At 40.0% G+C, this 863,914-nt stretch carries 825 protein-coding genes, 23 tRNA genes, 1 rRNA gene, 2 other RNA genes, 6 pseudogenes, 8 riboswitches and 8 other annotated features (1 of these 873 running past the window's edge); of the genes and pseudogenes, 364 read left to right on the top strand and 493 right to left on the bottom strand.

Annotation, left to right across the window (positions count from 1 at the left end; translation table 11 throughout):
• Positions 1-9: 9 nt before the first annotated feature.
• The 23 genes from rrf (at position 10) to UR08_RS05660 (ending at position 3,313) form a co-directional block, all read left to right on the top strand.
• A 5S ribosomal RNA gene (rrf, locus tag UR08_RS05770) occupies positions 10-125 on the top strand.
• 11 nt (positions 126-136) lie between these two features.
• Positions 137-212, top strand: a tRNA-Val gene (locus UR08_RS05765).
• Between the two features lie 4 nt (positions 213-216).
• A tRNA-Thr gene (locus UR08_RS05760) sits at positions 217-292 on the top strand.
• A 41-nt stretch (positions 293-333) separates the two neighbouring features.
• Positions 334-406 (top strand) — tRNA-Lys (locus UR08_RS05755).
• A gap of 5 nt (positions 407-411) precedes the next feature.
• Positions 412-493: transfer RNA gene (locus tag UR08_RS05750), tRNA-Leu, on the top strand.
• A 10-nt stretch (positions 494-503) separates the two neighbouring features.
• Positions 504-575 (top strand) — tRNA-Gly (locus UR08_RS05745).
• Between the two features lie 16 nt (positions 576-591).
• Positions 592-680, top strand: a tRNA-Leu gene (locus UR08_RS05740).
• Between the two features lie 18 nt (positions 681-698).
• A tRNA-Arg gene (locus UR08_RS05735) sits at positions 699-772 on the top strand.
• A 9-nt stretch (positions 773-781) separates the two neighbouring features.
• Positions 782-858: transfer RNA gene (locus UR08_RS05730), tRNA-Pro, on the top strand.
• 26 nt (positions 859-884) lie between these two features.
• Positions 885-960: transfer RNA gene (locus UR08_RS05725), tRNA-Ala, on the top strand.
• A gap of 35 nt (positions 961-995) precedes the next feature.
• Positions 996-1,069: transfer RNA gene (locus UR08_RS05720), tRNA-Met, on the top strand.
• 10 nt (positions 1,070-1,079) lie between these two features.
• Positions 1,080-1,153, top strand: a tRNA-Ile gene (locus tag UR08_RS05715).
• A gap of 23 nt (positions 1,154-1,176) precedes the next feature.
• Positions 1,177-1,266: transfer RNA gene (locus tag UR08_RS05710), tRNA-Ser, on the top strand.
• A 48-nt stretch (positions 1,267-1,314) separates the two neighbouring features.
• A tRNA-Met gene (locus UR08_RS05705) sits at positions 1,315-1,388 on the top strand.
• Between the two features lie 4 nt (positions 1,389-1,392).
• Positions 1,393-1,468: transfer RNA gene (locus tag UR08_RS05700), tRNA-Asp, on the top strand.
• A 3-nt stretch (positions 1,469-1,471) separates the two neighbouring features.
• A tRNA-Phe gene (locus UR08_RS05695) sits at positions 1,472-1,544 on the top strand.
• Between the two features lie 21 nt (positions 1,545-1,565).
• Positions 1,566-1,638: transfer RNA gene (locus UR08_RS05690), tRNA-His, on the top strand.
• A gap of 21 nt (positions 1,639-1,659) precedes the next feature.
• Positions 1,660-1,730 (top strand) — tRNA-Gly (locus UR08_RS05685).
• 10 nt (positions 1,731-1,740) lie between these two features.
• Positions 1,741-1,814: transfer RNA gene (locus UR08_RS05680), tRNA-Ile, on the top strand.
• Positions 1,815-1,820: 6 nt separating this feature from the next.
• Positions 1,821-1,892 (top strand) — tRNA-Asn (locus UR08_RS05675).
• A gap of 28 nt (positions 1,893-1,920) precedes the next feature.
• A tRNA-Ser gene (locus UR08_RS05670) sits at positions 1,921-2,011 on the top strand.
• Positions 2,012-2,016: 5 nt separating this feature from the next.
• Positions 2,017-2,088, top strand: a tRNA-Glu gene (locus UR08_RS05665).
• 67 nt (positions 2,089-2,155) lie between these two features.
• A complete protein-coding gene (locus UR08_RS05660; RefSeq protein WP_115752662.1) occupies positions 2,156-3,313 on the top strand; it encodes an MFS transporter in 1,158 nt (385 codons plus the stop codon).
• A 50-nt stretch (positions 3,314-3,363) separates the two neighbouring features.
• Here UR08_RS05660 and UR08_RS05655 read toward each other — a convergent pair whose 3' ends face one another.
• A complete protein-coding gene (locus UR08_RS05655) occupies positions 3,364-4,302 on the bottom strand; it encodes a 1,4-dihydroxy-2-naphthoate polyprenyltransferase (protein WP_115752661.1) in 939 nt (312 codons plus the stop codon).
• A 145-nt stretch (positions 4,303-4,447) separates the two neighbouring features.
• Between UR08_RS05655 and UR08_RS05650 the strand changes: the two genes are divergently transcribed.
• From UR08_RS05650 to UR08_RS05625, 6 genes are read left to right on the top strand one after another with little or no spacing between them, the layout of a single operon-like run.
• The gene (locus UR08_RS05650; RefSeq protein ID WP_115752660.1) at positions 4,448-5,839 is read left to right on the top strand and encodes an isochorismate synthase; all 1,392 of its coding nucleotides are present in this window, start codon (positions 4,448-4,450) and stop codon (positions 5,837-5,839) included.
• Entirely contained in the window at positions 5,836-7,575 is a 1,740-nt protein-coding gene (gene menD / locus UR08_RS05645; protein WP_115752659.1) for a 2-succinyl-5-enolpyruvyl-6-hydroxy-3-cyclohexene-1-carboxylic-acid synthase, read from the top strand. The genes UR08_RS05650 and menD overlap by 4 nt, the downstream gene beginning before the upstream one ends.
• Positions 7,572-8,366, top strand: coding sequence for a 2-succinyl-6-hydroxy-2,4-cyclohexadiene-1-carboxylate synthase (gene menH, locus UR08_RS05640; protein WP_115752658.1), 795 nt, complete (start codon positions 7,572-7,574; stop codon positions 8,364-8,366). Before menD ends, menH begins: the two co-directional genes overlap by 4 nt.
• Positions 8,367-8,379: 13 nt before the next feature.
• Positions 8,380-9,195, top strand: coding sequence for a 1,4-dihydroxy-2-naphthoyl-CoA synthase (gene menB / locus UR08_RS05635; RefSeq protein ID WP_115752657.1), 816 nt, complete (start codon positions 8,380-8,382; stop codon positions 9,193-9,195).
• Positions 9,196-9,200: 5 nt separating this feature from the next.
• Complete coding sequence (locus tag UR08_RS05630; protein WP_115752734.1) at positions 9,201-10,628, top strand: o-succinylbenzoate--CoA ligase; 1,428 nt, start codon at positions 9,201-9,203, stop codon at positions 10,626-10,628.
• Between the two features lie 31 nt (positions 10,629-10,659).
• The gene (locus tag UR08_RS05625; protein WP_115752656.1) at positions 10,660-12,291 is read left to right on the top strand and encodes an NAD-dependent malic enzyme; all 1,632 of its coding nucleotides are present in this window, start codon (positions 10,660-10,662) and stop codon (positions 12,289-12,291) included.
• 29 nt (positions 12,292-12,320) lie between these two features.
• Here the strand turns inward: UR08_RS05625 and UR08_RS05620 are convergent, their stop codons facing one another.
• Positions 12,321-13,271: a metal ABC transporter solute-binding protein, Zn/Mn family gene (locus tag UR08_RS05620; protein WP_115752655.1), complete on the bottom strand. Its 951-nt coding sequence runs from the start codon at positions 13,269-13,271 to the stop codon at positions 12,321-12,323.
• A 174-nt stretch (positions 13,272-13,445) separates the two neighbouring features.
• Positions 13,446-13,697: a membrane protein insertion efficiency factor YidD gene (yidD, locus tag UR08_RS05615; protein WP_115752654.1), complete on the bottom strand. Its 252-nt coding sequence runs from the start codon at positions 13,695-13,697 to the stop codon at positions 13,446-13,448.
• A gap of 70 nt (positions 13,698-13,767) precedes the next feature.
• Here yidD and ytkD point away from each other — a divergent pair, with 70 nt between their 5' ends.
• The 3 genes from ytkD to UR08_RS05600 are packed head-to-tail and all read left to right on the top strand — an operon-like array spanning position 13,768 to position 15,453.
• Positions 13,768-14,253, top strand: coding sequence for an RNA deprotection pyrophosphohydrolase (gene ytkD, locus UR08_RS05610; protein ID WP_115752733.1), 486 nt, complete (start codon positions 13,768-13,770; stop codon positions 14,251-14,253).
• Between the two features lie 27 nt (positions 14,254-14,280).
• On the top strand, positions 14,281-14,523 hold the full coding sequence (locus UR08_RS05605) for a DUF2584 domain-containing protein (RefSeq protein WP_115752653.1): 243 nt from the start codon (positions 14,281-14,283) through the stop codon (positions 14,521-14,523).
• A 15-nt stretch (positions 14,524-14,538) separates the two neighbouring features.
• Entirely contained in the window at positions 14,539-15,453 is a 915-nt protein-coding gene (locus tag UR08_RS05600) for an L-lactate dehydrogenase (protein ID WP_115752652.1), read from the top strand.
• 41 nt (positions 15,454-15,494) lie between these two features.
• On the opposite strand, the gene UR08_RS05595 is transcribed toward UR08_RS05600, so the two are convergent.
• Positions 15,495-15,770 (bottom strand): hypothetical protein, encoded by a 276-nt coding sequence (locus UR08_RS05595; protein ID WP_115752651.1) that lies wholly within the window; start codon positions 15,768-15,770, stop codon positions 15,495-15,497.
• A 114-nt stretch (positions 15,771-15,884) separates the two neighbouring features.
• On the opposite strand from UR08_RS05595, the gene UR08_RS05590 reads away from it, so the two are divergent.
• The 5 genes from UR08_RS05590 to UR08_RS05570 all read left to right on the top strand — a co-directional run bounded on the left by UR08_RS05590 (position 15,885) and on the right by UR08_RS05570 (position 21,259).
• Positions 15,885-16,280 (top strand): thiol-disulfide oxidoreductase DCC family protein, encoded by a 396-nt coding sequence (locus UR08_RS05590; protein ID WP_115752650.1) that lies wholly within the window; start codon positions 15,885-15,887, stop codon positions 16,278-16,280.
• Between the two features lie 36 nt (positions 16,281-16,316).
• A complete protein-coding gene (locus tag UR08_RS05585; protein WP_115752649.1) occupies positions 16,317-16,595 on the top strand; it encodes a DUF3116 family protein in 279 nt (92 codons plus the stop codon).
• 85 nt (positions 16,596-16,680) lie between these two features.
• Positions 16,681-16,781, top strand: a riboswitch (SAM riboswitch).
• 106 nt (positions 16,782-16,887) lie between these two features.
• Positions 16,888-18,090: a methionine adenosyltransferase gene (gene metK / locus UR08_RS05580; protein WP_115752648.1), complete on the top strand. Its 1,203-nt coding sequence runs from the start codon at positions 16,888-16,890 to the stop codon at positions 18,088-18,090.
• 143 nt (positions 18,091-18,233) lie between these two features.
• Positions 18,234-20,099: an asparagine synthase (glutamine-hydrolyzing) gene (gene asnB / locus UR08_RS05575; protein ID WP_115752647.1), complete on the top strand. Its 1,866-nt coding sequence runs from the start codon at positions 18,234-18,236 to the stop codon at positions 20,097-20,099.
• Between the two features lie 164 nt (positions 20,100-20,263).
• Complete coding sequence (locus tag UR08_RS05570; protein ID WP_115752646.1) at positions 20,264-21,259, top strand: choloylglycine hydrolase family protein; 996 nt, start codon at positions 20,264-20,266, stop codon at positions 21,257-21,259.
• Positions 21,260-21,329: 70 nt separating this feature from the next.
• On the opposite strand, the gene mnmM is transcribed toward UR08_RS05570, so the two are convergent.
• Positions 21,330-21,890, bottom strand: coding sequence for a tRNA 5-(aminomethyl)-2-thiouridylate-methyltransferase MnmM (gene mnmM / locus UR08_RS05565; RefSeq protein WP_115752645.1), 561 nt, complete (start codon positions 21,888-21,890; stop codon positions 21,330-21,332).
• A complete protein-coding gene (gene mnmL / locus UR08_RS05560; protein ID WP_115752644.1) occupies positions 21,887-22,843 on the bottom strand; it encodes a tRNA modification radical SAM protein MnmL/YtqA in 957 nt (318 codons plus the stop codon). The genes mnmM and mnmL overlap by 4 nt, the downstream gene beginning before the upstream one ends.
• Positions 22,844-22,986: 143 nt before the next feature.
• Between mnmL and UR08_RS05555 the strand changes: the two genes are divergently transcribed.
• Positions 22,987-24,396, top strand: coding sequence for an amino acid permease (locus UR08_RS05555; protein WP_115752643.1), 1,410 nt, complete (start codon positions 22,987-22,989; stop codon positions 24,394-24,396).
• Positions 24,397-24,430: 34 nt separating this feature from the next.
• Positions 24,431-24,620, top strand: a binding site (T-box leader).
• 92 nt (positions 24,621-24,712) lie between these two features.
• Positions 24,713-27,124 carry a leucine--tRNA ligase gene (gene leuS / locus UR08_RS05550; protein ID WP_115752642.1) on the top strand — a complete coding sequence of 804 codons (2,412 nt, stop codon included), beginning with the start codon at positions 24,713-24,715 and terminating at the stop codon, positions 27,122-27,124.
• A gap of 56 nt (positions 27,125-27,180) precedes the next feature.
• Here the strand turns inward: leuS and UR08_RS05545 are convergent, their stop codons facing one another.
• From UR08_RS05545 to UR08_RS13090, 5 genes and pseudogenes are all read right to left on the bottom strand, one after another.
• Positions 27,181-27,951 (bottom strand): sugar phosphate isomerase/epimerase family protein, encoded by a 771-nt coding sequence (locus UR08_RS05545; protein WP_115752641.1) that lies wholly within the window; start codon positions 27,949-27,951, stop codon positions 27,181-27,183.
• A gap of 3 nt (positions 27,952-27,954) precedes the next feature.
• Complete coding sequence (locus UR08_RS05540) at positions 27,955-28,899, bottom strand: aldo/keto reductase (protein ID WP_115752640.1); 945 nt, start codon at positions 28,897-28,899, stop codon at positions 27,955-27,957.
• 17 nt (positions 28,900-28,916) lie between these two features.
• A complete protein-coding gene (locus UR08_RS05535) occupies positions 28,917-29,639 on the bottom strand; it encodes a glucosamine-6-phosphate deaminase (RefSeq protein ID WP_115752639.1) in 723 nt (240 codons plus the stop codon).
• 16 nt (positions 29,640-29,655) lie between these two features.
• A pseudogene (locus tag UR08_RS13095) lies at positions 29,656-30,453 on the bottom strand (PTS transporter subunit EIIC); the annotation flags it as partial.
• Between the two features lie 75 nt (positions 30,454-30,528).
• Positions 30,529-31,641 (bottom strand): annotated as a pseudogene (locus UR08_RS13090) (BglG family transcription antiterminator); the annotation flags it as partial.
• 435 nt (positions 31,642-32,076) lie between these two features.
• Here UR08_RS13090 and rpsB point away from each other — a divergent pair.
• The 28 genes from rpsB to pnp all read left to right on the top strand — a co-directional run bounded on the left by rpsB (position 32,077) and on the right by pnp (position 62,055).
• Entirely contained in the window at positions 32,077-32,835 is a 759-nt protein-coding gene (gene rpsB / locus UR08_RS05525; protein WP_115752637.1) for a 30S ribosomal protein S2, read from the top strand.
• An 82-nt stretch (positions 32,836-32,917) separates the two neighbouring features.
• Positions 32,918-33,808: a translation elongation factor Ts gene (gene tsf, locus UR08_RS05520; RefSeq protein WP_115752636.1), complete on the top strand. Its 891-nt coding sequence runs from the start codon at positions 32,918-32,920 to the stop codon at positions 33,806-33,808.
• A 1,390-nt stretch (positions 33,809-35,198) separates the two neighbouring features.
• A complete protein-coding gene (locus tag UR08_RS05515) occupies positions 35,199-35,492 on the top strand; it encodes a WXG100 family type VII secretion target (RefSeq protein WP_036071444.1) in 294 nt (97 codons plus the stop codon).
• 60 nt (positions 35,493-35,552) lie between these two features.
• Positions 35,553-35,822, top strand: coding sequence for a TIGR04197 family type VII secretion effector (locus UR08_RS05510; RefSeq protein WP_133296334.1), 270 nt, complete (start codon positions 35,553-35,555; stop codon positions 35,820-35,822).
• Positions 35,812-36,192, top strand: a complete 381-nt coding sequence (locus UR08_RS05505; protein ID WP_115752634.1) for a hypothetical protein — start codon at positions 35,812-35,814, stop codon at positions 36,190-36,192. The genes UR08_RS05510 and UR08_RS05505 overlap by 11 nt, the downstream gene beginning before the upstream one ends.
• Positions 36,179-37,642: a glycohydrolase toxin TNT-related protein gene (locus UR08_RS05500; RefSeq protein ID WP_165849948.1), complete on the top strand. Its 1,464-nt coding sequence runs from the start codon at positions 36,179-36,181 to the stop codon at positions 37,640-37,642. The genes UR08_RS05505 and UR08_RS05500 overlap by 14 nt, the downstream gene beginning before the upstream one ends.
• Positions 37,643-37,659: 17 nt before the next feature.
• A complete protein-coding gene (locus UR08_RS05495; RefSeq protein ID WP_115752632.1) occupies positions 37,660-38,256 on the top strand; it encodes a hypothetical protein in 597 nt (198 codons plus the stop codon).
• A gap of 662 nt (positions 38,257-38,918) precedes the next feature.
• Entirely contained in the window at positions 38,919-39,383 is a 465-nt protein-coding gene (locus tag UR08_RS05485) for a hypothetical protein (protein ID WP_115752631.1), read from the top strand.
• A 217-nt stretch (positions 39,384-39,600) separates the two neighbouring features.
• The gene (locus tag UR08_RS05480; RefSeq protein WP_115752630.1) at positions 39,601-40,035 is read left to right on the top strand and encodes a GNAT family N-acetyltransferase; all 435 of its coding nucleotides are present in this window, start codon (positions 39,601-39,603) and stop codon (positions 40,033-40,035) included.
• Between the two features lie 122 nt (positions 40,036-40,157).
• Positions 40,158-40,883 carry a UMP kinase gene (gene pyrH / locus UR08_RS05475; RefSeq protein WP_115752629.1) on the top strand — a complete coding sequence of 242 codons (726 nt, stop codon included), beginning with the start codon at positions 40,158-40,160 and terminating at the stop codon, positions 40,881-40,883.
• A gap of 4 nt (positions 40,884-40,887) precedes the next feature.
• Positions 40,888-41,445, top strand: coding sequence for a ribosome recycling factor (gene frr, locus UR08_RS05470; protein WP_115752628.1), 558 nt, complete (start codon positions 40,888-40,890; stop codon positions 41,443-41,445).
• 198 nt (positions 41,446-41,643) lie between these two features.
• A complete protein-coding gene (locus UR08_RS05465; protein ID WP_115752627.1) occupies positions 41,644-42,402 on the top strand; it encodes an isoprenyl transferase in 759 nt (252 codons plus the stop codon).
• Between the two features lie 12 nt (positions 42,403-42,414).
• Positions 42,415-43,203, top strand: coding sequence for a phosphatidate cytidylyltransferase (locus UR08_RS05460; RefSeq protein WP_115752626.1), 789 nt, complete (start codon positions 42,415-42,417; stop codon positions 43,201-43,203).
• 13 nt (positions 43,204-43,216) lie between these two features.
• Positions 43,217-44,365: a 1-deoxy-D-xylulose-5-phosphate reductoisomerase gene (gene dxr, locus UR08_RS05455; protein WP_115752625.1), complete on the top strand. Its 1,149-nt coding sequence runs from the start codon at positions 43,217-43,219 to the stop codon at positions 44,363-44,365.
• A gap of 13 nt (positions 44,366-44,378) precedes the next feature.
• On the top strand, positions 44,379-45,641 hold the full coding sequence (rseP, locus tag UR08_RS05450) for an RIP metalloprotease RseP (RefSeq protein WP_115752624.1): 1,263 nt from the start codon (positions 44,379-44,381) through the stop codon (positions 45,639-45,641).
• Positions 45,642-45,683: 42 nt separating this feature from the next.
• Positions 45,684-47,390, top strand: a complete 1,707-nt coding sequence (locus UR08_RS05445; RefSeq protein ID WP_115752623.1) for a proline--tRNA ligase — start codon at positions 45,684-45,686, stop codon at positions 47,388-47,390.
• 94 nt (positions 47,391-47,484) lie between these two features.
• Positions 47,485-51,822: a PolC-type DNA polymerase III gene (locus tag UR08_RS05440; RefSeq protein ID WP_115752622.1), complete on the top strand. Its 4,338-nt coding sequence runs from the start codon at positions 47,485-47,487 to the stop codon at positions 51,820-51,822.
• 173 nt (positions 51,823-51,995) lie between these two features.
• Positions 51,996-52,463 (top strand): ribosome maturation factor RimP, encoded by a 468-nt coding sequence (rimP, locus tag UR08_RS05435; protein WP_115752621.1) that lies wholly within the window; start codon positions 51,996-51,998, stop codon positions 52,461-52,463.
• 26 nt (positions 52,464-52,489) lie between these two features.
• Positions 52,490-53,614 carry a transcription termination factor NusA gene (gene nusA, locus UR08_RS05430; protein ID WP_115752620.1) on the top strand — a complete coding sequence of 375 codons (1,125 nt, stop codon included), beginning with the start codon at positions 52,490-52,492 and terminating at the stop codon, positions 53,612-53,614.
• Positions 53,615-53,629: 15 nt separating this feature from the next.
• Complete coding sequence (gene rnpM, locus UR08_RS05425; RefSeq protein ID WP_115752619.1) at positions 53,630-53,914, top strand: RNase P modulator RnpM; 285 nt, start codon at positions 53,630-53,632, stop codon at positions 53,912-53,914.
• Positions 53,907-54,206, top strand: coding sequence for a YlxQ family RNA-binding protein (locus UR08_RS05420; RefSeq protein ID WP_115752618.1), 300 nt, complete (start codon positions 53,907-53,909; stop codon positions 54,204-54,206). The genes rnpM and UR08_RS05420 overlap by 8 nt, the downstream gene beginning before the upstream one ends.
• Before the next feature lie 22 nt (positions 54,207-54,228).
• Complete coding sequence (gene infB, locus UR08_RS05415; RefSeq protein ID WP_115752617.1) at positions 54,229-56,589, top strand: translation initiation factor IF-2; 2,361 nt, start codon at positions 54,229-54,231, stop codon at positions 56,587-56,589.
• Complete coding sequence (locus tag UR08_RS05410) at positions 56,589-56,867, top strand: DUF503 domain-containing protein (RefSeq protein WP_240616045.1); 279 nt, start codon at positions 56,589-56,591, stop codon at positions 56,865-56,867. The genes infB and UR08_RS05410 overlap by 1 nt, the downstream gene beginning before the upstream one ends.
• An 11-nt stretch (positions 56,868-56,878) precedes the next feature.
• Entirely contained in the window at positions 56,879-57,223 is a 345-nt protein-coding gene (gene rbfA, locus UR08_RS05405) for a 30S ribosome-binding factor RbfA (protein WP_115752615.1), read from the top strand.
• A 78-nt stretch (positions 57,224-57,301) separates the two neighbouring features.
• Positions 57,302-58,216: a tRNA pseudouridine(55) synthase TruB gene (gene truB / locus UR08_RS05400; protein WP_115752614.1), complete on the top strand. Its 915-nt coding sequence runs from the start codon at positions 57,302-57,304 to the stop codon at positions 58,214-58,216.
• 51 nt (positions 58,217-58,267) lie between these two features.
• The gene (locus UR08_RS05395) at positions 58,268-59,206 is read left to right on the top strand and encodes a bifunctional riboflavin kinase/FAD synthetase (protein ID WP_115752613.1); all 939 of its coding nucleotides are present in this window, start codon (positions 58,268-58,270) and stop codon (positions 59,204-59,206) included.
• A gap of 157 nt (positions 59,207-59,363) precedes the next feature.
• Positions 59,364-59,633 (top strand): 30S ribosomal protein S15, encoded by a 270-nt coding sequence (rpsO, locus tag UR08_RS05390; protein WP_036072602.1) that lies wholly within the window; start codon positions 59,364-59,366, stop codon positions 59,631-59,633.
• 217 nt (positions 59,634-59,850) lie between these two features.
• A complete protein-coding gene (pnp, locus tag UR08_RS05385; protein WP_115752612.1) occupies positions 59,851-62,055 on the top strand; it encodes a polyribonucleotide nucleotidyltransferase in 2,205 nt (734 codons plus the stop codon).
• A 32-nt stretch (positions 62,056-62,087) separates the two neighbouring features.
• Here pnp and UR08_RS05380 read toward each other — a convergent pair whose 3' ends face one another.
• Together UR08_RS05380 and UR08_RS05375 are read right to left on the bottom strand one after the other, a co-directional pair.
• On the bottom strand, positions 62,088-62,570 hold the full coding sequence (locus UR08_RS05380; RefSeq protein ID WP_115752611.1) for an endolytic transglycosylase MltG: 483 nt from the start codon (positions 62,568-62,570) through the stop codon (positions 62,088-62,090).
• Between the two features lie 46 nt (positions 62,571-62,616).
• Positions 62,617-62,997 (bottom strand): hypothetical protein, encoded by a 381-nt coding sequence (locus UR08_RS05375; RefSeq protein ID WP_115752610.1) that lies wholly within the window; start codon positions 62,995-62,997, stop codon positions 62,617-62,619.
• Positions 62,998-63,191: 194 nt separating this feature from the next.
• Here UR08_RS05375 and rpmG point away from each other — a divergent pair, with 194 nt between their 5' ends.
• From rpmG to UR08_RS05345, 6 genes are all read left to right on the top strand, one after another.
• A complete protein-coding gene (gene rpmG, locus UR08_RS05370) occupies positions 63,192-63,341 on the top strand; it encodes a 50S ribosomal protein L33 (RefSeq protein WP_003719608.1) in 150 nt (49 codons plus the stop codon).
• 49 nt (positions 63,342-63,390) lie between these two features.
• Positions 63,391-63,930, top strand: a complete 540-nt coding sequence (locus UR08_RS05365; protein WP_115752609.1) for a 5-formyltetrahydrofolate cyclo-ligase — start codon at positions 63,391-63,393, stop codon at positions 63,928-63,930.
• A 114-nt stretch (positions 63,931-64,044) separates the two neighbouring features.
• Positions 64,045-65,601, top strand: coding sequence for a rhomboid family protein (locus UR08_RS05360; RefSeq protein WP_115752608.1), 1,557 nt, complete (start codon positions 64,045-64,047; stop codon positions 65,599-65,601).
• A complete protein-coding gene (locus tag UR08_RS05355) occupies positions 65,598-65,807 on the top strand; it encodes a YqgQ family protein (RefSeq protein WP_115752607.1) in 210 nt (69 codons plus the stop codon). The genes UR08_RS05360 and UR08_RS05355 overlap by 4 nt, the downstream gene beginning before the upstream one ends.
• Before the next feature lie 24 nt (positions 65,808-65,831).
• A complete protein-coding gene (locus UR08_RS05350; protein WP_115752606.1) occupies positions 65,832-66,812 on the top strand; it encodes an ROK family glucokinase in 981 nt (326 codons plus the stop codon).
• An 89-nt stretch (positions 66,813-66,901) separates the two neighbouring features.
• On the top strand, positions 66,902-68,014 hold the full coding sequence (locus UR08_RS05345) for a YqgU-like beta propeller domain-containing protein (protein ID WP_115752605.1): 1,113 nt from the start codon (positions 66,902-66,904) through the stop codon (positions 68,012-68,014).
• 35 nt (positions 68,015-68,049) lie between these two features.
• Here UR08_RS05345 and UR08_RS12990 read toward each other — a convergent pair whose 3' ends face one another.
• Genes UR08_RS12990 through comGA form a run of 7 tightly spaced genes read right to left on the bottom strand, consistent with a single transcriptional unit; the run spans position 68,050 to position 71,683 of the window.
• Positions 68,050-68,214: a hypothetical protein gene (locus UR08_RS12990; protein WP_165849947.1), complete on the bottom strand. Its 165-nt coding sequence runs from the start codon at positions 68,212-68,214 to the stop codon at positions 68,050-68,052.
• Positions 68,207-68,677, bottom strand: coding sequence for a competence type IV pilus minor pilin ComGF (gene comGF, locus UR08_RS05340; protein WP_115752604.1), 471 nt, complete (start codon positions 68,675-68,677; stop codon positions 68,207-68,209). The genes UR08_RS12990 and comGF overlap by 8 nt, the downstream gene beginning before the upstream one ends.
• A complete protein-coding gene (locus tag UR08_RS05335) occupies positions 68,640-68,924 on the bottom strand; it encodes a type II secretion system protein (RefSeq protein ID WP_115752603.1) in 285 nt (94 codons plus the stop codon). The genes comGF and UR08_RS05335 overlap by 38 nt, the downstream gene beginning before the upstream one ends.
• Positions 68,911-69,375: a competence type IV pilus minor pilin ComGD gene (comGD, locus tag UR08_RS05330; RefSeq protein ID WP_115752602.1), complete on the bottom strand. Its 465-nt coding sequence runs from the start codon at positions 69,373-69,375 to the stop codon at positions 68,911-68,913. The genes UR08_RS05335 and comGD overlap by 14 nt, the downstream gene beginning before the upstream one ends.
• A complete protein-coding gene (comGC, locus tag UR08_RS05325; RefSeq protein ID WP_115752601.1) occupies positions 69,326-69,637 on the bottom strand; it encodes a competence type IV pilus major pilin ComGC in 312 nt (103 codons plus the stop codon). Before comGC ends, comGD begins: the two co-directional genes overlap by 50 nt.
• Positions 69,638-69,654: 17 nt before the next feature.
• Positions 69,655-70,686 (bottom strand): competence type IV pilus assembly protein ComGB, encoded by a 1,032-nt coding sequence (gene comGB / locus UR08_RS05320; protein ID WP_115752600.1) that lies wholly within the window; start codon positions 70,684-70,686, stop codon positions 69,655-69,657.
• On the bottom strand, positions 70,673-71,683 hold the full coding sequence (gene comGA, locus UR08_RS05315; RefSeq protein ID WP_115752599.1) for a competence type IV pilus ATPase ComGA: 1,011 nt from the start codon (positions 71,681-71,683) through the stop codon (positions 70,673-70,675). The genes comGB and comGA overlap by 14 nt, the downstream gene beginning before the upstream one ends.
• 352 nt (positions 71,684-72,035) lie before the next feature.
• Positions 72,036-72,126: riboswitch (glycine riboswitch) on the top strand.
• An 82-nt stretch (positions 72,127-72,208) separates the two neighbouring features.
• On the opposite strand from comGA, the gene gcvT reads away from it, so the two are divergent.
• Genes gcvT through gcvPB form a run of 3 tightly spaced genes read left to right on the top strand, consistent with a single transcriptional unit; the run spans position 72,209 to position 76,146 of the window.
• Positions 72,209-73,297, top strand: a complete 1,089-nt coding sequence (gene gcvT / locus UR08_RS05310) for a glycine cleavage system aminomethyltransferase GcvT (protein ID WP_115752732.1) — start codon at positions 72,209-72,211, stop codon at positions 73,295-73,297.
• 33 nt (positions 73,298-73,330) lie between these two features.
• The gene (gcvPA, locus tag UR08_RS05305; protein ID WP_115752598.1) at positions 73,331-74,689 is read left to right on the top strand and encodes an aminomethyl-transferring glycine dehydrogenase subunit GcvPA; all 1,359 of its coding nucleotides are present in this window, start codon (positions 73,331-73,333) and stop codon (positions 74,687-74,689) included.
• The gene (gene gcvPB / locus UR08_RS05300; protein ID WP_115752597.1) at positions 74,686-76,146 is read left to right on the top strand and encodes an aminomethyl-transferring glycine dehydrogenase subunit GcvPB; all 1,461 of its coding nucleotides are present in this window, start codon (positions 74,686-74,688) and stop codon (positions 76,144-76,146) included. The genes gcvPA and gcvPB overlap by 4 nt, the downstream gene beginning before the upstream one ends.
• Positions 76,147-76,186: 40 nt before the next feature.
• Here the strand turns inward: gcvPB and UR08_RS05295 are convergent, their stop codons facing one another.
• The 4 genes from UR08_RS05295 to UR08_RS05280 form a co-directional block, all read right to left on the bottom strand.
• On the bottom strand, positions 76,187-76,810 hold the full coding sequence (locus tag UR08_RS05295) for a pentapeptide repeat-containing protein (RefSeq protein WP_115752596.1): 624 nt from the start codon (positions 76,808-76,810) through the stop codon (positions 76,187-76,189).
• Between the two features lie 64 nt (positions 76,811-76,874).
• On the bottom strand, positions 76,875-77,255 hold the full coding sequence (locus tag UR08_RS05290; protein WP_115752595.1) for a rhodanese-like domain-containing protein: 381 nt from the start codon (positions 77,253-77,255) through the stop codon (positions 76,875-76,877).
• 43 nt (positions 77,256-77,298) lie between these two features.
• On the bottom strand, positions 77,299-77,577 hold the full coding sequence (locus tag UR08_RS05285; RefSeq protein ID WP_115752594.1) for a hypothetical protein: 279 nt from the start codon (positions 77,575-77,577) through the stop codon (positions 77,299-77,301).
• Positions 77,578-77,584: 7 nt separating this feature from the next.
• Positions 77,585-78,547 (bottom strand): DUF1385 domain-containing protein, encoded by a 963-nt coding sequence (locus UR08_RS05280; RefSeq protein WP_115752593.1) that lies wholly within the window; start codon positions 78,545-78,547, stop codon positions 77,585-77,587.
• A 154-nt stretch (positions 78,548-78,701) separates the two neighbouring features.
• Here UR08_RS05280 and UR08_RS05275 point away from each other — a divergent pair, with 154 nt between their 5' ends.
• From UR08_RS05275 to UR08_RS05175, 21 genes are all read left to right on the top strand, one after another.
• Positions 78,702-79,763, top strand: coding sequence for a M24 family metallopeptidase (locus UR08_RS05275; RefSeq protein ID WP_115752592.1), 1,062 nt, complete (start codon positions 78,702-78,704; stop codon positions 79,761-79,763).
• A gap of 102 nt (positions 79,764-79,865) precedes the next feature.
• Positions 79,866-80,423, top strand: a complete 558-nt coding sequence (efp, locus tag UR08_RS05270) for an elongation factor P (protein WP_115752591.1) — start codon at positions 79,866-79,868, stop codon at positions 80,421-80,423.
• A gap of 137 nt (positions 80,424-80,560) precedes the next feature.
• A complete protein-coding gene (gene accB, locus UR08_RS05265) occupies positions 80,561-81,046 on the top strand; it encodes an acetyl-CoA carboxylase biotin carboxyl carrier protein (protein WP_115752590.1) in 486 nt (161 codons plus the stop codon).
• A gap of 13 nt (positions 81,047-81,059) precedes the next feature.
• On the top strand, positions 81,060-82,424 hold the full coding sequence (accC, locus tag UR08_RS05260) for an acetyl-CoA carboxylase biotin carboxylase subunit (RefSeq protein ID WP_115752589.1): 1,365 nt from the start codon (positions 81,060-81,062) through the stop codon (positions 82,422-82,424).
• A gap of 2 nt (positions 82,425-82,426) precedes the next feature.
• Positions 82,427-82,834: an Asp23/Gls24 family envelope stress response protein gene (locus tag UR08_RS05255; protein WP_115752588.1), complete on the top strand. Its 408-nt coding sequence runs from the start codon at positions 82,427-82,429 to the stop codon at positions 82,832-82,834.
• Between the two features lie 31 nt (positions 82,835-82,865).
• The gene (gene nusB, locus UR08_RS05250) at positions 82,866-83,249 is read left to right on the top strand and encodes a transcription antitermination factor NusB (protein ID WP_115752587.1); all 384 of its coding nucleotides are present in this window, start codon (positions 82,866-82,868) and stop codon (positions 83,247-83,249) included.
• A gap of 108 nt (positions 83,250-83,357) precedes the next feature.
• Entirely contained in the window at positions 83,358-84,215 is an 858-nt protein-coding gene (gene folD, locus UR08_RS05245; RefSeq protein ID WP_115752586.1) for a bifunctional methylenetetrahydrofolate dehydrogenase/methenyltetrahydrofolate cyclohydrolase FolD, read from the top strand.
• A 15-nt stretch (positions 84,216-84,230) separates the two neighbouring features.
• Positions 84,231-85,601 carry an exodeoxyribonuclease VII large subunit gene (gene xseA, locus UR08_RS05240; RefSeq protein ID WP_240616044.1) on the top strand — a complete coding sequence of 457 codons (1,371 nt, stop codon included), beginning with the start codon at positions 84,231-84,233 and terminating at the stop codon, positions 85,599-85,601.
• Positions 85,573-85,803, top strand: a complete 231-nt coding sequence (xseB, locus tag UR08_RS05235) for an exodeoxyribonuclease VII small subunit (protein ID WP_115752584.1) — start codon at positions 85,573-85,575, stop codon at positions 85,801-85,803. The genes xseA and xseB overlap by 29 nt, the downstream gene beginning before the upstream one ends.
• A 4-nt stretch (positions 85,804-85,807) precedes the next feature.
• Positions 85,808-86,683 (top strand): polyprenyl synthetase family protein, encoded by an 876-nt coding sequence (locus tag UR08_RS05230; protein ID WP_240616027.1) that lies wholly within the window; start codon positions 85,808-85,810, stop codon positions 86,681-86,683.
• A gap of 167 nt (positions 86,684-86,850) precedes the next feature.
• The gene (locus UR08_RS05225; protein ID WP_036073340.1) at positions 86,851-87,051 is read left to right on the top strand and encodes a cold-shock protein; all 201 of its coding nucleotides are present in this window, start codon (positions 86,851-86,853) and stop codon (positions 87,049-87,051) included.
• Positions 87,052-87,252: 201 nt separating this feature from the next.
• Positions 87,253-89,148, top strand: coding sequence for a 1-deoxy-D-xylulose-5-phosphate synthase (gene dxs, locus UR08_RS05220; RefSeq protein WP_115752582.1), 1,896 nt, complete (start codon positions 87,253-87,255; stop codon positions 89,146-89,148).
• A 4-nt stretch (positions 89,149-89,152) separates the two neighbouring features.
• A complete protein-coding gene (locus UR08_RS05215; RefSeq protein ID WP_115752581.1) occupies positions 89,153-89,989 on the top strand; it encodes a TlyA family RNA methyltransferase in 837 nt (278 codons plus the stop codon).
• Between the two features lie 217 nt (positions 89,990-90,206).
• On the top strand, positions 90,207-90,656 hold the full coding sequence (ahrC, locus tag UR08_RS05210; protein WP_115752580.1) for a transcriptional regulator AhrC/ArgR: 450 nt from the start codon (positions 90,207-90,209) through the stop codon (positions 90,654-90,656).
• A gap of 17 nt (positions 90,657-90,673) precedes the next feature.
• Entirely contained in the window at positions 90,674-92,365 is a 1,692-nt protein-coding gene (gene recN / locus UR08_RS05205) for a DNA repair protein RecN (protein ID WP_115752731.1), read from the top strand.
• Positions 92,366-92,492: 127 nt separating this feature from the next.
• A complete protein-coding gene (locus UR08_RS05200; RefSeq protein WP_240616026.1) occupies positions 92,493-93,353 on the top strand; it encodes a phosphate acyltransferase in 861 nt (286 codons plus the stop codon).
• A 168-nt stretch (positions 93,354-93,521) separates the two neighbouring features.
• Entirely contained in the window at positions 93,522-94,589 is a 1,068-nt protein-coding gene (gene buk / locus UR08_RS05195; protein WP_115752578.1) for a butyrate kinase, read from the top strand.
• Between the two features lie 14 nt (positions 94,590-94,603).
• Complete coding sequence (lpdA, locus tag UR08_RS05190) at positions 94,604-96,031, top strand: dihydrolipoyl dehydrogenase (RefSeq protein WP_115752577.1); 1,428 nt, start codon at positions 94,604-94,606, stop codon at positions 96,029-96,031.
• A gap of 33 nt (positions 96,032-96,064) precedes the next feature.
• Positions 96,065-97,063 (top strand): thiamine pyrophosphate-dependent dehydrogenase E1 component subunit alpha, encoded by a 999-nt coding sequence (locus UR08_RS05185; RefSeq protein WP_115752576.1) that lies wholly within the window; start codon positions 96,065-96,067, stop codon positions 97,061-97,063.
• A 3-nt stretch (positions 97,064-97,066) separates the two neighbouring features.
• Entirely contained in the window at positions 97,067-98,050 is a 984-nt protein-coding gene (locus UR08_RS05180; protein ID WP_115752575.1) for an alpha-ketoacid dehydrogenase subunit beta, read from the top strand.
• Positions 98,051-98,067: 17 nt separating this feature from the next.
• The gene (locus tag UR08_RS05175) at positions 98,068-99,363 is read left to right on the top strand and encodes a dihydrolipoamide acetyltransferase family protein (RefSeq protein ID WP_115752574.1); all 1,296 of its coding nucleotides are present in this window, start codon (positions 98,068-98,070) and stop codon (positions 99,361-99,363) included.
• 140 nt (positions 99,364-99,503) lie between these two features.
• Here the strand turns inward: UR08_RS05175 and prli42 are convergent, their stop codons facing one another.
• Positions 99,504-99,599, bottom strand: coding sequence for a stressosome-associated protein Prli42 (prli42, locus tag UR08_RS05170; protein ID WP_115752573.1), 96 nt, complete (start codon positions 99,597-99,599; stop codon positions 99,504-99,506).
• Between the two features lie 124 nt (positions 99,600-99,723).
• On the opposite strand from prli42, the gene UR08_RS05165 reads away from it, so the two are divergent.
• The 4 genes from UR08_RS05165 to UR08_RS05150 all read left to right on the top strand — a co-directional run bounded on the left by UR08_RS05165 (position 99,724) and on the right by UR08_RS05150 (position 104,735).
• The gene (locus tag UR08_RS05165) at positions 99,724-100,830 is read left to right on the top strand and encodes a M20/M25/M40 family metallo-hydrolase (RefSeq protein WP_115752572.1); all 1,107 of its coding nucleotides are present in this window, start codon (positions 99,724-99,726) and stop codon (positions 100,828-100,830) included.
• Positions 100,831-100,939: 109 nt separating this feature from the next.
• Positions 100,940-102,358: an NADP-dependent phosphogluconate dehydrogenase gene (gndA, locus tag UR08_RS05160; RefSeq protein WP_115752571.1), complete on the top strand. Its 1,419-nt coding sequence runs from the start codon at positions 100,940-100,942 to the stop codon at positions 102,356-102,358.
• Between the two features lie 209 nt (positions 102,359-102,567).
• Positions 102,568-103,248: a response regulator transcription factor gene (locus tag UR08_RS05155; protein ID WP_115752570.1), complete on the top strand. Its 681-nt coding sequence runs from the start codon at positions 102,568-102,570 to the stop codon at positions 103,246-103,248.
• Positions 103,245-104,735, top strand: coding sequence for a HAMP domain-containing sensor histidine kinase (locus UR08_RS05150; protein ID WP_115752569.1), 1,491 nt, complete (start codon positions 103,245-103,247; stop codon positions 104,733-104,735). Before UR08_RS05155 ends, UR08_RS05150 begins: the two co-directional genes overlap by 4 nt.
• A gap of 44 nt (positions 104,736-104,779) precedes the next feature.
• Here the strand turns inward: UR08_RS05150 and yidC are convergent, their stop codons facing one another.
• The 3 genes from yidC to UR08_RS05135 form a co-directional block, all read right to left on the bottom strand.
• Positions 104,780-105,601 carry a membrane protein insertase YidC gene (yidC, locus tag UR08_RS05145; RefSeq protein WP_115752568.1) on the bottom strand — a complete coding sequence of 274 codons (822 nt, stop codon included), beginning with the start codon at positions 105,599-105,601 and terminating at the stop codon, positions 104,780-104,782.
• 23 nt (positions 105,602-105,624) lie between these two features.
• Positions 105,625-105,906 carry a hypothetical protein gene (locus tag UR08_RS05140; protein WP_240616042.1) on the bottom strand — a complete coding sequence of 94 codons (282 nt, stop codon included), beginning with the start codon at positions 105,904-105,906 and terminating at the stop codon, positions 105,625-105,627.
• 86 nt (positions 105,907-105,992) lie between these two features.
• Positions 105,993-106,274, bottom strand: coding sequence for an acylphosphatase (locus UR08_RS05135; protein WP_115752730.1), 282 nt, complete (start codon positions 106,272-106,274; stop codon positions 105,993-105,995).
• 127 nt (positions 106,275-106,401) lie between these two features.
• Here UR08_RS05135 and UR08_RS05130 point away from each other — a divergent pair, with 127 nt between their 5' ends.
• Both UR08_RS05130 and fni read left to right on the top strand, forming a co-directional pair.
• Positions 106,402-106,764: a DUF1033 family protein gene (locus UR08_RS05130; RefSeq protein WP_115752566.1), complete on the top strand. Its 363-nt coding sequence runs from the start codon at positions 106,402-106,404 to the stop codon at positions 106,762-106,764.
• Positions 106,765-106,777: 13 nt separating this feature from the next.
• Positions 106,778-107,869 (top strand): type 2 isopentenyl-diphosphate Delta-isomerase, encoded by a 1,092-nt coding sequence (fni, locus tag UR08_RS05125; protein WP_115752565.1) that lies wholly within the window; start codon positions 106,778-106,780, stop codon positions 107,867-107,869.
• Positions 107,870-107,885: 16 nt separating this feature from the next.
• On the opposite strand, the gene trhO is transcribed toward fni, so the two are convergent.
• Complete coding sequence (gene trhO / locus UR08_RS05120) at positions 107,886-108,854, bottom strand: oxygen-dependent tRNA uridine(34) hydroxylase TrhO (RefSeq protein WP_115752564.1); 969 nt, start codon at positions 108,852-108,854, stop codon at positions 107,886-107,888.
• A gap of 254 nt (positions 108,855-109,108) precedes the next feature.
• On the opposite strand from trhO, the gene UR08_RS05115 reads away from it, so the two are divergent.
• The 29 genes and pseudogenes from UR08_RS05115 to dtd all read left to right on the top strand — a co-directional run bounded on the left by UR08_RS05115 (position 109,109) and on the right by dtd (position 143,887).
• Positions 109,109-110,026, top strand: coding sequence for a YitT family protein (locus UR08_RS05115; RefSeq protein WP_115752563.1), 918 nt, complete (start codon positions 109,109-109,111; stop codon positions 110,024-110,026).
• Between the two features lie 77 nt (positions 110,027-110,103).
• Positions 110,104-110,676 (top strand): ATP-dependent Clp protease proteolytic subunit, encoded by a 573-nt coding sequence (locus UR08_RS05110; RefSeq protein ID WP_115752562.1) that lies wholly within the window; start codon positions 110,104-110,106, stop codon positions 110,674-110,676.
• A 142-nt stretch (positions 110,677-110,818) separates the two neighbouring features.
• On the top strand, positions 110,819-113,125 hold the full coding sequence (locus tag UR08_RS05105; protein WP_115752561.1) for an FtsK/SpoIIIE family DNA translocase: 2,307 nt from the start codon (positions 110,819-110,821) through the stop codon (positions 113,123-113,125).
• A gap of 254 nt (positions 113,126-113,379) precedes the next feature.
• Positions 113,380-114,441 (top strand): BMP family lipoprotein, encoded by a 1,062-nt coding sequence (locus tag UR08_RS05100; protein ID WP_115752560.1) that lies wholly within the window; start codon positions 113,380-113,382, stop codon positions 114,439-114,441.
• A 358-nt stretch (positions 114,442-114,799) separates the two neighbouring features.
• The gene (locus tag UR08_RS05095; RefSeq protein WP_115752559.1) at positions 114,800-116,341 is read left to right on the top strand and encodes an ABC transporter ATP-binding protein; all 1,542 of its coding nucleotides are present in this window, start codon (positions 114,800-114,802) and stop codon (positions 116,339-116,341) included.
• Positions 116,334-117,395 (top strand): ABC transporter permease, encoded by a 1,062-nt coding sequence (locus UR08_RS05090; protein ID WP_115752558.1) that lies wholly within the window; start codon positions 116,334-116,336, stop codon positions 117,393-117,395. Before UR08_RS05095 ends, UR08_RS05090 begins: the two co-directional genes overlap by 8 nt.
• A 2-nt stretch (positions 117,396-117,397) precedes the next feature.
• Positions 117,398-118,348 (top strand): ABC transporter permease, encoded by a 951-nt coding sequence (locus UR08_RS05085; RefSeq protein WP_115752729.1) that lies wholly within the window; start codon positions 117,398-117,400, stop codon positions 118,346-118,348.
• A gap of 129 nt (positions 118,349-118,477) precedes the next feature.
• A complete protein-coding gene (gene yfmF / locus UR08_RS05080; RefSeq protein ID WP_115752557.1) occupies positions 118,478-119,749 on the top strand; it encodes an EF-P 5-aminopentanol modification-associated protein YfmF in 1,272 nt (423 codons plus the stop codon).
• Positions 119,742-121,025, top strand: a complete 1,284-nt coding sequence (yfmH, locus tag UR08_RS05075) for an EF-P 5-aminopentanol modification-associated protein YfmH (RefSeq protein WP_115752556.1) — start codon at positions 119,742-119,744, stop codon at positions 121,023-121,025. Before yfmF ends, yfmH begins: the two co-directional genes overlap by 8 nt.
• Before the next feature lie 113 nt (positions 121,026-121,138).
• Positions 121,139-121,870 carry an elongation factor P 5-aminopentanone reductase gene (ymfI, locus tag UR08_RS05070; protein ID WP_240616025.1) on the top strand — a complete coding sequence of 244 codons (732 nt, stop codon included), beginning with the start codon at positions 121,139-121,141 and terminating at the stop codon, positions 121,868-121,870.
• 41 nt (positions 121,871-121,911) lie between these two features.
• Positions 121,912-122,910 carry a helix-turn-helix domain-containing protein gene (locus UR08_RS05065; protein WP_115752555.1) on the top strand — a complete coding sequence of 333 codons (999 nt, stop codon included), beginning with the start codon at positions 121,912-121,914 and terminating at the stop codon, positions 122,908-122,910.
• Between the two features lie 95 nt (positions 122,911-123,005).
• Entirely contained in the window at positions 123,006-123,584 is a 579-nt protein-coding gene (gene pgsA, locus UR08_RS05060; RefSeq protein WP_115752554.1) for a CDP-diacylglycerol--glycerol-3-phosphate 3-phosphatidyltransferase, read from the top strand.
• Positions 123,585-123,691: 107 nt separating this feature from the next.
• Positions 123,692-124,951 carry a competence/damage-inducible protein A gene (locus UR08_RS05055; protein ID WP_115752727.1) on the top strand — a complete coding sequence of 420 codons (1,260 nt, stop codon included), beginning with the start codon at positions 123,692-123,694 and terminating at the stop codon, positions 124,949-124,951.
• Positions 124,952-125,196: 245 nt separating this feature from the next.
• On the top strand, positions 125,197-126,246 hold the full coding sequence (gene recA / locus UR08_RS05050) for a recombinase RecA (protein WP_115752553.1): 1,050 nt from the start codon (positions 125,197-125,199) through the stop codon (positions 126,244-126,246).
• A gap of 326 nt (positions 126,247-126,572) precedes the next feature.
• Positions 126,573-128,135, top strand: coding sequence for a ribonuclease Y (gene rny, locus UR08_RS05045; RefSeq protein ID WP_115752552.1), 1,563 nt, complete (start codon positions 126,573-126,575; stop codon positions 128,133-128,135).
• 115 nt (positions 128,136-128,250) lie between these two features.
• On the top strand, positions 128,251-128,979 hold the full coding sequence (locus tag UR08_RS05040) for a YebC/PmpR family DNA-binding transcriptional regulator (RefSeq protein ID WP_115752551.1): 729 nt from the start codon (positions 128,251-128,253) through the stop codon (positions 128,977-128,979).
• Positions 128,980-129,033: 54 nt separating this feature from the next.
• Positions 129,034-130,380, top strand: coding sequence for an aldehyde dehydrogenase family protein (locus UR08_RS05035; protein ID WP_115752550.1), 1,347 nt, complete (start codon positions 129,034-129,036; stop codon positions 130,378-130,380).
• Positions 130,381-130,551: 171 nt separating this feature from the next.
• Positions 130,552-131,154, top strand: coding sequence for a Holliday junction branch migration protein RuvA (gene ruvA, locus UR08_RS05030; RefSeq protein WP_115752549.1), 603 nt, complete (start codon positions 130,552-130,554; stop codon positions 131,152-131,154).
• Between the two features lie 11 nt (positions 131,155-131,165).
• Entirely contained in the window at positions 131,166-132,173 is a 1,008-nt protein-coding gene (gene ruvB, locus UR08_RS05025) for a Holliday junction branch migration DNA helicase RuvB (RefSeq protein WP_115752548.1), read from the top strand.
• Positions 132,174-133,202 carry a tRNA preQ1(34) S-adenosylmethionine ribosyltransferase-isomerase QueA gene (queA, locus tag UR08_RS05020; protein ID WP_115752547.1) on the top strand — a complete coding sequence of 343 codons (1,029 nt, stop codon included), beginning with the start codon at positions 132,174-132,176 and terminating at the stop codon, positions 133,200-133,202. It begins immediately after the preceding gene.
• A gap of 95 nt (positions 133,203-133,297) precedes the next feature.
• Complete coding sequence (gene tgt, locus UR08_RS05015) at positions 133,298-134,437, top strand: tRNA guanosine(34) transglycosylase Tgt (RefSeq protein WP_115752546.1); 1,140 nt, start codon at positions 133,298-133,300, stop codon at positions 134,435-134,437.
• A gap of 38 nt (positions 134,438-134,475) precedes the next feature.
• Positions 134,476-134,811: a preprotein translocase subunit YajC gene (yajC, locus tag UR08_RS05010; protein WP_115752545.1), complete on the top strand. Its 336-nt coding sequence runs from the start codon at positions 134,476-134,478 to the stop codon at positions 134,809-134,811.
• A gap of 145 nt (positions 134,812-134,956) precedes the next feature.
• Positions 134,957-135,205: pseudogene (locus tag UR08_RS13085) on the top strand (post-transcriptional regulator); the annotation flags it as partial.
• A gap of 218 nt (positions 135,206-135,423) precedes the next feature.
• On the top strand, positions 135,424-137,688 hold the full coding sequence (gene secDF, locus UR08_RS05000; RefSeq protein ID WP_115752543.1) for a protein translocase subunit SecDF: 2,265 nt from the start codon (positions 135,424-135,426) through the stop codon (positions 137,686-137,688).
• A gap of 82 nt (positions 137,689-137,770) precedes the next feature.
• Entirely contained in the window at positions 137,771-138,115 is a 345-nt protein-coding gene (locus tag UR08_RS04995; protein WP_115752542.1) for a LapA family protein, read from the top strand.
• 94 nt (positions 138,116-138,209) lie between these two features.
• Positions 138,210-140,519: a single-stranded-DNA-specific exonuclease RecJ gene (gene recJ, locus UR08_RS04990; protein ID WP_115752726.1), complete on the top strand. Its 2,310-nt coding sequence runs from the start codon at positions 138,210-138,212 to the stop codon at positions 140,517-140,519.
• Positions 140,520-140,547: 28 nt separating this feature from the next.
• On the top strand, positions 140,548-141,069 hold the full coding sequence (locus tag UR08_RS04985; protein ID WP_115752541.1) for an adenine phosphoribosyltransferase: 522 nt from the start codon (positions 140,548-140,550) through the stop codon (positions 141,067-141,069).
• A 132-nt stretch (positions 141,070-141,201) separates the two neighbouring features.
• Positions 141,202-143,418, top strand: a complete 2,217-nt coding sequence (locus UR08_RS04980; protein WP_115752540.1) for a RelA/SpoT family protein — start codon at positions 141,202-141,204, stop codon at positions 143,416-143,418.
• 13 nt (positions 143,419-143,431) lie between these two features.
• Positions 143,432-143,887, top strand: coding sequence for a D-aminoacyl-tRNA deacylase (dtd, locus tag UR08_RS04975; RefSeq protein ID WP_115752539.1), 456 nt, complete (start codon positions 143,432-143,434; stop codon positions 143,885-143,887).
• Positions 143,888-143,927: 40 nt separating this feature from the next.
• On the opposite strand, the gene UR08_RS04970 is transcribed toward dtd, so the two are convergent.
• Positions 143,928-145,211 carry an N-acetylmuramoyl-L-alanine amidase family protein gene (locus tag UR08_RS04970; RefSeq protein ID WP_115752538.1) on the bottom strand — a complete coding sequence of 428 codons (1,284 nt, stop codon included), beginning with the start codon at positions 145,209-145,211 and terminating at the stop codon, positions 143,928-143,930.
• A 147-nt stretch (positions 145,212-145,358) separates the two neighbouring features.
• Positions 145,359-145,582: a binding site (T-box leader), on the top strand.
• Between the two features lie 80 nt (positions 145,583-145,662).
• Here UR08_RS04970 and hisS point away from each other — a divergent pair.
• Positions 145,663-146,943, top strand: a complete 1,281-nt coding sequence (gene hisS, locus UR08_RS04965; protein WP_115752537.1) for a histidine--tRNA ligase — start codon at positions 145,663-145,665, stop codon at positions 146,941-146,943.
• Between the two features lie 4 nt (positions 146,944-146,947).
• Entirely contained in the window at positions 146,948-148,717 is a 1,770-nt protein-coding gene (gene aspS / locus UR08_RS04960) for an aspartate--tRNA ligase (RefSeq protein ID WP_115752536.1), read from the top strand.
• Positions 148,718-148,760: 43 nt separating this feature from the next.
• Here aspS and UR08_RS04955 read toward each other — a convergent pair whose 3' ends face one another.
• Together UR08_RS04955 and UR08_RS04950 are read right to left on the bottom strand one after the other, a co-directional pair.
• Positions 148,761-149,141: a hypothetical protein gene (locus UR08_RS04955; RefSeq protein ID WP_115752535.1), complete on the bottom strand. Its 381-nt coding sequence runs from the start codon at positions 149,139-149,141 to the stop codon at positions 148,761-148,763.
• 166 nt (positions 149,142-149,307) lie between these two features.
• Positions 149,308-150,516 carry an ammonium transporter gene (locus tag UR08_RS04950; protein WP_115752534.1) on the bottom strand — a complete coding sequence of 403 codons (1,209 nt, stop codon included), beginning with the start codon at positions 150,514-150,516 and terminating at the stop codon, positions 149,308-149,310.
• 227 nt (positions 150,517-150,743) lie between these two features.
• Here UR08_RS04950 and UR08_RS04945 point away from each other — a divergent pair, with 227 nt between their 5' ends.
• Both UR08_RS04945 and UR08_RS04940 read left to right on the top strand, forming a co-directional pair.
• A complete protein-coding gene (locus UR08_RS04945; protein WP_115752725.1) occupies positions 150,744-151,319 on the top strand; it encodes a TetR/AcrR family transcriptional regulator in 576 nt (191 codons plus the stop codon).
• A gap of 42 nt (positions 151,320-151,361) precedes the next feature.
• Complete coding sequence (locus tag UR08_RS04940) at positions 151,362-153,521, top strand: MMPL family transporter (protein ID WP_420812301.1); 2,160 nt, start codon at positions 151,362-151,364, stop codon at positions 153,519-153,521.
• Between the two features lie 69 nt (positions 153,522-153,590).
• On the opposite strand, the gene cymR is transcribed toward UR08_RS04940, so the two are convergent.
• Entirely contained in the window at positions 153,591-154,022 is a 432-nt protein-coding gene (cymR, locus tag UR08_RS04935; protein WP_115752533.1) for a cysteine metabolism transcriptional regulator CymR, read from the bottom strand.
• Between the two features lie 145 nt (positions 154,023-154,167).
• On the opposite strand from cymR, the gene UR08_RS04930 reads away from it, so the two are divergent.
• The 11 genes from UR08_RS04930 to UR08_RS04880 all read left to right on the top strand — a co-directional run bounded on the left by UR08_RS04930 (position 154,168) and on the right by UR08_RS04880 (position 166,212).
• Positions 154,168-155,442, top strand: coding sequence for a replication-associated recombination protein A (locus tag UR08_RS04930; RefSeq protein ID WP_115752532.1), 1,275 nt, complete (start codon positions 154,168-154,170; stop codon positions 155,440-155,442).
• Between the two features lie 71 nt (positions 155,443-155,513).
• Positions 155,514-155,703: non-coding RNA, 6S RNA (ssrS, locus tag UR08_RS04925), on the top strand.
• Positions 155,704-155,802: 99 nt separating this feature from the next.
• Complete coding sequence (locus UR08_RS04920) at positions 155,803-156,966, top strand: cysteine desulfurase family protein (protein WP_115752531.1); 1,164 nt, start codon at positions 155,803-155,805, stop codon at positions 156,964-156,966.
• Positions 156,963-158,078, top strand: coding sequence for a tRNA 2-thiouridine(34) synthase MnmA (gene mnmA, locus UR08_RS04915; RefSeq protein WP_115752530.1), 1,116 nt, complete (start codon positions 156,963-156,965; stop codon positions 158,076-158,078). The genes UR08_RS04920 and mnmA overlap by 4 nt, the downstream gene beginning before the upstream one ends.
• A gap of 111 nt (positions 158,079-158,189) precedes the next feature.
• A complete protein-coding gene (locus tag UR08_RS04910) occupies positions 158,190-158,915 on the top strand; it encodes an alpha/beta hydrolase (protein ID WP_115752529.1) in 726 nt (241 codons plus the stop codon).
• Positions 158,916-158,926: 11 nt separating this feature from the next.
• Positions 158,927-159,595 (top strand): tetratricopeptide repeat protein, encoded by a 669-nt coding sequence (locus UR08_RS04905; protein ID WP_240616024.1) that lies wholly within the window; start codon positions 158,927-158,929, stop codon positions 159,593-159,595.
• 21 nt (positions 159,596-159,616) lie between these two features.
• The gene (gene recD2 / locus UR08_RS04900) at positions 159,617-162,007 is read left to right on the top strand and encodes an SF1B family DNA helicase RecD2 (protein WP_115752527.1); all 2,391 of its coding nucleotides are present in this window, start codon (positions 159,617-159,619) and stop codon (positions 162,005-162,007) included.
• A gap of 403 nt (positions 162,008-162,410) precedes the next feature.
• Positions 162,411-165,047 (top strand): alanine--tRNA ligase, encoded by a 2,637-nt coding sequence (gene alaS, locus UR08_RS04895; RefSeq protein ID WP_115752723.1) that lies wholly within the window; start codon positions 162,411-162,413, stop codon positions 165,045-165,047.
• 141 nt (positions 165,048-165,188) lie between these two features.
• Positions 165,189-165,461 carry an IreB family regulatory phosphoprotein gene (locus tag UR08_RS04890; protein WP_115752526.1) on the top strand — a complete coding sequence of 91 codons (273 nt, stop codon included), beginning with the start codon at positions 165,189-165,191 and terminating at the stop codon, positions 165,459-165,461.
• Positions 165,458-165,877: a Holliday junction resolvase RuvX gene (gene ruvX, locus UR08_RS04885; protein WP_115752525.1), complete on the top strand. Its 420-nt coding sequence runs from the start codon at positions 165,458-165,460 to the stop codon at positions 165,875-165,877. The genes UR08_RS04890 and ruvX overlap by 4 nt, the downstream gene beginning before the upstream one ends.
• An 11-nt stretch (positions 165,878-165,888) precedes the next feature.
• A complete protein-coding gene (locus UR08_RS04880) occupies positions 165,889-166,212 on the top strand; it encodes a DUF1292 domain-containing protein (protein WP_115752524.1) in 324 nt (107 codons plus the stop codon).
• Positions 166,213-166,273: 61 nt separating this feature from the next.
• Here the strand turns inward: UR08_RS04880 and UR08_RS04875 are convergent, their stop codons facing one another.
• Complete coding sequence (locus tag UR08_RS04875; protein ID WP_115752523.1) at positions 166,274-166,912, bottom strand: DedA family protein; 639 nt, start codon at positions 166,910-166,912, stop codon at positions 166,274-166,276.
• Positions 166,913-167,057: 145 nt separating this feature from the next.
• Between UR08_RS04875 and UR08_RS04870 the strand changes: the two genes are divergently transcribed.
• The 7 genes from UR08_RS04870 to UR08_RS04840 all read left to right on the top strand — a co-directional run bounded on the left by UR08_RS04870 (position 167,058) and on the right by UR08_RS04840 (position 171,852).
• Positions 167,058-167,258 (top strand): hypothetical protein, encoded by a 201-nt coding sequence (locus UR08_RS04870; RefSeq protein ID WP_115752522.1) that lies wholly within the window; start codon positions 167,058-167,060, stop codon positions 167,256-167,258.
• 134 nt (positions 167,259-167,392) lie between these two features.
• Entirely contained in the window at positions 167,393-168,460 is a 1,068-nt protein-coding gene (gene mltG, locus UR08_RS04865) for an endolytic transglycosylase MltG (protein WP_115752521.1), read from the top strand.
• Between the two features lie 33 nt (positions 168,461-168,493).
• Positions 168,494-169,132: an O-methyltransferase gene (locus UR08_RS04860; protein ID WP_115752722.1), complete on the top strand. Its 639-nt coding sequence runs from the start codon at positions 168,494-168,496 to the stop codon at positions 169,130-169,132.
• The gene (gene udk / locus UR08_RS04855) at positions 169,132-169,767 is read left to right on the top strand and encodes a uridine kinase (RefSeq protein WP_115752520.1); all 636 of its coding nucleotides are present in this window, start codon (positions 169,132-169,134) and stop codon (positions 169,765-169,767) included. Before UR08_RS04860 ends, udk begins: the two co-directional genes overlap by 1 nt.
• A 175-nt stretch (positions 169,768-169,942) precedes the next feature.
• On the top strand, positions 169,943-170,422 hold the full coding sequence (gene greA, locus UR08_RS04850) for a transcription elongation factor GreA (RefSeq protein ID WP_115752519.1): 480 nt from the start codon (positions 169,943-169,945) through the stop codon (positions 170,420-170,422).
• A gap of 35 nt (positions 170,423-170,457) precedes the next feature.
• Positions 170,458-171,102: a YrrS family protein gene (locus tag UR08_RS04845; protein ID WP_115752518.1), complete on the top strand. Its 645-nt coding sequence runs from the start codon at positions 170,458-170,460 to the stop codon at positions 171,100-171,102.
• A gap of 45 nt (positions 171,103-171,147) precedes the next feature.
• Positions 171,148-171,852, top strand: a complete 705-nt coding sequence (locus UR08_RS04840; RefSeq protein WP_240616040.1) for a 5'-methylthioadenosine/adenosylhomocysteine nucleosidase — start codon at positions 171,148-171,150, stop codon at positions 171,850-171,852.
• Between the two features lie 51 nt (positions 171,853-171,903).
• Here the strand turns inward: UR08_RS04840 and UR08_RS04835 are convergent, their stop codons facing one another.
• Positions 171,904-173,706, bottom strand: a complete 1,803-nt coding sequence (locus UR08_RS04835; protein WP_115752516.1) for a M3 family oligoendopeptidase — start codon at positions 173,704-173,706, stop codon at positions 171,904-171,906.
• Positions 173,707-173,866: 160 nt separating this feature from the next.
• On the opposite strand from UR08_RS04835, the gene UR08_RS04830 reads away from it, so the two are divergent.
• From UR08_RS04830 to holA, 12 genes are all read left to right on the top strand, one after another.
• Positions 173,867-174,388, top strand: a complete 522-nt coding sequence (locus UR08_RS04830) for a YqeG family HAD IIIA-type phosphatase (protein WP_115752515.1) — start codon at positions 173,867-173,869, stop codon at positions 174,386-174,388.
• Positions 174,385-175,485 carry a ribosome biogenesis GTPase YqeH gene (yqeH, locus tag UR08_RS04825; RefSeq protein ID WP_115752514.1) on the top strand — a complete coding sequence of 367 codons (1,101 nt, stop codon included), beginning with the start codon at positions 174,385-174,387 and terminating at the stop codon, positions 175,483-175,485. The genes UR08_RS04830 and yqeH overlap by 4 nt, the downstream gene beginning before the upstream one ends.
• Before the next feature lie 10 nt (positions 175,486-175,495).
• Positions 175,496-176,317 carry a shikimate dehydrogenase gene (gene aroE / locus UR08_RS04820; protein WP_115752513.1) on the top strand — a complete coding sequence of 274 codons (822 nt, stop codon included), beginning with the start codon at positions 175,496-175,498 and terminating at the stop codon, positions 176,315-176,317.
• 2 nt (positions 176,318-176,319) lie between these two features.
• Positions 176,320-176,610 (top strand): ribosome assembly RNA-binding protein YhbY, encoded by a 291-nt coding sequence (gene yhbY / locus UR08_RS04815; protein WP_115752512.1) that lies wholly within the window; start codon positions 176,320-176,322, stop codon positions 176,608-176,610.
• An 18-nt stretch (positions 176,611-176,628) separates the two neighbouring features.
• Positions 176,629-177,201, top strand: a complete 573-nt coding sequence (locus UR08_RS04810; protein ID WP_115752511.1) for a nicotinate-nucleotide adenylyltransferase — start codon at positions 176,629-176,631, stop codon at positions 177,199-177,201.
• Positions 177,191-177,778 (top strand): bis(5'-nucleosyl)-tetraphosphatase (symmetrical) YqeK, encoded by a 588-nt coding sequence (gene yqeK, locus UR08_RS04805; RefSeq protein ID WP_115752510.1) that lies wholly within the window; start codon positions 177,191-177,193, stop codon positions 177,776-177,778. The genes UR08_RS04810 and yqeK overlap by 11 nt, the downstream gene beginning before the upstream one ends.
• A complete protein-coding gene (gene rsfS, locus UR08_RS04800) occupies positions 177,771-178,127 on the top strand; it encodes a ribosome silencing factor (protein ID WP_115752509.1) in 357 nt (118 codons plus the stop codon). The genes yqeK and rsfS overlap by 8 nt, the downstream gene beginning before the upstream one ends.
• A 60-nt stretch (positions 178,128-178,187) precedes the next feature.
• Complete coding sequence (locus UR08_RS04795) at positions 178,188-178,922, top strand: class I SAM-dependent DNA methyltransferase (protein ID WP_115752508.1); 735 nt, start codon at positions 178,188-178,190, stop codon at positions 178,920-178,922.
• 83 nt (positions 178,923-179,005) lie between these two features.
• A complete protein-coding gene (locus UR08_RS04790) occupies positions 179,006-179,656 on the top strand; it encodes a helix-hairpin-helix domain-containing protein (RefSeq protein ID WP_115752507.1) in 651 nt (216 codons plus the stop codon).
• 63 nt (positions 179,657-179,719) lie between these two features.
• Entirely contained in the window at positions 179,720-180,277 is a 558-nt protein-coding gene (locus UR08_RS04785) for a ComE operon protein 2 (protein WP_115752506.1), read from the top strand.
• Between the two features lie 84 nt (positions 180,278-180,361).
• The gene (locus UR08_RS04780) at positions 180,362-182,554 is read left to right on the top strand and encodes a DNA internalization-related competence protein ComEC/Rec2 (RefSeq protein ID WP_165849945.1); all 2,193 of its coding nucleotides are present in this window, start codon (positions 180,362-180,364) and stop codon (positions 182,552-182,554) included.
• Positions 182,555-182,608: 54 nt separating this feature from the next.
• Complete coding sequence (gene holA / locus UR08_RS04775; protein WP_115752504.1) at positions 182,609-183,643, top strand: DNA polymerase III subunit delta; 1,035 nt, start codon at positions 182,609-182,611, stop codon at positions 183,641-183,643.
• A 54-nt stretch (positions 183,644-183,697) separates the two neighbouring features.
• Here the strand turns inward: holA and rpsT are convergent, their stop codons facing one another.
• Complete coding sequence (gene rpsT, locus UR08_RS04770) at positions 183,698-183,949, bottom strand: 30S ribosomal protein S20 (protein WP_036073473.1); 252 nt, start codon at positions 183,947-183,949, stop codon at positions 183,698-183,700.
• Between the two features lie 240 nt (positions 183,950-184,189).
• On the opposite strand from rpsT, the gene lepA reads away from it, so the two are divergent.
• The 6 genes from lepA (at position 184,190) to UR08_RS04740 (ending at position 191,158) form a co-directional block, all read left to right on the top strand.
• Positions 184,190-186,025, top strand: coding sequence for a translation elongation factor 4 (gene lepA / locus UR08_RS04765; RefSeq protein WP_115752503.1), 1,836 nt, complete (start codon positions 184,190-184,192; stop codon positions 186,023-186,025).
• 61 nt (positions 186,026-186,086) lie between these two features.
• The gene (locus UR08_RS04760; RefSeq protein WP_115752502.1) at positions 186,087-186,266 is read left to right on the top strand and encodes a hypothetical protein; all 180 of its coding nucleotides are present in this window, start codon (positions 186,087-186,089) and stop codon (positions 186,264-186,266) included.
• A 181-nt stretch (positions 186,267-186,447) separates the two neighbouring features.
• Complete coding sequence (locus UR08_RS04755) at positions 186,448-188,199, top strand: ABC transporter ATP-binding protein (RefSeq protein ID WP_115752501.1); 1,752 nt, start codon at positions 186,448-186,450, stop codon at positions 188,197-188,199.
• Complete coding sequence (locus tag UR08_RS04750; RefSeq protein ID WP_115752500.1) at positions 188,189-189,997, top strand: ABC transporter ATP-binding protein; 1,809 nt, start codon at positions 188,189-188,191, stop codon at positions 189,995-189,997. Before UR08_RS04755 ends, UR08_RS04750 begins: the two co-directional genes overlap by 11 nt.
• A 71-nt stretch (positions 189,998-190,068) precedes the next feature.
• A complete protein-coding gene (locus UR08_RS04745; RefSeq protein ID WP_115752499.1) occupies positions 190,069-190,572 on the top strand; it encodes a CcdC family protein in 504 nt (167 codons plus the stop codon).
• A 70-nt stretch (positions 190,573-190,642) separates the two neighbouring features.
• Complete coding sequence (locus UR08_RS04740; protein ID WP_115752498.1) at positions 190,643-191,158, top strand: hypothetical protein; 516 nt, start codon at positions 190,643-190,645, stop codon at positions 191,156-191,158.
• A 41-nt stretch (positions 191,159-191,199) separates the two neighbouring features.
• Here UR08_RS04740 and UR08_RS04735 read toward each other — a convergent pair whose 3' ends face one another.
• Positions 191,200-191,808 carry a lysophospholipid acyltransferase family protein gene (locus UR08_RS04735; protein ID WP_115752497.1) on the bottom strand — a complete coding sequence of 203 codons (609 nt, stop codon included), beginning with the start codon at positions 191,806-191,808 and terminating at the stop codon, positions 191,200-191,202.
• Positions 191,809-191,907: 99 nt separating this feature from the next.
• Between UR08_RS04735 and UR08_RS04730 the strand changes: the two genes are divergently transcribed.
• The 7 genes from UR08_RS04730 to UR08_RS04700 all read left to right on the top strand — a co-directional run bounded on the left by UR08_RS04730 (position 191,908) and on the right by UR08_RS04700 (position 203,590).
• The gene (locus UR08_RS04730) at positions 191,908-193,032 is read left to right on the top strand and encodes an exonuclease SbcCD subunit D (protein ID WP_115752496.1); all 1,125 of its coding nucleotides are present in this window, start codon (positions 191,908-191,910) and stop codon (positions 193,030-193,032) included.
• The gene (locus UR08_RS04725) at positions 193,032-196,097 is read left to right on the top strand and encodes an SbcC/MukB-like Walker B domain-containing protein (protein ID WP_115752495.1); all 3,066 of its coding nucleotides are present in this window, start codon (positions 193,032-193,034) and stop codon (positions 196,095-196,097) included. The genes UR08_RS04730 and UR08_RS04725 overlap by 1 nt, the downstream gene beginning before the upstream one ends.
• 80 nt (positions 196,098-196,177) lie before the next feature.
• Complete coding sequence (locus UR08_RS04720) at positions 196,178-199,381, top strand: DEAD/DEAH box helicase (protein ID WP_420812300.1); 3,204 nt, start codon at positions 196,178-196,180, stop codon at positions 199,379-199,381.
• Positions 199,378-199,794, top strand: coding sequence for a general stress protein (locus UR08_RS04715; protein ID WP_115752494.1), 417 nt, complete (start codon positions 199,378-199,380; stop codon positions 199,792-199,794). Before UR08_RS04720 ends, UR08_RS04715 begins: the two co-directional genes overlap by 4 nt.
• A gap of 168 nt (positions 199,795-199,962) precedes the next feature.
• On the top strand, positions 199,963-202,662 hold the full coding sequence (acnA, locus tag UR08_RS04710; RefSeq protein ID WP_115752493.1) for an aconitate hydratase AcnA: 2,700 nt from the start codon (positions 199,963-199,965) through the stop codon (positions 202,660-202,662).
• A gap of 103 nt (positions 202,663-202,765) precedes the next feature.
• Positions 202,766-202,999 carry a hypothetical protein gene (locus UR08_RS04705; protein ID WP_115752492.1) on the top strand — a complete coding sequence of 78 codons (234 nt, stop codon included), beginning with the start codon at positions 202,766-202,768 and terminating at the stop codon, positions 202,997-202,999.
• Positions 203,000-203,017: 18 nt separating this feature from the next.
• Positions 203,018-203,590: a DNA-3-methyladenine glycosylase I gene (locus UR08_RS04700; RefSeq protein WP_115752491.1), complete on the top strand. Its 573-nt coding sequence runs from the start codon at positions 203,018-203,020 to the stop codon at positions 203,588-203,590.
• Positions 203,591-203,640: 50 nt separating this feature from the next.
• Here the strand turns inward: UR08_RS04700 and UR08_RS04695 are convergent, their stop codons facing one another.
• The 3 genes from UR08_RS04695 to adhE form a co-directional block, all read right to left on the bottom strand.
• Entirely contained in the window at positions 203,641-204,708 is a 1,068-nt protein-coding gene (locus UR08_RS04695) for an ABC transporter permease subunit (protein WP_115752490.1), read from the bottom strand.
• Positions 204,705-205,622, bottom strand: coding sequence for an ABC transporter ATP-binding protein (locus UR08_RS04690; RefSeq protein ID WP_115752489.1), 918 nt, complete (start codon positions 205,620-205,622; stop codon positions 204,705-204,707). The genes UR08_RS04695 and UR08_RS04690 overlap by 4 nt, the downstream gene beginning before the upstream one ends.
• 157 nt (positions 205,623-205,779) lie before the next feature.
• Complete coding sequence (adhE, locus tag UR08_RS04685) at positions 205,780-208,380, bottom strand: bifunctional acetaldehyde-CoA/alcohol dehydrogenase (protein WP_115752488.1); 2,601 nt, start codon at positions 208,378-208,380, stop codon at positions 205,780-205,782.
• Between the two features lie 328 nt (positions 208,381-208,708).
• On the opposite strand from adhE, the gene UR08_RS04680 reads away from it, so the two are divergent.
• Together UR08_RS04680 and UR08_RS04675 are read left to right on the top strand one after the other, a co-directional pair.
• A complete protein-coding gene (locus UR08_RS04680; RefSeq protein ID WP_420812314.1) occupies positions 208,709-209,107 on the top strand; it encodes a hypothetical protein in 399 nt (132 codons plus the stop codon).
• 108 nt (positions 209,108-209,215) lie between these two features.
• Positions 209,216-210,829, top strand: a complete 1,614-nt coding sequence (locus UR08_RS04675; RefSeq protein ID WP_115752486.1) for a putative polysaccharide biosynthesis protein — start codon at positions 209,216-209,218, stop codon at positions 210,827-210,829.
• Positions 210,830-210,875: 46 nt separating this feature from the next.
• Here UR08_RS04675 and UR08_RS04670 read toward each other — a convergent pair whose 3' ends face one another.
• The gene (locus UR08_RS04670) at positions 210,876-211,391 is read right to left on the bottom strand and encodes a P-loop NTPase family protein (RefSeq protein ID WP_115752485.1); all 516 of its coding nucleotides are present in this window, start codon (positions 211,389-211,391) and stop codon (positions 210,876-210,878) included.
• A 15-nt stretch (positions 211,392-211,406) separates the two neighbouring features.
• The gene (locus tag UR08_RS04665; protein WP_115752484.1) at positions 211,407-212,243 is read right to left on the bottom strand and encodes an NAD(P)H-hydrate dehydratase; all 837 of its coding nucleotides are present in this window, start codon (positions 212,241-212,243) and stop codon (positions 211,407-211,409) included.
• Between the two features lie 105 nt (positions 212,244-212,348).
• Between UR08_RS04665 and UR08_RS04660 the strand changes: the two genes are divergently transcribed.
• The 9 genes from UR08_RS04660 (at position 212,349) to UR08_RS04620 (ending at position 220,198) form a co-directional block, all read left to right on the top strand.
• The gene (locus tag UR08_RS04660) at positions 212,349-212,759 is read left to right on the top strand and encodes an NUDIX domain-containing protein (protein ID WP_115752483.1); all 411 of its coding nucleotides are present in this window, start codon (positions 212,349-212,351) and stop codon (positions 212,757-212,759) included.
• Positions 212,760-212,850: 91 nt separating this feature from the next.
• Complete coding sequence (pepV, locus tag UR08_RS04655) at positions 212,851-214,263, top strand: dipeptidase PepV (protein ID WP_115752720.1); 1,413 nt, start codon at positions 212,851-212,853, stop codon at positions 214,261-214,263.
• Positions 214,264-214,347: 84 nt separating this feature from the next.
• Complete coding sequence (dat, locus tag UR08_RS04650; protein ID WP_115752482.1) at positions 214,348-215,217, top strand: D-amino-acid transaminase; 870 nt, start codon at positions 214,348-214,350, stop codon at positions 215,215-215,217.
• A gap of 163 nt (positions 215,218-215,380) precedes the next feature.
• Positions 215,381-215,818, top strand: coding sequence for a MarR family winged helix-turn-helix transcriptional regulator (locus UR08_RS04645; protein WP_115752481.1), 438 nt, complete (start codon positions 215,381-215,383; stop codon positions 215,816-215,818).
• On the top strand, positions 215,815-217,281 hold the full coding sequence (gene mdrM / locus UR08_RS04640; protein ID WP_115752480.1) for a multidrug efflux MFS transporter MdrM: 1,467 nt from the start codon (positions 215,815-215,817) through the stop codon (positions 217,279-217,281). Before UR08_RS04645 ends, mdrM begins: the two co-directional genes overlap by 4 nt.
• A 213-nt stretch (positions 217,282-217,494) precedes the next feature.
• The gene (locus UR08_RS04635) at positions 217,495-218,271 is read left to right on the top strand and encodes a phosphotransferase family protein (RefSeq protein WP_115752479.1); all 777 of its coding nucleotides are present in this window, start codon (positions 217,495-217,497) and stop codon (positions 218,269-218,271) included.
• A gap of 8 nt (positions 218,272-218,279) precedes the next feature.
• On the top strand, positions 218,280-218,936 hold the full coding sequence (gene trmB, locus UR08_RS04630) for a tRNA (guanosine(46)-N7)-methyltransferase TrmB (protein ID WP_115752478.1): 657 nt from the start codon (positions 218,280-218,282) through the stop codon (positions 218,934-218,936).
• A gap of 52 nt (positions 218,937-218,988) precedes the next feature.
• Positions 218,989-219,819 carry a YtnP family quorum-quenching lactonase gene (locus UR08_RS04625; protein ID WP_115752477.1) on the top strand — a complete coding sequence of 277 codons (831 nt, stop codon included), beginning with the start codon at positions 218,989-218,991 and terminating at the stop codon, positions 219,817-219,819.
• Positions 219,820-219,955: 136 nt separating this feature from the next.
• Positions 219,956-220,198, top strand: coding sequence for a metal-sensitive transcriptional regulator (locus tag UR08_RS04620; RefSeq protein ID WP_115752476.1), 243 nt, complete (start codon positions 219,956-219,958; stop codon positions 220,196-220,198).
• Between the two features lie 87 nt (positions 220,199-220,285).
• Here UR08_RS04620 and UR08_RS04615 read toward each other — a convergent pair whose 3' ends face one another.
• Positions 220,286-220,597, bottom strand: a complete 312-nt coding sequence (locus UR08_RS04615; protein ID WP_115752475.1) for a PepSY domain-containing protein — start codon at positions 220,595-220,597, stop codon at positions 220,286-220,288.
• Between the two features lie 170 nt (positions 220,598-220,767).
• On the opposite strand from UR08_RS04615, the gene UR08_RS04610 reads away from it, so the two are divergent.
• Both UR08_RS04610 and UR08_RS04605 read left to right on the top strand, forming a co-directional pair.
• Positions 220,768-221,841, top strand: a complete 1,074-nt coding sequence (locus UR08_RS04610; protein ID WP_115752474.1) for a M42 family metallopeptidase — start codon at positions 220,768-220,770, stop codon at positions 221,839-221,841.
• The gene (locus UR08_RS04605) at positions 221,834-222,013 is read left to right on the top strand and encodes a hypothetical protein (protein WP_115752473.1); all 180 of its coding nucleotides are present in this window, start codon (positions 221,834-221,836) and stop codon (positions 222,011-222,013) included. Before UR08_RS04610 ends, UR08_RS04605 begins: the two co-directional genes overlap by 8 nt.
• Before the next feature lie 27 nt (positions 222,014-222,040).
• On the opposite strand, the gene UR08_RS04600 is transcribed toward UR08_RS04605, so the two are convergent.
• Positions 222,041-222,484 carry a YtoQ family protein gene (locus UR08_RS04600; RefSeq protein WP_115752472.1) on the bottom strand — a complete coding sequence of 148 codons (444 nt, stop codon included), beginning with the start codon at positions 222,482-222,484 and terminating at the stop codon, positions 222,041-222,043.
• Between the two features lie 137 nt (positions 222,485-222,621).
• On the opposite strand from UR08_RS04600, the gene UR08_RS04595 reads away from it, so the two are divergent.
• The 10 genes from UR08_RS04595 to tyrS all read left to right on the top strand — a co-directional run bounded on the left by UR08_RS04595 (position 222,622) and on the right by tyrS (position 234,050).
• Positions 222,622-222,933 carry a thioredoxin family protein gene (locus UR08_RS04595; RefSeq protein WP_115752471.1) on the top strand — a complete coding sequence of 104 codons (312 nt, stop codon included), beginning with the start codon at positions 222,622-222,624 and terminating at the stop codon, positions 222,931-222,933.
• Between the two features lie 19 nt (positions 222,934-222,952).
• Complete coding sequence (locus UR08_RS04590) at positions 222,953-223,744, top strand: DUF1444 domain-containing protein (protein ID WP_115752719.1); 792 nt, start codon at positions 222,953-222,955, stop codon at positions 223,742-223,744.
• Between the two features lie 6 nt (positions 223,745-223,750).
• Positions 223,751-224,371, top strand: coding sequence for a YtpR family tRNA-binding protein (gene ytpR / locus UR08_RS04585; RefSeq protein WP_115752470.1), 621 nt, complete (start codon positions 223,751-223,753; stop codon positions 224,369-224,371).
• 259 nt (positions 224,372-224,630) lie between these two features.
• A complete protein-coding gene (locus UR08_RS04580) occupies positions 224,631-227,048 on the top strand; it encodes a DNA translocase FtsK (RefSeq protein WP_115752469.1) in 2,418 nt (805 codons plus the stop codon).
• Positions 227,049-227,291: 243 nt separating this feature from the next.
• Entirely contained in the window at positions 227,292-228,638 is a 1,347-nt protein-coding gene (gene murC / locus UR08_RS04575) for a UDP-N-acetylmuramate--L-alanine ligase (RefSeq protein WP_115752468.1), read from the top strand.
• A 319-nt stretch (positions 228,639-228,957) separates the two neighbouring features.
• Positions 228,958-229,413, top strand: a complete 456-nt coding sequence (locus tag UR08_RS04570) for a DUF948 domain-containing protein (protein ID WP_115752467.1) — start codon at positions 228,958-228,960, stop codon at positions 229,411-229,413.
• Positions 229,414-229,440: 27 nt separating this feature from the next.
• The gene (locus UR08_RS04565) at positions 229,441-229,947 is read left to right on the top strand and encodes a YtxH domain-containing protein (protein ID WP_115752466.1); all 507 of its coding nucleotides are present in this window, start codon (positions 229,441-229,443) and stop codon (positions 229,945-229,947) included.
• Positions 229,948-230,149: 202 nt separating this feature from the next.
• Positions 230,150-231,235 carry a bifunctional 3-deoxy-7-phosphoheptulonate synthase/chorismate mutase gene (locus UR08_RS04560; protein ID WP_115752465.1) on the top strand — a complete coding sequence of 362 codons (1,086 nt, stop codon included), beginning with the start codon at positions 230,150-230,152 and terminating at the stop codon, positions 231,233-231,235.
• 246 nt (positions 231,236-231,481) lie between these two features.
• The gene (gene ccpA, locus UR08_RS04555; RefSeq protein ID WP_115752464.1) at positions 231,482-232,480 is read left to right on the top strand and encodes a catabolite control protein A; all 999 of its coding nucleotides are present in this window, start codon (positions 231,482-231,484) and stop codon (positions 232,478-232,480) included.
• Between the two features lie 58 nt (positions 232,481-232,538).
• Positions 232,539-232,733 (top strand) — a binding site (T-box leader).
• A 60-nt stretch (positions 232,734-232,793) separates the two neighbouring features.
• Entirely contained in the window at positions 232,794-234,050 is a 1,257-nt protein-coding gene (gene tyrS / locus UR08_RS04550) for a tyrosine--tRNA ligase (protein ID WP_115752463.1), read from the top strand.
• Between the two features lie 44 nt (positions 234,051-234,094).
• Here tyrS and UR08_RS04545 read toward each other — a convergent pair whose 3' ends face one another.
• The 3 genes from UR08_RS04545 to UR08_RS04535 form a co-directional block, all read right to left on the bottom strand.
• Entirely contained in the window at positions 234,095-234,463 is a 369-nt protein-coding gene (locus UR08_RS04545) for a YxeA family protein (protein WP_115752462.1), read from the bottom strand.
• A gap of 167 nt (positions 234,464-234,630) precedes the next feature.
• The gene (rpsD, locus tag UR08_RS04540) at positions 234,631-235,233 is read right to left on the bottom strand and encodes a 30S ribosomal protein S4 (protein ID WP_115752461.1); all 603 of its coding nucleotides are present in this window, start codon (positions 235,231-235,233) and stop codon (positions 234,631-234,633) included.
• Between the two features lie 214 nt (positions 235,234-235,447).
• Positions 235,448-235,936, bottom strand: a complete 489-nt coding sequence (locus tag UR08_RS04535) for a GAF domain-containing protein (protein WP_115752460.1) — start codon at positions 235,934-235,936, stop codon at positions 235,448-235,450.
• A gap of 245 nt (positions 235,937-236,181) precedes the next feature.
• On the opposite strand from UR08_RS04535, the gene UR08_RS04530 reads away from it, so the two are divergent.
• The 4 genes from UR08_RS04530 to UR08_RS04515 all read left to right on the top strand — a co-directional run bounded on the left by UR08_RS04530 (position 236,182) and on the right by UR08_RS04515 (position 240,800).
• Positions 236,182-237,891: a septation ring formation regulator EzrA gene (locus UR08_RS04530; protein WP_115752459.1), complete on the top strand. Its 1,710-nt coding sequence runs from the start codon at positions 236,182-236,184 to the stop codon at positions 237,889-237,891.
• A gap of 100 nt (positions 237,892-237,991) precedes the next feature.
• Positions 237,992-239,125 (top strand): cysteine desulfurase family protein, encoded by a 1,134-nt coding sequence (locus UR08_RS04525; protein WP_115752458.1) that lies wholly within the window; start codon positions 237,992-237,994, stop codon positions 239,123-239,125.
• Positions 239,126-240,337 carry a tRNA uracil 4-sulfurtransferase ThiI gene (gene thiI / locus UR08_RS04520; protein WP_115752457.1) on the top strand — a complete coding sequence of 404 codons (1,212 nt, stop codon included), beginning with the start codon at positions 239,126-239,128 and terminating at the stop codon, positions 240,335-240,337.
• Between the two features lie 19 nt (positions 240,338-240,356).
• Entirely contained in the window at positions 240,357-240,800 is a 444-nt protein-coding gene (locus UR08_RS04515; RefSeq protein WP_115752456.1) for a GtrA family protein, read from the top strand.
• A gap of 64 nt (positions 240,801-240,864) precedes the next feature.
• Here the strand turns inward: UR08_RS04515 and UR08_RS04510 are convergent, their stop codons facing one another.
• Positions 240,865-241,665 carry an NAD kinase gene (locus UR08_RS04510; protein WP_115752455.1) on the bottom strand — a complete coding sequence of 267 codons (801 nt, stop codon included), beginning with the start codon at positions 241,663-241,665 and terminating at the stop codon, positions 240,865-240,867.
• Positions 241,666-241,816: 151 nt separating this feature from the next.
• Between UR08_RS04510 and tpx the strand changes: the two genes are divergently transcribed.
• The 5 genes from tpx (at position 241,817) to UR08_RS04485 (ending at position 245,955) form a co-directional block, all read left to right on the top strand.
• A complete protein-coding gene (gene tpx, locus UR08_RS04505; RefSeq protein WP_115752454.1) occupies positions 241,817-242,314 on the top strand; it encodes a thiol peroxidase in 498 nt (165 codons plus the stop codon).
• 169 nt (positions 242,315-242,483) lie between these two features.
• Positions 242,484-243,494, top strand: a complete 1,011-nt coding sequence (locus UR08_RS04500) for a class I SAM-dependent methyltransferase (protein ID WP_115752453.1) — start codon at positions 242,484-242,486, stop codon at positions 243,492-243,494.
• A 10-nt stretch (positions 243,495-243,504) separates the two neighbouring features.
• On the top strand, positions 243,505-244,701 hold the full coding sequence (locus tag UR08_RS04495; protein ID WP_115752452.1) for an acetate kinase: 1,197 nt from the start codon (positions 243,505-243,507) through the stop codon (positions 244,699-244,701).
• A gap of 114 nt (positions 244,702-244,815) precedes the next feature.
• Positions 244,816-245,553: a DUF2087 domain-containing protein gene (locus UR08_RS04490; protein WP_165849944.1), complete on the top strand. Its 738-nt coding sequence runs from the start codon at positions 244,816-244,818 to the stop codon at positions 245,551-245,553.
• Between the two features lie 36 nt (positions 245,554-245,589).
• Positions 245,590-245,955, top strand: a complete 366-nt coding sequence (locus UR08_RS04485) for a GIY-YIG nuclease family protein (protein WP_115752450.1) — start codon at positions 245,590-245,592, stop codon at positions 245,953-245,955.
• Between the two features lie 53 nt (positions 245,956-246,008).
• Here UR08_RS04485 and UR08_RS04480 read toward each other — a convergent pair whose 3' ends face one another.
• Positions 246,009-246,464, bottom strand: coding sequence for a universal stress protein (locus UR08_RS04480; protein ID WP_115752449.1), 456 nt, complete (start codon positions 246,462-246,464; stop codon positions 246,009-246,011).
• Positions 246,465-246,712: 248 nt separating this feature from the next.
• Here UR08_RS04480 and ald point away from each other — a divergent pair, with 248 nt between their 5' ends.
• Entirely contained in the window at positions 246,713-247,840 is a 1,128-nt protein-coding gene (gene ald / locus UR08_RS04475; RefSeq protein WP_115752448.1) for an alanine dehydrogenase, read from the top strand.
• Positions 247,841-247,883: 43 nt separating this feature from the next.
• Here the strand turns inward: ald and UR08_RS04470 are convergent, their stop codons facing one another.
• Complete coding sequence (locus UR08_RS04470; RefSeq protein ID WP_115752447.1) at positions 247,884-248,978, bottom strand: M24 family metallopeptidase; 1,095 nt, start codon at positions 248,976-248,978, stop codon at positions 247,884-247,886.
• Positions 248,979-249,187: 209 nt separating this feature from the next.
• On the opposite strand from UR08_RS04470, the gene UR08_RS04465 reads away from it, so the two are divergent.
• The 49 genes from UR08_RS04465 (at position 249,188) to pflA (ending at position 305,738) form a co-directional block, all read left to right on the top strand.
• Positions 249,188-249,871: a metal-dependent hydrolase gene (locus tag UR08_RS04465; RefSeq protein WP_115752446.1), complete on the top strand. Its 684-nt coding sequence runs from the start codon at positions 249,188-249,190 to the stop codon at positions 249,869-249,871.
• A gap of 23 nt (positions 249,872-249,894) precedes the next feature.
• Positions 249,895-251,208, top strand: a complete 1,314-nt coding sequence (gene ytoI / locus UR08_RS04460; RefSeq protein ID WP_115752445.1) for a CBS-HotDog domain-containing transcription factor YtoI — start codon at positions 249,895-249,897, stop codon at positions 251,206-251,208.
• A 22-nt stretch (positions 251,209-251,230) separates the two neighbouring features.
• Positions 251,231-252,178, top strand: coding sequence for a DHH family phosphoesterase (locus tag UR08_RS04455; RefSeq protein WP_115752444.1), 948 nt, complete (start codon positions 251,231-251,233; stop codon positions 252,176-252,178).
• Between the two features lie 100 nt (positions 252,179-252,278).
• Positions 252,279-255,611, top strand: coding sequence for a DNA polymerase III subunit alpha (gene dnaE, locus UR08_RS04450; protein WP_115752443.1), 3,333 nt, complete (start codon positions 252,279-252,281; stop codon positions 255,609-255,611).
• Between the two features lie 210 nt (positions 255,612-255,821).
• On the top strand, positions 255,822-256,712 hold the full coding sequence (accD, locus tag UR08_RS04445; RefSeq protein ID WP_115752442.1) for an acetyl-CoA carboxylase, carboxyltransferase subunit beta: 891 nt from the start codon (positions 255,822-255,824) through the stop codon (positions 256,710-256,712).
• Complete coding sequence (locus tag UR08_RS04440) at positions 256,702-257,658, top strand: acetyl-CoA carboxylase carboxyltransferase subunit alpha (protein ID WP_115752441.1); 957 nt, start codon at positions 256,702-256,704, stop codon at positions 257,656-257,658. Before accD ends, UR08_RS04440 begins: the two co-directional genes overlap by 11 nt.
• Before the next feature lie 277 nt (positions 257,659-257,935).
• The gene (pfkA, locus tag UR08_RS04435; protein ID WP_115752440.1) at positions 257,936-258,895 is read left to right on the top strand and encodes a 6-phosphofructokinase; all 960 of its coding nucleotides are present in this window, start codon (positions 257,936-257,938) and stop codon (positions 258,893-258,895) included.
• A 223-nt stretch (positions 258,896-259,118) separates the two neighbouring features.
• Positions 259,119-260,876: a pyruvate kinase gene (gene pyk, locus UR08_RS04430; protein ID WP_115752439.1), complete on the top strand. Its 1,758-nt coding sequence runs from the start codon at positions 259,119-259,121 to the stop codon at positions 260,874-260,876.
• A gap of 132 nt (positions 260,877-261,008) precedes the next feature.
• The gene (locus UR08_RS04425) at positions 261,009-261,377 is read left to right on the top strand and encodes an FxsA family protein (RefSeq protein WP_115752718.1); all 369 of its coding nucleotides are present in this window, start codon (positions 261,009-261,011) and stop codon (positions 261,375-261,377) included.
• A gap of 161 nt (positions 261,378-261,538) precedes the next feature.
• On the top strand, positions 261,539-262,006 hold the full coding sequence (locus UR08_RS04420) for a DUF441 domain-containing protein (RefSeq protein ID WP_115752438.1): 468 nt from the start codon (positions 261,539-261,541) through the stop codon (positions 262,004-262,006).
• A 34-nt stretch (positions 262,007-262,040) separates the two neighbouring features.
• A complete protein-coding gene (gene citZ, locus UR08_RS04415; RefSeq protein WP_115752437.1) occupies positions 262,041-263,165 on the top strand; it encodes a citrate synthase in 1,125 nt (374 codons plus the stop codon).
• Positions 263,166-263,183: 18 nt separating this feature from the next.
• Positions 263,184-264,446, top strand: coding sequence for an NADP-dependent isocitrate dehydrogenase (gene icd / locus UR08_RS04410; protein ID WP_115752436.1), 1,263 nt, complete (start codon positions 263,184-263,186; stop codon positions 264,444-264,446).
• Between the two features lie 178 nt (positions 264,447-264,624).
• A complete protein-coding gene (gene polA, locus UR08_RS04405) occupies positions 264,625-267,258 on the top strand; it encodes a DNA polymerase I (RefSeq protein WP_115752435.1) in 2,634 nt (877 codons plus the stop codon).
• Positions 267,259-267,274: 16 nt separating this feature from the next.
• Complete coding sequence (mutM, locus tag UR08_RS04400) at positions 267,275-268,096, top strand: DNA-formamidopyrimidine glycosylase (RefSeq protein WP_115752434.1); 822 nt, start codon at positions 267,275-267,277, stop codon at positions 268,094-268,096.
• A gap of 11 nt (positions 268,097-268,107) precedes the next feature.
• Positions 268,108-268,734 carry a dephospho-CoA kinase gene (coaE, locus tag UR08_RS04395; RefSeq protein WP_115752433.1) on the top strand — a complete coding sequence of 209 codons (627 nt, stop codon included), beginning with the start codon at positions 268,108-268,110 and terminating at the stop codon, positions 268,732-268,734.
• A gap of 3 nt (positions 268,735-268,737) precedes the next feature.
• Complete coding sequence (nrdR, locus tag UR08_RS04390; RefSeq protein ID WP_115752432.1) at positions 268,738-269,202, top strand: transcriptional regulator NrdR; 465 nt, start codon at positions 268,738-268,740, stop codon at positions 269,200-269,202.
• A gap of 7 nt (positions 269,203-269,209) precedes the next feature.
• Positions 269,210-270,592, top strand: coding sequence for a replication initiation and membrane attachment family protein (locus UR08_RS04385; protein WP_115752431.1), 1,383 nt, complete (start codon positions 269,210-269,212; stop codon positions 270,590-270,592).
• A gap of 10 nt (positions 270,593-270,602) precedes the next feature.
• Entirely contained in the window at positions 270,603-271,526 is a 924-nt protein-coding gene (gene dnaI, locus UR08_RS04380; protein WP_115752430.1) for a primosomal protein DnaI, read from the top strand.
• A gap of 59 nt (positions 271,527-271,585) precedes the next feature.
• Positions 271,586-271,816, top strand: a binding site (T-box leader).
• Positions 271,817-271,899: 83 nt separating this feature from the next.
• Positions 271,900-273,822, top strand: coding sequence for a threonine--tRNA ligase (gene thrS, locus UR08_RS04375; RefSeq protein ID WP_115752429.1), 1,923 nt, complete (start codon positions 271,900-271,902; stop codon positions 273,820-273,822).
• A gap of 85 nt (positions 273,823-273,907) precedes the next feature.
• A complete protein-coding gene (gene yihA, locus UR08_RS04370) occupies positions 273,908-274,489 on the top strand; it encodes a ribosome biogenesis GTP-binding protein YihA/YsxC (protein ID WP_115752428.1) in 582 nt (193 codons plus the stop codon).
• A gap of 123 nt (positions 274,490-274,612) precedes the next feature.
• On the top strand, positions 274,613-275,926 hold the full coding sequence (hemA, locus tag UR08_RS04365; protein ID WP_115752427.1) for a glutamyl-tRNA reductase: 1,314 nt from the start codon (positions 274,613-274,615) through the stop codon (positions 275,924-275,926).
• Positions 275,923-276,855, top strand: coding sequence for a hydroxymethylbilane synthase (gene hemC, locus UR08_RS04360; protein ID WP_115752426.1), 933 nt, complete (start codon positions 275,923-275,925; stop codon positions 276,853-276,855). The genes hemA and hemC overlap by 4 nt, the downstream gene beginning before the upstream one ends.
• A complete protein-coding gene (locus tag UR08_RS04355; protein WP_115752425.1) occupies positions 276,848-277,588 on the top strand; it encodes a uroporphyrinogen-III synthase in 741 nt (246 codons plus the stop codon). Before hemC ends, UR08_RS04355 begins: the two co-directional genes overlap by 8 nt.
• On the top strand, positions 277,572-278,546 hold the full coding sequence (gene hemB, locus UR08_RS04350; RefSeq protein ID WP_115752424.1) for a porphobilinogen synthase: 975 nt from the start codon (positions 277,572-277,574) through the stop codon (positions 278,544-278,546). Before UR08_RS04355 ends, hemB begins: the two co-directional genes overlap by 17 nt.
• Positions 278,547-278,563: 17 nt before the next feature.
• On the top strand, positions 278,564-279,850 hold the full coding sequence (gene hemL, locus UR08_RS04345) for a glutamate-1-semialdehyde 2,1-aminomutase (protein ID WP_115752423.1): 1,287 nt from the start codon (positions 278,564-278,566) through the stop codon (positions 279,848-279,850).
• A 51-nt stretch (positions 279,851-279,901) separates the two neighbouring features.
• Positions 279,902-280,123 (top strand) — a binding site (T-box leader).
• Between the two features lie 57 nt (positions 280,124-280,180).
• Positions 280,181-282,832: a valine--tRNA ligase gene (locus UR08_RS04340; RefSeq protein WP_115752422.1), complete on the top strand. Its 2,652-nt coding sequence runs from the start codon at positions 280,181-280,183 to the stop codon at positions 282,830-282,832.
• 74 nt (positions 282,833-282,906) lie between these two features.
• Positions 282,907-284,208 carry a bifunctional folylpolyglutamate synthase/dihydrofolate synthase gene (locus UR08_RS04335; protein WP_115752421.1) on the top strand — a complete coding sequence of 434 codons (1,302 nt, stop codon included), beginning with the start codon at positions 282,907-282,909 and terminating at the stop codon, positions 284,206-284,208.
• Between the two features lie 183 nt (positions 284,209-284,391).
• Positions 284,392-285,096: a prepilin peptidase gene (locus UR08_RS04330; RefSeq protein ID WP_115752420.1), complete on the top strand. Its 705-nt coding sequence runs from the start codon at positions 284,392-284,394 to the stop codon at positions 285,094-285,096.
• Between the two features lie 17 nt (positions 285,097-285,113).
• Positions 285,114-285,785: a RadC family protein gene (gene radC, locus UR08_RS04325; protein WP_115752419.1), complete on the top strand. Its 672-nt coding sequence runs from the start codon at positions 285,114-285,116 to the stop codon at positions 285,783-285,785.
• Between the two features lie 194 nt (positions 285,786-285,979).
• Positions 285,980-286,993, top strand: a complete 1,014-nt coding sequence (locus UR08_RS04320; protein ID WP_115752418.1) for a rod shape-determining protein — start codon at positions 285,980-285,982, stop codon at positions 286,991-286,993.
• A gap of 82 nt (positions 286,994-287,075) precedes the next feature.
• On the top strand, positions 287,076-287,972 hold the full coding sequence (mreC, locus tag UR08_RS04315) for a rod shape-determining protein MreC (RefSeq protein WP_115752417.1): 897 nt from the start codon (positions 287,076-287,078) through the stop codon (positions 287,970-287,972).
• A gap of 2 nt (positions 287,973-287,974) precedes the next feature.
• Positions 287,975-288,502 carry a rod shape-determining protein MreD gene (mreD, locus tag UR08_RS04310; RefSeq protein WP_115752416.1) on the top strand — a complete coding sequence of 176 codons (528 nt, stop codon included), beginning with the start codon at positions 287,975-287,977 and terminating at the stop codon, positions 288,500-288,502.
• Between the two features lie 167 nt (positions 288,503-288,669).
• Entirely contained in the window at positions 288,670-289,347 is a 678-nt protein-coding gene (gene minC / locus UR08_RS04305; protein WP_115752415.1) for a septum site-determining protein MinC, read from the top strand.
• Between the two features lie 3 nt (positions 289,348-289,350).
• On the top strand, positions 289,351-290,151 hold the full coding sequence (gene minD, locus UR08_RS04300) for a septum site-determining protein MinD (RefSeq protein ID WP_115752414.1): 801 nt from the start codon (positions 289,351-289,353) through the stop codon (positions 290,149-290,151).
• A 54-nt stretch (positions 290,152-290,205) separates the two neighbouring features.
• Complete coding sequence (locus UR08_RS04295) at positions 290,206-291,534, top strand: ribonuclease E/G (protein ID WP_115752413.1); 1,329 nt, start codon at positions 290,206-290,208, stop codon at positions 291,532-291,534.
• A 70-nt stretch (positions 291,535-291,604) separates the two neighbouring features.
• Positions 291,605-291,680 (top strand) — a sequence feature (ribosomal protein L21 leader region).
• Positions 291,681-291,692: 12 nt separating this feature from the next.
• Complete coding sequence (rplU, locus tag UR08_RS04290; RefSeq protein ID WP_036073597.1) at positions 291,693-292,001, top strand: 50S ribosomal protein L21; 309 nt, start codon at positions 291,693-291,695, stop codon at positions 291,999-292,001.
• A 17-nt stretch (positions 292,002-292,018) separates the two neighbouring features.
• Positions 292,019-292,336 carry a ribosomal-processing cysteine protease Prp gene (locus UR08_RS04285; RefSeq protein ID WP_115752412.1) on the top strand — a complete coding sequence of 106 codons (318 nt, stop codon included), beginning with the start codon at positions 292,019-292,021 and terminating at the stop codon, positions 292,334-292,336.
• Between the two features lie 12 nt (positions 292,337-292,348).
• Entirely contained in the window at positions 292,349-292,639 is a 291-nt protein-coding gene (rpmA, locus tag UR08_RS04280; protein ID WP_115752411.1) for a 50S ribosomal protein L27, read from the top strand.
• Positions 292,640-292,967: 328 nt separating this feature from the next.
• Entirely contained in the window at positions 292,968-293,786 is an 819-nt protein-coding gene (locus tag UR08_RS04275; RefSeq protein WP_115752410.1) for an MIP/aquaporin family protein, read from the top strand.
• 45 nt (positions 293,787-293,831) lie between these two features.
• On the top strand, positions 293,832-295,325 hold the full coding sequence (gene glpK / locus UR08_RS04270; protein ID WP_115752409.1) for a glycerol kinase GlpK: 1,494 nt from the start codon (positions 293,832-293,834) through the stop codon (positions 295,323-295,325).
• 218 nt (positions 295,326-295,543) lie between these two features.
• Complete coding sequence (gene obgE, locus UR08_RS04265; protein ID WP_115752408.1) at positions 295,544-296,833, top strand: GTPase ObgE; 1,290 nt, start codon at positions 295,544-295,546, stop codon at positions 296,831-296,833.
• Between the two features lie 84 nt (positions 296,834-296,917).
• Positions 296,918-297,778, top strand: coding sequence for a prephenate dehydratase (pheA, locus tag UR08_RS04260; protein ID WP_115752717.1), 861 nt, complete (start codon positions 296,918-296,920; stop codon positions 297,776-297,778).
• 6 nt (positions 297,779-297,784) lie between these two features.
• On the top strand, positions 297,785-298,288 hold the full coding sequence (locus tag UR08_RS04255) for a GNAT family N-acetyltransferase (RefSeq protein WP_115752407.1): 504 nt from the start codon (positions 297,785-297,787) through the stop codon (positions 298,286-298,288).
• A 41-nt stretch (positions 298,289-298,329) separates the two neighbouring features.
• A complete protein-coding gene (locus UR08_RS04250; protein WP_115752406.1) occupies positions 298,330-299,130 on the top strand; it encodes a TIGR00282 family metallophosphoesterase in 801 nt (266 codons plus the stop codon).
• Between the two features lie 14 nt (positions 299,131-299,144).
• Positions 299,145-299,507, top strand: coding sequence for a YlbF/YmcA family competence regulator (locus UR08_RS04245; RefSeq protein WP_115752405.1), 363 nt, complete (start codon positions 299,145-299,147; stop codon positions 299,505-299,507).
• A 93-nt stretch (positions 299,508-299,600) separates the two neighbouring features.
• A complete protein-coding gene (gene mutS, locus UR08_RS04240; protein ID WP_115752404.1) occupies positions 299,601-302,231 on the top strand; it encodes a DNA mismatch repair protein MutS in 2,631 nt (876 codons plus the stop codon).
• Positions 302,232-302,246: 15 nt separating this feature from the next.
• The gene (gene mutL, locus UR08_RS04235) at positions 302,247-304,088 is read left to right on the top strand and encodes a DNA mismatch repair endonuclease MutL (RefSeq protein ID WP_115752403.1); all 1,842 of its coding nucleotides are present in this window, start codon (positions 302,247-302,249) and stop codon (positions 304,086-304,088) included.
• A gap of 23 nt (positions 304,089-304,111) precedes the next feature.
• Positions 304,112-304,672, top strand: coding sequence for a glycerol-3-phosphate responsive antiterminator (locus UR08_RS04230; protein ID WP_115752402.1), 561 nt, complete (start codon positions 304,112-304,114; stop codon positions 304,670-304,672).
• A 319-nt stretch (positions 304,673-304,991) separates the two neighbouring features.
• On the top strand, positions 304,992-305,738 hold the full coding sequence (gene pflA / locus UR08_RS04225; protein WP_115752401.1) for a pyruvate formate-lyase-activating protein: 747 nt from the start codon (positions 304,992-304,994) through the stop codon (positions 305,736-305,738).
• 41 nt (positions 305,739-305,779) lie between these two features.
• On the opposite strand, the gene UR08_RS04220 is transcribed toward pflA, so the two are convergent.
• Entirely contained in the window at positions 305,780-306,271 is a 492-nt protein-coding gene (locus UR08_RS04220; RefSeq protein WP_115752716.1) for a PadR family transcriptional regulator, read from the bottom strand.
• Between the two features lie 209 nt (positions 306,272-306,480).
• Here UR08_RS04220 and UR08_RS04215 point away from each other — a divergent pair, with 209 nt between their 5' ends.
• The 8 genes from UR08_RS04215 to UR08_RS04180 all read left to right on the top strand — a co-directional run bounded on the left by UR08_RS04215 (position 306,481) and on the right by UR08_RS04180 (position 316,176).
• Complete coding sequence (locus tag UR08_RS04215) at positions 306,481-307,659, top strand: MFS transporter (RefSeq protein WP_115752400.1); 1,179 nt, start codon at positions 306,481-306,483, stop codon at positions 307,657-307,659.
• 299 nt (positions 307,660-307,958) lie between these two features.
• A complete protein-coding gene (locus tag UR08_RS04210; protein WP_165849943.1) occupies positions 307,959-309,995 on the top strand; it encodes an immunoglobulin-like domain-containing protein in 2,037 nt (678 codons plus the stop codon).
• Between the two features lie 207 nt (positions 309,996-310,202).
• Positions 310,203-311,483: a helix-turn-helix domain-containing protein gene (locus tag UR08_RS04205; protein ID WP_115752398.1), complete on the top strand. Its 1,281-nt coding sequence runs from the start codon at positions 310,203-310,205 to the stop codon at positions 311,481-311,483.
• 12 nt (positions 311,484-311,495) lie between these two features.
• Positions 311,496-312,305, top strand: a complete 810-nt coding sequence (locus UR08_RS04200) for a hypothetical protein (RefSeq protein WP_115752397.1) — start codon at positions 311,496-311,498, stop codon at positions 312,303-312,305.
• Positions 312,306-312,502: 197 nt separating this feature from the next.
• Positions 312,503-313,438, top strand: coding sequence for an ABC transporter ATP-binding protein (locus UR08_RS04195; protein ID WP_115752396.1), 936 nt, complete (start codon positions 312,503-312,505; stop codon positions 313,436-313,438).
• A complete protein-coding gene (locus UR08_RS04190) occupies positions 313,431-314,201 on the top strand; it encodes an ABC transporter permease (protein WP_115752395.1) in 771 nt (256 codons plus the stop codon). The genes UR08_RS04195 and UR08_RS04190 overlap by 8 nt, the downstream gene beginning before the upstream one ends.
• A gap of 385 nt (positions 314,202-314,586) precedes the next feature.
• Positions 314,587-315,204: a Type 1 glutamine amidotransferase-like domain-containing protein gene (locus UR08_RS04185; protein ID WP_115752394.1), complete on the top strand. Its 618-nt coding sequence runs from the start codon at positions 314,587-314,589 to the stop codon at positions 315,202-315,204.
• Between the two features lie 306 nt (positions 315,205-315,510).
• On the top strand, positions 315,511-316,176 hold the full coding sequence (locus UR08_RS04180) for a GTP pyrophosphokinase (protein ID WP_205757222.1): 666 nt from the start codon (positions 315,511-315,513) through the stop codon (positions 316,174-316,176).
• Between the two features lie 36 nt (positions 316,177-316,212).
• Here UR08_RS04180 and UR08_RS04175 read toward each other — a convergent pair whose 3' ends face one another.
• The 4 genes from UR08_RS04175 to murB form a co-directional block, all read right to left on the bottom strand.
• Positions 316,213-316,812 (bottom strand): VanZ family protein, encoded by a 600-nt coding sequence (locus UR08_RS04175; protein ID WP_115752393.1) that lies wholly within the window; start codon positions 316,810-316,812, stop codon positions 316,213-316,215.
• Positions 316,813-316,963: 151 nt separating this feature from the next.
• Complete coding sequence (locus UR08_RS04170; RefSeq protein WP_420812299.1) at positions 316,964-318,022, bottom strand: AI-2E family transporter; 1,059 nt, start codon at positions 318,020-318,022, stop codon at positions 316,964-316,966.
• 116 nt (positions 318,023-318,138) lie between these two features.
• Complete coding sequence (locus tag UR08_RS04165) at positions 318,139-319,071, bottom strand: NADP-dependent oxidoreductase (protein WP_115752391.1); 933 nt, start codon at positions 319,069-319,071, stop codon at positions 318,139-318,141.
• An 89-nt stretch (positions 319,072-319,160) separates the two neighbouring features.
• Positions 319,161-320,057 (bottom strand): UDP-N-acetylmuramate dehydrogenase, encoded by an 897-nt coding sequence (murB, locus tag UR08_RS04160; protein WP_205757221.1) that lies wholly within the window; start codon positions 320,055-320,057, stop codon positions 319,161-319,163.
• Positions 320,058-320,257: 200 nt separating this feature from the next.
• On the opposite strand from murB, the gene UR08_RS04155 reads away from it, so the two are divergent.
• Both UR08_RS04155 and UR08_RS04150 read left to right on the top strand, forming a co-directional pair.
• Complete coding sequence (locus UR08_RS04155; RefSeq protein ID WP_115752389.1) at positions 320,258-321,247, top strand: ABC transporter ATP-binding protein; 990 nt, start codon at positions 320,258-320,260, stop codon at positions 321,245-321,247.
• Complete coding sequence (locus UR08_RS04150; protein WP_115752388.1) at positions 321,244-322,761, top strand: ABC transporter permease/substrate-binding protein; 1,518 nt, start codon at positions 321,244-321,246, stop codon at positions 322,759-322,761. Before UR08_RS04155 ends, UR08_RS04150 begins: the two co-directional genes overlap by 4 nt.
• Positions 322,762-322,801: 40 nt before the next feature.
• Here the strand turns inward: UR08_RS04150 and UR08_RS04145 are convergent, their stop codons facing one another.
• From UR08_RS04145 to UR08_RS04105, 9 genes are all read right to left on the bottom strand, one after another.
• Entirely contained in the window at positions 322,802-323,632 is an 831-nt protein-coding gene (locus tag UR08_RS04145) for a hypothetical protein (RefSeq protein WP_115752387.1), read from the bottom strand.
• A gap of 118 nt (positions 323,633-323,750) precedes the next feature.
• The gene (locus UR08_RS04140) at positions 323,751-325,079 is read right to left on the bottom strand and encodes an Nramp family divalent metal transporter (RefSeq protein WP_115752386.1); all 1,329 of its coding nucleotides are present in this window, start codon (positions 325,077-325,079) and stop codon (positions 323,751-323,753) included.
• A gap of 63 nt (positions 325,080-325,142) precedes the next feature.
• Positions 325,143-325,814 carry an ABC transporter permease gene (locus UR08_RS04135; RefSeq protein ID WP_115752385.1) on the bottom strand — a complete coding sequence of 224 codons (672 nt, stop codon included), beginning with the start codon at positions 325,812-325,814 and terminating at the stop codon, positions 325,143-325,145.
• A gap of 15 nt (positions 325,815-325,829) precedes the next feature.
• Positions 325,830-326,756, bottom strand: coding sequence for an osmoprotectant ABC transporter substrate-binding protein (locus tag UR08_RS04130; protein ID WP_115752384.1), 927 nt, complete (start codon positions 326,754-326,756; stop codon positions 325,830-325,832).
• A 12-nt stretch (positions 326,757-326,768) separates the two neighbouring features.
• Positions 326,769-327,422 carry an ABC transporter permease gene (locus tag UR08_RS04125; protein WP_115752383.1) on the bottom strand — a complete coding sequence of 218 codons (654 nt, stop codon included), beginning with the start codon at positions 327,420-327,422 and terminating at the stop codon, positions 326,769-326,771.
• A 3-nt stretch (positions 327,423-327,425) separates the two neighbouring features.
• The gene (locus UR08_RS04120) at positions 327,426-328,607 is read right to left on the bottom strand and encodes a betaine/proline/choline family ABC transporter ATP-binding protein (RefSeq protein ID WP_115752382.1); all 1,182 of its coding nucleotides are present in this window, start codon (positions 328,605-328,607) and stop codon (positions 327,426-327,428) included.
• Positions 328,608-328,789: 182 nt separating this feature from the next.
• Entirely contained in the window at positions 328,790-331,054 is a 2,265-nt protein-coding gene (locus UR08_RS04115) for an ATP-binding cassette domain-containing protein (RefSeq protein WP_115752381.1), read from the bottom strand.
• Positions 331,055-331,166: 112 nt separating this feature from the next.
• A complete protein-coding gene (thiT, locus tag UR08_RS04110) occupies positions 331,167-331,730 on the bottom strand; it encodes an energy-coupled thiamine transporter ThiT (protein ID WP_115752380.1) in 564 nt (187 codons plus the stop codon).
• A gap of 73 nt (positions 331,731-331,803) precedes the next feature.
• Positions 331,804-331,906, bottom strand: a riboswitch (TPP riboswitch).
• A 59-nt stretch (positions 331,907-331,965) separates the two neighbouring features.
• Positions 331,966-332,346: an MmcQ/YjbR family DNA-binding protein gene (locus UR08_RS04105; protein ID WP_240616022.1), complete on the bottom strand. Its 381-nt coding sequence runs from the start codon at positions 332,344-332,346 to the stop codon at positions 331,966-331,968.
• Positions 332,347-332,450: 104 nt separating this feature from the next.
• Here UR08_RS04105 and UR08_RS04100 point away from each other — a divergent pair, with 104 nt between their 5' ends.
• Positions 332,451-334,052: an ABC-F family ATP-binding cassette domain-containing protein gene (locus tag UR08_RS04100; RefSeq protein WP_115752379.1), complete on the top strand. Its 1,602-nt coding sequence runs from the start codon at positions 332,451-332,453 to the stop codon at positions 334,050-334,052.
• Between the two features lie 33 nt (positions 334,053-334,085).
• Here the strand turns inward: UR08_RS04100 and UR08_RS04095 are convergent, their stop codons facing one another.
• The 8 genes from UR08_RS04095 to UR08_RS04060 form a co-directional block, all read right to left on the bottom strand.
• Positions 334,086-334,745, bottom strand: a complete 660-nt coding sequence (locus tag UR08_RS04095) for a DUF4352 domain-containing protein (protein WP_115752378.1) — start codon at positions 334,743-334,745, stop codon at positions 334,086-334,088.
• 56 nt (positions 334,746-334,801) lie between these two features.
• On the bottom strand, positions 334,802-336,130 hold the full coding sequence (locus UR08_RS04090; protein WP_115752377.1) for a dihydrolipoyl dehydrogenase family protein: 1,329 nt from the start codon (positions 336,128-336,130) through the stop codon (positions 334,802-334,804).
• Positions 336,131-336,229: 99 nt separating this feature from the next.
• Positions 336,230-337,897 carry a ribonuclease J gene (locus UR08_RS04085; protein WP_115752376.1) on the bottom strand — a complete coding sequence of 556 codons (1,668 nt, stop codon included), beginning with the start codon at positions 337,895-337,897 and terminating at the stop codon, positions 336,230-336,232.
• Positions 337,898-337,911: 14 nt separating this feature from the next.
• Entirely contained in the window at positions 337,912-338,796 is an 885-nt protein-coding gene (gene dapA / locus UR08_RS04080) for a 4-hydroxy-tetrahydrodipicolinate synthase (RefSeq protein ID WP_115752375.1), read from the bottom strand.
• Between the two features lie 25 nt (positions 338,797-338,821).
• Positions 338,822-340,033, bottom strand: coding sequence for an aspartate kinase (gene dapG / locus UR08_RS04075; protein ID WP_115752374.1), 1,212 nt, complete (start codon positions 340,031-340,033; stop codon positions 338,822-338,824).
• Positions 340,034-340,047: 14 nt separating this feature from the next.
• Entirely contained in the window at positions 340,048-341,091 is a 1,044-nt protein-coding gene (locus tag UR08_RS04070) for an aspartate-semialdehyde dehydrogenase (protein ID WP_115752373.1), read from the bottom strand.
• Between the two features lie 141 nt (positions 341,092-341,232).
• On the bottom strand, positions 341,233-343,398 hold the full coding sequence (locus UR08_RS04065) for a peptidoglycan D,D-transpeptidase FtsI family protein (RefSeq protein ID WP_115752372.1): 2,166 nt from the start codon (positions 343,396-343,398) through the stop codon (positions 341,233-341,235).
• Between the two features lie 159 nt (positions 343,399-343,557).
• Positions 343,558-344,166: a superoxide dismutase gene (locus tag UR08_RS04060; RefSeq protein ID WP_036073760.1), complete on the bottom strand. Its 609-nt coding sequence runs from the start codon at positions 344,164-344,166 to the stop codon at positions 343,558-343,560.
• Positions 344,167-344,481: 315 nt separating this feature from the next.
• On the opposite strand from UR08_RS04060, the gene UR08_RS04055 reads away from it, so the two are divergent.
• From UR08_RS04055 to UR08_RS04040, 4 genes are all read left to right on the top strand, one after another.
• Entirely contained in the window at positions 344,482-345,270 is a 789-nt protein-coding gene (locus UR08_RS04055) for a DUF1189 domain-containing protein (RefSeq protein WP_115752371.1), read from the top strand.
• A gap of 149 nt (positions 345,271-345,419) precedes the next feature.
• Positions 345,420-346,529 carry a flavodoxin-dependent (E)-4-hydroxy-3-methylbut-2-enyl-diphosphate synthase gene (gene ispG / locus UR08_RS04050; protein WP_115752370.1) on the top strand — a complete coding sequence of 370 codons (1,110 nt, stop codon included), beginning with the start codon at positions 345,420-345,422 and terminating at the stop codon, positions 346,527-346,529.
• 78 nt (positions 346,530-346,607) lie between these two features.
• Positions 346,608-347,324: an AzlC family ABC transporter permease gene (locus tag UR08_RS04045; RefSeq protein WP_240616039.1), complete on the top strand. Its 717-nt coding sequence runs from the start codon at positions 346,608-346,610 to the stop codon at positions 347,322-347,324.
• Complete coding sequence (locus tag UR08_RS04040; RefSeq protein ID WP_115752368.1) at positions 347,321-347,647, top strand: AzlD domain-containing protein; 327 nt, start codon at positions 347,321-347,323, stop codon at positions 347,645-347,647. The genes UR08_RS04045 and UR08_RS04040 overlap by 4 nt, the downstream gene beginning before the upstream one ends.
• Before the next feature lie 23 nt (positions 347,648-347,670).
• On the opposite strand, the gene UR08_RS04035 is transcribed toward UR08_RS04040, so the two are convergent.
• Genes UR08_RS04035 through UR08_RS04025 form a run of 3 tightly spaced genes read right to left on the bottom strand, consistent with a single transcriptional unit; the run spans position 347,671 to position 349,718 of the window.
• Positions 347,671-348,105: a Fur family transcriptional regulator gene (locus UR08_RS04035; protein WP_115752367.1), complete on the bottom strand. Its 435-nt coding sequence runs from the start codon at positions 348,103-348,105 to the stop codon at positions 347,671-347,673.
• Positions 348,086-348,964, bottom strand: coding sequence for a metal ABC transporter permease (locus UR08_RS04030; protein WP_115752366.1), 879 nt, complete (start codon positions 348,962-348,964; stop codon positions 348,086-348,088). The genes UR08_RS04035 and UR08_RS04030 overlap by 20 nt, the downstream gene beginning before the upstream one ends.
• Positions 348,939-349,718 carry a metal ABC transporter ATP-binding protein gene (locus UR08_RS04025; protein ID WP_240616021.1) on the bottom strand — a complete coding sequence of 260 codons (780 nt, stop codon included), beginning with the start codon at positions 349,716-349,718 and terminating at the stop codon, positions 348,939-348,941. Before UR08_RS04025 ends, UR08_RS04030 begins: the two co-directional genes overlap by 26 nt.
• Before the next feature lie 153 nt (positions 349,719-349,871).
• On the opposite strand from UR08_RS04025, the gene UR08_RS04020 reads away from it, so the two are divergent.
• Entirely contained in the window at positions 349,872-350,564 is a 693-nt protein-coding gene (locus tag UR08_RS04020) for a hypothetical protein (RefSeq protein ID WP_115752365.1), read from the top strand.
• Between the two features lie 42 nt (positions 350,565-350,606).
• Here UR08_RS04020 and UR08_RS04015 read toward each other — a convergent pair whose 3' ends face one another.
• From UR08_RS04015 to UR08_RS04005, 3 genes are read right to left on the bottom strand one after another with little or no spacing between them, the layout of a single operon-like run.
• A complete protein-coding gene (locus UR08_RS04015) occupies positions 350,607-351,533 on the bottom strand; it encodes a manganese-dependent inorganic pyrophosphatase (protein ID WP_115752364.1) in 927 nt (308 codons plus the stop codon).
• 33 nt (positions 351,534-351,566) lie between these two features.
• On the bottom strand, positions 351,567-352,460 hold the full coding sequence (locus UR08_RS04010) for a deoxyribonuclease IV (RefSeq protein WP_115752363.1): 894 nt from the start codon (positions 352,458-352,460) through the stop codon (positions 351,567-351,569).
• 2 nt (positions 352,461-352,462) lie between these two features.
• The gene (locus UR08_RS04005; protein ID WP_115752362.1) at positions 352,463-353,779 is read right to left on the bottom strand and encodes a DEAD/DEAH box helicase; all 1,317 of its coding nucleotides are present in this window, start codon (positions 353,777-353,779) and stop codon (positions 352,463-352,465) included.
• Between the two features lie 149 nt (positions 353,780-353,928).
• Here UR08_RS04005 and UR08_RS04000 point away from each other — a divergent pair, with 149 nt between their 5' ends.
• The gene (locus tag UR08_RS04000; protein ID WP_115752361.1) at positions 353,929-354,927 is read left to right on the top strand and encodes a 4-hydroxy-3-methylbut-2-enyl diphosphate reductase; all 999 of its coding nucleotides are present in this window, start codon (positions 353,929-353,931) and stop codon (positions 354,925-354,927) included.
• Between the two features lie 49 nt (positions 354,928-354,976).
• Here the strand turns inward: UR08_RS04000 and UR08_RS03995 are convergent, their stop codons facing one another.
• The 9 genes from UR08_RS03995 to recO all read right to left on the bottom strand — a co-directional run bounded on the left by UR08_RS03995 (position 354,977) and on the right by recO (position 365,494).
• Positions 354,977-356,098 (bottom strand): Nif3-like dinuclear metal center hexameric protein, encoded by a 1,122-nt coding sequence (locus UR08_RS03995; RefSeq protein ID WP_115752360.1) that lies wholly within the window; start codon positions 356,096-356,098, stop codon positions 354,977-354,979.
• The gene (locus UR08_RS03990; protein WP_115752359.1) at positions 356,095-356,796 is read right to left on the bottom strand and encodes a tRNA (adenine(22)-N(1))-methyltransferase; all 702 of its coding nucleotides are present in this window, start codon (positions 356,794-356,796) and stop codon (positions 356,095-356,097) included. Before UR08_RS03990 ends, UR08_RS03995 begins: the two co-directional genes overlap by 4 nt.
• Positions 356,797-356,867: 71 nt before the next feature.
• Entirely contained in the window at positions 356,868-357,989 is a 1,122-nt protein-coding gene (gene rpoD, locus UR08_RS03985) for an RNA polymerase sigma factor RpoD (protein ID WP_115752358.1), read from the bottom strand.
• Between the two features lie 92 nt (positions 357,990-358,081).
• Entirely contained in the window at positions 358,082-359,962 is a 1,881-nt protein-coding gene (gene dnaG / locus UR08_RS03980) for a DNA primase (RefSeq protein WP_115752357.1), read from the bottom strand.
• Positions 359,959-360,420: a YaiI/YqxD family protein gene (locus UR08_RS03975; RefSeq protein WP_115752356.1), complete on the bottom strand. Its 462-nt coding sequence runs from the start codon at positions 360,418-360,420 to the stop codon at positions 359,959-359,961. Before UR08_RS03975 ends, dnaG begins: the two co-directional genes overlap by 4 nt.
• Before the next feature lie 184 nt (positions 360,421-360,604).
• The gene (locus UR08_RS03970) at positions 360,605-361,429 is read right to left on the bottom strand and encodes a pyruvate, water dikinase regulatory protein (protein ID WP_115752355.1); all 825 of its coding nucleotides are present in this window, start codon (positions 361,427-361,429) and stop codon (positions 360,605-360,607) included.
• Between the two features lie 69 nt (positions 361,430-361,498).
• Positions 361,499-363,565: a glycine--tRNA ligase subunit beta gene (glyS, locus tag UR08_RS03965; protein ID WP_115752354.1), complete on the bottom strand. Its 2,067-nt coding sequence runs from the start codon at positions 363,563-363,565 to the stop codon at positions 361,499-361,501.
• Positions 363,558-364,442: a glycine--tRNA ligase subunit alpha gene (gene glyQ, locus UR08_RS03960; protein ID WP_115752353.1), complete on the bottom strand. Its 885-nt coding sequence runs from the start codon at positions 364,440-364,442 to the stop codon at positions 363,558-363,560. Before glyQ ends, glyS begins: the two co-directional genes overlap by 8 nt.
• A gap of 284 nt (positions 364,443-364,726) precedes the next feature.
• Positions 364,727-365,494, bottom strand: coding sequence for a DNA repair protein RecO (gene recO / locus UR08_RS03955; RefSeq protein ID WP_115752352.1), 768 nt, complete (start codon positions 365,492-365,494; stop codon positions 364,727-364,729).
• A 118-nt stretch (positions 365,495-365,612) separates the two neighbouring features.
• Between recO and UR08_RS03950 the strand changes: the two genes are divergently transcribed.
• Complete coding sequence (locus UR08_RS03950; protein WP_115752351.1) at positions 365,613-366,218, top strand: hypothetical protein; 606 nt, start codon at positions 365,613-365,615, stop codon at positions 366,216-366,218.
• A gap of 33 nt (positions 366,219-366,251) precedes the next feature.
• Here the strand turns inward: UR08_RS03950 and era are convergent, their stop codons facing one another.
• The 26 genes from era to yneA all read right to left on the bottom strand — a co-directional run bounded on the left by era (position 366,252) and on the right by yneA (position 389,779).
• Positions 366,252-367,157 (bottom strand): GTPase Era, encoded by a 906-nt coding sequence (gene era / locus UR08_RS03945; protein WP_115752350.1) that lies wholly within the window; start codon positions 367,155-367,157, stop codon positions 366,252-366,254.
• Positions 367,141-367,551, bottom strand: coding sequence for a cytidine deaminase (locus tag UR08_RS03940; protein ID WP_115752349.1), 411 nt, complete (start codon positions 367,549-367,551; stop codon positions 367,141-367,143). Before UR08_RS03940 ends, era begins: the two co-directional genes overlap by 17 nt.
• 16 nt (positions 367,552-367,567) lie before the next feature.
• A complete protein-coding gene (locus tag UR08_RS03935) occupies positions 367,568-367,966 on the bottom strand; it encodes a diacylglycerol kinase family protein (protein ID WP_115752348.1) in 399 nt (132 codons plus the stop codon).
• The gene (gene ybeY / locus UR08_RS03930) at positions 367,944-368,423 is read right to left on the bottom strand and encodes an rRNA maturation RNase YbeY (RefSeq protein WP_115752347.1); all 480 of its coding nucleotides are present in this window, start codon (positions 368,421-368,423) and stop codon (positions 367,944-367,946) included. Before ybeY ends, UR08_RS03935 begins: the two co-directional genes overlap by 23 nt.
• Complete coding sequence (locus UR08_RS03925) at positions 368,423-370,558, bottom strand: HD family phosphohydrolase (RefSeq protein ID WP_276309258.1); 2,136 nt, start codon at positions 370,556-370,558, stop codon at positions 368,423-368,425. The genes ybeY and UR08_RS03925 overlap by 1 nt, the downstream gene beginning before the upstream one ends.
• Positions 370,559-370,573: 15 nt before the next feature.
• The gene (locus tag UR08_RS03920; protein ID WP_115752345.1) at positions 370,574-371,530 is read right to left on the bottom strand and encodes a PhoH family protein; all 957 of its coding nucleotides are present in this window, start codon (positions 371,528-371,530) and stop codon (positions 370,574-370,576) included.
• A gap of 145 nt (positions 371,531-371,675) precedes the next feature.
• Positions 371,676-372,119: a GatB/YqeY domain-containing protein gene (locus UR08_RS03915; RefSeq protein ID WP_115752344.1), complete on the bottom strand. Its 444-nt coding sequence runs from the start codon at positions 372,117-372,119 to the stop codon at positions 371,676-371,678.
• Between the two features lie 21 nt (positions 372,120-372,140).
• A complete protein-coding gene (rpsU, locus tag UR08_RS03910) occupies positions 372,141-372,314 on the bottom strand; it encodes a 30S ribosomal protein S21 (protein WP_036074031.1) in 174 nt (57 codons plus the stop codon).
• A 188-nt stretch (positions 372,315-372,502) separates the two neighbouring features.
• Positions 372,503-373,273 (bottom strand): 16S rRNA (uracil(1498)-N(3))-methyltransferase, encoded by a 771-nt coding sequence (locus UR08_RS03905; RefSeq protein ID WP_115752343.1) that lies wholly within the window; start codon positions 373,271-373,273, stop codon positions 372,503-372,505.
• Between the two features lie 3 nt (positions 373,274-373,276).
• Positions 373,277-374,218 (bottom strand): 50S ribosomal protein L11 methyltransferase, encoded by a 942-nt coding sequence (gene prmA / locus UR08_RS03900; RefSeq protein WP_115752342.1) that lies wholly within the window; start codon positions 374,216-374,218, stop codon positions 373,277-373,279.
• Positions 374,219-374,288: 70 nt separating this feature from the next.
• On the bottom strand, positions 374,289-375,434 hold the full coding sequence (dnaJ, locus tag UR08_RS03895) for a molecular chaperone DnaJ (RefSeq protein WP_115752341.1): 1,146 nt from the start codon (positions 375,432-375,434) through the stop codon (positions 374,289-374,291).
• A gap of 138 nt (positions 375,435-375,572) precedes the next feature.
• A complete protein-coding gene (gene dnaK, locus UR08_RS03890; protein WP_115752340.1) occupies positions 375,573-377,420 on the bottom strand; it encodes a molecular chaperone DnaK in 1,848 nt (615 codons plus the stop codon).
• A 34-nt stretch (positions 377,421-377,454) separates the two neighbouring features.
• On the bottom strand, positions 377,455-378,021 hold the full coding sequence (grpE, locus tag UR08_RS03885) for a nucleotide exchange factor GrpE (RefSeq protein ID WP_115752339.1): 567 nt from the start codon (positions 378,019-378,021) through the stop codon (positions 377,455-377,457).
• A 41-nt stretch (positions 378,022-378,062) separates the two neighbouring features.
• Positions 378,063-379,100: a heat-inducible transcriptional repressor HrcA gene (hrcA, locus tag UR08_RS03880; protein WP_115752338.1), complete on the bottom strand. Its 1,038-nt coding sequence runs from the start codon at positions 379,098-379,100 to the stop codon at positions 378,063-378,065.
• Between the two features lie 146 nt (positions 379,101-379,246).
• Complete coding sequence (gene hemW, locus UR08_RS03875) at positions 379,247-380,404, bottom strand: radical SAM family heme chaperone HemW (RefSeq protein ID WP_115752337.1); 1,158 nt, start codon at positions 380,402-380,404, stop codon at positions 379,247-379,249.
• Positions 380,405-380,595: 191 nt separating this feature from the next.
• Positions 380,596-381,006 (bottom strand): hypothetical protein, encoded by a 411-nt coding sequence (locus UR08_RS03870; protein ID WP_115752336.1) that lies wholly within the window; start codon positions 381,004-381,006, stop codon positions 380,596-380,598.
• 93 nt (positions 381,007-381,099) lie between these two features.
• Positions 381,100-382,083, bottom strand: a complete 984-nt coding sequence (gene cobA, locus UR08_RS03865) for a uroporphyrinogen-III C-methyltransferase (RefSeq protein ID WP_115752712.1) — start codon at positions 382,081-382,083, stop codon at positions 381,100-381,102.
• A gap of 5 nt (positions 382,084-382,088) precedes the next feature.
• Positions 382,089-382,400 (bottom strand): nitrite reductase small subunit NirD, encoded by a 312-nt coding sequence (gene nirD, locus UR08_RS03860; RefSeq protein ID WP_420812298.1) that lies wholly within the window; start codon positions 382,398-382,400, stop codon positions 382,089-382,091.
• Positions 382,397-384,811: a nitrite reductase large subunit NirB gene (nirB, locus tag UR08_RS03855; protein WP_115752334.1), complete on the bottom strand. Its 2,415-nt coding sequence runs from the start codon at positions 384,809-384,811 to the stop codon at positions 382,397-382,399. Before nirB ends, nirD begins: the two co-directional genes overlap by 4 nt.
• Before the next feature lie 97 nt (positions 384,812-384,908).
• Positions 384,909-385,352: a precorrin-2 dehydrogenase/sirohydrochlorin ferrochelatase family protein gene (locus UR08_RS03850; protein WP_165849942.1), complete on the bottom strand. Its 444-nt coding sequence runs from the start codon at positions 385,350-385,352 to the stop codon at positions 384,909-384,911.
• Positions 385,336-386,088, bottom strand: coding sequence for a sirohydrochlorin chelatase (locus UR08_RS03845; RefSeq protein WP_115752332.1), 753 nt, complete (start codon positions 386,086-386,088; stop codon positions 385,336-385,338). Before UR08_RS03845 ends, UR08_RS03850 begins: the two co-directional genes overlap by 17 nt.
• Positions 386,089-386,168: 80 nt before the next feature.
• Complete coding sequence (locus UR08_RS03840) at positions 386,169-386,369, bottom strand: hypothetical protein (protein WP_115752331.1); 201 nt, start codon at positions 386,367-386,369, stop codon at positions 386,169-386,171.
• Between the two features lie 245 nt (positions 386,370-386,614).
• Positions 386,615-386,857 (bottom strand): YneF family protein, encoded by a 243-nt coding sequence (locus UR08_RS03835; protein ID WP_115752330.1) that lies wholly within the window; start codon positions 386,855-386,857, stop codon positions 386,615-386,617.
• 129 nt (positions 386,858-386,986) lie between these two features.
• Entirely contained in the window at positions 386,987-388,984 is a 1,998-nt protein-coding gene (tkt, locus tag UR08_RS03830) for a transketolase (protein WP_115752329.1), read from the bottom strand.
• 131 nt (positions 388,985-389,115) lie between these two features.
• The gene (locus UR08_RS03825) at positions 389,116-389,343 is read right to left on the bottom strand and encodes a DUF896 domain-containing protein (RefSeq protein ID WP_115752328.1); all 228 of its coding nucleotides are present in this window, start codon (positions 389,341-389,343) and stop codon (positions 389,116-389,118) included.
• A gap of 106 nt (positions 389,344-389,449) precedes the next feature.
• Positions 389,450-389,779, bottom strand: a complete 330-nt coding sequence (gene yneA / locus UR08_RS03820; RefSeq protein WP_115752327.1) for a cell division suppressor protein YneA — start codon at positions 389,777-389,779, stop codon at positions 389,450-389,452.
• Positions 389,780-389,933: 154 nt separating this feature from the next.
• Between yneA and lexA the strand changes: the two genes are divergently transcribed.
• Entirely contained in the window at positions 389,934-390,548 is a 615-nt protein-coding gene (lexA, locus tag UR08_RS03815; protein ID WP_115752326.1) for a transcriptional repressor LexA, read from the top strand.
• Positions 390,549-390,633: 85 nt separating this feature from the next.
• Here the strand turns inward: lexA and glnA are convergent, their stop codons facing one another.
• The 6 genes from glnA to UR08_RS03785 form a co-directional block, all read right to left on the bottom strand.
• Complete coding sequence (glnA, locus tag UR08_RS03810; RefSeq protein WP_115752325.1) at positions 390,634-391,968, bottom strand: type I glutamate--ammonia ligase; 1,335 nt, start codon at positions 391,966-391,968, stop codon at positions 390,634-390,636.
• Between the two features lie 67 nt (positions 391,969-392,035).
• Positions 392,036-392,404 (bottom strand): MerR family transcriptional regulator, encoded by a 369-nt coding sequence (locus UR08_RS03805; protein ID WP_115752711.1) that lies wholly within the window; start codon positions 392,402-392,404, stop codon positions 392,036-392,038.
• Positions 392,405-392,536: 132 nt separating this feature from the next.
• Positions 392,537-393,781 carry a methionine gamma-lyase family protein gene (locus UR08_RS03800; RefSeq protein ID WP_115752324.1) on the bottom strand — a complete coding sequence of 415 codons (1,245 nt, stop codon included), beginning with the start codon at positions 393,779-393,781 and terminating at the stop codon, positions 392,537-392,539.
• A 76-nt stretch (positions 393,782-393,857) separates the two neighbouring features.
• Positions 393,858-394,088, bottom strand: a complete 231-nt coding sequence (gene hfq / locus UR08_RS03795; protein ID WP_115752323.1) for an RNA chaperone Hfq — start codon at positions 394,086-394,088, stop codon at positions 393,858-393,860.
• Positions 394,089-394,175: 87 nt separating this feature from the next.
• Positions 394,176-395,111 carry a tRNA (adenosine(37)-N6)-dimethylallyltransferase MiaA gene (gene miaA, locus UR08_RS03790; protein WP_115752322.1) on the bottom strand — a complete coding sequence of 312 codons (936 nt, stop codon included), beginning with the start codon at positions 395,109-395,111 and terminating at the stop codon, positions 394,176-394,178.
• A gap of 150 nt (positions 395,112-395,261) precedes the next feature.
• Complete coding sequence (locus UR08_RS03785) at positions 395,262-396,947, bottom strand: glycerol-3-phosphate dehydrogenase/oxidase (RefSeq protein WP_115752321.1); 1,686 nt, start codon at positions 396,945-396,947, stop codon at positions 395,262-395,264.
• Between the two features lie 481 nt (positions 396,948-397,428).
• Here UR08_RS03785 and UR08_RS03780 point away from each other — a divergent pair, with 481 nt between their 5' ends.
• A complete protein-coding gene (locus tag UR08_RS03780; protein WP_115752320.1) occupies positions 397,429-399,306 on the top strand; it encodes an acyltransferase family protein in 1,878 nt (625 codons plus the stop codon).
• A gap of 39 nt (positions 399,307-399,345) precedes the next feature.
• On the opposite strand, the gene UR08_RS03775 is transcribed toward UR08_RS03780, so the two are convergent.
• The 4 genes from UR08_RS03775 to UR08_RS03760 form a co-directional block, all read right to left on the bottom strand.
• Complete coding sequence (locus tag UR08_RS03775; protein ID WP_115752319.1) at positions 399,346-399,810, bottom strand: S-ribosylhomocysteine lyase; 465 nt, start codon at positions 399,808-399,810, stop codon at positions 399,346-399,348.
• Positions 399,811-399,884: 74 nt separating this feature from the next.
• Entirely contained in the window at positions 399,885-402,347 is a 2,463-nt protein-coding gene (gene parC / locus UR08_RS03770; protein ID WP_115752318.1) for a DNA topoisomerase IV subunit A, read from the bottom strand.
• Complete coding sequence (gene parE / locus UR08_RS03765; protein WP_115752317.1) at positions 402,344-404,308, bottom strand: DNA topoisomerase IV subunit B; 1,965 nt, start codon at positions 404,306-404,308, stop codon at positions 402,344-402,346. Before parE ends, parC begins: the two co-directional genes overlap by 4 nt.
• 97 nt (positions 404,309-404,405) lie before the next feature.
• Positions 404,406-404,813 (bottom strand): CoA-binding protein, encoded by a 408-nt coding sequence (locus UR08_RS03760; RefSeq protein ID WP_115752316.1) that lies wholly within the window; start codon positions 404,811-404,813, stop codon positions 404,406-404,408.
• Between the two features lie 209 nt (positions 404,814-405,022).
• Between UR08_RS03760 and plsY the strand changes: the two genes are divergently transcribed.
• The gene (plsY, locus tag UR08_RS03755; protein WP_115752315.1) at positions 405,023-405,619 is read left to right on the top strand and encodes a glycerol-3-phosphate 1-O-acyltransferase PlsY; all 597 of its coding nucleotides are present in this window, start codon (positions 405,023-405,025) and stop codon (positions 405,617-405,619) included.
• A 44-nt stretch (positions 405,620-405,663) separates the two neighbouring features.
• Here the strand turns inward: plsY and UR08_RS03750 are convergent, their stop codons facing one another.
• From UR08_RS03750 to UR08_RS03660, 19 genes are all read right to left on the bottom strand, one after another.
• On the bottom strand, positions 405,664-406,536 hold the full coding sequence (locus tag UR08_RS03750; protein ID WP_115752314.1) for an aldose 1-epimerase family protein: 873 nt from the start codon (positions 406,534-406,536) through the stop codon (positions 405,664-405,666).
• Positions 406,533-406,850 carry a hypothetical protein gene (locus UR08_RS03745; RefSeq protein WP_115752313.1) on the bottom strand — a complete coding sequence of 106 codons (318 nt, stop codon included), beginning with the start codon at positions 406,848-406,850 and terminating at the stop codon, positions 406,533-406,535. The genes UR08_RS03750 and UR08_RS03745 overlap by 4 nt, the downstream gene beginning before the upstream one ends.
• Positions 406,851-406,855: 5 nt before the next feature.
• Entirely contained in the window at positions 406,856-407,284 is a 429-nt protein-coding gene (locus UR08_RS03740; RefSeq protein WP_115752312.1) for an acyl-CoA thioesterase, read from the bottom strand.
• 141 nt (positions 407,285-407,425) lie between these two features.
• On the bottom strand, positions 407,426-408,205 hold the full coding sequence (codY, locus tag UR08_RS03735) for a GTP-sensing pleiotropic transcriptional regulator CodY (protein ID WP_115752311.1): 780 nt from the start codon (positions 408,203-408,205) through the stop codon (positions 407,426-407,428).
• Positions 408,206-408,225: 20 nt separating this feature from the next.
• Positions 408,226-409,632 (bottom strand): ATP-dependent protease ATPase subunit HslU, encoded by a 1,407-nt coding sequence (hslU, locus tag UR08_RS03730; RefSeq protein WP_115752310.1) that lies wholly within the window; start codon positions 409,630-409,632, stop codon positions 408,226-408,228.
• A 13-nt stretch (positions 409,633-409,645) separates the two neighbouring features.
• Positions 409,646-410,185: an ATP-dependent protease subunit HslV gene (gene hslV / locus UR08_RS03725; protein ID WP_115752309.1), complete on the bottom strand. Its 540-nt coding sequence runs from the start codon at positions 410,183-410,185 to the stop codon at positions 409,646-409,648.
• A gap of 21 nt (positions 410,186-410,206) precedes the next feature.
• A complete protein-coding gene (xerC, locus tag UR08_RS03720) occupies positions 410,207-411,109 on the bottom strand; it encodes a tyrosine recombinase XerC (protein WP_115752308.1) in 903 nt (300 codons plus the stop codon).
• Between the two features lie 231 nt (positions 411,110-411,340).
• Positions 411,341-412,645 (bottom strand): FADH(2)-oxidizing methylenetetrahydrofolate--tRNA-(uracil(54)-C(5))-methyltransferase TrmFO, encoded by a 1,305-nt coding sequence (gene trmFO / locus UR08_RS03715; RefSeq protein ID WP_115752307.1) that lies wholly within the window; start codon positions 412,643-412,645, stop codon positions 411,341-411,343.
• Positions 412,646-412,676: 31 nt separating this feature from the next.
• Positions 412,677-414,755 carry a type I DNA topoisomerase gene (topA, locus tag UR08_RS03710; protein ID WP_115752306.1) on the bottom strand — a complete coding sequence of 693 codons (2,079 nt, stop codon included), beginning with the start codon at positions 414,753-414,755 and terminating at the stop codon, positions 412,677-412,679.
• 285 nt (positions 414,756-415,040) lie between these two features.
• The gene (locus UR08_RS03705) at positions 415,041-415,871 is read right to left on the bottom strand and encodes a DNA-processing protein DprA (protein WP_115752305.1); all 831 of its coding nucleotides are present in this window, start codon (positions 415,869-415,871) and stop codon (positions 415,041-415,043) included.
• A 145-nt stretch (positions 415,872-416,016) separates the two neighbouring features.
• On the bottom strand, positions 416,017-416,781 hold the full coding sequence (locus tag UR08_RS03700) for a ribonuclease HII (protein ID WP_115752304.1): 765 nt from the start codon (positions 416,779-416,781) through the stop codon (positions 416,017-416,019).
• Positions 416,759-417,640, bottom strand: coding sequence for a ribosome biogenesis GTPase YlqF (ylqF, locus tag UR08_RS03695; protein ID WP_115752303.1), 882 nt, complete (start codon positions 417,638-417,640; stop codon positions 416,759-416,761). The genes UR08_RS03700 and ylqF overlap by 23 nt, the downstream gene beginning before the upstream one ends.
• A 12-nt stretch (positions 417,641-417,652) precedes the next feature.
• A complete protein-coding gene (gene sipZ / locus UR08_RS03690) occupies positions 417,653-418,192 on the bottom strand; it encodes a type I signal peptidase SipZ (RefSeq protein ID WP_133296333.1) in 540 nt (179 codons plus the stop codon).
• A 113-nt stretch (positions 418,193-418,305) separates the two neighbouring features.
• Positions 418,306-418,857: a type I signal peptidase SipY gene (gene sipY / locus UR08_RS03685; protein WP_115752302.1), complete on the bottom strand. Its 552-nt coding sequence runs from the start codon at positions 418,855-418,857 to the stop codon at positions 418,306-418,308.
• A gap of 105 nt (positions 418,858-418,962) precedes the next feature.
• A complete protein-coding gene (sipX, locus tag UR08_RS03680; RefSeq protein WP_115752301.1) occupies positions 418,963-419,520 on the bottom strand; it encodes a type I signal peptidase SipX in 558 nt (185 codons plus the stop codon).
• Between the two features lie 115 nt (positions 419,521-419,635).
• Entirely contained in the window at positions 419,636-420,895 is a 1,260-nt protein-coding gene (clpX, locus tag UR08_RS03675) for an ATP-dependent protease ATP-binding subunit ClpX (RefSeq protein ID WP_115752300.1), read from the bottom strand.
• Between the two features lie 162 nt (positions 420,896-421,057).
• Entirely contained in the window at positions 421,058-422,341 is a 1,284-nt protein-coding gene (gene tig, locus UR08_RS03670) for a trigger factor (protein WP_115752299.1), read from the bottom strand.
• A 114-nt stretch (positions 422,342-422,455) separates the two neighbouring features.
• Positions 422,456-423,394, bottom strand: a complete 939-nt coding sequence (locus UR08_RS03665; protein WP_115752298.1) for a hypothetical protein — start codon at positions 423,392-423,394, stop codon at positions 422,456-422,458.
• Between the two features lie 266 nt (positions 423,395-423,660).
• Positions 423,661-423,876: a helix-turn-helix domain-containing protein gene (locus tag UR08_RS03660; RefSeq protein ID WP_115752297.1), complete on the bottom strand. Its 216-nt coding sequence runs from the start codon at positions 423,874-423,876 to the stop codon at positions 423,661-423,663.
• 147 nt (positions 423,877-424,023) lie between these two features.
• Here UR08_RS03660 and UR08_RS03655 point away from each other — a divergent pair, with 147 nt between their 5' ends.
• The 4 genes from UR08_RS03655 to UR08_RS03640 all read left to right on the top strand — a co-directional run bounded on the left by UR08_RS03655 (position 424,024) and on the right by UR08_RS03640 (position 427,075).
• Positions 424,024-424,446: a helix-turn-helix domain-containing protein gene (locus tag UR08_RS03655; RefSeq protein ID WP_115752296.1), complete on the top strand. Its 423-nt coding sequence runs from the start codon at positions 424,024-424,026 to the stop codon at positions 424,444-424,446.
• A gap of 70 nt (positions 424,447-424,516) precedes the next feature.
• On the top strand, positions 424,517-424,933 hold the full coding sequence (locus UR08_RS03650; RefSeq protein WP_115752295.1) for a helix-turn-helix domain-containing protein: 417 nt from the start codon (positions 424,517-424,519) through the stop codon (positions 424,931-424,933).
• Between the two features lie 80 nt (positions 424,934-425,013).
• Entirely contained in the window at positions 425,014-425,847 is an 834-nt protein-coding gene (gene proB / locus UR08_RS03645) for a glutamate 5-kinase (protein ID WP_115752294.1), read from the top strand.
• Entirely contained in the window at positions 425,831-427,075 is a 1,245-nt protein-coding gene (locus tag UR08_RS03640) for a glutamate-5-semialdehyde dehydrogenase (RefSeq protein ID WP_115752293.1), read from the top strand. The genes proB and UR08_RS03640 overlap by 17 nt, the downstream gene beginning before the upstream one ends.
• Before the next feature lie 15 nt (positions 427,076-427,090).
• Here the strand turns inward: UR08_RS03640 and UR08_RS03635 are convergent, their stop codons facing one another.
• The gene (locus tag UR08_RS03635; RefSeq protein ID WP_115752292.1) at positions 427,091-428,011 is read right to left on the bottom strand and encodes an alpha/beta hydrolase; all 921 of its coding nucleotides are present in this window, start codon (positions 428,009-428,011) and stop codon (positions 427,091-427,093) included.
• Positions 428,012-428,202: 191 nt separating this feature from the next.
• On the opposite strand from UR08_RS03635, the gene UR08_RS03630 reads away from it, so the two are divergent.
• Entirely contained in the window at positions 428,203-428,667 is a 465-nt protein-coding gene (locus tag UR08_RS03630; RefSeq protein WP_115752291.1) for a hypothetical protein, read from the top strand.
• Between the two features lie 42 nt (positions 428,668-428,709).
• Here UR08_RS03630 and UR08_RS03625 read toward each other — a convergent pair whose 3' ends face one another.
• The 4 genes from UR08_RS03625 to UR08_RS03610 all read right to left on the bottom strand — a co-directional run bounded on the left by UR08_RS03625 (position 428,710) and on the right by UR08_RS03610 (position 433,761).
• Complete coding sequence (locus tag UR08_RS03625) at positions 428,710-430,155, bottom strand: glycoside hydrolase family 1 protein (RefSeq protein ID WP_115752290.1); 1,446 nt, start codon at positions 430,153-430,155, stop codon at positions 428,710-428,712.
• 2 nt (positions 430,156-430,157) lie between these two features.
• Entirely contained in the window at positions 430,158-430,871 is a 714-nt protein-coding gene (locus UR08_RS03620) for a glucosamine-6-phosphate deaminase (protein ID WP_115752289.1), read from the bottom strand.
• 21 nt (positions 430,872-430,892) lie between these two features.
• Complete coding sequence (locus UR08_RS03615; protein WP_115752288.1) at positions 430,893-432,803, bottom strand: beta-glucoside-specific PTS transporter subunit IIABC; 1,911 nt, start codon at positions 432,801-432,803, stop codon at positions 430,893-430,895.
• 115 nt (positions 432,804-432,918) lie between these two features.
• Entirely contained in the window at positions 432,919-433,761 is an 843-nt protein-coding gene (locus UR08_RS03610) for a PRD domain-containing protein (RefSeq protein ID WP_122865450.1), read from the bottom strand.
• 310 nt (positions 433,762-434,071) lie between these two features.
• Here UR08_RS03610 and treP point away from each other — a divergent pair, with 310 nt between their 5' ends.
• Both treP and treC read left to right on the top strand, forming a co-directional pair.
• Positions 434,072-435,562 (top strand): PTS system trehalose-specific EIIBC component, encoded by a 1,491-nt coding sequence (treP, locus tag UR08_RS03605; protein WP_115752286.1) that lies wholly within the window; start codon positions 434,072-434,074, stop codon positions 435,560-435,562.
• 16 nt (positions 435,563-435,578) lie between these two features.
• Positions 435,579-437,228, top strand: a complete 1,650-nt coding sequence (gene treC / locus UR08_RS03600) for an alpha,alpha-phosphotrehalase (protein ID WP_115752285.1) — start codon at positions 435,579-435,581, stop codon at positions 437,226-437,228.
• Between the two features lie 34 nt (positions 437,229-437,262).
• On the opposite strand, the gene treR is transcribed toward treC, so the two are convergent.
• On the bottom strand, positions 437,263-437,976 hold the full coding sequence (treR, locus tag UR08_RS03595; protein ID WP_115752284.1) for a trehalose operon repressor: 714 nt from the start codon (positions 437,974-437,976) through the stop codon (positions 437,263-437,265).
• A gap of 419 nt (positions 437,977-438,395) precedes the next feature.
• Here treR and UR08_RS03590 point away from each other — a divergent pair, with 419 nt between their 5' ends.
• Positions 438,396-439,241 (top strand): YitT family protein, encoded by an 846-nt coding sequence (locus UR08_RS03590; RefSeq protein ID WP_115752283.1) that lies wholly within the window; start codon positions 438,396-438,398, stop codon positions 439,239-439,241.
• Positions 439,242-439,283: 42 nt separating this feature from the next.
• Here UR08_RS03590 and UR08_RS03585 read toward each other — a convergent pair whose 3' ends face one another.
• The 15 genes from UR08_RS03585 to UR08_RS03515 all read right to left on the bottom strand — a co-directional run bounded on the left by UR08_RS03585 (position 439,284) and on the right by UR08_RS03515 (position 452,802).
• Positions 439,284-439,559: a DUF3116 family protein gene (locus UR08_RS03585; RefSeq protein WP_165849941.1), complete on the bottom strand. Its 276-nt coding sequence runs from the start codon at positions 439,557-439,559 to the stop codon at positions 439,284-439,286.
• Between the two features lie 138 nt (positions 439,560-439,697).
• Positions 439,698-440,084 (bottom strand): hypothetical protein, encoded by a 387-nt coding sequence (locus tag UR08_RS03580; RefSeq protein WP_165849940.1) that lies wholly within the window; start codon positions 440,082-440,084, stop codon positions 439,698-439,700.
• Complete coding sequence (locus UR08_RS03575; RefSeq protein ID WP_115752280.1) at positions 440,077-441,390, bottom strand: Y-family DNA polymerase; 1,314 nt, start codon at positions 441,388-441,390, stop codon at positions 440,077-440,079. Before UR08_RS03575 ends, UR08_RS03580 begins: the two co-directional genes overlap by 8 nt.
• Positions 441,391-441,570: 180 nt before the next feature.
• Positions 441,571-442,200: an aggregation-promoting factor gene (apf, locus tag UR08_RS03570; protein WP_115752279.1), complete on the bottom strand. Its 630-nt coding sequence runs from the start codon at positions 442,198-442,200 to the stop codon at positions 441,571-441,573.
• 425 nt (positions 442,201-442,625) lie between these two features.
• Positions 442,626-443,570 (bottom strand): metal ABC transporter substrate-binding protein, encoded by a 945-nt coding sequence (locus UR08_RS03565; RefSeq protein WP_115752278.1) that lies wholly within the window; start codon positions 443,568-443,570, stop codon positions 442,626-442,628.
• The gene (locus tag UR08_RS03560; RefSeq protein ID WP_115752277.1) at positions 443,560-444,408 is read right to left on the bottom strand and encodes a metal ABC transporter permease; all 849 of its coding nucleotides are present in this window, start codon (positions 444,406-444,408) and stop codon (positions 443,560-443,562) included. Before UR08_RS03560 ends, UR08_RS03565 begins: the two co-directional genes overlap by 11 nt.
• Positions 444,405-445,133: a metal ABC transporter ATP-binding protein gene (locus UR08_RS03555; RefSeq protein WP_115752276.1), complete on the bottom strand. Its 729-nt coding sequence runs from the start codon at positions 445,131-445,133 to the stop codon at positions 444,405-444,407. The genes UR08_RS03560 and UR08_RS03555 overlap by 4 nt, the downstream gene beginning before the upstream one ends.
• A 202-nt stretch (positions 445,134-445,335) precedes the next feature.
• Positions 445,336-446,085, bottom strand: a complete 750-nt coding sequence (locus UR08_RS03550) for an SIS domain-containing protein (RefSeq protein WP_115752275.1) — start codon at positions 446,083-446,085, stop codon at positions 445,336-445,338.
• Positions 446,082-446,801 (bottom strand): KDGP aldolase, encoded by a 720-nt coding sequence (locus tag UR08_RS03545; RefSeq protein ID WP_115752274.1) that lies wholly within the window; start codon positions 446,799-446,801, stop codon positions 446,082-446,084. The genes UR08_RS03550 and UR08_RS03545 overlap by 4 nt, the downstream gene beginning before the upstream one ends.
• Positions 446,761-447,510 carry a creatininase family protein gene (locus tag UR08_RS03540; protein WP_115752273.1) on the bottom strand — a complete coding sequence of 250 codons (750 nt, stop codon included), beginning with the start codon at positions 447,508-447,510 and terminating at the stop codon, positions 446,761-446,763. The genes UR08_RS03545 and UR08_RS03540 overlap by 41 nt, the downstream gene beginning before the upstream one ends.
• A 12-nt stretch (positions 447,511-447,522) precedes the next feature.
• Positions 447,523-448,515, bottom strand: a complete 993-nt coding sequence (locus UR08_RS03535; RefSeq protein ID WP_115752272.1) for a phosphotriesterase family protein — start codon at positions 448,513-448,515, stop codon at positions 447,523-447,525.
• Positions 448,516-448,574: 59 nt separating this feature from the next.
• Positions 448,575-449,873, bottom strand: coding sequence for a PTS ascorbate transporter subunit IIC (locus UR08_RS03530; RefSeq protein WP_115752271.1), 1,299 nt, complete (start codon positions 449,871-449,873; stop codon positions 448,575-448,577).
• Positions 449,874-449,899: 26 nt separating this feature from the next.
• Positions 449,900-450,163, bottom strand: coding sequence for a PTS sugar transporter subunit IIB (locus UR08_RS03525; protein WP_115752270.1), 264 nt, complete (start codon positions 450,161-450,163; stop codon positions 449,900-449,902).
• A complete protein-coding gene (locus UR08_RS03520) occupies positions 450,160-450,600 on the bottom strand; it encodes a PTS sugar transporter subunit IIA (RefSeq protein WP_115752269.1) in 441 nt (146 codons plus the stop codon). The genes UR08_RS03525 and UR08_RS03520 overlap by 4 nt, the downstream gene beginning before the upstream one ends.
• 144 nt (positions 450,601-450,744) lie before the next feature.
• On the bottom strand, positions 450,745-452,802 hold the full coding sequence (locus UR08_RS03515; protein WP_115752268.1) for a BglG family transcription antiterminator: 2,058 nt from the start codon (positions 452,800-452,802) through the stop codon (positions 450,745-450,747).
• A gap of 398 nt (positions 452,803-453,200) precedes the next feature.
• On the opposite strand from UR08_RS03515, the gene UR08_RS03510 reads away from it, so the two are divergent.
• The gene (locus UR08_RS03510) at positions 453,201-454,412 is read left to right on the top strand and encodes a multidrug effflux MFS transporter (RefSeq protein WP_115752267.1); all 1,212 of its coding nucleotides are present in this window, start codon (positions 453,201-453,203) and stop codon (positions 454,410-454,412) included.
• 798 nt (positions 454,413-455,210) lie between these two features.
• On the opposite strand, the gene UR08_RS03505 is transcribed toward UR08_RS03510, so the two are convergent.
• Entirely contained in the window at positions 455,211-455,729 is a 519-nt protein-coding gene (locus UR08_RS03505; RefSeq protein ID WP_115752266.1) for a hypothetical protein, read from the bottom strand.
• Between the two features lie 1,220 nt (positions 455,730-456,949).
• Here UR08_RS03505 and UR08_RS13080 point away from each other — a divergent pair.
• Together UR08_RS13080 and UR08_RS03495 are read left to right on the top strand one after the other, a co-directional pair.
• The gene (locus UR08_RS13080) at positions 456,950-458,017 is read left to right on the top strand and encodes an Ltp family lipoprotein (protein ID WP_240616020.1); all 1,068 of its coding nucleotides are present in this window, start codon (positions 456,950-456,952) and stop codon (positions 458,015-458,017) included.
• 55 nt (positions 458,018-458,072) lie between these two features.
• Positions 458,073-458,408 carry a DUF898 family protein gene (locus UR08_RS03495; RefSeq protein ID WP_115752265.1) on the top strand — a complete coding sequence of 112 codons (336 nt, stop codon included), beginning with the start codon at positions 458,073-458,075 and terminating at the stop codon, positions 458,406-458,408.
• Between the two features lie 207 nt (positions 458,409-458,615).
• On the opposite strand, the gene UR08_RS03490 is transcribed toward UR08_RS03495, so the two are convergent.
• The 5 genes from UR08_RS03490 to racE all read right to left on the bottom strand — a co-directional run bounded on the left by UR08_RS03490 (position 458,616) and on the right by racE (position 461,530).
• Positions 458,616-458,689: transfer RNA gene (locus UR08_RS03490), tRNA-Arg, on the bottom strand.
• 102 nt (positions 458,690-458,791) lie between these two features.
• Positions 458,792-459,313 carry a metallophosphoesterase gene (locus tag UR08_RS03485; RefSeq protein WP_115752264.1) on the bottom strand — a complete coding sequence of 174 codons (522 nt, stop codon included), beginning with the start codon at positions 459,311-459,313 and terminating at the stop codon, positions 458,792-458,794.
• A 41-nt stretch (positions 459,314-459,354) separates the two neighbouring features.
• Positions 459,355-459,960 (bottom strand): XTP/dITP diphosphatase, encoded by a 606-nt coding sequence (locus UR08_RS03480; protein WP_115752263.1) that lies wholly within the window; start codon positions 459,958-459,960, stop codon positions 459,355-459,357.
• 2 nt (positions 459,961-459,962) lie between these two features.
• Entirely contained in the window at positions 459,963-460,712 is a 750-nt protein-coding gene (rph, locus tag UR08_RS03475; protein ID WP_115752262.1) for a ribonuclease PH, read from the bottom strand.
• Positions 460,709-461,530, bottom strand: coding sequence for a glutamate racemase (racE, locus tag UR08_RS03470; RefSeq protein ID WP_115752261.1), 822 nt, complete (start codon positions 461,528-461,530; stop codon positions 460,709-460,711). The genes rph and racE overlap by 4 nt, the downstream gene beginning before the upstream one ends.
• Positions 461,531-461,683: 153 nt before the next feature.
• Here racE and UR08_RS03465 point away from each other — a divergent pair, with 153 nt between their 5' ends.
• Positions 461,684-462,148, top strand: a complete 465-nt coding sequence (locus tag UR08_RS03465; protein WP_115752260.1) for a YslB family protein — start codon at positions 461,684-461,686, stop codon at positions 462,146-462,148.
• A 34-nt stretch (positions 462,149-462,182) separates the two neighbouring features.
• Here the strand turns inward: UR08_RS03465 and UR08_RS03460 are convergent.
• The 7 genes and pseudogenes from UR08_RS03460 to zapA all read right to left on the bottom strand — a co-directional run.
• Positions 462,183-463,400: pseudogene (locus UR08_RS03460) on the bottom strand (aspartate kinase).
• Between the two features lie 17 nt (positions 463,401-463,417).
• On the bottom strand, positions 463,418-465,235 hold the full coding sequence (gene uvrC / locus UR08_RS03455) for an excinuclease ABC subunit UvrC (protein ID WP_115752259.1): 1,818 nt from the start codon (positions 465,233-465,235) through the stop codon (positions 463,418-463,420).
• A 112-nt stretch (positions 465,236-465,347) separates the two neighbouring features.
• Positions 465,348-465,665 carry a thioredoxin gene (trxA, locus tag UR08_RS03450; RefSeq protein WP_115752258.1) on the bottom strand — a complete coding sequence of 106 codons (318 nt, stop codon included), beginning with the start codon at positions 465,663-465,665 and terminating at the stop codon, positions 465,348-465,350.
• 89 nt (positions 465,666-465,754) lie between these two features.
• Complete coding sequence (locus tag UR08_RS03445; protein WP_115752257.1) at positions 465,755-468,109, bottom strand: endonuclease MutS2; 2,355 nt, start codon at positions 468,107-468,109, stop codon at positions 465,755-465,757.
• 11 nt (positions 468,110-468,120) lie between these two features.
• Positions 468,121-469,836: a DNA polymerase/3'-5' exonuclease PolX gene (gene polX, locus UR08_RS03440; protein WP_115752256.1), complete on the bottom strand. Its 1,716-nt coding sequence runs from the start codon at positions 469,834-469,836 to the stop codon at positions 468,121-468,123.
• A gap of 52 nt (positions 469,837-469,888) precedes the next feature.
• A complete protein-coding gene (locus tag UR08_RS03435; protein WP_115752255.1) occupies positions 469,889-470,434 on the bottom strand; it encodes a CvpA family protein in 546 nt (181 codons plus the stop codon).
• A 6-nt stretch (positions 470,435-470,440) separates the two neighbouring features.
• A pseudogene (gene zapA / locus UR08_RS03430) lies at positions 470,441-470,706 on the bottom strand (cell division protein ZapA); the annotation flags it as partial.
• A 175-nt stretch (positions 470,707-470,881) separates the two neighbouring features.
• On the opposite strand from zapA, the gene rnhC reads away from it, so the two are divergent.
• A complete protein-coding gene (gene rnhC / locus UR08_RS03425) occupies positions 470,882-471,805 on the top strand; it encodes a ribonuclease HIII (RefSeq protein WP_115752253.1) in 924 nt (307 codons plus the stop codon).
• Positions 471,806-471,895: 90 nt separating this feature from the next.
• Here rnhC and UR08_RS03420 read toward each other — a convergent pair whose 3' ends face one another.
• The 12 genes from UR08_RS03420 to UR08_RS03365 all read right to left on the bottom strand — a co-directional run bounded on the left by UR08_RS03420 (position 471,896) and on the right by UR08_RS03365 (position 486,568).
• Positions 471,896-472,222, bottom strand: coding sequence for an arsenic metallochaperone ArsD family protein (locus UR08_RS03420; protein WP_115752252.1), 327 nt, complete (start codon positions 472,220-472,222; stop codon positions 471,896-471,898).
• Between the two features lie 18 nt (positions 472,223-472,240).
• A complete protein-coding gene (locus UR08_RS03415; protein ID WP_115752251.1) occupies positions 472,241-472,915 on the bottom strand; it encodes a uracil-DNA glycosylase in 675 nt (224 codons plus the stop codon).
• 346 nt (positions 472,916-473,261) lie between these two features.
• Entirely contained in the window at positions 473,262-473,999 is a 738-nt protein-coding gene (locus UR08_RS03410) for an Abi family protein (RefSeq protein ID WP_115752250.1), read from the bottom strand.
• A 191-nt stretch (positions 474,000-474,190) separates the two neighbouring features.
• The gene (locus UR08_RS03405; RefSeq protein WP_115752249.1) at positions 474,191-477,397 is read right to left on the bottom strand and encodes an MMPL family transporter; all 3,207 of its coding nucleotides are present in this window, start codon (positions 477,395-477,397) and stop codon (positions 474,191-474,193) included.
• Entirely contained in the window at positions 477,397-477,855 is a 459-nt protein-coding gene (locus UR08_RS03400; protein ID WP_240616037.1) for a MarR family winged helix-turn-helix transcriptional regulator, read from the bottom strand. The genes UR08_RS03405 and UR08_RS03400 overlap by 1 nt, the downstream gene beginning before the upstream one ends.
• A 110-nt stretch (positions 477,856-477,965) precedes the next feature.
• Positions 477,966-480,611: an ABC transporter permease gene (locus tag UR08_RS03395; RefSeq protein ID WP_115752247.1), complete on the bottom strand. Its 2,646-nt coding sequence runs from the start codon at positions 480,609-480,611 to the stop codon at positions 477,966-477,968.
• 19 nt (positions 480,612-480,630) lie between these two features.
• On the bottom strand, positions 480,631-481,332 hold the full coding sequence (locus UR08_RS03390) for an ABC transporter ATP-binding protein (RefSeq protein WP_115752708.1): 702 nt from the start codon (positions 481,330-481,332) through the stop codon (positions 480,631-480,633).
• A gap of 136 nt (positions 481,333-481,468) precedes the next feature.
• The gene (pheT, locus tag UR08_RS03385; protein ID WP_115752246.1) at positions 481,469-483,877 is read right to left on the bottom strand and encodes a phenylalanine--tRNA ligase subunit beta; all 2,409 of its coding nucleotides are present in this window, start codon (positions 483,875-483,877) and stop codon (positions 481,469-481,471) included.
• Positions 483,878-484,930 (bottom strand): phenylalanine--tRNA ligase subunit alpha, encoded by a 1,053-nt coding sequence (gene pheS / locus UR08_RS03380; RefSeq protein WP_115752245.1) that lies wholly within the window; start codon positions 484,928-484,930, stop codon positions 483,878-483,880.
• A 45-nt stretch (positions 484,931-484,975) separates the two neighbouring features.
• Positions 484,976-485,203, bottom strand: a binding site (T-box leader).
• 40 nt (positions 485,204-485,243) lie between these two features.
• Positions 485,244-485,789, bottom strand: coding sequence for an ECF transporter S component (locus tag UR08_RS03375; protein ID WP_115752244.1), 546 nt, complete (start codon positions 485,787-485,789; stop codon positions 485,244-485,246).
• Positions 485,776-486,165, bottom strand: coding sequence for a DUF4430 domain-containing protein (locus tag UR08_RS03370; RefSeq protein ID WP_115752707.1), 390 nt, complete (start codon positions 486,163-486,165; stop codon positions 485,776-485,778). Before UR08_RS03370 ends, UR08_RS03375 begins: the two co-directional genes overlap by 14 nt.
• A gap of 70 nt (positions 486,166-486,235) precedes the next feature.
• Positions 486,236-486,568 carry a winged helix-turn-helix transcriptional regulator gene (locus tag UR08_RS03365; RefSeq protein WP_115752243.1) on the bottom strand — a complete coding sequence of 111 codons (333 nt, stop codon included), beginning with the start codon at positions 486,566-486,568 and terminating at the stop codon, positions 486,236-486,238.
• A 146-nt stretch (positions 486,569-486,714) separates the two neighbouring features.
• Here UR08_RS03365 and UR08_RS03360 point away from each other — a divergent pair, with 146 nt between their 5' ends.
• Positions 486,715-487,074 (top strand): DUF6054 family protein, encoded by a 360-nt coding sequence (locus tag UR08_RS03360; protein WP_115752242.1) that lies wholly within the window; start codon positions 486,715-486,717, stop codon positions 487,072-487,074.
• A 33-nt stretch (positions 487,075-487,107) separates the two neighbouring features.
• Here the strand turns inward: UR08_RS03360 and UR08_RS03355 are convergent, their stop codons facing one another.
• The 12 genes from UR08_RS03355 to UR08_RS03300 all read right to left on the bottom strand — a co-directional run bounded on the left by UR08_RS03355 (position 487,108) and on the right by UR08_RS03300 (position 497,365).
• On the bottom strand, positions 487,108-487,863 hold the full coding sequence (locus UR08_RS03355) for a TrmH family RNA methyltransferase (RefSeq protein WP_115752241.1): 756 nt from the start codon (positions 487,861-487,863) through the stop codon (positions 487,108-487,110).
• Positions 487,864-488,067: 204 nt separating this feature from the next.
• The gene (locus tag UR08_RS03350; protein ID WP_115752240.1) at positions 488,068-489,147 is read right to left on the bottom strand and encodes a M42 family metallopeptidase; all 1,080 of its coding nucleotides are present in this window, start codon (positions 489,145-489,147) and stop codon (positions 488,068-488,070) included.
• A gap of 129 nt (positions 489,148-489,276) precedes the next feature.
• Positions 489,277-490,323: a glucosaminidase domain-containing protein gene (locus UR08_RS03345; RefSeq protein ID WP_165849939.1), complete on the bottom strand. Its 1,047-nt coding sequence runs from the start codon at positions 490,321-490,323 to the stop codon at positions 489,277-489,279.
• A gap of 274 nt (positions 490,324-490,597) precedes the next feature.
• The gene (locus UR08_RS03340; RefSeq protein ID WP_461733973.1) at positions 490,598-491,452 is read right to left on the bottom strand and encodes a glucosaminidase domain-containing protein; all 855 of its coding nucleotides are present in this window, start codon (positions 491,450-491,452) and stop codon (positions 490,598-490,600) included.
• Positions 491,453-491,605: 153 nt separating this feature from the next.
• The gene (locus UR08_RS03335; protein ID WP_115752705.1) at positions 491,606-492,241 is read right to left on the bottom strand and encodes an NAD(P)-dependent oxidoreductase; all 636 of its coding nucleotides are present in this window, start codon (positions 492,239-492,241) and stop codon (positions 491,606-491,608) included.
• A 66-nt stretch (positions 492,242-492,307) separates the two neighbouring features.
• Positions 492,308-492,730, bottom strand: a complete 423-nt coding sequence (locus UR08_RS03330) for an Rrf2 family transcriptional regulator (protein WP_115752238.1) — start codon at positions 492,728-492,730, stop codon at positions 492,308-492,310.
• Between the two features lie 50 nt (positions 492,731-492,780).
• Complete coding sequence (locus UR08_RS03325) at positions 492,781-493,800, bottom strand: glycosyltransferase family 2 protein (RefSeq protein WP_115752237.1); 1,020 nt, start codon at positions 493,798-493,800, stop codon at positions 492,781-492,783.
• A gap of 11 nt (positions 493,801-493,811) precedes the next feature.
• Positions 493,812-494,798, bottom strand: coding sequence for a glycosyltransferase family 2 protein (locus tag UR08_RS03320; RefSeq protein WP_115752236.1), 987 nt, complete (start codon positions 494,796-494,798; stop codon positions 493,812-493,814).
• 119 nt (positions 494,799-494,917) lie between these two features.
• The gene (locus tag UR08_RS03315) at positions 494,918-495,331 is read right to left on the bottom strand and encodes an Hsp20/alpha crystallin family protein (RefSeq protein WP_115752235.1); all 414 of its coding nucleotides are present in this window, start codon (positions 495,329-495,331) and stop codon (positions 494,918-494,920) included.
• Between the two features lie 67 nt (positions 495,332-495,398).
• Positions 495,399-496,019, bottom strand: coding sequence for a GyrI-like domain-containing protein (locus UR08_RS03310; RefSeq protein WP_115752234.1), 621 nt, complete (start codon positions 496,017-496,019; stop codon positions 495,399-495,401).
• 106 nt (positions 496,020-496,125) lie between these two features.
• The gene (locus UR08_RS03305; protein WP_115752233.1) at positions 496,126-496,587 is read right to left on the bottom strand and encodes a threonine/serine exporter family protein; all 462 of its coding nucleotides are present in this window, start codon (positions 496,585-496,587) and stop codon (positions 496,126-496,128) included.
• Positions 496,588-496,603: 16 nt separating this feature from the next.
• Positions 496,604-497,365, bottom strand: a complete 762-nt coding sequence (locus tag UR08_RS03300) for a threonine/serine exporter family protein (RefSeq protein WP_115752232.1) — start codon at positions 497,363-497,365, stop codon at positions 496,604-496,606.
• Between the two features lie 159 nt (positions 497,366-497,524).
• Here UR08_RS03300 and UR08_RS03295 point away from each other — a divergent pair, with 159 nt between their 5' ends.
• Positions 497,525-498,127, top strand: a complete 603-nt coding sequence (locus tag UR08_RS03295; protein ID WP_115752231.1) for a YdeI/OmpD-associated family protein — start codon at positions 497,525-497,527, stop codon at positions 498,125-498,127.
• 42 nt (positions 498,128-498,169) lie between these two features.
• Here the strand turns inward: UR08_RS03295 and UR08_RS03290 are convergent, their stop codons facing one another.
• From UR08_RS03290 to UR08_RS03260, 7 genes are all read right to left on the bottom strand, one after another.
• Entirely contained in the window at positions 498,170-499,720 is a 1,551-nt protein-coding gene (locus UR08_RS03290) for a hydantoinase/oxoprolinase N-terminal domain-containing protein (RefSeq protein WP_115752230.1), read from the bottom strand.
• Positions 499,713-500,813: a DUF917 domain-containing protein gene (locus tag UR08_RS03285; protein WP_115752229.1), complete on the bottom strand. Its 1,101-nt coding sequence runs from the start codon at positions 500,811-500,813 to the stop codon at positions 499,713-499,715. The genes UR08_RS03290 and UR08_RS03285 overlap by 8 nt, the downstream gene beginning before the upstream one ends.
• A gap of 19 nt (positions 500,814-500,832) precedes the next feature.
• Complete coding sequence (locus UR08_RS03280; protein WP_115752228.1) at positions 500,833-502,116, bottom strand: cytosine permease; 1,284 nt, start codon at positions 502,114-502,116, stop codon at positions 500,833-500,835.
• Between the two features lie 126 nt (positions 502,117-502,242).
• Positions 502,243-503,826 (bottom strand): PucR family transcriptional regulator, encoded by a 1,584-nt coding sequence (locus UR08_RS03275; RefSeq protein ID WP_115752227.1) that lies wholly within the window; start codon positions 503,824-503,826, stop codon positions 502,243-502,245.
• A gap of 189 nt (positions 503,827-504,015) precedes the next feature.
• Positions 504,016-504,849, bottom strand: a complete 834-nt coding sequence (locus tag UR08_RS03270) for a phosphoenolpyruvate hydrolase family protein (RefSeq protein WP_115752226.1) — start codon at positions 504,847-504,849, stop codon at positions 504,016-504,018.
• Positions 504,842-506,071 (bottom strand): Tm-1-like ATP-binding domain-containing protein, encoded by a 1,230-nt coding sequence (locus UR08_RS03265; protein WP_115752225.1) that lies wholly within the window; start codon positions 506,069-506,071, stop codon positions 504,842-504,844. Before UR08_RS03265 ends, UR08_RS03270 begins: the two co-directional genes overlap by 8 nt.
• A gap of 121 nt (positions 506,072-506,192) precedes the next feature.
• The gene (locus UR08_RS03260) at positions 506,193-507,386 is read right to left on the bottom strand and encodes a phosphoenolpyruvate hydrolase family protein (protein ID WP_115752224.1); all 1,194 of its coding nucleotides are present in this window, start codon (positions 507,384-507,386) and stop codon (positions 506,193-506,195) included.
• Between the two features lie 207 nt (positions 507,387-507,593).
• Here UR08_RS03260 and UR08_RS03255 point away from each other — a divergent pair, with 207 nt between their 5' ends.
• A complete protein-coding gene (locus tag UR08_RS03255) occupies positions 507,594-508,163 on the top strand; it encodes a DUF5067 domain-containing protein (protein ID WP_165849938.1) in 570 nt (189 codons plus the stop codon).
• Between the two features lie 76 nt (positions 508,164-508,239).
• Here UR08_RS03255 and UR08_RS03250 read toward each other — a convergent pair whose 3' ends face one another.
• Positions 508,240-508,758, bottom strand: a complete 519-nt coding sequence (locus UR08_RS03250) for a GrpB family protein (protein WP_115752222.1) — start codon at positions 508,756-508,758, stop codon at positions 508,240-508,242.
• 489 nt (positions 508,759-509,247) lie between these two features.
• Complete coding sequence (locus UR08_RS03240; protein ID WP_115752220.1) at positions 509,248-509,976, bottom strand: restriction endonuclease; 729 nt, start codon at positions 509,974-509,976, stop codon at positions 509,248-509,250.
• Positions 509,977-510,104: 128 nt separating this feature from the next.
• Here UR08_RS03240 and UR08_RS03235 point away from each other — a divergent pair, with 128 nt between their 5' ends.
• Positions 510,105-513,314, top strand: coding sequence for a hypothetical protein (locus UR08_RS03235; RefSeq protein ID WP_115752219.1), 3,210 nt, complete (start codon positions 510,105-510,107; stop codon positions 513,312-513,314).
• A gap of 157 nt (positions 513,315-513,471) precedes the next feature.
• On the opposite strand, the gene guaA is transcribed toward UR08_RS03235, so the two are convergent.
• The 10 genes from guaA to UR08_RS03185 all read right to left on the bottom strand — a co-directional run bounded on the left by guaA (position 513,472) and on the right by UR08_RS03185 (position 524,696).
• Entirely contained in the window at positions 513,472-515,028 is a 1,557-nt protein-coding gene (gene guaA / locus UR08_RS03230) for a glutamine-hydrolyzing GMP synthase (RefSeq protein WP_115752218.1), read from the bottom strand.
• A gap of 145 nt (positions 515,029-515,173) precedes the next feature.
• A complete protein-coding gene (locus UR08_RS03225) occupies positions 515,174-515,482 on the bottom strand; it encodes a putative quinol monooxygenase (protein ID WP_115752217.1) in 309 nt (102 codons plus the stop codon).
• Positions 515,483-515,494: 12 nt separating this feature from the next.
• The gene (gene nadE, locus UR08_RS03220) at positions 515,495-516,316 is read right to left on the bottom strand and encodes an ammonia-dependent NAD(+) synthetase (RefSeq protein ID WP_115752216.1); all 822 of its coding nucleotides are present in this window, start codon (positions 516,314-516,316) and stop codon (positions 515,495-515,497) included.
• Positions 516,317-516,341: 25 nt separating this feature from the next.
• Entirely contained in the window at positions 516,342-517,832 is a 1,491-nt protein-coding gene (locus UR08_RS03215) for a nicotinate phosphoribosyltransferase (RefSeq protein WP_115752215.1), read from the bottom strand.
• A gap of 113 nt (positions 517,833-517,945) precedes the next feature.
• Positions 517,946-518,329, bottom strand: coding sequence for a glycerol-3-phosphate cytidylyltransferase (gene tagD, locus UR08_RS03210; RefSeq protein WP_115752214.1), 384 nt, complete (start codon positions 518,327-518,329; stop codon positions 517,946-517,948).
• Between the two features lie 14 nt (positions 518,330-518,343).
• On the bottom strand, positions 518,344-519,483 hold the full coding sequence (locus UR08_RS03205; RefSeq protein ID WP_115752213.1) for a CDP-glycerol glycerophosphotransferase family protein: 1,140 nt from the start codon (positions 519,481-519,483) through the stop codon (positions 518,344-518,346).
• A gap of 75 nt (positions 519,484-519,558) precedes the next feature.
• Positions 519,559-520,584 carry a ribitol-5-phosphate dehydrogenase gene (locus UR08_RS03200; protein WP_115752212.1) on the bottom strand — a complete coding sequence of 342 codons (1,026 nt, stop codon included), beginning with the start codon at positions 520,582-520,584 and terminating at the stop codon, positions 519,559-519,561.
• Entirely contained in the window at positions 520,577-521,290 is a 714-nt protein-coding gene (locus UR08_RS03195) for an IspD/TarI family cytidylyltransferase (protein ID WP_115752211.1), read from the bottom strand. The genes UR08_RS03200 and UR08_RS03195 overlap by 8 nt, the downstream gene beginning before the upstream one ends.
• 116 nt (positions 521,291-521,406) lie before the next feature.
• Positions 521,407-522,402, bottom strand: coding sequence for a hypothetical protein (locus UR08_RS03190; protein WP_115752210.1), 996 nt, complete (start codon positions 522,400-522,402; stop codon positions 521,407-521,409).
• Positions 522,399-524,696: a bifunctional glycosyltransferase/CDP-glycerol:glycerophosphate glycerophosphotransferase gene (locus UR08_RS03185; protein ID WP_115752704.1), complete on the bottom strand. Its 2,298-nt coding sequence runs from the start codon at positions 524,694-524,696 to the stop codon at positions 522,399-522,401. Before UR08_RS03185 ends, UR08_RS03190 begins: the two co-directional genes overlap by 4 nt.
• Before the next feature lie 205 nt (positions 524,697-524,901).
• Between UR08_RS03185 and galU the strand changes: the two genes are divergently transcribed.
• Positions 524,902-525,795 carry a UTP--glucose-1-phosphate uridylyltransferase GalU gene (gene galU, locus UR08_RS03180; RefSeq protein WP_115752209.1) on the top strand — a complete coding sequence of 298 codons (894 nt, stop codon included), beginning with the start codon at positions 524,902-524,904 and terminating at the stop codon, positions 525,793-525,795.
• Between the two features lie 66 nt (positions 525,796-525,861).
• On the opposite strand, the gene UR08_RS03175 is transcribed toward galU, so the two are convergent.
• Positions 525,862-526,827, bottom strand: a complete 966-nt coding sequence (locus tag UR08_RS03175; protein WP_115752208.1) for a glycosyltransferase family 2 protein — start codon at positions 526,825-526,827, stop codon at positions 525,862-525,864.
• Positions 526,828-527,095: 268 nt separating this feature from the next.
• Positions 527,096-529,150 (bottom strand): GW domain-containing glycosaminoglycan-binding protein, encoded by a 2,055-nt coding sequence (locus UR08_RS03170; protein WP_115752207.1) that lies wholly within the window; start codon positions 529,148-529,150, stop codon positions 527,096-527,098.
• 270 nt (positions 529,151-529,420) lie between these two features.
• On the opposite strand from UR08_RS03170, the gene UR08_RS03165 reads away from it, so the two are divergent.
• On the top strand, positions 529,421-531,454 hold the full coding sequence (locus UR08_RS03165; protein WP_115752206.1) for a DUF6270 domain-containing protein: 2,034 nt from the start codon (positions 529,421-529,423) through the stop codon (positions 531,452-531,454).
• 40 nt (positions 531,455-531,494) lie between these two features.
• Here the strand turns inward: UR08_RS03165 and UR08_RS03160 are convergent, their stop codons facing one another.
• The 5 genes from UR08_RS03160 to UR08_RS03140 all read right to left on the bottom strand — a co-directional run bounded on the left by UR08_RS03160 (position 531,495) and on the right by UR08_RS03140 (position 538,868).
• A complete protein-coding gene (locus UR08_RS03160) occupies positions 531,495-532,433 on the bottom strand; it encodes an ABC transporter ATP-binding protein (RefSeq protein WP_115752205.1) in 939 nt (312 codons plus the stop codon).
• Between the two features lie 15 nt (positions 532,434-532,448).
• Complete coding sequence (locus tag UR08_RS03155) at positions 532,449-533,258, bottom strand: ABC transporter permease (RefSeq protein ID WP_115752204.1); 810 nt, start codon at positions 533,256-533,258, stop codon at positions 532,449-532,451.
• A 284-nt stretch (positions 533,259-533,542) separates the two neighbouring features.
• A complete protein-coding gene (pyc, locus tag UR08_RS03150; protein WP_115752203.1) occupies positions 533,543-536,983 on the bottom strand; it encodes a pyruvate carboxylase in 3,441 nt (1,146 codons plus the stop codon).
• A gap of 299 nt (positions 536,984-537,282) precedes the next feature.
• Positions 537,283-538,449: an FtsW/RodA/SpoVE family cell cycle protein gene (locus UR08_RS03145; RefSeq protein WP_115752202.1), complete on the bottom strand. Its 1,167-nt coding sequence runs from the start codon at positions 538,447-538,449 to the stop codon at positions 537,283-537,285.
• A 143-nt stretch (positions 538,450-538,592) separates the two neighbouring features.
• A complete protein-coding gene (locus UR08_RS03140; RefSeq protein WP_115752201.1) occupies positions 538,593-538,868 on the bottom strand; it encodes an Fpa/YlaN family protein in 276 nt (91 codons plus the stop codon).
• 162 nt (positions 538,869-539,030) lie between these two features.
• Here UR08_RS03140 and UR08_RS03135 point away from each other — a divergent pair, with 162 nt between their 5' ends.
• A complete protein-coding gene (locus tag UR08_RS03135; protein WP_115752200.1) occupies positions 539,031-539,273 on the top strand; it encodes a YlaI family protein in 243 nt (80 codons plus the stop codon).
• Positions 539,274-539,348: 75 nt separating this feature from the next.
• Here the strand turns inward: UR08_RS03135 and UR08_RS03130 are convergent, their stop codons facing one another.
• The 3 genes from UR08_RS03130 to UR08_RS03120 form a co-directional block, all read right to left on the bottom strand.
• On the bottom strand, positions 539,349-540,218 hold the full coding sequence (locus UR08_RS03130; protein WP_115752199.1) for a DUF5068 domain-containing protein: 870 nt from the start codon (positions 540,216-540,218) through the stop codon (positions 539,349-539,351).
• A 217-nt stretch (positions 540,219-540,435) separates the two neighbouring features.
• On the bottom strand, positions 540,436-542,274 hold the full coding sequence (typA, locus tag UR08_RS03125) for a translational GTPase TypA (protein WP_115752198.1): 1,839 nt from the start codon (positions 542,272-542,274) through the stop codon (positions 540,436-540,438).
• 223 nt (positions 542,275-542,497) lie between these two features.
• Positions 542,498-543,250, bottom strand: a complete 753-nt coding sequence (locus tag UR08_RS03120; protein ID WP_115752703.1) for an inositol monophosphatase family protein — start codon at positions 543,248-543,250, stop codon at positions 542,498-542,500.
• 177 nt (positions 543,251-543,427) lie between these two features.
• Between UR08_RS03120 and UR08_RS03115 the strand changes: the two genes are divergently transcribed.
• On the top strand, positions 543,428-544,042 hold the full coding sequence (locus tag UR08_RS03115; RefSeq protein WP_115752197.1) for a YktB family protein: 615 nt from the start codon (positions 543,428-543,430) through the stop codon (positions 544,040-544,042).
• 200 nt (positions 544,043-544,242) lie between these two features.
• On the top strand, positions 544,243-545,187 hold the full coding sequence (locus UR08_RS03110; protein ID WP_115752196.1) for a magnesium transporter CorA family protein: 945 nt from the start codon (positions 544,243-544,245) through the stop codon (positions 545,185-545,187).
• A gap of 52 nt (positions 545,188-545,239) precedes the next feature.
• Here the strand turns inward: UR08_RS03110 and UR08_RS03105 are convergent, their stop codons facing one another.
• From UR08_RS03105 to pdhA, 7 genes are all read right to left on the bottom strand, one after another.
• Positions 545,240-545,773, bottom strand: coding sequence for a DsbA family protein (locus UR08_RS03105; protein ID WP_115752195.1), 534 nt, complete (start codon positions 545,771-545,773; stop codon positions 545,240-545,242).
• 21 nt (positions 545,774-545,794) lie between these two features.
• Entirely contained in the window at positions 545,795-546,067 is a 273-nt protein-coding gene (locus UR08_RS03100) for a UPF0223 family protein (RefSeq protein WP_115752194.1), read from the bottom strand.
• Between the two features lie 205 nt (positions 546,068-546,272).
• Positions 546,273-546,593, bottom strand: a complete 321-nt coding sequence (locus tag UR08_RS03095) for a hypothetical protein (protein ID WP_115752193.1) — start codon at positions 546,591-546,593, stop codon at positions 546,273-546,275.
• Between the two features lie 114 nt (positions 546,594-546,707).
• The gene (gene lpdA / locus UR08_RS03090) at positions 546,708-548,111 is read right to left on the bottom strand and encodes a dihydrolipoyl dehydrogenase (RefSeq protein ID WP_115752192.1); all 1,404 of its coding nucleotides are present in this window, start codon (positions 548,109-548,111) and stop codon (positions 546,708-546,710) included.
• Between the two features lie 4 nt (positions 548,112-548,115).
• Positions 548,116-549,735, bottom strand: coding sequence for a dihydrolipoyllysine-residue acetyltransferase (locus UR08_RS03085; protein ID WP_115752191.1), 1,620 nt, complete (start codon positions 549,733-549,735; stop codon positions 548,116-548,118).
• A gap of 77 nt (positions 549,736-549,812) precedes the next feature.
• Positions 549,813-550,790 carry an alpha-ketoacid dehydrogenase subunit beta gene (locus UR08_RS03080; RefSeq protein ID WP_115752190.1) on the bottom strand — a complete coding sequence of 326 codons (978 nt, stop codon included), beginning with the start codon at positions 550,788-550,790 and terminating at the stop codon, positions 549,813-549,815.
• Positions 550,791-550,792: 2 nt separating this feature from the next.
• Positions 550,793-551,908 carry a pyruvate dehydrogenase (acetyl-transferring) E1 component subunit alpha gene (gene pdhA / locus UR08_RS03075; protein ID WP_115752189.1) on the bottom strand — a complete coding sequence of 372 codons (1,116 nt, stop codon included), beginning with the start codon at positions 551,906-551,908 and terminating at the stop codon, positions 550,793-550,795.
• A 745-nt stretch (positions 551,909-552,653) separates the two neighbouring features.
• Between pdhA and def the strand changes: the two genes are divergently transcribed.
• The 3 genes from def (at position 552,654) to UR08_RS03060 (ending at position 554,778) form a co-directional block, all read left to right on the top strand.
• Positions 552,654-553,205, top strand: a complete 552-nt coding sequence (gene def / locus UR08_RS03070) for a peptide deformylase (RefSeq protein WP_115752188.1) — start codon at positions 552,654-552,656, stop codon at positions 553,203-553,205.
• Between the two features lie 63 nt (positions 553,206-553,268).
• Positions 553,269-554,270 carry a ThiF family adenylyltransferase gene (locus UR08_RS03065; RefSeq protein WP_115752187.1) on the top strand — a complete coding sequence of 334 codons (1,002 nt, stop codon included), beginning with the start codon at positions 553,269-553,271 and terminating at the stop codon, positions 554,268-554,270.
• A 13-nt stretch (positions 554,271-554,283) separates the two neighbouring features.
• Positions 554,284-554,778 (top strand): MogA/MoaB family molybdenum cofactor biosynthesis protein, encoded by a 495-nt coding sequence (locus UR08_RS03060; protein ID WP_115752186.1) that lies wholly within the window; start codon positions 554,284-554,286, stop codon positions 554,776-554,778.
• A 49-nt stretch (positions 554,779-554,827) separates the two neighbouring features.
• Here UR08_RS03060 and UR08_RS03055 read toward each other — a convergent pair whose 3' ends face one another.
• From UR08_RS03055 to UR08_RS03025, 7 genes are all read right to left on the bottom strand, one after another.
• Positions 554,828-555,583 (bottom strand): SDR family NAD(P)-dependent oxidoreductase, encoded by a 756-nt coding sequence (locus UR08_RS03055; protein WP_205757220.1) that lies wholly within the window; start codon positions 555,581-555,583, stop codon positions 554,828-554,830.
• 145 nt (positions 555,584-555,728) lie between these two features.
• Complete coding sequence (moaA, locus tag UR08_RS03050) at positions 555,729-556,733, bottom strand: GTP 3',8-cyclase MoaA (RefSeq protein ID WP_115752184.1); 1,005 nt, start codon at positions 556,731-556,733, stop codon at positions 555,729-555,731.
• Between the two features lie 14 nt (positions 556,734-556,747).
• Positions 556,748-557,221: a cyclic pyranopterin monophosphate synthase MoaC gene (moaC, locus tag UR08_RS03045; RefSeq protein ID WP_115752183.1), complete on the bottom strand. Its 474-nt coding sequence runs from the start codon at positions 557,219-557,221 to the stop codon at positions 556,748-556,750.
• 17 nt (positions 557,222-557,238) lie between these two features.
• Positions 557,239-557,478 (bottom strand): MoaD/ThiS family protein, encoded by a 240-nt coding sequence (locus tag UR08_RS03040; RefSeq protein ID WP_115752182.1) that lies wholly within the window; start codon positions 557,476-557,478, stop codon positions 557,239-557,241.
• Entirely contained in the window at positions 557,468-557,890 is a 423-nt protein-coding gene (locus tag UR08_RS03035) for a molybdenum cofactor biosynthesis protein MoaE (RefSeq protein ID WP_115752181.1), read from the bottom strand. Before UR08_RS03035 ends, UR08_RS03040 begins: the two co-directional genes overlap by 11 nt.
• A complete protein-coding gene (gene mobB / locus UR08_RS03030) occupies positions 557,887-558,375 on the bottom strand; it encodes a molybdopterin-guanine dinucleotide biosynthesis protein B (protein WP_115752180.1) in 489 nt (162 codons plus the stop codon). Before mobB ends, UR08_RS03035 begins: the two co-directional genes overlap by 4 nt.
• The gene (locus UR08_RS03025) at positions 558,351-559,571 is read right to left on the bottom strand and encodes a molybdopterin molybdotransferase MoeA (protein ID WP_115752179.1); all 1,221 of its coding nucleotides are present in this window, start codon (positions 559,569-559,571) and stop codon (positions 558,351-558,353) included. The genes mobB and UR08_RS03025 overlap by 25 nt, the downstream gene beginning before the upstream one ends.
• Before the next feature lie 172 nt (positions 559,572-559,743).
• Between UR08_RS03025 and UR08_RS03020 the strand changes: the two genes are divergently transcribed.
• Genes UR08_RS03020 through UR08_RS03010 form a run of 3 tightly spaced genes read left to right on the top strand, consistent with a single transcriptional unit; the run spans position 559,744 to position 561,638 of the window.
• Positions 559,744-560,415, top strand: coding sequence for a molybdate ABC transporter permease subunit (locus UR08_RS03020; protein ID WP_115752178.1), 672 nt, complete (start codon positions 559,744-559,746; stop codon positions 560,413-560,415).
• A gap of 1 nt (position 560,416) precedes the next feature.
• Positions 560,417-561,076, top strand: coding sequence for an ATP-binding cassette domain-containing protein (locus UR08_RS03015; protein WP_115752177.1), 660 nt, complete (start codon positions 560,417-560,419; stop codon positions 561,074-561,076).
• Positions 561,063-561,638 carry a molybdenum cofactor guanylyltransferase gene (locus UR08_RS03010; protein ID WP_115752176.1) on the top strand — a complete coding sequence of 192 codons (576 nt, stop codon included), beginning with the start codon at positions 561,063-561,065 and terminating at the stop codon, positions 561,636-561,638. Before UR08_RS03015 ends, UR08_RS03010 begins: the two co-directional genes overlap by 14 nt.
• A gap of 34 nt (positions 561,639-561,672) precedes the next feature.
• Here UR08_RS03010 and UR08_RS03005 read toward each other — a convergent pair whose 3' ends face one another.
• The 3 genes from UR08_RS03005 to UR08_RS02995 form a co-directional block, all read right to left on the bottom strand.
• The gene (locus UR08_RS03005) at positions 561,673-562,023 is read right to left on the bottom strand and encodes a hypothetical protein (protein ID WP_115752175.1); all 351 of its coding nucleotides are present in this window, start codon (positions 562,021-562,023) and stop codon (positions 561,673-561,675) included.
• A 12-nt stretch (positions 562,024-562,035) separates the two neighbouring features.
• Positions 562,036-563,934 carry an OPT family oligopeptide transporter gene (locus UR08_RS03000; RefSeq protein ID WP_115752174.1) on the bottom strand — a complete coding sequence of 633 codons (1,899 nt, stop codon included), beginning with the start codon at positions 563,932-563,934 and terminating at the stop codon, positions 562,036-562,038.
• A gap of 222 nt (positions 563,935-564,156) precedes the next feature.
• Positions 564,157-564,927 (bottom strand): Cof-type HAD-IIB family hydrolase, encoded by a 771-nt coding sequence (locus tag UR08_RS02995; RefSeq protein WP_115752173.1) that lies wholly within the window; start codon positions 564,925-564,927, stop codon positions 564,157-564,159.
• A 449-nt stretch (positions 564,928-565,376) separates the two neighbouring features.
• Between UR08_RS02995 and UR08_RS02990 the strand changes: the two genes are divergently transcribed.
• Positions 565,377-565,586 carry a DNA-dependent RNA polymerase subunit epsilon gene (locus UR08_RS02990; protein ID WP_115752172.1) on the top strand — a complete coding sequence of 70 codons (210 nt, stop codon included), beginning with the start codon at positions 565,377-565,379 and terminating at the stop codon, positions 565,584-565,586.
• A 5-nt stretch (positions 565,587-565,591) separates the two neighbouring features.
• On the top strand, positions 565,592-567,259 hold the full coding sequence (gene rnjA / locus UR08_RS02985) for a ribonuclease J1 (RefSeq protein WP_115752171.1): 1,668 nt from the start codon (positions 565,592-565,594) through the stop codon (positions 567,257-567,259).
• 206 nt (positions 567,260-567,465) lie between these two features.
• Here the strand turns inward: rnjA and UR08_RS02980 are convergent, their stop codons facing one another.
• From UR08_RS02980 to UR08_RS02935, 10 genes are all read right to left on the bottom strand, one after another.
• Positions 567,466-568,125, bottom strand: coding sequence for a potassium channel family protein (locus UR08_RS02980; protein ID WP_115752170.1), 660 nt, complete (start codon positions 568,123-568,125; stop codon positions 567,466-567,468).
• Between the two features lie 17 nt (positions 568,126-568,142).
• The gene (locus tag UR08_RS02975; RefSeq protein ID WP_115752169.1) at positions 568,143-568,787 is read right to left on the bottom strand and encodes a response regulator transcription factor; all 645 of its coding nucleotides are present in this window, start codon (positions 568,785-568,787) and stop codon (positions 568,143-568,145) included.
• Positions 568,784-569,836 carry a sensor histidine kinase gene (locus tag UR08_RS02970; RefSeq protein WP_115752168.1) on the bottom strand — a complete coding sequence of 351 codons (1,053 nt, stop codon included), beginning with the start codon at positions 569,834-569,836 and terminating at the stop codon, positions 568,784-568,786. The genes UR08_RS02975 and UR08_RS02970 overlap by 4 nt, the downstream gene beginning before the upstream one ends.
• A complete protein-coding gene (gene liaF, locus UR08_RS02965; protein ID WP_115752167.1) occupies positions 569,833-570,543 on the bottom strand; it encodes a cell wall-active antibiotics response protein LiaF in 711 nt (236 codons plus the stop codon). Before liaF ends, UR08_RS02970 begins: the two co-directional genes overlap by 4 nt.
• Before the next feature lie 95 nt (positions 570,544-570,638).
• The gene (locus tag UR08_RS02960) at positions 570,639-571,511 is read right to left on the bottom strand and encodes a CvfB family protein (protein ID WP_115752166.1); all 873 of its coding nucleotides are present in this window, start codon (positions 571,509-571,511) and stop codon (positions 570,639-570,641) included.
• Between the two features lie 72 nt (positions 571,512-571,583).
• Complete coding sequence (locus tag UR08_RS02955) at positions 571,584-572,276, bottom strand: copper homeostasis protein CutC (protein WP_115752165.1); 693 nt, start codon at positions 572,274-572,276, stop codon at positions 571,584-571,586.
• Between the two features lie 130 nt (positions 572,277-572,406).
• The gene (locus UR08_RS02950; RefSeq protein WP_115752164.1) at positions 572,407-573,855 is read right to left on the bottom strand and encodes a PTS transporter subunit EIIC; all 1,449 of its coding nucleotides are present in this window, start codon (positions 573,853-573,855) and stop codon (positions 572,407-572,409) included.
• A 30-nt stretch (positions 573,856-573,885) separates the two neighbouring features.
• Positions 573,886-574,362 carry a PTS transporter subunit EIIC gene (locus UR08_RS02945; protein WP_115752163.1) on the bottom strand — a complete coding sequence of 159 codons (477 nt, stop codon included), beginning with the start codon at positions 574,360-574,362 and terminating at the stop codon, positions 573,886-573,888.
• 24 nt (positions 574,363-574,386) lie between these two features.
• Positions 574,387-575,217 (bottom strand): PRD domain-containing protein, encoded by an 831-nt coding sequence (locus tag UR08_RS02940; protein ID WP_115752162.1) that lies wholly within the window; start codon positions 575,215-575,217, stop codon positions 574,387-574,389.
• 41 nt (positions 575,218-575,258) lie between these two features.
• The gene (locus UR08_RS02935; RefSeq protein WP_115752161.1) at positions 575,259-575,750 is read right to left on the bottom strand and encodes a PTS sugar transporter subunit IIA; all 492 of its coding nucleotides are present in this window, start codon (positions 575,748-575,750) and stop codon (positions 575,259-575,261) included.
• Between the two features lie 307 nt (positions 575,751-576,057).
• Between UR08_RS02935 and UR08_RS02930 the strand changes: the two genes are divergently transcribed.
• A complete protein-coding gene (locus UR08_RS02930; RefSeq protein WP_205757219.1) occupies positions 576,058-576,936 on the top strand; it encodes a mechanosensitive ion channel family protein in 879 nt (292 codons plus the stop codon).
• Between the two features lie 38 nt (positions 576,937-576,974).
• Here the strand turns inward: UR08_RS02930 and UR08_RS02925 are convergent, their stop codons facing one another.
• From UR08_RS02925 to UR08_RS02850, 15 genes are all read right to left on the bottom strand, one after another.
• Complete coding sequence (locus tag UR08_RS02925; RefSeq protein WP_115752701.1) at positions 576,975-578,504, bottom strand: polysaccharide pyruvyl transferase family protein; 1,530 nt, start codon at positions 578,502-578,504, stop codon at positions 576,975-576,977.
• A 111-nt stretch (positions 578,505-578,615) separates the two neighbouring features.
• Entirely contained in the window at positions 578,616-579,242 is a 627-nt protein-coding gene (pyrE, locus tag UR08_RS02920) for an orotate phosphoribosyltransferase (protein ID WP_115752160.1), read from the bottom strand.
• Complete coding sequence (gene pyrF / locus UR08_RS02915; protein WP_115752700.1) at positions 579,239-579,943, bottom strand: orotidine-5'-phosphate decarboxylase; 705 nt, start codon at positions 579,941-579,943, stop codon at positions 579,239-579,241. Before pyrF ends, pyrE begins: the two co-directional genes overlap by 4 nt.
• Positions 579,936-580,856 (bottom strand): dihydroorotate dehydrogenase, encoded by a 921-nt coding sequence (locus UR08_RS02910; protein ID WP_115752159.1) that lies wholly within the window; start codon positions 580,854-580,856, stop codon positions 579,936-579,938. Before UR08_RS02910 ends, pyrF begins: the two co-directional genes overlap by 8 nt.
• Positions 580,853-581,614: a dihydroorotate dehydrogenase electron transfer subunit gene (locus tag UR08_RS02905; RefSeq protein ID WP_115752158.1), complete on the bottom strand. Its 762-nt coding sequence runs from the start codon at positions 581,612-581,614 to the stop codon at positions 580,853-580,855. The genes UR08_RS02910 and UR08_RS02905 overlap by 4 nt, the downstream gene beginning before the upstream one ends.
• Positions 581,615-581,640: 26 nt before the next feature.
• Entirely contained in the window at positions 581,641-584,826 is a 3,186-nt protein-coding gene (gene carB / locus UR08_RS02900; protein WP_115752157.1) for a carbamoyl-phosphate synthase large subunit, read from the bottom strand.
• A complete protein-coding gene (locus UR08_RS02895) occupies positions 584,819-585,919 on the bottom strand; it encodes a carbamoyl phosphate synthase small subunit (protein WP_115752156.1) in 1,101 nt (366 codons plus the stop codon). Before UR08_RS02895 ends, carB begins: the two co-directional genes overlap by 8 nt.
• Positions 585,916-587,193 (bottom strand): dihydroorotase, encoded by a 1,278-nt coding sequence (locus tag UR08_RS02890; RefSeq protein ID WP_115752155.1) that lies wholly within the window; start codon positions 587,191-587,193, stop codon positions 585,916-585,918. The genes UR08_RS02895 and UR08_RS02890 overlap by 4 nt, the downstream gene beginning before the upstream one ends.
• Positions 587,180-588,097, bottom strand: a complete 918-nt coding sequence (locus tag UR08_RS02885) for an aspartate carbamoyltransferase catalytic subunit (RefSeq protein WP_115752154.1) — start codon at positions 588,095-588,097, stop codon at positions 587,180-587,182. The genes UR08_RS02890 and UR08_RS02885 overlap by 14 nt, the downstream gene beginning before the upstream one ends.
• Positions 588,098-588,178: 81 nt before the next feature.
• Positions 588,179-589,465, bottom strand: a complete 1,287-nt coding sequence (locus tag UR08_RS02880) for a solute carrier family 23 protein (protein ID WP_115752153.1) — start codon at positions 589,463-589,465, stop codon at positions 588,179-588,181.
• Positions 589,466-589,620: 155 nt separating this feature from the next.
• The gene (gene pyrR / locus UR08_RS02875) at positions 589,621-590,169 is read right to left on the bottom strand and encodes a bifunctional pyr operon transcriptional regulator/uracil phosphoribosyltransferase PyrR (protein WP_115752152.1); all 549 of its coding nucleotides are present in this window, start codon (positions 590,167-590,169) and stop codon (positions 589,621-589,623) included.
• Between the two features lie 179 nt (positions 590,170-590,348).
• Entirely contained in the window at positions 590,349-590,879 is a 531-nt protein-coding gene (locus tag UR08_RS02870; protein ID WP_115752151.1) for a P-loop NTPase family protein, read from the bottom strand.
• A 276-nt stretch (positions 590,880-591,155) separates the two neighbouring features.
• Positions 591,156-592,061, bottom strand: coding sequence for an RluA family pseudouridine synthase (locus UR08_RS02860; protein WP_115752149.1), 906 nt, complete (start codon positions 592,059-592,061; stop codon positions 591,156-591,158).
• A gap of 5 nt (positions 592,062-592,066) precedes the next feature.
• A complete protein-coding gene (gene lspA / locus UR08_RS02855) occupies positions 592,067-592,525 on the bottom strand; it encodes a signal peptidase II (protein ID WP_115752148.1) in 459 nt (152 codons plus the stop codon).
• A gap of 64 nt (positions 592,526-592,589) precedes the next feature.
• The gene (locus UR08_RS02850) at positions 592,590-593,882 is read right to left on the bottom strand and encodes an NCS2 family permease (RefSeq protein WP_115752147.1); all 1,293 of its coding nucleotides are present in this window, start codon (positions 593,880-593,882) and stop codon (positions 592,590-592,592) included.
• A gap of 147 nt (positions 593,883-594,029) precedes the next feature.
• On the opposite strand from UR08_RS02850, the gene UR08_RS02845 reads away from it, so the two are divergent.
• Positions 594,030-595,376 carry an MATE family efflux transporter gene (locus UR08_RS02845; RefSeq protein ID WP_115752146.1) on the top strand — a complete coding sequence of 449 codons (1,347 nt, stop codon included), beginning with the start codon at positions 594,030-594,032 and terminating at the stop codon, positions 595,374-595,376.
• A gap of 35 nt (positions 595,377-595,411) precedes the next feature.
• Here the strand turns inward: UR08_RS02845 and UR08_RS02840 are convergent, their stop codons facing one another.
• From UR08_RS02840 to UR08_RS02790, 11 genes are all read right to left on the bottom strand, one after another.
• Positions 595,412-596,908: a lmo1851 family serine protease gene (locus tag UR08_RS02840; protein ID WP_115752145.1), complete on the bottom strand. Its 1,497-nt coding sequence runs from the start codon at positions 596,906-596,908 to the stop codon at positions 595,412-595,414.
• A gap of 133 nt (positions 596,909-597,041) precedes the next feature.
• A complete protein-coding gene (locus UR08_RS02835) occupies positions 597,042-597,305 on the bottom strand; it encodes a metal-sensitive transcriptional regulator (RefSeq protein WP_115752144.1) in 264 nt (87 codons plus the stop codon).
• 73 nt (positions 597,306-597,378) lie between these two features.
• Positions 597,379-598,206, bottom strand: coding sequence for a M15 family metallopeptidase (locus UR08_RS02830; protein ID WP_115752143.1), 828 nt, complete (start codon positions 598,204-598,206; stop codon positions 597,379-597,381).
• Positions 598,207-598,238: 32 nt separating this feature from the next.
• Entirely contained in the window at positions 598,239-598,937 is a 699-nt protein-coding gene (gene deoD, locus UR08_RS02825; protein ID WP_115752142.1) for a purine-nucleoside phosphorylase, read from the bottom strand.
• 22 nt (positions 598,938-598,959) lie between these two features.
• On the bottom strand, positions 598,960-599,190 hold the full coding sequence (locus UR08_RS02820) for a YozE family protein (RefSeq protein WP_115752141.1): 231 nt from the start codon (positions 599,188-599,190) through the stop codon (positions 598,960-598,962).
• 68 nt (positions 599,191-599,258) lie between these two features.
• Entirely contained in the window at positions 599,259-600,155 is an 897-nt protein-coding gene (locus tag UR08_RS02815) for a Gfo/Idh/MocA family protein (protein ID WP_115752140.1), read from the bottom strand.
• A gap of 57 nt (positions 600,156-600,212) precedes the next feature.
• Positions 600,213-600,650 (bottom strand): peptide-methionine (R)-S-oxide reductase MsrB, encoded by a 438-nt coding sequence (gene msrB / locus UR08_RS02810; RefSeq protein WP_115752139.1) that lies wholly within the window; start codon positions 600,648-600,650, stop codon positions 600,213-600,215.
• A gap of 5 nt (positions 600,651-600,655) precedes the next feature.
• Positions 600,656-601,189: a peptide-methionine (S)-S-oxide reductase MsrA gene (gene msrA, locus UR08_RS02805; protein WP_115752138.1), complete on the bottom strand. Its 534-nt coding sequence runs from the start codon at positions 601,187-601,189 to the stop codon at positions 600,656-600,658.
• Positions 601,190-601,210: 21 nt separating this feature from the next.
• Positions 601,211-601,837: a YpmS family protein gene (locus tag UR08_RS02800; RefSeq protein ID WP_115752137.1), complete on the bottom strand. Its 627-nt coding sequence runs from the start codon at positions 601,835-601,837 to the stop codon at positions 601,211-601,213.
• An 11-nt stretch (positions 601,838-601,848) separates the two neighbouring features.
• Positions 601,849-602,655 carry an SGNH/GDSL hydrolase family protein gene (locus UR08_RS02795; RefSeq protein WP_115752136.1) on the bottom strand — a complete coding sequence of 269 codons (807 nt, stop codon included), beginning with the start codon at positions 602,653-602,655 and terminating at the stop codon, positions 601,849-601,851.
• A gap of 17 nt (positions 602,656-602,672) precedes the next feature.
• A complete protein-coding gene (locus UR08_RS02790) occupies positions 602,673-603,515 on the bottom strand; it encodes a DegV family protein (RefSeq protein WP_115752135.1) in 843 nt (280 codons plus the stop codon).
• Positions 603,516-603,643: 128 nt separating this feature from the next.
• Here UR08_RS02790 and trhA point away from each other — a divergent pair, with 128 nt between their 5' ends.
• From trhA to UR08_RS02760, 5 genes are all read left to right on the top strand, one after another.
• A complete protein-coding gene (gene trhA / locus UR08_RS02785) occupies positions 603,644-604,276 on the top strand; it encodes a PAQR family membrane homeostasis protein TrhA (RefSeq protein WP_115752134.1) in 633 nt (210 codons plus the stop codon).
• Between the two features lie 170 nt (positions 604,277-604,446).
• Positions 604,447-605,070, top strand: a complete 624-nt coding sequence (gene ccpN / locus UR08_RS02780) for a transcriptional regulator CcpN (protein WP_165849937.1) — start codon at positions 604,447-604,449, stop codon at positions 605,068-605,070.
• A gap of 13 nt (positions 605,071-605,083) precedes the next feature.
• Positions 605,084-605,893 (top strand): pyruvate, water dikinase regulatory protein, encoded by an 810-nt coding sequence (locus tag UR08_RS02775; protein WP_115752133.1) that lies wholly within the window; start codon positions 605,084-605,086, stop codon positions 605,891-605,893.
• Positions 605,894-605,918: 25 nt separating this feature from the next.
• Entirely contained in the window at positions 605,919-608,558 is a 2,640-nt protein-coding gene (ppdK, locus tag UR08_RS02770) for a pyruvate, phosphate dikinase (RefSeq protein WP_115752132.1), read from the top strand.
• A 181-nt stretch (positions 608,559-608,739) separates the two neighbouring features.
• A complete protein-coding gene (locus UR08_RS02760; RefSeq protein WP_115752130.1) occupies positions 608,740-610,113 on the top strand; it encodes an L-cystine transporter in 1,374 nt (457 codons plus the stop codon).
• Between the two features lie 15 nt (positions 610,114-610,128).
• On the opposite strand, the gene UR08_RS02755 is transcribed toward UR08_RS02760, so the two are convergent.
• The 10 genes from UR08_RS02755 to mntR all read right to left on the bottom strand — a co-directional run bounded on the left by UR08_RS02755 (position 610,129) and on the right by mntR (position 621,453).
• Positions 610,129-611,109: an aromatic acid exporter family protein gene (locus UR08_RS02755; protein WP_115752129.1), complete on the bottom strand. Its 981-nt coding sequence runs from the start codon at positions 611,107-611,109 to the stop codon at positions 610,129-610,131.
• A gap of 65 nt (positions 611,110-611,174) precedes the next feature.
• The gene (locus tag UR08_RS02750) at positions 611,175-611,798 is read right to left on the bottom strand and encodes a DedA family protein (RefSeq protein WP_115752128.1); all 624 of its coding nucleotides are present in this window, start codon (positions 611,796-611,798) and stop codon (positions 611,175-611,177) included.
• 129 nt (positions 611,799-611,927) lie between these two features.
• Entirely contained in the window at positions 611,928-613,421 is a 1,494-nt protein-coding gene (locus UR08_RS02745) for a phosphohexomutase domain-containing protein (protein ID WP_115752127.1), read from the bottom strand.
• Between the two features lie 22 nt (positions 613,422-613,443).
• Positions 613,444-614,316, bottom strand: a complete 873-nt coding sequence (locus UR08_RS02740; RefSeq protein ID WP_115752126.1) for a putative RNA methyltransferase — start codon at positions 614,314-614,316, stop codon at positions 613,444-613,446.
• A gap of 12 nt (positions 614,317-614,328) precedes the next feature.
• Entirely contained in the window at positions 614,329-614,814 is a 486-nt protein-coding gene (locus UR08_RS02735; RefSeq protein ID WP_115752125.1) for a dihydrofolate reductase, read from the bottom strand.
• A 13-nt stretch (positions 614,815-614,827) separates the two neighbouring features.
• Positions 614,828-615,772 carry a thymidylate synthase gene (locus UR08_RS02730; RefSeq protein WP_115752124.1) on the bottom strand — a complete coding sequence of 315 codons (945 nt, stop codon included), beginning with the start codon at positions 615,770-615,772 and terminating at the stop codon, positions 614,828-614,830.
• Positions 615,773-615,785: 13 nt separating this feature from the next.
• A complete protein-coding gene (locus tag UR08_RS02725) occupies positions 615,786-617,615 on the bottom strand; it encodes an ABC-F family ATP-binding cassette domain-containing protein (RefSeq protein WP_420812313.1) in 1,830 nt (609 codons plus the stop codon).
• Positions 617,616-617,804: 189 nt separating this feature from the next.
• Positions 617,805-618,998, bottom strand: a complete 1,194-nt coding sequence (locus tag UR08_RS02720; RefSeq protein WP_115752123.1) for an MFS transporter — start codon at positions 618,996-618,998, stop codon at positions 617,805-617,807.
• Positions 618,999-619,182: 184 nt separating this feature from the next.
• Positions 619,183-620,865, bottom strand: coding sequence for a formate--tetrahydrofolate ligase (locus tag UR08_RS02715; protein WP_115752122.1), 1,683 nt, complete (start codon positions 620,863-620,865; stop codon positions 619,183-619,185).
• Positions 620,866-621,024: 159 nt separating this feature from the next.
• Positions 621,025-621,453 (bottom strand): transcriptional regulator MntR, encoded by a 429-nt coding sequence (mntR, locus tag UR08_RS02710; RefSeq protein ID WP_115752121.1) that lies wholly within the window; start codon positions 621,451-621,453, stop codon positions 621,025-621,027.
• Positions 621,454-621,803: 350 nt separating this feature from the next.
• Between mntR and cspD (UR08_RS02705) the strand changes: the two genes are divergently transcribed.
• Together cspD (UR08_RS02705) and UR08_RS02700 are read left to right on the top strand one after the other, a co-directional pair.
• Complete coding sequence (gene cspD, locus UR08_RS02705) at positions 621,804-622,004, top strand: cold-shock protein CspD (RefSeq protein WP_036071751.1); 201 nt, start codon at positions 621,804-621,806, stop codon at positions 622,002-622,004.
• A gap of 85 nt (positions 622,005-622,089) precedes the next feature.
• Positions 622,090-622,494: a ribonuclease HI family protein gene (locus UR08_RS02700; RefSeq protein WP_115752120.1), complete on the top strand. Its 405-nt coding sequence runs from the start codon at positions 622,090-622,092 to the stop codon at positions 622,492-622,494.
• Between the two features lie 26 nt (positions 622,495-622,520).
• On the opposite strand, the gene UR08_RS02695 is transcribed toward UR08_RS02700, so the two are convergent.
• From UR08_RS02695 to UR08_RS02640, 12 genes are all read right to left on the bottom strand, one after another.
• Positions 622,521-623,393, bottom strand: coding sequence for a 5'-3' exonuclease (locus UR08_RS02695; RefSeq protein WP_115752119.1), 873 nt, complete (start codon positions 623,391-623,393; stop codon positions 622,521-622,523).
• A gap of 155 nt (positions 623,394-623,548) precedes the next feature.
• Positions 623,549-623,818 carry a 30S ribosomal protein S14 gene (rpsN, locus tag UR08_RS02690; protein WP_115752118.1) on the bottom strand — a complete coding sequence of 90 codons (270 nt, stop codon included), beginning with the start codon at positions 623,816-623,818 and terminating at the stop codon, positions 623,549-623,551.
• A gap of 874 nt (positions 623,819-624,692) precedes the next feature.
• Positions 624,693-626,168: an LPXTG cell wall anchor domain-containing protein gene (locus UR08_RS02685; protein ID WP_205757218.1), complete on the bottom strand. Its 1,476-nt coding sequence runs from the start codon at positions 626,166-626,168 to the stop codon at positions 624,693-624,695.
• Positions 626,169-626,407: 239 nt separating this feature from the next.
• Positions 626,408-627,097 carry a cyclic nucleotide-binding domain-containing protein gene (locus tag UR08_RS02680; protein ID WP_133296331.1) on the bottom strand — a complete coding sequence of 230 codons (690 nt, stop codon included), beginning with the start codon at positions 627,095-627,097 and terminating at the stop codon, positions 626,408-626,410.
• A gap of 411 nt (positions 627,098-627,508) precedes the next feature.
• Positions 627,509-628,819, bottom strand: coding sequence for a nucleobase:cation symporter-2 family protein (locus UR08_RS02675; protein WP_115752115.1), 1,311 nt, complete (start codon positions 628,817-628,819; stop codon positions 627,509-627,511).
• A gap of 2 nt (positions 628,820-628,821) precedes the next feature.
• Positions 628,822-629,400, bottom strand: coding sequence for a xanthine phosphoribosyltransferase (locus UR08_RS02670; protein ID WP_115752114.1), 579 nt, complete (start codon positions 629,398-629,400; stop codon positions 628,822-628,824).
• Positions 629,401-629,475: 75 nt separating this feature from the next.
• Positions 629,476-629,577, bottom strand: a riboswitch (purine riboswitch).
• A gap of 48 nt (positions 629,578-629,625) precedes the next feature.
• Complete coding sequence (locus tag UR08_RS02665; RefSeq protein WP_115752113.1) at positions 629,626-631,137, bottom strand: carboxypeptidase M32; 1,512 nt, start codon at positions 631,135-631,137, stop codon at positions 629,626-629,628.
• 5 nt (positions 631,138-631,142) lie between these two features.
• Positions 631,143-632,285 carry a THUMP domain-containing class I SAM-dependent RNA methyltransferase gene (locus UR08_RS02660; RefSeq protein WP_115752112.1) on the bottom strand — a complete coding sequence of 381 codons (1,143 nt, stop codon included), beginning with the start codon at positions 632,283-632,285 and terminating at the stop codon, positions 631,143-631,145.
• A 129-nt stretch (positions 632,286-632,414) separates the two neighbouring features.
• An RNA gene (rnpB, locus tag UR08_RS02655) (RNase P RNA component class B) lies at positions 632,415-632,789 on the bottom strand.
• 54 nt (positions 632,790-632,843) lie between these two features.
• Positions 632,844-633,194 (bottom strand): cell division regulator GpsB, encoded by a 351-nt coding sequence (gene gpsB, locus UR08_RS02650; RefSeq protein WP_115752111.1) that lies wholly within the window; start codon positions 633,192-633,194, stop codon positions 632,844-632,846.
• 107 nt (positions 633,195-633,301) lie between these two features.
• Positions 633,302-633,850: an SLOG family protein gene (locus UR08_RS02645; RefSeq protein WP_115752110.1), complete on the bottom strand. Its 549-nt coding sequence runs from the start codon at positions 633,848-633,850 to the stop codon at positions 633,302-633,304.
• Complete coding sequence (locus tag UR08_RS02640) at positions 633,847-634,206, bottom strand: YppE family protein (RefSeq protein ID WP_115752109.1); 360 nt, start codon at positions 634,204-634,206, stop codon at positions 633,847-633,849. The genes UR08_RS02645 and UR08_RS02640 overlap by 4 nt, the downstream gene beginning before the upstream one ends.
• Positions 634,207-634,640: 434 nt before the next feature.
• On the opposite strand from UR08_RS02640, the gene recU reads away from it, so the two are divergent.
• Together recU and UR08_RS02630 are read left to right on the top strand one after the other, a co-directional pair.
• Positions 634,641-635,240 carry a Holliday junction resolvase RecU gene (recU, locus tag UR08_RS02635; RefSeq protein WP_115752108.1) on the top strand — a complete coding sequence of 200 codons (600 nt, stop codon included), beginning with the start codon at positions 634,641-634,643 and terminating at the stop codon, positions 635,238-635,240.
• 27 nt (positions 635,241-635,267) lie between these two features.
• A complete protein-coding gene (locus tag UR08_RS02630; protein ID WP_115752107.1) occupies positions 635,268-637,835 on the top strand; it encodes a transglycosylase domain-containing protein in 2,568 nt (855 codons plus the stop codon).
• Positions 637,836-637,879: 44 nt separating this feature from the next.
• Here the strand turns inward: UR08_RS02630 and UR08_RS02625 are convergent, their stop codons facing one another.
• The 16 genes from UR08_RS02625 to UR08_RS02550 all read right to left on the bottom strand — a co-directional run bounded on the left by UR08_RS02625 (position 637,880) and on the right by UR08_RS02550 (position 652,376).
• Positions 637,880-638,371, bottom strand: coding sequence for a YpoC family protein (locus UR08_RS02625; protein ID WP_115752106.1), 492 nt, complete (start codon positions 638,369-638,371; stop codon positions 637,880-637,882).
• Positions 638,364-639,023 carry an endonuclease III gene (nth, locus tag UR08_RS02620; protein WP_115752105.1) on the bottom strand — a complete coding sequence of 220 codons (660 nt, stop codon included), beginning with the start codon at positions 639,021-639,023 and terminating at the stop codon, positions 638,364-638,366. Before nth ends, UR08_RS02625 begins: the two co-directional genes overlap by 8 nt.
• A 9-nt stretch (positions 639,024-639,032) precedes the next feature.
• On the bottom strand, positions 639,033-639,749 hold the full coding sequence (locus UR08_RS02615; RefSeq protein ID WP_115752104.1) for a DnaD domain-containing protein: 717 nt from the start codon (positions 639,747-639,749) through the stop codon (positions 639,033-639,035).
• Between the two features lie 132 nt (positions 639,750-639,881).
• Entirely contained in the window at positions 639,882-641,174 is a 1,293-nt protein-coding gene (gene asnS / locus UR08_RS02610; RefSeq protein ID WP_115752697.1) for an asparagine--tRNA ligase, read from the bottom strand.
• Positions 641,175-641,186: 12 nt separating this feature from the next.
• Positions 641,187-642,371 carry a pyridoxal phosphate-dependent aminotransferase gene (locus tag UR08_RS02605; protein WP_115752103.1) on the bottom strand — a complete coding sequence of 395 codons (1,185 nt, stop codon included), beginning with the start codon at positions 642,369-642,371 and terminating at the stop codon, positions 641,187-641,189.
• Positions 642,372-642,404: 33 nt separating this feature from the next.
• The gene (locus UR08_RS02600; RefSeq protein ID WP_420812312.1) at positions 642,405-642,968 is read right to left on the bottom strand and encodes a cell wall elongation regulator TseB-like domain-containing protein; all 564 of its coding nucleotides are present in this window, start codon (positions 642,966-642,968) and stop codon (positions 642,405-642,407) included.
• A gap of 38 nt (positions 642,969-643,006) precedes the next feature.
• A complete protein-coding gene (dinG, locus tag UR08_RS02595; protein WP_115752101.1) occupies positions 643,007-645,805 on the bottom strand; it encodes an ATP-dependent DNA helicase DinG in 2,799 nt (932 codons plus the stop codon).
• A 36-nt stretch (positions 645,806-645,841) separates the two neighbouring features.
• On the bottom strand, positions 645,842-646,228 hold the full coding sequence (gene panD / locus UR08_RS02590; RefSeq protein ID WP_115752100.1) for an aspartate 1-decarboxylase: 387 nt from the start codon (positions 646,226-646,228) through the stop codon (positions 645,842-645,844).
• The gene (panC, locus tag UR08_RS02585) at positions 646,203-647,078 is read right to left on the bottom strand and encodes a pantoate--beta-alanine ligase (RefSeq protein WP_115752099.1); all 876 of its coding nucleotides are present in this window, start codon (positions 647,076-647,078) and stop codon (positions 646,203-646,205) included. Before panC ends, panD begins: the two co-directional genes overlap by 26 nt.
• Complete coding sequence (gene panB / locus UR08_RS02580) at positions 647,078-647,917, bottom strand: 3-methyl-2-oxobutanoate hydroxymethyltransferase (protein ID WP_115752098.1); 840 nt, start codon at positions 647,915-647,917, stop codon at positions 647,078-647,080. The genes panC and panB overlap by 1 nt, the downstream gene beginning before the upstream one ends.
• Positions 647,918-648,102: 185 nt before the next feature.
• Positions 648,103-648,351 (bottom strand): hypothetical protein, encoded by a 249-nt coding sequence (locus tag UR08_RS02575; protein ID WP_115752097.1) that lies wholly within the window; start codon positions 648,349-648,351, stop codon positions 648,103-648,105.
• A 125-nt stretch (positions 648,352-648,476) separates the two neighbouring features.
• On the bottom strand, positions 648,477-648,947 hold the full coding sequence (locus tag UR08_RS02570; RefSeq protein WP_165849936.1) for a thioredoxin family protein: 471 nt from the start codon (positions 648,945-648,947) through the stop codon (positions 648,477-648,479).
• 136 nt (positions 648,948-649,083) lie between these two features.
• A complete protein-coding gene (locus UR08_RS02565) occupies positions 649,084-650,061 on the bottom strand; it encodes a biotin--[acetyl-CoA-carboxylase] ligase (protein ID WP_115752095.1) in 978 nt (325 codons plus the stop codon).
• Entirely contained in the window at positions 650,042-651,226 is a 1,185-nt protein-coding gene (locus UR08_RS02560) for a CCA tRNA nucleotidyltransferase (protein WP_115752094.1), read from the bottom strand. Before UR08_RS02560 ends, UR08_RS02565 begins: the two co-directional genes overlap by 20 nt.
• Positions 651,227-651,253: 27 nt before the next feature.
• A complete protein-coding gene (dapB, locus tag UR08_RS02555) occupies positions 651,254-652,042 on the bottom strand; it encodes a 4-hydroxy-tetrahydrodipicolinate reductase (protein ID WP_240616036.1) in 789 nt (262 codons plus the stop codon).
• Positions 652,038-652,376 (bottom strand): nucleotide pyrophosphohydrolase, encoded by a 339-nt coding sequence (locus tag UR08_RS02550; RefSeq protein WP_115752092.1) that lies wholly within the window; start codon positions 652,374-652,376, stop codon positions 652,038-652,040. Before UR08_RS02550 ends, dapB begins: the two co-directional genes overlap by 5 nt.
• Before the next feature lie 112 nt (positions 652,377-652,488).
• Between UR08_RS02550 and UR08_RS02545 the strand changes: the two genes are divergently transcribed.
• Entirely contained in the window at positions 652,489-653,355 is an 867-nt protein-coding gene (locus UR08_RS02545; protein WP_115752091.1) for a YitT family protein, read from the top strand.
• Here the strand turns inward: UR08_RS02545 and UR08_RS02540 are convergent.
• Positions 653,352-654,452 carry an NAD(P)/FAD-dependent oxidoreductase gene (locus UR08_RS02540; protein ID WP_115752090.1) on the bottom strand — a complete coding sequence of 367 codons (1,101 nt, stop codon included), beginning with the start codon at positions 654,450-654,452 and terminating at the stop codon, positions 653,352-653,354. The two genes, UR08_RS02545 and UR08_RS02540, sit on opposite strands and share 4 nt — an antisense overlap.
• Positions 654,449-655,123, bottom strand: a complete 675-nt coding sequence (locus UR08_RS02535) for a uracil-DNA glycosylase (RefSeq protein WP_420812295.1) — start codon at positions 655,121-655,123, stop codon at positions 654,449-654,451. The genes UR08_RS02540 and UR08_RS02535 overlap by 4 nt, the downstream gene beginning before the upstream one ends.
• Positions 655,124-655,356: 233 nt before the next feature.
• On the opposite strand from UR08_RS02535, the gene UR08_RS02530 reads away from it, so the two are divergent.
• The 4 genes from UR08_RS02530 (at position 655,357) to UR08_RS02515 (ending at position 658,983) form a co-directional block, all read left to right on the top strand.
• On the top strand, positions 655,357-656,370 hold the full coding sequence (locus UR08_RS02530) for a serine hydrolase domain-containing protein (RefSeq protein ID WP_115752088.1): 1,014 nt from the start codon (positions 655,357-655,359) through the stop codon (positions 656,368-656,370).
• Positions 656,371-656,743: 373 nt separating this feature from the next.
• Entirely contained in the window at positions 656,744-657,538 is a 795-nt protein-coding gene (locus UR08_RS02525; protein ID WP_115752087.1) for a helix-turn-helix domain-containing protein, read from the top strand.
• A 163-nt stretch (positions 657,539-657,701) separates the two neighbouring features.
• Positions 657,702-658,175 (top strand): hypothetical protein, encoded by a 474-nt coding sequence (locus UR08_RS02520; protein WP_133296330.1) that lies wholly within the window; start codon positions 657,702-657,704, stop codon positions 658,173-658,175.
• Between the two features lie 142 nt (positions 658,176-658,317).
• The gene (locus tag UR08_RS02515; RefSeq protein ID WP_165849951.1) at positions 658,318-658,983 is read left to right on the top strand and encodes an MIP family channel protein; all 666 of its coding nucleotides are present in this window, start codon (positions 658,318-658,320) and stop codon (positions 658,981-658,983) included.
• Positions 658,984-659,086: 103 nt separating this feature from the next.
• On the opposite strand, the gene UR08_RS02510 is transcribed toward UR08_RS02515, so the two are convergent.
• From UR08_RS02510 to UR08_RS02405, 22 genes are all read right to left on the bottom strand, one after another.
• On the bottom strand, positions 659,087-660,352 hold the full coding sequence (locus UR08_RS02510; RefSeq protein WP_115752084.1) for a BaiN/RdsA family NAD(P)/FAD-dependent oxidoreductase: 1,266 nt from the start codon (positions 660,350-660,352) through the stop codon (positions 659,087-659,089).
• Positions 660,353-660,409: 57 nt separating this feature from the next.
• Positions 660,410-661,093 carry a zinc metallopeptidase gene (locus tag UR08_RS02505; RefSeq protein ID WP_115752083.1) on the bottom strand — a complete coding sequence of 228 codons (684 nt, stop codon included), beginning with the start codon at positions 661,091-661,093 and terminating at the stop codon, positions 660,410-660,412.
• Between the two features lie 132 nt (positions 661,094-661,225).
• A complete protein-coding gene (gene lhaT / locus UR08_RS02500; protein WP_115752082.1) occupies positions 661,226-661,831 on the bottom strand; it encodes a lipoprotein heptaprenylglyceryl N-acetyltransferase LhaT in 606 nt (201 codons plus the stop codon).
• Between the two features lie 45 nt (positions 661,832-661,876).
• A complete protein-coding gene (locus UR08_RS02495; protein ID WP_115752081.1) occupies positions 661,877-662,413 on the bottom strand; it encodes a ReoY family proteolytic degradation factor in 537 nt (178 codons plus the stop codon).
• Between the two features lie 26 nt (positions 662,414-662,439).
• Complete coding sequence (locus UR08_RS02490; RefSeq protein ID WP_115752080.1) at positions 662,440-663,693, bottom strand: tetratricopeptide repeat protein; 1,254 nt, start codon at positions 663,691-663,693, stop codon at positions 662,440-662,442.
• 81 nt (positions 663,694-663,774) lie between these two features.
• Positions 663,775-665,049 (bottom strand): 3-phosphoshikimate 1-carboxyvinyltransferase, encoded by a 1,275-nt coding sequence (gene aroA / locus UR08_RS02485; RefSeq protein WP_115752079.1) that lies wholly within the window; start codon positions 665,047-665,049, stop codon positions 663,775-663,777.
• 12 nt (positions 665,050-665,061) lie between these two features.
• Positions 665,062-666,165, bottom strand: coding sequence for a prephenate dehydrogenase (locus tag UR08_RS02480; protein ID WP_115752078.1), 1,104 nt, complete (start codon positions 666,163-666,165; stop codon positions 665,062-665,064).
• A gap of 12 nt (positions 666,166-666,177) precedes the next feature.
• Positions 666,178-667,269, bottom strand: coding sequence for a histidinol-phosphate transaminase (gene hisC / locus UR08_RS02475; RefSeq protein ID WP_115752077.1), 1,092 nt, complete (start codon positions 667,267-667,269; stop codon positions 666,178-666,180).
• Positions 667,269-667,646 (bottom strand): chorismate mutase, encoded by a 378-nt coding sequence (aroH, locus tag UR08_RS02470; RefSeq protein WP_115752696.1) that lies wholly within the window; start codon positions 667,644-667,646, stop codon positions 667,269-667,271. The genes hisC and aroH overlap by 1 nt, the downstream gene beginning before the upstream one ends.
• Positions 667,646-668,737 carry a 3-dehydroquinate synthase gene (aroB, locus tag UR08_RS02465; protein ID WP_115752076.1) on the bottom strand — a complete coding sequence of 364 codons (1,092 nt, stop codon included), beginning with the start codon at positions 668,735-668,737 and terminating at the stop codon, positions 667,646-667,648. Before aroB ends, aroH begins: the two co-directional genes overlap by 1 nt.
• Before the next feature lie 2 nt (positions 668,738-668,739).
• Complete coding sequence (gene aroC / locus UR08_RS02460) at positions 668,740-669,906, bottom strand: chorismate synthase (protein ID WP_115752075.1); 1,167 nt, start codon at positions 669,904-669,906, stop codon at positions 668,740-668,742.
• A gap of 123 nt (positions 669,907-670,029) precedes the next feature.
• On the bottom strand, positions 670,030-670,473 hold the full coding sequence (gene ndk, locus UR08_RS02455; protein WP_115752074.1) for a nucleoside-diphosphate kinase: 444 nt from the start codon (positions 670,471-670,473) through the stop codon (positions 670,030-670,032).
• A gap of 12 nt (positions 670,474-670,485) precedes the next feature.
• Complete coding sequence (gene hepT / locus UR08_RS02450) at positions 670,486-671,454, bottom strand: heptaprenyl diphosphate synthase component II (RefSeq protein ID WP_115752073.1); 969 nt, start codon at positions 671,452-671,454, stop codon at positions 670,486-670,488.
• Positions 671,444-672,166 (bottom strand): demethylmenaquinone methyltransferase, encoded by a 723-nt coding sequence (locus UR08_RS02445; protein ID WP_115752072.1) that lies wholly within the window; start codon positions 672,164-672,166, stop codon positions 671,444-671,446. The genes hepT and UR08_RS02445 overlap by 11 nt, the downstream gene beginning before the upstream one ends.
• 23 nt (positions 672,167-672,189) lie before the next feature.
• On the bottom strand, positions 672,190-672,957 hold the full coding sequence (locus UR08_RS02440; protein WP_115752071.1) for a heptaprenyl diphosphate synthase component 1: 768 nt from the start codon (positions 672,955-672,957) through the stop codon (positions 672,190-672,192).
• 80 nt (positions 672,958-673,037) lie between these two features.
• Positions 673,038-673,607 carry a GTP cyclohydrolase I FolE gene (folE, locus tag UR08_RS02435; protein ID WP_115752070.1) on the bottom strand — a complete coding sequence of 190 codons (570 nt, stop codon included), beginning with the start codon at positions 673,605-673,607 and terminating at the stop codon, positions 673,038-673,040.
• Between the two features lie 297 nt (positions 673,608-673,904).
• Positions 673,905-675,053: a 30S ribosomal protein S1 gene (gene rpsA / locus UR08_RS02430; protein WP_115752069.1), complete on the bottom strand. Its 1,149-nt coding sequence runs from the start codon at positions 675,051-675,053 to the stop codon at positions 673,905-673,907.
• Between the two features lie 286 nt (positions 675,054-675,339).
• Positions 675,340-676,014 (bottom strand): (d)CMP kinase, encoded by a 675-nt coding sequence (cmk, locus tag UR08_RS02425; RefSeq protein ID WP_115752068.1) that lies wholly within the window; start codon positions 676,012-676,014, stop codon positions 675,340-675,342.
• Between the two features lie 22 nt (positions 676,015-676,036).
• Positions 676,037-676,999 carry an asparaginase gene (locus tag UR08_RS02420; RefSeq protein WP_115752067.1) on the bottom strand — a complete coding sequence of 321 codons (963 nt, stop codon included), beginning with the start codon at positions 676,997-676,999 and terminating at the stop codon, positions 676,037-676,039.
• Between the two features lie 77 nt (positions 677,000-677,076).
• Positions 677,077-677,844 (bottom strand): LysM peptidoglycan-binding domain-containing protein, encoded by a 768-nt coding sequence (locus tag UR08_RS02415; protein WP_115752066.1) that lies wholly within the window; start codon positions 677,842-677,844, stop codon positions 677,077-677,079.
• 134 nt (positions 677,845-677,978) lie between these two features.
• Positions 677,979-679,391, bottom strand: a complete 1,413-nt coding sequence (locus UR08_RS02410) for a RecQ family ATP-dependent DNA helicase (protein WP_115752065.1) — start codon at positions 679,389-679,391, stop codon at positions 677,979-677,981.
• Positions 679,388-680,386 (bottom strand): YpbB family protein, encoded by a 999-nt coding sequence (locus UR08_RS02405; protein WP_165849935.1) that lies wholly within the window; start codon positions 680,384-680,386, stop codon positions 679,388-679,390. Before UR08_RS02405 ends, UR08_RS02410 begins: the two co-directional genes overlap by 4 nt.
• A 131-nt stretch (positions 680,387-680,517) precedes the next feature.
• On the opposite strand from UR08_RS02405, the gene UR08_RS02400 reads away from it, so the two are divergent.
• Positions 680,518-680,760: a ferredoxin gene (locus UR08_RS02400; RefSeq protein ID WP_115752063.1), complete on the top strand. Its 243-nt coding sequence runs from the start codon at positions 680,518-680,520 to the stop codon at positions 680,758-680,760.
• Positions 680,761-680,762: 2 nt separating this feature from the next.
• On the opposite strand, the gene UR08_RS02395 is transcribed toward UR08_RS02400, so the two are convergent.
• The 12 genes from UR08_RS02395 to fur form a co-directional block, all read right to left on the bottom strand.
• A complete protein-coding gene (locus tag UR08_RS02395) occupies positions 680,763-681,380 on the bottom strand; it encodes an ECF transporter S component (RefSeq protein ID WP_115752062.1) in 618 nt (205 codons plus the stop codon).
• A 172-nt stretch (positions 681,381-681,552) separates the two neighbouring features.
• Positions 681,553-681,674, bottom strand: a riboswitch (FMN riboswitch).
• Between the two features lie 85 nt (positions 681,675-681,759).
• Positions 681,760-682,278 carry an acyl-CoA thioesterase gene (locus tag UR08_RS02390; RefSeq protein ID WP_115752061.1) on the bottom strand — a complete coding sequence of 173 codons (519 nt, stop codon included), beginning with the start codon at positions 682,276-682,278 and terminating at the stop codon, positions 681,760-681,762.
• 1 nt (position 682,279) lies between these two features.
• On the bottom strand, positions 682,280-684,079 hold the full coding sequence (locus tag UR08_RS02385; protein WP_115752060.1) for an ATP-binding protein: 1,800 nt from the start codon (positions 684,077-684,079) through the stop codon (positions 682,280-682,282).
• 97 nt (positions 684,080-684,176) lie between these two features.
• Complete coding sequence (locus UR08_RS02380) at positions 684,177-684,893, bottom strand: response regulator transcription factor (protein ID WP_115752059.1); 717 nt, start codon at positions 684,891-684,893, stop codon at positions 684,177-684,179.
• Between the two features lie 218 nt (positions 684,894-685,111).
• A complete protein-coding gene (locus UR08_RS02375) occupies positions 685,112-685,849 on the bottom strand; it encodes a pseudouridine synthase (protein WP_115752058.1) in 738 nt (245 codons plus the stop codon).
• Positions 685,849-686,436 (bottom strand): SMC-Scp complex subunit ScpB, encoded by a 588-nt coding sequence (gene scpB / locus UR08_RS02370; protein ID WP_115752057.1) that lies wholly within the window; start codon positions 686,434-686,436, stop codon positions 685,849-685,851. Before scpB ends, UR08_RS02375 begins: the two co-directional genes overlap by 1 nt.
• Complete coding sequence (locus UR08_RS02365; protein ID WP_115752056.1) at positions 686,429-687,172, bottom strand: segregation/condensation protein A; 744 nt, start codon at positions 687,170-687,172, stop codon at positions 686,429-686,431. Before UR08_RS02365 ends, scpB begins: the two co-directional genes overlap by 8 nt.
• Before the next feature lie 15 nt (positions 687,173-687,187).
• Positions 687,188-688,501, bottom strand: a complete 1,314-nt coding sequence (gene lysA / locus UR08_RS02360) for a diaminopimelate decarboxylase (RefSeq protein WP_115752055.1) — start codon at positions 688,499-688,501, stop codon at positions 687,188-687,190.
• Positions 688,502-688,738: 237 nt separating this feature from the next.
• On the bottom strand, positions 688,739-689,554 hold the full coding sequence (locus UR08_RS02355; protein ID WP_115752054.1) for a purine-nucleoside phosphorylase: 816 nt from the start codon (positions 689,552-689,554) through the stop codon (positions 688,739-688,741).
• Between the two features lie 24 nt (positions 689,555-689,578).
• Positions 689,579-690,760: a phosphopentomutase gene (gene deoB, locus UR08_RS02350; RefSeq protein ID WP_115752053.1), complete on the bottom strand. Its 1,182-nt coding sequence runs from the start codon at positions 690,758-690,760 to the stop codon at positions 689,579-689,581.
• Positions 690,761-690,808: 48 nt separating this feature from the next.
• Positions 690,809-691,702: a site-specific tyrosine recombinase XerD gene (xerD, locus tag UR08_RS02345; RefSeq protein WP_115752052.1), complete on the bottom strand. Its 894-nt coding sequence runs from the start codon at positions 691,700-691,702 to the stop codon at positions 690,809-690,811.
• A gap of 165 nt (positions 691,703-691,867) precedes the next feature.
• The gene (gene fur, locus UR08_RS02340; RefSeq protein ID WP_115752051.1) at positions 691,868-692,323 is read right to left on the bottom strand and encodes a ferric iron uptake transcriptional regulator; all 456 of its coding nucleotides are present in this window, start codon (positions 692,321-692,323) and stop codon (positions 691,868-691,870) included.
• Between the two features lie 317 nt (positions 692,324-692,640).
• On the opposite strand from fur, the gene UR08_RS02335 reads away from it, so the two are divergent.
• Both UR08_RS02335 and UR08_RS02330 read left to right on the top strand, forming a co-directional pair.
• Positions 692,641-693,480 carry an ABC transporter ATP-binding protein gene (locus UR08_RS02335; RefSeq protein WP_115752050.1) on the top strand — a complete coding sequence of 280 codons (840 nt, stop codon included), beginning with the start codon at positions 692,641-692,643 and terminating at the stop codon, positions 693,478-693,480.
• On the top strand, positions 693,464-694,456 hold the full coding sequence (locus UR08_RS02330) for an NAD(P)/FAD-dependent oxidoreductase (protein ID WP_115752049.1): 993 nt from the start codon (positions 693,464-693,466) through the stop codon (positions 694,454-694,456). The genes UR08_RS02335 and UR08_RS02330 overlap by 17 nt, the downstream gene beginning before the upstream one ends.
• Before the next feature lie 43 nt (positions 694,457-694,499).
• Here the strand turns inward: UR08_RS02330 and UR08_RS02325 are convergent, their stop codons facing one another.
• Positions 694,500-695,198: a potassium channel family protein gene (locus UR08_RS02325; protein WP_115752048.1), complete on the bottom strand. Its 699-nt coding sequence runs from the start codon at positions 695,196-695,198 to the stop codon at positions 694,500-694,502.
• Between the two features lie 44 nt (positions 695,199-695,242).
• The gene (locus UR08_RS02320) at positions 695,243-695,806 is read right to left on the bottom strand and encodes an NUDIX domain-containing protein (protein ID WP_115752047.1); all 564 of its coding nucleotides are present in this window, start codon (positions 695,804-695,806) and stop codon (positions 695,243-695,245) included.
• A 212-nt stretch (positions 695,807-696,018) separates the two neighbouring features.
• Between UR08_RS02320 and UR08_RS02315 the strand changes: the two genes are divergently transcribed.
• Both UR08_RS02315 and UR08_RS02310 read left to right on the top strand, forming a co-directional pair.
• The gene (locus tag UR08_RS02315) at positions 696,019-696,666 is read left to right on the top strand and encodes a 5-bromo-4-chloroindolyl phosphate hydrolysis family protein (RefSeq protein ID WP_115752046.1); all 648 of its coding nucleotides are present in this window, start codon (positions 696,019-696,021) and stop codon (positions 696,664-696,666) included.
• Positions 696,659-697,858, top strand: coding sequence for a toxic anion resistance protein (locus tag UR08_RS02310; protein ID WP_115752045.1), 1,200 nt, complete (start codon positions 696,659-696,661; stop codon positions 697,856-697,858). The genes UR08_RS02315 and UR08_RS02310 overlap by 8 nt, the downstream gene beginning before the upstream one ends.
• A 54-nt stretch (positions 697,859-697,912) precedes the next feature.
• On the opposite strand, the gene dinB is transcribed toward UR08_RS02310, so the two are convergent.
• The 3 genes from dinB to rnz all read right to left on the bottom strand — a co-directional run bounded on the left by dinB (position 697,913) and on the right by rnz (position 700,796).
• Entirely contained in the window at positions 697,913-698,983 is a 1,071-nt protein-coding gene (gene dinB, locus UR08_RS02305; protein ID WP_115752044.1) for a DNA polymerase IV, read from the bottom strand.
• A 90-nt stretch (positions 698,984-699,073) separates the two neighbouring features.
• Positions 699,074-699,865, bottom strand: a complete 792-nt coding sequence (locus UR08_RS02300) for an SDR family NAD(P)-dependent oxidoreductase (RefSeq protein WP_115752043.1) — start codon at positions 699,863-699,865, stop codon at positions 699,074-699,076.
• A 13-nt stretch (positions 699,866-699,878) separates the two neighbouring features.
• Positions 699,879-700,796 (bottom strand): ribonuclease Z, encoded by a 918-nt coding sequence (rnz, locus tag UR08_RS02295; protein WP_115752042.1) that lies wholly within the window; start codon positions 700,794-700,796, stop codon positions 699,879-699,881.
• Positions 700,797-701,043: 247 nt separating this feature from the next.
• Here rnz and zwf point away from each other — a divergent pair, with 247 nt between their 5' ends.
• Positions 701,044-702,525 carry a glucose-6-phosphate dehydrogenase gene (gene zwf, locus UR08_RS02290; RefSeq protein WP_115752041.1) on the top strand — a complete coding sequence of 494 codons (1,482 nt, stop codon included), beginning with the start codon at positions 701,044-701,046 and terminating at the stop codon, positions 702,523-702,525.
• A 49-nt stretch (positions 702,526-702,574) separates the two neighbouring features.
• Here the strand turns inward: zwf and UR08_RS02285 are convergent, their stop codons facing one another.
• Positions 702,575-703,081, bottom strand: a complete 507-nt coding sequence (locus UR08_RS02285; RefSeq protein WP_115752040.1) for a GNAT family N-acetyltransferase — start codon at positions 703,079-703,081, stop codon at positions 702,575-702,577.
• A gap of 167 nt (positions 703,082-703,248) precedes the next feature.
• Here UR08_RS02285 and UR08_RS02280 point away from each other — a divergent pair, with 167 nt between their 5' ends.
• Positions 703,249-703,692: a YueI family protein gene (locus UR08_RS02280; RefSeq protein WP_115752039.1), complete on the top strand. Its 444-nt coding sequence runs from the start codon at positions 703,249-703,251 to the stop codon at positions 703,690-703,692.
• A 46-nt stretch (positions 703,693-703,738) separates the two neighbouring features.
• Positions 703,739-703,879, top strand: coding sequence for a hypothetical protein (locus UR08_RS13070; RefSeq protein WP_240616017.1), 141 nt, complete (start codon positions 703,739-703,741; stop codon positions 703,877-703,879).
• Here the strand turns inward: UR08_RS13070 and UR08_RS02275 are convergent.
• Together UR08_RS02275 and UR08_RS02270 are read right to left on the bottom strand one after the other, a co-directional pair.
• On the bottom strand, positions 703,859-704,323 hold the full coding sequence (locus UR08_RS02275; protein ID WP_115752038.1) for a DUF6884 domain-containing protein: 465 nt from the start codon (positions 704,321-704,323) through the stop codon (positions 703,859-703,861). The two genes, UR08_RS13070 and UR08_RS02275, sit on opposite strands and share 21 nt — an antisense overlap.
• Positions 704,320-704,841: a GNAT family N-acetyltransferase gene (locus tag UR08_RS02270; protein ID WP_115752037.1), complete on the bottom strand. Its 522-nt coding sequence runs from the start codon at positions 704,839-704,841 to the stop codon at positions 704,320-704,322. The genes UR08_RS02275 and UR08_RS02270 overlap by 4 nt, the downstream gene beginning before the upstream one ends.
• A gap of 218 nt (positions 704,842-705,059) precedes the next feature.
• On the opposite strand from UR08_RS02270, the gene budA reads away from it, so the two are divergent.
• On the top strand, positions 705,060-705,773 hold the full coding sequence (gene budA / locus UR08_RS02265) for an acetolactate decarboxylase (RefSeq protein ID WP_115752036.1): 714 nt from the start codon (positions 705,060-705,062) through the stop codon (positions 705,771-705,773).
• A gap of 39 nt (positions 705,774-705,812) precedes the next feature.
• On the opposite strand, the gene UR08_RS02260 is transcribed toward budA, so the two are convergent.
• The 29 genes from UR08_RS02260 to UR08_RS02120 form a co-directional block, all read right to left on the bottom strand.
• Positions 705,813-707,114 (bottom strand): pyrimidine-nucleoside phosphorylase, encoded by a 1,302-nt coding sequence (locus tag UR08_RS02260; RefSeq protein ID WP_115752035.1) that lies wholly within the window; start codon positions 707,112-707,114, stop codon positions 705,813-705,815.
• 69 nt (positions 707,115-707,183) lie between these two features.
• Positions 707,184-708,215: a LacI family DNA-binding transcriptional regulator gene (locus UR08_RS02255; protein WP_115752034.1), complete on the bottom strand. Its 1,032-nt coding sequence runs from the start codon at positions 708,213-708,215 to the stop codon at positions 707,184-707,186.
• Between the two features lie 109 nt (positions 708,216-708,324).
• Complete coding sequence (gene deoC / locus UR08_RS02250; protein ID WP_115752033.1) at positions 708,325-708,987, bottom strand: deoxyribose-phosphate aldolase; 663 nt, start codon at positions 708,985-708,987, stop codon at positions 708,325-708,327.
• 141 nt (positions 708,988-709,128) lie between these two features.
• Positions 709,129-710,811 carry an acetolactate synthase AlsS gene (gene alsS / locus UR08_RS02245; protein WP_115752032.1) on the bottom strand — a complete coding sequence of 561 codons (1,683 nt, stop codon included), beginning with the start codon at positions 710,809-710,811 and terminating at the stop codon, positions 709,129-709,131.
• A gap of 236 nt (positions 710,812-711,047) precedes the next feature.
• Positions 711,048-711,245, bottom strand: a complete 198-nt coding sequence (gene cspD / locus UR08_RS02240) for a cold-shock protein CspD (protein ID WP_115752031.1) — start codon at positions 711,243-711,245, stop codon at positions 711,048-711,050.
• A 367-nt stretch (positions 711,246-711,612) separates the two neighbouring features.
• Positions 711,613-712,311, bottom strand: a complete 699-nt coding sequence (locus UR08_RS02235) for a phosphatase PAP2 family protein (protein WP_115752030.1) — start codon at positions 712,309-712,311, stop codon at positions 711,613-711,615.
• Positions 712,312-712,321: 10 nt separating this feature from the next.
• On the bottom strand, positions 712,322-713,308 hold the full coding sequence (gene dapF, locus UR08_RS02230) for a diaminopimelate epimerase (RefSeq protein WP_115752029.1): 987 nt from the start codon (positions 713,306-713,308) through the stop codon (positions 712,322-712,324).
• Positions 713,309-713,406: 98 nt separating this feature from the next.
• On the bottom strand, positions 713,407-716,169 hold the full coding sequence (gene ileS / locus UR08_RS02225) for an isoleucine--tRNA ligase (RefSeq protein ID WP_115752028.1): 2,763 nt from the start codon (positions 716,167-716,169) through the stop codon (positions 713,407-713,409).
• A 56-nt stretch (positions 716,170-716,225) separates the two neighbouring features.
• Positions 716,226-716,445: a binding site (T-box leader), on the bottom strand.
• The gene (locus UR08_RS02220) at positions 716,444-716,974 is read right to left on the bottom strand and encodes a DivIVA domain-containing protein (RefSeq protein ID WP_115752027.1); all 531 of its coding nucleotides are present in this window, start codon (positions 716,972-716,974) and stop codon (positions 716,444-716,446) included. Its footprint overlaps the feature before it by 2 nt.
• A gap of 146 nt (positions 716,975-717,120) precedes the next feature.
• Positions 717,121-717,639, bottom strand: a complete 519-nt coding sequence (locus UR08_RS02215) for a transcription repressor NadR (protein WP_115752026.1) — start codon at positions 717,637-717,639, stop codon at positions 717,121-717,123.
• Positions 717,640-717,792: 153 nt separating this feature from the next.
• The gene (locus UR08_RS02210; protein ID WP_115752025.1) at positions 717,793-718,569 is read right to left on the bottom strand and encodes a YlmH family RNA-binding protein; all 777 of its coding nucleotides are present in this window, start codon (positions 718,567-718,569) and stop codon (positions 717,793-717,795) included.
• A 120-nt stretch (positions 718,570-718,689) separates the two neighbouring features.
• Positions 718,690-718,986: a YggT family protein gene (locus UR08_RS02205; RefSeq protein ID WP_115752024.1), complete on the bottom strand. Its 297-nt coding sequence runs from the start codon at positions 718,984-718,986 to the stop codon at positions 718,690-718,692.
• Between the two features lie 23 nt (positions 718,987-719,009).
• On the bottom strand, positions 719,010-719,471 hold the full coding sequence (locus UR08_RS02200) for a cell division protein SepF (RefSeq protein ID WP_115752023.1): 462 nt from the start codon (positions 719,469-719,471) through the stop codon (positions 719,010-719,012).
• Between the two features lie 21 nt (positions 719,472-719,492).
• Positions 719,493-720,167: a YggS family pyridoxal phosphate-dependent enzyme gene (locus tag UR08_RS02195; RefSeq protein WP_115752022.1), complete on the bottom strand. Its 675-nt coding sequence runs from the start codon at positions 720,165-720,167 to the stop codon at positions 719,493-719,495.
• 52 nt (positions 720,168-720,219) lie between these two features.
• The gene (gene ftsZ / locus UR08_RS02190) at positions 720,220-721,389 is read right to left on the bottom strand and encodes a cell division protein FtsZ (RefSeq protein ID WP_115752021.1); all 1,170 of its coding nucleotides are present in this window, start codon (positions 721,387-721,389) and stop codon (positions 720,220-720,222) included.
• 44 nt (positions 721,390-721,433) lie between these two features.
• Positions 721,434-722,717: a cell division protein FtsA gene (gene ftsA, locus UR08_RS02185; protein ID WP_115752020.1), complete on the bottom strand. Its 1,284-nt coding sequence runs from the start codon at positions 722,715-722,717 to the stop codon at positions 721,434-721,436.
• Positions 722,718-722,953: 236 nt separating this feature from the next.
• A complete protein-coding gene (locus UR08_RS02180) occupies positions 722,954-723,739 on the bottom strand; it encodes a cell division protein FtsQ/DivIB (RefSeq protein WP_115752019.1) in 786 nt (261 codons plus the stop codon).
• 35 nt (positions 723,740-723,774) lie between these two features.
• Positions 723,775-724,869, bottom strand: coding sequence for an undecaprenyldiphospho-muramoylpentapeptide beta-N-acetylglucosaminyltransferase (gene murG, locus UR08_RS02175; protein WP_115752018.1), 1,095 nt, complete (start codon positions 724,867-724,869; stop codon positions 723,775-723,777).
• Entirely contained in the window at positions 724,866-726,233 is a 1,368-nt protein-coding gene (gene murD, locus UR08_RS02170) for a UDP-N-acetylmuramoyl-L-alanine--D-glutamate ligase (RefSeq protein ID WP_115752017.1), read from the bottom strand. Before murD ends, murG begins: the two co-directional genes overlap by 4 nt.
• A gap of 95 nt (positions 726,234-726,328) precedes the next feature.
• Positions 726,329-727,303, bottom strand: a complete 975-nt coding sequence (gene mraY, locus UR08_RS02165) for a phospho-N-acetylmuramoyl-pentapeptide-transferase (protein WP_115752016.1) — start codon at positions 727,301-727,303, stop codon at positions 726,329-726,331.
• 45 nt (positions 727,304-727,348) lie between these two features.
• Entirely contained in the window at positions 727,349-728,821 is a 1,473-nt protein-coding gene (locus UR08_RS02160; protein WP_240616016.1) for a UDP-N-acetylmuramoyl-L-alanyl-D-glutamate--2,6-diaminopimelate ligase, read from the bottom strand.
• 173 nt (positions 728,822-728,994) lie between these two features.
• A complete protein-coding gene (locus UR08_RS02155; RefSeq protein WP_115752015.1) occupies positions 728,995-731,259 on the bottom strand; it encodes a penicillin-binding protein in 2,265 nt (754 codons plus the stop codon).
• A complete protein-coding gene (gene ftsL / locus UR08_RS02150) occupies positions 731,256-731,621 on the bottom strand; it encodes a cell division protein FtsL (RefSeq protein ID WP_115752014.1) in 366 nt (121 codons plus the stop codon). The genes UR08_RS02155 and ftsL overlap by 4 nt, the downstream gene beginning before the upstream one ends.
• Positions 731,622-731,638: 17 nt before the next feature.
• Entirely contained in the window at positions 731,639-732,568 is a 930-nt protein-coding gene (rsmH, locus tag UR08_RS02145) for a 16S rRNA (cytosine(1402)-N(4))-methyltransferase RsmH (RefSeq protein ID WP_115752013.1), read from the bottom strand.
• An 11-nt stretch (positions 732,569-732,579) separates the two neighbouring features.
• A complete protein-coding gene (gene mraZ, locus UR08_RS02140) occupies positions 732,580-733,011 on the bottom strand; it encodes a division/cell wall cluster transcriptional repressor MraZ (protein ID WP_115752012.1) in 432 nt (143 codons plus the stop codon).
• Positions 733,012-733,231: 220 nt separating this feature from the next.
• Entirely contained in the window at positions 733,232-733,612 is a 381-nt protein-coding gene (locus tag UR08_RS02135) for a DUF3397 domain-containing protein (RefSeq protein WP_115752011.1), read from the bottom strand.
• Entirely contained in the window at positions 733,593-734,483 is an 891-nt protein-coding gene (locus UR08_RS02130; protein ID WP_115752010.1) for a 2-dehydropantoate 2-reductase, read from the bottom strand. The genes UR08_RS02135 and UR08_RS02130 overlap by 20 nt, the downstream gene beginning before the upstream one ends.
• A gap of 149 nt (positions 734,484-734,632) precedes the next feature.
• On the bottom strand, positions 734,633-734,806 hold the full coding sequence (gene rpmF, locus UR08_RS02125; protein WP_036071936.1) for a 50S ribosomal protein L32: 174 nt from the start codon (positions 734,804-734,806) through the stop codon (positions 734,633-734,635).
• Between the two features lie 69 nt (positions 734,807-734,875).
• Positions 734,876-735,412 carry a YceD family protein gene (locus UR08_RS02120; protein ID WP_115752009.1) on the bottom strand — a complete coding sequence of 179 codons (537 nt, stop codon included), beginning with the start codon at positions 735,410-735,412 and terminating at the stop codon, positions 734,876-734,878.
• A 137-nt stretch (positions 735,413-735,549) separates the two neighbouring features.
• On the opposite strand from UR08_RS02120, the gene UR08_RS02115 reads away from it, so the two are divergent.
• Positions 735,550-736,707, top strand: coding sequence for a nucleotidyltransferase (locus tag UR08_RS02115; protein WP_115752008.1), 1,158 nt, complete (start codon positions 735,550-735,552; stop codon positions 736,705-736,707).
• Here the strand turns inward: UR08_RS02115 and UR08_RS02110 are convergent.
• From UR08_RS02110 to cyoE, 9 genes are all read right to left on the bottom strand, one after another.
• Entirely contained in the window at positions 736,666-738,093 is a 1,428-nt protein-coding gene (locus tag UR08_RS02110) for a glycoside hydrolase family 55 protein (protein ID WP_115752694.1), read from the bottom strand. The two genes, UR08_RS02115 and UR08_RS02110, sit on opposite strands and share 42 nt — an antisense overlap.
• A 163-nt stretch (positions 738,094-738,256) precedes the next feature.
• Positions 738,257-739,300 carry a SepM family pheromone-processing serine protease gene (locus UR08_RS02105; RefSeq protein ID WP_115752007.1) on the bottom strand — a complete coding sequence of 348 codons (1,044 nt, stop codon included), beginning with the start codon at positions 739,298-739,300 and terminating at the stop codon, positions 738,257-738,259.
• Positions 739,301-739,332: 32 nt separating this feature from the next.
• Positions 739,333-739,812, bottom strand: a complete 480-nt coding sequence (coaD, locus tag UR08_RS02100) for a pantetheine-phosphate adenylyltransferase (RefSeq protein ID WP_115752006.1) — start codon at positions 739,810-739,812, stop codon at positions 739,333-739,335.
• Between the two features lie 4 nt (positions 739,813-739,816).
• Positions 739,817-740,371 carry a 16S rRNA (guanine(966)-N(2))-methyltransferase RsmD gene (gene rsmD, locus UR08_RS02095; RefSeq protein ID WP_115752005.1) on the bottom strand — a complete coding sequence of 185 codons (555 nt, stop codon included), beginning with the start codon at positions 740,369-740,371 and terminating at the stop codon, positions 739,817-739,819.
• Positions 740,372-740,436: 65 nt separating this feature from the next.
• On the bottom strand, positions 740,437-740,718 hold the full coding sequence (locus UR08_RS02090; RefSeq protein ID WP_115752004.1) for a YlbG family protein: 282 nt from the start codon (positions 740,716-740,718) through the stop codon (positions 740,437-740,439).
• Positions 740,719-740,765: 47 nt separating this feature from the next.
• On the bottom strand, positions 740,766-741,212 hold the full coding sequence (locus UR08_RS02085) for a YlbF/YmcA family competence regulator (protein WP_115752003.1): 447 nt from the start codon (positions 741,210-741,212) through the stop codon (positions 740,766-740,768).
• Positions 741,213-741,275: 63 nt separating this feature from the next.
• Positions 741,276-742,334 (bottom strand): CAP domain-containing protein, encoded by a 1,059-nt coding sequence (locus UR08_RS02080; protein WP_115752002.1) that lies wholly within the window; start codon positions 742,332-742,334, stop codon positions 741,276-741,278.
• A 153-nt stretch (positions 742,335-742,487) separates the two neighbouring features.
• Complete coding sequence (locus UR08_RS02075) at positions 742,488-743,564, bottom strand: tetratricopeptide repeat protein (protein ID WP_115752001.1); 1,077 nt, start codon at positions 743,562-743,564, stop codon at positions 742,488-742,490.
• Positions 743,565-743,684: 120 nt separating this feature from the next.
• Entirely contained in the window at positions 743,685-744,602 is a 918-nt protein-coding gene (cyoE, locus tag UR08_RS02070) for a heme o synthase (RefSeq protein WP_115752000.1), read from the bottom strand.
• Between the two features lie 290 nt (positions 744,603-744,892).
• Between cyoE and UR08_RS02065 the strand changes: the two genes are divergently transcribed.
• Positions 744,893-745,810 (top strand): COX15/CtaA family protein, encoded by a 918-nt coding sequence (locus tag UR08_RS02065; RefSeq protein ID WP_115751999.1) that lies wholly within the window; start codon positions 744,893-744,895, stop codon positions 745,808-745,810.
• 83 nt (positions 745,811-745,893) lie between these two features.
• Here the strand turns inward: UR08_RS02065 and UR08_RS02060 are convergent, their stop codons facing one another.
• The 6 genes from UR08_RS02060 to groES form a co-directional block, all read right to left on the bottom strand.
• Positions 745,894-746,538: an MOSC domain-containing protein gene (locus UR08_RS02060; RefSeq protein ID WP_420812294.1), complete on the bottom strand. Its 645-nt coding sequence runs from the start codon at positions 746,536-746,538 to the stop codon at positions 745,894-745,896.
• A 48-nt stretch (positions 746,539-746,586) separates the two neighbouring features.
• On the bottom strand, positions 746,587-747,423 hold the full coding sequence (locus UR08_RS02055) for a TPM domain-containing protein (RefSeq protein ID WP_240616014.1): 837 nt from the start codon (positions 747,421-747,423) through the stop codon (positions 746,587-746,589).
• 8 nt (positions 747,424-747,431) lie between these two features.
• Positions 747,432-747,998: a LemA family protein gene (locus tag UR08_RS02050; protein ID WP_115751998.1), complete on the bottom strand. Its 567-nt coding sequence runs from the start codon at positions 747,996-747,998 to the stop codon at positions 747,432-747,434.
• A gap of 349 nt (positions 747,999-748,347) precedes the next feature.
• Positions 748,348-748,701 (bottom strand): hypothetical protein, encoded by a 354-nt coding sequence (locus tag UR08_RS02045; protein WP_115751997.1) that lies wholly within the window; start codon positions 748,699-748,701, stop codon positions 748,348-748,350.
• Between the two features lie 608 nt (positions 748,702-749,309).
• Positions 749,310-750,938: a chaperonin GroEL gene (gene groL / locus UR08_RS02040; protein WP_115751996.1), complete on the bottom strand. Its 1,629-nt coding sequence runs from the start codon at positions 750,936-750,938 to the stop codon at positions 749,310-749,312.
• Between the two features lie 42 nt (positions 750,939-750,980).
• Entirely contained in the window at positions 750,981-751,265 is a 285-nt protein-coding gene (gene groES / locus UR08_RS02035) for a co-chaperone GroES (RefSeq protein ID WP_115751995.1), read from the bottom strand.
• Between the two features lie 220 nt (positions 751,266-751,485).
• Here groES and UR08_RS02030 point away from each other — a divergent pair, with 220 nt between their 5' ends.
• Positions 751,486-752,169, top strand: coding sequence for a CPBP family intramembrane glutamic endopeptidase (locus tag UR08_RS02030; RefSeq protein ID WP_115751994.1), 684 nt, complete (start codon positions 751,486-751,488; stop codon positions 752,167-752,169).
• Positions 752,170-752,172: 3 nt separating this feature from the next.
• Positions 752,173-752,376, top strand: coding sequence for a YdiK family protein (locus UR08_RS02025; protein WP_115751993.1), 204 nt, complete (start codon positions 752,173-752,175; stop codon positions 752,374-752,376).
• Between the two features lie 53 nt (positions 752,377-752,429).
• Here UR08_RS02025 and tsaD read toward each other — a convergent pair whose 3' ends face one another.
• From tsaD to crcB (UR08_RS01990), 7 genes are all read right to left on the bottom strand, one after another.
• Entirely contained in the window at positions 752,430-753,455 is a 1,026-nt protein-coding gene (gene tsaD / locus UR08_RS02020) for a tRNA (adenosine(37)-N6)-threonylcarbamoyltransferase complex transferase subunit TsaD (protein WP_115751992.1), read from the bottom strand.
• Entirely contained in the window at positions 753,452-753,898 is a 447-nt protein-coding gene (gene rimI, locus UR08_RS02015) for a ribosomal protein S18-alanine N-acetyltransferase (RefSeq protein WP_115751991.1), read from the bottom strand. The genes tsaD and rimI overlap by 4 nt, the downstream gene beginning before the upstream one ends.
• Positions 753,895-754,587: a tRNA (adenosine(37)-N6)-threonylcarbamoyltransferase complex dimerization subunit type 1 TsaB gene (tsaB, locus tag UR08_RS02010; protein WP_115751990.1), complete on the bottom strand. Its 693-nt coding sequence runs from the start codon at positions 754,585-754,587 to the stop codon at positions 753,895-753,897. Before tsaB ends, rimI begins: the two co-directional genes overlap by 4 nt.
• Positions 754,571-755,044 carry a tRNA (adenosine(37)-N6)-threonylcarbamoyltransferase complex ATPase subunit type 1 TsaE gene (gene tsaE / locus UR08_RS02005; protein WP_115752691.1) on the bottom strand — a complete coding sequence of 158 codons (474 nt, stop codon included), beginning with the start codon at positions 755,042-755,044 and terminating at the stop codon, positions 754,571-754,573. The genes tsaB and tsaE overlap by 17 nt, the downstream gene beginning before the upstream one ends.
• Before the next feature lie 115 nt (positions 755,045-755,159).
• Positions 755,160-756,293: an Lmo2079 family surface lipoprotein gene (locus UR08_RS02000; protein WP_115751989.1), complete on the bottom strand. Its 1,134-nt coding sequence runs from the start codon at positions 756,291-756,293 to the stop codon at positions 755,160-755,162.
• 168 nt (positions 756,294-756,461) lie between these two features.
• Positions 756,462-756,812 (bottom strand): fluoride efflux transporter CrcB, encoded by a 351-nt coding sequence (gene crcB / locus UR08_RS01995; RefSeq protein WP_115752690.1) that lies wholly within the window; start codon positions 756,810-756,812, stop codon positions 756,462-756,464.
• A gap of 1 nt (position 756,813) precedes the next feature.
• Complete coding sequence (gene crcB / locus UR08_RS01990) at positions 756,814-757,191, bottom strand: fluoride efflux transporter CrcB (protein WP_115751988.1); 378 nt, start codon at positions 757,189-757,191, stop codon at positions 756,814-756,816.
• A gap of 62 nt (positions 757,192-757,253) precedes the next feature.
• Positions 757,254-757,314, bottom strand: a riboswitch (Fluoride riboswitch).
• 109 nt (positions 757,315-757,423) lie between these two features.
• Between crcB (UR08_RS01990) and UR08_RS01985 the strand changes: the two genes are divergently transcribed.
• Positions 757,424-757,507: transfer RNA gene (locus UR08_RS01985), tRNA-Leu, on the top strand.
• Between the two features lie 174 nt (positions 757,508-757,681).
• Here UR08_RS01985 and UR08_RS01980 read toward each other — a convergent pair.
• A complete protein-coding gene (locus UR08_RS01980; RefSeq protein ID WP_240616013.1) occupies positions 757,682-758,071 on the bottom strand; it encodes a hypothetical protein in 390 nt (129 codons plus the stop codon).
• 12 nt (positions 758,072-758,083) lie between these two features.
• Positions 758,084-759,754, bottom strand: coding sequence for a hypothetical protein (locus UR08_RS12985; RefSeq protein ID WP_240616012.1), 1,671 nt, complete (start codon positions 759,752-759,754; stop codon positions 758,084-758,086).
• Positions 759,755-760,351: 597 nt separating this feature from the next.
• Between UR08_RS12985 and UR08_RS01965 the strand changes: the two genes are divergently transcribed.
• The 3 genes from UR08_RS01965 to UR08_RS01955 are packed head-to-tail and all read left to right on the top strand — an operon-like array spanning position 760,352 to position 762,967.
• Entirely contained in the window at positions 760,352-761,254 is a 903-nt protein-coding gene (locus tag UR08_RS01965; RefSeq protein WP_115751986.1) for an ABC transporter ATP-binding protein, read from the top strand.
• A complete protein-coding gene (locus UR08_RS01960; RefSeq protein WP_115751985.1) occupies positions 761,247-762,482 on the top strand; it encodes an ABC transporter permease in 1,236 nt (411 codons plus the stop codon). The genes UR08_RS01965 and UR08_RS01960 overlap by 8 nt, the downstream gene beginning before the upstream one ends.
• Positions 762,483-762,493: 11 nt before the next feature.
• Positions 762,494-762,967, top strand: a complete 474-nt coding sequence (locus tag UR08_RS01955) for a GNAT family N-acetyltransferase (RefSeq protein ID WP_240616033.1) — start codon at positions 762,494-762,496, stop codon at positions 762,965-762,967.
• Between the two features lie 35 nt (positions 762,968-763,002).
• On the opposite strand, the gene UR08_RS01950 is transcribed toward UR08_RS01955, so the two are convergent.
• The 4 genes from UR08_RS01950 to UR08_RS01935 form a co-directional block, all read right to left on the bottom strand.
• A complete protein-coding gene (locus UR08_RS01950; RefSeq protein WP_115751984.1) occupies positions 763,003-763,971 on the bottom strand; it encodes a FecCD family ABC transporter permease in 969 nt (322 codons plus the stop codon).
• Positions 763,968-764,948, bottom strand: coding sequence for a FecCD family ABC transporter permease (locus UR08_RS01945; protein WP_115751983.1), 981 nt, complete (start codon positions 764,946-764,948; stop codon positions 763,968-763,970). Before UR08_RS01945 ends, UR08_RS01950 begins: the two co-directional genes overlap by 4 nt.
• 15 nt (positions 764,949-764,963) lie before the next feature.
• Positions 764,964-765,872, bottom strand: a complete 909-nt coding sequence (locus UR08_RS01940) for an iron-hydroxamate ABC transporter substrate-binding protein (RefSeq protein ID WP_115751982.1) — start codon at positions 765,870-765,872, stop codon at positions 764,964-764,966.
• 767 nt (positions 765,873-766,639) lie between these two features.
• On the bottom strand, positions 766,640-767,653 hold the full coding sequence (locus tag UR08_RS01935) for a PTS sugar transporter subunit IIC (protein WP_115751981.1): 1,014 nt from the start codon (positions 767,651-767,653) through the stop codon (positions 766,640-766,642).
• Positions 767,654-767,849: 196 nt separating this feature from the next.
• On the opposite strand from UR08_RS01935, the gene UR08_RS01930 reads away from it, so the two are divergent.
• Positions 767,850-768,029: a hypothetical protein gene (locus UR08_RS01930; protein WP_115751980.1), complete on the top strand. Its 180-nt coding sequence runs from the start codon at positions 767,850-767,852 to the stop codon at positions 768,027-768,029.
• 54 nt (positions 768,030-768,083) lie between these two features.
• Here the strand turns inward: UR08_RS01930 and UR08_RS01925 are convergent, their stop codons facing one another.
• From UR08_RS01925 to UR08_RS01880, 9 genes are all read right to left on the bottom strand, one after another.
• Positions 768,084-769,184, bottom strand: coding sequence for an FtsW/RodA/SpoVE family cell cycle protein (locus UR08_RS01925; protein WP_115751979.1), 1,101 nt, complete (start codon positions 769,182-769,184; stop codon positions 768,084-768,086).
• Positions 769,174-770,325: an FtsW/RodA/SpoVE family cell cycle protein gene (locus UR08_RS01920; RefSeq protein WP_115751978.1), complete on the bottom strand. Its 1,152-nt coding sequence runs from the start codon at positions 770,323-770,325 to the stop codon at positions 769,174-769,176. Before UR08_RS01920 ends, UR08_RS01925 begins: the two co-directional genes overlap by 11 nt.
• A 14-nt stretch (positions 770,326-770,339) precedes the next feature.
• On the bottom strand, positions 770,340-772,913 hold the full coding sequence (gene mgtA, locus UR08_RS01915; protein WP_115751977.1) for a magnesium-translocating P-type ATPase: 2,574 nt from the start codon (positions 772,911-772,913) through the stop codon (positions 770,340-770,342).
• Between the two features lie 205 nt (positions 772,914-773,118).
• Positions 773,119-773,291, bottom strand: a riboswitch (M-box (ykoK) riboswitch).
• 207 nt (positions 773,292-773,498) lie between these two features.
• The gene (locus tag UR08_RS01905) at positions 773,499-773,789 is read right to left on the bottom strand and encodes a nucleotide pyrophosphohydrolase (RefSeq protein ID WP_115751975.1); all 291 of its coding nucleotides are present in this window, start codon (positions 773,787-773,789) and stop codon (positions 773,499-773,501) included.
• A 64-nt stretch (positions 773,790-773,853) separates the two neighbouring features.
• Complete coding sequence (locus UR08_RS01900) at positions 773,854-774,180, bottom strand: thioredoxin family protein (RefSeq protein WP_115751974.1); 327 nt, start codon at positions 774,178-774,180, stop codon at positions 773,854-773,856.
• On the bottom strand, positions 774,177-774,614 hold the full coding sequence (locus tag UR08_RS01895) for a flavodoxin (RefSeq protein WP_115751973.1): 438 nt from the start codon (positions 774,612-774,614) through the stop codon (positions 774,177-774,179). The genes UR08_RS01900 and UR08_RS01895 overlap by 4 nt, the downstream gene beginning before the upstream one ends.
• Entirely contained in the window at positions 774,611-775,660 is a 1,050-nt protein-coding gene (locus tag UR08_RS01890) for a ribonucleotide-diphosphate reductase subunit beta (RefSeq protein ID WP_115751972.1), read from the bottom strand. The genes UR08_RS01895 and UR08_RS01890 overlap by 4 nt, the downstream gene beginning before the upstream one ends.
• An 86-nt stretch (positions 775,661-775,746) precedes the next feature.
• The gene (locus tag UR08_RS01885) at positions 775,747-778,023 is read right to left on the bottom strand and encodes a ribonucleoside-diphosphate reductase subunit alpha (RefSeq protein ID WP_115751971.1); all 2,277 of its coding nucleotides are present in this window, start codon (positions 778,021-778,023) and stop codon (positions 775,747-775,749) included.
• A gap of 491 nt (positions 778,024-778,514) precedes the next feature.
• The gene (locus UR08_RS01880) at positions 778,515-779,855 is read right to left on the bottom strand and encodes an MATE family efflux transporter (RefSeq protein ID WP_115751970.1); all 1,341 of its coding nucleotides are present in this window, start codon (positions 779,853-779,855) and stop codon (positions 778,515-778,517) included.
• 198 nt (positions 779,856-780,053) lie between these two features.
• Here UR08_RS01880 and UR08_RS01875 point away from each other — a divergent pair, with 198 nt between their 5' ends.
• Positions 780,054-780,398, top strand: coding sequence for a YxeA family protein (locus tag UR08_RS01875; protein WP_115751969.1), 345 nt, complete (start codon positions 780,054-780,056; stop codon positions 780,396-780,398).
• Positions 780,399-780,455: 57 nt separating this feature from the next.
• Here the strand turns inward: UR08_RS01875 and UR08_RS01870 are convergent, their stop codons facing one another.
• Entirely contained in the window at positions 780,456-780,824 is a 369-nt protein-coding gene (locus UR08_RS01870) for a hypothetical protein (protein WP_115751968.1), read from the bottom strand.
• Positions 780,825-780,903: 79 nt separating this feature from the next.
• Positions 780,904-781,881: a phosphate acetyltransferase gene (gene pta, locus UR08_RS01865; protein ID WP_115751967.1), complete on the bottom strand. Its 978-nt coding sequence runs from the start codon at positions 781,879-781,881 to the stop codon at positions 780,904-780,906.
• A 275-nt stretch (positions 781,882-782,156) separates the two neighbouring features.
• Here pta and UR08_RS01860 point away from each other — a divergent pair, with 275 nt between their 5' ends.
• Complete coding sequence (locus UR08_RS01860; protein WP_115751966.1) at positions 782,157-783,308, top strand: aminotransferase class I/II-fold pyridoxal phosphate-dependent enzyme; 1,152 nt, start codon at positions 782,157-782,159, stop codon at positions 783,306-783,308.
• Between the two features lie 42 nt (positions 783,309-783,350).
• On the opposite strand, the gene UR08_RS01855 is transcribed toward UR08_RS01860, so the two are convergent.
• The 7 genes from UR08_RS01855 to UR08_RS01825 all read right to left on the bottom strand — a co-directional run bounded on the left by UR08_RS01855 (position 783,351) and on the right by UR08_RS01825 (position 790,736).
• The gene (locus UR08_RS01855; RefSeq protein ID WP_115751965.1) at positions 783,351-784,499 is read right to left on the bottom strand and encodes an ArgE/DapE family deacylase; all 1,149 of its coding nucleotides are present in this window, start codon (positions 784,497-784,499) and stop codon (positions 783,351-783,353) included.
• Between the two features lie 139 nt (positions 784,500-784,638).
• Entirely contained in the window at positions 784,639-785,499 is an 861-nt protein-coding gene (locus tag UR08_RS01850) for an NAD(P)-dependent oxidoreductase (RefSeq protein WP_115751964.1), read from the bottom strand.
• A 14-nt stretch (positions 785,500-785,513) separates the two neighbouring features.
• Positions 785,514-786,554, bottom strand: coding sequence for a YdcF family protein (locus UR08_RS01845; protein ID WP_115751963.1), 1,041 nt, complete (start codon positions 786,552-786,554; stop codon positions 785,514-785,516).
• Between the two features lie 111 nt (positions 786,555-786,665).
• Positions 786,666-787,502, bottom strand: a complete 837-nt coding sequence (locus UR08_RS01840) for a hypothetical protein (RefSeq protein ID WP_115751962.1) — start codon at positions 787,500-787,502, stop codon at positions 786,666-786,668.
• A gap of 190 nt (positions 787,503-787,692) precedes the next feature.
• Positions 787,693-788,595 (bottom strand): hypothetical protein, encoded by a 903-nt coding sequence (locus UR08_RS01835; RefSeq protein ID WP_115751961.1) that lies wholly within the window; start codon positions 788,593-788,595, stop codon positions 787,693-787,695.
• A gap of 156 nt (positions 788,596-788,751) precedes the next feature.
• Positions 788,752-790,470 (bottom strand): phosphoenolpyruvate--protein phosphotransferase, encoded by a 1,719-nt coding sequence (gene ptsP / locus UR08_RS01830; RefSeq protein WP_115751960.1) that lies wholly within the window; start codon positions 790,468-790,470, stop codon positions 788,752-788,754.
• On the bottom strand, positions 790,470-790,736 hold the full coding sequence (locus tag UR08_RS01825; protein WP_036072022.1) for a phosphocarrier protein HPr: 267 nt from the start codon (positions 790,734-790,736) through the stop codon (positions 790,470-790,472). The genes ptsP and UR08_RS01825 overlap by 1 nt, the downstream gene beginning before the upstream one ends.
• A 366-nt stretch (positions 790,737-791,102) precedes the next feature.
• On the opposite strand from UR08_RS01825, the gene UR08_RS01820 reads away from it, so the two are divergent.
• Entirely contained in the window at positions 791,103-791,312 is a 210-nt protein-coding gene (locus UR08_RS01820) for a YkvS family protein (RefSeq protein WP_205757216.1), read from the top strand.
• 78 nt (positions 791,313-791,390) lie between these two features.
• Positions 791,391-792,872, top strand: coding sequence for a phytoene desaturase family protein (locus UR08_RS01815; RefSeq protein WP_115751958.1), 1,482 nt, complete (start codon positions 791,391-791,393; stop codon positions 792,870-792,872).
• Between the two features lie 86 nt (positions 792,873-792,958).
• On the opposite strand, the gene UR08_RS01810 is transcribed toward UR08_RS01815, so the two are convergent.
• Positions 792,959-793,762: a DUF422 domain-containing protein gene (locus UR08_RS01810; protein WP_115751957.1), complete on the bottom strand. Its 804-nt coding sequence runs from the start codon at positions 793,760-793,762 to the stop codon at positions 792,959-792,961.
• Between the two features lie 150 nt (positions 793,763-793,912).
• Here UR08_RS01810 and UR08_RS01805 point away from each other — a divergent pair, with 150 nt between their 5' ends.
• Positions 793,913-794,524, top strand: a complete 612-nt coding sequence (locus UR08_RS01805) for a CPBP family intramembrane glutamic endopeptidase (protein WP_115752686.1) — start codon at positions 793,913-793,915, stop codon at positions 794,522-794,524.
• A 32-nt stretch (positions 794,525-794,556) separates the two neighbouring features.
• On the opposite strand, the gene UR08_RS01800 is transcribed toward UR08_RS01805, so the two are convergent.
• On the bottom strand, positions 794,557-795,228 hold the full coding sequence (locus UR08_RS01800) for an O-methyltransferase (protein WP_115751956.1): 672 nt from the start codon (positions 795,226-795,228) through the stop codon (positions 794,557-794,559).
• 229 nt (positions 795,229-795,457) lie between these two features.
• On the opposite strand from UR08_RS01800, the gene UR08_RS01795 reads away from it, so the two are divergent.
• From UR08_RS01795 to UR08_RS01785, 3 genes are all read left to right on the top strand, one after another.
• A complete protein-coding gene (locus UR08_RS01795) occupies positions 795,458-797,644 on the top strand; it encodes an ATP-dependent Clp protease ATP-binding subunit (protein WP_115751955.1) in 2,187 nt (728 codons plus the stop codon).
• A 162-nt stretch (positions 797,645-797,806) separates the two neighbouring features.
• Positions 797,807-798,850 (top strand): acyltransferase family protein, encoded by a 1,044-nt coding sequence (locus UR08_RS01790; RefSeq protein ID WP_115751954.1) that lies wholly within the window; start codon positions 797,807-797,809, stop codon positions 798,848-798,850.
• Positions 798,851-798,949: 99 nt separating this feature from the next.
• Complete coding sequence (locus UR08_RS01785) at positions 798,950-800,107, top strand: VanZ family protein (RefSeq protein ID WP_115751953.1); 1,158 nt, start codon at positions 798,950-798,952, stop codon at positions 800,105-800,107.
• Positions 800,108-800,150: 43 nt separating this feature from the next.
• Here the strand turns inward: UR08_RS01785 and UR08_RS01780 are convergent, their stop codons facing one another.
• From UR08_RS01780 to UR08_RS01750, 7 genes are all read right to left on the bottom strand, one after another.
• On the bottom strand, positions 800,151-801,476 hold the full coding sequence (locus UR08_RS01780) for a TrkH family potassium uptake protein (protein WP_115752685.1): 1,326 nt from the start codon (positions 801,474-801,476) through the stop codon (positions 800,151-800,153).
• A 37-nt stretch (positions 801,477-801,513) separates the two neighbouring features.
• On the bottom strand, positions 801,514-802,299 hold the full coding sequence (locus UR08_RS01775) for a TerC family protein (protein WP_115751952.1): 786 nt from the start codon (positions 802,297-802,299) through the stop codon (positions 801,514-801,516).
• A 100-nt stretch (positions 802,300-802,399) separates the two neighbouring features.
• The gene (locus tag UR08_RS01770) at positions 802,400-803,164 is read right to left on the bottom strand and encodes a TerC family protein (protein ID WP_115751951.1); all 765 of its coding nucleotides are present in this window, start codon (positions 803,162-803,164) and stop codon (positions 802,400-802,402) included.
• A 20-nt stretch (positions 803,165-803,184) separates the two neighbouring features.
• Positions 803,185-803,348, bottom strand: a riboswitch (yybP-ykoY riboswitch).
• 69 nt (positions 803,349-803,417) lie between these two features.
• On the bottom strand, positions 803,418-804,869 hold the full coding sequence (locus UR08_RS01765; RefSeq protein WP_115751950.1) for an amidase: 1,452 nt from the start codon (positions 804,867-804,869) through the stop codon (positions 803,418-803,420).
• A gap of 94 nt (positions 804,870-804,963) precedes the next feature.
• Entirely contained in the window at positions 804,964-806,532 is a 1,569-nt protein-coding gene (locus tag UR08_RS01760) for a peptide chain release factor 3 (protein ID WP_115751949.1), read from the bottom strand.
• 106 nt (positions 806,533-806,638) lie between these two features.
• Entirely contained in the window at positions 806,639-807,109 is a 471-nt protein-coding gene (locus UR08_RS01755) for a glutathione peroxidase (RefSeq protein WP_115751948.1), read from the bottom strand.
• Between the two features lie 22 nt (positions 807,110-807,131).
• The gene (locus UR08_RS01750) at positions 807,132-808,187 is read right to left on the bottom strand and encodes a M42 family metallopeptidase (RefSeq protein WP_115751947.1); all 1,056 of its coding nucleotides are present in this window, start codon (positions 808,185-808,187) and stop codon (positions 807,132-807,134) included.
• A gap of 135 nt (positions 808,188-808,322) precedes the next feature.
• Here UR08_RS01750 and UR08_RS01745 point away from each other — a divergent pair, with 135 nt between their 5' ends.
• Positions 808,323-809,795 carry an LM6179_1298 family efflux MFS transporter gene (locus UR08_RS01745; RefSeq protein ID WP_115751946.1) on the top strand — a complete coding sequence of 491 codons (1,473 nt, stop codon included), beginning with the start codon at positions 808,323-808,325 and terminating at the stop codon, positions 809,793-809,795.
• A 53-nt stretch (positions 809,796-809,848) separates the two neighbouring features.
• Here UR08_RS01745 and fabI read toward each other — a convergent pair whose 3' ends face one another.
• From fabI to yjbM, 4 genes are read right to left on the bottom strand one after another with little or no spacing between them, the layout of a single operon-like run.
• Complete coding sequence (fabI, locus tag UR08_RS01740) at positions 809,849-810,637, bottom strand: enoyl-ACP reductase FabI (RefSeq protein ID WP_115751945.1); 789 nt, start codon at positions 810,635-810,637, stop codon at positions 809,849-809,851.
• 60 nt (positions 810,638-810,697) lie between these two features.
• Positions 810,698-811,603: an RluA family pseudouridine synthase gene (locus UR08_RS01735; protein ID WP_115751944.1), complete on the bottom strand. Its 906-nt coding sequence runs from the start codon at positions 811,601-811,603 to the stop codon at positions 810,698-810,700.
• Positions 811,604-811,612: 9 nt separating this feature from the next.
• Complete coding sequence (locus UR08_RS01730) at positions 811,613-812,410, bottom strand: NAD kinase (RefSeq protein ID WP_115751943.1); 798 nt, start codon at positions 812,408-812,410, stop codon at positions 811,613-811,615.
• A gap of 25 nt (positions 812,411-812,435) precedes the next feature.
• Complete coding sequence (gene yjbM, locus UR08_RS01725) at positions 812,436-813,098, bottom strand: GTP diphosphokinase (RefSeq protein ID WP_115751942.1); 663 nt, start codon at positions 813,096-813,098, stop codon at positions 812,436-812,438.
• A gap of 151 nt (positions 813,099-813,249) precedes the next feature.
• Here yjbM and UR08_RS01720 point away from each other — a divergent pair, with 151 nt between their 5' ends.
• Together UR08_RS01720 and yjbH are read left to right on the top strand one after the other, a co-directional pair.
• A complete protein-coding gene (locus UR08_RS01720) occupies positions 813,250-813,834 on the top strand; it encodes a CYTH domain-containing protein (protein ID WP_276309256.1) in 585 nt (194 codons plus the stop codon).
• 207 nt (positions 813,835-814,041) lie between these two features.
• Positions 814,042-814,851 carry a protease adaptor protein YjbH gene (gene yjbH, locus UR08_RS01715; RefSeq protein WP_115751940.1) on the top strand — a complete coding sequence of 270 codons (810 nt, stop codon included), beginning with the start codon at positions 814,042-814,044 and terminating at the stop codon, positions 814,849-814,851.
• A gap of 77 nt (positions 814,852-814,928) precedes the next feature.
• Here yjbH and UR08_RS01710 read toward each other — a convergent pair whose 3' ends face one another.
• The 3 genes from UR08_RS01710 to UR08_RS01700 all read right to left on the bottom strand — a co-directional run bounded on the left by UR08_RS01710 (position 814,929) and on the right by UR08_RS01700 (position 818,261).
• Complete coding sequence (locus UR08_RS01710; protein WP_115751939.1) at positions 814,929-816,155, bottom strand: peptidase U32 family protein; 1,227 nt, start codon at positions 816,153-816,155, stop codon at positions 814,929-814,931.
• Positions 816,156-816,168: 13 nt separating this feature from the next.
• Positions 816,169-817,077: a peptidase U32 family protein gene (locus tag UR08_RS01705; RefSeq protein WP_115751938.1), complete on the bottom strand. Its 909-nt coding sequence runs from the start codon at positions 817,075-817,077 to the stop codon at positions 816,169-816,171.
• 116 nt (positions 817,078-817,193) lie between these two features.
• On the bottom strand, positions 817,194-818,261 hold the full coding sequence (locus UR08_RS01700; protein ID WP_338067032.1) for an MraY family glycosyltransferase: 1,068 nt from the start codon (positions 818,259-818,261) through the stop codon (positions 817,194-817,196).
• 221 nt (positions 818,262-818,482) lie between these two features.
• Here UR08_RS01700 and UR08_RS01695 point away from each other — a divergent pair, with 221 nt between their 5' ends.
• The gene (locus UR08_RS01695; protein ID WP_115751937.1) at positions 818,483-819,421 is read left to right on the top strand and encodes an LCP family glycopolymer transferase; all 939 of its coding nucleotides are present in this window, start codon (positions 818,483-818,485) and stop codon (positions 819,419-819,421) included.
• Positions 819,422-819,470: 49 nt separating this feature from the next.
• Here UR08_RS01695 and UR08_RS01690 read toward each other — a convergent pair whose 3' ends face one another.
• From UR08_RS01690 to UR08_RS01625, 14 genes are all read right to left on the bottom strand, one after another.
• On the bottom strand, positions 819,471-820,193 hold the full coding sequence (locus tag UR08_RS01690) for a GntR family transcriptional regulator (RefSeq protein ID WP_115751936.1): 723 nt from the start codon (positions 820,191-820,193) through the stop codon (positions 819,471-819,473).
• 16 nt (positions 820,194-820,209) lie between these two features.
• Complete coding sequence (locus tag UR08_RS01685; RefSeq protein WP_115751935.1) at positions 820,210-820,914, bottom strand: glucosamine-6-phosphate deaminase; 705 nt, start codon at positions 820,912-820,914, stop codon at positions 820,210-820,212.
• An 18-nt stretch (positions 820,915-820,932) separates the two neighbouring features.
• Entirely contained in the window at positions 820,933-822,066 is a 1,134-nt protein-coding gene (gene nagA / locus UR08_RS01680; RefSeq protein ID WP_115751934.1) for an N-acetylglucosamine-6-phosphate deacetylase, read from the bottom strand.
• A gap of 101 nt (positions 822,067-822,167) precedes the next feature.
• Positions 822,168-823,214 (bottom strand): glycosyltransferase family 4 protein, encoded by a 1,047-nt coding sequence (locus UR08_RS01675; protein ID WP_115751933.1) that lies wholly within the window; start codon positions 823,212-823,214, stop codon positions 822,168-822,170.
• Positions 823,211-824,620 (bottom strand): lipopolysaccharide biosynthesis protein, encoded by a 1,410-nt coding sequence (locus UR08_RS01670; protein ID WP_115751932.1) that lies wholly within the window; start codon positions 824,618-824,620, stop codon positions 823,211-823,213. Before UR08_RS01670 ends, UR08_RS01675 begins: the two co-directional genes overlap by 4 nt.
• Before the next feature lie 7 nt (positions 824,621-824,627).
• The gene (locus tag UR08_RS01665) at positions 824,628-825,884 is read right to left on the bottom strand and encodes an O-antigen ligase family protein (RefSeq protein ID WP_240616011.1); all 1,257 of its coding nucleotides are present in this window, start codon (positions 825,882-825,884) and stop codon (positions 824,628-824,630) included.
• Positions 825,881-826,633, bottom strand: coding sequence for a WecB/TagA/CpsF family glycosyltransferase (locus tag UR08_RS01660; RefSeq protein WP_115751931.1), 753 nt, complete (start codon positions 826,631-826,633; stop codon positions 825,881-825,883). The genes UR08_RS01665 and UR08_RS01660 overlap by 4 nt, the downstream gene beginning before the upstream one ends.
• Entirely contained in the window at positions 826,633-827,280 is a 648-nt protein-coding gene (locus UR08_RS01655) for a sugar transferase (RefSeq protein ID WP_115751930.1), read from the bottom strand. The genes UR08_RS01660 and UR08_RS01655 overlap by 1 nt, the downstream gene beginning before the upstream one ends.
• A gap of 54 nt (positions 827,281-827,334) precedes the next feature.
• Entirely contained in the window at positions 827,335-827,997 is a 663-nt protein-coding gene (locus UR08_RS01650) for a CpsD/CapB family tyrosine-protein kinase (protein WP_115751929.1), read from the bottom strand.
• Between the two features lie 9 nt (positions 827,998-828,006).
• On the bottom strand, positions 828,007-828,729 hold the full coding sequence (locus UR08_RS01645; protein ID WP_115751928.1) for a YveK family protein: 723 nt from the start codon (positions 828,727-828,729) through the stop codon (positions 828,007-828,009).
• Between the two features lie 13 nt (positions 828,730-828,742).
• Positions 828,743-830,029, bottom strand: a complete 1,287-nt coding sequence (locus tag UR08_RS01640; protein ID WP_115751927.1) for a nucleotide sugar dehydrogenase — start codon at positions 830,027-830,029, stop codon at positions 828,743-828,745.
• Entirely contained in the window at positions 830,026-830,487 is a 462-nt protein-coding gene (locus tag UR08_RS01635; protein WP_115751926.1) for a DUF4354 family protein, read from the bottom strand. Before UR08_RS01635 ends, UR08_RS01640 begins: the two co-directional genes overlap by 4 nt.
• A 79-nt stretch (positions 830,488-830,566) precedes the next feature.
• A complete protein-coding gene (locus UR08_RS01630; protein WP_115751925.1) occupies positions 830,567-834,661 on the bottom strand; it encodes an immunoglobulin-like domain-containing protein in 4,095 nt (1,364 codons plus the stop codon).
• Between the two features lie 99 nt (positions 834,662-834,760).
• Positions 834,761-835,483, bottom strand: coding sequence for a cyclic nucleotide-binding domain-containing protein (locus UR08_RS01625; protein ID WP_115751924.1), 723 nt, complete (start codon positions 835,481-835,483; stop codon positions 834,761-834,763).
• A 331-nt stretch (positions 835,484-835,814) separates the two neighbouring features.
• Here UR08_RS01625 and UR08_RS01620 point away from each other — a divergent pair, with 331 nt between their 5' ends.
• Positions 835,815-837,287: a helix-turn-helix domain-containing protein gene (locus tag UR08_RS01620; RefSeq protein WP_115751923.1), complete on the top strand. Its 1,473-nt coding sequence runs from the start codon at positions 835,815-835,817 to the stop codon at positions 837,285-837,287.
• 41 nt (positions 837,288-837,328) lie between these two features.
• Here UR08_RS01620 and UR08_RS01615 read toward each other — a convergent pair whose 3' ends face one another.
• The 8 genes from UR08_RS01615 to UR08_RS01580 form a co-directional block, all read right to left on the bottom strand.
• Positions 837,329-838,189 carry a PspA/IM30 family protein gene (locus UR08_RS01615; RefSeq protein WP_115751922.1) on the bottom strand — a complete coding sequence of 287 codons (861 nt, stop codon included), beginning with the start codon at positions 838,187-838,189 and terminating at the stop codon, positions 837,329-837,331.
• A gap of 18 nt (positions 838,190-838,207) precedes the next feature.
• Positions 838,208-838,525: a lmo0954 family membrane protein gene (locus UR08_RS01610; RefSeq protein ID WP_115751921.1), complete on the bottom strand. Its 318-nt coding sequence runs from the start codon at positions 838,523-838,525 to the stop codon at positions 838,208-838,210.
• Between the two features lie 132 nt (positions 838,526-838,657).
• Positions 838,658-838,903: a hypothetical protein gene (locus tag UR08_RS01605; RefSeq protein WP_115751920.1), complete on the bottom strand. Its 246-nt coding sequence runs from the start codon at positions 838,901-838,903 to the stop codon at positions 838,658-838,660.
• A 105-nt stretch (positions 838,904-839,008) separates the two neighbouring features.
• A complete protein-coding gene (locus UR08_RS01600) occupies positions 839,009-840,460 on the bottom strand; it encodes a catalase (RefSeq protein ID WP_240616010.1) in 1,452 nt (483 codons plus the stop codon).
• Positions 840,461-840,479: 19 nt separating this feature from the next.
• Positions 840,480-841,331: a GRP family sugar transporter gene (locus UR08_RS01595; protein ID WP_115751919.1), complete on the bottom strand. Its 852-nt coding sequence runs from the start codon at positions 841,329-841,331 to the stop codon at positions 840,480-840,482.
• A gap of 16 nt (positions 841,332-841,347) precedes the next feature.
• A complete protein-coding gene (locus tag UR08_RS01590; RefSeq protein WP_115751918.1) occupies positions 841,348-842,136 on the bottom strand; it encodes a glucose-1-dehydrogenase in 789 nt (262 codons plus the stop codon).
• A 105-nt stretch (positions 842,137-842,241) separates the two neighbouring features.
• Positions 842,242-843,186 (bottom strand): alpha/beta hydrolase, encoded by a 945-nt coding sequence (locus UR08_RS01585; protein ID WP_115751917.1) that lies wholly within the window; start codon positions 843,184-843,186, stop codon positions 842,242-842,244.
• Positions 843,187-843,486: 300 nt separating this feature from the next.
• A complete protein-coding gene (locus UR08_RS01580; protein ID WP_115751916.1) occupies positions 843,487-843,948 on the bottom strand; it encodes a DUF4064 domain-containing protein in 462 nt (153 codons plus the stop codon).
• Between the two features lie 140 nt (positions 843,949-844,088).
• On the opposite strand from UR08_RS01580, the gene UR08_RS01575 reads away from it, so the two are divergent.
• Together UR08_RS01575 and UR08_RS01570 are read left to right on the top strand one after the other, a co-directional pair.
• A complete protein-coding gene (locus UR08_RS01575; protein WP_115751915.1) occupies positions 844,089-844,913 on the top strand; it encodes an alpha/beta hydrolase in 825 nt (274 codons plus the stop codon).
• A 13-nt stretch (positions 844,914-844,926) separates the two neighbouring features.
• Positions 844,927-845,802, top strand: a complete 876-nt coding sequence (locus UR08_RS01570; protein WP_115751914.1) for an alpha/beta hydrolase — start codon at positions 844,927-844,929, stop codon at positions 845,800-845,802.
• Between the two features lie 61 nt (positions 845,803-845,863).
• Here the strand turns inward: UR08_RS01570 and UR08_RS01565 are convergent, their stop codons facing one another.
• On the bottom strand, positions 845,864-846,319 hold the full coding sequence (locus UR08_RS01565) for a GNAT family N-acetyltransferase (RefSeq protein ID WP_115751913.1): 456 nt from the start codon (positions 846,317-846,319) through the stop codon (positions 845,864-845,866).
• Entirely contained in the window at positions 846,306-847,364 is a 1,059-nt protein-coding gene (locus tag UR08_RS01560; protein WP_115751912.1) for an AI-2E family transporter, read from the bottom strand. Before UR08_RS01560 ends, UR08_RS01565 begins: the two co-directional genes overlap by 14 nt.
• Positions 847,365-847,508: 144 nt before the next feature.
• Between UR08_RS01560 and UR08_RS01555 the strand changes: the two genes are divergently transcribed.
• The gene (locus UR08_RS01555) at positions 847,509-848,183 is read left to right on the top strand and encodes a FadR/GntR family transcriptional regulator (protein ID WP_115751911.1); all 675 of its coding nucleotides are present in this window, start codon (positions 847,509-847,511) and stop codon (positions 848,181-848,183) included.
• Between the two features lie 6 nt (positions 848,184-848,189).
• Complete coding sequence (locus UR08_RS01550; protein ID WP_115751910.1) at positions 848,190-849,428, top strand: CynX/NimT family MFS transporter; 1,239 nt, start codon at positions 848,190-848,192, stop codon at positions 849,426-849,428.
• 90 nt (positions 849,429-849,518) lie between these two features.
• Here UR08_RS01550 and UR08_RS01545 read toward each other — a convergent pair whose 3' ends face one another.
• From UR08_RS01545 to UR08_RS01520, 7 genes and pseudogenes are all read right to left on the bottom strand, one after another.
• Entirely contained in the window at positions 849,519-850,544 is a 1,026-nt protein-coding gene (locus tag UR08_RS01545; RefSeq protein WP_115751909.1) for a WxLIP family cell surface protein, read from the bottom strand.
• 81 nt (positions 850,545-850,625) lie between these two features.
• Positions 850,626-851,360: a WxL domain-containing protein gene (locus UR08_RS01540; protein ID WP_115751908.1), complete on the bottom strand. Its 735-nt coding sequence runs from the start codon at positions 851,358-851,360 to the stop codon at positions 850,626-850,628.
• Positions 851,361-851,395: 35 nt separating this feature from the next.
• Positions 851,396-852,121: a WxL domain-containing protein gene (locus UR08_RS01535; protein ID WP_420812307.1), complete on the bottom strand. Its 726-nt coding sequence runs from the start codon at positions 852,119-852,121 to the stop codon at positions 851,396-851,398.
• Between the two features lie 33 nt (positions 852,122-852,154).
• Positions 852,155-852,838, bottom strand: coding sequence for a WxL domain-containing protein (locus UR08_RS13065; protein WP_240616009.1), 684 nt, complete (start codon positions 852,836-852,838; stop codon positions 852,155-852,157).
• Between the two features lie 51 nt (positions 852,839-852,889).
• Positions 852,890-852,985 (bottom strand): annotated as a pseudogene (locus UR08_RS13200) (LPXTG cell wall anchor domain-containing protein); the annotation flags it as partial.
• A gap of 274 nt (positions 852,986-853,259) precedes the next feature.
• Complete coding sequence (locus tag UR08_RS01525) at positions 853,260-855,629, bottom strand: Ig-like domain-containing protein (protein WP_115751906.1); 2,370 nt, start codon at positions 855,627-855,629, stop codon at positions 853,260-853,262.
• Between the two features lie 108 nt (positions 855,630-855,737).
• Positions 855,738-856,430: a cyclic nucleotide-binding domain-containing protein gene (locus tag UR08_RS01520; protein WP_115751905.1), complete on the bottom strand. Its 693-nt coding sequence runs from the start codon at positions 856,428-856,430 to the stop codon at positions 855,738-855,740.
• 369 nt (positions 856,431-856,799) lie between these two features.
• Here UR08_RS01520 and UR08_RS01515 point away from each other — a divergent pair, with 369 nt between their 5' ends.
• Positions 856,800-857,300, top strand: coding sequence for a hypothetical protein (locus UR08_RS01515; RefSeq protein ID WP_133296329.1), 501 nt, complete (start codon positions 856,800-856,802; stop codon positions 857,298-857,300).
• Between the two features lie 42 nt (positions 857,301-857,342).
• Here UR08_RS01515 and UR08_RS01510 read toward each other — a convergent pair whose 3' ends face one another.
• The 7 genes from UR08_RS01510 to UR08_RS01480 all read right to left on the bottom strand — a co-directional run.
• On the bottom strand, positions 857,343-857,582 hold the full coding sequence (locus tag UR08_RS01510) for a DUF3006 domain-containing protein (RefSeq protein WP_240616008.1): 240 nt from the start codon (positions 857,580-857,582) through the stop codon (positions 857,343-857,345).
• A gap of 13 nt (positions 857,583-857,595) precedes the next feature.
• Positions 857,596-858,741, bottom strand: a complete 1,146-nt coding sequence (locus UR08_RS01505; protein WP_420812310.1) for an MBL fold metallo-hydrolase — start codon at positions 858,739-858,741, stop codon at positions 857,596-857,598.
• Positions 858,742-858,855: 114 nt separating this feature from the next.
• Complete coding sequence (locus tag UR08_RS01500; RefSeq protein WP_115751902.1) at positions 858,856-859,887, bottom strand: glycosyltransferase family 4 protein; 1,032 nt, start codon at positions 859,885-859,887, stop codon at positions 858,856-858,858.
• Positions 859,884-861,299, bottom strand: a complete 1,416-nt coding sequence (locus tag UR08_RS01495) for a lipopolysaccharide biosynthesis protein (protein ID WP_115751901.1) — start codon at positions 861,297-861,299, stop codon at positions 859,884-859,886. The genes UR08_RS01500 and UR08_RS01495 overlap by 4 nt, the downstream gene beginning before the upstream one ends.
• Before the next feature lie 43 nt (positions 861,300-861,342).
• Positions 861,343-862,287 carry an acyltransferase family protein gene (locus UR08_RS01490; protein ID WP_165849932.1) on the bottom strand — a complete coding sequence of 315 codons (945 nt, stop codon included), beginning with the start codon at positions 862,285-862,287 and terminating at the stop codon, positions 861,343-861,345.
• A gap of 4 nt (positions 862,288-862,291) precedes the next feature.
• Complete coding sequence (locus UR08_RS01485; RefSeq protein ID WP_420812293.1) at positions 862,292-863,290, bottom strand: O-antigen ligase family protein; 999 nt, start codon at positions 863,288-863,290, stop codon at positions 862,292-862,294.
• A gap of 268 nt (positions 863,291-863,558) precedes the next feature.
• Positions 863,559-863,914, bottom strand: the final stretch of a protein-coding gene (locus UR08_RS01480) for a WecB/TagA/CpsF family glycosyltransferase (protein ID WP_205757215.1). The gene runs 421 nt beyond the window's last position; 356 of the gene's 777 nt are visible here — the last part of the coding sequence; its start codon lies beyond the right edge, outside the window — the gene reads right to left on this strand; the stop codon is at positions 863,559-863,561.

Genomic DNA, 863,914 nt, shown 5'->3' with positions numbered 1-863,914 from the left:
TATTCCTTGTCTGGTGGCTATGGCGAGAAGGTCACACCCGTTCCCATCCCGAACACGGTAGTTAAGCTTCTCCGCGCCGATGGTAGTTGGGGGCTTCCCCCTGTGAGAGTAGGTCGCCGCCGGGCAAGGTTCATTTGGAGGTTTAGCTCAGCTGGGAGAGCATCTGCCTTACAAGCAGAGGGTCAGCGGTTCGATCCCGTTAACCTCCACCATTTAGCCGGCTTAGCTCAGTTGGTAGAGCAACTGATTTGTAATCAGTAGGTCGCGAGTTCGACTCTTGCAGCCGGCACCACTTTTATTGGTTGAACTTACGTTGTAAGTTCGTTATAAAAAGAGCCGTTAGCTCAGTTGGTAGAGCATCTGACTTTTAATCAGAGGGTCGCAGGTTCGAGCCCTGCACGGCTCACTTTTGCGGGTGTGGCGGAATTGGCAGACGCACCAGATTTAGGATCTGGCGCCGCGAGGCGTGGGGGTTCAAGTCCCTTCACCCGCACTTTCATATTGCGGAAGTAGTTCAGTGGTAGAACATCACCTTGCCAAGGTGGGGGTCGCGGGTTCGAACCCCGTCTTCCGCTTTTAGCTAGTCCCGATGCCGGGGTGGCGGAACTGGCAGACGCACAGGACTTAAAATCCTGCGGGTAGTGATACCCGTACCGGTTCGATTCCGGTCCTCGGCACCATTTTTATTGTTTTATGTTGCGCCCATAGCTCAACTGGATAGAGTACCTGACTACGAATCAGGCGGTTGGAGGTTCGACTCCTTCTGGGCGCGCTCTTTATACGGGAAGTAGCTCAGCTTGGTAGAGCACTTGGTTTGGGACCAAGGGGTCGCAGGTTCGAATCCTGTCTTCCCGACCATTTCAAATGAATAACTTCTTATCTTTGGGGCCTTAGCTCAGCTGGGAGAGCGCCTGCTTTGCACGCAGGAGGTCAGCGGTTCGATCCCGCTAGGCTCCACCAATTTAAATTTGTAGTTCTATAAAAATTCTTTTTATGGCGGCGTAGCTCAGCTGGCTAGAGCGTTCGGTTCATACCCGAGAGGTCGTGGGTTCGATTCCCTCCGCCGCTACTTATTACTTGGACCTTTAGCTCAGTTGGTTAGAGCAGACGGCTCATAACCGTCCGGTCGCAGGTTCGAGTCCTGCAAGGTCCACTTGTCATCTCATTTTATATCGTGGAGGAATACCCAAGTCTGGCTGAAGGGATCGGTCTTGAAAACCGACAGGGGTGTAAAAGCTCGCGGGGGTTCGAATCCCTCTTCCTCCGTTTTTCTATTATTAATGTGACTGGTGGACAAAAATTTTATATTATCGTCGCGGGGTGGAGCAGTCTGGTAGCTCGTCGGGCTCATAACCCGAAGGTCGCAGGTTCAAATCCTGTCCCCGCAATCGTGGTTCCGTGGTGTAGGGGTTAACATGCCTGCCTGTCACGCAGGAGATCGCGGGTTCAAATCCCGTCGGAACCGCCATTTGGCTTGGTAGCTCAGTTGGTAGAGCACTTGATTGAAGCTCAAGGTGTCGGCAGTTCGATTCTGTCCCAAGCCACTTTTTAAACTTTTGCCCATGGCGGGTGTGGCGAAGTGGTTAACGCATCGGATTGTGGTTCCGACATTCGTGGGTTCGATTCCCATCATCCGCCCTTGTTATATTAATTTTATATGCGGGTGTAGTTTAGTGGTAAAACCACAGCCTTCCAAGCTGTTGTCGGGAGTTCGATTCTCCTCACCCGCTCTTTTACTAGGGGCCTATAGCTCAGCTGGTTAGAGCGCACGCCTGATAAGCGTGAGGTCGGTGGTTCGAGTCCACTTAGGCCCACTTGATTCCATAGTAGCTCAGTGGTAGAGCAATCGGCTGTTAACCGATCGGTCGTAGGTTCGAGTCCTACCTGTGGAGTTCCTTTTAAAAAAGGATTTATAATAATGGAGAAGTACTCAAGTGGCTGAAGAGGCGCCCCTGCTAAGGGTGTAGGTCGCTCGCGCGGCGCGAGGGTTCAAATCCCTCCTTCTCCGCCAGTTTAGGCCCGTTGGTCAAGCGGTTAAGACACCGCCCTTTCACGGCGGTAACACGGGTTCGAATCCCGTACGGGTCATTTTTTTAAGACAATGCTTAGGTTCCTAGGCATTGTCTTTCTTTTAGTTAAAAAGGAGGGGGTTTCTTTGCAAAATAAGAAAAAAGAGTTTTGGATTTTAACGGTTATTGTAGCTATTTCTGGTCTTTCACAAGGGCTTCTTTTGCCGCTAATTTCGATTATTTTTGAAGAGAAAGGGATTAGTTCTGGCATCAATGGCTTCCATGCTACGGGAATTTACATCGGCGTTCTTTTGATTTCACCGTTCATCGAGGCCCCACTACATAAATATGGATTTAAGCCAATTATTTTAATGGGCGGTTTTTTAGTTGCCATAGCATTATTGCTATTTCCTGTTTGGTTTAATTTATTTTTCTGGTTTTTCTTACGCTTAGTTATTGGTGTAGGGGACCATATGTTACATTTTTCTTCGCAAACTTGGATTGGTGCGATGACGGAACCGCAAAAGCGTGGAAGGAATATGGCAGTTTATGGGTTGTTTTTCTCGCTTGGATTTGCGATTGGCCCACAATTGGTTAATTTAACGCATATTAGCCCTAATTTTCCCTTTTATGCTTCAGGCATACTCGTGTTGATCGCTTGGTCGTTAATTTGGTTCATTCGGAATGAGTTTATTTCGGAAGGTGAGGAAATACGGAAGATTTCTTTTTTTGCAAGTATGAAACGTTTTTCTGCGGTACTCAAATTTGCATGGGTGGCCATGATTCCACCGTTTTTATATGGTGTCCTTGAAACCGGTTTAAATGCGACCTTTCCGATTGTCGGTTTGCGGGATAACATGGATACGTTTTTAATCACAACCATTATTTCCTCTTTTTCTGTCGGGACCATTTTGTTTCAAGTTCCAATTGGGATTTTTAGTGATAAAATGGGACGTGGCAAGGTACTGCCGATTTTTACATTTTTAGGAAGCCTAGTCTTTTTATCTCTTGCTTTTATCTCGACAAATTGGCTTTTCATTGCATTCTTTTTTATTCTTGGGATTCTTGTTGGGTCGCTTTATTCGCTCGGGCTTTCTTATATGACCGATTTGACACCTGTCGAACTTCTTCCTGCAGGAAACATATTAGTTGGGATGTGCTTCAGTATGGGGAGTATCCTCGGCCCAAGTATTACGGGGGCGCTTATTGGAATGCTTGGTTCGGTAAGCTTTTATTATGTGATTGCGATTTTGCTCGCACTTGGCTCATTTGGCTTGTTTACACAACGGAAAAATATGGCGTAAAAAAGCAGTGGGATTTGTTTTGTGAAACAAATCCCACTGCTTTTTTTGATTTACATAAATAGATTTTTTTGAAGTAAACTGAGTAAGTATGCAATGGCTAGCAATAAGCCAAAGAAAGTGATGGCCTTGGATGTTGCTTTCATGGCTGGCATCATCGAGAGCGGCTCGCTTTTGCCAATGTAGCCTCGAACGGCTCGGATGGCTTCTCTTGCACTAAGTAGGATGATTAAAGTCCAGTAAGGTGCGTCCATCCAAATGATAAGTGAAAGCTCGAAGACATAAGCGAATAAAAAGGCTGAGCCAAACAGCAAGGTTCCTGCCTTACGTCCTAAAAGAATGGCCAAGGTGAGGCGTCCGCTTTTTTTGTCGGGAACAAGGTCTCGTAAGCTATTAGCGAGAAGCAAGTTACCAACGAGGACCATCACCGGTATGGAAATATAAACGATTTCTTTTCCGATGAACTCAGCTTGAATATAGAAGGAAATAAAGGTAATGATTCCTCCCATGAAAAAGCCTGCCATGATTTCACCAAAGGGTGTATAGGCGATCGGGTAGGGGCCACCAGTATACAGGTAACCAACAAGCATGCAAATGGCGCCAAGTAAGCCGACATACCAGTTTAACTCGATGGATAAATATATCCCACCTAGTATGGAAAGGATATAAAGGAAAATCGCTAGGAATAAAATGAATCCTGGGCGCATGCCATTTCTGACGATAGCTCCTCCATTTCCAACTGAATGCTCGTCATCGTGTCCTTTTTTATAGTCATAGTATTCGTTAAATAAATTGGCGGAAGTTTGAATGAAAAAACAGGCAATCAGCATGACAATGAAACGTAAGAAATGAAAATTTGTATAGCTCATTGCAACGGATGTGCCTAGAAAGACGGGAACAAAAGAGGCAACTAAAGTATGTGGACGAAGTAGCCGCCACCATTTTTTGAATCCGGATTCCTTTTCAAGAACTTGTTTTTCATAAGTTGCCATTTTTTTCGCTCCTTTTTTAAACGGTCTTTCTTCATTTTAGGGAAATAATCGTGTTTCGTCAATCCTTAAGAAAGAAAGCGAAAATTAGGCAGGAAGGGCTCACTTTTGATATAATGGAGGAAGTGTAGTAAAGGAGAGATGAGAAATGGGAATCACATTACCTCTTGCTTTATTTGAACAAGCAAAACGTCATGCGACAAAGGATGAACCAGCACTTCTTAGTTATGTTCATGAATTTACGTCTGATGTTTCACCGCTTGTTTTATATCAGAAAGCAAAAGATGCTTTTTCTGGAGAACGATTTTTTTGGCAAAATCCTGAAAAAACTCTTACACTGGCAGGTTTTGGTGTAACTGAACAATTTTTAGCTCAAGATAAACAAAAAGATGCATATGTGGGTCTTGAAGATAGAATTCGTGCACTTAAAGTTAGAACGGTTACAAACGCGACGGAAAAGCAAACGGGTCCACTTTATTTCGGGGGCTTTGCTTTTGATCCTGAACGTGAAACTGGAAAAGAGTGGCAAGTTTTTAAAGATGCTTTATTTTATTTGCCGCTTTTCATGGTAACGAAAAAGAAAGAACGAGTTTTCTTGACGGTAAATGTTGTCATTTATCCGGATGATGAAACGAACAAGTTTGAAGCTGTTCAGGCGCAGTGGGAAAAAATTGCGAATGCAGCGGTTCCAAGTTTGGAAATTGATACGCTTGTTTCTGCTAAGGAACTGGATCCGGATGCCTTTTTAGAGAATGCAGCAGAGATTGTTAGTTTGTTACAAGGTTCCGAAGACTTACATAAAGTCGTTTTATCTCGACGGATGGGACTTCGCTTTGGCCATCAAGTTGATAGTGGGGCTGTTTTGGAGCAGATGATAAAAACGCAAAACAGTAGCTATTTCTTTGTTCTTGAAAAAGGATCGGCACTATTTTTTGGAGCTACACCAGAGCGGCTTGTTGAAGTCTCGGATGGTGAGGTTTATTCCGCTTGTGTGGCAGGATCTGCCCCTCGCGGTAAAACAGAAGCTGAGGATGAAAAACTTGGAAATGAGCTACTGACGGATGCGAAAAATTTACGTGAACATCGCTATGTAGTGGATATGATTGAAGATACACTCCGAGGATTTACAGAGGATTTATCGGTCTCAAGTGAGCCTGTGTTGCTTAAAAATCGAGATATTCAGCATCTTTATATGCATGTAAAAGCGAAGAAACGTGCAGATGTAACGATTACGGAGATTGCGCGAGCGCTTCATCCTACACCAGCGCTTGGCGGTTTGCCACAACAAATGGCCAAAGCGATTATTCGAATGAAAGAAACGGATGATCGTGGTTTATACGGCGCACCAGTAGGGTTTGTGAATATGGATTTCGAGGGCGAATTTGCTGTAGCGATTCGTTCTGGGCTTGTAGTGGACTCATTAGGTATTTTATTTGCGGGCTGCGGAATTGTTTCGGACTCTGTACCTGCGAAAGAGTTAGAAGAAACACGGATGAAATTTCAACCAATGCTTAGAGTATTAGGGGGAACGGAATTATGACAAATCATCAAGAAGCAATGACGGCTTATTTAAGTGCTTTTGTAGAAGAACTGGTTCAAGCAGGTGTAAAGGATGCAGTGGTTAGTCCGGGATCACGTTCTACACCACTTGCGCTTTTATTTGCAGAACATCCAACTCTTAAAATACATGTGGATGTGGATGAACGTTCGGCTGGTTTTTTTGCACTTGGAATGGCGAAAGCTTCTAAGCGTCCTGTTGTGCTTCTTGCAACAAGTGGAACGGCGGTTGCCAATTATTTTCCAGCGGTTGCGGAAGCAAATTTGTCGCAGATTCCACTTGTTGTTTTGACGTCGGACCGTCCGCATGAATTGCGAAATGTAGGGGCTCCACAAGCAATGGATCAAATTCATTTGTTTGGGACTCACGTAAAAAGTTTCACGGATATGGCGCTTCCAGAAGACTCAGAAGAGATGATTCGTTATGCGAAATGGCATGGCAGTCGTTCTGTCGATATCGCGCTCAAAACGCCACGTGGTCCGGTTCATGTGAACTTCCCGCTTCGTGAGCCATTAATTCCGATCTTAGATCCTTCTCCTTTTGCGGCAACGGATAAAAAGCGGCATCATGTGCACATTTATTATACGCATGAAGTGCTTGAAGAAGAAGCGCTTTCGAAGATGGTACAGGCTTGTAATGGGAAGAAAGGCTTGTTTATCGTTGGACCGCTCAATAAAAAAGAAATTGAAACTAAATTTATCGAAACAGCTCGAAATTTTGGTTGGCCCATTTTGGCGGACCCACTTTCAGGACTTCGTTCTTACGGGGAACTAGATGAGCTTGTTGTGGATAATTATGATGCTTTACTGAAAAATGATGTGTTTAAAAAGGAAATGGAACCAGAAATTGTTATTCGTTTCGGCGGGATGCCTGTTTCAAAACCGTTGAAAATTTGGTTGGAATCTCTTTCACACGTGCGCACATTCGTAGTTGATCCGGGGGCTGCTTGGCGGGATCCTGTAAAAGGTGTCACGGATATGATTCATTGTGATGAGCGTTTTTTACTAGAAGCATTGAAGGATGCGCAAGTTGAACAGCCCGAACACTGGTTGAACTGTTGGCAATCTCATAATCAAGCGGCTCGTCGCGTTTTAGAAGGACATATGACTTCGATTGACCGTTTAGAAGAAGGGCAAGTTGTGTATGAGCTTAGGAAGCAACTCCCGGAAGAAGCTGGTTTGTTTATTGGGAACAGTATGCCGATTCGTGATGTAGATACGTATTTTATGCAGACAGATAAGAAAATTAAGATGCTCGCTAATCGCGGGGCAAATGGTATTGATGGTGTGGTTTCAGCGGCACTTGGTGCGAGCACAGTACTGCAACCGATGTATCTTTTAATTGGTGATTTATCTTTCTATCATGATATGAATGGGCTTTTGATGGCCAAAAAATATAAGCTGAATTTAACGATTGTTGTGGTGAATAACAACGGTGGCGGGATTTTTTCATTCTTACCGCAAAGCAAGGAATCAAAGTATTTCGAGACGTTATTTGGCACGGCAACAGATTTAGATTTCCGCTACGCAGCAGCGCTTTATGATGCGAATTATGAAGAGGTATTTGCAGTAGAAGCGTTTCGTGATGCGCTAGATAAGGCGGCTTATCACAAAGGGCTTGATATTATTGAAGTGCATACGAATCGACATGAAAATAAGGCAGGGCATGACTTGTTATGGCAAAAGATAGCGGATCAGATTGAACGTGATTCAAAATGAATTTGTTCTATGAGGTGAAGCGTTTCGGGCCAGGGCCCATTTTTTTGATGCTTCATGGTTTTACAGGAACGCACGAAACGTTTCAAGAATTGCTTCAACACTTTTCTTATGGGACGGTGATTCTGCCTGATTTACCTGGGCACGGGAAGTCGCAAGCGGCTAGCGAGAAAGATTATTCGCTTCAAGAAACGGAAAGGGCTTTACTTGCGATTTTGGAATCGGAGTGTCCCAATGAAAAACCTGTTTTACTAGGATATTCGATGGGAGGAAGGCTCGCGCTTGCGCTTTCTGTAGATTATCCGGATGCTTTTTCGGGGCTTGTGCTTATGAGTAGCTCACCGGGATTGAAGACGGAAAGTGAGCGACACAAGCGTCGTAAGCAAGATGAGAAATGGGTGGATTTACTTCGCACAAGCGGGATTGACTTGTTTGTGCAAAAATGGGAGCGGCTCGCTCTTTTTGATTCTCAGCGCGAACTCCCTGTTTCTAGTCAAGAAAAGATCCAAACTGAACGGCTCGGGCAAAATCCAGAGGGACTTGCGAAAAGCCTGCTTGGGGTTGGAACGGGGGTGCTTCCTTCATACTGGGACAACTTGCAGGAACTCACACTCCCGGTTTTGCTTCTTGCGGGTGAGAAGGATTTGAAATTTACGAGGTTTGCAAATGAAATGCTTGAGAAACTGCCGAATCGGGTTTATCATGAAATAGCGGGTGTTGGTCATGCTTTACAGCTTGAGGCACCAGAAGAGACGGCACGGGTGATTCAGCGCTTTTGTAAGGATTATTTATAGGAGGGTTTAGTTTATGGTGAACTGGACAACGGAAAAGGAATACGAGGAAATCAAATATGAATCTTTTGAAGGAGTGGCTAAGGTAACGATCAATCGTCCACATGTACATAATGCGTTTACGCCAAATACGGTGATGGAAATGATGGATGCGTTTAGCATTGCTCGTGATGATGAAAAAATCGGCGTGATTATTTTAACGGGTGAAGGCGATAAAGCTTTTTGTTCGGGCGGCGATCAGAAGGTTCGTGGTCACGGGGGTTATGTTGGCGATGACCAAATTCCTCGGCTCAATGTTTTGGATTTGCAACGCTTGATTCGTGTGATTCCGAAACCTGTCATTGCGATGGTTGCTGGTTGGTCAATTGGCGGCGGTAATGTACTTCAACTGGTTTGTGATATTACGATTGCAGCGGATAATGCGAAGTTTGGTCAAACGGGACCAAATGTCGGAAGTTTTGATGCGGGATACGGATCGGGCTACTTGGCGCGTGTAATTGGGCACAAGAAAGCGAAAGAAGTTTGGTTTATGTGTCGCCAGTATACGGCAGAAGAAGCGCTTGATATGGGATGGATCAACACGGTTGTACCACTTGCGAAACTCGAAACAGAAACGCTTGCTTGGGCGAAGGAAATGCTTAAGAAGAGTCCAACGGCGCTTCGTTTTATCAAGGCTGCCTTTAATGCGGATACGGATGGTCTTGCGGGCATTCAACAACTTGCCGGGGATGCTACTTTACTTTACTATACAACGGATGAAGCGAAGGAAGGTCGCGATGCCTTTAAGGAAAAACGCGATCCTGACTTTGATCAATTTCCGAAGTTTCCGTGATCAAAATGGAACATTGGCTTAAAATGCGAGCGCAGCTTTCGGGTGAGAAAACTGCGCTTTATTTTGAAGGGAAGTCGTTTTCGTTCGCAGAGGTTTATGAGACGGCAAGGGCATTTGCGATGCGACTTTCGGCTCTCGGAATTAAAAAACGCGATTTTGTAGGTTTGCTTGGTCAAAATGACGCAGCGACCTATTTTTGGATTCATGCACTTGGATTGCTTGGCGCTGTTCCGGTTTTTTTGAATAACCGACTTTCAGCGAGTGAGATGAACTATCAACTTGCGGACAGCGGGGCGGAGTATTGCTTATTTCAAGATGATTTTTCGGAAAAAGCGGCGGATTTAAATGTGTCTGTACAATCTTTTTCAGCGCTTGAAGCTTTGTCTGGCGCAGCTTTCACCGAAATGGACTTAGACTTGGCGGATGTGGCTTCTTTGATGTACACTTCAGGTACGACGGGGAAACCGAAGGGAGTTTTGCAAACCTTTGGGAATCATTTCTTCAGTGCGACGGCGTCCATGCTCAATTTTGGTTTTCAAAAGGAACGTGATGCTTGGCTTTGTGTCGTGCCGATTTTTCATATTAGTGGGCTTTCGATTTTGATGCGCAGTTTGATTTATGGCATGCCGGTTTATTTGGAGCGGAAATTTGATGTCGAAAACGTGGCATCAAAACTTGAAAGCGGGGAAGTGACGCATGTTTCCGTAGTTCTGACAATGCTAAAACGTTTGCTTGACCGGGACCAAGAGGTTTTGGTTCATCCGAATTTGCGGGTGGTTTTGCTTGGCGGCAGTGCGGCACCGGCTTCGGTTGTTTCGGATAGTTTGGAGCGTGGGTTTCCACTTGTTCAATCGTTTGGGATGACGGAGACGGCTTCGCAAGTTGTTTCGCTTGCGCCAGAAGAGGCTCGCGCGAAAATTGGTTCATCGGGACGTATTCTTTTTCCTTCTGAATTAAAGATTGTGAAGCAAAACGAAACAGATCGTGACGGAGAAATTTGGATTAAAGGACCGACGGTTTTCGCGGGGTATTTACATAATGAAGAAGCAACGAAAGAGGCTTTTTCTGACGGTTATTTTAAAACTGGTGACATCGGTTATCTCGATCAAGATGGCTATTTATTTGTCTCTGAGCGGCGCAGTGACTTGATTATTTCCGGCGGCGAAAATGTGTATCCGACCGAAGTGGAACATGTATTTTTAAGTTTTCCAGAAATTTCGGAAGCGGCTGTTGTGGGTGAGCCTGATTCAGAGTGGGGAGAAATTCCCGTTGCGCACCTTGTCAAACGGTCCGAGATTTCGGAAGCGGAAATTTTTCAACGGCTGAAAAAGCAATTAGCAGCTTTCAAAATACCCAAGCGTTTGGTTTTCCATGAAACTCTTCCAAGAACGGCTTCAGGTAAAATTCAGCGTCACAAGTTAAAAACGAAGTAAGGACTAAGAAAGATGGGAAGGGGAAGAAAAAATGCCCGACTTGAAAGGAAAAATACGTTTAGAAGATCCCTTTTTAAATAAAGGACTTGCTTTTACTGAGCAAGAACGCGAGTCTTATGGATTGCACGGGTTACTGCCTGATAAAACTCGCACGCTACTTGAACAAGTGGAACTCGAATATCAAAAACTTGGTAAACTCACAGATCCCTATGCGAAAAATAAATATTTGATGACGCTTTATCATACGAATCGCGTTTTGTTTTACCGACTGATTAGCGAACATATCGAAGAATTGCTTCCTGTTATTTATACGCCAACCATTGCGGATAGTGTGATGCACTATTCGAAGGATTTCGCGGAAATGACAGAAGCGGTTTTCGTTGATAGTGAGCATCCAGAACGGATTCGGGATGCTCTTCTTGAAGCCAGTCGTTCGCTTGAACAGGTTGATTTACTCGTGATTACAGATGGAGAAGGCGTGCTTGGGATTGGCGATTGGGGGGTTGGCGGTGTAATGATTGCGGTTGGGAAGCTTGTCGTTTATACGGTTGCTTCTGGAATTGACCCGAAACGCGTTTTGCCTGTTGTGATTGATAACGGAACAAGCCGTTCGGAACTTTTAAATGATCCTCATTATGTAGGCAAGAAAAAACCGCGCTTGACGGGCGAAACCTATCTTCAGTTCGTTGACCGCCTAGTTACAGAAGCTGAAAAGGCGTTTCCAGGGGTTTTATTCCACTGGGAAGACTTCGGTCGTGAAAATGCGAGTGTTATTCTTGAACGATACCGAAATCGCCTAACAACGTTTAATGATGATATCCAAGGAACAGGAGTCATGATGGCTGCAGCGGCACATGCGGTGAGCAAAGTAACGCAAAAACCGCTTACGGAGCATCGCTTTTTGATTTTTGGGGCAGGAACCGCTGGTGTGGGCGTGGCGGAACAAATTAAGCTTGAACTAGTTCGTGCTGGCTTGAGCGAAGAAGCGGCACGAAATCAATTTTATTTGATTGACCGAAATGGTTTGATCACAGAGGATATGCTGGATTTAACGGATGGACAAAGTCGGCTAGCTCGAAAAGAAATGGAACTACGTGGTTTGACAGAGCTTCCGGAAATCATTCAACATGTTATGCCAACCGTTTTGATCGGCACGAGTGGGCAACCAGGTGCTTTTACACAAGAAGCGGTGACGGCGATGTGCGCGTATCAAGTACGACCTGCGATCATGCCTATCTCAAATCCGACTCATTTAGCTGAAGCGAAAGCTGAAGATTTGATTCGGTGGAGTGATGGAAAGGCACTGGTCGTAACGGGGAGTCCGTCAAAACCGGTTTCTTACCAAGGTGTTTCTTATGAGATCGGGCAAGCGAATAATGCTTTACTTTATCCAGGACTTGGACTGGGTATTGTGATTTCAAAAGCTAAACGAGTAACAGATGGCATGCTATCAAGTGCAGCGAATAGTTTAGGCGAATTGCAAGATTTAAAACGCCAAGGTGCCTCGTTACTTCCGCCTGTCAAAGAGGTTCGTAAAGTCTCGCGAGTGGTTACGGAAGCAGTTGTGCAAGCAGCGATTCATGATCAAGTGAATACAAAAGATATTCCAGATGTGAAGAAAGCTGTCGCAAAGGCCATTTGGCAAGCGGAATACGAAAATTAAAAAACTGGGGCATTTTTTGCCCCAGTTTTTTAATAGTTTAATGCTTCTTTTAATGCTTTCAAATTATCGTTCATAATAGAAATATAATCTCGATTTTGATGGATGTCTTTTTCAGTTAATGTTTCTAAATTGTGTAGTTTTAGTGTTTTTGTATACGTTTCGCTTTGAATGACATCGGCAATCTTGGAATTTGTATTTTGTTCCAGCATAATGTAGGGAATCTTATCTTTCTTGATCGTTTGAACAATGGTTTGTAGTTTCTTTTGCGACGGCTCATCACTCGTTGAAATCCCAGCAATCGGAATTTGGTGTAAGCCATAGGCCGTATCCCAATAGCTGTAAGCAGCATGCGCGGTTACAAAGTCTTTATGTTTGGCTGTTTTCGCCATTTCTGCATAAGCATTATCAAGCTTTTTAAGTTTTTCAATGGTTTTTTTGTAGTTGGCTTCAAAAGTGGCTTTTTGTTTCGGCATTTCTTGCGTTAAACGATCTTTGACGATTTTGGCCATTTCTTCCATATATTTTGGATAAAGCCAGACGTGTGGATTTATATCACCATGATCATGATCTTCATCTTCGTGATCGTGTTCTTCTTCAAACGCGGCGTCAGGATCTTTCGGGAGATCGAGTTTTTCAGCAAGTGGAATGAAGGACACGTTTTCATCTTTTAGTGTCGTTTTGGCTTTATCGACAAACCCTTCCATTCCAAGGCCAATGTAGAAGAAAAGGTTGCTATTTGCTAGCTTTAGCATGTCTTTTTGAGTAGGTTCGAAACTATGTGCATCCGCACCAGCAGGGTAAATGCTTTTCACATGCACATAAGCACCTCCAATTTGTTGTGTTAAGTAGGTCAGGGGATAAACGGTCGTATAGACTTGAATTTTCCCATCTTCTTTTTTCGTTTCGTCTGATCCGCCGCAGGCAGCAAGCAGTAAAACAAGAATAAGTAAAGGGGCTAGCAATTTTTGCCAGTTTTTCATCGGTAATACTCAACTCCTTAAATCAAAATCATTCCGTTTTAGGAATCAAAAAAATAAATCGTAATCACTCCGATTTATTATCCGTTATTGATCTTACAGGAAAAAAAGTGGAAAAGCAAGTGTTTTCTGTAGAAAAAGAAAAACTGCCTGCTGGAAGACAGTTTTTGTGCTATATTAATGATGGTGATGTTCAGAATGGGAACTGGATTTTTTTGGCGGTACAGGATCAAACCCACCTTTATGAAAGGGATGGCATTTTAAAATTCGCCGAATGGTTAGATAGCTTCCTTTGAGCGCTCCATGTGTTTGTATCGCTTCGATGCCGTATTCTGAACAAGTGGGCGAAAATCGACAAGAAGGTGGCGTAAGCTGTGAAATGAATTTTCGATATATGCCAATCAAGCCGACTAAAAATTTTTTAAACACGAAATTCACCTTCTAAAATTTACTAAATTAAGCTTATCATATTTTTGAAAAAAAGAAAGGAACGATGATTGTGTTTGTTTATCAAGATGCTTACGGGAATGATGTGAAAATTCATTTTGTGCAGTCAGAAGAGGAACAAAAAGATGTTCTTGTGATTCCACATTACAAAGGAAAGTGGCTTTTTACGGAACACAAAATTCGAGGACTTGAGTTTCCAGGCGGAAAAGGGGAAGCTCGTGAAGATAATTTTGCAACAGCAAAGCGGGAACTAATGGAAGAAACCGGTGCGATTCCAGGTGAATTTCTTTTTGTGGCTGATTATGAAGTGCTAGCGCCCGATCGTCCTTTTACGAAACGCGTTTTTTTCTGTGAAATTAAACAAATCGAGCTGAAAAATGACTATCTGGAAACAGCGGGACCTAGGCTTATCAAGGGACATTTGCGAGAAATCGTTCAAGAGGAAGGGTTTAGTTTTTTTATGCGCGATGCGGGGATGCAAGAAATTTTAAGAAGACTTGACGACTTGCTGGGCAAAAATGGCGATTTTCTGCTATGATAGAAAATAAGAATTGGAGGGATCCTGATGGGAATGCAGCTTGAAGTGAATACGATGGTCGTAACAAAAGGAAACGAAGAAAGAATCGGAGAAAACTTATTCAAACTCGAAAAAGCGGGCTACCGAATTTATCCACTGGATATTGAAATCGAGCTTCGCAAAACAAAAGAGGGTGAAACAAGCGGCATGGTAATCCCGCGTAAAGTTGTCTGGGAAAACGATGTAACGCTGCTTACATATGAACTTGTTTCGCTAAATTCAAGCAACTAAGAGGAGGCAATGAAAATGCAACAGAAAGTTGGAATTATTGGATGCGGTCATGTTGGCTCGGATGTCGCTTTTTCACTCGTCACACAAGGAATTTGTTCGGAACTTGTTTTAGTGGATCAGAATACGGAGAAGGCAAGCAGTGAAGCCATGGAGCTTCGAGATATGCTGTCTGCAACGCGCTCTTATACGAATGTTGTTTCGGGTGGCTATGAGTTGTTGCACGATGCAGCTGTTATCGTGATGGCGATTGGACCTACAACGTTACTAGAAAAAGATCGAATGGAAGAATTAAAAGAGACAAGCGAAGCTGTTCGTTCGATCATTCCCAAAGTCATGCAAACAGGTTTTAATGGGATTTTTATTAATATCACAAATCCATGTGACGTTATCACACAGATTATTGCAAAGGAAAGTGAACTTCCGAATAGACAGGTGTTTGGAACAGGAACCTCGCTTGATACGATGCGGATGCGAAGTGCACTTGGAGAGCATTTTCAGGTTTCGCCTAAAAGCATCTCGGGATACGTGCTCGGTGAACATGGGGAATCTCAGTTTATCGCTTGGTCGGGCGTTGAGGTTGGGACAAAGCGAGCCCTCGAGTTGCTTTCTGCAGAAGAACAAGTGGAATTTAAAGAAACGGTGCGAGCTCGCGGTTGGAATATTTTAATGGGAAAAGGCTGGACGAGTTTTGGTATCGCGACAGCTGCTGCCCGTCTTGTTGCGATTGTGCTTGATGATGCGCGTGAAGTATTGCCTGTTTCTGTTTATGATGAAAATGAAGAAGTGTACGCCGGACGACCAGCAGTTATTGGCCGAAACGGCGTTTGTCAGATTTTACCACTTGAACAGTTAACGATAGAAGAAGAAAAACGTTATCAAGAATCGTGTGCTGTTATTCGGCAAGCTTTTTCAAACGTTTATGCGAAGTAATGAAAAACCAGACAGAAATTTTTCTGTCTGGTTTTAAAATTTTAAGCTTGTTCTTTTTTACGCTGAATCAATCGAACGAGACTAATGACAAGTGAACAAATATATTCGCCGAAACTAGCGAAAAAGATTGCGATGGCAATTTCGGTTTGTTTCAGCCCACCGCCATAAAAACTGATAAAGAAAATAATGCCACTTGCAATTAATCCAACTGTGGCTAAAAAATATTTGAACCATTCTAGTTTGAAGACGAATTCAAAAAGTAGCATGGCTACAATAAATCCGGCTAAAAGAATTAGAGTAAGTATAAATAAACCCATAATTTAACTCCTTTATTGCTCGAGTGCGAACAAATTCTATTTTTAATATCCTTAATCATACCACAGGTTTAAAAATATGATAAGAGGAAAAATACGAAGGAGGAGGTTTTTATTGTGCGATATCGAGTTTTATATGATGGAAACTGTTCTTTTTGTAAATGGGTGAAAGGTTATGTGGAAAGGTTAGATAAACGACATTTGCTCAACTTTGAAAAGCTTCAAGAGGATAGCGGAATTTATTTTAATCAAACGGATTTACTAAGAGAGCTTCACGTTGTCTCTGAAAATGGTCGGATTTATCGAGGGTTCTCTGCGATTCGGCGTATTTTAAGGACGCTTCCTGCAATCAAGTGGGGAGCTGTCCTTCTTTACTTGCCACTTGTCCCGATTTTAGGAGAATGGATTTATCGTCTCGTTGCACGGAACCGCGGGAGAATTTGGCGCTTTATTCAAAAAACACGTAGAACTTTTCAAATTTTTTCAAGAAAAAACCGCGCGTTTCTTGTATAATAAAAAAGAATCTGGAAAATGAAAGTGTGTGAAAGAATGCGGTTACCTTTTGAAGTTGCTTTTCAAATCATTGAAAATGTTTATCGAGGTTCGTCCAATATGAATGAACTAATTAATGATCGTGCAAGAAACGGGGGAAGTGCCCTCGCTAATAAGACGGATTTTTTGCTGGCCGTTTATCAACTTGAAGAAGTCGGTTTGCTTTTTCGCTACCGTTCGAACGATGGCATTCGCTACATTCGAACGGAAGAAGGCGAGACGTTTTATGCACACTACCAAAAGGTGAATCAGGAAGACTGGCCAAAATTCTTATGATGGCGCGGAGGGATTTCCCCTTGATTTTCGTTTCGTAAACCAGTATACTAAAGGTCAGTTAGTTGAAAAACTACAATATGAATATCTCTTATCCAGAGCGGTAGAGGGACTGGCCCTTTGAAGCCCAGCAACCTACACTTGTTGTAAGGTGCTAACCTGAGCAGGAATTTTCCTGATCGATGAGAGTGAAGGTAATGAAATGATACGCCTTTTCTCTATGCGCAAAAACTTAGAGAGAAGGCTTTTTTCTTTGCTGCACGCGAATGGTAGAGAATAAAAGGAGGATACAAGAATGACTGCAAAGCGTCATTTGTTTACGTCAGAATCTGTTTCTGATGGGCATCCGGATAAAATTGCCGATCAAATTTCGGATGCAATTTTGGATGCGATTATCGCAAGAGATCCGGATGCGCGCGTGGCATGTGAAACCACGGTGACAACAGGACTTGTACTTGTGGCTGGTGAAATTACAACGTCGGTTTATGTGGATATTCCTAAAATTGTGCGGGAAACCATTAAAGAAATTGGCTATACTCGTGCGAAGTATGGCTTCGATGCAGAAACTTGTGCTGTATTGACGGCAATTGATGAGCAGTCCCCAGATATTGCACAAGGGGTAGATGAATCGCTTGAAGCAAGAAGTGGGGAAGAAGATGAAGATGCTCAAATTGAAGCGATCGGTGCTGGAGATCAAGGCTTAATGTTTGGCTTTGCGACGGATGAAACGGAAGAACTTATGCCGCTTCCGATTTCGCTTGCCCATAAATTAGCAAGAAAAATTGCGGAACTCCGTAAAGAGGGAACGCTGGATTATCTTCGTCCCGATGCGAAAACGCAAGTTACGGTGGAGTACGATGAAGAAAACAAGCCTGCAAGAATCGATACGGTGGTTATTTCAACACAACATCATCCGGATATTGCTCAAGAAACGATCGCAAAAGATATGCATGAACAAGTCATTCAAGCGGTCATTGATCCTGCTTTGCTTGATGAAAAAACCAAATATTTTATTAACCCAACTGGCCGATTTGTAATTGGTGGTCCACAAGGAGATGCAGGACTTACGGGTCGGAAAATTATCGTCGATACTTACGGCGGCTATGCTCGTCACGGAGGGGGCGCTTTTTCTGGAAAAGATCCAACAAAAGTGGACCGTTCTGGGGCTTACGCGGCTCGCTATGTGGCTAAAAATATTGTTGCTGCGGGACTGGCTAAAAAAGCGGAAGTACAGCTGGCTTATGCAATCGGAGTTGCTCATCCTGTCTCGATTTCAATCGAAACTTATGGAACGAGTGCTTACAGTGAAAAGGATCTTACAGAAGCAGTACGTGCAAATTTTGATTTGCGACCAGCGGGAATTATCAAAATGCTTGATTTACGACAACCAATTTATCGTAAAACAGCAGCATTTGGACACTTTGGACGACACGATCTCGACTTGCCTTGGGAACGAACTGATAAGGTCGATGATTTAAAACGCTTTTTAGAAAAATAAAGGAAAGGAGACGCCAGCGTTTGTTTGGCGTTTTCTTTTTTGAGCGTAGCAATTCACCGTGCAAAGCAGGCCGCTTTATGTTATGATAATCTTTGTGTAAAACTGTGAATTAATGAAAAATCAGATAGAGGAGAAATGTCTCAATGTGTGGATTTGTAGGATGCGTTCATGACCGCATTGCTGAAATTACAGGTGAAGAAAAACAAACGTTTAAAGAAATGAATGATATGATTACTCACCGTGGACCAGATGATGAAGGGTATTATACGGATGAGCATATTCAATTTGGTTTTAGAAGACTGAGTATTATTGATGTTGAAAATGGTCATCAACCGCTTACGTATGAAGATGAGCGCTACTGGATTATTTTCAATGGAGAAATTTATAACTATGTGGAATTACGCGAAAAGCTGAAAAATGAAGGTATGACTTTTGAAACGGAAAGTGATACGGAAGTTATTATTGCGACCTATGCGAAATATAAAGAACAAGCAGCTTCCTATTTGCGCGGAATGTTTGGATTTGTGATTTGGGATAAACAAGAAAATAGCGTTTACGGAGCACGTGATCCGTTTGGAATTAAGCCATTTTTCTATGCAGAAGAAGACGGTAATTTATATCTGGCTTCTGAAAAGAAATCTATTCTTCATGCGCTTAAGAACCAAAGTCTAGATGAAGTTTCACTACAAAACTACATGACTTATCAATTTGTTCCAGAACCTGACACACTAACAACAGAAGTGAAACGTTTGCTTCCAGGCCACTACTTCACAAAAAAAATTGGCGAAGAAATGGCATTTACGCAGTACTACAAACCTGAATTCGCGCCTGTTCAAAAATCTGAAGATGCGTTTATTAAACAAATTCGTGACGTTTTATACGATTCCGTTAAGGTGCATATGCGTTCGGACGTTCCTGTAGGTTCGTTCCTTTCTGGTGGTATTGATTCGTCAATCATTGCTGCAATTGCCAAGGAATATCATCCGGCGATTAAAACGTTTTCTGTTGGTTTTGAACGTGAGGGTTTCAGTGAAATTGATGTCGCGAAAGAAACCGCTGATAAGCTAGGGGTAGAAAACATCAGTTACGTGATTACACCAGAAGAATATATGAAGGAGCTTCCTAAAATTGTTTGGCATATGGATGATCCGCTTGCAGATCCTGCGGCGATCCCACTTTATTTCCTTGCACGTGAAGCAAGAAAACAAGTAACCGTTGCGCTTTCCGGGGAAGGAGCTGACGAATTTTTCGGTGGTTATAATATTTATAACGAACCGAATTCACTTTCGATGTTCAACAAAATGCCGGGTGTCTTTAAATCCATGCTAAGTGGCGTTGCTAAAGTGATGCCTGAAGGGATGCGTGGTAAGAGTTTCCTTGAACGCGGAACAACACCGATGGAAGAACGCTACATCGGAAATGCCAAAATGTTTACAGAAGCTGAAAAACGGATTTTACTTCCACGCTATGAAGAAGGTCATGATTATACGAATATCACGAAGCCGTTTTATGAGGAAACAAAAGGGTATAACCCAGTAGAACGGATGCAATACATTGATATTCACACGTGGTTGCGTGGTGATATTTTACTGAAAGCTGACCGGATGACGATGGCGCATTCACTTGAAGTTCGTGTGCCATTCCTTGATAAAGAAGTTTTTGAGGTAGCTAAAGAAATTCCAGCTTCACTGAAAACAACGAATGGGACGACCAAATACATTTTACGGAAAGCAGCTGAAACTTTTGTTCCAGAACACGTGCTTAATCGTCGTAAATTAGGTTTTCCTGTTCCAATCCGTCATTGGTTAAAAGCAGAAATGAACGAATGGGTTAAAAATATTATTCATGAATCGGCTACAGATCATTTGATTAACAAGCAATATGTACTTGGTTTGTTAGAAGATCACTGTGCTGGAAAACATGATTATAGCCGTAAAATTTGGACGGTTGTGATCTTCATGATTTGGTATTCTATTTATGTAGAAGAAAAATACGATTTTACTAAATAAACATAGCGTGTTTTAAATAAGTCGATAGCCTTTGTTGCTGTCGGCTTATTTTTTTTGTTTTAAGGGGATTAAAAAACCAATATTTTCGTTTTGAAACGCGCTTTTTTGACTCAGAAAGGCCAGAAAACGGGGTAAAGAATAAGCATAAAGGAGGAATTAAATTTATGTTAGGATGTAGCAGTTTTACATTTGGAACAGAAGACAATGCGCAATTTTTATCAAGAACAATGGATTTTTCGATGTACACTGACAGTGGGGTTGTCATTGTACCACGAAACTATGAAATGGAAGTTAGACAAAATGAACTTCGCAAAGGAAAGTATGCCTTTTTAGGAATGGCGGCATATAAATTACAATTTCCTATTTTTTATGATGGAATCAATGAGAAAGGCTTGGCAGGTGCAACACTTTATTATCCAGGTTTTGCGACTTATACCGAGAAAAAAGATGCAAGAGGTGGCGTAAATCCGCTTCGAGTAGTGAGCTATATCTTAGCAAATGCTGGCTCGTTAGATGAAGCGATTGCGCTTTTTGAAACGATTGAGATTATTAACGAAAGCAATTCCATTTTAGGGGTTGTTCCACCGCTCCATTATATCTTTTCAGATGGAACAGGACGCTCGATTATTGTTGAACCTGATGCAGATGGCATTAAGATCCATCAAGATACAGTCGGCGTGATGACCAATAGCCCCAATTACAAATGGCATGAAGCCAATTTACGCAACTATATTGGCGTGAATCCAAGATCCAAAGAACCGATCCAAACCACAACAAAAACGTTTTCACCATTCGGACAAGGAAGCGGTACTTTTGGTCTCCCTGGGGACTATACGCCACCGTCTCGTTTCTTACGGACCGCTTATATGAAATTTTATGCAAGCGAGCCTAAAAATGAAATTGATGGGGTTACGCAAATATTCCATATGTTAGCTCCGGTTGAAATTCCAAAAGGAGCCGTGATTCATCAAAATGGACACAATGATTATACTGTCTATATGACAGCGATGTGTACGACTTCTCTACGCTATTATTTCTGTGAATACGATAACCGCAGAATTAAATGTGTCAGCTTACATCAAGCTGATTTGAATAATGAGAAGTTAGAAATTTTCCCACTGACGATGAAACAAGAAATTGAGTTTTTAAACGCTGATTAGAAACTGCCTGAAATACCACTTATATGTAAAAAGGCCCGAAAAAAGGAGACTTTCCTTTTTTCGGGCCTTTTTAACGTTTTTCAATGGCCACAACAAATGGTGGTTGATTACGCTGATTGATAAAACCATATTGCAATACGCTAAATTTTTCTTGGGGGAGAAGGGAAACATAATTTAAGACCGCTTGCTTTTCAAGTTTTCCTGCGTCGTGGCCGTGATAGATCACCAAAACGACAAGGCCCCCCGGGACGAGTTTTTCAAGTGCGGCAGCTATGCTTTTAAGCGTCGATTCTTCAAGGGTTGTAATCGATTTATCGCCTCCCGGCAGGTAGCCGAGATTATAAATGACCGCTCGTACAGGTTCACTGACATCGGAAGCTATTTCTGTATGACTCTTTTTTAAGAGCACAACCTGATCTTTGCAAGAAGCTTCGCCAAGTCGCGCTTGCGTATTTTGAATGGCGGCTCGTTGGATGTCGTAAGCGTAAACCTTGCCATTTGGTCCAACGAGCTGCGCAAGGAAAAGAGTATCATGACCATTCCCACAAGTGGCATCAATGACAATATCCCCTGGAAAAACGATTTTCTTCAGGAGCTGATGGCTAAAGGAAAGAACGCCTTCTAAATTCATACGTTCACCTTGGCGAATTTTTTCCCTTGGTAACTATCTCGCCAAATTAGTTCTTGATCGATCGCATTTAACACTTCAAATTTATTTAAGCTCCACATCGGGCCAATTAAATCATCCACACCGCCGTCTCCTGTGATTCGGTGAATAACCATTTCAGGCGGCAAAATCTCAAGTTGATCACAAACGAGCTTCACGTAATCCTCTTGCGTTAAAAATGTTAAATCGCCGCGTTTATAATCTTCCACCATTGGCGTACCACGAAGCAAGTGGAGCAAATGAATTTTGATTCCTTCTACACCGCTTTCCGCCACTTTTTTAGCTGTTTCAAGCATCATTTCAGGCGTTTCTTTCGGAAGGCCATTAATAATATGGGTACAAACGCGAATGCCTCGCTCTTTCAGTTTACGCACGCCTTCAAGATAGCAATCATAATCATGGGCGCGATTGATTAACTTCCCTGTTTCATCGTGAGCCGATTGCAAGCCGAGCTCTACCCAAAGATAAGTTCGTTCATTTAATTCCGCAAGATAATCCACGATATCGTTCGGAAGGCAATCGGGACGTGTCGCAATGGAAAGCCCGACGACACCTTCTTCTTTTAAAACCACTTCATATTTTTCACGGAGCACTTCAACGGGAGCATGGGTATTCGTAAATGCTTGGAAAAAAGCGATATATTGGCCGTTTTTCCATTTATGGTGCATCCGGTCGCGAATTTCAGCAAATTGCGCGGATAAATCAAAATTCCGATCACCAGCAAAGTCGCCTGATCCAGCGGCACTACAAAATGTACAACCACCACGTGCAACAGTGCCATCTCGGTTCGGACAATCGAAGCCGCCATCAAGCGCGACTTTAAAAATCTTCATGCCAAATTCTTGTCTAAGCGTGTAATTCCAAGTGTGATAGCGTTTATTATCGAGACTATAAGGAAATGGATTTTCTTTCTTCAATTTTTTTCAGACTCCTTTAAATTCATTGCTTCTAGTTTACCATATATTTAAGTTGACGAATAAAAATAATTTTGATATTATAATTACACTTTCACTTGGTAAAGTGCTAATACACTAAAATATAAAAAGGAGTGCATACACAGATGACAAAGCAAAGAAAAATGGGCTTTTTCGTATTAACAGCTCTCGTGATCGGAAACATGGTGGGATCTGGGATTTTCATGCTTCCGAGACAAATGGCCGAAGTGGCAAGTCCGCTTGCGACATTACTAGCTTGGATTTTCACTGGTGCCGGTGTCCTCATGATCGCGCTTGTGTTCGGCAACTTAGCCGTCAAACGACCAGATTTAACAAGCGGTGCACAAAGTCATGCGTATGCCTTCTTTAATCGTCCAAAAGCTAAACAAATCGCAGGTTTTATTGCCGTATGGAGTTACTGGGTGGCCAATTGGGCTGGGAACGTCTCGCTCATTACCTCTTTCGCTGGCTATTTATCCGTTTTTTTCCCGATTTTAAATAGTCGCGATTCTTTTGTGAAAATCGGGGGATTTACGATTACAGAAGGTCAGGCGCTGACCTTCGCCGTATGTACCGTCTTACTTTGGGGCATTGCCTTTATCATTTCAAAAGGCGTAAGTGGAGCAGGGAAAATCAATTTATTGGCAACAATTGCGAAAGTAGGGGGCTTCTTCCTTTTCATCATTATTGCCGTTTTTTCTTTCCAATCTGCTAAAATGGGTGCTTTTTATCACCCGGTTTATAATAGTGCTGGTTTAAAAGAGGGTCTACTTTCACAAGTAAATAGTGCTGCGATTGTGACGCTTTGGGCGTTCATCGGAATCGAATCAGCTTTGATGTTTTCTGGTCGCGCAAAGTCTGGCAAAACCGTTCAAGCAGCCACCATTACAGGACTAGTTGTTGCAGTCATGCTATACAGCTTAATTTCCATCTTAGCGTTAGGACTTATTCCAAAAGAAAAACTGATTGGTAGTGCAAGTCCGCTCGCAGATGCATTAAATTCGGTGATCGGAAGCGGCGGTTCTGCAGTTATGGCGGTTCTTGCTTTAATTTGCTTATTTGGGTCTGCGATCGGTTGGGTGATGATGAGTGCAGAAGCTCCTTATCAAGCAGCGAAAAAAGGAATTTTCCTTCCGTTCCTAAACAAAGTGAATAAAAATGGCACCCCGATTCGTTCGCTCGTGCTTACTTGTCTTGCTTCGCAGTTCTTTATTTGTTCCACGCTTTCCGGTGATATTGCGGTAGCTTATGATTTCGTTGTTAAAGTTTCTACGCTTGCTTTTTTGATTCAATATTTTATTTCACCTATTTTCCAGCTGAAACTCGTGGTTACGGGAAGTACTTATGAAAGCTCGAAACCCATCAAGCGTGTGGTTGATGGAATTATTGCTATTCTAGCTTTAGGCTACAGCCTGTGGATCATGAAAAGCGGCACTGAAAATTTAACAATTTTCCTTCTAAGTGCAGGTCTCTTCCTTGTCGGTTTCTTGCTTTACCCGCTGATGAAAAAGCAACCGGTCTTGCCAAAAGAGTAGAAATCAGCTACAATAGTTCTTAACCAAATATGAAAACGACTAAAGGAGTAGTAATCCAAAACTTGGGAAATAATAGAGAGTCAGCGGCTGGTGGAAGCTGATCGATAAGTTGGATGAACTTGCCTTTTTATAAATCGTACGTTGTCCGCGTTAAGGATCAAGAAGTTGAGTGAAGTATTCACTAATTTGGGTGGTACCGCGGGAGAAAACCTCTCGTCCCATGGCTGTTCTAGCTATGGGACGAGAGGTTTTTTGCTTCTTGTTCAAACGATTCGTTTTAGTTTTATGAATGAAGAAGAAAAGGAGAGGACAGAAGATGACTTTTAACCACAAAGAAATTGAACCAAAATGGCAAAAAATTTGGGATGACAAAGCAACTTTTAAAACAACGGAGGATGCGTCAAAAGAAAACTTTTATGCTCTAGATATGTTTCCCTATCCTTCAGGTGCAGGACTTCACGTGGGGCATCCAGAAGGCTATACAGCGACGGACATCTTGTCACGCATGAAGCGAGCGCAAGGCTATAACGTCCTTCATCCAATGGGATGGGATGCGTTTGGTCTCCCTGCTGAACAATATGCGATTGATACGGGAAATGACCCAGCCGAATTTACGGAAGAAAACATTGCGAACTTTAAGCGACAAATTAAATCGCTTGGTTTTTCTTATGACTGGGATCGCGAACTGAATACAACAGATCCTGACTACTATAAATGGACACAATGGATTTTTGAAAAACTTTATGAAAAAGGGCTTGCTTATGAAGCAGAAGTGGCTGTTAACTGGTGCCCGGCGCTTGGAACGGTACTAGCCAATGAAGAAGTCATTGATGGGAAGAGTGAGCGCGGCGGTTTTCCTGTTTACCGTAAACCTATGCGGCAGTGGATGCTTAAAATCACGGCTTATGCTGATCGTTTGATTGACGATTTGGAGCTTGTAGACTGGCCAGAAAATATCAAAGACATGCAACGCAACTGGATTGGTCGCTCGGAAGGCGCAGAAGTTAGCTTCCAAGTGGATGGTCGCGGCGAACAAATTGACGTTTTTACAACTCGTCCAGATACGCTTTTTGGCGCAACATATGTGGTTTTAGCACCTGAGCATGAACTAGTCGAACAAATTACGACTGCAGATCAAAAAGAAGCTGTCGAAGCTTACAAGAAGCAAGTCGAACTAAAAAGTGAACTCGAACGAACGGATCTAGCGAAAGAAAAAACGGGAGTGGCGACAGGGGCATATGTGATCAATCCTGCGACAAACGAAAAAATCCCCGTTTGGATTGCTGATTATGTGCTGATTCAATATGGGACGGGTGCTGTTATGGCGGTGCCAGGGCACGACGAACGCGATCACGAATTCGCCAAACAGTTTAACTTGCCGATTCTTGAAGTAGTAAAAGGGGGCGACGTCGAAAAAGAAGCTTATTCCGGTGACGGAGTCCATGTAAATTCAGGTTTTCTTGATGGGTTAGACAAAGAGGAAGCAATTCGTGTCATCTCGGAATGGCTTGAAACGGAAGGAGCTGGGAAACGGAAAATCACGTACCGGTTGCGTGACTGGCTCTTTAGCAGACAGCGTTACTGGGGAGAACCGATTCCTGTTATTCACTGGGAAGATGGAGAAACAACGCTTGTCCCTGAAGAAGAGCTGCCACTCCTTCTTCCAAAAACAACGGAAATTAAGCCATCTGGCACAGGGGAATCACCGCTTGCAAACTTGGAAGATTGGGTGAGTGTGGAAGACGCTTCTGGCAGGAAAGGACGCCGTGAAACCAATACGATGCCACAATGGGCTGGGTCAAGTTGGTATTTCCTTCGCTACATCGATCCGCACAATAAAACTGAAATTGCGGATAAAGAAAAGCTTCGTGAATGGCTTCCGGTAGATGTCTATATTGGCGGGGCTGAACATGCAGTACTTCACTTGTTGTATGCGCGCTTCTGGCATAAATTCTTATATGATATTGGCGTGGTTCCAACAAAAGAGCCATTCCAAAAATTGTTTAACCAAGGTATGATTCTTGGGGAAAACAATGAAAAAATGTCGAAGTCGCGTGGAAATGTGGTGAATCCAGATGAAGTCGTAGAGAAATACGGAGCAGATACTTTGCGTCTCTATGAAATGTTTATGGGACCGCTTGATGCTTCAATTTCTTGGAGTGAAAACGGACTTGAAGGAGCACGTAAATTCTTAGACCGAGTTTGGCGTTTGTTTGTCAGTGAAACAGGCGAATTAGCACCAAAAGTCGTTTCTGAAAATGATGGCAAACTTGAAAAAGCTTATCATCAAATGGTGAAAACCGTGACGCAAGACTACGAGGGACTTCGATTCAACACAGGGATCTCTGCACTCATGATTTTCGTGAACGAAGCTTACAAAGCGGAAACTGTTCCGCGTGAATATGCAGAAGGCTTCATTCAGTTACTTGCTCCGATTGCGCCGCATGTTGGAGAAGAAATTTGGTCGATTCTTGGACATGAAGAATCAATTTCCTACGAAGCGTGGCCACAATTTGATGAAAGTAAACTTGTAGAAGATGAAGTAGAAATCGTCTTGCAGGTCAACGGAAAAGTGAAAGCGAAAGCGGTCGTTTCGAAATCAATGCCAAAGGATGAGCTTGAAAAATTTGCACAAGCAAACGAGCGAATCCAGGCTGAAATTGACGGAAAAACCATTCGCAAAGTCATTGCAGTTCCTGGAAAACTAGTCAACATTGTTGCTAACTAAAGAATAAAAAACAATCAAGCGCGTGCCCGCTAATGGACACGCGCTTGATTGTTTTTTTAAAAGTAGGCTTTTAAGGCAGTAAGACTTTGAGCTAGACTATCAAACATATCCAATTTACTTTGATCTTGCTCGATGCAATAATACTCCACGCCATGCTCGTTGCCCCACTCGATGATCGCTTTAAAATCGACCGTCCCTGATCCAATTTCAGTGAGGTTGTGAGCCATATCTGTGATTTCAAAACCTGGAAGAAAATCTTTCATATGAATAATGGGAGCTCGTCCAGAGTAACGCTTCACATATTCAACGGGATCCACATTAGATGCGCTAATCCAGTAAGTATCCGGTTCTGCATAGATGGAAATGCCACTAACTGGATCTGTGATATAATCCATCAGCATACGCCCTTCAACTAACGTTGTAAAATCGTATTCGGGATTATGGAGCCCAATTCGAAAACCAAGTGGAGCCAGTTTAAGCGCCGCGTCAATCAACGTTTGCTTCGTTTTCACGTAGCCAGCTGTATGTTGATCTTCTTCTTCAATATACTTGTCATAAATGGTTTTACAATCAAACAAGTAAGCTTCACGGATAATGCCATCGAGGTCATTTGAAAAGCGCTCATGCTTAATGTGCATCCCGATCACTTTCAAGTTATATTTTCGCAAAGCGGATGCCACACGTTCCGGATCATTTCCGCGCATTCCATCAAGCTGAACATAGCGAACGCCGAGCTCACTTATTTTTTTAAGCGTTCCCTCTAAATCCCGTTCCATTTCCTTACGAACCGAGTACAGTTGAATAGCGATTTTGTCTTGCCAAGCCATGATTTATTCCTCCCGTAGGTCAAGCCAGTTGACTTGAGCTTGTGTTAGTTTTAAGCGCGAAGCCTCATAAGATGATGCTAGTTCCTCCAGCGTTTCTGGCCCAATGACAGCAGCAGTTGGGAAACTTTGATGTAAAACGTAGGCGAGTGAGACTTGGATTGCGGATACACCGAGCTTAGCGCCGAGTTTTTTAGCACGTCTGTAGCGCTCCCAGTTCGCATCACTGTAATAAACTTCCACCATTTCCTCATCATCTCGGTTTTCAGGGCTAAAACGTCCAGAGAAAAAGCCACCAGCTTGGCTCGACCAAGAGAAGAGTGGGAGATTCGTTTTTTCATGCCAAAGAATCATTTCATCATTTGCCGAGACGCAATTTTCCCAGCGCGGACGATTTACTTTTGGCAAGCTTAAATTAGGACTATTAAAGCTAAGTGGCGTTAAGCCATTTGCTTGGGCATATTCATTTGCTTGGATAATCCGGTCGAGTTCCCAATTTGAAACGCCGATCGCAAAGGTGAGACCGCTTTCCACTTCTTTATGCAAAGCTTCCATGATCTCTGCAACGGGAACGGTTTCATCATCCCGATGTAGGGCAAAAAGCTCGACATGATCCGTTTTTAGCATTTCTAAACTTGTAGCTAAATCTTCGTGGATCGCTTCTGATGTTACACGCGGGACATCTAAGGCACCGCGGACGGGGTGAGCGCCTTTTGTTTGAATGATGACTTTGTCGCGATTTTTGCGGCTTTCCATCCACGCACCGATTGCTTTTTCACTATGACGGTAATGCCTTGCTGTATCGAAGGTATTTCCACCAAGTTCGAAATAACGATCGAGAATTGGAGCTGCGTAGTCCATATTGTCGATACGTAAGAAATCTCCTGCTCCCATCACTAAGTTGGCACATTCAATGGGTCCATGTTTTCCGTTTACTGTTATTTTTTTCATGTTTTTCTTCCTTTCTTTTATACAAGTGATCCGGCTGCTTCATCGACAAAGAACTGAGCATTCTTAGCTTTCTTCATGAAAGTAGCTGGAATTTGTGGGGTAGGTTCAGTTTCCACCGTCAATTGGATGATCTCTGCTTTCTTAGTCCCCGTTGCGAGCACGACGATTTCTTTGGAAGCTAAGATTTGTTTCATGCCAAGTGAGATTCCTTGTGTAAGCGGCAAGTCTTTTTCAAAATATTTACTCATGACTTGTTTAGTCACGCTATCAAGCTCCACAACGTGTGCATTTAAATCAATTTGAACGCCGGGTTCGTTAAAACCAAGATGACCGTTCATTCCAATGCCAAGTAAAATAAAATCAATTCCGCCTCGTTTATCTACAAATTGATCAATTCGGTCGCATTCCTCGGCTAAGTCTTCAGCTTTGCCGTCGAAGAAACAAATGTGTTCCTTCTTTAAACCTATAAGTTTATCAAATAGTTGTGAAAACAAAGTAGCTCGACAACTTCCGGGTGTTTCTAGGCCAAGCCCAACCCATTCATCTAGTCCAACGAAATAAGCTTCACGAAAATCAATTTGACCAGTCTTACTGCGGCGAACGAGTTCTTGCATCGTTTGAAGTGGGGTATCACCACCTGCGATACAAATCAGTGCATCTTTTTTAACGCTTAAAAGAGTTTCAACGCGATCACAGACGGCATTTGCTGCGGCTAAATCTGTTTTGAATTTTTTTAACATCAATCTATTCAACCTCCTAGAAATCAAGATCAAGCGCGTCATGGGCCGCTTGACGTTCAGATACTTCAGCTTCTTGTTTGACTAAGCTTCGTTCATACATTTTGAAGAATGGGTAATACATCAGTACAGCGGCTGCGAGTACAAAAACAACAAGAATGATCGCGCGCCAGTCCATCGTGGCTAAATATTGCGCCAGTGGAATCGGCGTTCCGCCGACGTTTGCAATTGGTGGACGTACCCAACCTAGATGAAAGACGAACCACTGTAAAACAGCGAGAATCGGTGTTCCAAAAACGAATGGAATGAACAGGTACGGGTTATAACAGATTGGAAGTCCAAACACGACGGGTTCAGAAATGGTGAAGACGGCAGGGACAACAGAAGCTTTCCCGACGGCTTTCAGTTCGCGTGATTTACTGAAAAGTGCAAGTAAGACAAGGGCACCTGTTAAACCGGAACCAGTGAATCCCATGAAATAGTCCCAGAAGTTTGGCGCGAAAACATGGGGGATTGGTTCACCTGCTGCATAAGCTGCGGCATTTGCTCCGAGATATTGCGTCATAAATGGCATGACAAAGCCAACTAAAATGGCATAACCGTTTAAACCAATAAACCAGAATAACATTTCAAAGAAACAAATTAAGAACACCGCATAAGGCGTATCAATACTATTAATGGCTGGCGCAAGCATGGTTGTAAAGGCTTCTGGAATAATTTGCCCTTTGGTTAAAGCTTGGACGCCAATGCTTAGTAGCACGGAACCAAACAAAATAACGACAAGTGGAATGATAGCTTCAAAGGTTTGGGCAATGCCTTCCGCGCAGACGATCAATAAGCTCGGACGCAAGTGTGTCTCTGTTTGCCGCCTTTTTAATTCAGAAGCGAAATAAATGGCCAAGAATGAAACTTCTTGTGCGCTTACGACGAAAGAAAACTGCTTTTCAAGCTGTTCGCAAGCTTTTTTGGTTGCGAGAAAGAGTTCTTTATTGTCCCGCATAAAATCACTGAAAATAGGATTATGTGTTGTGATCCCAGCTTTTATGCGATGGATCATTAAGCCGATATGCGAAGTGATTTGCGTGAAGAAGGGGGCTTCTTCAGAACAGAAATCAAGATGATAAATCGCTCCCATCGCTTTACAAAGCTCATAAGAAAATTGAATCGCTTCTTTTGAATTTCTCGCGCTTTCGGCATTCTCAACAACGCTTATCATGGAACTGAGGGCAGAATCGTATTCGCTACCTTGATTTTGCCAATTGGCATAGCTAAAGTTTGGCTGCTTGAGGTGGATTTTAAGAAGGACCGTTAAAATGGTTAAGTAGAGCTGATCGTCCACAGTGCGTTTCAATTCGGCAAGCAACATCTCCGTTTCTTGTGCGGCTTGTTGTAAAAAATCAAGTTCAAAGAGGTTGTAGAAAAACAGCTCTCCTTTTTTAGATAGGGTTTGCTCGGACTCTAAGAACTGGTAAAATTCTCGGATATTAATGGCTTTTAAGAATTTTCGAGCAAATAAGGTGCATTTTGTGAGCACGTCGCCGGAAATACTGTAACCAATACGCGGTTTATGGCTCAGGGTAAGATCGCTTAAAAAGATTTCACCTTCAATCGCACGCAGGTAGTTCAAAACAGATGAACGAGAGATAAAGAGGGTTTGTTCAAATTCATGGATAGCGATATCTTTTTCTGAGAGCAACAGTTTTAATAAAATGAACTGTTCGATTTCGTTTGCCGCATATTTGTATTTTTCGGGCGTGATTTGCCTCTTAAACTTGGCAAGAATTTCACCGATGGCACTCCGGTTTTCAATGATAATCCCTTTTTTGGAATGACGCGTGAGTTTTTGAATCTGATTTTCGTTTAAAAACGTATCAATCTTTTCTAGACTATAGCGAATTGTTCGCTCTGAAATGGTTAACGAATCGGCGATATCTTTTATTTTGATAAAATTATCTTGTGTTAATAGAAAATCTAGGATAAGGATACAGCGCTGATCAAGCTTCATCTTAGTCACCTACCAAACTTTAAAATTAGCTTACCTTTAAAATAAAACGCTTTCAATATTGTTTGTAACAAATTTTGTCGTGAACTTTTTCCAAAAATATTTATTAGAAAAAAGGAATTGAATGCAAAAAGAAAGCTCGGTCAAATGACCAAAGCTTTTTTGAAATGACGTTTATGTAAGGTATGTACTTATTTTCATTATAAGTGAACGCGAGTTTCTCGGCAATATCATCTGAGTTTTATGCAGAAGGAGAGGGTAGAAGTGTTCATGCAAACCATTTGACGAATTATGAGTGTTTGTGCTATAGTTAAGGGCAGTGTTAATACACACGTATGGTGACGAGTGAAAGGGTGCTTAACTTTTAAGTCTTTCATTTGAAGGACCCATGCGGAGGGCGGATTTGTCCGCAAAATAAAACCAATAGGAGGGAATAACATGCCTGTTATTTCAATGAAACAATTGTTAGAAGCTGGTGTACATTTTGGACACCAAACACGCCGTTGGAATCCTAAGATGAAGAAATACATCTTCACGGAACGTAACGGAATTTACATCATCGACCTACAAAAAACGGTTAAAAAAGTAGACGAAGCTTACAACTTCATGCGCGAAGTAGCTGCTGACGGAGGAACTATTCTTTTCGTTGGTACTAAAAAACAAGCGCAAGAATCTGTTAAAGAAGAAGCAGAACGTTCTGGCCAATACTTTGTAAACCACCGCTGGTTAGGTGGAACACTTACAAACTTTGAAACAATCCAAAAACGTATCAAACACCTTAAGAAAATCGAAAAAATGGAAGAAGACGGTACTTTCGAAGTTCTTCCTAAAAAAGAAGTTGTTCTTTTGAAGAAAGAACAAGAAAAACTTGAACGTTTCTTGGGCGGAATTAAAGATATGAAGGGTCTTCCAGATGCACTTTTCATCGTGGATCCTCGTAAAGAACGTATTGCGGTTGCAGAAGCTCGCAAATTAAATATTCCGATCATCGGTATTGTAGATACTAACTGTGATCCTGATGAAATCGATTATGTTATCCCTGCAAACGATGACGCAATTCGTGCCGTTAAATTGCTTACTGCAAAAATGGCTGATGCGATCATCGAAGTGAACCAAGGTGAAGAAAACGTAGAAGCACCTGTTGAACAAACTCAAGTTGAAGAAACAACTGAAACTGAAGGAACAACAGAAGCTTAATTTTGTTGAAATACACAAAAAGGTGATAAGAGGTTATGCTTATCACCTTTTTTAAAAGTACTTTATTGGAGGGAAATAAAAAATGGCAAATATCACAGCTCAAATGGTAAAAGAATTGCGTGAAAAAACAGGCGCTGGAATGATGGATTGTAAAAAAGCGTTAGTTGAAACTGACGGCGATATGGAAAAAGCAATCGATCTTTTACGTGAAAAAGGAATTGCAAAAGCTGCGAAGAAATCTGACCGAATTGCTTCTGAAGGAATGACACATGTAGTAAGTAACGACAAACATGCGATCGTTCTTGAAGTAAATGCTGAAACTGACTTTGTAGCGAAAAACGACAACTTCCAAGAACTTGTTGAAAAACTTGCAAACCACTTGTTAGCAGTTCGTCCAGCGAGTCTTGAAGATGCGCTTAAAACTGAAATTGAAGACGGTGTAACCGTTCAAGAATATATTACAGAAGCGATTACAAAAATTGGTGAAAACATTTCACTTCGTCGTTTCGACATCACTGAAAAAGGTGAAAACTGTGCGTTTGGCGAATATATCCATATGAACGGACGTATTGGTGTTGTTGTTCTTCTTAACGGCACAACAGATTCTGCTGTTGCGAAAGATATTGCAATGCATATTGCTGCAATTAATCCAAAATACATTTCTCGCGAAGATGTAGACGCAGAAGAACTTGCACATGAAAAAGAAGTATTAACACAACAAGCGCTAAACGAAGGAAAACCTGAAAACATCGTTGAAAAAATGGTAGAAGGCCGCTTGAAAAAATGGCTAAGTGAAATCTCCCTTCTTGACCAACCATTCGTTAAAGATCCAGATATGACTGTTGGTGAATACGCGAAGAAACACGGTGCAACTGTTGAATCGTTCGTACGTTTCGAAGTTGGCGAAGGAATCGAGAAAAAAGAAGATAACTTTGTTGAAGAAGTTATGAGTCAAGTTAAAAAAGATCAATAAGAAATTTTGATTTTTAATAATTTGTGAACCCCGCTATTCCAAACGAATAGCGGGGTTTGTTTTTCAGAAAATCACTAAAAAGGAATAAAAGTAAAATCATTCGGGGATTTTTATTTGTGACAGTACACGAGCAAAGGCAAGCTTTCTAGCATCTATGGGAATCTAGATTTAAGTATGTGTTCAACTGCTGCTTTGGATCGAGTGAAAAGCATTAATATTCATCAAGTACACCTAACCATCAAAGCCAACGGGGGACAAAAGCCAGATCGTCAGTACGCAGAAAAAGGTGTGTTCACTGCTAATACAAGAGTAGCTATCAAGTACTCACTGCTTGTTAAATCGAAATAAGTCGCTCGTTTAACACGTGGAGAATCTGTTCACTATAGCAAAGTCGCCTTCTCAAATGGATTTTTTTGGGTGCACAGTACCACCGTTTAAAAGGTCGGATTGCCAGGTAAAACTAGTACAGATAATACTATGAACACTGAAAAGTACGGAACATTTAAATAAATAGAATTGCCTTGCTCATAAGGGTGAGGCTTTTTTCTTTTGAAAAGTGATTAAATGAAAAATAGACTTGCTTTTCCCTTACTTAAGAATTATTATGGAATTTAGAAAAGAACCATCAGAATTGAAGTTCTGCTAGGAACAAGTACTGCGATTACGAAATGTCGGAAAAACTTCCGAGGTTTTAGAGGTATGTTATTCTGAATGGTTCCAAAACAGCTCCTTTTGCTCTAAGTCTAGAACGTTGAGTTTTAGAGGTATGTTATTCTGAATGGTTCCAAAACATATAATAAATCACGTTGCACAGCCCACAAGTTTTAGAGGTATGTTATTCTGAATGCTTCCAAAACACAAAATGAGCCGCTTAAGGGCATTAACTAGTTTTAGAGGTATGTTATTCTGAATGGTTCCAAAACGTCAATTGCGGAAGCAATGCAACTCATGCTGTTTTAGAGGTATGTTATTCTGAATGGTTCCAAAACTTTACACTCATTCAATTCCCTCACTTTCATGTTTTAGAGGTATGTTATTCTGAATGGTTCCAAAACTGTAGGTAACGGCATACGCTACAAGTTCGGGTTTTAGAGGTATGTTATTCTGAATGGTTCCAAAACTAACTCCTTTTGAAACCTGTGTGGGCGCATGTTTTAGAGGTATGTCATTCTGAATGGTTCCAAAACCGTTGATAGTAGCGGGGACACAGATTGCATGTTTTAGAGGTATGTTATTCTAACTAGCTTTAATTAAATATTTTGAGCTCTTTTCTTTTGAGAGAAGAGCTTTTTTATGTAAAAGTTCACAAAGCGTTCACAGACAGAGCTTTAAGGTTGTGCTATATTGAAAATTGAAAGAAAACAATACATAATATAGGAGATGAATCAACATGTCTGGACAAATCAGAATGACCCCAGCTGAGTTACGTGATCGCGCCAAGACTTATGGCACAAGTGCACGTGATATTGAGCAAATGTTACAACGCTTATCCCAATTACAGGAACAACTTCGGAGCGAATGGGAAGGACAAGCGTTTGCGCGTTTTGATGACCAATTCAACCAATTAAAACCAAAAGTAACAGAATTCGCAAATTTGATGGATCAAATCGAGCAACAACTTCAAAAAACAGCGACAGCGGTGGAAGAACAGGATCAACAACTTTCTCAAAACTTCGGGTTTTAAGAATGAAAAGGAAGGTGGTATGCTGCGGTGCATATCACCTTTTTAAAAGGAGTTGATAAGATGAAAGAGGAAATTTTAAATGATTCAAAGGTAGCCAAAGACTTTGCCGATCATTTTCAAAAGCAAGCGGATATGGAATTCAAACCAGTTGTTCAAATTGATTATTCAAGTAGTCCAGCTGTGAAAGATATCAAAAAAATTTTGAAGCATTCAGAAGCAATTGTGGAAAAATTTTCTACACAAGTTCAAAAAGATAGTCAAACTATCCAAAGCATCAGTGATGCACTCGAAAAGATAGATGCAAATGAGGCGAAAAAATATGGGGGATAACGAACAAACTGATCAAGTAATTCGTCTAAAGAAAGAATGGATCCAAAAAAATGAAGAATTGTCAGATATTGAAAGGGAAGCCCGTGAAGTCGATCAGCTCTCGGAAGAACTTGCGGATTGGACAAGGAAAGAACGGCAGCTAAGAGAAGAAGTTCTTTTCTTTAGTGAAGGAACTAGGGCGAGAAAGATTGAAGAGCAGCGAATGGATCAGTTATATCATGAAGAGTTAGGCCATCGTTATCTTTTTCTGGATATAAAAGAGAGTTACGTGGCATGTATTCAAAAATTAAAACAAGAAGTTTCCATGCTTGAAAAAGAGTATCAAATAGCTCAAAAGAATGAAATGAGTGATGATTATGCCAAGAATTAGTAAAAGTGAATTGTCATCTGCGAAAGAAATGACTCAAAAATCGAGATTAGAGATTCTAAACAAATTTGGAAAATTTGAAACGGAAGTAAAAGATTTTGAAGGAACTAACAAATTAAAAGGAAAGAGCTGGGATTCGGCCAAACAACATTTCGGTGAATATCTTCCGATTTCAGATGGTATTTTCAATGCACTAGCTGACTTCGGAGAACGTTTTGAGCAGTATCTCGCTTCTTTTGAGAGCGAAGTCGGGTCTCCTAAAAACAAATTAGATACAGCCGATTTAGAGGACTTAAATGATCGTTTAAAAACCGTTAAAGCTTCGAAGGCGCAAGTGCTTGAAATAATGAAAAGTAAAATTACGCAATCGTATGTGGCAGGGGGTTATTCTGGATCCGTTGGGCAGAGCTTTGACAATGCCATGGAAGATATTAATAAGGATATTCAAATTTTAGAAGATTATCGGCGTTTTGAATCAAGCCATGCTTCTGACTTCTCAACAGTCAGTGAAACATGGGACAATATTGATACCTATCTGGATCGTTTGAAAAAAGAGGGGGGATACGATGCTTCTTCTAATACGTATCCATCGGTTGACTTTAGTCAAGAAAAGTTTTATAAAGAATTAAGCAGTTATAATGCGAGTCAGAAGGATCATTATGAAGTGCAACGTATCGCCGTCAAAACGGATCATGGCTACACCTATGAGTATCGGATGTATAAAAATGGACTTTATGATCCTGAAGCTACGGATAAGTTTAATCAATTGCAGAAAAAAGCAGAGATGGGCCAAGCAGTAGATTTCTTTAAAGAGGTTGTAGGAATCAATGATTATATTCGAATGGTGGATGGCATAGATCCATTAACAGGTAAAAAGATCACGAATAATGAGCAAGCTATTTCGTCCTTGATGTTTCTTCTAACGGTCGTGACAGAAGCCACTGCTTTGAAAGTCTTGAAAAATTTTAAAAAAGGGAAAAACATATTAGACGACATAGATCTAAACAATGAACTGCCCAATCATATGAAAAAATGGGATTACCCGCCAAATAAAAATTTATACTCTAAATATGAGAAGGTATATAAAAACCCTAAATACTATGATCAAGAGACAGGAAAGTTAAACTGGCCTCCTAATAATGGCTTTGAGGGAACTCCATATGAGAGAATAACTCAGGTGGGAGAAATTTTTGATCGTTATGGTGAACCAAGTGGAGAATTTTTAGCAAAATATGGCACACCATTTGAGCAGCGTGCTTTAGCGCCTCATAGTGAAACAGCTAAATACTATCAATATAAAGTTGAAAAGATTTTTAAAATCGTTGAAGGAAAAGTTGCACCATATTTTGATCAGCCAGGAGGCGGTACTCAACTGTATGGAGTAACTCCAAAGGGAAAAATTTTGACAGTTGAAGAATTGCTTAGAAAAGGATATCTAGTACCCATTAATTAGATAGAGGAGTGATGAGGGTGTTTACAGTAGAAAACTTAAAAACTTTTTTGGGGGGAGAGAAATATTATATCCGAGAAAGTAGTGAAGGTATTGAAGTTAGAACTAAAGCGAAAGGGATTGTGGATCAGGAAAATGGATATTTCTTAAAAGAAGAAAAAAGTGTTTTTAATCTTTTTCGAATTTCAAGAGATAGTAGATATAAAATATTAATGTTGCAAAATATAGGACTAGCTATATTTTACTTAGGAGTTCGTGCAAAACTTAGCAATATAAATTATCCTCAGATTGGTGATATTCATAACATCCAAGAAGCTGAAGAAGTATTAAATTCTAATGGATTAGAAAGCTATTCGTTACTATCTCTTTCTCCAAGTTCTGTCTGTCTTTATCAAAAGGGATCTATGTTTATAGTTAGCTATGTGAATGAAAATAATAAGGAGTTTCTAATTAGTGATGATAATCCCACTTTTACATTAGGCGTTCGAGTATTAGCAAATTATACATTAATATATGATTCTTTTAAAAAGTATATAAAAATTTGTGACATAGATATAGATTATAATTCAAAGGATTATGATACAGTTATTAGAGATTTATTCGATATTGAAGAATGATCAATAACCTTAGCGACTCTCGTATTCCTATTGAAATTAGCTACTTTATACAATGAAAATTACAAAGTAGGATGATTATAAATAGTTTTATTTTAATATAGCAAGGAAGCGCAAAATGAAAATCACAGGTGGAAGTTCTTATATTAAATTTGATTTAGAAAATGGTTATACGTTAAAAGCTGAAGGAGAGATGCTAGTTGGTGGAAAATTTGTAGTATATAAAAGGATGCACTGAAAAAGTGGGAACCTCCACACGAAAGCTAAAAATTAACAGATGAAGAAAAAGAAGCAATTATCACTGAAGTATTAAATAATGTTTCTGAAAGCACTGTTCAGATAATGTTTGACTAACATTATGTGGAAAGGTACTAACTAGTAAGAGCAAACTTACTTAAAAAGGCACCTAGAAGAACGCCAATAAAGCTCTGAAGGATTTGTAAAACCGTTCGGGGATTTTAAAAAATATGATGCTATAAATCTTGATAATAAGTCATTTGTTTTGAAATGTTATGAGCCAAGTTAAAAAAGATCAATAAGAAATTTTGATTTTTAATAATTTGTGAGCCCCGCTATTCCAAATGAATAGCGGGGTTTGTTTTTTCGGGGTATTTCATGCTATATTAAGTCATTATACAAAGTATATTCTACAGGAGTTGGCTAACATGAAAAAAAGCAAAAGGATCTTTTTCATAGTTCTTACTTTGATTATCGTTGGAGTACTCGGATATACAGGATATATTTATTTTAAGACAAATCAGGCGAATCGCGAGATAGATCTAGCTATTCATAAAATGAAGATACCAGAAAGTGAAATTATTGTTATAGAAAAGCCAAAGTATAATGCGGAAGTGTTTGGAAAAGAATGGTTTACCAAGGTGATCACGACTAAAAAAGATTATCAAACATGGAAAAGTATCGTGAAAACAAACCATGAATTTTTGAATGGGGAAAAACTAACAAGCGAGAATATAAGTAAATTAAATTTTGCTAGCAATTGTGAATTAACATATTCCTTCACTTATGAATCGGTGAATAAATCAGTTGAGGCTGATCGTGCATATGGTGATAATTCTGCTACCAAGAAGCAAGAGGATGCTTATTTTGCTTATAAAGTTTCAAAGAGATAATTGCTTTCAAATCCGAATAAAAATAGTCTAAGCTAAACCCCTAACAAAAGTTGGGGTTTTTGTTCGGATATTGACTTGATGAAATATCATATGATCTGCTGTTTGTATTTTACTAATAAAGAAACGAATTATATACATAAAAATCGTCTCCATACTTGCGATTCCTGCTCAATCTGTTAAGCTGAATGAAGATTCAAGTATGTTTTGAGGTGATTAGGTGGACAAGGAACGGGCTAGCGCGGCGGATTATCCCAAATTGCTTTTTATCTGGGAGGAATCTGTAAAGGCGACACATGATTTTTTGAAAGCGGCTGACTTTGACGCACTGCGAAGGGAAATCCCCTCGTTTTTCCCAAGTGTAGAACTTTACTGCTGGAAAGTGGAGGGAGAGACGATTGGTTTTACGGGGCATGCGGCGGAGCATCTGGAAATGTTTTTTCTTTCTCCACGTTTTAGAGGGCGTGGATACGGCTCCGAAATTTTACAGCAATTAGTTAAGACAGAAGGAATTCGCTTTGTGGACGTGAATCAGCAAAATAAAGCAGCGTATCATTTTTATGAGAAAAATGGGTTTGAAGTCTATGGGAAAAGTGAAAAAGATGGGCAAGGAAGAGATTATCCAATCCTACATTTAAAATGGTCTAGTTTATAAATAGAACTTTTTTGGCTTTTTCATAGAAAATACTTTTGTAATTGCTGGTTTTTTAGTAAAATGGATACTGGTGGATAAAAAACTCTTTTATCATGAACTAGAATAAAGGTGTGGAGGTCATTATGGATACCCCAAAATATAAACGTGTCGTTTTAAAATTAAGTGGTGAAGCGCTCGCGGGTTCGGACGGCTTTGGAATTAGTCCGAATATCGTAAACGCCATTTCCAAACAAGTAAAAGAAGTAGTAGAACTAGGTGTAGAGGTAGCGGTTGTTGTCGGTGGCGGCAATATCTGGCGCGGGCGTCTTGGAAGCGAAATGGGGATGGACCGAGCAGCTGCCGATTATATGGGTATGCTTGCGACGGTGATGAACTCGCTTTCGCTTCAAGATTCATTAGAAAATATCGGTGTAGCAACGCGTGTGCAAACTTCAATCGATATGCGTCAAATCGCAGAGCCTTACATTAGACGGAAAGCTATACGTCATCTTGAAAAAGGGCGTGTAGTGATTTTTGCAGGGGGAACAGGAAACCCGTATTTCTCTACAGATACAACAGCAGCGCTTCGTGCGGCTGAAATTGAAGCTGATGTCATTTTAATGGCTAAAAACAACGTGGATGGTGTATACAGTGCTGACCCACGTGTTGATAATACAGCGAAAAAATATGATGAGCTTTCCTACTTGGATGTCATTAAAGAAGGCTTGCAAGTGATGGATTCTACGGCATCTTCACTAAGTATGGATAACGATATTCCGCTGATCGTATTTTCATTTGCGGAAACTGAAAACAACATTAAACGTGTCGTTCTTGGCGAAAAAATCGGAACAACCGTAAGGGGGAAATAAATCAATGAGTAAAGAAGTTTTGCAAAGTTCACAGGAAAAAATGGAAAAATCTGAGCAAGCATTATCCCGCGCGTTAGGACAAATTCGTGCTGGTCGTGCAAATGCTTCAATTTTAGATCGTGTTCAAGTAGAATATTACGGTGCGCCAACTCCGCTTAATCAAATTGCGGGGATCAGCATTCCAGAAGCTAGAATGCTTCTTATCACACCTTTTGATAAAAATGCGCTTGAAGATATTGAAAAAGCGATTTTGAAATCAGATCTTGGCTTAACGCCAAATAACGATGGTTCAGTGCTTCGTCTTACAATTCCGCAATTAACGGAAGAACGTCGTCGTGAGCTTGCGAAAGAAGTGAAAAAAGAAGCAGAAGAAGCAAAAGTTGCGGTGCGTAATGTGCGCCGCGATGCCAATGATGAACTTAAGAAGCTTGAAAAAGCTGGCGAAATCACAGAAGATGACTTGCGTACTTACGGAGAAGATGTTCAAAAACTAACGGATGCAAGCATTCAAAAAATTGATGAAATCGCTAAAGCTAAAGAAGCGGAAATCATGGAAGTTTAATTAATGATACGAAAAAGCATTCCTTTTCTTCTACTTTAGGAAGGGGAGGGATGCTTTTCTTTTGTATCCTAACCAAACCGATTTTCTCATGGAAATCTCATGAATCACATGCAAATTTTAGTACATTAATCGGGCATTTTTTGGTATTATAGGTATAGACATGCGCAGAACAGTGGCATTTCTATTGGAGGATTTAAAATGTTTAAAAAGCTCTTTCGACAAAATGAAAATTTTATAGATGGTGAATTATCGCCCGAACTGCCGCTTCCAAAACACGTTGCAATTATCATGGATGGCAACGGAAGATGGGCTAAAAAACGGTTTTTACCTCGCATTGCTGGTCATAAAGAAGGCATGAATGTCGTCAAAAAGATCACAAGTTATGCGAATGAAATGGGTATTGAGGTTTTGACGTTGTATGCTTTTTCAACGGAGAACTGGAAGCGCCCGACAGATGAAGTGGATTTTTTGATGAAATTGCCTGTTGAGTTTTTCGATACGTTTGTACCAGAACTCATTCAAGAAAACGTTAAAGTCAATGTCATGGGATACCGGGATAATTTGCCATTGCACACGCTTCGTGCTGTAGAGAAGGCGATTGAAGATACCAAACATTGCACGGGTCTTGTGCTTAATTTTGCTTTGAATTACGGGTCGCGAGCTGAGATTGTAACGGCAATGAAAGAAGCTATCCGCGAACTAGAAAAAAGCGGGAAGAAAGCAGACGAAATCACAGAAGCTGACATTGAAAAACATTTAATGACAAATGGGTTAGGAGATCCTGATTTATTGATTCGTACAAGTGGGGAGCTACGGCTTAGCAATTTTATGCTTTGGCAGTTGGCTTATAGTGAGTTTTACTTTACAGATGTTCACTGGCCTGACTTTACAGAAGAAGACTTTTTAGAGGCGATGATTGACTATCAAAATCGATCACGTAGATTCGGCGGGCTTTAGGGAGGAAAAAAGGTGAAGACAAGAATTATTACGGCCATTGTGGCTCTTATTATTTTTATCCCCTTCGTTGTTGTTGGTGGGTTACCATTTGAACTAATTAGCATTTTACTCGCATCGATTGCCGTGTATGAGATTCTCACGATGACAAAGCAATCACTATTTTCGGTGAACGGTATTGTCACCATGCTTTTAACTTGGCTCGTTGTTGTGCCGGAAAATTATTTAACTTGGCTAGACCATTTCGGATTATCGGTGATTGAGCTGATCTTTATCGGGATTGCAATTTTGCTTTCCTATACTGTTTTTTCAAAAAACAAATTTCACTTTGATCAAGCGGGGATTGCCGTTCTTTCTTCTTTTTATGTAGGAATCGGCTTTCATTATTTGGCACTCACGCGTGATGCGGGACTTTACTATGTTTTATTTGCGCTCCTCATCGTTTGGTCAACAGATACGGGTGCTTATTTTATCGGCCGTCAGTTTGGTAAGCACAAACTTGCGCCACATGTTAGCCCAAATAAGACAGTAGAAGGCTTCATCGGAGGTATTGTTTCGGCTCTTATCATTGCAGGCGGCTTTTTCTACTTTATGGATTTAAGCGGGAACATCGGTCTTGTCTTACTCGCTTTAATTGTACTTTCGATCTTCGGACAACTTGGCGATTTAGTTGAGTCTGCGCTAAAACGTTTTTATGATGTGAAAGATTCCGGAAAGATTTTACCGGGGCATGGTGGGATTTTAGACCGCTTTGATAGTTTACTGTTTGTCTTGCCGCTGTTACATATACTGCAAATCATTTAATGGAGATGAAGCCATGAAGAAAATTAATTTGTTAGGTGCAACGGGTTCGATTGGAACCCAAACTCTGGAAATTGTAAGAGAGCATCCAGAACTTTTTGAGATTACTGCGCTATCCTTTGGTCGGAATGTAGAGCTAGGACGTAAAATCATTCAAGAGTTCAAGCCAAAAGCTGTGTCCGTTCAAAACAATCGAGATGTGGAAAAGCTAAAACTTGAGTTTCCTGATATTCGTTTTTATTCGGGCATGGAAGGACTTCGTGCGATCGCTTCTTTTTCTGAAGGAGATGTTTTGCTGAGTGCTGTGATTGGGAGTGTGGGTCTTTTGCCAACGCTCGATGCGATTGAAGCCGGCAAGCAAATTGCGATCGCGAATAAGGAAACTCTTGTGACGGCTGGACACTTAGTTATGGAAGCTGCTCGAAAAAAAGGTGTGGACATTCTGCCGGTTGATAGTGAACATTCAGCTGTTTTTCAAGCATTAAATGGTGAAAAACGCGAAAATGTTTCAAAACTAATTATTACAGCTAGCGGCGGAAGTTTTCGTGATAAAACGCGCCAAGAGCTGAAACATGTGACGGTGAAAGAAGCGTTAAACCACCCGAACTGGAACATGGGGAATAAACTCACAATTGATTCGGCGACGATGTTCAACAAAGGTCTTGAAGTCATTGAAGCACACTGGCTTTACGATATGGATTATGACGATATTGATGTCGTTATTCATAGGGAAAGCATTGTCCATTCACTGGTTGAATACATTGATGGAAGCATGATTGCCCAGCTCGGGGCACCTGACATGCGCATCCCGATTCAATATGCACTTACTTTTCCAGATCGGTCAAGTATTCAATTTAGTGAACCTTTCAGTTTAGCTAAAATTGGAACTCTTCATTTTGAAGAAGTTGACTATGATCGATTTAGGGCATTGAAATTAGCGTACAACGCTGGTAAAATAGGTGGAACGATGCCGACCGTTTTAAATGCAGCGAATGAAATAGCGGTTGCTGGCTTTTTAAATGGGCAGGTTGATTTTAACAATATTGAGGCAGTGGTTGAAAATGCGATGAATCATCATATGCAAAATGTGATTCAAGCCCCATCGCTGGATACGATTTTGCAAGTCGATCAAGAAACAAGGGCATACGTAAAAACACTTTTATAGAGGTGAAATTAATTTGACAACGATTATTGCATTTATTTTCGTCTTTGGACTCATCGTTTTCTTTCACGAATTAGGACACTTTTTGCTTGCAAAACGTTCTGGTATTTTGGTACGTGATTTTTCGATCGGCTTTGGACCGAAAATTTTTGCTTACAAAAAGAAGGAAACACAATATACGATTCGTTTGCTACCGATCGGTGGTTACGTCCGGATGGCGGGCGAAGACGGTGAAGAATTAGACTTAAAGCCGGGTTACCGAGTAGGGCTCGAGTTATCAAAAGATGAAACTGTAACGAAAATCATCGTTAACGGAAAAGATCAATATGTGAACGCTCAACCCTTTGAAGTCTCAAAAGCAGATCTTGAAAAAGAACTGTTTATTGAAGGCTTTGAAGACTATGATGAATCAAAAAAAATTCGCTATCAAGTTGCGCGTGATGCTGTTGTTGTGGATGGGAAAATTGAAACACAAGTCGTTCCTTATGACCGGACTTTCGGTGCCAAGTCACTAGGGAAACGCGCAGCAACTATTTTTGCGGGACCGCTTTTTAATTTTATTTTAGCTATTTTGATTTTTACAGCACTCGCTTTTATTCAAGGTGGCGTTGCTTCAACAGAAAACACGCTTGGGAATGTTGTAAAAGATAGCCCCGCTGCTGAGGCTGGTCTTCATGAAGGCGACAAGGTTCTCTCAATTTCAGGAACAAAAACCAATTCTTGGGCTGAAATTGTTGGGAAAGTCTCAGAAAATCCAGATAAGAAGTTAATGTTCAAAATTGAACGAGATGGTAAGACGCAAGAGGTAAAAGTAACGCCTGAAAAACAAAAAGTTCAAGGCGAAGCCGTTGGGAAAATTGGAGTTGAAAATCCAATTAAGGATTCATTCGGAGCTAAGATCAGCTACGGTTTCACAAACACTTGGAACTGGATTCACCAAATCTTTGATGTGCTCGGGAAGATGATCACGGGCGGCTTCTCACTAGATATGCTGAATGGACCAGTTGGCATTTATACGAGTACGGAACAAGTTGTTAGTTACGGCTTCCTTACACTATTAAACTGGACGGCTGTTTTAAGCATCAATTTAGGAATTGTAAACTTATTACCACTTCCTGCGCTTGACGGGGGACGTTTATTGTTCTTCCTTTATGAGCTTATCCGCAGAAAACCAGTAGATCCAAAAAAAGAAGGAATCATTCATTTTGTTGGCTTTGCTTTATTAATGGTCTTAATGATCCTTGTAACCTGGAACGATATTCAACGGGCCTTTTTCTAGACGTAACCTGCTAGGAACAATTTAAAAAGGGGAGTGTGTTTTATGCGTCAAACAATGACTTTTATTCCAACATTAAAAGAAACGCCTGCTGATGCCGAGGTAAGAAGTCATCAATTGCTTCTTCGAGCAGGATTTATTCGGCAAACCGCGAGTGGGATTTATAGTTACTTACCACTTGCAAGCCTTACTTTACAAAAAATCGAGCAAATCATTCGTGAAGAATTTAACCGCGCGGGTGCTTCTGAACTTCTTCTTCCTGCTCTTCAACCTGCTGAGCTTTGGCAGGAGTCGGGCAGATGGAATGATTATGGACCTGAATTAATGCGTCTTAAAGATCGCAATAGTCGTGATTTTGTACTTGGGCCAACACATGAAGAAGTCATTACGGACCTAGTACGTGATGAACTCAAATCGTATAAGCGCCTTCCGATCACGCTTTATCAAATTCAAACTAAATTCCGTGATGAAAAACGTCCTCGCTTTGGACTACTTCGAGGTCGGGAATTTATCATGAGTGATGCTTATTCTTTCCATGCGAATGAAGAAAGCTTGGATGAAACTTATCAAAAAATGTATCAAGCGTATTGCAATATTTTCACTCGCTGTGGGTTGGATTTCCGCGCAGTGATTGCAGATTCGGGCGCCATTGGTGGGAATGAATCTCGCGAATTTATGGTGCTGTCTGAAATCGGGGAAGATACGATTGCTTATAGCGATTCGTCTGATTATGCCGCAAACACGGAAATGGCTCCAGTCCTTTATAATGGCAAGAAGTCGCTAGAACAAGAAGCAGAATTAGAAAAAATTGCGACACCTGAATTACGGACAATTGAGGATCTTGTTACCAATTTAGATATTCCAATTGAAAAAACAGTGAAATCGATGCTGTTTGACGTGGATGGCGATATTATCATGGTACTGGTTCGTGGCGATCATGAAGTTAATGACATTAAAATCAAAAATGCGTTGGAAGCAAAATCAGTTGAACTTGCTGATCCAGAAGTAGCTGTTAAACTTCTTGGCGCAAATTTTGGTTCGCTTGGACCAATTGAAGCGCCTGAAGATATTCGAATTTATGCAGATCACGCCGTACAAGATGTTGTGAATGCTGTAGTGGGCGCCAATGAAGATGGATATCACTTTATCAATGTCAATCCAGAACGTGACTTTACGGTGCAAAGTTATTTTGATTTGCGCATGATTCAAGAAGGGGACTTATCTCCTGACGGACAAGGCATCATTAAATTTGCAGAAGGTATTGAAGTGGGTCATATCTTTAAACTTGGAACCAAATACTCAGAAGCCATGAATGCGACTTTTCTTGATGAAAACGGGCGTGCGAATCCGCTTATTATGGGATGTTACGGAGTCGGGGTTTCTCGCCTCTTTACAGCTATTGCGGAACAGTGTAATGATGAAGCAGGGCTTGTGTTTGAAAAAGGAATTGCACCATTTGATATTCACTTGATTCCTGTAAATATGAAAGATGATGCACAGCGTGAGTTTGGAGATACACTTTATGAATCACTGCAAGCTGCAGGCTATAGCGTATTACTAGATGACCGCTCAGAACGAGCTGGGGTGAAATTTGCGGATGCTGATTTGATTGGGCTTCCAATTCGGATTACCGTTGGGAAAAAAGCGGCTGAAGGAATTGTCGAAGTGAAAATCCGCAAAACTGGCGAAATGATTGAAGTTCGCGAAGAGGAATTGTTAAATACATTGCCAATTCTTTTTGGCGAAAAATGATTTTTCATGTACAATAGAGATAGATTAAAAAGTACCTTTGCATTTTGTGGAAGGTACTTTTTACAGCTTTTTAGCTGAAAGGAGTGACACCCAATTGAGTGCTTCAGAAGAAGAAAAAAAGGAGCGATTTCAACTTCTTTTAGAACAAATCGGATTAAAGGAAGACAAAACATTTGAAGATTTCACGCGGGATACCAAAATTGAAAAGTTGATTGCGGATAAAAGAAATAAAACGTGGCAGTTTCATTTAGAGACGCCGCAAATTTTCCCTGCGGATTTTTATACATTACTGGATACGGGCATGAAACGTGCGTTTAATGAGATTGCGAATACGGAACTTGCTATTCACGTCAAAGATGCGCGGCTCGATGAAACGTTGATTCAAGATTATTGGAATATCCTTGTTTCGCCGATTTTAGCGACATCACCTTTGATTGGGCAAGTTTTAATGGAACAAAAGCCAAAGCTTAAGGAACCTCATTTTTTGGAATTAAATTTGCACAACGAAATGGAAAAGACCAAATTTGAGCAAAGCTTTGCTGCAGAAATTCTTGAAAACTATGCAAACTGCGGGTTCCCGCGTCTTGCTTTTCGAACTACTGTGCTTACGCAGGAAAATACGGAAGCCTACGAAGCCTTTAAGAAGGCGAAGGAAGAGGAAGATGCCGAGAAAGCTAAGGCTGCGGTTCAAGTCATGCAAAAGCGTCAGCAAGAAGCGGAAAGTGGGACTTCCCAAGCGCCAGCTGAACTTACGGGGCCGTTCCAACTGGGCTATAAAATTAAAGATGGTGACGAAGTGAAGCATCTCGGTGATATTTATGACGAGGAGCGCCGAATTACCGTTCAAGGCTATGTTTTTGCGACGGAAATTCGCGAACTGAGAAGCGGTCGGAGTTTACTTCAATTTAAAATCACCGACTATACGAGTTCGATGATCATCAAGATGTTTTCTCGTGATAAAGATGACGCAGCCATGTTCCAGAATTTGAAAAAGGGCATGTGGGTGAAAGTGCGTGGAAGTGTTCAAAATGACACTTTTGTGCGTGATTTAATCATGATGGCGCAAGATGTAAATGAAATTGCACCGAGAAAACGGCTCGACGGGGCAGAGGAAAAACGTGTGGAACTTCATCTGCATTCGAACATGAGCCAAATGGATGCTACGAATTCGATCACGGATCTTGCTAAGCAAGCTGCGGATTGGGGACATAAAGCGATTGCGTTAACGGATCACTCGGTTGTGCAGTCGTTTCCGGAAGCTTATGCGGCGGGACAAAAATTTGGCATCAAGATTCTTTACGGTGTAGAAGCAAACTTGATTGATGATGGGGTTCCGATTGCCTATAATGACAAACATATTGATTTAAAAGATGCGACTTATGTTGTTTTTGACGTGGAAACTACGGGACTTTCTGCTGTTTATGATACGATTATTGAACTTGCGGGAATTAAAATGCATGACGGCGAGATCATTGATAAATTTGAAGCTTTTATTGATCCGGGACACCCGCTTTCGGCTACAACGATCAACTTAACAGGAATCACAGATGACATGGTAAAAGGCTCTGATCCAATTGATGTTGTCTTGAATAATTTCCGTGAGTGGTGCGGAGATGCAATCCTTGTTGCCCACAATGCTTCTTTTGATATGGGCTTCATCAATACGGCTTACCGGAAGATTGGTATGCAAGATGCACCCAACGCGGTCATTGATACGCTCGAGCTAGCTCGCTTTCTTTATCCACATTTTAAGAATCATCGCTTGAATACACTGACGAAAAAGTTCAATATTATATTGGAACAGCATCACCGTGCGATTTTTGATGCGGAGGCCACTGCTTATTTGGCTTGGAAACTCATCAAAGATGCAAAAGAAATGCATGAGATCACGAATCATGATGAGTTCAATCAGTTCATGGGAGAAGGAGATGCATATAAACGCGCGCGTCCATTCCATGCAACGATTTATGCAAAAACGGCAGAAGGCTTGAAGAATTTATTTAAACTGATTTCCATGTCGAACATTGATTATTTCTATCGCGTACCGCGGATTCCGCGTTCGAAGCTTAAGAAACTGCGTGAAGGACTTATTATTGGAACGGCTTGTAGTCAGGGAGAACTTTTTGAAGCGATGATGCAAAAGGGAATGGCGGAAGCAGAAAAAGTAGCAGGGTTTTATGATTTTATCGAGATACAACCAAAACCTGTTTATGCGCCACTGATCGAACGTGAAATGATACGTGATGAAAAAGCTTTGGAAGAGATTTTGAAAAACATTGTGAAAGTGGGCGAAAAAACTGGCAAACCTGTTGTAGCAACGGGAAATGTCCATTATAAGGACCCGCAAGATAAAATCTACCGAAAAATCTTGATTCATTCGATGGGAGGCGCGAATCCACTGAATCGTCAAGAACTTCCAGATGTGCATTTCCGCTCAACAGAAGAGATGCTTAAGGAATTTAGTTTTCTTGGTGCGGAAAAAGCAGAGGAAGTTGTTGTGAAGAATTCGAACTTAGTTGCGGACTGGATGGATGAGTTAAAGCCGATTAAAGATGAGCTTTATACGCCAAAAATTGAAGGCGCCGAAGATGAAATTCGTAATATGAGTTATAAGATGGCACATGATTTATATGGCGAAACGCTTCCAGAAATCGTGGAAGCGCGGCTTGAAAAAGAACTTAAGAGTATTATCGGTCACGGATTTGCCGTTATCTATTTGATTTCACATAAATTGGTTAAAAAGTCACTGAATGATGGCTATTTAGTTGGTTCCCGGGGGTCCGTTGGTTCTTCATTTGTAGCGACGATGACAGAAATTACTGAGGTGAATCCACTTCCGCCACACTATCTTTGCCCAAATTGTAAGCATTCTGAGTTCTTTCATGATGGGTCGGTTGGTTCTGGCTTTGACCTTCCTGATAAAACCTGTCCGGAATGTGGAACGGCTTACCGGAAGGAAGGACAAGATATTCCATTTGAAACTTTCTTAGGATTTAAAGGGGATAAGGTTCCCGATATTGACCTTAACTTTTCTGGAGATTATCAACCTGTCGCCCATGCTTATACAAAAGAAATATTTGGGGAAGATCATGTTTATCGTGCAGGAACGATCGGTACGGTCGCTGAAAAAACAGCCTTTGGATTTGTGCGTGGTTATGAGCGAGATATGAACATGAATATTCGCGGTGCCGAGGTGGACCGACTTGTTGCTGGCTGTACGGGAGTAAAACGAACAACAGGGCAGCATCCGGGCGGAATCATCGTTATTCCAGATTATATGGATGTCTATGACTTTACGCCTGTGCAATATCCCGCGGATGCAACGGATTCGGAATGGAAAACGACTCATTTTGATTTCCACTCTATCCACGATAATGTGTTGAAACTCGATATTCTTGGGCACGATGATCCAACGGCTATCCGGATGCTTCAGGATTTAAGCGGAATCGATCCCAAAACCATTCCAACTGATGATCCAGAAGTGATGAAATTATTTGGTTCAACGGAATCGCTTGGCGTTACACCAGAGGACATTGATTCGAAGACGGGGACACTTGGGATTCCTGAGTTTGGGACACGTTTCGTTCGACAAATGCTTGAACAAACAAAGCCAACCACGTTTTCTGAACTTGTTCAGATCTCTGGACTTTCACACGGCACGGACGTTTGGCTCGGGAACGCGGAAGAATTGATTAAAAATAAAATTTGTGAGCTTCCTGATGTAATTGGTTGTCGGGATGACATCATGGTTTTCTTAATTTATCAAGGTCTTGAAAGTTCGCTTGCTTTCCGAATTATGGAATCCGTACGGAAAGGGAAAGGCTTAACAGACGAAATGGAAGAAGCCATGATCGCAAACAATGTGCCAAACTGGTATATTGATTCTTGTAAAAAAATCAAATATATGTTCCCGAAAGCCCATGCGGCTGCTTATGTGCTGATGGCGGTTCGGATCGCTTACTTTAAGGTGCATCATCCACTTTATTTCTATGCAACTTATTTCTCCGTTCGTGCAGATGATTTTGATTTAACATCAATGGTGAACGGACGTGAAGCGGTTAAAGCAGTCATGAAAGAAATTAATGATAAAGGGCTTGAGGCTTCGACGAAGGAAAAGAATTTGCTCACGGTGCTTGAGATCGCAAACGAAATGCTTGCAAGAGGATATAAATTCCAAAAAGTTGATTTATATAAATCGAAGGCAGATGAGTTTATCATTGAAGGTGATACGTTGATTCCGCCGTTTAATGCAATTCCAAGTCTTGGAACAAACGTGGCGAAACAAATTGTTACAGCTCGCGCAGACGGTGAATTCTTATCGAAAGAAGACTTGCAACAACGTGGGAAAGTTTCTAAAACTATCATTCAATATATGGATGAGCAAGGCTGCTTGGAAGGCCTTCCCGACCAAAATCAGTTGTCGCTGTTTTAAAAAAGACTCACAAGTTGCGGGCTTGTTTGCGAAATCACGCAAGCTATGGTATACTATATAATGAAATACAACGATAACTCAGCTAAGAGTGGGCATTTGCCCACTCTTTCGTTTTGTGATTGTTTGGAAGAACATTCGCACCGGTAGCAGAGCATATCTCTAAGGAGGCTGAAATGAGTAAGGTTTTGGACCAAGTAGAGGAGCTTGTCAAGCCGATTACTGATGAGTTAGGCTTTGAACTTGTCGATTTAGCGTTTGAAAAAGAAGGAAAAAATTGGTTTTTACGTATTTTTATTGATAAAGATGGTGGAATTGATATTGATGAATGCGCAATTGTCAGTGAAAAAGTAAGTGAAAAATTAGATGAGTCTGATCCAATCAGTCAAAACTATTTTCTAGAAGTTTCTTCTCCTGGCGCTGAACGTCCTCTAAAAAAAGAAGCAGATTTTGAAAACGCAGTGGGAAGCTATGTGCATATTACATCTTACGAGCCAATTGATGATCGTAAAATGTGGGAAGGCACGCTTATGTCTTATGATGGAAATGAATTAATCATCGAAATCAAAGATAAAACGCGAAAGATCACATGTGTAATCCCGAAAGACAAGGTTGCAAAAGCACGCCTTGCCATCGAATTTTAAAAAATTAAATAAGGAGTGAATGAGTAATGAGCACAGAATTACTAGATGCTCTTCATGTTTTAGAACATGATAAAGGAATTTCCCGAGATGTAATCGTTGAAGCGATTGAAGCAGCGCTTGTTTCTGCTTATAAACGGAATTTTAACCAAGCACAAAATGTACGCGTAGAATTGAATCTTGAAAATGGATCTATTCGCGTATTTGCGAGAAAAGATGTGGTGGATCAAGTATTCGATTCACGTCTTGAAATTTCGCTTGAAGAAGCGCATGAATTAAACCCCGTGTATAAAGTAGGGGATGTTGTGGAATTAGAAGTTACCCCGAAAGATTTTGGGCGTATTGCTGCACAAACTGCTAAACAGGTTGTCACACAACGAGTGCGTGAAGCAGAGCGGGGTATTATTTACGATGAGTTTATTGATCGCGAAGATGATATCATGACAGGGATCGTAGAGCGACAAGATTCCCGTTTTATCTATGTAAATCTCGGTAAAATTGAAGCGATTCTTTCGCAAAATGAACAAATGCCAAATGAAACTTATCGCCCGCATGACCGGATCAAAGTTTATTTGACTAAAGTAGAAAAAACAACAAAAGGTCCACAAATTTTTGTTTCAAGAACACACCCGGGATTATTAAAACGTCTATTTGAAATGGAAGTTCCTGAAATTTATGAAGGAATTGTGGAAATCAAATCGGTCGCTCGAGAAGCAGGGGATCGCTCTAAAATTTCGGTTTACACTGCAGACCCAGAAGTGGATGCTGTTGGGGCTTGTGTTGGGCCTAAAGGAGCTCGTGTACAAGCGATTGTAAACGAGTTGAAAGGGGAAAAAATTGATATTGTAGAATGGTCAGATGATCCGTTTACATTTGTTGCAAACGCACTTAGCCCTTCTAAAGTGCTCGATGTAATTGTGAATGAAGAAGAACAAGCAACAACGGTTGTTGTGCCAGATTATCAGCTTTCTCTTGCAATCGGGAAGCGTGGACAAAACGCTCGTCTTGCTGCAAAGTTAACTGGCTGGAAAATTGATATTAAAAGCGAGAGCGTTGCCCGTGAAATGGGTATTTATCCGCGCGAAGAAACACCTGTTCAAGAAGCAGAAGAAACGGTTGTAGAAGAAAATAGCGTTTCGGAAGATGAAGAATAAAGGAGAAAAGCGGACATGCGGAGCAAAAAAATCCCACTTAGAAAGTGTATTGTAACTGGTGAAAGACTCCCTAAACAAGAACTCTTGCGCATTGCGTATTCAAAAAATGGGGAGCTAACGATTGATCCAACCGGAAAAGCACCAGGACGTGGTTTTTATATTAAAAAGGATATAGATGTAGCAAAACGTACGAAAGAAAAAAATACGTTATTCCATCAATTAAAAATGAAAGAGCAAGAAGGATTTTACGATGAGTTAATTGCGTATGTAGAATCCCTCGAGGATAAGAATCATGGATGAAAAATTTCTCCAACTCCTCGGTCTTGCAAATCGTGCAAAGAAAATAACAACCGGAGAAGAGTTAGTTTTAAAAGCAGTTCGCAGCGGAAAGGCATCACTTGTTGTTTTAGCAGATGATGTTTCAAGCGGGACAGAAAAAAAAGTCCGAAATAAATGTGAATACTACGATGTCCCCTTGCAAAAAAAATTTACAAGAGAAGAACTAGGAGGGGCGATCGGCAAAGAAACGCGTGCAGTCATTGGTATTCTCGACAAAGGATTTGCCAAAAAACTAAATGAACTCCTCGGTTGATTACCTAGTGGAGGTGTACGGCATGAGTAAAATTCGTGTATATGAGTATGCAAAAAAACAACAAGTTTCGAGTAAAGAAGTTATTGAAAAGTTACACAGCTTAGGTGTAGAAGTTTCAAACCATATGTCGACGATTAATGATAATGCCTTAAGACAACTCGATCAAGCTTTTTCAAGCAAACAAGAGAAACCGGCTGTTCAAAAAAATGAAAAAGTCCAAAATAAACCGAATAGCAAGGAGTCTAATAAACTGAATTCAAATAATAACCAAAAACCAAAAGAAAATAAACCGCAGCGTCCAGCTGCACAAAATAACAATAAGCCACGTCAAAACGAACAAAAAACTAGTCAAGGAGAGCAAGCAAAACGTACGGATAAACCAGTAAATACGAACAAAAATAAACCACAGTCTAGTACAAACTCGGGCAACCGAAACACGAATGCTTCTCCTGGACGAAATCAAAATCAAGGAAACCGCTTTGGCGGAAATAATAACCAAAATCGTGGTGGTAAAGGCGGAACTCATGGTGGATTTAACCAAAACCGCGGTGGTAAAGGCAAGAAAAAAGGGAAACAAAATCATCAAGCACAACCGGCAACTCCGCCAAAACCAAAACCACTTCCAGAAAAAATCACGTTTACAGAGTCTTTGACAGTCGCAGAACTTGCGAAAAAATTGTATCGTGAACCTTCTGAAATTATCAAAAAGCTGTTCTTATTAGGCGTTGTTGCAACGATTAACCAAGAATTAGACAAAGATGCTATCGAACTAATTTGTGCAGAATATGGTGTGGAAGTAGAAGAAGAAATTAAAGTGGATGTGACGGATCTTGATGTTTACTTTGAAAACGCAGCTGAAGAAGATGCGGGGCATCTTGAAGAACGTCCGCCAGTTGTTACAATCATGGGGCACGTTGACCACGGGAAAACAACCCTTCTTGATTCACTAAGAAACACGAAAGTAACACTTGGTGAAGCAGGTGGGATTACTCAGCATATTGGTGCGTATCAATTAGATGTTCGTGGTAAGAAAATTACTTTCCTTGATACACCTGGACACGCAGCCTTTACGGCAATGCGTGCACGTGGTGCACAAATCACAGATATCACGATCCTTGTTGTGGCTGCTGATGATGGTGTGATGCCGCAAACGATCGAAGCAATTAACCACGCAAAAGCTGCTAAAATGCCAATTATTGTGGCAGTCAATAAAATTGATAAACCACAAGCTAACCCTGAACGTGTCATGCAAGAGTTGACTGAATATGAACTTATTCCAGAAGACTGGGGCGGAGACACGATCTTTGTACCCATTTCTGCTAAATTCGGCGAGGGATTAGACAATTTACTGGATATGATTCTTCTTGTGTCTGAAGTAGAAGAACTAAAAGCGAATCCTGAACGTCGCGCGCTTGGTACAGTCGTGGAAGCAGAACTCGATAAAGGCCGTGGCTCTGTTGCGACACTACTTGTTCAAGATGGAACGCTACACGTTGGAGATCCGATCGTTGTAGGGAATACCTTTGGTCGTGTTCGTGCGATGGTCAATGATCTGGGGCGCCGGGTGAAACAGGTTGGTCCAAGTACACCGGTTGAAATTACAGGGCTAAATGATGTACCACAAGCGGGTGATCGTTTTGTTGTCTTTGAAGATGAAAAAACAGCTCGTTCAGTTGGAGAATCACGTGCCACAAAAGCAGTGCAAGAACAACGTACAGCAACAAATCGCGTTAGCCTAGATAACTTGTTTGAACACATGAAAGCTGGCGAAATGAAGTCGGTTAATGTCATTATCAAAGCAGACGTTCAAGGCTCGGTTGAGGCACTTGCCGCTTCACTTCGTAAAATTGAAGTTGAAGGGGTCAATGTTAATATCATTCATACAGCAGTTGGTGCGATCAATGAATCAGATATTACGCTTGCCGCAGCATCAAATGCGATCATCATTGGCTTTAACGTGCGACCTACTACACAAGCTCGCGAAGCTGCTGAAAATGAAGGCGTTGATATTCGTTTACACCGCGTTATCTATAAAGCGATTGAAGAAATTGAAGCGGCAATGAAAGGTATGCTTGATCCGGAATATGAAGAAAAAATTATCGGACAAGCGCAAGTTCGTCAAACCTTTAATGTATCGAAAATCGGAACAATTGCCGGCTGTTATGTAACGGATGGAAAAATCACACGTGATAGCGGAGTGCGCTTGATTCGTGACGGCATTGTTGTGTTTGAAGGAAAACTTTCTTCACTTAAACGCTTCAAAGATGATGCTAAAGAAGTAGCGAAAGGTTATGAATGTGGGATCACAATTGAAAACTTTAATGACATTAAAGAAGATGATGTGATTGAAGCCTTCGTAATGGAAGAAATCGAGCGCGCATGATTATTCGAGCAGTCGCGGCTGAATGGATTATTCATGATGCGATGAATTTGAAAGAAAAACGGAGTGTGCTAAAACGTGTTTTAACACGTACACGCCAAAAATATAATGTTTCCATTGCGGAAACAGCTTTTAAAGAAAAGTGGCAGCGAACAGAAGTTAGTTTTGCTGTGGTTTCGGATACACGCGTCCAGTGTGAAAAAGAAACGGAACAAGTCCTTTCGTTTCTTGATTCTTTCCCGGAATGGGAGAGAATCAAGACGGAAGCAGACTGGGTATAGAGGTGAACAAAATGAGTGTAAGAGCAAATCGGGTTGCTGAGCAAATGAAAAAAGAACTAGGCGATATTTTAAACCGAAAAATTAAAGATCCTCGTCTAGGTTTTATTACCGTAACGGATGTTGATGTTACAGGAGATTTACAGCAAGCAACGGTTTTTATTTCGATTCTTGGAAATGAAAAAGAGCGTGAAGATTCTTTGCTTGCCTTAGAAAAGGCACATGGCTTTATTCGTTCTGAAATCGGGAACCGCATGAGTTTGCGCAAAGTTCCTGAGCTTTTGTTTGAAGTAGATAGCTCACTTGAGTACGGCAATAAAATTGATGAGTTACTTCGGGACTTAAATAAAGACAGTTAAAACTAAAAAGCCGAGACAAAACGATTCTTCCGTTTCCGTTTCGGCTTTTTTTGAGTGAAAAGGAGTGGAGCGAAAAACATGGACGGCATCATTGCACTATATAAAGAGCGCGGTTTAACGAGCCATGATTGTGTTTTTAAGCTTCGAAAGATTTTAAAAACCAAAAAAGTCGGACATACAGGAACACTTGATCCTGAAGTGGCTGGTGTTTTGCCGATTTGTGTGGGACGAGCAACGAAACTCGCGGAGTATTTAACAGATGAAGGCAAAGAATATCACGCGGAAATCACGCTTGGAAGAAGCACAACGACAGAAGATCAGACGGGGGACACAGTGGCAGAAAAAGAGATTTCTGAACCAATCTCTGTGCAAGAAATCGCGAAAGTCTTAGATGAATTGACAGGTGAAATCACTCAAATTCCTCCTATGTATTCAGCTGTTAAAGTGGCTGGGAAAAAGCTTTATGAGTATGCTCGCGCGGGAGAAAGTGTTGAGCGACCAAAGCGGCAAGTCCAGATTGATGAGCTAAAGCGCTTAGATAGCCATGAAATCACGCAAGCAAGCCCAAGTTTTGCATTAAGGATTCGCTGTGGGAAAGGGACGTATATTCGAACACTCGCTGTGATGATTGGTGAAAAATTAGGATATCCTGCTCATATGTCGGCTTTGCGGCGTTCTAAAAGTGGCTTTTTTGAGGAAGCTGATTGTCTTACTCTTGCAGAAATTGAAGAAAAGATGCAAGCGGACGATCTAAGCTTTTTGAAGCCACTGGAATTAGGTGTTCAAAGTTTTCCTCAAGTAATGCTTACAGAAGCTTTGCATAAACGTGTTTTAAACGGAGCTTTATTAACGGAGCAGGAGCTTTTTAAAGAGGAAATTGTGCCTTCTTCACCTGTTGCTCTACTATTTGATGGGAAATTAACAGCGCTTTATCAAAAGCATCCAAGTAGGTCAGGGGTTTGGAAGCCGGAAAAAGTGATCGAGCTTGCGTAACTCTCTTTTTGAAATCGAAAAATAGAAATTTAAAACAGAGGAGAAAATGTCATGGAAACTTGTTTTTTGCATCATCCAGATGTTACGGTAGAAAACCACGATCCCAAAACGATCGCTCTTGGATTCTTCGATGGGGTTCACAGAGGCCATCAAGCGGTCATCAAAAAAGCCAAGCAAATTGCAGATGAAAATGGGGAGAAAAGTGCTGTACTTACCTTTGATCCACATCCATCTGTTGTGCTCGGTCAAACAAGAAAAGCTGTCCATTATTTAACGCCACTTGATGAAAAGTTAGAAAAAATAGAACAGCTTGGGATTGATATCGTATATGTAGTTCGTTTCACGGCAGCATTTGCGGACTTGTCTCCTGAGCAATTTGTAGAAGACTATTTGGTCAAGTTAAATGCGCGTCATGTGGTGGCTGGCTTTGATTATTCTTATGGCAAAAAAGGGGCAGGTAAGATGGAAGAGATGGCTTCTTATGCGAAGGGCCGTTTTGATGTTACGATCGTGAATAAGCAGGAAGCCTTTGAAGAAAAAATCAGTTCGACGAAGATCCGTTCAGCGATTGAAAATGGTGATCTGGATACTGCTAATGATCTTTTGGGCTATCCGTATAAAGTGAAGGGAACGGTTATTCACGGAGATAAACGTGGCCGGACGCTTGGGTTCCCAACTGCGAACATGCAAATTGATGAAGATTATTTGATTCCCAAACTTGGAATTTATGCGGTTCGATTCATTATCGGTGGAAAAAGCTATGCAGGAATGGCAAGTATTGGTTATAATGTGACGTTTAAAACGGATCAGGAACGTTCGATTGAAGTGTTCATTTTAGACTTTGATCGTGAGATTTACGGGGAACAAGCTGAAATCGAATGGTTCCATTTCTTCCGGCCAGAAATGAAATTTAACGGCGTGGAAGGCCTTGTGGAACAACTCAAGCAAGATGAAGCGAATACGCGCGCTTATTTTTCCCAATCAATTTAGCCTGCAAAAACGGCTGTGAGAAGCAAATTTTTACTTGCTTTTCTTGCTAGAATAGTGTATCTTTAACTCTGTACGACAAGAACCTTTACTTGGCAGTGACGAGTCACCAACGTTTTGCTCAGTAATAGGGGATTTAGAAATGAAGGAGGTGGAGTTAATGGCATTAACTCAAGAAGCAAAAAACAAGATTATTGCTGAATATCGTGTCCATGACACAGATACAGGTTCTCCAGAGGTGCAAATTGCTGTACTAACTGCAGAAATCAATAATTTGAATGATCACGTTCGTGTACACAAGAAAGACCACCATTCTTATAGAGGTTTGATGAAAATGGTTGGTCATCGTCGTAACCTGCTTACTTATCTTCGTAAAAAAGATGTGCAACGTTACCGCGAACTTATCAAACGTTTAGGTTTACGTCGTTAAAAACGAGACCGAAAAAAGCGGGATTCTTCTGGGTTCCCGCTTTTTTTAAAGAGTAAAAAGGAGAGCGTTTGAAGCTTTATCGCATGAATCCAAAAACGTGGTAAAATGAGTCGTTTATCAGGTTTTTGGATTCATGCGTGCCTTTTAAACGAGGTGTGCATGAAAGAATTGATGCATGGTAAAGTTCTGCGCTCCGAAGAAAAGGAGAAATGAAGATATGTCTGAAAAACAAGTCTTTACGACTGAACTTGCCGGTAAGACACTTGCCGTAGAAGTGGGGCAACTTGCGAAACAAGCGAGTGGTGCTGCACTAGTTCGCTTTGGCGATACAGCTGTTTTAACGGCCACAGTAGGTTCTAAAAAACCAAGACCTGGTGATTTTTTTCCGTTAACTGTTAATTATGAAGAAAAAATGTATTCCGTTGGGAAAGTTCCAGGTGGATTTTTGAAGCGTGAAGGACGTCCGAGTGACCGCGCAACACTTACAGCTCGTTTGATTGACCGTCCAATTCGTCCGCTTTTTGCTGAAGGATTCCGGAATGAAGTGCAAATCACTTCTACTGTTTTTAGTGTTGAACAAGACTGCTCACCTGAAATGGCTGCAATGCTTGGTTCTTCAATTTCTCTTTGTATCTCGGACATCCCGTTTGACGGACCGATTGCAGGGGTTGAAGTAGGGCGCATAAATGGTGAATATATCATCAACCCGACGATTGAACAAGCGGAGCAAAGCGATATTTCTTTAACAGTTGCTGGAACATATGATGCGATCAATATGGTTGAAGCAGGAGCAAAAGAAGTTTCTGAAGAAGCGATGCTTGAAGCTATCATGTTTGGCCATGAAGAAATTAAACGTCTTTGCAAATTCCAAGAAGAAATTATTCAAGCAGTAGGCAAAGAAAAACGCGAAATCGAACTTTTTGTCACTGACCCTGAGCTTGAAAAAGAAGTAAAAGCTGTCAGCGAAGCGAAAATGAAACAAGCGATTCAAACAGAAGAGAAAAAAGCCCGTGAAGCGGCGATTGAAGCTGTCAAAGAAGAAATTCTTGAAAGCTACAAAGAAAAAGAACTCGAAGATGAAGAAGCGATTCTTGCCGAAGTGGCGCATATTCTTGAGATGATTGAAAAAGATGAAATGCGTCGTTTAATTTCGCAAGAAAAAATCCGCCCAGATGGACGTAAAGTAGACGAAATTCGCCCCTTGTCATCTGAAGTGGGCTTGTTACCTCGCGTTCACGGATCGGGTCTTTTCACTCGTGGACAAACACAAGCTCTAAGTATTTGTACGTTAGCACCGTTACGCGAACATCAAATTATTGATGGACTTGGCGCTGAGGAATATAAACGCTTCATGCATCACTACAATTTTCCGCAATTTAGTGTTGGAGAAACGGGACCACGTCGTGGCCCAGGACGTCGCGAAATTGGGCACGGAGCACTTGGCGAACGCGCTTTACAATACATTATTCCAAGTGAAGAAGAATTTCCATACACAATCCGTCTTGTTTCAGAAGTATTAGAATCGAATGGTTCTAGCTCGCAAGCAAGTATTTGTGGCTCAACGCTCGCACTAATGGATGCTGGTGTTCCAATTAAAGCTCCTGTAGCGGGTATCGCGATGGGACTTGTGAAATTGGGTGACGACTACACGATTTTATCGGATATCCAAGGAATGGAAGACCACTTTGGTGATATGGACTTTAAAGTAGCTGGAACAAGCGAAGGCATTACGGCGCTTCAAATGGATATCAAAATTGATGGTCTTAGCCGTCAAATTCTTGAAGAAGCCCTTACGCAAGCTAAAGCAGGTCGCCTACACATTTTGGATCATTTGCTATCCACAATCAGTGCACCACGCGATCATCTATCGAAATATGCGCCGAAGATCGTTTCAATGACGATTAAAGAAGATAAAATTAAAGATGTTATCGGACCTGGTGGGAAGCAAATTAATCAAATCATTGATGAAACTGGCGTTAAGATCGATATCGAACAAGATGGAACAGTTTACGTAGCTTCACAAGATGAAGAAATGAATAAAAAAGCAATGGCGATCATTGAAGATATCGTACGTGAAGCTAAAGTAGGGGAAATCTATACTGGTAAAGTTCGTCGAATTGAGAAATTCGGAGCTTTTGTTGAACTATTTAAAGGAACTGATGGTTTAGTTCATATTTCTGAACTAGCACATGAGCGCGTTGGAAAAGTGGAAGATATCCTTAAGCTTGGCGATGAAGTAACGGTTAAAGTTATTGAAATTGATAACCAAGGTCGAATTAACTTGTCCCGCAAAGCCTTGCTTGAAAAACCAGCTGGCTTAGATGAAAAGAAATCACAAGATAAAGAGCAAAAGAAACATTTTGGTAGTGGTGATCGTAACCGCAAACCAAGAACGCATCATAAAGAAGAGCATAAAAAATAAAAAAGATTGTCCCGAAACAGGGACAATCTTTTTTATTGGTGAGCTAACTTTTTAGCAATTTCTTCGTAACTCATCTTGCTGTTCAAGTCATAGGAGCCGTCACGAATATATTTTTCATAATCATTTTGTTTTAAGTATTTTTCAAAATCAGAAGCATTTTTAACAATCCCATTTTTTGCAAGATCTTCACTTGCTTTTGAAGAAGGATCACCTTTCGCAATTACAAGTTTGTAATTTTTAACTTCCTTTTTTTTCTTTTCTTCGTCTGCTTTTTTCTGAGCTTCAAGTCGTTTAGCCTCGTCTTGATTATTTTTTTCTAGCTCTTGCTTAGCAAGCAGTTTTTCATATTTCGCTTTCCAAGTTGCACTGTTTTCTTCGCTACTTTTATCTACTGTCGTTGTTTTTTTGCTTTCCTTTGCCGCATTGGAATCTACAGAAAAGAATTGGTTGAAAACGAAGAGAACTACTGCTGAAATGAGCAATCCAAGTGCAATCATACGCAGATTGTTTTTCAAAAGGGAGTACTCCTTTCTGTTTTAGTTTCTCTATTCAAAATGGATTTTAATGTTCCAAATATTCTTCAATAGTTTGTTCAATCTCTTCTTTCGGAAGAGTAACTTGTTCAACAATTTCATCCACAGAAATCCCACTTGTATAAAGAGTAATTACTTGTTTTTTTAGTAAAGATTTCATTTTTGGGCTTACACTTTCTGCCTCTGTTTCAGTTTCATCATCATCAGCTTGTTCGGCAGGCTCTTTTGTTATGTTCATGGCTTTTTCAAGCAATGAAACCCGCTTTTTGAGCTCATAATTTTCATGCATCAACTGTGAAGCAACTTCTTCTAATTCTGTTTCAATTTGTTTGCTTTCATCTTTTTGCATGAATGAAAGAACAAACAATGCGATGGCAGCAATCAGAAGGATTATGATTACGACTGTCATTATGGAGTAACACCTCTTTTCCCTGTTCCTATACATACATTTATACCATAAAAACTCTGCTCTTGGCTATGAATATTCCAATTTGTAAAGAAAATAAAAAGAAAGCAGCTTTCGAACCTTGCAGAAATAGAGGAAAGATGGTATCATTATACAGGTTATAAAATACTCTTTCGCAAAGATTTGGAGGGAAAACAATGCGCGTAAACATTACTTTAGAATGTACCGAATGTGGCGATCGCAACTACATTACAACTAAAAATAAACGTGAAAATCCTGAACGTATTGAACTAAAAAAATATTGTCCAAGATTGCGTCGTGTGACTTTGCACCGCGAAACGAAATAAGCAGCAGACTTTCCTGTTGCTTTTTCTTTTTAAGGAGGTTTCAGAAGAAATGGAAAAAAGCAAGCTTAGAACGGAAACATTAAAGTTACTTACATCACTTGAGAAAACAGAGCATGATGAGAAGTCCCTTAAGTTGGCTGAACTTCTTTTTGAAACTGAAGAATGGAAGCGCGCTCATTTTGTAGGTATTACATTGTCTCGTTATCCTGAAATTGAAACAGAAGCAATTATTCGTCAAGCATGGGAAAAGGGAAAAAAAGTAGCCATTCCTGAGACACTTTATCCAGGCCATAGAATGCAATTTCGAGAATATGAAGAGGGCGATCAGCTGATTAAAAAAAAGTTTGATTTGATGGAGCCGAGTGACAAAGCAAAACTAGTTCCAAAAAGTGAGTTGTCCTTACTCATTGTTCCGGGAGTTGTCTTTAATTCTGCAGGCTACAGAATAGGCTTTGGTGGAGGGTTTTATGACAGATATTTGATGAATTTTCCTGGTAATACAATTTCGTTAGCTTTTTCAGAACAAGTTAATGAAGAACTAGTCGTCGAGGATCACGATATCCCTGTTCAAAAAGTTTTAGTAATTTGATAAATAGAGATTGTGATAAATTTTCATAAAAACAGGCCCAGTTATTTACAACGCCTGTTTTTTTGCGTATAGTAGTAAGTATAATCGCAATTTAGATAGAAAGCAGGGAATTGTTTGAGTCTCCAAGAAAATTATGTTTTCTGGCGATTGACTAATTACTTTTTAGAGCAAGAAAACTATCGCTTGATTCATTTACATGAAGAAAAGCATGAATTGTGGTTAGAAAATCCCAGTCAAAAAAAACGCCCGGTAATACGCATTCAAATCCGCGAAATGGGATGGACGAGTGTTGTTGAGCGGGATATGAATCATACTTTTAATGTGACTGAAAATCTACGGAAGCAAATTGGTGCTCCGTTTCTTCAAGTTGCCAATATTTATATTACTCCGTTTGCTCCAGTTGGTGAGGAAACGTTGTTTAATGAACAAACCAAAAATCGAAACGGAAAAATTAGCATTCAAAACTTGCTTGTTTCATCTGAACGTCTTCAAGAAGACTTTCGTAGTCTTGAAGAAAAACTTTCACTTCCAGAAGGAACGTTTCAAGTTGAGTCTGATATTACAGAAGAGCAAGTGATGAATGAACGCCAAAATGTTATTACGTATATTACAAAAAAAGTTAATGATGAAGAACAGAAAGCCAGAAAATCGAAACCCTATGTCACTTATGGTTTTATTTTGCTACAAGCTTTGTACTTTATATGGGTGTTTTTAAAAGATAGTTCGTTGAATACTTATACGCTTGTAGAGTGGGGCGCGAAATTTAATCCACTCATTTATGAAGGTGAGTGGTGGCGTTTTGTTTCGCCGATTTTTCTTCATGCAGGTCTGATGCACATCGCGGCTAACTGCTTAATGATTTATATTGTTGGACCTTGGGCAGAGAGGCTTTACGGACGTACTCGTTATGCAATAATCCTTATTTTAGGCGGGATTGCGGGAAATATTGCCAGCTTTGCGCTAAATAGCAACGTTGCCGTTGGATCAAGTACAGCTGTTTTTGCACTGTTTGGTTGTCTACTTTATCTAGTCGTTTTAAAGCCACATTTATATGCAAAAACGATAGGCGTAAACATCGCTGTTCTTGTGGTTATTAATCTAGTGCTTGATTTATTCATGCCTAGTGTTGATTTGGCAGGACACGTAGGTGGACTTGTTGGTGGCTTTTTCTTAGCTGGTGCCCTTTCTGTCCCGCACCAATATTTTAATTTACGTCGTATGCTCTACGGTGCAACTATATTTCTTCTAGCTGGGTTATTCTTATATATGGGCTTTAACCGGGCAAGTGAGCCGGCTGATCCTGCTACAGCTAATGGAGTCGCACAATATTACTTGCGACAAAATAACCAGAAAGAAGTAGATAAGCTTTTCCGATATTTAGAAAAGAGTCGGAGTGCTGATGAGTATAGTTATACGCTGATGGCTGGACAAGCACTTACAGAGAAAAAATTTGACAAAGCCAGAGACAAGGCAAATGAAGCCGTTCGAATTAATAATCAATTACCTCAGCCGCATTACATCCTTGCGATTTGTTATTTACAAGATGGAAAGAATGAAGAAGCATTGAAGCATGCCGAAATGGCTAAAAACCTTTCACCTGATAAAGTTTATCGTGACTTATTTCTTCAACTTCAACAAAATAATCAAAAGAAACCAGAGGGATCGCTATGAATTCAGTGTACGATGTCCAACAGTTACTTAAAAAATATGGAATTTTTGTCTATTTAGGGAAGCGTGAATATGATATTGAAATGATGGAGCATGAACTGACAGGACTTTTTAAACATCAACTATTAGATAGAGAAATATATGCAAGAGCCAGGAGTATTTTAAAGCAAGAGTTGATCAAAGAACAAAAGAAAAACAGCTGCCTTTGAGCAGTAAAAAGGAGCAAGTCGCAAATGGAAAAGAAATTGATTGGCGTTGATCTTGGTGGAACAACAGCAAAAATTGCGGTTTTAACAAAAGATGGTGAAATTGAAGAGAAGTGGAGCATCCGTACAAACACAGAGGATAAGGGTTCTCATATTGTTCGTGAGATTGGTGATAGCGTCAATCAAAAATTGACGGAACTCCAAATGGACAACAGCGAATTCTATGGCATTGGTGTCGGAACTCCAGGAACAGTGAATTACGAAACTGGAACAGTAAAAGGAGCCTATAATTTAAATTGGGTGGAAGAGCAAAACGTTTCAGAGGAGTTAGAGCGACTCACAGGGCTATCGATTCAGCTGGATAATGATGCGAACGTTGCAGCACTAGGCGAACGCTGGAAAGGTGCTGGAGAAGGTGGAGCCAACGTTGTCTTTGTTACGCTTGGAACAGGAGTAGGCGGCGGAATTTTTGCAGAAGGAAAAATTCTTCATGGCGTGAGAGGGGCAGCTGGCGAAATTGGGCATGTGACGGTTGTTCCAGAAAATGGTTATCAGTGTACATGTGGAAAGACAGGCTGTTTAGAAACAGTTGCTTCTGCTACTGGAATTGTACGTGTAGCTAAAGATCTTGCCAAAGAATATAAAGGCGACTCAAAGCTTGTTAACTTGATTCAAAATGGCTCTAAAATTAGTTCAAAGTTGATTTTTGATTTTGAAAAAGATGGGGATCCGTTCGCCAAGGAAGTAGTGGATAGAATTTCATTTTATTTAGCTCTAGCGCTTAGCCATATTGGAAACATGTTAAATCCTGAAAAAATCATTATTGGTGGTGGGGTATCCGCTGCTGGAGATGCGTTACTACAACCTGTTAAAGCGTATTTTGAAACCATGGTATTTCCAACGGTTTTAGAATCCACAAAACTTTCCATTGCAACACGTGGAAATGACGCAGGTGTGATTGGTGCTGCATGGCTTGCGCTTCCAAAAGAAGAAGAAAACAATATTTAAACTTCAGCAAAGCCTTCATTCTATCAGGTTTGATTCACTTCAAAAAGGGTAATTGGTAGAAATGAATACATTCAGAATGGAGGAAAAAGATGAAAAAGAAATCATTTTGGCCATTGCTCGTTTTGCTAGTGAGTATTCTTTTCATCTTTTTTGGATGTAAGCAGGACGATAATCGTTCAGCCGAAGAGGGGAAAAATAGTAAAGCAGAAGCGAAGACGATAAAGCCGATTGACGCGGAAAAGAATGACTTCATTCGTGCCGTGGGTTGGCTTTCTAATGATACAGTTTTAATTCAAAAGCAAAGTGCTGAAAAGACACGTTTGATTAAATACCATCTTTTTTCTGGAAAAAGTGATGTGCTGCTCGAAACAACAGATATTATTTCAGAAATCAAAATTAGCCCAGATTATCAATACTTTTTCATTTATGGCGTTTCAAAAGAGAATAAGGTTGCATTAACTATATACGACAGTAGTTCTGGCGAAAAGATTGAGAGTCATGCGATGCAACCTCTGGCTGCCAATTTTTATTGGAATCCAGATTCTCCAGAGAAACTGATGGTTATTGTTTATGAACAGAACTTTTCCTACTCAGCTTATGTTTATGACTTTTCAAAAAATGATTATAAAGCTGTTTCACTTCCTTCTTCCCTAATTTCTTGGTATGGGGATAATTTATATTTAGCGAATCAAAAAAACAGTCAAAGCGAACTTGGGAATTTATATCTGCAGAATATTCATTCAGAGTCTGAGAAGGATTTAGTTGCAGCTAATATTTTTGAATTTGCGACTAATCGAAACTTGTTGCTAACCATTGAAGAAGCAAATTCCGAGGATAAAGTTAGTTATAATTTCCGCTCAAGTGGTTTCGAATCACTTTCGAAATACGATATGCCGCGTGAATATGACAAACTAGGTACCTTTATTCCTTATTTTGATTTGAATTTCTCTAGAAAGCAATTTACGAGTTTTGAGCCTTATGAAAGCCGTGAAATTGGTCCAGTGCAGGGTGAATATAAATTAGTTCAGATTGACCCAGAGACAGGAAAAAAGCAAACCATCTTAGAACTGGTAGACAATCAGCCGCTTCTTAGCTCGCCAAATGGAAACTATTTGTTATACGGCTATCAATATGAAAAAATGATTGATTTATCAAAGAAAGAAGTAGACGATTTTATAGAAAAAGAAGACGATACTTATTAAAAGATATCTTGTTTGGAGGAGTTTGTTATGAGACTCTATTCGAATGAGCTATCTTTTTTTATTTTGGCTTTGTAATAGTCTTGCCAACTTTTTTCAAACATGATTTGTCTTTCAAAAAGAAGAGTTACTGTTGTAACGGTCATTAAAGTTAAAGATAATAAAAATAAAGTAACTAGCAAAGTAAAACCATTTTTATTCATTTTTGACATCTCCATGAAGAGGGATTTTGGTCTGCAATAAGTGCTTTGCTTTGGACTCTACGATTATTTCTAATTCATTAGTAGAAGCTTTAGTTTGGAAAGACTGGATATTGGTTAAAATGGGTTCGTGTCCTCGTCCATCAACTTGTTTTCGGATTAGTGAGTGGTATTTGGAATAGCAAACTTTTTTTTCATCTTTAACAAAACAGAATCCATCTGGATGGATTGTTGAAATAGCGTGATCGCCTTTTTCTTCTTGTAATTGTTTTAAAAACAAGTGCCATTCAGCCGAAGTGGCTACTTCACTTGCTTGAATGATTTTATATTCTACTTGAAGGGCGAGAGGGAGAAGAGAGAAAATTGATGTGACAGCTAAAAGAGATAAAAGAGCTTCAATTAAAGTGAAACCATTTTTTCTGACTTGATTAAAAAGGGAGGCAGACTTGTTGCTTTCTTTTCCCACAAATAATCCAACCTCCTTTAGAAGCTTTTATTTCAATTTCTTCGTTTCTGGAATGGATTTTTATAGGGTGACCAGAAAAAAGTTTTACTTCATCATACATTTTTTGATAGAGCATCGTTTGTTCACGTTCGTTATCCAATCGATTAATCAAGTTCCATAAAAATGGAAAAAGAACAGTACAAATGATAAGCAGCGTGCTCAGGGAAAGAATACTTTCGATGAGTGAAAAGCCATTAATTTTCTTCAATATTAAATCGTCCTTTCCCAATTTGGAATTTAAGTTGGTAGTTTTGCGCCTCACCATGCCATTTCACGGTTTGAAATCGATTAATGTGCCCAGTTTTAGGAAGAAATTTAAAGTTTTTTTCTTTTTCAATATGCATGCTATTTGGGTATTTTTCGATTAAATCAGGTTTATCGCTCCTTTGGATAATGAGTTGATCTCGTTTAAATCGAAGTTCAACAGGCTCGTTTTGTTGAAGTAGTGCTTCGGACTGAGCAAGATAAATATCTGCCTTTAAAATTTGAAAGAACTGTTTTTCTTCTATTTTTCTAAGTGAGTGAAAAGCGGGAGGAACTGAACAATTGATCAGCAATAGAAAGATAGCAAGGACTAAAAGCATTTCTGCAAGGGTGAAGCCATTTGCACTATTTTTCATGAACATTTCCGCTGCCATCAATAGTAACAGAATTGCCATTCGGACATTTCTTTTGTTTATTCGATAGGAACCCTTTATCTAAAAGATCATTAAAAGAGGGGACGTTGTGATATTCAAGTTCGTAAGCTTGAACTTGAGTTTCTACCATCGAAACAAAAGCACTGCAGCCCTTATCATTGATAGACTTGCTTTGCTTTGTAAGGTTTGGGATGATAAGGAGAAGTAAAACACTCACGACAAGCAAAACCACAAGCATTTCGACCAAAGTAAAACCACGTTCATCACGCCAATTTATTTTCATTATCAATACACTCCTTATTAGATTTGATCGACCATACTAAACATGGGAAAAAGAATGGATAAGTAAATTGAAATAATCAAAATGCCAATAACTAGAAAAGCGAGTGGCTGAATATAGCCGAATAACTTTTCCGTCTTAGCCATTGATTTTTGATAACAAAGTTCATAATAAAACAGCATTTCATCAGCAATCGTAGCATTTTGCTCACCATGCTGGATTATCGAAACCAGTTCAGTTTCAAAGAGTTTTAACTGAGAAACGGAAGCTGCGAAAGGAAGTCTCTTTTCAATATTTTTAGCGAGTCGTTTTCCGATTTCTTGAAAAAAAGCTGGAGAACTAGGGCTCGAAAACAGAATCAGCATTTTTTGAACAGATAAGCCGCTTTTAAGTAAATAACCGCATTCTCTTGCGAATAGTTGTGAATAGTGGATTCGTATAAAACTTGAAAAAATGGGGATGCGAACGAAAGCTTTCGCACGGTCGAACGCATTTTGTCGCTTACTTTTTCTCATGATAAAAAGAATGAACAAGAAAATTGCAGCAACAAGGAAAAATAAAATGAGTGGAAGTTGCTTGAGCAAAAAGAATATAAAAGTAGTGGAAAGATTTTTATGATCGCTAATTTGGCTGAATAATAAATCAAATTTGGGTAATAAAAAAACTCGTAACAAGAAAAAAACCACAATGACCGTTGCAAAGAGAATTAAAGGGTATTGAAAAGTCTTTTTAAGCGTCTTTTCTTGTTCGGCTCTTTTTTTTAAGAGCTCTCCACATTCTGCAAGAGTTTTTGTGAAAAAGCCGTGTTCTGCCGCATAGTAAATAGGAGCGAATATAAATTCTGGAAATGTAGCTTGTTGTAGTGCTTCCTGAAATGAATAGCCTTCTTGTAAAAGGTTCAGCACCGTTAAATAACGCTTGGCATGTTTGGGGTTTGCGATAGCAAGGTATGAAATAGCTGTCTCAATTGAAAAACCCTGCTTAAGTAAAGTAGCAAGCCGTGTTAAAAAATCTCCGTCTTGCTCAAGTTGACGCTGATTAAAAAAAGCCATAACATTTTCCTTTCTGAATTTGTTTTTCGATACTTAATCCGTCTGTGCAATTTTCTCCCGAAAAAAGTGAAAGAAGTGTTTCGTGTTGAGTAGCGTGTTCATAAAGGACAGTTCGTTTTTCCGTGAGATGTGTGCAAAATAAAGAGCAATTTTCCCCGCAAAAAGGACAGTATAGCTGCTTAAGAACTTGATGGCTGATCCCAAGTAGAGCTTGAGTGAGGTGGTTTTTCGGTAAACCGAATTCGAGAAGCCGCGTTAACACACCAGATAAGCTATCTGCATGGACTGTACTCAAAACGAGATGCCCAGTTAAGGCAGCTCGGATGACAATTTCGGCCGTTTCTTGGTCGCGGATTTCACCTACGATGAGAATATCTGGATCATGGCGCAAAACAGCACGAATTAGTTTACTGTAAGTGAGGCCAGCTTTTTCATTTACAGCAATTTGCAGGAATGCTTCGTTCAAATGTTCAACGGGATCTTCGATTGTTACAATGCTTTGAAGTTTTTGAGATAGAAATAATTTGGCTAATCCGTACATGGATGAAGATTTTCCGCTTCCGGTGCTTCCAGAAAACAAAAAGAGTCCCGTATGATTGTGACAACATTTTAGAATGTTGCTTGATTCGCTCGGAAAAAGCGAGGATTTCAGAAAAGGAATAAATTGGTTAAAACGAAACAGGCGAAGGACCAAGCTTTCGCTTGAGCTGACATCTGGAAGAGTAGAGACACGCAGAGCGATTTTTTCATGATGGATTTGGTCTTCGAAGCTTCCAGACTGTGGTAAGCGTTTTTCACCAATATCGAGTCCTGATTGAAATTTTAAAAATAGGATCAATTTCTCGGCTTCTTCTTTGCTTAAAGTCTTAAAGGGATACAGTTTTCCGGCAATACGCATCCGAATAAGAGATCCACTTTTAAAGGGGTGGATATGGATATCACTGGTATTGTAGTGAAGGGCTTGCTTGAGCAGACTTGCTAAAAGTTGTTTGGGCAAAGTTAGAGGCACCTCCTTGTTTCTTTCTTCGCCAAACATCATGAAATTCCTTTTTCGATAGAATTAAGAAAAATCAGTTAAAAGGTCCTTTTTCTAGGGGAATTCAAAAATTTTCTCGTTTATTTGGCGAAATAAATCAAGAAAAACCAGCAAAAAAATTTTTTTGTTCGTAAAAAAGATTGTGAAAAAATAAACAATACGGACGTTTTGTAAAAAATAATAAAGTTAAGCCTTTTCATTACGAACATTAAGAGGTGTAAATCGTAATATATCCGTAAAAACTTATTATTTGCCGAACAATCTGTGTCATGGTAAGCTAGAGAAAAGGAAAGGGTACATAGAAAAAAAGCGGTTGAATGTAAACGGAGAGACTGTTTCGACAGCGCCGACGGGGAAAGCATAAACTATGTGAAACTCTCAGGCAAAAGGATGTTTACAGGACGCAACTCTGGAGTGGAATTTGCGACAGGGCTTATTGCTTATAAGCCTTTTTCCTATGCACAAATTCAAGAGGAGGTTTTCATGTTGACAGAGCTTTTAAAAACACCGCTTCATCCGCTCTACGCGAAATACGGAGCAAAAACAATTGATTTTGGGGGATGGGATTTGCCCGTTCAGTTTTCAGGAATTAAAGAGGAACATGAAACAGTTCGAACACATGCAGGCGTTTTTGATGTTTCACACATGGGCGAAATCTTAGTAGAGGGGAAAGAAAGCACTGAGTATCTTGATAAAGTCCTCTCAAACAATGTTTCCAAATTGAAAGTGGGACGTGCTCAGTATAATATTGTTTGCTATGAAACAGGCGGAGCAGTTGATGACTTAGTAGCTTATAAATTTTCGGATGAAAAGTATTTGCTCGTTGTCAATGCTGCAAACACTGAGAAAGATTTCAACTGGCTCAAAGAACATGTGACAGAAGATGTGAAAGTCTCGAATGTGTCTAGTGAATACGGACAGTTAGCGGTTCAAGGACCAGAAGCTGAAAAAATATTAGGTACGCTTACGGATACAGATTTGTTAGCTATTCCATTTTTCGGTTTTGAAGAAGATGTGAAAGTTGCTGGGAAAAAGGCACTCGTTTCACGCACGGGTTATACTGGGGAAGACGGGTTTGAAATTTATACGAAAGCAGAAGATACGGCTGAAGTATTTGAAGCGCTTCTTCAAGCAGGAGTAAAACCTATTGGACTTGGCGCGCGGGACACGCTTCGCTTTGAAGCAAACTTTGCGCTTTATGGTCAAGAGTTATCAAAAGATATCACACCGCTAGAAGCTGGACTTAATTTTGCAGTGAAGTTGAAGAAAGATGCTGACTTTATTGGGAAAGAAGCGTTAATTAAGCAAAAAGAAGCGGGGATTCCACGTAAAGTGGTTGGAATTGAAATGATCGATCGTGGCATTCCGCGCACTGGCTATAAAGTTTTTGTAGATGGAAATGAAATTGGGGAAGTAACATCGGGGACACAGTCACCTACTCTTGGTAAAAACCTGGGGCTTGCACTTGTGAAAACAGATTTTGCAAATGTTGGTCAAGTCGTTGAAGTCGAGGTTAGAAATAAAAAGCTTCAAGCAAAAGTTGTCGAAACACCATTTTACAAACGTGAAAATTAGGGAGCAGTTACACAATGAAGAGGAGGAAGAAAAATGGCGAAATTTCGTTATTTACCAATGACGGAGCAAGATGAAAAAGAAATGCTTCGGGCTATTGGTGCAGAGTCAATTGAAGATTTGTTTGCGGATATTCCGGAAAAAGTACGGTTTAAAAGAGAATATGATCTTAAGCCACCACTATCTGAACCCAATTTATTAAAGGAGTTAAGTCGGTTAGCTGCTAAAAATGTAAATACGCAAGATGCGGCTTCTTTCTTAGGGGCTGGCACATACTCGCACTATATTCCGACGATTGTGGATCATGTTATTTCTCGTTCAGAGTTTTATACAGCCTATACGCCGTATCAACCAGAAATTTCACAAGGGGAACTTCAAGCGATTTTTGAGTTTCAAACATTGATTGCTGAATTAACGGGTATGGATCTTGCCAACTCTTCGATGTATGATGGGGCGACATCGCTTGCAGAAGGGGCTATGCTTGCAGCTGGACATACAAGACGTAAGAAAATTTTAGTTTCTGAAGCGGTTCACCCAGAATCGATTAATGTACTAAAAACATATGCAAAAGGACATCATGTTGAAGTGGTGCTCATTCCGGAAAAAGATGGAGTGACGGATTTAGAAGTGCTTCAAACAGAAATGAATGATGAAGTAGCAGGCGTTGTCGTTCAGTATCCAAACTTTTTCGGTCAAGTAGAAGACCTTGGCGCAATCGAACCGATTGTTCATGAACATAAAGGTTTATTCATTGTTTCCAGTAATCCACTTGCGCTTGGAATTTTAACGCCACCGGGTGAATTTGGAGCAGATATCGTTGCTGGGGATACACAGGTTTTCGGGATTTCCGAATCGTTTGGGGGACCTCACTGTGGCTATTTCGCAGTAACTACGAAATTGATGCGTAAAGTTCCAGGACGTCTCGTTGGGGAAACCGTAGATGAAAATGGAAAACGTGGTTTCGTGCTAACTCTTCAAGCACGGGAGCAACATATTAGACGTGATAAAGCGACTTCAAATATCTGTTCGAACCAAGCGTTAAACGCGCTCGCTTCTTCTGTTGCGATGGTGGCACTTGGACAAGAAGGTTTACCAGAAATGGCGAAACAAAATGTCGACAAAGCACATTATGCAAGAAAACGATTTGCCGATGCAGGCTTTGACGTGAAGTTTAGCGAAGCGTTTTTTAACGAGTTTGTCGTAAAACTTGATAACCCGGTTTCAGAAGTGAACGAAGCGCTTTTGGAACATGGTATTATTGGTGGCTATGACCTGTCGAAATACTATCCACAGTATCAAAATCACATGCTAGTAGCCGTTACTGAAATGCGAAGCAAAGAAGAAATCGACCAATTTGTTGAAACATTGGTTAACAGTCTGGAGGGAGTCAAATGAGTGAAACAATGCCTTTAGTTTTTGAGCGCTCTATTCCTGGTAGAATTGGATTTAGCTTACCAGAACAAGATGTGCCAGAAACAGGTCTAAGCCAAATTTTCGATGCTAAAACGATTCGCTCGAAAAAAGCGGATTTACCGGAACTCAGTGAACTTGAAATTATGCGTCACTATACAGAGCTATCAAATCACAATTTTGGGGTAGACTCTGGCTTCTATCCGCTTGGTTCTTGTACGATGAAATATAATCCAAAAATAAATGAAAAAGTAGCTCGATTCCCAGGTTTCGCAAATATTCATCCTTATCAACCTGAAAGCTCCGTGCAAGGTGCGATGGAATTGATGTATGATTTGCAGGAGAGTTTAGTGGAAATCACTGGGATGGATGAAGTGACACTTCAACCTGCTGCAGGTGCACAAGGAGAGTGGACGGGCTTAATGTTGATCCGCGCATTCCACGAAGCAAATCAAGATACTAAACGGACTAAAGTGATTATCCCGGATTCTGCACACGGAACAAACCCGGCATCTGCGACAGTAGCGGGTTTTGAAGTTGTGACGGTAAAATCGAATGACAAGGGACTTGTTGATGTTGAAGATTTACGGAGCGTTGTCGGAGAAGACACGGCCGCTTTAATGCTTACGAATCCGAATACGCTTGGCTTATTCGAAAAAGATATTGTGGAAATTGCTGAAATCATCCATGAAGCTGGAGGCAAGCTTTACTATGATGGTGCCAATTTAAATGCAGTTATGTCGAAAGCACGCCCTGGAGATATGGGCTTTGATGTTGTGCATTTAAACTTGCACAAAACGTTTACGGGTCCGCATGGCGGCGGTGGCCCAGGTTCTGGACCAATTGGGATCAAAAAAGATCTGATTCCTTATTTGCCAACACCTGTTTTGACCAAACAAGATGATCGCTATGTTTTTGATTATAATTACCCTGAATCAATCGGACGAGTAAAACCATTTTATGGAAACTTTGGCATTAACGTCCGTGCATATACTTATATTCGGACGATGGGTGCAGAAGGTTTGAAAAAAGTAACCGAATATGCGGTACTGAACGCCAATTATATGATGCGTCGCTTGGAAAAAGCGTTTGATCTTCCTTATAGTCAAATCTGTAAGCATGAATTTGTTTTAAGCGGTAGTAGACAAAAGAAACTCGGTGTAAGAACAACGGATATCGCGAAACGCTTGCTCGATCATAATTTCCATCCACCAACGGTTTATTTCCCACTCATTGTGGATGAAGCGATGATGATTGAACCAACAGAAACGGAATCGAAAGAAACGCTAGATAGTTTCATCGATACGATGCTTGAAATTGCAAGAGAAGCGGAAGAAGATCCTGAAATCGTTCAAGAAGCTCCGCATAATACGTATGTGAAGCGACTGGATGAAACACAGGCTGCTCGGAAACCTGTCTTGCGTTATCAAAAAGAAAGTTAACAAAAAATCCCCGAAAGCAAAGTCTGCTTCCGGGGATTTTTTAGTCTTCTATGATAATTCCAAGAATGGTTGACAAGCTGAGCGCTTGCTCGCGATTTACTTTTAAACCCTTTAAAGCAGGGACGGTTGCTGTAAGTCTATGAAAAGTCGAATCGGTGAAATCGAGTCCGAGCAAGGAAGTATTGGCGAATAGGCACTCATCAAGATTGCATCGTGTGAACGTAAATTGCTTGAATTCCGTCCCGTCAAATTCGGCTCCACTTAAATCACAATCGATAAAAGTGGCTGATTTGAAGCGACTAAAATTAAAACCAGCCAAGTTTAAACGACAGTTTTGGAAGGTAACATTTTGGAACAGTGTTTCCGAAAAGTCAATTCCTGTTAGTTTACAGTCTGTAAACGTAACACGGTGAATGGAGCTAGCGTAAAGAGTGAGATTGGATAAATCACTTTTGTCGAAAGAAACATCACTCAGTTCAATTCGTGGATAAAAACGATTTTCAAAGTAACTATTTTGAAAGCGAGAATGATCGATCATGTAATGTTCTTCTTCCGCGAGAGGGAAGGCTCCGGAAAAAGCGATTTGACTGAAAAACGGATCGTCATATGTGAGATCAGACTGATCAGTTAATCCCTCTGGAATTTTTGGAGCTGTAATTTTCATGGTAGATTTCCTCCTAGAAATAAATAAGTCGTACCTTTTTTGAGGGGTACGACTTATTAAGAAATTATTTGGCTTTCGTTTTCCCAGTCCATTTGCTATAACCACGTTTCAACTGGTAAATATCTCTGTAGCCACGTTTATAGAGCATGATTGCTGCACGATTGCTACGCTGAGCAGATTGGCAGTATAAATAAATTGGTTGATCTTTGCGGATTTCTGACGTGCGTTGTTTAAGCTGCGTAACCGGAATGTTCCGCGCGCCTAAAATATGGCCGCCATCAAATTCATTTGGTTCACGAACGTCGATCAATTGCGCTTTGCGGTAACCATCTTTAAATTCTTCTTCTGTTAGTACAGTACGCGCTTTTTTGCGCATAACAAATTGATAAACTTCATAAATGAATAAAATCAGCAAAATCGCGATTGCTAAAATCCAACTACCCAAATTCTAAACTCCTTTCCTAAAAAAGCATTATAACTATTATACCTTATTTTTTCCCTCCATCAATGACTTTAAAGGAAGATTTTTTCTTTTTTTTAGCAGGCTTTGTTTTCGATTCTCGGAGTTCTTTCGATTGCTTTACGGCACGTTTGTAAGCGGAATCGGTTTCTTTTTGTTCTGCTACTCGGTTTATAAAGTAAAAGAGGGCGGTAAAAATACTCGCGGAAAGTACTAGCCAAAACAAAATCGTCCATTTTCCAGTAAAAAGACCAACCAAACACAAAAGTAAGATAACGGCAAGAATCAGAAGTGAACTTTTTTTCATCTTCATCTTACTCCGTTATTTCCAAGTCGGAAATGTCATTTTGAACCGGTACGCCTTCTTTTTCAACGCGAAGTAATTCGTTGAATGAAGCGATGGCCACTTCCACTTGATCATCTGTAGGTTCTTTTGTCGTGAGAAGTTGGAGCCAAAGCCCGGGATAGCCGAGAAAACGTAAAACGGGAATGTTACGGCATTTGTTAGTGAGTTGCAAAACTTCAAAAGATACGCCGAGAACAACTGGAATCAGTAAAATTCGGTCTAAAATCCGTAACCAGAGTGGGTCAGTTGGAACTAAGAAATAAATAAACATTCCAACGACGACGGTGAATAAAATAAAACTACTCCCGCAACGATAATGCAGACGTGACTCTTTTTGGACGTTTGCAACGGTTAATGGAAGTCCGTTTTCAAAGCAGTTGATGACTTTATGTTCAGAGCCGTGATACTGGAAAACTCGTTTGATAATAGGAGTTTGTGAGACGGCGAAGATATAACCCAGCAATAAAAGTAGTTTGAAAAAGCTTTCTAACAAGATTTGTCCAGTGTCGCTAGGGACGAGAAATCGGAAAAACTGGGCAAGAAACACAGGGATGAGCGTCATAACAAATTTAGCAAAAATAAAAGAAAGAACGCCGATAACGGCAACACCCAGCCACATAGCAAGTTTGGATTCTTTCTTTTCCACGTGCTGCTCTTCTACCGGATCATTTGGATCTTCTTCATACCGGTCGGTAGCAAACGTTAAATGTTTAGATCCGATTGCACTGGATTCGATCAAAGCAACAATGCCACGGAGAAAAGGAATTCGTTTTAGTTTTGCGACCCAAACGGGGCTATTTTTTTCAAGATAAAAATAATCAAATGTACCATCTATTCGTCTTATGGCAGTGACAGTTTGTTTTTTGCCGCCAAACATAACGCCTTCAACAACAGCTTGACCGCCATAAGTTGGTTTTGGACTTTGTTTCATATATTCACCAACCTTCTTGATTTCTAAAGTATCATTATAGCACTTTCTAATAGGACAAGCTAGAAACGGAGCGGGTTTGAGCGCGAAATCATATTACGAAGCGCGATTTTATGCTACAATAGCAGAAGAATGAAAAAGCTAGGGAGGAAAGAACATGAACAAATTATCGAAAATTCAAGATTCGTTGCAAAAGGCAAACTATCAAGCGGTTCTTGTAACGAGTGAATACAATCGTCGTTATGTTTCTGGTTTTACGGGAACAAGTGGAGTCGCGCTCCTTTTACCTGATAAGGCTTATTTTATAACAGATTTTAGATATACGGAACAAGCAGCGAAGCAAGCGATTGGGTATGAAATTGTGAAACATACTGGACCGATTTTTGAAACTGTAAATGAACTCCTCAAACAAAACGGAGTAGGAACACTTCACTTTGAAGAAAGTTATGTAACGGTTGCTGAATTTAAATTGATGCAACAAACTTTTGAAGCAGAGCTTGCGCCGATTCAAGGCTTTTTTGAAACGATGCGTGAAGTGAAAACGGAAGCTGAATTGAAGGAAATTCGTACGGCTTGCGAAATTGCGGATGCTGCTTTTAGTCATATTATTAAATTTATGAAAGTTGGCATGAAAGAAATTGAAGTTTCGAATGAATTAGAGTTTTTCATGAGACGAAACGGTGCGACGTCTTCTTCTTTTGATACGATCGTTGCAAGTGGACTTCGTTCGGCTCTCCCTCATGGTGTTGCCTCTCAAAAGGTCATTGAAGCAGGAGACTTTGTCACGATGGATTATGGCTGTTACTATAATGGATACTGCTCCGATATGACTCGTACGGTTGCAATGGGTGAACCGGATCCTAAGCTTAAAGAAATTTATCAAATTACACTGGATGCGCAATTAAAAGTGATTGAGGCTTTAAAACCTGGTATAACAGGAATTGAAGCAGATAAAATTGCGCGAGACCATATTGCTTCGTTTGGTTATGGGGAAGCATTTGGACACTCACTTGGTCACGGGATTGGCCTTGAAATTCATGAAGGACCTAATCTTTCAATGAAAAGTGAAAAGGCACTTGTTCCTGGAAATGTCGTAACGGATGAACCTGGTATTTACTTACCTGAAATTGGTGGAGTTCGAATTGAAGACGATCTTTTGATCACAGAAACAGGAAATGAAGTCTTGATTCATTCGCCAAAAGAACTGATAATCTTATAAAATTTTCTTTGTAAGTTTGGCGGTTTTATGGTTAAATAAAATAGGATATAGTTTACGAAACTTGGATTCCAAGATCTTGGCTTATTAACAGGAGGAAAAAAGATGATTTCAGTAAATGATTTTAAAACGGGGCTTACGATCGAAGTCGATGGCGGCATTTGGCGCGTTATGGATTTCCAACACGTAAAACCGGGTAAGGGCGCTGCGTTTGTTCGCTCGAAACTCCGCAATCTTCGTACTGGAGCAATTCAAGAAAAAACATTTCGTGGTGGCGAGAAAGTTGGAAAAGCTCAAATCGATAACCGCAAAATGCAATATCTATACGCAGATGGCGACAATCATGTTTTCATGGATAATGAAAATTATGAGCAAATTGAATTACCAAGTTCGCAAATTGAATATGAACTTAAATTTTTGAAAGAAAATATGGAAATCAACGTGATTATGTATCAAGGTGAAACGATCGGCGTAGATCTTCCAAATACGGTAGAGTTAAAAGTCGTTGAAACAGAACCTGGCATTAAGGGAGATACTTCTTCTGGTGGTTCGAAGCCTGCAACGCTTGAAACTGGTCTTGTTGTACAAGTGCCGTTTTTCGTGAATGAAGGCGATACGCTTGTGATCAACACAACAGAAGCTACTTACGTTTCTCGCGCTTAACATTTCCCTGAGCACTTGCTTTTTGCGAGTGCTTTTTTGATGAAATTTAGGCGGAGTAATACTTTTTCAACATGAAATATGATACAATGTTGGTGGTATATATAATCTATATAGAGGATTAAGGAGTGTAGAATGAAATGCTATCTTTTGATGAAATTAAACAGCTAATTCAGCTGATTGATGAATCCAATTTGGATGAACTTAAACTAGAAGTTGACGATACAAAAATTCATTTACAAAAAAATAGTGGGGCTGTCACAGTTATTCCGCAAAAACAAAGCCCGGTTGCGGTGCCAGCAGTAGAAGCAGCAAGTCAAGTAACGGAAACTGCTGCAGCTGCTCCTGTTCAAACAAGTGCAGCAGAAAGTACAAGTGAAGCTGATCTTGAAGTGATCACGTCTCCAATGGTTGGAACTTTTTATGCGGCTGGTAGCCCAGATGATGCTCCTTACGTACAAGTGGGTTCTAAAGTTTCAGCAAGCACAGTGGTCTGCGTTGTCGAAGCGATGAAGCTGTTCAATGACATTACAGCAGATGTAAACGGAGAAATTGCAGAAATTCTTGTTTCAAATGGGGAGCTAGTTGAATATGGCCAACCGCTCTTTAAAGTAAGAAAACAGTAAGGGGTTCTTCGATATGATTAAAAAAGTTTTAGTAGCAAATCGGGGTGAAATCGCTGTTCGGATTATTCGTGCGGCAAAAGAACTCGGAATCGAAACGGTAGCGATTTATTCAGAGCCGGATCGCGATGCTTTACATAGTCAGCTTGCGGATGAAGCTTACTGCGTTGGGCCTGCAGCGTCCAAAGATAGTTACTTAAATATGTCGAATATTATCAGTGTTGCTGTTTTGACAAACTGTGATGCGATTCATCCTGGCTATGGCTTCTTAGCTGAAAACGCGGATTTTGCTGATCTTTGCGCAGATTGTAATATTACTTTCATCGGTCCAAGTGCAGAAGCAATTTCTCAAATGGGGACAAAAGATGTGGCGCGTGAAACGATGCGTAAAGCTGGTGTTCCTGTTGTCCCAGGTTCCCACGGGATTGTTTCTGGTGCTGAAGAAGGAAAGAAAATTGCAGCCAAAATTGGTTACCCAGTTATTATTAAAGCAACAGCAGGCGGCGGCGGAAAAGGCATTCGGATTGCCGAAGATGAAGAGAAATTAATAAGCGGTATCCAAACAACGCAACAAGAAGCAGAAGCAGCGTTTGGAGATCCCGGCGTTTATATTGAAAAATACATTGAAGATTTTCGTCATGTTGAAATCCAAGTGATGGCTGACAATCATGGAAATGTTATCCATTTGGGCGAGCGAGACTGCACGATTCAGCGACGCTTGCAAAAATTAATTGAAGAAAGCCCATCTCCTGCTCTTGACGAGAAAATGCGTCAGAAAATGGGGAAAGCGGCAGTCAAAGCAGCGAAAGCGGTAAATTATTCTGGAGCTGGAACAATTGAGTTTATCTACGAACCAAAGCAAAAATCGTTTTACTTTATGGAAATGAACACGCGAATTCAAGTGGAACATCCGGTGACGGAACTTGTTACGGGTGTGGACCTTGTGAAAGAACAATTTCTTGTAGCTTCAGGAAAAGAGCTTTCCGTGAAGCAACAAGATATTAAAATGAACGGTTGGGCAATGGAGTGCCGGATCAATGCTGAAAATCCAGCGCGGAATTTTATGCCGGCACCGGGTGAAATTACTTTTTATTTACCACCAGGTGGGAATGGCGTTCGGATTGATTCAGCGGCTTATCCTAATTACAAAATCCCGCCTTTCTATGATTCCATGATTGCTAAACTGATCTGTCATGCGGATACACGAGAAGAAGTGATTGCTAAAATGGAACGTGCTTTAAGTGAATTCGCAATTGATGGTATTCCATCAACGATCCCGTTCCATTTGAATGTTTTAGAAACGGAAGCATTTCGTTCAGGAGATTTCAATACGAAGTTCCTTGAACAAAATGACGTTATGAATAAAAGCGAGGAGGACTAATCATGGCCTATACAAGAGATCTTAGAAAAGGGCAAGATGAACCCCTTGGTAAAATTGAAATTGCTCCTGAAGTGATCGGCGTGATTGCTGGACTTGCTGCTAGCGAAGTGGAACAAGTGGCTTCCATGCAGGGAGGATTTGCTACTGAAATGCGTGAGCGCTTTGGTGGTGCTGTGAATTACCGGAAGGGCGTAAAAATTGATCTAGTAGACGATGGTATTTTAGTTGATCTCTATTGTACGGTTTTGTTTGGTGCAAGTATTCCACTTGTGGCTGAAAATGTTCAAGATGCTGTTCGCAGCGCAATTTTTAATATGACTGGACTTCACGTTCTTGAAGTCAATGTTCATGTTGTAGGCGTTCAGTTTGAAAAGACGGAACCGTTTTCTCTCGATGATCTAACCTTCTAAGCAAGTTTTGAAAGAGAAAAGGAGTACGAAAATGAAAAGAAGAGAAGCACGCGAGCGCGCACTTCAAGCTTTGTTTCAGATGGAGCTAAATGAAATGACTGCTGAACAAGCCATTGAAAACATCATGGACGGGGAAAAAGAGGCTTATGTTGAGAAGTTAGTTTTTGGAGTGACCGAGCATAAACAAGAGCTCGATGAAAAAATTACGGCACATTTGGATAATTGGAAGTTAGATCGCTTGAACAAAGTCGATTTATCGATTTTGCGAGTGGGCACATTTGAAATGTTATTTTTAGATGATGTCCCTGATCGCGTGAGTTTAAATGAATCAATTGAAATTGCTAAGGTATATAGCGACGAAAAAGCTAGCAAGTTTATTAATGGTGTACTGGCAAATATTGCGAAAAACGATTAGTGGTTTGACTGTAAGCGAGAAACCGAAAGTATTTGAAGAAAATAATCTTTTTTTCTTTCGGGTTTCTTCGTCTTACTTCATCATAAGTTTTTAAGGGGGCAATTTGAAATGGCACAAGTAATTGACGGTAAAAAATTAGCAAAAGAGATTCAAGAAAGCGTAACGAAAGAAGTAAGCGAACTAGTGGCAAAAGGGAAGCAACCCGGTCTAGCGGTTGTGCTTGTCGGTGATAATCAAGCATCCCGTACATATGTTAGAAATAAGCAAAAGCGAACGGAAGAGGCGGGTATGAAGTCCGTTTTAATCGAATTACCAGAAGAAGTGAGTGAAGCTGAACTACTTCAAACGGTAGAAGATTTGAACAACGATCATTCCATTCATGGAATTCTCGTGCAACTACCACTTCCAAAACATATTTCAGAAGATAAAGTGATTGATGCAATTAGTCAAGAAAAAGATGTGGATGGTTTTCATCCTTTAAATGTTGGAAACTTATTTATCGGGAAAGAAACCCTTGTTCCTTGTACGCCAGCGGGTATCATTGAATTAATTAAATCAACTGGCGAAACGATTGAAGGGAAACGTGCGGTTGTGATTGGAAGAAGTAACATCGTTGGGAAACCAGTGGCTCAGTTATTGCTTCAAGAAAATGCAACCGTGACCATTGCACATAGTCGAACAAAAGATTTGCCAGCAGTTGCAAGCGAAGCGGATATTTTAGTCGTTGCAACTGGACGGGCGAAATTTGTTAAAAAGAACTTTGTAAAACCAGGAGCGATTGTCATTGATGTTGGTATGGATCGAGATGAAAATAACAAACTTTGCGGGGATGTTGATTACGAAGATGTTTTTGAACAAGCGGGATTTATCACACCGGTTCCTGGTGGCGTTGGTCCGATGACGATTACAATGCTTCTTAAAAATACATTAACCGCTGCAAAAAATTTATTTGCCAAACAAGGCTAAACGACGGAAGTGATGATTTTGCAAGAAAAGTACTTAACAGTTGAGGCGTTGACTAAATATATTGAGCGTAAGTTTGAAGCGGATCCTTATTTAAAGCAAGTTTTTGTGAAAGGTGAAATTTCAAATTTAAAAATGCCGGCAAGTGGTCATCTTTATTTCACGTTAAAAGATGAAGCGGCGATGATTCGTGTCGTAATGTTTGCAAAATCTGTCCAAAAATTAAATTTTAAGCCAGAAGATGGGATGAATATTCTTTTAACTGGGCGAATTTCTGTTTTTACAAAAGCTGGAAGATACCAGTTTTATGCTGAAGGCATGGAGCCAGATGGGATTGGTGCTCTTTATGTGCAGTTTGAACAGTTAAAAGCAAAATTGGAAAAGGAAGGACTTTTTGATGCGGCGCATAAAAAAGTGCTTCCTTCTTTCCCTTCTAAGATCGCTGTTGTCACGAGTCGAACAGGGGCGGCAGTTCGAGATATTCTAACCACTATCCACAGGCGAATGCCGAGCGTTGAGGTGCTTGTTTATCCAACACTTGTTCAAGGGGAGGGCTCTGCACGGAAAGTAGCAGAAAACATTGCGCGGATTAATCAACGAAATGATATTGATTTAATGATCATTGGTCGTGGAGGCGGTTCGCTTGAAGAGCTGTGGGCGTTCAATGAAGAAGTTGTGGTTCGTTCCGTTTATGATTCGGATGTTCCCGTTATTTCGGCTGTTGGACATGAAACCGATTTTTCTCTTTCTGATTTTGCAGCAGATGTGCGAGCAGCGACACCAACCGCAGCTGCGGAACTTGCTGTTCCACACGCAGCAGACTTATTTGAAAGACTTAGTGAGCGAAAATATCGGTTGACACATTCTTTAAATTTAGTGTTTGAGCGAAAGCAGGCTGATCTACTTGGAGCGAAAAATAAACTTCAATTTTATGGACCCAAACGTTTACTTGAAAAACAAATGGAACGCCTTGATTTCGATGCTTTAAAACTAGACCAAGCGATGAAACAACAGCTTGAACGAAAACAACTCCAGTTTGAGCGTCTAGCTGGGTGGTTGCAAAGTCATTCACCTGCTAACGAGTTGAGAAAAAGTGAACAAACACTAAAAGATCTCAAAAGGCGTTTGCAAAGGGCTGCTAGTGTAAAAGTCAAAGATGAACGTCATAACTTTGTGAGACAAGTAGAAGCCCTTGAATACTTAAATCCCTTGGCTTTGCTTAAGCGAGGCTTTGGATTAACTTATAAACAAGATGAGCTTGTGAAACACCTCGATCAAATTGAGCCAGGAGATGAAGTTTTGGTGCGCATGTATGGTGGAAAATTTCAAGCGAATGTAACAGCAAAGGAGGAAATGGAAATTGGCAACGAAAAAGGAGCAGACATTTGAAGAAGCATTAAAAGAATTAGAAGAAATTGTTGCAGCGCTCGAAAGCGGATCGGCGACACTCGAAGAGTCACTGAATATGTATCAGCGTGGTATTGAACTAGCAAAGCTTTGTGAAACAAAACTAAAAACGGCAGAAGATAAAATGGCCAAAGTGGTTGATGAAGAAGGAAATGAAGCTCCTTTAGATGTGGAAGGGGAATGATCACTTGGATTTTCAGGAATTTCAAAATCATTATAAGAAGCTGACTGAAAAACGCTTAGAACAAGCTGTGGACGAGCGAATTGAATCTCGTTTGAAAGAAGCGATGCTGTATTCATTAATGGCTGGGGGAAAGCGGGTTCGTCCACTTTTGACTTTTGCAACAGTAGAAGCGCTTGGGAAAGATGCCCACCTTGCGCTTCCTGCTGCTAGTGCACTAGAGATGGTGCATACCTATAGCTTGATTCATGACGATTTACCAGCGATGGATAATGATGATTTGCGGCGCGGGAAACCTACTAATCACAAGGTTTTTGGGGAAGCCACAGCTATTCTCGCAGGAGATGCTCTTTTGACGCTCGCTTTTTCGGAAGTCGCGGAGGCGCCTGAACTGGATGAAACGAAGCGTCTGAAACTTGTTCAGGATTTAGCTAAGCAAGCAGGCGCACTTGGCATGGTCGGAGGACAACAAGCAGACATTTTAGGCGAGAAACAAAAACTTTCCCTTGAAGAGTTAGAGTCGATTCACCGCCGGAAAACCGGTGCTCTTCTTTCCTCGGCAGTCTACGCAGGAAGTATCATCGGTGACGCTACAGAAAACGAACGCATCAAATTACAAGAGTTTGCTGAAAATATTGGGATTGCTTTCCAAATTTGTGATGACATATTAGATGTTACAGGTGATTCTGAGCTGCTCGGAAAAGAAGCGGGCGCAGATGTATTGTTAGAAAAAAGCACCTATCCCAGTTTACTTACGCTTGAAGGCGCAAAAGAAGCGCTAGAAGAACGGTATCTGGCAGCTGTTCAAGCTCTTTCGGGTTTTGATTCTCGGAAAACGAAGTTACTAGATATTGCAAATTGGATTGTAAAACGTGACTATTGACATTTAATTTGGTCAAGTCATTTGCTTTTCTGAATAAAGCATGTTATTCTTAAATGGCATTATTTTTGTGGGTAAAGATACGATAGTTGAAACAACTTTTCCGTCTCGTGCCTTAAGCAAGAATAGTACAAATAAAGTGTGCACTGAGCACGAGGAGGAAAATAAAGATGGAACAAGGTACAGTTAAATGGTTTAACGCAGAAAAAGGATTTGGATTTATCGAACGTGAAGGTGGAGACGATGTATTCGTACATTTCACTGCTATTCAAGGTGACGGATTCAAAACTCTTGAAGAAGGTCAAGCAGTGACTTTCGATATCGAAGAAGGTTCGCGTGGACCACAAGCAGCGAACGTTAACAAAGCGTAAGCTTAATCGTACAATTCGAAGGCAATCCTGTTTAAAACAGGGTTGTCTTTTTTGTTTGTAAAGAATTTTTGGATTTTCTTGGTGGAAAAGCTTTAGAAATGATATAATGATGGAAGTAAATAACGAAAGAGAAGAGAAAGCCCTATTTTGGGGCATTTTTTCTTACAATGATTAATTTGGAGCGAAAGTGAGTGGTTTGGATTGGATCTTTTAAAAATTAAGGATCCTGCCTTTTTGAAGAAGATGACGATTCCAGAAATGGAAGAACTTTCGGCAGAAATACGTAAATTTTTAATAGAATCAACTTCTGTTACGGGCGGCCATATTGGACCGAATCTTGGAGTCGTTGAATTAACAATTGCTTTGCATCATTCTTTTTCAAGTCCGCGTGATAAATTCATTTTTGACGTTGGACATCAGTCATATGTTCATAAAATACTGACAGGCAGGGCAGACCGTTTTGATACACTTCGCCAGCACGGCGGACTAGATGGGTTTCCGAAAAGAAAAGAATCCGAGCATGATGTCTTTGAAACGGGGCACAGTTCGACTTCGCTTTCAGCAGCGGCTGGGATGGCGATTGCACGTGATATTAAACATGAAGATTATCATGTGCTTCCAATTATCGGGGATGGTGCTTTAACAGGTGGAATGGCCCTTGAAGCGCTTAACCATATTGGAGACATGGGAAAAGAAGTCATTGTAATTTTAAATGATAATAATATGTCGATTGCACCGAATGTTGGGGCGATGCACAATATGCTTGGGAAATTGCGAACATCAGGCAAGTTTAAGCGCGCCAAGAAAGATGTAGAACGGGCAATGAAACGAATTCCGCAAGCTGGGGACCGGATCGCTAACGCGGCGGAGCGAATTAAAGACAGTATCAAGTATTTACTTGTTCAAGGCACTTTTTTTGAGGAAATGGGTTTTACCTATCTTGGCCCTGTGAATGGTCATGATTATCAAGATTTGATCACGAACTTTGAGTTTTCGAAGAAGGTAAAAGGACCAACGCTGATTCATGTTGTGACGAAAAAAGGGAAAGGTTATGCGCCTGCTGAGACGGATAAAAGCGGGGTTTGGCACGGGACAGGCCCATATAAAATTGAAACAGGTGATTTTATTAAACCTGTTCTTGCAGCTGCTCCTTGGAGCGAAGTGATCAGTGATACCATTTTAGAACTTGCGAAAGAAGACGAACGAATCGTTGCCATTACACCTGCGATGCCGGTTGGCTCTAAGCTTGAAAAATTTGCAAAGACATTTCCAGATCGCTTTTTTGATGTCGGAATCGCGGAACAACATGCTGTAACACTTGCTGCTGGAGTTGCTGCAGATGGGCTTAAACCATTTTTAGCAATTTATTCTACTTTCTTACAACGTGGCTACGATCAAGTCGTTCATGATGTCGCACGTCAAAATTTAAGTGTTTTGATTGGAATTGATCGAGCTGGACTTGTTGGCGGGGATGGGGAAACGCATCAAGGGGTTTTTGATATTGCTTTCTTACGCAGCATCCCTAATATGGTGATCGCGATGCCAAAAGATGAAAATGAAGCGTATCACTTGATTCAAACTGCACACGCTTTTTCAGGACCATTTGCTTTACGCTACCCGCGTGGTTCAGGATCTGGTGCTGTAATCGTGAAGGATAAAGCCAGCCTTCCAATTGGTAGTTGGGAAACACTAATTGAACCAGTGAACGCAGTTATTTTAACTTTTGGAACCACAATTGATATGGCACTTTTAGCGGCAGAAGCGTTAAATAAACGAGGTCTTGGCGTAGGGGTTGTGAACGCACGCTTTATAAAACCGCTGGACGAAAAGCTACTTCAAACTCTCTTAGAACGGAAGCTTGCCATTTTAACGGTTGAAGAGGCCGTTCTTGCAGGAGGTTTTGGTAGTAGTGTACTTGAGTTTGCGGAAGAACAAGGCGTTTTAGACGTGCTCATTCATCGGATCGGCTTGCCAGACGAATTTATCAGCCACGGCTCTGTTGACTTGCTATTAAAGGAAAACGGAATCTCGCAGGAAGCGATTGAACAGAAATTGGAAGAAATGCTTGGGTATTTCGGAAAGCTAGAGGCGAACTAAGAAAATGAATGTGAAAAAAGAACGTGCGGATGTGCTACTTGTTGAAGAAGGGCTATTTGAGACACGAGAAAAAGCAAAACGAGCGATCATGGCTGGCATTGTTTATCGTGCAAATACACGTGTTGATAAGCCAGGAGAGAAGATTCCTGTGGATAGCCAGCTACGGATTAAAGGCGAAACGCTTCCTTATGTGAGTCGTGGCGGGTTAAAACTTGAAAAAGCACTGAAGGTTTTTGATTTTAAAGTAAAAGATAAATTGATGCTTGATATTGGAGCGTCAACAGGTGGCTTTACGGATTGTGCGCTTCAAAATGGAGCTAAACATTCTTACGCGTTAGATGTTGGCTACAACCAGCTCGCGTGGAAACTTCGGAGTGATGACCGAGTAACCGTGATGGAGCGGACGAATTTCCGTCATGTTACACCAGCAGACTTTAATGAAGGGCTTGCAGAATTTGCAACGATTGATGTTTCTTTTATTTCCTTGAAATTGATTTTGCCGGTGCTTCGAACTGTTCTTGTGCCAAACGGAGACGTTATGACATTAATTAAACCGCAATTTGAAGCCGGAAAAGAACAGGTGGGTAAAAAAGGAATTATTCGTGATCCGAAAATTCACGCGGCAGTTGTGAATGAAATTTTGACGTTTGCTCAAGGTATTGGCTATACGATTCGCGGTTTGGATTATTCGCCAATTACGGGCGGCGAAGGAAATATTGAATTTATTGCTCATTTAACTTGGATGGGAAATGAAAATGAGTCAGGAGAGAACTTGCTTGTTTCGGATGCAGTTGAACAAGTTGTACAAACGGCTCACCTTGAGCTTGATAAGAAGAAGTAAAAAATGGAGACCATACTATGAGTGGGTCTCCATTTTTTAGTAGAATTTGGGAAAGTAAGTGGATTTCATAAATTTTAGCAGCTATTTTTGATTTTCATGTATCAACATGAATAAAATATCTTTGCATTTTAAAAAACCAATTAGCGTTAAATTCGTGACTTTATGCGTTTTTTTCGATAAGATGGAGGTAGAAAAAATTTCGTGAGGTGAAAAAATTATGAATAAAGGGCATCGTCATATTATTATTCGTGAACTCGTTACTTCGAATGAGATCGACACGCAAGAAGAACTCGTTGATTTACTTCAGGAACGTGGAGTTAAAGTTACGCAAGCTACGATTTCGCGTGATATTAAAGAACTTCATTTGGTTAAAGTTCCAACGCAAAATGGAACTTACAAATACAGTTTGCCTGCAGATAATAAATTCAATCCGCAGCAGAAATTAAAACGAGCTTTAGTAGATTGTTTTATTAGCGTAGATACTGTGCAGTTTATCTTGATCTTAAAAGTGATGCCAGGAAACGGAAATGCGATCGGTGCTCTGCTTGATAATTTGAACTGGCCAGAAAAGGCTGGTACGCTTTGCGGAGACGACACGTGTCTAATTATTTGCCGCTCAGATCTTGAAGCAAAGAGAGTGGCTGAACGATTAGTTGAAATGCTTTAATGGAAGGTGAGGATGGGATGTTACAAGAATTAACCATTCATAATTTTGCGATCATCGAGTCCCTCTCCCTTTCTTTTGAGGAAGGGATGACTGTATTAACTGGGGAAACAGGTGCAGGGAAGTCAATTATTATTGATGCGCTGGGTCTTTTAGTTGGCGGAAGAGGATCTAGTCAGTTTATTCGCCACGGTGAAGAAAAACTTTCGCTTGAGGGCTTATTCCAGCTTTCAAATGAAAACAAGGCGCTCGAATCGTTACTTTCTGAAAGTGGTATTGATTTTTCTGATGGTATGGTAGTGCTTGAACGAACGGTTTTTAAATCTGGTAAGAATGTCTGTCGCGTTAATGGAAAACTGGTTACAACAGGTTTATTACGTGATGTTGGTGCAAAATTATTAGATATTCATACGCAACATGAACATCAGGAACTCATGCAAGATGAGTTTCATTTGAGTTTACTTGATCGGTTTGCCGGTCAAACGCTAGCAAAGTCAGTTCAGGCGTATCAAACAACCTTTGCGAAATACAAACAAGCTGAAAAGGAATTCCACCATTTTACACAAAACGAACGTGAACTGGCACAACGCCTTGATATGTTGCGATTCCAAGAGCAAGAGATTGCCGCAGCCAATCTGGAAAGTGGTGAAGAGGAAAGACTATCTGAGCAAAAAAATCGGTTAGTCAACTTTGAAAAGCTTTCTGAAAGTTTGAGTGCTGCTTACAATGCTTTAACGGGAGAGCCGGGTGGTTTGACCTTTACAGGCGAAGCCATGCGTGAACTGGAATCGGCAAGCTCAGTTACAAACGATTATCGCGTGCTTAATGAAAACGTTGCTTCTAGCTATTATCAACTGGAAGATGCTGTCTCGGAAATTCGCCAAGCACTCGACCAGTTAGAATTTCAGCCAGATGAACTGAATGAAATTGAAAATCGATTGGCTGAATTAAGTCAGCTAAAACGAAAATACGGAAAGACCATAGACGATATCATTCAGTATTACGAAGAAATTACAGTGGAAATTGATCAACTTGAAAATAGCGAACAAAGCGTTGGAAAATTGGAAGAAAAAGTGGAACAATGGAAAGAGAAAGTCAAACAGCAGGCAGAAGCTTTGACAAAAATGCGCCAAAAGGCAGCTGAAAAATTAGAAAAACAAATTAAGCAAGAACTTAATCAGTTATACATGGAAAAGGCTGTGTTTGAAGTACATTTTGCAAAGTCTAGGGATTTTCAGGAAACAGGACAGGATGAAGTGGTGTTTTATATTTCAACGAATCCTGGTGAACCAGCAAAACCGCTGTCAAAAGTAGCATCAGGCGGTGAACTTTCCCGAATGATGTTGGCGCTTAAAACGATCTTTTCGAGGCATCAAGGAATCACATCAATCATTTTTGATGAAGTGGACACTGGCGTCAGTGGACGTGTAGCTCAAGCTATTGCAGAAAAAATCTATGCAGTTTCTGTTGGTTCGCAAGTTCTTTGTATTTCTCATTTGCCACAAGTAGCTGCGATGGCAGATCATCATTTCTATATTACGAAACAGGTTCAAAACAATCGAACTATCACGCACGTAGAAAGAATCACAGGTGAGGAAAAAGTGCTTGAAATTGGTCGAATGATCGCAGGAACAGAAATTACTAAACTTGCCAAACAACACGCGGAAGAAATGATTGAGCAAGCAAAGGCTATCAAGAAAAACAATGAATAAAACAAAACGGCTTGCATGTGGAAGAGTTTTTGTTTAAAATGGAAAGGTGGTTTTTAACACCTGGTCATAAAAACAGATGCTAATCCTAAACAAGCCTTTTTTGTGTAAACTTAAAGGGGGAAAGGTTTTGGAAAAAGAGTCAGTTTTAAAAACGAGTTTCGCCAAAAAAAGGATTTATGCAGTAGCAGGGGCAAGCGATCCAGTAATCAAGCAAACGGTTGACTTAGCTCTGCAAAATGATTTAGGAGAATTCCTTTTATTTGGACCTGGAGAGCTTCTTTATGATGAGCAAAAAGTAAAAGTTATTCCAGCTAGTTCAGATGAAGAAGCAGCTAAACTAGCTGTTCAAGCAGTTAGAGCTGGAGAAGCCGATGTGCTTGTAAAAGGCTTTGTGCCAACTGCAACCGTACTTCGTGCTGTTCTTCAAAAAGAAACGGGTTTACGAACAGATAAATTGTTATCTCAAATCGCCATGTTTGAACTGCCGAGTTATTCGAAACCACTTTTTATCACAGACTGTGCGATGAATATTGCCCCAACACTAGAAGAAAAGAAACAAATTACGCTAAATGCAATTGATGCGGTTCGTAAATTTGGCGTTTCTGCACCTAAAGTCGTTTTTTTAAGTGCGGTTGAACAAGTGACCGAAAAGATGCCTTCGACTGTTGATGCTGCGTCACTGGTTGACTTTGTAAACCAAACTTATCCAGAACTCGAAGTGGCAGGGCCGCTTGCATTTGATGCTGCGATTTCGAAGGAAGCCGCTTTACATAAAGGCATCGAAAATGCTGCAGCAGGAGATGCTGACTTAATCGTTGTGCCAAACATCGAAACCGGAAATGCTCTTTATAAGGCGCTTGTTTATTTTGGAAATGCCCATGTTGCAAGTTCCGTTATCGGTGCTAAAGCGCCAGTAGTGATTTCTTCACGAAGTGATTCCGCTGAAAACAAATTGCTTTCGTTTTTGTTAACTGGCAGAATGGTCTGAATATGATAAACAAATGTGAATAAAGCGTTTTCTTTGTTTTTGAAGCAAAGCCTTTTTTTCTTCTAAACCCCCATGTTACAATAGTGCTGAATAGACTGACAACATCAATCAAATTTCACAAATTCGATTGATTCTGAGGATTCACCTGAAAAACGAAGGGGGTATAACATGAGCCACACAGTTTTAGCGATCAATCCTGGTTCGACTTCGACCAAGGTTGCGGTTTATGATGGAGAAGAACTTCGCTTTGAGGAGGAAATGCGTCACTCATACGAAGAGCTGAAACAGTTTGAAAGCATCCTAAGTCAACTGGAGTTTCGTAAAAGTAAGATTCTTGACAGGCTAAATGCACGAGATTTTGATCTTAATGAGTTAGATGCTGTTGTCGGGCGAGGTGGTTTACTTAGACCTTTAAAGGGAGGTACTTATGAAGTAAGCGATCAAATGGTGAAAGATTTACAGATTGGTATTTCGGGTCAACATGCTAGTAATTTAGGTGGATTAATAGCGAAAGAACTAAGTGATCCACTTGGTAAAAAAGCTTATATTGTTGATCCTGTTGTCGTAGATGAATTGATTCCAGTATCCCGCATTTCTGGTCATAAAGACTATGAACGCATCAGCATTTTTCATGCGCTCAACCATAAAGCAACAGCTCGTAAAGTGGCACGCGAACTTTCGACGACTTATGAAGAGAGTCGTTTTGTCATCGCTCACTTGGGCGGAGGGATTTCTGTTGCAGCTCATATGAACGGGGAAGCGATTGATGTGAATAATGCCCTTGGCGGAGAAGGGCCTTTTAGCCCAGAACGCTCCGGCACACTTCCTTTATCCACTTTTCTTGAATCGTGCTTTCAAGAAGGGATGACGAAAGAAAAGTTAAAAAAACAATTGATTGGGGAAGGTGGCATGGTTTCTTATTTTGGAACCAATAACATGCTTGAGATTGAAAAGCGAATTGAAGCGCAAGATGAAGAAGCGGAACTTATTTTTAAAGCTATGGCCTATCAAGTTGCAAAAGAAATAGCAGCAGTCTCTGTTCATTTCAAAGGGGATCTGGATGCGATTATTTTGACAGGTGGGCTTGCGAAGAGCACGAGATTTACGCAGCAAGTCTCAGAACTCGTTTCTTGGATTAGTAAAGTGATTATCTCGCCGGGGGAAGATGAATTACTCGCATTAAATGAAGGCACTCAGCGGGTTCTTGCAAAAAAAGAAAAAGCGAAAGCCTATTAAAAGGAGGAACAAGAATGGCAAAAGAATATGATGTGGTCGTTTTAGGCGGCGGAACCGGAGGATATGTAGCAGCAATTGAAGCAGCTAAAAAAGGTCTTAGTGTAGCTGTTGTTGAAAAGGATCGTCTAGGAGGTACTTGTTTACACCGTGGTTGTATCCCAAGTAAAGCGTTACTTCGCTCTGCCGAGGTTTTTCAAACGGTAAAAAGAGCAGAAGAGTTTGGTGTCGCAGTCGAAGGAAATGCATCTGTTAATTTCCTCAAAGCGATTGAACGTAAAAACCAAATTGTCGATCAGTTAACGAATGGGATTCATCAGTTGTTTAAAAAAGGAAAAATTGATCTTTATGAAGGAACTGGAACTATTCTTGGCCCTTCCATTTTTTCGCCAACTGCGGGAACGATTTCGATTGAATTTAATGATGGCTCTGAAAACGAAATGATTATTCCTAAAAACTTGATTATTGCAACGGGTTCAAGACCGCGTTCTTTAAAAGGGCTGGAGCTAGACGAAAAAGATGTCTTTTCTTCTGATGGAGCCTTGCAAATGGAAGAATTGCCAAAGTCTATTTTGATTGTTGGCGGTGGCGTAATCGGTATGGAATGGGCATCAATGTTACATGACTTTGGCGTAGATGTAACGGTTCTTGAATATGCGGATCGAATTGTTCCAACTGAAGATCAAGAAATTTCAAAAGAGCTTACACGTCTCTTTAAGAAAAAGAAAATCAAGATGGTAACAAGTGCTGAGGTTCAACCGGATTCGCTTGTTAAACAAGATGGTTCCGTTACAATTGAAGCCATTGTGAAAGGTGAGACGCAAAGCTTTACGGCTGAAAAAATGCTTGTTTCAGTAGGTCGGGCTGCTAATGTAGAAAATATCGGATTAGAAAATACGGATGTCGTTGTTGAACGTGGCTTCATTCAAGTGAATGAACGATTCCAAACAAAAGAAAGTCATATTTTTGCAATTGGAGATTGCATTCCAACTATGCAACTAGCACATGTTGCGATGCATGAGGGCATTATTGCGGCAAGCTATATTGCCGGGGAAGCGGTTGAAGAACTTGATTATGACCTTGTACCGCGCTGTATTTATACTTCTCCTGAGATTGCTAGTGTTGGGATTAGTGAGGAAACGGCAAAAGAACGTGGCTATGAAGTGAAAAAAGGGAAATTCTTCTTCCGTGGAATCGGAAAGGCACTTGTATTTGGCGAATCCGACGGCTTTATTAAAGTGATTGCTGATAAAAAAACGGATGACTTACTCGGCGTTTCCATGATTGGCCCGCATGTAACAGACATGATTAGTGAAGCGGCACTTGCACAGGTGTTAAACGCTACTCCATGGGAAATCGGAGAAACAATTCACCCGCACCCAACGCTTTCGGAAGCATTTGGTGAAGCAGCACTTGCTGTTGATGGCAATCAAATTCATGGCTAAAAAATGAACTTGGAAAGTATAGGAGGAACGATAATGGCTTTAAAAGATACGGGTTTGTCAAAAGAAAAATTATATGAAATGTTTCGAACGACTTTACTCGCAAGAAGACTGGATGAACGAATTTGGCTTTTAAATCGTTCGGGGAAAATCCCGTTTACGATTTCTGGACAAGGACAAGAAATTGCGCAAATTGGTGCGGCTTATGCGTTTGATTTAGATAAGGATTATTGTCTACCTTATTATCGTGATTTAGCAGTTGTACTTGCTTTTGGAATGACGGCGCAAGATATCATGCTTTCCGCATTTGCGAAAGCTGAAGATCCAAACTCAGGTGGTAGACAAATGCCTTCGCACTTCGGACAAAAGAAAAATCGAATTGTGACACAAAGTTCACCGGTTACAACTCAGTTCCCGCATGCTGCTGGAATTGGACTAGCCGCTCAGATGGCAGGCGATGATATTGTAGCTTACACATCAACGGGGGAAGGTTCTTCTAACCAAGGAGATTTCCATGAAGGAATTAACTTTGCAAGTGTTCATAAATTGCCTGTTGTGTACGTGATCCACAATAACAAATATGCGATTAGTGTTCCTGCCGAAAAACAATACGCTGCAGAAAAATTGTCAGACAGGGCGCTAGGTTACGGAATCCCTGGCGTGCGCGTAGACGGGAACAACATGGCGGAAGTCTACCTTGCTTTTAAAGAAGCAGCGGATCGGGCAAGAAAAGGGGAAGGGCCAACGCTAATTGAGACGATTTCTTATCGGTTTACACCGCACTCCTCAGATGATGATGACCGCTCTTACCGAACTCGTGAAGAAGTGGAAAGTGCTAAAGCGAATGATCCGTTAATGATTTTCAAAAACGAACTGCTTGAAGAAGGATTTTTAACGGAAGCGGATGTGGAAACACTTGAAAAAGAAATCGCAAAAGAAGTGAATGAAGCGACTGAGTATGCGGAAAATGCGCCTTACTCGGAGCCGGAATCAGCACTTCGCTTTGTGTATGAAGAACGTACGGGGGAGGAATAAAGGATGCCAGTCATTTCATATATTGATGCCATTACGATGGCACTTCGTGAAGAAATGGAACGCGATGAAAAAGTGTTCATTTTAGGAGAAGACGTCGGGAAAAAAGGCGGCGTATTTAAAGCAACTGCTGGATTGTACGATCAGTTTGGTGAAAAGCGAGTGATTGATACACCACTTGCTGAATCAGCTATTGCAGGTGTTGGAATTGGAGCAGCCATGTATGGCTATCGTCCGGTTGCAGAAATGCAGTTTGCCGATTTCATCATGCCTGCTGTCAACCAAATCATTTCAGAAGCAGCTCGAATTCGTTATCGTTCGAATAATGATTGGAGTGTTCCGATGGTAATCCGTGCACCATTTGGCGGTGGTGTTCACGGCGCACTTTATCACTCACAGTCTGTTGAAAAAGTCTTTTTCGGACAACCTGGACTTAAAATCGTGATCCCATCGAACCCGTATGATGCGAAAGGCTTGTTAAAAGCAGCGATTCGCGATAACGATCCGGTTTTATTTTTTGAACATAAACGCGCTTACCGGTTGCTAAAAGGGGAAGTCCCGGAAACGGATTATACGGTACCAATCGGAAAGGCTAATGTGGTACGTGAAGGTAGCGATATCACGGTAATTACTTATGGTCTTGCGGTCGAGTTTGCTCAACAAGCGGCGGAACGACTTGCAAGCGATGGCTATGAAGCACACATCCTTGATTTGCGGACAATTTACCCACTCGATCAAGAAGCTATTATCGAAGCAGCTCAAAAAACTGGGAAAGTACTCCTTGTTACAGAAGATAACTTACAAGGAAGTATCATCGGAGAAGTTTCTGCGATTATTGCGGAAAACTGCTTGTTCGATCTTGATGCGCCTATTATGCGCTTAGCAGGTCCGGATTCTCCTGCGATGCCGTTTTCACCGACGATGGAGAAATTCTTTATGATCAATCCGGATAAAGTACTGGAAAAAATGCGTGAGCTAGCTGAATTCTAATGAAGGAGTGAACGAATGTGGCAATTAAGGAAATCACGATGCCAAAGCTCGGTGAGAGTGTAACGGAAGGAACGATTAGTTCTTGGTTAGTCGAACCGGGACAAAAAGTTGAAAAATATGATGCAATTGCAGAGGTTTTAACGGATAAGGTTACAGCGGAGGTTCCTTCTTCTTATGCGGGAACGATCAAAGAACTGATCGCAAAAGAAGATGAAACGCTTGAAGTTGGCGCTGTAATTTGTACGATTGAAACAGATGAAGCGCAAGATGTGGATGAAACTAGTGCAGAAGAAAAAGCGCCTGAAAAGGAAGCAGAACCTGAAGATGCTCGCCAAAGTGGTGGAGGAAATATTCAGCAAGCGAAAGCAAATGCGCCATCTGGTGCTCGCCTTTCTCCCGCAGTTTTACGCCTCTCAGCTGAACATGGCGTGGATTTAAATGAAATCGCAGGAAGCGGAAAAGGCGGTCGAATCACACGAAAAGATGTTTTACAGTTCGTTCAAAATGGTGGGGCAAGCTCGCAACAACAAGTAAGTCAACCCGCAGAACCAGTTGCAACAGAAGCTGCACCTAAGCAAGAAAAAGCCGCCAGTGAACTTCCAAAAGCAGCAAATGGCGACCGTGAAATTCCAGTTAGCGGGGTTCGTAAAGCGATCGCAAAACACATGGTGGAAAGTAAACACGAAATTCCACACGCTTGGATGATGACAGAAGTAGATGCAACAAACCTTGTGCGCTACAGAAACAGCTTAAAAGATAAATTTAAGCAAGAGGAAGGGTTCAGCTTAACGTATTTTGCTTTCTTTATCAAAGCAGTTGCGCAAACGCTGAAAGAATTCCCTACGTTAAACAGCACTTGGGCAGGCGATAAAATTATTGAGCATAAAGACGTGAATATCTCGATTGCCATTGCGGCCAATGATTTGCTTTATGTGCCGGTCATTAAAAATGCAGATGAAAAATCCATCAAAGGAATCGCGCGTGAAGTTAGCGAGCTTGCAGCGAAAGCAAGAAATAATAAATTAACGCAAGATGACATGTCAGGTGGAACTTTCACTGTGAATAGTACGGGCTCATTCGGCTCCGTTCAGTCCATGGGCATTATCAACCATCCACAAGCGGCAATCTTACAAGTTGAATCCATTGTCAAACGTCCAGTTGTGATTGACGAGATGATTGCGATTCGTGATATGGTTAACTTGTGCTTATCGATTGACCACCGGATTTTGGATGGCCTTATGGCTGGTCGTTTCTTACAAGCGATCAAGAAAAAAGTCGAAGAAATTTCGAAAGACAATACACCAATTTACTAACAATGTTTGAATTACTGAGTTTAGGGGTACTGAAATTTACATCTAGAATTTATACCCCTAAACTCCCTAGATGTTTTTGGGTAGTGCTCATTGGGTGCTGCTCTTTTTTTATAATAAAAAAAGCCGAATTTATTCGACTTTTAAAGAACCATAAGCACACCAGTTAAAACACTTGATAGCACGATCGCAATCAGCATCAAGATGACAACAAAGCGGACAACTTTTTTATTTGACATAGAACTTATAAGGCTCCTCTCTCTGGAAAACTTTTCTATTTAGTACGATTTTAACAATTTTTGTTTGGTTCTTCAAGGTGAAACTAACTTTTAGCGGAGACTGAACGAAGAAAGAAGGCTTACCATGGCAATTTCGGATGTGCATTCCTATTTTGAAACCATCACACGTATTTATTCTCCTTCTGGTGAAGAAGATGAACTGATTCGGTATCTTGAAGCAGAGTTTAACCGTCAAGAGGTTCCTGTGATCTATAGCGGCGCTGGCGGACTTATTGCGAGGATTCCCTCAACAAGTGAAGAGTATCCGGCGCTCTTTTTTGTTGCCCATCTAGATACGGCATCAAATGGAACAAAACCAGAAGTGATTCTTGAAGAGAAGACTTATAAAGCGTCGGCTGGGTTTCTTGGAGCGGATGACAAAGCGGGAGTCGCGGCACTTCTTGCAGTTATTTCTACTTTGAAGGAAACGAGGATGCCACACGGGACGATTGAGTTTATTTTTACAACGAAGGAAGAAAGTGGCCTGCAAGGTGTGAAAATGCTTGAATTAAGCTGCCTTTCCGCAAGATATGGCTTTTGTCTTGATGCACCGGGCGAAGTGGGATCATACCAGAGGATCTCTGATACCCAAGCAAAGATGGATTTTCGCGTATTGCAACGCTTTTCAACAAGTGATGTTTCGGGAATTAATGTGGCACGTGCCATTTTGCATCATATCAAACAGCTCAGACTTCCGCCTAAGTTTAATCTTGAAATGACTCGGTTTGAAGGAGAACGGAGCAAAGAGGGAGATGAGGCAGTACAAGTAGAACTGAACTTATCTGGCTATTTTTTATTAGAAGAACTGCTTCTTGAAGTAGAAAATGTGAAGCTTGCTTTCACGCAGGCAGAACAAAAATACGGCGTAAAAGTCGGCTCAGATGTGCATATCATTTATCCTGGCTTTGAAATAAAAGAAGCTCATCCCAGTGTAACACTCGCCAAAAGAGCGCTTAAGCAGCAAGCACTAGACAGCAAAGAAGTACGATTTATTGGAGGTTCGGATGCGAATATCTTAAATGACCGCGGATTTGAAACGCTACTCCTTTCTGCTGGTTATGAAAAGGCGCATTCAGAAAACGAACAAATTACCCAAGACTCGCTCCTCGTTTTAACCCAAGTTATTTTAGATATCTTAGCTCAAAGTCGGGGTATGGAAGTTGTGACTGCCTTTCCGAAAACGAGTGAGTGAAGAAGATTCATTTGCCCGTAACGTTCTATTTTGGTATAGTTAAAGGGTTGAAAGAAAGTAGGACAGGTTTTCTGTCTGGAATAAAAGCAGGAAGGGAAGAATATTTCAAATGGCAAAACAAGAAATTGGAGTAATCGGCATGGGTGTTATGGGACGTAACCTCGCTTTAAACATTGAAAGTCGTGGTCATACTGTTTCCATTTTTAACCGTTCGTCTGAAAAAACGAAAACGGTGATGGAAGAACATCCGGACAAGAAATTGGTTCCGACATATAGCTTAGAGGAGTTTGTCGAATCACTTGAAGTTCCACGCCGCATTCTCATCATGGTTAAAGCTGGTGAAGCAACTGATATGATGATCGAAGCTGTGAAACCTTTCCTTACAGAAGGCGATATTTTAATTGATGGCGGAAATGCCTTTTTCAAAGATACTATTCGTCGTAACAAAGAGCTGAGTGAAGAAGGCTTTAATTTCATTGGAACAGGTGTTTCTGGCGGAGAAGAAGGAGCGCTTAAAGGTCCTTCTATCATGCCTGGCGGTCAGCGTAAAGCTTATGATCTAGTGGCGCCGATCTTGCGTGAAATTGCTGCGGTGGCTGACGGGGAACCATGTGTAACATACATTGGTCCAGACGGGGCAGGGCATTATGTAAAAATGGTGCATAACGGAATCGAATATGGCGACATGCAACTAATTGCAGAAGCTTATACGATTTTAAAAGATATCGTTAGTTTAAGCCATGATGAACTTGCTGAAGTGTTCGCTGAATGGAATGAAGGCGAATTAGATAGCTACTTGATCGAAATTACTAAAAACATCTTGACGGTTCGCGATGATGTGACAGGGAAACCGATTGTCGATGTGATTTTGGATAAAGCAGGACAAAAAGGAACTGGGAAATGGACGAGCCAAAGTGCATTAGATCTTGGTGTGCCACTTTCTTTAATTACTGAATCTGTTTTTGCACGCTATATTTCAGCGTTAAAAGAAGAACGTGTTCATGCAAGTTCTGTCTTAACAGGACCTTCAAGTTATCAATTTAGTGGGGATAAAAAAGCGTTTATCGAATCAGTTCGTCGGGCGCTATATTTCAGTAAAATTGCTTCTTACGCACAAGGCTTTGCACAAATGAAAGCAGCAAGTGATGAGTATAATTGGGATTTACAATACGGAGAAATTGCTAAGATTTTCCGTGCGGGTTGTATCATCCGTGCTCGCTTCTTGCAAAAAATTACAGATGCGTATAATAAAGATAAGAACTTAGACAATTTGTTACTGGATCCTTATTTCAAAGACATCGCAGACAATTATCAAGGGGCGCTTCGTGAAGTAGTTGCAGAAGCTGTGAAAGCAGGAATTCCTGTTCCAACGTTCTCAGCAGCTATTAGCTACTATGATAGCTACCGTTCAAGTGTGCTTCCTGCAAACTTGATCCAAGCGCAACGGGATTACTTCGGTGCACACACATACGAACGTGTTGACAAACCTGGAACGTTCCATACGGAATGGCCAGAAGTAGATGAATAAGACTTTATAAAAAGTGACGCATTTTTTCTTCTTGAAAGAATGCGTCACTTTTTTGATTTGTTTTCTGAAAAATACATGAGAATATAACCGATTTAAATAATAATTTACTAAAAAATAGCTGGATCAAGCGGTTAAGAGTTGTTTTATCTTTAAAGTTCGTTACAATAGTAATAGATGTATAGTCATGACTCGAAAGAGAGGTTTTTTGGATGAGCAAAATCCTGATAGTTGAAGATGAAAAAAATTTAGCTCGCTTTATTGAACTTGAGCTTCAACATGAAAATTATGAAACGACAGTTGCAAATGATGGTCGCGCTGGACTAGAACTTGCACTTAATGAAGAATGGGATGCGATTTTGCTTGACTTGATGCTGCCGCACTTAAATGGAATGGAAGTTTGCCGCAGAATTCGTCAAGTGAAACAAACCCCGATTATTATGATTACAGCACGTGATTCTGTGATTGACCGCGTTTCGGGTCTTGATCATGGAGCTGATGATTATATCGTGAAACCTTTTGCGATTGAAGAGTTGCTCGCGCGACTTCGTTCGCTTTTGCGGCGCGTTGAAACAGCAGAACAGTCGGCGAAACAAACGACTCTTGAATACCGTGACTTGGTCGTGGAAAAAGAAAGTCGGATTGTGAGACGCGGGGAAGAAGTGATCGATTTAACGAAACGTGAATATGAGCTTCTTTTAACATTGATGGAAAATGTCAATATTGTGCTTACACGTGAAGTATTACTAAACAAAGTTTGGGGCTATGAAACAGAAGTCGAAACGAATGTCGTGGATGTTTATGTTCGATACTTGCGGAATAAAATTGATCATGATGATGAGGAAAGTTATATTCAAACCGTCCGTGGTACTGGATATGTGATGCGTACATGACAGGTATTAGCAATTTTTCACTAAAGAGTCGTTCTTTAAAATTTAAATGGACTTTTGGAGCGTCTGCTGCGATTTTTTTGACTTTCTTTTTATTTTCGTATGCGATTTATCAAGGGATTGGTCAAATGCTCTTAAATGAAGAAGAAGAGAAAGTAAATTCGCTTCTAGCGGAAACTACCTCTAATCAAGTCCTCAAATCGGGTAACTTGGACAATGCTGATTTGTTAAAAGAAGTCTTTGATAAAAGTCCAAGTATCAGTCGCAAAATTCAAGACCAAGTCATCGCTATTTATGATGACAAGGGAAATCAACTCGACAAGTATTTCCTTACCTCTAGCCAAAAAACTGCTAATAATGATTTTACAAAGTACTTTCACACGGATATTAGCGATAAGGTGACGAGTAAACCAACAATTAGTGGCGATAAAATGTTGATTTCACAAGGTCCGATTACGTCGGTGGAAGATAATTCGACGGTGATTGGGTACGTGCAAATTATCAATCCACTAACAAGCTATAACCGCATTATGGAGCGCCTTTTACTGACGATGTTTTTACTTGGTGCGGTAGCGCTTTTCATTAGCGGTATGCTTGGCTATTTGCTTGCACAAAACTTCTTGCGTCCGTTAACGAAACTTGCTAAAGGGATGAACGATGTCCGCAATAATGGTTTCCAAAAACGAATTGAAACGACTTCAAAATCACGGGATGAAATTACAGAGCTGACAGTGATTTTTAACGATATGATGACTCGAATTGAAAACAGTTTTGAGCAGCAAAAGCAATTTGTAGAAGACGCTTCTCATGAACTTCGCACACCTGTGCAAATTATGGAAGGGCATCTTAAGCTACTTGACCGTTGGGGGAAAAATGACCCTGAGGTGCTTGATGAATCACTTAAAGCTTCGCTTACAGAACTTGATCGGATGAAACGGCTCGTTCAAGAAATGTTAGATCTTTCAAGAGCTGAACAAGTTTCGCAGACGAAAGAACTCCAAATTACGAGCATCAATGATACGGTTGAGCAAGTGCGACGCAATTTTGAAATCATGTATGAAGATTTTCGTTTCACACTTGAAGAACCCGAAAAGAATTTATTCGCGCTCATCCAACACAATCACCTCGAGCAGTTGTTGATCATCGTGATGGATAACGCAGTTAAATATTCTGGGGACTCAAAAGAAGTCAATATGCAGTTGTTAAAAAATAAAGAGCAAGTACAAATTGTGATTCGTGACCACGGCGTTGGGATTTCAGAAGATGAAATTGAGAAAGTCTTCAATCGTTTTTACCGAGTAGATAAGGCAAGAAGCAGGGAGCGTGGCGGAAATGGCCTAGGACTTGCGATTGCGAAACAATTAGTTGAAGGCTATTTAGGGACGATTAACGCTGAGAGTGTCGAAGGAAGCGGAACAGCCATCACAATTACACTCCCGCTCATCGAAAAAGAGCCTACTAATAAAAAAACAGAAACGAAAAAAGACTAGCTAAAAAAGCACGAAGTGAGATCGCTCACTTCGTGCTTTTTAAATTATTTCTTTTGTTTTTCTACAGTTTCTTCAAATTCCTTTTCGCTTGCTTCCATTTGTTTGATCTCTGGATGTTTGTTCATATAAAGTTTTTTCGTAAGTAACGTTTGACCAGCTAGGAAGATCCCGCCGACAGCCCAGTAAAGTGCAAGAGCGGATGGAGCAGAGAAGGAAATGAATAGGATCATAGCGGGAGAAAGTAATCCCATGATCCGCATTTGTTTTTTCTGTTCCGGCGTGTAACCGATCATTGAAACGTAATATTGACCCAAGTATACGAGTCCAGCGATCACAGCAAGAATCGTATCTGGTGACCCGAGGTTAAACCATAAGAACGTATGCGAAGCAATCGCATCAGAACCACGAATAGCATAATAAAAGGCCATCAAAATAGGCATTTGAATGAGCAACGGTAAACAACCCATTTGCATCGGATTGATGTTGTATTTTTGGTAAACGACCATCATTTCTTGTTGAATCTTCGTTTGTTCTTCTTTCGTTGCGGCACGTTTCAACCGAGCTTGGATATCATCAATTTCAGGTTTTGCGACCGCCATCTTCGATTGCATCTCCATTTGCGCTTTTGCAGTCCGCAAGTTTAGAGGCATGATCGCAGCACGAATGATTAAAGTGGTAATAATGATTGCAATTCCATAATTGTTTCCGAAGAAGGATGCAACAAATTGGATAAACCAAGTAAGCGGCCAAATTAAATATTTATAGAAGAACCCATCTTGATTTTGTGATGGATCCATGCTGCATCCAGAAAGGACAACGAGCCCAATGAGAAGCAGACTAATTAAAAGTATATGTTTCTTTTTCAATGTTCTTATTTCCTCCTAAAATTTCAATTTGCATAGCTGGAAAGGGAAGAACAATGAGTTTCATCATCACTAGGCTGTGTTTTTTTAAGGGCAACAACGATCCAATTTACAACGAAACTAAGTGGCTGCAAAGCATTTATTTTCAATTTTCCAGTTGGAAGATGAAAAATTTGAATCGTTCGAACATGAGTCGTCATCGCAGGTTTTAAAAAGTGAAATGCAGGCCAAAATCGAAAGATGGCAAGCGTTAACAGGAAAGTGACGGAAATGGAAATGAATTCAGGTTCCGAAAACATTTGCGCCATTATCCCCACGGTACGATCAGCTCCTTTCCGTGGAACATGTCATTCCTTAACTATAAGCCAAATAAAGTGGGAATTCAAGGCTTATTTTAGTAGACAATATCAAAAGTTTTTCGTTCGGGGACCGGTGCGCCTTTGTAAATAAATACTTCATTTACGCGTGCGGCAGGAGAGGGCCCTTGTTTAATAGCATCAATAAATTTTTCTAAATTATCGCTATTTGCACGAGCGCCAATTTCAACCGAGCCATCATCTAAGTTTTTCACAGTGCCGCTTACATCAAACTTATAAGCTAAATGTTTAGTTGTATAGCGAAAACCGACACCTTGAACAAGGCCAGTCACACGAATGATTGCTGTTTCAGTAGCCATAACAAATCCCTTCTTTCTTCTATCATTTAACACTAGTGTAGCTTTTTTTAGTTTGAGTTTCAAAAATTTACATTCCTGTTTGAGCTTGCTATAATCGGGATAGTGAATAAACTAGGAGATGGTCGCTTTGACAGAGTGGACAATCATTAAAACGAAGGGTGAATATGAACCTTGGTGGTTTTTTGAAGACTGGGAAGAGACGATTCTTGATCGTTTCCGTTTTAATGAAAAGGAAGAAGCTTTTAAGAAATATAAAATAGTTGCGGAAGAAATGATTCAAAATTATCCGCACCATGCGTTAAAAAAACAAGTGCTATTCGCTGCTTGGAACGAAGAGGAAATCGAGTACTGTGAAGACTGCGAGGACGACATTCAAACTTTCCATGGACTAATTCTCATGGAAGACGGGAAAGTGTATACGCCGGAACCCGAAGAAGTCAATACGTGGTTTAGCGAAGTAGCAGCTTTTGAAACAAAGCCTATAGATTAAGGATGGGAAAACTTTGGAAAAAAAGGAAGATCTTTTGCGAGAGCGTAGAAAAGACGAGCACGTGACACTTGCATACAATAGCTACAAGAAACAAGGGACAAGCTTCAACGAATTAAAAATCTTAGGGACTTCGCTCCCTCAAATTGGCGTTAGCGAAGTAGATCTAACAACAAGCTTTGCAGGCCTTCATTTTAAGTGGCCGTTTTATATAAATGCCATGACAGGCGGAAGTGCTCACACAAAGAAAATCAATCAAGAGTTGGCGGAAATTGCTCGAGAAACGGAAATAGCAATGGCTGTTGGCTCGCAGTCCGCTGCTCTTAAAAATCAAGCGCTTGAATCAACTTTTCGCATTGCTCGGGAAGTCAATCCGTCAGGACAATTATTTGCCAATGTGAGCCCAGAAGTGCCCGTAGAACAAGCTAAAAGAGCAATTGAAATGCTTGAAGCAGACTTATTACAAATCCATATTAATCCGGCTCAAGAACTGGTGATGAAAGAAGGAGACCGTGAATTTGGTCACTGGATAGAAAGTTTGAAGCGCTACGTGGATGAAATTAAAATTCCGATTGTTGTGAAAGAAGTTGGATTTGGCATGCGGAAAGAAACCGTGGCAAGGCTTGGCGAGTTAGGAATTCGTACGGTAGATCTGGGGGGAAGAGGAGGTACCAATTTCGCTCAAATTGAAAATGATCGGCGGCGAGACCATGCTTTCGATTTCTTAACAGATTGGGGACTTACGACTGCTGAAAGTTTACTTGATTTGCAGAATGCAGAACCGATGAATATGGAATTTTTAGCTTCTGGTGGAATCAAATCAGCACTTGATATGGTAAAAGCTTATCGTTTAGGAGCGAGAAGCGCGGGAATGGCTGGCAAAATTTTGTACCGGCTGAAAAAAGATGGAAAGGAAGCGGCTATTTCGGAAGTAGAACAATTAAAGGAAAGCTTAGCGGCTTTATTTGTTCTATTAGATTCCAAAAATTTAAGCGAAATAAAGCAAGCTCCATTAATCGTTTCAGGCGAATTAAAAGATTTTTGTGAAGCACGTCAAATTGACTATCAAAGTCTGGCTAATCCTAAAAAAAGCGATCTCAACTTTTGAGATCGCTTTTCCCTTATTATTTTGCAGAAGATGTTTCTAAGTTTTCGCCAATTGCATTTAAGCGAGCTTCAAGTTGTTCCTTCGTCAAATTATGTTTTTTGACATAAAGGTTATCTGGATGCACACGGCATTCATGAGAACAGCTATGCAAGTATTTTTCATCGTTTTCTTCAGAGGCAAGAATTTGCTTATTACAGTGCGGGTTAGCACAATTAATGTAACGTTCGCAAGGTGTGCCATCGAAATGATCTTTCCCAACGATTGTGTGCTCTACACGGTTGATTGGAACGGAAATGCGTTCATCAAAAACATACATCATGCCATCCCAGAATTCACCTTTTGTTTTTTCATTTTTTCCATAAGTAGCAATGCCACCGTGAAGCTGAGCAACATCGTCAAAACCAGCTGTTTTGAGCCAGCCAGAGAATTTTTCACAACGAATGCCGCCGGTGCAGTAAGTAACCACTTTTTTGCCATCAAATTGATCACGATTTTCTTCGACCCAATTTGGTAGTTCACGGAAAGCTTTGATATCGGGACGAATAGCCCCACGAAAATGGCCAAGGTCATATTCATAATCGTTTCTTGCATCTAAAATGACTGTATCCGGGTCTTGCAAAGCTTCTCGAAATTCTTCGGGTTCAAGATATTTTCCGGTCACTTCAAGTGGGCTAAGGTCGTGTTCCAAATGAAGGGACACAATTTCCTTACGCGGACGAACAAACATCTTTTTGAAAGCATGTTTATCAGCTTCGTCAATTTTGAAGACCATATCCGAAAATCTTGGATCGGCGTGCATTGCGTTTTTATACTTTTCAGTTGCCTCGGTCGTTCCCGATACGGTTCCGTTGATTCCTTCTTCAGCAACAAGAATACGTCCTTTTAGCCCAATTTCTTTACAAAAAGCAAGATGCTCTTTCGCAAAGGTTTCTGGATCATCAATTGTCGTGTATTTGTAGTATAACAACACTTGATAGTCACTCATATTTTTTTACCACCTTTAGTTTTGTGTTTTTGCTTGTGAAAAGTGCAGCATGTGAATCATCTCCGCACATTGCGCAACTATAACTATACTATAGATAAGTAGTTGGCTGCAAGAAAAAATTCTTGTATATGGTAACGAGAAAAGACAAGCACAGACCGCTTATGCTATACTTAAAAAGAGTAAAAAATTTAATAAAACACAAAAATATTTTCTGATAAATGAGCAAATTGTAAAGTGACAGGAAGTGACGAACTATGAAGTCAGACAGCTTATTGCTAGAAGAAAAAGCGGCGCAGGAAGTCTTGCTTTATCGCCGTAGAAAATGGAAATGGTTTACATACCGCTTTTTGATGATTACGATCGGTGCCATCCTCATGGGAATCGGTCTTGAGCTTTTCCTCGTAAATAATCAGATTCTAGATGGTGGGATCGTCGGTATCTCGATTATTGTTTCTCAACTTACGCCGCTACCCCTTGGCGTACTTACCTTTGTTTTAAATATTCCTTTTTTTATTATTGGTTACCGAAAGATTGGCAAAGTCTTTGCTCTTTTCACATTATACGGGATTGCCGTCATGTCGACTGTGACGCTCCTTCTTCATTCCGCACATCCCGTTACAGATGATCTTTTGCTCGCTACGGTTTTTGGGGGAGTGACGCTCGGACTTGGTGTTGGTCTCGTGATTCGTAATGGTGGAGCACTTGATGGAACAGAGATTGTTTCGATCATTGTGAACGGGAAAACGCCTTTTTCAACAGGGCAAATCATCATGGTCATCAACATCTTAATTTTTTCAGTAGCGGGTTTTGCTTTTAACTGGGATCGTGCAATGTATTCGCTGATTACTTATTTCTTAGCATATAAAGTGATTGACATCGTCATTCAGGGAATGGATGAATCGAAAAGTGCGTTTATTATTAGCCGCTATCACGAAGAAATTGGTCTTGAAATCATGGAGCAACTTGGAAAAAGTGTCACCTATATTGAAGCGACAGGTGGTTATTCTGGTGAAATGAATAAAGTGATTTTCGTGATTATTTCACGATTCGAAGAAGTTAAATTGAAATCGATTTTGGATGAAATTGATCCGGATGCTTTCTTAGCCGTCGGTGGAAGCATGTCAGAAGTCAAAGGCGGAAAAATGATGACAAAGAAAACTCCTCACCTCTAAAGGGAGGAGTTTTCTTTTGACCTTTGTTGACCAAACAGTTAAAATAAGTACGTGAGCAAAAGAGAGGATGTGTCAAAATGGCAGAAGAAAACAAATCAAAAGATATGAGTCAGATTTTGACTGAAAAATTGATTGATACACGTACCATTTTTCTTTATGGAGAAATCAATCAAGATTTAGCGAAAGAAGTTTCAAAACAGCTTTTACTTTTAGCGGCTTTAGGGGACGAACCGATTACGATTTTTATCAATAGTCAAGGGGGTCACGTGGAAGCAGGCGATACTATTCATGACTTGATCCAGTATATTAAACCAGAAGTTCGAATTATTGGAACTGGTTGGGTGGCGAGTGCAGGAATTACCATCTATCTGGCTGCGAAAAAAGAAAACCGTTACAGTTTGCCAAATACTCGTTATATGATTCATCAACCACTCGGTGGCGTTCAAGGCCAAAGTAGTGAAATCGAAATTGAAGCTCGCGAAATTGTACGGATGCGTGAAAGAATTAACCGTTTAATTAGTGAAGCAACTGGGCAAGATTTTGAAAAAGTTGTCGAAGATACAGACCGCAATTTCTGGCTTTCAGCTAACGAAGCGATTGACTATGGAATCGTCAATCAAATTATTCAAAATCAAAGTGAAGTGAAATAATGCTAAACTGGACAACTCTCTTGATAGGGTGTCCAGTTTTTTACGTACATTTGTTTGCTAAATAGGTCTTTTGGTGGAGTTTGTCATTTATCTCATGTGCTATAATAAGACCAGTATGTTGACTAGATTGGGAGGAGATTTTTTGGCTGCACAAAAAAAAAAGACCAATGCGGCAGGAAAACGCAAGGGAACACGTTCAAAGAAAAAACAAAATCACTACGGAAAAGAGATTAGCGGATTCATTTTAATTGTTATTGGCTTACTCGGCTTATTCCAGCTTGGTTTTGTTGGAACTTTTTTCTATACAGTAGGTGAGTTTATAATTGGTTCGCTTAGTTTAGGTTTACTGCTGGGTATGATTATTTGCGGGGGCTATTTACTATTCAAAAGAACGATTCCTCACTTTTTTGCTAAGCGACTTGTAGGGATTTATTTAATTGCAATTGGTCTTGCTGTTTTACTACATATGAGCTTAATGTTAAAAGCTCTTCCTGCAGATCAAACGATTCTAGGGTTTTCCAGTCATCTAGCCTTTCAAAACATTCTTCATCCTGAACAAATTGCTTCTGTCGGTGGGGGGATGATTGGAGCTGTTATTACAGCGATCACTTATTTTCTTATTTCGGCAGTTGGCACAAATATTTTTGCGTTATTTTTAGTTGTGTTTGGTTTATCGCTTGCTTCCGGAGTTCCATTAAGTGTCGTTTGGGAGAAATTGCGTGTTGTTTACACAAATTGGAGAGAAAAGGCTCGGCTTGCAAAAGAAAAGGCTGAATTGCGTAAAGCAAAGCAAGAATTAAAGAAACAAGAAAAAGAACAAGTAAAAGTAGAACCAGATGATAAGGTCAAAGAGCCGGTGGAAAAGGTCGTAAAAGAAGAGAAAGAGAATAAACCACCAATCATCTCGAATTTTAATGCCGCAAAGAAAGAAGAAAATGCTGCAAAAGCTAATCACCAAACTGAAGAGGAAGAAGAAACCATTCAAGAAATGCGCTTTGAGCAGGAATCATTTGAAAATGAAATCTACCAACTTCCACCATTATCGCTTTTAAATGAAGCTAAATCAGTGGATCAGTCTAAAGAATATCAACAAATTGAAGCAAATGCGCGGAAACTGGAAGAAACCTTCGATAGTTTTGGTGTAAAGGCGAAAATAACTCAAGTACACTTAGGGCCTGCGGTTACGAAATATGAAGTGCAGCCGGCAGTGGGAGTAAAAGTGAGTCGGATTGTTTCTCTTAGCGATGATATTGCGCTTGCGCTCGCAGCAAAAGATATTCGGATTGAAGCGCCTATTCCTGGGAAATCGGCAATCGGAATTGAAGTTGCGAACCAACAAGTGGCGATGGTGACGCTTCGGGAAGTACTAGAAAACAATAGCCAAAATCATCCTGAAGACAAACTCCAAATTGCTCTTGGTCGCGATATTTCTGGAGATGCGGTTTTAGCTCATTTAAATAAAATGCCACATTTACTTGTTGCTGGGTCAACAGGAAGCGGAAAATCTGTTTGTATCAATGGTATTATTACAAGTATCTTACTTCGCGCTAAACCGCACGAAGTAAAAATGATGATGATTGATCCGAAAATGGTGGAACTTAACGTATATAATGGGATTCCTCATTTGCTTGCACCAGTTGTAACGAATCCTAAAAAAGCAGCGCAGGCCTTGCAAAAAATCGTGGCAGAGATGGAACGTCGCTATGATTTGTTTTCCCATACTGGAACACGAAATATGGAAGGCTATAATGAACAGGTGCGAAAACATAACGAAAAAAATGAAGAAAAACAAGCAGAACTTCCTTACATTGTTGTGATTGTCGATGAACTGGCTGACTTGATGATGGTTGCATCAAATGATGTAGAAGATGCGATTACAAGGCTTGCTCAAATGGCTCGGGCAGCGGGTATCCATTTGATTATCGCAACGCAAAGACCTTCTGTTGATGTTATCACTGGGGTGATTAAAGCAAATATCCCTTCAAGAATCGCTTTTGCAGTTTCAAGTGCAACCGATTCTCGGACGATTTTAGATATGGGGGGAGCAGAAAAGTTGTTAGGCCGAGGAGACATGCTATTCTTGCCAGTCGGATCAAGTAAACCAACTCGTGTGCAAGGTGCTTTTCTGTCTGATGAAGAAGTGGAAAATATCGTTGATTTTACAATTTCACAGCAAAAAGCGCAGTATGATGAAGAGATGATTCCTGATGATATTCCTGAACATACAGAGGAAGCAGAAGACGAGCTATATGACGAGGCAGTGGCTCTCGTGGTTGAAATGCAAACAGCTTCTGTTTCGATGTTGCAACGGAAATTTAGAATTGGATACAACCGAGCAGCGCGCTTGATTGATGAAATGGAGCAACGCGGGGTTGTTGGCCCACACGAAGGAAGCAAACCACGTCGTGTAAACATAGAATCACTCGGAGAACCTGACCGGGAAGATTAAAAAAGCACGCCTTTCTTAGAGAGGCGTGCTTTTTCAAAGTGAATAATTTTCTGAATTAACTTGCATTGAGAAAAGCAAAATTATGAATTTATTTCTAGGAGAGAACATGGTATATTAAAGAGAGTTGGAGAATACGGTTTCAAGGAAAGTTTTCTTCCAATATCAAACTGAATATACATATTGTCATTGGAGAAAATGTTCGTGGTAAACCGTTAAATCTAGCACACAATTTATCTCTTGGGAGGGGTTTACAAGTGAAAAAGCGTACATTTGCTTTGGCACTCACACTGATTCTTGCTTCTGCACTCGTTCTTGGCGCATGTGGTTCGAAGGGTTCTGGAAGTAAGGGTAGTGACAAGGACTTCACTGTAGCGATGGTTACTGATACTGGCGGAGTAGATGACCGCTCGTTTAACCAATCAGCTTGGGAAGGACTTAAAGAATTTGGTAAAGCGAACGACATGAAAAAAGGGCAAGATGGTTACAATTATTTGCAGTCAGCTTCTGAAGCAGACTACAAAACTAATTTGAACACTGCTGTTCGTTCAAACTATGACTTGATTTTTGGGATTGGCTATAAGTTAAAAGAAGCGCTAGAAACGGTTTCTAAGCAAAATCCAGATAATCACTTTGCTATTGTAGATGATGTGATTGACGATCGCAAAAACGTAGCAAGCATTGGCTTTAAAGACAATGATGGTTCATTCCTTGTTGGTGTTGTTGCTGGACTCACAACAAAGACGAATAAAGTTGGCTTTGTTGGTGGCGTAAAAGGCGCAGTTATTGACCGCTTTGAAGCTGGATTTGTTGAAGGTGTTAAAGCTGTAAATCCTGATGCGAAAATTGATGTTCAATATGCCAATGATTTTGCTAAGGCTGATAAAGGACAACAAATTGCGTCAACTATGTATTCAAGTGGTGTAGATGTGATCTTCCATGCTGCTGGTGGCACTGGAAATGGTGTATTCGCGGAAGCGAAAAACTTGAAGAAAAAAGATCCAAGCCGTGCAGTTTGGGTAATCGGTGTTGACCGCGATCAGTGGGATGAAGGAAAAGTAACAGCTAATGATGGCAAAGATTACAATGTTACGCTTACTTCTGAAATTAAACGCGTTGATATTGCGGTAAATGATCTTTCTAAACGTGCTAAAAAAGGCGACTTCCCTGGGGGAGAAAAAATCGAATATGGTCTTGATAAAGATGCTGTAGGGTTATCTTCACATCAAGATAATATTTCAAAAGATGTTCTTAAAAAAGTTGATGAGTATAAACAAAAAATTGTAGACGGAGACATTAAAGTTCAAGAAAAACCTTAATGATTCTGTTTTTTGAGCCGGCTTTTTGCCGGCTCTCTTTCAAAAAATATTGAAACCGCTTACTATAATTAGTAAACCCTTTTACTAGGAAGTTTTTTAGCTATTTTTTATTTTTTTCTAAATTAAGATTGCAATGAACGGCAAATAGAAATAAAATAAAGTGACATCTTTTTTAGCGATTTGGAAGCAGAAAATAAATTTCTAAAAAGCTTTAAAACTGTTGCTTACAAACTGACCCATTAAACAGATAAAAAACAGGTTTACCCACTTCGAGGAAAAATCTGGAGAGGCCACATTTTTCGTGAGAAATGATGTCGAGCCGTTTTTCTGTAATAAAAGCGACAAAGGGAGTGAGAATGTGGATTATGTTATTGAAATGTTAGGGATCAGGAAAGAATTTTCTGGTTTTGTAGCTAACGATAACATTACCTTACAGTTGAAGCAGGGAGAAATCCATGCTTTGCTAGGTGAAAACGGAGCTGGAAAGTCGACGCTGATGAATGTTCTTTTTGGTCTTTACGAGCCCGATGGTGGTGAAATCCGCGTTCGTGGTCAAAAAGAAGTGATCAACAACCCGAACAAAGCAAATGAACTTGGAATCGGCATGGTGCACCAACATTTTATGCTTGTAGACAAGTTTACGGTTGCGGAAAATATCATCTTAGGTAAAGAGCCTAATAAACTTGGAGTGATTGAAAAGAAAAAAGCGATCGAAGAAATTCAAGAGATTTCTGATCGTTATGGGCTTCGAGTTGATCCAAATGCAGTGATACGAGATATTTCAATTGGCATGCAACAGCGTGTCGAAATTCTGAAAACACTTTATCGCGGTGCGGATATCTTGATTTTTGATGAACCTACTGCGGTTTTGACGCCGCAAGAAATTAATGAATTAATTCAAATTATGCGGGCGCTTATTAAAGAAGGTAAATCCATCATTTTGATTACGCACAAATTAAAAGAAATTATGGATGTTTGTGACCGAGTAACGGTTATTCGTCGAGGTAAAGGGATGGGAACAGTCAATGTTTCTGAAACGAATCCACAAGAACTTGCAAATATGATGGTCGGTCGTGAAGTCGTTTTTACAACTGAAAAGAAGCCGGCTAATCCAGGGAAAAATGTACTTGAAATAAAAGACTTAATTGTGAAGGAAAGTCGCGGAGTAGAAAGTGTTCGCGGATTAAACTTAACGGTTCGTGCCGGAGAAATTGTCGGCATTGCTGGAGTTGATGGGAATGGACAAAGTGAATTGATTCAAGCGATCAGCGGACTGACAAAAGTCACAAATGGTACGATTCGTCTAAACGGGGAATCCATTGAAAATAAAAAGCCGCGTAAAATTACTGAAGCCGGTCTTGGACATATTCCTGAAGATCGTCATAAACACGGACTTGTGCTTGAAATGACAGTTGGCGAAAATATTGCCTTACAAACCTACTATAAGAAACCAATTTCGAGCAAAGGCTTTTTAAATCATAAGGCGATGTATGAATTTGCGAGGGAACTAATCGAGGAGTTCGACGTTCGAACAAGCAGCGAGTATGTTCCTGCAAAAGCACTTTCGGGTGGGAACCAACAAAAAGCTATTATTGCGCGAGAAGTTAGTCGCGATCCAGATTTCTTAATTGCTGCTCAACCTACTCGTGGCCTTGATGTTGGAGCAATTGAATTTATTCATAGACGTTTGATTGAACAACGTGATCGGGGAAAAGCGGTACTACTGATGTCGTTTGAACTTGATGAAATCATGAATGTAAGTGACCGAATCGCCGTAATTTATGAAGGTAAAATTGTCGCAATCGTGAAACCAGAAGAGACTACTGAGCAAGAGCTTGGGCTTTTGATGGCTGGATCGAGAAAAGAGCAGGCGGAAACGGAGGAAAAGGTGCATGAGTAAAGTAAAAAGTATCTTGAATGCGTTGGTTATTCCGGTTACGGCTGTACTTTTAGGGCTCATTTGTGGTGCTGTGATCATGCTGATTTTTGGTTATGATCCGATTGCTGGCTATTCAGCGCTTATCAATGGTGTGATTGGGCAGCCTTATTATATTGGGGAAACGATTCGCCAATCAACACCTTATATTCTAGTCGGACTTTCTGTTGCGGTTGCGTTTAAGGCAGGACTATTTAATATCGGAGCTGAAGGGCAGCTACTCATGGGGTGGCTTGGGTCTATTATTGTGGCGCTTCAATTTGACGGGCTTTCCAAGTGGATTCATTTGCCACTGGCTGTTCTTGTAGGAATGGCTTTTGGGGCATTCTGGGCATTCATCCCTGGTATTTTAAAAGCAACACTGCGTGTAAATGAAGTTATTGTCACAATTATGCTCAACTATACGGCGCTTTATATTTTTAACTACGTTGTACAAAATATGCTGACAGATGGCTTAGATAAAACGAAAACAATTTCCGAAAGTGCTTCACTTCAATCCGTCTTTTTACAAAATATGACACAATATTCAACCCTTCATTGGGGAATATTGATTGCACTTGGGTTTGCTATTATCATCTGGCTTGTACTCAATAAAACCACATTTGGCTATGAAATTGAAGCGGTTGGATTTAATGAAAATGCTTCAAAATATGCCGGAATGAGTGTTAAGAAAACAATTGTTCTTTCTATGGTTCTTGCCGGTGCATTATCTGGCCTTGGTGGGGTAATGGAAGGGCTAGGTACATATGGCAATGCTTACGTATTAAGTGCTTCACCTGGGATCGGTTTTGACGGGATTGCGGTTGCGCTTCTTGGAGGAAGCTCGCCAATTGGAATCATCTTCTCGGCACTTTTATTTGGTGCTTTGAAAATTGGCGCGCTCAATATGCCAGCAGTTGCTGGAGTGCCAAATGAACTTGTAAATGTGATTATCGCTTTGATTATTTTCTTCGTAGCTTCGAGCTATATTATTCGCTGGGCGATGTCGAAATTTAAGAAGGGAGCGAAGGCAGAATGACAGTGACAGCAATCATTGCGACACTTGTTTCTAGTACATTATTAATGGCCGGTCCGCTTATCTTTACTGCGCTCGGTGGTGTTTATTCCGAACGAGGTGGGATTGTTAACATTGGTCTCGAAGGTATGATGGTGATGGGGGCCTTTTCTGCGATCGTCTTCAACTTAACTTTCGATCATGTGTTTGGTGCTTTAACGCCATGGATTTCTTTAATTGCCGCGATGATCGTCGGCGGATTATTTTCGCTTGTACATGCCGTTGCAACTATCAATTTCCGGGCAGATCATGTTATTTCTGGGGTAGCAATTAACTTCCTCGCTACTGGACTGGCACTTTTCCTTGTCAAAGTTATTTATGATAAAGGACAAACCGATCAAATTTCTCATTACTTCGGTAAGCCAGATATTCCTGTTTTGAAAGATATCCCGGTGATTGGTGATATATTCTTCCGAAACATTCCAGTGATGAGCTACGTAGCCATTGCTTTTGCGATTCTTTCTTGGTTTATTATTTATAAAACACGCTTTGGATTACGTCTTCGTTCAGTGGGTGAGCATCCACTTGCGGCTGACACAATGGGGATCAAAGTGAAATTCATGCGTTATCAAGGCGTAATCATTTCAGGGATTCTTGGTGCGCTTGGTGGTGCTGTTTATGCACAATCCTTTACGCTAGATTTTGGTCATGCAACCATTTCTGGACAAGGTTATATGGCGCTTGCCGCGATGATCTTTGGGAAGTGGAATCCACTTGGTGCAATGGGAGCTGCGATTTTCTTCGGCTTTGCACAGTGTCTTGCTATTACAGGCGGTTCACTTCCGTTCTTTAAAGAAATTCCAGATATTTACTTGCAGATTGCTCCTTATGTGCTGACGATCTTAGCACTCGTTGGTTTCATCGGGAAATCTGAGGCGCCGAAAGCTGACGGTGTCAATTACATTAAAGGCAAATAAAATTTTGGTCTTCCGCTGAGAAAACTCGGTGGAAGGCTTTTTTATTGAGCAAGCTCATACGGCATTATGATTGTACTTGTAGCAGCATTAAGCTACAATAGAATGGAGAAAACGAGAGGAGCTTGATTGATGCAAACTTATGAAGAAAAAGTCGGAGCTGTTCGCTTGACGCTTCTTGAAACCAAGAAGTTTAAGTCGAGCAAAATTGTATTTAAATTTCGTGCGCCGCTTGAGCGGGAAACGATAACAAAACGCGCGCTTCTTTCGATGTTGTTTGAAACTAATAATGAAATGTATAAAACACAAACAGAATTTAGACGACGTCTTGCTTATTTATATGGCGCCAATTTTTATACAACGGTTGAGAAAAAGGGTAATGAGCACATTCTTACTGCAGTCTTTGACCTTGTAAATGGTAAACTTGTGAAGGACGGAGAAAAGCTTTTGAAGGAGGCTTTTCAATTTATACAACAAGTATTTTTCTTTCCTAACGCTGCAGATGCGTCGTTTCATGAAGCAACACTTGAACGTGAGAAAATCAATTTGAAAAGTCGCCTTGAATCAGTCTTTGATGATAAAATTCGTTACGCAAATAAACGCTTGATTGAAGAAATGTTTGCAGATGATGTTTTTAAATATCCTGCTTCTGGGGTGCTTGAAGACGTTGATGCGATCAGTGCGAGTGAACTCTATCACTACTATCAACGCTTTTTAAAAGAAGACCAAATCGATTTGCTCGTTTGTGGAGATATCACGCGTGATGAGCTTATCCCGCAAGTGGAAGCTCTGCCATTTTCGAAAAGAGAAGAAGCGGCAAGCAAGAACGAACGTGAGACTACTCAAACTGAAATGCATGAGGTTTTTGAAACTCAACCGATTAATCAAGGAAAATTGGCACTTGGCTACCATACGGGCGTTTATTTTGGGGATTCCAATTTTGTTCCTTTGCAATTAGCAAATGGGCTACTGGGAGGCTTTTCAAACTCTAAAATCTTTATAAATGTTCGTGAAAAAGCTAGCCTTGCCTATTATGCGTCTAGTCGAATTGATTCGTTTAAGGGTTTTATGTTGATTTCGGCTGGGATTGACGAAAAAAACTATAAACAAGCTCGTGCGATTATTGAAGAACAAGTGAAAGCAATGAAGCAAGGGGATTTTACTGAAGATGAACTTGAACAAACGAAAAAAATGTATATCAACCAACTTCTAGAAGCAAATGACAGCGCCCAAGGTCTTATCGAATTAACTTATAATAATTTGCTAAAAGAAGCTGATTTAAGTCTTGAAAACTGGATTCGAAAAATCAAGCAAGTAAGTAAAGATGAGGTTACAGAAGCTGCTCAATTTTTTGAAATGAACACGCTATATTTCTTGAGTAAGGAGGTAACAGGGGATGAATGAAACGCGCTTTGATAATGTAGAGGAAACGGTTTATAGTGAAACGCTTGAAAACGGCTTGCGTGTTTTCTTACTTCCTAAAAAGGACTATAACAAAACTTACGCGGTTTTCACGACCAATTATGGCTCGGTTGACAATGCTTTTGTGCCAATCGGTGAAGAACAATTAACGCATGTCCCAGACGGAATCGCGCATTTTTTGGAACATAAAATGTTTGAAAAAGAAGATGGCGATGTCTTTTTTAAATTTGGTGAGAAGGGTGCTTTTACAAATGCCTTTACATCATTTACAAGGACAGCCTATCTTTTTTCAAGTACTTCATATGTGACGGAGAATTTGAAAACGCTGCTTGATTTTGTTCAACAGCCATATTTTACGGAGGAAACTGTCGAGAAGGAAAAAGGAATTATTGGTCAAGAAATTCGGATGTATGACGATGATGCTGATTTCCGAGTTTATTTTGGTGCAATTGAAAATATGTATCAAAATCATCCGGTGAAAATTGATATTGCCGGAACCGTTGAATCCATTGCGGAAATTAATAAAGATCTACTTTATTTGTGTTACAACACGTTTTATCATCCAAGCAACATGGTGCTTTTTGTTGTAGGGCAACTGGAACCACGTGAAATGATGGAAGTGATTCGTGAAAATCAAGCGGCCAAGCATTTTGAAAAGGAAGCTGGAATTGAACGTGCTTTTCCTGATGAACCACGTGAAGTCGCTTATAAAGAAAAAAAATTAGCTTTTCCTGTTCAAATTGCTAAAAATTTAGTGGGGATGAAAGAAGACATTGGTTTGTTACGAGGCTTTGAAGCGGTAAAACACGAAATGGTGGCAGATTTAGCGCTTGAACTTTTGTTTGGAACCACTTCCGAAAACTATTTAAAGCTTTATAATGAAGGGGTTATTGATGACACATTTGGTTATGATTATACACTTTCGGATAGCTTTTCGTTCGTTTTGATCGGCGGGGATGCGACAAATCCTGATGAGCAGGCGGAGCGAATTCGTGAAGCTTGGTTTGAAGCTGCGGAAAAGGGGATTTCAGCAGAAAGTCTTGAACTAGTTAAACGGAAAAAAACTGGACAATTTTTGCGTGCGTTAAACTCACCTGAGTTTATCGCAAACCAGTTTAGTCAGTATATACTAGAAGAAGCTTCTTTATTCGATCTTCCAAAAGCGATTGAATCAATTACCGTTCAAGATATTGAAGCATTTATTCGTTCGCTTGCAAATGAAGAGCAAATCACAACTTTCCAGCTTATTCCTGAATAAAATTAAAGAAATCTTAAGTTTTGAAGTTATTTGAAGCTTTTTTGGTGAAAAAATGGTATTATTATTACAGTCATGCTATGATGAAAGAAATATTGTCTTGGGGAGTCTTTACCTTGAAAAATAGAAAACGTTCAGCCTTTGTGACAGGCGCAAGTGGAGCAATCGGAAAAGCGATTGCACAGCGATTAGCGGAAGATGGTTTTAATCTTTATTTACACTATCATTCGAACGAAAAAAGTATGCAGGCACTTGCTCTGGAATTGCAAAATTATGAAGTGGACGTGACAGTGCTCCAAGGAGATTTTTCTAGTCTTGCTGACTTAGAGACGATAACGGAAAATGTTTTTGAACTTGATGTTTTTATCCATGCAGCCGGAAACAGCGAGTATGGTCTGTTTACAGATCTGTCAGACAAAAAGCTGCAGTGTTTATACAATGTTCATGTCGGTGCGCCACTTCATTTGACTCGTGCTTTTTTACCTAAGTTAAGGCGTTCAAGCCATCCGAGAATTCTTTTCATTAGCTCGATCTGGGGAGAAGTTGGGGCTGCGATGGAAGTTGCTTATTCGACGATGAAGGGAGCACAAATTGCTTTTGTAAAAGCGCTCAGCAAGGAAGTAGCGGGAAACGGTATTACTGTAAATGCCCTAACGCCGGGTGCTGTTGACACAGCGATGCTTGCTCAGTTTTCTAAACAAGAAAAGCAGGAATTAATCGAGGAGATTCCTTTGTTACGACTCGGGGACCCTGTAGACGTTGCAAATGCAGCGGCTTTTCTCGTAAGAGATGAATCTGACTATATTACAGGGCAGGTTTTAGGTGTTAATGGCGGATGGCACATGTGAAAAAACAAGAATTGATTTAATTTAATGGTAGGTGTTTAATATTGACTGAATTAGGCGACAAACTAAAAGCTGCCCGCAGAGAAAAAGGTCTCAGTTTAGACGACCTGCAGCAAATTACAAAAATCCAAAAAAGATATCTCGTCGCGATTGAAGAAGGCAATTATTCGGTTATGCCGGGTAAGTTTTATACACGTGCTTTCATCAAACAATACGCAGAAGCGGTAGATGTTGATAGTACGCAACTTTTTGCTGACTTTGATTCTGAGGTTCCTGAATCCCAGCAAGAAGTAGTTGAACAAGAGCAGAGTCGTGCACGCAAAAAGGCAACTCCTCTTGCCACACATTCGGTCGGGGGGCAAAATTCATCAAGAAATCGCTTTTTTGATATCTTGCCTAAAATTCTTATTGCTTTATTTATTTTATTTATCTTATTTATTATTTGGTACTTCGTTTTTGCTCGTGATAATGACAAAAATGTTGCAACCCCTAATGATTCAGAGCAAACTGTAAAAGTAAATGATGAAACTGGGTCATCAACGAAGAAGTCTGATGACGCTAAGAAAAATGATGACTCTGCTGCGAAGAAAAAAGCAGCGGATGATAAAGCGGCTGAAAAGAAGAAAGCTGAAGATAAGAAAAAAGCAGATGAGAAAGATAAAAAAATGGCGATTGAAAAAGGTCAGACATCTGGGAATGCTACAAGTTATACAGTTTCAAATGCCGATAAGTTAAGCTTAGAAATTTCTGCTTCTGGTGGCGACACTTGGATTGGTGTTTCGACTGCAGCTGGTGCTAACATTTATAATGGCATCGTAAAAGACGGATCAAGTTCAGATGAGATTGATGCGAAAGATAACAAAACGGTTTCGATCGTTGTTGGGAATGCGCCTGTTACGACAGTGAAAGTTAATGGTGAAAAAATTGAACTAGCACCAACACTCGTTAAACAAGTTCTCACAATTAAACTAGATGATAGCGGCAGCGATTCATCAAGTGATTCAGCTAGCTCTTCGTCTAGCGATGGCGAAAATGCGCAATGAGGAATCAAGAAGTATAGGTGAGAGTTGTCTTGCCTATACTTTCTTTTCTTTTGATGTACATAATTTTTATTTGATTAGGGATTGGAGAGGGGAAAATGAATTTACCAAATAAATTAACGGTCGCTCGAATCATTTTAATTCCGATTTTCGTGATTCTTTGCGTCGTACCATTCCATTTTGGTGTGCTTTACTGGCTTGGTTCAGCGATTCCAGTAACAAATTTAATTGCAACGATTATCTTTATCATTGCTGCTTTGACTGACTGGTTTGATGGGCATTTAGCAAGAAAGTACAATTTAATTACAAATTTTGGCAAGTTTGCTGATCCGATGGCGGATAAATTGTTAGTAACTGCCGCATTTATCATTTTAGTTGAAATGAATGTGGCACCTGCATGGGTGATTATTTTGATTATTAGCCGGGAGTTAGCTGTCACTGGTTTGCGTTTATTGCTTGTAGAAGGTGGAGAGGTTCTTGCTGCTGGTCAACTGGGTAAAATTAAGACATTTACACAAATGATCGCGATTCCGCTGCTGCTCTTAAATAATTTCCCGTTTGCTTGGACGGGGATTCGAGTAGATTTGATATTCCTTTATGTCTGTGCCTTTTTTGCAGTTTGGTCGGGAATTGATTATTTCTACAAAAACAGAGGTGTTTTTAAAGGTTCAATGTAAGAGAAAATGAATGCTTCCTTTGAGGCGCTACAAGTCTGTGTGACGAGTAGTACCTTTAGAGGAGGCTTCTTTTATTGGATTTGCTATTTCAAAAAGGATGTGACAGGATGAAAAAAGCTGAAATTATTGCAGTAGGCACTGAAATTTTAATGGGGCAAATTACAAACTCGAATGCTACTTTTTTATCACGTGAGCTAGCTGAGCTTGGCATATATGTTTATTTCCATACAGTAGTTGGAGACAATCCAAAACGACTTGAAGAAGTAATTCGAATCGCAGAATCGCGGAGTGACCTTTTAATTTTCACGGGAGGACTTGGCCCGACAGACGATGATTTAACTAAGCAAATTCTTGCTCATTACTTAAAAAAAGAACTCGTAACGGATCAAGGGCATCTAGATAAAATTACGGACTATTTTGCTGTTAGTGGTCGAAAAATGACAGATAATAACAAATTACAAGCACTAGTTATCAAAGATTCAACCGTTTTAAAAAATGATTTTGGTTTTGCGGCAGGAATGATGTTTACGGAAAACGGAAAAAACTATATTCTTCTTCCCGGACCTCCGTCAGAAATGAAACCGATGTTTAAAACATACACGAAGCCTCTACTAGCTGCTTCAATGAATGGGGATTCTATTCACTTGGAATCTCGGATTTTGCATTTCTTTGGCATTGGAGAATCGAAGCTTGCTTATGATTTGAGCGATTTGATTGAAAAGCAGTCCAATCCGACGATTGCGACATATGCGTCAGACAATGAAGTTGAAATCCGCCTAACTGCAAGTGCCAAAACAAAATCTGAGGCAGAACGCTTACTTGATGAGGTTGAGAAAGAAATCAAACTGCGAGATGGTGAATTTATTTATGGCTACGGAGATGAATCGCTTGCGGATGTTGTAGTCAAGAAGCTACTTACGAACAAACTGACAATAGCGGCGGCAGAAAGTTTAACAGCTGGTGCCTTTCAAGCAGAATTAGGCGCGCATGCGGGGGTTTCCGAAGTTTTTAAAGGCGGAATGGTTACTTACCAGACATCAATCAAACAAGCGATTTTAGGTGTTTCTCGTGAAGTAATTGAACGTGACGGCGTAGTAAGTGCAGCCTGTGCAAAAGAAATGGCAGAAAAGATTCGCGAAAAATGTGAATCGCAAATTGGCATTAGTTTTACTGGAGTGGCGGGTCCTGATTCGCTAGAAGGGCACGCCGCGGGTACTGTATACATCGGATTAAGTGTGGAAGGATTTCCAACTGAAACTTATCTGTTCCGTTTCGGCAGAGATCGGAACCATAATCGGGCTCGTTCAGTAAAACAAGGGTTTCAACTTATAAATCAGTTTATTGACGAAAAATGGCAAAATACTTAAGCGAGAAACGGCAGGAAAGCCTTATAAATTCCCATTTCTTGCTTCAAAAAAAGGTTGGACGAATTCACTTCATCAGGCTATAATGAAAAAGAATTAAAGAGCATTCTTGAAAAAATACGAACATTTATTCGCTTTTTGCTTGATTATTTATTTCGAATAAGATATAGTATTTTTAGAGATGAAAAAAGAGAATTATCTGCTGTCTGCATAAAGTAAGTGAAGTAGGTAATGAAGGAGGAAATAACGTGAACGATCGTCAAGCGGCTTTAGATCAAGCTTTAAAATCGATTGAAAAACAATTTGGTAAAGGTTCCGTCATGAAATTAGGGGAACACAGCGATCAAAATATATCGACCGTATCAAGCGGCTCGTTAGCATTAGATATTGCCCTTGGCGTAGGGGGATATCCACGTGGTCGGATTATCGAAACTTACGGACCAGAAAGTTCTGGTAAAACAACTGTTGCGCTTCATGCCATTGCTGAAGTACAAAAACAAGGTGGAACAGCAGCCTTTATTGATGCTGAGCATGCACTTGATCCAACTTATGCGAAAAATTTAGGCGTTAATATTGATGAATTGCTACTTTCGCAACCAGATACTGGGGAGCAAGCTCTTGAAATTGCAGAGGCTCTTGTTCGAAGTGGCGCGATTGATATCCTAGTTATTGACTCGGTTGCAGCACTTGTGCCGCGTGCAGAAATTGAAGGCGAAATGGGGGACGCGCACGTTGGTTTGCAAGCTCGTTTAATGTCTCAAGCTTTGCGTAAATTGTCTGGGGTTATTAATAAATCGAAAACAATTGCGATTTTTATCAACCAAATTCGTGAAAAAGTCGGTGTCATGTTCGGAAATCCTGAAACAACGCCTGGTGGACGTGCACTTAAATTCTATTCAACAGTTCGTCTTGAAGTTCGTCGTGCTGAACAATTGAAACAAGGCACCGAAGTCATGGGGAATAAAACCAAAATTAAAGTAGTGAAAAATAAAGTGGCGCCACCGTTCCGTGTTGCGGAAGTCGATATCATGTACGGGGAAGGAATTTCCCGCGAAGGTGAGCTTGTTGATATGGCTGCGGAAGTCGATGTTATTAATAAAAGCGGTTCGTGGTATTCTTATAATGAAGAGCGCATTGGTCAAGGACGTGAAAATGCGAAACAATATTTGAAAGACCATCCAGAAATTCGAGAAGAAATTTCTAAACGAGTGCGTGAAGTTTATGAGATTGACACGAAACTTGAAGCTACTGAATCACCAGATGAAGCAGAAGAGTTCAATTTGCTTGAAGACGAATAAAAATAATCTGTTTTAAATCGAAAAATCGTTTGCTTGAAAGAGGGATAAAATCCAACTTTTAAGCAAACGATTTTTTTGGACTCTGAAACGTGATTTTCTATATAGAAAACACGAGCCTTTTCTTGACAATCACTTGGAACACCGATAGAATTAAATTGTATATTTTACATTGCTGAAAAACAAAAAAGATATTTTTAAAACGTTTTTTAGTAGTAGTCGGAGTAGAAACAGGACTTCGATTAATGATGGAAAATACACTTGTGCCATATCTATTTGGCTACCGACATAATAATGACAAAAAATTGAATAGCAAAGGAGGTGTAAGGATGGTTATCACAGTCGCTATCATCTCCGGCTTGCTTTTCTTTATCGTCGGTTTAGTTGTGGGCTCTTTGATTTATAAAGCTAGTTCTGAAAAGAAGTTAGTGGCTTCGCGTGGCACCGCTGAACTCATTGTTGAGGATGCAAAGAAAGAAGCAGAAACAATTAAAAAGGAAGCGATGTTCGAAGCAAAAGAAGAGAGTCATCGAGTGCGTACTGAAATCGAAAATGAACTTCGTGAGCGAAGAGGAGAGTTGCAAAAACAAGAAAATCGCTTATTACAAAGGGAGGAAAACCTCGACCGTAAAGATACTTCTTTAAGTAAAAGAGAAGCTACACTTGAGAAAAAAGAGGAGAATATCAGTAAACGACAACAACATATTGAAGAGAAGGAAAGCAAAATTGACGAGATGATTCAAAAAGGGCAAGATGAATTAGAACGCATTTCCGCTCTTTCGAAAGATGAGGCAAAACATATCATCCTTAACCAAGTTGAAGAGGAGCTTTCTCATGATACTGCAATCATGGTGAAAGAGTCAGAAAACAAGGCGAAAGAGGAAGCGGATAAAAAAGCAAAAAATATTCTATCACTTGCCATCCAACGTTGTGCAGCTGATCATGTTGCTGAAACGACCGTTTCGGTTGTCACTCTTCCAAATGATGAAATGAAAGGAAGAATTATCGGACGCGAAGGTCGTAACATTCGGACGCTTGAAACGCTTACGGGGATTGATTTAATCATTGACGATACACCTGAGGCTGTTATCCTTTCTGGATTCGATCCGATCCGCCGGGAAATCGCTCGAATTGCACTTGAAAAATTAGTGCAAGATGGACGAATTCACCCAGCGAGAATTGAGGAAATGGTTGATAAAGCTCGTAAAGAAGTTGATGAGCACATCCGTGAAGTTGGTGAGCAAGCAACGTTTGAAGTGGGCATCCACTCGCTACATCCTGATCTGATAAAAATTCTTGGCCGTTTGCGCTATCGTACAAGTTATGGACAAAACGTCTTGAACCACTCACTTGAAGTGGCAAAACTTGCAGGCATACTTGCAGGGGAACTTGGCGAAGATGTGACACTTGCAAAACGAGCAGGTCTCTTGCATGATATCGGTAAAGCAATTGACCATGAAATAGAAGGAAGTCACGTTGAAATTGGTGTGGAACTTGCTACGAAATACAAAGAAAATGAAGTAGTGATTAATAGTATTGCTTCCCACCATGGAGATACGGAACCAACTTCTGTTATCGCTGTTTTAGTTGCTGCTGCGGATGCACTTTCTGCGGCTCGACCTGGTGCACGTAGTGAAACGCTTGAAAATTATATCAGACGACTAGAAAAACTAGAAGAGATTTCAGAATCCTATGAAGGCGTTGAAAAATCTTATGCGATTCAAGCTGGTCGTGAAGTACGGATTATGGTAGAACCAGACGAAATTGATGATCTTGCTTCTTATCGTTTAGCCCGAGACATTCGGAAGCGAATTGAAGAAGAATTAGATTATCCTGGTCACATCAAAGTTACCGTTATTCGTGAAACAAGAGCTGTTGAGTACGCAAAATAAAGTTGTTACCCGCGAAATTTTTATTTCGCGGGTTTTTCTTGCTTAAAGGAGAGGAATCTTGCGAATTGCCTCGGTTTCAGTTACACTTTTATTAGAAAAGGAGTGGTGACAGGTTATGGCAGGACATTCAAAATGGAAAAATATTCAAGGTAGAAAAAATGCTCAAGATTCAAAACGAGCAAAAGTTTTTCAAAAGTTAGCAAAAGAAATTTACATGGCAGCAAAGAGTGGTCCAGACCCGAGCTTGAATCCGGCACTCCGACTTGTTGTGGATAAGGCGAAAGCAGCTAATATGCCAAATGACAATGTGAAACGTGCAATTCAAAAAGCTGCTGGAAATAATGATGCCGAGAACTATGATGAAGTTTCTTATGAAGGATACGGTCCGGGAGGAATTGCGGTTCTCGTGCATGCACTGACAGATAATAAAAATAGAACGGCAACTAATGTGCGTGTTGCTTTTAATAAAAATGGAGGCAGTCTCGGAGAAACAGGGAGTGTCGCCTACATGTTTGAACGAAAAGGCTATCTGGTTGTAGAACGCGAAGGCTTGGATGTAACAGAAGATGACTTTATGCTTGAAGCGATTGAAGCTGGGGCACAAGACGTGGAGAGCAGTGAAGAAGTTTTTGAAGTTTATACAGATCCGGCAGATTTTACAGCTGTTAAGGATGCGCTAAATGCGGATGGCTATTCGTTTGCAGCAGCTGAATTAAGCATGATTCCGTCTATGTATAATGAAGTTCCGGAAGAGAAGGAAGCTCAATTTGAAAAGATGATGGATGCACTTTTAGAAGATGACGATGTACAAGAAGTGTATACAAATGCAAAAGACGGGGAATAAGCATATGCGCCTTACTTGTATCAAGTAAGGCGTTTTTAGATGGGGGCTTAGAAGATGGAATATGCAGAAATTGTTCCAAGACAAAAAAGCTATTTTGCAGGGAACACGACGAAAACATTAGCGCATCGCTTGGAAACACTTCGGCTGCTTGAAGGTTTACTAAGGGAAAATGAAGGGTTGTTTTTGGATGCGCTAGAGGCGGATCTTGGTAAAAGTGCTGATGAGGCTTTTATGACAGAAATTGGGATTGTCTATGAAGAGATTCAGTTTATGAAGCGGCATTTGAAACAGTGGATGAAAGCAAAGAAAGTGAAGACAGCCATGACGCATCTTGGTTCGAAAGGCTGGACAATACTAGAGCCTTACGGAGCGGTGCTCGTGATTGCTCCTTGGAATTATCCATTTCAACTCGCGTTAACGCCATTAATTGGAGCCATTGCGAGTGGAAATACTGTTGTTTTAAAGCCTTCGGAACTCGCACCCAAAACAGCGGATGCGCTTTTTCAAGTGTTATCGCAATTTCGAGAAGAGATTATAGCGGTGGTGCTAGGAGATGCGTTTTTAACGACTCAATTAGTAAGGCAACCTTTTGATTATTGTTTTTTCACTGGATCAAGCCGTGTGGGGAAGCTTGTTATGCAGGAAGCTGCTAAACAGCTTATGCCAGTGACGCTTGAACTGGGCGGGAAGAGTCCATTAATCGTTACGAAAGATGCGGATTTAAAGCTAGCTGCTAAACGTGTAGCTTTCGGGAAATGGATAAATGCGGGTCAGACTTGTATTGCGCCTGATTACGCATTTGCTCAAGAAGATGTCTATCAGGAATTTAAAGATGAGTTAGCTCAAGCAATTCGGGAGCTTTATGGGGAAAAGCCGCTTGAAAACGAAAAGTACGGGCGTATTGTCAACCGGGCTCATTTTGACCGGCTTATAGGCTACGCAGCGGATGCTCAGAAAGATGAAGAAACGTTAAAAATAGCGCCGTTTCTTTTAGAAAAGCCCGATCTCGATAGTGCAGTGATGCAAGAAGAGATCTTTGGTCCGATTTTGCCGCTTTATCCGTATCGGAATTTGGAGGAGGTTCTTGATTTTATCAAGATGCGTCCAAAGCCGCTCGCTCTTTATTTATTTACGAAAAATCGGGATTTGGAAAGGAAAGTCTTGTTTGAAACGTCATCGGGCAGTGTTTGTATCAATGACACCTTGATGCAAATTTCAACGCCTTATTTGCCATTTGGTGGCGTCGGTGCTAGTGGCATGGGAAGCTATCACGGTTATCAAAGCTTTCGAACATTTTCCCATCAGAAAAGTGTTCTCAGACAGCCTAACTGGTTAGATTTCAGTTTCAGGTACCCCCAGTCAAAATGGAGAGGGAAAATTTTACGGCTGCTCTTCAAATAAAGGAAGGCAAGTCTTGCGTGCGGTCTTTGCTTTTTTGTACAATGAAGAAGTCGATCCGCGTAGCCAGTTTAAGTGATTGAGGGAGACTTGCATGGTTCTTGCGAAAGTAGCACGAATGTTCGACTTGTGCTATTATTGTTGTTAACGGTACTTTAGAAGGGACGAAAGATTGTGTACGATTATATTAAGGGAATCATTACGGCGGTTACGCCTGAGTATATTGTTGTGGAAGCGGGTCAGATCGGCTACAGCATCATAACGGGTAATCCGTTTTCTTTTTCAGCGCTTGAAGGAAAGGAAACGAAGGTTTATTTGTATCAAAATGTACGGGAAGATAGTCTGACGTTATTTGGTTTTAAAACGCTTGAAGAACGTTTTTTATTTAAGAAACTATTAAGCGTTTCTGGCATTGGTCCTAAAAGTGCGCTTGCGATTATTGCTTCGGGTGATGCGGCTAAGCTTATTTCTGCGATCGAAGCGGAAGATGATGTTTTCCTTACAAAATTTCCAAGTGTCGGTAAAAAAACGGCAAGACAAATTATTCTGGATTTAAAAGGAAAATTAGGGGATGTAGCGGTAAATGAAATTCAGGTTGAACCCGTGAAGCAAGAACTAACAGATGGACTCCCTCCAGCACTTGAGGAAGCTTTGCTTGCGCTTCAAGCACTTGGCTATAGCGACCGGGAACTGAAAAAAGTATTGCCGAAACTAAAAGAAGAAAAACTTTCAAGCGATGAAGCGATTAAGCTTGCGCTGCGCTTGATGACGAGTTAGGAGGTTAAAGCGTGGAAGATCGGATTGTTTCTTCAGAAAATGTGAATCAGGAAGAGATTTCGTTTGAAACGAGCCTCAGACCACAACTTCTTGCTGAATATATTGGTCAGGATAAAGTAAAACAAAACTTGGAGATTTTTATCGAAGCGGCAAGGCAGCGTGAAGAAGCTTTGGATCATGTGCTTCTTTATGGACCTCCTGGACTTGGAAAAACGACTCTTGCGATGGTGATTGCTAATGAACTTGGAACGAATATCAGAACGACTAGTGGTCCAGCGATTGAAAGACCAGGAGACCTCGCGACGATTTTAACGGCGCTTGAACCGGGAGATGTTTTGTTTATTGATGAAATCCACCGGCTCTCAAAGGCAGTGGAAGAGATTCTTTATCCGGCGATGGAAGATTATTGTTTGGATATTGTGATCGGGACGGGACCCACGGCGAAGTCTGTTCGGCTCGACTTGCCTCCCTTTACACTGATTGGTGCTACAACACGCGCTGGTCAGCTTTCTGCGCCTCTTCGTGATCGTTTCGGCGTAGTGGACCATCTGGAATTTTATACAGAAAATCAGCTAGAGGATATTGTCACGCGAACAGCCAAGATTTTATCGACCGAGATTAATCATGGCGGTGCGCTTGAAATTGCAAGGCGTTCACGTGGAACCCCGCGTATTGCTAACAGGCTGCTAAAGCGCGTCCGAGATTTTGCCCAAGTAAAAGGTAATGGATTGGTTGATTTTTCGATTGCGGAGGAAGCTTTAACGCTTCTTAGGGTGGATCCAAGAGGGCTTGATACGATTGATCAGAGGCTGCTTGAAACGATTATTCGTTCTTTTCGTGGGGGGCCTGTTGGGCTTGATACGATTTCTGCAAGTATTGGCGAAGAACGAGAAACGATTGAAGATATGCATGAACCTTACTTACTTCAAATCGGTTTTTTACAGCGTACGCCACGAGGAAGATTGGCAACATCGCTTGCTTATGAACATTTAGGAATTGAAGAAAAGGGTGCTGAATAAATGAGAGTTGAAGATTTCGATTTTGACTTACCTGAGGAATTGATTGCGCAAACGCCGCTTCTTGACCGGACGGCAAGTCGTTTGATGCTTGTTGATAAACAAACAGGCGAATTAAAAGATGATACGTTTAAATCCATTGTTTCTGAACTACACGCTGGTGACGCGCTGGTATTAAATGATACCAGAGTTTTACCGGCACGACTTCACGGGATAAAAGAAGAAACAGGCGCACATATTGAAGTGCTTCTTTTAAAACAACAAGAAGGAAATACTTGGGAAACGCTCGTAAAACCTGCTAAACGAATTCGAAAGGGTGCGAAAATTAAGTTTGGTGACGGCGAACTTGAAGCGGTTTGTCTGGAAGAACTGGAACACGGTGGACGCATTTTAGAGTTCCATTATCAAGGGATTTTTTATGAGATTTTAGAACAGCTTGGTGAAATGCCACTTCCCCCTTATATCAAGGAACAACTTGAAGATGGGGATCGCTATCAAACGGTTTACGCAAAGGAAAATGGCTCAGCAGCTGCGCCGACAGCAGGCCTTCATTTTACGGAAGAACTGCTAGATGAAATAAAAGCAAAAGGTGTGAAGGTCTGCTTTTTAACGCTGCACGTTGGACTCGGGACATTTCGTCCAGTGGATGTTGAAGATACGGAAAACCACAAGATGCACTCGGAATTCTACCGTTTGACAGAAGAAACGGCTGTCGTTTTAAATGACGTGAAACAAAACGGTGGAAAAATCGTTGCAGTGGGAACGACTTCGATTCGCACACTAGAAACGATTGCGACGAAATTTGATGGACGTATTCAAGCAGATGCGGGTTGGACGGATATTTTTATTTCGCCTGGTTATACTTTTAAAGCGGTGGATGCTTTGATCACGAACTTCCATTTGCCTAAATCTACTTTAATCATGCTTGTTTCTGCACTGGCATCGCGAGACATTATTTTACACGCTTATGCACATGCGGTACGTGAAGAATATCGCTTCTTTAGTTTTGGAGATGCGATGTTTATTCACTAATCGAGAGAAAAGAGGACTTTTTTTCTGAAAAGGCTTGAGTTCTCTCTTTTTTTTCGTTATGCTATTCAGTAGAGTAAAACAGAAAGAGGTTTGAAATGGCTGCAATTTCTTATGAACTAATAAAAACAGATAAGAAAACGGGTGCGCGTTTAGGAAAACTACACACGCCGCACGGCACGTTTGAAACGCCAATGTTTATGCCTGTTGGGACGCAAGCTACGGTCAAAACGATGTCACCAGAAGAGCTTAAACAAATGGGCGCAGGTGTGATTTTAAGCAATACCTATCACCTCTGGCTTCGCCCAGGTGAAAAGCTTGTTGAGGAAGCGGGCGGTTTGCACCGATTTATGAACTGGGATCAGCCGATTTTAACAGATTCTGGTGGTTTTCAAGTCTTTAGTTTAAGTGATATGCGCGATATTAAAGAAGAAGGCGTGCATTTCAGAAATCATCTTAACGGGGACAAGTTATTTTTATCTCCAGAAAAAGCGATTCAAATTCAGAATTCGCTCGGCGCGGACATTATGATGAGTTTTGATGAGTGTCCACCGTATCCAGCGACACATGAATACATGAAGCGTTCTGTTGAAAGAACATCAAGATGGGCTGAACGTGGTCTGAAGGCGCATATGAAACCGGATGTGCAAGGGCTTTTTGGAATTGTTCAAGGTGGGGCATATGAGGACTTGCGGACACAAAGTGCGAAAGATTTAGTATCGCTTGATTTTCCTGGATACTCAATTGGCGGACTGTCTGTTGGCGAACCAAAAGACGTGATGAACCAAGTTTTGGAATACACGACACCACTACTTCCAAGCGGGAAGCCTCGTTACTTGATGGGAGTGGGGTCTCCGGATTCGCTTATTGATGGTGTGATTCGTGGGATTGATATGTTTGATTGTGTTTTACCAACACGAATTGCTAGAAATGGAACTTGTATGACTTCAAATGGCCGGCTAGTAATCAAAAATGCCAAGTTTGCACATGATTTTGGTCCACTTGATGAAAATTGTGATTGCTACACGTGTCGTAATTATTCACGGGCTTACATTCGTCACTTGATTCGTTGTGATGAAACCTTTGGAATAAGGCTTACAACTTATCATAATCTTTATTTTCTGTTAAACTTGATGGAAAAGGTGCGAAATGCCATCCGTGAAGACGCATTACTTGAATTTCGTGAAGAATTTTTTGAGCAATACGGATTTAATGGTCCGAATGCGAAAAATTTTTAATAAATTTATTTGGATATCTTGAGAGGAGCTGAAAGTCTTTGAACGGTTTATTAACATTTCTTCCGATTATCTTGATGATTGTTTTGTTTTACTTCTTACTTATCAGACCGCAACAAAAGCGTCAAAAAGAAGTTACAAATATGCAAAACAGTCTTGCTAAGGGAGACAAAATTATTACAATTGGTGGTTTGCATGGGATTGTTGATGCAATTGAAGATAGTATCATCGTCTTAAAATGTGGAAATGCCAAGTTGACATTTGATCGCAATGCAATCCGTACAGTTCTTGAAAAAGGAAGTACAGTTTCTGCGGAACCTGCTGCAACAAAAGCTACAGAAGAAGATTCCGAAGATGCAAAAGAAGAAAATAAATAAAAAATCAACCGCTCCCAAGTCATTTGGAGCGGTTTTTTTGTATCTAAATGTGTCAATTTAGTGGTATTTTTGTATTTCCGCTTTTCATTTAGCCAAGTTTTAGATAGAATAAGGATAGTTGATTGTAAAGTGGGAGGGGAGTAAAATGAAATCACTTGAAGAATGGTATGAATTATTAACGCCAGCCATCTCCATTAGAGTTAAGGATTTTCATCTGCTTGGTTACCGAGAAATCAAGCCAGAGCATATTTGGAATTTCTTGACCGATGTGAAGTGGATCGAGAAGCCTTCTCCAAATTTGCATGAGCGTGTAAATGACATCATGCAAATGAACATTGGACAATTAATGGAATTTATATCAAAGGAATCAAAAAGACCAGAAGAAAATACGCACACACTTGATCAAGCACTTGTAGAGGAAGTTCTTCACAATACGAATGAAGCCGAAGCGCATGAAGAACGGGATTCCGTTCAAGATTCTTTTTCTGTTGAAGACGAATCTAAAGAACTGTCTCAAGAAGATGAAAACAAATTAGAGGATTCAACAAAAGAAAAGTAAGTATCGCCTGCGTGCAGTGTTAGTGGTTTTGATGAGGGAGGAAAAAAGCAAAGATGGTTAAAAAGAGCAAGTTGATTACCTTTTTCCTAATTGTCGCCATTATTTTCGGTGTCGTCATTGGAACAACGAAAATGGTGCTCGACAAAATTAATTTAGGACTAGATCTCCAGGGTGGATTTGAGGTTTTATATCAAGTTGAACCTGCGAGCGGAAAAGGTGAAATCACAAAAGACACACTTACAGATACTGTAAGTGCACTCGATCGCCGGATTAATAGCATTGGTGTTGCTGAACCGGTCATCACAATTGAAGGAAATAACCGCATTCGTGTTCAGCTTGCGGGGGTCACAGACCAAAACCAAGCAAGAAAAATGCTTTCGACAACAGCGGAACTATCGTTTAGAGATGCGAAAGACAAATTGATGCTTGATGGTTCTGATCTTGTTCCAGGTGGAGCAAAACAAGCCTTTACAGATACGAACCAACCGATTGTTACTTTAAAACTAAAAAGCGCGGATAAATTTGCGAAAGTAACAAAAGACATTTTAGGTGAAGCACCAAATAATCAACTCGTTATTTGGCTAGACTGGAAAAAAGGGCAAAAGTATGAAGAAGAAAAAACGAAAAAAGATCCTGCTTACTTGTCCGCACCAAATGTCAGCAAAGTGATTGATGATAATAATGTACAAATTGAAGGAAACTTTACAACAAAAGAAGCTAAAGATTTAGCGAACTTACTAAATTCAGGGGCACTACCCGTTAAAATGAAAGAAGTTTACTCGACTTCTGTCGGCGCTCAGTTTGGTCAAGATGCGCTTAACCAAACGATTCTTGCCGGAATCATTGGGGTTGCTGCGATCTTTATCTTTATGCTAATTGTTTACCGTATTCCTGGTATTATCGCTTGTATTACATTAACAGCTTATACGTATATCGTACTCTTAATTCTGGCGCTCTTAAATGCGACGCTCACGCTTCCGGGTATTGCCGGGCTGATTCTCGGGATAGGGATGGCGGTCGACGCGAACGTTATTACCTACGAGCGGATTAAGGAAGAGCTTAAAGTTGGGAGATCGACGAAAGCGGCTTTTGAAATTGGTGGAAAAGAAGCTTTCCGTGCGATATTTGACGGAAATATCTCGACACTACTCGTTGCAGTTGTCTTGTTCTACTTTGGAACAAGTTCGATCAAAGGATTTGCGACTGTACTGATTATCAGTATTCTTGTTAGCTTCTTGACTGCTGTTTGGGGTTCACGTGTCTTACTTGGACTGCTTGTGAAGAGCAACGTATTAAATAATAAACCACGTCTCTTTACGGTAAATCCAAAAAATATTCATAACTTACATGATGGCATTAGTACGTATGATTTGAAAACACACTTCGACCGTTTCGACTTTGTCAAGAATCACCGAGTATTCCTTGGTATTTTTGCAGCGATTACGATTGCGGGCATTATCATTTTAAGTGTATTCAAATTGAACCTTGGTATTGATTTTGCGAGTGGGACGCGTGCTGAAGTAACGTCTAACTCAAAACTAACGGAACAACAAATCAAGAAGGACTTAAATGAAATTAAGATGCCTTCGGATGATATTGTCTTCCAAGGTAAAAATTCTACAACGGCTGTGATTTCGTTTAAAGGTGCCTTAAGCCAATCTGAGATTGCTAAATTTAAGACGCATTTTGATGATAAATATAAACATGAGCCAAGCATCAGTACGGTAACGCCGACTGTTGGAAAAGAATTAGCGAAAAATGGCTTATACGCCCTTGCGATTGCTTCAATCTTGATTGTAATTTACATTGCGATTCGCTTTGAATTCTACATGGGGATTGCTGCGATTCTTTCCTTGCTATTTGATGCTTTCGTGATCTTTATTTTCTTCAGCATTTTCAGACTGGAGGTAGATTTAACCTTCATTGCTGCCGTACTTACGGTTATCGGGTATTCGATTAATGATACGATCGTAACCGCTGACCGGATTCGGGATATTGGTAAGAAAATGAAGCGCTACAAGACCAAAGAAGATGTCGCTTTTGCGGTGAATCACGGATTACGGCAAACCTTTACACGGTCAATCAATACGATCTTGACTGTTGTTTTCACTGTGCTTGCCTTAGTTCTATTCGGAAGCGAATCAATTTTAAACTTCTCAATCGCGCTTCTTGTTGGACTCGTATCAAGTGTGTTCTCATCTATTTTCATGGCGATGCAGTTATGGTATGTGTTTAAATCGCATCAAGTGAATAAAAAAGGTCCAATTCAAAACGTGAAGAAAAAGAAAAAGCGTAACCCAGGTCAACCTGTGGTATAGAATAAGTGTAAAGTAAAAAGCCGAAAAAATTTTTTCGGCTTTCGCTTTTCAAATTTATTGTTTAATTGGGGGATGGAGCTGTATGAAGAATCAATGGCAGGTCATTTTAGGAATTTTGTTGGTACTTTTTATCGCTATTTTTGCGGTGATCAATGTAGACTCGGTTGAGGTGAATTTTTTATTTGCAAAAGCTGAGTGGCCTCTTGTCTTAGTAATTTTAGGATCGGTTTTAATTGGTTGTTTGATTATTTTCTTCTTGAATATTGCTAAAGTGAGAAGTGGCAATAAACAAATCAAACAACTGAAAGAAGAAAAAACCGAGTTAACGCGTAAGCTTGCAGCTGCTGAAGCAATGCACGGTAAGAAGTCAACGATTGATGTTGGTGAGAAAGAAACAAAAGAAGCAAACGAAAAGCCAAACCTGTAATGGGTTTGGTTTTTTTGTTTGTCTTTAAAAGAAGTTCTACTGTAAAAATCCAGAAAAGTTCGGTATAATAGGAGGGTTGAAAGGTGGAACGATTGTGATTCATTCAAAATACATTTGGAAAACAGAAGAAATTGCGAAAGATAAAGCGGCCGCACTTGCAGAAGAGTTGGGTGTTTCACCTGTTCTTGCCGAAATGCTTTCAAAGCGAAAAGTAACCACAAAAGGACAATTAGATAAATTTTTTCATCCCGATAAGTTTTCTGCTTACGATCCATTTTTACTTCAAGAGATGGATAAAGCGGTTGAACGAATTCAAAAAGCGATTGCGCAAAATGAAAAAATAATGATTTACGGTGATTACGATGCAGATGGCGTGACAAGTATTGCTGTTTTATTTTCTTCACTTGAAAAACTCGGTGCTCAGGTAGACTTTTATATTCCGAATCGCTTTACGGAAGGATATGGACCGAATAAAGAAGCTTTTCAAATGATTAAAAACCAAGGCTATGATCTTTTAATCACTGTTGATAATGGAATTGCAGCGCTTGATGTGATGGAATTTGCGAAAGAAATCGATTTGGATGTTATTATAACGGATCACCACGAAAAACGAGACACACTTCCAGAAGCAATTGCTGTGATTCATCCACGTCATCCGCTTTCTGAATATCCTTTTCATGATCTTGCAGGGGTTGGCGTCAGCTACAAACTGTCACATGCACTGCTTGGCGAGGAACCCGAAGAATTGCTCGATCTTGTTGCTGTCGGGACAGTTGCGGATTTAGTTTCGCTCACAGATGAAAATCGGCTGCTCGTTCAAAAAGGACTTCAAGTTCTTCGAAATACACCAAATCTTGGCTTACAAGTGCTTGCTAAGAAAGCGGGTGCGAAGTTACATGAGGCGACGGAAGAAACGATTGGCTTTATGCTTGCGCCTCGTCTAAATGCAGTTGGACGACTTGGAGCCGCTGATCCTGCTTGTGAACTACTTCTTGCGCATATAGATGAAGAAGCGGAAGAGCTTGCTCAACTTATTGATGAGACGAATAAAGAACGCCGCACGCTTGTTGCTGACATTACGAAGCAGGCCTCTCAAATGGTGGAAGAGATGGAAAAAATGCCGAGCATGATTATTGTGGCAGCTTCTGACTGGAACGCAGGTGTTTTGGGCATTGTGGCTTCGCGTCTAGTTGAGAAATTTGGCCGGCCGACGATTTGCTTAGCAATTGATGAAGCGACAGGCCTTGCTAAGGGTTCAGGACGAAGTGTCCCTGCTTTTCATCTGTATCAAGAACTCGATCAAAATCGTGAGTTACTAGAAGCTTTCGGTGGCCATCCAATGGCTGCGGGGCTTACGATTCGCGTGGATGCGCTTCAGGCGTTTACGGAAAACATGGAAGGGCAAGCAGCAAAACTTTCTCAAGAAGACTTAAAGCCTGCACTCCAGATTGAAGATACGATTTCACTTGAAACCGCAAGTTTATCTTTCATTCAAATGGTGGAACAAATGGCACCATTTGGAACGGGGAATCCTAAACCGCTTTTCAAATTTGCTAGCGTTCATCTTGAGGGAACAAAACAAATCGGGGCGGATAAGACACATCTTAAAACTTTCTTGAAAAAAGATGAAGCTTTACTTGATGCGGTTGGCTTTAATATTGGTCACCTTGTGTCTGAGCTTTCTCCGGCAGCGGAAGTGGATGTTGTGGGCGAACTCTCGGTCAATGAATGGAACAATGTTCGAAAGCCACAGATGCGCCTCGTTGATCTTTCAGTTTCGCACTGGCAAGTGTTTGATGTTCGTAATCGGACGGAATGGAATCAACTGCTTCGTGAGAAAAAAAGTAAACGTGTTTTTATTTGTTTTGAAGAATCTAGTAAAGAAGCGCTAGACAATCTAGAAGAAACAGTCATTGCATTTAGTGATTCTCTTAGCGAGGCTTCACTTCCTAAATCTGAAGAGATTATTTTTGCAGACATCCCGCAAGAAGTCGAGCAGCTTGAGCGCGTGGTACAGGAAATTCAGCCGGAAAAAATTTATTTTCACTTTCATTCTGGAGAAAATAATGAGATGGACAGGTTACCGGATAGAAAAGCATTTGCCTCGCTTTATGGGTTAATTAAAAAATTTCAACCGTTTTCGCTCAGCAAATACGAAGAAGCATTGTCACGCAAATTTGGCTGGAGCAAACAACAAATTGAATTTATGTCGGGCGTGTTTTTTGAGCTAGATTTTGTTAAAATAGAAGGTGATGTGATTACGCTTCAAGAGACTGCAGGGAAAAGGAATTTAGAAGAAGCAAAATTATATCAACAAAAAGAACGTGAACTTGAAACGCGACAAAAACTGCTTTATGCGAGTTATTCGGATTTATTTAACTGGATGAAGCGGATCATGGAGTAATCGCTCTAAAACTTGGAGGAAACTAAACATGGACTTAAATGAACTGAAAAATTATGTGGCAATTGTTGAAGACTGGCCAAAAGAAGGCATCGTCTTTAAAGATATTACGCCGCTCATGAATGATGGGGAGGCTTATAAATTTGCAACCGATCAAATCGTCAACTATGCGGAAAAATTAGAAGTTGATTTGATCGTCGGACCAGAAGCGCGCGGTTTTATCATCGGTTGCCCAGTTGCTTATGCGCTTGGGATTGGTTTTGCCCCTGTTAGAAAACCAGGGAAATTACCTCGTGAAACGATCGAAATGGAATATGCACTTGAATACGGAACGAATACGCTTACGATGCATAAAGATGCGATCAAGCCAGGACAACGAGTTCTTATCACGGATGATTTACTTGCAACTGGGGGAACAATTGAAGCAACAATTAAACTGGTTGAAAAACTTGGCGGTGTAGTTGCTGGTTGTGCTTTCTTGATCGAATTAACGGAACTTCATGGACATGAAAAATTAAATGGTTATGACCGTTTAATTTTGATGGATTTTTAAAGAAAGAAAACCATTTTCGCTTAGAAAGTGGTTTTTTCTTTATCGGACTTTAAAACTACTTTCTAAAGAATATTTAGTCGTGTATAATGAAAGCAAGAATCTTTTCTGGCTGAACAAAAGGGGTGGATAAAAATGGCGAAAGATCAAAATTTAACGGCTGAACAAGTGATTGAAATGGCTTCTCACTATATGAATAAGGAACACCTTGCTATAGTTGAAAAAGCCTATAAATTTGCTCGTGATGCACATAGTGAACAATTTCGTAAATCGGGAGAGCCTTATATTATTCATCCGATACAAGTCGCTGGCATTTTAGTCGAACTTCACATGGATCCACAAACAGTTGCTTCAGGTTTTTTACATGATGTTGTGGAAGATACGGAAGTGACACTTGAAGACTTGCAGGAAGCTTTTGGTGAAGAAGTAGCGATGCTTGTTGACGGGGTCACTAAACTTGGGAAAATCAAATATAAATCGCATGAAGAGCAACAAGCAGAAAATCACAGAAAAATGTTTATTGCAATGGCACAGGATATTCGAGTCATTTTGATCAAACTTGCGGATCGATTGCATAACATGCGGACGCTCAAACATTTGCCGGTCGAAAAGCAGCGTCGAATTTCAACAGAAACACTTGAAATTTTTGCACCACTTGCTCACAGGCTAGGTATTAGTCGTGTAAAATGGGAACTAGAAGATACAGCGCTACGCTACTTAAATCCGCAACAGTACTACCGTATTGTTCACTTGATGAAGCAAAAGCGCGGTGAACGTGAGCAGTACTTGCAAGATGTTATTGATGGGGTGCAAGAAAATTTAAAAGAACTTCACATTGAAGCTGATATTTCAGGTCGTCCAAAGCATATCTATTCGATTTACCAGAAAATGTCAGAGCAACACAAGCAGTTTAATGAAATCTATGACTTATTAGCTGTTCGAATACTCGTAAGTAGCATCAAAGATTGCTATGCGGTGCTTGGTGTGATTCACACGAGATGGAAACCGATGCCGGGACGTTTCAAAGATTACATCGCAATGCCAAAATCGAACATGTATCAATCGCTTCATACGACAGTTATTGGTCCTCAAGGTGAACCGCTTGAAGTTCAAATTAGAACGCAGGAAATGCACCAAATTGCCGAATATGGGGTTGCAGCACACTGGGCTTATAAAGAAGGAAAAGTTGTCAATTCGAAGACTTCTTTCGATAATAAAATGACATGGTTCCGTGAAATTCTCGAATATCAAAATGAATCTGATAATGCAGAAGAGTTTATGGAGTCGCTCAAACTGGATTTGTTTTCCGATGTGGTTTATGTTTTCACACCAAAAGGGGATGTGTTTGAGCTTCCGAATGGCTCTGTGCCACTTGACTTTGCTTATCGCATTCATACAGAAATTGGGAATAAAACCATTGGTGCGAAAGTCAATGGAAAAATCGTGACGCTTGATTATAAATTAAAAACAGGCGATATTATTGATATTTTGACATCCAAACATTCATATGGACCAAGTCGGGACTGGTTGAAACTCGTCCAAACTTCGCAAGCACGAAACAAAATTCGTCAATTCTTTAAGCGACAAGATAAAGAAGAGAATATTGAAAAAGGCCGTGACATGGTTGAAAAGGAACTTCGGCAAATGGACTATGAACCGAAGAAAATCATGACGCAAGAAAACATGAAACGCGTTATCGACAAATTAAATTTTGCTCAAGAAGACGACTTATTTGCCGCAGTTGGCTATAATGGCATCACGGCTCTACAAGTGGCCAATCGACTGACTGAAAAAGAACGAAAAGAGCGTGAGCAAGAAGAACAAACCGAGAAACTATTAACGCAAGCGGAGCAGAAAAATAATTCAGCTGAACAAAACAACGAAAAACTCAAGATTAAACACAATGCTGGCGTGGTTGTTCAAGGAGTTGGGAATTTATTAATTCGGTTATCGCGTTGTTGTAATCCAGTGCCTGGTGACCAAATTGTTGGCTATATTACAAAAGGCCGCGGCATTTCGATTCACCGAAAAGATTGTCCTAACGTTCAGTTGACGGAAACAGATCGCTTGATTGATGTGGAATGGGAAGATGCTGATGAAAAATCGAAAACAGATTACAATGTGGACATCGAAGTATTCGGCTACAATCGCAATGGGCTATTAAATGATATTTTACAAGTTGTAAATAGCTTAACGTCGAATATTAATGGGGTTAACGCGAAAGTGGATCAAAACAAAATGGCAACACTAGTCTTGACTCTTCAAATCCATAACATCGCTCATTTGCAGCGTGTGGTGGATAAGATTAAGCAAATTCCAGATGTTTATACTGTTCGGAGATTGATGAATTAGAGGAGGAGATAAAATGCGCGTTTTACTTCAACGAACCAAATCTGCAAGTGTAACAATTGATGGCGAAATCACAGGGGAGATCCCATTCGGACTTTGTTTACTTGTTGGGTTCACACATACAGATACAGAAAAAGAGATTGATGTATTGGTGAAAAAAATTGCGGGATTGCGTATTTTCGAGGACGAAAATGAAAAAATGAACTTATCGCTCGCAGATGTTGGCGGTGGCATTTTAAGTGTTTCTCAGTTCACGCTTTATGCCGATGTAAGAAAAGGACGTCGGCCAAGTTTTACGGATTCGGCGCCTGGAAGTGAAGCAGAAGCACTTTATCAACTCTTCAATGAAAAACTTGAACAAGAACTTGGCTTAAACGTGGAAACGGGGGTTTTCGGTGCTTCTATGCAAGTAACGATTACAAATGATGGACCTGTTACGATCATGTTAGATTCAGATGATCTCGCTAAATGAAGTTAATAAAAAAGTAGCGCTCATTCGTGAGCGCTACTTTTTAGTTGGCAAAGTAATTTGCCAAGCCTTCTGTGACAGCATCTGCAATTTGGTTTCGGTAAGAGCTTGAATTGATACGATCTTCATCTTGACGTGAGCTGAGATAGCCTAATTCAAGTAGAAGAGCAGGTTGCTCGTTTTCACGTACTACGTAGTAATCGCCAACTCGTGCACCTCGATTAGAAATAGATAACGCATCACCCAAGCTATCGTTTATCGTATTCGCCAATTCCTTATCGCGTTTTTTGTAATAGTAAGTCGTTTGTCCGCTTACGCTTCCATCAGCACTATCTTCAACGCTATCAAAGTGGATGCTAATAAAGACATCAGCTTGATTTTTTGCAGCAGTTTTATTGCGGTCGCGAAGTGAAACGTATTCATCACTGTTTCGAGTCATAACAACTTTGGCCCCAGCGCTTTCAAGTTTGGAACGAATTGCTTTTGCTGTTTTTAAAGTTGCTTTTTTTTCTACAGTTCCTTTGTCACCTTTTGCACCAGGATCATTACCTCCGTGTCCTGGATCGAGGACAATGGTTGCTTCTGAAAGCTTAGTCGTTTTTGATTTCTGAGGCGTTTCTCCGCCAGAAGAAATATCAACAACCCAGTTTGCCACATAACCCGTATTTCCCTTTGAAGTTTTTACTTGATACCAATCGCCTTGAACGCCTTCAATTTCATAAGTTTCCCCAGAATCGGCTTTTTCAAGAACGCTACCACTTAGATCAGGTTTATTACGGATATTTGTCTCGTTTTCACGAATTGTAATACTTTGTAGGTCTTTTGAAGCGCTCTTTGTCGTAGAGTTTCGAATGGTTATGTAATCTGAACTTACCCAAGCGTTTCGACCTTGGTATTGAATTTGAGCCCAACCATCTTGTTCACTTACAACGTTAACTTGGTCATTTGTATTTAATACGCCAAGCACGGCGCTGTCGGTACTCGGTTTTTCCCTTACGTTTAATCCGCCATCTGAAGAAACAACGGCGATACTATTACTAGCTGCGCTGACCGATGTATTTTTGACAAGCCAGCTTGCAACCCAACCACTATTTCCGTCTTCAAGACGAACTTTATACCATTTATTTTCTTCTCCGATTACCTGAAGCACATCATTTTTCCGAACTTGACTCGTGACATCATAGGCAAGACCAGGACCACTCCGAACATTGACAACATCAGCTTCGACGCTGACCGAGTTGGCGTGGGCCATTGCAAAGGTCACTAAAATTCCAGCTGCAATGAGTGCTGTCGATAAAATCGAAATCAATATGAAATTCTTTCGCACGAAATCGAAACACCCCCAAAGTAAAAGTTAACTCATTCAAATGTTACCATAAAATGCGTTTGTGTGAAACCTTAAACTACTTTTTAGAAAAAACTTGGCAGATATTGACTTTCTCGCTATTTTCTAGTAATCTAAACATAATTCATATTATGACCGATGACGAAGAAAAGTACAAGCTTCCCTCCCAAAAAAGAGAGGATTTCATTTTGCTGAAAGAAATCTGTGGTGACAAGTTTTGGAAAGACACTTCTGAGGTTTCAGTCGAAGTAACTCAAAGTAGACTGAAACGCGAATCCAGCGTTATGGAAAAGTGGGAATTTAGTATTCCAATTAGGGTGGTACCACGGGTGAATTTATCTCTCGTCCCTTGTTAGTAAAGTGACAAGGGGCGGGAGTTTTTATATGTTTGAAATAAAAATTAGACTAAACTTAAACTAAGGAGGAAACAACCATGGAAATTCAATTACCTCGCGGTACAAGAGACATTTTACCAAATGAAATTGAGACTTGGCACTTTTTAGAAAATAAATTTCGATCGATTTGCGAAACTTATCGTTATAGTGAAATTCGAACTCCTATTTTTGAACATACTGAACTTTTTGAGCGTGGTGTGGGGGATTCGACAGATATCGTAACGAAAGAAATGTACACCTTCCAGGATAAAAAAGGCAGAAGCTTAACACTTCGCCCGGAAGGTACGGCACCTGTCGTTCGTTCTTTTGTGGAACACAAGATGTTTGGTGACGTGAAGCAACCTGTTAAACTTTACTATAATGGACCAATGTTTCGCTACGAACGCCCGCAAGGTGGGAGACAACGTCAATTTACACAAATGGGGATTGAAGCTATTGGAAGTGATGACCCCTCAATTGATGCAGAAGTGATTTCACTTGCGATGAATTTCTTCCGTTCAATTGGTCTAGAAAATATTTCTCTTATTATCAATAGTCTTGGCGATAAAGAAAGTCGCTTAAAACACAGAGAAGCTTTGATCGCGCATTTTGAACCGCAAATTGATGAGTTCTGTTCAGATTGCCAAGCGCGTCTTTATAAAAATCCGCTTCGGATCCTGGATTGCAAAACGGATCATGAGCATCCGCTTGTAAAAAGCGCACCGTCTATCTTAGACTTTTTAAATGAAGAGTCGAAGGAGTATTTTGCCAAGGTAAAAGGATTCTTAGATGTTATTGGGATTTCTTATACAGTGGATCCAACGCTTGTAAGAGGCCTTGATTATTATAATCATACAACATTTGAAATTATGAGTGATGAAGAAGGATTTGGTGCAAAAACCACACTTTGTGGAGGCGGTCGCTATCACGGTCTTGTACAGGAATTTGACGGACCAGATACACCGGGCATTGGTTTCGGGATGGGTGTTGAACGTGTTTTACTTGCACTTGAAAAAGCACAAGTAAAAATCCCGGCAGCAAAAGGACTAAGTTGCTACGTGATTTCTGCACAAGAAGAAGCGGATGAAAAAGTCGTACAACTTGTGAATATGCTTCGGGATCACGGAATTAGTGCAGAAAAAGACTATCAAAAGCGAAAACTTAAAGCGCAACTTAAAGATGCCGATCGAAAACAAGCAAAATATACCGTAATCATTGGTGAAGATGAAATTCGAACGGGTGAATATAGCTTGAAAAATATGGCTACGGGTGAACAGTTCCTCGTTACTGAAACTGAATTAATTACGACGCTTGAAGAGCAAGCCGAGGGGGACGAATAAAATAATGGAAAAAAGAACATCCTATTGTGGAGAATTGACGGAAAAAAATCAAGGTGAAATCGTTACGTTACATGGTTGGGTACAAAAACGGCGTGACCTAGGTGGCTTGATTTTTATTGATTTACGTGATCGCGAAGGTGTTGTTCAGGTGGTTTTTAATCCTGAACTTTCGAGTGAAGCCCTTTCGATTGCGGAAGGAATTCGCTCTGAATTTGTCATTTCTGTTAAAGGAGAAGTGACATTAAGACGTGAAGAAGCTGTAAATGACAAACTTAAAACCGGGAAAATTGAGGTTCTTGCAAGTGAAGTGACGATTTTAAATCGCTCGAAAACACCGCCTTTTTATATTGAAGACGGGATCAATGTTTCGGATGAGCTTCGCTTGAAATACCGCTATTTAGATCTTCGCCGTCCTGAAATGACTGCTGTCTTTAAAATGCGGCATCACGTCACTCGTGTTTTTCGTGAAAAATTAAATGAACTTGGTTTTTATGATATCGAAACACCTTACTTGACGAAAAGTACGCCAGAAGGTGCGCGTGACTATTTAGTACCTAGTCGCGTTTATCCAGGTAGTTTTTATGCACTGCCTCAATCTCCGCAAATTTTGAAACAATTGCTGATGACAGCGGGATTCGATAAATACTATCAAATTGTTCGCTGCTTCCGCGATGAGGATCTTAGAGGAGATCGCCAACCTGAATTTACGCAAGTCGACTTAGAAACGAGCTTCTTGAGTAAAGAAGAAATTCAAGAAATCACAGAAATCATGCTAACTGCGGTTGTAAAAGAAGTGAAGGGAATTGAAATTCCTCGACCTTTCGCGAGAATGACCTACGATGAAGCGATGCGTCGCTTTGGAAGTGATAAACCGGATGTTCGCTTTGGTTTAGAACTTACAGATGTTTCAGAGGTTGTTAAAGATGTTTCGTTTAAAGTTTTTACAGGTGCTCTTGAAGCAGGCGGAGAAGTGAAAGCCATTAATGCAAAACAAGCAGCTGAAAAGTATTCGCGCAAAGACATTGATGCGCTAGGCGAATTTGTAGCCACTTACGGGGCTAAAGGTCTTGCTTGGATGAAAGTCGAACAAGATGAATTAAAGGGGCCGATTGCCAAATTCTTTGATGCTAGTAAACAAAGTGAATTGCGACAAGTTCTTGAAGCTGAAGCTGGTGACTTATTACTATTTGCTGCAGATACAAAAGAAACTGTAGCTGCTTCACTTGGTGCCCTTCGGACGAAACTTGGAAAAGATTTAGCGCTTTATGATGAAAATGAACTTGCCTTTTTATGGGTAACAGACTGGCCGCTATTTGAATATGATGAAGAAGCTGGTCGCTTTGTGTCCGCTCACCATCCGTTTACTTTACCGCGTGAAGAAGACATTGAAAAGCTGGAGTCAAATCCTGAAGATGCGATGGCTGAAGCGTATGATATCGTTTTAAATGGCTATGAAATTGGCGGAGGCTCACTGCGGATTTACCAAAAAGATGTGCAACAAAAAATGCTTCGAGCGCTTGGGTTTAGCGATGAAGAAGCAGAGGCGCAATTTGGTTTTTTGATGAATGCACTTGAATACGGAACACCGCCACATGGTGGTATTGCGTTAGGACTTGATCGGATAGTTATGATTTTAGCTGGAAGCAGCAACTTACGTGATACGATTGCATTTCCAAAAACAGGGAGTGCGGTTGACTTGCTTACACAAGCGCCAAGTAGCGTAAGTGACGGACAACTAAAAGAATTAGGCTTAGAGATTGAAGAAGAATCTTGAGGACTATAAAAAAGGGAATCGGCGAGATGGCCGATTCCCTTTTTTATTGATTCGTAATTTTTTCTAAGTTATCAACTTTTACTTTGTTGACAAGTAAGCCTTTATTGTTTTCATTCGACCAAAATGGACCTTCCAGTTTTTGGCTTGTTTTTTTATCGACACGTTTTTTGTTGTAAAATGTCGCTTCTATGTTATAATGATTTCCTTTTTTAACGGAATTTAAAAGATCTTTTGAAACCGGCAGGGTAACAAGCGTGTTTCCTGCGCCGTCAATGGTGCCGCTGATTGTTTTTTTATCCGTATCTTTTTTGCTTACATTAAAACTAAAGGTTAAATTTACTTTTGAAGATACATGTTGATAGTAAAAATAACCGCCGCCAAGTAGCAAAATAGCAATCAGCGTAAATATAGGAATTTTACGCATATAACTTCTTTGCGCCTCCAATCTAATGACATCTCTATCCCATTATAACGCATAAATGGCTTCTGGAAAGAGAAACAAGTGATTTCTCATCGTTTTTTTAGAATTGAAGGGCATTTTTGAGGATTTACTCATGGAAATCTTCTTTTTGGGTATCTAATTTTAAAGTTTAACGGTCGTGATACGCTTTTTCACCGTGCAAAGTCCAATCAAGCCCGCTTGTCTCTTGTTCTTCGTTGACGCGGATTGGGAGGAACAAGCGGATGATCGCAACAATCACGATCGTAAGCATTGCAACAAATAAAACAGTTACGCTGATTGCGGCAATTTGTTTGGCTACTAGCGTATAGTTGCCGAAAAAAAGGCCATTTGCTCCATTTGGATTCACTTTGATGGAAGCAAATAAACCTGTTGCAATACCACCCCAAATACCTCCGATGCCATGCAAACCGAACGCATCAAGTGCATCATCATATTTTACTTTTCCTTTTAGCCACGAAACGCCCCAAAAGCAAAGCATGCCACCGATGAAACCAATTGGGATAGCGCTTGGGATGGTGACAAATCCAGCTGCTGGTGTGATGGATACAAGGCCTGCGATAGCCCCGGAAATTGTACCTAGCATGGTTGGGCGTTTGTGCATGAGCCATTCAACGGCTCCCCATCCGATGATTCCTGCAGCAGCTGCCGTGTTTGTGTTGACGAAAGCTGTCATGGCTACTTGGTCGATCGTAAGGGCGCTTCCAACGTTAAAACCGTACCAACCGAACCAAACGAGAATACCTCCGATCAAAGCAAGTGGTAAATTGTGCGGCGAGGCGGTATCGGCTTCTTTTCGGCGTCCGATCATGATGGCTAGCACGAGCCCTGTAACGCCAGAACTGATATGAACGACATTACCACCAGCAAAATCAAGGGCTCCTAGCTCGCGGAGAAAGCCACCTTCACCCCAAACCCAGTGTGCGACGGGGGCATAAACGAGTAAAGACCAAAGAAGAATAAATACGAGGTAAGCAGGAAAATTCATTCGCTCGGCGAAGGCGCCAGATATGATCGCAACCGTCAAAACGGCGAATGTCATTTGAAACATCATGAATAACAAGTGCGGAATTGAATCGCTATAAAGTGTTGAACTAGAAAACCCAACATTGTGGAGAAAACTCCATTCGAAGCCACCTATAAAAGCGTTATTCGGCGAGAACGCAAGCGAGTAACCGATTAAAATCCACAGAATGGAAACGATGGCCATGGAGCTAAAACTATACATCGCGGTACTTAGCACGTTTTTGCGCCGAACCATCCCTCCATAAAACAATGCAATTCCTGGTGTCATTAGCCAAACTAATAATGTGCAGAAAAACATAAAAACAGATTCCATAATCAGCTCTCCTCTATTTTATGTCATATTATATAACATAAATAATTTTATTTTATGGTATTATCATACAGTATAGAGATTTATTTGCAAGCGTAATCTGTTTTTTTGTTGTTTTTGTCAGTATATATAACATTTTGATGAGGTGATTTGAAAAAAAGTGTTATAAAAGGTAAGATGAAATAAAAAAGGAGAGGATTGAAGTGGCTAGAAGAAGTCGAGCAGAAGAAATGGCTCGGACCCGTTTAAAAATCTTAGATGCTGGTAGGACTCTTTTTATGAAAAAAGGATATCGAGCGGTAACTACTCGAGAAATAGCTTTGTCTGCTAAAATTACTCAGCCAGCATTGTATCATCATTTTCAAGATAAAGAAGTTCTTTATCTTGAGGTTGTGAAAAAATTAACTGCTGATATTCAATCTGACATGAAGAACATTTTAGATAAAAAGATAAATTGCGAAGCTAAACTTAATCTAGTTGTACTAAATTTAATTGAAAAACATCCAACTAACATTTTACTAATGGTCCATGATATTTTAAATGAGTTAAAAAAAGAAAACCAGAGAGTATTATATGATTTATGGTATAGAAGCTATTTTTTGCCTATAGAAGCTATTTTTTCAGACTTTGTTAAAAAGGGAGATACACAAAGTCAACTTACATCTAAAGAAGCGGCAGAATATTTTTTATCGGCAATTACTCCACTTTTTATGCCCACAAATCTGCTGTCGACTAAGGAACTTAGAGAAAAAGTATCGGAAAGAATCTATTTGATTTTGTTTGGGTTTATGAAAAAAGAGGTATAGTAAATTGCTTCTTTTTTTTACCATTCATTTATCAATTGATAAATGAATAGAATAGGGGGATTTATTTTGAAAATTAAAGATGGGATAGCAAAAATAATTAGTGGAAAAAAAGGGCGCTTTGTAATTATTGCTATTTGGATTGTTGTAGCTTTGGGATTGCAGTTTATTCTGCCAAATGCCTCAACGTATAAAGAAGATACAGCACGTGATTTATCGAAGTCGGAACCCTCAGTAATTGCAGAAAAAGTTGAAGATCGTTATTTTGAAAAGAATAATGGAATCCCTTTACTGATAACATGGTCGAGCAACCAAGGCCTTTCAACATCCGATTTGGAGAAAATTCAAGAACTGAACGCCTCTTTACAAAACGACCCAATTCCGAATCAAAATCAGTTGGTTCCACTTGAAAAGGTGCCGCCGCAAGTCCTTTTGGAGCAACGCTCTAAGGATAAAAAATCTTTTATCCAAACTGTGATTATGGATGAAGGAACTAGTTCAGAAAAAATAAAAATAGCTATTAGTGAATTGGAAAAAAGAACGAATGGTATATTTCGAAATAACCCTTTTGAGACAAATCTCGATAGTGAAAAGCAACTGATTGCACGTGCTACTGGACCAGCAGGAATTAGCGTTGACGCCTCAGAGCTTTTTAAGGATGCAGATGTTTCTTTATTAATTGCTACAGTGTGTATTGTATTGCTTATTTTACTATTAATTTATCGCTCTCCTATTTTAGCGTTAATTCCTTTAATTGCTGTTGGGATGGCTTATTTAATCGTAACACCTATTCTTGGCTTCCTCGGAAAAGAAGGAATTATAACTTATAGCTCTCAAGGACTTTCGATTATGACTGTGCTACTATTCGGAGCAGGAACAGATTATTGTTTATTTTTAATTTCAAGGTACCGGCATTTTCTGAAAATCGAACAGGATCGATTTAAGTCCTTACGTTTTGCTTTTAGAGGTGTATCAGGAGCTATACTTCTCAGTGGATTAACAGTGATGTGCGCTTTGCTATTGCTCCTTGCTACTAGATATGGTTCTTTCCATAATTTTGCAATTCCCTTTAGTTTAGCTATTTTAGTCATGCTACTTTCTTCTTTAACTTTAGTTCCAGCGCTTTTAGGAGTTTTTGGTCGCGTTTCTTTTTGGCCTTTCATCCCGCACCCATCAAGAGAAAATAAGAAGGAGAATAGACTGTGGGATGCAATCGGTAGAATAGCAATTAGGTATCCAATTATCATTATAATCTTCTCTGTTGTACTTCTTGGAATGGCTTCATTTCAAGTTACACAAATTAATTATAGTTATGATACACTTTCGAGTTTCCCAGATGATATGCCTTCTAAGGAAGGCTTTCGATTAATTGAAGACCATTTTGGTGCGGGTTATCTTGCACCTCTCACTGTTATAGTGAAAAATGGACAGAGCAAAGATCGCGAGGCACTTCAAGAAATCGAAGGTGTGAAATCAGTAAGCTCAGCTGAACCTAGCTCGAAAAATAAATCTTTTCTTAAGTATTCTGTCATTTTGAATGAAAATCCCTATAGTAAAGAAGCGATGAATAAAATTCCTAAATTAAAACAGGCAATAAAGGGCGTTGATAGTCAAGTTTATATAGCAGGGCAAACTGCTACTCAATTTGATGAACGTTCAGTTTCGAAAACTGATGAAAAAATAGTAATTCCACTTGTTATAGTACTTATTAGTGTTTTGTTGCTTTTTTATTTGAGGTCCATTGTCGCCATGATATATCTTGTTTTGACAGTGCTTTTTTCCTATACTGCTTCTCTTGGTATGGGATGGCTAATTTTGCATTATTTCTTTGAAGTTGACGCGATTTCAGGCTTGATTCCACTTTATGCATTTATCTTTATTGTAGCGCTTGGAGAGGATTACAATATATTTATGGTTTCGAGCATTTGGGAGAATGCACATAAAATGCCGATTAGCAAGGCTGTACGAGAAGGAGTACATGAAACAGGGGGAGTAATTACTTCAGCCGGAGTTATTTTAGCGGCTACATTCCTCGTCTTGACTACACTCCCGATTGAGCTTCTTGTGCAATTTGGTTTGATAACGGCGTTGGGTATTCTAGTTGATACTTTTCTTATTCGGCCTTTACTTGTGCCGGCACTTACCGTTCTACTTGGGAAATGGGCTTTCTGGCCAGGCATGAACAGACTTTTTAAATCAAGATAATGTTTTTTATGATAAAAGGCAAAAGACAAGAAGTCCCTTTTGGAACTTCTTGTCTTTTATTTAAATAGCTTAAATATAGAACATGTAACCTTCTTGTAGCATAGTTTCTTCTGATGTATTTTCGAGTGCAATCAAATCCTTAAGTGAAGTTTGATCTAGTACATTTTTTACAGCATCACGCATTCGTGTCCAAAGTTCGCGCTGAGCGGCTTCTTCGTTTTCAATGCTTTCGACAAGTACAATCGGTCCTTCAAGTGTCCGAATAACATCGCCAGCAGTGATTTGCTTTGGATCCCCATTTAAAATGTAACCGCCGTGAGCCCCGCGAATACTTTTGACTAGTCCGGCATTTCGAAGTGGTCCGATGAGTTGTTCTAAGTAATGTTCAGATAAATTCTTTTTCTTTGCAATGCTTCGGAGGGAGATAGGTCCATTTCCAACCTCGCGCGCAAGTTCAAGCGCAATGGTTAACCCGTAGCGACCTTTAGTAGTAATTTTCATTTTTGATAAACCTCCATAATTCGGATAAGTAAACTTTGGATTCTCTTTTAATTATAGCGAACTCAGAAGTTAGTTTCAATGAAAGAACTGCTTGTTTTCTTATGATATAATAGAAACAAGAGAAAAATTGGAGGAATTTTGTGTTATGGCAATGGAACCTTTAGCATACCGGATGCGCCCAAGAACGCTTGATGAAGTGATTGGGCAAGAACATCTAGTTGGAAAAGACAAAATTATTTATCGTATGGTTCAAGCGAAAAAGTTGTCGTCGATGATTTTATATGGTCCGCCAGGGATTGGAAAAACATCAATTGCGAGTGCGATTGCTGGTAGTACCGAATATGCTTTTCGTACGCTAAATGCGGTGACGAATAACAAAAAAGATATGGAAATTGTGGCAGCAGAAGCGAAAATGAGCGGGACCGTTATTTTGCTATTAGATGAAGTACATCGGCTTGATAAGGCTAAACAAGATTTCCTACTTCCTCATTTGGAGAGTGGTGCCATCATCTTGATTGGAGCTACAACAAGTAATCCTTATATCGCAATCAATCCAGCGATCCGCAGTCGAACGCAAATCTTTGAATTAAAGCCGCTGTCGATTGCAGAGATTGAACTGGCCATTGACAGGGCACTCTCGGACACAGAACGTGGTCTTGGGGAGTATGACGTCACGCTAGATGAGGAAGCGAGAACGCATTTTGCGACAGCGAGTAACGGAGATGTTCGAGGAGCGTTAAATGCGCTTGAACTAGCTGTTGTTTCATCACAACCTGATGAATCAGGTAGTATTCACATAACGATTGAAGTGGCGGAAGAATGTCTGCAGCGTAAAAGCCTCGCACATGATAAAGACGGAGACGCTCACTATGATGTTTTGAGTGCTTTTCAAAAGTCTGTACGTGGTAGTGATGTAAACGCAGCTCTTCATTACATGGGTAGGCTAATTGAAGCCGGAGATCTTGTCAGTATTACTCGTCGGCTGCTAGTGATGGCTTATGAAGATGTGGGACTTGCAAGTCCGCAAGCAGGAGCACGTACGCTTGCGGCGGTTCAAACGGCTGAAAAAGTTGGATTTCCTGAAGCGAGGATTCCGCTAGCAAATGCGGTTATTGAACTTTGCCTTTCACCGAAATCAAACTCGGCGATACTGGCTGTTGATGCGGCACTTAGTGACATTCGGGCAGGGAAAAGTGGGGAAGTTCCGGATCATTTGCGTGATGGTCACTATTCTGGGGCGAAAAAGCTAGGAAGAGCGATCGATTATAAATATCCACATAACTATGAAAATGCTTGGGTGGATCAACAGTATTTACCAGATTCGATCAAGCAGCAGCAATACTATGAGCCAAAAACAAATTCAAAATTTGAACAAGCGCTTGCGGAAGTCTATCAAAATATTAATCGAAATAAGAAGTAAAATAAATTACTTTTTACGGTTTTCCAAAATTGCTATTTTACCAAAATTGTGCTATTCTATCAGTATTAAAAGAAACCCTAATGTATTCGTATAGTGCCTACTATTTTTGAACCGAACAATCTTTATTACCTTGGGAACTCGGTGTTCGAACGCGGCGCACATGCCTTTTCACGAGGACTTGCAAAACGCTCGACAGAGTACCCACCTGCTTATACAGCGGGTTCAAAGGATGGGGCTCCAAACGGTACGATTGGGGTTTCTTTTTGTTTTACAACTAACATTTTGTAAGCGAATAAGATTGCTTTCGCGGTGATTTGTTGTTACAATAAAAAAACGATTAAAGAAAGGAAACGATGTGTTGTGAAAAAAACAATTTATCTTGATCATGCAGCGACAAGTCCCATTCATCCGGATGCGAGTCAAGTTATGCTTGATGTGATGACAAGCGAATACGGGAATCCATCAAGTATCCATGCAGCTGGAAGGTCGGCTCGAAAAAAACTAGATGAAGCGAGACAGTTTTTTGCCGAGGAGATCGGGGCGCAGGAACGAGAGATTGTCTTCACGAGCGGTGGAACGGAAAGCGATAATACAGCTGTCATTGGAGCTGCGCTTGCAAATGCCGCAAATGGACGCCACATCATTACAACGAGTATTGAACATCATGCGGTTTTGCATGCGATGGAATATTTGGAGAAAAAAGGGTTTCAAGTGACTTATTTGCCCGTGAATTCAGAGGGACAAATCGAGCTTCGTGACTTTGAAGAAGCTCTCACAGACGAAACGATTCTAGTTTCCGTCATGTATGGAAATAACGAAGTGGGCGCGCTCCAACCAATTGCTGAAATCGGACAGTTGCTTAAGTCTCATCAAGCACTTTTTCATACGGATGCAGTTCAGGCTTTTGGTCTGATACCTCTAGATGTAAGGGAACTGGGCGTCGATTTGCTGTCTGTATCGGCTCATAAAATAAATGGACCGCGAGGTGTAGGCTTTTTATACGTCAAAGAAGGCACGAAACTCGAATTTCCATTTCATGGCGGCGAGCAAGAACGAAAACGTCGGGCAGGAACGGAAAACCTAGCGGGAATTGCTGGATTTAAAGAAGCTTTAGCCATTATGCGGGCGGAACGAATTGATAAGGCGAAACTTTACCGCGACTTTAAAGAAACTATGGCGGCTATTTTTCAAAAAAATGGTTTGACTTTTGAAATAAATGGATCAGCAGATCAAACGTTGCCTCACGTGTTTAGTGTACGTTTTTTCGGCGTTCAAATTGAACAATTATTAATGAACTTGGATATGGAAGGCATTGCTGTTTCAAGTGGATCGGCTTGCACGGCGGGTTCAGTCGCTCCTTCCCATGTACTTGTTGCGATGTTCGGGGAAGACCATCCAGGGATTACCGAGACGTTACGAATTAGTTTTGGTCTTGGAAACAATCAAGCAGAGATTACGCAAGCTGCTGAAACGATCAGTCAAGTAGTGTTGCGTCTTGCGAAAAGAAAGGAAGAACGAGTGTGACAAAAGCAAATAGTCAAATTCGTGTTGTAGTGGGTATGTCTGGCGGAGTGGATTCTTCTGTTACGGCTTATCTTTTAAAGCAACAAGGATATGATGTAATTGGTATATTTATGAAAAACTGGGATGACACGGATGAATTTGGTGTTTGCACGGCGACAGAAGACTATGAAGATGTCATCCGCGTCGCAAATCAAATTGGGATTCCTTATTACTCTGTGAATTTCGAAAAAGAATATTGGGATAAAGTATTCCGTTACTTTTTAGAAGAATATGAACTGGGCCGCACGCCTAATCCCGATGTGATGTGCAACAAGGAAATTAAATTTAAAGCTTTCCTGAAACACGCAGAAAGTCTTGGCGCAGATTATGTGGCAACGGGCCACTATGCGCGTGTTGAAACGGTAAATGGTCAAGTGAAATTACTTCGTGGGGTGGACGAAAACAAAGACCAAACTTACTTTTTAAATCAGCTTTCTCAGGAACAACTTTCTCACGTCATGTTTCCGCTTGGTGGCATGGAAAAAAGTGAAGTAAGACGAATTGCTGAAGAAGCAGGACTTGCGACGGCGAAGAAAAAAGACAGCACGGGTATTTGTTTCATTGGAGAACGTAATTTTAAGGAATTTTTAAGTGAATATCTCCCTGCTAAACCGGGATCCATGCAAACTTTTGATGGAACAGAAATGGGAAAACATGATGGTTTAATGTATTATACGATTGGACAACGCCACGGGCTTGGTATCGGTGGAGACGGCGATCCGTGGTTTGTCGCTGGAAAAGATTTAAAACGCAATGTGCTTTATGTGGTACAAGGTTTTCATGATGACAGCTTATACTCGAGCTCACTAATCGCAACGGATGTTTCGTTTACATCGAATGACCCAAAACCAGCTATATTCCGTGCCACAGCAAAATTCCGTTACCGGCAAAAGGATACGGGCGTAACCGTTCATCTTTTGACTGATGGCAAAGCGGAAGTCGTGTTTGATGAACCTGTTAGAGCGATCACCCCCGGACAAGCAGTTGTTTTCTATGACGGTGAAGAATGTCTCGGTGGGGCAACGATTGACACGGTTTGGAAAGATGCGAAACAATTAGATTATGTTGGCTAAAAGGAAGGAAATCCATTTTTAGAAGTGGATTTCCTTTTTTGTGCTTAGAGCGCGGCTTTTTAAGAGGAAATATGGTAAAATGTTAAACGAACAGGTGAAAAGAGGTTGGATATGAAAAAATTAATCGGGTTCTCAAGCATTATTATTCTTGTCCTGCTCATTGCGTGGGGCTATTTTTATTTAAATACTTCACCGAGTCGTTTTGCAGAAGAGAAGGCGCAAGAAACAAAGCAAGTGGCTATTTTTGAGTCAAATAATACCTTAATTTTTGAACCAAAAACCCGCAGCGAGAAAACGAGTGTTATTTTATATCCAGGTGCTTTTGTGGAAGCGCTAAGTTACGCACCGCTTGCTCATGCGCTAGCGGATGCTGGCTATAAAACTTATATTCCTGAGATGCCGCTTGATTTAGCCATATTTGGAAAGAACAAAGCGGAAACGATTATCGATCAAAATAGTGATGAACGGTTTGTGATTGGCGGGCATTCGTTTGGGGGCGTGATTGCCTCTCGTTTTGCGAAAGAACATCTGGAAAAATTGCGTGGCGTTTTTTATCTCGCAAGTTATCCTGATAAGAAGGGAAGTCTTCGGGATACTAATCTCCAATCGCTGTCTATTACGGCAACTGATGACGGTGTATTAAACTTCGAAAAATATCGGGAAAATAAACGCTATTTACCGAGAGATACAATGTTCGTCAAAATAAAAGGTGGCAATCATGCACAATTTGGCGCTTATGGGAAACAAAACGGAGACAAAGAAGCGAAGATTTCTGTCGAAAAGCAAACAAAAGAAACGAGTGCTGCGATTGTTTCGTGGCTCAATACGATGAAATGAGGGATAAAGCGATGGATAAAAACCAAGAAGGAATTCAATATATGCAAGAAGGAAAACTGGAAGAAGCAGTCAAGATGTTTACGGAAGTGATCGAAGAAAACCCGAGCGATCCAGTGGGCTACATTAATTTTGGGAATGTTTTATTGTCGCTTGATGATTTTGACCGTGCAGAACAGTTTTACAAACGAGCGATCGAACTTGATGACCACGTTCCTGCAGCTTACTACAGTTTAGGAAATCTTTACTTTGAACTTGAGCGTTATGAAGATGCGGTTAATGCATTTAAAGAAGCGACTGCTGAAGGCATGGAAAACAGTGATGTCTTTTTTATGCTCGGACTTAGTTTTTCGAAAATGGATCAAAATGCACTAGCGCTTCCTTATTTTTTACGAAGCGTGGAACTGAACGAAGAAGATGCAGAAGCGGTGTTTCAATATGCCATTGCATTAGCTAAAGAAGGCGTTTACGAAGAAGCAGTGACCCAACTTGAACGGACGCTAACGCTTAAACCTGGTGATGCAGACGCGCTTTACAATTTAGGAGCAGTCTACTTAGCTTGGCAAGGCGATTTAAAACTTGCTGAAGAATATTTTGAACAAGCGCTTGAAAACGAGCCGGAACATTTACTTGCAAAGAACGCTTTAGATGCAATTCGAGAGCTACCGAACGACGCAGAATAATTTTTAAAAGGAGGCGGAAAAATGAACAATCAAGAAACACTTGCTCTATTTGGCGATGAAGCAGATGAAAAGTTCATGAAGGGCGAAGTTTTGCAGATGATTTTCCATAATCCTGATAATTTATTTTCAGTAGCGCGGATTGAAGTGAAGGAAACGAATACAGACTGGGATGAGCGCGATATCATTGTCACCGGGATTTTTCCGAAACTCGAGCCGCAAGAAGTTTATCTTTTTTACGGAAAAATGCAGGAACACGCAAAATTTGGCCAACAATTTAAAGCTGAACGGTTCCATAAAGAAATGCCGCAGACAAGAGAAGGTGTTGTGGCTTACCTGTCTGGGGAACTTTTTAAAGGCATTGGCAAGAAAACGGCGGAAAATATTGTAGCTGTTTTGGGTGAAGACGCGATCAGCATTATTCTAAATGATCCAGATCGTCTGAGCGAAGTGCCTAAACTACCGAAAAACACAGCCGACTCGTTGCTTGCTACACTTCGTGAAAATCAAGGGTTAGAACATGTCATGATCGGTTTGAATGATTACGGTTTTGGGCCGCAGCTTTCGATGAAAATCTTTCAAGCTTACAAACAAAATGCACTTGAAGTGCTTGAAAAGAATCCTTACAAGTTGATTGAAGATGTAAAAGGAATTGGCTTCCAGCGAGCTGACGAACTGGGCCGAAGACTAGGTCTAAACGGTAATCACCCAGACCGAATTCGAGCTGGGTTGCTGTTCACGCTTGATACCGATTCGATTCGTGATGGCAATGTGTACACAGAACGAGAGGAACTCATTGAAAAAACGCGTAGCTTACTGATGGAAAGTGCACCAGAACCCGTTTTGCAAGAAGAAATAGACCGGGAGTTAACGGCTTTAGGGGACCTTGATAAAGTCGTAGTTGAGAATACCCGAATTTATTTACCTTCACTTTACTTTGCCGAAAGTGGCTTTGCGCACCACATCAAGCGAATCATGAAACAAACGGAATATGAAGAACAATTTCCAGAATCCGAATTTTTACTTGCGCTTGGCGAACTTGAAGAGCGAATTGGCGTTTCCTACGGAGATTCACAAAAGGAGGCCTTACAAACCGCTTTAACTTCTCCAATGCTCGTTTTAACAGGCGGACCGGGAACCGGAAAAACGACAGTCATCAAAGGAATCGTGGAACTTTTTAGTGAGTTACACGGCGTAAGTCTCGATCCACATGCCTATAAAGACGGTGATGCCTTCCCAGTGCTTCTTGCTGCTCCAACTGGGCGTGCGGCTAAGCGAATGAGCGAATCCACAGGACTTCCTGCAATGACGATTCACCGTTTGCTTGGGATGAATGGTCAAGAAGATTTGAGTGATGATTCTGAGCGAGCTATTGAAGGGCGGCTTTTGATCGTCGACGAAATGTCAATGGTCGATATTTGGCTCGCCAATCAACTGTTTCGGGCGTTACCTAGCCACATCCAAGTGATTCTTGTAGGAGATGAAGATCAGTTGCCGTCCGTCGGTCCTGGTCAAGTGTTGCGTGACATTTTGCGTTCTGAAATCGCGCCCACTGTCGAATTAACAGACATTTATCGCCAAAAAGATGGTTCATCAATCATCCAAATGGCACATGATATTAAAGCTGGCTTTTTACCAGCCGATTTCACTAAAAATAGCAAAGATCGATCTTTCTTTCATTGTTCGGTCAATCAAATTGCAGAAGTTGTGGATCAAGTTGTACAAAATGCCAAAGAAAAGGGCTTTCGTGCTCGCGATATCCAAGTTTTAGCGCCGATTTACCGGGGTCCTGCAGGGATCAATGTTTTAAATCGGAATTTGCAAGAAATTTTCAATCCGAACGAATCTGGGAAACGCAAGGAAATCGCTTATGGAGATGTCAAGTACCGCGTGCATGATAAAGTGCTTCAACTCATCAATCAGCCTGAGAAAAACGTCTTTAATGGAGACATCGGGGAAATTGTTTCGATGCAATATGCAAAGGAAAATACTGAAAAGCAAGATATGATTACAGTGCAGTTTGACCAAACAGAGGTGAGTTATTACAAGCAGGAATTTAATCAACTTACCCATGCGTATTGCTGCTCGATTCACAAAGCACAAGGAAGTGAATTTCCGATTGTGATTATGCCTGTTGTAAGAAGCTATTACCGGATGCTTCGCCGTGATTTACTCTACACGGGGGTCACAAGAAGTCAGCAATTCTTGATTCTCTGCGGGGAAGAAGAAGCGTTCCGAATGGGAGTTGAACGCGTGAATGATACTTCTCGTAAAACAACCCTTGAAAGTAGGTTAGTGAGTGAAGAAGACCTTGCTAGACAGTCTAGCCTTAAAATTTTGACTGCTGAAAATTTGACTGAAATTGATCCGATGATTGGAATGGCAGATATTACGCCTTATGAATTTATGGCATAAAACTCAGAAATCTAAATGGTTTCTGGGGTTTTCACAATCTTCTAAATCAGAACAATTAACGGTAAGGTTGCAGATTTAGTACATCTCAGATGCCTGTAAATAACAGTTGACAACAAGCACAAGCTTCTCTATAATTTTAAATATAGAAAATATGGTTATTTTTGTAAGAACATGGTTTTAGTAATTGGACCTCTGAAGAGAACTTTTCCATGGCTGAAAGAAAAGTAGGAAAGAACTAAAATTGCTCTCTTACACGAAAAAAAACGTAAGCCTTGCGTTAAAGGCATGAAGAGGTAATGATACTACAAGTCTTGTATCGTTGCAAACAGGGTGGTACCGCGAAAAATTCGTCCCTGATGCAACGATTTGCAAGGCTTTTTTATTTGTTAAGGAGGAAAAAGAAATGAAAACATTATCAAGCAGTGAAGTTAGACAGATGTTTCTTGACTATTTTAAACAACACGGACATACCGTTGAACCAAGTGCATCGCTTGTTCCAGTGAACGATCCCACACTTTTATGGATCAATAGTGGGGTTGCAACGATGAAAAAATATTTTGACGGCTCTGTGATTCCTGACAATCCACGTCTTGTTAACGCTCAAAAATCCATTCGTACCAACGATATTGAAAATGTTGGGAAAACAGCCAGACACCATACTTTTTTTGAAATGTTGGGGAATTTTTCAATTGGGGATTATTTTAAGGAAGGCGCCATTACATTTGCTTGGGAATTTCTAACGAGCCCTGAGTGGATCGGCTTTGACCCTGATAAGTTGTATGTGACAGTTTATCCAAAAGATACGGAAGCGAAAAAGATTTGGAAAGAAAAAATTGGTTTGTCTGATGATCGAATCGTTGAAATTGAAGATAACTTTTGGGATATTGGTGGCGGTCCTTGTGGGCCAGATAGTGAAATTTTTTATGATCGCGGGGAAGCTTTTGGAAACGACCCGAATGACCCTGAACTTTACCCAGGCGGCGAAAACGAACGCTACCTAGAAATTTGGAATTTGGTTTTCTCACAATTTAATCATAATCCAGACGGCTCTTATACAGAACTGCCCAAGCAAAATATTGATACGGGGATGGGACTAGAGCGTATGGTCTCGATCATCCAAAATGCTCCGACAAATTTCGAAACAGATCTTTTCATGCCTATTATCCGGGAAGTCGAAACGATTTCTGGCGAGAAATACGGAGTCGTTCCAGAAAAAGATGTTGCATTTAAAGTAATTGCAGATCATATTCGAACAGTCGCTTTTGCAATTGGAGACGGTGCGCTCCCATCGAATGAAGGAAGAGGCTATGTACTTCGTCGTTTGCTTCGTAGAGCTGTTCGTTATGCAAAAGTTCTTGGAATCAATGAACCATTCATGTACAAACTCGTCCCCACGGTGGGAAGAATCATGAATTCCTTCTATAAAGAAGTGGAAAATCAACAAGACTTTATCGAAAAAGTGATTCGTACGGAAGAAGAACGCTTCCATGAGACGCTTAATGAAGGACTTGCGATTCTTGAAGAATTGATTGCAAAAGCAAAAGCAGGTAATCAAACGATTGAAGGAAAAGATATTTTCAAACTTTACGATACGTACGGGTTCCCTGTGGAACTGACAGAGGAATATGCGCTTGATCATTCGCTTCAAGTGGATCACGCAGGCTTTGAAAAGGAAATGGAAGCGCAGCGCGATCGTGCAAGAAAAGCACGTGCAGATGTTCAGTCTATGAAAGTCCAAGGAGAGCTTTTACAAAGTTTAACCGAAGAAAGTGTTTTTGTCGGGTATGAAACGACTGTCCATGCTTCTGAGATTCTTTATTTGATTCAAAATGATGAACTCATAGAGGAAGCAAAAGCTGGGGAAGAAGTAGAAGCGATTTTCAAAGAAACACCGTTTTATGCTGAAAGTGGTGGTCAAATAGCCGATCACGGAACTGTTCAAAGTGAAACAGGACTTGCCTTCGTTAAAGACGTTCAAAAGGCGCCTAACAAGCAAAATATTCACCGGATGATGGTTGAAGAAGGCGTTTTGAAAACTCACGACCATGTGAAACTAACTGTGAATGCAGAAGAACGCCGGAACACTGTTAAAAATCATACTGCTACACATTTACTTCATCGCGCATTAAAAGATGTGTTAGGCGAGCATGTGAATCAAGCAGGTTCACTTGTTGCACCGGATCGTCTGCGATTCGACTTTTCTCATTTTGGACAAATTACAGAAGAAGAACTGCAACAAATGGAAACGATTGTTAACGAAAAAATTTGGGAACAATTGAAGGTTTCAATTAATGAAATGCCAATTGATGAAGCAAAAGCGCTTGGTGCAATGGCACTCTTCGGTGAAAAATATGGAGATATCGTCCGCGTGGTTCAAATTGGAGACTACAGCATTGAGCTTTGTGGTGGCGTACATGTGAAAAACACAGCTGAAATTGGGCAGTTTAAAATTCTTTCAGAAACAGGAATTGGAGCTGGGACACGCCGTATTGAGGCGGTAACTGGTGAAGCGGCTTATCATTTTGTAACAGAGCAAGAACAGCAACTAAAAGATGCCGCTTCGAAACTGAAAACGAATCCGAAAGAAGTTTTAACGAAAATCGAACAGCTACAACTTGAACTCCGTGAGGCACGTCGTGAAAACGAATCCTTGCAATCGAAACTCGCAAATGCAGCAAGTGGAGCTATTTTTGAAAGCGGGGAAGATATTGGCGGTATCAATGTGATCGCTAAACAAGTAGCAGCTAAAGATATGGCAGCGCTACGCCAATTTGCGGATAACTGGAAAGAAAAAAATATCGGTGGAGTTCTTGTTTTAGGAGCCGTTTCTTTTGAAAAAGTGAATTTAATCGCAGCCGTTTCAAAAGAAGCGATGGAAAGCGGGCTTCATGCAGGAAACATTATCAAGCAAGTGGCACAGCTTTGCGGCGGAAATGGCGGAGGAAAGCCTGATCTCGCACAAGCTGGCGGGAAAAATCCGGCAGAGTTAGAAAAAGCGCTTGCAGCCGTCCCAACTATTATTCAAGAAATGCAAGGCTAAACTCGGAAAAAAGAGCGCGATATTGCGTTCTTTTTTCTTGAAATATTAAAATTAGGTTAAGTGTGGCGTATTCCTTTGTCAATGTCGTAAGATTAGTGTAAAATAGATGGGAAAGTGAAGGAATAGAGGTGTAGACACGTTATGGGTACAAAAGATCAAACCATGTTCTATAATTTTGGCGACGACTCCATTGAAGAAGATGTTCGGAAAATTATGAAGCAAGTTTATCTTGCATTACAGGAAAAAGGCTATAATCCAGTTAATCAAATTGTTGGGTATCTTCTTTCTGGCGACCCGGCTTATATCCCAAGGCATCAAGATGCGCGTAATTTGATTCGCAAGCTAGAACGTGACGAAATCATCGAAGAGCTTGTCCGCGCTTATCTAAAAAACAATGAAATTGGTGACAAATGAGGATTATGGGACTGGATGTGGGCTCGAAAACAGTCGGCGTTGCAATTAGTGATGCGTTCGGTTGGACGGCCCAAGGAATTGAAACCATTTCGATCGATGAAGCAGCTAAACAGTTTGGCTATAACCGAGTGAAAGAGCTTGCGAAAGAAAACGAAGTTGAGAAAATTGTCGTTGGACTTCCTAAAAACATGGATAATTCACTTGGGCATCGCGCTGAAAGCTCAAAAAAATATGCTGAAGTTCTTGAAGCAAGAACGGGGATTCCAGTAGTTTTGTGGGATGAACGACTTACAACACAAGCTGCTGAGCGGACTCTTCTTGAAGCAGATGTCAGTCGAAAAAAACGCAAGCTTGTGATCGATAAGCTTGCGGCAGTGATGATTTTACAATCCTTTTTGGATGCAAATAATAAATGAGGTGAAAAGTAATGGGAGAAAACCATAATCACGAGCACAATCATGAACATAATCATGGAGAAGAAGAAAACATCATTTGGATTACAAACGAAGAAGGCGTAGAAGAAAAATACGAAATTTTGTTTGACTTTGATTCAGATGATTTCGGAAAATCTTATGTGCTTTATTTCCCAGCAGGGGCTTCTGAGGATGAAGAAATCGAAATTTTGGCATCTTCCTACGAACAAAGTGAAAACGGAAAAGAAGGCAACTTAAAACCCGTTGAAACGGACGAAGAGTGGGATATGATCGAAGAGCTTCTAGCTACTTTTTTAGCGGACGAAGACGAAGAATAAATAAAAGAGACATGTAACTTCAAGAAAATGCGGCTTGATCTTTTCAAGCCGCGGCAGAAGTTTACATGTCTTTTTTTGTTTCCTTACGAGCTCGTTTGTTCCAAATCTTATAGGCGAGCCAAATAACGAAAACGACGCAAAGCACGAGAATTAGATAGCTAATAGGGCGTGTATACTTCTCAACAACAGACCAGTTGGATCCAAGAGTAAATCCAAGCCAAGTCAAGAAAATATTCCAAGGAATACAGCCTAGGATCGTGTAAATGGTAAATTTAGTGATATTCATTTTGGCAATCCCAGCGGGTAAAGAAATAAAAGTCCGGATAACTGGCAAGACGCGTCCGAAAAAGACTGCTGATGCACCATACCGATTAAACCAATGTTCAGCTTGATCGAGATGTTTTACATTCAAGAAAATATACTTTCCGAATCGAAGGACAAGGGCGCGACCCCCTTTTTTACCGATATAATAAGCAATCCAAGATCCGACTAGATTCCCTAAAATACCTGCAAAGACGACTAACCAAAAATTTAATTTTCCAGCTTCTGCCATAAAGCCACCAAAAAGCATGATTACTTCACTTGGAAGTGGAATGCAGACACTTTCGATTAGCATCGCAAGAAAAATGCCGAGATGACCAAGAGTATCAATCAAAAACATGACAAAATCTTGCAGGCTTTGGATTAACGTGTGTAACATGACAAGACTCCTTTAATACGTTCAGTTGTTAACTTTTTTATTATAGCACAAATGAATAAAAAACGATTAAATCTTTTTGAAGTGACGAATTTAAGAAACTTTGTTAGTATAAATATATTCGAAATTCGAAGAAAGAAGGCTAAAAATGGAAAAATTTGTTGTAACTGTACATATGGTAAGTGGACGTGCTTATGCTAAGACTGTTGAAAGTGATTCACAAAAACGAGCAATCACAGATGCACTCGTACCAACAGGAGAAGGTACTTTCTTGATTGATGACGATAAAGGGCGTTCTGTTCGCCTTTATAAACGAAACATTGAATCTGTCGAATCTATTGAAGCTTAATTCAATCATGTGATTAATTTCTGGAAGAGAGAAGCTCTTTCAGAAATTTTCGTGTCTCGTAAAAAAGAGATAGTCACACGGGGAAAAAATCGTTATAATAAATTGAACAAAGATTAAGAAATGAGGGATTACGTTTGGCAAGCTCAAAGGGCAAAAAAATTACGATCATTATCTCGCTCATCGTACTCATTCTTGTTATCATCACGATTGCAGGCTATTTTTATGTAAAAAAACAATTGGATGCCAAAGATTCGGATAGCAAAGAAAAAATAGTAGTAGAAATTCCTTCTGGTGCAAATGCTAAAAAAATTGGGAACATTTTAGAAGATGAAAAAGTCATTAATAGCGCCACTTTATTTTCTTATTATGTGAAATATACCAATGAAATGAATTTAAAAGCCGGTAGGTATGAACTTAGTCCTTCAATGGACACTGAAAAAATTGTAAAAGTTTTAAAATCTGGGAAAACAGCTGTGCCAGATCGCTTAATCATTCCAGAAGGATATTCGCTTGATCAAATTGCAGAGCGCATTGTTTTGTACGTGCCAACCATTAAGAAAAAAGATGTGCTTAAGAAAATGGACGATCAGGCTTTTGTCAAAAAAATGATTGAGAAGTATCCTGATACAGTAACAAAAGATGTATTAAACGCTTCAATCAAGCATCCGCTTGAAGGTTATCTTTACCCAGCAACTTATGAATTTAAAGAAGCAAAACCTCAAATTGAAGCTATTCTTGAAGAAATGGTGAAAGCAACACAATTAAATCTTGCACCTTACCGTGAAGAACTTAAAAAACAAAAGAAAAGTGTGCATGAACTATTAACAATGTCTTCTATTATTGAAAAAGAAGCTACAGAAAATGTCGACCGAAAAACGATTGCGAGTGTATTTTATAACCGACTTGATGAAAACATGCGTTTACAGACAGATCCAACCGTTCTCTATGCTCTTGGAAAACATAAATCGCGTACGCTGTATAAAGATTTGAAAGTAGAGTCTCCGTATAATACGTACTTAAACAACGGACTTCCACCTGGACCGATTTCAAATAGCGGAAAATCTTCTATTGAAGCCGCACTTTATCCTGCGAAAACCGACTATTTATATTTCCTTGCTAACACGAAAACAGGGAAAGTATATTTTTCCAAAACGCTGGAAGAACATAATAAATTAAAAGCCGAACACATTAATGGAAAATAATTTTTCAACAGAATGGAAGGGATTTTTAAACTGATGGATGCGTTCATTCATGATTATTTATTGGACCAAATTCCTGTAAGCACACCCTTTTTTCTTGAAATAGAGGCGTATGCAAAGCGAGAAGCGGTTCCGATTATGGAAAAAGATTCACTACACGCCATGCTGCAAATCATGGCGATCCAGCGTCCTAAACGAATTTTAGAGCTTGGGACAGCAATTGGTTATTCGGCGCTTAGAATGCAAGAAACTTTGCCAGAGTCTGAAATTATTACAATCGAACGTGATGAAGAACGTTTTTCGATCGCTCAAGAAAATGTGAGGAAGTTTGGGGTTAACCAAGTGGAACTTGTGCTTGGTGATGCACTTTTAGATTTTGAAAAGCTTGTGCACAAAGGGCCGTTTGATGCGATTTTTATTGACGCGGCCAAAGCTCAATATGAAAAGTTTTTTGATTTATACAGCCCGCATTTAACGGCTCGCGGTGTGATTTATAGCGACAACGTTCTCTTTAAAGGGCTTGCGCTAGATGAGCTCCCTGAGGTGCAAAAAAAGGCAAGAATCGCGAAGAAAATGCGTAAATTTAATGGTTTTTTGATGGATCAGCCCGAGTTTGTAACGAGCATTATCCCGCTTGGTGATGGACTCGCGGTCACAAGAAGGAGAGACGGATGATGAAAAGAAAACCAGTGGTCGTCGGAGTAACTGGCGGTTCTGGCTCGGGGAAAACGAGTGTCTGCAAAAAAATTTATGAGCATTTTGGAGAATGCTCGATCTTAATGCTAGAACAGGATTTTTACTATAAAGATCAGTCAGACTTATCTTTTGAGGAACGACTTGAAACAAACTACGATCATCCGCTAGCTTTTGATACTGATTTATTGATTGAACATGTGGAGCAGCTGTTGAACTACCAGGCTATTAGTAAACCTGTTTACGATTACACGGTTCATAATCGATCTAATGAAGTGATTCATCAAGAACCACGGGAAGTGATCATTTTAGAGGGAATTTTAATTTTAGAAGACCCAAGGTTGCGCGATTTGATGGATATTAAAGTCTATGTGGATACTGATGATGATATCCGCATCATTCGTCGCCTATTACGCGATATTAAGGACCGGGGGCGCTCGCTTGATTCTGTCATCGATCAATATTTAAATGTCGTGAAGCCGATGCATAATGAATTTATCGAGCCAACAAAAAAATATGCGGATATCATCATTCCAGAAGGTGGGCAAAATCATGTTGCAATTGACCTGATGACAACAAAAATTGCGGCAGTTTTGGAAGAAAATCTTCATGGTTAAAAGAATGCTTGCTTGAAAAAGCAGAGCGTTTGCGGTAAAATGCTGATAGTAAATAAGATAATCACTTGAAAAAGCTTGTACGCTTTTCTAGAACAACAGATTTTCAAAAAGTGCGGGGCGCTGATCTCCGTACTTTTCTATACTTATCGATACGATATTAAAGGAGAGAACAAATTTGGCAACTGAAAAAGTATATCCCATGACGCTTGAAGGGAAAGCAAAATTAGAACAAGAATTAAATGAACTAAAAACAGTAAAACGGAAAGAAGTTGTAGAACGAATTAAAATCGCACGTGATTTCGGGGATCTTTCTGAGAACTCTGAGTATGATTCTGCAAAAGATGAACAAGCTTTTGTGGAAGGACGAATCACGACGCTTGAAAATATGCTTCGTAATGCACACATTATTGATGGTTCGGAAGTTGATAATGACACGGTTACACTTGGAAAGAAAGTCACATTTACTGAGATTCCTGATGGCGATGAAGAATCTTATACCATTGTCGGAAGTGCGGAAGCGGATCCGTTTAATGGCCGAATTTCTAATGATTCCCCAATTGCTAAAGGCCTTTTAGGACATAATGTGGGTGAAGAAGTCGCTATTCAAACTCCCGGTGGTGAAATGACTGTTAAAATCGTTAAAATCGAAGCTTAATAACCGGGTATCTGTGAATAAGGTGGTGAAATCCTATGGTTGAAAGACAATCCAAAAACAAAAATCGCTGGGTCAAACAAAACAATGTGGAAGGCTCTCGTATGCAGACAAATACCAAGCGAAAGAAAACAAATTTGGTTTTAAATATTTTAATCATCATTGTTTCTTTACTTATTATTGGCTCTGTTTACTTTGTTATTTTTGCAACTGGAGACAAAAATGATGCACCAGCAACGAAAACGGCATCTTCCGTTCAGAAGAAGGAAGATGCCAATCTTTCAAACAAGGATAAAAAAGATCAAGCAAAAACTGAAAAAGACCAATCAGATGGTAAAGAAACAACTACGAAAAGCAATGATCCAAACGTCCAAGAAGTCATAAAGAAAAAATGGAAACCAGTTGGAACGAATCAATCAGGAGAACATGTTAATTCTTATGATGCAACAAGTATGGACTGGAAAGAAAAAATTAAAGCTTTCTCAGAAGCTACGGATATTGCAAGTGATAACATGACGCTTTGGTTTGTTGGACGAGGCAATGATCCAGCAACGGAATCAATTGGAACCATTTCAAGCAAAGATAAACCAGATGAGACTTACCGCGTTTATATCAAGTGGAAAGATGGCAAAGGCTGGGAACCAAAAAAGGTTGAAAAACTGAAAGAAAACGACAAGCGATAAACGTCTGGTTGCGACCTGGCGTTTTTGTTTGTATGAGGAGGATCAATAATGATTGGTATTATCGGTGCGATGCAGGAGGAAGTTCAAATTTTACGTGACGCGATGACAGAACGTAAAACTGTTGAAATTGCAGGAGCACAATTTTATGAAGGAAATCTGGAAGGGCAAAGGGTCGTTCTTGTTGAATCGGGGATTGGAAAAGTGAATGCGGCAGTCTCGACAGCGATTCTTTGTGACCGTTATGCACCTAAAGTAATCATTAATACTGGATCTGCCGGTGGAATCGGATCCGATTTAAAAGTAGGCGACGTGATTTTATCTGATCGACTGACTTATGGCGATGTGGATGCCACCGTTTTTGGCTATCGCTTTGGTCAAGTTCCACAAATGCCTGCTATTTACGAAGGCGATCGTGCTTTACTAAAAAAAGCGGAACAAATTTACGCGGAGCACTTTAAAGAAACGCCAAACAAAGCAGTTTACGGACTTGTAGTAACGAATGATTCTTTTATTTCGCAAGAAACGCAAAGAGAGGCTTTGTTTGCTTCATTTCCCGATATGTGTGCGGTTGAAATGGAAGCGGCAGCGATTGCACAAGTTGCTTATCGGTTCCAAGTACCATTTCTTGTGATTCGAGCTATTTCGGATGTTGCAGATCAAGAAGCGGCGATGTCATTTGATGAATTTTTAGAAATCGCTGCTAAGGCCTCTTCTGAGTCGATTTTGGCACTTTTACGCAAAGGAATCTAAAGGATAAAAAGAAACGCGACAATACGCATTGTCGCGTTTCTTTACACCTTTTTAAAGATCTTTCGTCAGTTCCAAGAATTCCTCTACGTCTTTGATGGTAATATCAACGGCTTCTCGCCAAAAATCTGGTTTAGTTAAATCAACGCCCAAATGTTTTTGCGCAAGTTCTTCGGTCGTCATCGCGCCGGTGTCTTTTAAAAGTGCAATGTAAGCATCTTCATAGCTTTCCCCGCTATTTATAGCGCGGCTATAGATGCCAAGTGAGAAGAGATAACCAAATGTATAAGGGAAATTATAGAAAGGCACATCTGCAATATAAAAGTGTAGCTTCGATGCCCAAAATTGTGGATGGTATTCATCAAGGGAATCCAAGTAAGCCTCACGTTGGGCTTCTTCCATCAGGCGATTCAAATCATCCACTGAGAGAATCCCTTTCTTGCGTTCTTCATAAAAACGAGTTTCAAAAAGGAAACGCGCATGAATGTTCATGAAAAAGGCAATACTTCGGCCAATTTTGTCTTCTAGAAGAGTGATTTTCTCTTCCTTTGAATTCGCTTCTTTTACGGAAGCATCAGCAATGATCATTTCTGCAAAAGTAGAGGCCGTTTCAGCCACATTCATCGCATAATCCGTATTTTCATAAGGCTCATCCCGGATCACGTACGAGTGAAAAGCATGTCCCAGTTCGTGAGCGAGAGTAGCAACTGTTGACGGCGCACCATCATAAGTCATGAAAATGCGGCTTTCCTTTTCAACTGGAAAATCTGTACAAAAGCCTCCGGGACGTTTATGATCTCGGTCTTCTGCTTCGATCCAGTGACTTGAAAAAGCATGTTTAGCAAATTCAGCCATTTTCGGACTAAATTTATTAAACTGCGTTAAAATAAAATCTGCGCCTTCTTGGTAAGTATATTTTTTAGGAGTTCCCGAAAACACAAGGGGAGCCTCGACATCAAAAAAGCTCAATTTGGAAATGCCTAGTAACTTTGCTTTTCGATTTAAAAAGTTTACGAAAGTAGCTTTATTATCCCGAATCACATTCCACATCGCATCAAGCGTTTCTTGCTGCATACGGTTGATTGCAAGTGGCTCGCTTAGAACGTTGTCCCAACCACGTGTCTTATATGTTTGCAAGCGGAATCCTGCTAAATGATTGAGCGTATCCGCAAATAGTCGGCTTTCTGCTTGGAAGCTTTCCGTATAAGCTTTAAAAACCGCTTCCCGGACTTCACGCTTCGGATGGTTTAGCATATTTAAAGCTTGACCAGCAGACAAGTCTTGCTCTTTACCGTCGATCGTTACTTTGACACGGACTGTGCCAATAATTGTGTCATAGTGATCTGACCAACCTTGATAGCCATCAACAGAAAGAGCATTAATGAGGGCTTCTTGCTGTTTACTTCCTTTTTTACGGCGATTTTCACGCGCTTCATTTAACACAAAAGCAATTTGACTGAAGCCGTTTTCCTGTAAAATTTCGTTCCAAACACGATCTTCGATTTGAATGAATTTATCATGCCAATCATCTTGTGCGGTTTGAAGTAAAGCAGCGTAACCATAAACGCGTGCTGCAAGGGTAGCCGCACGTTCATCACGAATATCAGCAGATTGCAAACATTCCAAGTAAGAACTTGCATTCATAAATCCTTTTGAGAGATCTGCATTTTGATTAATTAAGAGAAGAAACTCAGCAGCATCATTTTTGCTTTCTGGAACTGCCCATTCTCCTACATTTTTAATAAAAAGATCCAAGTCGTCTTTTAGCGCTTGCAAAGTTTCATGCAGTTCTTCTGATGCACTACCACCTTGATAGATTGAATCTAGATCCCAAACTTCTGAATAGGGTTTTGTCATCCATTTCTCCTCCTTGATATCCGTATTATTCCGTTTTTACTTCTTTATTATAGCAGTATCTCAGGTTTTTTTGTAAAATAAATCAAAACATGATAAAATTTGTAGGTTATCTCCTCTCCGTAATCAAAGAGGAGCAGAAAAAGAAAATGAGGTGCGAGGTTTGTTAAAGCAATTTTCACCAGATAAAATGCTCGATTCACCATTTGGAATTACAGCGGAACATTTGAAAAAAATGGGAAAAACAACGATCTTAACGGATCTTGATAATACGCTTCTTGCGTGGGACGAAATGGATGCAACGCACGAAATTATCAACTGGTTTTCGCTTCTTGAAGCTTCGGGAATTAAAGTGATGATTCTTTCGAATAATTCAGAAGAGCGTGTGGAACGTGTCGCTAAATCGACTCGGATTCCATTTCTTGCAAGAGCACGAAAACCTTTAGGTAAAAACTTTAAAAAAGCACTCAAAGAACTGGATTCGACGCCAGAAGAAACCATTATGATTGGTGACCAAATTATGACAGACATTTTTGGCGGGAACAGACAGAAACTCTTTACGGTTTTTGTACGGCCTGTAAAAGAAACAGATGGACTTGCTACGAAATTTAACCGCTTTATGGAGCGGATTATCTTAAAACGTCTTTCGAAAAAACAAAAATTAGAATGGGAGGATTCACTTTGACAGAAACGCTTAGATGTATTGGCTGTGGTGCGATTATTCAATCTGAAGATAAGTCAAAGCCAGGCTATGCACCGAAATCATCGCTTACAAAAGAAACGGTTATTTGCCAGCGTTGTTTTCGTTTGAAGCATTACAATGAAATTCAAGATGTACCTTTAACGGATGATGACTTTTTGAAGATTTTAAATGAATTAGGATCGAAAAAAGCATTGATCGTCTATGTCGTGGATATTTTTGATTTTGATGGTAGCTGGCTTCCCGGATTGCACCGCTTTGTTGGAAATAATCCGGTACTTCTTGTCGGCAATAAAGAAGATTTGTTGCCGAAATCTCTGAAGAGAGACAAATTGACACGCTGGATGAGACGACGGGCAAAGGATCTTGGCTTGCTTGCAGAAGACGTAACGCTCGTCAGTGCACAAAAGGGAAGCGGTTTTGAGACTTTGCTTGACCGAATTGAAGAGCTACGTAATGGACATGATGTCTATATTGTCGGCTGTACGAACGTTGGGAAATCCACGCTTATCAATCAAATCATCAAACGCGCTTCTGGAGAAAAAGATGTGGTTACAACATCTCAATTTCCTGGAACCACGCTTGATAAAATTGAAATTCCGCTTGCTGGCGGAAGCGTGCTAGTTGATACACCAGGAATTATTAATCATCATCAAATGGCTCACTTTATCGGTACAAAAACACTTAAAAAAATTACGCCTAAAAAAGAAATCAAGCCTCTTGCTTATCAGCTTAATGAAGCGCAAACTTTGTTTTTTGGCGCATTAGCACGCCTCGATTTCACATCTGGTCCGCGCAGCTCATTTATCGTCTACATGTCGAACGAATTAGAGCCGCACCGTACAAAACTTGCGAATGCCAATCATTTATATGAAACGCAGAAAGGGGAAGTTCTAGCCCCTCCGACAAAAGAAGAGCTAGCCGACCTTCCAGAACTTGTTCCACACCCGTTCACGATTCGTGAGAAGACCGATATCGTTTTTTCCGGGCTTGGCTGGGTAACCGTTCCAGAAGGCGGCGTAAAAGTGACTGCTTGGGTTCCAGAAGGCGTTTCCGTTTCCATTCGTGAGCCACTTATTTGAGGTGAATAAAATGAAACATTTTGCTGTTATTGGAAACCCGATCGCGCATTCACTTTCGCCGATTATGCACCAGGCAGCCATTCAAGACTTGCAGCTTGACGCTATTTATACACGAAAAAAATTAAGCAAAGAATCATTTGACCGAGAAATAAGGGATTTGCTTCTTTCCGATTTAGATGGTTTTAATGTCACCATTCCTTTTAAAGAGCGAATCCTTCCTTATTTGGATGAAGTGGATTCGTTTGCAAAGAAGTGTGGAGCGGTAAATACAGTCGTTCGGAGACAAAATAAGTGGATCGGTTATAATACAGACGGGCGAGGTTTTTTAGAAGGATTGACGGAAAAAAGACCACTAAAAGACTCAGATCATGTGTTAATTATCGGAGCCGGAGGAGCAAGTAAAGGCATCTATCTCGCGCTAAAAGAAGCGTATAACGGTGAAGTAACAGTCGCCAACCGAACGCTTTCAAAAGCAGAAGAGATGCTAGAACAACGAAGTAAGGATCGAGCGATTACGCTCACAGAAGCTGCGAATAAGCTTTCTCAGTTTACGATTATTATTCAAACAACAGCGGTTGGCTTAAACCCAGAAAATAGCGATTTGCCGCTTGCGCTCGACTTGCTTTCTCCGGGCACACTTGTTTCAGATATCATTTATAATCCATTTGAAACGCATTTTTTACAAGAAGCCAAAAAAAGAGGAGCGATTACGCAAAACGGCCTAGCGATGTTTGTGAATCAAGGCGCGCTTGCGTTTAAACTTTGGACAGGAGAAAATCCGAATCGGGCTGTCATGCGGCAAGCCGTACTCGATTCATTTGAGGAGGAATAGAAATGCTAACCGGGCCACAAAAACGCTTTTTACGCAAAGAAGCACACAACTTACAGCCGATTTTTCAAGTTGGAAAAGGCGGCGTAAATCCGAATATGGTAAGCCAAATTAGCGATGCACTTCTAGCACGTGAATTGTTAAAAGTATCCGTTTTACAAAACTGTGAAGTGCCAAAAGAAGAAGTAGCAGAAATGCTTAGTGAACGAACTGGAAGTGAACTAGTACAAGTAATTGGCAGAACGATTATTTTGTATAAAGAATCCAGTAAGAATAAACAAATCGAGCTGCCTTAACCAGCTGAGGTGATAAAATTGACGGAAAAAATTGGAATACTTGGGGGAACTTTTGATCCACCGCACATTATTCATTTGATCATAGCGAATGAAGTTTACGCGCAACTGGGCTTAAAAAAAGTTATCTTTTTACCGAATAAAGTTCCTCCCCACAAAAAAGAAAGTGGATTTGTAGAAGCGAAAGACCGGGTGCATATGCTTGAACTTGCAACGGCATCCAATCCGCATTTTGAAGTGGATGCACGTGAACTTTCCCGTGAAGGAAAAAGCTATACGTTCGATACCATGCTTGAAATGACAAAAGAAAAGCCTGATCAAAGCTTTTATTTCATCATTGGCGGCGATATGGTTGAATATCTCCCCAAGTGGTATAGAATTGAAGAGCTACTTCAACTAGTAACGTTTGTTGGTGTCAATCGACCGGCGTACTCCCTAAATTCCGAGTATCCAGTTCTAAATGTAACCGTTCCGGAAACGGATATCTCTTCGTCATTAATCCGAGAAAAATGTTGGAAGAAAAGCCCGATTGATTATTACGTTCCTGAAAAAGTAGCGGCCTATATAAAGGAGCATCATTTTTATGAACCGTGAAGAAATGTTAGAAAAAATTAAACAAGCCATGCCAGAAAAACGATTTCAACATACATTAGGGGTTGAAAAAACAGCGATTCTCTATGCGGAAATTTACGGAGAATCAACGGAAAAAGCGAGCGTAGCGGCATTACTGCATGACTACGCGAAGTATTATCCGGATGACCAAGCAGAAAAACTCATTCGATCCGAAAAAATGGATCCAAGGTTGTTAGAGTACAGCCATGCGCTTTGGCATGCACCAGTTGGAGCTTATCTTGCTAAGCACGAATTTGGCGTGACAGATGCTGAAATTTTAGAAGCGATCCGCGTCCATACAACTGGAAGCGCGAAGATGAACAAATTAGATAAAATTCTATTTTTGGCGGATTATACAGAACCTGGCCGTGATTTTCCAGGGGTAGAAGAAGCGAGAGTCTATTCGAAAACGTCACTTGACGCAGGAATGCTATTTGCACTTCGTCGTACAATCGCGTATATTTCGAGTAAGGAACAACCGATTTTTCCTGATACATTTGAAAGCTATAACGCATTCGCATTTTTAAAACAAGAAGGAGATGTTAAACGATTTGAATAGTCATGAAGTATTGATGCTTGTTGCACGCGCTGCAGATGACAAACGTGCAGAGGATATTCTCGCACTGAATATGCAGGGCCTTTCAAGCATCGCCGATTATTTTGTGATTTGTCACGGTAATTCGGATAAACAAGTGCAGGCAATTGCACGAGAAATTAAAGACAAGGCACAAGAAAATGAAATTGAAGTGAAACGCTTAGAAGGTTTTGACGCAGCGAAATGGGTATTGATTGATCTAGGAGACGTCATTATTCACGTCTTTCAACGCGATGAACGTTCTTATTATAATTTGGAAAAACTATGGGGAGACGCGCCGCTTGAAAATGTGTCGGAAGCTTTTTCCTATTAAGAAAGTGAAGAAGCAGCGAGGGTCCTCTTGCTGCTTTTTTGAATAGAGAGGAGAACTAAAATGAGTTACGAATTCTTCCCCGTTGTGTATGATGAACTGATGGACAGTGAACTCTATGACGCTTGGTCCGATTTTGCTTTGAGACATTTGCCAGAAGAAACCTATTCTTTACTAGATCTTGCTGCTGGAACCGGTGAGTTTTCCTTGCGCATGGCACTTGCGGGACTTCAAGTTTCCGCGTTAGATTTAGCACCTGAAATGGTTCGCGTGGCCAAAGAAAAATTTGCTCAAATCAATCTTGATATCCCTGTCATTCAAGCTGATATGACTCATTTCGACTTAAAAAAAGAATTCGATGCCATCACGTGCTTTTGTGATTCTTTAAACTACCTCGAGACAGAAGAAGCAGTTCGCGCTGCCTTCCAACATGTTTTCCGTCATTTAAAGCTAGATGGCACTTTTTTATTTGATGTCCATTCCGTATATAAAATGGATCGCATTTTTCAAGATTACAGTTACGGAGAGGGAGACCCCTATGTTGCGACCATTTGGAATTCCTTCCCGGGTGAGTATCCCCATTCCGTCGAACATGAGTTAAGTTTTTTTATCCGAGAAGAAGAGGGAGAGCGCTACATCCGAAAAGATGAATTGCATAAAGAACGAACTTTCCCGATTTCAATCTATAAAAAAATGTTATTAGAAACGAATTTTCGCGATGTTCAAGTTTTTGCAGATTTTAGTGATGAAAAACCGAATGAAAAAACAGAACGACTCTTTTTTAAAGCCAAAAAATAAATTTTTGGCTTTTTCTTTTTGGAGACTTGTAGGAGGAACGGGAAAGTTTTTGGCGAATAGAGAAGCAAGAGGAGGATCTTGCCATGCTAAAACTAAAAGAATTCTATCAAAAAAATCAAAAATGGTGTTTGATTGGAGCAGCTGGTTTGATTGCCGTGCTTGTGTTTGGTTTCTTTTTTGTTTTTCAATCAAGCCACGAGGGTCAAAATGAATGGACGAGCGCTTCTAAGCCAATTGCCACAAAAGAGGAAGCGAAAACGCAAGAGGCTGAAACGACCAAAAAAGAAGAAAAACAAGCGCTTGTGTTTGTGGATGTGAAAGGAGCAGTTCGAGACCCAGGTGTTTATCGAATTGAAAAAGATGGTCGCGTAAAAGATGCAATCAAACGAGCAGGCGGATTATCACCTGAAGCCGACCCAAATTCAGTCAATTTAGCTCAAAAGTTGAAAGATGAGATGGTTGTCGAGGTGGTTAAAAAAGGGGGCAAAAGTTCTTCAGTGGTCGCTACTTCCTCTGGGAGCGCATCGGGACAAGCCGAGGCAACCAAGGTGAACATTAATCAAGCAACCGCACAGGATCTAGAGCAAGTTCCTGGAATTGGTAAAGCAAAAGCCGCGGCCATTATTGAATACCGAGAAAAAGAAGGATTATTTACTAAAATAGAAGACTTAACACAAATTTCAGGAATTGGAGAAAAGACGCTTGAAAAATTGAAAGCTCATTTAGAAGTTTAGATTTGATTGACGACTGTTCACTGTCGAATTATACTATTATGAGAGACGAAAGGAGTCGAGAAGATGAAACGAATTGAATGGGATCAATTTTTCATGGCGCAAAGTCATTTAATTTCAACAAGAAGTACATGTACACGACTGATGGTTGGAGCAACAATTGTTCGAGATAAACGAATGATTGCAAGTGGCTATAATGGTTCCATTGCTGGTGGGGATCATTGTACAGAAAAAGGCTGTTTGATCGTTGAAGGCCACTGCATTCGAACCATCCATGCTGAGATGAACGCCCTTTTGCAATGTGCGAAATTTGGCGCTTCCACAGACCAAGCAGAACTTTATGTCACGCATTTTCCGTGTGTGGCTTGTTGTAAATCGATTATTCAAGCGGGCATTAAAGCCGTTTTTTATGCAAAAGACTATAAAAATAATCCTTATGCGATCGAGCTATTTGAACAAGCGGGCGTCGAAGTAAAGAAAGTTCCTTTTGATCATGAAATTTTAAACGATGGACCACTTTCAAAACAGCAACTGTTAGCGAATGTGACAGAGGCGATAAGCGAACAAGACTTGCCAGAAGATAAAGCGAAAAGTTTGCTTCAGGCGATCGAAACCAAATTGTAAAAACAATAGAGGAGGAAACAGATTATTGAACACTTGGCTATCTTCTGCGTTGTTGCAATCATCACTGGTGTTCTAGGGGTCTTCTTGACTCCTCTTTTTCTTTTAGCCGGTTTGCTATTTTGCGGCTACTTACTTTCGCGTAAACAAATCAAGAAAGCTCTTTTTTTCTTTAGTATCTTATTATTTGCAGCTTTCTATTATTTTTTAACCGACACATTGAACGTCTCTGGGCAAGAACAAACAGCCAAGTCCGCAACTGTCCGCATTATTCAGTCTTTACAAATAGATGGCGATCGTTTTTCAGCCGTAGTAAATTTAAATCATGAAAAAAGCGTTTTGCATTATCAAATAAAAAGTGAAAAGGAAAAAGAACAGTTAAAGAAAATTCGTTACGGCGCCATTTTTCAGGTTTCAGGTCAAATCGAAAAACCAAATGTGGCACGGAATTTTAATCAATTTGATTATGCAGATTACCTCAAACGGCAAAAAATCCACACTATCTTTCAAGCCGAAAAACTAATTCCTGTGGGAACGAAACAAACCTTTACATCAAGCATTCAAAATTTCCGTTTAAATCTACTAGAATACATTCATGAACACTTCAGCAAACGAACTGCGCCTTACGTTGCGGCACTAATTACTGGAGATAAATCAACTTTTGATCAAGATCTTTATGCGGAATACCAGAAACTAGGTGTGGTTCACCTTTTGGCGATTTCGGGTCTTCACGTTAACTTATTTGTTGGCCTATGTTATTTTTTGCTTCTTCGTTTTGGTTTTACCAAAGAGACAAGCCAAACGCTTCTATTTGTGATATTGCCTTTTTATGCACTGATCGCTGGATTTGGCGCACCAGTCATTCGGGCATGTGGAATGACGTTATTTATCTTAACAGGGGTAAAATTAAAACGCCTCATATCTCCTATTTGTGCAATTTCACTGGTCTTTTTACTTAGCTTTCTTGTAAATCCCTATGTGGTATTTAATGCAGGTTTTCAACTCTCGTATGCAGTTTCTTTTGCCATTTTGTTAGGAAGACAATTGATCGAAAGAGCTACTAGCAGTTTCGGGAAAGCTCTTACTATTTCAATCATCTCGACACTTGCCTCAGCGCTTATTTTATTATTCCACTTTTTCGAATTCTCTTTAATAGGTATTTTCCTCAATATCTTGTATGTTCCTTTCTTTTCAAGTTTCCTTGTTCCCTTTATTTTTATTTGCTTTTTATTTTCAAAGATTCCCATACTGTTAACACCGTTAAATGTTCTACTTGATTTTTTTGTTACTATCATGGAACACGTGACCGAGCTCTTTCAAATTTTTAATGGCACAATGTTTACGGCAGGGAAACCAACTGGTTTATTTACTTTGCTGCTTGTTTTCATCACGTTTCTTATTTTTCTATGCTGGGAAAAGCGCTATTTCAAAATTGTATTTTTCTTCACAATGTTATTTTTTCTAAGTGCTAAATTGAGTACCTTTCCATTTTCTGGTGAAGTGAGTATGATAGACATAGGGCAAGGCGACAGTATTTTGATCCAACTTCCTCGAAATAAAGGAAACTATCTAATTGATACAGGAGGTCAAATAGCTTTTCCAAAAGAAAATTGGCAAAAGCGCAAGCATTCTTTTTCGATTGGTCAAGATCTTTTAACTCCAGTTTTAAAATCGAAGGGAATTGCTAAGCTCGATAAGGTTTTTATTACACATGCCCATGCAGATCATATGGGTGCTTTAAAAGAGCTTGCTTCTGAAATTAAAATCAAAAGAATCTATTTTGCCAAAAATGCTGCCAAGAAGAAAATTTTACAAGAGGCGCTTCTCAAGCTTCAAGATATTCCAGTGACGGAGCTTGAAAAAGGAGATCGAATCGGCGACAAGGACTATCTTTTCCAAGTTTTGTCTCCTTATAGGGAAGTACCTAATACGAATAATAATTCACTTGTCCTGAAAGTGGAGCTAGGAGGACTTGTTTGGCTTTTCACGGGGGATGCTGAAAAAGAAATTGAACAGGAACTCTTGCAAACAGAAGATATACAAGCAGACATTCTTAAAGTAGGGCATCATGGAAGTAAAACTTCTTCCACACGAGCTTTTATTGAAAAAGTGAATCCAGATTTTGCGCTTATTTCTTGCGGTGTGAAAAATCAATTTGGACACCCTAATGCAGAAACCTTAGTGACGCTACAAAAAAAGAACGTTCAAATTTTTCGGACGGACCAAAATGGGATGATTGTCTACCGATTTTTAAAAGGGTTTAAAACAAAGCTGCAATAAATGCTTGAAAACAAAGATTAGTTCGATTACGATTAATGGAAGAGGTGAGGAAAATTGATTAAAGAATGGAAAGCCATAGAGCAAAAGAAATTAGCACAAGTCTATCTTATTATCGGAATTGAAGATTATGTAATCAATCAAACGAAAGAAAAGCTTTTAAATGCTGTTTTAGCAGAAGATGAACAAGAATTTAATTATGCGAACTTTGATTTAGAAGAAACCCCTATTGAAACGGTACTGGAAGAAGCAGAAACCCTTCCATTTTTTGGCGATAAGAGATTAGTTATCGCTAGTAATCCCACTTTCCTAACAAGCGAAAAAACCAAAAGTAAAATTGAACATCAAACCGCGCGACTTGAACAATATTTGGCGCAACCAGCCGATTACTCAATTCTTTGTTTTGTAGCTCGTGTTGAAAAACTGGATGAGCGAAAGAAACTAACGAAATTACTAAAAAAACAAGCAGTTGTGATTGAGGCTAAAAGACCAAGTGAATCTGAATTTTTAAAATGGATCGAAACAAAAGCACAAGAAAATGGTTTTACAATTGAACAAGCAGCCGATAAGCGCTTGATGGAACTAACAAGTGGGAACCTCACTACAGCGATGAATGAACTCGATAAATTAATGCTCTATCAATTTGAATCCAAAAAAATTGCACTGGATGATGTCGAGAAGCTAGTCGTTCGATCTCTTGAGCAAAATATCTTTTTACTTCTCGATAAGTTGATTGCTCGCGACACAGCAGGAGCACTTCGCATTTATTATGATTTATTGAAACAAAAAGAAGAGCCTATCAAAATTGTGGCGCTTGTTGCGAGTCAGTTTCGTCTAATGAACCAGCTAAAGTTGCTCGAGAAAAAAGGAGTTAGTGCACAACAAGCAGCTGGAATTTTAAAAGTACATCCATTTAGGGCAAAAATGGCAGCCAAACAAGCACGTGGTTTTGGAAAAGAAGAGCTTGATTTCGCACTTTTGAAATTAGCAGCAAGCGATTTTGAGTTAAAAACTGGATTTGGAGAAAAAACACAAAAACTAGAATGGTTTTTATTCGAATTAGAAGATTTTAGAAAAGCAAAAAGGGCCTAAAATTAGGCCCTTTTTAACAAACAAAAAACACCACAACCGTGATGTTTTCATTGCTTACTTGATTTTAGCTGCTAGGCGAGATTTGTCGCGAGCTGCTTTATTTTTATGAATCAAGCCTTTGGATACAGCAGTATCAATTTTTTTAGAAGCAGCTACGAATAATTCTTCTTTGTTGTCAGCATTGTTTGCTGCAGCTTCCTCTACTTTTTTGATAGCCGTACGCATCGCAGAACGTTGAGCAACGTTGCGGTTGTTGCGAGTTTCAATTGTTTTAACACGTTTGATAGCAGATTTAATATTTGGCATTCCATTCACCTCCGTCCAAACTAATCGAGGTAGTACTTATTTCAAACATACCCTTTAAAATACTTCAGAACAAATGCTATTATACCTAAATATGAATGAATTTGCAATAAGGCAAGCTAAATTTCTTAGAATTTCCGCCAGTTTTGTAAAAGAGTCATTGAATAATCGCTCATCTATTGATATAATCAATTTTAGCTTGCCATTCTGATTTGAATGAGCCGAGGAGCAGGAGCTGGGAAAATGGATAAAAATGAAATGCAAAAACGAACGAATAAAATTAGAAATTTTTCGATCATCGCCCATATTGACCACGGGAAATCAACCTTAGCGGATCGAATTTTGGAAGAGACACATGCATTAAGTCATCGTGAAATGAAAGCTCAATTGTTAGATTCAATGGATTTAGAACGTGAACGAGGCATTACGATTAAATTGAATGCTGTTCAACTTGCTTATACCGCTAAAGACGGTGAAACTTATATTTTTCACTTGATCGATACACCTGGGCACGTCGACTTTACGTATGAAGTGTCGCGAAGCCTAGCTGCTTGTGAAGGTGCGATTCTTGTTGTGGATGCTGCTCAAGGGATTGAAGCACAGACGCTTGCAAATGTTTATTTAGCACTTGATAATGATTTGGAAATTCTTCCGGTTATTAATAAAATTGACTTGCCAGCAGCTGATCCTGAGCGAGTTCGTGCTGAGATTGAAGATGTCATTGGACTAGATGCAAGCGATGCAGTACTCGCTTCCGCTAAAGCAGGGATTGGTATTGGCGAAATTCTTGAACAAATTGTTGAAAAGGTGCCAGCTCCACAGGGAGACTTAGATAAACCACTAAAAGCACTGATTTTTGACTCTGTTTATGATGCTTATAGAGGCGTAATTGCCAACATTAGAATTGTTGATGGTACTGTAAAAGCCGGAGACCGGATTCGCATGATGTCGAATGGCAAAGAATTTGAAGTAACAGAAGTAGGGGTCTTTAAACCGAAAGCTACGCCACAAGATACACTTATGGTAGGAGATGTGGGGTATTTAACGGCGTCGATTAAAAACGTTAGCGATACACGTGTTGGGGATACCATTACACTTGCCAATAATCCTGCTGAGGAAGCCCTACCAGGTTATCGGAAATTGAACCCTATGGTCTATTGTGGCCTTTATCCGATTGATTCTGCTAAATATAATGATTTACGTGACGCGCTTGAAAAGCTGGAGCTGAATGATTCTGCTTTGCAATTTGAAGCGGAAACTTCGCAAGCGCTTGGCTTTGGATTCCGTTGTGGTTTTCTTGGCCTCTTGCACATGGAAATTATTCAAGAGCGGATTGAACGCGAATTTAATATTGATTTGATTACGACAGCGCCAAGTGTTATTTATCATGTACAGCTAACGGATGGAAGTGAAATCGTTGTCGACAATCCATCTGAGATGCCTGAACCAGGTGTGATTGAATCGATTGAAGAGCCTTATGTCAAGGCTACAATCATGGTTCCGAATGATTATGTAGGGGCTGTTATGACGCTTGCGCAAAATAAACGTGGGAACTTTGTCACGATGGAATATCTGGATGACATTCGAGTAAGTGTTTTGTATGAAATTCCACTTTCAGAAATTGTGTATGACTTTTTTGATCAATTGAAATCGAGCACGAAAGGTTATGCATCATTTGATTATGAACTACTTGGATACAAACAATCGAAACTCGTGAAAATGGATATTCTACTGAACAGCGAGAAAGTCGATGCACTAAGCTTTATTGTTCACCGCGATTTTGCCTATGAACGCGGGAAAGCCATTGTTGAGAAACTGCGTGAGCTAATCCCAAGGCAACAATTTGAAGTGCCGATCCAAGCAGCTATTGGCACCAAAATCGTGGCTCGTTCAACGATCAAAGCGTTGCGGAAAAACGTTCTGGCCAAGTGTTACGGTGGGGACGTTTCACGGAAACGAAAACTGCTTGAAAAACAAAAAGAAGGTAAAAAACGAATGAAACAAATTGGTTCCGTTGAAGTTCCACAAGAAGCCTTTATGGCAATTTTGAAAATGGACGAAGACGAGCCTAAGAAATAATTTGAATAAAAAAGTGTCTCCACGAGGAGGCGCTTTTTTTTCTACGGGTAGAAGGATTTAAATGCTATTTTTAAAAGAGAGAAAAACACCAATTTTAAAAAAATTCAAGAAATCGTTTGCGTTTTCTGTGAAAGCCCTGTACAATGAAATCATTACATTAAACAAAGGAGGTATATGTTATGCGAAACAATCAACTACAACCAACCCAGCAACAACAATTTACAAAACCATTATTGCTTAAAAGTAAATTATTTGTTTTTCATTCCTATACTGTGCCTTTGGAAAAATTTAGGCAAAGTTAGCTCCTTTTTTATTGTTTTTTCACGTGAGAAAATGAAGACAAATATTCTTTTATGTGGTAATGGGCGAAATTTAATGTCCATTATTTTTTATTGTCTAAAATAGGGAGAGGAGCTGGCCATTTGAAAATTTTTAAACAGTTAGCCTGGTTTTTTAAAGAACAAAAGAAACAATATATTTTTGGGATTAGTATTTTATTTATCATTGCACTATTACAACTTGTGCCACCATATGTGATTGGAAAAGTAGTGGATGCAATAACCAATCATTCACTCACAAAGGTTAGTCTCACGCAGTGGATGATCCTTTTAGCCACTGTTGCCATTTTAACTTATTTAGGACGTTATGTTTGGCGACTGATGATTTTTGGATCAGACAATTTGCTTCAACGAACGCTGCGTTATCGCTTGTTCGAGCATCTGACAAAAATGTCGTCCTTTTTCTTTCAGCGATACCGAACAGGCGATTTGATGGCACGTGCAACGAATGATATCACAGCCGTTCAACAAGTCGCGGGTTCTGGCGTACTTACGCTAGCTGATTCACTATTGACTGGTGGGACCGTGATTTTGATGATGGCGATTAGCATCGACTGGAAATTAACGTTGATTGCTCTTTTGCCAATGCCACTTATGGCGCTCAGTACATCCATCCTCGGGAAAAAATTACATAGTCGTTTTCATGAAGCGCAAGCGGCTTTCTCGAGACTGAACGACAAAACGCAAGAAAGTATTTCGGGGATTAAAGTCACTAGAACTTTTGGGCAAGAAGCGGAAGATATCGCTGATTTTTCGAAACAAGCGAAAGACGTTGTTTCAAAAAATGTCTCAGTGGCCAAAGTGGATGCCATGTTTGACCCTGTCATTTCAATTATCGTCACACTTTCCTTCGTCCTTTCCATTGGTTTTGGTTCCAAGTTTGTATCGGATGGGACTTTGACCGTCGGCCAAGTGGTCGCGTTTGTAAACTATTTATTCTTACTAGTTTGGCCAATGCTCGCTTTCGGTTTCTTGTACAATATTATCCAGCGAGGAAGTGCCTCTTACGACCGCATCACGAGTTTATTTGACGAAAAAGCCGATATCGTTGACCTTCCAGGTGCATACACTGAGCCGCCACAGGGGGATATTGAAGCATCTATCAAAAGCTTTAGTTATCCAGAAGAAAAAGTGCCTGCTCTTTCAGATATCGCATTCACGCTGCGAAAAGGTGAGACACTTGGCATTGTAGGGCGAACAGGTGCTGGAAAAACGACTTTGCTAAAATTACTGCTTCGCGAATACGATCAGTATGAAGGGGAGATTACTTTTGGTGGACATCGACTCCAAGCGTATCAGCTAAAAGTGCTACATCAAGCGATTGGTTACGTTCCGCAAGATCAATTTTTATTCTCGACCTCTGTTTTGAACAATATTCGCTTTGGAAAGCCAGACGCATCGCGGGAAGAAGTTAAAGCGGTCGCGAAAACCGTAGCAGTTGCTGACGATATTGAAGGATTTAAAGCGGGCTATGACACGATTGTTGGAGAGCGGGGAGTTTCGCTTTCAGGCGGACAAAAACAGCGGCTAGCAATCGCTCGTGCTTTACTCATGAATCCTGAACTATTGATTTTAGATGATGCACTTTCGGCAGTAGATGCCAAAACAGAAGAAAGCATTCTTTCGAACTTAAAAGAAACGAGACGCAATAAAACCACTATCATCAGCGCCCATCGTTTGAGTTCAGTTGAGCACGCTAACTTAATTCTTGTGATTGATAATGGGAAAGTCACGTCTTTTGGGACACATGCAGAATTAATTGCAGCTGATGGTTGGTACGCGGCGATGTATCGTGAACAAAAACTTGAAGAGAGGAGTGAAGAGGATGTCGACTGATTATCAAAATGAAGAACTAGAAACTATGACTGGAAAAGAGCATCGAACGGTATTAAAACGCTTGATGAGCTATACGAAGTATCACATTCCGCTTCTCCTTTTGACAGGCTTTCTCGTCTTACTTGTAACAGCTGCTGAAGTCATTTCTCCGCTTCTTGTCCGGGCCTTTTTGGATCAACACTTGACACCGCTTAGCTTTGAGACGAAGGCAATCGTGATTCTTGCTTCTGCCTACATAGGGCTTGAAATTGGAAAATTTGTCGTTTGGTATTTCCAGCTTTTCTTTTTCCAAAAAATTGCCCTACAAATTGTTGAGCGAATACGAGTAGATATTTTTTCGAAATTGCATTCGCTCGGAATGCGCTACTTTGATCAAACACCTGCTGGAGGCATCGTTTCGCGAGTCACAAATGATACAGAAGCGATTAAAGACATGTTCATAAACGTTCTTTCAACCGCTATCCAGAGCTTGTTCATGTTAATTGGGATGTACGTAGCGATGTTTTCACTCAATGTGCAACTAGCGCTTTACAGCTTGATTTTATTTCCAGTTATTGCCGGGATTGTGGTCGTTTACAGGAAATATAGTTCGAAGTTTTACCGTGCTAAGCGTGAAAAGCTTAGTCAATTGAATGCCAACATTAGTGAATCTATTTCCGGGATGTCGATTGTTCAGGAATTCAATCAAGAAAAACGACTAACCGATGAATTTGAAGTCATCAACAAGGATTACTATGACGTCGGGATAAAAAACATTAAGTTTAACGCGCTTTTGCTTGGCCCAGCGATTGACTTTCTTTATGCGATTGCGGTTGTGATTATACTGAGCTACTTCGGCGCAGAAGCGTTAATTGGCCCTGTTGCGATCGGGACGATTTATGCCTTCATCAACTATTTTGACCGTTTTCTTGAGGCGATTTTTAACGTCATGGAGCGACTTGCTATGTATCAAGAAGCGATTACAGCAGCTTCTCGCGTATTTAAAATCATGGATGAAAAAGAAGAAGTACCTGCTCAGCATCTCGAAAAAGGAGCCCAAATTAAAGAAGCGCAAATTGAATTTAAAAACGTTTCCTTTGCTTATGACGGCGAAAATAACGTGCTTAAAAATATTTCTTTTACCGCACAAACAGGACAGACCGTTGCCTTAGTGGGACATACAGGAAGCGGAAAAAGCTCCATTATCAATTTAATGATGCGTTTTTATGAATTTGAACACGGCGATATCTTGATTGATGGTCGGTCGATTAAAAATTATCCGATCACAGAATTACGTAAGAAAACAGGGCTTGTACTACAAGATAGTTTCATGTTTTACGGAAATATTCGCGATAACATTCGTTTATATAATGAGAAGATTACAGATCAAGAAGTCGAGGAAGCAGCGAAGTTTGTTCAAGCAGACCGATTCATTCAGTCGCTGTCTAGCGGCTACGATCATAAAGTGATTGAACGCGGGGCTTCGTTTTCAAGCGGGCAAAGACAACTGATTTCGTTTGCACGAACCATTGTGACGGATCCGCAAATTTTAGTATTAGATGAGGCAACTGCAAATATTGATACAGAAACAGAAAGCATGATTCAAACGGGACTTAAACGAATGCGAGAAGGCCGAACAACAATCGCGATTGCGCATCGACTTTCGACGATTAAAGACGCGGATTTGATTCTCGTATTAAGAAAAGGCGAAATCGTGGAACGGGGTACGCATGCTGAACTCTTGAAAGAGCGAGGCATCTATCATTCCATGTATCTTTTGCAAAATAGTGGAATGGATTTAGACGAAGTAGGCAGTTAAATAAAATTTGGCTTTTTTCCGAAAGAAGCGCTATAATGGTGAACGAATGAGCGCTTAGGAGGAATTAGAGTATGTCACTTTTCATATCCATTTTAATCACACTTTTATTCGGCACAATGATTATTGTCATCCGAATGAAAGCATCAAAACGCCCGGCATCCATCAAGGGGATTATTTTGCCCCCCATCATGATGTCAACGGGCGCACTCATGTTCGTCGTCCCTTATTTTTGGGTAACGGGAGTAGATATTTTAGAAGCCATTGGGATGGGACTTTTGTTTTCCCTCATCTTAATTTGGACAACCCGATTTGAAGTACGAAATGAAGAAGTGTACATCAAACGGACCAAATCTTTCCCAATCTTGCTTATGGCACTGCTCTTGATTCGAATTATTTTGAAATACTGGATCAGTGGAAGTGTCGAAGTCGGCGAGCTAGCAGGTATGTTTTGGATTATGGCTTTTGCAATGATTGTTCCTTGGCGTGTTGCCATGTACTTTCAGTATAAGGCAGTTGCACGTGGTCTTGCAAAATCAGCTGAAATGTCTGAACGAAGACTTAAGGATAACTTGTAAAGCTAAAGCCAAATAATATAAAAATGTAGTGTTCTAGCTACATAAAAAAGATTTTAGAGGAGGAGAAGGTTTGAAAAAAATTGTTATTAGTTTGTTTATGGTTATTTTAGTACTTTCACTGGCTGCATGTTCATCAGGCGGTAAGGAAAGTAGCGACAAAAAAGAGGATAATAAAGCAACCTCGTCAAGCAAAGAGAAAGTTTTAGATTACTACATGGATCTTGTTTCGAAAATATCGGATAAAAACACGGATTTCAGTGCCTACACACAAGCACAAACGGCTGATCCTAAGCCAAGTGAAAAAGAACTTTCCGAACTTGCGAAAAAAGCATCTACTTCAGCTCAAGATGTGTCAAACATGTTAAAAGAGGAAAAAGTTCCGGATTTAGGTAAATCAACCAAGAAATTTGAAAAAGCTTTGAACGATTTAAGCGAGGCTTATGGAAAAGAAGCAGAGGCTTTAAAAGCCGATCAACCTGATACAAAAGAAGCAGATAAAGCACTTGAAAAAGCTTCGAAGGAAATCAAAACCATCTTAGAAGATAATAAACTAGCTGGTTCTGACATCTTAACAGACACAATGTAAGTCAAAAATAAAAGCATGTGGGCAATCCCGCCCGCATGCTTTTATTTTTTCTTGGTAGCTTCAATTTCAGCTTGCAAAGTTTCAAAAGTTTTCATAAGTTCCTCGGATTTTTGTTCCAAAACGAGTTTTTGTTCTTGCTCCGTATCATGAACTTGAATAGCGTCACCAAAACGGATAATGATTGGTTTTCGTTTCAGAATCTCTTTAAAGTTTTTCGGTCCATCATAAACTGCTGGAAGCATCGGGACATTTCCCTTATAAGCAATCGTAACGGCACCGCGTTTTAAATGAAGATTGGTTTGCTTACGAGTTCCACTTGGGAAAATCCCCACTACTTTACCTTGTCTAAGCAAGCGAATAGGGGCTTTGATGGCACTCGGTCCAGGATTACTACGGTTAACTGGAAAAGCATTTAAATGCGTCATTAGCCAGTTCAACATTTTCCCTTTAAAAAGTTCCTGTTTCGCCATATAATGAATGGGCGTCGGATAAAGTGCAAATCCAAGATAGATGATTTCAATCCAAGAAGTATGCGTTGAAACCACCACATAAGGACCTTCGATGATCTTTTCTTTATTTTGTACTTGAAATCGTCCACCAATGATGGCTAAAATGAAGTGAACGACTCCTTTTGCAAATCGGTAAAACAACAGCTTCAACTCCCTAAAAAACCTAGTTCATTACTAGTATACCAAAAAAGAAGGATTTTGCACCTCATAAAAAGAGAAAATCAAAGAAAAGAGGCTATTATGAAACTTTTACATACAGCAGATCTTCATTTAGGAAAAATTGTCTCAGGTGTATCTATGCTTGAAGATCAGCGTTATATTTTAAAGGAAATCACGAAAATCATTGAGCAAGAAAAAGTGGATGGAATTATTATCGCGGGAGATCTTTATGACCGTTCCATACCCCCAACAAGTGCCGTTAGCCTATTAAACGATACGCTCTATCACTGGAATGTGGAGCTTAAATTGCCTATTTATGCGATTAGTGGGAACCATGATAGCGCAGAACGACTGAATTTTGGCTCCGCTTGGTACAAGAATACAAAACTTTTCATGGCGGGTAAATTAATGAAAACGATTGAACCGATTTCACTTCCTGAAGCGGAAATTTGGCTCGTCCCTTATCATGAGCCTGCGCTTGTGCGAGAACTTTTGGAAGACGATGAAATTCGTAGCTATGAAGATGCGATGCAAGCGATTACGAAGCAAATTCGTTCGGTTTGGGACGCGTCAAAAGCTCAAATCCTTGTTGGGCATGCTTTTGTTTCGGGCGGCATTCCATCAGATTCTGAGCGCCAGCTTTCAGTCGGGAATGTAGACCGGGTTTCAACCAATGCCTTTGAAGGGTTTCAATATGTGGCGCTTGGCCATTTGCACCATCCACATGCGATCACACACCCAACGATACATTATAGCGGCTCGCCGCTAAAATATTCGTTTTCAGAAAGCGCCGATCAAAAGAGTGTTCGAATCGTTTCCTTTTCAGGGAGTGAGCTTACAGAAGTCCGGGAAGTTCCTTTAATCCCGCACAAAGATATGCGAATTGAAAGTGGGACGTTGCATGATTTGACGACTCATATCTTGGACCATCCAGACGACTACTTGGCTATTCAATTAGAAGATAAAGGAGCATTAATGGATCCGATCGGGAAACTACGCCCGTTTTATCCTAACATTTTACATCTTGAACGACAAAAAGTGGAAATCACCTCGCAAAATGAAGAACAGTTTGAAGAATTGATGAAAAAAGAAGATATTGAGTTATTCGATCAGTTTTTTGAACACGTTCGTGGTGAACATATAACGGAGAAACAGCATGACTTGATGACAGAAGTGTTTAATGAAGTACGAAAGGAGGAAGACTGATGCGTCCACTTAAACTGGCTATGACAGCTTTTCTAGCTTATAAAGAACGAGAAGAAATCGATTTTAACAAACTGGGGAATGAGCGAATTTTTGTGATTTCCGGGAAGACAGGGGCAGGAAAGTCAACTATTTTTGATGCGATCAGTTTTGCTTTGTTTGGAACTGCTAACTTATCAGACCGGGATAGTGCTTCGCTTCGAAGCGACTTTGCGTCGGGAAGTGAGCTCACTTCTGTTGAATTAACATTCAAGATACATGATCAAATATATTGGATCAAGCGCAGTCCGAAGCAAGTTGTTCCAAAAGCGCGCGGTGAAGGAATGCGTTCAATTCCACATAAGGTAGAACTTTATGAGATCAAACAAGGCGAAAAAAAGCTATTAGCGAGTTCTGTTCAAGAAGCAGAACAGCAGCTAAAAGATATTATTCAATTGAGTGTTGACCAATTTCGCCAAATTTTAATGATCCCACAAGGTGAATTTCGCGAATTATTGGTTTCAGATAGCAAGAAAAAAGAGCAGATTTTACAGCGTCTCGCTCACACAATTTATTATAAACGAGTGGAAGAGCGACTGATTGAAAAGCAAAAAGAGCTCGAAGAAAAAGCAGGTCATGCGGAAGCGGAACTCGTCAAAATTTTAGAACGAGTAGAGCTAAACGATTCTTCGAAGACACTTGCCGAAAACTTAGCGCAACTGGAAATAAAAGAACGGGAACTTGACCTTGCCCATTTGGATGCTGAACAAGCTTTGAAAGTTGCCCATCAAAAAGCTGAGGAAGCGCTGCAACAAGTTACGCATGCAGAAAATACCTTAATTGATTTTAAAGAACTTGAAACATCCAAAAAGAATGAGCAAATGTTAAATGAAAAACAAGATGAAATGACAGCAAGTGCTGTGAAATTGAAACAAGCTAGAAAAGCGGAACCACTTCGCGGGATGCGTGAACAGCTTCTTCGATTTGATGAAAAGCTTAAACAAGAAAACGAAAGAAAAATGCAACTTAAAGAGCAGCTGCAAACGCTCAAATTAGGGCAAGCGGAACTAGTAACTAAGCAAGCAGAACTTCAAAAAGAAAGTGAACATGCGGAAAAGTGGCGTCATAATTTATTTCAATTTGAAGAACTTGAGCCTAAACTAAAACAGCTCGAAACTAAAAAGCAAGAATTTTTTAAGGCGCAACAAGCTTTTGAAAAAATCGAGCGTCATTTTCAGGAAAAAGAAGAAGTTTTTCGGAAACTGAGCATGGAAACTGAACAACTGGCAAGAAAAATCGAGACAAAAACGGCTGTTCAAAACACAAAATATGAACTTCTCATGGAGCAAAATAATGCTGAAAAAGAGTTAAGCACACTAAATGAAAAGGTGAAACAAGCGGAGGCTATCCAAACTTGGCAAAATCAACAACAAAAGGTTCTTGCCGAATTAGAAATAAACCAACAACGAGAAAAGGAGCAGGCTCATGTAGTCGAGGAGAAGCTTAAGGCGGTGCAAAAAGAGCAGGCTGCGGTTTTAGCAATGCAACTTGTGGACGGGGAAGCATGTCCTGTTTGTGGTGCGCTAGATCATCCGCATCCGGCTGATTTTCATGAGGCAAGTGATGAAGCAGAAGCACTGGAGGCAGAACAAGCAAAACTCGAGTCTCTTAAGAAAATGGGTCAAAAACTGGAAGAGCACAATCGTCAGTTGCTGTGGCAAATGGGTCAAGGTGAAAAATTAGATCTTGAGGAACTAACAAATTGGCAAAGACGGGCCGAGGAGTTGCAAACGCTTCTTAAAGACCAAGAGCAAGAAAAACAAAAAATTGAGCTTGCTAGTGAAGAAAAAGCTAGGTTAACGGAAGAAAATGCTAAAAAACTGCAACAAAAAGAACGAGTGAGCGAGGAATTATCTGCACTTCAAATTGAAAAGGAGAGCAAAGAACGAATTCGTTATGCGACTGAAACAGAAATTCGCCTTCTAGAAAACGACATTCCAGAAAAACTTCAAAGCGAAGAAACTTTTTTTGCGATGAAAAACAAAATTAAATTAGCACTTGACCGCTTTCTAGAAAATGAAAAGAAGATTCAAGAAGATTTGAACGAACGAAATGAGCAAGTTGTTTCAGCGGAAACGGAGCTTAAAAATCAGTATGCTTATGTGGACAAACTTAAAGAAGAGCAAACGCAAGAAGTGGCTCGCTTGCAAGAAGAGCTTTTAAACCGTCAATTTGCTGACATCGTTAGTTTGGAAGAAGCTCTGCTTTCTGAAAGGGAACAAGAAGCGCTTGAGACACAAGTGAAAGCTTATGAAGATGAACGACTTGTCGTAAAAGAGCGTATTGTGCAGCTGGAGCGTAAATTAAAAGAAATCGAAAAGCCCGATTTAGAACAAATACAAGCTGCTTTTGAAGTTGCGAAGTTGGAGCGATCAGAAAAAGAAAAAGCGATGATGGAGAGTCGTGAAAATAAACGCTTTATTTCTGAACAAAGGCAAGCTTTTATTGAAGTCCAAAGTGAATTAAATCAAATTGCAGCGGATTATGCCGATGTGGGCTTACTTGCCGATACTGCACATGGAAAAAATGAGCTGCGTCTAACATTCGAACGATATGTGCTAGCAACATTTCTTGATACGATTATTTATCATGCTAATGCACGCCTTGCCAAAATGACAAGTGGCCGCTTTGAACTAAAACGCAAACTTGACCGAGCGAAAGGCAATGCACAAAGTGGTTTGGAACTAGAAGTGTTTGATGCGTATACGGGCGCTTCTAGGCATGTAAAAACCTTATCTGGTGGGGAGAGTTTTAAAACTTCCCTCGCTCTTGCGCTTGCTCTCGCGGAAGTTGTTCAAGAAATGGCAGGTGGAGTTTCTCTTGATACGATGTTTATTGATGAAGGATTTGGCACACTCGATCCAGAATCGCTTGAGATGGCCATTGAATGTTTGATTGAGACACAAGAAAATGGTCGGTTAGTGGGGATTATTTCACACGTGCCCGAATTAAAGGAACGGATACCCGCTCGGCTTGAAGTTACAGCAACGAATGATGGCAGTAAAACGAAATTTTTCGGGATCGAGTAAAAGAAACCTTTTAGCAGATGAAACGCTCGTTTTATGATAAAATGGAGTATTGAAAGATTTTTAGAGGGGGAAGTGAAGTTTTGAGTCAAAGCGTCAATATTCAAGATGAGATGATTCCCTATCAAATTAAACAAGCAGCCAAACAATTACTCCGTGAAACGGCGATCATGAAAGAAGATGACGACTATTATTTTGAAGACGGCGAGCATGTCCAAAAATTTGGCGAACATTTATTTGATTGTACCTGCTCTGCTCATCAATACGGAGAACGTGTTTGTAAACATATTTATGCTGCTTTTTTGAAGGAAGAAGAATTCAAACATGACAAGAAAAAACAAAGCTTAAAAGCTCGAATCTTGGAACAAGAATCAGAAACCTTGCTTTCACTCTTTAAAACAAATTCTGAGCAAAGCTTTGAAGAGGAGATTTCGACAAGTCGAGAGCTCCTTCATGTTCAGTTTATTGTCAAGATTTTCCCGGAGAACCAAATGAACCGGTTGTCACTAGAAATAAAAGTTGGTCCAGAACGCGTCTATGTTGTGAAACAAATCGGAAGCTTCTTTAATGCGATCAAGGAAGGTCGCATTTTAGAATTTACCAGTCACTTCACCTATGATCCGGCTGACTATGATTTCGATCCAGATGATTGGACGGTTTTGAAACAACTCATACGCATTTATGAGGCTTCTAGGCTTTATGACTCGGAATTAGATTCTTTTGCTCGAAATTACAGAGAAGATAAGCGCCTTTTAATTCCACCAAATGAAGCTAGGATGCTTCTTGAACAAATTAGTGACAGGACAAGCATTTTTCAAATCGTGACAGAGCGAAATGATGTAGCGATTCAGTACCCGAAATTTAAAGTAACCGACGAAAACTTAGATTTTAGTTATCGCTTTGCGGAAATTGATAAGGGCGACTATCAAATTGAATTTGAATCCTTGCAACAAGCCGTTTTTTTGGATTTATATCGTGCCATTTTTCTTGATGGAACGCTTCATTTTTTGAACGAAAAAAATTGGGAAGCGCTGGCTCCGCTGAAAGAATTTCAACTGATTGCTAAAAGCGATATTATTCAGTTTCCTGAAAAGAAACTAGGGGAGATGGTCTCTTACGTTCTTCCGATTTTACAAAAAAGTGGTCACGTTGAAATAGATGAGGATATTGAAACAAGAATTGAGCGAGAAGAGCTAATTGCTGAGCTTTATATCACACCCTTTGAAGTGGATAAGCATCAACTGCAGTTAATTTATCGTTACGGTGACCAAAGCTTTGACCCTTTCCAGACTGAGGAACTAAAGGCACAAGGTCGCCAAGTGATTTTACGAGATATAAAAAAGGAAAATTATATCATGCGCTTAATCGAGAACTCACCGATTTTGTTTTCCGCTGATCGGATGGTGCTTCAAGCGAATGATGAAAAGCTGTATCAATTTTATTACCGTGTGATTCCAAAACTCAAAAAATTTGTTACAATTCATATGGCAGAAGAGTTGGAAGATATGATTCAAAAGCAAGTCGAAGCGGTTACTTCCTTTGACTTAGCGAAAGATAACGGTTTGCTTTCCATTTCCTTTGATTTTGAGGGGATTCCTGAGGATGAGATTCAAGATGTCCTTACTTCACTAAAGGAAAAAAAGACTTTTCATCGCTTAAAAAATGGTCGTTTTATTTCGCTTGAGGACAGGGTTTATCGTGAAATGGGTCGAATGATCGAATTTCTTGATTTGCGTAAAAATGCCTTGAAATCAACTATTCAAGTCCCTGTTTATCGAGGAATTCAACTGTATGAAACGTTTTCCAAAGATCAAAAGTTACACAGCCAGTTTAGTAAAAGTTATCATGAGTTGCTAGAAATGATCCAGCATGAAAAAGAAGCAAACTTTGATTTACCAAAAGAATTAAACGCTTCTCTCCGAGATTACCAAGTGACAGGATTTAATTGGATGAAATCTCTTTCGAAGTATCGTCTTGGTGGGATTTTAGCTGATGATATGGGCCTTGGGAAAACCATCCAAACGATTAGCTATTTACTTTCTGAACTGGAAGAAAATAAACAACTTGATCCTATCCTCATCGTTACACCAGCTTCACTTTTATATAATTGGCTGAATGAATTCGATAATTTCGCGCCAAAGGTCGAAGTATCGATTATCCAAGGAAATAAAGAAAAGCGCGAAAAACAAATTGAACATATTGAAGCGAATCAAGTTTATTTAATTTCTTACCCAACTTTGCGACAAGATCAAGATTTATTCCAAGAAAAGCAATTTCACACGGTTATCTTAGATGAGTCACAAAATATAAAAAACTACAATACCAAGGCTTCGCAAGCTGTCCGATCTGTTCGTGCTCGAACGCACTTTGCACTCAGTGGAACGCCACTTGAAAATTCGACAGATGAGCTTTGGGCTATTTTCCAGACGATTATGCCTGGCTTTTTCCCATCGCTTCGCAAATTCAAGGAGCTCAAGCATGAACGAGTAGCTGAACTGATTCGTCCATTTTTGCTTCGCCGCTTGAAACGGGATGTTGTAAAAGAGCTTCCGGAAAAAATTGAAACGAATCTTTATTCGGAACTCACAACGGAACAGAAAAGCTTGTATCTCGCTTATTTGGAACGTATTCAGCATGATTTAGCGCGCTCGTCACTAACAAGTGGAGCGGAACGAATCAAGTTACTAGCAGGACTCACGCGCTTGCGGCAAATTTGCTGTGATCCGCGTATGTTTGATGCAAGTTATATCGGGGAATCTAGTAAGTTGAATCAACTGATGGATACAGTCCGAGCGGCCAAAGAAAATGGTCAGCGAATTTTGATTTTTTCACAGTTTACTTCGATGCTGCAATTGATTGGCAAGGAACTTCAAAAAGAGGAGCTTGATTTCTTTTATTTAGATGGAAAAACTTCAAGCAAGTCACGGGTTCAGATGGCAGACGCCTTCAATCAAGGTGAAAAAGATTTATTTTTGATTTCACTTAAAGCGGGCGGAACAGGGTTAAATTTGACCGGTGCAGATACCGTCATTTTATTTGACCTTTGGTGGAACCCAGCAATTGAAGAACAAGCAGCGAGTCGAGCTCATCGTATCGGTCAAAAGCGAGTAGTCCAAGTGATTCGAATGATTACAAAAGGAACAATTGAAGAAAAAATTTATGATTTGCAGAAAACGAAGCAAGCTTTAGTGGATCAGTTGATCAAGCCGGGTGAGCAATTCTTGCATCAGCTTTCAACGGATGAAATTAAAGCAATTCTCGATATGAATGAGGAGGGACTCGGATGAAAAAGTGGGAAGTTTTCGTGGCAGATACGGAAGAGGATGCCAAAGTTCGAATTGAGCAATTGATGAAAGATGGTTATTCCAAAGAAGACTTGTCTGTTTTAGCCAAACAAAAGAAAGTGAGCCGTGAAGTAGCTGAGGATACTGATACGGAAATTGAACGGCCTGTAAATGAAGAAGCTTTTGGTGCGATTTCTGGTATTTTACAGTCACTAAGTGGAGGACTTGTGATCCCGCAAGTCTATCGTCCAGAAGGCGGTTCACTTTATGCAGCGGGTCCATTTGCAAAATGGTTCTCGCGGACAGATGATAAATCTGTTACGAGGCTATTAGAAGACTTTGATTTGACGGAGCAACAAATAGAAGATTTTGTTCAGGGACTCGAAGCTGGGAAAATCTTGATTTTGGCTCGATAAAATAAGATTAAGCGAAAAAACCGACAGGAAGCTGTCGGTTTTTTTGAAAGAAAAGCACTTATTTAATAAGAAAAAGTTATTAAAAACAAAAAGTTTATCCTAGTTTACTTATCGCGGGGATTCCAGTACAATAAAGTGGAGAGCGCTTCGATTAAGGAGGAGACGAAGATGACGAACTGGAAAGAAAAAGCCAAAGCATCCTTTGAGCTAAATGGAGAGACGATTTATTATTATGATTTGAAAGCACTTGAAGAAAATCCAAATGTGAAAATCAATCGATTGCCGTATTCAATTCGAGTACTGCTTGAATCTGTTTTGCGGCAAAATGATGGACGTGTTTTAACCGATCAACATGTGGAGCATTTGGCGAACTGGTCCAAAGATCCGCAAAAAAATCAAGGAGATGTTCCTTTTAAACCAGCACGTGTCATTTTACAAGATTTTACAGGAGTTCCAGCTGTCGTGGATTTGGCATCACTTCGAAAAGCGATGCATGACATGGGGGGAGATCCAGAAAAAATCAATCCAGAAATTCCAGTTGATCTTGTTGTCGATCACTCGGTCCAAGTGGATAGTTATGCAAACCCAGAAGCCTTAAAAATCAACATGGAACTTGAATTTAAGCGCAATATGGAACGGTATCAATTTTTAAACTGGGCACAAAAAGCGTTTGATAATTACCGCGCTGTTCCTCCAGCAACAGGGATTGTTCACCAAGTCAATTTAGAGTATCTTGCAAATGTGGTATTGAAAAAAGAAAGCGATGGTGAAGTGACGGCTTATCCAGATAGTTTAGTTGGGACAGATAGTCATACTACGATGATCAACGGGATTGGCGTACTTGGATGGGGTGTAGGAGGCATTGAAGCAGAAGCTGGCATGCTTGGACAGCCTTCGTATTTTGCTGTACCAGAAGTCATCGGCGTTAGACTAACGGGTGAACTACCAGATGGTGCCACAGCAACTGATTTCGCATTAAAAGTGACACAAGTCTTGCGGAAACAAAAAGTGGTAGGGAAATTTGTTGAGTTCTTTGGTCCGGGAGTGGCTACACTTCCGCTGGCAGACCGAGCGACCGTTGCCAATATGGCCCCTGAGTACGGAGCAACCTGTGGCTTTTTCCCTGTCGATGAGGAGTCGCTTGACTATTTGCGCCTTACAGGTAGAAGTGAGGCACAAATTAAGCTTGTGGAAGAGTATCTTAAAACCAATCATTTATTCTTCACTGATGAAGAACCAGAATACACGGAAATTGTTGAAATTAACTTAGCTGAAATTGAAGCGAATTTATCTGGTCCGAAGCGTCCCCAAGATTTAATTCCACTTTCAGAAATGAAGCAAACTTTTGAAGACTCGATTACAAAGCCGGCTGGAAATAGCGGGTTTGGTCTTGAAGCGAGTGAATTTGATAAAAAAGCCAAAGTAGTTTACGGTAATGGCGATGAGTCAATCATGCGAACTGGAGCTGTTGCGATTGCAGCAATTACGAGTTGTACGAATACTTCAAATCCATATGTGATGCTCTCAGCAGGGCTTGTCGCCAAACGCGCAGTGGAGTTAGGCCTTGAAGTGCCGAAATACGTCAAGACTTCTCTTGCGCCAGGTTCAAAAGTTGTCACAGGATACTTGGAAAAAGCTGCTCTTTTACCTTACTTGGAAAAGCTCGGCTTTGACTTAGTTGGATACGGCTGCACAACTTGTATTGGGAATTCAGGCCCTTTAAAAGAAGAAATCGAACAAGCCATTTTAGATAACGATTTGCTTGTTTCAGCAGTTTTAAGTGGAAACCGAAACTTTGAAGGACGAATTCATGCGTTAGTAAAAGCAAATTTCCTTGCATCACCACCGCTCGTTGTAGCATATGCACTGGCTGGAACAACGCATATTGATCTTAAAAATGAACCTATTGGACGCGGGAAAGATGGGAAAAACTATTATTTGAAAGACATCTGGCCATCTTCAGAGGAAGTAAGGGAGCTTGTGAATGAAACTGTTACACCGGAGCTTTTCAGAGAACAATATGCTCGCGTATTCGACGATAATTCAACGTGGAACGCCATTGAAACAACAGATGAACCACTATATAGTTGGGATGAATCTTCTACGTATATCGCGAATCCACCTTTCTTCGAGCATTTATCGAAAGAGCCTGGACTGGTTGAGCCTTTATCTGGCCTTCGTGTGATCGGAAAATTCGGGGACTCGGTTACAACAGATCATATTTCACCAGCAGGAGCAATCGGGAAGGATACACCAGCAGGAAAATTTTTGCGTGAGCACGGTGTCGCAATTCGCGATTTCAATTCATATGGCTCAAGACGTGGGCATCACGACGTCATGATGCGCGGAACTTTTGCCAATATTAGGATCAAAAATCAAATTGCTGAGGGTACAGAAGGCGGCTATACGACTTATTTCCCAACAGGAGAAGTGATGTCCATTTACGATGCGGCTGAAAAATATGCCAAGACAGGTACAGGACTCGTTATCTTAGCAGGTGATGATTATGGTATGGGTTCATCGCGTGACTGGGCAGCGAAAGGAACAAATTTACTTGGAATTAAGACTGTTATTGCGAAAAGCTATGAACGAATCCATCGGTCAAATCTTGTAATGATGGGAGTTTTACCACTTCAATTTATGTCTGGTGAGAGTGCGGATACACTTGGTCTTACAGGACATGAAACGATTTCTGTTGAAGTGGGGGAATCCATTGAGCCTAAAAGTACAGTCAAGGTAACGGCTGTTTCAGAAGATGGTTCTATTCAAACTTTTGATACGATCGTTCGGTTTGATTCAGAAGTCGAAATTGATTACTATCGGAATGGCGGGATTTTACCAATGGTCTTGCGAGAAAAATTAAGCTAACTTAACAAGGGATTATTTGCTTTGGCAAATGATCCCTATTTGACTTGTAAAAAGAGAACGAATGTTCTATAATAACACTAAGTTAAAGAAAGTGAGAATTAAAATGAAAAAAGAGACTTGGCAGATTATTGCAGTCATTGTTTTAGGTGTGTTTCTTGCGAGCGTGTGTCTTTTCTTTGGAATAAACTTGCATTTGAATCGTTTTTTGCTCTTGCTTTTTATTGCGGTAAGTTTGACAGTTGGCATTACCGAGAGACGCAGCGAACGCTTGCTGTTTTCTTTGTGTGGTTTTTTTGTGGCTGCTTTTATGAGTACATATTATATTTTAATTCACTAAGGAAAGGGTGTGGAATAAGTGGGAGAAGAAGCAGGGTGTAACTGGGCTAAAAGTAGTGAACGCGAGCAGGTTTATCATGATGAGGAATGGTGTGTTCCGAGCTATGACGACCGCTATTTATTTGAAATGTTAAATTTAGAAGGGGCGCAAGCTGGGCTTTCCTGGCGAACAATTTTAGATAAACGGGAAGCATACAAACAAGCATTTGCCAATTTTGATATTGAAACATGCGCACATTTTTCAGAAGACGATTTAGAACAGTTGAGACAAAATGAAGGAATCATTCGAAATCGCTTAAAAATCCGTGCAGTTCAAACAAATGCTGAAGCTGCACTTAAAGTTCAAGCGGAGTTTGGCTCATTTTCTTCCTATGTTTGGCATTTCACTGACCATAAACGAATCATTCATCACTTTGAAAATGAATCAGAAGTGCCCGCTCAAGATGAGTTGTCAGAGCGAGTGAGTCGCGATATGAAAAAACGGGGTTTTAAATTTGTTGGACCGGTCATTATTTACTCTTATTTACAAGCTGTTGGGGTGCTTGACGATCATGTGGTTTCTTGTCCATCCCACAGTTTAAACCGGGCTTAAAAAAGGGAGAAAATCGAAAAGATTTTCTCCCTTTTGGTTTCTTTTTTTAGTTAGCTTAAAGCTACATCGCGTTTTTTAAAGATATAGAAAGTGAAGCCAAGAATGGCTATAATGTAAGCAAATAATGTGAGAATCACTTGCCACATCGCAAGTCCTCCTGCTATTTCATTTCCAAGTGTTAATGAGTTTAACTGGAAGAGATTAAAAATTAACCACTTCAACCAGTCATATTTCGCAATCGCCAGTGGCAGAATAGCAGAAATGATATTTCCTGAAAACAAAGCTCCAATCCCAACGCCGACAGCAAGAGCTTGCGAACGGACAACGGATGAGAATAAGAAAGCGATACTCAGGAAAGTAAGCATTAACACAAAGTTCGTTCCAGTTAGTTTAAGTGCCATTTCGAAAGCATTTAAGCCCCCAGTTTCTGGAGAAATTGGCAAGCTATAAGATCCGCCCCCCAGCATAAACGAGAAGAGGAGGGAAGAAACAAACAGTACGATGCTCGAAATGATTGCATAAAGAATACAAACAATCAGTTTGGAAGCAAGAACTTGCGAGCGAGAATACGGTCGCGTTAGAAGTAATTTAATAGTCCCACCAGAAAACTCAGAAGCTACGATGGTGCTTGCTACAATGACCACTAAAATAGTTGCGATACTTGCTTCTTGGGCTAAACTTCCGAAAAAATCTGCCCCTGAAAGACCGCCAGTAGACTCCTTAGGTGTCTTTCCTTTGTCTACATAAACTTGATAATAGTCAATCTGACGCTGAATTTCTTCTTTAGCTTGTGTATCAGTAACGGCTTTCTTTTGCATTTTTAAAGCAGCTACAGACTCTTTTGGTGAAAGAACCGTTCTTTGAATTTGTTTCACTTTTTCACTGCCTTGATCGGCCATTTCATTGTACTTATCTTCTGAAATAGACTGTCCAGAAGCATCTGTATATTGTGTCACACCACGTGGTGCTTCTGCAGGATGATCTGTAGTATTCATTGACTTATTAACAAAAAAGAAAAGAAGAGCCATTAAAAAAACCATAAGAATAAGTATGAGTTGCATAATCCAACTGGATTTACGAAGAAATAATTTCTGCCATTCATTTTTTATTAAGTTCATTTAGTTTCTCCTCCGTTCGTTAATGCTAAGAAGCGATCTTCGAGCGAAACATGAACTTTTGCAAGTTCCAAAATATCAATATTGGCTTTTACGAGTGCTCGCGCGATTTCAGGGACAACCTCACTATTAAGTTCAAGCGTCAATTGCGTTTCCGTTTGCGCTTTTATTTCAAGTTCAAGCGATTCTAATACTAGTTTCGCAGCTTCAGGATCAGAAACTTCTAATTGAACCGTGACTTTAGCTTCTTTTTCAAGGTCATGCATACTTTCGATATGCGTCAATTTCCCATGGTTAATAATAGCAAAGCGATCTGTAATTTGTTGAATTTCACTAAGTAAATGACTTGAAATCAAAACAGAAGTTCCATTTTGTGCAAGCGAACGGATTAGTTCGCGAAATTCGCGCATTCCTTGGGGATCAAGTCCGTTTGTTGGTTCATCTAAAATAAGTAAATCTGGTTCGTGAATGAGCGCTTGCGCAAGTCCAAGACGTTGCCGCATCCCAAGGGAATAAGTTTTTACTTTGTTGTGAATCGCATGACCAAGTTTTACTTGTTCCGCAATCTCCATTAAGCGTTCTTCTGGGATCTCTTTGCGACTCATTCTGGCAAATTGCTTTAAGTTATTAAATCCTGACATATACATATAAAATTCTGGATTTTCAATGATAGCACCGACATTTTTAATTGCATCTTTAAAATTTTCATCAACATTGACACCACTGATATGTACTTCACCGCTTGTTTTTTTGATTAGTCGTACGATGGAACGAATAATCGTTGTTTTACCGGCGCCATTTGGACCAAGTAAACCAAATACCTCTCCTTTTTGAACGTCAAAGCTAATGTTATGTACAATTTCTTTTTGTCCAATTTTTTTTGAGACATGATCTAGCTGTAATACTGTTTCCGTCATTTTCCCACTCCTTTAGACAATCATGAATTAACTTCTATATTATATCTAAAACCATAGAACCAGAACAATAAGCCTAAGGTTGATTTTATCTACGACTTGAGTATGAGAAAGCCCCTCTTTCATTTGAAAGAGGGGGGGAATTCTCTCATCTGGGAATTCAAACACCTTGGTAAGCTTTAAGATAGATTTCTTTTAGTTCGCTAACAAGTGGTTGTTTCGGATTCGCCGTTGTACATTGATCCATAAATGCTCGATCAGAAAGTGTATCAACAACAGCATCAAAGTCTTTCTTCGCTACATTTTGACCTTTGAGACTCATATCGATTCCGACATCTTTTCCAAGTTTGATAACAGCATCTACAAGAGACTCAACACCTTCTTTTGTTGTCGTTGCTTTTAGGCCAATCATTCGTGCAATTCGTGCATAATCTTCATCAGCTTTAAAGCTTTCATATTTAGGGAAGAGGGCATGCTTTCTTGGCTTTTCAGCATTATAACGAATAACATGCGGCATCAAAATGGCATTCGCGCGGCCATGTGGGATGTGGAATTCTGGTCCAATTTTGTGAGCGAGACTATGATTGATTCCTAAGAAAGCATTTGCAAATGCCATCCCAGCAAGAGCAGAAGCATTGTGCATTTTTTCGCGAGCATCTTCATCACCAGTCAAAACAGAATCACGTAGATTTTCAAAAACAAGCTCAATTGCACGAATAGAAAGACCTCTTGTATAGTCACTTGCCATAACAGAAACGTAAGATTCGATCGCATGGGTTAATACATCCATTCCAGTATCAGCAGTGATATGGGCAGGGACAGTCGTTACATACTGACTATCAACAATCGCTACATCTGGTGTTAACTCATAGTCAGCGAGAGGATACTTAATGTTATTTTCCTTATCTGTAATAACTGCGAAAGGTGTCACTTCAGAACCAGTCCCACTTGTTGTTGGAATCGCAACAAATTTAGCTTTTTCGCCTAGTTTTGGATATTTAAACGTCCGTTTGCGAATATCCAGGAATTTTTGCTTGAGTCCGAAGAAAGAAGCTTCAGGATGTTCATAGAAAAGCCACATTCCTTTTGCCGCATCCATTGCAGAACCACCACCTAAAGCAATAATACAGTCTGGTTTGAAATCTTTCATCAGTTCAGCACCCTTATAAACAGTTACATCGGAAGGGTCGGGCTCCACATCAGCAAAAACTTGGTAGGCCACTTCATTTTGGCGGCGATTTAAGTGGTCGATAACGACATCCACATATTTAAATTCAACCATTCCTGGGTCAGTTACGATGAAAACTCGGCTAACATCTTCCATTTTTTGTAAATATTGCGTGGAATATTTTTCAAAGAAAATTTTTGGAGGAAGCTTGAACCATTGCATATTATTTCTCCGATCCGCGATTCGTTTGACATTTAAAAGGTTTGTCGCGCTAACATTTTGAGAAACGGAATTTTTTCCATAAGATCCGCATCCAAGTGTTAGCGAAGGAATGAATCCGTTATAGATATCTCCGATTCCACCTTGAGCAGAAGGGGCATTGACGATGATTCTGCAAGCCTTCATACGTAAGCCAAAAGCTTTTTGCGCTTCTCGATCTGTTGAATGAATCACAGCAGAGTGTCCTAATCCACCGAATTCAAGCATTTCTTCAGCACGGTCAAAGGCTTCTTTTTGTCCTTTTGCTTCAATAAAAGCAAGTACTGGACTTAACTTTTCATGCGAAAGTGGGTAGTCTTTTCCAACGCCTTTAATTTCAGCAATTAAAATCTTCGTCGTTTCTGGAACTTTAAAGCCAGCTTGTTCTGCGATCCAAGCAGGGGATTTTCCAACTACATTTGGATTTAACGCACCTGTTTCAGGATGAATCACGTAGCTTTCTAACTTTTTGAATTCAGTTCCTTTGACAAAATAACAATCATTAGCAAGAAATTCTTCTTTAACTTCTTTTGCGATATCTTTGTCGACGATAACAGCTTGCTCAGATGCACAAATCATTCCTTGGTCGAATGATTTAGATAGAATAATATCATTAACAGCTCGTTTGATTTTGGCTGTTTGATCAATGTAAGCAGGAACATTACCAGGACCAACCCCAAGTGCAGGTTTTCCAGTTGAATAAGCAGATTTCACCATACCAGCACCACCAGTTGCAAGAACGAGAGCCACTTTGTCATGATTCATTAATTGTTTGGTAGCTTCGATTGCAGGTTTTTCGATCCACTGAACACAGTGCTTCGGTGCACCTGCTTTTATAGCAGCTTCATAGACAACTCGTGCAGCTTCAGCCGAACATTTTTGGGCACTTGGATGAAAAGCAAAAATGATGGGATTTCTTGTTTTGATGGCAATAATCGCTTTGAAAAGTGTGGTCGAAGTAGGGTTTGTTACGGGAGTAACCCCAGCGATAACCCCAACAGGTTCAGCAATTTCAACAACACCATTTTGTTTATCTTCATTTATAATGCCAACCGTTTTGTCATTTTTAATATTATTCCAAATATATTCTGTTGCAAAAATATTTTTAATACATTTATCTTCATATAATCCGCGACCCGTTTCTTCAACTGCCATCTTCGCAAGCGACATATGTTGATCAAGTCCGGCAAGAGCCATTGCATGAACAATATGGTCAATTTGTTCTTGTGTAAAACTTTCGAATTCTTTGAGTGCATTTTGTCCATTATTTGCAAGTTTATCAATCATCTTTTGAACTTCTACAACTTCACGACTTGTTTCTTCTTTAATCGCCATTTTATTTTCCTCCTAATCATAGGGACGTTAAAAGTCCATCTTAGACGTTTTAAGTCCCTGTTACTCCAAAAAAATTGTGGCAGTCGACTTTGCCGCATTTCTTTTGATGTGTTATCTTAATTACAAACTCAGTATAACTTATCAAAAAAAGTTTGTAAATAGTTTCACGTGAAAACATTCACAAATTAAACTAATTTAAGTAAATCGACCTAATCAAGAATCTTCAGTCAGGCCTTTTGTCTCATCATATGCTTTGAAATAAAATTGACCCGAAAGGGTTGGTATGGTAAAGTTTTCAGTAACAAAGGAGAGGAAAAACGTGCAGGAAATGTATTTAAAACAAGCTAAAACAGTTTCACTCATTATTGCTTTGCTTTCACTTCTTCAGGCACTTCTTGCTGTAATTGGCTTTGTGTCTGTCCTGCTCACACTTTCAACTGTGAAAGTGTCGCAAGCAGTGATCCGTGGGGCACTTATGAATACAAGCATTAACATTATTTGTTTCCTTTTATTTACCGTTTTATTTTTTGTGGTCTATGCCCGACTTCGAAAGGGTGTTACAACGAGTATTATCATTCAAATTCTTTATATCGCTTATATGATTTTTTCTGTCATTTTAAGCATTGTAAAGGGAGGCTTCTCTCTCCAAGGCATACTTGTACCACTAATGCTTATTGTTTTGGGGATTGCTTCTGCTTATTCCGTAAAAAAAGTTGAACGTCACTGAAAAAGGGCAGTTTTTCCTGTTCTTTTTTAGTTCCTTCTTTTTTTTTAAATCATTAAATGGTAAAGTAGACAAGAGATTATTTTAAATTAAAGTAAAGGAAGTTTAAGGATGGGTTCGAAATTACTTCGCGGAACATTTATCTTAACTCTCGGGACACTAATTTCTAAGGTGCTCGGGATTTTATACGTTATCCCGTTTTACGCTATTATTGGCGGAGACAAGCCGGCACTACTTTATAATTTTGGTTATGTGCCGTATCAACTTTTTTTGAGTGTAGCAACAGCGGGAATTCCGCTTGCCATTGCAAAATATATTGCAAAATATAATGCTATGGAAGAATATAAAATTGGACGAAGGTTGTTTAAAACGGGTGTTTACTTAATGATTCTTTCCGGCGTTATTTGTTTTATCGCCATGTATTCGCTCGCACCATTCCTTGCTAGCTTGCAACAATTAGAAGGAGGATACAGTCTTGATGATGGTATCCGAGTGATTCGTGCAGTTAGTTTCGCGCTTCTTATTATTCCTGTGATGAGCCTGTTGCGCGGCTTTTTCCAAGGCTATAATTCAATGGGACCATCAGCAGTTTCACAAGTTGTAGAACAAATTATTCGGATTGCTTTTTTGCTTGGCAGTACATTCGTTGTGATGTATATCGTCAAAGGTTCTGTCGTCACAGCCATTAGTTTAGCTACATTTTCCGCATTTGTAGGAGCGCTTGCAAGCTTGGCTATTCTGATGTGGTATTTTACCAAACGAAAAAGAGGACTCGATCAAATGCTCCTTGAAGATAGGGGCGAGCTTCATGTGTCCATCCCAACACTTTACAAGCAAATTATTTTGTCTGCGATTCCTTTCATTATTGTTGGTTCGGCAACTTCACTTTATCAATTAGTGGATCAATTTACACTTGGACGAGTTTTACAATATATTGGACTTTCTGCTCACAAAGTAAATAGCTACGTGGCAATCATCAATTTCGACATTCAAAAATTAATTTTAATTCCTGGAACACTTGCCATCGCTTTTTCCATGGCGCTAGTTCCGCTTGTAACAGCTGCCTATGTTCGAAAAGAGCATGAACAAGTTAAACGCCAGTTAAACGATGTTTTCCAGATTTTGCTGTTTCTAACCATTCCAGCCTGTATCGGTATTGGTTTACTGGCGCGGCCACTTTTCACCGTCTTTTTCCAAGCAAGCGATGCTGGTACGGCACTATTACAATTTTCGGCGCCATTCGCGATTCTTTTTTCACTTTTCAGTGTCACAGCAGCCGTTTTACAGGGGATTGATGAACAACGATTCACCGTTCTAGGCTTGTTGTTAGGCTTACTCACAAAGTCTGTACTACAAATGCCGCTAGTCATGTTATTTGAAGCGAAAGGCTCTGTGCTAGCAACTGGACTTGGATACGCGGTTTCTTGTATTTTTATGATTATGATTATTAAGCGCTATGCTCATTTTTCATTTGGTCTAGTTGCAAGACGCGTCACGTTATTTACATTTTTAACTTTGATTATGTCTATCGTTGTGATGATCGTTTATTTCCCGCTTTCCCATATTTTAAGTCCCGATCACAAAATTACAGCTTTCTTCCTTATCCTCTTATGTGGGGGAGTAGGAGCAGTACTATATGCACTCATGGCCTTTAAATTGCACCTTTCCGATAAATTATTTGGGCCAAGAGGGACACGAGTCCGTGAAAAATTAGGAATCAAATAAAAAAAGCTTTCGTGCCAAGCACGAAAGCTTTTTGCCATATTAGACTTCAATTACTAGTCTCGCTGTACTCAATTAAAAACCGCTCAATCTCAAGCTTACTTTGTAGAACAATTCGTTTCCCATCTGGAATCTCAGCTAGCCGCTTTAAAATGTCCGCTCGCTTTTTCGGATAGTCTAGCACATACTTATAAAAAGAAAAATCAATCCGTTCAGGACAACCAGGAGCAGAATCAGGACGTACTTTGCCAAGGCTAAACAAACTTCTTTTTAATACTCGGTAAAAATAAGTATACCTAGGCAAATCGAGAAAAACCGTTAGATCAGCTTCTGCAAAACGCATTGACCAAGTTGCTGTATAATTTCCTTCTATGATCCAGTCTTCCTTTTCCAAGATCAATTGCTGTACTTTTTCGCATAATTCTTGCTTTGAAGTTTCAACCCAACCAGGCTTGAAATAAAGTGCATCAAGATGCGTGGGCGAAATCTGAATTGCTTTTCCAAGTTTTCGAGCAAGTGTTGATTTCCCAGACCCAGGAGGTCCAATGATGTTTAATTTTGGCATGTAAGCTCCTCCTCATTAAGGATAAGGCGTATCGGACATCTCGCTAAAGATCTTCAAATAGTAGGGGAGTTCCTTTGGTATATCGCTTGGCAAAACAATAAAATGTTTTTTGGCTAAGATATCCCCAATATAACTGTGGAAAAAAACGCCCGCCAAAACGCCGCAAAGTGGGGAACAGGCTTGTTTCATCAAACCTGCAATAATTCCTGCAAGCGTATCTCCCATGCCTCCAGTTGCCATTGCAGCTGAACCATACATATTCAGCCAAACTTCACCGCTTGCATACACTTTTGTTCGATGTCCTTTTAAAATGACGATCGCTTGGAGTTGTTCCGCGCATTCAAGATTATTTTCAGCATCTGGCGCACACTTCGCTAAACGCTCCCATTCACCAGCATGCGGAGTGAAAAATAAAGAAGCAAGCGGTTTAGGTAAATCTTCTTTTGCATAAAGAGTGATTCCATCGCCATCAATGATAAGATTCTGTTCTTTCTTGACTCCACTTAAAACAATCTCCATTAGTCGATAAGCTTCTCCGTCAAGGCCTAGTCCCGGTCCAATGAGAACCGTATCGAAAGTTGGAAGTAAACGAACCAATTCGTCATGGTTGGTCCAGTCTAAAAACATACATTCAGGAAGTCGCGCATGAAGAGCAGAACGATTTACGGGATGGCTTGCAAGCGTTGTAAGTCCAGCGCCACTATAAACAGCACCTTGTGCCGCAAGAATCCCAGCGCCCCCATACATTTCATTTCCAGCAACAATCAAAACTTTACCGTATAAATTTTTATAGCCTTCATCGTCTCGCTTTGTGATAAAACCACTAATGGATTTTGGCGTGATTTTTTTCATTCGAATTCACGTTCCTTTGCAAAGATTGGATTTTCTAAAACGCGTGCGTTACAATCAATATAATTATTCAACTTCATTTTATCGAAAAAAGGAGGGAGTTGTAAAATGAAACCTGTTATCCCTGCAGTAAAAGCCGTTATTATTCAAGGAAATTCTTTTCTCGGGTTACAAAAAGCAGAAATAGCACAAGAAGTCTATGATCTGCCGGGTGGAAAAATACAATACGGCGAAACGCAAAGAGAGTGCCTTGCTCGTGAAGTGTTTGAAGAAACAGGCCTCCATATTACACAACTCGCTTTATATGATACGTGGAATATGATTTTTCCTGATTATCAAATGGCGGGTATTTTTTATTTAGTGAAAATTGCGGGAAAAGATAGGATTCAGCTATCGAAAGAACATCGAGCTTATAAATGGCTTCCTTTTTCTGAAACAGGACTTGATGAGCTAGATATTGCCTACAGCAAATGGATGCGTCATTGGGATTTCAATTCAATTATTGAATTTATGAAATAATTAAGTCCAAATAAACAGTTTCTGCTTTTCACACTTGAAAAAAGGGGGTACAATGGAAGGGCAGAAGTTAATGATGGAAGGAATGAAATATATGAGCGAAATTAACTGGCAAGAAGAAGTTGAAAAACGAAGAGAGGATTTTCTAAGGGATTTAGAAGGTTTACTACGTATTCCAAGCGTTCGTGATGACAGTGCCAAAACAGCTGATGCACCATTTGGTCCAGATGTAAAAAGAGCACTAGATTACATGATCGATCTAGGTGAAAAAGACGGCTTTACAACAAAAGAAGTAGGAAATGTTGCCGGACACATCGAATACGGTGAAGGTAAAGACCTTGTTGGCGTACTTGGCCATGTTGACGTTGTGCCTGTTGGTGACGGCTGGTCAAATGATCCTTTTGATCCTGTTTTAAAAGATGGAAAACTTTTTGCTCGCGGAGTTGCTGATGACAAAGGCCCAACAGTCGCTGGTTATTATGCGCTTAAAATCCTAAAAGAACTTGGACTTCCGATTTCAAAACGAATTCGTGTGATCGTTGGTTCAGATGAAGAAAGCGGCATGAGTTGTGTAGAACGCTACTTTGAAACAGAAGAACAACCAACAATGGCGTTTGTTCCAGACGCTGAGTTTCCGATTATTCATGCTGAAAAAGGGATTTCAGAGTTAGATGTTTCTTTTAAAAAGAGCGAAAATGATGGTTATGAAGCCTTCAAACTTGAATCTTTAGAATCAGGCGCAAGATACAATATGGTTCCTGACCATGCCAAAGCTGTCTTGAGTGAAGTTCAAGATAACGATGGTCTCAAACAAGAATTTGAAAATTTCCTTAAAAGTCATGATGTAACAGGCGATTTTAGTGTAACAGAGAAAAACGTCACACTTTCAATCGTTGGGAAATCTGCTCATGCGATGGAACCAAATAATGGCGTGAATGCTGGACTTCTTCTTGTTGCATTCCTTGGGAAATTTGAATTAACAGGAACAGCACGTGACTTTGTAACTTTTGGAAGAGATTATCTTTTCAATGATTCAAGAGCAACAAAACTCGGAATCAACTATGAAGATAAAGAAAGTGGCGAACTGACAATGAATGTTGGTATTTTACGCTACGATGCAAAAGAAGGCGGCACATTCGGTCTTAATTTCCGCTATCCAGTAACAGCTGACATGGATAAACTCAAAAATAAAATGGAAACAGTTGTTTTAGAATATAATGGTGAATATACTCATTATGACGATTCTAAACCATTATTTGTTCCAGAAGACCACCCACTTATTCAAACTTTGCAACAAGTTTATACGGAGCAAACAGGGGAAGAAGCTACTCTCCTCGCTATTGGTGGCGGAACTTATGCACGTCACCTTGAAACAGGTGTTGCCTTTGGCGCATTGTTCCCAGGCCGTGAAGACACGATGCACCAAAAAGATGAATTCAGTTACTTTGATGATTTATTAAAAGCTACAGCTATTTATGCAGAAGCTCTTTACAAATTGGCAAAATAAGGGGTATAATAAGAAAAATTTTACTGCTGCAGGTGTTTTTTGTCACCTGTAGCAGTCTTTTATTAAATTTAAGGAGTGACGAAGATGAAAGTATTAGTCAATGATAAAATCGTAGATCGAGAAAGTGTTGCTATTGACATGGAAGACCGTGGTTATCAGTTTGGAGACGGGGTCTATGAGGTAGTTCGTCTTTATAACGGCCAGTTTTTTACATTCGATGAGCATATTGATCGGTTATACGAAAGCGCAGCCAAGATCGAACTTGTCATTCCTTACTCAAAGGATGTTTTACGAGACTTGCTACAAAGCCTTGCAAAAGAAAACGACATTCATACTGGAAACATTTACTTGCAAGTAACACGAGGCATCCAAATTCCGAGAAATCATATTATCCCTGACGATTTTCCGCTTGAAGGCGTCTTAACAGCTTCTGCAAGAGAAGTTCCACGAAATGAAGCGCTTTTTGTAGAGGGTGGGACCGCGATAACCGATGAAGATATTCGCTGGTTACGTTGCGACATCAAGAGTATCAGCTTGCTTGGAAACATCTTAGCCAAGAACAAAGCACACCGAGCTGGCGCTTTAGAAGCGATTTTGCATCGTGGTGGAACAGTTACAGAATGTTCTGCTTCCAATGTATTTATTGTGAAGGATGGCGTCTTACTTACGCACGCAGCAAACAACTTGATTCTAAATGGTATTACCCGCCAAGTGATTCTTGATGCAGCAAGAAAAGGGGGCGTTCCTGTAGAAGAAAAAGAGTTCTCGCTTGAAGATTTAAAGACTGCTGATGAAGTTTTTATTTCGAGCACGACACTTGAAGTTACACCAATTACAAAAGTAGACGACACAGTTATTGGACCAGGAAGCAGAGGTCCAGTTACGAAAAAAGTTCACGAGTTATTTGAAGCCGAAATTGTTAAGGCCTGTGGTGAATTTGTGCCCGTTCGCTAACTTTCGAAGAGAAGGGAAACCTTCTCTTTTTTATATTTAGAATTGGATGCGCTTCCACTATTCATAAGGATTGACAACGAAAAGTTCAGAGGCGTATAATAAATCTTGCTGATAGTTCGCATACGAACGATTCGGAAACGAACTATCTAAAGGAGGAATGAACATGGATGAAAAGCTAATTCGTGAAATTGTGTTGTCTTTTCGAGAAGTCTCAAAAAAGACGCATCAGATTTTATCTGAGGAGTCGGATAAAAAAGAAATTACGACAGCACAGCTAATTGCGTTAAGTACATTAAAACGTGAACCACATTTAACACTTGGTGAACTGGCAGAGCGGATGAAAGTTTCAAAAAGTACTGCTTCTGGAATCGTCGACCGCCTTGTTAAGGCGGGTTTTTTAATGCGAAATCGTGTTGAGGATAATCGACGCACGCTAAATCTCGAATTAACTAAACTTGGGGAAAAAAAATCCGCAGAAACTTATGCACTTTTTTTTGATCGACTCGAACCGCTTCTTGAGCTTGGCGAAGAGCCCCTTTTGTCCATGTTAGATACTCACAAGCATATCATAGAAATTTTAGAAAGAGGGATCAAAGAATGAATATGAAAGCACATGCGGCAGGGGTTAAACGTAATGGAATCTTAATTGTAATGTTGATGGGAGCGTTTGTTACAATCCTTAATCAAACGTTGATGAATGTCGCTTTACCAAGCATCATGAAAGATTTCAATATTACAGCAAGTCAAGGGCAATGGCTTTCTACTGGATTTATGCTTGTAAATGGTGTTATGATCCCGACTACAGCTTTTTTAATTGAACGTTTTACAACCAGACAATTATATCTTTTTGCAATGATTACATTTGCAATTGGTACCATTGTAGGTGGCCTCGCTATTAATTATCCGATGTTAATTGCTGGTCGGATGATCCAAGCTATTGGAGCAGGTATTGTTATGCCTTTACTTACTGTTGTGGTTTTAAACCTATTTCCTCTTGAACGAAGAGGTAGAGCAATGGGGCTGATTGGTCTTGCAATGAATTTTGCGCCCGCCATTGGTCCAACACTTTCTGGATGGATTGTGCAGCAGTTTGATTGGCGAGATTTATTCCTATTAATTGTCCCTTTTGCTATTTTGGATGTTGTAGTTGCTGCTTTTCTTTTGAGTAATGTTGGCAAACGTACCTTTCCAAAGCTGGATTTCTGGGGCGTTATTTTCTCGACCGTTGGCTTTGGAAGCTTGTTGCTCGGATTCAGTAATGCAGGAGATCATGATTGGCTTACGGTAAATGTACTTGGCTTTATTTTGCTTGGCATGGTAACTCTTACTATTTTTGTTTTTTATGAAGGAAAACGAGAAACGCCATTACTTAATTTTAAAGTATTTAAAAACACTACTTTTACATTGACAACGATTATTAGTTTCTTTGTTGTAATGGGGCTTTTTGGTGGAATGCTTCTTTTACCAATTTATTTGCAAAACGTACGAGGGTTCTCGCCGCTTGATTCGGGTCTCGTACTACTTCCAGGAGCCCTTATGACAGCTGTTTTGTCCCCAGTGACTGGTGTATTATTTGATAAATTTGGCGCGAAATATCTCTCGCTCGTTGGTCTTATTATCATGGCAGTTACCACTTTTATGTTTACGAATATGAATGAATCAACAACACTCATGTACATTATGATCGTTCAAACAATTCGAGCTAGTGGTATGGCAATGGTTATGATGCCTCTTCAAACAGCCGCTTTAAATGCTTTACCGCTTTCAATGGCTTCGCATGGATCTGCGATGTTTAATACAATGCGACAGGTTGCAGGATCAATTGGGACAGCCGCTTTAATCACAGTTATGTCAAAAAGTTCCGCTTCCTTTGCCAAAACACTAACAGCAGGTGATGTTGTCGGTAAAACGAAAGAGCAGATTGCTAATCATGTCCTTGTTCACGGAATTGAAATTGCTTTTATGGTGGCAGCAATTTCCAGTGTTGTAGCTTGTATTTTAACACTGTTTCTCCGTAAAAATTCAAATGGTATGGAACCGATCGTAAAAAAAGAAACGAAATAAAGTAAAGAAAGAGCGTAGCTTAAAAAAAGCTATGCTCTTTCTTACGAACATTAAAAGGCATGAAAGCGCGCTTTTAGTTTATATTTTTCATTCTTTTTCACACCCCCGAACGTATGACTGCTTGACTTCAAGCCGTTTGCGAAGTAAAATCTTTTTAGACACTATAAAGAAAAATGAAGTGATGGAAGATTTCACAAAAAGGTGTGTTGAATGATGGAAGATATTTTCTTTGGAACTGAATATGAGATAATTTCTGCCGGCGGAGATACAGGGCAAGCTTTTATCGCTCAACATAAAGACGAAAAATTCTTTTTGAAACGGAATTCTTCGCCTTTTTTAGCTGCCTTATCTGCACTTGACATTGTTCCTAAGTTAAAATGGACTCGACGCGTTGAAAACGGCGATGTCATTACAGCTCAAAAATGGATTAATGCTCGTGTGTTATCAACTGCGGAAATGGGGGAGAGCAAGGTAGCACGCCTTCTTTCTAAAATCCATCATTCTGATAAATTAAAGCAGATGCTACTTAAAATGGAAGAAGCAAGTTTTTCACCTCTTGATATGTTTCGAAATCATCAATCTATTTTTCCAGAACAAACAAAAACAGAACAAGAGGCTATTAGCTATTTGAAGCGTAACTTAGAACAAGTGGAAGACGGCGTTCGCGTCGTTTGTCATGGGGACATTAATCATAATAACTGGATGATCTCAAGTGAGGGAGAATTATTCCTTGTAGACTGGGATGGAGCGATGCTTGGAGATCCTGCAATGGACCTTTCAATGCTGCTTTATCAATACGTTCCAAAAGAAAATTGGAAAAATTGGCTTGAAATCTATGGAGGTACCTATTCGAAAAGTTTGCACCGCAAATTAAAATGGTACGCTTTATTTCAAACATTGTATCGCCTTGGGGAAGGTAAACTTAGCCAAGCTGAACAACAAAAAGCAAATGAATTGTTAGATTTGATTGTAAAAGATAATGAGGTGTAAAAGTATTCATGCGTGTAAAACATAAGCCTTGGGCGAAAGAAAAGCTACAAAACTATCCGGAAATCTGCATTTCGGATCCAGCTCAGCACAAAGGAAATTGGCAAAAGTTATTTGGTAACGATCATCCGATTCATATTGAAATCGGGTCTGGTAAAGGACGTTTTGTTTCTGGCATGGCAGAAGTACATCCAGAAATTAACTATATTGGGATTGAAGTGGTGGAAAGTGTACTTATTTCAGCTTTAGATAAAGTGTTAGAAAAGGATCTTTCGAATGTGCGGCTTCTTTCCGTGGATGGAGCATTATTAGAAGATTATTTTGCGCCGGAAGAAGTAGCGCGAATTTATTTGAATTTTTCCGATCCATGGCCTAAAAAGCGTCACACAAAGCGGCGTCTGACCAATCCGAAGTTTCTAGATATTTATCAAAATATTTTAGCAAAAACAGGAGAGATTCATTTTAAAACAGACAATCGTGGACTATTTGAATATTCCCTACAGGCTTTTTCCGCATATGGCTTACTTCTTACGTATGTGTCACTTGATTTGCATAACAGTGATTTTGAGGGAAACATCCAAACCGAATATGAAGAAAAATTTTCGCAAAAAGGTTTTCCTATTTATCGTTTAGAAGCACAATTTGATAGAGAACAACAGAAGCTGTAATTTCACAGCTTCTTTTCTATAATAATATTATGTTAACTAAGGAGGCTTTAAGATGCAATTAGGTGAAATAAAAATCGACTGGCTAAGAGGTGGCGAACTTCACTTAGATGGTGGAACCATGTTTGGAGTTGTCCCAAAAGCCTTGTGGTCGAAAAAATATCCTGTGAATGAAAAAAACTTAGTTCCAACTCGGACAGACCCGATTTTTGTGCAATTTCAAGGGAAAAATATTTTGATTGATGCTGGTATTGGCAATAATCGATTAACAGAAAAACAATGGCGCAATTTTGGTGTGGCAGAGGAGTCAAATGTCCATGCTGATTTATGTGCAAAAAAACTGACAGAAGAAGATATTGACATTATACTAATGACACACTTGCACTACGATCATGTGCTTGGCCTTACTGGAAAAAGAGAAACAGGCCAGTATTATTCCGTTTTCCCAAACGCTCAAATTTTTGTTGAGCAAACCGAATGGAACGAAATGCGTGAACCGAATGTTCGATCAAAAGCAACTTATTGGAAGGAAAATTGGGAGTCAATTGCTGACCAAGTTGTCACTTATCAAGGAGAAATTGAACCCATTTCTGGAATCAAAATGATTCATACTGGTGGTCATAGCGCTGGACACGCAGTCATTGAATTTTCATCTAACGGAAAAAAAGCCATTCACATGGCAGACATCTTCCCTACACATGCCCACCAAAATATATTATGGGTAACCGCATTTGATGATTACCCAATGGACAGTATTTTTCAAAAACAAGCTTTATTTGAAAAGTGGATGGACGGGAATAGTTGGTTTTTGTTTTATCATGATGCTAAATATCGCGCAATCAAACTGAGTCCAGCTGGTGAATTAGTGGATAGCATTCTTATTTAAGAGCCCAATTTAGGGCTTTTTTTATTGGGTATTTCTCTAGAAAAAATTTGACTTATCAAAAACTATGATATAGACTTATCCCAACAACCCCTGCAGGGGGATAAGATTCTATATACGCTATGGGGGTATATAATATATGGAGCGTAAAAAACAACAAGCCATTGCTAATCGCTTTGCTCGAATAGAGGGACACGTTCGTAAAGTGAAAGAAATGATTCAAGAAGGGCAAGATGAGGCAAATGTGATGATTCAAGTTAAAGCAATCCAGAAAGCACTTCAAGGAGCGGAGAAGGAGTTGTTGAAAGAGCAATTGATTGAACTTGTTCCAGAAGAAAATTTAAAAACAGCACATGAAAAAATAGATGCTTTTCTCCGTTGAAGCAAAATTCTATTAAACTAAAAAAGCAGAAACCTCGGATAAGAACCACTTTAGATGGCTTTTCCAAGATTTCTGCTTTTCTCTTGCTTAAGTAAGATAAATATCGATGATCGTTCCAGTTTTCGCATCTGCAATAAATTCGAATTGCTTTTTCTCGCCTTCGCGAATTGCTGTAATTCCGCCGTGATAGACAAAAGTATCAATTGCGTATTTTTTGTAGTGTTGTTTTTTTAGTTGAATCCAAGAACCTTCAATCGGTCCTTCTTTTTTAAAGGCATTTTTCACGTTTTCCAAAATAGCATCTCCAGAAATTTCGCGATCATCAATCACGTAATGATACACAAAATGTCCTGCAGCAGCTCCAGCAAAAGCGCCTGCTACGAAAGCTTTCCAGTCCATATTCTTTCCTCCCTAGCTTTTCTTATGTAAAGTAAACGGCAAGCTTTTACTTGCGTAGTTCTATACTATACTTTTTTAGCAGCAAAAGCAATTAAAGATTACGCTTTCAAAACGTGAATTACCAAATGAAGTTTGTTATACTAGTAAAGACAAAGAAAGGGTGGATCATGTTGAACAAAGAAACCTTAGCACTTTTCAGACGATTAACAGAATTACAGGGCGCTTCAGGCGATGAATTTCGAGTTCGAGATTTTGTACGTCAGGAAATCGAACCCATTTCAGATGAAGTGATACAAGACCGCTTAGGTGGCATTTTTGGTGTAAGGCATGGAGAGGCAAAAGGCCCCCGTGTACTTGTTGCTGGCCATATGGATGAAGTTGGGTTTATGGTTACATCAGTTACCGAAAAAGGTTTATTGCGCTTTCAAACACTTGGAGGCTGGAACCCGCAAGTTTTACAAGCGAGCCGTGTGCAGATTATGACGGACGCTGGTCCAGTGATCGGAGTGATTGCTTCCGTGCCCCCGCATTTGATGAGCGAAAAAGAGCGTTCTAAACCAACAGATCCGAAGCATCTTTTAATTGATATTGGAGCTGATTCGAAAGAAGATGCAGAAAAAATTGGCATTCGTCCTGGTCAGTTCGCTGTTCCAGTTTCTGAATTCACACCGCTCGCTAACCCCAAAAAAATCATGGCAAAAGCCTGGGATAACCGTTATGGAGTAGGACTTGCAATTGAGCTTTTGAAGGAGCTTCATGGTGAAAGCTTACCCAACACACTTTTCAGTGGCGCAAATGTGCAAGAAGAAGTTGGACTTAGAGGAGCAGGCGTAAGTGCTCATATGATTCAACCAGACATTTTCTTTGCGCTTGATGCAAGTCCTGCCAATGATTTAACAGGAGATAAAACAGAGTTTGGACAACTTGGCGAAGGGTTTTTGATGCGGATTTACGATCGGACAATGGTCATGCACCGAGGTTTGCGGGAATTTTTGCTTGATACAGCAGAAACAAATAAAATTCCTTATCAGTACTTTATTTCGCCTGGTGGTACAGATGCTGGTAAAGTACATACATCACTAAGCGGGATTCCAAGTGCTGTTATTGGCGTTCCATCGCGTTACATTCATTCGTCTAATTCGATACTGCACATTGACGATTATAGTGCAGCTAAAGAAATGATCACGACGCTTATCCGCACGCTAGATCAATCTACATTCGAAACGATTATAAGTAATGCTTAAACGAACGGATGGAAAAGTAGGCATTTTACTTATTTTTGCATCTGTTCTAGCTTTTTTACTAAATGCTACTGGTATAGTAAAGCTAGAATTGGGTTGGATGCTAACGGCGCTTATAGCTGGGTTTTTAGTTTCTGTAGCTGCGTATTTCAATTCGAGAACAGCCAAAAAATGAAGTCTTCCAGATGGAAGACTTCATTTTTTAATCAAAGAGATACTTTAAAACTTGAACAGCTTTGGGAATTGTATCGACAGTTACATTTGCTCGCTCGGAAAGCTCTTTTAATGGATGGTGTAAATTTTCTGGCCGGATCAAAATGACAGGTTTGTTTTTGGCGAGTGCAAGCGAAACGTCCGAAGCAGTGTTCCATTGCCTAAATTTTTCACCGAAATAAGCAATAACTAAATCAGCTTTCCTTAAGAAAAGTTGTGTTCGTAAGTTGTTGATTTTCGAAGACTGGATATCTCGGTACAGCAAATCTGGCTGTGTCCCAAGGATGGTTTCACCAATTGCATCTGATTTTTCGTGATTTTCTTGTGGACCAGAAAAAATGAATTCCACATCTAATTCTTCACTGATTTGTTTTTCAAGCTCTGCGCGCCAATCCGAATGAATTTCGCCGGCAAGATAAATGTGATAAGACATTGTGAAATCGCTCCTTTTTCCTCATCATAAACAAAAAATGGAAGCGTTTCAAATACTTTGATTCCGAGCGGATTTCTGGACGAAAGGCGATTTCTTAGATAGGATTTAATGAGAAGAAAAGTGAAGGAGCGTTTATTGTGGAACAATTGAAATCGATTGAAGAGTTTAATACATTAAAAGATAATTCGAAAGTAGTTTTTATGTTTAGTGCGGATTGGTGTGGAGATTGCCGTTTCATTGAGCCTCTTATGCCCGAAATTGAACAAGAAAACGATGATTTTAAATTCATTCATGTGGACCGGGATGAGTTTATTGATTTGTGTGCGGAGCTTGCTATTTTTGGGATCCCAAGTTTTCTAGTTTATGAAGAGGGCGAAGAAGTGGGGCGCTTTGTCAGCAAAGATCGAAAAACAAAAGAAGAAATTAATGACTTTTTAGCTGCGCTGTAGGGAGGTAATCGAGTTGAAAATGACTTCAATTGTAATGAAAGCAAAACTCGAGGAGCGGCTAGAGAAAGCTAACCGCTCATTTTCGTTTGATCATGAAAAAGACCGCCTCACTGTTCGAGAAGGTGGGAAGCTAGTAACGCTTTCCTTGCCGCAAGTCATTGCACGATTTGAAGAAGAAGGCGAAGAAGCCATTCAAAAAGTGATTTATTATGTGAACGAAGGACTGCACGCCTCGCTTTCGAAGCCAGATTTAAAAGCCTCATTAGAAGCGGTTTATCCTGTGATTCGTTCCAGCTCATTTCCAAAAGAAACAAAAACGGGCGAGAAATTTTTGGTTCGCGAACATACTGCCGAGACTAGCATTTACTTCGTTATCGACCAAGAAAAGGCTTATCATTTTATCACTGAAAAAATGCTGCAAGATGCCGGAATTTCTGCAGATGCACTCGCTGAAAAGGCGCTGGCACATCTAGCTAGCCTTCCTGTTTCTTACCATCAAGATCGCGTTTCGGAAAATGATTTTTATTTTGTTCGAATGAATGATGGTTATGACGCGAGTCGCATCTTAAATGAGCCTTTTCTTGCCGAAATGCGAGCGAAACTAACGGGTGAGATGATCGTTGCCGTTCCGCATGCTGATGTATTGATTTTAGCGGATATTCAAAATGAGACGGGTTTTGATGTAATGGCGCATATGGCTATGCAATTTTTCGCGGAAGGCGTTGTGCCTATCACTACTTTGCCATTTGTGTATAATGATGGTAAACTAGAACCGATCTTTATTATGGCAAAAAACAGACCGAAGGAGTAGAAAGTTTTGATAGTAAATGTATTTTATAATGAAAAGGGAATAGGCGATACATTAATTGTCTCTATTCAAGAAATCACAAGAGAACAACGTGCATTTGAAACAAAAGGTGATGTTGTAAAAATTTTTGATGAAGAAACAAAGGCGCTCAGCGGATTTAATATTTTTCATGCATCTCGGCATTTTTCGTTGGATGCTAATGGCAAAGTAGAACTTACTGAAGCTTTTGTCGATGAGTTGAATCGCGTTATACAAGGCGCTGGATTTAGCGAGCAACTTGATGTAGATCTATCTCCTAAATTTGTTGTTGGTTATGTAAGTGAACTAGAGAAGCATCCAAACGCGGATAAGTTAAGCATTTGCCAAGTTGATGTAGGGGAAGGGGAACAACTTCAGATTGTGTGTGGTGCGCCTAATGTCGCACAAGGACAAAAAGTAGTTGTCGCTAAAGTCGGAGCGGTTATGCCAAGCGGACTTTTGATTAAGCCTTCGAATTTGCGAGGAGTAGATTCGTTTGGAATGCTTTGTGCAGCTCGGGAACTAGCTATTCCTGATGCACCTCAAGAAAAAGGAATTTTAGTTTTGGATGATAGTGCTGAAACTGGTTCTGTATTTTCTGTTTCCTTTTAATAAAATTTCGAGAAACGCCTAATTGAAGGCGTTTCTTTTTTTTGTTTTAACGTGTATACAATCTATGCGCATATTGTACTTAAAGAACCTTCTGATGTCAGTTATAACTTTAAATTATCACCTTGAAAAAGCCATTAATAGCAAGGGTTTTGCGTGTTTTGAGACGGGGATTTTGAGTTTTGAAAGGGATGATGATAGCTTAATTGAAATTTCTTTGATAGAATCAAACAGAAGAATTTGATTTTAGGTGTGATAAATGATGGGATGGTTAAAGAACTTCTTCTTCGGGGACATGGAAATGGAAGAAGAACGACGAACAGAAGAAAAAGTAAAAACTAAAGAGGTGCAACAGGATGTACCCAAATTAGTGCGGCAAAATCATACGATTCCTGCAAAAAAAGAAAATAAAACAACGAACAATGTACGTTCAGCGACCAAACAGACGGCTTCGCGAAAAATAGTCGAAACGAAAATGGCTTATCAATATCCAAAAGGACAGTTTCGTTTCCCGTTAATTCCAGACAAAAGAGAACAGGCGACACCAAGAGTGAATATTGAGGCTCCGCCAAAAAGAGCAGAAAAAAACGCGACGAAAGAAGTTACAGAGGTAAAACAACCAGAAGCTAAAAAAGCACCATTTACCCCTACAGAAGTTCCTTCGCCTGTTTTTGCATTTCAAAGACGACCAAGCCGTTTTGAATTTAATCTTGATGAAAACTCTGTGCAAAATGAGGATGAGGATTCGCAAATTCGTCTACTTGCAGAAGAATCGTCTGTTTTGGAGAATCCAACTAAAAGCATAACCGCGGAAGAGGCTCCCACGTTCCAATTAGATACTGAAATGCCTTCCACGTCTACTGTAGTTGAGGAACTTCCTGAAGAAGAAAAGCAACATTTGGAAAACAAGGTACTCGCTCACGAATCGACAGAGCTTGAAGAAAATGTGATAAGTACAAGTATTGAACTAGAAAGTACAACTTTAGTAGAAGAAGTTCCGGCTGAAGAACGAGAAGAACTAAAAGCAGTAGCTGCTGAAGAACATCGAATTCAGGGAAAACAAGTTGCAAATTCAGCTAAGAGCAAAAAAAATCCCCAGACGAAAAAAGAAGTTAAAAAGTCACATATTCCTTTTAATGTCTTGATGGTCAATCAGGACCACCAGAAAGAAGAAAATTTAGTTTCTGAGGAACAAGAAGAAGTGCATCATGCGCAATCCGCTAGTGAAGAAGTCGCTGCTTTGGATAGGGTTGTCGGATCTTATCACTACCCATCGCTTAATTTGTTAAATCCACCTGTGATTTCAAGTCACGATAAAGAGTGGCTTGACCAGGAAGAAGCTCTTTTAAATGAAACACTGCAAAATTTCAATGTAGCTGCACATGTTGTTGGGAGAACTCAAGGACCTGCTGTTACGCGATTTGAAGTTCAACCCGAAAAAGGTGTCAAGGTAAGTAAAATCACAAACTTAAGTGATGACATCAAGCTTAACTTAGCCGCCAAAGATATTCGGATTGAAGCGCCAATTCCTGGGAAAAGTACGGTAGGAATTGAAATTCCGAATCCTATTAGTAGGCCGGTTATGCTTTCTGAAATTATGAAGGCCCCGATTTTTCAAGACAATCCTTCACCGCTGACAGCTGCACTGGGCTTAGATATTTCTGGTGAAGCGATTGCAACAGATTTGCAAAAAATGCCTCATGGATTAATCGCTGGGGCAACGGGATCTGGTAAAAGTGTTTGCATCAATTCCTTGCTCGTTAGTTTGCTTTATAAAGCACGACCAGATGAACTAAAGTTGTTATTAATTGATCCAAAAATGGTCGAACTCGCACCGTATAATAGAATTCCGCATTTGGTTAGTCCGGTGATTACAGATGCGAAAGCTGCGACTGCCGCTTTAAAATGGGCTGTTAGTGAAATGGAACGGCGCTATGAGCTTTTTTCGCATACTAGTGTCAGAAACATTGAAAAATATAATGAACTAGCTAATCATCCAGAACATTCTGGGGAAAAACTACCTTATATTTTGATTGTGATTGATGAATTGGCGGATTTGATGATGGTTGCGCCAAACGATGTAGAAGAGTCTATTAGTCGCATTGCTCAAAAAGCACGTGCGTGTGGAATTCATATGATCGTAGCGACACAACGTCCTTCAGTTGATGTCATTACTGGACTTATCAAGGCAAACATTCCTACAAGGATTTCTTTCTCTGTCTCGAGTTCAATTGATTCACGGACAATACTTGATAGTTCAGGAGCGGAAAAATTGCTTGGAAGAGGGGATATGCTTTTCCTCCCAAGCGGAGTGAGCAAACCTGTTCGTTTGCAAGGAACTTTTGTAAGCGACGAAGAAATTGATGCGGTCGTTCGTTTTGTCAGAAAACAAGGAGAACCACGCTACATGTTTCAAGAAGAAGACCTTGCTAAAGAAGTTCTTCGTGAAGATGAAGACGAACTTTTCTCTGCTGCATGTGATTTCGTGATGGAACAAAACGCGGCATCGACGTCTTTACTTCAAAGACATTTTAGAATTGGCTACAATCGAGCAGCGCGACTTATGGAAAGCTTGGAACGGCAGAAAATTGTTTCAGCAACCAATGGATCCAAACCTCGTGATGTCATTATTACACGTGAACAATTAGAAAAACTTAGAGGAAACGATTCAGGAATCTAGTACTTATGTCACTACTAACAATTTGTTTTTCAACTTTTAAAACGTTTTCTTTGTCATATTCTTATGCCTTTTTCCGTGATTTGAAACAATTATTTTCTATTTCTGGGTAAAGTGCTATAATAGGATTGGTTATTTGACTTAAAAACGTAAATTGGATAATTGAATAAGACATGAAAAGTAAGATGATGTCTAATAAATTTAGACACCCTCTACTACAAAGGAAAAAATGGGGGCTTAAAAACAATGACTGTTTATCATTTTGTTGGAATTAAAGGCGCTGGTATGAGCGCATTAGCACAAATTTTATATGATAAAGGCTTTACTGTACAAGGCAGTGATGTTGAAAAATATTTCTTTACGCAAAAAGCGTTAGAGGAAAAAGAAATTGAAATATTGCCGTTTAACGCTGAAAATATTCATGAAGGTTTGACTATTATCGCTGGGAATGCTTTTCCCGATACGCATGAAGAAATTGCCAAAGCTTTTGAACTCGACTTACCTGTAATTCGTTATCACAAATTTTTGGGCCAGTTAATTGAAGACTATACAAGCATCGCTGTCACAGGTTCGCATGGAAAAACTTCAACAACTGGACTTCTTTCACATGTTTTAGAATCAATCCGCCCAACCTCCTATCTAATCGGAGATGGGACAGGGAAGGGAAATAAAGATGCTGAGTATTTCGCGCTTGAAGCTTGTGAATATCAACGCCATTTCCTAGCATACAAACCAACATATGCCATTATGACAAACATTGATTGGGATCATCCTGATTATTTTAAAAGTGTAGATGATGTTTTTAGTGCTTTTGAATCGCTTGGAAAACAAGTGAAAAAAGCTATTATTGCCTTAGGAGACGATGTTCAACTTAGAAGACTGGAGGATGTGCTTTCAATTCCAGTTATTTACTATGGCTTTGGTGAGGAAAATGAATACCGAGCAACCAATGTTGTCAAAAAAACAACAGGGACTACATTCGATGCTTATCACGAAGGGGAAATGCTTGGAACTTTTGAAATCCCTTCTTATGGTGATCACAATGTCATGAATGCTCTTAGTGTCATCGCTCTTTGTAATCAAGAAGATCTAGACATGGAAGAAGTAAAAGAAGAACTTAAAACCTTTAAAGGAGTTAAACGTCGCTTTAGCATTACTGAAAAGGCACATCAAACCTTAGTAGATGATTATGCGCATCATCCATCTGAAATTCGAGCGACTATCAATGCTGCACGCCAGAAGTATCCTGATAAAAAAGTAGTGGCCGTTTTTCAACCCCATACTTTTACAAGAACACAAGCATTTTTACAAGGCTTCGCTGATAGCTTAAATTTGGCTGATGAAGTTTACCTGTGTGATATTTTTGGCTCTGCTCGCGAAAAAACCGGGAATTTAACGATCTTCGATTTAGCTCGTAAAACCAAGGGAAATCATGTGATTCAAGAACAACACACAGAAGAATTATTGCAATATGATGATGCTGTAATTTTATTCATGGGTGCAGGAGATGTCCAAAAATTCCAAGCTGCTTATGAAAAGATTCTCGACAATCGTGAAGACTATCCAGAAGTAAATGAAAAAGCAGCTTTTTAAAAAATTCAAACCACTTTTCATCTTAGGATGGAGAGTGGTTTTTTGTACCTTTAACAAGTTAAAAATAAGGATCCCATTTTCTCCTTTACATTCAATGTACAAAAAGCTTAGTTTGATAAGTTTTTGGTTTTAAATGCTCCATCCTATTCAAAGAAAATTAAAAAAGCATACAGATTTTAAACGTATAAAAATTCATTTCATTTTATTTTTACCTGTAAAATTGCTACAATGTTGTTAGTGACATACCCTTCTGTATGTTTAATACGTTTTACATATCGCTCGATGGGGTAAAGAATCAAGAATACGGAGGTGGGAGTAAATGATTGTTATCTTATATGTTGCTGCACTTATTGCGGCAATTGCTCTATTAGTCATCGCCATTTACTTAAGCAAAACTTTAAAATCGGCATCACAGACTATGAATGAAGTGGCCAAAACAGTTGAAAAAATGACCAGTGAACTGCAAGGAATTTCCGGAGAAGCTCAGCAGCTTCTCGATAAAACGAATAGCTTGTTAGACGACGTAAACGGTAAAGTTGCAAAAGTTGATCCAGTTTTTGATGCAATTGGAGATGTTGGAACTTCACTGCTTGGCCTTAGTCAATCGGTTCGTGAACTTGCTACACTTGCAACAAATAAAGTGTCAACAAATGAAAAAAAGGTGGCACAAGCTATTTCTGTTAGCCGCTCTTTATTAGCCTTTAAAGATAAATTAAAAGCTAATAAAACAGCTAAGCAAGCAGCAAAAGAAGCTGAACAGGAATCAAACCTTTAATTATTTTTTAAACTGGAGGAATGTACAATGTCTGGGAAAAATGGTTTAGATGTAAAAGATTTTTTAATTGGTGGTTTAATTGGCGGGATTGTTGGATCTGTTACGGCTCTTTTACTAGCGCCAAAATCTGGGAAAGAACTTCGTGGTGACTTAAACGAACAAGTCGATGTATTAAAAGAAAAAGGATCTGAGTGGAAAGATATTGCCTACGAAAAAGGCATTGAAATTGGCAATGTGGCAAAAGATAAATCCAGCCAGCTAAAAGATTCTGCGAATGATTTCGTTGGTGTTGTAAAAGATAAATCGCAACAAATTGCAGGTGGCATTTCCAAACAAAGTAAAAACATAAAGGATGTTGTTTCTAAGAACAAAGAAGAAGACAAAGCAGCAATTGAAAAAGCAGTGGATAATGTGAAAGAGGATTTAAAAGATGCTTCTGAAGCTGTTGGCGATGCTTCAGATAAAGCTAAAAAAGAAGTAAAACAAACAGTAAAAGAAGGAAAAAAAGAAACTGAGAAAATCGTTGAGAAATAATGGATCATACTAAGAACGTGGTGGGCTTTAGAGCTCACCACGTTTTTTATGCTTGCATCAATCATGATTGAATGTTACCATAATAATTAGCAACTATGCTTTATCGCTTAAAAGCGTTCAAGTTAAAAAGAAATGGTGACAAATCTATAAATATCATCTATAATGAAGGATAATTATTGAAGTGGAAAAGAAGGGCGGAGAAATGGTGAATAACAATTTGGATACATTACGTGATCAAGTAGATCAATTAAATTTAGAATTACTTTCTGTGATTAACAAACGAGCCAATTTAGTTCAAGAGATTGGGAAACTAAAAGGTGTACAAGGATCGCTACGCTTTGACCCTATCCGTGAACGAGAGATGCTTAATCAAATTGTGGAAGCGAACAATGGCCCATTTGAAGATTCGACCATCGAACATTTGTTTAAAGAAATTTTTAAAGCAGGACTTGAGCTTCAAGAAGAAGATCATTCAAAGGCGCTTCTTGTTTCTCGTAAAAATAAACAAGAAGATACCGTTGTTTCTGTAAATGGGCTTGAGATTGGAAATGGTGAACCTGCTTTTGTATTTGGACCTTGCTCTGTTGAGTCTTATGAGCAAGTTGCTGCCGTAGCAGATTCCATTCGTGCAAAAGGGCTCAAATTGATTCGAGGTGGGGCGTTTAAGCCGCGGACGAGTCCATATGATTTCCAAGGTCTTGGATTAGAAGGATTACAAATTTTAAAACAAATTTCGGATGAATACGGTTTAGGTGTTATCAGCGAAATTGTGACGCCAAAAGATATCGAACTAGCACTTGATTATGTAGATGTAATTCAAATTGGTGCAAGAAATATGCAAAATTTTGAACTGCTTAAAGAAGCTGGTCGAGTGAATAAGCCGATCTTATTAAAACGTGGTTTAGCGGCGACAATTGAAGAATTTATTGGTGCAGCTGAATACATTATGTCACAGGGAAATGGGGAAATTATTCTTTGTGAACGTGGCATCCGTACGTATGAAAAAGCAACTCGGAATACATTAGACATCTCCGCCGTGCCTATTTTGAAAAAGGAAACGCATCTTCCAGTCATGGTTGATGTAACGCACTCAACAGGGCGTAAGGATTTATTGCTTCCATGTGCGAAAGCTGCGCTTGCGATTGGGGCAGATGGTGTTATGGCAGAAGTGCATCCAGATCCGGCAGTAGCCTTATCAGATGCAGCGCAACAAATGAATTTGCCTGAATTTGACTCATTTTGGGAAGAAATTTTAGCTTCTAACCTTCTTCCAGCTAAAACCAAATAAAACAAAAAGAAGTTGCTTTTTAGCGACTTCTTTTTGTTCTTTAAAAGTAAGCGATTTCATATTAAAACGGCGTTTCAAATGAGGATTTCATGCGTATTTGGTATGAAAATTCGTGAAAAACAGAAGCGATTTCAATTGCATAACAGTTCAAAGTGTCGTATTATAGGAAGAAAGGTTAAATGATGACGGTTACACAGAGTAAGGAGCTTTTCCTTTAATTATTAATGGTATGGAGTGTGAGAAGAGATGAATGTAACGATTTATGATGTAGCGCGCGAAGCAAATGTTTCGATGGCGACAGTATCTCGAGTGGTGAACGGGAATCCAAATGTGAAACCTGTTACACGTAAAAAAGTATTAGATGTTATTAATCAACTAGGCTATCGACCAAATGCGGTGGCAAGAGGGCTTGCAAGTAAGAGAACAACGACTGTTGGTGTTATCATTCCAGATATTTCCAATGTGTTTTATGCGGAACTTGCACGCGGTATTGAAGATATTGCGACAATGTATAAATATAATATTATTTTGAGTAGTTCTGATGAAAATGAAGATAAAGAGCTACAGGTGTTAAATACTTTATTAGGTAAACAAGTTGATGGAATTATCTATATGGGTGAGAAAATCACGGAACAACTACAAGAGGAATTTAATCGTTCTCCTGTACCTGTTGTACTCGCAGGAGCAATTGATATGAAACAGAATTTGGCTTCTGTCAATATTGACTATTTAGAAGCGACAAAAGCAGCAGTAGAGTTGTTTATTCAAAATGGTCACAAACAAATTGCTTTTGTCACAGGTTCACTTGAAGAACCGGTAAACCGTGAATTGAAGCTTAAAGGATATCAAGACGCCCTTAAAAATGCTGGTATTAGTTATAATGAGGACTATGTGATTGAAGCAGATTATGATTATAATTCTGGAGTTCGCGCTTTCGAGCAATTAAATCAGTTGAATAAGTGTCCAAATGCAGTTATTGTAACAGATGATGAATTAGCGATTGGGATTTTGAATACAGCACTTGATGCAGGTGTTAAAGTTCCGGATGAATTAGAAATCATGACAAGTAATAATACAAAACTAACGCTCATGAGTCGTCCGCAACTTTCTACAATTGTACAGCCGCTTTATGATATTGGGGCTGTGGCGATGCGCCTTTTGACGAAATTAATGACTAGTGAAGAAGTTGATGAAAAAACAGTGGTTCTGCCACATAGTGAGAAACTTCGAGGCACGACAAAATAAATTGTAGCTTGACGAATCGAAAAATTCTGTGCTATAAATAGATTATAGCTTAATAATGTAAATGACGAGGAACGGACGAAGTAGACTGTTTATCCCTTTTTTAGAGAGCCGGTGGTTACTGCAAATCGGTAAATATAAACGGATCGAATTACATCCCGGAGTCAAGTCACACAGGAAATGGTGTGAACGGTTGAAGCCGTTATGGAATGAAGTTGAAAAGTTGGGTGGTACCACGTTTAAACACGTCCCTTCGCTCTTATATAAGAGCGGAGGGCTTTTTTAGTTTTTAAAAAACGAGAAAGAGGGGAATTTGATGAATATTATTGATGAGTTGGAGTGGCGTGGCGCCATTTATCAGCAAACAGATGAAACTGGGTTACGTGAATTAACTGAAAAAGAGTCCATTGCTCTTTATTGTGGGATTGATCCAACAGGAGATTCCATGCATATTGGTCATTTAATTCCGTTTATGATTTTACGACGTTTCCAAGATGCAGGGCATAAACCGATTATTTTGGTCGGAGGAGCAACTGGAACTATTGGCGATCCAAGCGGGAAGAAAGAAGAACGGAAGCTTCAGTCGCTTGAACAAATCAATAAAAATGTTGAAGGTCTTAGAACCCAGCTGGGGCAAATTTTTGATTTTAATGGAAGCTCAGCAGCTACGATGGTTAACAACTATGATTGGACAAAAGATTTATCTATCCTTGATTTTTTACGTGATTACGGGAAAAGTTTCAATGTAAATACGATGCTTGCGAAAGATATCGTTCAAAGTCGGTTAGAAGCAGGGATTTCATTTACAGAATTTGCCTATCAAATTCTTCAAGCAATGGATTACAACCACTTATATGAATTTCATAATTGTCGCTTGCAAATTGGTGGATCTGACCAGTGGGGGAATATTACTGCAGGACTTGATTTAATCCGTAAAAAGCAAGGAGAAGATGCAAAAGCTTTTGGCCTCACTATTCCGCTTCTAACAAAAGCTGACGGAACCAAATTTGGAAAAACAGAAGGTGGTGCTATTTGGCTTAATCCAGAAAAGACAACGCCGTATGAGTTTTACCAATTTTGGCTGAATACGGACGACCGAGATGTTGTGAAATATTTAAAATACTTTACTTTTTTGACTGAAGCAGAGATTGCTGATCTGGCTAAACAAGTTGAACAAGAACCACATCTTCGGGCCGCGCAAAAAACACTAGCAGCTGAGATGACGAAGTTTATTCATAGCGAAGATGCTCTTAATACTGCTATCAAAATTTCACAAGCGCTCTTTAGTGGGGATATTCGTGATTTAACTGCAGATGAAATTGAGCAAGGATTTAAAGATGTTCCAAGTTTTACAGCTCAAAAAGAAGAAAAAAATTTAGTGGAGTTCTTGGTTGATCTTGGAATCGAACCGTCGAAGCGCCAAGCACGTGAAGATGTTTCTAATGGAGCAATTTATCTTAACGGGGAACGTGTCCAAGACTTGGAAAAATTAGTTGGAGAAGCTGACAGGATCGAAAATCGCTTTACAATTGTTCGCAGAGGGAAAAAGAAATACTTTTTAGTTCGTTATTAATGAAAAAGAAGGAACGCTAATTTATTGTAGCGTTCCTTCTTTTTCTAGTTATTTAACTGGTTTGCTGCTTTTTTAGGCAGCTCTTTTTTGGCAACTTCTTCATAAGAGGTTACCCCTTTGCCTTTTTTATAGTAGATGTGCAAGTAAGCTCCGACACGTAGGTTTTTTTGAGCAGTGAACTTGAGCTGTTTGGCATTTCCTTTTTCATCATAACCGGTTAAGGTATATGCATAGTCAGTAAAAGACTGACCACTTGAATCTCTTTCTGTTGTGGGTTTGCCATTTTTTTTAATGGCAACATAGTAGTCCTCAGCTCCAATATGATTATAATTTGTAAAATAATAGCCTAGTGAAAATGCGAGTCCAAGGATGATGACGGCTACAATGATTATTACAGCAATCATTTTCTTCATTGTTTGGCCTTCTTTCTTTACAAGATAGTTATAGTATAAAGGATTTTTTTAGCAAATTCATGTGACGCAGGTGACAAATCAATAAAGAGAGCTTACAAATTTGTCATTTAAAAAAGAAAAGAACCTTGCTACAAAGAGCAAGGTTCTTTTTGAAATAGTGATGAAGATTAACGAGAATAAAATTCAACGATAAATGCTTCATTGATTTCAGCAGCAAGTTCTGCACGTTCTGGAAGGCGGTTTAAAGAACCTTCAAGTTTGTCAGCGTCAAATGTCACGTATTCAGGCACGAAGCTTGATACTTCAAGACTTTCAGCGATTGACGAATTTTTAGCAGATTTTTCGCGAACAGAAACCACTTGACCAACAGAAAGTTGGTAAGAAGGAATATCAACGCGTTTTCCATCAACAGTGATGTGACCGTGATTTACAAGTTGACGAGCAGCACGACGAGTGCGAGCAAGTCCCATACGGTAAACAACATTGTCAAGACGTTGTTCAAGGAGAATCATGAAGTTTTCACCATGTTTACCTTGAAGTTTTCCTGCTCTGTTGAACGTGTTTTTGAATTGACGTTCAGTTAGTCCATACATATGACGCAATTTTTGCTTTTCAGCTTGTTGCAAACCATATTCAGACATTTTTTTACGTTGGTTAGGACCGTGTTGTCCTGGAGCGTACGGACGACGCTCAATTTCTTTACCAGTTCCAGAAAGTGAAATCCCAAGACGACGGGAAACTTTCCAGCTTGGACCAGTATAACGAGCCATTAAGTGACTCCTCCTTTAATTTGTTTTTAGCATAAAAACAAACGAGCATGACGCAGAAAAAGGGCAGTCCACCTTCAAATATCTTCACCTTAGCAGCCGCAGGGTTACACAATATTCCACGACAAGAGTCGGGGGTAAACAACGATCTTTTCCCAGCTTTCATACAAGCTGCGTTTTACACAGAGTCTAGTATAGTATAAAATCACTTGATTTGTCAACGGATTTCAGCAAGAAGAGCCTCGCAAATTTGTTCTAAATAAAACTGGTCAGTTTCATCAAATCGACTAAGATTGGGGCTATCAATGTCAAGAACACCTATGAGTTTCCCTTCTAAAACAAGTGGAACGACAATTTCAGAGCGACTTTGTGCATCACAAGCGATGTGTCCCGGAAAAGCATTAACATCTTGGACAATGTAAGTTTTTTCATCTTTTGCTGCATTGCCACATACGCCTTTGCCGAGTGGAATGCGTATACAAGCTGGAAGGCCTTGGAATGGACCAAGAACAAGTTCATTATGTTCCTTTTCGAATAGATAAAAGCCGACCCAATTGATATCGACAAGCGCTTGATTTAAAAGAGCGGCAAGATTGCTTAAATTTGCAATGCTGTTTTTTTCTCCGCTAATTAAGGCTTTGGCTTGTTTTAAACAAAGTTCGTAATTTTCTTGCTTCGTTCCTTGAAATTTAGGGATTTCAATCACTTTGACAACACCACTTTCATATAAAATAATTGCTCAAATTATAGCATATTCTCCGCTTAACTAAAAGATCAAAAACTTTTTTTAGTTTTTATGAGGCGAGAGAAGTAAATTTCTATAAATCGTGGTAAAATAGACCATGTGTATTGTGTACATATACCGATAAAATATAAAAGAGGGCTTTATCTATTTTTATTAAAGAAAAAGACACTAGTTGGATCGGTAATAAGCAGATGGGAGGATTTTGAATGTTTTACTATATTTTAATCGGTTTTATCGTGGTGATCATCGCCCTTTTTGGTACCGGATATTGGCTGAAAAAGAAACATTCGACAAGGATTGGGGAACTAGAAGCAAAGTGTGAACGTTTGCGCGATCTTCCGGTAATCGATGAACTTTCGAAAGTGAAAAAATTAAAGTTGACTGGGCAAACAGAAAAATTATTTGAGTCTTGGCGCAGTTCTTGGGACGAAATATCAACAAGATTGTTTCCTGACGTAGAAGAAGTGCTTTTAAATGCGGAAATGAACGTCAATCATTACCGGTTTGGGTCTGCCACTCAAGATGAAAATGATTTAGAACAAATGCTTGTCACGATCGAAAATCAAATCAATCAAATTTTAAGCGGGCTAAGAGAACTATTAGCAAGTGAAGAGAAAAATGCTCTGGAAAGTCGCGCGACAAAAGAAAAATTAGCAGAATTGAGACGCTTTATTTTGACGCATGGTTTTAAACTTGGAAAGGCGCAAAAAGCCTTTGAGCAGGAGTTAGATGAGATTCAAGCGGAAATTAATCACTATGATGCGCTAACTGACCAAGGCGATCATCTTGAAGCTCGAGAAGTGATTATGGCAACTAAGAAAAAAATCACTTTGTTAGATGAAGAAATGGAGCGAACTCCTAAACTTCTGCTTGAAGTTGAAAGTACGGTTCCAAGTGAACTCGTGAAACTTGAAGCTGGTTATGCGGAAATGCTTGCTGAAGGCTATTACTTAGAACAATTGGGTATTCAAAAAGAAATTGAACGGCTGAAAGACCAAACAGAAAAAATGAAAGAAAAATTGATGCATCGTGAAATTGATGCAGCTGAATCTTTAATTGAAGAAGCCAAGGTGGAAACTGATTTGCTCTATGATACACTAGAAGGCGAAGTTCATGCTCGGTCGTTTATTCTTGAAAATAAAGAAAAAATTGCAGAGAAACTCGAAAAGCAAGAACAAGTTTCGGAAAAACTTTCTAAACAAATTACAGAAGTTAAAGCAACTTATCATATTTCCGAGGAAGAGCTGGCGGCTTATTTGAAAACACAAGCCTCTCTTACTGAACAAAAAGAAAACTTCGCTCGTATCAGCGCATTGCAAAAGGAAGCAGCCATTGCCTATTCAGCAATGCAAGACACACTTCGCGAAATTGAAGCTGAAGTTGCAGAAATTGCAGAGAAACAAGATGCGATTGCAGAAGATTTGCGCTCACTTCGGAAAGATGAGTTAGAAGCAAGAGAAGATGCAGATGAAATGAAGCGAATTTGTAATCAAATTGAGCGAAATTTAACACGAGCTCGCTTGCCTGGTATTCCAGAAGAATTTTCTGCACTACAAGAGCATTTCTTAAATTCAGTAGAAAATATGGAGCAATCTTTGATCGAACGCCCGCTGAATATTAAATCAGTGACGAAAAATCAGCAAATCGCTAAAGAAGATTTGGTACATCTACAAGAAAAAGCCGAGGATATTTTGGAAAATGCTAAATTTGTTGAAGCTGTAATTCAGTATTCGAACCGCTACAGAATGGACTATCCAGAGCTTGCGGAAAGCCTGAATAAAGCTGAACGACACTTTTATGGAGATTACAATTATAAAAAAGCCTTAGAAATTGCTGTGACTGCACTTGAAAAGGTTGAGCCGAGTGCATTTAAAAAGATTGAAAAGGCATTTGAGCAATCAAGTGAAAACGAATAAGAACGGCGCAGGTGGATTGAAACCTGCGTCCTTTCTTTTGCACGCTTGACAGCTTATGTTAAAATAGGAAAGGAAAACTTTTAGGAGGCGGCTTTTAGTCATGATTTATTTAGATAATAGCGCAACAACGAAACCCTACTCTGCTGTTTTGGAAACCTATACAAAAGTAGCAAGCCGCTATTTTGCCAATCCTTCCTCATTACATGCTTTTGGTCAAAAGGTTCGAGAGTTACATGAAGAGGCAAGAAAACAAATTGCCCAGCTACTTAAAGTGCGGAGTGATGAACTTATTTTTACATCCGGTGGAACGGAAAGTAACAATTTGGCTTTAAAAGGAATTGCTTACCGCTATAAAAATAGAGGAAAACACTTAATTACAACACAAATTGAGCATCCTTCTATAAAGGAAGTTATGCGAGAACTTGAAAAAGATGGGTTTACAGTGACTTATCTCCCTGTCGATGAAAATGGAGTGGTTCGAGTCCATGACTTTGAACAAGCCTTACGTAAAGACACGATCCTTGTATCGATGATGCATGTAAATAACGAAGTAGGAAGCGTTCAGCCTGTTCAGGAAATTGGTCATCGATTACGCGCGCATCAAGCTTTTTTTCATGTGGATAATATCCAAGGGATGGGAATGTGTGAACTTGAAATGAACAGCATAGATTTATTGTCGATTTCTGGACACAAATTACATGGATTACGCGGTACAGGATTACTTTATAAGAAAAAAGGGGTCGAACTTCACCCTGAAATACTTGGAGGTGGACAAGAAGGAGGGATACGCAGTGGAACTGAAAATACAGCTGGAGCAGTTGCTTTAGCAAAAGCACTGCGGCTGACTTTTGCTGAAAAAACAAATAAGCTGAAACAAGTACTCGCAATTCGGGATTATTTATTACAAGAGCTTGAGCAAATGAAGGGAATTCGTATTCACTCTCAGAAAGCTAGCATTGCCCCTCATATTCTTTGTCTTTCCGCAAGTGGTCATCGCGGGGAAGTGTTGGTCCATGCGCTTGAACAAAAGGAAATTTTTGTTTCTACAACAAGTGCTTGTTCCTCAAAAGCCAAACTAGCAAGTAGTACCTTAAAAGCGATGGGTGTTTCTGATGAAGAAGCGACTGGAGCAATCCGAATTAGTTTAAGCTACGAAAATACACTTTCTGAAGCAGAACAGTTTATTGGTGCTCTTCAGGAAGTAATCGAAAAAATAAATGAAGTGGTGAAATAATTGGAATTTGAACGTATTTTAATCCGTTATGGAGAACTATCAACAAAAGGAAAAAATCGTAAGCAATTTGTCGCAAGACTTGCATCGAATGTAAGACGTGTTGTAAAAGATATGCCAAATATAACCGTTCATGGTGAACGAGACCGAATGCAATTGTTTTTAAATGGAGCACCTGTGCAAGAAGTGTTAGAACGACTAAAATCAATTTTCGGGATTCAATCTTTCAGTCCGGTTATCAAAACAGAGCTAGATGTTGAGGCAGTAAAAGAAGCTGCTTATCAGCTTGTGAGCGATTCTCATCAGCCAGGTGGCACTTTTAAAGTAGCTGCAAGGAGAGGTTATCGAGATTTCCCACTTGATTCAAATGAGTTAAACAAGGAAATTGGGGCGGCTGTTTTACGCCGAATTTCTGATCTTTCGGTCAATGTCAAACAACCAGATATCAAGTTGAATGTCGAAGTTCGTGCGGATGGGGTTTTCCTTTCTTCACAAATTATTCAAGGTGCTGGAGGTCTGCCAGTTAGTTCATCAGGAAAAGCCATGTTAATGTTATCAGGTGGCATTGATAGTCCTGTAGCAGGTTATTTAGCAATGAAGCGAGGAGTAGAAGTAGAAGCTGTTCATTTCCATAGTCCGCCATATACAAGTGAACAAGCTAAGCAAAAAGCGATTGATTTGGCACGGAAAATTGCGAAATACAGTGGGCAAGTACAGATGCATATAGTACCATTTACTGAAATCCAAGAAATGATTAAAAAACAGATTCCTGAGGGATATGTGATGACAGTGACGAGGCGGTTGATGCTACAAATTACAGACCAACTTCGCAAGAAAAGAAATGCTCTTGCGATCGTAAATGGAGAAAGTCTGGGACAGGTTGCTAGTCAAACACTAGAAAGTATGCTAGCGATTAATGACGTCACTAAGACACCTATTATTCGTCCTGTTGTCACGATGGATAAAAATGAAATCATTGATATTGCAAAATCTATTGATACGTTTGAGCTTTCTATCCAACCATTCGAAGATTGCTGCACGATTTTTACGCCAGCGGCTCCAAAAACTAAACCAAAATTGGATAAAGTAAAATACTATGAAAGTTTCATTGATTTTTCGAGTTTAGTCGAACAAGCTCTACAAAATGTTGAAACCTTTTCTGTCGACGTGGCACAAGAACAAACAATAAAGGATGAGTTCAAAGACTTATTTTAATCCAGAAAGAGAGACGAGAATGGAAAAATTAAAGCAGTGGTTAATTAATACGATTCCTTGGTATACGGAAAATGTACACAGCGTTATGATGTACCTTGTAATGGGGGGAATCACAACGCTGATCAATATTGTGAGCTTTTGGTTTTTTGCGTCCTTCCTAAATTGGGACTACCGAATTGCCAATACAATCGCTTGGATTTTATCCGTGTTGTTTGCATATCTGTCAAATAAAAAATATGTATTCGAGAGCTATACGCCATCTTGGAAAGATAAACTTCGAGAAGCTACTTCTTTTTTCGGCTTCCGATTTTTAACGTATTTAGTTGATATGCTGATGATGGTAGTCTTTATTAGTATGCTAAACGTAAATGAAACTTGGTCGAAAATCTGGGTGAATGTGATTGTACTTGTTTTGAATTATGTATTCAGCAAATGGATCATTTTCAAAATCCGAAAAAAATAATAGCTTAGGTTCTTGCCTAAATAAAAAACTCGAAACCGCAATTAAAGGGCTTCGAGTTTTTTATTTAAAGAAAATTTCGTTTGACTTTATCCCAGAAGGAGTTATCAGGTAATTTAATGATATTGATGAACCGGTCACCCACTTCGAGATGAATGTCATGGACGTGCTGGATGCTAAGTGCTTCGCTATCCATTCCAATGAGTGGGAATTCATTGTTCTCATCAGAACCAATTTTAATATGCAGTTTACGCTTGGGGCTCAAAACAAAAGAAGATCCAAGCGTTCGGAATCGGTTATTGTTTAAAGAAGCTAGTTCGCTAACTTGCATAGAAGGAAGAAGTGGATCAATGATCGCACCGTTAACGGACTTATTATAGGCAGTACTTCCAGTTGGAGTTGCAATCACCATACCATCTCCTCTGAAAGTTTCAAAATGTCGCTCATTAATAAAAATATCCATCGTGAGTGTCCGAATAATCGAAGAACGGATATTAAATTCGTTGAGGACATAAAAAGCTTTCGTATTGTTGACCGTGCCATGAATAGTTGGGTAACGTCTAACTAGCCAACGCTCGTCCGATGCAGCTTTCATAATTTCTTCGAGCTGATGAATGTGAAAGTCACAATATTGTCCAAGCTGTTCCGTTAAGGCGATTCCAGCATATAAACAGTCTTGACGAAAATGTGTTTCGCGAACGGATTTCAAAAATGCACCATCTCCACCGATACTAATGATGACAGTAGCTTTTGTATAATCTTCCGTAAGCTTGTAACCATAATCTACTGCAAGTTTTTTTAAATCTTTAGCAATTTGATGAAGTTCTTCGGTTTTACGATATGAAAAGTGGAAAATTTGATTAGACATTTTAGAGTCCTCCTTTGTAGAAAGCGTTTCTTTTTTTATTTTAACATGCTTTTTATAAATTTACCTTTCACATTATTGAGGCAGATTGTTCGCTTTCATAGTTATTTTTTTCTACAATGGAACTAGGAAAGAATTTGGAGGAGGAGACAGCATGGCTAATGTTACTTTTAAAGGTGAAAAAATGACGCTTCTTGGGACGGAACAAAAAGTTGGAAATCAGGCACCGGATTTTACGGTTTTAAATAACGATCTTAAGCCCGTTTCTCTGCATGATTACGATGGCAAGGTACGCATTTTGAGTGTTGTTCCTTCGATTGATACAAGCGTTTGTTCGGCACAAACACGTCGGTTTAATGAAGAAGCCGGGAGTTTAGTGAATACGGTAGTTTTAACTATCTCAGTAGATTTACCTTTCGCACAAAAAAATTGGTGTGCAGCTTCTGGTCTTGACCACGTAATCACACTTTCTGACCATAAAGATCTTTCTTTTGGGAAAGCTTACGGTGTGGTTATGGAAGAATTGAGGTTGCTTGCACGCTCTGTGTTTGTCGTGGACGCTGCAGGTAAAATTGTTTACGTAGAATATGTGAGTGAGGGAACGAATCATCCTGATTATGAAAAAGCTATTGCAGCTGCTAAACAAGCATGATGATAGAGAAAAAGCTTCTCGTGTTTAACGGGAAGTTTTTTTCTGTATTATTTTTAAAAATAATCTGTACTATAAAAGAGGCGTTTTTTTAAGAAAAAGCTTTCATGGTCCTTAGAAATACGTTATAATAACTTTGGTGTTTAAATGATGAAAATTCGAGGTGTTTGCTTTGGCTAACGAAACAACCACAAAAGTTTTTCAAGTTCTTGATGAAACAGCGATCATTCTACAAAATGCTCTTGAAATGAGTTATTTAGAAGCTGTTTATGAAACGAGTGAAAATCTTTTCCAAAATGAAGTATTACAACAAGATGGATTGACAGAGAAACAAGTAGCAAGTTTAGCTGAGAAATACCATTCACTCAATCTCGAAGATTTTTCTTCTGAGGAAATTCGAAAGGGTTTTCAGCTTGCACTATTAAAGGGCATGAAACACGGTATCCAGATGAATCATCAAATGACGCCCGACTCAATCGGCTTTATTTTGGCTTATTTAGTAGAAAAGGCACTGGAAGGGCAGAAAAAAATTGCATTATTGGATCCCGCTGTAGGCACTGGCAACTTACTTACAACAGTCATTAATCAACTTAAACTCCGTCACGATGCCGAAATCACAGCAACGGGTGTGGAAGTGGATGATTTACTGATTTCGCTTGCGTTTGTTGGTTCGGATTTGGAAAAGGTTGATATGACGCTACTGCATCAAGATGGACTTGCAAATCTGCTCGTTGACCCGGTTGATGCGGTTATAAGCGATTTGCCGGTCGGGTATTACCCAAATGACGAGCGAGCGGAAGCCTTTGAATTAAAGCGAGAAAGCGGCCATTCTTTTGCTCACTTTTTATTCATCGAACAAGGCTTACGCTATGCAAAGCCAGGTGGCTATCTGTTTTTCATAGTTCCGGAAAATATGTTTGCAACAGATGATTTTGCCAAGCTAGACCGCTTTATAAAGAAACAAGGTTTTCTAGAAGGAATCATCAAATTACCTGAAAGTCTATTTCAAACTGAAAAGGCACGAAAAAGCATCTTGATTTTGCGAAAAGCTGGGGAAGGTGTGCGTGCACCTAAGGAAGTGTTACTAGCTAATTTGACATCACTTTCTGACCCACGCTCGACAGCGCCAATTTTGGCGCAAATTGAAAATTGGTTTCAAGAGAACAAACAAGAAGGGAATTGAGAAAAGTACAATGGAAAAAACAATCGCAATTAATGCAGGGAGTTCTTCTCTGAAGTTTCAACTTTATGATATGCCAAGTGAGGAAGTCATCACAAAAGGAATCGTAGAGCGAATTGGTCTTAAAGATTCGATCTTCACGATTACAGTAGACGGAGAAAAAATTACGGAAACAACAGATATTCCAGATCATGAAGTGGCTGTTAACATGCTGCTTGATAAATTAATTTCGCACAATATTATTCAGTCTTATGATGAAATTACAGGTGTTGGACACCGAGTTGTACATGGCGGTGAAAAATTCCCTGAATCCGTTTATATTGATGATCAAGTCATCCAAGATATTGAAGCACTTTCTGAACTTGCACCACTGCATAATCCAGCGAATGCAACAGGAATTAAAGCTTTTAAGAAAATTTTACCAAATATTGTTTCGGTTGCTGTTTTCGATACGGCTTTCCATCAAACAATGCCACCATCAAGCTATCTATACAGTTTGCCATATAGCTATTACGAAGATTATGGAATTCGAAAATATGGTTTTCACGGGACAAGTCATAAATATGTTTCTGAACGTGCTGCAGAACTACTTGGTCGTCCAGTCGAAGAACTTCGACTCATTACTTGTCATTTAGGGAACGGAGCAAGTATTGCAGCCATTCAAAATGGGAAATCGACGGATACGTCAATGGGTTTCACACCGCTTGCGGGTGTTTCGATGGGAACTCGTTCTGGGAATATCGACCCAGCTTTGATTCCGTTTATCATGGAAAAAACTGGGAAAACTGCTGAACAAGTACTTGATGTCTTAAATAAGGAATCTGGGATGCTTGGTGTCTCTGGTATTTCAAGTGACTTGCGAGACTTAGAAGAAGCTGCTTCAAAGGGAAATGAACGTGCGGACTTAGCACTCGAAGTCTTTGTCGATCGTATTCATAAATATATCGGTTCTTATGCGGCACGTATGAATGGTGTTGATGCAGTTGTATTCACAGCGGGAATTGGCGAAAACAGCTCGTTCATTCGTGAAAAAGTTTTACATGGCCTTGAATTCATGGGGATTTACTGGGATCCAGCTTTGAATCAAGTTCACGGTGAGGAAGCGTTCCTCAACTACCCACATTCGCCAGTAAAAGTTATCGTAATTCCAACTAATGAAGAATTAATGATTGCTCGTGATGTAGAGCGAATTAAAAAAGAACGTTCTTGATAACAAAAAGCTTCCCCATTGGGAAGCTTTTTTTGTTTAATTTTTATATAAATAAATTTTACTTTTGTTTATAGATATGATAAACTTATTTGGGATCGAGGTGTTGATATGGACTTGAATAAGCGAACGTATTCTGAAGTGAAACAAGGCTTCTATCATCAAAAGAATCAACTGATTTGTAATTATTGCGAAGAAAAATTCAAAGAAGGCCAAATTTATTCCTTTTCTGGCAAGTTTTATGAAGCTGAGCAAGCGATGATAGAACACATTTTGGAGGTTCACGGAGGAAATGCTCGGATGCTTAGAGAAGAACCTGGCAAATATAATACATTGACAGAAAAGCAAAAAAGATTGCTTCAAGCTTTTAAGAGCGGGAAAAAAGATATTCAGATTGCAACTGAATTCGGTCTTTCGGCTTCAACTGTTCGACATCAAAAATATACTTTTCGTGAAAAAGCCAAACAAGCCAAACTCTACCTTGCTCAATATGAGAATACATTTGGAATGGAAGAAGAGAAAAGTTCATTTTTTCTTATTCCTAGTAAGGCCCGAAACTTAGATGATCGGTTTATGATCACAGAGGAAGAATCTGCAAAAACATTAAAGACTTATTTTGACTTTAACGAAGGATTAGTCTTGCAACGTTGGCCTAAGAAGCAAAAGAAAATCATTATTATTTTAAACCGTATCAAGGAAGAACTCACGCCACACAAAATTTATTCTGAAAAAGAAATCACGCAATTACTAAATCGCATTTATTTTGACCCAGCCACCTTACGACGCTATTTATTTGATTACGGGTTTATTAGCAGAACGCCAGATGGCAAACAATATTGGTTAGAGGAATCTTAAAGTTTCTTGCCTACTTAAGGATAGAGGAGAAAAAGTATGGATGCTAAGAGAAAAAAAGAATTGCAACAACAATATAAAGAAATGAAGACTTATTATGGAGTAATACAACTAAAAAATGACCAAAATGGGAAAATATTTATTGATACAGTTCCAAATCTTAAAAACCGTTGGTCATATTATGTGATGTCCCTAGATTCTAATCGCCATCCAAATAAGCAGCTTCAAGAAGAGTGGAATGCGTTTGGAAAAGAGCATTTTAACTATCAAGTGTTATTTGAAAAGCCCAATACAGATGTGACAGATATGAAATTTGAGCTTAAACAATTAAAGAAGAAATGGCTTGAAAAGTTACAGCCATTTGGGCAACAAGGTTATCATAAAATAGAAGAATTGAACAAATAAAAAACGAAGCCTTAAAGCTTCGTTTTTTATTTGTTCGATTGTAAGTATGATTATTAGTTGTATTCTGGTTCTTCATTCCGAACAACTAACACATCGCAAGGGGAGTGGCGAATAACGTATTCTGAAACACTTCCGATAAGTAAACGTTCAACAGCGTTTAAACCAGTGGCTCCACACATGATCAAGTCTGCTTGGAATGCATTAGCTGCTTCTTTTGTGATTGCTGTTTTCGGAGAACCATATTCAATATAAGTTTCAACTTTAGAAACGCCATCTTTCATAGCATCCTCTTTGTAACCATTCAAAAGTTCATCTGCATATTCCGTTGCTTTGTCTGCCATACTTGTATCATAATTGGCTACAGAAGAAAAAGCACGTGTATCGATAACATGGACTAAACCAAGCGCTCCGTCATTTCTTTTTGCAACTTGAATGGCTTTTTTAAATGCCTGCTCTGCTTCTTTTGAACCGTCAACAGCTACAAGAATACGTTTATACTGTTGTAACATAAAAATCCCTCCCAAAAATATCTATTGAATACTTATATTTTACCCCTTTTTTAGTGAAACAACCATAAAAAACTAGAAAAATTTAAAAAATAGCAGAATTACGGCTTTTTTAGGAACTAAAAATATTTCTTTCTAAAAAGTTAGAGCAAGCAACCCAATATGTTTGTGAAATTTGGGTATTTTGTGTTAATATACAAATGTAAGCGGTTAACTACGGGTCTAAGTACCCACAAAAGGAGAGGTTTTTCATGATTATCGGTGTACCAAAAGAAATTAAAAACAATGAGAATCGTGTGGCAATGACTCCAGCCAGTGTTCTTTCATATGTGAATGCTGGACATACAGTCATGGTTGAAAAGGGAGCAGGTGAGGGCTCGAATTTTCATGATGCAGATTACAAAGAGGCAGGGGCGCAAATCGTTGATACGGCCAAAGAAGCTTGGGCAGCTGAAATGGTTGTAAAAGTAAAAGAACCGATTGCTTCTGAATATCAGTATTTTCGTGAGGGATTGCTTCTTTTCACGTATCTGCATTTAGCAAATGAACCTGAATTAACGGAAGCGCTAGTGAAAAATAAAGTAAATACAGTTGCTTACGAAACAGTTGAATTGGATGATCACTCGCTTCCTTTGCTTACGCCAATGAGTGAAGTTGCTGGGCGCATGGCAACACAAATCGGAGCGCAATTTTTACAAAAGACAAACGGAGGAATGGGGGTTCTTCTGAGTGGCGTACCGGGAGTTGAACGGAGTAATGTGACGATTATCGGTGGCGGGGTCGCTGGTACAAATGCGGCAAAAATTGCGATCGGATTGGGTGCTAGAGTAACCATTTTAGATTTAAACTTACATCGTTTACGTGAACTTGATGATATTTTTGGTACTGATGTCACAACATTGATGAGTAATGATTTTAATATAGAAAAGTGTGTTAGAGAATCTGATCTAGTGATTGGAGCGGTTTTGATTCCTGGCGCTAAAGCACCAAAACTTGTAAAAGAACACATGGTTCAACAAATGAAACCAGGTGCAGTTCTTGTTGATATTGCGATCGACCAAGGAGGAATCTTTGAAACCTCCGATCACGTGACAACGCACGATAATCCGACTTATGAAAAATTTGGTGTGGTTCACTATGCGGTTGCGAATATGCCAGGCGCAGTTCCACGTACATCAACTATGGCACTAACTAATGCAACACTTCGTTATGGACTAAAATTAGCGAATGAAGGATTAATTAAAGCAGTAACAAATGATTTTCATCTGTATAAAGGGGTAAATACATTTGAGGGGAATGTTACTTATCAAGCTGTTGCGAAAGACTTGGGGTATGAATATAAAGAACTGAGTGCACTCATGAATGCACCAACTAAATAATGAATGAAAAAGGACTCCTGCAATTAGCGGGAGTCCTTTTTGTTTAAACATATAATAGATCTTTTGTAAATTCTGTTAAAATGTCATAGCCTTGACTTGTCACAACGATGTCATCTTCAATACGGACACCAGCAACTCCTGGAACATAGATTCCAGGTTCAATCGTGAAGACCATGTTTTCTGCAAGTGGCATTTCATTCGTTTCGGTAATAGAAGGAAATTCATGCACACTTGCACCTAAACCATGTCCTAAGCGATGTGGGAAATAGTCTCCATATCCAGCTTTTCGAATGACATTACGGGCCGCCAGGTCGATTTCTTTTGCAGGAACTCCCGCTTTGACTTGATCAATTGCGGCTAATTGGGCTTCAAGTACTGTTTGATAAATTCGTTTTTGTTCATCTGAAATCTCGCCATAAGCAACAGTTCTTGTTGTATCTGAAGAATAGCCTTTGTGAACGACGCCTAAATCAAAGAGAACTAGATCGCCTTTTTTGATTTTAGTAGCACCAGGCGTTCCATGGGGGAGGGCACCATTTGTTCCTGTTAAAACCATGGTGTCAAAACTCATTTTGCTGACGCCTTTTTTCTTCATCTCGTATTCGATTTTCGCAACGATTTCTGATTCTGATTTGCCTTCAGCAATTTCTGCAATACCGATTTTCACGGCTTCATCGGCAAGGAGAGCAGCTTCCTTCAAGATTTTGAGCTCTTCAGGCGTTTTAATCAAGCGCAACATTTGTAATTTGTTTTCAATTGATAAATAACTGGCTGCTTCAAACTGACTTGAAAATTGTTCGAAACGTTCAACACTCATATGTGACTTTTCAATGGCGATACGTGCCGGACTTGAAACACGATTCTTGATTTCACGAGCGATAATTTCAAAAGGATTTTCAGTGTCTTGATAGCCATAAACATCGTAATTAAAGTCGCTTTCTCGTGCATCTTGAACTTCTAGCGCAGGTGTGAATAAAAACGGATCGTGTTCGCTGAAAAGAGCTAGCCCAAGTACGCGTTCATGCGGATCACTATGATAGCCAGTTAAATAGGCGATGTTCTCTGGATCTGTTAAAAACGCAACTTCCGCACCTTGCAGGTTCAACCATTCTTTTAACTCGTTTAATTTTTTTACCATGCTCATTTCCTTCTTTCACTCTGGTTTTCATTTTCATCATATCATGATTCCAAGATTCCTAACATCGTTTTGTTTTTTCGAAACAGTTGCTTTTCAGTACTAATACAGATAAAATTGAAGTAGTACAGTTTGTTTCCCAATAAATCAATATTTTATCACTTTCTGTGTTGATGTATTAAAACAGTATTAGAGGAAAGGATGTTTTTTTGATGAAACTATCATTTCATGGTCAATCGTGTATTAAAATTCAAACGGGTGGGAAAACGATTTTAGTTGATCCATTTATTTCGGGAAATGAAAAATGTGATCTCTCAGTCGAAGAAGAAATGCCAGATTATATTGCGGTCACACACGGTCATGATGATCACGTAGGAGATACGATCCAAATTGCAAAACAATCAGGTGCGCAAATTATTTGTAATGCTGACTTAGCTGATTTTTTTAGCTTACAAGGAATTTCTAATATTGCAGCGATGCATATCGGCGGGAAACGAGCATTTGATTTTGGTTCTGTTAAACTAACGCCAGCATTTCATGGCTCAGCAACGGTTATAAATGGACAAGTTGTGAGCTTCGGGCTACCAAACGGTTTCGTTTTCACTGCGGAAGGAAAAAATATTTATCATGCAGGTGATACAGGGCTTTTTTCAGACATGAAATTAATTGGACAACTTCAACCACTTGAACTCGCTTTTCTTCCCATCGGTGATAATTTCACAATGGGACCTGAAGATGCCAAAATAGCGGCTGACTTTTTAGGAGCGAAGAAAGTTGTGCCGATGCATTATAATACTTTTCCGCTGATTGCCCAAGATCCAGATAAGTTCGTTGCCTCGCTTTCAACTGGCATTGAGGGCGTGAAACTAGAAGTAGGCGAAAGTATTGAAGTTTAAAATAAAAGAAATAGGTGAGTCAATTGGCAACTAAACATGAACAAATTTTAAAATACATCGAAAATCTAGCTGTTGGCGAAAAAATTTCCGTGCGTAAAATTGCGAAAAACCTTTCTGTTAGTGAGGGAACAGCTTATCGTGCGATCAAAGATGCCGAAGTTCTTGGTTTTGTTTCCACTATCAAACGTGTGGGAACACTACGAATTGAACGAAAACAAAAAGATAGCATCGAAAAACTGACTTTTGCGGAAATCGTTAATATGATTGATGGGCAAGTGCTTGGCGGTCGCGAAGGCTTATATAAATCGCTCAATAAATTCGTAATCGGCGCGATGACGATTGAAGCGATGGAACGTTATACAGATGCTGGTAACCTTTTAATTGTTGGAAACAGAGACAGAGCACATGAACTGGCTTTAAAACGCGGGGCAGCCGTTTTGATTACAGGAGGCTTTGATACAAGCGATCATGTAAAACGATTGGCTGATGAAAAGGAATTGCCTATTATCTCTACTTCATATGACACATTTACGGTCGCGACGATGATCAACCGTGCGATTTATGACCAATTGATAAAAAAAGAAGTGGTGATGGTAGAAGACATTTTAACGCCATTTGATGAAACGGCTTACATGGAAACAACTGAAAAAATAGAAGACTGGCATGTCCTTCAAGAAAAAACAGGCCATAGTCGCTTTCCTGTTGTCAATAAAGCGTTTCGACTAGTGGGCATGATTACAAATAAAGACATTATCGATAAAAATCCATCGGTTTCAATTGAACGAGCGATGACGAGAAATCCCCTTACGGTGGGGCCAAAAATGAGTGTGGCTTCTGTTGCGCACATGATGGTTTGGGAAAGTATTGAAGTGATCCCTGTTGTCAAAGAAGATTTGACGCTCATTGGGATTGTCAGTCGTCAAGACATTTTAAAATCCATGCAAATGATTCAAAAGCAACCACAAGTCGGTGAAACCATTGATGATACGATCGCGAAACAACTAGATGAGAAAAATGAAGATTCTGGCGAGGCGAGTTATGAATTTAAAGTGACTCCGCAAATGACGAATTCCATTGGGACGCTATCTTATGGCGTTTTTACCCAGCTGATTTGCGACGTTGTTCAGCAGAAGCTGTTTTCCATGAAAAAACGGAATGTGGCGATCGAAAATGTGACACTTTACTTTTTGAAACCTGTTCAGATGGATACTGTTTTACAGGTGAAACCACGTGTGCTTGAAATGGGTCGAAAAGCTGGAAAATTGGATGTAGAACTTTACTTAGAAGGAATTTTAATTGGAAAAGCCATTGTTGCTTGTCAAATGATGGAGCGCTAACGATAAGATTGGGGAAAAGAAAATGAAAAAAGAAATTTTAAAGGCTATTGAGGCTTATGAGACAGTGATACTGCATCGCCATGTTCGACCGGATCCTGATGCGTATGGCTCGCAAATGGGGCTCGCCGCCATTATTCGAGCTAGCTTTCCAGATAAAAACGTTTACTCGGTTGGTGAAGCCGAACCTTCGCTCGCCTTTTTAGGCGAGTTAGATACCATTTCAGATGATGTTTATCATGGGGCGCTTGTGATCGTTTGTGACACTGCAAATACCGAACGAATTGATGATGCTCGCTACACGCAAGGAGATAAGCTGATTAAAATCGACCATCATCCGAATGATGATGTCTATGGAGATTTAATTTGGGTGAATACGAAAGCTTCTTCTTGTAGTGAGATGATTACGGCTTTTTACGAAGAGTTTTCAGATCAACTCGTTTTAAATGGCACTGCGGCACGTCTGCTTTATGGTGGCATTGTGGGAGATACGGGCAGATTTTTATATCCTAGCACAACGGAAGAAACATTTCGAATGGCTGCCAAATTGGTTGAGTTTTCATTTGATAGGTCAGCACTTTATCAAAAACTTTACGAAGTACCGCTAAACGTGATGCGTCTTTCCGGTTATATTTTTGAGCATTTTGATCTGGAGGAAAACGGAGCAGCGACTATCTATATCTCAAAAGAAATTTTAAGTAAGTTTGATTGTACCGCAAAACAAGCATCAAATTTAGTGAGCTCTGTTGAAAACGCTAAGGGACTCAAAGCTTGGCTGATGTTCATCGAAGAAAAGGATGAAATTCGTGTTAGACTTCGTTCAAAAGGTCCTGTCATTAATGAACTTGCTAAGGAATATCGCGGAGGTGGTCATCCGCTTGCTTCTGGGGCGACCGTTTATACACAAACAGAGGTTCAGGAAATGCGGGATAAATTGATTCAGCTTTGTGATCAGTATAAAAAAGACCTTTAAACGATAAAGGTCTTTTTTATACGAACATACTTTCTTTTTTTTGCTTTTCCCGCTATAATAATAATTACTGATAATGAATGTCTAGAAAGGAGGACGAATAGTGGGATTTATTCATTTGCAAGTTGCTAGTGCATTTGATTTATTATCAAGCACGGCAAGAATAAAAGAGCTTGTCAAAAAGGCAGACGAATACCATTATTCTGCTCTTTCTATTACAGACAAAAATTCGCTTTATGGTACGATTGAGTTTTATAAAGAGTGCTTGAAAGTGGGAATAAAACCCATTATTGGAATGACGGCAGCTGTTGAAGGTGTCATTCATTCGGGAAATGAGTATGAAGTAATCCTACTTGCTGAAACTACAACGGGATACCAAAATTTACTAAAAATATCGAGCGCAATAAAAACGCGCAATGAAAAAGAAGTTTTACCGTTAAAATGGCTGAATTCATATAAGGAAGGCCTTATTATTCTCTCGCCTGGGAAAAATGGCGAAATTGAACAACTTTTACTAGAAGGAAAAGAAGAGTTTGCTAGTGAAGTCGTGCGTTACTACATCGAATTGGTTGGCGCTGACTATTTTTATTTGACTTTACAAAAAGAACAGCCAGTGCTTGCTAAGCTCATTCAAAGCTTTGCGGAAACGAATCGAATACCAGTCACTGTAACAAAAGACGTTCGCTATATTTTGCCACGTGATATACAAGCAAAGGAAGTGCTTGCGGCGATACGAGATAACACGACAGTCGACTGGGAATCACTTGAACTTGTTGGTCCATCATATTTTGCAAGTCAGACAGAAATGGAAACTCTTTATACAACGGATTTTGAACAAAAAGCTTTGCACGAATCTGGGAAAATCGCAGAGCGCTGTCAAGTAGAAATTAAAATGAACCAGCACCTTTTGCCGCGCTTTCCCCTTGAGGCCAGTCAAAGTGCGACCGATGTTCTTGCAAAAGTTGCAGTGCAGGGACTGAAAGATCATGGATTAGATGGTCAATCTGACTATGAAACTCGTTTACATTATGAGTTGCAGGTTATTAATGATATGGGGTTTGCGGATTACTTTTTGATCGTTTGGGATGTAATGAAGTATGCGCGTGAACACGATATTTTAACAGGTCCTGGACGCGGTTCAGCAGCGGGGTCCCTTGTTTCTTATGCCCTTAGAATTACTGATGTTGACCCCATTCAATATAATTTGCTGTTTGAGCGTTTTTTAAATCCTGAACGAGTAACGATGCCTGATATTGATTTGGACTTCCCAGATAATAAGCGGGATGAAGTCATTGCTTATGTGGTGCAAAAATACGGTGAACAGCACGTGGCACAAATTGGTACTTTCGGGACGCTTGCGGCAAAAGCAGCCATCAGAGATACGGCTCGAACATTCGGCTTGAATTCGGTCCAACTTGCTGAATGGGCGAAACTGATTCCAAACACACTGGGGATCACTCTTAAAAAAGCTTTAAAGGAAAACCCGCGACTAGAAAAGCAAATTCATTTTTCTAAAGAAAATGAAATGATTTGGGAAGTCGCTTGCTCAATTGAAGGACTGCCCCGTCATATTTCTACACATGCAGCAGGTATCGTCATTAGCGATGAACCACTTGTTGACCAAGTTCCACTTCAACAAGGAAGTCAAGAAGCCTTGCTTACACAATATGCAATGGGGGATCTAGAAGAAATTGGCCTACTTAAAATGGATTTTCTTGGTTTACGCAATTTAAATTTGCTTGACCGCGTTCTTCGTTCTGTTAATTATAATCGTGATTTGAATTTAACTTTACAAGACATTCCGCTTAATGACGAAAAAACGCTACAGCTCTTTAAACGAGGAGATACTACGGGAGTATTCCAATTTGAATCAGATGGAATCAGGAGGGTGCTTCGAAACCTTGTTCCGACTTCATTTGAAGATATTGTTGCTGTAGATGCACTTTATCGCCCGGGGCCAATGGAGCAAATTGATACATTTATTGCCCGAAAACACGGGAAAGAGAAAATTGCTTATCCGCACAAAGATTTGAAACCTATTTTAGAAGTGACTTATGGCGTGATTGTTTACCAGGAACAAATTATGCAAGTAGCGAGTACAATGGCTGGATTTTCACTTGGCGAAGCAGATCTTTTAAGACGAGCGGTAAGTAAAAAGAAAGCAGACGTATTAAATGAACAGCGTGAAAAATTTGTGTCAGGAGCTTTGCGAAAAGGTTACCAAGAAACAAGTGCTAATGAGGTGTACGATTTGATTGTCCGCTTTGCTAATTATGGCTTTAACCGAAGTCATGCAGCGGCTTATTCTAAAATTGCTTTTCAACTCGCTTTTTTGAAGGCACATTTTCCAGCTGAGTTTATGGCAGCTTTGCTCAGTTCTGTATTTGGAAACGATGTGAAAATCAGCCAATATGTAACGGAAGCCAAAAAATATGGGATCCAGATGCTTCCACCAAGCATTAACCATAGCCATTACTATTTCCAGGTTGAAGGACCTTCGGCTATCCGCTACAGCTTTCGCGTGATTCGAAAGGTACCGAATAAATTTGTTTTAGCTCTCATTGAAGAACGAAAAAAAGCACCTTTCAAGGACTTTTTTGATTTTTGTGAGCGAATTCCGCAAAAAACATTGACTCCTACCATTTTAGAAGCCCTTATTTACGCAGGATGTTTTGATGAATTTGACAAAACGCGTTCCACTTTAGTTGGTTCTATTCAAGCTGTTTTGCAATTTTCTAGCTTACTTGGAAACGATGAACGAGGAATGAATCTATTTACAGCAGACGACGATTTCTTTCAAACGATGAAGCCACGTTATAAAGAAACAGAAGAATTTCCAGAAAAAGAAAAACTTGCACTTGAAAAAGAATACACTGGACAATATGTATCCGCTCACCCAGTTACACGCTATCAGAACAAACTGAAAAAATTACGTGTCACACCAATCGCCAATGTCTCTAAGAAACAATTTGCTTTGCTTGGTGTTTATGTGCTTTCTACAAAAGTTATTCGTACAAAAAAAGGAGAGAACATGAGCTTTTTGACAGTTTCAGATGATAGCGGTGAACTTTCAGCAGTTGCTTTTCCAGAAGCTTATCGAAACTTCAATCCACTTTTGCAAGAGGGCGAATTATTAGTCTTGCAAGTGAAAATTGAGGAGAGAAATGGAGAGAAGCAAGCGATTATCAACAAAGTGGAACGATTGGACCAAATTGAAGTACCAAAGCGCTTGTTTTTAAGGGTAACAAGTGACGAACAAGTTCGGCAGTTGAAATCATTCTTGAAAGAATCTAAGGGGAATTCGAAAGTCGTTTTACATTATGCGACAACGAAAAAAACCGTAGAACTTTCAGATTCTTTTTCGGTTTCTTTCTCTGCGGAACTAGAAGAAAAGCTCAGCAGCTTGCTTGGAATGGAAAATGTTGTATTTAAGTAAATGTTTTTTCATTTCCTAAAAGAAGTAAAAGTATGGTATAGTTTAGAATGGACAAGAGACTTGCGGTGATGAATAGCTGTTTTCAGCTGACTATTGCCGCAATTCGTTTTTTGACTTTCATAGTGTGAAAGAGGGACTTTTAATTTATTTTATTCATTTTTATCACCACTATGAATCCGATTTAGAAAGCGTAGTAGGGAGGTTTCATCTTTGTTAGGCGATTTATTTACTAAACCAAAGAAGAAAAAATATGCAGCGATCCCAGCAGAAGGGGCAAAACACGATGTCCCAGAAGGGATTATGACGAAATGCCCAAAATGCAAAAAGATCATGTACACAAAGGAACTTGAAAAGAACTTAATGGTGTGCAGTCACTGTGGTTTCCATCATCCGATTGGCGCCCAAAAGCGGCTTAGCTATTTAGTGGATGAAGGTTCTTTCAATGAACTGGACGCTGAACTTAGACCAGCTAATCCACTCGGCTTTGAAGATTATATGGAACGTGTGGAAAAAGATCAAGAAAAGACGGGGCTTCAGGATGCGATCTTAACTGGAACAGCAGCAATTGAAGAGGAAAAGCTTGTCATTGCTGTTATGGATTCACGCTTTCGAATGGCTAGTATGGGAAGCGTGGTTGGCGAAAAAATTCTTCGTGCAGTTGAAAAAGCAGATGAGTTAAAACTGCCATTTGTTATTTTTACTGCTTCGGGGGGAGCAAGGATGCAAGAAGGAATGCTTTCGCTCATGCAAATGGCGAAGACATCTGCTGCTTTTAAACGATTCAGTAATCATGGCGGCTTAGCCATTACTGTGATGACACATCCGACAACAGGTGGCGTTTCGGCTAGTTTTGCTTCGCTTGGCGATTTTAACTTTGCTGAACCAGGAGCTCTTATTGGCTTTGCTGGTAGACGTGTTATTGAACAAACCGTTCGTGAAGAATTACCAAAGGATTTTCAGACTTCGGAATTTTTACTAAAACATGGCCAACTTGATGCAGTTATTTCGCGTCTTGAACTAAAAGAAAAATTGCGTTTTGTGTTGTCTGTTCATCACAAAGAATCTGAAGAAGATGAGGAGGGGACTTCCGTTGGCGAATGAGATGGATTTTGAAAAACCAGTTTTAGAACTCCGTACAAAAATTGCAGATCTAAAAGAATATAATGCCAAGTCGGAAGTAGATCTCTCAAAAGAAATCGAAAAACTTGAGCAACGCCTTGAAAAATTAGAAGCGGAAATTTATGGAAATATGACGGCATGGGATAAGTTCCAAGTGGCTCGTCATCCAGAAAGGCCGACAACGCTTGATTATATTCCGTATCTATTTGAAGATTTTATGGAACTTCATGGTGACCGCTATTTTGGAGATGATGCTGCTATTGTTGGAGGGATCGCCAAATATAAAGGGATTCCTGTCACAGTTATTGGACATCAGCGCGGGAAAGATACAAAAGACAATTTACATCGTAATTTTGGGATGCCTCATCCAGAAGGTTTTCGAAAAGCCTTACGCTTAATGAAGCAAGCAAATAAATTTCGACGTCCAATCATTTGCTTAATTGACACAAAGGGAGCTTATCCTGGACGAGCTGCTGAAGAACGAGGTCAAAGTGAAGCGATTGCGCGAAATTTATATGAAATGAGTGATATGAAAGTACCTATCATTTCAATTGTAATCGGTGAAGGTGGAAGCGGTGGCGCTCTTGCGCTTGGAGCAGGAAACCAAATTTTTATGCTTGAAAATGCTGTCTTTTCAGTAATTACGCCAGAAGGAGCGGCAGCCATTTTATGGAAAGATGCAAGTCTTGCTAAAAAAGCAGCTGAATCGATGCGAATTGCTGCAGATGACCTCTATGAACTTGAAATTATTGATGGTATTATTCCAGAGGTTCGTGGTGGAGCGCATCATGATTTAAAAAAACAAGCTGAATTGATCGATCAAACACTTTCGAAGTCTCTTCATGCTCTTATGGCGTTTACAGAGGATCAACTCGTCGAGCAGCGTTATAATAAATTTAAAAAAATTGGGGTTTATGAAGAATCCTAATAAAAAGCGTATTGACCATGTCAATACGCTTTTTATGTATATTTTTTATATTAAATAGTTCATCAAGAACTTTTTTCACAAAACTAATTTGTATAGACCAATTAGTGTTTTTTCTTGTATAAATGAAGCTTTTTTGAAAGTACCAATTTAAAAATGAATGACTTGTTGTTAGAAAAGCTCTGAAAAATGCTGTTCTGAGACTTTCCATTTTCAAGGAATTAGGGTAGAATAGTACCGTGTGATGGAAAAATAATCGTAGTCTGAGGTGGTAGTAAAAATGAAACGTATTGCGATATTGACGAGTGGTGGCGACGCGCCTGGCATGAATGCGGCAGCCCGAGCTGTTGTGCGTAAAGCTATTTATGAGGGTCTAGAAGTTTATGGAATTAATTACGGCTTTCTTGGACTTGTAAACGGAGATATCCACAAACTTGAACTTGGTTCTGTAGGTGACTTGGTTCAACGTGGTGGAACATTCCTATATTCTGCCCGTTACCCTGAATTCGCAACAGAAGAAGGTCAATTAAAAGGAATTGAACAACTCAAAAAACATCAAATTGATGGGCTTGTGGTTATTGGTGGAGATGGCTCTTATCACGGTGCCGAAGCTCTTACAAAACGTGGTTTTCCAACAATCGGAATTCCTGGAACAATCGACAATGATATTTCGGGAACAGATTTTACAATCGGATTCGATACAGCACTAAATACTGTATTAGATGCACTTGATAAAATTCGTGACACTGCAACAAGTCATGAGCGTACATTTATTATCGAAGTAATGGGACGTGACGCTGGAGATATTGCGCTTTGGTCTGGTTTAGCTGGTGGAGCGGAAGCAATTATCGTTCCAGAGCTTGAATTTAGTATGGATGATATCGTTGGTCGCTTAAATAAAGGGCGTGAACGTGGTAAAAAGCACAGCATTATTGTTGTAGCTGAGGGTGTTATGTCCGGCAACGAATTTGCAGAACGCCTTGCGCAATACGGAGATTATCACGCACGTGTAACTGTTCTAGGTCATGTCCAACGTGGTGGAAGTCCAACAGCATTCGACCGCGTGCTTGCAAGTCGTTTAGGTGCTCATGCAGTTGATCTTTTGCTTGAAAATCGTGGTGGCTTAGCTGTCGGAATTCGCGAAAACAAAATTGTTGAAAATGATATTTCAGAAGTGCTCAAAGAAAAACATCATTTAAATGATGATATGCTGAAACTGGCATCTATTCTTTCGATTTAACAAAAAGGTCACTAAAGTGCTTTTAGTGGCCTTTTTCAAGTGGAGTTTTGAAAACTTTTTTTGAAAATAAGAATCATTCTTATTTAGATGAGATCCAAATTCTTAATTTGAGTTTGATTGTTTTTTCACAAACAACTTGTTTCGCAAGGCTGTTACTGGTAAAATGTAGTAGATGTGTTTATAATGTGTATATGAATAGGTAGTTCTAGGAGGAGTAGTGAAGATGAAAAAAACGAAGATTATTTGTACCATTGGACCTGCTAGTGAATCCGTTGATACGCTAGTAAAATTAATTGAATCGGGTATGAACGTGGCTCGACTTAATTTTTCCCATGGTGACTATGAAGAACACGGTGCACGAATCAAAAATATTCGTGAAGCAGCAAAAATTACAGGAACTCCGGTAGCTCTTTTGCTTGATACAAAAGGTCCGGAAATCCGTACAAACGATATGGCAGGTGGAAAAGTAGAATTCTCCGAAGGCGATATTGTGCGGATTGCAATGACACCTGTTGAGGGAACAAAAGAAAAATTCTCAGTTACTTATGCGGAACTTTTTGATGATGTAGAAATTGGTTCAAGTATCCTACTTGATGATGGTCTTATTGGACTAGAAGTAACTGAAAAAGACAACGCCAACCGTGAACTTGTAACAAAAGTTCTTAATCCTGGTGTTTTGAAAAACAAAAAAGGCGTAAACGTGCCAAACGTTTCTATTAATCTTCCTGGAATCACTGAAAAAGATGCAAACGATATTCGCTTCGGTTTAGAACAAGGTATTGACTTCATCGCAGCTTCATTTGTACGTCGCGCTTCTGATGTTCTTGAAATCACTAAGATTCTAGAAGATCACGATGCTACACACGTTCAAATTATCCCTAAAATCGAAAACCAAGAAGGTGTCGATAACATTGACGAAATTCTTCAGGTTTCTCAAGGTTTGATGGTTGCTCGTGGTGACCTTGGAGTTGAAATTCCAGCTGAGGAAGTTCCGATTGTTCAAAAAGAACTGATTAGAAAATGTAATAAGTTAGGGAAACCTGTTGTAACGGCTACTCAAATGCTTGATTCGATGCAACGTAATCCACGTCCAACTCGTGCAGAAGCATCTGATGTTGCGAATGCTATTTTTGATGGTACAGACGCAATTATGCTTTCTGGGGAAACAGCTGCAGGGGATTATCCAGTTGAAGCAGTTCAAATGATGGCGAAGATTGCACTTCGTACTGAAGAAGCGCTGATTACACAAGACAAATTTGCACTTAAGATGCATCCAAATACGGATATGACAGAAGCAATTGGTCAAGCTGTTGGTCATACCGCTCGTAATCTTGACGTTCAAACAATTGTTGCAGCTACGCAAAGTGGTCATACTGCCCGTATGATTTCTAAATATCGTCCGAAATCGCATATCCTAGCAGTTACTTTTAATGAACATGTTTGCCGTTCGCTTGCTCTTTCTTGGGGAGTTTATGCACGCTTAGCTAAGCCTGTACAAAATACAGATGACATGTTTGATCTTGCTGTGAAGGAATCTCTTGATTCTGGTCTTGCTCAACAAGGCGATTTAATCATTATCACTGCAGGTGTTCCTGTTACTGAAAGTGGCACAACAAACTTGATGAAGATCCAATTAATCGGAGAAAAAGTAGTAAAAGGTCAAGGTGTTGGTCGTGAATCTGTTAGCGGAAAAGCGATTGTCGCTAAAACAAACAAAGAAGCACTTGAAAAAGCAGAACAAGGTGGAATTCTTGTTGTCAAAACAACAGATAAAGAAATCATGCCTGCGTTCGAGAAAAGTGCAGCAGTTGTGGTTGAAGAAGGCGGTTTAACAAGCCACGCAGCAGTTGTTGGAATCAACTTAGGAATTCCAGTTGTTGTAGGTGCAAAAGACGCAACTACACTTATCAACGATGGAGAAACAATTACAGTTGACTCTCGTCAAGGTGCTGTCTATAACGGAAAAACAGCAACTCACTAAGAAAAAAGCTTCAGACCCTTCAAGTACAAAAATTGTACTTGAAGGGTCTTTTTTCGTTATGTTTTTTAATTCTTATTAAATGCGTTATAATAAAGGGATAGAAGATAAACTGGAGTTGATGTTTTGAAAAATATGTTTGCGTATTGGGCTGTTTATGGTCTTGTCGAATTGATTGTTTATGTATGGTTATTCCAGTGGATCGGATTTTGGCCGCTTCTTTTAATTCAAATTTTGTCTACTGCTTTTGGTATTTATATGTTTAGAAAAGTTGGTGGAACGCTCTTACGAAATATTTTAGATGGACGAACGGTTGCCCCATATTTGCTTGATACGGTTTGTTTTTTCTTTTCCGCATTGTTCTTTACAATACCGGGGATTTTAACAACTTTAATTGGATTGCTATTATTTATTCCATTTGTTCGACGTCTTATTAAGCCGAAACTTACAAAATGGTTTGCCAAACAAAGCAAACAATCCAATCCCTATTATTTCGATATGTAACAAGCGGGCTCTGTTAGCTCGCTTGTTTCTCCAATCAGTTCATTTGTTTTACTTATAGAGTTTCAGAAATTCTATAGGTTTATTTTATGCTAAATCATATTTTTATGCTATAATATTTTTTATCTTATGGAAATTCCTTAAGGTAGCGAAAGGTGTTCATTATGTTTACAGAAAGCATGCTATTTTTACTACTTTTTTTAGCTCTTGGTGTCCTGGCAAAAAACAATTCATTAATTATTGCAGTCGCAGTTGTGATTATCCTCAAGCTCTTTGCAGGTAACACGAAAGTGATGGAAGTCATTCAATCAAAGGGAATTAACTGGGGAGTTACGATTATTACGATTGCTATTTTGATACCAATCGCAACTGGACAAATTGGCTTTAAAGATTTATTTGATTCGTTTAAATCGCTCGCAGGCTGGGTAGGTTTAAGTGCAGGGATTCTTGTTTCTATTTTATCGAGAAAAGGAGTCGGCTATATGTCGCAAGACCCACAAATCACAGTTTCGCTTGTGTTTGGAACTATTTTAGCTGTTGCGCTTTTCCGAGGCATCGCCGCAGGTCCTGTCATCGCTTCTGGGATTGCCTTTGTAGCGATGCAAGCGATTACGTTTTTCACTACCAAATAACAAGTTCAATGATGCTTTATGAAGGAGGATTTAGATGACAGTTTCTAAAGGGCTTGAAAATGTATATGTTGCAGAGACTTCAATCAGTTCCATTGTGGATGACACGCTCAAATATGTTGGATATAGTATTGATGATTTGGTTGAAAACAATGTTAGTTTTGAAGAAGTCATTTATTTGCTTTGGCATCTCAGATTGCCGAATAAAGATGAATTAGCGAATTTTCAAGTTGAAATTAAAGAACATATGGCTGTATCTGAGACCATCATCACTAGTCTTAGAATGCAACACCATCAAAAATTGCATCCGATGAGTGTACTACGGACCACTGTTTCGATGCTCGGTGTTTTTGATACGGAGTCCGAGCTTGACGACGGAGAGTCGATTTATAAAAAAGGACTGCGTCTACAGGCTAAAATGCCAACGATTGTAGCTGCATTTTCTCGTATCCGTCGTGGTCTAGACCCAATTCCGCCACGTGCTGATTTGAGTGTTGCTGCGAATTTTTTATACATGCTAACAGGAGAGGAAGCTGACCCGCTGTCAGTTGAAGCGATGAATAAGGCACTTGTTTTGCATGCGGATCATGAATTCAATGCTTCTACGTTTACTGCACGCGTTTGCGTCGCCACTCTTTCTGATGTGTATTCAGGTGTGACAGCGGCAATTGGGGCACTAAAAGGGCCACTTCACGGCGGAGCCAATGAACGTGTTTTTGATATGCTCGAAGAAATCGATCGTGCTTCAAGCAACGTAAAAGACTACATACAATATAAAATTGACCAAAAACAAAAAATCATGGGCTTCGGGCACCGTGTTTATCAAAATGGAGATCCACGTGCTAAGCATTTAAAAGCAATGTCACAACTTTTGACAAACGAAACCGAAGAAGAAAAGTGGTACACACTTTCTTGTCAAATCGAGGAAGCGGTTTGGGAGTTGAAACATCTCCGACCAAATGTGGATTTCTATTCCGCATCCGTTTATCATGCGCTCAGGATTGATGTAGATTTATTTACACTCGTGTTTTCTGTGAGTCGTGTTTCTGGCTGGTTGGCGCATATTTTCGAGCAATATCGAGACAACCGCTTAATTCGACCTCGAGCTATTTATGTAGGTCCTGAAGATCGTAAATATTTACCTATTGAAGAACGGATATAAGGAAGGAGTTTCTAAAGTATGGCTGAAAAAATTCAAGTGAAAAACGGGAGGCTTCATACCCCTAATGAACCTATTATTCCATTTATCGAAGGAGATGGGACAGGCCCTGATATTTGGCGTGCTGCAAAGCGTGTGCTTGATGCAGCAGTCGAAAAAGCTTATCAAGGTACACGTAAAATCGAATGGAAAGAAGTTTTAGCGGGCGAAAAAGCATTTAAACAAACTGGTGAATGGTTACCACAAGAAACGCTTGATGTGATTTCCGACTATTTGATTGCTATTAAAGGACCGCTAACAACACCAATTGGTGGCGGGATCCGGTCGTTAAATGTTGCGCTGAGACAAGTTTTAGATCTTTATGTCTGCTTGCGCCCAGTACGTTACTTCAAAGGAGTTCCATCCCCAGTTAAACGTCCTGAAGAAACTGATATGGTTATTTTTAGGGAAAACACAGAAGATATTTATGCTGGTATTGAATTTAAAGAAGGCGGTAAAGAAGCGCAAAAATTAATTCAATTTCTTGAATCGGAATTTGGTGTTAAAAATATTCGCTTCCCTGAAACATCCGGAATCGGTGTTAAGCCCATTTCAAAGGAAGGAACGGAGAGACTGGTTCGTTCAGCTGTTGAATATGCCTTAAAAGAGAAACGCAAATCTGTTACTTTAGTTCATAAAGGTAATATCATGAAGTTTACAGAAGGTGCTTTTAAGCAGTGGGGCTATGAGCTTTGCGAACGAGAATTCAAAGATCAAGTCTTTACATGGAATGAATATGATCGTATTCAAGAAGCAGAAGGCACAGAAGCAGCTGATTTAAAGCAAAAAGAAGCTTTAGATGCTGGAAAAATCCTTATTAAAGATTCGATTGCAGATATCTTTTTGCAACAAATTTTAACTCGACCAGCTGAGTTCGATGTAGTTGCGACCATGAACTTAAATGGGGATTACATTTCCGATGCGCTTGCTGCTCAAGTTGGCGGAATCGGAATTGCTCCTGGTGCCAATATAAACTATCAAACTGGACATGCTATTTTTGAAGCAACACATGGAACTGCACCGAAATATGCTGGACTGGATAAAGTTAATCCATCTTCTGTTATTCTTTCCGGAACTTTGCTTTTAGAACACCTAGGTTGGAGCGAAGCCGCAGAACTCATTACACATTCGATGGAAAAAACAATTCAAGCCAAAACGGTAACTTATGATTTTGCTCGATTGATGGATGGAGCAACTGAACTTAAATGCTCTGAATTCGCGAATGAATTAATCGGAAACCTTTAATATAGTTCGTTTATTCTGGGTTGTAATTTAAATTTTGTTAAATTTTGTACGTATTTTAAAAAGAGCGCGATAACTGTTCGCGCTCTTTTTTCATTTAGACGCTCAAACTATTAATCTCATGCCAAATTATGGTAAAATGTATGCAAGTGAAAACTTGAAAACGAGGAGGATTTTTCCTGTGAGTAAATTAATTTTAATTGATGGAAATAGCATTGCGAACCGCGCATTTTATGCACTTCCGCTTTTAACAAATGAAAAAGGGATTTACACGAATGCTGTATATGGTTTTGCTATGATGTTGAATAATGTACTGGAAAACGAAAAGCCCGATCATGTGCTTGTGGCTTTTGATGCAGGAAAAACAACATTTCGTCACCAAACTTTCAAAGGTTATAAAGGTGGCAGACAAAAAACACCAAGCGAACTCAGTGAACAGTTTCCTTTTATTAGAGAACTGCTCGATGCTTATGATATTCCTCACTATGAACTGAAAGATTATGAAGCAGATGATATTATTGGAACGCTTGCTAAAAAAGCGGAACAAGATAAGTTTGAGACGATTATTATCACCGGAGATCGTGATTTAACGCAATTAGCGAGTGACGATACAACAGTTTACATTACCAAAAAAGGAATCACAGATATGGAGAAAAATACTCCCGAGACTTTACGCGAAAAATACGATCTCGCTCCAGCACAAATTATTGATATGAAAGGGTTAATGGGGGATTCATCAGATAATATTCCTGGGATTCCTGGCGTTGGCGAAAAAACGGCACTGAAATTGCTTCACCAGTATGGTGGTACTGTTGAAAGCGTACTTGATCACGCAGATGAGATATCTGGTAAGAAATTACAAGAAAAAGTGATCGATAATAAAGATTTAGCGCTTTTAAGTAAAGAACTGGCAACAATCAATACGGATTCACCCATTGAAGTGAAGCTTTCGGATACCAATTATTCTGGTTTCCAAACGGAAAAAGTTGTTCCCTTTTTAAAAGAGATGGATTTTAAATCGATTTTGAAAAATTTAGATGGGGAGTCTACAGATGAAGCAGTAGCTGAGGTTGAGAAAATCGATTTTGAAATTGTAACAACACTTACAGAGGCACATTTTGCATCGCCTGCTTCGCTTTACGTGGAGCTTGAAAATGATAATTATCATACAGCTCCTTTCGTTGGCTTTTGTTTGCACTCTGAAGCAGGCACTTTTTTCTTTACGGCTGAAACTGCTCAGAAAAGTTCCGCTTTTAAAAAATGGGCACTTTCAAAAGATAAGACGAAACTTGTTTACGATGCAAAAAAGATCACAGTAGCGCTTCACCGATTAGGCTTAGAAATACAAGGAATAGAATTTGATGTAATGCTCGCTTCTTATTTATTAAACCCTTCTGAAACCATTGATGACTTTGCAAGTGTGGCAAGACAACATGATTTTAGTAATGTCCAAACAGATGAAGCGGTTTACGGGAAAGGGGCTAAATATCAAGTTCCAGAAGAAGCAATTGTAGCAGATCACTTGGCACACAAAGCCGTTGCGATTTTTGAACTTGAAGCGCCTCTTACACGCGATTTAGAAGAAAATGAACAACTAGACTTAATGACAAGTCTTGAATTGCCACTTTCATTTGTTCTTGCTAAAATGGAAATTTTCGGGGTTCGCGTGGATACAGATCGTTTGTTAGAAATGAAAGCCGAACTTGCCGAACGAATTGACACGCTTGAAAAATCAATTCACAGTTTAGCGGGTTATGAATTTAACATTAATTCGCCGAAGCAACTGGGGGTTGTTTTATTCGAAAAGCTTGGGCTTCCGGTGATTAAAAAAACGAAAACGGGCTATTCAACTGCGGCAGATGTGCTTGAAGCGTTATCTGGACAGCACCCGATTATCGAAGAAATTTTAACTTATCGCCAGCTTGGAAAACTTCAATCCACTTATATTGAGGGACTGCTTAAAGTGACGGACAAAAAGACGCATAAAGTGCATACGCGTTTTAATCAAACGCTTGCTCAGACTGGTCGGTTAAGTTCCGTTGATCCAAACTTGCAAAACATTCCTATTCGTCTTGAAGAAGGGCGGAAGATTCGCCAAGCGTTTGTTCCTAGTGAACCCGGCTGGAAAATTTTCTCTGCGGATTACTCGCAAGTAGAGCTTCGAGTACTAGCGCACATTTCAAAAGACGAAAACTTAATTTATGCGTTTAAGCATGATTATGATATTCATACGAAAACTGCAATGGACGTTTTCCATGTTGAGAAGGACCAAGTGGATTCTTTGATGCGCCGTCAAGCTAAGGCTGTTAATTTTGGGATTGTTTATGGGATTAGTGATTACGGGTTATCGCAAAACCTAGGCATTACTCGAAAAGAAGCAAAGGCATTTATTGATCGCTATTTTGAAAGCTATCCAGCGGTTCATGAATACATGCATGAAATTGTACGGCAAGCAAAAGAGACCGGGTATGTGGAAACGATCTTGCATCGTCGCCGCTATATTCCGGAGATTACGAGTCGTAACTTTAATGTTCGTAGCTTCGCTGAGCGTACTGCGATGAATACACCTATTCAAGGAAGTGCGGCTGATATTATTAAAAAAGCAATGATCTTGATGAGCGAACGGCTAGAAAAAGAAAAATTACAAGCTCGCTTACTTCTTCAAGTGCACGATGAACTGATTTTTGAAGCACCTGAAGAGGAAATTAAAATACTTGAAAAAATTGTACCAGATGTGATGGAAAATGCGGTTACGCTTGATGTGCCGCTCAAAGCGGATGCTGCATTTGGTGACACTTGGTATGATGCGAAATAAAAGGAGTTAAGTAAACATGCCAGAATTACCAGAAGTCGAAAATGTACGAAAGACGTTAAATGAACTTGTTGTCGGAAAAAAAATTGATCGTGTTTCGGTGGGCGTTCCTAAGATGATTGTAAATGGGGATCCTGATGAATTTAAATTGGCGCTTGTTGGTGAGGAGTTTGAAGCTGTACGCAGACGTGGAAAATTTTTAGTTTTTGATTTAACCAACTGCTCTTTGCTTTCTCATTTGCGGATGGAAGGAAAGTTTCGCTTAAACGAGGATACGGACGAAGTAAGCAAACACACACATATTCGTTTTCATTTTACGGATCATACCGAACTGAGATTTTTAGATGTTCGCAAGTTTGGCACGATGGAATGGATTAAAAAATACGGAGAAGCTGATACAAAATCTATTTTAAAACTTGGACCGGAACCTTTTCCTGGAAGTTTTGAACTCGCACCTTTCCGTTCTCGCTTGAAAAAGTCAACTCGAGCAATTAAAACGATTTTACTCGATCAAAAATTAGTGGCAGGAGTTGGGAATATTTATGCGGATGAGATTTGTTACCGGGCAAAAGTATTACCAAATCGGGCCGCGAACTCGCTTTCAAAGCTCGAAGTAAGTCGGGTCTATGAGGAAACGATGGCGATCATGGAAGAAGCGGTTGCACTTGGTGGCTCAACGATTCGAACATACGTGAATTCGCAAGGAGAATTAGGGCGCTTTCAAGAAAAGTTAGTGGTTTACGGCCATGAAGGCGAACCTTGTCCGACTTGTGGAATCTTGATTGAAAAGATTAAGTTAAACGGTCGCGGCACACATTTTTGTCCGCATTGTCAAAAATAGAGGTGAAGAAAATGGGATTCACACTGGGGCTTACGGGAAGTATTGCAACGGGAAAATCTACGGTTAGCAAAATGCTTGTAAGCGCTGGGATTGCAGTTATTGATGCTGACATTGTAGCACGAAAAGTGGTTGAAAAAGGAACAGTTGGGCTTAAAAAAATTGTTTCTTGCTTTGGAACAGATGTGCTTTTAGATGGAGAATTAAACCGTGCAAAACTTGGGGAGATTATTTTTCATGATGAAGCGAAACGCGAACAACTAAATGAGATTGTTCATCCGCTCGTGCATGAAGAGATGCTAAGTGAACGTGATCGCTTGTTTCGTGCTGGTGAGTCGATTGTTGTCCTCGATATTCCACTCCTCTATGAAAGTCAGTTAACAGATCTCGTTGACCGGGTGCTTGTCGTTGCGACAACAGAAGAAATTGAGCTTTCTCGTTTGATGGCTCGAAATGAACTTTCGAAGGAGGAGGCTCTTGCTCGGATCCGTGCCCAAATGTCTATTAACAACAAAGTAAAACTAGCTGATTTTGTCGTGGATAATAATGGAACAAAACAAGAAACCGAGAAACAAGTAAATGAATTTTTACACGAACTTAAAAGGCATGGTATAATAGAGCGAAATGATGGGAGTGAATGAAATTTGAAATGTCCGTCTTGTAAATATAATGGAACACGAGTTGTGGATTCACGCCCAGCAGATGATGGGAATTCGATCAGAAGGCGACGCGAATGCGAAAAATGCGGCTTCCGATTTACAACTTTCGAAAAGGTGGAAGAAAGTCCGCTGATTGTTGTAAAAAAAGATGGAGCACGTGAAGAATTTGCACGAGAAAAGGTTCGTCGTGGTTTAATTCGTGCCTGTGAAAAAAGACCGGTAAGTATTGAACAATTGGAAGATATTGTTTCGGAAGTGGAACGGGAACTGCGTGCACTTGGTGAAAGTGAAATTGATTCCGATTTAATTGGCGAAAAAGTGATGGATAAACTTGCAAAGCTTGACGAAGTTGCTTATGTGCGTTTTGCTTCAGTATATCGTCAGTTTAAAGATATTAATGTGTTTGTCGATGAGCTGAAGGAGTTAATGGACAAAAACAATAAAGGGTGAGAAACACTTGACTGAATTTTGGATGGAATTACGACCTGTTGATGGGTATAAGGTAAAGGCAGAGGGTGTTGTTACAGAATTTGATCGCAAAGTGCTGCTTAAGCTGTATCAGCCACTCATGGGAGCAAATGCTTTATCTCTTTATTTTTCTTTGCTCGAAGAGGTGGAGGAAAATAAACTTTGGAGTAAAGCAAAACCTCATTCACAGTTACTCACGGTGCTTGGAGTCTCACTTGAAGGTTTTTTTGAAGCGCGCCTAAAACTTGAAGGACTTGGTCTTGTGCGCTCTTATAAAAAGGCAGAACTTGAGGATCAAACTTTTGTTTATGAACTCTTGGCTCCGCTATCGCCGAGACAATTTTTTGAAGATGGACTCTTAAATATTTATTTATTTAGCCAAGTGGGGCATAAGCGTTATCAAGAATTGCAACAATTATTCGTTGATCAAAAATTTGATTCCACTGGTTATAGTGATGTGACAAGAAACTTTCAGGATGTGTTTGAGCCATTTCGTGGCGGCGACAAAACGCCTGAAATCCCTGATGAAACTGAATTTGTAGAAGCAAAAGCGGCAATGGAAATCCAACTTGATTCAAAAGAGTTTGATTGGACTTACTTTTACGAGCTTCTTTCTCCAAACATGTTGAGTCGAGAGCAAATCACTGAGCCTGTTAAAGATACGATTTTAAAGATGCACGCGATTTATCAAGTAGGAGAAAGCGATATTCCTTCTTTTTTGTATAGGTCGCTTGATGCACGCGGGGTCATCCAGCTTGAACAACTTCGGAAAATTATACGGGAAAGTTATCAATTGAAACATCATGACTTGCCTAAATTGTCTACGAAGCAAAGAGCGGAACCTGTTCGCGATGGGACACAGTCCAAGTCGGAAGTGAATGATGAAGAAGCTCTTCAAGTTTATCTGGAGAGCGTGACTCCTTTCCAACTTTTGATTGATATTGCGGATGGTGCTGAACCGGCTGAAACGGATTTACGTGTGATCGAAGAAGTCATGACTAAGCAAAATTTACCGCAACCAGTTATGAATGTACTGATTGAGTATGTTTTGCTAAGATTGGATGGGAAAATTTCGCGAAATTACATGATGACCATCGCGGCGCACTGGAAACGGAAAAACGTGAAGACGGCGAAGGAAGCCATGGAGCTTGCACTTGCTGAGCACGAAAAATATAAACGACTGCAAGAGGAACCCGAGGAAAAAAGAAAGTTCAACCGGGCGTCGCAGTTTTCCAGTAAAAAACGAACTGAGGTTTTGCCGGATTGGTTTGATAAAGAAGAGACTGAGCCGGCCAAAAGCGAGTTGTCGGACCGTGAAAAAGAAGCGCTTGAGGATCAAGTGAAACGAATAAAAAAACAATTGAAAAGGTAGGTGAATCAAGGTGGATAAAATTGAACGAACACTTGGACAGATTTTTAGTGGGCGAGATTTTGAAAAAGAATATAATTCGCTGAAAGAAAAAGTGCTGCGGTATGAACCAATTCGGGCGTTTTTAAATGAACATGCTGATGAAGTGACGGAACAACTGATCAATCAGAACTTGTCGAACTTATATGAATTTATGACACAAGATGAGCAGTTTCGTGCCAAAAAAGAAACGCTCATGCCTGGCTATGCACCAAAACTTGTGATTAACGGCGAATTTATCACGGTAACTTACTATCCAACACCTGAAAAAATTGAAGCAGATAAGCGAAAAAGTGTGGAACGTCGCATTCGCTCACTTTACATGCCTAAACAAATTTTGGAAGCATCGCTTGATCATTTTTATACGGATGAGGAAGAGCGGCAGCGGGCTCTTGTTGAGGCGTTTGATTTTCTTGAGCATTATTCAGCAGACGCTTCTGAGCGCGTAAAGGGACTTTATATTCATGGTAATTTTGGGACCGGGAAATCTTATTTGCTAGGGGCTATTGCTCGTGAACTTGCACTCCGAGGTGTTACCACCACTTTAGTTTACCTACCGGAATTTATGCGTGAAATCAAACAGTCGATTTCTGATAACACGGTTAGCGAAAAAATTGAGTTTGCCAAAGAAACAGAAGTTTTGATGCTAGATGATATTGGCGCAGAAGCAATGACGGCTTGGACACGGGATGAAGTTTTAGGAGCGATTTTACAGTTTCGGATGCAAGAGGAGCTACCCACTTTTTTCTCTTCCAATTACAATATGAAGCAGCTTGAATCACACTTGACTTTCACCCAAAATGGAATGGAAGAGCAGTTAAAAGCGAGACGGATCATGGAGCGAATTCGTTTTCTTTCCAAGGAAATCCAGCTGGAAGGAAAAAACAGGCGTAAATAAGTGAAGAAAAAAGCTTGTCAAATTTTATTTTTATGCGTATACTAGTGTTAGTTAATAAATTATCAGTGATGATAAGGACAACCTTCTTAGTGGAATGTTACAGAGAAGGAGGGGTAGCTGCGAACCTCCAAGCTGGAAATTAAGAACGGACCGCCTTTGAACTTCTATCTGGAAAGCTTTTAAGTGAGTAATGATAGACGATTCGCTTTCGTTAACAGCGACAAGAGAAAATAAACATTTATGTTTGTTTGAAATCTTGGGTGGAACCACGAGTCTAACTCGTCCCTTGTTTTAAGGGACGAGTTTTTTTGTTTTCTCGGGGAAAGTAGTTTTCTTATCAGAACTAAAATAAAAAGTAAAGGAGCAGATCGTGATGAAAATTTCATTTCCAGACGGTGCAGTAAAAGAGTTTGAAAATGGCGCATCAACAGCTGATATTGCAGAATCTATCAGCCCAAGTTTAAAGAAAAAAGCTTTAGCAGGAAAAATTAATGGACAGTTGGTGGATCTTGTCACACCGATTGAAGAAGATGGCGCGCTTGAAATCGTAACTCCCGATCATCCAGATGCACTTGGTATTTTGCGTCATAGCTCTGCGCATTTACTTGCACAAGCTGTAAAACGTCTTTATCCAGATGCCCATTTTGGTGTCGGTCCCGCGATTGATACTGGTTTTTACTATGACATTGATTTAGATAGCGCGATTAGTGAGGAAGCTTTTCCGCAAATTGAAAAAGAAATGCAAAAAATTGTAAAGGAAAACTTGCCCATTTCTCGTGAAGTGGTTTCTCGTGAAGAAGCGATTAAGCGTTTTAAAGAAGTAGGAGATCCGTATAAGTTAGAACTGATTGAAGCGATTCCAGCGGACGAAACGGTAACTATTTATTCGCAAGGCGAATTTTTCGATCTTTGTCGCGGGATTCATGTTCCTTCAACTGGGAAGATTAAAGTCTTCAAATTGCTGAGCGTTGCTGGGGCATACTGGCGCGGCGACAGCAACAATAAAATGCTTCAACGGATTTATGGAACTGCCTTTTTCTCGAAAGAAGATTTGGATGAATTCCTTAAAATGCAAGAAGAAGCGCGAGAACGTGATCACAGAAAACTAGGTAAAGAGTTAGATCTTTTTGCAAATTCGGCAGAGGTTGGTCAAGGTTTGCCACTTTGGTTGCCAAAAGGTGCTACAATTCGTCGTGTTATTGAGCGCTACATTGTGGATAAGGAAGAAAGTCTAGGATATAACCACGTTTATACTCCAGTTATGGCGAATGTTGAGCTTTATAAAACAAGTGGACACTGGGATCACTACCAAGAAGACATGTTCCCAACTATGAAAATGGATAATGAAGAACTTGTTCTTCGTCCGATGAACTGTCCGCATCATATGATGATTTATAAAAATGACATTCATAGTTACCGGGAACTCCCTATTCGGATTGCAGAACTTGGTTTGATGCATCGTTACGAAATGAGTGGTGCACTTTCTGGTTTGCAACGGGTTCGCGGAATGACATTAAATGATGCGCACGTATTTGTTCGCCCAGATCAAATTAAAGATGAGTTTAAACGTGTGCTTGAGCTCATTCTTGAAGTGTACAATGATTTCAACATTACTGACTATAGTTTCCGACTCAGCTATCGTGATCCGGAAAATACTGAAAAATATTTTGATGATGATGCAATGTGGGAAAAAGCTCAATCTATGCTGAAAAATGCTATGGATGAAATGGGGATGGATTATTTCGAAGCGGAAGGCGAAGCAGCTTTTTACGGTCCCAAATTAGATGTTCAAGTGAAAACTGCGATCGGAAAAGAAGAAACTCTTTCAACTGTTCAACTCGATTTCCTTCTTCCAGAACGGTTTGATTTGACTTACATTGGGGAAGATGGCGAAAAACATCGTCCAGTCGTTATTCACCGTGGGGTAGTTTCCACAATGGAACGCTTTGTAGCTTACTTGATTGAAGAATATAAAGGGGCTTTCCCAACTTGGCTTGCTCCTGTTCAAATGGAAATTATTCCGGTAAATGCGGATGCTCACCTTGAGTATGCGAAAGAAGTGCAAGAAAAACTTCAACGTTCGAAATTCCGTGCAGAGGTAGATGAACGGAACGAAAAACTCGGCTATAAGATTCGCGAAGCTCAAACTCAAAAAATTCCTTATGCGCTTGTTTTAGGGGATCAAGAAGCGGAAAGTGGCGAAGTTAATATTCGTCGTTATGGCTCGAAAGACTCGGAAAATATGCCACTTGATCAATTCATTAAAATGGTGAAAGAAGAAGTGGATAAATTTTAACAAAAAAACGTTTTTCCTCTATTGTTGTAGGAAAAGCGTTTTTCCGTTATACTAAAACGAGATTAGGAAAAGGATGGGCTAAATTATGCAAGTACACAACGTCGAACTTGTGATTAGTGCTGTTTGGCAAGAGCAGTATCCGGAAGGCAATCTTCCTGAATTCGCGCTTGCTGGACGATCTAACGTTGGCAAGTCTTCATTTATCAATCGAATGATTGGAAGAAAAAGCATGGCACGGATTTCGCAAAAACCTGGTAAAACGCAAACACTTAATTTTTATAAAATTGAGGAAGCGCTCTTCTTTGTGGATGTTCCGGGTTATGGTTTTGCCAAAGTTTCCAAGAAAGAACGTGAAAAATGGGGCGAAATGATCGAAACGTATATTACTTCTCGTGAACCGCTTCGAGCTGTTATTCAAATTGTTGATTTACGTCATAAACCGACAGCGGATGATGTGATGATGTATGAGTTTTTGAAGTATTATCAAATCCCAGTTATTGTAGTTGCGACAAAGGCAGATAAAATTCCAAGAAGCAAATGGCAAAAAAACGCAAAAGTCGTAAAAGAAACCCTTGATTTTGACGGAGAAGATGACTTTGTTTTGTTTTCAGCAGAGACTGGAATGGGTAAAGAAGAAGCATGGTCATTCATTGAAGCAAAATGCTAAAAAAGAGCTGACTTGTCGGCTCTTTTTCTGTATGATTCCTTACAAATTTCACAAACTATGTGATTGAATTAACGGAATGAAAAATGCTAAAATAGAATTAATACAAATTAGGGGGACATGCACATGTATATCCTTTCTGTTGGACTGAATCATAAAACGGCACCAATAGATGTGCGAGAACGGTTCAGTTTTACTGAAACAGAAATTAGTGAAGCACTTGTTGCTTTGCAAAATGAAAAAAGCATCTTAGAAAATGTGATGCTTTCAACATGTAATCGTACAGAAATTACGGCAGTTGTTGATCAGATACACACCGGTAAATATTACATCAAGCGTTTTCTTGCAGGATGGTTTGGTATACGTCTTGAAGAGATGTCTTCTTATTTATTTTTTTATGAGGAAAAAGCAGCAGTGAAGCATTTATATGAAGTAGCTGCTGGGCTTGATTCACTTGTACTTGGCGAAACTCAAATTCTCGGGCAGGTTAAGCAAGCTTTTTTAAAAGCTCAAAAAGCAGAAACTACCGGAACAATTTTGAATCAATTATTTCGTGAAGCGATTCATTTTGCTAAAGACATGCATCACCGAACGAAGATCAATGAAAATGCTGTTTCTGTCAGTTATGCAGCTGTTGAAATAGCGAAGCGAATTTATCCAGATTTGAGCAAAAAATCCGTTCTTTTAATTGGGGCTGGTAAAATGAGCGAACTCGCTTTAGAGAATTTAGCAGGAAGTGGTGTTCAGGAAATTGTTCTTGTGAATCGAACTGAAGAACATGCCAAAAGTCTTGCTCAAAAATTTGAAAATGCTCGATCCATTAATTTTGATTCGCTTAATGAAGCACTTCAAGAGGCAGATATAGTTCTTGTTTCGACTTCTGCAGGAGGTTATGTACTGAGCGAAGCGGATATGCGTCAAATTAGTGAGACGAGAAATTCACCGATTCTTGTCATTGATATTTCTCTTCCACGAAATGTTGATCCAGCAGCAGCTGATCTTTCAAAAGTCTTTTTATATGATTTAGATGATCTCGAGGGAGTGATTTCGGCTAATACTGAAGAACGTCAAAAAATGGTTGCGGAACTCGAATCTGAGATCGAAGAGGAAGCGGAACAATTTTTTGAGTGGGAAAAGCGTTTAGGCGTTGTTCCACTGATCCGTGAACTGCGTGAAACGGCACTTTTGATTCAAGAAAAAACGATGCAAAGCCTAGAAAATAAGCTTCCTGGTATGACTGAACGTGAATATACGGTGATTGGAAAGCACATGAAAAGCATTATCAACCAAATGTTAAAACACCCAATCGCTGAAATTAAAGAAATGCCTGAAAAAGTAGATGCAGATCATCAAATTGAGATTTTTAAAGCTATTTTTGATTTATCCGGAGAAGTCGATATAAAAGAATCGCAAAATCAGAAAAACGAGGTGGGCAAATGAAACGGGAATTTATCGTCGGTTCAAGGCGTAGTAAGCTTGCACTTACGCAAACTCATTGGGTCATTCGTAAGTTAAAAGAACACTTTCCAGAGGTGAATTTTAAAATTCAGGAAATCGTTACAAAAGGCGACAAAATTTTAAATGTGACTTTAAGCAAGGTCGGTGGGAAAGGTTTATTTGTGTCTGAAGTTGAGGAACAGTTAGCAGACTCTACGATTGACTTTGCCGTACATAGTATGAAGGATGTCCCAAGTAAATTGCATGACGGGCTCATAATTGGCGCCATCCCGAAACGTGAATCTCCATTCGATGTGCTTGTTTTTCGTGAAGCGACTAAACTTTCTGAGTTATCTACGGGGGCTGTTATTGGAACAAGTAGCCTGAGACGCAGTGCAGAAATTAAGCGAATTCGACCTGATCTTGAAATTCGTTCGATTCGTGGAAACATTGATACGCGGTTGCGAAAACTAGAAGAAGAGCAATTCGATGCTATTATTTTGGCGGAAGCTGGTTTAAGTCGGATGGGGTGGCTAGAAGATGGAAATTTGAAGGTGGAACGGTTTACTGCAGAGGACTGTCTTCCAGCTGTTGGACAAGGAGCTCTTGCGATTGAATGCCGCGAAGCAGATAAAGAATTACTTGAAATGCTTGCTTCTATTCATGATGATGACACTGCGTTTTCTGTCCGTTGTGAGCGAAAATTTCTTGAAACGTTGAATGGAGGTTGTGAGATTCCCATTGCTGGCTTTGCTGTGAAAGAAGCGAAGGATTCACTTGGGTTTAGAGGATTTGTCGCGAATGCAGACGGAAGCAACCGTCTTGCTGTTCAAAAAGCTGGAACAAACCCAGAGCGTCTTGGAGAAGAATCAGCCCGTGAATTACTTGATCAGGGGGCCGCTCAAATTATTCAGGAGTTGCGACATGAATAGCCCTGTTTTTTTAACGCGAGAGAAAAATAAAAATCAATTGGGACTTTTACGTTTGCAAAAAGCTGGGATAGAAGCGATTTCGATTCCAATGATTGAAACAAAGCCGCTTGGGTTTGTATTGAAAGAGGAAGCACGCCATGCAGATTGGATTTTTTTCACGAGTCAAAATTCGGTACGCTTTTTTGCAGATCGGATCAGACAATTTCCGGAAAAGATGAAAGTTGCTTCGATCGGGAGAAAAACTTCTGAGGCCCTTCAAAATATGGGAGTAAAAGTTGACTTTGAACCAAGTCTTTATGAAACAGAAGCCTTTTTAAGGGAATGGAGTCAGTTATATGCTGAAAAAACGCAAACTGTTTTACTTCCTCAAAGCAAAATTGCGAAACCAAGAATAGCTGGGTTTTTATCTGATCTTGGCATTTCCTGTTTTCAATTGCCGCTTTATGATACCATTTTACCTAGTGATGCAGCGGCAAACTTAGAAAAAACTGTGAAGCTTTATCCACACTTTATTGCTGTGTTTGCGAGTCCTTCTGCTTGGAAGAATTTCAAACAAATTTTAGATCGATTTTCATTAAAGCCTTCTTTTCTGATTGCTTCGATTGGTGAAGTAACCACTCGAGCAATCGAAGAAGATGGATACAAAGTGGATTTTCAGCCTGAAAACTATCAGATGGATGATTTAATAGATTTAATAATAGAGGAGTCGAAGAATGATGACAAAAAGTTTTGACCGCCATCGTCGTTTGCGCACGTCAAACGCGATGCGTGATTTAGTAAGAGAAAATGAACTTTCAATGGATGATTTTATTTATCCTATTTTTGTAAAAGAATTTGGAGAAACAAAAACTGAAGTTCCTTCAATGCCAGGCGTTTATCAGTTTCCGCTAGCCCTGTTAGAAGATGAAATCCGAGAAGTGAAAGAAGCAGGTATCCAAGCTGTCATTTTATTTGGCATTCCGAAAGAAAAAGATAGCGTTGGAACAGGGGCTTTCCATGATCACGGAGTCGTTCAAGAAGCCACACGAATTATAAAGAAGGCTTTCCCCGAGATTCTTGTTGTAGCAGATACTTGTCTATGTGAATTTACGGACCACGGGCATTGTGGGCTTGTGCAAGGCGACGAGATTTTAAATGATGAGTCGCTTGAAGTGTTGAAAAAAACGGCAGTCAGCCAAGTGGAGGCAGGGGCTGATATCATCGCACCCAGTAATATGATGGACGGGTTTGTTGCGGCTATTCGCGAAGGACTAGATGAAGCAGGCTACATAAATATTCCGATTATGTCCTATGCGGTCAAATATGCTTCAGCTTTTTATGGTCCGTTTCGAGATGCTGCTGATGGGGCGCCACAATTTGGTGACCGAAAAACGTATCAAATGGATCCAGCTAACCGTGAAGAAGCGTTTCGTGAAGCAAACAGTGATGAAGCAGAAGGAGCTGATTTTTTAATCGTAAAACCAGCGCTTTCCTATTTGGACATTGTTCGAGATGTTCGTAATACTACGCATTTACCAGTTGTTGCCTATAATGTGAGTGGCGAATATGCGATGGTAAAAGCTGCTGCTCATAACGGCTGGATCGATGAAGAAAAAATTATAATGGAAATGCTTCTTAGCATGAAGCGGGCAGGAGCATCACTCATTATTACTTATTTTGCAAAAGATGTTGCGAAGTATCTGCAAAAATAAAAATCGGGGGTAAAAACATGAAACATTCAGCGTCCAAAAAAGCTTTTGATGAAGCCTTAAAATTAATGCCAGGCGGGGTAAATAGTCCAGTTCGTGCTTTTAAATCCGTCGCGGCTGAGCCTGTTTTTATGGAAGAAGGAAATGGGGCGTATATTAAAGATATCGACGGCAACCGTTATATTGACTATGTTTTATCGTGGGGACCGCTTATTCTCGGGCACGCAAATCCACAAGTGGTGGAAAAACTAACACAAGCGGTTCAAAAAGGAACTAGCTTCGGGACGCCAACAGAAATTGAAAATGAATTGGCGAAACTTGTGATTGAGCGTGTTCCTTCTATTGAAATCGTGCGGATGGTTTCCTCAGGAACAGAAGCAACAATGAGTGCTATTCGGCTTGCGCGAGGTTATACGAAGCGCAATAAAATCTTAAAATTCGAAGGCAGCTATCACGGCCACGGGGATTCTCTTTTAATTAAGGCAGGATCCGGAGTTGCTACACTTGGCTTACCGGATTCCCCAGGTGTGACGCCGGACTTAGCAAAAGATACGATTACGGTTCCTTATAATGACTTGGAAAGTGCCAAGCTTGCGTTTGAACATTTTGGAGAGGAAATTGCTTGCGTCATCGTTGAACCTGTTGCTGGAAATATGGGAGTCGTTCCACCTGTTGCTGGGTTCCTTGAAGGGCTGCGGAAACTAACAACAAAATTTGGCAGCTTATTGATTTTTGATGAAGTAATGACAGGTTTTCGGGTGGATTATTATTCAGCACAAGGGTATTATGTTGTAACGCCTGATTTAACTTGTTTAGGAAAAGTTATTGGCGGTGGTCTTCCTGTTGGTGCTTACGGGGGAAAAAAAGAAATCATGGAACATGTTGCACCAGCTGGCACTGTGTATCAAGCAGGCACGCTTTCTGGAAATCCACTTGCTATGACGGCTGGATTTGAGACCATCAAGCAATTAACGCCACATGATTATGGGAAGTTTCGTGCACTCATCAAGCGAATGGAGGAAGGACTTAAAGAAATCGCAGCAAGATATGAAGTTCCACTTGCTATCAATCAAGCTGGTTCTATGTTTGGCTTTTTCTTCACAGATCAAAAAGTGACTAATTTTGAAACAGCCAAAAGTAGTGATCTTGATTTCTTTAGCCGTTATTATAAGGAAATGCTTGATCAAGGAATTTTCCTTCCGCCTTCACAGTTTGAAGGAATCTTTATTTCTACAATGCATGGGGAAAAGGAAATCGACCACACGCTAGAAGCTTTTGAAACGACTTTTAAACGCTTGAAAAGCTAGTTATGAAGATTGACGTGCTGAATGAATTTTGATAGACTAAGAGCATAATATTAAAAAGCAAAGAAGAGGAAGAGTATGTGAATTTTTCTTTCTTAGAGAGAAAGTGGTTGCTGCAAACTTTCAAAGAAAATTCACGGAAGGTAGCCTTGGAGCTGTTTTTCTGAACTCAAAAGTAGGAAAAACCGGTGCTAAATCGCATCGTTACTAGAATGAGTGCCGAATTTTTTCGGTAAAAAGGTGGTACCGCGAATCAAAACTCTTTTCGTCCTTTTCGGATGAAAAGAGTTTTTTATTTACCTTTAAAAGCAGAATTTGATGGGAGGAAATAGAATGAAGGAATTTGATAACACAGAAATGCCAACAAAATATGAGCCAAGCAATGTTGAAAGTGGGAGATACCAATGGTGGATTGCCAATGACTTCTTTAAAGCTTCAGGGGATGCGTCAAAGCAAGCTTACAGCGTTGTCATTCCGCCTCCAAATGTAACCGGGAAACTTCATCTGGGGCACGCATGGGATACGACACTTCAAGATATTATCACAAGAATCAAGCGAATGCAGGGGTTTGACACACTTTATTTACCTGGGATGGACCACGCTGGGATTGCAACTCAAGCGAAAGTGGAAGCCAAACTGAAAGAACAAGGTATTTCTCGTCACGAATTAGGACGAGCTAAATTTCTAGATAAAGCTTGGGAATGGAAAGAAGAATATGCTGGATTCATTCGAGAACAATGGGAAAAAATGGGACTTGGCTTGGATTATTCGCGCGAGCGTTTCACTTTGGATGAGGGGCTTTCGGATGCTGTAAAAAAAGTATTCGTTTCTCTTTATGAAAAAGGCTTGATTTATCGCGGGGAATATATCATCAACTGGGACCCTGTTGCTAAAACGGCGCTTTCGGATATCGAGGTTATCCATAAAGAAATTGAAGGAAATTTCTATCATTTAAAATATCCTCTGGCCGATGGTAGCGGCTTCCTTGAAATAGCAACAACACGCCCAGAAACTATCCCTGGAGATACGGCTGTCGCAGTGCATCCAAAAGATGAACGGTATCAACATTTGATCGGGAAAACGATTATTCTTCCGATCATGAATCGAGAAATCCCAATTGTAGCGGATGATTATGTAGATCGCGAATTCGGATCCGGGGCAGTTAAGATTACGCCAGCCCACGATCCAAATGACTTTGAAGTTGGGAATAGACACGACTTATCGCGCATCATCGTAATGAATGAAGATGCAACGATGAATGAAAATGCTGGTAAATATCAAGGTATGGATCGTTTTGAAGCAAGAAAAGCGATCATTGAAGACTTTAAAGAATTAGGACTCTTTATTAAACAAGAACCTCACATGCATTCGGTTGGGCATTCCGAAAGAACGGATGCCGTAGTAGAACCGTATTTATCTTTGCAATGGTTTGTCAAGATGCAACCTCTAGCAAAAGCTGCACTTGATATTCAAAAATCCGATGAAACAAAGGTGAATTTTGTACCCAATCGTTTTGAAAAAACATATTCAACATGGATGGAAAATATTCATGATTGGTGTGTTTCGCGTCAATTGTGGTGGGGACATCGGATTCCTGCTTGGTACCATAACGAAACTGGCGAAGTCTATGTTTCTGAAACGCCGCCTGAAAATGAAGCTGAATGGACACAAGATGAAGATGTACTTGATACTTGGTTTAGTTCGGCACTTTGGCCATTTTCAACAATGGGCTGGCCAGATGAAGATGCGCCTGACTTTAAACGCTACTTCCCAAATAGCGCACTTGTAACAGGCTATGATATTATTTATTTTTGGGTGTCACGGATGATTTTCCAATCTGTTGAATTCACTGGAAAGCGGCCATTTAAAGATACACTGATTCATGGACTTGTACGTGATGCTGAAGGTCGCAAAATGTCGAAGTCCCTTGGAAATGGTGTTGACCCGATTGAAGTAATTGATAAATATGGTGCAGATTCTCTTCGCTATACTCTTTCAACTGGAACGGCACCAGGGCAAGATTTGAAATTCAGTTTTGAAAAAGTAGAAGCTACTTGGAACTTTATTAATAAAATTTGGAACGCTTCACGGTTTGCTCTTATCAATATGGATGGACTTAAATACGAAGAGATTGATTTATCACATGTAACGGAAGTTAGTGATAAATGGATTTTGACTCGCTTAAATGAAACGATTCAAACTGTAACCTCTTTATCCGAGAAGTATGAATTTGGCGAAGTAGGTCGAACACTTTATAATTTCATCTGGGACGAATTCTGTGACTGGTACATTGAGATCGCTAAGATTTCACTTTATGGCGAAGATGAACAAAGCAAACAAACCACACGGTCGGTTCTTGCATATGTGCTTGATCAAACTATGCGTTTGCTTCACCCGTTCATGCCGTTTGTAACGGAAGAAATTTGGCAAAACTTGCCGCATGACGGAAAATCCATCACAGTTGCAGAGTGGCCAGTGGTTCGCAAAGAGCAAATGCACGCTGAAGCTGCGCTTGCAATGAAGACGCTTGTTGAAATTATCCGGTCGGTTCGAAATATTCGTGCGGAAGTGAATACGCCGCTTAGCAAGCCTGTTGCTATTCAAATCAAACCTAAAGATGAAGCTTACAAACGCATTATAGAAGAAAATCTTTCCTATATTGAACGCTTTTGTAATCCAGAATCTCTAGAAATTTCGTTTGATATTGAACCTTCAAATACAGCGATGACTGCGGTTATAACAGGAGCTGAGATTTTCTTGCCACTCGAAGGACTTATTGATCTCTCGGAGGAAATCGAGCGTTTGACAAAAGAACTCGATAAGTGGGATAAAGAGGTAGATCGTGTTCAAGGAAAATTAGCTAATGAGCGCTTTGTTTCAAAAGCACCAGAAAAAGTGGTAGAAGAAGAGCGCGCGAAAGAAAAAGATTATCTTGAGAAAAAAGCATCTGTCGAAGAACGAATCAGAGCACTAAAAAACGCTTAACTTTAAGCGCGGAAGAACTTCTTTTGTTTTGAAAGGATTTTTCCGCGCTTTCAATAAGAAGGGAGAGCAAAGCTTTGCATTTTCACACTTACGAAGAAGCCTTAAATTGGATTCATGGCACGTTACGCTTAGGAATCAAGCCAGGACTGAAACGCATGGAGCTTCTGCTTGAAAAATTAGATCACCCTGAAAAAAAGAACAGATTTATTCATATCGCTGGAACAAACGGGAAAGGTTCAACGCTAACTTTTCTTTCTTCCATTCTTCAAGAAGAAGGATACCGTGTTGGAACCTTTACGTCTCCTTATATTGAGACTTTTAATGAACGAATTACCATTAATTCACTTCCTATAAGCGATGCAGATATCGTCCAACTTGCTAACCGAATTGCACCAATTGCAGAAGAAATTGCGAAAAGTGAGTTTGGTCCACCTTCTGAATTTGAAATTATTACGGCTATGATGTTTTTATATTTTGCAGAGTTTGAAGTCATTGATTTTGGCATTATTGAAGTTGGTCTTGGTGGACGTCTTGATTCGACAAATGTTTTAACGCCTATTCTTTCAGTTATCACGACAATCGGACTCGACCACATGGAGTTTCTCGGAAATACAATTGAAGAAATCGCCTTCGAAAAAGGTGGAATTATTAAACCAGGCATTCCAGTTGTAACAGGTGTACTTCAAGATTCGGTTATTAAAACACTGGCTGAACTAGCGAGTTCTCGTCATTCACCTTTTTACTTGTATAAAAAAGATTTTAGTTCTGAAAAAATAAGGAATGAACTTTTAAACTACCATGATACTCTGGGCGAATTAAAAGAATTGCAACTGGGGCTCGCTGGTGATCATCAAATTCAAAATGCTTCTGTGGCAATTTTTGCGCTTCGCTTTCTTCACGCAGAAAAGTGGATCCGTTTATCAGAAGAAGGGTTACGAAAAGGACTTGCCAATGCTTTTTGGCCAGGAAGAATGGAAAAAATGACGGAAAACCCAACGATCATTCTTGATGGTGCACACAATCCTGAAGGAATTCGTGCGTTGATTCAAACCCTTCAACAAGTGAATTCTGAAAAAATCATTCTGCTTTTTAGTGCTTTACTCGATAAGAAATATGATGAAATGATTCAGGAAATACAAGCGAATGTGAAAAATGTAGAGATTTACCTAACAACGTTTGATTTTCCTCGCGCAATGGCAAAAACAGATGTGATTGAGGTCGCTAAAAAACATCATCTCACACCTATTTTAAGTTGGAAGGAATTCCTGAAACAAACTTCATCAAAACTAGGAAAGAATCCGTTATACATTACTGGCTCACTCTATTTTATATCAGAGGTAAGAAAATATCTTCTTGAAAAAACAAGTACCTTATAGGGTGCTTGTTTTTTTATAATCACATTTTGAAATCTTGTTCCTCTTCAAAACAAGATTTTTCATCAGGGAATTCCTTTGTTTCTGCTAAAAAACTTACTTGAAAATACTTTTTTGGAAAGGTGACAACAACGAGGGACCTTGCTATAATAAGCTTCATTCACCTTAGAGGAGCGATCAAACATCATGTTTTTTATAAATACTTTTATCTTTTCTGCAATTTTTGCTTCATTTATTCAAGTTGCAGCGACCCACTTACCTCTAAAGCAGTCTTTTATGTTTCGTTTTTCAAAATGTGATTTTTGTCAAAGACGACTTACTTTTTTTGAAATGATTCCACTTCTTTCTTTTTTAGCCTTGCGTGGTAAAACTTGGTGTTGTAACCAAAAGCTATCACGTTCCTATTTTGCTATTGAGCTAATCTTTCCAATCCTCTTTACACTTCTTGTTTATTTTGAAAAAAACGCTTCAAACCTGCTACTTCTCCTAATTTGTTTGACTTTTCTTTTTTTCTTTTCACTAACAGATCTTACTTATTTATATATTCCAGATGCCATATTAGCTATTTTTTTGGGGATCATTTTATTAGTTCGTTTGAGAGAAGATATTCCATTCACAAGTATTCTATGTCAATTTTTATGTAGCCTTTTATTTTATGGCTTAATCTATTACATTTTTCGGAAAGGATTCGGAATGGGAGATGCTAAATTACTTATCGTTTTAGGGACAGCACTTGGATTTGAAACAAGCTATTGGATTTTCTTTCTAGCATTAGCTAGTGCAAATTTGATTTTAGGATTTGCATTTCTTTGCAAGAAGATTTCCCGAAAACAAAAGGTCCCATTCGTTCCTTTTCTATTTACTGGCTTTTTAATTCAACTTATTTTATAAAGAGGAGGCGTTTAAAGTTGTCATTAAATTCACATTCAGAACAACCGCGCGAAAAACTTGTGTTTGCTGGAGTAGCTTGCCTTTCCCTTGATGAACTTGTTGCTGTTTTGCTGGAAACAGGGTCAAAAACAGAATCAGTTGAATTGTTAGCAAAACGTTTTGTAATGCGTTTTCGTGGTACTACAGAAATGCAGCAAGCCAATGTATCTGAATTTCAAAAGATAAAGGGAATAGGGCCTGCAAAAGCCTGTAAGCTTGCTGCTGCCATCGAACTTGGAAAACGAGTCCATAAAGCGCAACAAGAAAAAGAACCACTTACCATCCGAACACCTGAACAAGCCGCAGCGCTAGTTATGCCAGAGTTGCGTTTTTTGCATCAAGAACATTTTCATTGTTTGTTTTTAAACACTAAAAATCATTTACTTCACCGAGAAACACTTTTTATTGGTAGCTTAAACATGAGTATTGTTCATCCACGTGAAGTTTTTCGAACGGCTTTAAAGGTTTCTGCAGCTTCTGTTCTTTGCTTTCATAATCACCCATCAGGAGATCCAACTCCATCTAAAGCAGATATTGCAGCAACTACACGACTACAAGAATCGGGGAAAATTGTAGGTATTGAACTACTCGATCATATTATTGTTGGTCAAGATAGGTACCTCAGTTTGAAGGAACAGGGCTATTTCTAAAGAAATCATTAAATTTGTTTCTTTTCATTAAAAATAATGCCTTAATTTAAACAGTTATGTTATAATGAAGTGGTTGTATATGTGTATAAAGAAAAACGCGACACAAACTTTGATAGCACGTCACTTACAAAGAAAAAATCGTGTCTGCTTATATTTACTCATATAATGTTATTTTAATGAAAAGGAGAATACAGATGTTTGGATTTGGTAACAAAGATATTGGCATTGATCTTGGAACGGCAAATACGCTTGTATATATGAAAGGGAAGAGCATTGTATTGCGTGAGCCTTCTGTCGTTGCTATGAAAAAAGATACCCAAGAAATCGTTGCTGTCGGCAGTGAAGCAAAAAATATGATCGGTCGTACGCCCGGGAATATCATCGCCATTCGTCCTATGAAAGACGGTGTAATTGCTGATTATGACACAACAGCTGCAATGATGAAATACTACATTCAAAAAGCGAGCAAAGGGCTCGGAGCGAGTAAACCTCGTGTTATGATCTGTGTTCCCTCTGGAATTACGGGAGTAGAAAAACGCGCTGTTACAGATGCAACTCGCCAAGCAGGAGCAAAGGAAGCATACACGATTGAAGAGCCATTTGCAGCAGCAATCGGCGCTGGACTTCCAGTTTGGGATCCAACAGGAAGTATGGTCGTTGACATCGGTGGTGGAACAACAGAAGTGGCTGTGATTTCTCTAGGTGGAATCGTAACAAGCCGTTCTGTTCGTACAGCAGGTGACGATATGGATGATGCTATTATTAACTATATCCGCAAAAAATATAATCTTCTTGTTGGAGATCGTACTGCAGAAATGATTAAAATGGAAATTGGATCAGCTGATCCAGCTAATCTTGACCTTACTCCATTTGGTATCCGTGGTCGCGACCTTGTGACTGGATTGCCGAAAACAATTGAAGTAACTCCTCAAGAAGTTAGCCAAGCACTTTCTGATACAATTGCGGCTATTATTGACGCCGTGAAAAGTACACTTGAAAACACACCGCCAGAATTGTCTGCTGATATTATGGACAAAGGGATTGTACTTACCGGAGGCGGTGCTCTTCTTAGAAACTTGGATTCTGTAATTTCTGAAGAAACAAAGATGCCTGTAATCATTGCTGATGAACCGCTAGACTGCGTAGCTATTGGTACTGGTAAATCGCTTGAAAACATGGATCTTTATAAAAAGAAAAAAATGAACTAAATGGACACTCATTTATTTCAGACAAACTGGAGATTGTTAGCTGTTAATCGAAAAAAGAGGATGAACGAGATGAGGTGTTCTTATGCCACAGTTTTTCCTGAATAAACGTTTGATTGTCTTGCTCATTTCGATCATTGTGCTTGTTGCGCTTGTTGGTTTTTCACTTCGCGACAGAGAAAATGCATCGTGGCCAGAACAATTCGTAAAAGATGTTGTAGGGTTCGGTGAAAACATTATTTCAAAACCGGTGACCTATGTATCTAGTCTGGTAGATGGAGCTAAAGACCTCAAGAATACGTATACGGAAAATGCAAAATTAAAAAAACGCTTAGATGGGGTTGCTCAACTTGAAAGTGAAGTTGCTGACCTAAAAAAAGAAAATAAAGATCTGAAAGATTCACTGAATATCAAAGACAGTATTCGTGATTATAATCCAATCAATGCTATGGTTATTTCTAGAAATCCTTCTAATTGGAATGAGCAAGTCGAAATCGATAAAGGATCGCGCGATGGTGTCAAACCTGATATGGCAGTGATCACCGCTGGCGGACTTATTGGTAGAATCACGAGTACTGGAGCAAAATCTTCAACAGTTGAACTTTTGACTTCTAACGATACAAGAAACAGGGTTTCTGCTATGGTTCAGGGGAAAAACAATGCATATGGGATTATCAATGGCTATGACGGTGACACAGACCTTCTAGAATTAAAGCAACTACCTTACGATATGAAGTTTTCAAAAGGACAAAAAATTGTTACGTCTGGTCTGGGTGGAAAATTCCCTGCTGGTATTTTTGTTGGGACTATTGAAAAAGTAGAAACAGACAAAATGGGACTTTCACAAACTGCCTATATCAAAACAGGTGCTGATATGTATGATATGAATCATATTATCATTTTACAGCGTACTGCTGAAACTTCATCTACTTCTGATGATACAGGTGAAACGGATACGTCCTCTTCGACTGGAGGAAATTAATCATGAATTTAAAGAAAACCATTTGGCTTCCTCTAATCATGGTTATAACTTTCATCCTAGAGGGTGTTATCAGTCTTATATTTGCAAAGCCACTTTTTGGTGAAAGTAGAATATTCGTTCCACACTTTTTACTAGTTCTACTTATTTTAATGACTGCTTTTTATCGCAGGAATCCAACACTTGTATATGCTTTTATTATTGGATTAACTTTTGATATTTACTATACAGGGATTATGGGGATTTATTTTGCTCTATTTCCTTGTATTGTCTATATTACAGACAAGCTTCTCAAGGTATTACAAAATGGCATTGTTTTGGTTGGTTTGATAACGGTTTTTAATGTTATTTTGACAGAGTCACTTGTTTACGCATTTTACTCACTTATTGACTCTACTTCAATGGATATTGCAACTTTTATTGATAAACGACTTTGGACGACGATTCTTTTGAATTTTGCTTTTTACTTAGTTGTCTTTTTCCCGTTTCGACATTTCCTTGTAAAATTGAAAAAGTCGGAAAATCATTTGTAAAAAACAGCTTGAATCGCTTGGATTTTGAGAGACGGCTCGTAATCGTTGGCCGTTTAAAGCGATTGGGCTGTTTTTTCTATATAAAGCGATTTTTTTCTGGTATAATTAAAAATGGCGCTGCTATATGGAACAATTTACTCTTGGCGCGGTGATGAGGTGAAAACTGGATGAAGAAAAATGTGCAAATTAAAGGAACGAAGAATGGTATTCAAATTGTGCTAAAAGATACAGCAAGCATCGAAGAACTTGAAACCGAGCTCATTGCACTTTTGAAAGAGCAAAAGGCTGCACCTTATTCGGGTGAAAAACTTCCGGTTCAAGTCCAAATTGGGAATCGGTTGTTTTCAGAAGAAGAAGAGAGCAGAATTGAAAAAATTATTAAAGAACAGAGCCAAATGGAAATTAATGCTTTCTATAGTGACGTTATGACAAAAGAAGAAGCAAAAAAATGGAAAGAGCAAGATCAAATATTTTCGCTTGCAACAATTGTACGTTCTGGACAGGTTATTCAAGTTTCTGGAGATTTGTTATTAATCGGAGATATTAACCCGGGTGGGCAAATCCGCTCAAGTGGTAATATTTTTGTGTTAGGATCAATCAAAGGAATTGTTCATGCCGGTTTCGAAGGTGATGAGAAAGCTGTTGTTGCTGGTAAATTCCTTTATCCGTCACAGATTCGAATTGCAGACCAATCATTCGGCTTTGATAGTGAGGACTATAAAAACATTGAAGATACTAAGTTGTTTTCCGCCTATATAAATGACGAAAACAAGCTAGTTGTTGATGATGTACATACAATCAGGAAAATCAGACCTGACATTACAAATTTTGAGGGAGGACGATAAAAGATGGGTGAAGCAATCGTTATCACTTCTGGAAAAGGCGGAGTTGGAAAAACTACTTCGACTGCTAATCTTGGAACTGCTCTTGCACTCCAAGGCAAAAAAGTTTGCTTAGTAGATATGGATATCGGCCTCCGTAATCTTGATGTTGTTCTTGGGCTTGAAAATCGAATTATTTATGATTTAGTAGATGTCGTTGAGGGAAGATGTAAAATCCATCAAGCTTTAATCAAAGATAAACGTTTTGATGATTTGTTGTTTTTGCTTCCCGCTGCACAAACCACGGATAAATCTGCTGTTACTGCTGAACAAATGAAAGAATTAATCAGCGAGCTTAGACCGGATTACGATTTCATTTTAATTGATTCGCCGGCTGGTATTGAAACAGGCTATAAAAATGCCGTTGCTGGTGCGGATCGTGCTATAGTGGTTACTACACCTGAAATCTCTGCTGTTCGAGATGCTGACCGGATTATTGGCCTTTTAGAACAGGAAGAGATTGAGCCGCCAAAACTTGTTATTAACCGAATTCGTACGCAGATGATGCAAAATGGAGACGTGATGGATATTGATGAAATCACATCTCACCTTTCTATTGAACTTCTTGGTATTATTATCGACGACGATGAAGTTATTCGCTCGTCAAATAATGGTAATCCTGTTGTGATGCTCCCGAATAGTCGGGCTTCCCAAGGTTATCGGAATATAGCTAGAAGGCTACTTGGCGAGTCTATTCCGCTTATGTCGATTGAGCAGCCAAGAAAGGGATTTTTCCAACGCCTTAAGCAATTATTTAGTAGAAACTAGCAAAAAGCCTTCACTTATCGGTGAAGGTCTTTTTATGAAGGAGATTTCTTAGTTATGCGGCAAATACTTGTCAATGTGCAAACAACAGAAAAGCGCGTGGCTGTTTTAGATGGAAAAAAGGTACTTGATGTAAGGGTTTTTCGACCTACAAAAGCAGTACAGCCTGGGCAAATTTATTTAGCACAAATTGAAAAAATTGATCGAAAAATCCGAGCTTGCTTTGTTTCGCTTGGAACCGAGAAGGCTTTTCTACATTTGGATGATATCCCGGAGATAGCAGAGAAGCATCAAGGGGCAAGGCTTTTGGTCGAAGTGACTCGAGCTGGGACAAAAACAAAACTGCCACTTGTAACCGGAATGATCGAAGTCTCTGGTGAAACACTGGTTTATATTTATGGAAAGTCTTACGTCTCTGTTTCTAAACGGATTTCAGATGATCGCAGGCAAAATCTTATCAAAACGGTAAAGCCTCATTTGAAAGAAGCGGAAGCGGTTATTCTTCGCTCGCGGGCAGAAACGAGTTCGACGGAGTCGATCCTTGCCGAACTAGAGGAGAAGAGGCAGTTTCTCACAAATTTGCGTTTCTTGAGTAATAAAAGAAAAAAACCTGGGCTTTTAGTCGATCAAAGCGACGCATTCGTCCAGCAAGTAAAGCGTTTTAAAGAACACTATGGCGTTAGTGAAGTGATTTCAGACGGCGCTTTTGAGCTTGCTACAAGTTGGTCAAATACGCGAACGCTATTTGCTGATTACGGAGTCGAACCTGAGCTTGATAAATGTTTGCAAGAACTGGTGCATGTCGAAAGCGGAGCATCGCTTGTCATTGAAAAAACGGAAGCAATGTGGGTGATCGATGTGAACTCGGGGCACTTTTCGAGCGCTTCTGATAAACCAGAGACCATTTTTCGTGTTAATCAGTCCGTTTTGCCTGAGATTTTAAGACAGATGCGTCTTCGTCAAGCAAGTGGGTTTATCGTAATCGATTTTATCGGTGGAATGACAGAGGCGCAACATTTAAAGCTAGAGGCAGAAATGGAAAAGCTTGTCCAAGAGGAGCTTATGACGACGCAAATTGCAGGGTTTTCAAAGTCCGGTTTAATGCAGCTCACCCGTAAGAAAAAAGAGGTTTCCTTTGAGGAACTAGTTACAGAAACTTGTCCTTCTTGTTTTGGAACTGGTCATGTCAAAACTGCTGTTTCCATTGCGTATGAATTGGAGCGTGAGTTAAATGCTTTAAATGATGTGGAACAAGCTGTCATTGTCGTAACAGAAGCTGTTTTAGATCAATTTTTAGAACTTGAAACAACTTTTAGTTGCCAAATCGACTGGGAGATTGCGGATGAGCTTGTTCCGTTTTATCAAATTCGACGTGCTTTTTCTTAAAAGAAGTGCGTAGGAGTGATTGACAGTGCACGGCGCATATGCTATGATTTTAATGTTATGTTTGTAGCGCACCACGCTACAACCGCTCAGATCTGGGTCAAGTGTTCGTTTTAGAACCCCCTGTGACGGCGAGTCTTAGTATATGAGGAGGTGCAAGTATGTACGCAATTATTGAAACAGGTGGAAAACAAATCAAAGTAGAAGCTGGTCAAGAGATCTATGTTGAGAAATTAGCAGGTGAAGTTGGCGATGTGGTTACTTTTGATAAAGTTCTTTTTGTTGGTGGCGATGCTGCAAAAGTTGGAACTCCTTTTGTTGAAGGAGCAACAGTGACAGCAAAAGTTGAAAAACAAGGTCGTGCCAAGAAACTTACGGTTTTCAAATATAAACCGAAAAAGAACTACCACAAAAAACAAGGTCATCGTCAACCTTATACAAAATTAACAGTTGATGCAATCAATGCTTAATTTGAAGGGACGAAAAAATGATTTACGTAAATGTTGATAAAAAAAATGGATTGATTACTTCTTTTACAATGGACGGACATGCTGATTTTGCCGAAAGAGGCAGTGATCTTGTCTGTGCAGGAGCTTCTTCAATTGCTTATGGAATGGTCAATGCGATTTCAGAAGCAGAAGGGTTTGAGCCAGTTGTGGAGGAGGATGAAGGCTATCTTCACTATTCCGTTCCAGCTGAATTCATAAAAAAAGAGACAGTTCAAATTTTATTAACAGGAATGGTGAATCAACTCCGATCACTAGCGTACAGCTATCCTGATCATATTAAAATTAACTCCAAATAGGAGGTGTATGTCATGTTAAAATTTGATATTCAACATTTTGCCCACAAAAAAGGCGGTGGTTCCACTTCCAATGGTCGTGATTCAGAATCAAAACGTCTTGGTGCAAAACGTGCTGACGGTCAGTTCGTAACTGGAGGTTCTATCCTTTATCGTCAACGCGGTACGAAGATTTATCCAGGAACAAACGTTGGACGTGGTGGCGATGATACGCTTTTCGCTAAAATTGACGGCGTTGTGCGTTTTGAACGCATGGGACGCGATAAGAAAAAAGTTAGCGTTTATCCTGATGCACAAGAAGCTTAAAATGAAAGCTGAGGCCTTTTGGGTCTCAGCTTTTTTTGTGAAAAAAACAACTTAGTAGAGCTTTCCCATTGGAAATTAATGGTTTCTCTATATTAAGTTTGTGAAAAAATTGCATACTATTTTATTGACAGCGTTTACTTATTATGGTTTAATGGAATCAAGTTAATGAATTTGTCAGGAGAAGAGATGACGATCAAAACGGCAGCATAGGTTTATGCGCCTTTGTTTTGTTCGTCATTCTTTTTTTGAATAAAAAAGTTTGACGTCTCCCGATTTGAGGAATAATGAAGGGAACGTTCTTACAAAAATCAAAAGGAGTTGTTGATCCATGATTGATACAAGTTTGGGAATTCAATTTTTGGGTGAAGTAATTGGCACAGCTGTCCTTGTTCTTTTGGGTGGCGGTGTTGTGGCTGGAGTTTCTTTGAAATTTTCAAAAGCAGAAAATGCCGGTTGGGTTGTAGTGGCCTTTGCTTGGGGATTTGCTGTTACAATGGGAGTTTATGTTTCCGGTTTCATGAGTATGGCACACCTTAATCCAGCAGTTACGCTCGGGATGGCGCTAGCAGGAACATTTCCATGGAATTATGTATTGCCTTATATTATCGCTCAGTTTATTGGCGCATTTATCGGAGCAACGCTTGTATGGCTTCATTATTATCCACACTGGAAAGCAACGGAAGATAAGGCTGCAAAACTTGGTGTTTTCTCGACGGCACCCGCTATTCGTCACTATACATCAAACGTGTTCGGAGAAGCGCTTGGAACTTTTATTTTAGTATTTGGTCTTATGGCATTTGGTGCAAATAAATTCTCGGATGGCTTGAATCCAATTGCAGTAGGGATACTAATTGTTGTTATCGGGATGAGTCTTGGGGGAACAACGGGGTATGCAATTAACCCTGCACGGGACCTTGGCCCTCGGATTGCTCACTTTATTTGGCCAATCGCTGGGAAAGGCGGATCAGATTGGAGCTATTCATGGGTTCCAGTAATTGGACCTTTTGCAGGTGGTGCACTTGGCGCGTTATCGTATAATGCAATTGTCAACAAAGATATTGGGATTTGGTTCTGGCTTGCACTCGTATTTTTCATTCTAGTTTTGATTCTGTCGATGATGCTTGATAAGAAAAAACAACTTGTTTAGTATAAGTGGTACAAAAAGGAATTTGTTTAAGGAGGAAATTTGATTATGGAAAAAAAATATATCTTAGCGTTAGATCAAGGAACAACAAGTTCGCGTGCCATGATTATTGATGGTGATGGAGATGTAATTGGCGTTGAACAACAAGAGTTTGAACAAATTTTCCCGCACCCTGGTTGGGTAGAGCACAATGCGAATGATATTTGGGCATCCATTTTAGCCGTTATTTCCGGTGTACTTATTAAAACAAATATTGAAACCAATCAAATTGCTGGGATTGGCATCACGAATCAACGTGAAACGACAGTTGTTTGGGATAAAGAAACTGGAAAACCCATTTATAATGCAATTGTTTGGCAATCACGTCAAACGGATGAAATTTGTCGCAAGCTACGTGAAGCAGGTAAGGAAGACATGATTCGTGAAAAAACAGGATTATTGATTGATCCTTATTTTGCAGGAACGAAAATTCGTTGGATTTTGGATCATGTTGATGGGGCACAAAAACGTGCCGAAAATGGGGAACTGTTATTCGGAACGATTGATAGTTGGCTTGTTTGGAAATTAACAGGTGGAAAAGCGCATATTACGGATTATTCTAACGCTTCTCGTACTTTACTTTATAATATTTATGACTTGAAGTGGGATGACGATTTGCTTGAAATGCTAAATGTTCCAAAAGCTATGCTTCCTGATGTGCGACCTTCTTCAGAAATTTATGAAACAACAGCACCTTATCATTTCTTCGGGGAAGAAGTTCCTGTTGCTGGGATCGCTGGGGACCAACAAGCAGCTTTATTTGGTCAAGGTTGTTTCGAAAGCGGAATGGCAAAAAACACTTATGGCACTGGCTGTTTCTTGCTTATGAATACAGGTGAAAAGGCTGTTCGTTCTGAAAATGGGCTGTTAACAACTCTTGCTTGGGGACTAGATGGAAAAGTGAACTATGCACTAGAAGGAAGTATTTTCGTTGCTGGATCAGCTATTCAGTGGTTACGTGATGGACTTCGGATGGTTCGTAAATCAAGTGATTCAGAAGGGTATGCTGAAAAGATTGAGTCAACTGATGGTGTTTATGTTGTTCCTGCATTCGTTGGCCTTGGAGCACCTTACTGGGATTCAGATGTAAGGGGAGCTGTTTTTGGAATCACTCGTGGAACTGAAAAGGAACACTTCATTCGAGCTACGCTTGAGTCTCTAGCTTATCAAACACGTGATGTACTTCATGCGATGGAACAAGATTCAAAAATAGAGCTGAAAACGCTTCGTGTGGACGGAGGAGCATCTGCTAATGATTTCTTGATGCAATTCCAAGCTGACATTTTAGATGTTCCTGTTGAGCGTCCTGAAAACTTAGAAACAACGGTTCTTGGTGCAGCTTACTTAGCTGGACTTGCTGTTGGGGTTTGGGAAGATAAAAATGAAATTGTTAAAAACTGGAAGTTAAATAAACAATTTGATGTTCAAATGGATAATGATACCCGTGAAACTCTTTATACTGGGTGGCATAAAGCGGTTAAAGCGGCTCAAGCATTTGAATAAACACTAAAATTAAAAAAGGTGTTTTAGACTTTTTTTATCGTCTAAAGCACTTTTTTTGTTTGGGCTGAAGTGCTTTTTAAAATGAAAAGGGCATCAAAACTCGTAAGGCCCGATTAAATTATGAAAATCTGACTTGAAATTTCTTGAGAAAATCGCTTGCGGAATCAGGGTTTATTGTTATAATGAAAGGTAAGACTTTGATAGAACGGAGATTAAACATGTTTGTAGATCGAGTGAAAATAGATGTAAAAGCTGGAAATGGCGGCGACGGAATGGTGGCTTTTCGTCGAGAAAAGTTTGTTCCAAATGGCGGACCAGCTGGTGGAGATGGCGGAAAAGGGGCAGATGTTGTTTTCCAAGTTGATGAAGGTTTACGTACGCTTATTGATTTTCGTTATAAGCGAAAATTCAAAGCTCCACACGGCGAAAATGGTATGAGTAAAAGTATGCACGGACGAGGTGCGAATGATTTAGTTGTAATGGTTCCACCTGGTACTGTTGTAAAAGACTTAGAAACAGGTGAAATTATTGCTGATCTCGTGGCAGACGGACAGCGTGCTATAATCGCAAAAGGCGGACGAGGGGGACGGGGTAATAAAAGGTTTGCGACTCCTGCTAATCCTGCTCCTGAGCTTTCTGAAAATGGAGAGCCAGGTGTTGAAAGGACCGTTCAACTAGAGTTAAAAGTATTGGCTGATGTGGGTCTCGTAGGTTTCCCGAGCGTTGGAAAATCTACATTATTATCGATTGTTTCAGCTGCTCGTCCTAAAATTGCTGCTTATCACTTTACAACACTTGTTCCCAATCTTGGAATGGTGGATGTTGGAGATGGTCGCAGCTTCGTGATGGCAGATTTACCTGGACTTATCGAAGGGGCAAGTCAAGGCGTTGGCCTTGGGCATCAATTCTTACGTCATATTGAACGAACACGAGTGATTGTTCATGTGATTGATATGTCGGGTTCTGAAGGAAGAGATCCTTACGAAGATTATTTAACTATTAATAAAGAACTTGAAGCTTATAATCTACGTTTGATGGAACGCTCACAAATCATCGTAGCAAATAAAATGGATATGCCAGGAGCCGATGAAGCGCTCCAAGCCTTTTCAGAAAAAGTGGGCGTGGATATACCGATTTATCCGATTTCTGCTTTAACACAAAGTGGTCTCAAACCACTGCTAATCAAAATTGCCGATGAACTGGAAGAGACTCCTGAATTCCCACTTGAAGAAGTGCTGGAACAAGAAGAACAAAATACAGTTCTTTATAAATTCCATGCTGAGGAACCTGAATTTGAGATCACACGTGATTCGGATGGTGCCTTTGTGCTTAGCGGAGAAAAAATTGAGCGCTTATTTGCAATGACGAATTTTGAACGCGATGCTTCGATCAATCGCTTTGCTCGTCAACTGCGGGCAATGGGTGTGGATGAAGCACTTAGAAAACGCGGCGCCGAAGACGGTGACACTGTTCGACTATTAGACTTTGAATTTGAATTTCAAGAATAAGAGGAGGGAGGACTGGAAATTTTTTCAAGTGTTTTGGAGAAATTTCTTGACCTCTTTTTCATTTTAAAGGAGCTTGTTGTAAAAATGGATATTGCTTACTTGGGGCCGGTGGCTTCTTTCACTCATAGTGCAGCTCAATATGCCTTCCCAGATGAAAACCTTGTGCCTCTTGGTGCTATTCCAGACGCCATTATGGCAATTCAAAAAGGAGAAGTAGATGCGGCTGTTGTTCCCATTGAAAACACAATTGAAGGCGGTGTCAATATCACGCTCGACTACTTATTTCATTTTGCTGATGTTCCTATTCAAGCGGAGATTGTTCTTCCGATCGCCCAACATGTGATGGTTCATCCTAAAAACGAAGCAGTATGGAAATCCGCTCAAAAAGTGCTTAGTCACCCACAAGGGCTTGCCCAGTGTGCGAAGTTTTTGCAAGATCATTTGTATGGGGTAGAACAAATTGCAACACCTTCCACGGCTTATGCGGCAAAATGGATTAAGGAGCATCCAGATGAGCTTGCTGCAGCGATTTCGCCTGAAATGGCTGCTACTGAATATGGTCTTCATGTTGTACAAAATAACGCACAAGATATTGAGCTCAATCAAACGAGGTTTGCGGTATTGAGTCGGAAGGAGCTAAAACTTTCGCTTCCTGCTGACGAAGAAAAAACGTCAATCAGTGTGATTTTACCTAACAACCTTCCGGGGGCTTTACATAAGGTGCTTTCTGCTTTTGCTTGGCGAGATATTGATTTGAGCAAAATTGAATCTCGTCCGCTAAAAACATCTCTTGGCGAATATTTCTTTCTAATTGATCTTTATTCTTCTAAAAAAACAGAACTTGTGCAAAATGCACTTTCAGAAATTGCTTTACTAGGTGGAGAGACAAAAGTTCTCGGCACTTATCATGTTTTTCGAATTTTAACGAGCAACGGAGAGGAATGAGGCTTTATGAAAACAGAAAAGATTAGACTTAGTGAAATAAGTAAAGAAAATTATGATCAAGTTCGAAAAATCTATCAACAAGGAATCGATACGGGGAATGCGAGTTTTCAAACAGTAGCATTGGATTTCAAAAGTTTTGATACGAAATATTTGGCGGCTTGTAGGTTAACGGCTCTTGAGGAAGATACGGATAAAGTGCTTGGCTGGGCCGCACTTTTGCCAGTTTCCACAATGGATAGCTATCGCGGGGTGGCAGAGTTAAGTCTTTATGTGGCTGAAGAAGCACGCGGGCGTGGTGTTGGAAAATTTTTAATGGAACAATTGATTGAGGCAAGTGAAAAGGCTGGATTTTGGACGTTACAATCTCTTATTTTTCCAGAGAATGAAGGTAGTCTTGCTTTGCATCACGCTTTTGGGTTTAAAACACTTTGTATTCATGAATTGCTTGGTGAAATGAACGGGGTTTTTCGGGATGTGGCACGTCTTGAACGCCGCAGTTCTAAATTTTGATGTGGGATCTAAATTTGTTATAGAATGGAGTAAGAAAAAGAATGAAAATTTTATTTATTGGGGATGTTGTCGGTTCGCCAGGAAGAGACATGGTAACGGAATATCTCCCTAAGTTAAAACAAAAATATAAACCTACAATGACGATTATAAATGGGGAAAATTCTGCAGCTGGCCGAGGGATTACGGAAAAGATTTATAAAGGTTTTTTAGAGCTCGGTGCAAATGCGGTAACCCTTGGAAACCACGGTTTTGACAATCGGGATGTTTTTGAATTTATTGAGGATGCCAAATATTTAGCACGTCCAGCAAATTTTCCTGAAGGAACACCTGGGCAAGGATTAGTTTATGTGAAGTCCAATCAATATTTGCTTGCTGTGATTAATTTGCAAGGGCGGACGTTTATGGGGCAAGACTTGCGTGATCCGTTTGAAACTGTAGATGAACTTGTGGCTCAGGCTCGTGAAAAAACACCGCTTATTTTCGTTGATTTTCACGCGGAAACGACTAGCGAAAAGCAAGCGATGGGATGGCACTTGGATGGTCGTGTGACGGGAGTTGTTGGGACGCACACGCATGTGCAAACGGCGGACAATCGGATTTTGCCTGAAGGAACGGCTTATTTGACGGATGCTGGGATGACAGGACCTTATGATGCGATTCTTGGGATGGAACGTGAAGCAGTTTTAAGGCGTTTTAAAACGCAATTGCCTACTCGATTTGAGGTGCCTAAATCTGGTCGGACGGTGCTTTCTGGATGTCTGATTACCTTGAACGAGGGTACGGGGAAAGCTATGCAGATTGACCGAATTTTAATTAATGATGATCATCCGTTTTATGAATGAAGGGGGACGAATTTTTGACGACGAGTCGGGAAGAAATTATGCGAAAAGCAGCGGAACTTCGGGATGCGCTTCAGGAAACGGAAGAAATTGTCTTTTATAAAAGGGCAGAGGAAACGATTGATGCCAATTCCAAAGTGCAAGAAAAAATAGCGGAAATCAAGCTGCTTCAAAAGCAGTCTGTGAATTTGGAGCATTATGGGAAATTTGAAGCCATGAAAGAAACGGAAGCGGAAATTGAGCGTTTGAAGCAGGAAATTGATGATTTACCGGTTGTGCGTGACTTTAGGCGCGCACAAGTGGATGCGAATGATCTCTTGCAGTCCATTACGCGTGAAATTGATCAAAATGTTACGCGAAAATTGGAGATGGAAGAGTAATTCAGGCTGTTTTTTTCACAGGAAAGCTGTTTTTAGGTATGTTATAATGAATGGAAGAGTTAAATTGCTGGAAATAGGGGATGAGTGGACAAAATGGTTGAATATACACCAATGATGAAACAATATTTGGCGATTAAAGAAAATTACCAAGATGCTTTTTTATTCTTTCGTCTAGGCGATTTTTATGAAATGTTTTTTGATGATGCGTTAAAGGCGTCGCAAATCCTTGAAATTACGCTCACTGGTAGAGAAGGAGGCGGAACTGAACGCATTCCTATGTGCGGTGTTCCTTATCACTCTGCTAGCGGCTATATTGATACATTGATCGAAAAAGGTTATAAAGTAGCGATTTGTGAACAAGTCGAAGATCCTAAAACTACTAAAGGAATGGTCAAGCGCGAAGTCGTGCAATTGATTTCTCCTGGAACTGTGATGGATGAGAAGGGGCTAAAAGAAAAAGAAAATAATTATATTGCCGCGTTTTATGTTTATGAAGACAAAGAATTTGGTTTTGCCTATTCGGATTTATCGACTGGGGAACTTAAATCAACGGTGCTTGAGCTTCAAGATGACCGGCTTATAAACGAACTATCGACTCTTGCCGCAAAGGAAGTAGTGACGCGTTCTAATGATGCTAGTTTTATTTCGGATGCGGTTCGTGAACAGCTCGGACTTGTTGTTTCTCTCCATGATGAAATTGAAGCAACTGCCGAAAGCGAAAAATTACTTGATCGTAGTATTGCTCTTTCTGAGCGAAAAGCGGTCACACTTTTGCTCCATTATTTGTCTGAAACGCAAAAACGTGATTTAGGTCATTTACAAAAAGCGATTCACTATGAAACAAGTCAATATATGAAAATGGATTATTATTCGAAGCGGAACCTCGAACTTTCTGAGTCAATTCGAGGTAAAGGGCGATCTGGTACCTTGCTATGGTTATTAGATCAAACCAAAACAGCGATGGGAGGTCGACTCTTAAAGCAATGGATCGATCGTCCACTGATTGATCGTGAAATGATCGAAACTCGCCAAGCCGACGTGGAAGAGCTGATGAAGCATTTCTTTGAGCGCGTGGAATTAGCTGAAAATCTAAAAAACGTGTATGATTTAGAACGTTTATCTGGTCGAGTAGCTTATGGGAATGTAAATGCAAGGGATCTAGTCCAGTTGCGCAATTCATTATTCCAAATTCCGAAAATCAAAGCAAATCTTGGTTCACTTTCGGGTGCTGATAATTTGAATCAACTTGGCGAAAAGCTAGATCCTTGCGAAGAACTGGCTGATTTATTAGAACAAGCTATTATTGATTCTCCGCCACTTTCTATTCGAGAAGGCGGGATTATTAAAGATGGCTATAACGGGCAACTTGATGAATACCGTGATGCGAGCCGAAATGGGAAAACTTGGATTGCGGAATTAGAGCAAAAAGAACGCGAAATTACTGGGATTAAATCGCTTAAAGTCGGGTTTAATCGTGTATTTGGATATTACATTGAAGTGACCCGTGCAAATACGCATTTGCTTGAAGATGGCCGGTATGAACGGAAACAAACTTTAACAAATGCTGAGCGTTTCATCACACCGGAGTTAAAGGAAAAAGAGCGCTTGATTCTAGATGCGGAAGAAAAATCTGTGGAGCTAGAATACCAATTGTTTACAGAAGTTCGTGAACAAGTAAAAGCTTATATTGATCGCTTGCAAAAGCTAGCTAAAGCCATTAGCGAGATTGATTGTCTGCAAAGTTTTGCCGAAGTGAGTGAACGGAATCATTTTGTGAAGCCTATGTTAAGTGAAGATGGGACTCTCGCGATTACGGAAGGCCGTCACCCGGTTGTTGAACGCGTCATGGGTTCGCAAAGTTATGTCGCGAATGATTGCAATATGTCGGAAGACCGTGAAATTCTTTTAATTACTGGGCCAAACATGTCGGGTAAAAGCACGTATATGAGGCAAGTAGCTTTAACGGCGATTTGTGCGCAAGTCGGGTGTTTTGTTCCTGCAAAAGAAGCGATTTTACCTGTTTTTGATCGTGTGTTTACACGTATTGGGGCTGCAGATGACTTAATCGCGGGGCAAAGTACTTTTATGGTGGAAATGCTTGAGGCGAGGAATGCGATTGTTCACGCAACGAAAAACAGCTTGATTTTATTTGATGAAATTGGTCGCGGAACGGCTACGTATGATGGGATGGCGCTTGCACAGGCGATCATCGAATATATTCACGAAAATGTACAAGCAAAAACGCTATTTTCTACGCATTATCACGAACTAACGGTGCTTGATAGGGAGCTTTCGCATTTAGAAAATGTTCATGTAAGTGCGATTGAGGAAAATGGCAAAGTTGTTTTCCTTCACAAAATTAAAGATGGTCCAGCTGATAAGAGCTACGGGATTCATGTGGCAGAACTCGCTCAGCTACCGAAAGCTTTGATCAAACGCGCAGATGAAATTTTAAAGACTCTCGAAACAGGAGAGAAAAAATTATCTGTTGCAACTCCTGCAGTACTTGAGCAAGAGGAAGAAAGCGCTATTGTGCGAGAAACAGCACAAGAGCTAAAAGCAGATGATATGCAATTACCTCTTTTTGAGATTGAAGAAAAACCTAAACAAGCAGTAGCAAGAAAAAGTGACGTGGAACTAGAAATCAAGAAACTAAATTTGATGCAAATGACGCCACTTGATGCGATGAATAAATTATTTGAATTGCAAAGCAAACTGCATTAAAGGATGTGATAAGTCGTGGCACAGATTATCGAATTAACGGATAACCTCTCCAATAAAATTGCTGCGGGTGAAGTTGTTGAGCGGCCTGCTTCTGTTATTAAAGAACTTGTGGAAAATGCGATTGATGCGAAAAGCACGATTATTGATGTATTGATTGAAGAAGCGGGCATGACTAAAATGACGGTGATTGATAATGGAGTTGGGATTGAGCCAGAAGATGTCCCAACTGCCTTTAAACGGCACGCTACAAGTAAAATCAAAACGGAAAAAGATCTATTTCGTGTTCACACGCTTGGTTTTCGTGGGGAGGCACTTCCAAGTATCGCTTCTGTTGCTAAAGTAAAATTAACTACCTCTGCAGGAGACACAGGCACGACCATTGTGATCGAAGGTGGAAAAGAAGTTGAAAAACGTAGCGACTCTGCTCGTCGTGGAACAGAAATTACGGTTACGGATTTGTTTTACAATACGCCGGCACGGCTGAAGTATTTAAAAACGTTGCCAACTGAGCTTGGAAATATCACGGATGTTATGAACCGATTAGCTTTGTCGCATCCGAATATTAGCTTTCGTTTATCCCACAACGGGAAATCTCTCCTTTCAACAAGTGGGAACGGTGACTTACGTCAAGTTATCGCAGCGATTTATGGCGTTCAAATTGCTAAGAAAACAGTCCCTGTTGAAGGAGAATCACTTGATTTTAAAATTAGCGGTTATGCGGTTCTTCCAGAAGTCAATCGTTCGAATCGAAATTATATCTCGACGATTATTAACGGACGCTATATTAAAAACTTTGCCCTTGTTAAAGCGATTTTAAATGGCTATCATACGCTTCTTCCGATTGGACGTTTTCCGATCATTGTTCTTGAGATCGAAATGGATCCGATTATTGTCGATGTGAATGTGCATCCTGCAAAACTTGAAGTTCGCTTAAGCAAGGAGAAAGAACTTGGTGAACTTATTTCAGAAGCACTTAAAGAAGCGTTTCATAAGTTGCAGTTGATTCCAGACGGAGCTATTTCTAAGCGAGAGAAGCTTCAATCTGAACAATTGCAAATGTCATTTGAATCAAATAAGCCAAGTGAAGCGAAAGAAGCGACTTTTTCAAAGGAAGAAGCAACAAAAAATGAACCGCCTACTTTGTTTGAAAAACCTTCTGTTCCGGAATATGTTTCTCCTGAGGAAGAGAAGTTTGATTCTGAAACTGTCATTGAAGAAGAAACGATCAGTTATGAAGTGAGTGACAGCGCACCTGTTGCAGAAGAAAGAAAGGTTCGCATCCCTAAGATGTACCCAATTGGTCAAATGCACGCTACTTATATTCTTGCTCAAAATGAAGAAGGCTTGTATATTATTGATCAGCACGCTGCTCAAGAGCGGATCAAATATGAGTTTTTCCGTGAAAAAATTGGCGAAGTGAGTCGTGAATTGCAGGAATTACTTGTCCCAATTGTGCTTGAGTTTTCAAATGATGAATATGTGAGACTCACAGAACAACGCGAAAAACTTGAAGAAGTCGGCGTTTTCATGGAGCCGTTTGGCCAAAATAGTTTTATTATCCGGGCCCATCCTACTTGGTTTCCAAAGGGAGAAGAAGAGGAAACTTTGCGTGAAATTGTTGACGAAGCACTTCACGAACCCAATGTGAGCATTCACAAGCTTCGCGAAGATACAGCCATTATGATGAGCTGTAAAAAATCCATCAAAGCCAATCATTATTTAACGATGCAAGATATGGAAGCACTTCTTGATACGTTGCGTGAAGCTAGTGACCCATTTACTTGCCCGCATGGTCGGCCTGTAATTATCAAATATACGACGTATGAACTTGAAAAAATGTTCAAACGGGTGATGTAAACAAAAGGGGAGCGAACAACTATATGACAGAATTGTTTGCTGGACAGCGAATTATTCCTGCCGCACATAATCAAAAAGATATTGAAAAAATTGCCGAACTAAAAATAAGTGGAAATTATATGGTTATGCTTGAAACACATGTTGCACAGCTTAAATCACTCGTGAGTTTTGCTTCTTCGACTGGAAAAAGGGTGTTGCTTCATGCCGACTTAATCAATGGACTAAAAAATGATGACTATGCAATCGATTTTCTCTGTCAAGAAATCCGACCGGCGGGGATTATTTCTACTCGCGGAAACGTGATTTTAAAAGCAAAACAACATAAAGTGCTGGCTATCCAGCGTTTGTTTATGATTGATTCCAGCGCCTACACAAAAGGAAAAGCGCTCATTCAAAAGGTTCAACCGGATGCGATTGAACTTTTACCTGGAATTCTTCCAGAACAAATCGAAAAAATGATTCGTGAAGTACACATTCCGGTAATTGCTGGAGGGTTAATCGAACGAGATGAGCAAGTAAAACAAGTGCTTCAAGCTGGTGCGACTGCAATTACTACTTCTGACAAGAAACTCTGGTTAGGCTAATGCAAATGAATATGGAATCAAAAGGATGCTTCTCTAATAGGGAGGCATCCTATTTTCGTTTGAAAACAGTTTATACGATCTCCTTCGTGTTTTATAACAGAATCCAACATTTTCAGTAGTACAGGCCTAGACATTTACCCTCGATTCTATTCCTACAACTAAGCCTTTGGTAGCGTTTTATTTTTTTTATTAAAAACTGTAGTATTTTCTTAGGAATATGTTAAGATAACAGTAGAGGGTTCTTTTAAATAAATAAGTTCATTAATGCACAAAAAATTATATTAATTGCAATCATTAAATTTTTGAAAGGAAGAGCAGAATGGAAAAAGTTATCGGGCATGTTCATTCAACAGAAACCATGGGGACCGTAGACGGTCCTGGTGTTCGTTTTATTGTTTTTCTGCAAGGTTGTTTACTGCGTTGTCAGTTTTGTCATAATCCAGATACTTGGAAAATTGGAATTGGAAATGAGCGCACCGCTCAAGAGGTTTTTAATGAGGCGATTAAATATAAAGAATTTTGGGATGCAACTGGTGGCGGAATCACAGTAAGTGGAGGAGAGCCGCTGTTACAAGTTGACTTCTTAATTGAATTGTTTACGCTTTGCAAAGAAGCTGGCGTGCACACAACCATTGACAGTTGTGGAGGCTGTTTCACGAGAGAGCCTGAATTTATTCAAAAACTAGATCAATTAATGGAGCTGACAGATTTAATTTTGCTTGACATTAAACAAATGAATCCTGAAAAGCACCTTAAATTAACAAGTAGACCAAATGCACCAATTCTTGATTTTGCCCATTATTTGCGCGACAAAAATCAACCTATCTGGATTCGTCATGTGCTTATCCCAACAAAAACTGATGATCCTACTGATTTACATGCGCTTCATGATTTTATTGCAACTCTTCCAAACGTGAAGCGCGTGGAAGTCCTTCCTTACCATACAATGGGAGTTTATAAATGGGAAAAACTTGGAATACGCTACCCACTGGAAGGAATTGAAACGCCGGATAAGGAAACCGTTCAAATGGCAAATGACATTTTAAAAACTAAATCTTATCTGTAAATCCAAAAATGCTTCCGTAAAAGTTCAAACGGAAGCATTTTTTATTTGCCTAACAAACTTAGACACCAATTTTTTTCGGTTAATGTTAATTGATATTTTCGTTGATAAATTTGATAGGGCATATTCGATTGTTTTTCATCTGCAGAAACTAGCCCGAGCGTTTCTTGAATCGCTACTAGGGTTTTTTCTGTCTCCTGAAGTTGTTCTTCAAGGTAGCTGATTCGTTCTTTTAGTAGTTCCTTCGTTCGTTTTGGATTTAGCCAATCTAGTTGTAGTTTGATGATAAATTCATCGCGTGAAACTGGAACTTTGACTGCTGTTTTCGACCATTCTCGCAAAAGTTCAATTCCATCAATTGTAATCGCGTAGATTTTTTTATTAGGCTTTCTTTCTTGGAATTGTGTCGTAGAAACGAGATACCCATTATCTTCCAGTTTTGCTAGCATTGGATAAATCTGACTGTGATGGGTATTTTGCATAATTTTTAACCGATAGGCTAAATCATATCCGCTTGACGCTTCACGAGCAATCATTTCAAGTAATGTATAACCTAATAAATTAATTGATCCAGTCACGAAGTTCACTCCCTCAAATGGTGATTTCTTCTACATTCTAAATGATATCAGAGTGAAATGCAACGCTTTATATAAGTAACTTTTTACATATGTAAATATTGACATATAATTTATTTTAGAATAAAATAGAAAGGTCGATAAATTAGGGAAAGAAGTGGACTTTATTTATGTTAACCGAAAAACAAAAAGCAGCAGGCAAGTGGATTACAGTAGCTGCATCATTACTAGCATTTATGGGAATAGGGATTGTTGATCCTATTCTACCAAGTATTGCTGAAAGCATCGGAGCAACACATTCACAGGTTGAGCTTTTATTTACCTCTTATATTTTTGTAATGGCCATTATGATGATTCCAATTGGGATTGTGGCTAGCAAAATTGGAGATAAGCAGCTTATCGTAGTAGGGCTTGCAATTGTCACGATTTTCGCGCTGCTTTGCGGGTTTTCAAATAGTATTACCGGACTTTCTATATTTCGTGCCGGATGGGGATTTGGAAATTCAATGTTTCTTGCAACAGCAATGACGATGCTTATTGCACTATCACATACTCCTTCACACGCAATTGGCCTTTATGAGTCAGCAATGGGACTTGGAATGGCATTTGGTCCGCTTCTAGGCGGAGTTCTAGGAAATCTATCTTGGCGTTATCCATTTTTTGCTACGGCTACATTAATTTTCATCGCTTGCTTACTCGTATTATTTAAAGTGAAAGCACCTGCCAAGGAAAAAAGTAGTTCAAAAAAAGAAGTACCGATTAAACAAATGCTACATCTGTTCACCTATAAGCCATTTCTTCAAATCGCAACGAGCGGTATGTTTTACTATTATTGTTTCTTCACTATTTTAGCCTACTCACCGCTTGTTCTTGGCTTATCTGCCATTCAAATTGGCTTTGTGTTTTTTGCTTGGGGACTTTGTCTTGCACTTGGGTCAGCCAAAATCGCTCATGCTTTAGAGGATCGTTTCAATTCAAAACACGTACTTAAGTTCACGCTAGCTTCTTGTGCGATTATTTTGGTTCTGCTTGGCATTATTTCTATTTTATGGATACGAATCATCTTAATCATTCTCTCTGGACTTATTCTTGGGATAAATAATGCTTTATTTACAACAACTGTTATGGAACACTCCCCTTATGCACGGAGTGTAACGAGTGGCGCTTATAACTTTGTTCGCTGGCTCGGAGCCGCTTTTGCGCCACTTTTGTCAGGGCTCATTAGTGAAATGTTTGGAACAAGCTATCCTTTCATCGTTGCTGCTGTTTTAGCTGTCATTGGTATGGCTTTACTTTTCTTAAAAATCATTCCTGAACATCAAACAAAAGCCGTAGAAGTCACAGAATAAAGTTTAAATACACTTCCTTATTTATGAGGAAGTGTATTTTTATGCGTAAAAGCTCCATAAAATGTTTCACAGTTTATTCACATTTAAAAGCCCAAAAACGTACTGGTGTCCATAATCCTCTGAAAAAGCATGATATGATTCTTGTTAGAGAAAATTTTACTTTTTTAGTCAAGATTTCTCAATGTATTCAATAAAACGCGTTGAATTAAAATTCTATGTGTTTTATATACAAAGCAATAAAGGAGGATAGACAGCGTCGTTTACTATTCATTTTTCAAAACAGAGAGGGGACAGTTAAATTGTCTAAAAAAGGATTAAAAAAAGGATTCGCCATTGCCGTAATTGGTGCAGTTGCTGGCGGACAAATTCTTGCTTCAGTACCGGCGAATGTGCTTGCAGAAGAGAGTAATCAAGGAAAAGGGGAAACAAAATCGGTTCAACCAAGAGCGATTGGACTTAATTACAAAAATACATTTGATGCTTTAGAATTTTCACCTGCTTCACCCAACTCATTGAAAATCAAAGCATCAAGTAATGCGCTTATCTCGCTTGGAATAGCCAATCAAGGAGTACAACGAATTCAAATTGATCCAGAATTTAAAGAATTCTTCCAAGACCCTAACTGGAAATCTTATCTTTCCGGAACGATGTATATTCGTGCAGGAGCGGCAGGACTTTACACAAACACACAACAAATTTCGACTGTAGCAGCTAACCAAGGTGCAAATCGTTCGAGAATTGAATTTGATGCAAACAACAATACGCTTAACCTATACGGCGAACAAGTTTTAGCTTCTACAACGATGAATATGACAAATGACATTTTCATTGATCTAGCGAAATGGAACAAAGACCGTAAAATGAGCGGTTATACAAGTGTTATCGAAAGAAAACCAAGCTACACATTTAAAGTAGATGCGGTTGATCCAGATTATATCTCACTTAATTTTGGAACTAACAACTTAGCAGATAAATCGATTACGGATAATTCGATGACTTGGTTCGAAAATTCATGGATGGAAAATAGTATTGAACCAACAACTTTACAAAGTACGGATAATAAGACCTTTAAAGGGAAGACTGTACAAGATCGAATCAACGAACATCCAAAAGACTATACAGTTGAACTTTATACAAACAACACACTAATTACGAAAGATATCCCAGTAGATACTGCTGGAAACTGGAATTACAAAGGTACAACAGTTTATCCTGCTGGCACAATGATTACAGCAAAAGTAGTGGGTAAAGAACGCGAACCAAATGCAAATGGCATCATGGATGTTAGTTATTCCAAAGTAACCAACTTGACTCTCGGAGCACCTGACGAAGCACCAGTTATTCATGCTTTTGATAAAAAAATTGAACAAGGAAGTGCTTTCTCACCTCTAAGTGGTGTTACTGCAATTGATGCTGAAGATGGAGATATCACAGGGGATATTCAAGTCAATAGTACAGTTGATGTGAATGTTCCAGGTCAATATACGGTTACATATACCGTTACTGACTCAGTTGGAAATGTAACGAAAAAAGTGATTACAGTAGAAGTCGTTGCTAAAACAATCCAACAAGGTGCACTAAATCCGAATAGCTACAACATTGGAGATGGATTCGTAACAGGTACTTTCTCTGGAGGAGTTAAACGTGTTGCTTTAGAAGTAAATGGTGTTGTTTACGGTCAAGTAAATGTGCTTGATAGTGTAAACTTCCGTTACTATGCAAAAGATAAAGTAACTTCTGCATCAAATAGCGTTTATATCGTTGGTTATGATGCAAGCGGTAGACAACTTGATCGCAAACAAGTTCTCGTAAATGGTGCTTCAACAGCAGCAGGAACTGTTTATCCGAGCAACTACAGAGTCGGCGATGGATTTGTAACAGGTACTTATTCTGGTAGTGTGAAGAAAGTCGCTCTTGAAGTAAACGGCAGTGTCTACAGCAAAGTAGATGTTCTAGATGGCACAAACTTCCGCTATTACGCGAAAGACAAAGTAGCTTCTACATCTTATAATGTTTATGTAATCGGATATGATGCATCTGGAAGACAAGTGGATCGTAAAAAAGTTAACTTAAGTGGTGCTATGACGAATTCTGGACTATCGCCAGCTGCTTACAAAATTGGTGATGGATTTGTAACAGGTACTTATTCTGGCAACATCAAACAAGTTGCACTTGTTGTTAATGGCTTACAATATAGTTCTGTAGGCGTGTTAGATAGCTCAAACTTCCGCTATTATGCGAAAGATAAAGTTCGCTCTACAAGCGATAGTGTCTACATTGCTGCTTACGACTACTCTGGCCTTCAAGTAGATAAAAAAATGGTTCCTCTATATTAATAACTAACAAAAAGGGTTTTGTTCTAATGAGCAAGATCCTTTTTGTTTTGTCAAAATCCTTATTTTATTACAAAATAAAAAGAGAAAAAGTTGTTTAGATAGGCTAGTTAAGAAATCTTTTTGCATTGTGCTTAATCACTATATTTGTAATTTTTTCTATGATAAGATACATATATAGCAAGAAACTACGCAAAAAGGGAGGAGAAAATGCTAAAAGAACGAATTAATTTCTTGATAGACAAAAAGGGGATGACTCGAAAAGAGCTTGTGAGTGGATTGATTACTTTGCCACATTTTTCTAATATTTTAACGGGACGCTATATCCTTGCTGAAGATTTGGCAGCAAGTTTTGCTAAAAAGTTAGATGTCTCAACGGACTATTTACTAAAAGCAGAAGATGTTTCGAATCATATTTTAAAAGGGACAGATGAAATCGTGAACCAGATGATCGCCTTTTCTGATATCGATGAGACTTATGTAGCCACACTGCCTAGAGAATCTGATGCTCTTGTATTTGAACTAGCTTCAAAGCTCATGACAGCGTGTTTCTATCAATCTATGAACGACCAAGACAACTATAGCGATTTACATATGGACTATTTGAACTTCTATTTAAAGGAGTTTCCGGATAGAGAAATTAGGCAGTTGCCAGCACCTCTCAAAAAAGCTTTTTATTTTTATAAGATGCAAGTTCTGCGATCTAAAGCTGAATATGAAGCAGCTAATACTTACTGTCAGCAATTACTTCCATTACTTACTGAAAACTTAGAAGCTTGGATTGCTGTTAAAAAAATAGAAATCGAAATTCTCCTTACTCTGAAAAGATTTGAACTAGCGAAAAAGCAATTAAATGAAGCCTTACGCCAAATACAGCTAAAAAACTTTAAATCGCATCTTCCAAGTCTTTATATTTTACAAAGTAATTATTATTTTTATTTGGGGCTCTATGAAGAAGCGCTTGTTAGTTTATCCAAGGCAGAAGAAAATCTTCTATATTTAGATCACGCACATATTGGGGATTATCAAGTGATGATTTTCAATAATCGCATCGTTATGCTGATTAAAACGAAGCAACTGATGGAAGCGAAAAAAGAAAGTGAACGTTTTAATGACTTTTTACAACAGCAGACACAGATTGAAAAGACATTTTTTACGCTTATTCTGCTTTATCAAGCAGATATTGCACTTCTAGGAAAACAATTCGATCAGTTGTCTTCGCTCATTCAGACACTTGAACATGCTCCGAGAACGGATGATCAAACCTATGCCCTACATTTTTACAAATCGCAACTGGCACTTGAACAAAAGAACTATGAATTCGCACAAGAGCAAGCAGAATCTTGCATTGATTATTTCGAACATAATCCAATTGTTGAACGTTTAGTTGCTTTATATGAAGTATTGGGCATTTGCGCCGAACAAAAGAGGCAATACAAAAAGTCTTCTGATATGTATAAAAAAATCGTGCAATTATTAAAAGAAAGTTAGGTGGATGAAACAATGAAAAATATCTCTCGTATCCTATGGTCACTTGGTTTTATTATGATTTTTGGAACCATTATGTATTTAATCTTTTTCCGGGACACGACTAGCGTCGACTTCTTTGATAACTCAATATTCCGGATTGGCATTTACGGAGGAATTGGACTTCTTGTTATCAGTTCTATTTTATCATTTGTCGGCATCGGCAGTTCACGAGTGAAAAACGGGGAAGCAGCACTTGGAATTATTCGCAGCCTGACCCAAACGGGAACATATTTAAATCAACAACCACAAGTTGAAATGCAAGTAGAGGTCATCAAAAAGTCAGGGGAAAGCTTTCAGTCCAGTTTAAAAGCCTTTATTCCCCTTACACAACTTTCTGCATTAGGGATTGGCACTCCGATTCCTGTTGTAACGAATGAACAGCGAAAGGTTGCTCTGCCGAAAGCAGGAGATCAGGCGCTTACCCAAGAAGAAATGCAAGAGTTGTTTGAAGAGTTTGCTGTAAAAACAGGGATGATGGATGCTGAAGCACTTAAAATTAGCAAAGAAGGCATCACAAGTTATGCGACTGTCATTGGGATGCGTCCAGAAAATAGCATGTCAGATGCTAAGGTGAATGTTTGGTTAGACCTCGAAGTAGCCTTAAAAGACCATACCACACAGCCGGTTTCCACTAAAAAAACGGTACTACAAGAAGCTTTAGACCAAGTTCAACCTGGCAAGGTCATTGAGGTTATTTACTTGGAGCACGACCCAGAAAAATTGGTGATCAAAACGAAAAATGTGGCAGAAACGGTTTTTAATACAGCGCTAAATGACAAATAGAAGTAACAACCGGCAAGCATAAAGTTTGCTGGTTTTTCTATTCTCAAGTATAATGTTTAACGCCTTCATGAGTCTGGAGTCAAGCGTTTTACTTTGGAGCGTGTTAGAATAAAATAGGGTCTTAACTGCTTGGTATTTGTCGTTTCCTAAAGTAGAAGCAGGCCATGAAATCATCGATAAGGGAGATAATAATTGAAATGACCTATGCACTTGAAATAAAAGATTTAAAAAAAGTATATGCCACTGGTGTCAAAGCCTTACGTGGAATTAATTTAAATGTAGAAGAAGGGGATTTTTACGCGCTTCTTGGACCGAACGGAGCCGGTAAATCGACCACAATTGGAATTATCACTTCATTAGTTAATAAAACCTCTGGCCAAGTCAAAGTTTTTGGTTACGATCTTGATAAAGACCTGGTTCGAATGAAGCAACAAATCGGTTTAGTCCCGCAAGAATTTAACTTCAATCCCTTTGAAACGGTCCAACAAATTGTTGTTAATCAGGCCGGTTATTATGGAGTTTCACGTAAAGAAGCTATCAAGCGCAGTGAAAAATACTTAAAACAATCCAATTTATGGGAAAAGCGCCATGTTCGCGCTCGGATGCTCTCTGGCGGAATGAAACGGCGATTGATGATTGCAAGGGCGCTGATGCATGAGCCCCGTTTACTTATTCTTGATGAACCTACGGCTGGAGTAGATATCGAGTTAAGGCGTGAAATGTGGGAGTTTTTACGTGAATTAAATGCCAGTGGGACAACAATCATTTTGACGACACATTATCTGGAAGAAGCGGAAATGCTTTGCCGAAATATCGGGATCATCCAATCTGGTGAGCTTGTAGAAAACACGAGTATGAAAGCTCTTCTTGCAAAGCTTCAATTTGAAACCTTCATTTTTGATTTAGCTCCTTATGACGTAAAACCAGAAATCAACGGCTACAAGAGCTATTTTGAAGATGAATTAACTTTGGCGATTGAAGTTGAGCGTGATCAAGGTGTAAATGAAATCTTTGAACAGTTGACAGAGCAGGGGATTAAAGTTCTTTCCTTGCGAAATAAGTCAAACCGATTAGAAGAGCTGTTCTTGAAAATCACAGAAGAAGAACATCGAGTGGAGGAGAAAAATGTTTAGTCTTTATTTTACGGCTTTAAAAAGTCTTGCAGTAAAAGAAACAAACCGTTATTTACGAATTTGGGTGCAAACACTGGTACCTCCAGTGATTACGACTTCCTTATACTTCGTGATTTTCGGAAATTTAATTGGAAAGCGAATTGGGGAAATCGGCGGGTTTTCCTACATGGAATTTATTGTTCCTGGTCTGATCATGATGTCTGTTATCACAAGTTCCTACGCCAATGTTTCGTCATCCTTTTTCTCGCAAAAATTCCAGAAAAATATTGAAGAACTACTGGTTGCTCCTGTTCCAACACATGTAATTATCTGGGGCTTTGTGATCGGTGGTATGGGAAGAAGTATTTTAGTAGGGGCTCTTGTGACACTCATTTCACTGTTCTTCGTTCCACTGCATGTTTTTTCCTGGACAATTATCATTATCACGCTGTTAATGACATCCATTCTATTTTCTTTAGCGGGATTACTAAACGGCATTTTTGCTCAGTCTTATGATGATGTTTCAATTGTTCCAACTTTTGTTTTGCAACCCCTAACTTATCTGGGTGGCGTTTTCTATGCCATTTCGATGTTACCGCCATTCTGGCAAGTTGTTTCGAAAATTAATCCAATCGTTTATATGATCTCAGGATTTAGATACGGCTTTCTTGGAACAACGGATATGTCAACGGTTGTCTCCATGTTAATTCTCATTCTCTTCATTGCAGTTCTTTACTCGCTTTGCTGGTACTTAATTAGCAAGGGACGTGGACTAAGAAGCTAAGCTCGGATGAAAATATTTTAGATAGGGAATTTTAAAAGTATATTTACGATTTACCGAACAGAATCGTTGGATGAAGCCATTTGAAATGGCCATTCTAGCGATTCTGTTTTTTATGCGAGATATACTGACTGTCAATATATTTTCAAAACAAGGTGATGGAAAGTAAGAATAGTGCAGAATCAACTTGTTTATTTTCCGAATAATAAAAATATAAAATCCACAAAATAGCCACAGATTTTTAAGTCGCGATGTGGTAATCTAAAATGGGATTTATCTTTTATCGTGAAATCAACCGATGAAAATTAAACAGGTATAGAATAGTGTCAGGAATTTGCGCCTTTCAATGTTAATCTAGAACGTAAATAAAGAAGAAAAGGAGACGTTTATGAAAAATTTATTTTTAGTATCCTCATTTGCAGAAGTATCTACCGAGTTGCAGTCATTTAACAAAGAGTTGGTTGGAAAGACCGTTACATTTATTCCTACAGCTAGCAAGGTAGAAAAGATAACCTTTTATGTTAAATCAGGCAAAAGAGCTTTGGAAAGTATGGGATTAATAGTCGACCAGTTAGATTTGTCTACTGCAAAGCCAAAAGAAATCAAACAAAAGTTAAGAGAAAATAATTATATCTATGTTACTGGAGGAAATAGTTTCTTTCTGCTACAGGAACTAAAGCAATCTGGTGCGGATCAAATGATCATTGAAGAAATACAAAAAGGAAAACTATATATCGGCGAATCTGCTGGAGCCATTGTTTTGTCTAAAACAATTGAGTACATCAAGAAAATGGATAGTCCCAAAAAAGCTCCGAATCTAGATTCTTTTGCGGGATTAAATATAGTTGATTTTTATACAGTACCGCACTATAATGACATTCCTTTCAATAAAATAACCAAGGATATAGAAGTACAATATAAAGAACAATTAAATCTTTGTTGCATTAATAATAGTGAAGGCATTATTGTCGAAGGCACTAACAAACGAATTACTAGCACTATTTAACTACACTAAAAACACCTGAACATCATCATATAGTTAAAAAATATAAGCAAGAGTTACGATTAATGAATAGTCTTAAAAAGTAAGGGGGAGAACGAAACTCCTCCTTACGAAAAATAATTTTTCTAGTTTACATAATATATATTATAGGAAGTAATAGTAAAACCAAAAGAATAACTCTTATGATAACTATTTTAGATTCTAGGTGTCTTATACTTCTTTTTATCTATGTTGCGACGTTTTAGTGGCTTTTATATCGGGAATCATACATATGTGTCCACCTAATTGTTTCTAAGGAGTCGATTGCTTATGGAAAATAAAGAAGTTATGCGCGAGTTACAGCGCTGGCTTGGTGATAACCCTCAATTTGAACAAAATATGGCCTTCCTTGAGGATTTTCAGTATTTAATGATGTGTTATCGCAGTTCAATTAAAGAAGTTAAAACCAAACTAGAAATTCTTGCTGATGAGCTCTCGCTTCAGAAAAAACGCAGTCCAATTCATTCGATTGAGTCTAGGATTAAAAAACCTAAAAGTATCGGTGAAAAATTAATTAAACGTGGCAAAACGATTTCAATTGATAACATCCGAAATGAACTAAATGATGTCGCTGGAATTCGTGTTACTTGTTCCTACGTGGATGATGTCTATGATATTGTAAACATGCTTGTTTCTCAAGATGATGTCGAATTGATCCGTACCAAAGATTATATTAAAAACCCAAAAGAAAGCGGATACAGAAGTTTACATATTATCGTTGCAATCCCGATCTTTTTATCTGAAAAAAGTGAGATTTTTCGTATTGAAATCCAAATTCGTACGATTGCTATGGACTTTTGGGCAAGCCTTGAGCATTCCTTACGTTATAAAGGCGATGTCCCCCCTGTAGCCTTCAAAAAGCTTGAAGATGCAGCTACAAACATTTCAAAAATGGAAGATCAAATGCTCACAATTCGTAAATATATAGAAGAGTAACTTTCTTTAAGAACGCCAACAAAAGCGCCCCCAGTGTTAGGATGCGCTTTTGTTGGCGTTCTTTTTACTGACAATGAAATTCGCAAAACGTATCATTAAATACCCCGTCATAATACCACATACGTTTAAGAAAATATCTCCAGTATCAAAATATCCAACAGCTAAATAATATTGAGTAGTTTCAACAGCAATAATTAGTGCTACTGCAAGGGAAAATGCTTGATAGCTCCTTAGTTTCCACATTAAGAAACCAATCGGGATAAACGCAATGACATTGCCGATTGTAATTACCCGTAAATTTCCTGCTAAAAATGGTTCGATGAAACTGAATGTGTCAAAGGATATTCCGCGTGCATGGGAATCTTTTGCAAATAATAAAAAGACTAAACATCCGAAATAAATCAAATACGAAATGATCAATAATTTTAAGTTTAATTCTAAACTCATTATTTGTACAGCTGCTAAATAAACAAGCGCTGCCGTAATTGCAATGGTTATATAATCAATAAAGCTATAATTTCGCATTAGTTGGTTCAAATAAAAGTACATCCAGCCTTCGAAAAAATGAAAATAAAGGAAAACAGCTAGTAAAACGGAGGTTACAGGTAGCACTGTGAATATAAGTATTTTTTTCAATTTAAATTCCTCCTTTAACTAATGATTGCTTTCATTATAAAACAAAATAGTTAAAGAAGTTTTAAACAGCAAGAAAGAAAACTTAAAAATCTTCTTGTAAAAGTGTTAATTCACCCTTCTTCTCTCTTTCAGCATAAAACAAGATCCAGCTTTAGCTCTCTGGATCTTGTTTAGGGTTCTTCTTTGGCTTCTTTTCTAAAAGGTGTTCAGCTTGATTAGTCACACCGAGTACATCAAGGAAGAACATAACAACTGGAATTCCAACAATTAATCCCCAAATACCGAAGAAATGCTCCCCGAAGATTAAAATGATAAACGTGTAAAAAACTGGTAAGTCAGTTTTAGCAGACATCAATTTTGGATTTAGTACATAAGATTCGAGCGCATGAATCACTACCACAATCAAAATAATGTAGATCAGATATTGAACTCCACCAATGGTATAAGCGATGATTGTGAGCGGGATCATCGAAATGATTACACCCGCAACAGGAATTAATCCTAGTAAAAAGACCATGATGGAAAGTGTCATCAATTGTGGAAATCCTAGTATCCATAAGGCAAGTGTTGTGAGCGCGCAGTTAACAACAGCAATTAAAAACTGCGCTTCGATTACCTTTCCGAAAGTAGCTACAAATTTTTGACCAAAATATTTTACTTCTTCATAAATGAAAGCTACTTTACTCGTTGCAAATTGGTTCGTAAACCGAATGAGTTGATCTTTCCCTAATGAGAAAAACAAACTCAGCATTAAAGCAATAAACGCATTGAACAGCACGGTCCCGATATTCGTTAAGTAAGTGACGATAATCTGCACACCTTGCTCAGTATATTTCATAACATCAACTTGGTTGGCCAGACTAACAATATAATTAATAAACTCATTATCACTATCATCTGTTGTAAAAAATTGATTGATGAAGTTCACTAACTGTTTAATTTGGTCAGTTAAAAGCGGTACATATTTAACGACCACAAAAACAAGACCTAGCGCGATTACTGCATAAAGCAAGAGCACAATAATCTGCCGATAAATCGAAATTCTCCGTAAAATGAAACCTTCAAGGCGCGTAATCAAATATGAAAAAATAAAAGTCAGCAAAATAATATCCATCATGCTCCGTAGCAAATACAATATAAATGCGACAAGAACAAAAACAGCAACACGCCGTACACTTCTGTTTTTAAAAAACTGTATCAAACTATCCAAAAGGTGAAATCCTCCCATTCTAAAATGCCTAATCTCATTGTACCAAATAACCCGCTATGATGCATGTTCGAACACAAAAAACCCGGCAAGAAACCGGGGATTTTGCTTCACTTATTTTATTTCGCTACTTCGATGACAATTTTACCTCTCACATGCCCTGTTTCACTTAACTCATGGGCTACTTTTACCTTTTCAAGTGGAAATCTTGCAGCAATTTCTGTTTTTATTTTACCTGCTTCAATGTAATTACGAAGCTCATCTAAATCTGCGCCACTTGATTTCACCCAAAGTCCTTTTGCATTTGCTCGTTTTTCTTTCGCCAATTTTGGATCTGGCGTTCCAGCAATTGAGCCAATTCTTCCGCCTTCTTTTAGAATCGAAAAACTTTCAATTTGACTTTTGCCTCCTATCAAATCGAAAACAACATCAACCGGTTCTATATCCAAACTGTCATTTTTCGTATAGTCAATGACCTCATCTGCTCCGAGACTTTTGACATAATCAATATTATTAGGTCCTGTTGTTGTCACTACATAGGCACCCAAAATTTTGGCGATTTGAATAGCAAAACTTCCAACTCCGCCAGACCCCGCAGAAATAAAAACCCGTTCGCCTTTATCTAGTCCAGCAAAGTCTCTTAGGGCTTGATAAGCCGTTAGCGCTGCCAGTGGAACAGAAGCAGCTTCTTCAAAATTTAAATTGCTTGGTTTCTTTGAAACAAATAATTGATTCACCGCAATTTTTTCTGCGTAAGAGCCATTTCGACTTGTATCCGCACGTGCGTAAACTTCATCCCCTGGTTGAAACATTGTGACTTCTTTTCCAACTTCCTTTACAACCCCTGAAACATCAAGTCCAAGAATAAAGGGAAAAGGGATATCGATTATTTGTTTTAAATAGCCTTGACGTAATTTCCAATCAATTGGATTAACGGCTGCCGCCTTCACTTCAATTAATACATCATCATCTTTTAATATCGGGTCCGGAAAATCATCTACATACTGAAGTACACTACTGTCCCCGTATTCATTCATAATGATAGCCTTCATTTTATCGACTTCCTTTCAAAAAAACATCTCTCCACAACCATTATTTCCTATTCTTACTTTTTTAAACATAAGAAGACAAGCGATCAGAATCACTTGTCTTCTCCAATAATCTTCACTTCAGTTTCTAAATCTACACCAAAATTACGTTTTACTGTTTCTTGAACATGATGGATCACTTTCATATAGTCTGTTGCTGTCGCTTCACCTACATTTATGATAAAACCCGCATGCTTCTTGGAAACTTGCGCACCACCAATTTGAAAACCTTGCAAGTCACTATCTTGAATCAACTTTCCAGCAAAATGGCCTGGTGGTCTCTTGAAAACGCTACCGCAAGACGGGAATTCAAGTGGTTGCTTCGCTTCACGTGCTTCCGTAAGTTCCGCCATTTTAGTTTCAATGGGCTGCCTTTCTGAAAGTTCTAGCGCAAACTCTGCACTTAATACAATATAATCTTTATCGGCAATCGTACTTCTTCGGTATTTAGCAGCTAGCTCTTCTCGCTTTAAATATAGCAACTCGCCAGAACGTGTTAAAACAGTTGCTGCGTCAAGTACATCACTGATTTCCCCGCCATAAGCACCAGCATTCATATAAAGCGCCCCACCAACAGATCCTGGAATCCCGCAAGCAAATTCGAGACCGCTAAGTTGCGATTCCAGTGCGAACCTTGAAACATCAATAATTTTTGCACCACTTCCAGCAATCACTCGTGTTTCTTCTCTTACAATTTCATTCAGTAAATCAAGGTGCATCACAACCCCGCGAATGCCCCCATCTTTTACAATCAAATTCGAGCCATTCCCAAGAACAGTTAGCACAATCTGGTTTTCATGGCAATACTGAACAAGTTTTTTAGCTTCATCAATCGTTTTTGGCATAGCAAACAGATCTGCTTCTCCGCCTGTTTTCGTATACGTGTACTTTGCTAGGGATTCATTTTGTTTTATCAAAAGATCTGGTATTTGAATACCTAAATCTTGCATTAGATTTTCCACTCTTTTCAAAACCTTTCCATTCTAGTTCTTACATCTAGGATTGTTTGAAACCTCACCTTCTATTTTAACACGAGAGCAATATTTTACAAAATAAATCTTTATAATTTCTATTTACCGTTAAAAAATGGTAAATTATAGGGTATAAACAGAGATGATTGCTTTTAAAAAATAGAAACTGGGAGGATACTATGATTCGCTTTGAAAATGTGACAAAGAAATATGACAATGATTCCGTCGCTGTTGATCACCTCAACCTCAATATTGAAGACGGTGAATTTTTCGTTTTTATTGGGCCAAGCGGATGTGGCAAAACAACAACTTTAAAAATGATCAATCGTCTCATCCCACTCTCAACGGGGACCATCTATATCGATGAAAAACGCATTAGTGATTATGACATTCACGAATTGCGCTATGATATTGGCTATGTACTCCAGCAAATTGCTTTGTTCCCTCATATGACAATTGCTGAAAATATCGCGATTGTCCCTGAGCTAAAAAAGTGGGATAAGCAAAAAATCTATGACCGAACAACCGAATTACTGGAAATGGTTGGGCTTGATCCGGCTTTATACCGAGACCGGCTACCGAAAGAACTTTCTGGCGGCGAACAGCAACGTGTGGGTGTTGTTCGCGCGCTTGCAGCCGATCCAAGCATTATTTTAATGGATGAGCCCTTCAGTGCGTTAGACCCCATTTCTAGGCAAAAATTACAGCAAGATATTTCTGAACTGCAAAAGAAAATCAAAAAGACCATCGTTTTTGTCACGCACGACATGCAAGAAGCTTTGGCGCTCGGAGACCGAATTTGCCTCATGCAAGATGGAAAAATCGTCCAATGCGACACGCCAGAGAATATATTGAAAAATCCTGAAACTGACTTTGTTCGTAATTTTCTCGAGTCTGGCAATCTTTTACCTAAAACCCTATTTGACCATTCCATCACGATTTCTGAATTGCTAAACCGAAACTTCTTCACCCCAACAACTGCAGGAAACGCGAGTGAGGCGAGCCGACATTTAAAAACCACTGATCCACTCGAAGAACTTGTTACCGCGCTTGCAAATGCCAAAAGCGTCACGATCGAAGATGAAACCGGTATGAGCATCGCGACCATCAAGACGAAGGACTTACTTGCCTTCTTATCGAGCAACTTGAAAGAAGGTGTTCATTCATGAGTACATTCATCGAGACACTAACAGACCGAAAAGAGGACCTTCTTTCTGCTTTGATTGAGCACATTCAAATTTCATTCATCTCTCTTTTCATCGCTGTTTTAATTGCCTTGCCTCTTGGTATTTACTTAACACGCCACAAGCGGATCGCAGAACCCGTCATCCAAGTCGCAGCGATTTTCCAAACGATTCCATCACTGGCTTTGCTTGGCCTGCTAATTCCACTTGTCGGAATTGGAATCGTGCCAGCGATCATCGCACTCGTTGTCTATGCCCTACTTCCCATTTTGCGCAATACTTATACTGGAATTGATGAAGTGGATCCTGCACTAATTGAAGCTTCTCGAGCAATGGGAATGAACAAATGGAAACGACTGTATAAAATTCAGTTACCACTTGCCATGCCAGTCATCATGGCTGGGATTCGAACAGCAATGGTTCTTATCATCGGAACAGCAACGCTTGCCGCCTTGATCGGCGCAGGTGGACTTGGGGATTTGATTCTGCTTGGGATCGACCGAAATGACAACAGCTTGATTTTACTGGGCGCAATTCCTGCAGCCCTGCTTGCCATTTTGTTTGACTTTGTATTGCGTTTCTTCCAAAAAGCCTCCTTCAAAAGTACAGTCATCACGGTATCTGCGGCAATCTTGCTAACGGCGGCTCTACTAATCGTGCCACATTTTACAAGTGATAAAAAAGATATTACAATTGCAGGCAAACTAGGTGCAGAGCCTGAAATACTGATTAACATGTATAAACTACTTATTGAAGATGAAACCGATTTGAAAGTGGAATTGAAGCCAAGCATGGGGAAAACAAGCTTCCTCTTTAACGCGCTGAAATCTGGCGATATTGATATCTATCCAGAGTTTACTGGAACGGTTCTTGAAACATTCACAAAAGAACCTGCTAAATCCCATTCCGCTCACGAAGTTTATAAACAAGCCCGAACAGGTTTAGCTTCTAAATTTGATATGACACTTTTAAAACCAATGCAATATAATAATACTTATGCGATTGCCGTTTCCGAACGACTTGCGAAAGAATACGGGCCGGAAACGATTTCTGATCTTCGTCCGATTGATGAGCAAGTAAAGGTTGGCTTCACGGCCGAATTTGCAGACCGTGGGGATGGATACAAGGGACTACAAGAAAAATATGGGATCACATTTAATCATCTTGAAAAAATGGAACCTAAACTTCGCTATACAGCAATTAAGGCTGGCGACATTGATGTTTTAGATGCCTATTCAACAGATAGCGAACTCGAGCAATACCATTTGAAGGTACTAAAAGATGATCGTAAGCTCTTTCCTCCTTACCAAGGCGCTCCTTTGATGCTTACTAAAACCTTGCAAAAGTATCCAGAGTTAAAAGAACCGTTGAATAAATTAGCTGGAAAAATTACAGATGCGGAGATGCGTAAGATGAATTACCAAGTCAATGTAGATGGTAAATCCGCAGAAACAGTGGCTAAAAATTATCTAGTTCAACATAAATTGCTCAAAAAATAAAAAATAGCTGCTGAAACTGACTCGTTCCAGCGGCTATTTTTTAATTTCGGATTAATTTAATCATTTTTTCAAGTTTGGGTTTGTAGAAGCGACACAATGCTTCATATTCTTTGTTGAATTCCTGAGCACGCTTTGGAAGATCTTCATCATGATCGATTAGCAAGCCTTTTTCAAGCAGCGGTAGCAACGAAATAATTTGATCGAAAATAAGGCCAGCACTTGTGTCACTTAAAAGCGAAACAAGTTTCAACAATGCTTTTCGCTTTTCAGTTGGAAGTTGTTTTTGATGTTCATGAACCCACTTGGCAAGCTTTTGACGATTTTTTCTGGTTGCTTCTAGGTAAATCGTTTGTGCGTAAGCAGCACTCATAAACAAAATAGACAAATCTTCCGCAGATTTCCAGTCTTCTGGTTGAATTTGACCTTGCTCTTTGATTTTCTCATTTAGCAAACTAATATCTTCTTGATAAATATCCATTTTATGCTGTTGTTGTTTGTAAACTTCGAGTGCTAAACTGAGCTTATCAACAATTGGTTGCATATTTTCATCAAATAATTCACCGTCATTTAGAATAAGCTGCGTTTGTTCAATTCGTTCTGCTACCACACTGTCTCGTTCCTTCACAACGTCCGAACGCTTTGAAAGATACTCAAAATAAAAATTATAACGTTGTAATTTTAATACAACTTCTTCAGCAGTTTCCCTATTAGCGAGGCTCTTATCTTCATTCAACACAGTGATTCCAGAAATTTTCCCAAGTTTTGTATAGATCATGACATGAAAAGATTGATTGTGAGCTTCAATTGTATACGGCAAAAGATGTTCTTGCTCTAATAATCGTTTTTGCTGTTTTACTGCTTTGTCCTCCATCCTACTCCACACCTTTACTACGGTTATTCGCTAATTCAATTATAACGAATCTAGATAAAAAATTCGAGGGAAAAAATTAAAAATCTTTTCATTTGTTGTTTACATAATAAAATTATAGTTAAACAAAGGTGTGAATTAGTAAATAGATATTCAAAATTGCAATAAAAATGGCAACTAGCCAAGCAAGACCTTTCAGCCAAAAGCCGTTCACAAAAACGCCCATCTTTCGCTTATCACTTGTAAACATAACAAGTGGAATGACTGCAAATGAGAGCTGCATGGAAAGCACCACTTGACTCAAAATTAAAAGCTCATTGGTTCCCCTTGCGCCATAAAGTGCAGTCACGATCACTGCAGGAATAATAGCAAGAACTCTTGTGATGAGTCGTCTGATCCAAGGCTTCAGACGAATATTTAAAAAGCCTTCCATGACAATTTGGCCGGCGAGTGTACCTGTTAATGTTGAATTTTGTCCTGAGGCAAGTAACGCTACCGCGAAAATCACACTGGCAACCCCGCTTCCGAGAACCGAATTCAACAATTTGTAGGCATCTTCAATTCCAGCCACCTCAGTATGACCCGAATAATAAAAGGCAGACGCAGCTAGCACAAGGATCGCCGCATTGATAAATAGCGCTACTGTCAGTGAAAAAGTAGAATCAATAAAAGCAAATTTAATGGCTTCTTTTTTTCCCTTTAAGCTGCGTTCATATTGCCTTGTCTGGACAATCGAAGAATGTAAATACAGATTATGTGGCATAACCGTTGCCCCCAAAATTCCAAGCGCAATATAGAGCATCGTGGGGTTTGTTACGACTTCCTTTTGTGGGATAAACCCATACAGGACTTCTTTTATTTCTGGATGGCTCATGAATAACTCGACACCAAAGCAAACGAGGATCGTCACCATCAAGGTAATAACAATGACTTCAATATAGCGAAATCCCCGGTGTTGTAGGAGCAAGACAAGAAAAATATCAAGCGCAGTGATAATGACGCCGACAATAAGTGGTAATCCAAAAAGTAAATTTAAAGCAATCGCGCTCCCGATCACTTCCGCTAAATCTGTTGCGATAATTGCTAGCTCAGCAAGAACCCACAAAGCAAATGATGTTTTTTTAGAAAAACTATCTCGTGAGGCTTGTGCTAAATCACGGCCAGTTGCAATGCCAAGTTTAGCTGCCAACGACTGCAAGAGAATCGCCATTAAATTGGAAATTAAAATGACTGAAAGTAGCGTGTAGCCGAATTCGGAGCCTCCGGCGATGGATGTTGCCCAGTTTCCTGGATCAACATAACCTACGGCAATCAGAGCTCCTGGTCCCATAAAAGCAAGCAACTTGCGGAAAAACGAGGCATTCTGGGGGACTTTTATTGTATTATTGACCTCGCTCAGGCTTTCAGTTTCTTTTTCCTCTCGCCAAGCTTCCCGTTTATGCTTTACCACGTTGTTCCCTCCTTGCACTAATGGAAAGAACGGGCGAGAGTTTTCCCCTGCCCGCCCTTCATTTTATAGCGCTTCTGATAATTTTTTCTTTTTATTTTTCACTGGATTGATCGCTTTTTCCACCCAGCCGAGTAATAAATCGGTAATAATCGCCATTAGGGCAGTGGGAATCGCTCCTGCTAAGATAATAGCGGTCCCATTGGTTGCGTTCGTTCCGCGTACAATGATATCCCCAAGTCCTCCAGCACCAACGAATGTCCCAATCGCAGCAACGCCGATTGCAATAACTAGCGCATTTCGGATTCCTGCCATAATCACGGAAAGTGAAAGTGGCAGTTCCACCATGCGAAGCACTTGCCACTTCGTCATCCCCATTGCTTTCCCAGATTCTAATAGCGCGCTATCGACATTTTGAATGCCAGTATACGTATTTTTTAAAATTGGAAGTAACGAATATAGGAAAAGAGATAAGACGACCGTATTTGTCCCAAGTCCCAATACAAGCATTAAAACAGCAAGCATAGCAAGGGCAGGAATCGTTTGGATGACATTAGCAATTTGAATCACCCAATTCGCTAGCCGTTTTTTTCTTGCAATATAAATTCCAAGTGGAATCGCTACAATACTTGCAAAGAGTACGCCGTAAATACTCATCAGAAAGTGACGCCAAAACTCTTCCATGACATAGCTTCCATTGGTTGCGTAATAGTCGATCAATTGTTTCAGAGTTTCCACTGGTCCGTTCCCTCCTTATTTTTTATCCTCAAAGTAATTGTGCTTCTCCAAAAATTCTTTCGCAACGACAGAAGGTTCTTTTAGTTTCCCATCCGCTTCATAATTCAGTCGCTGCATCTCCTCAGTTGAAATTGTTCCGACCAATTTATTTAATGTCGTTTTTAATTCGGGATGCTCTTTTAAAATTTTATCTGTTGCAAGCGGTGAAGCATCATAAGGTGGGAAGAATTTTTTATCGTCTTTAAGCACTTTCAAGTTATAAGTTGGAATCCGGCCATCTGTTGAATAGCCAAGGGCCACATCCATTTGTTTATCTTTCAAGGCCGTATAAATCAAACCGATTTGCATAGGAAAGATTTTTTTGAATTCGATGTTGTAATCTTTCGAGAAGGCTTTATACCCGTCTCCTTTCCGTTCCATCCATGAGTTATCAACGCCTGCTGTGAGCTGATCTTGAACGGGTCGCATATCGCTTACTGTTTTTAAGTTATACTTTTTAGCGGTATCTGCTCGAACCATAAAGGCATAAGTATTCGCAAATCCATAGGAATCAAACCAAGTTTGATGAAACTTTTCTTCAAAACCTTTTTTAACCGCTACAAGCGCTTTTTTCGGATCTTTAATCGGTTCTTCACCAAGTGGCCCAACGAGATCTGTCCCCGTGTAACGTGTCGCTGTGATATCCACATCACCATTTACCATTGCCTGATGTTGCACGACGGATGAACCGAGATTATTAACGAGTTCTACTTTTAAGTCTGTATCATGTTCAATCATTTGTTTCACAATATTTGATACGATCTGAGATTCTGTTGTAGAAAGAGAGCCAACGCGAATCGTCCCTTCTGCTCCTCCACCAAGTCCAGGTAACGAACAGCCAGAAAGCAAGGTACCGAAGGATAACAGAATCACAGCAAACAAAGCGAGTGTTTTTTTCTTCATTCTATTTTCCTCCTATCCATTATTTCTTGCGTCACGAAGTGGTTTTGGTGTCATCGCATTTTCAAGTTTGCCTAAGAAAAATTCAACGATGAGGGCAAGGATGGTAACCGGGATTGCCCCGCCTAGAATCAAGTCTGGACGGTAAAGGTTCAGCCCGTTAAAAATAAAGTCTCCAAGACCTCCAGCGCCGATATAAGAAGCAAGTGTCGCCCAAGCAATGATATAAACGGTTGAAAGCCTGATTCCGGCCATAATGACAGAAATGGAGTTCGGGATTTCGACATTTGTGATGAGCTGCCAGTTCGTCATCCCCATTCCTTTTCCTGATTCAATTAAATTGGGGTCAACGCCTCTTACGCCAATAAAGGTATTACGCAAGATGGGAAGTAACGCGTAGATGAATAAAGCAATGATCGCCGGAAAAGTCCCGACACCCAGGATTGGAATAATAAAAGCCAAGATGGCAAGCGACGGAACCGTTTGCAAAACTCCAACTACACCAATGACAAAGTTAGCAATTTTAGGAGAGCGTGTGAGCGCAATTCCGAGTGGGACGGCTACAACAATTCCTAGAATAACTGCAGCTAGCGATATGTATAAGTGCTGCCAAGTTTGAACAAGCAAATTATGCCCGTTTTCTTGAAAAAAGTTTTGTAAAGCTTCCATTCGTTATTCGCCTCCTTCAGAAGTGGCGACAGTTTCTTTTTCGTTGTTTGAGTCCGTATCTTCTTGCTCTTCTCCCCAAATGGAATCGTACACCATATCAACTAAGCTTGCGCGTGTCACAATTCCAACGAGGCGTTTATCATCATCAACAACTGGCACATATTTATAGCCGCGTTTTAAAATCCGTTGAATCGTATCTCTCAGTAAAGCGTCTTCTTTTACATAGAAAACATCACGTTCAAGAATATCGACCACGGAAGTTGCGCGCTTGCGCTGTGAATCAATTTGTTCGACATCAATGTAACCTTTTAGAACTTGTTTTTCATCCACTACTAAAAGCGTATCCACTCGTTTTTGTTTCATGAGTTGAATCGCCGCTTGAAGAGATTTATCTGCGGTAATGGAAACTGGATTCGTGTTCATGATTTGTCGAACTTGAGTCACATCTGGTTGCGCTTCAATAAGCCGATCTTTTCCGATAAATTCTTCGACAAATGAATTTGCTGGATGCCGCAAAATTTCATCTGGCGTATCAAACTGAACGACTTTTCCTGCTTGCATGATCACGATGCGATCAGCAAGCTTAAGTGCTTCGTCCATATCGTGGGTAACGAAAATAATCGTTTTTCCAAGTTCTTGTTGCAAATTTTTAAATTCTTCTTGCAATGAATCCCGTGTGATCGGGTCAAGCGCACCAAAAGGTTCGTCCATTAAAATCAAGTTTTGTTCAGCTGCTAGCGCACGTAAAACGCCAATACGCTGTTGCTGTCCGCCACTTAATTCATAGGGATAACGATCGAGATACTCTTCTGGTAAATCCACCAGCTTGATTAACTCTTTCGCACGCTCTTGCTTTTTCTCGTCTGACCATTTTAATAGCTTAGGAACGAGCACAATGTTATCACGAATAGTCATGTGAGGCATCAAGCCAATTTGCTGAATCACATAGCCGATAGAACGTCTTAGTTTGACTGGATCTTCTTGTGAAATGTCCTTATCATCAATAAGTATTTTACCTTCTGTAGGATCGATTAATCGATTAATCATCTTCATGGTTGTTGTTTTTCCGCAGCCACTCGGACCGATAAAACAAATAAATTCGCCTTTATCGATATCTAAATTGAGATCATCAACTGCCTTTTTTCCACCTTTATAGGTTTTCGAAACGTGTTCAAATCGTAACACTTAAAGCACCTCCGTTAGTCATTTTTGATGAAACTCTATCTTGTTTTTTCCCTAGTTGCGTTGGCATAAAACATTTTCAAGGAAAAACTTATCAAATATTTGTTTTTTTATAAGTAATATTTATTAAACAAGTCCCCTTCTCAATCCTTCCAATCACTCAGTTTTCATCCATTTCTACCTTTTCATTCCTGCCGTAAAAATTTTTTCAAGTGGCTTGCTGTAAAAGAATTCGCTGCTTGGAGTAAATCCACTGGGTAGCCCTGAAACAAAACTTTGCCACCAAGGCTTCCTCCTCTTGGCCCCATATCTACAATCCAATCCGCTTGGCTAATGATCGATAAATTATGCTCCAAAACAATTAACGTTTTCCCTTCGTTTTTAAGTTTTTGGAGTAATTCAAGGAGGTGAAAAACATCTTTCTCGTGAAGCCCTGTGCTCGGTTCATCTAGTATAAATAAATCAAACTGCTTTTCCGTATCTTCAAGCAGCTTCGTTGCAATTTTGAGGCGCTGCATCTCACCACCAGAAAGAGTATCCAAACTTTGTCCCAGTTGAATGTAGTTTAAATTGGCATCACGAAGTGCCACTAAAGCTTGATGCACTTCCGGAATATCAATCATCAAAAGCGCTTCTTCTACTGTCAAACTTAAAAACTCATCCATATTTTTTCCTTGCCACTTAACACTCAGTGCCTCTTCGTTATACCGTTTCCCGTGGCATTTTTCACAACGTTCCGTCACATTTCCCATATAAGCAAGATCATATTTGATCACACCTTTTCCCTTACATTCAGGGCAGGCTCCTTTCCCGTTAAAACTAAACAAAGACGCACTTTTCCCAGAAATACTTGCAAATTTCTTTCTAAGCGAATCAAAAACGCCCAAATACGTGAGTAAATTGGACCGATTGCTTCCGCGAATACTCGATTGGTCAAAAACAACAGCCTCGGGATATTTCGCTGTAAATAATTTTCTTACCAGTGTACTTTTACCAGATCCCGCAAGCCCCGTCACCACAGTCATTCCAGTTTTAGGAAAGCTTGCCGACTCATTTTGAATGTTGAAAGCACTGACTCCTTCCAGTGTATAAAACTGTGTAAAAGGTGTCTTTTTCGCATTTAAAGTGGGTTTCTTCGCAAGCGCTTGAGCCGTTGTTGAATTTGAACTCATAAACTCGCTAAAATTTCCAGAAAAAGTGATTTCACCACCATTTTTCCCTGCGTCTGGTCCAACTTCAATGACCGTATCAGCAAGTGCAATGATGTCGGGATCGTGATCTACCAAAACTAGTGTATTTCCTTTTTGCTTGAGCCGTTTTAGAACTCTTCCAAGTCCTGCTAAATCCTCTGGGTGAAGTCCAACACTCGGTTCATCAAATATATAAAGCACATCAGATAGCGCACTATTTAAGTGCTTAGTCATCTTCAGACGCTGTGATTCTCCACCTGATAAACTTGCTGTTTTTCTATCAATGGTCAAATAGCCAAGTCCAACTGCGAGCATGCTCTTTAGTCGATTCCGTAAGTCTTTCAGCACAATCTCAGTCTGTTGATCTTGCATGCTGTTTATAAAAGCAAATAAGCTGTCTGCAGACATTTTGACGCAATCTCCAATTGAATAACCTGAAATTTTTGCTGAACGCACTGTTTCATTGACACGCGTTCCGTGGCAGTCTGGACACTCAACCGTATTGGTGATTCGCTTTAAATCCGTTTGATATTTTTTATCATTTTTTTCTAGTAAAGACTTTCGAATCCGTTCAAGGACACCCACATATTCCGCTGTTTTTGGAAATTGACTTGTTGGGTTTTCCGGTTTACTCCCTCCCTTATCATAAAGAAGTTTTTGTAGCTCTTGTTCCGAATAGTCCGCAATTTTCTTATCGTTATCAAAATAACCTGATTCCGTATAGCGAGTCAGACGCCATCCGCCAGGTTGAAAAGTTGGAAATTGAATAGCCCCTTCGTTTAGAGATTTGCTATAGTCGATGACAGCAGCTACATCGAAATCTGTGACTTCACCAATTCCTTGGCACCTTTTGCACATCCCTTGCGGATTATTAAATGAATAGACCATCGAGTAGCCAATAAATGGTTTTGCAAGCCTTGAAAAAAGCAAGCGTAGTCCCGTATAGATATCTGTCATCGTTCCCACCGTTGAACGTGCATTTCCACCCACTTTTTTTTGATCGATAACAATAGAAACTGGCAAGTTTTTAATTTGATCTACAACGGGCTCCTCATAATGTGGCAGAATCTGCTGAATATAACTTGAATAAGTTTCATTCAATAAACGCCGCGACTCAGCAGCCAAGGTGTCAAAAACAAGTGAAGACTTACCTGAACCTGAAAGACCAGTCACAACTGTGATTTTGCCTTTCGGAATATGTACAGAAATATTTTTCAAATTATTTGTTTTGGCGCCTAAAATTGAAATCTCTTCATGCATCGCTTTTCCTCCTCAGAAAACCCTTTTCATAACTCCTATTCTATGCCTTCTCGCTAGATTTTCAACTATTACGCAAAAAAAACGCCCCGAATTCCAGAGCGTTCTTTCGTCTTTAATTTTTAGGCAAAAACAGTTGCGGCTTGATTTGAAGAATAATCGAAACAACTGCTCCGGCAACAAGAATAGTCGCTGAACCACTTGCACCATTCATAACTAGTGAAAAAAGTTGCGCACTCCATCCTTTAAATGCATAGGCACCCCAGAAAATGACTCCTGCTACATAGTGCCAAAAGTAACGCGTGATGCCACCAATAAACATCGAACTCCACGCATAAGCTTGAGCTTGTTTCATATTTTTTTCTTTCAGGGCAGCACGTACTTTTTTAGCAAAAATCCCTGCAAAGGCAATAAAAACAAAAGCCAAGATATACTCAATTAATGCTTGATTCCACGTTAAAATGTAGGCTTTTCCTGTCAAAAAATGAAGTAACCCCCATAAAAGCCCAGAAAATCCAGCTGCGAAAAAGCCTCGGCGCAAAGCAATCACATACATCGGAATCATCCCAAGAGAAATCGAAAAGCTAGAGCCAAAATCCAGTGGGATAAAACTTAGGACCATTGCGATTGCCGCAAAAATAGCACATTCAATCAAAATTAGTAATCGTTTGCTTTCCATAAAAAATAAACTCCTCTCTTCTTTTTGGTCAAAAACGTACCCCAGAAGAAAGCAGTTTTCCGAATTAACAAGAAAAGTGCAATCGCCACAATCCCTACGCTCGTCTTAACGAACAGGTTCAAAGGGTCAGAGTCCTGAAGACTCAATCTCAGCTAGAAGCTCCCCCTGTGGTAACGTTTATGCAGTTTGAACATATTCATTATAAAGTGAATGAACCTGAAAGTAAACCTTTTTGCTAGAAACCACGAATTTCGGCTTGTTTCTTTTTGGAAAGTTTCGAGAAAACCAGCTGATAACTGTTCGCCAAAATGGCTTTTTCCAGTTCAAAATCTATTTGCTCTTCTTCCGTTACGACTACCGAAATCCAGTGTGTTTTATTGAGATGATAGCCTGGTATGATGGCTTGATACTCCTCACGAAGATGTTCTCCTTTTTCGGGTTCACACTTGGCACTCACGTATAGCCTGCCATCTTTATAGTGAATCAGTGCAAACATTTTCTCGTAAACACGCATCACATGAAAATGCTCTCCAAATGGAAAAGTTTCAACTGCGCCATCAAGTGTTAAACAAAAAGCCACACGCTTCGCTAAATCAAGTGGATCATTTTTCACCACCGGTTTCTCACCCTTTCATTTCCCTCATTTTAACATGAGAAAAACTTTATTTACAATTAAGAGCGTGTTATGATAGAGGTAATGTGCTTTTTAGGAGGAAAAAAATGTTAACTGTTAGTAATGTTGGACTACGCTATGGCGATAAAAAATTATTCGAAGATGTTTCCATCAAATTCACACCCGGCAACTGTTATGGTTTAATTGGAGCAAATGGAGCGGGTAAATCGACGTTTTTAAAAGTGCTCTCTGGAGAAGTAGATTCGCAGTCTGGAAGCGTTCATATTACACCCGGTGAACGACTTGCTGTTTTACAACAAGATCACTTCCAATATGATGATGAACTCGTTTTAAATACGGTCATCATGGGACACCAGAAGCTTTATGAAATTATGGCTGAGAAAAACGCCATCTATATGAAACCTGATTTTAGTGATGAAGATGGTATTCGTGCTGCAGAACTCGAAGGTGAATTTGGTGAACTTGGCGGCTGGGAAGCTGAAGCCGATGCAGCTGTATTACTAAACGGACTTGGTATTTCACAAGATTTGCATGATAAATATATGAAAGACTTAACCGGAAGTGAAAAAGTCAAGGTTTTACTCGCACAAGCTCTTTTTGGGAAACCAGATATTTTGCTTCTAGATGAGCCGACCAACCACTTAGACATTCGCGCGATTCACTGGCTTGAAGAATTTTTAATCAACTTTGAAAACACAGTCATTGTGGTTTCTCATGATCGTCACTTCTTAAATAAAGTTTGTACACATATTGCCGACCTTGATTTCAGCAAAATTCAGCTGTATGTTGGAAACTACGATTTCTGGTATGAATCGAGTCAGCTAGCGCAGCAAATGATGGGCGACCGCAACAAGAAAAAAGAAGAAAAAATTAAAGAATTGCAAGACTTTATTGCGCGGTTTAGTGCCAATGCTTCTAAATCGAAACAAGCGACAAGTCGGAAGAAAATGCTCGATAAAATTACACTTGAGGACATCCAACCTTCTAGCAGACGTTATCCATTCATTCAATTCAAGCCAGATCGTGAAGTTGGAAACGACTTACTAACCGTCGAAAATCTGACAAAAGAAATTGACGGTGTCAAAGTGCTCGACAATGTTAGTTTCACGATTAACCGCAATGATAAAGTGGCGCTTGTAGGGGATGATGAAGTGGCGAAAACCGCTCTTCTGCAAATTTTAGCTGGTGAAATGGAACCTGACGCAGGATCATTCCGCTGGGGTGTCACAACAAGTCAAAGCTACTTCCCGAAAGATAACTCGGAGTTTTTCGAAGACAACAACTTAAACCTTGTGGAATGGTTACGCCAGTTCTCTCCACAAGATGATTCTGAAGCTTTCTTACGCGGCTTCCTCGGTCGCATGCTCTTTAGTGGGGATGAAGTCCTTAAAAAAGTAAAGGTCTTATCTGGAGGCGAAAAAGTGCGTTGTATGCTTTCAAAAATGATGCTTTCTGGCTCCAACGTTCTTCTACTAGATGAACCGACCAACCACTTGGATTTAGAATCCATCACTGCTTTAAACAACGGCTTAGCAGCTTTTGATGGAGCAATGATCTTTTCAAGTCACGACCATCAACTCTTACAAAGTTTGGCGACGCGTGTCATCAACCTTTCAAAAGAAAACTTCTACAATAAAGAAATCAGTTATGACGGCTATCTAGCAGAAGTTCTAGATGTCGCAGAATAAAAGAAATCCGCTCAGACTTTGAGCGGATTTCTTTTATTTCGTTAATTTAATTGTTCCTGTTTCTGTTCCAACTGGATCAGACTCCGAGCCAAAATAGCTAAGCCAAGAAAGCGATACAGAATGAACGGAAGCAACTGATTTCAGTTTTTCCAGCGGAAATACTAGGGTACCTTCAATTGTTTTTCCAGGTTCCACAGTACTTGCATCAAATTCAGAAAGCAAGACATCTCCACCATCAACTTCCATTTTAGAAGCTTGCAGTGTCCCCTGATTCGGGTAAGTCGTAAGCTTCTCTTTCCCGTTATTTTTCACAGCCAATACAAGCGAAATACTTCCCGGCATTTCTTTTTGTTCCATCGTCGAATAAACCGGCTTTTTCTCCACTTTGACCGTTTTGACTGTCAATTCAATATTATTTTCATTTACTTTATGATTCACTTGATAAGTTTTCGCTTCTTTTTTCCCAGATTCACTTGTCGATTTTCCAGCTGAATAATTCAAAACTTCATTATTCACATCATCCAATTGTTTAAAGTGCAAAAATACGCCTACAATCGCAGCAATCATTAGTACCATCCCCGCACCAACTAAAATGGCCCCTACTTTTCTTTGCTTCGGGAAAAATAAAATGATCAGCCCAATCACAAACAGAATAAAGGCTAGGATGCCACCTAAAATAATCCATAGTAACATGTAAAATACTCCTTCTTCTTGCTAATAATTGGTTTAATCATACCATTTGTCAGAGGCTAGCGCAACGAAGGTAAATCCGATGCTGGAGACGGATAAGCAAAAATGAGTGAATCAAGCGCATCAAGTGTTAGTCCTGCTTTCATTAAAAGCACGATATAATTGATCATCACATCTGCTTCTTCACTAATAAAAGATGCTCCCACAATCTTCCCAGTTTCTTTTTCCGTTATAACTTTAGCATGACTGAGATACTCATTGGTTCTACGGTACGTATACCAGTTTTTCATATCAATTTCATTCACATGATAGCGATCCTTTTCTTGAAGCGCTTCTTTTGCCGTTAATCCGACCTGAGCCAGCTTAGGACTCGAGAACACAGCACTTGGAATCGCCGGATACTGAATCTCTTGTTTCTTGCCTAAAATATACGAAACCGCGAAATCCGCCTCAAAGCTGTCCACTGGCGTAAGTGGAAGACCTGGAGTAACCGAAACATCTCCTACTGCTAGAACGTGAGGAACGGCTTCAAGCGATTGATTAACAAGAATACCGCGGCGGTTCGACTGAATTCCTGCTTTTTCAAGATTTAGCCGCTCGATATTCGGCTTCCGACCCGCCGTCGCAAAAACTGCATCGACTTCAAGCGTCCAATTTTGAGCAGAAAGCAAAATCCCAGCATCTCGTTTTGCAAGCTGTTCCACATCCGTATCAAAGTGAAAATGAACGCCATCTGATTTGAGCGAACTCACAAGCATCGCCACGTGATCCTCATCAAACCCCTTTAGTGGCCGACTATTGTGATGAATCAAATGTACCTCACTTCCCGCCGCATGCGCAATCGCCGCAAACTCAAAGGCAATATAGCCACCTCCAACAAAAGCGATCCGTTTCGGAAGAGTCTCCAAATCCAAAAAATCATCACTCGTGAGAAAAATTTCTTTTCCTTCGATATCCGGAATATTTGGTCGTGCTCCTGTCGCGATAATAATGTCCTCAGCGGAAAGTGTATCTTCGCCAACTTGCAACTTATGAGCATCTAGAAAAGCGGCACTTCCTTTAAATGTTTCAATTTTTGCTTCTTGAAAACCTTCTAAGCGACTTTCTGGAACAGACTCAACAAAGCTTTTCTTGAAGTCTTGCAAATCTTTCCAATCAATCTCCGCGACTTGCTTGATTCCCTTGCCTCGTAACCGCTCCGAAAAATTATGTGCTTCCATCGCACCAGCTAATACCTTTTTAGGATCGCATCCACGAAGCACACAAGTGCCACCCCAATCTCGTTCTTCAATAATTGCCACTTTCTTTCCTGCTTCATTCAGTGCGTAAGCGGCGGAAGTCCCGCTCACACCACTTCCAATCACAATGGCATCAAACTTGTAATCCATATTGTTCATCCTCTCCATTTATCCTCTAACTCTTTTCCCGGATTTCTCTAAATAAAAACAAAGAAGTTTTAGGCTAGCTTTTTAGCTAGCCTAAAACTTCTAGACTTCCATAATAATTGGTAAAATCATCGGACGGCGTTTTGTTTGTTCAAACAAGAAACGATTTAGTTGATCGCGAATATCCTGCTTCAACTTCGACCATTCAAACTCACTATCTTGCAAGTTTTTCTCAATGATTTTACTTACAAGTTTTTGAGAGTCTTCAATTAAGCGTTCCGATTCACGTACATACACAAAACCTCTTGAAATCATTTCAGGTCCTGAAATGATTTTTTTATGGCGCCGACTAAGCGTAACCACAACGATGAAAATCCCGTCTTCCGAAAGAAGTTTTCGGTCTCTTAAGACAATGTTCCCAACATCGCCAACACCTAAGCCGTCGATCAGCGTATTCCCAGCATAAACGCGGTTCCCAACGGACATGCGCCCTGCTTTATATTCCACGACTTCTCCTTTTCCAACTACAAAAACATTGGATTTTGGAATGCCCACGCTATTTGCTAGTTTAGCATGTGCAATGAGCATCCGATATTCGCCGTGAACGGGTACAAAGTAAGTTGGTTTCAGTAAATTGAGCAATAATTTCAAGTCATCTTGGCTTGCATGCCCAGACACAAACAAATCACGGCTCATCGTGAGAACACGTGCACCAGCTCGGTACAGCATATCGATTGTTTTTGCCATCATTGTTTCTAAAGATGGGCTTGGTGTTGTTGTGATATAAACGGTATCCCCCGCTTTAATATTGACTTTTGGATGATTTCCTTTTGTCATTAATTGAAGCGACTGAATTGGCTCACCAAGATTTCCTGTTTCAATGATAGTAATTTCATCATCTGGGTATTTTTTCATTTCTTTAAATGGAATAATCAAATCATCGTCCATTTTGAGCTTATCTAAGCTACTTGTAATTTCAACAACGCGTTCTAGTTCTTTCCCAACGATAACGACTTTTCGTTTTGTTGCCGCAGAAGCATCTAGCACTTGTTGCAAACGAATAACATTCGAAGCTACACAAGCAACGATAATCCGACCCTCAGCCGTTCGAAAAGCGTGACGCACTTCTTGTTCGATTTCGCTATCGCTCGAAGTTGTTCCTGGATGCTCGGCTTCCGAGCTATCTGATAGCAAGGCCAGAACGCCAGCTTCTCCAACATCTGCAATGGCACTAAGACTTGTTTCATAGCCTTCTTTTGCGGATTGATCAAATTTAAAATCACCCGAATAAACAATCGAACCTTCACTCGTACCAATCACAATCCCAACTGAGTCAGGAATCGTGTGTGTCGTCCGGAAAAATTGGACATTGACTTTATTAAATTTGATGACGCTATCTTCATCAATCACATGGAAATTTTTAAACCGCACTTTCCGGTATTCTTTAACAGAATTTTTAGCGAGTGCGATCGTTAATTCAGTCCCGTAAACAGGCGCTTTGACCTTTTGAAGCAAATAAGGCAAAGCTCCAATCGCATCTTCATGTCCATGAGAAAGGATAATCGCTTTCACACGGTCTTTATTTTCTTCTAAATATTTGAAATCAGGAATAACAACATCAATGCCTAGAAGTTCATCTTCTGGGAACATCAGCCCAGCATCTAAGACAAAAATTTCATCGTCTACTTCGACGACATACATATTTTTCCCGCTTTCATCTACCCCGCCCAGCGGAATAATTTTAATCTGTTTCGCTTTTTTTAGTGGCAAAGCGTAAACCTCCTTTAGCTTTTTTGCGACTCTTCATAAATCGCTTTAAGTTTCTTGCCTTGTTCCTCGTCTAAATCAACAAGCGGCAAGCGAACGTGACCAACATCAACGCCCCTATCATTTAACAAAAACTTCGTCGGAGCAGGATTTGGTGAACTAAACAAACCACGCATAAGTGGAAGCAGTCTTCTGTGGATTTCAGCTGCTTTTTTCACTTCCCCGTTCTCGTAAGCTTCAATCATTTCTTTCGTTTCATTTCCCGCCACGTGGCTCAGTACAGAAACGACACCACGACCGCCGACTGACAAAATAGGGAGTGTTAAGCTGTCGTCTCCGCTATAAACGGTAAAGTCATCTGCTGTTTCTTCCACGATTTGCGAAATGTTTTCTAAATTTCCACTTGATTCTTTTACGGAAACAATGTTCTCCAGTTTGGATAATGCAATAATGGTTTCTGGCTCGATATTAACAACAGAACGTCCAGGAATGTTATAAATCATAATTGGTAGCGGACTATTTTCTGCTACCGCTTTAAAATGTTCATAGATTCCTCGTTGATTTGGTTTATTGTAGTAAGGTGTGACAACAAGGGCTGCATCATAGCCCCCTAAGTCTGCAACTTCTTTTGTAAACGCAATCGTTTCTGCCGTATTATTTGATCCTGTTCCAGCAATTAATTTTGCTCGGCCATCATTTGCCTTGACGACTTCCGTCATTAATTTGATTTTTTCATCATGAGATAGCGTTGGCGATTCTCCTGTCGTTCCAGAAACAACTAACCCGTCTGATCCCGTTTCAATCAAATGATTCACAAGTCGATGAATTCGTTTACGACAAACAACATCTTTCTCCGGATGAATTGGGGTCACCATGGCTGTAATTACTTTTCCAAAATCCATATTTAATCCCTCCTGATTCGCATTTTTATTCCACTTCTAAGCAAAAAGTATCATGCAAAGCATTGACTGCTTGAATTAAATCTTCTTCACTAATCAGCACCCAAATCGTGGTATGGCTATCTGCAGACTGTAAAATCTGAATCCCGAGTGCTGCTAGAGCACTGACAATTTTGGCCGTAACACCTGGAACACCAGTAATCCCTGCCCCAACGATTGATACTTTCGCGCAGTGTTCCGTAACAAGCACTGAAAATCCTTGTTTTTCAAGTAGTTCGACTGTCTGCTTTCTTTTTTCTTCTGGAACAGTAAACGCAATATTTTCAGTCCCGATGCTGATAAAGTCAAGACTGATCCCATGTTCCGCTAAAAGACTAAAAGCATCCTGTTGCTTGTCTGGTGTTTCGATTCGCACATTGATTTGCGTTAAATTCGTGACATGAGCGATTCCTGTTACAAGGCGTTCTTTAATATCAAAGTGACTTTCTTCATTCGAAAGCGCCGTAACAAGTGTCCCTTCGCCGTCCAGATAGGTGGAACGAATTCGCATCGGAATCTTCGCCGTCATCGCAATTTCAACCGCACGTGGATGAATGACTTTTGCACCTTGATAAGCCATATTACTCACCTCGTTATAGCTAACGCGAGGAAGGCTACGCGCATGTTCGACAATCCGTGGATCCGCCGTCATCATCCCGTCAACATCAGTAAAAATATCCACGAAATCCGCTTGGAGCGCAACACCAAGAGCCGCTGCAGAAGTATCACTTCCACCTCGACCTAAAGTTGTGACATCGCCATGTTCGTCTACACCTTGGAACCCGGCTACGACAACGACATCTACTTGATCGAAAGCTGCACGAATTCGTTTCGGATCCACTTCGAGAATTTTTGCATTTAAGTGTTCACTTGTTGTCAAAATGCCTGCTTGCCCGCCAGAAAAGCCAACAGCATTCACGCGAGCTTCTTTCAACATGTTTGTAAATACCGCGCAAGAAATCGTCTCACCAACAGAAAGAAGCATATCTTCTTCACGACTTGAAAGTTTTGTCTCTTTGGCACCAATTAGTTCAAGCAATGTATCCGTTGCGTAAGGATCACCAAGGCGACCAATAGCCGAAACAACAACGACCACTTTATAACCAGCTTCTGTTGCTCGCTTGATATGGCCAAAAGCCATTTTTCGTGTTTCTTCACTTTGGACGGAAGTTCCGCCGAATTTTTGCACGATCAAATTCATTTTTAAGAACACCTCTAAATAATTTCTAATTTCACAAGACTTTCAGCAATTTGAATCGAATTCCAGGCAGCTCCTTTTAGTAAGTTATCTGAAACGATCCACATGTGGAAGCCTTTAGGATCGTCAAGATCGTGCCGCACGCGCCCCACAAATACTTCTTTTTTATTTTCAGAAAGAGCTGCTTGCGGATAGATTTGATTGGCTGGATCATCTTCCAAGACAATTCCCGGCGCATTTTTTAAAGCTTCTTGAATCGCTTGAGCCGAAACCCCCGCTTCTTCCACTTCAATATAAACAGACTCTGAGTGCCCTGTTACAACTGGAATCCGCACGCATGTCGCCGCTACTTTCATCGTATCATCTTCCATAATTTTGCGCGTTTCATTGATCATCTTCATCTCTTCATATGTATAATCGTTATCTGTAAATACATCGATTTGAGGAAGCGCATTAAACGCGATTTGGTAGTGTTTCTTGTCACCTTTAACCGGTAAGTACTCCGGTGTAAAATCTTCCCCATCTAAAATAGCACGTGATTGATCCTTTAACTCTTGAATCGCTGAAATTCCTGAGCCCGAAACTGCTTGATAAGTCGAAACAATAATTCGATTCAGCCCAAATTTTTCACGAATTGGTTCAAGCGCCGCCACCATTTGGATCGTTGAACAGTTTGGATTGGCGATAATACCCGCATGTCTTTTGAGCGCTTCTTCATTCACCTCTGGAACAACAAGCGGAACAGTTGGATCCATCCGAAAAGCACTTGTATTGTCGATCACGATCGCGCCTCTTTGCACCGCTTCTTTCGCCAAAGCCTTAGAAACCGAGCCACCCGCACTGAAAAGCGCAATATCTACCCCCGAGAAACTCTCCGGTTTAGCTTCTTCAATTGTGATTTCTTCTCCGCGGAAAGTTTTTTTCTTGCCCGCTGAACGAGCTGACGAAAGAAAAGAAACCTTTCCAATTTCAAACGAAGTAACTTGCTCTAATAATTCGATCATTTGTGTTCCAACTGCTCCTGTTGCCCCGACAACCGCCACATGATAGTTTTTTGCCATGACCTATTTCCTCCTCCTCTTCGGAAAAAGTGATTCGTTCACTTTAAACTCTTCTTATCATACCATAAAAGCTCTTATTTCGCAGTTCTTTTAGTGCCTATTCCAAAAAAAGAATCCCGCCCATAACGGACAGGATTCTTTTTACTTCTCAGTTTGTTTCGACTGTGCTTCACGCGCTTGTGCAACATTGTTAACAGGTTGATTCACGTGTGAGGTTTCTTTCTTTTGTTCAGCACGTTGTTTTTTAAGCTCAAAGTATTTATCAAATACTTCTTTAGCGATACTCATGTTGATTTTCGAATCGCTATATCCGTTACGATATTCCCAAGGAACAACGACTGCAATCGAAATTTCCGGTTTTTTAACCGGTGCATACCCAACAAAAGTAGTATTCCACACATCTGCCATGTTATTGCCTTCTTTTGGTCCATCATAGAAAGCTTGAGCCGTTCCTGTTTTTCCAGCTACATCATAGTCAGAAGACGTAAACACCGAACGCGCCGTTCCGCTAGAACCATGGGTTACCGCATAGAAGCCTTTTTGAATAGTTTCAATATCAGCTTCAGAAACGCCTAGTCGGTTCATTACTTTCGGTTGCGTACTTGTTGCAAGCGATCCAACTGTGTCTCCACTCGTACTTGGGTTACGAATTTCTTTTAACATCGTTGGCGCAATCCGTGAACCGCCATTTGCGATAACAGAGGAGTATTGCGCAAGTTGGAGCGGTGTATAGGAGTCATATTGTCCGATGGCAAAATCGAGAATCTTACCAACCGTGTCATCCGACCCTTTATATCCGATTTGCTCTCCAGGTAAGTCAATCCCAGTTTGAACACCAAGACCAAATTGGTTGTAATAATAACGCATCTTATCAAAAGTTGTAAGCGGTGCACGAAGCGGTCCATCATAGACGTATTTCGCGCCAGCCATTTTCATTGAAACTTGATACATATACGAGTTTGATGAAATTTCAAGCGCTCCAACTGGACTAAGTGTACGCGTTCCTTCTCCGTTCCGGTTAAACCAAGAACTTTTGGCTTTTGTTCCCTTAAATTTAATGGGTTTATCTGTAAAGTAAGTGTTTCTTGTAATCGAATCACTCATGATCCCGCCAAGAACAGTTGCTCCTTTAACGGCTGAACCCATGTTATAAGCCGTTGTAAAACTTCCCAGTGAATAATCTTCAAACGATCCATCACTGTTTAGTTTTTGACCAGCCAGTGAAAGAATTTCTCCACTATAAGGATCCATCGCGACAACAAATGCACGATCTAATAAGTCAGATCCGCTTGCTGCTTTCCCTCTTTTAATGTTATTACGAAGGATTTCTTCTACAGCACGCTGAAAGTCTAGATCAACAGATAAAACGAGATCTTTCCCTTTCGAGCCTTCTGTTTTTTGTACAGTTTCAATAATATTTCCTTGCGCATCCATTACACTTTCAGACTGAGATTTTTGCCCAGCCAAAATACTTTGGTATTCAGATTCAAGGTAGCTTTTCCCAACACGGTCGTTCCGACTATAACCTTGTGAAAGATAGTATTCTGCTTTTTCTTTCGGCAGCCCTTCTTTCGCAGAAGAAACGGATCCAAGAATCGAGCGAAGGGTTTCATCATACGTGTAGAAGCGATTCCAGTCAGTTGTCGTATCAACACCCGGTAATTTTTCCAAGTTTTCACTCACACGAGCGATTTCTTCATCCGTTACATCTTTTCCCTTAACAATGGATTCTGTCATCGCATAACCACTTGTCATTTTTTTATAAATCGTAGCGATTCGTTTATCGTCAGTTGATAAATCATCCAAATCTTTTTTTGTCACATCTTTAACTTGTTTCTTGTACATCGCAGAAGAATCTAAGTTTTTCTCTTTTGCAGAAAGACGCTTAAGCGATTCTTTTTCATGCGTTAAAATCCAGTAATCTTGTAAATCCCGTTCCGTTAATTTTTCAGGTTCAACTTTGATCATTTTATCGAGTTTCTTAGCAACCTGTAAAATCTCAGATGTTTTCGTTTTCTCACTGCGTGTATACGTAATCGTTTTTACAGCTGTATTACCAACTAAGAGGTTATAATTTCGGTCAAAAATAACACCCCGAGGTACATTTTTTGAAACCGTTACATTATCCGTTTCCTCGAGTTGACGTTTATACGTATCGCCTTGAACAATTTGAACAATTCCAAGCCGTAAGATTAAAACAGAAAACAAAATGAAGATAACAAAAAATAAAATGTTGAGACGGAGTGGAATAACGGCACGTTTTTTCTTTTTGATTGGATCTTTCTTTTTTCTAAAATTCAGTTTCACGTATCACAAACCCTCTCTTTGTTTAATGCCTCTTCCTATTGTATCTGAAAACCATCAACTTTTCCACTTTATCCAGATAAGAATTTCATTAAAAAAAGTAAAAGAAAACCGTAAGAAAGGAGATAGTCCCTCTCTTACGGTTTTCTACTCACATCTATTTTATTTAGCAGCTTCGAAACGACGTGCTACTTCATCCCAGTTTACAACATTCCAGAATGTATCGATGTATTCTGGACGACGATTTTGGAATTTCAAATAGTAAGCATGTTCCCAAACATCAAGACCAAGAACTGGTGTATAGCCTTCAGTAAGTGGTGAGTCTTGGTTTGGCAAGCTGATGATTTCAAGTTTGCCATCTTTCAAAACAAGCCAAGCCCAACCTGATCCGAAACGAGCCGCTGCTGCAGCCGCAAATTTTTCTTTAAATGCATCAAAGCTTCCGAAAGTACTGTCAATTGCTTCTTTCAAAGCGCCAGCAGGTTCTCCGCCACCATTTGGACTCAAGATAGTCCAGAATAAGCTGTGGTTAGCGTGACCGCCACCATTATTACGAACCGCTGTGCGGATGCTTTCAGGAACGCTGTTTAAATCAGCTACAAGATCTTCTACTGATTTACTTGCAAGTTCCGGATAATCTTTCACCGCATCGTTTAATTTTGTTACATAAGTATTGTGGTGTTTCGTATAATGGATTTCCATTGTTTCCTTGTCAAAATTTGGTTCAAGCGCATCATACGTATATGGTAGTTTTGGTAATTCGTATGCCACTGTCAATTCCTCCTCGAAAATAATTTTGATTGTCGCAAGCGAAACTAAGACTGTATCTATTGGCTTAGTATCTACATCCATAGTACTAACAACAAAGATGTAAAAAAGCCTCTTCTAGTCCTATCGTTTACATCTTTTAGCCTAACATGATTAACCTACTGATGCAATTTTTCTGCTTCCAGCAATTTCTCTTTGCTTTTAAGCTAAATTCAAGCTATCATTAAAAACAGACAGGGCCTTGAGAATCGCTATACGATCTTTCTCTTCCCTCTTCAAAAATTTTCAAACAAATATTGTGAGGTGCTGACTACAAAAATGAATATCTTTAAGCGTTTTTGGAGAAGTATTTATTCTCCAAAAGATATTGCAACCTTCCGAAAAGATAAAACAAGTAAAAGTATCACTTATCTTATCGTACTGGGATTTCTTGCCTTTTTACCACTCGCTTACTATACGACGACGACAACACAAAATGTACTTAAATTGAGCAAAGAATCCTTACAAAATCAAATCCCAGATTTTAATGTTCAAAGCGGAAAACTCGTCACGAAAGATCAATCTGCCGACGATCTTCCCATTTCAATCGATGAAGGAAGCTTGCATATTTATTATGACGCGAGCGGAACTCTTGATAAAGACGATGTAGATAACAAAATTGGTTCCTACGAAAGTGCTTTTGCTTTCTTATCGGATGGCGTTTACATCACGGCTGGTGGTTTCTCTCAATCCTTTAGCTATAAGACGCTTGGGATTTCTGATAAAGACGATCTTTTAACAATGTATGGATCGGTGACAGATGTGACTAAATATGTGGTTCCTTTGATTCTGCTTTTCCTATTCATATTTATGCTCGGCATGATGTTTTTCCGCGTTGCGATTTACGGTCTATTTGGCTTTATCTTGACTGGATTCGGACGGGGCGGCGTGAGCTACCGGGAAAACTGGATGATTGCGACCTACGGAATCACACTTGCAACGGTCTTCAGCATGGTGGTGGAATGGCTCCAAATTCAAGTTCCCTTTGGAATGGAAATCAACATGGCGGTTAGCTTGATCGTTATTTTCCTTGCGATTCGGACGATCCCGCAAAACAAACCTGAATAGAAATTTGAAGAGGTCACCATTATTTGGAGGCCTCTTCTTTTTTTCTTAGAAAAATTTAATCTAAGAGTTAGTGCTTTCCTCTAAAAAAAGTGATATGATACTAAAGAAAAATAAATTCTGAATAGTGAATGTAAAAGGAGAGAATTTCCTTGAACGAGAGAACTTTACGAACTGAAACCCGTCCGGTTAAGGTCGGTAATTTAACAATTGGCGGGAGCAATGAATTATTTATCCAAAGTATGGCAACAACAAAAACACATGACGTTGAAGCTACAGTTGCTGAAATTTTGCGACTTGAAGAAGCTGGATGTCAAATTGTTCGAGTGGCTTGTCCGGATGAACGTGCGGCGAATGCTTTAAGCGATATAAAGAAACGCATCCACATTCCGCTTGTGGCAGATATTCATTTTGATTATCGTCTTGCTTTAAAAGCTATCGAAGCAGGAGTTGACAAAATTCGAATCAATCCCGGAAATATTGGTCGCCGGGAACGCGTCGAAAAAGTGGTAACTGCAGCTAAAGCAAAAGGCATCCCAATTCGTATTGGAGTCAATGCTGGAAGCCTTGAAAAGAAAATTATCCAAAAATATGGCTATCCAACGGCGGATGGCATGGTGGAAAGTGCGCTGCATCACATCAAAATTTTGGAAGACTTGGATTTCCATGACATCATCGTGTCTCTTAAAGCTTCGGATGTGAATTTAGCAATTGAAGCCTACGACAAAGCAAGTCGTGCTTTTGATTATCCCCTCCACCTTGGGATTACAGAATCTGGAACTCAATTTGCTGGCGGAATCAAAAGCGCTGCCGGGCTGGGTGCTATTTTAAGTCGCGGCATCGGGAATACGCTTCGCGTTTCGCTTAGCGCCGATCCTGTTGAAGAAGTAAAAGTGGCTCGTGAATTGCTCAAATCATTTGGCCTTTCGTCTAACGCGGCAACACTTATCTCTTGCCCAACTTGTGGTCGGATCGAAATTGATTTGATCAGCATTGCTAATGAAGTAGAAGAATACATTTCAAGCATTAAAGCGCCGATTAAAGTGGCTGTGCTTGGATGCGCAGTGAATGGCCCTGGGGAAGCTCGGGAAGCGGATATCGGAATCGCGGGGGCTCGCGGTGAGGGACTTCTTTTCCGACACGGGAAAATTGTTCGGAAAGTTCCTGAAGAGACTATGGTAGACGAATTGAAAAAGGAAATTGATATTTTAGCTGAAGAATATTTTGCTAAAAAGGCAGCTGAAGAACAAGCAGCCAATTAAATTTATCCTAGGAAAACGAAACAGACCACCACGGTGGTCTGTTTTTTCTTGCCTTTTTATGTTACGACTAGCAAAAAAATAAAAAAGGAGCATGAAACAATGAATCAACAGCAAAACTTTCTCGCCGGAGTAAAAGCCTGCTTGCCAACTGTTCTCGGGTACGCTGGTATTGGAATTGCGGCTGGAGTTGTCGGAAAAGCCTCACAACTTTCTATTCTCGAAGTCACCCTTCTTGCAACGCTTGTTTACGCGGGAGCTTCTCAATTCATAATTTGTGGCATGCTCGTTCTTCACACCCCGATTTCTGCCATCGTTTTTACGGCTTTTTTGATTAATTCGCGACACTTTTTGATGAGCATGGCGACAGCCCCGAGTTTTAAAAAAGAGTCCTTGTTACATAACCTTGGAATTGGGGCGCTTTTGACCGATGAATCTTTCGCGGTGGCGATGAATAAAATCAGTCGAAGCGATCAAATTTCTGTTCAGTGGATGCACGGTTTAAATTTAACTGCCTACCTTGCTTGGATTTTAGCATGCTTTTCCGGAGCACTGCTTGGTACCTTTTTACCAAATCCAGAAAGCTTCGGCCTAGATTTTGCCTTAACTGCCATGTTTATCGGCTTACTTTATCTCCAACTGATCAGCGATAAATCGAAAAAAATACTCCACTCACTTCTTGTGATGGCAAGTGTTGCTGTTCTCGTGATCTTATTAATGCGCTTTTTGAGTCCAGAACTGGCTGTTTTACTCGCAACCCTCATCGGGTGTTTGATAGGGGTGGTGACTGAAAAATGACAATTCATGCGTATACCCTTTTAACAATTCTCGGCTGTGCACTTGTCACACTCATTCCGCGTATTCTGCCATTTCTTTTAGTCAGGAAAATGAAGCTGCCAGAGTTTTTGCTACGATACTTGTCCTATGTTCCGCTTGCCATTTTGACCGCCCTCTTTGTACAGAGCTTATTGCAAAAAGAAGCTGGGCAGTTTCCGAGCATCAAGTTATTGCCATTTCTTGCTTCCTTGCCGACTATTTTAACCGCCATCCTCACTAAAAGCTTGATCGCGATTGTCATTATCGGCGTACTTTCTATGGCACTACTCCGGCTCTTCATTTAAAAACAGCGTAAAGCGAGCTCGCTTTACGCTGTTTTTTCTTTTGCCAAACATTCCGGACATTTCCCGTAAATCTCAAATTTATGTCCATCAATTTCGTATCCAGGAAGAGCATCCGTCAGAAAATCCATCGGGCAAAGTAAAATTTCTCTCGTTTTCCCGCAACTCAAACAAATAAAATGATGATGGTGATGTTCATGAGAACAAGCTAACCGAAAATTTCGCTCACCGGAAAGCTCCGTTTCTTCAAAGATTCCAAGTTCGACAAATAGCGCCAAGTTCCGGTAAATCGTATCAAAGCTAATCCCCGGAAAATCATCCTTCATATTTTCTTGCACTTCTTTTGCCGTTAAATACCGATTTTTCCGCACAAAGAGTTCAATCAAAAATTCACGTTTATCGGTATGTTTATAACCCGAAGTTTTCATTTTATCCAAAGCTTCATTCACTGATAATGCCATTTTCCTCACCTCGTTTAGAAAGTATCCACTTGATTCGTATTTTTTGATAAATCATCGTCAAGATCAAAATCAAAACAGACAAAATCACAATGGTTCCACCCGGTGCCAAATCAAGATAATAAGCACTGATTAAACCGCCTAAAACGGCAATCTCCCCAAAAATCACAGCAATGATGATCGTTTGTTTAAAACCACGTGCAATTCGAATGGCTGCTGCTACAGGAAGAGTCATTAACGAAGACACCAGTAAAATGCCAACGATTCGCATCGAGCTTGCAATCACGAGTGCGACTAACACCATAAAAATCATATCAAATACTTTAGCACGAATACCTGAAACTTTGGCATATTCTTCATCAAAAGATAATAAAAATAGTTCTTTATAAAGAAGTAAAATGACGATGAAAACAAAAATCGCAATACCCGTAATCGTCCACATATCCGAGCGACTAACTGCACTAACACTTCCAAACAAGTAGCTAAACAAATCTGTATTAAAGCCATTCGCCAAGGAAATGAAAATCACCGAAAAACCCATTCCGGCCGACATAATGATCGGTATCGCAAGCTCTTCAAAGTGACGGTAGACAGACCGGAGTTTTTCCATTAAAAGAGAGCCACCTGTTGCAAAGCCGAAACCGAGATAAAGCGGATTTAGCCCCGCAAGCGGTCCGTAAGTTTTGCTTAAAAACAAGCTAACCGCAATCCCCGCAAGGCTAACATGACTCAAGGCATCCGCCATTAGCGATAGTCTCCGTACGACAATAAAACTACCAAGTAACGGTGCAACGATTCCGATCACAAGCCCAACAATAAACGTGTTACGAATAAAATCAAACTGAAACAGGGTGGCAATCACAGTGCGTCCCCTCCTGTTCCATGTAATGGTTCCCAGTTGCTTCTATTTCGCGCTCTTCAAGATAAAGTCCGTAGTCACGTGCTGACCCGTCAAACAGGACTCTTTGATTTAAACTCACAACATGATCGACGTATTGACTGACAGCTAGAAGATCATGTGTCACTAAAAGAAGCGTCATCCCTTCTTCTTGGTTGAGCTTCCTAAGCAATTCATAAAAGGACTGGACGTTACGAGCATCAACGCCCACTGTAGGTTCATCTAAAATAAGTAAATCGGGTTTACTCACAAGCGAACGTGCGATAAAAACGCGCTGCTGTTGTCCTCCTGAGAGCTCTCCGATATTACGATTTAAAAACGCCGTCATTGAAACCCGTTCAAGAGCTTCCTCGATCTCGCGTTGATCTTGCTTATTTAGTAATGAAAATAACCCCTTTTTCTTGGTTAAACCACTTGCAACCACTTCTTTTACAGTTGCAGGAAATGCGGAGTTAAAAGAATTGGCTTTTTGTGAAACAAAACTGATCTTTTCCCGCTCTTTGAACGCGCTACTATCTTCCCCAAAAAGCGTGATCGTTCCCTTCTGAATTTTGAGTAAACCCAGAATTAATTTCAATAATGTCGACTTTCCCGAACCATTCGGCCCAATCAGTCCAGTAAAACTTCCCTTTTCAATATTCATCGAGATATCTTCTAAAACCTCATCCCGGTCGTAATGAAAAGATAGGTTTGAAACCTGCAGCACTGCTTCTTTCAATTTGTTCCACTCCTTTAATGCCTTGTTCGCATTTTACATTATAGCTGACTTTTGATAGAATGTAAATCGAAATGATTTCGATTAAGAAAGGAGACGATTATTTTCCCTCATTTTGGGGAATAGCCTTACAAGAAGGAGAGGAATCAATTACATATGCAAATTATTTGGATGTTTTTAACTTATTTAGCCATGCTCGCCTTCCATGTTGTAGCAGAATGGTTACCCTTAAATGGAATGACAGCAAATGAAATAAGCAAAGAGTATCAAGCTTCACTCTTACCCGCTGATTTTGGCTTTATTATTTGGGGCGTGATTTGTCTTGCTTTATTCATTAGCATGGTAAGTGTTGCAAGCAGAAAAAGCCTAGTCAGTTCTAAATGGATTCCCAGATTTATTGTCAGTAACTTTTTAAGCATTTTCTTCACGATTAGCTGGCATTATAATTGGATTTTTCTTTCAGTTATTCTTTTACTCATCTGGGTGGTTACAGTTCAGCGTTTGTACCAAGAAATCGATCGGCGAAATAAAATCGCGCGTTTCCCGCTGTCGCTTTATTTTGGTGGACTTTCGGTCTCTTTCTTCATTGTCCTAGATATTTATCTTGCCAAAATTCACGCAGAACTGGGAAGTGTACTCCCAATTTTGCTTTTAATCATCGGCTTTTTGCTAGCTTTCACGATTCGTTACAGAGAGCAAAATTTCGCTTATCCACTTAGCGTCATCTGGCTTTACTTAAGTATCTTTTTCGGACAGCTAAGTCCCCATCCGAACACCGCTTATACTGCTATTTTTTTCGCATTCTTATTAATTCTTACTTATTTTTCCAGACGACCGAAAGTGCACTAAAAAAGAAAGGGCCAACAGAAATTTCCTGCTGACCCTTTCTTTTTATTTGGTAAAGATTTCAGTAAGAACGGGAACGACTTGTTTTTTCCGAGAAACAACGCCAAGAAGCGGTGCTTTATGATCGGTAAGTGTCACGTTATATGCCTGTTCGACAGCTTGTGTTTTTTCACCATAAGCAATACCAATAGAGTCGTTCGTCAAGATGTTTGTAACAACAAATAGATAAAGATCAAGCCCTTTATCAGCAACGGTTTTCGTAATCACCGGCTCTACTTCTTCCATTCTCGAAAGCACATCATTTTCATCTACCACATTGATTTGCGCGATCTCTACTTTTGCACCACCCATGTCAAATTCTTTCGCATCTAGTAAAAGTTCAGCAACAGTTTTTGTGCTTACATCCGCTCCTGCACGAAGCATTTTCATTCCATACGCTTCAAGATCAAGATCCGCAATACGAGCAAGTTCAGCCGCTGCTTTTTTATCTTCTTCCGTACATGTTGGCGATTTAAACAATAGCGTATCAGAAATAATCGCTGAAACCATCAATTGTGCCGTCACCTTTGGAATAGCAATTTCTTTTTCATGAAATAATTTTACAAGAATCGTCGCTGTACAACCAACTGGTTCCGCTCTGTAATAAAGTGGATCAGCCGTTTCAAAGTTTGCGATTCGGTGGTGATCGACAACACTATGTACCGTTACTTTTGCAATATCATCAGCACTTTGTTGTGCTTCATTATGATCGACAAGGCAAACCGTATTCACTTCGTTTGCAACCGTTTCGACAAGTCGAGGTGCTTCGATACCAGCTTCCGCTAAAACAAAAGCCGTTTCCGAGTTCACTTCACCAAGTCGAACGGGCTCTACTTGAGCGCCCTCTGCTTTTTTTAATTCACTGAATGCAATTGCCGAACAAATCGCATCAGTATCCGGGTTTTTATGCCCAAAGACTAACATTTTTTCCATAGTTTCATCTCTCCTTTAACCTCTATCATTTTATCATTGCGCAAGAATTTTCGAAAGTAATTCTGGATCAAAAGTTCCATCTCGCAACATGGCAATTTCAAATTTATACGGCGGTTTCTTGTTTTTCTTATCCTCTCCGACATAAGGCGTCTCTAGAATTTTAGGACGATCCATTAACTGCGGATGGTGAACCACGTAATGCAAAGCGTCAAAACCGATGTGACCAAAGCCGATGTTAGCATGACGGTCTTTATGTGCCGCACGTTCATTTTTACTATCATTGATATGAAGTACTTTAAGCCGATCAAGACCGATGATTTTATCAAATTCATTTAGCACACCATCAAAATCATTCACAATATCGTAACCCGCATCATGGACGTGGCAAGTATCGAATGTAACCGATAAAAGTTCATTGTGAGTCACGCCATCAATAATCTGTGCCAGTTCTTCAAAAGTCCTACCGATTTCCGTTCCTTTGCCGGCCATCGTTTCAAGTGCAATTTGAACATCATGTTTTGGATCAAGCGCTTCATTTAGCCCTTTGATGATTTGCTTAATACCGACTTCAGCACCTTCCCCGACATGAGCTCCCGGATGAAGCACAATTTGCTTAGCAGAAAGAGCAGCTGTTCGTTCAATTTCTTGCTGTAAAAAGCTCACACCGAGTTCGTAAGTTTCCGGTTTAACTGTATTTCCGATGTTGATAATATAAGGAGCATGAACGACAATGTCGTCCATTCCGTTTTCTTTCATATGCGTAAGCCCAGCCTCAATATTCAGTTCATCAATGGGCTTACGACGAGTATTTTGTGGCGCTCCTGTGTATATCATGAACGTATTAGCGTTATATGAAAGAGCTTCTTCACTTGCTCCAAGTAGCATTTTTTTGCCACTCATTGATACATGTGAACCAATTCTCAACATAATTATTTTTTCCCCCGATTCTTTTTGCGATTTTCACGGCGTTTGATCTCTGCCATTTTGTAATTAATTTTCTTTTTATAACCTGGTTTGCGTTTTTTCTGCGCTTTTTTCCGCATTCCAATTTCACGTGGGTCAGCTGATTCACGTTTTGCTTCGCGTTTTGCGCGTTTATTGCGGTCAAAAGTTTCAACAAATTCCCCTTGTTTTAGTTCAACGTGTTTAAACGTAATTCCCCGTTTTTCAAGTTGATTCAGTTGATCTTCATCACGAGCTTCAAAAATGGTAAGTGCGATTCCGCTATGACCTGCTCTTCCCGTCCGTCCAGTCCGGTGGATATAAAAGTCATTATCTTCAGGGAGCTCAAAGTTAATGACGTGACTGATACCTTGTACATCAATTCCTCGTGCCACTAAATCAGTTGCAACGATGTACTCGAAATCCATATTTTCAATTTGTTTCATTGTCCGTTTACGTTCACGTGGGGGTACATCACCATGTACCTTAGCAACTTTAAGTCCTTCACTCACCAAATAATCATGCACTTGATCCGCTGTTTGCTTCGTATTCGCAAAAACAATGGCGAGGAACGGCTGGAACGTTAAAAGCGAATCCTTTAGCAACTCAAGTTTGTTCCGACTTTTAAGCGGAAGTAACCAGTGCTCAATCGTTTGCGCAGAGACAGCTTCAGGTGCGATATGTTCAAAGCGAGGGTTTTCCATATATTTTTTCAAAAACGGTTTTAATTTCTCTGGTATAGTCGCTGAAAAAACAAGCATTTGCAAATGAGGTGGCATTTTCCCAGCAATTTGGTCAACATCGTTTAAAAAGCCCATATCAAGCGTCATATCTGCTTCATCGATCACTAAAATTTCTGCCGTGTAAACAAAAAGCGCTTTTTCGCGAATCATGTCATTGATCCGTCCGGGTGTTCCGACAATAATTTGCGGTTGATTCTTCAATTTTTCGATCGTCCGCTGTTTATCTGTTCCACCAATTAAAAGTTGCGTCGAGATCTCATCTGGGCTATGTTTCGTGATTTTTTTAATTTCATGATAAATCTGGGTTGCAAGCTCACGACTAGGTGCTGTGATGACTGCAAACACGCCTTCTCTTTTCGGATCTAGCTTTTCTAAAATTGGTAATAGAAAAGTATGTGTTTTCCCTGTTCCAGTTTTAGATTGTCCGATAATGCTTTCTCCACGCAAAACTCCTGGAATTAACTTTTGCTGCACAGGGGTTGGCTCATAAAACCCAAGCGAGTTAATCGCTGTATTAATAAAAGGCTTAAAACCAAACTGGTCGAACCTTGTTTTCTTCATAAATTCACTTCACTCCGTTTCAGTTTCTTGTGTCATTATACCACTCGAGAGCGTTTCCCGCGACAAAAAACGAGAAAATCTAGCCAAAAAGTCATTTCTCTTATATAATGAAAACTGTAAACTGCCTACTTAGGAGGAAAATAACACGGATGGAGATTATTAAAATCAGCCCGCGTGGCTATTGTTACGGCGTTGTTGATGCAATGGTCATCGCTAAAAACGCTTCACTTGATCCAAACTTACCAAGACCCATTCACATTTTGGGAATGATTGTTCATAATAAACACGTCACCGATGCGTTTGAAGAAATCGGGATTCATACCGTTGATGGTGAAAACCGCGAAGAAATCCTTGAACAAATTGATTCTGGCACAGTCATCTTCACAGCACATGGCATTTCCCCGCGAGTTAAAGAACTTGCAAAGGCAAAAGGCCTTGTAACGATTGATGCGACTTGCCCAGATGTCATGCGGACTTACGATTTGATTTTAGAAAAAAAAGCAGCTGGCTTTCAAATTATTTATATCGGAAAAAAAGGGCATCCTGAACCTGAAGGCGCTTATGGAACAGCTCCTGATGTTGTCCATCTAGTTGAAACAACAGCAGATATTGATGCCTTACATTTTTCAGCCAATGACAAAATTTTTGTCACCAATCAAACCACGATGAGCCAGTGGGATGTACTTGATTTGATGGATTATATCCATGAGCGCTATCCACAAGCTGAAAATCACAAAGAAATTTGCATGGCCACACAAGTCCGTCAAGAAGCCGTCGCAGAACAAGCCAAAGGCGCCGATTTAACGATCGTAGTGGGGGATCCGAGAAGCAACAATACCAATCGTTTGGCACAAGTTTCAGAAGAAAAAGCTGGTGTTAAAGCTTACCGAGTCGCCGATGTTACAGAAATCGAGTTGGACTGGCTTAAAAACGTCCAAAAAGTGGCAATTACAGCTGGTGCAAGCACCCCTACACAAGTGATTCGAGAAGTCCTTGTTTACCTCGATCAATTTGATCCAAATGACGAGACAACGTGGGAAAAACATCATGAGCTAAGTGCAGATTCCATCTTACCTCGAGCTAAAAAGAAAAACATGGAAGAAAAACGACGAGCTCGCCTTGAACACTTAAAAAATGGTGGTCGATAATATAAGTAAAGCCGCTTTCCTAGTCAGGAAAGTGGCTTTTTAGATGTGTTTATAAAAAAGTAAATGGATCGGTATTTTTTTCGGAAACAATGAGTTCAACCTCAATACCAAGATTCTTAGAACGCTCTTCAAACTCTGTTTTCAAATAGCTCTTCATCACTTTTTCAATGTTATGTCCTGCGTCAATTGTTGGTAGCCCAATTGCGAGCAAGTCGTGCCCCGTGTGATAATAAATGTCTCCTGTAATCAGCACGTCGGCTCCACTTCTTTTTGCAGCATGAATAAATTTATTCCCGTCTCCACCCAGTACGGCAACCTTTTTCACTTTTGCATTTGGATCTCCAATTAACCGAACATGTTCAATCGATAAAACACCTTTCACAATGTCAATGAAAACCTCAAGTGGCATTTCTTTAGCTAGTTTTCCAACTCGTCCGAGTCCTTCTACGTGTTTGAGCCCTTCAAGTGGGTATAAGTCAACAGCAGGTTCTTCATAAGGATGTCCGGCTTTCACCGCTTTGACAGCTTGCTCAGCCAAATCTTCGCGAATAATTGCTTCAAGCCGCACTTCTTTAACACTCGCCAGTTCACCATTTTTCCCTTTTGCAGGCTTGGCGTTTTCACTTGGCTTAAATTTCCCGATTCCGCTCACTTCAAAGCTACATGATTCATACTCAGTTCCAATTTCACCAGCGCCATTATTCATCAAAATTTGACGGACCGTTTCGCTCGATTCCTCAGGTACAAAAACAACCATTTTCAAATATTTTTCAACGTGTGTAGGCACAATCACTTCAGTATCTTTTAGTTCAAGCAAGTCCGCCAGTATATCATTCACACCGCCTCTTGCGATATCCAAGTTGGTATGCGCTGCAAAAACAATAATATCGTGTTTGATCAATTTGCGAATCATTCGCCCTTGTGCAGTTTCCATATCAATTTTATGTACGGGACGGAATAAGAACGGATGATGCGCAATGATCATATCCACGCCTTGTTCGATCGCTTCATCCACTACTTCTTCAAGCACATCTAACGTAAACATGATTTTGCGAACTTTTTTTGAAAGATCCCCGAGCTGTAAGCCGATCGGATCATCTTCCATTGCCAGTTTCCGCGGAGCAATTTTTTCAAGCATCGCCACAAATTCATGACCATTTGCTGTTTTCATTTCAACACATCCTCTACTCGTTTTATTTGAGCACGAAGTTCTGTAAGTTTCAATTCATTTTCCGATGTTTTTCCCTGCTTTTCGATATTTTCCGTAATTTTCTTCCACGTATCTTGCTCATGCTGCCATTTAGAACGAAATGCCGCATTTTTCTCTTTCAATAAAAAAGGACCAAAAAAAAGCTCATCTTCTGAATAATTAACAGGCACATGTGAACGCTCGAGCACCAAAATTTCATAGATTTTACGATCTTCTTCCACGATTTCTTCTGCGACAATTTTAAATTGGTGACGCACACCCCATTCACGAATCCGGTTCGCAGCAATGTTCGGCTGCAAAATCAAGCGCGAAACACCCGCAAGTTTCTCTTCATCGTTTTCTAAAATACTCGCAATAAGCGGTCCACCCATTCCGGCAATAACCACCGTATCAATTTCATCTGACCGCTCGAGCACCTGCAGCCCGTCCCCTTTTCGAACAGAAATTTGGGCAAGAAGTCCGGTTTTTTCTACTTGATCTTGTGCCGAATGAAAGGGCCCATCAGCGATTTCCCCTGCAATGGCAAAACTTGCAAAGCCTTGAAGAACTGCATAACAAGGCAAATAAGCATGATCGCTACCGATATCCGCAATACGACTTTGCGGTTTAATAAAATGCGCTACTTTTTCCAAGCGTTTCGATAATTTTTGTTCATTCATTTTGTCACCTCAAGCATCATATCTTTAAGTAAGCGCCACATCTGAATCCAGAATGTGGCGCACATCAATTTTCACTCTAAAAAGTCTTTCAATTGTTTACTTCTGCTTGGATGACGAAGCTTGCGAAGTGCTTTTGCTTCAATTTGTCGAATCCGTTCACGAGTTACTCCAAATACACGTCCAACTTCTTCGAGTGTACGCGTTCTTCCATCATCTAAGCCAAAGCGAAGACGCAAAACATTTTCCTCACGGTCTGTCAGCGTATCAAGAACATCTTCAAGCTGTTCTTTAAGCAATTCATAAGCTGCATGGTCAGATGGCGAAGTTGCTTCTTGGTCTTCAATAAAGTCTCCCAAATGCGAATCGTCTTCTTCCCCGATTGGCGTTTCAAGTGAAACTGGTTCTTGAGCAATCTTAAGAATTTCACGTACTTTTTCAGTAGGTAAATCCATTTCTTCTCCGATTTCTTCCGGTGAAGGATCACGACCAAGATCCTGTAGAAGCGAACGTTGTACCCGAATCAATTTGTTGATCGTTTCAACCATATGAACAGGAATCCGAATCGTACGCGCCTGGTCGGCAATCGCTCTTGTAATCGCCTGACGAATCCACCACGTTGCATAGGTACTGAATTTAAAGCCTTTGTTAAAATCAAACTTTTCGACGGCTTTCATAAGTCCCATGTTTCCTTCTTGAATCAAGTCAAGAAACAGCATGCCACGCCCAACATAACGCTTAGCAATGCTGACAACTAGACGTAAGTTAGCTTCTGCAAGGCGGCCCTTAGCTTCAATGTCCCCTTTTTCAATTCGCTTAGCAAGTGCAATTTCCTCGTCAGCAGAAAGCAAATCAACACGGCCAATTTCTTTCAAATACATTCTAACAGGATCATTAATTTTAACACCTGGTGGCACACTCATATCCGTTAAATCAAATTCTTCATTTTCTTCTTTTACAAGCTCTTTCTCATCTGGATCGGCATCGTCATCATCATCCGCAACTTCAATCCCTACTTGCGTTAAATGTTCTAAAAACTCATCCATTTGATCAGAATCAAGTGCAAAAGGAGCTAATTTGGCAGCAATATTACTGTAGGTTAAAATCCCTACTTTTTTCCCCTCTCCAATTAGGGTTTCTTTAACTTGTTCTACTGTTTCAGTATTTGGTTTCACATTTTCTTGTTTTTCGCTCATACTGCTGCTTCCTCCTCTCAAAAATACTGCCCGCTCATGGATACTCATCTATTCCATACCATTATTTGGCAGTTTTAAAACGTTTCACACCATTAAAGTTCATAATCTCCTTTTGCTAATTTTTGGCGCAAAGAAATAAATTCTGCAAGCGCTTGTTTAGCAGCATCATGATCCCCTAATCGGTCTTTTTCACTAGCTTCTGCTTCTTTTTGCTTGATGCGATCTAGTAAAATTTGTTTTTTTAAGCTGTTAATATAATCCAGATATTCCTCAGTAGTAGCCTCTTCTGGTGTTTCAAGCATCACAAGTTCAGAAATTAAATTTTTCAGTGTCGGATCCGTCAAATAATCCATAAAGCGATTTGGATCCGCTGCATTCCCATCTAAATAATACGCCATTAAATGCGTATATAAAGCTTGAAACTCGTCATGTTGAAAATTAAGCCCATCAAGGAGCTGATGAATCGCAGAAAAAGCTTCCTCGCTTCCAATCATCGCTTTCATCAGTAAATATTCAGAAGCGTGATAGGCTTGAAGCGTTTGTCTAACCGGTTGAGTGCCTACTAAGCCACCATAAAAATCATCAGGTGGCGGTGCTAAATCGAGTAAAAAATCCTCTTCAGATGGCGCTCTATTTGGCATGCTCTTTTGCTCTACAATTTTTTGCTGCAACTGTTCTTTTAATGCCGGAATAGAGATTTCAAATTCATCGGCTAATTGCTTCAAATAAAGCTCTCGTTCCACCGCTTGACTTAGCTTACCAATCTCAGTTAACGCTTCATCCATATACTGAAGTCGTTCAGAATAGTTTTGCAAGTTTCGCTGTTTTCGTAAATAAAAGAGTTTGTAGGCTGTCCAAGTCATCCGTTCGTGCAAATAGACTTCCAAAAAGCGTTCAGCCCCATATTCTTTAATAAATTCATCGGGGTCTTTCCCGCCAGGAAGCGCTAAAACAAAAATTTCCATTCGACTTTTTTCTTCTAATAAGAGACCCGCTTTATAAGCCGCTTCAATTCCAGCTCGGTCGCCATCATAGCTAATCACTGCTCGATTCGCAATTCGACGAACAAGCCCAATATGCTCTTCTGTTAAGCTCGTCCCCATCGAAGCAATTCCATTGGCAAGGCCTGCATCTGACGCAGAAATCACATCCATAAATCCTTCAAGCAAAAGTACTTCTTCTCGCCTTCTGATGTCGGTTCTACCTTCTGAAAAATGATAAAGCAAGCGTCTTTTGTTAAATAAAGGTGTTTCTGGCGTATTTAGATATTTGGGCCCATTTTCTTGATCAATTAGGCGCCCTGAAAAGCCGACGAGCTGCCCGCGATCATCAGTAATGGGGAACATGATGCGACTCCGAAAGCGGTCTACGATTGAGCCATCTTCTCGTTCGGTCAAAAGTCCAGCTTCTACTGCTAAATCTAAATCGGCGCCTCGCTTTTCTAAAAACGATGACACCGTTGCGTGGTGATTCGGCGCAAATCCAATTTGAAATTCTGTCATACTCGCTTCCGTCATACCACGTTCTTTTAAATATTGTAGCGCTTTATAACCTTCCTCTGTTTCCATCAACAAATAGTGATACAGCTTAGCAGCAAGCTGATTCAGCTCGATCATTTTTTGTGCTTCACTTGTAACGCGAGGTGCACTTCCTTCTGCTTCTGCAACATTTTCTGGAAGCGTTACATCTACATGTGCAAGGTCCGCCGCTTTTTTCACTGACTCTACAAAAGAAAGATGATCGTGTTCCATTAAAAATGAAAAAACATTTCCACCTTTCCCACAACCAAAACAATGAAAAATTTGTTTTTCAGGAGACACAGAAAATGAAGGTGTTTTTTCGCCGTGAAATGGGCATAAACCGATATAGTTTCGCCCTTGTTTCTTGAGCTGAACGTAATTCCCTATAACATCGACAATATCCGCTTGATTTCGAACTTGTTCAATCGTTTCCTCAGGAATTCTTTGTGTCATTTATCGTCAACTCCTAAGAATTTTAAATTCATTAAAAACTGTTCCAGATTTTGCTTAAAAGTTTGTCGATCTTGATCTGTCATGGCTTTTGGACCCTTCCCGTACTCACCTCTTCGTCTTGCCTTTGCACGTGATTCACGCTGTTCTAGCATCAGCGTCATCATTTCATCTTGATAAATTTCACCACGATTTGAAAAAACCGTGCATTTCGAAAGCAACATACTGGCAAGTCCAATATCTTGTGTAATGACGATGTCGCCTTTCTTCGATAGATTTACTATTCGAAGGTCCGCTGCTTCTTTTTCGGTATCCACATAGACCCAGTGTTCATCTGCACGATTTGCGCCAAAATGATTATAGGAAGCCACGTAGATCACTTCTAAATGAAAAGTTTGAGCAAGCGATTTGATTTCTTCTTTGACTGGGCAGGCATCCGCATCGACAATAATCTTAGGCAAAAACTTCCCTCCTTTGCTTGCTATAAACAAATCAAAAAACGAGCCAAAAAACCCGTTTTTCATCTCTAAACATACATTGTAGAAAAGAATCCACAAAAATGAATTATACGAGATTAGGCAACTTTTTTCAAGCGTATAAACCCCGTATAATATATATATTCGACATAGAATCAAAAAGTCCTTCTTAAAGTTCTAAATTTTCATCAGCAATTTCACCAATGTGCATCAAAATATCATTTGCTGTCTCTTCGATGGCTTTATTCGTGACATCGAGTACAAAACAATCCAATTTATCCGTTAAAATTTTAAAGAATTTTAATTCCTCGGTAATTCGGTCATCACTTGAATACATCCCTGCACCACTTAATCCCATTGAAATGAGTCGCTTGGAACGAATTTGATTGAGTTTGGTACGACTAATTTTTAATCCAATGATTTTTTTCGGATCGATCTCAAAGAGCTCTTCTGGAATCTCAGCTTCAGGCACAATCGGGATGTTACAGATTTTAAGTCCTTTGAGAGCCAAATACTGTGACAAGGGTGTTTTGGAAGTTCGTGAAACACCAATTAACACATAGTCGGCTTGAAGAATTCCCCGAGGATTCCTGCCATCATCATTTTCAACGGCAAACTCAATCGCTGCGACTTTGTTAAAATACGCTTCATCGAGCGAACGAACGCGCCCCGGCTCTGAAAGTGGCTTGATTTTATACGTTTTCTCAAGCTGAGCCAATAGTGGGCCAAAAATATCAATAATCGGGACACCATAAGCTTCTGCTTGTTTATTTAACTCCGTCCGAATTTCTTCTAACACGACGGTGTGCACAATAATCCCGTGATTAACCGCAACGAGATCGACAATTTCTTCGATTAAATCTTTTGAATCAATATGATGAAAGCGATGAATAAACCTTGGCGTTTGTCCAAATTGTGAAAGTGCGGCTCTTGTGACCAGTTCCGCGGTTTCACCCGTCGAATCGGAAACGACATAAACTGCTGGTTGGGTCATTTTTTACGCTCCTTTTCGTTTAAAAGCAGGAACCTTTTCAAAATAAAGTTCCTGCTTCCTGCTCTTCTTCTATTTTACATGAATAGCGTCCATTTCCGCAAATTCTTTGATGAACTCAGCTAATTCAAATAAAAGTTCTAAACGGTTATTCCGACGCTCTTTATCTTCGCTCATGACAAGTGTCGTATCAAAATACTGGTCAATTGCACCACGCATTTCGCGGAAGCGTTCAAGACGTTCTTCACTTGTTAAGCCAGCAAAATCACGTTTCATGGAAAGCAGTTCATCAAACAATCTTTTCTCCGCTTCATTTTCAAACAACTGATCGTTAATTTCCACGTCTTCTTCATGTTTCTTCGCAATGTTGGCGACTCGAGACAAAGCTTCAATCGTTGGTCTAAACCAGTCTTTTTGAGCACTTTCATTTAATAGCTTCGCTCGCTCCAAGATATTAGGTACAAAGTTAGCATCTTCGCTTGTAACAGAATCAATGATATCTAGTCGAACTTTTTGATCCTGTAAAATCACGCGTAAACGGTTTTTCAAGAAAGTTTGAACTTCTGCATAGATTTCATCATCGGAAAGCGTAGCAATTCCTGCATTTCGCTCAATCGTGACAATTTCTTTTAGCAACTCGGCAAGCGGCAAATTCCAACCCGTATTCAAAAGAATTCGCATCACGCCGAAAGCGCTGCGTCGCAAGCTAAATGGATCTTGTGAGCCCGTTGGAATCATTCCCACACAGAAAAAGCTTACTAATGTTTCTAACTTATCTGAAACTGCAAGCAAACTTCCTAAATCGGTTTCCGGAAGGGCGCCTTCTGCAGATATTGGCATATAATGTTCACGGATTGCAGCCGCAACTTCAGGCTTTTCTCCTTGAATGCGGGCATACTTCTCGCCCATAATGCCTTGAAGTTCAGGAAACTCGCCCACCACATTTGTTACTAAATCAAATTTATAAATTTCAGCAGCACGGGCAACATCTTTTTTATCACTATCGCTCCAGGATAGGAAATCTGCAAGAAGTAACGCAACTTGTTCCACACGTTTCATTTTTTCAGAAAGTGTGCCCAGTTTTTCATGGAACACAATGTGAGAAAGTTTCACCACCGCATCATCAATCTTCATTTTCAAGTCTTCTTTATAGAAAAACTCTCCATCAGAAAGACGAGCGCGCAGTACTTTTTCATTTCCTCGAACTACTGTTTCAGCATGTTCGTGATTGCCATTTCGAACTGTAATAAAGTGTGGCAAAAGCTCTCCTTCTTTATTAAACACAGGGAAATAACGTTGGTGTTCTTTCATCGAAGTAATTAGAATCTCCTCGGGAAGATCCAAGAAGCTTTCTTCAAATTCACCTTCGAGGACTGTCGGGTATTCGACAAGATTATTCACTTCTTCAAGTAAATCTTCATCTTTTGGAACGCTCCAGCCTTTGTCAACACAAACTTCTTCAATTTGTCCCCAGATCGCGTCTTTTCGTTTGCATGCATCAACCACAACAAACTCTTCAAGCAGTTTCATTTCATACTCTTTCGGTTCAGGTATCATCGTTTCGTGTCCAAGAAAACGATGCCCACGGCTCACATTTCCCGTTTTCACCTGTGCTACTTCAAACGGAACGATTTCTTGGCCAAATAACGCAACAAGCCATTTGATCGGACGAATATAGCGCATTTCATTTGCTCCCCAGTGCATACTAACCGGGAAAGTCATATCCGTAATAATTTTTTTGATTTCTGGTAGAAGCGTTTCTGTCTCGATGCCCGTTACTTGTTTCTCAAGATAGATGTATTCCACACCTTTTATTTCACGAAAAGTAAACTCTTCAGGTGAAACTCCGTGCCCCCGAGCAAATCCTTGCGCTGCTTTTGACCAGTTTCCATCTTCATCAAAAGCGATTTTTTTCGCCGGCCCTTTTGCTTCTTCAATACGGTCAGCTTGCTTTTCGGAAACTTCTTTCACAAGCACTGCAAGTCTTCGAGGAGACTGAAAAGAAATCACTTCACCGTGCTCAATTTTTTGCTCTTCGAACCACTCAGCCGCTCGTTTTTCAAGTTGTTTAGCCGAATCCGAAATATATTTCGCCGGCATTTCTTCTAAACCTATTTCCAGTAAGAAATCTTTACTCATGTGTTCTCTCCTCCTTTATTAAGGGGAATCCTAGCTTTTCTCGTTCTTCGTAGAAAGTTTTTGCAATTCGCCGCGCGAGACGACGAATACGACCGATATATTGAGCTCTTTCCGTTACAGAAACAACCCCTCTTGCATCAAGCAAATTAAACGTATGCGAACATTTTAAAACATAGTCATAAGCCGGGAATACAAGCCCTTCTTCCATTTGATTACTGGCTTCTTGCTCATAAGTATCAAACAATTGAAGGAGCATACCCGCATTCGAAGTTTCAAACGCATATTTTGAGTTTTCGTATTCCGCTTGATAAAAAATGTCTCGGTACGTGATTCCTTCCGTCCACTCAAGGTCAAAAACATTTTCTTTATCTTGAATATAGCTCGCAAGCCGCTCAACACCATACGTAATTTCTGATGTTACAGGGAAACACTCAAGCCCTCCTACTTGCTGGAAATAAGTAAATTGGGTGATTTCCATTCCGTCTAGCCAAACTTCCCAGCCGAGCCCTGCACAGCCAAGTGATGGATTTTCCCAGTTATCTTCCACAAAACGAATATCGTGTTTCAAAGGATCAATCCCAATTTTTTCTAGCGAACCAAGATACAATTCCTGAATATTATCCGGTGAAGGCTTCATCACTACTTGGAATTGATGATGCTGGAAAAGCCGATTCGGATTTTCACCATATCTGCCATCTGCAGGTCGACGTGACGGCTCCACATAAGCTGCCTTCCAGGGTTCAGGGCCAATCGCCTTTAAAAATGTATACGGACTCATCGTCCCCGCGCCTTTTTCAACATCATAGGATTGCAACATAATACAGCCTTGTTCCGACCAGTAATCTTGCAACGTTCGAATCATTGTTTGTAAATTCATTTTCCCACCTCCGATTAGATCCAAAGCACATAAAAACTCTCGCCTCTATATGCCTGTTTTGCATATAGGGACGAGAGATACTCGCGGTTCCACCCTATTTGAATCTTTTCAAACGAAAGATTCCACCTTCTTTAATCACGCTCCGAAATGCCCTTCAAAACCAGTTGATCATCGGCTCTCACTATCCCGATTTCGCTAATTGATCAGCGCTCGTTTCTACTCCTTTTCATCTTCGCATGTATTATTCTTCTTACCTCTAAAGATAAAGGATTGAAGCCATTTTGTCAATCCTTATTCTTATTCTCAAATACCCCGCTCCATTTGGACATATCTCGTAAAAATTTCTTGCTTTTCAAGTAGAGTCCAGATTTTTCATCATAATACGTATCGATAGCCTTTTCAAGCCACACTTTCGTTTCCGGCTTAACATGAATCTCACCGAGTCGTTCAATCCGAAACATATAAAACAGGCGCAGTAATTTCACTACATTTTCTGGTAAGTGCATCCGGTATGGATCTTTCTCAAAACAACGATGACAAACCAGTCCATCGCTTGCACTAGAAAAATCAAAGTGGCCTTCAGTTTCAGAGCAAATCGCACACCTGTCCATAACGGGATAAAGTCCAAGTACATTCAACATTTTCATTTCAAAGATTTGCGTTAAAATTTGGGCATCGTAGCCTTCATCTATATCACGTAAAATTGCATAAGCGAGTTCAAATAAATATTCGTTTTTCTGCCTTTCTTCTGTTGCTTTATCAAGCAACTCGCAAACAAACGAAGCATATGCAGTTAAAAAGATATCTTGCTGGATACTTGAGAAGTTTTGAATTACATCACCCTGCTGCAGCGTAACAAGCCCACGACCACCAAAAAAAGAGAACATTCCTGTTGTGAATGGTTGAGTAACCGCAGCTAAGCGACTTTTTCCTTTTTTAGCTCCACGAGCAACCATGCCAATTTTGCCGAATTCACGGGTGAAAACAACAATAATTTTGTCTGATTCTCGGTAACTTGTTTGGCGTAAAACGATTCCTTCAGCTTTCTCCACACTGCACACCTCCTTTAGTTCTTCTATCACATTATAACAGAAAACTTCTTTTTTTATTCCCCTTGTTCGTTAAAAATGATACAATGTCGTTATTGAATGAAGAAAAGGAGTCTATCAGATGGTTATCATTGGTATTATAGGCATTATCGCATTTTTTGCATTTGTACTTCTGATTATAGGAATCGTTTTTTTATTTTTAAAGATTAGAAAAGTAACCGCTATCTGGTTTGTAAGTAGCGGAGGAGCCGTTCTTTTAATCAGTTTGTTTGTCTTTAGTGGAGCTTTCCTTTATTACATAAATCAAGAAACAAGCGTCAAGACTCAAGTAGAGGAAGAAACAAGCGCCTCGTCAAAAGATGAATTCTATGAAGACTACGAAGATGAGTATGATGAGCTCGCATTTGGCATGAAAGGAAAGTCAAGTGAACAAGCAATCGTACAAGTTTCGAAGCCACAAGTTCAAAAATTAGATGAATGCGGTTTGGATAAAGCTTATCAAATTGAAGTAACCATACAAAATAAAAGTTCCGAACCTATCTATGTTTCTGCCAAAGACTTCTATCTTTATAACTATGGAAAAGATGATTATCCTACCGTTTTAAAGAAAGATTACTTCCATGAAAAAATTGAAACAGGTAAAACTGCAAACTTCAACATTTATTATAAGTACATCGGCAAAGGAGAATTAGAAGTCGAATACGACAATTTAATTTGGCATGAATGAGACAAAAGACGCGCAAAATCAGCGCGTCTTTTTTTAATACTCATCTTGATCAAAGCCGTAATCTTGTAGATAATGCTCTTTATCTCGCCAATTTTTTTGAACTTTAACCCAGACTTCAAGAAATACTTTGGAGCCAAGTAACAATTCAATTTCTTTCCGAGCACGCATGCCAATTTGTTTTAGCATCTGCCCTTGTTTACCAATGATAATCCCCTTTTGCGTACTGCGCTCCACAATGATAGTGGCCATGATCGTGAGCTTTTCCGTTTTGGGATTTTTTTCAATTCCTTCAATCACAACAGCCACAGAATGTGGAACTTCTTCACGTGTTAATTTTAAAACTTGTTCGCGGATCAGTTCTGAGATAATGAAACGTTCCGGATGGTCTGTGATTTGGTCTTCGGGATAGTACATTGGACCTTCTTCCAAGTGATCCACTGTTTCTTCAAGCATATTTGGCACGTTATTTCCTTCAAGTGCAGAAATGGGAATGATTTCCGCAAAATCAAGTTTTTCTTTATACAATTCGATCAGTTGAACGAGTTCCTCTGGCGTCACAAGATCAATTTTATTAATCAATAGAAAAACAGGCGTTTCTACTTGTTCCAGTTTTTGAATAATAAATTCGTCACCCCGACCAAAGCCAGCGTCAGCGTCAATAACAAAATAAATTAAGTCAACTTCTCGGAAAGTGTTTAGTGCAACTTTTACCATGAAATCGCCTAGTTTATGCTTTGGCTTATGAATGCCTGGTGTATCAATAAATACAACTTGCGCATCATCCGTCGTGTAAACCCCTTGGATTTTATTCCGCGTCGTTTGCGCTTTATCACTCATAATCGCAATTTTTTGTCCAATAATTCGGTTAAGCAATGTCGACTTCCCAACATTCGGTCGTCCTACAATGGCTACAAAGCCAGATTTAAATGTATCGCTCATGATCCATATCCCCCGCCATAAATGCACCTGGAAGAAGATCCGCTACCGTTACCTCTGCCACGTCACCCTTTAAATTTGTTAAAACAACCGGCATATCCGGTTTGCAAAATTCACTGATTACTTGTCTGCAAGCTCCACAAGGTGAAACTGGTCCGTCCGTATCCGCTACGACAACAAGCTTTTCAAATTCGCGCTTGCCTTCAGAAACTGCCTTAAAAATCGCTGTTCGTTCCGCACAATTAGATAACCCGTAAGAAGCATTTTCGATATTTGCACCAAGAATCACTTCATCATCTTTTGTTACAAGTGCTGCTCCAACAGGAAAGTTGGAATACGGTACATAAGCAAACTCGCGTGCTTTTTTTGCGAGGTCAATAAAATTAGTTTCTCTCATATCAGGAAACTCCTATCTATAAATGAAATAATTGCCAAAAATAAGGGATAAAAATAATGAGCCCAATAATAGCTGAAATTGTTGCCACAATTAAAACTGCTCCAGCAGCCGCATCCTTCGCTTTTTTTGCTTCTGGAAGGAACTCTTCTGTGATTGTGTCAATCGTTCGCTCAATGGCCGTATTGACCGTTTCAAGTGCAATGACAAGGCCAATGCAAAGAAGCAAGACAAGCCATTCCACCATTTTCACTTGAAATAAAGTTGCAAACAGAAGAACGAGAACTGCTGAAGCGACATGGATTTTCATATTTCGCTCTTCTTTTAAAGTCGTCTTGATCCCACAAAAAGCATGCTTAAAAGAAGCAAAATAACTGCGACTGCGTTTGTATTTTCTATCGTTTGAGGCCATAAGCATCCAACACTTCTTTTTGTAAGCCAAACATTTTTTCTTCATCTGCTTTTTCCATGTGGTCATAGCCAAGCAAGTGTAACAAGCCATGAACCGCTAGAAAACCAAGTTCTCGATCAAATGAATGGCCATATTCGGCGGCCTGCTCATTCGCACGTTCAGTTGAAATAATGATATCCCCTAAGTTTCTTGGCAACTGATCTTCTTCGAAAATGATTGGTAACTCATCTTCCCCTAACTCTTCTAGCGCAAAAGAAATCACATCAGTCGCGGCATCTTTTGACCGGTATTCGCGGTTGATTTCACGAATTCCAGCATTATCCATAAAAGTTACAGACATCTCTGTTCCTTCATCTAGTTTTAAGTACCCGGCAGCAAATTCTAAAACATCTGCGACTAACTGCTGCTCTTTTTCTGGAAGTTGTTCCGTCTCATCTATTAAATCAAGCTCAAGTATCGCCATTAATTTTCTCCTTTCTTCTCATCTGGATATTGAATTCGTTGATGATAAATTCCATTTAGCGTTTGATTCAAAGTTTCCCGAATTTGTTCAATTTCTTTTAGAGAAATATCACATTCCGAAAATTGCCCATCTAGCAAACGATCACGAATAATGCCATCAATAATTTGTTTGATTTTTTCTTTCGTCGGATCAACCGACGCACGCACAGCCGCCTCAACACTATCTGAAATATTGATAATCGCTGCTTCCTTTGTTTGCGGTTTTGGACCTGCATAACGAAACTCAGCTTCTTCTGTATCTGGATTCTCTTCTTTTTCCTTCAAATAGAAATACTTTAGTAAAGTCGTTCCATGATGCTCAAGCGCAATATCAATAATAGGCTGCGGCATATGATTTTCTCGCAAAATTTCTGCACCATCAACGGTATGCGCCAAGATGATATCTCGACTTTGTTTAGGCGTCAAACGATCATGCGGATTAATGCCTTGTAGCTGGTTTTCAACGAAATAAGGTGGGCGAAGCGTCTTCCCTATATCATGATAAAAGCAACCGACACGTGTAAGCAAGCCATTTGCTCCAATTTTATCCGCGCAAGTTTCTGCAAGGTTTGCAACCATCATGCTGTGGTGATACGTTCCAGGCGCTCGCATCAAAATACGTTTTAACAGCGGATGGTTTGGATTAGCAAGTTCCACAAGCCTGCTTGTCGTTAACACACCAAATAAAAATTCGAACAGCGGAATCAAGCCAAGCGCCAAAATAAAGGCACCAACGCCACCTGCAAACGCATAAAACAGTGATTCAAGAGTGCTTTCACTCAAAATCATTGAATTGTTAATAAGCAATAAGAAAAACACGCAAAAAAGATTAAATATCCCAACGATCATCCCCGACCGAAAAATGGCAATCCGTTTTGAATAGTCACGTAATGAAATGATTGCAGCAAAACCGCTCAGCAAAATAAACGGCGTAATCAGACTACTCACAACGCTCGTTTCGTGTGACTGGAAAACGAATAAACTTGTAATTGAAATAAATAACAGTCCAAGAAATGCATAGCGCTCGCGTAGTAAAATCTTTAAAATAACTGGAAGAAATGCGGCAGGAAACAAGAACGAAATATTATTCAAATTAGCAGACTCCAGCAGCCGAATAATAAAAAGCAAAATGAGTGTCAAAACAAAAGCCACTCCAAAAATCAGTAGCGTTTGCTGCCGTTTCTTGCGCGTCATTTTTGTCTTTGTTGTAAAGAAATATAGAATAGAGGCTAGTACTAAAATAAGTAAAGCATAGCCTGCATATTGTTTAATGGGCATTTTTTGATCTAAAAGATTAAGCAAGCCAAGTTGCCGGTATGTCTCTCGGTCAATAATTTGCCCTTCCTGAACAATGACCTGACCTTGTAAAATTTTCTCAGGAATAACACTTGAAGCGGCCTCACGTTTCCTAATGTCAGTTTCTTTTTTATTGTATGTTTCATTTGGCACAATTGCATAAGACACAAGTGTTTTTGCAGCTGATCTAAGTGAACCTGGAATGCTCGAGAGTTCAATATCATCCCGCGCCTGTACTTTTTTAGTATTTAAATCTGACTCACGAACACTTTCAGCCATAATACTTTCAATTTCACTTGAAAGTGTTTTCTTCGCGGTGTTTAGCTCTTTTGGACTCGCATTTAGGAAGCGCAATAAAACCTCATCTGAAAGACTTGAAGTCACCTTTTCGGAAACATTACTTGAAAGTTTTTCTTTCAGCATTTTTAATTTATCAGGATTAGAAACAGTTTCCTTTTTATCTGTTTTTTCTTTAACCTCGCCTTGTACTTCACTTACATAAGCAAAGAAAGAATTGATTAATGAAACTCGATTTTGAGCCGTTTCTCGATTAAAAGTGTACACATCTTCAACTGAATCTTTTGCCGCCGTTTTCTCTTCATCGGTTTTCTTCGTATCAATTACCGTTTGCGGCGAGCGAATGGTACGCTCCGCAACAGAAAATAACTTGGCATTAAAAGATTCAGGTTTGGTCATTTGAATCATCAAAACATAAGAAACAACCATCAAAATTACAAGAATAGCTGGGATGATGAATTTCTGTCCATATTTTTCATAAAAATGTTTCCATTTTTGCATCATACAAATCTTGCTCCTTTAGTTTCGTTCATATGCTTTAATAATCTCAGCAACGAGCGGATGACGCACAACATCATGATGTTCAAAATAAACAAAACCAATATTTTTTACCTGACTTAAAACTTGTTCCGCATTGACAAGACCACTTACTGTTCCCTTTGGCAAATCAATTTGTGTCATATCCCCGTTTACAATCATTTTAGAATCATAGCCTAGTCGCGTTAAAAACATTTTCATTTGGGCAATGGTCGTGTTTTGCGCTTCATCCAAAATTACAAAGGCATTGTCTAGCGTTCGACCACGCATATAGGCAAGTGGGGCAATTTCAATCACACCACGTTCCATGAGACGCGTCGTATGTTCTAGACCTAAAATGTCGTAAAGCGCATCATAAACAGGCCGTAAATAAGGATCTACTTTTTCTTTTAAATCCCCTGGTAAAAAACCAAGACTCTCTCCTGCTTCAACAGCAGGACGAGTTAAAATGATTTTGCTAACTTTACCTTTTTTCCACGCATCAATTGCCATAACAACAGCAAGATACGTCTTCCCTGTTCCAGCAGGTCCGATCCCAAACACAATATCAAAGCGTCGTACCATTTGCATGTATTCACGTTGCCCAAATGTCTTCGGACGAACGGGTTTTCCGTGCGCATTTTTTGTAATTTCATCCTCAAAAAGCGTGCCAAAATATTCAAGCGTACCGCCTTTTTCCATTTTAACTGCTTGTGCGACATCTCTACCATCAAGATGATTGCCACGCTTTAGCGCAGCAAGAAGAGCCGCAATGACGTGTCTTGCCTGCTTGACGTTTTCCTCTTCTCCACTAATTAAAATTTCTCCGCCACGTGAAACGAGGCTCACAGCTAAGCTTTCTTCAAGCACGTTTAAGTGAGCATCTTGGTTTCCAAATAAATCACGCACATCAATGCCTTCGTTTAATTCGACGGTTTCTTTATAGGATCCGTTTTGCATTCTCTAACCCCTTTGTCTTTTAACTTCCTTAGTCCTCCCCATTATACACGAAAAGAAGAAAGAATTAAAACCGCATCTCCCAGTAAAAGTTGAGCCTCCTCATTTTTCGCATAAAAAAGACTAGCCGAAGCTAGTCTTTAAAGTTTTATGAAAGATACTGTTTTACAAATTTATTCACTGCATTCCCGTCGGCCTTGCCTTTTACTTTCGGCATAACAGCGCCCATGACTTTCCCAAAGTCAGCCTTAGACGTTGCTCCAACTTCTGCAATTGTTGCTTTTACAATCTCTTCAAGCTCATCATCCGAAAGCTGTTTTGGCGAATAAGCCTCAACAATCTCGATTTCAGAACGAACTTTTTCAGCTAGATCATCCCTGCCAGCTTTTTCAAACTCAGAAAGAGAATCTCTGCGCTGTTTCATTTCGCGCGCAAGAACAGTGATTTCATCATCAGGGGAAAGCTCTCCACCTTGATTGATTGCTTCATTTTGCAAAGCAGATTTTAACATTCGGATAACAGAAAGTTTTTCTTTCTCTTTATCACGCATAGCTTGCTTCATATCTTCATTTAACTTATCAAGCAGTGCCAATGAAATCATCGCCTTTAACTATTAGAATTTGCGTTTTCTAGCTGCTTCTGATTTTTTCTTGCGTTTTACGCTTGGCTTTTCATAAAATTCGCGCTTTCTCGATTCTTGCAAAGTTCCGCTTTTAGAAACAGTACGTTTAAAGCGACGAAGAGCATCGTCAAGCGATTCGTTTTTGCGAACTACTGTTTTTGACATCTCTCTTTCCCTCCCTCCGACACTTACGTAGACCCAAAACAGGATCCATATAAGGCTTCAGAATGCCAACAAGCTGTTAGCAGGCTTTTAAAGCTTAACAGAAATAGCATTCACTCATCTAAAATTATAGCGGAAACTCAAAAGTGCGTCAACATGAAATCACTAACTTTATGCATTTTTATTCTAGATTATTCATTTTCACTTTTCCCGCTGAGTTCAAAATAAAACGAAGCCGCAGATAAAAGATACAGCGGCGCCGTTTCTGTCCGTAAAATTCTCGGTCCCAGTCCAGCAAATATCGCTTCTAAGCCTTTAAGTTCCGCTACTTCTTGTCCCGAAACGCCGCCTTCAGGTCCAAAGATGACAAGTAACCGCGAACCGCTTGGCATGTCTTGAAACACTTGCGCGAGGCTCGAACACTCGCCTTGCTTCGCACTTTCTTCATATGCGCAGACGACAAAGTCATACGATTGCCCCTCAGACTCTAGCAACGCCTTCAAACTCGAATAATAGCGAAGAAAAGGAATTCGGCCGCGGTGCGATTGTTCGGCCGCTTCCTTCGCAATTCGCTCAAGTCGTTCTATCTTTTTATGCACTTTTTTAGCGTCCCATTTCGAAACCGACCGTTCCGCCTGAAACAGTAAAAATTCAGTCGCACCGAGTTCTGTCCCTTTTTGCACCACAAGATCGAGTTTATCCCCCTTTGGAAGCCCACTTGCCACCGTTATTTCAACTGGCATCTCACTCGTTTTTTCCTGAAAGCTAGAAACAGCAAGTATTACTTTGTCTTCCAAAACTTCCTGTATGACAGCCTGTGCAACCTTTTCATTTAAATCCACCAGCCAAACTTGGTCGCCCGCTTTCATTCGCATAACACGGACCATATGATGAAAATCCGCGCCAGACACTTGAACTGGAATATCCTTCTCCATTACTTGGTCGATAAAATACCGTTGCATCGCTTAATCCTCACTCCGCTTAGCAATAATGGCTACCCAATCGCCTTGCTGTCTTGTTTCAAGCACAACAAGAGAAGCTTCAATAAGAGCTTCACGAACTTGTTCCGCCTTGTTTTCGATAATTCCAGATGCGATAAAATAACCACCCGGCTTAAGCAAACGATAAACGTCATCTGGGAATAACAAAATCACTTCTGCTAGAATATTCGCGACAATCAAATCTGCTTCCTCTTCAATGCCATTTAACAAATCATTTTGACGCAACTCTACTTTAGATTCGACGTGATTTTGCAATACGTTTTCTCTTGCAGCGCGAACTGCCACTTCATCCAAATCAAGAGCCAAAATCGATTCTGCTCCAAGCTTAGCACATAAAATTGCAAGCACGCCAGACCCCGTCCCAACATCAATCACACGATCATTCGGCTCTATAAATTCGCTAATAGCGCGCATTGAAAGCTGCGTTGTCGGGTGCGTTCCTGTCCCAAAAGCCATACCAGGATCCAGTTCAATCACCAGTTCATCTTCTCGAGGTTGATAGTCTTCCCACGTCGGGGCCACCGTGATCGAATCCGTAATCGCAACCGGATGATAATACTTTTTCCAAGCGGTCGCCCAGTCATCATCGTTAACATCATTAACAAAAAACTTGAGTTCTCCAAGTGGAATATCAAATTTCGCAAGGTCAAATAGTGCTTTTTCAAGCGCAGGAATCCCAGCAACAAAGTCCTCTGTTTTCAAAAAATACGCCTTGATAATCACACCATCATCAGGGTAATCCGCTCGATTTAATGCATAAATCTCGCCAAATTGATTTTCTCTTTCCTTGAAAAAATCTGCCACATCTTCAATTGAAACACCACTTGCCCCGTGTTCATTCAATAAATTAGCAATCGGCTCCACCGCATCATTTAAGGTATGTACTTCCACTTCTGCCCATTCCATCACGAACCAGCCTCCTCGGATAAAAAAGCGGATGTTGAACAACCTTTTTCAACGTCCGCTTTTCATTTTTTTACTCGCCTTTAAAAGCTTTCTTCATTTTATCAAAAAAACCAGCATTTTGTTCATCTACTTTGTTTCCAGTAGCTCCAGCAAATTCACGCAAGATTTCTTTTTGCTTATCATCCAGTTTCTTCGGCACGATGATTTTCACAGCTACATGCTGATCTCCTGTTCCACTTCCACGTAAATGTGGCACACCTTTGCCCCGGAGTCTGAATGTTGTACCTGTTTGCGTACCAGCAGGAATTTTCAAGCGTACTTTACCGTGAACAGTTGGCACATCAATTTCATCGCCAAGTGCTGCTTGTACAAAAGTAAGTGGCACTTCAACAAAAATATCATCGCCTTCTCGTTCATAGAAGTCATCTGGTGCAATCACAAAGACGACAAACAAATCTCCGTTTGGTCCACCATTTACCCCTGCTTCGCCTTCGCCAGCAACACGCATTTGTTGCCCGTCGTTCACACCTGCAGGAACTTTCAATTTGATTTTCTTTTTCTTCGTTACGCGGCCTGAACCATGGCAAGTTGGGCATTTTTCCTTGATTTCTTTCCCCGTACCATGACAATAAGGACAAGTTTGCTTGTTAACAATCCGACCAAATGGTGTGTTTTGCTCAACATTAATACTGCCCTTGCCATCACAGTGAGAGCACTTCTCTGGATGTGTTCCCGGTTTTGCACCAGACCCGTGGCAGGTTTCACAGTTTTCTTCACGCGGAATTTCAATTTCCGTTTCCGTTCCAAAGACAGCTTCTTTAAACTTCAATTGCATCGTATATTGTAAATCATTTCCTTGACGCGGTGCATTCGGATCACGTTGCCTCCCGCCGCCTCCGCCAAAGAATGTATCAAAGATATCTTCAAATCCAGAAAAGCCACCAGCCGATGAGAATCCACCGCCAAAGCCGCCTGCTCCTCCACCAAAACCTTGGTTCGGATCGACGTGACCATATTGATCATATTGTGCCCGTTTGTTTTCATCACTAAGCACTTCATAAGCTTCCGAGATTTCTTTAAATTTCTCATCCGCGCCTTCTTCTTTATTGATATCCGGATGGTATTTTTTCGAAAGTTTCCGGTAGGCTTTTTTTATTTCATCCGCAGTTGCACTTTTCGAAACACCAAGCACATCATAATAATCACGTTTCGCCATCCGCCATCACTCCTGTTCTTTGTTTTAATCCTAGGGTATTGTACCATAGATATTTAAATAAATATAGCGCATCTCAGATAAAAAGCCAAAGCCACAGTAGACTTTGACTCTTCATCCGATTTCGAGCATGCTATTTACTTATTTATCTTCTTTTTTATCGTCGTCGTTGATTTCTTCAAAGTCAGCATCCACTACATCATCGCTACCATCAGCTGCGCTTGCTTCCGGATTTTCACCTTGAGCTTGTTGCGCAGCAGCCGCTTGTTCATAAAGTTTAACCGACAAGCTTTGAACAATTTCATTAAGTGCATCCGATTTTTCTTTAATCGCATCAAAATCTTCACCCGTCAAAGCTTCTTGAAGTTCATCACGTGCAGTTTCAGCTTTTTTCACTTCGTCAGCATCCACTTTTCCTTCAAGCTCTTTAAGAGTTTTATCAACCGTAAAGATCAATTGATCCGCATTGTTACGTGTTTCCACGTTTTCTTTATTTTTCTTATCTTCTTCTGCATTCGCTTCCGCATCTTTCACCATGCGATCGATTTCCTCATCTGTTAAGCCTGAAGAAGATTTAATCACGATATTTTGTTCTTTCCCTGTTCCAAGGTCTTTCGCACGAACCGTTACAATACCATTTTTGTCAATATCAAACGAAACTTCGATTTGAGGTACGCCACGTGGTGCAGCTGGAATATCAGCCAATTGGAAACGACCAAGTGTTTTATTATCTTTTGCCATTGGACGTTCCCCTTGAAGAACGTGAATATCTACAGCTGGTTGATTATCAGCAGCCGTCGAGAATGTTTGAGATTTCGAAGTTGGGATCGTTGTATTCCGTTCGATTAAAGTAGTCATTACACCACCCATTGTTTCGATTCCAAGGGATAGCGGAGTAACGTCAAGTAAAACAACGTCTTTCACATCACCTGTAATTACGCCACCTTGAATAGCAGCACCCATTGCTACTACTTCATCAGGGTTTACCCCACGGTGAGGTTCTTTACCAAGTTCTTTAGTGATTGCTTCTTGAACAGCGGGAATACGTGTAGAGCCCCCAACAAGAATAACTTGATCAATATCGCTTGCCGAAAGACCAGCATCTTTAAGTGCTTGACGAGTTGGACCAACTGTCCGTTCTACAAGATCGCTTGTAAGTTCATCGAATTTAGCACGTGTTAAGTTCACTTCAAGGTGAAGCGGTCCCGCTTCTCCAGCCGTAATAAATGGAAGAGAAATTTGCGTGCTCATGACACCAGAAAGATCTTTTTTCGCTTTTTCAGCTGCATCTTTAAGACGTTGTAAAGCCATTTTGTCTTGTGAAAGATCAATGCCGTTTTCTTTTTTAAATTCAGCAACTAGATAATCAATGATTTTTTGGTCGAAGTCATCGCCACCTAAGTTGTTGTCACCAGCAGTGGAATGTACTTCAAATACGCCATCGCCAAGTTCAAGGATTGAAACGTCAAAAGTACCGCCACCAAGGTCAAATACTAAAATGGTTTGATCTTTATCAGTTTTATCCATACCATAAGCAAGTGCCGCTGCTGTTGGTTCATTAATGATCCGTTCTACTTCTAAACCGGCAATTTTACCAGCATCTTTTGTTGCTTGACGCTGTGCATCATTGAAATAAGCAGGAACTGTAATAACCGCTTTATCTACTTTTTCACCTAAATAATCTTCCGCATATCCTTTTAGATATTGCAAGATAATCGCACTGATTTCTTGTGGCGAATAATCTTTACCTTCAATCGTTTCTTTGTAATCTGTCCCCATATGACGTTTGATTGAAATAACCGTATTTGGATTCGTGATCGCTGCACGTTTAGCAACTTCCCCAACTTGACGTTCACCATTTTTAAATCCAACAACAGATGGCGTTGTGCGCGCTCCTTCTGGATTTGGGATGATTTTTGCTTCTCCACCTTCTAAGACTGCAACAGCAGAGTTTGTTGTTCCTAAGTCAATACCAATAATTTTACTCATAATTCTTTTCCTCCTGAAAATTCAAATTCTGATTTTATTCGTTTACTTTCACCATTGAAGGGCGAATAACCCGATCTTTAATTTTATAACCTTTTTGAAGCTCAGCCGTTACTTCATTGCTCGGCTTCGTTTCATCTTGGTCTTGAATAACAGCTTGATGGAAATTAGGATCAAACTGTTCGCCAAGTGCAGCGATCGGCTCAATTCCTTCTTTTTGAAGAGCAGTTATGATTTGGTTATGCACCATCTCCATTCCCTTCAAAAGCGATGCAACTTCTTCGCTATCTGAGCTTGTTGCAAGTGCTTTTTCAAAGCTATCCAGCGCAGGAAGTAAATCCGTTGCAAGACTTTCAGAGCGATACTTGATTGCCGCTTCGCGATCAAGGATATTTCGTTTTTTTACGTTTTCGAAATCAGCTTGTAAACGTAAATAGCGATTTTCTGATTCTTCAAGTTTTGTTTCTAAGTCAGCCACTTTCTTATCAAGTTCTGCTGCTTGATTTTGCTCATCTAATTCTTCAACTGTTTCTTCTGTTTCTTGCGTTGCTTCTTTTTCGATTTCTTCTTCAATTTTAGTTTGCTTATCTTTTGGTTCAGACACAGAAATCACCTCTTAGAAAAACCATCGTTTTCTAATCCTTTCTATTTTTGGTTATCTCGATATAATTTGGTTAAAACTGATGTCAAATCTTTGCTGAAAACATCCACAAGTCCCATCATTCGAGCATACTCCATCCGCGTTGGTCCAAGTAAAACAATCCCACCAACTCGTTCGTCTGCAATATGATAAGTTGCTGTGATGATGCTCAAATCATTCAGCAAGTCATTATTCCATTCACGACCAATTTTCACCTGAATCCCATCCGGAATATCGCGGAACAATTCATGTATTCCCTCTTCTTCTTCAACTAATCGTAAAAAATCGCGAATTTTTGCAACATCATGAAATTCTGGCTGGTCTAAGATATTCGTTTTCCCTCCAAAATAAATTTTTGAAGGACTAACATTGCTTAGAGTCTCAAACACAATTTCACCTAGGCGTTCCGAATTTTCAACATGCCAGCTTAAAAGTTCCTTAACCTCTGTTAAAATTCGGTTCGAAAGTTCGTTTAGTGGGACCCCAACTAAACGGTCATTTAAGATGTTAACGGTTCGTTCAACATCAGATAGCGTGACCTCTGCCGGCAAGTTCACTAAGTGATTATCAACATGGCCCTGATCTGTGATCAAAATTAGCATTGCTTGTGAATCACTAATAGGAACAAACCGAAAGCCACTCAGTCTATTTTTCGCTGTTTCTGGACCAAGAACAATCGAAGTATAATTCGAAAGTTCCGAAAGCATCGAAGCTGAATTTTGGATCAATTGCTCAGCCTCGTAGTGATCAGCAGCGAAAAGTGAACGAATCGACCGCTTATCTTCTTTCGATAAGGCTTTAGGTTGCAATAAATAATCCACATAGAAACGATAGCCTTTTTCAGAAGGAATGCGTCCAGAAGAAGAATGTGTCTTCTCAATGAAACCATAATCTTCAAGCACACTCATTTCATTGCGGATTGTTGCCGAACTATAGGGCAACTCGCTTTCTTTTATCAAATTCTTTGAACCGACTGGTTGAACAGTCCAAGTGAAATGATCGATGATTGCTCGAAAAATTTGCAATTGCCTTTCCGTCAACAAATCTATCACCTCTTTTTAGCACTCGAATAACTTAAGTGCTAAATACAAGTATAAATTTACCAAACAAATCGGTGCTCGTCAACTGAAAACACTTATTTTCAGACCGAAGACCGACTTATTTGGTCAAAATTGGTCAACCATGCGATTTAAAGGAACTCTCGAAAAACATTGTTCCCTAAAAATCGTCCAGCTCTTGTTAATTTCACAGAATCTGTCCGAGCATCTAACCAGCCTTTTTCACTTGTCACTGCAATCGCTTGTTCAAAAGTTGCTTCTAGTTCCTTACCAAATTTTTCTAAAAAGCGCGTTTTGCTTACCCCCGAGACTTTTCGCAATCCTAAAAACATTTCTTCTTCCATTTCTTCTTTTAGTGATAGCTCTTTGGTTTGAAAAACAGGGAGATTCCCTTGCTCAAGAGGAGTCATATATTGCTTCAATGGACCAAAATTACTGTAGCGCGTATCCTGCAAATACCCGTGTGCCCCGGCACCAAAGCCAAAATAATGGTCATTGCTCCAGTACACTAGATTATGGCGCGACTGAAAACAAGGCTCGGCGAAATTACTGATTTCATACTGTTTTTTACCAGCTTTTTCCATTTCTGACATTAAATAATCATACATGTTAGCTTCTGCGTCTTGACTTGGCAAAATGAGTTCGCCCTTTTGCATTAAATTATAAAAAATGGTTTTTGGCTCAATAATGAGTGAATAAGCGGAATAATGAGGTAAGTCAAGCGCAAGAGCCTTGCTAAGCGTATCTTTAAAATCCGCTTCCGTTTGCCCAGGTAAGCTAAAAATCAAATCAATACTCAAATTTTCAAGCCCGACCGTTTCAGCATTTCGAATAGACTCATAAACGTCCTCGACCGTATGAATTCGACCAATTTTTTTCAGCAACTCTTGATTAAAGCTTTGCACGCCCATGCTCAGACGATTGACGCCGCTTTCCTTCATAACCCGTAATTTTTCGACAGAGAGATCCCCTGGATTTGACTCAAACGTAAATTCAACGTCTTCTGAAAATGGGAAAATGCGTCGTACTGCTTCACAAAGCCTTTCAATTTGTTTAGGCGTTAAAGTTGTCGGCGTTCCCCCACCTACAAAAACGGTTTCAATCGTCTCTAGTTTTTGTCCTTCTGTTCGCAGCTCCATTTCACGAATCAAAAGATCCACGTACTGATCGACTGGTTGCCCTTCTAGAAATACCTTATTAAAATCACAATAATAGCAAATATGCTCACAAAATGGAATATGAATGTAAACCGCAGTATTTTTACTGCGAGAATGATTTATTTCAGCCATTGTTAAATTCCTTTCTAAAAAAAGATGCGCACGAAATTCGTGTCGCTTAAAAGATTCATTGCTATTTTAACACAAGCCGCAAGTCTTGTATAACGCGCTTACCACGTTTCTTTGAAATAAGAAAAAACCGCTCGACAAAAAGCCGGCGATTTTTCAATTTTTCTATGCGAATGCTTTACTTTAATTTCTTATCAAAAAGAATCGAATTGATTTTTTTCATTGCTAGCTTTAACAAGCGACATAATACCTGAGATCAAGAACAAAATCCCAGTAATCCAGCCATAGCTAAAAATGCAAAGTGCACCCACTACAATAAGTGCGATCGACCAACCCTTGATAGCCATTGTTCCCTTCTTCATCTTGAAAGCAGCAATAAATCCAAATACACAAGCTGCAATTGCGAGTATTAATGAAAGGGCGATGAAACCAATGCCAAAGGTAAACCCAATTATATCATCATTTGACATCATCATATGATCCATGGTGCTAGCAGTTGCCGCAAAAAGGAAGAGAATCAAAAGTGGTCCAGTTATCAAAATTCCAAACGCTGCTAAACTCGCTCCAATAATTGTCATTACAAATTCCGATTTTCGATTATTCATTTTGTATACCTCTTTCTAAGTGTCATACAGATATTATATCGAAATGTAGTCTCTTTGAATAGTCAAAACCAGTAAATTCTCATTTTGACTTACTTACGCGTGGATGCTCTTGAGCTCAGATTGAAACTCCCAAAGCGCTTTGGCTTCTGGCTCTAAAAATAAGATCTCTGGATAATTTTGCTCATTTAAATAGCGATTGGTGATTTCATCAAAGCGCTTATCGCGATTTTCTCCTACTTGAACAAACCACACGTCCGCTCCTTGCCCAGTAAAACGAGTAATGACCTCAAAATCAACTGGATTCTTTGAAATCAGCAGATAGCGCTTGCCAAATAATGGTAGCTTCGTAAACCAACTGGCAGCACTAGACCGATCTACTACCTCACCAACTAGAATTAAAGCTGGATTGCTTAAATCGCTAGACGCCACTTCTGCTTCAATTCTTGCAAGCGAACTTTTTATCATTTTCTGCCTCCCGTAACTTCCCCACGAAATCACAGCGATCGGCATCTCACTTGAAATCCCGCCAGCGAGCAGTTGATGGACAATATGTGACAAGTTTTCCATTCCCATATAAAAACAAGCCGTGCCGTGTTTTACAAAAGAAGCAAAATCGTCTTCCATAAGCGTCCCCGCCTTCCGATGCGCCGTTGACAAAGTAACGTGACTACTTGCTTCCCGGTCTGTCAGAGAAATACCTGCGTATGTGGAAGCAGCAGATGCGGCTGTAATTCCGGGAACAACTTCATAGGCCATTTCTGCTTTTTCAAGTTGTGTCATTTCTTCCGCTACCCTTCCAAAAATCCCTGGGTCGCCCCCTTTCAAACGCACAACGACGTGGTTTCCTTCCGCCTCCCTGACAAGCCTTTTTCCAATCATTTCTTGACGCATCGCATGGCAATCCGGCGATTTCCCGCAAAAAACAAGTTTCGCATCTCGTTTCGTATGATAAAGTAAAAGTGGGTTGACTAATCGGTCATATAAAACTATATCCGCTTGTTGTAGTACCCGTAAAGCCTTTAACGTGAGCAATTCAGGATCTCCAGAACCTGCACCGACCAGATAAACTTTTCCCATCTTGTTTACACCCATACATAAACTTTCCTATCCTCAATTTGGGCTTCATATGTTTTAACGCAACCTTCATCGGGGTCTTGAACTTGCCCATCTATCAGCGAAATTTTATAGTCATGTAGCGGGCAAAAAACAAATTCTCCAGATACCGTTCCTTCGGCGAGTGGGCCTTGCTTATGCGGACAAACATTACTAATAACACGAACTTCTTGATTGTTTAACCTGAATACAGCCAATTTTTCTCCATCAATCAAACATTCATAGCCCATCTTTTCAGGCAAATCATCAAAGTTCGCTACAAATTTTTTCTGTTTCGTCATTTGGATTCCCCACTTCCCACCGTGTACAGTTTTTGTTGCAAGTCTTTATCTTGAACCGTTTGACGCCAAGGCTCATCACGTTTTCCTGCTTGTTCTAATTTCGCAAGTAATTCAGCTCGCTTTGTTTCATCTAAAAGGACATCCTTCACATGGTCAAACCCTAGTCGGTCAATCCAAGGTGCCGTTCGTTCTGCATAAACCCCTGTTTCTCTGTAGTATTCAAGAAAAGCACCACAAATCTCAATCACTTCTTCTTCCGTTTCTACCGTTTCAAGGAAGTGACTTTCTTGCACAGTCGTTCCGCCATTTCCGCCAATATAAATCTGGAAGCCATTTTCGACGCCAATAACGCCAAAATCTTTCACGCAACTTTCCGCACAACTCCTCGGACAAGCAGAAATGCCCATTTTAAATTTATGTGGCGTATCAATGAATTCATAGCGTTCCTCTAATTTGATACCTAAGCCCATGGAATCTTGAGTCCCAAACCGGCAAAAATTCTTGCCCACACAAGTTTTGACCGATCGAACTGCTTTCGCATAGGCTTCTGCAGCACTCATGTCTAGGTCCTTCCAAATCTTCGGTAAATCTTGCTTTTTAACGCCATACAAGCCAATTCGCTGGCTTCCTGTAATTTTAACAAGGGGAACATCATATTTTTCTGCTGCTTTCGCAATCAAAAGTAATTGTTGCGGATCCGTTTTCCCACCACGCATGCGCGGAATCACAGAATAAGTACCATCGTTTTGGATATTCGCATAAAGGCGCTCATTAACATATCTCGAAGCTTTTTCATCTTGATGTTCCTTCGGAAAAGCAACATTTAAGTAAAAATTGATGGCTGGCCGACATTTTGAGCAGCCTTCTGGATTTTTAAAGTGCAATGCTTGATAGACTTCCGCAACAGATTTCAAACCTTTTTGATGAATTTTAAGCACGATCTCATCACGCGTTAAATCTGTACAGCCACAAATTCCTTTAGAAGAAACTGGCGCTTCTCCACCGAGTGCATAGCCCAGTAAATCTGCAATTTTGTCTTTACATTTCCCGCAAGAGCCACCTGCTTTGGTATGCTTTGTGACATCGGCGACGCTCGTTAGCTCTTTATCTTGGATCGCGTGCAAAATCGTTCCTTTCGTGACACCATTACATCCACAAACGGTTTCTGAATCATCCCAACTGGTCACATCGTTTGATGCATCTTCTTCTCCATTTGCAGCAGCAAGTAAAGCAATTGGATTCAAATCCGAGATATCTAGTTTTTGCGTAATCAATTTCAAAAAGCGATTTTCTTCTGTTGTATCCCCGTATAGGATGGTTCCGACGACTTGGTTGTCTTGGATGAAAACTTTTTTATAGCAATGATTCCACTCGTCATAAGCTTCAATCGTCTTAATATCTTCGCTAGCTTGGATACAACCGGCAGAAAACAAATCACATCCAGAAACTTTCAGCGCTGTATAAGTCATGCTCCCTTCGTAACCAGTTGTTTCATGATCTGTTAGCCGATCCGCAAGCACCTTGGCTTGTTCATAAAGCGGTGCCACAAGTCCATAACAAGTCCCGCGATGTTCGACACATTCCCCGACAGAAAAAATAAAAGGATCACTAGTAGCCAGATAATCATCTACACAAATCCCTCGTCTCACGCCAAGTCCCGCATCTTTTGCAAGCGTTGTTTCTGGACGAATCCCAATGGACATGATGACAAGATCTGTCTCAAGCTCGGTTCCATCCGCAAAACGAAGGCCTGTCACACGCTTTTCTCCAAGGATTTCTTCCGTTTTAGCACCCATGCGGAATTTCAAACCTTGTTTCTCTAAATCTTCTTTCAAAAGTGCGCCTGCTTTTTCATTCAATTGCGTTTCCATCAACCAATTTTCAAGATGGATGACAGTAACATCCATTCCTTGATCGACAAGTCCTTTCGCAGCTTCGAGACCAAGCAAACCACCACCAATAACCGCCGCTTTTTTATATGTATTGGTAGCAGCAAGTATTTTTTCCGTATCTTCAATGGTTCTGAAAGCTGCAACGCCCTCCAAGTTGGAACCAGGAATTGGTAAAATGAATGCACGTGAACCTGTAGCTAAAATACATTTATCATAAGAAATTCTTTCCCCGTTTTGAAGCTCAATTTCTTTCTTTTTGGTATCGAGCCGAGTTGCTGGGTTATTTATAAAAAGTTCGATCCCCATTTCTTCATACCAATCAAATGGATTCGTGATGATTTCTTCGATGGTTGTTTTTTTCTGTAAAATATTAGAAAGCATTATTCGATTATAATTCGGATATTTTTCTTCACCGATAATCGTCATTTGATATCGTTCTGGATCTCGCTCAAGAATCTCTTCAATTGTCCGTACTCCCGCCATTCCGTTACCGACTAATACTAACTTTTCTTTTTCCATCTGTCATCCTCCTATTGTGATAAAGTGAACATTCACTTTGATAATTTCACACCAAAAGAATAGCACGAAAAAAATAACAGTTATATAAGGGAAATGCCTATTTCGAAAGGAAGCGTTTTTCTAAGTCTTCGCAAAATGATTTAGTCGCACGTGGATCTTTCAAGCGGTGCGAAATGCCTAAAGTAAAATCTCTCGTTTTCACCAAACCGGTATTAGTAAAATCACTATTTACAGGCGAACTAACATCATTCACCCATTGATAATATTCGGCATCGTTCGTAATTCTCTGGTTAATTTCTTGATCGTTGGTACAAGCAAATATTAGGTGAGCCCCATTTAAATCATTTTTCCGATAGTTTCGCTGTTGCTTTTCAATTTTGAAATGCTCTGGAAAATCCGAACAAAAACAAGGAGAAATAACTAAAATATCTGGTATATCATCAAGCTCTATTAAGTGCCGAACTTTCCGTGCAGCAATCCGGCCGCCACCAATGACAACAACTTTCTTGCCAGTTAAGTTCAAATTAACCAAATAACTCATTTTCAATCTCCTTTCGAATTTCCGAGCTAATTCCTTTCGCAATTCGCGAATCGAGTGCGAGACTCTTTGTGATTTCATAGTTAACGCTCCGAGTATCTAACACTTTTGACACTTCACGCCGAATTTTTCCGACTAAAAAGCTACTTTCCATTAAGAAAAACGGGCAAATCACAAGACGATCTATCGTTGAAAAATCCATTTGCGCTAATTTTTCTAAATAGGTCTCCTCATCATGTAAAAAGCCAAATTCTACCCGTTTTTTCGTTTGTTGAATTAACTTTTCCGTGATTTCATGCATACGCTGAAAAATCTCTGGATATTTTAGCGAACCATGGACGACTAAAAAGATAACCATTCGTTCACCTTGATTAGCTTGGGGAATGCGACTTTCAAGAATTGGCAAAAGTCCATCGTTGGCTTCAGCAAGAGGGGGTAAAATCTGAAAAATTAACGCTGCTTCATCTTGCTTAACGGCTTCAATTGCGAGAGGAATATCTTGATCGACATGCACACCTGTGAAGAGTAAAAGTGGTGCTACAAAAATTCGTTCGACGCCCGCTTTTTTTAAATCATAAACGCCATCAGCTATCGTTTTTTCATTTCCTTCTAGAAAAGCCAATTTTTGTTTATAACAAGGAACTTCACTGGCTATTTCTTTGACAAAATGTTTCATTGCTTGATTATTTTCTAGAGACCTGCTCCCGTGAGCCACGAATAAAATACCTGTTTTTACCATTTTGACACCTCTTTTTCAAGTTTGATCATAAATTTTTATGTATGAAAATACCATTAGGGAAACGCCTAGATTTTTTCATCCTACATGAATAAGTTTCGCTCCCAAATACTATGAACAAGCATTAAAAGTGTTATTAAACTCGCTAAAAAAATCATGCAACTTCCGGCAACCATGATAAAAACATACTTTGAGCGAATACCAAAATAAAAAATAGCATTTCCAAAAAGTAATAAAAAAATCGTTCCACAGCCAGTAAATAAATACCAATCCAACTCCTCCATTGTCCTTTGCCTCCTTCTCCACTTCATTTTAATCGTTAAAAATTAAGAAATTATAAAGAGAGCGACAACTAAACTTAAAATTTCTCTTATAGAACATAAAAACACCGTTAGTTGTCGTGGTTTAACTACAACAACTAACGGTGTCACAGATTCATACTTAAATAAACAATCAAGAAAGGTTCAACGAAAAATAAATAATATCAGTTCGCGAAGTGCTAGACCTCAAACTCCCTATATCTAGTCGCTTATTTTTTCTTTTTCTTACCGCTTAATTCTTTTTCAGATTGTTTGTTCATCGCATTCATCATTTGATTGATTTTCTTTTGAGACGGTTTTTGTCCCATTTGCGCCATCATCATTTGAAGCATTTGCTCATTGACAGGCGGATTATTTTTCAAATAGTTCATCATGTAGCGTCTTGCAATAAAAAAGCCACCAGCTAGTCCAGCAAGCAAGCATACAAGACCAACAAGAATGTAAATCCACATAGTTTCTTTCTCCTCCTTGAACGAATATACCTATTCTATTGTACTTGATTTAACTTGAACAAACAACTCTTTTTTTACAAACAAAAAAGCAGAAGTTAAGCTGTACAAGCCTAACTTCCACTTTTCCAATTAAAGGGTTTCGACTAATTTTACGATATTTTCTACTGTGAAACCATAATTTTCAATAACAGTTTCACCTGGAGCAGAAGCACCAAAACGATCAATTCCAAGCACTTTTCCATCTAAACCGACATAACGTTCCCAGCCAAAGCTTGCTCCCATCTCGATAGCGAGACGTTTACGAACTCCATTTGGTAGGACGCTTTCTTTGTATTCAGCAGATTGCGCTTCAAACAAATCGAATGAAGGCACAGAAACCACTGATACATCAATTCCTTTATCAGCTAACGCCACTTGCGCTTCTGTTGCAAGATGAACTTCTGAACCACTTGCTAAAAGAAGCGCGTCAGGAGTTTCTTTCTTCGATTTCGAAAGGACATATGCTCCTTTTCTTACGCCATCTTCTGCAAGCTTGTCGCTATCTTTAAGTACAGGAAGCCCTTGTCTTGAAAGCACGAGTGCATGCGGTTTATCAGTCGATTCAATCGCTATTTTCCAAGCTGCATTGACTTCATTTCCATCAGCTGGACGAAGCACAGATAAGCCAGGCATCGCACGCAAGGAAGCAAGTTGTTCAATTGGTTCATGCGTTGGACCATCTTCCCCAACGGCCACACTGTCATGCGTAAGCACATACGTAACTGGTAGTTTTTGAAGAGAAGCTAACCGAATAGCAGCACGTAAGTAGTCCGAGAACACGAAGAATGTCCCTCCATAAACTTTTAAGCCTTGGTGCAAAGCCATTCCATTCAGCATTGTTCCCATCGCAAATTCACGAACACCAAACCATATATTACGATTTTCTGGGTGTTCCCTTGTAAATTCGCCATCCGACTTAATCATTGTATTGTTCGAACCCGCTAAATCGGCAGATCCTCCAAATAAATACGGGATTTTTTCAGCAAGCGCATTGATTGCTTCTCCGCTCGAAGCACGACTTGCAAGCGCCTTATCGCCTTCATGATAAGTCGTAAATCCGGAAGCAAAGTCTCTCGGCAATTCACCATCCACGCTTTGCTCAAATTGTTTCGCAAGTTCAGGGTACGCTTGTTTGTAAGAAACGAATAAATCGCTCCATTCTTTTTCTGCTTTAGCACCGCGATCCGCAATCGTTTTACCGAAACGTTCATAGACTTCATCTGGAACATGGAAAGTTTCTTTGTAATCCCATCCGTACGCTTTCTTCGCCACTTCAGTGCCTTCTTCGCCAAGTGGCGCACCGTGTACTTTATTTGTTCCGGCATTCGGCGCTCCAAAACCAATCACAGTTTTCACTTCAATCAAAGTAGGTTGCGATGTATTTTCTTTTGCTTTTTCGATCGCTGCAAGAATTTCATCGGTATTATTTCCGTCTTTAACAAGAAGATGTTCCCAACCATAGCTTTCATAGCGTGCTTTGACATTTTCTGAAAATGAACGATCCAAGTCACCATCAAGTGAGATATTGTTAGAATCATAGAGCACAATCAAACGACCTAATTTTTGATGTCCCGCAAAGCTAGAAGCTTCAGAAGAAACACCTTCCATTAAATCACCATCACCACATAAAGCAAACGTATAATGGTCAACAATATTAAAGTTATCTTTATTATATAGACCAGCAAGGTGACGTTCTGCCATCGCCATTCCAACTGCCATTCCGATTCCTTGTCCAAGTGGTCCAGTTGTCGCATCGACTCCATCTGTATGACCAAACTCAGGATGACCAGGGGTCTTACTTCCCCACTGGCGGAAATTTTTCAAGTCTTCTAGACTAACCTTGTAACCGCTTAAATGAAGCAAGCTATATAATAGCATTGATCCGTGTCCTGCAGAAAGTACAAAACGATCGCGGTCAAACCAATGCGAATTCGCTGGATTAGCTTTCAAAACACGTGAAAATAATGTGTATGCCATTGGTGCCGCTCCCATTGGTAAACCAGGATGACCTGAGTTGGCTTTTTGAATCGCATCAATTGACAAAGTACGAACTGTGTTAATCGCTAATTGATCTGTTTTATCAAACAATTGAAACATCCTCTCTTGTTTTATTATCAACTCTCTACTATTTTAGTCCTAAACTAGGAATTACTCAACTAAAAACGCGTAAATGATCATTATTTTTGTTCATTTGCGCGTTTTTGTTCATTTGATAACTTTTATTTCTTTTTGCGTTTTAATTGCTTCACTTTATGTGGCGTAATATCGTTTCCATTTGGATCAATGATCTTCGTATTTTCAATCGTTTGACGCATATGTGAGCGAAACGATTTTACATATTCTTTTCGAAGTGCTTCTTGCTCGATTTTTTCCTCTGCCGTCAGCCCTCCCGATTTCTTTTTACGTGAAAGTTCATTAATTCGATCAATTTTTGCTTTTTCTAGCATAATCCTCATCCTTTATTTAAAAAATAGCTCTCTACAACAAAAAAAGAAAGCAGTTTTCACTACTTTCTTCATTATACATGAATGATTCCCTCTTGTCTGTTACGGATTACTCATTTGCAAGCTGAATAGTCGCATCTGTTTTTATTTGTTTTTCTTTTACAGGAATAACGAGACTTTCCCCTGCTTTTATATCATTAGAATCTAGGTTATTATTTTTTTCTACCCAAGCAACAAAGCTTGCCTTATCCATTTTTGCTTCCTCTGCATGACGCTCCGCTAATTGCCAAACTGAATCCCCTGATAAAATATCTACTTTCGAATAATTAGACTGATCTGTCGCACTTGTGACAAACAGAAAAACAACCCCCATCACGATTGATACAATAACGAAAATAACAGCAATATAATATTTATCCCAAAATTGTTTAACAGTCATTTTTATCCCTCCGAAAGAATGTATGTTCGCTTTTTTATTATTATAGAACGGTTGTTCGGTTTTGTCAACAAAAAAATCGAACCTTTGTTTGCATCTGTTGGAAAGATTTGCTATACTTAACCTAGTTAATATTTATAAATAACGGGGTGAGACCATGAAACTGTCCAAACGGCAACAAGACATTTACGAATTTATTAAATCTGAAGTGAAAGAAAAAGGCTATCCACCTTCCGTCCGTGAAATTGGTGAAGCTGTTGGACTTGCTTCAAGTTCAACTGTTCATGGACACCTAGCGAGACTTGAAACAAAAGGCTTAATTAGGCGAGATCCAACGAAACCACGTGCGATTGAAATTCTTTCCATGGAAGATGAAATCCCTGCACCCGCGGTTGTTAATATTCCTTTAATTGGTAAAGTAACCGCTGGGATGCCAATCACTGCTGTTGAAAACATTGAAGATTATTTCCCGCTTCCTGAAAGTATGGCGCCTAGTGAAACAGATATTTTCATGTTGGAAATAGATGGGGAAAGTATGATTAATGCTGGTATCCTCGATGGGGATCGTGTTATTGTTAGAAAACAAAGCAACGCAACGAATGGTGAGATTGTTGTTGCCATGACTGATGAAAACGAAGCTACTTGCAAACGCTTCTTCAAAGAACAAAATCATTTCCGCCTGCAACCTGAAAATGACAGTTTAGAACCTATCATTTTGGATAACGTAACCATTCTTGGAAAAGTTATTGGTTTATTCCGTGATATACGATAAAAAAACCGCCCATAGTATGGGCGGTTTTTTTATTTTTCTCTGAAAGAAAAAAGCAACTGACCCTTGAGGGGCAGCTGCTTTTATTTTAATAAATCTCTAAGTATTGTTCTCTTTCCCAAGGATGAACGGCCGTCCGGAACATTTCACATTCAATTTCTTTTGCTTCAATAAAGTGCTCAAAAATATGCTCTCCTAGTCCATCACGAACAGCATCATCTTTTGAAAGTTCTTTCATCGCAAGAGAAAGGCTCTCTGGAAGATCATAAATACCAGCTTCATGACGTTCCTCCTCATCCATTCCATAGATATTGCGGTCAACTGGTGTTGGAGGCGTTAAATTATTTTTTATCCCTTCTAACCCAGCTTTAAGAAGAACAGCCATCGCAAGATACGGATTTGCTGATGGATCAACACTACGAAGCTCAAGACGTGTGCTCAATCCACGAGAACTTGGTACCCGAATGAGTGGACTACGGTTTTTCCCACTCCAAGCAATATAGCAAGGTGCTTCATAACCTGGTACAAGACGTTTGTATGAGTTGATTGTTGGATTCGTAATTGCTGTATATCCTTTTGCATGTTTCATCATGCCTGCTAGGAATTGATAAGCTGTTTCACTTAATTGTAGCTCTCCATCTTTATCATAAAAAGCATTTTCTTTTCCTTTGAAAAGTGACATATTGAAGTGCATACCTGAGCCACTTACTCCAAATAAAGGTTTCGGCATAAAGGTTGCGTGCAAGCCATGTTTTCTTGCAATCGTTTTGACAACGAGTTTAAAAGTTTGGATATTATCACAAGCAGTAATGGCATCTTCATATTTAAAGTCAATTTCATGTTGACCAGGAGCCACTTCATGGTGGGAGGCTTCAATTTCAAATCCCATTTCTTCTAGTTCAAGAACAATATCGCGGCGGCAATTTTCGCCAAGATCTGTTGGCGCTAAATCAAAATAGCCACCTGAATCATTGAGCTCAAGCGTTGGTTTACGATTTTCATCTAATTTGAATAGGAAAAATTCTGGTTCAGGTCCTAAATTAAAATCAGTAAAGCCTAACTCGTGCATCTCTTCAAGGACACGCTTCAAATTCGCACGAGGATCTCCAGCGAAAGGTGTCATATCTGGGTTATAAATATCGCAAATCATACGAGCGACTTTTCCTTTTTCAGCTGTCCAAGGGAACACTACCCATGTATCTAAATCTGGGCATAGGTACATATCCGATTCTTCAATACGCACAAATCCCTCAATTGATGATCCATCAAACATCATTTTGTTATCTAAAGCTTTCTCTAGTTGGCTAACAGGGATTTCTACATTTTTGATTATTCCAAGAATGTCAGTGAATTGTAGACGAATAAATTTCACATTTTGTTCATCTGCGAAGTGGAAAATGTCTTCTTTTGTATATTTTGCCATAATAAATCCTCCCGAATCATTTTTTATATCAACTTTTAAAAAAAAGTAAATACCGATTTTAACAATCTTAGAGTTTTGGATATCGACTCTTTTGAATATCCGTTCCCTTCACAAAACGGCCAGCTTGCTGCATTTCTTTGCGTAAAATTTTACGAACATCTTCATCTGTTAATGGAACCTTTGCTTCTTGTTCTTTCATCTTGTACATTTTCTTGATTCCTGCAATATTTAACCCGTCATTTAAGTAATCTTTAATTTCAAGTAATGTATCAATATCCTGCAAAGAATAGTGGCGGTGATTTCCTTCATTCCTTGCTGGATGTATTAAGCCTTGATCTTCATAATAGCGAATTTGCCTAGCAGTCAAGTTGGTTAGTTTCATTACCGGACCGATCGGAAAAAGCGGCATAGATCTTCGTATTTCCTTCTCACCCATAGCCATCATTCCCTCCATCTTTTTAGGATAGTTGAATTATAAAGGATGTCATTTCTTTTGTCAAATTTATGTAAGATTATCTAACATTTATTTCCCTAAAAAAAATGCGAGCAACATCTGCTCGCATTAAACTTAGTAAGATTCATCCGAAAATAGCTCATTCACTGCTTCTGAAACAGCAATTTTAACATGTTCATAGGTTAAACCACCTTGAATATAAAGTTCATAAGGCGGACGAATTGGGCCATCTGCCGTAAGTTCAAGACTTGCACCTTGAATAAAGGTCCCCGCTGCCATGATCACATCATTTTCATAGCCTGGCATATAAGCACCTACTGGAAGCACATGCGCATTGACTGGCGAAAACTTTTGAATAGCTTGAGCAAAAGTTACCATTTGCGCTTGCTCCTCAAAAGATACACTTTGGATTAAATCCGTTCGTTTTACGTTCCATTTCGGCTTTGTTTCGACTCCACAAAGTTCAAGAAGCGCAGCTGTAAAGCGTGCTCCTTTTACGGCCTGTGCAACCACATGGGGAGCTAAGAAGAAACCTTGATACATTTCAAGTAGGCTATAAAGCGATGCTCCAGCTTCAAGTCCAATGCCAGGGGTTGTGAGCCTATATCCACAAAGATCAATCAAGTCTTGCCTTCCGGCCAAGTACCCACCAATTTTCGCAAGTCCACCTCCCGGATTTTTAATCAAAGAGCCTGCAATTAAATCAGCCCCAACATCTGTTGGCTCAAGCGGTTCTACAAACTCACCGTAGCAATTGTCGACAAAAACAATCACATCTGGATAAAGAGATTTCACAAAGCGAATCATCTCTTCAATTTCGGCAATTGAAAAAGAATCACGCTCTGCGTAGCCTTTTGAACGCTGGATCCCGATCATTTTTGTCTTATTCGACATTTTCTGCTTCACCATTTGCCAGTCGACTTGATTATTAGTAAGCGGAATCGCTTCATAATGAATGTTAAAATCACGCAGCGAACCATTTCCTGTTTGTCCGCGAACGCCAACAATTTCTTCTAATGTATCGTATGGCGCTCCTGTTATATAGATTAGTTCATCACCCGGGCGAAGCACCCCGAAAAGTGCTGTACTAATTGCATGTGTTCCTGAAATCAACTGCGGACGCACAATAGCTGCTTCTGTACGAAAAACGGAGCGATAAACGCGTTCTAGTGTATCGCGCCCTTCATCGTCGTAACCATAACCTGTTGATGGATTAAAATGAAAATCGCTCACTTTATTGTCTCGAAATGCAGCAAGAACTTTAGCTTGATTTTCTTCTGCAATTTGGTCCGTTTCTTCATTCCACTCTTGAATCATTTTTTCAGCTTGCTGCTTTAGCTTTCTCACTTTTTCGTTCATTCGTTTTCCTTTCTCACTTTTTTCTGTGATTCAACACAAAAAAGGCAGGGGAAACCTGCCTTTTGAGCTTTATTTTTTAATCTTCTTGGTTAAGGGCTACATTTTTTTGTGGCGAAAATGTTGAAATCGCATGTTTGAAAACGAGTTGTTGTTTGCCTTCAACATCAAGAAGCACCGTAAAATTATCAAAACTTACGACACGTCCACGTAGTTGGAAGCCGTTCGTTAAGAATACTGTAGCTAGAATTTTCTCCTTACGAAGTTGATTTAAATACTGATCTTGTAATGCTTGTCCACCTTTGCTCATGTTTCTCTCTCCTATCTCTCTTTAAAATCAATCACACAAAAAGGATTGCTAGAAGAACATTGTCTTCTATTTCTAAAAATTATACCCTCATTTATAAGAATCAAACGGATTTGCTTTTAAAAATCGACCAATACAAGCATTTGCTTGTCTTTCAGTTGATTCTTCTAGTGCATGAATCCAGTGAATCTTCATTCGGTTCCTAAACCAAGTCATCTGCCTTTTTGCAAAATGGCGTGAATTTTTCTTGATCAATTCAGTCGCATCCTCTTTTGAAAGCTCTCCATCAAAATATTGAAACAACTCTTTATAGCCGATTCCTCGTGTGGCGGGTACATCGCCCAAAGATAAATCATATAACGCTTTTGCTTCTTCGATTAATCCTGCGTCCATCATCAGATCCACACGTTGATTAATTCGGTCGTAAAGCACAGAACGCTCTAATTCAAGTCCCAAAAAGAGTGGCTCAAATTCATCCGACAACTCCGTTTCCACTTGATACTCACTAAAAGGTTTCCCTGTAAGTTTCATGACTTCAAGCGCGCGAATAACACGTCGTTTATTATTCAAATGAATCTGTTCAGCACTTTTCGGATCCTTCTCAAACAGTAAGTTGTGGAGTTTAGACGCATCCATTTCTTCTAATCGAGCTCGGTACTCAGGATCTTCAGAAGCTTTTCCAAATGAATAATTGTAAAAAACCGATTGAATGTAAAGGCCAGTTCCACCTACGACAAAAGGAAGTTTGCCTTTTGAATGAATCATTCGAATTCTCTTTTTTGTTTCATCTTGAAACACCGAAGCTGAAAAAGGTTCATTTGGTTGCACAACATCAATCAGATAATGAGGAATCCCACGCATTTCGCTTTCCGTAATTTTGGCTGTTCCGATATCAAGCCCATTATAAACCTGCATAGAATCACCACTAATGATCTCCCCTCGCCAATTTTCAGCAAGCGACACACTCAGTTCAGTTTTTCCAACAGCGGTTGGCCCGACAAGAACAATGACTGGAATTTTAGTCAAACGAAAAAACCTCCTTTTCGTCTATTACTAATTTATCATGAAAACGACGGCTTGGGAACTCTTTTTTGCCTAGCAAGGCTTGTTTAAAGCAAAAGCACATTCCTAATCTAACTTAGGAACGTGCTTTTTGCTTTTTTATCCTTTTGTCATTTATTCACTCTTTCGATCGTGCCAATCTGCAGGTTCACGAGCATCTTTAATTTGTGTGTCTAATTCTGCTTGTAATTTTTCTCGTGTTTTTTCATCCCAATGGAACAACCGATTCATTTCTTCAAATACTTCGTCTTTCCATTCTAGTAAATAAGGCATATCGAAAAGCAGATAGCCAGTTCTTCTTAGTAAGAAATCAACTGGATCAATGACTGATTCATGATAAATCGAATAATACAGTTCCGCATACAAACTATTTGGGAGTGTATTCACTCCTTTTTCCTTATGTTCTTGCGCATAAGTAAACAGTTGGTCAATATTTGTTCCGAATCGTTTTACCACTTCTCGCGCTTCTTCAAGTGACCATCCAAAACGATTAATCGCTTCTTTGGCTTTCTTGTCAATAAAGCTTTCCAAGTTTTCTGAGCCACCAATATCTCCGCCAGAAATTGGTAAATGTTTTGTTTGCACCGCTTTAAATGTTTTTCCAGTTTCTTTACTCAAGTCTTTCGAAATATCATCTAGAAGTTTTTCAGCCATCTTTCGGTACCCAGTCAATTTACCTCCAGCCATTGTGATTAATCCGCTATCTGAGAACCAGACTTCATCCTTCCGAGAAATTTCAGATGGATCCTTTCCTTCTTCATAGATAAGTGGCCTAACGCCAGCCCAGCTAGATTCCACATCTTTTTCCGTCACATGCACATCTGGGAACATATAATTAATGGCTTTAATTACATAGTTGTGATCGGATTCGAGTGCTTTTGGATTGATAGGCGATTCATCATAAAAAGTGTCCGTTGTTCCGACATAGACCTTTTTATCACGCGGAATTGCAAATACCATCCGTCCATCTGGTGTATCAAAGTACACAGCTTGTTCCATTGGGAATTTTTTCTTATCAATAACTAAATGAATGCCCTTTGTTAAACGTAAATGCTTATTGTTGTGTGAATAGTCAAGTTTACGAACTTTATCCACCCAAGGACCGGCAGCATTAATCACACGATGCCCATAAATGTCATATACTTTTCCAGAAAGCCGATCTGTAACTGTGATACCAGAAACATGACGCTTATCGTCATAAATGAATTGCTCTGCTTTCGTATAATTAATCGCTTTTGCTCCAAGCTCAACAGCTTTTTTCATCACTTCAATCGTTAATCGAGCATCATCAGTTCGATACTCCACATAGTAACCGGATCCTTTTAACCCCTCTTTTTTAACGAACGGATTTTTAGAAAGTGTTTCTGCTTTCGACAAAATTTTACGCCGCTCACTTTTTTTAACACCTGCTAAGTAATCATAAAGCCGAATACCAGCAGAAGCCGTAAATTTCCCCATGTTCCCACCTTTATGGAACGGTAACATCATCCATTCTGGAGTTGTAACGTGAGGACCATTTTCGTAAACGATTGCACGTTCTTTTCCAAGCTCCGCTACTTCTTTTACTTCGAACTGTTGTAGATAGCGCAAGCCGCCATGTACAAGCTTTGTAGAACGGCTGGATGTCCCACTAGCAAAGTCATTCATCTCAACAAGAGCGACTGTCATTCCACGCGAAACAGCATCTAGCGCGATTCCCGCTCCAGTAATGCCTCCACCGACGATTACAACATCAAATTTTTCGTCTTGCATTTTTCTTTCAATTGTTTCTCTGTCAAAAGCTGAAAATAATTGTACCATTATTCTTCCCCCTTCATATCTCGTTAACGCATCTACTGACCTATTCGCCTTTTTCCACTAAATGATCCTTTTGAAACGCAAAAATAAAGCAAAGCTTATGCGAACAGAAAAAAAGAGACCACAAAACAGACGAATGAATCGTCGCTTGTAGTCTCTCTAATCTCAAATAGACAATTTAACTATTAACTTGTACCCATTATAACCAATTTTCCAAGAAAGGGAAAGTATTTTGTCTCAGAAAAACTTATCTGTAAATTTTTATAGTAAAATGGAACTAACAAAAGTCAGTAAATAAAAAGAAACAATTCAAATACAATGTTTAAAAGCGCTTTATTTTAGGACAAATTCCCTTTTTTATATCTAAGGTCTCAAAATGTTAAAAATAACACCTTTATCCGTTACAGTATCCCGCTTCTGTGGTATTATTGATTGTGACTTAAAAATTACTTAAAATGAAATTACTGGATTGGGAGATGTTATTTTGAAAAGAACTGCTCGTTACAGTAGGAAATACGTGCCGAGTATTGACGGTCTTCGTGCATTGGCGGTTTTAGCAGTCATCGCTTATCATTTGAATTTTTCTTGGGCCAAAGGTGGTTTCATTGGCGTTGACATATTTTTTGTATTATCTGGTTACTTAATTACAAACATCCTGCTGACACAATGGGAGACTAAAAATACCATTGATTTGAAACAATTCTGGCTTAGACGGTTCCGGAGGTTATTTCCAGCCGCATACTTTATGATTATCTGTGTCGTTATATTTGCAGTTTTATTCAATCGTGGTTTGCTGCACAACTTGCGCGGGGATAGCATTGCTTCGTTTTTCTATGTAAGCAATTGGTGGTTTATTTTCCACAATGTTTCTTATTTTGATTCGTTTGGTGTTCCATCACCGCTAAAAAACTTGTGGTCCCTCGCAATTGAAGAGCAATTCTATTTAATCTGGCCGCTTTTCTTATATGGATTTCTCCGTTTCATCAAGAATCCAAAATGGTTATTACGAACCATCATCGCCCTTGCCTTGCTATCTGCTATCCTGATGGGAATCCTTTATACGCCAGGAAGCGATCCAAGCCGCGTCTACTACGGAACAGACACACGCTTATTTGATTTACTCAGTGGTTGTGCACTTGCTTTTTTATGGCCTTTCAATCGTCTCAGTCCTAAAATACCGGCCAAAAGTCGCCTGACCCTAAATATTGCGGGAACTATTAGTGTCATTTTATTCTTTATCTTTGTTTATGTTTTAAGTGAATATCAAACTTTTCTCTATCGTGGCGGTCTCTTTTTAGTCGCACTTCTTGGAGTTGTAATGATAGCAACAATTTCACATCCATCCTGTTATCTAAGCCGTGTATTCAGTCTTAAGCCACTTCGCTGGATCGGAACACGTTCTTATGGCATTTACTTATGGCACTATCCGATTATCACGCTTACTACCCCTGTAACTGAAATTGGTCAATTAAGTATTATTCGACCTGTTTTGCAAGTTGCAGCAACCTTCGTTATCGCTGAACTTTCGTATCGTTATTTGGAAACGCCCATTCGAAAACACGGCTTTTTCAATTTCATTCGTTCGTTCCGCTATAAAAATTATTTTGTATTTAAAAACAAGCCAGTTGGACTTTGGGCTTCCATTTTCGTCCTTGTTTTTTCAGTCGGTGCCTTCGCACTTGGAATGACTGGTGCTTTATCAACTGAAACAAAAGCCGAAACGAAAAAAACCGAAGTAAAAACGTCTAATCACGGTGAAAAAACAAAAGTAGCTCCTAAAAAGGAGACACAAGATACCAAGAACAAATCGGAAACATCAAGCAACGGAGCGCAGCAAAACAAACCAGAAAACAAGCCTAATCAAACAACTGTCCCTCCTAAAAAAGATAATCCTTATCCTTATAAACAAACTCTGGCTCTGGGTGATTCGATTATGATTGATATCGAACCATACCTTAAAGAAACCGTTCCAAATGTGACGATTGATGGGAAAATTGGAAGGCAATTATCTGATGCAATTGACCTTGCGCCAAGCTATAAACAGTATAATACGAGTGATAGCGCGGTAATCATTGAACTCGGAACTAATGGACCTTTTACAGAAAAACAATTAAATCGATTATTAGATCAGTTTGATCAAGCAAATATCTACTTCGTAAATTCTCGTGTTCCGCGTGGTTGGGAACAAGAAGTCAATACAGCGATTAATGCTGCAGCAGAAAATTATCCAAATTTAACTGTCGTCAATTGGTACTCGCTTGCTAAAGAAAACAGCAGCTACTTTGAGCCAGACGGCGTCCATTTGAAAAAAGAAGGCGCTGAAGCTTACGTGAACTTACTGATGCAATCGATCAAAAAATAAAAAAACTCTTTTCCAGTAACGACCTGGAAAAGAGTTTTTTTATGCAAAGACATGCTGCCAATGTTCACGTCCGTCTAGAAATTCACGTGCTAGCTCTTTTGCACCTTCTAAACTATGACTCGCAGCAAATCCACACTGCATTTCATTACACGCTGGTACTTCGTCTTGCACAAGACAATCCTTAAGTGTTGCTTCTAAAATGCGGAGAAAGTCCTCATAATCGTCATGATTAATCATAGAAACGTAAAATCCTGTTTGACATCCCATCGGACTAATATCCACCACTTTATCCGAGTGATTCCTCGAAAGCTCAGCCATCAAATGCTCAAGTGAATGGAGTGCCGGCATTTCCATATGTGCTTTGTTGGGTTGCTTAAAACGCACATCATACTTATAAATTTCATCTCCGTGCAAACCTTTTTTCACGCCAGCAAGTCTCACGTATGGCGCCTTCACCTTCGTGTGATCTAAATTAAAACTTTCTACATTCATTTTTTCACTCATAAAAAAGCTCCTCTCCACAATCTTTTGCAAGAAAAACCGACCAATCTTTTGCTAGAATAGCCGGTTTTTAGTTGTTACGAATTTGTTTCACTAGGTTCTTCTTTAATCTCAGGAATCTCTAACCAAGCATCGACTGGTTTTCCTTCCAGTGCCTCATCAACAACAAACGAACCATTTGAATAGCGATCAGCTGTCCGAACATTTTTTAGTTCAACTTCCACAAATTGTTCCTTATCCGTTTCAATCATCAACGATTCATCATCAGCCGCAAGGAAAACACGGAAAACGCGATGCGGGCTGTTTTTCAATTCGCGAAGCATAATCAAGCCACGTTTAGCACGTGAAATTGGTTCAAATTCAGCAAGCTTCATTTTTTTCAGTGAGCCACGCTGCGTCAGCAAGAAGAGTTTTTTCGTTTCCTCTTTCGAAATAACAACGGCTCCACTCACCTCGTCACCGCTCTTCAAATTGATTGCCTTGACGCCCGCCGTTCTTGTGCCAGAATCAGGTACTTCACTAACAGCATAGCGTAAGCCATAACCAAATTTACTTGCAAGGAACACATCTTCCGACTGATCGATCAAGTCAACGCTTAAAAGCTCATCATCTGCTTTGAGTTTAATCGCCATCATGGATTTAGAGTAGCGCTGCGGCTTGTAATTTGAAATAAGCGAGGTTTTGATCATTCCATTTCGCGTTACAAACAAGAAATAATGCGCATCATCGAATTTCGAAATGCCTTTTGCAGCAATAATTTCTTCTCCCTGAGCCAAATCGCCCGCTAAGTGGCTAATATGATCGCCCAAGTTTTTCCAGCGCATCTCTGGAAGCTCATGCACCGGCCGGTAAATAAAGTTTCCGCGACTCGTAAACATTAAAAGCGAGTCCATCGTATTCAGTTTTTCGATAAAAATCGGGTGATCTAAATCCTTCATCGCCAAATCTTGACCATTTGAAGCGCTATAGGAACGCATACTCGTACGTTTGACGTAGCCTTCTTTCGTCACCGAAACAACCACATCTTCACTTGCGACGAGCACTTCTGTATCAATTTTAATTTCTTCAATTTCAGCTTGGATTTCAGTCAGGCGAGCTGTTTTATATTTTTTCTTAATTTCTTTTAACTCATCTTTTAAAACAGCGATAAGTTCGCCTGGATTCTGTAAAATTTTCTCTAGGCGACTGATTTTTTCTTGCAGTTCCTTCGCTTCTTCTTTCAGTTCAGTAATATCAGTATTAGTTAAACGATAAAGTTGTAACGAAACAATCGCTTCTGCTTGTTTTTCACTAAAGTCATAGCGATCTTGTAAATTTAGTTTTGCATCGCGCTTATCTTTCGATTCACGAATCAAGCGAATAACTTCATCAAGAATCGAGAGAGCTTTCATCAGACCAGCTAAGATGTGCTCGCGCGCACGTGCTTTCCGAATATCAAACTCCGAACGCTTTGTGATAATTTCTTTTTGATGCGCAATATAAGCATCTAGTAGCCCAATTAGCCCCATCAAAACAGGTCGCTTATTGAAGATGGCCACCATATTGAAATTATAGCTCACTTGCAGATCCGTATTTTTGAATAAGTAATTCAAAACACCTTCTGCATTGGCTTCTTTTTTCAGCTCGATTGCAATCCTTAGACCAGTCCGGTCCGTTTCATCACGAACCTCTGAAATCCCCTCAATTTTTTTATCTAGTCTTAGTTCATCAATCCGTTTAACAAGATTTGCTTTATTCACTTCATATGGAATTTCATAAACCGTAATTTGCTTTCTGCCCCCGCGAATATCTTCAATTGCCGTTTTTGAGCGAACGACAACACGACCTTTCCCGGTTTCATAAGCTTTTCGGATGCCATCAGCACCTTGAATAATCCCACCAGTTGGAAAATCAGGCCCTTTCACGATTTTAAGCAGCGCTGAAAGATCACAATCAGGAGCATCGAGCCGCTTAATAACAGCATCAATAATTTCGCTCAAATTATGCGGCGGAATGTCTGTCGCATAACCAGCAGAAATCCCAGTCGAGCCATTAACTAGCAAGTTAGGGAAGCGTGCCGGAAGCACAGTGGGTTCGCTTGATGTATCATCAAAGTTTGGAACAAAATCAACCGTTTCCTTCTCAATATCACGTAAAAGTTCCGCAGCAATCGGAGCAAGTCTTGCTTCCGTATAACGCATCGCAGCAGCCGGATCTCCGTCCACACTCCCGTTATTTCCGTGCATTTCAATCAGCACATTGCGCACTTTCCAGTCTTGACTCATCCGAACCATCGCATCATAAACAGACGTATCCCCATGCGGATGGTAATTCCCGATTACGTTTCCGACCGTTTTCGCCGACTTACGAAATCCTTTTTCAGCTGTATTTCCTTCTTCATTCATCGCGAATAAAATCCGTCTTTGAACAGGCTTCAGACCATCACGCGCATCTGGAAGCGCACGTTCTTGAATAATGTATTTACTATAGCGACCAAAACGGTCACCCATTACCTCTTCAAGCGCTAAATCTTGAATTTGTTGTCCAGGTGTATTACTCAAGATTCATCCGCCCCCTCTACCATATTTTCGTTATCCAGAATATTGGAATCGTCTTCCAAGCTAAATTCCACGTGAGATTCAATCCACTTCCGGCGCGGCTCTACTTTGTCTCCCATAAGGGTTGCAACACGACGTTCAGCTCTTGCCACATCTTCCATCCGAACACGAATCAAAGTCCGCGTTTCTGGATTCATAGTTGTTTCCCAAAGTTGATCGGCATTCATTTCCCCAAGACCTTTGTAGCGTTGGATCATGTAGCCTTTCCCAATTTTTTGAATAGCTCCATCTAGTTCGTCATCCGTCCAAGCATATTCAATCACTTCTTTTTTACCGCTGCCCTTACTCACTTTGTAAAGTGGAGGTAAAGCAATATACACTTTCCCGGCTTCAACAAGCGGCCGCATATACCGGTAGAAGAAAGTTAAGAGCAGCACTTGAATATGCGCTCCATCTGTATCCGCATCCGTCATAATGATGACTTTATCGTAATTGCAATCTTCGACTTCAAATTCTGGTCCAACACCAGCGCCTACTGTATGAATAATGGTATTGATTTCTTCATTTTTCAAGATATCTTGAAGTTTCGCTTTTTCGGCGTTAATCACTTTTCCTCGAAGTGGCAAAATCGCTTGAAAATGCCGATCTCGACCTTGCTTAGCCGAACCACCGGCCGAATCCCCCTCCACCAAGTAAAGTTCGTTCCGACTTGCATTACGCGATTGTGCAGGCGTCAATTTCCCAGAAAGAAGTGTTTCTGAACGTTTCCGCTTCTTGCCATTCCGTGTCTCTTCACGCGCTTTTCGAGCGGCTTCACGCGCTTCACGCGCTTTGATTGCTTTTTTAATGAGCAAACTGCTTGTATCAGGATTTTCTGCAAGAAAATAAGCAATATGCTCCGCAACCACAGCATCCGTTGCCGCACGGGCTTCGGTCGTTCCTAATTTTTCTTTCGTTTGTCCTTCAAATTGAAGCATGCGTTCTGGTACACGAACAGACAAAACAGCAGCTAAGCCTTCACGAATATCGCTTCCTTCAAGATTTTTATCTTTTTCTTTTAACAGCCCGACACGTTTAGCATATTCATTAAACACACGTGTCATAGCTGAGCGCATTCCTGCTTCGTGCGTCCCCGCATTAGGGGTGCGGACGTTGTTAACAAAGCTAAGAACGGTTTCCGAGTAGCCGTCATTGAACTGAAAAGCCATTTCGATTTCGATATCATTACTTTCGCCTTCAAAAGCAACAACTGGATGTAAAACGTCTTTTCCTTCGTTGATATACTCAACAAAGTTTTTAACGCCTTCTTCAAAATAAAACACTTCGCCCATGCCAACACGTTCGTCAATCAATTCAATACGTAAACCTTTAAGCAAGAACGCGGATTCGCGCAGACGTTCTGACAAGACTTCATAGTTAAACGATGTGACTGGGAAAATCTCTGGATCAGGCTTAAACCGGAGTGTCGTTCCCGTATCTTTTGCCTTGCCAATTTTAGTGAGCTTGCTAGCCGGTTTCCCGCCATGTTCAAAGCGTTGTTCATAAACGGCTTGATCTCGGTGAATCGTAACTGTTAGCCATTCTGAAAGCGCATTGACAACCGATGAACCCACACCGTGCAAGCCACCACTTGTTTTATAGCCGCCTTCTTGGCCAAATTTACCGCCAGCATGAAGAACAGTTAAAATGACTTCGACAGTTGATTTTCCCGTTTTATGCATACCGATCGGCATTCCCCGACCGTGGTCTGTTACACTGACACTACCATCTTCATGTAAAATAACTTTGATTTCTTTTCCATATCCATTTAAAGCTTCGTCGACCGAATTATCGACAATTTCATATACTAAATGATGAAGTCCGCGTACGTCGGTTGAGCCGATATACATGGCAGGTCTTTTTCGAACTGCTTCCAGTCCTTCTAATACCTGAATAGAATCATCATTGTATTCACTTTTTTTCATCTATCCATAACTCCTTTCAATTCCAAGTAAGTCGTATTTTCTTAAGTTGCTCTAGAAAGCCGTGAAAAAACAGGCCCGAAAAGAACCTGTTCACCTGTTAATGTTCCATTTCGCGGTAAGCCACCTTAATACACTTATCCATGATTACGGGATGGCTATCTTTTAAAAGCTCATAAGCTTCCTCGTTAACAAGGCCAAGTTGTGCCCAGAAAACATCCGCATCCATTTTTAGAAAATCGCGTGCAACTTCTGGCAAAAACTCAGAACGCCTGAAAACGTTGACAATATCTACATGCTCATTAATTTCGTCAAGGCTCCCTACCGTTTTCTCCGAAAGAATTTCTGATGCATTCGGATTAACGGGAATTATTCGGTACCCCGCTTCCTGCATGACTTTTGCAACTTGGTAACTCGTTCGTTCTGGTTTATCACTCAAACCAACAACTGCAATCGTTTTAGCAGATTTTAGAATTGTATCAATTTGTTGTTTACTCGGATTTTGCACGCCATTTACTCCTTTCGTTTTAACAAGAAGTTCGTTCGCTGTTTAACGTTTCATTCAAAATACTATTTTATCGTTTAAACTCCTCATTGTAAAGCCACTAGCCAAGAGATGGCTAAAAAGAGAAACCAAATTCCGCGCTTTTTCACCATTTAAGCGTAAACTATGCTATAATTCATAACAGAAAATACCGTTACAAAAGGGGTTTTATTATGATTGCCAAACTGATTTTACTGTGCCTTGCTGCATACATCATTGGATCAATTCCATCTGGTCTTTGGATTGGGAAAATTTTTTACAAAAAAGATATTCGCGAATTTGGTAGCGGAAACTTAGGCGCGACAAACTCGTTTCGTGTTCTTGGCGTAAAGGCAGGCTCTGTTGTGACTGTTCTTGACATTTTAAAAGGATCGCTTGCAACGCTTCTTCCTTTCTTCTTTTTGCCGCAACTTGATGGACATTTTATGCTACTCACAGGGGTTTTTGCCATCATTGGACATAGTTTTCCCATCTTTGCTGGCTTCCGAGGTGGTAAAGCTGTTGCCACATCGGCAGGGGTCGTCCTTGCTTATGCACCGCTTTTATTCATCGCAGCGATTCTTGTCTTTCTTTTAACGCTGAAAATCAGCAAATATGTATCATTAAGTTCAATGGTTGCAGCTGTAGCCGCATTTATAATCTCTCTTTTTATGGGCGATTTAATTTTAATTGTGCTCATTACTTGCTTAGCCTTATTTATCATTTGGCGACACCGTGCCAATATTAACCGAATTCGAAATGGCGAGGAACCTAAAATCACTTGGATGTAAAGCGAAGGAATTCAGCGTACTCATTGTACGCTGAATTCCTTTTTTTATCCAAGTTGAATGCGATATTCAGACGTGAAAATAGCTTCCGGATCAAGCTGCTCGATGCCTGCTTTATCTCGAAGTTCGACGGAATTCCCAACGCCATCTGCAATCCCAAACCACGGTTCAATACATAAAAATGGAGCACCATCTCCTGGTGTCCAGATCCCCACAAAAGGAAAATGCGGGAAGGACACTTTAACAAAATGAGGATGCTTTTTCGAGCGAATCGCGATCTCATTCCCACTTAGCCCCTCAAAAATCAAGGCATCATTTTCAAATAAAGAATAATCTAAATCGAGCGTATCCGTTTTTTCGGTAGCAAGAGCTTTCAATTCTCCACTACGATACGGCCCCTCAAGTAAAAGCGTATCCAGCTTTTCTTTTTGACCAAAGTCGAGATAGTAATCCTCAAATTTTGTTCCTTCTGTGAGTGGAACATTGAAGGCTGGGTGCGCTCCAATTGAAAAATAAATGCGACGCTTGTCTGTATTTTCAACTTGATACTCTACTCGGATTTGATCATCAAGTAAAGTATAAGTAACTCTTAAGCGAAACGAAAAAGGATAGATAAGTTTTGATTTGTCATCAGCGAGCAGCTCAAGAACAACTTGATTTTCAACTAATTCGACTACAGTAAACGCTTTATCTCGCGCAAAACCATGTTGCGTTAAATGAAAAGCCTCGCCATCAACATAGTAAGTATCATCTACTAAGCGACCTACTGTTGGAAATAAAATCGGAGCATGTCTCCCCCAAAACGCTTGATCGGCATCCCACAAATAATCAAGTCCCGTTTTCTTGTGGTAAATCTTCGTAAGTTCTGCTCCTTGCTCAGTTAATTCAACAAGCAGCAACTCGTTTTCTAATTTAATCATTCCTTGTCTCCCTTCAAATGAAATCGTTCAATTTGATCCCATTTTCCTTCTTTTTCTAGAATTTCCAGTTGAATATCCCCAAATAAATCATAATGTGGTAAATTCTTATGTCCATAATCAATATAGTTTTCCGGTAAGTGATAGCTTCGACCCCATTTTTTTAAGGCTTCAATATCAGCACTTGCCGCTTTTGTGACCGTTTTAGAATTGGGAAACCGTTCATCAATCCAGTAATGGGTTAAAAGTGCAATTTCGCCTCGTTCGGCCTTTTTTTTAAACGCCATTAACTCATCACGCTTTACCCCAAAAGCCATCTCGCTCACCCTTCCTCGAGTGCTTGTAAGTATTTTTCATGCCAATCTTTCAATTCTCGCTTTAGCGCAACCGGTTTAAAATCTTCTTTAGTAACACAAACATGTTTTGTTTCTCCGGTAATGGCAACTTCGCCACTATCTGCATAACGAATTTCATAGCCGTATGTGACGCGTAACCCGTCATAGGCGACTAACCAAGTCTTAACTATTGCTTCTTGCCCGTAACGCAGTGGTTTTCCGTAATGAACCGAAACGTCGATTACTGGCGATAAAAAGCCACGCTGTTCCATGTCGTAGTAGCGTAGTCCTAAGCTTTCTTCGATAAAGTGATTTCTCGCGAGCTCCATCCATACGAGGTAATTCGCATGGTAAACAACGCCCATTTGATCCGTTTCTGCATAACGAACTTCTATTTTGGTTTCCGTGTATAACATCAAATCGTCCCTCCAAAAAACAGTATCCTTCTCCATTTTAGCAAATTATCCTTCAAAAAAGAAATCTAAGTACAATAAAAAGCCTCTTGTTTTCTAATTACCTGAAGGAATTCTAGAAAACAAGAGGCCCGTATTTTAAATTTAGCTATTTTTTAGTTTTTCAAGTTCAACTAAGAATTTGTCATTTAAGACACGAATGAATGTCCCCTTCATTCCAAGTGAACGTGAATCAATCACGCCGGCGCTTTCTAATTTACGAAGTGCATTGACGATGACAGAACGAGTAATTCCGACACGGTCAGCAATTTTAGAAGCAACTAGCAAGCCTTCTTTTCCATTTAATTCATCAAAGATATGTTCAATTGCTTCCAGTTCACTATATGAAAGCGAACTGATCGCCATTTGTACAACTGCACGGCTACGCGCTTCTTCTTCGATTTCTTCTGCTTTTTCGTGAAGAATTTCCATGCCCACTACTGTACTTCCGTATTCAGCAAGTAAAAGATCATCATCTGTGAAGTTGTTTTCCATACGGGACAAAATCAAAGTTCCAAGACGTTCTCCACCACCAACAACAGGAACGATAGTCGTTAAGCCTTTTGTAAATAAATCGCTATTTTCAATTGGGAAAGCTGTGTATTGGCTAGAAACTTCTAGGTTTGCAGAAGTTTCATTAACATTAAATAAACTTTGTGTGTATTCTTCTGGGAATTGACGTTCAGAAAGCATTTGCTTCATCCGTTCGTTTTCAATTGGTAAAATTTCAGAATAACCAAGAAGTTTTCCTTTACGACTAACAATATAAGTATTGGCTTCAATAACGTCACTCAGTGTGTCAGCCATTTCTTTGAAGTTTACAGTCTTTCCTGACGTGTTTTGTAACATTGCATTAATCTTTCTTGTTTTTTCTAATAAGCTCATAATTAGCTCCTCCTAAAATTTTATAAAATAAATTGAGTTAAATCTTTGCTTTGCATAATCGAATCAAGCTTTTCATTCACATATTTTTCTGTGATCGTTACTTGGTCTAAGTTGATATCAGGTGCTTCAAAAAGCAAATCTTCAAGCAGTTTTTCAAGAATCGTATGGAGTCGTCTTGCGCCAATATTGTCTGTTTCTTGGTTAACTTGAAAAGCAATTTCAGCGAGTCTCGCAACAGCTTCTTTAGTGAAAATAAGTTCAATGCCTTCTGAGCGAAGTAATGCCTTATATTGCTTGATTAGTGCATTATCCGGCTCAGTTAAGATCTTGACAAAGTCTTCTTGCGACAATTTATCCAGTTCTATCCGAATTGGAAAACGACCTTGAAGTTCAGGAATTAAATCAGATGGTTTAGACATATGGAACGCTCCAGCGGCGATAAATAAAATAAATTCCGTATTAACAAGTCCGTATTTCGTTGCCACTTGGGAGCCTTCAACAATCGGAAGAATGTCCCTTTGCACGCCTTCTCGCGAAACTTGGGCGCCGTTTCCACCTTCTTTTGCTGCTACCTTATCTATTTCATCTATAAAGATAATTCCTGTCTGTTCAGCTCTTCTCACAGCTAATGCTGCTACTTCTTCTTGATCGATTAATTTTGAAGCTTCATCTTCAAACAAGATTTGCTTCGCTTCTTTCACCGTCACTCGGCGTTTCTTTTTATTTTTTGGCAAGAGACTGGAAAAAGCTTCCTGCATCCCTGCTAATTGATCCATTCCCCCGCCGCGCATCATGTCAAACATTGGGTTTTGTTGTTCGGTCACTTCAACTGTCACCATTTCATCGTCTAACTCGCCTCGTTCTAGCCGATACTCAAGTTGATTCCGTTTTTGCTTCAGCGTTTCATCAACGGGCTCATTTTCTTCTTCTGCCGAACGAGAAGCATTTTGAAAAAGTGCTTCAAATGGATTTTGCGAAGTTGTCTGTTTTTTCTTTTCTGCTGGTGCTAGCAATTTAATAATTTTCTTTTCAGCATTTTTTTCAGCTTTAAAACGAACTGATTGCATTTTTTCTTCTTTCACAAGACGAACAGAAACTTCTACTAAATCACGAACCATCGATTCAACATCGCGTCCAACATAACCGACTTCGGTAAATTTCGTAGCCTCTACTTTTGTAAAAGGTGCTTTCACGATTTTTGCAATTCGGCGCGCAATTTCTGTTTTCCCAACACCTGTTGGTCCGATCATTAAAATGTTTTTCGGAATGATTTCATCGCGCATCGCTTCTTCCATCATCATTCGGCGATAGCGATTTCTAAGGGCTACGGCGACCGATTTCTTAGCGCCCGTTTGACCAATAATATATTGATCGAGCTTTTCAACAATTTGACGTGGAGTTAACTCTAAAGTTGCTCCGTTTTCCACCTCTATCACCTCTTTATAATTCTTCTACGATAATGTTGCCGTTTGTGAAAACACAAATTTCTGAAGCGATCTCAAGCGCATGTTTGGCGATTTCTTTTGCTTCCATATCATTACCATTGTGACGCATTAATGCTCGGCCAGCTGCAAGTGCATAATTTCCGCCAGAGCCAATCGCGAGTATTCCATCATCTGGTTCAATCACTTCTCCAGTTCCTGAAACAAGTAACAGCGTTTCCTCATCCATTACAATTAACATTGCCTCTAGTTTCCGAAGTGCATTGTCGCTACGCCACTCTTTAGCAAGCTCAACCGCAGCACGTTCTAGATTTCCATTGTATTCATTTAATTTGCTTTCAAATTTTTCGAACAACGTAAAAGCATCAGCAACTGATCCAGCAAACCCAGCGATGACACGATCATGAAACAAGCGTCTTACTTTTCGTGCCGTATGCTTCATAACTACTGATTCACCGAGCGTCACCTGCCCGTCGCCTGCCATTGCTCCTTTTCCATTATGCTTAATCGCAAAAATTGTTGTTGCATGCAATTCCATTACTCAACTACCTCCTATTTTTCATGCCCGAGGATGATGCTTCATGTAAGTAGTTTTAAGATGTTCTTTAGTCACATGGGTATAGATTTGTGTAGAAGATAAACTCGCATGACCTAAAAGTTCTTGAACCGTCCGCATATCCGCTCCATTATTCAAAAGATCCGTTGCAAAAGTATGACGAAGCATATGGGGATGAATTTTTCTAGTTAAAGCTGCTTTTTCAATAATTTTCGTCAAACAGTAGCGGATTCCGCGAGTTGAAAGCGGATCAGCGTAATGATTTATAAGTAAAGCATCATGATGTTTATGATATTTGTTTGAAAGAACGTTCCGCCCATTTTCCAGATATATTTGAATTGCATCCTCCAAAAAAGAACCAAATGGAACATATCTTTCCTTATTTCCTTTTCCCTTTATCAAAATAGCTTGGTAGGCAGTATCAATGTCAGAAAGCTGTATTTGCGCAGCTTCAGAAACACGTATTCCAGTTCCGTAAAGAAGTTCTAAAATAACACGATCACGAAGCGTAAGCGGCTCATCATTTTGATACACGACCTGAAATAAAGCTTCCATTTCTTCATTGTAGAAAAACTTTGGAAGCCTAAGATCCTTTTTTGCATGTGAGACATATGTAAATGGATTATCAGAAAATACACCCTCACGAATCAAAAAATGATAAAAACTGCGCAAACTTGAAATCTTTCGTGCCACAGACGTACGCGAAAATTGTCGCTCATTTAGCATCGTTAGATACAAACGAACCACCAAATAGTCTACCTCTGTGAAGCTTTCAATTGCTTGTTGATTTAAAAAAGTTTGAAAATCATGAATATCTTCAAAATAGGCAATTTCCGTATTATCCGAATAGTTTCTCTCTACTCGAAGATAATCCATAAATTTTGGCAAAAATTGCTCTTCTTCCATGATAAATCCACCTCTCAAACAATTCCATCGTAACACAAGGGAAAGCGAGTTGCAATAATTTTACGCATTTTTCGCAACATTTCCAATTAATTTAGAATCCGCATCAATTCAAGTGTTTAGAAAGCTATAGCCAAACTGTCAAAGCTACTGTATAAAAGTTTAACTATTCAAACAAATGAAACTAAATGGAAATAAAGGCTAGCGCACTAGCCCTTAACCATTATAGTCGTTTTATAATTCTTCTGCAACACTTTTTATAGCATCTAACGCTCTTTCAGCTAATTTAGCATTCCGCTCTTGTTTAGCACGAATTTTTTCAGGTAGCTCTGGAAACAATCCAAAATTAACATTCATTGGTTGGAAAGTTTTCGTATTCGTTGAAGTGATGTAATTAGCCATACTTCCTATTGCACTTTCTCTTGGAAATACAACTGGTTCTTCTCCCGAAACAAAGCGTGCTGCATTAATTCCAGCGGCAAGACCGCTAGCAGCTGATTCCACGTAGCCTTCTACACCTGTCATTTGGCCTGCAAAGAATAAATCTTTTCGCGTTTTTAGTTGATACGTATTTTGCATCGCCTTCGGGGAATTGATAAACGTATTCCGGTGCATTACGCCATAACGTATGATTTCAGCATTTTCTAGCCCAGGAATCATTTGGAAAACACGTTTTTGTTCGCCCCATTTTAAATGTGTCTGGAAACCTACCATATTGTAGAGCGTCCCAGCTGCATCATCTTGTCGAAGTTGGAGTACTGCATAAGGGCGCTTTCCTGTTTTCGGATCTTCCAATCCAACTGGTTTAAGAGGACCAAATAGCATTGTTTTGATTCCCCGTTTTGCCATCACTTCAATCGGCATACACCCTTCAAAGAAAACTTCTTTTTCAAAGCTTTTTAATTCAGCCGTTTCCGCACTAATCAAAGCTTCATAGAAGGCAGTAAACTCCTCTTGTGTCATTGGGCAGTTGAGGTAAGCTGCTTCCCCTTTGTCATAACGCGATTTCAAATAAACTTTATCCATGTCAATGCTATCTTTTTCAATGATTGGTGCCGCTGCATCATAAAAATAAAGATAATCTTCACCAGTTACTTTGCGAATTTCTTCAGCCAAAGCTTCACTTGTAAGCGGTCCAGTAGCAATAATTGTTGGACCTTTTGGGATTTCTGTTACTTCTTCGTTAAAAACTGTAACAAACGGATGATTTTTCACTTGTTCCGTTACATAGCCAGAAAATTCATGGCGATCAACCGCAAGCGCTCCTCCCGCAGGGACAGAAGCACGGTCAGCTGCTTTGATAATAATCGAATCGAGCATTCGCATTTCTTCTTTAATCACGCCAACAGCATTCGTTAAGCCGTTTGCACGAAGCGAGTTCGTACAAACTAACTCGGCAAATTTATCGGTATGATGCGCAGGGGTTTGCTTGACAGGGCGCATTTCGTACAAATGCACTTTTACGCCACGCTTTGCTAACTGCCAAGCCGCTTCACTTCCTGCTAGTCCTGCTCCAATTACATTGACTATTTTCTCCAACTAACCTTCCTCCTTCAAAACAAATCCCAACTTATTTTTGCGCTTCTTCTTTGTAATCACAGTTCGTACACTGTACTTGAACACCTTTTTTCAGTTTCTTCTCAACAAGAGCATGCTCGCCGCATTTCGGGCAAGGACGTTCAACCGGTTTATCCCAAGAGACATAATCACAATCTGGGTACCGATTACAGCCATAAAAAATACGGTTTTTCTTGCTTTTTCTTTCGATAACTTGTCCTTCACGACATTTCGGACAGGTAACGCCAATTTCTTTTACGATAGCCTTTGTATTACGGCATTCAGGAAAGCGACTGCAAGCTAAGAACTTACCGTATTTCCCCATTTTATATACCATAGGAGCTCCACAAACATCACAATCAATCCCTGCAGGCTCATCTTTAATTTCAATTTTTTCCATTTCTTCATCTGCACGTTTCACATGCGGTTCAAATTGCTTATAAAACTCATCGATTACTTTGATCCACTGCATTTTCCCGTGTTCAATCTCATCCAAATCGTTTTCCATATCCGCCGTAAAACTGACATCCAAAATTTCCGGGAAGTATTCAGCAATCATTTCGTTAACGATTTCTCCTAGTTCAGTTGGCGCAAATCGTTTATTGGTTAGTGAAACGTAATTACGACGTTGAATGGTATCAATTGTTGGTGAATAAGTAGAAGGTCTACCCACACCAATTTCTTCGAGCGTCCGCACAAGTCTTGCTTCTGTATAGCGTGGAGGCGGCTGTGTGAAATGTTGACGCTGTTCAAGCGACTCCGAAGTCACTTTATCGCCTTGTTTTAACTCTGGCAAAATATTTTCTTTTTCCTCTTTATTATCGTCGTTACTTTCAACATAAACTTTCATAAAACCAGCAAATTTGATTTTCGAACCATTTGCTCGAAAGCGAACCCCGTTATTTTCCATATCCACACGCATCGTATCAAGAACAGCGGGTGTCATCTGGCTTGCCACAAAACGTTCCCAAATCAAACGATAAAGTCGAAGTTGATCGCGACTTAAATATTCTTTCATTTCTTGTGGTGAACGTAAAACGCTGGTTGGGCGAATCGCTTCATGGGCATCTTGTGAACCTTTTTGATTCTTATCTTGCCGCTTTTTCTTGCGCGCAAAGTCAGTTCCATAATTTTCTTCAATATAGTTGTAAGCTTCATTTGTTGCTGTGTCGGAAATTCGGGTAGAGTCCGTACGCATATAGGTAATTAAACCAACCGTGCCTTGTCTTCCCAATTTTATTCCCTCATAAAGTTGTTGTGCAAGCATCATTGTTTTACGCGTTCTAAAATTCAGCTTACGCGCAGCTTCTTGTTGAAGCGAAGAAGTTGTGAACGGAGCAGCTGGATTACGAAGCCGTTCTTTTTTCGTAACTTCTACCACTTCATATTCTTTACCTTTGATTTTGGCCATAACTTCTTTAACATCTGCAGCGTTTTGTAATTTTTTCTTTTTGCCATCTACGCCATAAAAATTAGCTTGGAAAGCTTTACGCCCCTTTTTGAAGTTGCCATCAATCGTCCAGTATTCCTCAGGTTTAAAGTTATTGATTTCTTTTTCACGATCAATAATCAAACGAAGTGCAATCGACTGTACGCGTCCTGCACTCAAACCTTTTTTAATTTTTTTCCAAAGAATGGGGCTGATGTTGTAACCTACAAGTCTATCAAGCACACGTCGAGCTTGTTGGGCATCAACAAGATCCATATCAATCTTACGTGGATGTTTAAAAGATTCCTTAACGGCATCTTTCGTGATTTCATTAAAAACGACCCGCAGATCGTCTGATTGATCAAGTTCTAAGCTATTCGCTAAATGCCAAGCGATTGCTTCTCCTTCTCTGTCGGGGTCAGCTGCGAGATAAACTTTTTTAGCTTTTTTAGCCGCTTGTTTCAATTCTTTTAAAACAGGTCCTTTACCCCGGATCGTAATATATTTAGGTTCAAAGTCATGTTCAAAATCAACGCCCATCTGGCTCTTCGGTAAATCGCGAACATGTCCCATTGAAGCTTTAACTTGATATTTTTTTCCGAGATATTTTTCAATTGTTTTAGCTTTTGCTGGTGATTCTACAATAACAAGATAGTCTGCCATGTATTCATTTCCTCCCTAATTGGGTCAAATAAACGGGCTAAATAAATGATCAAGCTTTTATTTTTTGCCTCGTTGTACTGTTCAAATTATCCAAAGTGTTCGAACAACTTGATTCAGTAGTCAATCATAGCCCGTAAAAAAAAGTTTGTCAATCCATATATTTCTCCAACTAAATTTTACGCACTTAATATGGAAGGTTTCTGCCGTCCTCTAGCAAACTTATCTCAAAAATTTTAGAAATGCAAGCTAAATCCCCTGTTTCTCATGAAAATTTAATCCTTTGAGTCAAAATAAGAAACTTTCAACAACCTCTTGAGGGTTTGTCACAAGCCTCGCCCCTTCCATAATGAGTGCATGAGCACCAGCAGATCCATCAGAAAAAATATTTCCAGGAACTGCAAAGACCTCACGATTTTGTTCAACTGCATACTGAGCAGTAAGAAGTGCCCCACCTCGCAATTTTTCTTCTGTAAGTAGGATTCCCCTTGAAAGCCCACTTAATAGCCTGCTTCGTTCCTCTAAAAACCTGGTATCAAACGCTATATTAGGTGCATATTCAGTTATCGTTACTCCCACTTGTTCAACTTGATCAAGCAAACTTCGGTTATTTTTCGGGAATATAGAGTGATGGCCTGACGCTAATAAGCATACAATGTCGCCACCAAGTCCAACTGACGTTCTTAAAACCGTTTCTTCCGTTCCATTCAAAGTACCAGTTAACACTCCAAACTTTGATTTTACTAAGCCACTTGTAAAAAAACGAGCTATTGCTTTTCCATATGGGCGCATTTGATGTGTTCCAACCACCGTAATTAAGTCCTTTTCTAGCAACGAGAAGTTACCTTTGGCAAACAGAAATGGAGGTGGAAAAGCAATCTCACGTAGCAAACAAGGATAGCTATCTTCATCATAAAAAATCATTTTCCCTCCTTCCTCAAAAAATGTTTGAAAACTCAGAGCCTTACTTTTGATCTTTTTCCGCTCTTCATTAGATAAAAATTTCAAAACTTTTTTATCTGTATGTTGATTACGAAATTGAGCGAATAGCTCAGCACGTCTTCTTGCCGACAGTGCAACAAGCTCATACCATTCTGAGTGATTCATTTTAAAATTCATCTATCAACAACCTCCTTTTAGTCATCTTACTGAAAGTTATCACTTAGGTAAAATCCGTAAAATCTCTTTTTCACATAAGCAAAAAAACTGTTCGCAAGCGAACAGCTTTTTATCGAACTTTCATTCAGTTTTCTAAACCAAGCATTCAAACAAAAAACGATTTTACAGGAGCAAAGCTCACTCGGTGAATCGGGCATGGCCCAAGTTTCTCTAAGCCTTCAAGATGCTTTTTCGTCCCATACCCCATGTTATTTTGAAAATCATAGCCCGGATAGAGCTCTGCAAATTCACACATCATTCGGTCTCGTTCTACTTTAGCTAAGATGGAAGCCGCTGCAATCGAAATACTTTTCGCATCCCCTTTAATGATTGAACATTCATTTTCAAAGTGACCAAGTGGCATCGCATCAATTAGCGTATAATCAGGTATAACAGAAAGTTGATCCAAAGCCTCTTTCATCGCGCATTTGGTCGCTTCATAAATGTTAATCTCATCAATCACTTCGTGTGAAACTACCCCAATTCCATAAGAAACAGCTTGTTTTTTAATCTCTTCACTATAAAAAAGACGTTTTGCTTCACTAAGCTGTTTGGAATCATTCATTCCAAGTAACTCGAAGTCTTCTTTTAAAATCACAGCTGCAGCCACAACTGGACCAGCAAGCGGACCTCTCCCCACTTCGTCTACCCCTGCAATTTGTAGATAGCCTTGCTCCCGGTAAAACAACTCATAGGCTTTCATTTCTTCAAATTGTTCCTGTAGTTTCTTTTGCTTTTCTAAACGTTTTTCAGTAGCAACAACTAGTTTAGCTACGCCTTTTCTGGAATCCTCTCGAAATAAGAGCAATTCGTCCTCAGTCTGTACCTTCTCGAGCAAGCTTTTCACGTCAGCTATCGATAGTTTTTGCATCTTCCGAGTCCTCTTTTTCTGGAAAATCAAAGGAGAGTCTTCCTAATTTTTGTGTACGAATTTCACGTACAACAAATTCTGCAGCACGTCCGTAATCAGCATCACCATATCTGTCCAAGAATCCTTTTCTTTCCGCAATTTCTTTCAACCATTCAATTCCTGTTTCATTTTCCGACTCCACTTGATGCCATTTGTGAAATTGACTTGGATAGTGGGTATGAACAAACGTTAACCCAAAAACCGCAATATCTTCCATATTCAGCAAGTCATCTTTTATAGCGCCCGTTAAAGCGAGTTTATAACCTACTTCCTGGTCTTCAAACTTTGGCCAAAGAATACCAGGTGTATCAAGTAGCTCAAGCGCTTTCCCCACTTTTATCCATTGTTGGGCTTTCGTTACCCCCGGTTTATTTCCTGTTTTAGCAATATTTTTCTTAGCAAGCCGGTTAATGAGCGTGGATTTCCCCACATTTGGAATCCCTAAAATCATTGCTCGAATCGCACGTGGTCTCATCCCACGTTCTCTTAGGCGTGCAAATTTTTCAGCCATAAGTGCCTCAGCTGCTTTTTCAATCGCGTGCATATTTTTCCCTTGCTGCGCGTTCACCGCAACAGCCATGAGCCCTTTTTCCTTAAAATGTCGAATCCAAGCTTGCATTGTCTTTTCATCCGCCATATCCGCTTTATTCAAGATAATCACTCTTTTTTTCTGATGAATAATTTCTTCAAGCATAGGATTGGACGACGAAACGGGAATGCGCGCATCGACCAGTTCAAAAATCACATCTACTAATTTTAATTTTTCCGTCACTTCACGGCGAGCTTTCGCCATATGACCAGGAAACCATTGAATTGTCATCTGTTTATACTCCTACTTTATAATTTTGGCATTATCAATTGGCCAATAACTAAGCGGTGCTGTTCCAAGCACTTTATTTTTTGAAATCGGACCAACAATGCGACTATCACGACTAGCCCGCCTGTTATCCCCTAAGACAAAATAAGTATCTTTTGGAACTTTACCATCTTTCAGCATTTCTTTTGTGCTATAGTTTTCTGTCAAATAACCTTCTTTCATTTTCTTTCGATACGTATCTAAATAAGGTTCTTCATATCTTTTCCCATTCACATAGAGCACATCAGATCTATATTCAATTTCATCACCAGGAAGTCCAATCACACGTTTAATATAATCTGTCTTCCCTTCTCGAAAGACAATCACATCAAACCGTTCAATTTTATCGAAGCGATTGATAATCACTCGATCTCCATCACGTAAGGTTGGCATCATAGAAACACCATCTACCATGATTGGAACGAATAAATAGAAGCGGATAATTAGCGCCAAGATCACGGCCACGACAAGCGCCCAAATCCACGCCCAAAGCATTTTCAAATTTTTCTCTTTCACGTTCTGCACCGCCTCAATCAAACTTTTGAGCCTTTATCCGTATTATAAACGAAAAAAAGCTCGCTGAATAGCCAAAAATCCGTGAAGTAGCTTCACGGATTTTACTTTTCATTTTATTTCTTACCAAAGTTCATGACAACACCATCCACAGCGGATGCATTAATAAAACCAAATATTCGACTGTCCATGCTTCCTTCACGGTTATCTCCAAGTACAAAAAGTTTACCCTCAGGAACTGTTGTAGATCCTGTAATATCCTTTAGTGTAAAGTCTCCATCACCGTCTCCTGGTTCACGGTAAGTCTTCATACCATCAGCCAAGTAAGACTCATTATTCTTTTTGCCATTCACATAAAGCTCGCCGTTCTTAAATTCAATTTTATCCCCTGGGACTCCGATTACACGTTTGATGAAATATTTTCCTTCATCACCTGTTGATACCGGGGCGTCAAACACGATTTTATCAAACCGATTTGGTTTCGTTATTTTTTCAATAAAAATCCGATTACCATCTTCATAGGTGGGGTACATTGACATACCATCAACTTTTACTGGAGCAAACACAAAAGTGCGTACAAGCATAGCGATCCCAATGGCCACCAAAATAACAAGGACCCAACTAAGTATCTGTCTCCAAACAGATTTTTTCTTTACTTCTTCTGTCATAAAATTTCTACTTCCTCTCAAATAAGCCTGCCTTTAGTCAGATATTTTCTCTCATTATCCCATTAATCATTTTGATTGTAAAGAAAACAAGTCTATTTCTAACCCTCACCGCTTCAGTGAACTTCCAAATGAAATGACTTTACCAATTACATCATCTTCACTAATAAATCCAATATAACGGCTGTCTTTACTAATTCGCCGATTATCTCCCAAAACAAATAAATGATTTTTCGGTACGACTTTCGCATTTTTTACTGCAGGCAAATCCTCAAGCTTAAAATTATTTGTTAAATAACCATTTGCAATTTTTTCTTTTTCACCATCTAAATACGGTTCATCATATTTTTTACCATTAATGTATAGTACATCTTTTTTATACTCTACTGTATCTCCAGGAAGTCCAATTACTCGCTTAATGTACTCCGCTCCTTTTTCATCGGGTGCAGGGAATACAATGATGTCAAACCTTTTCGGCGTTGAAAGTTTATTAATAAATAAGTGTTCACCATCATGAAGCGTTGGATCCATGGAATCCCCGTAAACCGTTACCGGTGAAATCAAAAAATAGCGAATCGCAAAAGCTACAACTAAAGCGATCAAAATGACTTTCAGCCAACCGAAGATAGACGAAAAAAAAGTACCTTTTCCTTGTTCTTTTTTCATCTCTTCAATTCCTCTCTAAATAAATTTATTAAAGTATAGCACGAAAAATTAGCGAATCAAAGAAATGCTTTGAAAGGTAAAAAAGCCAACACCTTAAAAAGATGCTGGCTTTTCCTCATGCTGAAGTTTTCGTCGGGATTACAGATCCGTCGTCTAACTGCATCTGTGGATATTCCTCTCCCGTAACGGCTTCTTTCGTAATGATACACTTAGCGATATCATCTCGAGATGGAATTTCAAACATCACATCAAGCATAATGCGTTCAATGATCGAACGAAGACCACGCGCACCTGTTTTTCGGTGAATTGCTTCTTTTGCGATTTCAAGAAGTGCATCATCCGTGAATTCAAGTTCAACATCATCAAGTTCTAACATTTTTTGATATTGCTTAACAAGCGCATTTTTAGGTTGTGTCAGGATAGAAACCAGTGTTTCTTCATCAAGTTGTTCAAGCGTTGCAATAACCGGCAAGCGACCGATAAATTCAGGAATTAAACCAAATTTAAGCAAATCTTCCGGTACCACTTTAGACAAATAAGTTTCATCTTCATCAAGCACTTCGTTTTCAGCACCAAATCCGATTACTTTTTCTCCCATTCGATTTTTGACGATTTGTTCGATTCCATCAAAAGCGCCACCAACAATAAATAAAATGTTGCTTGTATCAATTTGAATAAATTCTTGATGTGGATGTTTTCTGCCCCCTTGCGGCGGAACACTTGCAACAGTGCCTTCTAGAATTTTAAGCAAGGCTTGTTGAACCCCTTCTCCTGAAACATCCCGAGTAATCGAAGGGTTTTCAGATTTACGGGCCACCTTATCAATTTCATCAATGTAAATAATGCCCTTTTCAGCTTTTTCTACATCAAAATCCGCAGCCTGAATCAACTTAAGCAAGATATTTTCAACATCTTCTCCGACATATCCTGCTTCAGTAAGTGAAGTAGCATCAGCGATCGCAAACGGAACATTAAGAATGCGTGCAAGAGTCTGCGCAAGAAGTGTTTTCCCGCTTCCTGTTGGACCGATAATACAAATGTTACTCTTTGAGAGCTCTACATCATCTTCTGCTGATTCGTTGGAATTAATACGTTTATAATGGTTATATACAGCAACAGAAAGTGCTTTTTTCGCACGCTCCTGACCAATGACATAATCACTTAAAATCGAACGGATTTCATGTGGCTTTGGAACATCGCCAAAATCGACCGCTTCCGATACATTCAGTTCTTCTTCAATGATCTCGTTGCAAAGTTCGATGCATTCATCACAAATATATACGCCTGGGCCAGCAACAAGTTTTCTAACTTGGTCTTGAGTTTTTCCACAAAAGGAGCACTTAAGTTGACCTTTTTCATCATTAAATTTGAACAAATTCATTTCACCCCTTCATATCAATGGAATCGAGGTTTTTCAATTCCTTGTGATACTAATGATAGCACCACCACTCAAAAAATACTACTCATCTGATTTATAAAAAAGAAAGGACATGAGAGCATTCTCGTGTCCTTCTTTTACAAAAAACGATGTGTTCTTTTATTTTTCGACAGCACTGTCTACTAAAAGATCAATCGCTTTACGGATTTTAAGATCTGCTTTAAGTTCACTCAAATCACCAAGTGCTTGACGAACTGCTTCTTTTTCCATTCCGTATTTTTCTGCAAGCGAGCTTACTTCTTCATCGATTTCAGCTTCTGCTGGTTCGATGTTTTCAGCATCAGCAATCGCTTCAAGAACTAAATTCATTTTCACGCGTTTTTCAGCGTCTTTTTCCATTTGTTCGTGCATTTTTTCTTCAGTTTGTCCCGTAAATTGATAGTAAAGTTCTGGTGTCAAACCTTGAGCTTGCAAGTCTTGAGCAAAATGACTCATCAAGTGATCTGCTTCGTGATGGATCATTGCATGTGGAATATCCACCTCTGCATTTGCTACTGCTTTTTCAATCACTTCATCTTGTTTAGCTTGACTAGCAGCATCTTCTTTTGCTTCTTTTAAGCGTTTTGTTGTTTTTTCTTTAAGTTCTGCTACTGTTTCCACTTCGGAATCAATGTCTTTTGCAAGTTCATCATCCAGTTCTGGAACTTCTTTTGTTTTGATTTCATGAACTTTCACTTTGAAAGTAGCTGGTTGTCCAGCTAGATCTTCCGCATGATATTCTTCAGGGAAAGTGATCGCTACTTCTTTTTCTTCACCAGCTTTTGTACCAACTAATTGTTCTTCAAAGCCAGGAATAAATTGACCAGATCCAAGTTCAAGAGAATAGTTGTCAGCTTGTCCGCCTTCAAATGGTTCCCCGTCTTTAAATCCTTCAAAATCAATCACTACAGTATCACCATTTGCAGCTGGTTCATCTTCTTTTACGACAAGGTCAGCTTGGCGCTCCGTTAGATTTTTAAGCTCTTCTTCTACTTCTTCGTCTTTAAGCTCAGCGTCTTGTTTCGTAACTTCTAGTCCCTTGTAATCGCCAAGTTTCACTTCAGGTTTTACAGTCACTTCAGCTGTTAACTTCCAGTTTTCGCCTTTTTCCATTGATTCCACATTTACTTGTGGTGTATCAACTGGGTCGATTCCTGCTTCTTCTACAGCTCGTGTGTATACCTCTGGAAGAATGATATCAAGTGCATCTTGATAAAGTGCTTCTTCGCCAAAACGTTGATTAAAAATTTGACGTGGCACTTTTCCTTTACGGAATCCAGGTACATTTAAATTTTTACGAACTTTTTGGAAAGCTCGGTCAAGACCTGTTTTAATTTCTTCTTGATTAATTTCAAAAGAAAGGGTTCCTACATTGCCTTCTTTTTTTTCCCATTTTACTGACATGGTTCTATTCCCTCCATCATCTATTTAATTAAATGTAAATAAGTTCATGACAAGTTTCAGCCATACCCGTATATTTTAACATAAAACCCACATGATGAAAACAGGAAAGCCGATTTAGAGCAAATAATTTTGTTGATGTTCCTCTAAATTTTGAATAAATGAAAGAGCTTCTTCAAGTTCTGGTGTTGGTTCGATCTCCAAAAAAGCTCCATAAAGCTCGCTTGCAAAAAGTAAATAGGCATCTTTCCAAAGGCTTGCTTCTCTTGGTTGAAACGTAAAAGGGTACAGCATAAATGCGTGATGTTGGACAGTTTGGAGTAATTGCTCAAGAAGTGTTGGATTTTCACTCTCGAGCCGTTCTTTCAACAAATCCAAGATCACATTGATAAATGCATCCTCCCCTAAAAGAGAAACATCAATAGGATTAAATTCGCTCTCCATCCCGAGCTTACAAACTTTAAAAAGCTGATTCACTTCCTGTTCTTGCAATAATTCAAACACAATAGACTGAACGAACGGTGAAGCTGATTTGTCCTCCAAAATTGCACGAAAACTTTCCAAAAAAGGACTGACCGATTCAAACCTAATTTTTTGCAAGAACTCAAGTTGTTCGGCTACTGGCAAGTTCACCCAATTCTCTTTTTGTGATCTAGTCACTAACTTTTTGGGAAATGGAATTACGTTATGATCAGACTTACTCGAACCAACGTCTTCTGATACTTCTTCTTCCTCTGTAAAATAACGTACAAGCGAAAAATAAGTATCCATTTCATCCGTATTCATGTAAGCAAGCGCAAGTTCAGTCAGAATTTCCTTATTATAGCCATTCATTGTTAAAAAAGATCGCCCCGTATGCTTGGCTAGCTCATACTCAGTCATTTCCGTATAAAGACGTACAAGCCCTTTAGTAATGAGCACATCACAAGGATCTAGCTCATACTGTTTTTCCAAAAAAGAAAGAGCCCCCACTTGTTCTTGTTGATTTAAAATTTGATGTTTTCCCTCTAGCCAATTTAAAATATTGGTAGGAAAGTGTTTTCCCTGATCGGTCATCGTTTAAATCCGCCCCTATTCCAAAGATTACTCACTCCACTAATTGCTTCATTCTATAGTTACCGTGTCAGCTTGTCAAGTTCAATACTGCACAAGTTTTTTCTTTCATCTCGACTTCCATGTGAGCTAACCCATTCTATCACAGAAGCACAAAAAAGTAGTTTTGAATGGTAAAATGTCGATTTTTTGTAACATTTTTACAGAATAGCAAGCAAATGGGTTCATCCTAACAGAAGAGCACGGTACATTGTACCGTGCTCCTCTTCTCAATCACAAAAGTCACGTAAATCACAATTTAGAATTTCACTCAAGATAACCGCGTTTTGATAAGAAAGTCTTACGCTTCCTTTTTCCACATTGGCATAGCCGCTTGTATATTTATATCCCATTTTTCGTGCGACAAATGCTTGTGTAATCCCTTTACTCAAGCGGATCTCTCTGATTTTGGCTACATTGATATTCTTAGTCTTTAGTTGATCCATTCATCTAGCCTCCTAACACATACTGAGTTGTCCATTCTATTTTATCAACACATTATGCGTTTGTCAATAAAAATAAACTTCGAATTGTATTGTTTTATTCTTATTTTGTGTATATTCATGTATAATAGCAGCGAGGAGATGATAAACATGACGAATTTAAGCAAACAACTCACTCTTTTACGGGAAAAACAAGGTTGGACAAAAAGAGAAACTGCACGCCGTCTTGGATTAAAAGCCCCGTCTACTTATGGTAATTGGGAATATGGCATTCGCGAACCCGATCTTTCCATGGTAAAAGAAATTGCCAGTTTATATGATGTCACTGTCGATTATTTAATTGGCGATACTAACACGTTAAAGGAAAAGCCTCAGCAGACCCCAAAAGACATTCAGCAGGAACTAGAAGATTTGGCCACTGAACTTAAAGGTCCCTCTACTTTTTATCTGGGTGCAAACATTTTAAAACCTCACACCTCCGCTTTCTTGCAAAAAAACATCTATTTCATTTTAGAAAACGCTGAAAAAATCAATCAATTACATGGATTAAACTCAAATAAAAACTCTAAATAAAAGACAATTTGTGTTTTTATTGGCTTTATAGTTTCATTTTGTGTATAATTTAGGCGAAGAGGTGAATCATTTGGTAGATTTTAGTCAACGTTTAAAATTGTTGCGAGACAAAAAAGGCTGGTCCAAAGTTGAGACTGCGCGCAGATTGGGTTTAAAAGCGCCTTCTACATATGGAAACTGGGAATACGGACTTCGTCAACCTGATCTTGAAATGGTGACAAAGATTGCCGATCTGTTCAGTGTTAGTGTGGATTATTTATTAGGAGAAAATAATATTCCTTCCTACGACCTTGAAACAAAAGAAAAGCAAGCTGATATTTTATACCGTTTAGAAAAAATTTGTGAGGACATTGAATATGAATCTGATTTACAGCTTGGTAAAAATACGCTATCAGAGCCGGCTGGTGAATATATTTTAGATAGTCTCACCTTTATGATCAAGCAAGCCAAAAAATGGAATCAAATTGATGAAGCGCCTAAATCCTAGGCGTTTTTTCTTTTCCAGCTATTAATTATTTGGATTTTTTGTAGTACAATAGAAGTATTCTATTTTAAAGGAGATCCGCTATGCGAAAATCACTTCATTCTTGTAAACGCATTGTCGTTAAAGTTGGCACAAGTACGCTAATGCATTCTAATGGTAACGTCAATTTACGCACCATCGAAAAACTCACTCGCGTCCTTTCAGAGTTACGTAATGAAGAAAAAGAAGTTGTACTGGTTTCATCAGGTGCAATCGGCGTTGGTTTAAGAAAGCTGCAACTTGAAAAGCGCCCTTCTTCTATTCCAGAACAACAGGCTATCGCAGCAGTTGGTCAAAGTGAGTTGATGCATATTTATTCCAAACTGTTTGGAGAATATGGTTATCCAGTTGGTCAAATTCTGCTTACTCGCGATGTTACGGATTATCCGATCAGTCGTGAAAATGTCATCAACACGTTCAATACACTACTTGAGCAAGGTATTATTCCGATTGTTAATGAAAATGATACAGTTGCTGTTGAAGAAATTGAACATATTACAAAGTATGGTGACAATGATCGTTTATCTGCGATTGTTGCTAAATTAATTAATGCGGAACTCCTCATTATGCTGTCTGATATTGATGGCTTTTATCATGAAAATCCACTATTAAATCCTGCTGCTGTCATGTTTGATGAAGTGCATGAAGTAACAGATGATCTCTTGCAGTTGGCTGGTGGAAAAGGCTCTGAATTCGGAACAGGTGGTATGTTAACCAAGCTTGCTGCTGCTGATTACTGCTTAAAAAATGATCGTCAGATGGTACTTGCCAACGGGGATAACCCCGATATTATTTATGACATTATTGCAGGAAAAAAAGTCGGAACGTTGTTTACAAATTCCAAGCAGGAGGCATCATCTCATGAACCGATTCGTTAACCTAGGAGAAAGCGCTCAAAAAGCAAGTAAATTTTTGGCTCTCGCTGATTCAGCAAGTAAAAACCGCGTACTTAACGCTTGGAGCACTGCTTTACGCAAGCAAACTAAACTCATTTTGGATGCAAATCAAAAAGATATTGAATCCGCTAAAGCAAGCGGCATGAAGGAAACCATGATCGACCGGTTACTCTTAACACCAGAGCGACTCGATGATATCGCAAACGGGGTGGAACAAATTATCGCTCTACCTGATCCAATTGGAACGGTGGATGAAATGTGGAAAAATGAAGCCAACTTAAATATTGGCAAAAAACGCGTGCCACTGGTTGTTATTGGAATTATTTATGAATCTCGTCCTAATGTGACAGTGGATGCAGCTGCTCTGACTTTTAAAGCCGGGAATGCAGTCATTTTACGCGGTGGAAAGGAGGCCTTTCATTCCAATCTAGCTCTTGTGAAAGTATTACAAGAGGCTTCCAAATCGGCTGGGTTTCCAAAAGAAGTGGTTCAATTTATCGAGGATGCTTCCCATGAAACGGCGCGGGAATTTATGCGTTTAAATGAGTATTTGGATGTGCTTATTCCACGGGGTAGCGGCAAATTGATTCAAACTGTGGTTGAAAATGCTACGGTGCCTGTTATTGAAACTGGTGTCGGTAATTGTCATATTTATATTGATAAAGCAGCAGAAATGGACATGGCCATTGATATTTTAGTGAATGCCAAAACGTCTCGCCCGTCGGTCTGCAATGCGGCAGAAACCTTATTAATTCATGAAGACGTTGCTTTCCGTTTCTTGCCAGAAATCGAAAAACGTTTGGCTCCATTCTCTGTTGAAATTCGTGCGGATAAGCGCGCTGGCGAGTTCTTGCAAAACTTTGTAGAAGCGACAGAAGCCGACTTCGAGACCGAATTTCTTGATTTTATTTTAGCAGTGAAAGTTGTTTCGGATATTGATGAAGCGATCGCACATATTAGCCGATATGGCACCAAACATTCAGAAGCGATCGTGACAGGCGACTATTTTGCTGCCAACCAGTTTCAAAATGAAGTCGATGCCGCGGCTGTTTATGTGAATGCTTCTACCCGCTTTACAGACGGCTTTGAATTTGGCTTTGGAGCAGAAATTGGCATCAGTACTCAAAAACTCCATGCGCGCGGCCCGATGGGATTGCGCGAATTAACGACTACTAAATATGTGATTTTTGGTGAAGGTCAAATCCGTTAAGAAAAGAAGCGAACATTAGCGTTCGCTTCTTTTTTGTTCCATCCAATCTATAATATCCAACATCACAGTTTCTTTTCCAATTTCGTGAATCAATTCATGTCTAGCACCTTCATATAATTTATAGGTCACATCTTGGACACCGGCTTCTGAAAGTCTTACCGCAAGCTTCGGAATATCTTTACCGTAATGCCCTACTGGGTCTTCTGTTCCAGACAACAGGAGAATTGGGATTCCGTTAGGTACACTCTCTACGTTTTCTTTAATTTGCGCTGCCAAAATAGCTCGAAATAAGGTATCAAAAAAGCCGGATGTCCCAACAATTGGTCCACAAAGCGGATCCTTCGCAAACGCTTCTTGGACGAGCGGATCGCGGGATAACCAGCTAAATGGATGCTTTTCGTGGTACGTATGATTGAATCCCCAAAAAGCAAGTTTATTTAGCAACTCATTTTTACGCTGTGAATGCTTTTTTACAAATTGTTGTGAAAGTTTTGTGGCTAGAGCGAGAAGCAAAGTCGGTTGTAAGCCGCTCCCTGCAAGGATAACTCCGTCCGCCGAATGCCGTGTGATAAAAACGCGCGTAATAAAACTCCCCATGCTGTGTGCAAAAATAAAGTAAGGTAAGTCAGGAAATTTTTGTTTGATGTAGTGCTTTACGATTTCTTGATCTTGAAGCATCATTTCAAGCCCCTTACTCGGCTCGATATGTCCAAGTTCAGCTTCCGATTTGGCGGTTAAGCCAAAGCCGCGATGGTCATCCGCTATCACAACAAAACCAGCTTGATTTAATTTTGCGGCAAATTCTGCATATCTACCACTATGTTCATTCATCCCGTGGACAATTTGAACGATGCCGATTGGAGCTTCTACTTCTGACCATTCGCGAATGAAAATTTCTTCTCCGTCCTCCGTAGCCAGTTTTTGTTCGTTTACCATGTTGTTTTCTCCCCCTATGCGCTTTTTATTGCTATACCCATTTTACACGATTTACTAAACGCTTTGTTAGGACTTTTGGAATAAACGTTCAAAACCTCACCTCCGATGGATTTATTTTTGGTTTTATAGAAAAAACTTAATTGCTCACAAATTCACATTATGTTATTCTAACAAAGAAGGAGCTGATGGAAATGAGTCAGAGTTTAGCACACTTACAGATGTTTGATTATTTGCTAAAAAAATACCGGGATAAAGATGTTTTTCCAGATAGTAAAATGGTTGTTGAAATTGATGGCAAACTTTGGTCGGGCGATTTTCTTCACTTAGAGGACTGTCAAATTGTCGAAATAGACTGGGATGATCAGCGTTATACGCATGTTAAAAAAACACGAGCGGCGATTAATCAAGAATTTGATACAAATATTCAAAATTCGAATGTCAATGTTAGCGAAAATCGTTTAGAGGCAAAACTAGCCAAGATTAAAAACTTGGAAATTCTCTACCAGGAAATCACACAATTTGTGGGACAAGTCAGTGACGACACTACTTCACTGAAACCTTATTTATATGGAGCCTATTGTCTTGATACCCGTGTCAAGCTGCCTTTCCTTGATGTAACTGGAAAATCCATTCAAGTTGTAGCTTTAACTAAATAGTAAACAAGAACGCTTCTCATTTTTTTGAGAAGCGTTCTTGTTTTACTGCCCTTTAATCCAGTTTTGATACCAATAAAATGAATCTTTTTTATAGCGCTTCAAACTTCCATTTCCAAGATCATCTTGGTCTACATAAATGAATCCATAACGTTTCGACATTTCTGATGTCCCGGAAGAGATAATATCTAAGGCAGACCAAGTTGTATATCCCATCAATTCCACTCCGTCTTCCACCGCTTCAGCCATCGCTTGAATATGACTTTCTAAATAGTGAATGCGATAATCATCATGAACTTGTAAATCTGCCGTAAGCTCATCTTCCGCTCCTAATCCATTTTCAACGATAAATAGTGGCATTTGATATCGTCCGTAAAGATGATTAAGTGAATATCTTAAGCCTAGAGGATCAATTTGCCAGCCCCAATCCGATGATTCCAAATACGGATTGACGAGTGTTTGACGCAAGTTCGCTTCTGTCTCTTCAGCCCCATCCAGATCTGCTGCAGCCACGCTTGACATATAATAGCTAATCGCTAGAAAATCTGGAGGGTAGTTTTGCATGACCGTTTGATCTTCTTTTAGGATATCCAACTGGACGCCTTTTTCTTTCCAAATTCGTTTAGCGTAATGAGGATAGCGGCCATGAATCATCGTATCTGTATAATAAAGGTTGGCAAGCTCGTCTTCCATTTGTGCCGCTAAAACATCTTCTGGTTTAGATGTAGCCGGATAAGTTGCAAAGTAAGCAATCATGCAGCCCAACTGATTATCTGGCGCTTTTCTTGCAAGATCTTGTTTGATTAGTGCCGCAGCAACAAATTGGTGGTGAACAGCTTGATAAACGGCTTGCTCGTAATTTTCTGTCCGGTCTTGAACGACGCCTGTTGATTTGAAGGACGAAAAGTTGCCTGCATTGATCTCATTAAAGCTAACCCACAGTTTGACGCGGTCACTATAGCGCTCAAACATGGTATTCGCAAAATGTCTAAAAAAGGAAATGAGTCGCCGATCTTGCCAGCCATTGTAATTCTCCGTCAAGGCTAGCGGCATTTCAAAATGTGAAAGTGTAACAAGCGGCTTCATTCCGTGGCGCACAATTTCATCAATCACTCGGTCATAAAAAGATAAAGCTTCTGGATTGGGTATTGTTTCTTCGCCTGTTGGGAAAACGCGACTCCAAGCGATAGAAAAGCGAAATACGGTAAATCCCATTTCCGCACAAAGCGCAATATCTTCAGCGTAATGGTGGTAAAAATCAATTCCATGTCGCTTTGGGTAGTAACGTGTTCCTTGATCTTGGATGGCTTTTTCGATATCTTCACTCGTCATTTTTCGATGTCTACTTAAATCTTTCCGATCAAGCTTCTCATCATAAAACGAAACATCAGAGACAGCAAGTCCTCTTCCGCCTTCTTGAAAAGCGCCTTCTGCCTGGCAAGCGGCGATTGCTCCACCCCATAAAAAATCAACTGGAAATTTTTGTTCCATGGTTACTGAACCTCCTTCATGGCTTGCTCGTCGGCAATCACGGTTAAATCAGGATGCAACTTTAGAATCGATGCGGGATACTTGCTGTCTACTGGACCTTTAACGAGATGCCAAATGGCTTCTGCTTTTTGACTTCCAAGTGCGATCAAGACTAGCTTTCTTGCTGCCATGATACTTCTTGGCCCCATCGTCACCCAGTGATCTGGAACGAGATCTGGAGAATCGAAATGGCCCGAGATTCGCGTGCGTAAGGCTCCTGTCGCTTGTACTTTTACTGTTTGGTCTTCGAATTGAGTCGCTCCAGGTAGGTTGCCACAATAATGACTATCCTGCCCAATCCCTAGAAGAATGGCATCCAATCCCCCGTCTTGTTTAAGTCGTTCATCATGTTCTGCATAGTTCTCGCTTGTCAGATGATGAATTTGACTAGCATCAATTTTAGCTGGATTAAAATATAATTTGTTTAAGTCGCGCATGGTAATCCCGATAAAAGCTGGATCGGTACTTGGAATTTCATCAAAGTTATAATAATGAACATGGCGAAAAGCTCTACTTTTTTCTATTTTAGGCGCTAAATAGCGATAAACTCCTTCTGGCGTTGTACCTGCTGTTATGGAAAGATTAAAACGAGTTTGCTTGCTTAACATCCATCCGATTAGTAGTTCACCTGTAAGTTCACTTAGTTCTTGTTCGTTTTTAACTGTTATTAATTTCATTCTTTTTTCCTCCTTTTGAGATTATGCTTTTACTGGAAACTCATTTTCTATCAAAGCTGGTTCGCGTTCTGGGACCACCTGTATCAAGTTTTCTCCCGCTTGAATCTTCTGACTATCATCCGGACTTAAAAGAGATAAGTACTTATCTGAATTCGTAACTACGATTAAAACAGTGGGATCATAACCGGATGCTTGAATTTTATCTCGATCAAAATTTACTAAAGGCGTTCCTTGTTTGATTGGCTCGCCATTAGCAACTAAGCTTTCGAAATATTTTCCTTCTAAGTTAACGGTATCAAGCCCAATGTGAATCAAAACCTCCACGCCTTCGTCCGATACTAAGCCAATTGCATGTCCTGTCGGAAAAATCGTTTGCACATGTCCGTTTACTGGAGAAACGATTTGACTGGAACGAGGCATAATCGCAACTGTTTTTCCCATCAACGCTTTTGAAAAGGTTTCATCGGGTACGTCTTCTGTTAGATAAACATCTCCTGTTACAGGACTTTTTATGTGGAAGACTCGAGACTTGGCATCAACTTTCTTTATTCCCTCTTCACCACTTTCCTCTTCGTTAATTTTAAAGACAGTTTTAGCAAGAAAAATAGTCAAAATAAAGGAACTGATTAATGTTACGGCAAATCCAACCAAAAAGCCAACCGTTGCATCATTCAAATAAACTGGGATAGATAAGATGCTTGGCATGGTAATCGCCATTGCTTTCGCTCCCATTGATGCTCCAACAGCTCCACCGATTGCTCCGCCAAGGGAAGCACCCACAAAAGCCGCACGATATTTAACGAGCACCCCGTACAAAGCAGGTTCTGTGATTCCTAAAAATCCTGAAACGGTCGAAGATAAAGAGATCTGCTTCATTTTTTTATTTTTTATAATGAGGTATATACCAAACGCTGCCGTTGCTTGTGCCATTGTACTCATAAAATTCATTGCTCCCATTTCTGAGTACCCATACGTGGAAATCTGTTGAATGACTATCGGACGCAGCGCATGGTGCATCCCCATCAAAACAAGAAATGGTCTCGTTCCGCCAATTATCGCTCCAGCTAGTAGTGGTGAAAAATCAATTAATACTTGAATACCTTTAGCCACGTAATCGCCAATGTAAAAGCCAAGTGGTGCAATCCCGAAAAGCATAACCGGAACTACAATTAAAAGCGATAACAAGGGAGTGAAAATGACCGTTATCATGCTTGGCATTCGCTTATCAAAAAAGTGATATACGTAGCTTAAAAACCAAACAGATAAAATAATCGGGATCACGGACTGGCTATAATTCACCATCGGGATCGGTAAAAAGCCCAAAAAGAAAACGGAAGCTGCTTGTTTAGCTCCTGCCGCCGCAATAATCGTTGGGTAAAGCAAAACGCCGGCTAATGTCGCTGCCATATATTCGTTTGTTTTATAAAATTTAGCGGCACTGATAGCAAGTAAAAATGGGAAGAAGTAAAACATCGCATCACTTGCTACATTTAATACAAACATTGTGCCACTTGCTGGATCTGCCCATTTTAAGGTCGTGAACAAATATAAAATACCTTTTAACATCCCTCCACCAATAATCGGAGCTAAACTTGGGACTAAAATAGCTGACAAGGCATTGATTAATCGGTTTAAGATGGACTCTTTTGTTTTTTCCTCTTTCTTTTCGAGTGGTTCTTTTTCAAGCTCTGGAATTGCGGAAACAACAGCTCGATAAACTTGGGCCACTTTAGGACCGATAATCACTTGATACTGGCCACCTTTATTTTGAATGCCCATCACATCATCAAGTGCTTTTATTTGTTCCGCGTCTACTTGTTTATCGTCTTTTAAATTAAAACGTAATCGAGTTACACAATGTGTGAGGCTTATAATATTTTCTTTTCCCCCCACATATTCAATCACTTTTTCTGCTGTTTGATTTGGATTCATGTTCGCTATCTCCTTTCTAATAAAAAAACCTGTCCACAAAGAGCTTGCTTAAAAGCCCAAAGTGAACAGGTTATGCCAGCCAAACTGTAACGATTCCTGAATCAATATTATTTAGTTATCCAAGAAGACGTACTAAGTGAAGGGTCAAATAAAGATTTTCATCTTCACTAACTGGTGCTTGGTACCTTTTCGAAAGATATCCGCTAATTTTTTTACTTATTTGATATTCTTTTGGGTACTGATCAACAATCATCTTCATAAGCTCTGGATTTGTTTCTCGAGGAAGTTCTAAGTCTACTTTGTCCAGCCGTAATACAAAGTATCGCAGATGATTCACAAATCTTTGATAAGAGATGCTTTCTTCGTCAATTGGCTTTGATGTACTCATCGCAATCAGTTTACTAACATCTCTTGAAATTTCCAATAATTCGATTGTTGAGCCAATTGAATCCAGGTTTTGTGTGTTGTTGATAATATGAAGTGCAATAAACGCTGCCTCGGATGCAGGTAATTCACACTCTCTTAGCCGATTCATTTTCCCTACAATTCGCTCTCCTAATTGATAAATTTGGGGGTAATAATGTTTGATTTCCCATTCCAATGGACTATGAATATCAATTCCTTGTTCCAGCCGTTTAAAAGCAAATGTTAAGTGATCTAAAAGCCCAAAAAATAAGCCTTCATTTACTTTTTCATTCATTTCGGTCCCAATAATTTTTGTTAGCTGGGAAGTTAGAGCTATATCATCTTCACTTGCATCACCAAGTTCTCTTGCCATCTGCTCAACACTTCGTTCTCCGCTTGGTAAATAAGTCGTTTGAACTCGATTTGAATCAATTTCATCTCCAGGATAAGCATTAAAACCAATGCCTTTTCCAATAAGAATACCTTCTCCACTAGTCGCCCCAACGTCGGTTGCCAGTACAACATTATTGTTAATTCTACGCTTTACTTTCATTTTGCCCCTCCTTTCTTGCGCAAAAAAAAGACCACAATCCATCCAAAGAATCAAAAATTCTTTAAATAGATTATGGTTATGCCCACAGAAGCGGTTACAATTCCATTACAATTACAAGATACCACGTCTAGAAAGCGCTGTCAATAAAATATAGAAAAGAAATAATTAACTCCTTCTTCTTCCCTTTATTTCTAAGCTTTGAAAATGTTTCATCTATTAAAAACACAAAAAATGGTTGCGCTTTCAGTTCCTTTATAGTATATTTTGATTACATAACTTGTATATACAAGTTAAAAAAGGAGGAAATGTCATGGCAAAATATGCAGATGACGCAAAAGCACTTTTTGAACTAGTCGGAGGCAAAGAAAATATTTCGTCTGTTACACACTGTGCGACTCGAATGCGTTTTGTTTTACAAGATCCAGAACAAGCGGATATTGAAAAAATCGAGGCTCTTGCTTCTGTAAAAGGTACATTTACACAAGCTGGTCAGTTTCAAGTTATTATTGGAAACGATGTTCAAGAATTTTACAATGAGTTTGCTTCTATAAGCGGAATTGAAGGCGTTAACAAAGAAGAGGCAAAAACGGACGCGAAGAAGAATATGAGTTTGCTACAGCGCATGCTCGCTGCTCTTGCCGAAATTTTCACTCCACTGATTCCTGCAATTGTCGTTGGTGGGTTAATTCTCGGTTTTAGAAATGTAATCGGTGACATTAAGATGCTTGAAGAAGGGACAAAAACGATTGCTCAAGTTTATCCTTTCTGGAATGGGACTTATAACTTTTTATGGTTGATCGGGGAAGCTATTTTTCATTTCTTACCTGTCGGCATCACTTGGTCGATCGCTAAAAAAATGGGAACCACACAAATTCTTGGGATTGTTCTCGGGATTACACTTGTCTCTCCGCAACTTTTAAATGCGTATGCCGTGGCTACAACAAAAGCAGCAGATATTCCGTTTTGGGATTTTGGATTCGCGCATATTCCTATGATTGGTTATCAAGCCCAAGTTATTCCTGCTATGCTTGCTGGTTTCTTACTCGCTTATCTTGAAATTGGCTTACGTAAAATTGTTCCAAATGCGGTTTCTATGATCGTGACACCATTCTTTGCTCTTGTTCCAACGGTTCTTGCAGCTCATCTCATTCTTGGTCCGATCGGTTGGAAAATCGGGGATGTCATTGCAAATGTCGTTTACAGTGGTTTAACAAGCTCGCTTAGTTGGTTGTTTGCTGTCCTGTTTGGTTTCTTGTATGCCCCGCTTGTTGTAACGGGCTTGCATCACATGACAAATGCGATTGATCTCCAATTGATGAGCCAATTCCATGGAACCAATCTTTGGCCGATGATCGCCTTATCGAACATTGCGCAAGGCTCTGCTGTTTTGGCTGTTATTTTCTTGCACAAAGGAAACGAAAAGGAAGAACAAGTTTCGATTCCGGCTACGATTTCTTGTTATCTCGGCGTCACGGAACCCGCCATGTTCGGGATCAATTTAAAATATCTTTATCCGTTTGTAGCTGCCATGATTGGTTCAGGCATCGCCGCTATCATCTCTGTTTCAAGTGGTGTCATGGCAAACTCAATTGGCGTAGGCGGTATTCCAGGAATTCTTTCCATCCAGCCGCAATACTATGTTATATTTGCGCTTTGCATGCTAATTGCGATTGTCGTGCCATTCATTCTTACGGTTCTTTTCCGTAAATATAATATTTTAAACAAAGTCGATCAAGCACCGATTCGCACATTTGGAAAAAGAGAATTCCGAACGGATTCGAAAAAAGCAGATACTATTTAATGAAAGAGGTTTAATGATGGGTAATATAGCCGACAAAACGATTTATCAAATCTACTTGCGTTCTTTTTACGATTCAAATGGAGACGGGGTTGGGGATCTTCCGGGAATCACTGCCAAACTGGATTACTTAGAAAACTTAGGTGTGGATTTAATTTGGATCAACCCTTTCTATCCCTCCCCTCAAAATGATAATGGGTATGATATTTCTGATTACACCGGGGTTGATCCGCGTTTTGGAACAATGGAAGATTTTGATACGCTCGTGCGTGAAGCGAAGAAGCGCTCGATTGGCGTCATGATTGACCTCGTGTTAAATCATACTTCTACCGAACACGAGTGGTTTCAAAAAGCACTTCAAGGTCACCCTAAATATCGTGACTTCTATTATTTTAAAAAGGGAAAGGGCGACCTTCCACCAACAAACTGGGCATCGAAATTTGGCGGTTCAGCATGGGAAAAGTTAGCTTCCTCGGATGATTTCTACTTGCACCTCTTTGATGTCACGCAAGCTGATTTGAACTGGTCGAATCCAGAAGTTCGCGAAGCGCTTTATCAAGTGGTCGACTTTTGGACTCAAAAAGGAATCGCGGGACTCCGGCTGGATGTGCTTAATTTGATTTCAAAGCCTGACAAGCTGGAAGATGATTTTATCGGCGACGGGCGCCGCTTTTATACAGACGGCCCACACATTCATGAATATTTAAAAGAACTTCATGCAAAAACTTTTGGCAAGAAAGGTCTGATCACGGTGGGTGAAATGTCCTCAACGAGCATTGCCAATTCGATTCGCTACAGCAACCCAGCTGAAAAAGAACTGTCGATGGTTTTCCATTTTCATCATTTAAAAGTCGATTATAAAGATGGTGAAAAATGGCAGCTCGACCAGGTTCGGTTTGCTGAATTAAAAGAACTTTTCCATACTTGGCAAGTGGATATGGCAAGCGGAAATGGTTGGGATGCTCTTTTCTGGAACAATCATGATCAGCCTCGGGCACTCGGCCGCTTCACATCCGACAAGCCAGAATTCCATTATCAAGCGGCAACGCTTCTTGCGGCAACGATCCATTTGATGCGAGGCACACCTTACATTTATATGGGTGAAGAAATCGGGATGATCAATCCAAGGTTTAAAGACATTCAAAGTTACAGTGATATCGAGACGATCAATCACTATCAATTGCTTCAAAAAGAAGGCCTCTCCGAACGGGAAACCATGGAAGTTATCCAAGCACGGTCACGTGATAATAGTCGAATTCCGATGCAATGGGAAAACGATGCCAAAGCAGGTTTCACAACGGGAACCCCTCTTTATCCAGTTTCAGATAGCGTTTCTTGGATTAATGTTCAGGATGCGCTTCGAGAGCCAGATAGCATTTTTTACTTTTATAAGAAGCTAATTGAAATAAGGAAAACGCATTCTGTGATCCAATTTGGAAACTACACACCTTATTTGGTGGATGAAGAGCGCATCATCAGTTATCTTCGTGAAAATGAAGAAGCCACTCTACTTGCGATTCATTATTACGGGGAAACGCCGCATGAAATTCCACTTCCTGAAGCTTTTCTTCAAGGAAAGATTTTACTTTCGAATGTGAAGCGAAGTCAATTAGCCAAGCAAATCACGTTACAGTCTTATGAAACTTTGGCTATTCTTTTGCCCAAATAAAACGAAAACAAGCCTTCGAAAATGAAGGCTTGTTTTAGCGTCTACGAGCAAAATCAATGAAACGAAAGCGGTCGAGTCTATGGCGAGATTCTGTGTACTGGAAAAGCGTTGTATCTTGCAAGAAAACTGCGCTTCGCACCACAACAACATGGGTATCTTCTTCTAAATCCAGCCATTTTCGGTCTTCTGATGTCACGGGTTCGACGGTAAATTCTTTTTGCGCATAGCTGATTTCGTAGCCAAGCTCCTGTTCTAAATATTCATAAAGCGAATTTTCCAGTTGCTCCTCAGTAATTTTTTTCATGCCAGGTTCCAAAAGAAAGTCTTTATCCAAAATAACGGCCTCGCCTCGCAAATAGCGGACGCGCTCAATGTGCCAGGCTTTTGCCCCATCTGGTAAAGAAACGTATTTTCTTACCTGCTCAGGTAGCTTTTCATAATCGTTTTTGATCACGCGTGTGACGGCATTCATATGCTGCTCTTGATGTAATTCTTTGAAGCTTGTCAAACCTGAAACAGGAAACGAATAGCGCTCCCGGTCTATCACGATGGAACCTTTCCCCTGCATTTTTTGGATAAAGCCATTTTCTAGTAAGAGAACAAGCGCCTTGCGAATGGTCTCACGCGATACTTGGAATTCCTTTGCTAATTCATTTTCACTTGGTAGCAATTCTCCTGCTTGATAAACTTTTCCAAGAATTCGATTTTCAATCTGTAAATAAATATCGTAGTATTTTTTTTTATTCAAATTCCTCACCCGCCATTATTGTAGCATAATTATCTCCAAAAACCACTAGTTTTATGGTACACTTAGGGTAGATGTAGGCGTTTTTTTTTACTACGAATTAAAATTTCAGAAAGGGGCATTCTAAGATGAAACAAACAGAAAGCGAAAAGCCGCTGGTTATTAAAATTGTTATCAGTGTTTTAGTTGGTCTATTTTTACTTAACCTGATGCCGATTTTAGCTATTTTTGGTTAATTGTAAGCTTGCCAAATCACAAATTCTATGCTAATTTTAAAAAGAAAATTAAATGGCTTTTTATGGTGAGACAGTCGAGGCAACCGGAAGTTGCGTTGATGCTTTTTTAGAAAAAAGACTCCGTTGATTCGAAGGAATCTTCGGGGTATTTTTTTGCGCTCACCGTGCAAGAAAGGAGATTGATTCATGACAAAAAAATGGGCATTTACTTTTGGGAAAATTATTATTGGCGCTTTTATCTTTTCTCTCGCCGTTAATATTTTTGCTATTCCCAATCATTTAGGGGAAGGCGGCGTAACGGGGCTCACGATGATCCTTTATTATGCTTTTGGGATAGCACCTGCGATTACGACGCTAATTTTTAATGGGATTTTACTTATAATCGGTTATAAATACCTTGACCGACAAACGATTATTTTAACGATTATCGCTATTCTTTTTACTTCACTTTTCTTACGACTTACTGAACCGATTGCTTTTCAAACGGATCAAACGATCATTGCTGCTATTTTTGCAGGAGCCCTCATGGGACTTGGGATGGGGCTCATCATGCAAGGTGGAGGAACCACTGCTGGTAGCGCTATTCTTGCAAAAATTGCCAATAAGTACCTAGGTTGGAACACAAGTTACGCCTTGCTATTTTTTGACTTAATCGTTGTGATTCCCTCTGTATTCATTATCGGCTTTCAAAATATGTTATTTACGATTCTCTCCCTTTATACTTCTACGAAAGTACTAGACTTTATCCTCGAAGGCTTCAATCCTAAAAAGTCGGTTACGATCATTTCGGATCAATATGAAGCAATCGCAAAAGAAGTGGACTTAAAGATTGGACGTGGGATAACACTTTTTGATGCTGAAGGATACTATACAAGACAAGGCAAAAAAATTCTTTATATTGTGATTAGCAGGCAACAACTTCTGCCACTCACAAAGATCGTTAACAAACATGATGAAAAAGCCTTTTTCATTATTAATGACGCGCAAAGTGTTGTTGGCGAAGGGTTCACAAAACAAATCACAAGCGAATAAAGTTTAAGCGGAAGCAAAATTTGCTTCCGCTTTTTTGTGGATTTAATCGTCAGCTACGTCCGATTCTTGAAGTAATTGATACATTTCTTCGCCTTTTTCTGTCAGCTCATAATAAGGCTTTTGACTGGCTACTTCCCCGCGTTTTAAATATTCTTTCCATTCCAGCCAATAAACCGTATGTAGAAGTTCCGTTTTTGAGTGGTAGTGAACTCGTTTTTCATTCAATTGTTTCAAGGTTAACTGTGTGATCTGGGTTTGTGGGTGATAATATGCAGCTCTAAGAATCACAAAAATACTGTCTGCATTCGGAACTTTCATGGAATCACTTTCCTTCTTATGTTCTAAAGTTCTCATTTCAAACCATGGTGACTTTCTTAGAGGTTAACCTTTTCAGAGGTTGCATACTTCCATTCCCACTTTCCACTAAACTGAAACGCCAAACGCCTTACCTGCGTATCAATGTACGATTTCTGCATGGCGTATTTTCTCGATGGAAACAATTTGAATAGCTCCCTTTTTTTCTTGCAAATAAATGCGGTTTTCTAAAAAACTAATGACCTTACCGGTTAAATCAGCTTCATACACGTGCTCTTCATTCAGTTCTGCCATTTGTAGTGAGACAACCCTTCCTTTCGAAAAAGCCTCTTCAAGAACCTCACCAATTTGTTCAAGGCTCATCTCACTTTTTGCCACAAAAATTTGCTTTCGTTTTCGGCGCTCTTCCTCCATTTGTGCTGTATGATCAGATAAATAAAAACCCGACCATTTCATCATTCCGCGATCTATATACGTTTTTTTTACTTGTCTGAGCCACTCCTCCGCTTCCTTTTCCCGCTCATTCATGAGAATTACCATCCAAACCGTCCATTCCCCCTGCATGTCCGCCAACAAGTGACGCACGCCGTAGTGCTGTTGCCCCTTCAATCAGGGAATGAGCGTAAAAAATAGAAGTGAACGAGTATCTACTCCGAATTTCTGAAATCGTTTGATCAATCGCCTCTTCGCGCATTAAAAGATCAGGGTCTTCAAATAAACTGAGTTGAAAAGCGGAAACGGGCTGTAATTTCCCAATATAAAGGCTGATGGTGCGAACCTCAGTATGATTCCAGTATTTTTGAAACAAGCGATGTACATACTGCGTTAAACGCTTGCTATGATTGGTTGGCGATATTTTTATTTGATGAGACAAACTACTCCGACGCTTTCCATCTTCATAAGCATACTGCATGTGCAAGCTTAAAACAGATCCTTCTACTTGTTTTGTCCGCAAGCGCTGTGCGAGCTGAACACACATTTCGGCTAAAACGATTTGAATTTTGGTAGCACTTGTATAGCCCTTTGGAAGGACTTGTGAGTTTCCAAGAGATTTTTCTTTTGGTTGATATTTTTCTTTCTCCGCCAAAATAGAGCGATCGATTCCCCAGGCGTGCATGTAATATTGAAGCCCCATCACACCAAATTGCGTCTTTAATAAAAAGGGGTTGCTAAGTGCTAAATCCCCAATCGTATAAAGACCTAGCTGATTCAAGCGAAGTTCCATTCGCTTGCCAATTCCCCAAAACTCACTTAGCTTGAGTGGCCACATTTTAGTTTTGACATCTTCATAGCCCCAGTGCGCAAACATGCCTGCATTTTTCTTAGCTTCCACATCCATACAGACTTTTGCAAGCAAGACGTTGACAGATAATCCAATCGTTGTATAAAGCCCTAGTTCAAGAAAAATCTCTCGCTGAATCTTGTGACAAACTTCTTCAGGGCTTTCTCCAAATAAATGATAACTCTTAGTTAAGTCTCCAAACTGTTCATCAATGCTATAAACATGAATATCTTCATCAGCCATATAGCGTCTAAAAATAGTTAAAATTTCCTTGTGATAGGTCATATATAATTTCATTCGTGGTGGTGCAATGACTAACTCTGGATGTTTTGGAACATCAAAGCCTCGGCAAACATTCGATACACCCAGCCTTTTTTTCGCAGCAGGACTTGCGGAAAGCACTAGTCCACTCGTATTCCTATCTCCGCTCATAACAACAAGCATGGTCGTCATGGGATCAAGTCCGCGCGCGAGGCATTCCACACTTGCATAAAAACTTTTTACGTCTAAGCAAAACACATGATGAAGGGGTTCGTCTTGATAATAAGTCACCCTTTTCACCTCTTCTAAAAAATTCATTTCCTGTAAATCCATTTTACGAACATACGTTCTTTTTTACAATAGGAAAAAACACACATTTTTGCTCAACGAAATTTATTTAACACAAAAAAATGAGTCAAAGTTCAGAGAACCTTGACTCATTTTTATTGTTATCTTTTTACTTTTAACGGCTTAGTACCAGCCATATTGTTCGTGGTGTGCTTTCGCATTGCTCCATGAACCATAACGGCTTTGTACATAACTATTAGCTACACGTTCTTGGTTAGCTTGAGAATAGTCACCTTTCAAATATGAATTTGTTAGTTGATAGCGTCCGATATATTTACCAGATGCGCTTCTTGCACCGTAAGAACCACCAGATTCTCTTTGTGCAATCCATTCCTTGGCTTGTTGATCACTTGAACTCCCTGTATTGGCTGCTTTAGCTTGAGTTTGAGTTTGCTGTGTAGCTTGTTGTTGTCTTGGTTGGCTGCTTTGCGTTTGGCTTTGGCTAGGTGCTTGCTGCTTTTGCGTAGTTGCTTGACCTTGGCTTGCCGCAGCTTGAGTTGTAGGTTGAGCTGTTTGACTAGCTCCTCCGTTTCCAACTTCCAACGTTTGACCAACATAAATTAGGTTAATATTAGCAATCCCATTTAATTGGGCAAGATTAGCGACAGTAGTGTTGTGTTCATTAGCAATTTTAGATAACGTATCCCCTTTTGCAACGCTCACAGATTCAGCGTTTGCTAAATGACCTCCTACAACCGTCGTTACTCCTACCGTTAATGTAGCTACAGCCATCTTTAGTACGTTTTTCTTCATTATTAAAAAACCACTCCTTAATTTTTAATGCGAACTAATCATAACACATCAACATTTCAAATCAACTACTGATTCATTTCATATTATTTCAATATGAAGTCAGTCTCCTGATTTAGTCGTTTTTAAGAAAACAGATCTTTCTTGCTATTTTACTGTCAAAATAGCTTGGTTATCCCTTCCTTCGATCATTTGTTCCGTTTCTCTTGGCATGAAATTTTTTAACTATTCTGCCTTTTTATTTTCTAGTAAAAAAAAGAAAAAAATGGATGAATATATGATTTTTAAGCGCTTTCTTGCTTTTTTTATTCTTTTTTTCAAGAGAAAAAGCAAGATTTTTATCCCTCGATTAGCCTATTTGTGAAAAAAATATATAGAAAGCGACTGCTTACAAAAGAAAAATTAGTAAACAGTCACTCTCAAAGTTTTTATTTAGACAATCCTTCCGAAATTTTCTCCAAGTTCCATTTCATCATCTCGTAGTAACTATCTCCATTTTCTCCTTGCTTCGCAACTGAATCCGTAAAAATCTTTGCATGAATAGGAATACCTGTATCTTTTGCGACGGTTTTCATTGGCTTGTCGCTAACACTACTTTCCACAAATAATGCCGGCACTTCACTATTTCGCAATTTTTGCACCAAAGTTTTAATTTGATTGGGCGTCCCTTCTTCTTCCGTATTAATTTCCCAAATATAGGCAGAAGGAATTTGATATGCTTTCGAGAAATATTTAAAGCACCCTTCACTCGTTACAATCATTTTTTTAGCTTTTGGGATTGCTTTAAATTTTTCTTTCACTTCCTGATCCAATTTAGAAAGCTTGTCGACATAGCTTTGCAAGTTCTTCTGATAATAAGCAGCATGATCCGGATCTTTTTTTGAAAGTTCTTTTTCAATATTTTTCGCGTACTGGATTCCATTTTCAAGGTTCAGCCAAGCATGCGGATCTTCCTTACCTTCTTCCCCTTTCCCCTCCAGATAGATGACTTTAACGCCCTCACTCACAGCAAAAAAATCTTGATTTTCTTTTTTCTTGGCATTTTTCATTAGTTTTGTGAACCAAGCATTCCCACCCGTTTCTAGGTTAATCCCATTATAAAAAATCACATCCGCCATTGACGTTTTCTTGACATCTTCAGGGAGCGGCTCATATTCATGCGGATCTTTTCCAACCGGAACAATACTATGAAGCTTCACTTTACTGCCGGCAATATTTTTTGTGATATCTGCTAGAATCGAGTTCGTTACGACTACATTTAATTGATTCCCCTTTCCATTTGATGAGTCTTTGGCGCTTGAACAAGCCGTCAAAACAAATAAAAACAAAACAGGCAACAACCATTTTATCCCCATTTCCCAATTAATTTTCATTGATCCTAGCCTTCTTTCTTAAAAATTTTTGCTTTGGCGACAAGAAAAAGCTCACTGCAAAGAAAAGCGCCGAAGTCAGTACAATGCTCGAACTAACCGCTATATTAAAGCTATAACCGATGAATAAGCCGACAAAAGAAGCTAACGCGCCCAGAAAAGCTGACAAAATGACCATTTTCTTCAAACTCGTTGAAAATAAGTACGCCGTTGCAGCAGGTGTAATTAACATCGCAACAATCAAAATCGTTCCTACACTTTGCATCGCCGTAACTGAAACAAGCGTTAACAGCAGCATCAATAAATAATGATAAAATTGAACTTTCATTCCGAGCGCTTTTGCCATGAGCGGATCAAAAGAAGTGATGAGTAGTTCCTTGAAAAATAATACAATGACTGCAAGAACAAAGACAGAAACGCCAATCGTAATCCATTTATCCACATCTTGTACGGCTAAAATATTTCCAAATAAAATATGGAACAAATCCGTTGAACTGTTAGCCACGCCAATTAAAATGACACCAAGAGCTAAAAAAGAACTAAATGTAATACCAATTGCAGTATCTCCTTTGATAGCACTGTTAGATTTAATATATGTGATCATAATTGAGGCTAATAATCCGAAGAGAATCGCGCCAATAAAAAAGTTAATCTCTAAAATAAACGAAATGGCTACCCCCGGAAGAACCGCGTGGGAAATCGCGTCTCCCATAAGTGACATGCCTCGCAGGATGATAAAACAACCAATGGTACCTGAAACTACGCCGATAACAAGCGAAGTAATGAGTGCATTTTGCAAAAAATGGAAATTTTGCAAACCGTCTAGAAAGTTCGTAATCATGTCTCACTTCCTCCCTTGATAAAAATATTTTCACCATAAGCTTGGCGTAAAGAATTTTCTTGGAAAACACTTTTGGTTGGTCCAGCTGCAATTAAGCGTCGGTTCAGTAAAATAAGTTGATCAAAATACTGCTCGACTTTGCTCAAATCATGATGCACAATCAAAATCATTTTTCCTGCCTGTTTAAGCTGTTCCAGTGTTTGCATAATAATTTGTTCACTGATCGCATCAATCCCAACAAATGGTTCGTCTAAAAGAATCACTTCACTATTTTGAACAAGGCATCTTGCGAGCAAGACACGTTGAAATTGCCCACCAGACAATTCACTAATTTGTCGGTTGCTAAAACGCTCCATTTTGACAATTTCAAGGGCTTGCATGGTTTTTTCCCAGTCTTTCTTTCGCAAGCGTTTAAAAAGCCCCACTTCCGGATAAGTTCCAAGCGACACGCACTCCTTTACAGTAATCGGGAATGTAAAATCAATCGCGCTTTTTTGCTCCACATAAGCTATTTTCTTCAGCCATTTTTTAGTTGGTTCCCTTTTCATCCTAATTTTTCCTGAATAAGGAAGAATATTCAAAATCGCTTTTAATAATGTAGATTTACCAGCCCCATTTGGTCCGATAATTCCTGTTATCGTAGCTTCCTCCAAAGAACAATCAATTTTTTCTAGCGCCCATTCATCACTGGAGTAGCGAACACTTACCTTTTCTATTTCCAGCATTTAATCACCCTTTCTTAAAAAATTACATTTCTTACTTAAAAAAACTATATCAATAGAAGAAACTCGTCATTTTTAATATTTATAGCTTTGAAGTCTTGGACGCAAGACTTATATTTTACTATAAGAAAAAAAGTTTCCTTTGTCAAAGTTTTATATAAAAAAGAAAGAAGAAAACCAAATTTGTTTTCTTCTTTCTCTACACTTATTTCTCAAGATTTAAGGTTAAAAGCGGAATTCTCGCTTGGTATTTTGCTAAAAGAGCTTGATTATAGTCATCAGCATTTTCTGTATTTCCGCTCAAGAAGACAGGCGGCGTAAAACCAGCTTGATACATAGCAGAAATAGCTTCTGCAAATAAACTTTGTAAAATGGCTGCACCTGTAACCGTTGAAGTCGCAGCAAATGGCACGTCGAAATTTTCAAGCCGTAAAACCGCATCTCCTTTCACCGCTTTGTTGTCAATCACAAGATCAGGAATATCGCTTAGTTTTTGTCCCGAAACATGTCTCGAGGCTTGTGTTCCCGAATAAGCCTTTGACGTGATCCCAATGACATAAGCACCTTTTTGCTTAGCGAAAAGAGCCACATCAATTGGAACTGGATTTCTTCCGGACGTTGAAAGAACAATCATCACATCTTCTGCCCGAATATCTTCTTTTGCCATAAAATGTTCAGCGTAGTGGTTTTTCCGTTCTAACACCGAAGACTGCGCGGCTCCTTCATGAAGCATAAGCGGCTCATGTAAAATTGGGTGAATGGGAGCTAATCCACCTGCCCTGTAAAACACCTCTTCTGTTAAAATGTGGGAGTGCCCGCACCCGAATAAGTGAACAATACCTCCTGCTTCGATTTTCTTGGCTATAATTTGTCCAGCTTCTCGAATGTTTTCCTTTTCTTCCAGTTGGATGGCTTCAAGCATTCCAATGGCTTGATTTAAATAAGCATCAATCACGATATCCCTCCTAGCTGCTCAAAAATCCGTTCGATTTCATTCTTTTTAGTTCGCCCGGTTGCTTGATCAATCGTCGCTCCAAAAATATGCGGCATAAAAAATGGAATCCCCGTTTCGGCTACTTCCGAAATAATCGGTACAATATTATCCCAAGCAATCCCGCCAGCAGGTTCAATCCCATAAATCCCTCTTTCACCGGCGACTTTCGCTAAATAAACAAGTTCATCCAAATGTTCCGTTCCGCGAATGCTCATCAATTTAATAGAAGGAATTTGATGCTCGAGGCAATAATCGACCAGCCGTTCAACTTCAATCGAGCCACCCGTCGCTAAATTTACAATCCCCACCTTACCAGATGGTCGAACAAGCGCATTGGCATAAATCCCATCCACTAGTTGCGCAAAAGCCGCCGTTTCAAGCGGCTGATTAATATGGCAATCCTGATCGAGCTCAGCGATCCTAAGAACACTTCGGAAGTTTTCAAATGCGCCGCCACCGCCAAGACCCACGCTAACGATATCACTCGCTTTTTTGAGTTCATTCAAACGTGCGACCGCCTCTTCGGGGGTATCAAAATCGCTTGCGACAATCCCAGGCACCGCATAACCATCCGCGGCGTCCATAACTTCTGTTGCATTTTCCGCATCTTGTGCTAAAAAATTAAAAAGCGCAAAATTATGCCATTTCTTCTGCTTTTCGAATTTTGTCTTGTTCAATTTCAATCAACTCCAAACAGGTTTTTAATGTCGTTTCAATCAAATATTCACCTTTTTCAGCCGTTGCAAGCGTGGCCTCTCCGAGAACTGCACTTTCCGTGAAATTTTGCCAGGGCATCGGTGTATAATCCGCATCAAGTGGTAAAATCGGCGGATCATCAATGGCTTTTTCCATCTCCACATGTTCGCTTGCCAAATAAAGCATCAAGGAAGTTTCGATTTCACAAGCATGGATATACGTATGATGGTTCGCTTTCCCTTCTCGTACATCAGCCGCTAGTTTTTGAATATTCGGATAAAAAATGTGGAGTACACGCATATCAGGATGTTTCAAAAAGAGCTTGCGCGCGCCTTCTTTGAGTGCGGTCATATTGCCAAGATGCCCGCTGATTAGCACAAACAGCCGCACACCTTGTTTATAAAGTCCCTCTCCGATTTCAAAGATCATTTGGATCATGGTTTCGTTCGACAAACTCAGACTGCCCGGGAAGTCTTGCAAACTGAAAACTTGTCCATATGGCAAGACAGGCAGCACTAGGCCGTTTTTCTTGTCCGCGATCCGGTCTGCATATCTTTCAGCGAGAAGATTATCCGTTTCAAGTGGTAAATGAGGTCCGTGTGCTTCAACGGCTCCTACGGGTAAAATCACGGGTGTGGTTTTCGTAATTTGTGCGGCGATTTCATAGGAACTACATGCTGCAAATTTCATTTCGCTTCCTCCTTATTTTTTAAATGTAAAGCAACGTGCCGGATTATCAACGAAGAATTTTTGAATAAGCTTTTCGCCATCAAACCCATTTTGATTCGCTTCATGAATAAAGCGTGGCGCCCATTTCTTCTTGATATATTCAAGTCCCGGTCCAAAATCATAATGTTTATAATACGTTTTCCGCGCGGTATCTCCACTTACAAGAATTTGATCTTCATAGCCCTTTTGAACAAGGCTTAAAATCGCAGCAATCCGTGCACTTTCAGGCGCATATTTGATTTTAGCGATGCCATCAAAGGATAAAAAGGCGCCGGTTTTTGCCACTTGTTCATGATAATAAGGATCTAAATTCCGGTCCATGTGCCCAATCGAAAGGTATTCAAGCGGAACGCCTTCTTCTTTTAAAATTTCAATTTGTTCGAGTGCCATCGTTCCTGCTTCTGTATGCGAATGAACCGGAGCTTTCGTTTCATGATGCGCACGTGCCACCGCTCGGATGGTTTTTTCTTCAAGTGGCGTAATCCGGTTATAGCCAGTTCCAAACTTGACTTGGCCTGCTTTAAAACTCGTGCCTTCAAGTCCTTCTTCGACTTCTCGCACAACAAACTCTGTCAACTCGGAAACTGAAGCGGCTTCAATCCAGTCATAGTAAGTCTCATAATTCCCAACAAGTTGCTTCAACTCTGGTTTCATTTTTCCTGTCCACAAAAAGCTCTTATTAAAGCCTGCCGTACCAATAATTTGTACGCCTGTTTCTTTCGAAATTTCCGCTACTTCGCTCACGTGGCGACCATAATCTACTGCGGTTGCATCCACAATGGTTTTCCCGCCCAAATCTTTAAAGTCTTGGACATCAAGTTGCGATTTTTCTTTGTCATCAAGCAGGAGATCATCTTCTCCTTTTTCTTGCCAAAACGATGGTGTACAAACAATGTGTTCGTGTGAATAAGTAAATCCTAGTTGTTCAGGTTTGATATCTCCAAAAAAAGTACGAATATAACTCATTTTTTGCTTCCTTCCTTTCAAAAAACCTCTTCACGAAATGGCGGAAGAGGTTTCGGTTATTAAAAAATCAGTTTCGCCAACATACTAATGATTGGTCCTAATATGAACATGTCACTGTCCGCTGCCCACATGGCTGTATCAGGAACGGTCGTGTTTATGAAGAAGGTTACCATCAAATATTGTCCCCAAGCAACAACGGTTGCAGTTAGGAATCCACCAATGAGTGCTCCGCGAACTCCACCCGTTGAATTCCCGAATACGCCGGCAACGGCTCCGTGGAAGAAGAGAACAATCATCGTTGGTACAAAGACATAACCCACTGTATTTCCAAGAACAACAAGCCAAATGATGGCCCCGACGAAAGCGCCAAGGAATCCTAGGATAACGGAATTTGCTGCGTACGGATACACGATCGGCGCATCAAGAGCTGGTTTTGCCCCAGGTACAAGTTTTGTCGCAATCCCATTAAAGGCTGGTACAATTTCACCGATAAACATCCGAACACCCACCAAAACAACTGCAATCCCAGCTGCGAATGTAAAGGACTGAACAATGCTGTAAACGATAAAGCTTTGGTTTCCTGCTTCAGCAATTAGTTTTTCTGCCCCTGGTGTTTGTTTCACCATCAAGATAATCGCACCAACTAGGAATAGAATCCCCATTGTGAGTGCCGTGATCACGTTTGAATCTCTTAAGAATTCGAGTTTTTTCGGCAACTTAATGTGTTCAGCATCATTTTTCTTATTGCCAAATACTTTTCCAAGAAGAGCTGAAAGAATGGCTACACTCGCAGATGTATGTCCGAGTGCGACATTGTCATTTCCAGTAATTTTGCGTAAAAATGGCTGCACGATTGCTGGCTGGATAGTCCAGTAAAGCCCCATAATAACCGCGAGGAAGATTACAAGCGGCCAGAATGAAACATCGCCTCCTGCTGCTTGAACCGTGATCCCTGCAAAAATGGTTGTCGTCCAAAACATCATGTGTCCAGTTAAATAGATATATTTAAATGGTGTAAAGCGCGCGAGTAAAACGTTGACTAAAAATCCAAGTGTCATCGCAAGCGTAACTGCACTTCCGAACTCTAAGTTGAATTTTTCTTGTCCTAAAAACCCGCTAAGTGGTGCTGTTTCAAGACCGAACACTTCTTTCCACATCGGTTCAAAAATTCCTAGAGAACCTGTTATGACAGCTGCGCCGGCATTGATAATTAAAAATCCAATAATCGCTTTAAACGTGCCGCTAACAACCTGACTCAAATTTTTCTTTTGGAGAAGTAATCCAAGTAAGACGATAAACCCGAGCAGAATAGCCGGCGTTCCAAAAAAGTTGTCGGCAATCCAAGTAATAATCTCCATTTTTTATCCTCACCCTTTTCTTTTCGTTAAATCGCCCCGCTAAGAGCTTGTTTAATTTCCGCATTATCAAAGTAATTATTGACAATCACGACTTTTGCACTTGTTTCACCAAGTGTTTCCGCAAGTTCTTGACTCGTTACAACAATATCCACAGACATAGATCGTGCTGCTGAGACATCAATATGTTCCACGTCAGCTTCGACTTCCATTTCACGAAGTACATTTTCGACGTTCATCCGTAAAATCAAACTGGTTCCTTGACCTAAACCGCAAACTGTTAAAATTTTCATTTTAATCCCTCCAAAATTGGCTGTATCTCTTCAAAATCCTTGGCTTCTAAAAGGCGCTCGATATTTTCATTTTGACTGAGAAGAGCTACAATGTTTTGAATTACTTTCAAATGTTCTTCACTTGATGAAGCAGCTAAGCCAAAAACAAGTCTAACCGGATCATTCGCTTTATGTCCAAAAGCTACACCGCTAGAAAGCGTAACAAGCGAAACCGCCGATTTTTCCACTCCATCGGTTGGTCTTGCGTGGGGAATTGCCACATAAGGTGCAATCACAAAGTAAGCCCCATTTTCATGGTAAGATTCAACCATTTTTTCTATATAGTTTTCACTGACATAGCCCTTTTGCTGAAGCAATTTGCCCGCAAGGCGAATTGCTTCGTCTGCATTTTCTGCAGTTTGATTAAATGACAGTAAATCTTGGTTCAAAAATGACATCGTTTCTTCATCCCTTCTTGCTAATTGATAGCGCTATCAACCTCTTACAACTCTTATTATAGAGAGAAAGCGCTTTATAAAGAAGTCCAATTCCTTTCTTTCGGAAAGTGCAAAAAGTAGACACTAAAAAACAAGCTGAACGAGTCAGCTTGTTTTTTCCCGAATAAATTGTGCCACTTGCTCGGCGCTTGTATGCTGTTCCATAAAAGTTAGAAAGTCATGTTGCATGATTAATTCCGTTAATTCACTAAGCGCATTAATATGCGTATAGGAATCAATTGAAGAAAGCACAATTAAAAGTTTAACTTGATCCTTTGGTTTCTTGGAAAAAGCAACCGGCTCATCAAGCAAAAGTAAACTCATTCCTACGCGGAAAGCCCCATCCGCCGGAGCCGCATGCGGTAACGCCACTCCAGGTGAAATCACAACATAAGGGCCGAGTGTTTCAATCCCTGTAATCATGGCATTTTCATAACTCTGCGAAATATAGCCTTCTTCAAGAAGCGGCTTTGCAGCAAGCCGAATCGCTTCTTGCCAACTTGGCGCGCTTTCTTTAAACTGAATGCGCTTAGCTGGGAGCAACTCGGAAAGCCCAGGTGAAACTTCGCTCACATCGTCCAGCGCATTTTGGAACAAAATCGTTTTCAAATTTTGCGCAAGCGCCTCGCGATTTTCCACTTTTGCATATTGATCAATCACATCAAGCACACTTGCAAGCATCCGTGCATCCGAATCACGCTGGGCAACATATGGCATAATTTCTTTCAAAAGCTGTTCTTTTTGCGGTTCCGTTAAAATTGGACTCACGATGAAAGACGGAATATCCGTGAGTACCGGAAGTGTTGCAACAATAAAATCGGGCTGATAAGCCTTTTTCTCAAATTCTCTCAAAGAAATCGGCTCCAAAATTTCAATTTGTCGATCCGTAAAAAGTTGTTTTAACTGGCGCTCGATCATCCGCGAAGTGCCGACGCCTTTTGAACAAATAATCAGTAATTTTTTCCGTTCCACAAGCACACTTTTTTTCCGTGATAGAAAACCACCGAACAAAATAGCCACGTAAGCGACTTCATCTTCTGGAATCGGTTTAGCAAGCATCTCGCCAAACGGCACCATCACTTTCCGAGTAATCTCATAAACCTCAGCATATTGCGATTTAATGTCCGATCGAAGCGGATTAATCCACTCAATCCCAAATAAAACCCGATAATATGCTGGCTCCAGGTGAAGAAGCAAATCACGCTTGAGCCGCTCGTGATCCTCAAAATTCACACAAGCCAGCCGTTCAAATTCCGCGATCATCTTCTTCACAGCCACTTTTAAATGCCGCGCCACCTCAGATTCCCCCGAAAGTCGGTTAGCCCCTAAGAGCAGTCGTTCAAGAAACGCGAGTTCCGCTTCATTCCAGGCCACCAAACGTGGCATTCTACGGTAAATTTCCTGCGCCCACTTTGTTTGATCCACAAGCTTCCCTTCCAAAGTGTGTCCTTGCTGCATGCGAAAGCTAAAAAAGCTAACAATCAAACTAAGCCGAGCCACAACTTCATCCGTATACCGCATCCCAAAAAGCTTTTCCAGCGTAACAAGCGCTCGAATTGCTTCATTTTCTAGCAGCAAAAAATCCGCATCATAGTGAGGCGCTCTCGCCCGGAGCAAGTTTTTCAGTTCCGTTTCCGATTCAAAAGCTGGGCTATTCAAGCAATGCCGTAAGAAAAACTGGCGAATTTGCGCTTCATCGCCCACAATTTCATTTCCATTCTTTCTACTGTATAAAAGCTTGAGCCCTGCTTCGCTAAGCTCCGCTTTAATCTGCTTCAAATCTTGCAGCGTAGTGTTCCGGCTCACTCCGTTCGCCTTTGAAAGTGTTTCTTCAACCACACGCGCATCCGTAGCAAGCAAAAAAAGAAGTATTCGCACTTTCCGTTCAGCCATAGTAAAATCAACATTATTTGTATCATAATTTTCGATTAATCGTAGAATCTCATTCTTTTCATCTTCTGGCACATAATACCCTTGCCTGCGTACCATCTGAATACCACTAAAACCAACCTGTTCCAGTTCAAAGTTTGTTTTTTCAATCTCATATTGTAAGGTTCGTTTCGAAATCCCTAGTACTTCTTGCAATTTTTGCGGAGCTATATAACCGCGATTTTCAAGTAAATAATGTAGCAACTTAATTTTTCGAATATCGAATTGAATCACTTTCCATCAAACTCCCTCGAATCTCATTTTTTAACTTCCACACACAATGAAACCCTTTTCAAAATTAGCTATTAATCCTAGCATAGTAGAAGTAGAAAATCCTGTCAAACTGAGGTTTTTGTAAAATAAAAAAACACCCTCTAGAGCATGGTCATTCTTTGTAAAAGAAAAAAATAAATAAAGAGCCCCTATTCTTTATCCGGTCATGAAATTTTTATAAGAATAAATTAAATAATGATTTTGCTATTTTTTTAATCGATGATATAATGAACGCTTAGATTCAAAAAGGAGGTGCTGTTGTAATTTTTTATTCATGGATTAAAATTATGATTCCACCATTTCCCTTCAAAGGATGTTTTTTTCATACTTAACAAATAATTAATTTAAGGAAGATTATAATGAAAAAAACATCCAAAAAAAACAATAATAAAATAAGTTTACCTTTACTGGTCTGTTTAGTAGGTTTCCCTCAGCTAAGTGAAACTATCTATACACCTTCTTTAACTGAGATTGCCCTAAAATTCGGTACCTCTCTCAATATTTCTCAAATGACTCTGAGTATTTACTTTTTAGCATTTGCCATTGGAGTAGTGTTTTGGGGAATTGGTTCAGATTACTTTGGACGAAGGAAGGCAATGAATTTTGGAATATCCGTATATATAGTTGGTAGCGTTCTTTGTCTTATAGCAAATAGCATAGTCCTACTATTTATCGGTAGATTTATTCAAGCTTTCGGTGCAAGCACTGGATCAGTCACTACTCAAACCATTTTAAGAGATAGCTATATGGGAACAGAGCGGCATCAAATGTTTGCTAAAATATCAGCTGTTTTGGCATTCTCTCCTGCACTTGGTCCTCTTATAGGTGGGATTATCACACAATTTTATGGTTTCCGCATCGTCTTTTTTGTACTAGTGGTTATGGGGATGATTTTGCTTTATTTTAGTTTAAAGAATTTACCAGAAACGGCAAGTGATACACAAGCCAACCTTAATTTATATAGTATGTTTAGGATTGCTAAGGAAATGATCTTAGACCCTCACACTGTAATTTTCGGTTTACTTATTGGCTTGTTTAATGGGATTATCTTTAGCTATTATTCAGAAGCACCTGGGATTTTTATTGATACGTTTCATTTTACACAAAGTCAATATGGATTTATGGGATGCGTCGTTGCATCAGCAACCATGATTGGGGCGTGGCTATCTAGTAAATCATTAAAAAAGAGAAATGCCATGCAGACAATTAAGGAAGGACTTGTTGTATCATTTATCTCAACATTATTTTTGGTGGCAACTGTATTTATACGGTTGAGCACTACAAGTGAGCTGATATTATATATATTGGGGATATTTTGCTTACTTGTTGGAATTGGAATATCATTGCCAAACTGTTTAAGTTTAGCACTTATTCATTTTCCAAAAACAGCGGGTACGTCAGGAGCTTTTTTAAGTTTAGGATATTATCTAATTGTCAGTCTTTGCACATTTATAATTGGAATAATTCACACAGGCTCATTGCTTATCTTCCCAATATTTTGTGCTATTATTCTTGTTATAGCGCTAATATTCGTATATTCCTTAAAAAATAAAAAGGCGATGAATAATTAATAATTTAAAAAAGGCAGGATCCCTAAATTCTATAGAGATCCTGCCTTTTAATTTATCTTAATGATTCCCAAAAAGACACATAAAGCCTCGCTATTCATTTCTTAAAAGGAAGATTGCATCTACTATTTTCAAAAATAGCCGGGTACAATACTTCCCGTTTTAAATTTCAACGTCCCTATTCCATCCCTAAGTCTAATCTTTCGAAATTCTTGACAGACTAACTATACTTCTACTTCTAGAACCCCGTGACAGGCGAAGGGTGTCAAACTAAGAGTTTGTGAGGAGCTAAAAGAAGAGTTAGCATCACAAGAGGATCCTTACCGTGAACTTATCCCATAAAATTTTCATTAGTAATATCAAAAAATACTTAGCAAAGGAGTTTTAAACCTCTTTTTCTCCCTATTTTAAATAGTAAAAAGCCTCAAGAATGATTTCTCAAACGTTAATCATCCTTAAGCTCTCCAGATTTTGCACAAAAACAGCATATGAAAAAGTTTAAAAATTAGTCTACAGGTTCCAAATACTATGCTTTGTCATCCATAATTATGGTTTGCCTTAGTTCTTTGAATAAGTCGGCGCATTTTAGCTTATTTCAAGATTATACAATCTCAATTTACCGTTTCTTTCTCCGCTTACACCAATCACCAATAATATTAATAAAAATATAAGCTGCAAAAGCTACCCTAATCCAAAATAGTATGGTGTTATTTGGTAGGACTATAGGTAAAACAAAAAGCAAGAGAATACCAATTATTATAAAACAAATAGTTATCATTTTACTAGACATCATGGGCATCCTCAAAACGCTATTAGGGTAAGAATTTTCATGACCCACCAAGAAACGGCTTTACTCAATCCTATTTTTCTACAACCAAGATAAATAGCATCAGAAACTTTGCCAGTAAAGTGATCGATAAAACTCAATACAGCTTCAAATCCAGCAACTCCGCCCATTGCATTTTTAACTTTTTTAGGAATCTTATTCCATGCTTTTCTTAAGATTTTTACTGCCCAACTCAGTTTGCCTCGTTCTTTCAAAGTCAGTTTTTTGCCATTTTCATCATATGCGACCCCATTTTTCAATGTTATCCCTGCATCTTGAACCCTCATTAATTCTGCAATTTCATCTTCAGATAGTCCTAAACCCTTCAATTCATCTTCTGAGGGCACATACGTACTTGAGTTTTCCTCCGGTATGGCAGTTACTTGATCTTCTTGTAAAGCTGCACGAACAGACAATATCGAAGGAAATACTACACTTAAGATTAATCCCATAACACTGGCAAATAACATTGTTTTAATAAGTTTTTTCTTCATGTTGTTACCTCTTTTCGTTGCGTTAGTATTTGGTAATGAGTTTAGCTCAAAATCAGGTCAAAAACTGTATTGAAAATTCTGGTTTTTATAATTAAAGAATTAAAAGTATGAAATTTAGCTGTCTTTCAAACATCAAGTTGAACAATCAAGTATTGCTCCAGTTGTGAATTGACCAACTCTTATCAAATGCTCATACAAGGCTACTTGCTATGTTCTTGCATACTATAAGGCTATTAGCTATTGCTTATTTTTTGTTGATCTAACTATTGTCTTCCTACTCTTCCACACAATATTCCGTTGAAGTAATTATAGTCAAACCATATATTTTCAGCTGAATGAGCTAATGTAGGCTAGGAAACTGCATAACTATCTCTTTTTTGTTATTTTTTTCACGACAGATCCTCTTTTCGTTGGTTTTATTCTATATCACAATTTGAGTATAGCATGAAATAATTCTGCAAAACCAAAAAAGTAATGAAAAGCCTATTTCAAGTCTTAAACATCCAAAAATCTATATTTTTGCAGATTTTTCGGATTTTATCACGAATAGTCATTTTGTTATATTTCACCTGACCGAACATAAAAAAGAATTACTAACTTATGGGAGCTTGTCAAAAGAGATAAGTAGTCTTACCGGAAAATATACTTTAATTAAAAATTTGCTAATACTAGCTTTTATTTTGTAGAAAATATTTATTTGAATCGACTTGAGATACTGAAATAAACGAATTAATAATTATCCAATTTATCATAGTCTACAAATTCTTGTTCGAAGTATTTATTCATATATTCTTCGCTTATAAGTTGATTCAAAATATCATTCCTTCGTTATAAACTATTTGCCTCACTTTCAGTATTCATAAATCCTTCTTTGAAATACGCTTTGATGCTTTTAATTCTGAAATATTAGTCAGAATGTGACTTTCTTTGGTTGTGACAGGTTCAATAATTTCTTTATTTATCACTTTTGGATTTTCGAGTTAGTGAATAAATATTTTATATTTTAGTAACAAAATTCACTCCTCCTTCCTTTTAGTTCGTGGTATACTTTTCGGTGATTGTTAATAAAAATCAGACCTTTGAAATTCCAAAAACTTTTATAAAAAGAAGAAGACATAAAAAAAATTAGGGCTTTGATTTTATTAGGATCTACTTTAAATAAAGTGATATAAACGCAACTGCGATTATATAGAATAAAACATAAAAGGGGAGATATGAGAATGGAAAAACAAAAAAAATCCATTTTTAAGAAGTGGTGGTTTTGGATAATCATTGTATTAGTACTAGGTGCAATTGGAGCTGGTACCGGTGATAAAAAGGATGAGGAAGAGACTGTTTCACTTTCTGTATATTCTACATCTATAGAAACAAATAAACATGGAGTAGCTTGGATCAAGGGTGAAACAGACAAAAAAGCGACATTGCGAGTAGACGGTAAAGTTACTAAAACCAAATCGAATGGTAAATTTTCCATAAAAATAAAATTATCACCACACGAAGAAGAGAAAAAAGTAGCCGTTGAAGCAAAACGCTCTGGATTTAAGAGTGCCTTAAGACTAGTCACAATCGAAAATGCTATGCAACAAGCGGAATTGAGTGTAGAAAATAATTTACTGGATACTGATGAAAATGGAAAAGCTATAATCAAAGGAACTGCCGAACCACATTCGACTGTTAAAGTTGACGACTCTCCAGCTATAGAAGTCGGTGCTGATGGCAAATTTTCTCATGAAATTTCATTAGATCCCGATGAAGAAAATAGAGAAGTCATGGTAAAAGTCGAAAAGGATGGGTACGTGTCGGCAGAAGAAGAAATAAAGATTGAAAATCATTCCAAATCATATAAAGAAAAAAAAGCTAAGGAAGAAGCTAAACGAAAAGCCGAGGAAGAACAAGCAAGAAAAAAAGAGGAAGCTGAACGCAAAGCTGAGGAAGAACGAGCTGCAAAAGAAAAAGCTGAGGAAGAGCGCAAAGCTAGATTGGGAGCAGAGGGAGAAAACGCTTTAAGCAAAGCAGAACAATACTCTGACTCAATGAAAATGTCCAAAGCAGCGATTTATGACCAGCTTGTCTCTGAATACGGCGAACAATTCTCAGCGGAAGCTGCACAGTACGCTGTTGATAATTTAAAAGCGGATTATAATGAAAATGCACTTGCAAAAGCTAAAGAGTATCAAGAATCTATGCAAATGTCCCCTGCTGCTATTCGAGATCAATTGACTTCTCAATATGGTGAAAAATTTACTGCGTCAGAAGCGGACTACGCAATTAAACATTTAAACAACTAGATATTATCATTTCACATTATCTATAATTATATAAACAGAAAAAGGGGTACAATAAATGACTGAAAACTATTTAGAGACAAAAAAAGGACGGACATCATTTTTTGATGGAGGATTACTTCAATTTATAGGTTGGACATTGCTAGGTGTGTTAGTAACCGTATTCACCTTAGGTATTTGCTATCCATGGGCATTATGTATGGTTTATGGTTGGAAAATTAATCATACAGTAGTCGAAGGCAAGCGACTGAAATTCAACGGGTCTGCCTTTGGACTATTTGGACATTGGATAAAGTGGTTCTTACTAACAATTGTGACTCTAGGAATTTATAGCTTTTGGCTATCTATCAAATTAGAAGATTGGAAAGTTAAAAATACCACTTTCGCTAACTAAGGTATAAAAAGGACTTTTACAGTCCTTTTTATATTCTCTTAATAGTGAACATCTATTCAATTGGTAAAAATTAAATTAAAAAATCAATCCATATTTCCACAAATAAGCAAGATTGAACCAAAATAAAAACATCTTACAAACAGTCACTAATCAAGCTCTATCAAGAACTTGAGACCATTTATAAGATGTTTTCCAATTTACTTTTAACGTCCTGAGAGGGATTCGAACCCCCGACCGACGGCTTAGAAGGCCGTTGCTCTATCCAGCTGAGCTATCAGGACAAATGGCGAACTTTCGAACAGCCAAATACTATTTTATGGTGATTTCCGCATTTTGTCAATGCTTTTTATGCAAGCTAGCTCATATTTTTACAAAAAAACAAGTTAAGATTTAAAAAGTGGAAAAATCTGCGTCAATTCTGTCAGCTCTTGATCTTGATCGTCCATAAATTTCACCAAAACGCCTTCTGGAACACTTTCAATCAGAGCATACGTTTTAACACGAATAGCTCCGCGCGGAAGTGAAATACTGCCCGGATTTAAAACAAGTGCATTATCCATCATTTCTGCTCCAAGTTCATGAGAATGTCCAAAAAAGACAAAATCTGCCTTTAGCTCACGTGCTCGGTAACGCAAATTCATCAATGTCATTTTAATATTGTATAAATGGCCATGCGTCACAAAAATTCGGTAGCCATCAATATCAAGCACCCGCTCATTTGGAAAATCTGGTCCAAAGTCACAATTCCCGCGCACCGTTTCAAACCCTTGAATCGCAGGATCGTCTTTCGATAGCTCTGAATCCCCACAATGAATCAGCGCATCAACGCTTCCTTCATACTTTTCTTTTAAGTGCATCAAACAGTCCCGTTCAGAGTGACTGTCGCTCACAACAACAAGTTTCATTGATTTTCTGCCTCCCAACATGCTTCTCTATTCTCTCATTTTTAATAGATTTTTTCCAGTACCTTTTCAATATTTTTTCCAAGTTCTTTAATTGCATTCCCTCGGTGACTGATACTGTTTTTTTGGTCCGGCGTCAGGTTTGCCATTGTCACACCAAAATCGGGTAGATAGAAAAGCGGGTCATAGCCGAATCCATTTGCCCCAGAAAGCTCCAAAGCAATTTCTCCAGGACATTCACCTTCATAATAATCTACTTCTCCCGCTGGCGTTGAAATCGCAAGTGTACAATGGAATCTCGCCGTGCGATCCCCCGGTTTCACGTTTTTTAGCTCGTTCAACAGCTTTTCGTTGTTTTTGGCATCATTATGCGCTTCTCCTGCATAACGCGCTGAATAGACCCCTGGCGCTCCGTCAAGTGCGTCTACCACGAGTCCTGAATCATCTGCAAGAACGGTTTTATTTAAAATTTTGGCCACAGTTGTTGCTTTTAGTGCCGCATTTTCCTTGAACGTTTTGCCTGTTTCTTCAATTTCCCCGATTTCTGGAAAATCTAACAGCGTTAAAATCTTGATATCATGGCTCCCTAGAATCTCTTCAAATTCTTTAACCTTCCCTTTGTTAGCTGTTGCAATCACTAATTCGCGCATCTTTATTCCCCCTCAATTAAATTCGTAATTTCTTCCCCAAGCTCTGTTTTTTGTAGTTCTACTAGCTGCTTAATACCGGCTTTTCCAAGTGAAAGGAGTTCCACAAGCTCTTCTTCTGAAAAAGTAGCTTCTTCCCCTGTTCCTTGTAGCTCAACAAATTGGCCAGCGCCTGTCATAATTAAATTCATATCCACATTAGCTGCACTATCTTCTACATAATTTAGATCAAGTACTGCTGTCTCATCTTCCAAAATTCCAACACTAATAGCTGCTAAGTAATCTTTAATTGGAAAAGAATCAAATGGCTTTTCCAAATGTAAACGATAAATCGCAAGGCTCATCGCAACAAACGCTCCCGTGATTGAAGCTGTCCGCGTACCGCCATCTGCTTGAATCACATCACAATCAAGCCAAATTGTTCGTTCCCCAAGAGCATCCAAGTCTACAACCGCGCGGAGTGCTCTTCCGATTAAGCGCTGAATTTCCATCGTTCGTCCGCTCACCTTTCCTTTAGAAGACTCACGGATATTACGAGTTCCTGTCGCGCGTGGAAGCATCGCATATTCAGCAGAAATCCATCCCTTTCCTTCTCCCCGCATAAAAGGAGGCACTTTTTCCTCCACACTTGCATTACAAATTACTTTCGTCGACCCAGCAGATATCAAAACCGAGCCTTCTGGATGAATCAAATAATCCTTTTCTATCGTAACAGCTCTTAGTTCATTTTTTTCACGTTCATCGAAGCGTTTCATTTTGCTACTTGTTCCTCCTTCTCGCCAAGTGTAATATGTTCGACATCCATTTTCTCAAGGCCAAGCCAGTCTTTCGCGATTCCTTCAAAAATCGGTACAGAACCCGTTGTAAAGAAACGATGATGCGTCCCTTCTTCGCTTTTTTCAAGAAGATCATGATAATCGAGTAGTGCACTCACTTCACTTGCTGTTTCTTCACCGGAGTTAATCACTGCAACCTCATCTCCCATAAAGTTTTCAATCAGCGGTTTTAAAAGCGGATAATGCGTACATCCTAAAATCAGTGTATCAATTTTGGTACTTTTAAGTGGTAAAAGCGACTCAGCTACTACTTTTTTCGCAATTGGGCTCTTATATTCGCCTGATTCAACAATAGAAACAAACTTCGGACAAGCTAAAGAATCCACACGGACATGCCGGTTTAAACCTTTAAGCGCTTTCGGATAAGCCATACTTTGCACTGTTCCAATCGTCCCAAGAACACCCACTTCATTATTTCGTGTTGCTTTAAGTGCAGCACGCGAACCAGGCTGAATGACGCCAATCACTGGTATATCCAGAGTTGCTCGAATTTCTTTTAACGCAGCGGCAGTTGCCGTATTACAAGCAATCACAAGCATTTTAATATTGCGATCTACTAGAAAACGTGTCATTTCCCAAGTAAAGCGAAGTACTTCTTCCGTATCACGTGGCCCGTATGGACAGCGTGCAGTATCTCCTAAATAAAAAATCTCTTCATGCGGCAATTGTTTTAAGACTTCCTTTACAACGGTAAGTCCCCCAACGCCTGAATCTATAAATCCTATCGCTCGTTTCACGATCTCGCCTCTATTTCTTTTTAAATCTATCGTTTCCATTTTCTTATTTTTTCTAACTTTTCGCAAGTATTTTTGTTATTTTCTTAGATTCTATTTTATTTTACCGCACTTTTTCGTTATAATGAGAAAAGAGAAAGCGGGGTTGTACGTCAAATGACAGAAGAAACAAATCAAGAAACATCCATTCAACCAGAAAACAAACTGGTACCAAGCTTTGGAGTTGAACTTTTCCGTGATTACTTACTACCAGATTTACTCGGCGAAGAATCGCCCCACATCTTTTACTGGGCAGGAAAAGATTTAGCTCGCAAATTTCCACTGACTTCCTTTGAAGAAGTCCAAGACTTTTTCGAAGAAGCGTCCTTTGGCTCAATCGAAGTGGTCAAGGAAAAAAAAGAAGAGTTGCAAATTCTGCTTTATGGGCCAGCTGTTGAAACACGCTTTGATTTGCAAGGTGAGCCTTCTTTCAAACTAGAAGCAGGGTTTATCGCTGAACAAATTCAAACTCAAAACGGCTATTACGCTGAAGCTTATGACGAAATCAATAAGCGCAAAAAAGAAGCCTTACTCGTTGTTAAATGGGATTTAAAAGAATCCACAGATTACAAGGACTATTAATAAGTTAGCTGAAAAAGCGTGAAACCTAAAAGTTTCACGCTTTTTCAAGTTCAAAGGTATCATGCAGAACCTGAGCTGCCTTCACCATTTCACGTTCCGGCACAACAGTCGAAACTTTGATTTCAGAAGTACTGATCATCTTAATCGGAATTCGATGTTCCGTTAGTGCTTCAAACATTTGTGCAGCAACTCCCGGATTTGAAACCATTCCTGAACCAACAATTGACACCTTGGCTAATTCTTGTTCTGATTCAATTTTTTCATAGCCAATCTCTGCTTTTTTATCTTCTAAGACAGCTAGCGCATCAAGTAAAGCCGACGTTTTTAGTGTGAAAGACAAATTACCGTGGCCAAGACCTGTAATTCCTTGAATGATGATATCAACATCAACAGCATTTTTCGCAAGTTCCGTGAAAACTTTCGAAACGCGCATATCTTCTTTTCTGCTCCAATGAACGGTAATTCGAGTAATTCCATCTTCAAATGCAACACCGCGCACTACTTTCGTATCTTCCACACTCATTTCCTCCTTAATCATCGTTCCTTGTTCTGTTCCGTGGCTCATTCTAACTTCAAGTGGCGTTCTAAAATTTTTCGCATACTCAACCGAGCGCGGATGCAAAACGCCAGCACCAAGATGGGCCAACTCAAGCATCTCATCATAAGTAAGTTCCTCTAGCTTTCTTGCCCCTTTAATATAACGCGGGTCACTCGTATAAACGCCATCTACATCTGTACAAATCGCACATTTGAGAGCCGAAAGTTCTGCCGCGAGCGCAACCGCCGTTGTATCCGAACCACCTCGACCAAGCGTCGTAATGTCGCCATCTCGCGTGATTCCTTGAAATCCAGCAACAATCACAATCTTACCCGCTAATAAAGCCTCACGAATTCGTTCCGAATCAATGTCTTAAATCCGCGCATTGCCATGTACGCTTTCCGTTTCGATCCCCGCCTGAAACCCGGTAAAGGAAATGGCATCCTTCTCTTTTTCAGCTAATGCCATAGCAAGAAGCGAAATCGTGACTTGCTCACCCGTTGCAAGAAGCATATCTAGTTCACGCTTTTCGGGCGTCTGAGTAATTTCATCTGCGAGCGAAAGCAATTTATCCGTAGATTTTCCCATCGCGGAAACTACGACCACTACTTGATTTCCAAGTTCTTGTTCACGAATCGCTTGATCAGCCACTTTTTGAATCTTATCCGCATTTCCGACTGAAGTTCCTCCAAATTTCAGCAAAACAACGCCCATTTTCTTCTCTCCCTCACTCAATCATCTGTTTTTTTATTATCTTGAAGCTTTTCATTTACTTCCTGTACCTTTTGATAAACAGCTTCTGCAACCGCCTTTGGAATGCCACTTTCTTGCAATTCTTCAATCGTAGCCGCTTTAATTTTCTTCATCGAACCAAAATGATTTAAAATTTTCTTTTTCCGCCCCGGACCAACACCAGGAATACCGTCTAAAATCGATTGGAAACCTGACTTACTCCGCAGCTGCCTGTGGAATGTGATCGCAAACCTGTGCACCTCATCTTGAATCCGTTGCAGCAAATAAAATTCTTGGCTATTACGTGCAAGCGGTACGATTTCAAGTGGATCACCGAACAAAAGCTGACTCGTCTTATGCTTATCATCTTTCGCAAGCCCAGCAACCGGCAAATCAAGTCCGAGCTCGTTCTCTAAAACATCTTTCGCACTATCAATTTGCCCTTTTCCACCATCAATTAAAATGAGGTCAGGAAGCGGGAGTCCTTCTTTTAAAACGCGCCAGTAGCGCCTTCTTACGACCTCGCGCATCGTGGCGTAATCATCGGGCCCGGCAACCGTTTTAATCTTATATTTACGGTAATCGTTTTTATTCGGCTTCCCATCCAAAAACGTGACCATCGCCGAAACCGGATCCGTCCCGTGGATATTCGAGTTATCAAACGCTTCGATTCGCGAAGGTGTAGGGATTCCCATTTGCTCACCAAGCTTTTCAACCGCACCAACCGTTCGTTCTTCATTTCGCTCAAGCAACATAAATTTTTCATTGAGTGCAATTTTTGCGTTTTTATAAGCTAATTTGACAAGATCCTTCTTTTTTCCTCTTGCAGGAACCAAAATTTTTGTATCTGGCAAAAGAGCCGCCACCGCTTCATCATCGACATCATTTGGCAAGAAAATTTCTTTAGGCGGAATGTGATTTGCTTTCTGATAAAACTGACCGATGAACGTAAGAAAATCCTCATCTGCATCATTATAAAATGGGAATTGCGAGACGTCGCGTTCGATCAACTTCCCTTGTCTGATGAAAAAGACTTGAACGCACATCCAGCCTTTATCAATCGCGTAGCCAAACACATCCCGATCAACAAAATCGTTCATTGTCATTTTTTGCTTTTCAAGCGTGGTTTCAATAGCATTAATTTGATCGCGAAACTCAGCTGCTTTTTCAAATTCCATCTCAGAAGCCGCTTCTTCCATTTTTTCATTCAGTTCGCGTTTCACGTCTTTATAGCCCCCATTTAAGAAGCTGACAATTTCATCGGACATTTTTTTATAAGTTTCCTCTGAAACATCAAATACACACGGTGCGAGGCACTGACCAAGATGGTAATATAAACAAACTTTACTCGGCAGCACATGACACTTTCTTAGCGGGTAAAGCTTATCCAAAATCTTTTTGACTTCATTCGCTGCATAGACGTTTGGATAAGGACCAAAATATTTGCCTTTATCCTTCTTGACTTGTCGTGTGATGATAAGTCGTGGATGACGCTCACTTGTAATTTTAATAAACGGATAGGTTTTATCATCTTTTAAACGAATATTAAAACGTGGATCATGCTTTTTGATCAAATTAATTTCAAGCAGTAAAGCTTCCACATCAGAGCTTGTCACGATATATTCAAAATCCGCAATTTCCTGAACAAGACGCTGTGTTTTCACATCATGCGCCCCCGTAAAGTAAGAGCGAACTCGATTTTTAAGCACCTTTGCTTTGCCAACATAAATGATCACTCCTTGATCATCTTTCATTAGATAACAACCTGGCTGATCTGGCAAAAGCGCTAATTTATTTTGTAAATGAGTAGACACCATAAGATCAACTCCCCATATAGTTACCAAGTGTTAAAAACACCTAGATCGTTTTTCTCAAAAAAAGACACCGCAAAGTTCGCGGTGTCCTTATTTTACCATACTTTTGGTAGGACTACATATATTTGTTAATCACTTCATCCAATTCTTCTTTTGGACGGTAGCCAATAACTGTATCCACAACTTCACCGTCTTTTTTAACGAGTAAAGTAGGAATACTCATGATGCCGAACTTACTTGGAATTTCTTGGTTCGCATCAACATCCATTTTGACAATTTTGAGCGCGTCTCCACGTTCATTTGCAATTTCTTCTAAAACTGGGGCTACCATGCGGCAAGGACCACACCAAGCTGCCCAGAAATCTGTTAATACGACGCCTTCGTTTGTTTCTGCTTCGAAGGTTGCATCTGTAATTTCTTTAATTTCAGCCATGCTAGCTCAACTCCTAACTCTTAATGTATCCTCAGTATACAACGGAGCTCACTTTTTATTCCATCTTTTTGCTCAAGCCTTCATCTGGCTCATTTTAAATCCACGATCGTAATCCCATTTCCACCTTCTGCGGCATCGCCAAACCTTGTTGATTTGACCATTCGGTGGTTTTTCAAGAATTCCGAGACGCCAGTCCGCAAAGCTCCTGTTCCTTTCCCGTGGATGATCGCAACACGCGGATACCCCGCAAGGAGCGCTTCATCAATATACTTATCCACCGCTTGAAGCGCATCTTCATAACGCATTCCTCGTAAATCGAGCTCAGAGCGAACCGGTTCTGTATTCCGAACATTCGTAATCACACGCTCTTTTTTAGGCTTCTCGGGTTGAATGTATTCCAAATCCGATTCTTTGATTTTTGTCTTAATAATCCCGATTTGGACATTCCATTCCGAGCGGCTAGCTTTATCAATCAGCGTTCCTTTTTGCCCTAGAGAAAGCACGCGCACTGCATCGCCCGGTTCAAGCTTATGAGTGACCGGTTTCGTTTGATGAACAACACGTTTTTGGATGGTCTTCGGCTTCGCCTCAGAAAGGCGGGTTTTGGCGTCAATCAATTCATGTTCCTTGATGCCTTGTGCCCCGCGAAGCTGCAACTCTCGGATTTCCCGAATAATCCCATCTGCTTCTTCTTCCGCATTTTCGATGACTTTCGCCGCTTCTTTTTTGGCTTCTTCTAGTAAGCGTTCTTTATTTTGATGGTAAGCGGCGACTTCTTTTTGTAAATCTTGAAGAAGGTGTTCCGCATCTTTTGTTGTTTCCGCTGCTTCTTCAAATTCTTGTTCGGCTAGATTCCGTTTGTCTTCAAGGTCTGTAATCATTTCGTTTAAATTCGCGCTTTCCGTGTCAATTAATGCTTTTGCCGATTCGATCACGGCCGAATCAAGCCCAAGGCGCCTTGAAATTTCAAAGGCATTACTGCGGCCGGGTACACCAATTAAAAGTCGATACGTCGGGCTGAGGGTTTCCACATTAAACTCAACTGATGCATTGGTTGCAAACGGGCGGTTATAGCCATACGCTTTCAGTTCAGGATAGTGAGTCGTTGCCACAACACTTGCCCCGCGCTTAGCCGCTTCATCCAAAATAGAAATCGCAAGCGCTGCGCCTTCTTGTGGGTCAGTCCCTGCGCCTAATTCATCGAACAAGATCAGGGATTTAGCATTCATTTTTCCTAAAATCGAAACAATGTTAGTCATATGCGAAGAAAATGTACTCAAGCTTTGTTCAATTGACTGTTCATCCCCGATATCGGCAAAAACAGCTTCAAAAACTGCTATTTCAGATTCCTCACGAGCCGGTATTTGCAAGCCAGCTTGTGCCATAATCGTCAGCAAGCCGAGCGTTTTGAGCGTGATCGTTTTACCACCAGTATTCGGTCCTGTAATCACAATAACCGAGTAACCCTCGCCAAGCAAAATATCATTCGCTACTACTTTTTCTGGATCAAGCAAAGGGTGTCTTGCTTCATACAATTTGACAATTCCTTGATTATTTAATCCCGGAGAAATGCCTTTCATTGCTTTTCCAAGTCGTGCTTTTGCCAAGATAAAATCGAATCGACCAAGCAAGTACGTATTGTGATGGATTTCAGAGATGTGCTCTGCTAAATGTGCTGAAAGTTCAGCAAGGATGCGTTCAATTTCTTGGTTAGCTTTCGCTTGAAACGCGCGACGTTCATTGTTCAAATCAACGACGCTTTGTGGCTCAATAAAAAGTGTTTGTCCTGAAGCCGATTGGTCATGAATTACTCCACCGTAGTGACTGCGATATTCTTGCTTCACAGGGATCACGTAACGATCATTTCGAATCGTGATGATCGCATCACTTAGCATCGTCGCTGCATTCCGGTCGCGTAGCAAAGCTTCCAATTTTTCACGTACACGTCCTTCTGTCCGGTGAAGCGTTTGACGAATGCCACGCAAAGTTTCGCTTGCTGTATCTAGCACATAACCTGATTCATCCACTGAAATCGCAATTTCATCTTCGAGATCACGTAACTCGAGAAGTTCTGCCGCAAGTGTGTATAAGAAAGGCAACTCGACACCTTGCTCCTCGAGATCATGAAAGAAATTTTTCATCAGTCGACTCACACGTAAATTACTGCCAATTTGATAAATTTCAAGTCCATTTAAATCGCCGCCAATTTCCAGTCGTTTTAAATGTGGTAATACATCGCTCAAGCCCGTAATCGGCGCACTGCCACGCAAACGAAGCACTTTTGCCCCCTCTTCCGTTTCTTGCTGCGCTTCCTTCACTTTTTCAAATGAGCTTTCAGGGCTGAGAGCACGAATAGATGCTTCTCCAAGGGTTGAAACAGCAAATTCTCCGAGCTGCTGTTTGATTTTATCGAATTCTAATATATTTTCAAGCTTTTTTTCCATTGCTCATTCCTCTATTTCTTTTTTTCTATAAACTGTCTGAATGCTTCTTTCGACAAGGTATTCAAGACATCCGTTTTAGTAAGCCAGCCTTTTATCCCTGCCCGAACGCCAAGCGCCATAAAATCCAAATGACGCGTGTCATGCGCATCTGTATTGATGGCAATTTTCACGCCTGCTTTTGTCGCCATTTCTAAATGTTCCGCTTTTAAATCTAATCGTTCTGGATTGGCATTTAATTCAAGCGCTGTTCCTGTTTCACTTGCAAGCCTAATGAGTTCAGAAACATTTACAGCATAAGGTTCTCTTCTGCCGATCACACGACCTGTTGGATGGGCAATCAAGCGAACATGCGGATTTTCCGCTGCCGTTTTTAAGCGTGCCATAATCTCTTGTTCTGATTGATTAAAGCCCGAGTGAATCGACGCAATTACAAAATCCAATTGTTCCAGAGTTTCATCCGAAAAGTCAAGGGTGCCATCTGTTAAAATATCCATTTCTACACCTGAATAAACATCAATTTCCGGATATTTTTCTGCAATCCGTCTAATTTCTGCTTGTTGCTTTTGAAGTCGTTCTTCATTTAAGCCATTTGCGACATGAAGAAACTTGCCGTGATCAGTAATTACCATATAATCATAGCCCTTTTGGATATTCGCTTGGATCATTTCTTCAATTGAATATGCCCCGTCTGACCAAGTTGTATGCATATGCAAATCTCCACGAATATCTTCTAATGAAAGAAAACGCGTTTCTTCTGTTATTCTTTCCACTTCCGTCCCATCGACTCGTACTTCGGGTGGAATAAACGGAAGATCAAAAAAGCGGAAAAACTCTGTTTCTGTTTGAAAATGATGAACGTCGCCATTTTCTTCTTCCACGCCATACTCACTGATTTTTTGCTCTCGTTTTTTGGCTAGCTGCCGCATCTTGATATTATGTTCTTTTGAACCCGTAAAATGGTGTAGCGTTGTCGCATAGCTTTCAGGCGTAACAAGTCTAAAGTCAACAGAAATGGTAATTCCTATGCTTAATTGAACGGAAACCTTCGTTTCGCCCGCACCAATTACCTCTGTGATTTTAGAATGACTGAGCAAAGCTTGTTTTACTTGATCCGGTTCCGTTGTTTCTAGCACATAATCGAGGTCTTTTAAAGTTTCTCGCATGCGCCGCATACTTCCTGCTCGGTGAAATCGTTTAATTTCAGGAATTGTTTCAAGAAAAGTTTCAATTTCTTCTGCAACAGGAAAGACTTTTGGAAACGGATAGCGATCAGGGCGAGTTCCTAGTGCTTTGACTCCTTCCACCATTTTCTCTACTGACTTCTTCCCAAACCCTTTTAAAGCTTCGATTTGGCCACTCCCAGCGGCTTCAAGCAAGCTCGTTTGGTCTGTTACTCCAAGTTCTTGGTAAAGTCTCGCTAGTTTTTTTCCGCCTAAACCTTCTACTTCAAGAAGTGGGATAAGCCCACTTGGTACCTCAGCTTTTAGCGCTTCAAGCTCGGGTGATTTCCCCGTTTTTAAATATTCCTCTATGATATCGCCCGTCGCTTTTCCAATTCCTGGGAGCAAACGAATATCATCTATTTCACTTAAACTACGATTGTCTATTTCTAAACTTTGAGCGGCTTTTCTAAATGCCGATGTTTTAAAGCTGTTTTCACCTTTTAATTCCATGTATAATGCGATTTTTTCCAATAAGCGAATCACTTCTTTTTTACTTACTGCCATTTTTTCACCTCTTACAAAAACGAGACCAGTTCATGCCACTGGTCTCATCTTTCTATTCTGAAATCACTTGTGTCATCCAATCATAAAAACGCTCGGATAAAAGGGGGGTATTTGTTAAAATCCACTCCGCTATACTTGAATTTTCAATTACACCATTTAGCCATTCCGATGGATACGTAGCGCCAAGGTAAAGGACAACAAATAAAAGTAAATAAGTTGTCACTAGTCCTAAAATACCACCGATTAAACCATTAATTTGGCTAACGACAGGGATTCGGCCACGGAATCCAATTAATTTCGTTAACATGTGTACAACAATTAATGCTGCGATAAAAATAATTAGGAAGGCTAGTACATTATAATACGCTTCTTCTGTGTGAAGTAATGCTAATAATTGATTGACGCCTTCTTCTGCCTGATCAGGTTTTGGATATGGTATAAAGTGGATTTGAGGTGCTAGCAAACTGTAATAATGATAGGCTACAAAAAACGAAAGGAAATAACCAATCATAGTTACAAGTTGGCGAAGTACCCCATTTCGATACCCATTAAAAAATCCACTGATCAAGAGAATAATTAAAATGATAGTTAAAATCATAAATTGATCTCGTCCTTTTACGAATTTTCTAATCGTGCTTCAAGTTCACGATACTTTTCGAGCAGTAATAAATAGTCATGTGTCATATTCACTGCTGTAAGAACGGCAAGTCTCCCGCTGTCTAGCGCACGGTTTTGCGCGCCTATTTCATGCATTTTGCTGTCCACAATTTGAGCTACTTTTTTTAGATGATCAGTCGGTTCAGAGCCAACGATCGTGTATTCTTGTCCATATATTGTTGTGATAATTCGATTCTTTTCATTATTAGCCACGCTAGCTCCTCCTTCAGGTCTCTAAGTAATACTCTAAAGTCATCTTATCACGAAAAAAGCAAGATGAAAAGCGGATAGCTATATAATCAGCCTCAAGGCGGAAGTAAACTTCTAAATTGGACTGTTTTTATGATACAATACGAATACGGAATTCCCTAGAAAGGATTGAAGAATTATCGCAAACACAGTCATTCAAGTTCCAGCCAATAAAATGGAAGAAATCAAAGCGTTTTACAAACCTTTTTTTACAGGAAAAACACCACCTGGTGCTCTTTTTTCTGCCAAAAAGCAAGGTCTCACGATAACGGCCTACAAATCTGGGAAAGTCATGTTTCAAGGAGCAGCTGGGGCAAATGAAGCAGCTAAGTGGGGCACGGTGGCTGAAGCCGCAGGCGTAAAATCAAAATCAAGTGGTTCTCCGCTTCCCCCACAGTTTTCCTCCAAAAATGTTTTAGGTTCTGATGAAGTTGGAACTGGAGATTTTTTTGGACCGATTACGGTTTGTGCTTGTTACGTTAATCGCGAACAAATGCCGCTTCTTACTTCTCTTGGTGTAAAAGACTCTAAAGCGATGAAGGATCCAGAAATTTGCCGAATAGCGGAAAAAATCATCCCAATCGTACCGCACAGCGTTCTCGCTTGCCCGAATCCTAAATATAACGAACTGGTTGCATCCGGGATGAATCAAGGGAAAATGAAGGCGCTCCTACATAACCGAGCACTTTCCAATGTCCTCGCTCGAATTGCACCTACTCGGCCAGAAGCAATTTTGATCGACCAATTTGCTGAAAAAAACACCTATTATCGTTATTTAGCGAATGAACGAGAAATCGTACGTGAAGATGTTTATTTTGCAACTAAAGCAGAAGGGCTTCACTTGTCTGTTGCGGCAGCTTCCATTATCGCTCGCTATAAGTTCGTTCAAATTTTTGCGGAAATAGAACACAAGCTTGGGATGACTTTAACTAAAGGAGCTGGGGCAAAAGTGGACCAAGAAGCCGCTCAAATTATTGCGCGTTACGGGCTCGATACTTTACATCAGTATACAAAAGAACATTTTGCCAATACAGATAAAGCCATTCGACTAGCCCGAAAATAAAAAATAGATATTCAGTTACATACGAAAAGTCCTCAAAATTTGAAAATCAGATTTGAGGGCTTTTGTGTGTATGGCATAAACTCTTTTAAATTAATCACACTGAAAACTGATTCCGATATGCAACAGTTTTTCTAGCTCACGTATTTTTAATAATTTTCGTTTTTTAATAACTTTTCCATTGCCAAGAACTAACGGCAACACGGAAGGTCCTTCTTGCTGAATCACACAATGAATAGCGGGCTGCTTTTCAAATGGCTCGCTAAACTGCTCATAAAAGTATAGCGATAACTTAGCTTCTTCATCCACCAAATTTCGGAAATCGTCACTTTGAACAGATTCCATCAAGCTTCTAAAAATCGTTAAAGCAAGTTCATCTTTTTTGGTTTTCTCCAAGCAATAATAACTCAGCTCAATCATTGAGGTTCCTGCCTTCCCTTATAAATTGGGAATTTGCCAGTCAACCGGCTTTTCACCATGTTGAACCAAATAGTCATTCGTTTTTGAAAATGGTCGAGACCCAAAAAAGCCATAATTTGCGGAATATGGACTTGGATGAGAGCTCGTTAAAATTAAATGATCTGGGTTCGTTAGAAGCTCCATTTTTTGTTTAGCATTTTTGCCCCACAAGATAAAAACAACGGGCCCTTCCTTTTTATCAAGAAGTCGAATAATGGCATCCGTTAAATTTTCCCAGCCACGATTTTGATGCGAATTGGCTTTTCCGGCTTCCACCGTTAGCACCGTGTTTAGCAGTAAAACCCCTTGATCGGTCCAAGGCTTTAAATAGCCGTTATTCGGAATAAAACAGCCAAGGTCATTTTGCAATTCTTGGTAAATATTTTCAAGTGATGGTGGCGTCCGCACACCTTGTTGCACAGAAAACGATAGCCCGTGTGCCTGCCCTTTTCCGTGATAAGGGTCTTGCCCCAAAATCACTACTTTTGTCTCTTGATAAGAAGTGTATTTTAGCGCATTGAAAATGTCATACATATCTGGAAAAATCGTTTTTGAGCCATACGCTACTTTTAAAAATTCACGCAGATCCAGATAATACGGTTTCTGAAATTCTTCTTTTAAAAGTTCATCCCAATCATTACCAAGTTGAATCATGTTTGTCTCCACCTCTAGTTTTAGTCTTTCGTTCATTATACTAAATTATCGCACGGTTGCCAAAATAGTAGAGATAAATAAAAAACCTCCAATCAGTGTTTAGAGGTTAGATGGGTTCCATGTATAGTCTCCAATTAGCTGGAAACCCCATTATCTTTAAAATAGATTCAATCTTGACCGAAGCAAAACAGTTTTTATATTGTTTGAATATATCTCTAAGTTCTCTATGCAACGCTTGTGAATCTTTTTTGCTTAAAACAGCTCGTAATAAAATAGTTAATGTAAATAAAGAGCCCTGCCTTAACAGTTCTTGATCTATATCAAAAAAAATAGCAAAGTAAGCGATTCAGTTATCCTTGGTTTTTTTGCTATAAAAACGCTCTTCATGAGCACAAACATTTCTCATAATATTGACAATTTTTATAATGGATTCTAGTTCCTTACGCTGCATTAATAGCGACTGCTGTTTTTTTCTTTCTCGATTATATTTAGTATTAAAATCTTTCGCTATGTTTTCAGCCAATGAATCATCCAACACACTATAAAAATAAGATACATTCCCTATTGTTATATAATTTACTAAAACCCAAATAGGGACGCCACCATGCTTATCAACATAGTGATCAATCGAGTTTTTACTTTTCTTACTCACTTGCTGTGATATTGTATTCGACAGTATCGAAATTGTTTTTAAAACAGCTTTTATTTTCCGAGAATCTTTTGAATAATTATTTAAATCTAAATAAGCATTTGGTTCTTTAAATTTCTCCGCAAATCGATAAGCAATGAAGCTTTTTAAATTGCTTTCAAATTTGAGTAAATACTTTACATAGATATTCCTAAGACCCCGGTCTAACTTAAACAAACAAAAGATCTCATCAATGTGAGCCCCATCTATATATTCTTCAGGTTCAAAGGAGCGACCATCATCATCTTTTTTCAAAAACAATCCTTTATAGCCATTGATGACATTATAATAATTTTCTTCTTCTAGATACCTCATCGAATGAGAACCATTTCCCGTATTTAAAGAGCGACTACGTAAAATTGTTAACTGCTGCCTGTGTGTTTTAAAAGGTTTCATCTATGCTGTTCACCACACCTTATTCTGTAAAATAAAAATGGCTCGGGTCCCTCAAGCACACCGAACCTAATCGCTTGAAAAAAATTATAATTTATAATTTACACTTTGTCAATTGATTTACAGATAATTTAAAATACATTGTAATTAAAAGCAAGATTAAGCACATTTCCCTTAGAAATGTGCTTAATCCTTTATTTCTTATCATTTTGTTCTTGCTTGTTTGACACAAATGGCCACCAATTTCCGCGACCAAATAGTTTTACCATCACAGGGATAAAGAGCGGTAAAACGATAACCGCGTATAAGATTAGTCCAATCAACACTACCGTTGCAATTTCAAGCAGCGAAAGGACTCCTGCAGGCATCATCGCGGCAAATGTTCCCCCTAGAATAATAACAGCTGAGAAGATAACACCGCCCATATTCTTCATGGTCAAAAGCATTCGCTCACGTACATCGAGGCCTGTATATTCATTAAATCGACTCATCAAGAAGATCGAATAGTCAATTCCGAGGGCTACGAGGACAACGAAACTAAAGAACGGCGTCGCCCAAGTTAATCCGCCGTAATCCATGATTCGCGTGAAAATGATTTCCGTAAAGCCAAGTGCTGCGTAGTATGTCAATACGATCGAGCCCACTAGGTAAAGTGGCATCACCATAGAACGAAGTAGAATCACGAGTGTAACGAATACGCTCACGAGAACAAGAATGATCACAAGATGATAGTCAGCAAGCGACATATCTCTTGTATCGTAATTCATGCTCGTCATGCCGCCAATTCCGATTTTAGCATTTTCAAGTTTTGTTCCTTTTAAGCTACTATCTAGCTGATTATTGATCGCATCGATCGCGTCCATTGCTTCATTCGAATACGGATTTTTCTTCAGCACAACATTGATTGTCGCCAGTTTTCCGTCTTTTGAAATATACTGATCCAGCGCTTGCTTGAAGTCTTTATTCGTCAAAAGCTCGTCTGGAACGTAAACGCCCGAATTCGCGTAAGTCGTTTCCGACAGCCCATCAAGCATACCACTCGCTTCACCAAGCCCGCTCTCCACCTTCGACAACCCGGATGCGCCACTTAAAAGCCCGTTCGAAAGATCACCGATTTGACCACTCATGCTGGAAAAGCCAGTTTTTAATTCACCTTGCCCGCTTTCAAGTTGGGTTAAGGCTGATTCGATTTGCGGTAGCTTACTAATGACTTGATCTTCACCCGATGCAGCTTGCCCTAGCCCCGTTTCTAGTTTATCCAGACCTTGCTCAAGTTGACCAAGCCCTGAATCAAAGGAAGCTAAGCCACTTGAAACTTGATTCGACTGGCTATTAAGAGTCTTCATTGCCGTGGAAAACTGATTAAGTCCACTATTTAATTGCTTAATTTTCGTTTCAAGCGCAGCAGTTTGCTTGCCAAGTTCAGATTGCAATTGCGTTTTGAAAGTCTCACCTGCTGTTTCTAGCCCAGCAACGTCATTCATTAATTTCTGGAACTCTGCATTTTGAGTAGCTTCTGGGTGCGCCGCCGCAAAGGCTTTTAAAGATGTGCCCACTTGCTGCATTTGTTTAGTTAATGCGCTCGTATCAATGGCTTCGCTTCCTCCAGAACTGCTTGAAAAATCAGCCAGCGAATCGGCTAACCTTTGCAGATTCGTTTGGACTTGTTCATAACCTTGAAGTAACTTGCTTTGTCCATCTGAGAGTTTCTTTAATTCGCTGCGCGCGGTTTGCACGCCTTGTTTTAACTCACTAGCTCCACTTTCTCCTCTTCTAATCCCATTACGAATTTGAACGAGCGCCGCTTCTAGTTTCGAAATCCCTTCTTTCGTTGCCACCGTTCCAGATTGTAGCGAATCAATTCCTGAAATTGCTTGGTTCATACTTGGCGCTGAAGCATTTAATTCATTCCCCGCTTCATTCAAGCCTTTCTTCACTTGACCAATGCCACTTTTAGCATCCCCAAGTCCATTTTCGAGCTCGCCAGCTTGATTTTTCACATAGATCGCATCAAGACGCGTCCCTGCTGGCCGTGAAGCACTCATTACCATGTCGACATCTTTTAAATCGGCTAAATCTGAGGAAACTTTTTCGATTAAGGCGATGTATTCCCCTGTCCGCATATTGTCATCATTTTCAAGATAGATCTGTGTTGGCGAAACCTGTCCCGCCCCGAAACTATCCGAAACGATTTCAAATCCTTTTTTAGATGGGTAACTGCTACTAATCTCATCAAGTGAATCAAAGCTTTCTGTCCCTTTATGCATAACAATCGGTGGAATGACAATGATCGCAACAATGAGTAAGGCAATAAAAGGACGCATAAAAGCAAGGTTTCCTGCAGCCCCCCAAAATTTGCTTTCTTTATGTGAGATATTTTTATTTAGCGGCCAGAATAAAACCCGTCCAAGCGTCCCCATGAAAAAGGGAACGAGCGTATAGATGCCTAGCATCAAGATAACAATCCCGACACCAACAGCTACCGCTGAACGATATAAATCGAATTGAACGAAATAAAGAGAGATAAAAGCCACCAAAACGGCTATCGCGCTATAAAGCACGGTTTTACCGGCCGTCTTATAAGTTTGGATAGCCGCATCCCAAGTTTCTAGCCCCTCTCCAAGCTCTTCTTTAAATCGGCTCAGAAGTAAAATACAATAATCGGTACCAATTCCAAACATAATACAAACCATGAAAATTTGCGTATACGTGGAAACCGGAAAGTCTAAATACTTCACGAGGAAAGAAACAACGCTTTGCGCCGTTAAATAGCTGATTCCGACCGTAATCAGTGGAATAAACGGTGCCACTGCAGAGCGAAACACGAGTAACAAAACGACAAGAATGAACACGACTGTGATACCTTCTGTTTTATGTAAGCCATCTTGCGAACCTTGCACCACATCTTCTTGGATAACTGCATTGCCTGTTAGATACGTATCAATACCGCGAATTTCCATTTTCTGATCGAGTTTTTCTCGAATCGTTTTAACAGGAGTTTCTTTGGCATCCACCGTTAAACTCGCAACAATCGTTTTCCCATCTTTTGAGACAAATTTGTCTGCTAATTCTTTTTGATCAAAGCTGTCTAGCACATCTGTCACATGGAGCTCATCTTGATCTTTCTTAATTCGGTCAAGCGACTTCTCAATTTTCTTTTTATCCGCTTTCGTGAGTTTTTCTTTCGATGTATAAACAGCCAGATACGTTTCACCATCACTATCTGGATTATGTTTTTTTTGAAGCTCCGTTGCAAGCTGCGACGGATACCCATCTGGCAATTTAATTTCGCCTTTTTCCCGAACCAAGTCGCTCATGCTTGGTGCTGTAAAAATCAATCCAAAAAGTAGCACCAGCCAAACGATCAACATCGGCCAGCGAAATTTTAATACCCATTTCATCAGTGCCTTCCCCCTTGCGTTTCTAAATTAATAACCGTCTCGACTAACTGGTCATAGAGCGTCATCAGTTTCTCACTATTTTCCTTACCGAATGTAGAAAGCCACCGGTTAATCAAGCTTTTCATCGCTTGTTCACATTCCTTGAAAATCTCGAGCCCACTCGCTGACATCTCCAAAATAACCGCTCGCTTATCTTCTTTATTCGTCGTTCGTAGCAAAAAACCCTTCTCCGTTAAATTTTTAATTTTGGCCGTAATCGCACTTTTATTTACATTCAGCCTATTCGAAAGCGCCGTTGCACTAATTCCCGCACCGGTTCGCTGTAATTCTCGAAGCACAAAAAATTGTTCCGTTGAAATCCGTTTCCCATCAATTTCCACTTTTTCAATCGCTTGATCAATTTCCTTGAGTGCAAATAAATAAGTCCGCGTGTAGCCGTCAATAAAGCGATCTAGCATCTGCTCCACAATATTGATTCACCCCCTGAACTATTTCCCCATTCTATCGCTTTTCAGACTAAAAGTAAACCAAAAACACCCCCCTTTTGCAAGAAGAGGAGTGTCCCTTGTTACTCAACTGATTTGAGCGCCTCGATCATATCAATCTTTTTCAATTTATAATGCATAGCGATCATTACAATGGTTGAAAACAGTAACGTTAAAATCGCCGAATAAAGATAGCTCGGCCATGTGATCGTTGGGCTAAACATCATATTATCCACTTCAGCCGTTTGAATAACAAATTGGTGCAAGAAGAAGCCGAAGATAAAGCCGACTAAAATGCCCAGTAGCGTCAAAATGATATTTTCCCGGTAGACATACATTGTGACTTCCTTCGGATAGAATCCAAGCACTTTGATGGTTGATAGTTCCCGAATTCGCTCCGAAACATTGATATTTGTGAGGTTGTAGAGCACAATAAAGGCAAGAATCGCCGCTGAAACAATCAACACAATCATAACAATGTTTAAGCTTTTCAGCATATCTGCTAACATATCGCTAATCGTATTGGAAAAAGTCACCCCTAAAACGCCGCCTTGATCCATCAATTTTTCTGCAAATCGATTTTCCCAAGCCTTCGACGTATTTTTTAAATTCAAAAGATCGGTATCATAGCTTGGAGCTTTGTCAAATGCTTTTTCATAACTAGCTTTCGAAAGATAGACATAATGCCCCGCATAATTTTCAGCAATCCCTGTCACTTTAAAAGAATACTCTTTGTGATCGGTATCCTTCAACGTAAGCTTACTGCCCTTCTTCAAATCAAGCAATTTCGTTAATTTTTCCGTCACCACAACACCTTGATCATTTAATTTTAGTTTTTCATGCGACTCGCGATTTTCCAAATTGATAAACGCATCCAATTTTTGGGTTGTCGCAAACGTCGTCAGTTGAACAGCCTGACTCCCCGTTCCCGCTTGAACCGTATCCATCGTTTTCATCGAAGTCGGCATTCGCCCTGTAATCGCATCCCCTCTAATCAGTTTATTGTAAGCTGCTTTTTGCTTTTCAGACGATGTCTTATCACGCGTTACGATCGCATCATATTTTAATACACTGCCATACTGCAAAGTCGCAATATCGCTGATGGAGTCACGTAAGCCAAAACCGGTTAAAATAAGCGCCGTACAGCCCGCCACACCAACAATCGTCATCAACATGCGCTGCTTATAACGAAAAATATTTCTTGCCGTCACCTTGCTTGAAAAATTCATATGCTTCCAAATGAAGCCAATTCGTTCTAGCAAAATACGCTTTCCTTGTTTCGGCGCTTTCGGACGCATGAGCGTAGCTGCATTCGAGCGTAGTTCCGCAAGACATGCCGCAAAAGCCGTCGCCGTTGTGCAAAAAAGCGCCACTAAAAGAGCCATCACAGAATAACTTGGATAAAAAGTCAGTTCTACGGCTGGCATATCATACATCATTCCGTAGGCGTTAAAAATGATTGACGGGAAAAATAAAAAGCCAACCACAAGCCCGATACCCGTTCCGATAAGACTCGCAAGCGAACCGTATACAAGAAACTTCTTCATAATGTCGCGACTCGAATAGCCCAGTGCTTTAAACGTACCAATTTGTGTCCGTTGTTCTTCTACCATCCGAGTCATCGTCGTTAAACAAACCAGTGCTGCAATTAAAAAGAAAAATATAGGAAAGATAGTCGATAGTGAAGTTAACCGATCCGCATTTTCTTTATATTCGGCATAACCAGGATTACTGGAACGATCGAGCACAAAGTATTCAGGTTTTTCCAGCGCCTCTATTTTAGCACGCTCTTGCAGTAACTTTCGTTGCTGCGCATCTAGTTCCGCACTCGCATCCGCAAGTTCTGGATTTCTTGCCACTCCCGCTTGCGCTGCTGCACTCGCACTTGCCGCTACTTTTTCTTTTTGTCCATCTAGTTTTTCTTGTGCCTGGTCGAGCTTCGCGTAACTTTCTTGTTGCATTGTTTCAAGCCGTTTTTCAGCTTGTTTATCGAGTTTCTTCTCTAACTTGGTTCGGTTTCTTTTCATAGCATCCGTATATCCATCCGAAAAAGCCTTTTTATCCGCCATATCCCGAAATTGCAAGTTTGCAACCGTATAAAGAGGCAAATCGAAGTCTCGTTTAGGAATGATCGCAAAAGCATCCGTTGAGCCATTCCCAATTGTACTCGTTCCGCGACTGTCTTTTTCAATAAACATCGGGCTTCTTACAAAACCCACAACTTTATATTTATCTTTTTTTAGCGTGTCTTTCAATTTGTTGCCATCACTTGCTACAAAAGTGACCGTATCCCCAATTTTGTATCTTTTGTTCATCTTTTTAGCTGCATCCAGTGCAATTTCACCTGAATGTTTGGGGAGCCTGCCGGAAACCATTTCGTATTGATTTAAACTTTTATGATTATCATAAGAATAAATCCGCATAGCAAGCCGGTCTTGATTTAATAGTAAATCAGCGCTGTAGCCCATATCTACTTGCTTCACGCCTGTTGTTTTTTCAAGAAGCGCTTGATCTGATTTGTCTAATCCATAAGTCGACTGGACCGAAAAATCTGCTAGTTGATTCTCTTTGTAGTAGCGCTCGGCTGTTCCAATCATATCTGGTCCCGTTGCTTTAATTCCTACAAAAAAAGCAACACCCAGCATAATTAAAGCTAGAATCGAAAGAAAGCGACTTTTCGAATGCCAAATTTCTCGCCAAATATCTTTCCAAAGTGCTCGTTTCTTCAAAATTCATCCGCCTCCTTTCTTACCACTCGATGCTGTCAATCGAGACAGGTTGCGGATTTTCACGAATTTGACGAACCTTGGCATCATTAATTTCAATGATCCGGTTCGCAATTGGGGTAATCGCCGTATTATGGGTAATGACAACCACAGTCGTCCCCGTTTGTTCACATGTTTCTTGAAGTAATTTTAAAACGGACTTCCCAGTTTCATAATCAAGTGCCCCAGTGGGCTCATCACAAAGAAGCAGTTTAGGCGCTTTTGCAAGCGCTCGTGCGATCGCCACTCGTTGCTGTTCTCCACCTGAAAGTTGCGCAGGGAAATTGTCTAACCGATGAGAGAGTCCAACACGGCCAAGCACTTCTTTCGCATCCAAAGCTTCTGGAACAATTTGAGCCGCAAGTTCCACATTTTCTTTAGCCGTTAAATTGGGAACGAGATTGTAAAATTGAAAAACGAAACCCACATCCGTTCTACGATAACTTGTCAATTGCTTCGCATTCATTTGAGCAATATCCGCGCCATCAACAAGAACCTCTCCCGCATCACACGTATCCATTCCACCCAAAATATTCAAGACCGTTGATTTTCCTGCTCCAGAAGGACCGACAATCACTACAAATTCTCCTTGCTTAATTTCAAAATCAATTCCATCATTGGCTGTTACAATGCTTTCGCCCATCTGATAGCGTTTATATACATCTTTTAATTGTACATATGTCAATTTCTCAAGCCCCATTTTCATAAAATTTATTTTCTTCTATTATATCGAACCTCCTTTCATCTGTGAAGAAAAGAACAAAAAAAGCAAAAAAGAAATTGGGTAGTCTTAAAAACAACCCAATTTCTCTTTAAATCTTCTAGCGAATGACCGCTCCAAGTTTTGCTTCGAGCGCTTTTGTGACTTGTTCTGTTGCAGCCGTCACTTCTTCTTCTACAAGCGTCCGCTCTAAATCTAAGAAAGTAAGCGAATAAGCCACAGATTTTTTATCTTGACCGATACTTTCTCCTTCAAAGATATCGAACAATTTCACTTCTTTTAGCAACTTGCCGCCATTTTCGCGAATAACACTTTCAATGGCTCCATTTTCAACAGTCCGGTCAACTAATAGAGCAATATCACGCGTCATTTCTGGATAGCGAGCAATCGGTGCATATTCAACTTGTTTCTTCTGAGCACTAAGAATCGCTTCAAAATTTAATTCAGCTACATAAGTGGCTTCTAAATCAAATTCTTTTTCTACGCGCGGATGAAGTTCCGCGATATAACCTACTTCGCTTTCGCCAAGCAGAATGACCGCTGCTCGACCCGGATGGCGCTCTTCCATCACACGTTTTTCAAATTGGAAAGACACAGCCAGTCCAAGGCGTTCTGCCAAGCCTTCTAAAATGCCTTTTAGCAAGAAGAAATCGACAGCTTGAGCCTGATTTTTCCAGCTCGGAGACGTATAATTCCCCGTCATCAAAATGGCCAAGTGCTCCTCTTCAATTGGGAGGGCATCTCCTTCCGTACCGTAATACACATTCCCAAGTTCGAAGAAAAAGACATCTGTATTTTTCCGCGCCACATTATAACTTGCCGCTTGCAGCAAGCTTGGAACTAAACTCGTTCGAAGCGTGCTATGCTCCTCACTCATTGGCATCTTGAGCCGAACCGATTTTTCTACCGAAAGCGCTAGCCGTTTTGCTTCTTTTTCTGAAACAAGCGAATACGTAAGCGCCTGATTTAAACCAGTTGCCTCAAGGTAATTCCGCGTTTCTCGGCGAAGTAGTTGTTCGTTTGTAAATCCACCTGCCGACTCCGCTTTTGGAAGCGTCGCAGGAATCTTGTCGTAGCCGTAAATCCGCGCCACTTCTTCTAAAATATCTGCTTCAATCGAGATGTCCCAACGCCTCGACGGAACCTCCACTCGAATCTCATCGCCGTCAAAGTGCGTTTCAAACTGAAGACGATCAAACACCTCAGCCATTTCTTTGCTAGAAATATCTGTTCCAAGTAAGCGATTCACCCGCTTGAAACTCGTTACAATTTCATTTTGATACGCGTCACGGTTATCCACTTCAGAAACGCCAGATAACATGCGCCCACCGCCAAGTTCAGCAATCAGTGCTGCGCCATGAGCAAGCGCTTGTTCCACTTTAAACGCATCGCTTCCTTTGTCATAGCGGATGCTTGCTTCCGTACGAATCCCAAGTTCTCTAGACGCTTCGCCGATATATTTACTATCAAAAATAGCGCCTTCCAGTAAAACTTGTGTCGTATCCGCTGAAACTTCCGAGCTTGCTCCGCCCATGATCCCAGCGATCGCAATCGGTTCCTTGCCGTTCGTCACGACAATATGGTTGTCTGAAAGCTCGCGTTCTTTCCCGTCGAGCGTTTCAATTTGTTCCCCTGCATGCGCCAAACGAACTTCAATTTTTTTACTTCCAACTTTGTCATAATCAAAAGAATGAAGAGGTTGTGCATAAAGCAAATTGATATAGTTTGTAACATCCACGATATTGCTGTGCGGTCTGATTCCCGCTTTCATCAAAGTCGCTTGCAACCAAAGAGGCGATTCAGCCACTTTTACACCTTCAATTAAGCGAACCGCATAATAAGGTGTCGTTTCTTTATCTGTAATCGCGACTTCTACTTTCCCTTCAATCGAGCCTGCCTCTGAAACGTCCGGCTGCTCTGGTAAAAGAGGTTTTTCATGGACGATCGCTCCAACTTCATGTGCAATCCCAGTCATGCCAAGCGCATCGGCACGGTTTGGTGTAATCGCCATATCAAGAATCGCATCATCTAAGCCAAAAAGTGTAATCGCGCTCGCGCCAACTGTTACATCATCTGGCAAGACATAAATTCCATCTTGATACGCTTTTGGAACCACACTACTATCAAAGCCTAGTTCTTGTAGCGAGCAAATCATACCTTCTGAAACTTCCCCGCGAAGTTTTGCACGCTTGATTTTCATTCCGCCTGGAAGCTTAGCACCTACACGTGCCACGATTACTTTCTGACCTTGAGCCACATTCGGTGCCCCACAGATGATTTGAACCACTTCATCCCCATCAACGCGAACCGTTGTTTTTTTCAATTTATCGGCACTTGGATGCGGCTCGCAAGTTAATACTTCTCCGACTACCAAATTTTTCAATTCCCAGTCTAAATGATCCACGCCTTCAATTTCAATCCCGGTACGCGTAATCGCTTCTGCCAGTTCATCCGCATCCAGTTTAAGATCTGGGAAGAATTTTTTGACCCAATTATAAGAAACTAACATTTATCTTTCCCCCATTTCTTTTGCTTCAAATTGTTTAGAAAAACGTAAATCATTCGTATAGAGATGACGAATATCATCTACCCCATATTTCAACATGGCGACACGTTCTGGGCCGAGTCCAAAAGCGAAACCGCTATATTTACTGGAATCAATTCCTGACATTTCTAACACGCGAGGATGTACGAGTCCAGATCCAAGAATTTCGATCCATCCTGTTCCTTTACAAGTCCGGCATCCTTCACCGCCACAAGCAAAACAAGAAATATCCATTTCAACAGACGGCTCTGTGAACGGGAAGAAACTTGGACGAAGACGAATTTCTCGATCTTCACCGAACATCCGCTTCGCAAGAACAGTCAGTGTTCCCTTTAAATCAGCAAACGTAATATTTTCTCCAACTACTAGCCCTTCAATTTGCGTAAATTGATGGGAGTGTGTCGCATCATCATTATCACGGCGGTAAACTTTCCCTGGGCAAATGATCTTGATTGGTCCATTTTTAAAATCATGATTTTCCATCGTACGCGCTTGAACAGGCGAAGTTTGCGTCCGTAGCAAAGTATTTTCTGTAATATAAAAGCTATCTTGCATATCACGCGCCGGATGGCCTTTTGGTAAATTTAATGCCTCAAAGTTATAATAATCAAGCTCTACTTCTGGTCCTTCTGCAATCCGGTAACCCATCCCAACGAACATATCTGTAAGCTCATCAATGACTTGTGTCAGCAAGTGAGTGGTTCCAGTAGGTACTTTTGTTCCTGGAAGAGTCACATCAATTGATTCATTTTCAAGCTGTTTCATCAGCTCAGCCTCTTCTAGTCCTTCTTGCTTATGCTTGATTTTTGTACTAATTTCCGTTCGAACTTCATTTGCTTTTGCTCCGACAAGCGGTTTTTCCTCATTCGACAGTTTTCCCATTTGTTTCATGATCTCTGTGATCGGGCCTTTTTTCCCTAGATATTTCACACGCAAATCATTGAGCACTTTTAAACTCTCAGCTTGTTCAATTTCTTGAATAGCTTCTTTTTCCAACGTTTCCAGTTGTTTTAACAAAAGAACCACACTCCTTTTTTAGACAAAATAAAAAACCTCTATCCACAAAGGGACGAGGTTAGCTCGCGGTACCACCCTAATAAAAGCAGAAAAACTGCTTTCACTTCATTCACATAACGGCTTTTCACCGATCTGCCTTTCACATTAAGTTCCCGGCAGCGACTGTTAGAGTTGAAATGTTCACAAAGCATCTAGTAAAGCGGCTTCCAGTCCATAGACCGCTTCTCCCTTGGCAAGAATCTCTTTGCTACTTGTCTCCGTCATCGTCTTTTGCATCATTTAATTACTTCCCATTATAACAGTTTCGCTTAAATTAGCAAGTGTATTTCTGCAAAAGGCGAGTTAAAAGCGGGAAAAAAATGGGAGCTAAAACGAGATAAAAGGCAACATTTCCGATCGCATGAAGAGTATCAAAGGATAGCCCTGCAAGGTAATAGACCCAAAAATAAGAAAACCCATAAATAGGAGCAATGAAAAGCGCTTGAGCGAGTCCATAAACATACCCCATTAACCCACAAAAAAGCGCGATTCCCCAAAGCGGGACTTTTTGCCTGTACGGGCAAAGTAGTAATCCTGTTAAAAGCGCAATTAAAGCGTATCCTAAAACTTGTCCGATCGTCCAAATACCCAGTCCCAAGACGAAATTAGAAACGACCATCGTAAGCGTCGCAAATAACAGACCAAAGCGAATTCCGCATAACAAGGTGAGCATCACGACAAGTGCTGTAACCGGTTGAATATTAGGCAACGGGGCGAATAAAATTCTTCCCGCTGCCGCAAGCGCTGAAAGCACTGCTAAAAGCGCTAATATTTTCGTATTCTTCAGTGAAAACTTAAACGTTTGATTAGTTGGCTTCATGGAGATCGAAGCTCACTTTATCACCATTTTTAGGTTTCGTTTCTTTGGCGCCTTTCGTTGCAAATTTGCCATTTATTTCAATAAACCAGTAAAGTCCAGCTTTTTCATCTTGAGAAACTTGATTAATAGAAGTAATCATTCCCTTATCATCTTCAATTTTAAAGTTGTCTTGAAGCATTTTGTAAAGCGTGGTTCCTTTTTTAGCTTTGACTTTTTTCGTTTCAAGTTTTTCTTTACCTTCATTTTTCGTTACTTGGATCGTAACCGCAATGTTTGGCACTTCCTTTTTCGTTGCTTCTTTCTGCGTTCCAAAAGAACACGCTGAAAGTATCAAAACGATCATGGACAGCGCTATCAAAATAGCTTTCTTTTTCATGTACATTCCCCTTTTTTTAAAAATAAAAAACACAGCAATTCTCATGATTGCCATGTTTCTTATTATCTCATCACTCTGCAGTCTGTTCAAGTGGAATCCATCTATCAGCCCAACACTGGACTTGTTCCATGACTTTTTTCAAATCTTTGCCTTTTGCTGTTAATGTATATTCAATGCGAACAGGCGTCTCTGGATAAACTTGTCTGACAACAATTTCCATTTCTTCCAGTTCTTTCAAACGTTCAGCTAATACACGATCGCTCATTTGCGGAATTTCTCCCGCTACCTGTTTAAAACGCTTTGGACCAGTTAAAAGGACGTTAATAATCAGTCCCGTCCAGCGTTTTCCAAGAAGCTGAAATGCGGATTCAAACTTTGGACAAACTTTATGTGCTTCCGTCATAATTCTCACCTCACGATGTATTATAGCACAAAACCAAACAGAAAGTAACTAATTAATTTCGTGTTGCTTATTTTTTACTAGTAGGATTGCGAAATTGAAAAGACAGGCTTACAATAGAAGAAAGCGAACAGAGAGGAGTGAGATCAATGCCAAGTCGTCGTTATATTGTTAAGAGCTCTGTTGAAGAAACAATGAATATGATTAAACTTTCGCAAGCGACTAGCACCCCCGTTTTTGAAGAAATCCGTGATTTTGGCGGAGGAAAAAAACTGGCAACACTTGCATACGAAAAATACTACTTCCGCGCTTCCAATCGAGCAGCTCTTTTTATCAACATCAATAACTTCCACGGAGAATCAGAAGTTACAGCGATTTCAACAGGAAGCTCCGATGGCTTAATCTTTAATATTGATTGGGGAGCCGCTAATAGCTATATTCGTTCTGTTCAAAAAGCGCTGCACCCCGTTTTAATCAACGAAATCAAATTAAAAGAATCTAAGGAATAAACCTTGAAGGAGAGCTTTTCTCTTTCAAGGTTTTTATTTACGCAGCGCATACATTAAAATACCTGCCGCAACAGAGACGTTAAGCGATTCACTTTCACCAAAAATCGGAATATAAACTTTATGGCGAATTTTTTCTTCAACAGGTTTTGAAATGCCGTTTCCTTCATTCCCAACAACCAGCCCAAACGATTCCTTTTTAGGAATTTGATCGTAAGGCATCGCTGTTTCATCTAAAAAAGCACCGTACACTGGAACTTCTTCATCGATCAGTCTAAAAAGCCAATCTGTAAGGTTCCCGCTAATCACAGGAATATGAAAATGACTCCCCTGCGCGCTCCGTATCACCTTTGGATTATATAAATCCGCCGAGCCCGTACCAAGAATAACCGCATCAAACCCAGCCGCGTCTGCCGTCCGAATCAGCGTTCCGACATTGCCCGGATCCTGCACCGCATCAAGAAGCAAGAACTTTTTATCCACAAGAAACAAAAGCTCAGGCTCCGTCATTTTGACTACTGCAAAAACTCCCTGCTCGCTTTTCGTTTCGCTTAAATAATGACTAACCTCACGACTCACCAGGTGCATCCGAATTTCACTAGTGTGTTCAAAATCAAGTGATAATCCTTCTTCCACGATCACTTCTTCAACAAGCCCATCTTGCTTAAGCGCTTCTTCTACTAAATGAAAGCCCTCAACCAAATAAGTTCCTTGCTCCATGCGCCCTTTTTTCATCATCAATTTTTTCCATTTTTTGACGCGTTCATTTTTGGTGGACTGAATTAGTTCCATCCAACCCCTCCTTTGTAACATTTCTGTAATCTAAAATAAAGGTTTGCTTTTATACACTAGCTTCCCCTCATAAGTGTTCTAGTTAAAAAGACCTAATTATATTCTCATAGTGATGCCGTTCACCAATCTGTTTCTATTGTAGAGAGGAATCCACAAAAAAGCAATCTAAAAAGGCGCCCGCAAGCGAGCGCCTTTTTTAAAACCTCAGCCAAAAGTAATTTTCTTCACAGTATCGCTATCCAAACGTTTGATAACTTCCGTTAAAAGTTTAACCGTTGCTTCAAAATCATCACGATGAATGATAGAAGCGTTCGAATGAATATAACGCGCTGCAATCGTAACCGGTAGAGCAGGAACCCCGTCTCCAGTTAAGTGAATGGAGCCAGCATCCGTACCGCCACCAGGAATCGCCTCAAATTGATAAGGGATTCCCAGTTCATCCGCTACGTCTGTAACAAAATTGCGCAATCCAGGATGGCTTACAAGCGTTGCATCATATAAAATGATTTGCGGACCTTTGCCCATTTTGCTTTGTGCCTCTTCTGGTTTAATTCCTGGCGTATCCCCGGCAATGCCAACATCGACCGCAAAGCCAATGTCCGGTTGAATAAAATGAGTCGCCGTTTTTGATCCACGGAGTCCCACTTCTTCTTGAACAGCCCCAACCCCGTAAACAGTATTAGGATGCTTTTCATTTTGCAAATTTTTAAGAACTTGAATCGCAACTGCTAGTCCAATTCGATTGTCCCAAGCTTTCGCAAGTAAAAACTTTTCATTCTTCATGGTTGTAAATTCGAAAGCTGGCACAATCATATCTCCAGGACGAATGCCGAAGCTTTCTGTTTCTTCTCGATCACTTGAACCCACATCAATAAACATTGACTTGATATCAAAGGATTTTTGACGTTCAGCTGCAGTCATTAAATGAGGCGGTTTTGATCCAATGATACCTGGGATTTCTTCCCCACTACGAGTAATCACAGTAACTTTTTGTGATAACATAACGTGGGGTACCCAGCTACCCACCGTTTGGAATTTGATAAAACCACCAGCATCAATTTGAGTAACCATAAAGCCTACTTCATCAAGGTGACCTGCAACCATCACTTTTGGTCCATCTGCTTGACCTCTTTTAAGTGCAATACTACTTCCAAGTCCATCATGGTGAAGTTCGTCTGCAGCATCTTTTATGTAAGACTCAAACACGCGTCTTGGCTCGCGTTCATTTCCGGCAATTCCTTTAGCATCAGTCAATGCTTTTAACATTGCTAATTCCTGATCCATATTAACACATCCTTTCTTTTCGTTCATGCCTTTTATTATAGCAGAAAAAAGCCACAAACCTTGTTAGAACGCATCAAAACCGAAAATTCAAGCTTTAAATAAGCGCCTGAATTTTCGGTTTATTATTAATTAAATACCTAACTGTAATTTTGTATTAGTCATTAATGTAATAGTACTCACCACTGAAAACCTCTTAAAAATCGTAACTTCTTCGTTTGATTCTTCGCTACTTGAGGCAACTTGGCGGAACCCATTTTGACCCGTCAATCGCTTGTGCCATGTGCTACCGGCACTTGCCAGTCCAACACTTTGATTTTTAAATGGTGTCTTTCCTGAGGTTGTATAAATCAATTCAACGGCATCACTATTCACCCAGCCCTCTCGAGAACCAACCTCAATTTGATACCAGATTTTATTACTATCTATTTTGGCTTCCCTTAAAATCTCAATTTTAGGATCAAAATCATTTGAAAAGCTAGCGACAAGTTTAGCTCCACGCGTATTTGGTGAACTCCAAACATTTAAAATTCGATGCTCTTTCATTTTGCCAACCGCATAAGTTTGAGTCACAGAAGGCATTTGATCAAGTGTAGAATCCGGTTTGTCATAAGTCGCTAAACCAAATTTTTCAATCACTTCAATTAATTTCGCTGCGTAAGTCGGATCAGAAGAATAGCCTGTTCCGGCTAGAGCTTTTGCCGCTAAGCGAAAATTCGTTTCCCCAAGCAAACATTCATATAGTTTCTTATTCCAGCTTGGGCCTTCTGCAAATAAAAGCGCATGATCATTCAAAGAATCGTACCACGATGGATACGCTTTAAAAGCGGCTTTTGTTCCTACGTAAGCAGTACCATTATGCTCTTTAGTAGGTAAATAAATAGATCTCCCACGGAAAGCTCCTTTAATACCAAATAAATTTTTCCCTTTTTCGGCAAGCTGACTCTTTCCCCAGTTCGATTCTAAAATCGCTTGAGAAATCGTAATGCTAGCTAAAATCCCATGTTCTTTTTGAACTCTCTTTGCATGTGGCGCAATTTCATTAATGAAAGCTTGTTGCGCGGAAGTTAACCGAGCAGATGAATCATCCGCCTTCGCTTGCATAGGAAGAGCGATCATCGAAAACGATAGGCTGACGAGCCCTATTCTAAGCAAGTGCTTCTTAGCAATTGAAAACATAATGAGTTTGCACATCCTTTTTTGAATAAATTTTTATAACCAAGTCGGGTATAAAAACATGTGTTCTTTCTTAGCAACCATTTCATTCTAACAAAACTTTTATGTAATATATATTACTTTTATGTTACAAACATGACAAAACAATAAAAACCATTCGCTTGCTAAGCTTGCCCAAAACGAAAAAAAACAAAAAAAAAGATCGAAACGCACTTTTTTAGGTCTAATGAACTATCAATAAGACAACTAAAAAGTGTTAATTTCGATCCATTTTTTGTTATTTTCGTTGAATCAAATCGGCATTAACCCAACCTGCTGTCTTCCCATCTACAGCAAATTGAACCCATTTTCCATTGGTTGTATCTGCAACTCGTAAGACATTTAATGTATCTCTTGCATAAAAAGCGAGGTCTTCATTTTTAGTCGCACCAGGCAGTCCATAAGGCATCCCATAGACAATACCCTCTGCGTCTTTTTTAACCTTAGCCTTATAACCAGCTAGTTGGTTTCGAATGACTTTAGCCCCTACCTGATCATAACTTGTTAAGTCATAATCCTCAATTAACGCCATGAGTTTCGAAGCATAGGTCGGATCCGTCGCATATCCTGCATCCATGATGGCTTTCGCAGCTGTTTTATAATCTGCCGCATCAATTACAGCGCGATATTTATTTTTCGACCAAGAAGTTCCATTTAAAAAGAGATTGGCATGGTCATCAAGGGATTCATCAAAACTTGCATATTTCCGGAAATTTGCCTTGATCTCGATCCATTTCCCATCTTGAAACTCCTTTGTCGTCATATTAATTAACGGAGCTCCCGCCGAGCCTTTTACCCCAAATAAATTATTTGCTTTTAGTGCTAGTTCGCTTTTTCCCCAGTTTGATTCTAAAATCGCCTGAGCAAGCGTCACGCTCGTCAAAATGTTGTGTTCCTTTTGAATTTGTTGCGCGTGTGGAACAAGTTTGCTAATGAAATGCTGTTTTTCGTTGTCATAAGCAGGAGATGGTGCCGTAAACTCTAAATATGCATTCCGGAGCATCCCAGCCAAAACGAACAGAAGAACAACCGATGCAAAAATGCCCGTCAAAAAGTAAATTCGTCGCTTCTTCTTTTTCGTCCACTTTCTCAAAAAAGCATCTCCTCCTGTTTCTTTTAGCTAAACAATACGCGAAAAAATGAGAGAAATCAAGCCACCTTAAGACTGATTTTAAGATTCTTTTAGAAAACTTAAGACTTTCTTTCCCGCAAAAAAGCTCCTCGCACTAGCGAGGAGCTTTTTCTACTATTTCGATGCAAGTGTAATGCGTTCGCGCAGGTGTTCACCCTTTTCCATTTCGTCCACAAAGCCAAGTGCATAATCTGCAAAACTAATTTCGCTTTCACCTTTGGCATTCGTGAGCAAGTTATCTGCGCCCACTTGATAGCTTCCTGTTGTAGCTCCATCAGGATTAAAGAAAGCAGATGGACTAATATACGTCCAGTTCAAATTCGTTGTCGCTTTCAGTTCATCAAAAGCTTTCCCCATATTGGAAGCTGTTGGAAGAAAAGCTTCTGGAAAATCTTTCGTATCCATAAGTCGTGTTGTTTTTTCAGGATCCACATATAAACTACCAGCTCCTCCAACAACCATCAAGCGAATTTCTTCATGTCCTTTTAAAAGATCGATCAAATGAGCAAGCGAACTTTGATGAAGCTCTTCTTTTCCTTGAGGTGCATTAAACGCATCGACAACGACATCTTGCCCTTGCAAGTCTTCAAACGTTAAATCAAATAAATCCTTTTCAAGCACTTTCACATTCGGATTCGTTATCTTTTCCTTATGGCGAACAATCGCAGTCACATCCATACCCCGCTTAATGGCTTCCTCTAAAATCAAATGACCAGCTTTCCCTGCTGCTGCAATAATTGCTACTTTCATCATATTTCCTCCTCCTATGTAACTGAAACAGTTACAATGAATTGTTTTTTATAGCAAGGCAAAGTTTTAATTTGCCTTGCTTTCTATACTCATACGAATATCTTTTAAACTTACTTGTTTTAATTCCGCTTCCATCTTTCGCTGCGCTTTCAAAAAAGCATCGTCAAGCGCCTCTTGAATATGGGCGCCAACAAAACAATTCGGATTGGGGTTTTTATGCATATCAAATAGCTGCTTTTCCCCTTCCACCGCTCTATACACTTCATAAAGTGAAATCTCATCAGGATTACGTGTCAAATAAGTCGCCCGAGCACCAGGACTTGAATGAAGCAGCCCGGCTTTTTTTAACAAACTCATAATTCGCCGGATCACTACTGGATTTGTTCCAACGCTCCCCGCAATGTCCTCAGAGGTCATTGGTTCGCCACGGCTTCGATCAATTAACGTCAAAAGATGCACCGCGACACTAAAACGTGTTGAAATGGCCATTTCCTCACCTCTTTGTAACCATTATAGTTACATAAAATTCTTTTGTCAACTCACTTGTTTTTCGAAGCAACTGAAAACTTTCCAAAAGCTTTTTGCAAGAAGTAGAGACGCCCTTGCCATTTAAAAGCACTTTGCCGGTCTAAAAGTAACGCTTCAAACATTTTGCGCTTCCTTTTCGGCAGCCTTGCTAAATCCGATTTCATATCCGCTTGCTCCATGTAGCTCGTAACTAAACCTCGAATCATCTCATAGTCTTCTTTTGGCGCAAGAAAAAGCCATTCGATCATCGAAAATAAATCAATCGCAAGAAACTTATCTTTTTTAGCTTGAATCAATTTGGCATCCGTGACACCCTTAAACGCCTTATCACAAACACGTAAAGCATCTAACCGGTCTTTGACCATGCGAACATTATTGCGCTGCTGAGTAATCGATCCTGAAGTTTCTCTTGAACGCCAGTAGTAGCCTATGGATGCGAGTAAATTGACACGTTCAGCTTTTAGATAGGCTGGAATCACAACCGGAATATCTTCAAATGTCTTCCCTACTGGAAAGGCAAGTTGATTTTCATCCCAAAAGCTTCGTTTGAACAATTTGTTCCAGCTCGTTGTATCATAAAGCAACTCGTTCGTTTCGTGCAAATTCGTTCCTAGCTTGGTTTCTTGCATAAAATGCTCATGCAGAACAGAAGGATACACATCCTCGCCGCGAAGTCGGCTAACTCCAATCGTGACGATTTCTGCGTCCACTTGCTCTAGGCTATTCACCATGCGTTCATACATCGTTCTGTCAATCACATCGTCGCTATCCACAAACGCAAGATAAGCGCCCGTCGCCTGTTTCACACCATCATTCCTTGCAGCAGACAAGCCGCCGTTTTCCTTACTGATCACTTGAAGAGTAGGATACGTATGCTGTAACTGCTTTAATTTTTTCCCTGTATCATCTGTTGAGCCGTCCTCTATCACAATTACTTCAAGATCTGGGTAAGACTGATTCATCACAGAATCAATACAAGCTTCAATATATTCGCTCACATTGTAAGCGGGGATAATCACACTTACTTTCATGTTTTTCTCCTTTAAAAGCCAGTTTTTTGGCGTCTTTTTTCAAACGGTACTTTCCAAATTAAATCGCCGAGCCGAACAAACCCAGCAAGGTAAAGGCGCACGGCCAATTTTTTTAGTTTTGCCGTTAATCCAGTACCAGATATGTACCCATTTTTTTTCCAGCGCGGGAACTTTTGTTTCAAGACTTGCTTCACCTGCACTAAAGCTTCCTTACGCATTTTAATGGACTCGAGGTCAATGATTTTCCGAAGAACTGTGCGATACACGAGGTGTTCCATGTAAAGCCATTCGAGTTCCTGCTCATTTCCAGTATAAACCCCTAACCGTTTCATTTCGGCTTCGACATGCTGAAGCATCGGAATCACTTCCAAAAACTTCAAATCTTGTTTCAGATTGGACTGGGAATCCACGCGATCCGTTTGATAAAAATAAAGCGCCTCCTCAAGCTTCACAGGATTTTTCGCGCGCAAAACAACAGCAGGAATCATTCCCAAATCCTCATACCAAGTCCCAAGCGGAAAGCGAATATCTTGAAGTAGCTTAGCCGCATAAAACTTATTCCAAGGAACGCTCCCAGCATCTGTCAGTAAGTAGCCAGATTTTCGAGGTACATATTGCTTTTTCCCATCTTGATTTACATTGTAAGACGTAAACAAAATAAGATCGGACTGGGCTTCCTCAGCAGTTGTAAGACAAAGTTCAACTAAATCTTCCCGAATCCAGTCATCGCTATCGACCATTATGATATAATCGCCCGTTGCGAGATCAAGCCCGGCATTTCTGGCCCCTGCTTGACCACTATTTCGTTGATGAATTTTTTTCACACGAGTATCCGTCAATTCATCCATCAATTTCCCAGAAGAATCCGTTGAACCATCGTCAATAAATAAAATTTCAAGATGTGGATAAGTTTGATTCAGTATCGAATCCACACAGCGCATCAAATCTTTTTCTACATTATATATAGGAACAATCACACTGACTAATTTTTCTTTCATTTTCGAACTCCTTTACGTAAAGAAATACGCCTCCCTTTAAGGATACCTGTTCTGAAAACTTTTGTCTATCGCAAACAAAAAGCGGTTGGGATTTTCTCCCAACCGCTTTCAAGCTTTTTTTAATTAATTTCAATTTTTGTATGGTTGCTGTTTTCCAGTTTTGGAAGGACAATGTTTAAAACGCCATCCGCAAAATCCGCTTTCACACCATTTGCATCGACATTTTGAAGAACGAAGCTTCTACTCATAGAGCCGCTTGAACGTTCACGACGAATAAAGTTTCCTTCTTCGTCTTTCACGTCCGCTTTATTTTCACGTTGTCCTTTAATTGTCAAAAGGCCATTTTCAAAATCGACGCGGATATCCTCTTTGTTAAAACCTGGTAAATCCGCTTTTACTTGATAGTTTTCCTCAGTTTCTGAAATATCGACATTCATTTGGCTTCCATTCAATAGGCTAAAGTTTCCATCAAAAACAGATGGGAATAAGTCAAAGAAGTCACTGCGATGCATTTGTGGTAAGTTCATCATCATTCATCACTCCTCGTAACTTTCTTATTCTTACCTTACAATCTTATTGTATCTCTTTAGTCAGGAAAGGTCAAAGTTTTTGCTTCACTGCAAATCGAAGTACTGTTTTTAAATTTTCAGGCGCTGTCCGTCTTGGATCCGACAAGTAAATCTCCTTATGATCTTTTGATACTCGTTCCAGTCCTTGTTCGGCTGCAAACTGCTCCATTTGAGCAAAGCTCGCGGGTTCCGAGTCGTAAGAACCAAGATGAAGCATTTGAATCGAAGGCCCTTCCGTTAATTCCTCTAGTTTCAATTTACGAAGCTGATCGATAGGCAGCTTCTTTTCAAATAGCGGCTTGATTTCTTCAAATAACGCTTGAGTAACAAATTCAGGTTGTCGAATCATGATTTTATACGCAAAGAGGGATTTATCAAGCGGACCCGAATCCCGTTGTTTCGTAGTCCATTCTCCTTCAAGCGGATAAACGGTATATTCAAAATAACCATCAGGAGTAAAGCCTTTTTTAGGCAGCATTCGAATTGTATAGGCAGCTGCATAAAGTGTAGCCACAAGCTCTTGAAAGTCCGTTTTATTGGGGTCACCTTCGCCTTCAATTGTCAGGTAACCAAATTTTGGAACATCAATAAAAACTGGCTGTTTCTTGGGAAGATAAAGTTCTTTTTCTTCTTTTCGCCATTCATATTTCATTTGCTTCCTCTCCTTTTTACTTGAGTGCGTTCTATTCGATTTCTCACTCATTATAGCGTAAAACTTTTCGCTTGTAGAATGAAAATTGAACAAAATAAAACTGCCCTCACCTGAGAGCAGCTTTAACTTGATTGATAAGTGGTTTAAAAAGTAGTAGAAATAAAATGTTTCCGATGATGATTCCGCAAGCAAGTGCTACGGCAGAAGCGATCACATTGAAAAACGTGCTTAGTGCCACTTCCGCGTGACTCGTGAATAGTTCTTTAAAGACCTCGTAAAAAGTAATCCCTGGAACAACAGGAACGAGCCCGGGGATAAAGTAAACGGTCGATGGATATTTACGAATGTAACTATACGCATAACTGAGCGTACTTAAAATAAGTGAACAGCAAAAGCTCGTGATAAACACACCAAAGCCATTTTCGCTCATGATATAGTAACCAAGCCAGCCCGCTCCACCAACAATTCCGCCTGCAATGATCGTTTTGTTTGGAATCCGACACAAAAAACCAAAGGCGCACGAAGCGATGAAACTGAAAATAAAATGGTAAATCAGTTCGAAAAACATGAAACCTTCCCCTTTTTCAAGAATTAAATAACAAAATAACGAGCGCTACGCCGCATCCGAGAGCCGCGGCTACAAATAGACTTTCAAATAGTCGAATGATGCCCGAAATGTAGTGTCGTGCAAGCAAGTCACGGATCGCATTCGTAATCCCAATCCCCGGAACAAGTGGAACGACCGTCCCGATCATCGTCAAGTTGATATCTGACCCCATTAGTTGGTGCACGAGGTAACCGGCTAACCCACCAATAAAGGTGGACAGAAATTCAAAGATAAAGGGATAATCAGCCATACTGGTTAGTTTTTGAAACGCAAAGTAAGCCAAAACGCCACCGATGACAGCACTGGGAAGATCTTTCCAACTGCCGCCAAAAATTAAAACGATCGCTCCACTTAAAAGCGCCGTGAAAAAAAGTTGCTTCCACATTGCATCTCGACTAGTATCTGCGTCAATTTTTTCAAGTCGTTTCTTCATTTCTGGAAGCGTCGTTTTTCCTTCTGTGAAGTCCCGTGAAATTTGATTGACTTGGACGACTTTTTCTAAGTTATATCCACGACTATCAATTCGTAAAAAACTATTTTCTGCTAGATCCGTTCGAACAAAAACGCCGGAAAGTGTGACATAAGTATAATAACTTTTGGATGCAGTATTCCCAAGGCTTTTTCGGATGATTCGTTCCATCGTATCTTCCACTCGAGCAGTCTCTGCTCCGTTTTCAAGTAGCAGCTTTCCCGTTAAAAGTGCTGTTTGAATAATAAATTGATCCTCTTCCCTTTTCAAGCCGTCCGCTCCCTTCTTTCTTCTTTATTATAGGTGGGAAGAATGACCGGTGTCAAAGTAATTTTATAGCAACTATTTTGGTTACTATTAGTTAAGTTTTCAAAGCTTGCATGCTATAATAGTAAAAAATTATACAGGAATGGAAATGGAGCGATCGCGATGACAAAAACGAAAGTCAATCCAAAAGTGGAGGATTACGTGCGTGAAATACCGATTTGGCAGGAAGTAACAGAAAAACTTCGAACCATTTTGCTAGATATAGATGTGGAAATAACGGAGGAATTTAAGTGGCATAAACCTTGTTATAGTGTGAATCAAAAAAATATCGTTTTGATTCAAGGTTTTAAGGCTTACTGCGCGCTGTTATTTTTCAAAGGTTCTTTATTAACAGATCCAGAACGCGTTCTTGTAGATGTCGGGGAAAATTCACGTGTCGGTAAACAATTACGTTTTACTTCTGTAAAAGATGTGGAACGCCTTCAAAAAGTCATCAAAGCTTACGTTTTAGAAGCCATCCAAGTCGAAAAAGCAGGCTTAAAAGTGGAAAAGAAAGAAAAGACTAATGAAATCGAGATGCCTGAAGAATTTGCTATACGATTAGAAGAAAATGCGAGTTTGAAGGCTGCTTTTGAAGCTCTTACACCTGGCCGTAGAAAAGCTTATTTATATTATTTTGCTGGTGCTAAGCAAAGTAAAACGCGTGAAGCACGAATCGAGAAATTCATTCCACAGATCTTAAATGGAAAAGGATTACGCGACTGAGAAACTCGAAAAGCTCGTTGCCATTTCTAGCAACGAGCTTTTTTAAACTAAATCGCCAACCGCTTTAATTCGAAGGCGTGTCGCATTATCTGGATGGTAAGCAAGCGGAATTTCTTCCACTTCCACAACTTGAATCGTTTTAGGAACTGCTCCTGCAAATTTCGCTTTTTCGCGGGCTTTACTCTCTGCATCTTGCAGAGCTTCTTCACGTGGTTTTTGTGAATAAATGTAGATTTGCTCGTATTCACCACTGATCTGCGAAATAGAAGCGCCAATGGCATTAGCCACTGCTCCATTTTCATCGCGAATGATTTTCCGCACACCTCTCAACTGGTTCGGGATAATCAAGCTGCCACCACCAACCAAAACGACTTCTACATCTCCTGAGCTCGTTTTCATCTTATCAATCGCCACTTCCGTCATTTCTGCAATCTTTTGATAAGCTTTTTCAGCGAAATCAAGTGGAATTTGTTCAGCTTTCTTTGGATCCCCTACAGTTGCGTGCCCTAAACGAACCGCAATATCTGTAGCCGTGATCGTTTCACCACCAAAAACAAGCGCTTCTTCTGTAATCCGGTACCCAACACTATCCGGCCCAACAGTCACCTCTTCCCCGTCACGCCGAACAATACTGCCACCACCAAGTCCGATAGAGACGATATCTGGCATGCGGAAATTTGTTCGAACCCCGCCAACATCAACTGCAAGAGACGATTCACGCGGAAACCCGCCAGCGAGCACTCCAATATCTGATGTGGTTCCGCCGACGTCCAGAACTAAAATGTCTTTTAATCCGGCTAAATAAGCTGCACCTCGGATGCTATTCGTTGGTCCGCAAGCAATCGTAAGAATCGGAAATTTTCTGGCATATTCAATTGACATGAGCGTTCCATCGTTTTGACAAAGAAAGACTTCTGCTCGATGAATGCCTTCACTTTGTAGTGCCTTTTCAAATCCACTACTCGTTCTTTCCATCACTTTAAACAAGCCTGCATTTAAAATACTCGCATTTTCGCGTTCAATTAAGCCAATCGAGCCTATTGTTGAAGAAAGCGAAACTGGAATTTTTTCGCCAAGTTCTTCTGCTGCGATTTCAGCCACTCGAAATTCTTCTTCATTTTTCAACGATGAAAATACACCTACGACCGCAATAGCTTCTACTTTTCCTTTCCAGCTTCTGAGGATCTCTCGAATCTCTGTTTCTGAAAAAGCGGAAAGTTCTCCACCATCAAACTCAAATCCGCCAGAAGCAAGTTTATACTTCCCGGAAAGCTTTTCAACTAAGTCGTCTGGCCAAGCCGTGTAAGGCAAAACAGATGCTGTTGCTGGATAGCCTAGTCGAATAACACCAACTTGTGCTAATTTTTTTCGTTCAACGATAGCATTCGTACATTGTGTCGTTCCAAGCATCGCATGAGAGACTTTGTCTCGTTCAATCTCCGCTTTTTCAAGGACTTGCTTCAGTGCTCTGCGAATACCGGTTTCAATATCGCTACTCGTTGGGACTTTAACGCTTGCAACCAGTTCAAATTTTTCATTCAATACGACGGCATCGGTATTTGTCCCGCCGACATCAATTCCTACTTTATACACGAACAGCTCCTCCTTTCGCCTGCGTTTTTTCAATGGGAACAAAATCTAAATCATAGCCGAAATAACGCGGCCCAACGGTTTCCAGTCCTTTTTCTGTTCGCCACTGCGGATTCGAAGGAAGTCCAAGCACATGCACACGCTTCCCATATTTTAATGATTCTGTCGTGACTGGATGAAGGGTTTCAAGGTCAGTTAAGCAAATTAAATCTGGGGTCATCGCAACCACTTCTCCGTTTTTTCGAGCAATCAAGTTTTCATTTTGAAAATACACTTTCACTTCCTCTTGGGCTTGTTCCGTTAACCCTTTAATCGTGACACAGCCACGATTAAAGCCGCCTGCCATATCCCGCTCAACATCCACAATTTTGCCGCTAAAGAGATGATATCCTTCTGTTGCTTCAAGCAATTGTTTTAGTTTTTCAGCTTGATTTTGTTTTTTAGATTGGATGATTTGTCCAATCTTTTCCGACAAGCTGACAATCCCATGAACCCCTGACTTTTTAATATCCTTTCCTGTACAAGGATACAATCCTACGGAACTGCTTGCTCCCATCTCAACCGTAGCAGCACGCGCCAAGCGTTCTGTCCAATGATTATTTGGCGTTTCAATGATTTCAATATTTCCTTTTTCATCTGCCACCGCCATCGGAGTTGCTGAAACGCCATTTAAATGAAATGTCACCATTTGGAGTTCAGGAAAAGCGCGTCCCATTCCATCACAATCGACAAGTGGAATTCCAAGTTGCGCGGCTACAACAATCGGAATCATCGAATTTACACCTCCTGCTTCCATCGGAAAAGTTCCGGTTAATCCCTTCCCAATGTAGCGTCCTAGCTTGTCGAAAATCCGTAAGTATTCGTCTCCTTTTGGAAACTTTTCTATCAAGACAGACGGTGCGCCCATACTCGCCGCTGAAATGAAAAAATCATCATCTGCGATTTCATCCGAAGAAAGCAATTTTACTGGTCCGAATTCTTTTAAAGCAGAAAGAGCCATCATTTTTCCGATATACGGGTCTCCTCCTCCGCCTGTTCCTAAAAAAGCTGCTCCTAAAGCAATATCTTCAATTGCTTGTTCATCTAAATAACGCATCAAAATTCCTCCTATTCACTCAAAAATCTTCTTCTAAAACTTGTTTTTTACGACTGTCTGCGATCTTTTTTCCAACTAGATAAACCACGAAGGAAATGATGCAACCGATTAAAGGCTGATTAGGAAGCTCAGGAAGTTTTGGAAAGAAACTAAAGATAACTGGGATACAAGCAATAACGGCTCCTGCCGCCCAAGCTGTAACTCCCATCCAGTTAATTCCTTGCACTTCTTTCCACTTGGTTTTATCCCCTTTTTGAATAACCCAATAAGAAGCAATCATAACTCCTGCAACGGGAGGTACCATCGCAGATAAAATATTCATAATCGGTACAAAATAATTTAAAATGCCAAATGCAGCTAAGATCGTTCCAAGAATCCCTGCAGAAGCAACTGCAATTTTTTCCTTGCTTTTTGTAAAGTTAAAGATATTGCAAATGGCGATCCCCCCTGAAAAAGCGTTGACCGCATTCGTTGTCCATGTAGCAAGAACGAGCGCTATCACTCCAATAACTGGCAGTCCAAGCTTCGTAAAAACGGCTGTAACATCTGCTGTTCCTGCTGTAATAGCTAAGATAGCTCCAACGGCAATCATAAAAATGCCAGAAGGCAAAATGCCTAAAATAGATGCTTTCACGATGTCACCACGTTTTTTGGTGTACTGGGAATAGTCCCCTGCAATAACGGCTCCAAGTGCAAAAGAACCCACTGTAATTGAAAGTCCACTTAGAAATGGTAAGCTAGTTGTTGGCTCGTGTTGAAAGACTTGTGAAACATCTCCTTTCAGTGAAACAACTAGCGCATAGAGACAGACTACAAATAAAACAGGCACGGCAATATAATTTAACAAATTGAGGATTTTGATTCCATAAAGTGCGGAAATCAGCATGATGATGCCCCAAACGATAGAAGAGAGCCAAACGGGAAAATCAATTTGATAGAGGCTTAAAAACTGAGAGAAAGCCATCCCGCAAACATTTGCTTGGATGCCAAACCAGCCGAGACAGCTAATTGCGAGAATTATTGAAATCAGCTTTTTGGAGCCTTGCTTCCCAAATACTTGTCCTGCAGCTTTTACAGCTGGCATTTTTAAATCGCTCCCCTGAATGCCTTGAAAGATCATCAAAACAACGATGATGCCATTCCCGATTAAAGCGGTGAGGATAGCTTCCCAAAATGACATGCCCGCAATGAGCGTTCCGCCAATCATTAAACTGGGAATGCAAATCATTGCTCCCGTCCAAACAAATGCTAGTCCGGCCCAAGATTGTGCTTGTTCTTGATTGTTCGCATTTTTTATTGCCATAATTTTCTGCCTCCTTTTTTTAGTAATGCCTCCATTATACAAAAAATCAAAATTAATGTAATTGGCAAAAAAGAAAAATAAAACGGACAATTCTTGTCATAAGTGACAAAAATTATCCGTTTATCGTTATTTTTTATGGTTTTCACCTAAAATCCGCCAAACAGCAACAGCTTGGTAAACCTTATAACTTTCAGGTATTTTTGTGACTGGAAACGCAAGCAATTCGCTGACTTTACTGATTCGGTATTTAATCGTATTTAGATGTAAAAATAGCTTTTCTGCTGCTTTTCGGTAACTAAGTTCGGCATCTAATAAGAAAACAGCTAGGGTCACAAGTAACTCATCGTCATTATTTTCATTTTGCATCAGCGGTTTTATTTGCTTAAAAATTTCTGCGATGGCTGATTCACCACTGTAAACAATTTCCAGACAATCCGCAACGAACTCAATTTCTTGATAGAAAAAAACATTTTTCGATGTGTAAACTTTCCGAGCTGTTGGTAAATAATTCTTAACGGTCATATAAGTATCTTGCACTTCAACTGTATTCATTGTTCCAAAGCACTTTACAAGCGAAATTTTTAGTCCCTGCTGTTCCATTTCGGAAGAGAACTCAAAGGCAAGCGATTCGAATTCACCTTGTCTTCGGCTTTTGTCCATCAAAACAACAATAAAATCATCATAGAAATCAATTAACGAAACCTTGAAACAAGGAGCAATCATTTGCTTCAAAAAATGCAAAACTTCATTATTTTTTTGCAAGTCTTTCACTGAGATCAGCCACATATTTTGAATAGCCGAAACATCGATATCAAACATTTTCCCTAGGCGGCGCATTTTGACGCTTTCGTTGTTCATGATCGCTTTCATGAGTTCACGAGGACTGATTTCTTGATAGTTCTCCCCCCAGAGATTCATAAAAACTTGGACAACTTCTGTCATTTGGATGGCTAAATTTTCTGTGAGTGTCGTTTGCTCTTTCATTAGATAAAGGGACATCGTTTGAATGCCGTTTTGCAAAATCGGGCGCTTCGTCTTCCATACCTGCTGTTCTTGCACAATGTCTTCATTTTTTATTGTTTGTATATTTTTCCCTAAATCCAAGGTGTTACTACGTGGCCAGGTCACAGTGTTCACAAGTTGTCCGCTATTATCTGCAAGAGCAATGGAAGTTTTGGTTCGATCTGCGAGTATTTTGAGCATGGTATCGACGCTTCGCTGATTTTCCGGTAGCATCGAGATTTGTTCCAAGAGTTTTCCTGAAAATTGTGTTTCGTTCATTTCTTGTCTGACGATTGCCTCAACGACTTCGTAAATCACTTCACTGTAGCGTAAAGTTCGTTCATTTTCTGGCATGACAATCAGTGTGAAATCGAGTTCATCTGCGAGATCAATCATTTTTTGACTAACTTTCGGGAGATAAATCCCCACGTAATATAAAATCAATCCAATTTCACCCGCACGACGTAATTTACGAACCATGCTACACTGCGCTTCTTCATTATCTTTGATGCTTATTAAACCAGAAATCACGATTTCGTCGCCGTAAAATTCATTATTATTAAACAATTCTGCCTCAAAAGCTTCTGTATCGGTATGTTCAAGAACAGAAATTGAGGAAACGAATCTCTCTAAGCCGGCACGTCCTGCCACTACTTTTGCATCTTTTAAAGAAGGCAGCTGTAACAATTCGCGAAGTTTTAGACTCATCCTAAGCACCTCCTTAATATTTTTTAGTATAGCAGATGCCACCTTTCTTTTGATAGCTTTTTTTGCAAAATAAAAAGAAACTTGGTAGAAAATGAGGTCCCTACCAAGTTTCTTTTGCTAAACAAATTTATTTTTTCATCTTGTCCCATTTTTGGGGCCAGACTAAAACCAGGATTCGTACTTTTTTAATTAATTCTTTTTAATCGCTTTGAAGTTTTCAGTTTGATGCTTAATTCCTTTTTCTGCTGCGAAACGTTCAATGCTTGAAGCTCCGAAGAATCCATCAATGCCTGAGGTATGTTCAATCACATATTTCGCGTCTTCTGGCTCAGCGATCGGGCCCCCATGACAAATGACTAAAATATCTGGATTCACTTTGCGACCTGCTTGGATGATTTCTTCAATTTTTGTCACACAATCGTCAAGTGTAAGCGCCGTTTTCGCGCCAATGGTTCCTTTCGTTGTAAGTCCCATATGTGCTACTAAAATATCTGCGCCTGCTTCAGCCATTTTACGAGCTTGCTCTGGATCAAATACATAAGGAGTGGTGAGAAGATCTAATTCATGCGCTTTTCGAATCATATCCACTTCTAAGTCATAACCCATGTTAGTTTCTTCTAAATTTTGACGGAATGTGCCATCAATTAAGCCGACTGTTGGGAAATTTTGAACGCCATTAAAGCCTTGTTCTTTTAATTGTTTTAAATAAACATCCATAACACGGAATGGATCTGTGCCGCATACACCTGCAAGGACTGGCGTATTTTCCACAACTGGGAGTACTTCGCTTCCCATCTCTACAACAATTTGGTTAGCATCTCCATAAGAAAGTAAGCCTGCAAGTGAGCCGCGCCCTGCCATCCGGTAACGTCCTGAATTGTAAATAATCAACATATCCGCTCCGCCAGCTTCACTGCTTTTAGCTGTTATACCTGTGCCAGCACCAACGCCGACTAATACTTCGCCTTGTTTAATTCTTGCACGAAAAGCTTCTAAAATTTCTTGTCTTGTTTGTTTATTCATTATTTTTACCTTCTTTCTCTTCGATTAACGTGATTAATTTTTGCGCAGCAAATTCTGCAAATGTTTGGTCATTAATAGCTTCTGGTCGGTAAATCATTTCAACAGCTGGATTTGTTATTTGATCTGTTAGGGTCTGGAATAAAATCGCGTCTTCTTTTTCACCGCGGAAAGGTTCGCCTTCCACATCAATTCCTGAAACACCTTTTTCTGGAATGATAAGTGCCGTATAGGCTTCAGCAAGATTCAACTTTTCTGCTAGTTTTTCACCGATTCGTTTATTTTCCTCTTCGGTTGTACGCATCAACGTAACTGTCGGATTGTGTTTATATAATAAGCGTGATTTGAATTTTTCAGGAACTGTTTCATAAGGACCAAAGTTTACCATATCTAAAGCACCAACGGAAACTACTTGTGGCGTCCTTGTTTTAGAAGCGGCTTCTAAGCGATGTGGTCCAGCATTTAAAACGCCACCAACTAGTTCGTCTGCCCACTCTGTTGTCGTTAAGTCTAAAACGCCTTGGAAAAAACCTGATTGAATAAGGGATTCCATTGTTTTGCCACCAACACCTGTTGCATGAAAAACAAGAACTTCATAGCCACGCGCTTCCAAGTAGTGACGTGCAAAATTGATTGCTGGTGTTGTTACTCCAAACATTGAAGCGGCAATCAGCGGTTTATCACTCGTAAATGGCTCTGTTTCAAATTTAAGCATGCCTGCCATTGCTAAAACAGCGTTGTTGAAAATTTGAACTGAAATTTTATTTAATCCAGCAACATCAACAATTGAAGGAATCAAGATCAAATCACTCGTTCCGATATAGGGCGATGTATCACCAGAAGCCACAGTCGAAACAATGATTTTGGGAACTCCGATTGGAAGAGCTCGCATCCCTGGTGCCACAAGCGAAGTACCGCCTGTTCCGCCAAAAGAAAGAACTCCATCAAAGCGTCCTTGTTTATATAATTTAGGCACTAGTTTTTCCATTCCACGTGATAAAACTTCCGTAGCATGTGCCCGATCTTTTCGTTCGGCTAAAGAACGAATATCCGTCCCAGCTTCTTCTGCTACTCGTTGATTCGAAATATCTGGTTTAAAAGCTGGTTCAAATACCCCAACATGGATGGTTAAGACATTTAATCCGAGCTTTTCTATTTGTTTCTTGATATAGCTGTATTCCTCGCCTTTTGTATCAAAGGTGCCTATTAGCGCAACTGTTTTCAAAGTATTATCCTCCTTCATAAGAAGTCTTTCTACGGGCGCGTCCGTTAACTTACTACACCTTTATTATAGCGCTTTCACTATTTATGTAAACGTTTTTATGTTATGATAAATAGTTTTTATATTAGGTGATTTGTTGTCGGTATTCTTTTGGCGACATGCCCATATATCTTTTGAAAACCTTATTAAATTGCGCGTAATCTTGATAATTGATTCCTAAAGCGATTTCTTTTAGTGACCGTTTCGGATCCTGTTGCATCCATTCGACCGCCTTATTAAGGCGGAAGCGAATCAAATATTCAGTAAAGCTATACCCCACTTTTTCCTTAAAAAGTGTACTTAAATAACTGGGCGATAAATGAGCTACTTGCGCGAGTTCTGCTAATTGAATTGGTTCGCTGTAATTGGCTTCGACATATTTTTGGACAAACTCGACATAATCATAATGTTTTTCAATGCCATCGAGCATTTGCGCGAGTAAACTCCCATCCGAGGTGATTTCTGATTTTTTGAAATCACGTGTTTGGTGGACAATCACTTCTTCGGAAGGAAGACGCTCGAAAGTAGATCCGCCAATGTAGCCGTCGAGTTCCGGAACATGGTTATATAGATAGCGAATATCGACAAGTGTTTTGACTGGACCGCCGTAAACCATCTTGAAAACATTTTTGCGATTTTTAGGGATGCGCTCGAGCATGGTCTTGGTTTCTTCTATAGCAGCTTCGAGGGAAAGTACTTTTTGTGCCCCGAGTAAGCCGCCACTTGTAAGCCCAAGATGAATACAAATCACGTCAGCACCTGCTTGCGCCATCTTGCGGACTTGGTCAGCGTTAAAGACAAAAGCAATTGTAAATAAATCGGCTTGGTGAGCAGCACGAATGGCCTCTACTTCTAGGTCATAGCGGTTCCCTTCTGCTTCTAAGGCTTCGCGAAAAACACCATCAATAAGACCGACTGATGGATAATTATTAACGCCTGAGAAGCCACTTTGCTTGATCGTTTGAATAAATTGCGGGATATTAATCGTCGGATCTGTTCCATTTAATCCGAAAATAACGGGAATTTTATGGATGAGTGGAATGATTTCGCGTATCGCAAAATCAAATACAAGCTGGTTACTATTTGCAAATGGTAAGAAGCCGGCAAGTGAACTCCGCCCCATTTGTCTGAAGCGACCAGAATTTAAAATTAATGTGAAGTCAGCGCCCCCTTGTTCGGCATAGCTAGCGGTCATTCCTGTACCTGTTGCAACGCCAAGTAAATGATGCCCAAGTCGGAGTTCGCGACGTAGTTTTTTTAAGATTTCATTTCGTTTCATAAAGCATATACCTGCTTTCTTGTTAATAAAAAACGTACTATGAAAAGCTTACATGAGGAGGCTTGAGAAAGCAAACAAGCGGCAAAGATCCAACACGTTTTTATTGATTTTTAGATGATTGGGATAACCTGTAGACTCTAAGCTCTCTTTATGCTAAAATTACGTTGTTTTGCATATTATATTTACATAAAAGGGAGAGAAAACACATTGGGGACAGTAAAAAAGATTTTGCTATCGAGTAGCATTGTAGCTCTTAGCTTAGCGGGAGCGGCATGTGGAGATAGCAAGGCTTCTTCGAGTAGCAAAAAAGAGCAGCACAAGACGGGTAGTACCACAAAGCCCAAGAAAACAAAAAAAGATAAGGTTTATTTTAAAGATGATGTTTTAAAAATTAATGACGCTACAATAAAACTGCTAGATGCAGAAGTTGTACTTCCAAATTCAGAAAAAGATGTGGAAATTGCCACTTTAGTTCTCACCTATGACTATACGAATCAAAGCGATCATGCGATGACACCTGCTCATGTATTTATGGACTGCTTTGAGGCCTTTCAAGAAACAGAAACTGATTTTGAAGAGTTAGAATTCGCGATGATGCCATTGAGCCAAAAGTTTGATGCGCTTGACAAATTAGCTGATAAAAAAGTTAAGCCAGGCACAACGGTTCGGTCCGCTATTGCCTTTGAAATCTTGGATATGGATGCCCCTGTAGAGTTGATTGCTATGCAAGGGGTTTTAGGTAAAGACCTTGGAAGTAAAATATATCGATTGAAATAAAATGGTTCCTTTTTCCGCTAGATTTAAAAAGCCTTCCCTTTAGTTAATAAGGGAAGGCTTTTTGAGTAATAGAAATTTAGCGCGTTTTCCAATGCCATTTAAGTGCTTCTTGTTCAACTTTTTTAACAAAATCATCTTTGCCGTCTCCATATCCTTCAATATCATTTGGATATTTAGCAGCGAGCTCTCTTTTCAAGTCGCCATATGCCACGCACACTTGTGGATTTTGGCGAAGATAATCTCTGAAAGATAAATGTCTTTCGATGTCTTGAACCTGGTCGAACTGGAAAGCATGAATCTGGTGCGTTCGATTATCTCCACCTTTACGGAAATACCTTCTTCCCTTTATTCCAAATTCCCCCATGACTTCATAACCAAGCTTTTCGAATGAGGATGACAAGGTATCCACCCCCGCAATATCGTTTACTACAAGCAAGATGTCAATAATGGGTTTCGCTTTTAGTCCTGAAACAGAAGTACTTCCAATATGAAAACTGCTTATCAAATCTTCTTGAAGCATCTCTTTAAGAGCCAGTTCTTCTTTCAAATACATGGTTTCCCACTTAGAATCGTAGTCAACAACTGTAATTTGCATTTTTTCCCTCCTCGCCTGTCTTTTGATTTCATTCTAGTCATTTCAAGCATTACGCCACTATATAAAATTTCACTAGTTGCGTCAATTGCTTTTTATCCGATTGTTCGTTTACAAATTGCATTCGATCATTTTAATTCTTTGATTAATAATGCCTTGATTCTGTCAATGTTTCCTTGCAAATACAGAGAATGATTATCTGTTTTTTCGTAACCGTCAAAATGATTTTTAAGATAGGCCGTCCCTTTAAACCATTCATTTAATTGACTTTCAAAAATTTTGAATGCAACAACTTTGCTTGAATGACTATCTCGCTTTTTCTCTCCGACATGTTTTCTATTTTCGTCTCGAGTTTTCCAAGTTCCGCAATTGCTCGGCCACTATATTCTTTCTTAATAAATAGTTCTATTGCCATTAAAGGTTCAACCACATAGGTATTCGCATCTAGTAGCGCTTTATATAAGGCATAAGGAGCAAGGTTGTATGGTCTGGTTAATCAAGAAAGTAATCTCTTATCATTCTAGGTTCTACACCTAGAGCTTGTTTCTGTAAAAATGGTTGAATAGCTAACTGCAGTCCAAAATTCTCACTATAATCGCATAGTATTGCAAGATGTTTTTTATCCAAACCTCTAACTACTGTTTCCCCGCACATTAAATCTGAATTTTCTGTAGCTTCTACTTTTGAAAAAAATAGACGTAAGAAGGATTCGCCATTTGCTGATATATTTCTCATATATGTACCAGTTACTTGATTGTTACCCCCATTTTCCATAATGCAATAAAACGGTTGACCAACTACAGATTCATCAGGTAAAACGACTTTTAAATTTTCACCAGCAACTAAAGCGAGTAATGATTTTTCACTTCCTGATACTAACTCTATTCCATGATGCTCAGCAAACTGTTCTGCTCCGCTCTGATAACCTTTGGGAGCTATCATTATTCCTGCTGAATTAGGAATGTCATCAAGGATTGATTTAAAAGCCAAAACCTTTTCCTTTGATATTTTTGTCTTCCAATTCTTGCATTCAAAGATAACCTTATGGGTTATACCATTTAGTTTGAATTGATAATATACATCTATATTGTGCTTAACTCCTGATTTACCAATTATGTCATGTTTGTTAATAACTTCTATTTTTTGATTTGAGGAATTAGATAGCACTTGGTATACATATTGAACGAGAGATTCAAGTCTGTCCCCTTTATTTTTAAACATAATATAATCACTCCTTTTTTGAATTATAACACGTTGAGTATTGCTAGGATAGTTGATATACTAATAAAAAAGAAAGAATAGTTTTATTGATTATGTAAATTGATTGCTTACCTAGAGGAGGTATTACAATGGATGAAAAAGATTTTTATAAAAAAATACATCCCGATTTATTCTCGGATTCAAAGATTGTAAAAAGAGGAAAGCTGTCAGAAGATTATTTTTCCTATTTTCTAGAATCACTAACTAGTCAAAGTAAAGAAAAAGAATTTGAAGACTATTGTCGAAAAATAATCGGAGTAACTATCTGTCCCAATTTGTTACCACAAACTGGTCCAACTGGTGGTGGAGATAGTAAAGTTGATTCAGAGACTATTCCAGTCTCTGAAAGCCTCGCAGAATCGTGGTTGAGTGGCTTTGGAGATTTGGCTCACAAGGAAAGATGGGCATTTGCAATTAGTGCTAAAAAAGATTGGAAACCAAAATTCAAGTCCGACGTAAAAAAAATTGTCGGAACAAATAAAGAACTTGATAGAGACTATAAAAAAATATTTTTTATTACAAACCAATTTGTGTCTGATAAAAAAAGAGCCACAGCTGAAGATGAACTTAGAGGCGAATATAGTATAGATATTAGAATTTTAGATAGAACATGGTTATTAGAAAATACATTTAGAAATAGCAATCAGTTATTAGCAATTGAAGCCTTTCACATGTCTGAAGATTTATTGGATATTGTCGAAGAGGGATCTAAGGATATCGAACGTAGAAAACGATTAAAAAAAATTGATGATGAACTTTTGAATATTGAAAATCTTAAGTCTTCAAGAATTGTTAAATTATCTGAGGAGTCCGTTGAAATAGTAAGAGAACTTGAGTTTGATAAATCAAAAGCCATTGAAGTATTAGAACGTAATATACGCTTTACTAAAAAATATGGTCATTTGCAAAATTATTCCAATGCACTTTATGATTTTTGTTGGACAATTCTTTGGTGGTATGAAGATCGAGATATGTATTATCAAAAATATTTGGAGCTAGAAGAAATTTATCAAGAGCACCTTGAAAATTATACTATTTTGAAGAAACTATCCACTTTGTGGATAGCCTTGTATTCTAATCACATAAAAGGTAAAAAAATAATTGATTCCATAAGTACTCACACCAAACTTTTAGAAGATTCATTTGATTTTTTCATTCAAGATAAAAAAAATCCTAAAAGAGCTGTGCTGGCTAGATTTGATTATCAAATGATGAAAATGCAAAACCCTGAATTATGGGATGACGTAGTCAAAGAGTATATAGTGATTCTAGAAGATATCAAATATAATAATGATATTGATCTATTTGAATTGAAAAAAGTCTTAGAATTGCCTATCTTGAAAAACAGTCCGCATTATGATGAACTATTTGACAAATTGATAGATTTGTTAGGAGAACAATCTAAAAATGTATCTTCTGGCCAGTTGCTAATGAATAGAGGAGATGATTATTTAGAGACTGATGTATATACTTCAATTAAATATTATAGTAGAGCATTATCTAAACTCTATCAAGAAGAGTCAAAAATTGACTTAATTAAAATTCTTTTATCATTAGGAACGGCATTCGAAAGAATTGGCTTAGCATGGAGTGCTAGAAGTTATTATGTGAGAGCCTATATGAATTCGTTCAATTTGTATTTTGATGAAGGCACAGCAATACCAGGGATTTTCTTATCAGCAAGATCAATAAAAATGCTGGAGCTTAGATTAGGAAGAATAGACTATTCTCTTGAAATGAATGAATTAGAACTACAAGGTATAGACCTTTATCCGTATAAAACTAATGAGCGTGAGGAATTTGAAAAATATTCATACTATGATGGATTACTCGCAATCTATTTACTCAACCTGTCATTGGAAGATATTTGTAGACTAGATACATTGCCCGATTATTTAAATGATATTGGACTTCATACATCATCAGCTACAATAAAATATAAGTTAGGTTATTATGACGAAGATTACTTAGAGGCACTGGGTTCTAGTAAAAATGTAGATGAGTTTATGAAGAACCTGTTTAATCAACCAGCTTCAAAAAGCTTTCAAAAGGGACTAAATATTGAAGTGGTATCTAATACAATAACTCTTAAAACTAAAATTATTGGCTGTGATGTAACTGTAAAGTCTAAGCGAAACAGAATTAAAGAAGAACTTGGTGCAACTATTTTTGCTATGTTAGAGAATACATTTGCTACATCAGTTGTTGATAAAATTATGCCAGTGCTTGGAACATTCTCTATTGAAATTCTGGATGGCAAAGAAAAGACATTTAATATAGAGGTACAGCAAAATGAAAATACTGTTCAAGTAATAATTTCTCAAATTGATGAATTGATCGAGTTTATAAATAGAGAAACAGTTTTTGAAAAAATCTATTCGATTGTAGCGATATTTATATCTCAGATGCTAGTTTTTGAAAGCCTTTTCCAAAAATTCAAAGAAACATCTGAAAAAGATAATACACTATTTAGATGTTTTAATTATTCAAGCACATTGGACACATTTCTGTCATACGAAGATAGCAGATCTGTCTTTAGTGAACATAGAACAAAATATACTAATCAAAGGGAATTTGATGTATTTAGAAACCAGCCCATAGAAGATACTGTAGTTTCCACAAATGTTAGTAAAATAAAAAGGATGAAAGAATTTGATTTAACAAAAGTTACTCATCAAAATATTCAAACGAGTGAGGTGATTTATTTACCTTTGTGGGATAAAGCTTCTTGGAAAGGCGTGCTGGCAATACCAGAAAATATAATTAGTAACAAACCATGTTTAGGTTTAGTTTTTCGAAATGAGTTTGGGTTAAGTATTTTTTCAAAATGGCAAAATGATAATATCCAAAATAAGATTGTCATTGGAATTATTACAGGAATTAGTCAAAACCACCCATACTGGTATAGAGTCATAATAGGTGAAAATCTGTTCAATCAAGAACTGTCCAATTCCCATAGTAATCAGCTATTTAGAATAACAACTCGCTTGCATACTATGGAGGCAAGAGATGATAAGACTATTAGTATATTGAAACAAATGATTGCTAAAAATAAGGAATTTTCTTTTATTCCGGTTCTCGAAGAAGATTTAGAAGCAAATACATTAAGAACAGAATTATCGTTTGTAAAAACTATTGATAGTATTATATTAAAAGACGTTTCAGAAATTGATGAAAAAGATTATTTTCTTCATCATGGAGTACTTCCAACAGACGATCCAGTTAATTTAAATAAGGAAGAACGATTTATAGAGTCTTATATAAAAGAAAAGAAGAAAACTGATCTAAAAAGTAAATAGATGCTGAAACTTATAAAAAATAGTGCTTACCCAAATTTTGAACTTTGGATAGCACTATTTTGGGACAGTTCGGAACCACCTAAACCCATTTTTAAGCTGTTTTATACCTCTACAAATGCCCTAAAAATCCTTGATTCTATTGAACTTCATTTTTAGATCATTCCCATTCCACAGTAGCAGGCGGCTTACTCGTCACGTCATAAACAACGCGGTTGACGTTCTGCACTTCATTCACAATCCGCACAGAAATCTTCTCAAGCACATCCCACGGAATTCGTGCCCAGTCAGCTGTCATGCCGTCGATACTTGTCACCGCACGAATCACAATTGTGTGATCGTAAGTCCGACCGTCGCCCATGACACCCACACTACGAATGTTCGGAAGTGCCGTAAAGTATTGCCAAATCTCGCGGTCAAGCCCAGCTTCTTTGATTTCTTCGCGTAAAATATAGTCCGAGTCCCGCACAATTTCTAGTTTTTCCTCTGTCACTTCGCCTAGCACACGTATTCCAAGTCCAGGACCTGGGAACGGTTGCCGCCAAACGATTGCATCTGGCATGCCAAGTTCAGTTCCAAGTGCACGCACCTCGTCTTTAAATAGCGTATTTAACGGTTCAATGAGTTTAAAACTCATGTCTTCTGGAAGTCCGCCAACGTTATGATGTGACTTGATCGTTTGCGCTGTTGCTGTTCCACTTTCGATGATGTCTGTATAAAGTGTTCCTTGTGCTAGGAACTCAACGCCATCAAGCTTCCCTGCTTCATCGTCAAAGACATAAATAAATTCGTTTCCGATAATTTTACGTTTTTGTTCAGGATCAGAAACTCCTTTTAATTTCGATAAGAAGCGTTCCTTCGCATCTACTTTGATGATATTCATATTGAATTCACCTTGAAGAGTTTCCATGACTTGATCCGCTTCTCCTTTACGAAGCAAACCGTGGTCAACAAAGATACACGTTAGTTGATCGCCAATGGCTTTATGAATCAAAACGCCAACAACAGAAGAATCAACGCCGCCTGAAAGCGCAAGTAGCACTTTTTTGTCGCCAACGGTTTCACGGATTTTGTCAATTTCCACTTCGATAAAGTTTTCCATTGACCAGTCACCTTTACAACCACAAATGTTCAGTGCAAAGTTTTTCAAAAGGTCATTGCCGTATTCTGAATGGCGAACTTCTGGGTGGAACTGCACGCCATACATTTTCCGGTTTTCATCTGCAATCGCTGCGATCGGGCAAGATTTGCTCGTTCCAACGACTTCGAAATCCTTCGGTGCAGTAACAACAAGGTCCCCGTGACTCATCCAAACAGTTTGATCTGTCGGAATGCCTGCAAATAAATGGTTTGGAATTTCTAGATGAACGTTTGCTTTACCGTATTCACGATCTTTCGCGGGTTCTACTTTTCCATCAAAGTGAAGCGTCATCAGTTGCATGCCATAGCAAATTCCAAGAATTGGAATGCCCATCTCGAATAGCCCTTCATCACAACGGAATGCTCCCTCATCATACACACTGTTTGGTCCACCAGAGAAGATGATTCCCTTCGGATTTAGTGCCTTCATTTCTTCCACCGTAATCGTGTGGGGATGAAGTTCACTATAAACGCCAAATTCACGAATGCGTCGTGTTATCAATTGGTTGTACTGGCTTCCAAAATCCAGAACGATAATTTTTTCTTGTTCGGCAAATTCTTTCATCGTTTTTTCCAAAACCACCTTATCTATAAAATTAAGCCGAATAAAATCGGCTCGCTCACTAACAAAGAAAAGGACAATTGCTTGCCCTTTTCATTCTTCTTTCATTTTAACGTCAACTGTTCAATCTTGCAACCCCGTTTGTGAATTTTCCTCGCTTCTAAAGCCCTTTTCCACCTAAAAGATCTAGTTCTTTATTGCGTTCCACTTCACGAATTAATGGAGCTCCTCGTTCTATTACTGCTTTTACGGCTGGATTATCAAGCGAAGCGCGGTGCCGCCCTTCATCTGTCCAGACCTCCACCACAAAAACCGTATCTTCATCTTGTTCTGAAGTTCCAACGATGTATTCAAGACAAGCCGGAATCTCTTCCATGACAGCTGCCCCTTCTAACAAAATTTCTGCTAGCTCTTTTTGTTGTCCTGCATGCGCATGGAATGTTGTAATTAATCCATAACCTACCTTCATCTCGTTTCCCTCCTATTTCCAAAAATCATCAAAAATCGTAATCGGCATATGGCGTTTGTGCCGCGATTTCAAATACCAACTTTCAATTTTGGCTGCTGCTTCGCCTGAAACAGGCTTACCCTCTAAGTAATCATCAATTTCATCATAAGTTACACCAAGCGCCACTTCGTCAGGCAATGCCGGTTTATCCTCTTCCAAATCCGCAGTCGGTTTTTTCAAGTATAAATGCTCCGGACAGCCTAATGCTTTAAGCAACATTTTTCCTTGGCGTTTATTCAAACGAAAAATCGGATTGATGTCCGTTCCCCCGTCGCCATATTTCGTATAAAAGCCCGTCACCGCTTCTGCCGAGTGATCCGTTCCAACCACCACACCTTGGTGCATCGCCGCAACTGAATACTGGGCTTTCATCCGTTCCCGTGCTTTTTCATTCCCCTTCGCAAAATCAGTTAGCAAAATCCCGGCTTCTTTCAGCGTTTTTGCGCTAGCATCGACCGCAGCCTTAATATTGATCACAACCGTTTGATCGGGCGCAATAAATTCCAAGGCATCTTGCCGATCCGCCTCGTCTAACTGCTCGCCGTAAGGAAGACTCACCGCAAGAAACTGGTAGTCCCCTCCCGTCTCTTCGCGAAGCTCAGAAATGGCGATTTGAGCTAGCTTACCAACTAAAGTGGAGTCTTGCCCACCTGAAATCCCCAAAACAAGACTTCTCAAAAATGAATTTTTCTTCAAGTAGTCTTTGAGTAGCTTGACACTTTTCCGAATTTCTTCTTGAGGATCAATTTCAGCTTTGACCTTCATTTCTGCTAAAATTTGTTCTCTAATATCCATTCAATGAGCCTCCTATTTGTTTCACTTATAAAGGAAAATTAAGATCAACTGGCGAATGAAGCTGTACGCTTTTTCGCACTTTCTCAATATTTTTCATTTTATTCTTCCAGCATTTAACACTCAAGTCAACTGGATACTGCTCTGGTCGAACAGTTCGTTTGTACTCGCCCCAAAGAAGCGCAAGGTTTTTTTCTTTGTATGCTTTAATCTCTTCAAGTGACGGCAAGTCATACACGCGTTTCCCGCCTTCAAAAACCGGTATAAGAAGTTCTTTCGCTTTGAAATTTTTCACCGTTTTCGTGATATAAGTGTGCACCGGGTGGAACATCGTCAGCTCTTTCACGTCATCAAGCGATTCGTCTGCCATCGCAATATAATCGCCTTCCGCTTTTGGACGCTTGCTTTCGGAAATAATCCGATAAACTCGTTTTTCCCCAGGCGTTGACACTTTTTCCGTGTTGCTTGAAAGTTTTATCGAGTCTTGCAAAACATCATTTTCATCCGCAATCGCCGCCATTTTATAGACTGCTCCAAGTGCTGGTTGATCGTAGGCTGTAATCAGCTTGGTTCCAACACCCCAAGAATCAATTTTTGCTTTTTGCGCTTTAAGCGACAAAATCGTATGCTCATCCAAGTCACTTGAAGCAAAAATTTTCGCATCCGGAAACCCTGCTTCATCGAGCATTTGCCGTGCTTTCTTGGAAAGAAACGCCATATCTCCGCTATCTAGCCGAATCCCGATAAAATTGATTTCATCGCCAAGCTCTTGCGCTACTCGGATGGCATTCGGAACGCCCGATTTAAGCGTATCATAAGTATCCACTAAGAAAATGGAATTCTTGTGCGTCTTCGCATAGCTTTTAAACGCCTCATATTCATCCCGGTACGCCTGAACCATCGCATGCGCCATCGTTCCAGAAACCGGAATCCCAAAAATCTTGCCGGCACGCACGTTACTTGTCGAATCACAGCCGCCAATATAAGCTGCACGCGTGCCCCAAATCGCGGCATCCATTTCCTGCGCACGACGCGTGCCAAACTCCGCTAAGCTATCATCATCCACTACAGAACGAATCCGAGCGGCCTTTGTTGCGATCAGCGTTTGGAAATTTACAATATTTAATAGTGCCGTTTCGATCAACTGAGCTTCCGCAAGGTTTGCTTCCACTTGTATAATGGGCTCAGTTTTAAACACAAATTCCCCTTCGCGAACTGAACGAATCGTTCCACTAAACTTAAAGTTTTTTAAGTACTCCAAAAAAGGGCCATCAAATCCCAGTTCATCATGCACATATTGAATATCGCTTTCTGTGAAGCGTAAATTCTCAATGTACGAAACAATGCGCTCAAGCCCAGCAAAAACCACATAGCCAGAATTAAACGGCATTTCACGGAAGAAAACTTCAAAAATGCTTCTTCGTTCATGAATTCCGTCATCAAAATAAGCTTTCATCATATTTAACTGATACAAATCAGTGTGTAAAGTTAAACTATCATCTTGATATAAGTTTGTCATGGTTTTTCTCCAATCCTTATTCTAGCCTTGTCTGGCTGAAATCACACTTACGAACATCATAGCATAATTTTTTACATCTGAAAATTTTCTTGCGCTCTGCCCAAAAAGCCAACTCAGCGCAAATCCTCTTTAATTTGTGTAGTCGAAATCCCGTCGGTTCTTGGCAAATAAACTACTTCACAATAAGGTTTTAAAAAATCAAACTCGCCTTTCCAGTCATCACCCATGACAAATACGTCCACACCATGGGTTTTAATGTCTGCTACTTTTTGATCCCAGTTTTCTTCTGGAATCACTTCGTCCACATAACGAATCGCTTCTAAAATTAACTTGCGATGCGAGTAACTGTGATAGGCTTCTTTATGTTTGATTCGGTTAAATGAATCGGTTGATAGGGCGACAATTAGATAATCGCCCATTTCTTTTGCACGTCGCAAAAGTTCAATATGCCCCCAGTGTAACAAATCAAACGTGCCGTAAGTAATCACCTTTTTCATGTTTCCACTCTCTTTCAAAGTTTTTTCTGGATAAAATCAACGAGATTCGCAGCGGAATGCCCTTTTGAATACTGATTCCAAGTTGCGCTGAAGCGCGCAATTTCCTCTAGATCTGCCTCATCATTTAGGATACCATGAGCAAGCGATTCTGTCGTGAGATAGGGCTTCCCTGGGATCAGCTCTGAAAATCCTGTAACAAGGCCACGTTCCCGGTCGTATTGCTCAATATCTGGCGTAAAGAAATAAATAGGGCGGCCAAGTAAAGCAAATTCAAATGGCGAAGAAGAATAATCCGTCACAAGCACATCTGAGCCTGCTAAGGCTTCGCGCATCGATTCGTTCTTGTGAAAAAGCTTCACGAACTCATCTTCTGGAATATCTGCGTCCGCTTGGATCGAAGGGTGAAGCTTCAGCAAGAGCACAAACTTGTCCGCAAGAAGAGCGCGCATTTTTTCAAGATCAAGCAAGAGCTGCGCCTGATTTAGCTCCTTGTCTCGAAACGTCGGTGCGTACAAAATCGTTTTTTTCTGGTATTTCTCCTGATAACTAGCCCGAATCCGGTTGATTTCTTCTTGGTCAAAAAAGTAATCTGTACTTGGCACACCTGTTTTTAGTAATCGGTCCTCACTTTCAAGTAAAAAAGAGCGCTTGAAAATTTCTCCCATCGCATCAGAACCCACAACTACCTTGTGAAAACGAGCATAGACGGCTTTAAAACGATTTTGTTCACTTTTTGTACGTAAAGCTGTAGCCTTGTCCTCCCAAGCAAACTTCTTGAGTGCTCCGTTCGCATGCCAAATTTGAATGCAGCACGCGTCCTTTTTAAAGTTTATTGCCGCAAGCTCTGGGAAATAATTATCCACGATCACTACTTTTGCCCGGCTCATGTGATAGAGTCGTTTAAAAACCGACGCAAAAGTTAGCGGAATTGTCCGGACAAAATTGTAGGAAAGCTTCGATTCATCAACGCGCGGATCATAAAAAACGATCGTCTCCGGAGAAACGCGCAATTCAGTCATTTTCTTTAAAATTTGCTCAGGATTATCTTGGAAAGTCACGAGCATGACCACTTTGGTTTGTAACTTAAACGGCCGAAAAATTGCGGCAATTCCACGCAAAATGAGCATGTAAATTTGTGCCAGAATTCGTTTCATTTCAGGTCCACTCCTCCTAATATGTAGCAAGAGGTGCCGCAGGATTGCGGCACCTCTCTTTTCAATCTTTGAAAGTTAAATATTCCACGCCATAACGGTTTTGCCCCATGGGCTGCGCAAATCGGCTTCGAAAGCTTCAATCACATCTTGAATGCTTCTGACGTCATGCACTTCGCCAACGAGGTTGGAAAGGTATTCCACAGCACGTCGATTACTGCTTAGAAAATCAACAGTTGCTTGGAAATCCACTCGCCCGCTTCGGCTACTTCCATAAAGTGTTAACCCTTTTTCAAGCACCATACGCGTATTCACTTCAATTGGATACTCAGATACGCCGAGTAAAGAAATCGTTCCTTCTGGTTTGATCAAATCAATAATTTGATCTACCGCATATTGACTTCCCTTCCCACCGGCACATTCAAACGCTTGGTCAATCTCTAGGTCTTCTGGAATTGCATCAATGCTATAAGCTGCATCTACAAACGAGAAGAAATCGAGTTTATAAGGCGTCTTCCCGAAAATATATACTTTTGCATCTGGGAACATATTTTTTAGTAGTAAGCAAGTGATGAAACCTAGATTGCCATCACCCCAAACTCCAAACGAAGAACGATTGGCATCTGCACGAGAATCGAAACGACGCACAGCATGAACAGCAACTGAAATTAGTTCTGAAAAAGCTGCTACGGTCATGTCTAAATCTTCAGGCAAAGCAATCAACCGGTCGCGACGCATAAACACATTGTCTTGCATCAAGCCATCAAACCCACTTGAGCGAAACTTGCTGCTTCTCAAATAGTTTTCCGCGATCACGGGATCCTTTTCAAAAGGTGTATTCGGAATCATCACGACTTTTGTTCCAATTGGAAATTCTTTTTTGGCATCATAAACAACTTCGCCCACGCCTTCATGAATTAAAGCCATCGGTAGTTTCTTAGCTAAAATTTCTTTGCCGCGTGACCCCGTATAATAACGCTGGTCAGCTGCACAAATTGAGAGATACGTTGGGCGAACAACGACAGCATCTTCAGTCAGCGTTTCATCAATATTGGCAACTTCAAATTGTCTTTCCGAAACAAGCCGGTATACTTGATTAATCATGGCTAATCCGCTCCTGTATAATCGCATTGGCTACTTGCATATCATAAGGTGTAGTAATCTTAATGTTGAAAATTTCACCTTTTACGAGACTTACTTTTTCTCCGGCAAGCAGACAAATTTTGCAGGCATCCGTTAAAATTTGTTTTTGCTCATCGGAAAGAGCGTGATAATGATCACTAAGACGCTTCATATTAAAGCTTTGCGGCGTTTGCCCTTGATACATCACATCTCGCACCGGGATATCTGTAATGAATTCATGATTGGTCGATTCAACAATTGTATCCGTAGCTGTAATCACCGTATCCACTGCCCCGTATTCAAGTGCAGCATTAATATTTTCTTCGATAATGCGATGCGTTAGGAATGGCCGAACGGCATCATGTGTAATTAAAACATCTTCTTCATTTAACCCGTAGTTTTGTTCAACATGACGAATTCCACTCATAATCGTTTCATTACGGTCAGCTCCGCCTTCAATAACAATCACACGCTCATCTTGAATATACTTTTTCAAAATGTCTTCAGTATGATTGATCCATTCTTTTGGCGAAGCCACAAGAATTTTATCGAAACGAGCATTCAAAATAAATTTCTCAACCGTATGAACGATTACAGGTTTGCCGTTTAGTGGCAGATACTGTTTGGGCATGCTTACATTTCCCATTCTCGTACCTTTCCCTCCAGCAAGAATTTCAGCATAGATCATTTTTTATAGTCTCCTTTATCTCTAAAGATTGAAAGCTAACATAACACATGTATTATAACACAAGAAAAGAAAAAGAAGGGAAAAACTCTTCTTTTTCTTAAGCAAGTCAGTCTGTCTTATTTTTGAGAAAAGTAAAGTTCATTACATTTGCGTAGCGGTTTTTCCGAATTTGCACGAACTGCTTTATAAAGCGCATTAGTTGCTTGTCTGTAAAACCTCAAGTAATAGCTTCTTGAATTAAAATGCAATTGACTAAACAAGAACGTCCCAAATTCCAAATAGAGTTTCATAAATTCAGAGTCGTCGCGGATTTTCCCATAATATTCAACAGGAATTTGCACAAAGTAATAACCGAGTGAAACTAGTCCCGAAACGACCGTTTTTTCAAGTCGTTTGAGCTCTTGGAATAGTTCCGTTAAAATTTCGCGTGCAGCTGAAGAGTTTCCTTGTTCCACTTCTGCTTGAAAGGCCGGCCCTATTCGCGTATTGATTAAATAATTAAGGAAGTTGATTTCAAATTCTTGATTTAATAACGGAATTTGACAGTTTTCCTGTTGGCGCTTTACCCATTTAGCAAACAGTGCAGCTGTTTTATCTAACTCGAGCTCATCTGAATTTCTGGCTTTTGGCTCTTTCCAAGTCTCAAGAATCCGCTCTTTGACGATGGAATCCGTTGATTGTAGTAATTGATATATCAATACTTCAAATGGCAAATCTTCTTGTAGCATTGCTATTTTTTCAAGCACAGTGGTTCTTCTAAACATTAAATAGCTATAGTTTTCAGGCAAAACCAGAAACGGATCTTTTTCAACATATGTCGGAATACTAATTTTAATTTCATCGATAAATTGAAACTCGTCCTTTTCAAGAAAAGGTTCTTTGTTTTCCTGTTTTTTCAAAAACTGTGTATAAACGGGATTTGCAAGGAAGTAAAAAATGTCCTGCGAAGCAAATTCGGCTTGATAATTGTCAAAAAAACGCAGCATCTGCTTTTCTGCTTTTTCATCTCTTTCAGTTTGAAAAACAACAAAAGTAGCATCAAGCGGTGTAAGTAGTGCCGCGATATCTTTAGCCGTTAAATTTTGATTCGCTTCAGTGGGTAAAAATTTCATTTTTTCTCCTCCTTACCCAGATACGTTTTAATAAATCGTTCTGTTGAATGTCCATCAATGCTATCCATAAATTTCGTTCGGAAAGCCGCTAGTTTATTGTAATCATACTCACCCGTTTTAATCGCATCAATGAGTGTTTCCGTTGTTTTATAAATCTTTCCTGGAATCATGTCTTCATAGCTAAAATAAAAACCTCGCTCATCAAAGTAGCTCTCGACATCATAAGCAAAGAATAACATCGGTCGATTCATAATGCTGTATTCGAAAATTACGGAAGAGTAGTCTGTGATTAAAATGTCACTAAGGAACATCAAATCATTCACATCGCTTCCCCCATCCATCATCAAAATAAAAGGGTCCTCTTCGCTTAAATCCATGGAAATATTTTTAATCATCGGGTGGAATTTCAAAATCAAAACATAGTCATCTTGCAGAGCTTCTTTCATTTTTTTTAAATCAAGTACTACACTGTAATTTTTCCGTTCATCTGGTCCGCCCCGGAAGGTAGGCGCATATAAAATAGCTTTTTTCTTTCGTAAAATCGGATAATTTTTCCGGTAAACTTCATTAACATAGTTTTTATAATCTTGATCAAAAAATTTATCTGTCCGCGGCACGCCAATTGGCTTAATTTGCTCCACTTTTTTATGGAAAGCCTCTGCATATTGCGGAATAATCGCTTTCGAGCTCACAAGCACATCTGAATAAGGGGAATGCGCTTTTGATTCGAAATCTTCCGTATTTGAATCCCCAGACTCAAGTGCACTAAATCCGAATTTTTTAAAAGCCCCTGTTGCATGCCAAGTCTGAATCACATGTGCTCGCTTACTAAACTTAAGCCCATAAATTTTATTATAATAGTCATCCAAACAAATCGTCTTTGCTCGTCCGAGTACATAATACATTTGTAAAACTTCAATCCAGCTTCTTTGCTTCCGCAAAAATACATAGATCCGTTCTTTGCGATCATTTAAAAACATATAATCATAAATGGATAATAAGTTTCCTTCTAAAACTGTACTACGTTCCGTTGCAAGCACCAAAAAGTCTTGTTTCGGCAAAAGATTAGCCAATTTAAAAAGGATTCTACGAGCAAACCCATTCACGAGACGTGGCGTCTTTAATTTAGTTCGGATGATAAAGACACGCGAAATTTTCTTTGCTTTCTTCCAATTGCCTTCTTCAATAATCGCAAGTGAAGCGCGAGTATGGACCGGGTAAGATTTCATAAAAGCTTGCTTAGCTTCTTTCGTCTGACGCTCGTAAAGATGCGTAATCAAAGCTCTGTATGCATTTTTCGCAGGCTTTCGAATAAAATTCGCCCGTTCAATGACACTGTACCACAAGTAATAGCGGAACGAAGGAATAACATTCAAGAAATCGTCAGGTTTCGATTTAAACCAATTCAAAATCATTTCAAATCCATTTTTTTGAACCGTACTATCTTTACTTTCAACAATTGCCTTCAAAGAAGCCCAAAATTCGATATCAGAAACTCGCTTATAATAGGCAAGTGCCACTTCTTGTTCTGTATGGCTACGTTCAATTTCTCGCTCCCCAAAGTCAAACACATCAAAAACGGATTGTAAGATCCGCATTGGGTCTTTGTTAACTGATTGAGTAAGAGACTGCTCTTCACCGTCCCGCAATCGGTAATAATAAACCACTTTCTCTACAGTGAAGATTTTTTTAGCATTTAACAATGTGTGTAAAACAAAAGGTTGATCTTCCCCATAGCGAATGCTTTCAGGAAAAAATTCACCTTCGACAAGCTTATGATGGTACAACTTAGCACAAGGACCAATTGAATAAAACAGTTCAGGGTTTTCTGTAATTGTTTTTTCACCTGGTTTTGCGATATTATATCGCAAATGCGAGGGAATGAACCACTCTTTTTCAGAATTAAAGCGTTTCGTTGCTCCTGTTACAAGTTCTGCTTGATGTGAAATAGCTGCCTGATACATGAGTGAAAGAGCGAACTCAGGAATTAAATCGTCACTATCGACAAACAAAATGTATTCGCCATTTGCAAGACGCAAGCCATGATTTCTTGCCGCAGCAGGACCTGCATTTTCTTGCTCAATGAGTTTAAACTTCGGGTTGTTTTCAATAAAATCTTTTACTATTTTGACAGTATCATCACTTGATCCATCGTCAATTAGTAGCACTTCATAGCCCGAAAAATCTTGTTCGTCGAGACTTTTCAGCGTATCATTGATAATTTCGGCAACGTTATATAGCGGCACAATGACACTAACTTTGTACGCCTTTTTCTCTTCTAAAGAATTGTTCATATTTTTTAAATTCTCCTTACGCGATTCCATATCAAATTTCATTTTAGCGATAAACACATGCGCTGTCAATGAAGTTGTGGGATAAAAGTCTACAGAACTCACCTCTTTATTGCGTTTAAGGCAAATGATTTACTTGCTAATCTATCAGTCGTTCACGTATAATTAGGGAGGTTATATAAAAGTTTTCTATCGGAGGTTTTTAACTATGAAAGTCAAAAAAGCAGTCATCCCAGCAGCGGGACTGGGAACACGCTTTCTTCCCGCTACAAAAGCAATGCCAAAAGAAATTCTACCTATTGTAGACAAACCAACCATTCAATTTATCGTAGAAGAAGCCATGGCTTCTGGCATTGAAGATATACTCATCGTAACAGGAAAAGGAAAACGAGCAATCGAAGACCATTTTGACTCTGTTCCTGAATTAGAAGCAAATTTAAAATCAAAAAACAAAATGGAGCTTCTGCACCTTGTAGAAGAAACGACTAACATCAACTTACACTTTATTCGCCAGTCTAAGCCAAAAGGCCTTGGTGATGCGATCCTTCAAGCTAAAGGCTTCGTTGGAAATGAACCTTTCGTCGTCATGCTTGGCGATGATATTGTACGTTCCAAAATTCCTTGTGCAAAACAATTGATCAACCAATATGAACGCACGCACAGCTCTGTAATTGGTGTCCAGTCTGTTCCCCACGAAGAAACTTATCGCTACGGCATCATTGATCCGGCAGATAAGATGAGTGACCGACTTTATAATGTAAAAGGCTTCGTTGAAAAGCCTGATCCAGAAAACGCACCATCTGATCTTGCAATTTTAGGACGTTATTTACTAACACCACAAATTTTCGACTATCTATCCACGCAAGAGCCTGGTGCTGGCGGTGAAGTTCAATTAACCGATGCTATCAACCGTTTAAATGAAATCCAACGTGTTTTCGCTTATGACTTTGAAGGTATTCGCTATGATGTTGGAGATAAATACGGATTTATTGAAACAACCATGAAATTCGCCCTAGACCATCCTGAAATCAAAAATGATGTTCGGCATTTAATTGATGAACTCTATCAACAAATTCATCAAAATGATAAAACAACAAAATAAAAAAGGAAAAAAGGTGAAGTTCACCTTTTTTCCTTTTTTATTTTTGCTACATCAATTGCGGTTTTTTTATTCCATTGCTTTTTCTTCAAATAAGTTCTCCTCAATTGTATATCTCGGACGCCCCTTCACTTCTTTGAAGATTTTACCCACATATTCTCCAAGTACGCCAATAGCTAACAACTGGATCCCCCCAATAACCCATAGCGAGATCATTAGCGAAGTCCATCCCGATTCAACATGCCCGACAAATTTTTGAACGAGCGCATAAATCCCAATTCCAATTCCGATACAAAACATAATCACACCAAGCGAAAATAACATTCGAATTGGAACAATGCTGAAAGAAGTTATCCCATCAATCGCAAAGGAAATCATCTTCTTAAGTGGATACTTTGATTCGCCAGCAAAGCGCTCATTACGATCGTAATACACCTTTGTTGATGGAAAGCCAAGTAATGGTACAATCCCACGGATAAACATATTTTCTTCTTTATAATTTAAAAATTCTTTTAATGCTCTTTTACTCAACAAGCGAAAGTCTGCATGATTCGGAACTAGTTTTACACCAATTTTATCCATAAAGCGATAAAACCCAAGTGCGGTATTGCGTTTAAAGAAAGTGTCTGTATCTCTCTTTCCTCTTACCCCATACACAACATCATAGCCTTCATGAAATTTTTCAACAAATGGAATGATGGCATTCACATCATCTTGTAAATCCGCATCAATTGAAACCACACAATCCGACTTTTCATAAGCAGCATTTAATCCCGCTAAAAGAGCACCTTGGTGACCAAAGTTACGGCTTAATTTTACGCCCGAGATATATGAGTTTTCGGTTGTTTTCTCGCTAATTAACTGCCATGTCCTGTCTTTACTTCCATCATCCACATAAATTACCTTGCTGTTCGGATCAATTAGTTCTCGCTCAGCTAGCGTCATTAATATCTTCGTTAATTGATTGGTTGTTTCGTTTAATACTTCTTCCTCATTATAGCAAGGTACTACGATTGATAAAAACGGTTTCTCCATCTTAAAAAGCACTCCTCATTCTAAACAATACTTTATTAGCATAGCTTATTTTTGAAAATCATTCAAATTATAGATATAAAGTCACACTAAATTTTATTAAATAACAATAAAATCACTTAAAATGGGATATTTTTAATATTTATGAGTATAAAACAGATGATTTTCTTATTATCAAAAATAATATGTGATTTCAAACCGCTTGTTTCTCATAATTTCTACCAGAATAAAAACGTCTAATCTCTTAATGAATGAGATTAGACGTTTTTTGTTATTTAACGTTTGTAAAAGCTCGTTTGTCAAGCCAACCAATTGTTTTTCCATCAATTTGGAATTGATAGTAAGTGGAACGACTTGTCTTCGCTTCACGAATAATTGTCACTCGTTTGTTTTGATAAGCAGTTGCTTGGTTGATCAATTTTGTTCCAAGCGCTTTATAAGGTTCTGTCCATGCAGCATTCCCAACTGCATTTGTAACAGTTCCAGTTAAATGAACAGCTTTGTTATACTCGATATTATCATAAAGATCAAACGCTCGTTGATCCATCCAACCGATCGTTTTACCATCAATGCTAAATTGATAGTATGTCCCGCGATCAGTGACCGCTTTTTTAAGCAAGTGGACTTGTTTGTTTTGATAAACAGAAGCCGCATTTACACGTGTTGTCCCAACTACTTCGTACGGTTTACTCCAAACAGCGTGCCCTGCAACAGTTGTCACTACTGCCGGACGATTTACAGTTACTTCACTTTTAATCGTGCTGTAAAATTTAAATGCTTTTTTATCCAACCAGCCAATTACTTTACCATTAATTTGAACTTGGTAATAAGTACCTCGAACAGTCTTGGCTTCGCGAAGCAGCTTCACATCTTTCCCAGCATACGTAGAAGCACTCGTCACTAGTTTCGAACCAGTGGAGAAATAAGGTGCTGTCCAGAATGCATTTCCTGTTGGGTTGACGATTTTAGCATCTAAATTAACAGCTTTATTATATTGAACAGCATCATATAGTTTAAATGCACGGGTATCTAGCCAACCAGTTGATTTGCCATTGATAGCAAAATGATAGTAAGTCCCATGTTGTGTTTTACGTTTTTGATCAATCGTCACATCTTTATTTTGATAATTCGACGCAGGTCCGATTTTTGTTAAACCTTGTAGTTTATAAGCGTTCGACCAAGCAGTGTGACCAGCAGTTTGACTAACTTGAGCTGATAAGTTTACCTTTTGATCACTAATGATGCTATCAAATTCGTAAACAGTGAATGCTCGTTTATCAAGCCAACCGACTACTTTATCATTGATACTAAATTGATAATAAGTCCCATGAGCTGTTTTCGCTTCACGTTCAATTTTCACTTCTTTATTGGCATAACCATCTGCTCTTGCTACTTGCGAACGTCCATATACATTATATGGTTTTGTCCAGATCGTATGTCCAGAAGTTGACGTGATCTTTGCTCTTGAGACAAAAGCTTTATTTGATGTTTCTTTATCATAGAAAGTAAGTGCCTTCCCATCAATCCATCCTACAACAGTCCCATTGATTTTAAACTGATAATAAGTTCCACGCTTGGTAGTCGCTTTTCTCACAATTTGGATGTCTTTATTTTGATAGTTAGAAGCAACACCAACAAGTGAAGTTCCTTTTACCTTATAAGGTTTCGTCCAAACCGCATTTCCACTTACCTTTGTCACTTTAGCATAAGCTGAGTACGCGGATTCAGAAATAATCGAATCATATAATACATCATACTGATCAAGCTTATAAGTTTCGACCAAGTTAATGAGCTTCGCGGCGTAGCCAGGATCTGTCGCATAACCAGCATTTTGGAGTTCCTGAGCTGCTACTTTATAGTTTGGGGCGTCGAGTACTTTCTTATACTTGTTTTTATCCCATGAAACGCCATTTACAAACAATAAGCTATGGTCATGAACCGATTGTTGCCAGTTCGCATATTTACGAAATTCAGCATTAATCGTAATCCATTTTCCATTGACATATTCTAGCGTTGGCATTAATACGTAGTTCCCATTATATCTGCCCTTCATTCCAAAAAGGTTATTTCCTTTTTTAGTTAGTTCAGATTTTCCCCAGCCCGATTCTAAAATTCCTTGTGCTAAGGTAATACTTGATAAGACACCGTACTTTTCTTGACTAGCTTGCGCAAGAGGTGCAAGCGTATTGATGAATGTTTGATTAGCATTTGTTGCCGCTATAGCAACATTTTCTTCTCCTAGAGGTGCAACAGCCGGAATCATTGTAAGACTGCTTGTCAAAATCAAGCCAGTCACGGCAATTTTCATCACCTTTTTTTTCGTCATTTCTTTTAACCACTCCCTAATACTTGTGTTCTAGTATCCATTGTATCAAATTGTATTAAGCAATTTTGTTACAATTCAGTGACATTGTAAAAATGGAACTTTCAGATTAGTACTATGCTAAATAACCTACATAAATAAAGAAGCCTCCCTCCAAAAGGGCTAGTGATTTTTAATCTTGCTTGTGAATATACTGCACAATTAAACGGTTTATGGTACAATAATGGCAGAGTTTTATTACACAGACTAACATTAAAAGCAAGGAGAATTTTTATGAAAATTTTAGCAAACAAAATTTATACCGATTCTGCTAAAAAAGAATGGACGATTTCTGTTCCTAAAGAAATGATAATAGATGAATTTTTCGCCTTCTTTAAGAAAGAAAATGAAACCGAAGAAATCATTTATCCAGCTCTAAACTATAAACTTTTATTTCACGAAGAAGAAAACCATTATCTCATCACTGTTCCACATGAACTAATCGCGCAACATTCGATTAGTGGAGCTACGACTTCTTGGCATTTTGGAGGAAAAGCAAACGATCAGTTTGTTTCTATCCATACAGATGGGCCGTTACAATTTAAAACCCTTCCACTTCCTAAAGACTTGTACAATTACCGCTTTGAATTCCCAGAAGCCGTTCTTACACTCATTGCCGAGCCTAAGAAATTTAGTGTTTCGCTAACAGACCTTGCGATGGATGAAGAAATGGCTAAATTTAATTTCAAAGTGGAGGCTGACTTTGAACTGAGTGAACTGGATGCAGAACTTATTTTTGCTCGCCGAGCTAATCCACATCTGTATCTTTATTTTGAACAAGAGCAAGCTTTCCCGGTGACCATTTCTTCAAAAGACGGGAAAATAGAATATACTCTTCGACTAGCTGACTTAGATACAAATTTTTTAGTAGATAATTCCAATAATATGGATGCCCTGCTTCGTTTTAAAAACGACTGGCATACTTCAAAAAGAGAATTTATCCAGGCTAGCCAAGCCCAGAAAAAACAAATTGATAAGAAAGTATTTTTAAAAGAAAAGCCGTTCACTTCACTTGATGCCTATGTTACGGGTTCTAGTCGACTTTCTTTTTATTTTCGAAAAGAACTGCAAAAAGAAGCACAACTTGCCGAGTTTCAAGAAACGCCTGAAAGCTTTCAATTTCGCTTCTTTTTCAAAAATCACTTGGAAGCTCCTCGGCTCGTTTTCAAGCGACGAAATAAGAAATTCCGTACTTCTGAATATACGTTAAAAACCGAGTTTGCTATCAAGAAAAAATTTCAGAGTTATAGCCTGGAGCTTTCTAAAGAGCATCTTTATCCACTTCAAACTTATCAACCAAACGAAGACTGGGATGCCTTTATTCGCTCAGAAGGGATGCCTGACTTCCCATTATTCGTTCCGAATCAAGTCACATTAAAATCCGAGTATCATTCGGTTGACGGCGGAAAATACTTGGTGCTCCCGCAAAAAACAGCTTTGAGTAACTTCAGCTTCCAGTTTCGCAAAGCGCCAAGCAAACCAGGAACTGCCAAAAAACTCGTTATTTTTGGCTCCGTAAGTGAAGCTCCTTTTCGGACAGAGCCTTATTTCAACCCAGATGCGCGGTCCTTTTTCGAAGTGGCTTTCGTTCAAAAAGATACTTCGTTCATCTCTCTTATGACCGAAAAATATCCGGCAAGAACCACACTGTTTTCTTCCGCGGATTTTACGGAGATTGATCCAACTGACCGGGAGAATGCTGAACGAGATGCAGAAAAGGACTTCTTTTTGAAACTTCGCTTAGCTGAGCCTGATTACATTTTATTAGATGCCTTCACGGATGTGACTCGCCCTATTCTTTGGCTCAATCAGCATGCTGCACTTACGTATTCAAAAACAATCGAAGCAAGCCGCTTAGCCGATAAAATCATGTTTGAGCGTTTGCTCACGCATGAGAATACCGAAGCCTTTTTCGAAGAATGGCGGAAATATGCCAAGGAATTTCTAGAACAACTAAAGGAGTTTGTTCCAGAAGAGCGAATCATATTAAACAAAGGTGGAACCACACTGAATTATGTCGATGCAAATGGAAAAGTCGTTCCTTATAAGAATAAAATGGCGATTGAAATGAAACAATATTTCTGGGATCGTCTCAATAACTTTATTCTTTCTGTGATTCCAAATGCACGTGTGATTGATTTTGATGTTAAAAACTATACGGGTAGCAGTAAGAATCCACTTGGCCATTCTTACGCCACCTTTGAAGAAGCTTACTATAAAGACTTCCTCAAAGAGATGATTTACCTAGCTGAAACACCAAAACATTAAAAAAAGAATGACCGCAAATTTGCGGTCATTCTTTTTTCATTTAAAACAATCCAAGGAACGATTTTCCGAGTGAAATGAGAGTTCCAAACAGCCCCGTTCCAACAACTAGTCCAGCTAAAATAACTTTATCTAGCCCATTCAATTTGTACTTATCCAAATTTGGATTCGGGTAGCGTGTTTTTGGCGGATTCTTCTGTTTCGCCTTTTTTTCTAGTTGATATTCTTTTTTAAAAGGTCTTGGTTGATTATTGAACCACTTGACAAACTCGTCGTATAAAACGGCCACTTCAGCAGACGGTCCTACTTCACGGACTTCCCCGTAGTGCATCCAAATAATCCGATCACACAAACTTTTCACTTGTCCAAGTGAGTGACTCACGAAAACGATCGTCTTTCCTCTTGCTTTAAATTCTTCAATTTTGTCAACACACTTTTGGTAAAACGTTTGGTCCCCAACCGAGAGTGCTTCATCAATAACGAGAATATCTGGGTCAATGTGCGCCGAAACGGCAAAACCTAAACGAGAACGCATCCCGCTAGAATAATTTTTCACAGGCTGATTGATAAAATCACCAATATCGGCAAAATCAATAATATCTGGAATTAGTCGCTCAATTTCACTATTTTTAAGCCCATGCATCAAGCATTTCAACCGAATGTTTTCAATTCCTGTTAGCGGTGCCTTGAAGCCTACATTAATGGCAATAAGCGATGCTTCCCCGTTTACTTCTACTTCACCATCAGTCGCCGGAATAACACCAGAAATCAAATTGGAAATGGTGGATTTACCTGAACCATTGATTCCGATCAGTCCAACCGATTCTCCTTCATAAATTTTAAAGTTCACATCTTTTAGCGCCCAAAACGAATCAAATTGTTTTTTGGGTTGAAACAACGCTTTGATATGATCCGATTTATTTTGAAACAAATCAAATTGCTTGGAAACATGATTGAAAGCGATTTTTACTTTTTTACTCATCCGATACGTCTCCTTTTAAATAAAGTCTACAAATCTTTCACGGAATTTCATGTATAAGGTGGAGCCGACAACCAAGAAGAAGCCAGTCAAACACCAGAAGTAAAGCGTATAAGATGGCATTTCAAAGAACCACTTGTTCATGAGAAACGAATCCCTAAAGCCATTTACGAGATACATGAATGGGTTAAGCTGCAAGAGATTTGCTGCCCAGCCTGGAAGAAGCGATGGAATATTCCAAACGATCCCCGTTAAGTAAAAGAGTACACGCATAACGCTTTGCAAAGCTAAATTGTAGTCACGGATAAGAATCGTAACCGTCGCATTGAAAAGTGAAAATGCGAATAAAAAGAAAATCATCGCGACAAAATAATAAATAAATTGGAACCAGTAAATCGTAATTGGGGTTCCTTTTAACAAGAAAATGATTAGCATGATCACAAGCATAACTGCAAAACTCATTAAGTTTGACACAATTGTAATGCTTGGCAAAATGCTCATCGGGAAATTCATTTTAGAAACCATATTAATTTTATTAAAAATACTATTTGTTCCTTGAAGCACGACGCTATTGATAAAAAACCATGGTACGATCCCAGCAAGCATCCATTCAAGGAAGCTAACGTTTCCAGCAATCATCTGTGAACCACGGAATCCGTAGCCGAACACAAGAAAATAAATAGCAACTTGTATCAGTGGATTTAAAACTTCCCACAAAATCCCGAGATAGTGACTCTGATAGCTTGCTCTGTCTTCATAACGCGCAATTCGGAACATCATAGGCGTATGTTTCACTTGTTCTTTTAAAACTTCAAACACTTGTTTCACAAAAACACTTCTTTCTGAGATTAGTCAAAACCAAGATCTTTAATTCATTGCTATAAGCATCTCTCCTTAACTGAACTTACCCGTTTCCGATGCTTTTGGTTTGTTAAATCACGTATGTCGATTCTTCCACTCCGTGCAAGTTACAAGATTTTGGGTAGTGCTTTTTACGAAAACACTACCCTATGTAAAGTTACCCTAAAAACATGATTTTGTAAAGCGTTATTCCAAACTTTCATTCAAAAAAACAGGCGCGAGGAATCCCCGCACCTGCCTGTGTTATTCGCTTAAATCCGGCTAACTTCCATCAGTAGATCGCCTGATTCAATCGTATCTCCATCCGAAACGTAAATCGTGTTCACTTCCCCATCAAACGGCGCTTGAATCGTTGTTTCCATTTTCATCGCTTCTGTAATTAGAAGGGAATCGCCTTTTTTCACACGTTGACCTTTCTTCGCCACTACTTGGATAACAGATCCAGTAAGTGTTGCGCCCACGTGTTCTGGGTTTGTTGAGTCAATCTTACGTCTTGCAATCACCGTTGATTGAACGTTAAAGTCTTGGATATTAATTTCACGTGGCTGTCCATTTAATTCAAAGTAAATCACACGCGTTCCATCTGCGATAGGTTCTCCGATAGAATTCAGCTTGATCAGTAAAATCTTTCCTTTTTCAAGCTCCACTTGAATCGTTTCTCCAAGTCGCATTCCTTTGTAGAACGTTGGCGTATCAAGCACCGTCACATCACCGTATTTATTAATCATTTCCTGATAGTCAAGGAATACTTTTGGATAAAGAATGTACGCAAGAACGTCTTTCTCGGAAGGTTCATAGCCAATCTTCTCTTGTAGTTCTTCCTTTACTGCCACAAAATCAACAGGATCCATGCTAGCTCCTGGACGATCGCTTAGCGGTTTTTGTCCTTTTAAAATAATTTTTTGTAGCTTCTCAGGGAATCCGCCATATGGCTGCCCGATTTCGCCTTTGAAGAACTCGATAACAGAATCAGGGAAATCAAGTGACTCGCCTTTTTCATAAATCAAGTCTTCCGTCAAATCATTTTGGACCATGAAGAGTGCCATGTCACCTACTACTTTTGAAGAAGGTGTTACTTTGACAATATCTCCAAACATTTGGTTAACCGTCGTATACATTTGTTTGACTTCATCCCAGCGGTCACCAAGACCAACTGCTTTGGCTTGTTGTTGCAAGTTCGTATACTGTCCGCCTGGCATTTCATGGATATAAACTTCTGTTTGCGGTGAGTTGAGCGCATTATCAAAGTCTTTATAGTACTTCCGAACATCTTCCCAGTAATGGTTGATGATCTGTGAGTTATGCGCATCTAAATTCGTTTGGCGTTTTCCATTTTCAAGACCATAGTAAAGCCCCGTCATACTTGGCTGACTCGTTGCTCCACTCATAGCACTGGATGCCACATCTACAATATCTACACCCGCACTAACAGCAGCGGCATACGTATAAATGCCGTTTCCGCTCGTATCATGGGTATGCAAATGAATAGGCACATCTACCGTATCTTTCAGTTCATTAATCAAACGATAAGCTGCTTGTGGTTTCAGTAGGCCTGCCATATCTTTAATGCCTAGAATATGTGTCCCTTGCGCCACCAGTTCTTTCGCCATATCTTTATAATAATCAATTGTATATTTTGTCCGAGTTTCGTCGTCAATATCCCCAGTGTAGCAAATGGCAGCTTCTACCATCTTACCAGAATCGCGAACAGCTTCAATCGAAACTTCCATGCCTTTAATCCAGTTTAAGCTGTCAAACACCCGGAACACATCAATCCCAGAATCCGCTGAAAGCTTCACAAATTCGCGAATCACATTATCCGGATAGTTTTTATAGCCAACCGCATTTGCTCCGCGAAGAAGCATCTGGAACATCACATTTGGGATTTGCTTCCGAAGTGTTTCAAGTCGAACCCATGGATCTTCATTTAAGAAACGATAAGCCACATCAAAAGTAGCCCCACCCCACATTTCAAACGAAAACATATTGGGAAGAAGATGCGCCATTGCATCAGCAATTCGGAAAATATCTTTGGAACGCACGCGCGTTGCAAGTAAGGACTGATGCGCATCCCGAAGCGTCGTATCTGTCAGTAACACTTCATTTTGCTGTTTGACCCAATCGACCACGCCAGCGGGGCCTCTTGCATCCAAAATTTGTTTCGTTCCATCTGGAATCGGTTCGTTATAAGGAATTTTTGGCACACGTGGTTCGCCAGAAACAGGTTTTTCTTCTTGCTTAATGCCCGGGAAGCCATTTACAGTCACGTTACTGATATAACGCAACGTTTTCGTTCCACGGTCACGTACATGTGGGAATTTGAAAAGTTCCGGTGTCGAATCAATAAAGGATGTATTATAGTTTCCGCTAATAAAATCAGGGTGACGTACTACATTTAATAGGAATGGTACGTTCGTTTTCACGCCACGAATCCGAAATTCAATCAGATTCCGAACCATTTTACGAACAGATTGTTCAAAAGTCATTCCCCATGTGGAAAGTTTTACGAGTAGCGAATCATAAAATGGCGTTACAACTGTTCCTTGGAAGCCATTCCCAGCGTCAAGCCGCACACCAAATCCACCTGTTGAACGGTAAGTATTAATTCTACCTGTATCCGGCATGAAATTATTAAGCGGATCTTCCGTTGTAATCCGGCACTGAATCGCAGAACCATTAATCCTAATTTCTTCTTGTTTTGGAATCGCAACAAGTTGATCATGCATGGAATAGCCATCTGCAATATAAAGCTGACTTTGCACAATATCGATTCCTGTAATCATTTCTGTAATCGTATGCTCCACTTGAACACGTGGGTTTACTTCGATGAAATAAAAATCTTCTCCTTCAACTAAGAATTCGACTGTTCCAGCATTCAAGTAAGAAACATTTTTCATCAATTTAACAGCTGCATCACAAATTCTGCCACGAAGTTCAGATGTAATGGCGTTACACGGGGCAACTTCCACTACTTTTTGATGACGACGTTGAACCGAGCAATCCCGTTCAAACAAGTGAACAATGTTGCCATGTGAATCCCCTAAAATTTGCACTTCAATATGCTTCGGATTCATCACACATTTTTCCACATACACTTCATCATTTCCAAAAGCGGCTTTCGCTTCAGAAGACGCTCGATTAAAGGCTTCTTCGACATTTTCTTCTGCTTCAACAACACGCATTCCGCGTCCGCCGCCGCCAAGTGAGGCTTTAATCATTAGTGGATAGCCATTCTTTTTCCCAAATTGAATGACTTCTTCAATACCAGAAACAGGGCCATCGCTACCTGGAATAACCGGAATACCCGCTAAAAGCGCTTGTTCTTTAGCTTTAATTTTATCACCAAACATATCTAAGTGTTTCGATTTTGGTCCAACAAAAATGATGCCTTCTTCTTCGCATCGTTTTGCAAATTCAATATTCTCCGAAAGAAAACCATATCCAGGATGAATAGCATCAACAGAAGCTTCTTTGGCAATCTCTATAATGTTTTCAATATCCAAATAAGCATCAATCGGTTTTTTCCCTTCCCCGACTAAATAAGCTTCATCCGCTTTATATCTGTGGAAAGCTGCAGTATCTTCTTGTGAGTAAATTGCTACTGTCTTGATTTTGAGTTCAGTGCAAGCACGCAAGACCCGGATGGCAATCTCACCACGGTTTGCAACAAGCACTTTTTTAATTTGATTCATACTTTTCCTCCTAACCAACACTCCGCCTTTTTAAGCGTATAAGCCACAACACCCGAAAGAGTTTTCGGGGCTTTGCTTTTTTAATTTTGCGTATCTTCTGCTTATTTCGTTCTCTCGAAAAACGCCAGCAATAGGATGCAAGATATACTCCTAATTATAGTATTAAAAGGTACTAAAAGTAAATTGTTTTCTTCTAACATTAGAAAATCTCTTTCAAAAAACACATACATTTCAACCTATATACCCATTAAATATTCGTAAAAAAGAAAACACTTTTCACTAAAAAGTGTTTTCTTAGGCTATTTCTGCTTGCTATATTTCCGTTTATAGTTGGAAAGCATCCCTACATTAAGTACAATTCCCATCAAAATCGAAAGCACCATGAGAGATGATCCCCCATAACTGATAAATGGAAGGGTAACCCCCGTAATAGGTATCGTTCCAGAAGCTCCGCCTAAATTGATAAAGGCTTGGATTCCGATCAAACCAGCTGTTCCGTAGCAAATTAACGCGCCAAATGGATTATCTGTGCGCAGTCCTGTGACAATTGTTTTAAAGATAATGAAGAACAAACCAAGAAGCACAAATAAAACGCCAAAAACACCTAGCTCTTCAGCAATTACCGCAATGATAAAATCAGTATGAGCTTCTGGTAAATAGCCAAGCTTTTGAACACTTTGTCCCAGTCCCTGACCGAAAAAGCCACCAGAACCTATCGCGTAGTAAGAGTTCACAAGTTGATGCCCCGTTGTCCCCTGGTCGCGAAACGGATTCATAAAACCAGTAAAACGACCAAGCCGTGTCGGCGAAATAATTTGTGACTGGATGTGATCTGGTAAAAGTAAGACAATGATCGTTAATACGACTAAAATACCAACACCAAGTCCAATTAATTTCAGCATGCTTTTAAGCCGCATTCCCGAACACAAAATAATGCAACAACCTGTAAGGAAAATGATCATTGCTGTACCAAGATCGGGCTGTATCGCTATTAAAAAGCAAACAAACGCTAGGAAAAACACAGGTGGTAATACCCCTTTGTTAAAATCATCTATGTAACTTTGCTTTTTAGCGTAGATAGCGGCCAAATAAATAATTACCGAGATTTTCACAAATTCCCCTGGTTGAAGAGAAGCCGCTCCTAAGCGAAACCAACTTTGAGCGTTGTTCGCAGCATGCCCTACAAAAAAGATCATTAGCAAAAGAAGGACCGATCCAAACATCATAGGGATCAAAAACTTATTTTTTTGAAAAACATGATACGGAAAAAGAGCAAATCCAATAAAGAAAATCAAACTGATACTCAAATTTTTCACTTGACGCACATAATAAAAATCAGCCGGCAATTCATGACGATAAGCAAGTGACCAACTTGCACTATACACCATGACAAGGCCGAACAAACAAAGTAAAATATAGACAACAATTAGTGAATAGTCATATGACTTTAAGATTCTTTTTAACATATCCCTCTTCCAATCCTAGCTGTTCCTGCAAAGCCTATTTTTTTCATTATAATGAAAAAAACGTCTTATGAAAAGCAATCGCCTCTAAATAAAGTATTTTGATAATAAAAAAGCGTCCGCAAAAAACGCAGACCCTTTTTTGGTTAATGTTTATTCATCGAGAGTTCATGTAAAGTTGATAACTCTTTTTCAAGCGTTGCTAAAAGTTTCTTGCCTTCTTCTGCTTCGAGCAATCCTAAACGAATGGCAAAATTAATTTCCCGTGACAAACCGTACATTTGCGTATCTAACACTTCTTCATACGCTGGGCACTGCGGCAATGTTAAGTTATCCATCTGAACTTTAATCAGTTGTAATATCCGCTTGGCGTCTTCTTTTAGTAACTCCACAGCCTGATTTCGATGATTCGTTTGATCCATCACAGATGACCCCCTGTCGTACGCGATAAACGCTTAATCTACTTTTTCTCTATCTAAAAGTATAGCATAAAAAAAACAGTCTGCAAATGCTTTCTATTTATAAATTCATCCTTTCCCCCCTTTTTCAAAACATGGTATAATAAAGTCATCGAGGTGATAAGAATGAAAGCAACTTGTATTTTATGTGGAACTGTTGATGAACTGGACGATCGCGATTTTAAAACAAAGCGATTAAGAAATAAACCTATTCGGTTATATTTATGTCCAGAGTGTGATCATCGTATCGCCATAAAAACTATGGAGCGTATCAATTCTGGAAAATTCCGATTCAATAAATCATTTACAAAACCTTTTAGCCAACTTAAACGTGAAGTTGAGGCTAGAGAAAAAGAAAACGCGGAATAAAAAAAGCTTGAAACAAAGGAGCTAGTGATAAGGAAAAGAATTTCCCTATTACTTTCTTTCGTTTCAAGCTTTTTATTATTGAACTTTAAATGTTGCAATTTCATCGTCGCCTTTTACAGCTTTATTATCCATTTTACTTGGATTTGGAACTGCCAGACGAGGATTCGATTTCAAGTCTTCAAATTTGGCTTCGTCTAAAATATAAGTCACGAAACCTTCTGCCGTTTTTCCTGGCGAAAAGACATAAGGATCACTTGCGCTTCCCTTAATTTTGTATTTTGCAGGTACAAAATTATCTAAACTTCCTCCAGTGACCGAAGAATTTCCAGCTAAACTAATTTGTTCAGGCTTATATGTTAAATTCTGGTTAGTTTGGTTAAAAATCGAGAAATCAAGCGTAATGACATAACCGCCTTTTTGGATCGAGCTTTCAGGTGAATACTGACTGATTTCTTTTGTCGGATTTTCTACCTTTTCTACCTTATATTGATTAACACGAATCGTAAGCGAGCCAAAATCTTTGATAAATGTCGGTGTGTAGCTGCCATAAACCGTTGTCACCTTACCTCCTGTGACAGGCTCTACATTTGAAACACTAAAGGCACTTTTTGAAATTCTAGGAGCAGCAATTGTTGGTTTTGCTGCAGGTTTGCTCCCACTCTTAGATTCGTTTGTATTGGTCGATTCTTTAGATTTATCTGTGTCATTTTTCGCTGTTGCATCACTACTTTTAGCTGATGAATCACTAGTTTTTCCTTCGTCTGATTTAGCTGTATTTGACTGTTCCTCATCACTTTTTTCCTTTGTCTTTTTATTCTTTTTCTCAGCTTTTTGTTCCTGTTTTTCCTCATTGTTTTTCTCTTTGTCGGCAGATTTATCGGAACCACAAGCTACAACAAAAAAGGCAACCATCAAAATCATAATGGCACTCAACCACTTTTTCATCGTATACACTCCTTCCTGATACTTTTACTATAACAGAAATCCCCCAACATTACAATTATGTTACAAACATTTCTTTTAAAAAACAAGCCAGTGGGGATTTACTTCTCTTAGTTATCTTTTATCAGTTTGTTTTATTATACATTAATATATCAAAAACTAGAATTTGTTACAAATAAAGGCGATACGGCTTTCAAGCTGTATCGCCTTTTATCCATCATTATTCCGCGCTTTTCTTACGTTTAGCTGCTTTTTCACGTTCATTTTTATTCAAAATCTTTTTACGTAAACGAACGTTTTCAGGTGTTATTTCACAATATTCATCGTCATTCAAGAACTCAAGCGATTCTTCAAGAGATAAGTGACGCGGACGCTTGATCACATTCGTTTGGTCTTTCGTTGCCGAACGAACATTGGTCATTTGTTTTGCTTTTGTGATATTCACTGCAATATCATTTTCACGGCTATTTTCTCCAACGATCATACCTTCATAGATTTCCGTCCCTGGTTCTACGAAAATCGTTCCACGATCCTCGACTTGCATAATTCCATAAGTGGTTGTTTTCCCTGTTTCCATCGAAACAAGTGCCCCGTTACGACGTCCACCAACACGGCCTGTTTGCATTGGTTCATAATCAAGGAAAGTATGGTTAATAATACCATATCCACGTGTCATGGATAAGAAATCTGTCGTATAACCGATCAGACCACGTGCAGGAACTTTAAATTGAAGCCGAACTTGGCCATTACCATCATTAATCATATTTTGCATTTCGCCTTTACGTTGACTAATGGATTCAATAACAGCCCCCATAAATTCTTCAGGCGTATCAATTTGTACATCCTCAACGGGTTCTGATTTCACTCCGTCAATTTCACGAATAATTACTTCTGGTTTCGACACCTGTAGTTCATAGCCTTCACGACGCATCGTTTCAATTAAAATAGACAAATGGAGCTCTCCACGTCCCGAAACAGTCCAAGCATCTGGTGAACTCGTTGGCTCAACGCGAAGTGATACGTCTGTTTGTAGTTCAGCCATCAAGCGTTCTTCAATTTTACGACTCGTAACATGTTTTCCTTCACGACCAGCAAAAGGACTATTGTTCGTTACAAATGTCATTTGTAACGTTGGTTCATCAATTCGAAGTACTGGAAGCTTATCTTGATGATCGAATGGTGTTACTGTTTCTCCAACAAAGATGTCTTCCATTCCCGAAAGAGCAACCAAATCTCCTGCTTTTGCTTCTTCAATTTCAACCCGTTTCAAGCCGAAGAAACCAAACATTTTCGTCACTCGGAATTGCTTTACAGATCCATCTAGTTTCATAAGTGCAACTGTTTGACCCACGTGCATCGTTCCACGGAAAATACGTCCAATCCCAATACGACCCACATAGTCATTATAGTCAAGAAGAGACACTTGGAATTGTAATGGCTCATCACTATTGTCAACAGGTGCTGGGATATGATCAATGATCGTATCTAGTAAAGGCTTCATTGTAGCTTCTTGATTTGCTGGATCAGAATCCATGCTTGACGTTCCATTAATCGCAGAAGCATAAATAACTGGGAATTCAAGCTGATCATCATTTGCTCCAAGTTCAATAAACAGTTCTAAAACCTCATCCACTACTTCTTCTGGACGAGCAAAATCACGGTCAATTTTGTTTACGACTACAATCGGTGTTAAATTTTGTTCGAGCGCTTTTTTTAATACAAAACGCGTTTGTGGCATGGTTCCTTCATAGGCATCTACAACGAGTAAAACACCATCAACCATTTTCATGATCCGTTCTACTTCTCCACCAAAGTCGGCGTGTCCAGGCGTATCCATGATATTGACACGAACGCCCTCATAATCAATCGCTGTATTTTTCGCTAAAATAGTAATACCACGTTCTCTTTCAAGGTCATTACTATCCATCGCACGCTCATCCACATGTTCATTCGAGCGAAATGTTCCAGATTGTTTCAAAAGTTCATCCACAAGCGTTGTTTTCCCATGGTCAACGTGCGCGATGATTGCAATATTACGAATATCTTCTCTTAATTTCACTTTCTAATTTCCTCCTAAAAATAGGCTTTCAGTCGTTTTCAAACGAAAAGCTGATCCTAAAACTTCTATATATCAAGACCAAAACTGCATTCTAGCCTAAATAAAGAGGAAAATAATGATTATTTTCCTCTTGCAGCCGATCGATCCGTTAAATTCAACTCACCTATTATAACACAACTTTATGAAAGAAAACACACATTTGTTTTTAGAAAAGCAATTTTTTTCATTTCCGCAAATAAGAATCTCGAAGTTCTTGATAAACTTTTGGTAGCGCAACGATTGAAGTTCCCTTGTGAAGCATATCAATTTTTTCACCGGAAAGCCTTGAAACGATGCAGCCAAGCTCTTCGGCAATAATTTTGGAAGCCGCTACGTCCCATGGCGCAAGATTCGCCGCAAGATATGCCCCGGCGCGACCAGTTGCAACTACCATGAATTCAAGTGATGCAGCCCCGTAAAGACGTAAGCCGCGAGAAACTCGGATGGCCTCTTTTAATTTTGGATAGAGCTTCACCGCGCTTAAATTGGCAATGAGAAGGCTATTTTCTACTCCGCGCTTTTGGCTCACCTTTTGGATTGGTTGTCCATTTAGCGTCGCTCCTCTTCCTTTTTCTCCCCTATATAAATCGTCTTTTGCAACATCGTAAACAACTCCAAATTCACCAATACCATCCAGATATAGCGCAACAGAAATCGCAAAATCACGCTTTTGTTCGACAAAATTAAGCGTACCATCAATCGGGTCGATAATCCAAACAGCCCCATCAAGCGATTCTATTTTATGCTCTGCATTTTCCTCTCCAAAAACTTTGTGTGTTGGAAAAAATTGTTTTAAATAGCGTGTAAAAAGAGCTTCAATATATTGGTCAACCTCTGTCACCAAATCATTGCGATTAGACTTTGTTTCAATTCGCAATTCTTTTTCAAAAGAAGTTTCAATATACTGCTTTGCTTCTATAAGAAATTCATCCATCATTCGCTTGGCTTGTTGTATCACTTCTTGCTTATCCACATGATCCGCTCCTTCAATTTGTTATCTTTATTTTAGCACAATTAAACTTTGCTTGTGAAGAAAGCCAGTTGTTTTGCTATGCTAGTTGATCTTTTATATAATGAAAAATAAGCATGACTTCAAACTAGGAGGAATCAAAAAATGACTGAAGCTTTTTCAAAAAAGGATTTTAAAGCAATGAAACAACCTGGACTCGATGCAAGAATGGAAGCTATCCAAACCAAAATCCAACCAAAGTTCCAACAGCTAGGGGAAACGTTAACTTCGTTTTTAAGCTTAGAACTTGGAAACGAGATGTTTCTACATATCGCAAAGCACGCTCGTCGTTCCGTAAACCCACCGGAAAGTACATGGCTAGCTATTGCAAATGATAAGCGCGGTTACAAAAAGCACCCACATTTCCAGGTGGGGCTATTTGATGATCATGTTTTTGTGTGGCTCGCTTTTATTTATGAAAACAAAGAACGACAAAAAATTGCTGAACGCTTTTTAAAGCAAGAAAAATTGTTTAAAGAGCTATCCACAAATAATTTCAGCCTTTCAAAAGACCATACCGTTCCAGATTATTTTCCCCTTCAAAAAAATTCATTAGAAGAGACACTTGTTCGGTTTCGTGACGTTAAAAAAGGAGAATTTCTTGTTGGTAAAGTTTACCAGGAAAATGATCCGATTTTGCAATCGCTCGACAGTTTTTTACTGGAAGTTGAAACGGTTTTCGATAAACTGATCCCTCTCTATCGGCTTGCCATAAAATAACCATGTACAAATGGCTCTAAAGCCGTTATAATGGTAGAGTTGAATACGAAAGGGAGTGAATAATCTAATGAAAAAAATGAACCAAAAATCTAGTGATCCTGATCCGCATCGAAGTTTAAAGAAGCCGGTTCATTTTGCCTTAGATTACTTCCGAGGTGCGATGTACCTGCTTAAATGAAAAGATTGAGGAGGTTTTAGCGATGCACCAAATTTTTAAATCAAATGCGGATGGAAAACTAGAAGAACTAGAAATGCCTGAACGCAATGCTTGGGTAAATATTGTGGCCCCAACATCAGAAGAAATTAACCAAATCGCAGAAGAATATCAAATCCCACTCGAATTCTTGGAAGACTCTCTCGATAAAGATGAGAGCGCTCGTATCGAACGAGATGATGATACAGATTCTGTTTTAATCATCTGTGACTTCCCTGTTGCAGATGAAGATGATATCCATTACGCTTCTTTTGAAACGGTTCCAATGGGCATTATTTTGACAAAAGATTATTTTATTACGATTTGTACGATTGATAGTTCCATCATTCAATCTTTTGTAAAACGAAGAATCAAAGGCTTTTATACACATATGAAAACACGTTTTGCTTTGCAGATTCTTTACTTGATTTCCACTCAATTCTTACGTCACTTGAAGCGTTTGAACCGTCAAACTGATGATATTGAAAAAGAATTGCATGAATCTATGAAAAACAAGCAACTTTATGATCTCATGGGGATTGAAAAAAGTTTGGTTTACTTTGTCACCGCTCTAAAATCAAATAAGCTTGTGCTTGATAAAATGATGCGCCAAAACATTGTTAAAATGTATGAGGAAGACCAAGATTTGCTTGAAGATGTGATCATTGAGAATCGTCAGGGTATCGAAATGGCGGAGGTTCATTCCAACATTTTAAGTGGAATGATGGATGCCTATGCGTCAATTATTTCTAACAACATGAATATTGTTATGAAATTCTTAACTTCTTTTACTATTATTTTAACGATTCCAACGATGGTATTTAGCTTTTATGGGATGAATGTTGATTTACCGTTTATGCATATGCCGCTTGCTTGGGTGTTAACACTTGGGATTTCTTTTGGAATTGCTGGCACCCTTGCCTTCGTTTTTTGGCGTCGTAAGTTCTTTTAAAAGCCAAATAAAAAAAGCTGTATGCACGATTTTTACGCGCACACAGCTTTTTTTATTTACCAAATTCTTCATTAAGCAGTGCTGTTAGTTCATCTGGTGTGATGTGTTCATCAAAAATATGTTCACCGACAACAACGGTTGGTACAAGCGTTACGTTTGCACGTCCTGCCTCTTCAATAATCGCTTTTGTCGCTTCTTTGTTATTTTGCTCTCTTAAGTCTAGTTTTGTTTCCATATATTGCGCCACTTCTTCAAGCGACAGATTTCCCCACTCATCTTGTGTTTCAAAAATTTTATCCATAGCAAGCCAAGCTTCAAATGGAGCTTCGTAGTTCAAATAACGATGCGTTACGTTACCACGTTGTAAAGATTCTTTTTCTTTATCAAAAGGTTTAATGACTAGCTCAATTTTTCCTTCTTCGATAAACTTTGTTAAAATGTCTCGAGATTCTTCGTGCCATTTTTTGCAGTAAGGACAACGCAAATTGACAAATGACATCACTTTTACTTTTGCATTTTCACTTTTTGCAAGGTGAATTCCTACTTCTGGTTTGACTTCTGCTGCTTTGATTTGACTGATATCCATTCTAACTTCCTCCTCTTTTTCTTATGGTCGCATCTTGATTGTACTTGTTGTTGTGTTTTTCACGAGTTTCATAACTTGATAAGGTGAATATCCACTTGCGGCTTCGAATTCTTTTCCGAGTTGTTTTTCTTCCCCTATAGAAGGAACAACTTGTTTATACTCACGATAGCGCTTTTTTAACTCCTGTACATCAATTCCCGACTCATATGCTTTCTCAATGGACTCGAAATAGCGAATTACGGTAACAATTTCTTCTTTTGTCCAGTCCATATTTAACGGATAACTATAATTCATTTTTTTCATTCCTCTCGGAAAACTTCTAAAATGGCTAGCGCTTTATAAAAACGAGTAGCTTTCCACAATTTTCTAAGGGAAACTTGCTGTTTCTAGCCTACATTCCTTATTTCTATAATAGCATGTTCCGGATTTTGTTTACAAAAAATGCGCTTCATGGCACAAAAAAACTTCAGCTTTTCACGAACTGAAGTCCCTTTTGTTATTAATAGCTGTGCGCTTCTGCATGTCGTTCCATGTAATCCATTCTCACAAAATGGAGACCGATGAAAAACAAAACGGGCATGAGATATTGCAAAATAAAGACGATACTGTAACGCAAGAAAACACTTGCAATCGGTAGTGCGATGACTGGATTTGTGAATGGTGTGAGGATGATCCGAACAACTGCTCGCCAACCATCTGTTGAATGCATTTCATGAATAAAACCGACGCCAAAATTGATCAGTGTGAGCACGAATAAACCGCCTGCTAAGATCATCAAGATGATAAACAAAAAACGCGGCATATGAATTTGTCTCTCCATTTTTTAACACCTGGATTCTTATTGGATTTTATGAAATAAATACTTCTCCTTATCTGCCCTTTCATTCTAGCAAAAAAATCCGCTGTTTACAAACATGTAAACAGCGGATTGACTTTAAATATGGATTGGACGGCCAAGGGCTAACTCAGCTGCTTCCATTGTTAGTTCGCCAAGAGAAGGATGCGCATGGATCGTAAGTGCAATGTCTTCTGCTGTAACGCCTGTTTCAATGGCAAGCCCAATTTCAGAAATAATATCAGATGCGTTGATTCCGGCTACTTGGGCACCAAGAACAAGTCCATCTTCTTTACGTGTAACAAGACGAACAAATCCTTCTGGTGCATCAAGTGACAAGGCACGTCCATTTCCACCAAGTGGGAATTTCGACGCTTTCACATCAATGCCTTTTTCTTTCGCTTCTTTTTCTGTCATACCTACAGACGCAAGTTCTGGATCACTAAATACGACAGCAGGAAGTACTGTATAATCGTTTTCAGCTTTTTCACCAGCGATTGCTTCTGCAGCTACTTTTGCTTCATAACTTGCTTTGTGTGCAAGCGGAACGCCTGGAACAATATCACCGATTGCAAATACGTTTGGAATGTTTGTACGGCCTTGTTTATCTACTTCAATTAAACCGCGTTCTGAAACTTTCACACCAAGTTGTTCAAGTCCAATTTCATCTGTATTCGGACGGCGACCTACTGTTACAAGCACATAATCCGCGTCAATTGTATGCGTTTCACCGTTCGCTTCATAAGTTACTTTCACGCCATCTTCTGTTTCTTCAGCCGATTTAGCAAGCGCTTTTGTAACTATTTCAACGTTTTTCTTCTTCAAGCTACGTTTAACAAGCGAAACCATATCTTTTTCGTAAGTCGGCAAGATTTCTGGGCCGCCTTCTAAAATTGTCAATTCTGTACCGAGGTTGGCAAAAGCTCCACCTAGTTCTGTTCCAATATATCCGCCGCCAATTACGACTAACTTTTTAGGAACTTCTTGAAGTGCTAGTGCACCTGTTGAATTCAAAACACGTTTGCCATATTTAAAGCCTGGGATTTCAATTGGACGAGATCCTGTTGCAATAATGACATTGTTAAATGTATAAGTTTGTGCAGAATCTTCATGAATAACGCGAAGTGAATGTTCATCTACAAAGAACGCTTCCCCACTCACCATTTCCACTTTATTCTTTTTAAGAAGGCCTTTAACGCCAGTTGTTAATTTGTTAACAACGCCGCCTTTCCATTCTTGAGCTTTTGTGAAATCAAGATCTACTTCTTTTGCTTTCACACCCATATGCTCAGAATCGCGGGCTTCTTCAAAGCGGTGACCGATAGTGATTAGTGCTTTTGAAGGAATACAGCCAACGTTTAGGCAAACACCGCCGTAATATTCTTTTTCAATAATCGTGACTTTTTGTCCAAGTTGTGCAGCGCGAATTGCAGCTACATACCCACCAGGGCCAGCACCGATAACTATTGTATCTCTTTCTTCTGGAAAATCTCCTACAACCATTATTTTACGCCTCCATTAGTAATAATTCTGGGTCGTTCAGTAAACGTTTGATATTGTTCATTGCTTTTTGAGCTGTTGCCCCGTCAACAACACGGTGGTCAAAGCTTAGAGAAAGCGCTAAGACTGGTGCTGCAACAATTTCGCCATCTTGAACAATCGCTTTTTCAGCAATACGACCTACTCCTAAGATAGCTACTTCTGGATAGTTGATAACTGGTGTGAACCATTGTCCACCAGCAGAACCAATGTTGGAAATTGTTGCTGATCCATGTTTCATTTCATCAGCAGTTAGTTTCCCGTCACGTGCTTTTCCAGCTAATTCGTTAATTTCATCAGAGATAGCGAAAACTGACTTCATATCTGCGTGTTTCACAACAGGTACATACAAACCGTGATCTGTGTCTGCCGCAATTCCGATGTTGTAGTAATGTTTATAAATCAATTCTTCTGTTGCATCATCCATCGTTGTATTAAGCACAGGGAACTCTTTCAAAGTAGCTACAAGCGCTTTTACAATGTATGGCAAGAAAGTAAGTTTAATTCCTTTTTCAAGCGCAACTTCTTTGAAACGTTTTCTATGTGCCATTAGAGCTGAAACTTCGATTTCGTCCATTAGCGTAACGTGTGGCGCTGTGTGTTTCGAATTCGTCATTGCTTTTGCAATCGCACGACGAGTTGGTGTAAGTTTTTCGCGTGTTTCTGGGAACTCATCACCTGCAGCTGGAACTGGTTTCTTCGCCGCTTGTGGTGCTGCTTCTGTGGCTTTTGTTTGTTCGCCTGCAGGAGCTGCTGCTTGCGCCGGTTGTTCTCCGTTTAGATAAGCATCAACATCTGCTTTTAAGATACGGTTGTTTTTACCAGAACCCGCAACTTCGCGAATGTTTACGCCTTTTTCACGTGCATATTTACGAACAGATGGCATTGCAATCACAAGTCCATTTGGATCTTTTTGAGCGGATGGAACACCGTTTCCACCAGATGGAGTAGCCGTAGCACTTGCTGCTTCTGGTGCCGGTTCTTTTGCTTCTGGTGCCGCAGGAGCCGCACTACTGCTTTCAGCGCCTTCAAAATCTCCTTCAAAAGTGACAAGAACTTGTCCGACAGTTGCAACTGTTCCTTCGCCAACTAAAATATCTTTAACTGTTCCATCAACTGGAGATGTAATTTCTTCAACTGATTTATCGTTTTGGACTTCAAAAATAGCTTGATCTTCTTCTACTTGATCGCCTGGTTTGATAAACCATTTCACGATTTCGCCTTCATGAATACCTTCGCCGATATCTGGAAGTTTAAATTCAAAGATTCCTTTGCCACCACTAGCTGTTTTTGCTTCCGCTGGCGCTTCGGCAGGTGCTGCTGGTTCTTCAGCATCATTTTCGTGACCTTCTACTCCGTCAAAAGTGACGAGCACTTGTCCAACAGTCGCCACTTCTCCTTCAGCTACTTTGATTTCTTTAATTGTACCTGAAACGGGCGAAGTGATTTCTTCAACCGATTTATCATTTTGTACTTCGAATAAAGACTCATCTTCTTCGATTTTATCGCCCGGTTTTACGAACCATTTGACGATTTCGCCTTCGTGGATACCTTCACCAATATCCGGTAATTTAAATGAATATGCCATTCTAATTAAGCCTCCTGTTTTAGTCGTTTATCCAAAAGTCAAAAGGCTTCAAGAAGCCTTTTGACCAATTCTTTCAATTAAAATGCTAGAACTTCTTTTACTCGTTCAATAATATCATTATGGTTGGGTAGCCAAACAGTTTCCGCTTGTGAGAATGGGAAAATACTGTCTGGAGCACTTACACGCATAACAGGTGCTTCAAGAGAAAGGATAGCACGATCATTGATTTCGGCAATGACATTTGCAGCTACTCCACCTTGTTTTTGTGCTTCTTGAACCATGACAACACGATTCGTTTTCTTAACAGAAGCGATGATTGTATCTGTATCAATTGGACTGATCGTACGAAGATCAATCACTTCCGCAGAAACGCCTTCTTTTTCAAGCGCTTCAGCAGCTTTGATAGATTCTTGAACCATTGCACCGTAAGAAATGATGGTCACATCTGTTCCTTCGCGACGAACCGCAGCTTTTCCAATTTCAACTGTGTATTCACCTTCTGGAACTTCTTCACGGAAAGAACGATAAAGTTTCATGTGTTCAAGGAATACAACTGGATCGTTATCGCGAATTGCCGAAATAAGTAATCCTTTTGCATCATAAGGAGTGGATGGAATAACCACTTTAAGCCCTGGTGATTGTGCCATTAAGCCTTCCAAATTATCAGCGTGAAGTTCAGGCGTATGCACACCGCCACCAAATGGTGCACGAATTGTAATCGGTGCGTTTCTTGTTCCACCAGTACGGTAGCGCAAACGAGCCATTTGACCAGCTACGGAATCCATTACTTCAAAAACGAAGCCAAAGAATTGAATTTCTGGTACGGGACGGAAGCCCTCAAGCGCAAGACCAATTGCTAAGCCGCCAATTCCTGATTCAGCAAGTGGTGTATCAAAAACACGATCTTCACCGAATTCATCTTGCAAACCTTCAGTTGCACGGAATACCCCACCGTTTTTACCTACGTCCTCTCCAAAAACCAAGACGTTTTCATCGTTTTTAAGTTCAACTGCAAGCGCATCTGTAATCGCTTGAATCATTGTTTTTTGCGCCATGATTATTTCGACTCCTTCGCTTCATAAATTGCCAATTGTTCTTTTACGTTGGCTGTTGGAACTTCATACATATTTTTAAGCAGATCTGTCACTTTTTGTTTAGGTGTTGCGTCTGCTTCTTTAATAGCTTGTTTGATTTCTTCTTTTGCACGATCAATCACTTCGTTTTCTTTTTCTTCATTCCATAAACCTTTTCCTTCAAGGAAAGCACGGAAACGAACGATTGGATCTTTAAGTTCCCATTCTCCGTCAAGTTCTTTCGTACGGTAACGAGTTGGATCGTCCCCAGAAAGTGTATGCGGACCATAACGGTAAGTCATCGTTTCAATTAAAGTAGGACCATCTCCGCTTACACCACGTTCACGAGCAAATTTTGTTGCTGCATAAACTGCAAGTGGATCCATTCCGTCTACTTGAATACCAACGATTCCTGCTGCTGCAGCTTTTTGAGCAAGTGTTGGAGCAGCTGTTTGTTTTTCACGTGGTGTTGAAATCGCAAATTGGTTATTTTGCACAACAAAAATGGCAGGTGCATGGAAAGCTCCAGCAAAGTTCACACCTTCATAGAAGTCCCCTTGTGACGAACCACCATCACCTGTGTAAGTGATTGCTACTGCATCTTTTTTGTGTTTTTTAAGTCCTAGTGCTACACCAGCTGTTTGTACAATTTGTGCCCCAATGATGATTTGAGGAGGAAGTACATGTAGATTTTCTGGTAGTTGGTTACCAACAAAATGTCCACGAGAAAACAAGAATGCTTTTGTTAGTGGTAAGCCATGCCAAATCATTTGCGGAACATCACGATAGCCAGGAAGAATATAATCTTCTTTTTGAAGCGCATATTGGCTTGCAAGTTGAGAAGCTTCTTGTCCAGCTGTTGGTGCATAGAAACCCAGACGGCCTTGACGATTTAACGAGATCGATCTTTGATCTAGAACACGAGTCCAAACCATACGTGTCATCAGTTCAACTAGTTGTTCATCCGTCAAATCCGGCATTAAATCAGGATTCACCACTTCTCCTTTTTCATTTAGAATTTGAACCATTTCAAATTGCTTGGAAATCGCATCGAATTGCTTTTTCACATCAACTATTGCCTTCTTCGTTTTAGAAGCCATTACGTACATCGTCCTTTCGTTAGAAAAATTCGTAATCGGAAAATGAATGCGCCATCATTCACATTTCCAAAACACTCTTTTGCAAAACCTGATTATGCACTACAAAGATTTAGAATCCATAATAAATTATAGAAGAAATTCTCCTGATTGCATCAACTTTGTGGCTAAATCTAAGGAATTCTTCTTCTATTGCACTTGTTTATAAGGCTACAGTCCATTCCAATTTGTCAGATTGTGTTTATTCAAAAAGGGAATGAATTGATCCATTCACAATCTAAACGAACTCACAAATCCATCTGCTTTTCAGAAAAAACAACTGTTTTATTTTTCATTCAAAACCTTAGTAACACACTAACCTTCTCTTTTAATTTACACTAGTATTTAATTGAAGTCAATATAATGATTTTGCTTTTTTTATCGCTTACAATCGTTGTGTTACTTAGATTATTCGCTTTTCACAAACTGTACTAAAATCTTGATACCGTCGATCTAACTGTTATATAATATCAAAAACCTATTGTTATTACACCACATTATCCAAAAAGTAAAACTTAACCATTTAGTTTGTGAATTCACAAACTAAATGAAGATAATCTAAACAATGAAGACGAATATATGTAGTTTATATCTTTAAATTGTTCGGATTTAGTAAAAAAGAAACTGCCACAGCACAAAGTAATTCATTCCTTTTTTTAAAAACTTTTGTTACAATAAGTAAAGAACAAAAACAGGAGAGGCGAAAAAAATGATTTTAATGAAAGATATCGTTCGGGAAGGTCATCCTGCGCTTCGTGAAGTAGCAAAAGAAGTGACTTTTCCTTTAACAGAAGAAGAAAAACAATTGGGGCGTGATATGCTCACCTTTTTAAAAAATAGCCAAGACGAAGAAATTGCTGAAAAGTATGGTCTTCGTGGCGGGGTAGGTCTTGCAGCTCCTCAACTCGCTGTAACAAAACGAATAATTGCAGTTCATGTTCATGACGATAAAGAAAAGCTTTATAGCTACGTCCTTTACAATCCAAAAATTAAAAGTTATTCCGTTCAAGAAGCTTGTCTTGCTGGCGGTGAGGGCTGTTTATCTGTTGATCGTGAAGTTCCGGGTTACGTCGTACGTAGCGAACGTATTACAGTTGAAGCCTTTGACGAAGATGGAAATCCGATTAAACTACGGTTGCGTGAATACCCAGCGATTGTTGTTCAGCACGAAATCGATCATTTGAACGGCATCATGTTTTATGACCACATCAACAAGAATAATCCTTCTTATCTGCCACCAGATGTCGATGTACTCGGTTAAATTTATCCAAAGATGCCCCTTTTTAATGAAAGCGGGCATTTTTTTGAGTAAAGGAGGATCTAGATGGATCGCTACGATCGTCAAATGCGTGTCCGCCAAATTGGCACGGATGGCCAAAAAAAAATTATGCAAGCAACTCTTTTAATCGTTGGCATTGGCGCGCTCGGAAGTTATGCGGCAGAACTTGCGACACGGATGGGATTTAAAAAGCTCATCTTGATTGATCGTGATTTTGTCGAATGGAGCAACTTGCAGCGGCAAACGCTTTTTACGGAGCAAGATGTCCAGGATAAACTTCCAAAGGCTTATGCTGCTAAAAAACACCTTGAAGCCATTAATCGGAACGTTCACATTGAAAGTATCGTTGACGATGCGAACCTTGAAACACTTTCCGGCTACGAAAGCGAAGTGGATGCCGTGCTTGATTGCACAGATAACTTTGCGACGAGGCGCTTTTTAAACGCGTTTTGCCACGCGCATGATCTGCCATGGATTTATACGTCTTGTGCAGGAACATACGCCAGTGTCTTCCCTGTTCGAAGCCAAAATTCTGCTTGCCTAACTTGTTTAATTGGCGAAACACCTCAAACAAATGAAGCTAGTTGCGATTTGATTGGCGTTCACGCACCGCTCATTCCGATCACAGCAGGTTTTCAAGTGTCGCTTCTCACACGTCTACTTTTAGATGAGAACTTTGAATACAATGTGTTTTATCAATTGGATAATTGGACGATGACGTTCCAATCCTTGAAAGTGGCTAAACAACCGGATTGTCCTTCTTGTGGATCCCATTCTGGTCTAGAAACAAATTTTTCGGAAAAACCCGTTGCACTTTGTGGGAAGGACACTGTTCAATTTCGTTTACCAAGCCGTAAGCGAGCTGAGTTCACACAAATTACCAAGCGACTTCAGGCTGAAGAAATCGAATTTAGTCAAAATCCTTTTATTCTCACCTTTAGTTTTTCAGCATATACGTTTTCCGTTTTTAAAAATGGTCGTGTACTCATTCATGGGACAAGCGATTTGACCGAAGCTAAAAAAGCTTATCATCATTTTTTTAATTAAGGAGGGTTGTCATTTGCACGATTCAAATGTAACAAGTGTCGATTGCGCGGTCTTAACCATTAGCGATACCCGAACGCTTGAAACCGATACTAGTGGAGCGCTCATCGCCGAATTGCTAGAAGCAAATGGACATCACATTTCAGAGCGTCTTCTCGTTCCCGACGACGCTAATGAAATTCGTGCCGCTCTTAAAATTATCGAAGAAAAACAAATTTCTTGTTTGATTTCAACGGGCGGAACAGGAATTTCTAAACGGGATGTGACTTTTGAGGCGCTTTATCAACAAATTGAGCAAGAAATTCCAGGTTTTGGCGAGCTATTCCGAATGATTAGCTATCAAGAAATCGGTTCTAAAGCAATGGCTTCACGTGCTTTTGCAGGTTTTACTGCGAAAGATAGCTTGTTTTTTGCCTTGCCCGGTTCGAAAAACGCGGTTCAAACGGGGATGCAAAACTTGATTTTACCTGAACTTCCCCATTTAATTGCCGAGCGAAGAAAGCAAGCATAATAAAAACGCTTCAGAAAAAATTCTGAAGCGTTTTTATTTAAGAAGAGAATCAAACGATATTGGTTACGCCGCCATCCATTACGAATTCTGCTCCCGTTGAAAAGGCTGAATCATCAGAAGCTAAAAACAGCACCATTTTCGCAACTTCTTCGGGTTTTCCCATCCGTCCAAGCGGATAACTCTTATCAAGTTCACGTTTCGTCAAATTAAGTGTTTCTGAGGCATAGTTTGCCATTTGTGTTGTGATGTATCCTGGATGAATTGAATTAATTCGAATCCCTTTAGATGCGTATTCTGCCGCTGCATCTTTAGTCATTAAGCGAACAGCTCCTTTACTAGCTCCGTACATCAAGTGACCCGGACTTCCCTTTAGTCCAGCGATGGAAGAAGCATTAATAACAGAGCCCGAACCCGTTTTTTCAATTTCTGGCAGCACGTGTTTAAGTCCCAAAAAGACACCTGTTACATTGATGCCCATCATTCGGTTCCAGTCATCCATCGTGATTTCTGGAATGGGCTTAATCACATAGATCCCCGCATTATTGAATAGAATATCAATTCGTCCAAAAGCCTCTTTCGTTTTCTTGACAACCGTTTCCCAGTCGGCTTCTTGACTGACATCTTGTTTAACAAAAAGCACGTCTTGGCTTTCTTTTTTCAGTTCATTCAATGCTTCTTCACCAGCTGCTTGATTAACATCCGTGAAAACAACTTTCGCCCCTTCTTTCAAAAAAAGCAACGCGGTTTGAAAGCCTATTCCAGCCGCTCCCCCAGTAATAATCGCAACTTTGTCTTGTAATTTCATGATTTAATCTCTCCTTTGATATTTTAGAAAGCGCTTTACAATTTAAGTTTACGCCTACACTTTGAGGATGTCAAAGAATCAAAATCCAATTCTCCTCTTCTACTGCACGTAAAAAGCGAGAATCACACGTGATTCTCGCTTTTACTCAACCGCCTATTTGACTCATGCGACGCCAAGTCGGTTTATGTGATGTCGCTTCGTCTTGTAACTTAAGCGCCATTTCATGATTCTCAGGTTTATTATCGATCGATTGCTTCACAAGTCGAATCAATTCTTCAGGATCTTTTTGAATATAAGGCCGAATGTTTAACTCTTCATCCCAGTATAGGCAAGCTTTAATATACCCATCCGCCGTAAGTCTCAAGCGATTGCAATTATCACAGAAATGAGAGCTCACAGGGTGAATTAAGCCGAAAGAACCTTTCGCTCCTTTTAAGCGATAGTTTTCAGAAGGACCATTCCCTTTTACCGTATCAATCGGTTCATATTCAAGCCCTTGTTCCTTGCATTTTTCAAAAATCGTTTCGAGTGACAAATATTTTTTCTTCCAACTGTTTCCAGCATGACCAATTGGCATGTATTCAATGAAACGAATATTGATATCTTTGTCTTTCGTAAACTCAAGAAAATCTAAAATTTCATCATCATTTTGTCCTTTGATTAAAACCACATTCAGTTTAATCGGGAATAAGCCAACTTCTTCTGCTTTTTTCAGCCCATCAATTACTTTTTGAAGTCTTCCCCCGCGTGTGATTTCACGAAAGCGATCTTCATGAAGGGAATCAAGACTTACATTGATTCGTGTGAGCCCTGCTTCTTTTAGTGCTTCTGCTTTTTTGGCAAGATACATCGCATTCGTCGTAACTGCGATATCTTCGATTTCTGGAATTGCCGAAATTCCTCGAATGATTTCAACAATATCTGTCCGAAGTAGCGGCTCACCACCCGTTATTCGCACTTTTTTGATTCCAAACTGTACCATGACTTTCATGAAATCAATAATTTCATCTTTTTGCAGTACTTCATCATGAGGCAAAAATTTCAATCCCTCTTCTGGCATACAATAGACGCACCGCAAGTTACAACGGTCTGTAACGGAAATTCGAATATAATCATGGACGCGTCCAAAACGGTCTGTTAATAGTTCCATTTTACAACCTCCTGCTATTTCGACGAATAATCGCCGCTTTTTCCTCCTGATTTCTCAAGCAGACGTGCTTCTTTTAGTTCCATCCCCCGGTCCATTGCTTTACACATATCATAAACAGTAAGTCCTGCGACAGTTGCGGCTGTCAGAGCCTCCATCTCTACACCTGTTTTCCCAACGGTCACAACCGTTGCTGTTATTTGGAGGGTATCTTTTCCATTATCTTGGAATGACAAATCCGCTTTTGTTGTCATAAGTGGATGACACATCGGAATCAGTTCACTCGTTTTTTTAGCAGCCATGATCCCAGCTACTTGCGCAACTGCTAAGACATCACCTTTTTTAATTTGTCCGGCTTTGATGCGCTTAAGTGTTTCTTCCTGCATCCAAACTTTTACTTCTGCTACCGCAACACGACGCGTCTCTTCTTTTTCTGTCACGTCAACCATCTGCGCGCGGTTTTCTGCGTTAAAATGTGTCAGTTGATCCATTTCCTTTTTTCACTTCCTCATCCGCCGCTTACAGGTGGAATCACGGCAATTTCTTCAATCGTTTCCGGAAGACGATCTTCATCCTGTTTAAATTCCATGTTAACAGCCAGCATACAATTCGGCAAATCTAACGCAATCTCAGGAAATTCACTGCTAATCAAGTCGCGCAGCTCTCCGACATACGTACAGCTCGCTGGATTTATTTCACGCTCTTCGCCTGTTTTTAAAGCCAAGTGAGCAAAAAATTTAATTTTCATGACGCGTCGAACCTCCCCATCTGATTTTATCTGTATCAAACTCTTCTTTCCAAATCGGCACGCATTTTTTTAATTCTTCAATAATCAGCCGAGAAGCTTCATAGCTTTCTGCTCGGTGTGCCGTAGAAACACCAATAAAAACCGCAATATCGGAAAGTTCTAGTTCTCCTAAGCGGTGCACAATAACAACGCTTGCATCGTACTTCTCTTCCACACTTGTAGCAAGTCGTTCCATCTCTTTTAAAGCCATTTCCGCATAGGCTGTATAACGAATTTTCTCGGTATGAACTTCGCCTGTCCATTCGCGAATGGTCCCTGTAAATGTATTGATCGCTCCATATTTTGGATTAATCAGTTTTGCAAACAACGGCTCAATCTCAATTTTTTCTTCCGTTAGTGCGACGTATTTCATACTAAAAACTCCTCTATCAATGATTCGGCCAGTTGTTCACATTGCTCCTCTTCTGCTACAAACTGGATGTGCTTTTCGGCAAGTGGTTGAAATGAAGCAAAGGTAAGCACTTCTTTCAAGCTTGCTTGAAGCTCCACATATTCCTCTAAATTTTTCACAAACACAATTTTTGGAAAGGGCGCGTCTTTAAAGCCTTCAATAAGGACTAGGTCTGTTTGCGGCAAGTGCTCTAAAGCTGCCTTTAAGGAAAGACTCACGTTACTAAGAAGGGCAAACTTACGATTCGACGTAAGCGCCACGTGATCCGCTCCACTTTCGCGAAAGCTAAAACTGTCAGTTCCTGCATGATCCATCTCAAAATCATGGGCATCATGCTTTAAAGCTGCTACTGTGAACCCTCTTCTTTTGGCTTGTTGAATGAGCTGATTCATAAAAGTGGTTTTCCCACTTTTTTTATAGCCTACGATTTGGAGGATAACAGCCATACCCGAACCTCTTCTCCTTTTGCTTTTCCCACTTTGCCACGTGGAATCATAATCAAACAATCAGCAAACGGAAGGTTGCCAAGTGAACTGGACATGTCACTTCCGACAGGCTCTACTTGATACTCCCCATTCGAAAAATATGCCTTGCCTCGCAAAAAGCGATCATAGCCATTATTTTTCAAATAATCTTGAGCCATAATGCCTTTTACTTCCAAAATGCTTGATGGCTTCCCAGAAAATTTTCGAAGCGCTGGTTCTGCAAACAAGTGGAAACCTGTAAAACAAGCGCCAGGATTTCCTGATAGCGCGAGAAGTAGCGTTCCTTCAAATAGCATCGCCGTTGTTGGACTCCCAGGCCGCATTTGAATTTTATTAAATAGTAGCTTCGCTTCACGTTTGGCAATCTCCGCCATAAAATCAAAATCACCAACAGAAACACCGCCTGTTGTTAAAATCAAATCCACTTCTCCCGCAATTTCTTCAAGGCGCGCTCGTGTCGCTTCATAATCATCCGAAAGCGCCTCGTGATACACGACTTCCGCCCCGTAATCTTCCGCAAGTGACACAAGAAGCGGCTCATTGCTATTATAAATCTTACCATCTGGTAAAGTGTCTCCAGCCGCAACAAGTTCAGAACCAGTCGAAAGAATGGCAACTTTAGGTTTCGGCCAAACTTTCACTTCTGTTACGCCAAAAGAAGCTAGCAAGCTAAGCGAGCCAGCATTTAGTTGATGGCCTTTTTCAAGTAACAAATCGCCTGTTTGAAACTCTGTCCCGATCTCCGTAATGTTACTGTGTGGTTGCGAATTGATCAGTCGAATTTCTTCTGGTTTCTCAACCACTTGTGATTGTTCAAGCATAATGATTTTAGATGCACCTTCAGGAACTTTCGCCCCCGTCATAATTCGCACCGTTTCGCCTGGATTCAGACGTTTGTTGTAAGTCGCGCCACACGGAACCTCTGCCACAACTTGGAGCGTAATTGGGAAATCGTGATCGTCTTCCGCACAAATCGCGAAGCCGTCATAGCCAGAACGACGAAAATAAGGCGACGGGAAAGGCGCATAAATGGACTCAGCCAAAACCATTCCTCTTGCAAGAAAAAGCGCAGCCGAAACAGGCTGTAAACGCTCCACATGCTCCGTGATCAATTGTCTTGCCTCGCTAAAAGGAATCGTTGCTCTTCTTTCTATCATATTTTCCTATCCCCTTTTCACAATCTGTAACCGTTTTTTTCATTACTATAATACCGTAATTCAAGAAAAATGAACAGCAAATCCCTTTTTTTCTTAACTTTGGTTTGACAGTTCTCGCTTTATCGCGCCATAATAAAAGAAAAACAATTTTATGCTAACTTGGAGGATTTTTATGTTTACACCTGTCTGGCATTCAATCTTTATTGCCCTTTTATCAACGGCGATCGCGTTTCTTGTGATGCTGCCGCTCAGTTACTATTTTGCAAAACGAAATTCAAAATGGCAGCTTCCCATCGAAACGCTCATTTTGCTACCGCTTGTTTTACCTCCGACGGTTGTTGGTTTACTCCTTTTAAGTCTTTTTGGGAAAAATAATGGCTTTGGTGCATTTTTATTTGACACCTTCCACTTCAGCTTTATTTTTTCATTAGCTGGCGCAATCATCGCGACAACAATTATTATCTTGCCGATTATGTATCAAGGCTTGAAAGCAGCGTTCCTCTCGATTGACCATGAACTTGTGTGGGCGGCCGAAACGCTTTCGGCCACTTCCGGTCAGATCTTCCGAAAGGTTATTTTGCCCAACTGTTGGCAACCCATTTTAGCTGGTATTTTACTCAGTTTTTGCCGAGCAATGGGCGAATTTGGAGCCACGCTGATGGTAGCAGGTTATATTGAAGGGAAAACAGATACGATTGCTTCAAGCATTTATTTCATGGTTCAGCAAGGCGATATGCGTACCGCTTTTTATTTAGGGCTATTTAATTTGCTCATCGGCGTTGCTGCTCTCTTTATCATTCACGTGCTTACCGTCCGCCAAAGCCAACTTATGAGGGGGATGTAAGATGAATTTGAAACTTGCCTTCACAAAGCAAATGCCGTTTCACGATTTAAAAGTAGACTATGAATTTAATGCGCAAATTACTGCCATTATGGGAGCAAGTGGCGTTGGTAAATCTACTTTATTTCAATGTATCAGCGGATTAAAACCGATCGACCAAGGAAAAATCGAGTTTGGCGAGCTCTTGTTTGAAGATACCTCTATTTCTTTGCGCCTTCCTGCTTCTGAGCGAAAAATTGGTTATTTATTTCAAAACTTGGCGCTTTTTCCTAACTTAAATGTTTATGAAAATATTGCTTTTGGTTTAAAAGTAAATAAAATAACGCGAAAAAATAAAGAAGCGATTGAAAGACAAGTTCGCTATATCAGTGATTATTTACAAATTTCTCATCTTCTCTATTCGTCTGTGCAAAAGCTTTCTGGTGGTGAGAAACAGAGAGTCGCTATGGCACGAGCAATGATCGTAAATCCGAGGTTACTGCTACTGGATGAACCTTTTAATGGGCTTGATGAAGAAACCCGCTTTATTTGCATGGATCTCGTTCGGGAAATGGCGCGCGATTTTGATATTCCGGTTATTTTTGTCACGCATTATCGTTCTGAAGCGCAAATGCTCACAAATGAAATTCTTCGTTTAAAGGGTGGTCAACTTGAAAAAGAATAATCCATTAAGAGCGATTGTACTTGCTGGTGGTAAATCAAGTCGTTTTGGCAGTGATAAAGCTTTTTATAAGCCCGAAGGAAACTCGCTTTGTTTTATCGAGCAAACTGTTCAAAAGCTTGAAAAATTCACTCGCGAGATCTTTATTTCAGTCAATCAAGCTCAAATTCAGCAGATGGAAAAGCTTTTTTATTCCAAAAAGTCTGTCCAGCTGGTTCCTGACTTAAAAGAAGTGGTAGAGTACGGGCCGCTTGGAGGGCTATATAGCGTCAGTCAACAAGATGCAAGCGATGCGGGGCAAAGTTATCTTATTTTGCCTGTTGATTTGCCGCGCCTTACAGAAGAGGAGCTCAAAAAGCTTGCACGCGCTCATAATGTGTACGCGGCAACCCCACAAAAGGAGCATTTTTTAGTGGCGCATTTGCCTTTTTTTAAAGCGGAAATTGAAGAGTCAGTTGCACACGGAGAACATCGTGTCAAGAATCTGCTGGATCGACTTAATAGCAAGCCCCTTTTGTTCCCTCCAGAAGCCGAGGCTCGCTTTTTCAATCAAAATGCAAAATAAGAGCAGTTGCCGAGTTCTCGGCAACTGCTCTTTTTCAGTTTTGCGGTTTATTTTTCCATTTTAGCCAACCGTAAGAATCTACGATTTGAAGAAAGCGAACCAAGCGTGCAAGGCTCATCCCGTCTTCATTTCCAAAAGCTTCATTAAAATCAACTTCTAATTCAGCCACATTTTTAATGCCATCAAGACGTTTTAAAATAAACGCACCTTCAACATCTAAATTAATTTTTCGGAAAGCCGGTTGTTTAAAAAACCGAATCGCGATTTTTTCAATTGGATTTTTTCGCTCGATCACAAGAAAGCTATTTTCTCCCTCGTCTACGACCTGTAATTTTTCTTTCAATACAGGAATTTGATCGATCAAATTGACTTTTTTTCGCGCCACATTTTTCACCTCTTAGTTTGTTTTCTTACGAGGAACTGTCGCGATATAAAGTAGTGCACAGATGATAACAAAGACGATGAATGGGAGCCACTGATTGTCGAGTAGAACATCTGCTGGAATAATGTTTAAGTTAAGCGAAATGATAAAGGCAATCACAACGCCAAGAAGTGATTCACCGGCGATCAAACCAGACGCAAATAGCGTTCCGCGTTCAATCCGTGTATTACCTTCTTCTTTTTCTTTCTTACGCTTAATAACACCATTTACGATCATGCGAACGAACCCACCGAACATAACTGTTGCACTAATGTTAAGTGGCAAGTAAAGACCAACGGCAAACACAAGCGAATTAAGGCCCATAAATTCTACAACAATGGCAATTGACACGCCAATAAAGATTAAATCCCACGGCAAGTTTCCATTTAAGATTCCTTCCGCAAGAATCTTCATCAGCATCGCTTTTGGAGCTGGGAGTTCTGCTGACCCCATTCCATAAGCGTTATCAAGTAGTGTCAAGATATAGCCCATGACAAGACCACTTGCTAAGACACCAATCATCATAGCAACTTGTTGTTTCCACGGGGTACCACCAACGAGATAACCTGTTTTAAGATCCTGAGAAATGTCTCCTGCAACGGCGAGCGCTGAACATACAATAGCTGCAACCGTCAAGGTTAACAAGATACCTTCATTGCCATGATAGCCGAAAGCTTTGTAAACAAGTGCTACGATCAGAAGGGTTGCGATTGTCATACCCGAAACAGGTGAAGACGAACTTCCGACAATCCCAACAATCCGAGATGCTACAGTTACAAATAAGAATCCAAAAATCCCAATTGCCAGTGCGCCGATAATCCCAACGTTTGTGAATGGATCAAACGCAATGACAAGCAAAATAGCCGCTGTACAAATCAACACCCATTTCATCGGAATATCACGGTCAGTTCGTTCAAGTTCCATTAAATGATGTTTCTTATTTTTACTCATGCTTTGAACAGTGCTTCGAAGGGTTTGGAAAATCGCTGGCAATGTCTTAACAAGTGTAATTAATCCACCGGCTGCAACAGCTCCAGCACCAATATAACGTATGTAATTATCCCAAATTGCCGCTACGTCTAAATTACGCAAAGCTTCAGTTGCTGGAAAAATAACTTGGGCACTTTCTCCTCCAAAGAATGCGATCGTTGGAACAAGTACTAGTGAAGCCATCAAACCACCGGCTACCATTTGCCCAGCAATTTTAGGTCCAATAATAAAGCCAACCCCTACTAATGCAGGATAAATTTGAGTTCCTACAAAAGCGTTTTGGAATTTAAAGACACCCACTTGGATTTCGCTTTTAAATAATTTAAATCCATCTGTCAACACTTTGACAAGTCCACCGGCTACAAAACCAAGTGCAACAAGCTTTGCTTGTGATCCACCCGTTTCACCAGATTTTAGTACTTCCGCACAAGCCGTTCCTTCTGGATAAGGCAAAGTTTCATGTTCATTTACAATCAGCATCCGGCGAAGCGGAACCATCATGAATACACCCAAGAACCCCCCAGTTAGAACGATGAAAATCAACATAATTTGATTGATTTCAACGCCAAGTAAGAATAAGGCAGGAATCGTAAATACAGCTCCTGCTCCCAATGCTTCCCCAGCTGTCGTCATCGTCTGTACGATGTTGTTTTCAAGAATTGAATCACGTTTAAATATACCTCTTAGAATCCCCATTGAAATAACGGCTGCAGGAACTGACGCCGAAACCGTTAAACCAACTTTCAATCCGAGATAAGCATTAGCCGCACCAAAAAGAACCGCTAAAATAATCCCCAGAACAATCGAAAAGCCTGTGATTTCTGGAAGGGATTTTGATGCCGGTACATAAGGAACAAATGGCTTGTTTCCTTTTTGCTCACTCATTTGAACACCCCTTTTTCGTCATTGAACTTTTTATTTAATTCCTTGCTTTACTGCATAAAAGCAACTGTTAATATCTTACACTCCCGTGCGTGATTTGACAAACCTTTTTCAAGAAATCGTGCAAAAAATGACAATTGACCCCACAGAAAAAGAATCGTTTTTTCACAATACAGGACTTTCAGATTACAAGAGTTGTTTTTGTTCCTAAAAGTTAGAATAATTTTACAACAAGCCGATTTGCTTCAAACCATTCAAAATTCCATCTTCAGATACAGAAGTTGTCACATAATCTGCAACGGCTTTTACTTCTGGACGTCCATTACCCATCGCGACGCCGCAGCCCACTTCCTGAAGCATATCAATATCATTCAGCCCATCGCCAAATGCATATGTATCTTCCATGGAAAAGCCTAGTTTCTTAATCATATCGCGAATTCCGCGGGCTTTTGAGCCATCACTTGGACAAACATCAACAGAAACATCATGCCAGCGCATAAAACGGTACTGCGGAAAGTTTTCGCTATAAAACGCATCGAATTCTTCTTCGCAAAAAAGTAGGCACTGATAAATGTTTCGCCCTTTATAATAATTTGCATCTACTTTTGGATATTCTCGTTTGAGCGATTTCATGCCTTGAGAAACCCCAGGGTGATTTGGCAAATTGACACGCATCGTATCACTTGCTGAGAAAACAATCGGATGATCATTTTCTGTTGCCACTGTAATTAAACGTTCTAATGATTCTTGTGGGAGTGGATTTTTTAGTAATACTTCTCCTTCAAAAATCACATATTGCCCGTTATAGCATACGAGCGAATCAATATTCAGTTCTCTTCGAACATCATCTAGCATAAAAGGGGCTCTCCCTGTTGCAATCGCTACATAGATTCCCTTCTCCTGTAGCGCCTTGATAGCTGTTTTTGTGGAAGCTGGAATTTCTTTATTATCATCAAAAAGCGTCCCATCCACATCGAAAAAGACAATTTTACTCATAATCTACTCCTTCACCCAATCTATTTATCCGCTTCCAGTATATCAAAAAACAACCTAAAATGGTTGTAAAAGCACGAAAAAGAACTTTTTTTCAAAAATAAAAGCACTTTCCTGTAGCATTTATGTTTTTTTATGGTATATTAGAAAGCAAGGATATAGTTCGGATAAAGTAAGAAACCTACAACGAAACGGAAAAAATCAGATTTTAATGCAGTTTGCTTGTCAAAGAATTTGTGAAAATTCATGCTGAGCAACTCGCAATTAAAATCTTGCAAAAGAAAAGCGCGACACAAGTTTGAAAACTCGAGAACTGTGATTGTTTTCGTTTTGCCTTTTTCAGTTTTTCTGATGCTGTATAACTAAATATATCCGTCAAAATCGACTTAAAAGTTCGGATTAAGACTTGATTTCCTAACTTTTGAATATTTACTATTAAAGGAGAGAAAAAAATGATTTTTAAAGTATTTTATCAAGAAACAAGCACCGAAACACCGGTGCGTGAAAAAACACATTCACTTTATATCGAAGCAAATGATGAAGTTGAAGTGCGCCAAAATTTAAAAACTGAGCCTTTCCACATCGAACACATTGATGCGCTTAGTGAAAAGCATCTTGCTTATGAAGAAAGGCAACCAGACTTTAAGCTCTGGAAGAAATAAGTTTTATGAAATTCGTTAAAAATAATGAAACAGCTGTTTTCGCTTTGGGTGGACTTGGCGAAATCGGCAAAAATACGTATGGCGTACAATTTCAAGATGAAATCATTTTAATTGATGCTGGAATTAAATTTCCAGAAGACGAGCTTCTTGGAATCGATTATGTGATTCCAGATTATAGCTATCTCGTTAAAAACAAAGAAAAAATCAAAGGGTTATTTATCACCCACGGACACGAAGATCACATTGGTGGCGTACCTTATCTTCTTCGTGAAATCAATATTCCAATTTACGCGGGAAAACTTGCAAGTGCACTTATTCGCAACAAATTAGAAGAGCATGGCTTGCTGCGTCAAACCAAAATCTATGAATTTGAGGAAGAGGACGTTTTTAAATTCCGAAAAACGAGCGTTTCTTTCTTTAGAACAACACACAGTATTCCAGATACTTATGGGATTGTTGTTAAAACTCCATCTGGAAATATTGTTCATACTGGTGATTTTAAGTTCGATTTTACACCAGTTGGCGAACCCGCTAATTTAACGAAAATGGCAGAGATTGGAAAAGAAGGCGTCCTTTGTCTGTTATCCGACAGCACAAATGCTGAAGTTCCAAATTTCACGATGAGTGAGCGCGTCGTTGGTGAAAGCATCAAAAACATCTTCCGCGACGTTCCTGGACGTATTATTTTCGCTACTTTTGCATCGAACATTTATCGCCTTCAACAAGTTGTCGAATCTTCTATTGAAACGGGACGTAAAATTGCCGTATTTGGTAGAAGTATGGAGTCAGCCATTACGATCGGTCAAGAACTGGGCTATATTAAGGCTCCTAAAAACACATTTGTTGAAGCCAATCAAATTAATCGTATTCCTGCGAATGAACTAACTATTCTTTGTACTGGAAGTCAAGGTGAACCGATGGCCGCGCTATCACGAATTGCGAATGGCACGCACAGACAAATCCAAATTCAACCTGGCGATACCGTTGTCTTTTCATCGTCCCCTATTCCAGGAAACACGATCAGTGTAAACCGGACCATTAACTTGCTTTATCAAGCTGGCGCTGAAGTTATTCATGGGAAAGTTAATAATATCCATACTTCAGGACACGGCGGCCAACAAGAGCAAAAACTAATGCTTCGGTTGATGAAACCCAAATTCTTCATGCCAATCCATGGTGAATACCGGATGCAGAAGATTCATGCTGAGCTAGCTGATGAATGTGATGTTCCATTAGAAAACAGCTTTATTTGTGGGAACGGAGATGTTCTTGCTTTAACAAGTGATTCTGCACATGTTGCTGGTAAAATCCAAGCCGCAAGCATTTACATTGATGGTAGCGGTATTGGGGATATCGGAAATATTGTTTTACGTGATCGTCGTATTCTCTCAGAAGAAGGACTTGTTACAGTTGTTGTTTCGGTTGATATGGATAAAGCTAAAGTGATGGCTGGTCCTGATATCATTTCACGTGGATTTATCTATATGCGTGAATCAGGTAATTTAATTGGCGAAGCACAGAACTTACTAAAACGTCAGTTAGAAAAACTGATGAAGAGTAAGAATCCACAACGTTCGGAAATAAAAAATGAAATCACTGATACGCTTCAACCGTTTTTATATGAAAAAACAAAGCGTCGTCCAATGATTTTACCTATTATTATGGAAGTATAAAAAGCTTCATGTCAGCTTAACTGCTGGCATGAAGCTTTTTTATTTATTCATCATTATTCGCCGTTATTCAGTGAAAAACAAATGAAAAAATGACATAAATTTGTCAATTTTATAGGGATAACTCTCGGAAAAACAACGACAAAAAAAGCCGACCACTCCTGTTGGTTCGACTCAAATTGACTGTTAGAATAAAATGGCAAATCGATTCATTGAATTTTTTCTTGCAACCGTTCAATATCAACATCAGACCCAATCACGATCAAAATATCACCATCTTGCAAAATAGCTGTGGCTTCTGGTGTGATGATCATTTCTTGGTCGCGCTTTATTCCTACAATATTTACACCATATTCATTCCGAAAATCAAGTTCTTGTAAGCTTTTATTGAAAAATCTTGGGTCTGATACAGAAATCTCAACTAAACTGTATTCATCCGATAGCTCTAAATAATCTAGCATGTTCTTTGAAACGATGTAATGGGCGATTCTTCGTCCCATATCTCGCTCTGGATGTACTACGCGGTCAGCTCCGATTTTATCCAGTAACTTAGCATGCTTGTCATTAGTTGCTTTCGCTGTTACTAGTTTAACACCCATTTCTTTTAAAATTAGGGTTGTGAGAATGCTCGACTGAATATCTTCACCAATCGCCACGATTACGTGTTCAAAATTTCGAATCCCTAGTTGACGTAAAGCATTTTCATCCGTTGAATTCGCTATAACTGCATGAGTTGCAACTGACATATATTCATTGACACGCTCTTCATCTGAATCAATCGCAAGCACTTCCATGCCCTGCTCAACAAGCGAGCGACAGATGCTTCCGCCAAATCGACCTAACCCGATAACCGCAAATCCTTCCTTCATCTAATTTCTCTCCTTTCTTACTTGTCGTCTTCTTTCACTAGATTATGTTTAAACGCATAAATGGCCGCTTGAGTCCGATCTTGTACATCTAGTTTGGAGAGAATGTTACTTACGTGTGTTTTCACAGTTTTTAGTGTGATAAACAACTCATCGGCAATTTCTTGATTGGATTTTCCTTCTGCAATTAAAAGCAAAATTTCTTGTTCGCGATTAGTTAGGTCATCATGCAATTTCTTTTCTGGTTTTGCAGTTAAGCGTTGCATCATTTTCCCTGTTACTTCCGGCTCAAACACCGAATCACCGCCATATGTAGCACGAATCGCATCGGCAATTTCGCTAGCAGTCGATGTTTTTAACATGTAACTACTTGCTCCTGCTTCTAGTGCAGGATATACTTTTTCATCGTCAATAAAACTTGTCACGATAATTATTTTGGCTTCTTTCCAGTTTAGAAGGATTTCTTTCGTTGCTTCAATCCCGTCCATTTCATCCATGACAAGATCCATTAAAATAATATCTGGACGCAGATCAAGAGCCATTTCTACGCCTTCTCGACCGTTTTCTGCTTCGCCCACTACTTCCATATCATCTTGAACCGATAAATATGCAGATACACCGATCCGCACCATCTCATGATCATCTACAAGTAATACCTTTATCATTCTTCGTCCACTTCCTTCTCAGCCACTAAAGGGATTTTAATTTCAACACTTGTTCCTTTATTTGGAAAACTGATAATCTTAATCGTTCCACCAAATTCTTGTACACGTTCTCGCATGTTTTGCAGGCCATAAGAGCCTTGTGGGACGGCGTTCATATCGAAGCCAACGCCATCATCGACCACTTTCAAAACAGCCATATTGTCGATTTCGACAAAGCGAACTTCAAGAAGACCCGCTTTCGAATGTCGAAGTGTGTTAGATAATAATTCCTGTACAATTCGAAACAAATGATCCTCAATACCTTTTTGAAGCTGAAGATTCTCGATTTGCCACTCTACTTTAATTGGCAATTTTGTCGTCAATTCTTTTAGAAGCTGTTCCATTCCTTTTTTGAGTGACTTTCCTTCTAATTGAGTAGGTCGTAAGTGCAAAAGGAGAGCACGCATTTCAGATTGGGATTCATTTACGATAGACTCCACCATGCGAAGTTGTTTTTTTAAGACAGGTGAATCATCTTTTGCTACTTGCTCATTTAAAGCCGATAAAAGCATCATCGCAGCAAACAATTGCTGACTAACAGAATCGTGTAGTTCGCGCGCGATTCTGTGTCGTTCTTCTGAAAGGATCGCTTCTTTTGTTTCACCGCTAATTTCAGCTTTTTCATTCGCAATTTTTTGCGTAAGTAGTGTCTGCGATTTCATTTTATCACGTAATCGATCAATTTGCTTGTAGACTTGTGCAACTTCTACTAAGTTTTCTTCTTCTTGAAATTTTTTCTCAAGATCACCTTGTTCAAGTAAACGAATTTCAAAATCGATTCCTTCAAATTTTTGTTTAATCAAATAGCCAGAAACTGCTCCAACCATTAACCCTGCCAAAATAGAAGTAAGTGGCACAAAAATAACAAACGGTAGATATAAAATTTTGACACCGATTAAAAATTCATACCACGTTAAATCACTGACAAAAAAATAAATCAAACTTCCAATCATGGAGGTAGCAAAGATGAGGGAAGAGCAAAGAATCATTTGTGTTCGTGTATAAGTCATAGACGAATCACCTCTAAGTCTCCAAGTACAACAGAAGTTACGATTTTCACTTTGCGAGCAGCTGTTTCATAGTTATCTGAATAAAGTTTGATTGAATCGTTTTGAATCGATGTGCTTTTTTTATCATATTGTAATTTACCAAAAATAGCAGAGTGCTCAAGGCAAATCCCTAAGTCAAATGGAACGAGTAATCGGATTTTCCCTGAAATACTACGAATCATAATGACACTCTCACCTGTTGGTAAAACAGTGTTTCCAAGATCAATGATCGTATCCCCAATTCCAGTTTGAATGTTAATATCTTCCCATTCGTAAACTACATCAAGTACACGTTGATTACCAAACCACTGGTTTTTAATAAAATGATTAACGCGATCTATTTTCCCTGGTTCCTTTGTTTCCACCATTAAAAGTTCAGGTGCACGTTTGCGGTTGATATAATGAAAAATCGCAAAAATACCAAAAATGACAACCCCGATTTTAAAAGATGTCGTTAAAAGAACAGCCAATAAAATGAAAACAGCGGCTAAAAATAAACGATTGCGCTGCTGCTTTTTAGAAACTCCAGCTTTTCTTGAGGTGTATAAAAAGATAATGCCAAGCGCAAAGATCACAAGAAGCTGCCATCTAAACAGCATTTCGAGTCCGATGCCTAAAGCGACAATTACAATAAACAAAAAAAGAACAGAGCTCTCGATTTTTTTCATAGCGACACCTCCTTTTTCGAATCTGAATCTCTCCTTATTATAAAAAGAAGTCCAATAAGGGGCAAACCGCTATGGGTGTACCCCTCACTAAGACTTTAGTCCGAATCTTCTTCCGTTAACTTGGTGATAAGTCCCGCTTGTTGCGTGACTTTCCCCGCTTTCATTAGTGTTCCAAGTGCACGTTTGAATTGTGCTTTACTAATTCCGAACTTACCTCGAATGGCTTCTGGATTCGACTTATCGCCAAAGCCCATTTCACCACCAACGCTTCGCAAATAAGTTAAAATCATTTCTGCATCATCACTAAGCACTTCATGAATGCGTCCACGAAGAGAAAGATTGAGCGATCCATCAGGTTTAACAGCGATGACGCGCGCTTTCACATATTCGCCCAGTCGCGGCTCAGAAGTTCGCTCGCTTTCATGGATAAACCCAATATAGCCATTGTCTGTATACACAAATGAACCTACTTTTAACAGCTTATATACAGTTCCCGATACATTTTGATTAAACATATCTTGCTTAGCAGTATAGGCAATGGTTTTGTATTCTGTTTCAGACCCCAAAACACCCCAAATTCGGCTCTTCTCATCGACACGCAAAGCAAGCATCAAACGGTCTCCTTTTTTCGGCCAAAGATGCGATAAAGCAGGCATATCATCCATTGAAACAACGATATCTTTTTCGATTCCAATATCCATGAAAACGCCTAAGTCTTTTCGAACTTCCGTCACCGTTCCAAATCCGTAGTGCCCCACTTGAACCTTTGGAATCGTCGTTGTCGCCGTTAACTCGTGGTCGTAGTCCACATAAAGAAAAACCAAAATTTCTTCGCCAATCGTTAAGTCGAGTCGGTTACTATTTCCTTTTTTCATTCGAACAGTAGCTCCGTCTTTTTCAAGCAAGAAGCCATCTTCCATGATTTCTTTCACGCTCATGGTTACGCTTTTTCCAATTAGATTATCCACGAATCTGGTCCACCTCGTTTTTTCTTCTTTGCTTCATTATACCTTATCCAATGCGAGATAGCTACATGCGTTTCAGCTCTGGATCACCTTTTGGATGCGTGCAATTCGTTCAGGATCAAGAGGACTTGCAAAGCTTCCTGCCATTCTTGCTCCGCTACCAACGTGATAGGCTTGATTTGAAAGAGCTTCATGCAACTCATGAATATTTTGATCCGTCACACCACTCCCCACTAAAATTTGAAGCGAATCCGGATTTTTTTCACTATCTGCTATCCAGTTTTTTAACAAGGGAATCGAATCTACTGCGCTCTTTGTGCCGCCTGAAGTCAAGACTTGGTCAATTTTCTTGCCATAAGTTTTTAATGTTCGATAAGCTTCTTCTAAGTCATTTGTCGCTTCAATCGCCCGGTGGAATGTAAAACGCAGGTCTCCCTTCCATTCAAGCACTTTTTCGAGCAAGTTTGTGTCGATTTTCCCGGCTTCTGTTACTGCACCAAACACGATTCCTGTTGCGCCTAATTTTTTCACCACTTCAATGTCGGTTTGAATCGCCCGCACATCGCTTTCGTTATATATAAAAGAATGGCTATGCGGGCGAATCATCACCATCGTCGGCAAGCTTGTCGCACCGATAATTTCTTTTAACACGCCATAGCTTGGGGTTAGTCCGCCTTCGCTAATCGCCGAAACCACTTCAAGTCGATTTGCTCCGTATTTTTCAGCTAATTTAGCATCTACTGCATTTTCTACAATCACTTCTAACATTTTACTTCACTCCAATCTTTTTCATTATCTAGAAAAACTAAACAAAATTCAAGCTTCAATTGTAAAAAAAAACGACAAGTGATACGCCCAGTTCAACACAGAGCCTTTCACTTGCCGCTTTATTTGTTTATTATTTACCAGTAATATCGCGCATCTTGTCAGCTACAAACTCAACGTCTGCTCCGACAATAATTTGCACGTTTTCTTTATTAATTTTCACAACGCCACGAGCACCTGATTTTTTCAGTGCCGCTTCATTCATCAAGTCAGCATCTTTCACTTGCAGGCGAAGACGTGTTGTACAGTTATCTACTTTTACAAGGTTGTCTTCCCCGCCAAGTCCACCAAGGTAGCCGCGTGCCATTTGCTCGTATTTATCGACTTTTCCATTTGGAAGGTCTGCTTCTGTTGCTCCAAGTGAAGCCGCAGATTCCTGTACTTCAGCGTTTGGCATTTCCATAGCCAGGCTTTCTTCTGTTTCATCTTCACGACCTGGTGTCTTCAAGTTGAATTTTTTGATGATGAAGTAGAACAGGATGAAGTAAATAAATGCAAAGACAAGTCCAATTGGAATTAGCTGCCATGCGTTGTGTCCTTTTGTAAAGTTAAGGACAAAATCAATCGCTCCGGCACTAAAGGTAAAACCGAGTTTAATGCCAAGTAAGTTGGTTACAAACATCGATACACCCATTAAAACTGCATGAATCGCATATAAGAATGGTGCAATAAACATGAATGTAAATTCAATTGGTTCAGTGATTCCTGTTAGGAAAGCTGTTACCGCAAGCGATAGCATCATTCCGCCAACTTCTGCGCGGTTTTTCTTCTTAGCTGCTAGGTACATTGCAAAGGCAGCTCCTGGAAGACCAAACATCATGACTGGGAAGAAACCAACTTGGAATGTTCCCGCTGTTGGGTCGCCTGCGAAGAAGCGGTTGATATCTCCGTGAACCATTTGTCCGGCAGCATCCACAAAATCTCCATATCCAAACCATAGATACGTATTCAGCACGTGGTGCAAACCTGTTGGAATGAGCGCACGGTTTAAAATCCCGTAAATAGCAGAGCCAAATGCACCTGCACTTGTAATCCAGCCGTTAAGTGCATCTAAGCCATTTTGAATAGTTGGCCAAGTAGCTCCAAAAATGATCACAAGTAGTAACGTTAATACTGCATTGATAATAATAGCTAAGTGTTTTCCATCTAAAAATTCTTGATTACCAAAGATTTTTTTGTCGTACATATAGTTATAAAGGATTGGTGCTGTAAGTCCAGCAATGAAACCAGCAAAAACGCCCATGTTGATGCTTGATTTTACACCGATAACCCCAAAGTTTAAAATGAAAAAGACAATCGCGCCGTTTAAGCCAGCTGCTCCACTGTTGTCTTTTGAAAGACCGATTGAAATCCCGATTGCAAATAGTAATGATAAGAATGTAAATAGTGCTGCTCCACCTGAATGGATAAATGGTACATTAAAAACATCGTCCGCCCCAAGACGGTTTAAAAGGCCAGCTGCCGGAAGTACGGCAATTGGTAGCATGAGGGCTTTCCCAATTTTTTGTAATCCACCTAACATGTTATTTCCTCCATTTCTCTTTTCAATTCCCTAGAAAATTGCTGCTACAAAAGCGCCGATAAACAATGCTACAACCGATGTAATGATCGGAACAAAGCGACGACCACCAAAGAACGCTAACCATTCAGGCAGACGAATATTGTAGAACTTGTTGTAAAGAACACCTGCTGCAATTCCCATATAAATCCCACTTAGGAAATTAAAATTAGCAGAAAACTCTGTAGGAGAAAAGACTCCGTTTTTCGGAAAATTCAGAGAAACAATAACAGCCGCATAAACGAGCCAGCCAACTGCCCCAGCAAGTGCAGAAGCCCCACTATGATCTTTTGCCATTCCAATTGCAATCCCCATGGATACAATCAGTGGAAACATAAGAATGAGTCCTTGATAAATGGAATTAATGGCTTTCATTCCTGTTGCTACATTTGCAAGCCAGAAAATCCCAATGATTACAAGCGCGATGATCGGATAAACCGCACCGATTGCAAATCGTTTTAATACGTCCATAATCTTAAAACGCCTCCTAAAAATTTATTTTTCCCAAAAGCTCTTCAATCTTTCAATATGAAGGGCAATGTATCCTAATTCCGCTTCTGGAAGTAGCAGCTTATAGTCATTTTTTAATAAGTCCGCCACTTTCTTCGCAGTATTAAAACTAAATTCAAACTTGTTCTTGATCATTGTAAGCATTTCGTCATCCATCGTATGAAGCTCTTTTTTCTCCACGCGATTTAGCACAAAACGCAGATGCGTAATCAATCGTTCATAAGCAATATCCTGACCTGAAAGCGTAATCCCGAGTTCAGTTGTGATCACTTCAATCATGCTTGAAATGATTGATGCTTGTCTCACACTTTCATGGATATCGCCCGCACCAATTTTTGCCGTATGAATATGAAGGGCGATGTAAGCCGCTTCATCAATTGGCATATCGAGCCCAAATCGGTCTTTGATATGATTAATTGCCCAAAGACCGATTTTAAATTCTGGCTCGTAAAGCACTTTAATTTCATTTAACAAACGATTTTGAAGGATAATGCCTTCTTTTAACCGTTCGATCGAGAAAGCTAAATGATCTGTTAGTGAGATGTGAATATGCTCACTAAGTTTAAAGGGAAGCGTAGCCTCTGCATAGGAAATGATTTCCTCAGATACGGCGAAATATTCTTCATTGATGCGTTTTAGGAGCTCCTGGAAATGTTCGGATTCATCTTGCATCACAAACATTTTTTCAATTTTATTAGCCACTACCACATCGTTTCTTTTTTTATTAAATGCAATGCCAGCTCCGATAGCAATTTTTTCTTCATTGCCATCTTGTATCACGACTGCATTATTATTCAAGATCCGAATAATTTTCATCTAACTTCCCTCTTTTGCTTTCAAGTAAATGCGTCTTATTTTTATTTAAGTGTCGTCACGAAGACTTCCGTTTCGCCAGCGACTGTTTCTGTTAGTTTTTTCCAGTCAAAGTCAAATTTGTCTTCTGGACTATTTGTTACAACCATCGGAATGATCGTGCTTGTTGCGTTTTCTTCAATGTAAGCAAGATCCGCTTTAATAAGAGGCTCCCCTTTTTTTACTTTTGCTCCCAATTTTGTGAGGACTTCAAAACCTTCTCCTTTTAATGCCACAGTTTCAAGGCCAATGTGGACAAGGATTTCTTCACCTAAAGCTGTGCGGATCCCAAAAGCATGTTTTGTTTCAGCAAGTTGAATGATTTCACCGTCAACAGGCGCGACAATCGTTCCATCAGTTGGTTTAATAGCAATCCCTTCTCCCATCATTTTTCCGCTAAAAACAGGATCTGGAACTTCTTCAAGCGGAACAAAGCTCCCCGTTGCATGTGCATAGATGATTTCATTTTTTTCTTTTTTGAACATTTTTTTAAACATACGTATTCCTCCTCAAAGCTACTTCACACAAGTGAGGCAAAAAATAAAAAAGGCACGGAAAGTATGGAACGGGACACTGATGTCTGTTCAAACCTTCCATGCCTGTTCGTAACAGTAACATGAAAACGATATTATTATTTGCAACGCTTATTTTACCTTTTTTCTTTTTAAAAAGCAAGTATTTTTTGCAAGAAACGGAGATGTTGTTTTTTAAAACTTGTTTTTCATCTACATTTCGGTTGTCTCGCCAGAAAGGCTTTGTTAGAATTAAGAAGGAACATTTCATTAGAAAGAAAGGTTGGATGAAATGGAAAAGGATACAACAAAGGATGTGACAGACAGCGTGAATTACTTTACCAAGTGGTTTAAATCGATTGATTGGGATGCTGTGATTTCGAAAGTCATCAGTGTTGGCCTCGAGATTCTCGTTTTAATCATCCTTTACTTTATTTTAAAATATGCAGGCTCTAAAATCATCAAAAGTTTTTTCAAAAAATATCGTCGTAATCCTGCTGTTTCAAACAATCGGGCAGATACCCTTGAAGGATTGATTTTAAATTTTTATGGCTATGTCTTGTTTTTCGTCTTTGCCATTTTAATTTTACAAAACTTCATCAACGTAACCGCGATCATCGCCGGTGCTGGGGTAGCAAGTTTAGCGATCGCTTTTGGGGCTCAAGGTCTTGTAAGCGATGTTGTGACAGGCTTTTTCATTTTGCTTGAGCGTCAACTTGATGTAGGCGATAGCATTACGCTCGATACAGTCAATGGATACGTCGAAAATTTGGGTCTTCGCACCACACAAGTTCGTGATTTTGACGGCACGCTGCACTTTATTCCGAACCGTCAAATTATGATCGTGAGCAATCATTCCCGTGGAAATATGCGTGTTCTTGTCGATGTCGCGATTAGCCCAAAAGCTGATACGGAAAAAGCGATTCAAATTATCGAACAAATTTGTGAAGCAGAAAAAAACACTAACAAAAATATTGTTGAAATGCCGACCGTGCTTGGCGTTGAAAGTTCGGACGGGACAAATCAAGTCATTCGGATCGTAGGCACAGCTGTAAACGGAGAACAATTTGGCGTTCAACGTGATTTGCTGAAAAAAATACGTGAGGCGCTGCTTCAAGCAGAAATTGATCTGCCAATTGCAACTCCGATCGTCAAAACGGCACAAGCTTAAAAAACGGTTTTCCAAGATAGATTTGGAAAACCGTTTTTTTATTTGTTTGATCCTCTTAGTTTAGCAAGTGAATCCGTTACTTTTAGTGTCGCGCGAACAGCTTTTCGATTCAGCGTTCCTTGGTAATGCTTGATTTCCGCTTGTTGTTTTTGAAGCCGCGCATTTGCTTGCATCAGTTTCTGTTCGGATTCACTTAGTTTGCTTTCTAAATTTTGTTTGGCTTTTTGTTCATTTGTTAAATGATTTTTGGTTTGATTTAATTGGGCCGTCAATTGTTTGATTTGATAGTCACGTCTGTGGTTTTCATAATCCACTTTGACTTGATGCCTTTCTTTAAGTAACTGTGATGCTGTTTGAATTCGTTTATATAATATCTCTCCTGTTAAAGCTGTAATCGGATCAGCGCTCTTTGGAAACGTTAAAGCTTCGATTTCTGCATCAAGTGGCGCTTCTTTTCGGTCTCTATCTTCTGTATAGATATGCGGCACTTCATTTGCATCTAAGAAATCAACGAAACGATCAAAGTTTTGCTTTTGTACGGTTTCAGCTGACTTTAAATCCACTTGACTAAGCAGTTCATCTAGCGTTTGGATATTCGCCAGTTCTTCAGTCGTGACGTGTGGTAACCTGTGATAGGCGGCGAGTTCACGCATTCGCGCATCTTGAACAAAGGAAATATTAGGTGTTCCAACGAGGGTTGGGATCACATTTCCGTGTAAGCGTGGACCAATGCTGAATGCAGCTTGGCGCATGAAGTCATACCAACTTGGCATGCTTGTAAAATACTTTACGCGACCTTCATTGTAATAGCGATCCAAAATGGAAACCGGATAGCTTGGCCGGTCGCTAGCGATATCTGGCCCACCCGCAAACATCAAATGGAATTCATCCAAATGTTGCGGAATGAAATAATAATTCGGATGTTTTGAAATGACTTCTTGATTTAAAAATTGTAAAGCCGTCTCGCTTGATACAGGAGAAGCATTAATTGCAATCAATGAATCTTTTTGTAAATTTAAATCGCGAATTTCAAGCCTCGATCCGAAGGTATAGAGCGAAGGACAGCCGATCACTTCATAGTCTACTTGTTCTTTAAAACCAAGTTGCTTCAAATAGTCAGCAGTGATCTGGCCTCGCAAGCCCAATTTGGCTGACTTTTCTAGCACAGCGGTTACAAATGCTTTAACGTCTTCATCAAACGGAAAGCCTTGTTCAAGCTTCGGTTCATAGTCTGCCCGAAGGCCAACGCCCGTTACGATAACCGGAATTTTGAGTCGCTTGATTAGCGCTGTGTAGTTCCGTAGTTGTGGTCTGAAATCTTCGCGAAAAGCGTCCGCGAGCGGGATAATGTAAGCATCATACTCTTCATTATAACGCGCTGCTCGGTTTGGATCTGAAGAAAGTCCATCCGGAACGAGTTCAGTCCCCTCCTGAAAAAGTGTTCGGTAAATACTATACTGATAAGCTAAATTCCCATTGTTAAAGCCTGTTCGATCTCTTAAGTACATATCTTCTGCGGTAAAAACATCGGTTGGCCGCATTCCTGAACGAATCAGAATTTTTTTCATGATTTTTGTTACGTCCCCATGCATTCGTTAAATTCCATTTTTCCCCAAAATAAAAAGTATCACTAGCATTATATCAAAAAACTAGCAATACTTTTAGTTATTTTATGAAATTTATTTTCCAAATGCAGTCGGGTCTTTTTTCCATTCCCGCAAAGTCGCCATATCGGCTTCCGTTACATAGCCCTCATCACGTGCAACCTCAATCAGCGTCTCATAGTCGGTCAGGGTTTCCAGTTTCACACCCGCTTCTTCAAAACGAGTTCGTCCTTCTTCTAAACCATAAGTGAAGATGGCGGCAATGCCAAGTACGTCACAACCAGCTTCTTTCAAGGCATCCACTGCTTTTAGTGAACTTCCGCCTGTTGAAATGAGATCTTCAATAACAACAACTTTCTGTCCAGCTTGAATTGGTCCTTCAATTTGATTGCCTTTACCATGTTTTTTGGCTTCTCCGCGCACATAAACCATCGGTAAATTCAATAAGTCGCTCACCCAAGCTGCGTGCGGAATGCCTGCAGTAGCTGTTCCAGCTATGATTTCGCAATCTGGAAAATCCTGTTTAATTTTTTCAACTAAGTTTAAAGCGATCATTTTACGGATTTTCGGAAAGCCGAGAGTTAAGCGATTATCGCAATAAATCGGTGACAGAATGCCAGATGCCCATGTAAAAGGATCGTTTGGCTGCAAGAATACGGCTTTAATTTTAAGTAATTGTTCAGCAGTTTGTTTTGCTATCAAATTTCCCACTCCTTTAATACGCGCTCGTAAGCGACTTTTGGATTTTCTGCGCGTGTAATCGGACGACCTACAACGATCGCACTTGCGTGAAGATTCCTTGCTTCTTTTGGTGTCACGACGCGTTTTTGATCGTTTTTCGAATCAGATGCTAAACGAATCCCTGGCGTGACACACAAAAAAGCATCACTCGTTTGTTCTTTAATGCGTTTTGCTTCAAAAGACGAGCAAACCACTCCATCTAGCCCCGCTTCTTCTGCAAGTTTGCTATAATGCAAGACTGAATCTTCTAGTGAAACTGGAATGAGCTGTTCTTGCTGCATTTCTTGTTCACTAGTACTAGTTAGTTGTGTGACTGCAATTAACTTAGGGCGTGACTTCCCAGCTAGTGTCCCTTCTTTTAAACCACTCAAAGCTTCCATCATCATTTGCTTTCCACCTGCTGCGTGGACGTTCACAAGGTCAACACCAAGCTTTGCCAGTGAACGCATCGCGCTTTTTACAGTGTTGGGGATGTCATGAAGCTTCAAGTCAAGAAAGATAAAATGACCTGCTTCTTTTAACTTCAAGACAAATTCTGGCCCTTCCGAAAAAAAGAGTTCCATCCCGATTTTAAGAGCGAGAGGCTCCTTTCCAAAAGACTTTAAGAATGCTTCGGCTTCACTTGCATTTGGAAAATCCAAAGCGATAATCGGCTTATCTATCATGATTCTTTCGCTCCTTTTTCAGGTCAGTTAATTTTTCAATTCCGAGTTCGTCCATTCTTTTGGGCAACGCATCGATTAACCTTGGACAAATAAATGGATCCGTAAAGTTAAGCGTTCCGACTGCGACTGCATCCGCACCAGCCATCAAAAATTCTAAAACATCATCGACCGTTTGCACACCACCCATTCCAATGATCGGCAAAGTAGAAACATTTCGCACTTGATGAATCATACGAATCGCAACGGGTTTAATAGCGGGACCCGATAAACCGCCAGTTTGGTTCGCGATAATAGGCTTGCGTGTTTTTAAATCGATCCGCATTCCAAGTAGCGTATTGATCATCGTAAATCCATCCGCACCTGCCGTTTCAATCGCTTGTGCAATCGCCACAATATCGGTGACGTTCGGGCTTAGTTTGACATAGACGGGCACTTTGGCGACTTGTTTGACCGCTTTTGTTAAGCGGTGCGCCACATCTGGATCGGTTCCAAAAGTAATGCCTCCTTCTTTAACATTGGGACAAGAAATGTTGAGTTCAATTGCTTTTACAGCCGGGCTGTCACCGATCTTAGCACATACTTCAACGTAATCTTCTTCCGTTTTTCCCGCGACATTGGCGATAATAGGCGTGTCAAATTTTTCAAGAAACGGGAGTTCAGCTTCCATAATGCGTCGAAGGCCAGGATTTTGCAGCCCGATGGCGTTTAGCATGCCACTTGGTGTTTCCGCAATTCTTGGCGTTGGATTACCAAGTCGTGGTTCAGGCGTACAAGCTTTAATCATGATGGCTCCAAGTTCATTTAAATCAAATAGTTCCGCGTACTCACGCCCAAAGCCGAAGCAGCCCGATGCGGGCATGATAGGATTTTTAAGGTGGAGTCCGGGTAGTTCGACTGCTAATCGGTTCATAATCTCACCTCATCTGCCCGGAAAACCGGGCCATCTGTACAAATTTTGAACTGCTGTTTGGTTTCATCTTCTGCTGAACAAACACAAGCATAGCAAGCACCAATTCCACAAGCCATGCGCTCTTCTAGCGAAAGAAAGGTTTGCGTTTCTGGAAAAGCGGCTTTAACCGCTTTAAGCATCGCAAGTGGGCCGCAACTATAGATGCGAGCTGGTTGTTTGGCGAGCTGTTTCGTCACATCCGTTACAAAACCTTTCGTACCGTAGGAACCATCGACTGTGCTGATATAAACTTCACCGATTGCTCCCATTCTTGTTTCAAGAAAAATATCTTTTTTGGATTCAAAACCATTGATGAAAATGGGCTTCGCACCGATTTCCGCAAGCTCTTTCCCCAGTTGATAAAGCGGTGGGACGCCAATTCCCCCTCCAATGAGAAGCACTTCTTCACCGGCAAGGGATTCAAGTGGAAAACCGTGACCAAGAGGTCCGATCACATCGGCGAACTCTCCTGCTTGAAGCTCGGACATGGCTTTTGTGCCCTCTCCGATCGCCCGGTAAATCAGTGTACAAAGTCTTTTTTCTTTTTCGTAAGAAGCAATGCTGATCGGCCGCCGTAAAAGCAAGTCGCTTCGGTTAGGGCGAACCATCAGAAATTGACCTGGCGTCATCTCAGCAACAGCGTCACCTTCAAGCACGAGTTCAAAAACCTGATCTGCAATTTCTTTTTGACTGATTACACGCATTTTTTCTAGCTTCATTTCAAAACCACCGTTTCCTGCTTATTTTAAACAGATTCTATCGCTTCAATCTCGAACGAACGCGATTCAAGGACACGCAAGATCGCCTCGGCTGTATCAAGCGAGGTACAAACTGCTACCCCATTTTCGACCGATTCCCTCCTGATTTGGAAGCCATCGCGTTCCTTCCGTTTCCCGCTTGTCATCGTGTTTACAACGAGCGTGATTTGCCCGTTACGGATATAGTCGATCAAAGTTTCGTGATTTTCCCCGATTTTTTTCACGGCTTGAACAGGAATTTCTGCATCTTCGAGCGATTTTGCTGTCCCTGATGTTGCCATAATTGTAAAGCCGATTTTATTAAAGCGTTCCGCAAGTTTGATTGCTTCTTCTTTGTCGCGGTCGGCTATAGTGAGAAGAACTGTTCCATAATCTGGCATTTTAGTGCCGCTTGCGACAAAACCTTTATAGAGCGCTTTTTCAAGCGTCGCATCTTTCCCCATTACTTCTCCGGTTGACTTCATTTCTGGGCCGAGCGACGTGTCAACGCTACGCAACTTGGCGAATGAAAAGACCGGCACTTTGACGAAAATCTCGGTTTTTTCTTTGGCCAAACCTGCTTCATATCCCAGTTCTTGAAGTGTCTGACCAAGAATCACCTTCGTTGCCACATTGGCCATTGGAATGTCTGTGATTTTGCTCAAGAATGGTGCTGTCCGACTTGAGCGCGGATTGACTTCAATCACAAAGACTTCTTCACCACTAATGATGTACTGAATGTTGAGCATCCCGATGATACCGAGTCCTTTAGCAAGCCTTGTCGTATAATCGGCAATCGTTTTTTTCACTGTCTCACTCAGACTTTGCGCTGGGTAAACAGCGATCGAATCCCCTGAGTGGACGCCCGCCCGTTCAATGTGTTCCATGATGCCAGGAATGAGCACGTCTTTTCCGTCACAAATGGCGTCAACTTCGACTTCTTGCCCTTGAAGATAACGATCCACAAGAACGGGATGTTTCGGATTGACTTTCACGGCGTGATCCATATAGTAACGCAAGGCTTCTTCGGATTCGACAATTTCCATGGCGCGGCCGCCGAGGACGTAAGATGGGCGCACAAGGACGGGATAGCCAATTTCCGTTGCGACTTGGATGGCACCATCTACAGAGGTTGCAGTTTTCCCGGCCGGTTGTGGAATTTTTAGTTCGAATAAGGCTTTTTCAAATTCATCACGATTTTCCGCGCGGTCAATGTCTGTTAGGCTCGTTCCAAGGATTTTAACGCCGCGCGCTTCGAGGCCTTCCGCAAGGTTAATCGCGGTTTGCCCGCCAAATTGGACGATCACACCGCGTGGCTGTTCGAGTTCAATCACATGCATAACATCTTCCAACGTGAGGGGTTCAAAGTATAGTTTATCGGAAATCGAGAAGTCGGTTGAAACGGTTTCTGGATTGTTATTGATGATGATGGCTTCGTAACCGGCTTGCTGGATTGCCCACACGGAATGAACGGTCGCGTAGTCGAATTCGACGCCTTGTCCGATTCGGATGGGTCCTGAGCCGAGCACGATGACACTTTCTTTTTCTGAGCGCAGCGATTCATTTTCTTCTTCATAGCTGCTGTAGAAGTAAGGTGTGCTAGATTCAAACTCGGCGGCGCAAGTATCCACCATTTTGAAGACTGGCCAAATTCCTTCTTGCTTGCGTTTTTGATAGATGTCGTCTTCGGTTTTTTCTAAAAGACGGGCAAGAAAGGCGTCGGAAAAGCCGAGGCGCTTCGCTTCATAAAGTGTGCTAGCCTCACCTCTTTGTTCTTGGAATAAACTTTCCATCTTGATGATTTTTTCGAAGCTATGTAAGAAAAAGAGGTCGATTTTTGTTTTTTCATGTAAGCTTTCGACACTTTCTCCCTTCCGTAAGGCTGCTGCTAGGAAAAATAAGCGGTCATCCTCAGGGAAGCGAATTTTGCGATCACGCACTTCATCTGTTGCTTGTTCTGCTTCTTCAAGGTACAAATGATCGCAGCCGATTTCAAGTGAGCGAACGGCTTTTAAGAGTGCTTCTTCCCAGTTTCGTCCAATCGCCATGACTTCTCCGGTCGCTTTCATTTGAGTGCCAAGGCGCCGGTCCCCAGACTCGAATTTATCGAATGGGAAGCGAGGGATTTTTGCGACGACGTAATCGAGTGCAGGTTCAAAGTGTGCATAAGTGGTTCCCGTGACGGGATTTTTGATTTCATCTAGCGTAAGTCCCACTGCAATTTTCGCTGCTAGTTTCGCAATCGGATAACCTGTTGCTTTAGAAGCAAGCGCCGAGCTTCTACTCACCCGTGGATTCACTTCGATTACGTAATAATCATAACTGTTTGGATCGAGTGCGAGCTGGACGTTACAGCCGCCTTCAATTTCGAGTGCGCGAATGATTCGAAGTGAGACGTCACGCAGCATTTGATATTCTCTATCTGAAAGAGTTTGACTCGGTGCGACAACGATCGAATCGCCTGTATGAACCCCGACTGGGTCGATATTTTCCATGTTGCAGACTACCATCGCATTATCATTCGCATCACGCATCACTTCATATTCGATTTCTTTAAAACCTGCGATGCTTCGTTCGAGTAAACACTGTGTCACGGGGCTAAGCTTTAAGCCACTTGCGACAATTTCTTCAAGTTCTGCCTCGTTATGACAAATACCACCACCAGATCCGCCAAGTGTATAGGCAGGGCGAACAATTACGGGATAACCGATTTCTGCAACAAATTGATGCGCTTCTTCAAGCGAATGGATAATTTCACTTTCTGGTACTGGTTCCGCAAGTTCATTCATTAAATTACGAAATTCTTCGCGATCTTCCGCTTTTTGAATGGCTCTTAGATCCGTTCCAAGGACTTCAACATTCATTTCTTCTAAAATCCCTGCTCGCGCTAGTTCCATCGCCATATTGAGTCCTGTTTGACCACCTAGCGTTGGTAAAATAGCGGAAGGTCGTTCTTTTCGAATGATTCGTGAAACAAAATCGAGCGTGATGGGTTCGATATAAACTTTATCCGCCATTTCCACATCGGTCATAATCGTTGCTGGGTTCGAGTTGACAAGAACAACGCGGTATCCTTCTTCTTTTAAACTTAAGCAAGCTTGCGTGCCAGCATAGTCAAATTCTGCGGCTTGACCAATCACAATTGGCCCCGATCCGATAACAAGAATTGTTTCAATATCTGTTCTTTTAGGCATGATCCACCCGTCCTTCCCGTTCTAAATCCATCATTTCCATAAATTGATCAAATAAGTAGTTCACATCACTTGGTCCCGGATTTGCTTCTGGATGATACTGCACGGTATAAGCCGGGAATTCTGCGTGCGCGAGTCCTTCGATCGTCCCGTCATTTAATTCGACATGTGTCACGACAAGATCGCTATTTTGAACTGAATTAGCACTCACTGAATAGCCATGATTTTGCGCGGTAAAATCGACACGTCCGCTTGCAAGTTCTTTTACTGGATGGTTCGCTCCGCGGTGCCCAAATTTCATTTTGAAGGTATCTGCTCCGTTAGCAAGTGCGAAGAGTTGATGCCCCAAGCAGATGCCAAAAAGCGGGACAATGCCTTGGATACCTTTCACCATTTCGATGGCTTCTGGCACGTCTTTCGGGTCTCCAGGTCCGTTTGAAAGCATGACGCCATCTGGATGAAGATTCAAGATCTCTGCAGCACTTGTGTTGTAAGGAACAACGGTAACGTGGCAGTTGCGTTTATTGAGTTCTTTTAAGATGGAGCCTTTAACTCCGAAATCAACGAGCACAACGCGTTTTCCTTCCCCCGGGCTGATAAAGGGTTTCGAAGAGGAAACTTCGGCTACTTGATTCGTGCTTAATCGGACGGAACGCAAATGATGAAGCAAGTTTTCTTTATTTGTCTCGTTTTCATAAGAGGCAAGAAGTCCTTTAAGCGTCCCTTCTTGTCGAATCATCTTTGTTAATTTGCGGGTATCAATTCCTGCTATCCCAGGCACATCTTTTTCTTTTAAGAATTCATCGAGCGTCATTTGTTCGCGCCAGTTAGAGGGATTTTCTGCCGCTTCCCGGACGATTACGCCTTTTACGACCGGCTGAATCGATTCAAAATCATCTCGGTTAATCCCGTAGTTTCCGACAAGCGGATACGTAAAGGTAATCATTTGTCCGTAGTAAGAAGGGTCTGTGATGGTTTCTTGGTAACCGGTCATCCCTGTATTAAAGACTACTTCTCCGATGGTTTCTTTGTCCGCTCCGATGGCATCGCCGATAAAGTGTGTCCCATCTTCGAGTAGTAAAATTCGTTTTTTCATTTAACTTCCCCCTTATAAACGACTTTTCCTTCAAATAGTGTGAGTACTGGATAGCCTACACATTTGACGCCTGTAAATGGCGTGTTTTTCCCTTTGGATGCAAATTGACTGGGATCAATGGCTTGTTCGGTTTGCAGGTCAAGTACGGTTAAATCCGCCGCATCGCCTACTTTTAATTCTCCGAATGGTAATTTGAACGCTTTTGCTGGCTTGATCGTCATCCAGTCAACCAGTTGTTTTAGCGTCCACTTCCCTTTTTTCACAAAGTGCGTATAAAGAAGCGGGAAAGCCGTTTCTAATCCAACAATGCCAAACGCTGCTTCTTGCATAGGAATGTCTTTTTCTGCAGCTGCGTGAGGGGCGTGATCGGTGGCGATGAAATCAATTGTTCCGTCTTCAAGGCCTTCAATCAAAGCGTCTTGGTCGGTTTTGCTTCGTAGTGGCGGGTTCATTTTCCAGTTCCCGATATTGCCCGGAATATCTTCTTCATTTAGTAGTAAGTGATGTGGTGAAACTTCTGCTGTAACGCGAATTCCTGCTCGTTTCGCATCACGCACGACGCGAACGGATTCTTTCGTAGAGATGTGGCAAACGTGATAATGACAGTTGGCCGCCTCTGCTAGGAGTACATCACGAGCAATTTGGACGGATTCTGCGATATTTGGAATTCCTTTTAAGCCTTCACTTTTTGCAAAAGAACCGTCATGAACGACACCGCCATAAACTAGGGAGTTATCTTCACAGTGGGCAACGACTGCCATATCTAGTTTAGCCGCTTCAAGCATAGCTTCATACATGGTTCCTGCTAGCTGAACGCCAACCCCATCATCTGTAAATGCAAAAGCTCCTGCTTCTTTTAAGCCTCGAAAGTCAACGAGTTCTTCTGTTCCGAGTGCTTTCGTAATCGAGGCATAAGGGAGAACTCGCACTCTTGCCTTTTCCTGAATTCGCTCAACAAGTTTGGCCATGATTTCCGGGGAGTCCGGAACTGGTTTCGTGTTTGGCATCGCGCAAATCGTTGTGTAGCCTCCCTTTGCAGCTGCTTTAGTTCCCGTTTCAATCGTTTCTTTATGTTCGCCACCTGGCTCGCGTAAATGAACATGTACATCAATAAATCCGGGCGTAATAAGTCTTCCTGTAGCATCGAAATAGTCCACATCTGGCTTATCCATATTTGCAGCAATTTTGACGATTTTCCCATCTTCTACTAAAATGTCTTGTTGAATCTGCTCACCCGTTTCGGTTAAAATTTGTCCGTTTTTAATTAAATACATGTTTTTCCGCTCCTTTATGATTGCCGTTTAATACGGTTTCTAGAATGGCCATCCTTACAAAAACACCATTTGTCATTTGTTCCACAATCCGCGATTGCTTCGATTCCACAAGCGAATCCGCGATTTCCACATCTCGATTGACTGGACTTGGGTGCATGATGATCGCTTCTGGTTTAAGCTTCGCTGCGCGTTTTTCAGTTAAGCCAAAGCGTTCATGATAGTCTTCTTTTTGAAAACCCTGAGCCCCGTTTTGATGCCGTTCATGTTGAACTCGGAGGAGCATCATCACATCTACTTGTTCAGCCGCTTCATCCATGGTTAAGTAAGTGCCATAAGCGAGCGCTTCTTCATCAAACCATTCTTTTGGTCCTGCAAAGAAAATTTCTGCACCGAGTCGTTTGAGCACTTTCATGTTGGAGTTTGCTACGCGGCTGTGCAAAATATCTCCTGCGATGGCTACTTTTAAGCCTTCAAAGCTTCCAAACTGTTCCTTGATTGTAAACAAGTCTAGTAAACACTGGCTAGGATGCTCGCCACAACCGTCTCCCCCGCTAATAATTGCGATATCTAATTTGTTTAACTCGTCGTAGAATTTTTCATCGGGATGCCTTACAACAGCCGCTTCAACGCCAAGCGCTTGCATCGTAAGAAGCGTATCATAAAGCGTCTCGCCTTTCGTCACGCTGGATTCACTCGCTTCAAAGCTTAAGACCTCCAAGCCTAATTTTCGTTCGGCAACTTCGAAGCTGTAGTGTGTTCTCGTACTTGGTTCAAAAAACATATTAACGACAAAGTGACCAGCGCTAATAGCTGCTTCTTCTCCGTTTTTAAAGGCAGCGGCACGTGTAAGAAGGTTTTCAATTTCTAAAAGTGACAATTCCTCCATTGATACTAAACGTTTCATTTGGCATCCCAGCTTTCTACAGAATTTTAATTTAGTTAATAAAACGCCTCTTTTAGAAGGTCTAAAAGAGGCCATATAAACTCACTCCGCGTTCTTTTTCTCAGGAATAATCAAGTTGAGAATAATCCCAACGACTGCTGCCATCGCCATTCCAGTGATTTTCACTGAATTGATTTGAACGAAGAAGCCGCCGATTCCGATAACAAGGACAACGGATGTAATAATTAAGTTACGATTGATGTTTAAATCAATTTTGTTGTCAACCATCATTCGAAGTCCACTTGATGCGATAACTCCGAAAAGCAAGAAGGAAATTCCGCCAAGCACTGCTTGTGGAACGGAAGTAATGACTGCATTGATGTAGCCGATAAAGCCGAACAAAATCGCAAACACTGCGGCACCGCCAATCACGAACACGCTGTAGACTCGTGTAATCGCAAGCACGCCGATGTTTTCCCCATAAGTTGTAACTGGAGGTCCTCCTACAAGAGAAGCGATAATCGATGCGGTCCCATCTCCAAGTAGTGAACGGTGTAAGCCCGGGTCTTTAAAGAAGTTACGATTAGTTATCTTATTTAAAACGAGTTGGTGCCCCATGTGCTCAGCCATTGTGACAAAAGCAAGTGGCGCCATACTGATAATGACAGTTAAAGTCACGACTGGATCAGCATCTAGAAACGGAATCGTGAAGTCTGGAATTTGGAACAAACTTGCTTGTTTAACAAGCGAGAAATCAACAAGTCCGAACGGAATACTCGCGATGTAGCCGATGAAGAAGCCGAAAAGAATCGGAACAAGTCCAAGAAATCCTTTGAAAAAGATCATCGCGATAATGGCTGCAGCAAGTGTGATCAATGCGACCGCGACTGAACGAAAACTATAGTCTGCCATGTTAGCACTTGTTCCCATCGCCATGTTAGCTGCACTTGGCGCTAAGCTAAGCCCGATAACCATGATCACTGGGCCCACTACGACTGGTGGTAAGACTTTTTGGATCCAGTCAACGCCTGCATAATAAACAATCAAGGAAACGATGGCGTAAACGACCCCAACCGAGAAAGTTCCGACCATAACGGAACCTGGTGAATGTTCTTCCATGATGAACATGGTAAGCGGCTGAATAAAGGCAAACGATGAGCCTAAATAAGCAGGAATCTTCCCACGCGTGATGAGTAAGTAAGCAAGGGTTCCAAGTCCGCTTGAAACAAGGGCCACCCCTGGACTCATCCCTGTTACGCTTGGTACAAAAATCGTGGAGCCAAACATCGTGAAAAGATGTTGAATGCTTAAAATAATCCAGCGATGTAAAGCCGGTTTCTCATGAATATCTAGTACTGGTTTTGCAGCTGTGTTTTGCTGTTCTGTCATTATAAATTCTCCCCTCTACAAAAAAACTCTTCGCAATAATTTGCGAAGAGTTTATAAATCCCCCAAAGAAAAGTAAGCTGAGCTTTCTTTGAAAAACGGATGCACTCTTCGCTAGCCTCTCTGGACTGCAATTAAAAAGTGTTGTTATACAATTTTTATGGTTTTAAGATAAAGACAGCATCTTCTGTTCCGTCAACTTCTTCCAAGTGGACTTCGATGCGTTCCCCTTTGGAAGTAGGGACGTTTTTGCCGACAAAATCTGCTCGGATCGGTAACTCCCGATGTCCGCGGTCAGCTAGAACTGCCAAACTGATTTGGTCTGGTCTGCCAATATCCATCAGCGCGTCCATTGCGGCACGCACTGTTCTGCCAGTGTAAAGTACATCGTCAACTAGCACAACGCGTTTTCCTTCAAGTGAAAAAGGAATTTCTGAACCATTTACGGATGGCTCTTTTGTTGTTTCATTTTTGAAGCTCAGATCGTCCCGGTAAAGTGCGATATCAACACTTCCAATTGGTACGTCAGTCCCTTCAATTGAATCAATCCGATCTTTAATTCGTTTCGCTAGATAAATCCCACGAGTCTTAATTCCGATGATTGCTAAATTCTCAACACCTTTATTTCGTTCAAGAATTTCATAGCTCACTCGCGTAAGTGCTCGCGTAATCGCTGCTCCGTCCATCACAACAACTTGATTAGTCATCAGGAACCTCCTCTTAGATACAAAAAAACCTTTGCCACAGTGGCAAAGGATATAGACGTATCTCACGAATTAAAATGGAGAACATTCTCCAAAATGAGCGTATACCTTTTCAGCCTCTCTGGACTACATTTAAAGGATCTTTTCAATTGACTTAAGCTTACCTGAAAATGAAGTGGCTGTCAATCCTTTTCCGTCATTTTTTTCGAAAGCGAGTCTTTTAGATGCTCCAAAAGGGGTTCAAGTTCTGTTTCATCTTGAATGCAGATATAGTGATTTGAATCGCGTTCTAGCATCTCCAAAAAGGCAGGCCGATTCTTTTCAAATGCTTTTGTCCAGCGATACATCGCTTGAAGCATTTTTAAATTGGATGAATAATGACTTTTTTCAAGTCCCCATTTTTGCTTGAGGTAACGCCTCCAGATGCGCTTTTTTCGGAGCGCAAGCGGTGGATCTAAAAAAATGACCCAATCTGCTAAGCGAAATAAATCGTGATAAGATTCCCTATAAGTCCCTTCCACAATCCAGTTTCCTGCTTTATCCATCTCTTTAATCTCGTGCCACTGTTCTTTTTTCGAGCGCTTGAAACGGTCTTCTTTTGGGCCATGAACAAAAATATCAAGTTCAAAATACGGAATTCCAAGCTCTTGCTGCCATTTTCTTGCAAGAGTTGTTTTTCCACTTGCAACAGAACCAATCATCCAGATTTTCATGATTTTCCCCTTCTTTCATTGCTAAATTCAGCGCATCGTGTTATCATCCAGATATTGTTTTAGAAAAGGAGGAATGGCTAATGTCGAAATCGACTGCCAAAAAAAGGCGTGAGAAACGGGTTCGCGAAGGATTCCTTAATCCAGAAATAAAGCGAAGTCCCTACGCGTCACTTGATTTACGAACGCGCGCAACGAAAACTAAAAAAGATGCTTTGTACCAAATGAAGCATAAAAACCATTCTTTTAATGAGGAAAAGAATGGTTTTTTATTTGATTTTATTTTTCGCGTAGCTGCTTTAAGGCCGCCTCAAAGTTTTCTGGTAGTGGGGCTTTAAAATGCAAAGCCTCCCCTGTTCTTGGGTGAAGGAAGCCTAATTCGCTTGCGTGCAGAAACTGCCCGTTTCCTGCAAGTGTATTTTTAGGTCCATATTTCGGATCGCCTGCAAGCGGATGTCCGATATACTTCATGTGAACTCGAATTTGGTGCGTCCGTCCCGTGTCGAGCTCGCACTTCACAAGGGTGTAATCGCCAAAGCGTTCGAGCACTTCAAAATGAGTGCGTGCTTCTTTTCCATCTGCTACAACGGCCATTTTTTTGCGGTCTTCTTTTGCTCGGCCAATTGGCGCTTCAATCGTTCCTTTTTGGTGTTTGATATCGCCGTGAACGAGCGCAAGATAAATCCGGTCACTCGTTTTGGCTTTCAATTGTTCAGAAAGTGACTCATGCGCCGTATCATTTTTCGCCACCATCAACAAGCCAGACGTATCTTTATCGATTCGGTGCACGATGCCAGGACGAATAACGCCATTAATTCCTGAAAGGTCTGTACAGTGGTAAAGTAATGCATTGACAAGTGTCCCCGTGCTATGACCAGCTGACGGGTGCACAACCATGCCCTGCGGTTTATTCACAACGAGCACGTCCGCATCTTCATAGTAGATATCAAGCGGAATATTTTCAGGCGAAACTAAAAGTTCTTCTGGCTCTTCGATTTCATAGCTCAGCTCGTCACCCGTTTTCACCTTGTAATTTGCTTTCGTTTTTTCACCGTTCACAAGAACCGCTTGTTTTTTTATCAACATTTGAACGAGCGAGCGGCTTTCACCTGTCAAAGTTGAAAGTGCCTTGTCCAAACGTTCCCCGTTTAAATTTTCTTCAACTTGCACGTTTTTTTTAGTCATTCGATTTACCCTTTCGTTTTCCGGTCATCTAAAACAATATAAATCAGCATCAAAACAACACCAATGGAAAGTGCTGCATCTGCTAAATTGAAAATTGGAAAATGATAACTTCCCCAAACAGTGGAAACAAAATCCACTACTTCTTTATGCAGAATCCGGTCGATAAAGTTTCCCAATGCTCCGCCTAAAATAAGCGCCAAACTAATAGAAAAAAGCGGCTTACCTTTGGCATATTTCGCCATAATATAAATAATCGCAACAGAGACCACAATCGTAATAATATAAAACAACCACATTTTGCCTTCTAAAATACTCCATGCAGCACCATTATTCCGGTAACTGAGCCAATATAAAAATCCTGGTATCACTGTGATTTTTTCGCCAATTTCCATCTGCGAAATCACGACCCACTTTGTCGCTTGGTCTAAAACAAGAACAAGCAGTGTGATCAAATAATAATACATAAAAGTGTCCCTCTTTTCAAAAGAAAGGCTGCTCCGCTTGATTCGGGCAGCCTTTCAAGTAGTGTTATATCCATTGTATGATAAACTGCAGCAAAAATAAAGCGGCAATCACATACAAGATGCGTGGTACTTTTTCTTTGCGTTTCACAAACGCATTTAAAATAGGATAGGCGATGAAGCCAACCGCAATTCCATCTGCAATGCTATACGTAAACGGAATGAAAACAATGATTAAAAGCGAGGCAAAAATATCGGCTTCGTTTTCAAACTTCATTTCGCGTACTTCTTGCACCATTGACATGCCGATCACGATCAAAATCGGGGCAACTGCGCTTCCCGGAATGATCGCTAGAAATGGCATCAAGAAAAAAGCGGATAAAAATAACAATCCCATTGTAACAGATGCTAGGCCTGTTTTTGCGCCACTAGCAGACATCGATCCGCTTTCAAGCGCAGAAACCGTCGGGCTTGTCCCACAAATTCCGGAAAGGAAAACCATGACAGAACTTGTCTGAAGCACCTTTCCCAGTCGTTCTTCGTGCCCGAGTTGACGGGTTTGACCAAATGTCAGGCCAACCGTCTCAAACACAACGACCATCGTAAGTGAAAAGACACCGCTCCAAAACGCTACATCCGCAATCCCGCTAAAATCCATTTGCATGAAAACTTTTTTTAACGGTTCAAAACTTAGCGAAGCAGCGCCTGTAAACTTGCCACTAACGCCAAATAAATAGCCGATCCCTGTTCCGAGCAATAGACTCATTAAAAACGCACCTGGAACTTTCCGGATAACAAGAATCAGCGTCACAAGAAGCGTAACAAGCGTCGCGAGGACAAACTTGTCATTTAGTGCCCCAAGTTCCAAGATGGCATGCGATCCGCGAACAATGACTTTTCCTTTTTCTAGTCCAAGAAAAATAAGAAATAGCCCAAGTCCAACTGTGATCGCTTGCTTCAAAACGAGCGGAATCGCCTCGTTCAGCATCCGAGCAAGCGGCGTAAAGGCCAGCAGGATAAATAACACGCCAGACACGCAGACAACGGCCAAAGCTTGTTCAAATGACAAGCCAGCACCTTGAACGAGACTGTAAGTGAAAAGGGCATTGATCCCCATGCCGGGCATTAAAATCAGCGGCAAATTTGCCCAAAAACCCATTAAAAGACAGCCAAGCGCAGAAACCAAAATGGTCGCAAGCGCCACGCCTTCATAGTTCATACCGGCTTCCTTTAAAATGGAGCTATTAACCGCGATAATGTAAACGACTGTAAAAAAGCCGATGACGCCTGCCAAAAGCTCTTGCTTGATCGAAGCTTTTTCTTCCGTCAGTCCAAAAATTCGATCGAGTTGTTTCTTCATGAATAACCTCTATATGAAATTGTCCCTCTCCCAACCCACAAGGATACGCCTTGTCACGGCTTCCCATTATAACAGAAAAATAGTGAAAAGTAAATTGCCCCAAACTCGTCTTTCTATGCTATAATTCTTGCGTTAGGAGGGAAATTCATGCAACAAGCAAGCAGTTATTTCGACAAATGGAAGCAATTTTTCATCATCTTTTTTCCCATTGTCATCACGCAGTTAGCTCTTTTTTCCATGACTTTCTTCGATACAACCATGAGCGGGCATTATTCAAGTACGGCGCTTGCCGGCGTTGCAATCGGAAGCTCGCTTTGGTCGCCTATTAATGCGAGTTTGACGGGATTTCTCATGGCGATTACACCGATCATTTCGCAACTGATTGGCGCTAAGCAAGATAAAAAAGTAAAAGCGACCGTACATAACGGAATTTATGTAGCTCTCACGATTGCGATTATTTTGATACTCGTCAATCTCTTTTTAGTTCCACTTCTTTTAACGCATATGCACTTAAATGCAGAGGTTGCAGCAACGGCAAGGCATTTTTTAACCGGGATTTCAATCGGACTTCCAGCCTTTTTTCTGTCAGCTGTATTGCGTTCTTTTATTGATTCTCTTGGTTTGACGCGCGTTAGTATGGTGATCACGCTCACCACTGTACCCATGAACATTTTACTAAATTACCTTCTTATCTTTGGGAATTTTGGATTCCCCGAACTTGGAGGCGCTGGTAGTGGCTATGCAACAGGCATCACTTACTGGCTTGTTTTGATCGTATCGATTCTACTCATTGAAACGCACCGGAAAATTCGTCACTTCCAAATTTTCAGTAAGCCAGCCGCTGCTTCCTTCCAAAAAATCAAAGAAATCCTTACGATCGGTATCCCAAACGGGCTAACGATTTTATTTGAAACCGGGATTTTTTCTGCCGTCACAATTTTGATGAGTCGCTTCGGGACGGATATTATCGCAGCTCATCAGTCAGCAAATAGTGTCAGTACGCTCCTCTATGCTTTCCCGCTTAGCATTGCGAGTTCGCTCACGATTCTTGTTGGTTTTGAAACAGGCGCAATGCGTATTGAAGGAGCCAAAACTTACCGGCATATTGGGATGATCACGGCGATTTCCATTGGCACATTAAATGGAACTTTGCTCTTCTTTTTCAGGGAACAAGTGGCGGGCTTTTATTCGAATGAGCATGACTTGATTCTCTTAATTACACATTTTCTCCTTTATGCCATTTTGTTCCAGTTCGCCGATGCAGTCCTCTCGCCAGTACTTGGCGCACTTCGCGGCTATAAAGATGTGGCGATCACGTCCGTTGTCGCGTTTATCTCTTACTGGATCGTCGGGCTTCCTGTTGGCATTTTCTTATCTTATAGTACACTCGGAGCTTATGGGTTTTGGATTGGCCTAAGTACAGGACTTTTCACTGCTGCTTTTATTCTTTCCATCCGCGTTCGCTATACTGAGAAAAAATTACGTGTTTCTTAAAAAATCCCTTTGGACCAGTGTCCAAAGGGATTTTTTCATTTCACCATTTCTTTTGCAGCATTTAATTGTGGATCATTTTCTTTCAGCTGCTTACGAATTTGTTCAATCAATTTATCCGTTGTTTTTCCGGTCATCACACCAGTCGGTTCCAGTCCATTTGCACTTTGGAAGCGCTGAACCGCATACGCTGTTTCACTATCATACAGTCCGTCCACTTTCCCGACATTATAGTCGAGCGCTCGAAGAAGTTTTTCAACTACTTTGACTTGATCACCAAAATCGCCTTCTTTCAGTTTAGCGTCACTTGAAGGAACTGTTAGAGTGGCATAATCTGGCATGCTGATCACTTTATCCGGAGTAAGACCTTTCTTATTTATCCAAGTCCCATCAGGTGTTAGCCATTTAGCAACCGTTAGTTTAAGCGTTGAACCATCATCAAGCGTTTGTGCCGTTTGAACAGTGCCTTTACCAAATGATTTCGTTCCAACAAGTTTGACATTTCCGGATTCACTAGCGGCGGCTGCTAAAATTTCAGAAGCGCTAGCACTTCCATCATCAATGAGCATTGTCGTTGGCACTTTCACTTTGTAATCATCATTGACCGAACTATCGGCTGTAGCCGCTGACTTATCTCCATTTCGGTCTTCTTCTTGCACGATCACTTTGCCGTCTGGAACAAACATGTTAGAAATCGCGATCGCTTGGTCAAGTAAACCACCTGGATTTCCGCGTAAGTCTACAACAAGTCCTTTCATACCTTTTTTATCTAACTCTTTCAAGGCTTTCAGGAATTCTTCACCAGTTTTTTCTGAGAAGGTGCTGATAGTCACATGTGCAATTTTATCACTGCCCATTTCTTTATAGACCGTCTCAACTGGGATTTCAGCACGAGTTAATTTAAATTCCATCGGTTTTTCTACACCATCACGTTCAACCGTAAGCGTAACTGTCGTCCCTTTTTCACCGCGAATTTTTTTAATCGCTTGGTTCGTCGTCTGTCCTTTAATCGACTTCCCATCGACTTCTGTAATCCGGTCACGTGGCTTCATTCCAGCTTTTTCAGCTGGCGAATTTTTAATTGGCGAAACGACAATAATGTGTCCGTCTTCTTCACCAATTTCAGCCCCGATTCCTTCAAAGCTTGAACTGATCGTGTCATCAAATTCTTCGGATTCTTTTTTCGTCATGAAGGCAGAGTAAGGATCATCAAGTGAAGCGATCATTCCACTAATGGCTCCTTCCGCTAAATTCGCCGAGTCTGTCTTCTTATAATAATTTTTCTTGATAGCGTCGTAAGCATTATAAAGTTTTGTAAATTCCTTCCGTTCTGGAATGGAAACTTTTACTTGTTTATCATCACCAAGTGACATCACAATCGTCGTGACAAGAGCCGTTACAAATACAAAGCCGAAAAGAAGCATAATGAACGGAAATAAGCGCATTCGGACGTATTTGCTATTTACTTGTTTCTTGCCCGTCTCTTCTTTTTCTTTGTCTTGTTGTTCCTCACCATTTTGTGGGTTTTGATCCATCCACATTCACCACTTTCTATCTAGGTCCAAAGATCTTTTAAAATCACTTTAACTCTATCATTTTAACAGTTTTCGGCGCCGAATGGTATCCTTTTTCATGAGAATTCAATGAGAATCTTCAACCATCCCTCCGTTATCCTTTCGTAATCTGCCGAACGAGCGCCATAAGCTCGTCTGCACGCACACGTTCTTCCTTTGCTTCTATCGCCTCAAAATTTCGTATTTCCTCTTCCAAAACGGCAAGTCCAACTTTTTTAAGAGCCTCGCGTGCTGCAGCAAGCTGCGTTAAAATTTCCTTTGCGGCACGCTCCGTTTCGATCATCTGCTCTAAACCGCGAACCTGTCCCTCAGCCCGCCGCAAGCGATTGACGAGTGCTTTTTTCTCACTTGCTTCCATTTTTTTCAACTCCTTACAAGAAACCGCAGTATTCACTAAAAAACTGTCTTTTCTCTCGAAAAGACAGTCCTAGTTATGCTTTCTCGGCTTTTTTTAACTTGTCATCTAAAAGCTTCACATGTTCAAAAAATTCTTCGAGCGTCCAATTATTTTTATAAATAATCGTAGCTGCTTCTTTCCCGACATAGCGGAAATGCCAAGCTTCGTATTCATACTTCGTAATCTTTTCTTTCCCAGCTGGATAGCGCAAAATAAAGCCGTACTTGTGGGCATTTTCCTTTGCCCAAGTCCCTTCCGCTGTTTCACCAAATGCAGCCGATAATGCTAAACCTGCACTTTTCGCCGACATGTCCATCGCAAGCCCCGTTTGGTGTTCGCTTGTTCCAGGGACTGCAACCGCCTCGCCAGCTTTTTCTTTGCCTTTTGCGTTTACCTCAGCTTGGTAAACCTCTTCTTGTCGACTATAGGAACGATAACCTGAAACCGCATAAAGTTCGTATCCAGCATCTTTTGCGCCCTTAAACATCTCTTCAAGTGCATCCCCTGCTGCTTTTCTCATTTTTGCTTTTTCAATATCTGCATTTCCAAAAGAAAATTCCACATTAGGACGAACTAGATCACTCGGAATATAAGTCGATTGCATCAAATAATCCTTATTGGCTAAAATAAGTAAATTTGCTTCGTTTTCAATGTACGCTGTGCCGTTTCTTTCTACAAGTTTATTTTGCTTAGAGATAAACGGATAAAGCGGATCTTTCTTTAGTTTAGCCACTTCGCTAGTAGTCGATTTTTGCGTTACTTTTTGTGACTTATTTGAATTTGCTTGATGATTTCCATCATCTTGTACAGTTTGAACCACTGAAAGTGCAATGGCAAACGCAACTGAAATTATCGTATTCATCTTAGAACCTCATGCCTTTCCATTTTGAAAACTTATAGCGCTGCTTCAAGCGCCACTTCTATCATATCACCAAAAGTGGTTTGCCGCTCAAGCGCTGTTGTTTCTTCCCCTGTTAAAATGTGATCACTGACTGTAAGAATAGCAAGTGCATGTCGCCCGTATTTTTGAACAAGCGTGTATAGCGCTGCTGCTTCCATTTCAATGCCAAGTACGCCATAATCCGCCAGTTGCTTTTTGTCCAGTTCATCATTATAAAAACGATCCGAAGAAAAAACATTCCCCACTTTTAGCGAAAGTCCTTTACGCGTCCCCGCCTCATACGCTTTTTTCAGCAAATCAAAGTCAGCCACTGGAGCAAAATCAACACCTGGAAAGGTATTTTGATTGATTTTTGAATCCGTTGAAGCCGCTTGAGCAATCACAACATCGCGGACTTTTACGTCTTTTTGCAGCGCGCCCATCGTCCCCACACGAACTAATTTTTTCACATCATAGCTTTGAATAAGCTCATTCACATAAATCGAAATTGAAGGAATCCCCATCCCGGTTCCCATAACAGAAACACGTTTTCCTTTATAGGTTCCCGTATAACCAAGCATGCCTCGAACCTCGTTAAATAAAACAGGCTCTTCAAAAAAAGTTTCAGCAATATATTTAGCCCGAAGCGGATCCCCTGGAAGCAAAATCGTTTCAGCAATTTCTCCCGGTCCAGCTGCAATATGTACACTCATGAAATCAAATTCCTCCTTCATTTTAACGATTTTTTTCTTCGCTAAGTAAATATTCGTCATATAATTCATCAAATAGCGCCATTCCATTCAAATACGGCGCATTTAGTTCTAAATAGTCGCTCAGTACATGGTAGCTTTTCGCTTGTTTCGGAAAACTATGATCTTTATAGGCCGCATTAGCAAATTGCGTTTTAGGATCGCGTTTTTCCGGATCACGATACGTCATTAAAAAATGATAGAAAGTCCGTCCCATAATTCTCCTCCAACTTGTTTTTCATGTTCTTACTATAGAGGATTTTTTTTAAAACGTAAAGTCAGGCTTTACAACGCGTTTAAAATTTCTTCACAGAGTTCGTGAGTAGAAAGCGCATCTTGTTCTGCAATTGGTAACTTCTGACCATTTTTCACCGCTTCTAAAAATGCACTTACAATCTGGACAAAGCCACGTTTATAAAGTGTTTTTTCCCAATCTGGGAACCGTTCCAAACGTTTTACAATTCCCGTCCCAGCTTCAATCTCCTGCAAATTCGATACCGTGTATTTGCCGGTACTTGTGAGCACTTCTACTTTTTCCTCACTCACGCCACTATTCCGGTTCATAATCGCTGTTGCCACTTTCTCATTCCCACTAAACTGCACTGTCAAACTTTCTAACAGCCCTTCGCGAAAAACAGGAAAAATTTGAAAAGCCTCTACCTTCCCATCCAGTAAAAAACGAATCGTGTCCACTACATGAATAAAATCATCATAAATAAAAGTACGCGGTTCACCCATACTATCTGCTCGATTTTTCTGCATCACGATCATGTTGGCATTTTCAAGCTGTTTTAGCTCTTGATAATACGGAGCAAAGCGTCGGTTGAAACCAGTCATGAGCGGAACTTGCAAGCGTTCTGCAAGTGCAGTAAGTTCCCGAGTTTCTTCAATCTGATCAGAAATCGGCTTATCCACATAAACCGCAATCCTAGCTTCAATAAAGGGTTTTATCATCTCTGCATGGCTTTGTGTCGAACTATGTACAAAAACGGCTTCAACACCCGCTTCAATCACAGATTCAATCGAAGTATGTGTTTCCTTAAAACGATATTTCTTTTGTAAATGCTTAAGTTTCTCTAGATTTCGTGTGTAAAGATGCACTTCAAGCTCTTCCATTTCTGCAAAAACCGGTAAATAAGCCTTTTGAGCAATCCCGCCAAGGCCAACAATAGCTACTTTCATTTTGAGCTTCCTCCTTAAAAAAGGCTCTTCGGACACATCCAAAGAGCCTATCCATTTTTATGAAAAGAGTACGCGATATTTGCCGTATCCTTCTGTTTCAAGATCTTCTGCGGGAATAAATCGAAGTGCTGCTGAATTGATACAATAACGAAGTCCGCCTTTATCGCTTGGTCCATCTGGAAAAACATGCCCAAGATGGGAGTCAGCATTTTTAGAACGCACTTCCGTCCGCCGCATGCCGTGACTATCATCAAACTTTTCTAGAATCTCAGCCTCATCAATCGGCTTTGTAAAACTAGGCCAGCCACACCCCGCGTCATATTGATCCGTGGAAGAAAAAAGTGGCTTCCCAGAAACAACATCCACATAAATCCCTGGCTTCACATTATCAAAATACTTATTTTGAAATGGTGTTTCTGTCGCGTTTTCTTGTGTCACCTTGTATTCCAAATCTGAAAGTTCTTGTAAACGTTCTGCTTTTGTTTTTTGATCCATTGCCCTCATCCTTCCCAGTGATTTTGGATAAATTGATCTCTTCCAGAACCACGACGATAGCCTTCATAATGCATTTTTTCCTTTTTATAAAAATCTTGATGATAATCTTCTGCTGGATAAAAAGTACTTGCAGGAACTACTTCCGTCACAATTGGCTTTTTAAAACGACCACTTGCGTCCAAATCTTTGACCGCTTGTTCAGCAATTTGTTTCTGTTCTTCATTATGATAGAAAATCGCTGGCCGGTAAGAACTACCGCGATCTACAAATTGTCCATTTGGATCGGTTGGATCCGTTTGCTCGAAGTAAACTTGAACTAATTTCCCATAAGGAAACACTTCAGGATCGAACGTGATTTCCACAGCTTCCGCGTGGCCTGTATTTCCACGGCAAACTTCTTCATAAGTTGGATTTTCTGTTGTTCCGCCCGTGTAGCCGGAAACAACTTTCAAAATACCAGGTTGCGTGTCAAATGGCTTTACCATACACCAAAAACAGCCTCCTGCAAAAGTTGCTTTTTCTAATTTTTTATCAGTCATTTACGTCACCCCTGTCTCCGTTTAATTAACGGGTACTAAAAGTGTAAACGAAATGTCGTCTTTCTTCAAATCAAGTGCATCGGCACGGACTTTGGTGTCACCTTTTAGCTTCAATTTATTTAAATCCAGATAAATCTCTTGCTTTTTAGGAATGACCGTAACCCACTTTGGAAATTTATAGGTTTTATTCACAAAACTCATAACATAAGAAACCGGAAGCGGTAAAGCTCCAACCGCCATGTCTTTTAATTTCAAAACGACATCGCCATTTTTCTTAACCGACGGAGAAAATATCAATTTCATTTGAATCGGCTCATCAAAAATCTTAGCTTCTGCCTTAAAAATCACATTGTTCGCTACATAGACATCATAACCAATATCTTCATCGTCACTAAAATCATCAATATAGGTCTGAATCAGCTTATTTAAGTCTGCTTTTGAAGTGCTCGTTGAAAATTCAACATTTTTGTGGTTGCTTTTAATTGCAGGAGTTGGTTCTTCTGTTGGATTAAGCACAAAAATAGATAGATAAATCCAACCAAAAAAACCTGCAATTATCAAGAACAACGCTAGACAAACCCATTTCCAAAAATTAATTTTCCGTTTTAATTCTTGTTTTTCATCACTTCTTGTTTGTTGTTCCGCCAAACGAATTCACCTTACTCTTTCTTTTTAGGAATATTTCCCGCATCTAGCTCTTTTATAATCGTTTCATCAAGCTTATGCGCGATTTTTTCATACCCTGTATGATTCGGATGGAAATAATCGTCCGAGAGAAGCGGATTAGGTTTGTCGTGATTTTTTTTATCGCGATTTTCAATCAGCTGTGCAATCGGAACAAAGTAAGCATTTTTTTGCTCTTTAATAAAGGCACGTGAACTCGCATTCCAGTTCGAGATCACTTCATCAAACTGCTTGATTTGACTAAAATAAGTCGTATATGGATTATAAATTCCAACGAGGAATATCGGAGCATTCGGGTTATTTTCTCGAATTAATGTGAAGACTTCCGTCAAATTTTTTTGGAAGTTTTTCTGCGCTTTCGTAAAATCAGAAACTTTGACATCCAGTAGTTTCGATTGAAGAACTTTCATCACATCGTTTCCACCGATTGTAATTGTAATGACGTTTGCTTTTTGAACGGCATTTTGAAATTCAGGCTCTGTTTTCAAGCGTTTTAAAAGCTGATCACTTCTATTTCCAGAAACACCATAGTTCTTCGTTGTGACATTTTTTACTTCTTGATGCCGAGCAAGCGATTTATCTAAAATGCCAACATAGCCGCCAGCTTTCTTTTCATCACCGTCACCTTCTGTAAGCGAGTCCCCCATTGCAACAAGTGAAATCGGTGTTTTTTCTTCTTCTTTTTTTTGATCCAGATAGTCTTTTAACCATAACCCACCAAAAATGATAGCTAGAAGGATCAAAGCGGCAACTAGTAAAACAAGTAATCTTTTTTTCTTCATCTTTCTGTATCCTCACTTTATTCCGTGTAGTACATGACAGCAAAAGCACCATTACCAGCATGTGTCGCTACAACAGGATCGGCATCAAAAATCGGGATCGAGGACATGCCAAGCAATTTTTTGGCGGCTTCTTGAAAAGCTTCGGCCATTTGTAAGCCATTTGCGTGTTCGACGTCCAGTGCTACCAGTTTTCTTTTTTCAGCCCCAACAAGTTCGAGCAAGTAGTTCAAAATTTTCTTGTTACTTCTTACTTTCGCCGTTTCTTCCAGTTGTCCTTCTTTTAATTCCGCAATCAATTTAATATTTAATAGACTTCCTAGAAGACCTTGAACGCGTCCAACTCGTCCGCCTTTAATCAAGTTTTCAAGTGTGACGACAACGATATAAAGCTTCGTTTTCGAGCGAATTTCTTCCATGCGTTGTTTGATTTCAGCCATAGAGTAACTACCAGATTGTGCCATTTTCGCTGCTTCAAGTACTTGAAACGCTTGACCACGTGCAATAAAATTCGTATCGACGACTTCCACTGTTCCTGTCGTCATCTCAGCTGCTTGCCTTGCTGTATTCACAGTTCCACTCAATTTTTCAGTTAAATGAATCGAAAGCACTTCATAGCCTTCCGCAATATACTTTTCATACAGCTCGACAAATCGTCCAAGTGGTGGCTGAGAGGATTTCGGTAATTGTTTCGAGTCACGCATCAGTTCCATAAAAATTTCAGGTGTTAGTTCGTTTAAGGGATCATATGTCTTTCCGTCTACTTCTACAGAAAGCGGAAGCACTTCAATTCCAAACTTTTCTGCTTCTTCTTTTGAAAGACAAGCCGTTGAATCCGTAACAATTTTAATTTTTTTAGTCATTTGGTCACATCCAATTTATTTGATACCCTCTATTATAACAGTTTCACCGCTAGAAAGATAAGAAAATTCTTTCCTTTCTTTTCCTTTTAGCGTATCATGGAAGTAACTTTAACGAATCAGGTGATAAAATGAATCCAAGTGTTTACCGCTTCAAAGAAGAACTTGCAAATTCGATCACGCATGGGATTGGCTTTTTACTGAGTATCCCAGCGTTTATTTTTTTAATTCTATACAGCGTTTCTAAAAATGATCCTTTGTACTTAACAAGCTTTTTAATTTATGGAATTTCGCTCATGCTCCTTTATTTATGTTCAACGCTTCTTCACAGTTTTAAACCCTCAAAAGTGCGCCGCTTTTTTAACATCCTAGACCATGCCTCGATTTATTTACTAATCGCTGGCTCTTACACCCCTTTTGCACTCATCACTTTAAAAGGCCCGCTCGGCTGGACGCTTTTCGGTGTCATTTGGGGACTCGCAATTTTGGGCATTCTTTACAAAATCTTTTTCCTAGAAAAATGGCGGATTTTGTCTACTATCGTCTATGTGATCATGGGCTGGCTAGTGCTCCTTGGCATTAAGCCACTCTATGCAGGACTCAGTCCATCCGGCTTTTTCCTACTCCTTACAGGAGGAATCATGTTTACAATCGGAGCTTTGCTTTACAGTTTCCCGAAAATCCCCTACATGCATGCCATTTGGCACTTATTCGTCATCATGGGGACAACCTTCATGTATTTCTGTATTTTATTTTATGTTTAACAAAAGTCAGGACTTCTTCCTGGCTTTTTTGTATAGACCAATTCAAGTTTTCCCTTTAATCCCCTTCATTCCAACCACCATACCGATTTTTAATAGTATGACACATTTAAGACTTGATTTTAAATGTGTCATACTATATAATTTCCGTGTAACCTATTTCCAAGAAGGAAGTGATTCTTATTCAACTTTCAGAACGTCAACATGCGATTATGGCGTTTGTAAAAAAGAATGAGCCAGCCACTGGGGATCAAATTGCGCGTTTCCTGAAACTAACGCGTGCAACGATTCGCTCTGATCTTGCCGTTTTGACTATGACTGGCATTTTGGATGCACGTCCCAAAGTCGGCTACTTTTACTCTGGGCTAGAAAAAAATCCCGGTTTGTTCGAAGACATTCGCAATTTAAAAGTCAGCGAAGTGATGACCCATCCGATTCTTGTTCCGAAAGAAATGAGTGTCTATGATGCGATTGTTCAACTATTTTTAGAAGACTCTGGTAGCCTCTATGTTGCAGAAAAAACACGTCTTATCGGACTTGTAAGCCGTAAAGATTTGCTTAAAAGTACGATTGCTGGTTCAAACACGAAAGAAACGCCGATTGCCACCATTATGAGTCGGATGCCTAATTTATTAACGGTGAAAAAAACAGATCCTATCTTGGATGCTGCCCTTTCGATTGTGAGGCATCAAGTGGATTCACTTCCTGTTGTTGATGCTGAGGATCAAATTATCGGCAAGCTATCCAAATCGAGTATTGTAGAACTTTTTGTCACCACTTTGAAAGATGAAATTTAGCAGGAGGGAAATTATGAAGCAACCTGTTGTCATTTATGTAATTTCTGATGCGATTGGAGAAACGGCTCAGCATACCATTCGAGCCGTCACCGCTCAGTTTGATTTTAACGAACAACCAGATATCCGACGGCACGCTTTTATTCGTGATGAAGCAGCTTTACTTGAAACTTTAGAGGAAGCGAAAGTAGCGGATGGGATTGTCGTTCAGACTCTCGTTAATTCTAAACTTGCTCGTTACGCTAAATCTTATTGTGAGCATGAAAAAATCGCCAATATTGATTTACTTACCCATCTGACGGAAGCCATTGAAATGAAAACGGGACTCCATTCAAAAGAAGATCCGGGAAATATGCGCCGACTTGATAACGCTTACTTCGACCGGATTGCTGCTATCGAATTTGCGGTCAAATATGATGATTGCAAGGACCCGCGAGGCTTGCTTGAAGCGGATATCGTTCTTGTCGGGGTTTCAAGGACCAGCAAAACGCCACTCAGTAGCTATTTAGCCAATCAAAATTTTAAAGTCGCAAACGTCCCTCTTGTCCCCGAAATCCCTTTGCCTGAGGAACTATTTAAAATCCCTGCAAACAGGATTATCGGGCTCACCACAACACCAGAAAAATTAGGACGGATTCGCCGTGTTCGGCTTCGGTCCATGGGGCTTGATGAAATGAGTAACTATTCAAGCGATCGCCGCATTCTTGAGGAATTAGAGTATGGCTATGAGACGTTTAAAAAGTTGAAATGCCGTGTTATTCACGTGGAAGATAAGGCTATTGAAGAAACTGCTGCCCTTGTGCAAGAAATGATTCAAGCAAATTAAAAATCTATTTATTGAGGTGAAGACAGTGAGAAAATTTGTTTACCAATTTAGTGAAGGTTCAAAAGACATGAAAGTACTTTTAGGAGGAAAAGGAGCCAATTTAGCTGAAATGACTAATATTGGTTTGCCTGTCCCTCCAGGTTTTACAATTGGAACAGATGCTTGTAAAGATTACAACGAAAATGATCAAACGCTATCTGAAGAAATTTTTGAAGAAGTCTTAACTCACTTAAAATTGCTTGAAGAAAAAACAGGCAAACAATTTGGGTCAAATGAAAATCCACTTCTCGTTTCTGTCCGCTCTGGGGCCCCTGTTTCAATGCCTGGAATGATGGACACGATTTTAAATCTTGGTTTAAATGACAAGGCGGTTCAAGGAATGATTCATCAAACTAAGGATGCTCGTTCATCGCTTGACTCCTACCGTCGTTTCATCCAAATGTTCGGGGATGTTGTAAGAGGAATTCCTTCTTATAAATTTGAAGAAGCCCTATCGCTTATTAAAAAGCAAAAAGGCTACGCACAAGATACTGAACTGACACCGGATGATCTTGAAAAACTTATTACCACTTACCAGGAACTCTATCTCGAACATGGATCCGAGCCTTTCCCGCAAGACCCGCTTACGCAACTTCGGCTCGCGGTTCAATCGGTTTTTGATTCCTGGATGAACCCCCGTGCTGTCGTTTATCGCCGGCTGAATGATATTGATCCTAACTTTGGAACCGCTGTCAATATCCAGGCTATGGTATTCGGCAACACCGGAAATAAAAGTGGCACAGGGATTGCTTTTACGCGGAACCCCTCCACTGGTGAAAAAGCTGTCTTCGGCGAATTTCTGATCAACGCCCAAGGTGAGGATGTCGTCGCGGGGATAAGAACACCGGAGGATATTTCCAAGCTTAAAAGCCATTTGCCTGATGCTTATCATGAGCTGATGGGCACCTGTGAGCTTCTTGAAAATCATTACTTAGACATGCAAGACATTGAATTTACGATTGAAAAAGAAAAACTCTTCGTCTTGCAAACTCGAAATGGGAAACGGACGGCCCAGGCTTCGGTTCAAGTCGCGGTAGACCTTGTCCATGAAGGAAAGATCAGTCGTGATGAAGCGATTAAACGCATTGATACCAAACAAATCGATCAACTGCTCCACCCCACTTTCGAGAAAAAAGCGCTTGAAAAAGGAGAAGTACTTGCAACTGGGCTTCCTGCAAGTCCTGGTGCAGCATCTGGAAAAATTTACTTTGACGCGAGTGAAGCTGTGGCAGCGGCTGATTTGGGTCAAAAGGTAATTCTCGTCCGGAATGAAACCTCTCCTGAGGACATCGAAGGGATGGCAAAAAGTGAAGCGATTCTGACAGCACATGGTGGCATGACATCGCACGCGGCTGTTGTTGCTCGCGGAATGGGAAAATGTTGTGTTGCCGGCTGTTCAGAAATTGACATCAACGAAAAAGAAAAAACTATTGTGACGAATTCAGGCATCACGCTACGTGAAGGTGATGCGGTTTCACTGGATGGATCAACTGGAAAGGTTTATCTGGGCGAAATTCTTTTGACAGAAGCGGAAATCGGTGGCCACTTTGATGAACTCATGGAATGGGTGAACGAAGTGAAGCAGCTTGATATTCGTGTTAACGCAGACACACCGAATGACTTGTTAACTGCGATTCATTTCGGGGCGGAAGGCATTGGTCTTTGCCGCACGGAGCATATGTTTTTCCATGAAGAACGCATCGCTTATGTTCGTCAAATGATCGTAGCTGAAAGCTTAGAAGAAAGAAAGCGTGCACTCGCACATTTGAAAGAAATGCAGAAGGAAGACTTTATTCAACTTTTCCGCATCGCCAAAGGAAGACCTGTTAATATCAGACTCCTTGACCCACCTCTCCATGAATTTTTGCCAAAAGCAGAAAAAGATTTGGAAAGGCTTGCACAGGACACAGGTAAAACCCTTGCGGAAATTAAAAAACGCGTGAACGAGCTTGCGGAATCCAATCCTATGCTTGGTCACCGCGGTTGTCGTCTAGCTGTAACGTATCCAGAAATCTACAAGATGCAAGCTGAAGCGATTATGGAAAGTGCTGTTCAAATTCATGACGAGGGGCAAAAAGTCTTTCCTGAAATCATGATTCCACTCGTTTCTTCTAAAGAGGAATTAGCTTTTGTGAAGCAAGAAATCAAAGAGTCAGTTCAAGCGATTTTTGATCGTGAACGCGTTCTTCTTCCCTATGACATTGGTACGATGATTGAAATTCCACGAGCTTGTGTAACAGCTGATGAAATTGCCAAGGAAGCACAGTTCTTCAGCTTTGGTACCAATGACTTGACTCAGCTCACTTATGGTTTCTCGCGTGATGATGCTGGAAAATTCTTACCGAGTTACAGTGAACGGGGCATCCTAGAAACAGATCCGTTCCAAACGCTTGATACGGCTGGTGTGGGGGCACTGGTCGAGATGGCCGTTTCTCGCGGTCGAATGGCCAATCCAAACATGAAAATGGGAGTTTGCGGCGAACATGGTGGGGATCCACGCTCAATTCACTTCTTCCATAAACTGGGATTGAAGTATGTTTCTTGCTCGCCTTTCCGGGTTCCAATTGCTCGCCTTGCTGCGGCACAAGTTGTTTTGGAAGAGCGGGAACAGTTACAAAAAGTCTAATCGGATTCAAAAAACGTTCATGCGCTTTAATGGCGCATGAACGTTTTTTTCTGTCGTCTTTTTCTCCAATCTCTTCTTCTTAAATTTTTTCAAATCAAAAGATTGACTTTTAGTCTGAAGCCCTGTATTCTTATATCTGATAAATCTTATCGGATTAATAAGTTTAAAAGGGGGAGTAAGCTTGAGTACTGCTTTTGTCATACTAAATTTAGTTGTTGCACTTTTTATCATTGGTCTTTTCATTTGGATGCAAAAACGCCACGTTTCTTTCTCGAAACGCGTTCTTCTAGCTCTTGCAGTTGGGATTGTCGCGGGATTCATTTTACAATGGATTTACGGGATGGGAAGTAGCGTTACGAAGGAAACGACGGACTGGCTCGGTATTGTTGGCGGCGGTTACGTTAAACTTTTACAAATGATTGCTATTCCACTTATTTTTATTTCGATTATCGCAGCTTTTACGCGACTCGAATTAAAGACGAATATCGCAAAAATTGGGATTTGGATTATTGGAACCTTGCTTGTTACAGCAGCAATTGCGGCTGTAGTGGGGATCGGAGCCGCTCTTCTTTTCCATTTGAATGCCGATCATATTTCACAAGGCTCCGTCGAGCTTTCTCGCGCGAAAGAACTTCAAGGTAGCTTAAAAGAAATGAGTGACGCGACACTACCAAGTCGCATTTTAGAATTGTTCCCTACTAACCCATTTCTTGACCTTACCGGAGCAAGAGCAACCTCAACGATTGCCGTTGTTATTTTCTCGGTTATTATTGGTATTGCTTTCCTTGGCGTAGAGCGAAAACAACCTAAGGAAGCGGCACTTTTTGCTCGTGGTGTCGATACGATTTATGCGATTGTACTTCGCATCGTTCGGTTGATTCTTCGTCTTACACCTTATGGCGTGTTTGCGATTATGACAAATACCGTAGCAACGAGTGATGCGACAGCCATTTTGAAACTCGGAAACTTTGTCTTAGCTTCTTATGCGGCTCTTATTACAATGTTTATCATTCATCTTTTGATCGTTTCCTTTACTGGACTCAGCCCGCTCACTTATCTGAAAAAGACATTCCCTGTCCTTACGTTTGCCTTCACATCAAGAACTAGTGCCGGAGCTCTTCCTATGAACATTGAAGCACAAAGAAGTCTTGGAGTCCCGAATGGAATCGCCAATTTCGCTGCTTCATTTGGCCTTTCGATCGGTCAAAATGGATGTGCCGGAATTTATCCAGCGATGCTTGCGATTATGATTGCACCAACTGTCGGCATTGATCCAACCTCTATTAGCTTTATTTTGACCGTTGTGGCCGTTGTGATGGTTAGTTCCTTTGGTGTTGCCGGAGTTGGCGGAGGCGCAACTTTTGCGGCAATTATCGTTCTCTCCACATTAAACCTCCCTGTTGGTTTGGCTGGTGTGTTGATTTCGATTGAACCACTAATCGACATGGGACGTACAGCTCTTAACGTCAGCGATAGCATGGTTTCAGGTATCGTAACAAGCAAAGCAACGAAAAACCTCGAAAAAGAACCTGAAGCCAAAGAAATAACCGCTTAAAAAAAAGAGAAAGTGTCACTCAGGCACTTTCTCTTTTTGCATTGTTTGAAATTCTACATAAAAATCACGTTTAATCTCTAAAAAATAGCGTAAATCATTCATAAACTGAAATAAAACGGCGCGATTTTCAAATTCTTCGCGAGAAACGGGAAGTTCACTTTTGCGAAAATCGTGCACCATCTTAGTGACGCCCATTACGAGCTCCTCAGCTGGATTATCTTCACTTAATTCGAGTGCCGTTTTCTCCGTTAAACGAGATAAGATTCGGCTTGGTTCGCTAACTCCTTGAAAGGCCGCCGAATGTCGCTTCATTTGCGTCAAAACGCGGAACTGAATCAGCCGCATATCAACATATTTTAGAAAATAAGGCGAGCTTTTTAAAAATGAATTTTCCATATTGCGCACGGCATTTTCTTCCAAATTTTGCAGTAACTGCTTGAGTTCATCAAACCTGTGATCGAGTTCTAAATAAGGCTCTTCTCCTCTCAGCCGCTGCGCCATAGAAAACAAGATTTGGCGCATTAAAAGCTCCACTTTTTTCTGATCTGCTCGGATTCCTCGATCAAGCTTCGGCATATATAAGTTCAGTAAAATTGCAATCCCAGCACCGACAATCATAAGTGCCATTTCGTTTACAAACCAGTGGAGCGCAAGCGATTTTTCTACTAAAATATGCGTAACAAGAACAGAACTCACAACGATTCCATCTGTGACTTTCAGTCGCACGGCAAGTGGAATGAAAAGAAGTAAATACAAGCCGAAACTGATGGCGTTATAGCCAAAAATCAAGAATAAAACGGCGGAAATGGATAGTGCTAAAACCGTTGAATAGACGCGCTGAATCGCGAGTAACAGTGAGCTTTTTTTGGTATTTTGTATGCTTAACACGGTAATCACACCTGCTGAAACCGCGTAATCTAACTTTAAAAATTCGGCAATAAGAATAGCAAGTGTTGCTCCAAACGCGGTTTTGAGCGTTCGCATCCCTAATTTCACAAGGCTTCCCCCTCCTTTTTCACATGAAAAATCTTGAAGACGAGGCTCCAAGATTGATCGTTCGTTTATTCATCACGGGCTTCTTGACGGCGCCGTTTTTTGATGAAAAGACCAAGAAGCACAGCTACACTAATGCCAATTCCCCAGTAAATAATCGTGCTAAAGGAATCAATAGCAGCAGCGGCTTTTCCGAATGATTCGCCGAGTAAAGCTCCAAGTCCAATTAAAATCGTATTCCAAATTAAGCTGCCGAGCGTTGTGAGCGTGAGGAAGCTTCGAAAAGGCATGCGCGCCATCCCTGCTGGAATAGATATCAGACTCCGAATCAGTGGAATCATTCGACAGAAAAATACAGATCGTCCTCCGTATCGTGCAAAAAAGGCGTCAGCTTTATCAATATCTGTTTCTTTTAAGCGTAAAATTTTCCCATATTTAGCTACGATTCGTTTAATTCGCTCTTTCCCAAAATAAAGTGAAATCGAATAGAGTAAAACCGCTCCAAGCACAGAACCAAATGTGGCTGCTACGATCACAAGCAAAAGATTCATTTGCGTAATCGTCGTCATGAAGCCACCAAATGTCAAAATCAGTTCAGATGGAATCGGTGGAAATAAGTTTTCAAGCGTAATCAAAACAAAAACGCCAAAATAGCCAAGTTCATTCATGACACTTGTTATCCAAGCTTCCATGGATTCACTCCTTCGAAAATCAAGTACTTACTTTATTTTTATCATACCGTAAATAAAACCAGTCCGCAAGTCATAACTAGAAAAAACTTTCTCGCTTTGCTTGCGTAGCAAAGCGAGAAAGTTTTTACGTTAAAAAGGAAGGACGAGTTTTGGATAGTCTTCAAAAAATGTGTGTAATTTTGCTTCTAATATTTCTAACGTCTCCTCTTGGTCTAACTCCATATTAAGCGGCATTACAGGTTCATGGAGGCTCATTCTTAAAAGCAGCCATCCTGAGCCACATTCATTTGAAAGATTGACACGAACCCCTTCGTAGTTTACTGGAACGAGTTCTAAACCAGCCGTTTCTTGGACAAATTGTCGAAAAGCAGTTAATACGTCTTCCCCATATGCTTTAAAATCATCAGCCTTGATTTGAATTCGAAATTCATGGCTTAAAGCAGGAACGACCAATTTTTCCGTCAAATCACTTAAATCACGATGTTGTTGCTTGAGCTTAGCATATTTCACGAGGATTTTAGCGACAAGATAAGCACCATCATCGAGAAAATAATTTTCTTTTAACGCGGCATGCCCGCTCACTTCAATGGCAAGCTCTGAATTTTCGCCGACTTCATTGAGACGAATCGCTTCATTAATCACATTGCGGTAGCCCCGTTTAAAGCGATGTTGCTTCCCGCCAAGATCCTGAATAAACGCTTCTAAGTGATTCGAAGTCGTCGAATCCGTCACAATTGTTGACCCTGGATGCGTTTCTAAAATGATAGCAGAGATGACTGCAATTAGAGCATTGCGGTTGAGGCTATCACCGAACTTATCAACAATCGCCGCTCGGTCCACATCCGTATCAAAAATAATTCCGAGATCCGCTTTATTCTCCAGAACAGCAGCGCGCAGACTTGCCATCGCTTCATCGTTATCTGGATTCGGGATATGATTTGGAAAATGCCCATCTGGATCAAGGAATTGGCTGCCGGTCGTATCCGCACCAAGTGGCTCTAGTACCTTGCTCGCAAAAAATCCCCCGGCGCCATTCCCGGCATCAACGACAATACGACTTCCAGCAAGCGGCTTCTCCCCGTTTCCTGCTTGGTCACGAATTTTTGCGACTAGATCAGCCGCGTATGTATCCATCAAATCAATTTTCTTCACTGATCCCGCTTGAGTTTGCGGAATGTCACTTTCACCGTTTTCTAGGATGAACTGAATATCTTCTTTTTCCGCACCGCCCGCTTTCGTAAACAGCTTGATGCCATTGTAAAAATAAGGCAAGTGACTAGCCGTAATCATGATGCCTGCATCCGCCTGAAAGTTTTCATACTGAGTCGCCATGAAAAGCGCTGGCGTTGTTGCAAGACCCGCATCTAAAATCGTGACACCACCTGCTTTTAAAACCGCCACTAACTGGGCTTTGATTCGCGCCGCAGAAAGCCTGCTGTCGTGCCCAATCGCGACTACTAACTTCTCGCTACTAGTCGTTTTTTTCTGTTGCAAGAAACGAAGGATGCCGCGTGCAATCTTCCCGAGCGCCTCATCGGTCAGTGTCATTTGATGCTCCTCAGTTTCTAGGCCAATTCCGCGAATATCTGATCCATTTTGCAAAGCTGAAAGTTCTGCTTCCATCCTAACCGCTCCTTTTCTATTTTTAAGCATCCGCTTTTTTCTTTCCAACAATGATCCGGTGATCCAGTGTCATTTGGTTAGTGCCGCTATCCAAAAAAGCAGCTTTTCTTTCCTCTGAAATTTGGAATCCAAGTGGCGTCATTGTGAGCAAATCCACTTGTTCTTCTTTTTGAAGCGTCTTTTGCTTCGTAATGCGCTTTTCATATACCACATCAAAATGCTCATAAAATCGATTAGCAACCGCTTCGTTCGAATAAGTTTGCCGCTCATCTTGATAAAAAAACTGCCGCAATTCCTGTAAATAATGGGCCTCTGGAATCACTTTGATCAAAATTCCTTGAGCGGCTAACAGACGACTGAATTCATCGTAACTTGCTGGCGAAAGAATGTTTACAATCACATCCACACTGCCCGTTTGAAGCGGACAATTCGCAAGGTCAGCCACCGCCCAAGTAATTCCAGAAAAATCACGTGCCGCTTGGCGAATCCCTTCTTTAGCGAGATCAAATCCAAAAGCAAAACGAACCGTTTCTTGAAGCTGCTTCGTTAAAAAAGCCAGGTGACTTCCTTCGCCAGAACCCGCATCGAAAAGCACGAGCTTGCTTTTTTGAAGCGCTTCAATTTGTGCTAAAACTTCTGCCATCGTTTCCTTGAAAAAGCCAGTCCGAATCAAGCGTTTTCGCGCTTCAAAAAGAGTCTGATCGTATTTTGTTGCCTTAAGCGCATGCCGAGCTAAAAACAAATAGCCCGGCTTCGCCAAATCAAAGCTATGCTTTTCTTTACAAACCAAACTTCTTGGCGCTTGAAACTGGAGGTCAGTTTCGCAAATCGGACAGCGCATCAGAGCCGCTGACATTTCGATTAGCTCGCTACTTTGTTCAAGCTTAGATTTCATTAAAACCGCTCCTTAGTCGTCCACTCGCTCATACGTATAAAAAGCAAATGGATAGCGATTTTTGTCATCTTCTTGTCCCTCGATTCGGCTAACTTCACGAAACTTCGACCAGTCTAATTCTGGAAAAGCTGTATCCGCTTCAAAGCTTGCGCCAATTTTCGTTACTAAAAGTCGCGACACTTGATCGCGGAATAGCCGGTAAATTTCAGCGCCACCACAAACAAAAACGTCTTCTGTTTCTGCAAGCTTTAACACATCCGCCTTGTCATGAACCACTTCCGCGTCAGGAAGTTGCAAGTCAGGATCACGCGAAAGCACGATATTTCGGCGATTAGGGAGTGCGCGTCCAAAGGATTCATAGGTTTTTCGTCCGACAACGATCGTATGTCCAGTAGTTTGTTTTTTGAAATAAGCAAGATCTGCAGGCAAGTGCCACGGCATGGTATTGTCTTTTCCGATGTTCCCCGCTTCATCTTGTGCCCAAATAAATGTAATCATTCGTTATTCCTCCTTATACTGAAATAGGTGCTTTAATGCCAGGATGCGGATCATAACCTTCTAACGAAATATCTGCCACATCGAAATCAAAAATAGAGGCAGGTTTGTCTGATAAAACAAGTTTCGGTAACGGACGCGTTTCGCGAGAAAGTTGGGTACGGACTTGGTCAAAGTGATTGTTATAGAGATGAGCATCTCCCATTGTATGCACAAATTCACCAACTTCAAGTCCCGTTTCGCGAGCAATCAAATGCGTCAAAAGCGCGTAGCTTGCAATGTTAAAGGGCACACCAAGGAAGATATCCGCGCTTCGTTGATACAATTGACAAGAAAGTTTGCCATCTGCGACAAAAAATTGGAACAGTGTGTGGCAAGGCGGAAGCGCCATTGAAGGTATATCTTCCGGATTCCAAGCAGAAACAATTAACCTACGAGAATTGGGATTCGTCTTGATCATTTCAATCACATTAGCAAGTTGGTCAATCGTTTCGCCAGTTGACGTTTTCCATTCACGCCACTGTTTCCCGTAGATATTTCCAAGTTCGCCATATTTATTAGCAAACGCTTCATCTGCAAGAATTTTTGCTTTGAACGTTTCCATTTCTGCTTGATAAACTTCATTAAAGGCAGGATCGCGATTTGCACGCAATCCAAAATCCGTCATATCGGGACCATGATAATCAGGCGACTTCACATAGCGTTCAAACGCCCATTCATTCCAAATGTTATTCTTATGTTCAAGCAAGTAACGAATATTGGTATCCCCATGCAAGAACCACAATAATTCACTGACAACAAGTCGAAAAGCAACGCGCTTTGTTGTTAAAATCGGAAACCCTTCCGCTAAATCAAAACGCATTTGATAGCCAAAAGTACTCCTTGTTCCTGTACCCGTCCGGTCTCCTTTTTCCGTTCCGTTTTCCATTACAAATTTTGCCAAATCTAGATATTGCTTCATCCCTCAACACTCCTTAATCTACAAATTGCGCCAAATATTCCCAGCGTTCCATAAGCTCTGCTAATTCCGCTTCTTTTTCCGTGATTTCCGCGCTAATTTCAGCCGCTTTGCCAAAGTCTGCCCCTGTTTGTTCCAGTTTTTCATGAAGTGCTTGAACGAGTTCTTCTTGTTGAGTGATGGCATCTTCAATGCCTTCCCACTCAAGTTTTTCTTTGTACGTCAGCTTCACTTTTTCCTTTGTTTCTTGCTTTTGGACAGGTGCTGCGGCTTTTTTAACGACCGGTTTCGAAACTTCTTCCTGTTCCGCTAAAAAGGTGCTGTAATCGCCAAAATAAGTGTCAATCACACCATTTCCTTTAAAGACCAACAACTTTCGAGCCATTTTATCAAGAAAATAGCGATCGTGACTAACGGTAATCACCGTCCCCGGAAAGCTTTCCAAATAGTCCTCGAGCACCGTTAACGTCTCCGTATCGAGATCATTAGTTGGCTCATCAAGTAAAAGCACATTCGGGCGGGTCATTAAAATCTTAAGCAAAAACAGTCTTCGCTTTTCACCGCCAGACAAGGCGCTAATTTTCTTGCCATGTGTCTCTGGTTTAAACAAAAAACGTTCAAGCATTGCGCTTACACTCAATTTCTCGCCTGCGCTCGTTTCGACTTCATTTCCAATTTCCTGCAAATACGTAATGATTCGCGCGTCTTCATCAAGTTCTAAATTATGTTGCGTGTAGTAGCCGATGCGAACGGTTTGCCCGACAGTAATCGTCCCACTATCCGGCTTCGTTTCACCTGCAAACAAATTTAACAGCGTCGATTTTCCGGTTCCATTTTCCCCTGTAATGCCAAGCCGCTCACCCGGTTGAACGATTAAGTTAAAATCGCGCAAAATCACTTTATCCGAAAATGCTTTTTCAACATGTTCAAGAATAAAAACATCTTTCCCTAGCCGACTCGTATTAAAATCGAGCTCTAGCGTATCCGTGTCGCTCTTAGTTTCGATAGTCTCTTTAAGTTCTTCAAAGCGATCTTTCCGCGCTTTTTGTTTAGTTGAACGCGCCTTAGCGCCGCGTCTCATCCAAGCAAGCTCCCGCCGGTACAAGTTTTGGTTTTTTTCAACTTCACGAGCGGCATTTTCCAGTCGAATAGCTTTAGCTTCCATAAAACTTTCATAGTTGCCCACATAGCGATAAAGGTTCCCATTATCTAGTTCCACAATGTGATTTGTCACTTGATCTAGGAAATAGCGATCATGGGTAACGAGCAAAATAGCGCCTTTGAAACGATTCAAATAGTTTTCAAGCCAGCGAATAGACAAATAATCCAAATGGTTCGTCGGTTCATCTAAGATGAGCAAGTCTGGGGTTTCAATCAAAACTTGAGCAAGCCCAACACGCTTTTTTTGTCCGCCTGAAAGCTCTTTAATCGTTTGCCCTAGATTTTTAATCCCCAGTTTTTCTAGGATCGTTTTCGCTTCCGTATTCATATCCCAAGCATGAAAAGCATCCATTTCAGCTTGTGCAGCTTGCAATTTTTCATGCCAAAGCGAATTTTCTGGATCGCGCTCTAATTCGAGTAAAACCGCTTCATAATGTCGATTCGCTTGCAAATTGCGCGATTCGCCTTGGAAAACCGCTTCTAAAACCGTAGAATCAGCAGGAAGAACCGGATCTTGCTTCAAAAAGCCAATCGTATAATCCTTTGGTACGATTCGTTCCCCTGTATCGCTTGATTCTTCTCCAGAAATCACCTTTAAAAAAGTCGACTTGCCAGTACCGTTGATACCAATCAAGCCGATTCGTTCGCCTTCTGTAATCGTTAAATCTACATTTTGAAACAGCATTTTCTCGCCATAAGTTTTTGTAACTTGCATCAATTGCAATTGTTTCATTCGTTTATCATCCTTATCTTTAATCTCTTCCATTTTAGCCGAATTATCCAGTTATCGCAATTCCCAGTTCTTATTTTTACAACCCTTTTTAAGCAAAATAAAAAAACTTCCTGCTCAAACAGAAAAGTTTTGTCTTGAATCTTATAAATGAAACTGAAAAATAGCTTTATTTTTCCAGTAGATAATACCGATCATAAGGTAAATAGCGCCAAAGAGATAGAGAAAATAACTGCTCGAGATGTAGTCACTAAAAATACCGAAGAACAAAGAACCTGCTGGTAGTGCAGCAACGCCAGAACTTGCGGCGGCTGTAAATACCTTTCCAAGATGCTTTTCGGGAACTAACACTTGGAAAAACGGTTTTTGAACTACATGCGTGATACCTAAAAATAAATTTGCTATGCCTAATCCTACAATGATACCAACTGAATGGGCATAGAATCCGCTTATAACGATACACACACCGTACAAGCTTGTTGCTAAAGTTAACGTTTTACCAAGCGACATAAACCGAGCAAAAAGCGCTGCGCCAACTGTCGAACCAATCAAGGTTCCAATCGCCATACTTGATGTTAAAAGGCCTAAAATAATGGCGCTTCCCTGTTCATCTGCAATCAAAACTTGATAGACGTTGAGCCCGCCAAATAGAAAATTAGCTAACCCGCCGCAACTGACAATTAATAAAATAGCACGATTTCGCCAAATTTCGGAAAAACCTTTAAATAAATTCGTTTTAAAGCTACCTTCATCTTCTTGCTTTAAAGACTCCTTTTTTTCAACATCTTCGAGCTTCCAAAATGAAACGATCGCTCCAATAAAGGATACAACGTTCATTAAGAGCAAAGTCACGGTCGAGAAAAGTTGAATCAAAAAGCCTGTCACCGCATTAAATAAATATTCTGTACCATTATAAGCAAAAGACATATACCGCTGCGCACTTGGTAGGTCTTTTCGCGCCACAATTTTTGGCATTAATGCATCTTGAATCGCATATGTATTCATTCCAAAACTGGCAGCCAAAAAAGCTAAAATAGCCAGCAAAATGGGAGATGTGACTCCCAGCCCAATCGTTAGCGCCATCATCGCAACAGAAACCAACTGCCCTGTCTCGAGAAGCATTAGCGCTTTCTTTTTCCTCCCGCGATCAATCCAATGACCAAACACAAAAGAAAAGACATTCGGGATAAATATCGCAAAATTGATCAGCCCCACCCAAAAGGAATCTTTCGTGATTTGGAGAATATACCAAGAAAGCACCATGTAGTAAATGCTATCTCCGGCATTACTGACCAGTCGCCCGAGCCATAAGTATTTAAAATTTTGGTTTTTAAGCATCGCCTCACTCCCTTTTCATTTAATCTTTTTTCAAAAAATTCCATTTTTTAGATATTACTCCTTCTTTCGCAAAATTTCAATAGCTAGAGGCCTTTTTGTTTCACCTAAATGAAAACTGTCACCAATTCGACAAAATTAAAAAATCGAGCAAAGGCAGAAATGCCTTTGCTCGACTTCTTTCCATTTAAAACAATCCTTGTGCATTTCCGAATTCGTCCACATCCATATTAAGCGCTGCTGGTTTTTTTGGAAGTCCAGGCATCGTCATCACGTCACCTGTAAGCGCCACAATGAAGCCTGCGCCCAGTTTTGGAATAAATTCGCGAATATGAATCGTAAAGTCTGTTGGCCGTCCTAGCTTAGCTGGGTCATCCGAAAGCGAATATTGCGTTTTCGCCATACAAATTGGGTAGCGATCCCACCCGTATTTCTTGAATTCAGTGATTTGTTTTTGTGCTTTTGGTGAGAGCTCAACGCCGCTTCCGCCGTAAATTTGCGTTACGATCGTTTCCAGTTTTTCCTCGATCGAGCTCGCGTCATCATAAAGGCGTTTATAAGAAGCGCCACCTTTTTCTACTTCGCCAATGACTTTTTCTGCAAGGTCGAGTCCACCTTCGCCGCCTTTTTCCCAAACTTCTGTAAGCGAGAACGGAATGTTTGCCTCGTCGCACAGCGCTTCAAGTGCCTTCACTTCAGCCTCAGTGTCCGTAATAAATTTGTTGATCGCTACAACAAACGGAATGCCAAATTTTTGCACAGATTCTGTGTGTTTCTTAAGGTTCGCAAAGCCTGCTTTTAACGCTTCTACGTTTTCCGCGCCAAGTTCCGTTTTTGCTACACCGCCGTGCATTTTAAGTGCCCGAATCGTTGCTACAATGACAACGCAATCTGGAGCTTTCCCAAGTGCCGGGACTTTAATATCCAGGAATTTTTCTGCGCCAAGATCCGCGCCAAAGCCTGCTTCTGTCACTACATAATCCCCTAATTTTAGAGCTGTGCTTGTCGCTTGAATACTGTTACAGCCATGTGCAATATTAGCAAATGGACCGCCGTGAACAAGCGCCGGTGTATGTTCTAATGTTTGTACCAAGTTTGGTTTAAGCGCATCTTTTAAAAGCAAAGTAAGTGCACCTTGATAGCCAAGTTCGCCAACTGTGATCGGTTCGCGCGCATAGTTATAACCAACGACAATTTCACTTAAGCGGTGTTTCAAATCTTCTAGGTCTGTAGCTAAACAAATGATCGCCATAATTTCAGAAGCCACCGTGATGTCGAAACCATCTTCACGCGGAATCCCTTGAATAGGACCCCCAAGACCTACCACAACTTTCCGAAGAGCTCGGTCATTTAAATCCACTACACGCTTCCAAACGATTCGGCGTTGGTCGATCTTCAAATCATTGCCTTGTTGCATATGATTATCAATAAAAGCCGATAGCGCATTGTTAGCTGTTGTAATCGCATGAAAATCACCAGTAAAATGTAAATTAATATCTTCCATCGGAACAACTTGTGCATAGCCGCCGCCTGTAGCTCCACCTTTAATCCCCATTGTTGGTCCAAGCGAAGGTTCCCGTAAAGCAATCACTGTTTTTTTGCCTTGACGTTTCAGTGCATCACCAAGTCCCACTGTAACAGTTGATTTCCCTTCACCAGCCGGAGTCGGATTGATAGCGGTTACAAGTACGAGTTTTCCGTTTTCCTGATCTTTTAAAGAATGAATCGTTTCGTAAGTAAGTTTTGCTTTTTTCTTCCCATAGAGCTCTAGTGCATCTTCATTCAAACCAATACTTTCTGCAACTTGTGTAATCGGATCTACTTCTGCAGCGAGTGCAATCTCGATGTCAGATTTTACTTCTTTCGCCATTCTTTTCCCCTCCATATGTAGCTTCAATTTGATATAGTACAAAGCTTGCAAATGTAAACACTTTCTTTTTTATGCACCGAAAAAATCGGCCAGCAGGAAACCTGCTGTACGTAAAAGATTGCGCTTTTTGGTTTACTTCACAAAGCTGTGTGCCCGAATTTATTCGTCATTGTCTGCATCTTCACTTTGACCCTTGTGAAGTTTATCAAGACAATCTGGATGTTCTTTAAAGAACTGTAGCAAATCTCCTATCCGGTCAATTGAATTCCAGCTAAGGTGATGCTCAATTCCTTCCACATCTTCATAAACATGCTCTTCTCGCACTCCAATTGTTCTTAAGAACTCTTCCAAAAGAGCATGTCGTTCTAGTAGGCGTTTCCCCACTTTGTTGCCCTTCGGTGTTAAAACAAGACCACGGTATTTTTCATAAACGAGGTATTCATCTTTGTCTAGTTTTTGAACCATTTTTGTGACGGAAGAGGGGTGAACTAAAAGTTCATCTGCAATGTCTGATACTCTTGCGTAACCTTTGTTCAAAATAAGAGAATATATCTTCTCTATGTAGTCTTCCATACTAGGTGTTGGCATAGCACTTACCCTCCAACCTTATTTCTTTCACATTCAAATTGTACTATATTCGCGTGCTTTTCACAAAGCTTTTACACTTCCACTCACTCTTTTTAAATTCACAACTAGGAGAAAATCCTGCTTCTTCAATGATTGTATCCAGAAATTTAGTTCTTTTTTACCTATTACCCCTGTAAAATTTCCAAAAAACCAAAAAGAAAACCTTTACAAGTCGGAACATTATATAATTTTCCCGCAATTCACTTGACTTCCTTGGGTATATTGTTATATATTAGTACTATCGTATAAGACATTCTTGTATGACAGAAAGGCCTTTTATAAGGGGTCGGGATTTAGGAGGATTCATTTCAATGCAAAATGGGAAAGTAAAATGGTTCAATAACGAAAAAGGGTACGGTTTTATCGAAACTGACGGCGGCGAGGATATCTTCGTACACTTCACGGCTATCCAAGGCGAAGGCTACAAAACGCTTGAAGAAGGCCAAGAAGTTTCTTTTGAAGTTGTTGAAGGAAATCGTGGACCACAAGCTGCAAACGTTGAGAAACTGTAAGAAAACTGCATCTAAATGTCGAGCTGGCTATTTGCCAGCTTTTTTATTTATGCTATGCTAGTTGAAAAAGAAGCGGAGGAAAAAAATGGATGTTTTTGTAGATGGTGCTAGTTCAGGAAACCCAGGACTGAGCGGTGCCGGCATTGTACTTGTTTCGGATAATCTTCATGAACAAAAGGCCATTTTTCTAGGCACGATGACAAACCATGAAGCAGAGTTTTTAGCAGTAAAGCGCGGGCTTGAACTAGCTTTGACATTTAGTCCTACGCTCATCCGACTGTATTCAGATTCGAAAATTGTCGTATCGAGTATCGAAAAACAATATGCCAAAAACCCACTTTTTAAGACTCATCTGGATGAAATCTTAAAGTTGATCGAACAAATTCCATTATTTTTTGTCAACTACCGCCACGTTAGCCAAAATAAGAAAGCCGATGAACTGGCGAGACAAGCCATCCAAATTGCTAAAAAAGGAAAAACGCCGAAGTGAGCGAGCGCGCACATTCGGCGTTTTTTCTAGAAGAAATCCCTTTCTAATGTTCGAAGTCCGTAAGTATGAATGATATCCCCAGCAATACTTGCAGCATCACGGTAAAGCATTCGGTCATAATCAAGCTCAAGTGGCACATCGGTGTGAATGCGCGCCAGTTTTCGGCTGAGTGCAAGCATTTCTTGATCTTCCAAGATTTTTTTCTGTTGTCCGGGTTTCAGCGCTTCAATATTTTCAAGCACTCCTTCAATCGATTCGAATTCTTGAATTAGTTTTAAAGCCGTTTTTTCGCCGATTCCACGCACGCCAGGGTAACCATCCGAAGTGTCCCCCATCAGCGCTTTCACATCAATAAATTGAAGTGGCGTCACACCCATTTCAGCAAAAAAAGTTGCTTCATCATAACGCTTGTAATTGCCATAACCTTTTTGCATGATCCAAACATCATTTTGGACATCAATCAATTGAAGCAAATCTTTATCCCCGCTTAAAACTGTTGTTCTTAAGTCTGGTGTTAGTTTTGCTGTAATCGTTCCGATACAGTCATCAGCTTCAAAGCCAGCCACGCCAAGGTTCATAAACCCAAAGGCTTCTGCCACTTCTTTTGCCAAATCAAATTGTGGAATCATTTCTTCAGGCGGCGCTTTTCTTCCAGCTTTATAGCCATCAAACAATTCATTTCGAAATGTTTTGCTCCCCATATCCCAGCAAATGATGGTATGCGTCGGGTTATTTTGCCGAACAGCCGCAAAAATATGCCGCATCATTCCCTGAACGCCATTCGTTGGCACTCCTTTTTCATTGTACATAAACTGATTTGTGACAGCCGTCGCGTAAAAAGCGCGAAATAATAAAGCCATACCATCAATCACAAGCAAGTTTGGTTGTTTATTTTCCATGAACGTTTCCCCTCTGTTTCCATTTCTTTGACTTCATTTTACCATAAAAAAGAGCAATTCTCTTTCAAACACATTTACTTATTTTGAACCAGTGTTTTCCAATTTCAACAAAAAATCTCAATCCAGTTTAAATGGATTGAGATTTTGGGGTTATTTTACCAGCTTGCTTTTTTCACGCCGGGGATTTGTCCTTTATGGGCAAGTTCTCGGAAGCGAATCCGACTCATGCCAAATTTACGCATGTAAGCATGTGGACGACCTGTTATTTCACAGCGATTGTGCAGTCTTGTTGGGGAAGAATCACGCGGCAAACGACGAAGTTCATCGTAGCGCCCAGCTGCTTTTAATTCGCGGCGAAGTTCACTGTAATGTTCAACCATTGCTTTTTGCTTTTCGTATTTCGCTACTTTGGATTTTTTAGCCATAGCAATCTCCTTTCTTGGTTTAAAATAAATCGAAATGATTACGTTTTACATTTTACGCTTTTTACATCATTTGTCAAGTGAGCTGTTTGTAAAAGTAAGCAAGAGTTTTATCTAAAATTTCACGTCCAATGTTCCTAACATTGAGTTCTTAAGTCAACCATGCGCATCTTTCTTAAAAAGCTATCAATTTTCTTATTCAAAACTTTATTCGTGGTAATCTGCCGCAAGTTTACATTGCAATATTTCCGAGAAAACTATTAGAAAAAAGCATATGGAACAGTTCAAGTTGTGAATATCTCTTCAAGACTTTTTCACATCTCACCACATTGTTAATGTCTAGCCTTAGTTGTCATACTTTTTCTTTATAAGGGAGATTGTTGACGCAGTAAAAATTTGCTAAAGTCCACATTGTTTCTTTTAAAGCACCTTTCACCTAACTTGAAAATAGATACCTTCGTTTTTTAAAATTTGAAAACACTTGATCGATTAAGAGAGTCACCCAATAACAGACATATTTCTTCTGAAGTTATTATGAATGGTGTTTTTCAAGATATTCAAGGAGAAATTAGTGTCTTACAAAGAATGAGACAAAATATTGGGATTGCAATTAGAACTACGATGGGAGCTAGTTTTTTAGCTCTAGGTTTCCAATTAAAATAAATATATACATATTGACTATAACTTTTATTCTGATAAGCCTTCTAGCAATTGATAAACTAATTCATAAGAAGGATTCTTTGAATAATCCTTTTCATCTGTAATTAAAGGCGCTCATTATAATAAAAAAAAGACTGCAGACAAGCCATTTACTAGTTTGTCTGCAGTCTTAAATTATTTATGATAAGTCTTTTTAAACCCAAATAGTTGATGAAATCTAGTTTGTTTTTTTGCGATGTCTTAGGAAGAAAGTAGCTATTACTAATAATACGCCAACTAGTACACTTCCCGAACTATTACTATCACCAGTTGAAGGTAGGTTTTTCATTGTTTTCTTTTTAGGTTCAGATACTGGTTTAGGGTTAGGCATCACAGTCAGATCAGATTCAATTGTTGGTTTACAATCAGGCATCGGTTTTAAATCTGGTTTTGGTGTTGGTTTTGGTGTTGGTTTTGGATCTGGGTCTGGTGTCGGATCTGGGTCTGGTGTCGGATCTGGATCTGGTGTTGGATCTGGGTCTGGTGTTGGATCTGGATCTGGTGTTGGATCTGGATCTGGGTCTACCGGATAATCTGTTAAAACAAACTGATTGTTTGTTGCATTTTTGCCATCTTCTAAAACTTCATCAAATGGCTCATACCAGTTAGTTTTTGATTCTGCTAGAGAGTAGTTTCCAGATTGTCGAGCAATATCTGTTAATCTGCCAACGTTAACCACAGTATTGTCTGCAGAAGGCGGGGTGTCACCTTTAATAACCCATTCTTTGTATTTCTCTTGATTGACTTTGACGCTTAAAGGATTTTTGGTATCTGAAACTTTGAACTTTTCACCATTAACATTTGAAAAAGTAAAGTTTCCATCTGAATCAGTTAGTGTACTCGCAACTACCTTATCTCCTGTAGGTGTTTTTTCTAATAAGTCTACAGGAACATCTTTGATTGGAGCTGCACTTTCCCAGTCAGGTGTATCGTTTTCATCAGAAAGAGTCTGATGCTTAATTTTTCCACTTATTGTTGGTTGGATAACAAAAATAGATTGATTATTACTGGTTGGTTTAGCATTTCCAAATTTAGAATCTAGCCAATTCAACAAACCTGTTTGACCAGTAAGCTGATCACTAGTTAGTGCCGATGAATCAATTTTGATATTACAATTTGTTGTGACTTCAAACGAGTCAGTAATTGTAGCATCTGGGTCTATTTTACCCAGTTCAATTTTATAACCAATAAATTCACCAACAACTTGATACTTTCCATCACCCTTGCTTACTAGGGAACTTGTCACGTCTGTAAAATTAGTCCCATCAATAGTTGTATAAAAATGAAAAGCAACTCCATGATCTTTAAAATTCTCAATAGTACTGTTAACATCATTATATTTTAAACTTATCACAAACGAACCGCTTTCTATATTTTGCGCACCTGGCTGTTCTTGCGGAATAATAGTAGTCCAAAATTCACTTGTGTCAAACCAGGCAAATTTTCTCGCTAAAATGGTCGATTCTCTAGTCAAAACACTCGATTCAGAATTAGGAAAATAAAGTATATTCCCAAATTCCGAATTAGTTTCACTGCTAAAAATTTCAGCTCCAGAAGCTGCAGTCAACGCATAAACTTTAGAAGCTGGTATCAGTGGTATCAGCGCTATAAGACAAATTGCAAAAGCCAATAAGTATTTAATTTTTTTATTCATTAAATTCACCTTTCTTGTTGTAAAATTCAAAAAACGCATTTCTAAGTATTTCTACGAAAATAATCAGATTACGAAAAGCATCTAAATTACGCTGTTAAATGCTTTTCAATCGCTAACTAAAATGATTCTACTTTTTTCTCCCTACGACAAATGTTTGCCCTAAAACATCCCTCCTATATAGTTGTCTAAATGAAAATATAGATTTTTCACATGGGATCTATCTAGAAACCCATAACGCTTTAGTCCCCTATTTCTTGCTTTAAGTAACGTGTTAAATGGCCAAGATGAATAAGCCGACATTTTGGTTTCCAACGAGCAATGATATCTAGCTCTGAAAGCTCTTTAATCGCCTCATTTGTTCGAGCTTTGCCAGAGTTAGATAATTGAGCAATGAACGTTTGTGTAACAAACGGGGGAATAAATACGAGTTCGGGGTCTTGACTAGAAACTACCCCCACTTTACCAATAATTCGAAATAATGCCCAAGCTACCTTCAACCGAGTTCCCTGAATGGAAATAAAATTCGAAAAAGAAATATGAATAAGCTGCATAATACTACGTTCAAACAGATGATGATATTTTCGAGGCTCAACATATAAATGTGACAACAAAAATTCTTTTTCCACCTCATAAAGCGTCACTGGAGTCAGCGCAAATACTTGATACTGAATGAAGTTTGGAATTTCCCAAATCGAGGATTGATCAATCAAAGTTTCTATATTTAGAAGTTCTCCCTCTACAAGAATCTCTGTATTAACCTTTTCCCCTCGCCGATTATCCACTTGGACTAACAGTGTGCCTTGACGAACAAGTAATACCTTATCGTCATTCGCTTCACTACTTTTATAGCAGATTTGACCCGCTTCGTAGCGAGTAGCATTCCAAAAAACAGAACGCCACTCTTTAAATTCCGATGTTTCATAAAACATACGAATAATCCTTTCAATCGTAAAAATTTTGTTCAGAAATCGGACGTTTTCTGAACTGTTAATATACACAATATTCCAAATAAAAAAATCTAGCTCTCCGAAGGAAAGACAGATTTTTAAAGAAAGAACTATATAGAAAAATATAGTGTATAGAAAACGTCCATTTAATTAACTTGAAGTCATCGTTCAACAAAAGACTTTAAAAAGTGAGCTCCTTCTAGTTAACTTGCTTGCAAGTAATATTTTAGTACAGAAATCGAGATTTTAACCTTCTTTAAGAAAAAGAAAAAGCTTTTTATGTGACTGAATTGTGAACTTTCTTCACTAGCTCTAAGAGATATAATGCAAAAAGACTCCTAGAAGAACTAGGAGTCTAACTAATTTTATATTTTCATATCTGCAGCATTTCATTTATTTCGTTTCGCTTTGAAGTTCCGCTTGCTCAGCTTCTTTGGGCTTGCGGTGCGGAATCATGTTGAAAATAATGTTTAATACGATAGCGGTGAAACTTCCCGCTACAATTCCGTTACTCGTAAAGAGTTGGACAAAAGATGGGAAGTTTTGAAATAAATCAGGAACAACTGTTACACCTAGTCCGACACCAACTGAGCAAGCAATAATAAGCAAGTTTTCTTGCGATGTGAAATTTACTTTGACTAGCATTTTAATGCCCTGCGCGACAACCATACCAAACATGGCTACCATGGCTCCGCCAAGAACAGGCGTTGGAATAATCGTCGTAACAGCCCCAATTTTTGGAACGAGTCCTAGTACAATCAGAAAGCCAGCCGTTACATAAATCACTTTTCTCGTTTTAATTCCTGAAAGCTGAACCAAACCAACGTTTTGCGAATAGCCTGTATAAGGAAATGTATTAAAAATTCCGCCAAGAATGATCGCAAGTCCTTCTGCGCGGTATCCTCTCGCTAAATCTTTTTTAGTCAGCTTACGGTCCACAATATCCGATAAAGCAAAATAGACACCAGTGGATTCGACCATGCTAACAAGTGAGATCAAAATCATCGTGATAATCGCCGGCCATTCAAAAGATGGCGCTCCAAAGTAAAACGGTTGTGGCAAATGGAACCAATCCGCTTCTGAAACAGGTGTAAAATTAATGCCTCGCAAAATGACTGCTACGACTGAGCCTCCAATTAAGCCAATTAATACAGCAATGGCTTTTGAAAAGCCGCGACCGAATCGGTACACTAAAATAATTAAGAAAAGCGTAAAAAAACCAAGACCAATATTATAAAATGAACCGAAATCCTTTGCCCCTTCTCCGCCAGCCAGATTATTGATGGCAACTGGAATGAGCGTAAGTCCAATAACCGTTACAACCGAACCCGTTACAACCGGTGGGAAAAATTTGACCACTTTTGAAAAAAACGGAGCAATCAAAAGAACGAAAAGTCCTGATGCAATAATCGAGCCGTAAATCGCACCAATACCCATATCTTGACCAATTAAAATAATTGGCGCAATGGCTTGTACCGCACAACCGAGCACAACTGGAAGACCGATTCCAAAAAAGCGATTCATCGACAACTGTAACAAGGTTGCGACTCCACACATAAAAATATCAATTGAAACGAGATACGTCATTTGTTCCCCGCTAAACCCTAACGCACCACCAATTAAAAGCGGTACAATAACAGCCCCTGCATACATGGCAAGAACATGCTGAAAGCCTAAAGCAGCCAGTCTTCCCTTACTAAGCATTCCTAGTCCTCCCTAACAAATTGAATAGTCTCATTTTCAAGCGAAGCAATCCGCGCAAGTGAATAAACTTCCACTCCCGTTTCTTGAAGAAGTTTTCTGCCTTGTTGAAACGACTTTTCAATTACAATGCCAATCCCAGCAACCGCAGCTTGTGCCTCTTCCGCAATCTCTAAAAGTCCGAGTGCTGCTTGCCCGTTTGCGAGAAAATCATCAATGATTAAAATCGTATCGTCTGAGGTTAAAAACGACTTAGAAACCGAAATATCACTGGTTTCTTGCTTCGTATAGGAATATACACTTGCTGAATAAAGATTATCTTTTAGCGTGACGGACTTTTTCTTTCGAGCAAAAACAACTGGGACACCGAGCGCAAGCCCTGCGAAAACAGCTGGAGCAATCCCAGAGGATTCAATTGTGACAATTTTTGTAATCCCCTTACTAGTAAAGTGTTCAGCAAATTCTGCTCCTAACTTTTGCATCAATGCTGGATCAATTTGATGATTTAAAAATGCGTCCACTTTCAGCACATTTCCGGGTAGAACAGTCCCTTTTTCTCGTATCGCTTCTTCTAGTAATTTCACACTCCATGCTCCTTTCCAAATAAAAAACTTATCCCTGAAAAGTTTGAGGGATAAGTCAAATAAACTAGCATAGCCAGTTCAGTGCAAATCACTCATAGTCCGGTCATTTACGGTGCCCGGGTAGAAACTTATTGTCCATATCACAAAGATTATATAAGTGTATATTTTATTCACTTGAAGTCTTTTCATTATAACGCCGGCAAGCAACGTGGGTCAACCACTTTTTTAGTTTTTTAACTTGTAAACGAATTCATATCGCTGATTTAAAAGCGCAATCAAATGATCTGGATTCAAGCCTTCTCCCGTTGTATCTTTCAAAATCTCAAGTGGTTTTTTGAGCTTGCCATATTGGTGGATATGTTCTGTGAGCCATTCCCGTATAGGTGAGTAGTCTTCGCTTGCAAGAACCGCTTCCACATCCTTCAAATCCTTTTGCATTGCATCGAAAAATTGTGCCGCATACATCAAACCAAGCGCATAAGATGGGAAGTATCCAAAATCGCCACCTGCCCAGTGAATATCTTGTAAGACACCTTCACTACTTTTTTCTGGACGAATGCCTAAATAAGCTTCATATTTGTCATTCCAAGCTGCTTCGAGATCTTTCACTTCAAGCTCTCCATTTATGAGTGCCTTTTCAAGTTCATAACGAATCATGATATGCAGCGGATAAGTTAAAATATCTGCTTCGATCCGGACAAGTGAGCTTTCCGAAATATTTATTGCTCGGTAAAATTCTTCTAACGAAATTTTGCCAAATGCAGGTTCTTGTTTGACCAAGTCTGGATAATTGCTTTTCCAAAACGCAAGACTTGATCCCAGGATGATCTCATAGAAGAGCGACTGCGATTCATGGATACCCATGGATGCCCCTTCTTTTAGTGACGTACCAATGAGGTTCCTGCCAATATTCTGCTCATAAATCGCGTGTCCGCCTTCATGGATGATTCCAAAAACGGCCATTTTAAAATTAGCTTCATCATAGCGTGTTGTGATCCGCACATCACCAAGATTTAAGCCAATCGCGAAGGGATGGACTGTCGTATCGAGTCTGCCTGCTTCAAAATCAAAGCCCATTTTGGTTAGGATGGCTTCGCTAAATGCTCGTTGTTTTGCTTCACTCATACGAACCGCTAAGCCACTTGCATCTGGGCGAGTTCCCTCTTTGGCCATTTTTTCACGCAATTCGAGGATGGCTGTTCGAAGTTTCCCAAAAACTTCATCTAGAATTTCAACTGTCATTTCGGGCTCATACTGGTCAAGCAATGTATCATACTTATTATCCTTGTAACCCCAGTATTCCACGAATTTCCGTTTAAACGCAACAATCTCTGTTAAATACGGTTCAAATTTCGCAAAGTTATCTTCCGCTCTTGCCTCCGCCCAAATATTTTCAGCATCTGCAACGAGCTTTGAATACGCTTGAAACTCTTCTTGCGGGATTTTCTTATTTAGCTCGTACACCCGACTCGACTCTTCAAGCGACTTTTGCGTTACTTCATCCAGTTCTGCTTTGTGCGGCGCAAGTGCTGCAATAAAAGCTGCCATTTCTTCTGAAACTTCCATTTCGAAGATTTGTCCAGCAAGGACACCAATCACTTCAGAACGCCCTTCTGCGCCTTTTTTAGGAATCTTTGTTCGAATGTCCCAATAAACCAGATTTAACGCTTCCTGAAGTGCTGATTTTTTCTTCAAAAAAGCCAAAAAATCACGTTTTAATTCCGCTACCGTTTCCATTTTCGTCACTCCTTCACACGTGGTTTTCGTGGTCCCCAGTACTGATACAAATCGGTTCGAAGATAGCCATTATAAAGCTTCCGTTTTTTCGTAGCTTTCTTGCCGTAAACCTCTTCAAACGCTTCATAACTCGTGATCACATAAATCGACCAAGTAGGGAGTTTCGCATATACTTCGCCCATTTCACGGTAAAGCTCGCGGATACTCGCTTCATCTTCAAGCCGCTCTCCGTAAGGCGGATTGGCAACGACAACGCCGTATTCCTTATCCGTCGTAAAATCACTTACTTGCATTTGTTTAAAGGAGATCAAATCTCCAAGGCCCGCTTCGCTGGCGTTTTGTTTAGCGCGCTCCACCATTTTGTGATCAATGTCTGCCCCGAGAATATCAAGCGGTTGGTCATAATTCGCCAAACTTTCCGCTTCCTCCCGAGCTTTCTTAAAAATCTTTTCAGGCATCCAGTCCCATTTCTCACAAGCAAAGCTACGATTAAAGCCCGGTGCAATATTTTGACCAATTAAAGCGGCTTCAATTGGAATCGTGCCCGATCCACAAACTGGATCATAAAATGGACGGTCAGGATGCCAACTCGTTAATAAAACAAGCGCAGCTGCCATTGTTTCTTTAAGTGGTGCATCTCCTTGCGTCGTCCGGTAGCCACGTTTATGAAGACCTTCTCCGCTTGTATCAATCGTAATTGTGACTTTATCTTTCAAAAGAGCTACTTCAATTTTAAATAGCGCCCCTGTTTCAAGTAATCGACCACTTCTGCGATATTTTGCTTGTAACCGACTTACAATCGCTTTTTTAGTGATGGCTTGGCAATCTGGCACACTAAACAAAGTGGACTTTACAGATTTCCCTGAAACCGGAAAAACGGCATCTAGTGGTAAAAAATCTTCCCAAGGTAAAGCTTTTGTTTTTTCAAATAATTCATCAAAGGTTGTTGCTTTGAACTCACCAACGACAATCTTAACGCGGTCTGCAGTGCGCAGCCAAAGATTGGCACGTGCAATCGCTAATTTATCGCCTTTAAAAAGCACTTTTCCATTTTCGACTTGCGGGATATAACCCAGTCGTTTGACTTCTTTCCCAACGATCGCTTCAAGCCCTGATGCAGCAGTTGCTAAGAGTTGAAATTCTGACACGTCTGTTCCTCCTTTTTATCAAGAAAAAAGCTGTTTCAAAAAAGTGAATGCGTTTTTCGCGCTATGGCTTTCGCCGATCCCCCACTCCTTTGAAACAGCTTTATTTTTAAAATTATCCTGCTATTAACGTTCTATAAGCCATGTTCTGTCCTTAGCGAATTTGCAGGCACATTCGCCAAGGGATAATCATCTATCTGCACCGACAAGATTGTCGTGCCTCTTCCCTCGTTCAGATTCCTCGGGAAAAGTGCCCCTACCATAGTTTGAGTTTCTCGCTCGCGGGGTTTACCTCGTTCCACTTCTTTTATTTCTAAAAGAACTTCGTCACTGTGGCACTTTCAAGGATATAAGGCCTTATCCGAAGACTTAGGCCCTTCACCTGCCGTCAAACCGCAAAAGCGGAATGCCCTGGCTTATTGTTTCACCAGGCACGATCACTACGAGCATCACAGCTCGTGCGAGCATGGACTTTCCTCTGCTAAAAAGCAGCGATTATCCGAACGTTAACAAAAAGGCGCCGCGCAAAGAAGCAAGGCGCCCTTTAAGATACTATCACAATTACTCTTTATCGTCCAGCTTATTTCCAAAAACATGTTTTTCTAAGTTAGACAGCCGTTTCAAAATATCAAAATTGGTTGTTCCAGCCGGCTGAACTGGAGCTTCATAAGTACTGCTTGGTGCAGCAGCTGGTTCACGTCTAGCCGAACCGCCTGCATCTAGTTCCTGAACCAAGTGAATGTTTTCAGCTTGTAAAGCTTCAATTTCTTGTGTAAATGTTCCATAATCCTTGATGACTAAATCAAGAAACTCATCAACGTCTTCAGGATTGTAGCCACGGAGACCTGTTTTAAATTCTTTTTCTAAAATTTCTTTTGCTGTTAAATTATATTCAAATTGCTCTTGAGCCATAATACTTCACCTCTATCTTTTCTTTACGTCATATATGGATAATATACTCTTATTTTTCCAAATCTAAACACATTTGTCAATGTAAACCCTCTTTTTTTAAAAAACCTTTAGAAATCATTTTCCATTTCGTAAACGATTTCTTGTAACTCATAAAAATCAATAAGTTCTAGTTGATAGTTTCCTGCTTTTGCTTCCTCTTTTGCACGTTCATAAAAAAAGCGTGGCGATCCCTCTTTCTCAAGATCGTAAAGAAGCAATGCGCCATCCGTATGATCAATTAAAAAACGATCACGAAGTTCAAATTGACCAGGGTTTTCATACGGCCGTTCTGTAATATAGGCATGATAATCAGCCCCACTCACTACTTCTTCTTGCCAGAGCTTAATCGCCTCATTCCAATTTTCAGCTTGTCCAGTAAACGGTTCAAGAATCGCTAATTTAATAGGAAAAGATTTTTCTTTTAAAGCCAAAACCACTTCTCCTGCCCAAAGTTCAGTTCCAAGCTGTCCAGAAATAATCACCCATTCAAGTCCATCTTCAAGGTACATCGTAAGTTTTTTTTCAAGCGCTAAACAAATATATTTACTTTCCAGGGCATCTCGTTTAAAAACACCCAGTTCAAAATTTTTATAGCCAGTAACTACAATAGATTTCAATCTACTTCCTCCAAACTACGGTAAACGCGTTCGAGTGTATACTTAGACGATTCATAATGATCATGAAAATGCTTATAAAACGATTTGCCATTAAAAGCGTTAACCGCGGTCATTTGTATATTATCACAGCACTGTTTAAGCTGCATTTCTGTTAAATAGTGGGGATGCACTTCGTTTACCCAAGGAATGGCTTCAAGTAAAAAAGCATCGGCTAGTTCTTTTGCGTGATCTACAAAAGGCTTCATATCTTGATAAAAATCAAATTCCATTTGGTTTTCGCGATTAGCGAGATATTTTTGCCAATTTTTTTCATTTTGTTCTTGCAAGTATTTTGTTTTTTGTTTTAACTCTTTCATTTAACTGCATTCCTTTCTCACTTCCTTTCGTTAGCATATCACACCTAACCTCAAAAACGATAAAAACCTGCTTATCTACCTATTTAAAAAAAGTAGCTATTTTTTTAAAAGAAATCATGGAAACTTATTCATTAAGTCCATGCTTACAAGTACTGTTTACATTTAGAACTTTCCTTTCCTAAATTTAAATGATGTATCGCTAAGCTAAAATGTTTTTCCTGCAATTCATTTTTACTTTTAGTTAAAAACAATTTTTGAAAGACCAGGTTTCTTACCATCAACTAGCTTAAAAAAAGAATAAACGAGAATTTAAAATCATTTATCCTATCTATCTTTCAAAAGCCGCCTGCACGTGTATAATATTGCACTTTCATTTTTAAATGGTATAATGAAGAATGGTTCAAAATGAATCGCTATGAAAAAGAGGTGATAGTATGGCAATTGGCTATCCAAATGGAAAAAAATCTCAAAAAGAGTGGCGAAAGCCGCATGATTCCAAACAACAAATCGAATTTGGTAATCGCGGAATGTCACTTGAAGATGATCTGAACGATACCAATACCTATTATCTAGCACAAGAACGGGCTGTCATTCATAAAAAGCCAACTCCAGTTCAAATTGTTCAAGTGGATTATCCAAAACGGAGTAGTGCAATGATTAAAGAGGCCTATTTCAAACGGCCATCAACAACAGATTATAATGGCGTCTATAATGGAAAGTACTTGGATTTTGAAGCGAAAGAAACTAAAAGCAAAACTGCTTTCCCACTAAGTAATTTCCATCCCCATCAAATTGAACACATGAAGCAGGTAACAAAACAAGAAGGCATCGCCTTTGTGATTACCTCATTCAGTGGGCTTGGGGAAGTTTATCTCACTTTATTTGATGATTTTTTTCCTTTTTGGGAGCGTATGCTTCAAGGCGGTCGAAAATCCATTACACTAGATGAGATTAGACAACATTCTGACCAAATTCCTTATGGTCTAAATCCTCGATTGGACTTTTTGGCTATTATTGACAAAAAGTGCTTTTAATCGAATTTTTAAAGGAGAGAATTTTTAATGGCAGATAAACTGCAAACAAGAGCGGAATTTCGTAGCCAGAAATCTGGAGTTCCCCCCAAAAAGCCCAAAAAAGTAACTGGGAAAAAGATACTCAAAGTCATTTTCTTTGTAGCTCTTTTCTGTGCTTTCTTCGGAATTGCTATCGGTGCAACTGTTTTTTATAGTTATGCAAAAGATGCACCTGAACTTTCAGACTCCAAATTGCGTGACCCGCTTTCTTCTAAATTACTCGATAAAGATGGAAAGGTTTTTGCGGAAGTTGGAACAGAACGCCGCGATTATATTGAATATGAAGATATTCCAAAGTCGCTCCAAGACGCGATTCTTTCAACTGAAGATACGCGATTTTATGAGCATGACGGGCTTGACCCCATCCGACTTGGTGGAGCTGTCATTGCCAACGTAAAAGAAGGCTTTGGAGCTGAAGGAGCAAGTACGCTATCTCAGCAAATCATCAAGATGTCTTACCTTGACTACACCAATAAAACACTTGGGCGGAAAGCTCAAGAGGCTTATCTCGCACTTAAACTAGAAGAAAAATATAGCAAACAAGACATTATCGAAATTTATGTCAACAAAGTATATATGTCAGACAGAGTTCACGGAATGGAAACCGCTGCTGAGCATTATTTTGGTAAAAAGCTCAACAAATTAAATCTTGCGGAAACTGCTCTCATTGCTGGTATGCCGCAAAGCCCTAATAATTACAATCCGTATGACCATCCAGAAGCAGCAAAAAAACGGCGGGATATTGTTCTTTCTAACATGTACAAAAATAAAAAAATCACCAAGTCCGAAATGGATCAAGCGAAAGCTGTTCAAGTTGCGACTGGACTCCGCTCTGAAACCGATCGGAAGGATAAAACCTATAAATACGATGCTTACGTCACACAAGTCCTGAGCGAAATTCCAAAAGAATACGATGTCTATAGAGATGGGCTAACAATCTACACGTCACTCGACCAAGATGCGCAAAAATATACAGAGGAAATGCTCAATTCAAATGATGTCGTTCAATTTTCGGATAACAAAATGCAAGCTGGGATTGTCCTTCAAAACACCAAAAACGGTCGAATTGAAGCTATCGGTGGATCACGAAATCAAAAAGAAAATGTTACGCGTGGCTATAACTACGCGACACAGCTAAAACGACAAGTCGGTTCAACGATGAAACCGATCGCAGATTATGGACCAGCGATTGAATATCTTAACTGGTCGACAGCGAAAGTGCTAAAAGATGCGCCTTATAGCTATTCTTCTGGAAATGAAATCAACAACTGGGACTTAAGCTATAAAGGTTCACTTACCGTACGCGAAGCGCTTTACATGTCACGAAATATTCCAGCACTCAAAGCTTTACAAACTGTCGGACTTGATAAAGCAAAAACTTTTACAGATAAACTCGGGTTTAACTACAAAGAGTTTTATGAGTCTTACGCAATCGGTGCGAATGAATCGAACCCTGTTCAATTAGCGGGCGCATATGCCGCATTTGGAAATCAAGGGGTTTACAACAAGCCTCATGCCATCAAAAAAATCGTCCTTTCAGATGGTGAAACGACGATGGATATGGAGCCTAAAAGCGAAACAGCCATGAAAGAATCAACGGCTTATATGATTTCAGATATGCTAAAAGATGTTCTTTCTAAAGGAACTGGGACAAGTGCTGCGGTTCCTGGAGTTCCTGCAGCTGGGAAAACTGGAACAACGAACTTCGATCAAGAGGCACAAAATAAATATAGTTATCCAAAAGGAGCAGCTCGAGATGCTTGGTTTGCAGGTTATTCAACGGACTATTCAATTGCGGTTTGGACAGGCTATGATAATTTGAAAAACTATCTATCTTCAAGTGAGCAAAAGATTTCGCAACGGATGTTTAGCAAACTGATGGCACATGTATCGGAAGGAAAAAACACAGCTGATTTTAAAAAGCCAAGCAGTGTGGTTTCCGTTCCAATCTTGAAAGGTTCTAATCCGCCAACTGTTGCAGCTTCTGGCACACCAAGTTCTGCGATTACAAATGAACTTTTTGTAAAAGGAACCGTGCCAAGTAGAACAGGTAGCGCAAGCAGTTCAAGCGATGAGGAAGACGATAATTCAAACGAAGAGCTCGATAAACAAAAAGAAGAAGAGCAAAAACGTTTAGAAGAACAAAAGAAAAAAGAGGAAGAAGAACGCAAGAAACAAGAAGAAGAGGCAAATGAACTTACAGCACCTGCTGGTTTAAATGCAAGCTACAATCCTTCAACTAAACAAATCACAGCTAGTTGGAGTGCCGTAAACGGAGCTTCTTCATACCAAGTCACAGTGAATGGACAAACTTCAAGTGTTTCTTCAACGTCTATCACTATTTCAGGAGGAACTCCTGGATCGGTTACAACCATTTCCGTTGTTGCAGTGAAAAATGGAAAAACAAGTCCAGCTGCCTCTACGAGCGTTACAATTCCAAAAGAAGAAACTAACGGAAATGAGCATGAAAATGGGGATTCGAATAACGATAACAATAAACCGAACCCGCCAAATCAAGACAATAATAATCAAGCCACGCGGGAAACCGGAGGCTGATCAAAAAAAGCTCCTCAGTTGAGGAGCTTTTTTTGATCGGTTGATTAGCCTTGTTTGGCGATTAATTTTCGTTGTTCTAGCATTAATTCATTTAATCCGCGAAAACCCAAGAAGGTATTCCCGCGTTCTAAGCAATACTTCAACCTGTCATAACAATTAAGCGGTTTTAGTTCCAATTCAGCCACTGCTTCTTCGAGATGGCTAAGCATAACAGGTCGCCCATTACTCCAAAATAAAACGGATAAAAAAAGACCTAGTGCATCACGAACAAGCGCCGGATCAGGCTTTTCATGCGCTCTCAAAACCGAATCCAAGTTTTCTAATAAAGCAGTCATTTGCTTTCCAAGTTTGCGACAAGCTTTAGCCCGGTCAAGTTCCCAAGGCTTCACTCCCCCATTTTCTTGGTAAAAAAGTTGCTCTTGCCAAAACGGGACGCCACTAACAAAAATCGAATCAGCATCTAGCGTGTCGCTTTCAACAAGCGGTGCTGGAAACGCCTCATGAACGAGTTCTTCCGCGTATTCAAGCTTAACCATCAAATCCTCTCGCTTTCGCTTGTTTTTTTCCTTCCCGACAAATCGAAAGTAACGGGCAAGTTGAACATTCTGGTTTTCTTGCCTTACAGTGATAGCGTCCAAAGAAAATCAAATCATGGTGCGCTTGCGACCACATTTCTTGCGGCAATTTTCGTTTAAGCGTCTCTTCTACTTCTTGAACAGAATCTTTCCATCTACAGATCGCGAGCCGCTTTGTAACACGTTCTACATGCGTATCAACAGCAATCGCAGGAACTCCAAACCCGACAGACAAAACCACATTAGCCGTTTTGCGACCAACACCAGGCAAGCTTTCGAGCGCTGCGTGCGTATCTGGAACCTTACCATCAAAATCTTCAATCAGGCGACGAGATAAGCCTTGAATATTTTTTGCTTTGTTGCGATACAAACCAATCGAGCGAATATCACCTTCTAATTCTTCAAGTGGCACCGCAAGATAGTCCTCCGGGGTATGGTATTTTTCAAAAAGTGAAGCTGTTACTTTGTTGACAAGTGCATCCGTACACTGCGCTGAAAGCACTACAGCAATCAAAAGTTCGAACGTGTTTTTATGAACTAACTCACAGTGGGCATTCGGAAACATTTTTTCCATTTCTTGAATGCAAAAAATGGTTTGTTTTTTATTCAGCATCTTCGTTTGTCACCCTTTTCTGTTTTCCAGCCAATCATAAAGCGGTATGGAATTTTTACTTTTTTTGATTTCACCTGGCGTACTCGAAAACCCCGTGCGGCTATGCTGATGAAATTCCTCTGCCACACGCTGCGCATCTTCTACAGTTTTCACACCTTTGTCTTTCCAGTTCAGTAAAATACGATCTATATATCGGAAATTCTTTTTTTGGGCGATAACGGCTTCTTTTAGCGCTTCTCGAACTAATGCTGGTGCAAAATGGTCTTGATCTAGCCAGCCGGAAATCATTTCCGCTTCAATCGGTGATAACGGGCGACCGAATTCAGATTCAAATAATCGGTACACATGAATTTCATTTTGTTCTTCTTGCTGCACTTGTGTGCGCAAGGCTTCATTTTCCAAATACGCTTCTAATTTATGATAAAGTGGCGCGAGTGAGTAACGTTCTGTAAGCATTCCATTTGTTTTTTCTTGTTCAATCATGAGAATTCCTTTATGAAAAAGCGTCTCTACAAGGCGCATCACGTTTTCTTTTCCAAGCGTCATTCGTTCCGCCAGTTCTTCCATAGAAGGGAAAGGGTTCCCAGCCGTGCGAAACGACTCAATTTGCAAAATAAGCACGAGCTCCGTCTCATTCATTTGAAGCGCTGCATAGTGGCGCATCACCACTTGTGGAAGGGATACAACACCTTCTACAATCCAGTCTCTCGTTAATTTTTGATCCATCTTAAACACCTCATCCAAATTATAGCATAGACCCGAATAATAAGAAAATCTAGGTCAAAATGATTTTTTAGGCAAGAAAAAAAGAAAAGCAAGGCAATTTATAGCCCTTGCTTTTCGAAACTATTTTTTCTATTAAGGATACAGACGGTTTAGTAAACGTGGGAATGGAATAGTTTCACGAACATGTTCCGCCCCTGTTAACCAAGCAACCGTTCTTTCAAGACCAAGTCCAAAACCTGAGTGCGGAACTGAGCCATAACGAGCAAGATCAATATACCAGCTATATGCTTCTTCATCCAAGCCAAACTCTTTGATGCGTTCAAGAAGAACATCTAGATCATGAATCCGCTCGGAACCGCCAATAATTTCTCCGTAACCTTCAGGCGCAATAAGATCGGCACAAAGCACTACATCTGGATTCTCCGGATCTTCTGGCATATAAAATGGTTTGATTCCCTTCGGATAATGTGTGATGAAAACCGGTTTCTCAAAGCTATCCGCAATCGCTGTTTCATGTGGTGCCCCGAAGTCTTCGCCCCACTCAATATCATCAAAGCCTTTTTCTTTTAATAATTTAACAGCATCTGTATAGGTGATGCGCGGGAATGGTGCAATCATTTTTTCAAGCACTGTTGTGTCACGCCCAAGTCGTTCAAGTTCAAGTGCGCAGTGATCAAGCACTGATTTCACCAAGAAAGCCACATAATTTTCTTGTACTTCTAAGCTATCTTTTAATTCATAGAATGCCATTTCTGGTTCGATCATCCAGAATTCAATTAAATGACGGCGTGTTTTGGATTTTTCAGCCCGAAAAGTTGGACCGAATGAGAAAACTTTCCCAAAGGCCATAGCCGCTGCTTCCATATAAAGTTGACCACTTTGTGAAAGGTAAGCATCTTCCTCAAAATATTTCGTATGGAAAAGCTCGGTTGTCCCTTCTGGCGCACTGCCCGTTAGAATCGGTGGGTCAATTTTAATAAAGCCTTCACGGTTAAAGAATTCGTAAGTAGCTCGGATAATTTCGTTCCGAATCTTCATAATGGCATGTTGACGATTAGAACGTAGCCATAAATGACGATGATCCATTAAAAATTCAGTTCCATGTTCTTTTGGCGTAATCGGATAGTCATGTGCTTCTGCGATGACTTGAATTCCTTTCACTGCCATTTCATAGCCAAACGGTGAACGTGTATCTTCTTGGATTGTTCCCGTAACATAAAAACTCGTTTCTTGCGTCATACTTTTAGCAAGCTGAAAAATTTCTTCTTCGACTTCTGCTTTTACGACAACACCTTGCATAAAAGCGGTACCATCGCGCATTTGTAAGAAAGCAATTTTCCCGCTTGACCGTTTATTTGCAAGCCAAACGCCAATTGTCACTTCTTGATTGACATAATCTTTTGCTTGATTGATTGTTATTTTCACCATTTACACTCCCTATTTCATCATAAAATCTTGAATTCGGTTTAACGCAGTTTGGAAAAGTTCTGGATCTGTTGCATAAGATAATCGGATATAATCTGGCATTCCAAATCCAGATCCAGGGATCACAGCAACAAGCGCTTGATTGAGCAGTGCCTCCGCAAAATCATCCACGGAATCAAATCCTTTTTGTTCGGCAGCTTCTTTTGCTTCAATGAAAAAGTAAAAAGCGCCATCCGGTTTTTTAGGTTTAAACCCAGGAATTTTTTCAAGCTGTGGATAAAAGCGTTTCATTCGCTCTTCAAACGCTTGATACATCTTTTCAGGCACTTCTTGACTGCCTTCGTATGCTTCAAGCGCTGCATACTGAGCACTCACACTTGGATTACTTGTCATATGGTCAGCCAGTTTCCCCATAGCCGCAATAACAGAACGTGGACCTGCTGCATAGCCAATTCGCCAACCTGTCATCGCATAAGCCTTTGAAACCCCATTCACAACAATCGTCCGCTCATAAAATTTCGGACCAAAACTAGCCACTGAAACAAGTTCAGCTGGATCTCCATAATACAGTTTTTCATAAATCTCATCCGAAATGATATAAAGATCATGCTGAATAGCGAGTTTTGCAAGTGCCTTCAGTTCAGCAGGCGAATAACTCATCCCTGTTGGGTTGTTGGGGGAATTTAACACAATGGCTTTTGTTTTCAGAGTGATGGCTTTTTCTAAATCAGCAGGAAGAATCTTAAAGTCTTGATCAAAACCCGTTTCTACGAAAATCGGAACGCCTCCAGCAAGTTTGACTTGTTCCGGATAAGTGACCCAATACGGAACTGGAATGATCACTTCATCGCCTGGATTGATAATTGCTTGGAATGCAGAATAAAGGACATGTTTCGCCCCAGTCCCTACAAAAATTTGTTCCTCTGTGTAATCAAGTGATTGATCTCGCTTTAACTTCTTACAGATCGCATCTTTTAATTCCTTAATCCCACTCGAAGGCGTATATTTTGTATGCCCTTCTTCCATAGAGCGATAAGCCGCTTGAATAATATTTTCAGGCGTATTAAAATCTGGTTCTCCTGCTCCAAGCCCAATTACATCAATACCTTCTTGTTTCATCCTTTTAGCTTTTGCTGTAATAAAAAGCGTTGGGGATGGGGCAACTTGTTCTACACGGTTTGACAAAGGCTGTTTCATCTTTCTCTCCTCCAATTCGAACTCTTCTTCCATCTATAAGTTTTCAATTTGCCGTAGCCATTTTCCTTCGCTAAACGACATGTCATAATAACCTAGTCGATCATCTTTATCCAAGTAACTAACTTCCCAAAGTGGAATGCCTTCTTCCATTCCAAGCGTTACCTTTAAAATCTTGGCTGGATTTTTCTTCGCTTTAACGATTTCACGTGCCTTCTTTTCAGAAATGCCATCGGAAGCATATTTCACTAAGATTTCACCCGATTTCTTTTTCGGAACCCAGACAATGATTTTTTTCCCAGCTTTATTTTCACCAGTCAACACATAGTAAGTTTCTTTCGTTCCATTATAAAGATAAAATTGATCTTGTTTTTTTAAATCTACATTTCCCTCAATCCGGGAAAGCGCTGTCGCTTCTTCTTTTTTAAGCGGCTTTTCAGAATAACTTAAAAACCAAATCCCCGCTAGAAAAAGGACGATAACAACCGCAAGTAGAATCAGAATTATAGGTAAAACTCTACGTTTCTTCCTTGTTCGCAACATATTCCTCTCATTTCTTTCTTCAAATTGCCGAACATTCGGCAGAAGAATGCTAAACATGTTCTTATTATAGCAATTCAAAACTGACTTTTGAAGTGTTATTCCTCTTCTTCCTTAAAAAAGTTCGTCATTTCTTCTAGCAAGATTGATTTTTCACCTTTGATTTCCGTTACAGCCGGAATGGAATTTAAAAAACTCTGGCCAAAACTTGTTGTATCAACACGATTATCAAAAATCACGACTATGCCTCGATCCGTTTCTCGCCGAATCAAACGGCCAAATCCTTGTTTGAAACGCAAAACAGCTTGCGGAAGTGAAAAAGTTTGAAACGCATTTTCGCCACGCTTTTTATGCAAATCAATTTGCGCTTTTGTATAAGGATCATCAAGTGGCGCAAATGGCAAGCGAACAATCACAAGACAGCTAAGGGCTTCACCTGGAATGTCGATTCCTTCCCAAAAGCTTGTTGTACCAAGCAATACTGCTCGGTCAAACTGACGAAACTGCTTCGTTAAGCGGTTGACACTCCCACTTGAAATGCCTTGTCCAAGAATCATAAATTCTTCCAGTTCTTGCCGCTCTTTCAAATAGCTATAAACGAGGCGCAGCATCTCATGCGAAGTGAAAAGTACAAGCATTTTTCCTTTTGTAATCAATAACATTTCTGTTAAATAATCCGCAAGTATTCGCGTATAGTCTTGAACGGGCGTCCCTTTAATTTGGGGCATATCGCTTGGAATCAAGACGCGAGCATGATCTGCATAATTAAACGGTGACGGAATTTGCGCTTCAATTAATTCTAATTCACTAAGCCCGAGTTCTTTTTTTATATAGGAGAACTTGCCGTTTACAGAAAGTGTGGCCGACGTTAAAATGACACTTTCCTTTTTGGAAAAGAAAGCTTCTTTTAAGGCCTCTTCTGGCGTCATATAAGAACCAATGATCCGCAAACTTGAAACATGATGGTTTTTGTCCGACTCAAGCGTAATCGTCATCACTTCTTCGCCCTTCACTTCAAGCCGCTTAAATTCGTCACTCATCGCTTTCCAGTCAAGTAAAAACGAGTAGACTTCTTCCACAAAAGCTGTTTCTGCTTCTTTTAGTGGCGCTTCAGCTCGTCCCTTTTCAAGCAAATTGCTTAAATGTCGCTCTACTTCATGGAAAAGTACGGCCACGTTATCCGCTGCATAGCGAAGCGTTTCCGTGAAATGCACCACTTCTTGATTTTCGATCAAAACAAGCTTCGTATCCGCTTTTTTTGTACTTACAAGCAAGGCATGTAACTCCGTAAAAAAGCTTTCAATTGCCTCGTTTAACTTCACTTGCGCAATATTTAAATCAAATAAACTTTCCTCTCCTGGAAATACAAAAGCAAGCCGGCTAAGGAGCGAATATTTTTCGAGTGTCCCTAGTTGGTTTAGGAAATATTTGACTTTGCGATAAGACAAAATAAAGCTTTTTTTCTCGCGAGCACTCTCCGCAAAATGATGTGCCTCATCAATGACCGCAACCGAATAGTCTGGCAGAATTTTTCTTGCTTGAAAATGATCGGCCAAAAGAAGCGCGTGATTAACGATCAAAAGATCCGCCCGTTTCGCTTTTTCAACACTAAATTTATAAAAATCATGTTGAATAAACGGATCATCTCCTTCTGGTAAATACCAACCCGTGTGTTTCAAGCGGTTCCAGAAAAGTGCGCCTCCGCTCGATAAATTGACTTCATCAATATCCCCAGTTTCCGTTTCAGACAACCAAACCAAAAGTTTCATTTTCGTCACAACCACGTCATATTGCGGATCGGATTCATTCAAGAGTTGCTCGAACTTAAAAAGATTAAGATAATGCTCACGTCCCTTTAAAACTTCCGCTTGAACATCCATGCCTGCAAGGCTTCTCGCAAGCGGAACATCTTTTTCAAAGAGTTGTGTCTGTAAAGCGTTCGTATATGTACTAATTAAAACCGGTTCTTGTCTGTCCTTGGCTACATAAAGAGCCGGCAAAAAATAACCCAAAGACTTCCCGATCCCTGTTCCTGCCTCAATCAAAGCGTGTTTTTTCTCCACCATCGCACGGTACACCAAATTCATCATTTCAAACTGGCCGTTTCTTGCATAAAGCGGTGTTCCCGCTTGTTTTAACAAGGCTTGCTTTTCCTCTACTTCTTGCGGGAAAGTTCGGCCGGAATCTACTTTTTTGGCTTGATTTTTCGGTAACTGTTTTTTGCGCAATACAAGGCCACGATAAACAAACAAATGAGCTGGAATTTCCTCGCGTTGCTTTCCTTTTTTCATTTCGGTTTCAAATAAAAGCGTTGGCAAGTGATTTTTTAGTGGGCTGGAAACAGCCGTTAATTTTTCAACAAGCGGAAGCGGCAAACGTTCTAGTTTGGCCAGCAACTGAATGAGCAAAAGAGCCGTGACTTCCGCATCGCTATCTGCTTGGTGCGGATTTTCATGCGCCAAGTCAAATTCATCTCCGAGGTCCTGCAACTTGTAACTATCAATTTCTGGATATAGAATCCGCGCTAATTCCACCGTATCAAGAAGCGGAATCTTAGGTGGCGTCATTCCGATTCGAAGCATTTCCTTTTGCAAAAAAGTCCAATCAAACGAAACATTGTGCGCCACAAAAATGGTTCCTTCTAGTAGGGCATAAATCGTTTCCGCTACATCTTCAAAAAGTGGTGCATCTTGAACATCACTCGAATCAATCCCCGTAAGTTCTTTAATGAACGGCGGGATCGGTTTTTCTGGGTTAATAAAAGTTGAAAAGCGCTGAACAATTTTCCCATCTTCTACCATTACAGCTGCAAACTGGATGATTCGATCTTCTCTAGAAGCTTGATTTCCCGTTGTTTCAAGATCGACCACCACATATTTTTTCAATCTGCTTTTCATTTTCTTCACCTTCCTAAAACCCGATCCGCCGTATTTTTATTCGAGTGTTGCTTCCGGCAATTCCTGATAGAGCCTTTCCACAATTTGATTGTGTTCATCCAGTACAATCACCTTCGGAACGAGTTTTCTTGCTTCTTCCGTTTCCATCTCTGCGTAACCCATAATAATAATCGTATCTCCAGGAGCGACGAGCCTTGCTGCGGCACCATTCACACAGATCACACCACTTCCACGTGCACCTTCTATGATATACGTTTCAAATCGTGCTCCATTATGATTATCAACAATTTGAACCCGCTCATTTGGTAAAAGCCCCGTTGCTTCCAGTAAATCCGCATCAATCGTAATGCTTCCCACATAATTTAAATTAGCTTCCGTCACTTTTGCGCGGTGAATTTTAGCAAACATCATCGTTCGTAGCATTCGTTTCACCTCCGCTTACTCGCACAATTTCATTATCTATCAAACGCGCTTTTTCATACTGCACGGCGATAGCAAGAATGATGGGTTTTGTAAAATCCGTAACGGGTTTAAAATCTGGATAACTATAAAGTGCTAAATAATCGAGTTTCAAAGTAGCTGCACGAAGCACTTCCCGAACCGCATCCAAAATTTCTTTTTCATTTTGGCAGCCGTCCAAAATACGAGCCTTCCCAGCTAAAAGTGCTTGATGAATCACAGGAGCTTCTTTTCGTTCTTCTTCGAGCAAATTAACATTCCGGCTACTTTTTGCAAGTCCATCTGGCTCTCGCACCGTTTCAACTACACGAATATTCACCGGTAAAAAATAGTCGGAAACAAAATTTTGAACCACCGCAACTTGTTGCGCATCTTTTTGCCCAAAATAAGCACGATCTGGCTGAACGAGCATAAATAATTTTAAAAGCACCGTCAAGACTCCATCAAAGTGCCCCGGGCGTGCCTTCCCGTCCAAAACATCAACAGCTTGAACAGCTTTTATCTGAGCACTCACGTCTTTTGGATAAATCTCTTCCACTGAGGGAATAAATAAAAGATCCACCCCTGCACGTTCACTTTGTTTTTGGTCTTTTTCTTCATCACGCGGATAAGCCTCTAAATCCTCGCTTGGACCAAATTGTGTCGGATTTACGAAGACACTTGCCACAACAAATTCATTTTCTAAGCGAGCTTTTTTCATCAAAGCAAGGTGGCCTTCGTGCAAATAACCCATCGTCGGTACAAAACCAATGATCTTGTTTACTTGCTGAGAGAGTATAGCTTTTAACGCTCTCTTCGAACGAACAACTTGCATCACGCTTTTCCTCCCCCATAAAGACCTCGGAGCTCTTCTTCTTTCATCGTAAACGAATGAGCATCTGTAGGGAATTTTTTCGTCTTTACATCGGCCACATACGCTTCAAGCGCTGGTTCAATCAATTGGTCTACTTCTGCATAAGCTTTGACAAATTTCGCTCGGCGCGAAATCCCGTATCCAACAATATCGTGATACACAAGTACTTGGCCATCCGTTCCTGCGCCTGCTCCGATGCCAATAGTCGGAATCGTCAGCGTCTCTGTGACTTTTTCAGCTAACTGTTTCGGGATAGCTTCGAGAACAAGTGCAATAGCTCCTGCGGATTCGATTTCCTTTGCTTGGCGAAGTAACACATTCGCTTCTTCCGTAGATTTTGCGCGGACTTTATAGCTCCCAGTAAGCCCAACGCTTTGCGGAGTAAGGCCGAGATGCGCCACAACTGGAGCTCCTGCTTCTGTTAAAAAACGAATTTGCTCCGTGACAAGACCTGCTCCTTCTAGTTTAATCGCATCCGCGCCACCTTCTTGGATAAGCAAACGTGCATTTTGAAGCGTCTCAGTTGTTGAACCATGATAACTCATAAAAGGCATATCGCTCACAACAAATGTATCTGGCGCTCCTCGTTTTACAGCTTTTGTATGGTGAATCATATCAGAAAGTGTCACAGGAACGGTCGATTCATACCCAAGTACCACCATTCCAAGCGAGTCACCAACGAGAATCATATCCATCCCTGCTGCTTCTGCATTCCGCGCTGACGGATAATCGTAAGCCGTCATCATCACAATCTTTTCAGAGCACGACTTCATTTCTAAAAAATCAATCGGTTTCTTCATTTTTTCATCCTTTCGTCCATGTTCGAATGTCGAATCACGGCAAAAAATTCATCTTTTAAAGTGGGACCGTATCGTTTCCTTTGGAATACAATCAATTCGCCCAGCTTCATCTGCTATCTTATCACATTTTTAAAGTCCCTTAAAGTTTAGCGCGCAAAGAAAAAGCACCGACCAAAGGATCGGTGCTACTTTGTTTCTTTAGGCGGGAAAGGAATAATTTGACGGTTACTCCCCGAATCTTTTTCTTTCGTATTTTCCTCTTCACCTTCTGCTTGCTTCAACAAGTCAAAACTTAATTCATCAATCAAATTTTCACTTTGTCGAACAATCTCCCAAAAAGTTCTAGCCTCACTTGGGTCTTGCTTGAAAATATCTTCAAGCGTTTTTCTCGCTAGCGCCATGCGTTCTTCCTTTCGCATGTACGGCTGCTCCATCTCGCTCATCCCCCTCAAAATAAAATACTCATCCCTATTTTAGCACTTCTTAAGCGGATAAATTGTGACGAAAAAATGAATTTTATTAGGAAGAAGCGAAAATTTATCAAAAAAGTATTGCTTTTTTATGGCAAATTTTTCCTGAGCCAATTTGTCAGCTCTTTTTTGGAGTCATTTCCATGGAAAATATCTATTATTTTTCCATTTTTAAAAGCAATCAATGTAGGAACTGAATCAACTTTAACTTGTTTTAAAGCACTAATCATGGCTTTACGATTCGTTTCACTAGCTCGGTCAGTATTGTAGTAATCAAGCTTTCCCCAGTTATTTTCCTTTAAGACCTCTTGTAAAATTGGCTGAAAGGCTTGGCAATCTGGACAAGTTGGTCGCCCAATGTAAACTACTTTCTCCTGTTTGTCAAGCTGTATCTGTTGAAATTTTTTCGTCCCGATCGGATTCAAAAATGATTTGCCAGCTTTCTCAGTCTGCTCTGCCTTTTCATTTGCTGCTTTGTCCGATTCAGAAAATGAACCGCATGCTCCCAGTAAAAGCAAAGCGACCAGCGAAACTAGCAGTAGCTGGATAGATTTTCGCATATCAAACCTCCTCATTTGGATTATACCGGAAATCAGTTCAAATGAAAAAAAGAAAAAAGGCGGATTTCAAGCCCACCTTTTTTGGAATTTCCAGTTTTCCCCCCCTCATTTCCTGCAAAAAAAGCATTTTGAATCCTTAATTTTCGAATTCAATGTCCGCAGAATAAATCGCGTGCTGCACACCCTCATCATCCCGAACAAATAAAACCCCCGTATCCGAAATCCCCTCGGCTTTCCCAGTAATCACACCTTTTAGCGTGCTCACTCGAATCCGCTTTGAAAAAGGAATCGCTTGCTCTTCCCAAAGTAACTTAATCGGCGCAAATCCTTGTTCAAGGTATAGTTTATAATATTTTTCAAGCCGCTTAAAAATTTCCTGAATGATTTCTGTTCGTGAAAAGACTTGTCCCGCTTCAATTCGAAGAGATGTTGCTTTTTGCTTCAAGTCCTCTGGAAAAGCCGCTTGATTCACGTTAATCCCTATGCCGATGATAACCGCGTGAATCGTTTCTGCTTCTGCTTGCATTTCCGTTAACACACCACAAATCTTCCGTTTTCCAATGTAAATGTCATTGGGCCACTTGATTCTCGCCGCAAGCCCCGTAAGCTTTTGAACCGTCTCTGAAACCGCGAGTGAAGCAATAAAGGTAAGCTGTGGCACTTCCATAATCGGAATATCCGGCTTCAAAATCACACTCGTAAAGATCCCTTCTCCGCGGCTTGAAAGCCAGTCTCGCTTTAACCTTCCTTTGCCAGCATTTTGAAAGTCAGCCACGATCGCCGTTCCTTCTGGTGCGCCGTTATTTACTTTTTCATGGGCGATCAGCTGCGTTGAAGTCACTTCCTCATAAAAATATAACGTGCGGCCGATAAATTCCGTTTCAAGCCCTAACAGCAAACTATCTTTCGAGAAAAGCGTGCCAAATTTTTCTAATCGGTAGCCTTTATTTCTGACCGCCTCAATTTGAAACCCTTCTTTACGGAGATTTTCCATGTGTTTCCAAATCGCTGCCCGTGAAATTCCTAGCTGCTGCGCAATTTCTTCTCCGGATACAAACTGATCCACGTGCTTCGAAAAAAGCGCCAACAGTTTATCACGATTCTGATTTGCCATCTAAAAGCCACCTCCTAATTGCTTCTTCTTGATTCTGAAGCTCCCCAGAAACAATTTTCTGTTCGATTTCTATTAATAATTCGCTAAGCCACGGGCCGCCTGTTTTTTCATAAAAAGCCATCAAAAAACGTCCATCAATCGCCATTTCTGACCGGGCATGGATCGGAAGCGCCTCATAGTTTGCAAGTGCCACTTGTAGATCGTTTTCTTGCCCGATTAACGCCTTCCCGCTTTCCACAAGACGAATCCCTTCAATTTGTGCTTGGTACAGCTTGTAATTCGTCCACGGCTTCTCTTCTTGTATTAATGCATAAGCTTGTTCTGTTCGTTTGGTTTGCTGATTCGACAACTTCCAAGCCCTTAAAAAGGCTCGAACCGAATCCGGGTGTACAGCAAGCACGAGGCTTAGCCACACTAAATCTTCACTTGGTTTTTCAGGAAACTTGAAACTTGCTAGTTTGGCGAGCGCCTCCTTTTTGTCCAGAAGACCTGGCAAATAGCGTTCCATGCAAGTTTCAATGATTAGCTTAAATGCGCAAACGCGTCCTTTTCCCTGAACAAGCTTGACCCATTCTACGCGAATCCGTTCAACAGCCGTATGCGCAAGCAAACTAACTTCTTTTTTCAAAGCTTGTCTCGTTTTTTCTTCCAAGGTAAATTCGAGCTGACTTAAAAAGCGAACAGCCCGCATAATCCGTAAAGCATCTTCTCTAAAACGGTGCTCAGGCTCTCCAACCGCTTTAATTTCCCGTCGCAAAATCGCTAATTCTCCCGAAAAAGGATCATGCAGTTTTCCCGATTTATCCATCGCAATAGCATTCATGGTAAAATCCCGCCGGAGCAAATCTTCCTCGAGCGAACGAACGAATTTGACTTCACTCGGTCTTCTGAAATCCACATATTTTCCTTCTGTTCGGAAAGTCGTGACTTCATATAGTTCATCGCCGAGCCGAACCGTGACCGTCCCGTGCTCTATCCCGGTATCATAAGTTTTGCGAAATAACTGCTTCACTTCTTCAGGAAAAGCACTAGTCGCAATGTCGACATCGTTTACGTCACGCTTTAGCAAATAATCGCGCACTGCTCCGCCAACGAAATAAGCTTCATAACCTGCTTGTTCTAAAGTTTCTAGTACGGGAAGTGCTTTTTTAAAAATGAGATCCATGGTTTTCTCCTGTCCTAAAAGAATTCCTTACAAAATATTTTCAAGACCATAAATCAGCGTTTTCCATTCCGCCGTTTTGCGGATCGCAAGCGTAACCCCTGACATGAACGAAACGCGATCGTAGGAATCATGACGGATGGTAAGTCCTTGTCCAGCAGCTCCAAATAGTACCTCTTGATGGGCAACTAAGCCGGGCAAGCGAACACTGTGGATATGCATGCCTTCAAAATTGGCACCACGCGCACCCGGTAGTGTTTCTTTTTCATCTGGATGGCCTTGTTCGATTTTTTCACGTGTTTTGGAGATCATTTCTGCTGTTTTCACTGCTGTTCCACTTGGCGCATCAAGTTTACGGTCATGATGCAATTCAATGATTTCAACATTTGGAAAGTAACGAGCTGCTTTTTCAGCAAATTGCATCATTAAAACCGCTCCCACTGCGAAGTTCGGTGCAATTAAACTTCCGGTTTGTTTTTCTTCGGCAAGTTTGGTTAGCTCCTCAATTTGTTCAGTCGTAAATCCAGTTGTTCCAACGATTGCTCGAACTCCGTGTTCAATGATCGTCTTCGTATTTTGATAAGCGGAAGCTGGCGTCGTAAAATCAACAACCGCTTCAGGGCTTGCTTCTTGCAATAATTGTTTGAGATCTCCATAAACCGGAACATCTTCTGCGTGAAACTCAGGTAGTTCGGCGATATTTTTTTCAGTTGGCTCGTGATCTAGTACCGCTACAAGTTCCATATCATTTTCAGCGAGAACCGTTCGCACGACTTCACTGCCCATTCTTCCTTTAAAACCAGATACCGCTACTTTAATCATTTTCATTTTCCTCCTTTTTCGTCCAACGATCTTTGTCACGCGTCTTAAATTTGCGCATCACTCTGTCATGAGCTTCTTCCATATCGATATCTAAAGAGTTTGCCATGCACGTTAAAACAAACAAGCAATCTCCTAGTTCTTCTTCGAGCGATTTTTCTCCTTCAGAGGTTTTCTTCGGCTTTTCGCCATAATAATGGTTGATTTCACGTGCTAGCTCGCCTGTTTCTTCTGTAATCCGAGCCATCATCGCAAGCGGTGAAAAATACCCTTCTTTAAACTGACCGATGAACTGATCGACTTCCTTTTGCATCTCTTGAATAGTCTTTGCCACGTAAATTCCCCCTTCATTTATGGTACACTAAAAAAGTGAACCCTGCATTCTGTTCTTATTATACCTAACCTACATAAATAACGTCTATCAAAGACCGAGAAAGGAGAAATCTATGCTTAAAACAATTCGTTTAAAAAATATCCTTTTTATCATGCTCGGGACAGCCATTTATGCTTTTGGACTTGTTAATTTTAACATTCAAAATGGGCTTGGTGAAGGTGGCCTCACAGGGATCACCCTCATTTTGCTCCACTTTCTGCACATTGACCCTGCCTACACCAATATTCTGCTCAACGCTCCGCTTTTTTTGATTGGCTGGCGCGTCCTTGGAAGCCGCGCGTTTGTCTATACAGGAGTCGGTACGCTTAGTTTGTCACTCTTTTTATGGATTTTCCAGCGAATTCCCTTTACACTTGATCTACATGCTGACTTACTGCTTGTCACCCTCTTTGCCGGCGGATTCACTGGGATTGGTCTTGGGATCGTCTTCCGCTACGGAGGGACGACGGGCGGAAGTGACATTATCGCCAAACTTTTAAATTATAAAAAAGGCATCAGCATGGGGCGGACACTTTTCTTATTTGACGCGATCGTCCTTACTGCTTCAATTTCTTACCTTGACATTCGCCAAGTCATGTACACGCTTGTCGCCGTATTTATCGGTTCACGCGTCATTGATTTTGTTCAAGAAGGAGCTTACGCCGCAAGAGGTGCCATGATCATCTCCAAAGACAACGAAAAAATTGCCGCTCATGTCATGCAAATGATGAACCGAGGTGTTACCATTCTCGAAGGAAGAGGCGGCTTTTCAAAGCTCGATCAAGATGTGCTTTACATCGTGGTTGCTAAAAATGAAATCATTCAATTAAAACAAATCATCGAATCCGTTGACCCGCATGCTTTCGTTTCTGTTAGTACCGTCCATGATGTGATGGGAGAAGGATTTACACTAGATGAAAATAAAAATCCGCTTGTTTAACGTTTTTCGATATATTTTTTCGGATCAAATGGCGCAAGATCGAACGAAGCAGCCTCATTTGCCACAAGTCCCGCTAACAGTTTCCCGACAAAAGGTCCCGTCGTTAGCCCCGAAGCCCCTAACCCATTGGCAAGAAAAACTTGATTGGGGAGCCATTCTCCGATAAACGGAGTAAAGTCCGACGTATACGGCCGTGTTCCAACAGAAAGCGTCATTTCACTTGGCGACTCATTAAACTGTATAAACGGCTCGAGCTCAGTTAAAATCTCTTCCTGCGCCTCCTTCGTCGGCGTGAGATCAAACTGAGCTTCTTTTTCGTGGGTTGCACCAAGCAACAACTGGCCGCCATCAAAAGGAACGATGGATTTCGACGCAGGCGGCAAGACAACCGGCCAATCATCCATCTTCAAGCTTTCAAAGTGAAGCGAAAGCAGCTGCCCTTTTTGAGCTAGTAAATCAACCGCGTAACCCGCCTTTGCCAGAAACGGTTTGAGCCATGCTCCATTTGCGAGAAGCAGCTTGTCATAAGCCATTCTATGCCCATCCACAGTTAGCCTGATTTTTTCATCTAAAGCTGCATTGCCGTGAATAATTTGTGCTCCGTAAAGGCTAGCTCCTTCAAGTAATGCATCCCGGACAAGTGCTCCCTTACTCCTGCCTCCGCCGCTTAGAAAAACGGCGCCATACCCTTCTCGAACGAGTGGAAAGCGCTCTTTCACTTCTTCTGGGGGAAACTTTTCGATCGTTCCCATCTCGGGCGCTTCTTCCTTACGTTCAATCGCAAGTTCATAAAGTGCATCAAGACTTTTCCCTTCTTTCCGCAAGCAAAGCGTCCCCACTTGTTTATATCCAGAAACAAGTCCTAAATCCGCAAGCTCAAGATCGAGTTCCGGATAAAACTTGGCGCTCGCTTTGGCGAGCTCGTACCAAACTTTGTTCCGCCTTTTTGAGACCCACGGACAAATAATTCCCGCCGCGTGTTCCGTTGCTTGTCCCGCATCTTTCCGGTCAATAACTGTCACAGAATGACCATTTCTTGCCAGGTGATAAGCGGCGCTTGCCCCGACAATTCCAGAGCCAACAACTACAAATTTCATCTTAAATACTCCTTTACATATGAACCAATTGCTTCAAAATCCGCTTTGATCTGCGGTAATAGTTTCCGATTATAAAAAATACTTGCTGGGTGAAAAGTAGGAATAATCGTATAGCATGTTTCTGTCCATTCAAACCGGTTTTCATCAAGCGAAGCAAGCTTTTGAATGGGTTTTACGAGCAGCTGACCATGTAAATCAGAAACGCCAGCTTCTTTTCCAAGCAATCGTCTTAAGCCAATATTGCCAAGCGTGATAATTAGCTTGGGCTGAATGGCTTGAATTTCAAAATCCAGAACAGGCGCCTGCGCGTAAATTTCTTTTTGCGTCGGCGTACGGTTATAACGTCGTTTGATCATTTCACCTGTTTTCCGATCTTTCTTTTCCCCGTAACGATACGGTCTACTTCTCACCGCACTCGTAATATAGACATCTTCCCTTGTAAGGCCAGCAATTTCCATGAATTGCATCAATTCATCACCTGCTCGTCCACTAAAAGGAATCAAATTATGAATTTCCGTTTCTCCCGGCGCCTCACCTACAAACATGATTTTAGCTGTCTTTTTCCCTTGCCCAGGAACAAAACCTTCTAGTCGAAAAGACTCGCTTCGTTTTTTAGCAAGCACCACCAGTTCTGCTGGTGTCACAAGTGTTTCGGCTTCTGTTTCTGTCACTTCTACCACACCTTTTTCTGTTATTGACATTCCCCTACTGATTTGTGATAATGAGGTTAATTTGTTAAGTAAACCACAATTAATGAAATAAACGGGCAAGAAACAATCATTTTTATTGTACCGTAAAATTCAAATAAAGAAAAAAAGGAAGCATTGGCCTCACGATAGATTATCAAATTCATTTGATCCAGATGGCTATTATTTTGAATGAACCAGTGAATGGAGGCTTATTTATGTTTAAACAAACAACCAACTTGTTACACCAATTAGTTCATGAGAAAACCGCTCCAGGGGTGAGTTTTGCCATTTTAACTCCGCAATCCACCCAAACAGCTGTTTTAGGCGATAAAACCTGGGTGCCTGAAAAAACGCCATTACTTCCTTCGACATCGAATCTGTATGATTTAGCTTCTTTAACGAAGGTACTTGCAACAACTATTCGACTGGTTCAACTACATGAAAAAGCCTTGTTCAACTGGAACGATACGCTTAGTAATTATTTACCTCGTTTCAAGCACGAAACAATCACGATTCTCGATCTTGTTACTCACACATCGGGTTTGCCTAAAAGCGTTCCTCACTTTGTGATTGAAAAGCCAAGTGATGTCAAGCGTTACGTCTATTCTGCGGAACAAGTAAAGCCAGCAAAAGAATTTGTGGAGTACTCAGATATTAACTTTTTACTGCTTGGCTATTTAATTGAGGCGCTTGTACCAGAACCTTTCGAAAAGCAAATTGAACAAAACATTTTAAGACCGCTTGGCACGAAACAAACAAGCTTTTATTCAGCCGATCCAGAGAGCTCTGTTCCGACTGAACTCTCAGACAAACGAGGATTGATCACTGGAATCGTTCATGATCATAAAGCGTTTATTGCTGGTGGAAATACAGGACATGCTGGTTTATTTTCCTCACTTGATGATTTGCTTTTATTTGCGGAGGCTTTTCTTTTTAAAGATGGAGCGCCACTTTTTTCGAGACAGAGCTTGGATGCTATCCGAGAAAACTACACGCCAAGTTTGAATCGCGACCGAGGTATTGGCTTTGATTTGCGAAAAATCCAAGATCACTTTGCTCTGTATCATACGGGTTTTACGGGAACTTTTATTGTTCTTGATCCTTTAACGCAGCACGGGCTAGTTGTACTTTCAAATCGGATTCATCCTACTCGAAACAATCCCCTTTTCCTTGAGAAACGAGAAGAAATTGTAGATACTTTCTTAATGGAAGTTAAGCCAAACAAGTAAAAGTTCATGAATCGCTAAAATAGAACAGGAATGTCAGAACTTCCATTAAAACATGGTTTAGTTTCTTGATTTCTGTTCTTATTTATTTTTTTGCCCATCTTCATTTATCAAGTGAATAATCTTTCTAAGAATTCCTGCAACAAGTGTACTTGATAGAAGCTTGCATTTCCATTTTCTTCTAACAAACGTCCTCCGTCAATTCCTTTCATTATCTATCAATTTAAAGTGAATTTTAAAATAGATTTAATCACCGTATCAGTAAGATTTTAAAAATACTGTCAATAATTAGTCTACAGGAAAAAATTTTGCCAGTTTAATTTAATAGGAAAATGGTATTGTATAGAAAGATATCTCAACCTAAGGGTGATAAATTATGAATAACTTTTTAATTGATTTTTTCATCAACAAAAGCAATCATCGAAAAGTTCGGTTACTAAAAGAACTATCCACCGAACCTAAAGATATCGAAACTTTTGCTGACAAATTAGCCGTTTCAAAAGAAACTATTCGAAAAGATTTTTCTTATTTTGCCGATGTACAACCTGATGCGATTATAAAAACAACTGAATTAAACAAAGTTTTTTACACATGCTCTCCCCAAAACAAATATCAACTGATGCTGAAAATCATCCAAGAAGAACCTAGTTTTTTTATTTTCAAGCATCTTTTCAGCCACGACAAGTTGGATGTAACTAAAATCTTGACCACCTTTTTCTTCTCTGAATCCACGTATGCTAGATACTTAAAGGCCCTAAATCATTTGCTCTGTAGCTATTCCGTTAAACTGAAGAACAATCCACTTATCCTTACAGGTAGCGAATTAAATATCCGCAACTTTTACAACAAATTACTGTACTTTAGTCGAGAATACCCCATTTTTGTAAATGACTTATTTTTTTATGATGACTTTATTGCTTCTTTAAAAGAACAATTTCCTTCTTATATTGCTTCCTATGACGCAAACAAAATTCTATATCGCTTCAAGGTCTCGGTTAAACGTTTATCTCTAGGTCACACAATTCACCTGAGTGATAAGCAACGAGAAGGCATTGTTCGCTGTGACGATTATGAGTTATTCAAAAAGCAAATCGCTCGACTAACTAAACAATATTTTCAGCTACATGACCTTCCAGAAGATGAATTTGTTTTTTTTTACCGTCATGCTTAAAGAAGGACATGTTTACTGCAAGGATAGTCTTCACTTTCAACTACAACGACAGAAACATTATTTGTTCAATAAGACACACAAGGCCCTTTGTCGCCAATTTTTAAATATCCAAGATGAAACTCTTTTAGATGTTCTCAGCTGCTATTTAAATGATGTTTATATATTGAATGATTTCGCTCAAACAAGCATCATTGATGATCTTCTCTCCTATAATCAACCAATTTTTTATGAAGAAAAACTCTATAAGCAATGCCTTGCCTTGACACAAGTTTATACAGATTCCGCTCAAAAACGCCCTGTTATTGCCTATACACTTTGCCAAATTATCATGGCAAATCAAATCGAACCGATTGAACAAATTACTATTTATCTTTTTTTAGATGAAGAAAAAAATAGGAAGCTCTATATCGAAGCAATGCTGATCAATTTATTTTCTAGCAATATTAATATTGTCAGCCTCTCAAACTGTGATCCAGCCTTTCAGTCAAACTTAACTACTTTTCAATATTTAATTACCAATCATTATGCCTTCCAAGAAAATGCACATACCTATTATATCAGCACACCCTGTGAAATTTCTGAAATTGAAAATATTATTCACGGAATTCTTAAATCTTTTGTTCTAGTCTATGAATAAATGCTCTTAACTATTTTGATTTTATTTATTCATCGAAACGCCAAAATTTCACTCATAAAACATTAAATCTAGATTTTTTAACATAAAAAAACCATTATAATAGTATAGGATCTCTATATTATTCATGTTTTAAGGAGGAAAGATTTTGAAAAAAGCTTTAGCTGAATTTATCGGCACTTTTACACTCGTTCTGTTTGGTACCGGAACCGCTGTCCTTGGGGGCGGCATAGAAGGAGTTGGGACACCAGGCATTGCACTCGCATTCGGCCTTTCTATTGTTGCCATGGCTTATAGTATTGGAACGATTTCAGGTTGTCATATCAATCCTGCTGTTTCCATTGCCATGTTTATCAATAAACGCATGCCGTTAAAAGAACTTCTTATTTATCTGATTGCACAAATTTTGGGAGGGATTGTCGCAACGCTCACACTTCGAACTTTTTTACTTACCTCTTCTCTTCCGACAGATAATCTTGGTCAAAATGGATTTGGTGCCCTTTCAGTTTCAGGCGCATTTTTAGTAGAAGTGATCTTAACCTTTATTTTCGTTTTAGTTGTGATGGCTGTAACCGGAAAAAAAGGAAATACAGCTTTTGCAGGTCTTGCTATTGGACTCACTTTGACACTTGTTCATTTGCTTGGCATTCCTTTAACTGGAACATCTGTTAATCCAGCGAGAAGTATTGCACCTGCTTTATTTGTAGGCCAGAGTGCACTTTCTGAACTTTGGCTTTTCATTATAGCTCCGATACTTGGAGGAATTTTAGCTGCTTTTGTCAGCAAGTTTGTATTAGACAGCGAAAAATAGCTTAAGTACGATTCAAGTTACATTTAAAAGAACAGAAATGAAGCGGATAGCCTTACTACAAAATGGACTTCCCGTCACTTCTGTTCTTTTTTATTCGTCCAGTTTAATTACCTTGTTCTGCAAAAAAAGCTGCGTTCTCCCCTGCCGTGTGCCCTGTTACAAGAGCGCAAGTGATATTATATCCGCCGGTATAGCCATTAATATCTAAAATTTCACCACAAAAAAACAATCCAGACATGAGTTTAGACTGCATTTCTCGAGGATTAATTTCTTTAATAGAAACACCGCCACCCGTTACAAAGGCTTTATCAAAACTTAATGTTCCGTTTACTGTAAAGAGAAAGTTTTTAAGTGACCAAACAAATTGATCTAGTTTCTTTGGGCTGACTTGTCGATATGAATTTTCAATATCTAAATTCGCTTTTTCTAGCAAAAAAAGTAGTAGTTTTTCTTGTGTAAGTGAGGCAAGTGCATTTTTCAAAGCTTTTTTAGGACTCGCTTCAAGTAGTGCAAAAACGCGTTTTTTTAAAGTTTCCGGTGATTCATCAGGAAATAAATCAAGCTGCATCGTCACTTGGTTTTGATTTTTCAATTCTTTCAAAACAAACATGCTACACCGCAGTGCGGCAGGTCCTGAAATCCCAAAGTGAGTAAAGATCATATCCATTTGGTGGGTAATGATCGGTTTTCCTTTGGAGTTAAACACTGAAAGCGCTATATCGCGAAGTGAAATACCTTGTAGACGTTTTTTTTGAATAAACTCTTCATTCGAAGTGATCGGTACTTCTGTTGGATAAAGTTCCGTGATAGTGTGCCCTGCTTCTTTTGCCCAAGCATAACCATCTCCTGTAGAACCAGTGCGTGGAACTGATTTCCCACCTACAGCTACAATCACACTTCTCGCCGTTATTTCTTGCCCATCCAGAAGGATAACCCCAGTTGTTGCCCCATTTTCATAGCAAACTCGTTTAACGGCTGTCTTCATATAGACTTTTACATTTAGTTTCTCCATGCGCTGAATCATTGCTTCTGCAACGGAACGTGCACTATTTGACACTGGAAACATTCGACCATGGTCTTCTTCTTTTAATTGAACCCCTAGTTTTTCAAAAAACGTGATAATATCTTCATTGTCAAATTGATGAAACGCACTATATAAAAAGCGTCCATTCCCAGGAATATGCTGAATAATTTCATCTACAGGTCTACGATTTGTTACATTGCACCGTCCTCCTCCAGATAAAATCAGCTTTCTTCCTAATTTAGGGCCCTTTTCAATCAATAAAACTTGTTTATTTTGTTCAGCAGCTGAAATAGCCGCCATTAATCCAGATGGTCCTCCACCAATCACAATTACATCAAAATCCATTCCATTACTCCTTTTAAAAAATTCACGAAAAAACCTGAGAAGAGTCTCAGGTTTTAACTAATTCCGGTTCATATTTGTAAAGATTAGCAACAAGCGTAGAAGCTCAAGTACAGCAACAGCCATGGCAGCCACATAAGTCATGGCAGCAGCGCTAAGTACTTTTCTTGCTTGTGGCACTTCTTGTTGTATTAAAAATCCACCGTCTTCAAGTTGAACAAGTGCTCGTTTACTTGCATCGAATTCTACGGGGAGCGTCACAAGCTGAAACAACACACCCACTGCCATTAGCACGATTCCCACGAGCATTAAGCTTGGCATTGTTGCAATCATCCCAATGATTAAAAACACCCATGAAATGTTGGAGCTAAATGAAGTGATCGGTACAAGTGCTGAACGAAAACGCATAAAAGCATAATCCTCTTTATCTTGAATCGCATGTCCCACTTCATGTGCAGCTACTGCTGCTGCTGCGATTGATGCTTCATGATAATTAGATTCTGACAAGAAAACAGCTTTTTTTCTAGGATCATAGTGGTCACTTAAAACTCCACTTGTTGCTTGAACTGGAACGCTCGATAAGCCATTCCGGTCAAGAATCATTCGCGCAACTTCTGCACCCGTTAGCCCACTTCTAACGCCAACCTTGGAGTATTGTGAATAAGTCGTTTTAACACGAAACTGCGCCCAAAGCGGAATCGCGGCTACAATAACAAAGTATAAAATATACGTACCTAAGGGCATTTTCTTAACTTCCTCCTCAAATTGTTTTCCTAATAATGATTAGTTTTAATTATAAAGGAACTCCCAAAAAGTCTCAATGGGAAAAGCTTAAAATGAGAAAAATCTTATTTTCTACTGAAAGAACCAACTAACTTAATAAAGCTCTAGCTTAAACCGGTTTTTCCGAATAGATTTCCGGTAAACCAACCACAAAACAAACACCGAAAGCCAAAAAGTTGCGTATCCAATATAAGGCAAGTAGCGCTCTAGTCCCATATAGATCGGCATTTGCCCAAATAAGTAATCAATCACATCATTATGTAAAACCCAAACCGCCGCAATCATAAAATGGCTTATCCGAAAGCGATAAAATGGCGCATAAAGAATTCCTTCTAAAGCCATGAATCCATGACTAAGAAGCAACATCACACTCGTAAGTAAAATCATTTTTTGATCAATCATTAAAAAGATATTCATTCCCACTGCCCAGATTCCGTATTTCACAAGACAAACAAAGGCTAGCGCTTCCATAAGTGGCCAGTGCTTTTTCCCCAAAAAAGCAATCAAAACAAAGGTGAAAAACAAAATAGCTGTTGGACTATCTGGTACAAAAAGCCAAAATCGAGCTTTCGTCAACTGCAACTGTGGCAAATACCAAATATAGCCGTAAATCGCCCCTAGCAGATTCACTGCCATAAGCAACCGCAAAAAAGAACGATTGGCAAGTAATTGATACACAAGCTTCCCCCCAAAAAACATTTTTTAAGCTGGAAGCAAGGTCTGCGTCCAGCTTAAAGTAAATAATTAGAATGTTTTTTCTTGAAGTAATGCAGACAATTTTAAAAAGGTTTCTTTGTCACGACGATCGAGCGCCTGATCAATTTCTTGCTTTAACGCTTCTTGTTCAAAACGGCTCATCATCTGATCTAAAAATTTTTCAGCTAAAAGCTTTTCATCTTCACCAATTTTAAGTTCTTGTGCTGAATTTTCTTCCCGCACAAGCGCATATTCAGGTGAACTTAATGCTTCTTTGAAATGCAACATAATATAGAGATTTTCATCCCAGTTTAAACGAATATCGTGAAAAGCTTTCTCTGGATCTGACGTAGTTAAGTTGCCTTTAAAAAATCGGAATGGTTCGTTATCGACTCCGTGCGCAGAAAGGACAAGACCTCGATTTTTGCCATCAAGATCATCTACAAAGTGAACATACTTCATAATTTGATCATGACCAGCAATATAATTAAGAACCCACATCGCTTCCCGCATCTTCATTTGATGCGTATTGAGTAGCCAACGAATAAAGTCTTTTTTTTCATCCACAGAAATGGGTGTCTTCATAACCATCACTCCTTCCGAATTTTTCATCAAAAATCAAGCAAACTTCGGATTTCCTCGTCCTCAGGTTCAAAAGTAAGATAGTCATTCAAAATAGTAGTTGCTTTTGGATCTCCTTCTTCACGTAAAAACAATCCATATTCACGTAAAAACGTTGGGTTATTTTTGAAATGAGGATAGGCCTTCTCAAAATTTTCTTTTGCCTTATTATATTGTTCTGTCTCTTGATATGCAACACTTAAGTCCCAGAAAATTTGTGGCTCCGTGATGAGTTCATCACTAACTCCTTCAAAAATCTCAGTTAGTCCCTCATAATCTGCCTTATCAAGTAACAGTTTATTTAATTCAAGCATAGCCGCAATATATTCAGGATCAAGCACTAAGGCTTGTCTGAAAAAGTGTTCCGCTTCTTCCAAACGATTTAGCGAAAGTGCTAATTGGCCTGCTTCAAAAAAGAGTTCTTTATTGAATTCATCGTGCTTAAGTCCCTCTTCCAAAATTTCTAGTGCTTGTTCTTTCTGACCATTTTCTTCATAGCTCTTAGCCAGATAAGGATAAAGCGTCGTGTAGCTTGGATCATGTTCTTTCAAATGTTCAAATGAATGAATCGCTGTTGCATATTCCTTTGCTTGAAAAGCTGTTAAGCCAAGTCCAAATAACGTATCAAGCGATTCGTTTTCCTCAAGCGCTTTTTCATAATAAGGAATCGCTTCTTCAAACGCTCCACTTGCACTAAGCGCTTCTGCCATTCGCACATAAACGGAAATCGTTTCATCTTGAAGAGCTGTGATTCCCGCGTCAAGCACTGATTGGTAACTTTGCACGGCAGAGGCAAAACGCGCCTGTGATAGATAATATTCTCCAAGCGCAAAATCAATAATCGGTTCATTTGGTGCAAGACTTTTCGCTTGTTGCAATTTTTGTTCAGTAACTTCAAAGAGTCCCTGCATTTGATAAAGATCTGCCGCAACAAGTAAGCTTTCGAGATAAGCATCATCCTCGGGGCTAATTTGTTCTAGTCGTTCAGCCGCTTCATCTAATTGGTCTTTTTCAATCGATACCTCAGCAAGCCGAACGTATAACTCACCTTCATTTGGAAAGGCAGCCAGTAAAAGTTCATAAAGGTCTTCCGTTTCATCCAAAAAACCTAAACTAAACAATTGTTCTGCTAAAAAGAACTGTTCTTCCGGAGAATCTCCCGCAATCACAGCATCAAAATATTTTTTGGCTTCGTCCATGTTTTCATGTTCGAGTGCGCTTAGCATTTTTTCCGCATTTTTCAAAATGACACCCCTCACTCACCACATAATAACCCACATTATAACAAAAGGAACAGGAGTTTCAAAGTAATTGAGCTTAGAGCTTCAACCTATCAGCGACTCGATCACTTCAAAAAAATCGGGGTAAGAAACAGCTACCGCTTCTGCTTTTTCAAGCTCTACCTCTCCTTCTTTTACGAGAAGTGCCGCAATTTGTAACATCATACCGATCCGGTGATCTCCATAACTCGTTACCTTTGCCCCGTGTAGTGGCGTTTTTCCATGAATAATTAAGCCATCTTCTGTTGGGGTAATGTTAGCTCCCATTTTCGCTAGTTCCTTCGCGACCGCATCAATACGATTGGTTTCTTTGACTTTTAGTTCTTCTGCATCGCGAATGATCGTTTCACCCTCTGCTTGTGTCGCAAGAAGCGCAATAATGGGAAGTTCATCAATTAAACGCGGAATAAGAGATCCTTCAATGACTGTTCCCCGTAAATTCGATGTTTCTACTTGGATAGTTCCCGAAAATGTGGAAGCTTCTTTTGTAAGCTTTCCACCCATCGCTTCGACTACATCAAGGATACCCGTCCGCGTTGGGTTAAGTCCCACATTCGTTAAGCGAATGCTCGAATCAGGCACAAGCAATCCAAGTGCAATAAAAAAAGCGGCGGAGGAAATATCTCCCGGTACAAGGACTTCTTGCCCCATAAAACGCTGATTGCCTGAAAGTCTGACAGTAAGTCCCTCTTCATGGATTTCTCCGCCAAACAAGCGAATCATTTCCTCTGTGTGATTACGCGTTTTTTCCTTTTCATGAATCACTGTTTCTCCGCCCGCTTGAAGCGCGGCAAATAAAATCGCGCTTTTCACTTGTGCACTTGCAACAGGCATTTCATAGTGAATACCTGAAAGTTGGTTGCCACCATGCAAGTGAACTGGCGCAAAACCCGCATTATCCTTTGTTTCAATGCGCGCCCCCATTTGTTCAAGAGGTTTACTTACACGATTCATCGGACGCTTTTGGATAGAATCGTCTCCCGTTAAGACAGCATCAAATGAAGCACCAGCAAGGATACCCATCAAGAGTCGGATCGTCGTCCCTGAATTTCCAACGTAAAGGTCAGACATCGGCTTTTTTAACCCTTGAAAGCCACCCACACCGTGAACCACAACTTCTGAATCCAACCGTTCAATCTTTACGCCAAGCTTTTGAAAGACATCAATCGTGCTCAAGCAATCCTCAGCTTCTAAAAAATGGTGAATTCGAGTTTTCCCTTCCGCAAGCGCACCAAACATGATACTGCGATGTGAAATTGATTTGTCACCAGGAACTTCGATTGTTCCCTTCAAGCCCGTTTGATTCGTTATTAGTTTCATAGCGCTATCTCCTTATTCTTCGTAATAACATAAAAAGTCACTTTGTTCTTCAATACAGGCTTTTGCACGGCTCCTGTCTTCTTCCGTTTGAAATGTAATTTGCAAAATCCCAAAAATATCTTCACGTGTTTCAAGAATCTTTAAATTGGTCAAGCTAATTTCCCACTTAGCTAAATAACCAGTTACTTCTGAAATAATCCCGGGATAATCTGGAACATCCACGAATAAATCATAAAACGCAGGAATTGCGCCCTTATGAACAGGAAGCGTATCACGGAATTCCTTCGCTTCATCAAAAAAACGATAAATCGCTTGGCTTTCTCCAGCTTCAAGCATTTGAAGCGCTTCTTCCATCGCTAATTTCCAACTTTCCAGTTGTTCAATCAAAATCCCTTGGTTACTTAACGAAATGTCCGTCCACATTCGCGGATCCGATGAAGCAATTCGTGTAATATCTCGAAAACCGCCTGCTGCAAGCTGAAATGCCTGAGGATGAAGGCGTGTAAAACCTTCCGTTTGCCGAACAAGCGCAGCGGCAATAATATGCGGTAAGTGACTGAGCATACCCGTAATTTCATCATGCTCAACCGGCGAAAGACGCAAAAATTTCGCATTTGTCCCAGAAAGCCACTCTCTTAACTCCAAAACACGCCGCGCATCTTCTCCTTCAAAAGGAGTAAGTAAATAATAAGCATTTTCAAATAATAACCGTTTGGCCGCTGTCACGCCACTTTTATGTGACCCTGCCATCGGGTGACCGCCAATAAACGTAATACCGCGTTTCGCAAGATCTTCTGCGCAAGCCATAATTCCCGATTTGGTGCTTCCCGTATCGGTCACAATCAGCGACTCTTTCAAGCTTAACTTCGGTAAATGGCGCAAAAGTGCTTCCGTTTCCTTCACCGGACAACAAAAAATGAGCAAATCCGCACACGGTGCATCAATCAAAAGACTCTCGCCGATTTCATCAATAACCCCCAGTTCAAGCCCCGTTTCAAGTGTCCTCATGGATACATCAAGCCCAATAATATGCGCGTCTGGATGCTTTTCTCGGATCGCAAGCGCTATCGACCCACCAATCAGTCCAAGCCCAACGATCACTACATTTCCTTTCAAAAAAACGCCTCCTTAGCGTAAAAATGCCGCGAGCAAACGAATCACTTCAGCATTGTCTTCCGCACGCCCAATCGTAATTCGCACCGCGTTTGGAAACCCGAGCGTCTCTCCAGAACGCGTAATATAGCCCTTTTCTTCTAAATAGCGAAACACACTTTGCCCCGAGCACTGAAACTCAAGCAAAACAAAATTCCCGCAAGAAGGATAAAGTTTTACTTCATGATATTGTTCAGCAAACGCCTCATATTGAGCAATACCCAACTTGTTTTCCTTGCGGCACTTGGCGATAAAATCTTGATCCGAAAGCGCTTCAATCGCAAGCGCTTGACCAATCGTTGTTGTATTAAAAGGCGAACGAATTACATTGAGTTGACTAATAATAGCCGGACTTGCCATCCCATAACCCACTCGCGCACTAGCAAGCCCATAAATCTTACTAAACGTCCTTGTAATCACTAAATTCGGATAAGTGCGAATCCAGTGCTCATGCGCATGCGGAACAGGTTCCACATATTCGATGTAAGCCTCATCCAAAACGACAAGCGTTTCCTTTGGAACTCGCTTCAAAAATGCCTCAACCGCATCCAAATCTAAAAAATTCCCTGTTGGATTATTCGGATTACAAATCCAAACTACCGCAGTATTTTCATCAATCTGCTCGAACATTTTTTCAAGATCATGGGCACCATCTTCAAGTAGCGGTACCTCGCGCAGCTCGGCCCCGCAAATCTTCGCATGATGAGCATATTGAACAAACGTTGGCGTCGCCATCACTGTATTGACATCGGGACGAAGAAGCGCTCGCGCCAAAAGACCAATCAGCTCATCCACGCCAGCCGTAAAAATCAGTTCGCTTTCCTCTAACTGATAAAACGAAGCAACCGCCTTACGAAGCGCCGCCGCATGCCCATCCGGATAAAGCTCCGTAAAAGATTCATAGCTAAGCTCCCGCAAGCATTTACGAACCGCCTCAGAAGTTCCAAAAGGATTTTCATTTGAAGACAGCTTCACGATTCGTTCAAGGCCGAGTTCCGCTTTCACTTGTTCCTCACGCTTTCCGGGCTTATAAGACCCAAGCCCAGCAAGTGTTTCATTCCATTTCATCAAGCCTCATCTCGCTTTCTTGCAAGATCCGGTCTAAGTTTCGCCGCATCGTTCAAATAAACATGTTTCACATCTGCAAGCTGCTGATCGATCTCTACATGTACCATCAGCCGAATGCACTTCCGCGGTGCGCCTGGCACGTCCGTTTCAACCATCCCCATCACAGGAAGCAATTCAAACCCTTCGCATTCTCGAATCGCCCGAGCCGGAAAAGCCGCATTTAGATCAGGCGTTGCCGTAATAATCACAGATACTAGTTGCTCCGGGTTAGTTAGCTTATTTTCTCGCAAAATTTGTCGAAATAATTCATCTGTAGCCGAATAAATCTCATTTGCTCGGTTTTCTTTTACCGTTGTAGCTCCACGAATCGCTCGCATCATGCGTCTCCTCCTTCTTTAAACTGCGTAAATGTTTCTTCAAGCACCTCTTGGCTGATCGTTTGTAAAGTAAGACTTCCCACTTCACGCAAGAGTACAAACGTAATCTCCCCAAAAGTGGTTTTCTTGTCATGCAACATGTTTTCATAAATCGCCTCAAAAGGCACATCTTGAGGAAGCTTTGTCTCATAACCAAGCGAAACAAGCCAATCTTCAAATGGCGCCATTTCAAAATCAAGCCCCGTAAGTTTCTTACTCAAGCGTAGCGCATAAAGCATGCCATAAATAATCGCTTCACCGTGCAAAAAGCGTTCAAAACCGCCGAAAGCTTCAAGCGCATGGCCAAACGTATGACCAAAATTAAGAAACGCCCGAACCCCTTGTTCCGTCTCATCCTGCTTCACAATGTCTGCCTTAACAGCAATTCCTTTTTCAAGAAACAAGGGCAAAGACTTACCGTATAAATCCGCTTCCGATGCAAAGTCTCCCTCAAGCGATTTTAAAAAACTTGAGTCACTGATAAGCGCGTGCTTAATGAGCTCAGCAAATCCCGAACGCATCTCCCGAGTCGAAAGCGTCGCAAGCAAACTCGTATCATAAACCACCGCTTCAGGCTGATAAAAATTCCCAACTAAATTCTTTCCGAGCGGGTGATTGATCGCGACCTTGCCACCAACCGCACTATCATGCGCTAGCACCGTCGTTGGAAATTGATAAAAAGGAATACCACGCATATAAGTCGCCGCGATCATCCCACCAAGGTCGCCGATCACGCCGCCGCCAAAAGCAAGCAAAGCAGATTTACGATCAAGCCCCGCTTCAATCGCCTTTGTGATGCCCGCTTCATAAACCGAAAACGTCTTAGCTGCTTCCCCATTTGGCGTTACAAACCAAGAAACATTTTGAAATTCGCTTAAAAACTGTTCCATTTTTTCCCGGTGCAGATTCGAAACATGTTGATCCGTCACAACTAAAAGCTTCGAATAGCGCTTCAGTTCCCTCGCAAAAGAGGATTTAAGCGATTCGAAAAGCGCCTCACCAATATAAACTGGGTAAGTTTGACTAGCTGTTTCAATTTTGATTTCGCGCATGCTTAAAACTCCTTCATTCGTTTCCGGTCCGCTTCCACCTGTTCTTTTAAAACATCCAACCGGTCACTTTGATATTTGTCAAGAATCGCCGTTGCGACTTCCCATGCAACCACGTTTTCCGCTACAACGCTTGCCGCAGGAACCGCTGAACTATCTGATCGCTCCACACTCGCCGTGAAAGCTTCCTTCGAATCAATATCGACACTTTGAAGTGGCTTATAAAGCGTCGGAATCGGCTTCATCACCCCACGAACCACAATTGGCATCCCATTTGTCATGCCGCCTTCAAAGCCGCCCAAATGATTGGTCCGTCTCGTGTAGCCGTCTTCTTCCGAATACAAAATTTCATCCATCACTTCGCTACCATATTTCCGTGCGGCTTCAAAACCAACACCAAACTCAGCACCTTTAAACGCATTGATGCTCACGATCGCTCGCGCAATTTTAGCATCCAATTTTTTATCCCATTGCACATAACTTCCAAGTCCAGCTGGCACACCGCCAACCACGACTTCAACCACGCCACCGATCGTATCGCCTTTTTTCTTCGTATCATCAATTTTATCCATCATCGCTTGTTCCTGATTCGCATCAAGCGAGCGTACAGGTGATTCATTCGCAATCTGCTCAATTTCCTGAACCGTATAGTCCCGGTCGATTTGTGCGCGCACGCCACCAATTTCAAGCACATGCCCAGCGACTTTGATTCCAAGTTCCGCGAGCAGTTTTTTGGCGATTGCTCCAGCCGCCACTCGGACCGTCGTTTCCCTTGCGCTCGAACGCTCTAACACATTGCGCAAATCACGATGTCCATATTTCATCCCACCAACTAAATCAGCATGTCCCGGCCTTGGTCTTGAAACACGTCTTGACGCTTCGTTTTTTTCAGGGACTGGCTCTGCACTCATCACCGTTTCCCAGTGTTTAAAATCTTTATTTTCGACAAAAAGAGCAAGCGGTGATCCCAGTGTTTTTCCGTGTCTCACACCCGCCGTTAACTCTGCTTGATCCTTTTCAATTTTCATTCTTGCGCCGCGACCATATCCGCCTTGACGACGTTTTAATTCCACGTTAATATCACTTGCAAGAAGCGGCATTCCCGCTGGTAAGCCTTCAATAATTAATGACAATCCTGGTCCATGTGATTCCCCAGCCGTTAAATATCTCATTTTCCTTCGACCCCTTTTCTTCATTTTAGCGCTTTAAAGTATATGTGTATAATCTTATCATATGGCCCATCTTGAGACAACCTTTGTGGTATAAAAAAACTGCCTTCTAAGACAGAAGACAGTTTAAATCCAATTCCAATCAGCTCGTTTTGCCGAAACTAGTTCTTCTGGTTTAAAAAACAACCCAATTTCACGTTCAGCAGAAGCTGCGCTATCAGAACCATGAATCACATTGCGATTCGTATGTACAGCGAAATCAGCCCGAATCGTTCCCGGCGCGGCTTCAAGTGGATTCGTTGCGCCCATCATTTTTCGAGCGGTAGAAATCACTTCATCGCCTTCTAGAACCATTGCAAAAACAGGTCCAGATGTAATAAAGTCAATCAAATCCACAAAAAACGGCTTACTAGCATGCTCTTGATAATGCTTTTTCGCAAGTGCCTTATCCATTTGAAACAGCTTTGCAGCAACTAAGTTCAAGCCTTTTTCTTCAAACCTAGCAACGATTTTCCCAACGAGTCCTCTTGCAACCCCATCAGGTTTTACCATAACATAAGTCCTTTCCATTCGAATCCCTCCTCAGTAGTCTCGCTTGTCAAGCATTTTAATGATTTGTCTGAGCGGCTTCACTTCTTTACGATGGCCAAATTCACCCAAAATCCCTGCCGCTTTATTTAAATAATCCGTTGCGACTTGTTCCGATTTTTCAATCGCGCCGCTACTACGGATGGCCTCCACCAAATAGTCAATCTCTTCTTTCGATGTTGTTTCCGTCACGCGTTCAATCCGTTTGCGAAGCAGTGGATCTTGCATGGCGAAAAATACTGGTAGTGTCACATTCCCTTGACTTAAATCTTCTCCGGCTGGTTTCCCGAGCTTTTTCTCATCTTGGGAAAAATCTAAAATATCATCTGTGATTTGAAAAGCCATACCTACATAATATCCAAATAGATATAGTTTATCATCAAGCTTTTCTGGTAAATCAGCAATAATGCCGCCTAACCCGCAACTTGCTGCAATCAGTAAAGCTGTTTTCCGCTTAATCCGCCGTAAATAAGAACGAACGCTTTGTTCAAAATTATATTTATCTTTAATTTGCTCAATTTCACCAACTGCAAGCTCAACGGTCACTTGTGAAAGAAGCAAGTGCGCTTTTTCATTCTTCACTCGCGTCATATATTCAAGCGACTTTGCAAACAAAAAATCCCCAGTATACATTGCAATATGATTGCCCCAAATGGATTTTATCGTTGGACGCCCTCGTCTAAGTGACGCATCGTCGACAACATCATCATGAACAATCGATGCCATATGAATAAGTTCAATGGCTGTCGCGGCACTTCTACTAAGCGAGGGATCAACTTCATCTCCAAGCCGTGAAGTTAAGCAAACAAACATGGGACGGATTCGTTTTCCACCTGCTGTTAAAAGGTGGAGTGCAGCTTCTGAAATCGTTTCTGCATCCGTGTCCGAAACCGCTAATTTTAATTCATTTTCTACTTCGTCAATATCCTTTTGAATAGAAGGATACAAAAAATTAAATTTCATCTTCTGCCACCTTTTTATAGCCGAAATGCGTCGCGCTCGCGCCCCCACTGTGGGAAATATAGCGCACATATGAAAAGCCTGCTTGATAAAACAAATCGGAAAGTTTACCCATTCCTGGGAAGTGACGTGTTGATTCCTGTAGCCAACTATATTCATCATAACTCTTCGCGAAAATCTTTCCAAAAAGCGGCATCACATAGCGAAAATATGTATTAAAGAACGGGCGCCAAACTGGAATATTCGGTTGACTCGTATCTAGACAAACGGCTTGACCACCTGGTTTTAACACCCGGTACATTTCTTTTAATACGGTTAAATAATCTGGTACATTACGTAACCCAAAACCAATCGTCACATAATCAAACGAATTATCCGCAAATGGTAATTCCATCGCGTTTCCTTGCATTAATTCGATATTTTGAAGACCCGAGTCTGCCACTTTTGCTTCACCAACTTGAAGCATATTCGAGCTAAAATCAAGGCCCGTCACTTTTCCAGACGGACCGACTTCTCGAGCTGACAAAATCGTCCAATCTGCTGTTCCACAACAAACATCAAGAACAGAGGCACCTTTTTTCATGCGCATCAATTCCATCGTTTCATTCCGCCAGTGGACGTGAAGTTTAAAACTAATCACACTATTCATCCGGTCATAATCCGATGAAATTTTTTCAAATACATGATGCACTTTTTCTTCTTTTTCAGTCGTCATTTATTTTTATCCCCTTTCTAAAGTCAGCGCTGTAGCATTTCTTGCAAACGCATATCAAGCACCGAAGACAAGGGTTCACAAGTTTCCCTAAGTTCGATAATTTCTTTTTTAACTCTTAAAATCAGCTGTTCAAGCCATTCTTCAAAAGAAGCCGCTGCATCACGAGCAAAAAAGCCATGTTCATAAGCTCGTTTCAAAGTGGATGAATGGTACGCCTCATAAAAGGTGCGTTCGTCAAATAATTTTTTCAAAGCAAGTGCACGCTCCGCAAGCAAAACGAAATGGTCTTCTTTTCCAAAATAACGAGCAAACTCCGAAAAAATAGCGGCCGATGCGGCTCTAAATTCAGAAGCATATTGTTCATCAGATGAAACATGAAGTTGATAAATATTCGTTTTGGCTGTATTCATCTTTTGCACACCTCGCTGCAGAGCTCGAAGTAAGTCAACCATACCAAGTTCAGCCATTGTCCGGTAATAAAGCGCGCTATAATAATCACCAGCAAGAACCGTTAGTTCTCTTTCTTTTAGCGTTAATTTACGAGCATCGCCTTCTTCATCAATTGCCTCATGCGTATCATGGGCTAAGATAACATAAAGCGTAGCCGTTATGACCCGGTACTTATCCGTTTCAACAAGTTCCGAGTTCCGAAGTGATTCATGCAGCCAGAGCATTTGATCTTGATCTGTCTTTGGACCATCAAAATTTTCCTTTAAAAACTCATACGCTGTCCGATCATGAACCAATCTTTCCACTTCCTTCAGTTGTGTGAGGCTCCCTTGATAAGTCATAATAACTTCCCCTTCAAAACAATAATCCATAAGATTCATTATAGCATAAATCCACTTCGAAACGATAATAGTTATGCCTTTTAAGAATGCTTAATTAATGAAAGGACTTCACTGCGAATCTTATCATCTGTACGGAATGCACCACGGACTGCACTTGTCACCGTTTTCGTTCCTGGCTTATTGACACCGCGAATCGTCATGCACATGTGTTCCGCTTCTAAAATCACCATGACACCAAGTGGATCCAACTTATCCATCATAATTTCAGCCACAGTTTTCGTAATTCGTTCTTGCAATTGGGGTCGTTTACTCACATCATCAACAACACGAGCTAATTTGCTCAAGCCTGCAACTCGACCATTTTGAGGAAGATAAGCAACATGAGCCACGCCAAAAAACGGAACCAAGTGATGTTCACAGACAGACGAAAAGCGAATATCTTTTACAAGAACTAGCTCATCATGTTGCTCTTCAAAAACTTTATTAAAATGAACAGACGGATCTTTATGAAGGCCTGCGAATATTTCTTCATACATTCTTGCAACCCGCATTGGTGTTTCAATCAATCCTTCTCTCTCTGGATTTTCTCCAACAGCTTCAAGTATCATTCTAACGGCATCTGCAATTTTTTCTTTATCCATTTCAGTCATTCTCCTAACCCTTTTTTGCTTTATTTCTCTGTTTATCTTATCATAAGTCCCCTCATTAGGTAAACGTTTTCCATTCCTTTATAAGAGGTCTAAAAAATAAAAAGAATCTCCCCTATAAAAGACAAGATTCTAAGTCCATTTCTAAACTGCTTTTTACTAAAACCATATCATAAACAACTTACCAAATCGGCTTTACTCAAGAAAAATTCCCCATTCTTTTTTAATCACGTTACTAGCAACTACTAAAAAGTCCTTTAAGAGTAAGTAGCGCTTACTCTTAAAGAACTTTTTTAAAAATTATTTATCATCGTCATTCTTGATATTTTTCAACTGATCTCCGATTAAATCTCCCATTTGGAAGCCAGTGTTTTCCTCTGGAAGTTCATAATCATTTTCTTCTTGAGGCTCTTCAAGAAGCGCTTTGATGCTGAGTGATAGACGTTTTTCATCTTCATTCACATCCAAGACTTTCACTTCTATTTCTTGACCTTCTTCAAGAACTTCACTTGGTGTTCCGATGTGCTTATGCGCAATTTGTGAAATATGAACAAGACCTTCTACACCAGGAAATACTTCAACAAACGCTCCAAACGAAACAAGGCGCATAACTTTACCTTTTAACACAGCACCAACAGGAGCTTTTTCAGCAATGTTATCCCAAGGTCCTGGTTGTGTTTCTTTAATGGAAAGTGAAATCCGTTCGTTTTCCGGATCTACTCCAATAACTTTCACTTTTACTTTTTCGCCTTCTGTTAAGACGTCACTAGGAGCCCCAATGTGCTCATAAGAAATTTGCGAAATATGAACTAACCCGTCTACTCCGCCAAGATCAACAAACGCACCAAAACTTGCAAGACGCTCTACCGTTCCTTCTAAGACGTCGCCTTCTTTAATCGTAGCAAGAAGTTCTTTTTTCTTTTCTTCTTTTTCAGCTTCAGCCACAGCGCGGTGACTTAAGATTACACGATTTTTTTCTGGCTCAAATTCAACCACTTTAAATGCTAATGTTTTTCCTTTATAGTCAGAAAAGTCTTCTACAAAATGATCTTCTACAAGTGAAGCAGGAACAAAAGCTCGAACTCCAAGATCAACTACAAGACCGCCTTTCACAACATCGCTTACTACAGCATCAAAAACTTCACCTGATTCAAATTTCGCTTTGATTTCATCAGCTGCTTTCAGTGCATCTACTTTGCGTTTTGAAAGAACAAGAACATCTTCTTCTACTTTCGTAACTACAAGATCAAGAGTATCTCCGACATTCACTACGTCAGAAGCTTTTTCTACATGTACGTTGGATAATTCGCTAATCGGCACAACCCCATCCAATTTGCTGTCAGGAATTCCGACATAAACTTGTTTATCTTCCACGCTTGTAACTGTGCCGGTGATTTTGTCACCTTCTTCAAAATTTCTAACTTCCACATTGTTTAATTCATCAGACATGCGTAGCCCTCCTTAATTCGTTTCTCGAATTAGGACTTTCTGTAACCGCAAAAGAAGTACAGCTTCTAACAATCTTCATGACAAGGCACGTAGCAAATTCGTCATTACGGGAGTCCACCTACTCACTAAAAGGCATTCGTCAGATTGATTTTTTGCAAGAAAATCCTAAAAGATTTTATCTCTGAATTAGAAAAAATCTCTCTTCTAACATCCTACAAAACAACATATTTGTCAAGTTTTTTCGCCAAATGAAATAGGCTTGTAAACTAATTTACAAGCCCTTTTCTCATTGCTCAATTGTCTGGTTCGCTAAATCAAGAATCTTAGTAGCGACTTCTTGAATAGACATACTCGTCGTATCAACCGTAATCGCATCTTCTGCTTTTTTTAATGGTGAATGCTTTCGAGTGTAGTCGAGATGATCGCGCTCTTCAATTTCTTTTTGAAGTTGTTCAAAGTCCACTTCGTAGCCCTTTGCTTTATTTTCTTTGTAGCGTCGTTCTGCTCGTTCTTTAACACTTGCAAGTAAGAAAATTTTAAGTTCAGCATTTGGAAGAACCGCTGTCCCAATATCACGGCCATCCATGACAACGCCTCCTGCACAGGCAAACGCTTGCTGTTTTTTTTGTAAAGCTTCTCGAACAAGGGGATGTGCAGAAACGATCGAGACATGGTTGGTAATTTCGTCCGTGCGAATTACATTTGTGACATTTTCATCATCAATGTACACTTGTTGAATATCTCCCGGTTCAAAACGAATCGTTTTTGCTTGGAGCAATTCCATAATTCCTGCTTCATCTTCATAAGAAATTCCGGCTTGAAAGGCCAAATAAGTAGCCGCCCGATACATTGCTCCTGTATCAATATAAATAAATTGAAGTTTACTTGCTACAATTTTAGCCACAGTACTTTTTCCTGCTGCTGCTGGGCCGTCAATCGCGATACATATTTTTTTCGTCATTTAACATTTAATTCCCTTCTGTTCAATAAAAATTAGCTTGCGTAGCATCTTTTTCAGAAGCTAGCAGTACCATAAGTCGCATGCGTGCTTTTTTACTATCATAATCTTTCCCAAGAATCACACCTTGATTATAAAGATCAAAAGTACTGCCCAAGTAGTCATAGGTTGTGTAAACATTTCCTTCCTCAGCGCTTGTTGTAATCACAACAGGAATTTGTTTTTGAAGCGCACGAAGAATACCAGGCATCATTTTAGGCGCTACTTGTCCGCGTCCTACTCCTTCCAGTACAATACCATCCACACCTTTTTCAATCAAGGCATCAATCATAAAACTGTCAGCATCCAAGTAGCATTTCACAATGGCTACATCAGGAAGTGGTCGTTTTAATTCAAAGCAATCATGCAAAACTGGTTTTTGATAAATAAAAACTTGGTCATTATCAATAATTCCAAGATATCCAAAACCAAATGCACTAAATCCTTGAATGTTTGATGCATGTACTTTTTTGACGTAACGTGCAGCAAAAATTCTTTCATTAAAGACGACAACCGTCCCAGCCCCTTTAAGAAGAGGCTCAGATGCAGTATGTATTGCATGACGAATATTGATAAATGCATCTGTTCCCATTTCTTCTGGAGCCCGTTGTGAGCCAGTAACAACAACCGGTCGCTCATCTCGAATCGTTAAATCAAGAAAATAAGAAGTCTCTTCAAGCGAATCAGTACCGTGGGTGACTACAATGCCCGCGTAGGAAGGATCAGTAAAAATCTCTTCAATGGTCCTCTGCAGATCCACGAGATGCTCTCTTGAAATATGCATTGATGGAAGCTGAAAAGTCGAAAAAATATCCACTTCAATTTCATTAGGAAGCCCACAAATCTGAACTAGTTCTTCACCTGTTAGTTCACCAGAAGCCAGTTTTCCAGAAGCTGTCTTTCGACTTGCAATAGTTCCGCCTGTTGTGACCAGTGCTACTTTTGTCATTTCATCTCCCCTTCTCCACAAAAAGAACGAGCTTTTTTCGGAAATCTCTTCCCGCCTTCCGCTCATTCTTTTCTTACTTATTTAGGAATTTTAATTACAGTTCCAACCGGCACACTATCCGAAGACAGTCCGTTTGCTTGCTTAATTTTTTGAACACCTTGTGTAGCATTTGAAGCACCATACGCATTCACAGCAATCCGGTAAAGCGTTTCTCCTGCTTGAACCGTATGACTAGAAGCTTGCGCTGCTTCCGCTTGCTTTTTCGCTTCTTCTGCTGCTTTTCTATCTTGCTCAGCTTTTGCAGCAGCTTGCGCTTGACGCTCTTGCTCGGCTTTTTCAGCAGCTGCTTGTCTTTCAGCTTCCGCAGCTTTTTCCTGTGCTGCTTGCTGTTGTGCTTGTTCATTCTGTTTAGCTTTTTCTTCAGCGGCAGCTTTTTCTTTTGCAGCCTGCTCTTTTGCTTCCTTTTCTTTAGCAGCTTTTTCCTTGGCAGCCTTTTCTTTAGCCTCTTTTTCTTTTGCAGCTTTTTCCTTTGCTTCTTGTTTTGCTTTCGTGTTGCTATCAACGGAAACACTGCTTTCCTCTTTCACTGCATTATCAGGCTGTCCCGAATTTTGAACAGCTACAAAAACAATGACAACAACGATTGGAATTAGTAGAAAGAAAATAATCAAGATATTTAAAAGTGGATAACGGAAAATTCCAGTTTTCTTTGCTTTTCTACTATCAGACCGCGAAAGCATTGGCGGTTCATCATTAAACTCGTCCTCCGAGTTATTATAAAAATCATGATCGTAATCATCGGACGGCGTATATTCTTTTTCATCATTGCGCCTTTTCCTTGCCATGCATAAATCCTCCTTAAAACAAAAACTCTTTCCTCATTCTGGATTTTTAAAATAAATTTGACATATCCCTGTAACAATTATAACCGCAAACCCGATCTTGAACAACAATTAGTACAAGAATTATTGAAAAAAACTCATTCTAAGAGTAAATCATGCAATCTCGCCCGAAAAGAACTGCCTGAAACCTCACCTTGTTCTTCCTCTCGACGTAAAAATGGTTCGAGCGATGCAGCGTCATTATCACAGCAATTTTCACCACCCGCCTCACTAAAATCATTTTCTCCAAAATAACTCATTAAGTAGACTCTACGACAATCGTCCGTTTGAATAAATCCTAGAAGAGCCTGTAAATTTTCTTGTTTGATTAAACGTCTTTTTTCTATTCTTTCCCTAATTTCTTCTTCTGAAAGCCCAGAACGTAAAAAATAATTCAAAAATCTTTTTTCAGCTTTCGGTAGTGTTTCTTTTAAGTTTTCTGGTAGCTGAAGCAAATTAGGATCTGGCAAATCTCGGTCCGCCAGTTGTTGCCTCAAAACTTCATCTCCATTTGCATAGAGTAATATCGCAACACTCTCTATCCCGTCACGTCCTGCACGTCCTACTTCCTGCATATAAGCTTCAAGATCAGCCGGCAAATGATAATGAATCACAAAACGAATGTCAGCTTTATCGATCCCCATCCCAAACGCACTTGTCGCACAAATCAAATCAAGCTGGCCAGAGACAAATTGCTCTTGAATCAAAATCCGGTCAAGCGGTTCCATGTCTCCATGATAATAAGCTGCACGTCGCCCTTTTTCTCGGCGTAAAATATGAGCGGTTTCTTCCGCAAGTCGTTTGCTCGAAAAATAAATAATTCCAGGCGTCGCAAGCTTCTCTGCGAGGTCAAGCAAAGCCTCTTCTTTTTCGCGCTTTGCTGCAAATTTTTCCACTTGAAAACTAATATTAGGTCGATTAACCGAATAAATTATTTCTTTGATACCCGAAAGATTAAGCTGCTCCAAAATATCCGCTCGAACTCGCTTTGTCGCCGTTGCCGTGAGCACCATCGTCGTCGGTTTATTCGCTTTTTCTCGAAATTCACCAAGAAAAAGATAATCCGGCCTGAAATCATGCCCCCACTGAGAAATACAATGCGCCTCATCAATCACAAAAAGCCCTATTTTTTCCCGCAAGAAAGCTGTCCGAATACCCTCACTTGCGAGCATTTCAGGTGAGAGGAAAACGAATTTGTAAGCAGAAAGATGAGCGAGAATTTCATTTTTTTCAGCTGTCGATAAAAAACTGTTCAGCGCAACGGCACGTTTTTCCCCGTAAGCGCGCATTCGTTCCACTTGATCCTGCATCAAGCTAAGTAATGGCGAAACAATCACCACAAGCCCGTCTATTAAGTATCCCGACAGTTGATAACAAACCGTTTTCCCCATCCCAGTCGGAAGCATGGCAAAGACATCTTCACCGCTCAAAACTGTTTCTATGACTTCTTTTTGCCCCATACGAAAAGTATCAAAACCCAAATAGCGCTTTAATTCCTGTTCTAAATTCATGCCTTCCCTCCTGCAACCACAGCCAAGCGAATTTGATAATAATCCAGTTCCGGAAACGATGCTTTGATTTCCTTCAAAGTCAAAAAATCCCCGACTTGGATTTGTTCAACAAGTGACCTATCTGGCATTTCTGGCACCGCTTGCTCCGGAAAAGTCGCTTTAATTTCCACAAAATGATCCTCGATTGTGCTTTTCCGCAAATTTCGCATCTGCACGATTTCATCAAAATCATAGCCTTTCTGCAAAAATCCGTAAGTCCTCTTGCCTGATAACGTCAAAAGCGCTTCCGGACGTGGCATCAAAAGTTGAAGTAGCGGATAGTATTTTTTCTCCTGAAAAAGCCGGTGCAAGCCATATAAAGTCTCAAAATAAACTTCCTCTGTCGAAACCGAATGCGCATCCGCAATTTGCTCAAGCGTTTCCCCGACTAGTTTTCCTCCTGAAAACTGATCGGTATAAAATTCCGGTTGCGAAATATATCCTTTCGAAAGCCAAGCTTCTAGCTCCAAAAACAAGCGTTCATTTAAATCATCCGCATTCGCAAAATTCGCTAGCCACTTTTTGATCCAGAACTGCGCTTTTTTATCCCGAACAACGGGCATGTAGTGTTTTTTCCCATGATGCTTATTACTCAAAACTTGAATCGCAAGCAACAAATTTTGAAAAAACAAAAACGGCCGTTCCTGCATCCAAAAGCCATTCCAGCCCACGCGCTCAAAATAAGGCGTCGAAACTTGCTTTCGCACGCACCATTCATTAGTATCAGCCCGCAGCTCAAGCGTTCCTGCTTGCTTCAGTTTTGTTAATCTAGCAGTTAAAACCTCTTCGGTTAAAAACGGAGAGAGCCCGAATAGCGAACTAATTTTGGCTAAATGCGTATCAGTTACCGCTTGACCAGTTCGTCGCCCCGTCATAACAGCATGCAAAAAAGCTTCTTTTCTAGGCCGCTTAAACGCCGTTAGTAGCGCTACGATATATTGATCTAAAAGTTCCACACGTTTCACCTCAGTCTTCATTCATCATACCATAGAAACACGCGTTCGGCATCTCTTTTAGAAGCATTGCGCAAATTTCCCAAAACATGCTATACTTTGCATGAAACTTAACTAGGAAAGGATCGATTGATTTGGCTAAGTTTACAATCGTTGATCAAGATACCTGTATCGCTTGTGGAGCTTGTGCTCTTCATGCTCCAAATCTATACGACTACAATACAGAAGGTGTGGCCTACGCTATCCTAGATAACAATAGCGGCACAAAGCCCATCCCAGAAGCAGAAGAAGACAATGCACTTGAAGCAGAATTCAACTGTCCTTCGCTTTCCATAAAAATAGCGGATCACCCTTTTCATGGCGATCCGCATCATTAACCTTAAGCACGGTGTTCCATTTCACGGTGCTTTTTTTGATATTTTTGTTGCTCTTTTTTCGAGCGATTTTTAGCAATAAAATTTCGCATTGGTGCGTAAAGTAGCATAAAGCCGGCACTTACAATCACACCTTTTAATAAATTAAACGGAATGACCGCGGCAAAAATCAATGCCGAAACATCTGTATTTGCAGGTAATCCGCCCAGTTTCACATAAAAAGGAAGCAAGACAAAGTAATTAAACACCGCCATCGCAAACGTCATAAGTAGCGTTCCGAGCGAAGCTGAAATAATAATCCCTCTTGTCCCGCGAATATAGCGGAATAAATAGTAAATTGGTAGCGTAAAACAAATCCCCGAAAGGAAGTTTGCCATTTCACCAACAGGAATCCCAACCGGACTTCCCGAAATAATAAAATGCAAAACACATTTTAAAGCTTCAATCAAGACAATAGAAAGTGGTCCAAACATCAATCCACCAATCAAAACAGGAATTTCACTGAAATCCAGTTTTAGAAAAGGCGCGGTTGGCAAAATTGGAAATTGAAGTTGCATAATAATAAATGCTACTGTTCCAAATACCGCAATACTTACAAAAGTCTTCAACGAATAGTTCTTCAAGTTTAACTCTCCTTTTGGTTCATCTAAAAAGAAAGTCAGACAAACTTATCAAGCCGCTTCCATAAAAAAACCTCTCTAACCTAAAGATTAGAGAGGTTTGTGAATCACCAAACAAACTGTCTAAGATAGACAGAAATGAATCACTTAAAGAAGACAAGCCAAAAAAAGCCGTCTACATCCTCTCCCATCCAGACTATACTGTCGGTCCTGGAATTTCACCAGCGTCAACCGCTAAAAAGCAGATCGTGGACTTTAACCACCGGTCGGGAATTACACCCTGCCCCGAAGATGAACAATATGAATTTTATTTGTGTCAAGTTACACAGAACATGAACACAATATTAATTTTACCACGAAAGTTTAATTTGGCAACCCCTTTTTACCAAGGAATATCTGTCTTAAGCGCACTTGCAAGACTTCGGCTCGCTTTAAGCCGTTCTTTACGAGCAGCTGCCCGAACTTCTGCTCCACTATGAATCATTTGTTCTTCTTCACTTTCAGGGATCACTTCTGGCACTTCAACAGGCTTTCCATCATCGTCAATCGCAACAAAAGTCAAAAAAGAAGTCGCTGCTAGATAACGCTCGCCCGTCATCAAATTTTCAGAAATAACTTTCACAAAAATTTCCATCGAAGTTCTGCCAACAGAAGCCACATACGATTCCAAACAAACCGAATGATCACTTTTAATTGGCTTCAAAAAGTCCACCGAATCCGTTGATGCTGTAACAATCCCCACTCGGCAATGTCTTGACGCACTAATAGAAGCTGTATCATCAATATAAGTCATCAGTTTTCCGCCAAACAGCGTATTATGATTATTGGTATCTTGCGGGAACACTCGGCTTGTCTTAATCACCAAAGATTCTTTACAAGTTTTTTGAATACGTTCTGTCAACTTAATTCCCCCTCAGTTCATTTAATGGCAGGCTAATAATAAAGGAAGAACCTTTGCCCACCGTACTTTCCACCGTAATCTGACCATTATGCGCATCTACAATATTTTTTACGATCGCAAGCCCAATCCCGGTACCCGCTTTCCCTCTTGTTCGTGCTTTATCGGCTTTATAAAATCGCTCAAACAAATAAGGAATATCCGCTTCTGGAATGCCTGACCCATTATCATTGACTGCAATAAGCAATTGCTCGTTCGCGTGATCAACATGCTCATGTACCGTAACCGTTCCGACTTCCCCATCATTTCCAGTATGTCGGATCGCATTCATAATTAAATTGATCAAAACTTGTTCTAATCGGTCTCGGTCAAACGAATAACGCACATCTGGATCATCTGCTTCTAACTTCAATACCACATTATTTTCCTTCGAAAGCACGTCGAAATTGGAAACAATTTTTTGCAAGAACGGAACAAGCTCTGTTTCACGCTTATCAAGTTGAGTAAAGCCCGCTTCCATCCGTGATAAATCAAGCATATCGTTCACCAAGCGACCGATCCGGAGCGACTCTTCATTAATAATTTGTGCGAATTCGCGAACCTCTTCTTCTGTTTGCGCCACTCCGTCAATAATCGCTTCACTATAGCCTTGAAGCATCGAAATCGGCGTTCTAAGCTCGTGCGAGATGTTGCTAACGAAATCACTTTTAGTTTTCTCAAGTCGTTTCTCTTCTGTCATATCCCGAATAACCGTCACAATACTGCGGATATTATCTCCATTATAAAGAAGCGTCATAATCGCAACAAAAGTTTGACCATCAAAAGTAATCTCGCCAACCGTTTCTGCTCGCGTATTCAAAATTTCATCTAGCATTTGATTTAGCTTCTCTGGTACTAACACTTTCTCTTCGTTTTCTTGAGAGAAAAACCAGCTATGCAAGAACTCCTCAGCAGGAGGATTACTTAAAATAATCGTTTTATCAATATTAAATTTGATAACCCCATCTGCCATACCAACGAGGATGTTAGAAAGCTGTTCTTTTTCCTGCCTAAGTGCACTAATATTGTATTTTAACTGTTGCGCCATATCATTAAAAGCAAGCCCGAGATCCCCGATTTCATCATGCGTATAACTAGGAACCCGATTATCAAAATTCCCGCGTGAAACGGCAACCGCAATTTTCTTCATTTCACGAAGTGGGAACGCCATGCGCGAAGAAAAAATAAACGATAGTAAAGAAGTAATTAAAATCGCACCAATTCCTGCAAGAATAAGAGTCCGCGTCGCTTTCTTAGTAACATTTAGAATTTCATGAAACGACTTGTACAAATAGACGACCCCTGTTTCACCATTACTCAGTTGAAACTTTTTCGCATACAGCTCAATTGAGACGTTTTCTGGGTTGTCTTCAAAATCATATTTCATTAACAGATCTGGAGATTTCCCTAGCGCTTCATTTAATTTCTTATTTTGTGTCAAGCGATCAATCGAACTTTTCGAGATAGGATCCTTAGATGCTTTTGTAAAAACGCTCGTCCCATCTTGAGCAATAATGACGCCAACAGAGTCATCGAGCATATCAAGCGTCTTTTCAGCATGACTGCCTGGCTTAATAACTTCATCATCGTTTTGCATCACTTGAATAATTTTATTTGATGTATCTTTCATTTCTTTTTCAATTTCATTTAAATTATTTTTTTCATAGATCACCGCGACAAGGAAGCCACAAATGACTAGCACACCAATAAGGAGCAAGATCGTGGTACTCCAGATTTTCCCCACTATGCTATTCCAAAACTTCAACCCATTTACGCCTCCCTCGCCATTTAAAAATGAACAGGCGCATTGTAGAAATTGGCAAACTGCAATCTTTACATAACCTGCTCATTTTTATTCGGATTTATTCTTCCGGAATTTCAAATTTATAACCCAAACCCCAGACTGTTACGATCATTTTGGCTGCATCTTCCGAGATATCAAGCAACTTTTCTCTTAACCGTTTGACATGTGTATCAATCGTTCGTAAATCGCCAAAAAACTCATAACGCCATACTTCTTTCAAGAGAGATTCACGGTCAAAAACCTTGTCCGGCGACTTCGCCAAATAATAAAGCAAATCATATTCCTTAGGTGTTAAATTCACTTCAGTACCATCAACAATAACACGATGTGCCTCATTATCAATACTTAAGTGCGGAAAATTAATAATATCACCGGGAACAGAAGCTACTACACTCGTGTCGTTTCTTTTCGCCCGTCTAAGTACAGCCTTCACGCGAAGCACTACTTCACGTGGACTAAATGGTTTTACGATGTAATCATCGGCTCCTACTTCAAATCCTTGAACACGGTTTGCTTCTTCTCCTTTAGCAGTTAACATTACCACTGGTGTCGATTTGTATTCCCGTAATTCTCTACAAACCTCAATTCCATCTTTACCAGGCATCATCAAATCAAGAAGTATTACTTCATAGTCGTTGTTGAGTGCCATCTGTATCGCTTCATCTCCGTCACTTGCTTCATCAATACGGAAATTTTCTCGCTCGAGATACATTTTCAAAAGGCGACGAATTCTGTCTTCATCATCAACAACAAGCACTTTTATTTGATCACTCATAAGTACTCATCCCCCAAGTTCTCTTTTTCATTTCATCAGGTAGGGCAAACTAAACTTCCTTTATCATAAAAAAAGCCGCTTTCTTCCCTTACTTCTCCAAAAGCACCCACATACTTTTTGAAGAATAAACATAACTAACAAAATAACTACATTTTAAAATATACATGTTTTTATACAAACAATCTATTAGAAACTTTGTTACTCAAGTAAAAGCTCATTCAACTATGTGGTTTTTGACCAAATTTAGCCAATGATTTCAACTGCCTCACTTCATGATGACTCAGTTCGCGGCTTTCTCCAGCATTCAAATGACGCAAATCAAGAAACCCGTAAGCTTCACGTGTTAATTTTTGCACAGGATGCCCAATCGCTTCGAACATCTTCCGCACTTGCCGATTCCTGCCTTCATGAATCGTAATTTCAACGATCGCTTTTTGCTTGGCTTTATCAAAAGACAATTGGCGTACTTTAGCTTTAGCCGTTTTCTTGCCTTCGATCATAATTCCTCGTGCCAGCTGTTGCAATTTTTCCTTCTCAGGAATGCCTTTTATACGAGCCACATAACGTTTTTCAACATTATATTTCGGGTGCATCAGTAAGTTAGCGAATTCGCCGTCATTTGTCATTAGCAATAAACCCGATGTATCATAATCCAGTCTTCCAACAGGATAAAGGCGCTCGGGAATATCATCAAAGTAATCCGTTACAACACTTCTTCCTTTGTCATCCGTAACCGCTGAAACAACTCCGCGTGGTTTATACAGTAAAAAGTAGCGCTTCACTTCTTTTGTCAATTCCACACCTTCTACTTCAACCCGGTCAGAGTCACTTACCTTCACACCAAGCTCCGTCACAAGTTTTCCGTTCACTTTCACTTTTCCATCTTGAATCATTTGCTCCGCTTTCCGTCTCGAAGCCACACCAGCATTTGCAATGACCTTTTGGAGTCTTTCCATTATTCTTTTTCCTCCTTTTGACTAAACCGGTCAAAGAACAAGTCTAACTCATCTTGTTCAGTATCTTCACTTTGCTCTGCAAGTTTCGGTAAGTCTTCTAAACTTTTCAATCCAAATGCATCTAAAAATTCATTAGTTGTGACATATAATTTAGCTCGTCCAGCACCTTCTGCACGCCCTGCATCCGTAACAAGACCTCGCGCGACAAGCGTGCGTATCGGGCCGTCCGTTTGCACCCCGCGGACTTCATCTACTTCCATCCGTGTAATCGGTTGCTTATAAGCAATAATCGCAAGCGTTTCAAGCGAAGCCTGTGAAAGTGACGTGGCATGCGGAGATTCAACCAATTTTTTCAAGTAAGGCGCATAATCTTTTTTCGTTGCGAGTTGAAAAGCCCCCGCAAGTTCAAGTAAAACAAGCCCACTTGCAGGACTTCCCGCATATTTTTCGCTAAGTGTCTCAAGCAAATTGAGCGCTTCTATGTAGGTCACTTCCATCACTTCTGTCAATTGCTTGGTTGATAATCCTTCATCACCTGCTGCAAAAAGCAAGCTTTCAAGAATACCTAATTGTTCTTCTTTATTCACCTTGATTATCTCTACCTTTCACAAACAAATCGGAAAAACTTGATTCTTGCTCAACTAACACTAGTTCACGCTTCATCAGTTCAAGTAAAGCTAAAAACGTGACAACCAGTTCCTCGCGTGTTTGTTCTTCAAATAAGTCTTCAAATTTGATTTTACCAGAAACCGCTTGAAGCTGCTTCATCACATCATCCATTCGCGTATAAATGGAGATTTCTTGTGTTGTAATCCGCGTATGAAGCGGTTTACTTAGTTTTTGTCTACGAAGCAACTTATTAAATGCTCCGAGCATATCGTTTAGCGTCACATCTAGATCAAGTGACGAAGTTTCATCTTCATACTCCGACAAATCCATCGGTGCTTTACTAAAATAAAAACCGCGCTCGTTTTCCTTATCCTTAAGTTCACGTGCCGCTTCTTTGTAGCGCTTGTACTCCATAAGGCGTTCCACGAGTTCATCACGTGGATCGAGTTCTGGGTCAAATTCGTCGAAGTCTTCCTCAATTTCTTGCTTAGGAAGAAGCATTTTGCTTTTGATCGCAAGAAGCGTAGCCGCCATAACTAGATATTCGCTTGCCACATCGAGCTCTAAAATTTGCATCGTGTGAATGTACTCCATATATTGCTCCGTGATATCTGCAACAGGAATATCATAAATATCCACTTCTAGCTTTCCAATCAAGTGCAGCAATAAATCGAGTGGTCCTTCAAACGCATCTACTTTCAATTTCATTTCCATCGTTATTCATCCACCTCAGTATAGTGGCAAATCGTTTCGCACCAAATCTTCATAAGATTCTCTTCGAACAACTAGCCGACTAACGCCATCTTCCACAAACACAACAGGGGGTCTTGGAATGCGATTATAATTATTAGCCATTGAATAGCCATATGCACCCGTGCAAAAAACGGCAAGCACCTCGCCTGCACTCGATTTTGGAAGCGGCAAATCCCAAATCAACATATCACCTGATTCACAGCACTTTCCAGCAATCGCAACCGTTTCTTCGGCTTCTTTAAGTGGAGATGCCGCAAGAACAGCCTCGTAGTGTGCTTCGTAAAGCGCTGGACGAATATTGTCGCTCATGCCCCCATCAACCGCCAAGTAGTTTCGAATGCCCGGCACTTCTTTACGTGAGCCGACCTTGTAAAGCGTTGTTCCCGCTTCTCCGACAAGTGATCTCCCTGGTTCAATCCAAATTTCTGGGATAGAAAGCCCATTTGCTAACGCCATTTTCTTAACTTCTTTCACGATTTCACGCACATAAACTTCTGGTTCAAGTGGCTCGTCTTCTTCCGTATAGCGAACACCAAAGCCACCACCAAGGTTCAACACTTTTGAATCAAAGCCAAGCTTGTTATGCCAAACGATCAGTTGCTCCATGATCCTGTGCGCTGCCATAATAAAACCTGTTGTTTCAAAAATTTGCGATCCAATGTGACAATGAAGCCCGATACAATCAAACACATCAGCATTCCCAAGCACTTCTTCGATCGCACGTTCCGCTTGTCCATTCGTCAAGCCAAAACCAAATTTTGAATCATCTTGTCCAGTTAAAATATAATCATGCGTATGCGCTTCGATTCCCGGCGTAACCCGAATCAATACTTGTATTTTAGTTTTTCGTTCTTTAAGCAAATTTTTTAAAAGCTCGATTTCATAAAAATTATCAATCACAATACAGCCGATTTGATAGTCAAGCGCCATCTCCATTTCATCTAGCGTTTTATTATTGCCGTGAAAATGAATTCGCTCCGCTGGAAAACCCGCTTGAATTGCCGTATAAAGCTCTCCGCCAGAAACCACATCTAACGAAAGCCCCTCTTCTGCCATCAGTTCATACATCGCAACAGAAGAAAACGCTTTGCTCGCATAAGCCACCTGAGCTTGCACATTCAGTTCCGCAAACGTTTGTTTAAATCCACGTGCCCGCTCCCGGATTAACGCAACGTCATACACGTAAAGCGGGGTCCCGTATCTTTTGGCAAGCTCTAACGTGTCCACCCCACCAATTTCGAGATGTCCGGCTTCGTTTACATTCATCGTCCCATACCGTTCAAAAGTCAAACCTGTCCCCCACCTTTCGCTCTTCCATTCCTTTTTGCGTTAAAGTTCCTTCTTATAGTAGCACAAACCGCCCACCCGAAACAATAACAATCTTTAGAAAAGAATAAAACCAATTTCTCTTCTTTCAAGAATCGACCGGGCACCTTTCAAGACTTTTTCGTTTCACACACGCTCACCTCGCGCTTCTTGCAGAAAAAAACCGTTTCCCCTGCCAAGAACAGAAAAAACGGTTTCCCTTTACATCTCCTTCAAAATCGCTCGAACATAAGTGAGGAAAGTTTGCTGTACGCGATCTGTCGTCTCAATAACTTCACTGTGTGAAAGTGGTTGATCCAAAATGCCAGCCGCCATATTGGTGATGCAAGAAATCCCAAGCACCTTAAGCCCTGCGTGGTTCGCAACAATCACTTCAGGCACTGTTGACATCCCAACGGCATCAGCCCCAAGTGTGCGGATCATCCGAATTTCAGCTGGCGTTTCATAGGTTGGCCCGCTAAACCCTGCGTAAACGCCTTCCCGAATTTCAATCCCGAGATCTTGTGCAATCTTACGAGCCGTAACACGAAGATCTAGCTGGTAAGCTTCCGACATATCAGGGAAGCGTGGACCAAAATGATCATTATTTTTACCGATTAATGGATTTGTCCCAGTAAAATTGATATGATCCGAAATCAACATCAAGTCGCCTGCTTGATAAAGCTCATTCACACCGCCAGCTGCGTTTGTCACAACTAGATGTGTCACGCCAAGCTCTTTCATCACGCGAACAGGGAAAGTCACATCTTCCATGCTATAACCTTCATAAAAATGAAATCTCCCTTGCATCGCGACCACTTCTTTTTGTTCAAGTTCGCCGAATACAAATTGACCAGCGTGACCTGAAACCGTCGAAACTGGAAAATGTGGAATTCCTTCATAAGAAAGCTTGGTTGGATTTTTAATTTCATCTGCAAGCACACCTAGACCAGAACCTAAAATCAAACCAATTTTTGGCTCTCCAGTATAATGTGATCGGATTTTCTTCACAGCTTCATTCAATTTTTCCATACTCATCTCACTTCAAACTCCCATCATTTTTTAGTTTAATTCATTTAAAAAGCTTTCGCCGTATTCGGGCATCGCGACATCAAAGTTGTCTGCAACCGTTGCCCCGAGATCAGCAAACGTCTTCCGGAGCGCTAGTTTCTTGCCTCCATCTTTAAAACGTTTGGAAAAAACAAGCAGCGGCACAAATTCTCGTGTATGGTCCGTTCCCCGGTAAGTGGGGTCATTTCCGTGATCCGCTGTAATCATAAGCAGGTCATCCTCGCCTAGTCTGCTATACACTTCCGGCAAGCGAGCATCAAACTCTTCAAGCGCATCACCGTAACCATCCGGATCTCGCCTATGCCCAAAGAGCGCATCAAAATCCACTAAGTTCAGAAAGCTCAGCCCTGTGAAATCTTGCTCCAAAACACGATTCAGTTGATCCATCCCGTCCATATTGGACTTCGTGCGAATCGCTTCTGTGACACCTTCCCCGTCAAAAATATCCGAAATCTTCCCAATCGCAATCACGTCTTTTCCACCATCTTGAAGAGCATTCATAACAGTCGGCTTAAACGGTTTAAGCGCATAATCATGCCGGTTTGGAGTTCGTACAAAGGCACCTGGTTCCCCAACATAAGGTCGCGCAATAATCCGACCAAGCATATAAGGATCATCTCGCGTGAGCTCCCTGCAAAACTCACAAATCTCATAAAGCTCAGCAAGCGGAATAATTTCTTCGTGCGCCGCAATTTGCAGCACTGAATCTGCTGACGTGTACACAATCAGCGCACCCGTTTTCATTTGTTCTTCACCAAACTCTTCGATAATCTCCGTTCCACTTGCCGGTTTATTTCCAATCACTTTCCGACCAGTTTTTGCTTCGATTTGGTGAATCAATTCATCCGGGAAGCCGTCTGGGAAAACACGAAACGGCGTATCAATATAAAGCCCCATAATTTCCCAGTGTCCGGTCATCGTATCCTTCCCGCGTGAAGCTTCTTGCATCTTCGTGTAATAAGCAAGCGGGACGTCGCTTTTTGGAACCCCCAAAACCGGTTCAATATTGGAAAGACCAAGTTTAGCCATCTCAGGTAAATGTAGCCCTTCTCTTCGTTTAGCGATATGCCCGAGCGTATCCACATCAAAATCATCAAATTCAGCTGCATCAGGAGCTTCCCCGATTCCAACTGAATCCATTACAATCACATGAATTCGTTTAAATTTGTCCACTAGCCCACTTCTCACCCTTCTTAAGTCCTCAAAAAGTTCTTTTTTTGGTTAAGCACGCGGATGATATTTTTTATAAACATCCTTAAGCCGTGCTTTTGTTACGTGCGTATAAATTTGTGTTGTTGAAATATCGGCATGCCCAAGGAGTTCTTGGACAGACCTTAAATCCGCGCCGTTTTCAAGAAGATGTGTTGCAAACGAATGTCGTAACGTATGCGGTGTGATCGGTTTGTCTATCCCAGCTTTTAGCGCCATTTGCTTGAGATTTTTCCAAAAACCTTGACGCGTCATTCCTTTGCCGTGATGATTTAAAAATACAAAATCATTGCGAGATTTCGTGCGATAAAGCTTCGGTCTCCCCGCTTCCAGATAACTTTCAAGAGCTCTTGTCGCCGTTCCTCCAAGCGGAATGATTCGTTCTTTATTTCCCTTCCCGATCGTTTGAATAAACCCCATATGTAAATGAAGATCATCTAGTTTTAAATTAATGAGTTCAGAAACACGTAATCCAGTCGCATAAAGTACTTCAAGCATCGCCTGATCGCGAAGCCCAAACACCGTTCCAGTATCCGGTGCTTCAAGCAACTTTTCAACATCTTGATAATTCAAGACCTTAGGAAGACTTTGGCGCTGTTTAGGCGTTTCGATTTGAATCATCGGATCGTGCGCCACCTTCCCATCATGAAGCAAAAAATGAAAGAATGAGCGGAGCGAAGCAATATAGCGCGCTACCGTCCGAGCAGATTTCCCATTTTCGCGAGCAAAATTCATGAAGGAAACAATTTCAGCACGTGACACAACATCAGGCCGCGTAATTCCTTCTTCTTCCTTTAAATAGTTCGCAAAAAAATGTAAATCACGCGCATACGCTTTTTTCGTGTTCTCCGACAATCCGCGTTCGACCGTTAAAAAATGCAAAAAATCTTCAATCCATTCCTCCATTATCTCGCCTCCCGCATTCTCATTTTACCACGAAACCAACCAAGATTGAACTTTAAACCTAAGGAATCCCGCAAGAAAAAGCGCCAAATCTCTCTTTCCTTCTTCCCAAGTTTTCCCTTGCTCGATTAAAAAGCAAAACGAGCATCAGCTCCCGCTGATGCTCGCTCAATCTTTCTTCTTTCCTTTTGCGCGACACTTCGAACACACGCCTTGAAACGTTAACCTGTGATCCTTCACAAGAAAGTGCCACTTGGCTTCCACTACTTTTTCGACTTCTTCTAATAAATCTTCTTGAATTTCTTCGACAGAGCCACATTCTAAGCAAACCAGATGGTGATGAAAATGCTTAGCACCTTCCTTACGTAAATCAAAACGCGATACGCCATCCCCAAAATTAATTTTATCGACCACGCGCAGTTCGGTTAAAAGTTCAAGAGTCCGGTAAACCGTCGCAAGGCCAGTATCAGGCGCAATCTCTTTCACACGCATAAAAACCTCTTCCGCACTTAAATGCTCTTTCTCATCTTCTAAAAGAACACGTACAGTTGCTTCACGTTGTGGGGTTAATTTATAACTCGCATCATGTAACTGCGCTTTAATTCGATTAATCCGTCCTTCCATTACCCAGAACCTCCCTTTACTTCACTTTTTCATTCTCAATTGACTTTTTTATATTATAATAATTCTAATTAAAAAACAAGACTAAATTTTATTTTCTTGATTAAAAATTCTTGATTTTCGTTCTGCTTACTATGGTTAAAAAGATACCATAGATTCTTTCTTCTGTCCAGATTGATTATCAATTACTTAAAACTCTTACCTTTTTTAGAATGATTCTCGTCTAGTTACTTACTAGAATTGCTTGAAACTTATCCACAAAACTTTTATACTTAAAACATTGAGAATGATTATCACTTTTTATAAAGGTGGAATATATAATGAAGCAATTTTATACAGAGAATCTGCAAATCGCTTATGAAAAGCGCATTATCGTGGATTCGCTTAACATAGAAATTCCTAAAGGACAAATCACTGCGCTTGTTGGTGCCAACGGTTCAGGCAAGTCCACCATTTTAAAAACGATGGCTCGCTTGATTAAACCTAGCCAAGGAGCTGTGTTTTTAGATGGGAAAAAAATCCATCAAGAACCGACTAAACAAATCGCAAAAGAACTCGCTATCCTTCCGCAGAACCCTTCTGCCCCGGACGGATTAACAATTGAAGAGTTGATCGCTTACGGTCGTAGCCCGCATCAAACCGGTTTCAAATCTCGCTCAAAAGCAGATAACGAAATGATCCACTGGGCCCTTAAAATGACCAACTTGCTCGATTTAAAAGAGCGTCCGCTTGATCAATTATCTGGTGGGCAAAGACAACGCGCTTGGATTGCAATGGCGCTTGCCCAAGATACGGAAATTGTCTTTTTGGATGAACCAACAACTTTCCTTGATATGACGCATCAACTAGATGTTATGAATATTTTGAAAGAGCTCAATCAAGTGGAACACAAAACAATCGTCATGGTTGTGCACGATTTGAACCATGCTTCACGCTATGCTTCCCATATGATCGCCATTAAAGATGGACAAGTAGCCGCAAGCGGGGATCCAGTTGATGTGATGACTGAAGAAACGCTTGAAGCCGTATTTAATGTCAAAGCCGATATCGTTCTTGATAAAAGAGCCGGCGTTCCCATTTGCATTCCTTATGAAACATGTAGCGGATGCGAAATTAAAGATGTTGTAAGGGAGCTTGAACCAGATGTCCTCACTATTTGATGTTACAATTATTGGCGCTGGTCCTGTTGGGCTTTACACAGCTTTTTACAGCGGCCTACGCGCCTTAAAAACCAAAGTCATTGATGCTGAGCCAGATGTAGGTGGGAAAATTCGCTATTTTTATCCAGACAAAAAAATTCATGATGTGGGTGGAATCGCGGAAACAACAGGTTACGAGCTAGTTCAAAACTTTAAGCAACAAGCAGAAACATTTGAGCCTGAATTCGTGCTCGGCAAACGCGTCACATCCCTCACTAAACAACCAGATGAAACTTTTCTTTTGCAAACAGAAGACGGCGAATATCATTATTCAAAAACAGTGATTATCGCTTGTGGAAGTGGCACTTACGAGGTGAATCCGCTCGTTGCTAAAAACGCTGACTTGCATCATGCAAAGACGCATTACCATTTGCGTGACCTCGAACAATTCCGTAATAAAAAAGTGGTTATTTCAGGTGGAGGCGATGCTGCCATTGATGCGGCCTTCACTTTGCAACCCATCGCCAAAAGTGTAGACCTGATTTATCGAGGTGAAAACTTCAAAGGCTATGAAAAACGAGCAACAGATTTGCTCGCCTCGAATATCCAAGTTCATTTGCAACATGAAATCACTTCTTTAAATGAAGGAAATGAGCTTGAAACTGTCACGATTTGCGCAAAACCCTCTGGCAAAGAAGAAAAACTTTCCTGTGAAGCCTTATTTATCAGTCACGGCGTGGAAGTAGATTTTAGCTTCACGAAAAACTGGGGACTACAAACTGCCGATTGGGGCATCCAAGTAAACCCCTTTATGCAAACTAATATTCCGGGCGTTTATGCCTGTGGAGATGCTGCTTCCTACTCACGCAAAATCCGAATTATCTCAGCTGGATTACATGAAGGCGCCATCGCTGTCAATAGCGCTAAACAATATCTCGATCCAGATGCCGCAAATGAAGCTATGGTTAGCACGCACCACGAACATTTTACAAGCTAAAAACAAGTCGCTTAATTTCTAAGATTAAGCGACTTGTTTTTAGCTATTTTTTCGTATCAATCAAATCTTTCAGGACTTTCTTTTGTTCAGGTGTTAAGGAATCTGTATTCGCGATAGATTTCACCAAACTATCAAAGTCATTTTTCTTTTTCCCACGAAAATATTCACTAACAACACCTGAAAAGGCACCTAAAATCGAAATACCGATCAGCATCATAAATCCAGCAATTAGCCGACCGAGTTGCGTATCCGGAATCACATCCCCGTACCCAACTGTCGAAACCGTCTGAATGCACCACCAAACAGCTTCCCGATAAGAAGTGAAACTAGGCTCAATCAGAAACATAATGAACGGTACCACGATGATCGTAATCACAAGTCCAATCACCAGCCGATTTGAAAAATATTTAAGCAACATATTATAAATATTCCATGAGTGACGCAAGCCTTTCGAAAGATAGCCGACATAATGCAGAACGGAGATTAGTTTAAAAACCCGAAAATCGTGTAGGAATGGGATAACAGAGAGTGCCTCTAAAAAGTGCGTTCTAAGAAACTTCTTTTTATTCTTCGCTCGAAATAACTGAACGCCATAATCAATGACAAAAACGAGCCAAATCAGCCACTGCACGATATTCGCCCAAGCCGACGAATTATCTAGCAAACAAAGCGACAAAATGATCAAGCTCACGATGAACAATTGATAAATGAAACCCGCTCTTTTCTGAAAAAAATGGACCATGTTTGGCCTCCCCTCTTCTCATTTTCCTTTTTCATTTTAAAAAGTTACTCGTCTTCAAGCTGCCTTTTTAAGTTTTCTAACTCCAAATACTGAATCGCATAAACCGTTTTGGCATCGTGAATCACTTGTTGTTCCACTAATTGCTTCGCTTCGTCAAGCGTCACTTCGAGGATGTTGACAAATTCGTCTTCATCAAGTGGCCTGTGATGCTGCAATTTTTTTAAATCGCGTGCCACATAAATATGTAAAAGTTCATCTGAGAAACCTGGAGCCGTATAAAATGAGGTCAGGTAACTGAGGGTTCCTGCCACATGCCCTGTTTCTTCTTCTAGTTCACGTGCTGCCGTTATTTCTTTATCTTCACTAGGTTCTATTTTCCCAGCCGGAATTTCAACAATTGCTTTCTCGAGTGGTTTGCGGTATTGTTCCACTAGAAGGAGCTTTCCAGAGTCACAAATCGGAAGTATCGCGACAGCGCCTGGGTGTTTCACGATCTCACGGCTTCCAGTCGTTCCATCTGGAAGTTCAACGTCCGCCGTCACAAGCTTCACAACACGCCCTTCAAACCATGTTTTTTCTCGTAATGTTTTTTCTTCTAAATTACGCACTTGGATCACCTTCTTTTTTTTCTATATTGTAACATAATTAAGCGGTCCGAGAAGAATTTACGTCGCGCGACTGATAACATGTTTCTAGGGAATATGATATGATGAATTTAAATCAAATATCCTTTCTAAAACGCATAAAAAAAGTTTAAATAAATCAAACATGATTTTCTGTTAAACATTTTAGAATCAGGAACTGAAGGAGAAGATAAACCATGACTCTATTTAAAAAAATAATGGCATTTACAGGTTCTGTGATCATTGTTTGCGTGCTATTCGGTATTCTTTCCGCGATTTTCACACACCATTACTTAGTTATCACGCTCATAACGCTTGCAGTAGCTGGTATTTTGTTCTTCTTTTCATCAAAAGCTGGCGAAAAAGCCTTGGCTGAAAAAACAGGATTAACGAATAAAGAGTATCGCTATATTCGTTCTAATTTAGAGGAAGCCCGTGCAAAAATCTTGCGCCTGCAAAAAATCATGAGTTCGCATAAAGCTCTTTATTCCTTCCAAGAACGCAACAAAACGTTGCAATTAACTAAACGTCTTTATCAAATCGTTAAAGAAGAACCAAAGCGTTTTTATGAAGCAGAAGATTTCTTTTTCTCTCATTTAGATTCGCTTGTTGAACTCACAGAGAAATATGCCTTTTTAGAAAGCCAACCGGTGAAAGATAAAAAAATTTATCAAACCTTGTCTGATACGCGCTCTCTTTTGAATGATTTAAGTCGCGTGATCGAAAAAGATTTATTCACCTTGCTGAACCAAGACGTAAACAACCTTGATTTTGAACTTGAAGTTGCTAAAAACTCGATTTCAAAGCAAAAAAAGAAATTCGAAAGGGGTCAAAATCATGAGTGACTCAAAAGAAAATAAAGAACTGAACCAAACCGATATGCTTGAAAAGGAAATGAATCATACGCTTGATGACTTGCTTTCCAATCCATTTGGAACAGATGAAAGCACTGAAACAAGCCTTTTAAATAGTGAAACTGATGGTAATGCGTCTCCTCGCCTTGTCGATATGCTTCCAGAAAGCAATAAGCGACAAGCGCTTGAGCTAAGTAAACAAATCGAACCGGGAAATCAAGCAACGATTTTAAGCTACGGTGCACCAGCACAAGCTAAATTACATGATTTTTCTCACTCCATGCTTGCTCATGTCCAAAAGCAAGATGTTGGACCAATCGGTGACATTATCAGTGACTTGATGTATCGACTTCAAGAAGCTGATCCAGATGAACTTGCAGCGCGCAATAAAAACATCTTCACAAAAATGTTTCACCGTGTGAAGCAATCGATCAATGAAATCACATCTAAATATCAAAAAATTGGAACTCAAATTGATCGGATCGCTTTAAAATTGGAGCATTCGAAAAAACGACTAATCGAAGATAATTCTTTTCTTGAGCAACTTTATGATAAAAATAAAGATTATTTCCAAGCCTTAAATATATACATTGCAGCTGGGGAATTAAAACTCGAAGATATTCAAGATAAGCTTCTTCCAGAATTAAAGAAAAAAGCTGAGCAAACAGGCGATCAAATGGATTTTCAGGAATACAACGATTTGATGCAATTTGCTGATAGACTGGAAAAACGGGTGCATGATTTGCGACTAAGTCGCCAAATTACGATTCAACAAGCCCCACAAATTCGGTTGATTCAAAATACCAACCAAGCGCTTGCTGAAAAAATTCAGTCTTCAATCATGACGGCGATTCCGCTTTGGAAAAACCAAGTCGCGATTGCTCTCACGCTCTTACGCCAGCAACAAGCTGTCCAAGCGCAGCGTCAAGTTTCTGAAACGACGAACGAGCTATTAAAACGCAATGCGGATATGCTTAAAACAAACGCGATCGAAACAGCACGTGAAAACGAAAGAGGTATTGTCGATATCGAAACGTTGAAAGAAACACAATCTAGCTTGATCGAAACCTTGCAAGAAACGCTTAAAATCCAGCAAGAAGGCCGTGCCAAACGCGCCGCTGCTGAACAAGAACTCGTTTCAATGGAGCAAGAACTGAAAGACCGCTTGCTAGAACTTAAATAATAACACCAAAGCGCTCCTTTCCGAACCGGAAAGGAGCGCTTTTTCTTCATGTATTTATAGTCCTTCAAGGCGTAGATTTTCAAAATGAATTGGCTTTAAATTGGTTACCGTAAGACCAATTAAACGAATCGAATCTTCACCATGATAAGCCTCTTGTAGTAAAGCGCGCCCTGCTTCATAAATCCACTGCTTTTCATGAACATAATCCGTTAAAGTCATTCGTTTCGTAATGGTCGTAAAGTCGCTATAACGTAATTTTAAAACAACGGTTTTCCCATGCTTATGAATTTTTTCAAGCCTCTGCTCAATTTTTTCCGCAAAACGCATCAAATTTTCTTCGAGTATTTTTTCATTCCAGACATTTTCAGCAAAAGTCGTTTCTTTTCCAACAGACTTTCGGTCGCGATTAGGATTAACAATATTATTAGAACGGCCTCTCACATGCCTATAAAGCGCATAACCGTGTTTATGAAATTCACGAATTAAATCCCACTCGCTCCAAGCCCGCAAATCTTTTCCTGTATGGATCCCGAGTCGGTGCATTTTTTCTGCCGTCACTTTACCGACACCATAAAATTTGTCGATCGGAATCTGCTCTAAAAAAGCCTCTGCTTGTTCAGGTGGTACAACGGTGAGTCCAGCTGGTTTCTCGTAATCAGAGGCAATTTTAGCGATAAACTTATTATAGGAAACTCCCGCTGAAGAAGTTAAATGTAGTTCACGATAAATGGCTCGCTGAATTTCACGAGCAATGAGCGTTGCCGACTTGAGGTCAACTTTATTTTCGGTTACATCAAGATATGCTTCATCCAGCGACAGAGGTTCAATCACGTCCGTATAGCGATGAAAAATTTCACGAATTTGCGCCGAGACCGCCATATAATGTTCCATATTGCCGCGAATAAAAATACCTTGCGGACAAAGTTTCACAGCTTGACTAGAAGGCATCGCAGAGTGAACGCCAAACTTTCGAGCTTCATAAGAGCAAGTCGAGACAACTCCACGTTTTTTAGGATCGCCTCCAATAATCAGCGGCTTATTTCGGAATTCTGGATGATCACGTTGCTCCACCGATGCATAAAACGCATCCATATCAATATGAATGATTTTTCGGCTTGTATCCATGATCTTCCTCTCCTCTCAAAAGAACATTTGTTCTCTTTTTATTATACAAGTAAAAGAAGCTTTTGCCAAGCCAAAAAAAGAAAAACGCGCCTACTTCTTCATGAAGGCGCGTTTTCCTAAACATTCAATGAGGCTTGGCATCAATTGGTAAAGTCTCGTTCCGATATTCATTAAAATGGGCAAATTGATTTCCCGTCGTTTCTTGCCAAGAATTCGAACGGTCTTTTCGGCTACTTTTTCTGGCTTAAGCGCAAAAAAGCCAACATTATTTAAGTATTCCCCCGACTGATCGGCAATTGTAAAAAAGTTGGTTGCCATCGGGCCAGGATTGACCGTTGTCACATGAATATTCGTTTCACTAAGCTCCATCCGAAGCGCGTTCGAGTAGCCTAAAACAGCAAACTTTGTAGCCGCATATGTACTTGATTTTGGAGTCGCAATTTTCCCGGCTTGTGAGGCAACATTCACGATATGTCCCTCATTTTTTTCAAGTAAAGTGGGCAAAAGTAGCTGAGTAAAGCGTATCAGCGCCAACACATTTGTATCAAACATCGCTTCCACCGTTTCAAAGGGCGTATCTAGCGCTGTTTCAAACAAGCCAAAGCCAGCAGAATTTATTAAAACATCCACATCATGTTGATCTAAAATGCGTGCCGCACAAGCATCTAACGCAGCAAAATTGGTCAAATCAACGGGATAGAAAGAAGCATTGATACCGTAAGCTGATTCAAGTTTTTCGGAAAGTGCTGCAAGCTTATCTTCACTTCGCGCAAGCAAAACAAGATGTGCTTTCTCTCGCGCACAAAGGTGCGCTAAACTCTCTCCGAGTCCACTTGAAGCTCCGGTAATCACCACCGTTTTTCCTGCAAGATATCGGTTCATTGTCTCTTTCCTCCTAAATTTCAAACGTTCGTAAATCACTGGCTATCTCTGTTTTCGGAAAAATCGACCTAGCCTCGCTAACTAATTGTTCACTGGTTTCTTTATCGTAGCGTGAGCTGATGTGCGTGATAATCAGTCGTTTTGCCTCGGCGTTCCTTGCAAGAGTGGCTGCTTCTTTCGTTGTAGAATGCATGTAAGCACGGGCCATCTCCCCTTTTTCCGCTTCAAAAGTCGCTTCGTGGACAATAAGATCCGCATCTCTTGCCAGTTCTTCTTCACGCGCAAAACTACGTGTATCGCCAAAAATTGCAAGTACTTTTCCTTTTTGCGTAGGGCCAATGTAATCTTTCCCATCAAGGATTTCACCATTTGGCAACGTGACTTTTTCTCCATCTTTTAATTGCTTAAATAACGGGCCGGGTTTAATTCCCTTTTGCATAAGCCCTTCAGCATCAAGCGCCCCTTGTTTATCACTTTCTTCAATCCGAAAACCAAATGAAGAAATACCATGATCAAGCTCCATACAGCTCACTTTGATGGTTTCATCTTGATAAACCATCCCGTCCAAAGCGATTTCTTCGATTCGAAGCGGGTAGGACAAATGCGTTCCAGAAAGCGCCAAACTCGTTTCAATGTAACTTTTAATACCCTCAGGACCATATACGACGAGTTCGCTATCGCCGCCTTGAAACGAACGACTGGATAAGAGTCCTGGCAAGCCAAAAATGTGATCGCCGTGCATATGTGTAATAAAAATTTTTTCGACTTTGCTGAGTTTGACTTGTGAATAAAGAATTTGGTGCTGCGTTGCTTCCCCACAGTCAAACAGCCAAATTGCGTTTCGTTCATTCAGCATCATCAGCGCAAGAGAAGTGACATTTCGACCTTTTGACGGAACACCAGCTCCTGTACCAAGAAAAATGAGTTCCACTTTACTTTCCCCGCTTTCGTTTTACTAGTCTTCATTTTAGCATAATCAACTGATTTTCGAAAACCCAAAGAAATTTCAACCTAGACCAATTAAAATTGGAAATCAAACAGTTGCATAGTGCCTGCTAAATAGATAAAATAGTAAGGAGCTAATGAGCTTTTTGTGCTCGTTAATGATTAAATGAAGTTAGTTTTCATTGTAAAACCTAACTTTCAGATAGAATGAAGGAAAGAGGGTCAGATCACGTATGGCAGACGAGTTAGAACAAAAAGCTTTGATCACAATATTTGGTGGAACGGGAGATTTAGCGAATCGCAAACTTTATCCCTCTCTATACCATTTATTTACGAAAGGCTATTTAAAAGATCACTTTGCTGTCATCGGTACAGCAAGAAGAGAATGGAGCAATGAATTTTTCCGCGAGAAAGTCAAGGAATCGCTTCAAGAAATTGAAGGGGCTTCGGAACATGCCGAAGAATTCGCTTCCCACTTCTATTACCAATCACACGATGTAATGGATCAAGAAACCTACGTTTCGTTAAAAAATTTATCGGACGAATTAGATGAAAAATATCAATTAGAAGGTAATCGGTTGTTTTACCTAGCGATGGCCCCCAATTTCTTCGGGACAATCGCGAGAAGAATCAAATCAGAAGGCTTTACGGACACTGCGGGTTTTCACCGTTTAATTATCGAAAAACCGTTTGGCCACGATTTAGAAAGTGCTGAGGAGCTAAACAACTCGCTTAGAGAAGCTTTCCATGAAGACGAAATTTACCGGATCGACCACTACCTTGGCAAAGAAATGATTCAAAACATTTCCGTCATTCGTTTTGCAAATTCGATTATCGAGTCTCTCTGGAACAATCGCTATATTGATAATATCCAAGTAACGCTCAGCGAAGTACTTGGTGTGGAAGATCGCGGGCGCTACTACGACGAAAGCGGCGCACTGCGTGATATGGTTCAAAACCACGTCTTACAAATTGTTTCTCTACTGGCCATGGAACCGCCGATCAAACTAACGACGAAAGAAATTCGCAACGAAAAAGTTCGGGCGCTACGTGCACTGCGCGTGTATGAAGGAAAAGAAGTGCATCAGCATTTTATCCGTGGGCAATATGGTAGTGGTGAAGTAGACGGAAAAGAATTAAGAAGTTATCGCGAAGAAGAAAATGTTGACCCTAATTCCAACACTGAAACTTTCGTAGCTGCTAAACTAATGATTGATAATTTCCGCTGGGCAGGAGTTCCCTTCTACATCCGAACTGGAAAACGCTTAGCTACTAAAGCCACTCAAATTGCTATCCATTTTAAAGACGTTCCAATGAACTTATTTGGCGATCAGCAATCACTAGGTGGAAATGTCCTCGTGATCCATATCCAACCGAATGAAGGGATTACGCTTCATTTAAATGTGAAAGAACCGGGACAAGGCATGGTCACGATGCCTGTCAACTTGGATTATGTTCATTCCTCACAAGACGGCATGAATACACCGGAAGCTTATGAAAAATTGATTCTGGATTGTTTACGCGGAGATGCGACTTACTTCTCTCACTGGGATGAAGTTAGCCTTTCTTGGAACTTTGTCGATCATATCGCGGAAGTCTGGACAACAACAAAAGATCACTTCCCGAACTACAAACCAGGTTCAATGGGACCTAAAGAAGCCGATGAACTCGTTCAAAAAGATGGATTCGCTTGGTTTCCTGTTGTAAATGAATAACATAAAAATCCCGAGGGTTGTGTTATCCGCAACCCTCGGGATTTTTTCTTTACATTTGTGCTTGTTTCCAGTTGCGCTTAAATAGCCCCATGAAATAGCAGTCTTTGTACTCGCCTCGCATGTAAAACTGTTCAACCATCGTTCCTTCAATTTCAAATCCTAATTTTTTATAAATATGGACAGCTCCTTCATTTTCGGTGTCCACATATAAAAAGACTTTATGTAGGTTTAAAATTTGAAACGCATAGTTAATGCCTTTTTCCATTGCTTCTTGTGCAAGTCCCTCACCTTGAAACTCTTCCTTAACGATCACTTGAATCTCACAGTTCCGGTGTATATAGTCAATTTCAACGAGTTCAATGATTCCTGCAAATTGACCTTCCTTAATAATCACAAAACGGCGTTCGGACTCATCATAAATGTGCTTTTGATACAGACTTTTCAATTCACTTAGTGATTCATAAGGCTCCTCAAACCAGTATGCCATGACATTTAACTTGTTATTCAACTCATGGATGTGGATTAAGTCGTTTTCTTCTAAGGCACGAATGTGCATATTTCCAGCTCGCTCTCATTAGTTTTTTACAGTTCCATTATACCATATCCAAGTTTACACAGTCAGTTTTCTAGAATTAAAGTCCCATCGCACCTGTGAAATTTTGCACCTTCTTCTACTTCATGCTACAATAAACGAGAAAATAGCTTTAAAGGAGTATCCGAATCATGGAAGAAGATAAAGTTGGTCAATATCTTGAAAATGGAATTACCGGCGGAAAAGAGTTACATCCTCTTCAAAAGAAAAAATATCTGGGTACTTTTCAGGAACGGGTGATTACTTCCCTTACAAAGGAGCAAGTATTAACACTTGATTTCCTTCCTGAACTCGAACAAAAAATGAAGGAACATCCAGATGCGAAACTGCTTTTAAACGGAGCGCTTCCCTATCAGTCTCTTCGACCTTATATTCAGCTTGCTGAGAAGACTGGAAATGAGTTCTCTATCGTTCAGCGCGAAGAAGATGAAACGGAGATTTTTCTTGTCTTAGCGGCCAAACAAGAAGTGGCAACACCGGATGTAAAGCTTGAAAAAGCAACGCCTACAAAAGAGAAAAGTCAAACTGAGTCGCAACCAAGCTTACTTGATAAAATAAAAAAAATGCTAAACTAAAAAACACGGATTATAAAGTCCGTGTTTTCGTTACAGGAGGTTCTTCATGCTACACATTATTGTTGTTTCGCTCTGCATATTAATGCTTTTGCAGAGTCTTTACTTTTTTATTCGTAAAAATCTCAACATGGGCGTGCTTTTTTTATTAATTACAGCCGCGCTTTTTTTAATCAGCAAAATGGGATAAAGGTTGCCCGCTTTGAATCGCTCGTTTTAATTTCCCTTGCATGTCGCCAATTCCTTTTGAACCATTTAAGGGCGTAAGCAAGGGATTTTTTTGATCCGTCACCTGAGAAAGCAGTGGCGTAAATTTCTTTCCTCCAAGTATCGTCACTGGTTCAAAAGCCGTTACCCCTTTTTCTTGCCATTGTGCTTTTAGCTCTTCCATTTGAATAGTTGACGCATTTGTTCCTTTCAAGGTGAAACGCACGTCATAAGGCCCTAAAACGAGATCTTCAGGCTTCAAAAATCCATAACGTGGGGAAAGAATCAGCCAATCATCCGCAAACTTTTCAGCGTATGCCTGACAAAGCTTATGAAAAGTTCCGGTATAAGCTTCTTTTGCTCGTACCGCCCCAAGTTCTGGTGATTTATCCCAAATTTTCGGTTTTCCAGAAGGAATAATCATCATTTTTTCTGCCACTCCCAGTGCATTATTTTCCCACCAGATTGAACTTCATCTTCATCTGCCTGATGAACAAAGCCAGTCCGCTCTAGTACTCCAATCGAAGCTAAATTACTTTCAAACGAGCGCGCAAAAATCCGCGTGATCACTTCTTGTTCCTTGAGCCAAGCAAGCATCGCCGAAAGCGCTTCTGTCATATAACCATGATGCTGAAACTCTGGAACAACACTGTATCCAAGCTCGATTTCACCGGTTTCATCTGGATCGCCTTGCCCACCGATTTCACCAATGACAATATTTTCTTCTTTTAAAATAATAAGACGCGTCCATTTCGTCATCTCTGGTTTCTTTTTTACATTATCAAGTACATAAGGCAAATAAAAAAAGAAATCAATTCCCGGCCAGTCCTCAGAAACTTCGCAGCCAAGCACTGTTTCCAGCTTTCCAATACCAGCAATCGTCGCTTCGATCATTTCACGGGTATATTCAATCAAAAGCAAACGCTTTGTTTCAATAGATTCCATGCCTTCCCCTTCATTCTTTTCAAGATAGTTTAAATGTACCAATTCCCACTGTTTTCTGCAAGTTTTGCTTTAAAAAGCATTTGCGACTAATACAGATTTTCACACCTGTATTAAGAATCCTCTTCATTTTCAAGAGTTTATTTTAGTGCTATAATGAAAAAAGAATAAAAACTGTATTAGTCTTGAACGGAAAACTAATACTACAAGGAGAGATAACAATGGAAACTGAAAATCAACTCTTTCAACATTCCACGATGGCCGCTCTTGTTGGCGGACTGTTTGACGGAACGATGACCTTTTCCGAGCTACTCAAACACGGAGATCTCGGGATTGGCACATTTGACCAGTTTGATGGCGAGCTCGTCGTAGCAGATGGAGTCGCTTATCAAGTGCGTGAAGACGGTAAAGCTTACGAAGTCGCACCTGAAGCAACAACACCTTATGCGAGCGTCACTCGTTTTGTGCCCGATACGAGTTTCAAGGTAAACGAAGCCACAACACGTGAACAAATCGAAGCAAGAACAGCAAGTTTGACGAAGGGGCCTAATTTATTCTATGCGGTCCAAATCAAAGGTAAATTCGGTTTTGTGAATACTCGAGTCGCTCCAAAACAAACGAAGCCTTATCCGCCACTTGTTGAAGCCGTTAAAACGCAACCAACTTATCATTTTGAAGAAATCGAAGGAACAATTGTTGGTTTCTATATGCCAGCTTATATTACAGGAATTGGCGTCGCTGGCTATCACATCCATTTCATTGATCAAGCTAAGCAAGTCGGCGGGCACGTTTTTGACTATGAATTGCTTGAAGGAACCGTAGAAGTTGCCGAACAAACTGCAGTCCATTTAGAACTTCCTCATTCGAAAGACTTCTTAAACAAAAATCTAGTATCAGATGACATGCTTGCCCAAATTGATGCTGCTGAAAAATAAAAAAGTCAGCTTTCGGAACTGCTCCGAAAGCTGACTTTTTTATTCAGTAATTATTTTATGAATCAATTTTGGTTTTTCAGCTCGATCTGCAATCGTAATATGCTCATAAATTTTAGCTTGAACAGCAGAAATATCCGCTTGACTGCTATAAACCGTGGCTAGACTTTCTCCTTCTTGAACCGCATCCCCGACTTTTTTCCGCAGCACAATTCCAACAGAAAGATCAATTTCATCTTCTTTTGTCGCACGACCAGCCCCGAGCATCATCGCGGCAACTCCCATTTCATCAGCTACGATCTCACTTACAAAACCGCTTCGCTTAGCAGGGAGCTCTTGTTTAAAAGCCGCATCAGGAAGCTTATCTGGGTTATCCACCACCGAATCATCCCCACCTTGATTCCGCAAGAATTCTTTGAACTTCTCAAGCGCTTCCCCGCTTTGAATGACCGCTTCAAGCATTTTACGAGCTACCTCTAAGCTATCCGCTTTTTTCGCGAGCACCACCATTTGGCTTCCTAAAACAAGCACAAGTTCCGTCAAATCTTCTGGACCTTCACCTTTCAAAGTAGCGATCGCTTCTTTTACTTCAAGCGCATTCCCGATTGCATAGCCAAGCGGTTGCGACATATCCGAAATGACTGCCATCGTGTTTCGCCCTACGCCATTTCCGATTCGAACCATGGCGTGTGCCAAGCTTTCGGCATCTTCTTCCGTCTTCATAAAAGCACCCGCACCTGTCTTTACATCCAAACAAATTGCATCAGCACCCGCCGCAATTTTCTTGCTCATAATCGAACTCGCAATAAGCGGAATGGAATTGACCGTCCCCGTCACATCTCGAAGCGCATACAACTTTTTATCCGCCGGCGTCAAATTACCCGATTGCCCCATAACAGCCACTTTATCGCGGTTCACAAGCTCCGTGAACTCCTCTTTCGAAAGCTCCACATGGAACCCTTTCACAGACTCGAGCTTATCAATCGTGCCTCCTGTGTGCCCAAGACCACGCCCAGACATCTTAGCCACCGGAACACCAACAGCTGCAACAAGCGGGGCAAGAACAAGCGTCGTAGTGTCACCAACGCCGCCAGTTGAATGCTTATCAACTTTAATACCACTAATCGCTGAAAGATCAATTGTTTCGCCAGAGTTTACCATCGCCATCGTCAAAGCCTGCCGTTCGTCTTCCGTCATATCTTCAAAATAAATTGCCATCAGAAGTGCGCTAGCTTGATAATCTGGAATCTCGCCTTTTGTATAACCATCCACAAAAAAAGCGATTTCATTTTTAGTTAATGGCAAACCATCCCGTTTTTTTGAAATAATATCCACCATTCTCACTTAAAGCACGTCCTTTCTTAAGTAAACCGTTTTACTAACCATAAAAATGGAAAGCTCATTTCCCCTTCACTATACGGTAGAAGAGCTTCCACTGTCAAATCTTTTCGTGCTACTTCTTTCAATCAAATCCAATTTGAGCAAATGATTCGGCATCGCTTCTTCCGGATGTTCAATTTTCCCAAGAAGGGCTTTTGCCGCGAGCGCTCCCATTTCATATATCGGTTGTCGAATCGTCGTTAATGGTGGCGTCATAAAAGCCGCTAATTCAATATCATCAAAGCCAATGACAGAAAGGGTTTCCGGGATAGCGATCCCTTCCTCATACGCGTAACGATACGCCCCCGTTGCCATCAAATCGTTTGTCGCAAAAATAGCCGTCACCTGCGCGTCTTGTTCAAACAGCTTCCTTGTGGCATCTAAGCCGCCTTGCATCGTTTGATCACCACTTACAATCCATTTTTCTAAAACTGGCAAACTATGTTCTTGCATGGCTTTTCGGTAACCCTCAAATCGTTCAAATACATTATAAAAAGACGCATCTGAAACGATAATCCCAATATCGCGGTGGCCTAAATCGATCAAGTGCTTCGTGGCCTCATAGCCTCCAGCAAAATCATCAACGGCGATCCTTCCCTCTTGCCGCTCATTTCGTTCGCGATCAAGTAAAATAAACGGGCAACGCTTATCCTTTAGGCGCGTAAAGACTTCTGAATCGAGAATGTGCGGACTTGCAATAATCAGCCCATCTACGGCACGATGCAGCAATTCTTCAATGTAGTGATCTTCTCTTTTCGTGTCATTCGACGAATTACAAAGCATGATCATATACCCTTCCCCGTTTAAATAATCTTCTGCTCCTTTTACTAGCTGCGAAAAGAAAGCATCCGTTACTTCAGGGACAACCATACCGATCGTATTTGTATGATTTTTGATCATATTTTTAGCGAAAAAATTCGGCTTATATTTCATTTGTTCAGCTGCATGAAGGACTTTTTTTCTTGTCGCTTCGCTAAATCGATCTCCTTTTCCATTTAAAATCTGTGAAATGGTCGTAATTGATACCCCTGTTTTCTCGGCAATTTCTCGAATCGTCGTGCTCAACCGAATCCCCCACTTTCCAATATGCTCTCCCTACATTTTTACATAAAAATAGCCATTAGGAAAGAAAAAGCAAAAATGCATCCAAACCTTTTGATTTGGATGCATTTACTTAATAATCTGATGTTCCTGTTTCGCCTGAAACAATCGCTACGCCAGCACTTGCTCCAATACGCGTTGCTCCGGCATCAATCATTTTCAAAACATCTTCTTTCGTCCGAATCCCACCAGAAGCTTTCACACCGATGTCTGGTCCAACTGTTTCACGCATAAGCTTGATATCATGAACCGTTGCGCCACCAGAACTGAATCCAGTAGATGTTTTCACAAAATCAGCTCCTGCTTTCACCGCAAGCTTGCAAGCACGAACCTTCTCTTCATCCGTCAAAAGACAAGTTTCGATGATCACTTTAACAAGCGTTCCATCAGCCGCTTCTACAACAGCCTTAATATCTTCTTCAACAAGTGTATCATTTCCCTCTTTTAACGCACCGATATTAATGACCATATCGACTTCCGTTGCTCCATTTAAAATAGCATCCTTTGTTTCAAAGGCTTTCATACTAGAAGTATTTGCTCCAAGCGGAAAACCAATTACCGTACACGTATCCACACTAGAATTCGCAAGTTGACTGCTCGCAAATTTAACCCAAATAGGGTTTACACAAACCGAAGCAAATTGGTAAGTTTTAGCTTCTTCTGTTAGCTTTTCAATTTGCGCTTTTGTTGTTTCCGGTTTCAGTGCAGTATGATCAATCATTTTGGCAATATTCATCATTCAAAACTCCTTTGTTTTATCCTAATTGTATCTTACTCTAGATCGCATGCAATTTCAACGATTCTCACGAAAATTTTCAAGTGTAAACAGCCAAAAAGCAAGAAAGGAGAAAACTCCATTCTTGCTTTTTGGTAAAACTTAATAGAATTGATCTGGAAGAAGCGATTCACCCAATTTGATATTTTCGCGATAGTCAATTGGAATATCTACTATCACAGGTCCTTCAGATTGGAACGCTTCAGTAAGAACGGCATCCAAATCTTGAGGACGCTCAACACGAAGTCCTTTAGCTCCAAAACTTTCCGCATATTTCACGAAATCTACGCCACCAAAGCGAACAGCTGCTTCTTTGCCGTATTTCATTTTTTGTTGGAAAGCTACCATATCGTAACTTCCATCATTCCAAATCAAATGAACAAGTGGGATTCTAAGTCTAACAGCTGTTTCTAGCTCCATCGCGGAAAACAAGAAACCGCCATCACCAGAAATAGATACCACTTTTTCACCCGGACGAACTAATCCGGCAGCAATCCCCCACGGAAGTGCCACACCAAGTGTTTGCATACCATTACTGAATAGTAATCTGCGTGGTTCATAAGAACGGAAATGCCGCGCCATCCAAATATAATGGGAACCAACATCGACCGTTACCGTAACGTCATCGTCAATTTTAGAGCGTAGCGATTCGATCACAGAAAGCGGGTGAACTAAATTGGTTTCATCAGGTTCACTCGGAATATCACGTTGTTCAAGTTGCTCGTGCAAGCCTCTTAAAATTTCCTGCTCTGCTTCCCCAAGTTCTAGCCCATCGAATTTTGCATTAATCCGGTCGATCGTCAGCGAAATGTTCCCTACAAGCTCTGTGACTGGTTGATAGTAATGATCAATTTCGGCAATAATATCATCAATATGCACAATCGTCCGATCAGAAGACGCATTCCAAGCTTTTGGGTCATACTCAATCGGATCATACCCCACCGTGATAACAAGGTCGGCTTTGCTAAGAAGAATATCTCCCGGTTGATTCCGGAACAACCCAACGCGACCAAAGAAATTGCTTTCTAACTCACGGGAAATGACACCTGCTGCCTGAAACGTTTCTACCACTGGAATGCTTGTTTTTTGCAGCAAACGGCGAATTGATGCGGTTACTTCTGGACTACTTGCACGCATACCAAGAAGAAGGACCGGGAGTTTGGCTTTTTTCAGCCGTGTGATAAGCTTAGCAACTTGTTCTTTTGTTGCCGGACCCGTTTTTGGTCGAGCAAGCGAACGAATTGCTTTTGCCGGAACGTGCTCTTCTGTCACAATATCCTGTGGCAAACTGATAAACGCCCCACCTTGACGAGGTTCTTCAGCGGCACGAAAAACATTTGAAAGTGCTTCAGGAATATTTTTAGCATCAACCACTTCTTCACTATATTTCGTAATTGATTTAAAAAGAGCCGCGTTGTCCATCGATTGGTGCGTTCTTTTTAATCGATCTTGTCTGCCCACATTTCCCGCAATCGCTACAACTGGATCTCCTTCAGATGTAGCCGTTACAAGTCCAGTGGCAAGATTTGAAGCCCCGGGTCCACTTGTCACAAGCACTACACCTGGTTTTCCAGTTAAACGTCCAACAGCCGCTGCCATAAATGCAGCATTTTGTTCGTGACGGCTCACAATAAGCTCAGGACCACGCTCTTCCATCACATCAAAGACTTTATCAATTTTTGCTCCTGGTATTCCAAAAACATGTGTTACACCTTGATTGATTAAACTATCAACAACAAGATCCGCTCCAGTTTTATCATCAAATTGTTCCTGCTTCTTTTCCAATTCGCTTCATCTCCTGTATCACTTTGTTTTAAAATTAAATTAAAACAGTTTAAACTATACTTTCTTATTATATAGAAAAACTAAGTTTAATCAAGAGTAAAAACCAACAAACTGTTATATAAGAATTGAAAAACTGTTTTACAATGTGTTTCATTTAAATAAAAAAATCTAGCAACCTTCTAAAAAGCTGCTAGATACTTCGTTCATTCTTTTGTTTCTCTTACCTAAAACTGAAATTATAGTTTAACTACGTTTTCAGCTTGAGGGCCACGTTGACCTTCAACAACGTCAAATTCAACTTCTTGACCTTCTTCTAGGCTTTTGAAACCTTCTTCTTGGATCGCGCTGAAATGTACGAAAACGTCGTCTCCGCCTTCAACTTCGATGAATCCAAATCCTTTTTCACTGTTGAACCATTTTACCTTACCTGTCATGTTTCCACAGACCTCCAAAAAAATAATTTACTTAATATGGGTTTTCAAATAAAAAACAAACTGGCCAAGCTAATCAACAAGCCCTTGCGTGTTTTTCATAAAAAAATTCACATATTATAAAAAGTATTCATATGATAAAAGCTTGAATACTCTTTATAACATGTGAATATTTCCGTTCTCTACAAATACAACTTGTAAAACCATATTTTCTTATCAACAGTTCTATCTTAACGCTTATCCCAATAAATTGCAAGAGAAAAATAGTGGCGTTTACATTTTGAAAATTCGCGAACTTGCTTTAAATACACATTAAAAAGCATCTTTCAAAAGAGTGTCCCACTCCTTTGAAAGATGCAACAAAATCAGTTTATTCTACTTTACTCAGATCTTTAAGCCGCCATTTCGTCAACAATTGATGGAGCGGTTTTCGAACAAGGAAGTAAACACCTGTTGAAATAAAAATCGAAGCCATCCCAAACAAAAAGCCACCAAGCACATCAGTTGGATAATGCACGCCTAAATAAATTCGTGAATATAAGATATAGAAAATCACAAAGAGTCCTAATGCGCCAATGACGATTTTTGCCCAGATTTGTCGAACTGTAAAAATCAAAAATAGTGCCGCTAAACCATAAAAAATGGATGTTGCCGTAGCATGTCCACTCGGATAACTAAAACCTGTCTCAGAAACAAGCCAATTAGATGAATCCGGGCGACTACGTTCAACAAAATGTTTCAGTAAGTAGTTGAGCACGACGCCACAAAAAAGAACTGTGCCTCCAAACCATAATCCAACAGTAAACTTCCGTAAAATGAATAGGACGATGACAACGATGATCGTCATAACAATCACATATTCAGCAGATCCAAAATGCGTTAAAAATTTTACTAGCTTTGTCGTTCCCGCCTCAAGATGGCCATCGCGAATCCGGGCAATCCAACTTAAATCAAACTTTGCTACCCAATTACTGCTTTTTGCTACACTTACCGCCTCAAAAATAAACGCAATTAAAGCAATTACTCCAATAATGAGTAGCGGCAAAGCTTTTTTTCCATTTGAATTCATTCTCTTCTCCTTACTTTACTTGCTGCAAAAATGCCTTGACTTGTTCAACAAGTTGCAAGTAATCTTCTTGTTCATTCGTTTTTTCCGTAGAAAGTAGCGAAATGCTTGCTCCGTCTTCAGAAATTTCAATGGTTCCTTTATCTGTGAAAGTGGCATTACCAATCAAATGTAATGAAAAATTCTCATTTGTTTTCTCCGCTGTTACTTTCACCATACCGCCGTCGTTATACACCTCAAGCGCTTCTTCCAGTTTATCATGGTCTAGCAACTTTTTAATCAGACTCGAGGCCGACATCGCCGTTCCGCAAGCATTCGTGAAGCCAACACCTCGTTCAAAAGTCCGAACAAAAATTTGATTTCCCGAAAGACGCTGAGCAAAACTAACATTGACACCATCTGGAAAATATGGATTTTCACCATTTAAGTAACTTGCAAGCTTCCCTTGTTTATCCGATGCAAGTGTCTCTTTCGAAACAAAACTAATCAAATGTGGATTCGGCACAGCCACAGCAGAAAAATGCAACTCCGGATCTAGTTCTGGGAGCATTTCGTCAAAAAGTTGGTCTCCTTGATGATGAAAAGGCAAGCTGCTTGGTGTAAACAGCACCGGTGAAATTTCCACTTCAAAAGTGGGGATTTCAAATCCTAGTGAATCACTTTTCTTCACTTGAAGATCCGCTTTCATGGTTTCTACTTTGGCTTCCTCCAACCCGCTTTCTTCTAGCAAATAACGTGCTACTGCCCTGAGACCATTTCCACACATCGAAGCTTCAGAACCGTCCGAATTGAAAACACGCATTTTTCCAATGGTTCCTGGGTTTCCTTCTCCGACAAACAAAATCCCATCAGCACCACCAAGCACATGCGAACGATCACACAACTTTTGGGCAAGAAGCGCTTTTTTGGCATCCGTCCACGCACCAAGTTCACTCTTTCGCTCATCTAAGATAAAAAAGTCATTTTGTGACCCGTGAACTTTAATAAAATCCAGCTTCAACGTCTTCACCCTTCCAAATTTTTAGCTATATTGTACCACATTCTAAGGAACGTGACTAGAAAAGGGCTGCCATGGAGGCAGCCCTTTCTAAGCTTCACTCATTCATAATTTTTAGTTACAATATCCGCACAACGCGCACATAGTGTCGGATGATGCTTATCAGTGCCTACATCTTTTTTCACGACACGGCAGCGTTCGCAAACCTCTCCTTCAGCAACAGAAATTTGAACCGCTACATGCGGGATTTCGAGCGCTGTTTCTGGAGCTTTTGCAAGTCCTTCAACTAGTTCGAAATCAGATACGATAAAGAGCTGAGCAAAGTCGCCTTCAAGCGAATCAAATAGTGCTTTCCCTGTTTCATCCACATAAAGCGTTACTTTTGCTAGCATTGATTTCCCAATCATTTTTTCGTTTCGAGCTTCTTCCAGTGCCTTTTGAACACCATCACGCACTTTCATGAACTCATCCCATTTTTCCTCAAGTCCGGCTTTCACTTGAAGGTCGCGCAGTTCTGGCATATCTTCAAGATGAATGCTTGTTGTTTCTTCCCCTTTTAGATTTGCCCAAACTTCTTCTGTTGTATGAGGAAGAATTGGCGCAAGTAATTTAGTTAAAGTCACAACAGATTCATAAAAGACCGTTTGCATTGAACGACGGCTTAAGCTGTCTGCTGCTTCAATATAAACCACATCTTTCGCAAAATCCATATAGAATTGGCTTAGTAGCACCGTGCAGAAATTATTGATTTGATGATAAATCGTCGAGAACTCAAATTTTTCATAACTATTCAATACAGCTTTAACCAAGTGATTTAATTTAACGAGCACATATTGATCTACTTCCCGCAACTCTTCAAAAGCCACTTGATCTTTTTCTGGATGGAAATCATTCACATTTCCTAGCAAGAAACGCATTGTATTCCGGATTTTTCGATATACTTCTGAAACTTGTTTTAAGATATCATCGCTGATACGAACATCTGCCTGATAATCCACAGAAGCTACCCACAAACGAACAATATCTGCTCCCAACTGATTAATTACTTTTCCAGGTAAGATCGTATTCCCAAGTGATTTACTCATCTTACGGCCTTCCCCGTCAAGCGCAAATCCGTGACTAAGCACATTACGATAAGGTGCTTCTCCGGTCATTGCAACAGCTGTTGTAAGCGATGAGTTAAACCAACCACGATACTGGTCAGAGCCTTCCATGTAAAGATCTGCTGGTCTTGAAAGCTCTGGTCTAGCTTCTAATACAGCTTGATGACTCGAACCAGAGTCAAACCAAACATCCATGATATCTTGTTCTTTTGTAAACTCACCATTTGGACTTGATGGGTGTGTAAATCCTTCAGGTAAAAGGTCTTTCGCTTCTTTTTCAAACCAGATATTTGAGCCATGTTCACGGAACAAATCGGAAACATGTTGAATCGTTTCATCCGTAATGATCGCATCCCCATTTTCCGCATAAAAAATCGGTAACGGAACTCCCCAAGCACGTTGACGAGAAATAACCCAATCGCCACGATCACGAACCATGTTATACAGTCTAGTTTCTCCCCATACAGGTGTCCAGTTCACTTTTTGAACCGCATCCATTAATTCACCACGGAATTTATTAATTGAAGCAAACCACTGTGGTGTTGCACGGAAAATAACGGGTTTTTTTGTGCGCCAATCATGCGGATAACTGTGGGTAATAAAATCAAGTTTTAGAAGTGCCCCCACTTCTTTTAGTTTCTCAGTCGCCACTTTATTGGCTTCGTCGTAGAATAAGCCTTCAAATCCTGGAGCTTCATCCGTAAAGACACCTTTTTCATCAATCGGCGCTAGTACATTTAAACCATATTTTTGTCCGACGATGAAGTCATCTTCCCCGTGACCTGGTGCCGTGTGTACAGCTCCTGTTCCAGCATCTGCTGTAGCATGTTCACCGTTAATGACAAGCGAATCACGATCGTAAAACGGATGTTTCGCTACAACGCGGTCCAAATCACTACCACGAACCGTTTGAATGACTTTTCCATCATCCCAATCAAGCGTTTCTTTCAGAGAATCAACAAGTGCAGCGGCTACGAGATACTTTTGCCCAGCCGTTTCTACAACTGCATAATCTAAATTAGGATTGACAGTAATCGCCATATTAGCTGGAATCGTCCATGGAGTTGTCGTCCAAATAACAATTTTTGTATCGTTATCAATAACACCCTTGCCATCTTTTACATCGAAAGCGACATAAATAGAAGCTGATTTTTTATCATGATATTCGATTTCTGCCTCTGCTAATGCTGATTCACTTGAAGGCGACCAATAAACAGGCTTTTTCCCTTTATAGATATAACCTTTTTTCGCCATTTCCCCAAATACTTTAATTTGCTCCGCTTCATATTCAGGTTTTAACGTAATATAAGGATTTTCCCAATCACCATTTACGCCAAGACGTTTGAAACCCGTTCGTTGCAAATCGATTTGCTTATAAGCATATTCTTCACAAAGCTTACGGAATTCAGCAACCGACATTTCTTTCCGTTTCACGCCTTTTTTAGTTAGTGCTTGTTCGATTGGAAGTCCGTGTGTATCCCACCCCGGCACATAAGGTGATCTAAAGCCTGCCATTGATTTATAGCGAACAATAATATCTTTGATCGTTTTATTCATTGCGTGTCCCATGTGAAGCTCACCATTTGCATATGGAGGCCCATCATGCAAAATGTAAGTCGGACGTCCCGCATTTTTTTCTTGAACTTTTTGATAGAGATTTTCCTTTTCCCATTTTTCTTGCCAAAGTGGTTCCTTATTTGGCAAATTTCCTCGCATCGGAAATGCAGTTTTTGGCATCAATAACGTATCTTTATAATCCATCGCTCACAAACTCCTTTATATTATTATTCCGCAAAAAATAAAAATCTCCTCCCTAAAAAAGGGACGAGATTATCGCGTTACCACCCTTGTTGATAAAAAGAAACTTTTTATCCACTCGTTCCATTAACGCCTGGCCGCGCCGAATCTTACTTTATTCAGATTCAGAACTCCTTGAGTGATTTCTGCATTTCAGCTTGCTTCTGGTCTCGCACCATCACCAGTTCGCTTTAAAGCAAGTCTAAGAAAAACATACTTGTCTCAGATCAACATTTTTCTATTCTTGTTCGTTTTCTGCATCTTCCTGAACTTCTTTGATAGATTTCAGTTCCGTTGCATCCACGTCATATTCCATCATTTGTTGCCAATCATCACTTTTAATCAAGTCCATTTGAGCTTCAACAAGCAAGCGCAAACGTTCCCGGAAAACTTTCGATTGACGTTTCAAGTCTTCAATTTCAATTGAAATCTTACGTGCTTTTGAAAGAGAATCTGCTAAAATACGATCCGCATTTTTTTCTGCTTCACGAATAATTAACTTGGCTTCTTGGTCAGCAGATTGTTTAACTTCTTCTGCTGCTGTTTGCGCAACAATTAATGATTTATTTAGCGTTTCTTCAATATTTGTAAAATGTCCTAAGCGTTCTTCATTGTTGTTTAAGGAATCTTCTAAACGCTTCTTTTCTTTTAGTACTTGTTCATAATCTTTAATAATTTGATCGAGGAAGTCATTTACTTCATCTTCATCATAACCTCTAAAACCACGGGTAAATTCTTTGTTATGTATATCCAGTGGCGATAATGGCATATTCTACACCTCCGTACGAATTATCGAAACCGCAGTTTCAAGACGCAACTACGAAATTTCGAAAGAACCTTGCTTTTTACAAAACAAATCCAATATAAGTTTTATTTTAACACAATCTATCATTTTTTCCTAGTGCGATGTCGATTTTAACGAACAAGTATCCCAATTTCCGCTAAAACTTCAATTGCTTTGTTGATTTGTTCCTCCGTATCCGCTTCAACAGTATGGAGATGAAGACCATTCGTTAAACCAGAAAGCATCAGCGCATCAGTTGTTTTTAATTTATAGACAAATTTTTCAACATCAAAGCGACTATTTAGATGAAGATTTCCCGTTAGTTCCCCGTAAATCGGATGATCCACAATCACATCTATGACAGAAACCCCATAATCCACTAAAGTATTTAATTCACTTTCAGCTTCTTCTTTCGTGTGGTTACAAGCTATGATCCGCCGAATTCTTTTTGATTCCTTAGCCATCATATAGCCTTGTGGTGTCGAAATGATCGGCTGCTCCATCGCTCGAAGCAGTGAAATATCTTGCACGATCACTTGCCTACTCACATCTGTCCGCTTGGCTAACTCGCCACCAGAAATCGGTTCAGAAGTATGTCGTAGCCAGTCTAAAATGGCTGCTCGCCTATCTTCTCCAAGCATTTTTTTCAAAGTTCATCACCCACTTCACTTCTTTTTCTTGCTTTTAAATTAAGGTTATTATATCACAAGCACCGCTTATGCAACATCAATCTGCCACAGCTTTCCTCATTTTCTTGCCAAAAAAAAGAAACTGTCAACAGATTTTACTCTACTTCCAGTTTCTTATTTTAAAAAGCCAATATTCATTCGAATTTTATCTTTTTTGGTTCGCCCATGAATTTGAATCAATTTAATCCGCCCATAACCTCGTGCTGACAAAATATCCGCTTCTTCACACTCAAAATCCGGATTTTCAACCACTTTCCAGTTCACTTTAACAAGTCCGGCTTGAATCATTTGTTTTGCTTTTTGCCTAGAAAGATGAAGCACGTTGCTTAAAACCCCATCCAGTCGTAAGCTCGAAGTGGTAATCATTTGCTCTTCCCACTCTTCTTGAACAATTAAAGCATCACGGAGTGAAACCTCTTCAAGCGTCACATTAACTTTCCCAATTTTTTCGAGCTGACTCGTTACATAATGCGCCATTTCGGCATCCACAAAAAACTGCCACTCTTCACCTTGATTTAAAATATCCCCGAAAGCTTCACGACGAATACCGAGCGACATCAGTGTTCCGAGTATTTTTTGATGCGTGAGCGTCGTGAATTTCACAGGATAGCGAATATGAAAAAGACTGATTTGAAAGTCCTTCTCTTCTGGCATATAATAATCGGGATAAATTAAAGCTCGCTTTCGTTCTGTAAATTCCGATCCACCAAAAAAAGTGATTTCCATCGCTTCATACCCACCAACAACCGTTTCAGCAATAAAGCGCTGGCGCGGATCTAAAAATTCTGTCAGACGCGGAGTATACTCGTTCTCCACTTGAATCGCCAAATCTAAAACCTGATCGATAAAAGCATATTCTTCTTTACGAAAATGTTGATAAATACCTTCCATCTGCTTCACCTCCCTCTTTTTTTGTAAAACAAGTAATCGAGACTTAATTGATTTTATCTCCTTTTGAATCGGGCAAGTTTTCCTGCTTTAAAAAAAGTCATGCCCAAAAGACATGACCCGTTAAATTCCGTATAAAAGCGGTACAACGTATTGATAAATCAAATTGGTAAGGACAGTCATCGCAAATTGGAAAGCAATAAAAGCAACCAATGATGAAATATCGAACATTCCAATCGGCGGGATAATCCGTCTGAACGGTTCCAGAATTGGTTCAAAAATCCGACCTAAAAAGCGACCGATCTTCGATTCACGTGCTCCGGGAAACCAACTCATCAAGAAGTAGACAAACATGAGTGTTGGCAAGTAGCGAATGATAAACAAAATGACATCAACCACTTGAATTAAAAAAGTTTGCAACCTTGTGTTCCACCTCTCTAGCTTTACATGTAATTTTGTTCTTCAAGCATTTCAGAAATCGAGCCATCCACGCTAACGTTTTCTGGTGTACAAAGGAAAATATTATTCCCAATACGTTGGATGTCGCCTCCCAATGCATAAACCGTTCCACTTAGGAAATCTACAATCCGAATAGCTTGATCGTGACTAATGCGCTGTAAGTTAACAACAAGCGTTTTATATTCCTTTAAGTAATCCGCAAGTTCTTGTGCCTCAGCGTACACACGTGGTTCAGAAAGCATTACTTCACTTGAAAATTGCGCACCTTGCATACTCACGACATTCGGCTCTTCTTCAACAGCGCGAAAACGATTTTTAGCTGGTTTTTCATTTTTTTTCTGAATCATTGGCTCAGGTTCCTGATTATTTTTTCGGTTTGTTTCTTCTTCGTAGTATTCATCTTCATCAAGGAAAAAGAAAGATTTGAATTTATTGGAAAGTCCCATGATCTTGCACCTCCGTTAATTTTAGTCATTTACGAGCGCTCTGCCAACACGAATATATGTGGCACCTTCTTCAATTGCAATGCTGTAGTCATTTGTCATCCCCATAGATAGTTCGCTTGCAGTCACTTGGTTGAGTTGAAGCGATGCAATTTCAGCTCCTGCTTCTTTCAACGTGTGAAAAATCTCATGAAGGTCGTCTTCATTTTCAGTAATTGGAGCCATCGTCATCAATCCGACAATTTCAATTTGCTTAAAATCAGCTTGTTTCAAAAACGCCAGAGCTGATTCCTTCGTAAAACCATGTTTGGACTCCTCTCCAGAAACATTCAGCTGCAAGAAACAACGGACTGGCTTTATGGCCCGTTTTTCAATTTCCTCAGCCAAACTCACGCGATCAAGCGAATGGATAAAATCTACTTTATCAATAATTTGCTTCACCTTACGTGTTTGGAGCGATCCGATAAAATGCCAGCGGATGTCCGAGAAATCTTGAAAGGCTTCATATTTCTCTAAAAAGACATCCACTCGGTTTTCACCAAAATCACGAATTCCCAAATCATAAAGTTCTTTCATTCCTGCAACATCAATGGTCTTTGTTACTGCAACCAAATTTACCTCTGCTTCAGAACGTCCAGATTTTTTGCAAGCTTCTTTGATATTTGCATTTATTTGAATGAGATTATCTTGTTTTGACATCTGCGTCACCTTTGTTCATTTGAATTCCCGAATTCTAACGCTTCAAACATTTTTAACGTTTACGTCTGTTACGATTGCGGATGAACGCTGGAACATCAACGTCACCATGATCTGTGTTTGTTGGTTCTTCTTCACGGTAAGAAGGTGCTTGTGGTTCAGCTGGGCCATTTTCCACCGGTCGACGAGACTCTTCAGGTTTAGCATAATTTGGACGATTTACATCAATTTTTTGACCTGTCGCACGTCTTGTTTGAACCGTTTGTTGTTTCGATTCGTCAAAACCAGTAGCAATAACTGTTACAACAAGCTCATCTTTTAAATCATCGTTAATAACAGAACCAAAAATCATATTCACTTCTGGATCAGAAGCATTTGATACGATTTCTGCTGCTTCCTGCACTTCATACAAGCTAAGATTGGATCCGCCTGTAATATTCATCAGCACACCCTTAGCTCCGTCAATCGATGTTTCAAGTAGTGGAGAAGAAATTGCTTTTTTAGCAGCATCTGCCGCGCGATTTTCACCCGTTGCAATCCCAATTCCCATAAGAGCTGATCCACGATTTGTCATGATTGTTTTCACATCAGCAAAGTCCAAGTTGATAAGACCAGGTACTGCGATCAAATCAGAAATTCCTTGAACCCCTTGACGAAGAACATTATCTGCTTCACGGAACGCTTCAAGCATTGGTGTGTTTTTATCCACAATTTGAAGTAAGCGATCGTTTGGAATCACAATCAGCGTATCTACTGCTTCTTTCATTGCCTCTGTTCCAGAAACCGCTTGTTTCGAGCGTTTTGGCCCTTCAAAACCAAATGGTCGCGTAATCACACCAACAGTTAGAGCACCCATTTCCTTTGCAATTTGGGCAATAACGGGAGCCGCACCAGTTCCTGTACCGCCACCCATTCCAGCAGTGACAAATACCATGTCCGCACCTTTTAATGCTTCTTCAATGACTTCGCGACTCTCTTCTGCCGCTTTCTTCCCGATTTCAGGGACAGCTCCAGCTCCAAGCCCACGAGTAAGCTTTGAACCGATCTGTAGTTTTACTTCTGATTTAGCTAAATTAAGGGCTTGGGCATCTGTATTAACAGAAATAAATTCAACGCCTTGAACGCCGTGTTCGATCATGCGATTAACAGCATTGTTTCCGCCACCGCCGACGCCAATTACTTTAATCGTTGCCAAGCTTTCAGAATTGGTTTCAAACTCTAACATTCTATTTCCTCCTACTACTTTCTTGATTTTTTTAATCGCAGCTATTATTCAAAAAACGCGCCAAAGAAATTTTTCATTTTCGTTGTTACTTTTTCATCATCAGATTTTTTAGGTTTAGGTGCTTTCGCTTTCTTTTCAGCTCGTCCTTCGCTTTCTTCATGATAAGCCGAAGCCTCACTTCCAAGATCTCGCCCTTCTAACCCCTCTAATTCATACGCATATTGGATCAAACCAACAGCCGTTGTATAAGCTGGATCTCTAACCCCAATATAATCTGGCATTGCAAGCCTTGCATGACTGCCAAGCGTTTTTCCAGCAAGATCGATCGCACCCGGCATTCCCATTGTACCACCAGTTAAGATGTAACCGCCTTGCAAGTTTCTTGCGCCCATGCGGTAAACTTCTTCTTGAACTAGTTCAAAAATTTCTTCCAGTCTCGCTTCAATGATATCCGCAATTTCAAGTTGATTGAAATGCTGTTGCTGATCTGAGCCAATCACATCCACCGAAAATACTTCATCTTGTGAAGCATCATCATAAAAAGCATAACCATGCTCTAGCTTCACTTTTTCAGCATTTGCCGTTGAAGTATTTAAGCCGAGTGATAAGTCTTTCGTGATATTTTCTCCACCAACTGGAATTGAACTTGTTGCCACCAGTTTTCCTTGATCAAATAAACTGATTGTCGTTGTTCCCGCGCCAATATTCACAAGTGCGGTGCCAAATTCTTTGTCATCATTTGTCATCGAAATAGCAGCTTCAGCAAGTGGCTGTAGCACAATTTCAGTAATTTCCAGTCCAGCTCGTTCTACGCAGCGGAGAATGTTATGTAAGATTGTTTTTGAACCTGTTACAAGTGAGCCTTCCATTTCTAAACGTACACCACTCATGCCACGCGGATCTGTTATCCCATCAAAGCCATCCACAATAAATTGATGCGGAATGAGACTGATCACTTCACGTTCGGGGCTAAGCGGAGCAACTTGTGCGGAATCAAGCACATTCCACACATCATGATCTGTAATTTCAGAATTATCCCCACTAACCGCAACGATGCCACGACTGTCTTCAAGCATAACTTGATTAGAAACAATTCCAACAATCACTTGTGAAATTTCAACTCCAACCATTCGTTCAGCTTTTTGAATCGCTTGTTTGATCGAATCCACAGCTTTATCGATATCAATGACAATGCCCTTTTTAATTCCTTCTGATTCAACGTCGCCAACACCTATAATATTCAAACGGTCATTTGCAATTTCCGCGATGATTACTTTAATTTTTGAAGAGCCAATATCAAGGCTCACATAAATTTCACTTTCTCCCACTGAACGGCACCTCCTTCTTTTTCATTCGTGTACCATCTTCATTTTATTTATGCAATTTCTTATTTTCATGTTGACACTTTTTAGACTATGTTAGATTTACCTATACTATAGTCTACACCAACAAACTTTTGAATTAAAGTACAAAGATCAAATTTTGAACATTTTTTAAGAATTACCAACCAAATGATGCAAAAAGGGGAACAAACGACCCCCTATTAGCCATAATTTTTATAGAATCATTCAGAATCTGCCTTTTCTTTTTCTTGTTTCTTTTTATAATAACTTTCAAAATAGGCTCCTACTTCAAGGTCAATGACGCCTTTTTGTCCAGCGTTTAATTGAGCTGAAATGGAAGGATAGTAACTCATTTTCTCTGCGAATCCGTGGATTGTCGCTGTCACTTGATTGCCGTCATTCATGTACAATAAAATGTGTTCAGGATCGCTTTTTGTTGGCTCCAAATGGATTTCAGATACAGCATTTTGAACACTTACCGGTAACTTTTTCCATTCCTTCACCATATCTTTCAGTACATCATCGTTTTTAAAATTGAAAAAAAGCACACGATTCCCGATCGGAAATTTTCTTGCTCGCTCTAACAATAGCTCGCCATTTTCAAGAATTTCATAATAAAAACCATCTCTTGGTTGATAACCTATTGTTTTATATTCGGTGATTTTGATTTTAATTGCTCGAAGTCTACTTTTTTCAACGGTAGCTTTTTTGATCATTTTATTTTTTTCAAGTTGTTCTTCTACATTTTTATTGTTCGTAGCGATCATATAGTCACCTTTTTGAATGCCACTATCCGATCGTACATCCTGTTCTGTTAGTTCCCGATTTCCAGAAACATAGATCGTCTCTACTTTGCTAATCGGAGACAAAAAATACAATGTTGCAAGAATCAGTAGAACAAAGAAGCCTATCAGAAGAATTAAATGACGAATCAATCTTTTCTTACGATACTTCTTTAGTTCAGGAATGCGGCTTTCGATCGAAACCACTTTTTTGTTTTTCGCCATTTAAAATCTTGCCTCCTTTGTTCTAGTTTCCCTGGTTAAGCTTTCGTGAGGCTCAAAGCTAGATCCACTAGGCGTTTAGCGGCATCAGGAACACCTAATTCGCCAGCGTGAAATGCCATCTCATCAAGCGTCGCTTTGTCTGTCATAATCGCATCAATTTGCGCCATTAAATCCGTTTGCTCGAGCTCGGATTCTGTTATGACAACGCTAGCCCCGCTTTTTTCTAGGGAACGAGCATTTTTTTCTTGATGATTTGCCGTTACATAGGGACTTGGAATTAAAATACTAGGTACGCCAAGTGAAGTCAATTCTGCAATCGTGGTCGCCCCTGCCCGCGAAATCACAAGCTCGACTTCATTTAAAACTTCAGGCATGTTATAGACGAAAGGAACCACACTGATATTTCCACTCAAATTAAGGGTTTTGAGCTCTTCTTTTATTTTTTCGTAGTGTACATTTCCGGTCACATAAAGCAGCTGGTAGTCCTTATCTTTCCACTCGGGCAAGATGTTCCAAACGGCTTCATTAAGTGGCCTTGCACCCCTACTCCCCCCGAATGCAAGAACGGTGGGTTTGGCGCTGTCTAATTGATAGGCTTCGAGCGCATTCGTCGTTTCGATGTTCACCACTTCGGAAGCCCGCGGGTTTCCTGTAAAGACAATTTTCTCTGATGGAAAAGAATCACTCACTTCTTCAAAACAAATGGCGATTTTATCCACATAGCGGCTTAAAAATTTATTGGTTAGCCCAGCCACGCTATTTTGTTCATGAATAATCGTTGGGATTTTAAGCTTGCTTGCCGCATAAACCACTGGTCCACACACATATCCGCCTGTTCCAATGACACAATCCGGATTAAAGCGTCGTAAAATTTCCTTACTTCGCTTCGTTCCTTTGAAGAACCGAGCGATCGTCTTAAAGTTTTCAAGTGAAAGGGAACGTTTAAAGCCTGTAATTTCAATTGCTTCAAAAGCAATGCCTTCACGGGGAACTAGATCTGCTTCAAGACCTTTTGAGGTACCAATGTATAAAAACTCAGCATCTGGATATTCCTTTTTACATTCTCGGATAAAAGCAAGCGCCGGGAAAATATGGCCTCCCGTTCCGCCTCCTGTTAGTACAATTTTCATTTTTCCACCTCATCAGTCAGCGCGCGAATTGCCCGCATGTAAGCATTTCCTCGTACTTCAAAAGTTCGATATTGATCCCAACTTGCACAAGCGGGTGAAAGTAAAATTACATCGCCCGGTTGAGATGCCTTGTAAGCCACTGGAACGGCATCTTCAACATCTTTGACATAATGCACCGTTGTTCCGGCTTCTTTAGCCACTCGCGCAATTTTGTCTGCCGTTTCCCCGAATACAACAACATCTTTCACATTGCGTAAAAACGGCATTAATTCATCAAACTCATTTCCCCGGTCTAATCCACCAGCAAGAAGCACAACGGGTTGTTTGAATCCTTTTAATGCACTTTGTGTCGCTAAAATATTCGTGGCTTTGGAGTCGTTATAAAATTTACGCCCATTAAATTCAGTCACGAACTGCGTACGATGTGGCACGCCTTTAAAGGTTTTAAGAACCGTCATAATCGCTTCATTAGGTACCCCAATTGTTTTCACAGTAGCAATAGCAGCCAGAATGTTTTCGAGATTATGATCTCCTGGGAGAAGAATATCCTCACGCGAGCCGATCACTTCATCATTAAACATCAACTGATTGTTTTGAACGTAAGCACCTTCTGAAAGCCGTTGTGTCGTTGAAAAAGGAATCACGCGTGCTGCCGTTTTTCGTGTCAATCCTTGTAACTCTTCTTGATCCCAATTGATGACAAGAACATCCTCTTTCGTTTGGTTTTTTTGAATGTTCCATTTTGCCGCCACGTATTCTTCACGCGTCTTGTGATAATCAAGATGGGCCTCATAAATGTTTGTGATAACAGAAATTTTGGGTTTAAACGTAGAAACTCCCATTAGCTGGAAGGAAGAGAGTTCCATTGTAATCCACTGATCGCTTGTTGCGCTTTCCGCAACCGCCGATGCCGGGAAGCCAATGTTTCCAGCAAGAAGTGATTTTCCTGCAACCATTTCATTTAACATCCGGTCAATAATCGTTGTCGTTGTTGTTTTCCCATTAGTCCCTGTAATCCCAATGATTGGCGCTTCCGAAATTTGATAAGCCAGTTCTACTTCAGTAATTACTGGAATGTTTAATCGCTCGGCTTTTGCAACCATCGGATTGTTATAAGGAATTCCTGGATTTTTCACGAGAAGTTCAAAACCCTCATCCAAAAGTTCTGTCGGATGGCTTCCGCAAATCACTTTAATCCCTTGCTCGAGCAAGCCTTGTGCTTCTGGATTTTCACTGAATGGCAATTGATCATTTACTGTGACAAAAGCCCCTAATTTATGCAACAAACTCGCAGCGCTCACGCCACTTTTCGCAAGCCCTAGAACCAGTACTTTTTTATGATAATACATTTCAATATTTTTCATTTTGTTAGCCTCCGATATTTCCCTTTTTTGCTAAAAACGACTGAAAGCGCCAGCTAAACGGCCAAAACTGAACCTTCTAGAGACGCTAAAATCGTTTATAACTGTACCATTAAAATGGCTGCCACTGCCGCAAGTAAACCTACTCCCCAAAACGTTAGAACAACACGCCATTCATTCCAACCACCTAACTCAAAGTGGTGATGGATTGGCGTCATTCGAAATAGTCGCTTGCCGTGTGTTAGCTTGAAATAAGAAACTTGTAAAATCACGGATGCTGTTTCAATAACAAAAACAATCCCAATTAAAAGGAGAAGCCATTCTTGCTTTAGTAAAATCGAAACGGCTGCAAGTGCCCCACCGAGCGCAAGCGAGCCGGTATCGCCCATAAATATTTTCGCAGGGTTCTTGTTGAATAGAAGAAACCCAAGCATGCCCCCGACTACTGCAAAGCAGAACAAAGCGACTTCAAACTGATTTTGCACGACAGCGATCACACCGAACGCCGCAAAGGCAATACTTGAAAGTCCTGAAACAAGGCCATCTAGGCCGTCTGTTAAGTTGACCGCATTCGAGAAACCAACGAGCCAGAACAAAACAAACAACAAGAAAAACCAACCTAAGTTCACTTCGATTTGTGTAAATGGAACGCGCAGTGTCTCTGAAAAATTCCCAAAATGATAAACAAGGAAAAATAACACAGCGATAGTCACTTGCCCTAGAAATTTTTGTTTGGATGTTAAGCCTAAATTGCGTTTTTTAACGACTTTAATATAATCATCGAGAAATCCAAGTGCACCATAAAGTGCGATTGCGATAAACAGCAACCCGGTTGTTAAACTGAAAGATTTCGTGATAAAGCTCATAACCAAATAACTGAACATGATAGCCATTAAGAAAACGACAGCTCCCATTGTTGGCGTTCCTGATTTTTGAGCGTGCATCTTCGGTCCTTCTTCGCGGATACTTTGACCAAATTTCAGCTTAACTAAAAATGGAATTAAGACCGGTACAAAAGCTACCGTTAAAATGAATGCAATCGCAAGCGTGGTGAATAACATATAAAATGACACAATGATTTCTCCCCAATCTTTTCTTTCAAACTGTTATTTATTGTATTAAAGTTCTAGTTTTTTTTCAATAGCTAACCGTGCTTCAACACGATCGTCAAAATCAATTTTTTCTGTTCCGATAATTTGATAGTCTTCGTGACCTTTTCCGGCAATTAAAATTACATCGCCCGCTTCAGCTTGCTCAACCGCATACTGAATCGCTTCTCTCCGATTGACGCGCACAACGTATTCTTTTCCTTCTACACCTTTTTCCATGTCTCGAATAATCGTTCGTGGATCTTCTGTTCGCGGATTATCTGATGTAAAAATCGGATCTGTCGCATAATCGACTGCGATTTTCGCCATTTTCGGTCGTTTGCCTTTATCCCGGTCCCCACCGCAACCAACAACGACAAACACCCGCTTTTTAGCGAATTCATCCACTGTTTCAAGCACATTTAGCAACCCATCTGGCGTATGCGCATAATCGACAATCACCGGAAAATCCTGTCCAGCATGAACAAGTTCAAAGCGCCCTGAAACACCTTTCACTTCACCAAGTGTTTGGATGGCTTCTTTTTCAGGAATTTGAAGCACGAACGAAGTGGCCAGTGCCGCAAGTACATTATAGATACTAAATTTCCCAATCATTTGAATGTGTACTTTCTGAACACCCGTTTTCGAAACTAAATCAAATGTCGAGCCTTTACTTGTAATTTCAATGTTCTTGGCTCTAAAATCTGCATCGTGATCAATTCCATAAGTAATAACTGGAACCGCCGTTGCTTCTCGCATCGTTTCTGAAGCTGGATCATCAGCATTAAGTACCGCCATTTTCGGCGCTTCTTTTTGGAACTTATTACCAAGTTGAGCAAATAATAAGCTTTTCGCATGCGCATAGGCTTCCATCGTTTTGTGGTAGTCTAAATGATCTTGCGAAAGATTTGTAAAAACCGCTACATCAAAATCCGTCCCATGCACACGACCTTGCACAAGAGCATGACTCGAAACTTCCATTGTCACACTCGTTACGCGGGCTTGCTTCATGTCAGAAAAAACTTGCTGTAGCGTTAAGCTTCCCGGCGTTGTATTTTTAGTTTCAATCGTGCGCTCAGCAATGCGCATGTACATCGTCCCGATTAATCCCGTCTTTTCGCCGTGCGTCCGCAAAATTTGATCGATTAAATGCGTCACCGTCGTTTTCCCATTAGTCCCCGTTACGCCAATCATACGCATTTGTTGACTTGGCGAGCCGTAAAAGTGATCGGCAAGAAGCGCGAGTGCACGCTTTGTGTCTTGAACACGAATAACGGGAATAGACACAGGCACCTCACGTTCTGCCAAAATCAACGTTGCTCCCTTTTCCTCAGCCACTTTAGCAAATTGATGCCCATCAATCACTTCCCCGTCAATACAAACAAAAAGAGTTCCTGGGGCTACTTCACGGCTGTCCTGTTCAATTTTTTCAATCTCTATTTCCGGCAAATCCTGAGCGCCATAGTAAAGCGGCAGCACGCTTAACAGCTTCTCTAATTTCACAACTTCCATCTCCTTTAAGCTCGCTTTTCGCTCTTTCCTAAAATAAATAAGGCGAAAAATCTCCTTTTCTATCTTAGCAAAAAGTAACAAGCATTTCTATATGACCTAAAGCCCAGTAAAATAGGTATTCTGGCTTCTCTGACAAAGAAGCCAGAATACCTACTAGGCAAAAATCATTGACCCGTCAAAAGGTCACCTACACCTTGATTTTCTTGAATATTCGTGTCTTGCTTCACCTTTTCTTTATCCGAATCATCGTTATTCTTCGTAAATGCTTCAATCGAATCCGGAGTCGCAAGTTCAAGCTTGAGTTCTGTATCATCATTCAAAATCGTTCCCGCAGCTGCACTTTGTTTCACCACGTATCCACTTCCACTGAAACTGAATGGAATTCCCGTGATTTCTGATACTTTCAGCGCATCTTCTCGTGACCAGTTTTGCATATCTGGAACCGTCATATCGCCATCTGTCATCAAAATGACTTTTTGTCCTTCAAGAATTGTTTCTCCGACTTTTGGAATTTGCTGCACGATTTTTTTCCCATTGCCAATCACAACAGGGTTAAGTTTATCTTGTTGCACCGCTTTTTTCGCTTCTTCCACCGTTTTACTTGTGTAATCTTTCATTTTAATCTTCGAAAGTTTCTTTTCAGCAGCCGGTTTGATATTCAAATACTGCAAACTATTTTTCATAACTGGATTAAAGACTTCAGAAACCGCTTCTCCGCCTGTTTCCGTATCCGAAAGCTGCGGTTGCTGCATCGTCACATACATCACAATTTCCGGATCATTTGCAGGTGCCATCCCCATGAAAGAAAAGATGTAATTATTTTTTCCCGTCATATATTTCCCAGAAGTCGAGTCTGCAATTTGTGATGTCCCTGTTTTACCAGCGACAGAATAGCCTGGAATGGCATAGAGTTTCCCTGTACCATGTTCTCCGCTAACAACGCGCTCCAATTCTTCACGTGTTTTTTTCGCCGTAGCTTCACTAATTGGATTCCCAGTAACTTTCATTTGCGTTTTCGACGTTTTGTTTGTATTTGGATTCGTAATGGAAGAAACCACATAAGGCAGTTTCATTTTGCCATCGCTTGCAATCGCCGAAGCGCCTTGAAGCATTTGCATCATCGAGACAGTCGTTCCTTGACCAAAAACAGTCGTTACTTTTTCTACTGGATAGTGATAAAGAATTTTACCAGTTGCTTCATTTGGAAGTTGAATGCCTGTTTTCCTTCCAAAGCCAAACTTCGTTAGATACTTTTCAAACGTATCTGTTCCCATTTTATTAAGCAAAGTGGCAAAGGCAACATTACTAGAACGTTCCACGCCTTCACGATAGGGAATCGACCCCCAACCAACTCCACCATTGTGGTCGTGGATCGGAATGTCTCCAACTTTATAGATTCCTGATTTAAAATAAGCGTTCGGGTTGTAAACGCCTGTATCAATCGCTGAGGCCAGTGAAAAAATCTTCATAACAGAACCCGGCTCATACGCGTACTCGACAGGTAAATCTTGCCAAACCCCTGCTGATTTTCCATTCAAACCAGCTTTAGTTGTTGGATTAAAGGATGGGCGCTGACTCATTGCTAAAATTTCACCTGTTTTCGGATTCATAACGACAGCCATCATATTTTTAGGCTTATACTTCGCATTGACTGTTGTCATCGTATCTTCTAAGAAGGTTTGAATTTTTTTATCAAGCGTCAATTCGATTTGACTACCATCTTTGGCTTTTTCCACATTTTTATCAGCATTCGGTAAGATATAGCCCATTCGGTCTGTACTATATTTCAACTTACCATTTTCGCCCGTTAAAGCCGCATTATAACTTTTTTCAATACCCATCTTGCCAACAAGTGAGCTTTCACCACTTTGGCCTTCCGTTTGCTGTGCAAAACCAATGAGCTGTGTTGCAAAAGTTCCATTTGGATAAAAACGTTCTGCTTGTCTAGTGAAAATCAATCCAGGTAAATCTTCTTTTTCGATTTTCTTTTTTGTTTCAACAGAAATATTTTTGCCAGCTTTTCCAAACTCGACTTGATAAACCTTTTTCTTATTTAAACGCTTCAAGATATCTGCCTTTGACATCGCAATATATTTGCTAAGCACTTCAGCTGTTTTTTCTTTATTTGTAACATACATCGGATTTTTATCCGTTTTAGACAGCCGATTTGAAACGACCGCAGCAAGTGTATAAGTTGCAGTATCTTCAGCGAGTACTTCTCCATTTCGATCAATAATCGAACCGCGTTTCGCTTCGATGACTTCACTTTTCGCATGTTGCTTACTTGCGAGTGCCGCAAGTGGTTCCCCGTTCACGACGCCGCGAATTTGAATATACAAAAAGCGTCCCGTAAGAACGAGGAAAAGCGCAGTGAAAAAGACAAAAAGAGCTAATGCGCCTCTCCTCATATTTCCTCTGCGCCGGTTCATTTGCCGTCTACTACTTTCACGTTATCGCCATCGAGTTTCAAGCCTTTTTCTTTCGCTTTTTGCAAGATGCGTTCATAGCGCCCCAAGTCATTAGCTTGCACTTTTAAGTCTGCATTGTTTTTTTCTTGATCGGACAACTTAGACTCCGTTGTTTCAACGCTTTGATTGACATCATAGATACTTGCTTGTACCCGAATAATTTGAAAAGCGATAACAGCTACCACTACGATAGCCATCGCGACGATTATTTTTTCACCTGTTGTGACTCGTTTGCGTTTAACAAGTTTTTGTGTTTGTTCTTCTGTTTGTTCAGTATGTATACGCTTTGGTTCCAAATTGGATTTGTAGGCTACATTACTCACAGACACCATCTCCTACATCATTTGATTTTTTCAATGACACGTAATTTTGCCGAACGTGCCCGATTATTATGTTCAACCTCTTCTACACTTGGTAGAGTGGGTTTCCTTGTGACTAGTTTAAAATCCGGTTGATATTCATCCGGTAACACCGGCAATCCTCTGGGAACTTCTGGCCCTTTAGCAGCTTCTTGAAAAATTTGCTTCACGATCCGATCTTCTAACGAATGAAAAGTAATCACGCTGATTCTTCCATTTTTCCGAAGCATCGTCAGTGCATCCGCTAGTGAATCTTCAACTGCCGATAATTCATCATTCACAGCAATGCGAACCGCTTGGAAAATCCGTTTTGCAGGATGTCCACCTTTTCGTCTCGCTGGTGCTGGAATGGCCGTCTTAATAATATCCACAAGCTCCCCAGTTGTTTCAATTGGAGCAGTTTCTCGTCGTCTTTCAATTTCACGTGCTACTTGCTTCGAAAACTTTTCTTCACCGTAACGAAAAAAGATTCGAACTAGTTGCTCGTAGCTCCACTCATTCACAACCGTTTTTGCTGAAAGCTCTTGCGTCTGATCCATTCGCATGTCGAGTGCAGCGTCGTTGTGATAACTGAACCCTCGCTCACGCTCATCAAGTTGCGGCGAAGACACGCCAAGATCATATAAAATTCCGTCTACCTCGTTTACTCCCTTTGCAAGAAGCTCAAGTTTGAGTTCGCGAAAATTCGCTTTAATGAGAGTAAGACGTGAATCGCTTAAGTTTTTCTTAGCATTTTGAATGGCCACATCATCCTGGTCAAACGCGTAAACGCGCCCCTCATCGCCAAGTTGACTTAGCAGATAAGATGTATGCCCAGCGCCACCAAGCGTTGCATCCACATAAATGCCATCTTTTTTAATTTCTAATTGGTCTACTGTCTCATGCAGCAAAACCGTCTCATGTTGAAACATCTTAGCCCTCCTTAAATATCGAATCCAATCATATTTTCAGCAATGTCCGCAAAGGATTCTTCAGCTTCTTCAAAAGCAGCCTCCCATTCCGGTTTGCTCCAAATTTCCACACGATTGGAAACTCCGATAATCACAGATTCCTTTTCAAGGCCTGCATAACTTAACAAAGTTTGCGGAATATTAATCCGTCCTTGTTTATCAAGTTCACATTCAGACGCTCCAGAAAAGAAGAACCGTGTGAATGAACGGGCATCTTTTTTAGTCAGCGGAAGCGATTGAAGTTTTTCTTCCAATTTACTCCACTCCGAATGCGGATAAGCAAACAAACATTTATCCAGTCCGCGAGTGATCACAAATTGTTCGCCTAATAGCTCACGGAATTTCGCTGGCACGATTAAACGGCCCTTTATATCAATGTTATGTTGATATTCGCCCATGAACATTAGACTTCCCCCACTTTCTTATTTATCACTTTACCACATCTCCCCACTTTACTCCACCCTAAACCTAAAAATTTCAAAAAAAAATCTCTTTCTCGTAAAGAGAAAGAGATTTAAAATACTGGTATAAAGCGGTTTATGAAAATTTAAAATGCGGTGGGGGAAAATGGGGCGAAAAAACAAAATCCCCCACTTCCTGCCCCAAAAAAGGTTTTTCCATTTACTAGTAGCTGATCGCAAGAACAAGTCCTGTGAGGTAAAAAAAGAGATAAAGAACAGCAAAAATGAAAAAACACAGGCGCCAGTATGTCCGAAAAACGCGTTCAAGACGAAGTTCCCCATCTCGAAGCGCAAAAAGAATAACGATTCCAATGCCGACTAAGAATAGCACAAGCAGAATGTATAGCAAGAATGAGCGCCCGAATAGCTGTACCATCCAGAAGTGATCCGCTAGAATGAAGAAAAGTGTCGTTAAGTCAGCGCTCCATCTAAGCGCACGAGGTTGACTTTTCAGTCCCCACTTTAACCCCCAATAAAGAAAGAAAAACAAAAAAACTGGGCAAACAATCAACCAAGCTGAAATTTCAGTCGTCCAATTTAGCATTTTCGCGCTCCTTTCCTTTAATGAGTTGATAAAGCATCGTAAGCTTTTCAGCAGAAAGCCCTTCGTGAGTGAGCAGCTCGAGGACCGGTAAAACAATCGCATCAATTTCCGTTTGTCGTTTGTGTAATACATCCATCGCCATCGACGACCAGTTGGATGCTGTATTTTGGCAAATTTCTTCCACTATTTCTAACCCATTTTCCACATGTAGCACTTGATTTGCTTCTTGAACCACTTCACGCAGAAAGTTATTAAATTCCTTATTTGTAAGAAGCGATCCATTCGGCACGTTTAAAAGCGCCGTAAGCGGATTAATAGCTGCATTGATTAATAGCTTGCGGTAAATTGCTTTGAAGATATCCTCCGAAAATCGAATCGAAAAGTCTCGAAATTGAGTGAATTGGTTTTTTAGTTGCTTATCAAGTTCCCCTCGCCAAATCCCAAGCTCCGTTTCTCCTTTTCCGCTTGATTCAATTTCACGATCCCCGGTACGCACCACGCCATGGCTTGTGATACCAAGCAAAATCGTTTCAGCAGATAATTCCTCAAGCCACTTGAGATGCCCGATTCCATTTGCCAAAAAGGCAAGAGGTGTTTCTTTTGGAAACGTTTCTAATTGTGAAGTCAGTTCAGCTAGTTGATAGCTTTTCACGGTCACTAAAAGCAAATCCTGTTTTCTAGAATCTTGCTCCTGAATTAGCGTGCTTTTCACCGAAAAGGTCTTAGTTCCTAGCTTGATTCCTTCCGTATTGAGCTTAGCTTGTTGCTCAGCACGGCGAACAAAAATAGTAACGTCCGCATATGCACTAAGTTGCGCTGCAAAATAAAGACCAATCGCGCCACCACCAACAATGCCTATTTTCGGTTTCATACTCTGCCTCCTGACTTGCTTCTTGTTCCTATCCCCTACTATTTTAAGCGAAAATGACCAAAAATAAAAGCACGACAAGATCCATGGTATCTTGTCGTGCTTTTATGAATTTACAAGTGTACGTATCACTTGTTTATAAACAGTTTTGATTAGCCGTTCGCTACTTCTTTACCATCATAATGTCCGCATTCAGGACATACACGGTGAGAAAGTTTCATTTCTCCACAGTTCGAGCATTCATTCATGCCTGGAACTTGTAATTTGAAATGTGTGCGACGTTTACGTTTTTTAGTCTTTGAAGTTCTTCTAGCAGGTACTGCCATTTCTATACACCTCCTTAGCGAATTTGAGTTTTAAGGAAATCCTTAAAATTTATTCCAGCCTGATCGGTACTAATCGTCTTTTTTTTCATCAAAAAAATCGGCCAGTCCCGCAAGACGAGGATCCACTTTTGGTTTTTTAAGAGTTTCTTCATGAAGAAATTCATCTTCTGTTTGGAGCTCCCAGTCTGTTCCTTTTGGAAGTTCTTCGCTTCCTGGTACTTCATCACTAAACACTTGCATGGGAATTTCAACCAGTAAAAGTTCTTCAACGACAGGTGTCAAATCCACCGTGTCCTTTTCCATCAAATGGAAAGATTCATCTTGAAGATCTTCTTTCGACGGAACGAAGGTTTCAATCGAATGAATGTCGTATGACCAAACTACATCTACAAGCGTTCTTGCACATGGAAGTACAAGCGATCCACTAATATTTAAGTTTGCGACCACATCGTTTCCCTGCATTTCGAGTTCGCCTTGAACCGTTACAGGAGAAGCACCTCGCACATCTTGATTATTCGCTTTCAAGTATTCAGTTAAATCAACTTGCTCGTTGATTTCAAAAGGTTCGTTACGGTATTTTTTTAATTGACTTAATGACCATTTCATCATTCATCACTCCAAGCGCAACAAAAGCTATTATAGCTTTTTCAAAGGCTTTTGTCAATATTTTTTCCGGTTTCTTGGCAGGATTTCCGCAAGATGATATGCTTAGAGAAGCAAAAAAATTAACGAGGTGAGAAAATTTGCGTGCTACTGGAATTATTGTTGAATATAACCCACTCCATAATGGGCATTTATATCATTTACAAGAAGCAAGAAAGCAAACGAAAGCAGACATCATAATTGCCATCATGAGTGGCTCTTTTGTCCAACGAGGCGAGCCAGCTATTATATCAAAAGAATTGCGTACAAAATGGGCGCTTGAAGCTGGCTGTGATCTTGTTTTCGAATTACCCGTTCGGTTTGCTGTCCAACAAGCAGATATCTTTGCATCTGCGGCCGTCCAATTGCTTAAAGATTTAAAAACGGATGCGCTTTTCTTTGGAAGTGAAAATGGGGATGCCGCACAATTTCGCACCACCGCTAAACTAGCATCTAGTTCCCTATTTGAAGAAACGCTAAGACAAACTTTGACAGAAAAAAAATTAAGCTATGGCGAGGCATACACGGAAACCCTCGCTTCTTTTACGAACGAGCTAGATGTCACAAAGCCCAACAATATTCTTGGTCTGCATTACGCACTCGCAAACGAAAAACAAAAAGCAAATCTTGAGCTTTATTCACTTAAGCGAACAAATGATTACCATTCAACAGACGCCAATTCAAATGATTTTGCCAGTGCCACGGCGCTCCGCAAGCTTCTACTTGAGAATAGCCTTCCTGCCATCAAAAAGAAGGTGCCTGACTTTGTTTATGCTTCGCTAGAAAACTATCAGGCTCCGCTTTTATCTTTTTCAAGCACTTACCCTTATTTGCGCTACCGCCTTTTAAGCGATCGAAACGAATCTCTCACGGCGATCAACAGTGTGACAGAAGGCATCGAAAATCGCTTGCGTCGCGCGGCTCTAGAAGAAACAGCAGAAAATTTCTTGCGTGCGACCGTTACAAAGCGTTACAGTGCAGCGCGCATTCGCCGAACAGCTATGCAGATTCTATTGCAGTTTCAAAAAACAGATCAGCCAGAAAATTATTTACGCTTACTAGGAATGACAAAACAAGGGCAGGCTTACCTTTCTACCATCAAAAAAGAATTGTCGCTTCCGCTCGTTTCCACGCCTTCAAAAGTTAGTCAAGAACTGATTCAATATGACATTCAAGCATCAAGATTTTACCATCTGCTAGAAGGGAATTCAGCGCAACTAAACGCTGAATTCAGTGCCCGACCACTGCTTTATTTCTGATACGTTAATGTCACGTGTTTTCTTGCCAAGGCGAACTTCCGGCTTCTTCCCTTTGAAATAGACTTTATCGAGCGCAACTTGCCTTGCACGGTACTGGATCGCAAGTATCGGAACTTGCTTTTCATCAACTGTTAGAAACTGCGTGATGCTTACCTTATTATAAGCCGAAACAACCAATGCTCGTGGTTCACTATCCCGATAAAGCGGTGTCCAGGTGGGCGCCTCTGCAACTAAAAAGGTTGCGCGAATGCCACTTGCCGTTTGACTATCAGCGTCTTCTCCTTTATGGTGTCCAATATGGCGAAAGTTATAGGAGCGGTTATCTGAAGAAGAAATATGACCAATAATTTGAGTATCAAAAGCGGCAGAGCTTGTCTCATGTGCCTTGATTTCCACGCCACCGAAACAATTTTCGGTGGCGTTATTGTGTAGCACGACATGCCTAGATCCGTCATCTACTTCAATTCCATTCGAATTCGAGAAGCCTTTTTCATGAGTCCTGCCACTTGGGTCATGCAAAAAACAATGCGAAATATAAATATAATCACTGTGATGTGTTGTGATGCCATCATCGCCAAACCCTGACGCTTCAACACGGTCAATCCAGATATAGGCACTGCGGAATCTCGAGGTTGTTCCGTCGCCCTTGTAACTATAGAACGCGCTTGTAACATCCACCCCGTGCAATCCAGGATCTATAACTTTTACATTCCGAACAAGGGCAAACTGAACATGAGCAAGTGTGATACCGCTCGAACTAATCCCCCCTGAAGAGCTAGGTTCACTTTCATCAAAACGTGAGGCATCCCAGTTTAAAGTAAAGCCTTCTAACCGAATTCGTTTATTTCCAGTGAAAAGATTCCGATTTCGAATACCTTGCCGCTTTTTTGGGGTTTCTTTTTTTAATAAAAGCAACGTTTCTGTCTCTCCTGCCCCAATAACGGCTGTATTCGAGGGCACTTTTAGTCCCGAAATTAAAAATGTTCCTTTTGGCACATACACGATCCGTCCACCCCGGCGCATCGCTTTTTTAAAAGCTTGCGTTGAATCTACTTTTCCTTCGGGATCCGCTCCATAATCTAACACAGAAACTTCCTCAGCTTCATCCTTTAATGTTCCAAGCTCAGCAAAAAGTAGTGGCTGCCAGTCTACTTCAAGAAGTGGACGTTTTTCTATTGCAGCCGGGCGACTAAATTCGTTTGTTTGAGCTCGAGCAACAAGCGGTGATAACGACCATTTTCGTCTTTTCTTTAGCCGCTCGTGATCTTCTTGCAAATTTTGAAACAAAGTCTCAGTTACTCGAATTCCCTGGTCAAGCCCCTCAGAGCTTCTATAGGCTGGAAAAAAGGCGCTAATTCTGGCTTGATTTCGAACTTTAAGTTTCAATTTAATCCCTCGCTCTCTTAGCAAAACTCTTTTATTCTTCCTTTCCCGCTTTTAAAAAAAGAAACCGCCTGAAATTGCTTCAAAGCTTCTTTTAAAATTCGAATTCCATTCAAATCTTTAAGAATCTAAGTCGCGATTTTCATTACGATTTCTTGTCATGCATTTATTTTTGTAAATTTTTCAAGTAATCAACAGCATCTTGAAAAGTTTTTACAGGAACGATTTTCATCTTGGTATTAATTTCCTTTGCCGTTTCTTTGGCTTCTTGATAATTAGATTTAATTCCTGGATTGTTTTTCTTCATCTCTTTCGTTAGCTCATCATTTGGTGCAAAAAAGATCGCAGCGCCTTCTTTATCAGCAGCCACTACTTTTTGATCAATTCCCCCAATCCGGCCTACTTCTCCATCCGGACTAATCGTCCCAGTTCCTGCAATTTTCTTGCCAGCCGTTAAGTCTTCTTTTTGGAAGCGCGAATAAATTTCTAAGCTGAACATCAAGCCTGCAGACGGACCGCCAATTTTTTCAGAATCAATTTCTACTTTTGGCGATGTCTCAATTTTTTCGTCATCGACAAGCGTAATCCCAATCCCTGTCGTTCCTTTTTTATCAATTTTAGTTAGTTCAATATCAGCTTGTTTTTTCTTTTTATTGTGAACAAATTCAACGTTGACCTTATTCCCTGGTTTCTTGCCTTTTACGTAGGAAATAAATTCACTGCTCGATTTAAATGCTTTGCCATCAATTTTAGTCACAAGATCCCCTGCATGCAGGTACTTGGCCGCCGGAACATCATCTAGTACACTCATAACATAAATGCCATCATATTTGATTTTCACGTCTTGTCCAGCTGCTTTATATGCAATTTGAATGGCATTGTTTTTTGATTCATTCATCATATACATCTGTCTAACATTGTACTCTTCATTCGTTTCATTATCCAAACGAACATCACTTTCTTTTTCAAGTTCATGATAAGGAAGTAGTTTGGCAAGCCCATATGTATAAATATTAGCTTCTGCCATCGCGATGGTCACAAGGCTTAGTGAGCCCTTCGATTTACTCGTATGCCCCGAAACTCGCACAAGCGGTTCAAGTTCCTCTGCTGATCCGGGTTTCGTAATATAATAAGGCACTGGGATGAAAAATCCCACAATAACAATGAGTAGTATCGCAATAACTAATAACTTTTTCCACTGTTTACGCATTTCTAGAAACAACCCCTTATCTGCAATTCCAATTAAAATTTCGCTTTTAGCGCTAGACTGACAGGCTTTGGAACTAATTCGTCAACGCTTCTTCCGTAGCTAGCCACTTCGCGGACAATACTTGAACTCAAGAAGGAATAACTCGGATTTGTCATCATGAAAAAAGTTTCCAATTCTGGATCGAGTTTGTTATTCATCGCAGCAATTTGAAGTTCGTATTCAAAATCACTCACGGCACGCAATCCTCGAATGACTGCATGTGCTGATTTTTCTTTCGCATAATCAACTAGAAGCCCAGCCGAACTTTCCACGCGGACATTCGGAATATGTATAGTTGATTCGGCTATTAGCCGCATGCGTTCCTCCAAGTCAAACAGCGGTTTCTTGCTTGAATTTTTGAGCACTGTCACATAGAGGACGTCAAAGTTTCGGGCAGCCCGTTCAATAATGTTCAAGTGTCCATTTGTGATCGGGTCAAAAGTACCTGGATAAACGGCTATTCTCTCTTCCATGTCTTCACACTCCAAACTCATAAATTGATAAGATAGTGATTCCGTATTCGGCCGTTTTTACTTTTTGAAAATGCGGAATTTCATCGGGTAGTTCCGCTTCTTTATCATGTTCGCATACAATGAGTGCTCCATTTTGAAGCAGCTTGAGCTCACAAAGTTCCAAAAGCAGCTTTTCCAATTGTTGTTTCTTATACGGCGGATCTAAAAAAACTAAATCAAAGCTTTGTTCACTCTTTTGAAGTAACTTCAAAGCTTTATAAGCATCGTTTCGAAAAACCTGTGCTTCCTTTTCAAAGTGACAAGCTTGAACATTTCCTTTAATTGTTTTAATAGCAGCGCCTGCTTGATCAATAAAAACGCAGCTTGCAGCACCACGACTTAGCGCTTCAATTCCAAGTCCCCCACTTCCAGCAAATAAATCAAGCGCCTTTTCTCCGTCAAAAAACGGACCAATAATTGAAAATAAAGCTTCTTTAATTTTATCCGTCGTAGGTCTAGTATTTGCTCCAGGAACCGCTTTTAGACGATGTCCCTTTCTTGAACCAGCAATAACTCTCAAAATCTATCTCCTCCTAGATGAACGGAAGGCAGTGCCGTTTAAAACAGCACTGCCTCATCTTAATCTTAAATCGTGATTTGAACATCTTCACTTCTGTGGTCATGCATATTTTCTTTTTTCGACTCATATTCTGTTTTCAGAAATGGTCTGAAAGAAGGTTCAACACGTTTCACATAATTAAAGCGCGACAGCTTCGCAGAAACTTCTTCAATATCACACATATCGCAATATAGTACGGCATATTTTAGTTTTCGCGAAACATAATGTACATTGCCAAACCGCTTTAGCGATCTGACTTGCTTCAAATGATTCAACCAAACCACAACAGCTTGTCTATCATTTTCCATCGTTATTTATCCCCTTTACTATCTTTAAGCCTCTGTATTTAAAGTCCTCATGCCGAACAACCGCAACTTCCACCACTTCCGCATCCACCTGATGAACAAGCTGACTTTTGCTCGAAAAATGGGTTTCCAGTTGGCACTTTGATATTTGGCGAAACAGCTCCCGCCAGTAATAAACTAATTTCATCAAGCAAATTCTGTAAATCTGTCTCTGCTCGGCGAAAAGCCGCAATACCTTCATCCATATCTAGTTCTCGCTTTAATGCACGAGTTTTTCGAGTTACCTCTTTATAGTCAGGGTGATACCTGCCAAAGCGTTCCACCTCTTCATAAGCCTCTTTAACCTTTGCAAACGCCTGAATCTTCGCTTGTGTTTCTGGATTTTGCAGCGCTTGTTTCTTTTTCAGATAGTTATTCGCTTCTTCTGAACTGAGAATCATGGCAGACAATTCATCTGATAAATCAAGTAGCGCCAAACTCTCCATCGTTGCAAACAAACTAATCCCTCCAAACTTTTCGCTTGTATTTACTCATTATAGCATGAACTAGCGCAAGCGTCCTTACTTTGTAACAAAATTTTGTGTGTAATATTTCCGGAATGTCCCAGATCCCATATACGTATATGTTTTTTCTAACAAGTTTTTGCGATGTCCCGGTGAGTTTAGCCAACCTTCAACAGCTGCTCCCGCATCAATATAATTATAGGCGATATTTTCTCCTGCTTTCGTATAGTTGACATTTCCGTCTTTTAGCCGATCTCCTAGTGAGCCATAGGTGGGCGAATCATGGCTAAAATATTTATTTTCTGCCATATCTACACTATGTCCGTAAGCAACTTTTGCAACATTTTGCTCATCTGCGACCGGTTCCGCACCATAGCGCTCTCGAAGTACATTCGTAATTTCAAGAACCTCTAGATCTGCTGCTTTGTCCACTTGATTCCATAAGGCATCAGAAACATTTTCTTTATAGATTTTCCCTTGATAGTTTAGTTCATAAGGGTGCATTTTGATGAAAGAAAGTTTATTTAAATAGCGTACGCTTGTTAATTTGCCTTCTATTTTATCAAAATTAAGCTGCGCATAAACACCGCTACCCAGACTGACAACCGGACGCATGTTTAAATCATTTTCGGAAAGTTCAAATCGATAAAAATTATTTTCATAATAAAAAGCAATTTCAGACTGGAGCTTAGCATTTGTAAACACCTTTTCTACAGACATTCCGATTTGATACGGTTTTAGATTCAAGTCTTGTCCAAGTGCATAAACAGTTTGTACTTTATGATTCCTCACACCAACAAGCATATAACTCGTATTGGGCTGGTTATAAACATAATTATCGTAGCCATAAGGCGTCTTATCAACCCGAATTGGATCCCCAAACTTTTCTTTCACTTTCGAGAAATCTTGATTGACGAAAGTACCTAAACTTTCATCATTTGTAGGTAACCGATCACTCGTTTCATTTGCTTTCTTGGCTTCCGTTGGTATATTTTTCTGCTCTACTTTATCGTATGCTTCATTTTTTTCAGCCGTTTTTTCAAAAAATAGATCTGTATTATAACCGATAAAAAGGCAAATCACGAGTAGCACCAATACTCTTAGTACGAATTTCAAATTTTGCCCTCCTCTTGGTTTGTTTCCTGCTTCCAATTGTAGCGTTTTTTTTCATGAAAAGCTACCAAGCTTGCTTCATCATTTATGATTTTCTTCGCATACAAAAAGCAGAAACTCAGAATTAACTGCTTTTTCAAGAATTTCTGCCTAAATTTATTTTTGAAGTTTTAAAGGAAAGTCTTTTTGAATAAATGGATTCATTTGCTTTTCAAAAGGCTCAGTCACTGGATACTCTTTTTTTAGTTTATCCGGGGTTACCCAATCTGCAAGTGTAGAAACCGTGCGTACACCTGCCGGAAAAGCAAGCAGCATTAATAAAATAATGGCAACTGGTAATCGCAGGTACCTATTTTTTCGATCTTGCCTCGTTAACTGTTCTTTACGCTCCGTTTGAGATAAAATAGCAACTACTATAACAAGAAGTGGAAGAATCCACATTAAAACAGCCACATAACCAATCATTTTTGTTAAAAGGGCAAAAATGATTATATAGGCGCTAATTAAAACGACTCGCTGTGTCAAAGAAATGCGCTTGCCAAATAATCTTACACGCTCGTAAAGCGACCAAAAAGGATTTTTAGTTGCCCAAGCTTGATTATAAAGGGTTTTGTATTCCGAATTATTCGGTTGAATAACGCACAATTTGCGTGTAAACTCACGAGCTGCTTCAAAATCTCCACGTGCATAACTGATTTTTGCAAAATAAACTAAATTCGGTTCAAATAATGGATCTATTGTAAGAGCAGTGTTTTGCAAAGCAAGCACTCGCTTACTTGTTTTATCCATTTGGAATAAATAGTAAGCTAAACTCCCCATAAAGTCTAAACGTTCAGGTGAATAGGCAAGTGCCGTTTCATAGAGAGCTGCTTTTTCTTTTACATCATTTGTATAATATTTGGCAAGAGCAGCATAGAATTCTCCTTCTTCATAGTCAAGTGTCAGACCGAAACGAGCTAATTCGACAACACGTTCACTTTCCCCAAGCTTATCATAAATTTTCACACCGAGTTGATAACTTTCTACGACATTTTGGTTGTATAAAAGAGCTTGTTCAAGGTTGCGCGCCGCTTCACTGATGTTTTTTTCAGCAAAGTTAAGGTAGGCGAGACAAAGATAACCAGCAAAGTGCGATGGGTTTTCCGTAACCATATTGCGGCTTTCCATTTCAGCATCGGTGTATTTGCCATTTTCAACAAGTTGCTTCATTCTTTCAAAACTTGCGATTTTCATAAGTACCACCTCGGCATCCTTTCTACTTCCACTATACTAGTTGAAAAAAAGAATTTGATGAGGAAAACTTCAAGATTTTTTAAAGAAAAAAAGCGAGCCTCAATCTGAGACTCACTCGCATTAAAGAAAAATGGAAATAACAATCATAGATACAAACAAAATCGTCATGTAATTAAGCGAATAGATAAACATCCACTGTGCCCATTTTAAGTCATCTTTCATTTTGAAGCCATACAAACTAAGCACAAGCCAACCTATATTTAAAATCGTGGCCAAAATTACATAAACAAGGCTGAGTTCAGTCATGAAAAACGGAAGGACAGAAAGTATCAACACCCAGAAAAGCATACTTCCTTTTGTGCGATCAAATCCTTTCACAACAGGAAGCATTGGGATACCAGCTGCTCGATATTCCTCAGCACGTCTGATGGCAATTGCGTAAAAATGTGGTGGTTGCCAAGCAAACATCACCAAAAAGAGCATAACTGGAATCAAACTAAAATGAGGGTCAACAGCAAACCAGCCAATTAGCGGCGGAACAGCTCCTGAAAAGCTGCCAATTACTGTATTACTCACAAGTTTCCGTTTCGCATACATGGAGTAAACCACCACATAAAGAAAAACACCTGAAAGCCCAAGCACACCTGCTTGCCAAGTGGTCATAAATAACATACCAGTGCCGATAAGTAGCAGCAAAGTAGCAATAAGAAGGGCTTTTCCTCCAGAAATTTTCCCTGTCATTGTAGGACGATTTTTTGTTCGCTCCATTTTACCATCAATATCGCGATCTATTACGTTATTGAACGCTCCTGATGCACCCACAATAAGCGCAGAACCCGCGATCGTAAAAAAGATTACATCTAAATTCTGCATAAAAGAAATACCATTTAATTGAAAAGCTAACCACATACCTGTGAAAGCTGTAATTGTATTTGAATTTACGATTCCTACTTTTATAAGTTCCGTAAAATCGCGCACATTAAATTTACTGACTGCATCCCTTTTCTGCCATTCGCCAGTATTTTCGATTCTGCTCAAAACTTCTCCCCCTTAAATAAATTGCCGCGTTATTCTCTTATCATTATGTGAAAAAAACACACGATTTGTCAACCAAATAGTCTTCACACATCGCGAAAAAACCATTCATTCAAAACATTTCTAGCACAAGGAAACTTTGTGAAAACCCATACAAACAAACCTTAAACTTTATGAAAGCCGCAGTAACAAAGGATTTCTTTACTTATCCTTTAAAACAAGCTAAAATGAACAAAGGTAGCTAAAACTAAGAAAATCGTTTTAAGATTCATCTAAAGGAGAGATAGAGGAACATGAATAAATTCTTAAAAGTCTGGTCCATCCTCACCATTCTGGCCATGACTTTCGTCGTTTTCGGAGGAGCATTAGTTACGAAAACTGGATCAGCAGACGGCTGTGGAAATTCTTGGCCGCTTTGTAACGGGCAACTCGTCCATCTAACAGACGTCACACCTGAAAAGCTCATTGAAGTGGCGCACCGTATGACAACAGGACTCGGTTCCATTTTCGTTATCGTACTTGCGATTTGCGCATGGATCAAAATTAAAGATCGCAGAGAAACAAAACCACTTGCCATTATTTCTGTTGTTTTTTTAATTCTTCAAGCTTTCATGGGAGCTGCAGCAGTTATCTGGGGACAAAACCCTTATATCATGGCACTTCACTTCGGTATCTCCATCATTTGCTATTCAAGCATCGTTTTACTCGCACTACTTATTTTTGAAGTCGATCGTAAATTTGATGCCCGAAATCTCGTGATGGGAACAAAACTTCGACTCAACATTTACTTTTTGACCATCTATACATATCTAGCCGTTTATACAGGAGCACTCGTGCGGCACGAAAAAGCCAGCCTCGCAGTTCCAGTTTGGCCCTTTGAAAACGGCCGCTTCGTCTGGCCTGAAAACGTACAAGATTATGTCCAATATTTCCACCGAATCGCAGCAATAATACTCGTTATTTGGATTTTATATGTGACTTGGCTCGTTTTCCGTGATTACAGACATTATCGCGTGTTAACTTACGGCATGGTTCTTGCTATTATCCTTGTTGCGATTCAGGCTGTAACCGGCATTCTTTCAGTTTACACAGGCGTTAACCTTTACGTAGCCTTATTCCACAGCTTGATCATTACCATTTTGTTTGCGCTATTTTGTTACCTTTGCATGCTTGGGGCAAGAAGCAAGAAAAATCGACTACGAATCCGCTAAATTAGGCATTTGCTGTCCGAATTTCCCCTAGTCAATTAAACGTAAAAACACGCCAAGAGCCGCTCTTCCGAGCGGCTCTTTTTTCATCTCATTTTCCCAAGCTTTCCAAGCACCTCATTCCGGTAACGCGCAGCAAGCGGTTCAATTTGGCTAATCCTTTCCAATTCTTCCCGCGTACCCATCCGGTGTAAGACTTTTTCATGACAAAAGGCAACCGAAACTGGATCAGTTTCTCGCTTCACACGTACTATTTCGTCTCCCTTTTGAATTCTCCCTTCCGAGATCGTTCGGCACAAAAAGCCTGTCCGACTTGTTTTGCGAACCTCCTGAAAAAGCTCAGGCAGCAATTGGTACTTCCCGATCGTCGCACAAGGATTTCTAGCTTCCGAAACTTGAATCAGCGCTTCCCCCACTTGAAAAACATCCCCAATGGCAACATCTTGTTCAAGCATCCCTGAAACCGTTAAATTCTCGCCAAATGCACCTAGAGAAAGAATCCAATTAAACTTCTCTTCAAAATACGAATAATGTTCACTTGGAAAAATACAAACCGATCGGTCTAACCCGCCGTGGTGCTTCAAATCAAATGAAGCATCCCCATCAAAGCCGGCAAAGTGAAGCATCGCTGCCTCCACTTGCTCTTTCCCGATTCCTGACATCATCGTTTTGTTTCGTCCAACAGCTACTTCTTTCGGCTTTCCAACCGCAAGACCGAGCACAAATCCCATCACGCATTCTCCTTCCAAAAAAGGACCAGCCACTGCTGGTCCTTTTTCTTAAAATCCACGTCCAGCGCCACCGCCGCCGGAAGATCCTCCGCCACCAAAACCAGAGAAGCCACCGCCGCCAGAAGAACCGCTTCCGCCTGAACCGCCAAAGAATCCGCCGCCAATAAATGGTCCCATCCCAGAACCGCCACCGCGACCACCACGACCGCCTCTTCTACCATTATTTCCGCCACCAAAGACACCCGCAAAAATAATGACACCAATCACAATCGCAATAATTCCATGCGTCCCTAAGCCGTCCCCGTTATCTTCGCTGTTTTCACGTGCTTTTTCTAATTCACTTGTATAGTTTTTAAAAATTGTTTTGTCTTGATAATCGTATTCCTTATTCACTTGAATGGCTACTTCCGAAAATATATTTGCAAGACCTTGATTAAAATCGTCATCTTTCAAATACGACAAATTATGATCTAAAATCTCACCCGAAGTCCCATCCGTGATCGCACCTTCAAGCCCATAACCGACTTCGATTCGAATTTCTCGTTCCTTCGTTGAAAGCAGAATCAAAACGCCATTATTGTCTTTGCCAGAACCAATTTTCCACTTATTAAAAAGTTGATTGGCATATTCTTCTTTCGAAAGCCCGTCAAAACTTTTCACCGTTGCAAGAACAACTTGTGGTTTTTCCTTTTGTTTTTGATAGGCATAATTGACCGAAAGCACCATTTCCTTCGTTTTGTTATCCAAAACCCCAGCCTCATCCGAAACATAAAACTCTTTCGAAGGTTTGGGTAAATCTGCAGCAAAAGCCGTCCCCGGCCCGATTAATAAAGTCAAAAGTAGTACAAGAAGCAAGCTAAAAATCGGGATTTGTTTTCTCATCATAAATCGCCTCAATCAAAATTGACTTCAGGAGCTTTGTCAGCACCTTCAACCGCTTTGAAGTAAGGTTTCGTTTCAAATCCTAGCATCCCAGCAACAAAGCTTGTTGGTGCACTTTTCACTTTCGTATTATAAGACTTGACCACTTCATTATATTTATCACGTTCAACGGAAATCCGATTTTCCGTTCCAGATAGTTCATCCATCAATCGCGTCACATTTTCACTTGATTTCAGTTCCGGATAATTTTCCACCGTTGCGATCAAGCGTGAAACAGCAGATTCCATTTGTCCAGCCGCTTTAATTTGTTCCTTTTGCGAACTTGCTTTAGAAACTGCCGAGCGCGCATCCGCAATCGCCCCGAATACTTCTTTTTCTTGCTTCATATCGCCTTTTACAGCATTCACAAGATTAGGAATCAAGTCATAGCGCCGTTGCAACTTACTTTCGACATTTGCCCACTGCGCGTCCACTTCATTTTGTTTTTTATTTAGCGAATTATATGTTGCAACAAATGGAATGCCAATAATTAGCAACACAACCGCAATTCCAATAATAATCTTCCATGAATTTTTCATATTTGCTCTCCTTTTCCAGTTTGTTTCTTTATTATAGCAGGAACCACGCCTTTTTTCCTACATCTGCAGAAGGATTTTTCAGACGAAAGAATTGCGCCTTGTTTACTTTTCAAGCATAATAAAAGAAAGAGAGCTTGTCTTGAAAGGATGATTTGATGCAAGAAGCTGTCATACTGGCTATACTAATCGTAATTGGCTTCATTTTTCTCGTTTTCGAATATCATTTCAGCGCCAAAAGAATTGCGCGTTATATGAAAGAAAACAACCTTACCAAAAAAGCTTTACGCGATAAAGTTGAAATCTACGAAGACTAGGAAAAAAGCATTTGGCGCGTGCCAAATGCTTTTTCCTACCTTGTTTCAATTATTTCCCTAGCCACAAATTTTTCACCATCTCGTTCATAAAAGACAATTTGAGCAAGTGACTCACTTTGTTTCTTTTCCAGATAAATCTTCGTTCCCTTTTTCAAAAAATTAGATTCGAGATTACGCTTAGGAAGCTCATAACGATCAACCACATGCTGAACCTCCCCGACAAAATCCCCTATTTCCTTCAAGTCAGCCGGTTCATCAGTTAACGCATAATCCGAGCCATCCACACGAACAGCAGTTGGCGTTTGATGCTTTTCATAGTTTTTATAAACAAAAACCCCCGCTACTCCAAGAATCAAAATCACACAACACCCAATTAGCCATTTTTTCATCTTACTTCTCCCTTTTCTAATGATGTACAAAGCTAAAAATAATATGAAGAAATTCTGCAACTACATTTCAGAAGCCTTAGCTTGGAAAGATGGTCTACTAATCTTTAATTAACATTTAGTTTTTTATTTCAGAATTAATCAATAACATAGCTCTAAAACTTACTGAAACACCAAAAGCTGGCGAAGAGCGTTTTGGAACCATTCAGAATAACATAGCTCTAAAACTGTGTATTCGTGCACCATGAAATTTTTTTGGTTTTGGAACCATTCAGAATAACATAGCTCTAAAACCTCGGAAAGTTTTTCCGACATTTCGTAATCGCGCCACTCGTCCCTAGCAGAACTTCAATTCCGATGGTTCTTTTTACTGCTATGTCTCAAATTCTCATAACTTCATGATAAATCTTTAGCCATAAAAAGGCAAGCTTCCTTTACCTTCTAAACTTTTGATTATAAAGCGTGCCACACAACTAGCAACAAAAAAAGAGGTCTCCGAAAAAATTTCAGAGACCTCTCTTTATTTATAGATAAAAATGTGGGCGATGTGCTTCTTTCAAAACTAAAAGCTCTTATCCTCCGGCTTTACAAAGCGAATTTATCGGCTTTTGTTACATCATGCCGCCCATTCCACCCATGCCGCCCATATCAGGAGCTGGCGCTGGGTTTTCTTCCGGTTTGTCAGCTACAACAGCTTCAGTTGTAAGAAGAAGTGCTGCTACAGAAGAAGCGTTTTGAAGCGCTGAACGTGTTACTTTCGTTGGATCCACGATACCAGCATCAATCATATCAACCCACTCGCCGTTTGCTGCGTTGAAACCAATGCCAACTTTTTCATTTTTCAAGCGTTCCACAATCACAGAACCTTCAAGTCCAGCATTGTGCGCGATTTGACGGATTGGTGCTTCAAGCGAACGAAGAACAATATTTACACCTGTTTCTTCGTCCCCAGTAGCTTCCACTTCTGCTACTTTTTTATAAACATTGACAAGTGCTGTTCCACCACCGGAAACAATACCTTCTTCAACTGCTGCACGAGTTGAGTTTAACGCATCTTCAATCCGAAGTTTACGTTCTTTTAGTTCTGTTTCAGTTGCAGCACCTACTTTGATAACTGCTACACCGCCGGCAAGTTTTGCCAAACGTTCTTGTAATTTTTCTTTATCGAAATCAGAAGTAGTTTCTTCCATTTGCGCACGAATTTGGTTAACACGTGCTGCAATTTGATCGGAATCGCCAGCCCCTTCAACGATTGTTGTATCATCTTTTGTGACAACAACTTTTTGTGCTGTTCCAAGTTGATCCATCGTTGCCGATTTAAGATCAAGGCCAAGGTCTTCTGTAATCACTTGCGCACCCGTTAGAATACTAATATCTTCAAGCATTGCTTTACGGCGGTCACCAAAACCTGGTGCTTTGACAGCGACTACGTTAAATGTACCGCGAAGTTTATTCAGAACAAGAGTTGCTTGTGCTTCCCCGTCAACATCTTCTGCGATGATAAGAAGTGGACGACCTTGTTGCACAACTTGTTCAAGAAGCGGAAGTATTTCTTGGATATTTGAAATTTTCTTGTCGGTAATCAAGATATACGGTTTTTCAAGTTGAGCTTCCATTTTATCGGAATCTGTTACCATGTATGGGCTTGTATAGCCGCGGTCAAATTGCATCCCTTCTACAACGTCTAGTTCAGTAGAGAAACCTTTTGATTCTTCAATTGTGATAACTCCGTCGTTTCCAACGCGTTCCATCGCTTCAGCAATCAGTTGTCCTACTTCTTCGTCTCCAGAAGAAATTGCCGCAACTTGTGCGATCGATTCTTTTCCTTCAATCGGTTTCGAAATATTTTGTAGTTCTTCGATCGCTTTTGCAACAGCTTTTTCAATTCCACGACGAACACCAACCGGATTGGCACCAGCTGTCACGTTTTTTAAGCCTTCTTGAATCATAGCTTGAGCAAGCACAGTTGCAGTCGTTGTTCCGTCTCCTGCAATGTCATTTGTTTTAGAAGCTACTTCAGAAACAAGTTTAGCTCCCATATTTTCAAATGCATCTTCAAGTTCGATTTCTTTTGCAATGGTAACCCCATCATTTGTAATTAGTGGTGAACCAAATTTTTTCTCAAGGACAACGTTACGACCTTTTGGTCCAAGCGTTACTTTTACTGTATCAGCTAATTGATCTACACCGCGAAGCATCGCGCGACGAGCGTCTTCACTAAATTTAATATCTTTTGACATAATTTAATTCCCTCCAATTTATATCGCTTTTGTTTGCTATTTTTACTTCGTAACTGCTAAAATATCACTTTCGCGAATAATTAACAGATCTTTTCCTTCATAAGTTACTTCTGTTCCGGAATATTTAGAGAAAATAATTTGATCCCCTTCTTTTACTTCAAGAGGTTCTTTAGTGCCGTTATCAAGAACACGACCAGAGCCTACCGCAACAACCTTTCCTTCCTGCGGTTTTTCTTTCGCCGAATCTGGCAAAACGATGCCGCTCGCTGTTTTTTCTTCTGCTTCAATTACTTCAATAACAACACGATCTCCTAATGGTTTTAACAAAATAATAACCTCCTCTAAAATAAATATCGTAACTTTTAGCACTCCGATCACTCGAGTGCTAACACAATTCTTATATTAGTCAAAAAAGGTTAAAATTGCAAGCAGAAAGGATTCATTTTAACAAAAAAATTCTTCCACTACATTTGCAAAAAGCGGCCGCTTCCGAGTACAATAGTAAAGAAGCAAGACACGAAGATTTTTTATGGAAGGATGCGGTTTTTTGCCCAAACATTATTGGACAATCATATTCACTTATTTTATCATGCTCTTTTCTGGAGTCATTGGGGCCCCGATCGTACGAGCTATCCTTCAAGCAACGAGCACACAATCTGATACGACACTAAATGCTTTAGCCGTAGTGATTTGGACGATTTTCTCTAATCTACTCGCACTTCTGATCGCTTGGCTCGTACTCCGGAATAAACCCGAAACCAATAAAATCATTTTTGGGGAAAAAGCAAGTTCAGCGACTAGCTTACTGTGGATTATACTTGGCTTTATCATTTTAATGGCCTCACAGTACATTGCCATTTATATTACCGCGTTATTCATTGGCATGCCAAGTGGTTCTGCCAACACTGAAAGTTTACTAGGCTATGCCAAAACAGCGCCTATTTTCTTGTTTTTCATCAGCATAACAGGTCCGATTCTCGAGGAAATCGTTTTCCGAAAAGTGATCTATGGCGGGCTCGCAAATTTGATTAATATCCATGGCGCCGCTGTCATCAGTTCATTTTTATTTGCCCTTCTTCACGGGGATATGAACTACTTACTTGCCTATTTCTTAATTGGCTTAGTTCTTTGTTATCTATATACCAAAACAAAACGGATTATCGTTCCGATGGGGGCACATATTTTGATGAATACTTTTGTTCTGATCATCGGACTCACTATGGGAGGTTAATCTATGAATCGACGTTATCTCATGCAAGGACTGCTTTATTTCATCCTTGGCATTGTTTTCGTTTACTTCGCCATCCAGCAAGTAAATACAGGCGGATGGGGCGTTTTTGCATATATCATCATGGCCATGGCTGCGATTGACTTTGTGACTGCCATCCGATTTATTTTTCAAGGCCTACGAGGAAAAGGCCATCCTCAAGATAAATAACTAAAAAAGAAGCTTTCTTTGTTTTCGCAAAGAAAGCTTCTCTTATTTTTCCATCAAACTTCATCAAATTCTAAGCCTGGCTCGGCGTTCATGGCAAGTCCTGCAAAGTGTCCTTCTTCCATCTGCACGGTTCCTGCAGCAGCAATCATCGCCGCATTATCCCCGCAAAGCGATAACGGCGGAATAATTAGCTCCACATTCGGAAGTTCTAGATTCACTTCTTCAATCAATTGTTCGCGCAAGCCGCGGTTTGCCGCCACTCCACCAGCTAAAAGTAACTGTTTCACGCCATATTCACGCGCGGCACGAATCGTTTTCGAAACTAAAACATCCACTACACTCGCCTGGAAACTAGCCGCCATGTCTTTTGGACTCGGTTCCAAATTTTTTTGTCTCATATTATGCAGCTGATTAATAAAAGCAGATTTCAACCCACTAAAGCTAAAATCATAGCTCTCATCATCAATCATCGCACGCGGAAAATGAAAGGTATCTTCCCCTTCTGCGGCAAGTTTATCAATTTGAACGCCACCTGGATAAGGAAGTCCTAGTGTTCGAGCCACTTTATCATAAGCTTCCCCAGCCGCATCATCACGGGTTTCACCGATAATTTCAAAAGAATTTTCTTCTTTCATATAAACCAGTTCAGTATGGCCTCCACTAACTACGAGCGCAAGCAGCGGAAACTTAAAGTCCGTTTCAAACCGATTAGCATAAATATGTCCAGCAATATGATGCACTGGTATCAGCGGTTTTCCACTTGCAAAGGCAAGCGCTTTTGCAGCACTGACACCAATAAGAAGTGCCCCAACCAGTCCTGGTCCTTCAGTAACCGCAATACCATCAATTTCGGCCATTTTGACACCCGCTTGTTCAAGCGCTTCTTCGATCACAATCGTAATTTGCTCCACATGATGGCGAGAAGCAATTTCAGGTACAACTCCGCCGAAACGTTTATGACTTTCAATTTGGGAAGCCACCACGTTCGATAGAATCTCGCTACCACCACGTACGACAGCAGCAGCCGTTTCGTCACAGCTCGATTCAATGCCTAATATCAATTTTTTTTCTTTACTCATGTTAAATCCACCCACATCACAAGCGCATCTTCCCCATTATCTGGATAATAATTCTTCCGGAGTGCGCCATTTTGGAATTTTAGTTTTCGATACAGATTTTGTGCTGGTTGATTGGACGTCCGAACTTCAAGTGTCAAATGCTTCGCTCCAAATTTTTGAGCAACGGAAATCAGTTCCTGCATAAGCGCTTCACCGTATCCATTTCCTTGATAATCAGGAAGGATAGCGACATTCGTGATATGTCCTTCATCTAATACTAGCCAAATTCCCGCATAGCCTATCACATCATCGTTAAGCTTAGCAAGTAAATAATATGCATATTGATTGGCCGTAAATTCGCCAAGAAAGGCTTCCGCCGTCCAAGGAGAACTAAAAACAGCCCGTTCGATTTTTAACAGTTCTGGGATATCTTTTAGCTCCGCTTTGGAAAAGGTTAGATTCACTGCTTTTCCCTCGCTTCAAGCCACTTGCTTTCCGCTTCCGCGAGCTTCAAATAACTTGGCACAAAGTTCATCGGATCTTCTCCTGCTTCATTTTCTGCTAAAGCAACAAGTGCAGCTGCTCGCGGATAAGTCATATAAAGCGGAGCAAATATAGCCCAACTTCCTAGTTTTTCGATGATGATTTCCTGAAGCGCTTCTGAAAGCACTCCGACAAAAAGCACCGATTTTTCTGCCGCTTCGAATCCAGCTAAAAGATCCACTAAAGCAATATGTTGATCGGGAAGCGTACTCATTAATTCGCCTTTTCGAGCTTCATAAACACCTGCATAAACATTATTTCGCCGTGCGTCCATCAAAGCTATGATCGGTCCTTCAAAAAAAATCGCATTTTGAGCTAAAACTTGAAGGGAAGAAATACCGACAAGAGGGATTTCAAGTTCATAAGCGAGCGTTTTGGCCGTCGTTACACCAATTCTTAGACCTGTAAAAGAACCCGGTCCTCTAGAAACCGCGATTTTGGTTAATTCATTTGGTTTTACCTGGCATTCCTTGAGTAGCGCATCAATCGCCGGAAGAAGCCGAATACTGTGGTTTTTCTTAAGGTTGGTTGTAAATTCTCCAACAATTTGTTGCTTATTTGAAAGCGCGATACTCATCGTATCCGTTGCTGTATCAATTCCGAGAATCATTGTTCATAACCTCCGCTAAAAGCTGATCGTAGCGAGCGCCGAAAGACTCAAGAATGAACTCGCGTTTTTCGTCACTTACACGTTTTATTGTAAGTTTTAAATACATATTGGGGAGTTCGCTTGCAATAAAGTGAGCCCATTCGACAACACTTACGCCGCCAGCATCAAAATACTCAAACAGTCCGAGTTCATCAATTGAAGCTTCTTCCAGCCGGTAAACATCCATATGATAAAGCGGCAACTGTCCATTTTTGTATTCACGCACGATTGTAAAAGTTGGACTTTTGATCACTTTATCAATTCCAAGTCCCTTCGCAAGTCCTTTCGTGAAAGTGGTTTTACCAGCCCCCAAGTCTCCTTCAAGCAGGATAACATCAGACGGTTTTAGTAATGTTCCCATTTTTTCCGCAAAATGAACCGTTTCCTCCTGACTATTTGAATAAAAAACTTGCTTCATTTTTTTCACCCGTTCCATTATTTTCTTCTCATATCATACCACAAAGCCAGTCGTTTTAACATCCACAAAAAAAGCAGCTACTCGGTAATTTCCGAATAGCTGCTTTCAGCTTTACTTATAAACCTTCATCAGAGACATCTAAATCTTCGAGATCAGATGTCTTAATTTTGTCGCCGTACATCACTTTTAGAACAGCTTCTTGAATAATAGTTTCAAGTTCTTTTCCACTTAACACTTCAGAGCTTTTTGGAAAAGCTGGTAGTTTAACAAAGTCTTTGTTTGTAAGTTTCAAAGTAGCTGCCATCTTATAGGAATCTGTTCGATCTTTTGAATTATCAATTTTGATTTTCATCGTCATTGATTCAAGTTTGTCGTCTTTCCCAGCTTTCATACTAATTGGCATTGAAATCTTGACTGTTTTGTTTTTATCAAAGTTCTCAATAGAACGTTTCAGATCATCACGGAATTCAGTGTAGTTATCATCAAAATCCGTGCTTGCTCCTTGTTCAGAAGCAATAGTTTTAATATCTTCTTTCACCTTAGCTTTTCCAAGCATTTTGTGAGCTTTCGTCAAAATAGCCGAAAAATCTTTTTTATCGAGCGTTACTTCAACAGCATCATTTTTACCTTCTGAGAAGCGCTTCTTATCTAAGCCGTTTAGGTAATCTGTCATCATTTTATTAACTTCTTTTTGTAAATCTTTTGTTGCTTTGACCGTTTTTCCAGAAGTTTTAACGGGCTCTTCTGTGCCTGCAAATTCTGTAATGGTTTTGCTGCTTAGATATTTATCTTTCAGCTCAGGATGACTTTTCGTAATTTCAGAAAAGGCTCCACTTGTTTGACCATCGATCAGTGTCTTTACACTGCTATCTACATCCACAATATTTTTAAGTGGGATAAAGAATTCGCCAGACTTCATGTCACTTAGAACTGTCAAATCAACATCCATTTTCAGGCTTCCCTTAGAAACAAGTTTAATATCTGTTGCTCCCTTTTCAGCTTTTGAGTCCACAGATGACGTTAAAGTCACTTGCATTTGCTTCAGTAATTCAGCAATTGCAGCTGATTCCGTATCTAGATCATCCGCTTCAAAACTATCAACCTTAAAAGATACAGATTGTGTATATTTTTCCGGTAGATCCGTTTGATTTTTATACGTATCTACAAACTTTTCTTGTGCTGATTTTCCACAACCAGCAAGCGCTAACATAAAAACAAGCAAAACTGATAAAAATAACCCTTTTTTCATGAACTTTCCTCCAATAAGAATAATTATGTACAGACTTAATGTATCACATGCGAAAGATGGACTACAACCCTTTTTCCTGTTTGTTCACATTTTAGACACAATTTCAAAAAATTTTTTTCTTGCAGATAAAACCTTCTAAATAGTAATTTTTAGAAGGCTCTATTCTTTTCAAAAATGGCTCCCTAGTAAAACACCTAAATAAGCTGCAAGTAACCCAAAACCATAACTAAAGATCAAATAAGCTGCTAATTTTTTATATTCCTTATGTCGATATAGTTCAATATTTTCAACTTTAAAAGTTGAAAACGTAGTATATCCACCCATAAAACCTGTTCCAAGTAGCAACACTAAAAAGCTAGCCAGATTACTAGACAGCAAAATTCCCAATAAAAATGAACCCGAAATATTGATTAAAAAAGTCGGCCATGGAAAATCACTTTCCCATTTCTTTTTCAAATAAAGAGTAAGCAAATAGCGAGTCATTCCGCCAAAAGCAGCACCAAATCCAACCACAAACATATTAAGCACTTCGTTTATCCCACCTTTTCGAAACCTTATAACCTAGCGCAGCTGTAGCCAGACCTCCAATCAAGCTTATAGCAATGTAAAGAAAAGCTTCCGTATAGGCGCCAGCTTGAAGCAAGTGAATATTTTCGACGCTAAAGCTTGAAAAAGTTGTAAAAGAGCCCACAAATCCAGTTCCCATTGCCGTGATCATTTCCTGACTAAAGCGAGTATGTTTAGCAAAACTTTGAGTGATGAGCGCAAGCAAAAAACACCCTAAAAGATTAACCACAAGCGTGGCAAGAGGAAAGGTATCGCTTGGTAGAATTAAACTGACTCCGTAGCGAGCCATTCCACCTAAAGCGCTAAAAATAGCAATATACAAAAGATACATTTTCCAAAACCTCCAATAAAAAACTCCTATTTAAATAAACATCGGTTCATTTACCCATGTACATTTAAATAGGAGTCATCAGCGAATATCGCATTTTAGGCGAACTCCATCGCCTTTCCAGTAAATACTATACGCGAAAAAAGCAGGATACGCAAGAAAAATTGCATAACGCTCGTATTAACCGTTGACAAATAGGTCAACTTAATACTATAATAATTTTTGTTGCGATAAAGCGGTCGTGGCGGAATCGGCAGACGCGCTAGGTTGAGGGCCTAGTGGGCATTAGCTCGTGGAGGTTCAAGTCCTCTCGGCCGCATCTAAGAATAAGAACGGGTTTCAGGATTAAGCGATTTTTTCTGAAACCCGTTTTTTATTGTTTGGGGCTGAAATGGGGCTGAGAATTCAGCTTTTACTCTTTAACATTACACGGCATTACACAACGTTACACAAAAAAGCCCCGACTTTTGTCAGGGCTTTTATTTACTAAACATTATTGTGCATAGTAAATATCAATACTGCTTATATTACTTCTTTTATCAAATTCAGAAACAACCTCACCCCATTTATATGATGTTCCAGATTCAATTCCATTCTGTTTCAATATAAGATCGTGTATCTCTTTTCTTTTTCCTTCTTCTCCTTCTGGGATATCTACATCACAGTTAATCAAAGAAACAACATAAATTTTCCCATCTCGAAAGAAGAAATTAACTACATATTTTTTCTCATCTATTTCTTGAAATCCATCTAAATTTATTAATCGAATGCCATCTTGACCCTTATAAAAACTTGTTTGTTTAAATTCATCAAATGTATACCCAGGATAAAAAACAAGATCGTCTGCTATTCTTAATTCTCCATTGTTCAGATTTAACAACATAATAAATCTCCTTTACTTGATTAATGTAATATCTTCAACAGGTATCAATATGCCTTTTTCAATTAGTTCATTAACATCTGGGATAAACATTTGAGGTAAGCCCCCTTTTCCAAATTGTGGATTTGCTTTAGTTATCCCAAATGCTGCACTTATATCTTCATTTATTCTATACCCTGTCATACTACCTCTATAACCATGAATAGGGTGTTTTTCTACTTGTAGTCCCTCAAAGATTTCTGTAGCATTTTTCCCTGCTTTTTCTATGGCTGTTTTTGTAGTGAAATATTCTGTACCATTTGGCTCTCCTCTGAATATAACCTTACCTTTTTTTAAAGTTATATCTCTATAATTGTCAACACCCGGATATTTTCCAGATCCCTGCCAACCTTTTGCAATTTCAGAAGGGCTTTTGACTTTTCCAACCTCTTTAGCGGTCTCATCCACCCCGCGTCCTCCGCCATTCAAATTCAGGTCATACTTTTGTAAAACCTCTTTCATTTTCTCTGTGGCGTTGCTTACTCGAGATGGGCTCCCCGGTGGAAGTGCGCCAAATCCATCCACCGCAAGTTGTCGTCTTGAATTTAGATTCAAATTATTTTTGAAGTTATCGGCAACTTCCCCGACTTTATCCAACCCTTTCGTGGTTCGCTCAATGCCTGTATGTATGCCTTCCTTAACGGTTGTTTTTAAGCTGTTAATCCGTGTTAAGGCACTTTTTTGCCCAAGCTTGAGGAAGTCATCCGCTTTCGATGGAATGCTCTTCACACCATGCAGAAGATTATCACTTAAACTGGCAAGCTTGGTGCCTGATCGAATGGCTTGCGTGCCTCCTGAAAAAGCCTTCATTCCTGGCACAATATCCAACAGCGAAAAGGCTCCACGCATCGCTCTTTCTGATGTATCCAGTTCGCGACCCGTTAACCAATCTTTCCCACTCACTGCCGCACTCATTTCTAAACCACCATAAGCCAAACCCAACGCAAGTCCTGCTGGTGGACAGAAAATACTCACGCCAACAATCGCCACCGTTGCCACAACATTCACCCAAAATTCTTTTTTCTGCTGTTCGTCTTTGATAGAAGTGTATTCAAAGGCTCGTGAGTTCAACATGGCACTTCTAAACTCTTTTTGGCTCACATCTTGATCTTTGTTCTGCCTTTTCCATTCCTTGTACTGGAGTTTCATTTGATCGGCATAATAATTATCTCCGCTGAACAAATCATCCAAACTGACTTCTTTTTTAGGCACTTCGATTTCTTCCCGTGTGTAGCTATTTGCATACGTTGTAATGGTTTTAGTCGCACCAATCCGATTTTTCGTTGTAAACTTCGAAGCGTCTAAGTCCCGCATTCCTTCCACAAATTCGTCTAACGCTTCATAAAAAGGTTGGTCAATCTTGTCTTCTACAAGGTTTCCCGCTTCTCCTGCAAAGTCGTGTAAGACCTCAAAGTCTTCATAGAGTTCTTGAAGTTTGTGCTTGTTATCGGTGTGAGAAAAAGAGATCGCGCCATCTGCATCCAATCTCGCAATATCCTTTTCCACTTCTTCTAAATTTTTCGAGACGTCCTTTAAACTGTCTATAGCCCCTTTTCCCCAAGCTCCTTTTCCAATGAGGTTTCCGATGCTTTTTTCTGCTTTTTCAAAATCATCTTCCTGATAATGAACATCTTTCACCAATTGCATTCACCCACCTATTTAGTTTTCTTCCAGTTTAGCATAGGGAAGAAAAAGATTATGTGGACATTTTATGAATTTTTTATTGAAACAAAAAAAATACCCCACCACAAGGCAGAGCATAGGGTTATTTCTATTTTCTTTTTCTTGTTTCAGAATAACATAGCTCTAAAACGATCTACGTGTCCTTTTGCTTGTTTCTTTGGTTTTGGAACCATTCAGAATAACATAGCTCTAAAACCGTCGAACACAATGAGCTCTTCTTGGTCAAGTTTTGGAACCATTCAGAATAACATAGCTCTAAAACCTCGGAAATTTTTTCCGACATTTCGTAATCGCGCTACTCGCTCCTAGCAGAACTTCCATTCTGATGGTTCTTCTATGCTGCGTTCCAAACTTCTCTTGCTTCCATCATATAGCTTTAATTGTTAAAAAACAAGTCCGTTTCCTAATTAGTCATTCTCCTCTTGCAAATTTCCAAACTAATTGTAAATTTTTCTAATTTCTCGAAAAACCCCTTCTCTTGCTTCAAAAAAAGTTACTCATCAGCAAGGAAGTTTGGTAAAATGGAGAGTATATTCAGACTATTAGTGAGGAGGAACACATATGGCGCTTGAACTACAACATGTTACAAAAGCATTTGGCGAGAAACGGGCAGTCGACGATTTGTCTTTTCGTGTCAATTCTGGCGAAATTCTAGGTCTTATCGGTCAAAATGGTGCTGGGAAAACCACTACTTTTCGCTTGATTCTCGGCTTTATTGAAGCGACTTCCGGACAAATTTCTTGGGATAATGATTCGGCTAGTCAAATAAATCCTAATGATATTGGTTATTTACCTGAAGAACGGGGCCTTTATCCAAATGTCACAATCGAAGAGCAGCTCACCTTCTTTGCTGAGTTGAAGGGAATTCCGAAAAAACAGGCTCTCTCTGAAATTGATATGTGGATGGAACGTGCGGAAATCGTGGGAAAGAAAACGGATCTTGTCAAGACACTTTCAAAAGGGAATCAGCAGAAAGTTCAACTTATTAGTACGATTTTACATAATCCTAAATTGCTTATTTTAGATGAGCCTTTTAGTGGTCTCGATCCTGTTAATGCGGAAATTTTGAAGAAGCTTGTTTTTGAAATGAAGGAACGCGGGGCGGCGATTATTTTTTCCAGTCACCGGATGGAAAATGTCGAGGAACTCTGTGATTCGCTCATTATGCTTCGGCAAGGAAAGACGATTCTAAGAGGCGACACGACTTCTGTGAAGGAAAGTTTTGGTCATAAGCAAATTCGCTTAAAAGCGCCTTATTCGGATGAAGAATTGCTGACTCTTCCGGGTGTCGTTCGGATCCAGACTTTGCGTGACGGGATTCGCCGGATTGAGCTTGAAGATGAAAAATATGCGGATGCCGTGTTTGAATTTGTCACGAAAGATGGATTTATCCCCATGTTTAGTCTTGAAACACCAACTCTGGAAGAAATTTTTAAATTGAAAGCGGGGGATCAGCATGAATAAATTTTGGGTGATTACAAAGCAAGTTTATAAGCGCCATGTTAAAACGAAATCCTTCATCATCTCGCTTCTTCTTCCTTTGATTGTTGCCGGGATTGCTCTTGCTCTTCCTAAAATCATGGATTATTTTGGAAATGATGATTCGGCTAAGATCGCTGTGCTCTCGAGCAATCCGGCTTTCGTAGAAGTGATCAAGCAAAATAAGGAACACTTTAAAGTAAATGATGCGATTACTTCTAAAAAAGCAGCTCAGAAGGCGCTCACGGCTGAAAAAATTGACGGTTACTTAACGATTTCTGAAAAGAATGGTGCGTTTCATGCGGTTTACACGACGCGCGAAACGGCTGGAAAGGAGATTATGACGCAGCTCTCGCAAAGCCTCACTGGAGTCAAAGTCCAACTAAAGGCGACGGAATATGGGCTCAATCAAAAAAAATTAACGGCGCTCACTTCTGAGGTTCCTGTTAAAAATCAGTTGAAGTCCGATAAAGAATTAACGGACAGTCAAAAAGATATTATGCAAGCTGCCAATTTGTTTTTGACGTTAATTGTTTTCTTTTTTGTGATTACTTATGCCAATATTGTGGCGGCAGAAATCGCTACTGAAAAAGGAACGCGTATTATGGAAGTGATTTTATCCAGTGTTTCTGCAACGACGCACTTCTTAGCTAAACTGTCAGCCATCGTGCTTATGCTACTCACACAAATTGGCTGTTACCTTGTAGTGGGCTTCATTGCTATGATTAGTTTGCAAAAAACGGATATGATTCGCGGCCTCTTAGATCAACTGGCGAACTTCCCTGCCTCCTATTTGATTTTAAATCTGCTCTTTGTTTTCTTCGGTTTACTGCTTTACATCGTTCTTGCCGCAATGGCCGGCTCGCTTGTGCCTAATGTAGAAACAGTCGCACAGTTTATTTATCCGCTTACGATTTTTTCAATAGTGGGTTACTGGGGTTCGATTGTCGCAACGAGTATTCCTGATAATATCATTGTCGTCATCGGTTCTTATATCCCCGTTTTTTCTCCGATGATGATGCTTGCCCGGATGAATATGCTTGCAGTTTCTGATTTTGGCATTCTTATTTCACTCGGAATTTTGATTATCACTGTGGGTCTTGCCTTCTTGCTCACCTTCCGACTTTATAAGAGCAATGTGCTACTTTACTCCAATGAAGGTTTGTTTAAAACGCTTAGAAAATCCGTGGCATATGCTAAAAAAGAGAAATGAAGGTGAAGAACTTGGAAATTAGGCTTTCTCATAAAGAAGATGCCCGTTCTATGATGGAACTTGAAAATTTGGTTTGGACAAAAGGGACTACACCGGCAGAAATTCACTTCGAGTCAGAAGCGGAATTTCTTGAAAAGAATCCGCCTGGTTCAAAAACAGTAGCCGTGATTGACGGGAAAGTCGCTGGGATTCTTGGATACCACGCGCCGCATACGCTAAAGGCTGTCCAGCACGTGCTGGAACTGGATATTGCGGTTCATCCTGATTATCAAAAGCAAGGAATTGCCGGACAATTGATGAACTTCTTAAAAGAAATGGCGCAAAAAAATGGCATCAAGAAACTTCAATTGCGGGTTTTATCAACCAACGAGAAAGCGATTCGTTTTTATCAAAAAAATGGTTTTCATAAGGAAGGTGTTCTTGAAAAGCAATTCTTGCTTGATGGAATTTATGTGGATGACATTTTTATGGCATACTTTCTTTAAAAAAATAGCGAGGAGACCCTTTCAGGGTCTCCTCGCTATTTTTTGAATAACAGATAAATGAAATACGGGCTTCCGATCAATGAAAGTAAAATGCCCGATGGTAATTGTAATCGCATGGCAATCGTATCTGCGAGTAAAAATAGGAAAGCTCCGACTAGCATAGCGACCGGTAAAAATAACCGGTGACGTGGTCCAACGAGGGCTCGCGCAATATGTGGGCCCAGTAAGCCTAAAAAGGCGATGCTCCCTGTGATGGATACAGCGACAGCCGCTAGTAAAACAGCGCAAATTAGGAAAAGCGTACGCCACATGGTGACTCTCACACCCAAATTAAGCGCGGTGTTTTCATCAAGTGTTAATAAATCAAGTGTGCGATTTTTTAGTAGTATAAAGGGCACGATCACAAGAAGCGTCACACCTAAAATAAATACAAAAATCCAGTCTAATCCCCAAATTGAGCCTGCTAACCATCTGGAAAGAAAATCCACTTTTTCTCGGTTTGCTGAAGACATTAAAAGCACCATTAGGCCGCTCATCGCAAACGAAAAGCCAATCCCATTCAAGATCAAGCTTCCTGGTCGGTTGCGCGAAAAAAGAACGATCAGAAAAGCGGTTAGTAAAGCGCCAACACCCCCTGCAAGCGGAAGGAAAGCACCGGAACTTTCAACTTGAAACGGTACAAAAAGAAAGAAAATGGCGATGCCTAGTCCGGCGCCTGAATTGATGCCGATGATTCCTGGGTCCGCCAAGTCGTTTTTTAATACGGTTTGGAATAAGCTTCCCGATAAGACGAGGCTGATCCCTGCGAGCAAGATAATCAAAAGACGCGGTAAGCGGAGGTCGAACAAAATAAAATTCTCAAGCACCTCCCCGTTTCCTGTTAAAACGGCTAGAACTCTGGAAAAAGATAAGGCATCTGTTCCGAGCGACAGATTAATGAAAATGAGTGCCAAAAGCAAGAAAACGCCGCCTGAAAAGAGCCATTTATAAGAAATTCGTGTCATGCTTTCAGCCCCTTTCGTACAATAAATACGAAGAATGGCAGCCCAACCACTGACAGAATCGCGATAATGGGAACTTCAAACGGGGCGGCGATAACGCGACTAAACAAATCGGATATGACGAGAAAAACCGCGCCGACGAGTGCTGACATGGGCAAAAGCATGCGGTAGCTTGTCCCGGCGATAAAGCGCGCAAAGTGAGGTACTAGCAAGCCGACAAAGGCAATTTCACCGATAACTGAAACGGAAACACCTGTTAAAACGGCCACTAATGTGAACAAGAAAAAACGGATGCGGCCTGTTGCAACACCAAGTCCTGCTGCTACTTCGTCGCTCATTGTGAGGATGCCAATTTGTCTTGCAAAAAAGAAACTCACAAGAATCGCTAGTAATAAAACAGGCGCAAGTAGGATCACTTCATGCCCAGTCACGCCGGCTAAACCGCCCGATGTCCACATCGTGAGTTCTTTTGAAGTTTTCGAAAGTAAGCTGATCGCGTTCGAAATAGCGAGTAAAAAAGCCGAAATTGCTGCGCCGGCAAGTACGACTTTAAACAGGTTACCTGTTTGGGAAATCGCTAAAACGAGCAAGGTGCCAAGCGCTGCTCCGAGGAAAGCCACGCCCATTTTCGTCGGAAAGGCAAGGCTTGGCAAAAAAGCAATAACCATCGAAAGAGCTAATTTGGCACCGGCTGAAACGCCTAGTAATCCTGGATCTGCTAACGGATTACGAGTAATGGCTTGCATGATGGTTCCTGAAACCCCAAGCGCTGCCCCAATTAGTATCGCAGCAAAAATTCGCGGGATGCGAAGTTCTGTTAACGAAGCGATTTCTTTTACATGAGTTCCCTGCACAAAGCCTTCCCATAATAAGGAAAAAGAATAGTTTACCGATCCGTAAGCAAGTGCTGCGTAGCAAGCGACTAGCAGTACAACAAAAAGAATAAAAAAACGAATCGACATTGGAATTTTAACTGTCATGACTGAACACCGCTTTTACTCTCCTAAAAAATAATTTTGAAAGGTTTTTAATTGATAATCAAGTGTCATCGCATCATTGAAGTAAAATTTATTCGCATCCACTTGAAGAACATGGCCATTTTTCACAGCAGGAATTTCCTTGTAAGCATTTGTTTTCATGAAGGCATTTTCTGCTTTTTTGTAGCGACTAAGTACCATGTAATCACCTGTGTAATCCGCTAGTTGTTCCGTAGAAACGGCATAATAACCAGCCTTAGCAGCGGCTTTCTTAACAGAATCAGGCATTTTAAGTCCCATGGCTTGGTATAAAACTTCTGTTCCGCGTCCCCAGCTGTCTCCAAACACATAAATTTGCTTTTCGAAACTTTCTGCTACTGAAATGGTTGTATCTGCGCCAATCTTGGCTTTAATTTCTTTTCCAGCTTTTGCAGCACGTTTTTTAAAGTCTGTTACCCAAGCGCGAGCTTCTTTTTCTTTATTTAGCACTTTCCCGATTTCAATATGTTGATCTAAATAGTTGTTTTTGCCATATGTAAATGTAACGAGCGGTGCAATTTTCTTCAGTTTATCTTGATTTTTTATCGTACTTAACCCAAGAATAAGATCTGGCTTGAGGGCAATGATTTTTTCAATATCTTCATCCGATACTTCTTTTGCATTCTTTAAACCTTTGTCGAAGTTTGGGTTGTTCATGCTCCACGAATCCGCGCCAACAACTGGAACGCCTAATTGAAGAGCATCTCCTGTATAAGATGAAAGTATAACGACGCGCTTCGGATGCGCAGGCACTTTTATTTCGCCATTTTCGGATTTATAGGTAATCGTTTCCGATTTTTTTTCAATTGATTGATCGGCTTTGGATCCCCCACAAGCTGCAAGAACAAGAATGATGCTTAGTACTCCCAAAAAAAGAACTTTTTTCATTTTCCAACCTCTTTTCATTGATAACGATTCTCAGTAAACATCATACTCGTTTTAGCCTCTTTCTGTCAATTGATTTCAGGAGACAGTTTGGTTCAAAAGACTTGAATCGTGGCACAACAATTTTCCTTTTTTAGTCTTTGGTCTCATTTTTAATAAATTCCGTTTCAAAAACAGCTAAAACGGCTATTGTATTATAGCAAAAGGAAAGAGAGGCGATGCGGATGAAAACGAAAACTCTTCATTACGCACACAATGTTTAATATCGCTTCTAGTTTTCCAAATCTTGTGTGTGTACAAGCTGGTTTTCCAGCTTTGTCATATGCCGGTAACGTCTGATGAAAGGTTGATTTGAATTTCGGATAAGCAGGAGGAAGGCGATGGGTGAAAAGCCGCGTCGAAAGTGTAAATTCGAAATTCAACGCTTTGAGAAACGGATGAGCTGAGAGTCAGAAGCATTTCCTTTTAAGGATGCGATCTGAAAACAGTATCCACTGAATGCAAGGGCAAATATTTCGTTAGAGGAAGCTGCGATGCGCATCACCTTTCGCAGTAAAGTCAGGGAAGCTTTCCAAGTTCCCACTAGTGAATGTAATAGGTTCATTAGTTAAACGCTAACGCCCCTAGCGAATGAAAAGCCTGACCGTTGTTCCTCTCAAAGAACGTATGTTTATACAGAAACATCAGGCAAACCGGCCATCAGATGAGCAGGCTTGACAGCTCATCAAAAGGAACCCTCGGATGTAAACACTAATCCGAGGGTTCTCTTTTTATTCCAATTCAATTTTTAAATCGCCCGCTTTTAGTTTTTCTTGCTTCAATAAAACGGGTCTGACAAGAAGTGCCACAACAGCGGGAAATACAACGGCCACAGCGACAAAAGCTAGAAACGTTCCTATTCCCGCGTTCGCAATTAAATAAAGCGGAGCGACAAAAGCGCAAAGTCCCATCCCAGCAATTTCTGCGGTTGCTTCTAAGTGAAGAACCAGCACGCCAAGCGGTCCCGCTACAAGCGTTGTCAGAAGTGGGATGATCATCAGGCTAGGCTTTCGAATGATATTGGCGGTTTGAAGTTTTGGCGTGATGATCAGTTGAGCAAAGAAGGCGCCCCAATTATTATCTCGAAAACTCAAAACAGCGAAAGCGGCAAATTGAACTGTACAGCCGATTAAAGCAGCAGCACTAGCCGTTGGATCGAGCTGTAAAGCAATCGCTAGCGCAGCCGATGAAGCTGGACTTAAAATGAGTAAGCCAAAAATAAGTGAAATAACCATGGAAGAAATAAGTGGTGACCCGGAAACAAGGGTTGTAATAAATTGGCTTACGGTTACTAGAATAGGCGTCATGATTTTCGAAAAGAGCAATCCGGAAAGTCCGCCCGCAAGAAGCGAAACTGCTGGGATCAGGATCATATCAAATCGTGTACCGCTCACCCTTTTTCCTGTCCAAACTGCAACAAGCACGGCAAGAATCGCACCGACTGGCTCGCCGCCCGAAATTGCGTAGCTTCCGTTTGCGAGTGTAACGATCCCCCCGCCTCCAATGATGGCAGAAGCTGCAGCACTGATCACAACGAGTGTATTTGCTCGTAAGCAAATTGCGATTCCTATCCCAAGTCCCGGAATGAGCATGTTCTTCCCAATCGCCCCAATTTTAGTGAGAAATTCAAATCCTGCTAAGTCTCCGATCGTTTGCAGCAAAAGCCCCATCCCCAGTGTGACAAGTACCGCGTTCGCAATTCCCATCGATGCTTTATAGGAACGATCGACAAAATATTCTTTCATAAAGTGCCTACCCCTTTTCGTTTTATTTACCTTTTTTATTTTACGTCTTCTGGTGTAAAAAAGCTAGCTTTAATTGTCTTGTCATGTGTAATTTCTAAAGATTTTTTTACAACTTTCTTAAAATTCATCTAAAGTCCTCCTCTTTTCTACTGATTTTGCGTATAATGGAACTAACCATACAGAAAGGAGCTCTCAAATGAAAGTAACTGGACTTCTCCTCTTAATTGTTGGAATCATTGGAATTGCTGCTTCGTTCAGTATTTCTGGACTTATTGGATTCGGTACATTCCTAGTTTCTCTTCTTCTTACTGTTCTCGGCATCGTGCTTTTGATTAAAGCAAAAAATCGCCGCAGACGGTCTTATTCATTCCGATAAAGCATTTAAACATAAACAAAAACGCACCCGTGTGATCACGCGGGTGCGTTTTTGTTATTCCATTTCATGGTCATATCGGATAACAGCAAGCATGATTCCGATGCAAATCATATTGCCAAGTATAGATGAGCCACCGTAGCTGATAAAGGGAAGCGGAATCCCGGTCAGTGGCATTAGTCCGATTGACATAGCAATGTTTTCAAAAATATTAAAGGCAAAACACATCGCAAAGCCTGCAAATAATATACTTGAAAAGCTTTTCGTCATTTTGAGTCCTGTTTCGATCAAAATTTTGATGAAGAAAATAAAGACGATCAAAAGCAAGCTTACACCGATAAAACCAAATTGATGTGCTATCGCACTGAAAATCATATCGGTATGGCTTTCTGGAATGTACATGTTCCCATTTCTACCTGTAAGCATGCCTGAACCTACCGCTTTTAATGACAGATTAACTTGATAAGCTCCATTAGGGTCGCTTGCTGGGTCAAGCCACGTGAAGATTCGTGCAAATTGATACTTTTTAAATCCAATCGCTTCAAGCCATTCCATATGGTCTAACAGAAGAAAAAGAAAGCCACACACAGAAAGAATTCCTGCAAGTATGAGGCTTGCAATTAACTTCCACGACTTATTAGCGATCAGCAAAATCGTGAGCATCGTTACAAGATACACGATCGTCGTGCCAAGATCGGGCTGTTTGTATAGTAGCCACAAAATCGGACAAGCTAGCCCTCCGACGATTAAAAGCTGTTTGATGGGCTTTTTTTCATATTTGGCTGCGAAATGAGCTAGTACGAGAACAAAAATCCCTTTAACGAGTTCAGAGGGTTGCAAAGAAAAGCCGCCTAGGCGGTACCATCTCGTTGCGCCGTTCACTTCTTGGGCAAATGGAACTTTTAAAACGATACCAAGAAGCAAAAGAACGGCTGCACTGTAAAACCAAATGATATGTTTGCGAATGAAGGCCATATTACTTTTAGCAATGAGAAAGCAAACGCCAAATCCCACTACAAAAAAGAGAATTTGCTGAAAAACAAAGTTATTTTGATATTGCTCCGTTTGCTGAGCAAAGTAAATCGCGATGCAACTCATGATTCCAAGTAAAGCCACAAAGATGCAGATTTGTTCACTCATTTTTTTGTTATAGCGCATCATTTCCACCTTCTTCCAGTTGTTTTTTCATGCGCCGCTCCCCTGCGAGTACAAGCCCTAAACCACACGCAAGCGCTAAAATGGAACTTCCACCATAACTCATGAAAGGAAGTGGTACACCTGTTAGTGGAATAATCCCTGACACGCCTCCTAAGTTAAAGAAAACTTGGATGGCAAGCCAGCTTGCTACTCCGCACGCAACAAGGCCATCAAACGTGGATGGGCTAAAAAAGAGGATCGAAAAAGCTTTCTTGATAAAAATGAAGATGAAAAGAAGATAAAGCAACAAACCAAAGGCCCCTAGTTCTTCTGAGACGATCGTCATAATAAAATCTGTATGGGCTTCTGGTAAATAGCCTAGTTTTTGAATGCTTGAGCCGAAGCCGCTTCCCCAAAAACCGCCACTTCCAATCGCGTAATAGCCGTTTCTCAGTTGATAAGCCGCATTTTGATTTTCTTGATCGAATGGTGCTAAATAACTGAAGCGATCCATTTTTGTACTGCTGAAAAAATCTGGATGAAAGGCATAAGCAAACAAAAGTGCGGCTGCTGTGACACCGGCCAGAAAAAGGGCCACTTTAAAAATCCGCTTTAACGAAAGTCCTGAAACTATTAGTTGGCTCATCGCGATCACAAAAACAATGGCGGCTGTTCCAAGATCGGGTTGTAAAGTGATGAGGGCTACGAGCATGAGCAGTAAAAAAAGGTAGAACATGAGCGGCCGATCGCTTTTTTCAATTTGCGTGCTAAATCGAGTAAAATAAGCGGCCGTGAACAAAATAACGAGTAATTTAATTAGTTCTGTCGGCTGAAACATCAAGCCAAATAGATTCAACCAGCGCTGCGCCGAATTAGCCGTCACGCCTAAAAGCAAGACTGACAAAAGCATAAAAAAGGCAATGCCATACATCCATTTCATGGTTCGCTCGTGCAAAAAGATTTTCCGATTAAAGCGAGAAATAAAGAGAAGTAAAAAGAAACCTGCTGCAAAAAACATAAATTGTCTTACTGCAAAATAATGCGCACTCACTTCATAGCGCACAAGTGCCGTTTGAAAACTAGCACTATAGACAAGGACAACACTATATAAGCCGAGCAGAGAGTAGCAAATGAGGAGTGTTTTATTTTTGAATAGTTGCATAGTGAGCCTCCCTTTTAAATCCAATCATGAAATTTTTTGATATAGATGCGTTTAACAAGCTGAATGACAACCATGTAACCAAAAAGAATACCAACTAAAAACAAATAGTAAAGCGCTGGTAAGTTGACTAAACCAATTGCGTGGCCAAATCCAGTAAAGGGAATGAAAAGAGCTAGCACTATGATAATGAGCGTCGAAATCATAACAGGCTTAGCAGCTGTTGATTGAATGAACGGGATTTTTTCTGTTCGAATCATGTGGACCACGAGGGTTTGAGTTGACAAGCCAACGACGAACCAACCACTTTGAAACAAAGTTTGTTCAGCGAGCGTATTCGCTTGGAAAACGTTCCACATAATGACAAAAGTTAAAATATCGAAAATGGAGCTCACTGGTCCAATGGTTAAAATAAAACGCAACATGTTTTTCGTATTCCATTTTCTTGGTTTTTGAAGGAACGAATCATCCACTTTATCCCATGGCAACGCCAGTTGTGAAAAATCATATAATAAATTTTGTAACAATAATTGAATGGATAGCATTGGTAAAAATGGCAAGAAGGCGCTAGCAATCAAAACGCTAAAGACGTTTCCAAAATTGGAACTTGCCGTCATTTTGACATATTTTAAAATATTTCCAAAAACAGTTCGACCTTCCACTAAGCCTTGTTCTAAAACGGTTAAACTTTTTTCAAGCAGGATCACGGAACTCGCACTTTTTGTAATATCTGTCGCTGTGTCAACAGAGATACCTATATCAGCTTTTCTAAGCGCTGGCGCATCGTTCATGCCATCTCCCATGAATCCCACGGTGTGTTTTCCTTCTCGCTTTAAAACAGACACAATGCGAGCTTTTTGAGTAGGCGATAATTTTGCTAGAATCGAAACTTCCCGAATGGCTTCATGTAAATCTGTGTCGGTCAGCTTTTCAATTTGCGAGCCTAGTAAAAAGCGTTCACTTGGTATCCCAACATCTTGACAAATTTTCTTTGTCACAATTTCGCTGTCTCCCGTTAGAACTTTTAGTTGTACACCTTTATCTTTTAATCTCTTGATAGCATCTGCTGCTGACGGCTTAACAGGATCTAAGAAACCGATAAATCCCTTAAAAATCATGTTTGCCTCATCTTGTTTTGAGAAAAGAGAAGCTTTTGGTTTGTCTTTATAGCAAAGTCCAATCACACGCATACCTTGTTGATTTAAAGTTTCACTAAATCGACTAAGTTTCATTTTTTCTTTTTCAGTTAATTCTTTTATTTCACCCTTTTCTTCCACATGCGTACAAATTTGAAAAATTTCTTGGACGGCACCTTTTGTAATCATCCGATCAGCCACACGTTCACGAATGACTACGCTTAACAAGCGGCGTTCAAAGTCAAAGGGAATTTCATCTAACTTTTTCATTCGTTTTAAATTTTGTAGATCTTCACTGATTTGTTCTATATGCTGGATAACTGCATAATCCAACACATTTTTATAGCCTGTTTGGTAGTAGCTATTTAAAAAAGCGAGTTCTAACACACTGTTAGATGATTTACCAAATGCATCCACATGTTTCACTAACGCAATTTGATCGCAAGTTAGCGTTCCTGTTTTATCCGTGCAAAGAATATCCATTGCTCCCAAATTTTGAATGGCACTCAGTTCCTTTACGACAACCTTTTTCTTCGCCATTTTGATAGCACCTTTAGCAAGGTTGGTATTAACAATCATTGGTAGCATTTCAGGTGTTAATCCGACAGCCACCGCTACAGAAAACAGAAAAGCTTGTAACCAGTCCCCTTTTAAGAAACCGTTAATAGCAAATACAATCGGAACCATGACAAGCATAAAGTAAAAAAGCAACTTGGAAACCGAACGGACTCCCTTATCAAAACTGGTTTTATCTCGCGTTGTCGTCGCCATTTCAGCAAGTTCTCCAAAAATCGTTTGGTCACCGGTCCGAAGCACAACTGCTTGCCCAGTCCCACTCACTACGTCCGTTCCCATAAAACTCAAATTCTGACTTTGAAGCACGATCTTCTCTTCTCCACTTGCAAAAGCATATTTTTCAACGGGTAAAGATTCCCCTGTTAGCATTGACTGATTGACAAATAAATCTTGTGCTTCGAAAATCCGTACATCGGCTGGAATCATGGCTCCAGTAGATAACCAAATAATATCACCTGGCACCAAATCCTTCGTTTCTATTTCTCGCTTTGCTCCATCACGAATGACAGTTGCCCGATTTTGAATGAACGATTGTAAAGAAAAGCTGGCTTTTTGAGCTCGAACGGATTGAATAAAACTAATAAGGGCGCTAAATACAACCATTAAACTCATGATAATCACTGCTTTTACTTCTGCTGTAAAAAAAGAAATCACTGCGAGCAAAATTAAAATATAGATAAATGGATCGTTAAAAGCTCTTAGAAGTAATCGAAAAAGTGATTTAGGCTGACTTTTTTTCGTTTGATTTTCACCATAATAGGCTAACTTCTCGTTGATTTGGTCTTCTCGCAGCCCCATTTTTCCTGTTTCATATCGTGTGAAAATACTGTCTAGTGTTTCCTTTGACTCTTTTAACAAGCCGATTTCATTTTGTTTCATCTTACATGTCCTCCTTTTAAGAGGCACTAACGGCAGTTATGCGCAGATAAATGCCTCTTTTTTATATGACTACAACTACTATCTGGGTCACTTTCCGCAAATAAACTTGGCATTTATCTCACATCCTTTCGTTATTTTTGACCATAAAAAAACCCTTACCAAAACTTAGGCAAGGATTTGTACACATACAAATAAACAGTGAATGCGTGTTTCCCCTCGCAAAAGTTTTGGCACTATACAACGTAAAGAAAAAATCTTTTCTTAGCCACGTTATGGAAAGCCTTAATCCGACAATCCCTGTTCTACCCATTGGCGTCTTTGGACGTTTTTGGGCAGTGGCCTATGTTTGTATAGGAGCCTCACTTTACAGGCAAAAATATTCATTTCTGTAATTCCTTGTAAAGGATAGCACGTTTAGTTTGGAAAAACAATAACAAAATAAATATTTTTAAACTTTCTTTATTTTTTTTACATAGGAAAACTTTTTTGAGTAGGATAAAATCACAAAAACAACATGAATTGATTGCCTAAAAAAATGGGATTGGCTCCATTCAGCAAATCCCATTTTAATGGCTATCTATTTTTCTACCAAACCCGTTTTTTATTTTTCTCTAGCTTTCTGCGAATAATCTCTGCTGCGTCTAGTTCAAAACTATCCGCTAGCTGTAGGGAATAAATCAAAACATCCGCCAATTCATCTAAAATGGCTTCTTCATTTTTTTCAACTGCTTCCTTTGATTCTTTCCACTGAAAACATTCTAATAGTTCTGCGGATTCAATCGAAATTGACAACGCTAAATCTTTTTGGAGTGCATATTGATTTTCCCAACCACGCGATTTTAAAAATGTTCGAATTTCTTCTTGTAATTCTTTCACTGACGATAAATACCTCCTCTAGTTGTTAAAAAAGCCCTCCAAATCAGGAGAGCTTCAAATAGACTTATGCGTTTTGTTCCAAAGTTTCTTCAATTTTGTTTGGTGGAATAAACCCGTTTAAACGCGTTAATTCTTCTCCACCTTTATAGAGCACAAGTGTTGGCGTTTGACGAATGTCTTGCTCAAAGAAGAAGTTTTCGCCCATTTCTTCTAATTTTACTTTCAATACTTTTACTTTCTCTGCTTGCGCCGAATTGTTGAATTCTTGGAAAGAAAGATCTAGCATTTTGCAATTTGGGCAATTGTCTTTCCAGAAATCCACATAAACTAACTCATCGCTTGCCATATGATTTTGAAATTCTTCTAAAGATTTGATTTCGATACTCGTCATAACGATCCACTCCTTTTTTTCAGCACTTGCTGAACAAAATTATTAATTGCTTCATAATCAGCATTAGTATGCGGCATTTGTTCGATTTTTAACGTCGGATAATCTGTTCCAAAAAACCTCTCCATTCGGTCAACTGCCCCGCAAAAGTTTTCAATTCCCCACTGTGTTTCCCCAGTTCCAAACAAAGCAACGTGCTCTGGTTTTTCCCCTAGTTCGGCAATAAAATCTTTCATATCCGGTGGGGTTCTGCCGTAATCAACCGTCCATGCCCCCAACATGTAAAGGTCAAAAGATTCATCGAGCGGATAGTCTGCATCCGGTGCGACCCGAAAAGCAGTCACATCATGCCCAAGCGCTTCAAGACGTTCCAGAATCAGGTCTGCAACCATCTTCGTGTTTCCGCTTAAAGAATCATAGGCAAGGAGGATTCTCATAGATCGTCAAATCCGTTATCAATATTCGTCTTTTTATAACTTGAATTGCGCATTTCGAAGAAGTCTGTCTTCGTTTCTGTGAAATTATCCGCATAAGCTTTAATCCATGTCATCGTATTATCGCTATATCCTGGATAAAGTTCTTCCATCCCAAGCATGCCAAGCATTTTATTCGCACGGTACTTCACGTAGTCGACCATTTCGTCCACATCAATACCTTCAATTCCTTGAAGTACTTCGCTTGACCATTCCGTTTCTAATTCTACTGCATGCTTGAAGGCGTTATTCGTGTATTCAACCAGTTCATCTGTTTGAAGTTCTGGGTTTTCACCCAAAATCGCACGAATCACTTCAGAAATAAATTTCGAGTGAGCTAGTTCATCACGATTGATAAAACTAATGATTTTCCCAGTTCCATTCATCTTGTTTTGCCTTACCAAATTGTAAAAGTAAGCAAATCCGCTATAGAAGTTGATTCCTTCTAAAATGGATGATTGAATTAAAGCCCTGACGATGGTTTCGCCTGTTTTGTTTTCCATAAAGTCATTATAAGCTTCCATGATCGGTTCATTTCGCTTAATAATCGTTGGATGTGTTCTTGCAAAATCAAAAATTCGGTTTTGATTTTTAAGATCCGTAATTGATGCTAAAACGTACGAATAACTTTCATTATGAATCACTTCTTGTTGTGCAATGATCGCTGCATTAGCGTGCACAGCTGGATCTGTCACATATTCCGCAATATTATAAATGAAACGAGTTTGCGGTGAATCAAGCGTTGCAAGTAATCCGATAATGGCATCAAAAGCGCTACGTTCTTCTTCTGATAATAGCGGATACTGTTTAGCATCGCCTTTCATATCTACTTCATCTGGAATCCAGTAGTTCGTTGAAAGCTCTTTATAAGCCCGATAAAAGGATGGATACGGGATGTCATTCCAATTTAAAATTCCACTTGTTTCACCGTTAATAATCGCAGTGGCGTGGTTTGGATACATCGGTTCTAAAATTTTGATTCTGGTCAATGCTTTGCCTTGGTCTCCCATCAGCTAGGCCTCCTTTAAATTCTTCTCGTATTGTATGTAAGAAAGAGGAGACAGCGAAATCAAATTCCCTGCCTCATCGTTCTTTATCAGCTTGAGCACCATTCGCATTCTTCGATATCAATATCATTCGAGCGAACATAGTAAGTTGTTTTAAGATTTTCTCTCCATGCCGTTAAGTGAAGTTCAAGCAACGTACTTGCTTTGATTCCACTTGGTACATAAAAGTTAAAGCTTAGAGATTGGTCAACATGGCGTTGACGGCGACCATTTTGACGAACACTTGCAAATTGATCTAGCTTATAAGCGCCTTTTTCATAGTATGGATATGTGGAAAGACTTAGATCCGGTGCAATTACTGGACGTCTGTAATCTTTCTTTTCTTCATAATAGAACGCACTATAAATTGGATCAATCGAAGCTGTGGATCCAGCAATTTGAGCTGTACTCATGTTTGGTGCAACAGCAACAAGGTAAGCATTACGAATACCATTTTGTCCCACGTCTTCTGCTAGTTCACGCCAGCTCTCACTTGTATAGCCGCGACTTGAGAAGTATTCACCTGTATTCCAGTCACTGCCTTTAAATACGCTATAAGCGCCTTTTTCTTTTGCTAAACGAGAACTTGCTTGAATCGTTAAGAAGTTGATTTTTTCATACAGTTCATCTGCAAATTCTTCAGCTTCTTTTGAATCCCATGCAATGTTTTTAATCGCTAGTAAATGATGCCAACCAAATGTTCCAAGTCCAATTGAACGGTATTTCCGGTTCGTAATTGTGGCTTGTGGAACAGGCAATTCATTCAAGTCAATAACGTTATCAAGCATGCGAACTTCAATGTCAATCAAGCGTTCCATTGTGCCTGCTTCTTCAGCCACAACAGCCCGTCCAAGGTTGATCGAAGACAGGTTGCAGACAACGAAATCTCCTGCTTGTTTTGTGATAACAATTTGATCTCCAGAAATCATTTCTTGGATCACTCGAGTTGGACTCATGTTTTGCATAATTTCTGTGCAAAGATTACTAGAATAAATCATACCTTCATGTTTATTTGGATTTTTGCGGTTTACTTCGTCACGGTAAAACATGAACGGGTTCCCAGTTTCAAGTTGGCTCACCATGATGCGCTTCATGATATCAATAGCTTTCACGATTTTTTTACTGATCGTTTCATCAGCCACTAATTCTTCATATTTTTCGCGGAAAGAACCTTCCCCTTTTTTCTCATCATAGAAGTCTTGTAAATACCAACCTTTTTTCGCTTTCACTTCATGCGGGTCAAATAAATACCAGTCTCCTCGGCGTTCTACTGCTTCCATGAATAAGTCTGGAATACACACTGCTGTGAAGATGTCATGTGCACGTAAACGTTGGTCTCCGTTGTTTAAACGAAGGTCAAGGAACATTTCAATATCTTTGTGGAATACATCTAGGTAAACAGAAATAGCGCCTTTACGTTGACCTAACTGATCCACACTTACAGCTGTGTTGTTTAATTGCTTAATCCAAGGAATGACGCCACCACTTGCTCCTTTGACGCCACGAATAGGTGCTCCAGTGGAACGCACATAGCCGATGTAAGCTCCAACTCCACCACCATGTTTCGAAACACGAGCAACATCCGTATTGCTGTCATAGATGCCTTGTAAGCTGTCATCGATCGTATCGATAAAGCAACTCGAAAGTTGTCCGCCTACTTTTCCTGCGTTAGCAAGTGTTGGTGTCGCTACTGTCATATACAAATTGCTAAGTGCCCAGTAAGCTTCACCCACAAGCTCCATACGCTTCGATTTTGGCTCTTCTTGCATCAAATAGAGGGCAATCGTAAGCCAGCGTTCTTGCGGAAGTTCATAGACGTTCCGTGCTTGATCGGTAGCGAGGTAACGAGTGGCTAGAAGATAAAGACCATTATATGTAAACAATTTGTCTTTATCCGGGTCAATCATTTTACCTGCTTCAATCAATTCTTCTTTCGTGTAATTCTTTAAAATGCTGCCAGAATAAATCCCGCGTTCGCCAAGACTTTCCTGTAAGCCAATATAAGAGCCGTATTTATCGTCATCATTATAGAAACGATTTTTACTAGCTTTTTTGTATAATTTATTTAAATACAGCCGTGCTGCGAAATGTTCCCATTCAGGCAAATGAATATCCGTTTTTGCTTCTGCCTCACGAATTAAATAATCCGTCAATTCATCAGCGGGGTAATCTTCTTTTTTCTCAATAAAACGGAAAATCTTTTCTTTGTATTCTTTGATGTCAAGCTTTGGAAATTCTTCATGAATTTTATCCAAATAGCGGTTTAAACGATCAGCATCGAAAGGTAATTTCCGATTTCCACCGTCTTTTACAATATAAGTCGTCATTTGCACTCCCCATTTCTTAAAAATTCTTCCAGCCACGTGCGGCTTTTGATCGCGTTCCCCTCTTTTATGTCAAATCATAAAAATTAACTTTTTTAGAAAGAAAAGGCTCCCTTTAAAAAAGCTAAAAACAAGTGATGCGATATTTGGTGTTAACACTATATATGGTATAACTTTTTCATTGTGAATTCAAGATATAGTGCTTATGATTTCTTTTTGAAAACGCATACAACATTGATGTAGAGCGAAAAATTCTTATTTTACTGAATCTAAAGTAAGATTGTGATTAAAAAAACAAAATAGCAACTTAGTAGTTTGGAATGGTTGGAGTGACAAGGTTTTAGAAAATGAGCGTCATTTCACCTGAAAATTAACAAACAATTTCTAACCTTTTATTTTCACAATCTCTAAGCTAGACATACATAAAACCTTGATTTTTTCAAGTCCCAAAACAAAAATTTTTCAATTTTTTTTCGTGAAAAAAACTTCCCATTTTAAGAAACGGGAAGTTTAAATAAATGTTTCGAACGTGCATAAACAAAAATACTTGCAGCAACAATCAATTCAGAAATCGGAATCGCACTAAAGACGCCGGCAGCTCCGAAAAATGGTGGTAAAACAAACAAGAAAATCACCATAAAGATCAATTCTCTTGCGACAGTTACCCATGTCGCCATGCCAATCCGGTCTGTTGTTTGGAAATAGGTCATCATGACAAAGTTAAAGCCCATGAATAAGTAGCTAGAGAAAAAGATGCGCACACCTAGTACAGCCAAATCATGGATATCTGCTTCAAAATCGCCAAATAAGCGAACAATTTGATCAGCGAAAAACAAGCCAATAATGAAAAAGAATGCCCCCGTCAAAATGGCAACAATCGCAGCTAAGCGCACCGTCTCTTTTTCGCGTCGGACGAGTTTAGCTCCGCGATAATAACTAATCAGGGGTTGGATGGCTGATCCCATACCAAGCAACATCATTAAAATAACGCTATGCGAGTAGTTTAAAACGGAAAAGGCCGCCACACCTGCCGTTCCTGCCACAGTTGCAATCGCAATATTATAGCCCATCGTGAAAACTGACATCCCAAGTTCGGATAAAAAACTTGGTAATCCAATTGAAAAAGTTCGCTTAAGCGAATCAAGCGTTAAACTGAAACGAACAAATTTCAACCGACTTGTTTTCTTGAAAAAGTGTGTCGCAAGAATAACAACTCCGATGGCAATAGCGGAAACTGTTGCGAGAGCCGAACCTTTCACACCTAAATCTAAAATGAACAAAAAGATATAATTCAAAAGAACATTCATCACAGCTGTCACAATAAGGGCAACCATTGCTAAGTTTGGATCTCCATCATTTCGCACAAAGATACTTAAAATATTTTCAAGCGTCAAAATAAAACCAAACAACAGCAAAACATTCATATAGTCCATCACATAGGGAATGGTTTCTTCATTCGCACCGAGCGTATACGCAAGCGGAATTCGAAAAATAAAAGCTAAAATAGCGAGTAGGACTGTAATCGCGAACACCATTACAATCGAACGTGTAAAAATAACTTGTGCAAGCCCCACTTTTTTTTCGCCGAGCGCAAACGAATATTGTGTAGCCCCACCGATCCCGATCCAAAGCGAAATTGCTGTAAAAATCGAAAATACAGGGACAGCAATGTTAATTCCCGCAAGTGCCACACCACCAAGGCGATGTCCAACAAAAATACCATCAATGACAATGTTTATCGACATCAAAAGCATACCAACAAGTGAAGGAATTAAATATTTAACATAAACCTTACCGACTGAGCCATTTTCTAAAATTTGATCACTATTTTTCATCTTACATCCCTCTTTTTTACCTAACGGTTATTAGCTTTTCTATTTAACCATATTTTTACTAGAAAAGGCAAGACTTTTTTCTCGAACATGACAAAATTGTAAGGTATATTCTTATTTTGTTAGTTTATCCGAGGGAATGCATGCCTTTTTTTCTGTAGAATAAGAGTATAGAGAAAGAAAAAACTAAAGGAGGGCACTATGAAGAAAAAAACAACTTTGCTAGGACTTCTAGCTGCAACATTGCTCTTATCCACTCTTTTTATTTTTGAATATTTAGTTCCAGATAATCAAACAGCTAGCTCTTATTTTGTTAAAATGAAATCAAATGGAGAACCCGTCAAAAAAAACCAATTTAAAGGCTATAAATACACGGAAACTGTTTATAATTCAAAAGGACAGTCTTCCAAACTTTCTTTTTACTCCGAGAAAAAGCTAGCACAAAATGAACGTTTTAAAATTATCGTAAACAGCAATCATTTGGTTTCGAATTACAAAAAAGTAACCAGCTTGCCTAAAAATGTACAGTATTTAGCAGAAAAATAAGCCAGCTTCTAGCATGTCGATCCTGATTTTACTCAGGATGATAAGCTAGTAAGTGGCTTATTTTTCTTGGCGAATATTTTCATTGTAATAGTGAATCACGTGGCGCACAAAAAGCTGCGCGACAACCATTAATGCCCAAGTATAAATCAACATGAAATGCTCCCCAAATGGCTCATAATATTCCATATCCTCTACTAGGAAAAAATGGGCAAATAAAAATGAAAAGACTAAACTACCTAGATTCCAACACAGCAAACTGAGTATGGAATAGTTTTTACTCACATAACCCGTTAACACAAAGTAAAAAATGGTCAGCGGGATAAGAAACCACGGATAAGTGGCAGAAGCCGTGAACGCATACTCAATATAAAAATATAAAAAAGGCGCAGGTACGCACGCAAGAATCGGAAATAAAATGCGTTTCATAAATTTATCCTCCTTTTCTTTTTCATACCCACTTGTACGCCTAATTATGCAAAAAATCCAAGCCGAGGCTTGGATTTTTTTATTCGCTAACTGCTTGAGCAGCGGTAATCAATGAAAGATTGTAAACATCTTGCGTGTTGCATCCGCGTGATAAATCGTTAACAGGCGCATTTAAACCTTGTAAAATCGGCCCTACCGCTTCAAAGTTTCCAAGACGTTGTGCAATTTTATACCCGATGTTTCCTGCTTCAAGGCTTGGGAAGATAAATACATTAGCGTCTCCTTTTAATACAGAACCTGGTGCTTTTTGTTCAGCCACACTTGGAACGAATGCCGCATCAAATTGGAATTCCCCGTCAAGTGTCAATTCAGGTGCTTTTTCTTTCGCTAATTGAGTAGCTTCCGCAACTTTTTCAGTCTCATCCGATTTAGCGGATCCTTTTGTTGAAAAGCTTAGCATTGCAACACGTGGATCAATATCGAAAATTGAAGCCGTTCCAGCACTGACGACCGCATTTTCAGCTAAGTCTGCTGCCGTTGGTGCAATGTTGATTGCTACATCACTAAATAAGTAACGTTCTGTGTCACGAACCATAATCATCGCGCCTGCCACTTTCGAAATACCAGGTTTTGTTTTAATAATTTGCAAAGCTGGACGAACCGTATCCCCCGTTGAATGAATCGCTCCGCTTACTAGCCCGTCTGCTTTTCCAGTGAAAACAAGCATCGTTCCAAAGTAATTTGGATCAAGTAAAAGTTTTTCAGCGTCTGCTTGCGTTGCTTTTCCTTTTCTACGTTCTACAAAAGCCGCTACAAGTTCAGGGAAATCAGCATCGTCTTGTGGATTTCTTATTTCAACACCTGTAAGATCCACACCTGCTTTTTTAGCTGCCGCTGCGATTTCTTCTTCTGTTCCAAGAAGAATCGGTTCAACAATTCCTTCTTCTTTTAACTTAGCTGCAGCACCAGCAATTCTTTCATCTTTTCCTTCTGGCAGAACAATCTTAACGTTTTTTCCTGCCACTTGTTTTTTAATAGATGTAAATAAATCGCTCATTTTCGCAATTCCTCCCAATTTCTTCGTATTCCTTATCCTTCCTATCATACTATAACTTGTGTAATAAAAAAACCTGAAAAACAGCTCATTTCCTTGTCTTTCCTGCTATATGACAGCTACATGACAACGGCTAACTAGGTTATTTGAAGGCTTGCCCTTGGAATCTTTTTTCCTGTACTAATCACTTGTTCCCGTTTCTCTTCCCTCCTGTTCGCCTTTTGCCGCTTCTTTATGATATGATAAAACACAGAACAAATAGAAAAAAGGTGAAGTGTATGTTAAAACCCATTCGACCTGAATTAGCAGAAATTCAAATTAGCGGCATTCGTCGCTTTAATACACGCGTTTCTGGCACTCTTGGTATGATTAAATTAACGCTCGGTGAACCGGACTTCTATACGCCAGAACATATCAAACAAGCGGCGATAGATGCGATTCATGAAAATTTCACAAACTATACAAATAATGCTGGTATGCCTGAACTTCTTCGTGCGGCTTCCGACTATTTTAATGAGAAGTATCAACTTGGTTTCTCAGAAGAAGAAATTATTACAACAGTTGGAGCAACAGAAGCAATTGCAGTGGCGCTTGAAACGATCCTTAGCGCTGGCGATGAAGTCATTTTACCAGACCCGATTTATCCAGGATACGAACCGATCATTCGCCTCCTCGGAGCGGTCCCTATTAAGGTAGATACGACAGCTAGTGGTTTTAAATTAACACCGGAACAACTAGAACAAGCGATTTCGGAAAAAACGAAAGCACTGATTCTGCCTTATCCTTCTAATCCAACTGGTGTCTCGTTAGACGAAGCGGAATTAGCTGCACTTGCTTCCGTCTTAGAAAAAACAGGGATTTATGTAGTGGCTGACGAAATTTATAGCGAACTCCATTACGGAGCTGCACACGTTTCTATTCGTAAGTTTTTGCCGAAGCAAACAATCGTAATCAATGGTTTATCGAAGTCTCATGCGATGATAGGCTTTCGAATTGGCTTTTTGATGGCAGAAAAAAACTTGCTAAAAGAAATGCTTAAAGTACATCAATATACCGTTACTTGCGCAAGTTCGATCAGCCAAAAAGCGGCCCTTGAAGCCGTTACAAACGGAAAAGAAGATTGCCTGCCGATGCGCACTGAATATAAAACACGGGCCGGCTTTGTCGAGCAACGACTACTCAAAATGGGTTTTGAAATCATCCCGCCAGATGGCGCCTTTTATTTTTTCGTTAAATTGCCCGATTCCGTTCAAGAAAATGCTTTCGACTGGGCCGTGCGCCTTGCAGAAGAAGCCAAAGTAGCAGTTGTTCCCGGAGAAGCTTTTTCCGAGAAAGGCGAGCGCTACTTCAGACTATCTTATGCGGCATCTTTTGATGACCTTGCTGAAGCGATGGAACGCATGCAAAACTTCATGGCCCAATTTCAATAAAAAAAAGCGATTCGAGGTTTCCCTCGAATCGCTTTTTTTCGCTTACTTCTCATTCAAAAAACCCACCATCATATCCTTATACACTTCAATCATATCCATGTAATTTTGGATGGAAACATATTCGTCCACTTGGTGAGCCATTTCTCCATTACCTGGACCAAAAATAATGACCGGAAATTCTTTTTTGGCTTTGATAAACTCAGCTGCATCCGTCGTTCCTGCCGCCGTAACGAACTTGATTTTTTCGCCGGTTTGTTTTTCATAAGCCGCTTGGCCGATTCGTGCAATATCCGAATCTTTATCACTAAAAACAGGAAGCTTATCATAGTCCCAAACAAGCTCCAATTTCACATCTTTTTCCGCATTTAGCTTTTTCAAAATATCCGCAAACACGCTTTGAATTTTTTCATTATCCACCTCGGGAATCGTCCGAATGTTCCCTTGTAGCTTCGCAAATTCAGGAATGCTATTTACTTGATTCCCGCCTGAAACGACGGTCGCATTGTGCGTGAAGTTGCCAAGTAATGGACTGCTTTCCTTAATCGAAGCGACAAAATCTTCAACTTCATTATAAAAAAGCATCAAGTTATCGATTGCATTGACTCCAAATTCTGGCATGGAGCTGTGTGCATTCTTGCCGTATGAACTCACCGTATAATTCATGGATCCCTTATGCGCATAGCAAATTTGTGGCCCACTTGGTTCCCCGATAACAAGCGCATCCAAATCATCCGCATAGCCTTCTGAAGTCAACTGTTCGGCTCCAAGCTCCCCGATTTCTTCTCCAACTGTCGCAAGAAGCTTCACCTTGCCGGGAAGTTCTGTCTTTTCTTCTTTCAATTCAATCATTGCGATCACCATCGCAGCAAGCCCAGACTTCATATCCGTCGATCCACGGCCATAAAGTTTCCCGTCTTTTTCAGTCGCTTCAAACGGTGGATAAGTCCATTTTGACACGTCTCCAGCGTCGACAACATCCATATGCCCCGAAACACCAAGCACGCGTTTACCGTTTTCTCCAATTTCACTAACCAGACTAGCTCGATTTTCAGCAAATTGAACTTTTTCTGAATCAATGCCATGCTTTTTAAAAAGGTTCGCTAAATAATCTGCGACTTCTTCTTCATTTCCATTCGTTGAATCAATGTTTACAATGTCTTTAAGAACCTGCAATCTTTCCAGTTGTTTCATGTTCGATTCCCTTCCTTCTGTAAAGTCATATATTTAGTTCCCTCTATCTCTAGTTTCAAACTAACTTTTTGCAAATTTAATGTTTGATTTCCCTTCAAAATAAAGCCTGCAAAAATATATTTGCAGGCTCCTTCTTTCTTCACTGATAGTACTTAATTAGTGCTTGCGTTCCTTCATCACTCAAACCATGATCCGCCAAAGTTTGATACATTTTTTCAGCTAACTCAAGTCCTGGCAGCTCAAGCTTCATTTTTGCCGCTTCATCTAGTGCAATTCGCATATCTTTAATAAAATGCTTGATGAAAAATCCCGGTGAAAAGTCATCCTTTAAGACACGTGGAATTAAATTCGATAGTGACCAGCTTCCTGCAGCTCCTGACGAAATGGACTGTAAAACTTTTTCTGGATCAAGCCCTGCTTTTTCTGCATAAACAATCGCCTCTGTCACACCAATCATGTTTGAAGCGATGGCGATTTGGTTGACCATTTTCGTGTGTTGACCAGACCCAGCCTCGCCTTGAAAAACAATATTTTCTCCAAGAACCTCAAACACTTCCCGAACATGTTCAAACACCTTACGATCACCACCAATCATGATTGAAAGCGTTCCGTTTTTAGCCCCAATATCTCCACCAGAAACGGGGGCGTCAAGTACATCAATTTCAGCCGCCTTTCCCTCACTATAAATCGCTTTGGCAAGTTCAGGAGAAGAAGTTGTCATATCCACTGCAACCGTGCCTTTTCTCATCGTTTCAAGAAAGCCACCTTCTGATAAATACAATTCTTCCACGTCTGTTGGATAACCTACCATCGTAATCAAAAGCTCAACTACTTCCGCAAGCTTAGCAGGATTATCATGCCAAATGGCCCCACTTTGGATAAGCGAATCTGCTTTTTTCTTCGTACGTGTATAAATATGTACCGTATAGCCATAATTCAGTAAATTTTGCGCCATACTTTTTCCCATCACACCGATTCCAACAAAGCCAATTTCTTTCATGATTCTTTCCTCCTTTAAAGTAACTGCATAAATACAAGTACGGCAAAAACGAAAAACAGAAAGCCGACAATAAATAAATGAACAAATTTATACATCATCACAATCCCAATAAATTCCCGAATTAACGCACTTGGCATATAATAAAGAGCAGTTTTTGATCCAATCCCCTGACTTTTCAAGCCCGCTTTCCTTGCGTACAAACTTGCTCGAAACAAATGAAAATTATTCGTGACAAAAATACTCCGATAAGAATCCATGATCGTATCCATTTTTTCCTTTGAAAATTTCATATTTTGCAGGGTATTGATAGATTTATCTTCCATCAAAATATACGCCTCTGGAATTCCCTTGCTAACCAAATATTTGCGCATCGCACTTGCTTCTGAAATCAATTCATCTGCACCCTTGCCACCAGAAACAACAAAACTGGCTTTCTTTCCGGTTTTCTTTTCTTGCTTATAATAAAAATCCATCGCTTTATCCAAACGACTTGCAAGAAGTGGCGGAACCTTGTCGCCAATTAATCCACTACCGAGTACAATGATAAAATCCTGATGGTACCGCGGAAAATTATATTGATAAATAAAAGTCGACACTAAAAAAGTGACAAAGAAGAAAGTAAAGTAACTAATGACAAGTAAAACAAAGAAATAGCATAACCACAAAATCGGACTTCCTCCAATAACCAAACCTTGGGCAATCCCCCAAATAAAAAGTCCTAAAAACAAAATCCCTAGAAACATCGGAAGTAAGTTCGCAAGCCTTCTACTTTCTTTTCTCATCATCGTCCGCCCGTTCATAATGAGACCAATAATAATCCCGAAGAAAAAAAACGGAATCAATAACACCAGTAAAATTAATAATCCCGTTACAAGAACCTGCAGAATATCAGATCGACTCGAAGCCGTCGCTGCAAAGGCCCAGTACAAAATAAATAATAGCCCAGAAAAAAGACCCAGCGTAAGAAAAATCCCATTGCTAATTCTTCGCCTATCCCAAACATAAAGCACAAGAAAAATCAACAAAAAGAAAATCGCAGCATAAGCAAAGAACAATGACTTCAACCCCTTTTTTTATTCCCTCTTATTATAAAGAGTTTTCCCCATCTTTTTCAAGAAGGAACTAAAAGAGCCTTGACTCAATTGATCAAGACTCTCATTCCCTATTTAGCCATAACATTTTGAACAAGGTGTTAAACCACGTGCTTTTGCTTCACTCAGTGTCGCTGGATAATAAGTCCCGTTGCCACATTTATGGTTATGATATTTCGATCCCGTTGCTGTAACAAGAACTTGCTGTTCATTTTTATCGCCCGCTGCCTGCCCATTTTGTGAACCAGACTGCCCACCATTTTGACTTTGTCTCTCTTTTGCAGCGGCCTGTTTTTCGCGTTCTCGCGCTTCATCTTGTTTTCGAATTTCCTGTTTCTTTCGTGCCTCTTCTTGTCGTTTTACTTCTTCTTGTTTTGCTAGTGCGGCCTCGCGCTCTTGTTGTTTCGCCTCCTCTTGCTTAGCTAGCGCTTCTTTTTCAGCCTTACTTTTTACAGTTGAATGTTCGACTTTAATCGTTTCACTAAACTTAACAACTTTCTTTTTAGTAACATCTTCACCCTTTAAGTGCTGTCCTTTTTTACCAATTATTTTTTTCACACTTCGAGGCTGTTTTTTAGGCTGATAAGATTGATAAGTAACTTTATACGTTCCATTTGGTAATTCATCGACCGTTTTTTTCAGCTTTCCATTTTTTGCTACTTTCACTTTGACTTCTTTTTCAAATTGATTAGCATCACTGACCACCACAAAAAATTTCATTTTGTACGGTAAATTGGTTTGGACATGAAGTTTAGCTTCCTCTTTATTTACTTTACTGGCAGCTAGTACTCCAACATGTACAGTTTTAGACGCAGCCTCAGCTGATTGAGCTGGTACTAAAACAGAAGCTAAAATTAAAAATAAAACAAAAAACAGATTCTTCCCTTTAAAACTTAATCTTGAAGTCGGCATATAACATTCTCCCTTTTCTTTTTTTTCCATCCAAAATAGTCTATTGCATTTATGTGTCATATTGATCGTTTCTCGATTGAACACAATTAAATAAATAGAACAAATTTACTATAGCATATTTTTCTGTTTTCTACTATTACTATATATAAAAGAGCCTAGTATTTTGACTAAGCTCTTGCAGTTGAGCACATTATCGATAACACTTAGAACAAGGCGTTAAACCACGTGCTTTTGCTTCACTCAGTGTCGCTGGATAATAAGTCCCGTTGCCACATTTATGGTTATGATATTTCGATCCCGTTGCTGTAATAAGAACTTGCTGTTCATTCTTATCTACCGACGCTTGCCCATTTTGTGAACCGGAGTTTCCGCTATTTGGACTTTGGCGATCTTTAGCTGCTCTTGCAGCTTCTTGTTTTTCACGTTCTCTTGCTTCTTCTTTTTTTCGGACTGCTTCTTTCTTTCGTTCTTCCTCTTGTTGTGCTAATTCTTCTTGCTTCGCAGAGATCTTATTCCAGATCCCGTCAATACGATAACTATAGTCGGACATCGTCAAATACTTACTCTTTGTGATGTAATCCTTTGCTCGGTCTAAATCAGCATTTCCCAAGCTATTTTCCGCTACCGCAAGCAATCGATCCGCTTCATTTTTTTCATTCTCTTCTTCAATTCGTGTTTGTTCTTCTTTCGCTTTTTCTTCAGCTTTAAAAGCCAAATAGCCTTTACTTAATACAACCGAAACTTCTACTTTCTTTTGCTTCATTTTTTTCTTTTTTGCAGTAACTACAACTTGATAGTCTTCGTCTGCTGTTACGTCATCACTAAATTCAAAGTTCCCGTCTTGGTCAGCCGTCGTTTCTCTTTCTCCGTTGTTATAAAGTGTAGCTCCTGGTTCTGTCTTCCCAGAAATCGTAAAGTTCCCGTGATCATCTGTTTCCACTTTATCACTTTTCACTGACAACTTAACTTGTTTAACAACTTTCTTCGCTTGCTTTTCATGCTCGGACTGACTCGACTCCGGATTCGTTCCACAAGCCGTAAGTCCTGAAAACATAACTGTGACTAAACTGACTACAACCATCCATTTTTTCATTCTGTTCTCCCCTTTATGTCTTTTATGCTATTGTCTTTTAGTGTCTGATGTTTATTTATCAGCCAATTCTAAAATCACAGTTTTACTATACCATGTTTAGGCCATTCGTTCCACATAAAAAAAGACCGAGGAAAAATCCCCGGTCTTAGTAGCCGCTTATTCAGCAGTATATTTCTCAACAAGTGCAACTACTTCTTCAGCTGTTGCTTGGTTAAGAGCTTTATCAGCAAGCTCAACCATTTTTGTTTGATCTAAACGTTTGATTAATGAACGAGATTTCAAAATGCTTGAAGCACTCATCGAAAATTCGTCAAGTCCCATTCCAAGCAGAAGCGGAATCGCTGTTTGATCTCCAGCCATTTCCCCACACATTCCTGTCCATTTTCCTTCTTTATGAGAAGCATCAATAACGTTTTTAATTAAACGTAAGATAGATGGATTGTAGGGTTGGTAAAGATAAGAAACACGTTCATTCATGCGGTCTGCCGCCATTGTATATTGAATTAAATCATTTGTTCCGATTGAGAAGAAATCCACCTCTTTTGCAAACTGATCAGCAAGAACAGCTGCGGCCGGAATTTCAATCATGATTCCAAGTTCAATATTTTCATTCACGTCAGTTCCAGAAGCAACTAGCTTTTGTTTCTCGTCAAGTAAAATCGCTTTAGCTTGACGGAACTCAGCAACTGTCGCAATCATTGGGAACATAATTTTAAGTTTGCCGTGAACACTTGCGCGCAGGAGAGCACGTAATTGCGTGCGGAACAAATCTTCATTTGCAAAGCAAAGTCGAATTGCACGGAATCCTAAGAATGGATTCATTTCTTCTGGAAGATCTAGGTAAGGAAGTGTTTTGTCTCCGCCAATATCAAGCGTACGAACAACAACGGATTTCCCTTCCATTCCTTCTAGAACCGCTTTATAAGCTTCGTATTGCTCTTCTTCAGTTGGGAAATTATCGCGTCCCATGTACAAGAATTCTGTACGATAAAGGCCAACAGCTTCCCCACCATTTGAAATCACACCATCTAAATCGTTTGGCGTCCCAATATTAGCTGCAAGCTCAACATGAACACCATCTTTCGAAACAGTAGATTCATTTTTAAGTTTTTCCCACTCTGCTTTTTGAAGTTCAAAGTCAGACTGGATTTTTTTATAGTGAGCAATTTGGTCATCAGACGGATTGATGATAACGTTACCTTCAAGCCCATCAATAATAACCATATCGTCTTTTTTCGTATCTGCTGTTACTTCTTTTGTTCCAACAACCGCTGGAATTTCAAGCGAACGAGCCATGATAGCGGAGTGCGAGGTACGCCCACCAATATCTGTTACAAAACCTTTTACGAACTGACGATTAAGTTGTGCTGTATCAGAAGGCGTTAAATCCTTCGCAACAACAACTACTTCTTCATCAATTAGGGCTGGATTTGGAATCGTTACACCTAGCAGATGAGAAAGAATACGTTTACGCACGTCACGAATATCTGCAGCACGTTCACGCATGTATTCGTTGTCCATCGACTCAAACATGCCAATGAACATATCCGTTGTTTCTTGCAATGCAGCTTCTGCATTCACTTTGTTATTTTTAATATTTTCTTCGATCGGCCCGATCATTTCAGGGTCACCTAAAACTAACAAATGCGCATCAAAAATTTGTGCTTTATCCTCACCCAAACTTTTAGCAGCTTGTTCGCGGATCTTTGTAAGTTCAGATTGTGAAATTGATACGGCATCTTGAAAACGTTTAACTTCGCTTTCTGCATCAGCCACTTCAGATTTTTCAAAAGATAAATCTGGTTCAACGAGCAGATAAGCTTTCGCAATGGCGATCCCGTCAGATGCTGCGATCCCTTTCAACTCTTTTACCATTATTCAGCCATGCCTTCTTTCTTAAGTACCTCAGTTAAACCTTCAATCGCTTCTTTTTCGTCACTACCTTCAGCAGTGATTTTGATTTCAGCGCCTTTGCCAACTCCAAGTGACATAACACCCATGATTGATTTAAGGTTTACAGATTTACCAGAGTTTTCAAGGTTAATATCAGAGCTGTATTTGCTTGCCGCCTGCACGAGTAAAGTCGCCGGACGGGCGTGAATTCCTGTTTCATCGATAACTACAAAACTTGCTTGTTCCATATTGACATTCTCCTTTATCAAAGAAATTTTAATGTGACCTTTTTCACCAAAAAAGGAATTTTAACAAAAAAGGCTATCTCTCAATTTAAAAGACTACCATTTTTTTGCCTTTGTTACAACTATTTCACGCGCATTTTTTGGCCAAAAAAATCGTTACTATTCCATTTTATCCGAATTAGCTTGAAAAGGCAATAACTCACGCCTTTTCGGGCTGTTTTACGTCCCAGCAAAAAACTTATTTCTTCCTTTAATACTAGCATCCCCCTTTCCTTTCACGGATTAACAGCCATATTAGTTGCAATTATTAAAATTTTAGTGCAGACTGGAACTATTAGTATTTCATAAAAAAACGGTTTCATATCAATTATGACGGGAGCGATAAATATGGCAAAAGCACATATCGGTGATATCATTGAATTCAAGGATGGTTTAACTGGAATTGTTGAAAAAATCAACGAAAACTCTGTTATTGTCGATTTAACTTATATGGAAAACTTTAACGACCTCGGTATGGAAGAAAAAACAGTAGTCAATCATAAAAACTATAAAATTATTCATTCAGCAAACAACGATTAATCAAAAGCGCAAATTAACGTTTTTTTGTTAAAGTTGCGCTTTTTTAATGGATTTTTTTTACTGGAAGGTGGACAAAAAATGCCAAAAAAAGCAGTGATTATCGGGGCAGGTCCCGGTGGCTTAGCAACAGCTATGCGCCTTCTCGCAAGTGGCTATCAAGTAGATGTTTTTGAAAAAAGCAGCGTGATTGGCGGACGAACAAGTAAGCTTGCACTTGGAAATTATTCGTTTGACTTGGGGCCTTCTTCCCTTACAATGCCCCATCAACTTACTTCGCTGTTTATGAATTCGCACCGTAATTTACATAATTACTTAACCTTACTACCAATAGATCCTTTGTATCGATTGTTTTTTCCATCTGGCAAAACCTTTGCTCCTTCTGGAAATCAAAAAGCAACCATTCAAGAATTAAATCGAGTTTTTCCTGGCAACGAAACAAACTTTTATCATTTTATGAGTGGAAACGCTAAGAAAATTCTTTACTTGACGCCCCTATTGGATTATAGCTTCGGAAGCTTAACCGATTTCCTACGCCCAACTATGCTACGGGCGATTCCTAGTCTTTCCATTGGGCGAACATTAATTGACGAAACTTCGAGATACTTTGAAGACGAGGAGTTACAGCTTGCCTTCACTTTTCAAATGAAATATATGGGGATGTCTCCTTGGGAAATCCCAGGCATTTATAGCGTACTTCCGTTTTCTGAGTATTACTATGGCTCTTTTCATCCTACTGGCGGGCAAAGTCAAATTTTACAGGCAATGCAAACTGTCATTGAAGAATACCATGGTCGGATTCACTTGAATAGTAGGGTTGAAAAAATCCATACATCCAAACATGAAATCACGGGAATTGAGTTGCAAGATGGTCACTTAGTAACTGCTGACCACTATATCTTAAATGCAGATTTAAGCTATGCTATAAACAACCTTTTTATAACTGATAAACCTTTGAAATTCAAAACTAACATGCCACAAAAGAAATATTCAGCCAGTGCTTTTGTTATTTATTTAGGACTGAATACACTTTTACCAATTGACCATCAAACTATCTTGTTTCCTGAAAACTATAAGGTTCATGCCGATCAAACAACGAATTTAAAGATTCTCTCTGATGAATTTTCTATTCACATCACGAACCCTTCTGTAACTGATACAACGATGGCGCCGATTGGACACTCGGCAGTTCGAATTATGGTTCCCGTCCCTAACAATGAAAGTCAAATTGACTGGGATCAAGAACGTGAGCCATTCAGAAATAAAATTTTTGAAACTGTGAAAGCAAAATTACATTTGGATGATTTAGAAGAGCACATCGTTGAAGAGCATGTGATTACACCAAAAGAATGGGAAAAAGACTTTCATATCCATTTAGGAGCTATTTTCGGAATGATGCAATCCTTCAAGCAAATAGGGATGGGAAATCCCGTGAATAAGCTACATCAACAATTCAAAAACTTATTTGTTGTCGGAACAAGTGCTCATACTGGTACTTCCCTCCCTTACATACTAGAAAGTGCCAAATATGCGGTCAAAAAAATTATTAAGAAAGATTCCTAACAGATTCCTTGAATGATAGAAAAAGAACAGGAGACAAAGCTTAAACCATCTGTAAAATGGGTGTCGCTTTATCCCCTGTTCTATTTTTATGTTTCCGATTCTTTTTTTGACGTGTGCTCGCCTTTTTTATTATCCAAGCTGAAATAATAACAAACAGTGAAAATAATATTGGCAACAAGCCCAACACTAATGGATGCCCAAAAATCAGCATAAAAAGATAAGAAAATAAAAAACGCCAAAATAATCCAGTAAACAATAACAATTTCAGATTTCAAATCTGGATACTTCAAGTTCTCCCACTTATCCGTCAAACTCAAGATAAAATAAATCATTAAATGGAGGATCAGTCCGAGTAACCACCAATTCGCAATATCCGAAAACTGTAAAACGGTTAACCCATTACCGAGAAATGGGAGCTGTTTAGTTTGAACAGAAATGGGCTCAATCAGCACTTCGAAAATCATGACCATCGTTGCAGCAATCACTGAATACATGCCGCCACGCAACCAATCAATTTTCACCTTGAGTGTGATTTCCCTTGCAATCACGTGTGTTCCAGCTATTAAACCAATCCAAATAAAGCCAAAAGTCACAGGAATACCTTGAATGGTAAAACCATAATTGCCACTGTAATTTTCATCAGCAAAACCAAGTTGCATCCATTCAATGCTCGTTGTAACAACAAAAATTAAAATCGTAATAGCAGACCCTAGCCCTTTACCATATTGCATGATAAAAAAAACTGTCGCAAAAATACCCGTAAAAATTAAAAAGATCGAGTGAACCCTTGTCATATTGCTTGGTAACACTCCAAGCGAAATCAAAAGCACACTTGCCAAGAACCATAAAATATAAAGCCATAATAAAAATTTATAGTTTTTTTCTAACACGGTAACACTCCTTTGCTTATTTCAAGCAAAACTTCCCATTTCATTATAGCAAACTCTTATAAAAAAAACTCTTTTTAATAGGAATTGTTGCCAAAATACGGCTTTTCGATTAAAGTAAAGAGTAGAAATGTTTGAAGAGGTGTTATCGTGATTAGAAGCAACAGAATAGATTTTAAATTAATCCTTGGATTAGTGCTTGCAGCAGGATTAATTTTCGTAACATTCAACTATACCAAGAGTTTCTGGTATATGTATGGAGCATCAATGCTGTTTTTACTTAGTTTTGGCATTTTCAATGTGAATTTAAGCAAACAATCTTCAGTCTTAAAAGGACTCATTCCTGCTATTTTTTCAGCAGTCATTTTGTATATCGTATTTTACATAGGCGCTTTTATTTTAAAATTTATGCCGTTTGGCTTAAACAGTGCCGTCCATTCAGCTTTTAATAAATTTTCAACCGACAATTGGTTCATTTGGATTTTAATGATTGTAGCGATTGTTCCAGGGGAAGAAATTTTTTGGCGTGGTTTTGTTTTACAGCGTCTATTAGACTCTTATGCAACTTGGTTTGCCGTATTAGCTTCTACTTTACTAATCACACTGTTTATGTGCTTTAGCGGTAATCCGGCACTAGTCATTGGTATTTTTGTTGCTTCTCTTTTTTGGAATCTGCTTTATGTTTGGCGCCCAAGTTTGATTATGCTCTATTTATCGCACCTGTTGTTTGTCTTCATTTTACTAGCAGCACTTCCTATTTATTAAAAAGCCTTCCCAAGTGGGAAGGCTTTTTAACTCTATTTCGTTACAATTGAAAGACTAAATCCATCAATTCCTTTTATACCAACAGTTGCGATGGCCACTGATTCAAGCGAAGGCTCTGCTGCTATTTTTTCTAAATACTCCTGGATGCCAAGGACTCGTTCATCTAAAGAATGCTCATTTAAGATTTCACCTTCTCGGATGATGTTATCGGCAATGATTAAACTGCCATTTTTAGCTAGTTGAAGACTGTAGTCAAGGTAAAGAGGATTGCTCGCTTTATCTGCATCAATAAAAATAATGTCAAATGGCTCAACATTCTCCTGAACAAGCTCAGCAAGGCTATTTTTAGCTTCACCAACCAGCAATCTTATTTTTTCTTGATACGGACTTCCCTCGAAATTTTTCTGAGCTACTTTCGCAATCTGTGGATCATATTCTAGCGTGACAATTTCACTATTTGCCTCGTTTCGAAGCCCTTTCGCAAAAAAAAGTGTACTATAGCCTGCTAAAGTTCCTATTTCAAGAACTCGTTTAGCCCCGCTCAATTTCGTTAAAAGATATAAAAATTGACCTTGCGCTGGTGAAACTTCAATCGGCGGAAGCCCAGCTGCTTGGCTATTTTGAAGTGCGCGAACAAGAAAATCATCTTGTTTTACTAAAAGCGACATTAATTTTTCATCTACCTCGGTAAATTTATCCAACATCCTCACTCCAATCTTCTTATTCATCTGAATTGTAGCATGACTTTTAGTGACTTGTCGCAGTTTTGAAACGTGGTGCTAACTTTTTTTTAGTTAATAATAAAAAATTCAAGCAAAACACTTGAAAGTCAGAAAAGGTCAGTGTATAATAAATTCACAAGGTCAAAGATAGTCAAAGTCAAAAACTAATCTTTGATCCACTATTTACTCTTCCAAAGGAGGAATTTAATTTATGTTATGTCAAAATTGTAAACAGAATGAAGCACGCATTCAGTTATATATGAATATAAATGGACAGCGCGTCGAGATGCCGCTTTGCGAGTCTTGCTACGCTGAACTTAAAAACCGTAATCAAAACAACTTGCAAGGAGGCTTTGGTTCTTCTCCATTCGACGACTTTTTCCGTCAATTAAATGGAAACAGAAATCCAAACTTCGGTGCAGAAAGAGATGTAAACCGTGAAAGACAAAGTCAAGTTCAAACACAAGCACCAGGAAACGGTGGAGGTTTACTTGATGAATTTGGAACCAATTTAACGGATCTTGCTAAAAATAATAAACTTGATCCCGTCATTGGTCGCGATGAAGAAATCAAACGGACCATTGAAATTTTAAACCGTCGGAATAAAAACAACCCAGTACTAATTGGGGAACCTGGTGTTGGTAAAACCGCTGTTATTGAAGGTTTAGCATCAGCCATTGTTGAAGGAAAAGTTCCGAATAAGTTACTCGGTAAAGAAGTGATTTTACTTGATGTGGCTTCACTTGTATCGGGAACTGGAATTCGTGGTCAATTTGAAGAACGTATGAAAAAATTAATTGAAGAATTAACGGAACGTAAAAATACGATTCTATTTATTGATGAAGTGCATACTATTGTTGGAGCAGGTTCAGCTGAAGGCTCAATGGATGCTGGAAACATTTTGAAACCAGCTCTTGCAAGAGGCGAACTGCAAATGATTGGCGCAACAACCTTAAACGAATACCGGAAGATCGAAAAAGATGCGGCGCTTGAACGTCGTTTCCAACCAGTTATGGTAGATGAACCTTCCAAGGAAGCTACACTGACTATTCTAGAAGGACTAAAGAATCGTTATGAAGATTTCCATGAAGTTGTTTATTCAGAAGAAAGCTTACAAGCAGCAATTGATTTAAGCGCTCGCTACATTCAAGATCGTCACTTGCCTGATAAAGCCATTGATTTGATGGATGAGGTAGGTTCAAAATACAACCTTACGATTGAAAAAATGGATGATAAGACAGTCGCTGAACGGCTTGAACGCTTGGAAAATGAAAAAGAAACTGCGCTTAAAAATGAAGACTATGAAAAAGCTGCAACAGTTCGGGATGAAATTACTCGTTTGAAGGAAAATAAAAATGAAGCAGGTATCTCGGAACGCCCTGTTATTCAAGCTTCAGATATCCAAGTTCTAATTGAAGAAAGAACGGGCATTCCGGTTGGTCGTCTCGAACAAGATGAACAATCGAAAATGAAAGATTTAGAAGCGCATTTAAATGACAAAGTGATCGGGCAAAAAGAAGCTGTTCAAAAAGTTGCAAAAGCAATCCGTCGTAGTCGGGTTGGTTTGCAAGTGAAAAATCGTCCTATCGGTTCGTTCTTGTTCGTCGGTCCTACTGGGGTCGGTAAAACAGAACTCGGTAAAACGCTCGCTAATGAATTATTTGGCTCAGAAGACGCGATGATTCGTCTCGATATGTCTGAGTTTATGGAAAAACACAGTGTTTCTAAACTTATTGGTTCGCCTCCAGGCTACGTGGGTCACGATGAAGCGGGTCAATTGACTGAAAAAGTTCGTCGCAACCCTTACAGCATTTTGTTACTTGATGAAATGGAAAAAGCGCATCCTGATGTTCAACACATGTTCTTGCAAATCTTAGAAGATGGTCGTTTGACGGATTCGCAAGGCCGGACGGTAAGCTTTAAAGATACTGTAATCATTATGACAAGTAATGCGGGAACAGGATCTCACGAAGCTTCAGTTGGCTTTAATACAAGCAGTGATGTAGATAAGCTTGAAAAAAGTTCAGACTTGTTGAGCCGACTTGGTTACTACTTCAAACCTGAATTTTTGAACCGGCTAGATAGTGTTATTGAATTTAACAGTCTTGAAAAAGAAGATTTGATGCAAATTGTCGATTTGATGATTGCTGATTTAAATGACATGTTAAAACAAAATGATATGCACATTGAAGTTTCTGAAGATGTGAAGCAAAAATTGATTGATTTAGGTTATGATGCTGAGTTTGGTGCTCGTCCGTTAAGAAGAACGATCCAAGAACACTTGGAAGATCAAATTGCTGATGTGATGATTGATTCAGATGATGCTTCAAGCCTAACTGCAACACTTGATCAAGATGGGCATATTCAAGTTTCAGTACTTGAACATGTTGTAAAATAATCCACTTTAAAAACCAAGCAAGAGGGACTTGCTTGGTTTTTTTTACGATTTAATAAATTATTCATCGTTTTGTTACTGGATTGTCGGTTTATTGTTACCTCATTATGAGAAAATATATAGTAACCGACTCTATACATAGAAAGGAATGTGCGGTGAATTTTTATGACTGAAAGCAAACTTGTTAAGCCACGTGACTATTATTTTGATAATGCGAAATTTATTCTTATTTTTCTTGTCGTGTTTGGACATTTATTGCAGCCCTTTGTCGCCGAACATGACAGCGTACGGATACTTTACAGCATGATTTATACCTTCCATATGCCTGCTTTTATTTTAATTTCTGGCTATTTCGCCAAGGGTTTTAGAAAATCTGGCTATTTAATGAAAACAATGAAAAAATTGATTTTACCTTATTTGCTTTTCCAATCAATTTATTCTATCTTTTACTATTTTTTGCTCAGCGAAGATAGCTTCTCACTTACGTTTCTGGATCCGGAATGGTCTCTTTGGTTCTTGCTTAGCTTATTTTTCTGGAATTTAATGCTTTATGTATTTTCCAAACTAAAACCTACAATAGCTCTCTCTATAGCTGTCGTGATTGGGCTTCTTGCTGGTTATGTAGATTCAATCGATGGCTATTTAAGTTTATCTCGAACTTTCGTATTCTTTCCATTTTTCCTAGCTGGATTTTTCCTTAAAAAAGAACATTTTCTTTATCTGCAGAAGAATGCGGCTAAAATCATTGGCGGAGCTATTTTCATAGCTATTCTTGGATTCGTTTTGGTAAATCCTGGACTCGATGAAGATTGGTTCTTAGGCTCTAAACCTTATGGTGAATTTGTCGATGCTAAAGTTCTTGGATTGCTCATGCGTGTCTTAATTTATGCAATTAGCTTTGCAGCGATTGCGGCTTTCTTTACTTTTGTTCCCAAAAGACAGCTTTTCTTTACAAAATGGGGGAAAAACACGCTTTACGTTTACTTGCTACATGGTTTCTTTATTAAGTCTTTCCGTGAAGCCGGAATGTCCGCTATTAGCTATAACTTTGAAACCTTTATGATTTTAATTATGCTTGCCTTTAGTTTGACAGCACTGTTATCGACAAATATTGTTACAACGATTGTTCAACCCGTTGTGGAACTTCGAATAAATAAAATAAAAAACTTTTTACAGCGAAACAAAAGCTTTTCACATGAAAGCTACTGATTTTTAAGCATAGTCAATTGGGCTGTTTTACGTTAAAATAAGTTTGCTGCTCAGTCTTATAGCAGCAAACTTATTTTTTACAAAGGGGAATCTTTATTTATGTCCAGTTATTTATTTCCAATCGAAGTTGCACTTATTTTTTTCCCATTTCTCGCCTTATTTCTTACGATTCCTTTTGCAATTTACTCCTATCGAAAATTTGGTAGCATTACGTTCATGCGTGTTTTTATTATCTTTACCTTTATTTTTTACTTGATGTCCGCTTTTTTCTTGACGCTCCTCCCTCTTCCAGATATGCAACATATTGCTCAAATGAAGGCTCCAACGCCTCAGCTTATTCCGTTCACTTTTGTACGGGAATTTTTAGATCAAACCGTCTTCAGCTTTTCAAATCCAGCTACTTATCTGCGAGCTATGGTTCAAAACATTGTCATCCAGCCTATCTTTAATATCTTTTTACTATTCCCTCTTGGTGTCTATTTACGTTATTACTTCCGTGTTTCTTTCAAAAAAGCACTTGTTCTTTCTTTTCTCATTTCACTTTTCTTTGAAGTTACCCAGTTAACGGGCATTTATGGGATTTATCCGCACGCTTACCGCTTGTTTGATGTCGATGATTTAATGCTCAATACGCTTGGCGGTGTTATCGGCTTCCTTATGGCCCCTCTTTTCACATTTTTCCTTCCAACTCGAGAAGCCATCGATTCTCTAAGCACTCAAAAAAGCGAACGCGTTAGCTACATCCGCAGATTTTTAGCTTATTTAATCGACTGGTTCTTCATCGGGGGCATCGGTTTTATTTTGACTTTGACGCACTTATTACCCGAGCAAGTGGTTTCACAAACGACAGGAAACAGTTATCAGCATATTTTTTATAATATCATCATCATTTTTCTTTATTTTATTCTTTTCCCCTCGATCACAAACGGCTTTACGCCCGGTAAATGGATCGTACGCATACGTATTGCAAATATTTCTGGAACACGAGTGAGCTTTTGGCAATTATTAGAGCGTTATACGCTGTTTTATTATTTGCTTGGCGGACTGATTTTGGTGCCTCTCAATCAACAAGTCCAAGAAATGGCTACTCCACAAATTCAGTTGATTCTATTCTTTATTTCATTCTTGATGTTTTTCTTGTTTGCGCTACACTTGATCGTGAATTTCTTCCGAAAAGACAATCGACTGTTTTACGAAAAAATGAGTCATACCGTTTCAATTAGCACCTTTCAATCAAAAAATCCAGATGTACAATAGCAAAAAACGATCAACGAAGCCTCGGGCTTCGTTGATCGTTTTTTTAACCTGTGATGATTTTTTCTTTCGGTAAGCGAATCGCATTTTTAGGTTCATTTTTATTGCGTAAGCTGAGCATTGAATACATAATCCCCACGCGCCCAATAAACATAAGTAGAATAATAATCACTTTGCCAGCGAGGCTCAAGTTTGGCGTAAGTCCAAGCGACAACCCGCAGGTTCCAAAAGCAGAAAAGACTTCAAAAATAATTTCAATCAGTGTCGCCTGCTCGGTCTGGGCAAGCAAGATGATCGCCGAAAAGCAAAGAATTCCTGCAAACAATGTGACCGCAAGCGACTTCCGAACGTCTTCCTGGTAAAGCTCACGGCCGAATACATAAATGTGATTTCTGCCACGAATAACCGACACCAAAAAGAGAATCACAATGGCAAAAGTTGTTGTTCGAATCCCGCCGCCAACGGAACTTGGAGAAGCACCAATAAACATCAGAATCGAAACGACAATCAAAGTGGGGATCGTAAGTGAACCGGCATCAATTGTTTGCAAGCCAGCACTTCTTGACGTCGCAGAAAGAAACATCGAATTGAAAAAGCCTTCTGCTGCACTTCCTCCTTTGAAAAAATGATTGTATTCCATCAACCAGATGAGTAATCCGCCGACAACGAGCAAAACCATGTAAGTAACGGTGGTGACTTTGACAAACAAAGAAAAGCGGAATGGGTAAAGAGAATTTTTTTCGAACAAGAAACGACGTGTTTCAAGTAAAACTGGGAAACCAATTCCCCCTGCAATAATCAGCAAGATCGAAATAAATTGTACAAAATAATCGTTTACAAAAGGCATCAAAGAGTTTCCTGTAATATCAACACCGGCATTCGTGACAAGCGAAACGGAATTATACAAGCCTTGGAACATCGCTTCTCCAAATGTGGGGTAAAACGGAATGAAATAAAGTCCTAAAACAACGGCTCCGACAAGCTCAATCCCGAAAATTAAAAATAAGATCTCACGCAACATGCGTACCATGCCGCTCATCGTATATTGATTCGTATCAGTCATGATTAACTGACGTTGTTTTAAACCAATTTTTCGTCGTAAAATTAAGTAAAAAAATGTGCTGAGCATCATAACACCCAGTCCACCCAGTTGAAAAATCCCCATCAATACCCAGATGCCTGCTGTACTGTAAATTTGACCAACATCAATGGTTGCAAGCCCTGTCACACTAACAGAACTCGCTGCTGTAAATAAAGTATCAATAAAAGAAACATGCACGCCTGGCTTTTGCGTAAACGGTAAACTTAAGAGTATCGTCGCTATTGTGACCGCGAAAAAATAATACGCAATGATAATTTGAACAGGTGTCATGCGAGATAAGATAATACGAACTTTATTCCGGATATTTCTATTTTCGAGATACAGTCTCTTTGTTCTGCTTTTTTTCTTTTCTTCTGGCAATGATATAACCACCTAACCCAATTATTATCATAACGGACCAAAAAACAGCTTTCCAGGCTGTTGTTTCTGGAAAATGCTCATCTAAAATCCCTACGGAAGGGTGCGAAAGCGTATAGATGGCTAACTTGACGCCTACCCAGCCAACAATCAGAAAAGCAGCTGTTTCAAGTGTTGGATAGCGCTCAAGCAGCTTCACAACTTGTGTAGCCGCAAACCGAATAACGATGAGCCCAGCAAGTCCGCCGAGGAACATCACGATAAATTGACCACCGTTCATTCCACCAATATGGAAATCTCCAAAGTCTGGAAGCGTCATCGCAAGGGCAGCTGCAGCAAGCATTGAATCAAGTGCGAAAGCAATATCCGTTAATTCAACGCGAAACACAGTTCCCCAAAACGAAACCGTCTTCTGAGCTTCTTCCTTGGCTTCTGTTTCTTCTTTTTTCCCTCGTTTTAAATCTAAAATATGTTTAATCGCAAGGTAAAGCAAATAAAGTGCACCGATAGCTTGGATTTCCCAAATCTTGACGAGAAAAGAAATTAAAAAAAGCGCAATGAATCGAAAAACAAAAGCGCCGAGTAACCCGTAGAAAAGGGCTTTACGCTGTTTGTCATGTGGCAAACCTTTTACGATAACAGCCATAACAACCGCATTGTCTGCCGAAAGAACTCCTTCTAAAACGACAAGAACCACAAACACCCAAGCATACTCTGCTAGAATCGAGAAGTCCAATTTACTCCACCAACATTTCTTTCTAAATTTAAGAAGGTTGTACGCTTTCCTCGTACATACCTTCTCATTTTATACTTTTTATTTGTCCTTGTTAAGCTTTTTATGACTGATTTTGTTTTTTCTTTTGTCGAACAGAAACGAGCCATCCCCCGATGATGATCAAAATCATGACACCCCAGAAAGTCAATTTCCATAATTTCGACTCTGGAAACGCATGTGGAATGATCGCAAGGCTTTCATGCGATAAGGTATAAACAACTAGTTTAACGCCCACCCAGCCGACAATCAGAAAGGCTGCTGTTTCAAGAGATGGGTAATTTTTGAGTAGCTTAACAAATTGCGTTGCTGCAAAGCGAATGATGATAAGTCCCACTAATCCACCAAGGAACATCACAATGAACTGACCGGTATCAATTCCGCCAATTTCTCCCCAGCCGGTTCTTGGTAGTGTAATCGCTAGGGCAACCGCAGCAAGCATGGAATCAATCGCAAAGGCAATATCCGCCACTTCGACTTTCAAGACGGTCATCCAAAAGCCAGAACCGCTCTTTTGCTTCGCTTTATCCGTGTCTTCCGTCCCTTTCGCATGTTTCACAATGTGGCTGATCGCAATGTAAAGTAAATAAATCGCCCCAAGTGCTTGCACTTGCCAAACGTTTGCCAAAAAAGAAATTAAAAAGAGCGCCGTAAACCGAAACACGAAAGCTCCCAGTAAGCCATAAAAAAGAGCTCGTTTTTGTTGTTTTTCTGGTAAATGCTTGACCATAACGGCCATAACAACGGCGTTATCAGCGGCAAGAATCCCCTCCAGTCCAATTAGTACGAGAAGTACCCAGCCGTATTCGAGTAACATTGCAGTATCCATAAAAATCCCCCTTCATTTTTAACAGTCCGAGTGAGGATAAAAAAAGCGAGACCTCACCCGATTTATGGGCAAAGGTCTCGCTGACATGTGACATGTTAATAAAACCGATGAATACGCCGTATCCATGTAATGACGATTTTATCCTGATTCCTAAAAATCAGTGCTACTCCCCTTTGACATCTGTCAAAAAGATTATCAAATTTTACTTTGTTATCATAGCATGTGAATTTGTGAAAGTCAATCTTTACTTATTTTACCTGTAGGCTTGTGGTAACTTGAACTGCTCTCTTTCTTCTAAGATTTTTCCTACTCCAAGCAGTAAATCTTCTCTTCCTTTTGAAGCCATAAATTGAATGCCAAGCGGAAGTCCTTCTGCCGTTACGTGTGTTGGTAAACTAATCGCTGGCTGACCTGTTAAATTCGCCAGTTGCGTATACGGCGTTAGCATCAAACTCTTTTCAAACATGGCATCGACTAAGTCGGCGAGTTCTGCTTCACTCAGTTGATCGGCCATTTGAAGCCGCGCACGAATTTCATCACTTTGAAGTTCCTGATCAATTCTTGGCGCGGAAAAAGCCGTTGCTGGACTTAAAAATAAATCATATGTCTGGAATAATTCTTCCATTTTGAATGCGGCTTGATCCCATAAATTGAGAGCCTTCACGTAGCTCTTTGCCGCAAGACGTTCTCCGTATTGATAAATTCCCCAAGTCATAAGTTCCATATCCTCACTTGTCATTTTGCGTTTAAGCTGTGCCTCAATTCCCGCAAACATTGCCGAAGTTTCAGCACCATTCATCAAATAATAGCTTGCCATAAGCTTCTTGCCATCAACAGGATAAGGAACCTCTACAACGTCGTGTCCGAGTGCCTGCATTTCTTCACAGATATGCTTAACCGCTTGTTTCGCTTCATTTGAAACAGGCAAATGAACAGGAGAAGTCGTCGAATAAGCGATTCTCAAACGTTTCGGGAACACATACGTTTCCCACTCTTCTCTTGGTGGGTGGTAGGGGGCCACTTTGTCGTTCCCTCGCATCGCATAAAATAGCTTTTCTGTATCTCGCATCGACACCGTTAGGGAGAAATCGATCGATGCACCTTGCCAGCCACGAAATCCCCCAGGGCCGTTCGGCATCGCGCCACGAGTTGGTTTTAGCCCGATTAATCCGCTAAAAGAAGCAGGAATCCGAATTGAGCCCCCGCCATCGCTCGCGCCTGCAATAGGAAACAAGCCACTTGCCACTGCCGCTGCAGCGCCTCCACTTGAACCACCTGGCGAGTGATCTAAATTCCACGGATTTCGCGCAGAACCATAAAGCGTAGGATCCGTGATATTTTTAAAACCAAATTCGGGCGCATTTGTTTGCCCAGCAGGAATAAAACCAATTTGTTCTAATTTACTTGTAAAATGAGAAGTTTGCGCCGAACGATTATCCGGAAATAAGCGTGAACTGAAAGTAGACTTCCAACCTGCCTTTTCCTGCCCAAGCATCTTAAGTGGAATCGCTAACCCAGAAAACGGTGCTTCTTCTGTCACTTTAAAATTTTGAGCCGTTTTAAGGAGAGCATCAAAATCCCATTCAACGAGAGCATTCAAAGCTGGATTTTGTTGTTCGATTTTTCGATTTAACTCCGTATAGTATTCAGGCAAACTAAGTTCTTTCTTTTTCCATTTTTGAACCCAATAAGTAGCATCTTTCACTGTCATCTTCCCCCTTTTGTCTGTTTCAATCTACTTTTTCATTATAGCATAGCAAAAAACCACGTTGCTAAAAAGCAACGTGGTCAAAAATGAATTAAAGCAAAGCTGTCAATTCAATATCTGGATTCTTATCTTTAAACCAATTGATCGCAAATTCATTTTCAAATAAAAATAGTGGCTGATCGAAGCGGTCTTTCACGAGCATGCTTCGAGCTGTCGATAATTTTTCATCCACATCTTCTTCGCGAATCCAACGAGCAATTTTCTTCCCGATTGGTTCCATAATGATCTCTGAATTATACTCATTACGCATTCTATGTTCAAAAACTTCAAATTGGAGTTGACCAACAGCACCAATGATATAATCTTCCATTCGCCAAGTTTTGAACAGCTGAATTGCGCCTTCTTGCACGAGTTGTTCAACGCCTTTGTGGAAATGCTTTTGTTTCATAACATTTTTTGCGGAAACTTTCATGAAAAGTTCTGGCGTAAACTGTGGCAATTTCGGAAATTCCATTGTTTTGCTCCCGCTTGAAATCGTATCCCCGATTTGATAATTTCCAGTGTCATACAAACCAATAATGTCGCCAGCAACGGCGCGCGTCACATTTTCCCGATCATCCGCCATAAATTGCGTTGAGTTCGCAAGCTTCATTTGCTTTCCAGTCCGCGTGAGTGTCACCGCGATTCCCCGTTCAAACTCACCCGAGCAAATCCTTACAAAAGCAATTCGGTCCCTGTGAGCAGGATTCATATTTGCTTGGATTTTAAAGACAAATCCACTGAAACTTGGGTTTTCAGGAAGCAGTTCACCTTCATTTGTTTCGTGCGGAGATGGAGATGGTGCGAAATCTACAAAAGTTTTGAGAAATGTTTCTACACCAAAATTTGTTAACGCACTTCCAAAGAAAACAGGCGTTAATTCACCTGCCGCAATTCGTTCACGACTAAATTCATTCCCTGCTTCATCTAATAACATAATTTCTTCAAGTGCTTGGGTATAATAGCTTGAGTTTTGAATCGGATGCGCTTCTTTTAAATCGCCATCTTCTCCAAGAGGAAGAAACGTTTCGCCCTCTTCAGCTCGGTAACGTTCAACAACACCATGATACCGGTCATATAAACCCATAAGCTCTTTTCCCATCCCAATCGGCCAGTTCATCGGATAAGATTCAATCTCGAGGACTTCTTCGAGCTCAGATAAAAGCTCCAGTGGCATTTTTCCTTCTCGGTCCATTTTATTCATAAACGTAAAAATAGGAATCCCACGCATGCGACAAACTTTAAAGAGTTTAATTGTTTGCGCCTCAATCCCTTTCGCTGAATCAATAACCATCACAGCTGCATCAACAGCCATAAGCGTTCGGTACGTATCCTCACTAAAATCCGAGTGTCCCGGCGTATCTAAAATATTAATCCGAAAACCTTCATAATCAAATTGCATCACAGAACTTGTAACCGAGATTCCACGCTGCTTCTCGATTTCCATCCAGTCACTGGTCGCGTATTTCCCTGTTTTTTTACCCTTTACCGTACCCGCTTGACGAATGGCGCCACCAAACAGCAAAAGCTGTTCTGTAATGGTCGTTTTTCCGGCATCTGGGTGGGAAATGATCGCAAAGGTTTTGCGTGTTGCCACTTCTTTTTGCAAATCCTGACTCATCGTTCCAATTCCTCCTCGATTTCTTCACATTTCATTAGTATATCATAACTGAAACCAAAAAAATACGACTAAAATCAATTAGCCGCATTTTTAAAAAACTCGTCAATCACTTAGCTAGTGCCATTTGAATGTTCGTTTCAATTGCTTCTGGTTTAGTTTTCGAAGAGAAACGCTCGATAATGTTTCCTTCTCGATCGATTAAAAATTTAGCAAAGTTCCATTCAATCTTCTTGCCACTTGTTTCCTTTACTAGATATTGATAAAGTGGATCTGCTTCTTTGCCGTTTACTTTAATTTTTTGGAACATCGGGAAAGTCACCCCGTAATTTCGCTCACAGAAAGCCAGAATTTCTTCATTGCTACCAGGATCTTGGCGTAAAAACTGATTGCACGGGAAACCAAGGATTTCGAATCCCTCATTTTGATAGGTTTCGTAAAGCTTTTCAAGGCCTTCAAGTTGAGGTGTCAAGCCACATTTACTTGCCGTATTTACAATCAAAAGCACTTTGCCTTTAAATTCATCAAGGGGCACTTCTTCCCCAGCCATCGTCGTTTCCTTAAAATCATGAACATTCATCTTTTGCCAGCTCCTTCCTTCTTTATTCCTCTATCATTTTCGAGAACAAATAGTGATAAAGCAATTTTTCCGTGTAATAAAGCGAATCTTTATGCGTCCTTTCGTAAGCATGGCTAGCATCAATGCCAGCTCCTAAAAGTCCATGAATAATATCATTTCCGGCGCGAACCGCAGCACTTGCATCAGAGTTGTAGTGTGGATAGATATCAACTTTATAAGCAATTTCTTCTTTTTCTGCAAGTTCTACCAAATGTTTGCGCAGACCATAGTGATACGGACCAGAACTGTCTTTTGCACAAATGGAAACCGTATATTCATCTGATTCTTGCCCATCACCAAGCGCTCCCATGTCCACAGCTAGATATTCCACAGTTTGTTCTGGTATGTTCGAATTCCCACCATAGCCGATTTCTTCATTATTTGAAATCAAAACATGCGTCGTATAAGGAAGCGTCAGTTTTTCTTTTTGAATATGCTGGATGAGGCGCAGCAGCATGCCAACACTTGCCTTGTCATCTAAATGGCGTGACTTAATAAATTCATCATTCACAATTTCAGTCCGCGGGTCAAACGACACAAAATCACCAACACTAATCCCGAGTTTCTTGACGTCCTCTGCGTTTGTTACTCGTGCATCAATCCGCACTTCCATGTTGCGCTCATTTCGCTCCGCCGTTCCTGCATTCTTATATACGTGAACGGACGTTTGATGCATCAAAATAGTGCCCGAGTAAGTTTTCCCCGAACTCGTTTCAATTCGGCAATATTCGCCTTCAATTGCATTAAAACGAAAGCCACCAATAAGCGAAAGCAGCAGCCTGCCATCCGTTTTAATTTCTTTTACCATTGCCCCAAGTGTATCCACATGTGCCGTGAGCATTCTATGCTTTGCTTGATTTTCCCCTTTCAAGGTAGCAATTAAGCCCCCCTTATGATTTTTCACATAAGAAACATCCAAACGGTCTAAATATTCGGCAATTTTTTGAATGATGACCGCTGTATTTCCTGTTGGACTGGGAATTTCTGTTAAACTTTGAATCAATTGCATCGTTTCCTTTGTATTTGGTTGATAGGTCACGTGCTTCGCCTCCTTCACTCTTTCATTATAGCGAAAACAAGCATAAAAGACATAAAAAAGTGCTTTGAGTGATTTAAAACAAAGCGGTTTTGTGCTATAATGCCTTGAGATATAGAGATAGAGGGAGGTAAGGTTTTGGAACAAACTAAAGTGAAAGCTGTCACGCTTGCCGTTTTCGTTGCTACATTTATGGCAGCAATCGAAGGGACCATTGTCAGTACGGCGATTCCAACGATCGTGAGCCAGTTAAATGGTATTGAACTTATGAACTGGATATTCTCTGTCTATTTACTGACTTCCGCCGTCACTGTACCGATTTATGGTAAATTATCCGATATTTATGGCAGGAAGCTTATTTTTGTAATTGCAACGCTTATTTTTATTATCGGTTCAGTATTATGTGGTTTTGCACAAAATATGGAACAACTGATTATTTTTAGAGCCATTCAAGGAATTGGCGCTGGAGGGATTTTACCTTCTACCATGACGATCATCGCCGATGTCTACCCTTTTGAAAAGCGAGCTCGCGTACTTGGTTTCATGGGATCTGCTTGGGGAATTGCTGGGGTTTTCGGTCCACTCTTAGGTGGTTTCCTCGTCGATCAACTTTCTTGGCACTGGATTTTCTTCATCAATGTCCCTGTAGGCATCGTAACAATTGCTCTTATCTGGTTGTACTTAAAAGAAGACATTGAAAAGCAGCGCCTGCCAATTGATTACCTCGGCGCTACTATTTTTACTGTCGCGCTTTTAGTGTTGCTGTTTGGCTTACAACGCGCTGGAGAAACGCTGCAATGGACAGAGCCATTTGTGCTTGTTCTTTTTGCACTCGCCATTCTTTTATTTGCTTGCTTTTATTTTGTCGAGAAGCGCGCAAAAGATCCAATCATGCCTTTTGTTCTTTTCAAGAACCCGGTGGTATTGATTGGCAATTTAATTGGCTTTTTCATTAGTGCTTTCTTAATTGGCATCAATGTCTATATTCCAATGTGGGCACAAGGAATGCTCGGGCACGGGGCCACTATAGCCGGCTTAATGATCGCTCCACTTTCCGTCACTTGGATTTTCGGTTCTTTTCTTGGTGGCAAGTGGCTCACTCAAATTGGGAACCGCCGAACAGTTGGCATTGGGATTCTTTTTACAATCGCAAGCGGCATCATTCTGGCGCTCTTTCCGAAAGACACAGGAGATCTTTACTTTTATTTGAACAGTGCTTTGATGGGCTTTGGTTTCGGGATCATTTTCACAACAACGACTGTGACCGTTCAAGATGCGGTTCCAAAACATCAAACTGGTATTGCAACGGCATCCAACACTTTGTTCCGGACAGTTGGTCAAACAATTGGCGTTGCGATCCTCGGCACGATTTTCAATTCGATTCTTGCGAAGCAATTTGGCGCTGCTAGCCTTGATGGTCTTAATCGCACGAATTTAAATCTACTCATCAGCCCGAAAACATCCGGAAAAGTGGCTGCCGATTTAATTTCGCCACTGCGCGATATCTTGTATCAAGGACTCCATCTTGTCTTTTGGAGCATGCTTCTTCTTGCTATCATTAGCTTTTTCTTACATTTTATTTTGCCAGGTAAGCATCGTAGCAACTCTTAAACCAAATTATAAAAAAACGCTCTAAGCGAATCACTTAGAGCGTTTTTTAAGCTTTAGAAGCCAATGATATGATAGCCATTATCGACGTGAATCATTTCGCCTGTAATCCCGCGTGATAGCGGGCTGAATAAGAATAAAGCCGTATCTCCAACTTCATCTGGATCCGTCGAGCGTTGTAATGGAGCTTTTTCTTCCACAATAGAAAGTGATTTCGTAAAACTGCTTACGCCTCTTGCAGAAAGCGTCCGAATTGGGCCTGCAGAAATCGCATTAACACGCACGCCAACTTTCCCAAGATCCATCGCCAAATATTTCACAGACGCATCAAGTGAAGCTTTTGCAACACCCATAATGTTATAGTTTTCAACCACGCGTTCCCCACCAAGGTAAGTAAGTGTGAGTAAGCTTGCATCTTCAGTTAGCATGTCTAGATGCTTCAATGTGCGTGCAACAGCTGTGAACGAATACGAACTTACTTCATGCGCTTGTAAAAAGCTTTCTCGGTCTACTTCTAAATAGTCACCCGTCAAGAATTCTTTATTTGCAAATGCGATACAATGTGCAAGACCGCTGATTTTTCCTTTTGCGGATTTAATCGTTTCAAAGGCGTTTTTGATTCCCTCTTCATCGTTTACATTACACTGAACGACAGGTGCCTCATGATTATTTTCATGAAGTAACGTTTTGAGTTCATCAATGCTTTTTTTCGCGCGATCATCAGCATATGTAAAAACTAAATCTGCTCCTGCTTCATTTAATGATTTTGCAATCGACCAAGCAATACTTCTCTTGTTCGCTACTCCCATTACAACATACGTTTTTCCAGCTAATGTCAAATTCATTTTGTTTCTCCTCCTATTTTCGGATTGCCCTTTCTATTTTCACATGACAGCCCGTTTTTTTCAATCTATTTCTTTTTCATTTTGCCTAAGAACCGCCAAAATATCATCCGAGAGCGGAATATTAAATTCGAGATATTCTTCTGTAAACGGATGAATCAAGTGCAAATGGCAAGAATGTAACGCTTGCCGAGCAATCAAATCTAGGCTCCCGCCATACATATCATCTCCGAGCAAAGGATGACCAATGTGTGAAAAGTGCACCCGAATTTGATGGGTTCTTCCCGTTTCAAGTTCAATTTCAACATGATCGAAACCTTGATAGCAACCTAGACGCTTGAAATTGGTTTTGGCATATTTTCCGTCTTTTGTCACAACACGTTCCATGATGCTAAGATCGCTTTTGCGTCCAATGGGTGCTTCAATGCTGCCTTGATTTGTTTGGAGTCTTCCGGATACAAGAGCCTCGTAGCGCCGCTTTAAAAGCCCCTTTTGAAGGGTTTCACTAAGCCTTGCATGAGCAAAGCGCGTCTTCGCAATTAGCATGAGTCCAGATGTATCTCGGTCAAGTCGTGTCACAATATGGATCGCAGAGGCGATCCCTTTTGTCTCGTAGTAGCCTTTCAGATGATTCGCCACAGAGCCGCTTGGATGAAACTGCGCGGGGATGGAAGCCATTCCTGCTTTTTTATTCAAGACGAGAATGAAATCATCTTCGTAAATGATATCGAGTTTATCGTGTTCGGCAATTAATTGGGCGTTTTCCTTCTCGGGGGGGAAAGTAACACGCACTTCATCTCCGCACTTTACACGGTATAAAACGTTCTCTTCCTGACCGTTCACTTCAATTTTCCCAGCTTCGTTATATTTGACCGAGGCCAGTAGCTGCTTTGAAATATGCTTGTGACGAAGAAAAGTTCGAAGCAGCAAGTCTGTATCCTTTTCTTCTGCAATCCATTCTAAAAACACCATTTCCTCCTAATCTTCGATAAAGGAATCATGCACTCGGCGCCAAAATGGGAAAGAGCGCAATCGAGCAAAATGAATCTCTTTGTCTGAAATTTCATAAATGATTTCATGTACGTCTCGGTGCAAAATGCTGAGATGGTCAATCGAAATTTGAAAATCACGATCATCCACTGGTTTTAAGTGTACCCGGTGATGCGTTGGAAAAATAAGTGGGCTTCCGATCGTCCGATAAACTCGGTTGTTGATCGAAGCCATTTCGGTGAGCTGCATGGATTTTACAGATGGATGAATCAAAGCCCCACCGAGTGATTTATTATACGCCGTTGTCCCACTTGGCGTTGACATACATAGCCCATCGCCACGAAATCGTTCAAATTGAGTGCTATTGATCACGACATCCACAACAAAGGGACCTCCTGAACTTTTAACAGTTGACTCATTGAGTGCCAAATATTCATCTTTCTTTTTTCCTGTATTATAATAAATCGTTGTTTTTAAAAGCGGATAACTCACCCATTCAAATTTACCTTTCGCAATTTTAGCAACTAGTTGCTCTGCTTCATGCGGTCGCCAGTCTGCATAAAAGCCAAGATGCCCCGTATGAATTCCAACAAATGCCGTTTCAGCAAGCCGATCCTGATACTCATGAAAAGCAGCAAGAAGCGTGCCATCTCCACCGATCGAGATGACAATTTCAGGCTCTGCTTCATCATAGATCATCCCTTCATAAGCTCCAAACTCTGCAATCATCGAGAGCTTTAGCAAATTGGACTTTTCATCCCCCTTAGACGTGATGACATACTTCACAGTGTTTCCTCCTTTATCAAGTCAGCTATTTTTTCGGAATCTTAGAACCCCTCGCGTTCTCTCCTTTTTGTGCGATTTTATTTTCAGAAAAGAAAACTTGCGCTTCTTGGATTTCTTCACGAATTTGACTCATTTCTTCATCCAATTGAAAAGCGGCTTCCGCTGCGCGTTTCAAACGTTTATTCATCGTTTCTGGAAATTCACCTTGATATTTGTAGTTAAGCGAGTGCTCAATCGTTGCCCAAAAATTCATCGCGAGCGTTCGAATTTGAATTTCCACTAAAATTTTTTGTTCCCCTTGAATCGTTTCAACGGGGTATTCAATCACTACATGATAAGAGCGATAACCGCTCGGCTTTTTATTCGCAATATAGTCACGCTCTTCAACGATGTGAAAATCGCGTCTTTGGCGTAAGAGCTGCACGACCGTCTCAATATCATCTACAAACTGGCACATCATTCTAAGGCCTGCAATATCTTGCATTTCCTCTGCCAAATGATCCAGTTGAATATTTTTTTGATTAGCCTTATCCAAAATACTCGCAATCGGTTTGACACGTCCAGTTACAAATTCAATTGGAGAATGATTATTCTCAAGTTGAAACTGCCCTCTCATCCCTTTGAGCTTTATTTTCAACTCTTCAACCGCTTGCTTATAAGGTGCTAAGAAATCTTCCCAATGACTCACAAAAACTCACCTCAAATAAAATTTACATTTTCTACCTCACTTATTTTATCACATTTCGTTCCAGTTCGGCAGTCATCACTTTCTTCGTATTTTTTATTTTTTCATGCTACTATGAAACAAAGAGCGTTTTATGAAAAAGGAGGCGTTTCGTTTGCAAGAACTCGAAATCGAATTCCGCAATATGCTAACTGAACGAGAATACCAATATTTAGTTGACTTATTCCGCTTAAAAGAAGAAGATTTTTTTGAACAAACCAACTATTACCTAGATACAAGGGCTTTTGCGTTAAAGAACAAGCAGAGTGCTTTACGAATCCGCAAACGGTCTGATCAATTTGAACTCACTTTAAAAACTCCTGAAGGAAAGGGCTTGCTTGAAACCACGCAAATTCTCGGAAGTGACCAAGCTGAAGCTATTTTAAATGGTTCCAATATCCCTACTGGTTCGGTTCGAGATTTGCTTGAAAAACTTGGCATTGACTACAACGAGCTAGAAATGTTTGGAGCACTTACGACCATTCGTGCCGAAAAAGATTATCAAGATGGGTTGCTTGTTTTCGACAAAAACCTCTACGGAGGCATCACGGATTTCGACTTAGAATATGAAGTGGAAAACTACGAAGAAGGCGAAAAAATCTTTTACAAATTACTTGAAAAACACGAAATCCATCAAGAAGAAGCGCCAAATAAAATCGAGCGTTTTTACAAACATGTCTATCAAAATAAAAATATTTAACTGTCTTTCAAAAAAGAACTTCTCTCGCACTTTTTTAGAGTGTTATCCGTTTCAAGTTTCAATTATTTGTTAAATTGAGAGGACGCTGATAAAATAGAAGTAGATGGTATATTGTATCCTTCTTTCACAACTATACTTCTATAGAATTTCCTTAGGATGCAAAAGTATTGCTAAATTAGATTAGAAATAAAAAATCAGGTGATTAAAATGATCAATCGAAATCTTTATTATAAATCTGTCGCCAACAGTAAACCGATTGAGATTTATCTCTTTTTCGATCCTGCTTGTCACGATTGTTTTGAGTTAGAATCAAACATCAGACGCCTTGAGATGGAATATGGAAATTACTTTAAGTTACGATATATTCTTCACAATAACTTACAAACTTTTATGTGCAGGAAAAAGCGCGCGGCGGATGGAATTCCACTAAAGGACCAGCAAGAGCAGGCGCATCAATCTTATGTTTCTTGTCTTGCTGTTAAAGCCGCCGAAATGCAAGGAAAAAATCTCGGTATTGCCTTTTTACGCAAGATTCAGGAAGCTTGTTTTGTGTATGGCGAAGATATTTCAAATGAAACGGTTCTCTTTAACAAAGCTGAAGAAGTGGGACTTGATTTAGCCGAATTCAAAAAAGACTTTTCTTCAAGCATTGCAAAGCGTGCCTACGTTGGTGATCAAAAAGTTGCACGCGAAATGGAAATAACGGAGAATCCGACAATAGTCTTCTTTAACCGAAATATTGAAGAGGCTGGACTTAAAATCAGTGGCTTGCATCGCTATGATGTTTATGTACACATTCTTTCTGAGCTCTTAAATCATTTTCCAGAGCCTGAAAAGCCTGAAATGGAAGATTATATAGCAGAAGTCAAACTTACATCGGTTGAATCCATGGCACAATTTTATAATGTACCGGCTTGTCAAATTGAACGGCAAATGAAAAAGTGGCGACTGCAACAAAAAGTCACACCGATTTATTTAAAAAATGGTGAAGTGCTTTGGCAATCGATCAAACATTAAAACAGTCGAATTCAGCTTCGGCTGTTTCTTTATGTTAAAAATCAAAAGGAATCCCGAAATCGGGATTCCTTTTTCATTTATTTCTTCTTACGCATAAAATAAAATGGTTCAACTGGTTCATCAACAACCATTTTAATCGTCATCATCGCATTTTTGGCACGATCAATTGATTCACCATCTTCATCCCAAATCTCCCGCACAACTTGCTTAAAGCCCGTATCGCTTGGACCATAAAACTCGATTTCATCCCCCACACCAAAATTATTTCGCTGTTGGAGTGTTGCTATCTTCGTTTCTGGATCATAAGCAAGCACTTGAGCTGCAAACGCATATTGAGGAATTTTTCGTGTTTTCCCGAACAACTGCTCATCTTCTGTTGGTTCCTGGTAAAAGAAACCCGTTGACAGCTCTCGTTGAGCCACTTTCCAAAGTTCATCTTCCCAAGCAGGATCAAATTCAAAGTTTTCCGGATCCGCACAATACGCATCTACAACTTTGCGGTACAAACTAGCCACCGTTGATACATAATGAATGGACTTCATTCGACCTTCAATTTTCAAGCTATCCACACCTGCATCCACCATATCTGGAATATAGCGAATCATTGATAAATCGACTGCACTCATTGAGAACGGTTCTTCGTCCGCGTCTACCAAGTTTTGCGCTATGCCATGGTCCATTTCAAACAAATCATATTTCCAGCGACAACTTTGTGCGCAACCACCCCGATTCGCATCCCGGTTCGCCATATGATTTGAGAGCGTACAACGCCCCGAATAAGAAATACACATCGCGCCATGAATGAAAGCTTCCATTTCGATATCTGTTTTCTCACCGATTTCACGAATTTCTTCCATGCTCACTTCACGAGCCAGTACAACCCGCTCAAGCCCGCGCTTTTTCCAAAATTCAAGTGTTTTATAGTTCGTAGCAGAAGATTGTGTCGATAAATGCACAGGAAGTCCCGGTGCGCTATCAAAACAAATTTGAATAAGCGCAGGATCTGAAACAATAACGGCATCAATTCCAATCTCCCGTAACGTTAAAAAGAATTCCCCTGCTCCTTCTGTATCACCTTCATGAGCTACCATGTTAGCAGCTACATAAACCTTAGCATTATGTTCATGAGCAAATGAAACGCCTTCAATCATTTCCTCATAGCTAAAATTACCTGCACGCGAACGAAGCCCGAAAGCCTGCCCGCCAATATAAACAGCATCCGCCCCATAGCGAATAGCGATTTTTAATTTCTCTAAATTCCCTGCCGGCGCAAGCACCTCAGGTTTTTTCGTGATTGTTTTCACTGATATGTCCCCCTTACTTGACCTCATCCGGATCTTTTAAATAAAATCCAGCATTCATGTTTCGCGTACTTGGCGCAAGTTCTGCTAAATGATTCACAAAGGTTTCCGCAACAAAATTACCTGCTTCAAGCGCTTCCTTTGCTTCGACAAATAACTTCGCGATCGCAACAAAATCCGCTCCGTGCATCAAAATCCCATCCAATTTCCAAGTTGTTAATCCCGCATCAAAAAGCTCTTTTAGATAAGGCATCATCGAAATATCTTCGGAACTAAAAATATGCGTGCCATTTTCATCTTCGTAAATCGGCATCATACTTTCTGAATCATTCGGTTCGCGAAGATACAGGCCACGTTCCTTGCTTGCATCCTCATTCAGTTCCACAATGTGATAATAATTCGTCACAAGTTTACGCTTCGACTGATGAATACAAGTCGGCCCGTAAACAAGTACTTCCACAGGCAAATCCAACTTTTGACTAATTTCAAACAGTTCAGGCCTTGTTAATTCTCGAGCAAGAACCGCTCCAATCGCTCCTTGTTTCACCCAAAAATCAATTTGTTCAGCACTTGTCACAAAAGTTTGCGCATCGTACACATAAGGTAAATCAAGTTCGAGTTCTTCTAGTGTTAAAATAACCCCAGGGTCTCCGCAGGCGATTTTATCCACCTTCATTTCAGCAAGCGCCTTTAAAAATTCAGGGAGCTCGTCGAAATGCTCATTGTGCATGAGTCCGTTGACCGGAACTAAAATTTCCTTTTGATAAGCATGTGCGAGTTTCGTTAGCTCTTCTAGTTCAGAAAGACTAAACGAAGTCGGCAGTCTAAGTCCAAAACGACTGTTTCCCGCATAAAGCGTATCAATCCCGGCGCGAAGCAAATTTTCGGCTTGCAGTGCTGATTCTGCTGTCGCAATAATTTCCATTTAATTTTCCTCATTTCTCCTTTAGGCTTACTGAAATAATGTATCACAACTTCACGCTTGCATCAATATCCCTTAAGAAAAAAAGCCCGGTTTAGCATGCTAAACCGGGCTTTTATTTATTCAGTTTTCTCTTCATCTGACGAATCAGATTCAATCCGCAAGAGTTTCATGATCGGCCTATAATTTTGTCCGATTAAGCCAAGTGACTCAATCAGAACCTCCACAAGCAGTAATAAAATGGCCATAAGTAAAACGGAACCCCAAACCGTCGACATCGTGAAAATAAAGGAAAAAAGCGAAAAAAGTGCGGAAATCGCATAAATTAAAATCACGGTTTGACGATGAGTAAATCCAAGACCCATCAGTTGATGGTGGATATGCGACTTATCTGCCATGGCAAGTGGCTGTTTAGTAACCATTCGGCGAATGATCGCAATGATTGTATCAGAAATCGGAACGCCGAGAATTAAAATAGGGACAATAAGCGAAATAAAAGTAACGTTCTTAAAGCCCATCACTGAAAGCACAGAAATCGAAAAACCTAAAAATAAGGCTCCTGTGTCTCCCATAAAAATTTTAGCTGGATTAAAGTTAAAGGGTAAGAATCCAAGTGTTGCAGCAATTAAAAGTGCTGAAAGCATAATTACAACCGGGTCTGACATAATAAAAGCCATCCCTAAAATGGTAATCAGTGCAATCGTTGAAACACCAGCAGCTAAGCCGTCTAGTCCGTCAATTAAATTCACAGCATTCGTAATCGCGACAATCCATAAGATCGTAAGCGGGATACTAAACACACCAAAATGCAATTCTCCACCAAACGGTAGATTGACAAATTCAATGGTAATACCGCCCCAAAAAACAATAATAAAAGCAGCCACTACTTGACCTAAAAGTTTATATCGCGCTTTAATTTCAAATAAATCATCAATAAATCCCGTAAGCATCATTACTGTTCCAGAAATAAAAATTGGCCAAAGTATCACTTTATCGATCGGCAGTAAAAAAAGGCCTATACTGAAACTTATATAAATGGCTAGACCACCAAGACTCGGTATTGGTTTCACGTTTACCCGTCTTTTATCTGGCTTATCCGTCACATCAAAATAAAGGGCTAACTGACGAATAAATGGTGTTAAAATCAAAGAAGCCAGAAGACAAATAATCAATATGGGTAAAATCAAGTGAGGCCCCTCCTTTTTTCTATCGCTTTATTCAATAGTTAATTATACTTTCTTTCAAATTGAAAAACAATGAAAATCCTGTTTCTTGTCTGTTCTTTTAAAATTTCTTTAAGATTAAACACTTCTTGAAGAATTTGTGTCTATTTTTTAACGATTTTTCATAAATTGCTGACGAACAAGTAAAAGTAGTATAAAATGATAATGTAAATATGCAGGAAAGGATGACAAATTTGCGAACAGAAAATAGAAAACGTAAAAAGAAAAGAAAAGGTCTTAAAATCTTTCTGCTCATTTTGCTTGTAATTGTTTTGCTGATTGTCGGCTATCTAGGTTTTGCTTACTGGAAAACGACTTCGACATTTAATAAAATTCATACACCTATTAGCGGAAAGGAAAATACAGCTGTTGCTCTTGACAAAAAACAACCGTTCTCTGTCCTAATTCTTGGGGTTGATGAACGCGATGGCGATAAGGGGCGTTCTGATACATTAATTGCAGCTACTGTAAATGGAAAAACGAATAAAATTCAAATGCTTAGTGTACCACGGGATACAAAAACGCTTATCCCGGGATATGATTCCAACCCACACAAAATTAACGCCGCTTATGCATATGGCGGAGTGAAGATGGCTGATGCCACTGCTACTGAATTCTTAAACGGCATTCCGTTTAACTACTACATCAAAATCAACATGGAAGGATTCCGCGACCTTGTAGATGCTGTTGGTGGTGTCAAAGTTACAAATGATAAGGAAGGTTTAAACTTCAAAGGAAAATCTTTCAAAAAAGGAAAAATCAGTTTAAATGGGGAAGATGCACTGACTTATGTTAGAATCCGGAAATCCGATTCAGAAGGTGACTTCGGGCGCCAAAAACGACAGCAACAAGTAATGTCTGCTATCGCCAACAAAGCCCTTAGTACCGGTATCATTTGGCGATTTGATGGCATTTTAAATGCTATCGGCGATAATATTGAAACTGACTTTACAATGACTGATATTACTCGAATCGCTAAAAATTATCGTGGAGCACTTTCAAATGTAGATAACCTCCAAGTTAAAGGAGAAGGAAGCCAAGAATCAGGCGGTCCTTGGTATTTCAATGTTTCAGACTCTGAACGTGCCCGGCTCCATGATGAACTAAAGAAAAACTTAAACTAACAAAAACGCCAAAACCTCAAAGGTTTTGGCGTTTTTTCTAAATAAATCATCATTGTTTAACTTTAGCAACAAACTGAAAGCGACTTCCCACATACTGGGAACGCGTAAACTCAAATGGTCGACCATCATCAAGCGCTGTGATTTGCCGTAGCTTCATGACAGGAGAACCCAGTTTCACATCTAAGAACGGCGCTACTTTTTCAGAAACAAGCGCTGCTTCCATCACTTGCTCCGCATCGCCGATTTTCCGTCCAAGTTTTGTCTCAATCGCATTGTACAAGGAATCCATAATATCCTCTTTTGTTAGAAGAGACGCAATTTGTTCGGGAATCGCAGCTACTTCAAACAAAATGGGAACTTGATCCCCATAACGAATCCGTTCGATTTTCATGACATTACTATTTTCGCTAAGATTCAGTGCATCTTGCTCTTGAATACTTGCTGGACGAATCCCATACGAAACAATCCGCGTTGAAGGAGCTTTTCCTTCTTGAAGCATTAAGTTTGTAAAACTCGTTACCGCCTCAAGTCGTTCAGTCAGCTTCTTTTCCGCAATGAACGTTCCCGCACCGACGCGCCGCTGCAAAATCCCGTCATCCACTAATCCTTGAATCGCTTGGCGCACAGTCATCCGGCTCACATGAAACATTTCAGCAAGTTGTCTTTCGGCAGGAATGGACGACCCGATTTTCCATGTCCCCGCTTCAATTTTTTGCTTGATTTCTGCCTGAATTTGCATGTAAATTGGAATACCTGATTTTTTATCGATCATTTTTCAGCCCTCATTTTTACAGAAGTGAAGCCGCCTCATTATCCACAATAATCGTCACGTCTGGGTGATTTTGAAGTGCAGAAGCAGGGCAATCCTCTGAAACAGGTCCATTTACCGTAGCTTTGATTGCTTCTGCTTTGCTTTTCCCAAAAGCAAGCAAGATAATTTTCTTGGCATTCATAATGGATTTAATCCCCATTGAATACGCATGTGTCGGCACATCTTCTTCTTTTTCAAAATAAATTTTGTTCGCTTCACGTGTTGACTCCGTAAGAAGCACTTTATGTGTCAACGAATCAAACGGCGTTCCTGGTTCATTAAACCCAATATGTCCGTTTGTTCCAATTCCAAGAATTTGAATATCCACCGGATGCTCGTTTAAGATTCCTTCATAACGACTGCATTCTGCTTCCGCATCTTCTGCAAGACCGTCCGGTAAATAGCTTTCCTTAAATTTCTTTTTCGAGAAAAGCAAATCATTCATATAGTAATGATAACTGTTTGGATCGCTCGCTGCAAGACCTACATATTCATCTAAGTTAACAGTTGTAATTTCACTCGTATCTACATCACTTTTAATAAATTCCGCATAAAGCGTTTCGGGGGTGCTTCCAGTTGCAAGTCCAAGAGTACTCACTTTCCCTGCTTTAATGGCAGATTCGATGATTTGAAGTCCTTCTTTTGATCCACTTAGTTTGTCTTCTACTTTGATAAGTTGCATATCGTTTTTCCTCTCATTTCACTCATATTTTTGACCGTACGAATACGTCGCGGTAATTTGTAAATCTTGATCTAAAATGTTGAAATCGGCATCTTTCCCTGCTTCAAGGCTTCCTTTTGAAGTAAGTCCGAACTCTGTTGCTTGGTTCACTGAACTCATCAAGACAGCCTCTTCAATTGTACAACCTGTAAATTCGATCATATTACGGAAAGCATCATCGTAAGTTAAAACACTTCCAGCAAGTGTTCCATCTTCTAAACGTGCTTGTTTGTCTTTCACAATAACCGTTTGACCGCCAAGTTCAGATTTTCCTTCTGGCATTCCTTTAGCACGCATTGAATCCGTAATAAGAGAAATACCGTGCGCACCTTTCATTTTGTAAGCCAGTTTGACCATATCCCGATTAACGTGGATACCATCAACAATTAGTTCCGCTTCAATGCCATCTTCTAAAAGCACATGTCCTGGAACACCTGGTTCGCGGTGCGTCATTCTATGACAAGCATTGTAAAGATGCGTTGCATGAGTGGCTTTACTTGTTTTCAAATGTTCGCGCACATCATTTGAGTGACCAATACTTGGTACAACACCTAGTTCATAGCATAAGTTTTCAAATGCAGGAGAAGTTTCGTGTTCAGGATCGTAAGTAACAAGCTTAATACGTCCGCCTGAAATCTCAAACCATTTCTTAAAGAGTTCTAAATCTGGCGCCATAATATATTCTTCCGGTTGTGCGCCTTTAAAAACGGTGGATACAAATGGGCCTTCCAAGTGAATCCCACCAATTAGCGGTTCATCTTGTGCCACTTCATTAATCACACGCAATGCTTTTTCGATGTTTTCTTTCGACTGTGTCATCGTTGTTGGGAAATAAGTGGTAATCCCTTCTTGAAGCATTCCACGAACTTGTTTTTTCAAGCCTTCTGGATCCGCATCCATTGCGTCGTGCCCGTATCCACCATGTGAATGCACATCAATAAAGCCAGGAACAATTTTTTGTCCTTTCGCATCAATGACTTCTTCCCCACTTTGCGGTTTGAAGTTCACCATTTGACCAACTTCTTGAATTTGTTTATCAAAACGAATGTAAGCATTTTCGAGTACCAATTTACCAGTGTAAATGGTTGCATTTGTTACTACTTTTATTGCCATCGTCACATGCCTCCTAAATTTAATCGGTCTATACCAATTATTATACCGCTTTTCCCAAAAAAAGCAACTCATCATTTCAATTTTACCCGAAGTTTGCGAAATTAATCAGGATTTTTATCATTGAGCGTTTTTTGATACAAAGAAACCCATTTCGCATGATAACTGCCGATCGAAAAATCTTTTTGAACTGTAAGACGAGCTTCCTGACTTAAATCATTTTGAAGCCTTGGCACACTCAAAAAAAACAGCAGCTTTTCAAGCATTTCGTCCAAATCGCCAGGTAACACGAGCAAACTGTTTTCACCAGAACGAATAACTTCGGGAATCCCGCCCACTTTAGTAGTAAGATTTGGAATGCCAGCTCCCATTGTTTCTAAAATCGCCATCGGCAGCCCTTCAGAATACGATGGTAAAAAATGAAGGATTGCGTTTTGCAAAACCCGTTCTTGCTCTTCAGCAAGTATCCACCCTCCAAGAGATACATTTTGAATCTTTTCCTCTCGAATTTTCTTCGAGATTTCCTCTAATTCGCCGTCGCCATAAAGAATAAATCGCACTTTTGGGAAAAACGGATAGATTTTCTTCGCAATTTCAAGCAAATCAAAGCTACCTTTTCGCTTTCCAACGCGTCCTAATGTAATAATATTGAGTGCTTCCGGGTTAAAAAGAGTTTTCTCAGGAATCTTCACCGCATTCGGAATAACGGAAACCCGTGCACTCGTTAAATTCTCATAAAAGGCTGCCCAATTTTCGCTGAGAGCAACAACTCCATCTAGTCGATTCAAAGTGCGGCGAATCCACCATTTTGCAAGTTTTGAGCTTTGCTTATAAAAAAGATCAAACTGTGAAGCATGCATGTGAAAAATCACGCGACAATTCTTAGGGACGAGCTTGGCAAGAAGAGCTTTACGAAAAAAACTGCCTTTTTGCGCCACATGAAAATGAACCAAATCAATTTGCTTTGTATGAATCATTTTTCGAATTCGAACATAAGCCAAATATTCCGTCCTCCATTTTTTGCTTTTTGTCCAAGAATCTAAAAAGAAAAGGTGCACCTCGGGTTCATTAAAATATTGTTTGAAATTTGAAATCACCGTTGCCATACCGCCTTTTTCATTTGAACCGGGCCCTACCATTAAAATATTCATATTTTCAAACCTTTCTTTGTTAACTGTAAAAGCATTCGCCATTCATTTCGATATAAAAAGAGTATCCAAACAAAGGCCATTAAAATAAAGATTTTTTCCAGCCATATTTCTCGAAAAAAAGCACTATTAAGTGCCAGCAGATACAAAATTAGTGTCGTCCAAATATGCCGTTTTACTGGAAACCCTTCCCAGTTTCTCATCGAAAAATAAGTGCGTGTTAAAAAGAAAAAAATATACCCGGTTCCTGTTGCTATCGCTGCGCCAAGAGCTCCGTAAACAGGAATTAAGAAAAGGTTACAGATAGTTGCGACAAAAACAGCAACGAGTGACACATAGATGTTTAGAGAACTTCGTTTAGAAAAAACAATCCCCAAATTCGTTGTCTCGCTCACCGTCATCATGAGTGGATAAAAGGTGAGTAGTGGAAAAATATACTGAGCATCTAAGTAAGCTGGTGAAAGTATCCAAATGAACCACCTCTTAAAAAACAGTAAACCTAAAAAGGCAACAGAAATGGCTAACATAACGAAGTGGCTAACTGTTTCATAATAAGAAATCGGTTTTTTTTCTTGAAACCATTCATAAGCCGTTGGCACCCAGAAGTTAGCAAAACTAACTTGTAAAATCATAAGCGCACTAGCCACTTTAAAAGCAGCTGTATAGATTCCGAGTTCATGAAACCCAGAAAACATCCGCAAAAATACCTTATCCAAAATGATAAGCAAGCTATACAAAAAGGTGCCAATTACAATCGGAAAGCCGAATTTTGCAAGTTGCTTGATAAAAGCGACGTCCCATTTCGCTTCCGCTTTCCGAAACAAGTCTATATGTAGCACTATCAGTAAAAGGTCTCCTGCAATTTGTCCAAAGAGCATTCCGTAAACCACGGTAATAAAGCTTCTTGGTCCAACAAAAAGCGCTAAAAGAGTGCCAAGTAAAACCATCAGCTTGACAACAATGCTATATATAGAAAATCGAATAGCTTGATTTTTCATCCGCAAAAATAATAAAATAAACCGTTCAAAAATGAGAAACAAACTGGAAAAGGCTAACAACTCTACTGCATGGGTATAATGAGCATCAGCAAACAAGAGAAAAGAAATCGGACGAGCTAGTAAAAATGAAAAAATAATAATTACCAGTGCGCCAATTAGTGGTACCGCCATCGCTTGTTTTAACAAAGCTTTTTTAACTGGATATTCATGAAATTCGCGTGTAAAAGCCTGATCAAACCCCAAATAAATGAAATAAGTTAGCAGTGTTTGTGCTAAGAAAAACATACTCGTTTTCCCATACTCTTCAGGAGTCAAAAAATAAGTAGTAACTGGGAGCATAATTAAATTTAATAAGGCTGAACCAAGCGCCCCAAGTGAAAACTGACTAAAACGGATCAATAAAGTTTTCAAAATTTTTTCATTTCCTCTCTTGTAAAATGATCCCTCCACAAACGAGCCCTAAAAAGGTGGAAGAAAGTGCGGAAAATAAGACATGACCGGCAAAAAAGCTGTAAACAATAATAACCACAAAAACAAAACTGTAGATGGAACGCTTGCCGGGTTGAAATGCTTTGAAGGCAAAATATCCCAATAAGAGGAATAACAAAAGTACGCCCAAAAATCCCAATCCAAAAAAAGCATCGAAAAAGTCCATTTCGATCAATCCTAGTCGTTCAAAATGTTCAAGTCGATATTCAAATCCTTGCCCAAAAAGCAATGTAAGAGGCATATGTGGATCACTCAAAAAGTATTGCCAACCGTTTTCCAAAAAATGACTTCGAGAACTGGTTAAAAGACGGATCAAATTTCCATCATAAAGATAGTAAAAATAAATAATTCGCTCATAAGTTCCTTGCACTAGTTCGGCCATGTAACGAAATCCAAAAAGGACGATCCAGCTACAACTAAAAAGGCTAATCAGCCAAATTGAGATTTTGTGAAGGACCGTTTCATACGTAGCTTTAAACAGCAAATAAAATAGGGAAAACACATAAACTAAAATGCCGTAAAGAATACCAGTTTTTGTTCCAAGTAATAGCAAGGAAAACAAATTGCCAAACAAAAGAACCGTTAAAAAAAGGACACGAAGATTCCAAGTTTTTTGCAAAGCCGCTAATAAAGCTCGTGCTGTAAAGGTAATTGAAACAATAAAAGCTAAGCTTGTATCATTATTTGCGAAAAAAAAGCCCTTATAGCCGGCATCTGAATGATCATACGTTTTATAACCTATGCCTAAAAAATAAGGAACGATAAGTTCAATTGTAAAAAGAAAACTAATCCATAAAAATAGCGCATTCAGATTCACTTGCTTAAAACTTTTTTTGTGCTGAGCAAAGTAATAAGGAATTAATGCCCACAAAAAGTATTTCACAAAGACAAGCGCATCTTTAGCAAGCCAATCAAGTGAATTTTGTAAAACGATACCTTGAATGAGAAAAATAGAAAAATTCCCCACAATGAAAAACAAAATAAGCCATGTGAATTTTGATTTTGCGAATAAACCTGAGGCAATTACACAAATCAAAAAAAAGAAAAAGCAAAAGCGGTATAAAATGCCAATTGGAATGGCGTATCCTGATGTGAGAAAAAAACCATTTAAAAAGTCTGTAACTGGAAAAATCCAAATAAAAAAAATAAAAATATTAACATGGATAGGTACTGTTTTTATCATCATTTTTTTCTTTCCATCCGCCATTTTTCCTTCAAGACTGAACATAAGAAAATCGCATTTCCAATTAAATAGCGTTTTGCCATACGCCTTGGCTCTTGTAAGAAGCGATAAAACCATTCAAGTCCAGCTTTTTGCATCACAAGTGGCGCTCGTTTTGTCTTTCCCGCAATCACATCAAAACTACCACCAACGCCCATCACAAATGGAACATGAAGCTTTTCTAGATTGGCATGAATCCAAAATTCCTTTTTCGGACTAGAGAAGCCTACAAATAAAATGTCTGCACGACTTGCGCGGATTTCAGCAGCAATTTCTTCAGACTCTTCTTCAAAATAACCATTCCGAAATCCTGCTACTTGAAGATTCGGGTACAATTTTTGGTGCTTAGATACAACCTTTTGAACAACTGTTTGTTTCGCTCCAAAATAATAAACACGCCAGCTTTTTTCGGCAGCAAGTCGAACGAGCTCTTGAAACAAATCAATTCCAGCGACACGTTCTGGGATGTCATGATTTAAAAATTTAGCTGCCCACACGATTGCTTGACCGTCTGCGCTAATCAACGAACACTCGTTTATGATGCTTCTCAGTTCAGCATCCCTCTGTAATAAATTAATTTTCCCAGCGTTAATCGCTACATGTTGCACGGGTTCTCGAATCAAAATCAATTGTTCAATTCTTGCTAGCGTTTCTTGCATGCTTAGTGGATCTAGGTAAGTTCCTAGAAGATAAAATCTTTTTTCCTTCTCCATCAGTAAGCTCCTTTAGATCTGAAAATTGCTAAAAATGTTTTGGCTATTATTTTTGCGTCCAACTTAAATGAACAATACTGAATATACGTCAAATCTAGTTCAATCATCTCATCAAAACTTAATTCACTCCGGCCGCTCACTTGCCAAAGGCCCGTACAGCCAGGAGTCACAAGTAATCGCTTCTTTTCATGAGACGTATAAGTTCTCACTTCCCGTGGTAGAGCCGGACGAGGACCAACCAGTACCATCTCGCCCTTTACTACGTTCCACAGTTGTGGCAGTTCATCCAAGCTCGTTTTCCGCAAAAAACGTCCGATTGTAGTTACTCGTGGATCTTCTCGCAACTTAAACATCGCTCCTGTAGCCTCATTTTGATTTAAATATTGCTCTAGCTGAAGTTCCGCATCCACACACATCGTTCGAAACTTATACATTTCAAATATTTGCCCATTTTTCCCTACTCGTTTTTGTTTAAACAAGACAGGCGCTCCTCTTTCAGAAATTTTAATAACGAGAGCAATAACACAGAAAATAGGGGCAAGAACAAACAGCCCAATCAGACTTAATCCCTTCCCCATCTGCCTCTTCCACTTTACGTATCCTGTTTCTTTGGGAAAAAACTGCATGCTTGTTTTTATTGAATTCATTACTGTCTCCCCCTTGTAAAATAAGTTTTAAACGATCATCTTCTTCAAAACTCTTTAGTAATAATAATGTTTTGCATTTTTAGTTCCATTAAATATCACACCGAGTAAGCGAGCTTTCGAGAGCTTGAGTTTTTCAACCGCCAATTGCGCCTTTTCCTTTACGGTTTGATGATAGCGGCATGTCAAAATAACTCCATCGGCAAGGTCCGTTAATACGAGAGCATCCGAGACAATCGTTATAGGCGGCGTATCCACGATAATGATGTCAAAAAACTGTTTCAGTTGAGCTACCAATTGCTCCATTTTTTTAGAGGAAAGCAATTCACTTGGATTTAATGGACTTGGTCCCCCCGTTAAGATACTCAACGAATAGCCATCCATCTCTACTTCTTGCAAACCGTTCATTACTGAGCTTTGTTCTGCCATAATATTTGTAAGTCCAACATAGCGGCTAACCGGAAAGTATTTATGAATCGTTGGTTTTCTTAAATCAGCATCAATTAAAAGGGTACGTTCGCCCTTTTTCGCGTAACAAATCGCAAGATGTGAGGCAACTGTCGATTTTCCTGTACCGCTTTCTGGTGAGGTAATTAAAATCACTTGTTTTTTGCGCTCACTATTTGCCAAATCAATACTCGCACGAATGAGTCTAAACTGTTCTTCCGTAGCCGCTTTCTCCTTTTCTTGCTTAACGGGCTTTCTTACATTTTCTTTCATAAAAATGGGTCACTTCCTTAGCTTGTCTTTTGTTTCAGTCAGACAGAAGTCTTCTTTTTGAAATGTACTCACTTCTCCGAGCACAGGTAGTTCTAGCAACTCTTCAATTTCTTTTATTGAAGTAAACGTTCGTTCAAAAAACAATTTGATTACAATGAACAGAAAAGCAGCTACGAGCCCTAAAAGAAAAGCTAGTGCAAGCATCAATGCTTTTTGCGGTTTAATCGGAATTTCCTCACCCGTATACTGGGCTGGCGAAAGAAGAGTAACATTATCAATATTCATAATTTTCTGTATATCCTGAGTAAAAATCTGTGCGGTTAAATTGGCAATTTTTGTAGCGACTACTGGATTTTTATCATGAACGCGGATATCAATAACTTGCGAATTCGTTGTATTCTTAACTTCAATCATTTCTGCAAGTTCTTGCGTTTTATATTTTCCATTCAGTTTATCTTTAACCTTTTCCAAAATCCGAGGGCTTGTAATAATCGTGCTATAAGTATTCACCAATTGTAAATCGGCTTGAACTGTTTGCGCTTCTACATTATTAGTTGTTTTTTTCTCCGACTGATTAACAAGTATTTGCGTACTTTTTTGATAAATAGGCGTTGTAAAATAAGTTAAATATACAAGCATTGCTCCTACAAAAATAAGAATGATCGCAAAAATAGATACCAAATTTTGTTTAACTGTTACTAGTACTTTTTTTAAATCAATTCGTTCATTCATTGCTTTTCTCCTATCAAAATGGTAAACGCATTTCTCTTTTGTTAGTGGGTTCAAATTGAAAAATATTACCTAATGTATAATACTTGTCGAAATCCGTTCTATTTGAAAGTATATTTTTAGTATCGAATGCTATACGAGTTTTCATCAATTGAATATTTTCTATTGAAATTTTCTTAAATTCATCATGATCACACAAAATAAGAGCCAAGTCACTTCCTTCAAAAGCTTGTTTCAGCGTATCAGCATTCTCTTTTTGCACATGTGGATCATATACAGCTATTTGATAATCGGTTAAAAGTTTTAATTGCTTGGTAATTTGAACAGCTGGGCTTTCACGAATATCATCAATATTGCCTTTATAAGCCTGGCCTAAAATTGTTAGCTTAGTTCCTTTATTCATTTCCATCATTCTCACAACTTGATTCAAAATAAATTGCGGCATACTACTGTTTATTTGTCTGCTCTTATAAATGAGCTCCGCTTCTTTAGGGGCAGCTGCTACAATAAAGTAGGGATCAACAGCCAAGCAATGTCCTCCAACTCCTGGACCTGGTTGATGAATATTCACGCGTGGATGCCGGTTAGCCAGACGAATCACTTCAAGAGCATTGATTTTAAGTTTTGTCCCTATTTGAACGAGTTCATTAGCAAGTGCTATATTCACATCACGATACGTATTTTCCATCAGCTTTGATAACTCTGCCGTCTTTGCTTCTGTCCCTAAAAGTTCACCTTGAACAAATGTTTGGTATAGTATTTGTCCTTTTTTCGTGCATGCTGGAGTTATTCCTCCGATAATGCGATCATTAAAAATCAATTCATGCAAAATCTTCCCAGGTAAAACACGTTCTGGACAATGGACTAAAAATAAATTCGAACCTATTTCAAACCCTGCTTCTTCAAAAAATGGAGCAACGACATCATCCATCGTTCGCGGTGCAATCGTTGATTCGATCACAATTGTATTTCCAAAGCGTACGTAAGGTAGGATGCTTTGAAGTGCACGTTTGACGTATTGAAGATCGCAACTACCATACTGATCTTCAATATTCGGGGTTGGCACAGCTATAATAAAAGCATCTGCATAATCTGGTACAAGGCTTGCTTGAAATTGTTTTATTTCAAGTGCTGTTTGAAGAAAATCTTGAACCCCTGGCTCTTCAATTGGAACTATTCCTTGGTTTAACTGATCAACAGTCTCTTCTGAAACATCAACCCCTACTACTTCTACACCATGATTAGCAAACATAAGAGAGGTAGGTAGTCCAATATATCCAAGCCCCATTGTCACGATTTTCATTTGGCATTCACATCCCATTCTGCTAATCCTTTTTCAACTGGCTTATATACAAGTTTGGAAACTGTTTCGTTGGAATTAACAGCAAAAGATGCAGTTCCTGTAATCGATTTTCCTTTTTTCAGCTCATCACCAAAGGCTGCCATGGAAGGGTCTACTTTTATTTCTTTACCATTTTTCAATTTAAGAACAAAATCAATGGCACCAATTCCCTTATTAGTAGCTGAAACATTTTCAGCTTCAATTGAAAACGTATAAAGTTGTTGTTGCTTCTTTCCTTCTGCTTTTTGATTTACTTCCTGTTTTTTCACCTTAATTTTTAAGCCATTTGCAACAATAGCTTTAGTTTTCGCTGAGATTGCTTGTGTGTGATCTGTTGAACTCGACTTCTCACTTTGTCCTGCACAAGCAGATAAAATTAATACACTTATCACGCCTAAACTTATCCATATTTTTTTCATTTATTATTCCAACCACCTTATGAATGAAAGTAATCTGTTGCTTTTAGTAAACTCTAAAAGCAACAGACGTAAAAATAACTTAATCTAAAATTTTAACTGTTACTGTATCCAATAATTTTGTGTTTTCGCTATAACCTTCCAGCTTGACAATGTCATCTTTTTTTATTTTGTTTTTTCCAACGAAATAGGAAAAAGCACCAACATTAAAGTCTCCACCCCAAGCACCTGGAACACCATTAATATATACTTTAGCGACAGAGATATCGCCATCAAAAGCACCTTTAATTACTGTGTCACCAAGTTTATAGGTAGCTGAAACAAATTTGCCTTCTATATTGCTTTTTACAGATACAATTTTACGATCTAAAGGCTTATCTTGAGCATCATAAGCAATGACTTCCACTTTTGATTTTTCTTTGATAAGTCCTGATTTTACATAATAAGAAAACATGCCGTTAGATTGGAAGTTTCCACCCCAAGAGACAGATTTACCATCAATAAGCAATTGAATTTTTGCTACTGCACCCGTATACGTACCAGTAATTGTAGAATTTCCAAGTGTGTAAACTTTAGGCGTAATCTCTCCCTTTAAAGTAACTGTAGAAACCACTTTACGATCTAGCACTTTCTTATTCTTATCAAGTGCCACGAGTTCAACTTTATCGCCTTCTTTAATGGTTCCTGCTTTCACATAATAAGAAAACTTACCGCCACTAAACGCTCCACCAGTTGAAACATATTTATCATTCACATATAGTTGACCTTTCACTACATCTCCACTATAAGTACCAGTAATAGAGGTTGTTCCAGGGACATAAGAATTTGGTGTAAGGCTTCCAGTTAAAACACCGTTTACTTGAACTGTTTTCCGGTCTAAAACTTTTTGATCTTTATCAAGTCCAACAAGTTCAACTTTATCTGTTGCCTTTATAGTCCCAGCTTTCACATAGTAAGAAAACTTGCCGCCACTGAATGTGCCGCCTTTTGAAACAAACTTGCCATTTACAAATAGTTGGCCTTGTACAATCTCTCCACTATAGTTACCAGTGATCATAGTTGATCCAACAGTGAAAGCGTTTGGTGTAAGACTACCTTCAGCCACACCCACAATTTGTACAGGTTTTCGATCTAGGACTTTTTGATCCTTATCAAAAATAGCTAGTTCTACTTTATCTGTCGCTTTGATACTTCCAGCTTTCACATAATAAGAAAACTTGCCACCACTAAATGTTCCACCCGTGGATATGTGTTTCCCATTCACAAACAATTGCCCTTGTGCCACTTCACCAGTATAGCTACCAGTAATTGTTGATCCGCCAACTGTAAATGGACTTGGTGTAACAGTTCCAGTCTGCACTTTGTTTACTTGAACAGTTTTTTTATCAAGTACTTTATCTGTACTGTCTAGCGCAACGAGTTCAACTTTATCGCCTGCTTTGATGGTTCCTGCTTTTACATAGTATGCAAACTTAGAAGCTTTAAATGAACCACCCGTTGAAATATATTTCCCGTTTACATAAAGTTTCGCTTTTGCAACGTCACCTGTATAGGTACCAGTCACTTCTGTCTTACCAACAGTGTATAGATCAGGTGTGATAGTTCCAGCTGTTGCACTGATAACAGTCGTAGATGCTATATTAGATTTATCTGTTCCAACAAATGCTTGTGCTTTTACTTGCGTACCAGCTTTTTGTGCTGGAATCGTTATATTATAACTACCATCGGCTGTTGCTGTACCGTGCCCAATAACTTGATCTGCAACTTTCACTTCAACATCTGCACCTGGTTCAGCAGTCCCTTTTGCAACTGTGGAAGTCGTCATTAATTTTTCAATTGTTGTAGGCATCAAGTTAGAGCTATCTGTACGAGTTGCAAGACGAGAATAGCTATATATATCAAAACCTGTCACATTGTCCCCAATGGTTGGGCCTCCATAATAGTTATAGTTAACACCATTTAAATTAGGAACAAAAATCGTATCCGCAGATACATTTTTCCAAGAGTTTGTTGGTGATGTACTCCAAGCTTGTCCACGATTCCATGAATACAGTTGACTAACAGTATCCATCACAAAATGAGTTTGAAAAGCTGTATTTCCATTTCCTCGACCACGAATCAAACGACCAAGTCCTGGATTAAAATGATTGCTTTGACGAATATCCATCAATGCCGGTTTAATAATTTCAAGTCGCGAACTATCTGCACCACTCAAGTCAAAAACAGAAGTGGATTGATTAGACAGCGTTTGAATATTTAGTTTCGAGCCTTCATTAAATTGAATTTTGCTGTTTGCCCGAATCGCAGAATAATCTCCGCCTTGAGCTGCACTGATCCCAACAGTTGTATTTTCTCCAAACATGGTTGTTCCATCTGTAAAAATCCCTTGCTGCTCTGTATTATAAATACGTAAAGCTGACGAACGATTTAAATTAAACAAAGATGCATTTCCTGCTTGGCGAATTCCTAGTCGAGCTTGAATTTTTAGTAAGTTCTTTTCAGCAAGTTCAATTTTAGCTGAATTGATCGTTGATATTCCATTTCCTGATAAAGCCTTAATATCTAATTCATTATTTTGATCAAAAGTTAGGTTTTTACCTGATGTAATTCCATCCCCACCAGCATTAATCTTGAATTTGACGTTTTTGCCTGTAGTAAGACCGCTGCCGTCATTTCCTAAATAAATCCCGGTTTGTAAAGATGAAAGCGCTAAGTCTGTATCATTTCCTACTTTCATAGAAGCAGCACTAATCCCCATGTTATTTGCTGATGTAGCTTCTAAATGACTGTATGATCCAATGTTCACCATTGCAGGTGTTTGCCCCGCTCCTAAACCAAGTGAATTGAAGTAAGACTGAATATTAAAATTAATGTTGTCGCCTAGATTAATGTCTCCGCGAGAGTTAATTCCTGATGCATTTCCCGAGTTGATTTTCACATTTTTCTTTGTGCTAGCTACTGGTTGATTAGAAATTTCGCCAATTTTAACCCCACCAACATCTGCTGTAATCCCATCTCTCAAAGCGTTAATTGTTAAATCTGAGCCTTCACCGGAAGAGAATCCTTTTGTCACAATTCCTGAAAAGCTTGTACTTGTGATATCAAGTTTATTATTTAGACCTAGTTTAACATTGGAACTAGCTCCTGTTGTTTCAATACCGTTCCCAGAAACTTTGATATCAAGGTTGACATCGTCTCCTGTTGACACTCCTGATACTGAGCGAATACCTGTACCATTTCCGCCATTTACTCCAGAAGAAATATTTATACTTGCTCCATTATTAATTTGTAAAAAACCAACGGAAAAAGCACCAAATTGTGAATTGGAAATTACTTTGGCTCCTTCACCAACAAGCAAAGTGCTTCTGTCTCCGGAGAAAGCATATCCCGTATTTGAACGAATATTGAGCAAAGAGTTTTTCCCGATCGAAATATTTCCCGCTGTTGAAACTTGGATTGCATTTCTCACAGCTTCCATTCGATCAATTTGTGCATTATCTTCTACTTTAAATTGATTGATATTGGCAATCATAGAAGATTGATTACCAGTAAATGTATTATGCTTACCAGAAATTGTTAGGGCACCACCGTTTGCTGCATCAATTAAGAAACCGCTAGAGGTCACATCACCCAAAACATTGATGGCAGGGCTCGAATTTGCCCCATTTTGTGTAAACATCGCAACGTTTGATCCATTACTTCCGTTATATAAAGCAACGTTCGATAAATCTATTCTTGTGAAACCTGAAACGGCAATTCTTTTTCCTGAAAAGGAAAGCTTATAACCGTTCCCTTCAATTCTTACCGATTTTGAAAGATTAATATCTTTCATTAAAGTAATGTCATTGGCAAGTTTAATAACATTGGCATTACTTTGAAGGCTTAGTGCCGATTCTAACTCTGCAGGTGTTGCCACTGTTACTGGAATTTCAGTAGCTCTTGGACTTATCGCCAGTGTCCGCTTAAAATTGGAACCACTAACTTTTGATCCATCTTTCTTAAGATCTTTTTGCAAATTCGTTGAAGCAGCCGGCTGTTTGACACCAGTAGCCACATTTTCTTTGCTTTCGTTTGGTGTACTTGTTGCTAGTGCCGGAGAAGCTGCCAAAAGCTGGCTAGCAGCTAATGAAGCCGCAACAACCAATATGCTCCCCTTTTTCAAACTTTTTTTCTTCATAAACTCTAGTTGCTCCTTTTCCTAATGAATTTTTATAGCTCCCGCTATCCGCGCCTAAAACTTTCACCTCCTCTCAATGGGGATTAAAACGTCATTTTATTAATTAATTTGAAGGATCTCCGTCTGTAACTTTTGTTTATGGAGCTTCATTCTTTGATCTTCGGTGTACTGTAAAATGCCTTTAAAGAAGAATTCTTGCATCATTTTATAGAAGAATGATTTATCGACATTACAAAAATTTATAAGGTCCTTACTTTTAATCCCCTTAGGTAAAATAAACCATTCCCCTTCACGTTCAATGCCACTTTCTTCAATTAATTCAATGAATGCAGACAAAACTTTTTTCCTTCTACTAAAATTGGATAAGGTAAATAGGCGCCTTGAAAGTCGTTTTTCTGATTCTATTATATATTTCATTAAAAATTCCGAAAAAGATGGGCGTATTGATAAATAATTCAAAAGATACTCTAGTTCAATAAAAACAACAGTTGCTCCTTTTTGAATTTGCGTAAACTTGGAACACGCAATTTCGTCTTTTGTAATCATTTCTAAGCCTAAAACTGCTTTATCAACTAAAAATTCCAATACTCTTCGCTGATGATCAAAGGGAGAGTCTAAATAGGTGACACAAACACCACTCGTTAAAAAAGCAATATATGGATTAGCAGTTCGTGAAAAATTAATAGTAACTTCCTTTGTTATCGTCTCTTTAATGACTTGCTTTTCATGAACCTTGTTAAAATCCAATTCTTCGATGATTTTATTTATGGAAACTGATGTAATCAAAAGTCCACTTCCCTTCATTTCGTTGACATACGCCATTATAATCGCTCCTCTTTCGTAAAAAAACCTATCAGTTGTACAACTTTATTTTTTTTTGTGACAGTTTTATGTCTCTTTTTGAATTCAAATGTCTTTCTGCTATTACAATACCAGTGAATCATGACTTTTAAGATAAATTATTTTACTTTTTTTAGAGAAAAAAATTTTCATTAATCTATATAGAAAGCGTTGACATTAAAAAAAAACGTATAATTTATTTATTTTTTTTCTTTAATACTATAAAAAACAAATTTTGTTCACAGAATAGACAAAATTAGCGAGAGGTAGTATCCTTTGTTTATGTATTATTTAACATTTATATGGAGGGAATATGAATTTTATTGATCTATTGAGTAAAAAAGACCAGCGAATGTTGGTTCTTTTAAATGAGCTGACTATTCATGGCTCACAAACCATTGACGAATTATTAGCTAAACTTGAAGTAAGCAAAAAAACGTTACTAACAACTATTGATGAAATTAATTTGTTTAGTATGAAGAAATATAATCAAGCAGCCTTCTCCGTCCAAAAAGATGTTTTATTTTCGATTGGGAATTTAAATGCTTGTTTATTTGATTTATATAAAGAAACAGCCAAGCAGTCTATTCCTGCTCAAATTTTGACACAGCTATTTACACAGCAGGTGAGTTCCACTTCCATTCTTGCCGAAAAATGTTTTAGTAGCACGGTCACAATTCATCAAAATATCAAACAGCTAAATGTTTTTTTAAAGCGCTACGATCTTCAAATTCTGTCTTCTCCGATTCGTATCACTGGGGAAGAACATCAAATTCGGTTTATGTATAAAGCATTTTTCTGGGCCATCTATTACGGAAATGAATGGCCGTTTATTTTGGTTCCAAAAGAAAAGCTGATAAAAGAAATCGAAGACGCAGCACCTTATTTAGCTTCACATCATACAAACATGATCCAAGAAACGATTCTTTACGATATTGCGGTTATTTTGTCACGTAGAGCAACAAAAAATTTCATCACAAGGCAAATTACGCACAACCCTAACAGTCCATTAAACAAAATTTTATATAATTCTGGAAAGCTGGTTGAGCTTGGCAGCCCTAAAGAGCAAGTCACGCTAGAAAACTCTTTTACTTTAGCTATTTTGGAAGGCCCGTCGATTGTAAATCGCGATTATAGTTTGATACATGAAATGTTTTTTCATTATCAAAACAATCCCACTACCGCCTATCACATGCTGCTTACATTGATGGAATACTTACATGTGTTCTTAACTGATGAAGACTATCGCAAAATGGATATGACGGCAATCAAAATGCAGTTTATGCAAGTTTTTTCCATGGTGACTTATTTCCAAGGAATAAAAGAAGATTTTATTCCTTTCCGAGACAAACAAGAAAGAAATAATCTTTTTCTTACTCAAATCGTGCAAAAAATCAGCACCAAACTCATTGATACCTATCCAAAACTCGCGGTAGCTGAGGAAGTGATACGGCGTCAACTGAACCGAATCCTTGCTGATAATCTTGATTTTACAAAGTATTTGCCTGCCATCACGATTCTCATTGATTTTGATATGAATCCCTTGCATAATCGCTTAATTCACCAAATAAAAAAACTCGACTATCATTGTCTTTTTCTCAGTTATTTAGATGCACCGAATAATTGTGACTTATTAATCTCTAGTTCAATTCCTTCCGAATTAGCATTTCGAAAAAAATTCACTTTATTTCACAGAAATCTTACCTACAATGACTATCAGTTACTGGATCAACTACTCTCAGAACTCACACGTGAAAAACTGGCAGAAAATCAAATTGAATTTTAGACACAAAAAAAGCAGAACGATTTTTCGTTCTGCTTTAGCTATTACTTTTCTTCTTTGTTAGGTGAATCCTCATTGTTGCTGTCTTTCTCTAAAGGCATTTCATTTTCTTCATCTGACTTAGATTGAGGTTCTTTTTTTCCCGCTTCTTTTTCTAGCTGATCTAGTTTTTCATCCATTGAAGCGCGATCTTTTTTCTTAAAGTTTTGTTTTTCTCGTTCGATTAAGTCGTCTACCATCGAAGTGAAATCTTGTGTCTTTTCTTTAATGACTTCTTTGCTTTTCGTTGTTTTCTTTTCTAGTTCATCCATTAAATCATCAAATGACTGAGACAATTCTTTTGCCATATCCGCTTTTTTATTCGCCTCTTCAGCTAAATCACGTTGTTTTTGAGCTTCGTGGTAATCAGATACACTGCCCCAACTCATGTCATGAATGACTTTATCCATTTTTTGCGATGTTTCTTCAGCATTTTTTTCAGCCATCTCTGCTAGATGTTGCGTTTTTAAGTTTTTCCACTTCAAACGCATTTCGTGCATCCGCAGCTCTAATTCTTCAAGCTGTGCCGCCGCTTGATCATAGTGTTCTTTCGTTGTCGCAAGTTGCTCTTCATATTGAGTCACTTCTTTTTGAGCAAAATCAGCTAGTTTCGTTTCACCCGCTTCATTCGCTACTTCAACTTGGTGACGACGTTTTTCAACGTAAGTTTCCATTTCTTTATACTCTTTATAGAAAAGCGATTTTAATTCACGTTGTTTTTCCACCATGCGTTCAGCTTCTTTAATTTCAGCTTTTGTTTTGTCCATGTAATAACTAACGGAATTTCGTTTTTTTTCATTTCGTTCGTCCAACTTCTTGCTGACATCTTTGTTCCACTCTTTTAATTTATCAAATAGATTTGCCATAATTGTCTCCTCCAAAAATTATTTATTATATGGGTAATCGAATGTATCATTTTCTTTGTAACGCTTGGATTTTTTGTTCTTCAATAAGAAATAAACAATCGCTGCAACAACGATCACTGCAATTGCACCTTTTAGATTAGAGAAAATCATGAGGGCACCGAGTGCGATCAGAATACTATAAAGTACTTTTTCTCCAACTGAGTTCGACTCGCGCAGTTTGTTATAGGAATAAAATCCGAGTACTGCACCGACTGCTGCGATAATCGCTGGCCAAAGTATGGTCAAAAGTAGCACAGCAAGGATAATAACCAGTAGCGCAATGATGAAACCTTTCATATTGTTTTCCTCCTTCTCTAACTATACCTTATGATAACGCAAAATCATAACCTTGATAACAAACTATAGAAGGAAGTTCGGGTAAGTCTTGAGGCCTATAAAAAAAGATTGAGCAGTCGCTGCCCAATCTTCTTATTTTCCTTCTATTGCTTGTTCTTCATTTTCATAGTTAATAGCTGTCATGGCTCCCTCTGAAAACATGTTATCCGCTGCTAGTTCTGCTTCTTCATCCATTTCAGTTGATAGATAGCGACGCTTGATGTCTTCTACCGAACGAAATGGGTCTGTTTTGATTTTACATTTTTTAGCTCCAATTATACTAGAAACTACAAGTGCGATTGCTGAAAAAAATAATATTTGCTTCGTTTTTCGCTGCAAAGCTATCTCCTCCTCACCATTCTCTTAATTTTTCCCCTTCTTAAATTAGACTAAACCAAAAAATAGGCACTCAAGAATTCTTGAGTACCTATTTCGATATTTTCCTCATCCTTTAATCTGTTCTAAAGGAAGTTCGAGAGCTTTTGCAACTCGGATGCCATATTCTGGATCAGCTAAATAAAATTGGCGCGTTTCGCGAATTTGAATTTCTTTTTTGGTGACTTGACCGAGATTTTCTTTGATGGTTTCGATCAAACGATCTTTTTCTTCTGGAGTCATTAATCGGTATAGGTCACCTGCTGCAGAATAGTAGTCTTCATCATAAGCATAATTTCCAACTTTTCCTTCTAGTTCATCGCCGTGTATTTTCGCTTCTGGGTCTTCTACTGGGCCGTTAAAACTGTTTGGCTCATAGTTAACGCTTCCGTCTTGACCGGATACCATGAATCCATCACGTTCATAGTTCTTCACATTGTTCAGTGGACGATTCACAGCAAGCTGTTCAAAGTTTGCTCCGAGACGATATCGTTGCGCGTCTTTATAGCCGAATAGGCGACCTTGGAGCAATTTGTCAGGGGATGCTTCAATGCCTGGAACAAGGTTAGCTGGTGAGAAAGCGAGTTGCTCCATTTCTTCAAAGTTATTCGTTGGATTTTCATTAAGCGTCATTTTACCGATTTCAATTAATGGATAATCTTTTTGCGAAACTACTTTTGTAACATCGAAAATATCGTGTTTATACTTTAGACCCTCTTCATAGGGGAGGATTTGGGCGTAAAGCGTCCACGATGGATAATTTCCATCTTCGATTGCATTAAATAAATCATTCTGCAAGAAATCTAAATCTTTAATAAGCATTTGATCAGCCAATTCATTTGACATGTTTTTAACACCTTGATCTGTTCTAAAGTGATATTTCACCCAGAACTGTTCGCCTTCTTTGTTGACCCATTTAAAGGTGTGGCTGCCGTAGCCGTGCATTGTTCGGTAACTTGCCGGGATCCCACGATCACCCATTAGATACGTGACCTGATGGACAGATTCAGGGGAAAGCGACCAGAAATCCCACTGCATATCAGGTGTTCGTTTATGTGTTCGTGGATCACGTTTTTGAGAGTGAATGAAATCTGGAAACTTAAGTGGATCATTCACAAAGAAAACGGGCGTATTATTACCGACAATGTCATAGTTCCCATCCTGTGTGTAAAATTTAACAGCAAAGCCACGAACATCTCTGTAGGTATCTGGATAGCCGGCTTCGCCTGCAACTTGAGAAAAGCGAACCATTAATGGGGTTTTTTTGCCCACACCATTAAATAAATCAGCTGTTGTGTAGGCACTCATATCATGCGTTAATTCAAAGACGCCTTTTGCGCCTGCTCCTTTTGCGTGAACAATTCGTTCAGGAATTCGTTCACGGTTAAAATGCGCTAGTTTTTCAAGCAAAGCATAATCCTGAATTAAAACTGGGCCACGTTTTCCTGCTGTCAAAGAGTGTTCATTATCTGCCCACGGCTGTCCTGCATTTGTTGTTAGTTTGTCTTGCACTTCAATCATCTCATTTCTTATTTTTTTCTTAAATCAGAACAGTAATCACACTGCCAATTACAATCAGTAACAACCCAAAGATTGTTTCTTTTAGTGCCCGTCCTGACTTAGACTCCTTCAAAATTACTATACCCCCAATTGTCGAAATGACAACATTTAATTGCGTAATAATATAGGCTGTCGCCACTCCATTTTTTTGCGCTGAGAATATATAAGCAAGTGCTGAAAGCCCGAAAATCAGTCCGACGATCACGGCCTTCCAACTCTTTTCTTCTCGAAAAACTCGTTTATTATTGATGCAAGCATAAAGCACTGCGCCAATAAACACGCCTAACATTTGTGGTAAAAAGATAGCTAATCCAGAAGCGGATACAGCCTTTGGTAGTGCGCTATATACCCAGTAACCCAAGCTTGTCGCAGCTAGAACAAAGATGCCTCGTTTCGTCTCTGTACGATTTTGTGTATTATCTGAAACAGAAGTAAGTAGCACACCAATAATGAGCAGCAAAATTGCAAGAAAACCAATGATTTTGCTCAAAGTTCCTGGCCATTCACCAAATAGAATCACACCAATAAGTGAAGTTCCAACCAGTTGAAAACCTGTTGAAATCGGCATGGTTTTCGATACACCAATCAAACCAAAGGCATGATATTGTCCCGTTTGCCCTACTACCCAGAATAAACCAGATAATAAACTCAGTATAAAAACATTTGTTGCAACAAGATGAGGTGAAAAAATAGCAGTTGCAACAAGGCCTGCAATGAGGGCACCAATACCGGTTCCAAAAATTTCGTTTGATGGTTTTCCACCAATCTTACGTAAAATAAGTGGTTGAATTCCCCAGCCGATAGCAGGAAGTAAAGCGATTAGTACATTCATTTAGTTCTTCCCTCTCTCAGCCTTTTCCATCTTGGAACGCCGGATAGAGCGTCATTCCACCGTCAACGAAAAGTGTAATTCCTGTTACATAACTTGATTCATCTGATGCTAGCCAAGCAGCGGCTGCTGCCACTTCACTTGGATCTCCAATTCGCTGCATTGGTACCATGCTAGTTGTTGCTTCTAGTTGTTTAGGATCAGCAAACTTCTTAGCATTGATAGGTGTATTAATAGCACCAGGTCCGATGCTGTTTACGCGAATATCACGCGCTGCATATTCCATTGCCACTGTTTCTGTAAAGAGTTTGACGCCACCTTTAGAAGCTGCGTAGTGAGCAAAAGTTGGCCAAGGAATTTGTTCGTGAACGGAAGAAGTATTGATAATGTTTCCTTTTTTGTTATTTGTCACAAAGTAATTTAATGCGGCTTTGGCTCCAATAAATACACCTGTTAAATTGACATCAATAACTCGCTTCCAGTCTTCAAGAGGAAGTTCGTGGGTATTATGTTTATTTTCCATTCCAGCATTATTAACCCAAACATCAATACCGCCAAAATGTTCCACTGCAGTATCAACTAGTTTTTGCACATCTGCTTCACTGCTGACATCTGCTTGAACGGCAATACCTTCTCCACCTGTTTCTTTTAATAACTCAACAAGTTCTTGAGCGGCTTCTGGATGGGAATGATAATTAATAACAACTTTCATGCCTTCTTCTGCAAATCGCTTTGCAATTGCAGAACCGATTCCCATGGAGCCACCTGTAATAACAGCTACCTTACCTTTTAATTCTTGAAATACCATTTGTAATCTCCTAATCTCTTTATCGTTTTTCTTGGCTGTACAAGTTTTTTCATGCGTTTAATCAAATTCAATCACACGAAGTTCCTTCTCTTGTTTCTAGCCAGTTTATTTTTTATTTACCCATGCCGTTGAAAGATCCATCGCAGCACGAGCAGCTTTTGTTTGATCAAGTGTGTTAAGCATCACGAAATCGTGAATCATTCCTTGAAATTGTACTTGTGTTACAGGAACGCCTGCTTCACGTAAATGGCGTGCATACTCTTCCCCTTCGTCGCGAAGAACATCTGCTTCTCCATTTAAAATCATTGCAGGTGGTAAACCTTGCAAATCTTCTTTTGTTGCGTGAAGTGGCGAGATTGTTTTAATTTTTGTATCTTGTCCAGTTGGAAGATATTTTTCCCAGAACCACTTCATTGCTTCTTTTGTTAGATAGTAATCTGTTGCAAATTGATTGTAAGATTCTGTGTCAAATGCATGGTTTGTTACTGGGTAATAAAGCAATTGTTTAGCAATTTTTGGACCTTTACGATCTTTAGCAAGCATCGTTAGAATAGTTGCCATATTTCCACCAACACTGTCTCCTGCAATGACAATTCGGTTCGTGTTCCATGCTTCTTTTTGTGCATTTTCAGCAATTTTAAGAAGAACAGCATAACATTGCTCAATTGCCACCGGATATTTCGCTTCTGGAGAGCGATCATATTCTGGAACAAACACAACAGAATTAGTTCGCACTGCAAGTTCTCTTACAAGCTTGTCATGCGTGTCTGCACTTCCAAGTACCCAGCCAGCTCCGTGAACATAAAGCATAACAGGAAGACTTTCTGTGCTATTTTGCGGTTTTACAATCCGCACATTGATTTTCCCATGCTCACCTAGATCCATTTCACGGTTCTCTATGTCAGCAGGTAATTTGTCAACGGGTTGTTTTTGCACCGTTTCAAGCACGTTCCTTGCTTCATCTACAGGTAGTTGATACAAAAAAGGTGGTTTTTCATTCGCGATACAAAAATCAAGTGCTTCTTTTTCCAATGAAATTCGTTTTACCATTTCTCATCCATCCAATCCTAATAAAGTTTCATGCAAAGAATTAATTGCTTGTCAAAAAGATTCTTGTTGAAGTTTACTAATGTATCTCTAATGAATCTCTCTGACTTTAAAGATTTACCCAGCACTTCTCTTTTTTAATCTCATTTCTCAAGTCAAAAAAACGGTTTTCATATCGGGAAAGTTGGTGTTTTATTGAACTACCAATGCTTTACTACGCTAATATTCTAAAATCGTTAACAAAAAAACAGCCTTTTTTTTCTAAAACTAGAAAAAGAAAGGCTGTTTTTAGTTTTACTTTCATTAAAAGTTTGAAAAAGCGTCTCGTTTTGGTTTACGAGCCCAACACATAATTGCCGCAATAAGAAACAAGAGCGCTGGAACAAAGCCAACAAGAAAAGTGGCCAAGATCACGACAATTCCTGCCAAGAGGAATAAAAAGCCGGCGAGCACAGGTTTTTTATTTCCCACAATAAAAATGATTCCTAAAATGCTAAACAAAATTACCGCGATAAGTGCCACGATGAAAAAGATACTAAAGCCGTGTAGTGCATCGACAATGGAAGAAGCAGAAGGCGCATCACTCAAACTTACTCCTGCATCATGTATGGCTTTTTCATACTTGCCAGCAAAAATTTCATACCCTGATTCTGTCTTCGTTTTTGCCAAAAAATTAAATGAAACAATGGTCATCGCGCCCTGCAAGAAAAGCGCCAAAACTAGGCCAATCACGCTTAAAACAACTTCGCCCGTTCGTTTAATCAAAAAGAATCCCTCCGATCTTATCTTTTTTAAGTATACTATTATTGGTTTCCACTGCCAAGTCTTCTTATTAAAAGATGCAGAACTGTTCAAATCCATGTATAATTGTAACAGTACGATTCTTGGAAGGAATGAAAATAATCATGTTCAAGCGAATACTTTTTGCAGGAATTCTCCCCTGTTTATCCGTTGTGATTGCGCTATTTGCACTTACGCAATTAAATGGTTCGTACGAAAAAATGGAAAACCAGCAGATTCCTTCTGTTTTTATACATGGCTATAAAGGAGCCGATCGCTCACTTCATGGTATGATTCGTCGTTTCGATCAGAAATATCACTGGGGAACCGATTCACTTGTTATCCGTGTTAGCACATCCGGCAAGATAACAGAGAGCGGTCATTACCGAAAATCAGCGAAAAACCCATTAATTAATGTTGTTTTTGAAAATAATCGTGCAAGTTTAACACAGCAAGCTCTCTGGACAAAAAAAGTGTTGTTATTTTTAAAACAACAGCACGGCATTATGAAGTTTAATGCTATTGGGCATTCGATGGGTGGTGGCGCGTTTATTTCTTACCTTGCAGCTTACGAAAAAAATGAAAACTATCCACAAGTGAATAAAATCGTCTTTCTTGGCGTTCCATTCTATCCGGAAGAATACATTAACGGAGAAGAATCGATCGCTTTAAAAAATGCGCCGATGATTCATACAAAGTTCGCTAAAAAAATGGCGAAAATACTGCCGAAAGACATTCAAATCATGATTGTTGGCGGCGATATACTTGATGGAACAGTAAGTGATGGTGTCGTTAGTTTATCGAGTGTGCTCTACGGAAAACAACTTTTTACGGAACAGCCGCTTAAAGTTCACATCGTAAAAGGAAGAGAAGCCACGCATACGAACTTGCATGAGCTTCCGCAAATCGATGCTTATATTGGGCATTTTCTTTTTTCAAATTCAAAGTAAAGGATTGTGAGAAATGAAAAAATGGATCATTATTTTATTGGTTTTTGCAGTCTTTGTAATTAGTTTTGGTTTTATTTTTACAGCGACTACTGAACACCGTGCAGCTGAAGAAAAGAAAGCGGCCAATCAAGTGAAAGCAAAAGAAAAAAAGAAAGCTAAACAATCTATTGAGATTGGAACACCCACTTTATTTGTTCATGGCTATGCTGGAACCAAAAATTCCCTTGGTCATATGATGAGTCGACTAGAGGAAGCGGACGGAGCTCATAAAGCGCTCACTATTACTGTAAAAAAAGATGGGACGCTTTCCGTTCATGGGAAATATGATAAATATACTAGACGCCCGCTAATTCAAGTTTTGTTTGAAGATAATAAAAGCTCGATGGTAAATCAAACAAAGTGGCTTAAAACAGTTTGTGCTACTTTAAAGCGCGACTATCATATTTCCAGAATAAACGTCGTGGCTCATTCTATGGGCGGTGTTAGTTTCACTAACTATTTAGAAGAAACAAGCACTCAAAATGCTTATCCGATTACTGAAAAACTGGTTTTAATCGGAGCCCCTATCAACGGACTCGCAATTGGTGATAGTCGTTATAACCTTTCGGAAAATGGTCCGAAGACGGAAACGGAGCGCTACGCAAACCTCTATAAAAACCGAGAAAAAATCGCTAAATCTATTCAAGTCTATACGATTGCAGGCGATGTATTAGACGGAACGGAGAGTGATGGCAGTGTGCCTCTTGCAAGTGCTTTGTCTGCTAAGTTCATTTTCCAAAACGTAACGAGTTATAGCGAAAAAGTATTCAGCGGAAAAACGGCTTCACACAGCAATTTGCACGAAAACGAGGAGATTGATCAAGCCGTTTCTGAATTTCTTTGGGATTAACGAAAAAGACTGATCAATTTGTTAGCTTTTTTTAAACCTAACGAATTGATCAGTCTTTTCTTTATAAGTCTTGCATCAAGCGAACCATATCCCTACATTCCACCCCGTTTTCAAAAATAGGGTCTGGATAGTGTCTTCGAAAGAAATCAAGATCCAGATGGGTCATTCGAAAGCCGCATTTGAGATACAAAGCAAGTGGGCCAAGAGAGGAATTGGCCGTTCCGACTTCTAACGTTCGCATTCCAGCTTCTTTAGCACGCGTCAAAGCATCTTGAGTGAGCATTCGCCCGTAACCTTGTCCGCGGAATGCTTCGCGAACGGCTAAGTTAACCAGTTCCATTGTTCCAGGGCGCGTTTTTAAAAGTACGTAAACACCGATTAAATGAGCAGGCGTTTCTTGGTCAAAGAGTCCGAAAACTTGGCCGCGTTCAAGGTAATCCTCCACATATTCTTGGTTAGGGTCAGCATCTAGTAATAAATCAAGCGGAAAGTCCTTTTTTAATTCAAGAATCTCCATTTTTCTTTTTCTTCCTTCCTCCAAAAAAGTTTTTACGCGGGATCTCGCTTGTGCTACGGACATCAAGGACGTCAAGCAAGAAAACAAAAATAGGAATTCCAACAATTAGTCCCCAAACCCCGAAAAATTGCTCGGAGAAAATTAAAACAATAAAGGTATAAAACACGGGTAAATCCGTTTTGGAAGACATTAATTTGGGATTTAAAATATACGTTTCGATTGCATGAACGACGACAACGGTCAGCAAAATGTAGAAGACGTCTGTGAAGCCGCCAATGGAGTATGCAATAATTGAAAGCGGAATACACGAAATGATTACGCCCGCAACGGGAATCATTCCTAAAATAAACACCATAATCGATAAGCTGAGTAGCTGTGGGAAGTGCATTAAATAAAGAACAGCTGTTGTAATCAGCGTATTAACGAGTGCGATTAAGAGTTGCGCCTCAAGGACAACACCAAAGGTAGAAACAAATTTTCTTCCAAAGTAGGCGACATCTTGGAAAATAAAGCCTACTTTACTAGTTAAGAAACGAGCCGAAAATTGCGTGACGCGTTCCTTTTCTAAGGAGAAAAATAGACTTAAAATCAAGGCCATGAAAAAAGATAAGCCCAAAGAGCCAATTCCCGAAAGCGAAGCAATCAAAAATTCTACGCCTGATTGTAAATATTTTTCGATATTCGATTGTTTCAGCCACTCCACGATCCAAATGACTATTTGATTGTCGCCTGGATGGTTGTACATTTTAACGAGCAAAGTGACAAGTTGCGAAATTTGATGAATTAAGATTGGCAAATAATGTACAATCGCAATATATAAAAAGGCCGCTACAGCCACATAAAGCACAATGACAATCAGCTTTCTTGGCATTCGGATTCGTTTTAAAATGACATTTTCAAGACGAGTCACAAGAAATGCGAAGATAAATGTTAAAAGTATTAAATCAATCATGCTGCGAACAAAGTATAAGACTAATCCGAGTAAAACAAATACCAGTATTCTTCGTAGCGTATCTTTTTTCAAGAGCCCACTCAGCCATTCCATTTTTTCTAACCCTCTTTCTATGTATCTTTTCATTTTATCATATGAAAAGCCAAGTTCGTACTTTTTAGCCAGACCCTATTTACTTTTCATCTTGTTTACGCTAAAATTGAACCTATCATCCTACCTTTAGAGAGGAGTTTTTTTATGTCTGCCCAGCTTGACCGGAAGCCACTTGCTGAACAAGTTTACGATGCGCTTCTCAAAAAAATCACTTCGGGTGCTTGGCCACTTCATAGCAAGATTCCCAGTGAAAAAAGTTTAATGGAAGAGTTTGGCATTAGTCGAAATACACTTCGTGAAGCGATTCGCGCCCTCGTCCACGTGGGCATTCTTGAAGTCAGGCAAGGAGTCGGAACGATTGTATTAGCAAATGATGAATGGAGCGCTAGTTTGCAACGCCGGATTGCCAAGTCCTCACTTGGTGAAATTTTCGAAGTGCGTCACGCGCTTGAAACAGAAATCGCTATTTTGGCCTGCAAAAGAAGGACAAACGAGGATTTAGAAAGTTGTTTAAATCTGTCTAAACAGTGCATTGCGGCCGTTGAAAGTCAAGATATGGCGAAGTTTGTCAAAAGTGATATTGCTTTACATGAATCGATCGCAAAAGCTTCACATAACCGCTTACTTGTTGATTTATATCAGCGTTTGCTTGAAGAAATTGAGCTTTCCATTTATAGCACTACCGTTTTTGAAACGCACTATACCTATGGACACACTGCCTTACTTCAAGCGATCAAAGAGCGCGACACGGAGCGTGCAAAGCAAGAAGTGGATCTCTATATTGCAGCTTATAAACAGAAATTAAAGTTAGAGGAGTAATGATAAGTGAACGAACAACCTGATTTATTAAATACTGAACTTGAAAAAGCAAGAAACCTAAAAATCTCCCTTGTACTAGGAATTATTTTTGTAGCGATCAATTTAAGAATGCCTATTACATCAATTAGCCCGTTACTTGAACTTATTCGTAAGGATTTACCAATTTCGAACACACTTGCGGGTTTTTTAACCACCCTACCATTAATTGCTTTTGCGGTAATTTCCCCTTTTGTTTCCAAACTTAGTCGTAAGCTCGGTGTAGAACAACTCGTGTTTTATACTTTATTATTTCTAGTTTTCGGAAGTTTTATTCGTCCTTTTGGAGACAATCTCACTTTTCTACTAATAGGAACGCTTTTGATTGGAATTGGGATTGCTGTTGGAAATGTTATTTTGCCGAGCATTATCAAAAAGGAATTTCCCTTCCAGCTTGGCCTTCTAACAGGCATTTACTCCATTTCCATGAATTTATTTGCAGCAATCGCCTCCGGGCTTAGCTTCCCGCTCGCAAATAATTTTGGACTAGGCTGGCGCGGAACACTTTACGTCTTTTCTGCTTTCACCGTGCTTGCGCTTCTAATTTGGCTTTTTCAACTGGGCAAGAAACCAAAGCAAGTGGCTTCCGCCAATTCGAAAAAGCCAGCTCACGCGCATCAAAGCGTTTGGAAATCGAAGCTTGCTTGGCAAATTGCTGTCGTGATGGGCGTTCAATCGGCCGTGTTTTATATCAATGTTGCTTGGCTTCCAGTTATCGTTCAAGATCGCGGCTTTACAGCAGCGGATGGGGGCTTCATGCTTTCGCTCATGCAATTTGGAATCATCCCGATCACCTTTATTATTCCGATCATTGCAGGAAAAACGAAAGATCAGCGGGTTCTGATGAGCCTCGCTAGTTTTTTCATCTGCGGCGGAATTATCGGCTTAATGCTTCCAATTGCTAGCCTTGTTTACCTTTCGATCATTTCGATTATGCTTGGAGTCGGAGGCGGAATGGCCTTTAGTCTTTCCATGATGTTTTTCAGTTTGCGAACAAGCACACCGGAAGAAGCCGCGGAAACGTCTGGGATGGCTCAATCGGTCGGCTACTTATTAGCTGCTTTCGGTCCCCTTCTTTTTGGATTCTTGCATGATGCGCTAGGTAACTTCGAAATTTCGCTTTTCATTTTGCTAGCAGCAGGCATCGGTTTGTTCCTAGCAGGTCTTGGCGCAGCCAAAGATCAAAAGTTATTTGATATTTCCCACTAACTCTAAACAAAATGGCTTGAAGTCTCACTTAAAAGGAGGACTTCAAGCCATTTTGTTGATTTACTAACCTTGCGTTTCTTGCTTTTAATATCATGATTTTGTTCGACGACTGCGACGGCCTAACAAGTAAACAACTACTAATAAAATCAAGACAAGAATCGCGCCACCGATGATGTAATACATCGTGTAATCCTTCTCTAATTCAACCGCACGGTCATTGAACTTTTTCGCCTCTTTTCGTTCAATTTCAAAGTCTTTTTTCCACTTCCAAGTTTTATCCGAGGCTTTTAATTGCATATGCAAGGTGTATTTTCCTGGTTTAAATGGCTTATTGTCCCAACTGATTCCATAATTAAAATTCGAATTAGGAGCCATCCGTAAATGTTCTTTATTCGTTTCAAATAATACCTTTTTACCGCCTTTTTTAGTCACATAAGCTTTAATTTCCATCTCAGGAACAATAAGCGCTGCCTTGTTCTGCACATTGGCCTTTAAAACATTCCGGAAATTCACTTGTGAAGGCTTGATATTCCCTAAATCAAAATTTTCCTTTGACTTTTCATCGGATTCCTGGAGAACCACTCCGACTACAAAGGCATATTTATTTTCAATTTGAACTCCCGATGCTTTCTTCTGTTTCGCATTTTCAGCTTCCTTCTCATTAAAACGAAGCCCACCTAAAATAGTTCCTTTAAAACCATTTTCGGGCATTGTAAGTGCTACTTGAACTCGCTTACTACTTTGTTTAGGGATCGTCGTTTCTCTCCCCATTTTTGCAAGACTTGAAAATGGGTGTTTCAAAGTTTTATCAAATTTATGACCCATATAACTGTAATCTACGATCCCATTATCGTTTGTAATCGCTGTATTAGCACTCATTTCAACGGTAATATCTCGATCCGCAGCATTCGTGAGTTCCACTTCAATCATTTGCTTTTCACCGGGGCGCATTTTTAAATCAAAATACGTTTTTGTCTTATCCATCTGGTTATCTGGTAAAACCGCTGATACTGAATATGGCATGCTTGTTGCAGCTTTTACAGTTGATTGAAAAGCACCACAAACAAGAAAAACAGCCGCAAAAGCCCCTACAATACCTATTATTTTCCTTTTCATTTGAGAACTCCTTTATTCAAAAAAAGAGGGAAAATAAAGCTCCCTCTTTCTGTGTAATCATTTAATCTAGCGAATAAAAACTCATAGACTTGGTGCAGTTGGTCCTGCCGTAAGTGTCCAAGTTAGCGTTGACGTATAAGTTCCTGGTAGCTTTTTAGCTTCTGCTGGAACATGTAATTTTACATTTTCATTTGTATCTGTCGCGCTTGTTCCCGGTGCGTTTCCAAATGCTGCTGTCCACGTACCCATCCCTTGTTCTGCTTTCGCATCAACAACCGTTTGGCTAGCGCCGTTTACAACAACCTTATTCGCTACAGTCTCTGGTTTGAATTTCGCATCCATTGTCGAAGCAAGCGTTGTCCCTGAAAGTGTCAACTCTGCCCCTTCTAAAACTGCATCCCCATTTTTGAACTCACTCCCTGAAACCTCAAGTGTCCAACCAGCGTTTTTACCGGAGTTATCCGTTACTTGCACATAGCTAGGTACAAAACGGTCAGCTCCTGCTGAGTCCGTTCCTTTTGTGAATTTCGCAAAATAATCTTTCGCTTCCCCAGAAATGGTTTGTTCACCAAAATCAAGTGAAGAAGCAAAGTCAATTCTAAGAGAACCTGTAGTTGGGTTTGGATCTTCTTCGGGAACAAATTCTTCCTCTGGTTTTGTTGGATCTTTTGGTTTTGTTGTTCCTGATTCATCTGATTTAAAGTTTACTTTCGCATTGCTTGTGGTGGAAGCCGCTTCCACTTGATACGCAGTTCCACTCACGAGTAATGCAAAACCTAAAGCACTTGCTGTCATCATTTTTGTTTTTGTCTTCATCAATTTAAACTCCTCTTTTTTAGTATAGTTGACTCTTAAACCGCGCTATCTGTTAATGTCCAAGTTAAAGTCGTTTCATATTTACCTTCGACTTTGGCAGTGTCGCCAGGAACCGTAAGGGAAATACTTTGTTTTCCGCTGTCTTGATCAGCTCCAAATTGATCAAACCATGTTCCCATCCCTTGGTTAGCATTGGCAATCATCACATCACTCGCTGCACCTGCTGGAGATAGTGTCATTGCTTTAGCAGTGGGGGTGTTTGTAGCACTCTTATTGCTTGATTTAAGTGTTGGGTTTTCAAATTTTAAAACCGCTCCATCTAGTTCAGAACTTCCATTTTTAAATTGCGCTTCTTGCTTCACCGTTAGTTTCCAACCAGCGTTTGTTCCGCGGTCATCTGTAATTTGAACCATATTGGGACGCTCACTAATCGCTCCACTTTCTGCATCCTTCACTTGGTCAAGCGTTGCATAATAGACTTCCGTGCTCCCTGAAATCTTTTGTGTCCCAAAATGAACATTGGAAATATAATCAATACTAAGGGGTCCATTTGTTGGAACTACTGGATCTGGATCTACTGGAATAACGGGCTTCCCAGTATCTGGATCTTTTGGTTTTGTTGTTCCTTTGTTTTTTTCAAATGTAATATCCCCTTTGGAAGTTGTGATTCCTCCGTCTTTAACGGCTTCCTCCGCATATGCTGGAATAGCGACAAGTGAAAGTCCAACTACCGCTGCCAAACTAGTTGCAGTTAATGTCAATGTTTTTTTCATAATTAAAAGACTCCTTTGTTTTTAAATAGGGGAATCATGTAATTCCCATGTTAATGATGTTTGATACTTGCCTTGTTCCTTTGTTACTTCTCCTGGTACGGTAACAGAAATAGCCGTTTGGGCCTCTTGATTGTCTTTTCCAAATAACCCGAGCCAAGTGCCGGCACCAGTTCCTTTCTTCGCTTGAATCACGAGACTACTTTCTTTTCCATCTGGATCAAGCGTTATTTCTTGAAAAGCAATCGGGGGACGTTTAGACTCTCCTGATACCATATGAAGCTTGCTTAATTTTATCTCAGTTCCTTCCAGTTCATGTGCTCCATTTCGAAACTGACCATTTTGCCGAAGGACTAACGTCCAACCACTCAGTGAACCACGATCGTCTGTTACTTGAACAAAATTCGGTACTTGTTCCAAGCCTTTCTCATCTGATCGTTGTACTTGGATGAGAGGGGCATAATACCTTTCTTCCTCCCAACTTCCCTTTTGTGCATGAAATTGAATATTGGGCACAAAGTCAAGACTCAGTGGACCTTTGATCTCTGTTGCTTTATTTCCATCTGTAAAATGGATGTCCTTGTTTGGATCATAAGGATGTTTAGGCGCTGTAGCGATCTCATCTGGTGGTAAATAAAAGAGGTCTACTTTAGACTTCGTAATAGCCGCTGTTGCATCCTTCTCAAAAGCAAGAAAACTACTTAGCAAAACAAAGCATCCAAAGAGGCATAAAAAAGTTCTTCTCAATCGCTTGTTTCCCGAGAACACTATCCAAACTACTACAATCAGAAATCCAGCTAAAATCCAGCTAAAAGAGGATTGGTCTCCAGTTTTTGGCAAAGTCGTTGGTAACATTGAATGATTTGACTGACTTTTTCCTTCCGCTTCATTCCATGCTGCTTTTTTTGTTTTCCCTACTTGTGAAGAATTATTATTCATATTACTTTGTTTTTGGGAATGGGGTTTGGGAGGCATTTTTTCACTAAAACTTAATCCGACGTCAGATGTATAACTTACAGTATCATTTGCAGATACCGAATGTGGGGAAAGAAAAAGCAAGCAACAGGAAAGGAACATCAAAATTGGTAAACTGTATTTTTCAAACATTACTTTTCCCTCCGTTCCTTTCTCATGGTGCATCTTCAAGTGTCCAAGTGATGCTTGCTCGGTAATTCATATCTGCATAAATTTCTCCAGGAATCGCTTCTAAAACAAGCCCACAATCATCTTCTTTTTTTAAATCAATCGTTGTTGTCCCTTGTTTAGCCTGCTTATTGATAAAGATTGGAGCAGAAATTTGGCTAAGGGGTTGCTCATTGATTTTCCCATCTGCTTCTTTTGCGCGATAAATCAAGTTGCCCGAAAATGCTTTTCCATTTTGGCTTGTAAGCGGAGAATCAAGTGTTGCTTTCAATTGCCAATTTTGCACAGTACGTCGATCATCAGTAATTTTAAGTTGTGCGCTTCCTATAGGCTGTAATAGCTGACGATAATCTTTTATTGTACCACTATAAGCGAGATCTGCTGGTACCTCTTCAAAAGATAAAGTATCTGATTTCACAGTTACCTTCACTTTTTTTGTGTATCCTCCCCAAGAAATATCAACCTCATAAATTCCAGGTGTTGAAGAAACAGTTCCATTTACGGATACATCATCCAACGGAACTTTGGTTCCAATAGATTTACCAGTACCATTCCAAACTTCTATGGCTGATTCTTCTTTAATTTTCTTTACAAGTTGTGCTGTTGTTAATGGAAAATCCGTACTGTACATTACAAAATCTTTTGCTCTAATGTATACCTCACCATTACCAGTCATATACTCGTCCAAAATGAAAGTAGGCACATCTATCAGCGTACGATTACCAGCTTTATCTTGGAGCTTTACTCCAATTTTTTGAAAACCATAATGTGTCAAGTCCGGTTTTTGTTCATAACTAACAGTCAAATTGTCTGCACTTGTCCCCGCATTATCTTGAACATTTTCGAGTAGTGAGCGTGGATCATCTGGTAAAATATCGCCTACATGAAATTCTTGTTTTATAGCTGTAGCACTTGGCGGTATGGTATCCACCACTTCAGCAAACTCAGAATCTTCACTGACGTTTCCAGCACTATCTGTGCTTACTGCATAGTATTTTGTATAGGGAACAAGTGGCAACAGACCGCTTGGGATCGGGATCGAAAAGTTTCCATCCCCATCAGTATTCCCCATCGCAATTTTTTGCTTAGAGGCATCAAAAATTTCTATTTTTGAATTCGCTTCAGCTGTTCCAATAAAATTTTTATCTTGGTCCTTTAGCTCTTGGAATACTGGTGAATCTGGAGGTGTCGTATCCAAAACACTTTCGTCAAACATAACTGACTTCCCATAAATGGTCCCTATTATTGTAATAGTTTCTCCAGCTTTGAAATAATTTCCTGGTGGTAATTTAAAGCGGAAATTACCATTTTCATCTGCTCTAACAGAATAGAGTAACGGTTTTCTCGGATCATCATTTGGAAGTCCCGGTTTAGGAAGTGCTGGACTACCTGTGAACCTTAACATAACTTCTGGATCGGTTTTTCCTATAATTGTCGAACTGTGTTCATCATTTGGATTATCAACTAATTGTTCAATTGTAAATCGAGGATTAGCTTCGTCCATTAAGCGCTGCGCTTTATCTAACTCAACTTGATATTCTTGCTTCAATGCTGGGTCTAAAATCACATTAATTTGTTTTTGAACTGCATCAATATCTCCCTGAACTACTGATAGGCGAAGCTTTGTATGAGTCTCATCTCGAAACAACTCATCAATTCCTACACGTGCTTCATCCACGCCTTGATCTAAATCAATAATCGAAATCCCAGAAAAAATAGTACTCGTAAAAGTTTCATAAGGATCAATATAGACTCGAGCTGTTAATTTTCCACCTGTACCTGTAAACGTTGTATGTTGAAAAACATCCTGAACAGAAACGAGTGAATTAAAACCTGGTGGAAGAACAGAACTCCCCAGATTCAAATCCTCTGAATTTAATACGTCTGTACTGCTTCTTCCAACTGCATATCCAGGTCCAGCTCCGTCATAAGTAGCTTTATAAGAAATTTGATACTTGTGCCCAGCAATCGTATCAAAGCTTTGAGCAATCCCAACTTTTCTTCCATTCGCAACGGTTCCATTCACATAAATTTTAAACTGATTTTTAGTATTAGCAAACGTTACGGATCCTATTGGAGTACCGCCATCAGTAGATATTTCCCCCCACTCTCCCAATATTCTAGGTTCCCACAAAGATTTTGGGCTGAAATAGTAAGGCATCCATTTGGTGATATTTAGATGGTTGTACTCTTCTAGGATTTCAGGATCCTGTACAACGCTAACAGCACGCTCGCGTGCTGCATTAACCTTAGTTTTATGTTTAAAATCCGGAAACGGAAGAACTAAGCCTATAATCAACATTGCTACCATGCCTAAAATGATAAGCTTATTTTCAAATAGCCTCTTTCCTTTCAACTCTAATTCACCCCCTTCCCGCAGAATGTAACTTCATTATCATCTAATTTTTTTCGCAATATAATTCTTTAAGAATAAAAAAATCTATATTTGTGTCTAATTTGTGACTTATAAAACTGAATATTCAGTTAAAAATTGTGACTTTAAATGATTTAGTAACTTATTTTGATCCAAAACAAGTCGTTTGCGATGCAAAAAAACACCTTTTTGATAGAGCAATTGAATTTCTTCATTCGTTCTCGCAAGTCCTGCTTGCGCAAACTGAGAAATAAAAGTTTGAGTTACATAGCGTGGAAATTCAACAATTCCTCCTTCTCTTTTCTTGCCAACAGTTGTTGAAAGCCGAAACAATGCCCAAGCAACTTTGAAACTCGTCCTATCATTAGAAAGCGTATAAGCCAAAAAAATCTTTAGCAGCTGAGTAATCACTTTCTCAAATAGCTTGTGATATTTACGAGGATCAACATAAAGATGAGATAAGAAAAATTCTTTATCCATCTCATAAACGACAACATCTTCAAGTGAAACAACTTGGTACTGAATAAAAGCAGGCAAGTTCCACTCATTTGTATCCTCCATTAATACCTCCAAATTGATTAAACTATTTTCGTCAAGAATTTCTGTACTAATTAACTCACCTTCACGATTTACTGTTTGAACAAGGAGATATCCTTCCTTCACAAAATACACTTTATCTTTAATCTGGTCGACCGTTCGATAACAGATTTGATTAGGTTCATAAACTTTTGTTTTCCAAAAAACGGAATACCACTCTTTGGACATTATTTCTTCAAAACTCACGCTCGTCACTCCCTCTTCATAACAACTAACCTCTATGGGTTTATTATAACGAGAAAGTTTATTGTACAGACTGATGCGGCGTTACAGGTTGAGAACCTTAATTTTGTCGAAATTGTGAAGAAGTGAATTGTTTTTCGTTTCTTTCTATGCTAGAATACGATTGGTTCCCACAGTAGGAGAATTAATAGACCGATGAATTTCCTCTCACATCTATCAGAAGAATCACGCTTTCAAACTAGTGTTGTAAAAGCAACCTTTTCCTCTCGAAAAAAATTATTTGAGTATTCCGCCTTACACAAAGAAAAAACGATCGGTGTCTTAGAATCTGGTTGTGCGCTGATCGAGATCTATGATCAACGAGGCTACTGGATGCCACAAAAAATCATGAAGCCAATAACAATTTTTGGTATTGAAAACTTAACAGAAACATTTCAAGAAGAAAACCTAATGGAATATCGTGTTAAGGGACTTGAAAAAGGAACTTTTTACAAAATAAATAAGGACTATATGCATCTTCTGATTGCGACTGATCCAGAACTCCAACAATTTATCCAAAATCAACTTATCAATCATTTGGCCAATATCTCTTCCCGCTATCATTACAGCCAGTATGCTCTTTACCAAAAACTGTTGCTTGAACTCTACCGCATCGCTTGCGACCTTGACCTTTCCTTCGAAAATAAAACAATCGTGTTTCCAACCTATATTAGCATTTCATTTCTAGCTGGCTACCTTCGCGCAGGACGTAATCGTATTTCAGAGCAGCTTGAGGAATTAGCTCAGGAAGAAATACTCCTGTCTCGTAAACCCATTACTTTAGTCACTCGAAAGCTCTTTCAAAAATTACAGGAAAATTTTTCCTCTTTTTAAATGCAAAAAGGTCTGATATTACATTGAATATCAGACCTTTCTTTACTTATTCATATTCTTCTTGCGTAATTTCTTCAACTTATCAGCAATACGTTTCTCTCCTGCAAGCGTGGCTTCTTCATCTTTCTCAATTCTAGCACAGATTGTTACAGCATCGCCTTCCTTAATCTCGCTTGGAAGCTCACTTTCTGGCCACTCGAGCGAGACTTCACTTTCAGAAGTAATAAAAACAGCAATGCCATCTTCCACTCTGTCAAGCGTCGCTTTGATTTCTCGCTTCATTTTCTCCACCTACCTATTTTATAGTCGCAAGTCCCTGCTCTTTGATTTGGCGAACAATGCCCTTGCCGATACCGTTAATCCGCTTTAAATCATCAATAGAAGAATAAGGTCGATGCGCAATAATTTTCTGCGCCAACTCTGGCCCAATTAAAGGTAAAAATTCCAAGTCTTTTGCAGGCGCTGTATTTAAATTGATCGAATCAGGCATCACTTCGTTTCCGCTGTCTTCTGTTTTCGACGCTTCCTCCGTTTTCTTGCTCGAAGAATAACTACTTCCCGACTTGATTTCTCCTTCTTTTTCAGTCACAACGTTAAGTTTTTTACCATCTGTTGAAAGCGTGACTGTGCCATTCACATCCGTTCCATACGTCGTAATATCACGCTCTTTCAGCCATTCTAGGACTTCAACATGTGGGTGTCCATAACTATTCCCTTTTTCAGCTGAATAAATCGCAACTTCTGGTTTCACCTTATCTAAAAACGCCGGGGAATTGGAAGTCGATGAGCCGTGGTGCCCTAAATCTAAAATATCAGCTTGTAGCGGTAAGCCGCTTTCGATCATTTCTTTTTCTCGTCCTTTTTCAGCATCTCCTGTGAAAACCGCGGAGATTTCCTTATACGTCAAATGAACCGCTATCGAATCATCATTTGCATTGCCACTTAGTTTGCTAGGACTTAATACTTCCAAGTTAAACGGTCCAAAACTTGCCTTGTCGCCCGCTTTTGGCTCCTTATAAAGCGCATCCGAAGCAAGCGCAGCATCAATCACTCTTTCATAAGTTGAACTATTAAACGCTAGGCCATCCATCCAAATTTCTTTAGGCTGATACGTTTTAATGACTTTATCCGCATTTCCAATATGATCGGCGTGTGGATGCGTCAAAAGGAGCAAATCAATTTTCTTCACTTGTTTTTCTTCAAGAAGCGTCATAATCCGATCATCATCTTGCCGCCCCGTATCAATCAAAATTGTTGTGCCATCATCCGCGCGAATCAAGGTGCTATCGCCTTGTCCAACATCAAAAAAATCAAATTGCGCACCTTTCAGTGTTTCACTTGAAAGCTTGGGCTCACTTCCTTCAGATGACGCTAAAAAATTGCTGCATCCAGAAAGCAACAGCAGCAATCCTAATCCCCAAATTAACCATTTTTTCACGATGTAAATCCTCCTCAACACGCTCATTATACCAGAACGTCCGTTCCCAGTCAAAGCGCATCAAAGATATAAGTTTAGTGCATCCAATCTGCCGATTCATTTCTTATCCCGCACAGTCTAGGCTTTTAATGTCCTGTATAATTTTGACCAGACTTCATGATAGTGTTCAATGGAAAAGTTCGATTCAATCGTTTTTCTTGCCTTTTGGCTGTAGTCTTCTCTGACCGATCGATTTTCTAAAAACGCTCTCAGTTGCGCGATCATCGCTAAAATATCGCCCGGATCCGTAATCATCCCATTTTCCTGGTCTTGGATCACATCTCTGATTTCCCCTACATTCGTTGACAAATTGGGAATTCCAGCTGCCATCGTTTCTAAAATCGCCATCGGAAGTCCTTCATGATAGGAAGGAAGAAAATGTAAGACACTAGTGGCTAAAATTTTTTCTTGATCTTTTTTGGATGCCCAACCGCCAAGAAACACATTGGCTAAATTTAATTGTTTAATTTCAGTCATTATAGCTTCCTTTTCGCCATCTCCATAAAGTACAAATTGGATTTCCGGAAAAAGCAGCCCAATTTGTTTAGCTACTTTCAGGATGTCATAGCTTCCCTTGCGTTTCCCAATCCGCCCAAATGTAACGATCGTTTTCGAGTTTGCATCATAGGAAAACTTTTCTGGAACATGAACGGCATTTGGGATAACTGAAATGGGGGTTTTAGTTAATTTGCGATAATAGCTCGCCCAATTTTCGCCCAAAACCACAATATGGTCAGTCTTCCTTAAAGTCTCTCGAATCCGAAATCGCAAAATCCAATTACTTTTTTCATAAAACACATCAAATTGGGAGGCGTGCATGTGAAAGATCGTTTTAACACGGCGGGGAAGCAAGCTTTTTAATAAAGCCTTCCGGAAAAAGCTTCCTTTTTGTGCCACATGAAAATGCACAATATCGATTTGTTTTTCACGAATAACACGCCGGATAGAACGAATGGCTTTCCATTCCCGCCGCGCTTTGCTAACTGCAGACCAGGAGTTCAAAAAATATAAACGGTGCTCACGACTGACGTAATAATTCTTAAAGTTATCAATAACAGTTGCTATGCCACCCTTTTCGTTTGAATCAGGCCCAACCATTAATATATTCATATCTTTTTCATTCCTTTCCTTGGAATCAGGTTAAAAAGCTGCCTGAGTTCTGTTCGATAAAGTGTCATCAAGAAAATGAGAGCACCTAAAATAAGTCCTTTTTCCAAAAAAGTATCTCTAAAAATACTGTTGTAAAGAGATAAAGCATATAGTAGTCCCGTTATAATCAAGTGCCGCTTCACCGAAAAGCCTTCCCAAATCCGCATCGAAAAATAAGTGCGTGCTAAGAAAAAAGCAATGTAAGCGGTCCCTGTCGCAAGAGCTGCCCCTATCGCGCCGTAACGTGGGGCAAGCAGCAAATTAAGCGCTACCGCTACGATTAAAGCAATGACTGAAACATAAATATTCAACACGCTTTTTTTCATGAACACGATGCCTAAATTTGTGGTTTCACTTACCGTCATCATGAGCGGATAAAAGCAAAGAAACGGGAAAATATACTGTGCTTCACTATACGCAGGTGACAAAATCACAACAACGAATCCTTTAAAAAGCAGCAACAGAAGAAAACAAAATGCAATGGTGAACATGACGAGATCACTTACTTTTTTGTAGTAAATGATGGGTTTTTTTTGTTCGTACCACTCATAAGCTGTCGGAATCCAAAAATTGGCGAAGCTCACTTGCAAAACCATTAGTGCACTTGCGACTTTAAACGCTGCTGTGTAAATGCCTAATTCGTCAAAATCAGCAAAATAACGCAAAGAAAGTTTATCAATCACGATAAATAAGCTGTAAAGAAAGGTACCTGCAGCAACAGGGATACCAAATTTGGCTAGTTGCTTGACCAGTGCCCCGTCTATAGCTTCAAAGGCCTGTTGAAAAAGTTTCAAATGAAACAAAATGAGGAGAGCATCCCCCACCATTTGTCCGATCAGCATGCCATAAACCACGGTGATGAACACCGGTTTAAAAAAGAGTAATCCGCAGACAGTTCCTGCCAAAATCGCAAATTTAATCCAAATGCTGCAAGCAGAAAAGCTTAAAGCGCGATTTTCCATTCGAATAAATAATAAAATAAAACGTTCAAAAATAAGTAAAATGGTGGAAAGTGCGAGCAAATAAACAGCCATCTGATAATTAGGATCTGAAAAGAGCCACGCTGAAACTGTTGAAGCGAATACACTTAATCCGACAATCAAAACAAGTGCAGAAAGAAGTGGCACTAGCATCGCTTGAACGAGTAAATGCTTTTTGTTCTCCGCGGCGTGAAATTCACGTGTAAAGGCTTGATCGAAGCCAAGGTAAATGATATAAATCAGCAAGGTTTGAGCTAATAAAAACATACTCGTTTTCCCATATTCTGCTGGTGATAGAAAATAAGTCGTTACGGGTATCAAAATCAAGTTAAGTAAAGCGGCACCAAGTGAGCCAATGGAAAATTGGCCGAAGCGAATTAATAATTTCTTCAAAAAAATCCCATTCTTCCTGTGTTAAAATAAAAAATTTGAATCCTCACGACATCCAATATAAAAGGACGATTTGAATCATCAAGATGAAATAAGTTTGGTGGGTGGCCATGAAAAACATCGTATGTCTACCAACGAAGTTTAATAAGCGAGAATCCTTATTTCCGAATCTCTTAAGTAGAACAAGCACCACGAAAATCCCTGAAGCGGCTCCTGCAAAAAATAAAATAAAATTTCCATAGTAGCCATGAAAAATATCGATTCTTTCTTGAGAAATCCAGTAGTTGAGTGAAACAACCATCACAAAAAATAAACTCGTAAAAAGCAATGCACCTTTAGTTAAATAGGGAGCAAATGGTTGTTCTTTTTTTCGATATAGATAACCTAAAAAGTAAAATAATAAGCCAGTGGGCACTGTGTCTAAACTAAACGGCCAAATCGTGCCTTGTACCGTTACGGTCAAAAAAAGACAAATGAGGAGGACTATGCCGATTATTTGATAGACAAAATAGCCTTTCCTTCCCATTCTTAGTAATAGTTCAAATAGAACTTCCACAAAAAACAAGCTAAACAAAAACCAGAGAGCTCCAATATGAGCCGTATACGGTGTATCTCGCAAGCCTAAAATCGTTGAGAAAAGAAATTGATTATCCCAATGTGCGTAATAGGAAAAAGTAGGCATCAAGTGAGAAATCACATATTTAAACCAAAAAAAAGAAAGTATACTAAATCCATAGAAAGGGAGCACAAGCCTTTTAACATATTTTTTTATAACTTGGCTTAAAGTGGCTTTATTGTTTTTTTGAGAAAGTCCTCTTAAATAGCCTGAAATGAAGAAAAATAAAGGCAAATGAAAGGCATAAATAGGGACTAAAAATACATTGATCCACGAGAGGCGACTCGCACCCAGTACAAGAAAATGGCCAAGAATGACAAGTAACATGGCCACGCCTCTTCCGTTATCAATCCATTGCAAACGACGATTGGTCATAATTCTACATTCTCCTTCTTCCAAGTTGGTCATTTCTCGTGTGTGTCAGCATAATTCCGCCGCAGATCAACCCTAATAAAGTCGTACATAGAGCAGAAAACAAAACGTGTCCGGCAAAAAAGCTATATAAAAGAATGGTGATTAGCGCAATCGTATGGGTCGAAAGATTCTTTCTGCGAAGAGAAAGTATCAAAAAGTAGCCAATAACCGAGTTAACTAGTAAAGTCCCGATAAGGCCCAGCCCAAATAAAGTATCAAAGAAATCCATCTCCATTAAGCCGCCCACACCAGCGCCACCAAAATGGATCAAGCGATATTCAAAACCAAAACCGATCCACGGAATGCTAAAAGGGTTACTTGAATCCCAAAAGCTTTGAAAGCCTAGCTTTAAATATTCACTTCTTGAACTGGTTAGTAAGCGTATTAAATTGCCATCATATAAATGATAGAAATAAGTAATTCTTGCATAAGTTCCAGAAATGGCACCGATAATGAAGTCTTTTCCTACAAAAATCAAGCAGGCAATCGAAACTGTGAATAAACTCACCATAAATATTCGGTAAATCGACTGAATCTTTTTTTCAAAAAACAAGAAATCAATCAATAGTGCAATCGTGTAAATCACTCCAAAAACAACACCCGTTTTGGTACTGATAAGCAGTAAACTACTCAGTAACCCCAAATATAAAAGAAGTAAAAAAAGAGAAGCCCATTTTCTTTTATTCACAATCGACAAAGTCACGGCTCTTCCCGTAAAAATTGTCGCAATCATAAAAGCTATGGTTATATCGTTTGTAGCAAAAAAGAAGCCCTTATACCCCGCATTGCTGTTTGCATACGTATAATGCCCCATGTCAAGCGCGTAAGGAATGAACAGCCCGAGTACGAGAAACAAACTAATAAACAGAAATAAATCGCTATAATTGATGTTGCGGAACTCTTCTCGTCTTTGATAAATGTAATAAGGAATAAGCAGCCAGAGAGAAAATTTGATGATGGTCACTAAATCACTCACGAGTAAAGAAAAAGGATTTTGTAACACTACATTTTGGAAAAGAATAATTAAAAAGCATCCTAAAAGGCATTGTACCGTTAAGAACGTATAAAATTTTCTCGGAAAGCCATAAGAAAAAATAGCGACTAGTAAATAAAGAAAATAAAAAGCCCTGTAAAATATGCCAATTGGCAGGTTGATATGGCTGCTCAAAAGAAAACCATTGACACAATCCACTAAGGGAAATATGATGGTTAACCCTATAAAAAAAATGATATTACTTGGAATTTTTTTCACCTTTTTGAATAGCTCCTCTTTGTTTTCTTTTCTCGCGAAACACAAGTGTTAGAAAGCGAAAATTACCGATAAGATAGCGTTTAAACATTCTTCTTGGTTCTTGGATGAAGCGGTAAAACCACTCTAAACCTGTTTTTTGCATCCATTTTGGAGCCCGCTTTGTCTTGCCAGCAATCACATCAAAGCTTCCCCCAACCCCCATCACAAAAGGAACTTGCATCTCCTCCTTATGCGCATGTATCCAAAATTCTTTTTTAGGTGAGGAAAAAGCTACAAATAAAATGTCGGCTTGACTTTCCCGTATTTGCTGAGCAATTTGGTTTGATTCATCTTCTT

Source organism: Listeria kieliensis (assembly GCF_003369925.1).
GTDB classification, from domain to species: domain Bacteria; phylum Bacillota; class Bacilli; order Lactobacillales; family Listeriaceae; genus Listeria; species Listeria kieliensis_A.
The sequence above is the reverse complement of the archived record's forward strand: the minus strand, read 5'-3'. Positions and strand labels throughout refer to the sequence as shown.

Excerpts from the sequence above, each read along its gene's own strand:
- UR08_RS05655 (WP_115752661.1), bottom strand. The coding sequence starts at position 4,302 with ATGGCAACTTATGAAAAACAAGTTCTTGAAAAGGAATCCGGATTCAAA.
- UR08_RS05650 (WP_115752660.1), top strand. The coding sequence starts at position 4,448 with ATGGGAATCACATTACCTCTTGCTTTATTTGAACAAGCAAAACGTCAT.
- menD (WP_115752659.1), top strand. The coding sequence starts at position 5,836 with ATGACAAATCATCAAGAAGCAATGACGGCTTATTTAAGTGCTTTTGTA.
- menH (WP_115752658.1), top strand. The coding sequence starts at position 7,572 with ATGAATTTGTTCTATGAGGTGAAGCGTTTCGGGCCAGGGCCCATTTTT.
- menB (WP_115752657.1), top strand. The coding sequence starts at position 8,380 with ATGGTGAACTGGACAACGGAAAAGGAATACGAGGAAATCAAATATGAA.
- UR08_RS05630 (WP_115752734.1), top strand. The coding sequence starts at position 9,201 with ATGGAACATTGGCTTAAAATGCGAGCGCAGCTTTCGGGTGAGAAAACT.
- UR08_RS05625 (WP_115752656.1), top strand. The coding sequence starts at position 10,660 with ATGCCCGACTTGAAAGGAAAAATACGTTTAGAAGATCCCTTTTTAAAT.
- UR08_RS05620 (WP_115752655.1), bottom strand. The coding sequence starts at position 13,271 with ATGAAAAACTGGCAAAAATTGCTAGCCCCTTTACTTATTCTTGTTTTA.
- UR08_RS05605 (WP_115752653.1), top strand. The coding sequence starts at position 14,281 with ATGGGAATGCAGCTTGAAGTGAATACGATGGTCGTAACAAAAGGAAAC.
- UR08_RS05600 (WP_115752652.1), top strand. The coding sequence starts at position 14,539 with ATGCAACAGAAAGTTGGAATTATTGGATGCGGTCATGTTGGCTCGGAT.
- UR08_RS05595 (WP_115752651.1), bottom strand. The coding sequence starts at position 15,770 with ATGGGTTTATTTATACTTACTCTAATTCTTTTAGCCGGATTTATTGTA.
- UR08_RS05585 (WP_115752649.1), top strand. The coding sequence starts at position 16,317 with ATGCGGTTACCTTTTGAAGTTGCTTTTCAAATCATTGAAAATGTTTAT.
- metK (WP_115752648.1), top strand. The coding sequence starts at position 16,888 with ATGACTGCAAAGCGTCATTTGTTTACGTCAGAATCTGTTTCTGATGGG.
- asnB (WP_115752647.1), top strand. The coding sequence starts at position 18,234 with ATGTGTGGATTTGTAGGATGCGTTCATGACCGCATTGCTGAAATTACA.
- UR08_RS05570 (WP_115752646.1), top strand. The coding sequence starts at position 20,264 with ATGTTAGGATGTAGCAGTTTTACATTTGGAACAGAAGACAATGCGCAA.
- mnmM (WP_115752645.1), bottom strand. The coding sequence starts at position 21,890 with ATGAATTTAGAAGGCGTTCTTTCCTTTAGCCATCAGCTCCTGAAGAAA.
- UR08_RS05555 (WP_115752643.1), top strand. The coding sequence starts at position 22,987 with ATGACAAAGCAAAGAAAAATGGGCTTTTTCGTATTAACAGCTCTCGTG.
- leuS (WP_115752642.1), top strand. The coding sequence starts at position 24,713 with ATGACTTTTAACCACAAAGAAATTGAACCAAAATGGCAAAAAATTTGG.
- UR08_RS05545 (WP_115752641.1), bottom strand. The coding sequence starts at position 27,951 with ATGGCTTGGCAAGACAAAATCGCTATTCAACTGTACTCGGTTCGTAAG.
- UR08_RS05540 (WP_115752640.1), bottom strand. The coding sequence starts at position 28,899 with ATGAAAAAAATAACAGTAAACGGAAAACATGGACCCATTGAATGTGCC.
- UR08_RS05535 (WP_115752639.1), bottom strand. The coding sequence starts at position 29,639 with ATGTTAAAAAAATTCAAAACAGATTTAGCCGCAGCAAATGCCGTCTGT.
- rpsB (WP_115752637.1), top strand. The coding sequence starts at position 32,077 with ATGCCTGTTATTTCAATGAAACAATTGTTAGAAGCTGGTGTACATTTT.
- tsf (WP_115752636.1), top strand. The coding sequence starts at position 32,918 with ATGGCAAATATCACAGCTCAAATGGTAAAAGAATTGCGTGAAAAAACA.
- UR08_RS05515 (WP_036071444.1), top strand. The coding sequence starts at position 35,199 with ATGTCTGGACAAATCAGAATGACCCCAGCTGAGTTACGTGATCGCGCC.
- UR08_RS05510 (WP_133296334.1), top strand. The coding sequence starts at position 35,553 with ATGAAAGAGGAAATTTTAAATGATTCAAAGGTAGCCAAAGACTTTGCC.
- UR08_RS05505 (WP_115752634.1), top strand. The coding sequence starts at position 35,812 with ATGGGGGATAACGAACAAACTGATCAAGTAATTCGTCTAAAGAAAGAA.
- UR08_RS05500 (WP_165849948.1), top strand. The coding sequence starts at position 36,179 with ATGCCAAGAATTAGTAAAAGTGAATTGTCATCTGCGAAAGAAATGACT.
- UR08_RS05485 (WP_115752631.1), top strand. The coding sequence starts at position 38,919 with ATGAAAAAAAGCAAAAGGATCTTTTTCATAGTTCTTACTTTGATTATC.
- pyrH (WP_115752629.1), top strand. The coding sequence starts at position 40,158 with ATGGATACCCCAAAATATAAACGTGTCGTTTTAAAATTAAGTGGTGAA.
- frr (WP_115752628.1), top strand. The coding sequence starts at position 40,888 with ATGAGTAAAGAAGTTTTGCAAAGTTCACAGGAAAAAATGGAAAAATCT.
- UR08_RS05465 (WP_115752627.1), top strand. The coding sequence starts at position 41,644 with ATGTTTAAAAAGCTCTTTCGACAAAATGAAAATTTTATAGATGGTGAA.
- dxr (WP_115752625.1), top strand. The coding sequence starts at position 43,217 with ATGAAGAAAATTAATTTGTTAGGTGCAACGGGTTCGATTGGAACCCAA.
- UR08_RS05445 (WP_115752623.1), top strand. The coding sequence starts at position 45,684 with ATGCGTCAAACAATGACTTTTATTCCAACATTAAAAGAAACGCCTGCT.
- rimP (WP_115752621.1), top strand. The coding sequence starts at position 51,996 with ATGAGTAAGGTTTTGGACCAAGTAGAGGAGCTTGTCAAGCCGATTACT.
- nusA (WP_115752620.1), top strand. The coding sequence starts at position 52,490 with ATGAGCACAGAATTACTAGATGCTCTTCATGTTTTAGAACATGATAAA.
- rnpM (WP_115752619.1), top strand. The coding sequence starts at position 53,630 with ATGCGGAGCAAAAAAATCCCACTTAGAAAGTGTATTGTAACTGGTGAA.
- UR08_RS05420 (WP_115752618.1), top strand. The coding sequence starts at position 53,907 with ATGGATGAAAAATTTCTCCAACTCCTCGGTCTTGCAAATCGTGCAAAG.
- infB (WP_115752617.1), top strand. The coding sequence starts at position 54,229 with ATGAGTAAAATTCGTGTATATGAGTATGCAAAAAAACAACAAGTTTCG.
- rbfA (WP_115752615.1), top strand. The coding sequence starts at position 56,879 with ATGAGTGTAAGAGCAAATCGGGTTGCTGAGCAAATGAAAAAAGAACTA.
- truB (WP_115752614.1), top strand. The coding sequence starts at position 57,302 with ATGGACGGCATCATTGCACTATATAAAGAGCGCGGTTTAACGAGCCAT.
- UR08_RS05395 (WP_115752613.1), top strand. The coding sequence starts at position 58,268 with ATGGAAACTTGTTTTTTGCATCATCCAGATGTTACGGTAGAAAACCAC.
- rpsO (WP_036072602.1), top strand. The coding sequence starts at position 59,364 with ATGGCATTAACTCAAGAAGCAAAAAACAAGATTATTGCTGAATATCGT.
- pnp (WP_115752612.1), top strand. The coding sequence starts at position 59,851 with ATGTCTGAAAAACAAGTCTTTACGACTGAACTTGCCGGTAAGACACTT.
- UR08_RS05375 (WP_115752610.1), bottom strand. The coding sequence starts at position 62,997 with ATGACAGTCGTAATCATAATCCTTCTGATTGCTGCCATCGCATTGTTT.
- rpmG (WP_003719608.1), top strand. The coding sequence starts at position 63,192 with ATGCGCGTAAACATTACTTTAGAATGTACCGAATGTGGCGATCGCAAC.
- UR08_RS05365 (WP_115752609.1), top strand. The coding sequence starts at position 63,391 with ATGGAAAAAAGCAAGCTTAGAACGGAAACATTAAAGTTACTTACATCA.
- UR08_RS05355 (WP_115752607.1), top strand. The coding sequence starts at position 65,598 with ATGAATTCAGTGTACGATGTCCAACAGTTACTTAAAAAATATGGAATT.
- UR08_RS05350 (WP_115752606.1), top strand. The coding sequence starts at position 65,832 with ATGGAAAAGAAATTGATTGGCGTTGATCTTGGTGGAACAACAGCAAAA.
- UR08_RS05345 (WP_115752605.1), top strand. The coding sequence starts at position 66,902 with ATGAAAAAGAAATCATTTTGGCCATTGCTCGTTTTGCTAGTGAGTATT.
- UR08_RS12990 (WP_165849947.1), bottom strand. The coding sequence starts at position 68,214 with ATGAATAAAAATGGTTTTACTTTGCTAGTTACTTTATTTTTATTATCT.
- comGD (WP_115752602.1), bottom strand. The coding sequence starts at position 69,375 with ATGGCAATTCTGTTACTATTGATGGCAGCGGAAATGTTCATGAAAAAT.
- comGC (WP_115752601.1), bottom strand. The coding sequence starts at position 69,637 with ATGAAAATAAATTGGCGTGATGAACGTGGTTTTACTTTGGTCGAAATG.
- comGB (WP_115752600.1), bottom strand. The coding sequence starts at position 70,686 with ATGGCTTTTTTTAATCAGCGTCAACTTGAGCAAGACGGAGATTTTTTA.
- gcvPA (WP_115752598.1), top strand. The coding sequence starts at position 73,331 with ATGGCGAAATTTCGTTATTTACCAATGACGGAGCAAGATGAAAAAGAA.
- gcvPB (WP_115752597.1), top strand. The coding sequence starts at position 74,686 with ATGAGTGAAACAATGCCTTTAGTTTTTGAGCGCTCTATTCCTGGTAGA.
- UR08_RS05295 (WP_115752596.1), bottom strand. The coding sequence starts at position 76,810 with ATGAAAATTACAGCTCCAAAAATTCCAGAGGGATTAACTGATCAGTCT.
- UR08_RS05285 (WP_115752594.1), bottom strand. The coding sequence starts at position 77,577 with ATGAAAAAAAGTTCACTTCTGATTCTTGCCGTTATCTTACTTTTGTGT.
- UR08_RS05280 (WP_115752593.1), bottom strand. The coding sequence starts at position 78,547 with ATGAAACAAAGTCCAAAACCAACTTATGGCGGTCAAGCTGTTGTTGAA.
- UR08_RS05275 (WP_115752592.1), top strand. The coding sequence starts at position 78,702 with ATGAACAAATTATCGAAAATTCAAGATTCGTTGCAAAAGGCAAACTAT.
- efp (WP_115752591.1), top strand. The coding sequence starts at position 79,866 with ATGATTTCAGTAAATGATTTTAAAACGGGGCTTACGATCGAAGTCGAT.
- accB (WP_115752590.1), top strand. The coding sequence starts at position 80,561 with ATGCTATCTTTTGATGAAATTAAACAGCTAATTCAGCTGATTGATGAA.
- accC (WP_115752589.1), top strand. The coding sequence starts at position 81,060 with ATGATTAAAAAAGTTTTAGTAGCAAATCGGGGTGAAATCGCTGTTCGG.
- UR08_RS05255 (WP_115752588.1), top strand. The coding sequence starts at position 82,427 with ATGGCCTATACAAGAGATCTTAGAAAAGGGCAAGATGAACCCCTTGGT.
- nusB (WP_115752587.1), top strand. The coding sequence starts at position 82,866 with ATGAAAAGAAGAGAAGCACGCGAGCGCGCACTTCAAGCTTTGTTTCAG.
- folD (WP_115752586.1), top strand. The coding sequence starts at position 83,358 with ATGGCACAAGTAATTGACGGTAAAAAATTAGCAAAAGAGATTCAAGAA.
- UR08_RS05225 (WP_036073340.1), top strand. The coding sequence starts at position 86,851 with ATGGAACAAGGTACAGTTAAATGGTTTAACGCAGAAAAAGGATTTGGA.
- UR08_RS05215 (WP_115752581.1), top strand. The coding sequence starts at position 89,153 with ATGAATGTGAAAAAAGAACGTGCGGATGTGCTACTTGTTGAAGAAGGG.
- ahrC (WP_115752580.1), top strand. The coding sequence starts at position 90,207 with ATGAATAAAGGGCATCGTCATATTATTATTCGTGAACTCGTTACTTCG.
- recN (WP_115752731.1), top strand. The coding sequence starts at position 90,674 with ATGTTACAAGAATTAACCATTCATAATTTTGCGATCATCGAGTCCCTC.
- buk (WP_115752578.1), top strand. The coding sequence starts at position 93,522 with ATGAGCCACACAGTTTTAGCGATCAATCCTGGTTCGACTTCGACCAAG.
- lpdA (WP_115752577.1), top strand. The coding sequence starts at position 94,604 with ATGGCAAAAGAATATGATGTGGTCGTTTTAGGCGGCGGAACCGGAGGA.
- UR08_RS05185 (WP_115752576.1), top strand. The coding sequence starts at position 96,065 with ATGGCTTTAAAAGATACGGGTTTGTCAAAAGAAAAATTATATGAAATG.
- UR08_RS05180 (WP_115752575.1), top strand. The coding sequence starts at position 97,067 with ATGCCAGTCATTTCATATATTGATGCCATTACGATGGCACTTCGTGAA.
- prli42 (WP_115752573.1), bottom strand. The coding sequence starts at position 99,599 with ATGTCAAATAAAAAAGTTGTCCGCTTTGTTGTCATCTTGATGCTGATT.
- UR08_RS05165 (WP_115752572.1), top strand. The coding sequence starts at position 99,724 with ATGGCAATTTCGGATGTGCATTCCTATTTTGAAACCATCACACGTATT.
- gndA (WP_115752571.1), top strand. The coding sequence starts at position 100,940 with ATGGCAAAACAAGAAATTGGAGTAATCGGCATGGGTGTTATGGGACGT.
- UR08_RS05155 (WP_115752570.1), top strand. The coding sequence starts at position 102,568 with ATGAGCAAAATCCTGATAGTTGAAGATGAAAAAAATTTAGCTCGCTTT.
- UR08_RS05150 (WP_115752569.1), top strand. The coding sequence starts at position 103,245 with ATGACAGGTATTAGCAATTTTTCACTAAAGAGTCGTTCTTTAAAATTT.
- UR08_RS05140 (WP_240616042.1), bottom strand. The coding sequence starts at position 105,906 with ATGGCGCAAATGTTTTCGGAACCTGAATTCATTTCCATTTCCGTCACT.
- UR08_RS05135 (WP_115752730.1), bottom strand. The coding sequence starts at position 106,274 with ATGGCTACTGAAACAGCAATCATTCGTGTGACTGGCCTTGTTCAAGGT.
- trhO (WP_115752564.1), bottom strand. The coding sequence starts at position 108,854 with ATGAGTGACTATCAAGTGTTGTTATACTACAAATACACGACAATTGAT.
- UR08_RS05115 (WP_115752563.1), top strand. The coding sequence starts at position 109,109 with ATGAAGTCAGACAGCTTATTGCTAGAAGAAAAAGCGGCGCAGGAAGTC.
- UR08_RS05110 (WP_115752562.1), top strand. The coding sequence starts at position 110,104 with ATGGCAGAAGAAAACAAATCAAAAGATATGAGTCAGATTTTGACTGAA.
- UR08_RS05090 (WP_115752558.1), top strand. The coding sequence starts at position 116,334 with ATGAGTAAAGTAAAAAGTATCTTGAATGCGTTGGTTATTCCGGTTACG.
- yfmF (WP_115752557.1), top strand. The coding sequence starts at position 118,478 with ATGCAAACTTATGAAGAAAAAGTCGGAGCTGTTCGCTTGACGCTTCTT.
- yfmH (WP_115752556.1), top strand. The coding sequence starts at position 119,742 with ATGAATGAAACGCGCTTTGATAATGTAGAGGAAACGGTTTATAGTGAA.
- pgsA (WP_115752554.1), top strand. The coding sequence starts at position 123,006 with ATGAATTTACCAAATAAATTAACGGTCGCTCGAATCATTTTAATTCCG.
- UR08_RS05055 (WP_115752727.1), top strand. The coding sequence starts at position 123,692 with ATGAAAAAAGCTGAAATTATTGCAGTAGGCACTGAAATTTTAATGGGG.
- rny (WP_115752552.1), top strand. The coding sequence starts at position 126,573 with ATGGTTATCACAGTCGCTATCATCTCCGGCTTGCTTTTCTTTATCGTC.
- UR08_RS05040 (WP_115752551.1), top strand. The coding sequence starts at position 128,251 with ATGGCAGGACATTCAAAATGGAAAAATATTCAAGGTAGAAAAAATGCT.
- UR08_RS05035 (WP_115752550.1), top strand. The coding sequence starts at position 129,034 with ATGGAATATGCAGAAATTGTTCCAAGACAAAAAAGCTATTTTGCAGGG.
- queA (WP_115752547.1), top strand. The coding sequence starts at position 132,174 with ATGAGAGTTGAAGATTTCGATTTTGACTTACCTGAGGAATTGATTGCG.
- tgt (WP_115752546.1), top strand. The coding sequence starts at position 133,298 with ATGGCTGCAATTTCTTATGAACTAATAAAAACAGATAAGAAAACGGGT.
- secDF (WP_115752543.1), top strand. The coding sequence starts at position 135,424 with ATGGTTAAAAAGAGCAAGTTGATTACCTTTTTCCTAATTGTCGCCATT.
- UR08_RS04995 (WP_115752542.1), top strand. The coding sequence starts at position 137,771 with ATGAAGAATCAATGGCAGGTCATTTTAGGAATTTTGTTGGTACTTTTT.
- UR08_RS04985 (WP_115752541.1), top strand. The coding sequence starts at position 140,548 with ATGGACTTAAATGAACTGAAAAATTATGTGGCAATTGTTGAAGACTGG.
- UR08_RS04980 (WP_115752540.1), top strand. The coding sequence starts at position 141,202 with ATGGCGAAAGATCAAAATTTAACGGCTGAACAAGTGATTGAAATGGCT.
- dtd (WP_115752539.1), top strand. The coding sequence starts at position 143,432 with ATGCGCGTTTTACTTCAACGAACCAAATCTGCAAGTGTAACAATTGAT.
- hisS (WP_115752537.1), top strand. The coding sequence starts at position 145,663 with ATGGAAATTCAATTACCTCGCGGTACAAGAGACATTTTACCAAATGAA.
- aspS (WP_115752536.1), top strand. The coding sequence starts at position 146,948 with ATGGAAAAAAGAACATCCTATTGTGGAGAATTGACGGAAAAAAATCAA.
- UR08_RS04955 (WP_115752535.1), bottom strand. The coding sequence starts at position 149,141 with ATGCGTAAAATTCCTATATTTACGCTGATTGCTATTTTGCTACTTGGC.
- UR08_RS04950 (WP_115752534.1), bottom strand. The coding sequence starts at position 150,516 with ATGGAATCTGTTTTTATGTTTTTCTGCACATTATTAGTTTGGCTAATG.
- UR08_RS04945 (WP_115752725.1), top strand. The coding sequence starts at position 150,744 with ATGGCTCGGACCCGTTTAAAAATCTTAGATGCTGGTAGGACTCTTTTT.
- UR08_RS04940 (WP_420812301.1), top strand. The coding sequence starts at position 151,362 with ATGAATAGAATAGGGGGATTTATTTTGAAAATTAAAGATGGGATAGCA.
- cymR (WP_115752533.1), bottom strand. The coding sequence starts at position 154,022 with ATGAAAATTACTACTAAAGGTCGCTACGGGTTAACCATTGCGCTTGAA.
- UR08_RS04930 (WP_115752532.1), top strand. The coding sequence starts at position 154,168 with ATGGCAATGGAACCTTTAGCATACCGGATGCGCCCAAGAACGCTTGAT.
- UR08_RS04910 (WP_115752529.1), top strand. The coding sequence starts at position 158,190 with ATGAAAAAATTAATCGGGTTCTCAAGCATTATTATTCTTGTCCTGCTC.
- UR08_RS04905 (WP_240616024.1), top strand. The coding sequence starts at position 158,927 with ATGGATAAAAACCAAGAAGGAATTCAATATATGCAAGAAGGAAAACTG.
- recD2 (WP_115752527.1), top strand. The coding sequence starts at position 159,617 with ATGAACAATCAAGAAACACTTGCTCTATTTGGCGATGAAGCAGATGAA.
- alaS (WP_115752723.1), top strand. The coding sequence starts at position 162,411 with ATGAAAACATTATCAAGCAGTGAAGTTAGACAGATGTTTCTTGACTAT.
- UR08_RS04890 (WP_115752526.1), top strand. The coding sequence starts at position 165,189 with ATGGGTACAAAAGATCAAACCATGTTCTATAATTTTGGCGACGACTCC.
- ruvX (WP_115752525.1), top strand. The coding sequence starts at position 165,458 with ATGAGGATTATGGGACTGGATGTGGGCTCGAAAACAGTCGGCGTTGCA.
- UR08_RS04880 (WP_115752524.1), top strand. The coding sequence starts at position 165,889 with ATGGGAGAAAACCATAATCACGAGCACAATCATGAACATAATCATGGA.
- UR08_RS04875 (WP_115752523.1), bottom strand. The coding sequence starts at position 166,912 with ATGTTACACACGTTAATCCAAAGCCTGCAAGATTTTGTCATGTTTTTG.
- UR08_RS04870 (WP_115752522.1), top strand. The coding sequence starts at position 167,058 with ATGGAAAAATTTGTTGTAACTGTACATATGGTAAGTGGACGTGCTTAT.
- UR08_RS04860 (WP_115752722.1), top strand. The coding sequence starts at position 168,494 with ATGGATGCGTTCATTCATGATTATTTATTGGACCAAATTCCTGTAAGC.
- udk (WP_115752520.1), top strand. The coding sequence starts at position 169,132 with ATGAAAAGAAAACCAGTGGTCGTCGGAGTAACTGGCGGTTCTGGCTCG.
- UR08_RS04845 (WP_115752518.1), top strand. The coding sequence starts at position 170,458 with ATGGTTGAAAGACAATCCAAAAACAAAAATCGCTGGGTCAAACAAAAC.
- UR08_RS04835 (WP_115752516.1), bottom strand. The coding sequence starts at position 173,706 with ATGACAAAACCCTATTCAGAAGTTTGGGATCTAGATTCAATCTATCAA.
- aroE (WP_115752513.1), top strand. The coding sequence starts at position 175,496 with ATGAAACATTTTGCTGTTATTGGAAACCCGATCGCGCATTCACTTTCG.
- yhbY (WP_115752512.1), top strand. The coding sequence starts at position 176,320 with ATGCTAACCGGGCCACAAAAACGCTTTTTACGCAAAGAAGCACACAAC.
- yqeK (WP_115752510.1), top strand. The coding sequence starts at position 177,191 with ATGAACCGTGAAGAAATGTTAGAAAAAATTAAACAAGCCATGCCAGAA.
- UR08_RS04795 (WP_115752508.1), top strand. The coding sequence starts at position 178,188 with ATGAGTTACGAATTCTTCCCCGTTGTGTATGATGAACTGATGGACAGT.
- UR08_RS04790 (WP_115752507.1), top strand. The coding sequence starts at position 179,006 with ATGCTAAAACTAAAAGAATTCTATCAAAAAAATCAAAAATGGTGTTTG.
- UR08_RS04785 (WP_115752506.1), top strand. The coding sequence starts at position 179,720 with ATGAAACGAATTGAATGGGATCAATTTTTCATGGCGCAAAGTCATTTA.
- rpsT (WP_036073473.1), bottom strand. The coding sequence starts at position 183,949 with ATGCCAAATATTAAATCTGCTATCAAACGTGTTAAAACAATTGAAACT.
- lepA (WP_115752503.1), top strand. The coding sequence starts at position 184,190 with ATGGATAAAAATGAAATGCAAAAACGAACGAATAAAATTAGAAATTTT.
- UR08_RS04760 (WP_115752502.1), top strand. The coding sequence starts at position 186,087 with ATGCTATTTTTAAAAGAGAGAAAAACACCAATTTTAAAAAAATTCAAG.
- UR08_RS04750 (WP_115752500.1), top strand. The coding sequence starts at position 188,189 with ATGTCGACTGATTATCAAAATGAAGAACTAGAAACTATGACTGGAAAA.
- UR08_RS04745 (WP_115752499.1), top strand. The coding sequence starts at position 190,069 with ATGTCACTTTTCATATCCATTTTAATCACACTTTTATTCGGCACAATG.
- UR08_RS04730 (WP_115752496.1), top strand. The coding sequence starts at position 191,908 with ATGAAACTTTTACATACAGCAGATCTTCATTTAGGAAAAATTGTCTCA.
- UR08_RS04725 (WP_115752495.1), top strand. The coding sequence starts at position 193,032 with ATGCGTCCACTTAAACTGGCTATGACAGCTTTTCTAGCTTATAAAGAA.
- UR08_RS04715 (WP_115752494.1), top strand. The coding sequence starts at position 199,378 with ATGAAAAAGTGGGAAGTTTTCGTGGCAGATACGGAAGAGGATGCCAAA.
- acnA (WP_115752493.1), top strand. The coding sequence starts at position 199,963 with ATGACGAACTGGAAAGAAAAAGCCAAAGCATCCTTTGAGCTAAATGGA.
- UR08_RS04705 (WP_115752492.1), top strand. The coding sequence starts at position 202,766 with ATGAAAAAAGAGACTTGGCAGATTATTGCAGTCATTGTTTTAGGTGTG.
- UR08_RS04695 (WP_115752490.1), bottom strand. The coding sequence starts at position 204,708 with ATGAACTTAATAAAAAATGAATGGCAGAAATTATTTCTTCGTAAATCC.
- UR08_RS04690 (WP_115752489.1), bottom strand. The coding sequence starts at position 205,622 with ATGACGGAAACAGTATTACAGCTAGATCATGTCTCAAAAAAAATTGGA.
- adhE (WP_115752488.1), bottom strand. The coding sequence starts at position 208,380 with ATGGCGATTAAAGAAGAAACAAGTCGTGAAGTTGTAGAAGTTCAAAAG.
- UR08_RS04680 (WP_420812314.1), top strand. The coding sequence starts at position 208,709 with ATGTATTTAAAACAAGCTAAAACAGTTTCACTCATTATTGCTTTGCTT.
- UR08_RS04675 (WP_115752486.1), top strand. The coding sequence starts at position 209,216 with ATGGGTTCGAAATTACTTCGCGGAACATTTATCTTAACTCTCGGGACA.
- UR08_RS04670 (WP_115752485.1), bottom strand. The coding sequence starts at position 211,391 with ATGCCAAAATTAAACATCATTGGACCTCCTGGGTCTGGGAAATCAACA.
- UR08_RS04665 (WP_115752484.1), bottom strand. The coding sequence starts at position 212,243 with ATGAAAAAAATCACGCCAAAATCCATTAGTGGTTTTATCACAAAGCGA.
- UR08_RS04660 (WP_115752483.1), top strand. The coding sequence starts at position 212,349 with ATGAAACCTGTTATCCCTGCAGTAAAAGCCGTTATTATTCAAGGAAAT.
- pepV (WP_115752720.1), top strand. The coding sequence starts at position 212,851 with ATGAGCGAAATTAACTGGCAAGAAGAAGTTGAAAAACGAAGAGAGGAT.
- dat (WP_115752482.1), top strand. The coding sequence starts at position 214,348 with ATGAAAGTATTAGTCAATGATAAAATCGTAGATCGAGAAAGTGTTGCT.
- UR08_RS04645 (WP_115752481.1), top strand. The coding sequence starts at position 215,381 with ATGGATGAAAAGCTAATTCGTGAAATTGTGTTGTCTTTTCGAGAAGTC.
- mdrM (WP_115752480.1), top strand. The coding sequence starts at position 215,815 with ATGAATATGAAAGCACATGCGGCAGGGGTTAAACGTAATGGAATCTTA.
- UR08_RS04635 (WP_115752479.1), top strand. The coding sequence starts at position 217,495 with ATGGAAGATATTTTCTTTGGAACTGAATATGAGATAATTTCTGCCGGC.
- trmB (WP_115752478.1), top strand. The coding sequence starts at position 218,280 with ATGCGTGTAAAACATAAGCCTTGGGCGAAAGAAAAGCTACAAAACTAT.
- UR08_RS04625 (WP_115752477.1), top strand. The coding sequence starts at position 218,989 with ATGCAATTAGGTGAAATAAAAATCGACTGGCTAAGAGGTGGCGAACTT.
- UR08_RS04620 (WP_115752476.1), top strand. The coding sequence starts at position 219,956 with ATGGAGCGTAAAAAACAACAAGCCATTGCTAATCGCTTTGCTCGAATA.
- UR08_RS04615 (WP_115752475.1), bottom strand. The coding sequence starts at position 220,597 with ATGGACTGGAAAGCTTTCGTAGCAGGCGCTTTTGCTGGAGCTGCTGCA.
- UR08_RS04605 (WP_115752473.1), top strand. The coding sequence starts at position 221,834 with ATGCTTAAACGAACGGATGGAAAAGTAGGCATTTTACTTATTTTTGCA.
- UR08_RS04600 (WP_115752472.1), bottom strand. The coding sequence starts at position 222,484 with ATGTCTTATCACATTTATCTTGCCGGCGAAATTCATTCGGATTGGCGC.
- UR08_RS04590 (WP_115752719.1), top strand. The coding sequence starts at position 222,953 with ATGACTTCAATTGTAATGAAAGCAAAACTCGAGGAGCGGCTAGAGAAA.
- UR08_RS04580 (WP_115752469.1), top strand. The coding sequence starts at position 224,631 with ATGGGATGGTTAAAGAACTTCTTCTTCGGGGACATGGAAATGGAAGAA.
- murC (WP_115752468.1), top strand. The coding sequence starts at position 227,292 with ATGACTGTTTATCATTTTGTTGGAATTAAAGGCGCTGGTATGAGCGCA.
- UR08_RS04570 (WP_115752467.1), top strand. The coding sequence starts at position 228,958 with ATGATTGTTATCTTATATGTTGCTGCACTTATTGCGGCAATTGCTCTA.
- UR08_RS04565 (WP_115752466.1), top strand. The coding sequence starts at position 229,441 with ATGTCTGGGAAAAATGGTTTAGATGTAAAAGATTTTTTAATTGGTGGT.
- UR08_RS04560 (WP_115752465.1), top strand. The coding sequence starts at position 230,150 with ATGGTGAATAACAATTTGGATACATTACGTGATCAAGTAGATCAATTA.
- ccpA (WP_115752464.1), top strand. The coding sequence starts at position 231,482 with ATGAATGTAACGATTTATGATGTAGCGCGCGAAGCAAATGTTTCGATG.
- tyrS (WP_115752463.1), top strand. The coding sequence starts at position 232,794 with ATGAATATTATTGATGAGTTGGAGTGGCGTGGCGCCATTTATCAGCAA.
- UR08_RS04545 (WP_115752462.1), bottom strand. The coding sequence starts at position 234,463 with ATGAAGAAAATGATTGCTGTAATAATCATTGTAGCCGTCATCATCCTT.
- rpsD (WP_115752461.1), bottom strand. The coding sequence starts at position 235,233 with ATGGCTCGTTATACTGGTCCAAGCTGGAAAGTTTCCCGTCGTCTTGGG.
- UR08_RS04530 (WP_115752459.1), top strand. The coding sequence starts at position 236,182 with ATGTTTTACTATATTTTAATCGGTTTTATCGTGGTGATCATCGCCCTT.
- UR08_RS04525 (WP_115752458.1), top strand. The coding sequence starts at position 237,992 with ATGATTTATTTAGATAATAGCGCAACAACGAAACCCTACTCTGCTGTT.
- UR08_RS04515 (WP_115752456.1), top strand. The coding sequence starts at position 240,357 with ATGGAAAAATTAAAGCAGTGGTTAATTAATACGATTCCTTGGTATACG.
- UR08_RS04510 (WP_115752455.1), bottom strand. The coding sequence starts at position 241,665 with ATGTCTAATCAAATTTTCCACTTTTCATATCGTAAAACCGAAGAACTT.
- tpx (WP_115752454.1), top strand. The coding sequence starts at position 241,817 with ATGGCTAATGTTACTTTTAAAGGTGAAAAAATGACGCTTCTTGGGACG.
- UR08_RS04495 (WP_115752452.1), top strand. The coding sequence starts at position 243,505 with ATGGAAAAAACAATCGCAATTAATGCAGGGAGTTCTTCTCTGAAGTTT.
- UR08_RS04485 (WP_115752450.1), top strand. The coding sequence starts at position 245,590 with ATGGATGCTAAGAGAAAAAAAGAATTGCAACAACAATATAAAGAAATG.
- UR08_RS04480 (WP_115752449.1), bottom strand. The coding sequence starts at position 246,464 with ATGTTACAACAGTATAAACGTATTCTTGTAGCTGTTGACGGTTCAAAA.
- ald (WP_115752448.1), top strand. The coding sequence starts at position 246,713 with ATGATTATCGGTGTACCAAAAGAAATTAAAAACAATGAGAATCGTGTG.
- UR08_RS04470 (WP_115752447.1), bottom strand. The coding sequence starts at position 248,978 with ATGGTAAAAAAATTAAACGAGTTAAAAGAATGGTTGAACCTGCAAGGT.
- UR08_RS04465 (WP_115752446.1), top strand. The coding sequence starts at position 249,188 with ATGAAACTATCATTTCATGGTCAATCGTGTATTAAAATTCAAACGGGT.
- UR08_RS04455 (WP_115752444.1), top strand. The coding sequence starts at position 251,231 with ATGAAAAAAGAAATTTTAAAGGCTATTGAGGCTTATGAGACAGTGATA.
- pfkA (WP_115752440.1), top strand. The coding sequence starts at position 257,936 with ATGAAACGTATTGCGATATTGACGAGTGGTGGCGACGCGCCTGGCATG.
- pyk (WP_115752439.1), top strand. The coding sequence starts at position 259,119 with ATGAAAAAAACGAAGATTATTTGTACCATTGGACCTGCTAGTGAATCC.
- UR08_RS04425 (WP_115752718.1), top strand. The coding sequence starts at position 261,009 with ATGTTTGCGTATTGGGCTGTTTATGGTCTTGTCGAATTGATTGTTTAT.
- UR08_RS04420 (WP_115752438.1), top strand. The coding sequence starts at position 261,539 with ATGTTTACAGAAAGCATGCTATTTTTACTACTTTTTTTAGCTCTTGGT.
- citZ (WP_115752437.1), top strand. The coding sequence starts at position 262,041 with ATGACAGTTTCTAAAGGGCTTGAAAATGTATATGTTGCAGAGACTTCA.
- icd (WP_115752436.1), top strand. The coding sequence starts at position 263,184 with ATGGCTGAAAAAATTCAAGTGAAAAACGGGAGGCTTCATACCCCTAAT.
- mutM (WP_115752434.1), top strand. The coding sequence starts at position 267,275 with ATGCCAGAATTACCAGAAGTCGAAAATGTACGAAAGACGTTAAATGAA.
- coaE (WP_115752433.1), top strand. The coding sequence starts at position 268,108 with ATGGGATTCACACTGGGGCTTACGGGAAGTATTGCAACGGGAAAATCT.
- thrS (WP_115752429.1), top strand. The coding sequence starts at position 271,900 with ATGAAAATTTCATTTCCAGACGGTGCAGTAAAAGAGTTTGAAAATGGC.
- yihA (WP_115752428.1), top strand. The coding sequence starts at position 273,908 with ATGCAAGTACACAACGTCGAACTTGTGATTAGTGCTGTTTGGCAAGAG.
- hemA (WP_115752427.1), top strand. The coding sequence starts at position 274,613 with ATGTATATCCTTTCTGTTGGACTGAATCATAAAACGGCACCAATAGAT.
- hemC (WP_115752426.1), top strand. The coding sequence starts at position 275,923 with ATGAAACGGGAATTTATCGTCGGTTCAAGGCGTAGTAAGCTTGCACTT.
- UR08_RS04355 (WP_115752425.1), top strand. The coding sequence starts at position 276,848 with ATGAATAGCCCTGTTTTTTTAACGCGAGAGAAAAATAAAAATCAATTG.
- hemB (WP_115752424.1), top strand. The coding sequence starts at position 277,572 with ATGACAAAAAGTTTTGACCGCCATCGTCGTTTGCGCACGTCAAACGCG.
- hemL (WP_115752423.1), top strand. The coding sequence starts at position 278,564 with ATGAAACATTCAGCGTCCAAAAAAGCTTTTGATGAAGCCTTAAAATTA.
- UR08_RS04340 (WP_115752422.1), top strand. The coding sequence starts at position 280,181 with ATGAAGGAATTTGATAACACAGAAATGCCAACAAAATATGAGCCAAGC.
- UR08_RS04330 (WP_115752420.1), top strand. The coding sequence starts at position 284,392 with ATGTTTTTTATAAATACTTTTATCTTTTCTGCAATTTTTGCTTCATTT.
- UR08_RS04320 (WP_115752418.1), top strand. The coding sequence starts at position 285,980 with ATGTTTGGATTTGGTAACAAAGATATTGGCATTGATCTTGGAACGGCA.
- mreC (WP_115752417.1), top strand. The coding sequence starts at position 287,076 with ATGCCACAGTTTTTCCTGAATAAACGTTTGATTGTCTTGCTCATTTCG.
- mreD (WP_115752416.1), top strand. The coding sequence starts at position 287,975 with ATGAATTTAAAGAAAACCATTTGGCTTCCTCTAATCATGGTTATAACT.
- minC (WP_115752415.1), top strand. The coding sequence starts at position 288,670 with ATGAAGAAAAATGTGCAAATTAAAGGAACGAAGAATGGTATTCAAATT.
- minD (WP_115752414.1), top strand. The coding sequence starts at position 289,351 with ATGGGTGAAGCAATCGTTATCACTTCTGGAAAAGGCGGAGTTGGAAAA.
- UR08_RS04295 (WP_115752413.1), top strand. The coding sequence starts at position 290,206 with ATGCGGCAAATACTTGTCAATGTGCAAACAACAGAAAAGCGCGTGGCT.
- rplU (WP_036073597.1), top strand. The coding sequence starts at position 291,693 with ATGTACGCAATTATTGAAACAGGTGGAAAACAAATCAAAGTAGAAGCT.
- UR08_RS04285 (WP_115752412.1), top strand. The coding sequence starts at position 292,019 with ATGATTTACGTAAATGTTGATAAAAAAAATGGATTGATTACTTCTTTT.
- rpmA (WP_115752411.1), top strand. The coding sequence starts at position 292,349 with ATGTTAAAATTTGATATTCAACATTTTGCCCACAAAAAAGGCGGTGGT.
- UR08_RS04275 (WP_115752410.1), top strand. The coding sequence starts at position 292,968 with ATGATTGATACAAGTTTGGGAATTCAATTTTTGGGTGAAGTAATTGGC.
- glpK (WP_115752409.1), top strand. The coding sequence starts at position 293,832 with ATGGAAAAAAAATATATCTTAGCGTTAGATCAAGGAACAACAAGTTCG.
- obgE (WP_115752408.1), top strand. The coding sequence starts at position 295,544 with ATGTTTGTAGATCGAGTGAAAATAGATGTAAAAGCTGGAAATGGCGGC.
- pheA (WP_115752717.1), top strand. The coding sequence starts at position 296,918 with ATGGATATTGCTTACTTGGGGCCGGTGGCTTCTTTCACTCATAGTGCA.
- UR08_RS04255 (WP_115752407.1), top strand. The coding sequence starts at position 297,785 with ATGAAAACAGAAAAGATTAGACTTAGTGAAATAAGTAAAGAAAATTAT.
- UR08_RS04250 (WP_115752406.1), top strand. The coding sequence starts at position 298,330 with ATGAAAATTTTATTTATTGGGGATGTTGTCGGTTCGCCAGGAAGAGAC.
- mutS (WP_115752404.1), top strand. The coding sequence starts at position 299,601 with ATGGTTGAATATACACCAATGATGAAACAATATTTGGCGATTAAAGAA.
- UR08_RS04230 (WP_115752402.1), top strand. The coding sequence starts at position 304,112 with ATGACAGAATTGTTTGCTGGACAGCGAATTATTCCTGCCGCACATAAT.
- pflA (WP_115752401.1), top strand. The coding sequence starts at position 304,992 with ATGGAAAAAGTTATCGGGCATGTTCATTCAACAGAAACCATGGGGACC.
- UR08_RS04220 (WP_115752716.1), bottom strand. The coding sequence starts at position 306,271 with ATGATTGCTCGTGAAGCGTCAAGCGGATATGATTTAGCCTATCGGTTA.
- UR08_RS04215 (WP_115752400.1), top strand. The coding sequence starts at position 306,481 with ATGTTAACCGAAAAACAAAAAGCAGCAGGCAAGTGGATTACAGTAGCT.
- UR08_RS04205 (WP_115752398.1), top strand. The coding sequence starts at position 310,203 with ATGCTAAAAGAACGAATTAATTTCTTGATAGACAAAAAGGGGATGACT.
- UR08_RS04200 (WP_115752397.1), top strand. The coding sequence starts at position 311,496 with ATGAAAAATATCTCTCGTATCCTATGGTCACTTGGTTTTATTATGATT.
- UR08_RS04195 (WP_115752396.1), top strand. The coding sequence starts at position 312,503 with ATGACCTATGCACTTGAAATAAAAGATTTAAAAAAAGTATATGCCACT.
- UR08_RS04190 (WP_115752395.1), top strand. The coding sequence starts at position 313,431 with ATGTTTAGTCTTTATTTTACGGCTTTAAAAAGTCTTGCAGTAAAAGAA.
- UR08_RS04185 (WP_115752394.1), top strand. The coding sequence starts at position 314,587 with ATGAAAAATTTATTTTTAGTATCCTCATTTGCAGAAGTATCTACCGAG.
- UR08_RS04180 (WP_205757222.1), top strand. The coding sequence starts at position 315,511 with ATGGAAAATAAAGAAGTTATGCGCGAGTTACAGCGCTGGCTTGGTGAT.
- UR08_RS04165 (WP_115752391.1), bottom strand. The coding sequence starts at position 319,071 with ATGAAGGCTATCATTATGAATGAATACGGGGACAGTAGTGTACTTCAG.
- murB (WP_205757221.1), bottom strand. The coding sequence starts at position 320,057 with ATGCAAGATTTAGGTATTCAAATACCAGATCTTTTGATAAAACAAAAT.
- UR08_RS04155 (WP_115752389.1), top strand. The coding sequence starts at position 320,258 with ATGATTCGCTTTGAAAATGTGACAAAGAAATATGACAATGATTCCGTC.
- UR08_RS04150 (WP_115752388.1), top strand. The coding sequence starts at position 321,244 with ATGAGTACATTCATCGAGACACTAACAGACCGAAAAGAGGACCTTCTT.
- UR08_RS04145 (WP_115752387.1), bottom strand. The coding sequence starts at position 323,632 with ATGGAGGACAAAGCAGTAAAACAGCAAAAACGATTATTAGAGCAAGAA.
- UR08_RS04130 (WP_115752384.1), bottom strand. The coding sequence starts at position 326,756 with ATGAAGAAAAAAACACTCGCTTTGTTTGCTGTGATTCTGTTATCCTTC.
- UR08_RS04125 (WP_115752383.1), bottom strand. The coding sequence starts at position 327,422 with ATGGAAGCTTTACAAAACTTTTTTCAAGAAAACGGGCATAATTTGCTT.
- UR08_RS04115 (WP_115752381.1), bottom strand. The coding sequence starts at position 331,054 with ATGCATGAAGAGATTTCAATTTTAGGCGCCAAAACAAATAATTTGAAA.
- thiT (WP_115752380.1), bottom strand. The coding sequence starts at position 331,730 with ATGGAAAGCAAACGATTACTAATTTTGATTGAATGTGCTATTTTTGCG.
- UR08_RS04100 (WP_115752379.1), top strand. The coding sequence starts at position 332,451 with ATGTTAACTGTTAGTAATGTTGGACTACGCTATGGCGATAAAAAATTA.
- UR08_RS04095 (WP_115752378.1), bottom strand. The coding sequence starts at position 334,745 with ATGTTACTATGGATTATTTTAGGTGGCATCCTAGCCTTTATTCTGTTT.
- UR08_RS04090 (WP_115752377.1), bottom strand. The coding sequence starts at position 336,130 with ATGGATTACAAGTTTGATGCCATTGTGATTGGAAGTGGTGTGAGCGGG.
- dapA (WP_115752375.1), bottom strand. The coding sequence starts at position 338,796 with ATGGATTTTGGAAAAGTAATTACAGCCATGGTGACCCCAATTCATCCG.
- dapG (WP_115752374.1), bottom strand. The coding sequence starts at position 340,033 with ATGAATTTGATCGTGCAAAAATTCGGCGGAACTTCCGTCCAAAGTGAA.
- UR08_RS04070 (WP_115752373.1), bottom strand. The coding sequence starts at position 341,091 with ATGGCAAAAAACTATCATGTGGCGGTTGTCGGGGCAACAGGAGCAGTT.
- UR08_RS04055 (WP_115752371.1), top strand. The coding sequence starts at position 344,482 with ATGAATATCTTTAAGCGTTTTTGGAGAAGTATTTATTCTCCAAAAGAT.
- UR08_RS04040 (WP_115752368.1), top strand. The coding sequence starts at position 347,321 with ATGACAATTCATGCGTATACCCTTTTAACAATTCTCGGCTGTGCACTT.
- UR08_RS04035 (WP_115752367.1), bottom strand. The coding sequence starts at position 348,105 with ATGGCATTATCAGTGAATGAAGCTTTGGATAAAATGAAAACTTCGGGT.
- UR08_RS04020 (WP_115752365.1), top strand. The coding sequence starts at position 349,872 with ATGCAAATTATTTGGATGTTTTTAACTTATTTAGCCATGCTCGCCTTC.
- UR08_RS04015 (WP_115752364.1), bottom strand. The coding sequence starts at position 351,533 with ATGGAAAAAATGTTAGTCTTTGGGCATAAAAACCCGGATACTGATGCG.
- UR08_RS04010 (WP_115752363.1), bottom strand. The coding sequence starts at position 352,460 with ATGTTGAGAATTGGTTCACATGTATCAATGAGTGGCAAAAAAATGCTA.
- UR08_RS04005 (WP_115752362.1), bottom strand. The coding sequence starts at position 353,779 with ATGAAGAAAACAAGGTTCGACCAGTTTGGTTTTAAGCCTTTTATTAAT.
- UR08_RS04000 (WP_115752361.1), top strand. The coding sequence starts at position 353,929 with ATGGAGATTATTAAAATCAGCCCGCGTGGCTATTGTTACGGCGTTGTT.
- UR08_RS03995 (WP_115752360.1), bottom strand. The coding sequence starts at position 356,098 with ATGAAAACAGCAAATGGTCATGAATTTGTGGCGATGCTTGAAAAAATT.
- UR08_RS03990 (WP_115752359.1), bottom strand. The coding sequence starts at position 356,796 with ATGAATGAACAAAAATTATCGAAACGCTTGGAAAAAGTAGCGCATTTT.
- rpoD (WP_115752358.1), bottom strand. The coding sequence starts at position 357,989 with ATGAGCGAAAAACAAGAAAATGTGAAACCAAATACTGAAACAGTAGAA.
- dnaG (WP_115752357.1), bottom strand. The coding sequence starts at position 359,962 with ATGACACAAAGAATTCCTGAGGAAACGATTGAACAAGTTCGAAATCAA.
- UR08_RS03970 (WP_115752355.1), bottom strand. The coding sequence starts at position 361,429 with ATGACCCAACCAGCAGTTTATGTCGTTTCCGATTCGACGGGTGAAACC.
- glyS (WP_115752354.1), bottom strand. The coding sequence starts at position 363,565 with ATGAGTAAAGATTTCTTACTGGAAATAGGTTTAGAAGAAATGCCGGCG.
- glyQ (WP_115752353.1), bottom strand. The coding sequence starts at position 364,442 with ATGAATTTACAAACAATGATTCGAACGTTGCAAGATTACTGGTCGGAA.
- UR08_RS03950 (WP_115752351.1), top strand. The coding sequence starts at position 365,613 with ATGGTTATCATTGGTATTATAGGCATTATCGCATTTTTTGCATTTGTA.
- era (WP_115752350.1), bottom strand. The coding sequence starts at position 367,157 with ATGAGCGATACATTTAAATCTGGCTTTGTAGCCATTGTAGGACGACCG.
- UR08_RS03940 (WP_115752349.1), bottom strand. The coding sequence starts at position 367,551 with ATGAGAGAAACTAATTTTATTGACCTCGCAAAAAAAGCACGCGAGTTT.
- UR08_RS03935 (WP_115752348.1), bottom strand. The coding sequence starts at position 367,966 with ATGCTTATGGCCTCAAACGATAGAAAATACAAACGCAGTCGCAGTTAT.
- ybeY (WP_115752347.1), bottom strand. The coding sequence starts at position 368,423 with ATGGCGATACTTGAGCTTGATTTAATAGATGAGACGGAACAACTTCCA.
- UR08_RS03925 (WP_276309258.1), bottom strand. The coding sequence starts at position 370,558 with ATGATGCAAAAATGGAAACATTTTTATGAAAAATATGGACAGAAATTC.
- UR08_RS03920 (WP_115752345.1), bottom strand. The coding sequence starts at position 371,530 with ATGCAAAACGGATCCTATAAAGAAACCGTCGAATTAAACGAAGGCATT.
- rpsU (WP_036074031.1), bottom strand. The coding sequence starts at position 372,314 with ATGTCAAAAACAGTAGTTCGCAAAAACGAATCGCTTGACGATGCTCTT.
- UR08_RS03905 (WP_115752343.1), bottom strand. The coding sequence starts at position 373,273 with ATGCAACGGTATTTTATCGACCAAGTAATGGAGAAGGATATTCCAGTT.
- prmA (WP_115752342.1), bottom strand. The coding sequence starts at position 374,218 with ATGGAATGGGCAGAAGTGGAAGTACATACCTTAAATGATGCGGTGGAG.
- dnaJ (WP_115752341.1), bottom strand. The coding sequence starts at position 375,434 with ATGGCGAAACGTGATTATTATGATGTGCTTGGTGTTTCGAAAAGTGCA.
- dnaK (WP_115752340.1), bottom strand. The coding sequence starts at position 377,420 with ATGAGTAAAATTATTGGTATTGACTTAGGAACAACAAACTCTGCTGTT.
- hemW (WP_115752337.1), bottom strand. The coding sequence starts at position 380,404 with ATGGCTGAAATAAATCATTCTCGCAGTAAAAATACTGCGGTTTACATT.
- UR08_RS03870 (WP_115752336.1), bottom strand. The coding sequence starts at position 381,006 with ATGAATAATCGAAAATCGGAATTTGTAATGACAATTATTGGAGCGAGT.
- cobA (WP_115752712.1), bottom strand. The coding sequence starts at position 382,083 with ATGGGAAAAGTTTATCTGGTCGGTGCAGGTTCTGGAGATCCTGAATTG.
- nirD (WP_420812298.1), bottom strand. The coding sequence starts at position 382,400 with ATGACGAAACAGAAAAAATTTGTAGCGAACTTTGATGATTTGCCTGAA.
- nirB (WP_115752334.1), bottom strand. The coding sequence starts at position 384,811 with ATGGAAAAAGAAAAGTTAGTATTAGTCGGTAACGGAATGGCGGGAGTA.
- UR08_RS03850 (WP_165849942.1), bottom strand. The coding sequence starts at position 385,352 with ATGAGTTATTTGGTTAATTTGAACTTAACTGGCAAGAAAGTTGTTGTC.
- UR08_RS03845 (WP_115752332.1), bottom strand. The coding sequence starts at position 386,088 with ATGGTAAAAACAGGTATTTTATTCGTGGCTCACGGGAGCAGGTCTCTA.
- UR08_RS03840 (WP_115752331.1), bottom strand. The coding sequence starts at position 386,369 with ATGGAGGAGTTGGATTGGTATTTATTTACTGGCTGTGGAACGATTTTT.
- UR08_RS03835 (WP_115752330.1), bottom strand. The coding sequence starts at position 386,857 with ATGTGGATTTACATTCTTGTTGGTCTTGTATGCTTGCTTGCTGGACTA.
- UR08_RS03825 (WP_115752328.1), bottom strand. The coding sequence starts at position 389,343 with ATGCTAGAAAAAGCAAAAATTGATCGAATTAATGAACTTTCACGTAAA.
- yneA (WP_115752327.1), bottom strand. The coding sequence starts at position 389,779 with ATGACTGTTAAACAATTTTGGGATAAATATTATATTGCTGTTATTTTC.
- lexA (WP_115752326.1), top strand. The coding sequence starts at position 389,934 with ATGAAACTGTCCAAACGGCAACAAGACATTTACGAATTTATTAAATCT.
- glnA (WP_115752325.1), bottom strand. The coding sequence starts at position 391,968 with ATGGCAAAATATACAAAAGAAGACATTTTCCACTTCGCAGATGAACAA.
- UR08_RS03805 (WP_115752711.1), bottom strand. The coding sequence starts at position 392,404 with ATGGGTGAGAAGGAAATACGAAGATCTATGCCGCTTTTTCCGATCGGT.
- UR08_RS03800 (WP_115752324.1), bottom strand. The coding sequence starts at position 393,781 with ATGAACGAAAAAGTGAGAAAGCTAAAGCAGCAAGCTGAAAAAATGATT.
- hfq (WP_115752323.1), bottom strand. The coding sequence starts at position 394,088 with ATGAGCAAAGGTGGACAAGCATTACAAGATCAGTATTTAAATCAACTT.
- UR08_RS03785 (WP_115752321.1), bottom strand. The coding sequence starts at position 396,947 with ATGGTACAATTATTTTCAGCTTTTGACAGAGAAACAATTGAAAGAAAA.
- UR08_RS03775 (WP_115752319.1), bottom strand. The coding sequence starts at position 399,810 with ATGAGTGAAAAAATGAATGTAGAAAGTTTTAATTTAGATCACACGAAG.
- parE (WP_115752317.1), bottom strand. The coding sequence starts at position 404,308 with ATGAAAAAAAGTGAATACAATGATGATTCTATTCAGGTATTAGAAGGA.
- plsY (WP_115752315.1), top strand. The coding sequence starts at position 405,023 with ATGATTGCCAAACTGATTTTACTGTGCCTTGCTGCATACATCATTGGA.
- UR08_RS03750 (WP_115752314.1), bottom strand. The coding sequence starts at position 406,536 with ATGATTAAATTAGAAAACGAGTTGCTGCTTGTTGAATTAACTGAGCAA.
- UR08_RS03745 (WP_115752313.1), bottom strand. The coding sequence starts at position 406,850 with ATGGCTTTTGGGGTAAAGCGTGATGAGTTAATGGCGTTTAAAAAAAAG.
- UR08_RS03740 (WP_115752312.1), bottom strand. The coding sequence starts at position 407,284 with ATGTTATACACGGAAACCAAAATAGAAGTTCGTTATGCAGAAACGGAT.
- codY (WP_115752311.1), bottom strand. The coding sequence starts at position 408,205 with ATGAGCTTATTAGAAAAAACAAGAAAGATTAATGCAATGTTACAAAAC.
- hslV (WP_115752309.1), bottom strand. The coding sequence starts at position 410,185 with ATGGAATTGCATGCAACAACAATTTTTGCGATTAAGCATAATGGAAAA.
- xerC (WP_115752308.1), bottom strand. The coding sequence starts at position 411,109 with ATGGAAGAAGAGCAATTTTTGCCAAAATTTATGGATTATCTTCGAGTA.
- topA (WP_115752306.1), bottom strand. The coding sequence starts at position 414,755 with ATGGCAGACTATCTTGTTATTGTAGAATCACCAGCAAAAGCTAAAACA.
- UR08_RS03705 (WP_115752305.1), bottom strand. The coding sequence starts at position 415,871 with ATGAATTTTAAAATGAATCACTCAGAATGGTATGAGCTTGTTGCACTG.
- UR08_RS03700 (WP_115752304.1), bottom strand. The coding sequence starts at position 416,781 with ATGCAAAAACTATCGATAGCTGACGTGAAAAGCTTGCTCGAGAAGGTA.
- ylqF (WP_115752303.1), bottom strand. The coding sequence starts at position 417,640 with ATGACAATTCAATGGTTTCCTGGTCATATGGCGAAAGCTCGCCGTGAA.
- sipY (WP_115752302.1), bottom strand. The coding sequence starts at position 418,857 with ATGACAGAAGAAGTAAAGAAAAAATCTGTTTGGAGACAGATACTTAGT.
- sipX (WP_115752301.1), bottom strand. The coding sequence starts at position 419,520 with ATGAAAAAAGAACAAGGAAAAGGTACTTTTTTTTCGTCTATCTTCGGT.
- tig (WP_115752299.1), bottom strand. The coding sequence starts at position 422,341 with ATGTCAGTAAAATGGGAAAAAAAAGAAGGCAATGTAGGAACCCTTTCT.
- UR08_RS03665 (WP_115752298.1), bottom strand. The coding sequence starts at position 423,394 with ATGACCGATCAGGGAAAACACTTTCCTACCAATATTTTAAATTGGCTA.
- UR08_RS03660 (WP_115752297.1), bottom strand. The coding sequence starts at position 423,876 with ATGGATCAACTAAAGACTAAGAATATCAATGTAGCCAAAATCAGAGAG.
- UR08_RS03655 (WP_115752296.1), top strand. The coding sequence starts at position 424,024 with ATGACGAATTTAAGCAAACAACTCACTCTTTTACGGGAAAAACAAGGT.
- proB (WP_115752294.1), top strand. The coding sequence starts at position 425,014 with ATGCGAAAATCACTTCATTCTTGTAAACGCATTGTCGTTAAAGTTGGC.
- UR08_RS03640 (WP_115752293.1), top strand. The coding sequence starts at position 425,831 with ATGAACCGATTCGTTAACCTAGGAGAAAGCGCTCAAAAAGCAAGTAAA.
- UR08_RS03635 (WP_115752292.1), bottom strand. The coding sequence starts at position 428,011 with ATGGTAAACGAACAAAAACTGGCTACGGAGGACGGAGAAGAAATTTTC.
- UR08_RS03630 (WP_115752291.1), top strand. The coding sequence starts at position 428,203 with ATGAGTCAGAGTTTAGCACACTTACAGATGTTTGATTATTTGCTAAAA.
- UR08_RS03625 (WP_115752290.1), bottom strand. The coding sequence starts at position 430,155 with ATGGAACAAAAATTTCCAGTTGATTTTTTATGGGGTGGAGCAATCGCC.
- UR08_RS03620 (WP_115752289.1), bottom strand. The coding sequence starts at position 430,871 with ATGAAATTAATAACAGTTAAAAACGAACAAGAACTAAGTGAACTTACA.
- UR08_RS03615 (WP_115752288.1), bottom strand. The coding sequence starts at position 432,803 with ATGAATCCAAATCAAACAGCAGAAAAAGTGATTGAATATGTGGGGGGA.
- UR08_RS03610 (WP_122865450.1), bottom strand. The coding sequence starts at position 433,761 with ATGAAAGTAAAGCGTAGAATTAACAATAATGTTGTACTGGCAACCGAC.
- treP (WP_115752286.1), top strand. The coding sequence starts at position 434,072 with ATGGCAAAATATGCAGATGACGCAAAAGCACTTTTTGAACTAGTCGGA.
- treC (WP_115752285.1), top strand. The coding sequence starts at position 435,579 with ATGGGTAATATAGCCGACAAAACGATTTATCAAATCTACTTGCGTTCT.
- UR08_RS03590 (WP_115752283.1), top strand. The coding sequence starts at position 438,396 with ATGACAAAAAAATGGGCATTTACTTTTGGGAAAATTATTATTGGCGCT.
- UR08_RS03585 (WP_165849941.1), bottom strand. The coding sequence starts at position 439,559 with ATGAAAGTTCCGAATGCAGACAGTATTTTTGTGATTCTTAGAGCTGCA.
- UR08_RS03580 (WP_165849940.1), bottom strand. The coding sequence starts at position 440,084 with ATGAATGAGCGGGAAAAGGAAGCGGAGGAGTGGCTCAGACAAGTAAAA.
- apf (WP_115752279.1), bottom strand. The coding sequence starts at position 442,200 with ATGAAGAAAAACGTACTAAAGATGGCTGTAGCTACATTAACGGTAGGA.
- UR08_RS03565 (WP_115752278.1), bottom strand. The coding sequence starts at position 443,570 with ATGAAAATTAATTGGGAAATGGGGATAAAATGGTTGTTGCCTGTTTTG.
- UR08_RS03560 (WP_115752277.1), bottom strand. The coding sequence starts at position 444,408 with ATGATTACGAACTTTCTAGACGGTTTGCAAAATTTCCATTTTTTGCAA.
- UR08_RS03555 (WP_115752276.1), bottom strand. The coding sequence starts at position 445,133 with ATGCTGGAAATAGAAAAGGTAAGTGTTCGCTACTCCAGTGATGAATGG.
- UR08_RS03540 (WP_115752273.1), bottom strand. The coding sequence starts at position 447,510 with ATGAAATTTGCAGCATGTAGTTCCTATGAAATCGCCGCACAAATTACG.
- UR08_RS03535 (WP_115752272.1), bottom strand. The coding sequence starts at position 448,515 with ATGAGTTATATTCGTACTTTTTTTGGAGATATCAAACCTGAACAACTA.
- UR08_RS03530 (WP_115752271.1), bottom strand. The coding sequence starts at position 449,873 with ATGGAGATTATTACTTGGATTGCCGACAACTTTTTTGGAACGCCGGCT.
- UR08_RS03525 (WP_115752270.1), bottom strand. The coding sequence starts at position 450,163 with ATGAAAATTTTAACAGTTTGCGGTTTAGGTCAAGGAACCAGTTTGATT.
- UR08_RS03520 (WP_115752269.1), bottom strand. The coding sequence starts at position 450,600 with ATGTCATTTTTGAACCAAGATTTACTGTCATTTAATCAAACTGCAGAA.
- UR08_RS03510 (WP_115752267.1), top strand. The coding sequence starts at position 453,201 with ATGAAAAAAACATCCAAAAAAAACAATAATAAAATAAGTTTACCTTTA.
- UR08_RS03505 (WP_115752266.1), bottom strand. The coding sequence starts at position 455,729 with ATGAAGAAAAAACTTATTAAAACAATGTTATTTGCCAGTGTTATGGGA.
- UR08_RS13080 (WP_240616020.1), top strand. The coding sequence starts at position 456,950 with ATGGAAAAACAAAAAAAATCCATTTTTAAGAAGTGGTGGTTTTGGATA.
- UR08_RS03495 (WP_115752265.1), top strand. The coding sequence starts at position 458,073 with ATGACTGAAAACTATTTAGAGACAAAAAAAGGACGGACATCATTTTTT.
- UR08_RS03485 (WP_115752264.1), bottom strand. The coding sequence starts at position 459,313 with ATGAAACTTGTTGTTGTGAGCGACAGTCACTCTGAACGGGACTGTTTG.
- UR08_RS03480 (WP_115752263.1), bottom strand. The coding sequence starts at position 459,960 with ATGCGCGAATTAGTGATTGCAACAGCTAACAAAGGGAAGGTTAAAGAA.
- rph (WP_115752262.1), bottom strand. The coding sequence starts at position 460,712 with ATGAAACGCTTCGATGAACGTGAAAAAAATGAACTAAGAGCTGTTACG.
- UR08_RS03465 (WP_115752260.1), top strand. The coding sequence starts at position 461,684 with ATGACAGAAGAAACAAATCAAGAAACATCCATTCAACCAGAAAACAAA.
- uvrC (WP_115752259.1), bottom strand. The coding sequence starts at position 465,235 with ATGGTGTCTACTCATTTACAAAATAAATTAGCGCTTTTGCCAGATCAG.
- trxA (WP_115752258.1), bottom strand. The coding sequence starts at position 465,665 with ATGGCTGAAATTAAAGAAATTACAGATGCAACCTTCGAAGCAGAAACA.
- UR08_RS03445 (WP_115752257.1), bottom strand. The coding sequence starts at position 468,109 with ATGGAAAAAAAGCTTGAAAATATATTAGAATTCGATAAAATCAAACAG.
- polX (WP_115752256.1), bottom strand. The coding sequence starts at position 469,836 with ATGGCAGTAAGTAAAAAAGAAGTGATTCGCTTATTGGAAAAAATCGCA.
- UR08_RS03435 (WP_115752255.1), bottom strand. The coding sequence starts at position 470,434 with ATGATTTTAACTATCATTTTAATTATTCTCTTGATCAGTGGATTTTTT.
- UR08_RS03420 (WP_115752252.1), bottom strand. The coding sequence starts at position 472,222 with ATGATTGAGCTGAGTTATTATTGCTTGGAGAAAACCAAAAAAGATGAA.
- UR08_RS03415 (WP_115752251.1), bottom strand. The coding sequence starts at position 472,915 with ATGATTCAACTTGGTAATGATTGGGATGAACTTTTAAAAGAAGAATTT.
- UR08_RS03410 (WP_115752250.1), bottom strand. The coding sequence starts at position 473,999 with ATGAAACCTTTTAAAACACACAGGCAGCAGTTAACAATTTTACGTAGT.
- UR08_RS03405 (WP_115752249.1), bottom strand. The coding sequence starts at position 477,397 with ATGAAATGGGTATTAAAATTTCGCTGGCCGATGTTGATCGTTTGGCTG.
- UR08_RS03400 (WP_240616037.1), bottom strand. The coding sequence starts at position 477,855 with ATGCTAGATCGCTTTATTGACGGCTACACGCGGACTTATTTATTTGCA.
- pheT (WP_115752246.1), bottom strand. The coding sequence starts at position 483,877 with ATGTTAGTTTCTTATAATTGGGTCAAAAAATTCTTCCCAGATCTTAAA.
- UR08_RS03375 (WP_115752244.1), bottom strand. The coding sequence starts at position 485,789 with ATGAAGCCAACTAATCAAACGTTTAAGTTTTCACTGAAGAATACGAAA.
- UR08_RS03370 (WP_115752707.1), bottom strand. The coding sequence starts at position 486,165 with ATGAAAAAGAAAGCTATTTTGATAGCGCTGTCCATGATCGTTTTGATA.
- UR08_RS03365 (WP_115752243.1), bottom strand. The coding sequence starts at position 486,568 with ATGACGGAAGCACATAAAGTTTGTCCAAAGTTTGAATCCGCATTTCAG.
- UR08_RS03360 (WP_115752242.1), top strand. The coding sequence starts at position 486,715 with ATGCCAAGTCGTCGTTATATTGTTAAGAGCTCTGTTGAAGAAACAATG.
- UR08_RS03355 (WP_115752241.1), bottom strand. The coding sequence starts at position 487,863 with ATGGAACTAATTCAGTCCACCAAAAATGAACGCGTCAAAAAATGGAAA.
- UR08_RS03350 (WP_115752240.1), bottom strand. The coding sequence starts at position 489,147 with ATGGATCAGGAATTAGCAATGTTAAAAGCATTGACTGATGCTAAAGGA.
- UR08_RS03345 (WP_165849939.1), bottom strand. The coding sequence starts at position 490,323 with ATGTTTTCAATTGCTAAGAAGCACTTGCTTAGAATAGGGCTCGTCAGC.
- UR08_RS03335 (WP_115752705.1), bottom strand. The coding sequence starts at position 492,241 with ATGAAAGTAGCAATTATTGCAGCAGCAGGGAAAGCTGGTCATTTGATT.
- UR08_RS03330 (WP_115752238.1), bottom strand. The coding sequence starts at position 492,730 with ATGGCCATTTCAACACGTTTTAGTGTCGCGGTGCATCTTTTGACGTTA.
- UR08_RS03325 (WP_115752237.1), bottom strand. The coding sequence starts at position 493,800 with ATGAAAGTAAGTGTGATTATCCCCGCTTACAATGTGAGCGAATATATT.
- UR08_RS03320 (WP_115752236.1), bottom strand. The coding sequence starts at position 494,798 with ATGAAAGAAAAATTAGTCAGTGTGATTGTTCCTATATATAATGTAGAA.
- UR08_RS03315 (WP_115752235.1), bottom strand. The coding sequence starts at position 495,331 with ATGATGATGAACTTACCACAAATGCATCGCAGTGACTTCTTTGACTTA.
- UR08_RS03310 (WP_115752234.1), bottom strand. The coding sequence starts at position 496,019 with ATGAAATATGAATGGCGAAAAGAAGAAAAAGAACTTTATCTTCCCAAG.
- UR08_RS03305 (WP_115752233.1), bottom strand. The coding sequence starts at position 496,587 with ATGTTTTTCGAACTGATTTACCATTTTATTTTCAGTTTCATCGCTTCG.
- UR08_RS03295 (WP_115752231.1), top strand. The coding sequence starts at position 497,525 with ATGACAAAAACGAAAGTCAATCCAAAAGTGGAGGATTACGTGCGTGAA.
- UR08_RS03285 (WP_115752229.1), bottom strand. The coding sequence starts at position 500,813 with ATGCGTTATTTAGATGAACAAGCAATTGAAGATATTGCTTTAGGAGCA.
- UR08_RS03280 (WP_115752228.1), bottom strand. The coding sequence starts at position 502,116 with ATGGCAATAAAAAATGCGAACAATCAAGAACAAGCACAATCTTGGGCC.
- UR08_RS03275 (WP_115752227.1), bottom strand. The coding sequence starts at position 503,826 with ATGAGTCTAAAACTTCGCGAATTGTTACAGCTGCCTTCTTTAAAAGAT.
- UR08_RS03270 (WP_115752226.1), bottom strand. The coding sequence starts at position 504,849 with ATGAATAAACAAACAAGACAAGAAATTTTAGAAGCTTTTCGTGCAAGA.
- UR08_RS03260 (WP_115752224.1), bottom strand. The coding sequence starts at position 507,386 with ATGAAACGAAATGAAATCTTAAAAAAACTACGTCGCGAACTCCGACTT.
- UR08_RS03250 (WP_115752222.1), bottom strand. The coding sequence starts at position 508,758 with ATGCAAATTACAGTTGTTGACTACGATTCTAAGTGGGAAACCATGTAT.
- UR08_RS03240 (WP_115752220.1), bottom strand. The coding sequence starts at position 509,976 with ATGTTTAAAAATAAAGGGGACAGACTTGAATCTCTCGTTCAATATGTA.
- UR08_RS03235 (WP_115752219.1), top strand. The coding sequence starts at position 510,105 with ATGGATGAAAAAGATTTTTATAAAAAAATACATCCCGATTTATTCTCG.
- UR08_RS03225 (WP_115752217.1), bottom strand. The coding sequence starts at position 515,482 with ATGAAGGTAGGTTATGGATTAATTACAACATTCCATGCGCATGCAGGA.
- nadE (WP_115752216.1), bottom strand. The coding sequence starts at position 516,316 with ATGGATATTAGAGAACAAATTTTAGCAGAAATGAAGGTCAAAGCTGAA.
- UR08_RS03215 (WP_115752215.1), bottom strand. The coding sequence starts at position 517,832 with ATGACAAACTTATATCAAGATGATAGTTTAACTTTACACACTGATTTG.
- tagD (WP_115752214.1), bottom strand. The coding sequence starts at position 518,329 with ATGAAAAAGGTGATTACTTACGGCACGTTTGATTTGTTACACTGGGGG.
- UR08_RS03205 (WP_115752213.1), bottom strand. The coding sequence starts at position 519,483 with ATGAAACGAATTCTGGCACAAATTTACATGCTCATTTTGCGTGGAATT.
- UR08_RS03200 (WP_115752212.1), bottom strand. The coding sequence starts at position 520,584 with ATGATTAATCAAGTATACCGGCTTGTTTCGGAAAGACAATTTGAAGTT.
- UR08_RS03195 (WP_115752211.1), bottom strand. The coding sequence starts at position 521,290 with ATGATCTATGCTGAAATTCTTGCTGGAGGGAAAGGTACGAGAATGGGA.
- UR08_RS03190 (WP_115752210.1), bottom strand. The coding sequence starts at position 522,402 with ATGAAATTTTTACCCACTGAAGCGAATCAAAATTTAACGGCTAAAGAT.
- UR08_RS03185 (WP_115752704.1), bottom strand. The coding sequence starts at position 524,696 with ATGAACAATTCTTTAGAAGAGAAAAAGGCGTACAAAGTTAGTGTCATT.
- galU (WP_115752209.1), top strand. The coding sequence starts at position 524,902 with ATGAAAGTCAAAAAAGCAGTCATCCCAGCAGCGGGACTGGGAACACGC.
- UR08_RS03175 (WP_115752208.1), bottom strand. The coding sequence starts at position 526,827 with ATGGAGAAACCGTTTTTATCAATCGTAGTACCTTGCTATAATGAGGAA.
- UR08_RS03170 (WP_115752207.1), bottom strand. The coding sequence starts at position 529,150 with ATGACGAAAAAAAAGGTGATGAAAATTGCCGTGACTGGCTTGATTTTG.
- UR08_RS03165 (WP_115752206.1), top strand. The coding sequence starts at position 529,421 with ATGAAAATTTTAGCAAACAAAATTTATACCGATTCTGCTAAAAAAGAA.
- UR08_RS03160 (WP_115752205.1), bottom strand. The coding sequence starts at position 532,433 with ATGAGTAAAAAAGTAAAAATCGCTTTCAATCATGTTTCCAAGCAATTT.
- pyc (WP_115752203.1), bottom strand. The coding sequence starts at position 536,983 with ATGAATCAAATTAAAAAAGTGCTTGTTGCAAACCGTGGTGAGATTGCC.
- UR08_RS03145 (WP_115752202.1), bottom strand. The coding sequence starts at position 538,449 with ATGTTAAAAAGAATCTTAAAGTCATATGACTATTCACTAATTGTTGTC.
- UR08_RS03140 (WP_115752201.1), bottom strand. The coding sequence starts at position 538,868 with ATGGATCAAACGAATCATCGAAATCAGGCTGTGGAGTTACTAAAAGAA.
- UR08_RS03135 (WP_115752200.1), top strand. The coding sequence starts at position 539,031 with ATGAAAGCAACTTGTATTTTATGTGGAACTGTTGATGAACTGGACGAT.
- UR08_RS03130 (WP_115752199.1), bottom strand. The coding sequence starts at position 540,218 with ATGAAAAAGTGGTTGAGTGCCATTATGATTTTGATGGTTGCCTTTTTT.
- UR08_RS03120 (WP_115752703.1), bottom strand. The coding sequence starts at position 543,250 with ATGATGGATGAATTTCTTATAGAAGCAAAGCAGTATATTGAAACTTCT.
- UR08_RS03115 (WP_115752197.1), top strand. The coding sequence starts at position 543,428 with ATGACTGAAGCTTTTTCAAAAAAGGATTTTAAAGCAATGAAACAACCT.
- UR08_RS03110 (WP_115752196.1), top strand. The coding sequence starts at position 544,243 with ATGCACCAAATTTTTAAATCAAATGCGGATGGAAAACTAGAAGAACTA.
- UR08_RS03105 (WP_115752195.1), bottom strand. The coding sequence starts at position 545,773 with ATGGATATCAGTCAAATCAAAGCAGCAGAAGTCAAACCAGAAGTAGGA.
- UR08_RS03100 (WP_115752194.1), bottom strand. The coding sequence starts at position 546,067 with ATGAATTATAGTTATCCGTTAAATATGGACTGGACAAAAGAAGAAATT.
- UR08_RS03095 (WP_115752193.1), bottom strand. The coding sequence starts at position 546,593 with ATGGAGAGACAAATTCATATGCCGCGTTTTTTGTTTATCATCTTGATG.
- lpdA (WP_115752192.1), bottom strand. The coding sequence starts at position 548,111 with ATGGTTGTAGGAGATTTTCCAGAAGAAAGAGATACAATAGTTATCGGT.
- UR08_RS03085 (WP_115752191.1), bottom strand. The coding sequence starts at position 549,735 with ATGGCATATTCATTTAAATTACCGGATATTGGTGAAGGTATCCACGAA.
- UR08_RS03080 (WP_115752190.1), bottom strand. The coding sequence starts at position 550,790 with ATGGCGCAAAAAACAATGATTCAAGCGATTACAGATGCGCTTGCAGTT.
- pdhA (WP_115752189.1), bottom strand. The coding sequence starts at position 551,908 with ATGGCTTCTAAAACGAAGAAGGCAATAGTTGATGTGAAAAAGCAATTC.
- def (WP_115752188.1), top strand. The coding sequence starts at position 552,654 with ATGATTTTAATGAAAGATATCGTTCGGGAAGGTCATCCTGCGCTTCGT.
- UR08_RS03065 (WP_115752187.1), top strand. The coding sequence starts at position 553,269 with ATGGATCGCTACGATCGTCAAATGCGTGTCCGCCAAATTGGCACGGAT.
- UR08_RS03055 (WP_205757220.1), bottom strand. The coding sequence starts at position 555,583 with ATGAAATTACAAGACAAAGTTGCGATTATTACTGGGGGAGCGGCTGGA.
- moaA (WP_115752184.1), bottom strand. The coding sequence starts at position 556,733 with ATGGAACTATTAACAGACCGTTTTGGACGCGTCCATGATTATATTCGA.
- moaC (WP_115752183.1), bottom strand. The coding sequence starts at position 557,221 with ATGGATCAACTGACACATTTTAACGCAGAAAACCGCGCGCAGATGGTT.
- UR08_RS03040 (WP_115752182.1), bottom strand. The coding sequence starts at position 557,478 with ATGAAAATTAAATTTTTTGCTCACTTGGCTTTAAAAACAGGCGAAGAG.
- UR08_RS03035 (WP_115752181.1), bottom strand. The coding sequence starts at position 557,890 with ATGAAATACGTCGCACTAACGGAAGAAAAAATTGAGATTGAGCCGTTG.
- mobB (WP_115752180.1), bottom strand. The coding sequence starts at position 558,375 with ATGGCTGTTATCCTCCAAATCGTAGGCTATAAAAAAAGTGGGAAAACC.
- UR08_RS03025 (WP_115752179.1), bottom strand. The coding sequence starts at position 559,571 with ATGATAGAAAGAAGAGCAACGATTCCTTTTAGCGAGGCAAGACAATTG.
- UR08_RS03020 (WP_115752178.1), top strand. The coding sequence starts at position 559,744 with ATGTTTACACCTGTCTGGCATTCAATCTTTATTGCCCTTTTATCAACG.
- UR08_RS03015 (WP_115752177.1), top strand. The coding sequence starts at position 560,417 with ATGAATTTGAAACTTGCCTTCACAAAGCAAATGCCGTTTCACGATTTA.
- UR08_RS03000 (WP_115752174.1), bottom strand. The coding sequence starts at position 563,934 with ATGAGTGAGCAAAAAGGAAACAAGCCATTTGTTCCTTATGTACCGGCA.
- UR08_RS02995 (WP_115752173.1), bottom strand. The coding sequence starts at position 564,927 with ATGAGTAAAATTGTCTTTTTCGATGTGGATGGGACGCTTTTTGATGAT.
- UR08_RS02990 (WP_115752172.1), top strand. The coding sequence starts at position 565,377 with ATGATTTTTAAAGTATTTTATCAAGAAACAAGCACCGAAACACCGGTG.
- rnjA (WP_115752171.1), top strand. The coding sequence starts at position 565,592 with ATGAAATTCGTTAAAAATAATGAAACAGCTGTTTTCGCTTTGGGTGGA.
- UR08_RS02980 (WP_115752170.1), bottom strand. The coding sequence starts at position 568,125 with ATGAAGGAAGGATTTGCGGTTATCGGGTTAGGTCGATTTGGCGGAAGC.
- UR08_RS02975 (WP_115752169.1), bottom strand. The coding sequence starts at position 568,787 with ATGATAAAGGTATTACTTGTAGATGATCATGAGATGGTGCGGATCGGT.
- UR08_RS02970 (WP_115752168.1), bottom strand. The coding sequence starts at position 569,836 with ATGACTTATACACGAACACAAATGATTCTTTGCTCTTCCCTCATCTTT.
- liaF (WP_115752167.1), bottom strand. The coding sequence starts at position 570,543 with ATGAAAAAAATCGAGAGCTCTGTTCTTTTTTTGTTTATTGTAATTGTC.
- UR08_RS02955 (WP_115752165.1), bottom strand. The coding sequence starts at position 572,276 with ATGTTAGAAGTGATTGTAGAAAATGCAGTAGATGCTAAATTAGCTGAA.
- UR08_RS02950 (WP_115752164.1), bottom strand. The coding sequence starts at position 573,855 with ATGTTAGGTGGATTACAAAAAATTGGGAAAGCCCTCATGCTACCAATT.
- UR08_RS02945 (WP_115752163.1), bottom strand. The coding sequence starts at position 574,362 with ATGGACGTATTAAAACGATTTGCAATCGGTGCGGTTTATCCGATCATC.
- UR08_RS02940 (WP_115752162.1), bottom strand. The coding sequence starts at position 575,217 with ATGAAAATTATTCGGATCTTGAATAATAATGCAGTCGTGATACAAGAT.
- UR08_RS02935 (WP_115752161.1), bottom strand. The coding sequence starts at position 575,750 with ATGTTTAAAAAAATGTTCAAAAAAGAAAAAAATGAAATCATCTATGCA.
- UR08_RS02930 (WP_205757219.1), top strand. The coding sequence starts at position 576,058 with ATGGAAAAGGATACAACAAAGGATGTGACAGACAGCGTGAATTACTTT.
- UR08_RS02925 (WP_115752701.1), bottom strand. The coding sequence starts at position 578,504 with ATGAAAAAAATTCTGATTCGTTCAGGAATGCGGCCAACCGATGTTTTT.
- UR08_RS02910 (WP_115752159.1), bottom strand. The coding sequence starts at position 580,856 with ATGAACCGATTAGCAGTCGAACTACCCGGACTCCACCTTAAAAATCCT.
- UR08_RS02905 (WP_115752158.1), bottom strand. The coding sequence starts at position 581,614 with ATGAAGCTAGAAAAAATGCGTGTAATCAGTCAAAAAGAAATTGCAGAT.
- carB (WP_115752157.1), bottom strand. The coding sequence starts at position 584,826 with ATGCCTAAAAGAACAGATATTGAAACAATTCTTGTTATCGGATCGGGG.
- UR08_RS02895 (WP_115752156.1), bottom strand. The coding sequence starts at position 585,919 with ATGAAAAAACGAATTTTACTACTCGAAGATGGGACACACTTTATCGGC.
- UR08_RS02890 (WP_115752155.1), bottom strand. The coding sequence starts at position 587,193 with ATGTATTTAATTAAAAACGGACAAATTTTAACCGAAACGGGTGAGCAG.
- UR08_RS02885 (WP_115752154.1), bottom strand. The coding sequence starts at position 588,097 with ATGAAACGTTTAGTATCAATGGAGGAATTGTCACTTTTAGAAATTGAA.
- UR08_RS02880 (WP_115752153.1), bottom strand. The coding sequence starts at position 589,465 with ATGACAGAACAGCAAAACACAGCTGCAAAACCAGTACTAGATATTCAT.
- pyrR (WP_115752152.1), bottom strand. The coding sequence starts at position 590,169 with ATGACTAATCAAGTTGTTGTGATGGACGGAGCAGCGATTACGCGAGCA.
- UR08_RS02870 (WP_115752151.1), bottom strand. The coding sequence starts at position 590,879 with ATGAAAATCTGGATGATTGGTTCTGTTGCAAGTGGAAAAACAACTCTT.
- UR08_RS02860 (WP_115752149.1), bottom strand. The coding sequence starts at position 592,061 with ATGACTAAAAAAAACGTGCAAGTTGAAGAAAATTTAAACGGGGAACGT.
- lspA (WP_115752148.1), bottom strand. The coding sequence starts at position 592,525 with ATGTATTATTATTTGATCACACTGCTTGTTCTTGTTTTAGACCAAGCG.
- UR08_RS02850 (WP_115752147.1), bottom strand. The coding sequence starts at position 593,882 with ATGAAGAAACAACTCGATCGAATTTTTGGACTGACGGAAGAAAAAGCT.
- UR08_RS02845 (WP_115752146.1), top strand. The coding sequence starts at position 594,030 with ATGCAACAAGCAAGCAGTTATTTCGACAAATGGAAGCAATTTTTCATC.
- UR08_RS02840 (WP_115752145.1), bottom strand. The coding sequence starts at position 596,908 with ATGGATCAAAACCCACAAAATGGTGAGGAACAACAAGACAAAGAAAAA.
- UR08_RS02835 (WP_115752144.1), bottom strand. The coding sequence starts at position 597,305 with ATGGAAGCAAGTGAGAAAAAAGCACTCGTCAATCGCTTGCGGCGGGCT.
- UR08_RS02830 (WP_115752143.1), bottom strand. The coding sequence starts at position 598,206 with ATGAATACGATAATTTCAGTTGCGTTTGCCATTGCACTTTCAGTGGTT.
- deoD (WP_115752142.1), bottom strand. The coding sequence starts at position 598,937 with ATGAGTGTACATATTGCAGCTGGACCGGGAGAAATTGCTGAAACGATT.
- UR08_RS02820 (WP_115752141.1), bottom strand. The coding sequence starts at position 599,190 with ATGGGACGGACTTTCTATCATTTTTTAATGACGTATCGTGATCCGGAA.
- UR08_RS02815 (WP_115752140.1), bottom strand. The coding sequence starts at position 600,155 with ATGAAAGTAGCTATTGTTGGCCTTGGCGGGATTGCTCAAAAGGCTTAT.
- msrB (WP_115752139.1), bottom strand. The coding sequence starts at position 600,650 with ATGGATCAAAAAACAAAAGCAGAACGTTTACAAGAACTTTCAGATTTG.
- msrA (WP_115752138.1), bottom strand. The coding sequence starts at position 601,189 with ATGACTGATAAAAAATTAGAAAAAGCAACTTTTGCAGGAGGCTGTTTT.
- UR08_RS02795 (WP_115752136.1), bottom strand. The coding sequence starts at position 602,655 with ATGAAGAAAAAAAGATTACTTGTTTTACTAGTTGCCGCTTTGATCCTT.
- UR08_RS02790 (WP_115752135.1), bottom strand. The coding sequence starts at position 603,515 with ATGACTAAAAAAATTAAAATTGTTACGGATTCAACGGCTTGTCTTTCA.
- trhA (WP_115752134.1), top strand. The coding sequence starts at position 603,644 with ATGAATCCAAGTGTTTACCGCTTCAAAGAAGAACTTGCAAATTCGATC.
- UR08_RS02775 (WP_115752133.1), top strand. The coding sequence starts at position 605,084 with ATGAAGCAACCTGTTGTCATTTATGTAATTTCTGATGCGATTGGAGAA.
- UR08_RS02750 (WP_115752128.1), bottom strand. The coding sequence starts at position 611,798 with ATGGAAGCTTGGATAACAAGTGTCATGAATGAACTTGGCTATTTTGGC.
- UR08_RS02745 (WP_115752127.1), bottom strand. The coding sequence starts at position 613,421 with ATGGAAGCAGAACTTTCAGCTTTGCAAAATGGATCAGATATTCGCGGA.
- UR08_RS02740 (WP_115752126.1), bottom strand. The coding sequence starts at position 614,316 with ATGAAATCTAAGCTTGAACAAAGTAGCGAGCTAATCGAAATGTCAGCG.
- UR08_RS02735 (WP_115752125.1), bottom strand. The coding sequence starts at position 614,814 with ATGATTACATTTATTTGGGCACAAGATGAAGCGGGGAACATCGGAAAA.
- UR08_RS02730 (WP_115752124.1), bottom strand. The coding sequence starts at position 615,772 with ATGAAGCAATATCTAGATTTGGCAAAATTTGTAATGGAAAACGGAACG.
- UR08_RS02725 (WP_420812313.1), bottom strand. The coding sequence starts at position 617,615 with ATGCTGTTTCAAAATGTAGATTTAACGATTACAGAAGGCGAACGAATC.
- UR08_RS02720 (WP_115752123.1), bottom strand. The coding sequence starts at position 618,998 with ATGCTTAAAAACCAAAATTTTAAATACTTATGGCTCGGGCGACTGGTC.
- UR08_RS02715 (WP_115752122.1), bottom strand. The coding sequence starts at position 620,865 with ATGGCGAAAGAAGTAAAATCTGACATCGAGATTGCACTCGCTGCAGAA.
- mntR (WP_115752121.1), bottom strand. The coding sequence starts at position 621,453 with ATGCCAACACCTAGTATGGAAGACTACATAGAGAAGATATATTCTCTT.
- cspD (WP_036071751.1), top strand. The coding sequence starts at position 621,804 with ATGCAAAATGGGAAAGTAAAATGGTTCAATAACGAAAAAGGGTACGGT.
- UR08_RS02700 (WP_115752120.1), top strand. The coding sequence starts at position 622,090 with ATGGATGTTTTTGTAGATGGTGCTAGTTCAGGAAACCCAGGACTGAGC.
- UR08_RS02695 (WP_115752119.1), bottom strand. The coding sequence starts at position 623,393 with ATGGAAAATAAACAACCAAACTTGCTTGTGATTGATGGTATGGCTTTA.
- rpsN (WP_115752118.1), bottom strand. The coding sequence starts at position 623,818 with ATGGCTAAAAAATCCAAAGTAGCGAAATACGAAAAGCAAAAAGCAATG.
- UR08_RS02685 (WP_205757218.1), bottom strand. The coding sequence starts at position 626,168 with ATGAATAAAAAAATTAAATACTTATTGGCTTTTGCAATTTGTCTTATA.
- UR08_RS02680 (WP_133296331.1), bottom strand. The coding sequence starts at position 627,097 with ATGTTTTATGAAACATCGGAATTTAAAGAGTGGCGTTCTGTTTTTTGG.
- UR08_RS02675 (WP_115752115.1), bottom strand. The coding sequence starts at position 628,819 with ATGCTTAGTAAGGGAAGACTGGCTGCTTTAGGCTTTCAGCATGTTCTT.
- UR08_RS02665 (WP_115752113.1), bottom strand. The coding sequence starts at position 631,137 with ATGGAAACGGTAGCGGAATTAAAACGTGATTTTTTGGCTTTTTTGAAG.
- gpsB (WP_115752111.1), bottom strand. The coding sequence starts at position 633,194 with ATGGCTCAAGAGCAATTTGAATATAATTTAACAGCAAAAGAAATTTTA.
- UR08_RS02640 (WP_115752109.1), bottom strand. The coding sequence starts at position 634,206 with ATGAAAGAGTTAAAACAAAAAACAAAATACTTGCAAGAACAAAATGAA.
- recU (WP_115752108.1), top strand. The coding sequence starts at position 634,641 with ATGGCAATTGGCTATCCAAATGGAAAAAAATCTCAAAAAGAGTGGCGA.
- UR08_RS02630 (WP_115752107.1), top strand. The coding sequence starts at position 635,268 with ATGGCAGATAAACTGCAAACAAGAGCGGAATTTCGTAGCCAGAAATCT.
- UR08_RS02625 (WP_115752106.1), bottom strand. The coding sequence starts at position 638,371 with ATGGTTAAGCTTGAATACGCGGAAGAACTCGTTCATGAGGCGTTTCCA.
- nth (WP_115752105.1), bottom strand. The coding sequence starts at position 639,023 with ATGCTGAATAAAAAACAAACCATTTTTTGCATTCAAGAAATGGAAAAA.
- UR08_RS02615 (WP_115752104.1), bottom strand. The coding sequence starts at position 639,749 with ATGGATCAAAAATTAACGAGAGACTGGATTGTAGAAGGTGTTGTATCC.
- UR08_RS02605 (WP_115752103.1), bottom strand. The coding sequence starts at position 642,371 with ATGAAACAGCCTTTGTCAAACCGTGTAGAACAAGTTGCCCCATCCCCA.
- UR08_RS02600 (WP_420812312.1), bottom strand. The coding sequence starts at position 642,968 with ATGTTTAGCATTCTTCTGCCGAATGTTCGGCAATTTGAAGAAAGAAAT.
- dinG (WP_115752101.1), bottom strand. The coding sequence starts at position 645,805 with ATGAAAAGCAGATTGAAAAAATATGTGGTGGTCGATCTTGAAACAACG.
- panD (WP_115752100.1), bottom strand. The coding sequence starts at position 646,228 with ATGCTACGAACGATGATGTTTGCTAAAATTCACCGCGCAAAAGTGACG.
- panC (WP_115752099.1), bottom strand. The coding sequence starts at position 647,078 with ATGCAAGTTGTTCGTTCGAAGAGAGCGTTAAAAGCTATACTCTCTCAG.
- panB (WP_115752098.1), bottom strand. The coding sequence starts at position 647,917 with ATGAAGAAACCGATTGATTTTTTAGAAATGAAGTCGTGCTCTGAAAAG.
- UR08_RS02575 (WP_115752097.1), bottom strand. The coding sequence starts at position 648,351 with ATGGAGCAGCCGTACATGCGAAAGGAAGAACGCATGGCGCTAGCGAGA.
- UR08_RS02570 (WP_165849936.1), bottom strand. The coding sequence starts at position 648,947 with ATGCGAAAATCTATCCAGCTACTGCTAGTTTCGCTGGTCGCTTTGCTT.
- UR08_RS02565 (WP_115752095.1), bottom strand. The coding sequence starts at position 650,061 with ATGGCAAATCAGAATCGTGATAAACTGTTGGCGCTTTTTTCGAAGCAC.
- UR08_RS02560 (WP_115752094.1), bottom strand. The coding sequence starts at position 651,226 with ATGGATCTCATTTTTAAAAAAGCACTTCCCGTACTAGAAACTTTAGAA.
- UR08_RS02545 (WP_115752091.1), top strand. The coding sequence starts at position 652,489 with ATGCTTAAAACAATTCGTTTAAAAAATATCCTTTTTATCATGCTCGGG.
- UR08_RS02540 (WP_115752090.1), bottom strand. The coding sequence starts at position 654,452 with ATGAAATTTGTAGTTGTTGGCTCTGGAATTGTCGGGGCAAGCGCCGCT.
- UR08_RS02530 (WP_115752088.1), top strand. The coding sequence starts at position 655,357 with ATGTTTAAACAAACAACCAACTTGTTACACCAATTAGTTCATGAGAAA.
- UR08_RS02525 (WP_115752087.1), top strand. The coding sequence starts at position 656,744 with ATGAATAACTTTTTAATTGATTTTTTCATCAACAAAAGCAATCATCGA.
- UR08_RS02510 (WP_115752084.1), bottom strand. The coding sequence starts at position 660,352 with ATGGATTTTGATGTAATTGTGATTGGTGGAGGACCATCTGGATTAATG.
- UR08_RS02505 (WP_115752083.1), bottom strand. The coding sequence starts at position 661,093 with ATGCCCTTAGGTACGTATATTTTATACTTTGTTATTGTAGCCGCGATT.
- lhaT (WP_115752082.1), bottom strand. The coding sequence starts at position 661,831 with ATGTTTTTTGGGGGGAAGCTTGTGTATCAATTACTTGCCAATCGTTCT.
- UR08_RS02495 (WP_115752081.1), bottom strand. The coding sequence starts at position 662,413 with ATGAAGACACCCATTTCTGTGGATGAAAAAAAAGACTTTATTCGTTGG.
- aroA (WP_115752079.1), bottom strand. The coding sequence starts at position 665,049 with ATGAAACTAATAACGAATCAAACGGGCTTGAAGGGAACAATCGAAGTT.
- hisC (WP_115752077.1), bottom strand. The coding sequence starts at position 667,269 with ATGAAATGGAATGAAACACTTGCTGGGCTTGGGTCTTATAAGCCCGGA.
- aroH (WP_115752696.1), bottom strand. The coding sequence starts at position 667,646 with ATGCGAGCGATTCGTGGAGCTACAACGGTAAAAGAAAACCGAGCAAAT.
- aroB (WP_115752076.1), bottom strand. The coding sequence starts at position 668,737 with ATGCGCGAAATCAAAATTGAAACAGCTAGTCAAACTTACCCAGTTTAT.
- aroC (WP_115752075.1), bottom strand. The coding sequence starts at position 669,906 with ATGAGATATTTAACGGCTGGGGAATCACATGGACCAGGATTGTCATTA.
- ndk (WP_115752074.1), bottom strand. The coding sequence starts at position 670,473 with ATGGAAAGGACTTATGTTATGGTAAAACCTGATGGGGTTGCAAGAGGA.
- hepT (WP_115752073.1), bottom strand. The coding sequence starts at position 671,454 with ATGAAATTTAATTTTTTGTATCCTTCTATTCAAAAGGATATTGACGAA.
- UR08_RS02445 (WP_115752072.1), bottom strand. The coding sequence starts at position 672,166 with ATGACGACTGAAAAAGAAGAAAAAGTGCATCATGTATTTGAAAAAATT.
- UR08_RS02440 (WP_115752071.1), bottom strand. The coding sequence starts at position 672,957 with ATGACTTATCAAGGGAGCCTCACACAACTGAAGGAAGTGGAAAGATTG.
- folE (WP_115752070.1), bottom strand. The coding sequence starts at position 673,607 with ATGACTGAAATGGATAAAGAAAAAATTGCAGATGCCGTTAGAATGATA.
- rpsA (WP_115752069.1), bottom strand. The coding sequence starts at position 675,053 with ATGTCTGATGAATTAAACAATGTGGAAGTTAGAAATTTTGAAGAAGGT.
- cmk (WP_115752068.1), bottom strand. The coding sequence starts at position 676,014 with ATGACGAAAAAAATATGTATCGCGATTGACGGCCCAGCAGCAGCAGGA.
- UR08_RS02420 (WP_115752067.1), bottom strand. The coding sequence starts at position 676,999 with ATGACAAAAGTAGCACTGGTCACAACAGGCGGAACTATTGCAAGTCGA.
- UR08_RS02415 (WP_115752066.1), bottom strand. The coding sequence starts at position 677,844 with ATGGCAAGGAAAAGGCGCAATGATGAAAAAGAATATACGCCGTCCGAT.
- UR08_RS02410 (WP_115752065.1), bottom strand. The coding sequence starts at position 679,391 with ATGAATTTAGAACAGGAATTAAAGCGCTATTTGGGTTTTGATACTTTT.
- UR08_RS02380 (WP_115752059.1), bottom strand. The coding sequence starts at position 684,893 with ATGAGTGATCAAATAAAAGTGCTTGTTGTTGATGATGAAGACAGAATT.
- UR08_RS02375 (WP_115752058.1), bottom strand. The coding sequence starts at position 685,849 with ATGGAAAGACTCCAAAAGGTCATTGCAAATGCTGGTGTGGCTTCGAGA.
- UR08_RS02365 (WP_115752056.1), bottom strand. The coding sequence starts at position 687,172 with ATGGAAATGAAATTGAAAGTAGATGCGTTTGAAGGACCACTCGATTTA.
- UR08_RS02355 (WP_115752054.1), bottom strand. The coding sequence starts at position 689,554 with ATGAGTATGGAAAAATTGAATGAAGCTGTGAAGAAAATCCGATCACAT.
- xerD (WP_115752052.1), bottom strand. The coding sequence starts at position 691,702 with ATGGAGGAATGGATTGAAGATTTTTTGCATTTTTTAACGGTCGAACGC.
- fur (WP_115752051.1), bottom strand. The coding sequence starts at position 692,323 with ATGGAAGGACGGATTAATCGAATTAAAGCGCAGTTACATGATGCGAGT.
- UR08_RS02335 (WP_115752050.1), top strand. The coding sequence starts at position 692,641 with ATGAAGCAATTTTATACAGAGAATCTGCAAATCGCTTATGAAAAGCGC.
- UR08_RS02330 (WP_115752049.1), top strand. The coding sequence starts at position 693,464 with ATGTCCTCACTATTTGATGTTACAATTATTGGCGCTGGTCCTGTTGGG.
- UR08_RS02325 (WP_115752048.1), bottom strand. The coding sequence starts at position 695,198 with ATGGTCCATTTTTTTCAGAAAAGAGCGGGTTTCATTTATCAATTGTTC.
- UR08_RS02315 (WP_115752046.1), top strand. The coding sequence starts at position 696,019 with ATGACTCTATTTAAAAAAATAATGGCATTTACAGGTTCTGTGATCATT.
- UR08_RS02310 (WP_115752045.1), top strand. The coding sequence starts at position 696,659 with ATGAGTGACTCAAAAGAAAATAAAGAACTGAACCAAACCGATATGCTT.
- dinB (WP_115752044.1), bottom strand. The coding sequence starts at position 698,983 with ATGGATACAAGCCGAAAAATCATTCATATTGATATGGATGCGTTTTAT.
- UR08_RS02300 (WP_115752043.1), bottom strand. The coding sequence starts at position 699,865 with ATGAACCGATATCTTGCAGGAAAAACGGTGGTGATTACCGGAGCTTCA.
- zwf (WP_115752041.1), top strand. The coding sequence starts at position 701,044 with ATGGCAGACGAGTTAGAACAAAAAGCTTTGATCACAATATTTGGTGGA.
- UR08_RS02285 (WP_115752040.1), bottom strand. The coding sequence starts at position 703,081 with ATGCACATTCGTGCCTTAGAAGAAAACGACTTAATCCACATCCATGAG.
- UR08_RS02280 (WP_115752039.1), top strand. The coding sequence starts at position 703,249 with ATGGAAGAAGATAAAGTTGGTCAATATCTTGAAAATGGAATTACCGGC.
- UR08_RS13070 (WP_240616017.1), top strand. The coding sequence starts at position 703,739 with ATGCTACACATTATTGTTGTTTCGCTCTGCATATTAATGCTTTTGCAG.
- UR08_RS02275 (WP_115752038.1), bottom strand. The coding sequence starts at position 704,323 with ATGATGATTATTCCTTCTGGAAAACCGAAAATTTGGGATAAATCACCA.
- UR08_RS02270 (WP_115752037.1), bottom strand. The coding sequence starts at position 704,841 with ATGGAATCTATTGAAACAAAGCGTTTGCTTTTGATTGAATATACCCGT.
- budA (WP_115752036.1), top strand. The coding sequence starts at position 705,060 with ATGGAAACTGAAAATCAACTCTTTCAACATTCCACGATGGCCGCTCTT.
- deoC (WP_115752033.1), bottom strand. The coding sequence starts at position 708,987 with ATGAATATTGCCAAAATGATTGATCATACTGCACTGAAACCGGAAACA.
- cspD (WP_115752031.1), bottom strand. The coding sequence starts at position 711,245 with ATGACAGGTAAGGTAAAATGGTTCAACAGTGAAAAAGGATTTGGATTC.
- UR08_RS02235 (WP_115752030.1), bottom strand. The coding sequence starts at position 712,311 with ATGAATTCAAATGGAAAAAAAGCTTTGCCGCTACTCATTATTGGAGTA.
- ileS (WP_115752028.1), bottom strand. The coding sequence starts at position 716,169 with ATGGATTATAAAGATACGTTATTGATGCCAAAAACTGCATTTCCGATG.
- UR08_RS02220 (WP_115752027.1), bottom strand. The coding sequence starts at position 716,974 with ATGCCATTATCGCCACTGGATATACATAACAAAGAATTTACCCGTGGT.
- UR08_RS02210 (WP_115752025.1), bottom strand. The coding sequence starts at position 718,569 with ATGGAAGGTATTTATCAACATTTTCGTAAAGAAGAATATGCTTTTATC.
- UR08_RS02200 (WP_115752023.1), bottom strand. The coding sequence starts at position 719,471 with ATGGGACTTTCCAATAAATTCAAATCTTTCTTTTTCCTTGATGAAGAT.
- UR08_RS02195 (WP_115752022.1), bottom strand. The coding sequence starts at position 720,167 with ATGTCAAAACAAGATAATCTCATTCAAATAAATGCAAATATCAAAGAA.
- ftsZ (WP_115752021.1), bottom strand. The coding sequence starts at position 721,389 with ATGTTAGAGTTTGAAACCAATTCTGAAAGCTTGGCAACGATTAAAGTA.
- UR08_RS02180 (WP_115752019.1), bottom strand. The coding sequence starts at position 723,739 with ATGGCGAAAAACAAAAAAGTGGTTTCGATCGAAAGCCGCATTCCTGAA.
- murG (WP_115752018.1), bottom strand. The coding sequence starts at position 724,869 with ATGAAAATTGTACTAACAGGAGGCGGAACGGGAGGCCATATTTTCCCG.
- murD (WP_115752017.1), bottom strand. The coding sequence starts at position 726,233 with ATGAAAAATATTGAAATGTATTATCATAAAAAAGTACTGGTTCTAGGG.
- UR08_RS02155 (WP_115752015.1), bottom strand. The coding sequence starts at position 731,259 with ATGAACCGGCGCAGAGGAAATATGAGGAGAGGCGCATTAGCTCTTTTT.
- rsmH (WP_115752013.1), bottom strand. The coding sequence starts at position 732,568 with ATGTTTCAACATGAGACGGTTTTGCTGCATGAGACAGTAGACCAATTA.
- mraZ (WP_115752012.1), bottom strand. The coding sequence starts at position 733,011 with ATGTTCATGGGCGAATATCAACATAACATTGATATAAAGGGCCGTTTA.
- UR08_RS02135 (WP_115752011.1), bottom strand. The coding sequence starts at position 733,612 with ATGCTAAATTGGACGACTGAAATTTCAGCTTGGTTGATTGTTTGCCCA.
- UR08_RS02130 (WP_115752010.1), bottom strand. The coding sequence starts at position 734,483 with ATGAAACCGAAAATAGGCATTGTTGGTGGTGGCGCGATTGGTCTTTAT.
- rpmF (WP_036071936.1), bottom strand. The coding sequence starts at position 734,806 with ATGGCAGTACCTGCTAGAAGAACTTCAAAGACTAAAAAACGTAAACGT.
- UR08_RS02120 (WP_115752009.1), bottom strand. The coding sequence starts at position 735,412 with ATGAAATGGTCATTAAGTCAATTAAAAAAATACCGTAACGAACCTTTT.
- UR08_RS02105 (WP_115752007.1), bottom strand. The coding sequence starts at position 739,300 with ATGCGTAAACAGTGGAAAAAGTTATTAGTTATTGCGATACTACTCATT.
- coaD (WP_115752006.1), bottom strand. The coding sequence starts at position 739,812 with ATGGAAGAGAGAATAGCCGTTTATCCAGGTACTTTTGACCCGATCACA.
- UR08_RS02090 (WP_115752004.1), bottom strand. The coding sequence starts at position 740,718 with ATGGAAAATGATAGACAAGCTGTTGTGGTTTGGTTGAATCATTTGAAG.
- UR08_RS02075 (WP_115752001.1), bottom strand. The coding sequence starts at position 743,564 with ATGAAAATCGCAAGTTTTGAAAGAATGAAGCAACTTGTTGAAAATGGC.
- UR08_RS02065 (WP_115751999.1), top strand. The coding sequence starts at position 744,893 with ATGAATAAATTCTTAAAAGTCTGGTCCATCCTCACCATTCTGGCCATG.
- UR08_RS02060 (WP_420812294.1), bottom strand. The coding sequence starts at position 746,538 with ATGGGATTTGTGCTCGGTCTTGCGGTTGGAAAGCCGAAAGAAGTAGCT.
- UR08_RS02055 (WP_240616014.1), bottom strand. The coding sequence starts at position 747,423 with ATGATGAGAAAACAAATCCCGATTTTTAGCTTGCTTCTTGTACTACTT.
- UR08_RS02050 (WP_115751998.1), bottom strand. The coding sequence starts at position 747,998 with ATGAAAAATTCATGGAAGATTATTATTGGAATTGCGGTTGTGTTGCTA.
- UR08_RS02045 (WP_115751997.1), bottom strand. The coding sequence starts at position 748,701 with ATGAAAAAATGGCTAATTGGGTGTTGTGTGATTTTGATTCTTGGAGTA.
- groL (WP_115751996.1), bottom strand. The coding sequence starts at position 750,938 with ATGTCAAAAGATATTAAATTTAGTGAAGACGCTCGTCGCGCGATGCTT.
- UR08_RS02025 (WP_115751993.1), top strand. The coding sequence starts at position 752,173 with ATGAATCGACGTTATCTCATGCAAGGACTGCTTTATTTCATCCTTGGC.
- tsaD (WP_115751992.1), bottom strand. The coding sequence starts at position 753,455 with ATGAGTAAAGAAAAAAAATTGATATTAGGCATTGAATCGAGCTGTGAC.
- tsaB (WP_115751990.1), bottom strand. The coding sequence starts at position 754,587 with ATGATTCTCGGAATTGATACAGCAACGGATACGATGAGTATCGCGCTT.
- tsaE (WP_115752691.1), bottom strand. The coding sequence starts at position 755,044 with ATGAAGCAAGTTTTTTATTCAAATAGTCAGGAGGAAACGGTTCATTTT.
- UR08_RS02000 (WP_115751989.1), bottom strand. The coding sequence starts at position 756,293 with ATGAAAAAAGGGTTATTTTTATCAGTTTTGCTTGTTTTTATGTTAGCG.
- crcB (WP_115752690.1), bottom strand. The coding sequence starts at position 756,812 with ATGTTTGTGGTTGGATTTGGTGCTGCTTTTGGCGGAATGACTCGCTAT.
- crcB (WP_115751988.1), bottom strand. The coding sequence starts at position 757,191 with ATGTATCTTTTGTATATTGCTATTTTTAGCGCTTTAGGTGGAATGGCT.
- UR08_RS01980 (WP_240616013.1), bottom strand. The coding sequence starts at position 758,071 with ATGTTGTTAAATCTGAACAATGGAGAATTAAGAATAGCAGACGATCTT.
- UR08_RS12985 (WP_240616012.1), bottom strand. The coding sequence starts at position 759,754 with ATGCAATTGGTGAAAGATGTTCATTATCAGGAAGATGATTTTGAAAAA.
- UR08_RS01965 (WP_115751986.1), top strand. The coding sequence starts at position 760,352 with ATGGCGCTTGAACTACAACATGTTACAAAAGCATTTGGCGAGAAACGG.
- UR08_RS01960 (WP_115751985.1), top strand. The coding sequence starts at position 761,247 with ATGAATAAATTTTGGGTGATTACAAAGCAAGTTTATAAGCGCCATGTT.
- UR08_RS01950 (WP_115751984.1), bottom strand. The coding sequence starts at position 763,971 with ATGACACGAATTTCTTATAAATGGCTCTTTTCAGGCGGCGTTTTCTTG.
- UR08_RS01945 (WP_115751983.1), bottom strand. The coding sequence starts at position 764,948 with ATGACAGTTAAAATTCCAATGTCGATTCGTTTTTTTATTCTTTTTGTT.
- UR08_RS01940 (WP_115751982.1), bottom strand. The coding sequence starts at position 765,872 with ATGAAAAAAGTTCTTTTTTTGGGAGTACTAAGCATCATTCTTGTTCTT.
- UR08_RS01935 (WP_115751981.1), bottom strand. The coding sequence starts at position 767,653 with ATGAAAGAATATTTTGTCGATCGTTCCTATAAAGCATCGATGGGAATT.
- UR08_RS01930 (WP_115751980.1), top strand. The coding sequence starts at position 767,850 with ATGAAAGTAACTGGACTTCTCCTCTTAATTGTTGGAATCATTGGAATT.
- UR08_RS01925 (WP_115751979.1), bottom strand. The coding sequence starts at position 769,184 with ATGCGCTATAACAAAAAAATGAGTGAACAAATCTGCATCTTTGTGGCT.
- UR08_RS01920 (WP_115751978.1), bottom strand. The coding sequence starts at position 770,325 with ATGCAACTATTCAAAAATAAAACACTCCTCATTTGCTACTCTCTGCTC.
- mgtA (WP_115751977.1), bottom strand. The coding sequence starts at position 772,913 with ATGAAACAAAATGAAATCGGCTTGTTAAAAGAGTCAAAGGAAACACTA.
- UR08_RS01900 (WP_115751974.1), bottom strand. The coding sequence starts at position 774,180 with ATGACGAGTATCGAAATCAAATCTTTAGAAGAATTTCAAAATCATATG.
- UR08_RS01895 (WP_115751973.1), bottom strand. The coding sequence starts at position 774,614 with ATGAGAATCCTCCTTGCCTATGATTCTTTAAGCGGAAACACGAAGATG.
- UR08_RS01890 (WP_115751972.1), bottom strand. The coding sequence starts at position 775,660 with ATGGGAGACCAAGGCAAAGCATTGACCAGAATCAAAATTTTAGAACCG.
- UR08_RS01885 (WP_115751971.1), bottom strand. The coding sequence starts at position 778,023 with ATGACGACTTATATTGTAAAAGACGGTGGAAATCGGAAATTACCTTTC.
- UR08_RS01880 (WP_115751970.1), bottom strand. The coding sequence starts at position 779,855 with ATGAAAAATAGTGATCAAATTTTAGAAAATGGCTCAGTCGGTAAGGTT.
- UR08_RS01875 (WP_115751969.1), top strand. The coding sequence starts at position 780,054 with ATGAAGAAAAAAACAACTTTGCTAGGACTTCTAGCTGCAACATTGCTC.
- UR08_RS01870 (WP_115751968.1), bottom strand. The coding sequence starts at position 780,824 with ATGAAACGCATTTTATTTCCGATTCTTGCGTGCGTACCTGCGCCTTTT.
- pta (WP_115751967.1), bottom strand. The coding sequence starts at position 781,881 with ATGAGCGATTTATTTACATCTATTAAAAAACAAGTGGCAGGAAAAAAC.
- UR08_RS01860 (WP_115751966.1), top strand. The coding sequence starts at position 782,157 with ATGTTAAAACCCATTCGACCTGAATTAGCAGAAATTCAAATTAGCGGC.
- UR08_RS01855 (WP_115751965.1), bottom strand. The coding sequence starts at position 784,499 with ATGAAACAACTGGAAAGATTGCAGGTTCTTAAAGACATTGTAAACATT.
- UR08_RS01850 (WP_115751964.1), bottom strand. The coding sequence starts at position 785,499 with ATGAAAGAAATTGGCTTTGTTGGAATCGGTGTGATGGGAAAAAGTATG.
- UR08_RS01840 (WP_115751962.1), bottom strand. The coding sequence starts at position 787,502 with ATGCCGACTTCAAGATTAAGTTTTAAAGGGAAGAATCTGTTTTTTGTT.
- UR08_RS01835 (WP_115751961.1), bottom strand. The coding sequence starts at position 788,595 with ATGAAAAAATGGATGGTTGTAGTCAGTTTAGTCACAGTTATGTTTTCA.
- ptsP (WP_115751960.1), bottom strand. The coding sequence starts at position 790,470 with ATGGTAAAAGAGTTGAAAGGGATCGCAGCATCTGACGGGATCGCCATT.
- UR08_RS01825 (WP_036072022.1), bottom strand. The coding sequence starts at position 790,736 with ATGGAACAAGCAAGTTTTGTAGTTATCGATGAAACAGGAATTCACGCC.
- UR08_RS01820 (WP_205757216.1), top strand. The coding sequence starts at position 791,103 with ATGACGGGAGCGATAAATATGGCAAAAGCACATATCGGTGATATCATT.
- UR08_RS01815 (WP_115751958.1), top strand. The coding sequence starts at position 791,391 with ATGCCAAAAAAAGCAGTGATTATCGGGGCAGGTCCCGGTGGCTTAGCA.
- UR08_RS01800 (WP_115751956.1), bottom strand. The coding sequence starts at position 795,228 with ATGTTGGATAAATTTACCGAGGTAGATGAAAAATTAATGTCGCTTTTA.
- UR08_RS01795 (WP_115751955.1), top strand. The coding sequence starts at position 795,458 with ATGTTATGTCAAAATTGTAAACAGAATGAAGCACGCATTCAGTTATAT.
- UR08_RS01790 (WP_115751954.1), top strand. The coding sequence starts at position 797,807 with ATGACTGAAAGCAAACTTGTTAAGCCACGTGACTATTATTTTGATAAT.
- UR08_RS01785 (WP_115751953.1), top strand. The coding sequence starts at position 798,950 with ATGTCCAGTTATTTATTTCCAATCGAAGTTGCACTTATTTTTTTCCCA.
- UR08_RS01780 (WP_115752685.1), bottom strand. The coding sequence starts at position 801,476 with ATGACACCTGTTCAAATTATCATTGCGTATTATTTTTTCGCGGTCACA.
- UR08_RS01770 (WP_115751951.1), bottom strand. The coding sequence starts at position 803,164 with ATGGATACTGCAATGTTACTCGAATACGGCTGGGTACTTCTCGTACTA.
- UR08_RS01760 (WP_115751949.1), bottom strand. The coding sequence starts at position 806,532 with ATGAGTCAGGATTTGCAAAAAGAAGTGGCAACACGCAAAACCTTTGCG.
- UR08_RS01755 (WP_115751948.1), bottom strand. The coding sequence starts at position 807,109 with ATGAATGTTCATGATTTTAAGGAAACGACGATGGCTGGGGAAGAAGTG.
- fabI (WP_115751945.1), bottom strand. The coding sequence starts at position 810,637 with ATGAATTTGACATTAGCTGGAAAAACGTATGTTGTAATGGGAGTAGCG.
- yjbH (WP_115751940.1), top strand. The coding sequence starts at position 814,042 with ATGATCAATCGAAATCTTTATTATAAATCTGTCGCCAACAGTAAACCG.
- UR08_RS01705 (WP_115751938.1), bottom strand. The coding sequence starts at position 817,077 with ATGGAAATTATTGCGACAGCAGAATCAGCACTGCAAGCCGAAAATTTG.
- UR08_RS01695 (WP_115751937.1), top strand. The coding sequence starts at position 818,483 with ATGACAAATTTGCGAACAGAAAATAGAAAACGTAAAAAGAAAAGAAAA.
- UR08_RS01690 (WP_115751936.1), bottom strand. The coding sequence starts at position 820,193 with ATGATCGATAAAAAATCAGGTATTCCAATTTACATGCAAATTCAGGCA.
- UR08_RS01685 (WP_115751935.1), bottom strand. The coding sequence starts at position 820,914 with ATGCAACTTATCAAAGTAGAAGACAAACTAAGTGGATCAAAAGAAGGA.
- nagA (WP_115751934.1), bottom strand. The coding sequence starts at position 822,066 with ATGGCAATAAAAGTAGTAACAAATGCAACCATTTACACTGGTAAATTG.
- UR08_RS01675 (WP_115751933.1), bottom strand. The coding sequence starts at position 823,214 with ATGAATATTTTAATGGTAGGGCCCGGTTCAAATGAAAAAGGCGGTATG.
- UR08_RS01665 (WP_240616011.1), bottom strand. The coding sequence starts at position 825,884 with ATGATGATAAAAACAGTACCTATCCATGTTAATATTTTTATTTTTTTT.
- UR08_RS01660 (WP_115751931.1), bottom strand. The coding sequence starts at position 826,633 with ATGGAGAAGGAAAAAAGATTTTATCTTCTAGGAACTTACCTAGATCCA.
- UR08_RS01655 (WP_115751930.1), bottom strand. The coding sequence starts at position 827,280 with ATGAATTCAATAAAAACAAGCATGCAGTTTTTTCCCAAAGAAACAGGA.
- UR08_RS01650 (WP_115751929.1), bottom strand. The coding sequence starts at position 827,997 with ATGAAAGAAAATGTAAGAAAGCCCGTTAAGCAAGAAAAGGAGAAAGCG.
- UR08_RS01645 (WP_115751928.1), bottom strand. The coding sequence starts at position 828,729 with ATGAATGAACGAATTGATTTAAAAAAAGTACTAGTAACAGTTAAACAA.
- UR08_RS01640 (WP_115751927.1), bottom strand. The coding sequence starts at position 830,029 with ATGAAAATCGTGACAATGGGGCTTGGATATATTGGACTACCTACCTCT.
- UR08_RS01635 (WP_115751926.1), bottom strand. The coding sequence starts at position 830,487 with ATGAAAAAAATATGGATAAGTTTAGGCGTGATAAGTGTATTAATTTTA.
- UR08_RS01630 (WP_115751925.1), bottom strand. The coding sequence starts at position 834,661 with ATGAAGAAAAAAAGTTTGAAAAAGGGGAGCATATTGGTTGTTGCGGCT.
- UR08_RS01625 (WP_115751924.1), bottom strand. The coding sequence starts at position 835,483 with ATGGCGTATGTCAACGAAATGAAGGGAAGTGGACTTTTGATTACATCA.
- UR08_RS01620 (WP_115751923.1), top strand. The coding sequence starts at position 835,815 with ATGAATTTTATTGATCTATTGAGTAAAAAAGACCAGCGAATGTTGGTT.
- UR08_RS01615 (WP_115751922.1), bottom strand. The coding sequence starts at position 838,189 with ATGGCAAATCTATTTGATAAATTAAAAGAGTGGAACAAAGATGTCAGC.
- UR08_RS01610 (WP_115751921.1), bottom strand. The coding sequence starts at position 838,525 with ATGAAAGGTTTCATCATTGCGCTACTGGTTATTATCCTTGCTGTGCTA.
- UR08_RS01600 (WP_240616010.1), bottom strand. The coding sequence starts at position 840,460 with ATGATTGAAGTGCAAGACAAACTAACAACAAATGCAGGACAGCCGTGG.
- UR08_RS01595 (WP_115751919.1), bottom strand. The coding sequence starts at position 841,331 with ATGAATGTACTAATCGCTTTACTTCCTGCTATCGGCTGGGGAATTCAA.
- UR08_RS01590 (WP_115751918.1), bottom strand. The coding sequence starts at position 842,136 with ATGGTATTTCAAGAATTAAAAGGTAAGGTAGCTGTTATTACAGGTGGC.
- UR08_RS01585 (WP_115751917.1), bottom strand. The coding sequence starts at position 843,186 with ATGGTAAAACGAATTTCATTGGAAAAAGAAGCACTTGATTTTTGTATC.
- UR08_RS01575 (WP_115751915.1), top strand. The coding sequence starts at position 844,089 with ATGTTCAAGCGAATACTTTTTGCAGGAATTCTCCCCTGTTTATCCGTT.
- UR08_RS01570 (WP_115751914.1), top strand. The coding sequence starts at position 844,927 with ATGAAAAAATGGATCATTATTTTATTGGTTTTTGCAGTCTTTGTAATT.
- UR08_RS01565 (WP_115751913.1), bottom strand. The coding sequence starts at position 846,319 with ATGGAGATTCTTGAATTAAAAAAGGACTTTCCGCTTGATTTATTACTA.
- UR08_RS01560 (WP_115751912.1), bottom strand. The coding sequence starts at position 847,364 with ATGGAATGGCTGAGTGGGCTCTTGAAAAAAGATACGCTACGAAGAATA.
- UR08_RS01555 (WP_115751911.1), top strand. The coding sequence starts at position 847,509 with ATGTCTGCCCAGCTTGACCGGAAGCCACTTGCTGAACAAGTTTACGAT.
- UR08_RS01545 (WP_115751909.1), bottom strand. The coding sequence starts at position 850,544 with ATGAAAAGGAAAATAATAGGTATTGTAGGGGCTTTTGCGGCTGTTTTT.
- UR08_RS01540 (WP_115751908.1), bottom strand. The coding sequence starts at position 851,360 with ATGAAGACAAAAACAAAAATGATGACAGCAAGTGCTTTAGGTTTTGCA.
- UR08_RS01515 (WP_133296329.1), top strand. The coding sequence starts at position 856,800 with ATGCCACAAAAAATCATGAAGCCAATAACAATTTTTGGTATTGAAAAC.
- UR08_RS01510 (WP_240616008.1), bottom strand. The coding sequence starts at position 857,582 with ATGAAGCGAGAAATCAAAGCGACGCTTGACAGAGTGGAAGATGGCATT.
- UR08_RS01500 (WP_115751902.1), bottom strand. The coding sequence starts at position 859,887 with ATGAATATATTAATGGTTGGGCCTGATTCAAACGAAAAGGGTGGCATA.
- UR08_RS01490 (WP_165849932.1), bottom strand. The coding sequence starts at position 862,287 with ATGACCAATCGTCGTTTGCAATGGATTGATAACGGAAGAGGCGTGGCC.